This window comes from Vreelandella sp. DA03-1M (genome assembly GCF_055725665.1).
The window spans coordinates 3,781,007-4,703,752 of the sequence record NZ_CM146798.1; the positions used below are offsets into that span (position 1 = coordinate 3,781,007).

Annotated in this window: 837 protein-coding genes, 1 tRNA gene, 26 pseudogenes, 2 riboswitches and 1 other annotated feature (2 of these 867 only partly in view); of the genes and pseudogenes, 354 read left to right on the forward strand and 510 right to left on the reverse strand. The window is 54.8% G+C overall.

The window, feature by feature from the left end:
• The 3 genes from ACXUPB_RS17635 to ACXUPB_RS17645 form a co-directional block, all read right to left on the reverse strand.
• Positions 1-46 carry the 5' end (the start) of an AI-2E family transporter gene (locus ACXUPB_RS17635; protein ID WP_472953695.1) on the reverse strand. The gene continues 926 nt to the left of window position 1, outside the view, so the window shows 46 of its 972 coding nt (coding positions 1-46); its start codon is at positions 44-46; the stop codon falls past the left edge of the window.
• Positions 47-379: 333 nt separating this feature from the next.
• Positions 380-1,402 carry a tryptophan--tRNA ligase gene (locus ACXUPB_RS17640; RefSeq protein WP_179917305.1) on the reverse strand — a complete coding sequence of 341 codons (1,023 nt, stop codon included), beginning with the start codon at positions 1,400-1,402 and terminating at the stop codon, positions 380-382.
• A 71-nt stretch (positions 1,403-1,473) separates the two neighbouring features.
• A complete protein-coding gene (locus ACXUPB_RS17645) occupies positions 1,474-2,550 on the reverse strand; it encodes a DUF7305 domain-containing protein (protein WP_472953696.1) in 1,077 nt (358 codons plus the stop codon).
• Between the two features lie 188 nt (positions 2,551-2,738).
• Between ACXUPB_RS17645 and ACXUPB_RS17650 the strand changes: the two genes are divergently transcribed.
• Positions 2,739-4,100: an IS1380 family transposase gene (locus ACXUPB_RS17650; protein WP_074210231.1), complete on the forward strand. Its 1,362-nt coding sequence runs from the start codon at positions 2,739-2,741 to the stop codon at positions 4,098-4,100.
• A 218-nt stretch (positions 4,101-4,318) separates the two neighbouring features.
• Here ACXUPB_RS17650 and ACXUPB_RS17655 read toward each other — a convergent pair whose 3' ends face one another.
• From ACXUPB_RS17655 to rpsT, 12 genes are all read right to left on the reverse strand, one after another.
• Positions 4,319-4,894 (reverse strand): pilus assembly PilX family protein, encoded by a 576-nt coding sequence (locus tag ACXUPB_RS17655; protein WP_472953699.1) that lies wholly within the window; start codon positions 4,892-4,894, stop codon positions 4,319-4,321.
• An 8-nt stretch (positions 4,895-4,902) separates the two neighbouring features.
• Positions 4,903-5,451 carry a PilW family protein gene (locus tag ACXUPB_RS17660; RefSeq protein ID WP_472953701.1) on the reverse strand — a complete coding sequence of 183 codons (549 nt, stop codon included), beginning with the start codon at positions 5,449-5,451 and terminating at the stop codon, positions 4,903-4,905.
• Positions 5,448-5,864: a type IV pilus modification protein PilV gene (pilV, locus tag ACXUPB_RS17665; protein WP_472953703.1), complete on the reverse strand. Its 417-nt coding sequence runs from the start codon at positions 5,862-5,864 to the stop codon at positions 5,448-5,450. Before pilV ends, ACXUPB_RS17660 begins: the two co-directional genes overlap by 4 nt.
• On the reverse strand, positions 5,861-6,361 hold the full coding sequence (locus tag ACXUPB_RS17670) for a GspH/FimT family pseudopilin (protein WP_472953704.1): 501 nt from the start codon (positions 6,359-6,361) through the stop codon (positions 5,861-5,863). The genes pilV and ACXUPB_RS17670 overlap by 4 nt, the downstream gene beginning before the upstream one ends.
• A 3-nt stretch (positions 6,362-6,364) precedes the next feature.
• Positions 6,365-6,787 (reverse strand): type IV pilin protein, encoded by a 423-nt coding sequence (locus ACXUPB_RS17675; protein ID WP_052703726.1) that lies wholly within the window; start codon positions 6,785-6,787, stop codon positions 6,365-6,367.
• A 64-nt stretch (positions 6,788-6,851) separates the two neighbouring features.
• Positions 6,852-7,832, reverse strand: a complete 981-nt coding sequence (gene ispH / locus ACXUPB_RS17680) for a 4-hydroxy-3-methylbut-2-enyl diphosphate reductase (RefSeq protein WP_335598391.1) — start codon at positions 7,830-7,832, stop codon at positions 6,852-6,854.
• Between the two features lie 30 nt (positions 7,833-7,862).
• On the reverse strand, positions 7,863-8,309 hold the full coding sequence (gene fkpB / locus ACXUPB_RS17685; RefSeq protein ID WP_472953705.1) for an FKBP-type peptidyl-prolyl cis-trans isomerase: 447 nt from the start codon (positions 8,307-8,309) through the stop codon (positions 7,863-7,865).
• 19 nt (positions 8,310-8,328) lie between these two features.
• Entirely contained in the window at positions 8,329-8,871 is a 543-nt protein-coding gene (gene lspA, locus ACXUPB_RS17690; RefSeq protein WP_472953706.1) for a signal peptidase II, read from the reverse strand.
• Entirely contained in the window at positions 8,864-11,719 is a 2,856-nt protein-coding gene (gene ileS / locus ACXUPB_RS17695) for an isoleucine--tRNA ligase (protein WP_472953708.1), read from the reverse strand. The genes lspA and ileS overlap by 8 nt, the downstream gene beginning before the upstream one ends.
• Entirely contained in the window at positions 11,703-12,800 is a 1,098-nt protein-coding gene (gene ribF, locus ACXUPB_RS17700) for a bifunctional riboflavin kinase/FAD synthetase (RefSeq protein WP_472953709.1), read from the reverse strand. The genes ileS and ribF overlap by 17 nt, the downstream gene beginning before the upstream one ends.
• Before the next feature lie 66 nt (positions 12,801-12,866).
• A complete protein-coding gene (murJ, locus tag ACXUPB_RS17705; protein WP_472953711.1) occupies positions 12,867-14,450 on the reverse strand; it encodes a murein biosynthesis integral membrane protein MurJ in 1,584 nt (527 codons plus the stop codon).
• Between the two features lie 176 nt (positions 14,451-14,626).
• Entirely contained in the window at positions 14,627-14,893 is a 267-nt protein-coding gene (gene rpsT, locus ACXUPB_RS17710; protein WP_022521977.1) for a 30S ribosomal protein S20, read from the reverse strand.
• 839 nt (positions 14,894-15,732) lie between these two features.
• Between rpsT and ACXUPB_RS17715 the strand changes: the two genes are divergently transcribed.
• Together ACXUPB_RS17715 and ACXUPB_RS17720 are read left to right on the forward strand one after the other, a co-directional pair.
• Entirely contained in the window at positions 15,733-17,772 is a 2,040-nt protein-coding gene (locus ACXUPB_RS17715; RefSeq protein ID WP_472953713.1) for a putative bifunctional diguanylate cyclase/phosphodiesterase, read from the forward strand.
• Between the two features lie 106 nt (positions 17,773-17,878).
• Complete coding sequence (locus tag ACXUPB_RS17720; protein WP_472953715.1) at positions 17,879-19,849, forward strand: diguanylate cyclase; 1,971 nt, start codon at positions 17,879-17,881, stop codon at positions 19,847-19,849.
• Between the two features lie 124 nt (positions 19,850-19,973).
• Here the strand turns inward: ACXUPB_RS17720 and ACXUPB_RS17725 are convergent, their stop codons facing one another.
• The 3 genes and pseudogenes from ACXUPB_RS17725 to ACXUPB_RS17735 all read right to left on the reverse strand — a co-directional run.
• Positions 19,974-20,297, reverse strand: coding sequence for a hypothetical protein (locus ACXUPB_RS17725; protein WP_179917293.1), 324 nt, complete (start codon positions 20,295-20,297; stop codon positions 19,974-19,976).
• A gap of 449 nt (positions 20,298-20,746) precedes the next feature.
• Positions 20,747-21,142 carry an SGNH hydrolase domain-containing protein gene (locus ACXUPB_RS17730; protein ID WP_472953717.1) on the reverse strand — a complete coding sequence of 132 codons (396 nt, stop codon included), beginning with the start codon at positions 21,140-21,142 and terminating at the stop codon, positions 20,747-20,749.
• Between the two features lie 25 nt (positions 21,143-21,167).
• Positions 21,168-21,452: pseudogene (locus ACXUPB_RS17735) on the reverse strand (transposase); the annotation flags it as partial.
• Between the two features lie 200 nt (positions 21,453-21,652).
• Here ACXUPB_RS17735 and ACXUPB_RS17740 point away from each other — a divergent pair.
• The 4 genes from ACXUPB_RS17740 to ACXUPB_RS17755 are packed head-to-tail and all read left to right on the forward strand — an operon-like array spanning position 21,653 to position 25,950.
• Positions 21,653-22,480, forward strand: a complete 828-nt coding sequence (locus ACXUPB_RS17740; protein WP_179916932.1) for a carbohydrate ABC transporter permease — start codon at positions 21,653-21,655, stop codon at positions 22,478-22,480.
• A 13-nt stretch (positions 22,481-22,493) separates the two neighbouring features.
• On the forward strand, positions 22,494-24,110 hold the full coding sequence (locus ACXUPB_RS17745) for a glycoside hydrolase family 43 protein (RefSeq protein ID WP_472953719.1): 1,617 nt from the start codon (positions 22,494-22,496) through the stop codon (positions 24,108-24,110).
• 4 nt (positions 24,111-24,114) lie between these two features.
• Positions 24,115-25,164, forward strand: coding sequence for an ABC transporter ATP-binding protein (locus ACXUPB_RS17750; protein ID WP_335596751.1), 1,050 nt, complete (start codon positions 24,115-24,117; stop codon positions 25,162-25,164).
• Positions 25,165-25,176: 12 nt separating this feature from the next.
• Positions 25,177-25,950 (forward strand): aldose 1-epimerase, encoded by a 774-nt coding sequence (locus ACXUPB_RS17755; RefSeq protein WP_472953722.1) that lies wholly within the window; start codon positions 25,177-25,179, stop codon positions 25,948-25,950.
• 36 nt (positions 25,951-25,986) lie between these two features.
• Here ACXUPB_RS17755 and ACXUPB_RS17760 read toward each other — a convergent pair.
• A protein-coding gene (locus ACXUPB_RS17760; RefSeq protein WP_350359482.1) for an IS3 family transposase occupies positions 25,987-27,203 on the reverse strand; the annotation gives its coding sequence in 2 pieces (ribosomal slippage) (positions 25,987-26,918 and positions 26,918-27,203; 1,218 coding nt in all).
• Positions 26,812-26,928 (reverse strand) — a sequence feature (AL1L pseudoknot). It overlaps the preceding gene by 117 nt.
• A 217-nt stretch (positions 27,204-27,420) precedes the next feature.
• Here ACXUPB_RS17760 and ACXUPB_RS17765 point away from each other — a divergent pair.
• The 10 genes and pseudogenes from ACXUPB_RS17765 to ACXUPB_RS17810 all read left to right on the forward strand — a co-directional run bounded on the left by ACXUPB_RS17765 (position 27,421) and on the right by ACXUPB_RS17810 (position 34,847).
• Positions 27,421-27,573, forward strand: a complete 153-nt coding sequence (locus tag ACXUPB_RS17765) for a hypothetical protein (RefSeq protein ID WP_472953723.1) — start codon at positions 27,421-27,423, stop codon at positions 27,571-27,573.
• Between the two features lie 285 nt (positions 27,574-27,858).
• Positions 27,859-28,155, forward strand: a complete 297-nt coding sequence (locus tag ACXUPB_RS17770) for a hypothetical protein (protein ID WP_374694456.1) — start codon at positions 27,859-27,861, stop codon at positions 28,153-28,155.
• A gap of 187 nt (positions 28,156-28,342) precedes the next feature.
• Positions 28,343-29,467 (forward strand): acyltransferase family protein, encoded by a 1,125-nt coding sequence (locus ACXUPB_RS17775; protein WP_472953725.1) that lies wholly within the window; start codon positions 28,343-28,345, stop codon positions 29,465-29,467.
• A 56-nt stretch (positions 29,468-29,523) separates the two neighbouring features.
• On the forward strand, positions 29,524-30,612 hold the full coding sequence (locus ACXUPB_RS17780) for a serine hydrolase (RefSeq protein ID WP_472956761.1): 1,089 nt from the start codon (positions 29,524-29,526) through the stop codon (positions 30,610-30,612).
• A gap of 45 nt (positions 30,613-30,657) precedes the next feature.
• Positions 30,658-30,939 (forward strand): annotated as a pseudogene (locus ACXUPB_RS17785) (peptidylprolyl isomerase); the annotation flags it as partial.
• 83 nt (positions 30,940-31,022) lie between these two features.
• The gene (locus tag ACXUPB_RS17790; protein ID WP_472953726.1) at positions 31,023-31,958 is read left to right on the forward strand and encodes an ABC transporter ATP-binding protein; all 936 of its coding nucleotides are present in this window, start codon (positions 31,023-31,025) and stop codon (positions 31,956-31,958) included.
• Positions 31,955-32,716, forward strand: a complete 762-nt coding sequence (locus ACXUPB_RS17795; RefSeq protein ID WP_008959452.1) for an ABC transporter permease — start codon at positions 31,955-31,957, stop codon at positions 32,714-32,716. The genes ACXUPB_RS17790 and ACXUPB_RS17795 overlap by 4 nt, the downstream gene beginning before the upstream one ends.
• Positions 32,717-32,750: 34 nt before the next feature.
• Entirely contained in the window at positions 32,751-33,761 is a 1,011-nt protein-coding gene (locus ACXUPB_RS17800; RefSeq protein ID WP_472953728.1) for a nucleoid-associated protein, read from the forward strand.
• 35 nt (positions 33,762-33,796) lie between these two features.
• On the forward strand, positions 33,797-34,261 hold the full coding sequence (locus ACXUPB_RS17805; RefSeq protein WP_472953730.1) for a tellurite resistance TerB family protein: 465 nt from the start codon (positions 33,797-33,799) through the stop codon (positions 34,259-34,261).
• Complete coding sequence (locus ACXUPB_RS17810) at positions 34,254-34,847, forward strand: exopolysaccharide biosynthesis protein (protein ID WP_472953733.1); 594 nt, start codon at positions 34,254-34,256, stop codon at positions 34,845-34,847. The genes ACXUPB_RS17805 and ACXUPB_RS17810 overlap by 8 nt, the downstream gene beginning before the upstream one ends.
• 38 nt (positions 34,848-34,885) lie before the next feature.
• Here ACXUPB_RS17810 and ACXUPB_RS17815 read toward each other — a convergent pair whose 3' ends face one another.
• Positions 34,886-35,908 (reverse strand): serine hydrolase domain-containing protein, encoded by a 1,023-nt coding sequence (locus tag ACXUPB_RS17815; protein ID WP_472953735.1) that lies wholly within the window; start codon positions 35,906-35,908, stop codon positions 34,886-34,888.
• Between the two features lie 208 nt (positions 35,909-36,116).
• On the opposite strand from ACXUPB_RS17815, the gene ACXUPB_RS17820 reads away from it, so the two are divergent.
• Both ACXUPB_RS17820 and ACXUPB_RS17825 read left to right on the forward strand, forming a co-directional pair.
• Positions 36,117-36,413, forward strand: coding sequence for a helix-turn-helix domain-containing protein (locus tag ACXUPB_RS17820; RefSeq protein ID WP_472953736.1), 297 nt, complete (start codon positions 36,117-36,119; stop codon positions 36,411-36,413).
• On the forward strand, positions 36,410-37,648 hold the full coding sequence (locus ACXUPB_RS17825; protein WP_472953738.1) for a type II toxin-antitoxin system HipA family toxin: 1,239 nt from the start codon (positions 36,410-36,412) through the stop codon (positions 37,646-37,648). Before ACXUPB_RS17820 ends, ACXUPB_RS17825 begins: the two co-directional genes overlap by 4 nt.
• A gap of 274 nt (positions 37,649-37,922) precedes the next feature.
• Here ACXUPB_RS17825 and ACXUPB_RS17830 read toward each other — a convergent pair whose 3' ends face one another.
• Positions 37,923-38,261 carry a hypothetical protein gene (locus tag ACXUPB_RS17830; RefSeq protein ID WP_179917289.1) on the reverse strand — a complete coding sequence of 113 codons (339 nt, stop codon included), beginning with the start codon at positions 38,259-38,261 and terminating at the stop codon, positions 37,923-37,925.
• Positions 38,262-38,473: 212 nt separating this feature from the next.
• On the opposite strand from ACXUPB_RS17830, the pseudogene ACXUPB_RS17835 reads away from it, so the two are divergent.
• Positions 38,474-39,297, forward strand: a pseudogene (locus tag ACXUPB_RS17835) (IS3 family transposase); the annotation flags it as partial.
• On the opposite strand, the gene ACXUPB_RS17840 reads toward ACXUPB_RS17835, so the two are convergent.
• The 3 genes from ACXUPB_RS17840 to ACXUPB_RS17850 all read right to left on the reverse strand — a co-directional run bounded on the left by ACXUPB_RS17840 (position 39,232) and on the right by ACXUPB_RS17850 (position 42,177).
• Positions 39,232-40,005: a carbohydrate ABC transporter permease gene (locus ACXUPB_RS17840; protein WP_472953740.1), complete on the reverse strand. Its 774-nt coding sequence runs from the start codon at positions 40,003-40,005 to the stop codon at positions 39,232-39,234. The pseudogene ACXUPB_RS17835 and the gene ACXUPB_RS17840 overlap by 66 nt on opposite strands.
• A gap of 66 nt (positions 40,006-40,071) precedes the next feature.
• Positions 40,072-41,361 carry an ABC transporter substrate-binding protein gene (locus ACXUPB_RS17845; RefSeq protein ID WP_179916931.1) on the reverse strand — a complete coding sequence of 430 codons (1,290 nt, stop codon included), beginning with the start codon at positions 41,359-41,361 and terminating at the stop codon, positions 40,072-40,074.
• Between the two features lie 45 nt (positions 41,362-41,406).
• Positions 41,407-42,177, reverse strand: coding sequence for an SDR family NAD(P)-dependent oxidoreductase (locus tag ACXUPB_RS17850; RefSeq protein WP_472953742.1), 771 nt, complete (start codon positions 42,175-42,177; stop codon positions 41,407-41,409).
• A 353-nt stretch (positions 42,178-42,530) separates the two neighbouring features.
• Between ACXUPB_RS17850 and ACXUPB_RS17855 the strand changes: the two genes are divergently transcribed.
• Complete coding sequence (locus tag ACXUPB_RS17855) at positions 42,531-43,757, forward strand: ROK family protein (protein WP_472953743.1); 1,227 nt, start codon at positions 42,531-42,533, stop codon at positions 43,755-43,757.
• On the opposite strand, the gene ACXUPB_RS17860 is transcribed toward ACXUPB_RS17855, so the two are convergent.
• Entirely contained in the window at positions 43,754-45,499 is a 1,746-nt protein-coding gene (locus ACXUPB_RS17860; RefSeq protein ID WP_472953744.1) for an IlvD/Edd family dehydratase, read from the reverse strand. The genes ACXUPB_RS17855 and ACXUPB_RS17860 overlap by 4 nt on opposite strands.
• A gap of 226 nt (positions 45,500-45,725) precedes the next feature.
• Between ACXUPB_RS17860 and ACXUPB_RS17865 the strand changes: the two genes are divergently transcribed.
• The 5 genes from ACXUPB_RS17865 to ACXUPB_RS17885 all read left to right on the forward strand — a co-directional run bounded on the left by ACXUPB_RS17865 (position 45,726) and on the right by ACXUPB_RS17885 (position 51,423).
• Complete coding sequence (locus ACXUPB_RS17865) at positions 45,726-46,745, forward strand: TRAP transporter substrate-binding protein (RefSeq protein ID WP_472953746.1); 1,020 nt, start codon at positions 45,726-45,728, stop codon at positions 46,743-46,745.
• Positions 46,746-46,842: 97 nt separating this feature from the next.
• Positions 46,843-47,454 carry a TRAP transporter small permease subunit gene (locus ACXUPB_RS17870; RefSeq protein WP_472953747.1) on the forward strand — a complete coding sequence of 204 codons (612 nt, stop codon included), beginning with the start codon at positions 46,843-46,845 and terminating at the stop codon, positions 47,452-47,454.
• The gene (locus tag ACXUPB_RS17875; RefSeq protein WP_472953750.1) at positions 47,454-48,755 is read left to right on the forward strand and encodes a TRAP transporter large permease; all 1,302 of its coding nucleotides are present in this window, start codon (positions 47,454-47,456) and stop codon (positions 48,753-48,755) included. Before ACXUPB_RS17870 ends, ACXUPB_RS17875 begins: the two co-directional genes overlap by 1 nt.
• A 34-nt stretch (positions 48,756-48,789) precedes the next feature.
• Complete coding sequence (gene araD1, locus ACXUPB_RS17880; RefSeq protein ID WP_335596743.1) at positions 48,790-49,776, forward strand: AraD1 family protein; 987 nt, start codon at positions 48,790-48,792, stop codon at positions 49,774-49,776.
• Between the two features lie 72 nt (positions 49,777-49,848).
• Positions 49,849-51,423 carry an aldehyde dehydrogenase (NADP(+)) gene (locus ACXUPB_RS17885; RefSeq protein WP_472953752.1) on the forward strand — a complete coding sequence of 525 codons (1,575 nt, stop codon included), beginning with the start codon at positions 49,849-49,851 and terminating at the stop codon, positions 51,421-51,423.
• A gap of 19 nt (positions 51,424-51,442) precedes the next feature.
• Here ACXUPB_RS17885 and ACXUPB_RS17890 read toward each other — a convergent pair whose 3' ends face one another.
• From ACXUPB_RS17890 to ACXUPB_RS17905, 4 genes are all read right to left on the reverse strand, one after another.
• Entirely contained in the window at positions 51,443-52,384 is a 942-nt protein-coding gene (locus ACXUPB_RS17890; RefSeq protein WP_472953753.1) for a Gfo/Idh/MocA family protein, read from the reverse strand.
• A gap of 107 nt (positions 52,385-52,491) precedes the next feature.
• Positions 52,492-53,262 (reverse strand): FadR/GntR family transcriptional regulator, encoded by a 771-nt coding sequence (locus tag ACXUPB_RS17895; RefSeq protein WP_008959424.1) that lies wholly within the window; start codon positions 53,260-53,262, stop codon positions 52,492-52,494.
• Positions 53,263-53,293: 31 nt separating this feature from the next.
• A complete protein-coding gene (locus ACXUPB_RS17900; protein ID WP_179916921.1) occupies positions 53,294-54,241 on the reverse strand; it encodes a DMT family transporter in 948 nt (315 codons plus the stop codon).
• 17 nt (positions 54,242-54,258) lie between these two features.
• Positions 54,259-56,061: an IlvD/Edd family dehydratase gene (locus tag ACXUPB_RS17905; RefSeq protein ID WP_472953756.1), complete on the reverse strand. Its 1,803-nt coding sequence runs from the start codon at positions 56,059-56,061 to the stop codon at positions 54,259-54,261.
• A 302-nt stretch (positions 56,062-56,363) separates the two neighbouring features.
• On the opposite strand from ACXUPB_RS17905, the gene ACXUPB_RS17910 reads away from it, so the two are divergent.
• Complete coding sequence (locus tag ACXUPB_RS17910; protein WP_339934135.1) at positions 56,364-57,440, forward strand: TRAP transporter substrate-binding protein; 1,077 nt, start codon at positions 56,364-56,366, stop codon at positions 57,438-57,440.
• A 650-nt stretch (positions 57,441-58,090) separates the two neighbouring features.
• Here the strand turns inward: ACXUPB_RS17910 and ACXUPB_RS17915 are convergent.
• Positions 58,091-59,098, reverse strand: a complete 1,008-nt coding sequence (locus tag ACXUPB_RS17915) for a LacI family DNA-binding transcriptional regulator (RefSeq protein WP_035561417.1) — start codon at positions 59,096-59,098, stop codon at positions 58,091-58,093.
• A gap of 255 nt (positions 59,099-59,353) precedes the next feature.
• On the opposite strand from ACXUPB_RS17915, the gene ACXUPB_RS17920 reads away from it, so the two are divergent.
• The 16 genes from ACXUPB_RS17920 (at position 59,354) to ACXUPB_RS17995 (ending at position 75,257) form a co-directional block, all read left to right on the forward strand.
• Entirely contained in the window at positions 59,354-60,025 is a 672-nt protein-coding gene (locus tag ACXUPB_RS17920; protein ID WP_472953758.1) for a Gfo/Idh/MocA family protein, read from the forward strand.
• Positions 60,026-60,082: 57 nt separating this feature from the next.
• Complete coding sequence (locus ACXUPB_RS17925; protein ID WP_179917458.1) at positions 60,083-61,384, forward strand: IS1380 family transposase; 1,302 nt, start codon at positions 60,083-60,085, stop codon at positions 61,382-61,384.
• A gap of 238 nt (positions 61,385-61,622) precedes the next feature.
• Positions 61,623-62,003, forward strand: a complete 381-nt coding sequence (locus tag ACXUPB_RS17930) for a hypothetical protein (RefSeq protein ID WP_472953759.1) — start codon at positions 61,623-61,625, stop codon at positions 62,001-62,003.
• 17 nt (positions 62,004-62,020) lie between these two features.
• Positions 62,021-62,935 carry a sugar phosphate isomerase/epimerase family protein gene (locus ACXUPB_RS17935; protein WP_472953761.1) on the forward strand — a complete coding sequence of 305 codons (915 nt, stop codon included), beginning with the start codon at positions 62,021-62,023 and terminating at the stop codon, positions 62,933-62,935.
• Positions 62,936-63,019: 84 nt separating this feature from the next.
• Positions 63,020-64,198 (forward strand): aldose 1-epimerase family protein, encoded by a 1,179-nt coding sequence (locus ACXUPB_RS17940; protein WP_035561404.1) that lies wholly within the window; start codon positions 63,020-63,022, stop codon positions 64,196-64,198.
• Positions 64,195-64,983 carry an SDR family NAD(P)-dependent oxidoreductase gene (locus ACXUPB_RS17945; RefSeq protein WP_035561402.1) on the forward strand — a complete coding sequence of 263 codons (789 nt, stop codon included), beginning with the start codon at positions 64,195-64,197 and terminating at the stop codon, positions 64,981-64,983. The genes ACXUPB_RS17940 and ACXUPB_RS17945 overlap by 4 nt, the downstream gene beginning before the upstream one ends.
• Positions 64,984-65,332: 349 nt before the next feature.
• Positions 65,333-66,277: an IS5 family transposase gene (locus tag ACXUPB_RS17950; protein WP_101147219.1), complete on the forward strand. Its 945-nt coding sequence runs from the start codon at positions 65,333-65,335 to the stop codon at positions 66,275-66,277.
• 235 nt (positions 66,278-66,512) lie between these two features.
• Complete coding sequence (locus tag ACXUPB_RS17955) at positions 66,513-67,499, forward strand: TRAP transporter substrate-binding protein (RefSeq protein ID WP_472953764.1); 987 nt, start codon at positions 66,513-66,515, stop codon at positions 67,497-67,499.
• Positions 67,500-67,525: 26 nt separating this feature from the next.
• On the forward strand, positions 67,526-68,074 hold the full coding sequence (locus ACXUPB_RS17960; RefSeq protein ID WP_035561398.1) for a TRAP transporter small permease: 549 nt from the start codon (positions 67,526-67,528) through the stop codon (positions 68,072-68,074).
• Positions 68,075-68,077: 3 nt separating this feature from the next.
• Positions 68,078-69,355: a TRAP transporter large permease gene (locus tag ACXUPB_RS17965; protein WP_035561396.1), complete on the forward strand. Its 1,278-nt coding sequence runs from the start codon at positions 68,078-68,080 to the stop codon at positions 69,353-69,355.
• Between the two features lie 12 nt (positions 69,356-69,367).
• Complete coding sequence (locus tag ACXUPB_RS17970) at positions 69,368-70,564, forward strand: CaiB/BaiF CoA transferase family protein (protein ID WP_035561394.1); 1,197 nt, start codon at positions 69,368-69,370, stop codon at positions 70,562-70,564.
• A 50-nt stretch (positions 70,565-70,614) separates the two neighbouring features.
• Positions 70,615-71,667 (forward strand): LacI family DNA-binding transcriptional regulator, encoded by a 1,053-nt coding sequence (locus tag ACXUPB_RS17975; RefSeq protein ID WP_052703723.1) that lies wholly within the window; start codon positions 70,615-70,617, stop codon positions 71,665-71,667.
• An 18-nt stretch (positions 71,668-71,685) separates the two neighbouring features.
• Complete coding sequence (locus tag ACXUPB_RS17980) at positions 71,686-72,135, forward strand: MaoC family dehydratase (protein ID WP_035561392.1); 450 nt, start codon at positions 71,686-71,688, stop codon at positions 72,133-72,135.
• Between the two features lie 28 nt (positions 72,136-72,163).
• Entirely contained in the window at positions 72,164-72,934 is a 771-nt protein-coding gene (locus tag ACXUPB_RS17985; protein WP_035561389.1) for an enoyl-CoA hydratase/isomerase family protein, read from the forward strand.
• A 32-nt stretch (positions 72,935-72,966) separates the two neighbouring features.
• Complete coding sequence (locus ACXUPB_RS17990; RefSeq protein WP_035561386.1) at positions 72,967-74,124, forward strand: CaiB/BaiF CoA transferase family protein; 1,158 nt, start codon at positions 72,967-72,969, stop codon at positions 74,122-74,124.
• On the forward strand, positions 74,121-75,257 hold the full coding sequence (locus tag ACXUPB_RS17995; protein ID WP_472953768.1) for an ABC transporter substrate-binding protein: 1,137 nt from the start codon (positions 74,121-74,123) through the stop codon (positions 75,255-75,257). The genes ACXUPB_RS17990 and ACXUPB_RS17995 overlap by 4 nt, the downstream gene beginning before the upstream one ends.
• A gap of 171 nt (positions 75,258-75,428) precedes the next feature.
• Here the strand turns inward: ACXUPB_RS17995 and nanR are convergent, their stop codons facing one another.
• The 8 genes from nanR to ACXUPB_RS18035 all read right to left on the reverse strand — a co-directional run bounded on the left by nanR (position 75,429) and on the right by ACXUPB_RS18035 (position 83,532).
• Positions 75,429-76,151 (reverse strand): transcriptional regulator NanR, encoded by a 723-nt coding sequence (nanR, locus tag ACXUPB_RS18000; protein WP_472953770.1) that lies wholly within the window; start codon positions 76,149-76,151, stop codon positions 75,429-75,431.
• Between the two features lie 64 nt (positions 76,152-76,215).
• The gene (locus tag ACXUPB_RS18005; protein WP_472953773.1) at positions 76,216-77,292 is read right to left on the reverse strand and encodes an Ldh family oxidoreductase; all 1,077 of its coding nucleotides are present in this window, start codon (positions 77,290-77,292) and stop codon (positions 76,216-76,218) included.
• Positions 77,293-77,354: 62 nt separating this feature from the next.
• Positions 77,355-78,734: a TRAP transporter large permease gene (locus ACXUPB_RS18010; protein ID WP_035561374.1), complete on the reverse strand. Its 1,380-nt coding sequence runs from the start codon at positions 78,732-78,734 to the stop codon at positions 77,355-77,357.
• 38 nt (positions 78,735-78,772) lie between these two features.
• Complete coding sequence (locus ACXUPB_RS18015) at positions 78,773-79,306, reverse strand: TRAP transporter small permease (protein ID WP_035561371.1); 534 nt, start codon at positions 79,304-79,306, stop codon at positions 78,773-78,775.
• Positions 79,307-79,415: 109 nt separating this feature from the next.
• The gene (locus tag ACXUPB_RS18020; protein WP_035561368.1) at positions 79,416-80,417 is read right to left on the reverse strand and encodes a sialic acid TRAP transporter substrate-binding protein SiaP; all 1,002 of its coding nucleotides are present in this window, start codon (positions 80,415-80,417) and stop codon (positions 79,416-79,418) included.
• A 159-nt stretch (positions 80,418-80,576) separates the two neighbouring features.
• Positions 80,577-81,773, reverse strand: a complete 1,197-nt coding sequence (locus ACXUPB_RS18025; RefSeq protein ID WP_179916917.1) for a four-carbon acid sugar kinase family protein — start codon at positions 81,771-81,773, stop codon at positions 80,577-80,579.
• Positions 81,770-82,771, reverse strand: coding sequence for a 4-hydroxythreonine-4-phosphate dehydrogenase PdxA (gene pdxA, locus ACXUPB_RS18030; RefSeq protein ID WP_472953776.1), 1,002 nt, complete (start codon positions 82,769-82,771; stop codon positions 81,770-81,772). Before pdxA ends, ACXUPB_RS18025 begins: the two co-directional genes overlap by 4 nt.
• On the reverse strand, positions 82,768-83,532 hold the full coding sequence (locus ACXUPB_RS18035; RefSeq protein ID WP_179916915.1) for an SDR family NAD(P)-dependent oxidoreductase: 765 nt from the start codon (positions 83,530-83,532) through the stop codon (positions 82,768-82,770). The genes pdxA and ACXUPB_RS18035 overlap by 4 nt, the downstream gene beginning before the upstream one ends.
• Positions 83,533-83,769: 237 nt before the next feature.
• Here ACXUPB_RS18035 and ACXUPB_RS18040 point away from each other — a divergent pair, with 237 nt between their 5' ends.
• The 3 genes from ACXUPB_RS18040 to ACXUPB_RS18050 are packed head-to-tail and all read left to right on the forward strand — an operon-like array spanning position 83,770 to position 87,693.
• Positions 83,770-84,933, forward strand: coding sequence for a fumarylacetoacetate hydrolase family protein (locus tag ACXUPB_RS18040; RefSeq protein ID WP_035561357.1), 1,164 nt, complete (start codon positions 83,770-83,772; stop codon positions 84,931-84,933).
• 31 nt (positions 84,934-84,964) lie between these two features.
• Entirely contained in the window at positions 84,965-86,266 is a 1,302-nt protein-coding gene (locus ACXUPB_RS18045; RefSeq protein WP_035561354.1) for an L-fuconate dehydratase, read from the forward strand.
• The gene (locus tag ACXUPB_RS18050; protein ID WP_035561351.1) at positions 86,266-87,693 is read left to right on the forward strand and encodes an FAD-binding oxidoreductase; all 1,428 of its coding nucleotides are present in this window, start codon (positions 86,266-86,268) and stop codon (positions 87,691-87,693) included. The genes ACXUPB_RS18045 and ACXUPB_RS18050 overlap by 1 nt, the downstream gene beginning before the upstream one ends.
• A 28-nt stretch (positions 87,694-87,721) precedes the next feature.
• On the opposite strand, the gene hpaI is transcribed toward ACXUPB_RS18050, so the two are convergent.
• From hpaI to ACXUPB_RS18075, 5 genes are all read right to left on the reverse strand, one after another.
• Entirely contained in the window at positions 87,722-88,492 is a 771-nt protein-coding gene (hpaI, locus tag ACXUPB_RS18055) for a 4-hydroxy-2-oxoheptanedioate aldolase (protein WP_179916914.1), read from the reverse strand.
• 16 nt (positions 88,493-88,508) lie between these two features.
• Complete coding sequence (locus tag ACXUPB_RS18060; RefSeq protein ID WP_179916913.1) at positions 88,509-89,804, reverse strand: TRAP transporter large permease; 1,296 nt, start codon at positions 89,802-89,804, stop codon at positions 88,509-88,511.
• Positions 89,801-90,343 (reverse strand): TRAP transporter small permease, encoded by a 543-nt coding sequence (locus ACXUPB_RS18065; protein ID WP_035561340.1) that lies wholly within the window; start codon positions 90,341-90,343, stop codon positions 89,801-89,803. The genes ACXUPB_RS18060 and ACXUPB_RS18065 overlap by 4 nt, the downstream gene beginning before the upstream one ends.
• 106 nt (positions 90,344-90,449) lie before the next feature.
• On the reverse strand, positions 90,450-91,430 hold the full coding sequence (locus ACXUPB_RS18070; protein ID WP_472953781.1) for a TRAP transporter substrate-binding protein: 981 nt from the start codon (positions 91,428-91,430) through the stop codon (positions 90,450-90,452).
• A 323-nt stretch (positions 91,431-91,753) separates the two neighbouring features.
• Entirely contained in the window at positions 91,754-92,653 is a 900-nt protein-coding gene (locus tag ACXUPB_RS18075; RefSeq protein WP_472953782.1) for a LysR family transcriptional regulator, read from the reverse strand.
• 151 nt (positions 92,654-92,804) lie between these two features.
• Between ACXUPB_RS18075 and ACXUPB_RS18080 the strand changes: the two genes are divergently transcribed.
• Positions 92,805-94,010 (forward strand): CaiB/BaiF CoA transferase family protein, encoded by a 1,206-nt coding sequence (locus ACXUPB_RS18080; protein WP_472953783.1) that lies wholly within the window; start codon positions 92,805-92,807, stop codon positions 94,008-94,010.
• Between the two features lie 11 nt (positions 94,011-94,021).
• Positions 94,022-94,969: a hydroxymethylglutaryl-CoA lyase gene (locus tag ACXUPB_RS18085; protein WP_472953785.1), complete on the forward strand. Its 948-nt coding sequence runs from the start codon at positions 94,022-94,024 to the stop codon at positions 94,967-94,969.
• A gap of 27 nt (positions 94,970-94,996) precedes the next feature.
• On the opposite strand, the gene ACXUPB_RS18090 is transcribed toward ACXUPB_RS18085, so the two are convergent.
• The 6 genes from ACXUPB_RS18090 to speB (ACXUPB_RS18115) form a co-directional block, all read right to left on the reverse strand.
• Positions 94,997-96,469 (reverse strand): aldehyde dehydrogenase family protein, encoded by a 1,473-nt coding sequence (locus ACXUPB_RS18090; RefSeq protein WP_179916910.1) that lies wholly within the window; start codon positions 96,467-96,469, stop codon positions 94,997-94,999.
• Between the two features lie 12 nt (positions 96,470-96,481).
• Positions 96,482-97,216, reverse strand: coding sequence for an MBL fold metallo-hydrolase (locus ACXUPB_RS18095; RefSeq protein WP_035561326.1), 735 nt, complete (start codon positions 97,214-97,216; stop codon positions 96,482-96,484).
• Complete coding sequence (locus ACXUPB_RS18100) at positions 97,213-98,523, reverse strand: purine-cytosine permease family protein (RefSeq protein ID WP_035561323.1); 1,311 nt, start codon at positions 98,521-98,523, stop codon at positions 97,213-97,215. The genes ACXUPB_RS18095 and ACXUPB_RS18100 overlap by 4 nt, the downstream gene beginning before the upstream one ends.
• Entirely contained in the window at positions 98,513-100,171 is a 1,659-nt protein-coding gene (locus ACXUPB_RS18105; RefSeq protein WP_035561320.1) for a 5-guanidino-2-oxopentanoate decarboxylase, read from the reverse strand. Before ACXUPB_RS18105 ends, ACXUPB_RS18100 begins: the two co-directional genes overlap by 11 nt.
• Before the next feature lie 10 nt (positions 100,172-100,181).
• Positions 100,182-101,564 carry a YjiH family protein gene (locus ACXUPB_RS18110; protein ID WP_035561317.1) on the reverse strand — a complete coding sequence of 461 codons (1,383 nt, stop codon included), beginning with the start codon at positions 101,562-101,564 and terminating at the stop codon, positions 100,182-100,184.
• 139 nt (positions 101,565-101,703) lie between these two features.
• Positions 101,704-102,654, reverse strand: coding sequence for an agmatinase (gene speB / locus ACXUPB_RS18115; RefSeq protein WP_035561314.1), 951 nt, complete (start codon positions 102,652-102,654; stop codon positions 101,704-101,706).
• Positions 102,655-102,874: 220 nt separating this feature from the next.
• Between speB (ACXUPB_RS18115) and ACXUPB_RS18120 the strand changes: the two genes are divergently transcribed.
• The 3 genes from ACXUPB_RS18120 to ACXUPB_RS18130 all read left to right on the forward strand — a co-directional run bounded on the left by ACXUPB_RS18120 (position 102,875) and on the right by ACXUPB_RS18130 (position 106,311).
• A complete protein-coding gene (locus tag ACXUPB_RS18120) occupies positions 102,875-104,299 on the forward strand; it encodes a sigma-54 interaction domain-containing protein (protein ID WP_472953787.1) in 1,425 nt (474 codons plus the stop codon).
• Between the two features lie 113 nt (positions 104,300-104,412).
• The gene (locus tag ACXUPB_RS18125) at positions 104,413-104,625 is read left to right on the forward strand and encodes an ATP-binding cassette domain-containing protein (RefSeq protein WP_472953788.1); all 213 of its coding nucleotides are present in this window, start codon (positions 104,413-104,415) and stop codon (positions 104,623-104,625) included.
• 303 nt (positions 104,626-104,928) lie between these two features.
• Positions 104,929-106,311, forward strand: a complete 1,383-nt coding sequence (locus ACXUPB_RS18130) for an aminotransferase-like domain-containing protein (protein WP_246362284.1) — start codon at positions 104,929-104,931, stop codon at positions 106,309-106,311.
• Positions 106,312-106,551: 240 nt separating this feature from the next.
• Here ACXUPB_RS18130 and ACXUPB_RS18135 read toward each other — a convergent pair whose 3' ends face one another.
• Genes ACXUPB_RS18135 through ACXUPB_RS18170 form a run of 8 tightly spaced genes read right to left on the reverse strand, consistent with a single transcriptional unit; the run spans position 106,552 to position 114,039 of the window.
• Positions 106,552-107,859, reverse strand: coding sequence for a TRAP transporter large permease (locus ACXUPB_RS18135; protein WP_472953790.1), 1,308 nt, complete (start codon positions 107,857-107,859; stop codon positions 106,552-106,554).
• Positions 107,852-108,430, reverse strand: coding sequence for a TRAP transporter small permease (locus ACXUPB_RS18140; RefSeq protein WP_472953792.1), 579 nt, complete (start codon positions 108,428-108,430; stop codon positions 107,852-107,854). Before ACXUPB_RS18140 ends, ACXUPB_RS18135 begins: the two co-directional genes overlap by 8 nt.
• A 38-nt stretch (positions 108,431-108,468) precedes the next feature.
• A complete protein-coding gene (locus ACXUPB_RS18145) occupies positions 108,469-108,870 on the reverse strand; it encodes a hotdog family protein (protein ID WP_035561299.1) in 402 nt (133 codons plus the stop codon).
• Between the two features lie 5 nt (positions 108,871-108,875).
• Positions 108,876-109,331: an FAS1-like dehydratase domain-containing protein gene (locus ACXUPB_RS18150; protein ID WP_035561296.1), complete on the reverse strand. Its 456-nt coding sequence runs from the start codon at positions 109,329-109,331 to the stop codon at positions 108,876-108,878.
• 49 nt (positions 109,332-109,380) lie between these two features.
• On the reverse strand, positions 109,381-110,532 hold the full coding sequence (locus tag ACXUPB_RS18155; protein ID WP_035561292.1) for a C4-dicarboxylate TRAP transporter substrate-binding protein: 1,152 nt from the start codon (positions 110,530-110,532) through the stop codon (positions 109,381-109,383).
• A 47-nt stretch (positions 110,533-110,579) separates the two neighbouring features.
• Positions 110,580-111,809, reverse strand: coding sequence for a CaiB/BaiF CoA transferase family protein (locus ACXUPB_RS18160; RefSeq protein ID WP_472953794.1), 1,230 nt, complete (start codon positions 111,807-111,809; stop codon positions 110,580-110,582).
• On the reverse strand, positions 111,806-112,756 hold the full coding sequence (locus tag ACXUPB_RS18165) for a hydroxymethylglutaryl-CoA lyase (RefSeq protein ID WP_472953796.1): 951 nt from the start codon (positions 112,754-112,756) through the stop codon (positions 111,806-111,808). Before ACXUPB_RS18165 ends, ACXUPB_RS18160 begins: the two co-directional genes overlap by 4 nt.
• The gene (locus tag ACXUPB_RS18170) at positions 112,756-114,039 is read right to left on the reverse strand and encodes a hydroxymethylglutaryl-CoA reductase, degradative (protein WP_472953797.1); all 1,284 of its coding nucleotides are present in this window, start codon (positions 114,037-114,039) and stop codon (positions 112,756-112,758) included. Before ACXUPB_RS18170 ends, ACXUPB_RS18165 begins: the two co-directional genes overlap by 1 nt.
• A 442-nt stretch (positions 114,040-114,481) precedes the next feature.
• On the opposite strand from ACXUPB_RS18170, the gene ACXUPB_RS18175 reads away from it, so the two are divergent.
• The 6 genes from ACXUPB_RS18175 (at position 114,482) to ACXUPB_RS18200 (ending at position 121,116) form a co-directional block, all read left to right on the forward strand.
• Complete coding sequence (locus tag ACXUPB_RS18175; RefSeq protein WP_472953798.1) at positions 114,482-115,612, forward strand: ABC transporter ATP-binding protein; 1,131 nt, start codon at positions 114,482-114,484, stop codon at positions 115,610-115,612.
• A gap of 29 nt (positions 115,613-115,641) precedes the next feature.
• Positions 115,642-116,922 (forward strand): ABC transporter substrate-binding protein, encoded by a 1,281-nt coding sequence (locus ACXUPB_RS18180; protein WP_472953800.1) that lies wholly within the window; start codon positions 115,642-115,644, stop codon positions 116,920-116,922.
• 63 nt (positions 116,923-116,985) lie between these two features.
• Complete coding sequence (locus tag ACXUPB_RS18185; protein WP_335596719.1) at positions 116,986-117,870, forward strand: carbohydrate ABC transporter permease; 885 nt, start codon at positions 116,986-116,988, stop codon at positions 117,868-117,870.
• Positions 117,867-118,709: a carbohydrate ABC transporter permease gene (locus ACXUPB_RS18190; RefSeq protein ID WP_472953802.1), complete on the forward strand. Its 843-nt coding sequence runs from the start codon at positions 117,867-117,869 to the stop codon at positions 118,707-118,709. Before ACXUPB_RS18185 ends, ACXUPB_RS18190 begins: the two co-directional genes overlap by 4 nt.
• Before the next feature lie 62 nt (positions 118,710-118,771).
• Positions 118,772-120,601: a DNA helicase RecQ gene (gene recQ / locus ACXUPB_RS18195; protein ID WP_472953803.1), complete on the forward strand. Its 1,830-nt coding sequence runs from the start codon at positions 118,772-118,774 to the stop codon at positions 120,599-120,601.
• 119 nt (positions 120,602-120,720) lie between these two features.
• Complete coding sequence (locus ACXUPB_RS18200; protein WP_472953804.1) at positions 120,721-121,116, forward strand: antitoxin Xre-like helix-turn-helix domain-containing protein; 396 nt, start codon at positions 120,721-120,723, stop codon at positions 121,114-121,116.
• Here the strand turns inward: ACXUPB_RS18200 and mtnA are convergent.
• Complete coding sequence (gene mtnA, locus ACXUPB_RS18205) at positions 121,071-122,120, reverse strand: S-methyl-5-thioribose-1-phosphate isomerase (protein WP_472953805.1); 1,050 nt, start codon at positions 122,118-122,120, stop codon at positions 121,071-121,073. The two genes, ACXUPB_RS18200 and mtnA, sit on opposite strands and share 46 nt — an antisense overlap.
• 102 nt (positions 122,121-122,222) lie before the next feature.
• Between mtnA and mtnB the strand changes: the two genes are divergently transcribed.
• From mtnB to ACXUPB_RS18225, 4 genes are all read left to right on the forward strand, one after another.
• Positions 122,223-122,810: a methylthioribulose 1-phosphate dehydratase gene (mtnB, locus tag ACXUPB_RS18210; RefSeq protein WP_472953806.1), complete on the forward strand. Its 588-nt coding sequence runs from the start codon at positions 122,223-122,225 to the stop codon at positions 122,808-122,810.
• 28 nt (positions 122,811-122,838) lie between these two features.
• Positions 122,839-123,525, forward strand: a complete 687-nt coding sequence (gene mtnC / locus ACXUPB_RS18215; RefSeq protein WP_472953807.1) for an acireductone synthase — start codon at positions 122,839-122,841, stop codon at positions 123,523-123,525.
• Positions 123,526-123,560: 35 nt separating this feature from the next.
• Entirely contained in the window at positions 123,561-124,109 is a 549-nt protein-coding gene (locus tag ACXUPB_RS18220) for a 1,2-dihydroxy-3-keto-5-methylthiopentene dioxygenase (RefSeq protein ID WP_336273885.1), read from the forward strand.
• Between the two features lie 176 nt (positions 124,110-124,285).
• Positions 124,286-125,335: an IS110 family RNA-guided transposase gene (locus ACXUPB_RS18225; protein WP_350359475.1), complete on the forward strand. Its 1,050-nt coding sequence runs from the start codon at positions 124,286-124,288 to the stop codon at positions 125,333-125,335.
• A 343-nt stretch (positions 125,336-125,678) separates the two neighbouring features.
• Here the strand turns inward: ACXUPB_RS18225 and mtnK are convergent, their stop codons facing one another.
• Entirely contained in the window at positions 125,679-126,968 is a 1,290-nt protein-coding gene (gene mtnK, locus ACXUPB_RS18230; RefSeq protein ID WP_472953809.1) for an S-methyl-5-thioribose kinase, read from the reverse strand.
• Positions 126,969-127,052: 84 nt separating this feature from the next.
• Entirely contained in the window at positions 127,053-127,988 is a 936-nt protein-coding gene (locus ACXUPB_RS18235) for a LysR family transcriptional regulator (RefSeq protein WP_472953811.1), read from the reverse strand.
• An 89-nt stretch (positions 127,989-128,077) separates the two neighbouring features.
• Here ACXUPB_RS18235 and ACXUPB_RS18240 point away from each other — a divergent pair, with 89 nt between their 5' ends.
• Complete coding sequence (locus ACXUPB_RS18240; protein ID WP_472953813.1) at positions 128,078-128,506, forward strand: DMT family transporter; 429 nt, start codon at positions 128,078-128,080, stop codon at positions 128,504-128,506.
• 26 nt (positions 128,507-128,532) lie between these two features.
• A complete protein-coding gene (locus tag ACXUPB_RS18245; RefSeq protein WP_472953815.1) occupies positions 128,533-129,009 on the forward strand; it encodes a DMT family transporter in 477 nt (158 codons plus the stop codon).
• Here the strand turns inward: ACXUPB_RS18245 and ACXUPB_RS18250 are convergent.
• Positions 128,945-130,192, reverse strand: coding sequence for a GGDEF domain-containing protein (locus ACXUPB_RS18250; protein ID WP_472953817.1), 1,248 nt, complete (start codon positions 130,190-130,192; stop codon positions 128,945-128,947). The genes ACXUPB_RS18245 and ACXUPB_RS18250 overlap by 65 nt on opposite strands.
• Before the next feature lie 191 nt (positions 130,193-130,383).
• On the opposite strand from ACXUPB_RS18250, the gene ACXUPB_RS18255 reads away from it, so the two are divergent.
• Entirely contained in the window at positions 130,384-130,671 is a 288-nt protein-coding gene (locus ACXUPB_RS18255; protein WP_472953821.1) for a YrhK family protein, read from the forward strand.
• Positions 130,672-130,714: 43 nt separating this feature from the next.
• On the opposite strand, the gene ACXUPB_RS18260 is transcribed toward ACXUPB_RS18255, so the two are convergent.
• From ACXUPB_RS18260 to ACXUPB_RS18270, 3 genes are all read right to left on the reverse strand, one after another.
• Positions 130,715-130,981: a DksA/TraR family C4-type zinc finger protein gene (locus ACXUPB_RS18260; protein WP_472953823.1), complete on the reverse strand. Its 267-nt coding sequence runs from the start codon at positions 130,979-130,981 to the stop codon at positions 130,715-130,717.
• Positions 130,982-131,096: 115 nt separating this feature from the next.
• Positions 131,097-131,672, reverse strand: coding sequence for a YgjV family protein (locus ACXUPB_RS18265; RefSeq protein WP_472953825.1), 576 nt, complete (start codon positions 131,670-131,672; stop codon positions 131,097-131,099).
• A gap of 77 nt (positions 131,673-131,749) precedes the next feature.
• Positions 131,750-132,502: a DeoR/GlpR family DNA-binding transcription regulator gene (locus ACXUPB_RS18270; RefSeq protein ID WP_472953826.1), complete on the reverse strand. Its 753-nt coding sequence runs from the start codon at positions 132,500-132,502 to the stop codon at positions 131,750-131,752.
• A 134-nt stretch (positions 132,503-132,636) separates the two neighbouring features.
• Here ACXUPB_RS18270 and ACXUPB_RS18275 point away from each other — a divergent pair, with 134 nt between their 5' ends.
• The 8 genes from ACXUPB_RS18275 (at position 132,637) to ACXUPB_RS18310 (ending at position 141,075) form a co-directional block, all read left to right on the forward strand.
• Complete coding sequence (locus ACXUPB_RS18275) at positions 132,637-133,641, forward strand: ABC transporter substrate-binding protein (RefSeq protein ID WP_472953827.1); 1,005 nt, start codon at positions 132,637-132,639, stop codon at positions 133,639-133,641.
• Positions 133,642-133,643: 2 nt separating this feature from the next.
• Positions 133,644-135,374: an ABC transporter permease gene (locus tag ACXUPB_RS18280; RefSeq protein WP_472953829.1), complete on the forward strand. Its 1,731-nt coding sequence runs from the start codon at positions 133,644-133,646 to the stop codon at positions 135,372-135,374.
• Positions 135,362-136,453 carry an ABC transporter ATP-binding protein gene (locus ACXUPB_RS18285; protein ID WP_472953830.1) on the forward strand — a complete coding sequence of 364 codons (1,092 nt, stop codon included), beginning with the start codon at positions 135,362-135,364 and terminating at the stop codon, positions 136,451-136,453. Before ACXUPB_RS18280 ends, ACXUPB_RS18285 begins: the two co-directional genes overlap by 13 nt.
• Positions 136,450-137,541: an MBL fold metallo-hydrolase gene (locus ACXUPB_RS18290; RefSeq protein ID WP_472953833.1), complete on the forward strand. Its 1,092-nt coding sequence runs from the start codon at positions 136,450-136,452 to the stop codon at positions 137,539-137,541. Before ACXUPB_RS18285 ends, ACXUPB_RS18290 begins: the two co-directional genes overlap by 4 nt.
• A complete protein-coding gene (locus ACXUPB_RS18295; protein ID WP_179916313.1) occupies positions 137,529-137,975 on the forward strand; it encodes a phosphatase domain-containing protein in 447 nt (148 codons plus the stop codon). The genes ACXUPB_RS18290 and ACXUPB_RS18295 overlap by 13 nt, the downstream gene beginning before the upstream one ends.
• A gap of 258 nt (positions 137,976-138,233) precedes the next feature.
• Positions 138,234-139,250: an ABC transporter substrate-binding protein gene (locus ACXUPB_RS18300; RefSeq protein WP_472953835.1), complete on the forward strand. Its 1,017-nt coding sequence runs from the start codon at positions 138,234-138,236 to the stop codon at positions 139,248-139,250.
• Complete coding sequence (locus tag ACXUPB_RS18305) at positions 139,247-140,314, forward strand: FecCD family ABC transporter permease (protein ID WP_472953838.1); 1,068 nt, start codon at positions 139,247-139,249, stop codon at positions 140,312-140,314. The genes ACXUPB_RS18300 and ACXUPB_RS18305 overlap by 4 nt, the downstream gene beginning before the upstream one ends.
• Positions 140,311-141,075, forward strand: a complete 765-nt coding sequence (locus tag ACXUPB_RS18310; RefSeq protein ID WP_472953840.1) for an ABC transporter ATP-binding protein — start codon at positions 140,311-140,313, stop codon at positions 141,073-141,075. The genes ACXUPB_RS18305 and ACXUPB_RS18310 overlap by 4 nt, the downstream gene beginning before the upstream one ends.
• Positions 141,076-141,084: 9 nt before the next feature.
• Here the strand turns inward: ACXUPB_RS18310 and ACXUPB_RS18315 are convergent, their stop codons facing one another.
• From ACXUPB_RS18315 to ACXUPB_RS18345, 7 genes are all read right to left on the reverse strand, one after another.
• Positions 141,085-141,258, reverse strand: coding sequence for a DUF1289 domain-containing protein (locus tag ACXUPB_RS18315; RefSeq protein ID WP_472953842.1), 174 nt, complete (start codon positions 141,256-141,258; stop codon positions 141,085-141,087).
• Positions 141,258-141,623 carry a hypothetical protein gene (locus ACXUPB_RS18320; RefSeq protein ID WP_472953843.1) on the reverse strand — a complete coding sequence of 122 codons (366 nt, stop codon included), beginning with the start codon at positions 141,621-141,623 and terminating at the stop codon, positions 141,258-141,260. Before ACXUPB_RS18320 ends, ACXUPB_RS18315 begins: the two co-directional genes overlap by 1 nt.
• Positions 141,624-141,698: 75 nt before the next feature.
• Positions 141,699-142,715 carry a WD40 repeat domain-containing protein gene (locus ACXUPB_RS18325; protein WP_472953844.1) on the reverse strand — a complete coding sequence of 339 codons (1,017 nt, stop codon included), beginning with the start codon at positions 142,713-142,715 and terminating at the stop codon, positions 141,699-141,701.
• A complete protein-coding gene (locus ACXUPB_RS18330) occupies positions 142,712-143,698 on the reverse strand; it encodes a CobW family GTP-binding protein (protein WP_472953846.1) in 987 nt (328 codons plus the stop codon). Before ACXUPB_RS18330 ends, ACXUPB_RS18325 begins: the two co-directional genes overlap by 4 nt.
• Positions 143,699-143,854: 156 nt before the next feature.
• The gene (locus ACXUPB_RS18335) at positions 143,855-145,018 is read right to left on the reverse strand and encodes an MFS transporter (protein ID WP_472953847.1); all 1,164 of its coding nucleotides are present in this window, start codon (positions 145,016-145,018) and stop codon (positions 143,855-143,857) included.
• Positions 145,009-146,016 carry a GlxA family transcriptional regulator gene (locus ACXUPB_RS18340; protein WP_472953849.1) on the reverse strand — a complete coding sequence of 336 codons (1,008 nt, stop codon included), beginning with the start codon at positions 146,014-146,016 and terminating at the stop codon, positions 145,009-145,011. Before ACXUPB_RS18340 ends, ACXUPB_RS18335 begins: the two co-directional genes overlap by 10 nt.
• A 120-nt stretch (positions 146,017-146,136) precedes the next feature.
• Positions 146,137-146,820 carry a GntR family transcriptional regulator gene (locus ACXUPB_RS18345; RefSeq protein ID WP_071694359.1) on the reverse strand — a complete coding sequence of 228 codons (684 nt, stop codon included), beginning with the start codon at positions 146,818-146,820 and terminating at the stop codon, positions 146,137-146,139.
• 156 nt (positions 146,821-146,976) lie between these two features.
• Here ACXUPB_RS18345 and dctP (ACXUPB_RS18350) point away from each other — a divergent pair, with 156 nt between their 5' ends.
• The 19 genes from dctP (ACXUPB_RS18350) (at position 146,977) to ACXUPB_RS18440 (ending at position 167,298) form a co-directional block, all read left to right on the forward strand.
• Positions 146,977-147,972 carry a TRAP transporter substrate-binding protein DctP gene (gene dctP, locus ACXUPB_RS18350; RefSeq protein ID WP_472953850.1) on the forward strand — a complete coding sequence of 332 codons (996 nt, stop codon included), beginning with the start codon at positions 146,977-146,979 and terminating at the stop codon, positions 147,970-147,972.
• A gap of 100 nt (positions 147,973-148,072) precedes the next feature.
• Positions 148,073-148,594: a TRAP transporter small permease subunit gene (locus tag ACXUPB_RS18355; RefSeq protein ID WP_472953851.1), complete on the forward strand. Its 522-nt coding sequence runs from the start codon at positions 148,073-148,075 to the stop codon at positions 148,592-148,594.
• Positions 148,595-148,596: 2 nt separating this feature from the next.
• Positions 148,597-149,931, forward strand: coding sequence for a TRAP transporter large permease (locus tag ACXUPB_RS18360; RefSeq protein WP_035580767.1), 1,335 nt, complete (start codon positions 148,597-148,599; stop codon positions 149,929-149,931).
• Between the two features lie 11 nt (positions 149,932-149,942).
• A complete protein-coding gene (locus ACXUPB_RS18365; RefSeq protein ID WP_472953854.1) occupies positions 149,943-151,310 on the forward strand; it encodes a malonyl-CoA decarboxylase in 1,368 nt (455 codons plus the stop codon).
• A complete protein-coding gene (locus ACXUPB_RS18370) occupies positions 151,307-152,842 on the forward strand; it encodes a malonate--CoA ligase (RefSeq protein WP_472953855.1) in 1,536 nt (511 codons plus the stop codon). Before ACXUPB_RS18365 ends, ACXUPB_RS18370 begins: the two co-directional genes overlap by 4 nt.
• Positions 152,843-152,985: 143 nt before the next feature.
• Positions 152,986-153,444, forward strand: a complete 459-nt coding sequence (locus ACXUPB_RS18375; protein WP_472953856.1) for a DUF2170 family protein — start codon at positions 152,986-152,988, stop codon at positions 153,442-153,444.
• 83 nt (positions 153,445-153,527) lie between these two features.
• The gene (locus tag ACXUPB_RS18380) at positions 153,528-154,223 is read left to right on the forward strand and encodes a PspA/IM30 family protein (RefSeq protein WP_472953858.1); all 696 of its coding nucleotides are present in this window, start codon (positions 153,528-153,530) and stop codon (positions 154,221-154,223) included.
• A 33-nt stretch (positions 154,224-154,256) separates the two neighbouring features.
• Complete coding sequence (locus tag ACXUPB_RS18385) at positions 154,257-154,979, forward strand: DUF2491 family protein (protein WP_472953859.1); 723 nt, start codon at positions 154,257-154,259, stop codon at positions 154,977-154,979.
• Positions 154,980-155,034: 55 nt separating this feature from the next.
• Positions 155,035-155,448, forward strand: a complete 414-nt coding sequence (locus ACXUPB_RS18390) for a DUF350 domain-containing protein (protein WP_071694368.1) — start codon at positions 155,035-155,037, stop codon at positions 155,446-155,448.
• A 12-nt stretch (positions 155,449-155,460) separates the two neighbouring features.
• Complete coding sequence (locus ACXUPB_RS18395) at positions 155,461-156,069, forward strand: DUF1190 domain-containing protein (protein ID WP_035561183.1); 609 nt, start codon at positions 155,461-155,463, stop codon at positions 156,067-156,069.
• Between the two features lie 19 nt (positions 156,070-156,088).
• Positions 156,089-157,255: a glutathionylspermidine synthase family protein gene (locus ACXUPB_RS18400; protein WP_472953860.1), complete on the forward strand. Its 1,167-nt coding sequence runs from the start codon at positions 156,089-156,091 to the stop codon at positions 157,253-157,255.
• Positions 157,256-157,472: 217 nt separating this feature from the next.
• Complete coding sequence (locus tag ACXUPB_RS18405) at positions 157,473-159,506, forward strand: methyl-accepting chemotaxis protein (protein ID WP_472953861.1); 2,034 nt, start codon at positions 157,473-157,475, stop codon at positions 159,504-159,506.
• A 12-nt stretch (positions 159,507-159,518) separates the two neighbouring features.
• Positions 159,519-160,586, forward strand: coding sequence for a chemotaxis-specific protein-glutamate methyltransferase CheB (gene cheB, locus ACXUPB_RS18410; protein ID WP_472953863.1), 1,068 nt, complete (start codon positions 159,519-159,521; stop codon positions 160,584-160,586).
• Positions 160,583-162,010: a CheR family methyltransferase gene (locus ACXUPB_RS18415; RefSeq protein WP_472953866.1), complete on the forward strand. Its 1,428-nt coding sequence runs from the start codon at positions 160,583-160,585 to the stop codon at positions 162,008-162,010. Before cheB ends, ACXUPB_RS18415 begins: the two co-directional genes overlap by 4 nt.
• Position 162,011: 1 nt before the next feature.
• Complete coding sequence (locus tag ACXUPB_RS18420) at positions 162,012-164,132, forward strand: hybrid sensor histidine kinase/response regulator (RefSeq protein WP_472953868.1); 2,121 nt, start codon at positions 162,012-162,014, stop codon at positions 164,130-164,132.
• Between the two features lie 54 nt (positions 164,133-164,186).
• Positions 164,187-164,543, forward strand: a complete 357-nt coding sequence (locus tag ACXUPB_RS18425) for a response regulator (protein ID WP_472953869.1) — start codon at positions 164,187-164,189, stop codon at positions 164,541-164,543.
• A 74-nt stretch (positions 164,544-164,617) separates the two neighbouring features.
• Positions 164,618-166,297 (forward strand): diguanylate cyclase, encoded by a 1,680-nt coding sequence (locus ACXUPB_RS18430; protein WP_472953870.1) that lies wholly within the window; start codon positions 164,618-164,620, stop codon positions 166,295-166,297.
• Positions 166,287-166,847: a chemotaxis protein CheW gene (locus tag ACXUPB_RS18435; protein WP_472953872.1), complete on the forward strand. Its 561-nt coding sequence runs from the start codon at positions 166,287-166,289 to the stop codon at positions 166,845-166,847. Before ACXUPB_RS18430 ends, ACXUPB_RS18435 begins: the two co-directional genes overlap by 11 nt.
• Position 166,848: 1 nt before the next feature.
• A complete protein-coding gene (locus tag ACXUPB_RS18440) occupies positions 166,849-167,298 on the forward strand; it encodes a hypothetical protein (RefSeq protein WP_335596685.1) in 450 nt (149 codons plus the stop codon).
• On the opposite strand, the gene ACXUPB_RS18445 is transcribed toward ACXUPB_RS18440, so the two are convergent.
• The 11 genes from ACXUPB_RS18445 to ACXUPB_RS18495 all read right to left on the reverse strand — a co-directional run bounded on the left by ACXUPB_RS18445 (position 167,273) and on the right by ACXUPB_RS18495 (position 178,000).
• Positions 167,273-168,478: a molybdopterin molybdotransferase MoeA gene (locus tag ACXUPB_RS18445; protein WP_472953873.1), complete on the reverse strand. Its 1,206-nt coding sequence runs from the start codon at positions 168,476-168,478 to the stop codon at positions 167,273-167,275. The two genes, ACXUPB_RS18440 and ACXUPB_RS18445, sit on opposite strands and share 26 nt — an antisense overlap.
• Positions 168,471-168,989, reverse strand: a complete 519-nt coding sequence (gene moaB, locus ACXUPB_RS18450) for a molybdenum cofactor biosynthesis protein B (protein ID WP_008959358.1) — start codon at positions 168,987-168,989, stop codon at positions 168,471-168,473. Before moaB ends, ACXUPB_RS18445 begins: the two co-directional genes overlap by 8 nt.
• A gap of 4 nt (positions 168,990-168,993) precedes the next feature.
• Complete coding sequence (locus ACXUPB_RS18455; RefSeq protein WP_472953874.1) at positions 168,994-169,320, reverse strand: DUF1244 domain-containing protein; 327 nt, start codon at positions 169,318-169,320, stop codon at positions 168,994-168,996.
• Between the two features lie 106 nt (positions 169,321-169,426).
• Positions 169,427-170,527 (reverse strand): formate dehydrogenase subunit gamma, encoded by a 1,101-nt coding sequence (locus ACXUPB_RS18460; RefSeq protein ID WP_472953875.1) that lies wholly within the window; start codon positions 170,525-170,527, stop codon positions 169,427-169,429.
• An 11-nt stretch (positions 170,528-170,538) separates the two neighbouring features.
• Positions 170,539-171,153, reverse strand: a complete 615-nt coding sequence (gene fdh3B, locus ACXUPB_RS18465; protein ID WP_022521832.1) for a formate dehydrogenase FDH3 subunit beta — start codon at positions 171,151-171,153, stop codon at positions 170,539-170,541.
• A 77-nt stretch (positions 171,154-171,230) separates the two neighbouring features.
• On the reverse strand, positions 171,231-174,083 hold the full coding sequence (locus tag ACXUPB_RS18470; protein WP_472953879.1) for a molybdopterin-dependent oxidoreductase: 2,853 nt from the start codon (positions 174,081-174,083) through the stop codon (positions 171,231-171,233).
• 24 nt (positions 174,084-174,107) lie between these two features.
• Positions 174,108-174,308, reverse strand: coding sequence for a twin-arginine translocation signal domain-containing protein (locus ACXUPB_RS18475; RefSeq protein ID WP_052703719.1), 201 nt, complete (start codon positions 174,306-174,308; stop codon positions 174,108-174,110).
• An 82-nt stretch (positions 174,309-174,390) separates the two neighbouring features.
• Positions 174,391-175,005, reverse strand: coding sequence for a TorD/DmsD family molecular chaperone (locus ACXUPB_RS18480; protein ID WP_035561143.1), 615 nt, complete (start codon positions 175,003-175,005; stop codon positions 174,391-174,393).
• A 4-nt stretch (positions 175,006-175,009) separates the two neighbouring features.
• Entirely contained in the window at positions 175,010-176,737 is a 1,728-nt protein-coding gene (locus ACXUPB_RS18485; protein WP_472953882.1) for a 4Fe-4S dicluster domain-containing protein, read from the reverse strand.
• A 199-nt stretch (positions 176,738-176,936) separates the two neighbouring features.
• A complete protein-coding gene (locus ACXUPB_RS18490; RefSeq protein ID WP_472953884.1) occupies positions 176,937-177,563 on the reverse strand; it encodes a DUF3306 domain-containing protein in 627 nt (208 codons plus the stop codon).
• A complete protein-coding gene (locus ACXUPB_RS18495) occupies positions 177,563-178,000 on the reverse strand; it encodes a DUF3305 domain-containing protein (protein ID WP_008959349.1) in 438 nt (145 codons plus the stop codon). Before ACXUPB_RS18495 ends, ACXUPB_RS18490 begins: the two co-directional genes overlap by 1 nt.
• A 176-nt stretch (positions 178,001-178,176) precedes the next feature.
• On the opposite strand from ACXUPB_RS18495, the gene ACXUPB_RS18500 reads away from it, so the two are divergent.
• From ACXUPB_RS18500 to ACXUPB_RS18520, 5 genes are read left to right on the forward strand one after another with little or no spacing between them, the layout of a single operon-like run.
• Positions 178,177-179,046, forward strand: coding sequence for a formate dehydrogenase accessory sulfurtransferase FdhD (locus tag ACXUPB_RS18500; protein ID WP_472953886.1), 870 nt, complete (start codon positions 178,177-178,179; stop codon positions 179,044-179,046).
• Entirely contained in the window at positions 179,043-179,654 is a 612-nt protein-coding gene (mobA, locus tag ACXUPB_RS18505) for a molybdenum cofactor guanylyltransferase MobA (protein ID WP_472953888.1), read from the forward strand. The genes ACXUPB_RS18500 and mobA overlap by 4 nt, the downstream gene beginning before the upstream one ends.
• The gene (gene moeA / locus ACXUPB_RS18510; protein WP_472953889.1) at positions 179,651-180,922 is read left to right on the forward strand and encodes a molybdopterin molybdotransferase MoeA; all 1,272 of its coding nucleotides are present in this window, start codon (positions 179,651-179,653) and stop codon (positions 180,920-180,922) included. The genes mobA and moeA overlap by 4 nt, the downstream gene beginning before the upstream one ends.
• Complete coding sequence (gene moaA / locus ACXUPB_RS18515; RefSeq protein ID WP_045812066.1) at positions 180,919-181,959, forward strand: GTP 3',8-cyclase MoaA; 1,041 nt, start codon at positions 180,919-180,921, stop codon at positions 181,957-181,959. Before moeA ends, moaA begins: the two co-directional genes overlap by 4 nt.
• 3 nt (positions 181,960-181,962) lie before the next feature.
• A complete protein-coding gene (locus tag ACXUPB_RS18520) occupies positions 181,963-182,994 on the forward strand; it encodes a CobW family GTP-binding protein (RefSeq protein WP_472953892.1) in 1,032 nt (343 codons plus the stop codon).
• 1 nt (position 182,995) lies between these two features.
• On the opposite strand, the gene ACXUPB_RS18525 is transcribed toward ACXUPB_RS18520, so the two are convergent.
• Entirely contained in the window at positions 182,996-185,704 is a 2,709-nt protein-coding gene (locus ACXUPB_RS18525; protein WP_472953893.1) for a bifunctional diguanylate cyclase/phosphodiesterase, read from the reverse strand.
• 202 nt (positions 185,705-185,906) lie between these two features.
• Between ACXUPB_RS18525 and ACXUPB_RS18530 the strand changes: the two genes are divergently transcribed.
• Positions 185,907-186,809 carry a LysR family transcriptional regulator gene (locus ACXUPB_RS18530; protein ID WP_472953894.1) on the forward strand — a complete coding sequence of 301 codons (903 nt, stop codon included), beginning with the start codon at positions 185,907-185,909 and terminating at the stop codon, positions 186,807-186,809.
• Positions 186,810-186,867: 58 nt separating this feature from the next.
• Here ACXUPB_RS18530 and ACXUPB_RS18535 read toward each other — a convergent pair whose 3' ends face one another.
• A complete protein-coding gene (locus ACXUPB_RS18535) occupies positions 186,868-188,385 on the reverse strand; it encodes an NCS1 family nucleobase:cation symporter-1 (RefSeq protein ID WP_472953895.1) in 1,518 nt (505 codons plus the stop codon).
• Between the two features lie 635 nt (positions 188,386-189,020).
• Between ACXUPB_RS18535 and ACXUPB_RS18540 the strand changes: the two genes are divergently transcribed.
• From ACXUPB_RS18540 to ACXUPB_RS18560, 5 genes are all read left to right on the forward strand, one after another.
• A complete protein-coding gene (locus ACXUPB_RS18540; protein WP_472953896.1) occupies positions 189,021-189,887 on the forward strand; it encodes a nitrilase-related carbon-nitrogen hydrolase in 867 nt (288 codons plus the stop codon).
• Positions 189,888-189,919: 32 nt separating this feature from the next.
• Positions 189,920-191,359: a dihydropyrimidinase gene (gene hydA, locus ACXUPB_RS18545; RefSeq protein WP_472953897.1), complete on the forward strand. Its 1,440-nt coding sequence runs from the start codon at positions 189,920-189,922 to the stop codon at positions 191,357-191,359.
• 40 nt (positions 191,360-191,399) lie between these two features.
• A complete protein-coding gene (locus ACXUPB_RS18550; protein ID WP_472953898.1) occupies positions 191,400-192,779 on the forward strand; it encodes an NAD(P)-dependent oxidoreductase in 1,380 nt (459 codons plus the stop codon).
• On the forward strand, positions 192,776-194,119 hold the full coding sequence (gene preA / locus ACXUPB_RS18555; protein WP_339886228.1) for an NAD-dependent dihydropyrimidine dehydrogenase subunit PreA: 1,344 nt from the start codon (positions 192,776-192,778) through the stop codon (positions 194,117-194,119). The genes ACXUPB_RS18550 and preA overlap by 4 nt, the downstream gene beginning before the upstream one ends.
• Before the next feature lie 166 nt (positions 194,120-194,285).
• A complete protein-coding gene (locus tag ACXUPB_RS18560; protein WP_472953899.1) occupies positions 194,286-195,137 on the forward strand; it encodes an ABC transporter substrate-binding protein in 852 nt (283 codons plus the stop codon).
• 8 nt (positions 195,138-195,145) lie between these two features.
• Here the strand turns inward: ACXUPB_RS18560 and ACXUPB_RS18565 are convergent, their stop codons facing one another.
• Together ACXUPB_RS18565 and ACXUPB_RS18570 are read right to left on the reverse strand one after the other, a co-directional pair.
• Positions 195,146-198,190, reverse strand: coding sequence for an efflux RND transporter permease subunit (locus ACXUPB_RS18565; RefSeq protein WP_472953902.1), 3,045 nt, complete (start codon positions 198,188-198,190; stop codon positions 195,146-195,148).
• 1 nt (position 198,191) lies between these two features.
• Positions 198,192-199,286 (reverse strand): efflux RND transporter periplasmic adaptor subunit, encoded by a 1,095-nt coding sequence (locus tag ACXUPB_RS18570; protein ID WP_472953903.1) that lies wholly within the window; start codon positions 199,284-199,286, stop codon positions 198,192-198,194.
• 180 nt (positions 199,287-199,466) lie between these two features.
• Between ACXUPB_RS18570 and ACXUPB_RS18575 the strand changes: the two genes are divergently transcribed.
• The 4 genes from ACXUPB_RS18575 (at position 199,467) to ACXUPB_RS18590 (ending at position 203,493) form a co-directional block, all read left to right on the forward strand.
• The gene (locus tag ACXUPB_RS18575) at positions 199,467-200,090 is read left to right on the forward strand and encodes a TetR family transcriptional regulator (protein ID WP_339934093.1); all 624 of its coding nucleotides are present in this window, start codon (positions 199,467-199,469) and stop codon (positions 200,088-200,090) included.
• Between the two features lie 70 nt (positions 200,091-200,160).
• Entirely contained in the window at positions 200,161-201,426 is a 1,266-nt protein-coding gene (gene codB / locus ACXUPB_RS18580) for a cytosine permease (protein WP_472953905.1), read from the forward strand.
• 16 nt (positions 201,427-201,442) lie between these two features.
• Positions 201,443-202,699: a cytosine deaminase gene (codA, locus tag ACXUPB_RS18585; RefSeq protein ID WP_472953907.1), complete on the forward strand. Its 1,257-nt coding sequence runs from the start codon at positions 201,443-201,445 to the stop codon at positions 202,697-202,699.
• Between the two features lie 32 nt (positions 202,700-202,731).
• Positions 202,732-202,891: riboswitch (FMN riboswitch) on the forward strand.
• Positions 202,892-202,995: 104 nt separating this feature from the next.
• Entirely contained in the window at positions 202,996-203,493 is a 498-nt protein-coding gene (locus tag ACXUPB_RS18590; protein ID WP_335597926.1) for a 6,7-dimethyl-8-ribityllumazine synthase, read from the forward strand.
• Positions 203,494-203,541: 48 nt separating this feature from the next.
• Here ACXUPB_RS18590 and ACXUPB_RS18595 read toward each other — a convergent pair whose 3' ends face one another.
• Positions 203,542-203,991, reverse strand: coding sequence for a GNAT family N-acetyltransferase (locus tag ACXUPB_RS18595; protein ID WP_035587284.1), 450 nt, complete (start codon positions 203,989-203,991; stop codon positions 203,542-203,544).
• A 104-nt stretch (positions 203,992-204,095) separates the two neighbouring features.
• Here ACXUPB_RS18595 and ACXUPB_RS18600 point away from each other — a divergent pair, with 104 nt between their 5' ends.
• The 3 genes from ACXUPB_RS18600 to ACXUPB_RS18610 all read left to right on the forward strand — a co-directional run bounded on the left by ACXUPB_RS18600 (position 204,096) and on the right by ACXUPB_RS18610 (position 206,238).
• Entirely contained in the window at positions 204,096-204,701 is a 606-nt protein-coding gene (locus ACXUPB_RS18600) for a DNA-3-methyladenine glycosylase I (protein WP_336269054.1), read from the forward strand.
• An 84-nt stretch (positions 204,702-204,785) separates the two neighbouring features.
• On the forward strand, positions 204,786-205,511 hold the full coding sequence (gene pcsA, locus ACXUPB_RS18605) for a phosphatidylcholine synthase (protein ID WP_472953909.1): 726 nt from the start codon (positions 204,786-204,788) through the stop codon (positions 205,509-205,511).
• A gap of 34 nt (positions 205,512-205,545) precedes the next feature.
• Positions 205,546-206,238 (forward strand): uracil-DNA glycosylase family protein, encoded by a 693-nt coding sequence (locus ACXUPB_RS18610; RefSeq protein WP_472953911.1) that lies wholly within the window; start codon positions 205,546-205,548, stop codon positions 206,236-206,238.
• 16 nt (positions 206,239-206,254) lie between these two features.
• Here ACXUPB_RS18610 and ACXUPB_RS18615 read toward each other — a convergent pair whose 3' ends face one another.
• On the reverse strand, positions 206,255-207,697 hold the full coding sequence (locus ACXUPB_RS18615) for an aminotransferase-like domain-containing protein (RefSeq protein WP_472953912.1): 1,443 nt from the start codon (positions 207,695-207,697) through the stop codon (positions 206,255-206,257).
• A gap of 164 nt (positions 207,698-207,861) precedes the next feature.
• On the opposite strand from ACXUPB_RS18615, the gene ACXUPB_RS18620 reads away from it, so the two are divergent.
• Complete coding sequence (locus ACXUPB_RS18620) at positions 207,862-208,074, forward strand: YjiS-like domain-containing protein (protein ID WP_472953915.1); 213 nt, start codon at positions 207,862-207,864, stop codon at positions 208,072-208,074.
• Entirely contained in the window at positions 208,061-208,933 is an 873-nt protein-coding gene (locus tag ACXUPB_RS18625; protein ID WP_179916334.1) for a PhzF family phenazine biosynthesis protein, read from the forward strand. The genes ACXUPB_RS18620 and ACXUPB_RS18625 overlap by 14 nt, the downstream gene beginning before the upstream one ends.
• Before the next feature lie 71 nt (positions 208,934-209,004).
• Here ACXUPB_RS18625 and ACXUPB_RS18630 read toward each other — a convergent pair whose 3' ends face one another.
• The 3 genes from ACXUPB_RS18630 to ACXUPB_RS18640 all read right to left on the reverse strand — a co-directional run bounded on the left by ACXUPB_RS18630 (position 209,005) and on the right by ACXUPB_RS18640 (position 211,163).
• The gene (locus ACXUPB_RS18630) at positions 209,005-209,403 is read right to left on the reverse strand and encodes an Hsp20/alpha crystallin family protein (protein ID WP_035561059.1); all 399 of its coding nucleotides are present in this window, start codon (positions 209,401-209,403) and stop codon (positions 209,005-209,007) included.
• Between the two features lie 37 nt (positions 209,404-209,440).
• Positions 209,441-209,902 (reverse strand): Hsp20/alpha crystallin family protein, encoded by a 462-nt coding sequence (locus ACXUPB_RS18635; protein ID WP_035561055.1) that lies wholly within the window; start codon positions 209,900-209,902, stop codon positions 209,441-209,443.
• A 208-nt stretch (positions 209,903-210,110) separates the two neighbouring features.
• A complete protein-coding gene (locus ACXUPB_RS18640; protein ID WP_472953918.1) occupies positions 210,111-211,163 on the reverse strand; it encodes a class I fructose-bisphosphate aldolase in 1,053 nt (350 codons plus the stop codon).
• Positions 211,164-211,418: 255 nt separating this feature from the next.
• On the opposite strand from ACXUPB_RS18640, the gene ACXUPB_RS18645 reads away from it, so the two are divergent.
• From ACXUPB_RS18645 to ACXUPB_RS18665, 5 genes are read left to right on the forward strand one after another with little or no spacing between them, the layout of a single operon-like run.
• Entirely contained in the window at positions 211,419-212,477 is a 1,059-nt protein-coding gene (locus ACXUPB_RS18645; RefSeq protein ID WP_472953920.1) for a FecCD family ABC transporter permease, read from the forward strand.
• A complete protein-coding gene (locus tag ACXUPB_RS18650; protein WP_472953921.1) occupies positions 212,474-213,271 on the forward strand; it encodes an ABC transporter ATP-binding protein in 798 nt (265 codons plus the stop codon). The genes ACXUPB_RS18645 and ACXUPB_RS18650 overlap by 4 nt, the downstream gene beginning before the upstream one ends.
• 9 nt (positions 213,272-213,280) lie before the next feature.
• The gene (locus ACXUPB_RS18655; protein ID WP_472953922.1) at positions 213,281-214,426 is read left to right on the forward strand and encodes an ABC transporter substrate-binding protein; all 1,146 of its coding nucleotides are present in this window, start codon (positions 213,281-213,283) and stop codon (positions 214,424-214,426) included.
• A gap of 44 nt (positions 214,427-214,470) precedes the next feature.
• Positions 214,471-215,001, forward strand: a complete 531-nt coding sequence (locus ACXUPB_RS18660) for a TonB-dependent receptor plug domain-containing protein (RefSeq protein ID WP_472953924.1) — start codon at positions 214,471-214,473, stop codon at positions 214,999-215,001.
• 34 nt (positions 215,002-215,035) lie between these two features.
• Positions 215,036-216,589 carry a TonB-dependent siderophore receptor gene (locus ACXUPB_RS18665; protein ID WP_472953926.1) on the forward strand — a complete coding sequence of 518 codons (1,554 nt, stop codon included), beginning with the start codon at positions 215,036-215,038 and terminating at the stop codon, positions 216,587-216,589.
• On the opposite strand, the gene ACXUPB_RS18670 is transcribed toward ACXUPB_RS18665, so the two are convergent.
• On the reverse strand, positions 216,561-217,523 hold the full coding sequence (locus ACXUPB_RS18670) for a LysR family transcriptional regulator (RefSeq protein WP_045812065.1): 963 nt from the start codon (positions 217,521-217,523) through the stop codon (positions 216,561-216,563). The two genes, ACXUPB_RS18665 and ACXUPB_RS18670, sit on opposite strands and share 29 nt — an antisense overlap.
• A gap of 159 nt (positions 217,524-217,682) precedes the next feature.
• Between ACXUPB_RS18670 and ACXUPB_RS18675 the strand changes: the two genes are divergently transcribed.
• Genes ACXUPB_RS18675 through speB (ACXUPB_RS18705) form a run of 7 tightly spaced genes read left to right on the forward strand, consistent with a single transcriptional unit; the run spans position 217,683 to position 223,797 of the window.
• On the forward strand, positions 217,683-218,510 hold the full coding sequence (locus ACXUPB_RS18675; protein WP_472953927.1) for a transporter substrate-binding domain-containing protein: 828 nt from the start codon (positions 217,683-217,685) through the stop codon (positions 218,508-218,510).
• A 49-nt stretch (positions 218,511-218,559) separates the two neighbouring features.
• On the forward strand, positions 218,560-219,216 hold the full coding sequence (locus ACXUPB_RS18680; RefSeq protein ID WP_035561039.1) for an amino acid ABC transporter permease: 657 nt from the start codon (positions 218,560-218,562) through the stop codon (positions 219,214-219,216).
• Positions 219,217-219,229: 13 nt separating this feature from the next.
• Positions 219,230-219,925 (forward strand): amino acid ABC transporter permease, encoded by a 696-nt coding sequence (locus ACXUPB_RS18685; protein ID WP_179916343.1) that lies wholly within the window; start codon positions 219,230-219,232, stop codon positions 219,923-219,925.
• Positions 219,912-220,730, forward strand: a complete 819-nt coding sequence (locus ACXUPB_RS18690; RefSeq protein WP_339934083.1) for an amino acid ABC transporter ATP-binding protein — start codon at positions 219,912-219,914, stop codon at positions 220,728-220,730. The genes ACXUPB_RS18685 and ACXUPB_RS18690 overlap by 14 nt, the downstream gene beginning before the upstream one ends.
• Before the next feature lie 40 nt (positions 220,731-220,770).
• Positions 220,771-221,490 carry a DUF1989 domain-containing protein gene (locus ACXUPB_RS18695; protein WP_472953930.1) on the forward strand — a complete coding sequence of 240 codons (720 nt, stop codon included), beginning with the start codon at positions 220,771-220,773 and terminating at the stop codon, positions 221,488-221,490.
• Positions 221,491-221,510: 20 nt separating this feature from the next.
• Positions 221,511-222,800 (forward strand): M20 family metallo-hydrolase, encoded by a 1,290-nt coding sequence (locus ACXUPB_RS18700; RefSeq protein WP_472953931.1) that lies wholly within the window; start codon positions 221,511-221,513, stop codon positions 222,798-222,800.
• Between the two features lie 10 nt (positions 222,801-222,810).
• A complete protein-coding gene (gene speB / locus ACXUPB_RS18705; RefSeq protein ID WP_472953933.1) occupies positions 222,811-223,797 on the forward strand; it encodes an agmatinase in 987 nt (328 codons plus the stop codon).
• 83 nt (positions 223,798-223,880) lie between these two features.
• Here speB (ACXUPB_RS18705) and ACXUPB_RS18710 read toward each other — a convergent pair whose 3' ends face one another.
• Positions 223,881-224,852, reverse strand: coding sequence for a hypothetical protein (locus tag ACXUPB_RS18710; protein ID WP_472953935.1), 972 nt, complete (start codon positions 224,850-224,852; stop codon positions 223,881-223,883).
• Between the two features lie 126 nt (positions 224,853-224,978).
• Between ACXUPB_RS18710 and ACXUPB_RS18715 the strand changes: the two genes are divergently transcribed.
• Positions 224,979-225,437, forward strand: a complete 459-nt coding sequence (locus ACXUPB_RS18715; protein ID WP_472953937.1) for an Lrp/AsnC family transcriptional regulator — start codon at positions 224,979-224,981, stop codon at positions 225,435-225,437.
• A 16-nt stretch (positions 225,438-225,453) separates the two neighbouring features.
• On the opposite strand, the gene ACXUPB_RS18720 is transcribed toward ACXUPB_RS18715, so the two are convergent.
• From ACXUPB_RS18720 to aptA, 5 genes are all read right to left on the reverse strand, one after another.
• Positions 225,454-226,386, reverse strand: a complete 933-nt coding sequence (locus tag ACXUPB_RS18720; RefSeq protein ID WP_472953939.1) for a nucleotidyl transferase AbiEii/AbiGii toxin family protein — start codon at positions 226,384-226,386, stop codon at positions 225,454-225,456.
• The gene (gene abiEi, locus ACXUPB_RS18725; protein WP_035561028.1) at positions 226,373-226,912 is read right to left on the reverse strand and encodes a type IV toxin-antitoxin system AbiEi family antitoxin; all 540 of its coding nucleotides are present in this window, start codon (positions 226,910-226,912) and stop codon (positions 226,373-226,375) included. Before abiEi ends, ACXUPB_RS18720 begins: the two co-directional genes overlap by 14 nt.
• Before the next feature lie 71 nt (positions 226,913-226,983).
• Positions 226,984-227,604 (reverse strand): TetR/AcrR family transcriptional regulator, encoded by a 621-nt coding sequence (locus tag ACXUPB_RS18730; protein ID WP_035561025.1) that lies wholly within the window; start codon positions 227,602-227,604, stop codon positions 226,984-226,986.
• Positions 227,605-227,698: 94 nt separating this feature from the next.
• Positions 227,699-229,195 carry a CoA-acylating methylmalonate-semialdehyde dehydrogenase gene (locus tag ACXUPB_RS18735; RefSeq protein ID WP_472953942.1) on the reverse strand — a complete coding sequence of 499 codons (1,497 nt, stop codon included), beginning with the start codon at positions 229,193-229,195 and terminating at the stop codon, positions 227,699-227,701.
• A gap of 44 nt (positions 229,196-229,239) precedes the next feature.
• Complete coding sequence (aptA, locus tag ACXUPB_RS18740) at positions 229,240-230,613, reverse strand: omega-aminotransferase AptA (RefSeq protein ID WP_472953945.1); 1,374 nt, start codon at positions 230,611-230,613, stop codon at positions 229,240-229,242.
• Between the two features lie 194 nt (positions 230,614-230,807).
• Between aptA and ACXUPB_RS18745 the strand changes: the two genes are divergently transcribed.
• Positions 230,808-232,088: a Zn-dependent hydrolase gene (locus ACXUPB_RS18745; RefSeq protein WP_472953947.1), complete on the forward strand. Its 1,281-nt coding sequence runs from the start codon at positions 230,808-230,810 to the stop codon at positions 232,086-232,088.
• 35 nt (positions 232,089-232,123) lie between these two features.
• Here ACXUPB_RS18745 and ACXUPB_RS18750 read toward each other — a convergent pair whose 3' ends face one another.
• From ACXUPB_RS18750 to aspA, 9 genes are all read right to left on the reverse strand, one after another.
• A complete protein-coding gene (locus tag ACXUPB_RS18750; RefSeq protein WP_472953949.1) occupies positions 232,124-233,536 on the reverse strand; it encodes an AMP-binding protein in 1,413 nt (470 codons plus the stop codon).
• Positions 233,533-234,477 carry an o-succinylbenzoate synthase gene (gene menC / locus ACXUPB_RS18755; RefSeq protein ID WP_339934075.1) on the reverse strand — a complete coding sequence of 315 codons (945 nt, stop codon included), beginning with the start codon at positions 234,475-234,477 and terminating at the stop codon, positions 233,533-233,535. The genes ACXUPB_RS18750 and menC overlap by 4 nt, the downstream gene beginning before the upstream one ends.
• Entirely contained in the window at positions 234,477-235,337 is an 861-nt protein-coding gene (gene menB, locus ACXUPB_RS18760; protein ID WP_472953952.1) for a 1,4-dihydroxy-2-naphthoyl-CoA synthase, read from the reverse strand. Before menB ends, menC begins: the two co-directional genes overlap by 1 nt.
• A 47-nt stretch (positions 235,338-235,384) precedes the next feature.
• Entirely contained in the window at positions 235,385-235,780 is a 396-nt protein-coding gene (gene frdD / locus ACXUPB_RS18765) for a fumarate reductase subunit FrdD (RefSeq protein WP_472953954.1), read from the reverse strand.
• A 17-nt stretch (positions 235,781-235,797) separates the two neighbouring features.
• Positions 235,798-236,193 (reverse strand): succinate dehydrogenase/fumarate reductase transmembrane subunit, encoded by a 396-nt coding sequence (locus ACXUPB_RS18770; protein ID WP_273193541.1) that lies wholly within the window; start codon positions 236,191-236,193, stop codon positions 235,798-235,800.
• A 12-nt stretch (positions 236,194-236,205) separates the two neighbouring features.
• Positions 236,206-236,958, reverse strand: a complete 753-nt coding sequence (locus ACXUPB_RS18775; RefSeq protein ID WP_472953956.1) for a succinate dehydrogenase/fumarate reductase iron-sulfur subunit — start codon at positions 236,956-236,958, stop codon at positions 236,206-236,208.
• Positions 236,955-238,742, reverse strand: a complete 1,788-nt coding sequence (gene frdA / locus ACXUPB_RS18780) for a fumarate reductase (quinol) flavoprotein subunit (RefSeq protein ID WP_472953958.1) — start codon at positions 238,740-238,742, stop codon at positions 236,955-236,957. The genes ACXUPB_RS18775 and frdA overlap by 4 nt, the downstream gene beginning before the upstream one ends.
• 219 nt (positions 238,743-238,961) lie before the next feature.
• A complete protein-coding gene (locus ACXUPB_RS18785) occupies positions 238,962-240,263 on the reverse strand; it encodes an anaerobic C4-dicarboxylate transporter (RefSeq protein ID WP_290834445.1) in 1,302 nt (433 codons plus the stop codon).
• A gap of 58 nt (positions 240,264-240,321) precedes the next feature.
• Positions 240,322-241,767 carry an aspartate ammonia-lyase gene (gene aspA, locus ACXUPB_RS18790; RefSeq protein ID WP_472953960.1) on the reverse strand — a complete coding sequence of 482 codons (1,446 nt, stop codon included), beginning with the start codon at positions 241,765-241,767 and terminating at the stop codon, positions 240,322-240,324.
• 279 nt (positions 241,768-242,046) lie between these two features.
• On the opposite strand from aspA, the gene ACXUPB_RS18795 reads away from it, so the two are divergent.
• Positions 242,047-243,516: an anion permease gene (locus ACXUPB_RS18795; RefSeq protein ID WP_472953962.1), complete on the forward strand. Its 1,470-nt coding sequence runs from the start codon at positions 242,047-242,049 to the stop codon at positions 243,514-243,516.
• Here the strand turns inward: ACXUPB_RS18795 and menH are convergent, their stop codons facing one another.
• From menH to ACXUPB_RS18815, 4 genes are read right to left on the reverse strand one after another with little or no spacing between them, the layout of a single operon-like run.
• Complete coding sequence (menH, locus tag ACXUPB_RS18800; protein ID WP_472953964.1) at positions 243,517-244,269, reverse strand: 2-succinyl-6-hydroxy-2,4-cyclohexadiene-1-carboxylate synthase; 753 nt, start codon at positions 244,267-244,269, stop codon at positions 243,517-243,519.
• Positions 244,259-245,995 (reverse strand): 2-succinyl-5-enolpyruvyl-6-hydroxy-3-cyclohexene-1-carboxylic-acid synthase, encoded by a 1,737-nt coding sequence (gene menD, locus ACXUPB_RS18805; protein ID WP_472953967.1) that lies wholly within the window; start codon positions 245,993-245,995, stop codon positions 244,259-244,261. The genes menH and menD overlap by 11 nt, the downstream gene beginning before the upstream one ends.
• A gap of 5 nt (positions 245,996-246,000) precedes the next feature.
• Positions 246,001-247,326, reverse strand: a complete 1,326-nt coding sequence (locus tag ACXUPB_RS18810; RefSeq protein ID WP_472953969.1) for an isochorismate synthase — start codon at positions 247,324-247,326, stop codon at positions 246,001-246,003.
• A gap of 24 nt (positions 247,327-247,350) precedes the next feature.
• On the reverse strand, positions 247,351-247,851 hold the full coding sequence (locus tag ACXUPB_RS18815; protein ID WP_472953970.1) for a DoxX family protein: 501 nt from the start codon (positions 247,849-247,851) through the stop codon (positions 247,351-247,353).
• 142 nt (positions 247,852-247,993) lie between these two features.
• Here ACXUPB_RS18815 and menA point away from each other — a divergent pair, with 142 nt between their 5' ends.
• Positions 247,994-248,920 carry a 1,4-dihydroxy-2-naphthoate octaprenyltransferase gene (menA, locus tag ACXUPB_RS18820; RefSeq protein ID WP_472953971.1) on the forward strand — a complete coding sequence of 309 codons (927 nt, stop codon included), beginning with the start codon at positions 247,994-247,996 and terminating at the stop codon, positions 248,918-248,920.
• Between the two features lie 19 nt (positions 248,921-248,939).
• Here the strand turns inward: menA and hmuQ are convergent, their stop codons facing one another.
• Positions 248,940-249,242, reverse strand: a complete 303-nt coding sequence (gene hmuQ, locus ACXUPB_RS18825) for a heme-degrading protein HmuQ (protein WP_427386484.1) — start codon at positions 249,240-249,242, stop codon at positions 248,940-248,942.
• Positions 249,243-249,353: 111 nt separating this feature from the next.
• On the opposite strand from hmuQ, the gene ACXUPB_RS18830 reads away from it, so the two are divergent.
• On the forward strand, positions 249,354-250,934 hold the full coding sequence (locus ACXUPB_RS18830) for a cryptochrome/deoxyribodipyrimidine photo-lyase family protein (RefSeq protein WP_472953975.1): 1,581 nt from the start codon (positions 249,354-249,356) through the stop codon (positions 250,932-250,934).
• A 306-nt stretch (positions 250,935-251,240) separates the two neighbouring features.
• Here the strand turns inward: ACXUPB_RS18830 and ACXUPB_RS18835 are convergent, their stop codons facing one another.
• The 4 genes from ACXUPB_RS18835 to ACXUPB_RS18850 all read right to left on the reverse strand — a co-directional run bounded on the left by ACXUPB_RS18835 (position 251,241) and on the right by ACXUPB_RS18850 (position 255,423).
• Positions 251,241-251,867, reverse strand: coding sequence for a DUF2026 family protein (locus ACXUPB_RS18835; RefSeq protein WP_472953977.1), 627 nt, complete (start codon positions 251,865-251,867; stop codon positions 251,241-251,243).
• A gap of 91 nt (positions 251,868-251,958) precedes the next feature.
• Positions 251,959-252,246: a hypothetical protein gene (locus ACXUPB_RS18840; protein WP_472953978.1), complete on the reverse strand. Its 288-nt coding sequence runs from the start codon at positions 252,244-252,246 to the stop codon at positions 251,959-251,961.
• Between the two features lie 442 nt (positions 252,247-252,688).
• A complete protein-coding gene (gene gabT, locus ACXUPB_RS18845) occupies positions 252,689-253,960 on the reverse strand; it encodes a 4-aminobutyrate--2-oxoglutarate transaminase (RefSeq protein WP_472956762.1) in 1,272 nt (423 codons plus the stop codon).
• Between the two features lie 11 nt (positions 253,961-253,971).
• A complete protein-coding gene (locus ACXUPB_RS18850) occupies positions 253,972-255,423 on the reverse strand; it encodes an NAD-dependent succinate-semialdehyde dehydrogenase (protein WP_472953980.1) in 1,452 nt (483 codons plus the stop codon).
• Positions 255,424-255,560: 137 nt separating this feature from the next.
• Between ACXUPB_RS18850 and ACXUPB_RS18855 the strand changes: the two genes are divergently transcribed.
• The 5 genes from ACXUPB_RS18855 (at position 255,561) to ACXUPB_RS18875 (ending at position 260,274) form a co-directional block, all read left to right on the forward strand.
• Positions 255,561-256,979: an aminotransferase-like domain-containing protein gene (locus ACXUPB_RS18855; RefSeq protein ID WP_472953982.1), complete on the forward strand. Its 1,419-nt coding sequence runs from the start codon at positions 255,561-255,563 to the stop codon at positions 256,977-256,979.
• Between the two features lie 83 nt (positions 256,980-257,062).
• Positions 257,063-257,767 carry a transglycosylase SLT domain-containing protein gene (locus ACXUPB_RS18860; RefSeq protein WP_472953985.1) on the forward strand — a complete coding sequence of 235 codons (705 nt, stop codon included), beginning with the start codon at positions 257,063-257,065 and terminating at the stop codon, positions 257,765-257,767.
• A gap of 11 nt (positions 257,768-257,778) precedes the next feature.
• On the forward strand, positions 257,779-258,519 hold the full coding sequence (locus tag ACXUPB_RS18865) for a TSUP family transporter (RefSeq protein ID WP_472953987.1): 741 nt from the start codon (positions 257,779-257,781) through the stop codon (positions 258,517-258,519).
• A gap of 69 nt (positions 258,520-258,588) precedes the next feature.
• Positions 258,589-259,776 (forward strand): M24 family metallopeptidase, encoded by a 1,188-nt coding sequence (locus ACXUPB_RS18870; protein WP_472953989.1) that lies wholly within the window; start codon positions 258,589-258,591, stop codon positions 259,774-259,776.
• Positions 259,777-259,902: 126 nt separating this feature from the next.
• Positions 259,903-260,274, forward strand: coding sequence for a hypothetical protein (locus ACXUPB_RS18875; RefSeq protein ID WP_472953991.1), 372 nt, complete (start codon positions 259,903-259,905; stop codon positions 260,272-260,274).
• Between the two features lie 266 nt (positions 260,275-260,540).
• On the opposite strand, the gene ACXUPB_RS18880 is transcribed toward ACXUPB_RS18875, so the two are convergent.
• The 3 genes from ACXUPB_RS18880 to ACXUPB_RS18890 all read right to left on the reverse strand — a co-directional run bounded on the left by ACXUPB_RS18880 (position 260,541) and on the right by ACXUPB_RS18890 (position 263,418).
• The gene (locus tag ACXUPB_RS18880) at positions 260,541-261,401 is read right to left on the reverse strand and encodes a F510_1955 family glycosylhydrolase (protein ID WP_472953993.1); all 861 of its coding nucleotides are present in this window, start codon (positions 261,399-261,401) and stop codon (positions 260,541-260,543) included.
• Positions 261,402-261,482: 81 nt separating this feature from the next.
• A complete protein-coding gene (locus tag ACXUPB_RS18885) occupies positions 261,483-263,087 on the reverse strand; it encodes a multicopper oxidase family protein (RefSeq protein ID WP_472953996.1) in 1,605 nt (534 codons plus the stop codon).
• Positions 263,088-263,157: 70 nt separating this feature from the next.
• Positions 263,158-263,418 (reverse strand): hypothetical protein, encoded by a 261-nt coding sequence (locus ACXUPB_RS18890; RefSeq protein ID WP_472953999.1) that lies wholly within the window; start codon positions 263,416-263,418, stop codon positions 263,158-263,160.
• On the opposite strand from ACXUPB_RS18890, the gene ACXUPB_RS18895 reads away from it, so the two are divergent.
• The 4 genes from ACXUPB_RS18895 (at position 263,407) to ACXUPB_RS18910 (ending at position 266,860) form a co-directional block, all read left to right on the forward strand.
• Positions 263,407-263,604, forward strand: coding sequence for a hypothetical protein (locus ACXUPB_RS18895; protein WP_472954001.1), 198 nt, complete (start codon positions 263,407-263,409; stop codon positions 263,602-263,604). The genes ACXUPB_RS18890 and ACXUPB_RS18895 overlap by 12 nt on opposite strands.
• A 148-nt stretch (positions 263,605-263,752) precedes the next feature.
• Positions 263,753-264,322: a Spy/CpxP family protein refolding chaperone gene (locus tag ACXUPB_RS18900; RefSeq protein WP_472954004.1), complete on the forward strand. Its 570-nt coding sequence runs from the start codon at positions 263,753-263,755 to the stop codon at positions 264,320-264,322.
• Between the two features lie 79 nt (positions 264,323-264,401).
• Positions 264,402-266,681 carry a heavy metal translocating P-type ATPase gene (locus ACXUPB_RS18905; protein ID WP_472954006.1) on the forward strand — a complete coding sequence of 760 codons (2,280 nt, stop codon included), beginning with the start codon at positions 264,402-264,404 and terminating at the stop codon, positions 266,679-266,681.
• Positions 266,678-266,860 (forward strand): hypothetical protein, encoded by a 183-nt coding sequence (locus ACXUPB_RS18910; protein WP_472954009.1) that lies wholly within the window; start codon positions 266,678-266,680, stop codon positions 266,858-266,860. The genes ACXUPB_RS18905 and ACXUPB_RS18910 overlap by 4 nt, the downstream gene beginning before the upstream one ends.
• A gap of 71 nt (positions 266,861-266,931) precedes the next feature.
• Here ACXUPB_RS18910 and ACXUPB_RS18915 read toward each other — a convergent pair whose 3' ends face one another.
• Complete coding sequence (locus tag ACXUPB_RS18915) at positions 266,932-267,423, reverse strand: Fic family protein (RefSeq protein WP_472954010.1); 492 nt, start codon at positions 267,421-267,423, stop codon at positions 266,932-266,934.
• Between the two features lie 212 nt (positions 267,424-267,635).
• Between ACXUPB_RS18915 and ACXUPB_RS18920 the strand changes: the two genes are divergently transcribed.
• From ACXUPB_RS18920 to ACXUPB_RS18930, 3 genes are all read left to right on the forward strand, one after another.
• Positions 267,636-268,754: an alkene reductase gene (locus tag ACXUPB_RS18920; protein WP_472954013.1), complete on the forward strand. Its 1,119-nt coding sequence runs from the start codon at positions 267,636-267,638 to the stop codon at positions 268,752-268,754.
• Between the two features lie 133 nt (positions 268,755-268,887).
• Positions 268,888-269,355: a TspO/MBR family protein gene (locus tag ACXUPB_RS18925; protein ID WP_472954016.1), complete on the forward strand. Its 468-nt coding sequence runs from the start codon at positions 268,888-268,890 to the stop codon at positions 269,353-269,355.
• An 88-nt stretch (positions 269,356-269,443) separates the two neighbouring features.
• Positions 269,444-270,040 (forward strand): cell division protein ZipA C-terminal FtsZ-binding domain-containing protein, encoded by a 597-nt coding sequence (locus ACXUPB_RS18930; protein WP_472954018.1) that lies wholly within the window; start codon positions 269,444-269,446, stop codon positions 270,038-270,040.
• A gap of 6 nt (positions 270,041-270,046) precedes the next feature.
• Here ACXUPB_RS18930 and ACXUPB_RS18935 read toward each other — a convergent pair whose 3' ends face one another.
• Both ACXUPB_RS18935 and ACXUPB_RS18940 read right to left on the reverse strand, forming a co-directional pair.
• Positions 270,047-271,636, reverse strand: coding sequence for an ABC-F family ATPase (locus ACXUPB_RS18935; protein ID WP_035560816.1), 1,590 nt, complete (start codon positions 271,634-271,636; stop codon positions 270,047-270,049).
• 97 nt (positions 271,637-271,733) lie between these two features.
• Positions 271,734-272,588, reverse strand: coding sequence for a sirohydrochlorin chelatase (locus tag ACXUPB_RS18940; RefSeq protein WP_472954020.1), 855 nt, complete (start codon positions 272,586-272,588; stop codon positions 271,734-271,736).
• 130 nt (positions 272,589-272,718) lie between these two features.
• On the opposite strand from ACXUPB_RS18940, the gene ACXUPB_RS18945 reads away from it, so the two are divergent.
• A complete protein-coding gene (locus ACXUPB_RS18945) occupies positions 272,719-273,291 on the forward strand; it encodes a gamma-glutamylcyclotransferase (RefSeq protein WP_472954022.1) in 573 nt (190 codons plus the stop codon).
• A 2-nt stretch (positions 273,292-273,293) separates the two neighbouring features.
• Here the strand turns inward: ACXUPB_RS18945 and ACXUPB_RS18950 are convergent, their stop codons facing one another.
• The gene (locus tag ACXUPB_RS18950; protein WP_472954024.1) at positions 273,294-273,821 is read right to left on the reverse strand and encodes an HPP family protein; all 528 of its coding nucleotides are present in this window, start codon (positions 273,819-273,821) and stop codon (positions 273,294-273,296) included.
• 123 nt (positions 273,822-273,944) lie between these two features.
• Positions 273,945-274,238, reverse strand: a complete 294-nt coding sequence (locus tag ACXUPB_RS18955; RefSeq protein ID WP_008959277.1) for a hypothetical protein — start codon at positions 274,236-274,238, stop codon at positions 273,945-273,947.
• A gap of 187 nt (positions 274,239-274,425) precedes the next feature.
• Between ACXUPB_RS18955 and ACXUPB_RS18960 the strand changes: the two genes are divergently transcribed.
• Together ACXUPB_RS18960 and ACXUPB_RS18965 are read left to right on the forward strand one after the other, a co-directional pair.
• Entirely contained in the window at positions 274,426-276,096 is a 1,671-nt protein-coding gene (locus ACXUPB_RS18960; protein ID WP_472954026.1) for an isovaleryl-CoA dehydrogenase, read from the forward strand.
• A gap of 104 nt (positions 276,097-276,200) precedes the next feature.
• A riboswitch (glycine riboswitch) is annotated at positions 276,201-276,302 on the forward strand.
• Positions 276,303-276,463: 161 nt separating this feature from the next.
• Complete coding sequence (locus tag ACXUPB_RS18965) at positions 276,464-277,729, forward strand: D-amino acid dehydrogenase (protein ID WP_472954028.1); 1,266 nt, start codon at positions 276,464-276,466, stop codon at positions 277,727-277,729.
• 41 nt (positions 277,730-277,770) lie between these two features.
• Here the strand turns inward: ACXUPB_RS18965 and ACXUPB_RS18970 are convergent, their stop codons facing one another.
• The 4 genes from ACXUPB_RS18970 to ACXUPB_RS18985 form a co-directional block, all read right to left on the reverse strand.
• Positions 277,771-278,538 carry an amino acid ABC transporter ATP-binding protein gene (locus ACXUPB_RS18970; protein WP_035560796.1) on the reverse strand — a complete coding sequence of 256 codons (768 nt, stop codon included), beginning with the start codon at positions 278,536-278,538 and terminating at the stop codon, positions 277,771-277,773.
• Positions 278,531-279,196, reverse strand: a complete 666-nt coding sequence (locus ACXUPB_RS18975) for an amino acid ABC transporter permease (protein ID WP_472954030.1) — start codon at positions 279,194-279,196, stop codon at positions 278,531-278,533. Before ACXUPB_RS18975 ends, ACXUPB_RS18970 begins: the two co-directional genes overlap by 8 nt.
• A 22-nt stretch (positions 279,197-279,218) precedes the next feature.
• A complete protein-coding gene (locus tag ACXUPB_RS18980) occupies positions 279,219-279,860 on the reverse strand; it encodes an amino acid ABC transporter permease (protein ID WP_179915523.1) in 642 nt (213 codons plus the stop codon).
• Positions 279,861-279,925: 65 nt separating this feature from the next.
• Positions 279,926-280,783: a transporter substrate-binding domain-containing protein gene (locus ACXUPB_RS18985; protein WP_335596120.1), complete on the reverse strand. Its 858-nt coding sequence runs from the start codon at positions 280,781-280,783 to the stop codon at positions 279,926-279,928.
• A gap of 196 nt (positions 280,784-280,979) precedes the next feature.
• Between ACXUPB_RS18985 and pdxR the strand changes: the two genes are divergently transcribed.
• The gene (pdxR, locus tag ACXUPB_RS18990; RefSeq protein ID WP_335596121.1) at positions 280,980-282,467 is read left to right on the forward strand and encodes a MocR-like pyridoxine biosynthesis transcription factor PdxR; all 1,488 of its coding nucleotides are present in this window, start codon (positions 280,980-280,982) and stop codon (positions 282,465-282,467) included.
• An 8-nt stretch (positions 282,468-282,475) separates the two neighbouring features.
• Here pdxR and ACXUPB_RS18995 read toward each other — a convergent pair whose 3' ends face one another.
• Entirely contained in the window at positions 282,476-283,825 is a 1,350-nt protein-coding gene (locus ACXUPB_RS18995) for an aminotransferase class III-fold pyridoxal phosphate-dependent enzyme (RefSeq protein WP_472954032.1), read from the reverse strand.
• A gap of 268 nt (positions 283,826-284,093) precedes the next feature.
• On the opposite strand from ACXUPB_RS18995, the gene ACXUPB_RS19000 reads away from it, so the two are divergent.
• Positions 284,094-284,855, forward strand: coding sequence for an SDR family NAD(P)-dependent oxidoreductase (locus tag ACXUPB_RS19000; protein WP_472954034.1), 762 nt, complete (start codon positions 284,094-284,096; stop codon positions 284,853-284,855).
• Positions 284,856-285,153: 298 nt separating this feature from the next.
• Here ACXUPB_RS19000 and ACXUPB_RS19005 read toward each other — a convergent pair whose 3' ends face one another.
• The 10 genes from ACXUPB_RS19005 to ltnD form a co-directional block, all read right to left on the reverse strand.
• The gene (locus ACXUPB_RS19005; protein WP_472954035.1) at positions 285,154-286,032 is read right to left on the reverse strand and encodes an NAD(P)-dependent oxidoreductase; all 879 of its coding nucleotides are present in this window, start codon (positions 286,030-286,032) and stop codon (positions 285,154-285,156) included.
• 44 nt (positions 286,033-286,076) lie between these two features.
• A complete protein-coding gene (locus ACXUPB_RS19010; RefSeq protein ID WP_472954036.1) occupies positions 286,077-287,537 on the reverse strand; it encodes an aldehyde dehydrogenase family protein in 1,461 nt (486 codons plus the stop codon).
• A gap of 50 nt (positions 287,538-287,587) precedes the next feature.
• Positions 287,588-288,865 carry a TRAP transporter large permease gene (locus ACXUPB_RS19015; RefSeq protein WP_472954037.1) on the reverse strand — a complete coding sequence of 426 codons (1,278 nt, stop codon included), beginning with the start codon at positions 288,863-288,865 and terminating at the stop codon, positions 287,588-287,590.
• A complete protein-coding gene (locus ACXUPB_RS19020) occupies positions 288,862-289,425 on the reverse strand; it encodes a TRAP transporter small permease (protein WP_472954039.1) in 564 nt (187 codons plus the stop codon). Before ACXUPB_RS19020 ends, ACXUPB_RS19015 begins: the two co-directional genes overlap by 4 nt.
• 71 nt (positions 289,426-289,496) lie before the next feature.
• A complete protein-coding gene (locus ACXUPB_RS19025; protein ID WP_472954041.1) occupies positions 289,497-290,510 on the reverse strand; it encodes a TRAP transporter substrate-binding protein in 1,014 nt (337 codons plus the stop codon).
• Between the two features lie 104 nt (positions 290,511-290,614).
• Entirely contained in the window at positions 290,615-291,577 is a 963-nt protein-coding gene (denD, locus tag ACXUPB_RS19030; protein ID WP_472954043.1) for a D-erythronate dehydrogenase, read from the reverse strand.
• 67 nt (positions 291,578-291,644) lie between these two features.
• Positions 291,645-292,442: a 2-oxo-tetronate isomerase gene (otnI, locus tag ACXUPB_RS19035; RefSeq protein ID WP_472954045.1), complete on the reverse strand. Its 798-nt coding sequence runs from the start codon at positions 292,440-292,442 to the stop codon at positions 291,645-291,647.
• A gap of 43 nt (positions 292,443-292,485) precedes the next feature.
• Positions 292,486-293,145: a 3-oxo-tetronate 4-phosphate decarboxylase gene (gene otnC / locus ACXUPB_RS19040; RefSeq protein ID WP_472954047.1), complete on the reverse strand. Its 660-nt coding sequence runs from the start codon at positions 293,143-293,145 to the stop codon at positions 292,486-292,488.
• Positions 293,142-294,440, reverse strand: a complete 1,299-nt coding sequence (gene otnK / locus ACXUPB_RS19045) for a 3-oxo-tetronate kinase (protein ID WP_472954049.1) — start codon at positions 294,438-294,440, stop codon at positions 293,142-293,144. The genes otnC and otnK overlap by 4 nt, the downstream gene beginning before the upstream one ends.
• 5 nt (positions 294,441-294,445) lie before the next feature.
• On the reverse strand, positions 294,446-295,378 hold the full coding sequence (ltnD, locus tag ACXUPB_RS19050; protein ID WP_472954052.1) for an L-threonate dehydrogenase: 933 nt from the start codon (positions 295,376-295,378) through the stop codon (positions 294,446-294,448).
• 154 nt (positions 295,379-295,532) lie between these two features.
• Here ltnD and ACXUPB_RS19055 point away from each other — a divergent pair, with 154 nt between their 5' ends.
• Positions 295,533-296,612, forward strand: coding sequence for a LacI family DNA-binding transcriptional regulator (locus ACXUPB_RS19055; RefSeq protein WP_472954053.1), 1,080 nt, complete (start codon positions 295,533-295,535; stop codon positions 296,610-296,612).
• Positions 296,613-296,625: 13 nt separating this feature from the next.
• Here ACXUPB_RS19055 and ACXUPB_RS19060 read toward each other — a convergent pair whose 3' ends face one another.
• From ACXUPB_RS19060 to ACXUPB_RS19085, 6 genes are all read right to left on the reverse strand, one after another.
• The gene (locus ACXUPB_RS19060; RefSeq protein WP_472954055.1) at positions 296,626-298,026 is read right to left on the reverse strand and encodes an amidase; all 1,401 of its coding nucleotides are present in this window, start codon (positions 298,024-298,026) and stop codon (positions 296,626-296,628) included.
• A 20-nt stretch (positions 298,027-298,046) separates the two neighbouring features.
• The gene (locus ACXUPB_RS19065) at positions 298,047-298,514 is read right to left on the reverse strand and encodes a RidA family protein (protein ID WP_035560744.1); all 468 of its coding nucleotides are present in this window, start codon (positions 298,512-298,514) and stop codon (positions 298,047-298,049) included.
• Positions 298,515-298,554: 40 nt separating this feature from the next.
• Complete coding sequence (locus tag ACXUPB_RS19070) at positions 298,555-299,829, reverse strand: TRAP transporter large permease (protein ID WP_035560741.1); 1,275 nt, start codon at positions 299,827-299,829, stop codon at positions 298,555-298,557.
• A gap of 15 nt (positions 299,830-299,844) precedes the next feature.
• A complete protein-coding gene (locus tag ACXUPB_RS19075; protein ID WP_472954058.1) occupies positions 299,845-300,366 on the reverse strand; it encodes a TRAP transporter small permease in 522 nt (173 codons plus the stop codon).
• Positions 300,367-300,428: 62 nt separating this feature from the next.
• Positions 300,429-301,430 (reverse strand): TRAP transporter substrate-binding protein, encoded by a 1,002-nt coding sequence (locus tag ACXUPB_RS19080; protein WP_035560735.1) that lies wholly within the window; start codon positions 301,428-301,430, stop codon positions 300,429-300,431.
• Positions 301,431-301,509: 79 nt separating this feature from the next.
• A complete protein-coding gene (locus tag ACXUPB_RS19085; RefSeq protein WP_035560732.1) occupies positions 301,510-302,505 on the reverse strand; it encodes an asparaginase in 996 nt (331 codons plus the stop codon).
• A 276-nt stretch (positions 302,506-302,781) separates the two neighbouring features.
• On the opposite strand from ACXUPB_RS19085, the gene ACXUPB_RS19090 reads away from it, so the two are divergent.
• Positions 302,782-303,480: a FadR/GntR family transcriptional regulator gene (locus ACXUPB_RS19090; protein ID WP_235272493.1), complete on the forward strand. Its 699-nt coding sequence runs from the start codon at positions 302,782-302,784 to the stop codon at positions 303,478-303,480.
• A gap of 37 nt (positions 303,481-303,517) precedes the next feature.
• Here ACXUPB_RS19090 and ACXUPB_RS19095 read toward each other — a convergent pair whose 3' ends face one another.
• A complete protein-coding gene (locus ACXUPB_RS19095) occupies positions 303,518-304,411 on the reverse strand; it encodes a LysR substrate-binding domain-containing protein (protein ID WP_035560727.1) in 894 nt (297 codons plus the stop codon).
• A gap of 184 nt (positions 304,412-304,595) precedes the next feature.
• Between ACXUPB_RS19095 and ACXUPB_RS19100 the strand changes: the two genes are divergently transcribed.
• Positions 304,596-304,931 (forward strand): hypothetical protein, encoded by a 336-nt coding sequence (locus ACXUPB_RS19100; RefSeq protein ID WP_035560725.1) that lies wholly within the window; start codon positions 304,596-304,598, stop codon positions 304,929-304,931.
• A 68-nt stretch (positions 304,932-304,999) separates the two neighbouring features.
• Here the strand turns inward: ACXUPB_RS19100 and ACXUPB_RS19105 are convergent, their stop codons facing one another.
• Positions 305,000-307,135 carry a PhoX family protein gene (locus tag ACXUPB_RS19105; RefSeq protein WP_472954060.1) on the reverse strand — a complete coding sequence of 712 codons (2,136 nt, stop codon included), beginning with the start codon at positions 307,133-307,135 and terminating at the stop codon, positions 305,000-305,002.
• A 209-nt stretch (positions 307,136-307,344) separates the two neighbouring features.
• Here ACXUPB_RS19105 and hemP point away from each other — a divergent pair, with 209 nt between their 5' ends.
• The 7 genes and pseudogenes from hemP to ACXUPB_RS19140 all read left to right on the forward strand — a co-directional run bounded on the left by hemP (position 307,345) and on the right by ACXUPB_RS19140 (position 313,854).
• Positions 307,345-307,515, forward strand: a complete 171-nt coding sequence (gene hemP, locus ACXUPB_RS19110) for a hemin uptake protein HemP (protein ID WP_082072539.1) — start codon at positions 307,345-307,347, stop codon at positions 307,513-307,515.
• A 119-nt stretch (positions 307,516-307,634) separates the two neighbouring features.
• Positions 307,635-309,608, forward strand: a complete 1,974-nt coding sequence (locus ACXUPB_RS19115) for a TonB-dependent receptor domain-containing protein (RefSeq protein WP_472954062.1) — start codon at positions 307,635-307,637, stop codon at positions 309,606-309,608.
• 31 nt (positions 309,609-309,639) lie between these two features.
• On the forward strand, positions 309,640-310,695 hold the full coding sequence (locus ACXUPB_RS19120; protein ID WP_045812057.1) for a ChuX/HutX family heme-like substrate-binding protein: 1,056 nt from the start codon (positions 309,640-309,642) through the stop codon (positions 310,693-310,695).
• Positions 310,692-311,576: a heme/hemin ABC transporter substrate-binding protein gene (locus tag ACXUPB_RS19125; RefSeq protein WP_472954064.1), complete on the forward strand. Its 885-nt coding sequence runs from the start codon at positions 310,692-310,694 to the stop codon at positions 311,574-311,576. Before ACXUPB_RS19120 ends, ACXUPB_RS19125 begins: the two co-directional genes overlap by 4 nt.
• Positions 311,573-312,613, forward strand: coding sequence for a FecCD family ABC transporter permease (locus tag ACXUPB_RS19130; protein WP_082072538.1), 1,041 nt, complete (start codon positions 311,573-311,575; stop codon positions 312,611-312,613). The genes ACXUPB_RS19125 and ACXUPB_RS19130 overlap by 4 nt, the downstream gene beginning before the upstream one ends.
• A gap of 53 nt (positions 312,614-312,666) precedes the next feature.
• Positions 312,667-313,368 (forward strand): annotated as a pseudogene (locus tag ACXUPB_RS19135) (ATP-binding cassette domain-containing protein); the annotation flags it as partial.
• Between the two features lie 111 nt (positions 313,369-313,479).
• A complete protein-coding gene (locus ACXUPB_RS19140) occupies positions 313,480-313,854 on the forward strand; it encodes a YbaN family protein (RefSeq protein ID WP_035560713.1) in 375 nt (124 codons plus the stop codon).
• Between the two features lie 7 nt (positions 313,855-313,861).
• On the opposite strand, the gene ACXUPB_RS19145 is transcribed toward ACXUPB_RS19140, so the two are convergent.
• A complete protein-coding gene (locus ACXUPB_RS19145; protein ID WP_035560710.1) occupies positions 313,862-314,368 on the reverse strand; it encodes an Lrp/AsnC family transcriptional regulator in 507 nt (168 codons plus the stop codon).
• 203 nt (positions 314,369-314,571) lie between these two features.
• Here ACXUPB_RS19145 and ACXUPB_RS19150 point away from each other — a divergent pair, with 203 nt between their 5' ends.
• From ACXUPB_RS19150 to ACXUPB_RS19165, 4 genes and pseudogenes are all read left to right on the forward strand, one after another.
• Positions 314,572-315,588 carry a 1-aminocyclopropane-1-carboxylate deaminase gene (locus ACXUPB_RS19150; protein WP_472954065.1) on the forward strand — a complete coding sequence of 339 codons (1,017 nt, stop codon included), beginning with the start codon at positions 314,572-314,574 and terminating at the stop codon, positions 315,586-315,588.
• Between the two features lie 158 nt (positions 315,589-315,746).
• A complete protein-coding gene (locus ACXUPB_RS19155; RefSeq protein WP_472954066.1) occupies positions 315,747-316,085 on the forward strand; it encodes a DUF6482 family protein in 339 nt (112 codons plus the stop codon).
• Positions 316,086-316,211: 126 nt separating this feature from the next.
• Entirely contained in the window at positions 316,212-317,567 is a 1,356-nt protein-coding gene (mgtE, locus tag ACXUPB_RS19160; protein ID WP_472954068.1) for a magnesium transporter, read from the forward strand.
• A gap of 127 nt (positions 317,568-317,694) precedes the next feature.
• Positions 317,695-318,434, forward strand: a pseudogene (locus tag ACXUPB_RS19165) (sulfite exporter TauE/SafE family protein).
• A 45-nt stretch (positions 318,435-318,479) separates the two neighbouring features.
• On the opposite strand, the gene ACXUPB_RS19170 reads toward ACXUPB_RS19165, so the two are convergent.
• The 13 genes from ACXUPB_RS19170 to ACXUPB_RS19230 all read right to left on the reverse strand — a co-directional run bounded on the left by ACXUPB_RS19170 (position 318,480) and on the right by ACXUPB_RS19230 (position 333,758).
• Positions 318,480-319,373, reverse strand: a complete 894-nt coding sequence (locus ACXUPB_RS19170; RefSeq protein WP_472954069.1) for an EamA family transporter — start codon at positions 319,371-319,373, stop codon at positions 318,480-318,482.
• Complete coding sequence (gene phnX, locus ACXUPB_RS19175) at positions 319,370-320,188, reverse strand: phosphonoacetaldehyde hydrolase (RefSeq protein ID WP_472954072.1); 819 nt, start codon at positions 320,186-320,188, stop codon at positions 319,370-319,372. Before phnX ends, ACXUPB_RS19170 begins: the two co-directional genes overlap by 4 nt.
• A complete protein-coding gene (locus ACXUPB_RS19180; RefSeq protein ID WP_472954074.1) occupies positions 320,188-321,336 on the reverse strand; it encodes a 2-aminoethylphosphonate--pyruvate transaminase in 1,149 nt (382 codons plus the stop codon). The genes phnX and ACXUPB_RS19180 overlap by 1 nt, the downstream gene beginning before the upstream one ends.
• 64 nt (positions 321,337-321,400) lie before the next feature.
• Entirely contained in the window at positions 321,401-323,095 is a 1,695-nt protein-coding gene (locus ACXUPB_RS19185; RefSeq protein ID WP_472954075.1) for a putative 2-aminoethylphosphonate ABC transporter permease subunit, read from the reverse strand.
• Entirely contained in the window at positions 323,092-324,237 is a 1,146-nt protein-coding gene (locus ACXUPB_RS19190) for a putative 2-aminoethylphosphonate ABC transporter ATP-binding protein (protein WP_472954077.1), read from the reverse strand. Before ACXUPB_RS19190 ends, ACXUPB_RS19185 begins: the two co-directional genes overlap by 4 nt.
• A gap of 44 nt (positions 324,238-324,281) precedes the next feature.
• Positions 324,282-325,325, reverse strand: a complete 1,044-nt coding sequence (locus ACXUPB_RS19195; protein ID WP_035560649.1) for a putative 2-aminoethylphosphonate ABC transporter substrate-binding protein — start codon at positions 325,323-325,325, stop codon at positions 324,282-324,284.
• A gap of 108 nt (positions 325,326-325,433) precedes the next feature.
• Positions 325,434-326,144: a UTRA domain-containing protein gene (locus ACXUPB_RS19200; RefSeq protein ID WP_035560648.1), complete on the reverse strand. Its 711-nt coding sequence runs from the start codon at positions 326,142-326,144 to the stop codon at positions 325,434-325,436.
• Positions 326,137-326,973: an HAD family hydrolase gene (locus tag ACXUPB_RS19205; protein ID WP_472954079.1), complete on the reverse strand. Its 837-nt coding sequence runs from the start codon at positions 326,971-326,973 to the stop codon at positions 326,137-326,139. Before ACXUPB_RS19205 ends, ACXUPB_RS19200 begins: the two co-directional genes overlap by 8 nt.
• Complete coding sequence (locus ACXUPB_RS19210) at positions 326,958-329,633, reverse strand: bifunctional diguanylate cyclase/phosphodiesterase (RefSeq protein ID WP_472954081.1); 2,676 nt, start codon at positions 329,631-329,633, stop codon at positions 326,958-326,960. Before ACXUPB_RS19210 ends, ACXUPB_RS19205 begins: the two co-directional genes overlap by 16 nt.
• A gap of 127 nt (positions 329,634-329,760) precedes the next feature.
• Positions 329,761-331,065 carry a TRAP transporter large permease gene (locus ACXUPB_RS19215; protein ID WP_472954083.1) on the reverse strand — a complete coding sequence of 435 codons (1,305 nt, stop codon included), beginning with the start codon at positions 331,063-331,065 and terminating at the stop codon, positions 329,761-329,763.
• 44 nt (positions 331,066-331,109) lie between these two features.
• A complete protein-coding gene (locus tag ACXUPB_RS19220; RefSeq protein ID WP_472954085.1) occupies positions 331,110-331,673 on the reverse strand; it encodes a TRAP transporter small permease in 564 nt (187 codons plus the stop codon).
• 81 nt (positions 331,674-331,754) lie between these two features.
• Positions 331,755-332,738 (reverse strand): TRAP transporter substrate-binding protein, encoded by a 984-nt coding sequence (locus ACXUPB_RS19225; protein ID WP_035560634.1) that lies wholly within the window; start codon positions 332,736-332,738, stop codon positions 331,755-331,757.
• 36 nt (positions 332,739-332,774) lie between these two features.
• Positions 332,775-333,758: a LysR family transcriptional regulator gene (locus ACXUPB_RS19230; RefSeq protein ID WP_472954088.1), complete on the reverse strand. Its 984-nt coding sequence runs from the start codon at positions 333,756-333,758 to the stop codon at positions 332,775-332,777.
• A 360-nt stretch (positions 333,759-334,118) separates the two neighbouring features.
• On the opposite strand from ACXUPB_RS19230, the gene ACXUPB_RS19235 reads away from it, so the two are divergent.
• The 3 genes from ACXUPB_RS19235 to ACXUPB_RS19245 are packed head-to-tail and all read left to right on the forward strand — an operon-like array spanning position 334,119 to position 336,531.
• On the forward strand, positions 334,119-334,871 hold the full coding sequence (locus ACXUPB_RS19235; RefSeq protein ID WP_035560627.1) for a 5-oxoprolinase subunit PxpA: 753 nt from the start codon (positions 334,119-334,121) through the stop codon (positions 334,869-334,871).
• Between the two features lie 5 nt (positions 334,872-334,876).
• On the forward strand, positions 334,877-335,584 hold the full coding sequence (pxpB, locus tag ACXUPB_RS19240; RefSeq protein WP_179915593.1) for a 5-oxoprolinase subunit PxpB: 708 nt from the start codon (positions 334,877-334,879) through the stop codon (positions 335,582-335,584).
• On the forward strand, positions 335,581-336,531 hold the full coding sequence (locus ACXUPB_RS19245) for a 5-oxoprolinase subunit C family protein (protein WP_472954091.1): 951 nt from the start codon (positions 335,581-335,583) through the stop codon (positions 336,529-336,531). The genes pxpB and ACXUPB_RS19245 overlap by 4 nt, the downstream gene beginning before the upstream one ends.
• Positions 336,532-336,543: 12 nt before the next feature.
• On the opposite strand, the gene ACXUPB_RS19250 is transcribed toward ACXUPB_RS19245, so the two are convergent.
• The 15 genes from ACXUPB_RS19250 to ACXUPB_RS19320 all read right to left on the reverse strand — a co-directional run bounded on the left by ACXUPB_RS19250 (position 336,544) and on the right by ACXUPB_RS19320 (position 354,659).
• Entirely contained in the window at positions 336,544-338,043 is a 1,500-nt protein-coding gene (locus ACXUPB_RS19250; protein ID WP_472954093.1) for a sodium:solute symporter family protein, read from the reverse strand.
• Entirely contained in the window at positions 338,036-338,224 is a 189-nt protein-coding gene (locus tag ACXUPB_RS19255; protein WP_035560619.1) for a hypothetical protein, read from the reverse strand. The genes ACXUPB_RS19250 and ACXUPB_RS19255 overlap by 8 nt, the downstream gene beginning before the upstream one ends.
• Before the next feature lie 140 nt (positions 338,225-338,364).
• The gene (katG, locus tag ACXUPB_RS19260; RefSeq protein ID WP_035560616.1) at positions 338,365-340,518 is read right to left on the reverse strand and encodes a catalase/peroxidase HPI; all 2,154 of its coding nucleotides are present in this window, start codon (positions 340,516-340,518) and stop codon (positions 338,365-338,367) included.
• Positions 340,519-340,754: 236 nt separating this feature from the next.
• Positions 340,755-341,759, reverse strand: a complete 1,005-nt coding sequence (locus tag ACXUPB_RS19265; RefSeq protein WP_472954096.1) for an aldo/keto reductase — start codon at positions 341,757-341,759, stop codon at positions 340,755-340,757.
• A gap of 28 nt (positions 341,760-341,787) precedes the next feature.
• Positions 341,788-343,554: an ABC transporter transmembrane domain-containing protein gene (locus ACXUPB_RS19270; protein ID WP_472954099.1), complete on the reverse strand. Its 1,767-nt coding sequence runs from the start codon at positions 343,552-343,554 to the stop codon at positions 341,788-341,790.
• Between the two features lie 144 nt (positions 343,555-343,698).
• A complete protein-coding gene (locus ACXUPB_RS19275; RefSeq protein ID WP_472954102.1) occupies positions 343,699-345,141 on the reverse strand; it encodes an NAD(P)(+) transhydrogenase (Re/Si-specific) subunit beta in 1,443 nt (480 codons plus the stop codon).
• Positions 345,142-345,157: 16 nt separating this feature from the next.
• Positions 345,158-346,729: a Re/Si-specific NAD(P)(+) transhydrogenase subunit alpha gene (locus tag ACXUPB_RS19280; RefSeq protein WP_472954104.1), complete on the reverse strand. Its 1,572-nt coding sequence runs from the start codon at positions 346,727-346,729 to the stop codon at positions 345,158-345,160.
• Between the two features lie 352 nt (positions 346,730-347,081).
• Complete coding sequence (locus ACXUPB_RS19285; RefSeq protein ID WP_472954106.1) at positions 347,082-348,359, reverse strand: TRAP transporter large permease; 1,278 nt, start codon at positions 348,357-348,359, stop codon at positions 347,082-347,084.
• Entirely contained in the window at positions 348,356-348,856 is a 501-nt protein-coding gene (locus ACXUPB_RS19290; RefSeq protein WP_472954108.1) for a TRAP transporter small permease, read from the reverse strand. The genes ACXUPB_RS19285 and ACXUPB_RS19290 overlap by 4 nt, the downstream gene beginning before the upstream one ends.
• 62 nt (positions 348,857-348,918) lie before the next feature.
• Complete coding sequence (locus ACXUPB_RS19295; RefSeq protein ID WP_472954110.1) at positions 348,919-349,935, reverse strand: DctP family TRAP transporter solute-binding subunit; 1,017 nt, start codon at positions 349,933-349,935, stop codon at positions 348,919-348,921.
• A 51-nt stretch (positions 349,936-349,986) separates the two neighbouring features.
• Positions 349,987-350,895 carry an NAD(P)-dependent oxidoreductase gene (locus ACXUPB_RS19300; RefSeq protein ID WP_472954112.1) on the reverse strand — a complete coding sequence of 303 codons (909 nt, stop codon included), beginning with the start codon at positions 350,893-350,895 and terminating at the stop codon, positions 349,987-349,989.
• A 7-nt stretch (positions 350,896-350,902) separates the two neighbouring features.
• Entirely contained in the window at positions 350,903-351,211 is a 309-nt protein-coding gene (locus ACXUPB_RS19305) for a putative quinol monooxygenase (protein ID WP_472954114.1), read from the reverse strand.
• 11 nt (positions 351,212-351,222) lie between these two features.
• Complete coding sequence (locus ACXUPB_RS19310; RefSeq protein ID WP_472954115.1) at positions 351,223-352,566, reverse strand: NAD(P)H-dependent oxidoreductase; 1,344 nt, start codon at positions 352,564-352,566, stop codon at positions 351,223-351,225.
• A gap of 156 nt (positions 352,567-352,722) precedes the next feature.
• Positions 352,723-353,628 carry a LysR substrate-binding domain-containing protein gene (locus ACXUPB_RS19315; RefSeq protein WP_472954116.1) on the reverse strand — a complete coding sequence of 302 codons (906 nt, stop codon included), beginning with the start codon at positions 353,626-353,628 and terminating at the stop codon, positions 352,723-352,725.
• A 62-nt stretch (positions 353,629-353,690) separates the two neighbouring features.
• The gene (locus ACXUPB_RS19320; protein WP_472954117.1) at positions 353,691-354,659 is read right to left on the reverse strand and encodes a LysR family transcriptional regulator; all 969 of its coding nucleotides are present in this window, start codon (positions 354,657-354,659) and stop codon (positions 353,691-353,693) included.
• A 165-nt stretch (positions 354,660-354,824) separates the two neighbouring features.
• Between ACXUPB_RS19320 and speB (ACXUPB_RS19325) the strand changes: the two genes are divergently transcribed.
• Entirely contained in the window at positions 354,825-355,727 is a 903-nt protein-coding gene (gene speB / locus ACXUPB_RS19325; RefSeq protein ID WP_472956763.1) for an agmatinase, read from the forward strand.
• 59 nt (positions 355,728-355,786) lie between these two features.
• Here speB (ACXUPB_RS19325) and ACXUPB_RS19330 read toward each other — a convergent pair whose 3' ends face one another.
• Positions 355,787-357,061: an O-acetylhomoserine aminocarboxypropyltransferase/cysteine synthase family protein gene (locus ACXUPB_RS19330; protein ID WP_041159026.1), complete on the reverse strand. Its 1,275-nt coding sequence runs from the start codon at positions 357,059-357,061 to the stop codon at positions 355,787-355,789.
• Between the two features lie 326 nt (positions 357,062-357,387).
• Between ACXUPB_RS19330 and ACXUPB_RS19335 the strand changes: the two genes are divergently transcribed.
• The 3 genes and pseudogenes from ACXUPB_RS19335 to ACXUPB_RS19345 all read left to right on the forward strand — a co-directional run bounded on the left by ACXUPB_RS19335 (position 357,388) and on the right by ACXUPB_RS19345 (position 360,227).
• Complete coding sequence (locus ACXUPB_RS19335) at positions 357,388-358,380, forward strand: HipA domain-containing protein (RefSeq protein WP_101146439.1); 993 nt, start codon at positions 357,388-357,390, stop codon at positions 358,378-358,380.
• A 1-nt stretch (position 358,381) separates the two neighbouring features.
• On the forward strand, positions 358,382-359,122 hold the full coding sequence (locus ACXUPB_RS19340; RefSeq protein ID WP_472954120.1) for an HIRAN domain-containing protein: 741 nt from the start codon (positions 358,382-358,384) through the stop codon (positions 359,120-359,122).
• A 121-nt stretch (positions 359,123-359,243) separates the two neighbouring features.
• Positions 359,244-360,227, forward strand: a pseudogene (locus tag ACXUPB_RS19345) (IS30 family transposase).
• 189 nt (positions 360,228-360,416) lie between these two features.
• On the opposite strand, the gene ACXUPB_RS19350 reads toward ACXUPB_RS19345, so the two are convergent.
• From ACXUPB_RS19350 to ccoG, 13 genes and pseudogenes are all read right to left on the reverse strand, one after another.
• Positions 360,417-360,869, reverse strand: coding sequence for a hypothetical protein (locus tag ACXUPB_RS19350; protein ID WP_472954121.1), 453 nt, complete (start codon positions 360,867-360,869; stop codon positions 360,417-360,419).
• Positions 360,870-361,126: 257 nt separating this feature from the next.
• Positions 361,127-361,807, reverse strand: a pseudogene (locus tag ACXUPB_RS19355) (MmgE/PrpD family protein); the annotation flags it as partial.
• The gene (locus ACXUPB_RS19360; protein ID WP_472954123.1) at positions 361,804-363,048 is read right to left on the reverse strand and encodes a CaiB/BaiF CoA transferase family protein; all 1,245 of its coding nucleotides are present in this window, start codon (positions 363,046-363,048) and stop codon (positions 361,804-361,806) included. The pseudogene ACXUPB_RS19355 and the gene ACXUPB_RS19360, both read right to left, overlap by 4 nt.
• A gap of 226 nt (positions 363,049-363,274) precedes the next feature.
• A complete protein-coding gene (locus tag ACXUPB_RS19365) occupies positions 363,275-364,078 on the reverse strand; it encodes an SDR family NAD(P)-dependent oxidoreductase (RefSeq protein ID WP_472954125.1) in 804 nt (267 codons plus the stop codon).
• A 51-nt stretch (positions 364,079-364,129) separates the two neighbouring features.
• Positions 364,130-364,477 (reverse strand): carboxymuconolactone decarboxylase family protein, encoded by a 348-nt coding sequence (locus ACXUPB_RS19370; protein ID WP_472954127.1) that lies wholly within the window; start codon positions 364,475-364,477, stop codon positions 364,130-364,132.
• Between the two features lie 488 nt (positions 364,478-364,965).
• On the reverse strand, positions 364,966-365,886 hold the full coding sequence (locus tag ACXUPB_RS19375) for a LysR family transcriptional regulator (RefSeq protein ID WP_472954129.1): 921 nt from the start codon (positions 365,884-365,886) through the stop codon (positions 364,966-364,968).
• A 176-nt stretch (positions 365,887-366,062) separates the two neighbouring features.
• Positions 366,063-367,559 (reverse strand): tripartite tricarboxylate transporter permease, encoded by a 1,497-nt coding sequence (locus tag ACXUPB_RS19380; RefSeq protein ID WP_472954131.1) that lies wholly within the window; start codon positions 367,557-367,559, stop codon positions 366,063-366,065.
• Positions 367,560-367,564: 5 nt separating this feature from the next.
• Positions 367,565-368,011, reverse strand: coding sequence for a tripartite tricarboxylate transporter TctB family protein (locus ACXUPB_RS19385; protein ID WP_472954133.1), 447 nt, complete (start codon positions 368,009-368,011; stop codon positions 367,565-367,567).
• 124 nt (positions 368,012-368,135) lie between these two features.
• The gene (locus ACXUPB_RS19390) at positions 368,136-368,999 is read right to left on the reverse strand and encodes an amidohydrolase family protein (protein ID WP_472954136.1); all 864 of its coding nucleotides are present in this window, start codon (positions 368,997-368,999) and stop codon (positions 368,136-368,138) included.
• A complete protein-coding gene (locus ACXUPB_RS19395; RefSeq protein WP_472954138.1) occupies positions 368,996-369,619 on the reverse strand; it encodes a glutathione S-transferase N-terminal domain-containing protein in 624 nt (207 codons plus the stop codon). The genes ACXUPB_RS19390 and ACXUPB_RS19395 overlap by 4 nt, the downstream gene beginning before the upstream one ends.
• 85 nt (positions 369,620-369,704) lie before the next feature.
• Positions 369,705-370,694, reverse strand: a complete 990-nt coding sequence (locus tag ACXUPB_RS19400; protein ID WP_472954139.1) for a Bug family tripartite tricarboxylate transporter substrate binding protein — start codon at positions 370,692-370,694, stop codon at positions 369,705-369,707.
• Positions 370,695-370,839: 145 nt separating this feature from the next.
• Positions 370,840-371,745 (reverse strand): Bug family tripartite tricarboxylate transporter substrate binding protein, encoded by a 906-nt coding sequence (locus ACXUPB_RS19405; protein WP_472954142.1) that lies wholly within the window; start codon positions 371,743-371,745, stop codon positions 370,840-370,842.
• A gap of 339 nt (positions 371,746-372,084) precedes the next feature.
• Complete coding sequence (gene ccoG / locus ACXUPB_RS19410) at positions 372,085-373,533, reverse strand: cytochrome c oxidase accessory protein CcoG (protein ID WP_472954145.1); 1,449 nt, start codon at positions 373,531-373,533, stop codon at positions 372,085-372,087.
• Positions 373,534-373,874: 341 nt separating this feature from the next.
• Here ccoG and mapR point away from each other — a divergent pair, with 341 nt between their 5' ends.
• Positions 373,875-375,284 carry a GntR family transcriptional regulator MpaR gene (gene mapR / locus ACXUPB_RS19415; RefSeq protein ID WP_472956764.1) on the forward strand — a complete coding sequence of 470 codons (1,410 nt, stop codon included), beginning with the start codon at positions 373,875-373,877 and terminating at the stop codon, positions 375,282-375,284.
• A gap of 243 nt (positions 375,285-375,527) precedes the next feature.
• Here mapR and ACXUPB_RS19420 read toward each other — a convergent pair whose 3' ends face one another.
• From ACXUPB_RS19420 to ACXUPB_RS19455, 8 genes are all read right to left on the reverse strand, one after another.
• Positions 375,528-376,910, reverse strand: coding sequence for an L-serine ammonia-lyase (locus tag ACXUPB_RS19420; protein ID WP_472954148.1), 1,383 nt, complete (start codon positions 376,908-376,910; stop codon positions 375,528-375,530).
• Positions 376,911-377,182: 272 nt separating this feature from the next.
• Positions 377,183-378,049, reverse strand: a complete 867-nt coding sequence (gene purU, locus ACXUPB_RS19425) for a formyltetrahydrofolate deformylase (protein WP_472954150.1) — start codon at positions 378,047-378,049, stop codon at positions 377,183-377,185.
• 75 nt (positions 378,050-378,124) lie between these two features.
• Positions 378,125-378,760 carry a sarcosine oxidase subunit gamma gene (locus ACXUPB_RS19430; protein ID WP_472954153.1) on the reverse strand — a complete coding sequence of 212 codons (636 nt, stop codon included), beginning with the start codon at positions 378,758-378,760 and terminating at the stop codon, positions 378,125-378,127.
• Complete coding sequence (locus ACXUPB_RS19435) at positions 378,753-381,803, reverse strand: sarcosine oxidase subunit alpha family protein (RefSeq protein ID WP_472954155.1); 3,051 nt, start codon at positions 381,801-381,803, stop codon at positions 378,753-378,755. Before ACXUPB_RS19435 ends, ACXUPB_RS19430 begins: the two co-directional genes overlap by 8 nt.
• The gene (locus ACXUPB_RS19440) at positions 381,800-382,141 is read right to left on the reverse strand and encodes a sarcosine oxidase subunit delta (protein ID WP_472954157.1); all 342 of its coding nucleotides are present in this window, start codon (positions 382,139-382,141) and stop codon (positions 381,800-381,802) included. The genes ACXUPB_RS19435 and ACXUPB_RS19440 overlap by 4 nt, the downstream gene beginning before the upstream one ends.
• A gap of 24 nt (positions 382,142-382,165) precedes the next feature.
• Positions 382,166-383,416 carry a sarcosine oxidase subunit beta family protein gene (locus tag ACXUPB_RS19445; RefSeq protein ID WP_472954159.1) on the reverse strand — a complete coding sequence of 417 codons (1,251 nt, stop codon included), beginning with the start codon at positions 383,414-383,416 and terminating at the stop codon, positions 382,166-382,168.
• A 12-nt stretch (positions 383,417-383,428) separates the two neighbouring features.
• On the reverse strand, positions 383,429-384,733 hold the full coding sequence (gene glyA, locus ACXUPB_RS19450) for a serine hydroxymethyltransferase (protein ID WP_472954161.1): 1,305 nt from the start codon (positions 384,731-384,733) through the stop codon (positions 383,429-383,431).
• 286 nt (positions 384,734-385,019) lie between these two features.
• The gene (locus ACXUPB_RS19455; RefSeq protein WP_472954163.1) at positions 385,020-386,126 is read right to left on the reverse strand and encodes an FAD-binding oxidoreductase; all 1,107 of its coding nucleotides are present in this window, start codon (positions 386,124-386,126) and stop codon (positions 385,020-385,022) included.
• A 364-nt stretch (positions 386,127-386,490) separates the two neighbouring features.
• Between ACXUPB_RS19455 and ACXUPB_RS19460 the strand changes: the two genes are divergently transcribed.
• The gene (locus ACXUPB_RS19460; protein WP_472954165.1) at positions 386,491-387,777 is read left to right on the forward strand and encodes an aromatic ring-hydroxylating oxygenase subunit alpha; all 1,287 of its coding nucleotides are present in this window, start codon (positions 386,491-386,493) and stop codon (positions 387,775-387,777) included.
• Between the two features lie 133 nt (positions 387,778-387,910).
• A complete protein-coding gene (locus ACXUPB_RS19465; protein ID WP_472954166.1) occupies positions 387,911-388,537 on the forward strand; it encodes a TetR/AcrR family transcriptional regulator in 627 nt (208 codons plus the stop codon).
• Between the two features lie 78 nt (positions 388,538-388,615).
• Here ACXUPB_RS19465 and ACXUPB_RS19470 read toward each other — a convergent pair whose 3' ends face one another.
• Positions 388,616-389,422, reverse strand: a complete 807-nt coding sequence (locus ACXUPB_RS19470) for a pyrroline-5-carboxylate reductase family protein (protein ID WP_472954168.1) — start codon at positions 389,420-389,422, stop codon at positions 388,616-388,618.
• A 173-nt stretch (positions 389,423-389,595) separates the two neighbouring features.
• On the opposite strand from ACXUPB_RS19470, the gene ACXUPB_RS19475 reads away from it, so the two are divergent.
• Positions 389,596-391,647 (forward strand): oxidoreductase, encoded by a 2,052-nt coding sequence (locus ACXUPB_RS19475; RefSeq protein WP_472954169.1) that lies wholly within the window; start codon positions 389,596-389,598, stop codon positions 391,645-391,647.
• A 40-nt stretch (positions 391,648-391,687) separates the two neighbouring features.
• Here ACXUPB_RS19475 and ACXUPB_RS19480 read toward each other — a convergent pair whose 3' ends face one another.
• The 7 genes from ACXUPB_RS19480 to fdhA all read right to left on the reverse strand — a co-directional run bounded on the left by ACXUPB_RS19480 (position 391,688) and on the right by fdhA (position 402,461).
• Positions 391,688-392,539: an ABC transporter permease gene (locus ACXUPB_RS19480; protein ID WP_035560543.1), complete on the reverse strand. Its 852-nt coding sequence runs from the start codon at positions 392,537-392,539 to the stop codon at positions 391,688-391,690.
• Between the two features lie 3 nt (positions 392,540-392,542).
• Positions 392,543-393,796: an ABC transporter permease gene (locus ACXUPB_RS19485; protein ID WP_472954171.1), complete on the reverse strand. Its 1,254-nt coding sequence runs from the start codon at positions 393,794-393,796 to the stop codon at positions 392,543-392,545.
• Positions 393,797-393,886: 90 nt separating this feature from the next.
• Positions 393,887-394,996, reverse strand: a complete 1,110-nt coding sequence (locus ACXUPB_RS19490) for an extracellular solute-binding protein (RefSeq protein WP_472954173.1) — start codon at positions 394,994-394,996, stop codon at positions 393,887-393,889.
• Positions 394,997-395,101: 105 nt separating this feature from the next.
• Entirely contained in the window at positions 395,102-396,241 is a 1,140-nt protein-coding gene (locus tag ACXUPB_RS19495) for an ABC transporter ATP-binding protein (protein ID WP_472954175.1), read from the reverse strand.
• A gap of 316 nt (positions 396,242-396,557) precedes the next feature.
• The gene (fdhF, locus tag ACXUPB_RS19500) at positions 396,558-399,401 is read right to left on the reverse strand and encodes a formate dehydrogenase subunit alpha (RefSeq protein WP_472954177.1); all 2,844 of its coding nucleotides are present in this window, start codon (positions 399,399-399,401) and stop codon (positions 396,558-396,560) included.
• 11 nt (positions 399,402-399,412) lie between these two features.
• Positions 399,413-401,131: an NAD(P)H-dependent oxidoreductase subunit E gene (locus tag ACXUPB_RS19505; protein ID WP_472954179.1), complete on the reverse strand. Its 1,719-nt coding sequence runs from the start codon at positions 401,129-401,131 to the stop codon at positions 399,413-399,415.
• 139 nt (positions 401,132-401,270) lie between these two features.
• Positions 401,271-402,461, reverse strand: a complete 1,191-nt coding sequence (gene fdhA / locus ACXUPB_RS19510; protein ID WP_472954180.1) for a formaldehyde dehydrogenase, glutathione-independent — start codon at positions 402,459-402,461, stop codon at positions 401,271-401,273.
• Between the two features lie 243 nt (positions 402,462-402,704).
• Here fdhA and ACXUPB_RS19515 point away from each other — a divergent pair, with 243 nt between their 5' ends.
• On the forward strand, positions 402,705-404,285 hold the full coding sequence (locus ACXUPB_RS19515) for a BCCT family transporter (protein WP_035560534.1): 1,581 nt from the start codon (positions 402,705-402,707) through the stop codon (positions 404,283-404,285).
• 158 nt (positions 404,286-404,443) lie between these two features.
• Here ACXUPB_RS19515 and etfB read toward each other — a convergent pair whose 3' ends face one another.
• The 9 genes from etfB to ACXUPB_RS19560 form a co-directional block, all read right to left on the reverse strand.
• A complete protein-coding gene (gene etfB / locus ACXUPB_RS19520) occupies positions 404,444-405,280 on the reverse strand; it encodes an electron transfer flavoprotein subunit beta (protein WP_472954183.1) in 837 nt (278 codons plus the stop codon).
• Positions 405,270-406,580 (reverse strand): electron transfer flavoprotein subunit alpha, encoded by a 1,311-nt coding sequence (gene etfA / locus ACXUPB_RS19525; protein ID WP_472954184.1) that lies wholly within the window; start codon positions 406,578-406,580, stop codon positions 405,270-405,272. The genes etfB and etfA overlap by 11 nt, the downstream gene beginning before the upstream one ends.
• Positions 406,577-408,580 carry a (Fe-S)-binding protein gene (locus tag ACXUPB_RS19530; protein ID WP_472954186.1) on the reverse strand — a complete coding sequence of 668 codons (2,004 nt, stop codon included), beginning with the start codon at positions 408,578-408,580 and terminating at the stop codon, positions 406,577-406,579. The genes etfA and ACXUPB_RS19530 overlap by 4 nt, the downstream gene beginning before the upstream one ends.
• Positions 408,581-408,780: 200 nt before the next feature.
• Positions 408,781-410,865, reverse strand: a complete 2,085-nt coding sequence (dgcA, locus tag ACXUPB_RS19535) for a dimethylglycine demethylation protein DgcA (protein ID WP_472954189.1) — start codon at positions 410,863-410,865, stop codon at positions 408,781-408,783.
• 23 nt (positions 410,866-410,888) lie between these two features.
• Positions 410,889-411,434, reverse strand: a complete 546-nt coding sequence (locus ACXUPB_RS19540) for a DUF5943 domain-containing protein (RefSeq protein WP_472954191.1) — start codon at positions 411,432-411,434, stop codon at positions 410,889-410,891.
• Positions 411,435-411,613: 179 nt separating this feature from the next.
• Positions 411,614-412,591 (reverse strand): dipeptidase, encoded by a 978-nt coding sequence (locus ACXUPB_RS19545; RefSeq protein WP_472954193.1) that lies wholly within the window; start codon positions 412,589-412,591, stop codon positions 411,614-411,616.
• 199 nt (positions 412,592-412,790) lie between these two features.
• Positions 412,791-413,933, reverse strand: a complete 1,143-nt coding sequence (gbdR, locus tag ACXUPB_RS19550; RefSeq protein ID WP_472954194.1) for a choline metabolism transcriptional regulator GbdR — start codon at positions 413,931-413,933, stop codon at positions 412,791-412,793.
• Between the two features lie 394 nt (positions 413,934-414,327).
• Entirely contained in the window at positions 414,328-415,011 is a 684-nt protein-coding gene (locus tag ACXUPB_RS19555; protein ID WP_472954196.1) for a LuxR C-terminal-related transcriptional regulator, read from the reverse strand.
• Between the two features lie 209 nt (positions 415,012-415,220).
• A complete protein-coding gene (locus ACXUPB_RS19560; RefSeq protein ID WP_472954199.1) occupies positions 415,221-415,778 on the reverse strand; it encodes a response regulator in 558 nt (185 codons plus the stop codon).
• 302 nt (positions 415,779-416,080) lie between these two features.
• On the opposite strand from ACXUPB_RS19560, the gene ACXUPB_RS19565 reads away from it, so the two are divergent.
• Both ACXUPB_RS19565 and ACXUPB_RS19570 read left to right on the forward strand, forming a co-directional pair.
• On the forward strand, positions 416,081-417,916 hold the full coding sequence (locus tag ACXUPB_RS19565) for a putative bifunctional diguanylate cyclase/phosphodiesterase (RefSeq protein ID WP_472954201.1): 1,836 nt from the start codon (positions 416,081-416,083) through the stop codon (positions 417,914-417,916).
• 53 nt (positions 417,917-417,969) lie between these two features.
• Entirely contained in the window at positions 417,970-418,896 is a 927-nt protein-coding gene (locus tag ACXUPB_RS19570; protein WP_472954203.1) for a GGDEF domain-containing protein, read from the forward strand.
• A gap of 94 nt (positions 418,897-418,990) precedes the next feature.
• Here the strand turns inward: ACXUPB_RS19570 and ACXUPB_RS19575 are convergent, their stop codons facing one another.
• From ACXUPB_RS19575 to dctP (ACXUPB_RS19610), 8 genes are all read right to left on the reverse strand, one after another.
• The gene (locus ACXUPB_RS19575) at positions 418,991-420,013 is read right to left on the reverse strand and encodes a putative bifunctional diguanylate cyclase/phosphodiesterase (RefSeq protein ID WP_472954205.1); all 1,023 of its coding nucleotides are present in this window, start codon (positions 420,011-420,013) and stop codon (positions 418,991-418,993) included.
• A 57-nt stretch (positions 420,014-420,070) separates the two neighbouring features.
• Positions 420,071-420,739 (reverse strand): GAF domain-containing protein, encoded by a 669-nt coding sequence (locus ACXUPB_RS19580; protein WP_472954207.1) that lies wholly within the window; start codon positions 420,737-420,739, stop codon positions 420,071-420,073.
• Between the two features lie 192 nt (positions 420,740-420,931).
• Positions 420,932-421,693 carry an SDR family NAD(P)-dependent oxidoreductase gene (locus tag ACXUPB_RS19585; protein WP_472954208.1) on the reverse strand — a complete coding sequence of 254 codons (762 nt, stop codon included), beginning with the start codon at positions 421,691-421,693 and terminating at the stop codon, positions 420,932-420,934.
• A 36-nt stretch (positions 421,694-421,729) separates the two neighbouring features.
• Positions 421,730-422,662, reverse strand: coding sequence for a 3,5-dioxohexanoate:acetyl-CoA acetone transferase (gene kce / locus ACXUPB_RS19590; protein ID WP_472954210.1), 933 nt, complete (start codon positions 422,660-422,662; stop codon positions 421,730-421,732).
• Between the two features lie 47 nt (positions 422,663-422,709).
• Positions 422,710-423,483, reverse strand: coding sequence for an SDR family oxidoreductase (locus tag ACXUPB_RS19595; protein WP_035560486.1), 774 nt, complete (start codon positions 423,481-423,483; stop codon positions 422,710-422,712).
• A 68-nt stretch (positions 423,484-423,551) separates the two neighbouring features.
• Entirely contained in the window at positions 423,552-424,886 is a 1,335-nt protein-coding gene (locus tag ACXUPB_RS19600; protein WP_472954213.1) for a TRAP transporter large permease, read from the reverse strand.
• Positions 424,883-425,383 (reverse strand): TRAP transporter small permease subunit, encoded by a 501-nt coding sequence (locus ACXUPB_RS19605; protein ID WP_035560890.1) that lies wholly within the window; start codon positions 425,381-425,383, stop codon positions 424,883-424,885. The genes ACXUPB_RS19600 and ACXUPB_RS19605 overlap by 4 nt, the downstream gene beginning before the upstream one ends.
• A gap of 92 nt (positions 425,384-425,475) precedes the next feature.
• A complete protein-coding gene (gene dctP / locus ACXUPB_RS19610; protein ID WP_335596206.1) occupies positions 425,476-426,585 on the reverse strand; it encodes a TRAP transporter substrate-binding protein DctP in 1,110 nt (369 codons plus the stop codon).
• Positions 426,586-426,821: 236 nt separating this feature from the next.
• Between dctP (ACXUPB_RS19610) and ACXUPB_RS19615 the strand changes: the two genes are divergently transcribed.
• Positions 426,822-427,865: an AraC family transcriptional regulator gene (locus ACXUPB_RS19615; protein WP_035560478.1), complete on the forward strand. Its 1,044-nt coding sequence runs from the start codon at positions 426,822-426,824 to the stop codon at positions 427,863-427,865.
• Positions 427,866-427,904: 39 nt separating this feature from the next.
• On the opposite strand, the gene dctP (ACXUPB_RS19620) is transcribed toward ACXUPB_RS19615, so the two are convergent.
• Positions 427,905-429,014 (reverse strand): TRAP transporter substrate-binding protein DctP, encoded by a 1,110-nt coding sequence (gene dctP / locus ACXUPB_RS19620; protein WP_472954216.1) that lies wholly within the window; start codon positions 429,012-429,014, stop codon positions 427,905-427,907.
• Between the two features lie 70 nt (positions 429,015-429,084).
• Positions 429,085-429,999: a 3-hydroxyacyl-CoA dehydrogenase family protein gene (locus ACXUPB_RS19625; RefSeq protein ID WP_335596208.1), complete on the reverse strand. Its 915-nt coding sequence runs from the start codon at positions 429,997-429,999 to the stop codon at positions 429,085-429,087.
• Positions 430,000-430,127: 128 nt separating this feature from the next.
• Here ACXUPB_RS19625 and ACXUPB_RS19630 point away from each other — a divergent pair, with 128 nt between their 5' ends.
• From ACXUPB_RS19630 to ACXUPB_RS19660, 7 genes and pseudogenes are all read left to right on the forward strand, one after another.
• A complete protein-coding gene (locus ACXUPB_RS19630; RefSeq protein WP_335596209.1) occupies positions 430,128-431,168 on the forward strand; it encodes an AraC family transcriptional regulator in 1,041 nt (346 codons plus the stop codon).
• Positions 431,169-431,267: 99 nt separating this feature from the next.
• Positions 431,268-431,582, forward strand: a complete 315-nt coding sequence (locus ACXUPB_RS19635) for a PAS domain-containing protein (protein WP_235272481.1) — start codon at positions 431,268-431,270, stop codon at positions 431,580-431,582.
• A gap of 36 nt (positions 431,583-431,618) precedes the next feature.
• Positions 431,619-432,130 (forward strand): annotated as a pseudogene (locus ACXUPB_RS19640) (diguanylate cyclase domain-containing protein).
• A 124-nt stretch (positions 432,131-432,254) separates the two neighbouring features.
• Positions 432,255-432,731, forward strand: coding sequence for an NYN domain-containing protein (locus ACXUPB_RS19645; protein ID WP_035560884.1), 477 nt, complete (start codon positions 432,255-432,257; stop codon positions 432,729-432,731).
• Between the two features lie 340 nt (positions 432,732-433,071).
• A complete protein-coding gene (locus ACXUPB_RS19650; protein ID WP_035560449.1) occupies positions 433,072-434,379 on the forward strand; it encodes an ATP-grasp domain-containing protein in 1,308 nt (435 codons plus the stop codon).
• A gap of 159 nt (positions 434,380-434,538) precedes the next feature.
• A complete protein-coding gene (locus ACXUPB_RS19655; protein ID WP_472954220.1) occupies positions 434,539-435,342 on the forward strand; it encodes a M48 family metallopeptidase in 804 nt (267 codons plus the stop codon).
• Between the two features lie 207 nt (positions 435,343-435,549).
• Positions 435,550-436,134, forward strand: a complete 585-nt coding sequence (locus ACXUPB_RS19660) for an exopolysaccharide biosynthesis protein (protein ID WP_472954221.1) — start codon at positions 435,550-435,552, stop codon at positions 436,132-436,134.
• Positions 436,135-436,189: 55 nt separating this feature from the next.
• On the opposite strand, the gene ACXUPB_RS19665 is transcribed toward ACXUPB_RS19660, so the two are convergent.
• Both ACXUPB_RS19665 and ACXUPB_RS19670 read right to left on the reverse strand, forming a co-directional pair.
• A complete protein-coding gene (locus ACXUPB_RS19665) occupies positions 436,190-437,386 on the reverse strand; it encodes a toxic anion resistance protein (RefSeq protein ID WP_472954223.1) in 1,197 nt (398 codons plus the stop codon).
• Positions 437,387-437,520: 134 nt separating this feature from the next.
• Complete coding sequence (locus ACXUPB_RS19670; RefSeq protein WP_472954225.1) at positions 437,521-438,462, reverse strand: cobyrinic acid a,c-diamide synthase; 942 nt, start codon at positions 438,460-438,462, stop codon at positions 437,521-437,523.
• Between the two features lie 336 nt (positions 438,463-438,798).
• Between ACXUPB_RS19670 and ACXUPB_RS19675 the strand changes: the two genes are divergently transcribed.
• On the forward strand, positions 438,799-440,421 hold the full coding sequence (locus ACXUPB_RS19675; RefSeq protein ID WP_472954228.1) for a BCCT family transporter: 1,623 nt from the start codon (positions 438,799-438,801) through the stop codon (positions 440,419-440,421).
• Positions 440,422-440,645: 224 nt separating this feature from the next.
• Here the strand turns inward: ACXUPB_RS19675 and ACXUPB_RS19680 are convergent, their stop codons facing one another.
• On the reverse strand, positions 440,646-441,638 hold the full coding sequence (locus tag ACXUPB_RS19680) for an IS30 family transposase (protein ID WP_472954230.1): 993 nt from the start codon (positions 441,636-441,638) through the stop codon (positions 440,646-440,648).
• 346 nt (positions 441,639-441,984) lie between these two features.
• Between ACXUPB_RS19680 and ACXUPB_RS19685 the strand changes: the two genes are divergently transcribed.
• The 3 genes from ACXUPB_RS19685 to rnk all read left to right on the forward strand — a co-directional run bounded on the left by ACXUPB_RS19685 (position 441,985) and on the right by rnk (position 444,668).
• Complete coding sequence (locus ACXUPB_RS19685) at positions 441,985-442,209, forward strand: BBE domain-containing protein (protein ID WP_035563928.1); 225 nt, start codon at positions 441,985-441,987, stop codon at positions 442,207-442,209.
• 582 nt (positions 442,210-442,791) lie between these two features.
• Complete coding sequence (gene gdhA / locus ACXUPB_RS19690; RefSeq protein WP_472954232.1) at positions 442,792-444,144, forward strand: NADP-specific glutamate dehydrogenase; 1,353 nt, start codon at positions 442,792-442,794, stop codon at positions 444,142-444,144.
• Between the two features lie 110 nt (positions 444,145-444,254).
• Complete coding sequence (gene rnk, locus ACXUPB_RS19695; protein ID WP_336275196.1) at positions 444,255-444,668, forward strand: nucleoside diphosphate kinase regulator; 414 nt, start codon at positions 444,255-444,257, stop codon at positions 444,666-444,668.
• A gap of 1,139 nt (positions 444,669-445,807) precedes the next feature.
• Here rnk and ACXUPB_RS19700 read toward each other — a convergent pair.
• The 23 genes and pseudogenes from ACXUPB_RS19700 to ACXUPB_RS19810 form a co-directional block, all read right to left on the reverse strand.
• Positions 445,808-446,822, reverse strand: a protein-coding gene (locus ACXUPB_RS19700; RefSeq protein WP_303319527.1) for an IS630 family transposase whose coding sequence is annotated in 2 segments (ribosomal slippage) — positions 445,808-446,425 and positions 446,427-446,822 — 1,014 coding nt in all. Because the reading frame shifts where the segments join, the coding sequence is not laid out codon by codon here.
• A 530-nt stretch (positions 446,823-447,352) separates the two neighbouring features.
• Positions 447,353-450,514 (reverse strand): FAD-binding and (Fe-S)-binding domain-containing protein, encoded by a 3,162-nt coding sequence (locus tag ACXUPB_RS19705; protein ID WP_472954235.1) that lies wholly within the window; start codon positions 450,512-450,514, stop codon positions 447,353-447,355.
• An 89-nt stretch (positions 450,515-450,603) separates the two neighbouring features.
• Positions 450,604-451,401, reverse strand: a complete 798-nt coding sequence (gene fabG / locus ACXUPB_RS19710; protein ID WP_113270944.1) for a 3-oxoacyl-ACP reductase FabG — start codon at positions 451,399-451,401, stop codon at positions 450,604-450,606.
• A gap of 3 nt (positions 451,402-451,404) precedes the next feature.
• Positions 451,405-452,109, reverse strand: coding sequence for an ABC transporter ATP-binding protein (locus ACXUPB_RS19715; protein WP_472954237.1), 705 nt, complete (start codon positions 452,107-452,109; stop codon positions 451,405-451,407).
• Positions 452,093-453,877 carry a branched-chain amino acid ABC transporter ATP-binding protein/permease gene (locus tag ACXUPB_RS19720; RefSeq protein WP_472954239.1) on the reverse strand — a complete coding sequence of 595 codons (1,785 nt, stop codon included), beginning with the start codon at positions 453,875-453,877 and terminating at the stop codon, positions 452,093-452,095. The genes ACXUPB_RS19715 and ACXUPB_RS19720 overlap by 17 nt, the downstream gene beginning before the upstream one ends.
• 82 nt (positions 453,878-453,959) lie before the next feature.
• Positions 453,960-454,841: a branched-chain amino acid ABC transporter permease gene (locus ACXUPB_RS19725; RefSeq protein ID WP_472954242.1), complete on the reverse strand. Its 882-nt coding sequence runs from the start codon at positions 454,839-454,841 to the stop codon at positions 453,960-453,962.
• Positions 454,842-454,859: 18 nt separating this feature from the next.
• Complete coding sequence (locus ACXUPB_RS19730) at positions 454,860-456,083, reverse strand: ABC transporter substrate-binding protein (protein ID WP_472954244.1); 1,224 nt, start codon at positions 456,081-456,083, stop codon at positions 454,860-454,862.
• 192 nt (positions 456,084-456,275) lie between these two features.
• A complete protein-coding gene (locus ACXUPB_RS19735) occupies positions 456,276-457,280 on the reverse strand; it encodes an NAD(P)H-quinone oxidoreductase (RefSeq protein WP_472954246.1) in 1,005 nt (334 codons plus the stop codon).
• A 137-nt stretch (positions 457,281-457,417) separates the two neighbouring features.
• Positions 457,418-459,016: a GMC family oxidoreductase gene (locus tag ACXUPB_RS19740; RefSeq protein WP_472954248.1), complete on the reverse strand. Its 1,599-nt coding sequence runs from the start codon at positions 459,014-459,016 to the stop codon at positions 457,418-457,420.
• Between the two features lie 45 nt (positions 459,017-459,061).
• Positions 459,062-459,850: a shikimate dehydrogenase family protein gene (locus tag ACXUPB_RS19745; RefSeq protein ID WP_472954249.1), complete on the reverse strand. Its 789-nt coding sequence runs from the start codon at positions 459,848-459,850 to the stop codon at positions 459,062-459,064.
• Position 459,851: 1 nt separating this feature from the next.
• Positions 459,852-461,294 carry an aldehyde dehydrogenase family protein gene (locus ACXUPB_RS19750; protein ID WP_472954251.1) on the reverse strand — a complete coding sequence of 481 codons (1,443 nt, stop codon included), beginning with the start codon at positions 461,292-461,294 and terminating at the stop codon, positions 459,852-459,854.
• 168 nt (positions 461,295-461,462) lie between these two features.
• The gene (locus ACXUPB_RS19755; RefSeq protein WP_472954253.1) at positions 461,463-462,506 is read right to left on the reverse strand and encodes a LacI family DNA-binding transcriptional regulator; all 1,044 of its coding nucleotides are present in this window, start codon (positions 462,504-462,506) and stop codon (positions 461,463-461,465) included.
• A 104-nt stretch (positions 462,507-462,610) separates the two neighbouring features.
• Positions 462,611-463,174 (reverse strand): annotated as a pseudogene (locus ACXUPB_RS19760) (IS30 family transposase); the annotation flags it as partial.
• Between the two features lie 741 nt (positions 463,175-463,915).
• The gene (lpdA, locus tag ACXUPB_RS19765; RefSeq protein WP_472954255.1) at positions 463,916-465,310 is read right to left on the reverse strand and encodes a dihydrolipoyl dehydrogenase; all 1,395 of its coding nucleotides are present in this window, start codon (positions 465,308-465,310) and stop codon (positions 463,916-463,918) included.
• A 5-nt stretch (positions 465,311-465,315) separates the two neighbouring features.
• Positions 465,316-466,650, reverse strand: coding sequence for a pyruvate dehydrogenase complex dihydrolipoamide acetyltransferase (locus tag ACXUPB_RS19770; RefSeq protein ID WP_472954257.1), 1,335 nt, complete (start codon positions 466,648-466,650; stop codon positions 465,316-465,318).
• Between the two features lie 3 nt (positions 466,651-466,653).
• On the reverse strand, positions 466,654-467,127 hold the full coding sequence (locus ACXUPB_RS19775; RefSeq protein ID WP_472954259.1) for a VOC family protein: 474 nt from the start codon (positions 467,125-467,127) through the stop codon (positions 466,654-466,656).
• A gap of 78 nt (positions 467,128-467,205) precedes the next feature.
• Complete coding sequence (locus ACXUPB_RS19780; protein WP_472954262.1) at positions 467,206-469,386, reverse strand: alpha-ketoacid dehydrogenase subunit alpha/beta; 2,181 nt, start codon at positions 469,384-469,386, stop codon at positions 467,206-467,208.
• Between the two features lie 22 nt (positions 469,387-469,408).
• Positions 469,409-470,188 (reverse strand): 3-oxoacyl-ACP reductase FabG, encoded by a 780-nt coding sequence (locus ACXUPB_RS19785; protein ID WP_176304235.1) that lies wholly within the window; start codon positions 470,186-470,188, stop codon positions 469,409-469,411.
• A 109-nt stretch (positions 470,189-470,297) separates the two neighbouring features.
• The gene (locus ACXUPB_RS19790; protein WP_176304236.1) at positions 470,298-471,005 is read right to left on the reverse strand and encodes an ATP-binding cassette domain-containing protein; all 708 of its coding nucleotides are present in this window, start codon (positions 471,003-471,005) and stop codon (positions 470,298-470,300) included.
• On the reverse strand, positions 471,005-471,766 hold the full coding sequence (locus tag ACXUPB_RS19795) for an ABC transporter ATP-binding protein (RefSeq protein ID WP_472954265.1): 762 nt from the start codon (positions 471,764-471,766) through the stop codon (positions 471,005-471,007). Before ACXUPB_RS19795 ends, ACXUPB_RS19790 begins: the two co-directional genes overlap by 1 nt.
• 12 nt (positions 471,767-471,778) lie before the next feature.
• Positions 471,779-473,062, reverse strand: coding sequence for a branched-chain amino acid ABC transporter permease (locus ACXUPB_RS19800; RefSeq protein ID WP_472954267.1), 1,284 nt, complete (start codon positions 473,060-473,062; stop codon positions 471,779-471,781).
• Between the two features lie 7 nt (positions 473,063-473,069).
• Positions 473,070-474,011, reverse strand: a complete 942-nt coding sequence (locus ACXUPB_RS19805) for a branched-chain amino acid ABC transporter permease (protein WP_176304238.1) — start codon at positions 474,009-474,011, stop codon at positions 473,070-473,072.
• An 83-nt stretch (positions 474,012-474,094) separates the two neighbouring features.
• Entirely contained in the window at positions 474,095-475,339 is a 1,245-nt protein-coding gene (locus ACXUPB_RS19810) for a branched-chain amino acid ABC transporter substrate-binding protein (protein WP_472954269.1), read from the reverse strand.
• A 154-nt stretch (positions 475,340-475,493) separates the two neighbouring features.
• Here ACXUPB_RS19810 and ACXUPB_RS19815 point away from each other — a divergent pair, with 154 nt between their 5' ends.
• From ACXUPB_RS19815 to ACXUPB_RS19825, 3 genes are all read left to right on the forward strand, one after another.
• Positions 475,494-476,228, forward strand: a complete 735-nt coding sequence (locus ACXUPB_RS19815) for an SDR family NAD(P)-dependent oxidoreductase (RefSeq protein WP_472954272.1) — start codon at positions 475,494-475,496, stop codon at positions 476,226-476,228.
• A gap of 59 nt (positions 476,229-476,287) precedes the next feature.
• Positions 476,288-477,010: a FadR/GntR family transcriptional regulator gene (locus tag ACXUPB_RS19820; protein ID WP_472954274.1), complete on the forward strand. Its 723-nt coding sequence runs from the start codon at positions 476,288-476,290 to the stop codon at positions 477,008-477,010.
• 159 nt (positions 477,011-477,169) lie between these two features.
• Positions 477,170-477,553, forward strand: coding sequence for a hypothetical protein (locus ACXUPB_RS19825; RefSeq protein WP_472954276.1), 384 nt, complete (start codon positions 477,170-477,172; stop codon positions 477,551-477,553).
• Between the two features lie 847 nt (positions 477,554-478,400).
• Here ACXUPB_RS19825 and ACXUPB_RS19830 read toward each other — a convergent pair.
• Positions 478,401-479,711 carry an NAD(P)/FAD-dependent oxidoreductase gene (locus ACXUPB_RS19830; protein WP_472954278.1) on the reverse strand — a complete coding sequence of 437 codons (1,311 nt, stop codon included), beginning with the start codon at positions 479,709-479,711 and terminating at the stop codon, positions 478,401-478,403.
• 48 nt (positions 479,712-479,759) lie between these two features.
• On the reverse strand, positions 479,760-480,374 hold the full coding sequence (locus tag ACXUPB_RS19835) for a cupin domain-containing protein (RefSeq protein ID WP_472954280.1): 615 nt from the start codon (positions 480,372-480,374) through the stop codon (positions 479,760-479,762).
• Between the two features lie 226 nt (positions 480,375-480,600).
• Between ACXUPB_RS19835 and ACXUPB_RS19840 the strand changes: the two genes are divergently transcribed.
• The 6 genes from ACXUPB_RS19840 to ACXUPB_RS19865 all read left to right on the forward strand — a co-directional run bounded on the left by ACXUPB_RS19840 (position 480,601) and on the right by ACXUPB_RS19865 (position 488,456).
• Positions 480,601-482,259 carry an ABC transporter ATP-binding protein gene (locus tag ACXUPB_RS19840; protein ID WP_472956765.1) on the forward strand — a complete coding sequence of 553 codons (1,659 nt, stop codon included), beginning with the start codon at positions 480,601-480,603 and terminating at the stop codon, positions 482,257-482,259.
• Positions 482,260-482,291: 32 nt separating this feature from the next.
• Positions 482,292-483,944 carry a peptide ABC transporter substrate-binding protein gene (locus ACXUPB_RS19845; RefSeq protein ID WP_472954282.1) on the forward strand — a complete coding sequence of 551 codons (1,653 nt, stop codon included), beginning with the start codon at positions 482,292-482,294 and terminating at the stop codon, positions 483,942-483,944.
• 75 nt (positions 483,945-484,019) lie between these two features.
• Positions 484,020-484,970 (forward strand): ABC transporter permease, encoded by a 951-nt coding sequence (locus tag ACXUPB_RS19850; protein ID WP_427386875.1) that lies wholly within the window; start codon positions 484,020-484,022, stop codon positions 484,968-484,970.
• 28 nt (positions 484,971-484,998) lie between these two features.
• The gene (locus tag ACXUPB_RS19855) at positions 484,999-485,877 is read left to right on the forward strand and encodes an ABC transporter permease (protein WP_472954285.1); all 879 of its coding nucleotides are present in this window, start codon (positions 484,999-485,001) and stop codon (positions 485,875-485,877) included.
• Between the two features lie 27 nt (positions 485,878-485,904).
• A complete protein-coding gene (locus ACXUPB_RS19860) occupies positions 485,905-486,834 on the forward strand; it encodes a 2-hydroxyacid dehydrogenase (RefSeq protein ID WP_472954287.1) in 930 nt (309 codons plus the stop codon).
• A gap of 194 nt (positions 486,835-487,028) precedes the next feature.
• Positions 487,029-488,456 (forward strand): FAD-binding oxidoreductase, encoded by a 1,428-nt coding sequence (locus ACXUPB_RS19865; RefSeq protein ID WP_472954289.1) that lies wholly within the window; start codon positions 487,029-487,031, stop codon positions 488,454-488,456.
• Between the two features lie 1,003 nt (positions 488,457-489,459).
• On the opposite strand, the gene ACXUPB_RS19870 is transcribed toward ACXUPB_RS19865, so the two are convergent.
• Entirely contained in the window at positions 489,460-490,893 is a 1,434-nt protein-coding gene (locus tag ACXUPB_RS19870) for an NAD-dependent succinate-semialdehyde dehydrogenase (RefSeq protein WP_472954291.1), read from the reverse strand.
• 502 nt (positions 490,894-491,395) lie between these two features.
• Here ACXUPB_RS19870 and ACXUPB_RS19875 point away from each other — a divergent pair.
• From ACXUPB_RS19875 to ACXUPB_RS19890, 4 genes are all read left to right on the forward strand, one after another.
• Positions 491,396-492,589, forward strand: coding sequence for a transposase (locus ACXUPB_RS19875; RefSeq protein WP_172416275.1), 1,194 nt, complete (start codon positions 491,396-491,398; stop codon positions 492,587-492,589).
• 440 nt (positions 492,590-493,029) lie between these two features.
• A complete protein-coding gene (locus ACXUPB_RS19880; RefSeq protein WP_062363658.1) occupies positions 493,030-493,758 on the forward strand; it encodes a TorF family putative porin in 729 nt (242 codons plus the stop codon).
• Between the two features lie 284 nt (positions 493,759-494,042).
• Entirely contained in the window at positions 494,043-494,888 is an 846-nt protein-coding gene (locus tag ACXUPB_RS19885) for a TolC family protein (protein ID WP_197746125.1), read from the forward strand.
• A 702-nt stretch (positions 494,889-495,590) separates the two neighbouring features.
• A complete protein-coding gene (locus ACXUPB_RS19890; RefSeq protein ID WP_074210231.1) occupies positions 495,591-496,952 on the forward strand; it encodes an IS1380 family transposase in 1,362 nt (453 codons plus the stop codon).
• Positions 496,953-497,170: 218 nt separating this feature from the next.
• Here ACXUPB_RS19890 and ACXUPB_RS19895 read toward each other — a convergent pair whose 3' ends face one another.
• Positions 497,171-497,995, reverse strand: a complete 825-nt coding sequence (locus ACXUPB_RS19895; RefSeq protein ID WP_472954294.1) for a LysR substrate-binding domain-containing protein — start codon at positions 497,993-497,995, stop codon at positions 497,171-497,173.
• A gap of 123 nt (positions 497,996-498,118) precedes the next feature.
• Between ACXUPB_RS19895 and amaB the strand changes: the two genes are divergently transcribed.
• The 3 genes from amaB (at position 498,119) to amaA (ending at position 502,489) form a co-directional block, all read left to right on the forward strand.
• The gene (amaB, locus tag ACXUPB_RS19900) at positions 498,119-499,612 is read left to right on the forward strand and encodes an L-piperidine-6-carboxylate dehydrogenase (protein ID WP_472954296.1); all 1,494 of its coding nucleotides are present in this window, start codon (positions 498,119-498,121) and stop codon (positions 499,610-499,612) included.
• Between the two features lie 69 nt (positions 499,613-499,681).
• Positions 499,682-501,142 carry a Na+/H+ antiporter NhaC gene (nhaC, locus tag ACXUPB_RS19905; protein WP_246286707.1) on the forward strand — a complete coding sequence of 487 codons (1,461 nt, stop codon included), beginning with the start codon at positions 499,682-499,684 and terminating at the stop codon, positions 501,140-501,142.
• 54 nt (positions 501,143-501,196) lie between these two features.
• Positions 501,197-502,489, forward strand: coding sequence for an L-pipecolate oxidase (gene amaA / locus ACXUPB_RS19910; protein ID WP_472954299.1), 1,293 nt, complete (start codon positions 501,197-501,199; stop codon positions 502,487-502,489).
• A 128-nt stretch (positions 502,490-502,617) separates the two neighbouring features.
• On the opposite strand, the gene hglS (ACXUPB_RS19915) is transcribed toward amaA, so the two are convergent.
• From hglS (ACXUPB_RS19915) to ACXUPB_RS19925, 3 genes are read right to left on the reverse strand one after another with little or no spacing between them, the layout of a single operon-like run.
• A complete protein-coding gene (gene hglS / locus ACXUPB_RS19915; protein ID WP_472954301.1) occupies positions 502,618-503,991 on the reverse strand; it encodes a 2-oxoadipate dioxygenase/decarboxylase HglS in 1,374 nt (457 codons plus the stop codon).
• Entirely contained in the window at positions 503,988-507,137 is a 3,150-nt protein-coding gene (gene ydiJ / locus ACXUPB_RS19920) for a D-2-hydroxyglutarate dehydrogenase YdiJ (protein WP_472954304.1), read from the reverse strand. Before ydiJ ends, hglS (ACXUPB_RS19915) begins: the two co-directional genes overlap by 4 nt.
• A complete protein-coding gene (locus ACXUPB_RS19925) occupies positions 507,134-508,387 on the reverse strand; it encodes a 2-aminoadipate transaminase (protein ID WP_335597097.1) in 1,254 nt (417 codons plus the stop codon). Before ACXUPB_RS19925 ends, ydiJ begins: the two co-directional genes overlap by 4 nt.
• Positions 508,388-508,838: 451 nt before the next feature.
• On the opposite strand from ACXUPB_RS19925, the gene ACXUPB_RS19930 reads away from it, so the two are divergent.
• From ACXUPB_RS19930 to ACXUPB_RS19955, 6 genes are all read left to right on the forward strand, one after another.
• Complete coding sequence (locus ACXUPB_RS19930) at positions 508,839-509,162, forward strand: hypothetical protein (protein WP_472954308.1); 324 nt, start codon at positions 508,839-508,841, stop codon at positions 509,160-509,162.
• 57 nt (positions 509,163-509,219) lie between these two features.
• Positions 509,220-510,521: an IS1380 family transposase gene (locus ACXUPB_RS19935; RefSeq protein WP_472954311.1), complete on the forward strand. Its 1,302-nt coding sequence runs from the start codon at positions 509,220-509,222 to the stop codon at positions 510,519-510,521.
• A 154-nt stretch (positions 510,522-510,675) separates the two neighbouring features.
• Positions 510,676-511,401 (forward strand): TAXI family TRAP transporter solute-binding subunit, encoded by a 726-nt coding sequence (locus tag ACXUPB_RS19940; RefSeq protein ID WP_472956766.1) that lies wholly within the window; start codon positions 510,676-510,678, stop codon positions 511,399-511,401.
• A gap of 84 nt (positions 511,402-511,485) precedes the next feature.
• Positions 511,486-512,478 carry an IS30 family transposase gene (locus ACXUPB_RS19945; RefSeq protein WP_350359360.1) on the forward strand — a complete coding sequence of 331 codons (993 nt, stop codon included), beginning with the start codon at positions 511,486-511,488 and terminating at the stop codon, positions 512,476-512,478.
• Between the two features lie 177 nt (positions 512,479-512,655).
• On the forward strand, positions 512,656-514,509 hold the full coding sequence (locus ACXUPB_RS19950) for a TRAP transporter permease (protein WP_472956767.1): 1,854 nt from the start codon (positions 512,656-512,658) through the stop codon (positions 514,507-514,509).
• A gap of 77 nt (positions 514,510-514,586) precedes the next feature.
• A complete protein-coding gene (locus tag ACXUPB_RS19955; RefSeq protein ID WP_335597099.1) occupies positions 514,587-515,474 on the forward strand; it encodes a LysR substrate-binding domain-containing protein in 888 nt (295 codons plus the stop codon).
• Positions 515,475-515,541: 67 nt separating this feature from the next.
• On the opposite strand, the gene ACXUPB_RS19960 is transcribed toward ACXUPB_RS19955, so the two are convergent.
• Genes ACXUPB_RS19960 through ACXUPB_RS19970 form a run of 3 tightly spaced genes read right to left on the reverse strand, consistent with a single transcriptional unit; the run spans position 515,542 to position 519,077 of the window.
• Positions 515,542-516,948, reverse strand: a complete 1,407-nt coding sequence (locus tag ACXUPB_RS19960) for a Na+/H+ antiporter NhaC family protein (protein ID WP_335597100.1) — start codon at positions 516,946-516,948, stop codon at positions 515,542-515,544.
• Positions 516,949-516,983: 35 nt separating this feature from the next.
• On the reverse strand, positions 516,984-518,273 hold the full coding sequence (locus ACXUPB_RS19965) for an NAD(P)/FAD-dependent oxidoreductase (protein WP_472954316.1): 1,290 nt from the start codon (positions 518,271-518,273) through the stop codon (positions 516,984-516,986).
• 6 nt (positions 518,274-518,279) lie between these two features.
• Positions 518,280-519,077 (reverse strand): IclR family transcriptional regulator, encoded by a 798-nt coding sequence (locus ACXUPB_RS19970; RefSeq protein WP_335597101.1) that lies wholly within the window; start codon positions 519,075-519,077, stop codon positions 518,280-518,282.
• Between the two features lie 312 nt (positions 519,078-519,389).
• On the opposite strand from ACXUPB_RS19970, the gene ACXUPB_RS19975 reads away from it, so the two are divergent.
• Complete coding sequence (locus ACXUPB_RS19975) at positions 519,390-520,664, forward strand: O-acetylhomoserine aminocarboxypropyltransferase/cysteine synthase family protein (protein ID WP_472954319.1); 1,275 nt, start codon at positions 519,390-519,392, stop codon at positions 520,662-520,664.
• A gap of 457 nt (positions 520,665-521,121) precedes the next feature.
• Positions 521,122-522,498 (forward strand): annotated as a pseudogene (locus ACXUPB_RS19980) (NCS2 family permease).
• A 212-nt stretch (positions 522,499-522,710) separates the two neighbouring features.
• On the opposite strand, the gene ACXUPB_RS19985 reads toward ACXUPB_RS19980, so the two are convergent.
• A tRNA-Arg gene (locus tag ACXUPB_RS19985) sits at positions 522,711-522,787 on the reverse strand.
• 145 nt (positions 522,788-522,932) lie between these two features.
• Between ACXUPB_RS19985 and ACXUPB_RS19990 the strand changes: the two genes are divergently transcribed.
• From ACXUPB_RS19990 to ACXUPB_RS20000, 3 genes are read left to right on the forward strand one after another with little or no spacing between them, the layout of a single operon-like run.
• Complete coding sequence (locus ACXUPB_RS19990) at positions 522,933-523,928, forward strand: TRAP transporter substrate-binding protein (protein WP_472954321.1); 996 nt, start codon at positions 522,933-522,935, stop codon at positions 523,926-523,928.
• Complete coding sequence (locus ACXUPB_RS19995) at positions 523,929-524,453, forward strand: TRAP transporter small permease (protein ID WP_472954323.1); 525 nt, start codon at positions 523,929-523,931, stop codon at positions 524,451-524,453.
• Positions 524,450-525,712, forward strand: coding sequence for a TRAP transporter large permease (locus tag ACXUPB_RS20000; RefSeq protein ID WP_472954326.1), 1,263 nt, complete (start codon positions 524,450-524,452; stop codon positions 525,710-525,712). The genes ACXUPB_RS19995 and ACXUPB_RS20000 overlap by 4 nt, the downstream gene beginning before the upstream one ends.
• Positions 525,713-525,794: 82 nt before the next feature.
• Here ACXUPB_RS20000 and ACXUPB_RS20005 read toward each other — a convergent pair whose 3' ends face one another.
• Positions 525,795-527,588, reverse strand: coding sequence for a methyl-accepting chemotaxis protein (locus tag ACXUPB_RS20005; protein ID WP_472954329.1), 1,794 nt, complete (start codon positions 527,586-527,588; stop codon positions 525,795-525,797).
• A gap of 436 nt (positions 527,589-528,024) precedes the next feature.
• On the opposite strand from ACXUPB_RS20005, the gene ACXUPB_RS20010 reads away from it, so the two are divergent.
• Entirely contained in the window at positions 528,025-528,951 is a 927-nt protein-coding gene (locus ACXUPB_RS20010) for a YihY/virulence factor BrkB family protein (protein ID WP_472954332.1), read from the forward strand.
• A gap of 86 nt (positions 528,952-529,037) precedes the next feature.
• On the opposite strand, the gene ACXUPB_RS20015 is transcribed toward ACXUPB_RS20010, so the two are convergent.
• Positions 529,038-529,745 carry a GntR family transcriptional regulator gene (locus ACXUPB_RS20015; RefSeq protein ID WP_472954333.1) on the reverse strand — a complete coding sequence of 236 codons (708 nt, stop codon included), beginning with the start codon at positions 529,743-529,745 and terminating at the stop codon, positions 529,038-529,040.
• 334 nt (positions 529,746-530,079) lie between these two features.
• Between ACXUPB_RS20015 and ACXUPB_RS20020 the strand changes: the two genes are divergently transcribed.
• The 3 genes from ACXUPB_RS20020 (at position 530,080) to ACXUPB_RS20030 (ending at position 533,867) form a co-directional block, all read left to right on the forward strand.
• Entirely contained in the window at positions 530,080-530,844 is a 765-nt protein-coding gene (locus tag ACXUPB_RS20020; RefSeq protein WP_472954336.1) for an SDR family oxidoreductase, read from the forward strand.
• A gap of 83 nt (positions 530,845-530,927) precedes the next feature.
• The gene (locus ACXUPB_RS20025; protein WP_035555252.1) at positions 530,928-531,920 is read left to right on the forward strand and encodes a TRAP transporter substrate-binding protein; all 993 of its coding nucleotides are present in this window, start codon (positions 530,928-530,930) and stop codon (positions 531,918-531,920) included.
• A gap of 81 nt (positions 531,921-532,001) precedes the next feature.
• The gene (locus tag ACXUPB_RS20030; RefSeq protein WP_472954340.1) at positions 532,002-533,867 is read left to right on the forward strand and encodes a TRAP transporter large permease; all 1,866 of its coding nucleotides are present in this window, start codon (positions 532,002-532,004) and stop codon (positions 533,865-533,867) included.
• A gap of 60 nt (positions 533,868-533,927) precedes the next feature.
• Here the strand turns inward: ACXUPB_RS20030 and ureG are convergent, their stop codons facing one another.
• From ureG to ACXUPB_RS20065, 7 genes are all read right to left on the reverse strand, one after another.
• Entirely contained in the window at positions 533,928-534,584 is a 657-nt protein-coding gene (ureG, locus tag ACXUPB_RS20035) for an urease accessory protein UreG (protein WP_472954342.1), read from the reverse strand.
• A 45-nt stretch (positions 534,585-534,629) separates the two neighbouring features.
• Positions 534,630-535,373 (reverse strand): urease accessory protein UreF, encoded by a 744-nt coding sequence (locus tag ACXUPB_RS20040; protein WP_472954344.1) that lies wholly within the window; start codon positions 535,371-535,373, stop codon positions 534,630-534,632.
• Positions 535,351-535,902, reverse strand: a complete 552-nt coding sequence (ureE, locus tag ACXUPB_RS20045) for an urease accessory protein UreE (RefSeq protein ID WP_472954345.1) — start codon at positions 535,900-535,902, stop codon at positions 535,351-535,353. Before ureE ends, ACXUPB_RS20040 begins: the two co-directional genes overlap by 23 nt.
• Positions 535,903-536,108: 206 nt before the next feature.
• A complete protein-coding gene (gene ureC, locus ACXUPB_RS20050; RefSeq protein WP_472954348.1) occupies positions 536,109-537,824 on the reverse strand; it encodes an urease subunit alpha in 1,716 nt (571 codons plus the stop codon).
• Complete coding sequence (locus ACXUPB_RS20055) at positions 537,821-538,141, reverse strand: urease subunit beta (protein ID WP_472956768.1); 321 nt, start codon at positions 538,139-538,141, stop codon at positions 537,821-537,823. Before ACXUPB_RS20055 ends, ureC begins: the two co-directional genes overlap by 4 nt.
• A gap of 40 nt (positions 538,142-538,181) precedes the next feature.
• A complete protein-coding gene (gene ureA / locus ACXUPB_RS20060) occupies positions 538,182-538,484 on the reverse strand; it encodes an urease subunit gamma (protein ID WP_066320888.1) in 303 nt (100 codons plus the stop codon).
• 37 nt (positions 538,485-538,521) lie between these two features.
• The gene (locus ACXUPB_RS20065; protein WP_472954349.1) at positions 538,522-539,406 is read right to left on the reverse strand and encodes an urease accessory protein UreD; all 885 of its coding nucleotides are present in this window, start codon (positions 539,404-539,406) and stop codon (positions 538,522-538,524) included.
• A gap of 299 nt (positions 539,407-539,705) precedes the next feature.
• Between ACXUPB_RS20065 and ACXUPB_RS20070 the strand changes: the two genes are divergently transcribed.
• The 4 genes from ACXUPB_RS20070 to ACXUPB_RS20085 all read left to right on the forward strand — a co-directional run bounded on the left by ACXUPB_RS20070 (position 539,706) and on the right by ACXUPB_RS20085 (position 542,383).
• A complete protein-coding gene (locus ACXUPB_RS20070) occupies positions 539,706-539,948 on the forward strand; it encodes a DUF1272 domain-containing protein (RefSeq protein ID WP_472954350.1) in 243 nt (80 codons plus the stop codon).
• Between the two features lie 34 nt (positions 539,949-539,982).
• Positions 539,983-540,321 carry a hypothetical protein gene (locus ACXUPB_RS20075; protein ID WP_472954352.1) on the forward strand — a complete coding sequence of 113 codons (339 nt, stop codon included), beginning with the start codon at positions 539,983-539,985 and terminating at the stop codon, positions 540,319-540,321.
• Positions 540,322-540,518: 197 nt separating this feature from the next.
• A complete protein-coding gene (locus ACXUPB_RS20080) occupies positions 540,519-540,863 on the forward strand; it encodes a hypothetical protein (protein ID WP_472956769.1) in 345 nt (114 codons plus the stop codon).
• Between the two features lie 149 nt (positions 540,864-541,012).
• Positions 541,013-542,383: a PepSY-associated TM helix domain-containing protein gene (locus ACXUPB_RS20085; RefSeq protein WP_472954354.1), complete on the forward strand. Its 1,371-nt coding sequence runs from the start codon at positions 541,013-541,015 to the stop codon at positions 542,381-542,383.
• Positions 542,384-542,427: 44 nt separating this feature from the next.
• Here ACXUPB_RS20085 and ACXUPB_RS20090 read toward each other — a convergent pair whose 3' ends face one another.
• The 3 genes from ACXUPB_RS20090 to ACXUPB_RS20100 form a co-directional block, all read right to left on the reverse strand.
• Positions 542,428-543,036: an SCO family protein gene (locus ACXUPB_RS20090; RefSeq protein ID WP_472954356.1), complete on the reverse strand. Its 609-nt coding sequence runs from the start codon at positions 543,034-543,036 to the stop codon at positions 542,428-542,430.
• 18 nt (positions 543,037-543,054) lie between these two features.
• On the reverse strand, positions 543,055-543,603 hold the full coding sequence (locus ACXUPB_RS20095) for a copper chaperone PCu(A)C (RefSeq protein WP_472954357.1): 549 nt from the start codon (positions 543,601-543,603) through the stop codon (positions 543,055-543,057).
• Between the two features lie 111 nt (positions 543,604-543,714).
• Entirely contained in the window at positions 543,715-544,029 is a 315-nt protein-coding gene (locus tag ACXUPB_RS20100) for a hypothetical protein (RefSeq protein WP_472954360.1), read from the reverse strand.
• 277 nt (positions 544,030-544,306) lie between these two features.
• Here ACXUPB_RS20100 and parS point away from each other — a divergent pair, with 277 nt between their 5' ends.
• The 6 genes from parS (at position 544,307) to ACXUPB_RS20130 (ending at position 549,268) form a co-directional block, all read left to right on the forward strand.
• The gene (gene parS, locus ACXUPB_RS20105; RefSeq protein ID WP_472954361.1) at positions 544,307-544,756 is read left to right on the forward strand and encodes a type II RES/Xre toxin-antitoxin system antitoxin; all 450 of its coding nucleotides are present in this window, start codon (positions 544,307-544,309) and stop codon (positions 544,754-544,756) included.
• A complete protein-coding gene (locus ACXUPB_RS20110) occupies positions 544,753-545,217 on the forward strand; it encodes an RES family NAD+ phosphorylase (protein WP_472954364.1) in 465 nt (154 codons plus the stop codon). Before parS ends, ACXUPB_RS20110 begins: the two co-directional genes overlap by 4 nt.
• A gap of 246 nt (positions 545,218-545,463) precedes the next feature.
• Positions 545,464-546,435, forward strand: coding sequence for a metal ABC transporter solute-binding protein, Zn/Mn family (locus tag ACXUPB_RS20115; RefSeq protein WP_472954367.1), 972 nt, complete (start codon positions 545,464-545,466; stop codon positions 546,433-546,435).
• 23 nt (positions 546,436-546,458) lie between these two features.
• The gene (locus ACXUPB_RS20120; protein WP_472954370.1) at positions 546,459-547,241 is read left to right on the forward strand and encodes a metal ABC transporter ATP-binding protein; all 783 of its coding nucleotides are present in this window, start codon (positions 546,459-546,461) and stop codon (positions 547,239-547,241) included.
• A gap of 3 nt (positions 547,242-547,244) precedes the next feature.
• Positions 547,245-548,351, forward strand: coding sequence for a metal ABC transporter permease (locus ACXUPB_RS20125; RefSeq protein WP_472954372.1), 1,107 nt, complete (start codon positions 547,245-547,247; stop codon positions 548,349-548,351).
• Positions 548,348-549,268 (forward strand): metal ABC transporter permease, encoded by a 921-nt coding sequence (locus ACXUPB_RS20130; RefSeq protein WP_472954375.1) that lies wholly within the window; start codon positions 548,348-548,350, stop codon positions 549,266-549,268. Before ACXUPB_RS20125 ends, ACXUPB_RS20130 begins: the two co-directional genes overlap by 4 nt.
• A 97-nt stretch (positions 549,269-549,365) precedes the next feature.
• On the opposite strand, the gene urtE is transcribed toward ACXUPB_RS20130, so the two are convergent.
• The 10 genes from urtE to ACXUPB_RS20180 form a co-directional block, all read right to left on the reverse strand.
• A complete protein-coding gene (urtE, locus tag ACXUPB_RS20135) occupies positions 549,366-550,073 on the reverse strand; it encodes an urea ABC transporter ATP-binding subunit UrtE (RefSeq protein WP_472954378.1) in 708 nt (235 codons plus the stop codon).
• The gene (gene urtD / locus ACXUPB_RS20140; RefSeq protein WP_472954380.1) at positions 550,073-550,909 is read right to left on the reverse strand and encodes an urea ABC transporter ATP-binding protein UrtD; all 837 of its coding nucleotides are present in this window, start codon (positions 550,907-550,909) and stop codon (positions 550,073-550,075) included. Before urtD ends, urtE begins: the two co-directional genes overlap by 1 nt.
• On the reverse strand, positions 550,906-552,078 hold the full coding sequence (gene urtC, locus ACXUPB_RS20145) for an urea ABC transporter permease subunit UrtC (protein ID WP_472954383.1): 1,173 nt from the start codon (positions 552,076-552,078) through the stop codon (positions 550,906-550,908). Before urtC ends, urtD begins: the two co-directional genes overlap by 4 nt.
• Positions 552,079-552,081: 3 nt before the next feature.
• A complete protein-coding gene (gene urtB / locus ACXUPB_RS20150; protein ID WP_472954385.1) occupies positions 552,082-553,701 on the reverse strand; it encodes an urea ABC transporter permease subunit UrtB in 1,620 nt (539 codons plus the stop codon).
• Positions 553,702-553,807: 106 nt separating this feature from the next.
• A complete protein-coding gene (gene urtA / locus ACXUPB_RS20155) occupies positions 553,808-555,169 on the reverse strand; it encodes an urea ABC transporter substrate-binding protein (RefSeq protein WP_472954387.1) in 1,362 nt (453 codons plus the stop codon).
• A 426-nt stretch (positions 555,170-555,595) separates the two neighbouring features.
• Positions 555,596-557,125, reverse strand: coding sequence for a tripartite tricarboxylate transporter permease (locus ACXUPB_RS20160; RefSeq protein ID WP_472954389.1), 1,530 nt, complete (start codon positions 557,123-557,125; stop codon positions 555,596-555,598).
• On the reverse strand, positions 557,125-557,577 hold the full coding sequence (locus ACXUPB_RS20165) for a tripartite tricarboxylate transporter TctB family protein (protein ID WP_035555193.1): 453 nt from the start codon (positions 557,575-557,577) through the stop codon (positions 557,125-557,127). Before ACXUPB_RS20165 ends, ACXUPB_RS20160 begins: the two co-directional genes overlap by 1 nt.
• Positions 557,577-558,578 (reverse strand): Bug family tripartite tricarboxylate transporter substrate binding protein, encoded by a 1,002-nt coding sequence (locus ACXUPB_RS20170; RefSeq protein WP_472954391.1) that lies wholly within the window; start codon positions 558,576-558,578, stop codon positions 557,577-557,579. The genes ACXUPB_RS20165 and ACXUPB_RS20170 overlap by 1 nt, the downstream gene beginning before the upstream one ends.
• A gap of 172 nt (positions 558,579-558,750) precedes the next feature.
• Positions 558,751-559,494, reverse strand: coding sequence for a response regulator (locus ACXUPB_RS20175; RefSeq protein WP_035555190.1), 744 nt, complete (start codon positions 559,492-559,494; stop codon positions 558,751-558,753).
• A complete protein-coding gene (locus ACXUPB_RS20180) occupies positions 559,487-561,259 on the reverse strand; it encodes a sensor histidine kinase (RefSeq protein WP_339935660.1) in 1,773 nt (590 codons plus the stop codon). Before ACXUPB_RS20180 ends, ACXUPB_RS20175 begins: the two co-directional genes overlap by 8 nt.
• A gap of 154 nt (positions 561,260-561,413) precedes the next feature.
• Here ACXUPB_RS20180 and ACXUPB_RS20185 point away from each other — a divergent pair, with 154 nt between their 5' ends.
• Entirely contained in the window at positions 561,414-562,142 is a 729-nt protein-coding gene (locus ACXUPB_RS20185) for a DUF481 domain-containing protein (protein ID WP_472956770.1), read from the forward strand.
• Between the two features lie 15 nt (positions 562,143-562,157).
• On the opposite strand, the gene ACXUPB_RS20190 is transcribed toward ACXUPB_RS20185, so the two are convergent.
• The 3 genes from ACXUPB_RS20190 to ACXUPB_RS20200 are packed head-to-tail and all read right to left on the reverse strand — an operon-like array spanning position 562,158 to position 564,836.
• A complete protein-coding gene (locus ACXUPB_RS20190; protein WP_472954394.1) occupies positions 562,158-562,928 on the reverse strand; it encodes an ABC transporter permease in 771 nt (256 codons plus the stop codon).
• A 31-nt stretch (positions 562,929-562,959) separates the two neighbouring features.
• Positions 562,960-563,745, reverse strand: a complete 786-nt coding sequence (locus ACXUPB_RS20195; RefSeq protein ID WP_472954396.1) for an ABC transporter ATP-binding protein — start codon at positions 563,743-563,745, stop codon at positions 562,960-562,962.
• A gap of 2 nt (positions 563,746-563,747) precedes the next feature.
• On the reverse strand, positions 563,748-564,836 hold the full coding sequence (locus tag ACXUPB_RS20200) for an ABC transporter substrate-binding protein (RefSeq protein ID WP_472954398.1): 1,089 nt from the start codon (positions 564,834-564,836) through the stop codon (positions 563,748-563,750).
• A 401-nt stretch (positions 564,837-565,237) separates the two neighbouring features.
• On the opposite strand from ACXUPB_RS20200, the gene ACXUPB_RS20205 reads away from it, so the two are divergent.
• Complete coding sequence (locus ACXUPB_RS20205) at positions 565,238-566,791, forward strand: BCCT family transporter (RefSeq protein WP_472954400.1); 1,554 nt, start codon at positions 565,238-565,240, stop codon at positions 566,789-566,791.
• Between the two features lie 58 nt (positions 566,792-566,849).
• Here the strand turns inward: ACXUPB_RS20205 and ACXUPB_RS20210 are convergent.
• Positions 566,850-567,008 (reverse strand): annotated as a pseudogene (locus ACXUPB_RS20210) (flagellin N-terminal helical domain-containing protein); the annotation flags it as partial.
• A gap of 28 nt (positions 567,009-567,036) precedes the next feature.
• Entirely contained in the window at positions 567,037-567,483 is a 447-nt protein-coding gene (folK, locus tag ACXUPB_RS20215; protein ID WP_472954402.1) for a 2-amino-4-hydroxy-6-hydroxymethyldihydropteridine diphosphokinase, read from the reverse strand.
• 173 nt (positions 567,484-567,656) lie between these two features.
• Here folK and ACXUPB_RS20220 point away from each other — a divergent pair, with 173 nt between their 5' ends.
• On the forward strand, positions 567,657-568,403 hold the full coding sequence (locus ACXUPB_RS20220; protein WP_472954404.1) for an SDR family NAD(P)-dependent oxidoreductase: 747 nt from the start codon (positions 567,657-567,659) through the stop codon (positions 568,401-568,403).
• 82 nt (positions 568,404-568,485) lie between these two features.
• Here the strand turns inward: ACXUPB_RS20220 and ybiO are convergent, their stop codons facing one another.
• The 5 genes from ybiO to trhO form a co-directional block, all read right to left on the reverse strand.
• Positions 568,486-570,897: a mechanosensitive channel protein gene (gene ybiO / locus ACXUPB_RS20225; RefSeq protein ID WP_472954405.1), complete on the reverse strand. Its 2,412-nt coding sequence runs from the start codon at positions 570,895-570,897 to the stop codon at positions 568,486-568,488.
• Positions 570,898-571,016: 119 nt separating this feature from the next.
• On the reverse strand, positions 571,017-571,448 hold the full coding sequence (locus ACXUPB_RS20230; protein ID WP_472954407.1) for a YqaA family protein: 432 nt from the start codon (positions 571,446-571,448) through the stop codon (positions 571,017-571,019).
• Positions 571,449-571,464: 16 nt separating this feature from the next.
• Positions 571,465-572,286: an IclR family transcriptional regulator domain-containing protein gene (locus tag ACXUPB_RS20235; RefSeq protein ID WP_101146842.1), complete on the reverse strand. Its 822-nt coding sequence runs from the start codon at positions 572,284-572,286 to the stop codon at positions 571,465-571,467.
• Between the two features lie 147 nt (positions 572,287-572,433).
• Complete coding sequence (locus tag ACXUPB_RS20240) at positions 572,434-573,231, reverse strand: enoyl-CoA hydratase (protein ID WP_472954409.1); 798 nt, start codon at positions 573,229-573,231, stop codon at positions 572,434-572,436.
• 58 nt (positions 573,232-573,289) lie between these two features.
• Positions 573,290-574,243 (reverse strand): oxygen-dependent tRNA uridine(34) hydroxylase TrhO, encoded by a 954-nt coding sequence (gene trhO, locus ACXUPB_RS20245; RefSeq protein ID WP_472954411.1) that lies wholly within the window; start codon positions 574,241-574,243, stop codon positions 573,290-573,292.
• Positions 574,244-574,428: 185 nt separating this feature from the next.
• Between trhO and ACXUPB_RS20250 the strand changes: the two genes are divergently transcribed.
• Complete coding sequence (locus ACXUPB_RS20250) at positions 574,429-575,118, forward strand: pirin family protein (protein ID WP_339883300.1); 690 nt, start codon at positions 574,429-574,431, stop codon at positions 575,116-575,118.
• Positions 575,119-575,202: 84 nt separating this feature from the next.
• Here ACXUPB_RS20250 and serA read toward each other — a convergent pair whose 3' ends face one another.
• A complete protein-coding gene (gene serA, locus ACXUPB_RS20255; RefSeq protein WP_472954413.1) occupies positions 575,203-576,447 on the reverse strand; it encodes a phosphoglycerate dehydrogenase in 1,245 nt (414 codons plus the stop codon).
• Between the two features lie 249 nt (positions 576,448-576,696).
• Here serA and ACXUPB_RS20260 point away from each other — a divergent pair, with 249 nt between their 5' ends.
• The 5 genes from ACXUPB_RS20260 (at position 576,697) to ACXUPB_RS20280 (ending at position 581,306) form a co-directional block, all read left to right on the forward strand.
• Positions 576,697-576,987 (forward strand): exodeoxyribonuclease VII small subunit, encoded by a 291-nt coding sequence (locus ACXUPB_RS20260; RefSeq protein WP_335597424.1) that lies wholly within the window; start codon positions 576,697-576,699, stop codon positions 576,985-576,987.
• Positions 576,981-577,874 (forward strand): farnesyl diphosphate synthase, encoded by an 894-nt coding sequence (locus tag ACXUPB_RS20265; protein WP_472954416.1) that lies wholly within the window; start codon positions 576,981-576,983, stop codon positions 577,872-577,874. The genes ACXUPB_RS20260 and ACXUPB_RS20265 overlap by 7 nt, the downstream gene beginning before the upstream one ends.
• Positions 577,875-577,876: 2 nt before the next feature.
• A complete protein-coding gene (dxs, locus tag ACXUPB_RS20270; protein ID WP_472954417.1) occupies positions 577,877-579,802 on the forward strand; it encodes a 1-deoxy-D-xylulose-5-phosphate synthase in 1,926 nt (641 codons plus the stop codon).
• Positions 579,803-579,834: 32 nt separating this feature from the next.
• The gene (gene djlA, locus ACXUPB_RS20275) at positions 579,835-580,599 is read left to right on the forward strand and encodes a co-chaperone DjlA (RefSeq protein ID WP_035555129.1); all 765 of its coding nucleotides are present in this window, start codon (positions 579,835-579,837) and stop codon (positions 580,597-580,599) included.
• An 83-nt stretch (positions 580,600-580,682) separates the two neighbouring features.
• Positions 580,683-581,306 carry a glutathione S-transferase family protein gene (locus ACXUPB_RS20280; protein WP_472954418.1) on the forward strand — a complete coding sequence of 208 codons (624 nt, stop codon included), beginning with the start codon at positions 580,683-580,685 and terminating at the stop codon, positions 581,304-581,306.
• Here ACXUPB_RS20280 and trhA read toward each other — a convergent pair.
• Together trhA and ribA are read right to left on the reverse strand one after the other, a co-directional pair.
• Positions 581,303-581,998, reverse strand: coding sequence for a PAQR family membrane homeostasis protein TrhA (trhA, locus tag ACXUPB_RS20285; protein ID WP_472954420.1), 696 nt, complete (start codon positions 581,996-581,998; stop codon positions 581,303-581,305). The two genes, ACXUPB_RS20280 and trhA, sit on opposite strands and share 4 nt — an antisense overlap.
• A gap of 34 nt (positions 581,999-582,032) precedes the next feature.
• Positions 582,033-582,668, reverse strand: a complete 636-nt coding sequence (gene ribA, locus ACXUPB_RS20290; RefSeq protein ID WP_472954423.1) for a GTP cyclohydrolase II — start codon at positions 582,666-582,668, stop codon at positions 582,033-582,035.
• A gap of 262 nt (positions 582,669-582,930) precedes the next feature.
• Between ribA and hemE the strand changes: the two genes are divergently transcribed.
• The 3 genes and pseudogenes from hemE to ACXUPB_RS20305 form a co-directional block, all read left to right on the forward strand.
• Positions 582,931-584,046 carry a uroporphyrinogen decarboxylase gene (gene hemE, locus ACXUPB_RS20295; RefSeq protein ID WP_179915617.1) on the forward strand — a complete coding sequence of 372 codons (1,116 nt, stop codon included), beginning with the start codon at positions 582,931-582,933 and terminating at the stop codon, positions 584,044-584,046.
• A complete protein-coding gene (speE, locus tag ACXUPB_RS20300; protein ID WP_472954425.1) occupies positions 584,043-584,909 on the forward strand; it encodes a polyamine aminopropyltransferase in 867 nt (288 codons plus the stop codon). The genes hemE and speE overlap by 4 nt, the downstream gene beginning before the upstream one ends.
• 255 nt (positions 584,910-585,164) lie before the next feature.
• A pseudogene (locus ACXUPB_RS20305) lies at positions 585,165-585,413 on the forward strand (amino acid ABC transporter substrate-binding protein); the annotation flags it as partial.
• Between the two features lie 230 nt (positions 585,414-585,643).
• Here the strand turns inward: ACXUPB_RS20305 and ACXUPB_RS20310 are convergent.
• The 4 genes from ACXUPB_RS20310 to ACXUPB_RS20325 form a co-directional block, all read right to left on the reverse strand.
• The gene (locus ACXUPB_RS20310) at positions 585,644-587,005 is read right to left on the reverse strand and encodes an IS1380 family transposase (protein WP_074210231.1); all 1,362 of its coding nucleotides are present in this window, start codon (positions 587,003-587,005) and stop codon (positions 585,644-585,646) included.
• A 702-nt stretch (positions 587,006-587,707) separates the two neighbouring features.
• A complete protein-coding gene (locus ACXUPB_RS20315; RefSeq protein ID WP_197746125.1) occupies positions 587,708-588,553 on the reverse strand; it encodes a TolC family protein in 846 nt (281 codons plus the stop codon).
• A gap of 284 nt (positions 588,554-588,837) precedes the next feature.
• On the reverse strand, positions 588,838-589,566 hold the full coding sequence (locus ACXUPB_RS20320; protein WP_062363658.1) for a TorF family putative porin: 729 nt from the start codon (positions 589,564-589,566) through the stop codon (positions 588,838-588,840).
• A gap of 440 nt (positions 589,567-590,006) precedes the next feature.
• Positions 590,007-591,200 (reverse strand): transposase, encoded by a 1,194-nt coding sequence (locus ACXUPB_RS20325; RefSeq protein ID WP_172416275.1) that lies wholly within the window; start codon positions 591,198-591,200, stop codon positions 590,007-590,009.
• A gap of 86 nt (positions 591,201-591,286) precedes the next feature.
• Here ACXUPB_RS20325 and ACXUPB_RS20330 point away from each other — a divergent pair.
• From ACXUPB_RS20330 to ACXUPB_RS20350, 5 genes and pseudogenes are all read left to right on the forward strand, one after another.
• Positions 591,287-592,075, forward strand: a pseudogene (locus tag ACXUPB_RS20330) (type 2 periplasmic-binding domain-containing protein); the annotation flags it as partial.
• 88 nt (positions 592,076-592,163) lie between these two features.
• A complete protein-coding gene (locus tag ACXUPB_RS20335; protein ID WP_472954427.1) occupies positions 592,164-593,354 on the forward strand; it encodes an amino acid ABC transporter permease in 1,191 nt (396 codons plus the stop codon).
• Between the two features lie 15 nt (positions 593,355-593,369).
• Complete coding sequence (locus ACXUPB_RS20340; protein ID WP_472954428.1) at positions 593,370-594,470, forward strand: amino acid ABC transporter permease; 1,101 nt, start codon at positions 593,370-593,372, stop codon at positions 594,468-594,470.
• Positions 594,471-594,530: 60 nt separating this feature from the next.
• Positions 594,531-595,307 (forward strand): amino acid ABC transporter ATP-binding protein, encoded by a 777-nt coding sequence (locus ACXUPB_RS20345; RefSeq protein ID WP_472954429.1) that lies wholly within the window; start codon positions 594,531-594,533, stop codon positions 595,305-595,307.
• A gap of 215 nt (positions 595,308-595,522) precedes the next feature.
• Positions 595,523-595,915, forward strand: coding sequence for a RidA family protein (locus ACXUPB_RS20350; protein ID WP_022521312.1), 393 nt, complete (start codon positions 595,523-595,525; stop codon positions 595,913-595,915).
• Between the two features lie 19 nt (positions 595,916-595,934).
• Here the strand turns inward: ACXUPB_RS20350 and ACXUPB_RS20355 are convergent, their stop codons facing one another.
• Positions 595,935-597,398, reverse strand: a complete 1,464-nt coding sequence (locus tag ACXUPB_RS20355; protein ID WP_472954431.1) for a sensor domain-containing diguanylate cyclase — start codon at positions 597,396-597,398, stop codon at positions 595,935-595,937.
• A gap of 50 nt (positions 597,399-597,448) precedes the next feature.
• Positions 597,449-598,048 (reverse strand): histidine phosphatase family protein, encoded by a 600-nt coding sequence (locus ACXUPB_RS20360; protein ID WP_035555100.1) that lies wholly within the window; start codon positions 598,046-598,048, stop codon positions 597,449-597,451.
• Between the two features lie 172 nt (positions 598,049-598,220).
• Here ACXUPB_RS20360 and phnD point away from each other — a divergent pair, with 172 nt between their 5' ends.
• The 5 genes and pseudogenes from phnD to ACXUPB_RS20385 all read left to right on the forward strand — a co-directional run bounded on the left by phnD (position 598,221) and on the right by ACXUPB_RS20385 (position 602,191).
• Positions 598,221-599,213, forward strand: a complete 993-nt coding sequence (gene phnD, locus ACXUPB_RS20365) for a phosphate/phosphite/phosphonate ABC transporter substrate-binding protein (RefSeq protein ID WP_035555097.1) — start codon at positions 598,221-598,223, stop codon at positions 599,211-599,213.
• A gap of 56 nt (positions 599,214-599,269) precedes the next feature.
• Positions 599,270-600,067 (forward strand): phosphonate ABC transporter ATP-binding protein, encoded by a 798-nt coding sequence (phnC, locus tag ACXUPB_RS20370; RefSeq protein ID WP_035555094.1) that lies wholly within the window; start codon positions 599,270-599,272, stop codon positions 600,065-600,067.
• Positions 600,054-600,867, forward strand: a pseudogene (gene phnE / locus ACXUPB_RS20375) (phosphonate ABC transporter, permease protein PhnE). The gene phnC and the pseudogene phnE (ACXUPB_RS20375) overlap by 14 nt, the downstream one beginning before the upstream one ends.
• Positions 600,861-601,670 (forward strand): phosphonate ABC transporter, permease protein PhnE, encoded by an 810-nt coding sequence (gene phnE / locus ACXUPB_RS20380; protein ID WP_035555089.1) that lies wholly within the window; start codon positions 600,861-600,863, stop codon positions 601,668-601,670. Before phnE (ACXUPB_RS20375) ends, phnE (ACXUPB_RS20380) begins: the two are co-directional and overlap by 7 nt.
• 92 nt (positions 601,671-601,762) lie before the next feature.
• On the forward strand, positions 601,763-602,191 hold the full coding sequence (locus ACXUPB_RS20385) for a host attachment protein (protein WP_179915612.1): 429 nt from the start codon (positions 601,763-601,765) through the stop codon (positions 602,189-602,191).
• Positions 602,192-602,224: 33 nt separating this feature from the next.
• Here the strand turns inward: ACXUPB_RS20385 and ACXUPB_RS20390 are convergent, their stop codons facing one another.
• Positions 602,225-603,151: a LysR family transcriptional regulator gene (locus ACXUPB_RS20390; protein ID WP_290701714.1), complete on the reverse strand. Its 927-nt coding sequence runs from the start codon at positions 603,149-603,151 to the stop codon at positions 602,225-602,227.
• 179 nt (positions 603,152-603,330) lie between these two features.
• Between ACXUPB_RS20390 and ACXUPB_RS20395 the strand changes: the two genes are divergently transcribed.
• Positions 603,331-604,107, forward strand: a complete 777-nt coding sequence (locus ACXUPB_RS20395) for a ferredoxin--NADP reductase (RefSeq protein WP_071694642.1) — start codon at positions 603,331-603,333, stop codon at positions 604,105-604,107.
• 132 nt (positions 604,108-604,239) lie between these two features.
• Here ACXUPB_RS20395 and glnK read toward each other — a convergent pair whose 3' ends face one another.
• From glnK to ACXUPB_RS20410, 3 genes are all read right to left on the reverse strand, one after another.
• A complete protein-coding gene (gene glnK / locus ACXUPB_RS20400; protein WP_007112362.1) occupies positions 604,240-604,578 on the reverse strand; it encodes a P-II family nitrogen regulator in 339 nt (112 codons plus the stop codon).
• A gap of 189 nt (positions 604,579-604,767) precedes the next feature.
• A complete protein-coding gene (locus tag ACXUPB_RS20405; protein WP_179915609.1) occupies positions 604,768-606,015 on the reverse strand; it encodes an ammonium transporter in 1,248 nt (415 codons plus the stop codon).
• Between the two features lie 36 nt (positions 606,016-606,051).
• A complete protein-coding gene (locus ACXUPB_RS20410; protein WP_007112359.1) occupies positions 606,052-606,390 on the reverse strand; it encodes a P-II family nitrogen regulator in 339 nt (112 codons plus the stop codon).
• A 357-nt stretch (positions 606,391-606,747) separates the two neighbouring features.
• Between ACXUPB_RS20410 and ACXUPB_RS20415 the strand changes: the two genes are divergently transcribed.
• The 6 genes from ACXUPB_RS20415 (at position 606,748) to ACXUPB_RS20440 (ending at position 615,403) form a co-directional block, all read left to right on the forward strand.
• Complete coding sequence (locus tag ACXUPB_RS20415) at positions 606,748-607,101, forward strand: accessory factor UbiK family protein (RefSeq protein ID WP_179915608.1); 354 nt, start codon at positions 606,748-606,750, stop codon at positions 607,099-607,101.
• A gap of 139 nt (positions 607,102-607,240) precedes the next feature.
• Positions 607,241-609,436 carry a TonB-dependent receptor gene (locus tag ACXUPB_RS20420; RefSeq protein WP_472954435.1) on the forward strand — a complete coding sequence of 732 codons (2,196 nt, stop codon included), beginning with the start codon at positions 607,241-607,243 and terminating at the stop codon, positions 609,434-609,436.
• Positions 609,437-609,485: 49 nt separating this feature from the next.
• Positions 609,486-610,484 carry a helix-turn-helix transcriptional regulator gene (locus ACXUPB_RS20425; RefSeq protein WP_472954436.1) on the forward strand — a complete coding sequence of 333 codons (999 nt, stop codon included), beginning with the start codon at positions 609,486-609,488 and terminating at the stop codon, positions 610,482-610,484.
• Positions 610,485-610,643: 159 nt separating this feature from the next.
• A complete protein-coding gene (locus tag ACXUPB_RS20430; RefSeq protein WP_472954438.1) occupies positions 610,644-612,746 on the forward strand; it encodes a TonB-dependent siderophore receptor in 2,103 nt (700 codons plus the stop codon).
• A gap of 149 nt (positions 612,747-612,895) precedes the next feature.
• Entirely contained in the window at positions 612,896-613,777 is an 882-nt protein-coding gene (locus tag ACXUPB_RS20435) for an ABC transporter substrate-binding protein (RefSeq protein WP_472954441.1), read from the forward strand.
• Between the two features lie 117 nt (positions 613,778-613,894).
• Positions 613,895-615,403: a YifB family Mg chelatase-like AAA ATPase gene (locus ACXUPB_RS20440; protein ID WP_035555072.1), complete on the forward strand. Its 1,509-nt coding sequence runs from the start codon at positions 613,895-613,897 to the stop codon at positions 615,401-615,403.
• A 12-nt stretch (positions 615,404-615,415) separates the two neighbouring features.
• Here ACXUPB_RS20440 and ACXUPB_RS20445 read toward each other — a convergent pair whose 3' ends face one another.
• Positions 615,416-616,396, reverse strand: a complete 981-nt coding sequence (locus ACXUPB_RS20445; RefSeq protein ID WP_035555069.1) for an alpha/beta hydrolase — start codon at positions 616,394-616,396, stop codon at positions 615,416-615,418.
• A 219-nt stretch (positions 616,397-616,615) separates the two neighbouring features.
• Between ACXUPB_RS20445 and ACXUPB_RS20450 the strand changes: the two genes are divergently transcribed.
• Together ACXUPB_RS20450 and ACXUPB_RS20455 are read left to right on the forward strand one after the other, a co-directional pair.
• On the forward strand, positions 616,616-618,796 hold the full coding sequence (locus tag ACXUPB_RS20450; RefSeq protein ID WP_035555066.1) for a malate synthase G: 2,181 nt from the start codon (positions 616,616-616,618) through the stop codon (positions 618,794-618,796).
• Between the two features lie 110 nt (positions 618,797-618,906).
• Positions 618,907-619,335: a PaaI family thioesterase gene (locus ACXUPB_RS20455; RefSeq protein WP_472954444.1), complete on the forward strand. Its 429-nt coding sequence runs from the start codon at positions 618,907-618,909 to the stop codon at positions 619,333-619,335.
• A gap of 12 nt (positions 619,336-619,347) precedes the next feature.
• On the opposite strand, the gene ACXUPB_RS20460 is transcribed toward ACXUPB_RS20455, so the two are convergent.
• From ACXUPB_RS20460 to ACXUPB_RS20475, 4 genes are all read right to left on the reverse strand, one after another.
• Complete coding sequence (locus ACXUPB_RS20460) at positions 619,348-619,794, reverse strand: DUF411 domain-containing protein (RefSeq protein ID WP_179915048.1); 447 nt, start codon at positions 619,792-619,794, stop codon at positions 619,348-619,350.
• Positions 619,795-619,895: 101 nt separating this feature from the next.
• The gene (gene paoC / locus ACXUPB_RS20465; protein ID WP_472954446.1) at positions 619,896-622,085 is read right to left on the reverse strand and encodes an aldehyde oxidoreductase molybdenum-binding subunit PaoC; all 2,190 of its coding nucleotides are present in this window, start codon (positions 622,083-622,085) and stop codon (positions 619,896-619,898) included.
• A gap of 3 nt (positions 622,086-622,088) precedes the next feature.
• Positions 622,089-623,039 (reverse strand): FAD binding domain-containing protein, encoded by a 951-nt coding sequence (locus ACXUPB_RS20470; RefSeq protein WP_472954448.1) that lies wholly within the window; start codon positions 623,037-623,039, stop codon positions 622,089-622,091.
• Positions 623,036-623,596 carry a 2Fe-2S iron-sulfur cluster-binding protein gene (locus ACXUPB_RS20475; protein WP_472954450.1) on the reverse strand — a complete coding sequence of 187 codons (561 nt, stop codon included), beginning with the start codon at positions 623,594-623,596 and terminating at the stop codon, positions 623,036-623,038. The genes ACXUPB_RS20470 and ACXUPB_RS20475 overlap by 4 nt, the downstream gene beginning before the upstream one ends.
• 136 nt (positions 623,597-623,732) lie before the next feature.
• On the opposite strand from ACXUPB_RS20475, the gene ACXUPB_RS20480 reads away from it, so the two are divergent.
• Complete coding sequence (locus ACXUPB_RS20480) at positions 623,733-624,758, forward strand: XdhC family protein (protein ID WP_472954452.1); 1,026 nt, start codon at positions 623,733-623,735, stop codon at positions 624,756-624,758.
• Positions 624,748-625,338 carry a nucleotidyltransferase family protein gene (locus ACXUPB_RS20485; protein ID WP_472954454.1) on the forward strand — a complete coding sequence of 197 codons (591 nt, stop codon included), beginning with the start codon at positions 624,748-624,750 and terminating at the stop codon, positions 625,336-625,338. Before ACXUPB_RS20480 ends, ACXUPB_RS20485 begins: the two co-directional genes overlap by 11 nt.
• 7 nt (positions 625,339-625,345) lie before the next feature.
• Here the strand turns inward: ACXUPB_RS20485 and ACXUPB_RS20490 are convergent, their stop codons facing one another.
• Together ACXUPB_RS20490 and ACXUPB_RS20495 are read right to left on the reverse strand one after the other, a co-directional pair.
• Positions 625,346-626,461, reverse strand: a complete 1,116-nt coding sequence (locus ACXUPB_RS20490) for a metallophosphoesterase (RefSeq protein WP_472954457.1) — start codon at positions 626,459-626,461, stop codon at positions 625,346-625,348.
• A gap of 66 nt (positions 626,462-626,527) precedes the next feature.
• Positions 626,528-626,908, reverse strand: a complete 381-nt coding sequence (locus ACXUPB_RS20495) for a DUF423 domain-containing protein (protein WP_472954460.1) — start codon at positions 626,906-626,908, stop codon at positions 626,528-626,530.
• 136 nt (positions 626,909-627,044) lie between these two features.
• On the opposite strand from ACXUPB_RS20495, the gene thiS reads away from it, so the two are divergent.
• The 3 genes from thiS to trmB are packed head-to-tail and all read left to right on the forward strand — an operon-like array spanning position 627,045 to position 628,857.
• On the forward strand, positions 627,045-627,251 hold the full coding sequence (thiS, locus tag ACXUPB_RS20500; RefSeq protein ID WP_472956771.1) for a sulfur carrier protein ThiS: 207 nt from the start codon (positions 627,045-627,047) through the stop codon (positions 627,249-627,251).
• Positions 627,252-627,261: 10 nt separating this feature from the next.
• A complete protein-coding gene (locus ACXUPB_RS20505; protein ID WP_472954462.1) occupies positions 627,262-628,071 on the forward strand; it encodes a thiazole synthase in 810 nt (269 codons plus the stop codon).
• Positions 628,072-628,086: 15 nt separating this feature from the next.
• The gene (gene trmB, locus ACXUPB_RS20510; protein WP_472954464.1) at positions 628,087-628,857 is read left to right on the forward strand and encodes a tRNA (guanosine(46)-N7)-methyltransferase TrmB; all 771 of its coding nucleotides are present in this window, start codon (positions 628,087-628,089) and stop codon (positions 628,855-628,857) included.
• 256 nt (positions 628,858-629,113) lie between these two features.
• On the opposite strand, the gene ACXUPB_RS20515 is transcribed toward trmB, so the two are convergent.
• Complete coding sequence (locus tag ACXUPB_RS20515) at positions 629,114-630,028, reverse strand: AEC family transporter (protein WP_035555010.1); 915 nt, start codon at positions 630,026-630,028, stop codon at positions 629,114-629,116.
• Between the two features lie 104 nt (positions 630,029-630,132).
• Here ACXUPB_RS20515 and ACXUPB_RS20520 point away from each other — a divergent pair, with 104 nt between their 5' ends.
• Together ACXUPB_RS20520 and ACXUPB_RS20525 are read left to right on the forward strand one after the other, a co-directional pair.
• Entirely contained in the window at positions 630,133-630,636 is a 504-nt protein-coding gene (locus tag ACXUPB_RS20520) for a hypothetical protein (protein ID WP_472954465.1), read from the forward strand.
• A gap of 5 nt (positions 630,637-630,641) precedes the next feature.
• Positions 630,642-631,235 carry an SCO family protein gene (locus ACXUPB_RS20525; RefSeq protein ID WP_335597752.1) on the forward strand — a complete coding sequence of 198 codons (594 nt, stop codon included), beginning with the start codon at positions 630,642-630,644 and terminating at the stop codon, positions 631,233-631,235.
• Positions 631,236-631,240: 5 nt separating this feature from the next.
• On the opposite strand, the gene ACXUPB_RS20530 is transcribed toward ACXUPB_RS20525, so the two are convergent.
• The 7 genes from ACXUPB_RS20530 to ACXUPB_RS20560 all read right to left on the reverse strand — a co-directional run bounded on the left by ACXUPB_RS20530 (position 631,241) and on the right by ACXUPB_RS20560 (position 637,658).
• Complete coding sequence (locus ACXUPB_RS20530; RefSeq protein ID WP_335597753.1) at positions 631,241-632,350, reverse strand: alpha/beta hydrolase family protein; 1,110 nt, start codon at positions 632,348-632,350, stop codon at positions 631,241-631,243.
• A gap of 3 nt (positions 632,351-632,353) precedes the next feature.
• Positions 632,354-633,034, reverse strand: coding sequence for an FKBP-type peptidyl-prolyl cis-trans isomerase N-terminal domain-containing protein (locus ACXUPB_RS20535; RefSeq protein ID WP_472954466.1), 681 nt, complete (start codon positions 633,032-633,034; stop codon positions 632,354-632,356).
• 140 nt (positions 633,035-633,174) lie between these two features.
• Positions 633,175-633,618 (reverse strand): universal stress protein, encoded by a 444-nt coding sequence (locus ACXUPB_RS20540; RefSeq protein ID WP_035554995.1) that lies wholly within the window; start codon positions 633,616-633,618, stop codon positions 633,175-633,177.
• A 21-nt stretch (positions 633,619-633,639) separates the two neighbouring features.
• Entirely contained in the window at positions 633,640-634,923 is a 1,284-nt protein-coding gene (locus ACXUPB_RS20545) for a TRAP transporter large permease (protein WP_472954468.1), read from the reverse strand.
• 30 nt (positions 634,924-634,953) lie between these two features.
• The gene (locus ACXUPB_RS20550) at positions 634,954-635,532 is read right to left on the reverse strand and encodes a TRAP transporter small permease (protein ID WP_472954471.1); all 579 of its coding nucleotides are present in this window, start codon (positions 635,530-635,532) and stop codon (positions 634,954-634,956) included.
• Positions 635,533-635,841: 309 nt separating this feature from the next.
• Complete coding sequence (locus ACXUPB_RS20555) at positions 635,842-636,888, reverse strand: TRAP transporter substrate-binding protein (protein ID WP_472954473.1); 1,047 nt, start codon at positions 636,886-636,888, stop codon at positions 635,842-635,844.
• A 182-nt stretch (positions 636,889-637,070) separates the two neighbouring features.
• Positions 637,071-637,658: a TIGR02444 family protein gene (locus ACXUPB_RS20560; protein ID WP_472954474.1), complete on the reverse strand. Its 588-nt coding sequence runs from the start codon at positions 637,656-637,658 to the stop codon at positions 637,071-637,073.
• A gap of 29 nt (positions 637,659-637,687) precedes the next feature.
• Between ACXUPB_RS20560 and ACXUPB_RS20565 the strand changes: the two genes are divergently transcribed.
• A complete protein-coding gene (locus tag ACXUPB_RS20565) occupies positions 637,688-639,664 on the forward strand; it encodes an ATP-binding cassette domain-containing protein (RefSeq protein ID WP_472954476.1) in 1,977 nt (658 codons plus the stop codon).
• A gap of 26 nt (positions 639,665-639,690) precedes the next feature.
• Here the strand turns inward: ACXUPB_RS20565 and dtd are convergent, their stop codons facing one another.
• The 10 genes from dtd to ACXUPB_RS20615 form a co-directional block, all read right to left on the reverse strand.
• Positions 639,691-640,128, reverse strand: coding sequence for a D-aminoacyl-tRNA deacylase (gene dtd, locus ACXUPB_RS20570; RefSeq protein WP_472954477.1), 438 nt, complete (start codon positions 640,126-640,128; stop codon positions 639,691-639,693).
• 44 nt (positions 640,129-640,172) lie between these two features.
• A complete protein-coding gene (locus ACXUPB_RS20575; RefSeq protein ID WP_472954479.1) occupies positions 640,173-640,757 on the reverse strand; it encodes a chalcone isomerase family protein in 585 nt (194 codons plus the stop codon).
• A gap of 122 nt (positions 640,758-640,879) precedes the next feature.
• Positions 640,880-641,725 carry a universal stress protein gene (locus tag ACXUPB_RS20580; protein WP_179915035.1) on the reverse strand — a complete coding sequence of 282 codons (846 nt, stop codon included), beginning with the start codon at positions 641,723-641,725 and terminating at the stop codon, positions 640,880-640,882.
• Positions 641,726-641,852: 127 nt separating this feature from the next.
• A complete protein-coding gene (thiD, locus tag ACXUPB_RS20585; protein WP_472954480.1) occupies positions 641,853-642,683 on the reverse strand; it encodes a bifunctional hydroxymethylpyrimidine kinase/phosphomethylpyrimidine kinase in 831 nt (276 codons plus the stop codon).
• 137 nt (positions 642,684-642,820) lie between these two features.
• Entirely contained in the window at positions 642,821-643,933 is a 1,113-nt protein-coding gene (locus ACXUPB_RS20590; RefSeq protein ID WP_035554970.1) for a TRAP transporter substrate-binding protein, read from the reverse strand.
• 201 nt (positions 643,934-644,134) lie between these two features.
• Entirely contained in the window at positions 644,135-645,538 is a 1,404-nt protein-coding gene (locus tag ACXUPB_RS20595) for a TRAP transporter large permease (protein WP_472954482.1), read from the reverse strand.
• On the reverse strand, positions 645,538-646,098 hold the full coding sequence (locus ACXUPB_RS20600) for a TRAP transporter small permease subunit (protein WP_472954483.1): 561 nt from the start codon (positions 646,096-646,098) through the stop codon (positions 645,538-645,540). The genes ACXUPB_RS20595 and ACXUPB_RS20600 overlap by 1 nt, the downstream gene beginning before the upstream one ends.
• A gap of 118 nt (positions 646,099-646,216) precedes the next feature.
• Entirely contained in the window at positions 646,217-647,053 is an 837-nt protein-coding gene (locus ACXUPB_RS20605; protein ID WP_472954485.1) for an endonuclease/exonuclease/phosphatase family protein, read from the reverse strand.
• A 2-nt stretch (positions 647,054-647,055) separates the two neighbouring features.
• Positions 647,056-647,688: a thiol:disulfide interchange protein DsbA/DsbL gene (locus tag ACXUPB_RS20610; RefSeq protein WP_472956772.1), complete on the reverse strand. Its 633-nt coding sequence runs from the start codon at positions 647,686-647,688 to the stop codon at positions 647,056-647,058.
• 140 nt (positions 647,689-647,828) lie between these two features.
• A complete protein-coding gene (locus ACXUPB_RS20615) occupies positions 647,829-648,458 on the reverse strand; it encodes a c-type cytochrome (protein WP_472954486.1) in 630 nt (209 codons plus the stop codon).
• 405 nt (positions 648,459-648,863) lie between these two features.
• On the opposite strand from ACXUPB_RS20615, the gene yihA reads away from it, so the two are divergent.
• On the forward strand, positions 648,864-649,502 hold the full coding sequence (yihA, locus tag ACXUPB_RS20620; protein WP_008956511.1) for a ribosome biogenesis GTP-binding protein YihA/YsxC: 639 nt from the start codon (positions 648,864-648,866) through the stop codon (positions 649,500-649,502).
• On the opposite strand, the gene ACXUPB_RS20625 is transcribed toward yihA, so the two are convergent.
• The 8 genes from ACXUPB_RS20625 to ACXUPB_RS20660 form a co-directional block, all read right to left on the reverse strand.
• Complete coding sequence (locus ACXUPB_RS20625; RefSeq protein WP_336273440.1) at positions 649,475-650,248, reverse strand: HAD family hydrolase; 774 nt, start codon at positions 650,246-650,248, stop codon at positions 649,475-649,477. The two genes, yihA and ACXUPB_RS20625, sit on opposite strands and share 28 nt — an antisense overlap.
• 15 nt (positions 650,249-650,263) lie before the next feature.
• Positions 650,264-651,205 (reverse strand): tyrosine recombinase XerC, encoded by a 942-nt coding sequence (locus tag ACXUPB_RS20630; RefSeq protein ID WP_336273439.1) that lies wholly within the window; start codon positions 651,203-651,205, stop codon positions 650,264-650,266.
• A complete protein-coding gene (locus ACXUPB_RS20635) occupies positions 651,198-651,908 on the reverse strand; it encodes a DUF484 family protein (RefSeq protein ID WP_008956508.1) in 711 nt (236 codons plus the stop codon). The genes ACXUPB_RS20630 and ACXUPB_RS20635 overlap by 8 nt, the downstream gene beginning before the upstream one ends.
• A gap of 16 nt (positions 651,909-651,924) precedes the next feature.
• Complete coding sequence (gene dapF / locus ACXUPB_RS20640) at positions 651,925-652,758, reverse strand: diaminopimelate epimerase (protein ID WP_336273438.1); 834 nt, start codon at positions 652,756-652,758, stop codon at positions 651,925-651,927.
• On the reverse strand, positions 652,758-654,029 hold the full coding sequence (lysA, locus tag ACXUPB_RS20645) for a diaminopimelate decarboxylase (protein ID WP_472954489.1): 1,272 nt from the start codon (positions 654,027-654,029) through the stop codon (positions 652,758-652,760). Before lysA ends, dapF begins: the two co-directional genes overlap by 1 nt.
• Before the next feature lie 35 nt (positions 654,030-654,064).
• Positions 654,065-654,193, reverse strand: coding sequence for an LPS translocon maturation chaperone LptM (lptM, locus tag ACXUPB_RS20650; RefSeq protein ID WP_472954491.1), 129 nt, complete (start codon positions 654,191-654,193; stop codon positions 654,065-654,067).
• Positions 654,190-655,593: an argininosuccinate lyase gene (gene argH, locus ACXUPB_RS20655; RefSeq protein WP_336273435.1), complete on the reverse strand. Its 1,404-nt coding sequence runs from the start codon at positions 655,591-655,593 to the stop codon at positions 654,190-654,192. The genes lptM and argH overlap by 4 nt, the downstream gene beginning before the upstream one ends.
• 81 nt (positions 655,594-655,674) lie before the next feature.
• Entirely contained in the window at positions 655,675-658,458 is a 2,784-nt protein-coding gene (locus tag ACXUPB_RS20660) for a sensor domain-containing protein (protein ID WP_472954493.1), read from the reverse strand.
• Between the two features lie 135 nt (positions 658,459-658,593).
• Between ACXUPB_RS20660 and hemC the strand changes: the two genes are divergently transcribed.
• From hemC to ACXUPB_RS20680, 4 genes are read left to right on the forward strand one after another with little or no spacing between them, the layout of a single operon-like run.
• A complete protein-coding gene (hemC, locus tag ACXUPB_RS20665; protein ID WP_336273433.1) occupies positions 658,594-659,538 on the forward strand; it encodes a hydroxymethylbilane synthase in 945 nt (314 codons plus the stop codon).
• On the forward strand, positions 659,535-660,314 hold the full coding sequence (locus tag ACXUPB_RS20670; protein ID WP_336273432.1) for a uroporphyrinogen-III synthase: 780 nt from the start codon (positions 659,535-659,537) through the stop codon (positions 660,312-660,314). Before hemC ends, ACXUPB_RS20670 begins: the two co-directional genes overlap by 4 nt.
• A 13-nt stretch (positions 660,315-660,327) precedes the next feature.
• Entirely contained in the window at positions 660,328-661,905 is a 1,578-nt protein-coding gene (locus ACXUPB_RS20675) for a uroporphyrinogen-III C-methyltransferase (protein WP_472954495.1), read from the forward strand.
• On the forward strand, positions 661,902-663,179 hold the full coding sequence (locus tag ACXUPB_RS20680) for a heme biosynthesis HemY N-terminal domain-containing protein (protein WP_472954496.1): 1,278 nt from the start codon (positions 661,902-661,904) through the stop codon (positions 663,177-663,179). Before ACXUPB_RS20675 ends, ACXUPB_RS20680 begins: the two co-directional genes overlap by 4 nt.
• 63 nt (positions 663,180-663,242) lie before the next feature.
• On the opposite strand, the pseudogene mscL reads toward ACXUPB_RS20680, so the two are convergent.
• Positions 663,243-663,410: pseudogene (gene mscL / locus ACXUPB_RS20685) on the reverse strand (large conductance mechanosensitive channel protein MscL); the annotation flags it as partial.
• Between the two features lie 151 nt (positions 663,411-663,561).
• Positions 663,562-664,005 carry a universal stress protein gene (locus ACXUPB_RS20690; RefSeq protein ID WP_179915025.1) on the reverse strand — a complete coding sequence of 148 codons (444 nt, stop codon included), beginning with the start codon at positions 664,003-664,005 and terminating at the stop codon, positions 663,562-663,564.
• Positions 664,006-664,213: 208 nt separating this feature from the next.
• Here ACXUPB_RS20690 and ACXUPB_RS20695 point away from each other — a divergent pair, with 208 nt between their 5' ends.
• Positions 664,214-665,116 (forward strand): LysR family transcriptional regulator, encoded by a 903-nt coding sequence (locus ACXUPB_RS20695; protein WP_133731904.1) that lies wholly within the window; start codon positions 664,214-664,216, stop codon positions 665,114-665,116.
• 9 nt (positions 665,117-665,125) lie between these two features.
• Here the strand turns inward: ACXUPB_RS20695 and ACXUPB_RS20700 are convergent, their stop codons facing one another.
• The 10 genes from ACXUPB_RS20700 to catA (ACXUPB_RS20745) form a co-directional block, all read right to left on the reverse strand.
• Positions 665,126-665,926, reverse strand: a complete 801-nt coding sequence (locus ACXUPB_RS20700) for a universal stress protein (protein WP_179915024.1) — start codon at positions 665,924-665,926, stop codon at positions 665,126-665,128.
• A gap of 37 nt (positions 665,927-665,963) precedes the next feature.
• Positions 665,964-667,163: a benzoate/H(+) symporter BenE family transporter gene (locus ACXUPB_RS20705; protein WP_327050257.1), complete on the reverse strand. Its 1,200-nt coding sequence runs from the start codon at positions 667,161-667,163 to the stop codon at positions 665,964-665,966.
• A gap of 80 nt (positions 667,164-667,243) precedes the next feature.
• The gene (locus tag ACXUPB_RS20710) at positions 667,244-667,975 is read right to left on the reverse strand and encodes an ABC transporter ATP-binding protein (protein ID WP_133731901.1); all 732 of its coding nucleotides are present in this window, start codon (positions 667,973-667,975) and stop codon (positions 667,244-667,246) included.
• Entirely contained in the window at positions 667,972-668,739 is a 768-nt protein-coding gene (locus ACXUPB_RS20715; RefSeq protein ID WP_133731900.1) for an ABC transporter ATP-binding protein, read from the reverse strand. The genes ACXUPB_RS20710 and ACXUPB_RS20715 overlap by 4 nt, the downstream gene beginning before the upstream one ends.
• Positions 668,740-668,742: 3 nt before the next feature.
• Complete coding sequence (locus ACXUPB_RS20720) at positions 668,743-669,810, reverse strand: branched-chain amino acid ABC transporter permease (protein WP_179915023.1); 1,068 nt, start codon at positions 669,808-669,810, stop codon at positions 668,743-668,745.
• 12 nt (positions 669,811-669,822) lie between these two features.
• Positions 669,823-670,683 carry a branched-chain amino acid ABC transporter permease gene (locus tag ACXUPB_RS20725; RefSeq protein WP_022521206.1) on the reverse strand — a complete coding sequence of 287 codons (861 nt, stop codon included), beginning with the start codon at positions 670,681-670,683 and terminating at the stop codon, positions 669,823-669,825.
• A 65-nt stretch (positions 670,684-670,748) separates the two neighbouring features.
• Complete coding sequence (locus ACXUPB_RS20730) at positions 670,749-671,921, reverse strand: ABC transporter substrate-binding protein (RefSeq protein WP_472954501.1); 1,173 nt, start codon at positions 671,919-671,921, stop codon at positions 670,749-670,751.
• Between the two features lie 104 nt (positions 671,922-672,025).
• A complete protein-coding gene (benB, locus tag ACXUPB_RS20735) occupies positions 672,026-672,514 on the reverse strand; it encodes a benzoate 1,2-dioxygenase small subunit (RefSeq protein ID WP_472954503.1) in 489 nt (162 codons plus the stop codon).
• Between the two features lie 33 nt (positions 672,515-672,547).
• Positions 672,548-673,915, reverse strand: coding sequence for a Rieske 2Fe-2S domain-containing protein (locus ACXUPB_RS20740; RefSeq protein ID WP_472954505.1), 1,368 nt, complete (start codon positions 673,913-673,915; stop codon positions 672,548-672,550).
• A 98-nt stretch (positions 673,916-674,013) separates the two neighbouring features.
• Entirely contained in the window at positions 674,014-674,988 is a 975-nt protein-coding gene (gene catA / locus ACXUPB_RS20745) for a catechol 1,2-dioxygenase (protein WP_472954507.1), read from the reverse strand.
• A gap of 433 nt (positions 674,989-675,421) precedes the next feature.
• Between catA (ACXUPB_RS20745) and ACXUPB_RS20750 the strand changes: the two genes are divergently transcribed.
• Entirely contained in the window at positions 675,422-676,414 is a 993-nt protein-coding gene (locus ACXUPB_RS20750) for an IS30 family transposase (protein ID WP_472954230.1), read from the forward strand.
• A 205-nt stretch (positions 676,415-676,619) separates the two neighbouring features.
• Here ACXUPB_RS20750 and ACXUPB_RS20755 read toward each other — a convergent pair whose 3' ends face one another.
• The 10 genes from ACXUPB_RS20755 to salA form a co-directional block, all read right to left on the reverse strand.
• Complete coding sequence (locus ACXUPB_RS20755; protein WP_027958975.1) at positions 676,620-677,864, reverse strand: benzoate/H(+) symporter BenE family transporter; 1,245 nt, start codon at positions 677,862-677,864, stop codon at positions 676,620-676,622.
• A gap of 63 nt (positions 677,865-677,927) precedes the next feature.
• A complete protein-coding gene (gene benD / locus ACXUPB_RS20760; RefSeq protein ID WP_472954508.1) occupies positions 677,928-678,728 on the reverse strand; it encodes a benzoate diol dehydrogenase BenD in 801 nt (266 codons plus the stop codon).
• The gene (benC, locus tag ACXUPB_RS20765) at positions 678,725-679,750 is read right to left on the reverse strand and encodes a benzoate 1,2-dioxygenase electron transfer component BenC (protein WP_138799546.1); all 1,026 of its coding nucleotides are present in this window, start codon (positions 679,748-679,750) and stop codon (positions 678,725-678,727) included. Before benC ends, benD begins: the two co-directional genes overlap by 4 nt.
• 24 nt (positions 679,751-679,774) lie before the next feature.
• Positions 679,775-680,263 carry a benzoate 1,2-dioxygenase small subunit gene (benB, locus tag ACXUPB_RS20770; RefSeq protein WP_138799547.1) on the reverse strand — a complete coding sequence of 163 codons (489 nt, stop codon included), beginning with the start codon at positions 680,261-680,263 and terminating at the stop codon, positions 679,775-679,777.
• A gap of 33 nt (positions 680,264-680,296) precedes the next feature.
• The gene (locus ACXUPB_RS20775) at positions 680,297-681,664 is read right to left on the reverse strand and encodes a Rieske 2Fe-2S domain-containing protein (protein ID WP_472954511.1); all 1,368 of its coding nucleotides are present in this window, start codon (positions 681,662-681,664) and stop codon (positions 680,297-680,299) included.
• A gap of 89 nt (positions 681,665-681,753) precedes the next feature.
• Positions 681,754-682,725, reverse strand: coding sequence for a catechol 1,2-dioxygenase (gene catA / locus ACXUPB_RS20780; RefSeq protein ID WP_472954513.1), 972 nt, complete (start codon positions 682,723-682,725; stop codon positions 681,754-681,756).
• A gap of 64 nt (positions 682,726-682,789) precedes the next feature.
• Entirely contained in the window at positions 682,790-683,080 is a 291-nt protein-coding gene (gene catC / locus ACXUPB_RS20785; protein WP_350359510.1) for a muconolactone Delta-isomerase, read from the reverse strand.
• Between the two features lie 73 nt (positions 683,081-683,153).
• Positions 683,154-684,272 (reverse strand): muconate/chloromuconate family cycloisomerase, encoded by a 1,119-nt coding sequence (locus ACXUPB_RS20790; RefSeq protein ID WP_350359511.1) that lies wholly within the window; start codon positions 684,270-684,272, stop codon positions 683,154-683,156.
• Positions 684,273-684,781: 509 nt separating this feature from the next.
• On the reverse strand, positions 684,782-685,954 hold the full coding sequence (locus ACXUPB_RS20795) for an ABC transporter substrate-binding protein (RefSeq protein WP_022521202.1): 1,173 nt from the start codon (positions 685,952-685,954) through the stop codon (positions 684,782-684,784).
• Between the two features lie 67 nt (positions 685,955-686,021).
• Positions 686,022-687,335, reverse strand: a complete 1,314-nt coding sequence (salA, locus tag ACXUPB_RS20800; protein ID WP_350359513.1) for a salicylate 1-monooxygenase — start codon at positions 687,333-687,335, stop codon at positions 686,022-686,024.
• Positions 687,336-687,538: 203 nt separating this feature from the next.
• Here salA and ACXUPB_RS20805 point away from each other — a divergent pair, with 203 nt between their 5' ends.
• Entirely contained in the window at positions 687,539-688,444 is a 906-nt protein-coding gene (locus tag ACXUPB_RS20805) for a LysR family transcriptional regulator (RefSeq protein WP_350359514.1), read from the forward strand.
• A 40-nt stretch (positions 688,445-688,484) separates the two neighbouring features.
• On the opposite strand, the gene ACXUPB_RS20810 is transcribed toward ACXUPB_RS20805, so the two are convergent.
• A complete protein-coding gene (locus tag ACXUPB_RS20810) occupies positions 688,485-689,372 on the reverse strand; it encodes a LysR family transcriptional regulator (protein WP_339935839.1) in 888 nt (295 codons plus the stop codon).
• A 201-nt stretch (positions 689,373-689,573) separates the two neighbouring features.
• Between ACXUPB_RS20810 and ACXUPB_RS20815 the strand changes: the two genes are divergently transcribed.
• From ACXUPB_RS20815 to ACXUPB_RS20825, 3 genes are read left to right on the forward strand one after another with little or no spacing between them, the layout of a single operon-like run.
• Positions 689,574-689,786, forward strand: coding sequence for a hypothetical protein (locus tag ACXUPB_RS20815; protein WP_339935812.1), 213 nt, complete (start codon positions 689,574-689,576; stop codon positions 689,784-689,786).
• A complete protein-coding gene (locus tag ACXUPB_RS20820) occupies positions 689,779-691,233 on the forward strand; it encodes a sodium:solute symporter family protein (RefSeq protein WP_350359515.1) in 1,455 nt (484 codons plus the stop codon). The genes ACXUPB_RS20815 and ACXUPB_RS20820 overlap by 8 nt, the downstream gene beginning before the upstream one ends.
• A gap of 19 nt (positions 691,234-691,252) precedes the next feature.
• Entirely contained in the window at positions 691,253-692,554 is a 1,302-nt protein-coding gene (locus ACXUPB_RS20825) for an amidohydrolase (protein WP_350359516.1), read from the forward strand.
• Positions 692,555-692,627: 73 nt separating this feature from the next.
• On the opposite strand, the gene ACXUPB_RS20830 is transcribed toward ACXUPB_RS20825, so the two are convergent.
• From ACXUPB_RS20830 to ACXUPB_RS20845, 4 genes are all read right to left on the reverse strand, one after another.
• Positions 692,628-693,029 (reverse strand): nuclear transport factor 2 family protein, encoded by a 402-nt coding sequence (locus tag ACXUPB_RS20830; RefSeq protein ID WP_339935809.1) that lies wholly within the window; start codon positions 693,027-693,029, stop codon positions 692,628-692,630.
• Between the two features lie 39 nt (positions 693,030-693,068).
• Positions 693,069-693,890 carry a 3-oxoadipate:acetyl-CoA acetyltransferase gene (locus tag ACXUPB_RS20835; protein ID WP_035565041.1) on the reverse strand — a complete coding sequence of 274 codons (822 nt, stop codon included), beginning with the start codon at positions 693,888-693,890 and terminating at the stop codon, positions 693,069-693,071.
• 113 nt (positions 693,891-694,003) lie between these two features.
• The gene (locus ACXUPB_RS20840) at positions 694,004-695,506 is read right to left on the reverse strand and encodes an SLC13 family permease (RefSeq protein WP_350359517.1); all 1,503 of its coding nucleotides are present in this window, start codon (positions 695,504-695,506) and stop codon (positions 694,004-694,006) included.
• 431 nt (positions 695,507-695,937) lie between these two features.
• Entirely contained in the window at positions 695,938-696,414 is a 477-nt protein-coding gene (locus ACXUPB_RS20845; protein WP_035565048.1) for a MarR family winged helix-turn-helix transcriptional regulator, read from the reverse strand.
• A 169-nt stretch (positions 696,415-696,583) separates the two neighbouring features.
• Between ACXUPB_RS20845 and ACXUPB_RS20850 the strand changes: the two genes are divergently transcribed.
• Positions 696,584-697,600 (forward strand): AraC family transcriptional regulator, encoded by a 1,017-nt coding sequence (locus ACXUPB_RS20850; protein WP_350359518.1) that lies wholly within the window; start codon positions 696,584-696,586, stop codon positions 697,598-697,600.
• 23 nt (positions 697,601-697,623) lie between these two features.
• Here the strand turns inward: ACXUPB_RS20850 and ACXUPB_RS20855 are convergent, their stop codons facing one another.
• The 3 genes from ACXUPB_RS20855 to ACXUPB_RS20865 all read right to left on the reverse strand — a co-directional run bounded on the left by ACXUPB_RS20855 (position 697,624) and on the right by ACXUPB_RS20865 (position 700,868).
• The gene (locus tag ACXUPB_RS20855; RefSeq protein WP_350359519.1) at positions 697,624-698,688 is read right to left on the reverse strand and encodes a TRAP transporter substrate-binding protein; all 1,065 of its coding nucleotides are present in this window, start codon (positions 698,686-698,688) and stop codon (positions 697,624-697,626) included.
• A gap of 71 nt (positions 698,689-698,759) precedes the next feature.
• Entirely contained in the window at positions 698,760-699,737 is a 978-nt protein-coding gene (locus ACXUPB_RS20860; protein ID WP_350359520.1) for a 3-hydroxybutyryl-CoA dehydrogenase, read from the reverse strand.
• 24 nt (positions 699,738-699,761) lie between these two features.
• Positions 699,762-700,868, reverse strand: a complete 1,107-nt coding sequence (locus ACXUPB_RS20865; protein WP_350359521.1) for an NAD/NADP-dependent octopine/nopaline dehydrogenase family protein — start codon at positions 700,866-700,868, stop codon at positions 699,762-699,764.
• Positions 700,869-701,383: 515 nt separating this feature from the next.
• Here ACXUPB_RS20865 and ACXUPB_RS20870 point away from each other — a divergent pair.
• On the forward strand, positions 701,384-702,421 hold the full coding sequence (locus tag ACXUPB_RS20870) for a TRAP transporter substrate-binding protein (protein ID WP_472954522.1): 1,038 nt from the start codon (positions 701,384-701,386) through the stop codon (positions 702,419-702,421).
• Between the two features lie 85 nt (positions 702,422-702,506).
• Here ACXUPB_RS20870 and ACXUPB_RS20875 read toward each other — a convergent pair whose 3' ends face one another.
• From ACXUPB_RS20875 to pobA, 24 genes are all read right to left on the reverse strand, one after another.
• Positions 702,507-703,289 (reverse strand): class II aldolase/adducin family protein, encoded by a 783-nt coding sequence (locus ACXUPB_RS20875; RefSeq protein WP_350359523.1) that lies wholly within the window; start codon positions 703,287-703,289, stop codon positions 702,507-702,509.
• Positions 703,290-704,345 (reverse strand): ketopantoate reductase family protein, encoded by a 1,056-nt coding sequence (locus tag ACXUPB_RS20880; RefSeq protein WP_350359524.1) that lies wholly within the window; start codon positions 704,343-704,345, stop codon positions 703,290-703,292.
• An 11-nt stretch (positions 704,346-704,356) separates the two neighbouring features.
• A complete protein-coding gene (locus ACXUPB_RS20885) occupies positions 704,357-704,923 on the reverse strand; it encodes a nuclear transport factor 2 family protein (protein WP_035565062.1) in 567 nt (188 codons plus the stop codon).
• A 51-nt stretch (positions 704,924-704,974) separates the two neighbouring features.
• A complete protein-coding gene (locus ACXUPB_RS20890) occupies positions 704,975-705,907 on the reverse strand; it encodes a flavin reductase (protein WP_350359525.1) in 933 nt (310 codons plus the stop codon).
• 36 nt (positions 705,908-705,943) lie between these two features.
• Complete coding sequence (locus ACXUPB_RS20895) at positions 705,944-706,135, reverse strand: 2-hydroxymuconate tautomerase (protein ID WP_350359526.1); 192 nt, start codon at positions 706,133-706,135, stop codon at positions 705,944-705,946.
• A gap of 43 nt (positions 706,136-706,178) precedes the next feature.
• Entirely contained in the window at positions 706,179-707,207 is a 1,029-nt protein-coding gene (locus tag ACXUPB_RS20900) for a TRAP transporter substrate-binding protein (protein WP_350359527.1), read from the reverse strand.
• A 142-nt stretch (positions 707,208-707,349) separates the two neighbouring features.
• Complete coding sequence (locus ACXUPB_RS20905) at positions 707,350-708,666, reverse strand: TRAP transporter large permease (RefSeq protein WP_350359528.1); 1,317 nt, start codon at positions 708,664-708,666, stop codon at positions 707,350-707,352.
• On the reverse strand, positions 708,659-709,207 hold the full coding sequence (locus tag ACXUPB_RS20910) for a TRAP transporter small permease subunit (RefSeq protein WP_472954525.1): 549 nt from the start codon (positions 709,205-709,207) through the stop codon (positions 708,659-708,661). The genes ACXUPB_RS20905 and ACXUPB_RS20910 overlap by 8 nt, the downstream gene beginning before the upstream one ends.
• 24 nt (positions 709,208-709,231) lie before the next feature.
• Complete coding sequence (locus ACXUPB_RS20915; protein ID WP_472954527.1) at positions 709,232-710,188, reverse strand: PDR/VanB family oxidoreductase; 957 nt, start codon at positions 710,186-710,188, stop codon at positions 709,232-709,234.
• Between the two features lie 16 nt (positions 710,189-710,204).
• Positions 710,205-710,963, reverse strand: coding sequence for an SDR family NAD(P)-dependent oxidoreductase (locus ACXUPB_RS20920; protein WP_472954529.1), 759 nt, complete (start codon positions 710,961-710,963; stop codon positions 710,205-710,207).
• Positions 710,963-711,448 (reverse strand): aromatic-ring-hydroxylating dioxygenase subunit beta, encoded by a 486-nt coding sequence (locus ACXUPB_RS20925; protein ID WP_472954530.1) that lies wholly within the window; start codon positions 711,446-711,448, stop codon positions 710,963-710,965. The genes ACXUPB_RS20920 and ACXUPB_RS20925 overlap by 1 nt, the downstream gene beginning before the upstream one ends.
• Before the next feature lie 5 nt (positions 711,449-711,453).
• The gene (locus tag ACXUPB_RS20930; protein WP_472954532.1) at positions 711,454-712,728 is read right to left on the reverse strand and encodes an aromatic ring-hydroxylating oxygenase subunit alpha; all 1,275 of its coding nucleotides are present in this window, start codon (positions 712,726-712,728) and stop codon (positions 711,454-711,456) included.
• 39 nt (positions 712,729-712,767) lie between these two features.
• The gene (locus ACXUPB_RS20935; RefSeq protein ID WP_041157364.1) at positions 712,768-713,112 is read right to left on the reverse strand and encodes a hypothetical protein; all 345 of its coding nucleotides are present in this window, start codon (positions 713,110-713,112) and stop codon (positions 712,768-712,770) included.
• A gap of 37 nt (positions 713,113-713,149) precedes the next feature.
• The gene (locus ACXUPB_RS20940; protein ID WP_472954533.1) at positions 713,150-714,295 is read right to left on the reverse strand and encodes an acyl-CoA dehydrogenase family protein; all 1,146 of its coding nucleotides are present in this window, start codon (positions 714,293-714,295) and stop codon (positions 713,150-713,152) included.
• Positions 714,279-715,436 (reverse strand): amidase, encoded by a 1,158-nt coding sequence (locus ACXUPB_RS20945; RefSeq protein ID WP_350359531.1) that lies wholly within the window; start codon positions 715,434-715,436, stop codon positions 714,279-714,281. Before ACXUPB_RS20945 ends, ACXUPB_RS20940 begins: the two co-directional genes overlap by 17 nt.
• An 84-nt stretch (positions 715,437-715,520) precedes the next feature.
• Positions 715,521-716,810, reverse strand: a complete 1,290-nt coding sequence (locus ACXUPB_RS20950) for a TRAP transporter large permease (protein ID WP_472954536.1) — start codon at positions 716,808-716,810, stop codon at positions 715,521-715,523.
• Positions 716,807-717,283: a TRAP transporter small permease gene (locus tag ACXUPB_RS20955; protein ID WP_350359533.1), complete on the reverse strand. Its 477-nt coding sequence runs from the start codon at positions 717,281-717,283 to the stop codon at positions 716,807-716,809. The genes ACXUPB_RS20950 and ACXUPB_RS20955 overlap by 4 nt, the downstream gene beginning before the upstream one ends.
• Before the next feature lie 73 nt (positions 717,284-717,356).
• The gene (locus tag ACXUPB_RS20960) at positions 717,357-718,397 is read right to left on the reverse strand and encodes a TRAP transporter substrate-binding protein (RefSeq protein WP_472954539.1); all 1,041 of its coding nucleotides are present in this window, start codon (positions 718,395-718,397) and stop codon (positions 717,357-717,359) included.
• 347 nt (positions 718,398-718,744) lie between these two features.
• The gene (locus tag ACXUPB_RS20965; protein WP_472954540.1) at positions 718,745-719,470 is read right to left on the reverse strand and encodes an arylmalonate decarboxylase; all 726 of its coding nucleotides are present in this window, start codon (positions 719,468-719,470) and stop codon (positions 718,745-718,747) included.
• A 30-nt stretch (positions 719,471-719,500) separates the two neighbouring features.
• The gene (locus ACXUPB_RS20970) at positions 719,501-720,691 is read right to left on the reverse strand and encodes a mandelate racemase/muconate lactonizing enzyme family protein (RefSeq protein ID WP_350359536.1); all 1,191 of its coding nucleotides are present in this window, start codon (positions 720,689-720,691) and stop codon (positions 719,501-719,503) included.
• 16 nt (positions 720,692-720,707) lie between these two features.
• The gene (locus ACXUPB_RS20975) at positions 720,708-722,030 is read right to left on the reverse strand and encodes a TRAP transporter large permease (protein ID WP_350359537.1); all 1,323 of its coding nucleotides are present in this window, start codon (positions 722,028-722,030) and stop codon (positions 720,708-720,710) included.
• Complete coding sequence (locus ACXUPB_RS20980) at positions 722,030-722,557, reverse strand: TRAP transporter small permease subunit (protein ID WP_350359538.1); 528 nt, start codon at positions 722,555-722,557, stop codon at positions 722,030-722,032. The genes ACXUPB_RS20975 and ACXUPB_RS20980 overlap by 1 nt, the downstream gene beginning before the upstream one ends.
• A gap of 81 nt (positions 722,558-722,638) precedes the next feature.
• Positions 722,639-723,664, reverse strand: a complete 1,026-nt coding sequence (gene dctP, locus ACXUPB_RS20985; protein ID WP_350359539.1) for a TRAP transporter substrate-binding protein DctP — start codon at positions 723,662-723,664, stop codon at positions 722,639-722,641.
• 421 nt (positions 723,665-724,085) lie between these two features.
• The gene (gene pobA, locus ACXUPB_RS20990; protein WP_472954545.1) at positions 724,086-725,270 is read right to left on the reverse strand and encodes a 4-hydroxybenzoate 3-monooxygenase; all 1,185 of its coding nucleotides are present in this window, start codon (positions 725,268-725,270) and stop codon (positions 724,086-724,088) included.
• Positions 725,271-725,412: 142 nt separating this feature from the next.
• On the opposite strand from pobA, the gene ACXUPB_RS20995 reads away from it, so the two are divergent.
• The gene (locus ACXUPB_RS20995) at positions 725,413-726,330 is read left to right on the forward strand and encodes a helix-turn-helix domain-containing protein (RefSeq protein ID WP_472954547.1); all 918 of its coding nucleotides are present in this window, start codon (positions 725,413-725,415) and stop codon (positions 726,328-726,330) included.
• Here the strand turns inward: ACXUPB_RS20995 and ACXUPB_RS21000 are convergent.
• The 12 genes from ACXUPB_RS21000 to ACXUPB_RS21055 all read right to left on the reverse strand — a co-directional run bounded on the left by ACXUPB_RS21000 (position 726,323) and on the right by ACXUPB_RS21055 (position 739,344).
• Positions 726,323-727,774 carry an aldehyde dehydrogenase gene (locus ACXUPB_RS21000; protein WP_472954548.1) on the reverse strand — a complete coding sequence of 484 codons (1,452 nt, stop codon included), beginning with the start codon at positions 727,772-727,774 and terminating at the stop codon, positions 726,323-726,325. The genes ACXUPB_RS20995 and ACXUPB_RS21000 overlap by 8 nt on opposite strands.
• Positions 727,775-727,839: 65 nt before the next feature.
• Positions 727,840-729,129: a TRAP transporter large permease gene (locus ACXUPB_RS21005; protein WP_035556089.1), complete on the reverse strand. Its 1,290-nt coding sequence runs from the start codon at positions 729,127-729,129 to the stop codon at positions 727,840-727,842.
• On the reverse strand, positions 729,119-729,664 hold the full coding sequence (locus ACXUPB_RS21010) for a TRAP transporter small permease (RefSeq protein WP_472954551.1): 546 nt from the start codon (positions 729,662-729,664) through the stop codon (positions 729,119-729,121). The genes ACXUPB_RS21005 and ACXUPB_RS21010 overlap by 11 nt, the downstream gene beginning before the upstream one ends.
• 6 nt (positions 729,665-729,670) lie before the next feature.
• Entirely contained in the window at positions 729,671-730,702 is a 1,032-nt protein-coding gene (locus ACXUPB_RS21015) for a TRAP transporter substrate-binding protein (protein WP_472954552.1), read from the reverse strand.
• Positions 730,703-731,026: 324 nt separating this feature from the next.
• Positions 731,027-731,671: a protocatechuate 3,4-dioxygenase subunit alpha gene (pcaG, locus tag ACXUPB_RS21020; RefSeq protein ID WP_009286272.1), complete on the reverse strand. Its 645-nt coding sequence runs from the start codon at positions 731,669-731,671 to the stop codon at positions 731,027-731,029.
• A gap of 15 nt (positions 731,672-731,686) precedes the next feature.
• Entirely contained in the window at positions 731,687-732,409 is a 723-nt protein-coding gene (gene pcaH / locus ACXUPB_RS21025; protein WP_035556096.1) for a protocatechuate 3,4-dioxygenase subunit beta, read from the reverse strand.
• A 134-nt stretch (positions 732,410-732,543) separates the two neighbouring features.
• The gene (pcaQ, locus tag ACXUPB_RS21030; protein ID WP_009286274.1) at positions 732,544-733,482 is read right to left on the reverse strand and encodes a pca operon transcription factor PcaQ; all 939 of its coding nucleotides are present in this window, start codon (positions 733,480-733,482) and stop codon (positions 732,544-732,546) included.
• 317 nt (positions 733,483-733,799) lie between these two features.
• Positions 733,800-734,969, reverse strand: a complete 1,170-nt coding sequence (pcaDC, locus tag ACXUPB_RS21035) for a bifunctional 3-oxoadipate enol-lactonase/4-carboxymuconolactone decarboxylase PcaDC (RefSeq protein WP_472954555.1) — start codon at positions 734,967-734,969, stop codon at positions 733,800-733,802.
• A gap of 11 nt (positions 734,970-734,980) precedes the next feature.
• The gene (gene pcaF, locus ACXUPB_RS21040) at positions 734,981-736,183 is read right to left on the reverse strand and encodes a 3-oxoadipyl-CoA thiolase (RefSeq protein ID WP_350359668.1); all 1,203 of its coding nucleotides are present in this window, start codon (positions 736,181-736,183) and stop codon (positions 734,981-734,983) included.
• 26 nt (positions 736,184-736,209) lie between these two features.
• Positions 736,210-736,983, reverse strand: a complete 774-nt coding sequence (locus ACXUPB_RS21045) for a CoA-transferase subunit beta (RefSeq protein ID WP_022521158.1) — start codon at positions 736,981-736,983, stop codon at positions 736,210-736,212.
• Positions 736,983-737,816, reverse strand: coding sequence for a CoA transferase subunit A (locus ACXUPB_RS21050; RefSeq protein ID WP_414127274.1), 834 nt, complete (start codon positions 737,814-737,816; stop codon positions 736,983-736,985). The genes ACXUPB_RS21045 and ACXUPB_RS21050 overlap by 1 nt, the downstream gene beginning before the upstream one ends.
• 199 nt (positions 737,817-738,015) lie before the next feature.
• Positions 738,016-739,344: a class-II fumarase/aspartase family protein gene (locus tag ACXUPB_RS21055; RefSeq protein ID WP_472954557.1), complete on the reverse strand. Its 1,329-nt coding sequence runs from the start codon at positions 739,342-739,344 to the stop codon at positions 738,016-738,018.
• A gap of 139 nt (positions 739,345-739,483) precedes the next feature.
• Here ACXUPB_RS21055 and ACXUPB_RS21060 point away from each other — a divergent pair, with 139 nt between their 5' ends.
• Both ACXUPB_RS21060 and ACXUPB_RS21065 read left to right on the forward strand, forming a co-directional pair.
• Positions 739,484-740,434 carry an AEC family transporter gene (locus ACXUPB_RS21060; RefSeq protein ID WP_472954558.1) on the forward strand — a complete coding sequence of 317 codons (951 nt, stop codon included), beginning with the start codon at positions 739,484-739,486 and terminating at the stop codon, positions 740,432-740,434.
• A 34-nt stretch (positions 740,435-740,468) separates the two neighbouring features.
• Entirely contained in the window at positions 740,469-741,197 is a 729-nt protein-coding gene (locus ACXUPB_RS21065; RefSeq protein WP_179914937.1) for an SDR family NAD(P)-dependent oxidoreductase, read from the forward strand.
• Between the two features lie 13 nt (positions 741,198-741,210).
• Here the strand turns inward: ACXUPB_RS21065 and ACXUPB_RS21070 are convergent.
• From ACXUPB_RS21070 to ACXUPB_RS21085, 4 genes and pseudogenes are all read right to left on the reverse strand, one after another.
• A pseudogene (locus tag ACXUPB_RS21070) lies at positions 741,211-741,826 on the reverse strand (CoA transferase).
• Between the two features lie 19 nt (positions 741,827-741,845).
• Positions 741,846-743,351: a tripartite tricarboxylate transporter permease gene (locus ACXUPB_RS21075; RefSeq protein WP_035556127.1), complete on the reverse strand. Its 1,506-nt coding sequence runs from the start codon at positions 743,349-743,351 to the stop codon at positions 741,846-741,848.
• A gap of 27 nt (positions 743,352-743,378) precedes the next feature.
• Positions 743,379-743,879, reverse strand: coding sequence for a tripartite tricarboxylate transporter TctB family protein (locus ACXUPB_RS21080; RefSeq protein WP_035556131.1), 501 nt, complete (start codon positions 743,877-743,879; stop codon positions 743,379-743,381).
• 94 nt (positions 743,880-743,973) lie between these two features.
• A complete protein-coding gene (locus tag ACXUPB_RS21085) occupies positions 743,974-744,960 on the reverse strand; it encodes a Bug family tripartite tricarboxylate transporter substrate binding protein (RefSeq protein ID WP_472954560.1) in 987 nt (328 codons plus the stop codon).
• A 261-nt stretch (positions 744,961-745,221) separates the two neighbouring features.
• Between ACXUPB_RS21085 and ACXUPB_RS21090 the strand changes: the two genes are divergently transcribed.
• Positions 745,222-746,001 (forward strand): IclR family transcriptional regulator domain-containing protein, encoded by a 780-nt coding sequence (locus tag ACXUPB_RS21090; RefSeq protein WP_472954561.1) that lies wholly within the window; start codon positions 745,222-745,224, stop codon positions 745,999-746,001.
• Here the strand turns inward: ACXUPB_RS21090 and aroQ are convergent.
• Both aroQ and hglS (ACXUPB_RS21100) read right to left on the reverse strand, forming a co-directional pair.
• Positions 745,994-746,431: a type II 3-dehydroquinate dehydratase gene (gene aroQ / locus ACXUPB_RS21095; protein WP_472954562.1), complete on the reverse strand. Its 438-nt coding sequence runs from the start codon at positions 746,429-746,431 to the stop codon at positions 745,994-745,996. The two genes, ACXUPB_RS21090 and aroQ, sit on opposite strands and share 8 nt — an antisense overlap.
• 84 nt (positions 746,432-746,515) lie before the next feature.
• The gene (hglS, locus tag ACXUPB_RS21100) at positions 746,516-747,877 is read right to left on the reverse strand and encodes a 2-oxoadipate dioxygenase/decarboxylase HglS (RefSeq protein ID WP_472954563.1); all 1,362 of its coding nucleotides are present in this window, start codon (positions 747,875-747,877) and stop codon (positions 746,516-746,518) included.
• Between the two features lie 190 nt (positions 747,878-748,067).
• On the opposite strand from hglS (ACXUPB_RS21100), the gene ACXUPB_RS21105 reads away from it, so the two are divergent.
• Positions 748,068-748,922, forward strand: a complete 855-nt coding sequence (locus tag ACXUPB_RS21105) for a DUF72 domain-containing protein (protein WP_335595989.1) — start codon at positions 748,068-748,070, stop codon at positions 748,920-748,922.
• 154 nt (positions 748,923-749,076) lie between these two features.
• The gene (locus ACXUPB_RS21110; RefSeq protein ID WP_472954566.1) at positions 749,077-750,420 is read left to right on the forward strand and encodes a sodium-dependent transporter; all 1,344 of its coding nucleotides are present in this window, start codon (positions 749,077-749,079) and stop codon (positions 750,418-750,420) included.
• Between the two features lie 33 nt (positions 750,421-750,453).
• Here the strand turns inward: ACXUPB_RS21110 and ACXUPB_RS21115 are convergent, their stop codons facing one another.
• On the reverse strand, positions 750,454-750,669 hold the full coding sequence (locus ACXUPB_RS21115; RefSeq protein ID WP_035556145.1) for a PA3496 family putative envelope integrity protein: 216 nt from the start codon (positions 750,667-750,669) through the stop codon (positions 750,454-750,456).
• Between the two features lie 250 nt (positions 750,670-750,919).
• Between ACXUPB_RS21115 and hexR the strand changes: the two genes are divergently transcribed.
• From hexR to ACXUPB_RS21135, 4 genes are all read left to right on the forward strand, one after another.
• Positions 750,920-751,774 (forward strand): transcriptional regulator HexR, encoded by an 855-nt coding sequence (hexR, locus tag ACXUPB_RS21120; RefSeq protein WP_022521119.1) that lies wholly within the window; start codon positions 750,920-750,922, stop codon positions 751,772-751,774.
• Positions 751,775-751,851: 77 nt separating this feature from the next.
• Positions 751,852-754,050: a DNA helicase II gene (gene uvrD, locus ACXUPB_RS21125; protein ID WP_472954569.1), complete on the forward strand. Its 2,199-nt coding sequence runs from the start codon at positions 751,852-751,854 to the stop codon at positions 754,048-754,050.
• Between the two features lie 62 nt (positions 754,051-754,112).
• Positions 754,113-754,592, forward strand: a complete 480-nt coding sequence (locus ACXUPB_RS21130; RefSeq protein WP_472954571.1) for a phosphate-starvation-inducible PsiE family protein — start codon at positions 754,113-754,115, stop codon at positions 754,590-754,592.
• Positions 754,593-754,698: 106 nt separating this feature from the next.
• Positions 754,699-755,793 carry a TRAP transporter substrate-binding protein gene (locus ACXUPB_RS21135; protein ID WP_472954573.1) on the forward strand — a complete coding sequence of 365 codons (1,095 nt, stop codon included), beginning with the start codon at positions 754,699-754,701 and terminating at the stop codon, positions 755,791-755,793.
• A gap of 96 nt (positions 755,794-755,889) precedes the next feature.
• On the opposite strand, the gene ACXUPB_RS21140 is transcribed toward ACXUPB_RS21135, so the two are convergent.
• The gene (locus ACXUPB_RS21140; RefSeq protein WP_008956467.1) at positions 755,890-756,306 is read right to left on the reverse strand and encodes an acyl-CoA thioesterase; all 417 of its coding nucleotides are present in this window, start codon (positions 756,304-756,306) and stop codon (positions 755,890-755,892) included.
• 196 nt (positions 756,307-756,502) lie between these two features.
• On the opposite strand from ACXUPB_RS21140, the gene ACXUPB_RS21145 reads away from it, so the two are divergent.
• The 7 genes from ACXUPB_RS21145 (at position 756,503) to ACXUPB_RS21175 (ending at position 763,072) form a co-directional block, all read left to right on the forward strand.
• Positions 756,503-757,399, forward strand: a complete 897-nt coding sequence (locus ACXUPB_RS21145; RefSeq protein ID WP_472954575.1) for a PstS family phosphate ABC transporter substrate-binding protein — start codon at positions 756,503-756,505, stop codon at positions 757,397-757,399.
• A gap of 161 nt (positions 757,400-757,560) precedes the next feature.
• Positions 757,561-758,679, forward strand: coding sequence for an ABC transporter permease subunit (locus tag ACXUPB_RS21150; RefSeq protein WP_472954576.1), 1,119 nt, complete (start codon positions 757,561-757,563; stop codon positions 758,677-758,679).
• Entirely contained in the window at positions 758,676-760,100 is a 1,425-nt protein-coding gene (pstA, locus tag ACXUPB_RS21155) for a phosphate ABC transporter permease PstA (protein WP_472954577.1), read from the forward strand. Before ACXUPB_RS21150 ends, pstA begins: the two co-directional genes overlap by 4 nt.
• On the forward strand, positions 760,094-760,909 hold the full coding sequence (gene pstB / locus ACXUPB_RS21160) for a phosphate ABC transporter ATP-binding protein PstB (protein ID WP_179914927.1): 816 nt from the start codon (positions 760,094-760,096) through the stop codon (positions 760,907-760,909). The genes pstA and pstB overlap by 7 nt, the downstream gene beginning before the upstream one ends.
• A 31-nt stretch (positions 760,910-760,940) precedes the next feature.
• Entirely contained in the window at positions 760,941-761,666 is a 726-nt protein-coding gene (gene phoU, locus ACXUPB_RS21165) for a phosphate signaling complex protein PhoU (RefSeq protein ID WP_008956462.1), read from the forward strand.
• A gap of 80 nt (positions 761,667-761,746) precedes the next feature.
• Complete coding sequence (gene cysZ / locus ACXUPB_RS21170; protein ID WP_472954578.1) at positions 761,747-762,490, forward strand: sulfate transporter CysZ; 744 nt, start codon at positions 761,747-761,749, stop codon at positions 762,488-762,490.
• Between the two features lie 87 nt (positions 762,491-762,577).
• Positions 762,578-763,072 (forward strand): copper chaperone PCu(A)C, encoded by a 495-nt coding sequence (locus ACXUPB_RS21175; RefSeq protein ID WP_472954580.1) that lies wholly within the window; start codon positions 762,578-762,580, stop codon positions 763,070-763,072.
• A 92-nt stretch (positions 763,073-763,164) separates the two neighbouring features.
• On the opposite strand, the gene ACXUPB_RS21180 is transcribed toward ACXUPB_RS21175, so the two are convergent.
• The 7 genes and pseudogenes from ACXUPB_RS21180 to ACXUPB_RS21210 form a co-directional block, all read right to left on the reverse strand.
• Positions 763,165-763,494: a hypothetical protein gene (locus ACXUPB_RS21180; protein ID WP_472954582.1), complete on the reverse strand. Its 330-nt coding sequence runs from the start codon at positions 763,492-763,494 to the stop codon at positions 763,165-763,167.
• Between the two features lie 564 nt (positions 763,495-764,058).
• Positions 764,059-764,361, reverse strand: a complete 303-nt coding sequence (locus ACXUPB_RS21185; RefSeq protein WP_179914925.1) for a hypothetical protein — start codon at positions 764,359-764,361, stop codon at positions 764,059-764,061.
• Positions 764,362-765,223: 862 nt separating this feature from the next.
• Positions 765,224-765,538 (reverse strand): hypothetical protein, encoded by a 315-nt coding sequence (locus ACXUPB_RS21190; RefSeq protein ID WP_472954583.1) that lies wholly within the window; start codon positions 765,536-765,538, stop codon positions 765,224-765,226.
• 310 nt (positions 765,539-765,848) lie between these two features.
• Entirely contained in the window at positions 765,849-767,135 is a 1,287-nt protein-coding gene (phoR, locus tag ACXUPB_RS21195) for a phosphate regulon sensor histidine kinase PhoR (protein ID WP_472954585.1), read from the reverse strand.
• Positions 767,136-767,137: 2 nt separating this feature from the next.
• Positions 767,138-767,827, reverse strand: coding sequence for a phosphate regulon transcriptional regulator PhoB (gene phoB / locus ACXUPB_RS21200; RefSeq protein WP_008957133.1), 690 nt, complete (start codon positions 767,825-767,827; stop codon positions 767,138-767,140).
• Between the two features lie 119 nt (positions 767,828-767,946).
• Entirely contained in the window at positions 767,947-768,840 is an 894-nt protein-coding gene (gene ubiA / locus ACXUPB_RS21205; RefSeq protein ID WP_472954587.1) for a 4-hydroxybenzoate octaprenyltransferase, read from the reverse strand.
• 35 nt (positions 768,841-768,875) lie between these two features.
• Positions 768,876-769,499 (reverse strand): annotated as a pseudogene (locus ACXUPB_RS21210) (chorismate--pyruvate lyase family protein).
• Between the two features lie 38 nt (positions 769,500-769,537).
• On the opposite strand from ACXUPB_RS21210, the gene ACXUPB_RS21215 reads away from it, so the two are divergent.
• The 4 genes from ACXUPB_RS21215 (at position 769,538) to ACXUPB_RS21230 (ending at position 772,492) form a co-directional block, all read left to right on the forward strand.
• Entirely contained in the window at positions 769,538-770,758 is a 1,221-nt protein-coding gene (locus ACXUPB_RS21215) for an NAD(P)/FAD-dependent oxidoreductase (RefSeq protein ID WP_472954588.1), read from the forward strand.
• Between the two features lie 126 nt (positions 770,759-770,884).
• On the forward strand, positions 770,885-771,157 hold the full coding sequence (locus tag ACXUPB_RS21220; protein WP_007112276.1) for an HU family DNA-binding protein: 273 nt from the start codon (positions 770,885-770,887) through the stop codon (positions 771,155-771,157).
• Positions 771,157-771,513: a hypothetical protein gene (locus tag ACXUPB_RS21225; RefSeq protein WP_008957129.1), complete on the forward strand. Its 357-nt coding sequence runs from the start codon at positions 771,157-771,159 to the stop codon at positions 771,511-771,513. Before ACXUPB_RS21220 ends, ACXUPB_RS21225 begins: the two co-directional genes overlap by 1 nt.
• 64 nt (positions 771,514-771,577) lie before the next feature.
• The gene (locus ACXUPB_RS21230) at positions 771,578-772,492 is read left to right on the forward strand and encodes a LysR family transcriptional regulator (protein ID WP_472954591.1); all 915 of its coding nucleotides are present in this window, start codon (positions 771,578-771,580) and stop codon (positions 772,490-772,492) included.
• On the opposite strand, the gene epsC is transcribed toward ACXUPB_RS21230, so the two are convergent.
• The 8 genes and pseudogenes from epsC to ACXUPB_RS21270 form a co-directional block, all read right to left on the reverse strand.
• Positions 772,489-773,253 carry a serine O-acetyltransferase EpsC gene (gene epsC / locus ACXUPB_RS21235; protein WP_472954593.1) on the reverse strand — a complete coding sequence of 255 codons (765 nt, stop codon included), beginning with the start codon at positions 773,251-773,253 and terminating at the stop codon, positions 772,489-772,491. The two genes, ACXUPB_RS21230 and epsC, sit on opposite strands and share 4 nt — an antisense overlap.
• An 8-nt stretch (positions 773,254-773,261) precedes the next feature.
• Entirely contained in the window at positions 773,262-774,137 is an 876-nt protein-coding gene (locus ACXUPB_RS21240) for a VOC family protein (protein WP_472954595.1), read from the reverse strand.
• Between the two features lie 75 nt (positions 774,138-774,212).
• Positions 774,213-775,778 carry an aldehyde dehydrogenase family protein gene (locus tag ACXUPB_RS21245; RefSeq protein ID WP_472954597.1) on the reverse strand — a complete coding sequence of 522 codons (1,566 nt, stop codon included), beginning with the start codon at positions 775,776-775,778 and terminating at the stop codon, positions 774,213-774,215.
• On the reverse strand, positions 775,775-776,209 hold the full coding sequence (locus ACXUPB_RS21250) for an NAD-binding protein (protein ID WP_472956773.1): 435 nt from the start codon (positions 776,207-776,209) through the stop codon (positions 775,775-775,777). Before ACXUPB_RS21250 ends, ACXUPB_RS21245 begins: the two co-directional genes overlap by 4 nt.
• Positions 776,195-776,746, reverse strand: a pseudogene (locus tag ACXUPB_RS21255) (NAD(P)-dependent oxidoreductase); the annotation flags it as partial. The gene ACXUPB_RS21250 and the pseudogene ACXUPB_RS21255, both read right to left, overlap by 15 nt.
• Before the next feature lie 59 nt (positions 776,747-776,805).
• The gene (locus ACXUPB_RS21260; protein ID WP_472954599.1) at positions 776,806-777,963 is read right to left on the reverse strand and encodes a M20 aminoacylase family protein; all 1,158 of its coding nucleotides are present in this window, start codon (positions 777,961-777,963) and stop codon (positions 776,806-776,808) included.
• Positions 777,964-777,973: 10 nt separating this feature from the next.
• Positions 777,974-778,468 (reverse strand): hypothetical protein, encoded by a 495-nt coding sequence (locus ACXUPB_RS21265; protein WP_472954600.1) that lies wholly within the window; start codon positions 778,466-778,468, stop codon positions 777,974-777,976.
• Positions 778,455-779,273: a DUF3100 domain-containing protein gene (locus ACXUPB_RS21270; RefSeq protein WP_472954602.1), complete on the reverse strand. Its 819-nt coding sequence runs from the start codon at positions 779,271-779,273 to the stop codon at positions 778,455-778,457. The genes ACXUPB_RS21265 and ACXUPB_RS21270 overlap by 14 nt, the downstream gene beginning before the upstream one ends.
• Positions 779,274-779,522: 249 nt before the next feature.
• Between ACXUPB_RS21270 and ACXUPB_RS21275 the strand changes: the two genes are divergently transcribed.
• The 8 genes from ACXUPB_RS21275 to yccS all read left to right on the forward strand — a co-directional run bounded on the left by ACXUPB_RS21275 (position 779,523) and on the right by yccS (position 790,450).
• Positions 779,523-780,485 carry a helix-turn-helix transcriptional regulator gene (locus ACXUPB_RS21275; protein ID WP_472954604.1) on the forward strand — a complete coding sequence of 321 codons (963 nt, stop codon included), beginning with the start codon at positions 779,523-779,525 and terminating at the stop codon, positions 780,483-780,485.
• A gap of 166 nt (positions 780,486-780,651) precedes the next feature.
• Positions 780,652-782,862 (forward strand): TonB-dependent siderophore receptor, encoded by a 2,211-nt coding sequence (locus tag ACXUPB_RS21280; protein WP_472954606.1) that lies wholly within the window; start codon positions 780,652-780,654, stop codon positions 782,860-782,862.
• A 25-nt stretch (positions 782,863-782,887) separates the two neighbouring features.
• Positions 782,888-783,868 (forward strand): Fe2+-enterobactin ABC transporter substrate-binding protein, encoded by a 981-nt coding sequence (gene fepB, locus ACXUPB_RS21285; protein ID WP_472954608.1) that lies wholly within the window; start codon positions 782,888-782,890, stop codon positions 783,866-783,868.
• Complete coding sequence (locus tag ACXUPB_RS21290) at positions 783,865-784,887, forward strand: FecCD family ABC transporter permease (protein ID WP_472954609.1); 1,023 nt, start codon at positions 783,865-783,867, stop codon at positions 784,885-784,887. Before fepB ends, ACXUPB_RS21290 begins: the two co-directional genes overlap by 4 nt.
• Positions 784,884-785,927: a FecCD family ABC transporter permease gene (locus ACXUPB_RS21295; RefSeq protein ID WP_472954610.1), complete on the forward strand. Its 1,044-nt coding sequence runs from the start codon at positions 784,884-784,886 to the stop codon at positions 785,925-785,927. Before ACXUPB_RS21290 ends, ACXUPB_RS21295 begins: the two co-directional genes overlap by 4 nt.
• A gap of 26 nt (positions 785,928-785,953) precedes the next feature.
• Entirely contained in the window at positions 785,954-786,778 is an 825-nt protein-coding gene (locus ACXUPB_RS21300) for an ABC transporter ATP-binding protein (protein WP_472954612.1), read from the forward strand.
• Between the two features lie 29 nt (positions 786,779-786,807).
• Positions 786,808-788,124, forward strand: a complete 1,317-nt coding sequence (locus ACXUPB_RS21305) for an NtaA/DmoA family FMN-dependent monooxygenase (protein ID WP_472954614.1) — start codon at positions 786,808-786,810, stop codon at positions 788,122-788,124.
• Positions 788,125-788,245: 121 nt separating this feature from the next.
• Positions 788,246-790,450 carry a YccS family putative transporter gene (gene yccS, locus ACXUPB_RS21310; RefSeq protein WP_472954616.1) on the forward strand — a complete coding sequence of 735 codons (2,205 nt, stop codon included), beginning with the start codon at positions 788,246-788,248 and terminating at the stop codon, positions 790,448-790,450.
• Here yccS and recG read toward each other — a convergent pair.
• Both recG and ACXUPB_RS21320 read right to left on the reverse strand, forming a co-directional pair.
• Positions 790,447-792,525 carry an ATP-dependent DNA helicase RecG gene (gene recG / locus ACXUPB_RS21315; protein ID WP_472954617.1) on the reverse strand — a complete coding sequence of 693 codons (2,079 nt, stop codon included), beginning with the start codon at positions 792,523-792,525 and terminating at the stop codon, positions 790,447-790,449. The two genes, yccS and recG, sit on opposite strands and share 4 nt — an antisense overlap.
• On the reverse strand, positions 792,522-793,451 hold the full coding sequence (locus ACXUPB_RS21320; RefSeq protein ID WP_472954618.1) for a hydrogen peroxide-inducible genes activator: 930 nt from the start codon (positions 793,449-793,451) through the stop codon (positions 792,522-792,524). Before ACXUPB_RS21320 ends, recG begins: the two co-directional genes overlap by 4 nt.
• Positions 793,452-793,685: 234 nt before the next feature.
• Here ACXUPB_RS21320 and ACXUPB_RS21325 point away from each other — a divergent pair, with 234 nt between their 5' ends.
• Entirely contained in the window at positions 793,686-794,567 is an 882-nt protein-coding gene (locus ACXUPB_RS21325; protein WP_472954619.1) for an SDR family oxidoreductase, read from the forward strand.
• A 10-nt stretch (positions 794,568-794,577) separates the two neighbouring features.
• Here the strand turns inward: ACXUPB_RS21325 and ACXUPB_RS21330 are convergent, their stop codons facing one another.
• The 4 genes from ACXUPB_RS21330 to gmk all read right to left on the reverse strand — a co-directional run bounded on the left by ACXUPB_RS21330 (position 794,578) and on the right by gmk (position 798,248).
• On the reverse strand, positions 794,578-794,967 hold the full coding sequence (locus ACXUPB_RS21330) for a RidA family protein (protein WP_035556197.1): 390 nt from the start codon (positions 794,965-794,967) through the stop codon (positions 794,578-794,580).
• A 108-nt stretch (positions 794,968-795,075) separates the two neighbouring features.
• Positions 795,076-797,208 (reverse strand): RelA/SpoT family protein, encoded by a 2,133-nt coding sequence (locus ACXUPB_RS21335; protein ID WP_035556199.1) that lies wholly within the window; start codon positions 797,206-797,208, stop codon positions 795,076-795,078.
• 30 nt (positions 797,209-797,238) lie between these two features.
• A complete protein-coding gene (rpoZ, locus tag ACXUPB_RS21340; protein ID WP_007112267.1) occupies positions 797,239-797,496 on the reverse strand; it encodes a DNA-directed RNA polymerase subunit omega in 258 nt (85 codons plus the stop codon).
• A 119-nt stretch (positions 797,497-797,615) separates the two neighbouring features.
• On the reverse strand, positions 797,616-798,248 hold the full coding sequence (gene gmk, locus ACXUPB_RS21345; RefSeq protein ID WP_472954621.1) for a guanylate kinase: 633 nt from the start codon (positions 798,246-798,248) through the stop codon (positions 797,616-797,618).
• A 149-nt stretch (positions 798,249-798,397) separates the two neighbouring features.
• On the opposite strand from gmk, the gene ACXUPB_RS21350 reads away from it, so the two are divergent.
• Entirely contained in the window at positions 798,398-799,093 is a 696-nt protein-coding gene (locus ACXUPB_RS21350; protein WP_472954623.1) for an extensin-like domain-containing protein, read from the forward strand.
• Positions 799,094-799,108: 15 nt separating this feature from the next.
• Here ACXUPB_RS21350 and ACXUPB_RS21355 read toward each other — a convergent pair whose 3' ends face one another.
• Complete coding sequence (locus ACXUPB_RS21355; RefSeq protein WP_472954625.1) at positions 799,109-799,360, reverse strand: hypothetical protein; 252 nt, start codon at positions 799,358-799,360, stop codon at positions 799,109-799,111.
• 110 nt (positions 799,361-799,470) lie between these two features.
• Positions 799,471-800,682: an MFS transporter gene (locus tag ACXUPB_RS21360; RefSeq protein ID WP_472954627.1), complete on the reverse strand. Its 1,212-nt coding sequence runs from the start codon at positions 800,680-800,682 to the stop codon at positions 799,471-799,473.
• 183 nt (positions 800,683-800,865) lie between these two features.
• Between ACXUPB_RS21360 and ACXUPB_RS21365 the strand changes: the two genes are divergently transcribed.
• From ACXUPB_RS21365 to ACXUPB_RS21375, 3 genes and pseudogenes are all read left to right on the forward strand, one after another.
• Positions 800,866-801,477 carry a DNA-3-methyladenine glycosylase family protein gene (locus tag ACXUPB_RS21365; protein ID WP_472956774.1) on the forward strand — a complete coding sequence of 204 codons (612 nt, stop codon included), beginning with the start codon at positions 800,866-800,868 and terminating at the stop codon, positions 801,475-801,477.
• Between the two features lie 61 nt (positions 801,478-801,538).
• Entirely contained in the window at positions 801,539-801,685 is a 147-nt protein-coding gene (locus ACXUPB_RS21370; RefSeq protein WP_472954628.1) for a hypothetical protein, read from the forward strand.
• A gap of 12 nt (positions 801,686-801,697) precedes the next feature.
• Positions 801,698-802,411, forward strand: a pseudogene (locus tag ACXUPB_RS21375) (urea carboxylase-associated family protein); the annotation flags it as partial.
• An 8-nt stretch (positions 802,412-802,419) separates the two neighbouring features.
• Here ACXUPB_RS21375 and ACXUPB_RS21380 read toward each other — a convergent pair.
• The 8 genes and pseudogenes from ACXUPB_RS21380 to ACXUPB_RS21415 all read right to left on the reverse strand — a co-directional run.
• A complete protein-coding gene (locus tag ACXUPB_RS21380; RefSeq protein WP_472954631.1) occupies positions 802,420-803,295 on the reverse strand; it encodes a pirin family protein in 876 nt (291 codons plus the stop codon).
• Between the two features lie 112 nt (positions 803,296-803,407).
• Positions 803,408-804,448 carry a zinc-dependent alcohol dehydrogenase family protein gene (locus ACXUPB_RS21385; protein ID WP_472954633.1) on the reverse strand — a complete coding sequence of 347 codons (1,041 nt, stop codon included), beginning with the start codon at positions 804,446-804,448 and terminating at the stop codon, positions 803,408-803,410.
• Positions 804,449-804,512: 64 nt separating this feature from the next.
• Positions 804,513-805,088 carry a histidine phosphatase family protein gene (locus tag ACXUPB_RS21390; protein WP_472954635.1) on the reverse strand — a complete coding sequence of 192 codons (576 nt, stop codon included), beginning with the start codon at positions 805,086-805,088 and terminating at the stop codon, positions 804,513-804,515.
• A 94-nt stretch (positions 805,089-805,182) separates the two neighbouring features.
• Positions 805,183-808,539 carry a DEAD/DEAH box helicase family protein gene (locus ACXUPB_RS21395; protein ID WP_179914908.1) on the reverse strand — a complete coding sequence of 1,119 codons (3,357 nt, stop codon included), beginning with the start codon at positions 808,537-808,539 and terminating at the stop codon, positions 805,183-805,185.
• Positions 808,539-808,733 carry a hypothetical protein gene (locus ACXUPB_RS21400; RefSeq protein WP_179914907.1) on the reverse strand — a complete coding sequence of 65 codons (195 nt, stop codon included), beginning with the start codon at positions 808,731-808,733 and terminating at the stop codon, positions 808,539-808,541. The genes ACXUPB_RS21395 and ACXUPB_RS21400 overlap by 1 nt, the downstream gene beginning before the upstream one ends.
• Positions 808,730-809,323, reverse strand: coding sequence for a zeta toxin family protein (locus ACXUPB_RS21405; RefSeq protein WP_246361645.1), 594 nt, complete (start codon positions 809,321-809,323; stop codon positions 808,730-808,732). Before ACXUPB_RS21405 ends, ACXUPB_RS21400 begins: the two co-directional genes overlap by 4 nt.
• Positions 809,310-810,029 carry a hypothetical protein gene (locus ACXUPB_RS21410; protein WP_179914906.1) on the reverse strand — a complete coding sequence of 240 codons (720 nt, stop codon included), beginning with the start codon at positions 810,027-810,029 and terminating at the stop codon, positions 809,310-809,312. The genes ACXUPB_RS21405 and ACXUPB_RS21410 overlap by 14 nt, the downstream gene beginning before the upstream one ends.
• Before the next feature lie 93 nt (positions 810,030-810,122).
• Positions 810,123-810,383: pseudogene (locus ACXUPB_RS21415) on the reverse strand (DNA methyltransferase); the annotation flags it as partial.
• Between the two features lie 75 nt (positions 810,384-810,458).
• Here ACXUPB_RS21415 and ACXUPB_RS21420 point away from each other — a divergent pair.
• Positions 810,459-810,740 (forward strand): annotated as a pseudogene (locus tag ACXUPB_RS21420) (transposase); the annotation flags it as partial.
• A 36-nt stretch (positions 810,741-810,776) separates the two neighbouring features.
• Here ACXUPB_RS21420 and tnpC read toward each other — a convergent pair.
• The 3 genes from tnpC to ACXUPB_RS21435 are packed head-to-tail and all read right to left on the reverse strand — an operon-like array spanning position 810,777 to position 812,974.
• On the reverse strand, positions 810,777-812,363 hold the full coding sequence (gene tnpC / locus ACXUPB_RS21425) for an IS66 family transposase (RefSeq protein WP_193085922.1): 1,587 nt from the start codon (positions 812,361-812,363) through the stop codon (positions 810,777-810,779).
• A gap of 45 nt (positions 812,364-812,408) precedes the next feature.
• Positions 812,409-812,765 carry an IS66 family insertion sequence element accessory protein TnpB gene (gene tnpB / locus ACXUPB_RS21430; RefSeq protein ID WP_125749665.1) on the reverse strand — a complete coding sequence of 119 codons (357 nt, stop codon included), beginning with the start codon at positions 812,763-812,765 and terminating at the stop codon, positions 812,409-812,411.
• Positions 812,762-812,974 (reverse strand): hypothetical protein, encoded by a 213-nt coding sequence (locus tag ACXUPB_RS21435; RefSeq protein WP_125749668.1) that lies wholly within the window; start codon positions 812,972-812,974, stop codon positions 812,762-812,764. Before ACXUPB_RS21435 ends, tnpB begins: the two co-directional genes overlap by 4 nt.
• 80 nt (positions 812,975-813,054) lie before the next feature.
• On the opposite strand from ACXUPB_RS21435, the pseudogene ACXUPB_RS21440 reads away from it, so the two are divergent.
• Positions 813,055-813,774: pseudogene (locus ACXUPB_RS21440) on the forward strand (IS30 family transposase); the annotation flags it as partial.
• Here the strand turns inward: ACXUPB_RS21440 and ACXUPB_RS21445 are convergent.
• The gene (locus ACXUPB_RS21445) at positions 813,742-816,093 is read right to left on the reverse strand and encodes a DNA methyltransferase (protein WP_472954638.1); all 2,352 of its coding nucleotides are present in this window, start codon (positions 816,091-816,093) and stop codon (positions 813,742-813,744) included. The pseudogene ACXUPB_RS21440 and the gene ACXUPB_RS21445 overlap by 33 nt on opposite strands.
• Positions 816,094-816,254: 161 nt before the next feature.
• Entirely contained in the window at positions 816,255-819,134 is a 2,880-nt protein-coding gene (locus tag ACXUPB_RS21450) for an SNF2-related protein (protein WP_179916302.1), read from the reverse strand.
• A gap of 238 nt (positions 819,135-819,372) precedes the next feature.
• Between ACXUPB_RS21450 and ACXUPB_RS21455 the strand changes: the two genes are divergently transcribed.
• Positions 819,373-819,738 carry a helix-turn-helix domain-containing protein gene (locus tag ACXUPB_RS21455; protein WP_179916301.1) on the forward strand — a complete coding sequence of 122 codons (366 nt, stop codon included), beginning with the start codon at positions 819,373-819,375 and terminating at the stop codon, positions 819,736-819,738.
• Positions 819,739-819,740: 2 nt separating this feature from the next.
• The gene (locus ACXUPB_RS21460) at positions 819,741-820,979 is read left to right on the forward strand and encodes a type II toxin-antitoxin system HipA family toxin (protein ID WP_179916300.1); all 1,239 of its coding nucleotides are present in this window, start codon (positions 819,741-819,743) and stop codon (positions 820,977-820,979) included.
• Between the two features lie 51 nt (positions 820,980-821,030).
• On the opposite strand, the gene ACXUPB_RS21465 is transcribed toward ACXUPB_RS21460, so the two are convergent.
• Positions 821,031-821,909: a YicC/YloC family endoribonuclease gene (locus ACXUPB_RS21465; protein ID WP_179916299.1), complete on the reverse strand. Its 879-nt coding sequence runs from the start codon at positions 821,907-821,909 to the stop codon at positions 821,031-821,033.
• Positions 821,910-822,068: 159 nt separating this feature from the next.
• Here ACXUPB_RS21465 and rph point away from each other — a divergent pair, with 159 nt between their 5' ends.
• Positions 822,069-822,791 carry a ribonuclease PH gene (rph, locus tag ACXUPB_RS21470; RefSeq protein ID WP_179916306.1) on the forward strand — a complete coding sequence of 241 codons (723 nt, stop codon included), beginning with the start codon at positions 822,069-822,071 and terminating at the stop codon, positions 822,789-822,791.
• An 87-nt stretch (positions 822,792-822,878) separates the two neighbouring features.
• On the opposite strand, the gene ACXUPB_RS21475 is transcribed toward rph, so the two are convergent.
• Complete coding sequence (locus ACXUPB_RS21475; RefSeq protein ID WP_009286323.1) at positions 822,879-823,646, reverse strand: exodeoxyribonuclease III; 768 nt, start codon at positions 823,644-823,646, stop codon at positions 822,879-822,881.
• A 141-nt stretch (positions 823,647-823,787) separates the two neighbouring features.
• On the opposite strand from ACXUPB_RS21475, the gene pyrE reads away from it, so the two are divergent.
• The gene (gene pyrE, locus ACXUPB_RS21480) at positions 823,788-824,453 is read left to right on the forward strand and encodes an orotate phosphoribosyltransferase (RefSeq protein WP_035556276.1); all 666 of its coding nucleotides are present in this window, start codon (positions 823,788-823,790) and stop codon (positions 824,451-824,453) included.
• On the opposite strand, the gene ACXUPB_RS21485 is transcribed toward pyrE, so the two are convergent.
• The gene (locus ACXUPB_RS21485; RefSeq protein ID WP_035556278.1) at positions 824,454-824,924 is read right to left on the reverse strand and encodes a tRNA (cytidine(34)-2'-O)-methyltransferase; all 471 of its coding nucleotides are present in this window, start codon (positions 824,922-824,924) and stop codon (positions 824,454-824,456) included.
• A 110-nt stretch (positions 824,925-825,034) separates the two neighbouring features.
• Here ACXUPB_RS21485 and rep point away from each other — a divergent pair, with 110 nt between their 5' ends.
• Entirely contained in the window at positions 825,035-827,104 is a 2,070-nt protein-coding gene (gene rep, locus ACXUPB_RS21490) for a DNA helicase Rep (RefSeq protein WP_035556279.1), read from the forward strand.
• A 91-nt stretch (positions 827,105-827,195) separates the two neighbouring features.
• Here the strand turns inward: rep and ACXUPB_RS21495 are convergent, their stop codons facing one another.
• Together ACXUPB_RS21495 and ACXUPB_RS21500 are read right to left on the reverse strand one after the other, a co-directional pair.
• Positions 827,196-828,062: a c-type cytochrome gene (locus ACXUPB_RS21495; protein WP_035556281.1), complete on the reverse strand. Its 867-nt coding sequence runs from the start codon at positions 828,060-828,062 to the stop codon at positions 827,196-827,198.
• A gap of 189 nt (positions 828,063-828,251) precedes the next feature.
• Positions 828,252-828,608 (reverse strand): hypothetical protein, encoded by a 357-nt coding sequence (locus tag ACXUPB_RS21500; RefSeq protein ID WP_472954641.1) that lies wholly within the window; start codon positions 828,606-828,608, stop codon positions 828,252-828,254.
• A gap of 126 nt (positions 828,609-828,734) precedes the next feature.
• On the opposite strand from ACXUPB_RS21500, the gene ACXUPB_RS21505 reads away from it, so the two are divergent.
• The 8 genes from ACXUPB_RS21505 to ACXUPB_RS21540 all read left to right on the forward strand — a co-directional run bounded on the left by ACXUPB_RS21505 (position 828,735) and on the right by ACXUPB_RS21540 (position 835,799).
• On the forward strand, positions 828,735-829,376 hold the full coding sequence (locus tag ACXUPB_RS21505) for a thermostable hemolysin (protein ID WP_472954642.1): 642 nt from the start codon (positions 828,735-828,737) through the stop codon (positions 829,374-829,376).
• Positions 829,360-830,820, forward strand: a complete 1,461-nt coding sequence (locus tag ACXUPB_RS21510; RefSeq protein ID WP_472954644.1) for an AMP-binding protein — start codon at positions 829,360-829,362, stop codon at positions 830,818-830,820. Before ACXUPB_RS21505 ends, ACXUPB_RS21510 begins: the two co-directional genes overlap by 17 nt.
• Positions 830,817-831,509 (forward strand): TenA family transcriptional regulator, encoded by a 693-nt coding sequence (locus ACXUPB_RS21515; protein WP_472954645.1) that lies wholly within the window; start codon positions 830,817-830,819, stop codon positions 831,507-831,509. Before ACXUPB_RS21510 ends, ACXUPB_RS21515 begins: the two co-directional genes overlap by 4 nt.
• Positions 831,496-832,347, forward strand: coding sequence for an SDR family oxidoreductase (locus ACXUPB_RS21520; protein WP_472954648.1), 852 nt, complete (start codon positions 831,496-831,498; stop codon positions 832,345-832,347). Before ACXUPB_RS21515 ends, ACXUPB_RS21520 begins: the two co-directional genes overlap by 14 nt.
• Positions 832,335-833,000, forward strand: coding sequence for a hypothetical protein (locus tag ACXUPB_RS21525; protein WP_472954650.1), 666 nt, complete (start codon positions 832,335-832,337; stop codon positions 832,998-833,000). The genes ACXUPB_RS21520 and ACXUPB_RS21525 overlap by 13 nt, the downstream gene beginning before the upstream one ends.
• An 11-nt stretch (positions 833,001-833,011) precedes the next feature.
• Complete coding sequence (locus ACXUPB_RS21530; RefSeq protein ID WP_176302946.1) at positions 833,012-833,686, forward strand: response regulator transcription factor; 675 nt, start codon at positions 833,012-833,014, stop codon at positions 833,684-833,686.
• Positions 833,683-835,068: an ATP-binding protein gene (locus ACXUPB_RS21535; protein WP_472954652.1), complete on the forward strand. Its 1,386-nt coding sequence runs from the start codon at positions 833,683-833,685 to the stop codon at positions 835,066-835,068. Before ACXUPB_RS21530 ends, ACXUPB_RS21535 begins: the two co-directional genes overlap by 4 nt.
• Positions 835,069-835,199: 131 nt before the next feature.
• On the forward strand, positions 835,200-835,799 hold the full coding sequence (locus tag ACXUPB_RS21540; RefSeq protein ID WP_472954654.1) for a CBS domain-containing protein: 600 nt from the start codon (positions 835,200-835,202) through the stop codon (positions 835,797-835,799).
• Between the two features lie 91 nt (positions 835,800-835,890).
• Here the strand turns inward: ACXUPB_RS21540 and nhaD are convergent, their stop codons facing one another.
• The 6 genes and pseudogenes from nhaD to ACXUPB_RS21570 all read right to left on the reverse strand — a co-directional run bounded on the left by nhaD (position 835,891) and on the right by ACXUPB_RS21570 (position 842,108).
• Positions 835,891-837,357: a sodium:proton antiporter NhaD gene (gene nhaD, locus ACXUPB_RS21545; RefSeq protein WP_179916289.1), complete on the reverse strand. Its 1,467-nt coding sequence runs from the start codon at positions 837,355-837,357 to the stop codon at positions 835,891-835,893.
• Between the two features lie 400 nt (positions 837,358-837,757).
• Positions 837,758-838,492, reverse strand: coding sequence for a hypothetical protein (locus tag ACXUPB_RS21550; protein ID WP_472954657.1), 735 nt, complete (start codon positions 838,490-838,492; stop codon positions 837,758-837,760).
• Between the two features lie 245 nt (positions 838,493-838,737).
• Positions 838,738-839,076 (reverse strand): annotated as a pseudogene (locus ACXUPB_RS21555) (transposase); the annotation flags it as partial.
• Between the two features lie 56 nt (positions 839,077-839,132).
• Complete coding sequence (locus ACXUPB_RS21560) at positions 839,133-840,653, reverse strand: tripartite tricarboxylate transporter permease (protein WP_472954658.1); 1,521 nt, start codon at positions 840,651-840,653, stop codon at positions 839,133-839,135.
• A gap of 12 nt (positions 840,654-840,665) precedes the next feature.
• A complete protein-coding gene (locus tag ACXUPB_RS21565) occupies positions 840,666-841,109 on the reverse strand; it encodes a tripartite tricarboxylate transporter TctB family protein (RefSeq protein WP_472954660.1) in 444 nt (147 codons plus the stop codon).
• Between the two features lie 24 nt (positions 841,110-841,133).
• Positions 841,134-842,108, reverse strand: a complete 975-nt coding sequence (locus ACXUPB_RS21570) for a Bug family tripartite tricarboxylate transporter substrate binding protein (protein ID WP_472954662.1) — start codon at positions 842,106-842,108, stop codon at positions 841,134-841,136.
• Between the two features lie 288 nt (positions 842,109-842,396).
• On the opposite strand from ACXUPB_RS21570, the gene ACXUPB_RS21575 reads away from it, so the two are divergent.
• The 4 genes from ACXUPB_RS21575 to ACXUPB_RS21590 all read left to right on the forward strand — a co-directional run bounded on the left by ACXUPB_RS21575 (position 842,397) and on the right by ACXUPB_RS21590 (position 847,953).
• The gene (locus ACXUPB_RS21575) at positions 842,397-843,590 is read left to right on the forward strand and encodes a transposase (RefSeq protein ID WP_472954664.1); all 1,194 of its coding nucleotides are present in this window, start codon (positions 842,397-842,399) and stop codon (positions 843,588-843,590) included.
• A 440-nt stretch (positions 843,591-844,030) separates the two neighbouring features.
• Positions 844,031-844,759 (forward strand): TorF family putative porin, encoded by a 729-nt coding sequence (locus ACXUPB_RS21580; protein ID WP_062363658.1) that lies wholly within the window; start codon positions 844,031-844,033, stop codon positions 844,757-844,759.
• A 284-nt stretch (positions 844,760-845,043) separates the two neighbouring features.
• Positions 845,044-845,889 (forward strand): TolC family protein, encoded by an 846-nt coding sequence (locus tag ACXUPB_RS21585; protein WP_197746125.1) that lies wholly within the window; start codon positions 845,044-845,046, stop codon positions 845,887-845,889.
• Positions 845,890-846,591: 702 nt separating this feature from the next.
• Positions 846,592-847,953: an IS1380 family transposase gene (locus tag ACXUPB_RS21590; RefSeq protein WP_074210231.1), complete on the forward strand. Its 1,362-nt coding sequence runs from the start codon at positions 846,592-846,594 to the stop codon at positions 847,951-847,953.
• A gap of 361 nt (positions 847,954-848,314) precedes the next feature.
• On the opposite strand, the gene ACXUPB_RS21595 is transcribed toward ACXUPB_RS21590, so the two are convergent.
• Positions 848,315-848,911 carry a hypothetical protein gene (locus ACXUPB_RS21595; protein WP_472954666.1) on the reverse strand — a complete coding sequence of 199 codons (597 nt, stop codon included), beginning with the start codon at positions 848,909-848,911 and terminating at the stop codon, positions 848,315-848,317.
• Between the two features lie 368 nt (positions 848,912-849,279).
• Here ACXUPB_RS21595 and ACXUPB_RS21600 point away from each other — a divergent pair, with 368 nt between their 5' ends.
• The 3 genes from ACXUPB_RS21600 (at position 849,280) to ACXUPB_RS21610 (ending at position 850,607) form a co-directional block, all read left to right on the forward strand.
• Complete coding sequence (locus ACXUPB_RS21600; protein ID WP_472954667.1) at positions 849,280-849,507, forward strand: hypothetical protein; 228 nt, start codon at positions 849,280-849,282, stop codon at positions 849,505-849,507.
• Between the two features lie 50 nt (positions 849,508-849,557).
• Positions 849,558-849,713 carry a hypothetical protein gene (locus ACXUPB_RS21605; protein WP_472954669.1) on the forward strand — a complete coding sequence of 52 codons (156 nt, stop codon included), beginning with the start codon at positions 849,558-849,560 and terminating at the stop codon, positions 849,711-849,713.
• Positions 849,714-850,148: 435 nt separating this feature from the next.
• A complete protein-coding gene (locus ACXUPB_RS21610; RefSeq protein ID WP_472954672.1) occupies positions 850,149-850,607 on the forward strand; it encodes a hypothetical protein in 459 nt (152 codons plus the stop codon).
• Between the two features lie 385 nt (positions 850,608-850,992).
• Here the strand turns inward: ACXUPB_RS21610 and ACXUPB_RS21615 are convergent, their stop codons facing one another.
• From ACXUPB_RS21615 to ACXUPB_RS21680, 14 genes and pseudogenes are all read right to left on the reverse strand, one after another.
• Positions 850,993-851,196 (reverse strand): hypothetical protein, encoded by a 204-nt coding sequence (locus ACXUPB_RS21615; protein ID WP_472954674.1) that lies wholly within the window; start codon positions 851,194-851,196, stop codon positions 850,993-850,995.
• Between the two features lie 517 nt (positions 851,197-851,713).
• Complete coding sequence (locus ACXUPB_RS21620) at positions 851,714-851,947, reverse strand: aminotransferase class V-fold PLP-dependent enzyme (RefSeq protein WP_472954677.1); 234 nt, start codon at positions 851,945-851,947, stop codon at positions 851,714-851,716.
• Positions 851,948-851,956: 9 nt separating this feature from the next.
• Positions 851,957-852,475: a hypothetical protein gene (locus ACXUPB_RS21625; protein ID WP_472954679.1), complete on the reverse strand. Its 519-nt coding sequence runs from the start codon at positions 852,473-852,475 to the stop codon at positions 851,957-851,959.
• Between the two features lie 302 nt (positions 852,476-852,777).
• Positions 852,778-854,100 carry a sodium ion-translocating decarboxylase subunit beta gene (locus ACXUPB_RS21630; protein WP_472954681.1) on the reverse strand — a complete coding sequence of 441 codons (1,323 nt, stop codon included), beginning with the start codon at positions 854,098-854,100 and terminating at the stop codon, positions 852,778-852,780.
• Positions 854,101-854,109: 9 nt separating this feature from the next.
• Positions 854,110-855,951, reverse strand: a complete 1,842-nt coding sequence (oadA, locus tag ACXUPB_RS21635) for a sodium-extruding oxaloacetate decarboxylase subunit alpha (protein ID WP_472954682.1) — start codon at positions 855,949-855,951, stop codon at positions 854,110-854,112.
• A gap of 78 nt (positions 855,952-856,029) precedes the next feature.
• Positions 856,030-856,266 (reverse strand): OadG family protein, encoded by a 237-nt coding sequence (locus ACXUPB_RS21640; protein WP_472954684.1) that lies wholly within the window; start codon positions 856,264-856,266, stop codon positions 856,030-856,032.
• A gap of 16 nt (positions 856,267-856,282) precedes the next feature.
• Entirely contained in the window at positions 856,283-857,749 is a 1,467-nt protein-coding gene (pyk, locus tag ACXUPB_RS21645; protein WP_472956775.1) for a pyruvate kinase, read from the reverse strand.
• A gap of 478 nt (positions 857,750-858,227) precedes the next feature.
• Positions 858,228-858,927 (reverse strand): annotated as a pseudogene (locus ACXUPB_RS21650) (electron transfer flavoprotein-ubiquinone oxidoreductase); the annotation flags it as partial.
• 386 nt (positions 858,928-859,313) lie between these two features.
• Positions 859,314-860,252, reverse strand: coding sequence for an electron transfer flavoprotein subunit alpha/FixB family protein (locus ACXUPB_RS21655; RefSeq protein ID WP_472954685.1), 939 nt, complete (start codon positions 860,250-860,252; stop codon positions 859,314-859,316).
• Positions 860,253-860,266: 14 nt separating this feature from the next.
• Positions 860,267-861,016: an electron transfer flavoprotein subunit beta/FixA family protein gene (locus tag ACXUPB_RS21660; RefSeq protein WP_472954686.1), complete on the reverse strand. Its 750-nt coding sequence runs from the start codon at positions 861,014-861,016 to the stop codon at positions 860,267-860,269.
• Positions 861,017-861,116: 100 nt separating this feature from the next.
• Positions 861,117-861,917 carry an HpcH/HpaI aldolase family protein gene (locus tag ACXUPB_RS21665; protein ID WP_472954687.1) on the reverse strand — a complete coding sequence of 267 codons (801 nt, stop codon included), beginning with the start codon at positions 861,915-861,917 and terminating at the stop codon, positions 861,117-861,119.
• Between the two features lie 327 nt (positions 861,918-862,244).
• Positions 862,245-863,633: a TRAP transporter large permease gene (locus ACXUPB_RS21670; protein WP_472954688.1), complete on the reverse strand. Its 1,389-nt coding sequence runs from the start codon at positions 863,631-863,633 to the stop codon at positions 862,245-862,247.
• A 36-nt stretch (positions 863,634-863,669) separates the two neighbouring features.
• Positions 863,670-864,206: a TRAP transporter small permease gene (locus tag ACXUPB_RS21675; protein ID WP_472954690.1), complete on the reverse strand. Its 537-nt coding sequence runs from the start codon at positions 864,204-864,206 to the stop codon at positions 863,670-863,672.
• 85 nt (positions 864,207-864,291) lie between these two features.
• A complete protein-coding gene (locus tag ACXUPB_RS21680; protein WP_472954691.1) occupies positions 864,292-865,398 on the reverse strand; it encodes a sialic acid TRAP transporter substrate-binding protein SiaP in 1,107 nt (368 codons plus the stop codon).
• Between the two features lie 84 nt (positions 865,399-865,482).
• Between ACXUPB_RS21680 and ACXUPB_RS21685 the strand changes: the two genes are divergently transcribed.
• The 9 genes from ACXUPB_RS21685 (at position 865,483) to ACXUPB_RS21725 (ending at position 877,315) form a co-directional block, all read left to right on the forward strand.
• Positions 865,483-866,919 (forward strand): NAD-dependent succinate-semialdehyde dehydrogenase, encoded by a 1,437-nt coding sequence (locus ACXUPB_RS21685; protein ID WP_472954692.1) that lies wholly within the window; start codon positions 865,483-865,485, stop codon positions 866,917-866,919.
• Between the two features lie 27 nt (positions 866,920-866,946).
• Positions 866,947-867,624, forward strand: a complete 678-nt coding sequence (locus ACXUPB_RS21690) for a GntR family transcriptional regulator (protein WP_472954695.1) — start codon at positions 866,947-866,949, stop codon at positions 867,622-867,624.
• A gap of 26 nt (positions 867,625-867,650) precedes the next feature.
• Positions 867,651-868,463 (forward strand): enoyl-CoA hydratase/isomerase family protein, encoded by an 813-nt coding sequence (locus ACXUPB_RS21695; protein WP_472954696.1) that lies wholly within the window; start codon positions 867,651-867,653, stop codon positions 868,461-868,463.
• Positions 868,464-868,496: 33 nt separating this feature from the next.
• Positions 868,497-869,678: an acyl-CoA dehydrogenase family protein gene (locus tag ACXUPB_RS21700; RefSeq protein WP_472954698.1), complete on the forward strand. Its 1,182-nt coding sequence runs from the start codon at positions 868,497-868,499 to the stop codon at positions 869,676-869,678.
• Positions 869,679-869,745: 67 nt separating this feature from the next.
• Positions 869,746-871,470, forward strand: coding sequence for an FAD-binding protein (locus ACXUPB_RS21705; protein ID WP_472954699.1), 1,725 nt, complete (start codon positions 869,746-869,748; stop codon positions 871,468-871,470).
• Between the two features lie 35 nt (positions 871,471-871,505).
• Complete coding sequence (locus ACXUPB_RS21710; RefSeq protein WP_472954701.1) at positions 871,506-872,747, forward strand: CaiB/BaiF CoA transferase family protein; 1,242 nt, start codon at positions 871,506-871,508, stop codon at positions 872,745-872,747.
• The gene (locus ACXUPB_RS21715) at positions 872,665-874,341 is read left to right on the forward strand and encodes a GMC family oxidoreductase (RefSeq protein ID WP_472954702.1); all 1,677 of its coding nucleotides are present in this window, start codon (positions 872,665-872,667) and stop codon (positions 874,339-874,341) included. The genes ACXUPB_RS21710 and ACXUPB_RS21715 overlap by 83 nt, the downstream gene beginning before the upstream one ends.
• Before the next feature lie 67 nt (positions 874,342-874,408).
• Positions 874,409-875,374, forward strand: coding sequence for a D-2-hydroxyacid dehydrogenase (locus ACXUPB_RS21720; protein WP_472954703.1), 966 nt, complete (start codon positions 874,409-874,411; stop codon positions 875,372-875,374).
• Between the two features lie 774 nt (positions 875,375-876,148).
• Positions 876,149-877,315 carry a glycerate kinase gene (locus ACXUPB_RS21725; protein ID WP_472954705.1) on the forward strand — a complete coding sequence of 389 codons (1,167 nt, stop codon included), beginning with the start codon at positions 876,149-876,151 and terminating at the stop codon, positions 877,313-877,315.
• A gap of 234 nt (positions 877,316-877,549) precedes the next feature.
• Here the strand turns inward: ACXUPB_RS21725 and ACXUPB_RS21730 are convergent.
• The 3 genes and pseudogenes from ACXUPB_RS21730 to ACXUPB_RS21740 form a co-directional block, all read right to left on the reverse strand.
• Positions 877,550-877,698 (reverse strand): annotated as a pseudogene (locus ACXUPB_RS21730) (integrase core domain-containing protein); the annotation flags it as partial.
• A 57-nt stretch (positions 877,699-877,755) separates the two neighbouring features.
• Positions 877,756-878,021: pseudogene (locus ACXUPB_RS21735) on the reverse strand (transposase); the annotation flags it as partial.
• A 21-nt stretch (positions 878,022-878,042) separates the two neighbouring features.
• Positions 878,043-878,678, reverse strand: coding sequence for a putative sulfate exporter family transporter (locus ACXUPB_RS21740; RefSeq protein ID WP_472956776.1), 636 nt, complete (start codon positions 878,676-878,678; stop codon positions 878,043-878,045).
• 292 nt (positions 878,679-878,970) lie between these two features.
• Here ACXUPB_RS21740 and ACXUPB_RS21745 point away from each other — a divergent pair, with 292 nt between their 5' ends.
• Positions 878,971-879,963 (forward strand): IS30 family transposase, encoded by a 993-nt coding sequence (locus tag ACXUPB_RS21745; protein WP_472954230.1) that lies wholly within the window; start codon positions 878,971-878,973, stop codon positions 879,961-879,963.
• A 9-nt stretch (positions 879,964-879,972) separates the two neighbouring features.
• Here ACXUPB_RS21745 and ACXUPB_RS21750 read toward each other — a convergent pair whose 3' ends face one another.
• The 11 genes from ACXUPB_RS21750 to ACXUPB_RS21800 form a co-directional block, all read right to left on the reverse strand.
• Entirely contained in the window at positions 879,973-880,257 is a 285-nt protein-coding gene (locus ACXUPB_RS21750) for a hypothetical protein (protein WP_472954706.1), read from the reverse strand.
• Positions 880,258-880,497: 240 nt separating this feature from the next.
• A complete protein-coding gene (locus tag ACXUPB_RS21755) occupies positions 880,498-880,842 on the reverse strand; it encodes an integrase core domain-containing protein (protein WP_472956777.1) in 345 nt (114 codons plus the stop codon).
• A 115-nt stretch (positions 880,843-880,957) separates the two neighbouring features.
• Positions 880,958-882,568, reverse strand: coding sequence for a Tn7-like element transposition protein TnsE (locus ACXUPB_RS21760; protein ID WP_472954708.1), 1,611 nt, complete (start codon positions 882,566-882,568; stop codon positions 880,958-880,960).
• Positions 882,519-884,060: a TniQ family protein gene (locus ACXUPB_RS21765; RefSeq protein WP_472954709.1), complete on the reverse strand. Its 1,542-nt coding sequence runs from the start codon at positions 884,058-884,060 to the stop codon at positions 882,519-882,521. The genes ACXUPB_RS21760 and ACXUPB_RS21765 overlap by 50 nt, the downstream gene beginning before the upstream one ends.
• A gap of 11 nt (positions 884,061-884,071) precedes the next feature.
• Positions 884,072-885,727, reverse strand: coding sequence for an AAA family ATPase (locus ACXUPB_RS21770; protein WP_472954711.1), 1,656 nt, complete (start codon positions 885,725-885,727; stop codon positions 884,072-884,074).
• On the reverse strand, positions 885,724-887,796 hold the full coding sequence (locus ACXUPB_RS21775) for an integrase catalytic domain-containing protein (protein ID WP_472954712.1): 2,073 nt from the start codon (positions 887,794-887,796) through the stop codon (positions 885,724-885,726). Before ACXUPB_RS21775 ends, ACXUPB_RS21770 begins: the two co-directional genes overlap by 4 nt.
• Positions 887,780-888,601 (reverse strand): TnsA endonuclease N-terminal domain-containing protein, encoded by an 822-nt coding sequence (locus ACXUPB_RS21780; protein ID WP_472954714.1) that lies wholly within the window; start codon positions 888,599-888,601, stop codon positions 887,780-887,782. Before ACXUPB_RS21780 ends, ACXUPB_RS21775 begins: the two co-directional genes overlap by 17 nt.
• Positions 888,602-888,741: 140 nt before the next feature.
• Entirely contained in the window at positions 888,742-890,583 is a 1,842-nt protein-coding gene (gene glmS / locus ACXUPB_RS21785; protein WP_472954715.1) for a glutamine--fructose-6-phosphate transaminase (isomerizing), read from the reverse strand.
• 127 nt (positions 890,584-890,710) lie between these two features.
• Complete coding sequence (glmU, locus tag ACXUPB_RS21790) at positions 890,711-892,081, reverse strand: bifunctional UDP-N-acetylglucosamine diphosphorylase/glucosamine-1-phosphate N-acetyltransferase GlmU (RefSeq protein ID WP_035556299.1); 1,371 nt, start codon at positions 892,079-892,081, stop codon at positions 890,711-890,713.
• Between the two features lies 1 nt (position 892,082).
• The gene (locus ACXUPB_RS21795) at positions 892,083-893,252 is read right to left on the reverse strand and encodes an FAD:protein FMN transferase (RefSeq protein ID WP_246362004.1); all 1,170 of its coding nucleotides are present in this window, start codon (positions 893,250-893,252) and stop codon (positions 892,083-892,085) included.
• A gap of 68 nt (positions 893,253-893,320) precedes the next feature.
• The gene (locus ACXUPB_RS21800) at positions 893,321-894,121 is read right to left on the reverse strand and encodes an undecaprenyl-diphosphate phosphatase (protein WP_179916288.1); all 801 of its coding nucleotides are present in this window, start codon (positions 894,119-894,121) and stop codon (positions 893,321-893,323) included.
• A 217-nt stretch (positions 894,122-894,338) separates the two neighbouring features.
• Here ACXUPB_RS21800 and ACXUPB_RS21805 point away from each other — a divergent pair, with 217 nt between their 5' ends.
• Positions 894,339-895,532 carry a cation diffusion facilitator family transporter gene (locus ACXUPB_RS21805; protein WP_035556306.1) on the forward strand — a complete coding sequence of 398 codons (1,194 nt, stop codon included), beginning with the start codon at positions 894,339-894,341 and terminating at the stop codon, positions 895,530-895,532.
• Between the two features lie 19 nt (positions 895,533-895,551).
• Here the strand turns inward: ACXUPB_RS21805 and mgtE (ACXUPB_RS21810) are convergent, their stop codons facing one another.
• The 19 genes from mgtE (ACXUPB_RS21810) to argC all read right to left on the reverse strand — a co-directional run bounded on the left by mgtE (ACXUPB_RS21810) (position 895,552) and on the right by argC (position 913,303).
• Positions 895,552-896,928, reverse strand: coding sequence for a magnesium transporter (mgtE, locus tag ACXUPB_RS21810; protein WP_035556307.1), 1,377 nt, complete (start codon positions 896,926-896,928; stop codon positions 895,552-895,554).
• Between the two features lie 172 nt (positions 896,929-897,100).
• Positions 897,101-897,529: a F0F1 ATP synthase subunit epsilon gene (locus tag ACXUPB_RS21815; RefSeq protein WP_035556309.1), complete on the reverse strand. Its 429-nt coding sequence runs from the start codon at positions 897,527-897,529 to the stop codon at positions 897,101-897,103.
• A 24-nt stretch (positions 897,530-897,553) separates the two neighbouring features.
• On the reverse strand, positions 897,554-898,933 hold the full coding sequence (gene atpD / locus ACXUPB_RS21820; protein ID WP_035556311.1) for a F0F1 ATP synthase subunit beta: 1,380 nt from the start codon (positions 898,931-898,933) through the stop codon (positions 897,554-897,556).
• 74 nt (positions 898,934-899,007) lie between these two features.
• Positions 899,008-899,895, reverse strand: a complete 888-nt coding sequence (atpG, locus tag ACXUPB_RS21825; RefSeq protein ID WP_009286339.1) for a F0F1 ATP synthase subunit gamma — start codon at positions 899,893-899,895, stop codon at positions 899,008-899,010.
• 65 nt (positions 899,896-899,960) lie between these two features.
• Positions 899,961-901,505 carry a F0F1 ATP synthase subunit alpha gene (gene atpA, locus ACXUPB_RS21830; RefSeq protein ID WP_035556314.1) on the reverse strand — a complete coding sequence of 515 codons (1,545 nt, stop codon included), beginning with the start codon at positions 901,503-901,505 and terminating at the stop codon, positions 899,961-899,963.
• Between the two features lie 16 nt (positions 901,506-901,521).
• Positions 901,522-902,058: a F0F1 ATP synthase subunit delta gene (locus ACXUPB_RS21835; RefSeq protein WP_179916287.1), complete on the reverse strand. Its 537-nt coding sequence runs from the start codon at positions 902,056-902,058 to the stop codon at positions 901,522-901,524.
• Positions 902,059-902,069: 11 nt separating this feature from the next.
• The gene (locus tag ACXUPB_RS21840; protein WP_035556318.1) at positions 902,070-902,540 is read right to left on the reverse strand and encodes a F0F1 ATP synthase subunit B; all 471 of its coding nucleotides are present in this window, start codon (positions 902,538-902,540) and stop codon (positions 902,070-902,072) included.
• A 76-nt stretch (positions 902,541-902,616) separates the two neighbouring features.
• On the reverse strand, positions 902,617-902,844 hold the full coding sequence (gene atpE / locus ACXUPB_RS21845) for a F0F1 ATP synthase subunit C (protein ID WP_022521051.1): 228 nt from the start codon (positions 902,842-902,844) through the stop codon (positions 902,617-902,619).
• Between the two features lie 75 nt (positions 902,845-902,919).
• A complete protein-coding gene (gene atpB, locus ACXUPB_RS21850) occupies positions 902,920-903,747 on the reverse strand; it encodes a F0F1 ATP synthase subunit A (protein WP_035556320.1) in 828 nt (275 codons plus the stop codon).
• A 33-nt stretch (positions 903,748-903,780) separates the two neighbouring features.
• A complete protein-coding gene (locus ACXUPB_RS21855; RefSeq protein WP_035556323.1) occupies positions 903,781-904,173 on the reverse strand; it encodes an ATP synthase subunit I in 393 nt (130 codons plus the stop codon).
• 205 nt (positions 904,174-904,378) lie between these two features.
• Positions 904,379-905,308 (reverse strand): ParB/RepB/Spo0J family partition protein, encoded by a 930-nt coding sequence (locus ACXUPB_RS21860; protein WP_035556326.1) that lies wholly within the window; start codon positions 905,306-905,308, stop codon positions 904,379-904,381.
• A gap of 15 nt (positions 905,309-905,323) precedes the next feature.
• Entirely contained in the window at positions 905,324-906,091 is a 768-nt protein-coding gene (locus ACXUPB_RS21865) for a ParA family protein (protein WP_035556329.1), read from the reverse strand.
• A 48-nt stretch (positions 906,092-906,139) separates the two neighbouring features.
• On the reverse strand, positions 906,140-906,799 hold the full coding sequence (gene rsmG, locus ACXUPB_RS21870; RefSeq protein WP_035556332.1) for a 16S rRNA (guanine(527)-N(7))-methyltransferase RsmG: 660 nt from the start codon (positions 906,797-906,799) through the stop codon (positions 906,140-906,142).
• Complete coding sequence (mnmG, locus tag ACXUPB_RS21875; RefSeq protein ID WP_035556333.1) at positions 906,796-908,700, reverse strand: tRNA uridine-5-carboxymethylaminomethyl(34) synthesis enzyme MnmG; 1,905 nt, start codon at positions 908,698-908,700, stop codon at positions 906,796-906,798. The genes rsmG and mnmG overlap by 4 nt, the downstream gene beginning before the upstream one ends.
• A 594-nt stretch (positions 908,701-909,294) precedes the next feature.
• Positions 909,295-910,053 (reverse strand): amino acid ABC transporter ATP-binding protein, encoded by a 759-nt coding sequence (locus ACXUPB_RS21880; RefSeq protein WP_035556479.1) that lies wholly within the window; start codon positions 910,051-910,053, stop codon positions 909,295-909,297.
• Between the two features lie 23 nt (positions 910,054-910,076).
• A complete protein-coding gene (locus ACXUPB_RS21885; RefSeq protein ID WP_035582387.1) occupies positions 910,077-910,748 on the reverse strand; it encodes an amino acid ABC transporter permease in 672 nt (223 codons plus the stop codon).
• 116 nt (positions 910,749-910,864) lie between these two features.
• On the reverse strand, positions 910,865-911,641 hold the full coding sequence (locus tag ACXUPB_RS21890) for a transporter substrate-binding domain-containing protein (RefSeq protein WP_035556337.1): 777 nt from the start codon (positions 911,639-911,641) through the stop codon (positions 910,865-910,867).
• Between the two features lie 148 nt (positions 911,642-911,789).
• Positions 911,790-912,143, reverse strand: a complete 354-nt coding sequence (erpA, locus tag ACXUPB_RS21895) for an iron-sulfur cluster insertion protein ErpA (RefSeq protein WP_008959085.1) — start codon at positions 912,141-912,143, stop codon at positions 911,790-911,792.
• A 125-nt stretch (positions 912,144-912,268) separates the two neighbouring features.
• On the reverse strand, positions 912,269-913,303 hold the full coding sequence (gene argC / locus ACXUPB_RS21900; RefSeq protein WP_035556341.1) for an N-acetyl-gamma-glutamyl-phosphate reductase: 1,035 nt from the start codon (positions 913,301-913,303) through the stop codon (positions 912,269-912,271).
• Between the two features lie 134 nt (positions 913,304-913,437).
• Between argC and ACXUPB_RS21905 the strand changes: the two genes are divergently transcribed.
• The 9 genes from ACXUPB_RS21905 (at position 913,438) to ACXUPB_RS21945 (ending at position 922,118) form a co-directional block, all read left to right on the forward strand.
• Complete coding sequence (locus ACXUPB_RS21905) at positions 913,438-915,258, forward strand: chloride channel protein (RefSeq protein ID WP_179916284.1); 1,821 nt, start codon at positions 913,438-913,440, stop codon at positions 915,256-915,258.
• 9 nt (positions 915,259-915,267) lie between these two features.
• Complete coding sequence (gene hemJ / locus ACXUPB_RS21910; RefSeq protein WP_035556346.1) at positions 915,268-915,699, forward strand: protoporphyrinogen oxidase HemJ; 432 nt, start codon at positions 915,268-915,270, stop codon at positions 915,697-915,699.
• Positions 915,699-916,508 (forward strand): bifunctional hydroxymethylpyrimidine kinase/phosphomethylpyrimidine kinase, encoded by an 810-nt coding sequence (thiD, locus tag ACXUPB_RS21915; RefSeq protein WP_035556349.1) that lies wholly within the window; start codon positions 915,699-915,701, stop codon positions 916,506-916,508. Before hemJ ends, thiD (ACXUPB_RS21915) begins: the two co-directional genes overlap by 1 nt.
• 36 nt (positions 916,509-916,544) lie before the next feature.
• Positions 916,545-917,825 carry a glutamate-1-semialdehyde 2,1-aminomutase gene (gene hemL / locus ACXUPB_RS21920; protein WP_035556353.1) on the forward strand — a complete coding sequence of 427 codons (1,281 nt, stop codon included), beginning with the start codon at positions 916,545-916,547 and terminating at the stop codon, positions 917,823-917,825.
• A gap of 171 nt (positions 917,826-917,996) precedes the next feature.
• A complete protein-coding gene (locus tag ACXUPB_RS21925; RefSeq protein ID WP_246362002.1) occupies positions 917,997-918,266 on the forward strand; it encodes a hypothetical protein in 270 nt (89 codons plus the stop codon).
• Positions 918,267-918,679: 413 nt separating this feature from the next.
• Positions 918,680-919,288, forward strand: coding sequence for an RdgB/HAM1 family non-canonical purine NTP pyrophosphatase (gene rdgB, locus ACXUPB_RS21930; protein ID WP_035556355.1), 609 nt, complete (start codon positions 918,680-918,682; stop codon positions 919,286-919,288).
• Positions 919,281-920,465, forward strand: coding sequence for a radical SAM family heme chaperone HemW (gene hemW, locus ACXUPB_RS21935; RefSeq protein ID WP_472954721.1), 1,185 nt, complete (start codon positions 919,281-919,283; stop codon positions 920,463-920,465). The genes rdgB and hemW overlap by 8 nt, the downstream gene beginning before the upstream one ends.
• 44 nt (positions 920,466-920,509) lie before the next feature.
• Positions 920,510-921,184, forward strand: a complete 675-nt coding sequence (locus ACXUPB_RS21940) for a YiaD family glycine zipper/OmpA-like lipoprotein (RefSeq protein WP_472954723.1) — start codon at positions 920,510-920,512, stop codon at positions 921,182-921,184.
• A gap of 88 nt (positions 921,185-921,272) precedes the next feature.
• On the forward strand, positions 921,273-922,118 hold the full coding sequence (locus tag ACXUPB_RS21945) for a 23S rRNA (adenine(2030)-N(6))-methyltransferase RlmJ (protein ID WP_472954724.1): 846 nt from the start codon (positions 921,273-921,275) through the stop codon (positions 922,116-922,118).
• A gap of 21 nt (positions 922,119-922,139) precedes the next feature.
• Here the strand turns inward: ACXUPB_RS21945 and mnmE are convergent, their stop codons facing one another.
• Positions 922,140-922,746, reverse strand: partial view of a tRNA uridine-5-carboxymethylaminomethyl(34) synthesis GTPase MnmE gene (gene mnmE, locus ACXUPB_RS21950; RefSeq protein WP_472954726.1) — the final stretch only. 764 nt of this gene lie beyond the right edge of the window; the window shows 607 of its 1,371 coding nt (coding positions 765-1,371); its start codon lies off the right edge, out of view; the stop codon is at positions 922,140-922,142.

Consider the following 922,746-nt stretch of genomic DNA (forward strand, 5'->3'; position numbering starts at 1 on the left):
GCTTCCAAAGCATTAACGCGACGACCGCCAGCGTTAAGGCTATCAATGCACACTCCGTAAACGTCTGATGTCGATACCTTGACCGCATACAATATTCCCTTTGTGGATGCGTTGGTTTTGCGAAGCTAAGTACGTATCTGAGAAATACATAGCCTACGTGATAAGCACTATAGGACATCAGCACAACCATGCTCATGCACAACCATGCTCATTCAGTTAATGACTGACGCCCCCGATTGAAGGCTGAGCTATCACTAACAGCCTAGTTAGCAGCAAAGCGGGAGGCCCGAAACAAACGAAGCCCTTTCCAAGCAGAAGGGGCTTCGTCGTTACTGCTAGATGGCTGACAGGTCACTATGTGAATGGCAGTATTCAGATATTAAACAAACCGCCCCAGGCCAACGGCAGCACGTAAGCGATCCATCGTGACTGCCGCTTCTTCGCGCGCCCGCTCGGCGCCTTTCTGAAGTACCGCTTCAATATGTGCGGGATCTTCCATCAGAGCGTTATAGCGTTCACGAGGAGCGCTTAAGTGAGCGTTCAAGTACTCAAACACTTGGTTCTTCGCATCACCCCAGCCAATGCCCGCAGCATACTGCTCGCGGAGGCTGGCGGTCTCTTGCGCCGTCGCAAAAGCGGAGTAGATTTGAAACAGCGTGCAGGTGTCCGGATCTTTCGGCTCACCGGGCTCCAGTGAGTTGGTCTTGATCTTACGTACCAGCTTCTGCAGCTTTTTCTCAGCCGAAAAGAGCGGGATCGTATTATCGTAGCTTTTGGACATTTTGCGCCCATCCAAGCCATTCAGAAGCTGCGTTTTCTCGTCAACGACGGCTTCTGGGAGGACAAAATGCTGGCCCTTGTAGAGATGATTAAAGCGCCCGGCGATATCGCGGGCCATCTCGATATGCTGAATCTGATCACGCCCTACCGGCACCTTATTGGCGTTAAACATTAAAATATCCGCCGCCATTAGCACAGGGTAGCCAAACAGCCCCATGGTGATGCCTTTATCCGGGTCTTGGTTTTCCGCCTCTTCGTTCTCAGCCACCGCTGCTTTATAGGCATGGGCGCGGTTCATCAGGCCTTTGGCGCAGACGCAAGAGAGCATCCAGGTAAGCTCAGGAATTTCAGGAATATCCGACTGGCGATAGAAAATCGCGTTGTCGGTGTCCAGCCCCAGCGCCAGCCATGTGGCAGCAATTTCCAGCCGCGACTCTTGCACGCGTTTTGGGTCAGGGCACTTGATCAGCGCATGGTAGTCAGCCAAAAAATAAAACGACTGAACATTGGGATCCTGGCTTGCCTCAATGGCAGGCTTGATCGCCCCAACATAGTTGCCCAAATGGGGCGTGCCGGTGGTGGTGATACCGGTAAGAACGCGGGTTTTGGCGGTTTGGCTCATGGTTTTCAGGCTCTTAAGCAAATACCGCTATGATAACGTGCACCTAGGCGCGTGGCGAATGGCGAATGGCGTCAACGCCAGCCAACTAATTTCCACACCTCGTCAGGGTCTCCAAAAGCCCCTCCAAGCAGCTCATCATACACAATACTTCCGTCCCCACTTACATTAACGCTGCGTCCTCTTACACTACCAAAAAAGTTAGCGCCGGAATTGACTGAAACATGTGTGTAAGGCGCATATACATTAGCAACTACACGATTACTTGAGTGGAAATTAACTCCGGTATCTGAGCCGCTATAACCTGAGAAGAGAGAAAATGTGGACTCTCCATTGCTATTAATCGAGTTGATTTCGGGCATACTTAATACACTACCAAAGTCTACCTTCCCTTCAACAAAAACGGTTAAACTCGAGTCTTCATCAATCACCAGGCCAGCACCACCACCTCCCATAGTGAAATCTTCATCGATCACAATAACCACGTTACCACCAGTAACTCTTAACGACGAAGAACTTGTTAGCTTAAGGCTATTTAAACGATAGATGGATGCTTGCTCGCCAAACAGAGTATTTAACTCGGGCGAAGCATGACTCACCCAACGATTAATGTCCCAAGTTTGGTCATAGCGTTCTATTTGCTGTGGGCTAAACCGCCATTCGACATTAGGGTAGGCACCTACGGTGATATCACCGATTGAAGTAAGCTCTTCTTGGTAACGGGTAATCTCCTCACTTAACGTGTTACCTGCAAAGTCGACGATATCGCAGGGCTGCTCTTCCACGCGAGTAAGAGACACATTACTATTTGGAAAAAAATCGGCTCTGTTATCTGGATCGATATGATCTGAGACAGGAGTGCGGTCAGAAATAATATCTCCGCCTGCGTAAATGCCTTCCCCAACGCTGGCTGACCAATTATTAAAACGCACCTCGCCCATGGCACTAACGATGCCATCAACCCGTGCGCTACTGCCAAATATTACATTCTCAAGGCTCTCAGCATTACCCTGGACGCGTCCGCCCCCTGCATTTAAAGAGATTGTTTTATTGGCCAGTATGCTGCCAAATACCTGAGAAGAACCATTGAGGGTGACGGTACCCAATGCTTCTATACCGCCATGAATGTACTCGCTACCACCAAGAACCACGTTTGCATTTTCAGCGGTAGTTCGTATTAGAGAAACACCCTGCTCAACAAAACTGCCGGGCTGTCCCTCAACCCACTCTCCCGCACCTGAGTTATACCTGAATCCGTGAGACCGGCCCCCGGAAGCACTTCTAACCCACTGACCTGCATGGCAATATAGCCATTATCGCCATTCACCCAGACAGTGCCATGCCCAACATAAAGTTCCGCGCCAGTCGCCGCACCCTCACCAGCCACGCCGGGCTGTCCATCATCGGGCAATGCTTCGAGATCGCTGGCGTCGACAGCATCGACAGCCGCTTCCCCACCACGCTGGGCATGCGCACCAGTGACGTGATCAAGAGCTACCTGGGCCTGCTGTGTCTGGGCATGAGCGACTATGACGCTGTCGAGAACTTCCGCCGCGACAAGCCCTTCCAACAACTGCTGACCCTGCAGAAGGTGCCGAGCGCGGCGACGCTGCGACAGCGGCTGGAGAAACTTGCCGCCAACGACCTGCAGGCGCGCACCGCCACCTGGTCCACGACCCTGCTGTCACTGATCGAAGCACCGATCACCGCCGAGACGACGCACGTCTGCCTGGACATCGACACCTTCGTCATGGACAACAGCAACTCGAAGAAGGAAGGCGTCTCGCGGACCTACCAGAAGGTCGATGGCTACACCCCGATCGCCGCCTATCTGGGCAACGAAGGGTGGTGCCTGGGTCTGGAACTGCGGCCTGGCAAGCAGCACACCATGAAGGAGAGCAACGCCTTCCTGGAGCGGGTACTGCCTCGCGCCCAATGCTTGACCAAGCAACCGATCCTGTTACGCGAGGACAGCGGCTTCGACAGCCAGGCGCACCTGGCGCTTCTCGAACAGCAACGCCAGGTCTTTGCCGACGAGGGGCGCCGGCTCGACTATGTCGTCAAATGGAACCCGCGTGGCTCGGCCACGGCTGATCGAGATACCTGGCTGGCGGTGGCGGCGGACTACTGGGAAGAGCTGCGTCCTGGCAAGCGCCAGGCGCTGTGGACGCAGACCGTCTCGATCCACGACGACAACAAGACCGAATACGTCGTCCAACGCGTGATGCGCCTGGTCGAGCGCACCGCCGATCGCGATGGCCAGTTGCTGCTCGAACCGGACTATGAGTTGGAAGGCTGGTGGACCAGCCTGGACGAGGCGCCGGAGGCGGTGATCAAGCGCTACCAGGCGCATGCCACCCATGAGCAGTTTCACAGCGAGATCAAGACCGATCTCGACCTGGAGCGCTTGCCGTCCGGCAAGTTCGCCACCAACGATCTGATCCTGCATCTCGCCCAGTTGGCCTACAACATCCTGCGCCTGATGGGACAGCTGGGCATGACCGGCGAGCTGAGCCCGGTTCGCCACCCGGCCAAGCGGCGCCGGCTGCGCACCGTGCTACAAGAGTTGGTGCACCGTGCGGCTCTCGTGATTCACAAGGCACGGCAGATCATCCTCGACTTCGGGCAGGATATCGGGCGCATGACGGTGCTCAAGACGCTGCGGAGCCGACTGCGTTATCCACGAGGAACGCCATGCTGACCGTCAATCGGCGACACTCTATCCACAAGCAGTTCCAAGCGACACGCGATCGCCAGATATGTCGTGCCTGGCGGGTGGAAAGGCATGACAAAACGGGCCGTCAGCACCGATCAGCACGGTGGGTTTTGGCAATAACGGGCTTGCGAAAGCCAACTTGCACGGGGCGAATGATCAAAAAGTGCTCGCTGGCGGTGATAGGGAAAGTGTCGGCGCCGGCTTCACGGATTCAGGTTATAGCTACTGAAAGTCGAACCTCCACTAGATTGAACGCCTTCACAGCCGACTATTGGTGATTCAAAGGGGAGCGAACTAGCACCGCCACTATCACCGTCATTACCTTCACCATCGTTATCGTCACCTCCCAAACCAACGTCTTCGCTTCCCTTTTGATAAGTTGCGACCGTTTCCCCAACAGCATCGTTGTTTGTTCCTTGGTCTATCATCGTAATGATGATTTCATCGTTATTTTTTTCAATTTTAACTGCTTTAACAATAGAGCTAATCCCCTCTACTCCTTCTAAAGAATCTAAAATATTACGCTCATACTCTTCGTAACAACTTGCATTATTGTCACATTCTGTATTATAAATCTCATCCAATAGGCTTTGAGACTCATTATTTCTAAACTCCGACATCATACTGTCGGAGTTCATTTTAGCTTGGACTGAAGCGCGATAATTCCCAGCTAGCTGCTCATCAATCAATGCACTCTGCATACCAGACATACCTAACATTAGCGATCCGGAGAGAAGCGCCATAACAACGACCAAGGCAGCACCTTGCTGGTTATTCATATCTTCACCTATAAAAATGCTTCTACCCTATTTTGGATGCGAAGCACGATTTCTTCGTAAATTTCGCCTTCACTTCTGGCAAGCCTAATGACTAATTTATAAAGCCCAGCGCCACCTTCTTCTTGAAGAAAAAAAGATGCGGCACTATCGTCATAAAAGCCTTCTACCAGCGGTTCAGATTGACCCCACTGACTTTCACTTTCACATTTATTACTAACGCTTAAAGAAAATTCCCCGTTTGTTTCAGATAAAAAATATATTCTTTCCAGAAGCTCATCTTTATTGCAATCATCGCCAGGGTGTAATGAAAATTTCATAGCTGCATTATTTGGCCCTTCATTTGGCTCTACGTCAATATGTGTTGCAGATCGGACATCCTGAACCAATGCTTCCGTAATAAAAATTAGCGCTTCTTGCTTACGGCTTAACTCATCCACTATTCTGAACGTTTGAAAAGTGGTCAGAAATAGTTGGCCAGCTCCTAAAACAATAACTGTGCCAATTGTCATTGCTACCATTAACTCAACCAGAGTAAACCCGCTTTCAGAACGCCTCATGGCAGAACCTCTAGGTTCGGCAAACGAAAGAAGTAATCTAGTATGTCGTTGTCATCATTACTTAACGCCAAGGTGACGGTGAACTGGCAGCTATCGTCACTAGCTGGATCAATTATACTTTGCGTCTCAAGCGCGTTGCGCAGCGGCGAAACGTCGTTATTCAACCACTGGTCACGCCATTTCTCTTGAACATCACTAACTTTGATAACGTCGCAATTATTGCCGGGTACAAGCGTTGCCCAAAGCCGTTCATAGGCATCCACAGCGGCAACACTTGCCACCGAACGCTGGTAACCGGCATTGGCACTTTGCAGCGCTTTAAGCTGCATAGCCGCCACACCGAGCAGGCCAACGGATAGAACCACCAGCGCGATCAATGCTTCAATTAAACTAAAACCGCGCTGATGGATCATGGTTCTAAGTCCTGTCTTCGAATGCTGCCGGTTATATTTATAGCAAGCGTAATCGAGGCCTCTTCCTCCAACTGTCGCTGCGGGCTAAGTGTGATATGGCAAGGACTAGAGCATTTATCAATATTAGCTTCACCCAGGCTTAGGAAAGTAAGCGAGAATGTTTGATTTGGCGTAGTTATCTTGGCCGTCCGCCCCACTCGCATGGTCTCCTCCTCGCTTTTCACCCAGTAACACCAGCGGAGACTATCATTGTCTTCGACCATACCCTCAAGCCCACCGCACTCACCGGGCGGTAAGAACTCAACCGTGACGTTCTGGCGCTGTTTAATCGCCTCGCTACGGGCAAAACTTAGCACAGAGACCATTTCATTGACGTCAGCAGACAGCTGCTGGCGGGTAAGAAAATCAGAAAATGCGGGCACTGTCATCACAGCGATGATCGTTGCGATCAACAGCGTAATTAGCAATTCAATGAGCGTAAAGCCTCGTTGGGACATAAGTTACCAACACTCAGGCGTATTATTGTCGCCATTCGGCCCTTTTTGACCGTTGCTCTCTATCCAGAGTGTTTTACAACCGGCTGGAACATTGATTCCTTCTTGCGCCTCTAGACGATAGGTCAAACCCGACTCTGTCAGTCGTATCAAGGGATAAACACCATCAGGTGACGCTTTCGTTTCAAAGCATTCTTCTTTATAAATATAATTCGAGGTATAACAGCGTTCCATTACTAAAGCAGCCTGCATAAGGCCGGACTTACCGTCAGTGAGACGACTACGCTCCACATAGCTAGCATAATTCGGGTAGGCAATGGTCGCGAAGATGCCAATTATCGCGACCACAACCAGCAATTCGATCAAAGTAAAACCACGCTGGCCGTTCTGGAAAAAATGGCCAGTAATTAAATCAGAAACATTAGACACGCAGCTCTGCTCCTGTATTAGTTGGCTCATACATCCAGTATGTCGCAAACCAATACGCTTTGCATTAGCTGCTGGCGATCACCTTCTCACGCAACTCTTTTGGCATAGAAAAAGTAATGGTTTCTTCGCGGCCTTGTAACTCTTCGGGCACAGCAGCGCCCATGGTTTGAAGCTTGCTAATCACGCCTTTAACCAGCACTTCAGGGGCACTGGCGCCAGCGGTTACGCCGATACGCGCTACATTCTCAAGCCACTGCGGGTCGATCTGATCGGCATTGTCGATCAAATAGGCAGGTGTACCCATTCGCTCAGAGAGCTCTCTTAAGCGGTTCGAGTTTGAGCTATTGGGGCTACCGACCACTAATAACAAATCACTCTGGGCGGCTAGCTCACGCACGGCATCCTGGCGGTTTTGCGTGGCGTAGCAGATATCATCATTGCGTGGCCCTTGAATCTCGGAGAACTTGTCGCGCAGCGCATCGATCACTTTGGCGGTGTCATCCATTGAGAGCGTGGTTTGCGTTACGAAGGCAAGCTTGGAGGGATCACGCACTTCCAGTTTAGCAACGTCTTTTTCGTCCTCGACCAAGTAGATACGCCCGCCGTGGGAGGTATCGTAACGCCCCATGGTGCCTTCAACTTCCGGGTGGCCTTCATGACCAATCAGAATGCACTCCTGCCCACGTTTGGCGTAGCGCAGCACTTCCAGGTGCACCTTGGTCACTAGCGGGCAGGTGGCATCAAATACCTTCAACCCCCGCCGCTCGGCATCGGCTTGCACCGCACGGGAAACACCGTGGGCAGAGAAAATGACAATGACGTCATCCGGCACTTCATCCAGCTCTTCAACGAACACAGCACCGCGGGCGCGCAGTGTCTCGACCACAAAGCGGTTATGGACAACCTCGTGGCGCACATAAATAGGCGGGCCAAAGACATCCAGTGCGCGATTGACGATATCAATCGCACGATCCACACCGGCACAAAAGCCGCGCGGGTTGGCCAATTTAATTTCGATAGGCTGTGGTTGCTGCGTGCTTGTCATAAGAGCGCCTTGATGCGACGTAGCATCTGCTTAATGAGTGTTCACCGGCTTAACGTCCAGTACTTCTACTTCAAACGTAAGCGTGCGGCCTGCTAACGGGTGGTTGAAATCCACCTCAATACGATCGCCGTCAATGGTTTTGACCACGCCTGGCAATTCCGTTCCCGCTTTATCGGCAAACGACATCACCATGCCAATTTCCGGGGGCTCGTCACCAAAATCTGCCCGCTTCAGGGTCTGAATATTTTGCGGGTTATGCTGACCGAAAGCATGTTCTGGAGTGATCTGAAATGTCCCCTCTTGGCCCGCGGCCATGCCTTTAATCGGATGCTCAAAACCGGGCGGCAGGTTGCCATCGCCAACTTCGAAGGTGGCCGGTGTTTTGTCTTTGGTGGAGTCCACCAAAGTGCCGTCTTCCAGCTTTAAGGTGAAGTGCAGCGTCACTTCCATGCCGTCATCGATCAGATAGTCGCTCATTGCAGTTCTCAACGTTCAATTAATGGGAAGTTTCGGCTACTTTTTTGCGCCGCCGTTCGCCCATAATGGATTCCCAGATTAAAGCGACGGCCCCTAGGGTAATCGCAATATCTGCCACGTTAAACGCCGGGTAGTACCACCCAGCGGCGTGGAAAGAGAGAAAATCGACCACATAGCCATGCACCAAGCGGTCATAGAGATTGCCCAGCGCACCGCCGATAATCAACGGCAGCGCAATCGCCAACAGCTTTTCATCGTGTTTGACGCGTGTGAGCCAAATGGTTAAGCCTACCGTTGCGCCAATCGCAATAAGGGCGAAGAACCAGCGCTGCCAGCCGGGGTGAGTGGCTAAAAAGCTGAACGCCGCGCCGGTGTTGTGCAGCAGCGTCAGGTTAAAGAACGGCAACACTTCGACCGGCTGAGCATAGCCGAGCTGGCTGCTGGCCACGTATTTAGTGGCCAAATCCAGTACGATCACCGCCACCGCTAACCATAGCCAGCGCAGCGGCCGATGCATCGTCGGCCGTGCGTTGGTATCAGGCGTGTTTCCTTCTTTAAGCATAATATCGAATCTCGCCGCTGCCTTCAGGTAGGTTGCTGATACAGCGCCCACATAAATCAGGGTGCTCAGCATGCGTGCCTACATCCGGGCGATGGTGCCAGCAGCGCTCGCACTTGGTGTTGTCGCTGGCTTTGACGGCGACTTTAAGCCCCTCAAGCTCCGTCGCTTCTGCATCGCCTGCATCAGTCAGGGGTTTAAGCGTAACTTCGCTTGTCAGCATCACAAACCGCAGCTCATCGCCCAGTTTAGTCAGCGTCGCCTGAAGCTCGTCGCTTACATACAGCGTCACTTCGGCCGCCAGGCTGCCTTTGATCACTTTGGCATTACGGGCATCTTCCAGGCACTTATTGACCGAGTGCTTGACCTCCAGCACCTGTTCCCAGAATGCACGGCCCAAATCAGCGCCCTCTTCCAGCGTGCCAAGGTCAGTGTAGTAGGTCTCAAGCAACACGCTGTCGCCACGCTTGCCGGGGATGTTCTCGTGAATTTCTTCCGCGGTGAAGGAGAGAATCGGCGCGATCCAGCGGCTCAGCGCTTCCACCACGTGATAGAGCGCGGTTTGCGCACTGCGGCGCGCCAGCGAATCGGTTTGCGTGGTGTATTGGCGGTCCTTGATGACGTCTAAATAGAAGCCACCCAGCTCCCGGGCACAGAAACCGTGCACCTGCTGATACACATCCAGAAAGCGGTACTCTTCATAGGCTTTTTCAATGCGCGCCTGAAGCTGAGCCGCACGATCCACGACCCACTGGTCCAGCGCCAGCATATCGCCAAACGCCACTTGGTTTTTGTCTGGATCAAACCCGTTAAGGTTTGAAAGCAGGAAGCGCGCGGTGTTCCGAATCCGGCGATAGACATCGGAGGTGCGCTTCAAAATCTCGTCCGAGACGGCCATTTCGCCAGAGTAATCGGTAGAGGCGACCCATAGGCGCAGAATATCGCCACCCAGCTTATCCATCACTTCCTGGGGCGCGACCACGTTGCCCAGCGACTTGGACTGCTTACGACCCTGAGAATCAACTGTAAAGCCGTGGGTCAGCAGTTGACGATACGGCGGATGCCCGTCAATCGCTGAGCCTGTCAGCAGCGACGAGTGGAACCAACCACGGTGCTGGTCAGAGCCTTCCAGGTACAGATCCGCCCGCGGGCCGCTTTCATGGCCGTGCGGGTGCGAGCCGCGCAGTACGTGGCGGTGCGTGGTGCCAGAGTCAAACCACACATCAAGCGTATCGGTGACTTTGTCGTAATCCGCTGCTTCCGCACCCAATAGCTCAGCGGGGTCGAGCTTGAACCAAGCATCAATACCTTCTAGCTCAACGCGCTTGGCCGCTTCTTCCATTAACCCAACGGTGCGTGGGTGCAGCTCGCCGGTTTGCTTGTGTAGGAAGAACGGGATCGGTACGCCCCAGTTACGCTGGCGGGAGATACACCAATCCGGACGGTTGGCGATCATGCTATGTAGACGCGCCTGCCCCCAGGTAGGCGTAAACGCCGTGGCTTCGATGCCTTCAAGAGCACGTTCGCGTAGGGTTTTGCCGTCTTTGCCTTTGATATCCATACCCACAAACCACTGCGCCGTGGCACGGTAGATCACCGGCGTTTTGTGGCGCCAGCAGTGCATGTAGCTATGTTTGATCGGAATATGCGCCATCAGCGCACCCACTTCGCGCAGCTTTTCGACGATATGGGGATTGGCCTTCCAAATCATCTGGCCGCCGAAGAACGGCAGGTCATCAGCGTAAACGCCGTTGCCCTGCACCGGGTTGAGCATGTCATCGAACTCCATGCCATGCTCGCGGCAGGTGATAAAGTCATCCATGCCGTAAGAAGGCGCGGAGTGAACAATACCCGTGCTGCCCACTTCAGACTCAACGTACTCCGCCAAATAAACCGGCGAAAGGCGGTCATAAAACGGGTGGCGGAAATTGATCAGATCAAGCTGTTTGCCTTGCGTCGTGGCAATCACTTCGCCTTGCAACCCAAAACGCTCTAAACAGCTTTCCACCAACTCTTCAGCCAGCAGCAGCAAACGCTCGCCAGTATCGACCAGTGCATAGGTGAAATCTGGATGAACGTTAAGCGCCTGGTTAGCCGGAATGGTCCACGGCGTGGTAGTCCAGATAACCACTGCCGCTGGTTTGGCCAATTCGCTTAAGCCAAAGGCGGCGGCGAGCTTGTCGTCATCTTCTACCGGGAAGGCGACGTCGATGGCGTCAGACTTCTTATCAGCGTACTCGACTTCGGCTTCCGCCAGTGCTGAGCCACAGTCAAAGCACCAGTTGACCGGCTTCAAGCCTTTAAACACGTAGCCCGCATCGACCATTTCGGCCAAGGCGCGGATCTCGCCCGCTTCGTTGGCGAAATCCATAGTGCGGTAGGGGTGATCCCAGTCACCGATAATGCCCAAACGCACGAAATCGGCCAACTGCGTCTCAACCTGGGCACCGGCGTATTCACGGCACAGCTCACGGGCGTGTTCCGGCGCCAAGTGCTTGCCATGGGTGGTTTCTACCTTATGCTCAATGGGCAAACCGTGGCAGTCCCAGCCCGGCACATAAGGGGCATCAAACCCGGCTAAATTCTTAGATTTAACAATAATATCTTTAAGTATTTTATTAACGGCATGACCGATATGAATACTGCCGTTGGCATAAGGAGGGCCATCGTGCAGTACAAACAGCGGCGCACCTGCGCGCGCTTCACGCAGGCGCTGGTAAATGTTCATATCCTGCCACTGGGAAACCCGGCCCGGCTCTTGCTTTGGCAGCATGCCGCGCATGGGGAAGTCAGTTTCAGGCAAATTCAGCGTGTGCTTATAATCCATGGTCTCGTCAGCCGTTGTTAGCATCGGCGGCATCATCCGCCGAAGAAGAATCAGAAGAAATCGTGTTTGAAGACACCGCATTTGAAGACATTGCACTTGAAGACATTGCACTTGAAGACATGGCCTCACGCCCAAGCGGGGCCGAGGCCAGCGGCAGAGAATAATCGTGGTTGGCCACTGCCGCCGTAAAATAGTGGCGAGCACGGGCTTGGTCACGTTCAATTTGCGCTTTCAGCGCTTCAAGGCCGTCAAACTTGACCTCGCCCCGCAGTCGTGTACAGGGGTATACCGTCATGCGTTGGCCGTATAGATCACCGGAAAAATCCAGCAGGTGCACCTCAAGGGTCGGCCGCTCTGAACCCACTGTCGGGCGAAAGCCAACATTGGCAACGCCCGAGTGGCGTTCGCCATTTTCAAGCTCAGCAACCACTGCAAAGACGCCCCGCAACGTTAACGGCTGAGGCAGCAGCGGTAAATTGGCGGTGGGTACGCCAAGCGTGCGCCCCAACTGCTGGTCACGTACCACACGGCCATGCAACGAATAGGGGCGGCCCAGCAAACGCGCCGCGGCAGAAAAGTTGCCACTAGCAAGCAAGGTGCGCACCCGCGTGCTGGACACCCTCTCGTCATCCACGGTAAACGTGCGTGTGTGCTCGACGCCAAACCCTTGCTCGCGCCCTACTTCCGCCAGCAGGGCAAAATCACCGCGGCGATCGCAGCCGAAGCGGAAGTCATCGCCCACCACCAAGTGCTTAACGCCGAGCCCATCAATCAACACTTGATCGATAAATTCGCGCCCCGTCAGGCTGCGCAGCGTATCGTTAAACGGCAGCACCAGCACTTGTTCTGCGCCAAAATCACGCAGTAAACGCACTTTTTCACGCAGGCGGGTTAACCGTGGCGGTGCTTGGTCACCGGCAAAAAACTCGCGCGGCTGGGGCTCAAACACTACCACTGTCAGCGGCACACTCCAGCGTGCGGCATGTTCACGGCACTGCTGAAGAATGGCCTGATGACCGCGATGCACACCATCGAAGTTACCGATCGTCGCAACGCAGCCACGATGAGCCGCTTTCAAGTTGTGCAGACCTCGAATGACGCGCATGGCACCTCAGCCGTTGGAGGACATAAAGCCTCTGATTATAACGAACCCACACCCTAGGATGCAGTGTTATGAGTGCATTTTAAAATGACGAACGCGTAAACCCAGTGCAGCCAGCCACGCGAAGTAGAGCGAGCCGCCCAGTACCACCAACCCAGTCACCCAGCTTATCCGTTGCCAAAGGCCAAACGCGAGCCAAGCCTGCCAGTCCGGTGCCACAAAATAGAGGGCCGCGCACATTAACCCGCTGCCACCGAGTAGCTGTATCGAATAACGCTTCCAGCCCGGCTGAAAGACCAGCACGCCCTGCTTATACAGTAAGTAGCCAAGCAGGCCCGCGTTTAAGAAGGCAGAAAGCGCGGTGGCTAACGCCAACCCGGCATGCGCCAGCGGCCAAATCAGCAGCAGGTTAAGCACCATATTAGCGACCATGGCGATAATGCCTACCTTCACCGGGGTTTTGGTGTCTTGGCGGGCAAAAAAACCTGGTGCCAATACCTTGATCAGCATAAAGGCCACCAAGCCAAAGGCATAAGCGCGCAGACTCATGGCCGCCATTTGGATATCGTTGTCGGTCATCGCGCCGTAATGGAACAGCGTGATCAACAGGGGCTCGGCCAGCACTGCTAGCGCCAGTGCCGCAGGCAAGCCTAACAGCAATACAATGCGGATAGCCCAATCGAGCATGGCCGCGAAGTGCTCCTTGGACTGATCAGCATGGCGTTTAGACAGCGCCGGTAAAATCACGGTACCAATGGCCACACCAAACACACCCAGCGGCAGTTCCACCAAACGGTCCGAGTAGTAGAGCCACGACACGCTCCCCGCCGCCAGCAATGACGCCAAAACGGTATCCAACAGCAGGTTAATTTGCGATACCGATACCCCAAACAGCGCAGGCCCCATGAGTTTCAGTATGCGTCGTACGCCCTCGTGGGCAAAGTTTGGCCAGGGCGTGGGCATCAGCCCCAAGCGCAATAAAAACGGCACTTGAAAAACCAGCTGCGCAGCCCCGGCGATCAGCACACCCCAGGCCAGTGCCATGGCGGGCTCTTCCATTAGCGGCATTAAAAATAGCGCCGCACCAATCAGCGAAAGATTAAGCAACACCGGGGTAAACGCGGGCACCGCAAAACGGTTCCAGGTATTCAGCACACTGCCTGAAAAGGCAGTAAGCGAAATCAGCAATAAATAGGGAAACGTTAAGCGCAGCATATCCGCGGTCAGCGCCAGCTTTTCCGGCTCACTGCCAAATCCGGGGGCAAACACCCAAATCAACCACGGCGCGCAGAGCATGGCCACGGCGGTAATCAGCGCCAGTGCTGCCGTTAAGCTACCCGCGGTCGCATTCAGTAGCGCACGTATCTCCTCCCGATCACGTTGGGTAGAGTACTCCGAAAGCACCGGCACGAAGGCTTGATTGAACGCCCCTTCAGCAAATAGACGGCGCAAAAAATTAGGGATCTTAAACGCCACGAAAAACGCATCGGCGCCATCCCCTGCCCCTAATAAGGTAGCGATAACCACGTCGCGCGCCAGCCCCATCACCCTCGACAGCATCGTCATCGTACTGACGACGAGGCCCGAGCGCATTAGCCCGCGGCGGGCTATGGCGGTGTTTGAGGAAGTGTTGGGAGCTTTCTTCGCTGTCATAAGCTATCCAGAAAAACCGTCTAGAAAAACCGTCTAAAAAAACTATCCAGAAGAACTATCCAGAAGAACTATTCAAAAGAACTATTCAAAAGAACTATTCAGAAAAATGGATCTAGAAAATCATCCAGACACAAAAAAACCGGCCGCAGCCGGTTTTTTTAAGGGCGTCTGCCGACTTACGCCGCCAGTGCCTTAATACGCTTGTTCAAACGGCTCTTCAGGCGAGCTGCTTTCTTCTTAGACAGCACGTCTTTGTCAGCAATACGGTCTACGACCGGCTGCATTGCCTTGAACTCTTCCATTGCCTTTGCGTGGTCGCCGGTGCCGATCGCTTTCACTACACGCTTGATGTAGGTGCGGACCATGCTGCGCTGGCTGGATTTCAGGACGCGACGGTTCTCGGCCTGGCGGGCGCGCTTGCGAGCTTGCTTGCTGTTCGCCACAGGGTATCTCCTTGGAGAATAAAGGTTGTCGAAAAACGACAACGAAATTAAATATGTTTTCGTCGGCTGCGCTAGTGCAGCACGACAATTCCACAACATGACACTTTAATAACCGATTGATTTGGCAAGTTATTCAGCCTACCAAAACGTATCACAGGCAGTTAAATGAAGCTGCCCATTCACGGGTCTTGTCTGAGAGGATGGCATAGTCTATCACGCGCTAAGCGTGCTTGCTAGCGGCTGCACCGAGGAGCCTGCACAATGCATGGTATTTTAGCATTCGAGGTAAAGCCACGCCTCTAAAGGAAAGAGGGCACGATATAGACTTTCTCGCCGAGAAATGTGTTAACGCCGAAACCCACCCAACAGACCCTAAATAACACTAGGGAATTATAAAAATACGTAAAACAACTGCAAGCATACAAACTTAAATTTAATGCGGTATACTTAACTCTTAATGATAAAAATTAACATAACCGAATTATCGAGGCATGGATAAGAAAAAATCAGAGGACGCTAATCAAGAATCTACTGAGATAGCTGTTATAGATTAAGCGAGTACCACGCGGCCAGCAGCATAGAGTATGCTGCGCAAGCGTGAGACACGAGCGCCGCTAATACGAGTAAAACTCAGCTAGCAGATAGCCTACTTTTCCTAATATTTTATTGCACCTGCCACAACCTATCCAGCATAGGGACCACCTAGCGCTCGCTAATTTAAAATTAGCATTTATTTTTGATTATCATGCCGTATGGACTTATTCGTGAAAAAAGCAGTTCTATCCAGATTCCAAAAGGGCGTCAAAAAAAATCATAGCGCTCAGCTTGTTCCACACTGTTTGCAGGCGCAATTTCATTCGCTGTTCACTCATCACCCAGATGGCATATTTGAGCTTAGCCTTGATGGCACCATCGTGCACTGCAATCTGGCCTCTGCCCTCATCACTGGCTTCTCAAAAGAACAACTGGCTGGAAAAGACTTTTTCCAGCTCATTCACACCGACGCCGCCCCTGTGGCGCCCGCTGACTTTAATACAACTCTTAAAAGCCAACATCAATATTATCAAGCGTTTAATGCTAACAGCCAAGATGGCAAGGTTCAACTTGAAGTCACCCATGTGCCTATTATCGCCGATGAACAGATGATAGGTGCCTATGCGATTTGTCGAGACATTACTCAGCAAAAACAGGATGAGAGCGAGCTACGCCTGCTCAAGCGAGGTATTGAAGCCAGCCCCAATGGCGTGGTGATGGCAGACGCCACTCAACCTCACTTACCGCTGGTCTATGTCAACAGTGCGTTCACTGATATTACCGGTTATAGCGCTGAAGAAGCGCTTGGGCGCAACTGTCGTTTTCTGCAGGGCGAAGACTCCAACCCATTAGCGGTAGAAGAGATTCGCCGCGGCATAACACAAAAGCAAGATGTGCAGGTCTTGCTACGCAACTACCGTTGTGACGGCAGCCTGTTTTGGAACCAATTATCGATTAGCCCAGTGTTTAATAAGGCGGGCGCCTGCACCCACTTTATAGGCATTCAGCAAGATATAACCCGCCAGCGAGAGCAAGAAGCGCGCCTAGCTTACCAAGCCGCCCATGACCCGCTGACAGGGCTACCTAATTTAGGGGCTTTACAGGCGCGTCTTGAGCGCGCACTGCAAAGCTGTGTACGGCAGGGCCATAAACTGGCCCTTCTGCATATCGATTTAGACGATTTCAAGCCTATCAATGACGCGTTTGGCCATGGCTTAGGGGACGAATTACTTAAACACGTTGCGCAACGTTTATTGGATACCGCAACCGCCGGCGTTAGTGTGGCTCGAATGTCTAGCGACGAGTTTATAGTACTGTTAGCACCTTACCAAAGTGAACAGGAAGTGATGGCTTTAACCGATCGTTTATTGGCAGCCCTTGCTCAACCATTTATGCTTGATCGACACCGCTTGCATATCAGTGCAAGTATTGGTATTGCTTCTAATAAAGGTAGCGTCACTCAGGCGCATGACCTACTCCATCACGCCAGTCTCGCGATGGAGGATGCCAAAAGCCAGGGACGTAATACATGGCAATGGTACTGCGGTGATGCCATTGATAATGTCGCCGAGCACGTTGTTATCAGGCGAGAGTTACAAGAAGCCATACAAACTGGGCAACTTGAAGCATATTATCAGCCCATTGTTGACGCTGGTAGCGGCATCATCCGCAGCGTAGAGACGCTTATTCGTTGGCATCACCCCACCAAAGGCTTAGTGCCACCAAGCGTGTTTATACCGATTGCCGAGCAAACAGGGCAAATTATTGCCATTGGTCGTTGGGTCTTGGAACGTGCTTGCCATGATATTGCTGCGCTTAATGTGGGTCGCGATCAGCCTCTCACGGTAGCGGTTAATATTTCGCCAGTGCAGTTTCGTCGTAATGGCTTTTTGGATGGAATTAAAGCAGCGCTTAAGGCCAGCGGCTTACCCCCCGAGTTACTAGAACTTGAAGTAACAGAAGGCACCTTAATGACCAAAACTGACCAAGCCATTGCGCTACTCAATGAAGTACGTGCCCTGGGCATTAGCGTTGCGCTGGATGATTTCGGCACTGGTTTTTCAAGTCTCAGCTATTTACGCGATCTACCCATCAATAAGGTGAAACTCGATATTCTATTTATTCGAGGAATTTCACAAAACGCTAAAAATGCGGCTATCGTGCAAGGCGTGATAACCATGGCGCATCACCTAAACTTAGCGGTAGTCGCGGAAGGCATTGAAACACGCGAAGAGCACATGGATCTGCGGCAACGCCAGTGCGATTTATTGCAAGGGTTCTTGTTCTCCAAACCTATACCATTTGAGATGTTAAAGCGCTTACCTCGAACGCTTACGCCACCTTAAAAAGTGGCTGGTAACTAACCTCTCTATAAACGCCATACATTATTTCTATAACATACCAAACTGGTTGTCTTGCCAAGGCGGCCTATTTCCAGACAGGAAAGACTCCGTGCCATTGCGCCGTTTACACACTCGCCTTCTGTTAGCCGTTATCATACCGTTGGTAGTGGTATCGGCGATGCTTTTTCCTATTTTCAATGTGCATATGGAAATGCGCTTAGACAACCTGCGTGCCAAGGCCGATGACGTGTTAAAAATCGGCCAAGAAGCCTTGACCCATGATCTCAGTGAAAGCATTACCTATACGCTCGCCATTGCTGAAACGCCCGGCATTAGGCAGTACCTAGCGGTACAAAGCTTGCCATCCTTAAGCGACCAACAATATGCACTTAGCGACATATCGCAGCTCTCCCATTTTTTAAACACCCTGATCAGCCACTACCCACGCTCTACTAAGCTGTCCGTGATCGATAACCAAGGCCGCGAGGTACTACGCGCGCCCAGTGACGTTGAGACAGGATCGCGTATAGCAGGTAATAACCACTCTAATACCGACTACTTCAAAGAAGCCGCCAAACTGTTACCGCGCGAACTGTATATCTCGCCACCTGGGCGTAATTTGCAGTACGAGCTGTTTGACCGCGATCAGGCCCCGACGGTAAACGTCGCCACCCCCATTTTTGCTGCCACGGGTGAACGGCTTGGCGTGGTACTGCTTAGCCTTAACTGGCATTACCTTACCCATACCCTGCAGCAAGCCATGCTGCTTGAACAAAATGCTAATACCATTTTGATCGACGGCCAAGGGCGCTGGCTGCTCAACGTGGCCTTCCCAGAGCTAGGTGCCACGGCCTTTGGGGATAATTTCGCGACGCTTGCGCCCCAATACTGGCACGTTATGCAGCAACATAGTGAAGGGTTCGCCTCTATCAACAATCATTTATTACGTTTTCAAACTGAAGATATACGCACCCATCGCAACCGCAGCTTAGCGGGCACCATATTCAGTGAAAACATCTACTCGCCCTGGAAAATAGGTGTCATGCTCCCTCTACCCACTTGGCGCACGCTGATCGAAGAAGAGCTAACCGTGCTCTGGTTTCTATTAATGAGTTACGGTTTCGCAGTGGCATGTGGGATATTTTGGGCCTTCAGCAGCCAACGCCAACGCATATTACGCAAAGCCGCTCAGCGCCACGCGCTGGAAGTGAGCGACCTGTATGAAAATGCCCCTTGCGGCTATCACTCGCTTGATCAAGCTGGGCGCGTAGTCAACATGAACCGCACCGAACTTGCCTGGCTTGGCTACTCTACCAAGGAAGCTATCGGTCTTATTGATTATCGAGAGTTCATTACGCCGGAAACCCGTGACCAGTTTGAACAAGCTTTCCAAAACGTAAAAGACAATCAAATTGGCAGCGCAGAATGTAGCCTATTAACGCGCAACGGCGAGCAGCGCCACGTGATGATTCAAGCCTCGGCCTACTATCGCAACGGCCAATTTGTACACACGCGCGCGACGGTGTTCGACCTTACCGAACGTAAACAGCTTGAAGAAAAATTACGTGCACAAGCCATGACCGATCCATTAACGGGCGTGTTTAACCGACGTTACTTACAAGCCCAAGCAACAATTGAAATGTCACGGGCGCGACGCCAAAACCACCCCATAGCGCTTATCGCGATAGATATTGATCACTTTAAACGCATCAACGATGAGTATGGTCATGATGCAGGTGATGAGGTACTGAAAAACTTCACGCAAATAGTGAGTGACCTGCTTCGCCAAGAAGACTTACTGTGCCGGGTGGGGGGTGAAGAGTTTGCGGTATTGCTCCCCAACACCGCCATTGAGCAGGCTCAGCAGGTGGCCGAGCGAATTCGTATCTCTATTGAACAGGCGCCCACCACTGTTGAATATGAAGGCACGCAACAAGCGCTCAAAGTCACGGCATCATTGGGTGTGACCCCGATTCATGTCCGAGAAAAATCGTTAAAACCTGCGCTTAAAAGAGCGGACATAGGGCTATATAAAGCGAAAGAAAATGGCCGTAATCAAGTCATCCTTCACACGCTATAGCGCTTGCCCCGCACCACAAAATCGGGGTTAAGCACTTGCTGGAGATTAGCATTGCTTAAAAGTGAGTTTCAAGTTAATCCCAGGCGCTAGTGTAAGCACCACGCTCATTATCGGCTTACTGTTTTCAATCAGAGCTTTGGACCACCAACCAATAAAAGCCCTCAGCGTTATTAGCGCCTTTGATGCGCTGGATATCTTCTTCGGAGAGTACCGACACCTCAGGGTAAGGCCTGCAAGCAACCGACAATAATATTGCAGGCCGCTTTAATCCGCTACACTTAGGAAGCCATTGCCAGTCTTTAGATATACGGCGAATCCTCGACGATATAGCTGCATGATCACCCCTCCAGGCTAATTGCAAAATATTTTTCAGCAAAGCCGTAATGATGTTTGGCATTTTGCCCTCAGAAAATAAAAGCATGTTGAACTTTAAAGCATCGCCCACCATAGGCGAGCACTATCAATGTTTGGAACTCTACGGCCAGCCTTTTTATCAGATTCAACATTTCTTTCGCCAACTGTGGGCCAAGGAAAGAGATAAGCTTATTGTCACATCAAAATTAGTGACCATGGACCGACCAATGCTCATAATTGACGCGCGTAAAGAGTCTACTATAAACGTGGTAGCACTGTTCTTAGTCCACATTATTATTATGAAACTACAGCGGATTCTCAATGGTAGAGAAAGCCAACTATAACTTATAGCAGCAGCTAGACATTACGAGTTCTCGGAGAAAAGCCAGTGATAGATTAAAGTTACTGAAACTCTGCTGACCCTTTTGCCTCTACCGTGTATGCCATAATGCTGCTGTTATTCAATAAATTAAGATATGTTAATCTTCCAATCATTCCAGCAAACTAGAAATGTGGATAAGATCGCAAACGCATTACTCCCTCCTATTCAAACATCTTCCGAAAGAGAGGTGTCAGCAGTTGCCCTCCTCGCTCACTCAAATGGTCATCATCGGTATACACTGGGATGCCATTGATGTCTCCCCAGCAGCGATCATCACCACACAAATAAGGGCGTGGGTCGAGCATGGTGATGCCACATTCTTCAGCAGCACGATCCTGAGCCTTCCAAGCAACAAGATGGCGCTGTTCATACTCCTCCAAACTGATCCACACGCGCGTTTCTCGACCTAGCAGGGCAGCCCGTCCCATCACTCTTGGAACATTAAGCTTCAATTCTGGAATGGGGCGCAGCATAAACACATCACGATGCTCGGAAAACGCACAGGCGGTGTCAATAATGCCCTGCTGCATTTCTCGATAGAATGGTAATCCCCCCATTTTTAGAGGGCTTCAAAAGTAGACCTCAGGCCATCATGGCCAACTTCTGTTGAGGAGTGATTCCTCCGAGTCCCATATTGGGTCGTTCGTGATTGTAGTGCCAGAGCCAGCAAGTAGCATAATCCTGGACTTCTTCGGTGCTGTCGAACAGATACTGTGCCAGCCAATCGTAACGCACCGTGCGGTTGTAACGTTCGATATAGGCATTCTGCTGGGGTTTGCCGGGCTGGATAAACGCCAACACAATGCCTTGGTTTTCCGCCCAGTTCGCCAACTTGCCGCTGATGTATTCAGGGCCGTTATCGGTTCGCTACAGATCTTCGACATTATCATCCCGATGACCAACGGTGGCCCCTCTAACTCGACTCATACCATCGTTACCTACCTGTACAGCTTCGGTCTCTCGCGGCTCAATATTGGCTTTGGTAGCGCCGCTGCGGTAGTGCTGTTTGTGCTCGCTATCGGCATTGCCTTCTTCTACCAACGCACCACCGGCAAGGGGAGTAAGGCATGAAAAGTATCACTACCCGTAACACCCTGCGTGTGATCATCCTAATTGTGGTGGCAAGTATTGTTATTGGCCCGCTGTTAGCGGCTTTTTTCGGGGGCTTCAAGGGCAATTCGGAGCTGCGTACCAATCCGCTGTGGCTGCCTGATAGTTGGGATGCCGGCAATTACATCGGCATCCTGCTGGACGGAAATTTCTGGCGCTATTTGGGTAACTCTTTCTTCATCTCGTTAATGACGGTGTTTTTAACCCTGGTGGTGGGGGCCGCAGCGGCTTATGTGTTTTCGCAGATCCGCTTCTTCGGCGCCAAAATGATCCTCTCCTATCTGCTGCTCGGCCTGATGTTTCCCTTTGCGGCGGCCATTCTGCCGCTGTTTATCAAGGTGCGGGATTTGGGCCTGCTGGATACCTATTGGGCGGTGATTTTGCCCCAGACGGCGTTTGGTTTGTCGTTAGCCATCCTGCTGTTTAAGGCTTTCTTCGACCAACTGCCCAAAGAGCTGTTTGAAGCGGCCTATGTCGATGGGTGCAGCTATTTACGCTTCTTCTGGTCGTTCACGCTGCCGCTCTCGACCCCCATTCTGGCCACCGTGGGCGTGTTTGTGTTTGTGCAGAGCTGGAACAACTTCCTACTGCCGTTAGTGGTGCTCAACGACCGCTCTATCTACACCTGGCCACTGGGCATGATGCAATTCCAAGGGGAGTACCTGACCCAGTGGAACATGATTCTAGCCTTCGTGACCTTGACCATCATTCCGGCGGTTATTTTCTTTCTCGCCGCCCAGAAGTACATCGTGGCTGGCCTGACCGGCGGCTCGGTTAAGGGATAAAGGAGGATCCATAATGAGCGATGTTATTCATAACCCGATTCTGGCCGGGTTCAATCCTGACCCCTCTATTTGTCGGGTAGGCGACGACTACTACTTGGCCACGTCGACCTTTGAGTGGTACCCAGGCGTTCAGATTCATCACTCCCGCGATTTGGCTAACTGGGAGCTGGTGACGCGGCCTTTGAACCGTGCCAGCCAGTTGGACATGCGCGGCAATCCAGACTCATGCGGCATCTGGGCGCCCTGTTTGAGCTATGCTGACGGGCTGTTCTGGCTGGTCTATACCGACATGAAGCGTTATGAGGGGAACTTCAAGGATGGACATAATTACGTGGTGACAGCGCCGCGTATCGAGGGGCCCTGGAGCGATCCGGTCTACCTGAATTCAAGTGGTTTTGACCCTTCACTGTTTCACGATACCGATGGTCGAAAGTGGTTGATCAACCTGCAGTGGGATTATCGCCAGCGCGAAGGGCGGGATCGTTTCGGCGGAATAGTGCTGCAACAGTATGATCCTGAGCAACGCCGCTTAGTGGGCGACATCACCAATATTTTCGCCGGTACCGAACTGAAGCTCACAGAGGGTTCGCATCTCTATTGGCGTGATGGTTGGTACCACCTCTTGGTGGCCGAGGGCGGCACGGGTTACCAGCATGCGGTGACCATGGCGCGTTCAAAAACGCTGACAGGCCCTTACGAGGTACATCCCCACAATCCCCTGCTGACGAGTCGAGATGATCCTGAAAACCCGCTACAGCGGTCTGGCCATGCAGATCTGGTCGACTCCCCTGAAGGTGACACTTACTTGGTGCATTTATGCAGCAGGCCCCTGCCAGGCACCCGGCTATCGCCGATGGGGCGCGAGACCGCTATTCAGCGCGTGGAGTGGGGTGAAGATGGCTGGCTACGGCTCGCCAATGGAGGCAATACCCCGGCGTTAAAGGTCGCCGTGAGTGGCGTTACACAAAAGCCCCCTGCGCAGGAGGAGCACTACGATTTTGAAACAGACACGCTGCCCGGTGCGTTTCAGTGGCTGCGTACCCCCTATCCGGAACGGCTATTTTCGCTCACCGAACGGCCCGGCTACTTACGTCTTTTTGGTCGCGAATCGGTAGGTTCCTGGTTTGAGCAGGCGTTAGTGGCGCGCCGCCAGGACAGCATCCACTGCAGTGCCGAAACGACACTCACCTTTGAACCCGAGGATATTCAGCAGTTTGCCGGGCTTATTGCCTACTACAACCGCTTCAAGTTCCACTATTTAGCGGTGACCTTGAACGATGCAGGCGACAAGGTGCTCAGCATTATCAGTTGCCTGGATGATTGGCCAAACGGCAACTTGAGTATCGCCGAGGAAGGCATCCGCATTGAGCCTGATGCCACGATTCGACTTGGGCTGGATATCCATGCCCGCGAGCTGCGCTTTCGCTATGCCCAGGGAGATCAGCCCTGGCAATCGATTGGGCCTGCCTTACATGCTGGCCTGCTTTCCGACGAAGGTAGCGGTCGTGCCCACGGCTATTTCACCGGCAATTTTCTAGGCATGGCCGCCCACGACATTAGTGGACGCGGCACCCCCGCCGATTTCCAGGCGTTTTGCTATCGCCGCGCCCCTCTTTCAGAGACGAGATAAGCTCATGGCTGAAGTAACACTACGCGACATCGAAAAGACGTTTCATGGCAAAACCACGGTAATCCCTGATTTAAATCTGCATATCGAAGATGGCTCTTTCACCGTGCTGGTTGGGCCTTCCGGCTGCGGAAAATCCACCTTGCTGCGCATGATTGCGGGTCTGGAGACCGTGACTCAGGGCACAATCACTATCGGCGGGGAAGACGTTACCACCGCCGAGCCAAGTGACCGGGACATTGCCATGGTTTTCCAGTCCTACGCGCTTTACCCGCACATGACGGTCGCTCGCAATATCGACTTCGGCATGCGGCTGGCAAAAGTGCCCAGCAAAGAGCGGGAAGCCAAAGTGGCCGAGGCCGCGCGCTTGCTCAACCTTGAGGATCTGCTCGAGCGTAAACCCGCCGAGCTCTCCGGCGGGCAGCGCCAGCGGGTGGCCATTGGCCGTGCCATTGTGCGTAGCCCCGGCGTGTTTCTGTTCGACGAGCCCCTCTCCAACCTGGATGCCTCGTTACGTAATCGCATGCGGGTCGAACTGGCTGAGCTGCATCAACGGCTCGAAACCACCATGGTGTATGTCACCCACGATCAGGTCGAGGCGATGACCCTGGCCGACTGCATTGTGGTGATGAACGCCGGGAAGATTGAGCAAATGGGCAAGCCCATGGCGCTTTATCAACGCCCCGAAACGCTGTTTGTGGCGGGTTTTATTGGCTCGCCGAAAATGAACTTGATCGAAGGTTCCCTAGCGGCGGCTTACGGTGCCACCACGCTAGGCATACGGCCCGAGCATCTAGAGGTGAGCCGCGAGCAGGGCGAGTGGAAAGGGCGTGTGCGATTCATCGAGAAGCTGGGCGCTGACGCTTTCGCCTATGTGGATAGCGAGCAGACCGGCCCGCTCACCGTCCGTCTCTCTGGCGATGTCGAGCTTAGCCATGGCGATACACTGTTTATCACTCCCCAGCAGGCCCAGCTCCATGCGTTTGATGCCGATGGAAAGCGGCTGCCTGATGACGTGGTACAAAAGCGTCCACAAAGTCGCGAGAGTATTGTCTAGGAGCAGTAAAAAATGACGACGATCACCCTAGAAAATGCCCAGCTGCGCTTAGTAGTAAACCCGGAAGTGGGAGGCTCAGTAGTACGTTTTGATGCATTGACGCAGGCAGGAGTCGTGGCGCTTATGCGCCCAGGTAGCATTGATGAACGAGATCCGAATCAACTGGCGATGTACCCATTGTTACCGTGGTCAAACCGGATTGCGAAGGGTGGCTTTGAGTGGCGTGGGCAATATTATCCCCTTGTGAAAAACCTTGAGAATGAGCCGTTGCCCATTCATGGCGATGGCTGGCAGCGTTCTTGGCAGGTCGTATCACAAAGTACGCACACACTGGAGCTTGAACTGCGTTCTAATGAACAGCCTCCTTTTGATTACCACGCTGAGTTGAGCTATTGCCTGATAGATCGCCGGTTGGAAGTAGCCCTTAGCGTGACGCATTTAGGCGACCAACCTGCACCTTATGGCTTGGGCCTCCATCCTTGGTTTCCCCGCACTGGCGATACTCGGATTACAGCGCTGGCGGAAGGCGTTTGGGAGGTTGATAAAGCGCAACTGCCACGTGAATGGCGTCGCCTGACACCGGAGTCCACCTGGAACTTCAGTAATGGGAAAGCGCTACCCGAACGCTTAATCGACAACCTCTTTACCGGTTGGAAAGGCCAAGCACGAATAGAATGGCCAGCTCGCGGTGTGGAACTTGAGCTCACTACTGTACCCACCATGTCCCGCTATCTGGTTTTCTCTCCCCATGCTCAAGCGGATTTTTTCTGTTTCGAGCCCGTATGAACCGCCCCGGTTATTCCGGAGACCGGTTTGTTTGAGTCAGGCAGCTTCACCCGACTCCTCCAATTGACGATAATACGTCCTTTCTCGTTCTGCTGGTGGAACGTTTCCTATGGGTTCCAGCAGTCGGCGATTGTTAAACCAGTCAACCCATCCCAGCGTGGCATACTCAACGGCATCTCGCCCTTTCCATGGTCCACGATGGTGAATCACCTCCGTTTTGAATAAGCCGATGATGGTTTCAGCCAGCGCATTGTCGTAGGAGTCGCCGGTGGTGCCGACTGAGGCATTGATACCCTCGTCAGCCATACGCTCGGTGTAGCGGATCGAGAGATATTGGCTTCCCCTATCACTATGATGGATCAACCCTTGTCTGTGTTTTCGTGCCCACAGAGCTTGCTCCAGAGCGTCCAGCACCAGTGCCGTTCTCATCGACGTCGCTACACGCCAACCCACGATACAGCGTGCATAAACATCGATAACGAACGCAACGTAAACGAAGCCAGACCAGGTAGCGACATAGGTAAAATCGGCCACCCAAAGCTGATTAGGACGCATAGCCGTAAAGTCACGTTTCACTAAATCAGGTGCCCGTTTCTGGCCGGGATCACTGAGGGTCGTGAAGGGGCGTTGGCCTCGCACCACGCCGCGAATTCCTAGGCGGCGCATGAGCCGTTCTACAGTGCAACGAGCAACATTAACGCCTTCACGGCGGAGTTGCCGCCAGACCTTACGAGCACCGTAGACGCAGAAGTTTTCTTCCCACACTCGCTGAATCTCAGCGGTAAGAAACGCATCCTGCCGATATCGATCTGCCCGCCGCTCAGGATCAGTCTCAAGTGCCTTGTGGTGGTAATACGTCGATGGGGCGATTGGCAGCTGGCTACAAATCGACTCGACCCCGAACTGAGCACGATGCTCGTCGATAAATGACACCATCAATTGGGTTTGCGGTCGAGCTCCGCCTGGGCGAAAAAAGCAGCCGCCTTACGGAGAATTTCATTAGCGCGCTTCAATTCGACGTTTTCACGCTCTAGCTGCTTGAGTCGTTCATGTTCAGGCAGGTTAACCGAGCTGTTTTCCTGCGTGAGTTCTGTGCGTTTGCACCAGGCTCTCAAAGTCTCTGGTGTACAACCGAACTTGCTGGCAATGGAGCAGATCGCCGCCCACTTGGACGGGTATTCGCCTTGCTGTTCAAGGACTAATCGAACAGCTCGCTCCCGGACTTCTGGGGAATATCGTTTTGGTGAGTTCATAACTCCATCCTCTCAAGATATGGAGTCTCCGGTAAAGCCGGGGCGGTTCACGTAAGCCATGTGGTGGATGCCCACCATAGCGTCTCACCTTTAACCGAGGGGTTAGTTGAACTGGCCACGGATCAGGCAACTTCAATGACGTGTCAGTTTAGCTATCAAACGACTTAGTAGCCTACAGACCTCTTTTAACTCCGATAGCGCAGGCACTGGTATCAATGTGGCGTTGATGCTGCTGGGCTGCGCGATTGGTGCTTACGCCTTCTATGCGATCAGTGCCATTGCCCCTGTCTTCTTTGTTATCTACTTCTTTGTTATCTACTTCGTCAAAGAGACGTGCGGGAAAGAGCTTGAAGAAATGGCTTATGAGTAAGTCGTTATATTGCCCCAATTAACTGCTCAATCGGGGATCAGGTGCCTATTTTAAACAGCATAAGGCTAGTTTTTATTAATAAAATCAAAAGGTTGGTTTCTGTTTTAAACATATAAGAAGTTGTTTAATAATGGTTTTTATTTACTGATGCTATGAGGTGGCATGGTGGCTGCAGTGGATGGGTTGAGAGCGTAACAGGAAGGACGACCTGTCGCTCTTACACGTTAAACCCAGTGCGATGCTCGCACAGATGTTTAAGTAGCAACGTTTGATAGGAGCAGTATCATGATGAAGACGGAATCTCTCAAGAAACTTGGCATCCTAGGTGTATCATTTGGCCTGATGGCCAGCCCACTTGCGTTTGCGCAAGTGGATAGCAGCGACGAGTACGAACCGACTCCGCAAGAAGAAACGACGCAGGATGATCAAGGTACCTACAACAGCTACGACACTGAGCAAGATAAAGGTTCGGATGTAGGCACTGAGTACGAAGAGGAAGAGCAAGAATTCACTTACGAAGAAGAGGAAGAGGAGCAAGAAGTACCCGCCACCGATGAAGAGGAGGATGATTCCGGGTGGTAATTGCAACTTTTTAAGGACTCACTTTTCTCGGGCTCATGGATGAGCCAACAGATGCCCCGCCAACTGCGGGGCATCTTTGTGTGTGGCCGTTAACACTATCAACCAAAGCGGACGATATAATTTCACGCTAAAGTGTTAAGCACCTTTATGCTTAACCATTGACTACGGTACCCACAAGGATGACTCAATGCCGCTGAAATGGACGCCCCTAAAGTGGACAGAAAAGCCCCAACTGCCCAAGGCTGATGGCCGTATAGCAGCGATTGACCTTGCCCGTGGTATCGCCATCGGCTTGATGATTATTAGCCACTCAGTCAGTGGGTTAGTGGGTATTCGCAATGTGCCTGATTGGGGCATGGTGCCGATTCATTTTCTGACTAAATTCTCCTCTTCGCTGTTTATTGTGGTATTTGGCATTGCCCTGGCGGTGGCGTTTCTTTCCCACACTCAAAGCGATGACTGGCCTAAGCGTCGGTTAAAGCTATGGCTGCGCGCTGTAGAGGTGTGGTTCTGGTATAAAGCGCTCCTTGTCATTGAGATGCTGCCGTTCTACTCGCCCAGCGAGATCGTCGATGCCTTGATGTATGGCCGTTTTGCAATTTGGGTCGAAATCTTGGGTTTCTACGCTATCGCGCTGCTATGGGTGCCGCTGATGCTGCCGCTATGGGCGCGGGCGCCGCTGTGGAGCCGCCTAGCTACGATTGGTGCGTTAACAGCACTCACTATTTGGCTGCAAAGCCTTACGTTTGGTGGCAACGATATTCTGAAAGCGCTGCTGGTGGATCACGAAGACCACTACACCTGGGGGCAGATTAGCCGTGCCCCGATGATTTTAATCGGGCTGCTTATCGGGGAAGCGCTACTTCGCTGCTATTTTGAACCGAGCTCTCGCCAGCGCTTAGTGCTCACACTGCTGGGGGCAGGCGCGCTAATGGTGGCAGGATTTTATGCGATGGCCTTTGCCAATGGCGATGTGCACGCGGCGATGCTGGCGATTGCCAACAATGTCGGTAAGCATCCGCCAGGGCTTGAGTTTATGCTGTTTAGCTTAGGCGGTGCGCTAGTGCTGTTAGCCCTAGCGTTAGCCGGGGGCGCCAAAGCTGCCAAGGCACTTTTGCCGCTGACGATGGTCGGTTCAGATGCCCTTAAAGCGTTTATTTTCCATATTGTGATGATCTTCTTGGTGCTGCGCTTTTTGTGGGAAGGCGAGGGGATGTATAGCTATCCACAGGCACTGGGCGTGGGCGGGCTGTTGATACTTGGCGCCGCGGCGTGGATTTGGGTGACCCGCTGGATGGCGAATCACCGTTAACCGCGATAAATACTTCTGGAGCTTACGATTTGCGACACTGGATTCAATGCGGGCTAGTGGCCGTAGTGCTGCTGATTGCGCTACCCGTGCATGCCGATGGATACGAGACTAATTGGTATTATGAAGTCGATAAAAAGAGCGCCTGGCAGGGTGATTTAACCTCTCGCTTGAAGGCTATCGAAGGTGTGTTTGAGGGCGAACTCGGCGTTTATGTACAAAACCTCCTCAGTGGTGAAGTATTTTCTTGGCGTGCCGATGCCCCTTGGTATTTAGCCTCGCTGATTAAAATACCGGTGGCAGCACAGGTGCTGGCCGAACGACAGGCGGGCACGCTGACGCTGGATGAGCGGCTAACGCTTGCCCAAAGTGACTTTGTCGATGGCGCGGGCCCCACCAACTGGCATGATCCCGGCACGCCTATCTCTATTCGTTACTTGCTGGAGCAGATGATTACCGTCAGCGACAACACCGCCACTGATATGTTGATTGATCGGGTAGGGCTTGAAGCGGTGAATCAGCGCGCGCGTACGATGATCGCGGCAAGCGGTGGCAATCCCGATGAGCTCGGCCCTATCTCAACGTTGGTCGGCGTTCGCCAAGGGGTTTACGGCGAGCTCCACCCGGATGCGCGCGCGCTTGGCGGAATGGATTTTATCGCTCTGCGCCAGCAAGCGGTAAGCCAGCGTGCCCAGGCGTTGGCCCGCGCGCTAGGCGTTAGCACAGAATCCTTTACCCAGCCCGATTACGACCATGCGTTTGATGCCTACGAAGCCACCGGCGAAAACGTGGGCACCTTACGCGCTTTTGGCGACCTTCTAGCTAGCCTGCACGGCGGCACAGATGACTTAAGCGCCGAGCAGCGGCAAACGCTGTTAGCGGTGATGCAGCGAACCAGTTCTGGCAAGCGGCGTCTTAAAGCGGGCCTGGGGGAAGGCATAAACTTTGCCCATAAAACCGGCACTCAGCAGCGGCGTAGTTGCGATGCCGGTATTGCCAAGCGTGCCAACGTTGAGACAACCACCCAAGGGCCATGGGTGATCGTTAGCTGTGCTCGCGGGCCCGTAGCGGTAAACGCGCACGAACGCGCCTTGGCCAGTGTCGGTGAAGCGTTGCGTTATAGCGGAGCCCTGGGTAAGCCGTGGTAAACTACTGCCCCGAATGATTCTCAGAACCTACTTAGTCAGGAGCAACTTATGACACAAGCCAGCGCCCGCCACATTCTAGTCAGCAGCGAAGAGCAGTGCCTAGCACTCAAGAAAGAGATCGAAAACGGCCGCGACTTTGCTGAAGTCGCCAAAGAGCACTCCAGCTGCCCCTCCAGCCGCCAAGGCGGCGACCTCGGCAGCTTTGGCCCCGGCCAAATGGTGCCTGAGTTTGATAAGGTCGTCTTCAATGACGAGGTCGGCCAAGTGCACGGCCCGGTGAAAACCCAGTTTGGTTATCACCTGCTAGAAGTCACCAGCCGCACTTAATTTTTCCTAACCAAACGCTCTTAATTGCGCCTAAAAGGCCGTCAAGCACCGCGGTGGTTCAACCGCGGTGTGAGGAGTACGCCTTGAACGACCCGATTATTACCATTAACGCCCTGAACAAAACCTACGAGGGTGGCTTTCAGGCGTTAACTCATATTGATTTAACGATTCAGCGCGGTGAAATCTTTGCGCTGCTTGGCCCCAACGGGGCAGGCAAAACCACGCTGATTAGCGTGGTATGCGGTTTGGTCAATCCCACCGCTGGCCATGTCATGGTCGATGGGTTCGATAATATTACCCACTACCGCCAGGCCCGCGAGCGCATTGGGCTAGTGCCCCAAGAACTGACCAACGAGGCGTTTGAAACCGTCTGGAACACCGTCAGTTTCAGCCGCGGTTTGTTTGGCAAAGCGCCTAATCCTGCGCATATCGAAAAAGTGCTCAAGTCGCTGGCGCTTTGGGATAAGCGCAACAACCGGCTAATGACGCTCTCGGGCGGTATGAAGCGCCGTGTGCTAATTGCCAAAGCACTCTCGCATGAGCCGCGGATTCTTTTTTTGGATGAGCCCACTGCCGGGGTCGACGTTGAACTGCGCCGCGAGATGTGGGACGTAGTGCGCCAACTGCGCGATAACGGTGTGACGATCATATTGACCACCCACTACATCGAAGAAGCCGAAGAGATGGCCGACCGCATCGGCGTCATTAATCGCGGTGAACTGGTGCTGGTAGAAGAGAAAGCGGCGTTAATGAGTAAGCTGGGCAGCAAGCAACTAATACTAAACTTGCACAGCCCGTTGACAGAGATACCTGCGAACCTCCAACGCTTTGAGCTGAGCTTAGCCGCTGAAGGGTTTGAATTGATCTATACCTACGATGGCAGCCAGGAAGAGGACGGTCACGCGATATCAGAGTTTTTAACGGCGCTGGAGCGGGAAGGGATCACTTTTAAAGATCTCAATACTCGGCAAAGCTCGCTTGAAGATATTTTTGTCGATTTGGTTAAGGAGCGCGCATGAACCTTCATCCCGTTCGCGCCATCTATATGGCCGAAATGGCCCGTACGCGCCGCACATTACTGCAGAGCATTGTCTCACCCGTCATCTCCACATCGCTCTACTTCGTGGTGTTCGGCGCGGCGATCGGCTCGCGAATCAGTGAGGTCAATGGGGTTAGCTACGGCGCCTTTATCGTGCCGGGTTTGATTATGCTAATGCTGCTGACGCAAAGCGTTTCCAACGCCTCCTTCGGTATCTTTTTCCCGAAGTTTTCCGGGAGCATTTATGAGCTACTGTCAGCGCCTATTTCACATTTAGAGATAGTGATTGGCTACGTGGGCGCGGCCGCTTCAAAATCGATACTGCTGGGGCTGATTATCCTGGCGACCTCAAACTTCTTTGTGCCGCTGGAGATTGCTCATCCATTTTGGATGCTCTTCTTCCTGGTGCTAACGGCGGTCACCTTTAGCCTGCTCGGTTTTATCATTGGTATATGGGCCGATGGCTTTGACCGGCTGCAGCTGGTGCCGCTGTTGGTGATCACGCCGCTGACCTTTTTGGGCGGCAGCTTCTACTCTATCGATATGCTGCCGCCGTTTTGGCAAACCATCACCTTGGCTAATCCCGTGGTGTACCTAGTGAGCGGCTTTCGCTGGAGCTTTTACGGTATTAGCGATGTTAGCCTGGCGGCCAGCGTGGGCATGATTACCCTGTTCCTGGTCGCTTGCTTGGCCACGATTGGCTGGATTTTTCGCACCGGTTACCGCCTCAAACCCTAATTTACGTTTAACTTCTGGATGCTAGCAGACCCTTATGCCACTACTGCAAAGTATTGTGCACCGTCTTGACCCGACGCTAGACGGTGAGCGCCTAACCCTAACCGCTGCGCCCCAAGAACAGGCGGCCCCCAGCGATAACCCGGTAATGACAAGCCTAGTGGGTGCGCTCAACGACACCTACAACACCAAGCCCAAAGGCTGGGGGCGCTTTGCCGAAGAAGGCGAGCAAGCAGGGCCCCTTGCCATGTGGCTGCGCGACTATTTGGCGGGTGATAAAAGCTTTGCCGAGCTTTCCGTTGCGCTGGCTGAAAGGCTCGCCAAGCAGCTTCAAGAGCAGCTGTCAGTGAGTGGTTACTTAGTGATTAGCCATCAGCGCCAGGGCGATACCGAAACGCTGCTGTTTGCCTTGGTGCACCAGCGCGAAGGGATTGGTATTAATTCTGAGCACCACGCGGTGCCCGCTGCCCAGCTCAATACCAGCCAGCTGACGCTGGCGGCGCGCATCAATCTTACCCAGTGGCAGAGCGATGCCCCGAGTGCGCAGTATGTCTCGTTTTTAAAAGATCGCGGCGGCAAAAAACTCGCCGAGGGCTTGGTTGCCTTACTGGGCATGGAAGAGGGCGTTGATGCCCCGGCGGAAACCCGCACGCTGCTAAAAGCGTTTAGCGACTACGTCGAAAAAGAGGATTACGACGACGAAGTGAGCCGTGAAAAAACCGACACGCTAGTGGACTACGCCAATGAACAGCTGCGTCGGGGCGAGCCGATGACCCTGGATGAGCTTTCCGGCTTGGTCAACGAACAGCAGCCCAAAGCGTTTTACGAGCATATCCGCAACGCCGATTACGGGCTATCGCCGGAAATTCCGCCCGATAAACGCACCTTGAGCCAGTTTCGCCGTTTCACCGGGCGTGCGGGCGGCGTCTCGATCAGCTTTGATTCTCATCTGCTCGGTTCAAGCATTGAGTACGACGCTGCTCAGGATCGCTTGATCATTAAGCAAGTGCCAAAGCAATTAAGAGAGCAGCTCACCAAACAAGACTAAGCTAAGGACAAGCGGTACCGACTCAGGAGACCCCAATGCTGAACGCCATTAGTGATTTTTTCCAGCGCACGCTGGCGCAACCCGAACAGCGTGAAAACCAAACGCTGACGCTGGAGCTTGCCACCGCCGCGCTGCTGTGTGAAATCGTCCGCGCTGATTACGACACCACCGACGAAGAGCTGGCCACACTGCGCAGCATGCTAATTGAGCGCTACCGACTAAGCGAAAGCGATGTAGAAGAGCTAATGTCGCTTGCTCAGGCGGAAGTGGATGAAGCCGTTGATCACTACCAGTTCGTTAGCCTGATCAAAGAGCACTATAACTACGGTCAGCGCTGTGAGCTGGTGGTACAAATGTGGCAACTGGCCTGGGCCGACGGCAATGTTGACCCGCTAGAAGAGCACCGCATTCGCCGCTTGGCGGATTTGCTACATGTCAGCCACAGTGATTTTATCCGCACCAAACTGCACGTAGAGGAGCGCAATAACCACGATGCATAACCGCAATGAAGACTCGAATTTAATGGACCTAATTGACTCAATTGAGAACATGGAGCAGGACGCTCCTCGAATCAGCGTTGATGATGTGGTTTATGCCGTAGGTCGGCGCTCGTTTGGGCCGCTCCTGCTGGAGGCTGGCTTAATTACCCTGACGCCGATTATTGGCGATATACCCGGTATGCCCACGCTGATGGCCGCGCTGGTACTGTTGGTGTCAGTGCAATTATTGGCGGGCAGTGAAGCGTTTTGGCTGCCTAAATGGCTGCTAAATCGCTCAATTTCGCGGCAAAAGTTTGATAAAGGCATTCATTACATGAAAAAGCCCGCCCGCTGGGTGGACGGGCTGCTGAAGGTTCGTTTGCCGTGGCTGACCGGGTATATCGGTATCCGCGTGACGGCGGTGGTATGCCTGCTTATCGCACTGGCCATGCCGCCCATGGAGTTTATTCCCTTTTCAGCCAACGGCGCGGGGCTGGCGCTGTCGCTGCTGGGGCTAGGCCTGGTTGCCCGCGATGGGGTGGCGCTGCTGCTGGGGTTTGCGCTGTTTGGCGCTACCTGCACCTTTATCGCGATGAATCTGTTATAAATTGAAGCGTTTTATTGTGTTCGGCGTTTAACCGGGAGCTACTGCGGGTCTTGCGCCAATAGCTCCTCCACCAGCCCATTCAGCCGCTGCTGGAACTGCCCGCCCGGCGAGGGTGGGTTGGGATCAGAAGTAATCACGACCGTCATTTCACGCTCGGGAATAACAAACAGTGCTTGGCCACCGTAGCCGCGCCCATAGTAAACATCTTCCCCTGCTAACTGAGTAATAAACCAACCGAAGCCGTATCCATCACCGGTCCAGCGAGAGGTGCCGCGCGGCTGCCACGATGTTGCTACCCAGCCTTCCGGCAGAACCCGCTGTTCATTGCCAGTCTCGTCAATGACTAGCCCATCGTTACGATACAGCTCGCCCACCTCAATCAACGCTCGCGGCGAAAGCTGCATATCATTGCCACCAAAATAGATGCCTTGTGGGTCGCGCAGCCAAGGGCGGATAGTGATATTGAGCGGATCGCCTAGCAGGCGTTGTGCCAGTGCATGGGTCGTCTCGCCGCTGGCATGGGTAAGCGCGGCGGAAAGCAGATGGCTGGTGCCGGTTGAGTAGAGCATTTCCCCGCCGGGTTCATCCACAAAAGGGCGAGTGATGGCATCGTTAACCCAGTTGTCGCTGGCTACCCAAGCGCCATAGTTACTGCCTGAGGTACGCTCAAGCCCCGCTTGCAGTGCGAGTAGATGGGCCACAGTGATCTCGCTAACTTTTGGATCAATACCGCTAGGAAGGTGCTCGCCAAACAAATCCACCATGGGTTGCTCAACGGAGTCGACAATATTCGCCTCAATCGCCGCCCCAGTGATCGCCGCCAGCACCGTTTTGGACAGCGATTTAATATTGGCAGGCGAGGCCACACCCGGCCCACTTTGATGATGTTCATGGATAATCTCGCCATCGTAGGCCACTACCATGCTGTGAATGCGTTCAAGCTGTCGGGTTTGCTGGTCTAGTGCCTGGAGTGCTGTTGCAGAGGGTTTATTTGCTGCCGCGGCAGAAGTAGTGAAAAACGACATAACAGCAAACGAAACAAGTAAAGCAGTAACGCGCATCGCAATACCTTCAGTATAAGTGGCAAAGGTTCGAGGCTAAGAAGCCGAAGAGGTTCCGCAACAGATAGCCGCGAGCATGAAGGTTAGGTGGTACTTTCTGCGCCTAAGAATGGAACTGAATATTTATATGAATGGCTCATTTTTGATCTTTTATAGCCACTTTTAGTATATAGTGGATTATAAATGACCCTTTATTGAGAGAGCTATTATGGCCCTGACTCACTCTCTGCTTGCGCCTGGCGAACTGGCCCAGCAGGTCGGTGCCAACGCACGGGCAGCCCGATTGGCACAGAACCTTTCCCGTAGAACTTTGGCGCAGATGGCGGGTGTTTCCGAGTCCACTATTAAACGATTCGAGTCTCATGGGCAAATAACCCTCGAAGGACTTGTACTCATTGCCACGGCACTAGGCGCGACAGGTCAAATTGCCGAACTATTCAAGCATGAACACCCAGTTTCACTTGAAGAAATCAAACGGACAGGTCGCACTCGGGGGCGAAAATGAAGCGGATCAACACCGTAGAGGTGCTGCTATCAGGTAATCCAGTAGGGGAGCTGGTCGCTAGTCGACAGGGGATCTACTTTGCCTATTACCCCCAATGGGTGGCGGAAGGCTTCAATTTGTCGCCCTTGAATATGAATTTTACTACTCAACCACAAAAGGCGGCTGATCCACTTCTTTTTGCTGGTCTGCCGGGGGCATTTGCTGACTCGCTGCCAGATGGCTGGGGAATGCTGCTCATGGATCGTTATTTTCTTGCCGAATATGGAAAAGACCGGAGAGACATTTCTCCTCTTGACCGGCTGGCTTATATGGCCGATAGGGGAATGGGAGCGCTAGAGTATCGCCCCGTTCTCGAGCGTACCGTCGATGAAGACAATATCGACTTGGAACAACTTTATCAGGCCTCTCATGCTGTCTATGAAGGTGAGACTTCATCGACTCTGGACGCCCTAAGATTGGCGGGTGGTTCTCCGGCCGGTGCCCGGCCCAAGGTTGTCGTCGCTTTGTCTCCTAATGGACGTCATTGCAGTACCTCGTTCAAAGACCTTTCGGCGGGCTACCAGCACTGGCTAGTGAAATTCCGCGCACCCAACGAGCATCGGGACACTGGTGCCATTGAGTACGCCTATTCATTGTTGGCAGAGCTTGCTGGGGTGAAAATGGCTGAGAGTAGGCTGATTGAGATCAACTCTGCAACGGGCATCGAACGTTTCTTTTCCGCTCAGCGTTTTGATCGCAATGGTAATAGCAAAATTCACATGATGACGGCTAGCGGTATTCTCTATGCTGATTACAGCGCCCCATCGCTGGACTATTCAGACCTGTTGAAGGCAACTAACGCGTTCACCCGCCATTCAGAAGACGTTGAGCGAATGGCGAGGCTGATGGTGTTCAATGCCCTGACCCACAACCATGATGACCACGCAAAGAACTTCGCTTTTTTGCATGATCAGGGGCGGTGGACGTTGGCGCCAGCTTATGACCTTACTTATGCCCCTGTTCGGGGATACGCAGATGAACACACCACCTCTATCAGCGGTGCAGGCGTGGCTACCCGGAAGAAGCTAAAACAGGTGTGTGCACCCTTTCGGTACTTAGATCCGGATCTCTACATTGAGCAAACCCTTGATGCCCTTGCTGGGTGGCCGACCCTTTGTCATGAATTAGAGATCGATAACCAGCAGCAGAAGCTTATTCAGCGCGCCTTTGACGAAAAATACCAACGCCTTGGATAGCACAAGAGTAGTCACTTTCGACTAGAGGGAGGCAGCGGGATTACGCAAAACAAGAAAAAGCCTGCTAGGATGGGTGTGTTAGCTCATGGGTAAGCAACCCATTGATTTCCCCTGAAACGCAAATAAGCAAGGAGTGCCCTATGCGTAATATTATCTACATTATTGGCCTGATCGTCGTTGTGCTGTTCATTCTGTCGATGCTTGGCCTACGCTAAGCCTCAAACAATAAGCCAAGCAAAAAACCGCCCACTAGCGAAAGCTAGGGGCGGTTTTTTTATGCGCAGTCAGCAGCACCCTGACCAAACATATCAAACATCAGCTCGCGACCAAGGCTGGTCAGTACAAAGCGGCCATAGTCATTAAAGGTGGCGGCTTCACTAGCTTCCATCACTTGCTGGCAGGTCGCCCAGGTGGGCGCAGCTGTGCTAAGCGCGACAAGTTCACGGTGGGCTAAGCCGCGCTGTGGCAGGGTAATGGTTTCTAGCACATGGCCGTGGTCGTAAAGCAGTTCAGCGGCAATCGACAAACATTGGCGAAGGCTACGTTGAACGTTTGCCGTGGTAGAAAGCCGATAAGGTAACGGCGCGGGCCGTTCAGTAAGCTCGGGAGGCATCGTATGATCTCCTGCAGTAAGCACCAAATTGGGCTTGTTGCAGTGCATTATAAACCAAGGTCGATGTTAGACCAAGGTCTATAATGCGGACGGCCATTTCTGCTAATCCATTATCATCGCCACATGCGATCATATTCTTCCGGTAATCCCCCCGAAAAACCAGAGTGTTCAAAAGTAGAATTTTCCGTAAGCTAAGCGCAGGGAGATTCTGCATGAAAAAATCACGTTTTTCCGACAGCCAAATACTGTCAATTCTCAAGCAAGCCGAAGGCGGCGCACCGGTTCCAGAGCTATGTCGTGAGCATGGCATGAGCAGTGCGACTTTCTACAAGTGGCGAGCTAAATTCGGCGGCATGGATGCGTCCATGATGGCCCGGCTGAAAGAGCTAGAGGATGAAAACCGACGGCTCAAGAAGATGTACGCTGAGGAACGAGTGAAAGCGGACATCCTCAAGGAAGCCATCGAAAAAAAGTGGTGAAGCCGTCTCGACGCCGTGAGATGGCGCAGAAAGCCGTCAATGAGAAGCGCATCAGTATTCGGCTGGCTTGCTGGATGTTCAGCATCAGCGAGACCTGCTATCGCTACCGGGCCAAGCTCAGCAGCGAGAATGCCGAGATCGCCGACTGGCTAACCCGGTTGACCCATAACCAGCGAAATTGGGGCTTCGGCCTGTGCTTTTTGCACCTGAGAAACGTCAAAGGGTTTGGCTGGAATCACAAACGGGTTTACCGAATTTATCGGGAACTGGAACTGAACCTGCGGATAAAACCCAAGAAACGCCTGGTTCGTGAACAGCCGGAGCCATTGGCAGTGCCGGAAATGATCAATGACAGTTGGTCGATGGACTTCATGCACGACCAGCTCAACGATGGTCGCAGCTACCGGCTGCTGAATGTGATTGATGACTTCAACCGCGAAGGCCTTGGCATCGAAGTAGACTTCTCGCTTCCGGCAGAGCGTGTTATCCGATCACTGGAGCAGATCATTGAGTGGCGGGGCAAACCGCGCTCTATTCGCTGTGACAACGGCAAAGAAACCACTCACTACGATGGCATGTTTAATCAGCGGGATTTGTACAAAAAGCGCCACTTGGCGGGGTTTAGCCCCTTCAAGCTTGGCGGCTTCAACCAGATCCTTGGGCACGCCCTGCAGGGCGGCAATATAGATCATCATATGGAAGCCAAAGTACTTCCAAACGATCACGGTCATAATCGCCGGAAACGCCCACTGGTGATCGGCCAACACATACACCGACTCCTGGCCCATGGCATGCAATAGCGAACTGGTAATGCCGTAGTCGCCGTCAAAAACAAAGCTCCAGATGAGCCCCGCGGCCACTTCCGCCAGTATATAGGGCAGGAAAAATACCAGTCTAAACAGGGTATTGGTGGGCGTTTTACGGTACACCAGCAGTGCTAACCCCAGTGCCAGGGGCATCTGGATCAGTAACGATACCAGGATCAGTTTGGCGGTATTCCACAGCGCGGTATGAAACACCGAGTGATCGAGCAGGCGCTGATAATTTTGCGCGCCGACAAAGTCACTGGGCGCACCGTAGCCATTCCAGGAAAAGCCGCTGTAATAGACAGCATCCGCGAGCGGCAGAATGACGAACAGCGAAAAAAGGATTAACGCCGGTGGAAGCAGAATCAGCAGCGCGGTGAATTTACCGCTCACCAAGCCTTTCTTCACCCGGTCAGCATTCCCTCTCCGCGGCACGGCGGTTCGGTCAAGCGTGGTCATGGCAAACTCCGAGGCAGAGCGTGGATGAGCACGGGCGGTAACGCGCGTGCTCTTTTAGCGGGTGGATCATCTAAACTGCCAGGCCTCTTCAACCCGGGCGGCGGCCTCTTCGGGCGTCACGACGCCTTGCGCCAAATCACCGCTGATATCATTAATCGTCGCGCCGACAGACGTACCCAGCGCTTGGTCCAGAAACACCTGATGAAACTCGGACTCATCAAGAATTTCTGCAACGCGGCGAGCATAGGGCGTTTCAAGCGCTTCAGCGGAGCCCTCGGCAACCGGCACAAAGATCCCTGTCGCGGCGGCTTTACGCTGGTTGTCGGCATTGAGCAGAAAACGCAGAAAGTCGACCGCTTCATCGGGCGCATCACGGGTGACAGCAAAACCGTTCATCCCGCCAAAACTCTGTGCGTTGCCCTCACCACCTTCGACCTCTGGAAAAGGAATAAACAGCAAGTCGTCATCCGGGACACCCTCGCCACTGACTGAGCGCTGCTTGGAAGGAAGATAATCCCAGTCACCCATCACGTGGAAGGCAGCCTCACCATCGCCAAACATCCCGCTGGCGCGCTCGTAGGAAGTGGCCATAAAGCCGGGCTGAAAAGGGTCGAGCTCAACAAGCGACTGCAGCATTTCACCCGCGCGTACAAACGGTTCGCCGTTAAAGCCGCCGTTATCACCGCTTTTAGCCGCTTCAATGCCGTCGCCACCAGCGAGGCGGGTGACTAAAGAGCCCCAATAGAAGTGCAGCGGCCAACCATCCTGGCCACCGACCACCAGCGGCGTTATGCCCTCTTCCCGCAGCGCTACCACGGCGTTTTCAAAATCCGCCCAGGTCTTAATCGCTTGCGCATCAACTCCCGCCTGTTCTGTCAGGGCAGTGTTCGTCCAGATACCCACCACCGTGGCGTAGAGCGGCGCGCCATAGACGCGATCATCAAGAGTGAAGGCGCGTACCGCGGACTTAGGGTAGATATCCTGCCAACCATCGCGCATCGGCTCGCTCAGGTCGCGGACAAATCCCGCGTCGACCTGATCGCGCAACCCCTCACCGCCCCAGGTGTAATAGATATCCGGGCGCTGGCTGGACTGCAGCATGGTGGGCAGGCGCGTTTTGTACGCCTCGTTGGCAAGGTATTCGAATTCGACATCAACGTCAGGGTGCTCCGCTTCATAGGCGGCAACCACTTCCTCGTAGTAGCGCTTTTCGGCGCTGCTGCTCTCAATCCTTAGCACCGTCACCGTGGTATCGGCGGCTGCGGTGACTGACCCCAAAGCAGCAACAGCGGCAACAACCAGCGCCAAGTGACGAGGGCGTGAACAGGGCACATTGTATTTGTTAGTTAAGTGCATGAAATTCTCCTAATGTTATTTTAAAGCTTGTTGTTGAGTCATTCCTCAAGCCCAGCCCGCGTCCACCGCCAACTCCTGGGCGGTGATGGCCTGGCTTTCGGCACTGGCTAAGAACAGCACCGCAGGGGCAACATGCTGGGGTTCAAGGCGCATTTTTAGGCACTGGCGTTGTTGGATGGCGACTTCGTCGCCGGGGCTAATCCATTTTTCGAGCTGGCGTTCGGTTATTACCGAGCCAGGCACCACGGTATTAACGCGGATATTGTGCTCACCCAACTCCCGGGCCAGGCTGCGGGTCAGGCCGTGCGCCGCCGCTTTGGCGGTGACATAAGCGGGCAAACCACCTAACGCCATCTGCACGCTGACCGAACCAAAATTAATGATCGACCCCCCGCCCGCTTTAATCATCTGTTCCGCCGCCGCCTGGGCGGCAAAGAACATCGGGCGCAGGTTGAGCGACATACGCTCATCCCAATAGGCAACATCCACATCCCGCCAAGAGTGGCGGTCATCGTTGGCGGCATTGTTCACCAGTGCATAAATCGGCCCGATATTCTGGCCAGTCTCAGCGATAACTTGCTGTAGGCTTTCCACGTCGCGAATATCACAGTGGTGATAGCACGGCGCTTCACCAGTCTCGGCGCGGAGCTCATCGACCAGCGCCTCGCTGGCCTCATCGTTAATATCGACAAACACCACCCGCGCGCCCTGAAGGTGAAAGGCTCGGGTAAGCGAGGCGCCAATGCCGCTGCCGCCGCCGGTAATAAAGACCACACGCTTTTCAAGGCTTGTATAGCGCGCTGAGTGCTGATTCATATCTTTTCTCACCTCTTTCTTCTTTATAAGCGTGTTTTAACCGTGTATTAGATATCCACTCACTTGCTTACCGGCTGCGGACGAAGCTGGCACGCGTGCACATCGCCCGCTTACCGGTCGAGAACAAAGTCGAATAACACTTGGGTTACACCAAATGAGCAGCAAAGTTTGCGCGCGGATAACAGCATAGGACCACCTGATAATGTCTGTTGTTATTGGGCTAGGGGTCTTATTAACATCGATTGCTTTAGGGTAATGCTTGATTTACTTTAACCCTTAAAATAAATACCTGCATATGCAACTTAGGTCGCATTTTGTGTTTTTCTCAACTCGAAATATAACGGCATTTTTTTATGGCTCTTCCGTCGACTGATACCAGCCGCCATGACAACACTCTGGCGGTCATTCGGACCCTGCGAGACCAAGGTCCGGTTGCGCGTGTTGACCTGGGTGCGCTGAATGGCATCAGCTCAGCAACGGTGACCTCCATCAGCGCTGAGCTGCTCCAGCAGGGCCTGATCACTGAACGCCCACCCGAAACACCCCGCCCCTCCGGGCGGGGACGGCCCAAAACGCTGGTTGAGCTCAACCCGCAAGCAGCCTGCGTGGTATGCATCAAGCTATCGATTAATGAAATCCAACTGGTGGTGGGCGATTTTTCAGGCCAGGTACGCCATAGCGAGCACCACGCGGTGCCCACCCTGACGCTGAGCACCGACGACCTGGAAGCACTGCTGGACAACATGGTCAACGCTGTTTGCGCGCAACAGCTAAAGGGATTTCAACGCTTGGCGGGGATATGTTTGGCAGTGCAGGGGGTAGTCTCGTCGCAAAGCGGTACGATTATCTGGTCCCCCGCTTTAAGCTTTCGTAACGCGCCAATATCGGCACGTCTTGCCGAGCGTTTTCACTGCAGCGTGCTGCTGGAAAACGATGCCAACTGCATCGCCAGCGTACTGGCGGCACAGCCCGCCTACGCAGACTGCCCCAACCTGGTGGTCATAATGCTGGGCTACGGCATCGGGATGTCGGTGCTGATTAACGGCGTGCCTTATCTGGGCGCCAATGGCTCAGCGGCGGAGTTTGGACATAGCAAATACCAACCGGATGGCGCCTTGTGCGCCTGCGGCCGACGAGGCTGCATTGAAGCTTATGCCAGCGACTACGCGCTCTACCGCGCCGCCGCCGACCATTTAAACCTCCCCTCTGGCGACAGCGCCCACCCCTCCGAACAACAGATGCAGGCGCTGACCCAGCTGGCGTTGAACGGCGACCCTGCGGCGCAACGCATCTATGCCGAAGCAGGCCGGGCGCTGGGTATCGGTATCGCCAATGTGCTGGCGCTGTTTAACCCCGATCTAGTGTTGATTACCGGTTCCGGCGTGCGTGGTTTTGAAGCCATGCAGGCCACCATGCATCACGCCATTGATGAAGCCCTGGTGGCCGAACTGAGAGGCACCACCCGCATCGAAAGCTGCGCCTGGGGTCGCGACATGACCTGCATGGGCGGCATCGCCATGGCGCTACACGCTACCGATGCCCAGACGCTATCGGAGAGTCAGGCCAGCGCCGTCAGTTAATGCGAATGACGCGGTACATCAGACCCGCGGCACCCCACCAGGAAGTCGAAGTCGCAGCCTTCGTCGGCCTGCAGCACATGTTCGATATACAGCTGACGATAACCGCCCTGGCTGGCGATCAGCGTCGAGGCGGCGGTGGGGTCGCTTTCGGCTAAGCGCGAGGCCAGCTCTTCGTCACTGACCTCCAGATGCAGTCGGCCGCTTTCGCAGTCGAGCTCGATCCAGTCGCCGTTACGTACCGCGGCCAGCGGGCCACCGGCGGCGGCTTCAGGTGCCACGTGCAAGACCACGGTGCCGTAGGCGGTGCCGCTCATGCGGGCATCCGAAATACGCACCATATCGGTAATCCCCTGGGCGAGGATCTTGGGCGGCAGGCCCATATTGCCCACCTCCGCCATGCCGTGATACCCCCGCGGGCCGCAGTGTTTCATGACCAGAATGTCGTTGGCCTCCACGTCCAAGTCCGGGTCGTTGATGCGCGCCTTGTAGTCGTCGAAGTCTTCAAACACCACCGCACGGCCGCGATGCTGCATGAGTTCGGCGGTGGCCGCCGAGGGCTTGAGCACGGCACCATTGGGGGCGAGGTTGCCGCGCACCACGCAGATGCCGCCGTCCGCGGTGAGCGGGTTATCCAACTTGCGGATCACTTCGTCGTTATACAGCGGGGCGTCCTGAACGTTCTCCCAAAGCGTTTTGCCGTTGACGGTTAAGGCGTCCTTGAACGGCAGTCGGTCAGCTTCACCCAGGCGCTTGAGCACCGCTGGCAGGCCACCGGCGTAGTAGAACTCCTCCATCAGAAAGCGTCCGGAAGGCTGCAGATCCACCACCGTAGGGGTACCGCGCCCCACCCGGCTCCAGTCGTCCAGGGTCAGATCCACACCAATACGCCCAGCAATCGCCTTGAGGTGAATCACCGCGTTGGTGGAGCCGCCAATCGCCGCGTTGGTACGGATGGCGTTGTCGAAGGCTTCCTTGGTGAGGATCTTGGAGAGCCGCAGATCTTCATTGACCATTTCGACAATCCGATTGCCTGACAAATGGGCGAGCACGTAGCGGCGAGAATCGACCGCGGGAATCGCCGCATTGTGGGGCAGCGAAGTGCCCAGCGCTTCGGCCATGCAGGCCATGGTGGAGGCAGTACCCATGGTGTTGCAGGTGCCCGCAGAACGGGACATACCCGCCTCGGCGGCCATAAAGTCGTGCAGCGATATTTCGCCTGCTTTGACCTGCTCGGAGAGCTTCCACACCACGGTGCCGGAGCCGATATCCTTGCCCTTGTGCTTGCCGTTGAGCATCGGCCCGCCGGTAACCACGATGGTGGGAATATCACAACTCGCCGCGCCCATCAGCAGTGCAGGAGTCGTCTTGTCGCAGCCCACCAGCAGCACTACCGCATCGATGGGGTTGCCGCGAATCGCCTCTTCCACGTCCATGCTGGCCAGGTTGCGGGTGAACATCGCCGTGGGGCGCAGGTTGGATTCGCCGTTGGAGAACACCGGGAACTCCACCGGGTAGCCGCCCGCCTCCAGCACGCCTTTCTTCACGTGCTCCGCCAACTTGCGAAAGTGCGCATTGCAGGGAGTCAGCTCCGACCAGGTGTTGCAAATGCCGATAATCGGCTTGCCCTGAAACTCATGGTCGGGAATGCCCTGGTTTTTCATCCAACTGCGGTACATAAAGCCGTTTTTATCAGCCGTACCAAACCATTCAGCGCTGCGTAGTGGACGTTGACGTTGGCCCATGAAGTTAACTCCTTGTTTTAGTTCGGTGACAGCTGACGGCCTAGTGGTATGTGTCGATGGCTGTTTTGAATTTGCACGACACTAAACCACCTTCACAAGATAGTCGACCATACAAAAGTATATGTTGAACAATTGCTCTTAATGTTCAACATTACTCCTTCCATATGGGTCGCTGACCCCGTTCACCTCCACTTTCTCCACAACAAGAATCTTGAGGAATAGTGCCATGCTCACATCGAAATACAGTTTGCTACTCACTGGCTCAGCGCTGCTGCTCGGCCTTTCAACGGCTCAGGCGGCCGAGTACGAGTGGAAATTTCAGGCGTCAGAAACCTCGGGCGAGCCCAGCTTTAAGATCAAACAGGAGTGGGCTAATAAGATCACAGCAATGACCGATGGCCGTGTTGAGATTGAGGTAATGCCGATTAACGCCGTGGTTGGCCCCACCGAAACGCTCTCGGCGGTCAGTGCCGGTATTCTGCAGGGCCATATGACCGACCCCAGTTACTTCTCTGGCCAGGATCCCGCGTTCGGCATGCTCGGCAACCTTGTTGGCGCTTGGCAGAATCCCTACGACTTCTTGGAGTACATGAAGTACGGCGGCGGCGAAGAGCTGTACAACGAACTAGTTGAACCTTATGGCGCGCATTTGATCAGCGCAGCGACCTTTCCGCTGGAGTCAGTACCCTCCACGGTACCTATCGAATCCATCGCTGATTTTGAAGGGCTAAAAATCCGCGCTCCACAAGGGATGGTCTACAACATCTTCGAGCGCATTGGCGCCACGCCCGTCAATCTGCCGGGCTCTGAAGTGTATACCGGCTTGGAAAAAGGTGTGATCGACGCCGCGGACTCCACGGTGCTCTCCAATAACGACGCCATGGGCCTGCACGCCTTCGCCCCTTACCCGCTTTACCCTGGCTTTCACTCCATGCCGATGATCGCTGTCTCGATTAACAAGGACATCTGGGATGGTCTGTCCGAGGAGCTACAAACGACTCTAAATACTGCCTTTGATGGCATGGCGTATGACCTGATTGCGCGCCTCAAAGAGCAGGATATTGAGACCCTGCAGCGGCTTCAGGATGACCCAGACGTTCATCCCTTCAACTTGCCCGAAGAAGAGCGTCAGAAATTCCGCACGGCAGCTGAGCAAGAGTGGAAAGAGTGGGCGGGTGAAAATGAGATGACCCAGAAAGTCTATGACTCGGCGACCGCCTTTTTGCGCTCGCGCAATCTGCTCTAACGCCCTGTTCTCAATTCTCTGCTCTCAACTCTGCCTCATTAACTTAACCAACGCATCGCTCGGGAAACATCCCGAGCGATGCGCGTAGAGTCGCGCCATGTCTCAAAAAACGCCTGACAATCAACCCTCTTCGCCGGACACACAGGATCTCCCTGAGATCCTCGAAGCGGTGGAGGAGGCATCTCCTGAACGTAATGCGCTTGATCGATTGATCGCACGTGGCGGCCACGCTGTTTCCTGGTTGGTGCTGGTGGCAATGGGTATCAGCGTCGTCGAAGTCTTTATGCGTTACGGCTTTAACAACCCGACCTCGTGGGTGCACGAAACCGTGGTGTTTCTAATCGCCGTCATCTTTGTGCTGGGCGGACCAGCGGCCATGGCGCGCAATAGTCATATCCGCGTCAAAGTGCTCTACGACAGCGCCGGGCCACGCTTGAAGTGCTGGATGGACCGCTTCAACGACCTGCTCACCCTGATTTTCTGCCTGTCAATGAGCTACGCCGCTTTTCATATGTTCTGGGGAGCGTCGCATAACCCGCTTGGCGAATGGTCGCTGGAGCGCTCCGGCACCTCTTGGAATCCGCCCTTTCCCGCCATGGTGAAGGGCATGATTCTATTTGCCCTGGCATTGATGACCCTCCAGGCCACCCTGCACCTGTGGCAATCGCTTAAGGCGAAGCCCGACACCACCACTGAGGAGCCTCGCTGATGGATATCTCAACCGCAACGATCCTCATGGTAGGGGCAATTTTCGCGCTGCTGGTCACCGGTCTGCCGCTGGCGTTCATTACCGGCTTGGTGGCGATGGCGTTCACCTTCGGCTGGTTCGGCGAAGCGGCGCTGCCGCTAGTTACCAGCCGCGTCTATGGTTTTATCACCGAGTATTCGCTGGTAGCGGTGCCCATGTTCGTTTTGATGGCATCGCTGCTGGATCGATCCGGCATCGCTAAAGATCTGTTCAACGCCATGCGCGTTTTCGCTGGCCGCTTGCCGGGCGGCGTTGCTGTGCAAACCATCGTCGTGGCGTTTTTCCTGGCTGCACTCTCGGGCATTATCGGCGGTGAAATCGTACTGCTGGGGATTTTGGCGTTGCCGCAAATGCTGCGTCTCGGCTATGACAAGCATCTCTCCATCGGGGTAGTGTGTGCCGGTGGCGCCCTGGGCACCATGATGCCGCCCTCAATCGTACTAATTATCTACGGCCTGATCGCCAGCGTATCGATTGCCGACCTGTTCGCCGCGGCCGTGACGCCAGCGGTGATTCTGATGGGCTCTTATATTGCCTATGTTCTGGTGCGCTGCTTAAAAAATCCAGCCCTAGGGCCGCCGTTGGATAAAAATGCTCAAGATAACCCCTTCGCCACCAAGCTGGATGCGGCGAAAGCCATTTTGCTGCCTGCGCTGATTGCCTTTTTGGTGCTAGGCACTATTTATGGTGGGGTCGCCTCGGTTACTGAAGCAGCGGCCATGGGCGTCTTCGGTGTACTGCTTGCCACCATTATTCGCGGCGAATTCACCCCAGGCATGCTGCATCACAGCCTCGGCCAAACCATGAATACCTGCGGCATGATCATCTGGATCGGCATCGGCGCCGCCGCTCTGGTGGGGGTCTATAACCTGATGGGGGGCAATCGCTTTGTCTCAAGCTTGATTCTGGGGCTTGATGTAGCGCCGATTGTGATTATCCTGGTAATGATGGCGATTATGCTGGTGCTAGGGCTATTCCTCGATTGGATCGGGATTGCCATGCTGGCCCTGCCAATCTTTCTGCCCATCGTTATTCAGCTCGGTTTCGACCCGATCTGGTTTGGCATTCTGTTCGCCGTCAATATGCAGGTGTCGTTCCTGTCACCGCCCTTCGGGCCCGCCGCTTTCTACCTTAAAAGCGTGGCACCCCCGGATATCAGCCTGAAGGATATTTACCTATCCGTACTGCCCTTTATGGCTATTCAGCTGTGTGTACTCGCGGCGCTATTGATGTGGCCGCAACTCGCCATCTGGCCGCTTTGATAACGACTACAATAGGTTTCATAAGGAGATCACTATGCGACTGATTCAGTGTGACTACCAAGGCCAGGTTCGCGCCGCGCTGGTAGAGAGTGAACAGCAAGTTAGGCTGCTCGACTGCGACACCTATACGCTCGCCAATCGAGCTATTAACGCGGGTCAGTCACTTAGTGACTCAGTGACCGCCGCGCTGACCGACACGCGTTTGGATTACCAAGCGTTAGTAGACGATAAGCACCTGCTGCCGCCATTGACCCATTCCGATCCAGCGCACTGTTTGGTGACCGGCACTGGCCTCACCCACCTGGGCAGTGCCGACACCCGCTCGGCAATGCACGCAAAAGCCCAAGCCGCGGAAGAAGACCTAACCGACTCCATGCGTATGTTTAAGCTAGGAGTGGAAGGCGGCAAACCCAACGCGGGCGAGATCGGCGCGCAACCGGAGTGGTTCTACAAAGGTGATGGCCAGTGTGTGGTAGCACCGGAAGCAGCGATCCCGTCGCCAGCGTTCGCGCAAGATGCTGGCGAAGAGCCCGAACTGGCAGGCCTTTACGTGATTGGCAAGGACGGTCTACCCTGGAGAGTCGGGTACGCGCTGGGCAACGAGTTTTCTGACCATGTCACCGAGCGCTTCAATTATTTATGGCTGGCTCACTCCAAGCTACGCGCCTGCAGCTTTGGGCCCGAGCTGTTGATTGGCGAGCTGCCAGCCCATTTAGAAGGCTCTAGCTCGATTCAACGCAACGGCGAGACCGTATGGGAAAAGCCTTTTTTGACCGGCGAGGCCAACATGGCTCACAGCCTGGCCAACCTTGAATACCATCACTTTAAGTACCCAGGTTTCCGGCGCCCTGGCGATATCCACGTACATTTTTTCGGCACTGCTACGCTAAGCTTTGCTGACAACATCAAAGTACGCGAAGGCGACCGCTTTGAGATCCATATTAACGAGTTTGGCCGGGCTCTGCGCAATCCGCTTCAGGTGGAGGCAGACGCACCGGCGGTTACCGTTCAATCGCTTTAACTCAGTCTTTGTAACACAGTCTTTTTAACACAACCGCTTTAATACCATTTTTTAGCACCAGCAGGAGGTTATATGAATTTGGAAGGCAAACTACTGATTGGTCAGCAGGCCGTTAGCGGCCAACAGGCTGACATTCAAGCCGTTAATCCCGCCACCGGCGAAACGCTAAGCCCCGCCTACCCCGGCGGCAGCAAAGCCGAAGTCGAACAGGCCTGTGCATTAGCCGAGGCAGCGTTTGATAGCTATCGCGAAACCGGCCTAGAGGCGCGGGCAACGTTTCTTGAGACGATTGCCGCTGAAATCGAAGGGATCGGTGATGAGCTGGTTGAGCGCGCCATGGCCGAAACCGGCCTGCCCCGCCCGCGTATAGAAGGCGAACGTGGCCGTACCTGTGGCCAGCTTCGTCTGTTCGCCTCGGTAGTACGCGCCGGAGAGTGGCTGGATGTGCGTATCGATCCGGCCATGCCCGACCGTGAGCCGCTGCCCCGCGCCGACTTGCGTCAGCGCCATATAGGGCTAGGCCCGGTGGCGGTGTTTGGCGCCAGCAACTTCCCGCTTGCCTTCAGTGTGGCCGGTGGCGATACCGCCTCCGCGCTGGCGGCTGGCTGCCCGGTCGTGGTTAAAGGTCACTCTGCCCACCCCGGCACTTCCGAGCTGGTAGGCCGCGCCATTCAGCGCGCCGTGGCCAAATGCGAACTCCCTGAGGGCGTTTTCTCGCTGCTGTTTGGCTCGGGCCGCGAGATCGGTCAGGCACTGGTCGCTGACCCGCGTATTCAAGCCGTTGGCTTTACCGGTTCACGCAGCGGTGGCACGGCATTGATGGCCACGGCCCAAGCGCGGCCACAGCCGATCCCTGTCTACGCCGAAATGAGTTCGATCAACCCGGTATTCCTGCTGCCCGAAGCACTCAAGGCGCGCGGTAAAGCGATTGCCGAAGGGTTTGTCGGCTCGCTCAACATGGGCGCTGGGCAGTTCTGCACCAACCCTGGGCTGGTCATTGCGGTGGAAGGCCCTGAGCTGGATGCTTTTGTTGCGGCGGCCGGTGAAGCCGTTAAGGGTAGCGCAGGCCAAACCATGCTGACGCCGGGCATTCATGACGCCTATCAGCAGGGCGTAGGTCGCCTCGCAAGCCATGCTAAAGTAACCGAAGTGGCGCGCGGCCAGGCCGGTGAGACAGCTCACCCCTGCCAAGCGGGCCTATTCGTTACCCAGGCGGAGGCGTTCCTGAGTGACCCGGCGTTACAAGAAGAGGTGTTCGGTTCCACATCACTGGTCATCGCCTGTGCCGATGCTCAGGAAGTAGCACGTGTGGCGGCTCAGTTGGAAGGCCAGCTCACCATTACGCTGCAGATGGATGACGGTGACTTGGCGACTGCCAAGCAACTGCTGCCGACGCTAGAGCGCAAGGCGGGACGCATTCTGGCCAATGGCTGGCCGACGGGCGTAGAAGTATGCCACGCCATGGTACACGGCGGCCCTTATCCGGCGACGTCAGATTCACGCACCACCTCGGTGGGCAGCGCGGCGATCTTCCGCTTCCTGCGCCCGGTGTGCTACCAGGCGCTGCCGGAAGGCCTACTGCCTGAGGCGATTCGTGATGGTAACCCGGCTGGCGTATCACGCTTGGTCGATGGTAAGCGTGAATAAACCAGCGTCACTCAAGACGTTACTCAATGAAGGCGTCGGTGGTTTCTCGATGACCGTATAGAAACGCATCGGCGACTTGGCGCAGCGGGGCAACATCCACCTCGCTGCGCCTGCTTGCGATTAGCTCAGCAAAACGTGCGTAGAGGCCTTGGTACTCGCGCTCTTCGGCTTCCACCACGAGCTCGCCGTCAATCATCAAGCAGCAGCCGCCTTGGGTAAGACTCAAGCGACTGCCATCACTACTCTCGACATGCATATCCCAGGTGGGCGGACCGCTCTGACGAAAGTCAAAGGCTGCCGCAATGGCTGCGCCTTCAGGGTCTGTAAAGGAGAGCTCCGCCGCAATCGGCGTTTGCGCATTGCTCGGCACTAGCAGCCGCGCTTGTTGCAGAAAAAACGGTTGAGGTAGGATTTCGGTCGCAATCGACAGCGCGTTAATACCGGGATCAAACACGCCCATGCCACCAGGCTGCCAGATCCATGCCTGACCCGGATGCCACACCCGCACATCCTCCTTCCACTCGATCTCAACCCGCTGCACCTGACGGTCGGCTAACCACTGCTGTGCGTGCGCTACGCCGGGCGCAAAGCGCGAGTGCCAAGCCGCGAACAGGCTGACGCCTTGTTGCTTAGCGCAGGCAATTAAGTCCTCTACTTCACTTAACGTCGCCCCTGGCGGTTTTTCCAGCAGTACGTGTTTACCGCGCATCAACGCTGCTCGCGCCTGTGAATAGCGCAAATGCGTTGGCGTACAAATGGCGACGGCGGTAATGTCAGGATGTGCGTCAAGCATCGCCTCCAGGCCTTGATAAGCGGGTAGATCCGGCAGTGAGGCGTGGGGGTCTGCCGTGGCAACAAGGTGGCAGTTTGGAGTAGCGGCGCTTGCCGGTAGATGTTGGTCGCGAACAATCTTGCCCACGCCCACCAGGCCGAGCTTAAAGCCAGAGCTGAAGTCAGACATACGCTTGCCTTTGTTTTAAGGGAAAAATCGTTTTAAAGGAAGAATCGCTTTAAAGGAAGAAACGAACCCAAAATCGCTTAACTGAAAGTGGCTAAGAGGGGTCAGGGTCAATGCGTGTTATGAGGCAACTCGACACTGCGGCCCAGTGAGCTGGCGCTGTGCTCTAAGCCCAACGCAGCGGCGGTGCCCGCCAATACAGCCTGAGCCGCTAAAAATGCTTCGCGGGGACGGCGCAGGCGAATGCTCTCCATCAGCTGACGATGACGCTCCAGGCTTTCATCGGGGTCAACGGCATTCTCATTGGACATGGATACCAGCATAAAGATAGAGGGCCGCAGGATATGCGATAGCTGCGCCCAAACAATATTGTGGGTCGCTTTGAAGATCGCCTCATGGAAGGCAACATCGCACTCGCTATGCAGCCGCCGCTCCTCTTCGCAGGTAGCGTTGCGCAGGTTCTGCCCTAACCCTTCAAAGGCTTCTTCGATGGCCACCAGATCCCGCGCCTTGGCGCGCTTGGCGGCGGTCATCGCCACATAGGGTTCTACATCCAAACGAAAGGCGAGGATTTCGCGCTGTATTTCCGGATTGGGGGCGGCGTAGCGGGTCAGCCAGTCGGTCACCTGAGCGTCGAGAATATGCCACTCTGAATACTCGCGCACTTTGGAGCCGTGTCCAGAGATACGCTCGATAATGCCCGCCTCCACCAGTTGGCGCAGGTCGCTACGCACCGCTGAGCGATTGATCGCAAAGCGTTCGCATAGATCCATTTCACGCGGTACAAGGTCGCCGGGGTGATAGCGCCCGCCGAAGATCTCCTCGGCGAGGTATTCGGCGATACTGGGGCGAGCAGCTGGCTTGCTGAGAGATGACGTCACTACGTTAAGACCCTATTTCGATTCCTGCCCATCATAACGTACTTGACCGATCTACTGTTATCGGTGAAGCGGGTTCAAATCCGGCGCGCATTCTTAGTTCAAGTCGCCGTTCATAAAGGCCCTTCGCACTCAGTGTGCCCAGTACCAGAACGCCACCGACCATAGCGATCGGCGCGGGTTGTTCACCTATAATCCACCAGGCTAATAGCGTCCCCACCACCACTTCAAGCAATAGCAGTAGGCCAACTTCCGCAGAGGGTAGATAGAGCGGCCCGCGCTGCAGCAGCGTCACCCCGCAGGGCACGATAATCAGACATAGCAGGATCACGACGGCGAGCTGGTTGCTACTAGGCAGTGTGATTGATTCGCTCCCTGTCAGCCAAAAAATTCCCGCAACGCTACCGACGACAAGTCCGTTAAATACCAGCATCGGACTCATATCGACGCCCGGTCGCGTGCGGCAAAGCGTGAAATTAATCGCCAGGGTGGTCGCTGCCATCAAGGCAAACGCGTTCCCCACCCACGAGCCTGCGCCCGCATCGTCCAGCGCGATCATCGCAATACCGACCATGCAGAGACAAATCGCCAGCCAAGTACGCCTGGGCAAACGCTCCTTGAGAATAATCCAGGAGAGAACGGCGGCGATAATCGGCGAACTGGCCAATATCATCAGCACGTTGCCTGCCTTGGTGTACTGGTTGCCCAGCACGAAGCCACAGGTGGTCAGGCTGAACAGCAGCGCCACGGCGATGCCGGTCCAACCACAGCGACGGTAGGCTGCCAGCGTGCCTCGGCCATAGCGCGCCAAGGCAATCAGCAGAAAACCCAGCCCGGAGAGAAAACCGCGCCACATCAGTATTTCCGCATCGGGTAGGTCAGCTACCTTGATCAGCAAGGCATCCGGCGCCATGATTATCGCGCCGCCGCCGGTCAACAGCAGCCCCTGCTGACGATGCGAAAAGGTACTCCAACGACTCATGTGTGGTAACGATTCCTTTAGTGATTGTCTCTAGGCGGATGCCGACGCGCGACATCGCGATACTTGGTGGCGGGCTCCAGGGTCATCCCGCGATCCAGCGGCTCGACCATACTGCGTTGGATTTCCTGCCAAGGAGTCTGGTGGCCGGGGTAGCGGTAGCCACCCTGCTGAGCTAAGCGCTCGCGGCGAGCTTCCAGCTCACTGGCTTCAATCAAAAGCTGTACCTCACCACGCTTGAGATCAACCCGCAGCCGGTCGCCGCTCTCCAGCAGCGCCAACCCACCACCCGTAGCAGCTTCTGGGGAGGCATTAAGAATCGACGGCGAACCAGAGGTGCCTGACTGACGACCATCGCCCAGGCACGGTAGCGATTCGATGCCCTGTTTGATCAGCGCCTCTGGCGGCTGCATATTGACGACCTCGGCACCGCCGGGATGGCCTACGGGGCCTGCTCCGCGCATCACCAGAATGGTGCGTGAATCAATGTTCAGCGCTGGGTCATCAATGCGGGCGTGGTAATCCTCCGAGCCGTCAAATACCACGACCTTGCCTTCAAAGGCTTCCGGGTCGTTGGGATCATTCAGGAAGCGCTCGCGGAAATCTCGGGAGATCACACTGGTTTTCATCAACGCCGAGTCGAACAGATTGCCCTTGAGATTGAGGAAGCCTGCATGATTCACCAGTGGATCGTTATAACGGCAAATCACGTCGATATCCTGGGTTTCGCGACCCTGTAGGTTATCGCCTATCGAGCGGCCATTCACCGTCAGCGCATCGCTGTGCAGCTTACCCGCCGTTTGTAACTCGTGGAGAATCGCGGGAACGCCGCCAGCACGATAGAACTCTTCGCATAGGAAAGCGCCAGCAGGCATAACATTGGCCAGCAACGGGATTTCATGACCCAGGCGCTGCCAGTCATCATTATTAATCTCGATACCCGCATGGCGGGCAATTGCATTGATGTGTACCGGTGCGTTTGAAGAGCCGCCCAGTGCGGAACACGCCACAATAGCGTTCTCGAATGCTTCGCGTGTCAGGATATCCAGCGGGCGCAGATCCTCCCATACCATATCGACGATCCGCGTTCCGGTGTCGTAGGCCACCATCGCGCGCTCTTTATAAGGCGCGGGAATCACCGCCGAGCCCGGCAGGCTCATGCCCAGCACTTCCGCCATGGAGTTCATGGTGGAGGCGGTGCCCATGGTATTGCAGTGGCCTATCGAGGGTGCCGAGTCACTAGCGCGGGACAGGAACTCGGCGTAGTCGATATCACCCGCTGCCAGGCGCTTGCGTAACTCCCAGATGATGGTGCCCGAGCCCACCCGCTCGGCGCCGCGCCAGCCGTTGAGCATCGGCCCGCCGGAAAGCACTATCGCGGGAATATTCACCGTTGCCGCTGCCATAAGGGCCGCTGGGGTGGTTTTATCACAGCCGGTGGTCAATACCACGCCGTCTAACGGGTAGCCGTGCAGCACTTCGACGATGCCCAAATAGGCGAGGTTACGATCTAACGCCGCAGTGGGCCGCCGAACATTCTCATGAATCGGGTGCATGGGAAACTCAAACGGCACGCCGCCTGCGGCGCGGATGCCGTCTTTAACCCGCTTGACCAAATCAATATGGTGGCGGTTACACGGGGTTAAATCCGAGCCTGACTGGCAAATACCAATAATCGGTTTACCGCTGGTCAACTCATCCAGCGTGATGCCGTAATTGAGATAGCGCTCAATGCACAGCGCCGTCGTACCGGGGTGATCAGGGTTATCGAACCAGTAGCGTGAACGCAGCTGCTCAGGCGTTATGCGTTGAAAATTGGCCATGGGGACACTCCACGCCTAAAGTAAAGGTTGTAAGAACGGTCGTAAGAACGGTTTTTATAAACCGTTCTTATAAACAAAAGAAAGATTGCCACGAAGGTACGCTTTCTTTACTGCGGCGTCGATACATACAAAAGTATATGTTGAACATATACGAAAAACGTTACACATTCACCTAAGGGTTGCGGTGCTGACACGTTAAAGCCAGCGCCGCTGCCAGACAACAACAACAGCCACCACGCTGTAGCTCGCTTAGAAGACTCCCTTAGTAAAGCGGCCTACAGCACGCCAGGAGAATGACGATTATGCATCATCTTTGGAAGCGCACTCTGTTAGTGACCGGCGCGACGCTGCTCAGCTCAGGCATGGTTTACGCGCAAACACCCGATTTATCCGACCCGCCGGAGATTGAGGGTGACACCGTAGGTGACCACGGTAGCGTCACATTACGCATGGGGCTTGGGTTAGCTGAAAGTTCGCCACAGTATATTTCCAGCCAGTACTTTGCGGATATTCTTGACGAGCGCAGTGAAGGGCGGATTACCGTCAATATTTTCCCTAATAGCCAGCTTGGCGATGACGTGCAGATGATGGAAATGCTGCAGACCGGCACGCTGGATATGACCTATCCTTCATCTTCTCCCGCCACGGGCTATGTGGAAGAACTGGCGGTTTTCGACCTACCGTTCTTGCTGCCCACCCGTGAAGCGGCAGTTAAGGCCATGCGCAGCGATGCTGCCCAGGAGATGCTCGACGCGTTCGATGGCACCGGCTTGAAAGCGCTGGCGTTCTCTGAAAATGGTTTCCGCCAGCTCTCCAATAGCGCCCGGGAAGTCACTTCGCCAGAAGATGTGGCGGGTCTAGATGTTCGCGGCTTGTCAATTCGTACCATGGAAAACCCGGTACACTTAGCCATTTGGGAAGCGCTGGGCGCCAACCCCACCCCCATGGCATTTGGTGAACTGTTCTCTGCCATGGAGCAGGGCGTAGTGGATGGCCAGGAAAACCCCTGGAGCACCATTCTGACGTCCAATTTCCATGAAGTGCAGGATTATGGCTCCGAAACCCGCCACGTCTATACGCCCTTCATTAAAATGATCTCTCAGCGTACTTGGGACGAACTCGACCCTGAATATCAGGAACTGGTTCAGGAAGCCGCGCTGCAGGCTGCCGATTACGAAATCCAACTCTCCAGCGAGTACGACGACTGGGCGCGCGAGCAGCTTGCGGAACGTGGTATGCAAATCACCCGTCTTAATGACGAGCAGATTGCCGCTTTCCAGGAAGCCGTGCAGCCTGTTTACGAAGAGTGGGCACCGCGCATTGGCGAAGATCTCGTAGCTGAATTCCAAGAGATTGCTGAATCGACAATGACTGAGTAGTGACGTATCACTGTTAGGCTTTCTGCTGCTTAACATTTGCTTACAGGAACAGGCAAGAGGTAAACACCTCTTGCCTGTTCTTTACTCATACTTGCAGTGTAATCATGGCTATGCCCACTAACACGGTTGCTTTGCTCTACGATTTTCATCACCAACCGCAGCAACTCGGTACTGAACAACACAGTGGCTCGGCATTTGATAGTCAATACTTGCCATATAACACATTATTGCGGCCCTGCTAGCAGAGCTCATTACCCTGATGTTGGCCAATGTGATCGGTCGCGCCCTGTTCAATAATGTAGTGCCCTAAGCCAATAAATTCGTGCGTATACTGTTTATTTGGCTGATTTTTATGCTCTTGGGCAAGCTTATGGACAGGACTGCGTGACCGGATCATGTTGGCCAGATAAGCCTGATTACGATATGGAAAGCCCTGGGACGGTTGGGATTAGCATTGAAAAACAATGTACGCCGCCGATTACAAACGCCCTGATAATGCCGAAGCAATATCCCGCTTGGCAGCAAAACGCACTCATCTCGCGACGTAGCAGCTGGTTTGTAGTTCCGAACGTATCCACTTCTTTCAGAATTTGTCTATTGCCGCTACAACAAATTAACCTCTGATCTTGAATACCTGCATTCGTACCGGCTCAAACAGGTGGTATATTTTCCCTGAATACCACTTGCAATCGTGGCGGGTACTCGGGCTCTCTTGAGCCGCGAACCGCAGAGGAAAGCAGCTTGATGATCTCACGCGCTTCTACCCTAGGGTTCTGATCGATGATGGCATCAAGGGTCCGGTCCAGTAACATCATCTTAGTCGCTTCAGTCAGGTCATGGGCAATGAAAACGATATTTTTACTAGCACCGCTTTCTTGTAGTGCGCGGCTAATGCCTTGATTGCCGGAGCCGATGTTATAGATAGCGCCTGGGGGATCACTTTGTAGAAGCTGGCGCGTTTCTTCGTACGCTCGGTCTCGATCATCGTTAACTTGAATAGTATGTGATATCCGCAAATTTGGATGCTCTTGGGCCAGAATGGCGCGAAACCCCATTTCTCTCTCTTCATGACCACGGTAGGAGGCAGAGCCGATGAAAACCGCTACATTGTGATTACGATCGTCTTTGAGAAAACGTCCCAGCAGTAAGCCAGCCAAACGGCCAGCGGCACGGTTGTCGATACCCACATAACCGACTTTCTCCACCAATGGTAAATCTGAGACAAAGGTTCCTACATGAATGCCCCGGGCAGCCAGTCTGTTGATCGCTTCACGCACCGCGGGGTGATCAGGTACCACTACCGCGATTGCATCGGTACTGCCCTCCAAAGCCAACAGTTTAGCGGACAGCTTATCGGGTTCTAGCCCCTCATAAAGATGGAGGTTGGGGCTTACTCCACCGTAACTATGTGCCTCCTCAAGAATAAATTTACGTAGCAAAACCATAAACGTGTTGTTGCCAGCAGGCAGCATAAAGTCCATACGGATATCTGCAGGTGTATCCGCCTCAATCGGCCCAAAATAACCCAGCTGAGAAGCTGTATGCATAACGATTTCCCGAGTGCGGACCTTGACTCCTAAGCGATTGTTTAACACTCGGTCTACTGTGGCCGTGGACAGGCCTGCGACTTTCGCAATTTGGCTGACAGTGGTTCTCACGCCCTACCCTCCTCGATTTTTACTGACGCAACACCTAACACCCCTCAAAAAACATCTTTTTAAATATCTTTCGCTTAAAAACGATAGCCAAAATAAAAAAATGCCAAAAATGATTAAAAATGATGGATAAAGATGGAAAAAGGCGTTTGAGATAACCTCATTATTAATCAAACATAAAGTACGCGAAACAATAATACTCGTTGGCGCTGACAAAAGCGGATGGCGAATAGGATATAAAACAAGAAGAGGTCGGGAATGAATGACATCGTTTTCAAGCCAGATGCCGATATTAGAGTTCGCAAATATCGTATTGGGTGTATTGGCGCAGGCATGATCATGTCCGAGTGCCATCTTGCAGCTTATGCCGAGGCAGGCTTTCCTGTAACAGCGATTGCCTCACGTACCTATGCGCACGCCCAGGAAGTAGCAAACAGATGGTCAATCCCCATTGTACACACTACTCCAGAGGCTTTAATCGCCGACGATACGGTAGACATTGTCGATATCGCCTATCCTCCGGATCAGCAGCCAGCCCTTATTCGTGCCGCACTGAAGGCGCGTCATATCAAGGCCATTTTGGTACAAAAGCCGCTTGCATTTACTCTGGTTGAAGCTCGCTCATTGCGCGACGAAGCCGCCGCTTCCGACAAAATTTTGTCGGTGAATCAGAACATGCGCTATGACCAGTCAATAAGAGTTCTTCATCAGCTCCTCAGTAATCACGCTTTGGGAGATCCTGTATTTGCCCAAATCAATATGCATGCAATTCCTCATTGGCAAGGTTTTTTACACGATTATGATCGCTTAACTTTAGCCAATATGAGCGTACATCACTTAGATGTACTGCGCTTTCTGTTTGGTGATCCTAAAGAAGTGACAAGTGTCACTAGCCCGGATTTCTCACAGGGTATAAAAGAAAGCGGCTGAAAGTGTTAACGTTTCAGGGCCTTACACCAAAAACCAACACCAACAGCCGCTTCCAAAATGGTACCTGAAAAGCTGACCTTCTCGCCACTCTCTCGCCGCCAAATTGAAGCCGACTTCTCCGGGGGCCACATTACGTCGGACGCCGGATTACTCCTGCTTCGTGAAGTCGATAAACAGCATCGCCTAACACGCCGCTTGGCCGCCGTGCTTCATGATCCCCGCTCACCGGAACAGGTTCGTCATAAGCTCGACACGTTGGTTCGTCAGCGGGTGTTCGGTGTCGCCGCTGGCTATGAAGATTTCAACGACCATGAGGCCCTGCGCTATGATCAGGCCCTTCAGACAGCGCTCGGTGAAGAGGATACGCTGGCAGGCAAGTCGACGCTGTGCCGGGTGGAGCAGAACGCCGATCGGCAAGCAATAGTGAAGGCCCATGAGTTGCTGTGGCATCACTTCATTGAACAGCATGACGAACCACCCAAGGAGATCGTGCTGGACTTTGATGGCACCGACATCCCCGTGCATGGCGAGCAACCCGGCAAGTTCTTTAACCGTTATTACGATCACCACTGCTACTTCCCACTGTATGTCTTCTGTGGGCGCCACTTACTGGTGAGCTATCTGCGCACCAGTGACCGCAGCGACAGCCGCCATAGCTGGGCGATCCTCGCCTTACTGGTACGCTTTATCCGTCAATACTGGCCCGATACGCGCATCGTGTTACGAGGTGATAGCCACTTTTGTCGTCCCCGGATGCTGAACTGGTGTGATCGGCATCACGTCGACTACATCGTGGGAATCGCAAAGAACAGCCGGCTGCTCAAGGAAGTGGACGTCCCCATGATGCTGGTGCGCAAGACCCAATGGCAGGTGGGAGGGAAAGTAGCGGGGACGTTCCGCTTCCAGTATCAAGCCCGCTCCTGGAAATACCCACGCTGGGTGGTGGCCCGCCTAGAAGAAGGTGAGTTAGGCTCTAATCCCCGGTTTATCATCAGCTCTCGTTACGATGACGGCTTCAAGCTTTACTACGAGCAGTACTGTGCCCGGGGTGACATGGAGAACCGGATCAAGGATCAACAACTGAGCCTGTTTGCTGACCGGACCTCCAGCACGCACTGGTGGGCCAATCAGTGGCGGCTGATCTTGTCGGGCTTCGCTTATACGCTGTTCGAGCGGTTACGGACTTACCTGAAGCACACGCCCTTCGCGCGCATGAGTCCAAGCAACCTGAGGCTCAAGCTCATCAAAGTAGGCGCGGTCATCCTCCGCAATACGCGCCGCATCCGGGTGTTGATGAGTGACAGCTACCCCTATAAAACGGCGCTATCCGATCTGGTCAGGCGGTTGGTGCCGAACTGACTGCTCGGGCGCCCCCGGCCCGACGCAATGGGGGAAAGGGGGAAGTGTGTCTGAAGGACGGAAAGTGGTTAAAAAGTAGCCGATGTAAGTCGAGCCAGTAGGTGTTTAGCGGTGTTACAGCCTGAGTGCGGTACTGGCTGAGGTACTATGAGAAATCCAGGCTAGAAAGGATCCACGCACTACCTTTAAACATTCCGATGGTATCGTTGCCACCACCCTGCGGTTTCCATCAGGGTTGTTGGCATTATCACTGGAAGACGTATGGTCCGGCCCCCGTGAAAGTGGCTTTCAAGATGACCAATGCATTACATGGCGGGTTGAAGGCACGGCTGGTGTAGCCAAAGGCACTATCGGTTGGCCAGGAGGCGAGCCGTCTACGCTTACCTACGCGAGCAAGACACACACCGATGGCAAGTGGGTATCTCCACATTGGGACACCATGTGGTTCCCACACGCATTCATAGGCGTAATGGAACAATTGCAATACGCGATTGAATCTAACACTCCCCCCGTACTTCACGTCGCCGATACTGTGCGAACCATGGCGCTAGTAGAGGCAGCTTATCAGTCGATTGATGAGCAGCGTACTCTGCGCTTTAACGATTTTATCCAAGAATAAAATAAGGAGTTTTCGCTATGATGCAGACAGGCATTTTCTCAGGTTACTTTCCCTACTCACTTGAAGAGTCCGCCAAGACAATCCGAAGTCACAACTTCAACACTGTGCAATTGGATATGCACTTCAGAGACATGGATTTATCTGCTGGCCAAATCACTCAACAGAAATGCGATAAAATTCGTAACACATTCCGTGATCACCACTTACCGATTTGTGCAATTTCCGCCTATACCAATATCGTTCACCCTGATGCAGACGAACGTCGTAAACGAAATGGGTTACTTAAAGAGATTATTGCTAACGCGCAATATCTTGGTACACCCTATGTCATTTCAGAAACAGGCACCTTCAATACTGAAAGCGATTGGGTACACCACCCAAAAAACAAAACCGAAGAAGGTTGGGCAGACTGCCGTGGAGTCATCGCTAATCTCGCTCAACACGCCTATGACCATGGCGCGGTTTTCCTTCTTGAAACCTATGTGAACAACGTAGTTGGCTCCGTAGAGGAAACGCTACGTATGTTCGTCGAGGTCAATCATCCTGGCTTGGGTCTGTTGATGGATCCAACTAACTATTTCGAAGCGCATAATATCGGCAAGATGGATGAAACTCTCAATAGAGTTTTCGATGCACTGTCAGACAAAATCTGTATTGCTCATGCAAAGGATGTAAAACGCTCTGGTGACGACAAGGGCGAAAAGCACAGCGATATCGGTGATGAGAGCGCAGCGGAGAGCCATACATTCCGTGGCGTTGGCGAAATAGAACTCCCTGCACCAGGCCTGGGTGAGTTGAACTACGACCTTTATTTAAAGCGTCTATCAAAAACACATCCCAATATCCCTATCATCATTGAGCATTTGGATGAAAGTGATGTACCCCGTGCGAAAAAATTCATTGACGGCAAACTTCGCGCGAACGGCGTCTGAACACTTAGGCCCGTTAACGACGGGCCTACCATCCATATGTTAAATGCAGAATGCTGTCCCCAGGCGGCATTTAAAGGAGAAGTTATGCCTGAACTCTATGGTAAAGAGCTAACTCGACGGGACATTGAGGCAAGTAGTGGCTCTCTAGGACAGTTTGCTGGCGTGCGACTGATGCAGTTAGAGGACGGTTTAGAGCGTGGCATTCGCATGCTTGAATTTCGTTCAGGAACGGGCTTGCGGTTCACCGTATTAATTGAGCGGGCTATGGATATCGCCGATTGCGAGTATCGCGGTCATTCGATTGGATGGCACTCTCCATCGGGCTTTCGCCACCCAAGTCTGCATGAATATGAAGGCGAAGATGGGCTCGGTTGGATGCGCTCTTTTTCAGGATTAATGGTCACCTGCGGGCTAGATCACATCCTTTTTATGTACGATGCGCCAGCGGACAATTACATTTATACACCCCGTAAATTGGTTAAGCAGTCTATCCATGGCCGAGTGGGGACTATCCCTGCCCGCCTCAGTGGTTATGGTGAACGCTGGGATGGGGATAGCTGTGTACTTTGGGCAGAAGGGGTGGTGACTCAAGGCACCGTTTTCGGCGAACACCTTGAGCTACATCGTCGTATTGAAATCAACGTTGGTAGTAACGATATCTCCATCAGCGACCGTGTGGTAAACCGTGGTTTCTATCGTACACCGCATATGTTCTGTTACCACATCAATGTGGGCTACCCAGTGCTCGATGAAGGCACGCGTTATGTGGCACCTATCACAGACGTAATATGGGCCGCTCATCATGAAACTTACCGATCGCAAGATGTCGGCTACTGCACCTTCCCGCCCCCTCAGTTAGGTTTCCATGAGCAGGTCTGGCAACACGAAATGAAGCCCAATGACACAGGGGAAGTATCCGTCGCCTTAGTTAATGACCGACTTTCTTTGGGGTTGGAGGTAACTACTCGCAAGGATCAATTTCCCTGCCAATACCAGTGGCAAAACCTGCAAGCCGGCCAATATGCGGCAGGTATAGAACCCTCTACCAATCACGTTCTTGGTGAAGGTGCTGCCCGAGAGCGTGGCGAACTAATCTGGCTTCATCATGGCGATGAGCGTCATTATGACATCCGTTTTCGCGTACTAACGGATAGGCAGGAAATCATTAACTGCGAGAAGCGCATTACAGCAGTTGCTACCCAGCCTGACGAAAACTTTCCGGTACCCTCTGGCAAGTTCCCTGTTATAGGAGGCCGCTCATGAGCGATGTAAACCTTACTCACTCTCTTGCTGCTCAATTTTCCATTAAAGGCAAACGGGTACTCTACACGGGCGCCGCCGGTGGGTTAGGCCGTGAAACCACTCTAGAAATCCTTGCCCTGGGTGCAAGCGTGGTAGCCATTGACAATGACACTCGCAAAATAGCAGAACTACGCAACGCCACACCGGAACACCTACAGTCGCAGCTAGAGATTATCGAGTTGGATCTGGCCGATCATCAAGTGCTTGAACAACAGCTCGGCGAGTTGGTTAAAGAAAGGCCCATTGATGTGGTGATAAATAATGCGGCTATTTATCCGTGTAAGCCTTTTGAAGACTTCACCATTGAGGAAATGCGCAACGTTCATGCGGTGAATGTAGAAGCTGCTTTAATCTGCACCCGTATCGCCTTGCCAGGGATGCGAGACCAGAAATGGGGAAGAATTATTAACATTTCGTCTATTACGCTTTCTGGTGGCTGGGAACAACTGGCGCCTTACGTTCAATCGAAAGGTGCTCTTGTTGGTTTGACCAGAGCCTGGGCGCGTGAGTTTGGTAAGTGGGGAATCACCTGCAACACCATTTCGCCGGGAGCGTTTCCTACTGACGCGGAAAAAATACACGACAATTCTGAGCAATACGCTCAGTTTGTGCTCGATCATCAATCCATCAAACGACGTGGCTGCGCCACTGATATCGCATCGGTAATTCTGTTTCTAGCATCAGATGCCTCCTCATTTATTACGGGGCAAGACATCGCAGTGGATGGTGGCTGGGTAATGAGATAGTGAATAACTAGCAGTTGCAGTTGGCCTTTGCTTAAGCAAGCATAAATATTAACTAGCTAAGTGGTTGAGCACGTGCCGGATTTCGATGCCCAAGCTTAGCCTCAATTGCTAATTTCGACAGAACCACAGCGCCGCAAGTCCTACTATTAGTTTATGACACATAAAAATTTATCTTCTTGTTAAATATAGATTAAAAGCTACTAAAAATTGCTTTTAAGCTTTTACGTGACCCGCTCTCTATCTCTTCAGAGACTTGCTTGGCTATACCTTCGTCTAAGGAAGCTCTGAAAAAGTCACTGCCATCAGCGATAATACGGCTATCGTCAACTGCATAGGATTCAGTGCTGCCATGGATCAAATCACCTTCTCAGAAGCCGAGTACCAGAACAAGAAGCGAAAGACCCGCCGCGAACTCTTTCTGGAGCGGATGGACAAGCTGATCCCCTGGACGCAGTTGGAGAAGAAGGTAGCCCGTTATTACCCCAAGGGCGAGAGCGGGCGGCCTCCGTATCAACTGTCTGCCATGCTCCGCGTCCATTGCATGCAATTGTTTTACAACCTGAGCGATCCGGCCATGGAAGACGCCCTCTACGAGATCGAGTCCATGCGCCAATTCGCCGGTTTGAAACTGGACCGATTGCCGGACGAAACCACGATTCTCAAGTTTCGCCATTTTCTGGAACGCCACGGCCTTGGCAAGGTGCTGTTCCAGGAAGTGAACAACCACCTGGAGAAAAATGGCCTGATGCTGCGCGAAGGGAGCATTGTCGATGCCACTATCATTTCTGCGCCTAGTTCCACCAAAAACAAAAAAGGCGAGCGCGATCCGCAAATGCACCAAACTAAAAAAGGTAGCTCTTGGCACTTTGGCATGAAAATGCACATAGGTGTCGACGATAAGCTTGGGTTGATTCACAGCATTGAGACCACGGCTGCCAATGTCCATGACATTGTGCCTGCCGATAAGCTCCTTCACGGTGAAGAGCAACGCGTCTTCGGTGATGCCGGTTACCTTGGTATTCAAAAACGAGACGAGCACAAGCACCGCAACGATGTCTCTTGGTATATTGCCAAACGGCCTGGCACCCGCAAGCAGCTAGATGCCAGGCGACAGAAAGTCGAAAAAATCAAAGCCAGTATCCGTGCCAAGGTGGAGCACCCCTTTCGGTACATCAAACAAGTTTTTGGTTATGGCAAGGCTCGCTATCGTGGACTGGCCAAAAACACTCAGCGCCTGCACTTGCTGGCGGCGTTCAGCAACCTGCTGATCAGTGAGAAATACCTATGGGAATAGGGCGATTGCGCCCGTTTTCCGCTCAATGAGCGGGAAACGGGCAAAAATACACAAAGAACGGGAGAAGAATGTCTGAATTTTCGATTTTTTCTCGGCTCAAGTGAGCGGTGATGAATATCGGCAGTTATTCAGACCTTCCCTAAGTTAGAAACAACATAATTGCGGTATCAAAAATCTCGTGCTAGATTTAATGTTAGCGCTAACGTGAGCGCTAACATAATGACAAAAGGAATATATGATGACCTTGCTATCTCCAAAACGTCTACTGATTGGGATTGCTCTTACCGCAATTTCTTCAGCAGCAACTGCGCAGCAGTCTGCGACTTTTGGCGGCTCAGATGCGCTGGGGTCGCTCTATGATCGCCAAAATCGCTTATTCGTTGATTTAGTAAACGAAAAAGCCGGCGATCAGTTAAAAATTAATTTTATCCAAGGCGAGCAATTGGGTAATGACGTCCAAGTCATTGAGCAAACAATGGGAGGATCAGTCCAGTTATATGGAGACGACCTTTCCTGGTACGCCAACTGGGTGAATGATTTTTCTATTCTAGGCTGGGGCTTCACTTTCCATAGCCTTGACCATATGGCCACGTTCTTCGAGAGCCAAGCCTATCAGGATATGGCTCAAGAGCTTATTGATGAGCAAGGAATTCGAATTCTTGCTCAAGCCCCCATTCAACCTCGCATGACATTTACTAATAAGCCCATTGAATCGGCTGACGATATTGATGGGCTCAAAATGCGTGTTCCTGAAATACCGACTTATCTCGAATTATGGGAAACCCTTGGTGCCAACCCTACGCGTGTAGCATGGGGAGAAGTATACCTAGGCTTACGTTCTGGCGTTATCGAAGCGGCGGAGGGGCCAGTATCAGCAGCATATGCTGCTAAATTCCATGAAGCAGCGCCTTATGTACTGCGTACAGATCATATTTTGACGGCTACCCATATCTTAGTAAATGAGAGCTTTTATCAATCACTCTCTCCTGAGTTGCAAACAGTACTTGATGAAGCTGCAGAGGAAGCTACTGCTTGGGCTCAAGAGCAGGCTATAAACGAGACCGATGAATTGGTGGCAAAGATGGAACAAGAAGGTGCCACCATTATAACCATTGATCTTGAGCCAGTGCGTGAAAAGGCCTTATCAGCTGTTGAACGCGTCGAAAGTGATGGCATGTGGACTCAAGGCTTATGGCAGTCGATTCAGGATATGGCTGAATAAACTGCTACCTCAATGGAGAGCCGCTTATGGAATTCTATCGTAAAACCTTGAAAATTATCGAAAGAATTGAACTCGCGACTGCTATGGCACTGTTTGTCGTGATCGTTTTATCGATCACGCTGCAAGTGATCAGCCGCTATGGCTTTGGACGCCCCTTTGTCTGGGTTGAGGAGTTAGCCACCTACTCCTTTATTTGGATTGTATTTTTGGGAGCGGCAGCGGGCATGAAGCGGCTCGCTCATATCAAGATAGAGGCAGCATCGCTGCTGGTTTCTGTCAGAGTCCAAGCTTTAATGCGTCTATTTGGATACGCCGTGATGCTTTTCGTTCTTTATTGGCTAGTTGTAAAAGCACCAGGGGTCATGAGCATTGAAGCACGATCAAACTCAATATCACTGCCAATTCCCATTTCGCGTATGTGGTTCTATTCGATGCCTCTGTTTTACGCATCGCTGTCGATGGTACTTACCTTGGCCTTCTATACCGTTGCTGACATTGTAGCGTTGATTAAAGGGGAGCCAATGACTTACATCAACGGTGAATCGATCACTGATTTTGCTCGTGAAGGAATCTGAGTCATGCCCATTGGCTTTCTACTCGTTATTTTTCTGGCGTTGATTGCACTAGAAGTGCCTGTTGCTTTTGCAATGCTGTTTGCAGCTTTCATTTTTATCATTACCGGGCCCGGCCTGCCTATGGAGATCGTGATCCAGCGCATGTCTGGTGGGCTAGACAGCTTTCCATTGTTAGCTATCCCACTTTTTGTGCTTGCTGGTCATCTATTCAATCGTGCAGGTATTTCTGAGCGAATTTTCGATTTTGCATCAGCTCTGGTCGGACATATGCGAGGTGGGTTGGCTCAGGTCAATATTGCCGCCTCTATCATTTTTGCAGGAATGTCAGGAGTGGCTCAGGCCGATGCCGCCGGTTTAGGGGCAGTCGAAATTCGGCAGATGAAGCAGCGTGGTTATTCTGCAAGTTTTGCTGCGGCAGTCACCGCTGCTTCTTCCATTATTGGGCCAGTCATTCCCCCCTCCGTGATAATGGTTATTTATGCCGTGACGGCCCAATTGTCGTTGACTGATTTGTTTCTCGCAGGAATTGTGCCCGGCCTACTGATGGGGCTCTGCCTGATGGTAGTCGTTTATTATCTGGTGTGGTCCGGCCGTGAAGCGGCACCAAGGGATGAGAAGAAATCTCTAAAGGTTCTTGGCGTTACATTTTTGAGAGCTCTGCCAGCTTTGGTGGCACCGGTGTTACTTGTGGCAGGTATGCTCAGCGGCGTTGCAACACCCACAGAACTTGGCGCGTTAATCGTAGTTTACGCCGCAGCTCTGGGTTTCATTAACAAAGAGCTGGACTTCAAAGGCTTGATTGACACCTTGGCAATGAGCGCTATTACCACTGGAGTACTAGTGTTCATTATTGCAGCAGCCTTCCCGTTCGGCTGGCTTATTTCGGTACAGAATTTGCCAGGGCTGCTAGTAGATTTCATGCAGAGTCTTACTGACAATCCTCTGCTGCTGCTACTGATACTCAATATTTCATTACTGCTCGTGGGTCTCTTTATGGAGACCACTGCGATCATTCTTATTGCCACACCCGCCCTACTTCCACTCGTGGCCGCGTATGAAATTGATCCGATACACTTCGGGATTGTAATGATTCTTAACCTTTTGATTGGATCTTTAACCCCGCCATTTGGAGTGATCTTATTTATTTGCAAGCACATTGCCCAGATCAGTTTCTGGCAGATGATTCGCGCAATACTTCCTTTTTATATTCCTTTATTGCTGGTTTTACTTGCGCTTACTTACTTCCCACAGCTCGTACTGTGGCTACCCAATAAATTTTAATAGGATTTTTAAATGTCTGGAATCTTAGCTGGTTACAAAATAATTGATTGTACTATCGCAATGGCAGGCCCCTTCGCAACACAGCGCCTTGGAGATCTTGGTGCAGATGTTATTAAGGTTGAGCCTATTACTGGCGAATGGCAGCGCCATGTGGCTGCTGGTGGGGCTAATGGCAATAGGATTAACGTTTCTTTTACAGCATTAAATCGCAATAAAAGATCTTTAGCCGTTGATTTAAAAAATGAAGAAGGCAAAACAATTGTCAAAGACTTAGTGAAAAGCGGTGACGTCTTCGTACAGAATTATCGCCCCGGTGTCGCTAAAAGATTAGGCGTTGATTATGAAAGTCTTAAAGAGATTAATCCTAAAATCATCTATATATCCATGTCTGGTTATGGTGAGGATGGTCCTTATATAAACTGGCCTGGCCAGGATATGTTACTCCAGGCGATGAGTGGCGCTATGTACAACGTGGGCCGCGATGGAGAGGCACCGCTTCCTTCAGGTAACTACCTTGTTGATGCCGTCACTGCCTATTCTGCGTTTGAAGCGGTAATGGCCGCCCTCTTACACCGCGAGCGTACTGGTGAAGGTCAAAAAGTCGACGTCAATATGCTCGACTCGATCATTTCTTTACAGATGCAGGAACTCTCGATCTTTAGCATTGGGGGCGTTCCTCAAACTCGCTCGAAAGAGCCGGATGGTCACACATACATTCGAGCTCCTTATGGCGTTTTTAATACAGCAGATGATGCCATTGCTCTCGCTTTCCCGCCGTTACGCAAGTTCGGAGAAATTGCAGATATCCCTGAATTTCTGAACATGGAGGATGGCCGCGACTCTTTTACACAAAAAGATTTGATTATTGCCAAGACCCGCGATGCGATGAAGAAAAAAACCACATCGCAATGGCTCATTTTATTTAGGGAAGCCGATATTTGGGCGGGCCCAGTCTATACCTATGCTGATCTAGTAGAAGATCCTCAGGTGAAGCACAACGGTTCTCTCGTCGAATATGTTCACCCTACTGAGGGCCTAATTCGCACACCAGGTTTTCCTTATAAGTTTTCCAAGAGCCCATGCGAGATTCGCCGCGGCGCTCCTCTAACAGGGGAACAAAGCAAGGAGATTCTTAGAGAGTTGGGATATGAAGAAAGCCAAATTAATCATCTTCTCACCAATGCCGTTATCGCCAGTGAAACACTATAGTTTAGTGGCAGAGAATGCCTCTAACCATTAAGCAGGGATTATTGCCAGGTATGGATGAGAATACTAAGTCTCCACTAGTCAAGCGCCGTCGTCGTACGACTTCAAGCCGTGTGACGATGGCCGATGTCGCCCGTAAAGCTGGCGTCTCAGGGCAGACCGTATCACGAGTACTTCATCAACCTGAATTAGTCGGTGAAGAGGTGGCACTCCGCGTTCGCGATGCAATCGAGTCCCTGCAATATGTGCCAAATTTAGCTGCAAGTCAGATGGCCTCTAATCGAAGCGGCATTGTGGCTGCCATCATTCCGTCTATTTCGTCATCTGTATTTGCAGATACTATTCAGGCTCTCTCCGATACGCTCGTTCCAGCTGGCTACCAAATTCTACTCGGTAACACCGAATATGATCCCGATAGAGAAGAAGAGTTGGTACGTAGCTTTCTTGGCCGTGGGCCAGACGGCATCATGCTAGCGAGTACACATCACAATCCATCCCTCATTAAACTGCTATCTCGCTCACGACTACCGGTTGTAGAAACTTGGGACTGGCTGGAAAACCCTATCGATCTGCTAGTGGGATACTCAAATGAAAGAGCCTCCTATCAAATGGTGCGCTATCTCGGTGAAAAAGGTTACCGCAAAATCGTTTTTGCTGGAGTAACAAATGTTGGCGACTATCGTGCAGAGGCCCGTTTGCAAGGCTATCAAGCGGCAATAAAAGCGATGGGACTAGATAAACCTCGCGTACTTACTCTGGCGGGCCAGCCGTTAACGATGCAAGTTGGTGCCCAAACGCTCATCAGCATTTTGAAGCAACATCCCGATGCTGATGCCGTATTTTTTTCATCAGATGTATTCGCGTCCGGTGCCCTACTCGAGTGCACACGCCGAGGTATAGCGGTGCCTAAACAACTGGCAATAGCTGGATTTGGAGATTTTGAAATTGCGAAAAACCTAGTGCCAAGCTTGACCACAGTGTCAGTCCACGCTGCTCAAATTGGTCAGAATGCAGCAGAACTGCTGCTTGCGCGCATGGAAAATAATCCGATTGATAATAAATGTATAGACGTCGGGTTCGAGTTGATTTTTCGTCAAAGTACCTAGCCCAAAGGAGTCGTCATTATGAAGTTTAGCGACAAAAATTATTTTGAAGATTTAGAAATTGACTTTACGTACGAGACTCCAGCTATAACCGTGAGTGAAGCACACATTTTAGGCTTTGCAGGTTTGACCGGCGACTTCACTGATGTGCATGTTGACGAAACGTTTGCTCAAGAAATGGGATTTAAAGGTCGTCTTGCCCATGGACTATTGGTGCTTGGACTTATTGACGCACTCAAAAACCGTTGTCTAGTTAGTTTTCATGTTGTAGCCGCACTTAATTGGAATTGGCAATTTTCTGAACCTGTTTATATAGGTGATCGACTTCGAGCCAAGCTTACAATCAAAGAAAAACGTCTAACGAGCAAAGGTAATCGCGGGATAGTAACGCTAGGAATTCAAGGCATCAACCAAGATGAAAACGTCGTTCAGGAAGGTACTAATCAGATCATGGTATTAACCCGACCATAAGTTTTTAAATACTAAGCGGGAGATCGATATGAGCGAGCATATTTACACAGAACAAGATGGCTATCTTCTGATTATTACTCTTGCCAGGCCAGAAAAACTAAATTCAGTTACTCCTGAAATGGCTGAAGCGCTGATATCTATAGTAGATAATTGCAATAGTGACGATAGCGTACGCTGTGTAATTTTGACAGGGACGGGAGACAAGGCTTTCTGCGCCGGTTCAGATATCCGTACGCTAGATAATTACGATACACCATGGAATTTTCGTAATAGGCGCGACTATTGCGATGCACTTCGACACGCGACCAAGCCCGTTATTGCTGCAGTTAATGGGTACGCATTTGGAGGCGGGTTTGAAACGGCGATGAGTTGTGATATTCGCCTTGCTTCGAAGAATGCTAGTTTTGCCGCACCCGAGGTCAAGCTCGGCTGGATTGGGGGCGGGGGTATGGCGGCGCATTTAACCCATACAATCGGCTCCTCTAATGCCGCGATGATGATTATGACGGGTGACTCCATCGATGCTCATACCGCTTTAAATTGGGGCTTAGTATCACGCGTAGTAGACCGTGCTGAATTATTGAGCGAAGCAAAGGAGCTTGGCCATACAATTGCAGCACGTGCGCCTATCGCTACTGAAACCGCCAAAGTAAATTTGAGAGCGGCATATGGTATGAATATTGAAGATGCAATCACTTATGAAAGGGATCTTCAAACAATTTGCTTTGCCACAGAAGATGCCGCTGAGGGAAGAGAAGCTTTTAAACAAAAGCGGGCTCCACTTTTCAATCGACGTTAAAGGGGGCATTTCACTGAATAAAGGAATTTATTATGTCTGAGAATCTACCGCTGAGCGGACTAACGGTAATCGATCTTAGCCAGTTTCTTTCAGGACCGTATGCTTCATTGCGACTGATGGACTTAGGCGCACGTGTTATCAAAATAGAGAGACCTGAAACAGGCGATATTGCAAGAACGCTTTATATGAGTGACACAGATATTGGAGGAGACTCGACGCTATTCCATGCCATTAATCGCAATAAAGAAAGCTTGGCGCTAGACCTTAAGTCACCTGAAGACTTAACTGTATTACGTAAATTACTTTCGAAAGCAGATGTGCTCATTCAAAATTTTCGACCCGGCGTGATTGAGCGGCTTGGCTTAGATTATCATTCTGTAAAAGCGATCAATCCTAAATTGATCTATGCATCAATTTCAGGCTATGGAAAAGAGGGGCCGTGGTCAGGCACTCCAGGACAAGATTTATTGGCGCAATCGCGTTCTGGAATCATGTGGTTAACAGGAGATGACACCCAAGGCCCTGTTCCTATGGGGTTAGCTGTAGCTGACATACTTGCTGGTTCAGCTATCGTACAAGGCGTTTTAGCTGGCTTAGTTCAAAGGGGTGTTAAAGGGGTTGGCTGTCATGTGGAAACAAGCCTCATGGAAGCACTTATAGACCTGCAGTTTGAAGTACTTACTACTCATCTAAATGATGGTGGTCGACCGCCAAAGCGCGCTAAGAGTCGCAATGCGCATGCGTATTTAGCGGCGCCTTATGGGGTATATCCAACAAAAAATGGTTATTTAGCGATTGCTATGACGCCCATTGGGGATTTAGCTGATCTTCTCGGAATACCCGCTCTAACAGTTTATCGAGACAACCCCAAAAGTTGGTTTACTGCTAGAGATGAAATTAAAGAAATTCTATCTCATAAACTTAAAGAACAAGATACAGAGCATTGGCTTTCCATCCTCGAACCCATGGATATTTGGTGCTCTAAAGTTCTTCAATGGGATGAACTAATAAATCATGAGGGCTTCTCCTCCCTTGATATGCTTCAGGTCGCCGAGCAAGAGGGTGGTGTGTCGATTAGAACCACACGCTCACCGATAAGAATTAACGGTGAGCGCCCCATTACGAATTTGCGTGCGGCCCCTCGTGTTGGTGAGCATAGCGACTTAATAAGAATGGAATTAGGAATATGACATTAAAACTTAAGGGTATGACTTGGAGCCACCCTAGAGGCTACGACCCAATGGTCCACTGCTCCACTCTCTTTATGCAGGAGACTGGAATTGAAGTCTCTTGGGATAAACGCAGTTTACAAGATTTTGAATCGTTTCCTGTTGAAGAGTTGGCAAAAAACTATGACCTGATAGTGATCGATCACCCTCATGTAGGACAGATTACGGCTAGCGAATGTCTTGTGCCACTTGATAGTGGCAATCAACAAGGCATCCTGGATGAATATCTACAGCACTCGGTGGGCCCTTCTTATAAAAGCTATTTCTGGAAAGGGCAACAGTGGGCACTGCCAATTGATGCTGCAGCCCAAGTACAAGCCTATCGCCCAGATATTATTTCTCAGCCTCCTAAATGTTGGGAAGAAATAATAGAGCTGGCGAAAAATGGGCAAGTTATTTTACCGCTTCGATCCCCTCATGCACTGATGTGCTTTTATACTTTAGCCGCTAATCAAGGTTGCCCATGTAATACTGGAGATGGTGATCTTATAAACATGGCTGAAGGGGTCAAAACTTATCGCTTATTAGATGAGTTGGTAAGCTTACTCGATCCACAATGCTTTGAAATGGATCCAATTGCTGCACTTGAAGCGATGTCGGCACCTAATAGCTCTTTTGCTGTGATGCCTTATGGTTATGGCTATGTAAGCTACGCACTTGAAGGATTCAGACCTAACTTACTCGCGTTTTCAGATATACCTAGTATTGCCAGGAATGGCGTGCCTGCCGGCTCAGTATTGGGTGGAACAGGTATCGCCGTATCTGCCTTAAGCGAGCATCGTGAAGAGGCTATGAAGTTTGCTTATTGGATCGCCAGCAGTGAAGTTCAGCGCTTATCCTATGCGGCGTCAGGTGGTCAGCCTGGGCATGCGATGGCTTGGCACGATAAGCATGTAAACCTTGCCACCCATGGTTTTTATTCGAATACGCTATCTACTTTAGAGACATCATTTGTTCGTCCTCGACATAATGGATATATGCACTTTCAGAATGCAGCATCAGAACGGCTTAGTCTTGGGCTGAAAAAACGTGAGCAGGCTGAAACGGTGATTACGGATATTAACGCCCTGTACAAGAGGAGCAGAAATAGGTAACAGCTATAACTCATAGTGTACTTAACAAGCCTATCCAAGCCACCCTTATTACCACCCTCCCTGGCATTGTGACTTGGCTACCTTGGCCTAACTGCCATATGACAATCAGTGTGACGTTTCCCGACTTATGGATGGTAAACGCGAAAGCTAGCTAGCACGCATATACAGACGCTAGGATGCATCCGAGAGGCGCTTTTTTAGTTGCATATAAGTGCCGTAATGGCGATCAAGGTGGCGCTGCATGGCCGCCTCGGCCGCGTCCGGGTCGCGGGACTCAATGGCAGCAATGATTTCGGTGTGGGCGGCGGTCGCGGCTTTATCTTCATCTTTTTGCTGCAACACCAGCGCACGGCGATCATCCAGCCATTCGGAAAGTGCCACGTGGATGGCATCGAAAATGGGGTTACGGCCAATACTCGCCAACACGCCATGGAAGTCGTTATCAGAGCGTTTGAAGCGAGCCTCGTCGCCAATCGCATCGCGATTATCCGCCAACGCAGCATGAAGCCTAGCAAGGTCCTCCTCGCTGGCGTGGCGGGCCGCGTAGCGCACCAACGAGATTTCAAACATGGCCCGCGCTTCCTGAAAATACTGCTGGCCATCGGGCTTGGAAAGCAGTTGCCGGGTAACGCCGGAAAGCCTCGCCATCACCGCCTCAGCAGTGGGACGAATCACCCTAGCGCGCGTGCCGCTATTAATGGCGATAAGCCCAAGCTGCTGCAGGTGGAAAAGCGCCTCGCGCACAGCAGGCCTGCCAACGCCAAACTGCTCCATCAATTCCCGTTCTGACGGCAATTGATCATTTTCACTTAGCCGCCCTTCGAGAATCTCCGCCTCGAGCTGTTCAGCGACCTGTTCGGACAGCGTTTTACGCTCGATCCGGTATCTGCTCATAGGCAGTCACCCCTGGTTAACCTGGAATTCGCCGCCATTTTACTGCATTTCTCGTCATTATCCTTCAAACCAGCTGAGAGAGCGGCGTTATTTGGTACTGCTCGGCGATCTCGGCATAGGCTATTTGATTGGCAGAATCGAGCGGAATGCCTTCGGCGTCGCGCAGAGCCTGGCAGCGCCATTCTCGATCCCCAGGCGCCATCACCTGGGCGTTGGGTGCAGCAGGCTGGGCACGCAGGTCGGCCAAATACTCGGCCATTCCGCGGGCAAAGGTGCCAGCATCCACGAAGGCATCCGGTTTCATAACCAGAAAAAAGTGGCCGACGCCGCGCGGTGTCGACATATCAGGCCCGCCCATCGGCAGCAGCCGAAAGCCGTGCTGCATACCCGACAGCATTGAACTCAGAACCTCCACCATGCCACCCAGCCCCGCACCCTTGAAGCCGAAGCCGCTGCCGCCCAGCGGCAACAGTGCGGCCACTTCACTAGGAACGCGGCTTACCTGCCCGGCAGCATCCGCCGCGACTTGATCCGGAAGTTCACGGCCAATCGCACCGAACTGCTGCACGCGATTCCAGGGCACCGAGCTAGTCGCCATATCCAGCAGGTAAGGCGACTCGCCCGCCACCGGCGCTGCAAAGGCGATTGGGTTGGTGCCATGGAACGGCTTGGCACCCTCATGCAGCAGCACAAAAGGGTCCGAATTGCAGAACGCCATGCCGAGATAACCGCGCTCGGCCGCTGCCAACGCATAGCACCCCGCTGCCCCAAAGTGCGATGAGTTACCCACCGCGACGGCACCCATGCCCACCTTTTCTGCCATTGCCATGGCATGCTCCATGGCGGTATACCCCGCGAGGTGCCCTAACCCGTTGTCAGCGTCCAGAAAACCGGTCGCTGCCAGGCGCTGGTGGAACTGCATGTCGGGCGCGCCGTTGATCCGCCCGCCCTTGAGCACCTGTAGATAGTGGGGCAGCAGACGCAGGCCGTGGCTGTCGGTTCCCATACGTGAGGCGGTAATCAGCGCGTGAGTGACCGCGTTCGCCGATGCCTGGGCAGCACCTGCCGCCTTCAGAGCGGCTTGCATGAAGCGGGCAAGGTCTTCACGAGCGACGCGAAAATTTGACGATGTATCTCTCATTAATCAATAGCTCCTGGCTTCAGTCGGGCTATTGGCTGACCAGTGGTCAGCCCCGGTAATGCTTAACGGTAAATTAGCGTCGGTAGCCACAGCGAGATGGCCGGAATAAAGGTCACTAACAGCAAGGCGATGACCAGCGGCACCAGGAACGGCAGCGTGCCACGCATGCACTTTTCAAAAGAGATGCCGGACACTCGCGACAGTACATACAGCACCATACCGACCGGCGGCGTTAACAAGCCGATCATCAGGTTGAGCACCATGATTACGCCGAAGTGCACCGGATCGACACCGGCGGTAACGGCCACCGGCAACAGTACCGGCACCAGGATGGTGATCGCCGCAATGGTCTCCATAAAGCAGCCCACTACGATCAGCACCAAGTTGATAATGATCAGCGTGGCGATGGGATTGTCGGCAAATGGACCGAGCAGAGTAACCACATGCTGAGTGACCTGGTTGCTGGTCAATATCCAGGCAAATATCGAGGCACCAGCGACGATCAACAGGATCACGGCAGTGGTTTCGATCGTTTCCATGCTCACCTTGAGCAGGCGGCGCCAGGTCAGGTTACGATAAACCACTCCCCCCAGCACCAAGGCGTAGACCACCGCAGCAATCGCCGCTTCGGTAGGCGTGAAGGCCCCCGTCATGATGCCGCCAACGATGATGACCGGCGTTAATAATGATAAAAAGGCACGCTTGAACGTATGACCAAGCACCGGAAGCGAGAACACCGCATCGCGGGTATAGCCGCGGCGCCGGGATATGATCGTGATCATGGCCATGAGCACCAGCCCCATCAACAGGCCCGGCACCAGACCGGCGACGAACAGCTGGCCGACCGACACTGAAGCCATTACGCCATAGATAACCATTGGCAGACTCGGCGGAATAATCGGGCCGATGGTCGAAGACGCCGCGGTGATCCCCACCGAGAACCCCTCGTCGTAACCGGCATCTTTCATGGCCTTGATTTCAATGGTACCCAGCCCCCCAGCATCGGCGACTGCGGCGCCGGACATGCCGGAAAAGACGATGCTGGCGCCTACATTGACGTGACCCAGGCCGCCCCGCATCCAGCCCATCAACGCCTTGGCAAAATCAAATATCCGCACGGTAATGCCGCCGTTATTCATCAGATTACCGGCGAGTATAAAAAACGGAATCGCCAACAGGGGAAAGCTGTCGACGCCGTTGATCATGCGGTGCATCACCACCACATCGGGCACTCTGCCGGTCAGCAGCACATACAGCAGGCACGAGCCAGCAAGACTAATAGCGATCGGCACCCCCATCACCAGCAGAGTGAAGAGCGCCGCAAACAGGAACAGTAAATAGTGCTGAGTGGCGGCCAGGGCGATACAGCCGAGTATCGCGACAGCCGCAACCAATGGCGGCACTATCGCACCGCCGCGCCTCACAGCCAGAATGTTGGGCATTGGGGTGATCTCCGAGAGAGTAGCGTGTTGGCGTATTGTTATTGGGTATTGAGCAGTTCACTGGTGCCCGAGCGCCAGTGACGAATAGCCACCTGCACCCCTCTCACCAGCATGAGGATAAAGCCCACCATCACTAGGTAGTAAAGCCAGCTTTTAGGGATGTCCACCGAGGCCATCATGGCACTGGTGCGATTAGCCAGTTTGAAGGTGATCCAGGCCATGCTGGCGAAGAAAGCAATATTGATCAGGTCTACCAGTGTCGACATTACGCGACCCAGCCACCCCGGCATGTAGCGATAGAAAAATTCCACAGCGATATGCGACCCTTTTCGCACCGCCATGGTGCTACCCATAAAGCCCACCATGACCAATAGATAGCGCGCCATCTCCTCCGTCCAGGCGATGGAATTACCCAGCACATAGCGGCTGAAAAACTGCATAAAGACATCCAGTGCCAGCAGCCAGAAGATCCCAAGCGTCAGGAAATCCTCCAGGGCATAGTCATGGATGTTGAAGGAATCATCGTCGAGACCTGCGAGGCTGGTCTCGTCAGTGGGCTCAGTTTGGCTCATGGAAGGCTCCCGCTTCGCCCCACCCAAGGCTTGGGCGGGGCGAGTCTTGGTCTACGAAAAAAACGATCCCGGAAACGTATGGCTTCTGGAAAAACCAGGCCTCACGGCATTACTGGCCGATCGCCTGAAGACGATCGTAGGTTTCCTGATCCCATGTCGCCGCTTCACCGTTATGGGCCGGAATCGTAGCTTCGCGGAAGGGTTCGATATCCACCTCATTGACGGTCACACCCTGCTCTTCGAACCAAGCCACCAGCTCTTCCTCGGATTGAAGAATGTCCTGGGTGATGCGCTGACCCGCTTCGGTGTAGACCTCACGGAAAATCTCGCGGTCTTCCTCGGAAAGACGGTTCCACAGCGGGCCACCGGCAATGGTAATCAGCGAGTCGGTAATATGTCCGGTCAGGTTGATGTAGTCCTGTACCTCATGAAACGCTTTGGCGCGAATGGTCGGCAGCGGATTCTCTTGGGCATCCACGACGCCCTGCTGGAGCGCCAAATAGACTTCAGCGAAAGCGATAGGGGTTGGGTTAGCGCCCACCGCTTCGGGGAACATCATGTACATGGGGGCATTGGGCGTACGTATTTTTAGGCCTTCCATGTCTTCAGGCGTATTGATCGGTTCGTTGGACGTTACATGACGGCGGCCGTAGTAATTCATGGCTAACGGTACGTTACCAGTTTCATCCTGGTAGCCCTGGGCGATTTCATCGAACAAATCGCTATCGGCGTAAGCCTGCCAATGCTCAAAATCGCGGAACATATAGGGTGCGCCAGCAATGCCTACCGGGCCATAGAAGCGCCCTGCAAACTGGTTGCCGGTGTAGATCAGATCGACGGTACCCAGCTGTAGACCTTCGTTGATATCCGATTCCTTACCAAGCGACGACGCTGCATGCACATTGATTGCGTAACGGCCGTCAGTGCGTTCCTCGATTTCATCCGCTGCCCAAAGCGCCCACTCGTGGTAGGGCTCGGATGTCTCGTAGACGTGAGCGAAGTTGAGTTCTTCCTGCGCATGCACAGCGCCGGTCACTGATAGCCCCCCGGCGATTAGCGTGGCCGTTAGCAGGCGGGCCATTTTCAGCGAGTGTTGGCGTTTGTGGCTCATCGTGTACTCCTCATAACCATTGGATTTATTGTTGGCTATTGTGATCTGTAGTTAATTATTAGGTGAGCAGTGGTATACGACGTAACCGACCATAGAGCTGTATACGTGTCATACCACCCATTTCAAACCTAGTTGGTCGCCTACCATTGCGCAACCTTCTCACTCAGGATTTTCATCGTGCCGATGACGATTTAGGCGAAGACTGAACTGATCATGTAAGCGCACGAGCAGCTGTGGATCGCCAAAGCCACCCGCTTTGGTCATCACACGGCGCCGGGGGTCGCCATCGATATAGCCGAGCGCCACGCCAGGTGAACACTCGGCTTCAACGCCAATATGGCTCACGCCTAGCCGAGACAGCACGGCCATGGCGATATCTCCACCGGTTAAAAACAGCAGGCTCTCCTCATCCTGCTGCCAGTGCGAGGTGATCGACGCCACCTGGGCGGCCATCGCCCCGGACACTTCACCGGCCGTACGCTGGGTGCCGGATTCTGGCACCACCACGCAGGCATTTGAAGCACGGGTAGCGAACTTATCAGCGCTCACTTCAATAACGCTCAAATGGGAGAAGTGCTGGCGCAGCTGCATCAGTTGCTCCGCAGCGCGAGCGCTTCTCGACCCCACGGCATAAAGCACTTTATTGACGTTGTGGAGCGTTCGACACGGCGACTCAGGTGCTCCAAAGCAGCGTTGAGCCATCGCCGTTGCCAATCCCGCCGCACCCGCCATGGCATGGTGACTGTCGGTATCCATAAGGTTATAAACTGCTGCAAGCTCCTCATCGCTCTCGGCATCAGCGATATAATCTTCGCTGGGGAGCGATGTTGCCTGCCCCGGGCGATAGCGCTGCAGGGGCAAGCCACCGGCGGCAAAAGCGACATCGATGGGGCCTGCCAGCGGCGCTGAGCGGGCATCCTGCTGGTAGTCTGTTTCTGCCAGTGGCAGACCATCCACCCATACTTCTGCGTCGCGAACGGTCCTACCCTGGGCGGGCACCGCAGGCGCCAGCAGCAGGGGCAAACCAAGCGCTTCTCGCAGCGCTTTACACTCAGCCACTACTTGGCCACGCAGGGTCGAATCGACTTTCTTGAACCACTGCTGAGGCGCTACTCGCCTGAGTAAACACACTGCTTCACTTACCCGAAGCGCCGACTCCTCGGCCTTTAAATGACGGGATTCGGTATTCACGGCGATAACCGCTGGCCACTGCCCTTGCCACGCCTCAAGCGTTGTTGCTAATGCCTCCAGGCTGATCACCACGCGGGCATCTGCGCCCCGCGCGGCAAACGGAGCGGCAGTATCCAGCGCGCCCGAAAGATCGTCGGCAATAATCGCCAATCGGCAGCTACTCATGCTTTGGCGCCACTGGCTAACCGCCGGGCATAGGCAATCGCAGACCCCATATTGGTGGCATCGGCTTTGCCCTGCCAGGCAATATCAAAGGCGGTGCCGTGATCCACCGAGGTGCGCTGAAGCGGTAAGCCGAGGCTGACATTCACCGTAGTATCAAAAGCAATCAGTTTGACGGGGATATGGCCCTGGTCGTGATACTGGGCGATAACCAAATCGAACTCGCCTTTTGAGGCGCGGTAAAACACCGTATCTGCCGAGATAGGCCCGCTCACATCAAAACCACGCTCGCGCAAGCGCTCCACCGCTGGGGCGATACAGCGGCTATCTTCATCGCCAAAAATACCGCCTTCGCCGCAATGCGGGTTAAGGCCTGCCACGGCAATGCGCGGCGCCTTCATGCCCAACGCTAGCAAGTGCGCATGCCCCGCCTCAACGGTGGCAATGATGCGTTCGGGGGTGACTCGATCGATCGCATCGCGCAGCGAAACGTGGGTGGACACATGCAGCGTCGAGAGCGTCTTAGATGCCAGCAGCATGAACGATGAGGGCGCGCCGGTCAGCGATGCCAGCATCCCGGTGTGGCCATCATAGTGGTGCCCGGCTTCATGCAGCGCGGCCTTGTTCAGTGGGGCGGTGACGATCACCTGGGCCCGCCCCGCCTGCACCAGTTCTACGGCTTTTTGAACGCAGCGAAACGCCATATCGCCCGCCCCGGCGCTGATTTGTCCATCAGGGACCTCAACGCCTTTTGGCAGCTCGACCACGCCGACCGCCACATGATCCTTACCGCTTTGTGCCTGCTCTAGTGGCACGAATTCAAGCGCGGCGCCAATACTCGCCGCTGCCCGGCGATAAATCGCTGGGTCACCGATGACCATCGTTGTGGCGCGCTCAGCAGCGGACATAGCACTCAAGGCGCGGCAAATGATTTCGGGGCCGATACCGGCAGGATCGCCCATGGTGATCGCGATTTCATAACAGCGTGGAGAGCTATTCATGGCATTAGCTGCCCGCCGTTGACCTCGATGATCTGACCGGTGACATAACCACTCAGCGTTTCTGTTCCGAGGAAAACATAAGCCCCGACACACTCTTCCGACGTGCCTAACCGGCCCATGGGGATCGATGCCCGCGCTGCGTTGAGATGCGCCTCGCTTGAGTGACGATCATGAAAATCGGTAGCAATCGTGCCAGGGGCAACGGCATTAACGCGAATATTATCTCCCGCCAGTTCCTTGGCCATATTACGCGTGATCGTACTCACAAAGCCTTTTGCTGAGGCGTACAGGCCAGCGCCACCCCCGCCGCCATTGCGTGCGGCAATCGAGGTGGTGTGAATGATATTTCCGCCGCCTGCGCGGCGAAAATGCGGCAGCGCTGCGCGGCTGGCCATCACAACCGAGCGAACATTGAGATCCATGACCCGGTCATATTGATCATCATCCATTTCCTCTAAACCAACACGGCCCAGCATGTCGCCAGCGTTATTGATCAACAGGTCTAAACCGCCCAGACGTTCGGCGGCATCGTCGACGAGTTTTTGGGTCTCGCGAGTGTGGCTGACGTCTGCTTTCAGGGTAAAAGCGTCCCCACCCGCATCGCGAATCGCCTGAGCCACTGTTTCAGCGGGGGCTTCACTGCTGTGATAGTGCACCGCTACGTGGGCTCCTAATGCCCCCAGCTGTTTCGCAACCGCCGCGCCAATGCCACGGCTGGCACCGGTGATCAATACTCGCTTACCTTTCCACTCGTCTAACATGAAATTCTCCTTAACACTTTTTGTTTTATGGTGAGCGCTGTGCTTAGCGCCACCGTCTTTATCCAGATAGATTTAACTATCGACCCGAAATGGAACGGTGCGCTAAAGTAAGCCATGAACTGGCATACCTGTCATACAACACGACATCTATAACATGATAGGCGATGGCTTGTTTAGCGCCAGTCGCCTACCACTGCTAACGATTAAAACTAATTCTAAGAACGAATGGAGAAGCACATGAAGCCACTTTCATCGACGGATACACTTCCCGCCGACCTGGGTAACGCGCTGCTGGTTGGCCGCGTTTGGCTGGAAGGCAGCCATCCCGGCCCCGCGCTAGTCACTGTCAACAACGGCCAGGTGATCGACATTACCGCCTTTGGCCCCACCATGGCTGACCTGCTGGAACGCGACGACCTACAAGCGGTAGTGCAGCAGGCGGAAGGTCCCCATCTGTGCAGTGTTGAGGCACTGCTGGAAAACTCTCAGCTACCCCAGCCACAAGCGCCCTACCTGCTTGCGCCTTGTGATGTGCAGGCCGTTAAAGCGTGCGGCGTCACCTTTGCCGTTAGCCTTTTGGAGCGAGTGATCGAAGAGCAAGCGGGCGGCGACCCGGCGCGGGCAGTTGCACTGCGTGAGGATCTTCAAGCACTGATCGGCACAGATCTTTCCAAGATGGTGCCGGGTTCTGAAGAGGCGATGTCGCTGAAAAAGGCGCTTCAGGCACGCGGAGGGTGGTCACAATACATGGAAGTCGGCATCGGCCCCGATGCGGAGGTGTTCACCAAATCCCAGCCGCTCTCATCGGTGGGTTTTGGCACGCCTGTAGGCTTACACCCCTCTTCTCAATGGAACAATCCTGAACCCGAAATCGTGCTGGCCGTCGATAGCCGTGGGAAAGTTCGCGGTGCCACTCTGGGCAACGACGTCAACCTGCGTGATGTCGAGGGGCGTAGCGCCTTGTTGCTGGGTAAGGCGAAAGATAACAACGCCTCCTGCTCACTCGGCCCGTTCATTCGCCTGTTTGACGATCACTTCGATATCGACAGCGTGCGCAACTGCCAGGTATCGCTACGTATCGAGGGCGAAGACGACGACTTCCTGCTCCAGGGCGAAAGCGATATGCGCGAGATCAGCCGCGACCCGTTGGACTTGGTTAGCCAAACCATCGGCGCCCACCACCAATACCCGGACGGTTTTATGCTGTTCCTGGGCACTATGTTCTCGCCGATTCAGGACCGCGACGGCCAAGGCCAGGGCTTTACCCATCACCTGGGTGATCGCGTCACCATTGCCACCCCAGCGCTGGGCGCACTGGTCAACCGGGTAGGCAGAAGCGATCAGCTACCGCCCTGGACCTACGGCATTCGCGAACTGATGCGCCACCTAGCGCGCCGTTAAATTTCACCCCCACCACGCCAAGGAGAGCACAATGACAACGATTACTCGCGTCGAGATTCAAGACATTCGCTTCCCCACCTCGCGCTCGCTGGATGGCTCGGATGCCATGAATGCCGCGCCGGACTACTCCGCCGCCTACGTCATCCTACACACCGATGACGGCAGCCCCGAAGGGCACGGTCTGACCTTCACGATTGGTCGCGGTAACGAGATTGTCGTCACGGCACTGCAGTCGCTGGCGCCGCTGATTGAAGGGAAAACACTTTCCTCGATAACCGACAATATGGGCACCTTCTGGCGGGAAATCACCGGCGACAGCCAGCTACGCTGGATTGGGCCCGATAAAGGCGCGATTCACTTGGCGACCGCCGCCATCGTCAACGCCGTGTGGGATATGTGGGCGAAGAAAGAAGGCAAGCCGGTATGGAAACTGCTGGTGGATATGACGCCCGAACAGCTGGTGCACTGTCTCGACTTCCGATTTGTGACGGATGCATTAACGCCAGAAGAAGCGATCTGCCTGCTACGCCGCCAGTCATCCGGCAAAGCGGCACGGGAAGCAGAAATGCGCAGTGACGGCTACCCCGGCTACACCACATCAGCGGGCTGGCTGGGTTACAGCGACGAGAAAGTGCGCGGCCTGGCGCGTGAAGCGCTGGCCGAAGGCTGGACGCACTTCAAACAGAAAATTGGCGGCGACATCGAAGAAGACGCCCGCCGTGCAGCGCTGCTGCGCGATGAGATCGGTTGGGACAACGTGCTAATGATGGACGCCAACCAGGTGTGGGAAGTCGACGAGACGATCACCAAAATGCGCCGCCTGGCCGAGTTTGACCCGCTATGGATCGAAGAGCCCACCAGCCCTGACGACATTCTCGGCCACGCCGAGATCCGCCACCGCGTGGCGCCGATTGGTGTCGCCACCGGCGAACACTGCCACAACAAGGTAATGTTCAAACAGTTCTTTCAGGCGGATGCCATCGACTACTGTCAGCTCGATGCGGCGCGCCTGGGCGGGCTCAACGAAGTCATTCTGGTGGTGCTGATGGCCGCTAAATTCGGCGTACCGATTTGCCCTCATGGCGGCGGCGTTGGGCTCTGCGAATACACCCAACATATCTCGCTATTCGACTACATCGCGGTATCCGGTAGCCTTGAAGGCCGCGTGCTGGAGTACGTAGACCACCTTCACGAGCACTTTATCGACCCGGTAGTCATCAACCGTGGCCGCTACCAAGTGCCTGAGGCGCCGGGTTACAGCATTGCCATGCACGCAGAATCCCAAGCACAGCACCGCTTCCCCGAAGGCGCAGCCTGGCAGGAAGAGCGTTAATGACCGACACCACCACCTTTTTAAATGAGTTAACCAGCCTGCTCGGCGAGCGCGGTTTACTGCGCGAACCGCACGCCATGGCGCGCTACGTTAGCGACTGGGCAGGCGATACGCTGGGCATGCCGTTGGCCGTGGCTCGCCCAGCTAATACCGCTGAAGTCGCCGAGGTTGCAAAGCGCTGCTATCAACAAGGGATCGCGATGACGCCTCAGGGCGGCCATAGCGGCCTGGTGGCAGGCGCCTTGCCTGCCGCCAGTGGTCAGGAGCTGGTGATCAGCTTGGAACGCCTAAACAATGTGCGGGCCATTGATCCGGTCAACTTCACTATCACGGTAGACGCGGGCTGTATCCTTGAAAACGTTAAGCTGGCCGCCTTTGATCATGATTGTGACTTTCCCCTCTCGTTAGGGGCTCAAGGCAGTTGTCAGATTGGCGGCAATATCGCCACCAACGCGGGCGGGCTTAACGTGTTGCGCTACGGCATGATGCGCGAGCTGGTGCTGGGCCTTGAAGTAGTGCTCCCCGACGGGCGTATCTGGGAGAGCCTAAGTGCGCTGCATAAGGACAATCGCGGCTACGACCTTCAACAGCTGTTTCTGGGTAGTGAAGGTACCTTGGGTATCGTCACTGGCGCGGTGTTAAAACTATCACCGCGCCCAACCCAAAACCGGACGGCGCTGCTGGGACTGCCCTCCGTTCAGGCAGTCATTGACCTTTACGGTTTGGCTCGCCGAGAGTGCTGCGATCTGCTAACGGCTTTTGAGCTGATTCCTCGCCGCTGCATCGAGCTGGCAATTGAAGCGACGCCCGAGCTACGCGATCCGCTGGATAGCGCCTACCCCTGGTACGTGCTGATGGAAGTCGCCGCCACAGGCCCCGTGGACCTTACCGCCTTGCTGGAAGCGCTGCTGGAAACCGGCATGGAGCGCGAGCTGGTGCTGGATGGTGCGCTAGCCTCTAGCGACACCCAGTCCGCCCAGCTGTGGCAGTTCCGTGAAAGTATGCTGGAAGGTCAACGGCGGCGCGGCGAGCATCTGCGCACCGATATCTCGGTACCCATTTCGGCGATTCCGGACTTCGTTAGCCGGGCAAGCGAGGTGGTGATGGCGGCGTCCCCCGAGTGCGACATTATTGCCTACGGCCATGTGGGCGACGGCAATCTGCACTTCAATATCCTACCGCCCACGGCAATGGCGGATAGCGATAAGAAAGCCCATCTGCACGAGCTTGAAGAGCGTCTTTTTGAGGTGCTGGATGACTTCCAGGGCAGCATCAGCGCTGAACATGGCATTGGCCGCACCAAGCAAGCACCTTATTTGGCGCGGCTATCGCCGATTGAGCGGGAGATGGTCAGCGGCGTTAAAGCGCTATTCGACCCCAAAGGATTGATGAACCCAGGAAGGATTTTGCCTGCTGCTGGGGAGTAATCCCCAGCATGGTTCACCACTATTTGGTTCATTCGTGCTTGAACCGCTCCGCTAGACCTCGCAGCGCATTGGCGTAAAGCAGCGTATCAATCCCGACACCAACGAAGGTACAGCCCGCGGCGAGATAGCCGCGGGCTGCCTGCTCATCCACCGTGACGATACCCGCTGCCTTCCCCGCAGCGCGTATCTTGTTAATGGCGTCACTAATCGCTTCTGTCACTTCAGGGTGGTTGGCATTGCCGAGATGCCCCATAGACGCCGACAAATCCGCCGGGCCAATAAACACCCCATCGACACCGTCTACTGCAGCGATAGCCTCCAGGTTAGCAAGCGCCTGGGGGCTCTCCACCTGCAGCATGAGGCAGATTTCGTCATCAGCGCGGGAGAGGTAATCTTCTGCCTGCCCCCAACGCGAGGCGCGTGCCAGCACATGACCAACGCCGCGAATACCCTGGGGTGGGTAACGCGTAGCCGCCACTAACTCAGCCGCTTGCTCGGCGGTCTCGACCATGGGGATGAGCAGGTTCTGCACGCCAATATCCAGGTAACGCTTGATCAATACCGCATCGCCGGTGGGCGGGCGAACCACCGGGTGGCTTTGATAGGGGGCCAGCGCCTGCAGCTGAGCAAGCAGGCTGGCGAGATCATTAGGCGTATGTTCTGCGTCAATCAACAGCCAGTCGAAGCCCGCCGTGGCGGCAATCTCAGCGGTATAAGCACTGGTCAAGCCAAGCCAAATGCCCGTTTGGGGTTGGCCCGCCAGTAGCAGTTGCTTAAACGCGTTGTGCGGCATTTTCATACGGGCTCCTTCTGAATTAGTACCCCATGATATCTGGCAGCCAAGTGGCCAATCCAGGCACGGCGATCAACAGCAAAATGGTCGCAATGATCGGCAGCAAGAACGGCAGTATCGCGGTCACCACTTGGCCATAACGCAGCCGGGTAATGCCCACCATTAAAAACAGCACCGTGCCAAATGGCGGCGTAATGACCCCCACCGATAGCGTGATCACCATCACGATACCGAAGTGAACAGGGTCTAATCCGGCGCTTAGCGCTGCGGGCACCACAATGGGGGTAAAAATCAGGATGCTTTCGATCACTGACATAAAGCAACCGATCAATAGGAAGAACAGCGCAAAACAGAGTAGCAGCGCAAACATCGGCATATCGATGCTGGCGACCTGACCCGCTAACGCCTGAGGAATGCCCATGCGCACCAGTATCCAGCCATAAAAGCTGGAGACCGCAATAATCAGCAGGATAACTGCACTGAACATCAGCGTGCGACTGAAGGCGTTAAACAGATCCTTCCAATTCAAATCGCGGTAGATCAGTCCACCTAGAATGATCGCGTAGAGCGAGGCAATAGCGCCCGCTTCGGTGGGCGTGAAGAAACCGCCCCAAATACCGCCGACGATAATCGCTGGCATCATCAAAGGCAAAATAGCGCGTTTACCGGTGCGGACAACTTCGCAGGCGTCAAAAGGCGTGGGTTTAGGCATCACCACCCTACCGCTGGCAGACAGCAGCACGGTCATTCCCATCAGCAGCAGTGCCATCAAGATACCCGGCAGTAGCCCCGCCATAAACAGCCCACCAATACTCACATTGGCCAGCCAGCCATAAACGACGAGCGCGATACTGGGCGGCAGAATTGGCCCGATGACGCTAGAGGCGGCAGTGATGCCGGTTGAGTAACCCAACTCGTAGCCACGCTCTTTCATCGCCTTGATTTCGATACTACCCAGCCCGGCAGCATCGGCCACCGCGGTGCCCGACATCGTGGCGAAAATGGAGCTGGCCACCACGTTGGCGTGACCCAGGCCACCCTTGGTAAAACCTACTAAGGCAGTCGCAAAATCAAAAATCCGCGTGGTGGTGGAGCCAATATTCATGATGTTGGCGGCCAGAATAAACAGCGGAATCGCCAGCAGGGTAAAGTTATTGAGGGTTTGCACCATGCGCAGCGGGAGTAACTCGACGGGTAGCCCGCCGGTACCGGTCGCTACCAAGGCGATAAAGGAGGTCACGCCAATGGCGACCACCACGGGCAAGCCAATGGCCATCAGAACTAACAAGCCACCGACGAAAATCAGTAGTTCGGTCATGGTTGAGAGACCTCCTCTTCATGGGACGTTTCCAACCACGCCACCGGGCCGCGCAACGTTTGCCAAAAGGCAATCAGCGCCATGCCCACAAAGCTGAAAAAGATGCCGTAATAGAGGTAGCTGAAACTGATACTTAACGAGACAGTTTTATTGTTGGCGCTCATGTCCGACATGATCCAAGCCCCCCAGGCGGCCAGTGCAAAAAAGCCGCAGGAGATCAGCGCAGTGAGCCGGTACTGGATATTCTTACCCAGCCCGGAAAGCTTATGGCTGAACAAATCGACCACCAGATGCTCGCTGCGTACCCAGGCGGATAGCGACCCGAAGCCAATCGCGTAAATCGCCAGCATAGACGCCACCTCTTCGGTCCAGGGCATCCCCAGCCCCAGCAGGTCACGGGCAATCACGGCCGCCACGATCAGCAGCAGAATGGCTGCCATCAGCGCCACGCCCACCCCATCGCACAGGCGTGTAACGCCGCGCAGCGTATAGAAAGCAATTCGATCTGGCCCCTTACTGGGCGCTACCGCGTCTTCCACTGGAGAACTCCTTACCCTGACTGCTTTTTAGTCTTACATGAAAACTTATTTATAATGAAGAAAAGCGACGGCCCGATGGGCCGCCGCAATTTCTGTCCAGCGCGTTTTACTCGCTGTCGTTACCCAGCGCATCTTCACGAACGCCCTCGGCCATGTCAGCCATGACACGATCGATAGCCGGTAACGCTGCCTCGCGGAAAGGCGCAACATCCGGCTCAATGACGGTCATGCCTTCATCCTGCAGGGCTTCCAGATAGAACTCATCGAGATCGCGTTCTTGCTCTGACCCGTACTGGCGTGCCACCTCAATGGCTTCTTCGATCAGCGCTTGATCTTCCTCTTCTAGACCATCCCACCAACGAGAACTAGCTACCCAGCTCCACGGAAACTGCACGTGACTGGTCATGATCAGGTAGTCCTGCACTTCCCATAGACGACGGGTATAAGGCGAGGAGAGCGAGTTCTCGTGGCCATCGACCTGGCCGGTCTGCATGGCGAGATAAATCTCTGGCGCCGGTACGTTGACTACCTGAGCCCCAATCTCTTCCCACACTTCCAACCATACCGGCAACGAAGGCAGGCGCAGGCGGAAGCCATCCAGATCATCTGGGGAGTGGATCTCTTTATTGGCGGTCATGTGGCGGGGCCCGCGGTGCTGCAGACCAAAGTACTTCAGACCGCCCTGACTTTCTGCTTTCTCGACCAGTGCTTGGCCGGAAGGACTCTCCATATAGGCGTCGACTTCATCCCAAGTAGTGAACACAAAGGGAACCGTAATGGCGTCGTATTCAGGCGCATACTGTTGACGCCAGTTACCACCGGTCAGGGAGAGCTGGGTTTGGCCCAGGTTTAGCAGTTCCAAAACAGCATTTTCACCGCCAAGAGAGCCCGCCAAAAAGGGACGCACTTCAAAGCGGCCTGGCGCCTGCTCTTCTAGATACTCAGCAAAGCGTTCCACCGCGGCGCTTTCCGAGCCGCCTTCACTCATGGTGTTGTTAACTTGAATTTCGATGGGGTTAGCTAAAACGAACGGGGCCGTCGTTAGCATGCCTAGGGTAGCCAGCGTGGCAAACAGTTGTTTCCGCATGGGATGCACTCTCTACGGTTGTCGTTATTGGATGTGTTGCTAGTTCGATCTTGAAACAAGCCGTCGAGGGGCTCAAATCGACGTTCAAGAAGGCTGGCTTCGTCAAATACGATGGCTAGAAACGCCGGTATGACGCGCTTTTTAACCGAGGCGCTTGCGGCCATACGACCAAAGATGAATACCTGACCGCCTTCGCTGCTCTTTCAACAGCCCTCTCGATAGGCTGTGAAGGCATACTTCAGCGTCACCGCTCAAGGCATTTTGCCATCACAAAATATTTGCCAGCTTTCACAAAACACGAAGCCATTTGCAGACTTCTGCAGCTAGCTCTCAACTGCTTTTTGGGTGAGGTGATCGACCAGATGCCGCGCCGTCACATGCAACGAGGCGTAGCGGCGCATGCCAATCACCAGCTCACGCTGGGCCCAAGGGTCGCTAAGCGGGATGCTTTTGAGCTGCAAATCCCCCAGATCACGATAGATGGTCTGCTCGGGGAGTACGCCAACGCCCATACCGTGGTGAATCATCCGGCAAATAGCGTCAAAGCTACGTACCTGAATGCGCATACGCAGCGCTTTGCCTGCTAGGTTAGCTTGTTCATTCAACAGTGATTGCAGCGAGGCGTCCTGCTGTAAGCCAATAAAATCGAAGGCCAGCGCTTCGTTAAAAGCGATGCTTTCACGCTCAGCCAAGGGGTGATCCATGGGCGTCATTAACATGAGACGGTCATGTCGATAAGAGAGTTGCTGAAGGTCTGGCGCTGGCACATGCCCGGCGAAAATGCCTATATCGGTCAATCCATCGCGCACGGCGGCAATGATTTCACTGCTAACTCGCTCCTGCAGATCAATCTTGATTTCAGGATAGAGGCGGGTAAAGGCACTGAGATCCTGAGGGAGAAAAGCAATGATCGCCGAGGTATTGGAGTGGATACGCACATGGCCGCGTACGCCTTCTCCGTACTCGCTGAGTTCCGCATGTAGGCGCTCGATGTTATCCATAATGCGCCGAGCATGGTGCAAAAACGCCTGGCCCGCAGGAGTGAGCTCCACACCCCGCGGGCGGCGATACAGCAGCGTCGTGCCGACCAGCGCTTCCAGATCGCTTATTCGCTTGCTCACTGCAGCGAGTGCTAAGTGTTCTCGCTCGGCTGCAGCGGTCAGGCGGCCTTCGTCCGCTACGGAAATAAACAGCTTGAGGGTGACAAAATCGAAGCGGCGCATGACACATGACTCCCAAAGGACAGACGGATTATGCTAACGCACCCCTTCGCTAACCACGAACCCTTTGTTACTGATTGCCTAATTGTCGCTCTGGATCGGCTCACGCAAGCTGACAATAAATGATGATAACGATAAATAGAGGAAAGCCTTAATGAATGCTCCCGAAGCCCGCCAGCTTCCGCTCCAAGGCTTGAAAGTGCTTGAGCTTGGGCAACTGATTGCGGGGCCTTTCGCCACCAAACTACTGGGTGAATTCGGTGCCGATGTGATTAAAATCGAACCACCAGGCACCGGCGACCCACTTCGCAAATGGCGAATGATAGAGGATGACACCTCGCTCTGGTGGCATGTGCAAACCCGCAACAAGCGCTCGGTGGCGCTGGACTTGCGCAGTGAAGAGGGCCAAAAGCTGGTGCGCCAACTCGCCGTTGAGGCTGACGTGGTGGTGGAAAACTTCCGCCCCGGCACGCTAGACAACTGGGGATTAGGCTGGGAAGTACTCTCCAAACTTAATCCACGGCTGATCATGGTGCATATTTCCGGCTATGGGCAAACGGGACCCTACCGGGACAAGCCCGGGTTTGGCGTCATAGGCGAAGCCATGGGCGGACTGCGTTATCTCACCGGCCAGCCGGGCGAGCCTTCGGTGCGCGTTGGCGTGAGTATCGGTGATTCGCTTTCCGCGCTCTACGCCGTGATTGGTACCCTGCTGGCACTCCAGGAGCGCAACCGCAGCGGTCTGGGTCAAGAGATCGACGTCGCGCTGTATGAGTCGGTGTTTGCGATGATGGAGAGCCTGCTGCCAGAATTCGATGCCAGCGGCCAGGTTCGCGAACCGAGCGGCAGCGCCCTGCCCGGGATTACGCCCTCCAACGCCTACCGCTGCCAAGGCGGTGATTACGTGCTAATAGCTGGCAATGGAGACAGTATCTTCAAGCGCCTGATGGGCGTGATTGGCCGTGAAGATTTAGCCAACGACCCGGCCCTGGCCTATAACGATGGGCGCAGCCAGCAAGCCGAGATGATTGATGCTGCGATTCAAACGTGGACGGAAGAGCGCCCACGGGGTGCCATTCTGCAGGCCCTGGATGACGCCCGTGTGCCCGCAGGCTACCCCTACACGGCCGAAGATATCGCCTTTGACCCTCACTACTTGGCGCGGGAGATGATTCAAACCTTTACACGTCCTAATGGCAAACCGCTAAAAGTACCCGGCGTATTGCCAAAGCTTAGCGCTACGCCAGGGCGAATCGGCGACGGCGGCCCCACCCTTGGCCAGCATACCGACGACGTGTTGGATGAGCTGGGTATTGATCACGAAACCCGCGCCAAGCTGCGCCAAGCGGGCATTATTTAGGGAGTGTTTTTATGAAGTTGGTAACACCTTGCCCCACCAAAATCGAGATCAACGAAGTTGCCCCTCGGGACGGCCTGCAGATAGAAGCGCGGTTTGTGCCGACGGAAGAGAAAATCCGCTGGATCGATGCGCTCTCTACCACTGGCCTACGGCGTATCGAAGCAACGTCATTCACGTCGCCTAAAGCGATCCCCAACCTGCGCGATGCCGCTGAAGTGGTGACCGGCATTCAGCGCCGGGAAGGGGTCGATATCACCGTGCTGGTGCCCAACGTCAAGGGCACCGAGCGGGCGCTCGCCTGCCAGGTGGATGAGATCAATCTGGTGATGTCGGCCAGCAATAGCCACGGCCTGGCCAACCTGCGCATGACGCCGGAGCAGTCGCTAGAGCAGTTCGCGGCGATTTTGGAGGTCAGCAAGCATTTCGATAGCAGTACAAATAGCGGCGTGTTTATCAACGCCTCCCTCTCGACGACCTTTGGCTGCCCCTTTGAAGGCGACGTTCCTGAAGCGCGAGTGCTGGAGCTTGTTGAAAAGCTGATTGACCTTGGCATTCAGGGCGTCACGCTCTGCGATACCACCGGCATGGCCAACCCTGCCCAGGTCAAACGCTTATGTGAAGCCGTGCTTGAGCGCTGGCCGGAAACGCCGTTCACGCTGCACTTTCACAATACCCGCGGCATGGGCCTAGCTAACGCCCTGGCGGCTTGGCAGGCAGGCATTAGCCGCTTCGACTCATCCTTAGGCGGGCTAGGCGGCTGCCCCTTTGCCCCGGGTGCGACGGGCAATGTATGCACCGAAGACCTAGTGCATATGTTTGAGGCCATGGGCGTCGATACCGGTGTCGACCTGGATGCACTGTTGGAGATCGCCGCCACCCTCCCCAACCTTATCGGCCACGATGTGCCGGGGCAGGTGGTCAAAGCCGGGAAATCGACCCGGCGTTATGCAATACCATAACTTCATGCCTAATGCTCAAACCTGAGGTTAGGCAGGCCCAATTACATGCTTCACTTCCAGATAAGCACTCAACCCCCAAGGGCCAAGTTCACGCCCAATGCCGCTACGCTTGAAGCCGCCCCAGGCGGTTTCAGGTAGCACGAGTTGCTCGCTGTTGTACCAGATGCTACCGGCTTTCAACTGACGGCCAATGCGCTTGGCACGCTCTGGGTCACCGCTGATGACAGTTGCCGCTAGGCCAAAAGCACTGTCGTTGGCGAGTCGAATCGCTTCGGCTTCACTTGTCACGCTGCGGGCGCAGAGCACCGGGCCGAAAATCTCCTCTTTCCACAGGCGGCTCTCAAGCGGTACATCGCGATAAAGCGTGGGGGCCAGGAAGTAGCCCTGGGTCGGCAACGTGCGGTGCGTCGCATCGCGCACGACTGTCAGTCCTTCCTGTTCGGCCAGATCCAAATAGCGTTGCACGGCGTCGCGCTGTTTGGCGCTGGTCAGCGGGCCTAAGTCGATGCCTTCGGCTAGCGGGTCGCCTAGCGTTAGCGCATCCATTCGCTCTCCAAGCGCGGCATAGAGTGCTTCCGCTACGTCTTCGTGTACCAACAGGCGCGAAGTTGCTGAGCAGATTTGTCCGGCATTGAAGTAAATGCCCGCCATTACCCAGTCAGCGGCTTGCGCCGGGTCGGCATCTTCCATCACTAAAATGGGGGATTTGCCGCCTAGTTCCAGCGACACGCTCGCGGTGCGGGCACTAGCCGACTGCATGACCGCTTCACCCACGCGATTACTTCCGGTAAAGGAGATTTTATCCACGCCTGGGTGGCTGGTGAGCGGTGCGCCGATACCCTCACCGTCGCCGTTAAGCAAGTTGAGCACACCCGCGGGCAGGCCAATCTCCAGGGCGATTTCTGCCAGCACTAACTCAGGGAGCGGTGTCACTTCGGATGGTTTAAGCACAGCGGTACAACCGGCTGCCAAAGCAGGCGCTAGCTTCCAGGCGCTGGTGACGAGTGGGAAATTCCACGGCGCAATCAGCCCCACCACGCCCACAGGGTCATGATAGGTACGCGCTTCAACACCCCCCATTTCCACACTGACTAACTCACCCTGACGGGCATCCAACGCTTTAGCCTGCTTGGCATAGTAGCGGTAGCAGGCAATAGCATCTTCCAGGTCGATCCCCGCCTCCGCTAATGGCTTGCCATTGTTGGTCGCCGACAGCGTGATAATCGAGTCACGGCGGGCTTCCAGTGCATCGGCGAACCCTTCCAAATACTCTGCACGTGCGGCACCACCCAACGCCTGCCAATCAGGCTGCGCCTGCTGGGCCGCTGTTACGGCGGCGGCTACATCCGCGGCATCTCCCGCAGTAACCTGAGCAATGCGTTCTTCGCGGTAAGGGTTCATCACATCGAGGAGTCGAGTGCCCGCTGAAGCGACCCACTGGTTATTGATAAATTGCTTATCAAGTATAGAAGCGTGTTCTATTTTAGATGTCGTAGACACGATTAAGGCTCCTTAAAGCTCGTGTTGGCGAAGCCAATCATCGATGAGCGTTGTGAGATGCTGGCCGCTAAAGCTGGGGAAATGGCCGCCGTGCACGGTGCGGACGGGCAGCGTGCGCAGCCGCCGCATGCTGGCAGCGTAGTCGGTAAGATCGCTGTGCCAGAGGTCTTCAATGAGCGGGCCATCGTAAATCAGATCGCCCGAAATCAGCGTCTGGGTGGCCGCCTCCCACAGGGCGATGCCGCCGGGGGAGTGACCAGGGGTATGGATCACCTCCCACTGACGGTTCCCCAGGTCCAGTATTTCGCCATCCGCCAGCGGGCACACCTGCTGCGGTGCCGTGATGCGGTAGCGGCTGTGCGAATAAGGCTTGGCAGGGAGCGCCTCAAACATGTCATCGCTGAGAAACTGGTCAGCCAGGGTGCGCGTGTTGTCAGGTGAGGCCAGGATGTCCTCCTCGGCGGCATGCACATGGCAACAGCCAAACTCGTGGGCAGCGCCGATATGGTCAAAGTGCGTGTGGCTGGCCACCGCCAATAGGTCACGCTCGGCAAGCTGCGCCACGTGCTGGCGTAGCGGCACCGCGCCCAAGCCAAAGTCCACGACCATGCCCCGCTTGCTGCCCTGGACATGCCAGATATTGCAGCGATAAAACGGCTTGATCCACGGTTCGTCGATCAGGGTGATACCGTCCGCCTTGCTGTCGGTACGGTACCACTGCTGTGCATTGATGCGCTCAAGGCTCATGCGGGCACCCGCTTGGCGAGCGCAACCTTGCTGATCACAAAATAGAGCGCGCCGGTGATCACGAAAACCGGCAGCGACGCGCCAAAATCAAGCGGTGCGACCCAGTTCCAGTAGTAAGCCAGTAACGCGCCGACCGCGTAGCTGCCCAGCGCCAGCCAGTTGAAGGCGGGAAGGCTATGTTCAGCCTGGATCAATTGTGCCGAGGTATAGCGTTGGCGACCCAGCAGGTAGTAATCCACGATCATCAGGGAAAAGGCCGGTATAAAGACGCTGCCGATAATCAATAGGAAGGTCTGGAACTGGTCAAGAATGCCGGGGATCAGCGCGCCTACCACTGACACCACGCCAATGATCAACGCCGGTTTCCAGAACGGCACCTTGGGACGCACGCTCATAAACGAAAGCGTCGCGCTGTAAACACACATCACGTTGGTGGTGAGTACCGAGAAGAAAATCACCAGCGCCGCTGGCAGCCCAAACCCGAAACCACTCAGCAGGGCCGTGGGATCGTAGGTCTGCTCCATGCCTTCCGCGATGGATAGCGCCGAGACCGTGGCACCCAACCCCATGGCAATCAAGGTGGCCGTCACATAGCCGCCCCAGGTGCCGACGACCGCCGCCTTCAGTGTGCGGCAGTGGCGATTGTAGTCCGCCGCCAGCGGTATCCAGGAAAAAGCAGTGGCCACGACGATATCGAAGATCACGCCGCCACCCAGTACACCTTCCGGCTCTAACTGGGTAATACTCGGCAGGTCGTAATGGCGATTGAGCGCAAAAAGCACCACCGCCGATAGCCCCACCATTAACAGCGCCGCGATTTTCTCGACCTTTTCAATGCCCAAGTGTCCGCGAAGCGCGATCAGCACCACCAACGATTCGCACAGCACCGTAAACAGCGCCACGTTGGAGTAACCGGTCAGGCTTTCCACGGCGTAGTCCAGACTCATGCCGGCGAGTAGCGCCTGAATCCAGCTCCAGGCGATCAGCGCCAATAGATTCACCCAGGCGGGGAAATTAGCGCCTTTTCTGCCAAAAGTCCCTCGCGCCAGCACCATGGTGGTCATGCCGGTTTGCTGGCCCATCACCCCGATCAATACCAGCGGGATAATGCCGATCGCCGAACCAATCAATATCAGCAGCATCGCATGCTGAAAGGTCAGATCAGGGACTAAAAACATGCCGGTCAGGATGGTGGTGACCACCACATTGGCACCGAGCCACAGCGCAAAGGTTCCCGGCAGCCCAAGGCTGTGTTCAACATCGTCGGCAGATAGGGTGTCTTGGCCGAGCACATGATTATTCTTCATTGTTATCTCCTGTTGATATCAGGCTTTTCTGCCAAGCAGCGGCGTCAATTTCGATCAGTAAAGGCCCGCTCGTTTCGCGATTGGCGAGCGCCTCGGCAAACTCGGCGGGGCTTTCTACCAGTATGCCGGGGCAACCAAAGCCTTCGGCCAGGGTGAGAAAGTTGGGTGCCTGAATATCCACGCCTAAGCGGGCCACACCGTTGGCGTCCATATAACGACGGATCTCTTCGTAGCCGGCGTTGTGCCACAGCACAATCACCACCGGCAGGCGCGCTTCTACGGCGGTTGCCATTTCCGAGAGGGTAAACATCACCCCACCATCACCAACGAGAGCCACCACGGGCAGCTCAGGCCGTGCCAGCTGGGCACCCAACGCCGCCGGTAGCCCATAGCCCAAGGTGCCGTAACCCGTTGAGGCATTGAAGTAGCGCCTGGGCGCCGGCTGGCTGACCAAGTGATTACCGGCATATACCGGTGCGGTGGAATCGCCCACCAGGATCGCCTCGGGGAGATAATCAGCCAACGTTTTATAAAGCGGCACAAAGTCAGTAAAGGCAGGGTCGTTGACCAAATTAAGCGCGCCCAACGCTGCGGCGGTTCGCTCCATGCCTTGACGCTTCAGCGGCTCAGGACAGTGACCAAGCAGAAGCGCCAAGCTGCGCCCGGCATCGCCCACCAGTCCCAGCGTTGTACGCTGATTGCGTACCAACTGCTCGGGATCAAGGTCGATACGAATCAGCGTGCCGTTGAGGTGGAAGCCATCGTCAAAAACGACGTCATAGTCAGTCTCACCCAGCTCGGTACCTATCGCCAGAATGACATCCGCCTTGGCAGCTAGCTCACGAACGGCGGGCAGCGCGGCATTGGCGCCTAAGTCCAGAGGGTGATCACGGCCAAGCAGCCCCTTGGCGTTGATGGTTGTTACCGTGGGGGCATCCAGTTGCTCAACTAATGCTCTTGCGGCTTCCGGCGCTGAAGCGCAGCCCCCGCCCAATAGCACCAGAGGCTGCTTCGCCGCTTTTAGCAAGCGTGCAGCCTCGGCCAAGCCTTCTGGATCAGGCGCCGCGCGGTAAAGTGTGGGCGCTTGCCAACTGGCCGGCACATCCACTGGGGCATTAAACAGATCGATAGGGATTTCGATATGCACCGGGCCTGGACGCGCCCCGTTAAAAATGGCAAAGGCGCGGGCCAACACGTCGGGCAGTGTGTTGGCGTCCAGCAGCGTGTGGCTAAACCGCGCCACGCCGCTGATCATCTGCTGTTGGCTGGGCAGCTCGTGCAGCCGCCCTTGGCCTAAGCCCAGCGTATCGCGACGGTTGACGCTGGAGATCACCAGCATGGGGATGGAGTCCGCCAGGGCTTGGCCCATAGCGGTAGCAATGTTGGTCATGCCCGGGCCGGTGATAATCAGGCACACTCCCGGTTGGCCGCTGGCACGGGCATAGCCGTCGGCCATAAACCCCGCGCCCTGCTCATGGCGCGGCGTTATATGCTGAACATCGCTGCCTTCCAGCCCGCGATAAAGCTCTACCGTATGCACGCCGGGGATGCCGAACAGAACGCTCACCCCGTAAGTCTCCCGTAGCAGCCGAATGAGTAGCTCAGCACAGGTCACTGTGGATCGTTTACGTGCTTCTTCAACGCTCATTAAAGTCCCCTTAGAAGAAAAACGTATGGGCCATAAAGGCGATGATTGGCAGCGTAATCGCGGTACGCAGTAGAAAGATTGCCACCAGTTCCCAGAATTTGATGGGGATTTTCGACTTGAGCAGCAGCGCGCCTATTTCAGACATGTAAATCAGCTGGGTTAGGGAGAGACAGGCAATCACAAAGCGAGTGAGTTCGCTTTCAATATTGGTCGCTAATACCGCCGGTAGGAACATATCGGCAAAGCCTACCAGCGTTGCGGGCGCTGCCGCTTCTGCCTCTGGGATACGCAGCAGCTCCAGCACCGGCACCATCGGGTAAGAGAGCCAGGTAAACAGCGGGGTAAACTCCGCCAGAATGAGCGCCACCGTGCCAATGGCAAACACCAATGGTAGTAAACCTAGGAAAATATCCATCACGTTGAGCAGCGCCAAACGTGCTAGCTCGCGAGGCCCGGGAGCGCCAGCGGCGCGATTGGTGGCTTGAATCAAGCTATAACGGAACAGGCCGACTTTTTCGGTACGTTCTTCGTTTAACTGACAGCCGACCGGCTCATAGTAATCATTGGACTTGCGCGATAGCGGTGGGATTCGCGGCACAATGACCGCAGCGATTAACCCTGCTACCACGACCGTCGTGTAAAACTGTACAAACAGATGGTTAATATCGACGAAGCTGGTCACTAACAGCGCAAAGGCAATGGAGACCACAGAGAAATTGGTAGCAATGACGGAGGCTTCGCGACCATTGTAATAGCCCTGCTCATACTGCTGCGTGGTAATGAGCACCCCAACGGTACCAGACCCCATCCATGAGGCAGTGGCATCAATGGCGCTGCGTCCCGGCAGATTAAAAATTATCCGGAACGGCTTGCGTACCATGCTGCCGATAAACTCCATAAAGCCAAACTCGACCAGAAACGGTAGCAACAGCGCGGCAAAGAAGAAGAAGGTTAAGAGCACCGGCGCAAGGTCATTGAGCATGACGCCACCGGTAAAGGAGGCAGTGACGAACTCAGGCCCAAACTGGAAATAAGTCATCACAGCAAACAGTGCGCCTAAAGCGCGCATTGCCAACCACAGCGGCCCAACATGAAACATCTCATGCAACATGCCTTTTTTGGCCCAGCCAGGGTCAGCTAGCTTGGCGTAAACAGTGGCTACCACTGAAAGACAAAGCACGACTACCGCGATAGCAGGCAGCGCTGAGCCTAATAGCGTTTGCAACCCCTCCGCCATGAGGCCCATACCAATATTGATAGTATCGCCAAATTTAAAAGGGACGAGAAACAGCAAAACCCCAATTAAAGAGGGCACTATAAACTTCAGTAAATGCGCCTGGGGGATCGGCCCCGACGAGGTCGGCGCTGCGGTCTTAACGTTACTATTCGACATAGGGTTCACCTATTGGAAGTGATTATTGGAGGTGGGCTGGCGGCGTCGTGGCAGGAAGCAGTGCTTCCTGCCATATGTCTTTTTTATTAGCGCCTTATCAGGTCGGCTCTTTTTAAATCAAAACTGTCTTAAGAGCGGCTTAGTCGCCACGCTTCACGCCCGGCAGGACGCAGAGCATTTCATACAGCAGCGTGGCACCCATCAGCGCGGTGTTGCCGCTGGGGTCGTAAGGCGGGGATACTTCCACCAGATCACAGCCGACAATATTCAGGCCCAAAGCGCCACGGACAATTTCCAATCCCTGAGTAGACGTTAGGCCACCCATCTCGACCGTGCCGGTGCCGGGAGCAACGGAGGGGTCCAAACCATCAATATCGAAACTGATGTACACCGGAATATCGCCCATCTGTTCACGCACTTCGGCCATCAGCGGCGCTAGCGAGCGGTACCAGCACTCCTCGGCGGGCACCACACGGAAACCTTGATCGCGGCACCAGTCGAAATCCTCAGCAGCGTAACCAGTACCACGCAGGCCGATTTGTACGACCTTGCCGTGGGCCAACAAGCCCTCTTCCTGAGCACGTCGAAATGGCGTGCCATGAGCAATCGGCTCGCCGAACATGTGCTCGTTCACGTCGGCATGGGCATCGATGTGAATCAATCCCACCGGGCCATGCTTTTTGGCAATGGCGCGTAGAATCGGCAGCGTCAACGTGTGCTCGCCGCCCAGCGTCATCGGAATGCAGTCATGCTTCAGCACGTCGTCGTAAAAAGCGGTGATGATGTCGACGCTTTTCGGCAGGTGGAAGGTGTTGATGGGTACGTCGCCGATATCGGCTACCTGGAGGCTTTCAAACGGCGCGGCGCGGGTTGCCATATTGTAGGGGCGCAGCATGCGCGACTCATCGCGGATCTGGCGGGGCCCAAGACGGGTGCCGGGGCGGTTCGAGGTACCAATATCCATGGGAATGCCGATAAACGCCGCATCTAAACCTTCAGCGGTGTCTTGGGTAGGCAGGCGCATCATGGTGGCGGGGCCTGCAAAGCGCGGCATGGTGTTGCCGCCCAACGGCTGGTTGAACTCCGACATACACATCTCCTTGGATTTGTTGTGACGCTTTAGCCTGTGTAGCTTTCCTAACTTGCGGCCTTAGCTATCTCCTATAGGCGTTGCACAGATCATGCCAAGTCGTAGATCCCTATAAAGTGGTGGGATTACCGGCCAAACGATGCAAAAATGAATCAATCTGATGTTTAAATAATTCATTTTTGAATCAAAAATTCAAAAATGAATTATTTAAAGGGAGTCGATGGCAGTGAGTGAAATAGACAGACGTGTACTGCAAACCATTGTAGAGACCGCTAACGATCACTTCTTTATCGTCAGTGGCGATGGGCAAATAGTCGACATTAGCCCAGGGGCCGAAGCGGTTTACGGGGTATCACGAGAAGAGCTGCTCTCCAGCAATGTGCAGCAGCTGCAAGCGGCCGGGGTGCTCAAGCCCTCCATCACCATGGAAGTGATGCGCACCCGCCGACCAGCGCAGCTTATGCAGGTCACCGGAACAGGCCGCAGGGTCATTGCTGAAGCCTACCCCGTGTTTGTCGACGACAAGCTAGAGCGGATTATCAGTCGTTCCAGAGACTTAACCGATCTTCAACTGCTGCAAGACGAATACGCGCTGCTACAAAAACGCTTTAGCGAGCACTTAAAACGCAGCCAGGCCGCCCCGGATGCGGAAGAGCAGGCGCTGGATGATGCCCTGGATAATCTGCAGGTGCGCAGCAGCGTCATGCGTGAAATTGCGCTACTGCTCAAGCGGGTCGCCCCTTCAGATGCCAATGTGCTGATGCTGGGTGAATCGGGCGTGGGTAAAACCGCCTTTGCCAAACAGCTACACCGCTGGAGCCAGCGCTGTGACGGGCCGTTTATTGACGTTAACTGCGCGGCGATTCCTGAGAATCTGTTTGAGTCCGAGATGTTTGGCTATCAGCCCGGCGCTTTTAGCGGCGCGGCGCGGCAAGGTAAGGCGGGACTGCTGGAGCAGGCCGAGGGCGGCACGCTGTTCTTGGATGAAATAGGCGAGCTGCCGCTACTAATGCAAACCAAACTGCTCAAGGTGATTCAGGACGGCAGTTTGACCCGACTGGGTGACACCCGATCACGCAAGGTCAATTTCCGCTTGGTTGTGGCGACCAATCAGGATTTGGGCAAGCAAGTAGAGGCCGGACTTTTCCGTCTGGATCTTTACTACCGCCTCAACGTGATCCCCGTGACCTTGCCGCCACTACGTGACCGCCGGGAGGATATCCCCGATCTGGTTGAAGCGTGTTTAAACCGGCTCAACCAGCGCTATGGGCGGCAGAAAATCCTTGATACCCGCGTTTGGTCGACCCTGATGGGCAGCGAATGGCCAGGTAACGTCCGTGAGCTGGAGAATTGGCTAGAAAGAGCCTGGCTTTCCAGCCCCACCGATCAAATCGAGGTGCCCGCCGCACTCCCTCACGCCGAGCAGCAACCAGCCAGTTTGCCGAGCGCCTCGCCAGCAGCGTCGGCAGTAGCACTCGAGCCCCAGGAAACCCTCAAGCAGTACCTAGCGCGGCTGGAGCGTGAAACGCTTGAAGAGCTGTGCAACACACTCCCCAGCACCTACGCCATTGCCGAACGACTGGGCATCAGCCAATCCAGCGTGGTGCGCAGGCTTCAACGCTATGGCATTAAAGTCGCCAAGTGATATTCCGCTTGACACCGCGGCTGTCATAAAGCATCCATGTAAGTGTCATGAAACGGCAACACCTTCAACACAAGCTGAACCAATAACAACCAACAGCCGGTGATGTGTGGGCTATGTCAAATCAATCGCGTATCCGCCTGGAACGCGTTACCAAACGTTGGGACGCGTCCGCTGCCGTCGATAATATCTCTTTCGACGTCACGCCTGGGCAATTTGTCATTCTGCTAGGCCCTTCGGGCTGCGGCAAATCAACCACGCTGCGTATGATCGCAGGCTTGGAAGAAGCCAGCGGCGGGCATATCTATATTGGTGAGCGCGACGATTGAGTCATTGCTCATCAGGCCTTGAGTATTACTGAGTACTTTTTATCGGCATTCATATTAGGAAATTGGTCAATTTCCCTATGGAAGCTTTGGTAATAAACTCTCTTATAACTTAACGCCATAACACGCTATACTGAACGTTGGAATAGAATTCTAGCTGTGATAACAGTGAGCAATAAGACCAATAAAATAATTGCAGCTTAATGTTGGTTGTGACTACATGTGAGTAAATCACGGAATAGTCCCCTTCTAGTGTTCATCATACTCAACACCAGAGACCACATAGGCGAAAAGTGGGAGCTAAAATTGCCTATATCAATGCAGCGCCAGACTAGAGCTCAAAGAATCGCATCTGACATAGCAAGCCAAATCACTGAAGGCATTTTACGTAAAGGAGATAAGCTTCCTTCCCTACGTGAACACATGCGTTTGCACTGCGATTCCAAGAACACCGTCATTACGGCCTACGATTACTTAGCAGCACAAGGCTTGGTGGAAGCACGCCAAGGGCGCGGTTTTTTTGTTATGGCAATGCCTACACAAACAAATTGCGAGACACAACCGCTCCCTTACACTCGCGCACTCGACACTACTTGGATGATGCGCCAACAACTTGTACGCGAACCAGGGCATTCCCATCTGGGTGAAGGGTTCCCACCAGTCAACTGGCTTATGGATATGCGCCTGGATAAATTTCATCGCCAAGTTGTCCGCGGTGGCATTACCTCCCTATTCCGCTATGGCAACCGCTTCGGTAACGCCAGCTTACGAGAGCAATTGAGCAAAAAAATAGCTAGCTATGGCATTAACGCATTACCACAGCAGATTTTAACCACCTATGGTGCAAACCATGGAATGGATTTGATTATTCGGCGCTTTACCCAACCCGGTTCGACTGTACTAGTAGAAACTCCAGGCTATTACCCACTTTTTGGGAAGTTACAGCTCAGCGGTGTGCGCATGCTGCCCGTACGTCGCGAGGTGGATGGCCCAAATATAGATGATTTAAACAGTTTACTGATTAAGGAGCGGCCGACGCTGTTTTTCATGCAGTCTGTGTGTCACAACCCGACTGGAACTGACATTTCTGAGCATAAAGCACGCCAGATATTAGCCCTAGCAGAACGCCACGATTTAATCGTAGTTGAAAACGACGCAATGGCTGACTTCAAACTTAGCTCAGCATCCAAGCTCTCAGCGCTTGATCAGCTTGGCAGGACGCTATATTTGGGAAGCTTCTCCAAGTCGGTATCAGCGGCTTTGCGGGTTGGTTTTATCGCCGGTAGCGAAAAACTAATCTCCGAGTTGGCAGATATAAAAATGTTACTCCATATCGCTGGGGCAGAATATGCTGAACGTACAGTAGATGTCATATTACGTGAAGGGAACTATCTTCGTCATCTTTCCAAGTTACAGGCTCGGCTACGCACAGCTACCGCTGTCGCGCTAAAAATTCTAGAAGAACTCGGGGCGGAAGTCTTCTGCAAGCCAGAACAAAGTTTATACCTTTGGGCTCGATTTCCTGGTATAGAAGATGCTAACGAACTTACGCGCCACTGCATGAAACAGGGAGTTATGCTAGCACCCGGTGCTATTTTTTCGGTAGACCGGAATAATGTAGTTCCTTGGACGCGGTTAAATGTAGCCTATGTGGATGACCCAGCATTTCGTGCGAGCTTAAAATTCTGAACCAGGTTTTATATTAATCATGTTTTAAAAGTTATCAACCATCATCAAACCAAAATTTTAAAAGCAATATACCTTTTCTTCAAACAGAAAAGACCAATAAGACACCGGCCATATAAAATACTCAAGATAAGAGCCACTGCCTATTCAGACAGCAGCTCTCAACACCAACATAAACTTATAAAAAATGCTTTCAGGGAGGACTCACGAGTTTTAAATAATGACAAGCCTTATGTTGATAAATCATCCTAACTTCTCAGGTAAGAAAAGTATTATCTCTGGAAAGCTCATCAAAAGAATTAGCACTAGTACGTCCATTACAAGAAACCAGAAAACACCTTTAAAGATCGCACCAGTAGTTACTAAGTTCCCCACCACGCTTTTTATCACAAAGATATTCATACCTATGGGGGGGGTTACCATCCCTATCTCAAGCAGTTTGGTAAGCACTACGCCGAACCAGATTAGGTTAAGTTCTACGCTGTCAACGATAGGTAGAACAATAGGAAGGGTCAGCAGCATGGCTCCGATCGGCTCTAAGAACATACCTAATAATAAGTAGATCAGCACAATAATTAATAGGATAATAAAAGTGCTAGCGCCAGCCTCAATAACCATCGAGGAGAGATAGTCACCAGCACCAGAGAGCGATAGAAAGCGGGTAAGCAGGCTAGCCCCCATGGCAATGATGAGAATCGTTCCCGTAGTAAGTAGGGTTTCCAAGACAGCGCTACGCAAACGATCCCACGTTAAAGTGCGCTTACATAGCGCCACGACACATGCGAGAAATGCACCTACAGCCCCTGCCTCGGTGGGGGTGAAAAGGCCGCTGAATAGGCCTCCAAAGATGCCAAACATAATCATCACCACAGGCCAGACTTCCCACAGCGCTTTCAAACGCTCTTGCATTGAGACCGACTCTTTTGGTGACGGAGCTAACTCAGGGTTAAGCTTAACTCTCACAATTACCACGATGATATAGCCAAGCACAGTGAGCAGGCCGGCGGCAATACCGCCAAGAAACAGCTTGGTAATCGGTTCCTGGGCAATAATACCGTACAGAATCATGATGATTGAAGGGGGTAACAGTGCCCCCACGGTACCTGCAATAGCTACAGTGCTGGTGGCCAATCCTGGGTTATAGCGATGCTTGATCATCTCGGGTACAGCGATACGCCCCATAGCAGCCGAGCAAGCCACTGATGAACCGCATACGGCAGCGAAGCCAGTAGTGCCAAATATGGAGGCCACCGCCAACCCTCCAGGGACTCGGGATAACCATAGCCGAGAGGCCCGAAACAGCCCCTGAGTCAGCTGGGCATGGTAGCAAATATAGCCAAGCAAGAGGAACATAGGTACCGAGCTGAGCACCCAGTTGGCGGAGAACTGATAGGGAATCAAACCAAGAGAGCCCCAAGCGATCCCCCATCCCATTAGGTACCAAAGACCGCCAAACGATACTCCGATCAATGCCAACCCTACGGGAATACGCAGCGCAATTGAAACAAACAGCACAACAAGACCACAGAGCCCGATCTGTACATCACTCATGGGATCCTCCTCGAGGTTCTTGCATCTCAGGAAGAACATCCCATGCAATGGCTTGTTCTTCATCGTTCACTACCAGGCCGCTACACGCTCCGGTCAAATAGATGGCAAACTTATAGATCATCACAAGCGCCAGCATGCCCAGCCCCAAGGGCAACATGAAGTAACCAGGCCACGTGATGATGGTGGTGCCCCCCTCTACTAGAGAGGCATTAATTTCAAACTTAATCATTGCCTCAGCCCAGGTCTTTATCGTCATTAATATCAACACTGCGGCACTGAGCGGTAGCAACCAATGTGCTAAATGATACTGCACACGCAATGGCAGTCTCTCTGTGACCACTTCCACGGTTATATGAGCATTCAGCTTTTCCGCATAAGCGAGTGGTACAAAGGTAGCAATGATCATGTAGTAGTTAGCAACATAAGTAATCGTGCCCGGTAGCGGCGCTGAAAATAGATATCGTAATATTACGTCTGCAGTAATATGCAACATCATCAGCACAATGGCACAGCCACCTAGCAGCGTAGTAACGCTCGTTAATCCGGAAAGCCAACGTCCGAGCCGGTACATAACAGTTCTCCTGAAGGTTGTTACAGCTCACTAAACTCTCAAGTGAACCGAACATTGGCGACAGCCACGGTTGTAGTTATACCGTCCTGTTTTGTAAGACACAGAGAAAGCTCAGCAACCATGCCATCGCAAGATGTGACCCTGCCCTCAGCAATGAGTACCTCCCCGATATAGGCGGCTTGGCGATTGCTATAACGAAAAGCAGTCAGCTCTCCCTCTCCATCCAGCCACTCCTCAACCATTTGAGTCAGCCAATCCCCTTGAAGCGGACCATCAATAAGCAGTTGAGGGTGCCCCTCATGTTCCTGGGTATAGGAAAGATCGTAGTGAATACGGTGGGGGTTCCAGATCGCCGCGTTATAAAGGAAAAGCTGAACCGTATCTGCCTTGAAATCCCGGCGAGGCAGCGCGCCGCCTTCTCTAATGTTGAAACTAGGCATCGTTCTCATCTCGCAATACGTGTCAGATATTCTGTAACGACTGGTTCGCCGACACTGGTTTCAAAGCGGTTTTCGAATACCATGAAAATCAAAGGGCCTGAGCCACCCTGTTTTTCGTAGAGATCCGTTAGTTTTTGGGTGCAGACCAGTACGTCCCCCGCGTAGGCACGCCGATAGATTTGGTAGTCACTACCTCCCGCCATAATGCGCTTGAGCGGTAATTCAGGGATCAGTGAGCTATCCGGTTGGCGCCCATCAGGCAGCAGCTCACTTAAAGGAATAACCGGCATCATGGCGCTGAAAAGAAACAGCAAAGGGGCTTCATCACCCTCAAGATAACGACGTTGGCGCTGACCAGTGGCAACAGCATATTTCTTGATATCATTCCGAGTAACTTCGAACTCGAATGGCGCTAGCTCCGTGCCAATGAGTGCCCGGAGCTCATCTGTAAGAAGATTCATGACTTCCTCCTAATCGAGAGAGCTGGGCTCAATGTGCCCAGCTCTGGTCTCATAGACCGTGTTTCTCTACATCGACTTTGGAGAAAATCTCTTCCCAGTAGAGATCAGCCAGCTCCTGCTCAGTTTCCACGTTCTGCACTAAATCGGTCCACTTCTCCAGTAGCCCCTGGAAGTTCGCGATCATTTCCTCACCATTCTCGACACCATAACGCGTGCGGTAACCCTCAGCGATGTGCTGCATGTCGTCTCGGATAAACGCTTGAGTCTTGTCGATTAGAGCTTGATCAGCATGGTGGATCGCCACGCCTCTTTGCTTGGCCTCGGACAAAATACGATCTTCTTGCTGGTGATAAATCCAAGGAACCCCAGCAGAGAACACACTTGCAGCACGTAGCATTACTTCGCGCTGCTCCAGGCTTAAGCTTTTCCAGGTATCGGCATTGATATTAGTGCCAGCGATGGGCATTGGGCCGCCAGGTACGTCCATATTAATGTCGGTTACTACATCAGTGAGGCCGAAATTATGGATCTCTGGGGAGGCAAGTACGATACACGAAACCACACCCTGGCCGAGTGCCTCAAACATCTCATTAGCCGACATAGTAACGGGAGATGCACCCACCGACTCAGCCCAGCGTGACCAGTTGGAAGCACCCACACGCAGACGCATACCTTTTAGATCCGCTTCAGTTTCAACCGGTTCATTACAGACTAACCCGTAGGAAGTGCCGCCTGTGCTACCGGTATAGACTTGATTCTGCGCACTAAACTCTTGGCTACATTCTGGGCAATTAAAAAAAGTGAACTCAGATAGCGCGCCCATAAAGATCATTCCTTCCCGGCCTTGCGCTTTCTCGCCCAACAAACCGACCAACATAGACGCCTCAACGGCCATATTGCTGTGCGGATATTCTGATGGGAAATAGGACGTCAAAACAAAGCCAATATCAGCCATACCATCACGTACGCCTCCAGACGTTTCTGCGAAATTCAACAGAGACATAGGGAAAATGCGAACGCTGAGCTCACTATCAGATAGCGCTTCGACTTCGTCTGCGTATTTTTTGGTCACGTCCACTACAGAAGAACTCGGCGGATGACCGATCGCATAACGAAGTGTCCGTGCTTCAACGTTAGAAGCTAGACCGCAAAACACAAGAGTTCCAGACATGACCAAGCTTGCCATGGATTTGATATTCATATTGTCACCTTGTTGGATTTGTTATTTGAAATTTCAGTATCAAAAAATCAAATTACCCCGTTCTCACGTAGTAATGAGATTTCCTTTTTAGAGCGGCCTAACCAGCCTTCGTACACGACTTCGTTAGATTCGCCCGACCTTGGCGCCTGTGCGCCCTTCTCGTTGGTGCCTAAAGACATTTTTATTGGATTACCAAACACCTCGAAGCTTTTTCCTTTGTATTCCACCGGTATAATCATGTCGCGTTCACGCACGTGAGGATCGGCGACTACTTCATCAATCGTTTTGATGGGTGAAAGAGGAAAACGGGTACCGGTCATTTCCTCCAACTCCGCCTTGGTATGGCTAGCACACCAACGCTCCACCACGGGCCGTACCCGGCGCTCATAGGTGGCGTTATCAAAGCGCTTGGCCATGGTGTCGATCTCTGGATCCTTGATCAGCTCTTGGTCGCCAAACACTTGGCATGCTTCGCGCCAAAACTTATCGGTATAGGCACCAAAAAATACATGGCCGTCTTTACATACAAACCGTCCATAGGGCTTCACAAAGGGATGGCCGTTTCCCTCGGGCACTGCGACTTTGCCGGTGGCTGTGTAGTTAACCAAAGCGTTTTCAGTCAGCGATATGATGGAATCCTGTTGAGAGATATCTACATGCTGGCCGAGGCCTGAACGCTCTGCCTCGCGCAGTGCGCCTAGCGTTCCTATGGCACCATATAAGCCCGCACTGAGATCGCCCAACACGGTGCCTACTCTCATAGGTTCCTCAACAGTGCCATTTATAGACCACAGCCCGCCCGAAGCCTGTGCGCTGCTATCGAATGCAGGGCGGAGAGCATTTGGCCCCTTTTGGCCGAATCCACTTATACTGGTCATCACAATGGCCGGATTAATATCACGAAGCGCTTTAAAACCCAGCCTTAACTTCTCCATAGTTCCAGGACGAAAGTTTTCAATCACGATATGAGCCTTGCGCACCATATCTAGGAAAAGCTCGTGCCCTTCCTTTGCCTTGAGATCGAGACTGACAGCCATCTTGTTTCTATTGTATTGAGCAAAGAAACCACTAATGGCTTCATTCGCTACATCTATGGCGGGTGGAAACTCCCGTGTGAGATCAGGATCTTTAGGATGCTCAATCTTAATAACAGTAGCGCCCATATCAGCGAGCATCATGGTGCAATAGGGGCCAGCGACCACACGGGTAAGATCAAGGATAATGACTCCTTTAAGAGCCCCTTTCGCCATTAGCGGCATGCCGGTTGTTTCCGTCATTTGTCCTCCAGATTTGTTGTCGTATTGTTATACTGGCTGCTAGCGTGCTCACGCGTTGCCTTCCAGGCTCGTGCTACACGGGAAGCCGTTTTGCGGCCCAGATATTGATCCGCGAAATCACCTGCGCTGACAACACTTTCCAGATCAATACCGGTAGCCAAGCCCATACCTTCAAATAGATAAACTAAGTCCTCAATGGCGACATTTCCTGTGGCCCCAGGGGAGTAGGGGCATCCTCCTAAGCCGGAGACCGAGCTATCGAAGGCCCGAACGCCTGCTTCGAGCGCAGCCAAACAGTTCGCGACTGCCATTCCCCAAGTATCGTGAAAATGAGCAGCGAGATGTTCAACTGGCACCTCCTTGGCACAGGCAGAAACAAGGTTTCGCACATCGCTGGGCACACCAGCGCCTATAGTGTCGCCAAGACTTATTTCGTAGCACCCCATGCGATAGAGACGTTTCGACACCCGAACTACATTGGCAATAGGCACCGCTCCATCAATGGGACAACCCAAAACGCACGATACATAGCCACGCACACGAATTCCGTTGTCCTTTGCCGCAGCTATCACCGGTTCGAACCTCGCAAGGCTCTCGTCAATGGAACAGTTAATGTTGCGTCGATTAAACGTCTCCGAAGCCGCAGTAAAAATGGCAACGTCGCGGCAACCATTTTCAATCGCCATCGACATGCCATGCTCATTGGGAACCAAAACGCTATAAGTCACACCGTCGCGAATGGGTAACGCCTTCAGCACCGCGTCAGTCTCTGCCATCTGCGGCACCCAGCGTGGTGACACAAATGCACCTGCTTCAATATGGCGTAAGCCAGCATTGACCAACTTCTGAATAAACGCAGCTCGGATACTGGGAGGCAATATTTGGGTTTCATTCTGCAGCCCATCGCGAGCTCCAACCTCCATTAGGCGCACGGCTGGTTGACTCATTATTTACGCAACTCGTTGAGTAGCGCTTCGGCTCGATCGGAGCGCACATCATGATCCATAACCATCTGGCGCACTAGCTGATCCACCTCCTCACCCCGAGCCCCCGCAGATAACGCAATATTCCGCGCATGCAAGGCCATGTGACCGCGCTGAATACCTTCCGTGGCAAGCGCACGTAAAGCGCCAAGGTTCTGCGCTAGCCCAACGGCTACCGCAATCTCAGCCAGCTCCTGTGAACTTTTAACACCTAGAATTTTCAATACCAGCCTGGCTAGTGGATGCGTCTTGGTCGCCCCACCTACCAGCCCTACAGGCATCGGCATTTCTATCGTCCCGACCAAGTGGTCTTCCCGGTCTTTTTCCCACGTGGTAAGCGAGCCATAGTGGCCGTTGCGGCACGCATAAGCATGCGCGCCCGCCTCTACTGCCCGCCAGTCGTTACCGGTGGCGAGAATCAACGGGTCAATACCGTTCATAATGCCTTTGTTATGTGTGGCCGCTCGATAAGGATCAATCGCCGCGAAGGTATAGGCGTCAATAATACGGTCTATAACGTCTGTACCTGTAAACTCACTCGTCTCGAAACACTCCGGAGCGATGCGCACCTGCGCCCGCGCCAGACGTAAATCAGCTAAGTTAGATAAAATGCGAAGCCGCACTGTGCCGCCGGTGACTTCTTCGATCAAGGGAGCAACCGCCTCGGCCATTGTATTAACAGTGTTAGCGCCCATGGCATCACGTACATCCACTACCAAGTGCACCACTACCATGGGGCCTCTAGGGCTTTCCATGAAAGTATGCACCTCTAAATCGCGACAACCGCCCCCAAGTTTGTTAAGTAGTTGATCCTTAGTGTTGGCCAGATCGATCAGCCGATGCTTATTACGCAGCAAACTCAGCCGTGCATTGGCGGGATCGCCGAGTCCGACGATTTGAATTTGTGCGCGCATTAATGGAGCGCTACTAGAAGTTAGAAAGCCGCCACCAGGGCGCGCCAGCTTCGCCATATAGGAGGCAGCGGCAACAACGGAGGGCTCTTCCACGACCATTGGCACGAGTACATCACGGCCATTGATCATAAAGTTACTTGCTAAGCCAAGGGGTAGCTCAAACTTACCGAGCACGTTCTCAATCATGCCATCAGCAATTTCGATTGAAAGCGCGCCGTCATCACGAAGCAGAGCTACTTCCTCTATATCCAGATCAATATGCTGAGACAGAACATCAATACGCTCTGACGGTGAAAGGTTGCGAAAGCCAGGAAGTTGGGAACTATTGCTCACTATATCCCCCTTTTGGGATGTGTTGTTATTAGAAGCGCTAACTTTCGCGCTTATACTGGCTTCTAACATATCCGCACCTGTACCCATAAAAAAGGTACAGTTAAGACGGACAGGAGTAATGAAGGAAACGATAATTAATGGGGTGGTAGCCCTCTGCTCTGTCTCGGGACATGAAGAACTATCAGTGCATCCGGCTAATTGATTATTCGAGAGAGAGGCAAAGAAAGAAAACTCTTCGCATGCACTAACGAGAGTTTTGAATATGAATAGTTATGCAGGATGCTAAGCAGAGGAATAGGTAGCTATATGACGCCAAAGTCGCCAAATGATTTTCTGCTTGACACAGCGAAAGTAATAAACCATCCATGTAAGTGTCATGAAACGGCAATACCTTCAACACAAGCTGAACCAATAACAACCAACAGCCGGTGATGTGTGTGCTATGTCAAATCAATCGCGAATACGCTTAGAGGGCGTCACTAAACGTTGGGGCGCCTCTGCGGCTGTCGATGGTATTTCGTTTGATGTGACCCCAGGGCAGTTTGTCATTCTACTGGGCCCTTCAGGCTGTGGTAAATCCACCACGCTGCGTATGATCGCGGGCCTGGAAGAGGCCAGCGACGGCCAAATTCATATCGGCGAGCGCGACGTCACGCGGCTGCCGCCCGGCGACCGTGGGCTGAGCATGGTGTTTCAGTCCTATGCCCTGTTTCCGCACTTAAGCGTTGCCGACAATATCGTGTTTGGCCTGCGCAGCCGCAAAGTACCCAAAGATGAACAGCGCCAGCGATTGACCAAGGTCGCCGAGCTGGTCGATTTAACCGATTACCTAGACCGCAAACCTGCCCAGCTTTCCGGCGGCCAGCGACAGAGAGTGGCGCTGGCGCGCTCAATTATCTCCGAACACCCTATTTGCTTAATGGACGAGCCGCTCTCCAACCTGGACGCCCGGCTGCGTAGCGATATGCGCCGGGAAATCAAAGCGCTGCAAAGCCGTCTGAATATGACGGTGATTTACGTCACCCATGACCAGGTGGAAGCCATGAGCATGGGCGATCGTGTGATTCTGATGCAGCACGGCAAAATCGTGCAGGACGGCACTCCAGACGAGCTTTATAACCGCCCAGCTAGCGCTTTTGCCGCCAGTTTTATTGGCAGCCCCGCCATGAACCTTCTGCCCCTAATAGCCGGTGAGACTGGCGCCGTCATTGAAGGCGAGCCAAGCACGCCCATAGCCCCATTGGAGGCCGCTGGGGGACACTTGGGCGTGCGCCCAGAAGATATTGAGTTACGGTCAGCGTCGTCGCCCGGCGTACCCGCCAAGGTAGTAAGTGAAGAGTACTTGGGGGCAGATACCATTGCCTATGTCGAGGTGGGCTCGCATACCCTGCGCGTTCGATTAAGCGGCAAACCGCTATTGAGCGGCCAGCCATGCAGCCTCTATTGGGCGTCCAAGAACATACAACTTTTCGATGCTAACGGTCTACGGCGCGATGATACGCCACTAAGCGATTTCGCTCCGCCAATCCGCAGCATTCCTCGTCCACCGGCGGTGGGCTCTTTCCAACACTGACAGCAGTATTGACACTTGCGGAGTCTCTTATGCGTTTGCGTACCCCTTTTGCAATGACCGCCCTGGCAGCGGGCTTGTTAAGCGCCGCCCAGGTAAACGCGGATAGCGTCGATCTGACCATGTACTACCCGGTCGCGGTGGGCGGTGCACTCACCGACGTCGTTGATAACCTGGTGGAAAAGTTTGAAAGCGAATACCCCGATATCAACGTGGAAGCGATCTACGCCGGTAACTACGACGACACCCGCGTGCGCGCCATGTCGGCGATGGAAGCGGGTGATACGCCCCAACTATCGGTCATGTTCTCCATCGACCTGTACGAGCTGATTGAGCAGAATGCCATCGTCGCCTTTGACGACCTGGTCGAAACCGATGAAGAGCGCGAATGGCTCGATGGCTTCTACCCAGGGCTGATGGAAAATGGCCAGCTGGATGGCAAAACCTACGGCATTCCCTTTCAGCGCTCCACCATCGTACTGTTCTGGAACAAGGACGCCTTTGAAGCCGCTGGCCTAGACCCAGAAACACCCCCGGAAAACTGGGAAGAGATGGCCGAGATGGCCGCTACCGTGCGCGAAGCCTCCAACGGCGAGCAGTGGGGTGTGATGGTGCCCTCTACTGGCTACCCCTACTGGATGTTCCAGGCCTTCGCCTTTCAGAACGGCCATCGGCTAATGAGCGAAGATGGCACCGAGGTCTACTTTGACGACCCCGCAGCGGTTGAAGCGCTGGAGTACTGGGTGTCACTGGCCACCGAGCACAATGCCATGCCCGACGGCACCATCGAGTGGGGCACCCTGCGCCAGAACTTCCTTGAAGAGTCCACGGCAATGATGTGGCACACCACGGGCAACCTAACCGCGGTACGCAGCGAAGCCAATTTTGATTTTGGCGTCGCCATGCTGCCGATGAAAACCCAGCGCGGCAGCCCCACCGGCGGCGGCAATTTCTACATTTTTGAAGACGCCACTGAAGAAGAACAGCGCGCGGCGATGACCTTCATTCGCTGGATGACAGACCCCGAGCGCGCAGCAGCTTGGTCAATTGAGACGGGCTATATGGGCGTTAGCCCCGCCGCTTATGAGACCGACGCGCTGCAAAGCTACGTGGAAGAGTTCGCGCCAGCAGCGGTCGCCCGCGACCAGCTTGAACACGGCACGGCGGAGCTTTCCACCTACCAGGGTGGCCGCATTCGCCGTGCTTTGGATAACGCCGTGCAAGCTGCATTAACAGGCCAGATGTCATCAGAAGAAGCGCTTAGCCAAGCCCAGCAAGAAGCCGACAGCGTGTTACGCCGCTACGCCCGCTAATCGTTAGGCATTTCACTGTTTGCCGGGGCATGCCCCGGCTTTTCCAACGTGCGGTACGTCTCTATGTCATTCACCAACCACCGCAAAATGCAGCTCTACGGCGCGCTTCTGCTGCTGCCCGCTGCGCTACTGCTGACGACGTTTGCTTATTTACCAACCGTGACAACGGTCATTAACAGCCTGTTTTTACCCGGTTTTCGCGGTGCACCCACTGAATTCGTAGGCCTTGAAAATTATCAGGTGTTGTTCGATGACCCGACGTTTTGGAAAGTAGCGCGTAACAACTTAATTTACGCCGTCGGTACGATTCCTACGTCCATCGCGCTGGCCTTGGGTATGGCGCTGTTCGTCAATGGCAAGCTTCGCGGGCGGGGCTTTGTGCGCATGGCCTACTTTACGCCGACGATTCTACCCATGATTGCCGCGGCCAATATCTGGATGTTTTTCTACGCGCCGCAGATTGGCCTATTCAATAAACTGCTCGGCATGCTGGGCTTTTCCGGCGTTAACTGGCTGGGTGATCCAAGCGTTGCGTTAAGCTCGGTGATCGTGATGTCGGTGTGGAAAGAAGCCGGCTTCTTTATGATTTTCTACCTGGCGGCGCTTCAGAGTATGCCACCCGAGTTAAAAGAGGCGGCTGACTTAGAAGGCACTAGCCGCTGGAGCTTCTTTTGGCGTGTCACCTTTCCGCTACTCATGCCCACCACGCTGTTTGTGCTGATCAACGCGCTGATTAACTCGGTGCGGGTCGTGGATCACCTGTTTATCTTGACCAAGGGCGGGCCCAACAACGCCACCAACCTGCTGCTTTATTACGTCTACGAGAATGCGTTCTCGTTCTTTGACCGCACCACGGCCGCCACCATTACGGTGGTTATTCTGCTGGTGCTCGCGGTAGTGGCCACGCTTAAGTTCACGATGTTAGATCGCAGGACGCACTATCAATGAATACCACCACGACCTATGCGCCCCGCTCCCGTTTCTTCTCAATTCCAGCGCTGGAAACCGTGGCCGCGTGGCTACTGGCGATTATTTGGATTTTTCCGCTGCTGTATGCCTTTTGGGCCGCCTTCCACCCCAGCGAATTTATGGTGAACTTTGAGCTCTTCGCCCCGCTGACACTGGAGAACTTCACTAACGCCTGGTCTCATGCGCCCTTTGCCCGCTACTACCTGAACACCTTTGCGCTGGTGACAGGGGTGGTGATCGGTCAGTTTGTGATCTGTACCCTGGCGGCATTTGCCTTTGCGCGCTTTCCGATTCCCGGCAAAAACGTTCTGTTTATGCTGGTGCTAATTCAGCTCTTTGTGTTCCCCGAAGTGCTGATTGTCGAGAACTACCGCATCGCCAGTGAGCTGGGGCTGATCAACACCATCACCGGGATTGGCTTACCTTACGTGGCCAGCGCTTTGGGTATTTTTCTGCTTCGCCAAACGTTTAAAACCATTCCCCGAGAGCTGGAAGATGCTGCACGCATCGAAGGCTGCAACTGGCTGGAAATTTTGTGGAAGGTCTACGTACCGCTAGCCAAGCCTACCTATTTGGCTTACGGGCTGGTCTCGATCAGTCACCACTGGAACAACTTCATCTGGCCATTAGTGGTCACCAACTCGGTAGAGAGCCGCCCGCTCACGGTCGGGTTAGGCGTCTTTTCCGCGCCGGAAACCGGCGTCAACTGGGCGACTGTGAGCGCCGCAACGTTGCTCAGTATCGCGCCCCTGCTAGTGGCTTTCCTGCTATTCCAACGTCAGTTCGTTCAGTCGTTTCTGCGCGCTGGGATTCGCTAGGCAAAATCCTTTGAGTTTTCGTGCGACAATTCTCCCTCAAGCACGCGATAAGGAGAGCATCGATGCACGGCGACCCTCACCCGGCAGCCCTCAAGGTACTGCAGGAGGTATTTGGCTACGACAGCTTTCGAGGCCCGCAGCAGGCCATCATCGAGCATGTCATCGCCGGGGGCGATGCGCTGGTATTGATGCCCACCGGCGGTGGCAAGTCGCTGTGCTATCAGATCCCAGCGCTACTGCGCGACGGCACCGCGATTGTGGTCTCGCCGCTGATCGCGCTGATGCAGGACCAGGTAGCGGCACTGGAACAGAACGGGGTTAGGGCGGCTTACCTCAACTCCAGCCTCGATTATCACGAGGCGGTCGAGGTAGAGAACCGCCTGCGGGCGGGCGAGCTGGACCTTTTATATATCGCGCCCGAGCGGCTGGCTACGCCGCGTATGCAGATGCTTTTGGAGCAGAATCAGATCGCTCTGTTCGCTATTGATGAAGCCCACTGCGTCTCCCAGTGGGGCCACGATTTCCGCCCGGAGTATCGCCAGCTTTCCCATCTGCATCAGCGTTTCCCCCAGGTGCCACGCATCGCCCTCACCGCCACCGCCGATGTGCCCACCCGGCACGACATCATGGAGCATCTGCAGCTTCAGGAAGCGGCGCTTTACAACAGCGGCTTTGACCGGCCCAACATTCGCTACCATATCGCCGAGAATCAGGGTAACGCCAAGGAGCAGCTGCTGCGCTTTATCCGTGAGCACCACGACGGCGAGGCAGGTATCGTCTACTGCCTTTCCCGACGCAAGGTGGAGGAGACTGCCGCCTGGCTGGAACGCCAGGGGCTAACGGCACTGCCCTACCACGCGGGGCTTCCCCCCGAGCAGCGCCAGCACCACCAGACGCGCTTTCTGCGTGAAGATGGCGTGGTCGTCGTGGCCACCATCGCCTTTGGCATGGGCATCGACAAGCCGGACGTGCGTTTTGTTGCCCACCTTAACCTGCCCAAGAGCATCGAAGCCTACTACCAGGAGACCGGCCGCGCCGGGCGTGACGGTCTGCCTGCCGATGCCTGGATGGCCTACGGCCTTCAGGACGTAATCACGCTGCGCCAAATGCAGCAGGACTCCAGCGCCGCTGACCAGCAAAAGCGCATCGAACAGCAGAAGCTAGATGCCATGCTGGGGTTGTGTGAGATCATCAGCTGCCGCCGCCAGGCGCTGTTGCATTACTTTGGCGATCATCTGGACGCCCCCTGCGGCAACTGCGATAACTGCCTGACCCCACCCGAGACCTGGGAGGCCACCGTGGCGGCGCAAAAGGCGCTCTCCTGTGTCTACCGCACCGAGCAGCGCTTCGGCGTGACCTACCTGGTGGATGTGCTGCTAGGCAAAAGCAACGAGCGCATCACCCGCTTTGGCCACGACAGAATTAGCACCTACGGTATAGGCAAAGACCTTTCGGCCAGCGAATGGAAAGCGCTCTTTCGCCAGCTGATTGCCAGCGGCTTTTTAAGCGTGGATATGGAGGGCCACGGCGGCATCAAGCTTACTGCCAATGCCAAGCCGGTGCTGCGCGGCGAGCAGACCCTAACTCTGCGCAAGCCAAGCAACAAACCCAGCAAAGCCAAAACCGCCCGCCGAGGAAGCAAAGGCGCCTCTGCGCCCCAGGGCCACGGCCCGCTGTGGGAAGCCCTGCGTCAGCACCGCCGGGAACTGGCCGAAGTCCAGGGCGTACCAGCCTATGTGATCTTCCACGACGCCACCCTGGCTGAAATGGTCGAGCAGAACCCCCAGAGCTTAGAGGCACTGGGTGCGATCTCCGGTATCGGCGCGCGCAAGTTGGCGGATTACGGCGAAGAATTCCTGGCCGTTATCCAAGCGCATCAGGGAGCTGAGTAAAACAGCTGAATCAGTGGGTGCAGTGGTTCTTACGAGCGAGAATTAGAAAGGCTCAAATGATCGTTATTTTCAAAATCGCTCACTTGGCGCAATCTATACATAAGTGAGGAGGAGAATAGATGGCCATTCAGCATAAAACAGCCGATAAGCGCCGCAAAATGGGGGCCGCTGCAATGCGTACCTACCCCCATATTTCACATAGCTGGGGGCTTAAAGAGAGCGAGGCCGCTCTGCTGTTGGGAGTACCTGATTCCACCTATCGCCGTTGGAAGCAGGCACCAGAGCAGGCCAGCTTGGATGCTAATCATTTGGAGCGAATGTCGTTGATTCTAGGGATCTACAAAGCGCTGCATTTACTACTTCCCAACCCAGAAAGCGCTAATAGCTGGCTGCAGAGACCCAACAGCACGCCTCTTTTTGCTGGTCACTCACCAATGGAGCGCCTGTTAAGTGGGCGAGTCTCTGATCTCTACGTTGTTCGCCAGCATTTAGATGCCGCTACCCCCCGTCCCTGACAGTGCTCCCCCCGCGCTATCGCGGCCGCATCAAATACACCGGTATCCAAAATCCAGGCGGTGACGAGGCTGGCGGGCGTAACATCAAACGCCGGGTTCCACACGGGGGCATCGCTGGGTGCCCACACTACCTCGCCAAAGGCGCCAGCTGCACCACGGATCTCGGCTGGGTCGCGCTGTTCAATGGGAATATCCGCGCCGGTGGCGCAGGCGGGGTCTACCGTGGTGTAAGGGGCCACCACATAGAACGGCACCTGGTGATAGTGAGCGATCACCGCCAGCATGTAAGTGCCCACTTTATTGGCAAAGTCGCCGTTGGCGCAGATACGGTCAGCGCCCACCATCACTTTATCCACCTTGCCTAACGCCATCAGGCTCGCGGCCATGCTGTCGGTAATTAGCTGGTAGGGAATGCCTAAGTCCGCCATTTCCCAGGCGGTTAAGCGGCCTCCTTGTAGCAGCGGGCGGGTTTCATCCACATACACATGAAGTTCTACGCCGCGCTGTTTGGCCACCGCCAGCGCGCCAATCGCGGTGCCCACTCCTGCGGTGGCCAGCGCCCCGGTGTTGCAGTGGGTGAGCACACGGTCACCCGTTTTCAGCAAGTCAGCGCCCCGTTCGGCCATCTGTTGGCACAGCGCACGATCCTCTGCAAACAGCGCGGCGGCGCGCTCGGCTAGAGCATTGGCGCCTTGCTCAAAGCAGGCTTCCATGGCATCCAGGCAGTACATTAGATTGACGGCTGTTGGACGCGTGGCGCGCAGGCGATCGCTGACTTGCTGCCAATCATGTTCTGGATGGCGCGCGGCGAACTGCGCCAGCACGAAAGCGGCGCTCAAACCAATCAGTGGTGCGCCACGAATGGCTAGGTTCTTAACCGCCCCCTGCCACGCCTCGGGAGATTCACAGGGCACCCACTTTTCAGCTTGCGGCAACTGAGTTTGATCCAAGTACTCAAGCGTATCGGCATGAACCCGCAAACTGCGTGACTGAAGTTGAGGCATCGATGGACTCCTTAAGCACTTGATCGGAACAGCTACACGGCTTATCAGCCGCGAAGCTTATCATATAGAATGGCTGCCAATAGAAGAGGCGACGCAGACCCTATGATGACGCTACAAACTGAACTGCTGGCCGCTATTTCATGGGCGGCGCAGCAAGGCTGGACGCCCGCTACCGGCGGTAATTTTTCCGCCCGCACCGAGGCGGGCTATCTTGTGACCGCCTCTGGCCGGGATAAAACCCGCATTCAGGCTGATGATCTATTGCTGTGTGACCTGGATGGCAAGGTGCTATCAGGTGATGGTAAGCCGAGCGCGGAGAGCGATCTGCATGCCGCGCTCTATCGCTTAGACGCTTCGATTAACTGTGTGCTGCACACTCACACCGTGGCTAGCACGGTGTTATCGCGGCGCTTTCCAGAGGGTATCGAGCTAAGCGGCTTTGAAATGCAAAAAGCACTACAGGGCAACGCTACTCACGACGACACCATCCGTTTGCCCGTCGTACCCAACTCCCAGAATATGGAAGAACTGGCTGAGCATGTGCGCAGCGGCTGGCCGATGCCCTGGGGCTTTTTGGTCGCAGGGCACGGCATTTATGCCGTGGGCGATAGTATTGCCAGCTGTCGCCGCCACCTGGAAGCGATTGAGTTTTTACTTGCCTGTGTCCTTGAAGAGAGTCGCTGGTCTTAAATGAGCAGTCTTAAATGAGTAGCCTTAAATGAGTAATTCAACTGTTCGCGCCATTGTGACCGATATTGAAGGCACCACCACGGATATTAACTTCGTTCATAAGGTGCTGTTTCCCTACGCCCACAATAAGTTACCTGATTTTCTACGCGCTAACGCAGAAACCCCGGCTGTGGCCGAGCAGATAGAAGCCGTGCGCCGCGAAATGGGTGACCCTGATGCCACGCTGGAAGCTGTCATTGCTGAGTTGCTGCACTGGATTGAGACCGACCAAAAAGTGACCCCGCTAAAAGCACTGCAGGGCATGGTGTGGGCCGACGGCTACCAGCGCGGCGATTTTAAAGGTCACTTATATAGCGATGTAGCACCTGTATTGCACCAGTGGAAAGAGGCAGGCAAAGCGCTTTACGTTTATTCGTCAGGCTCCGTACAGGCCCAAAAACTGCTGTTTGGCTACAGCGATGAGGGTGATTTAACCCCGTTGTTTAGCGGCTACTTCGATACCCATATTGGCCATAAGCGCGAGGCGTCTGCCTATCAGCGTATTGTCGCCGAGCTTGACCTACCTGCGCATGCGGTGCTGTTCTTGTCGGATGTGGTCGAAGAGCTGGATGCCGCCAAGCAGGCGGGCATGCAAACGCTGCAACTGGTACGTGAAGGTACTCAGGCCGGTACTCATCATGCATGCGTCACCCGCTTCGATGAAATCGTTCTGTAACGTTCATCGCCCGTCACTTTTAAGGAGAGTTGTTGATGTCGCAACTAAAAGTATTTGCTGATCAAAACCCGAACGATGCCCTGATCGACACCACTGACGGCGAACAGATGACCACTGAGCTAAACAAGGTGGGTGTGCTTTTTGAGCGCTGGGCAGCGCCGGGCGAGATTGCTGATGATGCCACCCAGGAAGATATCTTGGCGCTTTATCAGGAAGATATTGACCGGGTCAAAGCTAAGGGCGGCTATCAAACCGTGGATGTGCTACACATGGTGCCCACGCACCCAGAGAAGGACGCCATGCGGCAGAAGTTCTTAAACGAGCACCGTCATCACGAAGATGAAGTGCGTTTCTTCGTTAAAGGCCAGGGGCTATTCTGCCTGCACATCGATGACAAGGTGTATCAGGTGCTGTGCTCTCGCAATGACCTGATCAGCGTGCCTGCCAACACGCCCCACTGGTTCGATATGGGCCCAGCACCGGAATTCACCGCGCTACGTTTCTTCGATAACGTCGAGGGCTGGGTGCCCCACTGGACTGAAAGCGATATCGCCGGGAAGTTCGATCGCCTGGATCAGCTTTAAACTGGGGGCGCCGTTTATGTCATCGCGAGCGAAGCGCGGCGATCTCGGGCCGACTTGCTACCACCGGCAGAGATTGCCGCGTCGCTGCGCTCCTCAATGAAAGGGACTCCTCCCCTCTCGAAGCTTCAGAGAGCTACATTGATAGTTGAACCACTTCAATGCGGAGGGGAAGAGTCATGAACAAGCATAAGATAATCGGTATTGATCTGGCAAAGCGTGTTTTTCAAGTGTGTGTTGTCGACACACACTCCTCGCGTGTTCAGGTCAACAAAGAGCTTAAACGGCATCAGGTCTTGGATTTTATGCGCCGCCAACCGGCCTGTCGGGTGTTCATGGAGGCGTGCGGTGGATCGCATTATTGGGCGCGACAGCTGCAGGCCCTCGGCCATACCGTTGCCCTCATTTCGCCCCAGTTTGTGACGCCTTTTCGTAAAGGGCACAAGACAGATGCCAATGACGCCCTCGCTATTGTAGAGGCGGGTTTGCGCCCCGACATGCGCTTTGTACCACTCAAAAGCGTAGAGCAGCAGGATATTCAGAGCCTGCACCGCATTCGGGAAAGGTACATTCATCAGCGCACCCAGTTGATCAACCAGGTTCATGGGTTATTGCAGGAGTACGGGATTATCAGCGGTCGGGGGCAGAAAGCGTTAAAGCAGCGCGTCTGGCTCGCCCTGGAAGATGCCGAAAACGAGCTCTCAATGCTAATGCGTGACTTAATCGCTGAGCAAATGACGGAGCTGGATCGGCTCAATGAGCGTATTCAGTCACTGGATAAGCGGGTGGAGCAGATGAGTCACGCCGTGGGGCCTTGTCGCGAACTCCTGGCGATAGAGGGAGTGGGGCCGGTGGTCGCCACGCAGCTCTATAGCGCCCTCGGTAACGGCGACGCGTTCAAGAAAGGTCGCCAAGCGTCAGCCTATCTGGGGCTAACGCCGAAGCAACACAGTAGTGGTGGCACCGCGAGCATCAAGGGCATTGGCCGAACGGGTCAAGTCTCACTGAAAGCCGCTCTGATACGTGGCGCGCATTCGGTCATCAACACCATGGGTGACAAACAGGATGCTAAAAGTCGTTGGCTACGATCCCTGGTCGCTCGCGCTGGCAAGAACAAAGCGGCGGTCGCGTTAGCGAACAAGACAGTACGAACCGCCTGGGCGGTTCTGCATAGTGGTCAATCCTATTGTAAAGCGTTTAACGACGGTTCAGCGCTGATGGTGAGCTAAGCGGTAACACCATCAGCGCCTAAGCGCCGACAGGCGGCTACCTTGTTGCCGGGCAACGATCGATGAAAAACAGGTCAGACCGACCTTCTCGAAACCTGATCATTGCGATGGCTGAAAAAGCCTACGCCTCGTTGAGGAGAGAAGGTGCGCGACGTTCATCAGGGTCAGGGGATAGCGTCCCCATTAAGAGACCGACTATACGCACGCATCGGCTTATGTTGTTCATCATCGGAGCTTGCAACCGGGGAGGAGTCCCTATACGTAATGACAGCGGCGTCTGAGTCACTCTTCGCTCATTAAAGCTGCTATTAGTGAGTGCTGAACTGTTAATAATGTGCCTTTGTTACAAAACCTCTTGCTGGTTATACGCCTTAGCTAAATCCGCCAGCGCGTGCAGGTCACAGTAGGCTTCCGGCTCCATAATCAGCGTTTGTCCCATCATCACGTTGCGCGCTTCAAGCTTGGCGCGCAGCGCGGTGTCTTTAATCTCTTCGAAGTCGGCATTATGGGCCAGTGATAACACCCGGCGGTGCATTTCGATGCCACAGTAGGCCAGCGCGTCCAGGCGGATCTCTTCAAGCAGCGCATCGCAGGCGTCGTCGGCGCTATTGCCCTGCTCTTCAAACAGCGACTTGGGAAATAGAATGCCCGTCCGCTCGGTTTGCCAGAGGTGGCGGAATTCGGCATCAAAACGGGTAAAGCAGGCTTCGATCACCTCTAATATCCACGCCTGATAAGCCTCAAGCTCATCCTCTAGGCGATGAGCGGGCTGGCTGAAATAGGCCATTAGGAAGTTGGCCACTGCCATGCCCAAGTCAAAGGCCATCGGCCCGTACTGGGAAAACTCGGGGTCAATCACCCGCACGTCAGTACCCGTGGCCATAATCGAGCCGGAGTGCAGATCACCGTGCAGCATGGTTTCAGTGTTCGCGGTGAACTTCATTAACAGCCGCTGCACCTTGGCTTTTAGTCGCGCATTGCGGCGAAGCTCGTCCACCACCGGTGAAAGTTCCGGGGTGTGGTGGTTCATTTCGGCGCCGTAATAGGGGTCGGTAAACACCAGCGACTCGGTGATGGCGGGAATCGCCACATTGCCTGAGAACAGTCCTACGTCCGCTTTTTTCTCGGGGCTGCTCAGCGAAAGCTCCGAGCCGCGAAACGCGGTGCGTGCGCAGAATTGGCCGATGGTTTCGCCAAGCTGGGCAACTCGCTCACCGTTGATTAACTTGCGGCGCAGAATCGTGTGCGGGTGAAGGTACTCCATCACAAACAGCGCCTGGGGTTTGTCGAAGTAGTACACCTCGGGGGCAATGCCGGGCGCACGCTTGGCCTGGCGGACCAGCGCATAATATTCAAAGTGGGCGCGATAAATCGGTAGCGGCCAGCTTTCGCCCACCATGCGGACATAGGGAAGCGCCTGCTTAACCACGACACTGCCTACGTCACCGGAGACGATAAACACCAGGTTGAGGTTGCCGTCACCCACTTCGCGAATGTCCCAGCTAGTGGGTTCTCCGCCCACTCGACTAGCCACCGCTTCAACACCCCCAAGCCGTTGGGACAGAGTGTCGACGCCGAGCGCGCGGTAATGTTGATCAATCTCCACAGGCCAATCCTCACCAAAACGTTGCATATATTCAGACCCAAATGTGGGGCTTTAAGACGTTTATTATCAGAGGGTAACGTTTAAAAGTGAATAAGGGCACTATCGACATCGTTATTGATGGTGATCCCAGTAGGGTCGTTCGCCAATCTCCGCAAACAAATGCTCTAAAAAGGCGGCTACTTTCTGTGAGCGCAGGCGGTTTTCGGGGTAGATAACATGAATTCCCTCTCGCGTCGCTTCACCTAAGGCTTCATAGGTTTCTAGAATGGGCGTTAGGCCGCCATCGCGCAGCGCATCGAATAGCAACCATGTGGGGAATAGCACAATACCTTGACCTTGCAGAGCGGCCTCCACAAGACTCTCGGCATTGTTGCTATGCAAATTGCCTTTTACCGAATAATGCTGCGCTTGAGGATTGCCAGCCCCCTGGAAGTACCAAGGCTGGACGCCGCGTGTTCCTTTATAGACTAAGCAGTTATGGTCACTCAATTGTTCAGGATGGTGAGGCTCACTGCACCGCGTTAAATACGCGGGGGAAGCGCAAGCGACAAAGCGCTGGGTCGCGAGTTGCCGGGCCACTAGGCTTGAATCCCCCAGCGACCCCACCCGTATTACAACATCGGCGCCTTCTTGTACCGGGTCGATAAAAGCATCGCTCAACGTCAGCTCTATTTCCACGGCCGGGTTTGCCTGCTGAAAACTAGCCAATAAAGGCACGATATGCCGACGCCCAAACGCCACCGGTGCATTCAAACGCAGTAGCCCCTGAGGTTTTCGGGCACCGCTGACCACTTGCTCGGTGGCGGCATCCAAGCTTTCCAATACCCGCTTTACCTCCTGAAAGTAGCGCTCCCCGGCATCGGTGAGCCTTACCGCTCGCGTATGACGGTAGAGCAATCGCTGGCCTAGCGAACGCTCCAACCCTGCAATGTGCCGCGAGACCGAAGAGGCTGGCAAATCAAAGTAGCGCGCGGCGTCGGCGAAGCTGCCACTTGAGGCCACTCGCACAAAAAGACGTAACGCTAACAGGCGAAGCGAGTTGTCCAAAATGCAATAGTCCTTTGCTGTTTTGACGCATTGTAGCAATAACGCTAACTCTCTACAGTACACGCTTCTTTTGCTTAGCGGAGCCACCTATGCGTCACGCACTTATTCTGCTCGGCGTGCTAATTGCCGGGATGGGGCTATCGGTCGAAGCCGGCTTGCTAGGCCCGCTTGGCGAGCAGGTTGGGCACTTATCGGCCACCTTGTCGATTTTTATGGTGGGCGCGCTACTGCTCTCGCTAGCACTGGTGTTTGCGCCAAAGCGCCAGTTAGGCACCCTCTTCAAGCAACCTCGCTGGCTGTTAACGGGCGGAATCCTAGGCCCGATCTACGTCATTGTGTTGACGCTTGTAACACCGTTGGTGGGAGTGGGTATGACAATGGTGGGCATCTTGTGCGGCCAAGTCGCGGCCAGCGTCGCTATTGACCACTTTGGCTGGCTGGGAAGCGAACAGCGTAAAGTCGATGGCTACCGCATTGGCGCCTTGGCGATGATTCTTGCCGCCCTGTGGTTAATGTAACGGCTAACGTATTCAGGAGCTAAACCATGTTACTCCCTCTTATCTTTATCTTACTGCTCGTCGGCGGTGCGGTACTGGCAGCTCAGTCCTCCATCAATGGCCGTTTGGGTGCAAAAGCAGGCGTCATCGAGAGTTCTTGGCTGACCTTTGTGATCGGCGCCGTCCTGACCTTTTTATTGATGTTCTTTTTTGAGCCAGCACAGCAAGCAACGCTCTTCAGCGTACCCAAATGGCAGCTAACCGGGGCGCTGTTTGGCGTGGTCTATATGTTGGCAATTGTGTTTGCCGTACCCCGGGTAGGCACCGCCGCGGCCACGGTAGCGGTCATTTCTGGCCAACTATTGATGAGCCTACTGATTGATCATTTCGGCTGGTTAAGCAATGCCGTGCGACCGTTAGATGCGTCACGCTACATTGCGATGGCGCTGCTCATCGGTGCTATCGGCTTAATCTACCTAAGTCACCAGCAGCGTCACCGTCGGATGGTGAACCAGCCAAATTAGCCATACGAATGACGTTGCGCCCCTGCCGCTTGGCTTCATAAAGCGCTCGATCCGCCGTCGATAATAAGTCGGTAGGGGTAAGATCATCGGTTGGACTCAGTACGGCCACACCAACGCTGACGGTAATATAGGCTTGGTGGGAGACACCAAAATTAGGAATACGTAAGGCCTCTATACTAGCGCGAATACGCTCTGCGGCTACGTTTGTTGCCTCGCTCGAGGCATTCACCATTAGCACCACAAACTCTTCACCGCCAAGACGCACCACTAAATCGGCGTCGCGGCTATTATCGTGCATGGCCTTGGCCACCTGCTGTAAGCAAATGTCTCCTTGAGGATGCCCATAAAAGTCGTTGTAAGCTTTAAAATGATCGATATCGATCACCATCAGCCCCATACACATCCCTTTATCAATGGCCTCTTTCCACCGCACAGGTAACACCGTATCGAACTGACGACGATTGGCGAGGTTGGTTAATGGGTCGGTGATCGATAACTGAGATAGCTTTTGGTTATCTTTTAAGTAGTAGCCAGCGCGGATTTTCTCTTTCAGCACATGCAAGTAAGAGGTTCGCTCACTGAGCTCGAAACGGTAGTTAGCGACAAGGCTAAAAATACCCATCGCAATAATCGTAAAGATCGCCAACCGCTTGGCTTCAACGGGCATTGGCTCATAAGGCAACACAAAGGCCAAGATGATGACTATGCTCGCCGCGGAGGATGCACAGGCATAGCTGAACCGTAGCGAGTAAACAATGTTACCCACCAACAAAATCAATCCAAACGAAAAAACATCTAAATAGGAGTAGGGCGCTACCGATTTAGCAAAAATAAGACAGGAAACCACCGTGGCGACGACCACGGTACTGGCCATCAAGGTTTCACGCAGCACCGGCGATACACCCCGATACACCCACCACAAGACGGATAAACCAAAGGGAAGCATTACCCCCATGCGCAGTTGAACAGCGGTAGCAAAGGCTTCAGGACGAAAGCTATAGTCATTGATTAAGAAGAGGCAATAGATAATCGCTGAGATCACCCCCGCCAACACCATATTACGGCTGCGCTGACGCTGGGTATCTGCTTCGAACCGCGCTTCAACGTCATCAGCAAAGCGTAACCGGCAATGTGCGCCATCCAACTCATCCTCGACAGCTTTCAGCAGTGCATCATTGACCATTACGCTCCCTCAAATGCTTACTCCATTACTAACAACCTTCACGCAGCATTAATCACTACTAAAAAATCAGCTTTCCCTTTGCCTGTATTGATAGTGTGCCAGACTAACGTTTAGTTAAAATCAATATTGCTTTAAATATTAAACGATAACTTACCAACACATTATTTAAACAATAGTTACGCAAGGAGACGTTGAATGCGGCGCGAGCAGAACCCACAAACCGTGACTGGACGTTTACCATCGGCCACAAAGAGCTAGTGGTGCATCAGCGCTATGAGGTGTTGAGCATCCTCAATGATTTTTTATTGGGCCTTTGGTTCACCTTCGGCAGTATCCGCTTCTTTTACGAGGGTAGTCTGAAGACCTTCGGTGTTTGGTTATTCTTGATTGGTAGTGTGCAACTGCTTTTACGCCCCACTATTCGCTTACATCGCTATAGCTATGTCAAGCGCCTGCCGGATACGGTTCACGACGCTTAAACGCAAACAGGCCCCTGTAGTCACTCTGCTTAGAGAAATACGCTCAACGCAGCTGGCTGTCTTTGCTGCCGCGGCGGTTATAGCCGCTAAAAGCGGACTGTGCTTTATCCTGCTCTTCCTGACACGCCACACAGAGACGCACACCGGGAATAGCCTTGCGACGCGCCTCAGGAATGGTGTCACCGCACTCCTCACAGGCCTCAAGGCTATCCCCTGAGGGCAGTTGGCTACGCGCACGCCGCACCGCATCGTCCAGTGTGCTTTCCATCTGTTCTTGCTCGGCGCCATCTTTTGCCCATCCACCTGCCATGGTCTCCTACCTCCCTTATGTTCAAAAAAACTGCTCAAAACACCGCTATTCAACATCAAACCTTCAGCATAGCAGTTACGCTCGTTGTTAACGCAGGATGCAAAGAGCTAAGGGGTTAGTCCTGACCAGCTTTGGTGATAGCTCCAGGCTCCTCTCCCCCCTCAAAAACGTCAGGATATTTTCGCCTGGCTCGCACTAAGCGAATGATCGTGATGATATTGGTGACCACAATCAGACCTTCCGCAAGCGTACCGCCGATCGTGCCAATTAGCAGGTTGTTCAGCATCCAGGCGAAGGCAGCCAGCCCCAAAAAAACTCGCATGGCAATGCCGCGCATTAGAAACATGCCAACGGTTCCCAACACCATGGCCACCACCGGCAGAATATCCACCCAGCTTTGCCATGTGAGGGCTGCGGCGATACCGCTGGCCAGCAAGACACCCGCCATCACGGCTTTACTTCCCAGGTAACGGCGAGCCAGAACAATCCGCACTATTACCAAAACCGTTAGCGCGGCCGCTGTCCAGCTCTCGAAAAAGACAAACTGCAGCGCAAAAGCCACATTGGCGGAAATCAGTAACACCAAGAGGCGATCGTCGTTTTTACTGGCAAAGGCCACTACGCATATCACCAGAGCCACCAAACCACAGAGCTGACCAGCCAGGGCACTATGGCTTAGGTTGTCTAACATTAATAACGCTCCTCTTTTGTATGCTGTCGTTTTTAAAAGCTGCCGTTAGCCCCATACTGGCACAGTTAGCGTTCGCCCTAACCCAAAAACCGAACACCTTGGGCAGCCAAAGGGCTGCGAAGCTTGTCTGGCAGCGGCACATCGGTCACTACGGCATCATAATCCCCCAACTGACCCGCGGCGCAGCGTAGTGGCAGGTCGAACTTGGTTTTATCCAGCACTAACACGCGATAACCGGCATGGGCCAACAGCGCCTCACGGGCCATCACTTCGTCGTCGTTGTAGTCATAAAGCTGGCCATGGCTATCCATACCCCCCACCGACACTATGCCGATATCGGCACGGTAGCGTTGAAAAAAGCGCCAAGCATCGCCGCCAATCACATCCTGGTCACGACGACGCACTCGCCCACCCGCCACCACTAACTCACACTTCAACTGGCACAGCTTAATCAGCGCATGCAGGTTATTGGTCATGATATGCAGACCTTGCTTATCACTCAGCGCATCGGCCAACTGCTCCACCGTGGTGCCCGTGCCTAGAAATAGCGCTTGATGGTCTTGCACTAGGCTTGCTGCCCGCGCTGCAATCTGTCGTTTACCCGCCACGTTCACAATCTGACGCTGGTCGTAGCCGATATTCTCCTGCTCGGGAAACGGCAGCACCTCACCTTGGCGGCGCAGTACCAGGCCCTTATCAGCCAGGTGGCGAATATCCCCACGCAGGGTTTGCACAGAAACCCCAAACTCGCCTGCCAGGCTGTCTACCGACTGGCGCCCCTGTGAGTGGATTCGCTGTAATAGCTGTTGTCGACGTTCGAACTGGCGCATAGCCCCTCTCAGCACAACGAAAGCAAAAAGTGCAGCAAACGAAAGCCACAAAATGTTGAACGAAAGCATAGTGTCACTTTGTTGTAAGCAGATGACAGTAGCTTAGGTGGGGTTCACTCACTGGAGGTTTACCCATGTTGAAGCGCCCCCTGTTATCTATTCCGACATCTGCCCTTACTGCTGCCGTCGCGGTAGCCAGCTTTTCCCTTTCAGCTCAGGTAGCGGCAAACGAAACGCTGACGCTCTACACCAGCCAGCCCAATAGTGATGCCCAGCAGACCGTGGATGCCTTCGAGGCCGCCTATCCCGATATTGAAGTGGAGTGGGTACGCGACGGTACCACGCGCTTGATGACCCGGCTGCGCTCAGAGCTTTCGGCCGGGGTGAGCAATCCCGACGTGCTGCTGATTGCCGACAGCATGACCATGGAATCACTCAAGCAGGAGGGCCATTTACAGCCTTACCTAAGCGATGAGCGCCAGGCCTATGACGCCGACCTGTATGACCCAGAAGGCTACTACTACGGCACCAAGCTGATCACCACCGGTATTGTCTATAACACCGGCGCCGAGCATCAGCCGCAAAGTTGGCAAGACCTGCTGGGGCCTGACTACGAAGGGTTGGTCACCATGCCTAGTCCGCTTTACTCCGGCGCGGCACTGATCCATATGGCGGCAATCACTGCCAACCCTGATCTTGGCATGGCGTATTACGAAGCGCTTCATGAAAACCGCACCGAAGCCCAGGGTGGGAACGGCGGGGTATTTAACGCCGTGGCCGCGGGCACCAAGCCCTATGGCATCGTGGTGGATTTCCTGCCCATTCGTGAAGCTGCCAAAGGCTCGCCGGTCGAATTCGTGTTTCCGGAAGAGGGCGTGAGTGCCGTCACCGAGCCGGTCGCCATTATGCAGGGCGCAGAGAACGTCGATGCCGCGCAAAAGTTTGTTGATTTCGTGCTTTCCCAGCAGGGCCAGGAACTGGTCAGCCAGCAGGGCTACCTGCCTGCCCACAACGACGTTGCCCCACCGGAAGGCTTCCCCGAGCGCGATAGCATTACCCTGATGCCGGTTGATACCGAGCAGGCACTGGCGCAGGAAGAAGAACTCAAACAGCGTTTTAGCGATCTATTTGGCGGGTAACCATGACGCCCGCTCTCATTTTTGAAAACAAGACCGGCAACGACAACAAGTACGGCAGCCAGCACCGCTGGCTGCTTTCAAGCCTGTTGATTGCCATTGTGCTGCTCAGCCTGGCACCCAGCCTGCGCCTCCTGTTCGAAGCGTTGAGCGATCTTACCCAGGGCCGCCAATCGCCGCTGTGGCAGGTGCTCAACAGTGCCAGCACTTGGCGAGCACTCTGGCATAGCCTGTATACCTCGGGGCTCGGCATGCTGATCGCCCTGATCCTGGGTAGCCTGTTTGCCTTTGCCATCACGCTCACCAATGTGCGCGGCAAAGCGTGGCTGGTGTTCTGCTTTATGCTGCCGATGATGATTCCGCCCCAGGTTACCGCCTTGAGCTGGCTGCAGCTCTTTGGCCCGGCCAGCCCGCTACTGAAAAGTATTGGCATGGCGCCGCCGCTAGGCAGCCCGCAACCGCTCTACTCCGCTGAAGGCATCGCTTTACTGCTGGGCATCCAGAGCGCACCACTGGTGTTTCTAGCCCTGCGTACCAGTCTGCTTTCGCTGCCCCGGGAACTGATCGAAGCCGCCCGCATTAGCGGTGCCAAACAGACCCAGGTATGGGGTCACATTATTCTACCCGTGACCCGTAGCGGCTTGATCGCCGGGGGCGCGATGGCGTTTATCTCCAGCCTGGGCAACTTTGGCATCCCCGCCATGCTGGGTATTCCCGCAGGCTATTACGTGCTGCCCACGCTGATCTACCAGCGTATGGCCAACTTCGGCACCGGGGTGTTGGCAGAGATGGCTGCGCTCTCCTTGCTGATTGGTTTACTGGCATTGGCCGGGGTGGCGTTGCAACAGCAGTTGATGAATCGCAGTCGCTTTGGCTTAGGCGGCCATAGTGGACGCTCTCATGATTTCAACCTGGGAAGTTGGCGCTCGCTGGTGACCGCCACGCTCATCGGGATCTTACTGATTATTCTGGTCGCGCCGCTGCTTGCGCTCATTATCAGCTCGCTGGTACCCGCCATGGGCGTGCCATTAAACGCCGAGACCGCCACCCTGAACGCTTACGCCGAAGTGTTGGGTCGCCAAGGCGCCACATGGCGAGCGGTAAACAACAGCCTGTGGCTGGCGGGCAGCGCGGCAGTGATGTTGATGCTGCTGAGTCTGCCACTGGCTTACCGGCTACAGCGCCTGCCGGAGCGTTGGCGTGGCGTGGTGCTCAGCGCTATCGAGATCCCCTATGCGCTTCCTGGCGTGGTATTAGCCATTGCCTGCATCCTGCTCTTTGTTCGCCCGCTGCCGATTATCAATGTGGCGCTCTACGGCACCCTGGGGCTGATTTTTATCGCTTACCTGGCGCGCTTTCTGGTGGTCTGCGTCAAGCCTGTCGCCGCCAGCCTGGCGCAGTTGGATCCTTCGCTTGAAGAGGCGGCACAGCTCGCGGGGGCAGGCCCCTGGCGGCGCCTGGGAAGCATTATTTTACCCCTGGTCGCGCCCGCACTTTTCGCAGGCGGCCTGCTGGTGTTTCTACTGGCGGTCAACGAACTGACCGTGTCAGCGCTGCTATGGAGCGCCGGCAACGAAACCCTCGGCGTGCTGATTTTCAACCTCGATGAAGGCGGCGAAAGCGTGCTGGCCTCTGCGGTATCAGTGCTGGTGGTAATCATGGTCGCCTCGCTGATGCTGACACTCAGTTTACTGGCGCCGCGTTTACCTAAAGGAGTCATTCCATGGCAGAGTTAGACACATCAGGGGTAAGCACCGCAGGGCTAACGATCGAACGCGTTACCAAACGCTTTGGCGAGCAGACGGCAGTCGATGCGCTATCGCTAACGATCAACCCAGGCGAGTTTGTCGCCCTGCTCGGCCCCAGTGGCTGTGGCAAAACCACCATGCTGCGCATGCTGGCAGGTTTTGAGGCGATCAACGACGGCAGCATTCAATTAGCCAATCGCACCCTGGCCAGTGCCGATACCCATGTGCCGCCTGAACAGCGCAATATGGCCATGGTGTTCCAGTCCTATGCGCTATGGCCGCATATGAGTGTGGCGGACAACGTCGGCTACCCGGTCAAACTGCGCGGCCTGCGCGGGGCGGCGTATCATCAAAAGGTGCAGCAAGCGCTGGCATTGGTTGAGCTTGAAGCCTATGCCGATCGCATGCCCCAGGCCCTTAGCGGTGGCCAACGCCAGCGGGTGGCCCTGGCACGCTGCCTGGTTAGCGACCCGTCAGTGGTATTGCTGGATGAACCGTTGGCCAACCTTGACCGCCATCTGCGCGCCACCATGGAACACAGCTTTCGCGATTTTCACCAACGCACGGGCGCCACGCTGGTCTACGTCACCCACGACCAAACCGAGGCCATGGCGCTGGCGGATAAAATCGCCGTGATGAAAGCGGGCAAGCTGGTTCAGTGGGGCGCCCCCGAAACCCTTTACAGGCAGCCGAGAACCGCATGGGTAGCGGGTTTTATCGGCCAGGGCAGCCAATTAAAGGTCGCCGCCGGCCACCCTGGGAAGCGCCTTGAGAGTGCGGCCCTGATGCGCGGGCTGAACGCCATCGAGTCCGAACGAACCCAAAGCGTGCTGGTGCGCCCGGAACATATTCAGATCAGCGCAGCACCCGCTTCCTCCGCAACTCCCACTCATAACCAGCTTGCCGCACAGGTGGAAAACGTTATTTTCCGCGGCGAGCGCTATGAGCTCACCCTGCGCCTACTCAGTGGCGAAACCCTGCTGGCCTATCACCACACCGCGCCTGTCCTAGGTAGCCAGGTTGCCGTCGACCTTCAGCAGGGCTGGTGTCTGGAGCCCTATCAATGAGTGTCCATATCGAGATTCTCAGTGGTTTAGGCGCCAAAGGGCCTGCGGCGATAGTCGTGGAGACTCAGGGAAAACGCCTGCTGCTAGATGCAGGCGGCGCGCTCCACCCGGATGACACCATCTCCTGGGCGAACAATCTGGATATCGACGCAGTGCTGATTAGCCACGACCATATTGACCATATCGGCGGTGTGGATGAGCTGCCTAGCAACGTGCCACTTTACTGCACGGCGCTGGTAGCTAAATCATTGCCCAAGAACCGGCTATGGCGCCCCCTACCGGAACGCGGCTCGCTAGAGGTGGAAGGTATTACCGTCACCACCGGTCAAGCAGGGCACTCGTTAGGCGGTGTTTGGCTACATTTAGCGGTGGAAGGTGGCGTTTTCTACAGCGGCGATGTCTGCTTTGAGTCATTGGTGTTTCCGTTTGATACACCACCACCAGCGGGTCTTGCGCTGCTGGATGCCTCCTACGGCAGCTTTGATCAACCCCAACCTGCGTGCATTCAAGCAATCAGCAAACACTTTACCCAGCCTTTGGCATTTCCCGTGCCTGCCACCGGCCGTGCACTGGAAATGGCGCTGTGGCTGCTTGAGGAAGCTAAATCACGTGGGTTAACGCTCGCGATTGATGCGGAGATACGCGCCAACCTCACCGCCCTGCTGGCAATGCCTGCCGCTCTGCGTCGCCCAGGCATTGATGCTGCTATCAACAATGTGTTGGCACGACAAAATGATGAAAATGCCACGCTGCGGCTGATAAGTGATCACGATGACACCCCCCAACAGTGGCCCGACCACCGGCTACTGCATACCGGTTACTTAACACCTGAACGCCAAGTCCAGCTAGCAGCAGGGGAAATAAGCTGGCAACGCTGGAATGTGCATCTGCGCGCCTCGCATCTGGTGGCGCTAGCCGATCAGTTGGACGCCTCTCAAGTGGTGCCGCTATTTACCCAGCTAAGAGATAACGAATTAAAGGCGTGGCAAGGGCTTCTAGGCAATCGCCTTTACACTTCTCAGCGCTTCAAAACTGATTCTCGTACAAACCACCTTTCCTCTTTAAGGAGTTTTGCATGTCCGCAGTGATTGTCGATGTCGACGGCACCTTAGCCGAGTTTCACCCCCACCAGGTCAGCGACTGGGTACTCGGTAGCCAAAAACAGTGGGAGCCCTTCTTTGCCCATATGGCCGAAGCACCGGTGATTGAAGCAGTGGCCAAGCTGGTCAAAATTCTCAAGGCCCAGGGACAGCAGATCGTGATTTGCAGCGGACGCCCGGACAGTCATCGTGAGCATACCCAGCGCTGGCTGGAGCGCCACACGATTCCTTTTGACGCCATGTACCTGCGCCCAGAAGGTGACGACCATATAGATGATGAAGCAGTAAAAGAGGCGCTTCTGGAGCGTATGCGCAGCGATGGTTTTGCGCCTTGGCTGGTGCTGGATGACCGCGACGCTGTGGTCGCCCAATGGCGTGCGCTTGGGCTTACCTGTTTACAGTGCGCGCCGGGAGATTTCTGATCAAGGGCGCATAATTCTGCAACTCGTTACTCTATATAGCTGCTTTTTTACATCTATCTTGACTATTTCCTTCCCTACATGACTTGTATTTCTGCGTGACCCAGCATTAAACGCTGGGTCGCAGAAAGCGCACTGCTTTGTAACCGCTTTTCAACTTAAAATATATGTTATAACATAACAATAAATGGATCGACGTTGCCTCTATGCCCTCCCTTTGGCTAGTGGTGACTTAGGCCTGACAACCTATTAGGATTTTTCATGAACCTCATTCGCTCAATGTTGGTGGCGGTGTCTGGCCTGTCTGCCAGCTATGCCATGGCTGATACAACAGACTACCCGCTGACGCTGGATAACTGCGGCAAGCAGATTAGCTTCTCGGCAGCGCCCAACGGGACGGTCACCATTGGCCAGTCGGCAACCGAAATTCTCTATGCGCTGGGGGTTGGTGATCAGGTGCTGGCCACGTCTGTATGGTTTACGCCCGTACTACCGCAATTTAGTGAGATGAACGCTTCTGTTGAGCGCATCGCCGACAATGATCCAAGCTTTGAGTCAGTGGTCAACAAGCACCCCGAACTCGTCGCTGTGCAGTACGAATGGCATGTTGGCGCGACGGGCAGCGTAGGAACGCGTGAGCAGTTTGATGACTTGGGCATTGCCACATACATCATGCCTGCCGACTGCGATACCAAAGACAATACCACTGGCGGCGACGGCATGCGTACTGCGCCGTTTTCCCCGGATCACATCTACAAGGGCATTGCCGAGCTTGCCGAAATCTTCGATGTGCAACCGGCGGGTGAAGCGCTGATTGAGAGCCTTGAAGCCCGAGAAGCCGACGCGGTGTCTGCCGCCGTCCAACTTGATCTACCGGATGACCTTTCCGCTGTGTTCTGGTTCTCCTCGCCCGATAATGGCGTTGCTCCCTTTGTAGCAGGTCAGCTGGGCGCGCCCGGCTATATGATGAAATCACTAGGGATACATAACGTTATCCAGTCCGATGAGGAGTGGCCCACCGTTGACTGGGAGACCATTGCACGCGCCAATCCGGATGTGATCGTCATCGCGCATATGGATCGCCGCCGCTACCCCGCTGACGATGTCGACGTCAAACGTGCATATCTGGAAAGCGACCCGGTGACGCGCGAAATGCAGGCGGTTCAAAACGGCCATATCATCGAGATGGATGCCCACGCCATGAGCGCGACGATGCGCACCATCTTCGGACTCGAAACATTATCAGATGTCCTAACGGGGATGACCTTCGAGCGATGAACAAGGCATCTGCGCTCACGACATGGCCACGTCTACAGATGCCTGGCCTATGGCTCTGGCTGGCACCGCTGATTCTCTTTTCGGCGCTAATCGCCGGCACCGCGATTGGCGAGACGTCGATACCGATAGAAACGGTACTGAAAGTGCTTGCCAATCAGTTGTGGGGAGCTGGCTATTCAGTTGATCGAATCGATGCCGGGATTATCTGGAGTTACCGCCTCAGCCGCGCAGTCGTCGCCGCGTGTTGTGGTGCCGGGCTAGCGCTGGCCGGGGTCGTGCTTCAGGCGCTGCTGCGCAATCCGTTAGCCGATCCCTACCTGATGGGAATTTCCGCAGGCGCATCGACTGGCGCCGTTTTGGTCGCCATTGCCGGGTTTGGCGCGGGCGTTGTAACGCTCTCGGCGGGAGCCATGGTCGGGGCCATCGCGGCCTTTGGGCTGGTAGTGGTACTCGCCTACGCAGCATCTAATAGCCCCGGCGGAGGCGCACAGACCTCCAGCGTGATCATTCTTGCCGGCATTGCCGGGTCGAGTCTGTTTAACGCCTTGACGGCATTTATCATCGCCAAGTCGGCCAGCGCGGAGCAGGCCCGGGGCATCATGTTCTGGCTAATGGGCAATCTTTCCGGCGTTCGCTGGGACAACGCTTTTCTTGCCGTACCCACCGCGCTTGGCGGCCTGCTGATCTGCCTCTGGTATCGGAGAACGCTAGATGCCTTTACCTTTGGCGTCGACAGCGCGGCATCCATGGGCATCGCTGTGCGCCGTGATCGGGGCATCCTGATCGCCACCGTCGCGCTAATGACCGCCGTGATGGTTTCCATGGTAGGCGCTATCGGCTTTGTGGGGTTGGTTATCCCTCATGCCATGCGGTTTCTAACGGGAAGCCGGCATACTCGTCTGGTGCCCGCCTCTGCCTTGGCGGGCGCGGTATTTCTGATCGGCGCCGATGTGGTGTCCCGTGTGCTGGTTGAGGGGCAGGTACTCCCCATTGGGGTTGTCACGGCACTGGTCGGCGCACCGGTTTTTGCTTTAATACTGATTCGCGGAGCAAGATCACAATGAAACTCGCTGCAGAAAATCTGAGCTGGAAAGTTCAGGGACGTACGTTGCTGGAGGATGTCAGCTTTGAAATTGCTGCGGGTGAAACCTTTGGGCTAATCGGGCCAAATGGCTCGGGTAAAACGACGCTGCTACGCCTGTTCGCCGGTCTACAAAAACCCAAAGTGGGTCGCATACGCGTCGGCGAGCAGGATATGGGCCGCATGCGCCAGCGCGACATCGCTCGTTCGGTGGCGCTGGTCGAGCAGCAGGCCAATACCACTGAGCGTATTAGCGTTTACCAGGCCGTATCCCTCGGTCGAACGCCCTTTCTTTCGCCGTTTCACCCCTGGTCTGAGGAGGATGAGGCGATCGTCTCTCGCGCACTGGCGGATGTGGGAATGCAATCCATGGCTGAGCGTCTCTGGCATACGCTTTCCGGCGGCGAGCGCCAGCGGGCCCATATCGCAAGAGCCCTGGCTCAACAGCCGAGCGTGTTACTGTTGGATGAGCCCACTAACCATCTGGATATCCGCCACCAGCTTTCTATCCTTCAGCTGGTCAGACAGCTCCCCATCACGGTGGTGATTGCCCTCCACGATCTCAACCAGGCCATGGAGTGTGACCGTATTGGCGTTATCGAAGGCGGCCGTCTGGTCGATTTGGGCACACCTCGGCAAGTGCTCACGTGTCGTCGGCTGCGCCATACCTTTGGCGTGCATGCCGACATTCTTGAAGACCCCATTGGGCAAGGACAGATTATGCGCTTTCGCCAAGCAGTCTAGGCCTAGACACTATTTGTTAAGCTTTTTGCGCCGCTGTTCGGCCCGCTTGATGGTGGATAGTTTTTCGGGCCGCTTCATGGATTTCCAGTGACGGATCTCGTCAATGCTGCGCCCACAGCTGGTGCACATGCCGCCTTTTAACTGGCAAGTGGATAGGCAGGGGCTGTCGATTTTCTTGGCCATCAGTGCCTCGCGGCGCGGGAGCGCAATCTGCGCTGCCAGTCGCCACCGTGGGTGCGCTGGCACGCCTGCTCGCTATCAAAGTCGATATGATGGGAAACGCTATCGAGCGCTACGCCCGCATTAGACACAGCGCTCGCCGTCAAATCGTGCAGACGTTGTTTGGCGTCACCCTTCAGTGCTGAGGCCAGGTGAGCATCAGTATCAAATACCCAGATTACAACCAGGCTTTCAGGGAAATGCTGGTAGTCGACGCAATGAGTTAGCCAAACAAACCCAGCCACCTCCGCTTTGGCCAGCTCGCAGGCATCAGTCAGCGAAGCAACGAGCTGCCGCTCTAGTTTGCCGCGTTCCCGTTTGGCAATCATAAATCTCCCTGATAGGTGGTGTGGCTGATAGGTAGTGTGAGTTAGGTAGTATGAATAGAGAAGTCGTGCGCGCCGCTAGCCCGCTACCGGAAGGCGCCCGGCCAAACCTGTCTCAGTGCCAAACGCCAGCCAGTTGCCATCCGATGACCAGCATAGGGTGGTAATCGCACCATTGCCGGACGGTTTAACGACGACTTCCTGGTCGCGTAGGGGCTCTGCGATGATGATTTGACCGTTATCGTAACCGATCGCGAGGATAGCGTGCTTGGGATCTCCGGCAACGGCGGTAACTAAGGCGCTGGTCGATTCACCCGGCGTTAGTGGTTCACGTCCTTTGGGCCCTTTGCGGCCCTTGAACGACCAGCACGGCGCACAGGGGCTACCGCTGGTGGCCAAATAGCGGCCACCATAAAACCAGGCCCACGACTTCACCTTTGCGCTATAGCCACTCATAAACAGAGCGTCACTGTCCTCCAGTCGCCAACCGCGTAGACACTCTTCCTGCATGGCAGATATAACGAATCGACTATCAGGACTCCAGGTAACCGCCAGGTGCGAACCAGGGCACTTAAGTATCACCGGTGTCGAATCCGCCGAGCGTGTGGAGCAGAGGGTGACGCCACCGTAATGGGCTACCGCCATTCGGTAACCGTTAGGTGCAAAACAGATGCCGCCTACCGTACTGGGAAATTCACGCACCAGCGGCTGGCCTGTCTCGCCATACAAGTGCAGCCGCTTGCCTTCGGTACAGGCCATTACGCCATTGGCGTGGCTGGCCACGTGGTCAATCCAGCGCCCCTGGAAAACGGCCAGCTCATTGAGCGTGCCATCGGCGTCGATACGCATAAAGCGGCCGTCATCGCCGCCGCTCAGAAACCCCGTTTTCGGCGCGCTGGAAAGGCTCAGCACACCCCCTTGGTGGGCTTGAATGGCTAATGGCTCCTGATCGGCATCAACGGCTAACAGACGCACGCTGCCATCACCAAGGGCAAAGGCCAGGTTGTTCGCCTTATCAAAACAGGCGGATAGCACATACGCCGGCCACTGCCACTGACTCCCCAACTGCTCAAGGATGGAGGTCGCCTGACTCATAACAGCCCCTGGGGTGCACTCACGTTTTGGATACACGCCTCGAACCCGGACCGCAGTTTAGCTTCATCCAGGTCACGACCAATAAACACCAGGCGGCTATGGCGCGGCTCACTGCTCGTCCACGGCTGGGTAAATATCCCGTTGGCCAGCATATGCACGCTCTGGAACACGTAGCGATTGGGCTGATCCAGCAGATGTAGAATCCCCTTGCAGCGCAGAATATTCACCCCGTCGGTACGCAGCACTTCCGTGATCCAGGCATCAAATCGCTCGGGGAGCAGCGGCTGAGTCGCCGTCAACGAGATACTCTTGACCAGATCATCATGCTCATGGGCATGCTCTTCGGTCAGAAACCCCGGCTCCAGCGAGACGATCCTTTCCAGATCAAACGCGCCCAGGTCGAGCACCTCAGAAAGATCGACATCGCAGTGGTTGGCTGTCACGACTTTTGCATATGGGTTGATGGTGTGAATCCGAGCAATGAGGGCCTGCTGCTCTTGCTCATCGATAAGATCGATCTTGTTGAGGATAATGACGTCGGCAAACGCCACCTGCTCAGCCGCTTCAGGGCTATCGCTAAGCCGAGCGGGGAGGTGCTTGGCGTCGGTGACGGTCACCACGGCATCCAACGCCGTTTTGCTGCGCACATCGTCATCAACGAAGAACGTCTGCGCCACGGGGGCCGGGTCAGCGAGCCCCGTCGTTTCAATAATCACCGCGTCAAAGCGGTCAAGGCGCTTCATCAAGCCTGAAATAATGCGTATCAGATCACCGCGAACGGTGCAGCAGATACAGCCATTATTCATCTCGAAGACTTCTTCATCAGCGCCCACGACCAGGTCGTTATCAATCCCCAGCTCGCCAAACTCATTGACGATCACCGCGTAGCGTTTGCCGTGATCCTCAGAAAGGATGCGGTTGAGTAAGGTTGTTTTGCCAGACCCTAAATAGCCTGTCAGTACGGTAACCGGGACTTTTTCCATGATGAACTCCTGCTTAATCGACAATTATTCATATGTTATAACATATCTAAATTGCCCGGCAGAACCCTCGTTTCAGCAAGACAGAGAAAGCCGATGCAAGCGACGAAGAAAACGTCAGCAGGTAAGGCGCACCCGAATAAAGTGCGCCTGGGCATCTTAAGCGTTTGCCGGCCTGGCTCGGTACTGCCACACCAGCACCATCACAGGCACCAGCGCGACAGGGATCAACAGCAGGTTAAGTGTCGCCCAGCCCAAGCCGCTTACTAAGGGTCCGGCGAGCAACGCGGTCATCGCGGCGGTACCAAACACTAAAAATTCGTTGGCGGCCTGAGTGCGTGCTTTATCCACTGGGCGATAGCTTTCGGTGAGCAGGCCGGTGGCAGGCAGGAAGGTGAAGTTCCAACCCAGACCCAGCAGAATCAGCGCCACGTTAAAGCCAGCGATCCCCACACCCAACTGAGCAACCAAGGTGCTTGCCACCAGCAGCAGGCAGCCTGCCACAATGACCTGTTTAGCCCCGAAGCGGCTGGTTAAATGGCCGGTAAAGAAAGAGGGCAGAAACATCGCTACCGCGTGCCACTGAATGGTCATGGAAACATGGTGAAAATGGTGACCCGCACTCTCCATCGCCAGCGGCGTTGCGGTCATGGCCAGGTTCATCACGCCGTAGCCGACCGTCGCCGCGCTCACCGCCACAATAAATCCAGGTTGGCGGAGTATCTTACCCAGCGGCAGTGCGACGCCTTCGCCGTGGGTGCGGGATGCGGGCGGCAGTTGCGTCAACATCAGCACCACCAACGCCAGAGCGTAGAGCACGGCTAAACCAACAAAGCTGCCCAAAAATGGCACCTCGCCCAGCTCACGGCTTACTCTGGCCAGCCACGGCCCGGCAAACGCGGCCAGAACGCCGCCGCCCATCACCAAACCAATCGCCCGATCGCGCATCGCGGCAGGGGCGGCTTCCACCGCAGCAAAGCGATAGAGCTGACCAAAGCCAATGCCGATGCCAATTAGCCAGGTGGCCAACAAGAACAGCCCAAAGCGCTCGCCGATTAGCGCCTGCACGGCGACCAGAGCACCCACCAGTCCCACTAGGTTGCCCAGTATAAAGCCGCGCTTTCGGCCCAACTTGGCCATGATTAATGAGGCGGGAATGGTGGCACACATTAGCCCCAGCCACTGGGTAGCAACCGGCGCAGTCGACCATGACGCACTTGGCGCCAAAGACGCCCCAATCAGCGGCGAAACGGCAATCAGCAAAACATTGCCGGTCACCAGCAGCGCTTGGCAGAGCGATAATAGAGTGACGGTTAAAGGCATGAGACGCTCTCCTGGATAGGGTCATCAGTATGGGAAGACGCAAAGCGCTGGCGATAGACCGAGGGTGATACGCCGTAGTAGCGCTGAAACTGGCGGCGCAGCTGCTCGGCGCCGCCCAGCCGCCAGCGTTGTGCCAAGCGTTCAAGGGATAAGTTTTCGCGCCGGTTCAGCAGCGCCAAGCGCGCTTGTTCAAGGCGTAGCTGGGTCAGGTAAGCGCCGGGGGTGGTATTTAAGTAGCGCCTAAATAGCCGGGTTAAATGGCGCGGGGAGACCGCCATCAGGTCGGCCATGCTCTCAAGCCCGTGATCTACGCTGGGGTCGGCGTGGAGTTGATCCAGCAAGCGGCGCAGCGGCCCCGCCTCTTGTTGGTGTCGCAGTATCTCGCTGAACTGCGACTGCCCACCTGGGCGCTGTAAAAACACCACTAGTTCACGGGCCACTCGACCGGCTAGATCAGCACCGTGATCTGCCTCTAGCAGCGAAAGCGCCAAATCAATCCCCGCCGTTACACCGGCGCTGGTGTAGCGGCCGTTGCTTTCGATATAGAGTGCATCGGGCTCGACGCTTAGTGCGGGGTACTCCTCGGCCAATTGCTGCGCATGGCGCCAGTGGGTAGTGACCCGGCAGCCATCCAGCAGCCCCGCGGCAGCTAACAAAAACGCCCCGGAGCAGATAGATCCTAGCCGCCTCACATCTGGGGCCACCTCACAAAGCACTTGCTTCACTGCGGCTATTTCACGCTGCTGTATTACCCCACTTCCGCCCGCCACTAACAGCGTATCCAGAGGCAGTAACTGGGTAAGTTGGTGGTAGGTGTGCGTAGCGTGCACGGCTAGGCCGCCGTTAGTGGCAACCGGGCCGACGGCATCGGCGACCAGGGTTAACTGATAGAGCGGCTGGGGGCTTAGCGCATTGGCGCTGGCAAACACCTGCCAGGGGCCGCTGACATCCAGCAGTTGGCAGTCGGGGTAGGCAAATAGAGCAACATGGCGAGTCACAGTCTCTCTCCGCTAACGGGGAATCGAAGCATTAGAGAGAGTGTCAGCGCTGTGCCCTATGTCGGCAAGGACCATTACCCCACCGTTTCGGACATCTCTATAAAAAGCGCTACATTCGGATCAGCCCGTCCTTTCTAACGGCGCCTCCATCCTGCGTACGCTGGAAACGAAATCACTAAAGCGCTCGCCCTGAATCAATACATGATCGCTCAGCGCTTGCTGCGCCGCCACGGGGTCGCCCCGCTCAATGGCTTCCACGATGGTTTGGTGCTCGCTGAGAGAATTATTCACCCGCTGGCGTACCTGCAGCTGTAGGCGCCGGTAAGGCTTTAAACGCTGTTTCAGCTGACGCGCTTCGCTGGCTAAAAAGGCATTGTGGCTAGCGGTGTAGATACAGTCGTGAAACCCTTCGTTTTCGTAGTAATACTCATCGCTGTCGCCGGCCAGAGCCGCCGCTTCGCAGCGTTGATGCGCTTCTCTTAACGCGGCCAACTCTGGCTCGGTAATCCGGCGTGCCGCCAAGCGTCCGCACATGCCTTCAAGCTCCGCCATTACCTCAAACATTTCGATCAGTTGATCAATGCCCACCTTGGCCACGAAGGTGCCCTTCTTCGGTGAAACAGTGACCAAACCACTCGCTACCAGTTGCTGAAAGGCTTCGCGCACAGGTGTTCGCGAGACCTGAAACTCACGGCCCAAGGCTTCCGGGTCCAGGCGTTCCCCTGGCACACGGCGGCCATTAATAATGTCATCCTCAAGAGAATCTCTTAATCGCTGAGCGTTGGAACGCTTGGTGCCCGTCATGTTTTACCTCCTTGGATCGCGACTCACCTTAGCCGTTTTAATGCTGTCGTACAGTTGACATTAGCATACGTAGCGCCTATTGATATATATATCAGCTCGACTGATAGATACATATAGTCCATCCAAACACACAAAAACAACTGTTGGAGACGCCACATGCAACGCTATTTGATCTCAACTGCTGCCGCCCTAGGCCTCGCTATTGCGGCTTCCCACGCTTCTGCCGATACCGTGCTTCGCGCGTCACATCAATTCCCCGGTGGTCAGGGGGATGTGCGCGATGAAATGGTGCAGATGATGGCCCGCCACGTGGCCGATGCAGACGTTGGCCTAACCATTGAAGTCTACCCCGGCCAATCGCTGTTTAAAGCGCGCGAACAGTGGGGTGCTCTAGCACGTGGCCGCCTGGATATCACTTCGCTGCCGCTGGATTACGCCAGCGGTCGGCACCCAGAGTTCTCTGCCACGCTGATGCCAGGCTTAGTGCGCAACCAGGCACATGCGCAGCGTCTGAATGACTCCGAATACATGGAGATGATCAAAGCGGTGATCCTCGATGGCGGTGCCCGTGTGCTCTCCGATGCGTGGCTGTCGGGCGGCTTTGCCTCTAGCGAGCAGTGCATTACCTCACCCGATACCGTCGATGGCCAGAACCTGCGAGCCGCAGGCCCCGCGTTTGAAGAGATGCTGGAAGCCGCCGGCGCCTCCATCGCCTCAATGCCCTCTTCCGAGGTTTACACCGCCATGCAAACCGGCGTTCTGGACGCCGCCAACACCTCGTCGATGTCGTTTATTTCTTTCCGTCTCTACGAGCAGGTCGAGTGTTTGACCGAGCCGGGCGACTTCGCGCTGTGGTTCATGTACGAGCCGATCCTGATCTCCGAGCAAATTTGGCAAGGGCTGAATGAAGAGCAGCAGGCGGCACTGATGGAAGCCGGTGAGGCAGCAGAGGCCTTCTTTGCTGAAGAAGCCGCCGCCATTGATCAGGAGATGGTCGAGCTTTACGAGGAGAACGGCGTAGAGGTCGTTAGCATGAGCGAAGACGACTACAACGCCTGGCTGGAAATCGCCCGTGAGACCTCCTACAAAAACTTTGCCGACAATGTTCCCAATGGCCAAGCCATTATCGATGCGGCGCTGGCCGTCGAGTAAGCAACCTATGAACGCCTAACGGCTCGGCTGCCCTTCGGGGTAGCCGTTTTCAACTGATGCTTGCTTAGCTTGGCGAAATAACCAGCTTGTCGAGGGAATTATGGCACCTGCAACGACTCACAATGCCCTTGCGCGAGGGGGCATCATTGGCGGCTACATTCGCGTCATGGATAAGCTTTCTCGGCTTTCCGCCTATTTGGCCTGCGCCATGTTTATCGCTGGCGTATTAGTGATTTGTCAGATGGTATTTATTCGCTACTTACTCGGAATGAGTACTAGTTGGCAGACCGAATTTACCATCTTCTCAGTAACGGCAGCGATGTTGATGGGGAGCCCTTATGTGCTAATGACCGGTGGGCACGTGGCTATCACCATTGTTCCCGATGCGCTGGGCGGTATTACCCGCACCATCATGCGCTTGATCGCTTCGCTGTTTGGATTAGGTTTCTGTGCCGCCTTGGCGTATGCCAGCTGGGTCTATGTTTTTGAGGCGCTCCACGGCGGGTGGACCACGGGTTCAGTCTGGAATCCACCGCTCTGGCCTGCCCTGCTGCCCATGGCCGTCGGTGCCACCCTGCTGTCGCTGCAGTATGTGGCTGAAATTTTGCGTGGGGAGAACTAAGCATGGATCCCATTACCTTAGGCATTATTGTCGCCATCGCGCTGATTGCGCTGATGGCCATTGGTACCCCTATCGCTTTCGCCCTGGGCGGTGTCTCGCTGCTGGCGTTGCTCTATGACCGTGGCCTTTCCGAGCTCACCTACTTCGGTGAAACCTTTTTTGACCGCATCGCCGAGTTTGGTTTTGTCGCCATTCCGATGTTTATTCTGATGGGCGCCGCGGTGGCCTCCTCCCCCACCGGGCGCGATCTGTATCGCTCGCTGGATCTCTGGATGGGCAAGCTGCCCGGCGGCTTGGCGGTTTCCAATATCGGCGCCTGCTCTATCTTTGCTGCGCTTTCGGGATCATCCCCCGCCACCTGTGCGGCGATTGGTAAAATGGGCATTCCCGAAATGCGCATGCGCGGCTACCCGGATGGCGTGGCGGCGGGCTGCATTGCCGCGGGCGGCACCTTGGGCATCCTGATTCCGCCGTCGGTCACCATGATTATCTACGGCATCTCCACCGAAACCTCTATTGGTCGACTGTTTATTGCCGGGGTAGTGCCGGGCTTTATGCTTGCGGGCCTGTTCATGATCTGGACGATGATCGCCTGCAAGATGGCGGGTGGCTATAACAACCCGATGGCGGAGTCCGTCGAACGGCTAAAACAGAACGTTAAGCAGAATGTTGATACCAACCTGAAAGCCCTCGTCCGTGTTCTGCCTTTCCTGGGCGTGGTCGCGGGTATTCTATTTGCCTTGTATGGCGGGGTGGCAACACCTTCGGAAGCAGCGGGCGTGGGTGCATTCCTCTGTCTGGCACTGGCTATTCTGATCTACCGCATGTGGCAGTTGGGGCCGATCAAACTGATTATGCGCGACTCGCTGCGCGAAAGCGTGATGATCATGCTGGTGATCGCCACCGCCGAAGTGTTCGCCTATGCGCTCTCCTCGATGTTTATCACCCAAACCGTGGCCGCCGCGATTGCTGATCTGGAGATTAACCGCTGGGCGCTGATGGGGGTGATTAACCTCTTTCTACTGGTGGCCGGTTTCTTCCTGCCTCCCGTGGCCGTGATCGTGATGACCGCGCCGATTCTGTTACCCATTATCCTGGCGGCTAACTTCGACCCCTACTGGTTTGCGGTGATTTTGACCATCAACCTGGAAATCGGCCTGATCACTCCGCCGGTGGGTCTCAACCTGTTCATTATTAAAGGCATCGCGCCGGATATCTCGCTGCGCGACATTCTGATGGGAAGCTTGCCCTACGCGCTGTGCATGGTGCTGGGTATCTTGCTGCTGTGTCTCTTCCCAGGCATCGCGCTTTGGCTACCTAACTTGATCATGGGTTAAGGAGTTCGACCATGAACATGCTGTTTTTGCAGGAGCTGTTCAACAACATCACCCAACGTGATGCGTTGTTGCGCCGCCGCCAACACGAAACGTCAACGCCCGACCATCAGCAGTTGGTCAAAGCCTGCCAGAAGCTGCTGGAAAGCGATGGCGAAGCCTCCAGCATCGCGCTGGCAAGCCGCGCTTTGGCGATTTATCAGCGCCTTTCACCGGTTGAGAAAAGTAGCTTTTTTGCCCGTTTAACGACGGACTTTGCTGCCGAACCTGGCCCCATTGATGCAGCCTATCTGGCGTATCAAGAGGTTCGCGACAACCAATCACTGCAGCGCCTTTTTGAAGCCTGTGAGCCACGCAGGCAGGAGCTTTTCCGGCGTTTAAACCTAGCCAGCGACGGTACTTATGAGCTGGTTAAAATGCGTGAGGATCTGTTGGCGCTGCTGCGCGAACAGCCGGAACTGGCGGCCATCGACGACGACTTTGCTCACCTGTTCGGCTCCTGGTTCAACCGCGGCTTTTTGATGCTCAAGCGCATTGACTGGAACACCCCCGCGTCAATTCTAGAGAAGATCATTCGCTACGAGGCGGTACACGAAATTCAGGACTGGGACGATCTGCGCCGGCGATTGGATGCCCGTGACCGTCGCTGTTTCGCCTTCTTCCACCCAGCGATTGGCGACGAGCCGCTAATCTTTGTGGAAGTAGCCCTCCACAAGGGTTTGCCAAGCCGTATTCAGCCCATCCTGTCTGGCGAAAGCAGCTATAGCAAAAAAGGGATCGATGAGGCCGAGGATGCCGATACTGCGGCGTTCTTTGGCATCAGCAACTGCCAGACCGGCCTACGCGGTATCTCCTTCGGTAACTTTTTGATCAAGCAGGTGGTGCAAGAGCTCTCCCAGGAGCTGCCGCAGCTAAAATATTTCGTCACCCTCTCGCCGGTGCCCGGCTTCGCCCAGTGGTTGCAAGAACAACGTCATGATGAGCAGCTTCCCTCCTCACTGCGTAAATCGCTCAAAGGACTTGAAACCGCTGGATGGCATCAGGACAACGCGCTTGAAGAGCAGCTCAAAGCCGCGATCCGCCCGCTGGCCGCCCGCTATCTCATCGAAGAGAAGAATCGCCATGGCCTGCCACTCAACCCAGTGGCTCGCTTTCACCTCGGCAACGGCGCCGAACTCCACCGCATTAACTGGTTGGGCGATATCTCCGACAAAGGCTTTAAACAAGCCGCAGGCCTGATGGTCAACTACCTCTACGTGCTGGACGATATCGAACGCAACCACGAAAACTATACCGCCAAGGCGACCGTTGCTTGCTCAAATGAGGTGCGCGATCTCGCCAAACGCGCCCGCAAGCTGGCCAAGGGAGAGACCACCAAATGAGCCACAACCTATTTGAAACCTTTGCTGCCAAAATGCGCGAGCGTGCAGAGGCCGATTTCATTACCACCCGCGATGGCCGACGCTATCGCTACGCCGATGCGCTGACCATCAGCGCCCAGCTTGCCGGTGCGCTAACCGAGCTAGGCGTTAAGCAAGGCGACCGGGTCGCCGTGCAAGTGGATAAAAGCCCTGAGGCGATACTGCTTTACCTGGCCTGCCTGCGCATCGGCGGTGTCTATCTACCGCTTAATACGGGCTATACCGGCGATGAGATTCGCTACTTCTTGAACGACGCCGAGCCCGCGCTGTTTGTTTGCCGCCCTAAATTACTCGAAGAGGCACAGGCGCTTGCCGCTGAAACCGGCTGTCCTGCGGTGGCTACCATGGGTAGCGCTGGTGATGGCAGCCTAATGGAAGCCGCTCGCACTGCAGCGCCAAGAGAGGATATCGTGGCACTTGGCGAGCGCGACCTGGCCGCGATTCTTTACACATCCGGCACCACCGGGCGCTCCAAAGGCGCCATGCTAACGCACAAAAACCTCGCCTCTAACGCCGAGACCCTGGCCAAAGCCTGGCACTTTAGCGCGGATGATCGGTTGATCCATGCACTGCCGATCTTCCACACCCACGGCTTATTCGTCGCCTGCAACGTCACCCTGATGGCGGGCGCCAGCATGCTCTTCCTGCCCAAGTTTGATGCCGATGTCATTTTTGAAGAGTTACCCCGTGGCAGCGTGATGATGGGCGTTCCCACGTTCTATACCCGGCTGGTGCAGGACGAACGACTGACCCCAGAAGCGACTGCCCATATACGGCTGTTCGTTTCCGGCTCTGCCCCGCTCACCGCCGAGACCCATGAAGCCTTTGAAGCCAAAACCGGCCATGCGATTCTTGAGCGCTATGGTATGACCGAAACCAATATGAACCTCTCCAACCCTTATGAAGGCGCACGGCAAGCAGGTACCGTGGGTATGCCGCTACCCGGTGTGGAGATGCGTATTACCAATCGCGAAACCGGCGATGAAGTGCCTTTGGGTGAAATTGGCATGCTGCAGATTCGCGGCCCTAATGTGTTTATCGGCTACTGGCGAATGCCTGAAAAAACCCGTGAAGAGCTATTAGACGATGGCTTTTTCATTACCGGCGATCTCGCCATGGTCGACGAGCAGGGCTATGTGCATATTGTGGGTCGCGACAAGGATCTGGTGATTTCCGGCGGCTACAACGTCTACCCAAAAGAAGTGGAGCAGGTGATCGACGAGCTCGATCAAGTCGCTGAATCCGCCGTCATCGGCCTACCCCATCCTGACTTTGGCGAGGGCGTAACCGCCGTAGTGGTGCGCCAGCAAGGTGCGCTTGAAGAAAATCAGCTTAATGAAGATAAGGTGATCAGCCACTTAGACGGTCGGCTAGCCAAGTATAAGCAGCCCAAACGGGTCTTCTTTGTCGATGAGCTACCCCGCAACACCATGGGCAAAGTGCAGAAAAATGAGCTGCGCAAGCAGTTTAACGACACTTACCGCACTCCTTAGTCGCCCGTCCTGCCAGCATACTTTTAACAGCCTTTTGCCCCGCCGCGTGCGGGGCTTTTGCTACGGCTTTGCTGGGAAAAGGAACCATTTGCTCTACTAAGTGTTAAGGTGAAACTACTTAACGAACGATGGAGCAAATCACCTTGACTACGCCTACCGTCACGAGCGGCATCACTGCCAGCGAACTCTATAAATTAGTCAGCCAGCCAGCATCCGCCAGCAGCGAAAACGCGACCATTGAGTGGCCCGAAGCGACCATTAGCCTGGATGAGACGAACCAGACGCTGATCTGGGAGCTCAACGACTACGGCAACTTGCCGATCACCCTCTCGCGCAGCGAAAATGAGTGGGTCGCCATGGCGCCCATTGTGGCCGTCGACAGCGTCAAAAACAGCGCAGAACTTAACGAAGTGCTGCTGCGCCAGGGCATCTCGTTACCGCTGGCCTCTGTGGGTATTGTCGAGATCGACGGGCACGACTTTTATGTGGCATACGGACAGTTGTTTGGCGACTCCAAGCTTGAGTCAATTTGCGCTGAGCTACACGCCACGGCCAGTGCAGCCATGGACGTCGCCGAACTGATACAAACGCACTTCGCCTAACGTTTACCCATTGTTCGTCTATTATCCAAATCACCGTTATCAATGAGTGTCACCACCCAGGTGACGTATAAGCGAGATTATTTATGTTAAGCAAAATCATGACCGCCCTGCGTGGCAAAGCGACTGAAACCGGTCAAACAGTGGTAGATTCCCAGGCCCTGCGCATTTTAGACCAGGAAATCCGCGACTCGGAAAATCACCTGAACCAGTCTAAAACCGAGCTCACCCGCTTGATGGGCCAGCGCCAACTAAACAGCAATAAAGCCGACACGCTGGAAAGCAAAATCGCCGAGCTGGAAAAAAGTGCCGAAGCCGCGCTGGATAAAGGCGAAGAAGCGCTCGCCGTTGAAGTGGCAGAACGTATGGTAGCGCTACAGGATGACCTAGAAGCGGAGCGCGCCATTGTTAGCGAGTACGATGCCAGCATCGAAAAACTGCGCGGTGCCATTCGCGGTACCGACAACCAGCTTCGCCAGCTCAAGCAGCAGGTGAGCGTCGTTAAAGCCACCGAGTCGGCACAAAAAGCCCAATCTGCCGTCGCGTCTCGCCACTCTGGCCAGAACAGTGCGATGAGCAGCGCCATGGAGTCACTCGATCGCATCAAAGAGCGTCAGCAGCTTAATTCGGCGCAAATGCAGGCCGCTGACGATATGGCCGCTGAAGAGAGCGGTAGTTCGCTGGAAGCCCGCCTCAAAGCAGCCGGTGTGGGCGGTCAGGAGCGCAAGGCAGACGACGTGTTAGCACGCCTGAAAGCGAAGAAAAATGCCGCACAAGAGTAAATTCAGCGTTTAAATTTATTAGGGAGCCAGGCCATGTTTAACACCCTCAAGGCACTTTTTCGCGCGACCACGGAAAAGCCACCCGAGCCGAATACAGGCCGCCCGGTGGCCGCGGGCCTGCCTATGGGTGTCAGTCAGGAAGACCTTGAGGGCCTGCGCCTGGATGGGCGCGTCAATATCAAGCTGATCGGCCTGCGTGCCCATCCCGATGCGCTGTTTCGCTGGAACGACGATGACTACCATCATATTGCCGCCGTGGGGCACGTCGACCTTGGTCAAGGAGCGCACCTGGTGCGCTTCTATCTGGATAACGACACCTGGCTGCAGGCCAACATTGAAAACGGCCAGGTGCTTGAATATAAGCTGTTCGACTTTTACCGTGTTACCCATCTCTCGGATGCCGAATTTGATAATTTGATCAACGGTGAAGATAAGCAGCCCGACAGCATCGGCGCCCAAACCATCGCGCTCACCTCAACCACTGAGGAAGCGCGCACTTGCACCTATCAGCGAGTGTGGGGGAATGGCGACAGCCTGTGGTCGCCGCCGGTGGTTTTCGAAGAGCAGGTAATGACCACCGAGAGCGTGTCGGCCCGCCATGTGACCCACCATGCAATGCTCTATGAGCGTACCATCGAAGGCGCTGAGCGTATGGAGTACTTACTGCTGAGCGCAGAAAGCGATGGCGAAGGCAGCTTTATGGTGGTGCACAACGTGGGGGTAGATGTGGCCTCCGTCGATATCGACGCTATGTAATCATTACCGCCGTTTTTTAAATACGTTTTACCTACTACAAAAGGAAACTGCCACCATGGTGAACTACCTCTACGGCTTGCCATCATTTATCGCCTATCTAGTCACGGCGATTTTACTGCTCGCCGCCTTTATGTACTGCTACAGCCGGATTACCCCGCACCACGAATGGACGTTGATTCGCGAAGGTAACGCAGCCGCCGCTTCTGCCTACGGCGGCTCCATTTTAGGCTTTACCATTCCGCTATATAGCGCGATGGCACACTCGATCAGCTTTATCGATTTTGTGCTCTGGGGCGTCGTCGCCTTTATCGTTCAGTTGGCTACCTTCTTCGCGGTTAAGCTGTTTCTACGTAAACAGGGTGAAAGCCTGTCGCAGCACATCACCGAAGGCCACCAGGCCTACGGCATTTTGATGGCCAGCGTGGCCGTGGCAGTCGGCTTACTCAACGCCGCTTCGATGACGTGGTAAAGGAGAGCCTGCATGTCTAAACACGATCACACCCCTCATTTGCCACGCCGCAAGCGCAGCGGACGCTTGTCATTAGCAATGATGGGCGCTAGCGCCTTTGGTCTTACCGCCTGTGGCCAACCGCCCCAGGAAGAACAAATCACCGAGATAGAATTTGACGAGCCGCGCAGCTTTGAAAGCGTTGAAGCCTGTGTCGCTGAAAATGTCTATACCCGCAGCGCCTGTGAAGATGCCTACGAAGCGTCCCTGGAAGCGGTGCCGCGCTATAGCACCCTGGAAGAGTGTGAAGCTGAGAATGGTGAAGGCGCTTGCACCGCGCCAACCGAAGAGCAGTCACAAGCGGCGACGGGTAGCACTGGTGGTAGTTGGTTTATGCCCGCCATGATGGGTTATATGGTCGGCAGCATGATGTCCAACACCAACCGTGGACGCTCCTTCGAGCGGGTTTACCAAGAGCCGGTGTACCGCAATCGTCAAAACCAGGGCAACTGGAACACCGCTACCAATCAGGCGACCCAGCGTGTTACCCAGCGTAATGATGCAATGCGCAGCTCAGTGGCAACCTCTCAGCGCCGCGGCTTTGGCTCACGCTCGTCTGCCCGTGGCGGTTGGGGCTCCTAACCCCTAGGCAAACATTACTATGCTGCGAATCGATATCCCTGAACGAAGCAACTGGAAAGCCCTTGCCCACGAGCTGGGCTTTCATTTTCATACCATTGACGGGGAGCCTTACTGGAAAGAGGACGCCTACTACCAGTTCACCCTAGAGCAGGTAGAGCGAGATATCGAAGAGCCTACCGAAGCAGTGCATGAGATGTGCATGGAGCTGGTGGACAAGGTCTGCCATTCCAATGCGCTTATGCAGCGTTTGGCGCTGCCCGAACATATGTGGGACAGCATCCACAACTCGTGGAAGTCAGGTCAGCCGCACCTCTACGGGCGTATGGATTTTGCCTATTCAGGCGATGGACCGGCGAAACTGCTGGAGCTCAACTACGACACCCCTACCTCGCTCTACGAAGCGGGCTTTTTTCAGTGGGTGTGGCTTGAGCAAGCTATCCAGCAAGGCATCCTGCCCCGCCATGCTGATCAGTACAACTCGATTCAAGAGCGCCTGCTCAATGCCATGGCGCACCTTGGCGACCGCATAGAAGCGCGCACACTTTACTTCTCCTGCATCAAAGATAACCCCGAAGAGCGTGCCACCGTGCACTACTTGCAGGATGTCGCGGTACAGGCCGGTCTTAACGCGCCGTTTATCTACACTGAAGATATTGGCCTGCGCCCTGGAGCTGAGCACTTTGTAGACTTGGATAACCAGCCCATCCACGCGCTGTTCAAACTCTACCCCTGGGAAGAGATGGCCGACGATGCATTTGGCGAGTATATCCCGCAGTTAAACACCCACTGGTTTGAGCCACCCTGGAAAGCGATTCTTTCCAATAAGGGAATTCTGCCGCTGCTATGGGAGCATTTTGAGGGCCACCCCAATCTACTACCGGCGTTTTTCGAGAATGCCAATAGCCCGCCGCTGCCAGCAGGCTGGGTGCGCAAACCGTTTTTTTCCCGGGAAGGCAGTAACGTAGAACTGATCACCCCCGCCGGGCAAAGAGAAGCCGTTGATGGCCCCTATACCGACAGCCCATGGATCCGCCAGGCGTACCACCCCATGCCGCGCTTTGGTAACAATCACGCGTTAATTGGCAGTTGGGTGGTGGGTGACCGCGCTTGCGGTATGGGCATTCGCGAAGACGTTGGCCGCATTACCAAAGACTCTTCCTGCTTTGTGCCCCACGCGATTGTCTAAACAGACGTACCAAATTCCGCTTATTAGCGCTGGACATTGCTCCCTAAAAAAGCTGAAATCACTCGTACTACCTTACGTATTGCTTTCGTGAGCAGAGGGGCATCCCCCCTTCACTTTTTTATCCTGAATATTACCCAACAGCATTAACACTAGGGCTTGAAAGCCTAGATGTCGTTGCGTCTTCAGGGCCACCGTTTACTTTGGAGCAACGGCGAACATGATGGCGCGTTGGAAATCCCTACCTTTACGGCTTCGGCTATTCCTCTCCTTTGGGACGGTCTTAGCGCTCGCAATGCTCCTGGCGCTCTATCTTCAAGCGCGTACCCACAGCCAAGCGCGGCTGAACAACCTGCTTAATCAAGAGCTACCGGCACAGGTTGAAGGGCTAGCAGCGCATGTAAACCTTAACCTTAGCCAGGATCTAGCCATTTCCGAAAGCCTGGCCAATAGCTACTTTATTGAGCAGTGGGTGCGCGACGGTCTGCCTGAAGAGCGACAAAACGACATTACCCGCTACCTTGAGCGCCTTATGCAGCAGTTAGACACCGAACTGCTGTTTATCGCCGCTCAATACCGGGGGCGTGGCTACTATTTCCAACTGCGCGATGGCGAATTTCTGCAGCGTGCTATCCAGCCGCCCGGTAGCGAAGACGACTGGTACTACCGTTTTACTGAAAGCGATAACACATACGAGCTGAATTTAGATAGCGACACCTTTTCACCCGATGATGCCTTTGTGTACGTCAATTATCGCAGCGCGGTAAATGCCACCAACGGTCGACCGCTGGTGGTGGCTGGCGCGGGGCTTGATCTATCCCAAATGGCCAGCTTGATTGATGACTTTCGCTTAGGTGACACCGGCCACGCTTCGCTGCTCAGCGCTGAAGGCGAGCTGCTCGTTCGCAGTGGTGAAAATATTGAAACAGCGCCTATTAGCGAGACAGCAGTGGAGTCCTTAGCAGAGGAAACGTCCCAGCGTCTGCTGCCTGATGAACGGCTCCAGGTACAAGAGATTGAGCGCGATGGGCAAACTTTCCTGATTAACACGCGCTGGCTACCCGAACTGCAGCGCTACCTGATGGTGGAAGTCGATAAAGAGGCCTATCTGGCGTCCACCCGTGAGCGCTTTCTGGAGTCCAGCGGCATAGGCCTGCTCATTTTACTCGCCGGGTTACTGGTGCTCTACCCGCTGACCGGCAGCCTCATACGCCCGCTGATTGATTTCCAGCGCCAGCTGAAAGACATCACCCACAGCCTGGATCTTTCGCGGCGGGTCAGCACCGACGACAAAGCGGAACTTGGCGATTTAGCCGATCAAACCAACGAGCTCCTGGAACGACTCTCCCGCGCGATTGCGGCAGTGGCCAAGAACGCTCAAGCACTAACGCAAGTTGCTGACCGGCTCGCGAAAACGGCCGGGCTTTCCGGTGTGCACGGCAGTGATATTGACCATGAGGCGAGCCAAACCATGGCCGCAGCCGTGGAGGAGATGGCCTCTTCGGTGGCTGAAATCACCTCTACCATGGAAGAACTCTCTACCTCATCAACCCAAATTGCCGACCACTCCCAATCGGTGGTCGACGTTGCCAACCAGACCCTGGAACGCAGCCGTAAAGGCAGTTCGGCCATGCAGCTGCTACAGTCAAAAATGCAGGATATTCGCAGCGACAGCGAGCAGAGCCTGAGCGAGATCATGACGCTGGGGGCGAAATCCAAACAGATCAACAAGGTCATGGAGTTGATCAACACCCTGGCCGCCCAGACCAAGCTGATCGCCTTTAATGCTGCCTTGGAAGCCTCGAGTGCCGGGGAGTCAGGGCGTCGCTTTTCCGTCGTTGCCAGCGAAATACGCCGCCTGGCAGACAGCGTGACCGACTCTACCCAAGAGATCGAAGCGCATACCGATGATATTCAGACGGCGATTAATCGCTTGGTAGTGGCCTCTGAAAAAGGCGCCACCTCAATCGAGCAGGGCGTTGAAGCAAGCATGAGCACCGCCCAGGATCTCGAGGCGCTGCTTAAGGCGGCGAGCCAAACCAGCAGCGCGGCCCAACAGATATCGCTGTCTACTCAGCAGCAAAAAACCGCCAGTAGCCAGGTGGTGATGGCGCTGCGCGATATCGATACGGCCAGTTCACGTAACGCACACTCGGTGCGCAGCATTACCGACATCAGCCAGGACATGATCCATATGTCGGCTGAGCTAAACGCGCTGGTGCAGGAGTTCACCCTAACAAATAAAGACCGCTGATAAGGATACCGGATGAGTGTAATTCGGGTAGTCATTGCCGACGACAGCCAAGTAGCCCGCGACGTGCTACGCGATATCCTCAGCCGGGACGATGATATTGAGATCGTGGGTGAAGCCACTAACGGCCGCGAAGCGGTGGAACTGGCCAAACGCCTTTCGCCACAGCTGATCACCATGGATCTCAACATGCCGGTGATGGACGGCCTAAGCGCTATCGAAGAGATCATGTACAGCAAAGGCGTGCCCATCCTGGTGATTAGCGACCGCTCCGATGCGCAAACGGCCTACCAAGCCCTTGAGGTGGGCGCGCTGGAAGTGATGCCTAAACCCGCATTGGAAGGGGCCGACGCGGATCGCCTTTTGGAGCGTGTGCGCCTGCTCGCCGGTGTTGCGGTGATCACTCGCCTGCGGCGGCGCGTTGCAACACCGATGCCCCTACTCGCCATGCCCACCCTGAAAGCTAACCCAGGCGGGGTACCGCGGGATTTCCAACACGTGGTCGCGATCGCATGCTCAACCGGTGGGCCGCAAGCCTTAGTACGCCTGTTGCGAACGCTACCCGCCGAGTTTCCAGCGCCTATTGTGATCGCCCAGCACATCAGCCATGGGTTTATCGATGGCATGGCGCAATGGCTGGCGTCGCTATGTGCCATGCCGGTGAGTGTTGGCCAAGAGGGTGAACAGCTACGCCCTGGACATATCTATTTGTCACCTTCCGAGCGTAATTTATGTGTGACCCCGCGCCACCGCTTTCAGCTGCAATCCAGCCCCGAGACATTTGTCTACCACCCCAGTTGCGATGTACTACTGCAGAGTGTCGCGAAGGTCTATGGCAGTGATGCGATTGGTATTATTTTGACCGGTATGGGCCGCGATGGCGTGAATGGCATGCGGGCTATTTATCAGGCAGGCGGCATTACTTTCGCGCAAGATGAAGCCAGCTCGGTAATTTACGGCATGAATCAGGAAGCCGTTAAAGCGGGCGTCATACAGTATGTATTACCGCTTGATAGCCTTCCGGATCGACTGCTGCGCGATGTGCGTGGCTACTCTTATAGTCGGCCGGAGCCTCTGGCATGAGCGCATTTGCTCCCTTTAAAGCCCTGGTGCATCAGCGCTGTGGTTTACACCTAGAGGGCTTAGCCGAAGCCCGGCTATTCCGGGCGGTGGCCAGCTTACAAGCCTCCACGGGTCTAACCGATACCACCCAGCTCCTGGGGCAATTACGCCGCGACCCGGCGCTATTCGATCAATTTGTCAGCCAGCTAACGGTCAATGAAACCTATTTTTGTCGCGAGCCGGACGCGCTGAACTGGTTGGTCAGCACCTACTTGCCCGAGCGTTTAGCTGCAGAGCAACCGCCGCTCTCTATCTTCAGCGCAGGCTGCTCATCCGGCGAAGAGCCCTATAGCGTGGCAATGATGCTGTTCGAGCGCTTTGGCGAGCGGGCCAAAGCGTTGTTCACCCTCACCGGCGGCGACCTGGATCACCAAGTCCTTACCAAGGCGCGCCAAGCGGTTTATGGGGGCATGGCGTTTCGCGCGCTCTCCCCCGACTTTAAAGCCCGTTACTTTAGCCCTTACCAGGGCCGCTACAAGCTCCACGAATCTCTGCGTCAGTGGGTAACCTTTTGCCCATTTAATCTATTAAACGCCGATGAGAACAGTGCAGGCGGCCCCTTTGATGTAATTCTGTTTCGCAATGTGTCGATCTACTTTGACCAACAGACGCGGCGCCTTATTCATCAGCAGCTTGGCCAGTTGCTGGCCCCGAACGGCATTTTACTCTGCGGCGTCACCGAAACATTGGGTAACGATCTTGGTGTGTTCGAACTGGTCGAAGCCCAGGGCGTATTTTACTTTCGCAATGCAGAGCAACCCGAGGCAGTGCAAGCGCCTCCCCTTCAGCCTCCCTTGCCCTCGATGGGCAACAAAGCTGTTGAGAGTATTCACGTCGGTGAGAGCGCACATAAACAGCTAGCGCTAGCCAGCAGCGCTGATTTAGCGCCTGAAGCACAATTTGAGCCCGCAGCGGAAAATGAACGACCGGACAGCATTACCCAGCAACTGCACACCGCCCATCAGTTGCTCGATCAAAACGCCTTTAACGACGCCGCTGCACTGCTAGAGGCGCTGCTTAAGCAGCAGCCGTGGTTGATCGATGCGCTGGTACTGGCCGGGCTGGTCGCCCGCTGGCAGCAGCAGCCCAATCAGGCCTATGACTATTTCAAGCGGGCCATTTACGTTGCGCCGGAGTGTTGGCCCGCGCACTTCTATTTAGCTGAACTTTATCGCCAGGGTGAACTGACCGACGAGCCATTACAGCGCAAACAGCGCTATGCTGCGGTGGTGCGTTTGCTGACCACCACGCCCACCTCGAATGGTGGGCTAGACACGATCGCCCCGCCGTTACCGCCAGGCGATGCGCGCTTTCTAGCCGAACGTTATCTAAAAGCGGCCAACACCACACTGGCATCGACCAGTACCACACAGGGAGTGGGTTAATATGGCGCTGGATATTCGCCGCTTTATACAGCGCTTTGTGGAAGAGGCCGCCGACCACCTGCCCCGCCTGCGCGAAGGGATCAGCGCATTGGAGCAAGGCCGCGCTGATCGCGAACAGATCAACGAGCTTTTCCGCGCAGCGCATACGCTGAAAGGCTCTTCGCGAATGCTTAAACTGGTGCCGATTACGGCGCTAGCCCATAGCACTGAAGAGCTGCTTAGCGCGCTGCGCGAGGGCACTCTTACCGCAACACCAGCGGTTACCAGTCTGCTCAGCCAGGCGGTTGACGGGCTTTCTGACTTGGTCAGTCGGCTAGCCGACGGGGCGACAGGCGACGACTTACCCGCAGCCGATGAGGCGCTGTGTAGCGCCCTTGAAAATGCTGCTCACGGTCAAACCCCAACCCAGCCCAGCAACCCCGATACGCCCACTTCCACGCCCACGACATCTTCGTCCTCATCAACATCCTCCGCTACGCTGGTGACCGAGAACGAACTACGTCTTAGTGACACCGTGCGGGTTCGCTTGGATCGGCTAGATGATGTTATTCGTTTGATGGGTGAAGTGCTTTCCGGCCACCATCATTTACATGGGTTAGTTGACCAAGCCCGTGAGCTAAGCACCACGCTCCCTACCGAGCAGCAGGCGCCCTTTCACGCCTTTCACCGTGAGTTGAAAGATAGCGTGTTAAGCCACGAGTCGTTGATGAGCGACCTACACGACCGGGCACTGCAAATGCGCATGCTGCCGCTAAGCGTGGTGTTTGACCCTCTCGCGCATATGTCCAGAGAGCTGGCCCAGTCACTTGGCAAACAGGTCGACTGCCGCGTGCGGGGTAGCGAAATCGAACTTGATCGCCAGATGATTGATCGCCTTTCAGACCCGCTTATTCACCTGCTGCGTAACGCCTTGGATCACGGCTTAGAGCTTCCTGCCGAACGCCAAGCAGCGGGCAAACCTTCCCGCGGGCAGCTGATTATCGAAGCCTGGCAAGACGCTGATTGGGTAGTGGTTGAGATGCGTGACGATGGCGCGGGGATCGCACTGGACGCGGTGCGTCAGAAAGCGCTCGCCAAACAGCTGATCAACGAAGAGCAGTTGAATGCACTAAGCGAGCAGGAGACGTTGGAGCTTATTTTTCTGCCAGGCTTCTCTACCAAAAGCATGATCACCGACTTTTCGGGGCGCGGCGTGGGCATGGATGTGGTCAAACGCACCGTGGTGGACGAGCTCAACGGCGACTTGCAGCTTGCCAGCGAACGCGGCAGCGGCACGCGTTTTACCCTGCGCCTGCCGCTCTCGCTGGCGATGATGCGGGTACTGCTGGTCAGCGTCGGCGGTGTCAACCTAGGGGTCACAGCGCCTTACGTATCAGAATTGGTAGAGTGCTCATCACAATCATTCATTGATGCCGCGGGTCAGCGCACGCTGATTTTACGCAACGAATTCGTGCCGGTGGTATCACTTGCCCAACTGCTTGAGCTTCCCACGAAAACTGCCACTACTGATAACACCCTACTGCTGGTCGTCCATCAGCGTCACCAGAAACTCGCCCTGATTATCGATTCACTGATTGATGAACGCGATATGGTGATCAAGCCACTACCCGCGCATCTGCGTTATTTACCCTTGGTCTCGGGCATGGTTTCCATGGGCCGCAATGCGCTGGTCAGTCTGCTGCATGTACCTGCGTTGCTGGAAGCCTCCCGGCATGGAGCCCAACGTCCAAACGAAGAACGCGCAACCTCCGCTCTCGCGAAACGCATTCTGGTGGTCGACGACTCACTGAATACCCGTGAAATAGAAAAAGACGTGCTCGAAGCGTGGGGTTATCACGTCACGCTGGCCGAAAATGGACGTGACGGCTTAGCCAAAGCGCTAGCAGAACCGTTTGATGCGGTACTGACCGACGTTGAAATGCCGGTAATGGATGGTTTTGCGCTGACTGCCCGACTGCGCGAAAATGAGGTTTATCGTTATCGACCGATTATTATCATCACCTCGCGAGAAAAAGAGGCCGATCGCCGACGCGGCATCGAGGTCGGTGCCGACGCCTATATCGTCAAGGGCAGTTTTGATCAAAACAATTTGGTAGAGACGCTCCAGGCCCTATTGGGCTAACGAGAAGCGTTATGAACACAACCGTTAATGACACAACCATCATGAGGTCAAGGAATGCATATCCTGGTCGTAGACGACGATCCGCTTGCCGGGGAAATGACGGCGGCACTGCTCGAGTCTCAGGGTCATGAGCCTCTGCTGGCCAATGACGCGATGGAAGCCGTGGAGCATTTAGACGCGCACAGTGATATCAAACTGATCATCAGCGATATGCACATGCCCCTTGTCAGTGGATTAGCGTTGTTGGCGATGCTGCGCGAGCAAGATAATCACCTGCCGTTTATTTTACTCACCGGGGACACCCCGGATGCAGCCCTACGGCAGACTCCGGGCCTTGACGCCTGTTTGTGTAAAGATGCCGAGCTGGCCTGCAACCTGGAAGCTGCCGTGAAACAGGCTCTCGACAGCTAAGCAACGCTGAATGCGATGGAATGGACAATTGATGGAATGGACCGCCGCTTTCGATCACTCACGTAGGTAGTTTGATGTCTAAGCCCGCCCCTTCGCTGCACGATAAGCTGAACCAGCTGCGTGAGCGTTTTATTGAGCAGCTTCCGTCCCGCTTAGCGCAAACCGCCGAGCTGTGGCAGCAGAGTCGCACGACGAGCGAAGAACAGGCGCGGCTCGCGCCAGAGCTGCACCGCTTCTTTCATAGTTTGAAAGGAACCGGGAGGTCGCTGGGATTTGAGCGGCTTGCCCTACTGGCAGATCAGGCGCAGGAGGCGCTCACTACCTCCCCCACCCGCGCCGATATCGATACGTTTATCAGTCAATTGCTTCTCCAGCTGGGTCACGAACAGCAGCACCTGCGTTCCCGCCACGGTCAACAGCAGGCACTGGCGGCCATACACAGCTTCGAGCTTACCAGCCCGGTTGAACCGCTTAGCAATAAGCGCCAGCGGTTAATCTACCTGTGCGACGATGAGCCAGAGCAGGTCGATCAATTAATCCATCACTTGCGCTGCTTCGGTCATGAAGTCGAGCATTTTATCGACACGGAGACATTCTTTAACGCCGTGCTCACGCGTCGCCCTGACGCGGTGATCATGGATGTGCAGTTCCCCCAGGGCCAGACGGCAGGCACTGAAACCCTGACCAGCTTGAATAAACTGACCGGCCAACCACTCCCCGCCATCGTTTTGTCGGCCCACAGTGACTTTCACTCGCGCCTGAGTGCCGTTCGTGCAGGCTGCGGCGGCTACTTTACCAAGCCGGTAAAGCCACTAGATCTTATGTTGGCAGTGGATGAGCTCACCGCGCCGGCGACGGAAGAGCCGTTGAAGGTGCTAGTGGTGGATGATGAGCCTGAAGCAGCTGCCTACCACGCCTTGCTGCTTGAAGAGGGCGGGATGAGTACTCATCAGGTGCACCATCCCGCCGATGCGCTCAATGCCATGGAGCGCTTTAGCCCTGATTTACTGCTGGTCGATGTGTATATGCCAGTGTGTTCGGGTGAAGAACTGGCGACGATTATTCGTCAGCAGCCGGAATACCTGGGGCTACCGATTATCTATCTCTCCAGCGAAACCGATAGCCAAAAGCAGATTTCCGCCATGTCCGCAGGGGTTGAAGCCTTTCTTACCAAACCCGTACAGCCCGAAGAGCTAGTCTCTGCTGTGCGGCTACGCGCCGAACGCCTACGCTTGCTGCGTTCATTAATGACTCGCGACAGCATGACCGGGCTATATAACCACAGCACTACCACAGAGCTGATCAATAAAACCCTTGCCCAAGCCCACCGCGAAGATAGCCAGCACGCCATGGCAATGATCGATATCGATCACTTTAAACAGGTTAACGATACTCATGGCCACTTGGCGGGCGACCAGGTGATTATCACCTTGGCGAGGCTATTGAAAACCCGCCTGCGGCTATCCGACATTATCGGCCGCTACGGCGGTGAAGAGTTTGTCGTGCTGCTGAAAGACATCTCTGCAGAAAAAGCGGCTACATTAATCGACAGCCTGCGCGAGGATTTTGCACTGGTCGATTTTCATGCCGGTGACGTTCGCTTTCGCTGCACCTTCAGCGTGGGGATAGGTAGTTTCCCCGCGCAACCCTCTACCGAATCCATGCGCTTAAGCGCCGACCAAGCGCTCTACCGTGCCAAGCACCAGGGCCGCAACCAAGTAGTGCTAGCAACGGAGCTAACCGATGACCGCTGAAGATCCCCGCGACGGCGAGGCGAATGACCGGCCGTTGGCCACTCTAAGCTTGAACGATGCGTTAGCGGCGCAAAGCGATAGTGAAACGGTGGTGGATGTTGATGAGCCCACCCAGCAGCTAGTGCTCTTTCGTCTCGATGACCAGCGGTTTGCGCTGCCCGGTAGCGCGGTGAGCGAAATTTTACCCAGCGACCAGCCCGTCTATTATGTACCAGGGCTGCCCGCCTCTACCGAAGGCGTACTGCACCTACGCGGCAAGATTGAGTCCGTTATTAGCCTGCATCAGCTACTCGGTTTACCTACGCCGGAAGCCACCTCTAAGGGTATGATTTTGCTAGTCCGCGCAGCGGGGGTGACGAGTGGCGTGCGTATTGAGCAGCTTGACGATGTCTGCGAGGTCACCCAGAGCATGCTGCAAGCTCCGCCAGAAACGCTTCCCGGCAAGTTGCGCCCGTATGTCAGCGCACTGTGGCAGGTAGATGAGCGCCAAGCGCTTGCCCTGCTTGACCCTGAGACGCTGTTCGACGCCTACCAGCAGGGGTTGGGTTAAGGTGCCCCAGCAACTAGACCAGCATGCGCAGGCCCAGGTTGCGCTGGTGGTGTTTCGCGTAGGGCCTTACCGTGCTGCCCTGGATGCACGCCATGTGCTCGCCATGACGAATCACCCTACGGCATCGCACACAGCCAATGCTCAATCGCTGCTCGACGAAGATGACGACCATGCCCCGCCTACCCGTTGGCTCACCCTGCGTGACGCTCAAACAGCCAGTGACAACCAAAACACTTGGCAACTGGGCGTCAGCGGTGACATTACGCTGCAGCAACTCCCTGCCAACACGCTCTACCCGCTGCCTAAACTGCTGCTTTCCCGCCGATTTTCAACGGCGCTATGCGGCTTAACCTTCGACCAGCAGCAGCTAGTACTGCTACTCGATGCCCGCAAGCTTAATCCTTCGCTTTCTCAGGCCCCTGCTCTTAGCCAGCCAACCACAAACAGCTAATGGAATCGCCCTCGGCTATGTCGCTATTGGCCGGAATCACCGCAAAGGCGTCGGCATTGATACACGACGAAAGCACGCCAGAGTTCTGATCATCAAAGGCCGTCGCCGTTACACCGCTGGGCGAGAACTCAAGCGTTACGCGCATATAGTGCTCACGTGGGCCGGTGGAGGTAGCAAACCCAGCTTTCGCGGTCACCGCTGGCAGTGATGTTAGCGCCGGACAGCCCAGCATTGCGCCCAGCAAGGGGCGTAAAAACAGCCAGGCGCCGACAAACCCCGATACTGGATTGCCCGGCAGGCCAACAAATCGCGCCTGGCTGCCGTCATCGCGGGGTAAGCGGCCGAGCGCTAACGGCTTACCGGGGCGGATCGCCAGCTTCCACATATCGAGCTGGCCAATCGCTTCCAACGCGGCTTTGACGTGATCTTCCTCACCGACGCTCACGCCCCCGGTGGTGACCACCAGGTCTGCTTCAGCAGCGGCGGCCGTTAACAGTGCTACGGTGCGGGCGTAGTCATCCGGCACGCTAACGGTACTCAGCACCTCGGCGCCAAAGTTCTCTAACAGGCGCCTAAGCATCGGCCGGTTTGAGTTGTAGAGTTGACCCGGCTTGAGCGGCGTGCCCGGATCAATAATCTCATCGCCCGTCGAAAGCAGCGCCACACGGGGGCGTCGGCGCACGCTGACCTGGGTAATCCCCTGACCTGCCAAGTGGCCAAGGGCCGCTGCTTCGAGCCGTTCACCGGCGTTGAGCAGCACGGAACCGCTCTTCACGTCGCGTCCTTTACGGCGAACGTTATCGCCAGCTGGTATGTCCTCAGGCATCAGCGCACATTCACCGTCGACCTCGACCCGCTCCTGCATCACCACGCAGTCAGCCCCAGGAGGGATCTCACCGCCGGTAAAAATACGCGCGCAGCTTCCAGGCGCAAGCGCTTTCGCCTGCGTGCCAGCGGCAATGCGTTGACTGATCGGCAGCCACTGCCCGGCATCGGCAGCGCACAAGGCGTAGCCGTCCATCGCGCTGTTATCAAATGGCGGCACATCCAGCTGCGCTGTCACTGTCTCGGCCAGCACACGCCCAGCGGCGGCTTCCAGCGGGATGCTCTCTGCATCTAGTGCGCTGACGTCTGCCAGTAGCGCCTCAAGCGCGGCTGATATCGGCTGCAAATCAGCCATGCTGACCTCGGCCTGGGATGACCAGGTTGGCGAAGTTGCAGGGCTTGTGGCGGCTATCCAACTGCTCGGCCAGAATGCCGTCCCAGCCCGTGCGGCAAGCGCCCGTTGAGCCCGGCAGGCAGAACACGACCGTGGCGTTGGCTAGGCCACCGAGGCAGCGGCTTTGAATAGTGGAGCTGCCGATCTCATCACCGCTTAGCTGGCGAAAGCGCTCACCAAAGCCTTCGATACGCTTATCCAGAAGCACAGAGATGGCTTCAGGCGTAGAGTCGCGGCCGGTAAAGCCGGTGCCGCCTGTGGTGATCACCACCTGCACGTTTGAGTCAGCTATCCAGTTCGCTACTACCGCACGAATGCGGTAAACGTCGTCAGGCACGATACGTTTTTCAGCGAGCGTATGACCCGCGCTGGTGAGGCGTTCCACGAGCGCTTGACCACTGCGATCGGTTTCTTCGGTACGGGTATCAGAAACCGTGAGTACGGCAATAGAGAGGGGCACCATCGGTTCCATGTCGTTACCCTTTCGCTTTTTTTTGTGCGTGGCGAGCCTCTAACGCCGCCAGTTGCTCTGGCGTCGCTTTTCCTTGGTAGTGCTCTTTCCACTCGCTGTAAGGCATACCGTAAACATACTCACGGGCCTCTTCATAGCTGAGGGTTTCATCACGCGCTTCAGCCGCGCTGACCAACCATTTAGATAAACAATTGCGGCAAAAGTCGGCCAGGATCATCAGGTCGATATTCTGGACATCTTTATTATCGTCAAGGTGCTCAAGCAAGCGTCGAAACGCGGCGGCTTCGATTTCCGTGCGTGTGGATTGATCCAACTCATTCATCGCTGACATAACCGTTCCTCTCAATAAAGTGGCTGCGGATTACTAAATAACTTAAAGCGCAGCATAACAAAAGACACCGCCGGAAGGCGGTGTCGAAAGTCTCAATAAACGTTTATCAGCTGGTTCGAGGCGCCGACGGTTCACTACTACCGCCAGATGACTTTCGAGCCGCCACCTCTTCTTCCGATAGCGTTTGATCCTTGACCTCTTCGTACCACAGGTTGTGATGCTCTTTAGCCCAGGTTTCATCTACATAGCCCGTGGTCATACCCTCTAGCGCGCCTTCGGTACCCAGCGTGCCGATATAGATATGGCCTAAGGAGATGGCGGTGAGTCCTAGCGCACCGACTGCGTGGATAATGTTAGCCCACTGCATGGTGTCGCGCCCCTGATTGAAGTTGGGGAAGTCGAGCACAAAGCCACTGGCGATCACGAGAATACCGACCGTCGCCAATATCCAGTACCACGCCTTCTCCCCACCGTTGGCAAAGCCTGCATCCACATGCTTTTTGCCAATCATGCCGCCGCCTTTCTTAAACCATACCCAGTCGTGCTTTTTGGGGATGTTGTCTTTGATCAAGCTGACCAGCAGGATCACCAGCAGAATGCCAAAGATCGGCCCCAAGTAGTTATGCAGCACTTTTGTCGCCGCAATCATCCAGGCCCAAATTCCATCACCAAACAACGGGCGGAACACAAACTTGCCAAACAGCAGCGTCATGCCCGTCAGCGCCAGAATGATAAACAGCGTCGCTACCGTCCAGTGCAGTGCGCGTTTCATTAACGTCCAGCGCAATAGCAGACGCCCCGTGCGCGGCGCCTCAAGTTCCTTACGCCCGACAATGAAGTAGAACAGCGCAATCAGCGACGCCATGCCAAATACCGCAATCAAACCAAACGGCGACACCCAGCGGTTACGAATCTGCCGCCAGGTTTCACCGCTTGAATTGATCAGACTGTAGTTACTGTCAGCGCGTGAATCACGGTAGTTGGGCCCGGTTTCGCCACTACGTACCTGGCGCCACTGATCGGCAGTAATACCAGGAGCAGCGGTGGTCATCTCGCGGTCAGGATCCGCTTGAGCAACGGCCAGTTGCGTGAAGCCGAGACTTAACACCAGAGCAAGCGCCACCAACATAAAGCGCCAAATGCTCTGGGCGAGCCCTTTACCTGAATGCGGCACCCCACCGGGTGCCTGTACAGTCAGCAGGTTCATGACACGCCTCCTTACCCTTTATGGGCAGCATCATAGGCTAGGTTGTCGGCACTGGCCTGAGGGTTATTGGACCAGGCGCCATCTTTGTGGCCGCGATGGACAACGCGCTGGCGGAAGATATCAGCCACGTCTTGAGCATCACCGGCCAGCAGCGCTTTGGTGGAGCACATCTCGGCACATAGCGGCAGCTTGCCTTCGGCAATACGGTTGGAACCGTATTTCTCGTACTCCTCTTCTTTACTTTCGGCCGGGCCGCCCGCGCAGAAGGTGCATTTGTCCATCTTGCCGCGCTCGCCAAAGGCATCCTGCTGGGGAAACTGCGGAGCGCCAAACGGGCAGGCGTAAAGGCAGTAGCCACAGCCGATGCAGAGGTCTTTGTCGTGCAGGACGATGCCGTCATCGGTTTTATAGAAGCAGTCGGTGGGGCACACCGCCATGCAGGGGGCGTCGTCACAGTGCATGCAAGCAACGGAGATGGACATTTCATCCGCTTCACCGTCGTTAAGCGTGACCACGCGACGGCGCTGAATGCCCCACTCGACATCGTTGGCATTTTTACACGCGGTGACGCAGCCGTTGCACTCAATGCAGCGTTCGGCGTCACACATAAATTTCATTTGAGCCATGGTGTTCTCCTCATGCCGATGCGGGATGACTCCCGCACCGTCGTGCTGTCAGGTCGGTCGCGTCTTTTTTTCTAGATTCAGGCGCGCTCAATGCGGCAAATGGTGCACTTGGTCTCTTGCATCAGTGTCACCGGGTCGTAGCCATACGTGGTGGCGGTATTGGCCGCTTCACCAATGATGTACGGGTCCGACCCATCCGGGTAACGGTCACGCAGGCTCTCGCCCTGGAACATGCCGCCAAAGTGGAACGGCATAAACGCTACGTTACGATCGACGCGAGGAGTGACCAGGGCTTTGACCTTCACACGGCCCCCTTCTGCCCCTTCTACCCAAACATCGTCACCATCTTTGATGCTGAGGTCGTTGGCGTCCGCCGGGTTAATTTCGACAAACATCTCCTGCTGCAGCTCGGCAAGCCACGACATGGAGCGCGTCTCTTCACCACCGCCTTCATACTCAACCAGTCGCCCAGAGGTGAGAATCATTGGATACTCGCCGGTGTTGTCGCGATCCTGAATGGTTTTGTACATGGTCGGCAGGCGCATGATGGAGTCAAAGTCGTCCCAAGTAGGGAAGCGTTCAACCAAATCGCGACGCGTGGTGTAGAGCGGCTCACGGTGCTTCGGCACTTGGTCGGGGAAAGTCCAGACCACAGCGCGTGCCTTAGCGTTGCCGTAGGGCGCACAGCCATGCTCAATGGTGACACGCTGGATACCGCCAGAGAGGTCGGTTTTCCAGTTTTTGCCTTCCGCCGCCTGCTTCTCTTCGGCAGTCAGGTCGTCCCACCAGCCTAGATCTTTGAGCAGCTGGTCGTTGAACTCCGGATAGCCGTCGTCGATATCACCACCCACCGGCGCGGAACCTTCCGCTAGAAGGTTGATGCCATCACGCTCAATACCAAAGCGGGCACGGAAGCCCATGCCTCCTTCCATCACCGGTACGCTGGTGTCGTAAAGGTTGGGCGAGCCCGGGTGGCCGAACTCAGGCGTGCCCCAGCAGGGCCACGGCAAGCCGTAGTAATCCCCATCCGCCGGGCCACCCTCTGCACGCAAGTTCTCGAAACTGAACGTGTGCCAGTTTTTCTGGTGCTCTTTAAGGCGTTCGGGGCTTTGCCCGGTATAGCCTACCGTCCACATACCGCGGTTGATTTCACGCAGAATATCGTCGATTAACGGCTCGTCGCCGTTCATCTGGTAGTTTTTCACCAGCTCATTACCAATGCCCAGCTTACGAGCAAACAGGTACATGATTTCGTGGTCGGGCTTGGACTCAAATAGCGGCTCAATCACGCGGTCACGCCACTGAATCGAGCGGTTAGTGGCGGTGACACTGCCGGTAGTTTCAAACTGGGTGGCCGCTGGCAGCAGATACACGCCGTCGCTGCGGTCGTGCATTACAGCGGCAACGGTGGGATAAGGATCAACGATGACCATCATCTCAAGCTTCTGCATCGCTTTCTGCATCTCGACGCCGCGGGTCTGGGAGTTAACCGCGTGGCCCCAGTAGAACATCGCTTTCAGCGCGGTACGCTGGGAGATGTTTTCATCATCCTCAAGTACGCCATCGACCCAACGCGACACGGTAATCCCGGGGCTGTACATGGGCTTACCATCGGCGTATTCGGTATCGTCATAGCGGCCTTTAAGCCACTCATAGTCGAGATCCCACACCTGCGCCCAGTGCTGCCAGGCACCTTCCGCCAAACCGTAGTAGCCCGGCAAGGAATCACAGCCAAGGCCAAGGTCGGTCGCGCCCTGTACGTTATCGTGGCCGCGCAGGATGTTAGCGCCGCCGCCCGCCACGCCGATATTCCCCAGCGCCAGCTCAAGAATGCAGTAAGCGCGGGTATTGTTGTTGCCGGTAGTGTGCTGGGTGCCGCCCATACACCAGACCACACAGCCCGGCCGGTTGTCGGAGAGGCGTTTGGCGACATCGTACATTTCGGCTTCGGGAACGCCGGTGACTTCTTCGACGACGCTGGGCGGAAAGTTGGCGACTTCGGCGCGCACTTCATCCATTCCGTAAACGCGCTGGTTGATGTACTCGTTATCTTCCCAACCGTTCTCAAAAATGTGCCATAGCAGGCCCCAGATATACGCCACATCAGAGCCAGGACGCAGACGCACGTATTTATTGGCTTTGGCGGCAGTACGGGTAAAGCGCGGGTCGACCACGATGATGTCGCAATTATTGCGCTCTTTGGCGATCAAGAAATGCTGCATCGCCACCGGGTGGGCTTCACTAGGATTAGAACCGATAAACAGCATCGACTTACTGTTATGCATGTCATTGAGCGAGTTGGTCATCGCCCCGTAACCCCAAGTATTCGCCACGCCTGCCACGGTGGTGGAGTGACAAATACGCGCCTGGTGGTCGGTATTATTGGTGCCCCACAGCGAAGCAAGCTTGCGCATCAAGTACGCCTGCTCGTTACTAAACTTCGCAGAGCCCAACCAGTAAACGCTGTCTGGGCCGTGCTCTTCGCGCAGCTCAAGCAGTTTGTCACCGATCTCGTTAATGGCGTCATCCCAACTCATACGCTCCCACTCACCGGCCACCAGCTTCATCGGGTACTTGAGGCGCCGCGTGGAGTGACCGTGCTGGCGCAACGAGGCGCCTTTCGCGCAGTGCGCACCACGGTTGATGGGGTGATCAAAAGCGGGTTCTTGCTTCGTCCAAATGCCCTCTTGAACTTCGGCGTAAACGCCACAACCCACTGAACAGTGGGAGCAGATGGTGCGTTTGGTCTCCACCGGCGAGTCCAGCACGGGTGTTTTGTCGGCTGCTTCTGAGCGCTGCATCATGGGCGCACCCATAAAGCCAACGGCGGCCACACCGCCGGTGGCAGCACCGCTGCGTTTGAGGAACTGGCGACGGGAAATACCCAGCCCGGAGGCCTTGGGGGTGTCTGTTTTGCGAGTTAAGCGCATGGCAAATCTCCTGGCATTCCGCCGTCAGTCACGCAGCGAGGCGTAATAAGCACGGACGTGATCAGTCTCACGGTAGTTAACCGTTGGTTTTTCGTTTTTCACCGGGGCAGTGTCAGCCTGTGCCAGAGTGACATGACCGACTGCCGCTGCGGCGCCAGCAGCGGCGGTTCCCAACCCAACGGTCTTCATAAAACGGCGGCGCTCAGGATTGTGTGACGGGTGCATGGGTTTCTCCTCTTGCATGCCTTTATAGCGGGTCTTTTTATGCTGTTTTTTTGATTTTACTGATTTTTTTATGGAGCCTTCGTTAAGGCTCAACAATACGCACCAGCGTATGACCCGCATCAACACTCAAGCGAGCCTCCTCACTCTCCATAAAAGCGCCACCCAACTGCCCCAGCGCTGCATAGAAAGCGGTGTCTACCTGCCCCAGGTCGGCAAAACAGCTGGCCGCCCAAGGGGCTAAATGTTGGCTAAAGAAATAGGCCTGCTCGTGACTAGCTGAGTCAATCAGCATTGCCATCACTTCGCATAGTGCCGCCAAGTGATCTTCTGGGTCACGGGTATGTTCACTACGCACAAAGCCGAGCACCTTCAAATCTTGACGCAGCGCCACCAGCGCCGCTTCCATTAATTCGCCATTGCGGTACCAAGAAGCATACGGCACCACCTCACCCTGAATCACACCGACCAGGAGGCGGAAGTGAGCACGCTGCAGTCCCTCGATGTCGGTCTTCTTGGCGGTGGCTGCCAGCGCATGCCAACACTCGGCCAAACGGCTGCCGTCTTGTTCGATGTCCAGTTCAGCCAACCAATCTAGCAACTCGGCATCTGGAGTCTGGCGTAATAATGTGGCCAATAGCCGGTAAATATCGGCGCGTAGCGCATCCGCTTCTTTAAGCGTGGGCAGTGCATCCGTCATCGGCTTATACCTTCAGTTGCGCGTCGGGATCGCGAATCATGGTTTTCCAGACATCCTTAACGCGGCAGTCTTCACACATTTCCAGACGAATCATCGCTTCGCCAGCAAAGTAGGGGTGGTTGGCCAGCTTCTCTTTAATAGTAGCTACCGTGCTGACAGTAGCAAACGGCTTGCCGCAGTTGATGCATTCAAAGGCTGCTTCTTCGTGACAAATATGGCGCGTTTCGCGAGCCTCCGAGGCCAAGAAGCCGGGCATCAGGGTAATCGCATCTTCGGGGCAGGCTTGTTCACACAAGCCGCACTGCACACAATCCGCCTCAAGGAAACTCAGCGCGGGGGTTTTACCACCTGACTTGAGCGCGGGGGTTGGGCAGTTGCTGACGCAAGCGTGACACAGCGTGCAGGCATCGCGATCCACCTGAATGACGCCGTAGGCAGCGCCCACCGGCATAGCAACCCGCTCGTCGCTGGGGTTACCCAACTCTGCCAACCGCGCCAGCACGCGGTTCAAGCGTGCCCGTTTTTCGGGCTCAGGTAGACTAAGTGGCGCCTCAGTCAGTGGAGTAAGCGCCGGAAGCGCGTCGCGAGCGGCGTGGTCGGCTACCTCAATCAATGTTACACGAGCGCAATCATGACCCAGCGCTTCCAGCAAGGCATGTGCCTGGACGACTTGATCAGTCAAAAAGGTGCTCAAGCGGGCAGGCATATCAGGGTGCAGCTGGATACGCACTTCAGCGGCACCGGCAGCCAAGGCGGTTAGCCACTGGTCGTGACCTGCGGCTCCCAGCTCTTCTAACGGTGCGTCGATGATATGGCCTGCGGGCACTACACCCGCAGCGCGCTCGGCATCTTGTGAGTCATGGGTAATAAAACGCAGCACCGGCACCTGACCACCGGCTTCACGATAGGCTGCCAGCCAAGCGGATAGGGTGTCTTGCTGGCGGCGCGTTTCCGGTAGACGAAATTCAATAGCGCCCGTAGGGCAAGCGCTGGTGCAACTGCCTACGCCTTGGCAGAGGAAGGGATCAATCTCGATATGGGACTCAATCCGCCCCTGAATGCTGGAGATGGCATCCGCCGGGCAAACATCCAAACAGCGGGTACAACCAATATTACCGCTGGTGGAGTGGGCACACAGATCACTGTTGACTTGAAAATAGCGCGGCTTATCGAATTCGCCCACTAGCCCCACAAAATCGTCGAGGATATCGCTGCGCTGCTCAACGTCCTGCCACTGCAGTACTACATAGCCTGGAGGCGGCAGCTCCCAGCGCTGGGTATGAGAAGTTGGAGCAAGGTCAAGGATTAAGTCAAAGCCGTCGCGCTCAATCAGTGCGCGAGCAATATCCAGCGGCGCATCTTCATCGTCAAGCTGAGCGCTAAAGGCGCCCAGATAGCCATTGATACGCAGTTGGCTGAGTTGCCTCTGGGTCAGCGTCTGGGTGACCAGCGGTTCGCTAGACCTGAGAGGATCGACAGTGTCGTTTCCTGGGCTATTCGCGTCAGACTCAGTGACAAGTAGCGTCAGCGATGCCAAGCCGCGCCCCTGTAGAGCGCGAGCGGCAGGCTGAACGTCGGCTTCAGTACCTATTAACAGCGCATGACCACGGCTGTGATAGGTCACATTGGCAGGCGTTAGGTTAGCTGGCCACGAGACACGTCGGCGTACCGTTTCCCGAGCCTCGGCATTACGCTGGTCGTCTATCGACGCCAGTTGGATTCGTTGGTTCATGCGCTCTCACGGTCAGGGAATCATTCTTATTATAATTTTGAGTTATATTATTTAACTATTGTGGCATAACAATGCGTTGAAGCTAAGTTCAGCGTATGGCGAAATTCGATATTTGCCAACCTAATTACCGTCAACGCTGCCAACGCTAGCAACTAAATAAATGCTCAACCCATTGATTTCTATATACTAAGTAATAATGTCATAATTTGGTATGAGTGTCAGATAAATAATCAGACTGGTCGTCTAGTGAAGGCTCTTTTACAACGTTGTTACTGGCCGTGCAGGGTGCGGTGTGCTCTTCGTCTGCAGCTGTCGATGGCTCACTGGCGGCCACTTCAGCCGGAGACTCGGTACTGCCCTCGTCTACTGGCTTATCAAGCGCCTCTTCCACTTTATGCGTCCAGCGGCGCAGTTTACCGGCGAGATCTGCCGCCATCGGTTTCAACAGCTTATTGTAGTCGGCGTCGTAGTCATCCAAGCCATCGCGCACGTTGTAGTTACCGGTGGCCCATAGGCGTTTTAATGCTTGTCGGCGTAAAGGGCCGCTAACGCCCGGCGCCATATACGCACTGAAATCGCTGCCTGCTTCCAGCGTGTCAGGGTCTGGCAAGGTATGGTCGAGGCTGCCGGGTTCTGGCTCCTCGGCTGACGTTGCCAGGGGTTGGTCATTCTTAGCATTAGGTTGCTCGGCCTCATTATGAAGCACTGCCTCCTGGTCAGCAGATGCCTCATCTAAGGGCTTAGTATCTGGTGAAGAGGACGCATCGGCGTCCTCTTCTTTTTGCACATGGCGCTTTAGTCGCGACCAGCGTTCCAGGCGACTCATTACGGCTGCTCCTTGGAGGGCGTGTCTTTGGCGCGCCCAGCCCCTTTGCGTTTTTTCTTGCGCATTTCCATTGGCGCTTCCCCATGGCGTGCCAGATAACTCTCGAGCCAGACCTGAATGGCCATTGGCATCGGTGCTTCGAGCACCTGTTGCTCGCCATCCATCCAACCAGCCGCAACGTCCTGGCTAGCGGTAATCGCATCCGGCTGGGGTGTTTGTCCGGTAAAGCCTGCTCGCACAAACAGTCGCGGAGTAGTCGACGTTAGATTGAAACGATAGGCAGCACGCTCGGTCATCGACAGCTGCAGGTTAAGGACATTATCACCCTGATCGCCCAGCGTTAGCTCAGCAATGCGCCACTGTGTCAGTGTAAAACGCTTCACCTGCTTGGGCTCAGCTACCAAGGTAATACTGATAGGGCGTAGGTTATCGCTCATATTTTAAAAACCCTGCACCTTGCATGGATGACATGTGGAAAAATAGCACTTAGAAAATAGTACTTAGAAAAATCGCACTTATAAGGATAGCGCTTGAATGGGTAGACAAGTAAGCATCCCCAGCGCCATCATCGTCAACCCTGTCGTTTTGCGAGAACTATTTCGCGAGGATTACCATGCCCGCCCTTCAGCCTGCCCTTCAGATAAGCCGAGCCCGCTTACCGGCCACCACCGAGATCAGCATCGTTGATGAATATGGCGATGCGCGTCAGCAGGCCATCGCCGCTGAACGAGCACTCACCGTGTATCTCAACAAACGTGAAATCGTCACGCTGATGACGCTGGGCGATGACCCTGAAGCGCTGGTGGTGGGCTATCTACGCAATCAGGGGCTACTGCGTGCCGCGGCTGATTTAGCCGCCGTGCAGGTCGATTGGGAAGTAGAAGCCGCGGTCGTCATTACACGCCACTTGCCCGAGGATTTAGAGGCGCGCTTAAGCACTCGCACGGTGACGACCGGCTGCGGCCAGGGCACGGTCTTTGGTAAACTGCTCGACCAAACCGCTCTGACGGCGCTTCCCGATACGCCGTTAGCACAATCCACGCTCTATCAACTGCTGCAAAATCTCAACGCCTATAATGAGACCTACCGCAGCGCGGGCGCCGTTCACGGCTGTGCGCTTTGCCGCCAAACCGAGGTGCTCGACTTTGTTGAAGACGTGGGGCGGCACAATGCGGTGGATACCCTGGCCGGGCGCCAATGGTTGCAACAAGCCGACAGCGCTGATGCCGATATTTTCTATACCACTGGGCGACTGACATCTGAGATGGTACTCAAAGTGGCGCAAATGGGCATTAGCGTGCTGGTTTCACGCTCCGGTGTGACCCAAAAAGGCGTCGAGCTGGCTGAACGCTTCGGCGTGATGCTGATTGCCCGCGCCAAAGGCCGCCACTTTCAGGCGATTAATACTCAGAATCGCTTGGCGCTGGATGCGATACCTAATCGACCATCCCAGGCCCGTTCATCTAAAGAGGCAAGCTCATGATTCCCACTCACGAACTCACCGGCATGATTCTCGCGGGCGGCGAAGGGCGCAGAATGGGTGGCCGGGATAAAGGGCTTGAGCCGTTCGCGGGCCTGCCATTAGTCGGCCATGTCGTAAAACGCCTTGAAGGCCAAGTAGCCGAGCTGCTGATTAACGCCAACCGCAATGCTGACGCCTACCGCTTCTTCGCCGATCGCGTGATTGCCGATGAAGAAGGCGGCTTTAAAGGCCCACTGATGGGTATTTACAGCGGCCTACGCGCGGCAAAAACGCCTTGGTTACTAGTCGCCCCCTGCGACTCCCCCGCCCTGCCTGACGATCTAGTCGCGCGCATGGTGGCAGGGATTGGCGATCATGATATCGCCGTGGCCTTTGACAGCGAACGGCTGCATCCAGTGGTTGCCCTGCTACGCACTTCGCTGGCAGATGATTTGGCCGCTACACTTTCCGAAGGCGAACGCAAGATTGACCGTTGGTACGCCCGCCATGCGTGGTGCAAGGTCGACATGTCGGATTGCCCCGATGCGTTTGCCAATCTTAATACCGAAGAAGAGAAACTGCGTTTGGAAAGTCTGCTGGCAGCCGCCTCAGGGAAGGTGTTGACATGACGCTCTCCTGCTTTGACCTTGGTGAGCAGATGCTTAGCGTGGATGAAGCGCGCCAGGCACTCGCCACCTTGATTGAACGCCCGCTGGGCAGCGAACAGATTCCGCTAGCGCAGGCTCACGGCCGTCGGTTGGCTGCGGCCATCCAGGCCCCCATTAACGTGCCGCAAAATACCAATGCGGCCATGGATGGCGTAGCGCTCGCCTTGGCTAAAGAAGGTGTTGGGGCTAAGCAAACCCATTGGCCGCTGGCCGGTGAGGTGTTGGCCGGGCAGTATCGCAGCGAATTAGTACCTGCCGGTCACTGTGTGCGCATCACCACCGGTGCCCCGTTGCCGCCGGGCACCGATACCGTGGTGATGAGTGAACAGCTGCGCGAACCATTAGATGATAAGCCTGCGCATGTGATTATTGAGTCGCCCGAGCTTCTCAAGCACGGCCAACATGTTCGCCAGGCCGGTGAAGATATTGCCACTGGCGATACGGCGCTGCCTGCGGGAGCAAGGCTCGATGCCGCCTCGATGGGACTGTTAGCGTCATTGGGTTATGCAGAGGTTAGCGTGTGCCAGCGCCCCAGAGTGGCGATTTTTTCCACCGGCAATGAAGTCACGCCCCCCGGCGAACCACTACCCAAGGCCGGCATTTACGATGCTAACCGCTTCACGCTGACTGGCTTACTCACCGAGCAGGGGGCCGAGGTGATCGATCTGGGCATTCTGCCGGATGACTTAAACGCGACCCAAACGGCGCTTAAGCAAGCCGCCGAACAGAGCGATCTAGTGATCACCAGCGGCGGCGTGTCAGTGGGTCAGGCCGACTTTACTCGCGCTGCACTGGAACAACTGGGCCGCCTGGCTTTTTGGCGCGTGGCACTGCGCCCAGGGCGCCCCATGGCCTGCGGCTGGCTGGGCGAATCGCGCACCCCATTTGTCGGCTTGCCCGGAAACCCGGTCGCTGTCATGGTAACCTTTGGCCAGTTTGTGACACCGCTGCTGGACCGTCTTCATGGACAGCCCATGGCGCTACCCTATCGCCTGCATGCGATCGCCGATAACCTGTTAAAAAGTCGCTTAAAGCGTACTGACTTTATTCGCGGCGTTTACCATACTGATGAGAATGGACAGCTACACGTGCGCAGTACCGGCGCTCAGGGTTCGGGTATTTTAACCTCGATGGTGGCTGCTAACTGTTTGATTGAGCTTGCCGATGACCAAGACGGCGCACAACCAGGCGAGGTAGTCAGCATACAACCACTTACGGGATGGCTATGACCGAGCAACGACACGCTAATCCACAGCGATCTGCCCAGCCAGACACTGACCAGCAACTGATCGACGACTTTGGTCGGCGCATTAGCTATGTGCGTATCTCGGTCACCGATCGCTGCGACTTCCGCTGCGTGTACTGCATGAGCGAGGAGATGACGTTCCTGCCCCGCGCCCAGGTACTCACACTGGAAGAGCTGGCTATGGTCGCCCGCGCCTTTACCGAACTCGGCGTGGAAAAAATTCGCCTGACCGGTGGTGAGCCGCTGGTGCGCCGTGATATCACCCAGTTGGTCGATGAAATCGGCGCGATGCCAGGCCTTAACGATTTCACCATGACCACCAACGGCGCCAGCCTGCGCAAACACGCCAAGCAGCTGTACGCTGGCGGTTTACGCCGGCTAAATATCAGCCTGGATTCGCTGGATGCCGAACGCTTCAAGCAACTCACCCGCACCGGTGATTTAGCCAAAGTCATCGACGGTATTCATGCCGCTCAGGAAGCAGGCTTTAAGCGTATCAAGCTTAACGCGGTGATCTTGAAAGGGCGTAATGACGACGAAGTCATCGACTTGGTCACTTTTGCCCGCCGGGAAGGCCTCGATATTAGCTTTATCGAAGAGATGCCGCTGGGCGATGTTTCCGATCACTCTCGGGCGGAAACCTTCTACTCCAGCGATGACGTTCAGACGCTGATTGAATCACGCTACCCGCTGATCCCCACGACAGAAACCACCCCAGGGCCCTCGCGCTACTTCCGGATGGCGGATAGCGACAGCCGGGTTGGGTTTATCTCACCGCATAGTCACAACTTTTGCGATACCTGCAACCGGGTGCGGGTGACCGTGGAAGGCCGCCTGCTGCTTTGTTTAGGCAATGAACACTCGGTGGATCTGCGTGCCGTGCTGCGCCGTCATCCCGGCAATATGCAGGCACTGAAAGAGGCGATTATCAACGCCCTGCCGCTAAAGCCTGAGCGCCACCACTTCACCACCGATGGTGATGTTCAGGTAGTACGCTTTATGAACATGACAGGGGGCTAGGCATTGGAGGGGGCGGCAAAAACAGCCAACACAGCAAACACAAAAACACCGGTACATATCATTACCGGCTTTTTAGGTAGCGGCAAAACCACGCTTATCCACAGCCTGATTGATCAGAAGCCTGTGGATGAAAAATGGGCCATCCTGGTCAATGAATTCGGCCAGATCGGCATCGATCAAGCGATGTTTGACGCGCGTGACGATGTCGTCATCAAAGGCCTGCCCGGTGGCTGCCTGTGCTGTCAGCTCGCCTTTGTGCTGCAGGCGGCGCTGGTCAATTTGCTCTCACGCAGCAAACCTGACCGTGTCATCATCGAGCCATCCGGCCTTGGTCACCCAGCAGGCCTGCTGGATCTACTGCGTGGTGACGCCTTCTGCGAGGTAGTCGAGGTGCACGATATTATTGCCACTCTCGACCCGCGCCGCATGGATGACACCCGAGCAAGGCAACACGACACCTTCCGTGATCAGCTCGATATGGCCGACGCCGTGGCGCTCACCATGCTCGACCAGAGCACGTCCGAACAGCTCAGCGCCGCCCACGCCTTTGTGGCGCAGCACTGGCCACCTCGCAAATGGGTACAGGAAGCCCCGCAAGGCGCGCTACCGATAGCGTTGTTGACCCAAAGTGGGCATACCGCTGCGAGTGAGATCAGCATGCCCGCAAGCCACCAACAGCTGGCCGCCGCCCCCAGCCCCAGCCTGGAAGGCACATTTTTTGATTTTCCGCCCCCACCCGGCAAACCGCAGCGTGAAACCGGCACCTCACTGGGCTACACCAGCACGGGGTTACGCTGGCATCCAAGTGAACGTTTCGAGCTGGATCGCCTAGCCGCTTATTTGGGAGAACTGCCTCGGGAGGCGCGTATTAAAGGGGTATTTCATACCAATCACGGGTGGAAACGCCTTAACCGCGCCAATGGCTTCCTGAGTATCGAAAGCAGCGCGTGGCGGCAGGATTCTCGCTTGGAAGTTATTCTCCCTGCCGCTCTGACCCCTCCCAATATGAAATTTGATGAATTTCTAACCACATGAGTTAACGACCTAGTATCTGTGCTTCAAACGCCTCAATTTCCATAGGGTGCCCAAACAGATAGCCTTGGTAAGCGCGGCAGTCATGCGCTAAAAGCCATGCCTGCTGCGCTTCTGTTTCTACGCCTTCAGCAATGACTTCTAAGTTAAGACTCTCCGCAAGCGCGATAGTACTCTCTACAATCGCTGCATTGGCTTGGCTTTCAAGCACCTGCTGAACAAACGATTGATCGATTTTTAGCTGATCCAACGGCAACTGCGCTAAATACGCCAGCGACGAGTAGCCGGTGCCAAAGTCATCCAGCGAAAAGCGTACCCCTTTAGCTTTTAGGCTAAGCATCTTATCTCGGGCATCATCACGCGCTTCCACAAACAGCGATTCGGTGACTTCCAACTTTAAGCGATGAAGCGGGGCCTGGGTACGCGCAAACACTCCGTCGACGCGCTGTAAAAAATCTTTATCACGGAACTGCATCGGGCTGATATTAACCGATATCGTCAACTGACTTAGCCGGGGGTGCTGCGCCCAACGTGCCAATTGGTAGCAAGCATCTTCCAATACCCACTCACCCACCTCATTAATCAGTTCTGTACTTTCCAGCAGCGGAATAAACTCACCAGGCGACACCAAGCCGCGCTCTGGATGCAGCCAGCGCAGCAATACTTCCACGCCGGTAATAGTGCCTTGGTGATTAACTTGGGGCTGGTAGTAGAGTTGCCACTGTTGATTGGTCAGTGCATGGCGTAAATCCGCCTCTAACTTCACGTGGGCTAGTAACGCGGCCTGCATAGCGGGGTCAAAAAAGCACACTGTGTGGCGGCCACTGCTCTTTGCTTGAAAGAGGGCCATGTCCACTTGCTGTAGATAATCATCAACATTGTGCTCACTGCTCGCCATGATCGTAATGCCAATACTGCCCGTAATCGTGACGCTCTCCTCGGCCAGCACGAAGGGTTCAGCGAGCACTGCCAGTAATTTATTGGCGATCCGTTCAGCAAGCTGCGACGTTTGCCCATGATTACTATCAACGCCCTCAATTAATACCGCAAACTCATCGCCTCCCAATCGCGCTAACGTATCCGTATCTCGCAGCATTTGGCTCATTCGCCGCGCCAAACTTTGTAATAGCTGGTCGCCCGTATAGTGCCCTAGGGTGTCATTAATTTGTTTGAAGTTATCGATATCAATAAATAACAGTGCGCCACAACGCTGATGGCGCTGGAGTTCTTTGAGTGCCGCGCCCATACGGTCCATAAACAGGCGCCGGTTAGCGAGCCCGGTTAAAGGATCATAAAACGCCAGTTGATGAATTTCCTGCTCAGCAGCTTTGCGCTCGCTGATATCACTCATCGTGGCGACGTAGTTCGTAAGCGTACCGTCGGCGCCGTACACCGCGCTGATCGTTAACCATTCAGGAAACAGCTCGCCATTTTTGCGCTGGTTCCATATTTCGCCTTCCCACTTGCCGGTTTTGAGCACCTGCTCCCATAGACGACGATAAAAGGCTGCATTATGGAGACCAGAGCTAAACATACGTGGATTTTTCCCCATCACCTCAGCTTCGCTGTAGCCACTAATGCGCGTAAAGGTGTCGTTCGCTTTAAGGATTCTCCCTCGAGCATCGGTAATCAAAATACCCAAGTGCGTTTGAAAAGCTGCCGCCGCGACCTGCGCTTCGGCGCGTGCCTGTTCGCGCTCTTCAATACGCTGACTTAACTGTTGGGCTAGCGCCAAGCGGCTCAGATAGTGGCGCGCCCCCCAGGCTCCGAGCAGGGCAAGCATCCCCATTACCAGCGATAAAATCAGTGCGCGCTGCCGCCAAGCCGCCAGCAGCTCGTGCAGGTCAATACCTACCACCGCCAGCATGGGATACTCACCTACCCGCTGCATACGAAACAAGCGCTCACGATCATCAATGGGTGAGAGAGCTTTTATCGACCAGGCGTTATCTCCATTCGCCCACTTCTGATCCGCATGAGAACTCGGTATTTTTCTGCCAACGGCAAATTGCTCATCAAGGGTAGGATACCGAGCAATTAACCTCGATTCAGAGTCAACCAGCGCAATACTCTCACCGTCATAAACATGCATTTGCTCAAGCGAGTCGGCAAATATGTCGGGAACAATGCTCGATACCACCACCCCCATGAAATCGCCAGTCGGGCTATCGAGTCGTCGACCATGGTACAAATAATAGTGTTGATGGCGATCAGACCAGTAAAGCGGCGTAATCAGTTCCTGTTGCCCCCCCCGTTTAAAGGCATTAAAAAACTGCGTATGACCGATATTAGCGCCAGCATTGCGGTTGCCGTGACTGCTTGCCAACACACGCCCATTGAGATCCAACACCCCTACCTCGTTAACGAGGGGCACATATTGGGTAAGATTTTCTAATGCGCTCTCAAGCACCTGAGTGTTATCGGCGTTAGGCATGCCTTGTAGGGTGAGCAGTTCAGCAAGTCCAAAAAGGGCTTGTCCGCTTTGGGCAAAAACCCCTTTTGCCCACTCTGTCACCACATTGGCCCGCGCAGTAATGCGAGATTCAGCGGCCTCAATTTCTTGTTGATACTGTTCGCTAAGCAGCCAGCCAAAGAGTAACGCCATAACGAAAAGTGATGATAGATAAGCCGCCACCACGTTTCGCCGCTGGCGACGATAGGTATTAGTAACCTTTAGGGCATTATCATTGTCATCAATAGGAGTAACAGACATCGCACAGAGGCCTTATCCAGGTATCCGACCAGGACACCTGATACAGTGTTAAAAAAACAGGAACGATACACCACACGCGCTGACACGTAGTTTAACCCGATAGTGCCGCGGTGCTTATGGGATGTATATCAGTTTTTATCACAGGTAATACGTTAAAAAGCGTGACGTTATCGGTTAAGAGGCTACGTACTAAGGAATTGCTATGGCATCGCTGAGCCAAATGAGCGACTACGAGATTCGCCTAATTCGAATTTTTAAGACGGTGGTTGAATGCGGCGGCTTTACGGCAGCGGAAACGACGCTTGGCATTAGTCGCTCGGCGATTAGCCAGCACATGAACGATTTAGAGGGAAGGCTGGGTTTTTCACTCTGCCAGCGGGGGCGCAGCGGGTTTAGTTTAACAGAGGAAGGTAAAGAGATTTATCAGGCGGGACTCACACTACTAACGGCCCTGGAAACCTTCAAAAGCGACGTTAATGCCTTGCACCAAACGATTAAAGGCGAGCTGAATATTGGCATTACCGACAACCTAGTGACGCTTCCGGCCATGCACGTGACCAACGCACTGGCTGAACTTAGCGCGCCGGAACATGAGGTAACGCTGCATATTCATATGGAGCCTTCCGACGCCGTTATTCGAGGCGTGATGGATGGCCATTTGCACGTCGGCGTAGTACCCGCGGTGAACCTACCCACCAGCTTAGAAACCCGACACCTTTATGATGAGCCTTCCTACCTTTACTGTGCCGCAGGGCACCCGCTGTTTGCGGAAAACGATGACACGCTCAGCGTTGCAGATATCGCACGACACGCAGCTATTTCACCTCGTTATCCGCTGCCAGTTGAGGCACGCCAAGCCCATGATGCGCTCACGCTACGCGCGTCGGCATCCGATCGGGAAGGTGCTGCCTTTTTGATTTTGACAGGGCGTTTTATTGGCTTTCTACCCGAGCATGTTGCCGAGCAATGGGTCGCAGCAGGCAAAATGCGGGCGCTGCATGTTGCCACGCAGCATTACCGTATTCCATTTGTGCTGATCACTCGCCATGACCGCCGCCCTAACCGAGTGGTCGATGCTTTTTTAGGCTTAATCAAAAGTAGCTAATCTAAAAGCCAGGCTTCCGTGCCGGGCTTTAAACATAGTTATTGGTTACCACTACTGATTAACGCTGCTCGGTGACCTCGCTGGCCATTAACGGCGCAGGCCCTGCCTGTGGAGACGATGCCACTACTCGGCTGGCAGCGTAGTAAACAATTGCCCCCAACGCCGACCCAGTGAACCAACCATAATCGTAGAACCAGTTCATCGTGCCTGTCACCAGTGAGATCAAGGTGAGTAGCACCGGCACACCAAAGGCGATAAACCCAGCCATGTTCACCGCAGGATAGGCGTGGTTATCCATATAGAGACTAGGCACATCCAAGCGCTGCTTTTTAATCAGGAAGTAATCCACCGCCATAATACCCGCGATAGGGCCGAGTAGGCTGGAGTAACCGAGCAGCCAGTTGGAGTACATCTGCTCAAGTGACACGCCCGGTGGAATCACACCGGCCTTTTGCAGCAGATCGTAGCCCATTAGCAACACGCCCACCGCACCGGTCATCAGCACACCGCGGGTCTGATTAATCAATTTGGGCGCAATATTCTGAAAGTCATTGGTGGGAGAAACAATATTCGACGCTGTGTTGGTGGAGATCGTGGCAATAATGATCAGCAGCATCGCCATGATTACCCAAAAGGGGCTGTCGATATAGCCAATCAGCCGCACCGGGTCGGCAACGGTCTGGCCCACCAACGTTTCAGACGCCGCGGTTAACACCACACCGAGCGCGGCAAAGAAGAACATCGTCAGCGGCAGCCCGATGATCTGGCCAGCAATCTGGTCTTTCTGACTTTTGGCAAAGCGGCTGAAGTCAGGGATATTAAGCGACAACGTAGCCCAAAACCCCACCATGGCGGTCAAGCCTGCAAAGAAATAACCATAAACGGAAGCTCCCTCAGGGCGCGACGGCGGCTGCGCCAGCAGCTCGGTCATCGACATATTCGGCCATGCCCATATCATCAGCCCAACGCCCACTGCCAACAGCAACGGTGCAGCCAAGGTTTCCAGCCACTTGATTGACTCCGCACCGCGAATCACCACATACAGGTTCATGGCACCGAACACGAAAAAGCCAATCACTTCCCCCACACCGCCAAGTGCCGCCCAGGCAGGAATTAACTCCGAAAGCAGTAGATGAATAGCCAAGCCACCGAACATGGTCTGAATACCAAACCAGCCACAGCCGACTAATGCCCGCACCAGGCAAGGCACATTGGACCCTAAGATACCGAAGGAGGAACGTAAAACGACGGGAAAGGGAATGCCAAATTTAGTGCCAGGAAAAGCGTTTAAGGTAAGCGGAATCAACACGATGATATTCGCTAATAGAATGGCAAACAGCGCCTCGCCAACGCTCAAGCCAAAGTAGGCGGTCAATACGCCACCCAGCGTATAGGTGGGAACGCAGATCGACATCCCAACCCAAAGCGCCGCAATGTTCCACTTGCTCCAGGTGCGTTCGCTGGCCTGGGTAGGCGCAATATCCTCATTGAAGCGAGGACTATTGCGCACATCCTCACCGACTTGAAGTTCAATCAGCCCCTCTCTGTCGATCATCTGGGTTCTTGAGCCAGTCATTTTATTCTCCTCAGCAGTGATATTGCCGATCGCATTCACGGGTTCAGCTCTCGTTACAGCAATAAACATGCCTAAAAATAAAGCATGGTCGTTAACTTATTGAACAAAAAGCTGACTTAAATGGCAGATAGGCAACCACTCCCTATTAAATTGTTATTGTTTTAATCAACACACACTAACTTCCCTAAAAAACATAGCTGGTAAAAAAATAGCGCACCAAAAAGAAACGTTAAATTTCAGATAAATCATGAATAAATATACTAAGCAATTGATTTATAAAATAATAAATAAATCACCATTCATGTACATGCATTCACCAAATGAGTAAAAGCAATGATAAAAATCAATAATCCCATATAAAATCAATTAGTTAATCAAAAAGAATACCCACAGTAAAAAAATCTTGAAAAGCGACTACATAAGGGACTATGTTCAAAAAGCTGTCAAATATGACAACTTTGCTCATAACAATAATCCGTCGGCATTTAGTCGATATCACTACACGCCAAGCAACCCACGCTAATGGCTCATCCATAGCGGCTCACAAACATTAGCAATACCTGATTACTGCGAACCGTTACTCAACACTAAAAACGAGCCAGCGGTTGGCGCGTAGGATACGAGAGGGCTTTTATATGCAGAAAATGAAAATCGGCCTGATTCAAATGGGCCTAAAAACCAGTACAGATTTGGAACCGGCGGCGATTCGCGATGCCATGAACGAGGCACACCTGCCGATGATTCAGCAAGCGGCTGAGCAAGGTGTGCAAGTACTGTGTTTCCAAGAAGTGTTCAACCAACCCTATTTTTGCCCCAGCCAGGATGGCAAATGGTACGCCGCCGCCGAGCGTGTGCCGGAAGGCCCCACCTGCCAAATGATGCAGAAGCTCGCGGCTGAGCACCGCATGGTCATTATTGTGCCCATCTTTGAGGAGACCGAGACCGGCGTTTACTACAACACGGCAGCGGTATTCGACGCCGACGGTAGCTATCTAGGCAAATACCACAAGACACACATTCCCCAAGTCGCTGGCTTTTGGGAAAAATTCTTCTTCAAGCCGGGCCAATCCAACTGGCCGGTGTTCGATACCGCCTACGGCAAGATCGGCGTGTATATCTGCTATGACCGCCACTTCCCTGAAGGCTGGCGGGCACTGGCGCTCAACGGTGCTGAAGTGATCTTCAACCCCTCTGCGACTGTGGCTGGGCTATCCCAATATTTATGGGAGCTTGAACAGCCCGCCTCTGCGGCTGCCAACGGCTGTTTTATCGCCGCCATCAACCGCGTGGGCAGCGAAGCGCCTTGGAATATCGGCGAATTTTACGGCTCCAGCTATATCGTGAACCCACGCGGCAAGATTGAAGCCCAGGCCAGCGAAACGGAAGACGAGCTGCTGGTACACGAGATTGATCTGGATATGGTGCGCGAGGTGCGCAACAACTGGCAGTTCTTCCGTGACCGCCGCCCCGAGACCTATACCCGCCTCACCGACGGCGAATAAGCCACCTCAGTCAATCACTTAAGGAGCGAACCATGAGCTTATTGATCAAGGGCGGCACCGTCGTCACCCACGCTGATACCTACCGCGCCGACGTGCTTTGCGTCGATGGAAAAATCCACACCATTGGCAACAATCTCGATATTCCTGAAGGCTGCGAGATCGTCGATGCCAGCGATCAACTGGTAATGCCCGGCGGCATCGATCCCCACACCCATATGCAGATGCCGTTTATGGGTGCGGTGGCCAGCGAAGATTTCTACACCGGCACCGCCGCCGCTATGGCAGGGGGCACCACGACCATCATCGACTTCGTGATCCCAAGCCCCGGCCAGTCGCTGCTGGAAGCATTTAACACCTGGCAAGGCTGGGCCGAAAAAGCCGCCACCGATTTCGCTTTCCACGTGGCGATTACCTGGTGGGACGAGAGCGTCAAAGAAGAGATGGGCACCCTGGTGCGGGATCACGGCGTTAACAGCTTCAAGCACTTTATGGCCTACAAGGGCGCGATCATGGCCACCGACGATATCCTGGTGGAGAGTTTTTCCCGCTGCTTGGAGCTGGGCGCTATTCCCACCGTACACGCAGAAAACGGCGAGCTGGTGTATCACATGCAGCAGAAACTGCTGGCTCAGGGCATGACCGGACCAGAAGCCCACCCGCTATCTCGCCCGCCCCAGGTCGAAGGCGAAGCCGCCAGCCGGGCGATCCGTATTGCCAGCACCCTAGGTGCTCCCGTTTACTTGGTACACGTTTCCACTAAGGACGCAGTAGACGAAATCGCCTATGCCCGTCAGCAGGGTCACCCAGTGTTTGGCGAGTGCTTAGCGGGCCACCTGGTGATCGACGACAGCGTTTATCAGAATCCCGACTGGGCAACCGCAGCGGCCCATGTAATGAGCCCGCCCTTCCGCCCTAAGGGCCATCAGGAAGCGCTCTGGCACGGCCTGCAATCTGGTAACCTGCAAACCACCGCCACCGACCACTGTTGCTTCTGCGAAGAGCAGAAAGCCGCCGGGAAAGATGACTTTACCAAGATCCCTAACGGCACCGCGGGTGTAGAAGACCGCCTCGCCGTGCTGTGGGACGAAGGCGTGAATACCGGCAAGCTCTCGCCTCAGGAGTTTGTCGCGGTCACCTCCACCAACACCGCCAAGATCTTCAATCTCTACCCACGTAAAGGGGCGATTCAGGTGGGTTCCGATGCCGACATTGTGGTGTGGGATCCTAACGGCACCCGCACTATCTCCGCCAAAACTCATCACCAGAACGTCGACTTCAATATCTTCGAGGGCAAGACGGTGCGCGGCATTGCTCGTCACACCATCAGCCAAGGTAAGTGGGTATGGCGCGACGGCGAGCTGCACGCCGAGCGCGGTGCGGGCCGCTATTTAGAGCGTCCCGCCTATCCCGGTGTATTCGAGCTGCTGGCCAAACGCGCCGAGCTAAATGCCCCTGTAGCGGTAACGCGCTAATCCCGGCCCTGCCGAAGAACAGAGCAATGGAGAAACGACCGTGACCCATTCACTTGATCACCTGCCCAGCGCAAAAGAGGTCGGCACCTACGACCCAGCGACGTTGGCACATAATTTCAGCGACCTTCACCCACCGCTGACGCCGCGCCAGGCTATCATCGAAAGCCAGCGCTGCCTCTACTGTTATGACGCGCCCTGCGTTGAAGCCTGCCCATCGGACATTGATATCCCTAGCTTTATTCGCCAAATCAGCGAAAACAATATCAATGGCGCGGCGGAAACCATTCTGGAAGCCAATATCCTAGGCGGCAGCTGCGCCCGCGTATGTCCCACCGAAATCCTCTGCGAGCGCAGCTGCGTGCGCAACCACGACGCCGAGTGTCAGCCTGTGCTGATCGGCTTGCTACAGCGCTACGCCACCGATCATATGCAGTTTGAGAGCCACCCCTTTAAGCGCGCCGCCAGCACTGGCCGCCACATCGCTGTGGTGGGTGCCGGGCCTGCGGGACTTTCCTGCGCTCATCGGCTGGCGATGCTTGGCCATCAGGTGACGATTTTTGAAGCTGAGCAAAAGCCCGGCGGGTTAAACGAGTACGGCATCGCCCGCTACAAAATGACCGATGACTTTTCCCGCAAGGAAGTCGAGTTTTTACTGGAGGTCGGCGGCATTGACCTCCAGTACGGCCAGCGACTCGGGTATAACCTCGAACTTTCCACGCTGCATCAGCAGTATGACAGCGTGTTTCTCGGTTTAGGGCTAGGTGCCAGCCGCGCCCTGGGCCTAACCGGCGAAGAGGCGCCGGGTCTGATGCCCGCGGTGGACTACATCAAAACCCTGCGTCAAACCGATGACCTGGGCAGCCTCACCGTGGCCAAACGCTGCATTGTGATTGGTGCAGGCAATACTGCGATCGATATGGCAACGCAAATGGCTCGCCTGGGAGCCACCGAGGTGACGCTGGTCTACCGTCGCGGCGTGGAGGCGATGTCCGCCACCGACCACGAGCAGGAGATCGCCAAAGCCAACGGTGTACGCATGGTGACCTGGGCGCAGCCCGATGAAATCTTGCTGGATGACCAGGGCCGCGTAGCGGGCATGCGCTTTGCCAAGACCGTTGAGCAAGCGGGCCAATTATCCTCGACGGGCGAAACGATTGAGATTGCCGCCGACGCCATCTTCAAAGCCATAGGCCAAAGTTTTGATAACACCAGTCTCGCTGATGCCACCGCTGCCGAGCTAGCCCGCGACGGCGAGCGCATCCACGTCAATGAGATGTTCCAAACCTCACTGCCCAACGTTTACGCCGGAGGCGACTGTGTGAAACCCGGCCAGGACCTCACCGTACAAGCCGTGCAGCACGGCAAGCTGGCGGCTCACGCCATTCATCAAGCGCTCGCCGCCCAGCAGGAGGCCGCATGAACACCACGCCTTTCAACACCCTCTCTTTTCCAGGCAAGAAAAACAGCGGCGACAGCGTGGTGAACGGCGTTGATCTATCGGTAAACTTTGCCGGTATCAAAGCCCCTAACCCGTTCTGGTTAGCCTCTGCCCCGCCCACCGACAAAGCCTACAACGTCGTGCGCGCTTATGAAGCGGGCTGGGGCGGGGTGGTATGGAAAACCCTGGGTGAAGAACCACCGGCGGTGAACGTCTCCTCCCGCTATTCAGCCCACTACGGCAAAAACCGCGAGGTGATCGGCTTTAATAATATTGAGCTAATTACCGACCGTTCGCTGGAGATCAACCTTCAAGAGATCACCCAGGTGAAGAAGGATTGGCCCGACCGTGCGCTAATTGTCTCCATCATGGTGCCCTGCAACGAGGAGGCCTGGGCGTATATCTTGCCGCTCGTAGAAGCGACCGGTGCAGATGGCATTGAGCTCAACTTAGGTTGCCCTCACGGCATGCCGGAGCGTGGCATGGGCGCGGCAGTAGGCCAAAACCCTGACCTGATCGAGAAAGTCACCTACTGGTGTAAAAAGCACTACTCGAAGCCAGTGATTGTAAAACTCACCCCCAACATCACCGATATTCGCGTAGGCGCCCAGGCAGCCTTGCGAGGTGGCGCCGATGCAGTGTCGCTGATCAACACCATCAACTCGATCACCAGCATTGACCTGGACAACATGGTCGCCAAGCCCACGGTAGGCCACCAAAGCACCCACGGCGGCTACTGCGGCAGCGCCGTGAAGCCTATTGCGATGAATATGGTGGCGGAAATCGCCCGCGACCCGGCCACGCCAACGCTGCCCATTTCGGGCATTGGCGGTATTTCCACCTGGCGGGATGCAGCGGAATTTATCGCCCTCGGTTCAGGCAGCGTACAGGTGTGCACAGCCGCGATGCTTAACGGCTTTCGCATTGTGGAGGAGATGAAGGATGGCCTCTCCCGCTGGATGGCGGAAAAAGGTTACGACTCAATAGAGGCATTTTCCCGCAAGGCGATCCCGCAAACCACCGACTGGAAACACCTGGATATCAACTTCAAAACGATCGCCAAGATCGATCAGGATTTGTGTATCGAGTGCGGCCGCTGCTATATCGCCTGCGAGGATACCTCCCACCAGTCGATTGCCAAGCTCACCGAGCAGAACGGCGCGCGCCGCTATGAGGTGATTGAAGAGGAGTGTGTAGGCTGCAACCTGTGCCAGATCACTTGCCCAGTGGAGAACTGCATCACCATGGTGCCTCAAGAAACAGGTCAACCCTTCTTGGCCTGGGATAACGACCCGCGCAATCCTTTCCGGGTCGCTTCTTAAGCACGCTCTTCAACAGCTGCTAGTGCTACCCGCCGCCCTCAATTTTTGAGGGCGGTCGCGTTTTCTGCAACATGTTGTTCCGACACCGAGTAGCGACAAGAGACCACTTCCTTGAGAGAATGAGAAATTATCGCATATAAAATATTTTCTCATAAAAGGAATACCAATGAAGCTCGCTATCACTACCGCCGCTCTACTCTTAGCAACTGCCAGCGCTAGCGCGGACGCCGACCAGCGTATCGCCACCTTCGATTTAGGCAGCTTGGATACACTCGACGCGCTCGGCTTGAGCGCGAAAGTGGTGGGTGTACCTAAAGCCAGCTTGCCAAACTACTTAGAGCAGTACGCAGCAGATACCTACACCGATATTGGCGGGCTGCGTTCGCCGGATATGGCCGCCATCGAAGCAAGTGCGCCTAGCCTAATTTTATACACTGGTCGCCAGGGTGACTGGGAAGCGGAACTCGGCGACATCGCCCCGCTGCTCAACACCAGCCTACAGGGTGACGACTACCTGACTGCTTTTAACGCCAATGTGCGCGAACTAGCAAGCCGTTTAGAGGCGGAAAGCGAAGCTGAGGAGGCGCTTAAAGCGCTGCATGCTGAGATAGAAACTCAGCGCGAAGGGCTAAGCGATGCTCCCCGCACGCTGGTGGTGACCCACAATGGCGGTAACCTGATGCTTAATCAGCACCCGGTCGTGTACGACGTGCTGGGTGTAGACGCACTAGAAATGCCGGATAGCGTAACCAGCGAAGTCCGTGGCACCCGCACTTTTACGCCGCTTTCTGCTGATGCCATTGCCGAAATCAATCCAGACGTTGTGCTAGTGATCGACCGCAGCGCCGCCATTGGTGATGAACCTGCCAATGCGGAGGCCTTGACGCAAACGCTGTCAGACGCCGGCACCGACAATGCGCAGATTGTTATGCTAACACCTGCACTGTGGTATCTCTCCGGCGGCGGCCTACAGAGCCTTGCGCTGCAGGTCGAAGAAGTCGCTGCAGCGCTGAACTAATCTCTCGGCTAATCGGCATGTATCTTAATACGGTAAAGCACGCAGTAAACCACCGGCAGAACGACCAGAGTTAGCAGCGTGGCGACACCGAGGCCGCCAATCAGCGCCACCGCCATGCTGGCGAAGAAGGCATCACTGATCAGCGGAATCATCCCCAGCATGGTCGTGAGTGCGGCCATGGCTACCGGACGCACACGGCTGACCGCCGCTCGCACTACCGCATGGTAGCGGTCTTGGTGCAGCGGCAACTGCACATTGATCTCCTCCACCAGCACGATGGCATTTTTGATCACCATGCCGATCAAGCTAAGCGTGCCCAGCAGCGCCATAAATGAGAAGGGCATGCCGGTAACCAGCAACGCGCCCACTACACCAATAATCGTTAGCGGTACCAGCGACCAAATGGCCAGCGGCTGGCGGAAGTTATTGAATAGCACCACGGTGAGAATAAACATCATCACTATGCCCAGCGGCAATGAGGAAAATAGCCCACTCTGCGCTTCGCCAGCGGTCTCAAACTCACCGCCCCACTCCAACCGATAGCCTGAAGGTAGATCCAAGGCTTCCACCCTTGGGCGAATGTCGGTCAAGACGCTGGCCGCGGTCACGCCGCTTAGCGGGTCGGGCTCCCCGTACACCGCCAGCATACGTTCGCGATTGCGACGCATAATCAGCGGATCTGCCACCTGTGTGGTGATATCGCTGATGACTTGATCGGCGGTAATGTAGCGGCTCTGCTCTGCACTCCATACGTTAAGCGAGCCAAGGTTGTCCGCATCGTGGCGCTGCTCAGCAATCGCCCTCGCCACTATTGGAATCAGGTCGCTGCCGTCACGGTAAACGCCCACCTGGCTGCCACTGGTACTCAGCGCAAGGGTGCTGGCCAGGTCTTCGCGGGTCACGCCCAACCTACGTGCAGCATCTTCCATGAAGACCGGCTCAATGGTTTGCACGCGGTTACGCCAACTGGTGCGCACGCTGGTCATATGAGGCGTATCGCGGAACATGGCCTCAACCTGATCGCCCAACTGGCGCAGTACCGCTGGGTCGCTGCCGTAGAAACGCGCCTCTAGCTTGGCTTTCGGCGCGGGGCCGACTTCCAAAGGGGCGATTTTAAAGTCGATATCGCTGTGGTCACGCTCAAGCACTTGCTCAACGTCGGCCATACGCGCTTGCTGGGTTGCTTTATCGTCGGTTTCGATAATCAACTGCGCATAGCTTGCATAGCGGTCTTCCGGCGAGTAGGTGAGGGTAAAGCGCTGCGCCCCACCGCCCACGGTGGTGGTCAGGTGACGAACGCCCTCCATCGCCATCACGCTCTCTTCCAATTCGCTGACGCGGCGTTGGGTTTCGAGAATATCGGTGCCTTCTGGCGTGCGGTAGTCGACAAAAAAGATCGGCGTATTAGAGGCCGGGAAGAAGGCATTTTTGACCGAACCAAAGCCGACTACCGCGCTGGCCAGGATTGCCACCATCACCGCTAAGGTTACCCAGCGCCAACGAATACCGGTGATAATGACGCGGCCTACAAAACGATAAATCACGCCTTTGTAGGGGTCTTCCTGGCCATCGCCGGGAGCCACGTTGCGGAAAAACAGTTTGAAGTAGAACGGCGTTAACGTCAGCGCCGTGATCCAGCTCAGCAGCAGCGAGTAGAGCAGCACGAAAAATAGCGAGCCGATAAACTCACCGGTGGTGTCTGGCGATAAACCGATAGGCGCAAAGGCGGCAATCGCAATCAGCGTGGCCGCCAGCAACGGCCAGGCGTTTTGGCGAATCACTTGGTGCGCAGAATCACGAATAGTGCCGCCGCGCTTTAACCCCACCAGCATGCCTTCGGTGACCACAATGGCGTTGTCCACCAGCATGCCCAGAGCAATAATCAGCGCTCCCAGCGAGATTTTCTCCAGCTGCAAACCGTGAAAGCGCATCAGCATAAAGGTGCCGATAATGGTGATCAGCAGGATAAAGCCCATTAACAGACCGCTGCGCCAACCCATAAACAGCATCAGCACCACAATCACGATGGCTACCGCCTGGATCAAGCTGACCAGGAAACCGGATACCGCGTCATCGACCACCTGGGGCTGGTTGTAAACGACGTTCAACTCCATACCCAGTGGCGTGCGGGTTTGCAGTTCATCCAGACGCTGCTGTAGCCGTTCGCCCACTTCGACCACATTCACACCGCTTTCAAAGGAGACGCCCAGCGAGATGGCTGGCCTCCCCATATCGCGGTAAAGCTGCTGGGGCTGCTCCGCCAGCTCTCGGCTCACATCGGCAATATCGCTCAGCCGCACCAGCTCGCCGTCGCCCTCGCTGACAATCAGCGCGCGCAGATCGTCAATATCTGCCGCACTGCCCGTCGGCGTGATGCGGAAACGGCGGCCATCCTGTTTAAGATGCCCAGAATCCGCCACCGCATTTTGGGTATCCAGCAGCTGCTGTAGCCGGGTTAGCGGAATATTGAGTGCGCGCAGGCGTTCGCGATCAACTTCGATATAGATGCGCTCTTCGTGCTCACCGCTTAACGATACCTTCGCGACGCCCTTCACCAAGGCGAGCTCGCGCTTGAGAAAATCAGCGTGGTCAGCCAGGTCTGGCATGCTATAGCCATCGCCCGTCAGGTTGACCATAAAACCAAATACATCGCCAAAGTCGTCATTAACGCGGGATTGACTCGCCCCTGGCGGAAGCGCGGCCTGGGCATCCTGCACTTTACGCCGCAGCGAATCCCATAATTGCTCCAACTCCTCGTTCTGCACCGTACTTTCGAGTTCAACGGTGATCTGCGACAGGCCATCAGAACTCACCGAGCTTACCCGCTTGATCGATGGCATCGACTGGATTGACTCTTCCAGGGTCGAAGTGACTTCCTGCTCGACCTCTTCAGGCGTCGCACCGGGGTACTGCGTGGTGATCAGCGCATTGCGGATGGTAAATTCGGGGAACTCCAGTTGCCCCATGCCCAAAAAGGACAACGCGCCGCCCGCCAGCAGCACCACGGTCATTAAATAGCTGGCCGCTCGGTGGCGTAGAAAGTAGTCGACCATTTTAAAGCCCCTGCTCTTTTTCCCACGGGGTCACCTTGGTGTCCTCGGTTAAGCGGTGGGCTCCGGCAGCCACGATGCGGTCACCCGCCGCCAGCTCTCCGCTGACTTCCAGGCCGCTTGAGGTTAGCCGACCGACCTCGACCGGTACCGCTTCAACGTTTTCTGGCTCAACGAATCGCCATACCAGGGCCTGGTCGGGGTCATCACCGGCATAGCTCACCGCGTCAGCGGGCAGTAACCACAGCGGAGCGCTATTCTCGGTTTGCAGCGAGCTCAAATCGAGCCGCACGTTGGCACTCATGCCGTCTAGAAGAGTGATATCGTCCGGCTGGGGCAACGTTAGCGTGACTTCATACGCCAAACTCTGCGCGCTGGCCTGGGTGGTATAAGAGGCCAGCTGGGCGAGGTAAGGTTTATCGCTATTGCCAAAACGCACTTCAAACGCCAAGGCGTCTCCGAAGGGCGTTCCATTGCTTCGCGGTATGCGCTGCACGATCTGTTCGGGCAGATGAAACACCACGTCTAACTGCCCGGGTTGCTGAATCACCGCAACCGTTTCCTGCACCTGAACAATCTGGCGGTTATCCACCGGCACTTGGGCAATCACCCCATCGTAAGGGGCGCGGAGCTTGGTATGCTCGACCTGCTCTTGGGCCTGCTCGAAGGTGGCCCGGGCGGCCCGCCACTCGCTTTGCGACTCATCAAATTGGGATTGGCTGACCGCCCCACGCTGCAGGGTATAGCGCATGCGTTCTAGCGTTGCCTCGGCTAGCTCCAAGCGCGAGCGGGCGCTGTCCAGCTCGCTTTGCACATTGCGATCATCAATGCGCGCGATCACCTCGCCTTCGCTTACCTGCTGGCCGGGGCTGACATTAAGCTCCAATAATTCCCCGGCCATACGAAATGACAAATTGCTGCGCGTAGAGGCTTCCACCCGGGCCGGAAACTGCCGTAAGGCCGCAGTACTTGCCGACTCCAAAGTCATCAATTTCACCGGCCGTGTGGCATCAGGTGACTGCGCTTGGGGTTGCTCACAGCCTGTTAACACAAGCAGGGCCAGTAGGATGGGCAGTGAACGAAGAAGAGTAACGGCCACGAGAGGCTCCTTGATAGCGGACAGCGCGGATTTTCAAACCTGAATTCAAAACATGAAGTGAGTAACATGGACACTTCACTGACATTCATGAATGTCAGTGAAGTGTATAATAATCACCATGCGGCGACTTTGCTATTTATCAGTGCCAAAATGCCGCTAATTCTATTAACAGGAGCCGCCATGTCCCGTCGTAAGGCTGACGCTGAACGTACCCGAGAAGCGATTCTCGACGCTGCGGAAACTACCTTTCTTGTTCAAGGCGTTTCGCGCACCACTCTGGCGCATATTGCTCAGGAGGCGGGAGTAACAAGGGGGGCCATTTATTGGCACTTTGAAGATAAAGCAGCGGTATTCGATGCGCTGCTGGAGCGTGTAAGACTCCCATTGGACGGTATTGTCGATGATGCAGTGCAGCGCCTCGGCACCACGCCGGTCGAATGCCTGCGCGATATCGCTCAACGCTCACTGGCGGGGATTTGTCACGACCTTCCGCTGCAGCGGGCAGCCACTATTGTGCTGCACCGCTGCGAAAAACTGGAAGATAAACACCCTCGAATTTGCATGATCACCCAGCTCCCCAAACATGCTGAAGCACACGTGGAAGCACTATTTGAGCAAGCACTAGCAGACGGCAACTTACGCGCTGACCTAACCCCAGCCAGCGCCCGCCGCCAGTTTCATGGCTTTTTGATTGGCGTTTGCTTTGATTGGCTGCAAGACCCGCAACAGTACTCTCTGGCAGATGAGTACGACGGCATCGTAGAGACATTAATGCGCGGTTTATTGGTAGAAAATACGCCGTGAAACAATGAGTATGACTTGGCACGCGGGTTGCTTGTATCACCAGGAGAACCTAACTGACCTGGAGCGTGCCATGCACCACTCTGACTACCCCCTTAGCGAAGTTCCTACCAGCGCCCGCAAGGGTTTGCTATCCACCTCGGCAGTACTGCTCGGCTTTACCTTTTTCACCGCCACCATGTGGGCGGGAGGCACTTTAGGCCAGGCCTTTCCGATTGGCCAGCTGCTATGGATCATACTGATTGGCAACCTGTTGCTGGGGGGTTACGCGGCAGCCCTCGCCTATATTGCGTGCAAAAGCGGGCTCAATTCGGTGCTGATGGGACGCTTCTGCTTTGGCGAGAAAGGCAGCAAACTTTCCGACTTTATTCTCGGTTTTACCCAGATTGGCTGGTACGCGTGGGGCACCGCGACGATTGCCTTAGTGTTAGTACGCACCACCGGGATGCCTGAATGGCTGGAAATCCCCTTAATGGTGCTATTTGGGTTTGGTTTCTGCGTGACGGCCATGATCGGCTACAAGGGGATGGATTTGCTGTCTCGCTTTGCCGTCCCCGCCATGATGCTGTTTATATTGATCAGCCTGTTTACCGGCCTGGTGGATGTGCGTGGCTTTGCGGGCCTTAGCCAGCAAACGCCCACGGAAAGCATGAGCGTGGCGGCGGCCATCACGGTCATTATTGGTACCTTTATTAGCGGCGGCACTCAAGCGACTAACTGGAGCCGCTTCGCCAAGACGCCGAAAATTGCCGTCATCTCCACCATGGCGGCTTTTTTTGTAGGTAACGGCTTAATGGTGCTGACGGGGGCACTCGGCACCATGATTTACCAGCAGGCAGATATCGTGGATGTATTGATCGCCCAGGGCTTTGTCACCATCGCCGTGCTGATGCTGTTTCTGAATATCTGGACGACACAGGACAACACCATTTACAACTTCGCTGTAGCGGGCTGCAATTTACTACGCACCGAAAAGCGCCGGCTGGTCACGGTAGGCGGCGCGGCGATTGGCACCATGCTGGCAGTGGGCGGGATGTACAACTTGCTTATTCCGTTCCTGGTACTGCTCGGCACGTTTATTCCGCCCATGGGCGGGGTCATCATGGCGGACTTCTGGCTCAAGCATAAAGGCCGTTACCCCGCTTTGGATGCCGCTCAACTGCCCGACTTCAACCGCAGAGGGCTGGCTGCCTATGCGCTGGGTGCCGGGGCTGCCTACTTTTCTCCGTTACTACCGCCATTGGTAGGGGTCGCGGTGGCAGCGGGCAGCTACGCCGTGCTGCTGCGTTTAAACCACGCTACGCTGAGCGATACGCTTCCTTCACCCGCTAAACAATAAGTGAGCCCTTTTTCTTATGCCCATGCAGATCATTAACGCCCGCCTACGCCAGCGCCCAGAACTTTATCGGCTGGAAATTGAGAACGGCACGTTCACCGCCATCACCGCACAAGATGCACCACAAACAGCGAGCGCGGGGCAGGTTGATGCAGGCGCCAAGCTCGTCTGCGCGCCGTTTATCGAGCCCCATATTCATTTAGACGCAGCTCTTACCGCGGGCGAGCCCAGCTGGAACCAAAGCGGCACGCTGTTTGAAGGCATTGAGCGCTGGGGTGAGCGCAAACCCATGCTCACCGAAGCCGATATTCGCGAGCGCGCTCTGAAAACGCTTAATTTATTAATCGGCAATGGCGTTCAGTTCGTGCGCACCCACGCTGACACCAGCGACCCAAGCCTGATTGGCCTTAAAACGCTGTGTACCTTGCGGGATGAACTGAAGGATAAAATCGATATTCAAGTAGTCGCCTTTCCCCAAGACGGCCTGCTCTCCTACCCCGGCGGAGAAAAGCTAATGGAGGAGGCGCTGGAATTCGGTGCCGACGTAGTGGGTGGCATCCCCCATTTCGAATACACCCGCGAACTGGGCGTGGCGTCCATGAAGCGGGTAATCGAACTTGCGATCAAGTACGATCGCTTGGTGGATGTGCACTGCGACGAGATCGATGACCCCAATTCGCGCTTTCTTGAAGTGCTGGCCTGCGAAGCGCTCTTTAATGATTTGGGCAGCCGCGTGACCGCAAGCCACACCACCGCGATGCACTCTTACGATAACGCCTACTGTTCCAAGCTGTTTCTGCTACTCAAGCGCTCGGGCATTAATTTCGTCTCTTGTCCCACCGAAAGTATTCATTTGCAGGGGCGCTTCGACACCTACCCCAAACGGCGCGGCGTCACACGGGTAAAGGAACTCAACGAGGCGGGCATCAACGTCTGCTTTGCCGAAGACTCCATTTTTGATCCGTGGTATTCGTTGGGTAACGGCAAGCTTTTGCGAACACTGGATTTCGGCCTGCATATCTGCCAAATGATGGGTTATCAAGACTTTAGTCAGGCGCTTTCGCTGATTACTGACAATAGCGCTCGCACGCTGAACATCGAAGAACGCTACGGCATTGAAGTGGGCAAACCGGCCAGCTTCATCCTGCTGGAAGGCGAGGATGATTACAGCGTGCTGCGCAATCAAGGCGAGGTACTGCTTTCGGTGCGCCACGGCGAGATCATCATGCAGCGCGACCCCGCCAAAATCACCACGCCGCCTTGGCTCGGCTTTTAGAATAAGCGTAAAATGGCTGGGCTGATATTCAGCAAAGTTCTCAGGGCGGGGTGAAAGTCCCCACCGGCGGTGATACGGCCTTTGAACCAGGCCGCTAAGCCCGCGAGCGCTCAAGCAAGCAATTGCTTGAGGTCAGCAGATTCGGTGAGAAACCGAAGCCGACGGTGATAGTCCGGATGAAAGAGAACGGCACCTTAGACACGCAACGTTAACAGTGGCTATGCCATCTGTTACGGCTGCCTGACGACCGGTTCCGCGTGCCCTGATTCTGGTACAACTTATCCAAGAGAATGACCATGAATCAGACATTTCCGCTGACACTTTCTACCCACACCACGTCTCAACGCATCGCGTTTATTCAAGGCCACTGGCATCAGGATATCGTCGAGAAGGCCTATGAAGCCTTTATTGCTGAAGTAGAACGCTGTGGTCTTAACACCGAACAAGTAGACCCCTTCACCGTTTCCGGTGCTTACGAAATTCCCTTGCAAGCAAAAGTACTCGCCCAAAGTGGCCGCTATGGCGCCATTGTCGGGGCTGGCTTTGTGGTCGATGGCGGTATTTATCGCCACGACTTTGTGGCTCATGCGGTGATTGATGGCTTGATGCGTGTGCAGTTAGACACGCAAGTGCCGGTGATCTCGGCAGTATTAACACCGCACCACTTCCATGAGCACGCCACGCATCACGACTTCTACACCCAACACTTTGTTACCAAAGGGAAAGAAGCCGCCCAGGCGTGCCTGAACACAATGGAAAACCTGCATAGAGCGCGCAAGCTAAGCGAGGCTTGATGCACTGTAGTTCAGGCTCGGCTAGGTGCCGAGCCTGAACTGCTTAACTCACTTCACATCAAGCAAGTAACCATAAAACGCCGTATTGCGCTGCCAGCCCAATGACTCATAAAGGTGCTGGGCACGCTCGTTCTCTACCTGCGTCATTAATATCAAGCGTGCTACGCCATGCTCTTTGGCGAGTTTTGTAGCGGCTTCCATTAGCGCTCTTCCCGTGCCCTTATCGCGAGACTCTGGAAGCACAAAAAGATCATTTAGCGTCCAGCGCGCGTTTAAGCCTACCGTGGAAACCCCAGGGTAAAGCTGAACAAAGCCAGTAAGCCGACCATTCTCACTCTCACTAACGAGAATGCGTGAATCCGCCTGCCCAAATCGTTGGCGCAAAAAGGCACGAGCGGCCTCCGCATTACTAGGCTGAGCGTAGAACTGCCGATAACCATCTAGCAGCTCCGTTAGCGTATCAAGATCATTAATCGTGGCAGGGCGAACAAATGTCATACTCATCTCCAGGCTCGTTTGCTATCACGCCAATAACGTTATAGTGAGTTAACACCTAATTGCTAACTGAAAACAGCTTTTATCACCTGCTAAGGAATTGCTCTATGTCCGACTTTATCGCCCCTGATGGTCATCCCCGCTGCCTATGGTGTGGGGGCGCGGCGGAGTTTTTGCCTTACCATGACAACGAGTGGGGCTTTCCAGTGGCTAACGACCAGCGGCTGTTCGAGAAGCTGTGCCTGGAGAGTTTTCAGTCGGGGTTGAGTTGGCGCACCATTCTCAATAAACGCGAGAACTTCCGCGCCGCTTTTCACCATTTCGATTTTCATCAGGTTGCCCGGTTTGGCGAAGACGATGTGCAGCAATTGCTGCAGAACGCAGGCATTATTCGCCATCGCGGAAAAATCGAAGCGGTCATTAATAATGCTTTAAGAGCGCAAGAAATGGTCGAACATGAAGGCTCGTTAGCCGCGTTCTTCTGGCGTTTCGAGCCAGACGCCGACTCCCTCCCCCCGCCGCAAACCCAGGTCACCTCGCCTGAATCCATCGCTCTATCCAAAGCGTTAAAAAAGCGCGGTTGGAAATTCGTTGGCCCAACAACCGCTTTTGCCTTTATGCAGGCGATGGGGCTGATCAATGACCACTCGCTAAACTGCATCACCCGCGTGCAGGTTGCACAGGCGCGGCAGCAATTTAAGCGGCCGATATAAAAAAACAGTGATAGGGTATGGTTTTTGACACGCTTATCAATAAACCGAACAGCAAGGGGACAACACGTTCCCAATGGGGTCAACGTGGTTCAATCATTCTCTTCGCATACAGAATCCCGCACCTCACGATATAAAGCTTGGAGTGTGCATATATTCACCGCCAGCGGTGTACTACTCGGCACCATGGCGCTGCTTGCACTGGTCGACAATAATCCCGTCGCCTGCCTCCTCTGGCTGGGTGCTGCGATGATGATTGATGGTATCGATGGCACTCTGGCGCGCAAGTATGAAGTGAAGACGATACTGCCCCACTTCGATGGCTCAACGCTCGATATGGTCATTGATTACCTGACCTGGGCCTTTATTCCTGCCCTCTTTATCTACTACTTTATTGAACTGCCGCCCTATTTTGCACTGCTCTCAGTGTTCATTATTCTGCTGTCGTCGATGTTCTGTTTCTGCAATGTCGATATGAAAAGCCAAGACAACTACTTCGTTGGTTTTCCAGCCGCCTGGAACATCACCGCCGCCTATTTTTACATTATTGATTTACCTCCTTTTATTACCTTTGCCACTATCGTTGTTCTCGCCATTCTCACCGTGACTAAAATGAAGTTTCTTCATCCCTTTCGCGTGCGTTTGTTCATGCCACTCAATATCGCCGTCACCTTGCTATGGTGCGTGTGTGCGACGTCACTGATACTTTCCAGCCCTGAGCACGCCGCTTGGGCAGTATGGGGGTGGGGCATTGCCTCTGTTTACTTCGCCGGGATGTGCCTATGGCGCACGGCGCAAGAGTGGTTTGATTGAACCAGCCGACTGGCTGTAGCAAGGAGCATGGAAGATGTCACTGACCCCGCGGCAACAGAAGAAATTCAGAGCGTTGGCGGCAGAAATCGAAGGAATCGATGTCGAAGTCTACCAGCGTTTTGAGCGCGACCCTCTGGAGCCCATCATCGGCCTTGGCAAGCCGAACCTACGCATTGGCTTTTTCGGACGCGACCCAGGGCGCGATGAGGTTCGCCATGGCGAACCCTTTATCGGCGCTGGCGGGCAGTTGGTCAGAAAGGCGCTGCATGAGCACCTTTATGATGAAAAAATGTCTGACTTCGAGGCCTCGCGCGCCGTGGGCGAGCACTTTTTCTGGATCAACACCGTGCCCTACAAACCCATAGGTAACAAGGCGTGGTCCATGAAGGTCAAGCGCCACTTTCACGGCTTGATGAACGAAATCCTGATCTCCCGCTGGAAAGGGCGAACCCTGATCACGCTGGGTCGCGAGGCTTTTCTATGGTTCGGCATCGGCCGCTCAAAAGAGGAGCGTGCACGCCTGGAGGCATTCTGGAAGCACGAGGATCGCTTTGAAAGTAGTATCGAGGTGACGCTTGAAGATGACCACGGCGAGGCACAGACCTTTACCCTCTATCCGCTGCCTCACCCTTCTCCGCTCAATCAGACCTGGTATGCACGCTTTCCGGGTCTCCTGAAACAGCGCTTAGAGCAATTGGATGTGCGCCAGGGTAACCTCACCTTATGAGGCTGTGATCGCGCCCTCATCCCAGCACGGCTGCATGCGCCTGCGCGTCCTCCACCATCTCAGTAGCCAGCTCACCCACCGTACGTACGGCCGCTTCAATCGCGGGCGTTAGCGTAAACGCGTAGTTCAGGCGCAAACATTGGCGAAACTTGCCCGAAGCTGAAAACAGTGACCCCGGCGCTACATGGATAGCATGCTGCGCTAAGCGCTGATTGAGCTTCACACAGTCCACGGCGGCGGGTAGCTCTACCCAGAGTAAAAAACTGCCTTGGGGGTAACTGATACCCGCGCCCTTGGGGAAGTAGCGCTGAACCCAACTGATCATGATATCGCGCTGGCGCTGATATTGGCGGGTGGCGTAACGCACGTGGCGCTCGTAGTGCCCTTTGGCGACGAACTCCGCCACTGCCAGCTGCGGTAACGTCGCCGAAGCGCCGGTGGAGACATACTTCATATGCAACGCTTGGTCACGATAGCGCCCTGGCGCCAGCCAACCCACTCTTAACCCCGGCCCCACCGTTTTGGAAAAGCCGCTGCACAGCATCACCCGACCATCGTCATCGAAGGATTTAACGGTACGCGGCCGGGGCAGGGTAAATGACAGGTCGCCGTAGATATCGTCTTCGATGATCGCCACGTCAAAACGTTGCGCCAGCTGAAATAGCGCCCGCTTGCGCGCCTCGGGCATGGTATAACCCAGCGGGTTATTGTAGGTGGGCGTGACCTGTATGGCGCGGATTGGCCACTGTTCCAGGGCCAGCTCCAGGGCTTCCAGACTAATACCCGTTTGCGGGTCGGTGGGGATTTCCAGTGCTTTTAAACCGTTGGCCTTGAGGATCTGCATGGTGCCGTAAAAGCTCGGTGAGTCCACAGCTACCACATCGCCAGATTGGGTAAGGGTGCGCAGCGCAATCGACAGCGCCTCCTGACAGCCAGTGGTCACCATAATGTCGTCTGGGTGTAGCAAGCAGCCCGAGGCAATAGCTAATCGTGCCACCTGCTGACGCAGCTCGGGGCTACCGCTTAGTTTGTCGTAGTTGAACCCGTGCAGGTCACTGCTGCGATGCAGCCCGGCGAGAATCTTCGACAGTGGCCGCAGCGTCTCATACTCAAAATTCGGTATGCCACGCCCCAGCAGCAGCCGCACGTCATCACGTTGGGTAGCGACGAGCTCCAGCACTTGATCCCATTGGGAAATATCCAGCGGGCGCTGTGCGGGTCGTGAGACCGACGGTAGCACCGATGGCACGCGGCTAGGCAGCACGAAGTAGCCCGATTTTGGTCGAGACTCGATCAACCGCAAGTCCATCAGCTGACGGTAGGCCTCCTGGGCCGTCGAAATGCTAACGCCCAACTCCTGACAGACCGCACGAATAGAGGGTAGGCGATCACCTACCCGGTAAATGCCGTGCTCAATACGCTCCCGCAAAACCGTGGCGACTTCTTCATAACGTGTCATGACACTCTCCCGCCCACACTCGATTATCAATACAGATGCCCTATTCTGTGGCCATACAGAGCGCCAGAACACCCTTCTGTATTCTAAAAATATTAAATACTATATCTGTATTGATATAGTAGCACTAAGTAAGCTGGTTGAGCAGATAATAAGGAGGATTAGCCATGCCGCGCTTCAGCCTTACCCAGCTTCGCTATCAGTTGCGTTATCAACTGCGCCAGTACCGTCACTACCGCCGTAGCCGCCGCCAACTGCTATCCCTTGATGACAGGCTACTTGACGATATTGGCATTGACCGCACACAGGCGCTCAAAGAGGGACATAAAGCGTTTTGGAAGCATACACCACTCGATGAGGGGCCTGATGAAAACCGCTGAGTATTACCTACTCGACGTCTTTACCGACCAGCCGTTTACCGGCAACCCATTGGCCGTTTTTCTAGAGGCTGATGGGTTGGCAGCCAGTACCATGCAGGCGCTGGCTAATGAGCTTAACCTGGCCGAAACGGTGTTTTTAAGTGCCGCTACTGGGCCGAATCACTACCCGATGCGTATTTTTACACCAACGCGAGAGCTGCCTTTTGCCGGTCACCCCACGGTTGGCACCGCGCATCTGCTAAGGGGACTGGATTTAGTGAACCGCGGGCAAGGCGTTGTGCTCCAGCCTCCCATCGGCGAGCTCGTGGTTAATTATGAACAAGATAGGGCAACGTTTAAGACCGCCCAACCCGCCATGATCACAGACAGCACTATTGATCGCACCACGGCCGTTGAGCTGCTGGGATTGGACATCCATCAGGTGATGGGTGATCCGGTGATTGCCTCCTTCGGGCTGCCCTTTCATTTGATCGAACTCACTGACGTGGCAGCGTTAGAGAACGTGCGAATTTCTACAACGGCTTGGGCAAGTGCTGTTGCAGCCAGCAGTGCCGTCCAGGTTTATCTGTATGTGATTGAACAACAAGGTGGGGCAGAAACAGTGGTCAAAAGCCGCATGTTCTGTATGCATGCCAGCATTTGCGAAGACCCCGCTACCGGCAGCGCCGCAGCCGCTTTAACCGGCTATTTGGCCTCACTTCAACCCGATACCTTGCAGTGCAAGATTCACCAGGGTGTTGAAATGGGTCGTCCCAGCGTTATCTACACAGCAGCAAATGGCGGTATCAAACCCGGTTTTGTACAGGTGGGCGGTAACGCAGTGATAGTGGGTAAGGGAGAGTTTTACCTAGAACTGTAACCAAAAGCTGAAACAAAAAAGAGTGCCCACGATATCGCGGACACTCAGCATCTGTTCTCAGTTGGCTAACGTTATGCTGCCTGTACCTCAATACGACGGGTACGGTGGCTATCTTTCTTGGGCAGCGTTAGCGTCAGTACGCCGTTGACCAGAGTGGCGCTAATGGCATCACTGTCCACTTCGTGACTGAGGTTGAAACGCCGCGCAAAACGCTGGCCGCGAACTTCGGCGTGCAGCGCGCTCAGCCCTTCGGGCATATTCAGCGCTATCTCACCCTCCAAGCTCAGCACGTTGTTGTCGAGCTCTATTTTCAGCGTCTCATTAGTAACGCCGGGCATATCTGCCAACAGTTTGAGCGCGTTAGACTCCTCAATGATATCCACCGCTGGCAGCAGGGTTTCTTCACGGCGTTGCTCTTCGCCACCTTGTTGCAGCGGGGAGTGGTTGGATGAACGAACAACGTTATTCATGATTTATCCCTCCTTATTCAAGGTTAACAAACATGATTTACGCCGCCTGAACATCAATACGCCGCGGCTTGAGCTCTTCGCGCTTAGGCAGCACGATCTCAAACACCCCATGGGCATGGCGTGCCTCTGCCCGTTCGGCATCGAGACCGTCGGGAAGCGCAACCGCTCTCACAAACTCACCGCTGGCGCGCTCACGACGAAATACCGGGCGCGAGCTGCCATCGTCATTACTACCCGTCACAGCATCGCGTTTGCCACGCAGTGTCAGCACATTGTCCTGAACATCGATGGTCAAATCCGAGGGTGCCAGACCCGCCGCAAACACATAGACCCTCACGGCATCGTCGCTACGCGCCACGTTGATCATCGGAAAACTACCACGTGGCACCGCGCGAATATCCATCGCATTGCTGTCGGGCAAGAAGCCATCCAGCAACTGGCTAAACCAGTCAAACTGGCGAGGCAAGCCGGTTTCAAAACGCTTGAGATCATCGAACATATCGAACACCTCCTACGTTAAGCAGACTATGAAAATCGTCATAAGAGGCAGCCTCTTACTCTTACACAACTTAAAGAAGCAGCCTCTACGCTGTAAAAATAGGAGCGGTCAGTCGATTTTCAAGGGTCTGGATGGCAATTTTTTTGGACTTTTAAACCTGCCAAGGACAGCACATTAAGGCCGCTTTAAAAACCGATGCTCACAGCGGTTAAGCGACCGTTACATCGGTAGAGAGATAGACATCCTGAATAGCATGCAGCAACTCAACGCCTTCCTGCATGGGTTTCTGGAAGGCCTTGCGCCCTGAGATCAAGCCCATACCACCGGCGCGTTTGTTGATCACCGCCGTGCGCACTGCTTCGCCGAGATCAGAGTGCCCCTTGGAGCCCCCGCCGGAATTAATCAAACCCACGCGACCCATAAAGCAATTGGCAACCTGGTAGCGGGCCAAATCAATGGGGTGGTCAGTGGTTAGCTCGCTGTAGACATTATCGTGGGTATGGCCAAAGCCTACTGCACGGTAACCGCCGTTGTTCTCAGGCAGTTTCTGTTTGACGATATCCGCCTTGAGGGTTGCGGCCATGTGGTTAGCTTGGCTGGTGAGGTCGGCGGAGACGTGATAATCGGTGCCGTCCTGCTTGAAGGCTGGATTGCGTAAATAAGCCCACAAGACCGTTACCATTCCCAATTGGTGAGCGCGCTCAAAGGCCTCGCTAATCTCCATGATTTGTCGACGGCTCTCATGGGAGCCAAAGTAAATCGTCGCCCCCACCGCCACGCATCCCATGTCGTGGGCCTGGTCTACATCGGCAAATAGCGTCTGGTCGTATATCGCCGGATGGCTCAACGTCTCGTTATGGTTCAGCTTGAGCATCATCGGGATTTTGTGGGCATAACGCCGCGCCACCGACGACAAAACACCCAACGTCGATGCTACGCCGTTACATCCCCCTTCAAGTGCCAGCTCAACGATGTTGGCTGGGTCAAAGTAGCGCGGATTGGGTGCGAAGGAAGCACCCGCTGAGTGCTCAATACCCTGATCCACCGGCAGCAAGCTAAGGTAACCGGTACCTGCCAAGCGGCCGTGATTAAAAAAGCTCTGCATACTGCGCAGCACCGCTGGGCTGCGGTCGCTATCCGCCATAACACGGTCAATAAAGTCTGGGCCCGGCAGGTGCAAGCTATCCCGGGGTACGCCCTGGCACGTGTGATTAAGCAAACTATCGGCGTCACTGCCGAGCAAAGCGGCTATATCAGTCATGATGAGCTCCTTTATGTTCATATGTAACAAAAAGTAAGTGTATGCCAAAAACTGCTGAAATGAAGTGTATCGATTTAATAAAGCCTAGCGCTTCAATAGAGCATAGGGGAAGCACCGCTGCAATCATGTGGCGCTAGGTTTCCTGACAGTTGACAAGGCCACGACTAAAGGATGAAAATACAATCACGAATGAGTTTTAATCGCAAATAAGACTCCTCTTATTTACTTCGTTTCACACTTGGAATCACCTTTATAATGCCCGCCTCTTCGCCGCTTATTGCGCCGCTGGCATCCAGCTATCGGCGCTTTATTGTTACTCGTTTGCTGATTGTCGCAGGGTTAGCTATCGCTTTGGTCATCTCCCTGCTGGCTGATATCGCCAGTGGCCCCGCACACATCTCGGTGGCTGATTTAATCGCGCTACTGTTTGATGCCCATGCCCAAGGCCCGATTCAGCAGGCCATTGTCTGGGAGATCCGCATGCCTGCGGCGCTAATGGCGGTACTGGTAGGCGCCACCCTGGGCCTGGCCGGTGCGGAAATGCAAACGGTACTCAATAACCCCCTGGCCAGCCCATTTACCCTGGGCGTTGGCGCAGCGGCCACCCTCGGCGCATCGCTGGTGATTGTCTTCAACTTTTCCCTGCTTGGCTTGAGTGCCCACTACGCCACCGCCCTGATGGCGTTTGTGTTTGCGGCGGCTTCGATTTTGACCATCAATGCGCTGTCGCGCCTCTACGGTGCCAGCCGTGAAATCATCGTGCTGTTTGGTATTGCGCTGGTCTTTGTACTGAACGCACTGGTCGCGCTTTTGCAGCTCATCGCCAGTCCCGATGCGTTACAGCAGTTAGTTTTCTGGATGATGGGCAGCCTATCCCGTGCTTCTTGGGAGACGGTGACCATCGTGGCAGCCGTGCTGGCTGTTTGCCTGCCCTTCTCGCTGCGCAGCGCCTGGGCGATGACAGCATTGCGCTCAGGTGATGAACACGCGCGCAGCTTCGGCATTGCGGTTGAACGCCTGCGGCTTATCTCGCTACTGCGGGTGAGTTTACTTGCCGCTGCGGCGGTCGCGTTTGTGGGCACTATCGGCTTTATCGGGTTGGTGGGGCCGCATATGGCCCGGCTGGCGCTGGGTGAAGATCATCGCTTCTACCTACCGGGCAGCGCGCTGGCGGGAGCGCTGGTGCTTTCGCTTGCCTCTATCGCCAGTAAAACCCTGGTCGATGGGTTGGTACTGCCCGTGGGTTTGGTGACCTCGCTGGTGGGAATCCCCTTCTTTATGGCGTTGATTATGATGCAGGGGCGTGCGCGATGAAGTCAGGTTTTACACTCAGTAACTTCACGACCGGCTATCGCAAACGGCGCGTATTCGACCAGCTCAGCTTGCCCACACTGCCACCCGGTTCGCTGGTCGCGGTGCTGGGGCCCAACGCGGTAGGTAAATCAACCCTGTTAAAGGCCATCGCGGGCTTACAACCGGCCAGCGGGCGAATGCAGCTCAACAATATCGACCTCGCCAGCCTCAGCGGCGCAGCGCGAATGCGCCATGTGGGCTATTTACCGCAAACGCTCCCTCAGGCCACCACATTAGTCGCTTATGAAGCGGTACTAAGCGCCTGCCGTGCGGTGCGCCCCGACCTAAGTCGTACAGAAATAGAAGCGTTAATCGAACGTGTTTTCGATGCGCTGGCCATTCGGCCGCTAGCCTTGCGCCCGCTAAGCGAACTCTCCGGTGGTCAGCGCCAGATGGTCGGCCTGGCCCAGGCGATTGCCCGTCAGCCAGCGCTGCTACTGCTGGATGAACCCACCAGTGCGCTGGATTTGCGTTGGCAGCTGGCACTGATCGATACCGTGCGCACAGTGATTGCGCAACGTCAGGCGGTCTGCCTGATGGCTATCCACGATATCAATCTGGCCCTGCGCTTCTGCGACCAGGTGCTGCTGTTTGGCAACGGCGGCCTACTAGCTGCCGGCGACCCTCACACGGTAATTACCCCCGACGTACTGCACGCCGCCTACGGGGTCGAGTCGCGGGTCGAGCGATGCTCGCTGGGGCGGCCCATTGTGCTTAGCGATCGCGTCAGTGAGCATTCTACGAATTCTATCTAGGATAACCCAATGCGCCGCCTGGCTATCAACCTGCTGTGCTGGATCAGTCTGTTAAGCGCTACCGCTTGCTGGGCAACCGATCCACAGGCGGGCTTTCCCAAACAACTTACCGACCTCGCCGGGCGCCAGGTGACGCTTTCAGCGCCGCCATCACGCCTGTTCCTTACCCAGCCGCGCCAGTTCTACGCACTGGCCAGCCTGCTGGATAACCCCACAGAGCACTTGGCGGGCTGGGCTTATCCATTGGCCATGTTCGATCCCGCCATGGCCCAGCACTTTGCTAGCCAGTGGCCTGCGCTTGCCCAACTGCCCACGCTTTCACACGCGCCAACCCCCCAGCTCGATAGCGAAGCGCTACTGACCCTGGCGCCGGATCTGGTGCTGTTTGATCTCTCACGTGCCAGCAGTGTTGAAGGCTCCCCGCTGGCGCAACTACTCGACGAGTTGGGCATTGCCTACCTGTTTATCGACTTTAACCGTCACCCGTTGGAAAACACGCCCAAAAGCCTAACTCTTTTAGGCGAGGCATTAAACGCGACGCCACGGGCCAACCGTATGACGTCCCTGATTGAACAGCGTTTGGCGCGTATCGACCAGGGTTTGGCAGCGCTGAAGCTGGCAGAGAATCCCACTGAACCGCCCAGGGTACTGATCAATATCGCCCCTGGGGTGAAAGTTGACTGCTGCCGCACCAATTTAAGCAATGGGCTGGCCGACCTGGTCGCACGGGCAGGCGGCGATAACGTCGCCGATGCATTAACGCCCGGCGCTTCGGCGACGCTAAGCAACGAATGGGTACTGAGCCACCCGCCCGAGGTCGTTATCAATACTGCGGGGCAATGGAGAGCCGGTGATGGCTTACGCGCCGGACTGGGTATTAGCGCCGACGACATTAACCAGGATTTACATCTCCTCAGCCAAACACTCCCCGGCTGGACGCATCTTAATGCCGTTCAGAATGAACAGTTTTATGCCCTTTGGCACGGTTTCCACCAAGGCCCCTTCGCCATCGTGGCACTGGAGCGTATTGCCCAGTGGCTGCACCCCGCGCTGTTTAGCGATCTCGACCCGACCGCCACTTTCGACGCGCTGCTACCCACCGCGCCAGCGCTCAGCCGCGAGGGGCATTTCTGGGGCGCACTCAACGCTCAATAACGCTTGCTCACTCAACCCACTGACAACAAAAGGATCGAACACCCATGTTCCGCTCTCGAACCATTGCGCTGTTTTCGCCGCTGCTGCTTCTGAATCCACTGCCCTATGCCTATGCTCAACAAACCAATGAGACCGCGTCAGAAACAGTCTCAGAAACATTAATCGTCACCTCGGATCGCCTCACTGACGTGGCGCCGCAGAGCTATCGCGCCCAACACTCTAGCCTGGCCAGCAAACAGCCGGTGTCGTTTTTAGAAGAAGCCCGTACGGTGGAAGTCGTCACCGCCCAGGTGATGGCCGACCATAATATCGACAGTTTGGATGAGGCGATGGCGATGGTCGCAGGGGTCACCGAAGGCAACAATATGGGCGGTACCGAAGACGGCTATATCAAACGCGGTTTCGGCAGTAACAGCGATGGCTCGATTCTGATCGATGGCATCCGCCAACCACGCGGCACCTTCTCCATGGCGACGGTGGATCATGTCGAAGTACTCAAGGGCCCGGCATCGCTCTTCCAAGGCCAGCAGGATCCTGGTGGGGTAATCAACCTAGTCACCAAACGTCCTGAGTGAGTGGCAGCGCGAAATCAGCGCCGAAGCGACCTCCTTGGGTGGCGGCAACGCCAGCGTCGATGTCACAGGCCCGCTTGCCGATACCGGGCTTGCCTTCCGCTTTATCGTCCACCATGAAGATGAAGACTCCTTTCGAGCCTTCGGTAACAATCGACGCACTATCGTTGCCCCCTCGCTACGCTGGGAAGGCAGCGACAGTCGCGCGCAGATCTCCTATGAATATCGCGATTATGACTTGGATCTGGATCGCGGCACGGTGATTGTCGACGGTGAGCCCGCCAAGGTGCCCGATGAGCGCCGCTTCGATGAACCCTGGTCGCGGGTATTTGGTCACGACGAAGCGGTCACCGCTTGGTGGGAGCAGGATATCAACAACGACTGGTCAACAAGATTGACCTACGGCTGGAACCGCCGCCAGTACAGCGATGGCCAGCCGCGGGTGCTGAGTGTGGATGAAGATACCGGCGCGCTAACCCGCCGTGCCGACGCCAACTACGGTTTTGACCGCCGTGTGCAGTACACCGCCTGGGATACCACCGGCACCGCCACTCTGGCCAGCATGCGTCACGACATCACCGTGGGAATTGATCACGAACGACGCCGGGACTATCTGGCCGAGGTGTATCGCGGCACGGCGGTGACCGACCAAAATATATATGACATAAGTTACGGTGGCCTGAATCTGAATAGCGACAGCCTTAACAACTCGCTTAGCCAGCGCTTAGATGAAATCAATACCACCGGCGTCTACTTGAATGACCGCTGGCACTTCAACGACCGCTGGACGCTGGGGCTAGGCGGGCGCTATACCCACTATGAGCAGTTTGGTGGCCGTGGCCGACCCTTCGTGACCGCCACCGATATCAGCGACGATATTTTCCTGCCGTCGGTCAGCCTGCTGCATCGCCTGACGCCGGATACGTCGGTTTATGCTAGCTACAGCGAGGCTTTTGTGCCCAATGGCGCCGACAGCGATACCGGCAAGACGCTGGATCCCGAGCACAGTATGGGTAGCGAAATTGGCGTCAAGCACCTGTGGAATGACCAGTTTTCGTTAGCCGCTGCGCTATTTGATATCCGCAAAGAGAATGTCGCCGTTTCCGACAACGGCGTGACCCGCACGGTAGGCGAAGCGGGCTCCCAAGGTGTGGAGCTAACGGTTTCCGGCCAGTTGACCGATCAGCTTTCGCTACTAGGTGCTTACGCCTACACCGACACCGAAGTGCTCAAGGATACCGAAGGCACCCAAGGCAACCGGCTAACCAACGCCGCACGGCATACCGCCAGTCTCTACTTGGCTCATGACCTAAATACCGGCCCGGAACTGGGTAACTGGCGCCTGGGCGGTGGAGTACGCTACGTGGGCGAGCGCGAAGGCGACGCGGACAATAGTTTCCAGCTGGATGCCTATACTGTCGCTGATGCCTTTGTCGGTTGGGATACCCCTTGGCTGGGCGACAACCTGCACCTGCAGCTCAACGCCAAGAACCTGTTTGATACCACTTACTACCCCTCCAGCGGCGGCAGCACGCGGGTAGTGGTCGGCGACCCTCTGGAAGTTAGCCTTCAGGCGTTGGTGAGGTTTTAAACAGCTCATCCCCATTATAAGCCTCGACCAGATGCGACTGCTGCCATAGCCGGGCCACCAACTCTTGAATAAAGCTGCGCACAATAAGCGAGGGCCGCCGACCAGCCCGGGTGACGACACAAAACGGCGAAGCGATCTCAACCTGATCCGGTAGCAACGCTTTAAGTTCGCCCCGCTCAACCCAGTGGCTGGCGTAATAGTGGGGCAAATTGCCAATAAAGTGGCCGCTTAAAATCAGTAGCGCCTGGGCTTCCATATTGGAGGCATGAGCCCCCACCTGGGCATTGGGGAAGCTTTTAAGCTCTTGCAGGTTGGCATAGGGGCGTACCACAAAGGGGTGTTTGATGACTTCCTCAACCGTTAATTGAGCACTGTCGCGGGCAAACAGTGGATGCCGTTTTGCACAATAAATGCCGTGCACCTCCGTGTAGACCTGGCGGTGCTGCAAGCCTTCCATTTGCGCCGTTTCCGGCAGTATACCGAGCTGTACGGCGCCGTTTGCGATCTCGCCGATCAAGCGATCAGGGCTGCCCACAGTAATATTGAGGCGCGCTTTGGGGTTCTTTCGCAGGAACTCACCAATCACGCTCTGCAGATCAAGATCGACATCCATAATGGTGTTGTCGACTACGCCCAAGCGCAGCGTGCCGTAAACGGAGCTGCGTAACTCGCTCATCTCGCTGTCGAAATCGTCTACCGAAGAGAGCAGCTGTTTAGCGCGTTCATACACAATGGTGCCCCGCTCGGTTAGCTCAAACCCCTGCCGCCCCCGATGGCAAACGGTGAACCCTACCCGCTCCTCAAGGGCTCGAATATGAAAACTGATGGCGGACTGGCTCATATGCAGCGCCGTTTGCGCACCGGCAAAACCACGATGCTCGGTTACCGCAAGGAATACAGAGAGGCTTTTCAGATCAGCAGCGGAGAGTTTCATTAGCGTGCTCTACGTTAGTGCAATTCACATCAATAAAACGGGTATGAACATCGAAAGATAACAGTTTTATTGTTGCATAACGCCTGCTTAACTCAAGGGGTTCTTGTTCAACAGGCCTTCGCCTTTGTTTCGAGTATCACTACCCCGAGGAGCATCCCCATGCAACGCATCCCCACTATCACCGCTGGCCTCCTACTTGGCGTTAGCTTCGCCACTACCGCTCACAGCGATTTGCTTGAAGACATTCGCACTGATGCCACCTTTACTGTTGGCACAGAAGCGCGTTTCGCCCCGTTTGAATATATCGAGGATGGCGAAATTGTTGGCTACTCCGCCGACATCATGGAACACATCATGCCCGAGCTTGAGGGCGTCGAACTGATCCGCATGGATCTGCCTTGGCAAGGCATTCTGCCGGGGCTGGAGCGCGAGCGCTTTGACTACGTGATTACCTCTGTCACCGCCACCCCAGAGCGCATGGAGCGTTATCACTTAAGCGCCCCCATTGCCGATGCCACCATGGCCATTCTAAAACGCGCTGGCGAAGAAGATATCAACTCACCTGAAGATATCGCCGGCAAAGTAGCCGCCGCTCAAGCAGGCTCCGCGCAGTTAGAAGCGCTGGAAGCGTTGGCCGCGGAGCTAGAGGAAGCGGGTACTCCCGTTGAAGATATTCGCACCTACACAGGCGTTGATGAGGCCTATGCCGAGCTAGGGACGGGCCGTGTCGATGTGGTGATCAATAGTCTCCCTAACCTGCTCGAAGCCGAGCGTACCCGTCCGGATGTGTTTGAAGTGGTCGGCACTTTCGGCGACCCGGTTTACTTCTCCTGGGCCGGACGCGATGACGAAGAGAGCGCTTCCCTTAACACCTTTATGGACGAGCAGATTCAACGCCTCAATGAAGACGGCACCTTAACTGAGCTACAGGAAAAATGGTTTGGCGGCCCGATGGTGCTACCGTTAGAACTGCCTGCAGCCGAGTAAATCGGTACGACGTTCGTTAAGCCGATTCACTTCTCCCGACGGGTGCACCATGTTTGAGATTTTACTCAACCACTACCCTGTGCTGCTCAAAGGCTTGACCACCACCTTGGTGGTCTCGCTTTCCGCTATCGCATTGGGCCTGGTGTTAGGTGTTTTGCTGGCCTTTGGTTTGACCAGCCGGTATCGCCTAGTGCGCTGGCCCTGCGGGCTTTACCGCAGCTTTTGGCGTGGCACCCCCATTTTGCTGCAACTGCTGTTGGTCTATTACCTACTGCCCGAAATCGGCATTGAGATAGCGCCTATCTCAGCTGCCATTTTGACCCTAACGCTGAATACAACGGCCTTCCAAGCGGAAATCTTCCGCAGTGGTATCAGCCATATTCCCGCTGGGCAAATAGAAGCGGCGCGCATGGCGGGCATCTCCGCTTGGCAAACCCGCAGGCGCATCATCATGCCTCAGGTATTTCGTTTGACGTTGCCACCACTGACCAACGAGATCATCACGATTCTCAAGAATTCATCGCTGATCTCAGTGATTGCCGTCACCGAGCTAATGCGCGTTAGCGAACAAATCGCTTCACGTACTTTTCAGCCGCTGGAAACCTACCTGGCCGCTGCCGTGCTGTATCTCGCCGTCAATCTTGTGCTGGCACGCATCAGCGCTTACTTGGAACGCCGCATGGCCGGCGGCCTAGCCACCGAATAGGGGAGTGTCAGCTATGTTAGATATTGCCCTGATATGGGAAATGCGTGACCTGATTCTGCAAGGGTTGTGGAACACGCTGTGGATCTGCTTATTAGGCTGCTTACTGGCACTTTCATTAGGACTCGTACTGGCAGCGCTGCGGCTGGCCAACCCACGCCTGTTCAGCTATCCGGTGGCCTGTTATGTGGAAATTTGCCGCGGCATACCACTGCTGATTCTGCTGTTTTTGCTCTATTACGGCGGCCCCAGCATTGGCTTGACGTTAAGCGCCAGCGTCGCTGGCGTGGTGGGAATCGGTCTCTACGGTGCCGGCTATTTTGCGGAAATTTATCGGGGCGGTTTCAAATCAATCCCTAAAGGCCAATTGGAAGCGGCGCGAATGCTCGGCATTTCCCCCTGGCACGCACTCGTCCGTATACAGATTCCACAAATGGCGCGTTTGATCGTACCGCCAAGCACCAATCAACTGATCATTTTAGTGAAAGAGTCCGCGCTGATCTCGATTATCTCGGTGGATGACCTGACCAAAAACGCCACCACCATCGTTAATCAGACTTTTCAGGTCATCGAGCCCTACCTGGCGGTTGCGTTGCTCTACTGGCTGATGATTGAACTGGTGGCCCGGGGTGGCTATGCGCTGGAAAAACGCTTGGCAAATCGTCAACCGCGCCATATCGCTCAAAAGGATAACGCCCATGCCAACGGCTGACACACTCGCGCCGCCTGCGACTACTCAACAAAAAGCCATTGTTGAGGCACACGGTATCAGTAAGCAGTTTGGCGATCTGGAAGTGCTGACCAACATCGACTTCAGCCTCGCCCCTTCCGAAGTGGTTTGTGTAATTGGCCCCTCCGGTTCAGGTAAATCCACCCTGCTGCGCTGTCTGGCGTTTTTGGAGCCCTACGATCACGGTAGCGTCTATATCGACGGTCAATTATTGGGCTATGAAGACCGCAGTGGTCAACGTGTGCGCACCAGCGAAAAACGCGTAGATGAAGTGCGCGCGCCAGTGGGCATGGTGTTCCAGCACTTTCACCTATGGCCCCATCGCACGGCACTGGAGAACGTGACCGAAGCCCTGCGTCTGGTCAACGGCCTTTCCCGGCGGCAAGCCGACACGGAAGGCATCGCGATGCTCGAACAAGTTGGCCTTGCCGACCGTGCGGGTCACTTTCCAGAGAGCCTTTCCGGTGGCCAGAAACAGCGAGTGGCGATTGCTAGGGCACTCGCCATGAAGCCCCGGGTGATGTTCTTCGATGAGCCTACCTCGGCGCTTGACCCGGAACTGGTCGGCGAAGTGTTGGATGTCATGAAGAAGCTGGCCGCAGACGGCATGACCATGGTGATCGTCACTCACGAAATGGGATTTGCTGCCAAGGTCGCCGACCGGATGATTTTTATGGATCAAGGCCGCGTGGTAGAGAGCGGCCCGCCCGCGACCCTGTTCCGCCAGCCAAAAAGCGAACGCCTTCAACAGTTTCTTAATACTTGGCGCGAGCGCCATATCGACTGATTCAGTTACCTCAACACGATTAAAACACCTGGAGCACCCCATGAGTTCTGATACACGCTTTGATCACGCCCGCATTGAGCAACTGCCGCGCAGCAACAGCGAACCTTGCGGCCATAACCACAGCTTGGAAAACCCCATCACACCCGATGGTACACCTGTAATGGGCGAGCGCTACGAAGTCGCCGCTCGTGGCGGCCGGGCGGTGCGTCTGAAAGCCGGGCAAACCATTCGTATTATTAATACTCATGGCACTCAAGTGTGCGACACCTGGGCGTTTAGCACTGACAACATCAACGAGTTCATGTCTTGGGAACACGGGCGTGCCTGGCTGAGCGCGCTGATTCCTCAAGTCGGCGACCCGCTGATAAGTAACCGCCGTCGCCCGATCATGACTCTCACCGCCGACACTTCACCAGGTATCCACGACACGCTAATGGCCGCCTGCGACCTGTTCCGTTACATGACGCTGGGTGTCGAGGGCTACCACGACAGCTGCGCCGACAACCTGCGTTTAGCCATGAAGGCGATAGGCGTTGTCACTCCTGAGGTGCCCCAGCCGCTCAATCTATGGATGAACATTCCCGTTAATGACCAGATGAAAGTCGACTGGTGCCCGCCTGTGTCCAAACCCGGTGACTATGTGGAGCTACGCGCTGAGATGGACTGTATTGTCGTGATGTCCGCCTGCCCGCAAGACATTATTCCCATCAACGGTGCAGACTGCGTGCCTGTCGAGGTACATTTTGAAGTCTACGAATAAAATCCCCTAGGGAGAGCCTGATGGAAAGCCACCTTCATTATCCAACCGACAAGCCCGTCATTGATTTAGCGGCGATAGTAGCAGCGGTAAACCCGGAACGACTCGCCAACGACTTAGCCACGGTGGCGAAGATGGGTGGTCGTTCAGATGGCGGCGTGGCACGTCTGGCGCTTGATGACAACGACACCCGCGCCCGGCTTTGGCTGATTGAGCAGGCCAGCGCCCTGGGTGCCAAGGCAAGCGTCGACGCTATCGGCAACGTGTTTCTGGATGTGCCCGGCAGTGAACCCGAGCTTGAGCCTGTCGTCACGGGCAGCCATTTGGATAGCCAGCCTGCAGGCGGGAAGTACGATGGCGCGCTGGGCGTACTGGCAGGGCTTGAGTCACTACGCGCACTTAAGCAGGCGGGCTTTACACCGCGCCGCCCTCTATCGCTGGTAAGTTGGACCAACGAAGAGGGGGCGCGCTTCTCACCTGGCACTTCTGGCTCAGCGGTCTTTTGCGGTGCGCGCAGCCTGGATGAAACGCGCTTAGTTGAAGACAGCGACGGCGTCAGCCTGGGGAGTGCCTTGGATACTTGCTTGGCCGAACTGGACGCTGCAGGCGTTCCCCGCCGCCCATTGGCAACTCCGATGCATGCCTTTCTCGAGCTACATATTGAGCAAGGCCCTATTCTGGAGCGCCAGGGTGTGTCGGCAGGCATTGTGGAAGGTATTCAAGGCGTTAGCTGGTATGAAGTCACTGTATCGGGAAGCGCCAACCACGCGGGCACCACCCCACGTGCCATGCGCCGCGATGCGTTAGAAGGCGCCTGTGCGCTGGCAACCGCGCTGCGGGAGGCCGCCCGGGATAGCGAAGACCGCGTGCGTTTTACCATTGGCAAGTTTGCCGTCAGCCCTGGCTCGGTGAACACCATTCCCGACCAGGTCACCTTCACTATTGATTTACGCCACCCGGAAGCCGCGACGCTAAAAGCGCTGGAAGCCGAATTCAATGAGCTCGCCCAGCAGACCTGGGCAGGCTGCAAAGCAACACTGACATCGCTATCGCGCGTTGAGCCAGTGGCGTTTCCCGCCACCCTCACCGCCCTACTTGATGACACCGCCCATGTGCTGGGGATTACGGCACCGCGATTAGTATCGGGTGCCTTTCACGATTCGATTCACCTCGCCAACCACTGCCCAACGGCGATGCTGTTTGTGCCCTGCCGCGATGGCCTTAGCCACCACCCCGATGAGCATACTGAACTCGATGATGCCGTCGCAGGCACTCAGCTACTGGCCGCCAGCTTGGCGAGCCTAACCCGATAAGGAGAGCAAAATGGCCAACGGAACCGACGGTACTCGCCGCAACGCCGCCACCGGCGAAAGCTACCTACCACGCCAAGAGCCACGCTATCGCGAAATAGCCAGCTTTTTACGCGCACCGTTAGCCGACACATTGGATGAACTTGATATTGCCCTGGTCGGCATTCCGTTCGATGGCGGCGTGAGCAATCGCCCCGGCACCCGCCACGGCCCGCGGGAGATTCGCAACCAGTCGAGCATGATGCGCAGCCTACACCATGTCACCCGGCTGGATCCCTTTGCCACGGCACGTATTGCCGATATTGGCGACGTTCAATTTTCGTCGATCTACGACCTTGAGCAGGTCTCTAATGATATTGCCGCTTATTACTCAGCTATTCGCCGAGCAGGGGTTATCCCGCTCAGCGCCGGTGGCGACCATTCGATTACCTATCCCATCCTGCGTGGTTTAGCGGCCGATGGCCCGGTGGGATTGATCCATATCGATGCTCATACCGACACCTGGGACGAGTTTCAGGGCTCAAAATTTCACCACGGCGGCCCCTTCCGGCTCGCCTGTGAACATGGCCTGATTGATCCCAAACGCACGGTACAAATTGGCATTCGCGGCACCCAGAACACCACCCAAGGTTGGGATTACTCCGCGGCAAGCGGCATGCGGGTGATGTTTATGGAGGAAGTGGATGCGCTGGGGATTGAAGCGACGGTCGCCGAAGCACGCCGTGTGGTCGGCAGCGGCCCGGTATATCTATCCTTCGATATCGATAGCATCGACCCTGCCTTCGCCCCAGGCACTGGCACCCCGGAGGTCGGCGGCCTCACCAGCCTGCAAGCACTACAGCTAGTGCGCGGCTTTCGCGGCCTACCGCTTATCGGTGCCGATGTCGTGGAAGTCTCTCCACCCTTCGACCCCAGCGGTAACACCGCCCTGTTGGGTGCCACCATTATGTATGAGCTTTTGTGTTTGATTGCTGAGCAGGTAGGCTCGGAGAGGGATTAATCTCCAGCAAAACGCTACGAGCAAAGTGGCTGGATCGAATAGTGGACAGTGTTTTTTATCAGCTTGGACATATTTATTTTGCGTTAATGGTAGCCAGTGTATTTGCCTACTTGATTGTTGATCGTGGTTTTAGGCCAGCGGGCAATCATAGCGGTGACAATAACGGCAAAGAGTAGCCGTGCCCATAAAATGCCCGCTATATCGGCCCCCAGCATCAAGATCAGCAGCGTGTCTTCTATAACGCTATGGCAGAGGCCGAGAAAGCATAGAGCAAGCGTGCTATCGCGCTTGCTGAGGGTGCCGTTTTGCACATCCCGAATCAGCAGCCCTGCGCCGTAGCTTAATCCCAACGTAAAACCAATCACCGTTACATTAGCTGCCGAACGGCCAATACCTAATAGCTTGAGTAGCGGTAGCAAGCCAAGATGAATCCAGCGCTCCAGGCCGAGCTTTTTCAGAAGTTTTAGGAGCACAATCAGCGCTAAAATAATCACAAAGATAAGCGCTAGCGTTTCAAGCTGTGCGATCGCCCAACTGCTTATCGTTGGCGCTGTCGACAAACTTGGTTGCCATACCAATGCTGCTGGCGCTTGCAACAAACCAAAATACGAATAGAAACAGTGCAAGAGCCAAGCAAGCAGCAAAGCCCCACCTACGCGCAGGACTAATGTAGCCCACCACGGTACGCCAGCGCGCTTGGCGACGGCCCCTTCAACATGAATCGAGTGCCCTACCAGCATCAACGCACCCAGCACCGTTACTTGCTCAATACTCAAGTGCATATCACCAGCTACTTGGAGGAATACCGCAATGGCGGTGTACAAGTTGGTAAAGAGCGCCGCCGCCCACACAACACCCATTTGTTCGGGCAAACCAAGCACGCCCATTAAGGGGGCTAATGCCGTTCCAAACCAGCCGATTACACCCAAGAGCTCAAATCCTTTGACGATGAGCAGCGCTGGAATCAAGATTTTAAGTAGCGTCAGATAGACCCTCAGCGCATCTTTTAAAATGCTAACTAAGTCGCCCAATAGGTGACGAATGCTCGTCTGCATCTAGCTCTCCATTGCCATCGTTTGAATAATTGTTATGGTAATAGAGGCAATGCAGAATCTTCTTTCCAATACAGATCTAACAATCATTTTTCGTTCTTTATAAGTATAGGAAGAGCATTTTATTTCATGGACGCCATTGTTCGACGCATTCTTGACCAGCTTCAACGCGACTCCAGCCTGACCAATCAAGCATTAGCGGATGAAGTGGGCCTCTCTCCCTCAGCTTGTTTAAAACGAGTTAAGCGATTGCGCGAAGAAGGAATCATTGAGCGGGAAGTAGCAATACTCAACCCTGACGCCCTTGGGCAGTGCCTGCATATGGTGGTGGAGGTGACGATGGAGCGCGATAATAAGTCGCTCTACCAGCGTTTTTTAACAACAGCGCTAAGCGCCCCTGAAGTGAAGCAGTGCTATCAGGTAACCGGCGAGTGTGATTTTGTGTTGATAGTGACAGTCGCTGATTTAGATGGGTACGACCGCTTCTGTGATCGCGTGCTCTATGGCGATGACAACCTGCGCAAGTTCCGCACGCTACTGTCGCGTAAGCGGCATAAGTTTGATACATCCGTTCAGCTCAGTCGTTGAGAAAATAAACTGGCTTTCAGAGCTTAAATTCAGGTGGTGCTGTATTTGAACCACGCCCCTCAAGCGTTGCCACGGCGGTACTAAGCATTGTGGTAAGTTCACGCGACAGAAAGCCAGCGAACCGCGGATTATCCAGCGTTCTCGCCAGCGTGTCAGCAGGTAGAAACCGAGTCATTTCTGAGTGAAAGGCAGAGCCTGAAATGATGGCTGGCAGCCTCTCAATTATGCTACGCGCCTTGGTTGAGTAATCATCAACACGGTAGTCCGCGAGTTTGCGCTGAAGTAAATCAAGGTTGGGGGCTGCGCCCTGCTGCTTTAACCACTGCAGGTCCCAGATATCCCGGTGGCGCACATACTTTTTCGTATTCACCAGCGAGACGAGCTTATCCGCCATAATCTCATCGTCGCTCTCAGTGACCACCAAAAGATCACTATATCCATCCGGCAGAAAAGGGTAATGAATCTGGATCGCATGTGCCTCACGGGTATAAGCAGGAATATTCGCAATCTCCAACTTGATTCGCTGCTTCGGAATGTCTGGCCTCATGGGCGAGGTCACAACAGCAACCTGCCACTTGTCGACATGTATATCGGCGTATCGAGGATCGTCTTTGAGCTCTTTGGGTGCTTTCACCGTGACCTCAAGGCGATAGCGTCGGCTAATGTACGCTTCAATACATTCTTTGATCCGCATAAAATCTTCGCGTTTAAAGTCTTGGCCTCCTGCAAAATCCAGATCTTCACTAAATCTTGGCGATCCTCGACAAAGCCGTAAGCAAGTCCCGCCCTGAAACGTCAACGCGTCGAGCAGCCCCTCTCTATCAAGCGCATATAGAATATCGAAGTGGAGCAATTCCTTTTCAATCACCGGCCGCATCGCTGTACGGGCTGGATCCTCCATGGCTTGCGCCACTAGCTGTTCATAATCCCCAGGCTCAATCCGGTTCATTCAACACCTCGGTATCCACTAGATGAGTATTTCTACCTACGCGCTTTAGATCCGCCCAAGCGGCTTCAGGCGTCGCGATTTTGAGGGGGCGGCCAATATCTTTCATGCGCCCCATCAGCTCGGTGACTGGGCGGCGTGTATGGGTGAACTCAATGGTGCCATAAGGCGTGTAATAGGTTCCCTTTCGGCCGGTGGTCATAATGGTCAGTCGATCAACCGGAATCTGTGAGATGGCGCCGTATTCAGATAAGGCAGACTCTAAAGAAACATAGCTGTATTCGCCGCGCCGCATGGCCCGGGCGATACGCTCCAGCCGATAAGCATCTGGGGTTCGAGACAGTGCATAGTGATAGATTCCCCGCGCAACCCTTTCCAGTACTCCATGGCGGCGAAGACGGTTCACGCCCTCTTGTAGCGTTTTCGGGTTATCTTCATGGAACAGCTTGGCGAGATCTCGCAACGTGAAGATATTACGCCCCTGGCGATCCCATGCATCCAATCGTTGGCGGGCTACCATATGATCCATAAGTGTACGCCTAAACTATGTATATATAGTCTAGGCGTACACTTAAATGTCTTCAAGCCATCTTTGTTCGCTCACGCCGTCAACCCAATCCCTCGCAAAATCACCGAGGTAACCGACTGAACGGCTTTTTCGAACTGTAGATCGTCCAGCGGCTGGTTATCGTTGAGCAGGTAGATTTGGTAGTCGAAATCAGCGTAGTGCTGGGTGGAGGCCCAGATCATATAGAGCAGGTAGGAAGGCTCGACGGGGGTGATCTGGCCTGATTCTACCCATTCGCGGATTTTCGACTCTTTCAGCTTGGCCCATTCGTAAAGATTGTCGCGAAGGCGCTCCTTAAGCATCGGGGCGCCCTGCATCACTTCGGCCGCCCATACTTTTGAGCCGTGGGCGCGGTTGCGGGAGTGGGTCATCTTGGCGCGAATATAGGTGGAAAGCACGACGCGAGGATCATCGTAAAGCTCAAAGCACAGCGCATCCTGTTTCCATACTTCGAGAAGCTCTAACAGTACATCTTGATACAGCGCTTTTTTGGTCGAGAAGTAGTAGTGCACATTGGATTTGGGGATCTCTGCCAGTTGGGCGATTTCACCCATTGAGGCACCTGCATAGCCTTTTTCGGCAAACAGCTGCTCTGCCGCTTGGAGAATCTTTTTTACGTTGGTTTGCCGAATTTCGTCCTGGGTTCTCGCCACGCTGTCCTCGTCCCTATACGTCTGAAGTACGCACCAAAAAAAGCACCATCGCAGGGCGACGGTGCTGAGAAGATGTCCTAGTTACCCTAAGACGTCAACTTTGATTGTTGGGGAACGAGAACTCTGCCCGGGTCGCTTCGCTAACCGATGGCCAGCGCTGGGAAACCGCTTTACGGCGGGTATAGAAGCGCACCGAGTCCGGCCCGTAGGCGTGAAGGTCACCAAACAGAGAACGTTTCCAGCCACCAAAGCTGTGATAAGCCACCGGCACGGGCAGCGGTACGTTCACCCCCACCATGCCAACCTCAATAGCGTCGGTAAAACGGCGGGCGGCCTCGCCATCGCGAGTGAATAGGCAGGTGCCGTTGCCATATTCATGATCGTTAATTAGCTGCATGGCGTCGTCCAAACTGCCGACCCGCACGATGCAAAGCACTGGCCCGAAGATCTCTTCCTGGTAAATACGCATCTCAGCGGTAACGTTATCGAACAAGCAGCCACCAACAAAATAGCCCTCTTCATGGCCCGCCACTTTCAGGCTGCGGCCATCGGCCACCAGCGTTGCACCGGCGTTAACGCCATCTTCGATGAAGCCGAGCACTTTATCGCGGTGCTCTGCCGTTACCAGCGGGCCCATATCCAGGCCTTTGTCAGTGCCAGGGCCCACTTTGAGCTGAGCGATTTTAGGCAGCATGGTTTCGACCAGGCGATTGGCCGTTTCATCGCCGACGCATACCGCCACTGAAATCGCCATGCAGCGCTCGCCACAGCTACCGTAAGCCGCACCCATTAGCGTATTGGCGGCGTTTTCCAAATCAGCATCCGGCAGCACCACGGCGTGGTTCTTCGCCCCGCCCAACGCCTGAACGCGCTTACCGGCTGCGGAACCGCGTGAGTAAATCGCTTCCGCCACGGGCGTAGAGCCAACAAACGAAATGGCTTTAACGGCCTTGGCATCCAAGAGTGTTTCCACTGCTTCGCGACCGCCATGAATGACGTTCATCACGCCTTTAGGTAGCCCGGCTTCTTGTAGCAGTTCAGCTACCGCCATCGCCGCTGAAGGGTCTTTCTCAGATGGCTTGAGGATAAAGGTATTCCCGCAGGCAATCGCCATCGGGTACATCCACAGCGGCACCATGGCGGGGAAGTTAAACGGGGTAATGCCCGCGACCACGCCTAAGGGCTGGAAGTTTGACCATGCATCAATTCCTGGCCCTACGTTGTGGGAATACTCGCCTTTGAGCAGTTCCGGTACACCGCAGGCGTACTCGACGTTCTCAATGCCACGCTTAAGCTCGCCCATGGCATCTTCTGGAGTTTTGCCATGCTCTTCGCTGACCAGTTGCACTAGACGGCCAGCGTGCTCTTCCAGCAACTGCTTAAAACGGTACATCACCTGGGCGCGCTTGGCGGGTGGCGTATCGCGCCAAGCAGGGAAAGCCGCCTGGGCGGCGGCAATCGCACGCTCTACATCGGCGGCATCCGCATCCGCGACTTGGCGAATCACTTTGCCCGTGGAGGGATTGGTGACATCCAGCGTGCGCTTGCTCTCGACTAACTCACCGTTAATCAGGTGGGAAACAACACTCATAGTTAAACTCTCTATAGTTAAACTCGCTGAAGTTGATCAGTAGATTAGGCTAACGAATCCAAGGTGGTCGCAACGGCATCGAACAGCCGCTCTAGCTCAGCCTCGGTGGAGCCAAAGGGAGGGCCAAACTGCAGCGTGTCACCGCCGTAGCGCACGTAGAAGCCAGCCTCCCAGAGCGCCATGTGCGCATCGCGGGGGCGAATCGTCGGGTCGCCGTCGCGGGGGATTAGCTGAATAGCACCGGCCAAGCCGTAGTTACGAATATCGACAATATGATTCCGGCCTTTCAAAGCATGCAGCTTCTGCTCAAAAGTCGGCGCGATCGCGCTCACCTGAGCGGGGAAGTTTTCACGCTCCATCATTTCAAGGGCCGCTAGCCCCGCCGCGCAAGCTACGGGGTGGGCGCTATACGTGTAACCATGGGAAAACTCAACAGCGTGTTGGGGGCCACCGGCGTTCATGAAGGTGTCAAAAATCTCACTGGAAGCAATGACCGCACCCATAGGAATGGCGCCGTTAGTGATCTGCTTGGCCACGTTCATGATATCCGGTGTCACGCCAAACGCTTCCGCGCCTGTCGTTGCGCCGCTGCGGCCAAAGGCGGTGATCACTTCATCGAAAATGAGCAGAATATCGTTAGCGGTACAGATCTCGCGCAGCCGATCCAAATAACCTTTTGGCGGTACGATCACCCCCGCCGAGCCGGACATTGGCTCAACAATCACCGCCGCAATAGTAGAAGCATCGTGAAGAGCGATTTGATCGTGCAGCGCATCGGCAAGCTCAGCACCGGTTTCCGCTTGGCCACGGGTGAAGGCGTGGCCCGCCTGAAGAGTGTGCGGCAGATGCGTTACATCCAATAACTGGCCGTAGTGTTTCCGGTTGCCACCGATACCGCCCAGGCTGGTGCCACCGATATTCACCCCGTGATAGCCCTTGGCACGGCCAATCATGCGGGTTTTCTCAGGCTTACCTTTTAACCGCCAGTAGGCCTTGGCCATTTTGATAGAGGTATCAGCGGCTTCAGAACCTGAGTTGGTAAAAAACACGTGATCTAGCCCGGCAGGTGTGAGGCTGGCAACCTTTTCCGCCAGTTTAAACGCCAGCGGATGGCCAAGCTGAAAACCTGGCGCAAAGTCGAGGCTGCCTAACTGCGCCGACACGGCCTTTTGGATCTCTTCGCGGTTATGCCCCGCGCCGCAGGTCCATAATCCGGAAAGCGAATCAAATAGCTTACGGCCCTGATCATCAATGTAGTAACGCCCTTCCGCTCCGGCGATAACCCGCGGGTTGGCGTGGAAATCGCGGTTGGCGCTAAACGGCATCCAGTAGTGCTGATTAAGCGCCGTTTTTGAGGGTGACTCCCCTATCGAAGAAGGTGAGGTTTGCGTCTTGGTTTTGCTTTTTATTCCAAACATGGTGTCTAGCTCCATCGCTATGAGACATGGTCTCAGCATGCGCCACCACACACGTTTGTAAAATTACGCTTTTCTTTTGTTCACGTTAGATAATGTATACGTATCACGGGCTTTTTTGTCTCTACTCTAGCAATGAGCCAAATAATAAATCGGGGAGTCGCCAGCTTCCTCCGTGCTCAATAAAAGGAATTGATATGAACTCGCTTATTGAACCGAAAATCGCCATCGCTGACTTACGCACTGACAGCGATCGACTTTGGGAATCGCTTATGGAGTTGGCCAAGCTAGGTGCCACCGCCAAAGGCGGCGTTAACCGTCAGGCACTCACCGATTTAGAACGCCAGGGGCGGGATCTGTTTATTCAATGGTGCCGCGCTGAAGGCTGCACCATTCGCATTGATAATATCGGCAATATTTTTGCCCGCCGAGAAGGCAGCGACCCTGATGCCAAAACCGTGATGGCGGGTAGTCACCTGGATAGCCAGCCTACCGGCGGCAAGTATGATGGGTGCTTCGGCGTGCTCTCCGGCCTGGAAGTGATTCGTACCCTTAACCAGCACAACATCACCACGCAATCCCCTATCGAAGTCGTCGCCTGGACCAATGAAGAAGGCTGCCGCTTTCCGCCCTGCATGATGGGTTCCGGCGTATTCACTGGCGAGCTTGCATTTGACGCCATGATGGCGCGCACTGACGCAGAGGGCGTCACAGTAAGCGATGCTCTGGACGCCATCCATTACCGCGGCAGCGACAGCGTCTCGCCAAGCGAGATAAAAGCCTACTTTGAGCCGCACATTGAACAGGGGCCGATCCTGGAAGATACCGACACTACCATTGGCGTGGTGATCGGCGGGCTTGGTCAGAAGTGGTTTGATTTAACGCTGACCGGACTTGAAGCCCACGCGGGCCCTACGCCGATGAACCTACGTCGCGACGCCATGATGGGGGCGGCCGAAGTCACCCAAGCACTCAACCGTATCGCCTTTGATCATCAGCCCCACGGGCGCGGCACGGTTGGCTGTATGACCCTACACCCTGGTTCACGTAACGTGATTCCCGGTCAGGTCAAAATGACCCTGGATATGCGCCACTGGGAGCCTGAAGCACTCATTTCAATGGGCCAAGCTGTCGCGGCCGCCGTGGAAGAAATCTGCCAACGTCATGGCCTGGCGTATGAATTAACGCCTACGGCGGATTTTGCACCGGAATACTTCAATAAGGAATGTGTTGATGCTGTACGTGATGGGGCTGAGAAGCTCGGTCTATCGCACATGGATATCATCAGCGGTGCGGGCCATGATGCGATGTTTGTAGGCCGCGTAGCCCCCGCCGCGATGATCTTTATTCCCTGCAAAGATGGCATCAGCCATAACGAGATCGAAAGCGCGACGCCGGAGCATGTCCATGCAGGTTGCAACGTTCTGCTCCACGCCATGCTGAATGCCGCTGGCACTGACGCTGACTTAGCTGGATAAGCCGAATAAAGAGAAAAGTTTAAAAGGTCGCGTCGCTAAACGGCAAAATTTACGTGTGCCCGTGCCAGCTCAGCAAACTGCTTACGGGAAGGTTTAAAGCCTACCCCAGGCGGCCACACTAACCAGGCATCGGGCACCATAAAGCCGGGCAGCACATCACGCACCCAGACGGCTAGCGTCTTGCTTGATACGGAGTTCGCATGCCAGTCGATAAATGCCACCGGACGCTCACCCCACTCGGGGTGGGGCACCGGCACCACTAGCGCCTGAGCGACGCTGGGATGATCGACCAAACGCTGCTCGATTGCTTCCGGCTGAATATTCTCGCCGCCTGAGATAAAACCGTTATCGAGCCGACCTTCCACCACCAACGCGCCTTCCGAAGTAAAGTGCCCTTTGTCGCGGGTAGCAAACCAGCCCTCGTCGTTTAGGGCTGAATCAATCTCTCCATTATTCAAATAGCCGCAGAATAGGGTCTCGCCGCGCACCTGTATCTCCCCCTCAACCACCCTCACCTCACGGCCTGGCAACGGCCTGCCGACGACGCCCGGCGCGGTAGGTATACCAGTGCAGACCTGGCTAGCCATCTCGGACAGCCCATAGCTGACTTTCGGTGTTAGCCCCAGGGAGGTCATATTCGCCACCAGCGGCGCGGGAATGGCCGCGCCGCCCAGTAGCAGCTCGCGCAGTTGCGTGCGCTGGGGCGCAAAGCCCGCTTGCAGCAACCGCCAGAGCTGGGTGGGCACCAGTGAAAGGTGGGTAATCGACTGATGTTCAAGGCGTGCTGGCAGCGTTTGCGGCTCGTCATCAAGAATAATCCGCCCACCAGCCGTAAAAACGCGAAACGGGATAGCGTAGCCACCGATATGAAACAGCGGCAACGACAACAGCCAGCCACTGTTTTGATCAACGGGAATAAACCCTGCCGATCCCCGCGCCGAGGCCAAATGATTGGCCAAGCGATGTAGCACCGCCTTGGGCGTGCCGCTGGAGCCGGAGGTAAAAATCGTGTTGCACAGCTGGCTGCCATCGAGCGCTGGCGGCTCACCTTCGCCAACTTCCGCCAGGAAATCGAGGGTGATCGGGGTTAGCTGTGAAGAAGTTAAATGTGAAGAGTAATCGGTGTCGTTTTCCGTTTGGCAGACACGGCCAGCCTGCAAGCGCTTGGCTAAATTGAGCTGCTGAGCAACAGGGAACGCTGGGTTAAGCGGGCAGAAAATCACCCCGGCCCGCAGGCATGCCCACGCCAGCAGCAAGGATTCAAGCGAGCCTTTGGCAGGGACGACTAGCCGATCACCTGGCACAAAACCTTTCCGAGCCAGTTGCTGCGCTAAAGACGCTACGCGGCGATTGAGCGTTCGGTAACTAAGCTTTACCGAGCCCGCCTCTATGGCGATTTTCTCAGGGGTCTCTTTGGCCCAGTAGTGAATGGGGCAGGTGTCTATCACGCTGAATTTTCCAATTTAGAGAGACAATGCATGTTTTCTGTCATCACTTCGCCCATGGCAGTGGTCACGCGCTCGGTGAGCCAATGCCCCGTATCCAGCCCCGGCGGCTCATTGGGTGCCCACTCGCTGGCCAACCGGGCAAGCAGCCCAAGGCCTAGATCGGATTCAAAGCTGGAGGAAACTACCACGCGTAGATTGCCCGCCCGTGCTCGCTGAACAAGTACCTCGCAGTCGCTTAGCGAGCCAATCAGCGTGGGTTTGATCACCAGGGCTTTAAGCTGCGGGTGATAGCTCCACTCTTCCCGGCGCGAGAGGGTTTCATCCAGGGCAATGGCCACCCCGGTGGCTTCTGCAACAGCAATAGTGTCAGCAAAGGTAGCGCAGGGCTCTTCCAGGTAGTCGATTTGCGCAAGGGGTAGGCGCTCACAGAAGCGCTGGGCCGCTTCCCGCGTCCAGCCGCCGTTGGCATCCAGAATCAGCTTAGTGGAGGGCAGCCGAGCGTCGAGCTGTTCGATCAACGCCAGTTCTTCCTCCATAGCATAGCGTGCCACTTTCAGCTTGAGCCGAGACGGCGGCGACGCTAGCCAACCGGCGGTTGAAAGAGACTCTATCAACTCCGCGGGTGCTCCCTGGAGCAGCGGGTAAGGCGACAAAGGCGTAGGAAGATTGTTTGGCCACGAGCGCTGGGCGCAGTCGAACCCAAACTGCACCGACGGAAGCGCTGGGGAGGCTATCTCACCGCGCTTTAAAGCAGCCAGACAAGACAAACTTTCGGCTTCTACTTCCGCCAGGGTTTCAGTCGAGAAACCAGGTAGCGGGGCAATCTCGCCCCACTGCCCGTTAATAGAAACTAACAGCCCTTCTCTGTTCGTCAGCCGCTGTCCTTTAAACATTAGCGGCTGGCGGAACTGAAGGGAGTAGCGGTAAAGGGCTAGCTGCATTAAGGGTTACGCGGGTAGCGGGAAAAATCCGGGCGGCGCTTTTCGTTGAAGGCGTTACGGCCCTCCTGCCCCTCTTCGGTCATGTAGTAGAGCATGGTGGCATTGCCCGCCAGTTCCTGCAGCCCAGCTTGGCCGTCGCAGTCGGCATTGAGCGCGGCTTTTAGGCAGCGCAGTGCCATGGGGCTGTGCTGCAGCATTTCTCGGCACCAGCGCACGCTCTCTTTTTCCAGCTCTTCCAATGGCACCACGTGGTTGACCAGCCCCATTTCCAGCGCTTGGGCGGCGCTATATTGGCGGCACAAAAACCAGATTTCCCGGGCCTTTTTCTGACCCACAATGCGCGCCAGATAAGAGGCGCCGTAGCCACCATCAAAAGAGCCGACTTTGGGGCCTGTTTGGCCGAAGACACCGTTTTCGGCCGCAATGGTTAGGTCGCACATTAGATGCAGCACGTGGCCGCCGCCGATGGCGTAGCCCGCCACCATCGCCACTACCGGTTTAGGGCAGGTACGAATATCGCGCTGGAAATCCAGCACGTTGAGGTGGTGGGTGCCCTCTTCATCCTGGTAGCCGCCATAGTCACCGCGAATGCGCTGGTCTCCGCCGGAACAGAACGCTTTATCGCCTGCACCCGTAAGCAGAATGGCACCAATGGCGCTGTCGTGGCGGGCGCGGTTAAGCGCTTGGGCCATCTCGCTAACCGTTAGCGGGCGAAAAGCGTTACGTACCTCTGGCCGGTTGATGGTGATGCGCGCAATGCCATCGGCAGTGGTGTGGTACAAAATATCCTGATAGCCATCGGAGCGATCCTGCCACTCGACTGGTGCATAGAGTTCCGTTTCAGTGAGTCCGTTGATCATGCCAGTCTCTTTTTATCTGTTGAGGCGAAATGCTTGCAGCGAGCCGTTTAACCCAGGAAGCCCGCCACGACTAAACCCAGCGCCACAATACTAAGCAACGCCGCCCCACCGTACATTAGCTTCTTATTGAGTGTGTCATTACCCACGCTGATATCAAACATCCCATGGCGCAGGCGGTGGGCGGCATGGAATAGCGGTAAACAAACCACCGCCCCAACAAACAGAAAGCCCGGCACGCTGAATAGCAGCGATGATGCGCGCTCATAGCTCAGCGCCTCGGCGGGCAGCAGTCCAAGGGGCAGTAGAACGGCGATAAAGAGAATCACTGCAGGTAGAAAGACAGCGAAACAGACACCGCCCGCGCTAAACAGCCCCCACCAAAGCGGCTCGTCAAAGGCCTGTTTGTGCTGAGTGCTGTTTTTACCCATGCTTGGTTTATTCATGGCTAGCTTTTCCATATTTAGGCCCTCCCGAATAACCAGAAAAACAGCAGCGCGACGGCTACTACGCCAGCCCACTGCCCGGCAACAATGGCCTTATCAGGCAGGCTGTGTCCGGCGATGCGCAGCGGCATCACCCGTGGGAACAGGACAAAGAAGGTGGCGGCGTGAAACAGGCTGGCGGCCAGCGCGAGAAGATTTAGCACTAATACGATGGGTGAGCCCATAAAGGCGATCCACCCCTGCCAACTTTCTGCCCCTTGAAGAAGAGCAACCATACCGGCAAGCAAGCAGAGCGTGAAAAACACCAGCGGCAGCACCGTAGCTTCGCGCAGCATATAGAGTTTAAAAAAGCGGTGTTTTAGCCACCAGTTGCGTTTCAGTGGCGGCAAGCGTTGCGATGATGATTTATCCATGACGTTCCTCCCCTACCCTTTGAACAGCGCAATGAGTGTGTGTTTGGCCGCTTCAACCTTGCCTTGATTTACCGCAGCGGCGGGGTCAACGTGTTTGGGGCAAACCTTCGAGCAGAAGCCCACAAAGGTGCAACTCCACACCCCCTCATGGCGGTTAAGTTCGGCCATACGCTGCTTCTTGCCGTGGTCGCGGCTATCCAGGTTGTAACGGTGGGCCAGCGTTAGCGCCGCCGGGCCAAGGAACTCAGGATTAAGTCCAAACTGCGGGCAGGCCGAGTAGCAGAGGCCGCAGTTAATACAGTTTGCGAACTGCTTATAGCGGGCGAGCTGTTCGGGTGACTGCTGATAGGTTTCCGGCGCCTGGGGGTCGTAGGGTTTTACCGGATTGTCATCGATCAGGTAGGGCTTAACCGCCGCCAGGTGCTCAAGGAATATTTCCATATCCACTACTAAATCCCGCTGCACCGGGAAGTGGGATAGTGGCTCGATGCGGATCTCACCTTCATAATCGCGCAGGAAGGTTTTGCAGCCCAGCTTGGGAATACCATTCACCATCACGCCACAAGAGCCGCAAATCGCCATCCGGCACGACCAGCGGTAGCTCAAGGTACTATCGAGCTGCTCTTTAATATGGTTTAGAGCATCCAACAACGAGGTGCTTTCATCCACCGGCAGTTCGTACTGTTGCCAATAGGGTTCAGCCGAGCTGTCTGGCAGGTAGCGCTTGACGCTGATGTGTTTGGTGCTGATCTGCTGAGTATTCATGCCTTGCCCCCCTTGCCTGCATCGCCATAGGCCCGCTCAGCCGGTGCGGAGAACCGCACATCGACATCCTGCCAGTGCAGCTCGGCATTCGCCTCGCCTTGGTAAAACACCTGGCTGTGCTTGAGGTAATTGACGTCATCGCGTTTCTGCATGCCTTCATCCAGACGCTGATGAGCACCGCGGGATTCACGGCGCTCCAGGGCACTCAAGCATGAGGCTTCGGCGATATCCAAGCCATAGCCAAGCTCGATGCACTCCAGTAGCTCGGTGTTGAATATCTTGCTGGTATCTTTAACGCGTATTGCATTGAAGCGAGCGCGCAGCTGGCGCATGGTCTCCAGAGAATGGCGCATGCCCTCTTCGGTGCGGTAAATACCGCAGCCGCTCTCCATGGCCTGCACCATGGCGTGCTTGAGATCGACCCAGTTTTCCCCACTCCCGGTTCCGTCACAGAGGCGCAGCAGCTTGGCTTGCTGACGGTCCCCCTGGGCTTCAAGCAGTCGCTCATCGGCCCACTCGGTTTGTGCCGCCCGTTGGCTTGCTTGCTCACCGGCTAAGCGGCCAAATACCAACAGCTCGGTAAGCGAATTGGAGCCGAGGCGGTTAGCGCCGTGCAACCCCACCGAAGCACACTCCCCGGCGGCGTAGAGCCCCGCGATTGAGGTTTCGCACTGGGGGTTGGTTTCAATTCCGCCCATGGTGTAGTGAACCGCCGGGCGAATGGGGATGGGTTCTTTCACCGGATCGACATTGATATAGGCTTTGGCCAGCTCGCAGATAAACGGCAGGCGCCCCAATATAGTCTTTTCACCCAAGTGACGCAGGTCAAGATAAACCACGTCGCTGTCGCCAAACTTACCGGTGCGGCCCGCCTGCTGTTCCTGCCAGAAGGCTTGGGAGAGTTTGTCCCGCGGCCCCAGCTCCATGTATTTGTTTTCCGGCTTGCCCAACGGGGTTTCTGGGCCAAGGCCATAATCCTGCAGGTAACGGTAGCCTTCTTTATTGAGCAGAATGCCGCCTTCGCCCCGGCACGCTTCGGTAATCAAAATGCCGGAGCCAGGCAGGCCGGTGGGGTGGTACTGAACAAACTCCATATCCCGCAGCGCCACACCGTGACGATAGGCCATCGCCATACCGTCGCCGGTGACAATGCCCGCGTTGGTATTGAAGCGGAACAAGCGCCCTGCGCCGCCGGTGGCAAGGATCACCGCTTTAGCGCGTAGCAGGGTCAATTCACCGGTAGCGATCTGCAGGGCAATTACGCCGATTACCGCACCTTCGTCAACGGCCAGATCGAGCACGAAGAACTCATCAAAACGCTCAATCTCAGGGTATTTCAGCGAGGTCTGAAACAGGGTGTGGAGCATATGGAAGCCGGTTTTGTCGGCCGCAAACCAGGTGCGTGCGGTTTTCATGCCACCGAAGCGGCGCACCTGCACTTGGCCATCCTCTTTACGGCTCCAGGGGCAGCCCCAACGCTCCATCTGCACCAGCTCTTGATAAGCGTGATGAACAAAGTAGTCGACGACGCCCTGCTCAACCAGCCAGTCACCGCCTGACACCGTGTCATCGAAATGCGCCTGGTGGGAATCTTCGGCACTGGTGACGGCGGCAGCGCCGCCCTCAGCCGCCACGGTATGGGATCGCATGGGGTAAACCTTGGACAGCAGCGCTATGCGCTGGGGAGTGCCCTGCTCCTTGGCCTGCTCGGCAGCCCCGATAGCAGCGCGCAAGCCTGCACCACCCCCACCAACAATAACGATATCGAAATCTCGCTGCTGCATGAAAAGCCCCTTCATTAGCCAAGTCAAAGGTGGTACTGGCGGCAATCTGCGCTGCCGTCTTGTGTCTTCGAACTTACCATACAAGAGGAAGGCCCTGTTCATTAGTCCAAAGGACTATTGATGTACATCAAGAAAAGCACTGGTGAGATTGCTATTTCTGTAAATAGCAATATGAGAACCCGCATCCGTAGTCGAGATGCGGGGCATGGGTGCAGGTAGTTAAAGCAGCAGCCCACCAAAAACAAAGCCTAGTATTACGCTCACGGTGATAGTCACAACACCGGGGATAAAGAAAGGGTGGTTGAATACCGCTTTACCGATTCGGGTGGAACCTGTGTCATCCATTTCCACAGCAGCCAACAGGGTAGGATAAGTAGGTAACACGAATAGCGCGCTCACCGCCGCGAAAGAAGCCACCGCAGTTAAGGGATCCACACCCATAGCTAGTGCAGCAGGCATCAAGGCTTTAGTAGTGGCTGCCTGGGAGTAGAGCAGCATGGAAGCAAAAAACAAAGTGACTGCTAACAGCCATGTATAGCTTTCAAGCATCTCGCCAGCAATACCCTCGATTTCATTGATATGATTAGAGACAAACGTGTTGCCCAGCCATGCCACCCCTAGTACACACACGCAGGCCGACATACCCGATTGGAAAGTGGGCATATTGAGGATACGACTTGCCTCCAGCTTACAGCTTAGAGTAATGGCACCGGCGGTTGTTAGCATGAAGACCATGATAGCGGCATCTCGTGGTAGAACCGGGTTAGCGATCAAACCCACCGCATCGGAGATAGCTGTTGCGTAAAACACTACGGCGACAATGGCTAGCAAGAACAAAAGAACGGAGCGCCTGGCCCCCGGTTGAATTTCAAAAGCTTGTTTACCCCGGAGTTTAACCAGTCCCTTCTCCAATCGCTCTTGATATACAGGATCCTCATCCAGCGGCTTTCCCATCATATTTGCCACCAAGGCACCAGCAAAACAGGCCAGCAAAGTAGCGGGGATACATATCGCTAATAGGGTTAAATAGCCTACCCCAAGAGGCTCAAGGATACCGGAGAAATAAACCACCGCTGCTGAAATAGGCGAGGCGGTAATAGCAACTTGTGAGGCAACCACTGCAATGCTCAGTGGCCGCGAGGGACGAATTCCATATTCTTTGGCTACTTCGGTAATCACAGGCAGAGTGGAATATGCAGTATGGCCTGTGCCTGCGAAGAAGGTCATGGCATAGGTGACCATGGGAGCTAGAAAAGTAATATACTTAGGGTATCGGCGCAGCAGCCGCTCGGCCAGCTTAACCAAGTAGTCCATGCCACCAGCAAGCTGCATGGCTGCGATCGCAGTAATGACAGCCATAATAATTAAGATGACTTCGATAGGAATGGAACCAGGCGTTAGCCCAAACCCTAAGGTGAGTATCAACACACCCATGCCACCCGCAAGCCCGATACCGATGCTGCCTATTCTGGCGCCCAAATAAATAGCGCCCAGCACAACCAATAATTCCAAAAAAATCATAAGGACTTCCCCTGCAAAAGCGTGGGTAAAATTAGCCTATTCTTTTGATTTTGACGGCTCACTGGGCACCCAAAGCACGCGTATACCGTTTGGCACGATATTGCGGGCGCATCAAATTATCGATAGAGAGGATCTCATCGAGCTGCTCGGCAGTGAGGAGCTGCCGTTCCAGCACCACTTCGCGCACACTTTTGCCGGTTTCAGCGCAGATTTTTCCTACGATATCGCCTTCATGGTGACCAATGTAAGGATTGAGGTAGGTAACGATGCCTATTGAATTGAGCACATAATCGCGGCATACATCGGGGTTGGCTGTGATGCCAGCGACACACTTGTCGGCCAGTGTGATACAGGCATTTTCCAACAGATTGATCGACTCGAACATAGTTTGGGCGATCACCGGCTCCATGACATTAAGCTGCAACTGGCCTCCCTCGGCGGCCAGGGTGACCGTCACATCATTGCCAATCACTTTGAAGGCGATTTGATTGACGACTTCAGGGATAACGGGATTGACTTTTGCTGGCATAATTGAGGAGCCCGCTTGCAGCTCGGGCAGATTAATCTCGTTAAACCCTGCACGGGGGCCAGATGACAGTAAACGTAGGTCGTTGCAGATTTTTGATAATTTCACTGCCAGCCGCTTGAAGGCATTGTGCAGCAACACATAGGCATTACAATCGGAGGTGGCTTCAATCAAGTCTTCTGCAGGCGTGTAAGCTTGGCCTGTGATCTCAGCAAGCTTGGTGATGGCCAAGAGTGAATACTCCGGCGGTGAGTTAATGCCAGTGCCGATAGCGGTGGCACCTAAGTTCACCTCCAGCAGTGATTCCCGGCACCTACGGAGACTCCTCACTTCCACGTTTAACGTCACGGCGTAGGCGTGGAATTCCTGACCCAGGCTCATGGGTACTGCGTCTTGGAGCTGAGTACGCCCCATCTTTAGAATATCTTTAAAGGCTTCCGCTTTTGATTCAAACTCCTCTGCTAGCCGCTCAAGCGCTGCTATCAGGCTATCGCAACTGCTGAACAGGGCTACCCGAAAGCCGGTGGGATAAGCATCATTGGTTGACTGACACTTATTGACGTGATCATTGGGGCCAATGACGTCGTAGCTGCCCTTTGGCTGGCCCATCAACTCCAGAGCAATATTGGCCAACACCTCGTTGGTATTCATGTTGACCGAAGTACCCGCCCCACCTTGAAAAGCATCAACGGGAAATTGATCGAACCCCTTACCTGTGTCCAACATTAAGTCGCAGGCGGCGACAATATAATCGGCAATGTGTGGTTCTATCGTACCCAACTCACCGTTGGCCAAAGCAGCCGCTTTCTTCGTCAATACCATACCCCGCACAAGATCAGGGAGGTCGGAAATTGTCTGGGAGCTAAGCTGGAAGTTCTCCTTTGCCCGTAAGGTGTGGATGCCATAATAATTCTGGCTATCTACTTCTTTGCAGCCCAGCAGGTCTTCTTCTGTACGACGAGAGATCTGATCACTCATGATTATTCACCCCCCAATGTGATTATCTAGTTATCCTCCTCTACATAACCGTATCTTGAAAGTTATCTACAAATTTTGATGTACATCAAAGCGGATCAGGATTTCTGAGTATATTCTGGCGTTTGGTGTACTCTTCAACGTTCTCGCCTCGCACACCTAGCTGACGTAACTTAATCCTAAAAGGCTAATTGGTGACGATAGGAGGAGATTTGCGCCCTCGTAGCTCAGAATAAATTAATGAGTAGCTCTGAATATACTTAAGAGAAGTAGAGGTGCCGCATGACAACCAATGCTCAACCCTCACCGCGATGGAAACTGTTAGCGCCGCTAGCAGTTACTATCATCGTCGCGCTTATACCCACTCCCCCGGGGCTTGCGCCTCATGCATGGTACTTTTTCGCCATTTTCCTCGGCTGTGTCGTTGGCCTTATTCTTGAACCGTTACCGGGCGCAGTGGTGGGTCTGGTCGGCGTTACCCTGGTGGCACTGCTTTCCCGGTGGGTACTGTTCTCTCCGGAGCAACTGGCAACTGACGGCTTTAATGCTGCCAACCAAGCCTTCTCATGGGCGGTGTCGGGCTTTACCAACTCCACCGTGTGGTTGATTTTCGGCGCCTTTATGTTTGCCTTGGGGTATGAAAAAACCGGACTCGGCAGGCGAATATCGCTTTGGCTGGTCAAGGCAATGGGGAAGCGTACGCTGACTCTTGGCTACGCGGTGATGATTGCTGATGGCATTCTGGCGCCGTTTACCCCGTCTAACACCGCACGTAGCGCAGGCACGATCTACCCCGTGATTCGCAACCTGCCGCCGCTTTACGATTCGCACCCCAATGACCCCAGCATGAAGCGCATGGGTAGCTTTTTAATGTGGACGGCGCTGGCCTCCACCTGCGTAACTAGTTCGCTATTTTTAACGGCTCTGGCACCCAATCTGTTGGCGATCGCGCTAACCGAGAGCGCGACAGGCATTCATATCAACTGGGGACAGTGGTTTATGGCAGTAGCACCTGCCGGCATTCTGCTGCTTCTGCTAGTGCCGCTGCTGAGCTACTGGCTATGCGCGCCCGAAGTCAAAGCAGGTAATGAAATCTCTGACTGGGCGGGGCAGGAGTTAACCAAGCTGGGGGCACTGACCCGCCATGAAATAATGCTGGTCATGATGGTGGTCACCGCCCTGTTGCTATGGATTTTTGCGGGCGACATTATCTCTGGATCGCTGGTGGGTCTACTGGTGATCTGCGGCATGCTGTTAACCGGTATTGTGACCTGGAGCGATATTCTCGATAACCGAGCTGCCTGGAATACCTTTGTATGGTTTGCCACCCTGGTGGCACTAGCGGGCGGGCTTAGCCAGGTAGGCTTCGTTAACTGGTTTGGCAATGTGGTTGGCGGTCAGATAAGCCACTTCGACCCACTGATGGCCATGGTGGCGCTAGTGGTCATTTTCTATCTACTGCACTACTTCTTTGCCAGCGTGACGGCCCACGTTACCGCCCTGCTGCCGGTGATTCTGGCCGCGGCATCAGGCATTGCCGGTCTGGATATGCAGATGTTTGTTCTGCTGCTGCTACCCACACTTGGCTTTATGGGCATCCTCACCCCCTACGGCACTGGCCCCAGCCCGGTTTACTACGGCAGCGGCTACCTGCCCAGCGCGCTCTTTTGGCGCTTAGGGGCGATCTTCGGGCTGCTCTTCCTGGTGGTTTGGCTGGTGATCGGCCTGCCCTGGTTAATGGTGATCAGCTGATCAGTGTTTTAGCCAAGCGTTGAGCTGCTGAGCAATCATCTCAGGTTGCTCAGCATGAAGATTGTGGCCCCCTTCCAGCGTGATATGGCGCAGGCGCGGGGCCATCGTTGCTAGATAGGTAGCCAAAGAGTGGAACTTGGCATCCCGCTGCCCCGAAAAGTACCCCACCGGAAGCGTGGTATTTTCCAGCCACTGCCATAGCAAAGGCTGTTGACCCAAGGAAGTTGATCGCAGCATGCTGGCGATGGCTGGCCCGTGATTCGCTAGCCGACGCTGAATCTGCCGAGCGCGCTGGGCGTCGGTTAAGTCGGCAAACACCGGCTGCTGGTACCAGTCGGCAAGTACGTTTTCCAATGATTCCTGCTCGAAGCGTGTTGCCCAGCGCTCATCGTGAGCAATTCGGGCAGAGCGCTCGTTGGCTGGCAGCCCTGGGTGGGCACTTTCCAGCCAGAGCGCATCCAGCCCCGGTGGCTGACGGCTGGCATGGTACAGCGCCAAGCGCCCGCCCAAGGAGTACCCCAGCAGGCAGTAACGGCGAACACCGTGAGTTATCAGCGTATCGCCCAGCCAGTGGTGAAAGGCCTCAAAAGAGCCTACCTGCACATGGTGATTCTGGCCGTGGCCGGGTAAATCCAGCGCGAGGCAGTGAATGCCTTCCAAGCCAGCGATGACCTCAACCCAGTCCTCAGCATCGCCCAGCAGGCCGTGGAGCAGTACCAGAGTCGGCGCCTGCGTTTGAAGTTTACTGCCCACGCGGCTCCTCTCGAATCGCTGCGCCAAGATGCTTGAGATCATCGGCCACCTGCTGATGAGGTACGTTAATCTCAATCAGCGTAACGTCCGCCAGCAGGGCCTGAGTGTAGGCCGCTATAAAAGCATCCAGTGACTCTGGCGCGAAATAGCCAAGTCCAAACATCTTCGCCGCATGCTCGAAGTGCAAGCCGTGAGGCTGGCGATAATAACGCGCCAGCAGATCGCCTTCTTTAGGCACCGGCAGCATATGGAAAATACTGCCGCCATCGTTATTAAGGATAATCACCACCAGAGGTTGGAAGGCCTGTTTCAGCAGCGCCAAGCTATTGAGGTCATGCAGTGCGCTGGTATCTCCCAGCACAATGGTGGTGGGCTCCGAGCGTGTGCAACTGAGGCCATAGGCCGTCGCAATCAGACCATCGATCCCAGAAGCGCCGCGATTGGCAAATACTCGTAGCGGCGTTTGGCGATGCGTACCCAGCATATTCATTAGCCGCGCGGGTAGGCTGTTGCCTATAAATAACTGGCCTTCCGCCAGCTGTGCAAGCTGGTGGCAAACACCCAGCTCTGAGAAGGCTGTACAGCGCTCTTCAACAAGCTGAGTAGTGCGTCGTTGGAGGCTAGCCAGCTGATGCCAGGGAGGCTGCTCAGGTATCGTTGGCAAATCATCTATAAAGCTGGCGGGCGAGCATATCAAACGGCGCTTAACGCAGTAGTCGGGATCCAGTCGCTGGGGCAGTGGCTCAACCAGCCAAACATCCAGCCACGGCTGCTGGGCAATAAATTGCGTTAGCCGCTTGGAGATTAACCGGCCACCAAACTGCAGCAACACCTCGGCTTTGGCGAGCTCTGCGCTGAAACGCTCATTATGCAGCGCCAAGTCAAAATGGATAAGGTTGTGAGAGTCAAACCGAATTTGGCTCTGCACATCGGCCAGCAGTGGCCAGCCCAACTGTTTGGATAACTCAACTACCTCTTGTGCCTGATATAGGTCATCAACCCGGCCTACAACAATCATGCCTTTATGCTTGGCAAACGCTTCCCAATCGTCCTTGAAAGCTGGAATCGCAGCGCTGCTCGACCAATCACTCCAAGGCTTTGACGTCGTCAGCCAGTTCCCCAGCGAGGCAAGATAATCACTGCCATCCACCAGGCAGTTACCGGGGTAAAGCGGTTCGCGGTAACGGCAGTTAATGTGGATGGGCCCGGGCGTACGGCGCTGCTGGTCAACGGCTTGATCAACTGTGCTGAGTAGAAACGCTGCTGTTATCTCAGCATCAGGCGGCGGCAGATCGTGGTGAGCGATGGTATGTCGGGAAAACATATCCCGCTGGTCAATCGCCTGGTTGCTGCCGTTATCCAGCAGTTCAATGGGGCGGTCGGCGGAGAGCACAATCAGCGGTACGCCGAGCAGCTTGGCTTCCACTACTGCCGGGTAAAGGTTAGCCACGGCAGTGCCCGAGGTGGTGATAATCACGACGGGCCGTTGACTGCCCCGGGCAATGCCCAGCGCCATAAACCCCAGCCCGCGCTCATCAAAGTGGCAATGACAGCGTAGGCCGGCATGCTCGCTGGCGACCATGGTCAAAGGCGATGAACGTGAGCCCGGCGCCAGCACCACATCGCGCACGCCTAAGCGGTAGAGTTCTTCCAGCATCAGCGCCGCCCACACATGATTAAAGGTGGCGTATTGGATGGCAAAATCGGTAGATACAGGTGCTGTCATATGCGTTATCCCATCCCAAGCAGCGACATAATGTCAGCAATTTTCGTATCCAATTCGTGCCACTCCTCGCCCGGCTGGGAGCCTGCCACAATGCCTGCACCGGCATAAAGGCGAATCGCTTCTGGGCCGATATGGGCGCAGCGAATAGCCACCGCCAGATCGCTGCTGGTGTGACTGATTCGGCCGAAAACGCCCGCATACCAACCGCGTCGATGGCGCTCATGTTGGCGAATAAATGCCAGCGCCGACTCCCGGGGAACACCGCCTACCGCCGGGGTAGGCGGCAGCACTGCCAGCAACTGCTGGTCGGTGACGTCTCGGTGCAACTCGGCGTGAATCAGACGACGAATATGCTGCACCGAGCGCAGCTTAACAATATGCGCCTCGCCCATCTGGACTTGAGAAGCAAGCGGCTCAAGCTGGGTCAAAAGCTGCTGATAGACACACTGGTTTTCCAGACTGTTTTTCTTATCGGCCAGCAGTTCATCGGCAAGCGCTTGATCTTGCTGGGCATCATGCCCACGACGCGTGGTACCCGCCAGCGCCTCGGTCATTAAATGCCGTCCTTCACGCTTGTAGAGCCGTTCCGGCGGACAGCCGATAAAGGCTTCCTGGGAGGTAAATTGGACGCCAAAGTGAAAACAGTCGGCGGCACCGGCCTGCCAGCGTGCTAGCAGCGCCCAAGGGCTAGGCGTTTCAGGTGTGGTTAGACACGTCTCCCGTGAGAGCACCACCTTGGGCGTGTGGCTCAGGTGATCAGGATGGGTGACCTGCTCTACCGATGCCGCCCACTCTTTCTGCGCAGGGTTGTCTTCACGCTGATAAATATTCGGCAGCAAGCAAGGCAGTGGTTGCTCCTCTTCCAAGGCAGCCAAACAGGCACGAGCCTGGGCGATCTCGGCCTCTGGGCAGCGATCATCAAAGCGCAGATTGAGTAATAACGTCGCCCCAGCTGGCTGGCGCCTAAGCTCTATACGCGGCAGTAAAAAGTGGCACCCAGGAAAGTGCTCCCACCCAGGCATATCGGGGTCAAAGGCCATGCCGCCGAAGTAGTCCGGCTGTTCGCCACCACTTTCGGCCAGCGCAGCAAGATCAGCCTGCAGCGCCGCTAATGAACCAAACGCCTTAACAACCCCCAACGCAGCATACTCAACGGCGCCAGCCTCACGGGATTGCCAATAGAGGCGAGGGTAAACGCTCTGCACGTTTAACCACCCCATCAGGTGACTGACCCGACAGGGCGTACTTAGGCGCATAAACCCTTTTTTTGCCGTATTATCAAGCGCATAAAGCTGCTGTTTGAGTGCTTCAATAGGGTGTATAGAGTGCATAATTCGCCTGTTAGAGCAGCGTTTTCAATTAGCAGTTGCTGGGTACTTCAAGCCTAGCTTTTTTCTCATATAGGGTAGCACCCACCGATCACCGCCAAACCGCCCTGCATTGGCACCCGCCACCAGTAAGAAGAAGGTTAGTGCAATCATCCATGGATTAGTGGACACCGTGCCTGCCATCAAAAACGACATGTTCATCACGATGGCAAAAAACGCCGCAAATGAGGTCAGTACACCAACGATCAAACCCAGGCCCACTAACACTTCTCCCAACGGTATAATGAAATTAATGACATCCGCATTGGGCAACGCAACATTCTCTAGAAAGGCGACGTAATTAGGGTAAACCGCGCTTCCCTCGCGCATCACAGGGTTGGCGACAGCATTGCTTAAGAAGCCTTCGGCATTAAAACCACCGGTCATCTTACCGATGCCCAAGGTTAGCCAGGTGATGCCTAAATAGAGCCGTAGCAGTAACCAAACTACCGCCATATATTTGTGATGTCTAAATAAGTCGCCAATCATCGCGTAAACTCCTACTCAAGGGGTGCTTGCAGTGTGGGACAAGATGACGCGGCATATTTTGACTTAGATCTACTTTTCCGCACTTAACCATACATTGCCGAATGTTTATTAAATGAAAACGGTCAACAGGAATATCGAAGTAATGGAACAACACAGTAAGCGCCGCCACTACCAAGCCTGGGTATTAGCTGCTCGCCCCCGAACGCTACCGCTAGCCTGTGCTTCCATTCTGCTGGGCAGCGGGCTAGCCGCGAGTGTGGGTGCTTTAAATATGGCAGTACTTGTACTTGCCCTGCTGACTGCTATTGCACTTCAATTGCTGTCTAATTTGGCCAATGATTATGGCGATGCCGCATCGGGTGCCGATGACGAACAGCGTATAGGGCCTGCAAGAGCAGTCTCTTCAGGTTTGCTTACCGCGGAAAAAATGCGCACGGGAATGATCGCCACGGCCACGGTTGCCGCGTTAATGGGGCTATTATTGCTGGTCGCCGCGTTTGGAAATCAGTGGGGGCAAATTCTCATCTTCATTCTATTAGGGGCTGCGTCACTGCTGGCAGCGGTGACCTATACCGTTGGGCTAGGTGGAACCCCTTATGGCTACCGAGGGTTTGGAGACATTGCGGTCTTTATGTTTTTTGGGCTACTCGGCGTTTTGGGCACCTATTATCTACATGTACAGCAACTAAGCTGGCTGCCATTTCTCCCTGCCGCCGCTTGCGGGCTGCTGGCTACCGCCGTGCTCAATGTGAATAACGTGCGGGATATCGAGAGCGATGCTCGCAATGGCAAAATCACCTTAGCGGTACGCCTGGGTCGAGAAAACGCCATTCACTATCACTGGGCGCTGCTGGGGTTGGCACTATTGCTGACGCTTATTTACCTAGTGGTACTGCCTGTACCATTGATAGGTTGGAGCTGCCTGCTGGTGGCCAAGCCGCTAACCGATGCCGCTAGGACATTACACCATACTCGTGATGGTGAAATCCTGACTGGCATGTTGAAGAAAACAGCTATCTCGACGCTTATTTACAGCATGCTGCTTTCCATTGGCTTGGCCTTTTTCTGATCAAGGGGCTAAGGAGCGATTAAAGCACCACCTCATAGCCTTCAAATTTGGGCGGGCCAAGGTAAATGCCTTCCGGCGCCTTGGCATTAGCATGCGCTTTGCGGAATGCATCTGACTTCGTCCAGGCGCGGAAGGCCTCTTCCGATTCCCACACGCTGTGGGAGATAAACACGGTGTGATCTTCCTGGCTTTCGCCCTGCAGCATCTTGAACTGTTTGAAGCCCGGTACTTCATCCAGGTGAGAGTCGCGGTTACGCCACACCTCTAAAAAGTCCTCTTCGCGGCCTGGAGCAATCCGAAAACGGTTCATGGCGATATACATCGTTACTCTCCTTTTGAACTGGTTCTACTGGGTTGGTTTTGCTGTATTGATTACGCAAACGGTGCCTTGATGGTAACGTCATGGTTTGGTGACGAATAGGCTTCACGGCTAATGGCTAAGGCACCCATCCAGGTCGTTTGGTTCAAACGCGATTTACGCATTCATGATCATGCGCCGCTTTCTAATGCAGCCGCAGCTGGCCCCGTGTTGCCCATATTCGTCATTGAGCCAGCGCAGTGGCAAGCGCCAGACAGCGCGCTACGCCACTGGCAGTTTGCCGCTGACTCACTTATCGACCTTTCAAACGCACTGGAAACACTGGGCCTGCCGCTGTGTATTTGGCAAGGCGATATTGTCGATTTATTAACCGCATTGAAAGCACGCTATGGGGAGTTTGCCCTTCACTCCCACGAAGAAACCGGCAACGCCTGGAGCTTTGCCCGCGACCTTAGCGTCAAGGCATGGTGCCAGCAGCATGGCACGCCATGGCATGAAGCGCGCCAGCACGGCGTAGTGCGTGGCTTAAAATCCAGAGTGGCTGACCGCAACGCATGGGAAAAACAGTGGGAAACGCTAATGACGGCGCCCACCGCCACTGCCCCACAAAACGCCCAGGCGACGGAGGGTTGGCAAGCCTTTCAACACATTGATGTCGAACAGCTTCACGGCCAGACGCTAGGATTTGATACCACGCCCTGCCCCGAGCGCCAGCACGGTGGCCGCAGCGAAGGCCGAGCACTATGGCGTAGCTTCATAAGCCAGCGCGGGCGGCGCTATCGCGGCTCTCTTTCTAAACCGCTGCTGGCCTGGGAATTTGGCTCACGGCTTTCGCCCCATTTAGCTTGGGGCTCCCTCTCCATGCGCGAAGTGGTGCAGTCGTTACGCCACCAGCGGAAAAAGCATGCAGTAGACTCGCCGTGGTCACGCTCGCTGCGCGCCTTTGCTTCCCGGCTTCACTGGCACTGCCACTTTATTCAAAAGCTCGAAAGTGAGCCGAGCATAGAGTCACAAACGCTGCACCCAGCGCTGCGCGGCCTGCGGGAACGCGACCCTGAACACCCCAATCTGATTGCCTGGAAGCGCGGGCAAACCGGCGTGCCGTTGGTGGATGCCTGTATGCGTAGCCTGATCGCCACCGGTTGGATCAACTTTCGCATGCGCGCCATGCTGATCTCCCACGCCACCTTTGGTCTTGGGCTGCACTGGTACGAGCCAGCATTGCACTTGGCGCGGCTATTTACCGACTTCGAGCCCGGCATTCACTACCCCCAGGTGCAGATGCAGGCAGGCGCCACCGGCACCAACGCGCTGCGGGTGTATAACCCCATCAAACAGGCGGAAGATAACGACCCCACCGGCGAGTTTGTCGCTCGATGGGTGCCAGAATTAACCGCCCTTCCGTTAAAGTGGCGCGCCAAGCCCTGGGCGGTACCGGAAAGTTTGCGCCAACGATTTGGTTTTCAGCCCGGCGAGCACCACCCGCTGCCCAACGACTTCGAATGTGAGGCGCGCCACTGGAAGAAGATGCTGTATGAGCTTCGCCGCACCCCAGACGCCAGAGAAGCCAGCCAAGCGATCGTGGATAAGCTCGCCAGCCAGCGAAGACAGCCCACTCGGTGCAAAAAAAAAGGAAAACCCACCAATCGGCAGCAGCTTTCGCTGTTTGACGATGGAGGGTTAAAGGATAGTTAGTTGTTACGCTCTTAGCTATAAGCTAACTAGCTTGTCACCAGAAGGCTTGGCCGTATCAGGGGAAGCAGTACGGCATGACATATGCGCCATGAGAAGGAACCCGTCATTCGCCACGTTGTTGATATTCTTATCGGACTGCTTCAGTAATGCCGCCAGTCGACACCCATCCTGCGTCTCGTTTGAAGAACGGCCGATATGAGGATATTCTCAGTTGACATGGAAGTGCATAACGCTCACATAAACGACGCATGCTTCTTTGCGCGTCCGGTGGCCGAAAGGAAGCGAATTTTATGTTCTTATTAAGCGTTACCATGCTCCAACTACACTGTGCTTGATTGGGTAAATAGTCGTTCTTTCACCCAAATCATTAATGATTTCAAATTTCGCAAGCTTCTTCTTACTTCTTTTGCACCACTCCAGGCATATTTTGGCTAAATCTTGGGCAGCAGGCTTTTCAAACATTTTTCGTAATAAGTCGGCAGTTAGTGCTGGATTGGACTCAAAGTAGAAATCACCAACATTAACCATGTCATGGGGACTTTGGGAGCAGGAGAATTTATCTTTTTGTAGCATATTCCTTTTTATTTGGTTCACGGATCCGGCTTGTGCAAGTGCCTCTCTGTACTCTGGAGCAGTGAAATCAATAATATTGTTCTCAGTCTCAACCCAACAATGAAATGCATCTGGGCTGCTGTAAAAATCACCTTCCTCTTTACCAGCAAATGAGAGCGTATCGCCACCATCGGTGAGCCGAATAAAAGCAGCCCCCATAACGGGCCTAGCTTTTACTTTAAAGATATTTTCTAGAATGAAGGCCCCATAAACATTGTAGAATTGACATGATTTTCCTGCTCCATGAGCAAGCTCTCGTCCAACGCTTGCAACGATTTTATAAATAAGCTCGTACTGCTTAAGTGTAATATCAAACTTCATTCGATAACTTCTCGTTTATGCCTTACGTCCGGCGTTGCGGCGGGCCGGAGCGCAGCATAGGTACGTCAGACAACAGCCGCTTGCTATGCAATTAATTTGGCTTAGGCCTATGCAAGTTTTTTCTTGGCGCGATTTGAGAAACCCTTGCAGAAGAAACCCCATACTTTTGCGCAACAGAATCAGTGCGCTCTCCGCTCGCAATTTCTGCTTGAATCGCCTGATTTCTCAAAGCGAGCACTTGCTGCTCTAGACGAGCAATATCTTGGCCTTGACTTTCGATAATTTTGTCGTGTGTATCAACACGACAAACCAACTCCTGCTGTGCCTTTGCTATGGAATTTAAGGCATCAATGATGTGATTTTTTTGCTTTCTACTCATTTCTGTGACTCTCTCGCGCCAATGGATAAATTAAATTAAATGAATTTAATTTAATTTAATCGTCAAGAAGAAATTGCCCAACTCGCCCTTCTCTTAACAGGAGTTAGACAGCGCGTCCTATGATTGGATGGACGTGCCGACATTACTGTCCGAACAATGCAGCCTGCACGCTCTCCCAAGCTTATGATTTTTATATGCATTAATCTTATATTAGGCTGCATATTCAAACCTTGTGCTTCTGCTGCATTTGACAATACCCCCACTGTTGGGAGGTTACCTGTCTTGCGATTGTACTCATCCACCCTACCAAACCCAGCTTAGCACTGTGTACTTAGGGCGGCTGACTATTTCAGCCTAGGACTTTCAACGCATATAAAAAAACCCGCCCTCGTCAACAGCTTTCGCTGTTGACGAGGGCGGGTTAGGTGTTGCTTAAACGATATTAGCTAAGCGCTTCCAGGGACTGTTCGATAATACTCAAGCCCTCTTCTAACACCGCAGAAGAAACCGTCAGCGGTACCAGAATGCGGATGCTGTTGCCGTAGAAACCGCAGGAGAGCAGGATCAAGCCTTTCTCGCGGGCTTTGGCACACAGCGCACCGGTGAGCGCTGTATCCGGTTTCCCTTCGCTATCAAGCAGCTCAAACGCTGCCATGGCGCCTAACTGGCGGCCGTGGGCAACGGCGGGGAAACGCTCTTCCCAAACCGCGAAACGCTCGGCCAGCATTTTGCCCATCTGCTCGCTGCGGGCCAGGATATTCTCCTCTTCGATCACCTCAATCACCGCCAGCGCTGCTGCGCAGGAGAGTGGGTTGCCGCTGTAGGTGCCGCCTAGGGAGTTAGGGCCAGAGGCGTCCATTACCTTGGCGCTGCCTACTACGGCAGAAAGCGGCATGCCGTTAGCCAAGCTCTTAGCAGTGGTGAGAATATCCGCCTCAATGCCGCTATGTTCCAGGGCAAACAGCTTGCCGGTGCGGGCAAAGCCGGACTGCACTTCGTCGGCGATCAGCAGAATGCCGTGCTCGTCGCACAGGGCGCGCAGGGCTTTCAGGTAATCCGGCGAGGCGATGTAGAAGCCGCCCTCGCCCTGTACCGGTTCAATCACGATGGCCGCCGTGCGGTGCGGGGCGATATCGGTCTTGAACAGCGTGCGAATGGCGTTTAGCGAGGCTTCTTCGCTAATGCCGTGCAGCGGATTGGGGAATGGTGCGCGGAACACGTCGCCCGGCATCGGGCCGAAATCGTTCTTGTAGGGCAGCACCTTGCCGGTCATCGCCAGGGTCATCATGGTGCGGCCGTGGAAGGCGCCGTCGAAGGTGATGATGCCGGTGCGACCAGTGGCCGCGCGGGCAATTTTCACGGCGTTTTCCAGCGCTTCGGCGCCGGTATTGACCAACATCGCCTTACGCTCGGGGCCGCGCACCGGGCTTAGTTCGCAGAGCTTTTGGCACAGCTGCACGTAGGGCGCGTAGGAGATCACCGCGGCGCTGGTGTGCATAACTTTCTTGAGCTGCGCTTCTACCGCGGCAACAATCTTCGGGTGACGATGCCCCAGGTTCAGCACACCGATACCGCCAGCGAAATCGATCCAGCGGTTGCCGTCGGCGTCCCACAGCTCGGCGTTTTCAGCACGCTCGGCAAACTGGGTGGTTGGCGTGGCAGCACCGTTGGCCACGTAGCGGATTTTCAGGTCGTTCAATTCTTGGTTAGTCATCATCGTTCTCTTTACAGGCCGCCAACGCAGACGTACTTAAGTTCGGTAAATTCATCTAGCCCATGGTGTGAACCTTCGCGGCCCAGCCCGGACTCTTTCACGCCGCCAAATGGCGCAAGTTCAGTGGAGATCAGCCCTTCATTCACACCGACCATGCCGTACTCAAGCGCTTCCATGGTGTGCCAGATGCGCCGGTAGTCGGTGGCGTAGAAGTAGGCCGCCAAGCCAAAGGGAGTATCGTTGGCCATCTGGATGGCTTCTTCATCGCGGTGGAAGCGGAACACTGGTGCTACCGGGCCGAAGGTCTCTTCATCGGCTACGGCCATCTTGGTGGTGACATCCGCCAGCACTGTGGGCGTGAAGAAGCGCTCACCGGCGGCATGGGGCTTACCGCCGCAAAGCAGCCGCGCACCTTGGTTGACCGCGTCGTCCACGTGGCGCTGCACCTTATCTACCGCTGCTTGGTTGATCAGCGGGCCGATAATGCTGCCTTCCACTAAGCCATCACCTACTTTTAGCGCGTTCACACGCTCGGTGAGCTTGCTGACGAACGCATCGTAAATGCCGTCCTGCACCAGGAAGCGATTGGTGCATACGCAGGTTTGTCCAGCGTTGCGGAATTTAGAGGCGATTGCACCGTTTACGGCGGCGTCCACATCGGCGTCGTCAAAAACAATAAAGGGCGCGTTGCCACCCAGCTCCATGGCGGTTTTCTTCACCGTGCTGGCGCACTGGGCCAGCAGGTGTTTGCCCACCGGGGTCGAACCGGTAAACGAGACTTTACGCACCCGTGGATCAGTGGTGAGCACTTCACCCACCGCTGCCGGTTTTGAGGCGGTAATGACGTTAATGGTGCCCGCAGGCAGGCCCGCTTCCAGGGCTAGGTAAGCAGCGGCAAGGGCCGTTAACGGTGTGGCTTCGGCGGGCTTGATGACCACGGTGCAGCCTGCGGCCAGGGCCGGTGCACACTTACGAGTGATCATCGCCAGCGGGAAGTTCCACGGGGTAATCGCCGCGACGACACCCACCGGCTCACGCAGTACCAGCAGGCGCTTATCCGCACCGTGGCTGGGCAGTGTTTCACCGGCCATGCGCTTGGCCTCTTCGGCAAAAAACTCAATAAACGACGCGCCGTAGGTCACTTCGCCTTTAGCTTCCGCCAGGTGCTTGCCCTGCTCTAAGGTCATCAGGCGGGCCAGGTCGTCGGCGTATTCATTAATTAGCTCAAACCAGCGGCGTAGCAGTGCCGAGCGCTGCTTCACTGGCGTAGCGCGCCAGGCGGCTCCGGCGTTGTAGGCAGCGGCGACGGCGTCACGGGCATCATCCGCGCCCATATCGGCCACACGGGCAATCGTTTCGCCGGTGGCGGGGTTATCCACCGCAAAGGTTTGTTTCACGATACGCCACTCTTCGCCGATCAGGCCAGCGACGCCATCGTGCAACCACTGTTCAATAAAGCTCATGAATATCTCCTGATTAATAATATTTTATCCAAGCTAGCAGTAATGTGGTTGCAAGCGAATGCACCACTTTTGCGTTCAACCAGACCACTTTTCTGTTTTACTGAAAATTGGTAAACATCATGACGGTGAGGATAAGCATGAATAGCCAGTCAGCTTTACAACAACTTCTAAAACACTATGTGCAGCAACCTGAACGCTTAAGTAAACAAGTACGAATAGCGCAAGCGCTGAGACAAGCAGTTACCCAGGAGTGGCCTAACCAGACTCGCCTACCTTCTCACCGGCAACTAGCGTCAGCGCTAGGCGTTGCTCGGCATACACTGTCACTAGCCGTTGCGACGCTGCTTAAAGAAGGGCTACTTACGACTTCTCATGGCAGTGGCACTTGGAGCTGTAAAGTGTCGACCCCTGCTGTCTCAAAAACTACAAGCGCGCAGCTATCAAAGCGTGCACAACGAGTGTTGCGTTGGCCAGGTGCGAGTACTGTTCAAAGCGGCGCTTTTGTGCCCGGTATTCCCGATATTGCCCAGTTTCCGATGCGCAAATGGCGCCAGCTCTATGCCAGCGTGACGGTACCGCAAAATGCTCTGCTGCTCTCTTACTCCACCGGTGGCTATGGCCCGTTGAAGCGTGCGATACGCGATTTTCTGGCACGCTGGCGCAACCTTAACTGCGATATTGAGCAAATTATCATTACCGACGGCACCCATAACGGTATTGAGCTATGTGCCATGGCGCTGGCCGATGTTGGCGATACCGTTGCCATGGAGTCCCCCTGTTATTGGGGCGCACGCAATGTGTTTACCGCGACGGGGTTAGAGATCCAGATGCTGGCTTGGCAGCCCGGCCAAGGGCACTCGCTACCGGTTGATCCGGGCCCAGTAAAATTGGCCTACCTCACGGGTTCTCACCACTACCCGCTCAGCGTGCCCACTAGCGCTGCCGACAAACAACGTTTGTGCGATGCCTTAGCACCTGCTTATATTGTCGAAGATGACTACGAGTTCAATCGCGACGACCACCCTAACCTGCTGTTCGACCCACACTCGGAGCGCCACTTGCTGGTGGGCTCGTTTTCCAAGATGATGTTTCCAGGGCTGCGGTTAGGTTATTTAGTCGTGCCGCGCCATTTAGCGGGGCCGATGAATCGCCTGCGCAGCGAGCTGTTTCGCGAAGGACGCATGTTGGATCAGGCCGTGCTGGCACAGTTTATTTCTGATGGCGATTTAGATGCCTGGTGCCGACGTATTCAGCGCGACTATTTAGGCCGTCAGCAGGTGCTACATGATCAGTTACGCTCGTTACCACAGGTGCGCGGCGTTTCGCCTCCTAGCAGCGCCATTAGCCTATGCGTTGAATTTGAGCCGCGTATCAACGACGTACAGATAGCGCAAACGCTATTAAAAGAGCACTTAATTGTGCGTCCATTGAGTCCGGTATGCGCGAAGGGTGATTTACGATCGGGTCTCGTGATGGGCGTGGGCATGCTCTCAGGTGAAACGTTAGTGCGCGAAGCCCAGCGGCTGCGTCGCTGCCTAGAGGCGCTGCTGCGTTAGGGGCAAGTTAGCCTGACTTGCTGAAAACAGGTTATTAAAAGCTTACCCACAGATTCTCAAGGACTTATCCACAAGGAATTTTTATGCGTCACCCTGTTGATGGTTTGACTGAACGCTTTACCGCTGATTTCTCATCCCGCTTCCCAGCGGCCTTCGTTAGGCTACGTCTTTGGGCATCGCTGGCTACTGTGCTATTTCTCTCTGGCTGTGCCACCTTTGCGCCCAATCCCCCCCAGGATCAGAGCAATATATGCGAGATATTTCGTGAACAGCCTAGCTGGTATGACTACGCACGGGAGTCACAAGAAAAATGGGGGACACCGATTGCTACCCAGATGTCATTTATCCAGCAGGAGTCTTCGTTTCGCAGCCATGTCCGCCCTGATCGCAAGCGCTACCTAGGCTTTATACCGGGGCCGCGCCCCTCCTCAGCCAGGGGCTATGCCCAGGCGCAAGACCCGGTTTGGGGCGAATACCAAGACCAAGCGGGCAGCCTGTTTGCCCGGCGCACCCATATGAAACATGCCACCGACTTTATTGGCTGGTACAACCGCCGCTCCCAACAGCAGGCGGGCATATCGCTCAACAATCCTGAGCACCTCTACTACGCCTATCACGAAGGCGCGGGGGGCTACCAACGGGGCAGCTATCGCGGTAAGTCTCATGTGCTAAGAGCAGGCAGCCAAGTAGCCGCACGCGCCAACCGTTACCAAGCCCAACTCAATAGCTGTGAAGCAGAGTTTCAGTGCCGCAGGTTTTATCAGGTCTGGCCGTTTTGTCGTAGTTAAGGACGCTGCCGATGTCGCTATGGATGGGGGCCGCCCTGGTTAGCGTGGTGTTTTTCACCTCAATGCTCTCCGGGGTGTTTGGTATGGCGGGCGGATTGGTACTGCTGTGGTTTCTGCTACTGATCTTTCCAGCAGCGACTGCCATGGCCGTGCACGGGGTTATTCAGCTCACCGCGAATGGGTCGCGGGCATGGCTTTCAAGGCATTTTATTGTCTGGCGTATCGTCGCCTTTATGACGCTGGGAGTGCTTAGCGCCGCAGGCCTGCTTCTACTGTTCAATTACAGCCCCAATGCGGCCAGCGTCTCATTGTTGATAGGCCTAATGCCGATATTGGTGTGGATGCCCAAGCGCTGGTTTCACCTGGATGCTAACCGCGCCAGCCACGCGCTTTGCTGTGGCATTGCTTCCGGCGGATTGACCATAGCCGCGGGGGTTTCTGGGCCATTGATCGATATATTCTTTGTGCGCTCACGCATGGATCGCCGCCAAGTCGTGGCGACCAAGGCGATGATTCAGGTGGTGGCGCACAGTATTAAGATTATCTTCTACCTAGGCGCCGCCGTCGCACTTAGTGCTGGCGAATGGGGCATCGTACTGCTCGCGGCGCCCTTTGCGATCTTTGGCACCCACACCGGCAACCGTATTCTGCAGCGTCTCACCGATGCGAACTTTCGCACCTGGACACGCTGGATTGTCACAGGCATTGGAGTCTTCTACTTCTTTCAAGGGCTCTTTCTACTCACTCGCTAGCGTTGAGGCAGATAAAAGCGGGCTTAAAGGAGGTGCCTATACTGACCTTACCTATTAAAGGAGGTCGCTATGGATTACCACCACTACCGCACAACCCTTCCGGAAACACTCGCCCAGAGCGAGCTGCCTTTTCCCGCTGCCGAATACCAGGCGCGCCTGAAGAAGGTGCGCAATGCCATGACAGAGCAGGGATTAGATGCGCTGCTGCTTACCGACCCCGCCGATATTAATTACCTCACCGGCTACCATACCTTTGAAGTTTCGGTGCACGCTTGCCTAGTCTGCACCCAAGCGCGGCTAGTGCTACAAGTCGCCTCCATTGAAACCGGTGCAGCGGTGGTCACCGCTCGGGTCGATGAGATCATCGGCTACCGCTGGGAAAACCTGGATGAAATCATCACACCGCTGGCAGACCTGCTTTCCCCTTGCTCGAAAATTGGTATTGATGGCTGGAGTAGCGGGCTACGCTTTGGGGTAATCGATGCGCTGATGCAGACTATCGGCCGTGAGCGCTTTAGCGAAGCAGGCGCAGTGGTCGATACGATTCGACTTATAAAAAGCCCCGCCGAACTTGAGATGCTGCAACAGAGCGCACGAATCACCGCTCTTGGGCTAGAGACCGCGATACAGAGTATTCGCCCCGGCATGACCGACAACGATATTGCCGCCGTGGGCGCCAAAGCGCTGTTGGAAAACGGCAGCGAGTTTATGAGCCTCCAGCCCATTGTGACCAGCGGACACCGTATTGGCGTGATACACGTCAACCATAAGCGGCGTGTCATTCAGCCTAACGAACCGGTTTTCCTAGAGTTCGGTGCTGCCTATCAACGCTATACGGCACCCATGATGCGTACCGCGGTGACGGGTACTCCAAACTCGGCGCTCTCCGCCACTCGGGATCTGTGCCGCTCACTATTTGAAGCGCTCTGCGACGCCATGCGGCCTGGCAATACCTTTGATGCCGCTGCCCAGGCGGCTGATGCGCTGCTCGCCCCTCAGCGTGAACAATATTTCTTCTCTGGGGTGTTTGGGTATGCCGTAGGGGCACAATTCCCGCCTAGCTGGGTGGAGGGCACCGGCTTTATCGCCAAAGGGCAGGCGCGCACTTTTGAAACCAATATGGTGTTTCACCTGCCGCTCTGCCTACGTGTGCCCGGCCAGTGGGGCGTTGGCATAAGCGACACCGTGATGGTGACTGAAAACGGAGCAAAACCGCTGACCAATAACGACTGGCAGCTGTTTGAGGCGCGCTCATAAGCTATTGCGTCTTAATAGTCGCAGCATTGACAGGTCAATGGAGTAGCGCTATCGTCAACTGAGATGCAAATGAGAAACACTCTCTTTATTTATTAAATAGACAGTCAGGCGTGAGGGATTAGTGGGATGACTAGCGAGCAGCGGCAACTTCGCCAAACGGTCATATTTTTGCGCACCTCTTTTGAAGCGGTTCAGCACTCTATTGCTGGCCGCTTGGAAGACCCGCTGCCCTGCTGGATGGACACCAGCATGCTTTCCATGCTGTCGCGGGAGCTCACTCGCTGCGGCCAACAGTCCAAGCCGCTGTTTGCCCCAGCCGTCACCGAACAGCTCTATATCGCCTCACAACAATGCGAGCTGCTACTCAAACAGTGCCCAGGGGTGCTCAGCAGCGCGGTCTGCTATCGCCAGTTGGGTGCCATTATGTTGCCGCTTTCGAGTGCACTGCAGCAGATCGACACTCCCGCCAAACGGCGTTGGCCTTGGCAGCGGCACTAGCAACAAGTTGATTACACCTCCCTACACTTGTAGTTATTTATGTGCAGTCGTGTCATAAAACTGCACCAGCAGATAGCGCTCTGCGACATCGATACCGGCAAATAAGCTCTCGAAGGTCTGCTCGCCGTCGGTGCAACTCCACCCGGTTGCCACAGCACCGAGTTCTCGTCGCGTCGTGCAGAGAGATAGCCCTGAAAGTTCGCGCGGACAAACACCCAACAGGCCGACACCGCCACATGGGGCAACATGTGGTATCTCCCAATTCATTAGAGGTGCGACCAATCGCGCCCACCGTTATTACTGATTAGCAGTTGATTGAGATCATCAACCGCTACCAAACGCTGCGGGTCGTGCGGATCCAGCGCCAGATGCATTAGATAGCGATCTTCCCAGCCGCGCTTGACTACCTCCCAATCCCGGCTGCCCTCCTCAACTCTCAGCAAGCCTACCCCTATCATGAAGGCATAAAGCTCTCCTTGGCTGGCCACCACCAGGCTCGTAGGGCGGCGCTCAGGGTATACTTGTCGCCATCGTTCGCCTCCGTCAGGGCTCATCAATAGCCCGGTCTGAGTGGCGGCATAGAGTTGTTCGGGATCACGGCTCGAGGCAGCCAGGGAAATCAGCCCGGCCGGCGCCTGGGCGCGAATCTGCCAGTTGGCACCACCATCCTGGCTGGCTTGGAGCTGGCCACCATTGGCCCCATAGAGTACGTTGGGACTGGCCTCACTGATAGTCATCTGATGAAAGTCCACCGGGCCGTCAACGCCGATAGCTAATTGTGACCAGCTGCGGCCTGAATCCCGGGACTTAACCACGCCGAGGTTGCCTCCCCTGGCCGGGTGGCCGCTGGCAAAGAAGGTCTCGGCTTCTTCTGGGTGAGGAGCAAAACCCATGAAGTCATGGGTCTCCTGCGAGACCCGGCGGGCCATTCCATCACTACCAACGGCATAGAAGCCATGATGGGTGGCCAACCATAGTCGTTCGCTATCCGCTCGATCGACGGCCAGGCCGTGAATATGGGTCTGCTCTCGCAGTTGCTCAAGACTGATACTACTCGGTTCTCGGGAGCAACCTGTCAGCAAGGTAAGCAGGAAGGCCACGGCGAGTGGCCAGCGATAATAGGTCATGACACCACATCCTTATCAGTCGTCAGGTGGACAAGCACCACGCAAAGCCAGCGCGTAGTGCCGAAGCAAAACAAGGCAAGCTCAGCTCACACGGATCGTCGCCATCATGCCTAGCTCTTCGTGTTCGATGATGTGGCAGTGGAACAGCCAATCGCCGGGCTCGGGGAACACCATGCGTAGCCTGAGGCGCTGATAAGAAGCCAGGTTGACGGTGTCCTTCCAGGCCAGCCAGGGCGTGTCTCGCCACTCACTGTCTGCATCGCGTGTCGCGATCACTTGGAAGTGGGTGCCATGCACATGGAAGGGGTGATCCATATGGGAGTTATTGAAGACTTCCCACTCCTCTACCTCGCCAACCTGCCCCTCAAACAGGACGTCGTTCATGGCAAAGGCGCGGCCGTTGATCAGAAAATCCACCTTGGGTCGAACCGCTCTATCATCGTCGCTAGCGTGACTCGCCCCATGCCCCGGCCCATGGGTTCCGTGATGGCTGTCACTGCCGCTGTGGCTGGCATGCGAATCGCCATTCACCGCACCGTGATTGTCATGGTCTGGCATCACCTCGGTCAGTTCCACTTGACGTCTCACCTCTGGTTCACCCAAGGGTTCGATATGGGACAAGGGGTCAGGTAACGCGACGGCGGGGTATACGCCAGTGTTTAGGGTATGAATCGATAATAGCGGAGCAATCTCGTCCAGATGTGCCGGCTTAGCCCCCATCCAACCTCGTGTATAGGGATGACTCGCCAGCTCAAAACTCCTTTCAGATTTCTCGCTGATGCGTACTAGCAGATCGACCCGCTCACCCGGGGTGAGCAGCAATTCTTCGAGTGGTTGTGGTCGCTCGATCAGCCCGCCATCGGTACCGATCAGGGTCAACTCGTGATCTTCCAAGCGTAAACGCAAGTACCGGCCAGCACAGGCGTTGATCAGCCGCAGGCGTAAGGTAGTGCCCGGCGCCACATCAAGACGTGGCTCGCGTTGGCCGTTGACCAACAGAAGCTCCCCCTCGCGTCCATTCATCCAATCTTCGCTGGTATGGGGCGCCACTTCGCCATTCATATTCAGGCGCAGGTCGCTGACCACTAGCAAATGTTCCTTCACCTCCGCGGGCAACACGTCTAATCGGGGCCTGACCAACAATGCACCCGCTAAGCCATGAGCCACCTGACGCGCAGTACCTTCATGTGGGTGGGGGTGGAACCAGTGTAACCCTGCACTCCCCCTGTGCAGGATATAACGATAATGTCGTGACTCTCCGGGCAATACGGCTTCCCAGGGTGCCCCATCTTGCGACTGGGGCACCGGCACCCCATGCCAGTGCAGCGTCGTTTCCTGCTCAAGCTCGTTTATCAGGTTAATATCTAACTCATCCCCCTCGAGCACCTCAATCAATGGCAACACTTTGCCGTTGTAGAGCAATAACTTTGCCTCAAGCCCATCGTTCACTGGCACCGCTTGGGCAGCGGGGGTTAATACACTTTGAAAGCGCCCAACCTGATCACTCAAGTTTGCAATCCGAGGCAGTGGTTGAAGGGGTTGTCCTGCAGGGATGCTAGCGTTATCCAGCAGGGCTGTTGGTAACGCCTGGGTATGTCGTCCGGCCAATGCGTGAACCAATAGGCCAGACCCAGAGAGTGCGATACCACCCAGGGTGGTGTAGCGAAGAAATTCGCGACGTTTCATGGATATTCCTCGTGATTAAAATCATCATCTTGGCCCGCCATAGGCGAGCTGAACGTTCAGCGATGAAGGTTTAAACGCGAGGAGGGCGATCAAGGAGCGTGCGCGGAGCTGGTGACCAGTTAACTAAATAACGAGGCAAGGTCGACGTGGCGGAGGTTGCGTCTTCGATAAGCAACGCGAGATTTACCGCACACTGAGCACAGGGCATACAGCACTCTGCCATATGGGAGGCATCGTGGTCGCCAATGCTGACCGACCCAACAACTTCGATCGCTCCACTGGCTAGATCAATGTCAGTGAACAGACAAGGTTCATCTTCATGATGATCCATCGCCATGATCATCAATGGCTGCGCCAAGGCAAGGCTTATCAGCAAACAAACCAGCCATTTAAAAGCGGAGCAATTCATGACAAAGAAGTAATCACTATCGAGTGGAGGATATTAAGAGTATTTCATGGCTTCACAGACACACGCAACCCAAGTGCAGCAGGCAGGTTGCCGAATTACCAAAATTGATACAGGTCAACAAACTGCCTACTTTCACGCCCTGAGATGCCTTAGGCATGCCTGAATGCCATATTGAGAATTGACCTAGGTGCTACACATAGCCTCAATACTTCAGGCATCGGCCTTTGATATAGGCCTGTCGCTAAGGAGAACGACCATGGATATTCGCAAGCACACTCTCGCCATCGGACTCACCCTGGCCCTCGCAGCCAGTGGTACCGGCATTGCTTTCGCCCAGGGAATGATGGGTGACCAAGCGGGCCAGGGACGCTCTATGATGGAGGGCGGCATGGGCTCCGGCATGATGGGCGGCGGCCAAGGCGGAATGGGGCCCGGCATGATGGGGGAAATGATGGGTGGCGGCATGATGCCCTGCCCAATGATGGGCGGCGCCAGCATGGGCATGATGTCGATGCTCGACGATGATCAACGCAGCGAGATGCGCGAGCTGATGCAGGAGCACCGACCTGCCCAGTTCGAGCGTATGGGGCGGATGATGAACCTACGCGACGACCTGATGGCGGAGATGCACGGCGATCGCCCAGACCCTGATGAGGTTCAAGCGCTACACGGACAGATGGCCGAGTTGCACGGCGAGATGATGGCCGAGATGGTGCGCATGCGAAATGCCATGCATGACCAAATGAGCGACGAGCAGCGCCAGCAACTTGAGCAGGCCACACCCGAGAGCGGCGTCGATCCTGACGACCATGACGCCCACCACTGACCGGGATGTCACTGCGTAGGCAATAGGACGGACGGCCAACCCTGGCCGTTCTCTCATCAACGCCAGCAGGAGGTACACGATGTCCGATTCGACCCCGAACATGATCACCCTGACGGTGCCCGGAATGGGCAGCGACCACTGCGCCGGCATCGTGCGCAAAACGCTCGAACGCATTGATGGCGTGGGCGTGATTCAGACCAATATCGCCAATCACCATGTCAGTGTGACCATCGAAGCAAGCGGCCCCGATGGTGACACCTTGAAGAAAGCCGTCGAAGGAGCAGGCTATGACGTGGCTGCCGTGCAGAGTGACCAGGAGGACGCCGAGAGCGACGCCGAGATCGAGGAGGCCTATCTAAGCCAAGCTCGCAAGCGACTGATCATCGCCGCGATACCCACCACCCTGATCATGCTGCTAATGATTCCGCACATGTTCTGGCAGCCAATTCCCGGCTATCTGGCCATCGTGGCACTGCTAGCCTTCCCGGTGGTCTTCCTCTATGGCGGGGCAGCCACCCACAAGTCGACCTGGCGCTCGTTGAAAAACGGCACCTTTAATATGGATGTGCTGATCTCCATGGGCAGCCTGCCGCCCTACCTGATTGGCCTGGTTGGCTTCGTCTACACCATGACCTCGTTTATTGAGATGGCTGCCACCATCATGACCTTCCACTTGCTGGGCCGTTATTTGGAGGCACTAGCCAAAGGGCGCGCCTCCCAGGCTATTCGTCGCCTGATGACACTGGGCGCCAAGACGGCGCGGGTGGAGCGCGACGGCGAGGAAATTGAAGTGCCGGTGAAAGAGCTCGCGCCCGGTGACATCATGATCGTGCGCCCCGGCGATAAGATCCCCACCGACGGCGAAGTGGTCGAGGGTGAGAGCCATCTCGACGAATCCCTCGCCACCGGCGAGTCGATACCGGTCTACAAGAGCACCGGCGACAGCGTGATCGGCGCCACCATCAACAAGGAGGGCCGATTGCGGGTCAAGGCGACCCGCGTCGGCGGCGATACTTTTCTCTCCCAAGTGGTGCGTCTTATCGACCAGGCCCAGGGCTCACGAGTGCCAATCCAAGAATTCGCCGACCGTATGACCGGCCGCTTCGTGCCAGCGGTACTGGCTATTTCACTGGCTAGCCTGATTGCATGGGCGCTGTTTCCAGACGTACTGCGGCCGATTCTGGACTGGGGCGCGACCTTCCTGCCTTGGGTGAATCCAGATGCCAGTACCCCAACGCTAGCCCTGATTGCCGCCGTCGCCGTGCTTGTCATCGCCTGTCCCTGTGCCCTCGGCCTGGCCACCCCCACCGCGCTGATGGTGGGCTCCGGCATCGGTGCCGAGCGCGGCATCCTGATCCGCTCCGGCGAAGCGATCCAGACCTTCAAGGACGTCAAGGTAATGGTGCTCGACAAGACCGGCACCATTACCCGCGGCGAGCCGAAGCTCACCGATGCCGTCACCGCCGAAGGTGTCGAGGAAACGCACCTGCTGACCCTGGCCGCGAGCGTGGAGAACGCCTCGGAACACCCCATCGCCCGGGCCATCGTCGAGGGTGCCAAGGAACGCGATGTGAAGCCTCGTGACGTCAGCGAGTTCCGTTCCACCGGAGCGCGGGGCGTCTCGGGCAAGGTGGGCGATGAAACCGTGCTGATCGGCAATCGTCGACTACTGGAAGAGGAAGGCGTGACAGGCCTCGAGGCTCTGGATGACGCCATGGCAGAGCTTGAGGGCAAAGGGCGCACCGTTGTGATCGTCGCCGCCGACGGTCAGGCCCTGGGCCTGGTGGCAGTGGCCGATACCCTCAAGGAAAAATCCGTAGAGGCCATCCGCGGCATGCATGAACTGGGCCTGCACGTGGTGATGATCACCGGCGATAACGAGCGCGCCGCCCGTGCCGTAGCAGACGAGGTGGGCATCGACGAGGTTCAGGCCGGGGTGTTGCCGGAAGGTAAGGTCGATGCCATCCGTAAACTTCAGGAGAAACATGGCAACCACGTGGCCATGGTCGGCGACGGCATTAATGATGCCGCAGCGTTGAAGCAAGCCAACGTTGGTATAGCCATCGGCGCGGGAGCAGATGTGGCTATTGAGGCCGCCGATGTGACCCTGGTGCGCGGCGAACTGACCGCCGTGGTAGACGCCATGCACCTAAGCCGCGCCACCTTTGGCAAAATCGTCCAAAACCTGATCTGGGCCAGCGCTTATAACGTGGCAGCCATTCCCATCGCCGCGATTGGTCTGCTGCACCCGATGATTGGCGTCATCGCCATGACCGCAAGCTCTCTCTCCGTCATTGGCAACTCGCTGCTACTCAAGCGGCGCTTCGCCACAAACAACCCACAAGGAGACTCCAAATGAACCGCCTTCACCACTGGATGATGACTATTTGCTTGGTAATGATGGGCGTCGCCATGGTACTGCTGATGTGGCGCGCGCAGCCGATCGGCGGCGGAGTCTGGCTGCTGCTCTTACCAATGGGGCTCTGCCTGGGGCTACACCTGTTCGTGCATCGCCACAGTCAGCACCACGACGAATGAGTAGCCCGCCATGACAATGGCTAACGTGGCGTAAAAGCTCCAGACCTTGGAAATAATAGAGCCGTTGTTCATTAATGCGTGTCTTTGGTGGCAAGCACTTGCTGACCTAAAGCGGTTAATCGGTATTTTTGTAGGCGACTTCGGGGCTTGTCAGGAACCGTCATCTCGATTAAGCCCTGTTTCATTGCGATTTGCTGATAATATTCTCTGAAATGCTTTTCGTCTTGCAGCCCCAACGCAGCCATCAATTCGGCTCTTCCCATCTCACCTTCAAATGACTTGAGCAGACGTAAAATCTCGGGGGTGACTTCGGGGGTGACTTCAGTCACTGCCTCTTTCTCAACCGAAAACCCCTCGTGAACGGGTAAGCGAATCAAAAAGTAACTGCGTTCATCGTCGGTTTCGAACACCGGCTCTGGAGAACCGTTCGCCTTCATGACCCGAAGAATTTTCGGCACACCTGTTGAACGGCCTTCGGTTAAATCCAACTCTTTTAAAAACTCGCCAATACGCCGGTTGCGATAACGGCGGCTGACAGCTTTACCTGCCTGCAGATCTTGCAAATTAATAGAGTGCTACCACTGGTTTTAGTCTCGGCACTGATGGAGCCTTTTTATATTTGTCACGAACCCCACCTGATTTTACTAGCGGGGGTTTGTTTCGCCCATTACATCCCCATTTACTAAAGCATAGCATCGTCGTTGGCGCTTACTAGTAAACTGGTCTATTCTGTTCGCCACGATGATATCAACTGCTTCAAAAGGAGTTTTATTCTATGGCGTATGAAACGCTGTTTACCCCGACCCAGTTTGGCAGCCTGTCGATTCCTAACCGCGTGATCATGGCGCCGCTAACCCGTTCGCGTACGCCGGATAGCGTACCGGGTAAGATGCAGGAAGCTTACTACGGCCAACGGGCGGGGGCTGGGTTAATTATCAGCGAAGCCACCAATATCTCTCCCACCGCCCGCGGCTACGTCTATACCCCAGGCATTTGGACTGATGCCCAGGAAGCGGGCTGGAAAGGCGTTGTTGACGCAGTACACGCCAAAGGCGGCCGTATTGCGCTGCAGCTATGGCACGTTGGGCGTGTTTCACACGAAATGGTTCAACCCGACGGCCAGCAGCCGGTAGCGCCGAGTGCGCTGAAAGGCGAAGGCGCCCAGTGTTTCGTCGAGTTTGAAGACGGCACCGCGGGTCAGCACCCCACCAGCACTCCGCGGGCGCTGGAAACCGACGAAATCACCGGCATTGTCGAGGATTACCGTCAGGCAGCTGAGCGTGCCAAGCGTGCAGGTTTCGATATGGTCGAAGTCCACGCGGCGAACGCTTACCTGCTTAACCAGTTTCTGGCCACCGGCACCAACAAGCGTACCGATCAGTATGGCGGCTCACTGGAAAACCGCGCTCGCTTTCCGCTGGAAGTGGTCGACGCGGTGATTGACGTTTACGGTGCTGACCGGGTGGGCATTCGCATGACACCGTTTATCGAGCTGTTTGGCTTGACCGACGATGAGCCGGAAGCCATGGCATTCTACATGGCCGAGCAGCTCTCCAAGCGCGGCCTCGCCTACCTGCACCTGAACGAGCCGAATTGGGCCGGTGGCGATATCACCTTCCCAGACGGTTTCCGCGAGCAGATGCGCGAGCGTTTCAGCGGCAGCCTGATCTACTGCGGCAACTACGATGCAGAGCGCGCGGAAGCCCGTATTAGCGAAAATACTACTGACGCCGTGGCTTTTGGCCGTCCTTACATCGCCAATCCTGATTTGCCAGAGCGTTTCCGCGTTAATGCACCGCTCACCGAACCGAACCATGAGACGTTCTATGGCGGTGATGAAAAGGGCTACACCGATTATCCGTTTATGGATAACGGCTATGACCGTCAGCGTTAAGACAACACTCATTTAGCGAATTGCTGAACCCTTACAGCTGAAAAGCATCACTTAGGTGGTGCTTTTTTTATGTCTGGTTATTCTCAAACACTGCTAGGCTGTTGATTCTTTCGTTTTAACACACAGGTGATAAATGCTTGGTTCGCTGATCGCGTTGCTGATCTCTATCCTGTTAGTGGGCCTTACCGCCAGTACCGGTGCGCGTTTTCGGCCTGACAGCTGGTACCGCGAACTGAGTAAGCCGAGCTGGACACCACCGGATATCGCCTTTCCTATTGCGTGGGGCATCCTGTACTTATTGATGGCTCTCGCTGCGTGGCGACTTTATATGGCGGACGCGTCTACATGGCGCACAGCCAGCTTAGTGGTTTATGCAGTGCAATTGATAGCCAATGCAGCGTGGTCCTGGCTGTTTTTTGGGCGTAAACAAATAGCCGCCGCGCTGGCCGACATTGTGGTATTACTAGGATTAATTACTATCGCCATTGCGCTATTTTCCCAAGTCAGCACGCTAGCAGCGTGGCTGATGGTGCCTTACTGGTTATGGGTCGCGCTGGCGCTGTCATTAAATGCAACGATTTGGCGGCTTAACCGGCGCTAATGCGCATTTCATCAACAACTTAAGCTCTGTCGCCATAATAAAATGCTATTAGCGGACCTACTTTAGGTTCACAGGAGGGAGTAGAGAGATGGAAAACACATCAATGGTGACACTGTTGGCTGGCGGATCCTTGATTTTAGGGCTGGTGGCGGCAGCGCTGTTTCTCTACTTTATGCTTTCGCAACGCCGTAAACGTTCACAAACAGAGTTCATTGCTTCCACTGAGACGAAGCAGGCAACAACCGCGCCTCCTGAGCCTGCTCAAGTACCACCGGTTAGCGCAAAAGAGCCTCAAAAAACGCATAAACAGCACTCTTTGTTTGTGATATTTGCTAACCCTTCGCCTGAAACCACGCAACAGTTAACCGATTGGCTGCGCCAAGTAGAGGCCATATACGACCCCGTAACCAAAGTTTACCATGTGCCGGGCAAACAACCTTCCAACCCGGTGACTATCGCCAATGCCTTCCTGCCCGGCGAGATGCCTGATCTCTATCGTGATTCCAATCACGAAGTGAAAGGCATTAGCCTATTAGTTAAACCCCCGCTGCATAAGCGGCGCAACCAGCAGATGATTGTGTTCGTAGATATTGCCAAACAAGCCGCTGAGATTTTTCAGGGCGAATTACTCGATGGTGACCGAGAACCCGCCACAGAAGCAACCTATCAACGCATTATCGGTTAAACGCGTTTATACAACGCCTTGGCTGCGCAAGTAATCGTCATAGTTACCGCTGAAGTCGATAATACCTTCCGGCTGCATATCAATAATGCGCGTCGCCAGTGAAGAGACAAACTCGCGGTCGTGACTGACAAACAGCAGCGTGCCTGGGTAGTTCTCCAGGGCCAGGTTCAACGCCTCGATAGACTCCATATCCAGGTGGTTGGTCGGCTCATCCATCAGCATCACGTTGGGCTGAGTAAGGATTAACTTACCGAACAGCATGCGCCCCTGCTCGCCACCGGAAATGACCTTCACCGATTTGCCGATATCATCGCTGGAAAACAGCATCCGTCCTAACGCGCCCCGAACCACCTGCTCGCCGCCGGTGGTCCAACTCGACATCCACTCAAACAGCGTGGCATCAACGGCAAAATCATCGCTATGATCTTGGGCAAAAACCCCGACATCAGCGGCTTCGGTCCACTTCACTTCGCCAGCATCCGGATGCAGCTCGCCCGCCAGGGTTTTCAGCAGCGTGGTTTTGCCGATGCCGTTGGGGCCGATAATGGCAATGCGCTCACCAGCCTCCACGGTCATGGAGAGGCGCTCGAACAGCGGCTTCTCGCCGTTATAGCTTTTAGTGATGCCATCTACATTGACAGCATTACGGTGAATTTTCTTGGCCTGATCAAAACGAATAAACGGACTGACACGACTGGAAGGTTTGATATCTTCCAGCTTAATTTTGTCGATCTGACGCGCTCGCGAGGTAGCCTGTTTGGCCTTTGAGGCGTTGGCAGAGAAGCGGCTAACGAACTGCTGCAGCTCGGCAATCTGGGCCTTTTTCTTGGCGTTATCAGAGTGCTGGCGCTCGCGAACAGCGGTGGCGGCGGTCATGTAGTCATCATAGTTACCCGGAAACAGGGTAATTTCGCCGTAATCCAGATCCGCCATGTGGGTGCAGACGCTATTCAGGAAATGGCGGTCGTGAGAGATGATGATCATGGTGCTGCTGCGCGCTTTAAGAATGTCTTCCAGCCAGCGGATGGTGTTGATATCCAGGTGGTTGGTGGGCTCATCCAGCAGCAGCACATCGGGGTCGGAGAACAGTGCCTGGGCCAGCAGCACGCGCAGTTTCCAGCCGGGAGAGACTTCGCTCATCGGGCCGGTATGCTGCTCAATGGGAATGCCCAAGCCCAGTAACAGTTCGCCGGCGCGGGGCTCAGCGGTGTAGCCATCCAGCTCGGCAAAGCGCACTTCTAGATCAGCAACGGCCATGCCGTCCTCTTCGCTCATCTCTGCCAGGGAGTAGATACGCTCACGCTCGGCAGCCACCGACCAGAGCTCGACATTGCCCATGATGACGGTGTCGATGACGCGCTCGTTTTCAAACGCAAATTGATCCTGACGCAGCTTACCTAACCGCGTGCTGCTATCCAGCATCACCTGGCCGGAAGAGGGCTCCAAATCACCACCGAGGATTTTCATAAAGGTGGATTTGCCGCAGCCGTTCGCGCCAATCAGGCCGTAACGGTGGCCGTTGTTGAATTTAACGGAGACATTTTCAAACAGGGGCTTAGCCCCAAACTGCATGGTGATATTGGCGGTTGCGATCACAAAAGGAGCCCGGTTAACGTGTCATTGATAATCAATAGAAAGGCTCGCGATTCTACGCGCTATTTGGCCTGTATTCACCCATAAGACTTTAGTCACATCAGGTAATGGCAGGGATATCGAGCAGAAAGCGTTCATCATCAATCGCTTGACGCAATCGAGAGTGCAAAATATCGACAATACCTGGATGTTCGCCTACCAGCTTAGTCGTGGTCACAGAAAGCCCAGGATGCTGCTGCTCAGCCGCCGCGCATATTTCAGCGATATCGCCACCCTCCCCCGCATGGCGCCCCGGCGAAAGAAACAGCATCGCCAGGATGACCGGGCCTGCATTGAACTCGGGTGACACCAGCAAGTTTTCCAGTAGCGGCTCGTTAAAGCGGTACTCATCACCCTCGCGGCGTTCCATAGAAGCAGCAGCAACACACGCTACGTCATCGGCTAACAGCACGCTAAGCTGCCCTGCTAAGCGGTTGCGCACGGCGGTGACGTCAGGAATCGGGCTGCCGTGATCGACCAGCGCCACATGAGGTTTAGTAGCTGGTTGAAGCTTCTCGCGCACATTGTCTGCCAGCAGCTGGGCTAGGCGCAGGTCGTTATTCCCCAATTCATCCACCAAGGGCGGGGCTACACGTATCTTCACATGGGGAAAGCGCTCTTGCAGCGTGGCCATGCGCTCGGGCAGATAGCTAGTCAGTGCCTTGCTGGGGCCAAAAAAGAACGGCAGGATCAGGATCTCTGTCGCCCCTTGTTCGGCACTGCGCTCAGCGGCGGGGCCAAGGGTGGTAGCGGGAATGCCATCGACCTCTTCAGCAGGAATTTTGTTGGAGTGCAGCAGTGAAGCCGCCTGTATGGTTTCACCCATAAGCTCACTAAGCGACGCCGCCACGCGACGTAAATTAAGCGTTGCCTGCGTTCGTAGCGAGCCGTTATCGACCAAAAAAATCGCGCGCATGGCAACCTCCTATTATGGCCTTGGCGATCAAGTGGGTGATCAACCATGACATGTTAAGATGGTGGTTTTACACCGTCGTTGCCCACCATGTTACTTGAAAAATGTGACTTAAAAACGTTGCCTGATACCGATGCTTGATACCACTGCGCTTAACCAGCAAAGAAATTTCTTCGATGGCCATGCCGAGATTTGGCTATTTGGCTATGGTTCACTGATCTGGAAGGCGGACTTTGCCTATTTAGAGCGCCGCCCGGCGTTTATCACCGGCTGGGAACGGCGATTTTGGCAAGGCTCCCATGACCATCGCGGTACGCTTGAAGCACCGGGACGGGTTGCCACCTTAATTCCCGCTGAGGGCGCGGTGTGCCATGGCATGGCCTACCGGATTACACCGGAAGTACTGGCACCGCTGGATGTTCGGGAGAAAAACGGCTACCTACGGGAGAAAGTTCCGCTGACGTTTACCGATGTCAGCAGCGAAACGCCTGAACAGAGCGAAGGGCTTATTTATCTCGCCAGCGAAGATAACCCGGCCTTTCTAGGCGAGGCGACACTGGACGAAATAGCGTTACAAATAGCTAAAGCGCACGGCCCCAGCGGCCCTAACCGTGAGTACCTGCTCAATCTGGCTGCCGCTCTACGTGAACTAGGGGCAGAGGATGCTCATATATTCGCACTGGAGTATCAACTCAGCCGCGTATGACCTCACCAGTACCGGGGATAACGGCGGTGCCGAGCAAGGTTATTGACCAAAACAGCAATGATCAGCATCACAACACTGCCTGCGCCAATCGGTAACAGCGGGTACCACCAACCCAATTGGTGAACGCTAGCCCCGCCACCTACTGCAATCAGTGCAGCCGCGGCTCCCGGTGGGTGAACCGTGTGGGTTAATTGCATAACAAGTATCGACAGCGATACAGCCAGAGACATCGAGAGCGGTGTCGCCCCCAGCAGTTGGTAGCAAGCGACGCCGATACCCGCTGATAGCACGCTGCCAAACAGCACGTGGCTTGGCTGAGCAAAAGGACTTTCAGGAGCAGCATAGATAAGCACTGACGTCGCCCCGAAGGAGCCTACGATCAGTAGCTGTTGCGAGAGCCAAGCCGAGCTTAACCAGCAGATAACCGCCATACCGCTAAAGGCGCCGATCCATGACCACACCGCATCCTGCCAACCAATTCGGTTGCGCTTAATTCGTTGCCCCCGCATCTTGCCAAGATAAGTTTTCATTGCACTCGCTTTGCACAAAATGAGTGCAGATGATGGCAAAATGCACCAAATAAGCAAATGACAATCCGTCATATCCTTGATGAAACTGGCTCAAGGGCGCTACTTCAAGGGTAAGGCAACGCTTTACATCATCAGCCAAGAAAGAATAAACAGCCCCAATAAGGTACGAAATATCCCCCCTATCAGCGATCCGCGCAGAAATGCACGGACACCGCCAAACAGAATCAATAGGCCAACGACCAGCACGGCAATGCTAAAAAAAGAATCGTTGATTCCCAGGGAACGGGTTAAGCCATCGATAAAATCGCCAAAGGCACCAAAGAAATTGGTAAATATGCCCAATAAGAACTCAACCACCACGCGGATTGCCTCGCCGATGGTCTCGCCTATTTCGTCAAAAAAGCCGTTTGCTTGCATTGATAGTACCCAAGGCTGAAAAGGATAAGCTTGGCATTGTCGGTTAAATACGCTGGCTGAGCAAAGCAGAACAAATCCCGCTTCTTTTTACGCTAAATTTTTAGCGCCCTCCTCGCCAAGCAACTACTATAAAAGAGATAAAACGATCGTTTAAATAAATATAATTATCTGACACTAGGTTCTCACCATGACGCACCATTATCCACTTGCCGACAAACTCCAGGCCAATACCCATCAGGTGGAAAACCAGCCACCAACGCTTGCAAACTACAACAGCTACACCGCTGACCGCGCACTTCAAGAGGGCGTTAAACGCGAAGGTGGTACTAACGATAGCGCTCTCAAGACGTTTGGGCAGTGGGCGGGCTCCGCCGAGGCCATTGCCCTGGGCTTTGACGCCAATCGTTACGCACCTCAGTTGGTCACCCATGACCGGCAAGGGCATCGAGTTGATCTGATCGAGTTCCACCCTGCCTACCATCAGCTGATGCAAACGGCGGTAGAGCACGGCTTGCATGCCAGCCCCTGGCGAAACCCTCAGCCCGGTGCGCATGTTAATCGGGCCGCCAACTACTTTTTACAGGCCCAGGTAGAAGCGGGCCATGGTTGCCCCATCACCATGACGTTTGCTGCCCTACCAGCTTTGCGCCACCAGCCCAGCTTGCTTGAGAGCTGGGGCGATAAAATTACCGCCCCGCATTATGACCCGCGCAACGTGCCTTATTTTGAGAAACAGGGCGTCACTCTCGGCATGGCAATGACCGAAAAGCAGGGCGGCTCCGATGTGCGCCTGAACACCACTCGCGCCTACCCGATTGGCCAAAGCGGGCCGGGTGAAGCTTTTGAGCTGGTGGGGCATAAGTGGTTTGTCTCGGCACCGATGTGCGACGCCTTCCTGGTGCTCGCCCAGGCGCCCGGCGGTTTGAGCTGCTTTCTGCTGCCGCGCTGGCGGCCCGACGGCAGCAAGAACCCGCTGCATATTCAGCAATTGAAGCGCAAAATGGGCAACGTGGCGAACGCCTCCAGCGAGACGGAACTGCGCGGTGCCTTTGCCTGGATGGTGGGCGATGAAGGTCGTGGCGTGCGCACGATCATTGAGATGGTCGCCATGACCCGCTACGACTGCATGATTGGCTCAGCTGCAGGAATGCGTCAAGCCACCGCCCAGGCGATTCACCACGCCTCTCATCGACACGCCTTTGGGGCACGCCTAAGCGAGCAGCCGCTGATGCAAAATGTGCTCGCGGATTTGGCCATTGAGAGCGAGGCCGCCACCACCCTGATGCTGCGCATGGCCCGGGCTATGGATCATCAGGACAACGAGCATGAGCGTTTGCTTTCGCGCATCGCCACCCCCGTCGGCAAGTACTGGATCTGCAAGCGCACGCCCCACCACGCTTACGAGGCAATGGAGGTGATTGGCGGTAGCGGCGTAATGGAGACCCACATAACGGCGCGCCTGTTTCGCGAGTCGCCCATCAACGCCATCTGGGAAGGCAGTGGAAATGTGCAGTGTCTGGATATCCTGCGCGCGATTGAAAAACAGCCCGAGGTGCTCGACGCCTACTTCGCCGAGCTTTCCAAAGCGCAAGGTGCCAATGGGCATCTTGACCGCTTTATCCACCAATTACAGCGGCAGATGCAGGATACCCAAGCGCTCCAGTACCGCGCTCGCCAGTTGGCGGACGGCATGGCCCTGGCGTTACTGGGCGCGCTGCTGGTACAGCACGCTCCCGCTTATGTGGCCGATGCGTTCTGCGCTGGACGGCTTGCTGACCGCAGCAGCCTCAATACCGGTACCTTACCCACCGGGCTGAATTGCGCGGCAATCATCGAGCGTGCCCAGCCCGTGGAATAAACGTTCACGACCTTCGTCGACTTCCATGCTAAAACTAGTCGCGTTAAAACTGATCTTGTTAAAACCATTTGCATGAAAATTATTTGCATTAGAATAAAAGCAGCAAAGTAATAGCGGGAGAGCTTGGTGCATCAAACTATGATGACGCCAGCGCCGAAGGAGCAACAGCCCCGGAAACTCTCAGGCAACCGGACCGCTATTACCCTCACTTTCCGAAGAGCGGCTGATGACTGCGTCACTCAGCCCACCGAAGGAGCAAGCGAGCCCAACGGGTACGTGAATCTCTCAGGTTCCATGACGGAAGGGGTACGCCAACAGCTACGCCGTTAGGTGGTATTCCCGACGCTCATACAATCTGGAGAGACTCATGCAACGCATTGCCGTTATCGGTGGCGGTATCACCGGCATTACCAGCGCCTACGCCCTGGCCAAACGTGGCTATCAGGTCACCGTGTTTGAAAAGCATCGTTACGCTGCCATGGAGACCTCGTTCGCCAACGGTGGTCAGCTCTCGGCTTCGAATGCCGAAGTGTGGAACCACTGGCCCACCGTGATCAAGGGCATGCGCTGGATGCTCAAAAACGATGCCCCGCTGCTGGTCAACCCTCGCCCCAGCTGGCACAAACTCAGCTGGTTTGGCGAGTTTATCGCCTCGATCCCCCGCTACGCTGCCAACACTACCGAAACCGCCCGCCTGGCCATTGCCGCCCGAGAGCACCTGTTTCAGTGGGCAAAAGACGAGCAGATCGATTTTGACCTCAAGCAGAAAGGGATTTTGCATATTTACCGCGATAAAGCGGGCTACGACCACGCCGCTAAGGTATCGCAACTGCTCAGCAAAGGCGGCCTGGAGCGTCGCGCGGTAACCCCTGACGAGATGCGCACCATCGAGCCGACGCTGGCGGGTAACTACTACGGTGGCTTCTTCACCGAAAGCGATGCCACGGGTGATATTCATAAGTTTACCCACGGCCTGGCGCAAGCCGCCGAGCGCCGCGGCGTAACGCTTAAATATGGCCACAGCGTGCAGGATCTCGGCGCGGACGAACAGCACGCATGGATCACCGCCACCATTGAAGGCGAGGCTGACGGTGAACCGGTGCGTGAAACATTCGATAGCGTGGTGGTCTGCGCCGGGGTAGGCAGCCGTGCTCTGGCTGCCAAGCTGGGAGACCGGGTCAATATCTACCCGGTCAAAGGTTACTCCATTACCGTGCAGCTCGATGACGCCGCCTCTCAACAGGCCGCCCCCAACGTGAGCCTACTCGATGATGAAACCAAACTGGTGACCAGCCGCCTGGGCGACGACCGCTTTCGCATCGCGGGTACCGCCGAATTTAACGGCTTCAATCGCGACATTCGCGACAACCGCATCCGCCCACTGATCCGCTGGGTCGAAGAGTGCTTCCCCGGCGTCAGTACCCGCCGCGTAGTGCCCTGGGCAGGCCTGCGCCCAATGCTTCCCAACATGCTGCCCAAAGTCGGTCGCGGAAAATTACCCACGGTGTTCTACAACACTGGTCACGGTCACCTGGGCTGGACGCTCTCCGCGATTACCGCGGATATGCTGGCAGATGCTGTACAAGCGGAGGAAGAAGCGTCCGCGTCGGCAAGTACAACGCGGTCAGTGTGATGTACTCACGTTATTAAGGAGGGAAACTTCTTCCTTAATAATTAAGCCACGGGTACTTCAAGCTCCAAGAAGCGCCGTACTCGCTCTGTTTTAGGATTGACGAAAAACTCGCTAGGGTGGGATTTTTCGATAATGATACCTTTATCGAGAAAGACCACCTGATCGGAGACTGCCCGGGCGAACTCCATTTCGTGGGTCACCAGCACCATGGTGTAGCCCTCTTTTGAAAGGTCTTTAATGACGCCTAGCACTTCGCCCACTAACTCTGGGTCAAGCGCTGAAGTGGGCTCATCAAATAACATCACTTTAGGCTGCATGGCGAGCGCTCTGGCAATTGCAACTCGCTGTTTTTGCCCACCTGAAAGCGTATACGGGTAGTCGTTTCGCTTATCGACCATGCCCACCTTTTCAAGCAGCGCCATGGCCCGTTCCTCGGCTTCGGCTTTGCTTACGCCCTGAACATGAATGGGTGCCTCGGTGACATTGCGCAGTACGCTTAAATGAGGCCAGAGGTTAAAGCCCTGGAAAACCATCCCTAGGCGCGCACGCATACCCGCCAGTTCCCGGCGCGACATAGGCTTACCGCTGTCGCTGACACCAATGCGGTCGCCGTCGATACGGATATCACCATGGTCAGGCCGCTCCAGCCAGTTGATACAGCGTAGTAAGGTAGATTTACCCGAGCCGGATGAGCCCAAAATGCTCACCACCTCTCCAGTCTGCACTTCCAGCGAAACGTCCCGCAACACCTCGGTGCCATCAAAACTTTTAGATAGTTTGCGAATACTAACGGCGGCGGTCTCAGGCATTTTCGAATCCTCGCTTGGCGCCAAAACGGCCAATCATTTTGATAAGTAGCTCTAAACCAATGCTGATCAACCAGTAGAAGCCGATCACCACGATGAAGGCCTCCATGGGAATGAAGTAGGTGCTCGACAGGCTGCTCGCCGCCGCAGTGAGTTCGCGTACGGTGATAATCACCAAAAAGGCGGTGTCTTTGAGCAAGATAATCAGTTGATTACCCAACAAGCCTCGTGTCTTCAATATCAGCTGCGGCAAAATAATACGCATAAACATCTTGGGCTGAGAAAACCCCTGCGCAATGGCAGCCTCCACCTGTCCTTGTGCGAAAGTAGCGCGGCAGCCACGCAGTATTTCTGCGAAGTAAGCGCCATGATAGATCACCAGAGCGATAATCCCCGCCGTCCAGGCGCTCATGCGGATGCCTGCGCTGGGCAGGCCGTAATAGAGTAAATAGGCCAGAATCAGAAACGGCAGCATGCGCATGGCGTCAATAAAGATGCGCAGCGGTATTTTTAAACGCGGGCGCGAACCCTCTAACAAAAATACGATCCCGCTACCCAAGATAAACGCCAGCACTGCAGATAAACCAAACAGTTTTAAGGTGTTATAAAAACCGTTTAAAAACACATCGTACGATGACCAAAGAATATCCCAATTGCTCATAATGGCTCCCTAAATGACCACGTCAGACGGCCAGTCGGCTGGCTTTGCGCTCAGCCACGCGCTGCAGCCATACCAGCAGGCTGATGATCAGCATATACAGGGCCGCTGCGGCTAAAATAGGCGGTAAAGGGTCGTAGGTAACCGCTGAAATGCGATTGGTCACCCGCGTCAGGTCGACCACACCGATCACCGCAATGGCGGGGCTGCCTTTGATCAAAAACGACATCTCGTTGACTAAACCCGGTAGGCTGGTAATGGTAATTTGCGGCAGCATGATGCGGCGAAAGTAGACCCATGGGGTCATGCCAATCGCCAGCGCCGCTTCGCGCTGCTCTTTGGAGAAGTTATTAAATGCTGAGCGCCAAATTTCGGCGTTAAACGCAGTGGTATTAAGGGTTAGCGCAATAATGCCCGCCACATTGCGATTAAGGTTAACGCCCATGGTCGGTGCGGTTAAAAAGATGAACAGCACCAGCGTGACCAACGGTGTTGCCCTCGCCAGGCTAATGTAGACGCCTAGCAGCTGGTGCAGAACAGGGATTTTAGCCACTCTTAGCAAGGCGATCAGCAACCCCATTACTACACCGATGGCAATGGATATGCCCGAGATCCAAAGCGTTGTCCAGGCACCCTGGACAAGGAGCCCCCATGCGCTACTGTCCATACTCACCCCCTAATTCGCGATAAGAAAACTGCCGCCCAGGCTGGGCGGCAGGCGAAGGTGATGGCTTACATACCAGCCATTTCGTGGAACTCTTCCACTGAGGTGATGGGGGTTGTCGGTAGGTCGTCAAAGGACTCGCCAAACCACTCTTCCTGTAGTTCGGCCAGGCGGCCAGAGTCACGCAGATGGCTCATAAAATCGGTGATATAGGCCAGCAGTTCTGGGCTGTCCTTGGGCATTGGCCACGCCACATAGCCAGGGCCGGAAACGGCTTGGCCCGCCTCAAACACGTCGGGGCGCTCACGAATCAAGTCATTCACCGGGACGATGGAGTTGATCACATAATCGACACGACCATTGGCGAGATCCGCATAGATTTCGGGGTAGGCTTCATACTGCATAACATCCCCCAATTCACCACCGCTCTCCTCGAGCATGACTTCCAGCTCAGGCAAACGCGAAAGCAGGGCGCTGCCCGCTTGGACGCCCAGAGTCATACCGCTTAAATCTTCGACGCTGTTGATTCGGTCATCGCCCGCTCGTTTGATGTAAAAGTGCTGGGCAGAGGCGAACGGCGGTGCGTAGTTAAATACCCGTAGGCGCTCATCAGTCACCGAAGCGCCGGTAAGCGCCATGTCGTACTGGCCCGATGAAACCGACGCCAAGAGCCCAGTCCACGGCAAAATATCCTGGCGGATCTCGAAGTCAGCGTACTCCTCCAGTTCAATCAAGATATCTTTGATAAAACCATCTGGGTCGCTACCGCTCATAAAGTTAAACGGCGCGTAATTATCTTCGGTGGCCACGCTCATGTAGCCACGGCTCTCGATTTCTTCTAAGTCCGCGGCCATCGCGGTTAATGACATGCCTAAAGCAAGGACACCAACGCTAATGGCAGAGGTTAAAACTGCTACTTTTTTCATCACCTTATTCCCCTAGAGTGGACAATCATCGCTAACCCAACGGTTGCAAGTTGAAAGTGACTTCACCCTAGTTTTTTATCCTCCTCTCGATTAGAGCCAGTTGGCGTAAAGTAAAAGGACAGTTGTCCATCATCAAACTGGCACGGAAGATGCTTAGGTTAAATAGATAAGAGGGTTATTTGAGAGGGAGGGGTGCATGACAACACTGTGTCTTGAGGTCGATCCTAATGCTTCCACCTGCCTGCAAGAACAGCTGCGCGAAACGCTGCTGGAAGCCATTCGCCTAGGCAGCTTACCCTTTGACGATGCGCTCCCCTCCTGCCGTAAGCTCTCCCAGCAGCTGGGTATTTCACGCAATACGGTATCTATTGTTTACGAAAAACTCGTCGAAGATGGGTACCTAATTAGCCGACCTCGTAGCGGTTACTATTTACACCCTGATTATCACGATCCGCACTTGGCACTAAATTCACCTTTAACCCTATTAGCAGAGAACAGTACAGACGCTACAACTGCACCAAACTGGCACAAACGCATTGCTCAGCGCCCGACTAACTATCAAGGCATTCTTAAACCAGGCAATTGGTCAGAGTATGCGTACCCTTTTATTTATGGCCAGTTAGATACGCGACTCTTTCCATTAGCCCAATGGCGCGATGTTTCTCGGCGCTTGTTAAGTTCACAGCGTGATAAACCGTGGTTGCGGGATCGTATCGATCAGGATGATCCGCTGCTGATTGAGCAACTGCGTAAACGCATTTTACCGCGCCGGGGTATTTTCGCTCGGCCTGAAGAGATCCTCATCACCATGGGGACTCAAAATGCGCTCTACTTGATAGCGCAACTGCTCTGCCATCGGGGCACCCGTGTGGCGCTGGAAACCCCCGGTTACCGCGAGGCAATGAACGTATTTGCCCAGCGCGGTGCCAGCCTGCAGTTTCAAACCGTGGATGCAGAAGGCATGAAGCTGGAAGGCACCCAGCAGAGTGATTATCTGTATGTTATGCCCAGCCATCAGGTGCCGACGGGCATTACCATGAGCCGCACACGGCGGGATGCTCTATTGGCTCAACTCCCTCACCGTGACCAGATCGTCATCGAGGATGATTATGACGCTGAAATTCACGGTGATCAGTTCGCACTACCGGCGCTGAAAGCCAGTGCGCAGAGCGCGCGAATTATCTATATGGGCAGCTTATCTAAAGCGCTCTCGCCAGGGCTGCGTATGGGCTACGTGGTGGCGGATGCTGAATTGATCGATGAGCTACGGGCACTGCGACGCATGATGTACCGCCATCCGCCTGCGGCCTTGCAGCACCAGTTGGCGCAGTTTATTTCCCAAGGCTATTACGAGCGCTACCTCAAACTGCATGTCGAAGAGATTGATCGACGACGCGACGCCATGCGATTGGCCATTGATCACTCAATACCCGGCTGCCTCAGCCACAGCAGTAGTCGTTCCAGCGCCTTTTGGATGGAGGCCGATCCTGGCATCGATACCCAGCGCCTTGCGTGGCACGCTGCCCAGCGTGGCGTGCTGATTGAACCGGGCTTTCAGCACTTTTTCGATGCCGCTCCCCCGCGCCACTTTTTCCGTTTGGGATTCGGCGCTATTGAAATGCAGCGTATCGACCCAGGCATACAGCGCCTGGGCCTTGCCTACGATAACGCTTTAGCTACATAGCCAATATGTCACTCCCGTGATGCGGCGTAGCTTTCAAACACGCGCTCTAGAATTGCCAAGCCCTCCTCCACTTCCTCCGTGGTCACAATGCACGGTGGCACCACATGAATACGATTTTCGACAGTAAATACCAGCAGTCCCTGCTTCATCAGTAGCTGCTTGAGTTTCAGTACTTCTGTGCCGGGTAGCGGCGTTTTACGCACCGGGTCGCTGACTAATTCCAAAGCATGGAATACGCCCACACCCCTCCAATCACCTATGATAGCGTGGCGCTCGGCAAGCTTTTTCAGCCCTTCAGCTAGCGGCCCATTTCCGATTTTATCGGCATTCTCTACGATGCCCTCTGCTTCCATAGCGTCAAGCGTGGCAACAATGGCCGCCATCGCCAGCGGGTGGCCGGAATAGGTCAGGCCGCCGACAAAAAAGTGGTCATCGAAATAGCGTGAGATAGGCTCTGAAATAATCACCCCACCGGCAGGTACGTAGCCTGAGTTAACCCCCTTGGCAAAAACGATCAGGTCCGGTGCCATATCGTAATGTTCAAAGGCAAACCAGCGCCCCGTGCGACCAAAGCCGGCCATCACTTCGTCAAGAATCAGCACGATGCCAAACTCGTCGGCGAGTTGCCTAACGCCACGCAGATACGCTTTAGGAGGTAATAGCACACCTGCCGTACCGGGAATGGTTTCCAGCAGAATGGCCGCAACGGCATTGGCGCCTTCGCACTCAATGACTCGACGCAGATGGGTTAACGCCCGCTCACACTCTTCATCCTCGTCCCGCGCCCAAAACTCGCTGCGATACAGGTAGGGATTAAAGAAGTGCACGTGCCCACTGGCATACTCGTTGGGCACCCGCCGCCAATCGCCGGTGGCCGCAATCGCTGAACCGGTATTGCCGTGATAGGAGCGGTAGGCAGACAGTATTTTGGTGCGCCCGGTATAAAGCCGCGCCATGCGAATGGCATTTTCATTGGCATCAGCGCCCGCATTGGTAAAAAATACTTTACTAAAACCGGCCGGCGCTTTGGCGATAATACGCTTGGCCGCCTCACCGCGGGCCAAATTAGCATGGGCTGGGGCTATGGTGCATAGGCTGGCGGCTTGCGCTTGGATCGCGCTCACGACACTGGGGTGTTGATGGCCGATATTGGTATTGACTAACTGGCTACTAAAATCCAAATACTCACGCCCCGCGTAATCCCATACACGGCATCCTTGCGCGCCCGCGATGACCATGGGGTCTAAACTGCCTTGCTGAGCCCATGAGTGGAACACATACTGACGGTCCAGGCCGTGCACATAGCGATTATCTACACTGTGAGTAGTGGAATCAGAAACGGCAACATTGGCATTCATAACAAGCACCCTGTTTAATCCATAAGGAGATAGCGTGCTTGCCAGCCTAGTGAGTCCGATCCATTAAGCTGTAGGGCCAATCGTTACGAGCAAGAGGGACAGACGCACCAGAGAGTGCCAATGTCACACTATCGAGTGCTAACTGGCTCTAACCGTTTTTTCCTACGCTGCTTAAAGTAACGAAATGCACCGTCTATCATCGAAGATAGCTTAATAACTAAAAACGAATATTTATCTACACATTGTTAACTACAAAGGAGATACCCCAATGCCCAGCGTACTGATCACGGGAGCCACGTCAGGATTTGGTAAAGCCGCAGCGCAACGCTTTGCCAAAGCGGGTTGGTCATTAATTTTAACCGGCCGTCGCGAAGAACGCTTGAAGGCGCTGAAGGATGAGCTTTCAGAGCAAGTAGACGTTTTAACGATAGCCCTAGATGTTCGCGACAGTGAAGCGGTGACTCAGGCCATCAGCAACCTGCCGGAAAAATTTCTACCGCTGACCTGCTTGATTAACAATGCGGGCTTGGCGCTAGCGCCGGAACCAGCGCAAAAAGTAGCACTGCAGGATTGGCATACGATGATCGATACCAACATCACCGGGTTGGTCAATGTAACCCACGCAGCAATGCCGCTACTGCTTAAAACCGGCGAAGGGGCGAGTATTCTCAATCTTGGCTCAGTGGCGGGACAGTGGCCTTATCCGGGTGGCCATGTGTACGGCGCATCGAAAGCCTTTGTTCAGCAGTTCAGCTACAACCTGCGCTGCGACCTGCTAGGCACGGGCGTCCGCGTGACCGACCTTGCTCCCGGTATGGCGGAAACGGAGTTCACCCTAGTCAGAACCAAAGGCAATCAGGAGGCTTCGGACGCGCTTTACAGGGGAACGTCACCTCTGCAAGCAGAAGATATTGCCGAGCAGCTTTTCTACCTAGCGACACTGCCCGCCCATATCAATATTAATCGTTTGGAAATCATGCCAGTGCGGCAAGCGTGGTCCGCGTTTGCCATTGACCGCGACCCAACCTAAGCCTGTTTCGCTGAAGACAACAAGCCGCCTGTTGATACCCGATCACGCCCTTTATTTTTAGCAAGATAAAGGGCGTGTCTGCACATTTCAGACCGTTGGCTTATCTAAGCGTGCTGCACATTTTCTATCATGTGATGTTACCTCACAACCAACAAGGCTACTTAAATAGTCATTTAATTTAAGAATTGATTACAAAAAGAGTGCTATAACCACCTTGAAAAACAAACTATCAATGCTGACAGCATTTCTTTGAACTCAATTTTCAGTAGCTATTACATCCTGGCAACCTACACCAATTTCACTGTTTTCGGCTCTCTAGTACGCCAATCACTTCAGGCACCGCCAGCGAACTGTCGTCGATTGATGTATAAAGTGCATGAACGGCTCCGGCAACTCCACGCTCTACTCCCAGCTCATTGGTCATGGTGTGGTAGTAACCGAGATCCTTGCTGGCATTGGCCACTGTAAATTTGAACCCCGAAGGATCTTTTTCAGCAATATAAGGACGCAAGCGCTCAAGCACCACGCCGCCACCGCCACCTGCGCCCAATACTTCCAGCAGTGCTGTATCGCTAATCCCTGCTTTACGAGAAGCCGCAGTGGCCTCGGCCAATACTGCCGAAAACCCGAGTGACACGAAGTTATGCAACAATTTAAGGGTATGCCCCGCGCCTACATCGCCCGCATGGGCAATATTTTCGGCAAACCCCTTCAACAGAGGCAACGTTTCATCGAACAGTGCCTGCGGCGCTCCGACAATCAAGTTAAGACGCCCTTCTGCCGCTTCTTTAGGTGTGCGCGTCATGGCGGCATCCATAAAGCGGCCACCCGCGTCAGTCACTCTGGCAGCCACTTTTTCGGTTGAACTGGGCAAGGCGGTAGAACAATCCACCACGACACAACCTGGCTTTAACCCATCCAAAACACCGTTGGGCTCGAACAACACCGCTTCTACTTGAGGCGACCCCGTGACGCATAAAATCACCACGTCAGCGCTTTTTGCCACTTCGCTACCGGTACTCAGCGCGGTAGCGCCGGCAGCAAGAAGGTCTTCCACCGGTTGGTTACCTGGGTGTTCAAGAAAACTGACCTGATGGCCAGCGCGTAGCAGACTGCTGGCGATCCCATGCCCCATCAAACCCACCCCGACGATGCCTACTTGGCGAACTGTTGTCATTGTAATAACTCCCTTGTTGTAAATAGCTCCGTTCTTGAAAATAGCTAGTCATGCTTAATAGCAATGGTTTTGATACGTGTGTAGCTTCGCAACCCTTCAAAGCCTTTTTCCCGGCCGTGCCCTGAACGCCCAACGCCACCAAAAGGTAGTTCAACACCACCGGCGGCGCCGTAGTTATTGATAAACACCTGACCACTGCGAATACCTTTCGCCAAGCGTAGCTGACGTCCGCCGTCACGCGTCCAGATACCGGCACACAGGCCAAACTCAGTGGCATTAGCGAGTGCAAGCGCTTCGGCTTCATCCTCAAACACCTGCACCACCAGCACCGGGCCAAATAGCTCTTCGCACAGGACTTCATGGCCCTCAGGGATATCGGTCAGCAGTTGAGGCAGTACGAAATGTCCACCAGCCGGTGCGCTCGACGCTAGCTCGCCTATGGCCGCAACGCGAATGCCATCAGCTTTAGCCGCCGACAAACGTTCTTCCAGTTTGGCTTTTTGGCGCGCATTGATCAGCGGCCCACAGTCGGCATCAGCTTCGCCTACATCGCAGCGCAAAGCAGCAAAGCGCTCACACAAATTGGCCACCACACTATCGGCGATTTCACGCTGCACCAGCAGACGGCTACCCGCCGAACAGGTCTGCCCGGCGTTCTGAACAATACCGCGCACCACTGCCGGAAGCGCTGCATCAAGATCCGCATCGGCAAACACAAGTTGAGGTGACTTCCCACCTAGCTCCAACGTGACCGGCACATGGTGCTGGGCAGCCGCTTGGGCGACATGGGTACCGGTCTCCGGTGAGCCGGTGAAGGAGAGATGATCAATTTGGGGATGGGCGGCGAGCGCTGCGCCTGCTTCATAACCAAGCCCGGGTACAACGTTGAGTGCTCCCGCCGGAAGCCCATGGCTCACCGCCAGTTCTGCCAAGCGCAGCACGCTCAAACAGGCATCTTCGGCGGGCTTAAGTACCACGCAGTTACCTGCAGCCAGCGCGGCAGCCACGCAGCGTCCGAATATCTGAGAGGGATAATTCCAGGGAATAATTTGCGCACATACGCCGTAAGGCTCGCGCAGGGTCACGACGGCGAAGTCGTTTTCAAAGGGAATGGTTTCACCGTGAAGTTTGTCCGCCGCACCGCCATAAAAGCGGAAGTAGCGTGCACAGGCAGATATATCCCCTTTGGCTTGCGTCATCGGCTTACCGGTATCGGCACACTCGAGCTGTGCTAGCTGTTCATGATGCGCCTCGATCACATCGGCAAAACGCAGCAGCCACTCACTGCGCTGCCGGGCTGACCAGCGAGCCCATTCGCCTAACTGGCCGGAAAAGGCCTGACGCGCTGCCTGAACGGCGGCATCGACCTCTTCCACCTGGCTACGCGCAATACGCGCTAAAGGCTCACCCGTGGCAGGAGCTTCTACCTGTAGCATAGCGGTTGTTGTTACCCACTCTCCACCAATCAGCGCCTGCTGTGGCGGCAAGGTCATTGAATGCGACATTGAATACTCCTTTTATTGTCGTTGTTTTGCTCACTTTACATAACGACTGACTAACCATAGAAGATGTTCACCAACCCCATGGAAATCCACGGCATATAGGTAATGGCCATCAGGCAGGCCAGCACCACCAGCACAAAACGCACTAGCCAAGGCAGCATCTGATCGATCGAAATTTTGGCGACCGCACAGGCAGCAAACAGGTTCACGCCCAGCGGTGGCGTGATCATGCCAAGGGCCAGGTTAACCACCATGACCAGGCCAAAATGAACGGGATGAATACCGAACTGAATAGCGATCGGCGTCAAGATCGGCGCCAGCACTAAAATAGCGGCAGAGGTTTCAATAAACATACCGACGATCAGCAGCAAGGCATTGACCACCAGCAGAAACATCAGCGGGTCATTGATGGTGTTGGTGACAAGAGTGGCAATCTGCGCAGGCAGCCCCGTTCGGCTAAGCAGAAAGCTAAAGAGCGAGGCGGCGGCAATAATCAGCATGACGGCAGCGGTAGAGACAACGCTCTGGCGCATAATCGGCCAAAGGTCGTCGACCTTCAGTTCACGGTAGTAGAAACCACCCACGATCAGCGCAAAAAACACGGCCACGGCGGAGGCTTCCGTCGGGGTAAATACCCCACCGTAGATACCGCCAATTACGACCACCGGCATCAGCATCGCGACCCAGGCACGCTTCACCGAGATCATAAAGCCGGTGCTGTCTTTATAGTCCTCCTTTCCGTAGCCCCGCACCTTGCAGAACAGGTAGAGAAAGAGGATCAGCGCGCTGCCAATCAGTATGCCGGGACCGATGCCCGCCAGAAATAGCTGCCCGATAGAGGTATCGGTACTCACGCCGTAAAGGATCAATGGGATCGAGGGTGGGATCAGCACCCCAAGCTCTGCTGATGAGGCCTGTATGGAGGCAGCCAGCGGCTTGGGATAACCATGTTTGACCATGGCGGGAATCAAGATAGCCCCGATCGCAAAGGTCGTTGCCACGCTGGAACCGGACACCGCCGCAAACATCATGCAGGTCAGTACGCAGGACATGGCCAGCCCGCCCTGCACCCGGCCAACGATCGATTTTGCCAAGTCGACTAACCGCTGGGATATTCCCCCCGCCGCCATCAAGTTACCGGCGAGGATAAAAAAAGGAATCGCCATTAGCGGAAATTTATCAATGCCGATAAACATCTGCTGTGGCACCAGCAGCAGTGGCAGGCGCGTGAAGAATTCAATGCCGATAATCGAGGCCAGGATAATCGAAATCGCAATCGGCACCCCGAAGGTAAACAGAATAATCAGCGACAGGCCAATAACCATGTTCATGGCTGCACCTCCCGCTCTGGTCGCGGTGCATCCTGGGATGCTTCAGCCTCCGGCACGATCTCGCTATTTTCAGGGCCTACCTTTTCCCGGCCAGCAAGCTGTGCAAGCAGCCTCGCCATCACGGCAACAATGGCAAAGCAGGAGCCCGTCGGAATCGCCGCATACGCCCACGCCATCGAGATATTCATTCCTGACATGGTTTGATTGCTCACCCGCAGGGTCATTTGGATGCCGTAATGGATCAGCACACCAAGCACCAGCAGACAGCACACCACAATGGCGACTTCCAGTAGTGTCAGAAAGCGCGCGGGCACTAGCTTATAAACCACCTCCACTGCCATCATGTAGCCACCCCGAAACGTGGCAGCCGCCGCCAGGAAGACACACCAGATCATTGCCGCTCGGGAAGCCACTTCCGTCCAGGTCGAAGGGGCATTGAAGACAAACCGGGTGAGCACCTGATAAAAACTGAGTGTCACCGAGATCGCCAGCATCGCCACGGCAAGCAGCATAGCGAGCCGGGTTAACTGGTGCTCAAAACGAAGAAAGACCGCTAGCATAAGAAATCACCATGCCAAAGCGGCCTCCGGGATGCCGGAGGCCGACGTGGGGAAGCGCTCGACAGGGTTACTTAACAACCACTGGCTGTTTCCTGAACGCGCTCAAGCATTTCAGTGCCGTATTCCGAGGTAAATATCTCGTAGGCGGGCTGTACCGCTTCCTGGAAGGGGGCAATATCGATATCGGTTTTTACCGTCATGCCATTCTCTTCCAGCAGTGCCACCCCTTCACGCTCTAAGCGCGAAACCTCTTCGCGGGTCGCTTCGGCAGACGCCGCAGCAGCTTCCATAAACCAGCCACGCTCCTCATCACTCAAGCCGTCCAGCAGAATGGGCGACCCCAGCACGATGGCCGGTGAGTAAACGTGGCCTGTTAGCGAGAGGTAGTCCTGCACTTCCCAAAAGTTGGTGGCAACGATGACGGTAATCGGGTTTTCCTGACCATCGACGGTGCCCTGCTGAAGCGCGGTGAACAGCTCAGGGAACGCCATCGGTGTTGGGCGGGCGCCCATCTGACGGAACGCTTCCTGGTGTACCGCGTTCTCCATGGTGCGTACGCGCAGCCCCTCGGCATCTGCGGGCGTGGCGATCTCGCGTTGGCTATTGGTTAGGTGGCGAAAACCATTTTCAGACCACGCCAAACCCACCAAGTCGTGCTCGCCCATTTTTTCCAACAGCTCATCGCCCAGTTCACTATCCAACACGCAGCGAGCCTGGTCGTAGTTCTCAAACAGGAATGGCAGGTCGAGCACATAGCTTTCCGGTACGAAGTTACCCAGCGGGCCAGTGGAAGTAATGACCACATCGACCGTACCGATCTGCAGGCCTTCGATCATCTCCCGCTCGCCGCCCAACGACCCAGAGGTGTGCTCGGTGACCGTGAACTCGCCATCGGATAATCGCTCCAGCGTCTCTTTAAACGCATCAGCACCTACCGAGTAGTGCGAGGTCGAGGAGAGTGTATGGCCCAGGTTCACTTCCGTCGCCGCGTGGGCCTGAAGTGCGATACCTGCCGTGGCGATACCGCTCATCGCGGCCACCAGAACATGGCGCTTGAGTGTTGGTGTCATGTGTTGCTTCGTCATTGTCGTGCCCTCTTTATATTGTTGTGAGGGTGGTCGTTGGGGCAACTTACCCGATCGCGGGGGTCGCCCAGGCAGTTTCCTACCGTTGCGGGTAGGAGAGGAAGTCACGGCTGTTCAGAAACGAACGCATCGATGATCTGCTTGAAGTTGTCATCGCCGACAAAGCCAAGCTGCTTGGCTTTCGTGGTTTCAAACCGGGCGGGCCAACTTGCCACAATGGCTTCAATGCGTGGGTCGGGTTCATGACGTACCAGTGAAAGCGCTTTTTCTCCCGCGACGTCACCCAGCGCTTCCAGCATTTGGGCCACCGTGACGGTGATGCCCGGCAGCATAAAGGCTCTAAAAGGCGCCAGCGCCTCACTTGGCACCTCAGCACCATGGATTAGCGCATCCACCACCTTGCCGGGCGACATCACAAACATCGGAAACTCAACGGGCACCGGGCAAACCGCTTCTTCGCCATTGAGCGGCTCACGCAGAATGCTGGAAGCAAAGCTGGAGGCCGCGGCGTTCGGTCGGCCGGGACGAATCACAATGGTGGGTAGGCGCAGCACTAGGCCGTCGATAAGCCCACGGCGGCTGTAATCGTTGATGAGCAGCTCACACATGGCTTTTTGGGCGCCGTAGGAGTTTTGCGGATTGAGGGCCGTCATATCATCCAGCACTTCCGGCAGCTCACCGCCGTAAGCCGCCACGGAGCTGGCCATTATCAAGCGAGTATCGGTCAGTGACTGCTCCCGGCAGCCTTCCAACAGCGCCCGCGTGGCATCGAAATTAACCCGCATACCGAGTTCCAAATCGGCTTCTGCCGCAGAGCTCACTACCGCCGCCAGGTGATAAATAACGTCAGGGCGTTGCTCCAGTACGCTATCCAGTGCGCCGGACTCGGTAATATCCAGCGCCCTTGATGTCACAGTGACGTTTCCCGCATTAGGCAACGGTGCTTCTATCTGATCAATTAGCGTTAGCCGAGTAATCGGCTGCTGGCGAAGCTCACCTCTAGTCAGCAGCTGCTGCACTAACCGTTGGCCTAGAAAGCCTGCCGCACCGGTAATGGCTATATGCATCGTTTTGCTCCTATGCACTGTTGTTATTGTTTGCGTTTTTCTCGTTTGTTATTTGGCCTGGCGAATATCAGTGAGTGGTTAGCCCCCAAGCTTTGCCCCACCCTAGCCCCGCACGGGTTTCTGCCGTGGGGCGATACTCACAGCCGACCCAACCGGGGTAGCCCAGCGCACTTAATCGCTCAAAAATAGCGGGATAGTGCACTTCTCCAACATTCGGCTCGTGGCGCTCTGGCACACCTGCGACTTGGATATGGCCGATGGCGCTGAACTGGCGTTCAAGGTGGCGAATCAAATCGCCATCCATGATCTGGCAGTGGTAGAGATCAAACTGTAACTTGAGATTTTCCGCCCCCACTTCGTCCAGCACTGCCATGGCTTGCGCTTGGCGAGACAGGAAAAATCCCGGCATATCGCGGGTATTAATGGGTTCGATGAGTACCTCTCGACCGACTTTCGCCGCCTCACCCGCCGCAAAACGCAAATTGCGAATATAGGCCACCTGATGCTCAGCTTTCGTCGCGGCATCGGCACCTTCAGGTAACAGGCCAGCCATGGCATGCACGCGGGGGCAGTTGAGCGCCTCGGCATAACGCAGTGCCTCTACCACCGAGTCACGAAATTCCCCTTCTCGGCCAGGTAGGCTCGCCAGCCCCCGTTCCCCGCCATCCCAATCTCCCGGCGGCAGGTTGAACAGCACCTGTTCCAATTGCGTTTCCTGCAGCGCATGGCGCAACTCTTCCGGGGAAAACGCATAGGGAAATAGATATTCGACACCTTTAAAGCCCGCGTCCGCAGCGGCAGCAAAGCGATCGATAAAGGCGTGCTCGTTAAACAGCATGCTGAGGTTGGCGGCTAATCGAATCATCGTGGTGCTCTTGTTGTTAAGTACGTCATTGTTAAACGCGTCGCTAATCCCGTGGAAAGCGTGCTTCCAGCTCAGCCACCTGCTCCGGCGTCAGCCCCCGAGGGTTCTCGCCTCGCAATAGCAGATAGAGCTTGGCGGTCTCTTCCAGTTCTTCGGTGGCGTACACCGCCGCCTCGAGTTTTTTCCCCGCTACCACCGGGCCGTGGTTGGCCAACAGTACCGCGCTGTGTTGACCCGCTAAGCCCCGCACTGCATCGCCCAGTGCTGGATCGCCGGGGATGTGATACGGCACCAGCGGTAGCTTGCCCACCCGCATCACGTAATAGGCGGTCAGCGGCGGAATGCAGTCGCAGGGATCGACTTCCGGCAAACAGGAGACAGCCACCGAATGGGTGGAGTGTAGATGCACGATAGCGCCGGACTGCGGGCGCTCTTCGTACATGGCCATATGCAAGAACTGCTCTTTGGTGGGCTTATCACCACTGAGCAGTTGGCCGTTGTTATCCAGATGGGAGATGCGCGCCGGGTCTAGTCGCCCCAAGCAGGCATTGGTCGGCGTCATCAGCCAGCCGCCATCGTCTAATCGCACGCTGATATTGCCGCTGGAGCCCATGGTCAGGCCACGATCAAACAGCGATTTGCCCAGGGTGCTGATCTGCTCCCGCAAGCTGTTCTGGGGATGGCGATGCAAGTGTATGCTCATGCCAGCACCTCAAACGCCCGGGTAAAGAAATCGACGCCGCCGAAGTTGCCGGACTTCAGCGCCAGCGACAGCGGTGCTTCACGACCGGCTAGCGGGGCTTGGGTCCAGGGCACGCCGGGGTCGATCTGCTCGCCGATGCGCAGGGTGGTAATGCCCAGCGCCGAGACCACCGCGCCAGAGGTTTCGCCCCCGGCGACCAGTAATCGGCCTACGCCTTCGTTCACCAGCGTGACGGCCAGTTGGCTCAGTGCTTCTTCCACGAGCTGCCCAGCACGCTCGGCCCCTAACGCTTGCTGTGCCGCTGTTACTTTTATTGGGTCTGCCGAGGCGTAAATCAGTACCGGCGCCTGTTCAGATAGCCGCTGCCGAGCAAACGCCAGCGCCTGTGTCTGCTGTTGTTCGCCTTCCGCCAGCGATAAAGGATCCAGGGCAAAGCCGCCGTCAGGGTGCTTGGCCAGAAAATCTGCCACTTGAGCCAACGTGGCCCGTGAGCAGCTGCCGGAGAGTACCAGCGCCCCGCCAGAGGCAGGCGCTAAACGCCCCGGCTCCGTGATGGTGGCTAACCAGCCCTGAGCACGGTACTGGGCAGGTAATGCCTGCCCCAGGCCAGAACCACCGGTGACTAAAGGCAGTAAAACCGTAGCTTCGGCCAGCACGTCCAGATCCTGCTCATCTAAAGAGTCGCAGATCACATGACGCACACCTTGCTCCGCCAGTGCGGATAAGTGAGCGCGGGTGGCCTCCGCGCCTTGGGCCAGTACCATCCGGTTGGCCAAGCCCACCGGGTGCGGCGTTTGGCGGGAGAGCACTCGCACTAAATCCGCATCCTGCATTGGGTTCAGCGGATGGTGCTGCATGCCGCTGTCGTTGAGTAAGCGATCACCCACGAACAAGTGGCCCTGATAGACCGTACGGCCATTGATCGGGAAGGCGGGCACCATCACCGTTTGAGGCGCTCCTAACGCTTCCAGCAGCGCATCCGCCACCGGGCCAATATTGCCCTGGTCGGTGGAATCAAAGGTGGAGCAGTACTTGAAGAACAGCTGGCGGGCGCCCTGCTTTTGCAGCCAATCTAACGCAGCGAGGGAATCATTAACTGCTTCCTCTACCGGGCAGGAGCGGGATTTGAGTGCCACCACCACCGCATCAATTTCTTGCAGATCAATCTCCTCCGAAGGCACGCCAATCACCTGCAGGCAGCGCATGCCGCCGCGCACCAGGTTATTAGCAAGGTCAGTGGCCCCGGTAAAGTCGTCGGCGATGGCGCCCAGTACGATGTTCGCTCCCCTTCCCATTTTTATCAGGCTCCCTGAGCGTCGTTGGCGGCTTCCGGTAACGCGATGCCGGAGAGCCGCTGATAAACCTTGATCACCGCTGAATCATCTTCACGGCCAAAGCCTGCACCGCTGGCAGCGGTAAACTGTTGCAGTGCACTGGACGCCACCGGCGTTGCCAACGCTAGCTCGCGGCCGGTTTGGTGCACGATATTGAGATCCTTGACGAAGATATCCACCGCCGAAAGCGGCGTGTAGTCACCACTCAGGATATGCGGCACGCGGTTTTCGAACATCCAGGAGTTGCCCGCCGAGTGGGTAATAACGTCATAAATAACCTCGGGGTCGAGTCCCATGCGAATCCCCAGAGCCATGGCTTCAGCGGCGGTGGCAATATGTACACCTGCTAACAATTGGTTGACTAACTTCATGCTGGAGCCGACCCCAGGTGCATCACCCAGCTGATAAACTTTAGCGGCCATGGCATCAAGTGCTGGCTGGGCAAAGCTGAACGCCTCAGGTGTACCGGACGCCATGACCGAGAGTTCGCCGCTTTTGGCTTTCGCCGCGCCGCCGCTAATCGGCGCATCCAGCATCATTAAACCCTGCGCCGACAAGCGCTCACCCAATTGCTTGGCTTGACTGGGCGCCACCGTGGCACACTGCATAATCAGGCTTCCCGGTGCCAATTGGCTGGCCACGCCCTGCTCTCCGAACAACACCTGCTCAACCTGAAGGTCGTTAACCACAACCACCAACACAATGTGGCAGTGAGCAAGCTCAGAAGGAGTGGCAACACTGCGGCCCCCTGCCGCCACGAAGTCATCGCGCGCCTCTGTAGAAATATCGCAGCCCGTGACGTTAAGCCCGTGTTGGAGCAATACGCTAGCAGTGCCCATGCCCATGGCACCCAGGCCAATAACGCCTACTTGAAGTGATAGTTGATCGTGTTGACTCACCTGCCGACACCTCGCTTTGTTGAAAGTGTTGTTTTTGTTGCTATCGTCGCGGTGTTATTAAAAGCGCCATGGTAGCGCTGTCATGATAGCGCTACCATTTGTTTTAGATTATTCTCTGCGTAACGACAAGCTGAACATTAGGGCCGTGCGACCAATGTCTAAAGACTCACCTAACGCTGACTCGCGCGCCAAAAATGTGACAACGCCTGCCCTACCTAACAACGCTAGGCAGCGACGAAGCTCAGACCAAGTCACGCTCAGCCAAGTGGCACAAGCGGCAGGGGTATCGCCGATTACAGCATCGCGAGCACTGAACTATCCCGATAAAGTTAGCGATAGCGCAAGGCGAAGCGTTCTTAAGGCCGTGGAGAACTTGGGGTACGTACCCAACTTGGTTGCCGGTAGTCTGGCCTCTTCCCGTTCACGGCTGATTGCGGTGATCGTGCCGTCACTGATCAATAGCGTGTTTGTGGAGGTCATCAAGGGGCTGCAGGAAACGCTGGAAGCCGAGGGTTATCAGATACTGCTGGGTAACACCGACTACGATCTAGACCGTGAGTATCAGTTGGTGCGCACGTTTTTAGGCTGGTCATGCTCTGCACTGGTCACCGCTGGGCTGCGCCATAACTCGGCGTGCCATACGTTGCTGGCGAACTGGGATCACCCCATCATGGAAGTCATGGAACTGGGGCAGGGCATGGATCTTAACGTCGGGCTGGATCACGTGGCCGCCGGCCGCTGTATGGCTACCCATCTGACCGACAAAGGCTACCGCCATATTGTTTATGTGGGCGCACGGCTAGCTCAGGACTACCGCGCCAGCATGCGTTTTGATGGACATAAAGCGGTGCTAAAGGAGAAAGGGATCGACGCCCCACTACTGGAACTAGACACCCTGGGCAGCCTGCAAGCGGGCGCGGAAGGGCTGGCCCAAGTGCTCGCGCAACATCCTCACACCCAGGCCATTCACTTTGCCAACGACGACTTGGCGGCAGGCGCCCTGCTGGCTGCTCAGCGCCAAGGACTTCACGTACCGGGGGATATCGCCATTGCCGGGTTTAACGGCCTGCCGCTTGGCCAACATGTAACCCCTCAGCTCACCACTATTCTCTCCCCCAGAGAGGAGATGGGCCGCTTAGCTGCCAAAGAACTCATTCGGCGGCTAAGCGGTAAAAACGTCTACCGCCGCCAGCACGATGTGGGGTTTACACTGCAAATTGGCGGCAGTACTTAGGCCACCTCAGCGTTCACACCGCTGGCGGTTGACCAAGAATTTCCAAGCCTGATCCCAGTTCGTTTTCAATCGCCTGACCGATTGCCAGCAGTTTGGCGTCTTGCCACGGCCCGGCCAGCACTTGCAGTCCTACAGGCATGCCTGCAGCATCTTTTCCCACCGGCAACGTCAAGGCACACAGACCAAGGAAATTAGCGATCACCGTGTTGCGCAGGGCGTGCATGTTGGCTTTGGGATAGGCGCCTTCTGGCTCAAGACTTTCGATAGTGGGCGGGGTAATCGCCACCGTAGGCGTCAGCACCGCATCTACATCGGCCATGCGAGCGGCGGCCGATTGATAGAGCGAGTCCAAAATCGTGCGACGACGTACATACTCCCAGGCGGGCATGTCATCTGCCGCTTTGACGCGGGCGGCGACGTTAGGATCCAGGGAGTCAATCATCTCGGGCAGTTCAGTTTTTAGAAACGCTGCCAATTCCGGCGCAGCCACCCCGCCCAGTTTGAAGAGTTCGTACGCTTCGCCGATGCCGGGTAATTCTAAGGTGATGATTCGCGCCCCAGCGGCTTCCAACTGCTTTATGGCAGCGCGTACCGTTTCCGCGATCCCTGGACTGCAGTCGTCCCAGAAAAACGTTTCTGGCACCCCAAAGGTCAAACCGGCAAGCGTTGGTGTTGCGGGTACTCGGTCGTCCTGACCGCAAAGGCCTCCATCCAATGCATCGAACGCAAAGGCAAGATCATCGACCAGCCGCGCCAGTAACCCTGGGGTATCCAGCGTGCTTGAAAGCGGCACAATCTGCTCGGTCGACCAGCGCCCGGCGGTAGTTTTCAATCCCGCGACGCCGGTCATTGAGGCAGGAATGCGCACTGAACCGGCAGTGTCGGTGCCCAACGCTAAGCTTGCCGTGCCGCCCACTAGCGAAACACCCGCCCCGGAACTTGAGCCACCAGGCGTACGGTGCTGATTTATATCCCACGGGTTACGCGGCGCGCCCCAGTGGGCATTGGTGCCCAAACCGCCAAAGGCAAACTCAACGGAGTGGGTTTTACCCATCACAGAAGGCAGCTGTTGCAACAGCGCGCTCACCACCGGGCCGGGCCGCTCCCAGCGTTTAGGTAGCCGCTGAGAAGAGCCCGCATAGGTGGGCAGCCCCGTCACGGCATAGATATCCTTGATCGATATCGCCATGCCCATGAGCGCCCCCGCATCACCGCCCTGAGCGAGCACCGCATCGGCCGCTTTTGCCATTGCCAGTGCCTGCTCGCCGTTCCAGGTGAGGTAGGCATGATCGCTCTTACCGCGTTGTTGGTACGCCGCTATAGATGCCTCAGCAAGCTCGGTCGCGGTGAGGGTGCCTGCACGTAAGCGTGCGCGCTGCTCACGTAAAGGTAGAAAAATGGGTGAATCCTGCATCGTGTACTCCCTCTGGGTGCTTAGCGCACTTCAAAAATCGCTTCGACTTCCACCGCCGCATTGCCGGGCAGTGTCGCTACCCCGATGGCGGTTCTAGCGTGACGCCCTGCATCGCCAAATAGCGCGACAAAAAGCTCGGATGCCCCGTTGATCACCAGCGGCACATCGTGAAAGCCCGGCGCCACATTGACGAAACCATTCATGCGCACGCAGCGCACCACGCGGGAGAAGTCGCCATCGACAGCATCGCTCAATTCAGCCAAGAGGTTCAAAGCGCACGCCTGGGCCGCTAGTTTTCCGGTTTCAAGATCGAACTCACCGCCCACCTTGCCAGGATAGAGAACATCACCGTCACGCTCACAGATCTGGCCCGCTAAAAACAATTGGTTGCCCAACCGGGACCAGGGCAGAAACAGGCCGCGCGGTGTTGGAATCGCCGGTAACGTAAGGCCCTGCCCTGCCACCGCTTGTTCAATCGTTTTGCTCATGGTTCGTTGTCCTTATTGATTAACGTATTCAAGCAATTAATTAATAAATCAGCGAGGGCAGCCAAGTGCTTAGCCATGGAACGTAAGTAATAATAATCAGCGCGATCAGCATCAAACCAATCAGCGGCAGGCAGGCCTTAAACACTTCCTGCAGCGACATCTTGGATATCGCCATGGCGACGAACAGGTTCAACCCGACCGGCGGCGTAATCATCCCCACCGAGAAGTTAATCAGCGTGATCACCCCAAAATGCACCGGATCCACGCCCACCTGGGCTGCAATCGGCTGCAGCAACGGCGAGAGCACAATGATGGCCGAGGCGCTATCAAGGAAGAAGCCAGCAACGATCATCACGACATTAAACAGCGCCATGACCTGAAACGGATCGTCTGTCCACGACAGCACCTCGCCTGCCAACTGGCTGGGCGTACCGGTAATCGCAAGCAGCCAAGAGAAAGCAGAGGCACCCGCTGTAATCAGCAGCAGTGTCGCGGAAATCAAACCAGAGCTTCTTAACGTTCCCACCAGTTCCATTACGTTAATGGTGCGATAGACCACCATGCCGACAAACAAACCATATACGCAGGCCACCGCCGCCGATTCGGTCGGGGTAAAGACACCACTGTAGATCCCCCCCAGCAGAATCACCGGCAGCCCAAGGCCCCAGGCAGCATCTTTAAAGGCGACTAAAATTTGCCGCAGCGAAGGGAAAGGGGCACGCTCATAGCCTTTGATGCTGCTAAAGACGATGCAGTAGGCGATGAGAATCGAGGCAATCACAATGGCGGGTAGCAGGCCCGCTGCAAATAGCCGCCCTACCGAAGTACCGGTCACTGAGCCGTAGATAATCAACGCAATGCTCGGTGGCACGATTGGCCCCAAGGTTCCGGCGGTGGCGATCAGCCCAATCGCAAAGCGTTTATCGTAGCCAGCAGCGACAAGTGCGGGGAACATGATCGAGCCAATCGCCACCACCGTGGCCGGGCTTGAACCGGAAATAGCCCCAAAGAAGAGACAAGACAGCACCGTGGCCGCTGCCAAGCCGCCTGGCACCCACCCTACCAGCGCCTTGGCAAGATTGATCAACCGGTCGGAAAGCCCGCCAATCCGCATCAGCTCCGCCGCCAGAATAAAGAACGGAATCGCCATCAGCGAAAAGTTGTTCATGCCGGTAAACATGCGCATCGGCACGATGACCGGATTGGTGGCGCCAAAGAATTCAATGGCAAGAAACACCGCCAGTGCCAAGGAAGCAAAGATGGGCAGCCCGAGCAGCAGCACGGCAAAGAAGATCGGTAATAATGCTGTAATCATGGTCGCTCTCCAGGGTTAAATGAGCTTATCCGAACCGGCTACAAGCTCTTCGGAGAGTCCTACCGGAGGCTTTTTCCAGACTTCAGTGATGACCCATAGATAACGCAGAACCAGTAGCACACCGGATACGCCAATCGGCAGATAGAACCATGCCATCGGCAGGCGAAGTGCAGCGGTTAATTGCCCGCGATCCAGCGTGCTGAAATAGAGCACAAAGCCGTAATAGGTCATAAAGCCAGCGAACACGATACCGTTCAGTGCTGCGATCATGTGCAGCCAGCGGTTCACAGCGGGCGAGGCAATGGCATTCAGCACATCCACCGAAATATGCGTGCCATGGCGCACCCCCATACTGGCGCCTACAAAACTCATACAGATAATGGAGTAAATAACGACTTCTTCAGCCCAAAATAGCGAACCGCTAAAGCCGTAGCGATACACGACTTGGATGGTAGTGAGGATGGTCGCAATCGACATGAAAACGACCATCGCCACACTTTCCAAGCGATCAAGACATTTGTTGAGCGCTTCGAACATGAGATATCCACACCCTGAAAGGGGTAAGAAGAGAGGAGCCAGGTCTTAGCCGACCCGCTGGATCAATACTCGATACCCACCGCGTCATATACCTTATGCAGCAACTCGGTAGTGACGATTTCTTCATACTCTTCGTGCACCGGCATGCTGGCTTCAATAAAGGCGTCGCGCTGCTCAGGGGTGAGTTCGTTAATCGCTATCTCGTCTTTGATTTCTTCCATGATGGTCTCTTCATCCTGCAGCGTTAGTTCACGAGAGGTGTCTCGACCATTTTCAAAGGCTTCCAGCATGACCGCTTGCAGATCTTCCGGCAGTGAATCCCAGGAATCCTGGTTCATTACCGCCGCATAGGCGTGATAAGCGTGATTGGTCAGCGAGAGATAATCCTGCACTTCATGGAAACGCATGGTGTAGATATTGGCCAGTGGGTTTTCTTGCCCCGACACCACGCCCTGCTGCAGGCCGTTGTATACCTCGGTGAAGGCCATTGCGGTGGCGTTAGCGCCCAGGTTTTCATAGGTGGAGATGATGATCGGCGCCTGCATGGTACGCATGCGGATATTCTCCATATCCTCGGGGTTTTCGATCGGACGGTCGTTATTGGTGATATGACGGAAACCCGCGCCCCAGAAGTTGACGCCATACATGTTATGACCATTCAGAGTGTCGAGGATTTCGCGACCCACTTCACCGTCCAGGGTTTCCACCATGGTGTCGTAATCGGCAATCAAGAACGGCAGATCCAAAATCTGCATGCGCGGCTCAAAGTTGCCCAGCGTAGCCGTGGGCGGAATACCGATATCGACAAGGCCCATTTGAATCTGCTCAATGATTTCAACGTCGCCCCCCACTTGAGCAGCGGGCAGTACGTTAATCTCAATACGACCGTCGGACTTCTCCTCTACCTCCTCTTTAAAGCGCAGCGCCGCTTGGCCGTTCGGCGTTTCTTCAATCAACACGTGGGCGAAGCTGAAGGTATAGTCGGCCGCATGGAGTTGAGCCGCACTTAGAGAAGCGACGGCAATAGCAGCGGAGAGAGTGGCTTTTGTCAGCGTTAGTTTCATGTCCAGCACCTTATTTAGTTATGGTGAATTGCTTTTTTAGTTTCCTGTTACCGCATATTGAGCAAGGTTGAGAGGCCGCTCACGCCATCAAGCGTTCCATCGCATCCCCCAGCGCTTCGCGCGGGGTACTACTCAGCAGCAAGGCAAGGGCAAGCCTTGCCTTGCGTGCGCTGATATCGTTGAGCGCGACCACCCCAGCAGACATTAAATCAGCCAGGCTGCCGCTAAACTCATAGCTGGTGTTCACCGGTCCTTGAACGCAACTACTTACGACCGCGATAGGGACGCCGGCGCTAACCAATGTTCGTATGTCGTTCATCCAGCTAGGTGGCACATGGCCCCGGCCTAAGCCATCGATCACCACCCCCTTCGCCCCACTCTCCACGCAGGCGTTCAGCAGTGTTGGCGAGGCATCCAGATAGGCGGGCAAAAGATCGACCCGAGGCAGCGGGGTAGCCCACCCTTCAATGGCGGGCTCAATCGCGGTTGCCGCGTGATAAAGCTTTAGCCGTTGCCCGTCGATATACCCCAGCGGACCAGCGCCAGGGGCGTCAAACCCATGCAACTGGAAACTGCTCACCTTGCGGGCATGGCGTGCAGCAAACAGTGACTCGTTGAACACCACGACACAGCCAAGCTGACTCAGTTGAGGGCTGGCCGCCGCGACAATGGCATCGCAGATATTTTTAAAGGCGTCGGTACCTAACTGATGAGGCGCCCGTTGGGAACCAGTGATGACACAAGGTTTATCCGCTGGCAGCGTGAGCGATAAAAAATAAGCGGTCTCTTCCAAGGTATCGGTACCGTGGGTGATGACCAGACCGTCCACATCCGCCCGCAACAATGCTTTCCGCCCTTGATAATGGAGTTCAGCAAGATCGGCGAGGGTGACGGCATTGCTGGGTTTCTGCAGGATCGATATCACTTCTAACGTAACGTCGACGCCCTTCGGCAGTGCCACCTGATCCAGCAACTGCTCGCCGCTTAAAGCCCCTGACTGGCTTCGCCCTGAGTCACTGGGCTTGCTGGCAATCGTGCCGCCCGTGGTCAATACCACGATGTGCTTTTTGGTCATTCAGGTTCTCGTGTTTTATATCTTTCTGAACAAACAACAGACATCAGATGTCTGATTTCAGACTAGACTAAAGAACAACCTGTTAGCAAGCCAGACTCACCAACCAATGAAACATAACTATATTTCTTTTAAATATATGCAATCGAATGGCTTAAGCCGCTAGGCTTAGGACATTGATAAAATGCAGAAAACACCGATGAGCCACGCGAGGCCCACATGAGTTTTAAACGCCAGCCCGAGATTAACTCGACCAGTACAACCTCTTTTGGAGATTCGATGGATCGCAGTTCAGTTGCGCTGCAGCTGCTAGAGCGTATTAAAAGCGCCCTAATACGAGGCGATCTTAAGCCAGGGGATTACCTACCCTCAGAAACGGAGCTCACTCACACCCTGGGCATTGGTAAATCCAGTGTGCGCGAAGCCATCAAGATGCTGCAGGCGATAGGGATTGTCGAAGTCAAACGAGGCCAAGGCACCATGATTCGCCGCGAACCCGGCACACCGCTCGTCGATCCAATGGCGTTCGGGATGATCCTGGCGCGAGGTATGACACAGGATGTACTGGAGTTTCGCCGCATGTTTGAACCGGCTTACACCCTTCAAGCAATGAGCGGGGCAACGGCAGAGGATCATCAGCGCATTCAGCAAAGTATCGATGCAATGGAAGAAGCCATACGCTTAGGAGCACAAACATCTCAACATGACATTGCCTTCCATCGCGCCATTCTGCATAGCACCCATAACCCCATGACCATTCGCGTTGGTGAAACCTTACTGCAACTAATTGAAGCCGCGCTGGAAACCTCCATGCGCTCACTGCCGGAAACCGCCTTAAAAGACCACAAAGCGATCTATAAAGCCTTCAAAGCGGGCGATAGCGCAGGCATTCATGCAGCCATTGCCATTAGTAGTGAAAGCTGGGAAACCAATCTAACTTATGAAAGTGACAGCGAATTAAGTGCAGCACCCCGTTAGCCGACTTGGCAACCTCTTCAGATGACATGACGTGGGCTCAACTCTCCCGAAATGCCTCTACCACCCGCTCAGCCAATACCTCGCTGGCATCGCCACTGCCTGCACGCTTCACCAGCGCCACTTGATAATCACCTAGCGGTGGAAGTGAATCGTTATGAAGACGTTTGAGCGGCGGCCGAATCAAGCTTTTTGGGAAGGCCGTCACGGCCAAGTCAGCCAGCATAGCGGCTTCCTGCCCGGCGCAGTGGTCGCAGGAGTAAGCGATCCGGTAATTAATCCCGGCATGATTAAGGGCGTTGAGCGCGATCCTACGCCACGCGCACCCCTGTTGGGCCAAGGTCACCGGCAATGGCGTTCGCTGAACGGCAACCCCATCCTCACGGCCCGCCCATACTAACGGTTCGCTATGGACTACGTCGCCGCGCGCCGCCTGACCAGGCTCTAAGCTCATCACCAGGGCCAGATCCAGCTCCCCCTCGTCCAGCTGGGCGAGCAAATCTTTGCTGCGCCCAACCACCACATCGACCTGCACCGCTGGATGCGAGCGGGCGAACTGAGCTAACACCGTGGGCAGAATTCGCCCTACCACGTCGTCAGTTATCCCCAAACCCACGCGTCCTTCTATGGTGGGGGCTAAAAATTGGGTAACGGCTTCCGCATTGAGTTTAAGCAGTCGCCGTCCATAGCCCAGGAGGACCTCACCTTCGGTAGTCAAACGTACGTAACGTGCCTCGCGCACAAACAGCGTTTGCCCGAGCGTTTCTTCCAGGCGTTTGATCTGCATGCTCAGCGCGGAAGGGGTTCGAAATAGCTGCTGGGCGGCGCGGGTGAAGCTACCGCTCTCCGCAATCGTCACAAAGGTGCGCAGCACCTCGCTATCCAGTAGCGGTAAGGCAGCCCGGCTGGGAGCCATGGTCGACAGTTGGTTCATCACGCCCACCTTTCAGAAAAACTTAACCCTCAGCGTAGTTCTTTTCGTTTGATTGATCCAAGGCTAAGCGCCAAGCTGATAACCAGAGGTCGCGACCCTCCCACTTATTCATCACAGATCACAGCTGCCCAGTTGGCGTTCTGGCGCCGTTGACTGCACAGCTGATGTGAAATGGAGGTGCGCAATGAAGTCTGAAGTTCCAACCCAACATGCCCATCACGCCTGGGAAAAAGCTAGCCGTTTGGCGCCGCCACCCAAGCCACCCCAACTACATTTTTGCATGCCTGCCATGCCGTCGATGAGGCTAATTCGCGCGGTCGATATGGGCTGGTGGCACTGCAGGCGGCGTTGGCTTTTCCGTCGCCATATAGTGCCGCTACTGGCCTGCGACGACCAATTACTGCGGGATATGGGTCATAGCCGCGAAGATATTCGCTGGGCTAGCCAGCTGCCATTAAGGGTCGATGCCATTCAGGCGTTAGAAGCCCGACAGAAAAAGCGTCAGGCTCACCCAGCCTAGAATTAAAAAGCTTCGAACCCGGGAGAGGTCGAAGCTTTTAATGAAACCCTTAAGAACGCTTGGTATTTTTAAACCCCAATCGGCCCGCCGTCGCGTTTCTGAATCACAACGGTCGATGCCCGAGGACGTACTTGACCATTAGCTGCAACGGTGGCGTCTTGCACAAGCTCGCTACCATCGGCGGGCCAGTTACCCGGATGCTGAATGTTAATAAACAGCGCGGTTTTATCCGGCGTGGCAAATATGCCGGTGACTTCACAGCCGTTCGGCCCCACCGCAAAGCGCTTGAGCTGCTGCTGATTGCTATTGTTAATCACCGGGCCGGTACCCTGGATATCGTCAAGACCATTAGGTACCACCGCGAGCAGCTGGTCGTTGGTGTACTCCGTGATGCCGTCATAACCATTATCGGTCTGAATCCAGAGAATGCCCTGACCATCATCGCGCTCGTCAAACCAAAGCCCATCGGGGCTGGCAAACTGGTTCATTGCGGTTAAGCCCGAGTGGTTATCAGCATCGTCAACCGCCGCGCCAAACACAAATACCTCCCAGGTAAAGGCATTCGGTAAGCGGCTTTCGCGCCAGCGGATAATGTGCCCAGCCTCGTTATTGGCACGTGGATTAGCCGCATTAGTGGGTGCCAAGTCGTAACCTACCCCCACCTGCTCCAAGCTATCGCCACCGTTGGTATAAGTCGGTGCTGTTTCTTCACCTGTGCGTTGCGTGTTGTTGGTTAAGGTGAGGTAAACATCCCCCGAAGCCGGATCAACGGTCGCCCATTCGGGACGATCCATCGGCGTGGCGCCCATTAAGTCTGCCGCGTCGCAGGTATTGATAATCACACCGGCTAAATCGTCCTCAGCCAGGCCTAAGGCCGCTGCCAGCGTTCGGCCGTCCTGTGATTGCGCAGCAGGTGTCAGCGGCAGCCACTTACCACTGCCATCGGCGTGAAAACGGGCCACATAGAGGGTGCCGTTATCCATATACTTGCTGCCGATGGCAAGACGGTCATAGTGCTCACCGGGACGATTGGCATCGGCGGGATCCCAGGCGGCATCGGAGACGTATTTATATACGTACTCGTTTCGGGAATCGTGCCCCGAGTAGTAAACCACTGGCTGACCGGCTTCCAGCTTGCCTAACCAGCACCCTTCATGGCGGAAACGCCCAAGTGCCGTACGCTTAACCGCAAGGGCATCGCTGTAAGGATCGACTTCTACCTGATAGCCGAAGGTACGCGCTTCGTTACGGTAGTCATCCTCGGCGCGCTCGCCGCGGGGGGTAATATCGAAGCGGGCAAACTCATCGTTCTGCTCTGAAGCGTCACCCGCCGAGGTTTCCCAGGCATAGCGGCCGCGTTCAGTGGGAATACCGATGCGCGCGTCGTCCTGGAAGCGCTCGCCAGTATGAACAAAGACGTTTGGCCAGTTCTCTTCACAGGCAATATAGGTTCCCCAGGGCGTTACCCCGTGACCACAGTTATTGTTGGTACCACGGGTTTGGTTGCCCTCAGGCGAAAAGCGCGTTTTGACGTAGTCACTGCTTGCCACGGGCCCGGAAAGCTCCATCACCGTCGCGCTGGTGAAGCGGCGGTTATAGCGCGACCCCGGCACATGCGCCCATTGGCCGCTGGCGTCCTTTTCGACCTCGACAACGGTGACACCGTGAGCGTTGATTTCGGTGCGCGACTCCTCTGCTGGCCGCTTACCCGCTTCAGCATTGGTGGGGCCGCCCTGAGGTGCCCATAGTGCATCTTGATCGATATATTCGTTATTGAGGGCCAGTATAAATCGACGTGAGGCGTTGTCAGCATCCAGGGAAAAACCGGCCATACCGTCATGATGCATGCCCACACTCTCCGCCTGACGCTCCGCAGTCATCGGCTGTTCGGGCTGCCAGGTAACATTTTGGTTAAGCGGCGTGCCCCACGGCACCAAGACTTGGGCCACATAACCTTCCGGCACCACCACGGCATCGGTGAGTGACCCATGAATCGCCTCAAACGCCAGCGTCAGGGGTGTTTTTTGCGCGCCGCTTGAGGCAAGCGCTTGAGCAGCACCGCCAAAGCTAAGCATTGAGGCAGCCGCCATGCTCAAACCACCGCGCATCACGTCGCGCCGTGACACATGGCGCGCCAATACTTCGGCAAAAGGTTGGTTGCCGCTGTGGTTAAACAGGCGATGGTCTTCGATCTCTTTACTCATTATGGTCTCCCCCTGATCGTTTGTAGGCCAACGATTAAACGTTAGGAGACACTAAAGAAGCTAAATGACAGCAAGATGACGGAGCGCCTGCATTTAGATGAAGAACGGTCGAATGCTAGCCACCTTTACTCCCCAAACCTATTGAGGGATGTCTGCAACTCTGCTAAATTAACGCTAATAGTTATCATTAACATAGGAGTTGCTCTCTCATGCAGTTACCCGCAAAGGGCACTGGTCAGGGAGATACGTCGGCCTCGACGCCCCGCGAGGTGGATAGCCAAGAATTACTTGGCAGCTCAGGCCAGTTGGTTATTCACCATGAACAGCGCCGCTATGTATTGCGACGTACTAAAAGCGGTAAGTTAATCCTTAACGCCTAACGTCCTTAACATCTAAGCACCTAATTAAATTAAAAATTTATATAGCAAAGCCAGCCAGGTAGCCCATCGCACCCAGCCAGCGACCTCTTCTACTTATCCCTGTTGGAACTCTCTGGCTCATGAACCACACACGCACTTTTGGTGGCCTCTATTTAACGCTGCTCCCACTGCTAGCCGCCCAAGCAGACGACGCCGAGCTTAATCCAGTGACGGTCACCGGCACCCGAGCGCCTACGGATCTTTCACAGGCGCCGCTAATTATCGATGTTATTGATCGCGATGATGCTGTGCTGACCACCGCCAGCCGGGTCGAAGACGTGCTTAGCCGCCAACCCGGCCTGCACGTGGCGGGTCAAGGGCGCCGAAATGGCCAAACGTTGAGTATGCGCGGCTTTGGCAGCAAAGGGGTGCTGGTACGTTTGGATGGCGTTCGCCAGGATATCTCCACCGGCCACATCGGCAACTTCTTCCTCGACCCTGGTTTGATTCAAGAAGTACAGATAGCGCGCGGCGCACTCTCCAGCCTTTACGGCAGCAATGCCATGGGCGGCGTGGTTAGTTTCACCAGTGTGGATGCCAATGACCTGCTGGCCCCCGGCAAAGATAGTGGTGTACGCCTTTCCGTAGGCGGTGCGACGGCCAGCGACGAACTGCGCGGCAGCCTAACCGCCTTTGGCCGCCGCGATACCGCCAATGGCCGGGTGGATGGCCTGTTTTCAATTGGCCGGAGTGAATCCGGCGATATTCGCCGCGCCGGGGGCGATGAAGCCGAAGAGGATGCCACGCTCAATAGCCTGCTGCTAAAAGGTGGTTGGGAGCCAAGCGACGACCAGCGGCTGTTTATGAGCTGGCAGCACTACGACGAACGCGCCACCCAGCCCGCCAACCCACAGCAGCTTTCCACCGATGCCAGCAATCCGCTGCATGACCGCGATGTGGAAAGCAACAACGTCCAGTTGGGCCACCGCTGGCAACCCAGCGCTGCCACCGAAGTCACTTCGCAGCTTACCTTTAGTCAGCAGGATATCGACGAGCCCCAGGCCAACCGCACCCTAGAGCGGGTCGGTCTTCAGAGCGACGGCTTCCACACTATGGATCACGGCTGGCTCTCGCAAACACTGGTGTTCGGCGCCGAATTGGAGCAAGCACGCCAACGGCCAGATGGCGAAGCGAATGGCTTCCCCAACGCCGATATCGACACCCAGGCCGCCTATCTCGACACCACCCTTACCGCTGGCAGCTATCTAGCCGATGGTGGGGCTGGGCAGTTTGATATTGGCTTGGGAGCCCGCTACGACCGTTACGACGCCAGCGGTAATGAAGCCGATAGTGTCCACGACCAAGTGTCACCGCGTTTTCGCCTCGCTTGGCGACCCGACGATGCCCTGATGCTGGTCTCCGGCTACGCCGAAGCCTTCCGAGCCCCCAGCCTTTCTGAGCTTTACGCCAACGAGCGCCACTTTGCCGGTTTCTGCGCCGGGCCAGCCTTCTGCACGCCGGACAATTACTGGATTCCCAATCCCAACCTCTCGCCTGAATCCAGCCACACCTGGGAAAGCGGCGTGGTCTGGCATCAGGGCGACTGGCAGGTTCGTGCCAGCTACTTCGACACCCGCGCCGACGATTTTATCGACACCCACGTCGACATCATGGCGGGCACCACCCAGGCGGTGAACGTTCAGCGCGCCCAGCTATGGGGCTATGACGCCCGGGTGACCTGGCAGCCCAGCGCTTTCCCGCTACTCACCAGCTTTGTGGGTCTTTCGGAAGTCTCCGGCAAAGACCGTGATTCTGGCGAGCCCCTAGGCAGTCAAACACCCCTGGAAGCCACCCTGGGTAGCGAGGTGGCGCTGTACAGCAGCGATATCCGCCTGGGCTGGCAAGCACGCTTTGCCCAATCTTTCGATAAGCAGGGCGATGACGAGCGCCTTCCCGGTTACGGCCTACACGATGTGCATCTCGCCTGGCAACTCACCCCGGCCGTGGATACCTCGCTGCGCCTTGCCAATGTTGGCGACAAGGTATGGTACCGCCCCGACGGCAGTCTGGGCGATGGGCGCAGTCTTTTCGCCACCCTTAACTGGCAGTGGTAAATCCATACAGTCAACCCGATAGAGGTGCATCATGATTCCATCCCAACAGATCGCGATTATCGAAGCCTTTGACGCGGCACGCTGCGCGCAGCCGCGGCTACCTGCGATTGAGATTGCCGAGCGCTTATCGATCAGCGAAGGCGAGCTGCAGGCCGCCCGGTTAGGGCGCGACGTTTGGACGCTGCCGCTCTCGCCCAGCGATGTCGCCGCCTACCTGCCCCAACTGGGGTGGGTGAAGGCGTTGACTCGCTCCCGGCTGGCCGTGTTAGAGCAAACCGGCGATTACCCTGAACTTGGCGGCGGACCACAAACAGGCCTGTTACTCGACCCAGGTGGCCTGGATCTCCGCTTGCTCTACACTCACTGGCACTGGGCCTGCCTGATTCGTGATCCTATGCCTGACACCAGCGTGGAAGAAGCGCAGTGGCGCTGGAGCCTACAGATATTCAACCAGCATGGCTGTGCCGTTCACAAATGCTTTGCCCTGGAGAACCCGCTGCCGCGCCCCTGGGGGGCCTTAGCGGCCTTGGGCACTCGGGACACGCCAGCGTTTACCCAGAGCATGCCCCGCCTAAAGCGCCCGCTGCCCGAAGCGCCAACCCTCGCTAGCGAGTGGGGCGCGATGCGCGACGTGCACCAGTTCTTTGCCCTCCTCCAGCGTCATCACCTGGAGCGCATTGAGGCCAACCAACTGATGGAAGGCCGCTATACCCGCTCGCTGCCTGTGCAGGCGCTGGAAACAGCGCTTCAGTACGCCAGCCTCCGCGCGCTGCCGTTGATGCTGTTTGTCGCCAGCCCCGGCTGCGTGCAAATCCGCACCGGTAAATTACCCACCCCGCAACGCGCACGCGGCTGGCTCAACTTGTTTGGCGAGCAGTTCACCCTGCACCTGAATGACACCGCTATCGACCAAGTGTGGCAAGTCAGCAAACCCAACCGCGACGGCGGCGTGACCAGCATTGAGGCCTTCGATGCCGAAGGTTCGTTAGTGCTGCAACTTTACGCGGAGCGTCAGGAAGGCCGCGTGGAACGTCGCGAGTGGCGGCAACTACTGGGTGAACTCGGCAGCCAAGAGGCGGTGGCATGACCTCCTACTATATAAAGACGCGATTGTTGGGGATAGCTGTATTGGGCTGGCTACTGGCTGGCACACCTTTGGCCCATGCTGACGAGCGTTGGGTGGTGCTGGGCGGCGATATCGCTGAAACCGTTGCCGCCCTGGAGGCCGACATTAATGTCATTGCTCGGGATGACACGGTGGTGTATCCAACGGCTATGGCGGCGCTGCCCTCGGTGGGTTATCTGCGCCAGCTCTCCGCTGAAAGCATCCTGTCGGTTAAACCTGACCAGGTGTTAGCCGCCGGGCACGCAGGCCCCAAGGAAGTGCTTGAGCAGTTGGGGGCTGTCGGTGTCAGCGTAGAGCTCATCAGCGCCCTGCCCACCCTTAATGCGATTGCCGATAAAGTCCGCGCCGTCGGACAAGTAACTGACCGACGCGACGCGGCAGAGGCCTTGGCAAATGCGTTGAACGCCAAACTTGACCGGCTAGCTAGCCTGCCCGCTCTACCCCCCACTCGCGCCATGTTTATCATGCAGCATAGCGGCTTAACACCCCGGGCGGCAGGCAGCGACACGGCAGCGCATACCGCGCTCGAAGCGGTGGGCCTAGCAAATGCCTTCGCCGAGATGCAGGGCTACCACAGCGTGGGCGCCGAAGCCCTGGCTCGGCAGGCACCGGAGATTGTGGTTGTCTCGGAACGGGGCTTGGCGGCAATGGGCGGTGAAGCGGCGCTATGGCAACTGCCCGGCATGGCGTTAACACCCGCAGGCCGCGCACGGCAATTTATCGTGATTAACGACCAAGCGCTGCTGGGCTTTGGCCCTCGTGCCCCTGATCAATTGCTCACCTTGCGTCAGGACGTCGAAGCGCTATTAGGCATAACCGCCACTGCTCTGATAAGCCCATGATTGCACTACTTAATGCCTACCGCTATCGCATGCTGATTCCAGTTAACCGCACAACCCGCGTGCTCGCAGGATTAACCGCTGCGCTGTTGCTGGCCTTAGTCTGGGCGGCCGCCTCTGGCGCGCTGGGTATCTCGCCCTGGGAAGTACTCCGCGGCCAGGAAGACCCGTTCAGTGTGCAAGTTTGGTGGCAGTTGCGCCTGCCGCGCTTACTGCTGGGTGTAGCGGTGGGGGCGATGCTTGCCGGTAGCGGCGCCGCCATGCAGGGGCTGTTTCGTAACCCGCTGGCCGATCCCACCCTGCTCGGCCTTGCCAGTGGTGCCGGGCTTTTCGTAGCAGTGTGGATCGTGCTCTTTCAAGACAGCGGCGCAGGTAGCCTTTACGGTCAGTTCGCGGCAGGCTTTCTGGGGGCTTTGTGCGTCTGTTTGATCGGATTTGGTATCGCCAAGCGCCAGGGCGGCGGCAGTGCGGCGGTCATGACCCTGCTACTGGCTGGTTTGGCCATCAACACCCTAGCCGGGGCTGGCGGCGGGGTTTTAGCCTTTATCGCCAGCGATGAGCAGCTACGCCAGCTTAGTTTATGGGGCATGGGTACGCTGACTAACGCCCTGTGGCGCACCACGGCGCTCGCCCTGGTACTGATTGCCGCTGCCCTGTGGCTGTTAATGCGTAGCGCTCGTGAACTCGACCTGCTCCAGCTAGGCGAAGCGACTGCGCATGCGGCGGGGCTGGATGCAAGCCATTTAAAACGCCGGGTGGTGATCGCGACCTCATTGGGAGTAGGAATCTGTGTGGCGCTTACCGGCGTCATTGGCTTTTTGGGCCTGCTGGTACCCCACTGCCTGCGGCTTTGGTTAGGACCTGGCCATCGGCTGCTGCTGCCCGCCTCAATGCTCGGCGGCGCGTTGCTGCTGGTCGTTGCTGATACGCTAGCTCGCACCGTCGCTGCCCCGGCAGAAATCCCCGTGGGTCTGCTGACTAGCCTGCTCGGCGGCCCCTATTTCCTGTACCTACTGATGCGCAGGAACCGAGCATGCTAACGCTCCATCAGGCTGGTTTGACTAACACTCCCGCTATCGCCCCACTAGACGGCACGATTCGACCCGGCGAGCTGCTTGCCATTGTTGGCCCCAACGGTGCGGGCAAGAGCACGCTGCTCAGTATGCTGTCGGGCTTTCGCAGCGCCGAACAGGGCGAGCTACATCTGGATGGCAAACCCTTGCGCGCATGGCCCATCACCGAGCTTGCCAACCGGCGGGCGCTGGTCGCCCAGCAAGAGTTGCCCGGTTTTGACTGGCAAACCGATGAGCTGGTGAGTCTAGGCAGTAACCCAGCCAAATCACTGGTGGGAGCGCTACTGGATGACCTGGACTTAACCCACCTCGCCAAGCGCAGCGTGCTCTCGCTTTCCGGCGGCGAACGCCAGCGGGTGATGATCGCCCGAGGCGCCTGCCAGCTACTTTCAAGGTGTTCTCCCACTGCCAAGGAGGGCGGTATTTTACTGCTGGACGAACCGACCAGCGCACTGGATATCGGCCAGCAGCAGCGTCTGATGCGCCAACTACGCAGCTGGGCCACGCAGCACCACATGGCCATTGTTTGCGTGCTTCACGACCTGAATCTCGCCAGCACCTACGCTGACCGGGTATGGCTGCTGAATCAAGGGCAGCGTATTGACCATGGCCTACCCAACCAAGTGCTCAACCCCGCGACCATTGCGAAGATTTACGCGGCCGAGCTGCAGCACATTGAGGGCGGCACCCACGGCAAGCCCCTGCTTGCCCTGGCGCCTTAAGACACCTTTCAGCAGCCAACGAATCGAGTGGCAAAGCCCTCATATAAGTCCATACTTATCCATACGTAACGGGCAATATAGGCATCACCGTGTGCCAATTGGGGAGCAAGAATGAGACTGATCAGCCTCATGTGGGTAATGCTGGCAGGGGTGAGTTTTAGCATCGGTGTATTAGGCATTTTTCTACCCCTGCTGCCCACCACCGTGTTTATGCTAATGGCTGTTTACTGTGCCTCCAAAGGCTCACCGCGCTTTGAAGCCTGGATCCGCTCCCGTCACTATGTCGGCCCGCTACTGGTTACCTGGGAACAAGAACGCGCCATACCCCGACGTGCTAAGTTGGCGGCTGTTAGCATGATAGCGTTGAGTGCGCTGATCACTGCTTGGTCACTCGGCCCCGGCTGGACACGCTGGGGGGTGATCGTTCTCCTGATGCTGGTTGCCGTTTGGCTGGCCACCCGGCCAGAGCCCTCCTCTTCGCCTTAACACACGACTAAACCAGCACCTTATGGGTCGAGACCACCTGTCGCAGCCCCATAAACGAGCGGATCTGGCGCACGCCGGGTAGATAGAGCAGTTGTTCGGCGTGCAGCCTGTTGAAGCTTTGGCTGTCCCGCGTGCGTACCAACATGAAATAGTCAAACTCCCCGGTAACCACGTGGCACTCCATACAGCCTGACACCTTCTGGGCCGCCTCCTCAAAGGCGGCGAAGGATTCCGGCGTCGAGCGATCCAATACGACTCCAATCAACACCACCATACCTGCCTGTAGCTGCTCCGGGTCTAAATGGGCCACCACCCTGCTGATTACCCCATCCCGCTTGAGCCTTTCCACCCTGCGTAAGCACGCCGCCGGGCTCAAGTTCACCTGCTCTGCCAGTGCCACATTGGAGAGCATGGCATCGTCCTGAAGCAGTTTAAGGATACGCCGATCTGTTCGGTCTAGTTCAGCGGCCTGATCATCAGGCTCAGGGCGTGAACGGGAGGTTTTTGAGCGCACTATTATTTACCTTATTCATCTATAAACACTATTTAAACCCACAAAAAACATGTCTTAGCAACTTTTATTGCTTTAAACCAGCCAACTTTGCAACACAAAAATCATAGCTAACACTTACTATAAATAGCAGAGAGCACGCCAATTGTTCACAACAACTTTAGCCACCCTATATCGCACCCAATGTTTTAAAGCTGGAGATTGCTATGAACCTCGAACGCTTCCCACGTTACCCACTCACCTTTGGCCCCTCTCCCATTACGCCGCTCAAACGGCTAAGCGAACATTTAGGCGGTGAAGTAGAGCTCTACGCCAAGCGTGAAGACTGCAACAGCGGCCTGGCCTTTGGTGGCAACAAGACCCGTAAGCTGGAGTACTTGATTCCTGAGGCGCTGGAGCAAGGTTGCGATACGCTGGTCTCCATTGGCGGCATTCAGTCGAACCAGACCCGGCAGGTCGCTGCTGTCGCCGCTCACTTGGGCATGCAGTGCGTACTGGTGCAGGAGAACTGGGTCAACTACTCCGATGCAGTCTATGACCGTGTAGGCAATATCGAGATGTCGCGCATCATGGGCGCCGATGTGCGCTTGGATGACGCGGGGTTCGATATCGGCATTCGCCCCAGCTGGGAGCAGGCGATGGAGGATGTGCGCCAGCGCGGCGGCAAGCCCTTCCCGATTCCCGCTGGCTGCTCCGAGCATCCTTACGGCGGTTTAGGCTTTGTAGGCTTTGCCGAAGAGGTGCGCCAGCAGGAGAAAGAGCTGGGCTTCACATTCGACTATATCGTGGTGTGCTCGGTCACCGGCAGCACCCAGGCGGGCATGGTGGTGGGGTTTGCCGCCGATGGCCGCGCCCAGCGAGTGATTGGCATTGATGCCTCTGCCAAGCCTGAGAAAACCCGTGAACAGATCCTGCGCATCGCGCGCAATACGGCTGAGTTGGTGGAATTGGAAGGCGGTATTAGCGATGACGATGTCATTTTGGATACCCGATACGGCGGCCCCGAGTACGGCCTGCCCAACGAAGGCACGCTGGAAGCCATTCGCCTGTGCGCCCGCCTGGAAGGGGTACTTACCGACCCCGTTTACGAAGGCAAGTCGATGCACGGTATGATCAACATGGTGCGCAACGGTGAATTCCCAGCAGGCTCCAAGGTGCTCTACGCCCACCTAGGCGGCGTGCCAGCACTCAATGCTTACAGCTTTCTGTTTCGGAATGGCTAGCGAATAGCTAACCCAATCTAATCCGATCAACTGCCCGTCTGGCCGGTAGCTTAAAAGGCGCTTCCAGGCGGTCCCCTCACATCCGAGCTTAAATAGCTGTACAAATGAATAACAGAAATTAGACTCGGCGTATAAGGTTCCTGCTAATGAGGTTCGCCATGTCTGCTATTCTTCCTGCCTACCTCACGCTGACCGACGTTAAGCAACTCCCTGCGCCGCTCCCTGAAGTCGAGTTACATGGACTCGATATGGGTTGGTATATCGTGCGCTTGCATCACCATGACTCAATCGGCCTGCTGGTTGATGCCAACGGCGAAGCACAGCGTTTTAGCGGTACCCAGTGGGTTAGCCGGGCGCTGGCACCGTTAGGTTATACCCACGGCACCGTCACCTGGGCCGATACCACCGATGAAATAATCGGCAATAGCACACCACCGGTCTCCGCCAAGCAGCGCATGCGGTATGGCACGCGCGTCGCCTTTGCTACCCAACACTAAGAAGGCGCGGCCATTCCCGCTGCGGCCACATGGCTTTCAACCATGCCTGCCGATAAGATCCAAGGTGAGCCATCACAAGCTTTCAAGTGATTGTGTTAAAAATGCGTTTTTATAAGGATGGACTCTATGCGCGATGATGAAAAATATACTAATGCCGAGGAGCAACTGCTGTATCTGCAAAAGTTATTAGATGAAGAAGATACCTCTGCCCTCAAAGAGCTATTCACAGAGCTCGATATATTAGCGATTGCGCGCACGCTTGAGTCGTTCCCCGCTAAAACACGTGATTTACTTTGGGACTACATCCCAGGCGATGTGCTTGGTGAAGTCCTAGCAGAAGTCGATGAGGATATTCGCGCTGACTATATTGAGGATCTTTCTGCCAGCGATGTTGAACAGATCGTCAGAGGTCTGGATGCCCAGGAAGTCGCCGAAGTTCTCGATGTTGCCGACGAAGAGATCAAAACCACCGTCTATGCCAGCCTGGATCAGGAGATACGCGCCCAGGTTGAGAATCTTCATGCCTATGAAGATGATGTGGTGGGCCGATACATGGACCCCGAGACGGTCAATGTAAAACAAGGCGTGTCATTAGAGGCCGTACAACGCTATATCCGAATTCATCACCTGCTCGATGATGAATCACAACAAATTATGATTACAGACAAGGATAAACGTTTACTCGGCACCCTGAGCCTCATTGATTTAATCAAACAACCACAGGAAGCCGTGGTTGATGAGTATATGGATGATTTTTTCACCCTAAACGATCAAATGAAAGTGAGCGACGCCGCTGCGTTATTGCGCTCAAAAGAGCTCCACTTTGTGCCGGTGTGCGATAGCGATGGATTATTGGTCGGCCAGCTAAACGCTGCCGACGTATTAGAAATCACCCAAGATGATGCTGACCTGACGTTGAAACATATGTCCGGTGTTAGCGACGAAGAGGAAGTGTTTACCCCTATTGCGCGCAGCGCGAAAAGTCGCGGTATTTGGCTGGGTATTAATCTACTGACCGCCTTTTTGGCCGCCTTTGTGATCGGGCAGTTTGAAGCCGTGCTGGATCAAATCGTAGCACTCGCCATTCTTATGCCCGTGGTCGCCAGCATGGGCGGAATTGCAGGTAGCCAAACCTTAACGGTGGTCATACGCGGCCTGGCGCTTGGCCAGCTTGCCGGTAACAATAAACGCTGGCTGTATAATAAGGAGCTATGGGTAGGGATGAGTAACGGTTTGGTATGGGCGCTGGTGGTCGGCGGCATTTCCTACCTGTGGTTTAGCGACCCACTGATTACGCTTGTCATCACGCTGGCGATTTTTATCAATATGAGTCTCGCCAACCTTTCTGGTGTACTCATACCTTTGGTATTGAAACGCTTACAAATTGACCCCGCCCTCTCGGGCGCGGTAATTCTCACCACCGTAACGGATGTAGTGGGCTTTCTCTCGTTCTTGGGGCTCGCGACGCTGATTATTTTGTGATCAGAACCATTTAATGGCGCGCGCGGCGTCACTACTCACTTCGCCCGCTAACTTTTATCTAATGCTATGCTGTTGTGCCCCGCCTCTGCGGGGCTTTTTGTTGACCTCTATTATCAGAGAGAATCGTATGCTCCCCGACTACTCCGTCATTGCCTGGCTGTTGATCGTGTTTTCCGTTTATCTACCGGCGTATCAAAAGGCGGCTTTGCAGGTGGTTTCGGAACACTCTCGGTGCCATTAATGGCACTAGCGATTAGCCCAACCCAAGCGGCAGGGCTACTGCTTCCGCTGCTGCTGGTGATGGACGTGTTTGCGGTGAAGGCGTGGTGGGGCAAGCAGTCGAATGCGGAAGTGTGGCGCTTTGTGCCAGGCTTGTTCATCGGCGTGGCGGTGGGAACATTACTGTTTGGCAGCTTGAGCGAGCAAGGCGTGCGCTTGGCATTGGGAATTCTATCCGTCGTGTTCGCCGCTTATATGCTGCTAAAACCTGTCGCTAAAAAGCCGATTTCCAGCCGTTGGGCGCTGCCTGCGGCCAGCGTTTGTGGGTTTACCAGCTTTATTGCCCACGCGGGCGCGCCGCCAATGAACATGTATCTAATGCCGCGCAAGCTCTCCAAAGAGACCTTTATTGCCACCTGCACGATCACTTACGCAGTAGTCAACACCATCAAACTAGGCCCATATGTGTGGCTTGGCGAAGTTAATATGACCAGTGCCTGGGCCTCGCTGCTGCTAGTGCCAGTTGCCTGGATCGGCGTGCGTAACGGCCTTTGGCTGCAAAGCCGAGTCAATGAAAAGCTGTTTTACCGCTTAGTTATCCTGGCCATGTTCTTGGTGGGTATCAACTTGGTTTGGCAGGCACTCTAACCCAGGGGCGCATTAGAGTGAAGCGGCCTAAAAAGGTGGTGCTGCTTACAACGCCACTATGATCAACCCCGCCAACATCACCAACGTGCCAATGGCTTTTGCCCTGGAAGCAGGCTCTTTTAGCCATAGTACGCCCATCAAGACGCCCACCGGAATTGAGAGCTGACGCAGTGCGACCACGTAGCTCACTTCATCGGTAAGCGCCATGGCCATGAGCACGAGACCGTAGGTGCAGGTCATCATCAGCCCAGTGGCGACGAGCATGGGCAGGCCCTGCCGACGAAGCGCGGGCAAGCGGCGGCGCTCTGCGGGCAATAGCGCCAGCAGCGGTATTGCCCAGGTCAGCGTCATCACCGCCTGCAGCACCATAAACACCGCCCCGGCGGTTAACCCGCTGTGCCCTGCCCCCTGCATCAGCCCCAGCGCCTGTTTATCGATCAGCGAATAACCCACCGTCCCCGCCGCCGCCAGCAACGCAAACCCCATGGCCGGTGTTAGATAGGTCGACAACCTGCGCGCCTGCGGATGACTAAGCGGCAGGCAGAGCGCACCAGCCACGACCAATACCATTCCCAGACCGTCCCAGGCATCCAACACGTGGCTGCCCAGCAGCGCGATGGAGACCAGAGGCACCAGCACCACCGGAAGTGCCCGGGCGATGGGATAAAGCACGCTCACCTCCCCACGTGCATAGGCCCAGGCCAAGCCGCCCATATAGAGCATCTGACATAGTCCAGAGAGTGCCAGCCAGCCCCAAAAGGAATTTGGTAACGCCGCGAGTGAGGGCCCAAGCAACACCAGCGGGAGCATCACCAACCCACCCGCGCCGTAGGCAAGGGTAAAGGAAGACAGCGAAGGCGCATTGCGTTTGCCCAACACATTCCATCCGGCGTGCATACACACCGACACCAGCACTAGCGCAAGCGCGGCTGGGCTCAAGGACGCTCTCCTTGTTGAAGGCGAGCATTAATGTCATCTATTACGTTGGGCAGCTCGGCAATGGTCGGAATGCAGTAGTGCGGCCCTGAGGGAGCAAACTGGGCGCTCACCTGATCGTGAGAGGCTTCGCGCTCGGCATCGCTTAGCGCCTGATACTGCTCAAAGGTTAACCCCAGCGCATTGCCCGAACAGGTAAGCGCCACTGTCCACATCCCCGCACTGCGCCCTTCAAGAATGCCCGGCGTGGTGTCGTCCACTTTCACGCAGGCCGCCAGATCGCTAACGCCTAGGGCAACCACATTGGCCAGCGCCTGAGCAGGATGCGGGCGACCATTGGGCACCTCATCGGTGGCTACTACGTGATCGACTTGCAGACCATTGTCGATGGCCAAGGCCACCACTTTTTCCATTACCACCGCCGGGTAGCCGGAGCAGGAACCGATTTTCAGCCCCTGGGCGCGCAGCGTGGTTAAGGTGTCGAGCGCGCCGGGAATCACCGCCGAGTGATCGGCAATTTTGGCGATTTGTAGCGGCATAAAACGCTCGTAAAGCGCCGTTACATCGTCATCAGAAGGCGCATGGCCGACCGCCTGAACAAAGCGTTCGGCGATGTCCGGGTGATTGCAGAGTGTCCGAATATGATCCCACTTGCCCATACCCATGGGGCCGCGCGCTTCTTCCAAGCTAATCGCTACGTCCAGCTCAGAAAATGCTTCGACAAATATCTGGGTCGGTGCAAAGGAGCCAAAGTCGACCAGCGTGCCCGCCCAGTCGCAGATAACCGCCTGAAGGCATTGGGGAGATTGATACTGCATTAGGCGCTCCCTGATTGTGAAGATAGGTCAGCAATGGGAGAAACATCCATATCCGCTAGAGCGTCTTGAATAGCGATCAGCAGCGTCTCAATCACCGATACATCCAGTTGACCGATACAGCCAATGCGGAAGCTATCCACTGCGGTCAGCTTGCCGGGGTAGATCAAAAAGCCGCGCGCCTTTAGCGCCGCGTAGAAAGCGTTAAACTCAAAAGCTGGGTCAGCGGGGCTTAAAAAGGTGGTGATGATCGGCGATAGCCACTCGTCTTCTAACAGCGTGCTGAAGCCTAGCGCTCGCATGCCGTTTACCAACGCATCACGATTGCGGGTATAGCGCGCGCAGCGCCCCGGTACCCCGCCCTCTTCCCGGTGTTGGGCTAGCGCGGCCTGAAAGGCCACCACGGCATGGGTCGGCGGGGTAAAGCGCCACTGGCCGGTATGCTCCATATACGCCCACTGGGCATGTAGATCCAGACTCAGCGAGTGGGTGCGCCCCTTGCCTGCTTCAAGCAGGGCACGGCGAATAATCACAAAACCAAAGCCCGGCACGCCCTCAATACACTTGTTGGCCGAAGAGACCAGCACGTCGATGGGCGTTTTTGAAAGACTAATGGGGATGCCGCCAAAGGAACTCATCGCATCCACGATCAGCGTTTTGCCTCTGGCGTGCACCACCTCGGCGATGGCCTCCAGCGGATTCAAGATGCCGGAGCTGGTTTCGCAGTGCACCAGAAACACCGCCGTAATCTCTGGGTCCTGCTGAAGCAACGCCGCCACCTCATTGGGCTGGGGCGGCAGATAGTCACCCTTATCCAGCGTCACGTAGCGACGGCCCATCATCTGAAGCAACTGCGCCGCACGCTTGCCGTAGGCACCATTCATCAGCACCAACACTTTGCCATCCGGATCGGTGGCGCAAGCCAGCGCGCTCTCCACGGCGAAAGTGCCGCTACCCTGCATGGGCACGCAGGCGTACTCGTTGCTCGCCGCTTGTGCCATGACCAGCAGTTGAGTGCGCACGTCGGCAGTGACCTGATTAAAGTCATCATCCCAGGAGCCCCAGTCACGCAACATCGCAGCTTTGGTCGCGTAGGAGGTAGTCAGCGGCCCTGGCGTCAGTAGATAGGGCTCTTTTACGTCTTTATTCATTTGACTGATCATTTTGGTCTATACCAGATATTTTAAACACTTTAATCGCCAGCGCAGCGGTCGTCTAGGTCGCTTGTCGCCAGCGCTGGGCGTTATTTAACAAAACGTGGGTCAATGCAGCATGCAGCAACTTCACCACCAGTGAAGTGAGGAAAATCAGCGCCGCCATGGCCGCCGCGCTAGCAAAGTAGCCCGCTTCATCCAGATGCAGCACCGCCACCGAGGCCAGCCGGGTATCGCTGTTATAGAGAAACACCACTGCAGAGACGGTAGTCATCGCATTGACGAACAGGTAAACCGAGATATCCAGCACTGCGGGCAGCGACACCGGCAGCGTCACCCGGTAGAAGGTCGTCCAGAACGGCACTTTAAGTGAAGCCCCCACAGCTTCAAACTCAGGGTCGAGTTGCTTGAGCGCGGTGACTGAAGTGAGGTGACAGACCGTATAGAAATGCACCAGGGTATTGAGCACTAAAAGCATCATCGTGCCGTACAGCCAGTTCAACGGGTTACCCGCATGGTTGAAAAAGAAGATATAGGCAAGGCCCAATACCATACCCGGTACCGCCATGGGCAGCATGGCCATAAAGTGCAGCCCCTGGCGCAGCGGGCGAAAGCCTTCGCTCTTTTCGATCAGCCAGGCGTTGAAAAAGATCACCAGGGTGCCCACCAACGCGACGCTAAACGCCAGCCTGAGGGAGTTGAACCAGGCTCCCCAGCCGCCATCGGCCATGCCTTGAAAGGTATAGTGCTCAAAGGTGATCGAAAGGTTATACGGCCAGAACTGCACCAGCGACGCATACATCGCCGTGCCGATCACTAGCACAATGGCCCCCGCCACTGCATAGCAGAGTAGCGCGAAGACCCAATCCCGCAGCGGGCTCGGCGTAGGCTGCCATGGCACCGCCCGGGCCGAAAGTTGCGCCACCTGGCGGCGCTGTATCCAACGGTCCACGATAAACGAGAGCACCGCTGGCAGCAGCAAAATCACGCTGACCACCGCACCCATCTGAAAGTTCTGCTGCCCAACCACCTGGCGGTAGACGTCGGTGGCCAGCACACTGAACTGGCCGCCGATGATTTTCGGCACGCCAAAATCGGTAATCGCCAGGGTAAACACCACAAACAGGCAGGAAATCAGCCCGTAGCGCACGCCGGGCAGCGTAATGGTCAAAAACGTACGCCACTTGGGGGTGCCCAGCGCTTCGGCCGCTTCGTAGAGCCGCGCATCACTGTTGGTCAGCGCAGTGGTCAGCAGCATTAGCGCGTGGGGAAATATCCAGAAGCTCATGCCCATGACAATACCGATGGGGCCATAAATCGACTGGCCTGCCAGCACCTCGCGCAGAAATCCCTGATTACCGAATAAGTACACTAGGCTTATGGCAGGCAGCAGCGACGGGGCCAGAATGGGCAGAATCGCCAGCATCCTAAACAGCCGTTTGCCCGGCATGCAGGTGCGGGTGATCCCGTAAGCACATAGAAACGCCAATCCAACCACCACGCCGGTGGTCATCAGCGCCACCCGCAACGAGTTGGCAATCGAGTTCACCAGCGCGGGGGTTTGAAAGTAGTGAGCAAAGTTAGCCAGGCCAATAAAATCGCCAGCGCGGTCTTGCAGGCTTTTGAGCAGCATGGTCACCAGCGGGAACAATAGCCCGATCACTAGCAAGGCAACGCCAGCGAGTAACACCAACAAGCGGATCAGCGATTCCAGAGACGGTTTGGTCGCCGCTTTTATTAAAGACTCGGCCATCATTGCTGACTACTCCCGGCCGCGTAGAGTCTGGCGGCCTCAGCAGGCAGGTGAATCGCCAGCAACTGCCCTACATACAGGCTAAGTTTACTGCTATCACGGCTAGGCACGTCGGCTATCAGCGTTTGGTGATCTTCCGGCAGGCGCAGCGTGACTCGTTGAAAGGCGCCTAAAAACTCGATGGAGACCACCTCCCCGTTTAGCGCCCCTGCTTGGTGCTTAAGTGCCCTTGCTTGAAGGCTAAGGGCTACCGCTTCAGGCCGAATAGCCAGCTGAGCAGCTTGGCCCACTGCTATAGTGTGCGGCAGGCAGGCACAGGGAGTGTTGCCCAAAAGCGCTTGGCGATTGGCCTGGGCGGTCACTTCCAGGAAGTTCATGCTACCAATAAAGGAAGCCACGAACGCACTGGCGGGCTGATGGTAAATCTCGGCCGGGGTGCCCACCTGTTCGATCACACCGTGGTTCATCACCACAATGCGGTCGGCCATGGTCAGCGCTTCTTCCTGGTCGTGGGTGACCATGATGGTGGTCACTCCTAGCCGCGCCTGCAAAGCTTTGATTTGGCTGCGCAGATGACCGCGCACCCGGGCATCCAGCGCCGAGAGCGGCTCATCAAGCAACAGCAAGCCTGGCTCTGTGGCTAACGCCCGGGCCAGCGCCACTCGCTGCTGCTGGCCGCCGGAAAGCGCCGCCGGATACTTCGCTTCACTGCCGGTTAGGTTCACCAATGCAAGTAACTCAGCGACGCGGTCATTAATACGCGCGCGCTCTACCCGACGGTTGCGCAGCCCGTAAGCCACGTTATTAAACACCGTCAGGTTGGGAAACAACGCATAGGACTGAAATACAATGCCAAAGTCCCGCGCTTGCGGTGGAAGCATGGAAATATCCTTCCCACGCTGAGTCAGCGTGCCCGCACTCTGGCGGGTGAGCCCGGCAATCGTGCGCAGCAAGGTGGTTTTGCCGCAGCCTGAGGGCCCTAGAAAACAGACAAACTCGCCTTCTTGAATCTCAAGCGCAATATTATCCAGCGCGGTAAAGCTGCCGAAGCGCTTGCTGACACCATCAATACTGAGATGCGTGGTGGTTGCGCGGGGGGTCGCCGCTGTGGATACCGATAGCGGCGATGTCATTGTCGGGGGCATAACATCTCCAAGCCCCGGCCGGAGCCGGGGCAACTGATCACAGCTTATTGTTCGGTTTTGCCGTCGTAGCGACGCTGCCATTCGGTCAGCACACGCTCGCGGTTCACTGCCGCCCACTGGAAATCAGCGTCGATCATGCGATCAGTAATATCGACGGGATAGTTTTCAATGGGCTGGGCAACACCGGGATAAGCCACGACCGCATAGCCTTCGTTATACAGCTCGTTGGCCTCGCGGGAGATTGACCAATCCATGAGCGTTTGCGCAGCTTCCTGCTTGTCGGTACCCGCGACAATCGCGGATGCTTCCATATCCCAGCCCAGGCCCTCTTCTGGGAAGACGACCTCAATAGGCGCTCCCTGGGACTTCAGGCGCGCACCGCGGAAGGCAAAGGACACGCCCACTACTGTTTCACCGGTGGCTGCCAAGCTGCAGGGCGCGGAACCCGAATGGGTGTAGCGGGAAATATTGTTATGCAGGCGATCCATATAGTCCCAGCCCTGCTCTTCGTCCCACAGCTGCAGCCAGCTGGCCACATCCAGATAGCCGGTACCCGACGAGTTGGGGTTGGGCATAATGACATGGCCTTCAAACTCAGGCTTAGTCAGGTCTTCCCAGGAGGTCGGCATCGGCACGCCCTGGCGTTCGCCCTCAATGGTGTTGTAGCAAATGGCCGCTACCCAGGCGTCCATGCCCACCCATGCCGGGTCTTCGCCGTCCCGGTAGGCGGCATCGACAAATTTCGGGTCGAGGTTGTCCACGCCCTCAGGGGCGTAACGCTCCAGCATGCCCTCTTCTTCCAATACCAGCAGGCTAGTGGCGGCTAGCCCCCAGATCACGTCCGCTTGAGGATTATCTTTTTCCGCCAACAAGCGAGCGGTAATCACCCCGGTGGAATCACGCACCCAGTTAATCTCGATATCCGGGTGGGCGGCATTAAAGCGTTCAGCGTATTTTTGCAGGTCATCCGACTCAACGGCGGTGTACACCGTTAATTCAGTGGCCAGCGCATTGGAAGCAAGGACAGTGGAAGCAAGCGCAGCGGCACTCGCTAGTAACGTGGAAGGGAACAAACGGCGTGGCATCATGATGGTGGCCTCCTGGCTGGTTGGTATAGACCAGAAGTTTGCCGTTATTAAATGACAGTGCAATGACGCTTGTTTGACCGATTTTTTAAGTTGTGATGTCTGCACCAATCATTGCTGGCCGGATAGCTCCACGCTGATGCACAAAGAGTCGTGCAGCCAATGCTCTTCGTCATATTCAATGGGGCGCTGCTGATCGTCCAGAATGGCGCGGTTAATGTTCAACCCGGCGGTGCCTGGCGCCACCAGCAACTCTTCGGCATCCCTTGGTGATAGCGCTTCAGACACCATGCGGATAGAGCGGTTGGCCAGGTAATGCCCCCAGCGCTCCCGCAACAGCCCCCACAGCGACTGCCCAGCGTAGATGTCGAGCAATTCCGGGGCACAATTCGGCACCACCCACAGCGACTCCACCAGCACGGCGCGGTCGTCCACATAGCGGCGGCGGCGAATATGGTGAAACGGCTGGTCATCCGGCAGGCCCAGCGCGCGTGCAGCGGGCAGATGGGAGCAGGTTTCCAGTTTCAGGACAGCAGTGCGTGGCCGTCGTCCCTGGGCACGCACATAGTCGTTGAAGCCTGCGTCTCGGGTAGGGTCATAGACCAAGCGGGCGGGGGAAATAAACCACCCGCGCCGGTTGCTGCGGTGGATCAACCCCTCGCCCTCCAGCTGCGCCAGCGCCTGGCGCAGGGTGACGCGAGTGGTGGCAAAGCGTTCCGCCAGCACCCGTTCAGCGGGTAGTTTGCCTTCCCACTGGGTGGCGTTGATGTCGATTAACGAGCGAAGCTGTTCGGTCAGTTGTAGGTAGTAGGCATCAGACATGCGCCGATTTTCCTGGCAGAGCGTTGGGCGACGAAGCGCTCACAGGCGCTGGCGCCCGCCAGTCTAAGCGCCGCCACCCTTCAACGCTAGCTACCTCAGCCAGTACCGGATCAGGGTTAACCGCCACAGGGCAATCCACGTACTGAAGCAGCGGGAGGTCGTTGCGGGAGTCTGAGTAGAAAGTCGTGTGACTAGGGGTGACCTGCTGTTCGATCAGCCACTGTTTTAAGCGCAGCACCTTACCGCCGCGATAGGAAAAAATACCTTCACTACCACCGGTATAGCGCGCGTCTTCATTGATGCCATGTTCGATGCTCAGCTCTACCGCCAGCACGTGCTCGATCCCCAAAGTAGCCGCAATGGGCTGAACCAGATGCCGCGCAGATGCAGAAATCAGCAGCAGGGTATCGCCCGCCTGGCGATGCGCTTCCAGGCAGGCCCAGGCCTGAGTGAAGATACGCGGTTGGAGATGCGTGGCGACAAACCGCTCGACCTCTTTTTGCACATCCGTTACCCGGCGCCCGCGCAGTGGCGCCAGGGTCATGGCTAGATACTCTTCGAGCTTTAGCTTGCCCGCATGATAAGCCCGCTGCATCTGCTCGGCACGCGCCATGAAGGTCTCGGCATCGCTGACCCACCCTTGGTCTATCATCCATAAATTCCAGCGGTCGCTGCAGTCTCCATCCAGGAGGGTGTCATCAAGATCAAATAGGGCCAGGCGCATGGGAGCACTCCTTTCATCGCGGGTTGGCGGCGCGTAGGGTATGCCAAAGGTGATGACAGGACGATGACGCTGGCGGTGATATTGCGTGGTTACTTGTTCAACCACGCTGCAGCAAACTCATTGGCTGGCAACGGTCGACCGAACCAGTAGCCCTGGGCTTCATTACAGCCCATGTCGGCCAGCAGGCGGGCCTGCGCTCGGGTCTCTACGCCTTCTGCCACCGTTTTCATCTCTAGCGCTTTCGCCATGGCAATGATGGTCTGCACAATGGTGCGGTCGTGATGGTTATCGAGCATCTCGCGCACAAAAGAGATATCGATCTTCAGTGCGTCGGCGGCGAAACGCCTCAGGTATGAGAGTGAGGAGTAGCCTGTGCCAAAGTCGTCAATAGAGAGTGCGTAACCCGCCTTACGCATGGTGTGAGTAATTTCTACCGCTTGATCAGGATCGCGCATAAAGTCGCTTTCGGTAAGCTCCAGAGAAATGGCATTCGGTGGTACGCCAGCCATTAGCTGCGCAATATGCTGAGTTAGCTCGGGGTCAGCAAACTGCTGGGCAGAAATATTGATCGACAGCCTACCCGGCAGTGCCTGCTTGTTTTGCGTACCCCATGCCATTAGTTGCCTAGCCGACTCCTCCAACACCCAGTCTCCCAAGAGGCGTATCAATCCGCGCTCTTCGGCGAGAGGAATAAACTCACCGGGACTCACCCACCCCCACTCCGCGTCATGCCAGCGGCAGAGAGCCTCAGCGCCTGTCAGCTGCCCGCTGGCAAGGTCCACCTGGGGCTGAAAATAGAGTTCCAGTTTGTTTTCGCTGATAGCCACGCTGAGCCGCTCGGTCATCCGCTGGCGGCGCTGTAGCGCGTGATGCATTGCTTGGGTATAGGGGCAGGTACTATTATCGCGTCGCTTGGCGTGGTGAAGCGCAATACTGGCGGCGTTGAACAACTCACCCGCTTGTGACACATCGTGGGGGTAACGGGCATAACCGATGCTGACATCAAGGTTAAACACACGGCGCTCCAGCTGCAGCGGCTGTGTTACGGCTGAGCGCAACTGCTCGACGAGATCATTTATGTTTCTGATATCAGCGTCGGCCACCAGCATGGCAAACTCATCGCCAGATAAACGCGCCAACGGGCCATAGGCGTGGCTGATCTTCTGCAAGCGGTCCGCGACTGACACCAGTAGTTGATCACCTACTTGATGGCCGTGCAGGTCATTCACTTCTTTAAAGCGACGAATATCCAGCAGCAGCAGCGAAAGCCCCTGCCCAGTATGATGGGCCTCTTGCCACATCTGCGCTAACAGCTCCATGAAGCGGGTACGGTTAGGTAGCCCGGTAGTGCTGTCCGTGTAGGCCAACTGATGCATATGGCGGTGGTCCCGGCGGCGTTCAAGCTCTGCCGCGGCGCCAGTAGAAAGGATTTGCAACACTGAGGTGGCGAACGCATTCGTCGTCAGCGGTTGGCGGTAAAACACCATCATCACGCCAATGGCTTCGCCGTTGGCGTTATCTAAGCGGCGACCAATCCACGCCCTGACCGGTAGCTGCGTGCCCGCTAATAGCAGCGGCGGGCCGTCATGCATCACCGCTTCACGCTCCAGCACCACCTGCTCGCTAGGCGACCCGCGCAGTGCGAAAGCGTGCTGCTCACGCTGTTCGCCACTGACCACCATACTGACCGTGGTTGCCTGGCCATAGACTTCTTCCTCGCCCTGAGGGGAGGTATGCAGTAATGCAATGAAGCCTGCGTCGGCTTCCAGCACTTCAATCAGGGTGGCAATCAGCTGCTGAAAATAACCGTCTCCCACCCGTGTAGTAACTGTTGAGGCAACCTGAAGCACGGCGTTCTGTACCCGCTGCGACTCTTGCTGATCGGTCACATCCGAGATAAAGCCTTCCAGGCAAACGACCTCACCGTCATGGCCCATGACAGCCTGGCCCTGCTCCCACATCCAGCGATTTCCCCCGTCGCGATGCTTCAACCGATACACCACCCGGTAAGGCCGCTTGCTGGCAATGGCCAACTGCACCTCGTCGAAGAGTTTTTCCTGGTCATCGGGATGAATCAACGCGGCGAAGCTGGTCACCCGGTTACCTTGCAACTCATCCGGACGGTACCCGGTCAGTGCCTCGGCCCCTTGGCTTACCACCTGCATGGTCCAGTCACGGTCATTGAAGCAACGGTAGGCCATGCCAGGCAGGTGATTCAGCAGCGTATCCAGGCGTCGCTCACTCTCCCGTGCGACTTCTTCGCTTGCTCTTAATGCCTGCTCTGCCTTTTGGCGACCTAGCTCCGCGCCAGCCTGAGCGGCGGCAATTTGCAAAATTTCATTGGCTAGCTCATCCAACTGCATAGGAGAGTTCTTGAGCACCGCCAGCAGGCCAATCAGCGCGCCATCGGCAGCGTAGAGGGGACGCCCCAGATAACTCTCGGCGCCGAGTTCGCCAAGTAGCTTATCGTCTGGAAAGCGCAATTGGACATCATGCGCATAAAGACAAGATTCACTGTTTATCGCGGTTTCGCAAGGAGTCCCCACCAGCGGATAGGTAACATTGCTAAGCAAACGCCCATTGGACCAGACCGCTAACGTCTCAGCCTGATGCAGCTGAGTAACATCGGCCACCAGCACATGGTCAACGCCCACTAAGTTTGCCAATCGTTCGACCAGCGTGGCATAAAAGCCAGGACTTCCGCTATGCCCCATCCCTTCTGCCAACTGGCGAAATATCTCTGTCGCGTTATTCCTCGTGCGCATGGGTGGAGCCACCTATTCCCGCTTTTTCTTCAGCTTAGCTCGAAGCGCAGCCACAATGAAGCACCCGTTAACCATCCAGGCCTGCATGACAGCCGCCTGGATGGTTAAGTGTGGTCGATAGTAGCCTTTAACGGGTCATGGCCTCGGGCAGGTAGAGCGCGATACCGGGAAAGAGATGCATTAAGGCGATCGCCAACAGCATCAGCAGGAAGAACGGCAGCGTGGCCTTGGTAATGGTCAGAATATCTTTACCCGTCAGCCCCTGAATCACGAACAGATTGAAGCCAACCGGCGGCGTAATCTGCGACATTTCGACGACGATCACCAGATAGATGCCAAACCAGATCAGGTCAAACCCGGCGGCGCTCACCAGCGGCATGATAATCGCAGTAACCAGCAGAATCAGCGAAATACCATCAAGAAAGCAGCCCATGATCAGCAGCAGCAAGGTGAGTGCGATCAACAGCATGGTGGGTGAAAGCCCCATTTCACCAATCGCCTGCGCCAGCTTCATCGGCACCTGGGTGAAGCCCATGGCCGAAGTCAGGAAAGACGCCCCCGCAATGATGAAGGCGATCATGCAGGCGGTACGCACAGCGGCAAACAGGGAGCTCTTGAATATCTCGCGGTCAAAGTGACCATTGAAACGGGCAATCACGATCGACAGCACCACACCGACCGCTGCGGCCTCCGTGGGTGAGGCCAAGCCACCATAGATCGAGAAGATGATGCCGCCGATCAGCAGCAGAATGGGCACCAGCGACCAGGTGTTGCGCAGCTTTTCGCCAAAACTCATGCCTGACTCATCTTCACCGGTCAGGCCTTCGCGGTTGCCTTTCAATAGCGCCCACAAAATGAGATAGCTCATGAACATCGCCAGGATCATCAAGCCTGGGCCAATACCCGCCATAAACAGTCTGGAGATCGACTGCTCGGTGACCACGCCGTAGACAATCAGCACGATGGAAGGCGGAATCAACAGCCCTAACGTAGAGGCACTGGCCAGCGTGCCAATCGCCATGTTGCTATCGTAGCCACGCCGTTCGAGTTCCGGCAGCGTCATTTTGCCCACCGTGGCGCAGGTGGCAGCCGAAGAGCCGCACACCGCGGCAAACATGCCGCTGCCAATGATGTTGGTATGCAAAAGGCGCCCCGGCAGGCGGTTTAACCAGGGAGACAGACCGCGGAACATATTGTCGGCGAGCCCCGAGCGAAACAGAATTTCGCCCATCCAGATAAACATGGGCAGCGCGGTAAGGTCCCACCCATAGCTGGCCCCCCAAAAATCAGAGGCCAGGATAGAAGCTGGTGAAAACGAGCTGAAGAACTCGAGTGTTATCCAGGCAGTACCAATCAGCGCGAAGGCGATCCATACCCCGCTCCCCAGTAACAGCACAAGCGTAAAAATGGTGGCGAGACTTAGTAGCAGCACGATGAGCTCTCCAATTTAGAGGGCAGGTGAGTGAAGGTCGCCATTTAGTGGCCCTCGCTTTCATCTGGGGCCGTCGCTTCGCGAAAACTTGAAGGATCGCGAATAGCGATTCGCACCGCCATGAACAACGCTTCAGCCAGCGCCAGACAGAGCAGCCCTACACTGCTCGCAAGTACCAGCTGGGGAATCCAGAGCGGAATCGACACAAATCCTGAAGACACATCGTTGTATTGAATGCTCTCTCGCGCCAGCCCCACCAGGCCATAACTGAGCATCAGACTGATCGCCAGGGCGATGATGAGGCCAAACACTTCAAACCACACACGAATGGCAGGTGGCAGCCGAGTAATCAACAGCGTCACGCGAATATGGGCGTGATGCACAAAGGTGTAGGCCAAGCCCAGAAAGGTCGCGCCGACTAATAAGTAAGACGCAATTTCTGAAACGCCGGTAATACTCAGGCCTAGCCGGCTCAAACCTACCAGCACCAGCAGGGCATCTACCAAGCGGAAGGTTACCTGGAGCGCGATCAGCGCACAGATAGCCACCATGCACGCCGCCGCACCCCAAGCACCGAGGCGATAGAGTTTGTCGAATTTAAACGTCATGTTCGCAGCCTCATGAAGCGCACGGGAAAAGCAGGAACGGAGACGTTGCCCCGCCCCTGCAAGAGACATTGAAGCCGGAGATTAGCTGTCGCGTTGCTCGCGGTAGTTTTCCAGCGCCTGCTTGGCTTCGTCGTCAGCACGGGACTGCCAATCTTCAAACAACTGGTCACCGGCTGCTTGCAGCGCCTCTGAAACGGCTTCGTTTGGCTCAGAAACTGAAATACCGTTCTCTTGCAGTGCAGCCAAGCTGGCGTCGTTATCTTCGCGGCTCATCTCCCAACCACGTTTTTCAGCCTCAGCGGCGGCTTCCATCAGTGCTTCCTGGGTTGCTTCATCCAGGGCATCGAAACTGCGCTGGCTGATGAAAACGATGTTTTTCGGCAACCATAGGTTAGCGTTGGTGTAATCGGTAACATAATCCCACGCCGCCATGGAGTTGCCGGTAGAGCTTGAGGTGATCATGGCATCCACCCGGCCAGTGCTAAACGCAGTGGGTATATCAGACTCTTCGGTTTCAGTGGGGCTACCGCCCAGGTTATCGACAAAACGCTGGGTATTGATGTTAGGTGCACGAACGCGCAAGCCTTCAAACTGCTCGGGGTCAGTAAGCGGTTCAGAGGTATAGATACCTTGCGCAGGCCAAGTGACGGCGTAGAGCGGAATCAACCCTTCATAGGCAAACAACTCGGTGATCATCGGCTTGGTGGCTTCCCACAGCGCGTAGGCATCGTCATAGCTGCCTGCCACACCGGGCAGAGTATCCACTTCGAAAATGGGGTCATCATTGGAAAGCACGGAGAGGAATACTTCGCCCGCATCAATGGTGCCACGACGAACCGACGGTTTGATCTCCCCATGGGCGACAAGAGAGCCACCGCTATGCACGGTAATGGTTAGCTCGCCATCAGTGGCTTCTGCCACATCGTCGGCAAACTGCTTGGTGTTTTGGGTATGAAAGCTGGCATCACCGTACGGCGTGGCCATGGTCCACTCAGCCGCGTGAGCCGTCACCGTCAGACCGCAGGCTGTTGCCAGTAGCAGGGTGGAAGTTAATGTCTTGCGCATTGTGAAAACCCTCTTGTTTCTATTAATAGTATGGAGCTAATGGTGTGTTGCGTCGGTGGTACCAGAGGAGGCGCTGCTGGGTACCCAGCGCCCAGAGAAAAGTGTTGTTGTCATATCGGCACGGCGCGCCTGGGCATAGCGGCAGGCGCACTCCTGTGCCAGCCGAGCAACGCCCCGGCAAAAGCGTGGGTGGTTAGCGTTGCGCCATATCACATCATAGTGCATGGCGGGTAACGGCACCGGCAGTGACAAGCGGTGGAGCTCTCCTCGCTGCCACTCTTCCAGCACGGTGGCGACCGGCAGCGCGCCAATTCCCAACCCTTCGGTAGTCATACGCACAATCGTCATTAATGTACTAACGCAATGAATACGCGGGCTGGCTACGCCCTGCTCCGCTAAGTACCGCACCAACTCTGAGTGGGGGCGCGCCTGTTTACCAAACGAAATAAACGGCAGTTGCTTAAACCACAGTTCGGCACTGTCGCTCAGCAGCTTGGCATGCCGCGGGGAAACGAACATGCCCATTTCATAAGGGCTCAGCGACTCGTACTCGATCTGCTTTTGAGGCGAATAGCCATTCATCGCCAGCACAATATCCAATTCATTACTCAGCAGCCGCTCATTCAGAACCGACGAGTAATCAACCGTCAATTCAATAATCAGCCGCGGATACCGCTCGGTGAGCAGGCGCATAAAATCGGGGAACCAGCTATGAGCGATGGTTTCAATTGTGCCGAGCCGCAATGGTGCAGAAAACGCCTCTTCACTATCGAATAGCTTCATCGCCTTATCACGTTGGTGCAGCATGCGTTCAGCGTGCATAAAGAACTCGCGGCCGCGCATGGTGGGCTGGATAGGCCGAGCGGCGCGCTCCAAGAGCAGTTCCCCTACCGTGGTTTCAAGACGCGAAATACGCTCGGAAACAGAAGGCTGAGTAAGGTGCAAGCGGGTCGCTGCCTTACGGAAAGAGCCGAGCCTCACCGCCCATACAAACGCCTCCAGTTCTTTAAAATCGAGCATAATGACTCGCCTACAAATGACTTTCTGGGATAAATAAGCATCGTCGTGCTGATACGTAAAGCTGGCTGCAGAGAGCTAACCCCTTGGCTATCGGGTAACTGTATATTTATTTAACTATGCAACTTTGAGACCACTCCCTGCAGGGTTATCCCACCAACGCTATTATCACGCCCCGCCCTTACTGTGATAAGCGTATCGTGCCCAAGCGTCAACCATTTTTCCACCAAATAACAATATGATAGGAGTGACCGATAGTTAGTATCGTCAAAAACGATTGGCACTGAGCTTGCCGTGTTCATATATTGGTGGTGGATTACAAATCAGCTTCAGCCAACCACAGCATCAACGACAGGAGTCGCTATGGCCATTCCCCTGCTTAATTGCGATATGGGCGAAAGTTTCGGCAACTGGACGATCGGCCTAGATGCCGATGCGATGCCTTACGTCGACTGCGCCAACATCGCCTGTGGTTTCCACGCGTCCGATCCTCATGTGATGCGCCGCACCGTCAAGCTAGCAGTTCAGAATGATGTTCGTATTGGCGCCCACCCTGGTTACCCAGACTTGATGGGCTTTGGGCGACGCTCCATGGCCTGCTCGCCGGAAGAGGCTGAAGACATGGTGCTCTACCAGGTAGGCGCCCTGGCGGGCATTTGCCAAGCCGAAGGCACCCAGTTGAGCTACATCAAACCTCATGGCGCGCTTTATAACGACATGGCCGCCAACCCGGCGCTGCTCGAAGGCGTCATGCGCGCCGTGCGTGCTTACGATCCGAGCCTGCCGCTAATGATCATGTCGACTGCTGACCCCGAACCACATCGCGAGCTGGCTGCCAAACTGGGCATTACCCTCTGGTTCGAAACCTTTGCCGATCGCGCTTACGACGCCAATGGCCACCTGGCCTCGCGCCGGCTACCCAACGCCGTGCACCACGACCAGAACACCATTGTGAATCAGGCCATTAAGCTGGCCAAAGGCGAGCCGCTCACTGCACTCGACGGCACGCCGCTGCACCTAGCCTGCGATACGCTTTGCGTTCACGGTGATAACCCTGAATCGGTGGCGGCGGTGCGCGCTATTCGCGAGGCCTTTCAGGCGCTGGAGCAGGCGTGAATCCCATTAGTGAAAGAAGAGTTGAAACCGCCGCCATGGATGCCTTGATGGTGAGACTGTTCGACACCATCGACGAGGCCAACATGGCCTGGGTGATCGCCGCCGACCAAGCGCTGCGCGGTGCTTTCGGGGCTGCCTTGATTGATTTAGTGCCCTCTTACACCACACTGCTAGTCCATTACGACTGCCAGCAAATGAATCACGCCGAGGCGCTCGGTCTGATCAATAAGGCACTTTCCGGCCTCGAACCTGCCGACACTCAGGCGGGTGAGCTACACGATATTCCCGTGTGGTATGACGAAAGTGTCGGTCCCGAACTGCCTCTGGTCGCCAAACGCGCTGGCTTGAGCGTTGACGAGCTGATACAGCAGCACTGTAACCATGACTACTGTGTCTTCGCGCTGGGTTTCGCGCCCGGCTACGGCTTTATGGGCTTAGTCGATGAAGCAATAGCGACGCCGCGCCTAAAAACACCGCGCCGTAAAGTAGCCGCAGGCAGTGTGGGCATTGCCGATCGGCAAACCGCGATTTATCCGCTGCTCTCACCCGGTGGTTGGAACATTCTTGGCCGTACCAATGTGCCGCTATTCGAATACGCCAAGCGCGGCGAACCGCTGTTCCGCCCTGGCGACAAGGTGCGCTTTAGAGCGATCTCCCGTGCGGAGTTTGAAGCGGACGGTGGCGATACCACCCCAATGGAGGAGCGCCCATGAGCCACGTCGCCATCAATAAAAAACAAAACGCCATGGTCGTTAAACAAGCGGGGCCACTCGCACTGATTCAGGATGCCGGCCGGTTTGGGGTTGGTCATCTAGGGGTTACCCAGGGCGGTGCCGCCGACTGGATCTCATTTCGCTGGGCCAACTGGCTACTCGGCAACGCCTTAAACAGCGCCGCGTTAGAAATTGTGATGGGCGGCGGTTTGAGTTTTGAAACCGAAAGCGAAGTGCGCCTGGCCTTGACCGGCGCCGATCTAGACGCTCAGTTGGATGGCAAACCGCTCGCACCCAATACCAGCTTCAAGCTAATGCCCGGTCAGTGCCTAGTGTTTCGCCAACCGCGCCAAGGCCTGCGCGCCTATCTCGCCTTTCCTGGCGGGCTAAATGCACCGGAGGTGCTTGGCAGTCGCGCCTGCACCGCCCGCGAGCAACTGGGCGGCCTGCACGAAGATGGTAAACCGCTAAAAGTGGGCCACCGCTTGACCTGGAAAGGCACCGCTTCGGCGGTTCGCCGTATTGCGGAAGGCCAAGGCCCGCAGATGCCAGCATCAAACTGCCGCCTACCCATCGTGCTCGGCTCGCAAATCGCCGCCTTCAGCGGCCGCTCCCTTTTCCAAGCTTTCAACCAACCCTGGACAGTGGATAATCGCGCCGATCGTATGGGCGTACGACTGACCGGCCCTGCCTTGCATGGCTCGCTCACCGGCATTATTTCCGAGGGCATTCCCTTGGGGGCAGTGCAGGTTCCACCGGATGGTCAGCCTATCGTGCTGATGAATGATCGTCAGACAATAGGCGGCTACCCACGCCTGGGAGCCCTCACGCCGAGCGCCTGCACCGCCCTGGCCCAGTGCCTGCCCGGCTCCCAGGTATGGCTGACGCCGGTCAGCGCCAGCCAGGCGCAAGATGATTATCGACAGCAGCTAACGGTTTGGCGCTAAACCTGAAAAGCCTCAGTTAAAAGCCTTATGCCGACGATTTTTACCCAGCTCTTCAGCAATGGCGCTAAAGAAAGCATCCGTGGTGGCTTGATGAGGTTTGGTTACAAGGCTAACGCCAACAAACAGCACACTAGCGACTACAATGCCCCATACACCGGCAGGCAGCCCCAGCAGCGAGTTGCCGGTGGCGTACATCAGCAGCACAAAGGCACTGGTGCCCACCACACTGGTCAATGCACCGGCTGAAGTGCCGCGCTTCCAGTAGAAGGCGCCGATCAGGGCGGGCACCATGGCTACCAGACCAGAGGAAGCAGCCACCGACAGCACCGCAATAAGGTCAAGCTGTAGCTCGGCGAAGGCCAACGCCATTAACGCAATCACCGGCACCACAAACTTACCTACCAGCAGTTGGCGCTTTTCACTGACATTCGGTTTGACGTTGGCATAGACATCACGGGAAACCATGGACGCCAGCGTCAGCATAATCGAATCGATAGTAGAAACGGCGGCCGCCATGATCCCGATCATTACAATCACGCCTAACACTGGTGGAACAAACTCCGAGGCCAGCAGCGTGGGCGTGGCTAAATCTGCACTTTCAAGACTTGGGAAAGCCGCTAAAGCAGAGAACCCCCACAGCACGGAAACAATGGTGTAGATAAAGCCAAACACTAGGAAACCAAGCAGCATTTGACGCATAGAACGCAGCGACGAAGGCATAAACAGGCGCTGGCTGACTTGAGGGTTAGAAAGGCTAAAGAAGAACCACGGGATAGTAAGCCCCAAGAAAGTGACAAAGCTAAATAACCCAGGCCCAGGTACCGTCAGTGACTGCGGGTGTTCCGTTGCCAGCGTATTGAACAGCGCGCCAAAGCCGCCCAGGCCTTGAATCACCAGGCAGGCCACGAGTGTGGAAACCACGATCATCATGATGGCCTGGAGCGAGTCGGTCCACATGACCGAACGAATTCCAGCGATATAAGAGAAGAAGATAGCGACCACCGTAGCTAACACCACTCCGGTGGTAAAAGTAATTGCTCCATCGGTGATCCCTTGAAGCAGATAACCGATGCCAGCGAGCTGAACGGCCGAGTAAGGAATCAAGAAAATACAGCTGGCAATCGATACGGCCATGGCAACATGCTTGCTATTATAACGGTGACCCAGCATTTCACTTGGTGTCACAAAACCAAATCTTTTGCCGACGGCCCAGAATTTAGGTCCAAAAACAGCCACCAGGGAAACACCGGCAAAGTAGATAATTTCGAAACCTAGCGCCCCAACGCCACCAGCATAGGTAAGGCCAGCCAGCCCCACCATCATAAAAGCACTGTAAGTGGTGGCACTGTAACTTAGCGCGGAGACAAAGCCGTTCATTTGTCGGTTGCCTAAAAAGTAGCCCGACATGCTTTCTGAACCACCTTTCGCCGGGCCTTGGCGCGACAGAATGGCAATGCCTATAGCGACCAATAAGTAGATAGCAATGGACCACCAAATTAGCGATTCAGTCATCGCTGCGTTCCTTGAAATCTTTAGTGATAAACACGTTCAGAGCAATGATGACTAAGCCGGCACATGCCCAAAACAGAAAGCTGCCGTACCATTGCGATACATGGCCCAACAAGGTGTAAGGCACTACATAGCAAAGCAAGACGACTGCCCATACTAGCCATATCCATTTACTGCGTTTCATAAAGCGTCTCGTGTTGTTACGGCAAAATAACCAGGGAGCCTCTGATTAACGTTCATTCCTGCATTGAGCATATAAACACGCAATAAAAAAACCCGCATCCTGGGATGCGGGTTATTTGTTAGCACTAACGTATTTAGTGCTTAGGCGACGTCAAAGCGATCCGCGTTCATCACTTTCGTCCAGGCAGCGACGAAGTCTTTAACAAACTTCTCGTCGTTGTCGTCCTGGGCGTAGACTTCCGCGTAGGAGCGCAGCAGCGAGTTAGAACCGAACACCAGGTCAACGCGGGAGGCGGTCCACTTAACGGCATCCGTCTGACGATCACGAATCTCGTAGGTGTTTTTACTCACCGGCTTCCAGGTGTTGCCCATATCGGTCAGGTTGACGAAGAAGTCGTTGGTCAACTGACCTTCACGGTCGGTGAATACGCCGTGCTTGGTGCCACCGTAGTTGGTACCCAGCACACGCATACCACCCAGTAGCACGACCATTTCCGGCCCTGTCAGCCCCATCAACTGCGCGCGATCCAGCAGCAGCTCTTCCGGCTTCACGACATAGTCTTTCTTCTGCCAGTTACGGAAACCGTCAGCCAGCGGCTCTAGTGGCTCAAACGATTCGCCGTCGGTCATCTCGGCAGAAGCATCGCCACGCCCTTTCAGGAATGGCACGCGAACGTCGTAGCCTGCGGCTTTGGCGGCTTTTTCGATCGCTACGCTGCCGGCCAGAACGATCACGTCGGCAAGGCTTGCGCCAGTGTCAGCAGAAATCTTCTCGTACACGGCTAATACGCTGGCGAGACGCGCAGGCTCGTTGCCCTCCCAATCCTTCTGTGGCGCTAAGCGAATGCGTGCACCGTTGGCACCGCCGCGCATATCAGAACCACGGTAAGTGCGCGCGCTATCCCACGCGGTGCTAACCATATCGCTGATGCTCAGGCCGGCGTCGGCGATTTTCTGTTTAACCACTTCTTCGCTGTAGTCGGTGCTGCCAGCCGGAATTGGATCCTGCCAGATCAAGTCTTCAGCGGGTACTTCCGGGCCGATATAGCGTGCTTTCGGGCCTAGGTCACGGTGGGTCAGCTTGAACCACGCCTTAGCGAAGGTCTTCTTGAAGTACTCCGGATCCGCCATGAATTTTTCACAAATGGCGCGGTAAATCGGATCCATCTTCATGGCCATATCCGCATCGGTCATGATCGGATTGTGGCGAATAGAGGGGTCGCTGGCGTCAACCGGCTTGTCCTCTTCTTTGATGTCGATGGGCTCCCACTGGTGAGCACCAGCCGGGCTCTTGCGCAGCTCCCACTCATGGCCGAACAGCAGGTCGAAATAGCCCATGTCGAACTGGGTGGGGTGAGTGGTCCAGGCACCTTCAATGCCAGACGTAACGGCATTGCTTGCCTTGCCACCCATGGTCGGGTTGCCCCAGCCAAATCCCTGGTTTTCAACGTCAGAGGCTTCTGGCTCAGCCGCCAGCGCTGCCGCATCGCCGTTACCGTGGCACTTACCCACGGTGTGTCCACCGGCAGTCAGGGCAGCGGTCTCTTCGTCATTCATCGCCATACGGGCGAAGGTTTCACGCACTTGCTGACCAGTTTTCAGCGGGTCGGGCACGCCGTTCACGCCTTCAGGGTTCACGTAGATAAGCCCCATCTGAACCGCAGCAAGCGGGTTTTCCATGGTTTCAGGCTTTTCAACGTCGCCGTATCGCTCGTCGGAAGGCGCCAGCCACTCTTTCTCATCGCCCCAGTAGATGTCTTTTTCCGGGTGCCAAATGTCTTCGCGACCAAACGAGAAGCCGTAAGCAGGCAGACCCATGGATTCGTAGGCAACGGTACCGGCCAGAATCATCAGATCGGCCCAGCTGATCTTGTTGCCGTACTTCTTCTTGATCGGCCACAGTAGACGACGCGCCTTATCGAGGCTGACGTTGTCCGGCCAGGAGTTGAGGGGTGCAAAACGTTGGCTACCGGTACCACCGCCGCCACGGCCGTCGGCAAGACGGTAGGTGCCCGCAGAGTGCCATGCCATACGAATCATTAGACCGCCGTAGTGACCCCAGTCAGCTGGCCACCACGACTGGCTGTCAGTCATCAACGCGTGGACGTCTTGCTTGAGCGCGTCAAAATCGAGCTTTCTGACCTCTTCCCGATAGTCAAAATCTGCATCCATCGGGTTCGTTTTGCGGTCATGCTGGTGCAAGATATCCAGGTTGATTCCTTCAGGCCACCAGTCTTTATTCGACGTACCTGTGGAAGTATTACCACCGTGCATTACAGGACATTTACCACTCATCGCGCTCTCCCATCACTCTATTTTGTGTTAGTTGCTTTTTTCTTGGTGGTGCTCGCTTTCTAGCGACCAAGTCAACTGACGTTGAGCGTCGTGTACGTTGCCTTTCTGACTAGCACGGACACCTCACTCACTTGGTACTGTTTTAAAGCAGATCAGTCATAGGCACAATTTGCTTTTTGCGACCGCTCTAATAGTTTTTACCCATCACCCCTGTTAATACCCACTCCTTGTCGCTGCTAACGGGTGAACTCCTCGGTGTCGATATCCGCCTGCTGCGCCTCGCTATAGCGGGCACCCGCCACCTGGTCTGGCGTCATCATGGCATCCAACTGCTGCAGTGTGGTGACATCAAGGCGCAGCGTTTCCGCCGCTAAGTTTTCCCGCATATGATCAGGTGAGCGTGTCCCCGGAATGGGAATAATGTCGTCGCCTTTCGCTTTCAGCCAGGCCAGTACCAGCTGCCCCGGCGTTACGTTTAAAGCCTGCGCCAGCGTCGCAAGGCGTTCAAATAGTTTTATATTATGCGGGTAGTTTTCGGCGCTGAAGCGCGGCATATTACGGCGCATATCGCCCTCTTCAAGACGCGCTGGGTCTTGAATGGCGCCGGTTAAGAAGCCGCGCCCCAGAGGACTAAACGCGACCATGGCCGCGCCCACCTCTCGGCACGCATCAATCAGGGCGATTTCAGGGTTGCGCGTCCACAGCGAGTATTCCGACTGCACCGCGGCAATGGGATATTCGGTGACCGCGCGGCGCAGCGTTACCGCAGAAATTTCCGACAGCCCCACCCCACCAATCTTTCCTTCTTCCACCAAGCGCCCCAGCGCACCCACGCTCTCCTCGATGGGGACTTGGCGATCCAAGCGGTGCAGGTAGTAGAGATCCAAATGGTCGGTACGTAGGCGTGCAAGGCTGGCTTCGCACTGCTTGCGCAGGGTTGCCGGGCGGCCATCAATGACCCGCTTGCCTGATTCAGGATCCATCGCCATGCCGCATTTACTGGCCAGAAACAGCTGATGCCGCTTACCCTCCAAAGCTCGCCCAACCACACTTTCATTGGCCGTGGCACCGTACAGGGTGGCGGTATCAAAGTGGCGATAGCCCATATCAAAGGCCTCATCCAGCGCCCGTAAGGCTGCACTTTCCGGCACGATGCTGCCGTAACCGTGGGAGAGGTTCATGCAGCCCAGGCCAATCGAAGGGGCATTAACGGCGTTAAGGCGCTGAAAGAAGCTCGACATAGGTATTCCCATCGTTAAAAGAACCGTTTTATAACGTTTCACCGCCGAACTGCAACGCGGCTAAATGACGATAAAGTTCGCTGGTGTTGATCAGTTCCGCGTGGGTGCCCGCCGCTACCAGTTTCCCGCCCTCAAGCACCAGCAAGCGGTCAGCGGCGATGACAGTCGCCAGCCGGTGGGCGATCACGATGCTGGTGCGTCCGACCATCAGTCGATCCAGCGCCTGCTGCACTAGCCGCTCACTTTCTGCATCCAGCGCGCTGGTGGCTTCATCCAACAGCAGTACCGCAGGATTTTTGAGCAGCGCCCGAGCGATAGCGAGCCGCTGACGCTGTCCACCGGAGAGCTGCACCCCACCGGGTCCAAGGGGCGTATCAAAGCCTTGGGGCAACGCATCGATAAAGTCGAGGGCGCTGGCGTCCTGGGCGGCAATGCGTAATCTATCGATATCAGCCTCGGGGTCTCCGTAGCGTAGATTCTCGGCCACCGAGCCGCTAAACAGCACCGGCTCTTGCGACACCAACCCCATGGCTCCACGCAATGCCGTAAGGTCCAAGGTGCGAACATCACTACCATCAAGGGTGATACGCCCCTGGTGAGGGTCATAAAAGCGCAGCAGCAGCGCCAAGAGGGTGCTTTTACCCGCCCCCGAAGGCCCGACGATAGCGACCCGCTCCCCTGGCTTAATATGCAGATCAAACCCTTCAAGGGCTGGGGTTTCCCGGCCGGGGTAGGTGAAAGTGACGTTATCTAGCACAATTTCACCCTGCGAAGGTATCGGTAGGTGATGGGGATTCGCGGGCGACTGGATAACGGGCTGGGTATCGAGCAGCTCCAATAAGCGCTCCGCCGCGCCTGCCGCGCGCTGCACATCCCCCGCCACTTCAGCCAGTGTCGCAATAGCCCCCGCTGCCAGCACAGCATAGAAAATAAACGCTGATAGCTCGCCCGCACTCATGGTGCCGTCTAGCACCGCCTGACCACCCTGCCAGAGCATTAAGCCCACGGCAGTAAACACCACCAGCATGGCGACACCGGTTAACCAGGCGCGCTGCTGGGTGCGCGCTACGGCACTGCCAAAGGCCTGTTCAACCCGTTGGCCATAGTGGGTTTTATCCACCGCCTCGTGGGTAAATGCCTGGAGCGTTTTAATACCACTCAGCGCCTCCTCAGCATAGCGGCCAAGTTCGGCCACGCGATCCTGGCTGGTGCGCGAAAGCCGCCGCACCCGGCGGCCGTACCACACGATAGGCAAAAGAGTAGCCGGGATACCAATCAGCACCATCGCCGAGAGCCACGGCTGGGTGACCAGCATGAGCACCACGGCGCCTACCAGCATGACTAGGTTGCGCAGCGCCAGCGAGACCGAAGAGCCAAACAGGCTCTGTAGCACGCTAGTGTCCGCGGTCAGCCGAGAGGCGATCTCCCCCGCGGCACGGCCGGAGCTTGCGCTCTCGAAAAAACTCGGCTCTAAAGTGAGCAAATGATCAAACACGCGCTGGCGCAAGTCCGCAGCCAAGCGTTCGCCAATCCAGGTCACTTGGTAGTAGCGCAGCGCGGAGGCAAGCGCCAGCACCGTCACCACCGCTAGCATTAAGCCCAGCATTTGGGCCAGCGCCTGTTGATCCGCGGCGAGAAAACCTCGGTCGATAACTAAGCGCAATCCATTCCCCAGCAGTAGCACGCTTCCAGAGGCCATGAGTAGCGCTAAGCCAGCCAGTGCTAGCCGCGTGCGGTAGGGGCGCAGTAAACCCAACAAACGCAGCAATACTCGGGGGTTGGGGCGTTGATCCATGGTAGCGAATGCTCAATAGAAAGGTGGTATCCGACCATAGCAGGAGTGCCGGTGACTGCACAGAAACAAAAAAGCCCGCGATCTCTCGCGGGCTCAATACTTAGTATTGCTTAATCAATTAGCTTGTAGCTAGGTTGAATAGACCTAGTCAATCAAAGGCAGCAGCGTATTCAAGCTATCCCGGGCATCGCCGTAGAACATCCGCGTGTTGTCTTTGAAGAACAGCGGGTTCTCAATACCCGAGTAGCCAGTACCCTGGCCACGTTTGCTGACAAACACCTGCTTGGCCTCCCACACCTTCAACACCGGCATACCGGCAATGGGGCTATTTGGGTCTTCCTCGGCCGCAGGGTTTACGATGTCGTTGGAGCCAATCACGATAACCACGTCGGTGGTGGCGAAATCGTCGTTGATTTCGTCCATCTCCAGCACGATGTCGTAAGGCACCTTGGCCTCGGCCAGCAGTACGTTCATATGCCCTGGCAAACGGCCCGCGACCGGGTGAATACCAAAGCGTACGGTTTTACCCGCAGCGCGCAGCTTACGCACCAAGTCGCTCACCGCGGTTTGCGCCTGGGCCACCGCCATACCGTAGCCCGGCACAATGATGACGCTGTCGGCATCGTTCAGGGCGCTCGCTACACCACCGGCGTCAATGGACACCTGCTCGCCTTCGATCTCCGCCGCAGGCCCCTGGCTACCGCCAAAGCCACCCAAAATCACGTTAACGAAGTTGCGGTTCATCGCCTTACACATGATGTAAGAGAGAATCGCACCCGATGAACCCACCAGCGCACCGGTGACAATCAGCAGATCGTTAGAGAGTGTGAAGCCGATAGCGGCGGCTGCCCAGCCGGAGTAGCTGTTGAGCATTGAGACCACAACGGGCATATCGGCACCGCCGATGCCCATAATCAGGTGGTAACCGATAAAGAACGACAGCGCCGCAAGCACAATCAGCGTCCAGAAACCTGCGCCGTTAAGGTACAAAATCGCTAACAGCAGCGACAGCACCGCCGCCCCGGCGTTAAGCATATGCCCACCGGGCAGTTGGCGAGGTTTGCCATCCACTTTACCGGCCAGCTTACCAAACGCCACCACCGACCCAGTGAAGGTCACTGCACCGATAAAGATAGCGAACACTACTTCAATCTGCAGAAAGGTGAGCTCGTCAGGCGCCTTGGTGGCGACCAGCGCGGCAAACGCAGAAAACTCCTGCATAACGCCATCGGCCGCTTGCGCCGCCAGCACCCGGCGGCGCTCTAAATCGGCGCTCCAGGCGACAAACACCGCAGCCAAGCCGACAAAACTATGTAGCGCTGCCACGAGTTGCGGCATTTCGGTCATTTCGACCTTGCCCGCCACGTAGACGCCGATGCCAGCACCAATCACCATCATCGGAATTAACCACCAGTAGCCGCCAATACCCGGCCCTAAGGAGGTAAAAAATACTGCCAGCGCCATACCCACGATGCCGTACCACACGGCCCGCTTGGCTTTTTCCTGGTTACTCAAGCCGCCTAGCGACAGAATAAACAGTACGCTTGCCGCGATCGCCGCGGCAGATACGAATCCTTGACCTAACATATCGTCTCTCCGCCGCTTAGGATTTTTGGAACATGGCCAGCATCCGGCGTGTCACCAGGAAGCCACCCACGATATTGATTGATGCGATAAGCACCGAGATCGCCGCCAGCACGCCTACCACGGCACTGCCGGAGCCAATCTGCAGAATCGCCCCCAAAATAATGATGCCCGAGATTGCGTTGGTCACCGCCATCAACGGTGTGTGCAGCGAGTGGCTTACGTTCCAGATCACCTGGAAGCCGATAAAGCAGGCCAACACAAAGACAATAAAGTGCTGCATAAACGACACCGGAGCCACTTGCCCCAACAGCAGCATCAGCGCGCCACCGACGGCCAATAAACCCACTTGGCGCTTTGTTTGTGCTTTGAAGATGGCCAGCTCGGTGGCTTTTTTCTCCTCTGGCGTAGGCTCTTTCTCTTTCTTCTTCGGCTTAGCGGCAGCAATCGCTTTGACTTTGGGCGGCGGTGGCGGGAAGGTTATTTCGCCTTCGTGAGTCACCGTGGCGCCACGAATCACGTCGTCTTCCATATTATGATTGATCACGCCCTCTTTCTCGGGGGTGAGATCGGTCAACATATGGCGGATGTTGGTGGCATAGAGCAGCGATGACTGGGTAGCCATACGCGAGGGGAAGTCGGTGTAGCCGATCACCACCACGCCATTATCCGACACCACCCGCTCGTCAGGCTTGGTCAGATCGCAGTTGCCGCCCTTCTCGGCGGCTAAGTCGATCACCACCGAACCCGGCTTCATCGCTGCAACCATATCTTCCAGCCACAGCTTGGGCGCGGGACGGCCAGGAATCAGCGCCGTGGTAATGACGATATCTACATCGGCTGCCTGCTCACGGAAGCACTCAAGCTGCTTCTCACGGAACTCGGGGCTTGAGGGCGAGGCATAGCCACCGCTTTCGGAACCGTCCTGGCTATCTTCAAAATCGAGGAACAGGAACTCAGCGCCCATGGACTCAATCTGTTCAGAGACCTCGGGGCGTACGTCAAAGGCGCGTACCACGGCGCCCAGGCTGGTGGCGGTACCGATCGCGGCTAACCCTGCCACGCCAGCGCCAATCACCAGTACCTTGGCAGGGGGCACTTTACCTGCCGCCGTTACCTGGCCGGTAAAGAAGCGGCCAAAGTTGTTGCCTGCCTCAATCACCGCGCGGTAACCGGCGATATTGGCCATGGAGGAGAGCGCGTCCATCTTCTGGGCCCGGGAAATACGCGGCACCATGTCCATAGCAATTACGGTAGCGCCCTGGGCCTTACACTTCTCCAGCAGCGCTTCGTTTTGCGCTGGCCAGAAGAAAGCGATCAATGTTTGCCCTTTGCGCAGCCGCTCGGCCTCTTCATCAGAGGGCTCGCGGACTTTAATGACCACATCAGCGTCGTTCCAGAGCGCGTTGGCTCCTTCCACCACGGTAACGCCCGCATCACGATAAGTGTCGTCATTAAAGCCCGCCGCCAGGCCAGCGCCGGATTCTACTAAGCACTCGTGGCCTAGCTTCTGAATTTGCTTGGCGCTCTCGGGGGTTAGCGCGACTCGCGCTTCCCCCCGGGCACTCTCTTTCGGGGCACCTATTTTCACTCGCGTTCTCCCTTGCTTAATCAGTCTGCCTCGCCGATGCCAAGTTATGGACACGGCACATTTTACGACGTCACTCATAACGTCTTTTAGCAGTCTAGGATCTAACGGGGTGGCTGCCAGATACTATTCAACCTTTGATCCAACAGGGTTGTTTAATTACAACATAGGCTAGTGTGCATGACGGCTAACCTTACGTCTAAACTCGTTAGCAAACTCAGTAAGCACCCGGTAGAGCCACACGTTGGCAGAATCATTAACATACAGCCCATGCTGAATCAGGGTCATTTTCAGCGCCGGAACCTCCTTAGGCGGCTCCACCAAGCGTACCGATAGCATCGCAACAAACGTTAAACTATGAGGCGGTCAGCCAAGCCGCGGGCGCCAAAACGATGGACGGAAAAGCAGCCAAGAGAACCAATATGCAGATGTTAACGGCATAGAAAGGCAACGCAGCGACGACAAGTTTCTCCACCGGCACTTTAGAGACTTGCGCTGTAGCGAAGAGACAAGTGCCTACCGGAGGTGAGGCCAAACCAACAGCGAGGCTTGCCACCATAAAAATCAAGAAGTGAAGCGGATCGACGTTGGCATTCACTGCTGCTGGCATCAGAACCGGTATCAACATCAGCGCGGCGGCAACGATATCCATCAACATACCGACAATCAGAAAAACAACGCCCATTAAGAGCAGTGTCGCAAAGGGCGAAGAGGCGATGGTACCCAACAGACCGGTGGTCTTTTGTGGCAACAGGTCGACGGTAAACACATACGTTGCAATGTTGGCCACCATGAGGATGAGTAGCACCGAACCCGCCGTTTGGCCTGCGCGAATAATCAGCGGCACCAGATCTCGCCAACCCATTTCCCGGTGCACTACGATCGCCACTAGCAAGGTGTAGAGCACCGCCAAACCGGCTGCTTCGGTGGGTGTCACTATGCCTGAGAACATTCCTGTAAGGATAATAACCGGCGCCCCAACCGACGGGATTGCTCTAAGTAGCGACCGCAAGCTCTTGCGATAGTCGAACTGCGATAGGGTGCCGTAGCCATGGCGTCGTGCCGCGAAGGCGTTGTAAGCGGCGAGCGCTAAGGCAAGAAGTAGACCAGGGCCCAATCCTCCCGCCAGGGCAGCTCCAACGGACTGCCCCGCTGAAGCAGCCGCCACAATAATTAATATAGAGGGTGGTACCAGCGTTGCCAATGTGGCGGTGATGAGCGTGAGAGCCGCCGAGTAAGGTAGCGGATAACCCCGCGTCGTCATGGCCCGAATCGAAATAGGCCCTAAGCTCGCGATATCAGCGACCGATGAGCCCGAAATGCCGCCAAAGACAAAGCTTGACGCAATATTGACGTGACCAAGCCCACCTCGGAATCGGCCGACAGCCACCTCGGCAGCATCAAAGATGCGCTCCGACAGCCCTCCGCGCTCCATGATCTGGCCTGCCAGAATAAACAGCGGCACGGCGATCAGCAGAAAAGAGTTGATTGAGGTGGCCATGGCTTGGGTCACCATTGAAAGCGGCAAATCGAACCACCACAAGGTGGTTACCGCAGCAAGCCCCAAGGATAGCGAAAGGGGAATGCCGAGCAATGCTAAAAAAGCAAATAGGATCAACAGCCAGACGCTCATAAACTACCCTCCGTTACAGAGGCTTTTGATAAACCTTCCGGTATGGGCGCCAGGGCATGCATCCAAGCGCCAAGAATAGCCAGTGCCGAGCCCAAAACGAGGGGAACCGTGGTTAGCCACTTGCCTAGCTGAAGGGTGGCAGAGACTTCACCATAGCGTAACTGTTGCTGAACGAGCTCGACGCCATACCGACAGACGATGGCAAAAAAAACAGTCGCAGCGGCGGCCTGCAGAAGACGCAGAAGCGGCTGTAAACGAGGTGGAGAGATGGCAGACAAAAAGTTGAGGGAGGGATGCTGCCCATGCCGGAAACCGGCTGCCATACCTAGCCAAATCGTCCATACAAACAGAAAACGGGAGAGCTCCTCGGTCCAGGCCAGCGAGCCCCCCTGCCATCTTGAGCCTACTTGTAAGGTGATCAGCACCACCATGCCGACAACTGTCACGAAGATCATGGCGTCGAGCAGGCGCCATATCCAATACTCAAATTTTTTCATCGCCCGTTCGCCTCAGAAGGTGAAGCCCAGGCGTCCTTAGTGGACACCTGGGATAGATGGGTTCATTCGCTGACGAAGTTCAGGCTTTTTTGCATGAAATCTTCGCCAATGTCTTCGCCAAACTGCCCGTAGACACCTCTAGCGATTTCTTGAACCTTTTCTAGCTCACCCTCGGCAAACGTATTGACCTGCATCCCTTCATTTTTGAGCTTCTCGATGATTGCTTGTTCCTGCTCTATCTCGATACGGTTTCGCTCGTTGGTCATTTCATTGGCCGCCTGCTCGACCTCATCGTGATACTCCTCTGGGATTCGCTCCCAGGCAGACTTCGACAACGACAGCAGGAAGGCGTCGGCAATGTGCTGGGTCAGGTTGAGGTGATCCTGAACCTCGTAGAAACGGTTGTTGTAGGGAACCTCAACCGGATTTTCCTGGCCATCGATAGCCTTCAGCTGGAGCGCACTATAGACCTCGGAAAACGCCATGGGGGTCGGGTTGGCACCCAGCGCCTCGAACAAGCTGACAAACAGAGGATTGTTGGGCGTTCTCAAGGTGATTCCGTCGAAATCTTCGGCGGTGGTGATAGGTGTTTCCCGCGTGGTGACATTACGAAAGGTACGCACGAAAAAGCCGAGCCCATGAATGTCTAACCGGTCAAGTGATGAAAGCAACTCCTTCCCTGGCTCGCCGGTCAGGTAAGCCTGGAACTGCTCATAGTCGCTGAACAGGTAGGGCAAGCTGATAGCGTTCATGCGAGGCTCAAAAGAGGCATACACCGAACTAGCTAAGATAAGACCGTCGAGTGCACCGGAACCCAGTTGATTGATGGCAGCATTCTGATCACCGCTAAACAGGACACCGTCAGGAAAAACTTGAAAGGTGACCTCGCCGTCTGTTTTTTGCTCGACAAGCTCAGCGAATCGACTGGCCGCCTGTCCCACTGACGACTGGGCAGGATCGGGTACTGCTAAACGAAGGTTAACTGCCGCTTGAGCCTGACTGGCGAGCATGGGGACGGTCAGTGAGAACATAACGGCATAACCGCATTTGAGTGCGTATGATTTAGTATTGTTACGCATGGTGTGACTCCTTAACGCTGTTGTTATTTAAGAGTTTTTATTTGAAGATTGCTATTTGGCCTTATGAAGACCCTTTGATGAAAAACCATTGCGACGCCGCACTTCTAGATAGAGCGCGCTGTGGTCTAGTTCACCTCCGCCAGACTCAACAAGGTCGGCAAACAGGTGATCAGTCAGTGCTAGCAAGGGCAGGTCAAGCCCAAGTTCGTGTGCTACCTCGCAAGCTGCTCGCGTATCCTTGAGCTGGTACTTGGCAGGCCCTCCGGGGGAGAAATTGTCATCCAGCATACGCTGGCCGTGCTGTTCGAGTATGCGCGAATAAGCGAAACCTCCCAGCAGCACCTCTCTGACCCGAGCGGGATCCGCTCCCCCTGCCTCGGCGAGTAACAATGCCTCGGAAACCGCACCAATCGTGCTGGCTACCATCAGTTGATTAACCAGTTTTGCCAAAGCGCCTGTACCTGCGGGGCCTATATGCACGGGCCGCCCCATGGCCAACAGAATATCTTTAGCGGCGACAAAAGCCTCTGGGGTTCCCCCAGCCATGATCGACAGGCTGGCGTCGATGGCACCTTTTTCACCCCCGGAGACCGGCGCATCCAGCCACTGTAAACCCAGCGCATCGCAGCGCTGCGCCATGCTACTAGCCTCACCTCTACCAATAGATGACATGACGATCACCAGGCTCCCAGCGTTCATCGCCCGAGTGGCCCCGTGCGTGTCAAAGAGCACCTCCTCGCATACCTGGCCAGAGCTGACCATGACCACGACAGCGTTGCATCCATTGACCGCTTCGCTGGGACTCGCGGCCACGTGAGCACCCTCATCGCTGAGAAGAGCGGCCTTTTCGCGACTTCGATTCCACACACTGACAGCGTATCCCGCCCGCATTAGGTTACGGGCCATGGGGCTGCCCATAATGCCGGTGCCGAGCACGGCAATTTTTTGTTGGGTTATCATCGCCACCTCATGAATGCTGCCGAGTGAGAAAGCGCACCGGAAGCTCGCTTTCGACCAAAACAAGGGCGTCCCGAAAAGCCGCTAGATGAGGGGTTTCCAGATGGCTGTCGAAGGCCTCTCTAGAGCGATATACCTCGTAAAACACCACACTGGAGCTTGGCGATGCCTCATCAACGTTGATGTCGAATTGCAGACAGCCGGGTTCATCGGCTAACGAACGCGTGGCATCTTGCCTCGCAGCGACCAGAAACGCTTCAAGGCGTGCTGCGGCAACCTCGAACTCTGCGATGACGACAAAGGCAGATTGGCTTGCCATGATGTGCCCTCCTAAACATTGCCCATCGTGCGTATCTGCTCGAGGCGAATATCAATGACGTCTCGATCCTTGACCAGCTCCACATCAGACATACGCACCACCTGATCCTTCTTGACCGGATTCTTAAGCTTCACGTTATGTGCAAGACCAATTGGCAGCGCGTCTAACTGCATGCTAAGCGAAGCGGGGATGGCCTTGGCCCAAACGGCGTACCCACCCTCACCATCAAGCATCTCTCCAGCGGTAAGATCCTTCTTCGCCGTGGCCACCGCATCGGCACGATAGAATTTCGAACTGCCGGTGGGCTCGCCACGGAAATAGGCCGAAAGAACACTAACGGATGTTTCCAGGCCAATCAGATGGAAAGGCCGCCACATGGAGGCGTACCAGCCAGATTTGTCGGTTAGCAATCCGTATTGCTCAAAGCAATCGCGTGTATAAACATCTGGTGCCTTGAAGGTGACGAACATGCCAAAGCGAATATTGTTCAAGACTTCGCGGCCGTCCGGCTCCTGGCTCGCCGCTATATCCACCAGACCGGCACGAGGCAAGCGCCCGCCTTCGCTCTCAGGCTTAAACACCGAGGCGAGATCCTGGAGTCCCGAAGGATAAAACGCCAAGCCGTCGTCGGGGCAATCGAGCCCCGTACCATTGGCGACTGCCGCCATTTCGATGGCCGCCTTCGTGCCGTCGGTAAAGGAGTTATACATCTTGGGGTTAAAATCACCTTCGGCGACCTTTTCTTCGCTCCAGCCAAAGTAGCCCCAGACCGTATCCGGGGTAGAATAGCGGTAGCGAGGCTCGAAGTTCATGCCCTTTCCTGCAGACGTCAGTTCAAAGCCACAGGCGTGAACCCAATCGACCAATTCGCAGATGGCGGCGGGCTGATCGCCATAGGCCATCGAATAGACCACCCCCTTGGCGCGAGCTTTTTGCGCAAGAATCGGGCCGCACATCACATCGGCTTCAACGTTGACCATGATGATGTGCTTACTGTTATCGATCGCCATGAGCGCGTGTCGAACACCCGCAATAGGATGCCCAGTCGCTTCGATGACACAATCAATATCATCGAACTCACACATTTCACGCGCATCTGAAGTAACAAAGGTTTTCCCTTGAACAATGGCATCGCCCAATGAGTTAGCCGAATACTCTCTTTCTTCCCACCCCGTACGCTGGAGCGACTCCCTGGCTTTTTGGGTATCCAGGTCGGCAACGGCAACAATGTGATATCCAGGAATTTTTCTTGCCTGTGCTAACACCATGGAACCAAATTTACCCGCGCCGATCAGCCCTACGCGGATTGATTTCCCCTGGGCATGGTGGGCAGCAAGCATGGACGATAAATTCATATGGCTTTCTCCTAAGGGTTGACGATACCGAATGGCAGTACCGCGCAACAAAAGCGCTAGTTAAAATTATTAGCATTAGTGATTAGCACTAACACTATTGAAGGTAGGAGTATTCCACCCTTAGGAAAATTTACTTTTTCTTGGTGATTATTAAGATTAACTGAAGAGTTGAGTGTCGTTCTGCTGGCTCCATTGATTGGCTCTATCCTGTATCCATTCCACAAAGCTTCTGACCTGAGGGAGGCGCAGGCTTTGGTTTGGACACACTATCCACTGGGTACATACGGGTATTTTCGGCGTCACTTTAGCGGGGAGGATTAACTTGCCCGCCTTTAATTCACTTTCCATCATCAGGTTGCTTTCAAGGGCAATGCCCAGGCCAAGGGTCGCTGCATCGACTGACATATGCGAACGGTCAAAATAAAGACCACCTGAGAAAACGTCGCCTTTGTTGCCGATGGTGGCGAACCATTGTCGCCATTGAACCTGCGCCTTGACCGAATGAATAAGACGGTAGTCCTTAAAATCATTGGGTGTTAACGAAGCTGGTTGGGCGAGGCTAGGCGAGCATACTGGCATGAAGTGCTCGGTAATCAGCGGCTGGACGTGCAAACCTGGCCAGCGACCGGTGCCATGGCGAATTTCAATATCGACTCTTTCCCGGCTGAAATCGGTAGGCTCATTGGAACCATCAAGCCTTACCTCCAAATCCGGATGGAAAGAAAGGAACTCACCGAGACGCGGAAGTAGCCATTTCGTGGCAATCGTTGGGGTGGCTCGGATGTTAATCCTGGCAAGTGTTTTAATACCTTTGATTTGTTCTGTGACCTTAATGATGTGTTCGATATCTTGTGAAATTAAATCAAAGTAATGCTCGCCTGCTTCAGTGAGTCGCAAGGCACGCCCTGACTTTACAACGAGCGTTGTACCAAGATGCTCTTCTAATGCACGCAGCTGTTGGCTGACAGCCGAAGAGGTAACATTCAGATGCTCCGCCGCACCTGTAACACTTTGGATCGTCGCCACATGGAAGAAAACGGCAATGTTGCGCAAAGGAATCATGAGTAGCTCTCTGTTAAATATAATTATTTTTAAGACAAGCTAATTATGCACGAGACAATTGCTTAACTCAGGCCTAAATAGTTCTCGGCACTGTTGGCCATAATGACAGGATCACTGAAGTCTTGTGCAAACGCCATGAGTTGCTGGTACAACCAAGCCACAGCAGGATCGTTGGCAAATAGCCCATGCTGAATCAGGGTCATTTTCAGCGCCGGGAGCTCTTTAGGCGGCTCCACCAAACGTACCGGTAGCATCGCAACAAACCGCTCAGCCATTTGCCGTGGCAGGGTCATGATCGCTTCCGTCAGTGCCACTACCCTAGCCGCGGCGATGTAGTTGAGATTTTTGGAGATTACCCGGCGGGTTAAGCCGTGTTGAACCAGGCAGCTATCGATATTGCTGGGCCGCAGGCCGCTTATATCAGCCAGCTCCACATGGAGCTCGCAGGCAAACTGCGCAATATCCAGCGCATCGCCTACGCGGCCATTATGGGTAGCGGCCAAACAGACCAACTCCTCATCCATCCACGGGGTCTGAATAACACCACTGGGCAGCGCGCTTTGGCTATCCAACCCCACCACCATATCGATTTGGCGCTGTTCCAGTCCCTCACTCAGCACTTCCGGGGTAATAAGTTCAATAGAGAAGCTAATGCCCGGCGCATAGGCCAACAGCTGGCTTAAAAAGAGCGGGTACATGACCTCTTCAAAGTAGTCGGTGGTCGCTAACGTAAAACGGCGCGTGCTAGTAGCAGGCGAAAACATCGCTGGTGGAGCGAGCCCCTCTCGTAACTGGGCCAGCGCTTGCTGTACTACGGGCAGCAGCGCCAGCGCGCGGGGCGTCGGCTGCATACCGTTTTCGGTGCGCACTAACAGTGGATCATCCAGCGATTCCCGTAGCCGTTTTAAGGCGTGGCTCAAAGCAGGTTGGCTTAAATGCAGCGTTTCTGCCGCGCGAGTGACATGGCGCTCGCGCATCAGCGCCTCAAATACCAGCAGCAAGTTCAGGTCAAAATGGCGTAGCGAGCGCATAGATCCTCTATCATTCACATCAAGAATGATTAAATTCTAAACATTCATTTAATTTATCACCAGTAATTGCTTATTGTCTGCCGCTCATTCGCCCACCAGCGACTATCAGCGAAAATCCAGTACGCAAGGAGAAGCACACCGGTGACCCACCCACTAACTCAAACCATGCCCAGCCTTTATGGCGATGTGATTTCTACCTTTATGGGCGTAGCAAAAGCAACGGATCCCAAGGCAACCGACGCCGACGTTGTGGTGAGTGGCGTTCCCTTTGACCTCGCTTGTTCTGGCCGTGCAGGCACCCGCATGGGGCCGAATGCTATTCGTCAAAGTACCGCCAACTTGATCTGGGAAGGCAAACGCTGGCCCTGGGACTTCGCCTTGGAAGATCGCCTCAAGGTTTGCGATGCGGGCAACGTTGATTACGCTTATGGCGAGCCTGAAAGTCTGGTCGATAATCTGGAAAATCACGCCCAGCGCTGGCTAAGTGCGGGCAAAAAAATGCTCACCCTGGGCGGCGACCATTACATTAGCCTGCCACTACTGCGCGCTCATGCACGCGTGCACGGGCCGCTGGCACTGATTCACTTTGACGCCCACACCGACACCTACGAACAAGGCACGCGCTTCGACCACGGCACTATTTTCCATCACGCCCTCAAAGAGGGATTGGTCGTGCCCGAGCACTCGCTGCAAATTGGCATTCGCACCAGCTATGACCGCCACAATCACCCTTATGAAGTGCTGGATGCGGACTGGGTCAACGACCACGGTGCCGCCGCTGTACTGGAGCGTATTCGCGCCAAAGTGGGTCATCATCATGCTTACGTCAGCCTGGACATTGATGGGCTGGACCCCGCCTACGCCCCCGGCACCGGCACCCCGGTCTGCGGCGGTATGTCTACCGACCTGATGCTGAAAGTGATTCGAGGCATGGTAGGCATGGAGCTAGTCGGTATGGACGTGGTGGAAGTTAACCCCGCCTATGACCACGGCGACATTACCTCGCTTGCCGCCGCAACGCTGGGGCTTGAGTTTTTGTATACGCTGGCAGCGTCCAAAGGCGTTTGATAGTTAGCCCCCGCCGTCTCTTGGCTTTTATGGCATTGAGATGGCGGGGGCGAAACAGACTACCCTTGAGAGGCCGCCAGCGCTTGATCAATATCCGCCAGCAGATCGTCGATATGCTCGATGCCGATCGATAGGCGCACCATATCCGGCGTGACGCCAGCGGCTTTTAGTTCCTGCTCGTTGAGTTGGCGGTGCGTGGTAGAGGCGGGAATAGAAGAACAGCTTTTGGCATCGCCGATATTCACCAAGCGAAGAATCAGCGCCAGCGCATCGTAGAAGCGCTCACCAGCGGCCTGCCCACCTTCAATGCCAAAACTAAGAATCCCCGAGGCATGGCCGTTCATATAACGCTGGGCCAGCGCATGATCCGGATGGTTTTCCAAGCCAGCATAATGCACCCAGGTGACTAATGGATGGCTTTCCAGATGCTTGGCAACCGCTAAGGCATTGGCACAGATACGCTCGATGCGTAGCGACAGCGTTTCCAACCCCTGCAGCAGGTTCCAGGCTGCTTGAGCAGAAAGCGCCGCGCCCATATTACGTAGCGGAACCACCCGGGCGCGGGCAATAAAGGCCGCATCGCCCACATCACGGGTATAGCTCACACCGTGGTACGAGACATCAGGCTCGTTGAGTAGCGGAAAGCGGCTGGCATTCTCGGCCCAGGGAAAGGTGCCCGAATCAACAATCACACCGCCCACCGTGGTGCCGTGGCCGCCGATATATTTAGTCGCCGAGTGGACAACGATATCCGCCCCGTGCTCAATCGGCCGACATAAGAACGGCGTCGCCGTGGTGTTATCGACAATCACCGGCACTCCATGACGATGCGCCGCTTCAGCGAGCTTTGTTAGGTCGACCACGCCACCCGAGGGGTTACCAATGCTTTCGCAGAAAACCGCTTTGGTACGCTCATCGATCAGCGCTTCGATGCCATCAATATCGTCTTTGTCGGCAAAACGCACCTGAATGCCTTGGCGCGGCAAGGTGTGGGCAAACAGGTTGTAGGTACCGCCATACAGCTCGCTGATCGAGACAATGTTATCGCCCGCTTCAGCAATGGTCTGGATCGCATAGGTGATCGCTGCCATTCCCGATGCCACCGCTAGCCCAGCGATACCGCCTTCCAACGCGGCTACCCGCTGCTCCAACACGGCGCAGGTCGGGTTCATAATGCGCGAGTAAATGTTTCCTTCGACTTTAAGATCAAAAAGATCCGCCGCGTGCTGCGCGTTATCGAATGAAAACGACGTGGTTTGATGAATTGGCACCGCCACGGCGTTTTGTGAATCAGGCGAATAGCCATGGTGAAGAGCAATGGTTTCTGGCTTCATGAGAACGGCTCGCTATTTTGTTATTGAGATCCGCTAGTGATCCTAAACAAGCACTGAAGGGAAGGCCAATAATCGTTTAGCCTTCCGAGCCAACGTCATGCTTAACAGTGAAGGCGCTCACCCATGCCACTCGCTGCGCGCCACTGCGTCATGGGCGTGGAGCCTTTTGGTATCGATGCACCATAGCCATGCCGTGCCTCAGGGTATTTCATGGCTGTACATTATGTGTTTAGTTTAGGATTAAAAGTATCGTGGCTCGCTGGATTGATCTGCAATACGAGAAGCGACGGGAGGACTTTGTTATTTCTAGGTAGGTAGATATCACCATGATTAATCGTGAAGGCATTCATCAGCGACCAGACCAAGTGATTGATATCACGGGTTGGGGTGTTCACCAAGATTATGAAGTCTTTCCAGTAGGCGCTCGCGATAAAACACTCCGCGTCTGTCCTGACCCAGCTCCTTATGATTTTTGTATGCCTGGGCACCGCTATTTATTTAAAGAAGCTATCAAAAGCGCGAAAAACTCTGATAAGCCTCGCTACCCTGACCAATACTGGTCTGAGGTGATCGCTTTTCATATTGGCAGATTAATGGGTCTTACGCTCCCTCCCGTTTTTGTTGCCATTGATTCCTCTAGAAACGAACCAGGTACAGTAAACGAATGGTTCATTGGTTATGCTGATAGCGAGGAAGATCGCTACTTTCCTGGCGGGGATTACTTGCAACGGCGTATTGCAGAGTACGATAGGGAGAAGGGGAAACAGCACAATTTAACAACCATTATCGAACTAAGCCGTGTGTTAGAGAGAGGCGGATGGCTTGCTCATGATTGGCGACAGTACTGGGGGCTTTGCCTATGTTTCGATGCGCTAATCGGCAATACTGACCGCCATCAGGAGAACTGGGGGCTGATTTGGGGAGAAAATGATCCAACGGCCCGCTACACACCTTATTTTGATAATGGCACCAGCCTCGGGCACGAGTTGCAGCCCCAGAAAATGCAGCGCATGATGCGCGACCATAACGAATTCAATGCCTACCTTAAAAGAGGGCAGCACCACATGCGCTGGGCCAAAGGCGACAAAAAGCGCCTGCCGCTTATTCAGGGCGTTACTCAGTATTGTCAGCAATTCCCTGCTATTCGACCAATACTGATAGAACGCTTACAACGTTGGTGCGATGATGACCTTAGAGACATCCTGAATGACTTAACTTACTTTGACATCCCACATCCCATTACGCAACAACGTGCTGACTTCATAGCGTTTTTGACTCTGACAAGGAGAGAGCGCCTGTTACAGGCTCTGGAGAACTGATATGCCCCGCTTAATCGAACACTTGGTAGAACCACACCGGCTGCTGCTTTATTGGCAGGCACGCGAGAGCAAAATGCGCTCTCGCCACCTAGTGGGTGAACTGTTCAAGCGGGACGATAAAGTGGTTCTGGTGTATGACCTAGACAGTCCAGAGCTGGCAGAAGCCAAACGCTTAGGCTTTCGAGGCTACCCGGCGTTTCCTATGAGGCAAGCCGAGCACAATCATCAGGTGCTGGAGGCTTTCACTCGCCGCTTGCCGCCACGCAGTCGTCGTGATTTTGGGCGTTATCTGGAACTACGCGCTATCCCAGAGGATGCCAACATTAGCGACTTCGCTTTACTGGGTTACAGTGGCGCCAAGCTACCCAATGACGGTTTTGAACTTGTTCACCCTTTCGACAATCCACCTGAAGCCTTCGAGGTATTAATCGAAATAGCAGGCTTTCGGCACGAATCACAGCTTGAGATAACAGATTTACAGGTAGGCAGCAGCGTTCAATTTGTACACGAACCTGATAATCCCGTAGATACTGATGCCATTTGCATCGAAAGTGCCGGGCGTAAATTAGGCTATGTACCTAGAGGACACCTGGACATGCTGCATCGCATGTTGGATGAAGGCGCCACTCTCGAAGGCGAAGTGTTCCGCATAAACGGAACAACAGAGCGCCCGCTTGTTTATGTTTTGACGCGTATCTTAAAGGACGACCACCCCGTTCACGCGCTGAAAATGCAGGCTTAGTTTTGGTCATGCCTTAAACCCTGGATTCATAGAATAACCGCAGCACTTTGGATCACACAGTAGAGGAAGGAGGGCCAGCGCCGGTACTCTCTCGACTTTACCGACCAAAGTGAAGCAGAGCATGGGATACCGACAACTGACCCAGGCCCAACGATACCAAATTTTTGCTTATCTTGAGACTGGCATCAGCCAGCGACAAATAGCCAAAGCTATTGGGGTTCACAGCAGTACCATTAGCCGGGAGATAAAGCGCAATGGGCTTAAGACTGGCTATGCGCCTGAACAGGCGCAATCGAGAAGTGATCAGCGCCGACGCACCGCCTGGAAAGTGACGAAGCGCCTGCCCAGCCTGATTCGATGGGTCACTGATCAACTGATGGACGAATGGAGCCCCCAGCAAATAAGTGGCTTCATGGCCAATGCCAACGGCGTTTGCGTAAGCCATCAGTGGATCTATGCGCTAATCTGGGACGACAAGAAACGCGGCGGCGAATTATGGAGGCGACTCCGGCTACCACGCCAGCGGCGCTATCAGCGCCGATTGGCCAAGCATGCGGGATTGGGCAAAATTCCACACCGGGTAGGCATTGAACAGCGTCCCGCCGAAGCGGAAGAAAGGCGCCATATCGGCCATTGGGAAGGCGATACGGTGCTCAAAGGCCACAAAGAGAATCTGGCCTGGTGACCCGGTCGAGAGACGCAGCGGTTACCTCTTGGCAGCGCGCCTGTCGACGATCACGGCCACTGTAACGGCTAAAGCGATGACCCGTTTATTAAAGGCGCAGTGCAGACCATCACCTTGGATAACGGGTCGGAATTCGCCGAGCACCGACAGGTTGCCAAGGCTGTCTCGGCCAAGACCTATTTTTGCGACCCGTACCGCTCATGCCAGCGTGGCACTAATGAAAACACCAACGGCCTGATTCGCCAATATTTCCCGAAAGGGACGGACTTCCGAAAGGTGAGCGACTCAGCACTGAGGAGAGTCGTTGCCAAGTTGAACAACCGCCCCAGAAAACGCTTGGGGTATCGGACACCGGCACAAGTGTTCCTGGGAGAGTATTCAGGGGCGCTGAAAACCGCGGGTGCTGCGCTTAATGTTTGAATTCAGGCTTAACGTTGCAAATGGCAAAGACAATGATATAAAAGCGGCGCCCGCCATTAATTTACGGCAAGCATTTAGCTTGTAACTCATATTAAGCACCTCGTTATTTATAATTGTGATAACCACTTTACTGATACTGGCATAGCCCCACGTTATCGACCACCAACGATATATTGGGTATTGGTTAACTTATTGTCTGTTACTTTTAAGGGCACCGAGAGAATCCAGCAATGGAGCAGAACCTGGTAGCTCATTGCTTGCCATCACAATCTCTTGGAAAGACTGAGCGGTGGTGGGTGAAAGCATACCGCTGACTAATTCCTGATATTTCTCAAATAGCTCAGCGTCACTCATAGGATCCTCCGGATCACCTTTGCGGGTCTCCTGTAAATGTTGATAGGTGTTACCATCAACGGTCGTGACGATAATATTGGCCATCCGCTGCCGGGGGTATCGGGCCGCAATATCCGCACGCTCCGCAACACTCACCTTAGGCATTAATGCGCGTATGCGGGCATCTTCCAGTACGGGCGGCTCAAAGGCTTGCAGCCTGACCTTGCCCAGCACCAAGAACGCAGCAACACAGTATTGAATACTGAAACGCGTCTCTTGAGCAGTTGAAGGAGTCGGGCGATTGCACATCGAATAGGTCGCGCCATACCCTTCGATATGAATGGATTCAATGGTGTCCGGGGTGATGGGCACTGGATGGCTTGCAGTGCTTTCAAGCCATCCAGTGCGGGGAAAATATGCCCGCAGCAACCGTGGTTTTTGACCGTCATCCGGGTAATCGGCGTCCAGTCGCCGATACCTTCCAGCGCCATCGCCCAGTCGCCCGTGGAGTCGCTGGTGGCAGCTGCAAACCCATTGCTGGCATGCAGGCTATCTAGCGATGCGGTTACGCCTTTCACCGCCGCCATTCCCGCCATTAAACCTGCATCGGCGGCGTGACCCGCATGCAGCGGCTTCGCCATGCCCTCGCCCTGCAAGTTCTGCTGATGACCACCGGCAAAACTACTGGCCAACCCAATAGCGTGACCCATTTGCTCTGAAGTAGCGCCGAGCAACATCGCGGTTGAAACCGCCGCCCCAATGGTGCCCACCGTGGCGGAGGTGTGCCAGAAGCGGTAGTGGCTGGGCTGGATGGCGAGGGCAATGCGACAGCCCACTTCATAACCGCCAATAATGGCGCGATGAAGCTGCTCACGGGTGGCTTGGCTATCCTGCACAACGGCCAATGCCGCCGCAATTGTTGAGCTACCGGGGTGGTAGCCGCCATCCTTGAAGATGTCGTCAAACTCAACGGTGTGGCTCGCCGTAGCATTCAACAAAGCAGCATAACGTGGTGACCCCAGGAGACCATCCACATAACATACCGCGCGACCCTCCCCACGCGTGGTGGCAAACGCATCCGATAGCAGCGTGGCAGGCGCTTGGCTGCACCCCGGCAGTGTGGTGGCGAACCAGTCAAGCAGTGCCCGACGAGCGGCCCAATCAGTCTCAGCGTCCAGCGGGCGGACATTCCATTGATAAGCCGCCTGGGCCAGACGTTCAAGCGGGTTAGTTATAGAGGTGTTCAAAGTCGATCTCCCGGATTGGTAGCTACTCCAACGCCTCCCTCTATAGGCCCGCTTATTGCGCCATCGGCGATCAGTGCCGCTAACTCCTGCTTTGAATAACCCAAGCTCATCAGTACCTCGGCGGTTTGCGCGCCCACTCTTTGCGGTGGCGATGTAATACCGCGGGTGCCCTCGGACATACAAAACGCTGATACAGGAACAGTAAGCTGTTTTTCAGCGTCTGGGCTTAACGGCTGGCCGTGCAAAACGCCTCGTGATTGCACATGGGGATCGGCCAGTGTCTCTTCGAGCCGCCTAATGCGTGAGGCAGGAATCCGGCGTTTCTGCAAAAACGCCTCCCAGTAGTCGGCAGTCATGGTGCTAATGATCTCGGCGATCACCTTGGCTTCCTCAGCGTGGCTATCAAGGCGTTGATTATTGTTCTGTTTGATCATGTCCTCTCGGCCCAGGGCCGTCCACAAACGCTTTTGCTGGGTCAAGTTAGAGGCAGCGATCATTAACGGCTGGTCAGATGCGTGGTAGCAGCCAATGGTGGCGAAGGGAAAGGTATTGCCTTTGGGCTCTGGCTTTTTGCCATTCCACAGCAACGCCGTTAAATAGGGACTGGCAAGCATCAACGCCGTATCTGACATGGAGACATCCACAAATTGCCCTTTGCCACCATCGCGCTCACGCTGGAACAGGGCCGTTGAGATGGCAAACGCAGCCGTGGTGCCGGTGGCATAATCCACCACCGGCGCGCCACTTTTAAGCGGGCCAGTATGGTGGTCGCCAGTCATTGCCATCATGCCCGAATAGGCTTGAATAACATTATCGTAAGCAGTGAGCTCCCGGCGCGTGCCGATGCTGCCAAAGGCGGAGATGGAGCAGTAAATCAGCTTAGGGTTGAGTAGTTTCAGGTCGTCGTAACCAAGCCCCAGTTTCTCTAATGCCCCCGGCCGATAGTTTTCGACAAACACATCTGCGGTGGCGAGTAACTTCTTTAACGCCTCACGCCCTTGGGGATGTTTAAAGTCGATCGCCACGGCTTTTTTATTGCTGGCTTGGGACATAAAGGCGGTGCCCAGCCCTTGATCATTAAGCGCCCGGTCAGACCCTTGCATGCGCGCTTGATCCGGGTCACTTGGCGACTCAACCTTGATCACATCGGCGCCCAGCACCGCCATCTGGTAAGTAGTGAAAGGGCCCGCCAATACGTGGGTAGCATCAACAACACGGATATTTTCAAACGGGGAAGACATAATGACCTCAGCGCACTTATTGATTGTTGTTGCTCTTCATTGTTGACCAGCAATGATATTTCGCCGATCTATCATGAATTAACAATGCAGAAATAAGCGCACTATGTGGACTGATGAAACGTCAGGGGATGGTTAACAAATGGTTCGCAAAGAGATCTGGGCCATCACCAAGGGCCATTACTCCTGGGAATGCAAGTAAGAATGCTTTTACGGAAGTGCCAAAAGATTAGTCACAGCGCGCTATCATTCCGCCATCTACCACAATCTCAGTGCCAGTAATAAAGCGGGCTTCATCCGAGGCCAGAAAAAGCGCTGCATTGGCGGTATCACGCCCATCGCCCATAAAGCCAAGCGGAATTCGAGCAAGTCGTTGTGCGAGCAACGCATCAACATCCCCGCCAGCCCGCTGTCCTGCTAGACGCTCTTCTACCATAGGCGTGTGCAACTGCCCAGGGACGACCGTATTGACCCTGACGCCTTTGGGCGCATACTCCACCGCCACGACTTTGGAGAACTGGATAACAGCGGCTTTAGTCGCTGCATAGGCAGACTGGGCAGAGCCTGTCCAGCGCATCCCCGATGTTGAAGATGTGTTCACGATTGCACCGGAGCCACGTTCCGCCATATGCGGCAGAACAGCTCGGCTGGTCAGATACACGCTTTTCAAGTTGAACTCAATTTGACGATCCCAGGTTGCTTCATCCATATCCGCAGGTCCGCCTTTTGCAGAGCCACCAACATTATTGACAAGAATATCCACTTGCCCAAAACGTTCGATGCACGCCGCCACCATGCTTTTCACAGCGTCTTGGCTGGTGACATCACATAGATAGGTCTCCACGGTACCGCCAACCTCATGCACTCGGGCAACCGTCTCAACCATAGTGTCTTCACGGATATCGACGGCAAAAACAGCGGCACCTTCTTCAGCAAAGCGTACACAGGCCGCTCGACCATTGCCCCAGCCTTTACCCACACAACCAGCACCGGTGATAATGGCCACTTTTCCTTCCAGACGTTTTTTGCTCATCATAAAACCTTACGTTTATTAAGTTATATTGACGCTTAAGCACACAGATCATTAACTGAAACTTGGCGGAGTTTCCGGTGGCGGTGATATCTGAAAGATATTAATGGTGAGGGAAATCAGTGAGTAGTAGCCAAGCAGGCCAACCAAGTCGACCAGTCGATCTTTGCCTAAGATATCGAACGCCTGATTGTACAAGGTATCGGGAACGCTTCTATCCTGATGAGCCGCCAGCGTGAAACGATAAACAACAGCCTCATCCTCTTTTTCAAAGGCTGGCTCGTCACCTTTTTTTACTGCATTAACGACGCTTTCAGATACGCCTGCATCAAGTGCGTGTGGCTCGTGTGCAAACCACTCAAACTCGGCCTTCCACACTTTTGCAATCGTCAAAATAGCCAACTCAGAGAGTCGTTTCTCAAGGGAGCTATCGTATCGGCAATACTCGCCTAATGATTGAGCTCGCTCCGCCAGCCCAGGCCGATTTAGCCATACAGCCAATGGACCTCTGACCTGCCCTCGCGGCCCGGAAGCAATAAGGTTATGAATTTCTTGCTGGTGGACGTTATAGGTACTTTGATCTGGCGATAGTAGCCTTTGAATCGGCCAAACGTGAGATGATGGCATTGTACTCGCCTATTATGCTTATATTATTAAAAAACAGGACTAAATCAGAAAAGTTGTCTATAGCAGCAGAACCTCTAATGGTAGAGCAGCTATAACCCTAACTAACACAACCCAATTTCTATACAGAAACAACGCTATATCAATAGAGTATCTTTACAACACCATTATTTGAAATACTATATAGTCATACCTGCCATCAATTAAAAGCATAAATTCCAGGCCATCACTCAAGGAAAAATCGTCTCATCATAAAATTGGGTTAACTACTTCCATATCCCTTCGGAGACAAGTTTTTTTGTAATTTCTTGTATAGCTAGCTCTACGACTTGTATTGCCCTTTTCTTCTGCTGATCGGTTTTTGTTGCTATGGCAAGCGGCCAGTCAATAACAGGGTTCGTGATCGGCACAGCGGTAAGTGTTCCTTGCTGTACTTCAGATATCACCGCGCCATAGGTCAGAATAGAGTGACCATGACCATGACGCACTAACGACTTTAGGTGCCAAAGACCATCAACATGTTGGGTAACATTCAAGTGCATTTTCATATCACTAACATGGCGGTCAACTAACGTGCGCAGAAAATTCTGTCGGCTTGGCATAACTAAAGGCAAAGACGCGGCTTCGCTTAGCTGTATGCTTTCCCGAAGGTGAGTTTCCGGCGGCGAAATCAAATAGAGCCGATCCGTCAGTAAAGGCTTAGATACGATTTCCTCTTTTTCGGGTGGGTTGTGCATAACGGCAATGCCAATTTCCCCACGGGCAAGCTTACCCTCCAACTCTCGACTAAACCCTTCTATAAATCGCAGTTCGATTTCAGGATATTGTGCTTTCACGTAGGTTAGCAATAGAGGTGCAATAAACTCACCTGGCGTAGGCGGTATTCCCAACACGACGACGCCTCTCGGCTCTTCAACATGGGCGGTGACATCGTGATGGGCTTGACTGATTTGCTCCAGGATAGCGTAACAGCGGATAAGCAGAATCCCACCCTCCTCTGTCAGCTCAACACCCCGTGATGTTCGAGCAAAAACAGATAAGCCTAGATCATCTTCAAGCTTTGCGATTTGGCGACTCAGCGCAGGCTGAGCAACCATTAATCGCTCGGCAGCCCGCGTTATACTTTTTTCCTCGGCCACACATACAAAATATCGCAGTGTTCTTAGTTCTGGCTGCCACTCCCTCACGTTTCTCCTCATTATGCCCCTGCTCCAGACTCGTTAAAACAGTCATTAGAGTAGTCTTTTACCTGTTGGGACTCCACTACAATTAACCGCACCTACCAGCACAGCTAAAACAGCACACCACTTGAAAGATGGCAGTAAGGCTACTGATCTTTTTAAGAAGATTATGCCTAATTAGCTTATTGCGCTTTTGATGTCTGCCTTGCAGTCCCGATCATTCGAACCGCTATGCGTAATAGTAAAATGGCGGCTATTGCCAAAAGCACCGCAGTAACTGGTCGCTCCAGCAGTAGCATAAAATCACCCCTTGCCAACAACATTGCTCGACGCAGATTCTCCTCCAGCATCGGGCCGAGTACAAAGCCAATAAGAACAGGCGCCGGTTCAAAGCCAAATAGTCGCATGAAGTAACCTAGCGCACCAAACACCAGCACTAGGCCAACCTCAAATAAGCTATAGTTAAGTGTATAAACACCGATACATATCAAGCAGAGAATAGTAGGATAAAGGTAATTATATCTAATTTTTAGTAAGCTTACCCAAATCCCAATTAACGGAATATTAAGAATCAGCAGGATAATATTGCCAATCCAGAAGCTCATGGTCAGCCCCCAGAAAATATCGGGTCGCTCTGCAATTAGCCCCGGCCCAGGGGTTATCCCATGGATCAATAACGCCCCCAGCATCAGCGCCATTGTCGCGCTGCCGGGGATACCCAGGGTTAACGTAGGGATAAATGCCGCTTGAACAGCCGCATTGTTGGCTGCTTCTGGTGATGCTATGCCTTCAGGTGCCCCCTTGCCAAAACGCGAAGGATCTTTTGAGATACGCTTTTCAACCGCATAACCGATAAAGGCAGCAATCGACTGCCCAGCGCCTGGCAAGGCCCCAAAGAAACTGCCAATGCCGGCGCCGCGGAGCATGGGTAGGCCAATTTTACGACGCTCTTCCGCACTCGGCATCATGGAGCTCAGCCGAACATTCATGTCCTTTGATGCCGACTTATGGGTGTTAATAGACGAAATAATCTCCGCCACCCCAAAAAGCCCCATCGCTAATGCTACTAAACTAATGCCATCATAAAGACCCAGTAGTCCAAAGGTGAGACGCGTTTCACCGGTATTAACATCCGCGCCCACAGAGCCGAGTAAGAGGCCTAGTAAAACCATTGCCAAACCTTTCAAGGGGGATCCTTGCACCACGCCCGCGGCGGCAATCAGGCCCAAGGTCATCAGCGCAAAGTACTCAGAAGGCCCGAACGACAGAGCAAAACTTGCCAAGAGAGGAGCGAAGAGCATCAACATCACAATGCCAATCGATCCACCCACAAAAGAAGCGATGGTGGTAATGAAGAGAGCAACTCCGGCTCTACCGGCCATCGCCATGGGGTAGCCATCTAAACAGGTAACGGCCGATGATGGGGTGCCCGGTAGATTAAGCAGTATAGAGGCCGTTGAGCCCCCATACTCTGCGCCATAATAGACGCCTGCCAGCATCACCAGCGCCGTCGTTGGGTCAAGATAAAAGGAGAGCGGCAGCAGCATAGAGACGGCAGCTAAGGAACCAATACCGGGCAGCACACCAATGAAGGTGCCCAGAAAGACACCGCCAAAACAGTACATGATATTTTCAAGCGTGAAGGCCGTTTGTAAGCCAAGTAAAATATTATCTAACATGACACTTAAAACCTCCACTCTAAGAAGGGAATAGGCAGACTTAAAGCCTGATTAAATATTAGCCAAGCGGCAAGGGGCACTAAACCCGCCAAAAGCAGAACGTCCTTCCAAGTGCTCTTTTTATCGGCCAGTGATGAAATCGCAATGGTTAGAACGATGGCGGGCAACAAACCTCCCAAATACATGCCCAACATAAATCCAATCAAGCTTATAAATATAACCAGCATGGGTCTCCATGAGACATTGGGAAGGCTTTTAGCGTCTGACTTGACGCCGGTGACTATAATCAGAACACCCACTAAGCTAAGAAGTCCGCTTAATATCAAAGGAAAGTAACCGGGGCCCATTCGTCTCGCAGAGCCAATATTGTAATCGGACACGATTAGAAGCGCAGCTACGCCTATCAGCAGCATGAGAAAACCTGCGGCTATCTCCTTTTTATTTATACTCATTAAAACTCACCTATATTAATTATAATTAAATACATTACAATTATTGAATTAAAGCTATTAATCACAACACCAACCCAAGCACTCTCAAGTCAAGAATTTACTTCACACTGTTTTTCAATAAGCATTAAAAATCATAAAAGCGGGCTGGATTATCGACTAGCAGGGCCTTTCGATGTAGCGGATCAGGCGCTATACCCTCAAGAATATCGACCAGAATACCATCATCAGGTGGGCCTCCCTTTAAGTTAGGGTGTGGCCAATCAGTCCCCCACAACACACGGTCAGGAAAATGTTTGACCAGCTTCTGGGCAAAGGGCACTGCATCGGTATAGGGCGAACCCAGTGCCGAAGCTCTGTCGCAACCGCTCACCTTGACGAGAAAACGTTCATTCTCCATTAGCGTCATCAGTGCGTTAAAGGCAGCTTGATCTCTACCTTGTGAGGCATCGATACGCCCCATGTGATCGATGACTACCGGTGTCGCCGCTTGCTGAAGAGTTTCACCGATGCTCTTGATCAAGGTGTGATGCAGGTGCACCTGCAGGTGCATGCCATATTTCTCCAGCCGTCGGCTAAAGGCTACAATCTCTTCGGGGCTAGCCGCCGCATCAAGGTGTGGCATGAAATTGAACCTGATGCCTCTTACCCTTTGTTCTGCCAAACCTGCAAGGCTCGCCTCACTAATGTCAACAGGCGCCAGTGCTACGCCCAGATACTGCCCGGGCCGAGCTTTCATGGCATCCAGCATCGCGCTATTGTCGAATCCATGGCAGCCCGACTGCACGATGACACAGCGGTCGATACCGAGGTGCTCATGCAGCGCAAACAGGACTTCTTTGGGCGCGTCCTGTGGACGAAAAAGAGCGTTATCCGCATACGGAAATGTGCTCTGAGGCCCAAATACATGAGTATGACAATCGCATGCCCCTACCGGTAGCGATAGACGAGGTTGACTCGGCTGCGGCATGTAGCCCGTAACGTCGCTCATACTGAGATCTCCGATAGAGAGGCTGCTAATAAAGGATGGCGCTGATTAAACTCATCAAGCCAAGCCACTAGCTCTGGATGAACACTTCGCCACTCCACAGGTTGGCGCCAATCGAGGTAGCCCAATGCAGAGGCCAACGATAAGCTACTGGCCGTCAACCCGGGGGCAATTGGCGGCAGCTGTTGACTAATAGCATGTAAGCCACGTGTCACCTTGCCGCGCTGGTGCGATAGCCAGAATTCTGACTTCTGTGATTGCTCACGGAACCGGCCCTCATACACCATCATCAAGGCGGCATCGATAATGCCGTCGGCTAGTGCGATACGGCTTCTCTCTATTGCTAAATCGAGTGATTGGCTGGGAAATAAGTCTGAATTATTCGCATAAGCACACAGGTACTCGACGATTGTTTTACTATCGTAGAGGACATCACCACTTGGCAGCACGAGGCAGGGCATTTTCCCTAATGGGTTTTGCCGACGCAGGCTATCGTTCTCGTCTAACGGGTTAGCCCCTACCACTTGTATCTGCTCTTCAATCCCCAATACGATAGCGGCCATGCGCACCTTGCGCCCAAAGGGTGATGTTAAAGATGTTCTCAACAACATATCGTCAGACATAATATTTATACTCATTAAGCGACTAGATCACGGGGCGCTGAAACATGGATCGCTGATATACCGCTAACGGATGTATTGCTAGCGGCTATTGCAGGATGGCCCCGGTGGCCTCAACAACATCTGCCCAACGCTGCGTCTCTTGGGCGATATAGTCACTAAACTCTTCAGGGGATGAGGCAATAATCTCCAGCCCCTGTAGCTCTAGAGCGTCTACGACGTCAGGATCAGTAAGCGTTGCATAAAAGGCGGCATGGAGTGTTTCAAGGATGGCATCAGACGTGCCCTGGGGCGCAACAATGCCGTACCAATTTTCAGCAACGACATTGGCAAGGCCCATTTCTGCTGTGGTTGGAATATCAGGCAGCGCGGGTGAGCGCGTTTTGCTGCCGACGGCAATCGGGCGCAAAGCCCCTTCCTTTACTTGAGCGAGCAGTATCGGTAAGTCAGCAAACATCATATCGACCTGGCCCCCCACGACATCCAGTACAGCAGGAGCCGCGCCTCTATAGGGAATGTGAACCGTATCAATGCCCGCCTCATAGTTAAGCATTTCACCTGCCAAGTGCTGCATTCCGCCTGGGCCAGAGGAGGCATAGTTTAAGTAACCGGGGTTATCTTTAGCCCACTGAATCAACTCAGGCAGTGTTTGCGCTTCGACATCAGGTGATATCACTAGTAACTCTGGCACCGTGGCAATCAGCGTGATGGGGGCTAATTCCGTTAGGGTGTCGTAGGGCATTTGGTTTTGAACACTCTTACTAATCGCCAATGCGCCCGCGCTACTAATGCCGATGATGTAACCATCCGCTTCTGCTTTTGCCACCGCGTCGGTGCCGATAACGCCTCCTGCGCCACCCCGGTTCTCCACAACCACCGGCTGCCCTAGCTCTTCTGAGAGCTTAGGCGTCATCAATCGCGCCACGGTGTCATTGGGGCCTCCGGGCGCAAAGGGCACGATCAAACGTATCGGCTTCTCCGGATAGTTCGCACCATCGCTGCTGGCAAGTGCACTACTACCGAGCGTCGCTAACGATGTAAAAATGGCTATCACGGGGAGTGCGAGATAGTGTTTCATGGCGTTCTCCATAAATTTTTATTGTGAATACAGTTATAGTTTTATTTATAAACTAATTATTTTTTTGAAATTAAATACTTTTACCGACTAAAACTGATTCCTTACATTTCAGGAAACATTTAATTAGCTTTAGCGATACGGTCATTTAATTAGAAGAGCCTTCTGAGGCGCGGACGACGGCCTCCCACTTAATTGTCTCGCTCTCAATGTACGCCTGAAACGCTTCTGGCGTTGATCCAGCTAGCATCACGCCCATGTCATTCATTCTTTCGATCACTTGCTCATCCTGGATGACTGTCATAAAAGCATTGTTGAGTGTTTCAGTGATATGGTCAGGTAGTTCAGGCGGTGCAACGATGCCGTACCAGTTGACCGCTGTTACTTCCGGAACGCCTGCTTCTGACATAGTGGGCACCTCGGATAGCGCCTCCATGCGTGCCTGGCTACCCACCGCTATCGCCCGCAGCGCGCCAGCTTTCACCTGAGGAAGAAGAACGGGGCTATCAGCAAACATCATATCCACTTGACCGCCCAACAGATCCAACACAGCTGGGCCAGCTCCCACGTATGGAACGTGAACAATATCAATGTTTGCCACATGCCCGAGCATCTCACCTGCCAAGTGCGGCATCGAACCAGGGCCTGACGAAGCGAAATTCAACATTCCTGGGTTATCCGTTGCGAGTTCAACCAACTCCTCAAGAGAGGTCGCCGCCACTTCGTTGTTAACGACCAATAACTCTGGGACATTGGCCAGCAACATAATGGGTGAGAAATCAGTGGCATTATTGAACGGTACGTTCTCATGGACACTGGCGCTAATCGCCAGAGCACCAGCACTCGTCATGGCAATCAAGTAACCATCAGGCTGTCCTTTGGCCACGTAGCCAGTACCGATCACGCCGCCTGCACCACCGCGACTTTCAACGACGACGGGGGTTCCCAGCACATCAGAAAGCTTTGTCGCCACTACACGGCCAATGGCATCGGCAGGGCCACCTGGAGCAAAAGGAATAATCATACGAATAGGCTGATTAGGGTAATCACTCATCCCATTTTGATCAGCCTGTTTTTCATTAGGTGAGTTTTCATTGGATACAGCCGCCCCTGTATATGCCGTTATCAGCATACCAAGCATCAAGCTAGATATTGTTTTTTGTATATTCACGAAAATTGCCCATCAAGTTTGTTATTTAAAAATTATTTGTAGGCACAAATTAGCCACAACAAAAAACAGCGTCCAATACCTTTTAACTTGATGAGGTATTACATTTAATCATGGCAGCAAATACAATACTAAAGAATATTATACTTAAGCACTAAAACTTCAGCGACCAGCTAAAGCTCAAAAACTCATTAAGTAGTCTATTGAAAAGTTATCTTCACCTACTTACTTCCCAGAAGGGCCCAGGAACCGCGTTTCACTGCTGCTCGCTATCGATGGATCATCTAAGGCGGTGATATGCAGTTCGATAGGATGGCTAGGCTGTGTCAGGTCATCCGCATCGGCGGTGAGGGCTAGCCGCAGGCTGCGCGTTTCAAAAGCCGCTACCTCGATGGTGTCCATGCCACCCAGGCGAAGTCCTGGCAGCCCTGTAGCCGATACCGCATAGCGATGTGTTTGGCCATCTTGATTACGCAGTGTCACGTTGTAGTAATTGATCAGTCGACCTTCTGCTGTGCTTTCAAACAGCGCTTGTCGATCCCGTGCAATATCGACATCAAGGGGCACACGGGCATTCAAGAAGCCAATGAGCAGCACCACCATGGCGAGTAGCGCCGCCGCATAGGCAAATAACTGAGGACGCCAAAAGCGGGTCGTTTTACCTGCCAACGCGCGCTCGGTGGTGTAACGAATCAGGCCAAGCGGTTTATTGATCCGCGCCATCACGCTATCGCAGGCATCGATACACGCCGCGCAACCAATACACTCGTACTGCAGCCCATCGCGAATATCGATGCCGGTGGGGCATACCTGAACGCAGAGTTCACAGTCGATACAGTCGCCGGTTCGCGCTGCCTCAACGCCCTTTTGAGCATGATATCGGCGCGGCTCACCGCGGGCAGCGTCGTAGGAAACAATCAGCGTATTGGCGTCGAACATCGCCGACTGAAAGCGTGCATAGGGACACATATGCAGGCATACCTGATGGCGAAGCCAACCGGCATTCAAGTAGGTAAACAGAGTAAAAAAACCGATCCAGAAGAGTGCCAAGGGGTGCGCGTCCAGACTGACGACATCCACCAGTAATGCCCGGATTGGCGTGAAGTAACCGACAAAGGCCACTCCCGTAGCCACCGCAATCAGCAGCCAAGCTGCATGTTTGGTGGTTTTTCGCCATAGCGTATCGAACTTGCGCGGCGCTTGGTCGCGGCGTATGCGACGGTGGCGTGCCCCCTCTAAGCGATGCTCAAACCAGATAAATAGAAACGTCCACACGCTTTGCGGGCAGCTGTAGCCACACCACACGCGCCCAGCGACCACCGTGACCAAAAACAGTCCAAAGGCGCAGAGCACCAGGATCCAGGTGAGCAAGATAAAGTCTTGGGGATAAAACGTCGCCGCAAACAGGTGGAACTCCTGGGCAGAGAGATCAAACCACACCAGCGGTCGGTCGCCCCAATTGACCCACGGCAAACCGAAATAGAGCGTCATCAGCAGCCAGTTTGAGTGGCGTCGGATACGCTGAAAAAAGCCATCTATTTCGCGCACATAGATATGCCCCAGCTTCGGCGGCTTGCTGCTGGGAGACTTAGCACTAGGCGTCTTAGGTGGGGGCGTAGGGTGTTCAACCGCTGCCTCAGTGGTCAGGTCTTGCAGTGGGATGCGTTGCGTCATACCGATATCCAGAAAAGAGGGAGTAGAGATCTATACGGTCGAGGGGCGCCGCTAAGTAGGTGATCATGCTTTTTTAAGAGAGCGACTGATTTAGGCGCTACTATGCCTAGTGAGCAAAATCACAAACAGGCGCAGTTTTAGAAAAATAAGCCGTATCAGATCTCCCCCTATGACTCATACCCTGACTTTCTGATATGCTTTTTATTACTCTATTTGATTCTGTTTTACCTCCCTCATATAACCCACAGTGACGCTTTCCAAAACCAGAGAGCCGCACCGTGTCAGCTAACAATATGTGTGAGCACACCGACGTTCCACTTAACGCACCGACGGTTTATCCCATGAAACGCTACGAACAGTTTGCCGATGAGATAGCCACACTGATTCGTCAGGGCGTACTTGGCCCTGGGGAGCGTATTCCTTCGGTGCGTCAGGCTAGCCGTCATCATGGCATTAGCCCTTCCACGGTGTTTCAGGCTTACTACTTACTGGAAAACCAAGGACTTATCACTGCACGGGCGCGCTCAGGGTATTTTGTTCGTGAACACGCCCGGCGCTTGCTGGACGAACCGCGCGTGACACTGCAGCCCACCGACCCAGCAGAGGTAGAAGTCAGCGAGTTGGTGTTCTCGGTGCTTGGCTCGCTTCAGGATGACCGAACGGTGCCCTTCGGGTCGGCGTTCCCCAGCCCCCAGCTGTTCCCGCTTTCGCGTTTGAGTATCAGCATGACGCGGGGGTTGCGGGCGCTTTCGCCTCAACAGGTGGTGGCCGACATGACCACCGGGCACACCGACCTGTGTCGGCAGATTGCGCTGCGTTACATGCTGGGCGGTATTCAACTGCCGATGGAAGAGCTGGTGATTACTAATGGTGCAATGGAGGGACTTAATCTAGCGCTGCAGTGTGTTACCCAGCCGGGCGACCTGGTGGCGATTGAGTCCCCAGCGTTTTATGCCAGCCTGCAAGTGTTAGAGCGGTTGAAACTGCGCGCTGTGGAGATACCGGTACACCCACGGGAGGGGATCGACCTAGAGGTGCTGGCAGAGCGGCTAGAGACACTGCCCATCAAAGCCTGCTGGTTTATGAGCCATCTGCAAAACCCAATCGGCGCCAGCCTGAGTAAAGAGCGCAAACAAGCGCTTTATCAGCTGCTAAAACAGCACCAAGTGCCGATGCTAGAGGATGATGTGTATGCCGAGCTGTATTTTGGCAGCACGCCGCCCGTGCCCGTAAAAGCCTTCGATGATGAGGGTCTGGTCATCCACTGCAGCTCTTTCTCAAAGTGCTTAGCGCCGGGCTACCGGGTGGGCTGGGTAGCGGGCGGTCGCTATGCTCAGGCCATCTCGCGGCTAAAACTAATGACGACGATTTCGCCTTCCGTGCCCGCTCAGACAGCCATCGCTGACTACTTGCAGCATGGCGGTTATGACCGCCATTTGCGTAAGCTCCGCCATGCCCTGGAAGCCCAACAAGGCAGCATGCTGGCAGCAGCAGATCGCTACTTTCCTGCCAATACTCGCATCACCCGTCCGGCGGGCGGCTACTTCTTATGGGTGGAGTTTCCCGAGCAGGTAGATTCGCTGCGGCTATTTAATACCGCGCTCGACCATGGCGTTAGCTTAGCGCCGGGCCCGATCTTTTCCGCGACCCAGCAGTTTCGACACTGCGTGCGCCTGAGCTATGGCCGCCCCTGGACGCAATCCAGCGAGCGCGGCATGGAAACCTTGGGCAGGTTATTAAGCCTTTTTTAGCGAAGACCACCGACGCTATCGCCAGGTAACTGATATGGTTATTTAGTTAAAGACTGAGCCTGTTATGCAACACAGCAATCACTAGACTGTTCCGATAAAGCCACACAGCGGCTATACCAGTCCGCAAAAGCGTTAAGAGAGAGTGGCTGTCATCGGAGGAATGCACCTATCGCTCAAATAGAAAACGCCGAACTCCTGCCTCAGCGGAGCTCCGGCGTTTTTAACTAATCAAGCCGGTGATTTTTAACACTCAATAGCATTCACGGCCAAACCACCTTTGGATGTCTCTTTATACTTATCCAACATGTCTCGCCCCGTATCGCGCATGGTACGAATGACTTTATCTAACGAGATAAAGTGAGTGCCATCGCCACGTAATGCCATCTGAGCGGCATTGATCGCCTTTACCGTTGCGATAGCGTTGCGCTCGATACAAGGAATCTGAACTAACCCACCCACAGGGTCGCAGGTTAACCCTAGATTGTGCTCCAAGCCGATTTCGGCCGCATGCTCTACTTGTTCAGGCGTGCCCCCCATCACATCAGCCAAGCCAGCGGCTGCCATGGCACAAGCTGAGCCAACCTCCCCCTGGCAGCCTACTTCGGCGCCGGAGATCGAAGCATTTTTCTTGCACAGAATGCCAATGGCGCCTGCCGCCAGCAAAAAATCCACCACGTTTTTCTCGCAGGCATTGGGCTGGAATTTCATGTAGTAGTGCAAGACAGCGGGGATAATGCCTGCGGCGCCGTTGGTGGGTGCCGTGACCATACGTCCCCCTGCGGCGTTCTCTTCGTTAACGGCGAGGGCAAAAATATTCACCCACTCCATCGCTGAGAACGTTGAGGCTATCAGGCAGTCGTTCTGCTCTGCCGCTTGAAGACGCTGGTGAAGCAGCTTAGCCCTTCGCTTAACTTTTAAACCGCCCGGCAGTATCCCTTCGTGGGTTAATCCATTATCGATGCATTCACACATCACTTGCCAGATAAGCCACAGTTCGTTTCTGACCTCTTCTTCGGTCCGCCATACTTTCTCATTTTCCAGCATCAGCCGGCTGACACTTAACTGCTCTTTTTTACATAGCGCCAGGAGTTCGTCAGCCGTGTCGAAGTTGTAAGGAAGAGTAGCTCCATCTAAATCGTCTAACGGCATATCTAACTGGGCTTGCTCAACAACGAAGCCGCCGCCCACCGAGTAATAGGTATTTTCATACACCAAGTCGCCCTGATGCGTGAAAGCTGCGAGCCTCATGGCATTAGGGTGGTGGGGCAAGCTCTCTTCATGAAAAAAGAGGTCACTATCCCAAACAAACTTCACTGTTTTTTGTCGACCAAGCTGTAATGACTGGCTCTCTTTAAGCGCTTCGATGGCTGGCTCAATAATCGAGGGATCTATTGTGCTAGGGCGTTCACCCATCAATCCCATAATAATTGCGTTATCGGTGGCATGTCCGATACCCGTGGCGGATAACGAGCCATAAAGATGGACTTCAAGATGCCCTACCTCATCGAGCAGGCTGTTTTCGCGCAGGGTGGTGACATACTTAAAAGCCGCCTGCATGGGGCCGACGGTATGGGAACTGGAGGGGCCTACTCCAATCTTAAAAAGGTCGAAGACACTGATAGGCATTGGCGCACCTCTTGACGTATAAACAGGGGAAAATCAGGCGCTGCCTGAAAGGTTTAATAATTTATTAATTTGAAAATAAATAAAAACAATTTACTTTCTATTGGTGGCTTTTTTATATTTATTAAAAGCACTTTTAGGCACGCCGCATCACGCTTAATAAAGGGCTACTTTGCGCACTTTCAAAAGCCTGATGGCGACAGCAGTAGCCCGATTATAAAAGCGCGCTTTAACACTATTAGCGTTGATTAATAACCGCATTATGAAAAAGCGCGTTAGTTACCAAACACCACCGTGCGCCCTGAATAGAAAAACACGCGGCGTTCCAAATGATAGCTAATCGCCCTGGCCAACGTTAAGCACTCGATATCACGCCCCTTGGCCACCAGATCCTCGGGGTAGTGGGTATGATCCACAGGCTCGACCCCCTGGGCAATAATCGGCCCTTCATCAAGGTCATTATTAATGTAGTGGGCCGTTGCTCCGACCAATTTAACCCCTTTCTCATACGCCTGATGATAAGGCTTAGCGCCTTTAAAACCGGGCAGCAGCGAGTGGTGAATATTAATCGCCCGCCCTGCCAACAGTTCACACATGGAGGGCGAAAGCACTTGCATATACCTTGCCAGCACCACCAATTCAGCTTCGGTATCCGCGATGATGTCGCGTATCTGCGCTTCCTGCTGCAATTTTGTCTCGGGCGTGATCGGCAGGTAGTGGTAGGGCAAATCGTGCCATGCTGCCAACGGCTCCAAATCGGGATGATTGGAAATCACCGCTTTGATATCCAGCGGAAGCTGCCCCGTCCGATAACGGTAGAGCAGATCATTCAAGCAGTGATCGGCTTTGGAGACCATAATCACGGTGCCGGTGCGTTTGCCAGGGGCCGTCAATTCGAACTGCATATCGAATTCGCTTGCCCGCGCTGAAAAATCGGTGTGAAAGCGCTCTTCATGAAACTCATCTTGCTCTGGGCGAAACTCAGCGCGAATGAAAAAGCGTCCGCCCAGCCGATCATCGAAAGAGTTGAGTTCAGTGATATAGCACTGCTGCTCTTTTAGAAAGCGCGTGACGACGTCCACCGTTCCCAAGCGGCTGGGGCATTGGGCGGCAAGTATCCAGGTATCGCTCATTCGGCTCATAGTGCATGCTTCTCAGTTAGCGGCAGACCGTTGCGGAAGATCATAGCGGCCGGAACAGCGTTCCGGCCTGCCCGCTTATTGTTGTACGTTTACGCCATACTCTGCCGCTGCATCCAGCAACCAGCGGTAGCAGTAGTCGGCAAAGCTGCGTCGCACCACTAACTCCCAGCGCTCTTCACTGGGACGACGCAGGATAGTGGTCGCCTTGGCGAAGACGGTAGTAACACCCTTTCCCACCGGGAAATTGCTGGAGTGAACATCGTAGATCACCGTTTTCATCAACAGCTCTCGGGCTGCTTCGCCGGAAATCTCCAATAGCGTCTGACCACCGCTGACGTCGCTAATCGCGAAATGGGCGCTGCCCAAATACTCGCGCAGCTTGGCCTCCAGCGGGAACTCCTCTCCACCGGGGACTATCACCAGCCACTCGTCCGGGGAGAGCCACTGAATGGAGCGCTCGCCGCTGGCATCTTGCACCAACGCCTGGGGTTGTCCAGGCAAGCTAATGCCGAGCACGTCACGCACCGCCTCGTCGAGCACGATGGCGCCACCGCGCAGGATCAGATGCCCAAGCATTGCCCGCTCGCGTAGCTGAAGTCGGCTTGGACTGCCGGCCTGGGGCGCACCGCTGCGACGATAGCTATAGGCTAACGGGGACTCTACCGGAATAGCGGTATCAGTACGGGTGTCGAAGGTGGCCGCGTTAGACATGCTGGCGCTCTCCCTTGGGGTCGTAGAAAACGGTGCTGACGATTTCAGCCTCATGGGTTTGTCCATCCGCCATGGGCAGGTAGACCGTATCACCCAGCTTCTGATGGCCACCCTTGACCACCGCTAGCGCAAAGCCTGAATCCAGGATCGGGCTGTAATAGCTGGAGGTCACGTGCCCCACCATTGGCATAGGGATCGCATGCTTGGGATCAAGCACGATCTGGGCACCCTCTTCGAGAACCACCTTCGGGTCTTTCGGCCTGAGCCCCACCAACTGCTTGCGGTTCTCACGTTTGGTATCACTGCGCGTCAGGGCCCGCTTACCAATCCATGAGTAGGGTTTGTCGTAGCCGATCGCCCACTGCATACCCAGGTCTTCTGGGGTAACGGAGCCGTCGGTTTCCTGGCCCACGATGATGAAGCCCTTTTCAGCGCGCAGAACGTGCATGGTTTCGGTGCCATAGGGCGTCAAGCCATACTTTTCGCCGTGCTTGAACAGGGTCTGCCAGACATGCATGGCGTAGTTGGCTTGCACGTTGATCTCAAAGGTCAGCTCGCCAGTAAAGGAGATACGAAAGACCCGTGCAGGTACCCCCGCCACTTTCCCGGAGCGCCAATCCATAAACTTAAAGCTATCGCGATCAAGATCGATATCACTGATCTCAGCGAGCAGCTTGCGCGCTTCCGGGCCGGTGATCGTCATGGTGGCCCAGTGGTCGGTCACTGAAGAGAAGTAGACATCCAGTTCCGGCCACTCGGTCTGATGCCATAACTCCAACCATTCCAGAATCGCGGCAGCGCCACCGGTGGTGGTGGTCATCAAAAAGTGGTTTTCAGCAAGACAGCTCGTCACACCATCGTCGGTAACCATGCCATCGTCCTTGCACATCAGGCCATAACGGCACTTGCCGACCGCCAGTTTCTCCCACTTGTTGGTATAAATCCGGGCCAGAAACTCACGCGCATCCGGCCCTTGAATATCGATTTTGCCAAGCGTCGAGGCATCGAGGATACCGACCTTCTCGCGAACCGCCAGGCACTCGCGAGCAACCGCCTCCTGTATCGTCTCGGCCTTGCCATTCACCTTTTGTGGATAGTACCAGGGCCGCTTCCACTGGCCGACGTCCTCGAACTCGGCGCCGCGCTCTACGTGCCACTGGTGCAGCGCGGTGTAGCGCTCGGGGTCGAACAGGTCACGACAGTGGCGACCGACGATGGCACCGAAGGTGACCGGGGTGTAGTTAGGACGGAACACCGTGGTGCCCACCTCGGGAATCGAGCGATTCAAGCAACGGGCGGCAATCGCCATGCCGTTGATGTTGCCCAGCTTGCCCTGATCCGTACCGAAGCCCATGGCGGTATAGCGCTTGATATGCTCGATGGACTCGAAGCCTTCCCGGGTAGCCAGCTCGATGCCCGCCGCGGTGACGTCGTTCTGCAGGTCGACGAACTGCTTGGGACCGCGCAGCGTGGGCTTCTCATGGGGCACCTGAAACAGGGCTACTGCAGGCCCCTGCTGAAGACGTTCGGCGCTAGGTAGGTTAACCGCCTGGGCGGTGTGCCCAGTGGCGGCTGCCGCCCTGATGCCCGCCTCGAGACCCTCGGCAAGTACGTCACCCAACGCATAGGTACCTTTAGCACCGCCACAAGCCTGCACGCCCTTCACCAGCCCCGGCACGAAGCCAATAATATCGTCGCGCCAGGTAGGCCGCGCGCCAGTGTGGGACGCCAAGTGAATCACCGGGCTGTAGCCGCCGGAGCTGGCGATGGTGTCGCAGGCCAACTCCTGAACCGGGCCGCTCACTTTGAAAGCGACAATATCAATCTTGGCGACCCGTGCCGCGGTGACCCGATTGCTGCCCTTCGCCTCGATAACGGCGCTGCCCGTAATAATCTTGATGCCCTGGGCGCGGGCGGCATCCACCCAGTCGCCCGCCAGCGCCTCGCGGGCGTCCACGATAGCGACGACCTCGCAGCCGGCCTCTTTCCAGTCCAGGGCAGCGCGGTAGCCGTAGTCGTTGCTGGTGGAGAGCACCAGTTTGTGGCCCGGTGCCACGCCATAGCGGCGAATGTAGGTCGACACAGCGCCAGCCAGCATGTTGCCCGGCACGTCATTGCCCGCGTAGACCAGCGGACGCTCGTGGGCGCCCGTGGACAGGATCACCTGGCCAGCGCGAACCCGGTGCAGGCGTGCGCGCACCTGACGGTGGCCATTTTCCACCGGCGCCGTATCGCTTAGGTGCTCGGTACGCCGCTCATGCAGCGTCACAAAATTGTGGTCGTGATAACCGTTAGCCGTGGTGCGCGGCAGCAGCGTGACGTTTTCGCAACCGGCCAGCTCATCCAGCACCCGGGCCACCCACTGATCCGCCGGCTTGCCATCCAGGGTTTCGCGGCTGGCCAACAGCGAGCCGCCCATCTCTTCCTGCTCATCGGCCACCATCACCCGGGCGCCGCTGCGCGCGGCAGCCAGCGCTGCCGCCAGACCCGCGGCGCCTGCACCGACGACCAGCACATCGCAGTGCTGATTGAAGTGATCATAGTTATCCGGATCGGCTTCCATGGGGCTGCGACCCAGCCCCGCCGCCTTGCGGATGTACTTCTCGTAGGTCAGCCACATCGAGGCCGGCGCCATAAAGGTCTTGTAGTAGAAGCCCGGCGGCATGAACTGCCCGCCCAGCTTGCCGAACAGGCCCATCAGGTCGCGCTGTACGTTCGGCCAGCCATTGGTGCTGCTGGCGGCCAAACCTTCATATAGCGCCTGCTGGGTGGCGCGTACATTGGGCACCTGGGCCGCTTCACTGCTGCCTAGCTGTACGATGGCATTGGGCTCCTCGGCGCCCGCAGCGACAATGCCGCGGGGCCGAGAGTATTTAAAGCTGCGGTTAACGATATCCACGCCATTAGCCAGCAGCGCCGAAGCCAGAGTATCCCCGGGGTGTCCTTGGTAACGCTGACCGTTAAAGGTAAAGCTCAACGTGCGGGAGCGGTCGATACGCCCGCCCGTGTTAAGGCGGAACACTTGTTGCTTGGACTGGCTCATGCCCGCACTCCTTCTTGTTGGTTTACCGCGGCGGCTTCGCGAGGCTTAGTCTGGCTGTCAGCGGTAATCGACGGCTGCTCGCCCATTTTGTAGGTCTCGAGAATCTCGTAGCTCACGGTGTGACGCGTCACGTTGAAAAACTTGCGGCAACCCACCGCATGCACCCACATTTCATGGTGAACGCCACGGGGGTTGTCACGGAAGAACAGGTAATCCCCCCACTCTTCGTCGCTACACGCCTCGGGCTCCTTGGGGCGCTCGATATGCGCCTGGCCCTTGGGGTGGAATTCCTCTTCCTCACGGTGTTCGCCGCAGTAGGGGCAGTAGATATAGAACATGCGAATACTCCTCTCGTATGAACCCTAGTGGGCAACGCCGGCAGCGCCGTGTTCGTCGATCAGTGCGCCGCTGTGGAAGCGGAACATGGAGAACGGCTCGGCGATGGGGTGCATTTCCCCCTTGGCCAGGCTGGCGGCAAACACATGCCCCGACCCTGGCGTCGCCTTGAAGCCGCCGGTGCCCCAACCGCAGTTGAAGTACAGACCTTTCACCGGTGTTTTGGAGATGATCGGGCAAGCGTCCGGGCAGGTATCGACGATGCCACCCCACTGGCGGTTCATGCGCACCCGCGAGAAAATCGGGAACATTTCAACGATCGCCTGGAGCGTGTGCTCCACGGTGGGATAACTGCCGCGTTGACCATAGCCGTTATAGCCATCGATGCCTGCGCCGATCACCAGGTCGCCCTTGTCGGACTGGCTGATGTAGCCATGCACCTGGTTCGACATCACCACCGTATCGAGAATAGGTTTGATCGGCTCAGAGACTAAGGCTTGCAGCGGATGGGACTCCAACGGCAGGTTAAAGCCGCCCATCTTGGCCAGCACGCTGGAGTTACCGGCGGTCACGCAACCGACGGTTTTGGCTTCAATATCGCCCCGGTTGGTGTGTACACCGTAGATCTGGCCGTCACGAATCTTGAAGCCGGTGACTTCGGTCTGCTGGAGAATATCCACGCCGTGAGCATCGGCGCCGCGGGCGTAGCCCCAGGCCACGGCATCGTGGCGCGCCACGCCGGCGCGCGGCTGCCAGGAGGCGCCCATCACCGGGTAGCGAGCGTTCTTGGAGCAGTCCATAATCGGCACTAGCTCCTGCACTCCTTTGGCGTCTAAAACTTCACCGTCAATGCCATTCAGCCGATTGGCATTTACCCGACGCTGGATATCGCGCATGTCCTGCAGGGTATGCCCGAGGTTGAGCACCCCTCGCTGGGAGAACATCACGTTATAGTTCAGATCCTGCGAGAGCCCTTCCCACAATTTCATGGCATGTTCGTAAAGGACGGCCGATTCGTCCCATAAATAGTTGGAACGCACGATAGTGGTATTACGGGCGGTGTTGCCGCCACCCAGCCAGCCCTTCTCAATCACCGCCACGTTCTTGACGCCGAACTCTTTCGCCAAGTAATAGGCCGTGGCCAAGCCGTGGCCGCCACCACCGACGATGATCACATCGTACTGCTTCTTGGGCGTGGGGCTGCGCCACTGGCGTTCCCAGTTCTCGTGGTGGCTCAGCGCGTGCTTGACCAGGCCGAAGCCGGAATAGCGTTGCATAGGGGTCTCCTCTCAAGCGATGGCTTCAGCGACAGTTTCAGCGTAGACAGGATGCCGGGCACACACATCAGCCACTTTGGCTTGCACTTTAGCTTCAATGGAAGCGGTGTCTTTGCCTGCGGCCAGCTCGTCCAAGATGTCGCAAATCCATCCCGCCAACTCACTACACTCGTGGGCATCAAAACCACGCGTGGTGACCGCCGGGGTACCAATACGCAGGCCAGACGTCACAAAGGGGCTTTGCGGGTCGTTGGGCACCGTGTTTTTATTCACCGTAATGTGCGCGCGACCAAGGGCTGCATCCGCATCTTTACCGGTAATGCCTTGGCGGATGAGCGAGACCAAAAAGAGGTGGTCGTCGGTACCGCCGGACACCACGTCGTAGCCACGCTCCATGAACACCTTGGCCATCGCCCGAGCGTTATCAATCACCTGCTGTTGATAGCGCACAAACGCCTGGTTCATGGCCTCCTTAAAAGCCACCGCCTTGGCGGCGATCACATGCATCAACGGCCCGCCCTGCTGACCTGGGAACACGGCCCCATTAAGCTTTTTATAGAGCGCTTCGTCGCCATGGGCAGAGAGTATCAAACCACCCCGAGGGCCACGCAGCGTTTTGTGGGTCGTCGTGGTCACCACATGCGCAAATGGGAGCGGGCTTGGGTAGAGGCCAGCGGCAACCAAGCCCGCAACATGCGCCATATCGACCATCAACCAAGCGCCCACTTCATCGGCGATAGTGCGAAAACGCCGCCAGTCCACTACGCGTGAGTAAGCAGAGAATCCCGCAATGATCATCTTCGGCTGATGTTCACGCGCCAGGCGCTCAACTTCTTCGTAGTCGATTTCGCCGGTTTCCGGCTTGAGGCCATACTGTACGGCGTTGTAGTGCTTGCCCGAGAAATTAGGGGCTGCGTCATGGGTTAAGTGGCCGCCGTGGGCCAAGCTCATCCCCAACACGGTATCGCCCGGAGAGACCAGCGCCATGAAGACGGCGGCATTAGCCTGAGCCCCGGAATGTGGCTGCACATTGGCATAGTTGGCGCTAAATAAATTACAAGCTCGCTCAATGGCGAGAGCTTCAACCTTGTCAACGAACTCACACCCGCCGTAGTAACGGCGACCTGGATAACCTTCAGCATACTTGTTGGTCAGCTGTGTGCCTTGCGCTTCCATCACAAGTTTGCTGGTGTAATTTTCGGAGGCGATCAATTCAATATGCGCTTCTTGGCGAACCGTTTCTTCAGCAATTGCCTCAGCAAGCAACGAGTCGTAATTGGCCAAGCGGGCGTTGGGCGAAAAATTATTTTGAAGCATTACCGCCTCCTGATGAGTCACTTTTTTATTAAGTGCTGGACATACTCTTTAATGCTGATAAACCCAGGTCGCTTTCAACCAAAGTCCCTATCAACGCGTTGTTACCGCGATACTATCGTTGGTGTCCGGCCCCAAGATGCTTACCGACGTCACCAAACGATGTATTTGCGACATCGGCAACATTTAGCCGATACCACGCCTGACGCCGCCAAAAAAGCAAAGCGCCCTAGACGGGCGAGTAACCGTTTAGGGCGCTTATGACTCAGCAGCAAGATACTTGTATGGGCTAAAAATCCACCACCAGATCCCCTTTAGGCCGACTACAGCAAGACAGAATGTAGCCCTCTTCAACATCTTCTTCGGTAATACCGCCGTTATGTTCCATTTCCACCTCACCTGATTTGAGTTCTACTCGGCAAGTACCGCAAATCCCCATACCGCAAGCTTTGGGAATATGCAGGCCCAGCTTCGCTGCTGCCGCATGAACCGTCTCACCCGGTTGGATACGGACACTTTTCCCTGAAGACGCAAATTCAATGCTGTGCAATTCACTGGTATCGACATTTTCGGCGTCAACCTCTGCCTGCTCGGCCAGCTCACGTACCTCCTCACGAACGTCGATCGGCGTGGCGCCAAATAGCTCTTCGTGATAATGACTCATGTCAAAATTGTGGTGGCGCAGAATACTTTTTATGGCGTTCATATAGGGTGCTGGACCGCAACAAAAGATCTCCCGCTCCATAAAGTCCGGCACTATCAGCTCAAATAGCGGCTGGGTGAGGTAGCCACGATAGCCAGCCCATGCCTCGCCAATATCTTCTTTGCTTTCACAAATGATGTGCAGCTTGAACTCGGGAATGCGCGAAAACATATGCACCAGCTCACGGTGATAAATGACATCGCGAGGGGCCCGGGCGCTATGCACGAATTCAACGTCCACAGCGGCATTGGTATCAAACAGCCAGCGCGTCATGGACATCAAGGGGGTAATACCCACACCGCCAGAAAGAAATAACACTTTTTCGGCAGGGAAATCGATAGAGTTAAAATTGCCTACCGGCCCGTGCACCACCAGCTCGTCGCCCACCTTTAAATTGGCGTGCAGCCAATTAGAAACCTTGCCCCCCGGAATCTGCTTAACGGTAATGGAAAAGCTATACGGAATGGAGGGAGAGCTGGAGATCGTATAGGAGCGCATGATCGGCTGATTATCAATCTCAAGCTCCAGCGTCACGAACTGACCCGGCTTGAAGAAGAACAGCACAGGCTGCTCGGCCATAAAACAGAACGTGCGTACATCCTGGGTTTCCTGGATCACCTTGACGCACCGCACCTGGTGACGGCCATTGGTCCAGGTTTGGGTCGTGACCGGATTGAAGAAATTAGTTGTCATTATCGCCTCTGCCTGAACAGCCTTCATCACTATGCATCGCCGAACCGTATTTGCGATACAGCCAGCACCTTTGAGCTGCATTTTGGGTATGCACTTGCTAACCGACTTACCTGACAGCGACTCACACTTACCTCGTGCCACTCTCTATCGTTTAGAAACCTCTTTTTTAGTCGCCGCTACGCCATCTAATGTCGCGGGCAGATAATTGGCAGTGCAGCGCCTGCAACACAATCGGTGCCTGACGTCAGGCCACATTTAAATCAAACGCCAGGTTACGCAACAGAACAACAAGATAAGCAATCTTGACTATCGGCCGATTCGCAGCCCTTTGAGGGGGGAGCGGAGGTTTACGAGGATACTGGTAATGGAAAAAAGTGTTTCTAACCGGATGGATGACCCACTCGCCGCGGCGCGGGCGGCAACGGTCCAGATGCTGCAGGAAAGAGGGCGTACCTTTTCGCTTTCGCAACCGTTTTATAACGATGCCCGCCTGTTCGCGCTTGATATGCAGGAAGTGTTCGAGAAGGAATGGCTGTTTGCTGGCATGACGTGCGAGATCCCGGCCAAGGGTAACTTCATGACACTGGATATTGGCGATAACCCCATTGTCATCGTGCGCGGCAGTGAAGGCATTATTCATGCGTTTCACAACGTCTGCCGCCACCGCGGCTCGCGTCTTTGCACGAAAGATAAGGGCAAGGTGGCCAAGCTCGTCTGCCCCTACCACCAGTGGACCTACGAACTTGATGGTCGCTTGCTGTTTGCCGGCAGCGACATGGGCACTGACTTCGACCTCAACCAGTTTGGCCTCAAGCCGGTCAACGTGCGCACCGCCGGCGGCTTCATCTTTATCAACCTGAGCGATGAACCACCCGCGATTGATGATTTTCTGACAACGCTTGAGCATTACCTCGAGCCGTACCAGATGGACAACGTCAAGGTCGCCGTCGAGTCCAGTATCGTAGAGCAAGCCAACTGGAAGCTCGTCATCGAAAACAACCGCGAGTGCTATCACTGCAACGGCGCTCACCCTGAGCTGCTGAACTCGCTGCAGGAGTTTGATGACACCGACGACCCCCGCGCAACGCCCGCCTACAAAGCTTTGGTGGCCCGCAAACAGGCGGATTGGGATCGGGAGCAGGTTCCTCACCAGTTGACGCGGCTTGGCAAGCGCAACCGCTTGACCCGCACGCCGCTGCTGGATGGCATTGTGTCGATGACTATGGACGGCCAACCTGGCTGTCAGAAGCTGATGGGGCGCTTATCAAGCCCTGACATGGGCTCCCTGCGCATTCTGCATCTGCCCAACTCATGGAACCACTTCATGGGCGATCATGCGGTGGTATTTCGCGTGCTGCCGCTTGGCCCGCAACAAACCGTGGTGACCACCAAGTGGCTGGTTCACAAGGACGCCTTGGAAGGCGTTGACTACGACCCTGAAAAGTTGCGCCGCGTGTGGGATGTTACCAACGATCAGGACCGCCAACTCGCCGAGGAGAACCAGCGTGGCATTAACTCCAAGGCTTACCAACCCGGCCCCTACTCCGAGACCTATGAGTTCGGTGTTATCGACTTTATCGACTGGTACGCTGCTCGTATGCTTGAGAATTTAGAACACGATGCGCCGACGTTACATTTAGCCCGAGGTTAAAATGTGAAGGATCAAAGCAGCGACGTTTACCGTCACTAGGACTTAGCCAGAGTAGCTGACAACGTGTACACATAAGAGACACCTGTGTACACTTTGCCACACTATTCCTAGACTATTCTTAGAGACCTGCTCAATGCCACCCACCGATACGCCCGCCGCTAAGGGCTCCCAAGACGTCTGGCTTGATGCGGCGTTCGAGCTGCTACTGGAATCCGGCGTCGATAGCGTACGCATTCTTTCCCTGGCCAAGCGACTAAAGCTTTCTCGAACCAGTTTTTACTGGTTCTTCAAGGATCGCGAGGCGCTGCTGGAGGCACTGATCGCACGCTGGCGTGAAAAGAATACCCAAGGGCTAGTGCATCAGACCGAAGCCTATGCCGAAAATATCGTCGAGGCGATGCTCAATGTCTTCGACTGCTGGCTGGACCCTACCCTGTTCGACTCCCCGCTAGAGTTCGCCATGCGCAGTTGGGCGCTACAGTCAGCATCCGTAGTGAGTGAAATCGATGCGGCTGATGCCACCCGTATCGAAGCACTGGCGCGAATGTTCCAGCGTTACGGCTATGATTCGCTGGCGGCCAACGTTCGTGGCCGCACCATCTACCTAACCCAGATCGGCTATATCTCGATGAAGACCCAGGAACCGCTCGAGGTGCGCATGCAGCGCATCCCCGCCTATGTCGAAATCTTCACCGGCCAGCCCCCTGGCGCAAGGGAATTGCAACGCTTCCATGCCCGCCATGGATATATAGCGGAATAGAGGAACAAAAGAATAAGGGCACCTAAGAGACGCAGTGTTGCGCTCTGCGCTCTTCCAAACGATCAACTTCAGTAGGGCCTATGGAGGCGTCTTATCCGTGCCATTGGCTACCCGGTGGGCCGCCTCAAGCCCACGATGAACCGCTTGGTCGATTCCCTCATCCAGCATTGTTCGCAGCCCCTGGGCCGTAGTGCCGTCATAAGCAATCAGTCGCTCAACCATATCACCGGGATCGGTTCCCAGCCTTTCCAGCAACAGGCTGCCGCCTACCAGGGTCTGCATGACGGCCTCAAGTGCGATATCGTCGGCGATCCCCATCTGCTTAGCGTGCTCCAACATTGATTGCGCCAGCAAAGCGGGGTAAGCAGGCCCAGCCCCACTCAAGACCGTCAGATAATCGAGATCACGCTCGTTGGCGACCTCCCGTGCTTTGCCGCAGCTCTCCAACAACGTTTGAACTAGTCGCTTGTCAGCCTCTGTGACCTGCTGTGCAGCAAACCAGGGGAAATAGGCCCGACGGATTTCCGCCGCCGCGTTCGGCATGGCACGCACTACCCGGCCACTCCCCGCTCGACTAGAGACCTCCTGCAAGGAAGCCATCGCCAACAGGGAGATAACCAACTTCCCGCCAGCATCGATATCGACGCTGGCGAGATCTTGCGGACGTACCGAAAGTACGACGACGTCAACCAACCCGACCAATTCACGGTTGTTCTTAACACAGCGAACGCCACGCCAATCGCAGTAAGCGTTGTTGCTTCCGGAGCGCGATGAAACGACTAATCGATCAGCAGACACAATACCCTGCTCCAGCAGGGCAAGCCCGAGAGCCCGCCCCATCCACCCCTGTCCACCGATAATTCCAATCACAAAGTTTTGCTCCATTTCCCCGCCTCCTAGTCCATAAACCAACCTCGTGCCAGCAGCGCTCCTACTATGTGATGACGACCTGCTCTGTCCACAGCTTTGCCGCTATGTACATATATGAACATTATATTGACAACTATGAACATGGACGCCTAAATTTGTCAAATACACAATAAAATAGAGCGCTTCCCATGGATAACGATCCGCTGCTGCAGCCCTTCCAGCTCAAGCATCTAACCCTGAAAAACAGGCTGATGATGACAGCCCATGAGCCCGCTTATCCTGAGGATGGGATGCCCAAGGCACTCTACCGTGCCTACCACGTCGAGCGCGCCAAGGCAGGCCTTGGCCTGACCATGACGGCAGGATCCGCGGCGGTGGCCAAGGACAGCCCACCCGTGTTCAACAACATCCTCGCCTATCAGGATGAAGTAGTGCCCTGGATGCGTGAGCTGACCGACGCCTGTCACGAGCACGGCACCGCAGTGATGATCCAACTCACCCACCTGGGCCGGCGCACCCGTTGGGACAAGGGCGACTGGCTGCCAGCGGTGTCGCCTTCTCATCGTCGCGAGGCGTCCCACCGCGCCTTTCCCAAGCAGGTAGAGGATTGGGATATCGAGCGCCTGATCCGCGACTATGCCGATGCCGCCGAGCGCATGCATGCCGCCGGCCTTGATGGCATCGAGCTACAGGCCTACGGCCACCTGATGGATCAGTTCTGGTCGCCATTGACCAATACCCTTGAGGAACCTTATGGCGGCGATCTCGATAACCGACTGCGTTTCACCTTCGACGTGCTGCGCGCTATTCGCCAGCGGGTGGGTGAAGCGTTCATCGTAGGCGTGCGCTACACCGGCGACGAGATGCTGCCGGGTGGGCTGACCTCCGGCGATGGGATGGAGATATCGCGACGCTTGAAGAGTAGCGGCCTGGTCGACTTCCTCAACGTGGTTCGCGGCCACATCGACACCGACGCAGGGCTCACCGACGTGATTCCCATCCAAGGCATGCCCAGCGCCCCACACCTGGATTTCGCCGGTGAAATACGTCGCGAGATCGACTTCCCCACCTTCCATGGTGCCAAGATCCAGGATGTCGCCACTGCCCGTTATGCTATCGCCTCAGGCAAGGTCGACATGATCGGCATGACCCGTGCCCACATGGCCGACCCCCATATCGTGCGCAAGATCGCCGAAGGGCGAGAGGAAGAGATTCGCCCCTGCGTCGGCGCCAACTACTGCCTTGATCGCATCTATCAAGGCGGCGCCGCCTACTGCATTCATAACGCTGCCACCGGGCGCGAAACCACCATGCCGCACACCATTTCCAAGGCGGCACAGCAACGGCGAGTCGTAATTATCGGCGCGGGGCCAGCAGGGTTAGAAGCCGCTCGTGTTGCCGGTGAGCGTGGCCACTCGGTGGTGGTATTCGAAGCCGCCAGCGATGCTGGCGGGCAGATACGTCTCACGGCGCAGAGTGAGCGACGTCGTGAGATGCTGGGCATCATCGATTGGCGCCTGGCGCGCTGTGATGCACTCGGCGTCGAGATTCGCTACAACGTCTGGGCCGAGGCCGAGGACGTGCGCGCCGAAAAGCCGGATGCGGTGATCGTGGCCACCGGCGGCTACCCCATGGAAGATCAGCCCGCGGTCGGCAGCGACTTAGTCGTCAATACCTGGGACATCCTCTCCGGGCACGTGTCACCGGGCAAACGGGTGTTGCTGTTCGACGATGCAGGCGACCATGCTGCTCTACAGGCGGCAGAGATCATTGCCGCCGCAGGGGCCGAGCTTGAAATCATGACGCCGGACCGCACCTTCTCCGCAGAGATCATGGCCATGAACCTGGTGCCCTACATGCGTTCCCTGCAGCGTGCCAACGTCACCTTCACGCCGACTTACCGGCTGAAGTCCGTGCAGCGCGACGGCAGTGAACTGCTCGCCGAAATCACCAGCGATTATGCCATTCATGGCCAGCAGGATAGTGGGCATGAGCGGCGTATCGACCAAGTGGTCGTCAACTACGGCATCACACCGATGGCCGATATCTATTTCGAGCTAAAACCGCACGCCAGCAACCGCGGCGAGGTGAATTACGACGACCTGATCGTGGGCGCCCCCCAGAGCGTGACTAGCAACCCGGATGGCCGCTTCCAGCTGTTTCGGATCGGTGATGCTGTCGAGTCCCGCAACACCCACGCGGCTATCTACGACGCGCTCAGGTTGGTCAAAGACCTTTAGTTTTCGCATCAAACCGGCGCGCTACCAATGCTGCTTGGGCTTAGTCTGGCGAGAGCCCCCGCAGACGCTCACTGCGCCGGCGTAATAGCTCAAGGGTGGTGAGCAGCAACATCGAGAGCAGCACCAGCATGGTCGCCACGGCGAGGATCGTCGGGCTGATCTGCTCGCGAATGCCCGACCACATCTGGATCGGCATGGTGCGCTGTTCAGGGCCTGCAATGAACAGCACCACGACGACTTCATCGAATGAGGTAATAAAGGCAAACAGCGCCCCCGACACCACTCCCGGCGTGACCAGTGGTAGCACCACCTTGAAGAAGGTGCGTGTCGGGTTAGCCCCTAGGCTATGTGCAGCACGGATCAGCGTGGTATCGAAACTCGATAGCGTGGCCGTCACGGTGATGACCACGAAGGGAATGCCGAGCGCCGTATGCGCCAGGATCACGCCCACGTAGGTCTGGGCGAGATTGACCTTGGAAAAGAAGAAGAACATCGCCGCCGCGGAGATGATCAGCGGCACGATCATCGGCGAGATCAACAGTGCCATGATCGCGCCACGCGCCGGCATGTGCCGACTCGACAACCCCAGCGCCGCAACGGTCCCCAGCACCGTGGCCAGCAGCGTGGACGCGATACCGATGATGAAGCTGTTCTTGATAGCGTTGAGCCATTCGCTTGAGGTAAAGAAATCCTGATACCAGCGCAACGAATAACCGGCCGGGTCGAAGGCCACCATTTTTTTACTGAAAGTGAAGTAGGGCTCGGCATTGAATGACAGCGGGATGATCACCAGTAGCGGCCCTATCAGGAACAGAAAGACCAGGCCACAGATAAACAGAAAGAGATAGTGCCAGATGCGCTCGCCACGGGTGGCGTAGGAAGGAATGGCCATGGTTTACCCCAGCTTGACCTTGTCGACGCCGATCAGACGGTTGAACACCAGATAGCAAATAATCACCACGAACAGCAGGATGGAGGCAATCGCGGCGGCCAGCCCCCAGTTGAGCGATGTCTGCATATGGTAGGCGATGTAATTAGTGATGAAGCGCCCCGACTGCCCGCCCACCAGCGCTGGCGTGATGTAGTAGCCGATCGACAGGATAAACACCAGGATCCCGCCAGCGGCAATGCCCGGGATCGTCAGCGGAAAGTAGACCCGACGGAAACTCAGAAACGGTTTGCCTCCCAACGAGCGTGCCGCGCGCATGTAGCTGGGCGGGATGGTCTTCATCACCGAGTAGAGCGGGAGGATCATAAACGGCAGCAGGATATGCGTCATGGCGATGATCGTGCCCATCTTGTTGTGGATCATCTGCCACCGCGCCTCATCGGCAATCACACCAAGGGCCACCATCACGTCGTTGAGCACGCCCTGTGACTGCAGGATAGCGATCCAGGTAGTGGTGCGCACCAGCAGTGAGGTCCAGAACGGCAGCAGTACTAGAATCATCAGCAGATTGGAGTGACGCGCGGGAAGACTCGCCAGCAGAAAAGCCACTGGAAAACCAAGCAGTAGCGTCAGGCCAGTGATAACGGCGCTCATCCACAGCGTTCGCCAAAATAGCGTGGCATGAATCTGCATATGCTCTGGCACTTGGACGATCTCACCGTCCGGGCTCAACTGGAGATCGACCGCCGCCAGATAATACGAAATCGTATAGGGAGACGCTTCGCGCTGGATCAGCTTCCAGGTATCGAGTTCCCCCCAGGTGTCATTGACCTCAATGAGTGACTCGCGATAGGGCGGTTCCAACGTGCCGACACGGCGCGCCGTGCGGCTGATGGTCGAACGCATGCCCGACTTTTCGTAGTTCAGTCGGCTGGACAATAGGCCCAAGTTGCGTTCCTGCTGGCCTTCGCGGAGATCCTCGGCCAAGGCAGCAAAGGTGGCTTCATCAGGTAACGACTCACCGTTCCAGCCTTCCAGCGCTGAAACGGTACGCGATAGGTGGGTAGACACTTCAGGATTATCAACACTGCGCCACAGCATTTCGAACAAAGGCATCAGGAAGGCGATGAACAGAAATGCCAGTAGCGGCGCCACCAGCAACAGCGCCTTTATTTTCGAGCGTCGCACAGTACGACGTAGGCTGACCTTGAGCGGCACACCATCGGCCGTTGTCAAAGGAGCTGCAGGAGATTCGGACACGTAGGTCTCTCCATCTGGCGAAAGAAGTGATCAGCAACGATCGGCTATCGGCATGCCGCCGCCCAGTTTTCACCGAGCGGCGGCAGGAGCTTACTGGGACAGCCAGGCGTTAAAACGCTGGGTCAGCTCATCGTTGTAGTCGGCCCAGAACAGGTCGTCTTTTTGCAGCGCCGTTTCAAAGTTCGGCTCATGGGTCGGCATGTGCGGCGTCATCTCAATGCCGGTTTCGGCATGGGTGGAAACCAACTCGGAAGAAGACAGACGTGCCGGGCCATAGGAGATGTACTGCGCCTGATCGGCAAGACGCTGGGTATCGGTGGCGAAGTACAGGTAGTCCTTCACCTTGTCGAGCTTGCCGGTAGGTACCACCCAGCCATCCAGCTCGAACACCTGGGCGTCCCAAATGATCTCGAAAGGTTGGTCTTCAGTGACCATGGCATTGAAGATCCGGCCATTGTAGGCGGAGGCAAAGGCGACTTCCTGATCAGCCAACAGCTGAGGCGGCTGGGCGCCTTCTTCCCACCAGATGACTTCGTCTTTGATGGTATCGAGCTTGTCGAAGGCACGCTGTACGCCCTCTTCGGTCTCGAGCATGGCGTAGACCTCGTCACGCTCGACGCCATCGGCGATCAAGGCCCATTCCATGTTGTTGATCGGCTTACGCAGCAGGGCTCGCTTGCCGGGATAGTTTTCCAGGTCGAAGACATCCTCGATGGTGCTGGGCTGGTCGTCTTCGGGAAACATCTCGCTATTAAAGGCGACGATATTGGAATAGACGATGGAGGCCACGAAGCAGTCACCCAAGGCACCGTCGACGAAATCCTCGCTGGGCGGCGTGCCATCCGGGGCGTCGGCCAGCAGCTCATCGTGATCAAGCGGCTCGATAAGCCCTTCGGCACAGGCGATCATGGCATCGGCGGGAAGCATGTCGACCAGGTCCCAGGTCACGTTGCCAGCCTGGGATTGAGCACGCAGGCCCGCCAATGCGTTACCGCTGCGGTCAATGTTGACGATCTCGTCGCCGGTCTTCTCCATCCACGGTTTATCGTAAGCTTCGTGCTGGCTCATGCTGTAAGCACCGCCCCAGGACACAATGTTCAACGTCTGCTGGGCATGGGCGCTGACCGCCACGGCAAGAGTCGACAGCCCCACGACAGCGATACCTGTCTTGAGAACACGCTTGCGGATAATAGCCTTCATAGAGTTTCTCCGTTTGTTGTTGCACTTGCCGTCGGCACCAGGGGATGCCGCGATACTAATAGCTTGGCTACCGATTCTGACTGACGAACTTGACGACTGTCCTGCTCAGGCATCCAGCGCGCGGCAATCGGCACTCGACCAGCCAACCTGAATGTGCTGACCAGGGCGCATAACACCAACACCTTGCGCATTGGCCGTCTTCAGAATGAAGTCATCGTTACCGCACACCGTTACCCGCGTACGCAGGTGGTCGCCCAGGTAGATGACCTCCTGCACGGTGGCGGTGAACTGGTTGTCGAATTGTTCTTCGGCATCCCCCGACAGAATGCTGACCCGCTCAGGTCTTAGCGACAGCGTCGTGCGCGAGCCTACGCCGCCCACGGCTATCGACTTGGCAATCACTGTGTCGCCGCTATCCAGGCGCACCTTGCAGTTATCGCCGAGGTGCTCGCTGACCTCGCCAACCAATCGATTGTTTTCGCCAATAAAATAAGCGACGAAAGCGTTTTCTGGCCGCTCGTAAAGTTCATCCGGCGAGGCTAACTGTTGCACAATGCCGTCGTTGAAGACCGCAATGCGGTCAGACATGGTCAATGCTTCGGTCTGATCGTGGGTGACGTAGATCATGGTGACGCCGAGGCGGGCATGAATGCGTTTGATCTCGTACTGCATTTCTTCACGCAGGTTCTTGTCCAGCGCGCCCAGCGGTTCGTCCATCAGCACCAGTTCAGGCTCGAACACCAGTGCGCGAGCCAACGCCACGCGCTGCTGCTGGCCGCCAGAGAGCTGCGCCGGTCGGCGATCGCCAAACTCCTCCAAGCGCACCATAGCCAGTGCCTTGGCCACTTTTTCCTTAATCTCTGCCTTGCTGAGATGGCGCACCTCAAGCGGGAAGGCAAGATTCTCGGCTACCGTCATGTGTGGGAACAGCGCATAGTTCTGGAACACCATGCCGATGCCGCGCTTATGCGGCGGCAAGCCACTGATCGGCTCATCTTTCAGCAGAATTTCACCGTGGGTGGGGGTTTCAAAGCCTGCCATCATCATCAGGCAGGTGGTCTTACCGGAGCCCGAAGGGCCTAGCAGGGTAACGAATTCGCCCTTGCGTATATCAAGATTGAAATCCTTGACGACCAACTCGACACCGTCGTAACTCTTTTGGACATTGACGAAGCGGGCAAAACACGACGACGCGTCTGACGTCACTGCCGTTTCCACCCCAGCGTCTGCAAGGGTCTCGTTCATGCATATTCCCCGTGACAGTCCCGTTGCGGCAAGGCGAGCGCACAATCCAACGCGCACTCACACCCCGACACGCATCCCCTAGAACCTGATTGATTTATATTTTTTTCTTAATGCTTGTTAACGACCATAAGGGTTGCTCGTGGCGCATGACAATTTTCGTCGGGACAATTAGCGTTGAATATCAACATGCCACAGGCACAGCAAAGTCAACTACGGCCGGGTGCCTTTAAAGTCGAATCATGGCATCGCGCATGGAGGTTTCTCCCTGGGCGATAGGTCGTTGCGATAGGTCGTTGCGATAGGTCGTTGTCATTGATCAGGCCTCCTCACCCGCAGGGCTCAAATGACAAGCCGCGTACTTGAACTCCGGTATCTTGCCGAACGGGTCCAGCGCCGGGTTGGTCAGTAGGTTCGCCGCCGCTTCTCCGTAGCAGAAGGGCACGAAGACCATCCCCTCCGGCATGCCTGGATCCGTCCTCACTTTGAGGGTGATAGCTCCTCGCCGGGTGGCAATCGTCAGATCATCGCCTGGCACCATCCCAAGCCGGATAAGCTCAGCGGGCGACAGGCTTGCTACTGCTTCCGGCTCCAGGTCGTCGAGCACTTTGGCGCGGCGAGTCATGGAGCCGGTATGCCAGTGCTCCAGCTGACGCCCGGTGGTCAGCACCGTCGGATAATCATTGTCCACCGGCTCATCCGGGGGCAGCGGGCGGGTAGGCGCAAACTTTGCTCGGCCACTGGCCGTGGGGAAGGCCTCAGAAAAGACCACGTCTTGCCCCGGCGCATCTTCTGCGGAGCAGGGATAGGTGACCGACTGCTCGCGCTCCAGGCGCTCCCAGGAAATATGATTCAGCGAGGCCATGCCGCGCTTCATCTCGGCAAACACGTCCCGCGGATGCTGATAGTTCCAACCCAGACCAAAGCGATTGGCAACTTCCTGAATGATCCACCAGTCCGGCTTGGCCTGGCCGGGGAGCGGCACCGCCGCACGCCCCAGCTGTACCTGACGATTCGTATTGGTAACCGACCCATCCTTCTCCGGCCAGGCAGAGGCAGGCAGGATGACATCGGCGAACTGGGCGGTCTCAGTGACAAACAGATCCTGCACCACCAGATGCTCCAGCTTGGCCAGGGCAGCCCGGGCATGGGCCAAATCCGGGTCGGACATCGCCGGGTTTTCACCCTGGATATACATGCCGCGAATAGTGCCTGCGGTGATGGCATCCATGATTTCCACCACGGTGAGACCCGGCGTGGGATCCAGTTTGGTATTCCACAGTTCTTCGAACGCCGCGCGTACCTGATCATCGTTCACCGGCTGGTAGTCCGGCATGACCATGGGTATCAGCCCCGCATCAGACGCCCCCTGAACATTGTTCTGCCCCCGCAAAGGGTGCAGGCCGGTGCCAGGGCGACCGGTCTGGCCGCAGGCCAAGGCCAGCGAGATCAGGCAGCGGGCGTTATCGGTACCGTGGGTGTGCTGGGAAATGCCCATGCCCCAGAAAATCATTGCCCGCTCGGCGTTGGCGTAGAGCCTAGCCACTTCGCGAATGGTCTCGGGCTCAACGCCGCACAAACCGCTCATCGCTTCGGGGGTCATATCCACCGTGTGCGTTTTCAGTGCTTCAAAGCCTTCGGTATGCTCGGCGATATAGGCCGTATCATAAAGCTCTTCGCTGATAACCACATTGAGAATGGCATTAAACAGCGCCACATCGGCGCCGGGTGAAAAGCGCACGCTCAGGTGGGCGTAGGCATCCAGCGCTTGTCCACGGGGGTCGATAATCACGATCTTGGTACCGCGTTTGGCGGCCTGCTTGAAGAAGGTGGCCGCTACCGGATGGTTCACTGCCGGGTTGCACCCGGTAAGAATCACCACATCGGCTTGGCTGGCCTGCATAAAGGAGGCGGTTACCGAGCCTGAACCGATACACTCCATGAGTGCCGCCACTGAGCTTGCGTGGCATAAGCGAGTACAGTGATCCACATGGTTGGAGCCAAAGCCGGTACGCACCAGCTTCTGGAACAGCCACGCCTCTTCATTGGAGCACTTGGCACTGCCGAACCCGGCCAGGGCGTCGGGGCCATAGATAGCTTTAAGGTCGACAAGTCCGCTGGCAGCAAAATCAAGAGCTTCATTCCAGCTCGCCTCGCGGAAATGAGTTAGCGGTTTGGCAGGATCGAAGTCAGGGTCGATCCCTTTCGCCATACCCTCACGACGAATCAGCGGGGTGGTCAGTCGGGAGGGATGGCGCGGATAGTCGTAGCCAAAGCGACCTTTGACACACAGCCGGTTCTGGTTGGAGGGGCCGTCACGGCCTTCCACATAAAGGATCTCATCGTCCTTGATATGGTAGGTGAGCTGGCAGCCCACTCCGCAATAGGGGCATACCGAGTCGACCTTGCGGTCAGCCACCGCAGAATCGCCGCGCCCTGCCTCATCCACCAGGGTAGCGGGCATCAGGGCGCCGGTGGGGCAGGCCTGAACGCACTCACCACAGGCCACGCAGGTGCTATCCCCCATGGGGTCGTCGAAATCAAACACGATCTTGGACGCCGCCCCGCGATGTGCCAGGCCGATAACGTCGTTGACCTGTACTTCGCGGCAGGCGCGCACGCACAGGTTGCACTCGATGCAGGCGTCAAGATTGACGCGCATGGCAGAGTGGCTGCTGTCTTGCGCCTGGCTATCCGCCCGGGAAGCCACATGGTGCACGGTGGGTGTTTCGCGCTCGTCGCGCCGGGGTAGCTTGCGGCGCACCGCCGTGGCATCAATAGCCAGTTGGTCGGCCATGGCCCAGAAATGGCTGGCACGGTCGGGGCTATCCTCCCGCTCGGGTTGATCAACCAGCAGCATCTCCATGACCATTTTACGGGCCGTGTGCGCGCGTTCGGAGCTTGCACTATTAACCACCATGCCCGGGGCTGCTTCGCGCAGACAGCTGGCAGCCAGGGTGCGCTCGCCCTCGATTTCCACCATGCAGGCGCGGCAGTTACCGTCGGCGCGGTAGCCGCTGGCGTCCTTGAAACACAGGTGGGGAATGGTCTCGCCGGCGCGCTTGGCCACCTGCCAGAGGCTTTCACCGGGGTAAGCGCTGACCTCAACGCCGTCCAGCGTCAGCGTGAAGCTGGTGCCTAGGGTCTGTTCATTCATGCTCATGTTCATCTCCCCTACCCCTTGACGATGACGTTCTGGGCGGCAAGTTCGCCGCGAAAATCCTTGAGCAGCCCCAGCACCGGATTGGGAGCCGCCTGGCCCAGCCCACAGATGGAGGCATCGATCATCACCTGGGAGAGCTGCGTCATCAGCCCGGCATCCCATTCGTCGCGTTCGAGCAGCGTCAGCATTTTTTCCGTGCCCACCCGGCAGGGGGTGCACTGGCCACAGGATTCATCGGCAAAGAAAGCCAGCAGATTGGTCGCAACCCCGCGCAGGTCGTCCTGATCAGAAAGCACGATCACTGCGGCCGAACCAATAAAACTGCCGTGCGCCTGAAGCGTATCGAAGTCGAGGGGGATATCGGCCTTGGCTGCGGGCAGAATACCGCCAGAGGCGCCGCCGGGCAGGTAGGCTGCCAAGCGGTGGCCGTCGGCCATACCGCCGCTATACTCGTCAATCAATTCGTTGAGGGTGATGCCCGCAGGCGCCAAATATACACCGGGCTGTTTGACCCGGCCTGAGACCGAGAAGCTACGCAGCCCCACGCGGCCGTTGCGCCCTTGGCTTGAGAAGGCCTCCGCGCCGCGCTGCCAGATCATGGGAATCCAGTAGACGGTCTCGACGTTATTGACCAGCGTTGGACGGTCAAAGAGCCCCTTCTGGGCCACAAACGGCGGACGATGGCGGGGCTTGCCCGGCTTACCTTCCAGGGACTCGATCATCGCCGACTCTTCGCCGCAGATGTAAGCCCCCGCACCACGGCGCAGCACGATATAACCAGGCGCCACCAGGCCAGCAGCCTCAAGCTCGCCAATCGCCTCGCGCACCACGCCATGCAAGGCCGGGTACTCATCACGCAGATAGATATACAGCGCCTCGGCGTCTATCGCCCAGGCACTGACCAGGGCCCCTTCAAGAAACTGGTGCGGCGAGCGTTCCAGGTAATAGCGGTCTTTAAAAGTACCAGGCTCGCCCTCGTCGGCATTGATGGCGCAGTAGCGGGGCCCGGCCTCCTGGCGCACGAACGTCCACTTCTTGAAGGTAGGAAAACCCGCACCGCCCAGGCCGCGCAGGTTGGCCTGCTGCATCGCTTCCATCAGCGCTTCTACCGTAACGTCGCCGTTGTGGCAGGCCTGGAGCAAGGCCAATCCGCCCTCGCGGCGATAGTCGTCAAGTCGCTGCCAGTCGATGGGGTCGGGGTGAAAGTGCGCCGCCTGGATCACTGAGGCGATGCGTTCCTGGGTGGCGAACAGCACATGATGATGTCCCACCTCGGCCACCGGTGCTGTGTCGCAGCGCCCCATGCAGGGCGCTCGCAGCACCCGCACCTGCTCGATATCCACGTTCGCGTCCAGCTGTGCTTTAAGCGCCTCGGCACCGGCTAGTTGGCAGGTCAGGGAGTCGCAGACGCGAATGGTCACTGCCGGCGGCGGCAGCTGATCGTCGTGAATGACGTCGAAGTGCGCATAGAAAGTGGCGGTCTCGTAGACCGCTGCCATGGGCAGGTTCATATAAGCCGCCAAGGCACGCAGTTCCGCCAGCGGCAGATGGCCCCGGGTGTCCTGAATGACATGCAGGTGTTCAATCAGTAGGTCGCGGCTGTGCAGCGTGGCGTCCTGGCGTTCGTCGCCCAGCAGCTCACGTAACCCCTCAAGAAGGCGGGGATCAAGTTCACGGCCACGGGGTTTACCGCGGAAGCGGCGCTTGGGGGTCACGGTATGGACGGTCATTGAATACCTATTATTATCTTGATCGGCTTTATGCCGAATGAACGAAGACGGCACCCCGCGGGGCGCCGTCTAGGGTCGCACTATCACGCCCTCAGGCAGGGGGCCAGGGCTTATTACTCAGTACTTATTAAATAAGTTATTAAGCCACACTGCCATGGGGGTCAATGACAAATTTCTTGGCAGCACCGCCATCGAAGTCGGCATAGCCCTGAGGCGCCTGATCCAGAGTGATCATCTGAACATTCACCGCATCAGCAATATTAACCTTGCCGAACAGGATCGCCTGCATCAGCGGCCGATGGTACTTCATCACCGGGCACTGGCCGGTGTGAAAGCTATGGGACTTGGCCCAGCCGAGACCAAAGCGCATGCTCAGGGCGCCCTGTTTGGCGGCGTCGTCAGCCGCGCCAGGGTCTTCGGTCACGTAGAGGCCCGGGATGCCGATCTGGCCACCCGCACGGGTCAGCGTCATCGCAGAATTGAGCACGGTGGCGGGCGCTTCCTTACCGTGGTTGCAACCACAGGCATGGGCTTCGAAGCCCACGCAGTCGACAAAGGCATCAACCTCACGTTCGCCGAGAATCAACTCGACCTTATCCGCCATGTCACCGTCCTGGGTCAAGTCGATAGTCTCGCAACCAAAGCTGCGCGCCTGAGCCAGTCGCTCTTCGATCATATCGCCGACGATCACGCAGGCCGCACCCAGCAGCTGAGCAGAGACCGCCGCCGCCAGCCCGACGGGCCCAGCACCGGCAATATAGACGGTGCTACCGGGCCCCACACCGGCGGTCACGCAGCCGTGAAAGCCGGTGGGAAAGATATCGGAGAGCAACGTCAGATCCTTGATCTTCTCCATGGCCTGATCGGCATCCGGAAATTTCAGCAGGTTAAAGTCAGCGTAAGGAACCATCACGTATTCGGTCTGGCCGCCGACCCAGCCACCCATATCCACGTAGCCGTAGGCGGCGCCAGGACGGGCGGGATTGACGTTGAGGCAGATACCGGTGCGGCCTTCCTTGCAGTTGCGGCAGCGACCACAGGCAATATTGAACGGCACCGAGACTAGATCGCCCGGACAGAGGTACTCAACGTCGCGGCCGCACTCGACAACCATCCCGGTAATCTCGTGGCCGAGTACCAAACCCGACGGCGCAGTGGTGCGGCCACGCACCATGTGCTGGTCGCTGCCACAAATGTTGGTGGTCACGACCTTGAGAATCACGCCGTGCTCGCATTTGCGATTGCCGAGGGCGAGCTCAGGATAAGCGATGGACTCAACGGCGACTTCACCCGGCCCCTTGTAGATCACTCCGCGGTTGGCTGCATTCATGGCTGGCTCCTGTGATTATTGTTGTGTTTGTCATGGTTGATGGCGCTTTTCCACCCTAGCCCCTCCGCGTCTTAGGACTTACCCCAAAAAGGCACTCACATATCTATTCAAGACATCCTAGTCAAGATGAATAGCTGGAGGTCGCTTTCACGACACTGCTGCTTTGAAACAGGCTCAACACTTCCTAGCGTCGTCGATATGACGCAACACCGACGCCTAACAAGAGCCAACCAAGGACCCCCAATGAAGAACAATGACGACCCGGTTCTGTCGCCTGGACAGGACAATACCCAGATAATGGGGTTGGATTTTCATAACCCCGTCTTTCCACTCTCCGCTCTCGCTATTTTGCTGTTCATTCTTTACGCATTGGTCTACCCGGATGCGGCTAATACGCACCTAGGGCTTGCCAAAAACTGGTCGATTGAACACTTCGACTGGTTATTTATGATTGCAGGCAATGTGTTTGTGGTGTTCTGCCTTGTACTGATCTGCTTGCCGCTAGGGCGGATTCGTCTGGGCGGCAAGGATGCAAAGCCGGAATACACGCGCACCTCCTGGTTTGCCATGCTGTTTGCGGCAGGTATGGGAATCGGTTTGATGTTCTGGAGCGTGGCCGAGCCGGTGGCCTACTATACCGATTGGTACGGAACGCCCTTGAATGTTCCAGCAGGCACGCCGGAAGGTGCCAGCGCCGCCATGGGTGCGACCATGTTCCATTGGGGCCTCCACCCCTGGGCCATTTATGGAGTGGTAGCCCTCTCACTGGCCTTCTTCTCCTATAACAAGGGCTTGCCGCTGACGCTTCGCTCCGCTTTCTACCCCATCCTAGGCGAAAGAACGCGTGGCTGGGCAGGCCATATCATCGATATCCTTGCCGTGCTGGCCACTATTTTTGGCCTGGCTACCTCGCTTGGTTTTGGCGCGACCCAAGCAGCTAGCGGCCTCGCCTATTTGTTCGACATTCCTAATACCATCGGCACGCAGTTGGCAATCATCGTGGTGGTCACGGTGATCGCGCTGATCTCGGTATGCCGGGGTATCGACGGCGGCGTCAAGCTATTCTCAAACATCAACATGATTATCGCGGCGGTGCTGCTCCTGTTTGTGGTTGTAGCAGGACCTACTCTAATGATCCTGACCGGCATTGGCACCACGGCGATGGACTACGTGGGCCACCTTCTGCCTTTGTCGAACTGGGTTGGTCGCGATGACGACACTTGGTATCACGGCTGGACCATCTTCTACTGGGCGTGGTGGATCTCCTGGTCCCCGTTTGTCGGCATGTTCATCGCCCGTGTATCCCGGGGCCGTACGGTGCGTGAGTTCCTGATCGCGGTGCTGTTGGTACCCACACTGGTCACGCTAGTATGGATGAGTGCCTTTGGTGGTACGGCGGTTTATCAGGCTTCAAACGGCGTTGGTGAACTGGCCAACGGGATTGGCGACGTTTCACTTGCCATGTTCCACATGCTGGAGCAGCTCCCCCTGACCAGCATCACCTCGACGCTGGCTATCATCCTGGTGCTGGTGTTCTTTATTACCTCATCGGACTCCGGCTCGCTGGTCATCGACAGTATCACCGCCGGCGGCAAGACCGATGCCCCCAAGAGCCAGCGGGTTTTCTGGGCCACGCTGGAAGGCGTGATTGCCGGTGTGTTGCTCTACGGCGGGGGAAGCACCGCCCTAAGCGCGCTACAGGCGGGCGCGGTGGCCACAGGGCTCCCTTTTACCGTGGTGCTTCTGGTGATGTGTTTCAGCCTTTACAAAGGGCTTCACAAGGAGTGGGGAGAGCTCAACGCGGTACCAAAAACCGCTAGTTAATCCCCTTTCAACTGCCCGTCTACTCGGCGGGCGGTTGTCTTCTTGTTTATTCAGGCCTTGCTGGCTAATCGACAATACAAAAGACGTGGACCACCGTTCAAGCCCGCCTTTTGTGGCGGGCTTGAACGGTGGTTAAAAGCTTGAAGAGCAAAAAAGCTTTAACGCAGCACATCCTCTTCCTTGAGCAGCTTGTAGATCGCCTCGGCGCCTTGCTCGGGGGTCACATCGGCGAGCACTTGCCCGCCCTTGCCCTCAGACTTGGCGGCCGCCTTGAATCGATCTCTGGCTGACGCAGCTTTGACAATTTTCAGACGCTTAGGCCGTTTACGTGCAGGGGCCAGATGCCACTGGGCCAGCTCGCTGTCGGCTTCAGGGGTAGTGGGCGTGATCGCAAAGGTGGCTCGACGCGCCGGGCCGAAGGCGCTTTGGCGCGCCACCGGCGCTGCTTCATCCACGCTGATGATGGCGGGCAAGCGCACCTTGAGACGGCGACGCTGGCCCCTTGGCAACGCTTGAAGCAGCGTTACCACGCCATTTTCCACCTTTTCTACCGACGCCAAACTATTAACCAATGGCCAGCCGAGATGTTCTGCCAACGCATAGGGCAAAAGCCCAGAGCCTTCACCGCGCTCTGCGCGGGCGCCGGTGATCACTAGCTGAGGAGAGGTTGCGGCCAGGTGTGCCGCCAGAGCAGGAATGGCATCGCTGCCCTCGGGCTGCTCGAGTAGGGTCATGGACTCAAGCCCCATGCCGACGCCTGTGGCCATACCTAAGTAACCGCGCAGAGCTGCTTCGCTGCTATCGTCCTGGGAACCCGCGTGGAGCATACTGATCCGGGTGCCCGGCAGCTCGGCCTCTATTGCCAGGGCAAGCTCCAGGCCCCGGGCATCCTGCTCTGCGCGCCTCGCACGGCCGGTGGTAGGGTGACGGCCGATGGAAACCAGCACCGCCACGTCGATTCCCTGTTGTTGCTTCTGGTGTAGATCAGGCTGCATCGCGCTGCCCTCCCCGCTGCTGTTCCACCATGGCCACTAGCGCGGCCAGAATTTGCGTGCTGTCGCCAATCACCGCCAAGTCAGCGCGCTTGATGATGTCGCACCCCGGATCGAGATTGATTGCCACCACCTTGTCGCAGCGCTGAATGCCTTGCAGGTGCTGGATAGCGCCTGAAATACCCACCGCCATATAAACTCGGGCGGTTACCCAGGTGCCGGTCGCGCCCACCTGACGATCGCGAGCCATAAAGCCGTCGTCTACCGCGACACGCGAGGCCCCTTCGGTAGCGCCGAGGACTTTCGCAGCATGGTGGAAGGCGTCCCACTGCTTGACGCCGTTGCCGCCGGAGAGGATGAACTCAGCTTCGGCCAGCGCCACGCCGGCGGGATCCACCGCCACCTGCCCCAGATCTTCAATACGCGATAGAGTGGTGGGAATTGACGCTGCCAGGGTCAGGTGCTCGGCCGCATGCCGCGTCTCGTCCACCGGTTCGGCGCACTCTGCCAGCGCCAGGGCAACCCGCGGCAGAGGGCGCTGGATATACAGGCTCCCAGCGGCGCCACGGGCCGTACAGCGCCAACTCAGTGGCGCCTCATTGTCAGCCTCAATCTGCCAAACGCCTGTGGCAGCGCGCTCGCCCAAGCGCACGGCCAGACGCCGCCCCAGATCAGCACCGCCCAGGGGTGAGTCCGGCAGCAGCCAGAAGCGCGGCGTCATCTCCCGCTCGACGGCGCTCAAGGCGGCCAGACGCGCTTCAGGCGCAAACCCCGCGTAAAACTCATCATCAAGATGCACGACGCGATCGATCCCGGCTTCGCCCAGCACCTGCTCCTTAAGCTCGCCGCCCCCCTCACCCTTATGCTCCCCAAACAGGATCGCCACCACGGCACCGGGCTGTTCGGTATCGGCATCCGCCAAGCGCCGGGCAAGCCCCAGCAAATCCTTATCATGACCGGAAAGGCGCCCACCCGTCAGATCGGGCACCACGGCCACCAGGAAGGCAGGTTGATCAACCGTCACCATACGGCGGCTATCGCGAGCTACCGTAGTGGTTGCAGCGGACTGCCCACCTTGCTGGAGGCCACTACGGTCAATTCGTTTAATGCCATTAGGGCCGATAAAGCCGATGGCACGAGGATTCTTGCGCACCACGCCGTTGGGACCCAGCCATTCGCTAACCGCTCCGCCGCTTACACCAAGGGCAGCAAGCACACTGGCGTGCTCGGGATGCAGGCGGTTTCGGGCGATCCATTCACGACGCGGGTCGCGGCGCTGATCGTGACGAATAGTCTCACTCATACGATCACCTCTTCAGCAGTCGTCGATGCAGTGGTTCGGCGGGATGCGCCGGACACATCGTCAGCGGAACGCTCAACCAGCGAACCGGCCACCAGTTCGGCGATATCGCGCACTTCGGCGCTGGCATCCACAACGCCTTCCAGCATGGCGGTACACTGCGGGCAGCCCACCGCCACCAGCTCGGCGCCGCTCTCCTTGACATCGTTCATGCGCATATCGGGAATCCGCCGTTCACCGGGAATATCGGTAATCGGTGCCCCGCCACCGCCGCCGCAGCAGCGCGAGCGGAAGCCGGAGCGCTCCATCTCCTTAACCTCGATACCCAGCGCCTTAAGCACGTTGCGCGGTGCCTCGTATTCACCGTTATAGCGCCCCAGGTAACACGGGTCGTGATAGGTGACGCTGCCGCCTTTCCAGGGAGTAAAGGTCAACCGACCGGCATCAAACAGTTCGGCGATGAAGGTGCTGTGATGACGTACCACATAATGACCGCCCATCTCACCGTACTCGTTGCCCAGCACATGAAAACTATGGGGGTCGCAGGTAACAATCTGCAAGAAGCGATACTGAGCCAGGGTGGCAATATTGCGCTTCGCCAGGGACTGGAATGTCGCCTCATCGCCCAGACGCCGCGCCACATCGCCGCTATCGCGCTCTTCAGCACCCAACACTGCGAAATCGACTTCAGCGGCGCGCAGCACTTTGACCAGTGCGCGCAAGGTACGCTGGTTGCGCATATCAAAGGCGCCATCCCCCAGCCACAGCAGCACGTCGACCTGCTTAAGATCTGCCATGAGCGGGAGGTTAAGATCCGCCGCCCAGTTGAGCCGCGAGCCAGGGTCGAAACCGCCGGGATTGTCGGTGGCGATCAAATTGTCGAGCACCTCGGCGCCTTTATTGGGCGTTTTGCCCCGCTCCAGGGTCAGGTGGCGGCGCATATCGACAATCGCATCCACGTGTTCGATCATCATCGGACACTCTTCCACGCAGGCGCGGCAGGTCGTGCACGACCATAGGGTATCGGCGTCGACCAACGCCTTTCCCTGAAGCGCCACAATGGGCCCATGGGGCGAGCCAGCGTGTTCACCTACCGGTTTGCCGGGGTAGGGAGAGCCGGCATAGGCGGCATCGCTGCCCCCAGCCATACCCACCACCATGTCCTGGATCAGCTTCTTGGGGTTGAGCGGCTGACCGGCGGCAAACGCCGGGCATACTGCCTCGCAGCGACCACACTGTACGCAGGCATCGAAGCCCAACAGCTGGTTCCAGGTAAAGTCGGCAGGCTTTTCCACGCCCAGAGGCGCCGCTTCATCCTCCAGGTTGAGCGCCTTGAGGCCCGTTGATCGGCCGACGCCCCCTTTTTTCTTGGAGAAGCGCTCGGCGCGACGGTGGAAGGCCAGATGCAGGGCACCGGCGAAGGCGTGCTTCATGGGCCCGCCCCAGGTCATGCCGAAAAACATTTCCCCCAAGCCCCAGGCCACAACGCCCGCTAATACCAGCGCCAGCAGCCAACTACTGCCCCCTTCAAGCAAACCTTCAGGCAGCAGACCTACCGTGGGCAGCGTGATCAGGAAGACGCCTATCGAGAACGCCATCAGACTCTTGGGCAGGCGCATCCAGGGGCCTTTGGAGAGCCGAGCTGGGGGGTTAAGCCGCCGCCGCGCCACGAAGAGGCTACCGACGAACATGGAGGCGCTCGCCAGTAGCAGTAATCCGCCTAGCAATGGGTTGGCGATCCCCAGACCGTGCACCAGGATCATCAGCACGGCAGCGGTCACGAAGCCACCGGCGGTAGCCACGTGGATGTTGGAGATCATTTTGTCACGCCCCACTACATGGTGCAGATCCACCAAATAGCGGCGTGGCAGGGCCACCAACCCTTTGAACAGGTTCACCCGCGAGGGGCGCCCCTGACGCCACAGGCGTATACGGCGTACAGCGCCGATGACTGCCAGGGCCAGGGCAGTAAAAATCAGTATCGGCAAGAGCGTTTCGAGCATGGTACTCACCTCTTCTTTCGCGGCGGGGCTGCTCCGGCGGCAGACCTCTGCGAGGGCGCTGTAAACCCATCCCTGGGCGCTACTTTTGACATCTGACCGCCATGGATGGCGGAAATGCCGTAAACGTATGGAACTGTTTTACGGCCTTGTCAAAAGACCCTCGCTACGGTCTGCCCCCGGCGCCCCGGCTCTCGCTCAGGTCAAAAGTCCTTGCAGATTCGCAAGGCATCGTAGATGGCCGCATGGGTGTTACGCGGTGCCGTGCAGTCGCCCAGACGGAACAGCAGGAAGCCATCCCCTTCATCGCCTCTCTCCTCAACTAGGCAAGGCTGCGGTTTGATGGCATAGAGTGCCTCCAAGTCGACCTGCCCTTTGTTGCGGGACTGCTCTTTGAGGGCGTAGTAGAGTGCCTCATCGGGGCGCACGCCGTTCTCAACGACCACCTGATCGACCACGCGCTCTTCCAAAGCACCGGTGTACTCATTTTCGAGCACCGCCACCAGGCCGTCGCCCTCGCGGTAAACCTTATGCAGCATCAGGTCGGAGGACATGATCACCTCCTTCTCGTAGAGACTCCGATAGTAGGGTGGGAAAGTGGTGCCGCCCACCGCCGCGCCGGGCTTGATATCGTCGGTGACGATCTCCACCTTGGAGCCCTTGTCAGCGAGGAAATCCGCCGCCGAGACGCCAGAGAATTCGCAGATGGCGTCATAAAGCAGCACGTTCTTACCGGGCGCCACTTTGCCAGAAAGAATATCCCAGGTGCTGACTACCAAGCTCTCCTCAGCATTCTCCGAGTAGCCCCACTCGGGGTGCTGGCTAAGGAACGGCTGGCCGCCGGTGGCGAGCACCACGATATCCGGGCGTAGGTCGAGCAGCGTCGCCTCATCGGCGCGGGTGCCTAGACGCAGATCGACTTTTAGCCGCGCCAGCTCCAGCTGGAACCAGCGGGTGATACCGGCGATCTGGTCACGCTGGGGCGCCTGGGCGGCAATCGTAATCTGCCCACCCAAGGCGTCAGCGGCCTCAAACAGTGTGACATCGTGACCGCGCTCAGCGGCGACGCGTGCCGCTTCCATACCGCCGGGGCCACCGCCCACCACGACGACTTTGCGTTTGGCGCCCTCGGTTTTCTCAATGATGTGGGGCAACCCCATGTATTCACGGGATGTCGCGGCGTTTTGAATACACAGTACGTCAAGGCCCTGGTACTGGCGGTCGATGCAGTAGTTAGCGCCCACGCATTGTTTGATCTGATCAATCTGGCCCATCTTGATCTTGGCGATCAGGTGAGGGTCGGCAATATGTGCCCGGGTCATGCCCACCAGATCTACGTAGCCCCCTTCGAGGATACGCTGGGCCTGATTGGGGTCTTTAATGTTCTGGGCGTGGATCACCGGCACGGTCACCACTTCCTTGATGCCCGCCGCCAGGTGTAGGAAAGGCTCCGGCGGGTAGGACATATTGGGAATAACGTTGGCCAGGGTGTTGTGGGTGTCGCAACCGGAGCCGATGACGCCGAAGAAGTCCACCATGCCGGTGGCATCGTAGTAGGCGGCGATCTGCTTCATATCGTCGTGAGAAAGGCCATCCGGATGGAACTCATCACCGCAAATGCGCATGCCGACGCAGAAGTCGTCGCCCACTTCAGCACGCACCGCCTTGAGCACTTCCATACCGAAGCGCATACGGTTCTCGAAGCTACCGCCCCACTCGTCCTCACGCTTATTAACTCGTGGGCTCCAGAACTGATCGATCAAATGCTGGTGCACGGCAGAGAGCTCAACGCCGTCGAGGCCCCCTTCCTTTGCCCGGCGCGCGGCCTGGGCAAAGTCGCCGACAATACGCCAGATTTCCTCTTCCTCAATGGTCTTGCAGGTCGAGCGGTGCACCGGCTCGCGGATACCGGAGGGTGATACCAGCGTCGACCAGTCGAAACCGTCCCACCGGGAGCGCCGCCCCATATGGGTAATCTGGATCATGATCTTGCCGCCATGCTTATGCACGGCATCGGCCAAATTCTGGAAGTGCGGAATAATGCGATCGGTGGAAAGGTTTACCGAGCTCCACCAGCCCTGCGGGCTATCGATGGAGACCACCGATGAGCCACCGCAAATACACAGGCCACAACCACCTTTGGCCTTCTCCTCGTAGTACCTGACGTAGCGCTCCGTGGTCATACCGCCGTCGGTGGCATGCACCTCAGCGTGAGCGGTGCTGACCACACGGTTGCGGATAGTCAGCTTACCGATCTCGATCGGCTCGAAAATTGCGTCGAATGCCATGTTTGTCTCTCCTCGTACCCCAGTTAGCGGGCAGCGTCGGTCAGCGGCTGGACGGCGAAGATGCCTACATCACAGCCAGGCTCGGCGGCACTCTGCGTCTGCTCAGCAACGGTACGCAGTGAACTTCCGCGGGCAGCGAGGATTTGATCCATGGCACCGGCAAACCAGCCGGTGAACATGTACTCCTCCTTCTTGCCGGTTTTGCCAAGCTGGTAAACAAAAGCGCTGTGCTCAAGGCGTACTTGCGCGGTACCCGCGTTGAGGTCGATCTGTTCAGTAATGAATAGACCCCAGCCACGCTGGGAGAGGCGCTGCATATAGTGCTCAAAGACATCGACGCCCTCTAAGCCATGGCACTCCGCCTCCTTCTCACACCAGTGCCAAGCGCTCTTGTAACCTGCGTGATAAAGAATTTCGGCATACTTCTCGGCACCCAGCGCCTCTTCTACGGCCACGTGGTTATTGATAAAGAAGTGCCGTGGCACATAGAGCATAGGCAGCGCATCAGTCGTCCAGACACCTGTTTCGCTATCCACTTCGATGGGCAGTGCGGGGGCCAGTTTGGTCACGATGGTATTCCTCGAATCGTTGTTATGTCAGGTTATCGACGGGGCTACCCCGGGAGCATGCCTACGAGGAGGCGCTATGAATCCATCCCTGGACGCTACCGACGCCATCCCTGGCGTCGGACCTCCTCTACGGCATGCTCCCGGCGCCCCTCACTTCGGAGGCAGCCGCCTGCGCTTAGTCAGGCGCCCCAGACATCCTTGAGCACCCGTACCCAGTTCTCGCCCATGATCTTGCGCACCTGGGTCTCACTCATGCCACGCTTGAGGAGCGCCTCGGTGAGATTGGGGAACTCACCAATGGTGCGGATTCCTTTGGGATTGATGATCTTGCCGAAATCGGTCAAACGACGGGCGTAGCCCTTGTCATGGGTCAGCCACTCGAAGAACTCCTGACCGTGCCCCTGGGTGAAATCGGTACCGATGCCGATAGCGTCCTCACCGACGATATTCATGACGTATTCGATCGCCTCGCAGTAGTCTTCGATGGTGGAGTCGATGCCCTTTTTGAGGAACGGCGCAAACATGGTGACACCCACAAAACCGCCGTGGTCGGCAATGAACTTCAACTCTTGATCAGATTTGTTGCGCGGATGCTCTTTAAGGCCAGAGGGCAGGCAGTGTGAGTAGCAGACGGGCTTTTTGGACTCAAGAATGACCTCTTCGGAGGTCTTGGCACCGACGTGAGAGAGGTCGCACATGATGCCAACCCGGTTCATCTCGGCAACGATTTCGCGGCCAAAGCCAGACAGGCCACCGTCACGCTCGTAGCAGCCGGTACCCACCAGATTCTGGGTGTTGTAGCACATCTGTACGATACCCACGCCCAGCTGCTTGAAGATCTCAACGTAGCCAATTTGGTCTTCAAAGGCGTGGGCATTCTGAAAGCCGAAGATGATGCCGGTTTTGCCCTCTTCTTTCGCGCGAGTAATGTCAGCGGTGGTGCGAACAGGGCGCACCAGGTCACTACACTCCGCCATCAACTGGTTGGACTTGACGATATTATCGACCGTGGCCTGAAAACCTTCCCACACGGAGACGGTGCAGTTGGCAGCGGTAAGACCGCCGCGACGCATGTCCTCAAGCAGCTCACGATTCCATTTGGCGATGATCAGGCCATCAATGACGATAGCGTCATTGTGCAGTTCAGAGGGGGTCATAGCTAAGCTCCAACATTGGTTAATGCAGCGAGCATAGCGCTGACGTTGGGTTTAGCTGCTATTGGAAACGACGGCGGAAATTCCAAAAGCGTCATGGTGTCGAGAACACGACAACTACTCGCGCCATAAAAAAACGTGCTGCCCGTCACCGAGCAGCACGTTTCAAGCATGTCTCAAATTAGTGATGACGCTGTGGGTATCAGCTTAATAGCCGCACGCTGGCAAAGGTGGGTTCGCCTTGGGCGTTTGCCAGAGCCTGGCGAGCGCACGAGGACGGCTCGTTGGCAGTGGGCGCCTCTCCCCAACGCTTTATAAAAGGCGGTGATTTGCTGCTACTTCCCTGCCTGTCGTGGCTACCCAGGCGCTCGTTTCTCGGCGGTACACCAAAGTATTCGCGGTAGCACTTGGAGAAATGGGGCGTGGAAACGAAACCGCAAACAGATGCTATCTCGATGATCGACAGCGGCGTTTGCTTGAGTAATTGTCGCGCCCGTACCAGCCGCAGCTTAAGATAATAGCGAGACGGTGAGCAAAGCAGGTAGCGTTGGAATAATCGCTCTAACTGACGGCGCGACACATTTACATAGCATGCCAGTTCATCGAGTTCGATGGGCTCTTCCAGGTTGGATTCCATCAAGGCGACGATTTCCAACAGCTTGGGCTGAGTAGTGCCCAACACGTGCTTAAGAGGCACCCGCTGCTGATCCTGCTCGTTACGCACGCGTTCATAAATAAACATCTCGGAGATGCCTGCCGAAAGCTCGCGCCCATGGTCGTGAGCAATCAGGTTGAGCATCATATCGAGTGGCGCAGTGCCGCCAGAGGCGGTGAATCGATCACGGTCAATAGAGAAAAGGTGCGGCGTCAGGATGACGTTGGGGAACGCCTCCTGCATGGAGGCCAAACACTCCCAGTGCACACTGGTTTGATAGTGATCCAGCAATCCCGCCTGACCTAGTGCCCAACTGCCAGTACAGACCGAGCCTAACCGCCTTAGCTTACGCGATTGCGACTGAAGCCAGCGCACATGCTCACGGGTAACGCTGTGCTGCGGGCCTACTCCGCCGCAAACGACCACCCACTCCAATGACAGCGGCGCGTGCATGGAGGCATCAGGCGTCACCTGCACCCCATCGCTGGCACGCACCGGCAAACCATCTTGTGTCAGGGTGTACCAGCGATACAGTTCACTGCCAGCCAGTTGATTGGCCATCCGCAAGGGCTCTATTGCCGACGCCAGGGAAATCAGTGTGAAGTTATCTAACAGTAGAAAGCCAAGGGTCTGCGGTTCGCCTACACGTTTGGGGTTTACTGCCTGGTTTGTTGCTTGATTTGAAGTCATCGTTTTACCCTCCGTCACCTTTGAGCATTATATTTTTTCTTGTTAGCGTAGGTGTCGCTGGCGTCTTTTAGTTGCCCTTTACTGCGTTAAACTCTCACACGTTCAGGGGCGCATTGCTCTTTGGTCGTATATTGGCACGAACAGGGCGGATAGCGACAAAACTATCGCGTAGATCGAAGTTTTTGTCGTAAATGAAACGCCAGACGTCGCTCCCGAAACCGTTGTCAGTTACGAAAATTACTTTTTCGCAGTCTCAACGTCAGGGCTGGAATTTTTATATAAGTTACGCGCTTCTAAAGCGTTTAAGCGCTATAAAGTACGTAATCTTACAAAGACTAATAAAATTAGGGTGTTGAAAATTGTTAGCGTGGTTTCGCCGAACAAGCAGTCAACCTCAGCGAGTTTCATCCGTGTCTTGAGGCGTCATAAATAGGCCCAGCCGAATGGCTTCGTGGACCAAGCCAGCGGTGTGTCTGACGCCTAGGCGGCGCATGATATCGGCGCGGTGGGTCTCGACGGTTTTGATACTGACATTGAGTTGATCGGCAATGGCTTTACTACGAAAACCGCTTGCCACCAGCGTGAGTACTTCACTTTGTCGAGTCGTTAAAGGGTTTTCCTGAATGGCCGCAGCCCCCACGACGGAAGCGGCATCGACAAACTCCTCCGGCTCCATCGCTGTGAACACAAAACGTTCACCCCGCGCTGCTTTTTGAATGGCCATTTCCAAAGCATTCACACCCGCATTTTTGTGTAGAAAGCCATAAGCTCCCTCTACAAAAAGACGCCGAATAAAGCTATCGCTAGAGTAGGTAGAGAGAACTACCACACGAATACCGGGACAGGCACTCCGCAGCTGACTTAAAGAACCGAGCCCGTTTGAAGAGATAACCGCTGCGTCAATGAGCGCCACATTAACGTTATCGTGAGCTGCCGCTTTCATCAGTTGATCCTCAGATTCCACTTCAGCAACCACCGACATGTTGTCGAAGGTTTCGATAAGGGAACTGATCGCGGAGCGCACTAAGCGATGTTCATCGGCTAGTAATATCCGGATGATATCTTCTGAACGTTTCATGGCAATATGGCACGGACCTTGAAAAGGTAAAACTTGACGTAAAACCCCTTCGTTAGCGCGGGTTCAATCGCTATCAATGGATATTTATGGTTTCACCCTTTCTTAGCTGCAAAAGCTAGATTGAAACCAATAAGAGAAATTCGGTGGCGCCTGCTCGACCCCGCACGGTACCGCACTGTCCACCAAATCAGTATAAGTAAAAACCCTGATTATTGTTCTTGTTGCAGGATGCCTAAGCGCAACGCTTTGCTAATGATATCGTCAATTGAATAGCGGCCTTGAGCAGCATTGATAGAAAAGCGTTCACCTTTGGGCAGCTCTTCGATATCCAAGACCTTAGACAATCGCTTGAGTATCGTAGGACATAAAAAGATCTTCCCCTCTACGGCAGCCTGCAGCGCTATTTCAAGCTCGCTGACGCCAGCCTCGCGTAACAGAAAACCATTGGCTCCGGCCTCCAACGCTCTTTTTACTTCAGTAAGACTAGGATTAATCGAGAGAAAAACTACGCGCGTTATTCCGCCACTTTCGCGCAAACGCTGGGTTGCTTCAAACCCTTCTTGGCTAGGAAATTGTGCATCAATCAAGACGACATCTGCATGCACTTGTTGCGCTATTTCACTCAGCCTGTGCGAGTCAGGAATACTGGCCACCACCTTTATATCTTTGAAACGCTCAATGACCCGGCAGAGCCCCTCTCGAATGAAACCGCTTTCATTGACGACCACTACTCTGATGGATAACTCAGAATTGCTTTGTGGATTCATTCACGCACCTCCACCCATGCCTGCCTATGTCGTGGCGCGCCCTGCCAATTAGAACGTCCCCTGTAACCATTCAGCAAAAAACAATAACGTTATATTACGATGCGAATACCCACTTCCGCTAGCCTGTTGAGATTTATTTCAGCAAAAGACGTAATAAATCACCTACACAAAAACACTTAGATAAGTTTGAAAAATACCAGTAGGAATGATTAAATCAAACAAACATCTCGTTTAAAGAACGAGGGCGATGAATGCCATTGGCTTCATCACTCTCGTGGTCAGTACCTCATCAGGCCCACTCTATGGATGACAATAGCGCCCGCTTCACCCGTCTTAAAGACGAGGATGCTCGGCTGACCGAGCTGCGTTCGCTCGACCTCCTGGACACCTGTCAAGAAGAGCATTTTGATCGTTATACCCGTCTGGTATCGCAAGTCTTCAATGCCCCTATCGCCGTTATTTCGCTCATCGATGAAAATCGCCAGTGGCTTAAATCCTCGATAGGTATGGAGAGCCGTGAAATCTCACTTGAACACTCATTTTGCGTACATGCCTTAGAGCATGGATATTTAGAAGTCTCTGACACCCTGACGAACGATTTTTTTCGTCACCATAAAGCGGTGACGTCATATCCTCATATTCGCTTCTATGCAGGCGTTGTACTTTACGGACCGGGAGGTCATGCCATTGGCACTTTGTGTATTAGCGACACCCATCCCCGGTCGTTAAATGAAGTGGAACGCTCCTGGCTAATTGCTTTTGGTAATATCGTCGAAGAACAGATCCACCTGACGTCACAACTTCTCAAAGTCCGTCACCAGGCCAGTCGTATCAATCAACGCGACACCCGAACTGGCCTACCCGATGAAACGCTCTTTGGAGAAACCCTCGAAAATTTAATTCAGCTTGCTCAAATTGAGTCATACCATTTGGTCGTTCTGCACTTACGTATGAATAACCTTGACGAAATCAGCCGCTTGTATGGACGCGAAAACCGTAACGCCATTCTGAAATGTCTGACTGATCGCCTCACCTCTCCTGATATAGGTATCCTGGCCGTCGGCAATATGGATATTGACCGCTTCGGCGCCGTAGTCTCTATCTATTCGTTGCGCGATCTATTTGGTGTGATTAAGCCCATCATCAATAAGTTGAATGCTGCCATTGACCTGAACGGCCTCACTATACGGCCCAACATAGATGTGGGTATTAGCGTTTCACCTGAAGACGGCATTAGCCCAGATGATTTACTGGAAAGAGCACGGGCAGCCCTCAAGGGGCCCAAAACGTACGAGAGTATTCATATTTTTACTCATCGCACCGAAAAGTGTGCGTTACGTCGACACAGGGTTGAACAGCGCCTAGAGTCGGCGCTACTGGGAAGCAAGCTACAGCAACATTACCAGCCGCTGGTGCTTGCCGATGGCAGCGGAGTCATGGGGTTTGAAGCGTTAGCTCGTTGGCAGGATAAATCACTAGGAACCGTCAGCCCTGGCGAGTTTGTGCCCATTGCTGAAAAAAACTCCCGACTGTCACGGTTACTGACTGATTGGTCATTAGGGTGCGTTTGCGAAAAAGCTCACCGATGGCCCATCAAACCTAGCGATCCCCCGCTGAAATTGAGTATCAACATTCCTGCCAACCAGTTTTATCAGCGCAACTTTGTCGGTCATATCCTTCAAACGCTTGAAGAGCACGATTTAGCACCACAACGGCTGACGCTTGAGCTTACCGAAGAGAGTCTGCTGACAGATATCGACAGCGCCGTTCTCACCATGCGCAAATTACGAGATTGCGGTATCTCCTTAGCACTGGACGATTTTGGTACCGGGTACTCCTCCTTGAACTACCTTAAACGCCTTCCTGTCGACGTACTCAAAATCGATAAAAGCTTTATTGATGACCTCCCCCATGGCACAAAAGCAGTCAACCTGGTCAGCGGCATTATTCGCATTGCTCACGGCTTGGGGTTAGAGGTGGTTGCCGAGGGCGTCGAATGCGAAGCGCAGCAAACAGTATTGTACGAACTTGGCTGCGATGTGCTGCAAGGCTACCTTTTCAGCCGACCCGTTGACGCGGAGCGTGCATTAGCTTTTCTAACCACATGGCCTAAAGGCTCTCATCCGGCAGCCATATAATGGCTTCGAGGCACTCCATTCTATTTTCCAGTAACAACTCCTCCGACTCACAAATGTTTAGCAAACAATTAACACAGGAAGAGTGGCAGGCTTATACACGCACGCTTCAAAAGTTACATAAAGTAGGTCGCTTAGGCTATTGGCAGATGTCGCTAGCCACGGGCGATGTCTATTGGTCTGAAGTAGTTTATGAGTTTCTGGATGTCGATCCTCGCGACTTTACCCCCAGTCACGAAGCCTTTATGTCGATGGTCCATCCCTTAGACCAAGCAAAAGTCGCTAAATCGCGCCAAGAGATGCTGGAGGTTGGTTTTATTGACATCAAATATCGAATTATTCAGCCCAGCGGCTGCATTCGCTGGCTCCATGAAATTGCCGATAATACATCACCGGATGACCCCAATATCCTCCTCGGCACCCTGCATGACATCACCGCACACAAAGCGTTAGAGGAAAAACTACGCAAGCAGGCTATTACCGATGACTTAACGGGCGTATTTAATCGGCGTTACTTCATGAAGCGACTTCGACAAGCCTTTTCTCACTACCTTCGCAGTGAGCAGAACGCCGCCGTACTTCTCTTCGATGTCGATTACTTCAAAGCCGTTAATGATACCTACGGTCATGCAATGGGTGATCAGGTCTTGCAGCAAGTCTGCCGGCTGTTCACGGAGCGTTTTCGAGAGACCGATATTGTCGGTCGTTTGGGTGGCGAAGAGTTTGCCGTACTACTGTTTGAAGTTTCATCAGAAGATGCAGTGGCCATCGCTGAACATATCAGACAAGCACTGGCAGCCCATACGTTCAAAACCGAAGCCGGCAGCACCTTTCACATCTCCATCACCTGCGGCGTCTCCAGTTTTGCTGAGGATGACCCAACAGAAGACAGTGTCCTTCACCGCGCAGATAAGTCCCTTTACTTAGGCAAGCATCACGGCCGGGATCAGGTGGTGGGCGAAGAACAGAAACGAATAGAGTAACGCGTTGGGCGATGGTTCAGCGGCACGTGGCTATCGCTTCATGACTACCCATAAAGCGCTTAAAAAATGGCATTTTGATAACTAGTGACTACGCCTACCTCTCTTGCAACCACTCCTCAAAAACTTCCGGCAATAGCGGCCTGGCAATGAAATATCCCTGGGCCTCGTCGCAGCCCAACTGGACAAGGCGTTGATAGGCAGCATCACTCTCTACGCCTTCCGCCACTACGCGGTAACCCAGGTCGTGTGCCATTGAGATCATCGAGTTGACCAGCGTCTCGGTGCGTTTATCTTCGCCAAGGTCGGTGATGAAGCGGCGATCAATCTTCACGGTATGGGCAGGAATCTCATGTAAATAAGAGAGACTGCTGTAGCCAGTACCAAAATCATCAATAGCAATGCGTAAGCCAGCGGCTATTAGTGCCTTGAGCTGATCAGCGGCCACTTGCCCCTGCCCGATCAGAGCACTTTCAGTAAGCTCTATCTCAATGGCGGTAGTGGGTAGTGCCCAGTTTGACATCTCCTCCAGCAGTCGCCGGGCAAAATCTTCCTCTTCAAGATTGGTTGCCGACACATTGACCGAAACCTGCAGCGCCTCACCTTGCCGATACCAAACCGCTGCTTGGCGAATGGCATGACGCAATACCCACTGGGTAAGAGGTTCAGCCATCGGTGTATTTTCGATCAAGGGAATAAACTCCCCAGGCGATACTTCTCCCAAAGTGGGGTGGTGCCAGCGCAAAAGCGCTTCTGCCCCCAAACACTCACCACTCGCGAGAGAAATACGAGGCTGAAAGACTAAATAAAATTCTTGGTCATTTTCTAACGCGCGACCAATGTCGCCGAATAGAATGAAGCGCCGTTGATAACTAGCATCGAGTGACGAAGAGTAAAGCCCCGCGCCCTCTCCCGCCTGGCGCGCATCCAAGCAAGCGGCGTAGGCACTGCGTAAAATATCGGCGGTGGCGACTTCGCCCAGGCAAAAGGGCGCAATACCGATGGTGGGATAAACCAATACGGGAACAGCACGCGTAGTTTCGAGCGTTAACAGTGCCTGACGTAGACGCAATGCCTCTGCTAGCAGTTCTGAATCACTCGTTTGATTTACCAGATGCACGAATTGACACCCGCCCAGATGATAAAGCTTCTCTGCGGGGCCAATGGCCTGTTGTAGTCAGCGAGCGGCTACACGCGCCATCTCGTCAAGAAAAGCGGGACCCATGGTTCGGTGCAGCGCACTTAACTCACTGGCATCGAGCACCTCGGTAAACAGCGCGGCTCTCCGGTGGCTTGGTTGATCCCGCGCCATATCCTGAAGGTCTTCATCGAACTGATTACGGTTGGAAAGGCCGGTCAATGGATCAACTCGGCCAAACGCGTGCTGCAACTCAATCTGCGCCATCACCATGGCCGCTAGATCACGAAGCGTCGTTTGCTCCTGTTCAGAGACCTCACGTGGTTGGGTACCCAGCACGCACATGGCACCCAGGGTATGACCTTCCCGTGTTACTAGCGGTGCGCCCGCATAAAAACGGATACCGGAACGCGCCAGGTGGCTATTTTGATAACATGCAGAGGTGAGAAGGTCAGGAATAACTAGTATTTTCGAGGAGGCACAAACAGCCGCACAAGGTGCCTTTTCACGCGGTATTTCCCAGTGATCGACCCCTACTCTTGATTTAAACCACTGGCGGTTCTCATCGGTCAGCGACACCGCTGCGATCGGTAAGTCAAACAGTTGGCTTGCCATCCGCGTGATTCGATCAAAACTTTCACTCGACGGCGTATCCAGCAAATTTAGCTGGCGAAGAGCAAACAGGCGTTCCTGTTCCTGTGCATTCATTAACGTATCCGTACTCTGCTACGAACCTCAGTCCTTTATAAATTAATATACCAGCCTTTTGTATGGCAAGAGCATGTGATAAAGCTTATTTTTTTATGTTTATGTTGGTTTAAAGCGGCTTTAACCAAGCTGAGAGCGATGGAAGGTAATCGCTCTCAGGTATTTTCACACGGCGGGCAGAACAGTGGTGAGCTACATTCTTAAACCACCATCACACTCAATCATCCTGCCTGTGAAATAATCGTTCTCCATAATAAACGCGACGCTCTGGGCAATATTATCCGCTTGGCCAAATTGTTTAAGCGGTATACCGCTGGCAAGTTTTTCTTGCATGTCAGGGCGCATCGCCGCCGTCATGGGGGTCACGATAAACCCTGGCGCTACGCTACCGGTGCGAATCCCGTATTTCGCCAACTCTTTTGCCCACGTTACCGTGAGGGCATGAACACCCGCTTTGGCAGCCGCGTAGTTGCTTTGGCCCATGTTTCCCGCGCGGGAAATACTTGAGATGTTGACGATGACGCCCCCTTTTCCTGATGCCATCATGTGACTAGCAGCTTCGCGACCACACAGAAAAACGCCGGTTAAATTGACATCGATGACTCGTTTCCAAGCAGCCAGCGACATACGCTTGGTCACCACTCCGTCTTGGGCTTTTATTAATAAGGCATCATCAGTAATACCGGCGTTATTAATGCATCCTTCTACCAGCCCTAACCGAGCCGCAATATCAGCAAATGCAGTAATGACGGACTGCTCGTCTGATACGTCTAGTGGAAACCCGTGGGCATTGATCCCCTGCGCAGTCAGCTCGGAGACAGCATCATCCAGCGTAACGGCATTTCTATCTAATAAGGCCAGTATCGCCCCTTGCTTGCCTAAACGCTGGGCCATGGCATAACCAAGCCCGCTCGCCCCGCCGGTAATCGCAATAACTTTGTTGGTGACTTCCATTAGTGATTCCTTTGTCGTTCTTATCGTCTTGCGTCTTTAGAAACCGACGTTGCTGGCACCTTTCAGTTGCAACATTTCACGCGCCTCATCAGGCGTCGCTATCGCAAAAGAGAGCTCTTCAAGAATATGACGCACCTTGGTGACCTGGCTGGCATTACTCTCAGCAAGTTGGCCGGGTGAGAGCCATAGCGAATCCTCAAGCCCCACCCGCACATGCCCGCCCATGGCGGCAGACTGCGCGGCGATACGCATTTGATTGCTACCAGCACCCAGCACCGACCATTCGTAGCTATCTCCAAACAGCCGATCAGCGGTACGCCGCATGTGGATCACATCTTCAGGATGCGGCCCGATGCCACCCAGAATACCGAACACGCTTTGCACGAAAACGCGCCCGCTGATAAAGCCAAGATCCATCATATGACGAAGGCTGTAGAGGTGGCCGATGTCGTAGCACTCGCACTCAAAGCGGGTGCCGTTCGCTGCGCCCAGTGTCATGGCCTTCTCAATGTCAGCGAAGGTGTTCTTAAACACCAAATCGCGACTATTCTCCAGGTGCTCCCTCTCCCACTCGTGCTGAAAGCTGGCATAGCGGCTGAGCATGGGAAATAAGCCGAAGTTGATCGACCCCATGTTCATTGAAGCAAGCTCGGGCTTAAACTCCATGGCCGGACGCATTCGCTCTTCCACACTCATGTGTGGGCTACCGCCAGTGGTTAGGTTGATCACCGCATTGGTGGCACTCTTTAGGCGTGGCAGAATACGCTCGAAAACGGCGGGATCCTGGGTGGGTTTGCCGGTAATTGGGTCGCGTGCATGCAGGTGAATAATCGCTGCGCCCGCCTCGGCGGCGGCGATTCCTGCCTCGGCAATCTCTTCCGGCGTAACCGGTAGGTGCGGCGACATGGAAGGCGTATGAATGGCACCGGTTAAGGCGCAGGTAATGATGACTTTACGTTGGGTAGCCATGAAGGTGTCTCTAATAAGTAAAGTGACGCAAAGAAAGGTCGAACCGGTTAAATCGTCTCGACGTTGGCGCAAACGCTCAGCGCCTGGCCCGAGATATTGCTGCCGCCAGGGGCAGACAAAAACAGCGCCATGGCAGCGATATCGGTGGGTTCAACCATCCGCCGCATAGAAACATTAGAGAGGATCTCCTGCTCCATCTCGGCGAAGCTGATGCCTCGCTTCTCAGCCCGAGCGGTGATGACTTGCTCGATGCGAGGCCCACGCACGATACCGGGCAGAATGGCGTTGACCCTTACACTGTCGGGGCCAAGCTCGTTGGCTAAGCTCTTGGTAAGACCGACAATCGCCCATTTACTCGCCGAGTAAGGGGTGCGATAGGCTAAGCCCAGGCGGCCAGCAACCGAGGCCATATTGATCAGCAGTCCTTGGCTCTCACGGAGCAGGGGCGTAGCCCGAGAAGCAACTCGGTACTGGCCATTCAGATTGATATCAATGGTGCGGCTCCAGCTCTCACCATCGATCTCTTCGATGCTGGCGGTAGGGCCTGCAATTCCTGCGTTATTGACCACGACATCAAGCCCACCTAGATAAGCAGCCTCTTGAAACAAGCGATCAACATCCGCTTCCTGGCTAACGTCGGCGTGGGTATAGGTGATGCCAGCGGGCAGCGCAGCCAACGCCTGATCATCGATATCGCAGACATGGACACGGGCACCCGCTTCCTGAAAGGCCTGGGCAATCGCCAAACCGATACCGTTAGCACCGGCGGTAATCAGCACTCTGAGTTCCGACCGTGGAATCAAGCTGTCTATCACTTTCATAATCTAGTTACTCCATTGAAACTTACTGCAGGCCCTGCGATGTCAGAATGGGCCTGTCGTGGTTCGGTTTATCTGCTCATCAGCAAAGAGGGCAAACCTGTTACCAATACCGGGAAGATGGCCATTAAAATGCAAGCCAGCACGATTAGAGCGACAAAAGGCACGACAGCTCGGTAGAGATCAAGCGTCTCCACCCCGGGTGGTGCAACGCCTTTCAGATAGAACAGCGCATAGCCAAAGGGGGGCGTCAGGAAGGAGGTTTGCAGCACTACCGCCACCATGACCACAAACCACAGCACATCCACGCCCATATCGGCGACGATCGGTAGCATGATGGGAAAACTCAGCAGCACGATGCCCGTCCAGTCGAGGAACATGCCTAGAATGAAGACCAGGAACAGCATCAGGATCAACGCCCCCACGGTGCCTCCGGGCATCGCCATCACCACATTGTGAATAACCTGCATACCACCGCCGCGCGAAAAGACACCGGTGAAAGCGGTCGCACCCACGAGAACCAACATCACCATGGTGGTGGTCTTGCTCGCGTCAATCAGCGTTCGATAACAGGTCGATACTTTCCGGTCACCAAAGATCAGGAACAACAGGAAAGCGATAAAGACACCAATCGCCGAGGCTTCGGTGGCCGTAGCAATACCGGCGAACAACGACCCCAGCACACCCAGAATCAGGGTCATGGGGGGCAGTACGTACTTCAGCAGCATGACCAACAGCTGACGCGTGGAGACTTGGGCGCGCTCCTCAGCCGGTACCGGCGGGCCGTAGCTCGGTTTGAGATAGCAAATCACCAGCACATAAAGGGCATACATCGCGCCCAGCATGACCCCCGGCACCAGCGCACCGGCAAACAGTGCGCCTACTGAAACCGGCGAGTAGCTAGCCATTAGTATCAGCATGATGCTGGGTGGAATCAGGATGCCCAAACAGCCGCTGGCCATGATCACACCGGTACTTAGCTCTTTGTTATAGGAGTGCTTGAGCATGGGAACCAGCGCGATCATCCCCATCACCGCAATCGAGGCGCCAACGATGCCCGTGGTCGCAGCCAGCAGCACCGACACGATGACCACGGTGAGTGCCAAGCCACCGCGCAGATTAGCGAGCAGCAGGCGCATGGATTCAAACATCTTCTCAGTGACCCCTGAGTCATTGAGAAAGCGCGCCATGAGCACAAACAGCGGAATGGCCACTAAGACATAGTTATCCATGGCATTGCCATAGATGTTGTTGATGATGGTGCTAAGTACACGCTCGCCGGGGCCCAAGAAGGCGCCGATAACGGCCACACCGCCCAGTACGAAGGCCAGCGGATGCCCCATAAACAGGCCGATCAGTAACCCGCCGAACATCACCAGCGTAAGCAACTCGGGACTCAGGTTCATACGGTTTCCTCCCGCAGCTGCTGGGTAGCACGTATGACGATCGCGGTAGCCTGTAGCAGGATCAGTACCGCGGCCACCATGATCACCCCTTTAATGGGATAAACGGGAAGCGAGACCATGCCGTAGGTCGTTTCGCCGCGGCTAAAGGAGCGCTCAAAAAACGCCCAGCCGAAGGTGATCATCAGCCAAATAAAGGGCACGAAGAAAACCAGATAGCCGAGGAGTTCGAGCACTGCCTGCTTGCGGCGGGACAATAACCGCTTAAGCACATCGACTTCGACATGGGCGTGATGGCGTAACGCATAAGCAGCCATCAGCATGAAATGGGCACCAAATAACATCTTGGTAATATCAAACGCCCAATCACTTGGGCGGCCTGCTAAGAAACGCATGGCGATGTCATAAATAACGATAATGGTGATGACAGCAAGAAGCGGGGCTATCAAGCGACCGAATCCTTCGTTGAGGGCGTCAATGGCCCTGGCAATGGCATTCATGATGAGGATCTCGGAATAGGTCAGATCAAACAGGTCGTCAGTGAACTCAGCAAGTTCGCAGGGTGAGCCCACTAGGGCTCACCCAAGCTTGATTACTGATTCATGCAGGCTTCAAGATCTTCAAGCGAGGGAAGATCATCAGTGACACGGCTCATGTTGAAGGGCGCCGAGATGTCACGCCAAGTTGCATAGTGCTCCATGTAACTGATCATGGAGTGATAGACCTTGGCGTGGTCTGGATGCTCGCAAGCACCGCGTACAATCACCTCATTGGTAATCTCTTGAATGCGAGCCAAATCCTCTTCAGAGAATTGATTAATGGTAATGCCCGCATCGATGAACTTCTGGGTAGCATCGGTAGACTCTCGTTCCGACCACGCTAGCGACCAGCCCATGGTGGCATCAGCCGCCATTTGAAGCTTTGTCTGGGTGTCTTCAGAAAGTGCATCCCAGGCATCTTTATTGATCATGACCCCGAATACCGTGGCCGACTGATGCCAGCCCGGCGTCGCCCAATAATCCGCCACTTCAGCTAAACCAACGCTATAGTCAATGCCCGGCGCTGAGAACTCAGCGGCGTCGACCACACCGCGCTCGATCGCCTGGTAGACTTCACCACCAGCCAATGTCACTTGAGAACCTCCTAGTTGCTCCATCACCCGGCCCTGGTCACGGCCGGCAATGCGCAGGCGCTTGCCTTCAAGGTCAGCGATACTCTCAATCGGTGTGCGGCCCATAAAGCCGGACTCGTTATTCAATACACCGTAAGGAAGATAAACCAACCCAAACTGGCCATAGATCTCTTGATAAAGTTCTCGTCCACCCCATTGCTGAATCCAGTTGAAATAATCCAAGGCATTAAACAGGCTAGTGGTCGTCGCTAACGGTGAAAATGCCGGGTTCAGGCCCGCCCAATAACCTGGCCAATCGCCTGAGGCCTCGATGCTACCGGTTTCCGTTGCATCAAAGACTTCGGTGCCAGGCATTAGGGTGCCACCTGGATGGAACTCAATCTGTAACGCGTCACCGGCGATATTGTTGACCATATCGACCCAGTGCCGGTCAATTTTTACCGCATCAATGTTCTCCGGCCAGGTAGACGTCATCGTCCAGCTTTGTTGATCTTGCGCATTAGCGGTAAGAGAAACCAGGCTGGCACCGAGAGCAATACCAGTGAACATAAGGGCGCGCTGCGTTTTCATATTATTTTCCTTCCGATAACCGTCAGCTTTAAGCTGATTTTTGTTGTAAAAAATTCTTCGATAGCGATGCATTTCAGGCTTTCACACTACCCATAAGTCTAACGAGTGGTCATTAGCGGGGTAGGGTTAGAGGCACCTTATTGCGTGAGGCTACTCTACAAAGTTACGCTAGCTGCAAGGAAGGTCTAAAACGGTCTTCGTGAGGTCTTTTTCGGACATTTCAGTGAGCGATGATAATGGCCAGCTTCCAAGCTAACCTATTGAATCAAAAGATATATGCGCCTTATAAAATCGCTGCTTTGCTCGACACGGTCGCTGAGCAGGATATTTCGGCTGAAAAAGTACTTAGAGGCCTTGGCTTAAACCAAGCGGCACTGACAGACCCCGCCACACTGGTTTCGATTAAACAGTATGTCGACGCTTGCACTAATGTAATTGAGGCAGGTGCCAACCTCTCAACACCTTTTGAGACGGCCACGCGATTACATTTAACCGCTTACGGTATGTACGGTTACGCCCTGCTCACCAGCCCCACCATGCGGGACTACTTCAACTTCGGGGTGAAATATCATCCTTTAGCCACACCCACGCTTTATATGACGTGGCGTGAAACGGATGAGTCTGCCGTCTTTGAATTTAAAGAGACTTACTCTTATATAAAAAGCATCAAAACGCGTAATTTTTTAATCCAGCAGCAGATGGCTCAAAATATTACCCACATTCGCGATGCCGCTGGTTCAAGTCTTTTTCCTATCAAAGCGCTGCTATCTTACCCAGGAAAAGACGTTGAGCAGATCCACGAAAAGCATTTATTGTGCGACTGTTACTTCAATCAAGACGTCAACGAAATCCATTACCCGAAACAAATACTCGACCAGTCCCCTCTACTAGGCAACCAGCTTTCCATAAAGTTACTTCAAGAAACCTGCAACCAACTGCTTGGCCGAACAAAGATGTCATCGGGTATTACCGGCGAGGTATATCAAATACTGTTGATGTCACCGAATAGTTTTCCCACCATGGAAGCCGTCGCCAACCTGCTGTGTATCACCACACGCACCTTAAGAAGAAAACTGGACGCTGAGCTAACGAGCTATCGAGAAATACTCGATGACGCCCGCTGCACGCTGGCAACGGAATACCTGCTGGTTACCAAAATGAGTACCGAGGATATCGCAGCAAGGTTAGGCTTTAGCGATAGCGCCAATTTCCGCAGAGCCTTTAAACGCTGGACGGGTAAAACGCCCCATCAAGTGCGCGACGAGTCACAACAGAATTAGCCGAGAAGGGTGGGCCCAATTGGGCCCACCCTGGCATGCTTATTGGTTCATACAGGACTCAAGTTCATCCAGCGAAGGAAGGTCATCGGTTACGCGGCTCATGTTGTAAGGCACAGACACATCACGCCAAGTCGCATACTGCTGCATATAGCTAACCATCGAGTGGTAAACCTTGGCATGCAGTGGATCTTCACAGGCTCCCTGAAGGATCACTTCGTTGGTCATTCGTTGGATCTCGGCCAAGTCCTCCTCAGGAAGCTGATGGATTTCTACACCCGCATCAATAAACTTCTGAGTTGCCTCAGTTGATTCACGCTCGGACCATGCCAACGACCATGTCATGGTAGCTATCGTAGCGACTTTCAGCTTCTCTTGCGTCCCCTCGGAAAGAGCATCCCAGGAATTTTTGTTAATCATTACACCAAACACGCTGGCAGATTGATGCCAGCCAGGCACGGACCAATGGTCGGCAACTTCGGCAAAACCGGCAGAGTAATCAACCCCAGGCGACGAGAACTCTCCCGCATCCACCACACCGCGCTCAATTGCCTGGTAAACCTCACCGCCCGCCAGCGTTACCTGTGATCCGCCCAGTTTTTCAAGCACCCGACCCTGATCGCGACCTGAGAGACGCAGCCGCTTACCATCAAGATCGGCGATGCTTTCGATCGGCGTGCGCCCCATAAAACCTGATTCATTGTTAAGGATACCGTAGGGCAGGTAAACCATATTGTATTCACCGTAGACCTCCTGATAGAGCTCCCAGCCGCCCCACTGATTAATCCAATTAAGATAGTCAGCGGCGTTAAACAGACTAGGAGTAGAAGCCAATGGAGAAAACGCGGGGCTGAGCCCAGCCCAATAGCCGGGCCAATCGCCGGCGGCATCAATGCTCCCTGTTTCGGTGGCATCGAAGACTTCGGTGCCGGGCATAAGGGTGCCGCCAGCACGGAAATTGATCTGCAACTCGTCGCCAGCCAGTCGGTTGACCAGCTCAACCCAATGACGATCTACCTCGACGAGCGCAATATTGTCTGGCCATGTAGTTGTCATCGTCCACTGTTCTTGAGCCAGGGCCGCAGTGCTAACAGACGCAAGGGCCGTACCAACGGCGATTCCGGTCAGTTTAATGGCGCGCTGATTTTTCATATTGTTTCCTGCCTTATCAAAGTAGCTTGAATCAGTTTATTGTTGGGTAGAAATTAGGCATTACGATTATTTAGTCCTTTAAAGAATCAATGAGGCGATTGCTCAGATTTTTACGCACGTTCTCCGCTTTTTCTGGGGGCCAGTTTTGCAGTCCCTTTCCACTTTCCATGCCTAAAAAACCTTGTTTAATAAGGTCTTCAATCATGGGTCTTGGGGATTGCTCATTACAAAGATGAGGAAAGATAAACTGATGAACCTGCTGAATAAGTTTAAGACCTACTAAATCTGCATTTTCCATGGGACCAAGAAACGGCATACGCATACCGAAACTATTCTTGACCACAAGATCGATTGTTTCGGCATCACAGACACCTGTTGAGACCAAGTATAAAGCTTCGCGCCACATAGCATGTTGGAGTCTATTACCGATAAATCCCGGCACATCTTGAAACACCTTCACAGGCTGCTTTCCCAAACTAAGTATCAAATCGAAAGTCGTTTCAAAAACAGCATCGTCAGTGAAAGATGTTTTTATAATCTCAACCAGCGGGATAAGATGAGGTGGGTTCCACCAATGCGTACCAACCAGCCGTGACCGCACTTTATCGCTTAGTTTTTCACCAATATCAGTGATAGGTATAACGGAAGTATTACTCGCCAAAATGGCATGTGAAGGTGCCAGCTCTGCCAACGAAGAAAACAACGCTTGCTTTAACCAAAGGTTTTCCGTAATCGCTTCGATTATAAAATCTGTAGAAAAGACAGCGCTGGCAATATCAGAGCATAACTCTATATTATCGAGCACTGGTTTAGGATCGATGCCCATTTGGCGAAGATTCTTTTCAATAAGCAATGGCGCAAGTTCAAGCGTATTCTTGTCAACATCAAAAAGAAAGATAGCGTGGCCGGCCTGCGCAAACGTTTGCGCAATCCCGTGCCCCATTAGGCCTGCACCAACAACGCATACATTCACAGGTGTGTTCATGAAAATCCTTCTCGTAGGGCTTTGGAAGCCTTGTTTTGTAGCGCTACTCTACAAAGGTATCCTCGCCCTGGGGAAGGTCGAAAACGGCCTTAAAGGGGCCTTTTTCGGACATTCAGAAATAATTCATTATGACTAACTCTCAAGCTAAACTGCTGAATAAAAAGATTTATTCGCCCTATAAAATTGCGGCGTTAGTGGCAACGGCCACTGAGCAGGGAATTGCGGCTGGTGGAATACTGAGGGGGCTTAGACTAAATCAAGATGCGCTTATAAACCCAGCAACACTGGTATCGATAAAACAGTATATCGACGCTTGCACAAATGCTATTGATGCGGGGGTCAATTCTTCGACTCCTTTTGAGACAGGCGCTAAACTGCATTTAACCGCTTATGGAATGTATGGGTATGCTCTTCTCTCAAGCCCAACTATCAGGGACTATTTCAACTTTGGAGTAAAGTACCATCCCTTAGCCACACCAACGCTAAAAATGACTTGGCGGGAAACAAAAGAGTCTGCCATTTTTGAATTTAGAGAGACCCACTCTTATATTAAAAGCCTAAAAATAAGATATTTCCTCATACAGCAACAGATGGCCCAAAATGTTACTCACATACGCGATGTCGCGGGTGAAAGTCTATTGCCTACAAAAGCCTTATTAACTTATTCAGGAGAAGGAATCGAGACTACGCATGAACAATATTTAGGCTGCGAATGTCACTTCAATCAAAAGGCAAATGAACTACATTTCCCACAGTCAATTCTCGATCAGTCTCCTTTGCTAGGTAATCGACTTTCTATACAGCTACTTCAAGAGACCTGCAATCAACTGTTGGGTCGTACCAAGATGTCATCCGGTATCAGTGGCGAAGTTTATCAAATTCTAATGATGTCTCCGAACAGCTTTCCAGATATGGAAACCGTCGCAAACCAGCTGTGCATTACATCACGTACCCTAAGAAGAAAACTGGTTGCGGACTCGACCAGCTATAGCGCAATACTGGATGATGCTCGCTGTACGTTAGCAATCGAGTACCTTCTGGCAACAAGGATGAACACCGACGATATAGCGAAAAGGCTAGGCTTTAGCGACAGCGCGCATTTTCGAAGAGCATTCAGGCGCTGGACGGGAAAGTTGCCTTCTCATATCAGAAAAGAATCAAAAACTTAACCTGCAGTATTACCCTCTTTCTTAAGTTACAAGATTTCATATCGCCCCCGTTCACGTTTGTTTTATAGTCGAGCAATACTAACAGGATACTCCTAGCCTATGGCCGTTGACCTACAAGCGCTCTACACCAAGCTGATTCATCTGATGTTGGAGACCATTTTCGTAGTCGATGAGCACAACCAGATCGTTTTTATAAGCGATGCCTGTGAGTCACTGCTCGGCTACCGGGCCGACGAAATGATAGGCACTTTGATTACCCATTACATGCCCCCTGACGACCTAGCCTCCACTCAGGACTCAATTCACTGGGTAATGAACGGCCAACCCCACATTGATTATCGTAATCGCTATCTCCGTAAAGAGGGCGGTATCGTCCACATATTATGGTCTGCTCGCTGGTACGAAGAGGAGTGAGTTCGCATTGGTGTTGCACGAGATATAACAGCACTCATGCAGACCGAGGAAGAGTTACGTTTTCTTGCCCATCATGACCCACTGACAAAGCTGACCAACCGATCACTGTTCTACGATCGATTAGCCCTTGGCCTGAGTTCCGCTCATCGCCATCAGACCTTTTTGGCATTACTGTACTTGGATGTTAATGATTTCAAAGTGATTAATGATACCCAAGGACACGCGGTAGGTGATCGGTACTCTGCACGGTGGCTCGAAGACTGGAAAACTGCGTGAGAGAAACCGACACGGTGGTCCGAATGGGTGGCGATGAGTTCACAGTTATGCTCACGGATATTCAATCAAAAGAGGCTATTACAGCGAAGGTAGAGCACATTCAAAGGATTATGAGTGAGCCACTGGGCGCTGAGTTCGGTGAGCTAACAATGCCCTCCTGCAGTATCGGCGTGGCCTGCTACCCAATGGATGGGGAAGATGCCAATACCCTGCTAAGCCATGCGGATAGCCATATGTATCGGATTGAGAGAGATCGCTCAATAGTGGTATAAAAGTCTGCAAGCTAAGAAGCCACTCATTAACGTGACGGTCATCGAATGTTGACTTTTGAAATTAAAAAAAGATTATAGTCAATTAAAAAATCATTCAAAAATCAACAAGAGACAATCAAATATGATGGAAAAAGTAGCGATATTTATCGATATTCAAAATGTCTATTACACTTCGCGCGAAGCTTATGGCCGAAACTTTGACTACAATAAGTTTTGGAAAAAAGCCACTGAAAATAGAGAAGTCGTGCAAGCTTTTTGCTACGCCATCGATAGGGGTGACAAAAAGCAAAGAGAATTTCAAAACATACTCAGAGCTATTGGGTTTAAAGTAAAGTTGAAACCTTTTATTCAACGTTCAGATGGTTCTGCGAAGGGTGATTGGGATATAGGTATTGCGCTAGATGCCATGGAGTACGCTGAGCAGGCGGACGTTATTGTGCTCGTGTCCGGCGATGGAGACTTTAATCTTTTAGTCAATAAAATACGCGTTAAGTACGGTAAAAAAGTTGAAGTGTATGGCGTCCCTCAGCTTACCGCCGCATCTTTGATTAATGAAGCCAGTGAGTTTATCGCAATAGATAAGTCGCTTTTGCTAGATTAATTAAACATTAATACCTAACAGCATATTCGATAATGACCTAGCTACTGCTCTATTCATGCTGACGTTGTATGAGAATTTACTGATATTAATCATGTGCGTTTGAAAAAATAATCAACTCCCAAGCAGAAGAAAAAGTTCTACAGCTGTTCAACAATAACTCTACAGTTTAATTGCCATTTGTAACCATATCGACTAGGTTAGTTACAACGGGTGCGCTAATAACTTTTCTAATGCTGGCTGACTCAATCGCTCCTGGACACTTCTGACTGTGGCTCAGCTCACTTGGTGCGCTCCAATCTCAGCACAGTCAGTTTGGGTCAACCAGCAAGGAGGACATCGAATGTCGATTACATCAGAAAAGCAATTACCCGAAGCAGTAGCGTCTTGGCGTGATCCAGAAATGGACTCGGTCAAAGGCACAGAGACTCCCAAAAACCCCAATAAAGGCTATATCGCCTTACTTGGCTGGAGTATCAACGCGATCAAGGCTGCGCAGAAATTCGACCGTCGATATATCGTTGTTGCTCCTGAATGGGCAGCGGATTTCTGTACCGCGAACAACATCCCTTTTCTTCCGTGGGACTTTATCCGGTTAAACGACCGCTCCATGGAAATCGCCGAAAGGCTAAAAGAGGAAGGCGTCGATATCGCCATCCCACTGTTTGAAGAAACCGTTGAATGGTCCGGTGCGATCAACTCGGTTCTTCTCGACAGTCCTCGTATGTTCGGCCAGTCCATTTTGTTCCGTGACAAGGCGTTAATGAAGCGTCGTGCCCAGCTTGGCGGTATTCGCGTCGGTATTTTCGAAGAGGCGCATGAGAAAGAAGACATCGTTCGCTTCATGAAGCGCGTCAACCAAACGCTGCTTAAACTCGATGGCGACCCGGATGACCCGATTCACGTCAAAGCATTCGACAAAGCCGGTTGCCTCGGTCACCGAATGATTCGCAAGATCGAAGAGATCGACAACATTCCGGACGAAGAATATCCCCTGCTAATGGAAAGCCATCTGGATGGCTGGGAGTTCGCCGTTGAGGCCTGGATACACGATGGCAAAATCCAGTTCCTGAATATTTCAGAATACGTGACGCTTGGCTATTCGGTATTCGTACCCGCGACGGCGGAACTCGAGAGCTGGCGCACCGCGATCACTAAACAGATCGAACTGCTGATCAAAACGTTCGATATTCAGTTTGGCTTGATTCACCCCGAGTACTTCGTCACAGCTGATGGCGAGATGTACTTTGGCGAGGTTGCCTACCGCCCACCCGGCTTCAAAGCTTTCGAGCTGATCGAAAAAGCCTACGGATTCAACGCCTATCAAGCATCGATGCTAGTGTTCGATCCGAAAAGCACAAAAGAGGAAGTCGCAGCGTTCTTCCCCCGCGAAGTGGTCGATGCGAAAGGCTACGCCGGTTGCTTCGGTGTGTACCCACGCCGCCGGGTGGTCAGCAAGCTGGAAATGCCCAAAGAAACGATTGAGCATCCCTATTTCGAGTCCCACGAACTGGTCGCGCCAGCAGAAGAAACCGTTCCTGACCGCTCAGCCTTCGGGACACACTGGGGCCTGCTCTTCTTCTTTGGAGACGACCCCATCAAAATGCGCGATCTATTGAAAGCGCAGGAAGATCTGGATTTCTACGTCTAAAAAGCTTCAAAACAACAGGTTTCATTATGGGCGCCCTATCTGCAATCGTTGCTGATAGGGCGCCCTTTTTTTACCCACGCTAGCTCTTTCAGCATTGAGGTTTGGTTCTCCTCTTGGCTAAGGCCGGTATACTCGCTTGATTTATTGATGAGAGATGCGATGCGCCCACGACTCCTGTTGTGCCTATTATTCCTGCTCCCCCTGGTACTGCTAACCGGCTGCGATGAAACGCCGACCGGGCGCTCCCAACTGACATTGGTACCAGAAAATTTAATGACACAGATGGGCGAGGATACCTTCGACCAACTACGCCGTGACCAGCCAGTGTCACGTGACGCAGCCGCTAACCGCCAGGTAGAGTGCGTAGCTCAGGAAATAATAGCCGCCACCGAGGCCATCTATCCGGCTGACGAGTTACCGGAGGCCTGGGAAGTTGTCGTCTTTGAAGATGATTCTCCCAACGCCTTCGCCCTACCAGGCGGACGCATCGGCGTGCATACCGGCCTACTCCAAGTCGCCGAGACGCCAGACCAACTGGCGGCGGTGATCGGCCATGAAGTTGGTCATGTGCTGGCTGACCATGGCAATGAACGCCTTACTCAGCAGCTTGGCATTAAGGCCGGGATGCTAGTGGTAGGATTGTTAGGCGAGGGAGACATGGGACAGCAGCAGTTAATGCAGGCATTGGGCCTCGGCGCCCAGCTCGGCATCACCCTGCCGTTCAGCCGCGCCCACGAGGAAGAAGCCGATCTGATGGGCCTGGCGATCATGGCGCAAGCAGGGTTCAACCCGCAAGAAAGCGTGGCACTGTGGCGCAACATGGCAGCGGCTGGTAGCGGTCAGCCTCCTGAATTTCTCTCTACGCATCCCGCCCATGGGTCGCGCATTACGGCATTACAACAGGCAATGGAAGAAGCCATGGCGACCTATCGCACGGTTGCCACGGCTGATTGTTCTGGGTAGGTAATTATCAGGCACATAGATGATGTCTGTGAGTAAGCATTACTAGCTGCTCTACGCAGAACCGCTTGTGGTCAATAATAACCCCACGTCACTCTCTTGGTAATTTGGATTCGCCCTGCCTACTCTTTGTCAGTGAACTCTCTCATGCGCGGCATATTCAAGCCCATGCCTAGTCCGCCCACCATTGATCTCTTATGGAAGCCATTGATGAACCAGCCGTTGCAAAACCTCGAACAACTGCTTGATCGAGTGGGCGAGTTAACACACCACAACGATCGCGTCTCAATCGAGATGGTCGTTGAATCGATTGGCAGCCGTTCTTTTGGGCCGCTGTTGATGCTGATTGGCATCACGTTATTCTCGCCGCTTAGTGGCGTACCTGGCATGTCGTTCTTCATGGGGTTGTTCGTATTGCTGGTAGCCGTACAGATGCTGATCGGCCGGAAAAAATTTTGGTTGCCCCATTTCATCCTCGACCGCTCGGTTGAGCATAACAAACTGCAGAAAGCGCTCGATTGGCTCAGCAAGCCAGCACGGGGCATAGATCGCGTTCTTAAACCACGGCTAACCTTCCTAGTACATAGAGGGGGCAGCTATGGCATTGCCGTGCTGTGCGTCATCGTCGGCCTGTGTATGCCGATCATGGAACTGGTGCCCTTTTCTTCTTCGGCTGCCGGGCTGGCTTTGCTGGCGCTAGGGCTTTCACTGGTGGCCCACGATGGGCTACTCGCCCTATTGGCGTTTGTTATCTTCGGTGCAACGTTCACGCTTATCGCTGTCAACTTACGGTGATTTGATCCTGACGGCACCATGGGATAACGCGACGCAAGATGTTCCTGATGACGCATTAGCTGGGGGCGCCACCGTCCTGTGGTTGCGATTGGCTGCCCTCGCGGAGGCGCTCGATGGAGGCGTTTCCCTGCTTCGCCAAGGTCGCCAGGCGGTCGATTTGCTCATCCAGCCGCGGCAAGGCCTCCTGCCGATAGCTTGAGAGATCATCGATCGCCCCCATCACCTCGCTGAAAGCCTCCTCAAGCACTTCCATATCAAGCATCGCTGAGGAGGCGCGCTTCTGGATATCGACCCCTTGCTGGCGCAGCGCCTTGGCGGTCCCACCAATCATCTGCGACGTGGTGGTGTTGAGGGCTTCGATGCGGTCCAGCACCAGGCGCTGGTTAGCCATCGCCATGGCGACGGTCACCGCCACGGTAAGGGCTGAAACAGTGACGTTAATGGCTCTGTCTACACCGCGCATCAATTCCCGGTTATTGCGGATGATGACCTCTAGCGCCAGCACGCCCTGCTGACTCACCGCCAGTTGCTGTTGGAGGTCGACTATGCGCTGGCGCAGGGGAAAGAGCAGTTCCTCCTCAAGGAAGTGACGCCGCGGATCATCGGCATCGCGAGTGGCAATCTCTTCCTGCAGGCGGCTATCAATCAAACGGCCCAGCGCAATTTGGCGGTTCAGCTCAGCAAGGATTTTATTTAAAGCCTGCTGGTCATCGCTCAGAGTAACGTTGTCACGATGTAGCATATCGCGACCGCCTTTCAACTCCTCGATAATCGCGTCTAGCGCCTGTTGGGCATTTTCGAACTTCTGGAAGTAGCGCTGCAGGCGGCTGTCGACGCCAGGAATGAGTGCCATAACACGATCCAGCGCGCTCGGCGCTAGGCGATGGCGAGCGGGATCAAGGCCCTCCATGCGCCCGCGCAGATCGACCAGCGCCTTGGCTACCGGCCCACCTTCATCGCCCTGATGGGCTAACTGACGCAGCGGTGTTTGCAACATGGCACTACGATGCGCGGCCTGCTGCTGCAACTCAAGCCCCATCTCGTCTACGGCCCGGCGCTGGCGAGCGATGGATTCCTCGTCATTCTCGGCGAGGATATCCTCGACAAAGCGGCCGGCCATCGCCTCAAGCTCAGGGTCGATGGCACGCTCATCGGGGTCGACCGATTCTTCCTGGTTAGCCCCCAGCTGACTGGCAATCTCGTCCACCGGCGGCAGGGAGAGGCGACGTTTGTCATCGGGTTGCTGAGCCATAAACATCTCCTGAGCTATTGAAAGAAGCCGTTGTAAAAACCGCATGACACCATTGGCACTGAACCATTAACACAGAACCATTAACACAGAACCATTAACACAGCACTTTCGGCACAGTAGCATCGTCCGCTGGATTAATCCTTGCGCGTATAACGATCCGCGCCTTCGACGAAGCGGCGTAAATCCTCCAGTGCCTTTTCGGTGGTAACCGAGGCTTGTGGGCGCGCTGTCTCGATGCGCGCCATGGAAACAGCGGTGTCGTCGAGTACGGTCAGGGCCGATTCGATACGGGCAGAAAGCTTATTCAACCGGTGCTCGGTTTCCACCAGCAGATCCAGGCGCCGCACCAGGGCAGCGCGCTCTTCCTCGCCCAACTGTTTGCCCTCTTGGGTCAGGCGACTGCGCACGTAATTACCGTCTACGCTAACCACCCCTCGCGCCTGGGACGCCATAGATGTCAGCGTATCCACCGCGCCGAGACAAACCTGGGTGACCAGACCACGCGAGCGCTCGAAAGCCAACTCGCCTGTGTGGAATCGGCCGCTTAGCACGTCCATCACATGCCGATAGCGGCTATAGAGACGATCCGCCTGAATGGCGAGATCGGGGCGATGCACGTCGAGCAGGCTCTGCTTGGCCCGGCACATGGCGAGTACAAGATCGTCAGCCCCCACTGGCGGCCGACCAGGGTCAAGTACTGACACGCCAGCCTCATAAGCCTTGCGCTCCTCTTGGGCACGGCGCTTACGTACCGCGGCCACTCGTTGAGCTTCCTGGCGGCGCTCGCGGCGTCGGGCCAGCCAGCCGCGCAGTGTTCGCTCGACTGGCAGCGCCAGAGGAATAGCGACGATGCCCGTCAGCCAACCAAACAGGCTGGGGCTGAAACCGCCCCATAGAGAGGTCAACCACAGCAGCATGCTGATAAAAGGAACCAACAAGCAATAGCGGAAGATGACCTGCAGACGGCTGGGAGCCAGCACTGGAAGCGCCAGACCAGGGTTGAAAAGGCCGACCAATAGCCAGGGCAGGCAGGTCATAAACAGGCCATAGGAAAATCCCTGCAGGAATCCCAACATTGATACGGCTATCCTTCATTCATGAAACGCAAACACCAAGCGTAGAGTAACTGAGATGGCCCGCTCAGCACCAGTTGGGCACTCGCCAATGACTCTCTGAAGCCGGCCGATATCAATTCCCTTGAGTGCTTTGATCAGCGCGGATGAAGCATGTTGCCAAACACCTTCTATACCGAACAGGATCCTATGGAGAAGAGGTACTCTACTTCGCCCAGCTTGGCGTAATCGACCGACAACTCCTACGTTGTTTTAAGGACGGTTGTAAAACCGGTTATAAAAACTGTTTATAAGAACCGTTTATAAAAACTGGCTGTAAAGATACAGGGAGACGTAACGATGGATGCACTTGCGCGAAAGCTGGGCCTCAAGACGGACCCCACTATTTTTTTCACATCGGCAGGGATCATGATTATTTTCCTTGTGGCGCTGCTGATTGCGCCAGGCCCTATAGGGGAAGCCTTCGGCGCGGGGCGGCAATGGATCGTTACGAACCTTGGCTGGTTTTTTATTTTTGGGGTAACAAGTTGGGTGGCGTTTCTGCTGTGGGTGGCAATCAGCCGTTTCGGGGCAATACGCTTAGGTGGCAATGATGCGAAACCGGCCTATACCAACGCCTCCTGGTTCGCCATGCTGTTCGCTGGCGGTATCGGCACGGTGCTGATGTTCTGGGGCGTAGCCGAGCCGATATCCCACTTCGCAACGCCGCCACGGCCGGGTGTCGAGCCCTTCTCGGTGACCGCCGCCGACGATGCCATGAGCTTCTCGATTTATCACTTGGGCCTACATACCTGGGCGATTTTCGCCATGCCGGGGTTGGCATTCGCGTACTTTATCTACCGTTACAACCTGCCGATGCGTTTCAGCTCGGTCTTCTTCCCGCTGTTAGGCGAGCGCATTCACGGCCCCATCGGCAAAACTCTGGATATCTTTGCCGTGCTCGGCACGTTGTTTGGCGTGGCGGTGTCTGTCGGCCTGGGCACCCAACAGATTAATGCGGGGCTAACGGAATTGTTTGGTGTTCCAGACGCGGTGCTGCCCAAGGTGGTGATCATCGCCGTCCTGACCACCGTCGCCGTGGGGTCGATCATCGCGGGCCTGGATTCAGGGGTGAAGCGGCTCTCTAATATCAATATCGGGATGGCCGTTGGCCTGCTGTTGTTTGTACTGTTTACCGGTTCAACCGTTTTCCTGTTACGTGCCGTTGTCGAAACCTTTGGCCTCTATATAACCAACCTGCTGCCCATGGCGTTTTGGAATGACACGCTGGCACGCTACTCCAGCGAAGGCGGCGCCTGGGGGTGGCAAGGCAGTTGGACGGTGTTTTATTGGGCCTGGACCGTCACTTGGTCACCGTTCATCGGTATTTTCGTAGCGCGGATTTCCCGCGGTCGGACTATCCGCGAGTTCGTGCTCGGCGTGTTGTTCGCCCCCTCAATTTTTACGCTGATCTGGTTCGCGATCTTCGGCTGGTCGGCAATGGAGATTGACGGCATTGGGCCCGAGGCGCGAGCAGCCCTTGGTGATCAAGCCGGTACTTTATCCGCCGCCGTGGCCGAAAGTATTCCACTCGCCATGTTCGCGTTTTTCGATAACTTCCCCGCCGCTACCTTGATACAAGGCCTGGCGGTGGTAATCGTCGCCATCTTCTTCGCCACCTCATCAGACTCCGCCTCCCTGGTCGTCGATATGCTGTGTACCGGCAGCGCAGACCCAGGCCCATGGCATCAACGTGTTTTTTGGGGTGTCTCCGAAGGCATGCTGGCCGCCATGCTTATCGTACTGGCAGGCGATGCCGGGCTCACCGCACTGCAGGAGGTGATCACCGTGGTCGGCCTGCCGATGTTTATTCTGGTGTTTATCATGATGTTCGCCCTGTACCGCGGCCTTTCCCATGAGGATCTGAGCGAAATTAAGGTAGGCCCCCCACCCAAGCAGGAAGACCTAAAGCCGGAAGATTAGGTGGTATAAATTAGGGAGCTCTGAACCTGACATTCGATGCCGCTATACCGCATGGGCCGGAGCAACGGTTAAAAAGTACCCATTAAACTGCTCTCCCTAATTCTTTTAATTCTTTACAACAATAAAGGTTAACGTCGCTTTGCTCGGATATAAATATTCACATAAACATGTCCAAATAAATAAGCGGCCTTATTGAAAGGCGTGACCATACTGTGATCCTGAATTCAACTAATAAGTGCAGCACCTGCGGTTTCTAGCGCTCCTGAGTATTCACCTAAGAACACCTGGGCTGGGGTTCGGTATCCCAGCCGCTTTCTTGGTCTATCATTTAGCTTATTGACGACTCTTCGTAGCTCGGCATTGGTCACTTTGCGGAAGTCAGTTCCTTTAGGAAAATACTGCCTAATCAGACCATTGGTGTTTTCATTAGTACCACGCTGGCATGAGCGGTACGGGTCGCAAAAATAGATCTTGGCCGAGACGGACTTGGCAACCTTCCGATGCTCGGCGAATTCCGACCCATTATCCAAAGTGATGGTGTGCACTGCCCCTCGGCGTGGTGCCAATAACCGCGTCATCGCCTGTGCCGTTCTAGTGGCGGTGATTGTTGGCAGCCGCGCTGCCAAGAGGTAGCCACTGCGTCTTTCGACCAGGGTCACCAGCCCGGATTCTTTGTGGCCCTTAAGCACCGTGTCGCCTTCCCAATGTCCGATATGGCGCCGTTCTTCCACCTTGGCAGGGCGCTGCTCGATGCCTACTCGGTGCGGGATTTTGCCTAACCCCGCCCGCTTAGCCAATTGGCGCTGATAGCGCCGCTGGCGTGGCAGCCGGAGCCGTTTCCATAAGGTTCCACCGTGCTTCTTGTCGTCCCAGATTAACGCATAGATCCACTGATGGCTTACGCAGACTCCGTTGGCATTGGCCATAAAACCACTGATTTGTTGAGGGCTCCATTCGTCCATCAATTGGCCAGTGACCCAGCGAACCAGGCTGGGTAGTCGTTTAGTCACTTTCCAGGCGGTGCGTCGGCGCTGATCACTTACCAATTGGGCCTGTTCAGGCGCATAACCACGGGTCAGACCGTTACGTTTTATCTCGCGGCTAATGGTGCTGCTGTGGACACCAATGGCCTGGGCGATCTGTCGCTGGCTGATGCCGGTCTCAAGATAGGCAAAAATTTGGTATCGTTGGATTGGGGTCAGTTGTCGGTATCCCATGCTCTGCTTCACTTTGGTAGGTAAGGCAGAGAGGGTACCGGCGCTGGCCCTCCTGCCTCTACCTTGTGATCCAAAGTGCTGCGCTTATTCTATGAATCCAGGATTTGAGACTGGAGAAATATTCTAATGCGGCCACTGTGAGGCATGCGGCTAATCCCCAGCCACATTGTCTTCCTCACTACCCCGTTCGGCGGTGCCTTCTGCGCACCGCCGAACCCACTTAACGGTGGTGCGCAGAAGGCAGCTTACGTCAACCGCAATCAAGGAGTTCAAGACCGGTTTCGCAGGAAGTGTCCTCCTTCCTGATAATCCTCAATACGACGAAGTGCGCCAGGTATGGAATGCCATGATTGATCGCAGGCCTTCCATGTTGGCTCGCTGCACGTCACCTGCCGATGTCGTTCACGCCCTGAACTTCGTACGCCAACACAACGCGCCTTTCTCCATTCGTGGTGGCGGGCACAACATTGCCTTCGCCTATGGCGCGAGCTATGAGCGACTGGTGGCAATCAAGAAGCAGTACGACCTGGAAAATCTCTTCCGTATCAACCAGAACATCAGACCCGCCTGAGCTTTCCCCTGATCAACAGCGTGGTGACGATTTGCTCGGAGGGCTCCAGATGACCAAAACGCCCGCTGGCCGGATCGGTAGCCTGATCACCTGAGAGTATTAACATCCGCTAGTGTGCTATGCCCTTTATATCCAGGCCATGGAAATCTTCATCAATTCGAGCTGGGAATCAAGCGACAACTGCCTAGCTACGCTTCGCCACATTGCCAAAGCAATATTGACAACGTCAACTTATAACTATAAAACAACACTCTTTAGTTTTAATGGTTCGCTTAATACATTACGGCCGCTTATAAAATTTACATTTATATAATCTCAAATATTATTTTATTAAATTGAACACTCCTAGCTTTCTGCATAGTAATTTGATTCACAAGAGACCTTGAATCGTTTAATAACCGTTTAACAGCTATTGAAAAATTATTGCTTAAAACCGGCCGCTATCAAACTTTAGTCTTATTTTTATATAATTTTCTCATATACAGAACACGCATAGGCTATGCACAGAAGAGTGCTGCCAGTTAAATATTCCAACGCTCTGGCCAGCCAATACTCTGTTGAATAACGATGATGATATGCCCTATGCCCTACGTTCACGATACGTTGACACGACTTAATAAAAGCAGCCCTGCACAGTCAGAATTTTATCAAGCCACCGAAGAAGTGCTCGAATGCCTACGCCCGCTAATCGAGCAGAGTAATTATTACCACCAACACAGCATTATTGAGCGGATAGTCGAGCCCGAACGGCAAATTATGTTCCGCATAAGCTGGGTAGATGATGCCGGCAGCGTACGGGTCAACAAAGGCTATCGCGTACAGTTCAACTCTGCCCTTGGCCCTTACAAGGGTGGCTTACGCTTCCACCCCAGTGTTACCTCAGGCACCATAAAATTTCTCGGCTTTGAGCAAATCTTCAAAAATGCGTTAACCGGTTTGCCAATCGGCGGTGGGAAAGGCGGCTCCGATTTTGACCCGAAAGGAAAATCAGATAACGAGATTATGCGCTTTTGTCAGGCGTTCATGAGCGAGCTATACCGTCATATTGGCCCCAACTGCGATGTGCCTGCTGGTGACATCGGCGTCGGTACGCGGGAGATTGGCTTTCTCTTTGGCCAGTACAAGCGACTCACCGGCCACTATGAAGGCGTGCTAACAGGAAAAGGGCTTAACTGGGGAGGCTCGCTGGGCCGTAAAGAGGCCACTGGCTACGGGGCGGTGTACTTTGCGCAAAACATGCTGGCTGCCCGTGGAGATGAGCTTCGTGGCAAAGCATGCCTCGTTTCCGGCGCGGGCAATGTAGCGATTTATACCATTGAGAAACTGTACGAGCTGGGCGCTAAACCGATCACCTGCAGTGATTCACGTGGCACTATCCACGATAAAAACGGCATTGATTTAGGCTTACTCAAACGGCTCAAAGAAGTGCAACGCACCTCTTTAGAAGACTACCTGCATGAGTACCCTGACGCGCACTACATTTCTGTACGTGACTATCCCCTAGATGGGCATTCCGTATGGCATATTCAAGCCGATGCAGCCTTCCCTTGTGCGACACAAAATGAGCTCACCGCAAGTGATGCGGAAACCCTGCTCGCTAATGGCATCACATGTATTAGTGAAGGGGCCAACATGCCCTCTACCAAAGAGGCCGTCGACCTGTTTCTAAACGCTAAAATCGCCTATGGGCCTGGCAAAGCCGCCAATGCAGGCGGCGTCGCTACCAGCCAGTTAGAGATGGCGCAAAACAGCAGCATGGAGCAGTGGTCCCTGGAGAAAGTTGACCAGAAATTAAAACAGATTATGACCAATATCCACCGCCAGTGCGCTGACACAGCCGACGAATTTGGTGATAAAACCAATTTGGTACTAGGCGCCAATATTGCAGGCTTCAGAAAGGTGGCTGATGCCATGATTGAACAAGGTGTCACCTGATCGTCTTTATTTTATAAATCGCTTATACTGTAAAAAGTATGCAGTCCTTCCTTTATTGGGGAAGGGCTGTTTTTTATTGGTTTAAACTTATTGCTTTAAGGAGAGTCATCATGGAACCACGTCCTGCTATTATTATTAATCGTCTTGATGCCGAACGCCTCCAGCGCTTGATCGACAATGCATCCGATAAAGATATGGCCGTAGCTCAGCTACTTGAGGAAGAGTTATCACGAGGTGAGGTCTGCGACCCCGAAGATATACCGGATGACGTGGTCAGCATGAATAGTCAGGTTCGCTTCACCGACCTCACTCGTGGGCTTAAGATGATTCGAACCTTGGTTTACCCGCACTCCCTGGAAAGCGTAGCGGACGGCATTTCGGTGATGGCGCCCATTGGCGCGGCTTTGATCGGCCTCAAGGTGGGCGACATCATCGAATGGCCATTACCCAACAATACCGAAACACGGCTGCGTATCGATGCCATTTATTGGCAGCCCGAACGCGAAAAGCAGTTCCACCGATAAGCCGCGCTAGAGAGTCCGCTAGTATCGGATAGAGAGAACTTCGCGGTGTTAGTGAAAAACTTATAAAGTATGGAAAATTGAAATTGATGGCATCACTAATGCGTGATGCCAATGGGTTATAGAAAAAAAGTGCGTTTACTTGAACAAAAAAATTTTAATAAAAATTAAACAGGCATAGTGAAGGCAGGATTTGAACCTGCGACCCTCGGCTTCGGAGGCTAATTCTAAGTCTTTCCGGTGGACTTACCTACTAAGCCTCCTATCGATAAACGCTATTTTAATTTATATAAAACAATGGCTTAAAAATATTCAGAGCCTTAATAGCACTTTCCGCTTTGTCCCGATTTACACCGACAGCTGCCCATCGCAACCACCAAAGCGGCCACGTAGCGTGATTTTAAAATGTCCGGTTTTCGGACGGTTTTGACCTTTGGCGGTAGTAGCTTACCTGGATTTCTAAACAAACCATGATGATCACCTCGGAAAAAGCATCTCCTCTGCCCCGCCTGGCAGCACTACAAAACTGCCCAATAAGGCGATAAGACTCCCTTTATTGAACGCCTTACCAATCGAAACAAGGGCTATTTTCTTCCCCCACGGCTTTCAGTAAGAGCTTAATGAATAACTCGATTTATATGGCCTTCCGAGTGGGCATTAACAGACATGCTGCATACTTAAACTTCGGTATCTTGCCAAACGGGTCGAGCGCCGGATTGGTCAATAAATTTACCGACGCTTACTCTTAACAGAAAGGCACGAAGACCATCCCCTCAGACATTTCTGAACCTGTCCTTGCCTTAAGGGTAATGGAGCCACGCTAGGTGGCGATCGTTAGGCCATCGCCCGGCACCTTCCTAATCGGATAAGCTCAGCGGTCGCTAGGCTCGCCACTGCTTCCGGCTTCAGGTCGTCGAGCACTTTGGCATGTCCAATGGCCTGTCACTTTACGACTACTTGCAGCATGTCTTCGCGACAATGCCTCCCTCAACGCTGAGAAACTCAGCACGCTGTTGCCCTGACAGTGGAAAGAGTCATTACCGGTCTAAAAGAAGTCCGCATATATGTGCATAGTGGATCTCTTACGGTAATTTTACGGTAATTGAAAGGTTAGTAGATCGCTTACCGTGCTTGGTAAGTACTTATACAAAAATAATCCGGTATTCGTTGCCGTAGCCTGACAACACCTTATGGACATAGTCTTTCAAGGACGAGAAGCTTTCATAAGCCGTCAACGGCAGCCACTCATACTTGACCTTGCGCCAAAGAATCTCGATGAGATTTAGCTCCGGCGAATAAGCAGATAGATAGACGAGGTACACACGGTGCGACATCCATTCCAACTCCTTATGTCGGAAAGCCTTTGAGCGATGGACACTGGCATTATCCAGCACCACGATGGCAAAAGCGTCCGGCGACTTCTGGGCAATCAGGCGGTCAAAAGCCTCAATGACCACCTCGGTGGTGATGGTCGTCATGGTCGAGTGGTAAATCAGCGAGCCCTGACGACTCAAGAAGCCCAGTACGTTCAGGCGCTGACTATGCGAGTAGCCCGGCATTTCCTGAGGATGGCCGATAGGGCTCCAGGCGTAAGGCAAGACGGAGGACAGGGCAAAGCCTGACTCATCGAAATAGTACAGTTCCGTCTCGCCCCGATCTTCCCAACGCTGAAGCTCAGCCAGCAGGCCTTGTGTATGGCGGAAGTCAGTCTCGTTACGCTGGCTTTTCAGGGATCGCCGGGTGCGCTTAAAGCTATACCCCAGATTTTTTTAATGCTCGCTTGAGCGTCATGGTACAGGCACCTTTTCCGGTTTCCTGCTGGAGTCGTGCCTGGACGGCCTTCAGCTGATGAGGTTGCTCTTGTACGAGTTCAAGTAACCGCTCCCGCTCCGCATCACTATAGATGGCGGGTCGCCCGGCGCGAGGCTTGTCCCGGAGCCCATCGAGGCCCTGTGCCTCCCAAGCATCGAACCAGAGCGAAACTGTTTCGCGGGTAACGGACAGAATCTTGCAGATCTGATCGATGGTATGACCTTGGTGACTCAGCACGATGGCATGAGCCCGACGACGCAAGGCGGGTTTCACGCCATAGGTATAGGTTGCCATCAATGTATGAAGGTCTGTGTCGGATAGGGAAGGCACAAAGCGGAATGTCATGCGCATCGTCCTGGATCAACGGGTCAGGTTTATAAGCATAGCGGAAAATATGTGTTTTGGTACTTAGCTATTCTTCGGACCTACGTTTTACCTGCTTTTTCAATGTCGGAAAACGGTGTTGGCGGCTGCACTGAACTTACTCATACGCGAGCAGTATTAACCTCTGAAGGCAACAAAACGCTAGTGCAACATCGCGGATACGTTCGATCAAACCAGTCGGTCATTTCTTTGTGCGATATCGGGCTGTACCCCTGGTGCAAATTTGGAAACGCTTATTTCGTATAGCCAGCTTCTCTTAGCTTCACTGTAAACCCGAACGAGTAACACGCCTGTCTGACGGGAAAGAGGATGGGTCAAATCGTGACGTAGCTATCGAACAGCTTTTTCAATCAAGTCACGCAAGTTTTAAGAATCTCACACTCAAGGAAGACATGTGCCGTAAATAAAAACTGAATTACGTTATGAAATATTATTTGGGACATTCTGTAGCTCTATTTTTGCATACTGTTAATTTGAAGATGGGATTACGACTACAATTGCGACAGTAGCGCCTGCAAAGGGTGCAGCAGAACTTGTTCAGAGTAACGCTTTACCTGACTGCGGCAGGAGTAACCGGTGGCCAGCAACTTACCTACGTTGTTTTCGGCTTCTACCTGGGGCTGCCAGGACTGGGCGTAGATCGTTTTTGACGTAGCGGCGTTGCGTGTTTCGTGGCCGTAGGTGCCTGACATACCGCAGCAGCCGGTGGCCATCAGTTCAAGCTCTAACCCAAACGCCGAGAACACTTGCTGCCATGCTTTAGGGCTGCCCGGCGCGTTGGTTTTCTCGGTGCAGTGGGAGAGCAGCTTAAAGCCGGGGTCGGTTAGCTGAAACTGGTTGGGCGCTAGTGTATTGATGCGAGTCGCCAGCCACTCCTGCAGCATCAGTACCTCTGGCACGGCTTCATTACCTAGCGCTTTGATGTACTCCTGGCGGTAGGTGAGCGTCATCGCCGGGTCGATGCCCACCAGGGGGATATCAAAGCGGGCCAGGGTGCGTAGCCGTTCGGCCTGCTTGGCGGCGGTACGTTCGAAGGCGCCCAGAAAGCCCTGTACCTGGAGGGGTTTGCCGTTAGCCGAATAGGGCATCACAAACACGCGTAGATTGAGGCGCGATAGCAGTTCCACAACGTCCATCACCAGCTTGGCTTCAAAGTGGGTAGTGAAGGCATCCTGCACAATAATCACGCTGTTGGCGCGCTGCTGTTCGGTTAACAGGGCCAGCGAGAGCGGCGTTGCCTCGGCGACGCCCCAGGCGTTGAGCTGCTTTTTGACGCTGGCTCGTGAAAGCGCCGGTGAATCGCTCATACCCAGTGTGCGGCGCATTAATTGCTCTACCCAGCGCTGACCAATTACCGCGTTATACAGCGGCGCGGCCTTGGCCATGGTGGGCAGCATAAACTCGGTGCCGCCAATCACGTAATCCCGAATCGGGCGCAGGTAGCGGCCGTGGTAGACCTCCAAGAACTGCGAACGAAACTGAGGGACGTTGACCTTAACCGGGCACTGTCCCGCGCAGGACTTACACGCCAAACAGCCCGCCATGGCGTCATAAACTTCGTGGGAGTAGTCGTGGTGCTGCTTGCGGCTGAGAGTGTTCGCCACCCGCAGCGGAAAGCTTTTAATAAACCCCCAGCCGCCCTCGGCTTTTTTCTTACGCGACTCCTCGACAACGTCGATCCCCGCCTGGGTCTGCAGGCGCAGCCATTCGCGGATCAGGCTGGCGCGGCCTTTGGGCGAGTGGCGACGATCCCGTGTTGCCTTCCAGGAAGGGCACATGGGGTCATCAAGGTCGTAGTTGTAGCAGGCGCCGTTACCGTTGCAGTACACCGCGGCGTCGTAGGCCTGCCAGGCGCGCTCGTCGATGGTGCGGTCAAACTGGCCGCGCATGGGCACGCCATCGACCGTCAGCAGATCAGGGTCGCTATCCTTCGCGATTAGCTCGCCGCCTTCGGCGGGTGAGGCGATCTTGCCGGGGTTGAGCTGGTTATAGGGGTCAAAGGCCGCTTTTACCCGCTGAAGACTGGGATAGAGCTCGCCAAAGAACTTAGGCGCGTACTCAGAGCGCACGCCTTTACCGTGCTCGCCCCATAGCAGGCCACCATATTTCTGGGTAAGCGCCGCCACTTCATCGGACACCGCGCGAATCAGTTTCTCCTGCTCGGGATCTTTCATATCGATAGCGGGGCGCACATGGAGTACGCCGGCGTCTACATGGCCAAACATGCCGTAGGAGAGCCCTCGGGCATCCAACGCGGCACGAAACTCGGCAATAAAGTCCGCCAGATGCTCTGGCGGCACGGCGGTGTCTTCCACAAACGGAATCGGCCGTTTCTCTCCCTGAACATTGCCGAGCAAGCCCACTGAGCGTTTGCGCATACCGTAGACTTTCTGGATCTGCCCGCGCCCTTCGGCCAGGGTGTAACCCAGCCGCTCTACGGTGGTGTCTTGGCTTAGATATTCGGTGAAGGCGTGCACTCGTTCAGCGAGGGCGGCTTCATCGTTGTCGTTAAATTCGATCAGGTTAATACCGCGAATCGCCGTGTTAGCGGTCGCTGGGAAGAACTCCGCTACGCTGTCCCAGACGAAATCCTCCATGGCCAGTTGCAGCACGGTGTCGTCGATGGTCTCTATGGAAGTCGGGCGCAGCGCCTGCGGTTGAGATTGTAACGCCTGTGGCTGGGGTTGTAGCGCCTGCGGCTGGTTTTGTGAAGAGCTAGCGGCCATGAGCGTTTTGGCATCCCGTAACGCATCCATAAAACTGGTATAACGCACATTGACCAGGGTGGAGTGCTTGGGGATTGGCAGCACGTTCAACACCGCTTCGTTCAAAAATCCCAGCGAGCCTTCCGAGCCGCACAGCAGGCTGTTGAGGTTGAGCTGCCCCTCGTCGTCGCGCAGGTGGGCCAAGTCGTAGCCGGTCAAGCAGCGGTTGAGGGGCGGGAATTTGGCTGCAATCAAGTCGCGCTGCTGGTCGATGATGTCGGCGGCGGTGGAGTGTACGCGGCCCAGGATGCCTTCCTGCTGGCATTCAGCTAGCTCTTCGTCTGGTGTTAACGCCCGGCTGTGCAGGTGCTTTCCACCGATTAGAATAGTATCGAGCTCCAACACATGATCGCGGGTTTTACCGTATTCGCAGCTGCCCTGGCCGCTGGCATCAGTGGAGATCATGCCGCCGATGGTGGCGCGGTTGGAGGTCGAAAGCTCCGGGGCGAAAAACAGCCCGTGGGGCTTGAGCGCAGCATTGAGCTGGTCTTTCACCACCCCGGCCTGAACGCGCACCCGACGATTTTCAGTGTCGATCTCGATGATCTTGTTCATGTGGCGTGATACGTCCACCACGATGCCGTCGGTGAGCGACTGACCGTTGGTGCCGGTGCCGCCGCCCCGTGGGGTTAATACAATGCCACGATGAGAGGTTTGTGCCGCCAGCCGGGTGATGCGTTCTAGGTCTTCGGCATGCTTGGGGTAGACCGCCGCCTGGGGCAGGCGCTGGTAAATCGAGTTATCCGTCGCCAGCACCGTGCGGTTGGCATAGTCGGGGGCGATTTCGCCTTCAAATCCGGTAGATTTAAGTGCCTCAAGGAAGCTCAGGTAGGGAGCATCGAGAGTTATAACCGGGTTAGCCGTGGCCATATCTAATCTTGCGATCATGGTATCTCAAAGAAAAAGCCCAGCCTAAAGCTGGGCAAGAGAAAACAAGACGTTGCAGCAGCTTGCACAATGTCATCGAAAGAGAGTCATTACGTCATGTAAAGCCCACCGGCTACGTCGATAGTTTGGCCAGTAATAAAGGTAGACTCATCCGATGTCAGATACAGTGCTAAGTCCGCTACTTCGTCCGGTTTTCCCAGCCTCCCTAAAGGTGTCAATCGCACTTGCTCATCATTGATAACGCCATTCACGGCTAGAACCATAGGAGTTTCAATCCGACCTGGCGCGATCGCATTCACACGGATACCATGCGGCCCCAACTCTGCAGCTAAATGCTTAGTAAAACCGATAATTGCCGACTTAGTTGCAGCATAATGGCACGCTACTACCGGTGAATACGTCTTACCGGCGACAGAAGACATATTGACGATATAGCCACACCGGCCTCGACGCATACCTTCACCTACGGCTCGGATGGTATTGAAAGCCCCGGTCAAATTGATGCCCACTACATGATTCCATTCTTCTGGGGCCATGTCGCATATAGAAGCAGGAAGGCCTTCATGTTTAGGAGATATCCCTGCGTTATTGATCACGGTATCGACGGAAGCACCAAAATAAGCTTCTGCCTCTCTCACACCACGTTCAACTGCATCGTAATCAGAAACATCGCACGCAAGCGCGAAGGCATTTCCCCTTTCCATTAACCTGATAGCATCACAAACCTCTTGGGCACTGGTTGCTGACCAATCTATGACAGATACGTTAGCACCCCGTGATGCAAAGCCCAGGGCGATTGCCCTGCCAATACCGGCACCTCCACCAGTGACGATAACATGTCGACCAGCGTGGCTAGGACGATAGCGTGAAGAAGTATCAAGAGTCATAAATTAAATCCCCAGGTATGCTTTTCGAATATGGTCATCGCCCATGAGCTCTTGAGCCTGACCATTCATGACGATCTTGCCGTTCTCAATAACGTAAGCCCTATCCGCGACCTTAAGTGTCTGGTTCACGTTCTGCTCAACGATCAGTACCGTGGTGCCGCTTTTAGCAATCTGCTTAACCACCTCAAATACTTGCGACACCACAATCGGCGCTAAGCCCAAGGAGGGTTCATCAAACATCAGCAGTTTGGGACAGGCCATCATGCCGCGGGCAATGGCAACCATCTGCTGCTCCCCTCCCGACAAAGATTCTGCTCGCTGCTGAAGGCGCTCTTTCACACGGGGAAAAAGCGTCAGTACTTCCTCAAGTCGCTGGTTGTACTGAGATTTAGCCGCTGCCCGATAGGCACCCATCTGAATATTTTCGAGCACACTCATTTCCGAAAAGAGCTGACGTGCTTCTGGGATCAGCGTAATCCCGCGGTCAACCACCTGATGGGCAGGTAAGTGAGTAATGTCTTCCCCCTCGAAAGTGATACTCCCGGAGGTGGTCTCAATCAAACCAGAAACCGTTCTCAAGGTGGTGGTCTTACCAGCACCATTACCCCCTACGATGGTAACGACTTCCCCCTCTTTTACCTCCAATGACAAATCATGAAGGATCGTGGTAGCGCCGTATCCTGATGTCACATTATTCAGTTGAAGCATCTGTTACCTCCTTACCCAGATAGGCTTCAATAACCGCCTCGTTCTTAACCACTTCCTCAGGCTCGCCTTGTGCGAGGATTTCACCAGAGCTAATGACGATCACACGATCCGAAAGCTCCATGACGGCTTGCATGACATGCTCAATGGCAATAATGCTAATACCGCTATCGCGAATTATTTTAATTAATTCAATGGCTTCGCGAAGATCAGCAGGATTAATCCCCGCCATCACCTCATCTAACAGCAGGATGCGTGGCCGCATTGCCATGACACGAGCCACCTCAAGACGCTTGAGGCCGCCAATGGGAAGATTTCTAGCTTCCTCATCCAAAAACCGAGATAGACCAAGCTCATAGGCAATCTCACGCGCCACCTTACGACTCTCCTCGACCGAGCGGAAACGATAGAAGGCACCTACCATAATGTTCTCTTCCACCGTCATGGCCGCAAAGGGCTGAACAATCTGGAAGGTCCGGCCAACCCCACTTCTAGCAAAGGCTCCTGGTGTTTTTGGGGAAATGAAATGACCGTTTTCATCGAGCACTTCAACCGAACCAGAATCAGCACTTAAGAAGCCAGAAATCATATTAAAGACGGTCGTCTTGCCGGCACCGTTAGGGCCGATGATGCCTAGCACTTCTCCTTTATGCAGATTGAAGGAGACATCGTTAGTAACATGCAAACCGCCGAAGTGTTTATCGAGGTGCTGGACCTTGAGCACCACTTCACCCACCGGAGCACGCTCAGATTTCTTAACGTCATTCAAGTGCACTTGATTAGTGCTTTTCTCGTCACGAGCATCTACGCGGCGGCCTTTAGAGGTCGGCAAATAGCGCTGGAAAATGCTCATGATGCCGTCCGGCATAAACAGTACAACCAGAATTAGCACGACACCGTAAACAAAACCATGGAGCCCAATGGCGCTTGAACCCAGCCAGCCCCGCGCTAGTTCCGTGATGGGCACCAGTAGAATCGTGCCATAGAGAGGACCAAAAACAGTGCCTAGACCACCCACGAGAGCAAACAGAACGATCTGTATAGAAAACGTCAAATTGAAGGCTGATTCAGGTTCGATATACGTTAGGTAAGAGCCATGAAAGGTACCCAGCATGGCTGTCAATCCTGCCGAAATCGCTGCCGCATAAAGACGAACATGTACTGTCCGGATGGCAGCCCCCCTGGCAGCCGATTCACGCTCACGCGTCGCCACCAATTGAAAACCTAATTTGCTACGACGAATTGCCCAGGAAACCGCTAGTACGAACGACATCAAACCGAAGACAATCACCAGAGAAGGTAGTCGTTCCGAAAAGATCATGGTGCTCCAACCAAGCTCTAGTGGAACCATTACGCCATTAGCGCCACCGGTCAACCCGACCCAGTTCAGTGAAATAACGTGGAAAACCTCCAGGAAAGCAATGGATGCTAAAGCATAGAAAGGACCATGCAGTTTAAAGCAGGGGTAACTGATAGCCACTGCCACTCCCGCGGCCAGAACAGCCCCGACAAACATGCTGATCCAGGGGGAAACCCCAGCATTGAGCATCAGCATGCCCGTATAAGCCCCAATGCCATAATAGATGGCATGCCCTAGAGAGAGCTGACCCGCATAGCCACCAACGATATTCCAGGCGGTCGAAAGCCCCGCAAACAAACAGATGGTAATAAAGATATGGTAGATATAATCATCGCCGACCACGATCGGGATGATCATCAGACTGGCTAACGTAATGAACAGTAGTAATTTGTTGTTTAGGAGTCGTTGCATTACGCCCCCGCTACCCCTCACCGATGTCAGGGATGCTGTCTTATTGTTCATGAAACTTACTCCGGTGATGCCACAATGCCTCTCAAGACACGTGTGCCAGTTTTCTGGCATTGCCGAACAGCCCTGAAGGACGGAAGATTAGCACCAACAGAAAGATGCCAAATACAGCCACATCCTTCAGTGATGAACCGAGGTAGAAACCAGCAAAGGCATCCACTAGGCCAATAATCAAAGCGGCATAAAAAGCCCCGGCGATGCTTCCTAATCCCCCCATAACGACAATGACGAAAGCAATCAGAACGAAGCTTTGTCCCGTTTGGGCATTGACAGGGTATAGGGGAGAAAGAAGAACGGCAGCGATGCCAACACAAGCGATACCGATACCAAATGTCACCATATTGATACGTGACACATTAATGCCCATCAGCTGTGCAGCATTTCGGTTTTGTGCCGTTGCGCGAATTGCACGGCCCATTTGCGTTTTAGTTAGGAAAAGGTGAAGCCCCCCTACCATGAAGATCGAGCAAAGCATAATAACGATTTGCCCGGTCAATACGGTGGCGGCCCCTAAGCCTAACGTTTCTCGCAAGCCACTCGATGGCGTATTAAAGTTATTAGAGCCGGCAAGCATCAACACCAGATTTATCATTGCGATGGATAAACCAACCGTCGCAAATATCTGTATATGCTCATCCGAATCTTTTAGTGGTTCAATAAGATATTTCTGAACGACAATACCTAATAAGAACAATAAAGGAACAACAAATACCAGTGTTAGATACGGATGAATGCCAAGATAAGTTGTAATGATGTAAGTCAACATCATCCCAATCATCATAAATTCGCCATGGGCAAAGTTGATAACTTTTGTTATTCCAAAGATCAGCGTCAAACCGACGCTGACCATGGCATAAAGGCTACCAAGCATTAACCCATTAATGATTAAGCTAAAAAGCAAATCCATTTGGGTAACCTCAAAATATTATTGGTTTATACGCATTTCTGCGACACTGGCCTCTTCGGGATAGACCGTCACCAACTCTCCGTCCTGCCACTGCATTCCCATCATAATGGCGCGTTCGTTTTGGTTGTTTTCACCAAACTTGATGCCAATACCAGCAGCAGTGGCGCCAACAGGAATATCAATACCCGTCATCGCATCCCGGATATCCTCTCCTGTAAACCCATCGCTATTATTAAGACCATTCAGAATGGCGAGAGCCCCTGTATAGTTTATTAAAGAGTGCCCAGAGCGCGGAGATTCTCCATATTTATCTTCATACACTGAAACAAACTCTTCAATGCCTGGCGCAGAGTCTGGATTAATATTATATTGTGTAAAATCAACATCATATACACCATCAATGATATCATCCCCTACAGCTTCTGCAGTGGGTGTCATGGAATACCCCCCACCGCCCCCAATAATTGCTTTGGGTTGATAACCCCGCTCATTAGCTTGGCGGAGGAACAGTACAGAATCATCCTGGTAGGATGTTTGCAGAACGATATCGACTTCATTGTCTTGTAAAGACAGTACAATAGAAGACATATCCACAGATGAAGCGGGATAATGTTCTTCCATGACGATATTGAGCCCCTCTTGCTCGGCAAAAGTACGCTGGTGCTTGGCTACCGACGAACCATAGTTGGAATCCTCATGGATGATCCCGATACGAAGCTCTGAAGGCTCTAAATCCATTTCGGGCGCAATACCATTAACCAACATTTCAATTATGGTTTCCGCCATATGGTAAGCAGTGGGATTTGTACGATAGACATAATTCAGCCCACGATCTGTCACATCATCGGCGACGGCCCCTAATTCGAAGTAGGGCACTTTGCTCATTTCAGCAACCTGAGAAGCAGCAATTGAGCGTGAAGATGCATAAGTACCAAAGATTGCTTTAACATCTTCACGAGAAATTAAGCGACGCGCTTCACCAATGGCTTGGTTGTTATCCACGGCGTCGCCTGTTTCAAGTACTACAGTCTCGCCTTGTACGCCGCCATTCTCGTTAATCTGATCGACTGCCAGTTCGAGACCGCGATAGCTTTCTTCACCAAGCAAGGCGAGCCCACCACTTAAAGGATAAAGAGCTCCAAATTTAACCTCAGCCATTGCAGAGGTAGAAATACTGCCCAGCACCACTGTAGCAATGACACTACTAATGGCAGTACGACGCAATTTGTGATTATATTTCATGGCCTAATACTCCTAATTATTAATAATATAGCGTATTAACTATTTTTATAGCGCTACTGTATTCCAAGAATCTTTAATTAAGGCATGCACCTCAGGCACATAGTATTTGCAGACAAAAATGCTTTTTCATCAGCGAATTCTTGCAATAATCGTTTTTGGCATATTGCTCTCCTCTGAAAATTACTTCCGTTGTTATTCAAAAGTCAGCACGATTTTGCCGATATGATCAGCATCCATACGGCGGTGTGCTTCACCCACATCCCCGAAAGCAAATGTGGAATCGATCACTGGTAAGCAGTGTCCTTCATTCCACAACGGCATAACGCGAGACTCGAGCTCCTCGGCAATCTTTTGCTTCTCCTCGATAGAACGAGCTCTCAATGTCGACCCTGTTAACCACAATTTCTTGGCCAGCAAAAGCCAAGCATTGATAGAGGCCTCAGGCCCTTTCATGACGGCGATCTGTACAATACGACCATGTTCCGCAGCAGCTTCCATATTCCGGTTGAGGTAATCACCCCCAACCATGTCAATAATCAAATCGACACCACGATCATTCGTAATTTTCTTCACCTCCTCTACATAATCTTGAGTTTTGTAGTTGATTGCATTGGAAGCTCCCAGTGCGAGGCACTGCTGGCATTTTTCTTCGCTACCCGCCGTAGCGATCACGGTCGCGCCGAAAGCCTTCGCGAGTTGTATGGCTGTTGTACCAATACCTGATGTGCCGCCGTGAACCAGAAACGTTTCGCCCTCCTTGAGGCCGCCACGCTGGAATACATTAGTCCATACGGTGAAAAAGGTTTCAGGAACGGCGGCTGCCTGCGCTAGAGACATTGTCGATGGGACAGGCAAGGCATTGCGCTCGTCCACCACCGCATATTCGGCATAACCACCACTAGCCACAAGCGCCATTACGGCATCACCCGCAGAGTAGCGAGACACCTCACTCCCTGCTTGTATTACCTTCCCACTGATTTCAAGACCAAAGACATCCGTAGCACCAGGCGGGGGCGGATAGCCTCCCATACGTTGCATTACATCTGGGCGATTGATACCAGCTCCTGCCACCTTAACGAGAATTTCACGCGGGCCTGGCACCGGAATATCACCCTCTACAATTCTAAGTACCTCGGGTCCACCTGGTTGAACCGCCATGACTTGCTTCATCTTTTTTTTCACGTAACTTTGGGACATATGCCCTCCATTATTATCATTAGTAATTAACGTATTTTAGTGATCAAGATCTAAATCCATCTAGATGAAGCGCTTCATTTTCTATCCAAAAGAATTGCTTTCAACTAATTTTTCACATGCAAGCGCGGTCTTACACATTACGTTAATTCTGCTCTAGCACAAATCAGATCAGCAGCCTTTTCAGCCACCATCATTACAGCTCCTTGAGTGTTTCCTGAAACCATTGACGGCATCACTGAGGCGTCTGCGATTGTCAGCTTCTCTACCCCTCTTACTTGTAAAGAAGGGCTCACGACTGCATCAGTATCGTTACCCATCCTGCAAGTACCTATGGGGTGATAAATCGTCTGCCCATTCTCACGTGCAAACTCTAACCACTGCGCGTCAGTCTGTATTTCGTTACCGGGATTGATTTCATGAGACACAAATGGCTGCATGGCTGCCTGCTCAACGATTCTCCGTGCCACTTTCATGCCATCTATCAACGTTTGGCAATCAGCTTCCGTAGCTAGCATATTGGGTTTTATTAAAGGCGCCGTATTTAGATCAGCGCTCACTATATGAATACTTCCCCTGGATGTCGGACGCAATTGAGTGACTCCAATCGTCATACCAGGCTCTTGATCTAGAACCCGAGTAGCGGCATTTGCGTAACTGGCATGTACAAAGAAAAACTGGGCATCAGGCGAAGACAACTGAGGCCGTGTCTTAATGAACCCATGCACCAATCCAGTTCCAAGCGTTAATATCCCCTTACGGCGGGTAAAGTATTTCATTACCTCTTTGGCCAGACGCACACCCCGAGACATTTCATTGAGAGTAATAGTATTTCGCACCCGCCAATTCATACGTGTAGCATAGTGGTCAATATAATTCTCACCAACGCCAGCCAATTCAACTTTGGGTTCGATGCCAGCCTTCTTTAATACATTGGAGTTTCCAATGCCAGACAACTCAAGAATTTGGGGGTTCTGTATAGCCCCAGCACATAGGATCACTTCACGGCTAGCCGCTACTGTATTGCGCTTACCTTCATGCTCGTATGTAACGCCAGTACAACACCCTCCATCAAGTTCTAGGCGCATAACTTTACAGCTAGTCAGCACATTTAGGTTACTACGTGTCATCGCCGGTTTCAGATAGCCATCCACCACGCTCCACCGCTGGCCATTGCGCTGAGTAACTTGGTAATAACCGAAGCCTTCTTGCACTGAGTCATTGTAATCCCCGTTGAGCGATTGCCCATCTTCAGCTGCGGCCTTCAAAAACGCATCTGAAATAGGAAAGCGCTCTTTGACTCGCTCTAAGTACATTGGACCAGTCTTGCCTCGGGCTGCTCCGCCCTCGGTAAAGTTTTCTAGCTTCCTAAAGTATGACTCAACATCTTGCCACCCCCAGCCTAAAGCACCTTCCTTTACCCACTGGTCGTAGTCGTCGGGCTGACCACGTACATAGATCATTCCATTGATTAAAGTAGAGCCTCCTAATCCCTTACCACGTGGGATTGATATCACTCGATTATTAGTGACGACCTCTGGGAACGACTCAAACCTCCAATTATAAGTTTTATTTGTCAATAACTTACTAAATCCAGCCGGAATTTTTATCCAGGGACTTTTAGGCGGCCCGCCCGCCTCTAGCAGCAAAACATTATACTTACCGCACTGTGTTAAGCGGTTCGCCAATATACATCCCGCTGTGCCACCGCCCACGATGACGTAATCATATTTACCCATTGCACCAAGCTTCCCGTTGCTGCTCGTCAAGAAATCGCAACACGTTTATAACCCCATTGTCTCAACCATGAGCTTCAGCTGATTCTTGAGCATTGGTAGCCCGTACTGAATGGTACAGCCTTTGCTCTTAGCAACTTTCAGCAGAGATGTTTCTTTTGGATCCATGATTATGTCAGCAACAATTTGTGATTCCGTCAGACCTTCTACATCCAGCGGAAGTGGATCTTCCTCTTTTAGTCCGAGCGAGGTGGCATTGATAACGAGATCGTGCCCTTTAGGGTCACGCGTTCCTATTTTAATAGACAATTTCGGGTAAGCTGCTCGAAGGCGCTCTTTAAGAGCCTCTGCTTTTTCCTGGGTACGGTTAGCTAATGTCAGTTGGCTGACCCCTGCCTCGGCTAGCGCGTACGCAATAGCACTGGCAGCGCCCCCCGCTCCAACTAAGTAAGCAGAATACCCTTCGGGATCGATTCCCTCTTCGCGAAGACCAGCCACAAATCCTTTACCATCCAGAATGGCACCATGTAGCCTGCCATCTTCAGAGCGTCTTATAACATTAACTGCTCCCATTCGGGCGGCATCATCGCTGAGTTCATCGCATAATTTCGCCACGGTTGTCTTGTGTGGCACAGTAATGACAAAACCGGCTAAGTTCTTCATAGCCCTGAAGCCATTCACTACTGAAATCAGTTCTTCACTAGACACATGAACTGGAACCAAGACGGCATCCTTGCCCATTTCCTCACAGAGACGATTAAAGCCCTGTGGCGTTTTAACGTGTTGGATTGGGTCTGCAATTATTGCACAAACTTTTGTTTTACCAGTAATTTCCACATTAGACTCCTTGAGAAAGCGTGTAACTTGTTTTTACATTGGTAAAAAACTCCTTAGCATAACTACCCTGCTCTCTAGGCCCATAACTTGACCCCTTTCTCCCTCCAAACGGAACGTGATAATCAACCCCCGCCGTGGGAAGGTTAACCATTACCATGCCCGCGCTGGAATGGCGTTTGAAATGCGCCGCACGGGCCAATGACTGAGTACAGATACCGGATGACAATCCATAAACAGTATCATTAGCTAATTCTAATGCATGCTCATAATCATTGGCCTTTATTACTGTGGCTACAGGTCCAAAAACTTCTTCTTGATTAATAGGCATCTCGTTACGGGTTTGCGAAAACAGCGCAGGAGTCAGATAATAACCCGGTGTTTCAAGAGACAGCTGCTCACCGCCAGCCTCCAAGCGACATCCTGCTTGTTTGGCTTCATCGATATATCTTAAGTCCTGATCTAACTGTACCTGGGAGGCGACGGGACCAATATCTGTATTGGGGTTTAGGGCATGCCCGACCTTTAGCGCCTGCGTGGCCTCACGCATGCGCTCAACGAATTTGTCATGAATTCCTTTCTCAACGATCAGGCGGCTCGAGCTCGTGCATCGCTGGCCAGTAGAGAAGAAGGCTCCGTTGATAGCCGTAGAAACAGCTAGCTCTAGATCGGCATCGTCAAGCACAACTAATGGATTTTTGCCTCCCATCTCAAGTTGAAACTTAGCACCTCGGGCAGCACACTCTGCAGCTATATTCATGCCAGTAGCCGAAGATCCCGTGAAAGTTATCGCACTTACTTTCTGCGAGGTGACCAGTGCATTACCAACCTTGGAGCCGGGCCCCATCACTAAATTAAATACGCCCTTGGGAAGTCCACCGACTTCATCAATGATGCTAGCCAGCGCCCAAGCACAACCAGGCACCAGATCGGCAGGCTTAAACACTACGCTGTTGCCATAAGCTAAAGCTGGTGCAATTTTCCAAGCAGGAATCGCAATAGGAAAGTTCCAGGGGGTAATGATCCCTACGACACCAACAGGTTCGCGCGACACTTCGACGCTAACACCGGGGCGTACAGAGGGGATAAATTCGCCGCCGAAGCGTATGGCTTCGCCAGCAAAAAACTTGAATACTCTACCTGCTCGAGTGACTTCACCAATCGACTCAGCCAGAACCTTACCTTCTTCGCGGGCGAGCATCTCACCCAAGCGCTCCTTGTCAGCCAAAATGCGATCACCGATTCGATCAAGTGCATCTGCACGTGCCTCAGAAGTCCACGCTGACCAGGCTTCAAGGGCATTATTGGCCGCATCAATCGCCTGGCGTGCCTGGACTGCATCACCACTAGCATATTCGCCTACGACGTCACGTGTATCGGAAGGGTTTAGATTGCGCTTAGTTTCGCCAGCTCCGACCCACTCCCCATTGATGTAGTTATCGTGCATTCTATTTTCGCCCTCGTTGATTTTTTGACATTCGGCGCAATCTTAGAAAGTCAAAAAATGAAGCGCTTCATTATTAGAATTAAAAAAATGAAGCGCTTCATTTTTGCTTCATTCATAATTGCTTCTTAATTTATTTATAGCATAATAAAACGATGGTGGTATTAAACTTTAGCAGCAACTCGATGTTTCAGCGTCTGTTAGCGCCCTTAAGCTGTCACGCTCGACGATCATCGTATCCAATTCAAGCGGTTCACCTGCCCCCTCATTATCAATAATAGCTACAATTGCGCGTGCAACCTCCACCCCAATGCCATGCATAGGCACCCTTACTGTAGTTAATCCAGGCGTCATTGCACTCGCAAACTCAATATCATCAAAGCCTGTTATTGATAATTTATCGGGAACAGGAATACCACTTAATTGACACTGGTGCATTGCACCAATGGCATGTAGATCGGTACCACATATCAGAACAGTCGGTAGCTCACCAATCTGTAACAGTTGTTTAATCGCCTCCCGTCCCCCATCAAGGGAAAAAGGTGTTTCCATAACCCACTCAGGCTTAATAGGAAGGCCCGCTTCTTCAAATGCTTGAAGTACACCAGCTCTTCGTTGCCGAGAGCGTTCGTTCCCCTCTACTGGACCACCGCAGATAGCCGCCTTTCGATGTCCTTTAGCGATAACGTGCTTCGCAATATCATAAGATGCCTGCCGATTTGAGAAACCGATGGTATGTGGATAGCTCGTCTCATCCGTCGACCACATCATCAAGTAGGGGATGTCATATCTTTCTATCATCTGAAACACAGCCTCATCATGATCAGTACCTACCAGAATGACACCATCGACACTACTTTCAACCAATGCCTGAAGGACTTTAACTTCTTGTTTTTGATTGTATTCATGGCTTCCTATGACCAATTGATAGCCCATTTCCAACAGAGTTTGTTGTAATGAATCAATGGAGTTGGAAAACATTGGATTTTTCAATGTCGGATATACCACCGCTATTCGCCAAGTTTTTCGAGCAGCCAGCGAACGTGCCACACCATTACGTACATATCCCATATTGGTAACGGCATTCCGCACCTTCTCCAGTGTAGCCGGCTTGACCTTTTCAGGAGAAGAAAGAGCTTTTGATGCAGTTCCCAAAGATACATTAGCTTTTTTGGCAACGTCCTCTAGCGTTACTTTTTTCCTTTTTTTATCCATTATCAAGTGATAACCATATAGAATTAGCTCATATCTAAAGAGAGAAAATTACAGGAAGCTACCAAGCTAAAAAACATAACGCAACGATTAGTAACCAACTAAGTTTAAACATTAAGTGTAGCAACTGTGGTTTTTAGCACTACTGAGTACTCGCCTGGAACACCTGTTCCAGTGTCCGATATCCTAAGCGCTTTCTGGGTCGATGGTTCGCTTGGCAACGATCTCTCTGAGAGCAGAGTCACTCACCTTTACGAAAGTCAGTCCCTTTCGGGAAATATTGGCGAATCAGTCTTTTGGTGTTTTCATTGGTGTAACGTTGGCATGAGTGGTATGTGTCGCAAAAATAGGTCGTTGCCGAAACGGCCTTGGCTACCTTCCAGGGCTCGGCGAATTCCGGTCTGTTATACAAGGTAATGGACTGCAGTGCACCTCGGCATGGTGCCAATAACCGAGTCATTGCCTTGGCCGATCCTGTAGGCTGTGATTGTTGGCAGGCGCGCGGCTAGGAGGTATTCGCTGCATCTCTCGACCAGAGTCACTAGTCTGCATTCTTTGTAACCCTTGAGTAAGGTGTCGCGCTTCCAATGACCGATATGGCGCGGGTATTACACCTCGGTAGGCCGTTGCTCGATGCCCACCCGGTGCAGGATCTCGCCCAATCCGCCCGCTTAGCCAACTGGCGCTGGCTCTCCTGCCTCTACCTGGTGATCCGAAGTGCTGCGGTTATTCTATGAATCCAGGTCCCCTACCTGACAAGCAGAGGTTAGCTACCAACAGCCATGAGCTTACCTCTGCCTGGGGGACATACAACACAATGTTATATTCGGCCATTCATTGTTCTAACCCTAAAACCAGCCACTGGCAAGCCCAGAACGTTCGGCGATTGTGTCGAATAAATAATGGCTCAGTCAGTTGTAACGCACCATGCGATTGTAGCGCTTAATATAAGCATTTTGTTGTGACTTTCCAGGCTGAATATGTGTTAGCTTACTATATCCCTTCTAGGCCCACTCAGTGAGCTTGCTACTAAGATTCTCAAGCTCGTTATCGCAACGAATTGCGCAGAGTCTTGCTACGCCAATCAATAAGCTGCTGACACTCATGATGCAATAGCAGCACGCTACTGGGCAGTATGCTTGGGTCAAACTTATCAGCTACTACTAAACTGCGGTGCTCACCGGTGCTGGTTAAGTCACCGAAGTAAGAACTACACTCTTGGTTAGAGCAATGAAATGATAGGGTTAGTCTTGCCATTGCCGTTAACCACCAAGCACCCTCGATTTAATTCTTACTCGTCATGAGGCTCTGAGGGGAAAGTATTATATCGTTTTTTCAAAGATTTCGTACTCAGCGCAACTTTCGCTAATAGAAATAGCGACAGCAAGTACACGCATTCACTGCTTAGCTTCCTAGATATGAAGCGCCCTCCCGTATGCAGCCAATACTGATTCGTGTAAAGCCTCAGAAAGAGTCGGATGTGGGAACACCGTTCTCATTAACTCAACTTCTGTAGTCTCCAGGGTTCGAGCCAACGCATATGTACTAATCATCTCTGTCACTTCAGGACCAATCATATGGGCCCCAAGGAGTTCCCCGGTTTTCTTATCAATGACGGTCTTCACCATACCATCAGACTCGCCGAGCGATAGCGCTTTACCATTACCGATAAACGGGAAGCGCCCAATATTCACCTCGAAGCCTTGTTCTAGCGCCTGTGCTTCTGTGATCCCGACGCTAGCAACTTGAGGGTAGCAATAGGTACAACTGGGAACAGACTTAGGATCAAGAATATGCACGTCTTCTACACCAGCGATAAGCTCTGCAACCATTACACCTTCATGACTGGCTTTGTGAGCAAGCCACGGCGGGCCTGCGATATCACCGATGGCATAGATATTGGGCTCGTCAGTCTCGCAATGTTCATTAACGGTGATATGCGTGCGATCAATTTGGATCTTGGTATTCTCTAGGCCCAAGCTTTCGACGTTTCCAGTAATGCCCACGGCTAGTATTACTTTCTCGGATTCAACGAACAGGGGGCTGCCGCTTTTCGTGAAATTGACTTTAACACCGCAAGTTGTCGTTTTCTGATTCTCCACATAGGCTCCAGTGTAAATCTCAATACCCTGCTTGCGCAGGTGTTCAGCCAGCATGTCAGATATCTCGGCATCCTCGAGTGGGAGAATACGATCTGCGGCTTCTAGGATCGTTACCTTACTACCCGCCGTTGAATAGAAACTGGCGAACTCGACGCCGATGGCGCCAGCACCTATGACGGTTATGCTCTTTGGTAAGGCTTTTGGCACCATCGCCTCGCGTGCTGTCCAGATAGTTTCATTATCTGGCTCGAAACCAGGGATGGCGCGTGCACGAGCTCCGGTGGCAAGGATGATGTGTTTGGCCTGCACTTCCTGCTCAGCACCAGCGTCGACGACGGCAACCTTACCTTTGCCAAGCAGGCGGGCATGGCCGGTCATTACTGTTACTTTGTTTTTTTTCATTAGCCCATGTACGCCACGATTGAGCTGTTTAGCGACGTCCCGTGAGCGTTTGACTGCGGTAGCCAGATCAAAGCGCGGTGCTGAATCAAGCACTAGCCCGTATGGAGCGCCCTCACAGGCTAAGCGCAGGATCTCGGTCGAGCGGAGCAGAGTCTTCGTTGGTAAGCAGCCCCAATTAAGGCACACCCCTCCTAGCTCAGCGCGCTCGATAATAGCCGTCTTTAGCCCAAGCTGTGCCGCGCGTATGGCAGCCATATAACCACCAGGGCCGGCTCCTATCACAACTACTTGATAGTTTTGCATCGTTTCTACACCAGCAGGTTAATTGGTTCTTCCAACAAGCTCTTAAGCTCGGCCAAAAACCGAGCACCAACGGAGCCGTCTACGACGCGGTGATCAGCGGATAAGGTCAGGGTCATCATGCTCCCGATAGCGAGCTTTTCGTCTACGACCACTGGACGCTTCTCGACCGCCCCTACCGCCAGTATGGCTGACTGCGGAGGGTTAATAATCGCACTGAATTCACGGATGCCGTACATACCTAGGTTGGATATGGTGAAACCGCCGCCGTGATACTCACTGGGAGACAGCTTCCCGGTACGAGCCCTTTTTGCCAGCGAGCGTACTTCGGTAGTGATCTCGGCTAACCCCTTACGATCTACTTCGCGCACTACTGGTGTTATCAGTCCGCTCTCGGTGGCCACGGCCACACTGATATCAACGTCGAAGTACCGAATTACTTCAGACTCAGTCCAACTGGCATTAACCTCGGGTACCCGGCGCAGTGCCCTGGCGGCGGCGAACACTATAAAGTCGTTCACCGACAGCTTGTACGCTGGTTTGGCTTGTGAGCCATTCACGTTGAGTTTAGAGCGTAGTTCTAACAGTTCATCTAATCGGCAATCCACTGTTAGATAGAAGTGCGGTACGGTTTGCTTTGACTCGCATAGTCTGCGAGCGATGGTCTTACGCATGCCGCTATTGGGAATACGCTCAACGTTGGCATCGGTTCCACCCTGCGGTCTGGCATCGGCACCGCTCTGCGGTGTAGTAGCATCGGGACTCGTGGTCTCAGCTGCGGTTACAGCGTGTGGTTGTTGTAAAGCGCGCTCGACGTCTAATCGTACAATGCGCCCGCGCGGGCCGCTGCCGGTCAGGCTACTCAGCGCAATACCAGCCTGGTCGGCCAAACGACGCGCCAACGGGCTAGCGAAAATCCGCCCAGCATTGTCACTAGATTGGGCTTGCGATGTTTGTGATAGTGACGCGCTGTGTTGCTCCGAGCTCTGAACCGTTGTCGTGCTTGGCTCTGGACACTGACTGACTGAATAATCAACCGAATTCGACTGTGGGGTAGCTGCTTGCGCGGTTTGATAGGAGTCCAGTACTGAGGTGGATTCCTCTTCATCCAGTACGACAGCGATGAGAGTGCCCACCTGCACTGCATCAGGGCTCGCGGGCACAAGAATCTGGCCCAGCTTACCGTCGACCTCGGACTCCATCTCCATCAAAGCCTTATCGGTCTCTATTTCGGCAAGGACGTCGCCCTTGGCCACCGCATCGCCCTCATGCTTTAGCCAACGCATCAGCGTGGCTTCTTCCATGCCAGCCGCCAGGGAAGGCATCAAAATTTCAGTAGCCATAAATTATTTTCCTACTAAGTCAGGTCGATAGCCTAGGATGTCGGAGTACTCGACAAACTCTATGATGTTACCTTCGGGGTCGCGGGCGAATATCAGGCAAGTACCGGGACGCACCTCAATGATTTCTTCGCCGCTGAGCAACTCAGCACCGTTCTTTTTCAGCTTGGCCAGCATTGCCGCAAGGTCATCAACGATAAATGTCAAATACACATTTCCCTTCTGTTCAAGGATGGTATCGCTATGATTGGCGGCAACGGGCGCAGTCTGTGGCTCCAACAGCTTGAGACGCTCGCCGTAGGGGGACTGTAGGCGCACAACCTTATAGGCGCCCTTGGTTAGGCCGGTATCGCCTGCTTTATCAGCGGCTATTTTGAAGTAGCTGATTTCTGCAAATGTTAGTTGCTCAATGTAGAAACGCTTGAGTGCCTCAAGGTTTTGGCAGCAAATGCCCACTTCCAATGGTGCGACCATTTTCATGTGTGGAATTCCTCAATACCCTTCTGTGTGCGATCCTGAAGCTCACCAATCAAGCTGCAGGCCATAACGCGGACGGCCTTACAGTGGCCGTCCCTGCTCAGCCAGCACCCGACGAAGCCCATCCTCGATTTCTTCGGATCCGGCGCAGGCCGCGCGCTCAAGCACCTTCGAGATACTCGGCGAGGCCTCACCGCCGTGTACGCGTTGTACGGGTTGGTCTAAGTAGTCAAAGAAACGGCGTTGGACTTCGTCACCCAGCAAGGTGCCGTAGGATGTGCCTACTGAACCCTGTTCGACGATCAGCACGTTATTGGTTTTCATGATACTTGCGCCAATGGTCTCCCAGTCGAGGCCGTCGCGATCAAGGCTGCGCAGGTCGATAATCTCCGCGTCGACGCCTAAACGCTCAGCTACTTCCAAGCTTTGGTGCACCATATTGAGGTAGCTCAGTACGGTTACTGTTTTACCTTCACGCAACACCTTGGCCTTGCCTAGTGGGACGAAATAATCGAGATCATCAGTCGGCACGAGTCCTTTTACGTTGTAGAGGTCGATGTGCTCAATGACCAACACCGGATCCTCACAATGGAGGGCTGCGTTCATCAGACCCACATAGTCATAGGGAGTACTGGGGGCGACGATGCGCCAACCCGGTGAGGTGGAGAAAATGCCAGCAGGATCCATTAAATGTTGTGAACCGTAGCCCGAGCCCATGGCGATTTTTGTGCGCAACACCAACGGCATGCTGCCATCTCCGCCAAACATATGACGGGCTTTGGCGATTTGGTTAAATACTTGATCGGCGGCCACCCACATGAAGTCGGGGTACATGAACTCAACTACAGGGCGGTAGCGGCCGTCCATGGCGAGCCCGCCACCAAGACCGACGAAGGCATTTTCGCTAATGGGAGTACCCAAGCAGCGGTCGGGGAAGCGTTCTGACAGGCCACGAGTGGCGCCATTGGTGCCGCCTTTGAGACGGTGTACGTCTTCGCCCATCACAACAATACGTTCATCATGCTCCATGCGGCGGTTCATTACGCCTGCCACAGCATCAATGAACTTGCACTCTTCAAGTTTGCCGCTGAAATGTTCTTGTTCCGCATAATGAACGCCGTCGAACTCAGATAGATCGCCACGTACGAGCGCATCAACGAAATCTCGTGAAGGCCACAAATGGTCGTGAATCGCAGGCTTTTTACCACTCATATCAAGTAGCTCAACGGCAGCCTTTTCCATCGCTTGCTGTGCTTGTTGACGAAGACTTTGTACATCGCCTTTATCAATCATTTTGCGTTCAATCATCTTGGCGGCGACTAGATCGAGTGGGTCACGCTCGCGCCAAGCCTTTTCCTCTTCTTTACTTCGATAGCCAAAGGCGCTGCCCGGCATCGGGCCGTTCTGATGGTAAAAGCGATAAACATCGACTTCGATAATGGTCGGGCCATCACCTTTGCGCATCACCTCCATCGCTTCCTGGGTAGCCAGATAGACAGCAAGCGGATCCATGCCGTCGACTTTCCAAGATGGAATATTAAAGGCCTGACCGCGTGCAGACAGCCGCGTTTCAGCAGTAGCCTCGTCGACTATCGTGGAGACTGCGTAACGGTTGTTCTCAATAAAAAAGCAAAGCGGTAATTTCCACGCTGCAGCCAAGTTCATAGTCTCAAGCACGGAGCCGATATTGACCGCACCGTCACCGAAGTAAGTGAATGCAGCATCCCCTGTCCCAGCATGGCGATGCGCCCAGGCCGCTCCTGCAGCGAAAGGCACGCCGCCGCCAACGATTGCATTAGTGCCCAGTACACCTGCCTCGGCCCAGCGTAGATGCATGGAGCCCCCACGACCGCGGCAGAAGCCTTGATCCAAGCCCAGTATTTCGGCGAGTGTCTTTTGCAGCAGCCATTGTGTTTTCTCATTTACAGGCGCAGATAGATCTAAGTCTTCAGGATTCACGTAGTGCAGCGCTTTGGCGAGAAATTGATGGTGAGCGCGATGCGATCCATTAACTTGATCGCTTACTCGCATTAGTAGCGCTGAGCCAACGGCACCTCCTTCCTGGCCGATAGCCGAGTGGGCAGGGCCGTGCACTAACCCTTGACCAACTAGCTCTAACACCTTCTCCTCGAAGGCCCTTATTAGGTGCATGTTCACTAACAACCTACTAAGCATTTGGGCGTCAGCAGCCTTCCAGTCTTTGTCGGTGGTAATGAGCTCACGCCAAGCGGCGTCTGACTTTAATGTATTGATACGGGGCATGCTGAGTTCTCCTCACAAATAATCAAAGATAGCCATTGGCAGACCAGCCACCATCGACGCCTACAACTTGACCAGTAATAAATCGAGACTGATCGGAGGCTAGGAACCATGCGAGGTCTGCCACTTCTTCCGGCGTACCGAAGCGACCTAAAGGCGTACGACGATTAAGCGCCTCGGCATCCAGGCGACCTGTCTTAATTAGCTCGTGAGTAAGGTCGGTATGCACATATCCAGGTGCGATGCCATTAACTCGAATACCGGCGCTGGCCCATTCGAGTGCTAGCGTCTTCGTCATCATCACCACTCCAGACTTTGTGCTGCAGTAAGATATTCGATTAGGTGCAGCAACTACGCCATACATAGAGGCCATATTGATGATTACCCCCGGCTTGCCTGATTTAATTAAGCGGCGACCGGCTTCACGGGAGCATAAAAAAACCCCCGTCAGATTTACGTCAATATTGCGCTGCCATTCGCCAAGACTAAGTTCAATGGTTGGGCAATTACCGGAGATACCAGCATTGTTGATTAATGTCTTGACACCATCAAAGCTTGCTTCTGCAAGTTCGAACGCAGCAGATACGTCGTCCTCATTGCTCACTGAACCGACAAAAGCCACAGCACGGTGCCCGGCTGCTTTTAGATCTGCTGTTACCTGCTCGGCGGCTGCTTCGTTGTGATCGAAAATTAAAACCGCTTCGCCAGCTTGGGCGAAACGCTCAGCGATGGTACGCCCGATACCACTACCTCCGCCGGTGACCACCACTGCCCCGTTAGCGGAGTGCTCCGATTGTTCTTGCACCGTTAACCCCTCCTATATTTGTCTGCTTGCCTTACAATAATCAGCGGTACAGATACACTAGGTCCGAGCCCTTGGGGTGGATCCAGCATGTACCGTTAGATGTTCGCGATCAGGCGACCTCTAGCCACTCACGGCGGATATCATCGCGCGTCTGCATTTCTTCGACAGATCCATCGAAGACGATGTCGCCGTGACCCATGACCAGCACTCGGCTCGCCACGCGCATGGCCATGCTCATCTTCTGCTCGACTAGCATCACACCCACGCCCTTGGCGTGGATGTCGCGGATAACGTCAGTGACCACGTCCACGATCATAGGGGCGAGCCCCTCAGTAGGCTCGTCCACCAGTAGCACCAGCGGATTGCCCAGCAGTGAACGGCAGATCGTTAACATTTGCTGCTCACCGCCTGACATGTAACCCGCACGCTGGTTGCGCCTCTCCTTGAGCCGCGGGAAATAGCCGAACATGTCTTCTAGCGACCAGCGTGGAGCGCCGTCCACTCCACGCTGCACCCCCATCTGTAGGTTTTCGTCAACGCTGAGATTGGGAAATACTAACCGCTCCTCGGGTACGTAGCCCAGGCCGCGCAACGCGATCTGGTGTGAGCCTTTGCCAGCGAGCTCCTCACCTTGGAGCTTCACGCTGCCTTCGGCCGGTGGCACTATGCCCATCATGGCCTTGAGCGTGGTCGAGCGTCCCGAGCCGTTGCGCCCAAGCAATGCGATAATGTCAGCCTCTGGCAGAGCGAAGTTCACGCCGTGGAGGATGTGGCTCTTGTCGTAGTAGGCGTGAAGCCCCTTAATATCGAGTAACACTATGCAGCCTCCTCGCCAAGGTAAGCCTCTTGGACTTCTCGGTTGTTGCGGATCTCATCGGGTGTGCCGGTGGCGAGGATTTTCCCATACACCAACACCGAGATGCGGTCGCATAACCCGAACACTACGCTCATGTCGTGCTCGACCATTATCAGCGTCTTATCCGTCGTGACCTCGCGGATGAGATCGACGATATAAGCAGTCTCCTCGCGCGACATGCCCGCGGTGGGCTCATCGAGCAGAATGACATCGGCGCCGGTGGCAAGCGTCATGCCGATTTCGAGCGAGCGCTGCTCAGAGTAGGCCATATCGCCCGCCGGTGTGTCGGCCCGGTGCCCCAAGCGTACGCGCTCGAGCAATTGCATGGACTCGGCGTTGATAGATTTCATGCGGCTCACCCTGCGCAGCAGATTAAAACGAATCCCGTGGCGGGCCATCACACCGATGCGGATGTTTTCCAACGCCGAGAGGCGTGCGAACAAGTTGGTGATCTGGAACGAGCGGGCGAGCCCGGCGCGGTTGATCGCCTCGGGGGTCATGCCACTGATAACCCGACCTTGTAGCTCGATGGAGCCGCTAGTGGGCGGGAATTCGCCGGAGATCAGGTTAAACATTGTGGACTTGCCCGCCCCATTGGGACCAAGCAGCGCGTGGCGCTCGCCTCGGCAGAGATCGAGATTCACACCTTTCATGATTTCAAGGCCGCCGAAGCTCTTGGTTACGTCTCGCACGGCCAGGACGACGTCGTCATTGCGTGTCATAGCATTGCTCCCTTAGTGACCACCGCTGGTAGCCGGTGCTGCCTCAGATTTGTCCACATCTGCGCCCTGGCCTTCCCACATCTCATGGATGCGGGCCGTAGCCTTGCGCACAATAATTACTCCGGGCACGAACAGTATCAGTGGCACCAGCCAAGTCACCGGACTCAGCGGATCCCAGCTCGCCCCGAACAGGTGGTAATCGGGCCACTCGCCGGTACGTGCGACGACCGCCTGGTAGCGACTGGAGAGCACGTGCTCGAAACTCTGAATGAAGAACACAACGGCTAGTGACATGAACACGCCACCGCCGGCGAGTACGGCGTAAGGCAGCGGCAAACGTGCCCAAGGCAGGCGATGACGCTGGTCAATGTGCGCCTGGATCAACCCGCCGATGCCTTTGGGAGCGAAGAGCATCACCAAAACGAAGATCAGCCCCTGGTAGAGCAACCAAGCGTTGGTCGCACCCGAGACGACGAAACCGAACAGGGTAAAGATGCTCGCGCCGATGATAGGCCCGAAGAACACCGTGGAGCCGCCAACGAAGGTATAAAGCACCACTTCAGCCGAGATGTGGGTACTGAAAATGCTGTAGTTGGCAGTTTCGTTGGACATAGCCATGAGCCCGCCAGCAATACCAGCGAAGGTGGTTGAGATAGCGAACACCACCACTTTAGTAGTGTGCGCGTTGTAGCCCATGTAGCGGATGCGCTGTGAATTGTCCCGTAGTGCCTGCGTCAGCCGCCCAAATGGGGTAAGTGTGTAGGCGTACAGAACGGCCAAGCACAGCACCACCCAGACCAGTGTGAGGTAGTAGACTTCAAGGGTGGTTCCGAAGTTAAAGCCTAGCGAGGGCATACGCATAGAGGAGAGCCCTGCCTCCCCCCCAAAGATGCCTTCCCAGTGCGGGGCTAGCGAGAACAGCAACTCGGCCAAGGCGAGCGTGACCAGCGAGAAATACACGCCGGCGCGCATGGTGGCGAAGTAGCCAGCAAACAGCCCGCCAATAAGACCGGCAAGGCCTCCTGCAAGCGGCAACAGCACGGTGGGCACGCCCATGTAGCCGTACTCCACCGCCTGCATCAGATGCAGCACGGCAAAGGCCCCGATGCCAAAATACGCGGCGTGGCCGAAGGAGAGCATGCCGCCCTGCCCCATGAGCAGGTTGAATGCTGCGGCGAACAGCGAAGCAATTAGTGCGTTAACCAGCGCGTACTGCACGCCACCGCCGAACAAGGGCGGAACGGCGACTAGGGCAATCAACAGCAGAGCGATGAGAGGGAGTTTATAGCGCATCATCCTATCCTCAGTTCTTAGAGCCCATCAGGCCCGCCGGGCGAACCAGGAGCACAATCAGCATTAACAGGAAAGGCATCGCTCCGGAAATCGAAGAGATCGACATGGTGAGCAGACCGCCCACGCTACGCGCCCAGTCTCCGAGCCCTACCCAGTCGAAGGCGCCGGCAAGTGACCAATCCAGGCCTACGGCAAAGGAGCTGAAGAGGCCGATCATCAGCGAGGCGAGCAGCGAGCCGGTGAGCGAACCCAAGCCACCAACCACGACCACTACGAACACGATCACGCCAAGCTCCAGCGCCATATTCGGGTTGGTGGGGTAGAACGCACCGGCCACCGCTCCTCCGAGACCCGCCAGCGCGGCACCGGCGCCGAAAACTCCCATGAAGACGAGCGGCACGTTATGGCCCAAGGCCTGCGCTATCTGCGGCAGGCGTTCGGCGCCACGCACCACGATGCCCACGCGCGTTTTGTTGAGCATTAACAGCAGCGAGATAAACATGGCCAACGCCACGCCACCGATGAAAACTCGGTAGAAGGGATAGTCCGTCCCAAAAATATTGAATGCTGCGAAGTTCAGGTCGTCAGGCATCCTATAATTCACTGGATAGTCGCCGTAGAAGAGCTTGACTAGCTCTTCGAAGATAAAAGCGAGACCGAAGGTCAGCAGCAGCTCGTGAGCGTGCCCATAGGAATGGACACGTCGCAGCAAGTAGCGCTCGACCAGGATGCCTATGATGCCCACTATTAGCGGGGCCACCAGCAACCCTATCCAGAAATTGAAAATACTCGAGAGCGTGTAGGCGAAGTACGCGCCCAGCATATAAAACGAGGCATGAGCGAAGTTAAGAACGCCCATCATGCCGAAAATCAGCGTCAGGCCCGCCGAGACCATGAACAACAGCATCCCGTAGATGACGCCGTTTAATGTGGAGGTTATCAGAAATTCCATGTATCACTCCTGATCCGAGCAACGCTGGGGTCTCGGGTGGGAAAGTAATGCCCTGTGGGTCGATGGCCCGCAGGGCGGGTTACTTACGGACGGCGCATCCGGCAGGATTCTTGCAACGGAAAGATCGCGTCCTCGGCGGACACTACTTCAATGGGTTCAAAACCCATATCGGTGCCGTCAACCGGGTATTTCACATCCTTGCTCACTCGTGACACGATCACCGGCATCACCGTCTGGTGATCGCCCTCACGGATGGAAATTTCACCGAGATCGGTCTCCAAGGTCGCCTGTTCAAGAGCGGCTGCGATCTGGTTGACGTCGATATCTCCGCCCTCGAAGTCCACTTCCTCCAGAGCCTTAGTGAACAGCTTGATGCCATTGACTGCGCCTGGTTCGACGTAGACGGGATAGTGGCCGGTTACGGACTGGTAGTCATTCACAAACTCTTCGCTGAGCAGCTCGATGCTGCCCAGATGCGCCACGTAGTTGCCCATAGCCCCTTGACCTGCGTTGGCTACGTTGCCAACCTGATCCAGGAAGGCAGTGCCGAAGGTAATGTCGTCTAGACCAGCGCCGCCGACTGCCCTCATCAGCAGAAGCAGGTCGTTGGACCAGTTGCCGGTGATCACTGAGTCGGGATTGGCGGACTTGATCTGCGCGACGTAAGGTGCGAAGTCTTGAATGCGGTTGACCTCATGCAGCACCGTATCGACGACTTCGTAGCCATATTCTTCGGCGCGCGCCTTGATGGCCTCCTGCATGTCCTTGCCCCAGGAGTAATTTTGGTTAATCGAGTAGACGCGGTCGCCTAAACCTCCCTGCTCAGACATCACTTGGGTTAGCGCACCGACGCGCATCGGAGCGGTGGAGGTGAAGTGGAAGGCATGGTAGTGACACTTGTTGCTGCGCAGCTCCATCGCCTCACCGCCGACGTTTAGGTAGAGCACCTCGTCACCGCGGTTGCGGATGTTGTGCTTGCGCACATCTTCGCTCACCTGGCCGGCGACTGCCGAAGAGGAGCCTTGGATGATGACGTCGACGCCATCAGCGATCGCCTGTCGCACTTTAGCCGCAGCACCGGAAGTATTGCCGCCATTATCGTATTCCAGGATTTCGATCTGATCGCCGTTGTAGCCGCCCTGCTCATTAACCTTCTCCAGCACGTAGCGTGCGGCAGTGGCGTACAGTCGGCCGGTAGAAGTCTGGGAGCCTGACAAGGACTCGACAATACCGACTTTAAGTGTCTCGGCCTGCGCCGAGGAAGCCACAGCCATCCCTAGTACCATGCCGGTCCCGGCCACTGTTAATACAGCTTTATTGCTTAGCATAAGCGCCTCAATAATCTTAATTAATTGTTTTGGTAGCCTTTACTTTAAGGACATATTAAGAATAGATTTGTAAGCTTATCCGACAACTCCTAAGCTAGACTGGATGTTGTAAGACAACCAAACAATAAGACTTTAGTGTTGAATGAGGACAATCATGAGCAAGCAGCGTTTCAAGACCGCCGTCATAACCGGTGCCGCCGGGGAGATTTCCCAGCAAATCGCCCTGTTTTTCAGCAAGAGAAACATCAAATTAGTATTAACCGACATCGACGAGGCAAGTCTCGAGAGCTTCGCCGCCACGCTGGGCGGAGAGCCCGATTGTCTGGCCATTCGCCACGATGTCGCTAAGATGGAGGACGCCGAGCGCGTTGCCGAGGCATGTCGGGAGGCCTTCGGGCAGGTGGATTACATTGTGACCGGCGCTGGTCTCTACCAGCACCTGCCGTTGACGGAGATCGTCGAAGCGGATTGGAGAACGAGCATGGCCATCAACCTGGACGGTGTCTTCTTCACCATCCAGGCCCTGCGGCCGCTCTTGAGCAAAAACAGTTCGATCGTCAACATCGCCTCGTTGGCCGGCCAGCGAGGTAGCCTGAACCATACACCCTATGCTGCAGCGAAAGGCGGAGTGCTGACGCTCACCCGGTCACTAGCCCAGGAGCTCGCGCCACGCACTCGTGTCAATGCCATCTCTCCGGGGCTCATCGATACCCGGATGATGGGATCGCTCGATGCGGCCAAGCGGCAAATCATGATCGGTGCCACCCCCTTGCAGCGCCTGGGCAGGCCTGATGAAATCGCAAGCGTTGTCGACTTTCTGTGTAGCGATGCTTCGAGCTTCATGACTGGGGAAAGTCTACAGGTCAATGGCGGGCTCTATATCAACTGACACACACGAAGACATGTTTATCGGCCTAAGAGCGCCGTCTTCTTCCGCAATGGGATCCCATGATGAAAAACGTACCTTCAAGCACCATCGCACGAGGCCACTCCCTGTCGGATGAAGTAGCTATGCGCATCAGAACGTCCATCGAAAGCGGCAGCATAGAGCCAGGCAAGCGCTTACCTACCGAGCAGGAGCTCGGCGAAGCCTATGGCGTAAGCCGTCCGGTGATTCGAGAAGCCGTCTCGATCCTGAAGTCAGATGGCCTGGTGATTTCGCAACAGGGGCGTGGTCACTTCGTCAACCCGCAAGGCGCCTCAGTCTTCCGACTCGAACCCAGCTTCGAAGATAAGGAAGACCTTGCCGACCTGTTTCACTTCCTCATTTCCGTCGAAGTGGCAGCAACTGAGCAAGCCGCCATCCGTCGCACTCCCAGCGACCTTAACGCCATCCGCCAGCATCTCGGCGGATTGGAGGTAGCCATTCGTGAAAACCGTAACGGAGTCGAGGAGGACATGAAATTCCATCGTGCCATTCTCCAAGCTACCCACAACGCCTACTTCATCAGCTTCGGAGAATTTCTGGAATCGCGAGTACGTAATTTGATCCGTACCGCTCGTGAGAATACGGCGCGAAGCCAGGATATGGTCCAGCGCGTACAGAATGAGCACGAGGCTATCTTCAAGGCCATTGCCGCCCAAGATGGCGAAAACGCTCGGGCTGCTGCTGCCAATCACCTCGACAATGCTGCTCAGCGGCTTCGGATCTACCTAAAACACCCAGAGTGACGCCTTCGCACTCAACAAACCCCGCCGCGGGTGGGGAGAACGGCCGGAGAAGTTACTCACCTCTCCCGAAGCCCAGCAGAAGGCGGGCCGCGCCTAGCGTACCCGCCTTATCTTCAAGACGAACCTGATACGTCCTATCCCGCTGGCCGCTGGCAGCAGATGACCGACGCGGACGTGGCAGGCCTGCCCCCTTCTGGCGCTACGTGCATAACACCATTGAGAACCCACGCCAGCAGAACCAGCGCTGGGATAATCTGGTGCTACGCGCAGACGGCGCACTACCCTTCCAATGGCTTTTGCAGCAACTGCGGCGTAGAAACGCTCAACGAAAGTGGCCTACGCCGCATGGGCAAGGAAGGCCTGGACGCAGCTCCAAGCGACGGTACCTATGAGCACATCGACAACACCACTGGCGAAGTCGTCACAGTGCCAAATGGCGTGCTACCGGGCTGGGATTACGCACCCGGTCAAACCGCTAACGAGCTTGCTATCGCCTCGCGCTTGAACCGGCTGGATAACCCCGGCAACACGTCGACGATGTAGTCGAGCCGCCCCTGTTTAACCTCTTCTGTAATGGTGAGGTACGGAGTGAATATCCAGTAGCCCTAGCCCTACCGATGAAGTGTCAGGTGTTAGATGCGGAAAGCCCTGTGGAGCTGCTATCACAAAAAAGTCTGTCGGCGTACAAGGTCAGCCACCCCGAAGTGAATTTTGAGGATTGCCGGCTTTAGTCATCTCAGTCTGAAAGTCGTCGTAACGTCTAGAGCAGAAAGCCTAGCGACATAATCTTTCGAAGAGAGATAGCCATAGAAGCGAGTGTTGGTAACAGCTAGGCGAATGATGTCGGAAAAAGTACCTATACCACCCTACTGGAAGATTAGGGCGTCGAAGGCAATACCATCCATGACAAGACAAGATTCTCGTTCATGTTAGCGAACCTCTGGCAAAGCGTGTTGTGATCGACTCCCTCAGCCAATTGCGCTATCTATCAGCCGACACGTTTCAGTTTCGCAAGCAGGTTTTGCGGTATTACGGACACTGATCAGGGAGTGGCAACGGGAATCATTACCTCCGAGGAAAGCGCGGAAATAGATGACTAGGCTTTACCCTTTCTGAACGGTGGAGTGTTCTGCCTAAAGAACACGGAGTTTGGTCGTTTATGCCGGATCACCAAGCTACGTGACTCGGGGTTTAAAGAAGACCAGCACTTTCATCTACTTAATAAGCAGGGCATAACGCTTTTCCCCGCCTGATGCCAACAATCATTATCGTATTCAATACTCACCCTCAGCTCAGGCCTCCCCGAGCTCGACGCGCTCACCCATGGCGGCATTGAGCGCGGCACGGTGACCTTACTGTCCGAGCCCACTGGAAGTGGGCACCCTTCTTATTAACGTCCAGCGCGAAGCAGCTTTAAGCGATCCTGCATCTTGTACATGGCCATGAACAAGGGCATGAACCATGGCTTCCCATGGTAAAACGGCACCGCTGTTGGCGCCCGAAAATCGAACGCCGATGGCGACTCGTTTGTATTACCTAGCAGTTTCTGCGCTGCCTTATGACCGATCCATGGCGCCCAGACAACGCCCGATCCACAGAAGCCCGTAGCATAAACTATACCATTGCGCTCAAAGATCCGTGGGATCATATCCCGATGCATGCCAACGTTGCCGTACCAGGTGTGCGTAACCGCTGTCTCATTCAGTTCGGGGAATATCGATATGAGGTTGTCCCGCAGATGCGCGACAGGTTTTGTGGGCTCATCCAAAGTGGTGCCATCTCGTCCGCCGAATAGGATTCGTTTTCCATCTGGCGAGGGGCGAAAGTAAAAGCCAAGGGTGCGCGTGTCACTCATCATCATCTGTCTCGGCATGAGCTCTGCCATCAGATCGGCTGGCAGCTCTTCTGTAGCGATGATGCGGCTACGAACGGGCACGATACGCTTGCGCAGCCACGGATCTACCTTATCAGTATAACCGTTGGTGCAGATCATCACCTGTCGAGCAGAGACTTGCCCCCGCACTGTCTTAACGATGAACTTATCATCGTCAGGTGTAATATGCTCCACGGCCGTGTCAGAGTGAACAGTTACTCCTACCCCCTGCGCCACGCGCAACAATTCAGCAATGAATTTCGCAGGGTGAAGCCCGCCGATGTCCATTCGGACCGTACCACCCCGGAAAAAATCAGTGCCGATGTAGTCGCGCTGTTCCCCATGGGGGACTGCATAGGCTTCGATTCCCAGCGTGCGGTGTAGCTTTTCAGCGCTCCGGGCAGCGCTTTCGTAATCCTTTGCCCCCATCGAACCGCTGAACCGCCCGACAGGCTTAAAATCACAGTCAATGCCTTCCTCGGCAATCATGCTGTAAAGATGCTCACGAGCCTGTTTGCCTTCTGCTTCAATCGCGGTCGCGCGCTCATCGCCAAATTTCCGGACTAGCGTTGCATGGTCGAGCCGAATATTGCCGCTGGTAATGCCTCCATTGCGCGAAGATGCTCCTTCGCCAGGATGCTGGCGGTCAAATATAGCCACAGTCCGGCCCGCACGGGCCAGTGTCATACCTGCACTAAGCCCCGCATAGCCTGCGCCGATAATGGCTACGTCTACTGCCTTTTCCAAAGGTTTCTCTGGCAGGGATTGGACTGGGGCGGCTTCCCACCAATAGGGAGTCGTCTTGAGTGGGATGTGATCGGAAGACATTGGGAACACCTTTGTAATAGTACAGAATACTTAGCGATATTTTCTGAGTCAGAGGTGTCGATCAAACTGCACGGCGCCGATGACCCAAAGGATCCGCGCAGGCCGATTGCTATCATTGCGGAAACCGTGCGGCTGTGCACTGTTGAATACAAAGCTGTCACCCTCTTCAAGGCGCGCCTCGCGATTATCAACGGTCAGCATCAATTCCCCTTCGAGTACAAGTCCACCTTTTTCTGCAGGATAGCTAAGCGCGGTGTTACCTGACGATCCGCCTGGCTCTATCGTCAGGATCATGATTTGCAGGTTGTGGTTACCACCTGACGTCAACAATTCTTTTTGCAACGATCCAAGATCGATACGCGGCCGCTTTGCTGCACGACGCAGGAAAGGAGGAGCATCCTCGCTTCCACCTTCACTAGCATCCCCTGACTCATCACCGAACATCACCTGCATCGGAATGTTCAGTGCACGCCGGAGTGCTGTTAGGACTCTCATTGAAGGGTTGGCGATGTCACGTTCAATCTGGCTGATAGTTCCGACCGATACGCCCGATTTTTCCGACAGCACCCTTAAGGAGATGCCTTGCTTATGACGCAGTTGCCTGAACGTTTCTCCAATCGAGCTGGGCGCGTCGTCTGGAGCAGGTGTTTCTTGATCTGACATAAGCGCCTTATGCAATGTCTTAGCAGGCCAAACAAATTAGCCCACTTTTCAATTTAATAATGAAAAAGAATTTTGATTATTTCAAGCATTTTACTCATATTGCTGAAAAACATTGCCATATTGAAAGGTGTTTTTCAGTATATTATTTAAAAGTGTTCATTTTTGAATTTAATGCTGCTAGCTTAAGTTTACATGCTGAACTCGTGCCTATGGAGGTGACGTGCAGGTGACTCCACTCTCTGAAAGCAAAATTCCAGTCGAGGAAGTAATACTGTCAGTTAGGAACCTGACCGTTGATCTGCCACATGGAATGGAGCGCAAATACGCGGTTAAAGATGTCTCGTTCGATTTGCCGCGCGGAAAAATCCTCTGCGTTATCGGTGAATCGGGGTCTGGGAAATCTGTTACTGCCAACACGCTTATGGGGCTGCTGCCACCGGCAATTCGTGTGTCTTCGGGGCAAATCACTTTCCAGGGCGAGGATCTGTTGAAGGCCAACCCGAAAGATCTACGTAAGTTGAGAGGACGGGTGGTGTCAATGATCTTTCAAGATCCTCTGTCGGCGTTGAACCCGCTAATGACCATCGGCGACCAAGTGGTAGAAGTGATGGCATCACATGGGGAGGGTTCACCTAAATCACGGGCTGCCCGTGCGCTTGAGCTTATTGAAGAAGTTGGCCTGCCAGATCCGCAAGAGATGGTACATCAGTACCCCTTCCGTCTTTCGGGCGGCCAGCGCCAACGTGTGATGATCGCCATGGCTTTGGCCTTGGAGCCTGCGATTTTGATCGCAGACGAACCTACCACAGCGCTTGATGTGACAACACAGGCACAGATTCTGAAACTGATTCGCGACATCCAGACCCGCAAGGGCATGAGTGTGATGTTCATTACCCATGATTTTGGGGTAGTTGCCGAGATTGCTGACGAAGTGATCGTGATGGAAAAAGGGTTGATCGTCGAACATGCCAGCGCTGAAGAGATATTCAACGCACCGAAACATCCCTACACGAAACGCCTGATCGCAGCCGTCCCAGGTCTAAAGAAAAATGACAGCGATACCGCGCAGAGCCTTCCAGAGACCGACCAGGATAATATCGTGTTAACGGTCGAGGACTTGAGCAAGACCTACCGGAGTGGTGGCGGCTGGTTTAGCAAGGAGCGCACCGTTGCTGCAGTGCAAAATGCAAGCTTCGTGCTCCGTCGAGGACAAACCTTAGGCGTGGTTGGTGAAAGCGGATCAGGCAAGACATCCCTTGGCCGCCTTTTGATCAAATTGATGGCAAGCGACAGTGGCAGGATGATGTATCGCGGTACCGACATCGCCCCCATGAAAGAAAGCGAATTCCGACCGCTGCGCCCTAAGATCCAGATGATATTCCAGGACCCATTTGCCTCACTCAATCCACGTTCGACTATTGGCCACATCCTAACAGTTGGTCCTATTGCGCAAGGAATGAATCGCACTGAAGCACGCAGTAAGGCGCTTCGCATTCTTGAACAAGTCGAGCTTGACGCTGGGGCATATGGGCGCTATCCGCATGAATTTTCCGGTGGGCAGCGACAGCGTATCGGGATCGCCCGCGCCCTGATGTTTGACCCTGACCTGCTGGTTGCAGACGAGGCGGTATCAGCGCTTGATGTATCGATCCAGGCTCAGATTCTTAAATTGCTCGATCAAATACAAAAAAAGACCCAGGTGGCGATGTTCTTCATTACCCATGATCTGCGCGTCGCCAGCCAGATTTGTGATGAAATCCTAGTGATGCATAAGGGCAGGATAGTGGAGGCAGGCCCGCCGTCACAGATTTTTCACGCCCCTCAAAACGCCTATACCCGCGAACTCGTGGCCGCCATACCCGGTGCAGAACGCAGCTCACAATAATACCAATTGAAATCGATCTGGAGAAAATCAACATGAACTTCACGAATCCCAGCCGACGCGATGCACTCAAGATGATGGGCTTAGTGGGCACCGCTGGTGTCATTATGCCCAATCTACTGGTCAGCCCTGCGTTTGCCAGCCCACCCAATACACCAACCGGCCAGATCGTGGTGGGTGTGAGCCAAGAGCCGACTGTTTTCAATCCTCTGATGCCCCGCATCGAAGTGGATGACGGCGTTCAGCTATCTTTGTTCGATGCGCTTGTACGCATCACCCCCGACGGAGAATTCATTCCTGCGCTGGCGGCCGAAGTACCGACCATCGAGAATGGCGGACTTTCCGAAGACGGCCTGAATTGGCACTTCAAACTGAGGGACGACGTTAAATGGCATGATGGCGAGCCGTTCACTGCTGAGGATGTCAAATTTACGTTGGAGCTGATTCTCGACCCGAACTTCCGCAGCTGGCGCACTACGGGTCATGATCTTATCCGCGACATTGAAGTGGTCTCCCCGACCGAAATCAAGTGGCGGATGGAAGAGCCTTTTGCCCCTTACATGTCCATCCTTGTCGAGACGATGATAGTTCCTAAGCATATTCTCGAGCCGCTGGAAGACCGCAACAATGCGCCTTTTAATCAAGCTCCAGTAGGTACCGGTGCATTCAAGTGGGGTAGTCGTAGGGCGGGTGACCATCTCGAATTGGTGGCGAACGAAGATTATTTTGCTGACGGTCCGTATGTTGAACGGCTGATTTTCAAATACATTCCAGATCTAACCGTTCTCTACACTCAATTTAAAAGCGGTGACATCGACATCATCAGCAATCAGTACATTTCTCCTGACAACTACGCTGAGGCTAAGTCATTAACAGGTCGGGTGGTTGAGGTTGTGCCTTCATCCACCGTGGAATCGGTATTTTTAAACATGGAAAAGCCGCAATTCCAAGACCCAGCCGTACGCGAGGCAATCTATGCCGCGATTGATAAACAGACGATCATTGAAGCGCTTTATTACGGCCTGGCGACACCGACGGAAAGCTATCTTCCCCAGCAGTCCTACTACTATACCCCCGATCTTCCAAAACACGAGTACAACACTGAACGGGCAAACACGCTTCTTGACGATGCTGGCTGGATGCCCGGTGAAGATGGCATACGCGAAAAGGATGGCGTGAGACTATCTTTCAGCAATTCGACCACTTCGGGAAACCATCTTCGCGAACAGACACAGCAGTTCATACAGCAGTCGCTTGGACAGATTGGCATAGAAATGTCAATCGAGAACCTGCCACCCGCAGTCATGTGGGGCGAATATTGGACGATGTCGGAATTCGATTCAGTCATCGTCGGCATCGTCTTTACGACTGGCGCTGATGCAGATGTGACGGTGCGCTTCTCTTCTGACGCCATTCCTGCTCAAGGTGGACGCGGGGCAAACACGGCTCAGTATACAAACCCTGAGGTCGATGAACTTTTGAAAGAGGCTGGAGAAATTTTTGATCAGGAACGGCGCAAAGAGATTTACCGCGAGGTCCAGCAAGTGATCCGCGAAGATCTGCCACTGCTGCCCATGTTCCAATATGCGACTGTCCGTGGGCACAAGGAAGGTATCGAAGGTATTGAACCCAATATCAACACCCGTATTGATACTTGGAACACTGCCCAATACTACTGGAACAAATAAGAAACCTGCCGGGGGCGTAGCATAACTCCCGGCCTGACCTCGCACAGACTGCGGGCGCGATGGATAGGAAGAAAGATGGCTGGATACCTACTAAGACGCCTTGGACAAAGCATCGTGTTGCTAATCATCGTGTCGATGATCGGCTTTGGCGTATTACACCTCACACCCGGTGGACCGTTATCACAATTCGCGCTGACGCCTGGTATGACGCAAGAAACCATGAACAGAATAGCGGAGCAGATGGGACTGAATCGGCCTTTGCCGATTCAGTATCTCGACTGGGCCTGGCGAATGCTTCAGGGGGATTGGGGCATCTCATATCGTGATCAAGAACCGGTTCTCAAGGTGATCAGCAGACATATGTTTGCGACTTTCTTGCTCATGATCAGCTCTACGGTTATCGCAATCGCGCTGGGTACCTGGATCGGGATCAGGGGTGCTACGCATCGATATTCGGCCTTCGATTATACCGCCACCGTCGGTGCGATGATTGCTCTTTCAATACCCACTTTCTGGTTTGGCCTCGTCGGCATCTATATCTTTTCACTGGAACTTGGATGGTTGCCCGCTGGCAATATGTACACGATTGGCAACGAATCTGTTCTGGACTACCTCCATCACCTCATTCTTCCCAGCATCGTCCTTGCTCTAGTCAACATTGCAATTTGGAGCCGCTACATGCGTACCGCGACGCTGGACGTAATCAATCAGGATTTCGTCAAGACTGCACGCGCCAAGGGTGTAAGTGAGCGGCGTATATTGATGAAGCATGTGGTGGGCAACGCGCTGTTACCGATGGTCACTCTCGCGGGGATGCAACTACCTAATCTGCTGAGCGGGGCGCTGATCACAGAAACAGTTTTCACTTGGCCTGGCATGGGGCGTCTATTTCTCGATAGCCTCAGTTACAACGACTACCCCGTTGTGATGGGATTGTTGATGTTCTCGGCGATCATTGTGCTACTGGGAAATTTGATCGCCGATCTTGTTGCCGCCGCCATCGATCCCCGCATCCGCTTGGCCTGACGAGCGATAAGCTGAAGGAAACGACGATATGACAGCTGTCTCGATTTCACAGAATTCCCAACATTGGTGGAACAGCCGTGGCATGAAACGGTTTGCCCGCCACCGGCTGGCAATGATCGGCGTTGTGATGCTGCTGATGCTGACTGTGGCCTGCATCTTTGGACCATACCTGTTGCCTTATGACAATTTGTTCATCGATCTACCTGCCCGCTTTGCCGCGCCGTTGACAGGTGATCACTACCTTGGCACTGACCCGCTTGGAAGGGATATTGCAGCCCGGTTGCTAATGGCGGGGCGGATATCGTTGCTGGTTGGTTTCTTTGCAATGGTGCTATCAACATTGATCGGGACTGTGATCGGTGTCATCGCAGGTTACTATGGTGGCACTGTCAATTCGGTACTCATGCGTTTTGTAGATGCTTTTTTGGCCTTCCCTTCGATCTTCCTCTTGTTGGCACTGGCAGCTTTCATAAATCCTAGTCCCGTAATGATCACCATCATTATTGCCGTCACAAGCTGGATGGAAATAGCTCGCATCGTCGAAGCCGAAGTGAAATCACTGCGTGAACGTGATTTTGTCCTAGCTGGAAGAATGCTGGGTCTAAGCAACATGCATATCATGTTTCGCGAATTGTTGCCCAATCTGGTAGGCCCGATCATTGTCGCCGCAACCCTGACTGTCGCCCGAGCTATCCTGCTGGAAGCTTATATCAGCTTTCTTGGCTACGGAATCCAGCCCCCGCTGCCCAGCTGGGGCAATATGCTGAACGGCGCGCAGCAATATCTAGCCACGGCTCCTTGGCTAGCGATTATTCCTGGCATTGCCATCACCATGGCGGTGACAAGCTTCAATTTCATTGGTGATGGTTTGCGTGACGCGTTGGACGCGCGCACTGATCCCGCCTGAGATACGATTGTTCTGGAGAGAGCCCGTATGACGTTTCTTGCTAACATGGATCGCGAGCGTGGAGAGATTCTACGGGATCTTTTCGCGGATCTGATACCCGATCTCGAAGTGGTTCTTGCGGGCGAAGATTTCGATCAGAGCACCGTGCGCTATATGCTAACCTGGAGAGTACCCGAAGATATCAAGATCGGCTGGCCAGCGCTCGAAGTGATATTCTCGCTGGGCGCAGGTGCGGATCAGTTTAATATGGCGAACCTTCCTGACGGCGTGCCAGTGGTTCGTCTAGTCGCTGATGACCATGCTGCTATGATGCGGGAATACATTACCATGGCAGTGCTAGCCCTCCACCGTGACCTGCCCGGCTATATCAACCAACAAAAACGCCAAGTCTGGCAACAAGTGTCGGTGCCACCGCCTGCAGCGGACAGGCGCGTGGGGGTCATGGGATTGGGAAATCTTGGTCGCAGTGCGCTTGACGCGCTAGCGCCGTTCGGCTTTGCGCTCTCTGGGTGGGCACGTAGCCCACATGATATGACTAACGTAACTACTTTCCATGGGGAAAATGGCCTTAGCCCCTTTCTGGCGCAAACGGACATTTTGATTTGCCTATTGCCCCTGACCGATTCGACCAAGCATATCCTAAATGCATGCTTGTTTGACCAGTTGCCACCTTCCGCTGCACTTGTTCATGCTGGCCGTGGACAGCAGCTGGACCACGACGCGTTAATCGCGGCACTAAACTCCGGAAAGTTGCGCAGCGCTGTAATTGACGTAACCGACCCAGAACCGTTACCCAAGGAACATCCCTTCTGGAGTGATCCACGCGTTATTCTGACGCCGCACATTGCATGCATTACGCGGATAGAAGCATGTATCTCTGTCGTGTGTGAAAATATCCAACGGCACCGTCGCGGAGAAACGTTGGACTATGTGGTCAATCCGGCTCTTGGATATTGATATCCTCCGCCCACTGAACCGAAGATTTTAGTGGCGGATACCCATTACTGGACGGCCATGATCTATGAACCATGACTGTCGATTTTAAAGCTGCGAAATATCTACCGATCCCGGATGCATTTTAACGCGAAACACTATCGTGCGAAGCGCGGATGACATTCCTGACTTCGATACTCTCTCTCATTGGAGCATACATGTCTGACGCTTTGAACCGACAAATGATCGCTGAAGAGTTGCTCAACACGCTGGTTTGTCAACTCGGGGCAGACTACGTGCTGACCGAGGAATCAGACATGCTTCCTTACGTCCAAGAACAGCGCAGACTATATCCAGGGCATGCATTGGCCGTGGTGATGCCGACCTGTACCGCCGAGGTTGCATTCATTGTAGAGCAGTGTCGCGAGCATGGTGTTTCGTTGGTGCCACAAGGCGGGAATACAGGACTGGTCGGCGGCGGCGTACCGCAGCAGAGTATCGTCGTTGCCTTGGGACGCATGAATCGCATTCGTGATATCGATCCTACTAATGCCACAATCACTGTGGAGGCGGGCTGCATCCTGCAGGTAGTACAAGACGCCGCACAGGACGTAGGACGCCTATTTCCCTTATCGCTTGCCGCAGAGGGATCATGCCAAATTGGGGGAAATTTGGCCACGAATGCCGGCGGTATCAATGTGCTGCGCTACGGCAATGCCCGTGATCTGGTGCTCGGTCTGGAAGTGGTACTAGCCGACGGTAGTGTCATGAACAGTTTGACGGCGTTACGTAAGGACAACACCGGGTACGACCTTAAGCATCTTTTCATTGGCTCTGAGGGCACACTGGGTATCATTACGGCTGCCGTTCTCAAGCTCTTCCCCCTGCCCCGTGGTAAAGCCACCGCCCTAGTCGGTTGTGATACTCCGCACCAGGTGCTGGCACTGTACGAACAATTGCGGGATCGGCTTAGCGATACTTTGACAGCTTTCGAATTCCTGCCACGCTTTGCAATGGACGCCGTGCTTTCTCATATTCATGGTGCACGTGACCCCTTCAATGTGGGCTATGCGTCATACGCTCTAATCGAACTGACGACACCGGATGCCGACCTCGATCTGAATGCACGACTGGAAGCGGCCTTGGCAGACGCCTTCGAGAATGACGTAGTTCGCGATGCTGTTATCGCGAATAGCAGCACGCAATCTAAGGCGTTATGGCGGCTGCGTGAAAGTGTCGCGGAAGCACAAATAGCTGAAGGCGCATCGATCAAGCACGACATCTCCGTTCCGGTGTCGGGTATCGCGGATTTTATCGAGGCCGCGAGTGCTACCTGTCTCTCGATCCTTCCTACATCCCGCATTTGCGCCTTCGGCCATGTCGGTGACGGCAATCTCCACTTCAACATCAGCCAACCTGTAGATATGAATGCTGCTGCATTTATGGACCTGACGCCCCAGTTCAATCGTGCTATACATGACCTGGTGGCCGACATGAACGGCTCTATTTCGGCAGAACATGGTATCGGACTCGCCAAGCGGACCGAGTTGCGCCGCTACAAAGACCCCATCGCCCTGGCCATGATGGAGCGCATCAAGGCGTTACTGGATCCTCAAGGGCTATTCAATCCCGGCAAGCTGCTGTGAGCAAAAAAAAAGAACCAAGCCTCTTATCAGCCGTGGCCGACCATAAAATGGTTCCCTAAAATTCCGATCAAGCGGTAAACATAGATAATACACCTGCGGCTTCAGGGCCAAGGTTGTACTCACTGCACTCAGGGACGATCACAGCACGCCGAAGATCATCGCCCGAATCGATTAGCCCACCATGGTTAGCCTGTGGAAGCCTGGGCTACTGGACGACCCCATAGGATCTTTAAAGATAAGAATTGCAAGAACGCCCAAAATACTCGATATGCTCTATCGTAAAATCTGCAACTGGCGGTGGAATGCAGTTTTTTCACGTAGGTTTGATCGTTGAGGCGAATCCAGCACCTGTCCAAGTTCAAGTCGCAGAAGCGCGATGTCACTTCACGACAGAGAAGTGACAGAGGTTAAGCTTCAGCCGCTCATCAGTCTACTTTCAATGCTGAGGCAAGCTGGTCGAGGATTTATCGCGGATGCTTCTCGACGAGGGGCACTTGCATACGCCTGCCTCCGGCTCCCGGTGGATGAGGGCCCATCTCAATTGTCTGGGAACACGAGGTGAACCGTAAGCGGGACCTGCGACTGATGTAATCGGTGTAGCCAAAGCCTCGCACCAGCCGATCGGGTGAGGAATATCAAATCTATACCGATTTTCGGCTGGGTTGCGTCATTGACTACGCCAATAAGGTTTTGACGGGCAATGTGAAATACAGCACCCCCCAATAACGCGAAGGTTTGTTGTACCTAATTGGCAATCATGGACTGAAGGATGCGACACCCGGTGAAGTGTACTTCAATCAACACTTGGCCCGGGCGGCCTGACGCTTAACGCTACTCGTATCGTAGTAGCTTAACCTGCCTGTCAGGTAAGGTCTCTTCAGCCATGTTCAGGTACTTGAATCTTCTCTGTCTCTGGGACTGATCAGGCCCAAAAACACCCCCTACGCGGTAAAGAAAATACCCACTTACCACCTCCCCTATTGGATATGCGTGGTCAAGGCATTCAAATCCCTGCTTGTGAGATAAAGCGCGTATCAAGATATGCGTCGATCGCCTCGCTGCCTCCTTCGGTTCCGTAACCCGAGTCTTTCACGCCACCAAATGGTGTTTCAGGCAGGCCGAAACCTATGTGGTTGATCGTCAACATGCCGCTTTCGATATCACGCCCCAGTGCCATCGCGGTTGCGTTGGAGCGCGTATAAGCGTAAGCGGCAAGCCCGTAGGGCAATCTGTTAGCTTCCATAACGGCTTGTTCATACGTCGAGAAAGGTACCAATAGTGCCAGTGGACCAAAGGGTTCTTCGCTCATTGCATTGGCATCCAATGGAACCTCGGAAAGAACGGTGGGCTCGAAGAAAAAGCCTTTTTCTCCAAAGCGCTTGCCGCCGAGACGGACTTTCGAGCCCTTCTCAATCGCGTCGTTTACGAAACGTTCGAGCGACTCAAGGCCTCGTTGATGGGCCATCGGACCCATAGTTGTATCTTCATTGAGGCCATTTCCAACTTTGATTTCGCTAGCAGCGGCAACGAACTTATCAATAAATCTCTCATAGATGCTTTCTTGGATGAGAAAGCGTGTCGGCGCGATGCATACTTGGCCGGCGTTGCGGAACTTGGCTCCAGCAAGCTGTTTAGCGGCAGTATCGAGATCAGCATCTTCAAAGACAATTACCGGTGCGTGACCGCCAAGCTCCATCGTTGCCTTTTTCATATGCTGGCCTGCTAACGCCGCAAGATGCTTGCCGACTGAAGTTGAACCAGTGAACGAGATTTTGCGAATGGAGGGATGAGAAATTAGATATTCTGAAATCTCAGCAGGTACGCCGAAGACGAGATTGACGACGCCTGCTGGCACTCCAGCATCAGCATAGGCACGAATCAGCTCGGCGGGGGCCGCAGGAGTGTCTTCCGGCGCCTTGACGATAATAGAGCATCCCGCCGCTAGCGCAGCAGATAACTTACGAACGATTTGGTTGATCGGGAAATTCCAAGGTGTAAAAGCAGCCACCGGGCCAACTGGAGTTTTTACTGCCAACTGCTGAACATTAGCCTGCCGCGAAGGAATCACTTGACCATATGTACGTCGTGCTTCTTCAGCGAACCAGTCGATGGTATCGGCGGCACCCAGCGTCTCCATACGCGCCTGTGCCAGCGGCTTGCCCTGCTCGGTTGTCATGATCAAAGAAATCTTGTCAACACGCTCACGTAAGAGTTCGGCGGCTCGGCGCATCACTTTGCTACGTTCAAATGCCGGAGTTGCTCTCCAGGCTTTAAAACCATGCTCTGCTGCGTTGACAGCCAAATCGAGATCGCCCTTCTCAGCGTGAGCAATATGCCCAATGATCTCTTCTGTCGCCGGGTTCATCACTGGAATCGTCTTGCCAGCTAACGCACTACACCACTCGCCATTGATAAAAAGTTTTACATCTGGGTACATGATTGCCTCTAATGTGATCGTAGTTAGTGCCGGTAGTGTTACAAGCAAATATACCTGAAAGGAGTCTTACCTATATCAAGAAATTTCTGAGAGTGAAAGCCCGCGCTCAGAAAGTTAAGTATTCACTTTTTTACCTACTTCCAAAGTTCGAATTTCAACTCAACCCCTATTCCTGGCATTTGTAGTGTTCAACTAACACCCGAACAATATTTTAAAATCAAAGAAGGAACCAACTGTTGTGTTCAATGTAGTTCATTGAGTGGCATTTGTGCTGATTCTGCTGCTCTCTCCATGGCTAGCAATGCATTAAATATGCTAAAAATAATTAATAATTATAGGCGCGCTTTGATCCATCCAGTAAATGATTTGACCTTATGCAAATCAGCCATATGTTCTGGGTAGGCCATATACCTGAATCCGTGAGACCGGCCCCAGGAAGCACTTCTAACCCACTGACCTGCATGGCAATATAGCCATTATCGCCATTCACCCAGACAGTGCCATGCCCAACATAAAGTTCCGCGCCAGTTGCCGCACCCTCACCAGCCACGCCGGGCTGTCCATCATCGGGCAATGCTTCGAGATCGCTGGCGTCGACAGCATCGACAGCCGCTTCCCCACCACGCTGGGCATGCGCACCAGTGACGTGATCAAGAGCTACCTGGGCCTGCTGTGTCTGGGCATGAGCGACTATGACGCTGTCGAGAACTTCCGCCGCGACAAGCCCTTCCAACAACTGCTGACCCTGCAGAAGGTGCCGAGCGCGGCGACGCTGCGACAGCGGCTGGAGAAACTTGCCGCCAACGACCTGCAGGCGCGCACCGCCACCTGGTCCACGACCCTGCTGTCACTGATCGAAGCACCGATCACCGCCGAGACGACGCACGTCTGCCTGGACATCGACACCTTCGTCATGGACAACAGCAACTCGAAGAAGGAAGGCGTCTCGCGGACCTACCAGAAGGTCGATGGCTACACCCCGATCGCCGCCTATCTGGGCAACGAAGGGTGGTGCCTGGGTCTGGAACTGCGGCCTGGCAAGCAGCACACCATGAAGGAGAGCAACGCCTTCCTGGAGCGGGTACTGCCTCGCGCCCAATGCTTGACCAAGCAACCGATCCTGTTACGCGAGGACAGCGGCTTCGACAGCCAGGCGCTGTGGCCGCAGACCGTCTCGATCCACGACGACAACAAGACCGAATACGTCGTCCAACGCGTGATGCGCCTGGTCGAGCGCACCGCCGATCGCGATGGCCAGTTGCTGCTCGAACCGGACTATGAGTTGGAAGGCTGGTGGACCAGCCTGGACGAGGCGCCGGAGGCGGTGATCAAGCGCTACCAGGCGCATGCCACCCATGAGCAGTTTCACAGCGAGATCAAGACCGATCTCGACCTGGAGCGCTTGCCGTCCGGCAAGTTCGCCACCAACGATCTGATCCTGCATCTCGCCCAGTTGGCCTACAACATCCTGCGCCTGATGGGACAGCTGGGCATGACCGGCGAGCTGAGCCCGGTTCGCCACCCGGCCAAGCGGCGCCGGCTGCGCACCGTGCTACAAGAGCTGGTGCACCGTGCGGCTCTCGTGATTCACAAGGCACGGCAGATCATCCTCGACTTCGGGCAGGATATCGGGCGCATGACGGTGCTCAAGACGCTGCGGAGCCGACTGCGTTATCCACGAGGAACGCCATGCTGACCGTCAATCGGCGACACTCTATCCACAAGCAGTTCCAAGCGACACGCGATCGCCAGATATGTCGTGCCTGGCGGGTGGAAAGGCATGACAAAACGGGCCGTCAGCACCGATCAGCACGGTGGGTTTTGGCAATAACGGGCTTGCGAAAGCCAACTTGCACGGGGCGAATGATCAAAAAGTGCTCGCTGGCGGTGATAGGGAAAGTGTCGGCGCCGGCTTCACGGATTCAGGAGAATGGTTACAGAGAATGCATCAAAACAGGGCGCTGGTCCGGGCCGGTGACAGGTTCTGGGGCGCTAGGTGTTGGGTCGTTTTTCGGGGGCAAGCTCAGAATGTGCCGATTTGTCTCTATAATAATGATAAACAAGAATAAATAAGATGTGGCAAGACTTTTGCTAAATCATATTTGGAGCAATGAAACCCAACCGAAGGTATCCATTATGAAGAAGCAGTTTTTCACCAAATCCGGATTTATCAGTATCACTTTGCTTGCAGCACTTCAGGCTGCGCCCGCCATTGTTAGCGCTGACGTCAGCTCAAATGTGAGCGCCAGCAGCAACTATCTGTTCCGGGGCGTCACCCAGACAGACGGGGCTGCGGCTGTCCAGGGAGGGTTGGATTATGAGCATGCGTCGGGCTTCTACGCCGGTGGTTGGGGTTCCAATGTCGATTTTGGTGACGGCACCAGCTATGAGCTTGATCTTTATGCCGGATTCTCCGGCTCTGTGGAAGAACTGGGTTATGACGTTGGGTACATTTATTATGCGTATCCTGACGCGCCGGACTCCATCGACTTCGGCGAACTGTACGGCGAGATCAGTTATGGCATTGCGGCCATCGGCCTGGCCTACACGATCAACAGCGACACCAGTGGTGATGGGGTGTTCGTGCAGGGGGATGCCTATTACTACGCCTCTGTTGGGGTGCCTCTGGAGGACAGCTACAGTGCCGGTGTGACGCTTGGCTATTACGACTTCGCTGATGACGGCAAGGCTTCTGTCGGCGAGGCAAGTTATTCACACGTCGCCGCCAACGTTACAAAGGATGCGGGAAACTTCGGTTCTTTCAGTGTTAACGTGGAGTACGCGGACATTGAGTCAACCGACGCGCTTGGCTCTGTCAACTCGGATGATCCGAAGTTCTGGCTGGGTTGGAGCAGGAGTTTCTGATCGGCCAAGTGATCACAAGCAATTCAGATCCAGAATAAAAAGCCGGCCCAAATGACGGGCCGGTTTTTATTTATCATGCAAGAACCCACCATCGTGCGCCTGCCTTGACGCCCGGTGACTCGACATCCTCGCCCTTACCTCTGCCCCCCCTGCCGCCAAAGCTCATTTCTTATCCGGTGCCTGAATTTCAAACTGTATTAAAGGTTTGTCTGTAAGGTCGTTCCAGATTCCCACGCAAAAATGCTGACTCACTGACCTCAGTCAAACAGCCAGGATGATACTGAATGAACAAACGATTGTTGTTGTGCGCGATGATAGTTCCGGGAGCCTTGGCCGTCTCTCCTATGGTGTCGGCCCAGGCAAAAGAGAGTGTGTCGCTGAAAGAATATCAGCAGGCCAAAGCCAGCCAGGCTGTTTCCCTGAACCAGGCCATGGTGATGGCTTTCGAGAATAGCCCGGTATTGGCTTTGAGGCGGGCCGCGGTCTCGATACAGCAGGGACAGCTTGATCATGCCAGCCGCTGGGCGCCGAGCAATCCAGAGTTTGAGTTGGGGGCCCGTCAGGCCCCGGATCAGGCCGACGAGTCCCTGGAATATGGGGTGAGGGTTACTCAGGAGATCTGGATGGGTAATCGCGGCGACCTTGGGCAGTCGCGTGCCCGGAGTAATCTCACGTCCCGGCAACAGGAGCTTGAATACCTGAAGGTAGCCACCAAGGCGCGGGTGCGGGCCGCCTATTTCCGGATACTGCTGGCTCAGAAAGAGTTGGAAACCGCAACCCGTGCCGTTGAACTTATGCAACGCACCAAAGACCTGGTTGAAATGTCCGTAAAACAGGGTAAACAAACCCGGATTGATCTCAATACCGCAGTCATTGGGCTTGCCAGGGCCCGGAATCAAAAAGCCTCGGCGGAACAAAAGCTCGAGCAATCAAAAATTGACCTTACCGAAGTGCTCGGGGTGTCCCCCTCCGATGCCGTTGGGGTGACCGGCGAGCTTGATGTGACGCTCGAAGACCTGCCTCCGACCAGCCAGCTTGTCGAGATGGCACAGAGTCAGAGAGCGGACCTGAAAGCGGCGGCCGCCAGAATTGCAGCGGATGAAAATAGTGTTATGTTGAAGGGCGTATAATCACTGTTACGTGTATCTATGAGTAAGCTTGAGAAGACGATACTGATTGTTACGATCGTTTTGGCGGTAGCATATATTGTCGCTTTCAATATGAACGTGCCCTATTATTGGGGTTCGGGAGAAAGGGTAGTCCCAAAGGGAATAGTAGATGCTTTATGGGTAGTAGTGCTATTAATGTCCGTCATCACACTGGCAGTTTGCATTCGTGATAGCGGTCTTCGGAAGCTACAAAACCGAGGTTGGTGGATATCGTACATGGTGCTTTTAGGCGCAGTAGCGATACCTCATTATTACATTAAGCACGGGAGGCGGAGTCGTGATTAAACACGTAACCATACGCACCAGTTCGCGCCCTACCGGGCGCCGGACGCTCGTAAACTCGCGCCGCTGTGCTTAAGCGTTAATGTGTCCCCGTCATGTATAGCTACGAAGAAATAATAAACAGATCAGCGGTAGAGGATGAAATAGTCGTCGGGTATGCCGATGCAATGGAATTGCTTCGTATTCTTAGAGGAAAGACTACGAGAGTCCTTGGATGGGAGGGCTGGGTTAAGTACGCTGACGGAAGTTTAGGTCATTCCCAGGAGCATCAAGGCACCGTTGACCTTTCCCTGAATCCGTGAGACCGGCCCCCGGAAGCACTTCTAACCCACTGACCTGCATGGCAATATAGCCATTATCGCCATTCGCCCAGACAGTGCCATGCCCAACATAAAGTTCCGCGCCAGTCGCCGCACCCTCACCAGCCACGCCGGGCTGTCCATCATCGGGCAATGCTTCGAGATCGCTGGCGTCGACAGCATCGACAGCCGCTTCCCCACCACGCTGGGCATGCGCACCAGTGACGTGATCAAGAGCTACCTGGGCCTGCTGTGTCTGGGCATGAGCGACTATGACGCTGTCGAGAACTTCCGCCGCGACAAGCCCTTCCAACAACTGCTGACCCTGCAGAAGGTGCCGAGCGCGGCGACGCTGCGACAGCGGCTGGAGAAACTTGCCGCCAACGACCTGCAGGCGCGCACCGCCACCTGGTCCACGACCCTGCTGTCACTGATCGAAGCACCGATCACCGCCGAGACGACGCACGTCTGCCTGGACATCGACACCTTCGTCATGGACAACAGCAACTCGAAGAAGGAAGGCGTCTCGCGGACCTACCAGAAGGTCGATGGCTACACCCCGATCGCCGCCTATCTGGGCAACGAAGGGTGGTGCCTGGGTCTGGAACTGCGGCCTGGCAAGCAGCACACCATGAAGGAGAGCAACGCCTTCCTGGAGCGGGTACTGCCTCGCGCCCAATGCTTGACCAAGCAACCGATCCTGTTACGCGAGGACAGCGGCTTCGACAGCCAGGCGCACCTGGCGCTTCTCGAACAGCAACGCCAGGTCTTTGCCGACGAGGGGCGCCGGCTCGACTATGTCGTCAAATGGAACCCGCGTGGCTCGGCCACGGCTGATCGAGATACCTGGCTGGCGGTGGCGGCGGACTACTGGGAAGAGCTGCGTCCTGGCAAGCGCCAGGCGCTGTGGACGCAGACCGTCTCGATCCACGACGACAACAAGACCGAATACGTCGTCCAACGCGTGATGCGCCTGGTCGAGCGCACCGCCGATCGCGATGGCCAGTTGCTGCTCGAACCGGACTATGAGTTGGAAGGCTGGTGGACCAGCCTGGACGAGGCGCCGGAGGCGGTGATCAAGCGCTACCAGGCGCATGCCACCCATGAGCAGTTTCACAGCGAGATCAAGACCGATCTCGACCTGGAGCGCTTGCCGTCCGGCAAGTTCGCCACCAACGATCTGATCCTGCATCTCGCCCAGTTGGCCTACAACATCCTGCGCCTGATGGGACAGCTGGGCATGACCGGCGAGCTGAGCCCGGTTCGCCACCCGGCCAAGCGGCGCCGGCTGCGCACCGTGCTACAAGAGTTGGTGCACCGTGCGGCTCTCGTGATTCACAAGGCACGGCAGATCATCCTCGACTTCGGGCAGGATATCGGGCGCATGACGGTGCTCAAGACGCTGCGGAGCCGACTGCGTTATCCACGAGGAACGCCATGCTGACCGTCAATCGGCGACACTCTATCCACAAGCAGTTCCAAGCGACACGCGATCGCCAGATATGTCGTGCCTGGCGGGTGGAAAGGCATGACAAAACGGGCCGTCAGCACCGATCAGCACGGTGGGTTTTGGCAATAACGGGCTTGCGAAAGCCAACTTGCACGGGGCGAATGATCAAAAAGTGCTCGCTGGCGGTGATAGGGAAAGTGTCGGCGCCGGCTTCACGGATTCAGGATATAGTAAGCATCTTGGCTGTTAAGTGAAAACTGCCAAGGAATAACTAATTTCCCTTCATCGAGCTCTTCTTGAGCAAGAAATCTTGGTACTAACGCGACACCGCAACCTGCTCGCGCTGCTCGAAGGGACATATAAAAAGTATCAAACCTTGGTCCGTGATAGCTGTGTTCGGTATATAGATGTTGGGCTTCAAACCAGTCGTGCCAGGCTTCTGGCCGAGTAGATACCTGCAACAGGATCATCTTGGTGAGTGCCAGCGGATCATTGACATCCGTTTGACTCATTACATCAGGTGCACAAACAGGCACTACTTCCTCATCTAATAATTTAATGCATTCTGCACGCGGCCATACCCCATGACCAAAAAAGAAGGCGATCTCAATACGCTCCTTTTGCATGTCAAATGGCTCGGAACGATTAGAAATATTGAGATTAATACTGGGATGTTTAAAACGAAATCCGTTCAATCTTGGGATTAGCCATCGCGCACCAAAAGTGGGCAATGTGGCAACATTTAGCACATCGGCCTCGACGCCATAGGACTGCATGTAGCGTGTCGACATTTCTACCTGGGCTAATATTTTGCGCGCCTCACTGAGGTAAACCGCCCCCTCTGGGGTCAAGTGAAGACGCTTTCTCACCCTTCTAAATAACGGATGTTGCAGGGTCATTTCCAACTGCGACACCTGCTTGCTTACAGCACTCTGGGTCAAACTAAGTTCGTCCGCTGCGCGGGTGAAACTTAGGTGGCGAGCAGCTGCTTCAAAACAGTGCAGGCCGGTCAAAGAAGGCAAATGTCGACGTCGCATTCCAATCCACCTCATGAAATAAAGGAATGATATTTTTCATAAACATCGTTTGATGGCTCACCAATACCCTAGCAATACTGGCGCTGCAACCAATTTACTCACAACTCAATACTTGGTGAAGCAATGATTCATTCCCTGATGGAAAAAATGGGTGTCGCAAAAGAGCAGTATCAAGGCGGCGACCTGGTGGTGACAACGCCCATTGATGGCAGCGAGATTGGCCGTCTAAAAACGGCCTCCAACAGCGACGTGGATACCGCTATCGCGAATGCAGAAAAAGCCTTTCTCGCCTGGAAAAGTGTTCCAGCCCCTCGGCGTGGTGAATTGGTTCGTTTGTTTGGCGAACAATTGCGTCAACACAAACAATCGCTTGGCGAGTTGGTCACCTGGGAGTGTGGCAAAATTCTTCCAGAGGGCCTGGGCGAAGTTCAGGAAATGATCGACATTTGCGACCTTGCGGTTGGTCAATCCCGCCAACTGTTTGGCCTGACCATTGCTTCTGAGCGCCCTGGCCACCATATGCGGGAAAGTTGGCACCCCTTAGGCCCGATTGGACTGATTACTGCCTTCAATTTTCCCGTTGCCCCTTGGGCATGGAATTCAGTCTTAGCGCTGGTGTGCGGTAATAGCTTGCTATGGAAGCCTTCGGAAAAAACACCGTTAACGGCGCTGGCATGCCAAGCTCTGCTAGAGCGCGCGATTGAAGCGTTCGGTGACGAAGCGCCCAAGCATTTAAGCCAAGTAATTATTGGTGAGCGAGCGGCTGGCGAGCAGTTAGTAGATGACTCACGAGTGGCGCTTATCAGTGCCACTGGCAGCACACGTATGGGTCGCGAAGTAGGTCCCAAAGTGGCGGCGCGTTTTGGCCGCAGCATTCTTGAGCTGGGCGGCAATAATGCCATGGTGTTAGCACCAAGCGCAGACCTGGATATGGCGACTCGTGCCATTCTATTCTCAGCGGTCGGCACGGCGGGGCAGCGCTGCACTACGCTACGCCGTTTAATCGTGCATGAATCCATTAAAGATGAAGTGCTATTGCGACTGAAAAAGGCTTACAGCGATGTGAGTATCGGCAACCCACTTAAAGGAAGCCTAGTCGGCCCATTGATTGATCACCAAGCCTTTGACGCGATGCAGAGTGTACTGGCCAAAGCGCGTGAGCATGGTGCCAATGTCTTCGGCGGAGACCGTGTTGAGATCGCTAATAGTGATGAAGGTTACTACGTGGCGCCTGCCATTGTTGAAGTGGCAGAACAAGACTCACTAGTTAAGCACGAAACCTTTGCGCCCATTCTCTATGTTCTTACCTATAAGGAGCTGGAAGAGGCTATTGCCACCAATAACGATGTTCCCCAAGGCTTGTCATCCTGCATCTTTACTACCGATGTTCGTGAAGCTGAAACCTTCGTATCCGCAGTCGGCAGTGATTGCGGCATCGCTAACGTCAACATCGGCCCCAGCGGCGCTGAAATTGGTGGGGCGTTTGGGGGCGAGAAAGAGACCGGTGGTGGACGTGAGTCTGGCTCTGACGTCTGGAAGAGCTATATGCGACGCCAAACCAACACCGTTAACTACTCTCGCGAACTCCCATTAGCCCAAGGCATTAAGTTCGACTAACCCTTCCCAACAAGCAAGGGCTCTAATGTAAAGGGCCCTTACTAACAACATAAAAAAAGAAGGTGATGTATGAGTGACGATGTCCAAATCGGCCCGACGCCGGGCCTCGCGATGGCTCTACTTCCGCTGCTGGCCACTACCGCCATTCTTATACTGCAGTTTTTTATCTTCTCTGACTTTACTCCCCATATTCCCTTAGCTTTCGGGATTATGATTTGCGCCATGTGCGGGCGTATACGCGGCGTTCCCTGGGAAAAGATGGAAGCCTCAATGCTTGAGGTGGTCAAGCTAGGCATGCCCGCCATTTTTATTCTATTAGCGGTAGGCATGGTGATTGGCACCTGGATCCTTTCCGGCACAGTGCCCACCCTGATGTATTATGGTTTTCAGTTGGTTTCGCCCTCCTACTTTCTAGTAGCCACCTGTGTCATTAGTGCGCTGGTCTCCCTCGCAACGGGCACCTCCTGGGGCACGGTAGGGACACTTGGGCTTGCCCTAATGGGGATCGGGGAAGGGTTGGGTATTCCCATGCACCTAACAGGCGGCGCGCTAGTATCAGGTGCCTTTTTTGGCGATAAAATGTCACCGCTATCGGAGACAACCAACCTAACACCGGCCGTCTGTGAAACTGATTTATGGAGCCATATACGCAGCATGATGGCGACCACGGTGCCCGCTATGTTGATAGCGCTGGTGCTCTATGTATGGCTCGGCGCTGGCTATGGTGGTCAGTTCGAACGAAGCACCGATATTGCAACCTTTCGTCAGGCGCTTGATGAAACCTTTACACTTTCTTGGGTAACGCTTATCCCACCCTGTGTGGTCATTGGCTTGGCACTCGCCAAGTTCCCTCCTTTTCCGACCATTTTTACCGGCGCTGCTATAGGCGGCTTAGTTGCCATCGGTGTTCAAGGCGAGACCTTACACGCGGTGTTTGATGCCATGCAGAATGGTTTTAGCAGCGATACCGGCAATTCTGCGATTGATGCGCTGCTAAGCAGTGGCGGCGTTCTCTCCATGACCTGGGTCGTTACCTTAACGTTCTTTGCGTTAGGTTTCGCTGGCATGTTGGAAGCCTATGGCACCGTTGATGCCATTATTAAACAGCTAATGCGGCTGATTAAAGGTCGTTTCAGCCTCGTAGCAACAAGCTCCGGCACTACGCTCGCGGTGAGTACTATTATCGGCGATGTGTATACAACGCTGGTATTACCCGGCCGGTTGCTAAAAGGTCAGTATCAAGCCATGGGCTATAAAACCTGTACGCTGTCGCGCTCGATCGAAGACAACGGCACGCTGTCTTCCCCATTGATTCCTTGGAACATGGGCGGCGGGTTTGTGTCATCGACCATTGGTGTACCCACACTGGCTTATGCACCTTTCGCCTTCGCTTGCTGGCTATCGCCGCTATTCGGACTACTTTGGGCCCTAACCGGCCGCTTTATTCCTCGCGACGAACCTGAGCAGCCAGAAACAAACGCTACTGATGCACCGCACTCCGCCCCCACCTCTCAACACTCTGCTTCATAGCCATACAAGGTCGGCCTTGGGCCGGCCTGCGCTTCTTTTTAAGGAGGTATTAAAATGCCAACGCCCCTCTCCGAGCGCTGCCTTTGGCACCAAACAAGTGCCGAAACGCCTCTAGACTACCCCGTGTTAGCCAGCCATGAAGAGGTCGATGTGTGTGTGGTGGGCGGCGGGATTACGGGCCTCTCCACTGCGATGCATCTGGCCGAGAAAGATATCAAAACAACCTTGCTAGAGGCGGGAGATATCCCCAGTGGCGGGTCAGGACGCAGTGTTGGCCTGGTTAACGCCGGGCTTTGGATACCTCCCGATGACATTGTGGCCGCGCTAGGCAAAGAGAACGGTGAGCGGGTTAATACTATTCTAGGCGGCGCGCCCTCAAAGGTCTTCGAGATCATTGAGGGCCATGCTATTCAGTGTGACGCTACTCGTACTGGAACCCTTCACCTTGGCCATAACGCCAAAGGCTGCCAAGAACTTGCCCGCCGCCGGGATCAGTTGCAACATCGTGGGGCACCGGTGACCTTACTGGAAGGTGAGGAATGCGAGCGTATGACGGGCACCTCACAAATACATACAGCGCTTCTTGACGAACGCGCGGGCACTATCAATCCCTGTGGCTATACGCGTGGGCTTGCCCGCGCGGCGGCCAACTCAGGGGCTACGCTTTACTGCCACAGTGCGGCAACGGGAATCGAGCGGCACGGGGATCGCTGGCGAGTAATGACCGAAGGCGGTAGCGTCACAGCAAATAGAGTGGTGATGGCAACCAACGCTTATACGGAAGATGGTTGGAACCAAGTTCGCCAGCACTTTTTCACCGGGCACTTCTTTCAATTGGCATCAGAGCCACTAATTGGTGAAGCCGCCGATGCAATTCTCCCAGAGAAGCAAGGCGCCTGGGACACTCGCACCGTGCTTAGCAGTATTCGTCGCGACAAGGAGGGCCGCCTTATTCTTGGCAGCCTGGGCAAAGGCGAAGGAAAGCCTCTTTCTTATCTCACTCACTGGGCCGATACGATACAGAATCACTACTTTCCCGCGCTTGGCAGCGTTCGCTGGCAGTACACCTGGACCGGTAAGGTCGCCTTCACACCGGATCACACCTTGCGTATTTTTGAACCGGCCCCTGGGATATTGTCAGCTACTGGTTATAACGGACGCGGCATTACTACCGGCACTGTGGTTGGGCAAGGATTTGCTCACTATATTGCCAAGGGCGATGACAGCCTGCTCCCCCTGCCGGTATCGCAGCCGAAACCCATCAAGGTACGCCCACTATGGAGCTGTGCCTATGAAGGTGGCTTCTCTCTATACCACGCGGGCCAATGCCTAAGAGTGCTTATTTAATCTCCAAGCCTCTTCGGACATACCTTAAATTGCCTTCTTAAGCGCGCTCGGAACTAACCTGGGCGCGCTAAATCTTGATGGATTGGAAATAACCGGTGGCACGTCATTGTGCCACCTCCATCCAGGGCCTAGGCGTGTACCTCGCCTTTCAAACTCGCCAAGACACTTGCTTTCGATGCCCGCTCGCGCTCTGCGTAGAGCGATAACTCGTCGGTTACCTGAGCACCCAAAGCTTCTTCAAAGGCATCACGATTCGCATTTCCGGCATAGGCCTCGTTCTGCCCTCCACCTAGATTCGACTGGAAAATACCCGCCGCACTCACCGGCAGAAAGTCTTCATAGGTAATCGGCTGTACTTCCACCAGCCCCTGCGCGATTAACGCATTGATATCGGTACTTCCAACGTCTTTATTGGCCTGCCCTTTCTCGGTCAGATAATAGTGAAAATACGCTAATGCCTCACGGCGCATTGCCTCGTCGTTGTCAGGGAATTTGGCAAATACGTTTTTCATTACCGTTTGGTGCGAATCGTTATCCAGCCCAGCGGTTTGCTTGCGACCTTCAGTAAGCAACTGGTCATAAAGTGCACGCCCTTTCGGCGTTAGCGCCACACCCCGCTGCTCAATTTCACCAAAGCGAGCGGTGTGGGTGCCTTGCGCATCACCGGCAAAGCGAATTGATTCTTCTAACGCTTTAAAGCTGGTTTGGCGCAGCAATATGGGGCATTCTCGCTGCGGTGGCCCTTCAATAACGAGCTTAGGATTCATGCCCATCTCCGGCATGCGGCGCTGCACTTCGTCAATATCCAGGGTGCGCGGCGTCAGGTGATTAATATGCGGCCCACGGAAGCACACTACATCGGCAATCAAACGGTGCTCATCTTGAAGCGCATGATAGGTATCCAAATCGACCGTCGCATCTTGGTGCCAACGGAAGGTTTCCAGGGCTTCTTTTACAAACTGATCGGCCTCTTCGCTGGTTAATCCATCCTGGGTTTCGTGACGTTCAATGAACTCACGCGCGCCTGGTGTAAAAATATCTCGCTTGGCCAGAATTTCCTCTGAGCGCTGGCGCAGCGTCTCGCTTTCGATTAACTCTAAACGCAGTAGCGATGTAAAAATGCGGAAAGGGTTGCGTGCCAGCGCTTCATCTTCGATGGGTCGGAAGGCTGTTGAGTGAACCGGAACACCCGCTTCGGAAAGATCGTAATAACCCACTGGGTACATGCCCATAACGGCAAACAGGCGGCGCAACATGGAAAGCTCTGAGGCAGTACCCACGCGAATTGCCCCGTGGCGCTCTACGCTCAAGCGGGCCAGTTCACCCTGTGCTTCCAGGCGACGTTGCAATTCAGGCTGCTGACTAAGCGTTTCTTGGTTAACGCGCTCGACGAGTTCAAGCAGCGTGCCGTACTGCGGCACCTCTGCTTGATACATGGCCGACATAGCCTTAGAGAAACGGTCACGAATATCATCGGTTGGAAGAAGTGTTGTTTGGGTCATTTCGTAGCTCTCTTTTGCATACTGTTAATTTGAAGATGAGATGCTGACTTCCATTGCGCCAACAGCGCCTGTAACGGGTGCAGCAGTACTTGTTGCGAATAACGCTTCACTTGGCTACGACAGGAGTAGCCTGTCGCCAATAGTTTGCCTGCGTTTTCATGTGCCTCTACGTGGGGCTGCCAGGACTGAGCGTAGATGGTTTTTGACGTAGCGGCGTTGCGAGTTTCGTCGCCGTAGGTGCCAGACATACCGCAGCAGCCGGTGGCCATCAGCTCAAGCTCTAACCCAAAGGCCGCGAACACTTGCTGCCATGCTTTAAGGCTACCCGGTGCATTGGTTTGCTCGGTGCAGTGGGAGAGCAGCTTAAAGCCGGGGTCGGTTAGCTTAAGCTGGTTGGGCGCTAGCATGTTAATGCGGGTCGCCAGCCACTCCTGCAGCATCAGCACCTCTGGCACGGCCTCATTACCTAGCGCTTTGACGTACTCCTGGCGGTAGGTGAGCGTCATCGCCGGGTCGATGCCCACCAGGGGGATATCAAAGCGGGCCAACGTGCGTAGCCGTTCGGCCTGCTTGGCGGCGGTACGTTCGAAGGCGCCCAGAAAGCCCTGTACCTGGAGGGGTTTGCCGTTAGCCGAATAGGGCATCACAAACACGCGTAGATTGAGGCGCGATAGCAGTTCCACAACGTCCATCACCAGCTTGGCTTCAAAGTGGGTAGTGAAGGCATCCTGCACAATAATCACGCTATTGGCGCGCTGCTGTTCGGTTAATAGGGACAGCGAGAGCGGCGTTGCCTCGGCGACGCCCCAGGCCTTCAGCTGCTTTTTCACACTGGCCCGTGAAAGCGCCGGTGAATCGCTCATGCCCAGCGTACGGCGCATCAGTTTTTCCACCCAACGTTGGCCAATCACCGCGTTATACAGCGGCGCGGCCTTGGACAGGGTAGGCAGCATAAACTCGGTACTACCGATGACGTAATCACGCAGCGGGCGCAGGTAGCGGCCGTGGTAGACCTCTAAAAACTGCGAACGGAACTGAGGGACGTTGACTTTGACGGGGCACTGTCCGGCGCAGGACTTACACGCCAAACAGCCCGCCATGGCATCATAAACTTCATGGGAGTAGTCGTGGTGCTGCTTGCGGCTTAGCGTATTAGCCACTCTTAACGGAAAGCTTTTAATAAAGCCCCAGCCGCCTTCGGCTTTCTTCTTGCGTGACTCTTCAACCACGTCAATCCCTGCCTGGGATTGCAGGCGTAGCCACTCGCGGATCAGACTGGCGCGGCCTTTGGGCGAGTGGCGGCGATCCCGCGTCGCTTTCCAAGAAGGGCACATGGGGTCGTCTAAATCGTAGTTGTAGCAGGCGCCGTTACCGTTGCAGTACACCGCGGCGTCGTAGGCCTGCCAGGCACGCTCGCCGATGGTGCGATCCAACTGGCCACGAGTAGTGACGCCATCGATCGCCAGCAAATCAGGGTCGCTCTCTCTGGCAATCAGTTGGTTCCCCTCGGCGGGGGTGGCGATCTTGCCGGGGTTCAACTGATTGTAGGGGTCAAACGCGGCTTTAACCCGCTGTAGGCTGGGATAGAGTTTGCCGAAGAACTTGGGAGCGTACTCAGAGCGCACGCCCTTGCCGTGTTCGCCCCATAGCAGCCCGCCATATTTTTGGGTAAGTGCGGCAACTTCATCGGACACCGCACGAATCAATTGCTCCTGCTCGGGATCCTTCATATCAATGGCCGGACGTACGTGGAGTACCCCGGCGTCCACGTGGCCAAACATGCCGTAGGAGAGCCCTCGGGCATCCAGCGCGGCACGGAACTCGGCGATGAAGTCGGCCAACTGCTCCGGGGGCACCGCGGTGTCTTCCACAAACGGAATGGGCCGCTTCTCGCCCTGGACGTTGCCAAGCAGGCCCACCGAGCGTTTGCGCATGGCATAGACTTTCTGAATCTGCCCGCGCCCTTCGGCCAGGGTGTAGCCCAGCCGTTCGACAGTCGTGTTCTGGCTCAAGTGCTCAGTGAACGCCCGCACCCGCTCGGCCAAGCGCTCAGGGTCATCGTCATTGAATTCGACCAAGTTGATACCGCGAATCGGCGTTTTTAAAGCAGGGAAAAACGCTGCTACGCTGTCCCAGACGAAGTCTTCCATGGCCAGTTGCAGCACGGTGTCGTCGATGGTTTCGATAGAGGTGGGGCGCAGCGTCTGCGGCTGGGGTTGTGAAGAACGAGCGGCCATGAGCGCTTTAGCATCTCGCAGGGCGTCCATAAAACTGGTGTAGCGCACATTGACTAGAATGGAGTGATTTGGAATCGGCAGCACGTTCAACACCGCTTCGTTCAGAAAGCCCAGCGAGCCTTCCGAGCCACACAGCAGGCTGTTGAGGTTCAGCTGCCCCTCATCGTTGCGCAGGTGGGCCAGATCGTAGCCGGTTAAACAGCGGTTGAGCGGCGGAAAGGTTGTCTCAATCAACTCACGCTGCTGATCGATAATCTCGGCCGCGGTGGTATGCACGAGACCAAGAATGCCTTCTTGCTGACACTCAGCCTGCTCTTCGTCCTGTGTTAGCGCCCGGCTGTGCAGGTGCTTTCCACCGATCAGAACGGTATCGAGTTCCAGCACATGATCACGGGTTTTGCCGTATTCGCAGCTGCCCTGGCCGCTGGCATCGGTAGAAATCATACCGCCAATGGTGGCGCGGTTAGAGGTCGAGAGGTCAGGGGCGAAAAACAGCCCGTGGGGCTTGAGCGCAGCGTTGAGCTGGTCTTTCACCACCCCGGCCTGCACGCGCACCCGGCGTGCTTCTACATCGATCTCCAGGATCTGGTTCATGTGGCGGGATATATCCACCACGATGCCGTCGGTGAGCGACTGACCGTTGGTGCCGGTGCCGCCGCCCCGCGGGGTCAACACAATGCCCCGGTGGGAGGTCTGCGCGGCCAGTCGGGTCAGGCGTTCTAGGTCTGCTGCATGCTTGGGGTAGACCGCCGCCTGGGGCAGGCGCTGGTAAATCGAATTATCCGTCGCCAGAACTGTGCGGTTGGCATAGTCGGGGGCAATTTCACCTTCAAAACCGCGGGCGCGCAAGGCTTCGAGAAACGCCACATACCCTCTTCGCAGTGCCACCGCACTGACCATTGCGATCATGCCTTGAGCGTCTCCAGCGCCTGCTCGATGAGCCCTAGCCCCTCTGTCATGATTTCGGGTTCTGTAGTCAACGGTGGTAATAAGCGTAAGACATTACGTTTGCGACCGCTGGGCATTAATAAAACTCCGGCATCACGACCGGCTACCAACAAGTTGGCTAAGTGCTCCGCACCCGTTGCGTTTTCAGTGTCTTCAAAAACGATGCCGCGCATCGCGCCTATACCTGTCATAGCCCCCACCATGGGGAAACGCTCACTTGCCTTCCAGCGCTGGTAAGCACTAACAATCGCCGCTTCTTGGGCCTTACCCCAAGCGCTTAGCGCCTCGTCTTGCATGATATCCATCACCGCCAGTGCGGCTGCGCAGGCCACCGCATTACCCGAATAAGTACCTCCCAACGCGCCTTTCGGTAATGCATCCATTAACTCTTTACGACCTACTAAGGCGGCGAGTGGAAGACCTGATGCAATACTTTTTCCTAGTAGAAGTAGGTCGGGTTCGATGCCTAAGTGACTGAAACCAAAGCGCATACCGGTTCGTCCGAAACCTGATTGGATTTCGTCACAAATCAATATAATGCCATGCTGATCGCAGATTGCCCGCAGCGCTTTGGCAAACTGGGGACAAAGTAAGCGAAATCCGCCTTCTCCCTGAATAGGCTCAACGATGAAACAGGCCACTTCGCTGGGGGCAATCTCTACGTCAAAAACACGCTCTAACGCAGCCAGCGACTGCTCGGCGGATACCCCACTATCTTGGCTAGGAAACGGTACGTGATAAACGGGGCCTGGAAGCGCTCCTAATCCTGCTTTATAGGGTTTAACTTTGCCGTTCAAATTGAGTGCTGCCAACGTGCGACCGTGGAAAGCATCGTCAAAGGCAATAACGCCTTGGCGACCAGTGACACCACGGGCGACTTTCAGTGCATTTTCTGTCGCTTCCGCGCCACTATTCGTCAACATGCATCCAAGCGGGTAAGAAACCGGTACAAACTGATCAAGGCGCTCTACGACAGAAAGGTAGCCACGGTGAGGCAATGCATTAAACGCTGAATGCATGAGGGTATCGACCTGCGCCTTGACGGCCTCGACCACCGCTGGGTGGCCATGCCCCAGGTTAAGCACACCAATACCACCAATAAAGTCGATATAACGCTGCCCCGCCTCATCCCATACCTCTGCATTACGCCCTTTAGTAATACAAACCGGATGAAGGATGCCTAATGCACTGCTGACGTAGGGAAGATCCATCGTCGTAAACGCTCCTGAAATTACCGTATATTCACTTATCAAACAGGTTCATACAGCAGATCACAAACGAAAAAAAACACCAAACACATGCCAAGCAGGAATGCATGGGGAATAGACACTTGATTTAGAAACAGGAACAGCAGCAACTCAGCATAGCCACTTACTGCAGCCATCTATTACGCTATACAGACTAAAAAAAGAAAAAACGGTGCCGGACGCGCTGAAATAAAGCACAGATCATTAATTACATAAGGGATTCCTTAAAAGCACCTTTCATGACAAAATGGAATGCGTACGCAACTTAATTTCTTTTGTCTGTCGAGCTAGATACGTGAACAATAGCCAGCTACCTTTTTCGCGGCCTTTTTCACTGATTGATCCCCAGACGGTCGGATTGCGAAAATAGCTAAGCATAATTTAATTAAAAATAACTTAATTAGCAGGAGTCAATATGAAAAACATTCCCTCTAAAGTGCTATGTGGCGTTGGCGCTACTCTTCTGTTGGCGGGCTGTGGTGGCGAGAGCAAACCAAATATCGCCATTGGCCCCCCGGCCAGTACCACTCAAAGCGTTTCCCAACTACTTTTTGATGCCTACGGTATTGATAGCGATAAGTACAATACCTACCAGGAAGGTTTTGGTGCTGCACTCGATGGTGTACAAGATGGCAACATCGATATTTCCATCGGTATTCTTGGTTTACCTTCTGGTAGCATTGAGAACCTACAAGCTACTAGCCCGGATTTCTCACAGGGTATAAAAGAAAGCGGCTGAAAGTGTTAACGTTTCAGGGCCTTACACCAAAAACCAACACCAACAGCCGCTTCCAAAATGGTACCTGAAAAGCTGACCTTCTCGCCACTCTCTCGCCGCCAAATTGAAGCCGACTTCTCCGGGGGCCACATTACGTCGGACGCCGGATTACTCCTGCTTCGTGAAGTCGATAAACAGCATCGCCTAACACGCCGCTTGGCCGCCGTGCTTCATGATCCCCGCTCACCGGAACAGGTTCGTCATAAGCTCGACACGTTGGTTCGTCAGCGGGTGTTCGGTGTCGCCGCTGGCTATGAAGATTTCAACGACCATGAGGCCCTGCGCTATGATCAGGCCCTTCAGACAGCGCTCGGTGAAGAGGATACGCTGGCAGGCAAGTCGACGCTGTGCCGGGTGGAGCAGAACGCCGATCGGCAAGCAATAGTGAAGGCCCATGAGTTGCTGTGGCATCACTTCATTGAACAGCATGACGAACCACCCAAGGAGATCGTGCTGGACTTTGATGGCACCGACATCCCCGTGCATGGCGAGCAACCCGGCAAGTTCTTTAACCGTTATTACGATCACCACTGCTACTTCCCACTGTATGTCTTCTGTGGGCGCCACTTACTGGTGAGCTATCTGCGCACCAGTGACCGCAGCGACAGCCGCCATAGCTGGGCGATCCTCGCCTTACTGGTACGCTTTATCCGTCAATACTGGCCCGATACGCGCATCGTGTTACGAGGTGATAGCCACTTTTGTCGTCCCCGGATGCTGAACTGGTGTGATCGGCATCACGTCGACTACATCGTGGGAATCGCAAAGAACAGCCGGCTGCTCAAGGAAGTGGACGTCCCCATGATGCTGGTGCGCAAGACCCAATGGCAGGTGGGAGGGAAAGTAGCGGGGACGTTCCGCTTCCAGTATCAAGCCCGCTCCTGGAAATACCCACGCTGGGTGGTGGCCCGCCTAGAAGAAGGTGAGTTAGGCTCTAATCCCCGGTTTATCATCAGCTCTCGTTACGATGACGGCTTCACGCTTTACTACGAGCAGTACTGTGCCCGGGGTGACATGGAGAACCGGATCAAGGATCAACAACTGAGCCTGTTTGCTGACCGGACCTCCAGCACGCACTGGTGGGCCAATCAGTGGCGGCTGATCTTGTCGGGCTTCGCTTATACGCTGTTCGAGCGGTTACGGACTTACCTGAAGCACACGCCCTTCGCGTGCATGAGTCCAAGCAACCTGAGGCTCAAGCTCATCAAAGTAGGCGCGGTCATCCTCCGCAATACGCGCCGCATCCGGGTGTTGATGAGTGACAGCTACCCCTATAAAACGGCGCTATCCGATCTGGTCAGGCGGTTGGTGCCGAACTGACTGCTCGGGCGCCCCCGGCCCGACGCAATGGGGGAAAGGGGGAAGTGTGTCTGAAGGACGGAAAGTGGTTAAAAAGTAGCCGATGTAAGTCGAGCCAGTAGGTGTTTAGCGGTGTTACAGCCTGAGTGCGGTACTGGCTGAGGTACTATGAGAAATCCAGGCTAGTGGCGATGCACGCCTGATTAATTTAAGCGATGACGCTATTGATTATATTGAAGAGAATAGTGCCTATCAGCGCTTTACTATTCCTGCTAATAGCTATGCTTTTCAAAATGAGGACGTAAGTACTATTACTGCTTACGCCATTTTAGTTGGCAATACAAATACCATCGATGAAGACCTAGGTTATGAACTAGCGCGTTTAATGCATGAACATGCTGAAGAAAACACGCACTCTCAATCTGCGTTTATTACCCTTGAAAATGCACTGAATGGTTCAGAAGGTTTGCCCATTCACCCTGGTGCTAAAAAGTATTATGAAGAGCAAGGCCTCACCGTAGACAGCCCTGTTGCTGAGCTTGGCAATACCGAAGCCAAAGAAGAATTTATTTTAGGCACCGGCAGCCAAGGTGGCACTTACTACCCGCTGGGCGGCGAGATGGCCACTATCTGGAACCGTTACTTAGAAAATCAGAATTTTACGAATATTGAAACTGGCGCCTCAATCGAAAACTTAGTGAGCATCCGTGATAACAATATGGATCTCGGGATGACCGTGCACGCACCGGCGCAAGATGCCATTGCGGGAAGCGGAGAGTTCGACAGCGGTGCTATTGATAACGTCGCATTTATCGGACACATCTACCCTGAAGTCATTCAGATTATCACCCGTGAACGCTCCAACATTGACAGCCTAAGTGATCCTGGATTCATAGAATAAGCGCAGCACTTTGGATCACAAGGTAGAGGCAGGAGGGCCAGCGCCGGTACCCTCTCTGCCTTACCTACCAAAGTGAAGCAGAGCATGGGATACCGACAACTGACCCAAATCCAACGATACCAAATTTTTGCCTATCTTGAGACCGGCATCAGCCAGCGACAGATCGCCCAGGCCATTGGTGTCCACAGCAGCACCATTAGCCGCGAGATAAAACGTAACGGTCTGACCCGTGGTTATGCGCCTGAACAGGCCCAATTGGTAAGTGATCAGCGCCGACGCACCGCCTGGAAAGTGACTAAACGACTACCCAGCCTGGTTCGCTGGGTCACTGGCCAATTGATGGACGAATGGAGCCCTCAACAAATCAGTGGTTTTATGGCCAATGCCAACGGAGTCTGCGTAAGCCATCAGTGGATCTATGCGTTAATCTGGGACGACAAGAAGCACGGTGGAACCTTATGGAAACGGCTCCGGCTGCCACGCCAGCGGCGCTATCAGCGCCAATTGGCTAAGCGGGCGGGGTTAGGCAAAATCCCGCACCGAGTAGGCATCGAGCAGCGCCCTGCCAAGGTGGAAGAACGGCGCCATATCGGACATTGGGAAGGCGACACGGTGCTTAAGGGCCACAAAGAATCCGGGCTGGTGACCCTGGTCGAAAGACGCAGTGGCTACCTCTTGGCAGCGCGGCTGCCAACAATCACCGCCACTAGAACGGCACAGGCGATGACGCGGTTATTGGCACCACGCCGAGGGGCAGTGCACACCATCACTTTGGATAATGGGTCGGAATTCGCCGAGCATCGGAAGGTTGCCAAGTCCGTCTCGGCCAAGATCTATTTTTGCGACCCGTACCGCTCATGCCAGCGTGGTACTAATGAAAACACCAATGGTCTGATTAGGCAGTATTTTCCTAAAGGTACTGACTTCCGCAAAGTGACCAATGCCGAGCTACGAAGAGTCGTCAATAAGCTAAACGATAGACCAAGAAAGCGGCTGGGATACCGAACCCCAGCCCAGGTGTTCTTAGGTGAATACTCAGGAGCGCTAGAAACCGCAGGTGCTGCACTTATTAGTTGAATTCAGGATCTAACCGATTGATATTCCCTTTTCGCCGCTGGCTAAGCCAGCGGCGTTATAAGTATGAGGTTTTATCGTGGATAAAAAAAAACTCCTGACGAAGCGACGCTTTTAAAAAAGTATGATCGTGAGTCACAAATACGTTCGGCACTACAACTAGGTAAGTGGGGATGGCTGATCACCCTAATGGGTGTATCCCTTACATGCTTTCATCTCTATACCGCTTATTTTGGTACGCTACCGTCGCAGCAGCAAGGCGCTGTTCACTTAGGCATTGCTTTGGGGATGATCTTTATTCTATTCCCTGCAACGCGCGGCGCGGGCAAGCGTAATGGAGTGCCGTGGTATGACGTACTACTCGCATTCGCCGCAACCTTTGCCGCCTACTATAAGATACTATTTTACGAAGAAGTACTTCGTGCAAGGATCACGGGCTATTCAGCCTTTGATCTAACGCTTGCGGCACTCGGCGTACTGTTTGTACTAGAAGCGACTCGCCGTACTGTAGGTATGCCAATCGTTGTCATGGCCACGTTGGCAATACTCTATGCGCTGTTTGGCAATTTAATCCCAAGCCCTTTGCTTTCTCATCCAGGCTTCTCTCTTGAGCAGGTGTCACCCTACTTATGGTTCAGAGAAAGCGGCGTTTTTGGTACGCCTCTGCAAATATCGGCGCGCTTTATCTTCTTGTTTTTGTTTTTCGGCGTTGTCCTGATGCATACCGGAGTAGGTCGATTCTTTAATGACTTAGCTTTTGCGTTAACCGGGCGCTTTACCGGCGGCGCCGGCAAAGCAGCCGTTATAGCAAGCTCTTTGCAGGGAATGATTTCGGGGAGCTCTATTGGCAACACCGTAGCGTCTGGCTCTTTCACCATACCCATGATGAAAAATGCCCGTTTTAAACCCGAGGTAGCGGGAGCAGTCGAAGCTCCAGCCTCTACGGGGGGACAAATCATGCCACCCTTAATGGGCGCGGCGGCGTTCATAATGGTGGAGTATGTAGGCGTTTCTTACCGTGAAATCATGTTTTCGGCTCTGATTCCCGCCATCCTCTATTTCGCTAGTATTTTTATCGGAGTTCATTTCGAAGCCAAGCGCCATCGCATTCTAGGCCTGCCTAAAGATCAACTGCCCAGCAAACGTAAGCTCATACTGTCAAAAGGCTACATGCTGTTGCCTTTGCTCGTCATTATTACGACGATTAGCGTTGGTTTTACAGCACAACGAGCAGCGCTACTGGGGATAGCATGTGCTTTTGCTGTCAGTTTGGCGCGCAAAGAAACACGGCCCTCATTAAAAGATATATTAGTTATCTTCGAAAAAGGTGCGCGTGTGGCACTGCCAGTGATCGCAGCTGTGGCTTGCGCAGGCATTATCGCTGGCGTGGTAGGCATGACAGGTATGGGATCAAAATTTGCCGCCGGGATTATTAGCTTGGCTGATGGCGTTTTGATACTTGCGCTCTTATTTACGATGATTGCCTGTATTGTTCTAGGCATGGGATTACCCACAACGGCAAACTATGTGGTCACCGCTACGATTGCTGCACCGGCGCTTATTAATGAGTTTGGCCTTCCGCCAATGGCGGTGCATTTGTTTGTCTTTTATTTCGGCATTATTGCCGATATTACGCCCCCTGTTTGTTTAGCAGCGTTTGCCGGCGCAGGCATTGCGCAAGCCAACCCGATGAAGACCGGTTTCACTGCAGTTAAATTGGCGATTGGTGCGTTCATTATTCCTTACGCCTTCATTTATAATCCCATGCTGGTAATGGTTGAACCTACGCCGCTAGGGCTTTTAAGCGCATTGTTCTTTTCACTTGCAGGGATTATGGGAGTAAGCAGCGCGCTACTGGGTTACTTTGTACGCGATTCACTCTTTTGGGAGCGTCTGGTACTGTTCGGAGCTGGGCTTGCTATGGTGGTTCCTGAGTTGCTAACCAGCGGCTTGGGCTTATTAGCCATGGGATTGGTTGGCTGGCTCCAATCACGCCGACCTGACAAATTTCAGGAAGCAGCGTCGCTCGCCTAATGAACCATTTTAAAAGCCTAGCTTCCCCCCGGCGCTTAGTCTCCGGGGCGGCTTTTAGGTTATCAGGAGCGCCTGGTTTGGCATCACGCAACCTTCCATCTACCGCGGCTATGCAGTGCTTTGAAGCGGCAGCACGTCATATGAGTTTTACTCGGGCCGCGGACGAGCTAAACCTCACGCAAAGTGCTGTCAGCAAACAAGTCGCTCACCTCGAAACTACCTTGCAACATAAGCTATTTCGTCGCGTGCGACGTAGCCTGCTGCTTACCCCAGAAGGCGCCATCTTTTTAAGTGACGTGCGTAAAGTACTCACTCAAATTGAAATGTCGACTCAAGCGATAATGACCTACAGCGGAAATAGCGAGGTCCTTAAAATCGCAACGTTACCGAGCTTCGGTAGCCGTTGGCTGGCTAATAAATTGCCTGCGTTTCTAGCGGACAATCCAGGCATTAGCTTGGAGTTTCATGACCGGGTAAAGGATTTTGATCTTGAACAACAAGATATAGATATCGCACTGTTTTATGGGCATGGAAGTTGGCCAAGCCTTGCGTGTCATAAGCTCATTGACGAGGATATGGTCGCGGTTGCATCTCCAGAATTACTGGCTCAACACCCCATTAATTCGGTGGCTGATTTAACTCAATTACCTCTACTCCATCTTTCGACCCGACCTGACGCTTGGCACCACTGGTTTGCAAACCAAGAGATCATCACTGACCGTAGCTATCATGGCACTCGCTTCGAGACTTTTCCTATGCTAGTGCGAACGGCAATGGCAGGCGGTGGCGTCGCGTTGGTCCCTCACTTTACCGTCGATGAAGAGCTGGAAGGTGGCCGACTAACGCTGGCTTGGCCATATAGGTTGCTCAGCGAGAGTGCTTATTATCTCGTTTATCCAGAGCACTTAGGGGAGCTCGCCAAGGTGCGACGCTTTGTAAAGCATATTACTCAATTTAGTGATTAATAAACATGCCCTTCCCAATTTAAGCCCTGCAATAACGACTTCTGTCGGTTGTCGCAGGGCTTATCGCTTACAGCATGAGGCCAAGTAACAAATAAGCGGCCAAGGAAACCATAGCAACGGCGAGCGCAAAGGGAATTTGCGTTTTGATATGGTCGATATGGTCAGAGGCGGCGCCTGTCGAGGCAAGTACAGATGTATCCGACAGTGGAGAGCAGTGGTCACCAAATACACCCCCACCAGCCACTGCCGCGACAGAAGCGTAAACCAGTGGAGTAATCATATCGCCGCTAAAGTTGAAGGCGAGCGGCACCGCCAGTGGCATCATAATCGCGAAGGTGCCCCATGATGTGCCGGTGGAAAAGGCGATAACAGCTGCAATAAGAAACGTCATGGCCGGAAGCAAAGCAGGTGTTAGCCAACCTGCGGTGGCTTCGACGATATAGTTGGCCGTGCCCATGTCTTTGGAAAGCTGGTTCAGCGAGTAGGCTAAAGCCAGGATGATGATGGCGGGCATTACCCCCTTCATCCCGGCAAGCGAAGTTTTCATGATGTCGTTGAAGGGAATGCCCTGCAAGCGCATCACGATACCTAGAAACACGGAAGCAGCCAGAAAAGCCTCCATGGTCTTGGCCGAGTCCATGACAATGAAGGTGCCCACGGCGACACCGATCACCACCAGTACAGGTGCAAAAAAATTCCAAAAAAGGTTGGTACGAGCGCCTTCATAGGGAGGAATTTCAGTCAGCTCTTCCCCCACCAACGGCTCCGCCCCGTCACGCAATACCTTGCCCTCTTCCTGCGCCCGGCGCTCTGCTTCACGCATAGGACCAAAAAGCGGAATGACACCAACAATCACTAACCCCACTACCAGCACAGAGAGCCAAGCATAGAGATTAAATGGTATCGCATTAAGAAAGACGCCCATTGCCTGTGCAGCATTCTCGATAGGGCCCATACCAATCAACAGGCCAGAAATGAAGACCGCCCAGCCGGTAATTGGAACCATGACGCTCACTGGGGCCGAGGTAGAGTCGGCGATGTAAGCGAGTTTCTCGCGTGAAACTCGGTATCGATCTGTCAGCCCACGCATCGTACTACCAACAAATAGAGGGCTAAAGTAATCACTAAAGAAAACAAACATGCCCATGACCCAGGCGATCAGCTGTACCCGCACTCGCGATAAGGCGCGTCGTTCCACCCAGGCGGTAAAGTTCTGAATCGCCCCAGTGCGCTGGAAAAAAGCGATCACCGTACCGATGAACAGTTCCAGCAGCAGTATCCAAGAGAAACTGGTGGTGCCCAGGGTTTCCTTTAATAGTGTTGGAAAGCCCATCAATCCATTGCCTAGGGTAATGACCCCCACAAAGCAGGCAACGGCCAGCGAGAAGACGGTGTTGCGAGTAACAAATGCCAGCACTATAGCTAATGCCGCCGGCATGATGGACAACAACCCAATATGATCTTGAGGATCCATTGTAATCTCTCTTTTTTATAATGAAGGTTGGAGAATCAGGTTTCGTGTTTTGCCTTACGGCGCTCCACTTCGCTGGTCAGGTAGAAACCAAATCGGCGAATGGGATCAGGTGGCATCCAGCTCGCTTTGCCAAACAACAATGCAATATCTTCAACCGGCTGCCCCAGCGCGTGTCGCGCCAATGCATCACCTAGGAAGGTACCTTTAACGATACCACCGCCATTACAGCCCGCAGACACATACAATCCGGGCTGGATCTCACCCCAGAGGGGGGCACCGTTATAGGTCAGCCCGGTGGTCCCCCCCCATACCTTATCGAAGCGCACGGGGGTGAGTTCGGGATAGCGCGCCTCAAGGCTCGCTTTCAATTGGTTTTCGATACGGGCGTTATCGGCTTCGCGTTCATAGCTGTAACGTGAGCGAATCATCAAACGCCCATCGGCCGTAGTACGCAGCGTACAGCCCAACCGATGGGCGGGTAGCAGCCCCCAAGTTGCCGCGGCGATGCGTTGACGCTCCGGCTCCGCCAATGGTTCGGTAATTGCGGCATAGGTGTAGATCGCAGTTAACCGTGATGGGTCTGCACCAAAGGCTCGGGAAAAGGCGTTATTGGCAAGAATTACTCGCCCTGTCACCACCTCCCCTTCAGGTGTGATAACACGCCACCTCCTACCATCAGGAACGATCTGGATTGCTGGCGAGTTCTCATGCAGTTCTATCCCCGCGTCCATTGAATCAGCCAAACCTACGATTAACGCTGCTGGCTGGACTAGATAACAGTCCGGCGAATAAATGCCTTGCGCGTAGTAGTTCGTACCGATTCGCTCAGCGAGTTGGTCGCCATTCAAGGTTTGATAGGACAGACCTGCAGCCTCAAGAAAGCTTTCGTACTGTTTCAAGGCACGCTGACCCACTGCGCTCTTGGCAGCCCTGTAAGTGCCGCTATGCTTCAGTTGGCAGTCGATACCTAAACGTTCAACACGCTCGCGCAGGAGCGCCATGGTCCGGCGGCTCACTGCATTCAGCTTGCCCATGCGCTCCAGCTCTTGGGGTCGGGCATCGTTAGCTAAGGCAATCTCCAGCATGAAACCGGAGTTACGTCCTGGGCTACCTTCGCCGACCCGGTCAGCTTCGAGAATTTTGATGCGGTCCTCGGGGCGTGCCTGCCGCCAGGCGGTGGCTGCCGCAAAGCCGGTATAACCCGCCCCGATGATGACGACATCTACCTCTGATCGACCACTTAAAGCTGGCCGTACCTTGCGCTCGGGTAGCCAAGCATTCCAGCCGCAAGAGCGCTGATGGGAAGGATGCGTAGTTTGTGTCATGGTGATTTAATCCAAATACAACAGGCCATGGGCTTTATTGACCATGGTGGCAACTTCTTCCTGCATGCCTTGGAGCACATCCAATTTATGATCCGTCGTCATTCGAGACTTGAGCATTGAACAACTCATGGCTCCCAGGGGGTGGCCACTATGATCGAGGATGGGAATAGCCAAGCCGCAGTATTCGGGCAGCAAGGAGCCCTCCACACCGCGGGAATAGCCATGCTTCAGTTGGTGAGAAATTTCGTCTTCGATATCGGCTATGGCAATTGCGTATTCGTCCATTAACCGCTCAGCGTTATGGTTGAGTATTTCGTCTCGTTCATCACCGCCTAGGTAGGCAAGTAAGGCAACAGAGGCTTGCCCGACGCCTAGTGGCAAACGCCCACCTGTGGCCCTTACGAAACTGCCCACAGGATAAGCGCCATTCTGTACTTCAAGGCAAACAGCATTGACGCCATCGCGAGCAAATAGATAAAAGCTGTCTCCCCAGCGTTGTGCCAAAGCCAGCAATCTTGGCCGGGCTAAATCACGCAAACCAGCGCCATTTCCCGCTTGTGCACCAAGCACCAACAATTCATAACCAAGCAAATAACGTCCGCGAATGGGTGAAGAACGCAAAAACCCTTGCTGTTTAAGCCCTTTTAGCAATCGATATAGCGTTGGACGGCTGAATTCTAGCTCGTCTAGGTAGTCGTCGATGCTGGCCCCACGGTGCCCGCCACTCGCCGTGATCTGCAATATCTGCATGGCATGAACTAATGTCGTTGGGGACTGATGAGTATTGCTACCGTTTACAGGCATATCGCGTGTCATTTTTTGTTTATGTAAGACAGAACATAACAAGACAATTTTAGTAGTTCATCTCATTAAATGAGACACATCATTTAATGACTGATCCACAACCACAGCCGTAGGTCTACTCATAATTCCAATTGAAAAGCAATGGCAGGAATATGCGGATTTTTTGTATTTTAAATATGGAAGGAGATGCTAAATGCTTAATGATTGCAAAATTAGCATTAATTACGAGGAGTGAGTCCGACTAAACGACGTTGGCCCACGCGCCTAGACTTCTCTAAGATCAGAGTTACTTTTGCTTTAAGAGCCGCCCTTATGAAACCTGAAACTATCGCCCTTCACCATGGCTACGTGCCGGATTCACAAAATGCCGTTGCGGTGCCGATTCATCAGACCACCTCGTTCTCATTTGACAGTGCGCAGCACGCAGCGGACCTGTTTGATTTGAAAGTGGAGGGAAATATTTATTCCCGTATTATGAACCCTACCTGCGCCGTTCTGGAGCAGCGAGTGGCTGCGCTGGAAGGCGGCATTGCGGGCCTAGCGGTGGCATCGGGGATGGCCGCAATCACCTATGCTATTCAAACCATCGCCGAAGCGGGCGATAACATTGTATCGATTAGCGAGCTGTATGGCGGTACCTACAACCTGTTTGCTCACACGTTGCCGCGTCAGGGTATTCAGGTGCGGTTTGCCGATAAAAATGATATTGCGGGCATCGAAGCGCTGATTGATGAACGCACTAAAGCAGTATTTTGCGAAAGTATCGGCAACCCCTCCGGTGGCGTCGTCGATTTACGTGCGCTTGCCGATGCTGCCCATCGTCACGGAGTGCCGGTGATAGTGGATAACACTACCGCCACGCCATTTTTATGTCGGCCAATTGAGCATGGAGCGGATATTGTCGTCCATTCGGCGACCAAGTATATCGGCGGCCACGGCACCACGGTGGGAGGGGTCATTGTGGATTCAGGTAAATTCCCCTGGGCTGAACATGCCAGCCGGTTCCCGCTGCTGAACGAGCCGGATGTCTCCTATCATGGCGTTAGCTATACCCGCGATGTGGGCGATGCAGCATTTATTACCCGAGCCCGGGTAGTACCGTTACGCAATATGGGGGCGGCACTATCTGCTCAGGCGGCCTGGAACCTTCTGCAGGGGCTGGAAACGTTGTCACTGAGGATTGAGCGTATTTGCGCTAACGCGCTGGCGGTGGCGAAGCACCTAGAAAGCCATCCCCAGGTGGCGTGGGTGCACTATGCAGGATTGGAGAGCCACCCAGACCACGCACTCGCGCACCGCTATATGCATGGTCATGCCTCGGGCATTCTTAGCTTTGGTATTGTGGGCGGCCAAGCCGCTGGCGAACGCTTTTATGATGCGCTATCGCTCATTCTGCGGCTGGTGAATATCGGCGATGCCAAGAGTTGTTCCTCTATTCCGGCTTCTACCACGCACCGCCAGCTAAATGACCAAGAGCTAAAAACAGCGGGCGTTACCCCAGATATGGTGCGCCTGTCGATTGGCATCGAGCATATTGACGATCTGCTGGCGGATATCGATCAGGCGCTAACCTCTTCCCAAGACTAGCGGCGCGTTTTAGGTGCCTGACTATGACTAAGCCACCCTAGCAGCTCACCCTTCCGCATGCCTCAGAGATCGAGCGTCTCTAGTTACAGATTTCGTCCAGCACCTTAGCGCTTATTGGCAGTAGCGCTGGGTGCTTCACCGAAGCGTTTCCGGTAGGCGCGGGTAAAAAGGGAAATAAAGTTACGGGAGGGATGTTTTCATCGAACTAATGCCTCCAAACCGGAGGCATCGCCAATATTGAATTCAAATTGCAGCTCATACATTAGAAAAAATTCATTGGGCTTGATAGCCCGCTGCCTGACGCTCCCCAAGGTAAACGAGTTCATTGAAACCATTTTTCCTGCCTTGACCGACTCTGACTACGCTCATAGACTTGACCGAATGGTCAGCAAATAATCAAAGACCGTTTATATCCAATAACGACACCTCCAGCCATTACAATAACAAGGTATCGGGTATGCAAGAGACAACAGCTTACTCATCCGAGAAGCTCAATCCGGATGTTGACGATGCGGAGCGCCATCTGCCGTTTCTGGATCGATTTTTTAACGTATCTAAACGCGGCTCTTCAATAAAAACCGAGGTTCTCGCTGGCCTTGCCACCTTTCTTGCTGGCATGTATATCATCGTGGTCAACCCAGCCGTACTCAGCGATGCTGGCATTCCCTTCACGGCCGCGCTCTCAGCCACTGTTCTGATCAGCTTCATGGGCAGTTTGGCCATGGCATTTTACGCCCGCAACCCCATTATGGTGGCACCGGGCATGGGCATGAACGCGCTGTTTACCTACACCTTAGTGCTGGGTGCTGGGATCAGTTGGGAAGTGGCACTTGGTTGCGTATTCTGATCCGGGGTAATCTTTGCGGTGCTGGCGCTGTTCAATGTACGCAAGGCCGTCATCGAGGCGATCCCGTTGTCGCTGCGCTATGCAATTACCTGCGGTATCGGGCTGTTCATCACCTTCATTGGCCTGCAAAACGCAGGCTTCATTGTGGGAAGCGATGCCACCGTGGTGTCGCTTGGCACCATGGACGCCCATCTGGCTACGTTCTTTCTGGGGCTGATTGCCACGGCGGTGTTCGTGATCATGCGCTTTAACGGTGCACTGGTCATGGGCATTGCGCTGACCACACTGGCTGCCGCGCCCATGGGGCGGCTGTGGGGCGACGAAGTCATGGTGGCTTGGACAGGCCTTGCCGCCTGGCCGGATTTCAGCGCAGTGATGATGGTGGACATCATGGGTGCGCTGAAAGTCGCCTACCTACCGTTCATCTTCGTGATGCTATTCACCAACTTCTTTGACGCCATGTCGTGCTTTATGGCGTTAGCCGAAACCGCCGACCTCAAGGATAAAGAGGGCAATCCACGCAACCTCAAGCGCTCAATGACAGTGGATGCTTTTTCGTCGATGATAGCCGCTCCACTTGGCACCAGTGCCGCGCAGACGTTCATTGAGTCCGGGGCGGGCGTGGCCCAAGGCGGGCGCACTGGGTTAGTGGCACTGGTGATTGCGTTACTGTTCCTGCCGTTCTTGTTTCTCTCGCCGCTACTTTCGCTAGTGCCAGGCATTGCCACCGCACCGGCGCTGGTTATGGTGGGGTTATTCATGATGGCTCCAATACGCAAGATCGAGTGGGAGCACTTTGATCAGGCGTTCCCCGCATTTCTGGCCATCATCCTGATGCCGCTGACCTACTCAATCACTCTGGGCATTGCTTTTGGCTTTATCAGCTTCGTGTTGATCAAAGTACTCACCGGGCGCTTTAGTGATATCAAGCCGGCCATGTGGATAACCGCCGCGCTATCGGTAGTCATGCTATTCACCGCGCAATAAGCGATCTGCCGTCTGCACTGAGCCAGGCGGCATTTCGAACTGAAGGGAATTGATCTCGCAGGCTTTTGTCATCTCAGCCTGAAAGTCGATGTAACGTCTTGATGTAAGCGCCATATTTGGCATTACCTTGCGCCGAGCTTGGCACACTGATGACACAGATTTGACACACGCAAAAAAAAGGGCCTACGCGTTAACGTAAGCCCTTGATATTATGGCGCGCCCGGCAGGATTTGAACCTGCGACCCTCGGCTTCGGAGGCCGATACTCTATCCAACTGAGCTACGGGCGCTTGTGGGTGCGTATCGTAACCGTGCAGGCGCGCTGTGTCCAGCCGCGAAGCGGTTTTGCGGGCTTGTTGAATTGACCCTTTTCCCTTCTCTAGTGCATGCTTTGGAAGCACTTCTGCACCTTAGAAAAATCGGGAACACAATAAAATGAAAACATTTGCACGTAGCACGCTGGCACTGGGCATCTCACTGGCGCTGGTGAGCGCCGCGAACGCCGCTGATTTTGCTGATATGGACCCTGTTACCCTGCGCCTGGCCCACGTGGTCAACGAGCAGGATGGTTTCCACATCGCCGCCACCAAGTTTGAAGAGCTGGTGGAAGAGCGTACCGACGGCAAGGTCGATATCGAGATTTTCCCCAACGCCACCCTGGGTGATGAACGCACGCTGCTGGAAGGCATGCAGATCGGCACTGTGGATATGGGCGTAATCACCAACGGGCCGGTGGCCAACTTTGTGGAAGAGATGGCGGTGTTTGAACTGCCGTTCCTGTTCCCCTCCCCAGAAGCCGCTTACGAAGTGCTCGATGGCCCGATTGGTCAGGAGCTGCTCGATAAGCTTTCTGAGGTGAATCTGAAAGGCATGGCCTACGCAGAGCGCGGTTTCCGTAACCTGACCAACAGCGAGCGGGCGGTTAATTCGCCGGAAGACCTGGATGGTCTGCGCATCCGCGTGATGGAAAACCCGGTTTACACCGATACCTTCCGTGAGCTGGGCGCCAACGCGATTCCCATGGCGTGGACCGAAGCGCTTACCGCCATGCAGCAAGGCACTATCGATGGTCAGGAAAACCCGGTGAACGTGATTCACTCGTTCAACCTGGATGAAACCCAGAACTACATGACCCTTTCGCGCCACACCTACGCCCCGGCGATTTTTGTCATGGGCATGCCTGCGTGGAGCCAACTGCCGGAACAGGCGCAAGAGGTACTACTTGAAGCAGCACAGGAAGCTGCCGAGCACGAGCGCCAGGTGAACGCAGAGATGGAGAGCGAGCAGCTGCAAGCGCTGCGCGATGCGGGCATGGAGATTAACGACACACCGGATATGGAAGCCTTCCAAGCCGCCGTCGCGCCGGTGTATGAGAAGTACGGCGAGCAGTTCGGTGATTACCTGCCGCGCATCCAGGAGGCGCTCAAGTAAGTGACCACCACGACTCAACCGCTGTTAAAGCTGCTGCGTCGAATCGAGCGCGGGCTGGATGCCATCATCCAGCCCGTGGTCTTTGCGGGCATGGCGGCGCTGATTGGGGTGATTACCCTGCAGATCGTCTCCCGGGTGCTGTTCACCGCCGTCGGCTGGACGGAAGAAGTCGCCCGCTTTCTGTTGGTGTGGATCACCTTCCTGGCGGGTACCCTGGCATTTCAGCGAGGGCGACACATTGCCGTGACCTTTGTGGTAGATGCCCTACCCGGCCGCCTGCGCCAAATCGCGCGCATTGTTGCCCTACTGATTGTGCTGGCGTTTATGATCACGCTGATCGTGATCGGCTACCGCTATATGCAGGTGCAGAGCTTTCAGAAATCCGCCTCGCTGCGGCTCTCGATGACCTACGTCTACGCGGTGATGCCGATCTGTGCGGCGATCATGGCGTGGTATGCGCTGGTGGATATCATTGAACTGCTGCTGGGCGACGAGACGACCCACGTTCAGGAGGAGCCGCTATGACGCTGCTGCTCTTCGGGCTTTTCTTCCTGTTTATGCTGCTGGGCGTGCCGATTGCCTTTGCGATTGGTGCTAGCACGCTGTATGCCCTGCACCAATCCGGCGTGCCGCTGATGGTGGTCACCCAGCAGATGTTCCAGGGCATCAACTCCTTCGCCCTGGTCGCGATCCCGATGTTTATCCTCGCCGGGGATTTGATGGCCCAGGGCAAGGTGAGCGAAAAGCTGGTCAGCTTTGCCGATTCGTTAGTCGGCTTTATGCGTGGCGGGCTGTCGGTGGTCTCCGTGATGGCGGGCATGTTCTTTGCGGCGATCTCCGGCTCAGGTGCGGCCACTACCGCAGCGGTGGGTTCCAGCCTGGTGCCGGAGCTCAAGCGCAAAGGCTATGACCCAGCCTCAGCGGCCAGCTTAATCGCCGCCAGCGGCACCATTGGGGTGGTGATCCCACCCTCGGTGCCGATGATCATCTACGCGGTCATCGCCCAGCAGTCGGTTTCCAAGCTGTTCCTGAACGGCTTTTTGCCGGGGCTGGCGATGGGGTTGGGATTGATGGCGATAGCGATTGCCCAGGCCTACAAGCGCCAATACCCCAAGGGCACACCGCTCTCGCTGACCACCATTTGGCATACCTTTAAAGATGCCAGTTGGGGGTTAATGACGCCGGTGATTATCCTCGGCGGTATCTTCTCGGGGATCTTCACCCCGTCAGAGGCGGCGGTCGTGGCGGTGAACTACGCCATGCTGGTGTCGCTGTTTGTCTATCGTGATCTTAACCTGCTGCAGATTTACAAGCTGCTGATCCGTTCGGCGATGACCACCGCGGTGATCATGCTGGTGATTGCGATGTCGGCGGTGCTGAGCTGGACGCTCTCCAGCTGGCAAGTGCCGGGGGCGATTGCCCAGGCCGTGCTGTCGCTATCTACCAACCCTTACGTGATTATGCTGCTGATCGTGGGGATTATTCTGCTCACCGGGGTATTTATTGAAACCGCCAGTGCGCTGATTATCCTCACGCCGGTGCTGTTGCCGCTGGTGCTGCAACTGGGGATTGATCCGATTCACTTTGGCTTGATTATCGTGGTGGGGCTCTCCATCGGCATGATTACCCCACCGGTGGCGATCAACCTCTATGTAGCCTCATCGATCACCCAGCTACCGCTGGAGCGCATTACCCGCGCGATCATTCCTTACCTTCTGGGGTTGATCGGGGTGCTGCTGCTGGTCGTCTATGTGCCGATCTTGTTGGGCTGGTCAGGCGGTTAGCCACGCGCTTTCTGAGAGCGGTAAACGCAATGGGGCTTGCCACTTGGCAAGCCCCGTTTTTTTACTGATGGCTGAACAAACGTTAGAACGCTTCCCACTCATCTTCGGCCTGACGGCTAGATGACGGCTGTGACGAGGGCTTTGCAGCAAGCGCTGGGCGTTTCAGACCGTTCGCATTGCCACGCTGGGAGTCAGACGGCGAGGCCAGCGCCTGATGCCGCTGCGAGGGCTCATCTTCACCCAGCACAAAGGAGTTGATCAGCTGGTTCAGGTGCTCCGCATGGCGGCGCATGTTGGCGGCAGCGGTAGTGGACTCCTCCACCATGGCGGCGTTCTGCTGGGTCATGGTATCCATTTCAGCCACGGCGGTGTTGATCTGGCCAATACCGCTGCTCTGCTCCTTGGCACCGGCGCTGATCTCGCCGATCACATCGGTGACTTTCGCCACGCTGGAGACAATTTCGCGCATGGTGTTGCCCGCGTTGCGCACCAGCTCCGCCCCGGAGTGGGTGTGCTTCACAGAGGCATCGATCAGCGTGCGGATCTCTTTAGAGGCATCGCTGGAGCGGCTGGCCAGAATACGTACTTCCTGGGCGACGACCGCAAAGCCGCGGCCATGCTCCCCCGCCCGCGCGGCTTCCACCGAGGCGTTAAGCGCCAGGATATTGGTCTGGAAGGCGATGGCATCAATCATGCTGATGATGTCGCTGATGCGCGAAGCGGAGTCATTGATATCGCGCATGGTGCTTTCCACCTGCCCCATCGCGGTTTCACCCTCGCGGGCTACATCAGCGGTAGACTGCACTAGCGTGTTGGCCTGCTGGGCATTGTCGGCGCTGTGATTAACCGTCGAGGTGATCTCTTCCATGGAAGCTGAGGTTTGTTGCAGGTTCGCGGCCGCCTGCTCGGTACGGGTGGCGAGTTCTTCAGAGCTCTGCGAGATTTCCCCCGCCGCTTGATGCACGCTAAGCGTACTGCGGCGTACATCACGCAGCGTATCCTGCATACGCGCTACAAAGGCGTTGAACTGAACGCCAAGGTCGCCGATTTCATCGCCGCTTTCTACTGCCAAGCGACGGGTTAAATCACCGCGCCCCTGGGCGATATCGTGCATCGCCGAGGCGGTACGCTTGATCGGTCCCAATGTACGGCGCACAAAACCATACGCCACCAAGGCAATCACGCCGAACAGTACCAGCGCCAACAAGGATGAAATCATAATCGATTGGCGCAAATCGGCAGCCGCATCGGCTTCCAGCTCAGCCATGGATTGGTCAACGTCGGTAACATAAACGCCCGCGCCTACAATCCAACCCCATTTTTCCAGGCGATCAATATAGGAGTGTTTCTGTTCCGGCTCTCCGCTGCCAGGATATTCCCAGGGATACTCATAAAAGCCACCGCCATCTTGGCCTACCTGGATAAAGTCACGCACGATGTAAGACCCATCAGGCGCTTGTAGTCCGCTTAAGTCCTGGCCTTCCCGCTCTTGGGAGTGCGGAAGTACCACGTTGGTGCCATCGTAGTCGTAAACAAAAATGTAGTTTTCACCCTCAAAGCGCATTGAACGCAGCATCTCAGCAGCGCGTTCCTTGGCTTCGCGGTCGTTGGCATCGGCGTCGTTGTAGATGGGCGCGATAGCGGTAGTCGCCATCTGCACAATGTCGCGCACCGAGGCTCGTCGCTCTTCAATCAATTGTTCGCGCTGTTCCACCAGCGCCTCACGGGTATCTTGGGTACTGCTAAAGGCGTCAAACCCGACCAAGGCGACCGTGACCAACAAAAGCGGAAACAAAACCAGTATCAACACCTTGGTTTGCAAGCCAAGGCCTGACTTAGGGGGAGACGTATTAGAATGGATAGGCAGAGTGGGCATTGTGTGTCTTCCAGGTTCGATCTTGAGAAGGGTTTTAGCGTATAGACTAAGTATATATCGACTGAAAGTGTGTCAACTTTAACCACTTTTTTAGCTTTTTTGCTTTTTTGCTTTATAGGCAACTATTTAGCTAAAAAACCTTCGCTCCATAACCTAGGTTAAGGTAAAAGCACACTAATCCATTCATGGTGGGGAAGTGGTGGCCAAGGATGGCCCGTTTTAGCAAGACGCTAACACATGTTCTTCGGTTGCCTTGATCTTTTCTACCGCCTGATCAAGGCGACCTTTTTATTGATAATGTCTTTCTTCCCTTCTTTTAATAACCTCGTTATCTACTCTCGATCTAACATTTCCTGTCGTCCTTGTTATTTGCGTTTGTTACTTGCTATCGCCAGCAGCGTATCATGGCGCTAGTACACAAGGAGTATGGCAAGCCATGATTCGTAATTCCTCTCTGTTTAACGCGGCCTTGCTCCTGCTTCCTCAGTTGGCTCATTTTTCCTGGCGCGTACTTCGTAATTTTCTGAAAAACCACGGCGTCCTGCTGGCAGGCGGGGTGGGCTACAATATTTTGCTCTCCATCGTGCCGTTATTTGCTGTACTGGTGGTGCTGTTAACTCACGTCGTTGATCAGCAGCATCTTCTCAATGTGCTCGCTATCCAGGCCCGGCATATGGCGCCTGCCCATGCAGAGGTATTGCTTGAGGCCGTGCGTAGCCTGCTCGATTCGCGCGATGTCATCGGCATTCTGAGCTTTCCCGTTCTATTACTGTTCAGCTCCTTTGCCTTTCGCATGCTGGAAGACGCCTTGGCGATCATTTTTGATGCGCCGGAGAGCCCGCACATCAAGCGCCGTGTCTGGGTGTCAGTGATGTTGCCTTATGCCTTTATGGTGGTGCTGGGGGCGGGCTTGATGGTGCTGACACTAGTGGTCACCCTGGCCAGTTCACTCAATACGTTGGTCTTTTTATTATTCGAGCGCGAGCTGCCGTTGGCGAGCTTTTCAGAACCCGTGCTGAACCTAGCCAGTTTCATTGGAGTTTTCCTGCTCTTTAGCGCTATTTATAAAGTGCTGCCGGTGGTACGTATCGCCTTACGCCGTGCGGTAGTGGGTGGTTTTGTGGCAGCGCTACTCTGGGAAGGCGTACGGCTGTTACTGGTCTACTATTTTGCCAATCTATCGTTCGTAAACGCTGTTTACGGCTCGCTGGCAACACTGGTGATCGTGCTGATTAGTTTGGAAGTAGGCGCCATTATTTTACTGCTGGGCGCCCAAGTGATTGCCGAATTGGAACGCAACTCGCGCCTTGGTCTGGCCTGGCATCTCGACCCTAGCCGACAGCCTATTACACGGGTTGAATGAGCAACCTGGACGTGGCTGAGGCTCTCTGCGCTTGCTTGACCCTATGGTAAAAATACAGCCAAACGACGTGGCAAAAAGCCCTAAAATCAAAAGGGCTTGATATTAACATCAAGATAAGAAGGGGGAAGGTCCCGCTCAAGCGGCACGAACATCTCTTCCATAAAATCCATCAGCAAATGCGTCGCCTTTAGTGCCTTAGGAGTGTCACGCTCAATGATTGCATCGAGCATATTCACATGCATCTGGATATTTTCCTGCACGGTGCGCTCACTACCCAGGTGGCTCTGATAAAGATACCCCAGCCGCCGAAACGTCGTGTGAAGTGGCCGCAATGTCCGTTCTACAAAGGGCTCGTCGGCAGCCTCCAACAGTAATTGATCCATTCGCTTGTCGAGCTCATTGAAGGGGCGAATATCACTGCCTGACTTTAATTCTCGAAGCATGCGGGCTAGTTGGTTCAGTTGACTTCTTACCAAACCACTGGCGTTATCAATGGCCAGCTCAACGACAAAACTCTCAATATCGCGCCGAATTCTTAACAACCGGCGTTCGCGATGCAAGTCAATGGGCGTAATCTTTACCCCGCGTCCAGCGCGTACTTCCAAAAGGGTGTCGTCCGAAAGCTTGCGAATCGCTTCAAGCACGGGGGTGCGGCCCAGCGATACCCGCTCCTGCAGGTCGGCCATTGTCATGGTCTCACCGGGTTTGAGCTCCATATGAGCGATTAATGACTCAATTCTCTCGTAAGCCTGTTCTCCTTGGGACATCCCGTAAGACGATGTTTTAGTGACCATTATTTTGTAATCCCGATAAATTAGTGCCTTATTAGACATAAGTATCATGGTATATCAAGGTATATACCAATATATTTCTAATCAGAACACATGTGATGGATACGTCAATAACGCTTAAGTAGCGCATCACTTGATTCTTTATTTAATGTTTTCTTAAAAAATAAGTTTTCAATAAAGGTGGAAGCAGAGTCTTGTTACTAACATATCTTTAACGCGGCTTACTTTTAGCTTTCACCGCAACGTTAATAACCTTCAGAAAACGCTTAATTCACTCTAGAAAGTAGCTAAACCCTAAAATTCTTTTCACACAACAATGATACAAGAGGTGAGAAAGATGACCTTGTTCGATCTAACAGGCCGCACGGCACTTATTACCGGTTCATCGGGTGGGCTGGGGCTCGCAATGGCCCGCGGATTGGCTCAGTCGGGCGCTCAAATCATTATTCATGGTCGTAATCGCGACAAACTCGAAGCAGCGCGTGATGCCCTTTCCAAGGAAGGTCATAGCGTATTGACCACATCGTTCGATATTACCGACGAAGCTGCCATTGAGCAGGCGCTGGCAGCGCTTGATGCCGATGGCGTTACTATCGATATCCTGGTCAATAACGCTGGCATGCAGCTTCGCCGCCCGTTAGTCGAGCTCGAACGCGACCAGTGGGACACCGTGGTTAACACAAACCTGACCAGCACCTTCTTGCTGGGTCGCAATGTTGCCCGTCAAATGATTGCGCGCGGCAAGGGCGGCAAAATCATCAATATCGGCTCTCTGATGAGCTCAGTCGCACGACCAACAGTAGGTGCTTATACGGCCTCCAAGGGCGGCGTGCGTTTGTTGACTCAATCCATGGCTGCGGAGTGGGCTGAACATAACATTCAGACCAACGCCATCGGCCCTGGCTACATGATCACGGAAATGACCCAGCCACTGGTCGATGATCCAAAATTCAATGACTGGATCGTTGGCCGCACCCCTTCCAAACGCTGGGGAGTTCCCGAAGATCTTGTTGGGACGGTGGTCTACCTCGCATCCCCGGCGTCGAGCTACGTAAATGGCCAAATCATTTACGTCGATGGCGGCATGCTGGCCGTTCTTTAACGGCAATTTAAAACCCGAGAAAGACAACAACCCCGGTATGACCAGATGAACGACCTATATAACAACTTACAAGGACTAGGCTCATGCAAATCAAACACGCTTTAACCACAACCCCCGCTGTGCTAACGGCATTGGCGCTCGCCATCAGCAGCACGTCCGTTCTTGCAGCAGATTACAATGCCAAGCTCTCGCTCGATGTGCCGGAAGGCAATACCAAATATGTAGCGGCGCAGCAGTTTGCCGATCTGGTGCGTGAACGCACAGACAATAATGTCGATATCCAGCTGTTCGCCAACAGCGTGCTGGGCGGAGAAAGCGAATCTGCCGAAGGTATCCGGTTGGGCTCGGTTCAGATGGGCATCATCACCAGCTCTGTACTGACCTCTTGGATTCCCGAGGTTCAAGTGCTCGATTTACCTTATTTGATTGATGGCGAGGAGCAGGCGACAGCACTCAGCGAACCATTGACCGAAGAACTCTCAGCCAACTTTGAAGAGCAGGGGTTCCATCTGCTTGGCTTCTCCGTCAATGGTATCCGTCAGTTGATGAGCAGTTTCCCGATTGATTCGATTGACGATATCCAGGGCAAGAAGATGCGCGTCATCCAGAGCCCGTTGCACGTCGACGCCTGGCAAGCAGCTGGCGCCAACCCAACGCCAGTTCCCGCACCTGAAATCTATAACTCCATGCAGACAGGGGTTATCGACTTCTTTGATAACACTGCGACTAACTATCTGACCAACCGCTTCTATGAAGTGGCTCCGTACTATGTGAAAACCGATCACATCTTCGCTATGGGTACCTGGGTGGTTTCACAGAACTGGTGGGAGCGTCTGCCTGACGACTACCAGGAGGTGATCACTGAAGCAGCACTGGAGGTTCAGGCAGAGCTACCCGCAATGCGTAAGAGTGACGACCAGGCGGCATTGGATGAAACCGTTGCCGACGGTGCGACGATCATCGAAATCGAAGACAAAGGGCCATGGCAAGAAGCTATGAAGCCGATCCGCGACGAATATGTTGAAAAAATCCCGAATGGCGAAGCACTTGTTTCGCTGATCGAAAACGCGGAATAACAACCCTGTCGGCCCCACCGCTATGGTGGGGCCGAGTGTTTGTTGCGTCTTCACTGGCGCCGCCCTTCTGGAGCGTATCGGATGTCTGCCTACCGTTTTTCCCTTGCAACCTCATCATTGGGCATCGGCCGCGCCGCCACCGGGCTGGAAAGCCTGGTGCGTTTCCTCGTCTTTGGTATTTTGCTGGCCATGACCCTGGCGGTGCTCGCCGGTGTCGTTTCTCGCTATGTTTTCAACGACTCCTTTTCGTGGACCGAAGAGTTCGCGATATGGTGCTTTACCTGGTTAATCTTTCTCGGCGCGGCATTAGGGGTACGCCAACAGCGCCATGTTGCTGGTGACTTCCTGCCTAAGGATCTGCCAGCCTGGCTCACCGGTGTACTGGGCTTCACCCAGAATCTTATCCTTTCGCTGACGCTGATCATGATGCTGTTCGGCGGCTACCAACTAGCCGACATGGTGGGTGGCACCAGCGCCAGCTTACAGTGGCCTACGGCTATCAAGTACGCCGTCATTCCCATCTCCGGTGTTATCGCACTGGTTTTCCTGCTCGCTCGCGACGCTGACAATACAGGTATCCTGGTCCGCAACTTGGCGGCGATAGTCATCGCTGGCTTGATCTATGCAGGGCTGGATCAAGGCCTATTGGGGCCCTTACAGGGCGTCTCCCCGAGCCTGATCATGCTGGTGGTTTTCTTTCTGGCACTCGGAGTTGGTGTACCGGTATCGTTTTCATTGATGTTCGGGGTATTTCTGGCCAGTTCGGCCTCGTTTATTCTGCCGGCGCCAGCGGTGGTTCAGAACATGGTCACCGGCTCGACTAAGTTCATCCTGCTAGCGATTCCCTTCTTTCTATCTACCGGTTACCTACTTAACCTTGGTGGGCTTTCGACTCGCTTAATTGATTTCGCCACAAGCCTGGTCGGCCACCTGCGCGGCGGCTTGGCCCACGTCAACATCCTCAACAGCCTGATGGTTGGCGGTATCTCAGGCTCTTCAAGTGCCGATGCGGCCAGCAGCACCAAAATCCTGGTGCCTGAGATGGTCAAACGCGGCTACTCGCCAGCGTTCTCCTGCGCGGTCACCGCCTCATCGGCTATTCTGCCCAACGTGGTACCTCCAGCCATCGCCATGTTGGTCTATGCCTCGGTCGCCAACGTTTCCATTGCCCGTTTATTTATGGCCGGTATCGTGCCTGCACTGATGGCCGCCGGTGCGTTGATGCTGGTGGCTTATTGGATCTCCGTGCGCCGTCAGTACCAGACCGCCACGGCGCGTGCGCCAATGGCGACAATCTGGCATACCTTCGTGCGGGCACTACCGGTGTTGGTGATCACCGTTGGTGTACTGGGCGGGATCCGCTTTGGGGTTATTACCGCCACCGAGGCGGGCGTTGTGGCGTTGCTCTGGACGTTCGTGCTTGGCAAACTGGTATTCAAAGCGTATGACTGGAAGCAGTTTTACCGCTCCTTCGTTGAGTGCGGCACCGACGCCGCGCTGGTCGGTTTTTTGATCGCGGCCTCGGTACCGTTCGCATGGATATTAATTGCTGAGCAGGTACCCCAGGAAATAGTCGGCTGGGCAGGCACGGCGGCCGACAGTCAGTTCGGCTTGTTCATCATCCTTTTAGTAGTGCTTGCCGTTGCCGGCATGTTTCTCGACCTGACGCCTGCGATGCTGATTATCGCTCCTTTGTTTTTACCGATGATGACCAATGCCGGCGTCGACCCGGTGCAATTGGGGATCGTGATGATCATTACCTTGCAACTAGGGGGAATATCCCCGCCCGTTGGGCTGTTGGTATTTATCACATCGCAGATCGCCAAGGTATCGCCTTCCGCCGTGTTTCGTGCGGCGGTACCTTTCATCGCTGCGACCATGGTGATCGTCCTGCTACTGTGCATGTTCCCCGCACTCACCATTGGCCTGTGGAACCTGTTGGAATAATAAGCCGCTAAACCACAAAGGCCGCCAAACATTTGGCGGCCTTTGTGCATCGCGGACTTACTAAATTGTCCCTGTACTCACGGCAGCCGCTTTATCAGCCTGCGGGCGCCGCTCATCCAGCATCCCTTTGTCGAGAATAAAGCGGATGATCTCCTCAAGCCCTACCCCGTCATAAAGATTGGTAAACACGAAGGGGCGTTCGCCGCGCATTTTCTTCGAGTCGCGTTCCATCACTTCTAGCGAAGCGTGAACATACTCGGCGATATCGATTTTATTAATGATCAGCAGGTCAGACTTGGTGATACCCGGCCCGCCTTTACGGGGGATTTTATCGCCTGCGGAAACATCGATGACGTACAGCGTCAGATCGGAAAGCTCGGGGCTGAAGGTGGCCGAGAGGTTGTCACCGCCCGACTCGACCATCACCAGCTCCAGCTTCGGGTGACGCGCCTGCAGCTCATCGATGGCGGCCAGGTTCATCGAGGCATCTTCACGAATGGCCGTATGCGGGCAGCCGCCGGTCTCAACCCCCAGGATACGATCCGCAGGGAGTGCATCGTGCTTGAGCAGAAAGTCGGCGTCTTCACGGGTATAGATATCGTTGGTGACCACGGCGATGTCGTAGTAATCCCGCAGCGCTAAGCAGAGTTGCTTGAGCAGCGCGGTTTTACCGGACCCTACCGGGCCGCCCACACCAACACGTAAACAGTGAGTCATCGTTCTCTCCTCGTTAACTTCTAGGCCATTTAACTTATGAGCTTTTTAACTTCTAAACAGGCGCGAATATTGCGTTTCGTGCAGGGCACTGGCCAGGGCCAAACCGGGCAGCACCGGGCCTAGTTCGTCATCTTTCAGCGCTAGCGCTTGGTTAACGGCATCCACTAGCGCTGGGCGCAGCTGCTCAATCACGCGCTGAGCAGCGGTATGGCCCAGCGGAAGCGCTTTACAGGCCACTGCCAACTGGTTCTCTAACCACGCCCAGGCAAACCCCAGTAGGGTTTGGCGCACGGACACGCCACGTAAGTGAGCCGTGTAGGCAAACAGCGTCACATAGCCTGCCTGAGGCGGGAGCAAAGGCGTTAGTAAGTCCTCACTTGGCAGCTGTTGGTCTCTTGGCAATAAATCCAAACTGCCCAGTAGGCGCTTAAGCGAGGCGCCCAGGCGGCTGTCTTCAGCGGCCAGCTCGGCGGTTTCCCGGGTGGCGGCCAGCCACTCTTCCCATGTGGCGATTGATTGGCTATCCCCTTGATCTAACGCTTCATGCAGCCGCGCCAGCACGGGCAGCTCGCAGCGGGTCAAGCCGTCCTCCAGTACGCCGCTTAACCACTCGGCAAGGCTGGCTTCATCGCGCACCCAGTCCAGCTCGAAGGCGCTCTCTAGCCCTTGGGAGAAGGCAAAGGCACCAATCGGCAGCGCGGGGCTCACCAACTGCATCAGCCCAAGCAGCGCTAGTTCGTCGCCTTGGCGTTCTAGTGCGGTAAGCTCAGTGTGCATGGTGGTGCTCATGCGGGTGCTCATGATCATGTGAATGATCGTGTGAATGGTCGTGGTCGTGTGAATGACCGTGAGAATGGCCATGTGAATGCCCGCCGCCCACTTGGTTATAAGCACCCGGCTCAGGGTCGAAGGTGGCGTTGTGGTGCTCTAGTTCGGCCCCCAGAAGCTCGGCGAGTTCTTCCAGCACGTGATCCGGCGGGAAGCGCACCCAGGCACCCTTGTCATCTTCACCCAGCGCCAGCTGTACATGGCGATTACCCAGGTGGTAGGCCAACCGCGCCAGCGGTAAGCCAGTACTTACTCTTGCAGTGACTACCGGTTCTACGGCGGCGCAAACACGCACCACTTCGCCGCTTTCGGCTTTCAGGCCTTCACCGCTGCGCAGCACCGGGCCGCGATCGAGAAACAACCCCAGCTCGCGGCCGCTATCGCTTTGCGCTTTTAAGCGCCCACGAATGCGCAGCTCAAAGGGCAGCGTCAGCGTGTCGCTAGCGGCACTCTCTTCCACTGGCCCTAAACGTTCTATTAATTTCAGCATTGCTCTCGTCCCTTCGCTATCTCTGCGGCTGTGCCGCGGGTAGGCCTACGAGAGGGCGCTGTGAATACCTTCCTGTACGCTACTTTTGCCATCTGACCGCCATGGATGGCGGAAATGCCGGAATTGTTGGGAACATTTTCCGGCCTTGGCAAAAGACCCTCTCTACGGCCTACCCCCGTCACCTCTAACTAATGAAATAGCCTCAATTAAAACAAATGATAACGCTGAGCTAGCGGCAGCTCGGTGGCGGGCTCGCAAGTTAAAATTTCACCGTCACAGCGCACTTCGTAGGTTTGCGGGTCTACCGTCAGCTCCGGGCAGGCATCGTTCAGCTTCATATCCTTTTTGCGCACTTGGCGCACGTTTTTACACGCCGCCAGTTCGCTGTTTAGTCCCAAGATCTCTTTAATACCCGCATCCAGCGCGGCTTGGCTGACAAAGCTGAGCCGGGTTTGGCTCGCTGCGCGGCCAAAGGCGCCAAACATATAGCGGTAGTGGACCGGCTGCGGCGTGGGAATCGAGGCATTGGGGTCGCCCATGGGCGCCGCCGCAATCATGCCGCCTTTGATCATCATCGCTGGCTTAACACCAAAGAAGGCCGGTTTCCACAGCACTAGATCCGCCAGTTTACCCACTTCGATGGAGCCGACTTCGTGAGCGATGCCGTGGGTGATTGCCGGGTTAATGGTGTACTTGGCGATATAGCGCTTAGCGCGGAAGTTATCGGCACCCATCGCTTCGTCTTCTGGCAGCAGGCCGCGCTGCACCTTCATTTTATGCGCCGTTTGCCAGGTGCGGCAGACCACTTCACCGACCCGCCCCATGGCCTGGGAATCCGACGCGATCATCGAAATCACGCCTAAGTCGTGGAGGATATCCTCAGCGGCGATGGTTTCACGGCGAATGCGTGAGTCGGCGAAGGCCACGTCTTCGGGAATATTGGGGTCCAGGTGGTGGCACACCATCAGCATATCGAGGTGTTCGTCGATGGTATTGACTGTGTAGGGCCGCGTTGGGTTGGTGGACGACGGCAGCACATAAGGTTTGGAGCAGGCGGTGAGAATATCCGGTGCGTGGCCGCCGCCCGCGCCTTCGGTGTGGTAAGTGTGAATGCAGCGCTCCTTAAACGCGGCCAGGGTGTCTTCCACAAAGCCTGATTCATTTAGCGTGTCGGTATGGATCGCCACCTGCACATCATAGGCATCAGCGACGTTAAGGCAGTTATTGATCGAGGCAGGCGTGGTGCCCCAATCTTCGTGCAATTTGAGGCCCATGGCGCCTGCTTGGAGCTGGAGCTCTAGGGACTCAGGCAGGCTGGCGTTGCCTTTGCCCAGAAAGCCGATATTCATGGGCATATCGTCCACCGCTTGCAGCATCTTACCGATGTGCCAAGCGCCGGGGGTACAGGTGGTTGCGTTGGTACCAGTCGCCGGACCGGTGCCACCGCCCAGCATGGTGGTGATACCGCTCATCAGCGCTTCTTCGACCTGCTGGGGGCAAATAAAGTGGATATGGGAGTCGATACCGCCCGCGGTCAGGATCTTCCCTTCGCCGGAGATGATTTCGGTGCCGGGGCCAATGACGATTTCAACATCAGGCTGTACGTCAGGATTGCCTGCCTTGCCAATCGCGGCGATGCGGCCATTTTGAATGCCCACGTCGGCTTTGACGATACCCCACCAATCCAGAATCAGCGCGTTGGTAATCACGGTATCCATTACCGTGTCGTCGGCGCGCTGGCTTTGACCCATGCCGTCGCGGATGACTTTGCCGCCACCGAATTTCACTTCATCGCCGTAGTGGGTGGCGTCTTGTTCGACTTCGATCCAAAGCTCGGTATCGCCCAGGCGCACGCGGTCGCCCACCGTAGGGCCGTACATATCGGCATAGGCTTGCCGACTGATCTTGTTAACCGGTTTCATTGTTTACCTCCGTCGAGCGCGCCCATGACATCGCCGCGAAAGCCGTAAATTTCGCGCTTACCGACGTAGGGAATCAGCGTGACTTCGCGGGTCTGGCCGGGCTCAAAGCGAATCGCCGTGCCTGCGGCCACGTCCAGGCGAAAGCCTCGGGTTTTGTCGCGATCAAACACCAGCGCCGGGTTGGCTTCGGCGAAGTGGTAGTGGGAGCCGATCTGGATCGGGCGGTCGCCGGTATTGGCCACTTCGACGCTAATCCGCTCACGCCCCACGCAGAGTTCGATATCACCCTGTTTTAATTGGTACTGTCCTGGAATCATTGGGCCGGGAATCATCAGGCGCTCTCCTGGTTGCTGAAAACTAGTTGATGGGTGTGTGGACAGTGACCAGCTTGGTGCCGTCCGGGAAAGTGGCTTCTACCTGCACTTCATCGACCATTTCAGCCACACCTTCCATCACATCGTCACGGCTGAGGATCTCACGGCCGTAGCTCATCAAGTCAGCCACGCTGCGGCCGTCCCGGGCGCCTTCCATAATTTCAAAGCTGATCAGCGCTACCGCTTCGGGGTAATTAAGCTTTAAACCACGTGCTTTGCGGCGCTCCGCCAATTGGGCGGCTGAGAACAGCAGCAGTTTGTCTTTGTCTCTTGGGGTTAATTCCATGGAACGTGTCTCCAGCAGTGCATCACAGTGATGCCTATTAGGTTAGCCAAATTCGTGGTGTATGTGCTTCACGCTCGATCCACCGGGGGCGCAGCAGTTGCCAGGCCTGTTCGCATAACGCCCAGGCTTCGTTACGCGAGTTGCCTAAATAGCGCAGCAGCAGAACACCGTGACGGACGGTAACAGCCCAACGGGGGTTATCCGGCAGCGCTTCACGCAAGGCTTCAATGGCTGCAGGCGCGTCGCTAATCCCCACCGCCCAGAGCGTGGCCTGCACGGTGGCACCACCCTGCCCCCAGCGCCCAGCAAAGCGCGGGTGTAGTGGGTCTAACGGTTGGCGCTCTAACCACAGCGGCTTGCCGTCCAGGGTTAAGCGAAAGTGTTGCTCAATGCGCCCTGAAATGTAGGGTAAATCGCTTGCCGGGCGCCCCAACGCCATCACTTCCCAGCCCAGGCAGCGGGCACTGCCGTGAAGATCAATTTGGGTGCGCTGCTCGCCTTTCGAGCCATCGAAGGCGATGGTCTCCTGGGGCAACCACTCCAGAGTGGCATCGTCTTCAACGCTTAACCGGGTATGCTGTGTCCAGGCCACCCCTTGGCTGTCGGCTTTGTAGAGCTTGTTGGCGGCGGGCGTGGTAAGCAGCGCATGGGCGCCAGATGCTACTCGCGCATGAATGGTCAATGCATCGCCGCTTACCAGGCCCCCCGGCGGGTGCAACAGGTAAACGTGACAAGCTTCACCACTCCCTTCGGGATAGAAAGGACGCTGCACCCGCAGTGGCCCATGATGCCGTGCTTGCACCATCCGCGTAACGTCATCGCGCTGGGCAAACGTCAGTGCTAACGAAGCCGCCCAGTGACGACCTTGATCAAAACGGTGGCCAGAGGCAACGGCTGGTTTTGCGATATCGCTCAGAAACATGGGTAGCTATCGCGTCCTTTTTTAATAAGTCTTTCATCAGGAAATGCAATTAATGCGCCAAAATGGTGAAAGACTATTTATTGTTTTTATAACAACGGCTTAAAATCCGCTAATCAACACCGACAAATATTTTTCGCACCAAAAAAGATCATCATTAAATCAACTTGCACCAAAGAAGAACGATCACTGTTATTTACGTTGCCAATGCAGCAAGAAAATTCATCGATTAAAGAGGGCTACTGCAGCTAGACAACCGCTTTGTATGGCGCTTATATAAACATTTATTCAGGTGCCTAATCATGCTTCAACTTCGACCCAACTGTGAATGCTGCGATAAGGATTTACCCCCTGACGCAGCGGCTGTCATTTGTACCTTTGAGTGTACGTTTTGTCCTGAGTGCGCCAGTGGGGTGTTGGGAGATACATGCCCTAACTGTGGTGGTAATTCTTCACCGCGCCCCATTCGGCCTACCAACATGCTGGAAAAGTACCCCGCTTCAAAAGAGCGCATCTTAAAGGCCGGTGGCTGTACTGCGGCTTAATTCAGGCGTTATTAACCCTAAAAGAGCACGACGAATGAAGATCTCTGCTTTTCTTACCACCGGACTTTTCATCAGTTTAATGAGCAGCCCGTTAGCGGCGCAGTCATTGCCAGCAGGTGCAATCCAAGAAGGGACGCTGTCTAACCAACAGCTAATTAGTGATGCGATGTTGGGCGTTGCGGCAAAAGTCGCCACTCTAGGCTGCGAGACTCCCGAGTCATTCCAACCCTATGTACTTGCGATGCCTCAGGGCAGCGAGGGATCAAGATACTGGCGTGAGGTGTGGCTTGTACAAGGCTGTAATGCAGAGTTTCCTGTCGAGATCCGCTTTAGTGAAGCGGGCAAGGGGGCAGCCAATTACACGATTGAGTAACTCTCGATTGGACATTAACGAATGCGGCAAATGGTCATACATTGACTACTTTTCTACTGGCCATTTTCCGCTACTATGACGTATCTAACTAAATAAGAACATTTTAGGCTGCCCACAAAGCGTACCTTTAGATGCCTCTATCGCGTTCAGCAAATTCTCTTTGGTATCGCATTGCGCTTTTCATGGCGTTCGTTGCCATGTACCTGCTGTTTGTAGGTCCGCTCTTATCTCAGTTGCAGGCCTCACCGTCACATGCTGGTCACCATCAACCCACTCACCAACCTACGATTGATGGATCATTTTGTGGCACGCCTCCTTCAGAGCATACCTCTTCACAGCCCATCTTTAATTGGCACCACCAGTGTGAATATTGCGCCGTTTGGCAACACTTCCCGACCACGCATGTCTCTTTACCCTCAATCGGCGAACTCGCCTTTATTGCGCATAGTTTGCTGCCTTCCATATCAGCGGAAGGCCACTTCCTCAGGCAACACTACCCTGATGCGCTCACTCGCGCGCCACCCTGGCTGATGACGGCTTAACACACACGCTTAACTCAGCCAGCCCAACCGACCTTTTGGTGGTTAGAGGCTGTTACAGATGTCTGCCGTTGACTCACTTTAGCGCCCTGAACCAAGGTGTTCGCTAACGTCTTCGGCCATGGTCGGTTTGCGGCCTGGAGCTCCACCCTATGTCTACTGCGTCTTACCCGGAAGAGGGACGGAAAAAGTCCTTCGATTTATACCGTGCCGTGTGGCGCTGGCATTTCTATGCTGGCCTGCTGGTGCTGCCTTTTATGATTACCCTGGCGATTACTGGCGGGCTTTACCTTTTCAAAGATGAATTGGACGCCATCATCCATGCGGATTTGAAACGCGTCGCGATTCAGGAAGCCGTGCAACCGCCTTCGACGCTGGTCAGCGCTGCACTTGAGGCCCACCCCGGCACCGCCGTTAAGTACACCGACCCAGTAACACCTGAAAGCTCTGCCGAAATCACCGTTAACACCCTGGCAGGTGAGCGTCTTGCGGTGTATGTGGACCCTTATACATCGAATGTACTGGGGTCGCTGGATGACCGTGGCACCATCATGTGGACGGTGCGCTATCTACACAGCTTTAAATACTTTGGGCCTACCGCGCGAAAAGTGATTGAGATTGCCGGGGGATGGTCGATCCTGCTGGTAGGCACCGGCATTTACTTATGGTGGCCCCGCGGTAAAGGGTCAGGCGGCGTGGTTAGCGTGCGCGGAAAGCCCAAAAGCCGGGTATTTTGGCGTGATTTGCATGCGGTATTGGGCATTTTTGTGGGCGGCTTTCTGGTTTTCCTGGCGATCACAGGGATGCCCTGGTCTGGTGTGTGGGGTGGTCAGGTTAACCAGTGGGCCAATGGCAATAACTTCGGCTACCCATCGGGCGTTCGCGTTGAGGTGCCGGTTTCCAATGCGTATTTAAGCGACCAGGGCTTAACCAGTTGGTCGTTGGAGCAGGCGCGCATACCCGAATCCACGCCTCCCGCCAGCCCAATGCCACGCATAGGCCTTAACAATGCAGTGGCGGCCTTTGAACAGTTAGGCTTACAGCAGGGCTTCGCGGTCAACCTGCCCAGTTCTGCCGCCGGGGTCTATACCGGCTCCATCTACCCTGACAACCTAAGCCAGCAACGTGTAATACACCTTGACCAATACAGTGGCGAACCATTGATCGACATGAGCTACGCCGACTATGGACCGCTTGGCAGATGGCTGGAATTTGGTATTAATATTCATATGGGCCAGGAGTTTGGCCTGTTCAATCAGCTGTTCCTGCTGGCAGTCTGCTTGGCGATTATCTTACTGGCCGTCTCTGCAGCGGTGATGTGGTGGAAACGACGCCCTAAAGGCGCCATGGGCGTACCGCCACTGCCAGCGGATAAGCGTGTTTTCCGAGGTCTCATCGCTATTCTGGTGATCGGCGGGGTGATTTTTCCGCTGGTGGGCGCTTCATTGATCGTTATGCTGCTGATTGATTGGCTGATTGTGCAACGCCTTCAGGAAAGGCGGTTAGCAAGGCAAACGGCGTAGCTAAAGCCATCAACGCTGGCCTAGGGCCAGCGTTGATATCGCACTTATGAGGAAGCCAGTAGCTGCTCAAGCGATGCCTGAGCCTCATCCAGGTCGAAGTCGAAGGCTAACGTGCCAACGAAATTACCCTCGGGATCCAATAGATAGGTAGAAGCGGTATGGCTGATGGTGTAATCACCATTGTCAGTCGCTACTCGCTCGTAGTGCACGCGATAGGTTTCGGCCATGGCATCAATTTGCGTTTCATTTCCTGATAAGCCGTGAATGCGGCTATCGAAGACGGATAGGTAGCGGGAGAGCTGTTCAGGGCCATCCCGCTGCCAATCCAGGGAAACAAACAGATAGTTGAACTGGTCTGCCTGATTGCCCAATTGCTTAATCAGCCGCGACAGATTGAAAAGTGTCGAAGGGCAGATATCCGGGCAATACGTGAAACCAAAAAACATGATGGTGGGCTTGCCTAAAAAGTCATCCTGGCTAACCAACGAACCATCTATACCAACTAACTGAAACTGACCACCTATGTAGGTACTTTCTGGGCCAGCGCTTTCCGAAGTCGTGGCTTGTTTGCCGAACACGACCAGGAACAGCGCTAACGTAAGTACGAGCACTAACGTACCGATGGAAAGCAGGGCAATATCGCGACGCTGCATGTCTAGTACACCGTGTTATTAGTGCACCATTTGCCCATGCTCTTCGTGGTGATCAGCGTGATGATCGGCGTGAGCGTCTTGGCCTTTAGGCGAGGCACCGACCGGCACCACCTGGAGTTCGGTCTCAATACTCTCTGCGTGTTGGAACTCAAGCGTTATGGCAATCGGCTGGCCCTCTTCAATCGGAGAGGATAGCGCCATAAACATCAGGTGCAGACCACCGGGAGCCAGGGTGACCGTTTCACCGGCGGGAATCTCAATTCCCCCTGGGAGATGCTGCATACGCATTACATCACCATCCATCTCCATAGTGTGGATCTCGACCTGATCGGTAATCGCTGCGGAGGCACCCACTAAACGATCATCAACAGAGCCGTGGTTGGTAATGGTTAAAAAACCGCCTCCGGCAGCGGCGCCTGGCGGTGTTGCCCGCGTCCAGGGCTGAGTAACATCAAGGTGAGAACCTTCTGCAGAAGTCGACTCATCGTGGGAGCCACCGTGATGAGCAAAAAGAGAGGTACTGACTAATAGCAGCGAGGATAACAATACAGTGCGAATCATAAACATAGGGAACTCCATAAATAACGTGTAGACACTTAGCGCAACCCATTAAACGTAATGAGTAGGATGATAGCTAAATCGTCATGGTTAAATCGTTAAAGCGTTTTAATCACGTATTTACAGGAGAGGTGGGGCACGCGCATAAGAGAGCACAAACAAGCCGGTGGCTTGTTGTAAAGGTTCGTCGTAACGCGGTCGAACGGGGTCACCTACCGCTGCCATCACGCCAAGAGGAGCGCTCGAAAGTGCCGTACCAAGTGCACAGGCAGATTTGCACAACAGATTGCTGAGTTCACTGGAACTCTTAGCGTCTGATTCGCCCTGCTGATTGGCAACAACACCATGCGGATCACACAGTACGAATAGTGGTGACGTACTACCGTCGCCAAGTACCGCCGCCTGTGCATAAGACCCTAGGAGGACATGCAGCATAAGGACATACGATACAAGGATAGCCACCATCCCACCCTTATATCGGTCACTTAAAAAGCGCTGCATGTTCATCATGTTTAATAGCTGCCCTTGCCTTCGTTTTATTCTTAATGTGATGGCTGGATAACAATATAACTGAACTATCACTTAAATACTAAAAGCAGCCTCACAGTAGATCATTGGCCAGATAGCTCGCTACCCTTTGCGCACTTGACGGTTGTACAAACGACCTGTATACCATTTGATATATCGATGAAATATCAAATGAGAAACCAACATGGATATCCATTTCACTCAATATCAGCCTCCCAAAGCTTTGACGCCCGGATTCTGGCAGCAAGTTGGTCTGCCTGCTCGCGGCCGTAAGCTGCATGAGCTGCTACATGCAGGCGTGGAGTATCGTGTCTATCCGCAGCTTGCCAAGGTGTCAGGTATTGAGCAGAAGGCCCTGGCACGCTATGTGGATATCCCTTCTGCCACGCTAAGCCGTCGCGCCAAGTCGGGCCGTTTCAAGATGGCAGAAAGCGACCGGCTTTATCGCTTTGCCGAGCTTTTCAAGGCGGCGCTGGATCTATTTGAGGGTGACGCGGAGGGGGCTCGTGCCTGGCTGCTCAAGCCCAATGCCGGGCTAGGCGGGCGTCGCCCCGTCGAAATGAGCGCCACCTCAGCGGAGTACCAAACGGTATTAAATCTGATCGGGCGGCTGGAGCACGGAGTCTCGGTATGAGCGAGGTCACCGCCTATCGGCTGGTTAAGCGTAAGTTTCAGGAAACAGCCTTTGATGGCGAAGGCGCACGGCTTTACGGCGGGCGCTGGAATAGCCCAGGCAATGCCTGTGTGTATGTGGCAAGCTCCGAGTCGCTGGCGCTACTGGAAATTATGGTGAATCTAGAAAGCTATCGGCGGCTCAATGCCTATGCGCTGCTGCGCCTAACGCTGCCAGCGGAGAGTATTTTAAGCGTTGGAATAGAAGATCTACCGGATCACTGGCAGGAAGCGCCAGCGCCCGCAGAGACTGCTGAACTTGGCGATGGCTGGCTGGCATCCCACCCAAGTCTGGCACTGGCAGTGCCAAGCGTGGTCGTGCCGAGAGAGCTCAACTACATGCTCAATCCGGCGCACCCCTTATTCAATCAAATCGTCGCAGCGGCCGAGGCACTGCCATTCCAACCCGATCCAAAACTTTGAACCGGGTGTAGATAACTTAAACTGTCTTTAGCAGATTTCAAAGGCGCGTTAGTAGCCTGCCTTACGTTTATTCCTACACTACTCAAATACCCTTTTCAGCCCACCTCAGCGCCTTTTATCCGCTTGACATTGGATTAATTGCGCCACAAACTTAGCCAAGGCTATACTTATTTCCCTGCAGAAATAAACTTGCATGCAGTAACGCTGTTTTATCTACCCTCTACCTCCTGTAGAGCCTGGAGCTAAATGATGGCAACAAAATATGCTATGACTCTATTGGCAACGCTGCCTTTTAGTGCGTTGGCAACTGCCGATGAAACGCCCTTAAACGTGGTGGCAACGATTGGGATGATTGCAGATGTCGCGCAGGAAGTAGGCGGCGAATGCGTTAATGTGGAAGCCATGATGGGCCCAGGCGTCGACCCCCATTTGTATCAGGCAAGCGCCAGCGATGTGGCCTTGCTGCGGGGGGCTGAGCACATTCTCTATTCGGGCTACTCACTGGAAGGCCAGCTGGGGAGTGTGCTGGAGAATTTCTCAGCACGAACACCTACGCTTGCCGTGGCGCCCGCTTCCATTGATCCGGCGTCGTTGATCACCGCTCAGGATGTCTACGGGGTTGACCCTCACCTGTGGATGGATGTCTCTTTATGGGCCCAAACGCTGCCCACCCTGAGCGATGCCTTCAGCGAAGCACGCCCCGAGTGCGCCACGACCATTGAAACCAATACCGAGCGTTATCAGGCTCAGTTGCAAGCCCTGCATGAGTGGGTTAAAGAGAGCATTGCCAGCATCCCCGAAGAGCAGCGTATTCTTGTCACCGCCCACGACGCATTCAGCTATTTTGGCCGCGCCTATGACATTGAGGTGGAAGGGATTCAAGGGATCAGTACCGAAACCGAAACCGGGATCGCTGATATTCGCAGCATGGCAGATAGCGTTGTTGCCCGTAACGTGCCCGCGGTATTTATCGAGAGCACCATCAACCCGCGTACCATTCAGGCAGTGATTGATGCCGCAAGGCAGCGCGGCCATGAGGTGGTCATCGGTGGCCAGCTTTATTCCGACGCCATGGGCGATGAAGGCACGGTCGACGGCACATACATGGGCATGATTTACCGTAATACCCAGCACATTGTCGAGGCATTAGGCGGTTCCTTGGCCCCCCTGCCAAACGCACTGGATGACTGGGCCAGCGAGTGGCAACTCGCTCAATAAGCATTTGATAAGGCAGCGTATACATGGCGACATCCGGCCCTACAGACACCGCTCTGAGCATTAAAAATCTGACGGTGAGCTACCATAATCAGCCCGTGCTTTGGGATATCGATCTGGATATCCCTGCCGGGGTAATGGCGGGCATTGTCGGCCCTAACGGGGCGGGTAAGAGCACGTTAATCAAAAGCCTACTGGGGCTGGTGCCATCGCTGTCCGGTGAGGTAATGGTGCATGGGCGACCCTACGCCACGCAGCGCAAACGGGTAGGCTACGTGCCCCAGCGCTCAAGCGTTGACTGGGACTTTCCCACCACTGCGCTGGATGTGGTCACCATGGGGCTTTACGGGCGCTTGGGCTGGCTCAAACGACCGGGCCGAAAAGAGCGCCATGAGGCGCAGGAAGCACTTGAGATGGTCGGTATGAGTGCCTTGGCTGAGCGCCAGATTAGCCAGCTCTCAGGTGGCCAGCAGCAGCGCGTATTTTTAGCCCGTGCGCTGGTGCAGCAGGCCGATGTGTATTTTCTCGATGAGCCCATGGCAGGCGTCGATGCCACCACCGAGCGGGCCATTATCGATATTCTGCGCCGCCTGCGCGACGCGGGTAAAACGCTGATTGTGGTTCACCATGATCTGCAAACGGTGCGCACCTACTTTGACTGGCTGCTGCTGCTCAACGTGCGTGTCATCGCCAGCGGCAAGGCCGAAGACGTGTTCAAGATCGACCACCTTCGCCAGGCCTACGGCGGCCAGATCGCGCTACTGAACGACAATGAATCGTTAATGTTTTCCGCCTCAAAGGTGAAGTAACCCATGGCGTGGCTTGAGCTTTTATCTGACTACACCTTTCAGAATGTCGTGATTGGCGCCTCGCTGCTGGGGCTGATCAGCGGCCCGCTGGGCTGTTTTGCAGTGCTGCGTCGCCAAAGCCTGCTGGGAGACGCGATCTCTCACGCCGCCCTTCCCGGCATCTGTTTAAGCTTTATCATCACCGGCAGCCGCGATATGGGCGGGATTATTATTGGCTCACTGATCACCGGCTCCGCCGCCGCGCTGATGATGCTAATGCTGACGCGCTTGAGCCGCCTCAAAACCGACGCAGGCCTGGGTGCCTGCCTGAGCATCTTTTTTGCCGTGGGTATCGTGCTGCTCACCTATATTCAGGGCACCAATAACGCCTCCCAGGGCGGCCTTGAGGCCTTTCTGTTCGGTCAGGCCGCTGCGACGCTGCGCTCCGATTTATGGGTGATGGGCAGCATTACGCTGGTCACACTGCTGCTGCTCGCCGTGTTCTGGAAACAGGCCAAGTTGGTCACCTTTGATGCGGAGTATGCCCGCACACTCGGCATGCCTACCACCGTGATCGAGGCATCGCTCACCGCCATGGTCGCGCTGGCGGTTGTGGTCGGCCTGCAGATGGTCGGGGTGATTTTGATGGCGGCCATGATTGTGGCGCCCGCGGCCGCCGCACGACAGTGGAGCCGCCACCTGGGCGGCATGCTCGCCATCGCTGCAGGCGTCGGTATTGTCAGTGGTGTATCAGGGGCAACCATCAGCACTCTATCGCGCGGCCTGGCAACCGGCCCGCTGATTGTCCTTACCGCTACCGCCATCGTGCTTATATCGTTGGCATTAGCGCCCGGCCGTGGCCTGCTGTGGGGCGTGATAAAGCACTATCGCCAGAAGACAGCGCTGCAGAAACAGCAGCTACTTTATACGCTGTATAAACACTCGGCTGATCCCTCATGCGCCCCCTCAACACTCGGTTCACGCAGGATACTCAACAAGCTTGAGCAGCAGGGCTACCTAACCCGCTCGCCACGCAGTGCCACCTCAAGCGACGACGACTGGGGGCTAACGGCACAGGGCCAGGCAGAAGCTAGAAGAGTGGTCGCGGCCTTTGAGGAGTTGGCAGCATGATGGCAGAGCTACTGACCACCACGGCCCTGCCCATTATTCTAGTGGGCGCGATGGTGGGCATCGCCTCCTCGGCGGTGGGCACCCTTTTAGTGCTGCGCGGCAACAGCATGTTAACCGACGCGATCAGCCACTCGATTGTGTTTGGCATCGTTATCGTCTGGCTGCTGACCAAGCAACAGAGCGGGCCGGTACAATTGATCGGGGCCGCCCTCACCGGGCTGTTGACCGTCCTGCTCACCGAGGCGTTAGCGAACACCAAGCGGGTCAAGCAGGATACCGCTATCGGGCTGGTCTTCCCGGCGCTGTTCTCGATCGGCGTGCTGCTGTTGAATGTTTATGCCAATGATGTGCATATCGACACGCATACAGTGCTGCTCGGCGAGATCGGTTTTGTCTGGCTGGATACACTCGACATCTTCGGCCTGCCCATCCCCCAGGCGCTGGTATCGATGAGCGTGATGACGCTACTCAACTACGCGTTTATCGGACTCTTTTATAAGGAGCTGAAGCTGGCTACCTTCGATCCGGCGCTGGCCAAAACGTTCGGCTTTATGCCCTCGATTCTTTTCTATGTGCTGCTGATGCTAACAAGCTCCACCGCGGTAGCGGCCTTTGATGCGGTGGGGGCTGTGCTGTTTATCGCCTTTGCCATTGTGCCCGCCTCCGCCGCTTATTTGCTGACCGACCGGCTGTGGATGATGTTTATCATCGGTGCGCTCATTTCCATCGCCTCGAGTATTTCTGGCTACTACCTCGCCGTGTATCTCAACGTCTCCATTGGCGGCATGATGGCCGTCATGACCGGCGTGTTCCTGATGCTCGCCTTTCTAGCAGGGCCGCGCTACGGCGTGATTACCCAACTGGTCAAACGCCACCGGGCACGTCAGGCACCGATAGAGCCGCCGCCTAGCGTTTGAAGCCCGGCTTTTAGAAACACGGCTCATCCACGCGCAAAAAAGCGGCCGCCTTCCGACAACCGCTTGGCCGGGCAGGCGCTAACCGGGTGTGGATAATTTACACCGTCAAGTGCTGCTTGATCAGCTCATTGGAAAGCTCACTGATCTCGCCTTTGGCCACGGGACGGCCGCGATCCATGATCACAAAGCGGTCGGCGTATTTGCGGGCAAAAGGCAGTTTCTGCTCCACCAGTAGCACCGTAAGGCCGTCCTCATTGATCAACTGACGAATCACTTGCCCAATCTGAGCGACGATATTGGGCTGAATGCCCTCTCCCGGTTCGTCTAAAATCAGCAGTTTGGGCTCAATCACCAGCGCGCGGCCAATCGCCAGCTGCTGCTGTTGCCCGCCGGATAAATCACCGCCACGGCGGTGTTTCATCTCTTTCAGCACCGGGAACAGCTCATAGACCCGCTCGGGGATTTTTTTCAGCCCGTCACTGCGGGCGGCTAGGCCAGTGCGCAGGTTCTCCTCCACGGTCAGCAGCGGGAATATCTGCCGACCTTGGGGTACGTAGCCAATCCCCAACCGTGAGCGCGCTTCCACCGCTTTTTTGGTGAGTTCGATCTCGCCTGACCCGGTGGCGTAGCGCAGCTCGCCACTTTTTACCGCCACCTCACCCATTACCGCTTTCAGCAGCGTGGTTTTGCCCACGCCGTTGCGGCCCATCACGCAGGTGCACTGGCCGGCGGGTACCTCAAGATCCAGATCCCACAGGGTGTGGCTTTCGCCGTAGAACTGGTTGAGCTTCTCAATGGCTAGCATTAGGCGGCCTCCTCGTCATCAGCACCCAGGTAGACCTCGATTACTTTGGGGTCGTTGGAGACTTGATCCATGGTGCCTTCCGCCAGCACGCTGCCCTGGTGCAGCACGGTCACCTGGCGGGCAATGGAACGCACAAAGCCCATATCGTGTTCCACCACCACCACGGACTGCTTGCCAGCCAGCCCGGTGAGCAGTTCGGCGGTGCGCTCCATCTCCTGCTCAGTCATGCCCGCCACAGGCTCATCCACCAGCAGCAGGCGTGGGCGCTGCATTAGCAGCATGCCGATTTCCAGCCACTGCTTCTGGCCGTGGGAAAGAATACCCGCGGGCTGATGGCGCAGTGCCGTCAGCCCGGTGGTTTCCAGCACTTCATTGATGCGGTCTTTGATCTCGCCGGTCATGCGGGCGGTAAGCGTAGGGAAAATACGCTTGTCGGCGGCCATCGCCAGCTCCAGGTTTTCAAACACCGAGAGCGCTTCGAAGACCGTCGGTTTTTGAAACTTGCGGCCAATGCCCAGGCTGGCAATATCGGGCTCATTCATGTGCAGCAGGTTATGGCGGCTACCGAACCATACGCTGCCGCTGGTGGGGCGGGTTTTGCCGGTGATGATATCCATCATGGTGGTTTTACCCGCCCCGTTGGGGCCGATAATGCAGCGCAGCTCACCGTCGTTGATAGTTAAGTTGAGGTTATTGATGGCTTTAAAACCATCGAAGCTCACGGTGACATCTTCCATATAGAGAATCGGCCCGTGGCGAACGTCCACCGGTGAGGCCTGGGGCGCCATAAAATCGAACACCCGGTCACGCTGGGACAGCGATTGCAGCAAACTCATGCGGAGGCCTCCTTGGACGTGTGTTGATGGTCAGGATCCGTCGCTTGATCGTCGCGCTTACGGCGCTTGAGATAGCGAAACAGCCCCGCCACCCCTTTGGGCAGAAACACCGTGACGAGCACAAACATCGCGCCCAGGGCAAACAGCCAGGCATCGGGCATGACGCCGGTAAAGATGGTTTTGGCGTAGTTAACCAGGATGGCACCAATCACCGCGCCATACAGCGTGGCGCGACCGCCTAGCGCTACCCACAGCACAATCTCGATGGAGAAAATCGGTGAGAACTCGCTAGGGTTGATGATCCCCACTTGCGGCACGTAAAGCGCCCCCGCCAGGCCTGCCAGCATCGCCGAGACCACAAACACAAACAGCTGAAAGCGCTCGACCCGGTAGCCGAGAAAGCGCGTACGCGCTTCGGCGTCGCGGGTGGCCACGCTCACGCGACCCAGCTTGCTGGTGACAATCGCGCGACAGAGGATAAAGCCCAGCGCCAGCGCCACCCCAGTGGCCAGGAAAAGCCCCAAACGCGTGGCGTCGCTGCGTAAATCGAAGCCGACGATTTCGCGGAAGTCGGTCAGGCCGTTATTACCGCCGAAGCCCATTTCATTGCGGAAGAAGGCCAGCATCAGGGCAAAGGTCAGTGCCTGGGTGATGATCGACAGATACACTCCGGTAACCCGCGAGCGGAAGGCCAAGAAGCCAAATACCAGTGCCAGTAGGCCGGGGGCCAGCAGCACCATGGCAAAGGCAAACCAGGCCATATCAAAGCCGTGCCAGAACCACGGCAGGCTGTCCCAGTTCAGGAACACCATAAAGTCGGGCAACACGGGATTGCCGTAAGTGCCTCGATCACCAATTTGGCGCATCAGATACATGCCCATGGCGTAGCCGCCGATGGCAAAGAAGGCGCCGTGGCCCAGGCTTAAAATGCCCAGATAACCCCACACCAGATCCACCGCCACGGCGAGCAACGCGTAGCTTAGGTACTTACCGAATAGGTTGACCGTATAGGCGCCCACATGCAGCGGATTCTCCGGCGGCACTGCCACGTGCAGGATGGTGACCAGCGCCAGCGCGGCCAGTAGCACGCCAAGAAATATCTGCGTAGAGCGTTCGCTGAAGGGGCGTGTTAGCCAAAAATTCGTCGATGATTCGGTCGTTAGTGACATCGCTTAGCCCTCCGCAGCCCGGCCCTTCTGCGGGAAGAGTCCACGCGGGCGTTTTTGAATGAATAGGATGATAAAGACCAACACGATGATCTTGGCCAATACCGCGCCAGCCCAAGGTTCCAGCACTTGGTTAATGACTCCCAGGGATAGCCCGGCCACCAGCGTGCCCCATAGGTTACCCACGCCGCCGAACACCACCACCATGAACGAGTCGATGATGTAGTTCTGCCCCAGGTTAGGGCCGACGTTGGTGAGCTGGGAGAGCGCGACCCCGGCAAGCCCGGCTACGCCGGAGCCCAGCGCAAAGGTCATGATATCCACACGAGTGGCACGAATGCCCATGGAGCGTGCCATGGCGCGGTTCTGGGTCACTGCACGCACCTCAAGCCCTAATCGTGTGCGGCGCATAATCAGCATCAGGCCCGCAAACACCACCAGCGCAAAGCCAAGCACGTACATGCGGTTGAGCGTTAGCGACAGCGCATCGTTAACCACTAGCGAACCGCTCATCCACTCTGGGGTGATGACGGTACGATTGAGCGGTGAAATCACCGTGCGCACCAGCTGCTGAAGAATCAGGCTGATACCGAAGGTCGCCAGCAGCGTCTCCAGTGGGCGGCCTTTAAGGAACTGAATCACGCCGCGCTCGATCGCCACACCGGCTAGAGCAGCAACCATAAAGCCCGCAGGAATCGATAGAATCAACGCCAGCCCCGGTTGGCCGGGCAGCAGTTGTTGCATCGCCCAGGTGGTGTATGCACCCAGCATCATCAGCTCGCCGTGGGCCATGTTGATCACACCCATGACGCCAAAAGTGATCGCTAGGCCTATGGCAGCGAGCACCAGTACTGAACCAAGACTCAAGCCGAAATAGAGCGTTTCCAGACCGCGATTGATCTTGAGCTGCTGCTCGATACCCGCCAGGGAAGCGGCGGCTGCATTGGCGACGACAGGGTCATCGCCATTGGCTGCTCGGCTCAACGCTACCCTTGAGCGCGGATGCAGGCTGCCGTCCAGCGCTTCAACGCCAGCCATTTCACCGGCTTCAGCGCGATAAATTGCCACGGCCTGGGTCAGGCGATAGCGTACCTGCTCGTCCTCTTCCTGCGCAATCAAGTCATCAAGCGTGGGCACCAGCTCACCGTCTACTTCACCTAGCAGGCGCTCGGCTGATGTGCGACGGCGCTCCACGTTGGGCGAATAGAGGTCAACTACCGCGATGGCACTACGCAGTTGATTACGCAGGTTGTTGTTAATGCCGATACGTTCCAGGTCACGGCGGGACATCTCACCCAGCGCTTCGCCGGTGAGTACATCGGCCACCGGCCAGTCGCGGCCGCGGTTCTCGAGCACCAGTACAAAACGGCCATCTTCGGTGCGCTGTAAGCGGCCATCCAGCAGGGCTTGCAGCCAGTCACGGGCACGCTCATCGTCGCTTTGCAAAATGGCAGTAATGGCTTCGCCTTTGGCGGTGTAGGACTCAACGTCCAGCGCCTCTAGCAGTTCGAGCGCGGCGGCATCATTAGTGGAGCTGCTAGCGGCGTCTGTTGATTGTGCTTGTGCATTGAGGGTAATACCCAACAGCAGGAAGCAGAGCAGCGCCAAGGAAAGGAAACGCCTCATGGGGTTCTTCCTTTGGTTATTTAAAAACGGTTATCTAAGAGGGAAAGGTAGCGTGCTCCTTGCCGCGCCAACCATCGAACCACGACGCGGCAAGGGGTTTTAGGCTTTACTCAGCGAGTGCCGCTTCGGCTTCTTCTGCTGCGGTGCTGCCACCACATGAACCGTTCACGACGTTAAAGTTGCCGCACTCCATCGGCTTGCGCCAATCGGCAATCAGGTCACGCGAGCCAGGCAGGTAGTCAGACCAGGCGTCGCCCGCCACGGTAGAGGGCGTCTGCCACACGATATCGAACTGGCCGTTATCCTGAATTTCACCAATCAGCACCGGCTTGGTGATGTGGTGGTTGGGCATCATCGCCGCATAGCCGCCGGAGAGGTTAGGCACGGTCACACCGATAATGGCGTCTTTAACGGTATCGACGTCCGTCGTGCCCGCTTTACGTACCGCTTCTGCCCACATGTTGAAGCCAATGTAGTGCGCTTCCATTGGGTCGTTGGTGACCGCCATATCGTCGCCGGTGTACTCGATCCAGGCATCGATAAAGTCGTAGTTGTCGTCGTTATCAACGCTCATAAAGTAGTTCCAGGCCGCCAAGTGACCCACCAACGGGCCGGTATCAATACCGGTCAGTTCCTGCTCGCCTACAGAGAAAGCGATGACCGGAATATCGGCCGCATCGATGCCCTGGTTGGAAAGCTCGGTATAGAACGGCACATTGGCGTCGCCGTTAACCGTTGAAATTACGGCGGTTGGTTTACCCTCTTCACCGAAGCGGCGAATTTCCGCCACGATGTTTTGCCAATCGGAGTGACCGAACGGCGTGTAGTTAACCATGATGTCCTCTTCCGCGATGCCGTATTCGTCCTTGAGGAAGGCTTCAAGGATACGGTTGGTGGTACGCGGGTAGACATAGTCGGTACCCACCAGCGCAAAGCGCTCGATACCTACTTCGTTGATAAGGTATTCAACCGCAGGAATCGCCTGCTGGTTAGGCGCCGCGCCGGTGTAGAAGACGTTTTCAGAAGACTCTTCGCCTTCATACTGCACCGGGTAGAACAGCAGCCCGTTGAGCTCTTCGACGACTGGCAGCACTGCTTTACGAGACACCGAGGTCCAGTTGCCGAAGATGACGTCGACTTCTTCTTGCGCCAGCAACTCACGAGCGCGTTCGGCAAACAGCGGCCAGTTAGAGGCGGGGTCAACGACGACGGCTTCCAACTGGCGACCCAGCAAACCACCGGCTTCGTTCTGCTGTTCGATCAACATTTCGACGGTGTCTTTAAGGACAGTTTCGCTAATCGCCATGGTGCCGGAGAGGGAGTGCAGGATACCGACTTTGATCGGGTCATCGTCTTGCGCAAAGGCCTGGGTGCTGGCTCCCATGACCACGGCGGTGAGTAGCGCGGTGGCGAAACGGCCACTTGAAAGGAATGATTGCGGGTGTGTCGAGCGTTTGAGAGTGTTCATTGTTAATCTCCTTGCACCCCTTATGATTGGGGCTTGATGGTTGGCTTCGCACTTGGGGTTGTTGTGTTAGCTCCCCCAATACGTCCACTAGCCATTAACACCTGCAAGGGATGCGCCAGATTGGCACAACGCTCACTTATAGCTAACGAATCAGCCACTTAGTTATCTTAAAATATTCCTAATTATCGTCAAACGCACCAATATAAAGCGCAAAGTTGTTATTAAAGCACCTTAACAATGCACCAATAAGAAACACTGCACCAACTCGGTACTTAGATTAGTCATATACAATTTAGAAACTTTATACTTACTCTTCAGTTACAAAAAGTAGAAAAAGAGCCTGTCCATCTTTCAGAGGTACTACTAATAAAAACGGGGCGCCGACTTTCGTCGGCGCCCCGTTGCTCAAGATGACTCCTTTAAGTATTAATCGCTTTCAGGCGAGCCTGACGTAGGCGTTGCTCCCTTCATCCCACGACGCAGGAGAGGACCCACAATATAAGGCAAGATCAAGCCTAATCCAGCAAAGACCCAAAGGCCGATAGCCAGACCGCTATCCCAAAGAATCATCCAGTCGCCATCGGAGATATCCATGGCATGGCGCAGGTTCTTCTCCATCTCAGGCCCCAGCAACAAGCCAAGAATCACTGGCACCAGCGGAATCTCAAGCTTGCGCAGGACGTAACCGCCCACCCCAAAGGCCACCATGAAGTAGAGATCAAAGATGGTGTTACTGATTGAGTAGATACCCACGAAGGCAATCATCGTGACGATCGGCAGCAAGTACATCGGCGGCACGGACAGCAGCTTGACGAAGATGCCCACCAACGGAATATTAAGGATCAGCAGCAAAAAGTTACCGATCAATAGCGCTGCGATCACGCCCCAGACGATGTCGGCATTCTGGGTGAACATCAACGGTCCCGGGGTGATATTGAGCGAAATCAACAACGCTAAGAGTACTGCGGTAGTACCACTACCCGGCACACCCAGGGTTAGCATGGGGACCAGAGCACCGCTCGAAGCGGCGTTATTGCCAGCTTCGGGAGCAGCCACACCACGCGGGTCGCCTTGTCCAAAATAGCCTTTCTTACCCAACACACGTTTTTCAAGGGTATAGCTGATGAAGCTACCCAACGAAGCACCGGCGCCGGGTAGCACACCGGCAACAAACCCCAGCACCCCGCCACGGAAACTGGTGGGTAGAATATCGCGGATATCCTTCCAGGAGAGCGAAAGTTTGTTGACCTTCATCTTCTCCTTACCACCGCCTGCGCGCTCCTCAATGAAGAACAGCAGTTCGGAAATGGCAAACAGACCGACGATAGCAATGATGAAGTCCACGCCTTCAAAAAGTTCGAGCACCCCGAAGGTGTAGCGCTGCACGCCGGTATTGTCGATACCCACCGTGGCGATCATTAGGCCAATACTGGCGGCGACTACCGTTTTGATAGGGTTTTTGCCAGTGATGCCGCCTAAGGTAGCGAACGCCAGCAGGAAGAGCGCAAAATATTCTGCAGGGCCGAACGTTAAGGCAAAATTAGCCAACAGTGGCGCCAGCAAGATCAAACCAATAGTGGCGATAAGGCTACCGATAAAAGAGGCCACGGCTGAGATCGCCAGCGCCTCAGAAGCCTTGCCTTTCTGGGCCATAGGATACCCGTCAAGACAGGTCATCATGGCCGGTTCATCGCCGGGAATATTCAACAGAATCGATGAAATACGCCCACCGTACATGGCGCCCGCATACACGGAGGTCAGCATGATCAGGGCGGTTTCTGGTGCGAGTCCCAAACTGAACGCCAGCGGAATCAGGATGGCCACACCATTAGCTGGGCCTAATCCCGGCAAGGCGCCGATCAAGGTGCCTAGAAAAGCACCCAGCAAGGCGAACATTAGGTTATGGGGCTGCAGAGCAACGCCAAAACCATCCATCAGATAACCTAGAGTTTCCATTAGTTCATCTCCAGGAATGACAACAGACCCAACGGCAAGGCGAGATCGAGTGCAAAACTAAACAGGAAGTACACTACCACTGCCGAGACTGCACCGGTCATGTAAGCATTGAGCGGCCGAGCCCCCATGCGCCAGCAGAGCGTTCCCACAGCAAGCGTAGTGCTAATAATAAAGCCCAGCGGCTGAAGCAGCATGGCGTAAAAGATCAGCACCACTACGGCGATGATTAGCTCGATACCGGTACGGCTCCAAGGCCATGCGTTATCGGGATCAGGGCGTACAATCAGATAAAGGCTGGAAATTGCCAACACTATGGCGAGCAACTTCGGAAAAGTGTCAGGGCCAACGGCTTCGGCCCCACCAAACGGTTCCGGGAACTGAGTCGCGGCCCAGCCGTACGCGACGGCCAGGACGATCATCAGGACCCCAAAGATGCGGTCGTTGAAAGTCATTACTGAATTAGCCCAATATCTTTAGAAAGCTGTTCAATCTCATTGATCTGGTTGAGTACGAACGCTTCGAACTCGCCAGCGGTCATGTGAAATGGCATCAATCCGTTCTGAGCCATGACATCCTGCCACTCTTCACTCTCATAAATAGTGTCCATGGCATCGGTCCAATACGCTTCAGCCTCTTCAGAGACGTCCGCCGGCATATAAAAGCCGCGCCAGTTGGGGCCAATAGCGTCGATGCCTTGTTCACGGGCAGTGGGTACGTCCGCCATGTCACCGGGCAGACGTTCTTCAGAAAGAACCGCCAGGACGCGTAAGTCGCCAGATTCCATAAACCCTTGGGCTTCAGTGATATCCCCGGTAAAGGCGTCCACGTGGCCACCGATTACCTGGGTTAGCGCTTCGCCACCGTTGTTGTAGGAGAGGTAGGCAATGCGCGGAAGATTTTCGACATCCGCTGCCTGAGCGGCGATCAGCACTTTGAGATGATCCCATCCGCCTTTAGCGCTACCGCCAGCGAACTTAACGCTGCGCGGATCTTCCTTGAGCGATTCCATGAGCTCATTGAGGTCATCGATCTCGGAATCAGCGGCCACGGCGATAATTCCGTAATCCGCCCCTAGCGCTCCGATCCAATTGACCTGATCGGCAGTCAACCCTGGGAATTGCCCTTGGGCCAGACGAGTGGTCGTGGCAGTAGAGGCTGCAACCAGTAGGTGGTCATCGCCAGCGCGCTTGCTGACGGTATGGGCAAACGCCACACCGCCACCAGCACCAGCCATATTGATGGTTTGTACATTCGCTGGAACTATATCAAGTTCCTGCATGACATTCCCTACGCTACGGCAAGTAAAGTCCCAACCGCCGCCTGGGTCAGAGGGCGCTATACACTCCACCTTACCTTTTGGCTCGAAGGCTGAAGCGGTGCTAGCAAAAGTGGTAAGCGTCGCTAGCGGAAGGGCCAGCAACGTTAAATACTTAAAGGAAGGCTTAATGATCATGGCGTTCTCCACGTGTCAGTGTTGTTGTATGGGGCGTCTTATTGTGAGACTGCACGCCGCGAACGTTAGAAGACCGCCACCCTGACCGACAAGCTTGTGCGCATAAAAGACAAAAAGTTCTTTACGCGCATTTTGTTCATTTTGTTCACGCCTGCTAGCTCACAGCACTTTCTTATAGAGAATCTAGCCAGTCATGTGCCGTCTTCAACAGTCGATAACGACGTTCGGGCCGCCCTACGTCACCATAGCCCAGCTCAGCACTTACCGCCTGCTCGGCAACTAGAAATTCTAAATAGCGGCGCGCGGTGGAGCGGCTAGCTCCCATGATGCGCGCCATTTGCATGGCGGTAAGGGAGTCGGGGGCATCGGCCAGGGCATCGATCACCCGGCGTAGTGTCAGCCGGTCAATGCCTTTAGGTAGGGCTTGAGATAGTGACTGACTTTTTGCCCGCAACGGCTCGCCGGGCTTAAGGCGCGCCAGCACGGAGTCCAGTTCATCCTGATTCATCTCAGCGCGGTTGGCCAACGCTTCACGCTCGCGACGGAAGCGAGTCAGCATTTGCGTCATTCGCGCAGCTTCAATGGGCTTGATCAGGTAGTCAAATACCCCACCACGCAGCGCTTCACTAATGGTTTCCACTTCGCGTGCAGCGGTAACCATGACGATATCTACATGCACGTAGTCGCGGCGAATCGCCCACAGCAGTTCCAAGCCCTCGACATCGGGGAGGTAGGCATCTAACAAAATCAATTGGATGTTAGCGGCGTGTTCCGCCATCAGCGCCTTGGCTTCGCTGCCGTTGCGCGCCATACCCACTACATAAAAGCCTTCGCTCTTTTCAATGAAGGCTCTGTGGATATCGGCGATGCGAAAATCGTCTTCAACGACCAAAATGCCGTACTGCCTATCAGACATCGCGTTTCCCCTCGCCGCTATGGCCACTGTTTTTGGACTTGTTGTTGAGATCGTCGATGAGATCGCCTTTGAAATGATGGTTTAGATCACTGTCAGGCCTATTTTGGCATAGCGAGCGGTCAAGCACGGCGATAAAGCACGCCCCGCCCAGCTCACTCTCTTCCAGAGTAACAGCGCCGCCATACTGACGGCAGAGCCTAGCCACCAACGCTAAGCCAATGCCCTGGTGTTTGCCCGCTTTGGTCGAAAAGCCTTCTTGGAAAATCGACTCGGCGAGTTCAGCGGGCACACCCGGCCCGTTATCCTCCACTTCGATCAGTAGCTGCTCACCCAGGTCGGTGAAAAACAGGCGTACTTTGGGCGTTTTATTTGGTCCATGAAGGGCGGCATGGCAGCCATTATCCAGCAAGTTACCCACCACGCTCATCATCACCTCTTGACCGGTAGGCGTTAGCGGGCAGGAGAGCGAGCTTTGTTCGTCAATTTCCAGCGCTACGCCAAGCTCCCGCGCGCGGGTGAGTTTACCCAGTAGCGTACCGCTAAGCACAGCGTCAGCCACGTTGCGCATTAAAAAGCTCATTTGCGCCTGGGCACGCTCGGTTTCCTGATGGATCAGCGACAAGGCTTCCTCGATGCGCTGTAACTGCAGTAACCCGGAGATGGTGTAGAGTTTGTTGGAAAACTCATGAGCCTGGGCACGCAGCATATCCACGTCACGGCTAGCCTGGGTTAGCGCCTGGGAGAGGTCGACTATCTCCCGACGGCTACGGAAGGTGGCCACCGCCCCTTCGATCTCACCCTCGTGCAGAATCGGCACCCGGTTGACCACCACGGGATGATCGCCCAGCCACATCTCCTGATCGAACTCCTGCTCGCCGCGCCGGAGCACTTCCAATAACCGTGAGTTGGGCACAATTTCACGGATAGGCTGTCCCAACAGCACATGCTCGTCATCCAAGTTAAGAAAACGCCGCGCCTGCTGGTTGACCAGCGTGATATGCCCTTCTCGGTTAACCGCTAGGATGCCTTCGTGGATCGACTGCAAAATGGCCTCTTTCTCCATCGCCAGTCGCGCAATCTCGTAGGGCTCCAGGCCTAAAATGACCTTTTTAAGGTGCTGCGATAGCCAATAAGCACCGGCGAACCCCAGGCAGATCATCAGCGCCACCAGTACCCAGCCAAAGCTGTTGTAGCGCGCCACGTCCATTTCGACGCGATCCATCATAAAGCCGACGGAAACCAGGCCAATAATATTGCCCTCTTCATCCCAGATAGGTGCTTTGCCACGCATGGCGGTGCCCAGTGAACCGGTTGCCTCGGAGACATAGAACTGGCCATGGATCAGCGCCTGATCGTTATCCCCGCCCACCATCGGTTGCCCGATTCGTTCCGGTACGGGGTGGGAGTAGCGAATGCTTTGGGCATTGCCGACCACGACATAGCGCGCCCCTGTTTCTTGGCGTACCCGTTCTGCCAGCGGCTGGATAATAAAAGCGGGATTAGGGATATCAAATGCGTTGATAATTTGCGGCATTGACGCCACTGTTTTGGCCACCGCCAGTGCCCGTTCGCCCATCTGCTGGCTAATAATTTCCGCCTTGCGGAGATTGAGATACGTGCCCTGTGCCAGTAGCATGCCCGCCAGCAATAGCCCCACCAACAACATTACCTGCAGGCGAAAGCTGCGTTTATACCAACTGCGCCTAGCGCGGGTACGGCGCCAGCGCTGCAGCTCGGCGAGTGTTCGGGGGCGAGAAGCGCTCATAGATAGACTCAAAATACATGACCGCACCATTATGGCACGCGCCAGCAAACGACGTTAAACGCCAACACGCCATGTCATCATTCGCTGATATAATGCTCGATTGCCGAAACCAAGGAGGGAGATAGTGGCTATTGTTGCGAGAATCGTTCGATGGATGCTTTTGCTGGCCTGCTGGCCACTGTGGCTAAGTGTGGCTTATGCCAATCCGTTTTATGCCCCTCCGCCGCCCCAGGAAGATGCACCCGTATTCAGTGGCGATGCTGAGCTTGGTTTTACCCACCTGTCAGGCAATACCAACAGCCAAACCTTGATCGGCAAAACACGGCTAACGTGGTTAACCGGTAAATTCACCTACTCTCTGCGCGGTGAAGTACGCACCGTTAGTAAGGATGATGAAACCAGCGCTGAGCAGTACTTAATCGCAGGGCGCGAGCGTTACGAGCTCGATGGCCCCCACTATCTGTTTGGCTTTGCCCGCTGGGAGAAAGATCGCTTTGCCGGTTACGACCAGCAGTTGTCAGCGATTGGCGGCTACGGACGGCAGATTTTGGAGAACGAAATCCATACGCTCTCCCTGGAAGCGGGACCTGGTTACCGCCATGATCGGCTGCGCGACTACAACGATGAACGCTTGATGGTGACCTACACCGCACTGGATTACCGCTGGGAATTTTCTGACTACGCGGATATCGAACAGGAAATGTCGCTTGAGTATACCAGCCAGAACATCACTTCCCGTTCGCTAACGGCCCTTACTGCCCGGCTCAACTCAAAGCTGTCGCTGCGCCTATCCCACGAAATCAAGCACAACTCCCAGCCGCCTGACGACACCAATGAACGCACCGACAGCACTACCAGTGCGTCGCTGCTTTATCGCTGGTGAGCCTTTACATAGAGACTAGCGGTTCTGACCGCGGTGCGCCCAGCCGGTCATGCGTTTCTCTAACTGTGCAAATAGCTCATACATCACCATCGCCATGGCGCTGATGACCAGTAGCCCAGCGAAGACCAATCCCATGCGCATTTGCGAGCCCGCGCTCATCATCAGGTAGCCAATGCCTTGATTGGAAGCGACCGTTTCCGATACCACCGTGCCTACGAAGGCCAAAGTAATCGCCACTTTTAGCGAGGCAAAAAAATACGGCAGCGAGCGCGGCAGGCCTACTTTTAGCAATACGTCCATACGCCGCGCGCCCAGCACTCGCAGTACATCTTCCATTTCGGGTTCCAGCGTCGCCAAGCCGGTAGCCACGTTGACCACAATGGGGAAGAAGCAAATCAAAAACGCGGTGAGAATGGCAGGTACCGAGCCAATCCCAAACCAGACCACCAAGATGGGCACGAACGCCACTTTGGGAATGGCATTAAAGCCCACCAATAGCGGATAGCAGGCGTTATACAAAAAGCGCGACGAACCGATAACAAAGCCTAGTACCAGCCCCACCGCAACGCCTAGACCAAAGCCGATGAGCGTGGTCCAGAAGGTTTGCCAGGAGTGCATGGCGATAGGGCCAGCATAGGTCACCAGCGCCCGGGCGGTTTCCATGGCGCTCGGAAAGATAAAGCTGGGCACGTCAAACACGCGCACTGTCACCTCCCAGATGATGACCAAAACCACCACCGCGATCCATGGTGCTAGTCGTTCAATGAGCGGGTTATTTTTCGTCATAAGCGCGCCTTTCATCACGTACTGCGTGCGTTTACCCATTGCTACGTACTTCGCCAATTTGCGCCCGCAGTTCCTGAACTAGATCAATAAAGGGTTTTTGGTAGGTGGTTTCCAGTGCACGGGGTCGCGGCAACTCTATTTCACGGCGCTCGATTACCCGGCCGGGACGGCGGCTCATGATGTAGACGGTATCGGCCAGAAACGCCGCCTCGCGGAGGTCGTGTGTCACCAGCACTACCGTAAAGTGTTGCGCCTCCCACAGGTCGCGCAACACGCACCACAGCTCTTCACGGGTAAACGCATCCAGTGCGCCAAAGGGCTCATCCAGCATGAGTAGACGCGGCTGGTGAATCAGCGCCCGGCAGATCGACGCCCGCTGCTGCATACCGCCAGAAAGCTGCCAGGGGTACTGGTCTTCGTAACCTTCAAGCCCCACTGTCTTTAGCAGCTTGCGCGCCCAGCCGACAAACTCTTCGCGCCGCTTGCGGAATTGATGGCGGTAAGGTTTGACGATCTCCAGCGGCAGCAAGACGTTATCCAAGGTGGTGCGCCAGGGCAGCAGATTGGCGTTTTGAAACGCCATACCGGAGATCTTCAAAGGCCCGGCAACCGTTGCTCCATCCACTCGCACGGCACCGGTGGTAGGCGCATGCAGACCGGTGCAAAGCTTCATAAAGGTCGATTTACCGCAGCCGGAAGGGCCAACAAAGGCGACGAACTCACCTTCGTGGATACTCAGGTTGATATCTTCAATGGCGTTGCCCGACGCATCGTAGGCCAGGCTAACGTCATCAAAGGTGACGAACGCTGCCGACATGCTTATTCGCCCTCTGCCGAAAACAGCATGCGTTCTTCTTGGGCAGGTAAGTAGTTTGAATTAAATACCTGATCGGGAGAGGGGATTGACGTGAGGTCGTAGGCATCGGCGACCAGTTGAATCGCCTGAGCCAGACGCTCGTCATCCACTCCGCCCACACCATGTTCACGAGCATCGGGGGTATCCACCACGCTCTCTAGGGCCAGTTTTAAGCGCCGTGTTTCCATTTCTACATCAATCAAACCATCGCGGTTTTTGACGTACTCAATAGCGGCTTCAGGGTCGGCAATGGTTTCGCCGAGTGCGCGGTTGAAGGCGCGTAGAAAGCCTTGCACAGCTTCCGGATTCGCTTCGGCGAAGGATTCGCTGGCAATAATCGCATTGCCGTAAAGCGGCACGCCGTAGTCAGGGAACGGCATGATGGTCAGTTCCTCTTCACTCATGCCACGCTCTTCAAGGTTGAGCAGGCTGGTAAAGTAAAAACCGGTGATGGCATCCACATCGCCCCGGGTGAGCAGCGTTTCACGCAGTGTGGGGTCGACGTTCTGCCACTCAACTGCATCGGCTTCCAGGTCATTAGCGGCGGCAAACACGCCCCAGGCGCGATAGCCGGTATCAAAGGCCGGGGCGGCGATGGTTTTACCGGCTAAGTCAGCCGGACTTTCAATACCGCTCTCTTTACGAGCAAATACCGCAGCGGGCGTGCCATCGTAGACAATATAGACACCCTGAATGCCGGGACCATCAGGGTTCTCAGCGAGGAATTCGACCAGCGCATTAAGGTCGCCAAAGCCCATCTCGTAAGCACCGGACGCCACGCGGTTAATCGCCCCTGCTGAGCCACTACCGGAGTCGATTTGAACGTCCAGCCCCTCTTCAGCGAAGTAGCCTTTCTCGGCAGCCATCAAAAAGGGGGCGGAGGGTCCTTCAAAGCGCCAATCCAACTGAAAGCGTATCTGGGTGTCGTCGGCATGGCCGAGAGACGGCATTAACACCAGTGCAGCAGCACCGCCCACCCACAACCGTGTAGGCGAATGGCGTAAGGCAGCAGTGTTGAAAGTAGAACGGAGAAGCGTCAATACGGGCGACATGGCGGCATACCTTGTATACAAAACATGCTTAAGTATTAGCAGCAATACTGCCAAATTTAGTATTTCTTATAATTATCAGATGATTACGACAAGATCCTAACGAAGAACGCTTTGCCCGCACGCCAATAGTGTGCATGCGTGCTCCTAAAACGCACCAAAATAAAACATATTAGACGTTGGTCTATATCGGCGGTATACTATGCGCAGTTTCCTGTCCTTGCGCCATTCATTGAATGGCGCTTTTTTTTACCTAAAACTTCACCTGCTTTATCTCTACTTCCAATTAATACCTACTGTTTTTAATGACTGTTTACATTAATAAAGACGCGCCGGTAAACCACCTAACGACCTGCTTTGAAAGGCTCTTTTCCACCCTCTTGCTCCCCCATAAGGTATCAAACATGAACCAACCCAGCCCCAACGCTGAGGGTTCCCAGCGTTTCTCACTTGGCGATCCCATTGTGCTGATCTTGAGTATTGGCTTTATTGTCGCTTTTCTGGCGCTGTCGTTTTACGACGTAGCCCTAGTGGCGGATAGTATCAGCGCAGGTTTCGCGTGGACGGCGTTAGTGTTAGGTAGCTATTTCCAGTTACTACTGCTGATGACGTTCTTTATTGCCATTGGCTTAGCGATGACGCCGGCTGCAAAAGCTAAAATCGGCAACTTAGCTGCACCAGAAATGAGCACGTTTAAATGGCTATCGATCATTTTGTGCACCCTGTTGGCGGGGGGTGGCGTATTTTTTGCCGCCGGCGAGCCGGTTTACCACTTTGTAGTGACGCCCCCTGCCTTTAATAGCGAAGCGGGCACCGCCGAAGCCGTTTCTGGCGCGTTAGGCCAGTCCTTTATGCATTGGGGTTTTATGGCCTGGGCGGTACTGGGGTCATTAACAGCGGTGGTTCTCGCCCATGCACATTACGTAAAAGGCCAGCCGCTGCAACCACGTACGCTACTCTACCCGATACTCGGTGAACGCTTAATGCGTGGCCCACTGGGCGGTTTAGTCGACGCCTGCTGTGTGATTGCGTTAGTTGCGGGCACGGTTGGACCCATTGGCTTTCTGGCCACTCAGGTTAGTTTTGGTCTTCATGAGCTGTTTGGGCTGCCGGAAGGCTACACCGGCCAACTGATTATTCTGGGCATACTTGCCAGCATCTACGTGCTCTCCTCCACGAGCGGTGTACACAAAGGCATTCAAATACTTAGCCGTTTTAACGTGCTGCTGGCGCTAGGTATTGGGGCGGTGATTATTGTCTTTGGCCCAACGCTGTTTTTGGTCAATAGCTATGTTTCCGGCATGGGCGCTTATGTCAGCGAATTCTTTACCATGGCGACCATGACCGCAGAAACCGCCCCAGCGTGGTGGATGCAGTGGTGGACGGTGTTTTTCTTTGCCTGGTTTATCGGCTATGCCCCCGTGATGGCGATTTTTGTGGCGCGGATTTCCCGCGGGCGCAGCATTCGCGAAATGATTGTGGCAGTGGCGATTCTCGCGCCTATCGCCACTACCGTTTGGTTTACCCTGCTTGGGGGCTCGGGCATCTACTACCAGCTTAATGGCGTGATCGATTTAACCGAAGCACTTAATAACTTTCAGTTTGATGTCGCCACGTTAACCGTTGCCCAGGCATTGCCCGGCGGCACCTGGATGGCGCTAGCCATTTTACTGCTGACGACGATTTTCGTAGCGACCACCGGTGACTCAATGAGTTACGCCATTGCGGTGGTCGGCGCGGGGCACGATAACCCGAGCCCGGTCATGCGGGCGTTTTGGGGGATTGCCATGGCGCTAATGGCGGCGGTACTGCTGTATATGGGTGCTGGTCAGATTGGCGCGTTGCAGCAGTTCATTGTTATCACCGCGATTCCGGTGTCGTTGATACTGTTGCCATCGCTCTGGAATGGTCCACAGGCAGCCTACGCCATGGCCCGCGAACAGGGCATCATTGAATAGGTAAGCCGCTCTGGCCCTGGCTACCTTATATCCCTTCCAGCAGGCGCAGAATCATCTGCGCCTGCTGGTTGGCCTGGGTCATACCATTGATTTGCGCCGTCATACGTTTGGCAATCGCCTGCCCCGCCGGGTCATCTTTAGCGCTATTGATACGTAACCCAGATGAGAGGCGCACGCCTCCGGAAGAAGCTAACCGACCCAGACGCTGGGCGGCTATAACGTTACTATCGGCCTAGCCATAAAAATCATGAGCGTTTTACTGGCTCAAGGGTGCGGCCACTGCTGGCGAGCACTTCGTCGACCGGTACTTTTACATAGTCATGCTGGTAGTAACCCTCATCCACAACTTTCCCATTCCACGCCACCATATCGAGATCCATCGTGCGTGGCCCTGACTTAATCGCGCCGCGTACTCGACCTAACCGGTCTTCCACTTCTTTGAGGTAGGCGCGAAACGCTTCTTGCTCAAGTGACGTGCTGACTAATAGTGCGGCATTTAAGAAATCAGGCTGCTGCTGATAACCTACCGGTGTTGTGCGTATCGCTTTTGAGCGCGCCAAGAGCTTGCACTCCTGGCTAAGGATCGTTAGCGCCTGATCAAAATAGTGCTCAGGGTCGATATTGGACCCCAGGGAGATCAAACATTCATGAAGGGAGACAGCCTGTTCGCTAGGCAATGTCGTGGGGGGCATGGCGACATCCTATGTTAGTGGCGTTTTCTAGGAAACATGGAACTACCCTATTGTGAGCCAGCGTTATAAATACCTCCAGGCCCCTGCCATGTTCAAGCTCTGTATAAGTTATTGACAAACGCTGCACTCACGCAGAGAGTTTTGCATATCCATAAAACGATAGGGAACGCTTTATGCATCAACAAGCTGCTTTGGTCACCGGCGGTGCCACTCGTTTGGGCCGATACTTCTCTGAAGCATTGGCCGACGCGGGGTATGACATTGCACTGCACGTTAATCGCTCCCGCGAAGAGGCTGAAGAGGTCGCCAGCGATATTCGCGCCAAAGGACGAGAGTGTGAAATATTTCACTGCGATTTTTTAAACGACGATCTAAACGTCTTAATACAGTCGGCAAAGCAGCGTTTCCCAGGGCTTCATTTGCTGCTGAATAGCGCCTCCGCCTATGAGCCTGCACTGATTGCCGGGACGGATCTGGCGATGCTGGAAGCTCAGTTCCGAGTCAATATGTTTACCCCGCTACTGCTGACGCGCCACTTTGCCGAGGTGGTTCAAGAGGGCCAGGTGATCAATATCATTGATAACAAAGTGGCCTATCACCAATACCCGTATGCGGCATATTTACTGTCGAAAAAGAGCTTAGCGGAGATGACCCGCATGGCAGCACTGGAGTTCGCCCCGCGTATTCGCATTAATGGCCTTGCCCCCGGCGTGGTGCTGCCTGCCTCCCAGCGCACCAGTGACTATGTGCAGTGGCGTATTGAAGGCATTCCGCTGAAACAGCAGGGAGAACCCGCCCACCTTGTACAAGCACTGTATTACTTGTTGGACAATACTTTTGTAGCTGGGCAAATTCTGTTTGTCGATGGTGGTGAGTCCATCAATCTGGAAGGGCGGCACTCAGAAAACTATCGTCATTAAATACCCCTTAAAACGCAGCGGGGCTGCCCGAAGGCAGCCCCGCTGTAGCGATTAATAGAAATCACTTCATGATAACGACCATTTAAGTCTCATCGACGTCATCATGGTCAGGCTTTTGGTGCTCGACCGTGTCAGAGGTTGTCTGGCTGAGGCGAGGATCAAACCTGTCATCCGTTGTAACATCACCCGATTTGGGTTGCCCTGCCGGACTACCGTCGATTGTAAAGGCTTGCTGCATGACACGCAGGTTCGCGGGCGGCGCAGACCCCGTCTTATCTTGTCCAAAGTAGAGCGTGGTATGCGGGAAAGGTATCTCGATACCCGCTTCATCGAAGCGCAGCTTGACGAGACGATTGTAGGCACGTCCCACGGCCCATTGGTCGCCTGGTGTCGTTTTGATCACCACACGGATGTTCACAGAGCTATCCGCCAGCGCGATAACGCCCGCCACGGTTAGATCGGCCAACAGTTTATGGCTATGCTCTTCGCTGGCTTTCAGATCTTCAAAAGCCAATTGAAGCTGTGCAATGGCATCATCAATGCTTTCACGATAGGCAATACCATACTCACCCACGTGGTTACCAAACTCGCGCATGTAGTTAGACACGGTGTCTACGCTTGAGAACGGCACGATGTGATAAGTACCGGATAGGTCACGAATACCGACAGAGCGGATACTGAGCCGTTCGGCGGTACCTGTCACGCCACCGACGGTAACCACATCGCCGGTGTTCATGGCATTTTCTACCTGGATAAACACCCCGGTAATAACGTCTTGCACCAGCTTCTGCGCGCCAAAACCAATCGCCAGACCGAGCACACCAGCACCGGCGATCAGCGGGCCGATATTGATGCCGATTTCCGACAGCACAATCATGCCGGTAATCGTCACCATGGCGATGGCCAGCGCATTACGGAACAGACTAAGCAGCGTTTTCGCCCGCGCGGAAGGTTCGCCATAGCCGGTTTCCGGGTTGAGTTTATGCTCGATCAGGCTCGCCAGCCCCAGCCAAACCGCTAGCGCGACAATCAAAATCACCGCGACACCGACCAGTTTGCCGACCAGATTGGCACCGCGTTCAGAGGCATACCAAGCGGCTAGATCAAACGCGCCCCAGGCGTTCAACACCATCATGATGACTACGATCAGAATGACGGTACGCAGCACACGCAACGCATTGGGAACGTAGCTATTCAGGCGCTTTTCAAGCAACGGCAGTTTGCGCCGCAGGTCGTCTGAAAGCGTGATACGGCGGCCAATGGTCTGGGTAAGGAAGGACGACACCAGCAGTCCGACCACGATGGCGGCCAGGGACTTCAGGGTGGCAAACATCACAAATGGCAGCGCATCGCCGGGCCGCGTTAACGTCAGCACAAACACGATTAAGAAATACAGCAGCGCGAACAGGTGCCAAGTGCGGGCAAATAGCTGCAGGGAAACACGGCTGGCGGTTAAGGTTGATTTTGCCGCCATATCATTCAGGTTATTGCGTAGGCGGAGGCGGTTCTTAAGCACCACTGCCACGGCATAAATAAACGCCAACAGCATGATCAGCGTGCCGACTGCCTGGCCTAACGACGCCGCCACATAGAAATTAATCAACGGCACCACGACCATCAGACCGTAACCTACCATGCCAATCAAGCGCGCCAACCAGCGGTTCCAATAGGACGCTTCCTGGGTCGAAATAGGCAGTAGGCGCAGCCCTTCATAGTGTGAAGAGAACAGCATCCGCACCCCGGCTTTGAGCAACTCGATCACCAGGAAGGCATTTAAGAATAGGGAGGCGCGGGTAGACAGCTCACCCGCTTCACCAATCGCAAAGGTAGCTAATAGGTTGCCGCCTACGTAGGAAACGCTTACCAGCAGTACATCTATCACCGCCGCAATGGCCACACAGGTAATCAAGCGCAACACGGGGGTTAAGTTACTACCGTTCAGCGACCAGCCACTGATTTTCGTAAACAGCGGCTTCGCCAAGCGCCTGAAAATCATAAACATCGCAAATGTCGCGACAATCACAAGGCCCAGATTAATCGCCGCACTGGTGAACGCGGCCATGTCAAAGACACTATCGGCTTCTTGACCGGCGAACAGCCCGCCTACAATGCCAACCACTTGCTCAAACTGCCCGCCCACGTCGCTAACCACACGACTAGTGAGTTCGGCTAGCTGGCGCGGCAACGAGACCTCCTCCGGCGCTATCTCACTGCCTTGAGCAGCGGCTTCTGGCGAAAGCTCATTGGCGATGCCATCGGGCAGCGCTGAGGCTTGACTGCGCAACATCTCAATCAACTCTTGGCGCGACTGCTCATCTTCCAATAAATTGGCCAGCGCCTCGTAAGATGTCGGTGCCGAGGCTTCTGATGATGCCGTGCCTTCGGCGCTGGCCGATTCACTCGGCGTGCTCTGTGCCATGGCTGGCGTAGCCAATAGGGCAATCATCGCCAACAGCCAGACACCTAGCCAGGGTAGTAAACGAAGTGGCTTCACGCCTTAACCTCCTTTTGGGTGAGTGTTCTTTTCAACCTAACGGCTGCCTACACTCTACACTGCCTGTGCAGCTTGTTAAAAAGTTGTACAGGGTAACATGCCTTAATTAAAAAGACGTTTCACTGACACAGAGGCGCTAGCCAGTAGTGCGCGAGCAGTAATACCACAGCGTAGCGGGCGCCCTTAGCGATCACAATCCACGCCAGCGACCGCCACCAGGGCAGCCGGAACACGCCGGCCAACACGGTAAGGGGGTCGCCGATAATCGGCGCCCATGAAACCAGTAGACTCAGTTCACCAAAGCGGTGATACCAACCCTCTGCGCGGGCTAGGCTACTTGGCGAGGCGGGAAACCAGCGGCGATCTTGAAACTGGCGGGCATAGCGGCCTAATGCAACGTTGATCATGCTGCCCAGGGTATTGCCGGTAGTGGCGACTAGCCACAGCGTCAGCGGTGGTTCGCCCATACACCACAGCCGCGCCAGCCACACTTCCGATCCACCCGGTAACAGCGTCGCGCTGACGAAGGCGACAAAAAAAAGGCTCAGCATTAATTAGCGAACCTCGTTAACGTGGCACCTGGCCGCCCAACTGCTGGGTGATTTCATCGGCCGTTTGGCGAACCAGTGCACCCAACGTTAACAGACGCGCTTCAGGGATACGCGCCATGGGGCCTGAAACGGAAATTGCCGCCAGCGGGGTACTGTGTTCGTCAAAGACGCAGGCGGCCACGCAGTGCAGGCCGATCGCATGCTCCTCACGGTCACAGGCAAAACCCTGAGCGCGAATTTGCTGGGTTTCCTCTTGCAGGGTCTCGGGCTGATAAAGCGTATTAGCGGTCACTCTGGCAAGCTCGCGGCCATCCAGCAATTGAGCTCGCTCATCATCAGGCATCCACGCCAGCAACGCTTTACCGACACCGGAGGCGTGCAACGGCGCGCGCGAACCAAGGCGGGTGATCATGCGCATCATCTGGGGCGACTCATGCTGGGCGAGAAACACCGCCGTTTCCCCATCGCGGATACCCAAGTTGGCGGTTTCGCCGGTTTCGGCCGTTAGGCGGCGCAAAAATGGCCGGCTGGTGGCCACGACGTCGCGCGCTTCAAGGAAGCTATTGCCGATACGGAAGGTTTTGACATCGATTCGCCACAGGCCCTGCTCGTTCTCCTGGGTGACAAACCCCTGGCTTTGCAGTGCTTGTAACAGGCGATGGGTGGTCGATGGCGCTAATTCGGCCATTTCCGCCACTTCCGAAAGGGCGAGCCCAAGGGGGCTCGCCGCAAGATACTCCAACAGCGTTAAGCCGCGTACCAGCGACTGGCTGTGCCCACCGCTGGCTTTGGCGGTATTCGCCGGACGACCGACCGTCCTGCGCTTGGCTTCACTCACCTGGCGATCTCCTAAAAGGCGCTCCTACCTGAAAACGCCTTTGCTGACGGCGCCTTCCCTGTAAACATAAAGGGCGTCAGGATAACGTGCCAACACGGCCGTTGTCGCGTTTACGGAAACGAATTCCATTCATTCATTGGCGTTATCTTAGCGATGTCGCCATTGCGGTGGCCGCTTAGCCATAAACGCATCAATCCCTTCGCCCACATCCTCGGCTAACATGTTGCAGGCCATGGTTTCTCCGGCGAAGGCGTAGGCTTCATCAAGCGGCATAGCAAGCTGACGGGCAAACATGGCTTTTCCCGTTCGCACCGCCACGGCGCTTTTCGCGCAGATACTGGCGGTCAGTTCTTCCGTTGCCTCATCCAGCGCATCATCTTCGGCCACACGATTAATCAGCCCCCATTCCGCCGCCTGCTCGGCGCTAATAAACTCGCCTGTCAGCAGCATTTCCATGGCGCGCTTACGTGAAACGTTACGCGACAGCGCCACCGCTGGGGTGGAGCAAAACAGCCCAACGTTGATACCAGAAACCGCAAAGCGGGCGCTGCGCGCCGCCACCGCCAGATCACAGCTCGCGACCAGTTGGCAACCCGCGGCAGTGGCGATGCCCTGAACTTTAGCAATCACCGGCACAGGAAGATTCACAATGGCCTGCATCACTTCGCCACAGCGGGCAAAGAGCGTTTGGTAATAGGCTTTATCGGGGTTAGCGCGCATCTGCTTAAGATCATGGCCAGCACAGAAGGCTTTGCCTTCGGCGGCAAGTACCACACAGCGCACGCTGCTATCGTCGGCAATATCAGCTAAGGCATCGTGGAGGGCTTGCAGCATGGCTTCCGAAAGCGCATTAAAGCGCTCTGGTGTGTTCATCGTCAGCGTCACAACGCCTTGGCGGTCAAGTCGCTGCAGGATGGGAGCAGGTGAATCAGAGATGATGGACATGGTGAACTCCTGAGGTGAGTAACACAGTGCCCATCAGTCTAGCGCACCCGCTTTTTTATCAGGATTTTTTCATTAAGCGGGTGTCGCGACCTAGCGGATGCGGTTCGCCGCGCTGCTTGGCTAGATCGATTTGACGCTGCCGTTCACGGGCCGCTGCGCGGGTCTTCTCCGGCAGCGAATCGATGCAGTGGGGGCAGCTAATGCCCGGCTCATACGCAGATGACTGCATATCCTCGGCGGAGATTGGCATACGACAGGCGTGGCACTGCTCAAACTCGCCTTTGCTCAAGTCGTGGCGAACCGTCACACGGTTATCGAACACGAAGCACTCACCGCGCCAAAGCGACTGCTCTTTCGGGACTTTTTCCAGGTAGTTCAGCACACCACCTTTCAGGTGATAAACCTCTTCAAAGCCTTCTTTGAGCATAAAGCTGGAGGCTTTTTCGCAGCGGATGCCGCCGGTGCAGAACATCGCTACTTTTTTGTGCTTTTCCGGGTCGTAGTGCTCGCGCACGTACTCAGGAAATTCGCGGAAAGTTGTAGTTTTCGGGTCGATCGCCCGCTCGAAGCTGCCAATGGCTACTTCGTAATCATTGCGGGTATCGATCACCAGCACTTCTGGGTCGGCGATGATGTCGTTCCAATTTTCCGGCTCGACGTAGGTGCCAACAGTGTCGTTGGGGTCGATATCCGGCACGCCAAGGGTAACGATCTCTTTTTTGAGTTTGACCTTGGTGCGGTAGAACGGCGTTTCGTCGCAGTAAGACTCTTTGTGATCAATATCGGCCAGACGCGGGTCGGCGGTCAGCCAGGTAAGCAGGCCGTCAATGCCTTCGCGACTGCCCGCCACCGTGCCGTTGATGCCCTCTTTAGCGAGCAGCAGAGTGCCTTTAACGCCGTTATCGAGCATGGTTTGGTGAAGCGGTTCGCGCAGCGCTTCGAAGTCGTTCAGGGTGACAAATTTATACAGCGCCGCGACCACAATGGGCGGCATTTGGATGGGTACTGACATGTAAAGCTCCAGGTAGTCATCCTCGTAAAGGACGGACCGGGTTATTAAGACGCGCATATTCTAGCGCAACCTGGCGCTGAAAACGTCGATTTATTCGACAGAAACGTACTGAAACCTTCACCCCACGCGGCGTCAACGAGGCGTATATTGTCACTATTCCACATCACATAACCTCGGAGTACAGCATGATTATTCGTCGTTCAAACGAGCGCGGCTACGCCGACCACGGCTGGCTACGCTCATTCCATACTTTTTCATTTGCCAACTACGTTGACCGCAACCATATGGGCTTTCGCGCCCTGCGCGTGATCAATGAAGACCGCGTCGCGGGCGGCCACGGCTTTGGTGCCCATCCTCACCGGGATATGGAGATTATCTCCTACGTGCTGGAAGGTGAGATGGAGCATAAAGACAACATGGGCAATGGCGAGGTAATGCGACCGGGCGACGTGCAGCGCATGTCAGCGGGTACCGGCGTGCTGCACAGCGAGTTCAATCACTCCAAGACAAACGAGCTGCACTTCCTGCAGATTTGGATTGAACCCAAGCAGCTCGGCATTAAACCCAGCTACGAGCAGAAAGCGTTTCCTACCGCCGAGCGTCAAGGCCAGTGGCGTTTAGTGGTTTCTGAAGAGGGCCGCGAAGGCTCCGTGAGCATTAATCAGGACGTGAACCTGTACTCGGGCCTGTTTAACGCTGGCGAACAGCCAACCGCGCCGCCTTCGCGCCACGCTTGGCTGCATGTAGTGAACGGTGAAATGGAAGTGAATGGCGAGACGCTAGGCGCAGGCGATGCTGCGGCGTTTACGCCAGATGAGTCGATTAGCCTCACCGGCAAAGAAGCAGGCGAAGTGCTGCTGTTTGATTTGGCTTGATCACCGCGTTGACTAAACCGCACCAACCAAAACGGCGCCTCTTGCGAGGCGCCGTTTTTACAGCCAACTTATTTAATAAAGGCTTTAGCTGTTTTGTGACGAGTAGAGCGCACGAATTTTCAGCGTGTGATCGACTTCACGCAACGCTTCCAGCGCCTGTGGGCCATAAGCTTTATCGACATCGATAACCACATAGCCAACTTTCTCGTTGGTCTGTAGGTACTGACCCGAGATGTTGATGCCATTTTCAGACAGCACGCGGTTAATTTGCGACAGCACTCCCGGCACGTTGTCGTGAATATGCAGCAAACGGTGCTTGTCCGGATGAGCGGGCAGCGCCACTTCGGGGAAGTTGACCGAGGTCACGGTGGTGCCGTTATCGGAGTAAGTGATCAGCTTTTCTGACACTTCGATACCGATGTTCTCCTGGGCTTCCAGGGTAGAGCCACCGATATGCGGGGTCAGAATCACGTTTTCCAGACCGCGTAGGGGGCTCTCAAACTCTTCTTCATTGCCTTTCGGCTCTACCGGGAAGACGTCAATCGCCGCACCGTTGAGGTTGCCCGCTTTAAGCGCTTCGGCCAGCGGTTCGATTTCAACGACGCTACCGCGGGAGGCGTTAATAAAGATCGCGCCGGGCTTCATGGCGGCAATCTCTTTCGCGCCGATCATCCAGCGGGTAGAGGCAAGATCAGGCACGTGCAGGCTGATGACATCGGCACGACCCAGCAGCTCTTCAAGGCTGCCTACTTGGCTGGCGTTACCCATCCCCAACTTAGTGATCACATCATAGTAAATGACGTTAAAGCCCAGCGATTCGGCCAGCACCGAAAGCTGCGCACCGATGCTGCCGTAGCCAACGATACCCAGCTTTTTACCGCGCGCTTCATGGGAATTCTTCGCTGACTTGAGCCAGCCACCCTGGTGAGCGCGGGCGTTTTTCTCGGGGATACCGCGCAGTAGCATAATCGCTTCTGCCAGCACCAGCTCGGCCACCGAACGGGTATTGGAGTACGGCGCGTTAAATACCGCGATACCGCGGGTAAGGGCAGCGGTTAAATCGACCTGATTGGTGCCGATACAGAAACAGCCAACGCCAACCAGCTTCTCCGCCGCCTCGAACACACGCTCAGTCAGCTGGGTGCGGGAACGAATACCGATGAAGTGAACATCGCGAATCTTTTCGATCAGCGCTTCTTCATCAAGCGATGTGGGCAGATGCTCGATATTTTCATAACCGGCGTTGTGAAAATTGTCCACCGCACTCTGGTGGACGCCCTCGAGTAGCAGGATCTTGATCTTGCTCTTGTCCAGGGACGTTTTGGCCATGGCTGAATCAACCTCTATGGTCGGCGGCATGCGCCGTGTATCGGTTCACGGGAGGCGCATATCGTAGCACAGACAGCCCCATTCACGCCGGGTCAAGATGATGAAAAGTCTGCGTGCTGACAATGAATGAACCGCAAGTCGTTACCAACAGCGTAGGTGGAAAGGCAGACGCCACCCCCTGGCGTCGGTGTATACTGTGGGCTTATTTCAGCTTATTTTAAAAACATACCGGTTGGCAGGCATACCCCAATGAGCGACACCACATCACCTCCGCAGGATTTCGCCGCGACGGTTGAACAACTCGAAACCATCGTTGAACGTCTTGAGTCAGGCGAGCTCTCATTGGAAGATGCGCTGACCGCGTTTGAACAGGGCGTGCGGCTAACCCGCGATGCCCAACAGCGGCTGGATAGTGCTGAACTTAAGGTTCGCGCACTGAGTGAAGACAGCGACGGCCGTTTGAATGTAGCGCCGTTTGCTGGCCCCGACGACCCCAAGGATGTGGCCGAGGATGAAAGCAAGGAGACGCCCCCATGGTAGCCACGCAGCCTAGCCCGCTTGCCACCCTGCGCCACACCAGTAATGCTCGCGTAGACGCTACCCTCGCGGCACTGTTTGATAGCCGCCCGGCGGTAGCACCAAGGCTTGAGGCCGCCATGCGCCACGGATTGCTGGCAGGAGGCAAACGCCTGCGCCCCCTGTTGGTGTATATGGCTGGCCACGCACTGGGTGCAGAAGACAAAGCGCTAGACGCGCCCGCTGCCGCGATTGAGTTAATCCACGCTTACTCATTGATCCATGATGACCTACCGGCCATGGATGACGACGACTTGCGCCGTGGTCAGCCCACCGTGCATAAGGCATTTGATGAAGCGAGTGCGATTCTGGCCGGCGACGCTCTGCAGGCGCTAGCCTTCGAAGTACTGGCCAGCAATGCTCACCCCCGGCTGGGCCATTTGGTGCACACTCTGGCCTCCGCCGCTGGCCGTGATGGCATGGTGGCGGGGCAGGCGCTGGATTTAGATGCCGTTGGCGGCCACCCGGATGTCGATGCCCTAGCCCATATGCACGCCCATAAAACCGGCGCCCTGATTGTCGCTGCAGTACGTATGGGCGGGCTGGTGGCGGTCAACGATGATGATCCCCGTCTGAACGCGTTAACTCGCTACGCCCGCGCCATTGGTCTAGCCTTCCAGATTCACGACGATATTCTGGATGTGACCGGCGATACCGTTACCCTAGGCAAAACGTCAGGCGCCGATGCCGCCCGCGCCAAGCCCACTTACCCTAGCCTGCTGGGGTTAGAGGGGGCTCAACGCAAAGCGCACAGCCTGATTGACGAGGCCATTGCCGCGCTCGCCCCCCTGGGCGAACGTGCTGCACCGCTGGCCGACTTAGCCCACTATATGATCGAGCGCGACCACTAAAGATGCCCATGAAGCTGTTCGACGAAATCCCCCGCGAGCGCCCCACGACGCCGCTGCTCGACTCCTTTGATCATCCCGCCGCGCTGCGGGCCATGAATGACCATCAGCTCGCCCAATTGGCCGACGAGCTACGTGCCTACCTGCTCTATAGCGTAGGTGTTTCCGGCGGTCACTTTGGCGCCGGGCTCGGCGTGGTCGAGTTAAGCGTTGCCCTGCACCACGCCTTTAATACCCCCCACGACCGCTTAGTCTGGGACGTTGGTCACCAGGCTTATCCGCATAAAATCCTCACCGGCCGCCGCGAGACGATGCTCAGTATTCGCCAGCACGGCGGCCTGGCGGCGTTTCCTCGCCGCGCCGAGTCCGAGTACGACACTTTCGGTGTGGGCCACTCCAGCACATCGATTTCAGCAGCGCTGGGCATGGCGCTGGCGGCCAAGGCACAGGGAAAGAAGCGGCGCGTGTGTGCAATCATTGGCGACGGCGCGCTAACCGCCGGCATGGCCTTTGAAGCCCTGGCCCACGCAGGCCACGTAGACGCCAACCTGCTGGTGGTGCTCAACGACAACGAAATGTCGATTTCCGAAAACGTCGGCGGCATGGCGACCTATCTTGCCCGCGTGCTCTCCAGCAAGCCCTATCTCAAAATACGCGAAGAGGGCAAAAAAGTGCTTTCTCACCTGCCCGGCGCACTGGAGCTTGCCCGGCGCACCGAAGAGCATATGAAAGGCATGGTCAGCCCCGCCACGCTGTTTGAAGAGATGGGTTTTAACTACGTTGGCCCCATTGATGGCCACGACCTCAACGCGCTAACCGATACGCTGGAAAACCTGCGCGACCTCGACGGCCCGCAGTTCCTGCATATCAAAACGGTAAAAGGTAAAGGTTTCTTGCCTGCCGAGGCCGACCAGATTGGCTATCACGCCATTACCAAGCTGGAAAAGCCCAGCGCTGCCGCCAATAATGGCGCCGCCAAGAAACCCATCATTAAACAAGCCGTAGCCAAGAAAAAATACTGCAATGTGTTCGGTGATTGGCTTTGCGATATGGCCGCCGCCGATTCGCGCTTGATGGGCATTACCCCCGCGATGCGCGAAGGCTCCGACCTGATTCGCTTCTCTAAAGAGTACCCGCAACGCTATTTCGATGTCGCGATTGCCGAGCAGCACGCCGTCACGCTCGCAGCAGGTATGGCCTGCGAAGGCATGAAACCGGTGGTGGCGATTTACTCTACCTTTCTACAGCGCGGTTACGACCAGTTGATTCATGACGTGGCGGTGCAGAACCTGGACGTCACCTTTGCCATTGACCGTGCAGGCTTAGTCGGCGAAGACGGCCCCACGCACCACGGCAGCATGGATCTCTCGTTCCTGCGCTGCGTGCCCGGCATGGTGATTCTGGCCCCGGCGGATGAAGCCGAATGCCGCGCCATGCTCAGTGCGGCTTACCATCATCCTGGCCCCGCTGCGGTGCGCTACCCACGCGGCACCGGCCCCGGCGTGGAGATTCCCGACCACCTTGAGCCACTAACGATTGGCAAAGCCGAGGTACGCCGAAACACCTCAAGCGACGGCGTTCGCATTGCGTTGTTGGCGTTTGGCAGCATGAATAGCGCTGCCGCCGACGTCGCCGAACGGCTCAATGCCACCCATATCAACATGCGCAGCATTAAGCCACTTGATCGAGATGCGGTGCTACACGCCGCCGACGAACATGAACTGCTGGTAACGCTGGAAGAGAACGTAATTGCGGGTGGCGCAGGCAGCGCTGTCAATGAATTGCTCCACGCCGAAGGCGTTCAGGTGGAAGTGCTCAATCTCGGCTTGCCTGACGCCTTTGTCGAGCACGGCACGCCCGCGCAACTGCTTGCCGACTGCCAACTGGATAGCGATGGCATCGAGCGGGCTATTCGCGCTCGACTACCATAAGCCATTATTTTTAAATCACTTTTGAGACCCATATGCTATTTCTAATTATTATCTTCGCCTTGATTGGCCTTGCGTTTGGTGGCCCGGTGGGTCTCCTGATTGGCGGTGGCCTGGGCTGGTGGTTAGGCAAACGCCTTAGCCGTCGCCTGAATATCGCTCGAATGCGCATCCAGGAAGGCTTTCTGGAGTCGATCTTCTCCGTGATGGGCTGCCTGTGCCAAGCCGACGGTAAAGTAACCGATGGCGAGCTGGATGTAGCCGAGAAACTGTTTGACCAGATGCACCTCCAGGGTGAGCAGCGCGCCAAAGCCCGCGCCGCCTTTGAGCGTGGCCGCGCCGATGACTTCAACTTAGACGCCGAATTGGCCAACGTTAACCGCCTCACCCAGCGTCAGCCGGTGTTGCGCCAAGTGTTTATCCAAGTCCAGCTTTCGGCCATCGCCGCGGACGGTGTGCTCCACCCCGCTGAACACGAGATGATTTTGCGCGTTGCCCGCGGCGTAGGCTGCAGCGATGCTGAAGTACAGCAGATTGAGGCAATGCTCCACGGCGCTGCCGCTAACTCCCAAGGCGCCAGCGAAGAAGCTCTAAAAGATGCCTATCGCGTACTGGGGGTTTCTGACGATGCCAGCGATGCCGAGATCAAGAAAGCTTATCGCCGCCTAATGAGTCAAAACCACCCGGACAAACTGGCCGGTAAAGGCCTGCCCGAAAGCATGCGCGACATCGCCCAAGCGCGTACCAGCGAAATCGGCAATGCCTACGAGCGAATCCGTACGGCGAGGGGCAGCGCTTAAAGGCGATCTTAAAACACGATAATCGACAGGTTCGCTAACGCCCGCTAAATTGAAGGATCGATTATTGTCGCCAGGAGTTCGCCATGATCACGCTCTACAGCTTCCCCCAGTCCCGCTCGCTAAGAGCGGCATGGACACTCGAAGAGCTAGGCCTTGAGTACCAGTGCCAGCACGTGGCCTTGGATAAAGGCGAGGGCCAAACGGCCGCGCATTTGGCACGTCACCCGGACGGCAAGGTACCAGTCATTGAAGATGGCGATGTACACCTGTTTGAGTCGGCGCCTATTTGCCGCTATCTGGCCGAGACCTATGGCGATGGCACGCTGCTGCCCAGCGACCCCGCGGCCCGCGCCCAAGTTGATCAATGGCTCAGCTTTATCGTGACGGAAATTGAGCAGCCGCTGTGGAATCAGGCCAAGCATAAGTTTGCCTTGCCAGCAGACAAACGTGTTCCTGCTATTTTGCCGGTTTGTGCCTGGGAGTTTCAGCGTGCAGTCGGTGCCTTGGAGCGCCGTTATAACGGTCAGAAATATCTAGTAGGTAACACCTTTACCCTAGCGGATCTGTTTCTGACCCATACCCTTTCCTGGGCGGCCAGCATGAAGCATCGCTTACCCGAGCCGCTCTTTGCTTACCGCGAGCGTCATATCAAGCGCCCCGCCATGGCTAAAGCCGTCGCGCGTGAGAAAGCCGCCGCTGAGGGTTAAGCAGGCCTAACGGGGAGAACCGCGCTATAAATAGCAAAGTAGTGGCAGACGCTTCCCCCTATTACAAACAGATGCCAAATAGCGTGGTTATAGGGGATCGCACGCACAGCGTAGAAGATAACCCCGAGCGTGTAGATGATTCCTCCCGCGGCCAGCAGGGTAATACCGGTTGACGATAAATTAGCCGCCATCTCCTCTGCTGCGAGTAAAATCATCCAGCCCATCAGCAAATAAATCGTGACGCGCAATACCGCAAAGCGATGCGGCCAACATAGTTTGCAGACAATGCCCGCCAACGCGAGCGACCATACAGCAGTAAATAGTATCCACCCGGTGGGGCCGCGCATGTTCACCAATAAAAAAGGCGTGTAAGTACCCGCGATGAGGAGATAAATCGCACAGTGGTCAAGCAGTTGAAAACGCAGCTTCCAGCGCCGATGCGGAATGCCGTGATAAAGGGTCGAGGCGGTGTATAGCAGAACCAACGTAGTGCCGTAGAGGCTCAGGCTAACCACCTTCCATGGGTCGACATGGGCAGCGACGCTCGCAGCGATCAGCAGAACCACCATTCCCACAAGGCTGAGCACGGCTCCGATACCGTGAGTGATACTGTGCAGCCACTCTTCGGCAGCACTGAATTCACCCTGCTCTTCAGAAAAGACTTCACCCTGCTCATTACGTGCGGCTTTCATTCGGGTGGCTCCTAAAACCTATACCTCACTATTATCATCCCTTACGCTCAATATCCACATCGCTGGCGTGAGTGAAGTCATCCAGCGCCATCATATGACCAAGTTTGCCCGCTTTGGTGGCAAGGTACTGCTCGTTATGCGGGTTCAGGCCGGTGGTGATCGGTAAGCGCTCCACCACGTTCACACCGTCGCGGGTGAGGGCATCCACTTTGCGCGGGTTATTGGTCATCAACCTTAGCGAGGTGATCCCCAAGTGGTTGAGCATCGGTACGCATAGATCATAGCGGCGCATATCAGCACCAAAGCCGAGCTGCTCGTTGGCTTCGACGGTATCTGCACCTTGATCCTGAAGATGATAAGCGCGAATTTTGTTTAGCAACCCAATACCACGCCCCTCTTGGCGCAGATAAAACAGCACGCCACGACCCTCTTCAGCAATGCGCTTAAGCGCTTCCTGCAACTGATAACCACAGTCACAGCGCATGGAAAAGAGCGCATCGCCGGTCAAACATTCAGAATGTACCCGCCCCAGCACCGGTGCGTCGCCGGTCACATCACCCAACGTTAAGGCAATATGATCCTTGCCGGTGGCCTCATCTTCGAAGCCATGCATCGTAAATGTCGCCCAGGGCGTGGGCAGTTGGGAAGCGGCAATAAAGCGAATGGTCACAGGTTACCTCGCTGATTGACCAAACCAGTTAACCACACCAGTGTTGGCAAAATGGGCAAGCATTCTAACAGGAAGCGGCGCCCGCCTCACGGTGGCAACGCGACTAAAATCGGCTCATTAGTGGAGAAAAATTGGCCGGATGCGACGATTTTTGCCACCGAGTACGCCGCCCTCGCGCTTATCTTCAAGTACAATTGCTCGCATATGATCCCCGATACGGTTTCGAATACGATGCGGGCAAATTTCCTAAGAGCAAGTGTCTATGACCACTACACCTTTACAAAATGATCGCTTCCTTCGTGCACTAGCGCGCCAGCCCGTCGACCGCACCCCGGTGTGGATGATGCGTCAAGCGGGCCGCTACCTGCCGGAATACCGTGCCAGCCGGGCCGATGCAGGCAGCTTTATGGATTTGTGCCGCAACCATGACCTAGCCTGCGAAGTTACCCTGCAGCCTCTAGAGCGCTACCCGCTAGATGCGGCGATTCTGTTTTCAGATATTTTGACCATCCCTGATGCCATGGGCTTGGGTCTCTATTTTGAAACCGGCGAAGGCCCTAAATTCCGCAAAACCGTGCGCACCCCAGAAGAGGTCGCCGCACTCAGCGTACCCGACGCCGAACGAGACTTGGATTACGTGATGCGTGCGGTGTCGACCATCCGCCGGGAGTTGAATGGCCGTATGCCGCTGATTGGTTTCTCCGGCAGCCCCTGGACACTGGCGACTTATATGGTCGAAGGCAGCTCCAGCAAGGACTTCCGTCACCTGAAAACCATGCTTTACGATACGCCAGATACCATGCACCAGCTGCTGGATACGCTGGCGCATGCGGTCACCGACTACTTAAATGCACAGATTCGCGCCGGTGCCCAGGCGGTGCAGATTTTTGATACCTGGGGCGGCGCACTTTCGACCCCTGCGTATCTGGAGTTCTCGCTGCGCTACATGGAGCAGATCGTTTCCGGACTGATCCGTGAACACGATGGCCGTCGCGTGCCGGTGATTTTGTTTACCAAGAATGGCGGGCAGTGGCTTGAGCATATCGCCTGCGCCGGTGCCGATGCCCTGGGTATCGACTGGTCTACCGAGCTTTCCGATGCCCGCGCCCGCGTTGGCCATAAGGTTGCCCTGCAGGGCAATCTGGACCCTAACGTACTATTTGCGCGCCCCTCGGCTATCCGCGCTGAAGTGGCTCGCGTGCTGGAAAGCTACGGCCACGGCCCTGGCCATGTGTTTAACCTGGGCCACGGTATCAGCCAATTTACCAACCCGGATCACGTCACCGCCTTTATGGAGGCACTGCACGAGCTCAGCCCGCAATACCACCGGGATATCCCGACGCAACCCAAGACAGCGCAATCAGGAGCCAATTCATGAGCGATTTACGCGACGACCAGTGGTTTACCGAAGTCTTTGATAGCCACGGCAGCGCCTTCTCGCTGAAAATCTCTGAAAAGCTGCTGGACGTGCAGAGCCAGTACCAGCATCTGGAAGTCTATGCTACCGAGACTTACGGCAACCTCCTGGTGCTGGACGGCTGTGTGATGCTGACTGATCGCGATAACTTCCTCTATCACGAGATGATCGCGCATCCAGCCCTGTTTACCCACCAAGACCCTAAGCGGGTGGTGATTATCGGTGGTGGAGACTGCGGCACGTTAAAAGAGGTGCTGCGCCACTCAGGCGTTGAGAAAGTTACCCAGATTGATATCGATGAAGAAGTGACGAAAGCCTCTGAGCGCTTCTTTCCATCATTGGTAGAATCAAATAATGATCCGCGCGCCGAGCTACTGTTCGCCGATGGCGTCAAGTGGGTGGACGATGCACCGGATGAGAGCATCGATGTACTTATTATCGACTCTACCGACCCCGTCGGCCCCGCTGAAGGGTTGTTTAAAACCGATTTTCTCAAGCGCTGCCACCGCATTTTGAAAAGTGGCGGCGTGATGGTGCAGCAGAGCGAGTCACCGCTTTACCACACGGGTTCGATCATTCGTGAGTTACGCCACGATATGCTGGAAGCGGGTTTCGACAGCGTCGCGACCCTGCCCTTCCCACAGCCGGTTTACCCCTCAGGCTGGTGGAGCGTCACATTGGCGGGTAAAGCCACTGATGTGAATGCGTTCCGTGAACAGGCAGCCGCCAGCCACGAACTGCCGCTTGAGTACTATAGCGTTGATGCCCATCGCGGTGCGCTCGCCCTGCCGCCGTTTATGCGCAAGGCATTCACGGCCGAATAAACGCCCTTCACTGCTGCCTTTCTGCCACCGCCCACCCCAGATTGCCCTATAAAGGTGCAAAGCAAGGTGGGTGGTAACATTTTTTGCACCTAGACGTTCGTCTCGAATTCGTTGAGTAGCGTTGAAAAGCGCTGAATGTGCGCCTGTACCCTTGTTGGCATCTTCCTTGCTAGGTTTAGTTACATGCTACGGCATGCATGGCTATTTCAATGACAGATTTCAATAACCAATTTCAAGAACTTCGAGGGAAACTAAATGTTCAATAAAAAACACCTAGCGCTTCTGGCGTCCGCAGGCTCATTAAGCCTAGCGGGAATGGCGACTGCTCAAGCCGATACCCTAGAAGATACCATTGAGCGTGGCGCCGTTCAGTGTGGTGTGAGCGATGGTTTGCCGGGCTTCTCAGCGCCAGACGACGATGGTAATTGGCAGGGTCTGGATGTTGATGTTTGCCGTGCAGTCGCGGCAGCGGTACTCGGCGATGCGGATGCGGTTAACTATATCCTGAATCCGTGAAGCCGGCGCCGACACTTTCCCTATCACCGCCAGCGAGCACTTTTTGATCATTCGCCCCGTGCAAGTTGGCTTTCGCAAGCCCGTTATTGCCAAAACCCACCGTGCTGATCGGTGCTGACGGCCCGTTTTGTCATGCCTTTCCACCCGCCAGGCACGACATATCTGGCGATCGCGTGTCGCTTGGAACTGCTTGTGGATAGAGTGTCGCCGATTGACGGTCAGCATGGCGTTCCTCGTGGATAACGCAGTCGGCTCCGCAGCGTCTTGAGCACCGTCATGCGCCCGATATCCTGCCCGAAGTCGAGGATGATCTGCCGTGCCTTGTGAATCACGAGAGCCGCACGGTGCACCAACTCTTGTAGCACGGTGCGCAGCCGGCGCCGCTTGGCCGGGTGGCGAACCGGGCTCAGCTCGCCGGTCATGCCCAGCTGTCCCATCAGGCGCAGGATGTTGTAGGCCAACTGGGCGAGATGCAGGATCAGATCGTTGGTGGCGAACTTGCCGGACGGCAAGCGCTCCAGGTCGAGATCGGTCTTGATCTCGCTGTGAAACTGCTCATGGGTGGCATGCGCCTGGTAGCGCTTGATCACCGCCTCCGGCGCCTCGTCCAGGCTGGTCCACCAGCCTTCCAACTCATAGTCCGGTTCGAGCAGCAACTGGCCATCGCGATCGGCGGTGCGCTCGACCAGGCGCATCACGCGTTGGACGACGTATTCGGTCTTGTTGTCGTCGTGGATCGAGACGGTCTGCGTCCACAGCGCCTGGCGCTTGCCAGGACGCAGCTCTTCCCAGTAGTCCGCCGCCACCGCCAGCCAGGTATCTCGATCAGCCGTGGCCGAGCCACGCGGGTTCCATTTGACGACATAGTCGAGCCGGCGCCCCTCGTCGGCAAAGACCTGGCGTTGCTGTTCGAGAAGCGCCAGGTGCGCCTGGCTGTCGAAGCCGCTGTCCTCGCGTAACAGGATCGGTTGCTTGGTCAAGCATTGGGCGCGAGGCAGTACCCGCTCCAGGAAGGCGTTGCTCTCCTTCATGGTGTGCTGCTTGCCAGGCCGCAGTTCCAGACCCAGGCACCACCCTTCGTTGCCCAGATAGGCGGCGATCGGGGTGTAGCCATCGACCTTCTGGTAGGTCCGCGAGACGCCTTCCTTCTTCGAGTTGCTGTTGTCCATGACGAAGGTGTCGATGTCCAGGCAGACGTGCGTCGTCTCGGCGGTGATCGGTGCTTCGATCAGTGACAGCAGGGTCGTGGACCAGGTGGCGGTGCGCGCCTGCAGGTCGTTGGCGGCAAGTTTCTCCAGCCGCTGTCGCAGCGTCGCCGCGCTCGGCACCTTCTGCAGGGTCAGCAGTTGTTGGAAGGGCTTGTCGCGGCGGAAGTTCTCGACAGCGTCATAGTCGCTCATGCCCAGACACAGCAGGCCCAGGTAGCTCTTGATCACGTCACTGGTGCGCATGCCCAGCGTGGTGGGGAAGCGGCTGTCGATGCTGTCGACGCCAGCGATCTCGAAGCATTGCCCGATGATGGACAGCCCGGCGTGGCTGGTGAGGGTGCGGCGACTGGCGCGGAACTTTATGTTGGGCATGGCACTGTCTGGGCGAATGGCGATAATGGCTATATTGCCATGCAGGTCAGTGGGTTAGAAGTGCTTCCGGGGGCCGGTCTCACGGATTCAGGGAAAGGTCAACGGTGCCTTGATGCTCCTGGGAATGACCTAAACTTCCGTCAGCGTACTTAACCCAGCCCTCCCATCCAAGGACTCTCGTAGTCTTTCCTCTAAGAATACGAAGCAATTCCATTGCATCGGCATACCCGACGACTATTTCATCCTCTACCGCTGATCTGTTTATTATTTCTTCGTAGCTATACATGACGGGGACACATTAACGCTTAAGCACAGCGGCGCGAGTTTACGAGCGTCCGGCGCCCGGTAGGGCGCGAACTGGTGCGTATGGTTACGTGTTTAATCACGACTCCGCCTCCCGTGCTTAATGTAATAATGAGGTATCGCTACTGCGCCTAAAAGCACCATGTACGATATCCACCAACCTCGGTTTTGTAGCTTCCGAAGACCGCTATCACGAATGCAAACTGCCAGTGTGATGACGGACATTAATAGCACTACTACCCATAAAGCATCTACTATTCCCTTTGGGACTACCCTTTCTCCCGAACCCCAATAATAGGGCACGTTCATATTGAAAGCGACAATATATGCTACCGCCAAAACGATCGTAACAATCAGTATCGTCTTCTCAAGCTTACTCATAGATACACGTAACAGTGATTATACGCCCTTCAACATAACACTATTTTCATCCGCTGCAATTCTGGCGGCCGCCGCTTTCAGGTCCGCTCTCTGACTCTGTGCCATCTCGACAAGCTGGCTGGTCGGAGGCAGGTCTTCGAGCGTCACATCAAGCTCGCCGGTCACCCCAACGGCATCGGAGGGGGACACCCCGAGCACTTCGGTAAGGTCAATTTTTGATTGCTCGAGCTTTTGTTCCGCCGAGGCTTTTTGATTCCGGGCCCTGGCAAGCCCAATGACTGCGGTATTGAGATCAATCCGGGTTTGTTTACCCTGTTTTACGGACATTTCAACCAGGTCTTTGGTGCGTTGCATAAGTTCAACGGCACGGGTTGCGGTTTCCAACTCTTTCTGAGCCAGCAGTATCCGGAAATAGGCGGCCCGCACCCGCGCCTTGGTGGCTACCTTCAGGTATTCAAGCTCCTGTTGCCGGGACGTGAGATTACTCCGGGCACGCGACTGCCCAAGGTCGCCGCGATTACCCATCCAGATCTCCTGAGTAACCCTCACCCCATATTCCAGGGACTCGTCGGCCTGATCCGGGGCCTGACGGGCCCCCAACTCAAACTCTGGATTGCTCGGCGCCCAGCGGCTGGCATGATCAAGCTGTCCCTGCTGTATCGAGACCGCGGCCCGCCTCAAAGCCAATACCGGGCTATTCTCGAAAGCCATCACCATGGCCTGGTTCAGGGAAACAGCCTGGCTGGCTTTGGCCTGCTGATATTCTTTCAGCGACACACTCTCTTTTGCCTGGGCCGACACCATAGGAGAGACGGCCAAGGCTCCCGGAACTATCATCGCGCACAACAACAATCGTTTGTTCATTCAGTATCATCCTGGCTGTTTGACTGAGGTCAGTGAGTCAGCATTTTTGCGTGGGAATCTGGAACGACCTTACAGACAAACCTTTAATACAGTTTGAAATTCAGGCACCGGATAAGAAATGAGCTTTGGCGGCAGGGGGGGCAGAGGTAAGGGCGAGGATGTCGAGTCACCGGGCGTCAAGGCAGGCGCACGATGGTGGGTTCTTGCATGATAAATAAAAACCGGCCCGTCATTTGGGCCGGCTTTTTATTCTGGATCTGAATTGCTTGTGATCACTTGGCCGATCAGAAACTCCTGCTCCAACCCAGCCAGAACTTCGGATCATCCGAGTTGACAGAGCCAAGCGCGTCGGTTGACTCAATGTCCGCGTACTCCACGTTAACACTGAAAGAACCGAAGTTTCCCGCATCCTTTGTAACGTTGGCGGCGACGTGTGAATAACTTGCCTCGCCGACAGAAGCCTTGCCGTCATCAGCGAAGTCGTAATAGCCAAGCGTCACACCGGCACTGTAGCTGTCCTCCAGAGGCACCCCAACAGAGGCGTAGTAATAGGCATCCCCCTGCACGAACACCCCATCACCACTGGTGTCGCTGTTGATCGTGTAGGCCAGGCCGATGGCCGCAATGCCATAACTGATCTCGCCGTACAGTTCGCCGAAGTCGATGGAGTCCGGCGCGTCAGGATACGCATAATAAATGTACCCAACGTCATAACCCAGTTCTTCCACAGAGCCGGAGAATCCGGCATAAAGATCAAGCTCATAGCTGGTGCCGTCACCAAAATCGACATTGGAACCCCAACCACCGGCGTAGAAGCCCGACGCATGCTCATAATCCAACCCTCCCTGGACAGCCGCAGCCCCGTCTGTCTGGGTGACGCCCCGGAACAGATAGTTGCTGCTGGCGCTCACATTTGAGCTGACGTCAGCGCTAACAATGGCGGGCGCAGCCTGAAGTGCTGCAAGCAAAGTGATACTGATAAATCCGGATTTGGTGAAAAACTGCTTCTTCATAATGGATACCTTCGGTTGGGTTTCATTGCTCCAAATATGATTTAGCAAAAGTCTTGCCACATCTTATTTATTCTTGTTTATCATTATTATAGAGACAAATCGGCACATTCTGAGCTTGCCCCCGAAAAACGACCCAACACCTAGCGCCCCAGAACCTGTCACCGGCCCGGACCAGCGCCCTGTTTTGATGCATTCTCTGTAACCATTCTCCTGAATCCGTGAAGCCGGCGCCGACACTTTCCCTATCACCGCCAGCGAGCACTTTTTGATCATTCGCCCCGTGCAAGTTGGCTTTCGCAAGCCCGTTATTGCCAAAACCCACCGTGCTGATCGGTGCTGACGGCCCGTTTTGTCATGCCTTTCCACCCGCCAGGCACGACATATCTGGCGATCGCGTGTCGCTTGGAACTGCTTGTGGATAGAGTGTCGCCGATTGACGGTCAGCATGGCGTTCCTCGTGGATAACGCAGTCGGCTCCGCAGCGTCTTGAGCACCGTCATGCGCCCGATATCCTGCCCGAAGTCGAGGATGATCTGCCGTGCCTTGTGAATCACGAGAGCCGCACGGTGCACCAGCTCTTGTAGCACGGTGCGCAGCCGGCGCCGCTTGGCCGGGTGGCGAACCGGGCTCAGCTCGCCGGTCATGCCCAGCTGTCCCATCAGGCGCAGGATGTTGTAGGCCAACTGGGCGAGATGCAGGATCAGATCGTTGGTGGCGAACTTGCCGGACGGCAAGCGCTCCAGGTCGAGATCGGTCTTGATCTCGCTGTGAAACTGCTCATGGGTGGCATGCGCCTGGTAGCGCTTGATCACCGCCTCCGGCGCCTCGTCCAGGCTGGTCCACCAGCCTTCCAACTCATAGTCCGGTTCGAGCAGCAACTGGCCATCGCGATCGGCGGTGCGCTCGACCAGGCGCATCACGCGTTGGACGACGTATTCGGTCTTGTTGTCGTCGTGGATCGAGACGGTCTGCGGCCACAGCGCCTGGCTGTCGAAGCCGCTGTCCTCGCGTAACAGGATCGGTTGCTTGGTCAAGCATTGGGCGCGAGGCAGTACCCGCTCCAGGAAGGCGTTGCTCTCCTTCATGGTGTGCTGCTTGCCAGGCCGCAGTTCCAGACCCAGGCACCACCCTTCGTTGCCCAGATAGGCGGCGATCGGGGTGTAGCCATCGACCTTCTGGTAGGTCCGCGAGACGCCTTCCTTCTTCGAGTTGCTGTTGTCCATGACGAAGGTGTCGATGTCCAGGCAGACGTGCGTCGTCTCGGCGGTGATCGGTGCTTCGATCAGTGACAGCAGGGTCGTGGACCAGGTGGCGGTGCGCGCCTGCAGGTCGTTGGCGGCAAGTTTCTCCAGCCGCTGTCGCAGCGTCGCCGCGCTCGGCACCTTCTGCAGGGTCAGCAGTTGTTGGAAGGGCTTGTCGCGGCGGAAGTTCTCGACAGCGTCATAGTCGCTCATGCCCAGACACAGCAGGCCCAGGTAGCTCTTGATCACGTCACTGGTGCGCATGCCCAGCGTGGTGGGGAAGCGGCTGTCGATGCTGTCGACGCCAGCGATCTCGAAGCATTGCCCGATGATGGACAGCCCGGCGTGGCTGGTGAGGGTGCGGCAACTGGCGCGGAACTTTATGTTGGGCATGGCACTGTCTGGGTGAATGGCGATAATGGCTATATTGCCATGCAGGTCAGTGGGTTAGAAGTGCTTCCTGGGGCCGGTCTCACGGATTCAGGTATATTTCTCTAAACGCCGTTGAGCGCTTCACCGCACTGCAGTCTGGTGAGGTTGACTTACTTTCACGTAATACCACCTGGACCACTACCCGTGACACCACGCTGGGCCTTAACTTCACTGGCGTTAACTTTTACGACGGCCAAGGCTTCATGGTTTCACGCGACCTGGGCATTACCGGTGCCGATGAGCTCGACGGTGCTTCTATCTGTATTCAATCGGGCACCACGACCGAGCTGAACTTAGCCGACTACTTCCGTGCTAACGACATGGAATTCAACCCGATCGTTTTTGATACTTCTGAGCAAACTGTGGGTGGCTATCAAGCTGGCCGCTGCGACGTTCTAACGTCTGACACCTCTCAGCTAGCGGCACTACGTATCCAGCTTGATGATCCTGAAGCGTCGATGATTCTGTCTGACGTTATCTCCAAAGAGCCGCTGGGGCCTGTGGTTCGTCAGGGCGACGACCTTTGGTTCAACATCGTGAAATGGTCGCTGTTTGCCATGATCAATGCTGAAGAGTACGGCGTTACCAGCGAAAACGCTGAAGAGATGCGTGACTCTAACAATCCTGATGTTGCTCGCCTGCTGGGCCAAGACGGCAACTACGGCGAAGGCATGAACCTAGAAGCTGACTGGGCTTACAACATCATTAGCCAAGTCGGCAACTACGCTGAAAGTTTTGAACGTAACGTGGGTATGGATTCGCCGCTTGAAATCGAGCGCGGTGTTAACGCCCTGTGGAACGACGGTGGCTTCCAGTACGCTCCCCCGATTCGCTAAGCGTCTCGCTTGACCCCGGCCCGCCGCTCTTGTTTCAAGGGCCTGGCGGGCCATCTGATTGACCTTCCGTGCAGCGGAGACGCCATCCATGTCTGTAAGACCCAACATTCGCCCCGCCGGCCACAAGCCGCCGTTTTGGCGAGACCGCGCTAAGCGCGCACTTATTTTTCAGCTCATTTTGGTCGCCGTTGTGGCGGCTTTCCTGATCTATATTATCGGCAATACCCAAGCCAACCTGAATGCCCGCGGTATCACCACAGGCTTTAGCTTTTTGGGCAACACAGCCGGCTTTGGTATTGGTCAAACCTTAATCGAGTACTCCTCCCAAAGTACCTACGGCCGCACCTTTGTGATTGGCTTGCTCAATACACTGCTCGTCGGTGGATTGGGGGTGTTGGCTGCCTCGATTATTGGTTTTATTGTCGGTATCGCGCGGCTATCGCCCAATTGGCTGATCGCCAAGTTAGCCAACGCCTATATCGAGACATTTCGTAATATCCCGCTGCTGCTGCAAATTTTCTTCTGGTATTTCGCGGTACTGCGGACGTTACCCAGTGCCAGAGAGAGCATGGCGTTTGGCGAAGCCATTTTCCTGAACGTGCGCGGGCTGTACCTGCCTCAACCGCTGTTTGAATCAGGATTTGGTCTTATCCCAGCCACCTTCATAGTGGCCATTATTGCCAGCATCGCCCTGGTCGTGTGGAACAAGCGTCGCCACGAAGCCACCGGTAAGCGCCTGCCGGTTTTCTGGATGTCGCTGGTGATTATCTTTGGCCTACCATTGCTGGTATTGGTCGCCACCGGGGTACCGGTAACCTGGGAGATGCCGGTGCTACGCGGCTTTAACTTCGGCGGTGGTATCACCATCATTCCGGAATTTTTGGCTTTGTGGCTGGCACTTTCCATTTATACCGCATCGTTTATTGCCGAAATTGTGCGCTCGGGCATCCAGGCCATTCCCCATGGCCAAACGGAAGCCGCCCAGGCATTGAGCTTGCCGCGCAAGCTAGTGCTACGCCTAGTCGTCATTCCCCAGGCTATGCGCGTGATTATTCCGCCGCTCACTAGCCAATATCTCAATCTGATTAAAAACTCGTCACTGGCCACCGCCATCGGCTACCCCGACTTAGTCTCGGTTTTCGCCGGTACCACCCTTAACCAGACCGGTCAGGCAATCGAAGTCATTGCCATGACCATGGCGGTTTATCTGATCATCAGCTTGCTGGTGTCCATGTTCATGAACTGGTTCAACGCTCGCGTTGCGCTGGTCGAACGCTAGGCCGGAGGCGACCCCATGATTCACAATAAAGAAACCATACCTCAGCGCCCGGCCCCTAAAGGCACTATTGGCCCGGTTGCCTGGCTACGTGGCAATCTGTTCAACGGCCCGATTAATAGCATTTTTACGCTGTTGGGCCTGTACGTGCTATATCTACTGGTGGTGCCAACGGTTCAGTGGGCGTTCATTGATGCCGACTGGATAGGCGATAGCCGTGAGGACTGCTCACGCGTAGGCGCCTGCTGGGTATTCGTCAACGCGCGCTTCTCCCAGTTCATGTATGGCCTCTACCCAAGTGAGGAGTACTGGCGCGCCAACATTGTGTTTGCCATGTTCGCCGCCATTATTGCCTGGATGGTCATCCCCCGCCTGCCGTTTAAACGCTGGATGGCCCTGTTTGCGCTGCTGATCTTCCCGGTAATCGCTTACGTGCTGCTCCACGGCGGCTACTTTGACCTACCGCGTGTCTCCACCCACCGCTGGGGCGGCTTGATGCTAACCCTGCTACTGGCCACGGTAGGCATGGTAGGGGCACTGCCGATTGGTATTGTGCTGGCGCTCGGGCGGCGTTCTAACATGCCTATCGTCAAAACCTTCTGCGTGATTTTTATTGAGTTCTGGCGTGGTGTGCCGCTTATCACCATTCTGTTTATGGCCTCGGTAATGCTACCGCTATTCCTACCGTCGGAGCTCAGTGTGGATCGCCTTGTGCGGGCGCTGATCGGCCTAACGCTGTTCCAAAGCGCCTATATGGCGGAGGTTATTCGCGGTGGTTTGCAGGCTATCCCCAAAGGGCAGGATGAGGCTGCCGCGGCGCTGGGGATGACGTATTGGAAGCGCATGGGGCTCATCGTGATGCCCCAGGCGCTGAAAATGATGATTCCGGGTATCGTCAATACGTTTATCTCACTGTTTAAAGACACCACTCTGGTCATGATCATCGGGCTGTTTGACCTGTTGGGCATTGTGCAAGCGGCGCTTTCCGACTCGCGCTGGCTGGGCTTCTCCATCGAGGGGTATGTATTTGCCGCGTTCGTGTTCTGGATCTTCTGTTTCAGCATGTCGCGCTACAGCCAGTACCTGGAACGCAAGCTAAATACCGGCCATAAGCACTAGTTCAAGTACTCGCTTAAGTACGATTGCCGAATCTCTTTACGTTTTGAGTAGGATTTCAACATGACACAAGCAGCCACCAACACCGCTGGCACCAGTACTTCCGACCTGATGGTCGAGATGCGTAACGTTAACAAGTGGTACGGCGACTTTCACGTACTGCGGGATATCTACCTTGAGGTAAAACGCGGCGAGCGTATTGTGGTCTGCGGCCCCTCGGGTTCGGGTAAATCAACGCTGATTCGCTGTATCAATCACCTTGAAGAGCACCAAAAAGGTGAAATTGTGGTGGGCGGCGTACCGCTCACCCAGGACGTTAAGCGCATTGAGCAGATTCGCCGCAGCGTCGGCATGGTATTTCAACATTTCAACCTGTTTCCTCACTTAACGGTACTGGAAAACTGCTGTATCGCGCCGATGTGGGTTCAGAAGAAACCCCGTAAAGAAGCCGAAGCGCTGGCAATGGAGTACCTACAGCGGGTGCGCATTGCCGAGCAGGCTACCAAGTACCCTGGGCAACTTTCAGGCGGCCAGCAGCAGCGCGTGGCGATTGCCCGCTCACTCTGCATGCACCCCGACGTTATGCTGTTTGACGAGCCCACCTCCGCTCTCGACCCTGAGATGATTAAGGAAGTGCTGGACGTCATGGTGGAGCTGGCGGAAGAGGGTATGACCATGATTTGTGTGACCCACGAAATGGGCTTCGCCAAAACCGTGGCCGACCGAGTGATCTTTATGGACCAAGGGCAGATCATTGAAGAGAACGCACCTGAGCCATTCTTCAATAATCCGCAGTCTGAGCGCACCCAGCTGTTCTTAAGCCAGATTCTGGGGCATTAATCCACAGCCCAAGAAACAAAGCAGCTGTTGATAAGTACGTCATCATGGGCCTCATTTGAGGCCCATGATGTTTTAAAACCGTTAACAAAACAGCAAACCACCTATTTACCATTGCGAGCGTAGCGCGGCGATCTTGAGGTTATCCTGCTACTAAAAACAAGATTGCTTCTTCGCTCTGCTCCTCACAATGACATCATTCCAAAAAGGATAAGCACATGATTGAAAAGCTGTTTATTGACCGCGCGCCACAGCCTATCGCGCCGTTTTCCCACGCCTGCCGCGTCGGCGATCTGGTGTTTATCACTGGGCAAATGCCGACGGTGCCGGAAACCAACGAAATGCTATTGGGTACTTTCACCGAACAAACCCACCGGGTGATGCAGAACCTGGCGATCGTGCTCGAAGAAGTCGGTAGCGCCTTCGAATATGTGGTGCAGTCCCGGGTGTTTATTACCAATATGGGCCACTTTGACGAGGTCAATAAGGTCTACGCGAGCTACTTCCCCCAACCGCTGCCTACCCGCACCTGCATTGGCGTGACAGGCTTAGCGGGCGGGGCCGATGTGGAAGTCGATATGATTGCCTGGATTCCACCGTCGCAGCAATAAACCTTATCAGTAGCCGTTATCACCGCTGCCAGTGCGCCACAACGCGATTGCGCCCCGCCTCTTTGGCGGCATAGAGCGCTTGGTCGGCCTGGGCAACAGCGACTGCCTGACAGTGGTCTAAATCACTGGTGAGCGCCAGAGGGGCAATCCCCACGCTGACGGTGAGTGTCACCATCAGCGGCGTTTGCGAATCACCCGCCGTCAGATAAAACGGCTGCTGGGCTATTCGATGGCGAATACGCTCACCCAGCTGGACTACCTGTTGATGCGATAAATCACCCGCCGTAACGGCAAACTCTTCACCGCCGAGCCTTGCCAGACAATCCTCGGGCCGCAGGGCATCATGGACGCGCTTTGCCATCTCCACTAGCAGCGCATCACCCGCGGGATGACCGTAGCGATCATTGATATGTTTGAAGTAATCAATATCAATCATCAGCAAATAATAGGTTGCCGCTTCAGGCCGCTCATTGAGCTGTGCTAAGTGATTAGCTAAGCCACGCCGATTGCGCGTACCGGTCAAGGCATCGAACTCCGCCGCTGCCCAGGCCTGCTCTTCGCTTTTTTTGCGTTGGCTAATGTCGATGACTAGACCGCCAATACGCGCCAAGTAGCCATCGTCGGAGTAGTCGCTTTCCATCACCAGCTCGTGCCAGCGCCACTGCCCGGATGCGACCCTGAGCTGGACATCAATACGGCATTGGGTTTGCAGCCGCTGATGGCATTCGCGAATCACACCAAACACCCGTAAGCGGTCGGCGGGCATGGCATGGGCTAGTAAGCGACGCAGCGGAAGCCTAGCGTAATCGCCAGGATAACCCAGCGAAATCAGCAACGCCGAAGAGCACCAGGTGGCGCCGCTGCGCGTGTTGATCTCCCAGGTGCCACAGGCGGCGACCTGCTGTAGTAGATCGACCTGACGCTGCCTACGGGTAAGCTGCTGACGATAAATAGCCGAGGCGATTAGTTCAGCGCCGATCACTAGCGCCTGCAACCCCGCTCCCTCCCAGTCAACTTCGCGCTCACAGTCATCAAAGCCCAAAGTGCCCCACCACTGGCCACCTACCATAATCGGAACGGTCACCATCGATTGAATCGACTGGCTTTCCAAATTGTCGCGCAGCGATCCCAGATCCACTGTAGAGGTAATACAGGTGTGGGAGTCACCACGCTCCCGACGATTGACCATTTCCTCATACTCGGGATCGTCGATCAGCGTGGTAAAAAAGCGAAAGCGTTTTTGCGTTCGCTCACGGTAGTGCGATGCAGATGCCCATTCAAAAACAAAATCCTGCAGGATACCCTCTGGGTTACGCTCTATGGTTTGAAATATCCACACCCGATTGACACCCGACGCTTCCCCTAGCGCCGCTAATAGCTGATCAACACCCTCACTCCAAAAGTGCGCGTCGATTAACGCATGGCTGCCCACGGCAAGGGCGTTCAGCAGGCGCGTCGCATCCGGCGAAAAAGGAGCAGGCATAACAGGTTCTCTTTACTTTTCTTAGAGACTACCACACAGCTTACAATGGATTACACGCCATCCCCATAAAGAGTGATGCTAGCGGGAGCTAGCGGAGTTTGCTCACGGTGAGTCGTCAGCGGTTTCCCTGCCAGGGCAGTCAGCAGGATTTGCAGCGGATCACCGTGACTGACGAGCAGGATGGTTTCGCCGCTTACCTGCTGTTCCCAATCCGCGATGACTGCTTGCATACGTTGTGACACCGCGCTTAAGGCTTCCACCTGATGATGACGATGCTCGGCATCCTCGGCATCTAACGCCCACACGCTAGGGTAGTGCTCGTCTCCCTGACCTTCTAAGTCACCAAAATTTCGCTCCCGCAAGCGTTTATCCACGCAGGGTGCTAACCCGAACTTAGCGGCTACTCGGGCGGCGGTTTGCGTGGTACGCAAAAAGTCTGAATGCACTACGCGGGTCGGCGCAGGCCAGTGCCAATCAGCAACGAGCTGGGTAAGTTGTTGCTCGCCATGCATCGAAAGGCCAAAGTTTTCTATTCCTCGCTCTGGCGAGCTGACAATCACGCCCTGTTGATTGGCCTGGCTATGACCGTGGCGCATTAATAAATAGCGATTGCGCCAATGGTCGGAGAGTGGCTGTAAAGTATTTGACATAAGTTTGTCACAAACCCTAGATTGAAGGTGTCTGCTTTCGAAAATAACCATCCTTGGCGCGGAATGTCCACTTATGAAACATTTTCCGTTTCATTAGTGGCAAAACGCAGCAAAGGAAACACAGTTTGATCCATAGCAAGAACACAACAATAACGCACAAATGAGGCTTACCATGGCAACTTCGCTCTTCCGCAAGCGCCCGCTCGCGATGCTTACCGCCGCATCACTCTTACCGCTCGCCCTGCTCACTACGCCCGCTTTCGCTGAGTGTGAACGCGGTGACTTAGATACTATTTATTGCGACGAAAATGGCGATATGGTCGCCGACCGTCCTGCCGATGAGGCTGAGTGGGCTAATCCCGACACGCTGATTTTTGCTTATACCCCCGTAGAAGACCCGGCTATTTATTCGGACATTTGGCAACCGTTTATCGATCACTTGGCTGAGGTCACCGAGCGGGATGTGCGCTTCTTTGCGGTACAGTCTAACGCTGCTCAAGTGGAAGCCATGCGCAGCGGGCGCTTACATATCGCCGGTTTCTCCACTGGCCCTACGCCGTTTGCGGTGAACTTGGCCGGAGCCGTGCCGTTTGCGTTAATGGGCTCTGATGACGGCCAATTTGGCTATACCCTGCAACTCTTTACCCATGTTGACTCCGATATCCATGAGGTCGAGGATCTCAAAGGCAAACGCGTCGCCCACACTTCTCCAACGTCCAACTCGGGTAACCTAGCCCCTCGCGCACTGCTGCCTGAGCTCGGCATCACTCCCGATGAGGATTACGAAGTGGTCTACTCGGGTAGTCACGATCAATCCATGCTCGGCGTTGTGGCCCAAGACTATGACGCCGCCCCGGTGGCTTCTGAAGTAGTCGAGCGAATGGCCGCCCGAGGCCTCTACGATGAAGAGGATGTGCGGCTGATATTTGAGTCCGACCGCTTCCCCACCACCTCGTACAACTACGCGCACAACCTGCACCCAGATTTGGTCGAAAAAATTGAAGAAGCCTTCTTCAGCTTTGATTTTATCGGCACCGAGTTAGGCGAAGAGTTTGAGGGCGTCGAGAAATTCATTCCCATCAACTACCAAGACAACTGGAAGGTGATTCGTACCATCCAAGCAGCCAATAACGTGAGCTATACGCCAGAAAACTTGGAAGAGTAAACGTAGCGCACCGCCGCTGGCGGTGCGGTTATTGTCTCGACGATGGAAGCGGACACATGCTGGAAATTACCAATCTGGTCAAACGTTATGGCCACGATGAAGCCGTGCTGAAAGGGCTTGACCTCAAGGTAGAGGGAAACAGCGTTGTTTCTATCGTAGGTGCCTCGGGTGCGGGTAAAAGCACCATGCTGAGATGTATTAATCGCCTGGTTGAACCGACATCGGGCTCCATTAAACTCAACGGCAATGAGCTAGTAAACCTTAAAGGCGCTGAATTGCGCCGCGCCCGCCGCAAAATCGGCATGGTATTCCAGGGCTTTAACCTACTGGATCGCTTAACCGTGATGGAGAACGTGCTGGCCGGGCGGCTGGGCTACGTCAATCTCTACCAGGCGATTTCACGCCGCTATCCTCAGGCCGATATTGAGCGTGCCTTTGTACTGATGGAGCGGGTGGGCATTGCTCACTACGCCAACAAACGTGCCGATGAGCTCTCCGGTGGCGAGCGCCAGCGGGTCGGCGTGGTGCGCGCACTGATGCAGGAACCTGAAGTGCTGTTGGCCGATGAGCCTACCGCCTCACTAGACCCGCGTACTTCTGAACAGATTATGGTTCTGTTGCAGAGTTTGGCCAGCGAGCTGTCGCTGCCGGTGCTGATCAATATCCATAACGTTGCTCAGGCCAAAACCTATACCGAGCGCATCGTGGGCCTGCGCCACGGCAAGATGATCTTTGATGGCTTACCAGCCGACTTCAACAAAGACGCGTTAGACGCTATCTACGGCGGCATTGAAGCGCCAGACGATGCGATTACCGATACGCCTGTGGAGGAGCGCTCCCATGACTCCGCCTGACGCCCCTTCAACAGCGCCCCGTACCTGGAAAAAGCCGCCGTTTATTGCCAATCCGCTGCTGCGCTACGGGTTGATCCTGGTGGCAATGGTCTACTTAGTGTGGGCCTTCGGCTCGCTACCGTTTAACTGGGCGCGTATCTCTGAAGGGTTGCCCCGCGCAGCGCGTATTTTTAGCGGCGGCTCCCCCCCCCAACTTAGAGCGCTACGAGCTGCTGATTACCGGCTTTAAAGAGAGCTTTCAAATCGCCATTTTGGCAACGCTGATGGGGGTTTTGCTCTCTATTCCCTTTGCCGTGATGGCGGCGCGTAATATCGCACCCATGCCTATCTATGTTATTGGCCGTGCAGTGATTATTGTATCGCGCAGCTTTCACCCCGTGATCGTGGCGATTCTATTTGTTGCTGCGGTTGGGTTTGGGCCGCTCGCGGGGATTTTGACCCTAACCCTCTACTCCATTGGCTTCGTAGGCAAACTGCTGGCCGAAGAGATAGAGGAGATTAACTGGGGCCAAGTAGAGGCCATGAAAGCCGCTGGCGCTGGGTATGTGGCGATTCTGTTCTATGCCGTTTTTCCGCAGATACTGCCACGCCAAGTGGGGCTTTCCATGTACCAACTGGACAGCAACTTGCGCGCATCAGCGGTGGTCGGAATCGTGGGAGCAGGCGGCATTGGCGGTACGCTAATGAACGCCTTTGGACGCTACGACTACGATTTCGCCTTTGCGATTCTGCTCATTATCATCGCGGTCATTTTGCTCAGTGAAGGTGTCAGCGGCTGGGTAAGGAAAAAAATATGGTAGATCACGCACAGCAGCTTGCCGATCGTATTTGGCAACGCTATGACCGCAAACAGCGCCTTATTCGATACGCCGTTCTACTAGCGACCTTGATGGTAGTGGTTTGGGCGGTGCGCGATATTGATATTTTCTGGCCTTGGGTATGGGATGCACCCAATCAAATTTCTGCACTAGGGGGTCGTATGTGGCCGCCCAGTGCCGATGGGTTAAACGGCATTATCGCGGCGCTGATCGAGACCGTGCATATCGCCACGCTAGCCACTTTCTTGACCATCTTTTTAGCGCTACCGGTGGCCTACATTGCCGCCCAGAACACCACGCCTAACCGGGCCTGTCTGTGGCTGGGGCGTTTTATTCTGGTCTCCAGCCGTTCGGTAAATACCATTATCTGGGCACTTCTGTTCGTGGCCATTTTCGGCCCCGGCGTGTTAGCCGGCATCCTCGCCATCGTATTTCGCTCCATTGGTTTTATTGGCAAGCTGATGGGTGAAGCAATCGAGGAAATTGATCGGCGCCCCGTAGAGGCGATGGAAGCCACCGGAGCCTCCAAGGCCAAAGTGGTCGCCTACGCGATTGTGCCCCAGGTCATGCCAGCATTTTTTGCCATTGTGATCCTGCGCTGGGATATCAATATCCGCGAATCGACGGTGCTTGGCTTAGTGGGCGCGGGCGGTATTGGGGTCATCCTACAGGGTGCGATTGATACCTTTGCCTGGCCAACCGTGGCGACCATCTTGATGGCCATCATTGTGCTGGTACTGATTGGGGAAGCCTTAACCAGCCTGCTGCGCAGCAAGGTGCTGTAACCCGCGTTGCCTAAGCCCTGGCAAGCGTTTGACCTAACGCCAAACGCTTGCCATGGTTAGATGACCATCAACGACATGGAGTATGCACAGCGATGACAACCTATATCGTGGTAGCCGACGCCGCCCGCGCACGTATCTTTACTCGTGATGCCTTGACGCTGGCGGAACAGGAGAGCTTGGTTCACGCAGAAGGACGGCTGCATGAAGGTGATTTGATCACCGACCGTCGCGGTGATGTGCACGAGTCGATGTCTAGCACGGCGCGCTCTTCCGGCGAAGAGGGAGCGGCCTCCAAACATGAAAACGAGCTGTTTGCTAAAGAGGTCGCCAACCGCCTGTATAGCGCCCGTGTGGATAACAGCTTAGAGAAGCTGATTATGGTCGCACCGCCCAAATTTTTAGGCCTATTACGGGATAAGCTTGATGGCCCCACGCAGAAACTGGTGATTCACTCCCTGTCGAAAGACTTAAGCAAAGCCTCGCTAGCAGATATACAAACTGCCGTAAGCGACTTACGCTAGATGTATCGGTAACCACATTGCTTATCACGTTCATTAAGGAATCGGCGGCAGTGCAATATCGTCACTGCGCTTGGCCCCGGCGGTCATTTCACGGCACAAGCGCAGGAACTCGCGCACGCCGGTGGTGAGGTATTTATGCCGGTGCCAGATAAAGGTGAATTGACGCTTCAGATCCAACTCCGGCGTGGGCAGCGGCACCAAGCTGCCGCGCCGGAAGGCATCGCGCAGTGCCAGGCGCGAAACACAACCAATCCCCAAGCCTGACTCCACGGCGCGCTTAATACCTTCCGTATGTTCCAGCTCTAGCAGGGTGTTAAACCGGCTGCGGCGGTGGCGGGCGGCGTGCTCCAGGGTCATGCGGGTGCCAGAGCCCTCTTCGCGCATAATCCAGTCCTCTCGCAGCAGCTGCTCAAGCTCAAGATGTTCGCGGCCTGCCAGCGGGTGGCGCGGCGAGCAAAACACGCACAGCTCATCTTCCACCCAGGGCTGGCTAATGATCATCTCATCGTCGCACTGCCCCTCGATCAAGCCTAAATCCAGCGAGTGCTGGCGCACGCCTTCGATAATATGACGCGTATTGCGCACCGCCAAACGCACCCGACTGCCGGGGTGACGCTGCATAAAATCGCTGATAAGCAGCGTGGCAAGGTAGTTACCAATGGTCAGCGTAGCCCCTACATCCAGCGAACCAACCCCTTTCTGGCCACGAAGCAGCTCTTCTATCTCTTCACCACGATCCAGCAGCGCAACCGCTTTGGGCAACAGCTGAAAGCCCAGTGCGTTGAGTTTTAAGCGCTTGCCGATCCGATCCAGCAGTTGGCAGTCAAACTGCCGCTCAAGCTCCGCAAGCGCCGTGCTGGTAGCCGACTGAGACATGGCCAGCGCCCGCGCCGCATGGGAGACGCTCTCATGTTGGGCAACCGCCACAAAGACTTCCAACTGCCGCAAAGTGTAGTGCATAGCGTCTGACCTTTATTTGATCTATATCTATTTTTTAGATATCTGATATCAATATAATTTGCTTAACAGATATACCACCCTTTGCTTAGACTTGCTGACAACATATTTAATCATTTTTATTCTTTTTAAGAATATGAGCGATGCGGTCTAGCGCCAGCGTCGACTAATGGAGACACAGCATGAGTAAGTTTGCTCTGGAAGAAGTGCTTAGCGTTCATCACTGGAACGATACTCTGTTCAGCTTCCGCACTACCCGTGAGCGCAGCCTGCGCTTCAAAACCGGTCAGTTTGTGATGATTGGCTTGGAAGTGAATGGCAAACCGCTGATGCGCGCTTACTCGATTGCCAGCCCCAATTACGAGGACCATCTTGAGTTCTTCAGCATCAAGGTACCCGATGGCCCGCTCACTTCACGCCTTCAGCACCTGAAAGTGGGCGATCAAATCATGGTCAGCCGCAAGCCAACCGGCACGCTGGTCACCGACGACCTGCTTCCCGGCCGCAACCTGTATATGCTTTCCACCGGTACCGGTTTGGCGCCGTTTATGAGCTTGATTCAGGATCCAGAAGTATATGAACGTTATGAGAAGGTAGTACTGGTACACGGGGTGCGCGAGGTCTCCGAACTGGCCTACGCCGACTTCATCACCAAAGAGCTGCCAGCCCATGAATACCTGGGTGAAGACATCGCTGAAAAGCTGGTCTACTACCCCACCGTTACTCGGGAAGAATTCCACACCATGGGACGCCTGACCGACCATATCCGTTCGGGCAAGCTGTTTGAAGATACTGGCCTACCGCCCATCGATCCACGCCAGGATCGCGCGATGATCTGCGGCAGCCCCGCCATGCTGGACGATACCAGCGCACTGCTAGACGAGCTGGGCTTGAATATTTCGCCGCGCATGGGCGAGCCCGGCGACTACGTCATTGAGCGTGCGTTTGTCGAGAAGTGAATGGTGAGTGGTGAGTGGTGAGTGGTGAGTGGAAAAATTTTAGCCGCTATAGTGATGCATCACTAATACAAAGCCCCTGCTGGAGATGATCCACAGGGGCTTTGTGCGACTTACGCCTTACAATTCACAAACCTAAACCGCATCCTTACCGGTTTCGCCAGTACGGATACGAATCACCTGCTCCAGCGGCATCACAAAGATTTTGCCGTCGCCGATTTTACCCGTGTTCGCCACCTGGGTGATGGCATCAATCACCTGCTCGGCCATGTCGTCGTCCACGGCAACTTCCAGTTTCACCTTGGGTAGGAAGTCCACCACATACTCGGCGCCGCGGTACAGTTCGGTATGCCCTTTCTGACGCCCAAAGCCCTTCACTTCCGTCACTGTAATACCCTGCACGCCGATATCGGAGAGCGACTCGCGCACATCGTCGAGCTTAAACGGCTTGATAATAGCTGTGATCAATTTCATTACCATTTCCTCTAACTGGGTGGCCGTAATGGGGTCGGGTTGAACAGCTGCGAGTGCCACAACCGATAACCGCTAACCACCAGCATACACCGCTATCGGCAGAGAATAAAAAGCCTCCCACTAAGGGGAGGCCATAAGGAGCACGTCAGCTCACTAGGTCGGCATTAAATTATTTCTTAATACCGCTGTTTATTTCTTAATACCAAACTCTGGGTAGGCTTCGAGACCACACTCTGCGATATCAACGCCCTCATACTCTTCTTCTTCGCTAACCCGGATGCCCATGATGGCTTTCAAGATTAGCCATACCACCAGGCTTGCCAGGAAGACCCAGCCGAAGATACCTGCAATACCGATGATTTGAGCACCGAATGATGCGCCGTCATTGGTCAAAGGCACTGCCAGTACGCCCCAGATACCGACAACACCGTGTACAGAGATCGCACCGACTGGATCATCCAATTTCACTTTATCGAGGGTGACGATGGCAGCGACCACAATGATGCCGCCAATCGCGCCGATAATCGTGGCGCCCAGTGCGGTCGGAGAGAGCGGATCAGCGGTGATTGCCACCAGACCCGCCAGCGCACCGTTCAGTGCCATGGTCAGGTCCGCTTTACGGAACCACAGTTTGGCCAAGATCAGCGCGGCAATAACACCACCTGCTGCTGCAGCGTTGGTATTTACAAACACTTGCGCCACGTTGTTAGCAGAATCGACGGCCGCCAGCTTAAGCTCGGAACCACCGTTAAAGCCGAACCAGCCCATCCACAGAATGAAGGTACCCAGCGTTGCCAGCGGCATGTTGGCACCCGGAATCGCGTGGATAGAGCCATCTTTGCCATATTTGCCTTTACGTGGCCCGAGCACGATGACACCAGCGAGTGCTGCAGATGCACCGGCAAGGTGCACAATGCCTGAACCCGCATAGTCAGAGTAGCCTACTTCAGACAACCAGCCGCCGCCCCAGGTCCAGTAGCCAGACACCGGATAGATAAACGCGGTCATTACCACTGCAAAGGCCAGGAAGGCCCACAGTTTCATGCGCTCGGCCACGGCACCCGACACAATCGACATGGCGGTTGCCACAAAGACTACCTGGAAGAAGAAGTCAGAGCGCATAGAGTAATAGGGAGCATCATCGCCGCCTGCGGTCACCGCATCAGCGCTATTCTCAGCGCCAATCAAGAAGCCCAGGTTAGGCAGAAAGCCGCCCGCGCTGCTGGAGTACATGATGTAGTAGCCGACCAACAGGTACATGGTGCAGGCAATGGCAAACAGCGCAACGTTTTTGGTTAGAATTTCGGCGGTGTTTTTGGAGCGTACCAGGCCTGCTTCTAACATGGAGAAGCCAGCGGCCATCCACATCACGAGCACGCCGCAAATTAGAAAGTAGAACGTATCGAGCGCGTAGCTCAACTCTGTAAACTCATTCATTGTATGTTCCCCGTTTAATGTCTGGTTAAGCCATGATTAGACGGCGTCAGCGCCGCGTTCGCCGGTACGAATACGGATCACGTCTTCCAGTGGCGTAACAAACACCTTGCCGTCACCGATCTTGCCGCTGTTAGCCGCACTGCAGATCGCATCCAATACGCTCTCTAAACGGGCGTCGTCTACGGCCACTTCCACTTTTACCTTGGGTAGAAAGTCGACGACGTACTCCGCGCCACGATACAACTCGGTATGCCCTTTTTGACGGCCAAAACCTTTAACTTCCGTGACCGTAATGCCCTGAACGCCGTTGTCGGCCAATGCCTCACGAACGTCGTCGAGCTTGAATGGCTTGATGATAGCGGTGATGAGTTTCATCCCGGATCTCCCCTGCTGGATAAGTCCTGCTAGATTGGTAGCGGCACTGCCGCCAGAATAAGCACCTGAACCGATAATGCTCATACTGTGCCAGCTGATTTTTTTTACTTATAAGTCAGCTAATTAGCAGACGCCAAAAGTTATCTTCAGAGCTAAATCCGAGCAAAGCCGTGGCCATGCCACTGCTATTGCACCAAAAAAGAGCGTAAGCAAAAGTTGCCTGCGCTATTTCGATGCATCTCATGGGCTAACCAGTAAAAGCACGCGATACATGCGAATTCGCTAACTGTTGCGTATCCTTACCGGTAAGCACTTTTTATATATATTCATTTAGCGAGTTATAAGGAGAGAGCAGCTATGGCGCCTCAAGACCGCATCAGCCGATTGGCCCAGCAAATTGGCGACCGCTTACAAAACGCCTCCCAGGCGCCGGAAGATATTCAAAAGGGCGTGCAGCAAGTCGTGCGTGGTGCTTTTGACCGCCTGGAGCTTGTCTCACGGGAGGATTTCGACATTTTAATGGACGTACTGCAGCGCACCCGTTCACGGGTAGAGGCGTTAGAGCGTCAAGTCGCTAGCCTTGAAGCCGCCGTTGAAGCCTCCACACAAACAACGGTCACACCATTTGAAGCAGAAGCTCCTCCGGTTCCAGAGCCGCATGAGCCGGAATCAGATGCAGCAGAAGAGAAGCACAAACCCGATAACGCTTAAGCTTCATTGGCAGCAGCAATAGGGCGATGGCCTATTGCTGCCCGCTCCTCAAAATAAATACGAATCACTATCGTTGACTTTGTTTTTCGTGGTGATACCCTCCGCCTTTGATTTTCTTACCGTCTGCGGATTGTTCACTATGCACACCCCGTCACTATCAAACCTATCTATTGCAAAGCTGCCTTTTACAAAGCCGTTTTCTTCGCCGCCGTTTGTTTCACTATCGGGTCTTATTGGCACCGGTCTGTTACTGAGCTTCTCCAACGGCGTTTTTGCCCAAAACACTGCCTCTGGCACCGCGTCTAGCGCCAGCGCCGACGACACCATGGTGGTCGTTGGATCGCGAACCCCCACCCAGATCAGCCAAATCCCCGGTGCGGTATGGGTAATTGACAAAGAGATGCTGCAACAACAGACCCGCAATGGTGCAGATCTAAAGACGGCATTGGGGCGTCTGGTGCCGGGGCTCGATCTGGCACCGCAAGGGCGCACCAATTATGGGCAAAATATGCGCGGCCGTGGTGTGCAGGTGCTTATCGACGGTGTATCGCTGAACAGTTCCCGCGGGCTTTCACGCCAATTCGACGCCATCGATCCCTTTAACATTGAGCGGGTGGAAGTCCTCTCCGGCGCCAGCAGTCTGTATGGCGGCGGTGCTACAGGGGGCTTGATCAATATTATTACCCGCAAAGGCGAAGAAGGCCTGAACTGGCGTACCGAAGCAGGCATCACCACTGGCTTCAATAACAGCGATGATATGGATCGGCGTCTGTCACAATCGATCAGCGGCGGCAATGAGCGGGTTCAAGGCTACCTGGGCACCGCCATTGGCGATAACGGCCGCCACTATGACAGCAGCGGCCAGGAAATCTTCCCCGATATCGCCCAGACCGACCTGCAGGACAACCGCAGCATTGATGTATTGGGCAATCTCTCCTTCCGTTTAACCGACGAACAGAGCCTGGAGCTGGGTGCCCAGCTATACCGTTCAGGCTATGAAGGTGATCGGGGTGTTTACTTCCCCAACCTCGACGCAGCCACGCCCAACTTGAACGATGCCGAGATTCGCGATGGCTACCGTTCACAGCGCGATCCGGAAACCGACCGTAAGCTCGTCAACGTCAACTATCACCACGCCAACCTGTGGGGGCAAAACTTCTACCTGCAGGCGTTTCACCGGGAGGAGGAGTCCAGCTTTCAGGCATTTCCCTACCCAGTCGCCGACGGACTGCAATTTCGCGCCTCGCAGCAAAACACCGATTTAAGCGGCATCAAAGCGCTGTTTGAATCACGCCTGGGTGATGACGTTTCGCTAACCTATGGCCTCGATCTGGATCGTGAAACCTTCGATGCCAGCCAGATGCTGTTCGACACCGATATATCGGATGCTTCCGGCGGCCTGGTTCAGCAGGCATCGGGCGTTGAGCCCCGCTACCCCGGTTATCAAGTGGACGGGCTTTCAGGCTTCCTCCAGGGCGATTGGCAGGCCACCCAGGCGCTCAAGCTCTCCGCCGGTTTGCGGCAGCAGCATATGGACGTCGAAGTGGATGAATTCCAGGGGATTCCTGGCGGCAAAAATGACTACGAAGCGACGCTCTTCAATGCCAGCGCTCTCTACGACCACCGCAACGGACACCAGAACTGGCTGCAGTTCAGCCAGGGCTTCGAACTGCCAGATCCCGCCAAATACTACGGCAAGAGCCCCGACGTCAGTGTCGATAACAACCCGTTATCTGCCATTGAGACGGATCAAGTAGAGCTAGGCTGGCGCTATCAGGGGGGCAATTGGACGGCCCAGACAGCGCTTTACTACGCCTGGTCGGACAAGGCGGTAGAGAACGCCGAGGATTTAAGCGTCAGCGTTGTGGATGAGAAGAAGCGCGACTTCGGCCTGGAAAGCGCCGTGACTCGTTATTTCGATAATGGCCTGGAGGCAGGGGGCACTCTGCACTTGGTGCGTTCCGAGCAGGAGAACGACCAAGGGGAGTGGGAGAAGCGTGACGCCCGCTATGCATCCCTCTCTTCCGCCACCGCCTTTATTAGCTGGACGGACTATGTACGTTCGGCTCGCTTACAGGCCAACCACAACTTCGACCTGAAAGACGATGCCGACCGGGAGATCGATGGCAATACCACCCTCGACTTATCGCTCAGCCAGGAAACCGATCTTGGCACCTTAAGCCTAGGAGTGCAGAACCTGCTGGATGATCAGTACTCCACCGTCTGGGGGCAGCGAGCCGCCATGTTCTATTCGCCCTACTACGGCCCAGAGTACCTCTACGACTACCAGGGCCGCGGGCGTACTTACACCCTGAACTGGTCGATGGCGTACTGAGTGCTGGTTCGCTACTCGCTGACAACCGCTCAAGGGTGAGGTAACGAGGATGGCTACACTCGGCCCAATAACGCCATCTTGCGTACCACTGACCACCCATGACCTGCTGGCTATTGGTCAGCGCTTCGGGATCGACTACCGCTTTCCCGAAGCGCCCGAACGCTCCCAGCCAGCCCCTTGTGTTGCCCGTGGGCGGGTGATGGACGTCGAGATAGACCCCACACTGCGCGTGACACACTCGGATCTTGACGTCCTGCACGCTTACGCCTCCACTTCCCGGCGTGCCGCGCCGTGGTTTCTCAGCGTGATACTCGAGGGCCATATCCAAGTCGGTCTCGGGCACCAGTCGTTTCAGTTGCAGGCTGGCGACGCCTTCAGTGCGCATTTCAACGAGCAGACCGGGCTTGAGGTCTTCCAGCCCGCGCCACAGCGTTTGCGCATCCTCAACGTATCGCTTCTGGCTTGTAAAGAGCTGCCCTCTTTCTCGTCCATTAACCCTTCGCCTATCGATGTTGCCCCTCCGGCAACGCCCGTACTGCATACCTGGCAGGTGCCGCAGTTCCTTATTCATAGCCTGGAGGCAGCGCTGGCTTCGAACTGGCCAGTAGAGCGACAGCGCCTGCTATGGCAAGGTCTCGCGCTCCAGTTATTAGCTCATGGGTTGCCTGCCGCCTCCCTTGAGTCCAACGACGCAGGAAAAGCAGTTAGCCTGCCGTCGGGTCTAACCCAACGCGATCACCAACGCCTGGAGTGCTTGCGTCAGCAGCTCGAACACTCCCCCAACCAGGATTATCGGCTTGAGCAGTTGGCCCGCAATGCCGCGATGAGCCCGAGCAGCCTACGCACCAAGTTTCACCGCTGTTACGGCTGCTCAATATTCGACTACCTAAGACGTTGTCGCCTGACCCAAGCTCAAGCGTACTTACGCAAAGGTTATAGCGTGCAGCAAACCGCTCACGCCTGCGGCTACCGCCACGCCACCAATTTTGCCACCGCCTTTAAACGCGCTTTTGGCATTGCGCCTCATGAAGTGTTCCATCGCCATTAAAGGCCGCAGGGTTGTTTTGGGAGCGCTAAGTTCCTTTGTTGGGCGTTTTTTGGCACCACGCATACGCCCTTTGTCATTGCGCATACCTTTCAGCCGTCATTAAGCGCAATAATTCTCATTAACACATTGGTTAATTGATGCTTACTGCAGGTGCCTCCCATGTTTATCCCCCATCACCGTTTTCTACGCGCTCCGCTTAGCGTCGCCGTTCTCTCAGCACTGGCTGCTTCCCCGGTATACGCTCAAGAAAACAACGAGTTAGCCACCGTCACGGTCACTGCCCAGCAGGCGGCTACCAAAGTGGAAACGCCCACGATCGAAATACCCCAGAGCGTTTCCACCATTACCCGCGAACAGATGGACAACCGCGGGGTAAGTACCGTACAGCGCGCCACCGACTACACGCCCGGTGTTTACAGCAACCAGATTGGCGCCTCCAACCGTTTTGATTACCTGGTACTCCGCGGGTTTTCTGACGGCAGCTTGAGCAATACGTTTTTAGATGGGTTAAAGGTGATGGGTGATGCCAACTCCCATAGCAGTATGCGCATCGATCCGTGGTTTCTAGACAGCATAGAAGTTGTCCGCGGGCCCGCCTCGGTGCTCTATGGCCGCGCCTCCCCTGGCGGCGTGGTCGCCCTGAACAGCAAGCAGCCAGAGTTTGAACAGAGCGGTGAGCTACGTTTTCGAGTGGGTAATAATAACCAGCGCAGCGCCGCTTTTGACCTCACCGGGCCGATTGGCGAAGAACAACGGGTGGCCTTTCGCCTAACCGGGATTGCCAGCGCCGCGGATACCCAGTTTGGCCCGGCGGAAGAGGAGCGCTATGCCATTGCTCCCCGGCTCACCTGGGATATCACCGATGACACCAGCCTCACCGTAGAAGCCTACCTACAGGATGAACCCGAAGGCGGCTACCACTCCGGCGTACCTTATGAGGGGGCCGTGGTCGCCCATAATGGCCGCAAAATCAGCAATAACTTTTATGATGGTGAAGAGGATTACGACGCCTACGAGCGCACCCAGCGCATGGTCGGATACGCCCTGGAACACCGCTTCAACGAACAGGTGACCGGCCGCCAATTGATGCGCTATCTCAATTCCGACGTGGTGCTCAATCAGGTCTATGGCTATGGCTGGACATCCCCTTCGTCTGACGAGCTCACCCGCTACTACTCCGGCAGCAATGAATCCCTGGAAGCCTGGACACTCGACAACCAGTTAGAAGCCACCCTCAGCAGCGGCTTTATGGATCACACACTGCTTGTCGGGGTTGATTACCAGCAGCGAACAAACGACGTATCGTGGCCCTCTGGGTATTTCCCACCGCTCAATGCCTTTAATCCCGTCTATGGCAGTGACCCCATCGAGTTTTACGCCCCTATACGCGAACGCCATGAGATCGACCAGACAGGGGTTTACCTGCAAGACCAGATAGCCCTCGATAACTGGCGCTTTACCCTGGGTGGCCGCTACGACTGGGTCAATATCGACAATGCCAACCGCGATAGCGGTGATAACAGCTCCCTCAGCGACACCCAATTTAGCGGCCGCGCCGGGGTGGTCTACCTGTTCGATAACGGCGTGGCGCCCTACCTGAGCTACTCCACCGCGTTCACCCCCACCAGTTTCGTAGATGAGAATGGCGATCTGCTCCAGCCCATGGAAGGCGAACAGTGGGAAACCGGCGTTAAATACCAGCCTAACGGTAGCCAAAACCAATACAGCGCGGCGCTGTTCCATATCAGCCAGGAGAACGTCGCCACCAAAGAGCAGCCCACCGACCCATACCGCGCTGTAGGGGAGATCGAATCCCAAGGGCTGGAGCTGGAAGCGCAAACCCAGCTAACGGATACTCTCTCGCTTCAGGCAGGCTACAGCTTCACCGACATCACTTATGCCAAAAGCGATGATGGCAACCAGGGCAACAACGCCATTTACTCACCCCGACACCAGGTTCAGCTATGGGGCCACTACGAGGGCAACAAAGGTTGGCTAAACGGTGTGGATATGGGGATTGGTGTACGCCACTATGCGGATATTGCCGCTGACCGGGCTAACACCGAAAGCGTACCCGACTACACGCTGGTGGATGCCACCCTTGGTTACGATCTCAGCCAACTCGGTGTTGAGGGTGTTGAGACACGTTTGAATGTGAGCAACCTGCTGGATAAAGAGTACGTGGCTTCCTGCAACTCCCTGGAGTACTGCTACTTTGGCGCCGAGCGGAGCGTGACGGCCAGTGTCCACTATCGTTTCTAAACTTTCGTTTTAAGCACTGCTAAGTAATCCTTGGCACATCTGCCCAGGCAACGACGCCTGGGCAGTTTGCTTTCTGAAAACAGGTTTGCAAACAATAAATATTATCGTTTAAATACATCACTTATTTTTCTGGATAGCCTTTCTCCACCATGCGCCACGCCACCCCGCTATCTTTTCTCGCACGCTGCGGGCTGTTCGCCGTTTGCCTCCTGGCCTTCTCCACTGCCCAGGCGCAGTGGGCGACGGTCGATTGGACCATCGCCGAAACACTCATGGCCATTGATGCCCCTGTTAGCAGCGTTGCCCAGCAGGACGCGTATCACGACTGGGTGGGCGAGCCCCGCATCCCCGAGAGCGTCAGCGATATGGGTCTGCGCACCCAACCTAATTTAGAGCTACTGGCCCAAATACCGCCCGAACAGACACTGATCTCTCCCATGTTCGCTGGCTTAACACCGCGCCTGGAGCGAATCGCCCCGGTCACCTCGTTCGCGATCTACTCCCCCGGCACCGATACCTGGCAAGAGATGCAAACCCTGACCCGCCAGTTGGGCGAGTTAACCGAGCGTCAGCCCCAGGCCGAGCAACTGATCAAAGAAACCCAAACCTTGATGGCCACGCTGCGCGAATCCCGGCCCCTCTCACAGTCAGAAATCGCGCCGTTACTTATGGTGCAGTTTATGGATGCCCGCCATGTGCGTGTCTTTGGCGATAACAGCCTCTACAACGCCGTTCTTGAGCAGCTCGAACTCCCTAATGCCTGGGATCAGCCCACCAACGCCTGGGGATTTGCGCTGGCGGGGGTTGAAGCGCTGGCACGCTACCCTGAGGCAATGCTGGTTATCATCGACCCGCTCCCCGCCGGGGTAGAAGAGCAACTTGCAAAAAGCGGCCTGTGGCAGCACCTTCCCAGTGTTAAAAACAATCGATTGCTGCGCCTGCCGCCGGTATGGAGCTTCGGCGCATTACCTTCGGCTCAACGCTTTGCCAAGGAACTGACCGCAGCGCTGGAAGCAGCGCCTGCACAATAATCACACAGCAGGACGCTACCAAAGCGTTATTAACTAAGGTAGTTTAAGACTTAAATTAAAGTAGATTGTGCTCACATTAGGGTCAGAGCTTTTACCAAAAACCAGCGAGGGACGGCGATGACGTTAGCCATTGTAGCCACGCGCGCAGGCGTAGGTTTAGACGCACCAGCGGTGCATGTAGAGGTGCATTTAGCTAACGGTTTGCCAGGCCTAACGCTGGTGGGCCTACCGGAAACCGCTGTGAAAGAGAGCCGCGAACGGGTACGCAGTGCGTTGGTTAACGCAGGCTTTGACTTCCCCAACACCCGGCGTATTACCCTTAACCTTGCTCCTGCTGATCTCCCCAAAGAGGGCGGCCGTTTTGATTTGCCCATTGCCCTGGGCATTCTCGCCGCTTCTGGGCAAATGCCGGTTGAGGCATTGGAAGGCATGGAATGCGCTGGTGAGTTGGCCCTAGATGGCAAACTGCGCGCAGTGCCGGGAATACTGCCCTTTGCCCTGGCTACGCGGCGGGCAAAAAAAGCGCTGATTATTCCCCGCGACTGCGCCGATGAAGCGGCCCTGGCAGGCGACTTACCGGTACTGCCTGCCGACACGCTATGGCAAGTCGTCGCCCACCTACTCGACCAAGAGAAGATCCTCCCGCACAAGCTCAGTGCCTCGGTTAAGGCCTCTACGCCGGTGGATGACCTCGCCGATGTGCGCGGCCAGCAGCAGGCGCGGCGTGCGCTCGAAGTCGCCGCTGCTGGTGGTCATAATCTCCTATTCGCAGGCCCACCAGGCACCGGTAAAACCATGCTGGCCAGCCGCCTGCCAGGCATTCTGCCGCCGCTTTCCGAAGAGGATGCGCTGGAAGTCGCCGCCGTGCGCTCGGTCTGCGGCCTGCCACTGGAAGCTGATTGGGGCAAAAGGCCATTCCGCCAACCCCATCACAGTGCCAGCGCCGCCGCCCTGGTCGGCGGCGGCTCAAAACCCAAACCCGGCGAGATTTCACTCGCCCACCACGGCGTGCTGTTTTTAGACGAACTCCCCGAGTTTTCCCGCCATGTATTAGAAGTGCTTCGGCAGCCACTAGAAACCGGTACGATCCATTTAGCCCGCGCCAGCCATGAACGCCGTTATCCAGCTCGGTTTCAATTGGTAGCCGCCATGAACCCTTGCCCCTGCGGCCACTTAGGCGATCCGCGCCAGCGCTGTCAGTGTACCGCCAGCCAAATCCAGCGTTATCAAGCGCGGCTTTCTGGGCCGCTGCTGGACCGTATCGACCTTCAAGTGGAAGTGCCCGCGCTGCCACCCGAACAGCTTACTGCGCAAACCCAAGGCGAATCATCAGCAGCGGTGCGTGAGCGAGTAATAGCCGCCCGGGAGCGACAAATGGCCCGCGGCGCGCTGAACAGCCAGTTAAGTGGTAAAGCCCTGGAAGCCGCCTGCGACCTGAATGATGAAGAACGCGCCTGGCTGGCGGGCGTGCTCGAAAAGCTCAAGCTTTCTGCCCGCGCCTACCACCGCGTTTTGCGGGTGGCACTTACCCTAGCCGACCTGCAGGGTGAGCCCAAACCCACTCAACCGCACTTTATTGAAGCGATTGGCTACCGGCAGTTGGATCGGATGTTGAAGGGAGCTTAACGAAAAGCGGCACTAGGATTGATTCTCGCTAAGCTGGTCTACAAACCCATCCAGCGCTTCAAACAGCACCTCCCGGATGGGATCGGCTTCATTTACCAAGTGGTGGCGAGCTTCCGGGTGGCGGTGAATTTCGGCATTGGGAAACTTCTTCGCCAGAATCGCTAAATTCCACTCCCAATCGACGGTCAGATCCTGCTCGCCCTGGAGTATCAGGGTAGGCAGCGGATTGGGCTCCTGGGCCAGTAGGCGGGGCATCCAGCGGCGCATAGCGCTCACCCAGGCAACGCTCAAGCGCTCTGGCTGCAGCGGGTCACCCTCGCGTAGAAACTCGGTGAACTGCTCGTCGGTAGAGTTGGGGCGATATTTACGCGGCAACTCTTTTACAAACGGGCTGGCAATCAAGTGCAGCCAGCTGGTTTGGCTCCATCCCCAAGGCCGCACCAGGGGCGCCAGCAGCACCAAACCCGACCAACCGGAAGCCTCACGGCGGGTGAGTGCATCGGTAGCTAAAATCGCCCCACCGGTACTCTGGCCCACGCCTAACCACGGCGCAGGCGCCATGCCTTGGCTCTTTAGGGTCGTCTGCAAATGGGCCAGGCAGTGCTGATAATCATCGAAATCTTCTATTGCCGCCCGCGCACCGCTGGAAAGGCCGTGGCCGGGAAGATCCCACAGCACGACTCGCCAGCCTTTAGCCAGCAGGCGTTCAAGCAAATGGCGATATAACCCCATATGATCGAAATAGCCATGTACCACAAAGGCAGTACCCACTGGCCGCGGGGGGCTCCACACTTGGCACCACAGCGCAAAGCGCCCCGTATCGATAAAGCCTGCATGCACTTCACTGGTATCTAACAGCAGTGCTTCTAAGCCATAGTGGTGGAAATAGCCTTGCATGGCGTCTGCCAATACTTCCCCTGGCAACAGGCGGCTGAGGGCGGTATCGCCCGAGGCGTGGCGAAACAAGCCTTCCAGATGTTGGAAATCACGCATCGTTGTTTCTCCATAACGCCATTTTCCGTTGGCCTAGACGCGGCTGATGAGCCGCGTTCCCAAACCCTAATACCTAGTCATTTGGTCGAGCATTTTAGCGCATTAGGGTCTACGCTGTTTACATGCCCGAGCAGGTGTGGAATTATTTTCCATAAATACATTTTACTCTGACCGTGGCCAACACATTCCCCCCACGGGCATCCTCACAGGAGAAACCCCATGAGCGAGCGTATCACGCGCCACCGTTTACAGGTGGCAGCCGATTTAGATCGTTTTATCAATGAGCAGGCGCTACCGGGAACAGGCGTTGATGAAAATGCCTTTTGGGCCGGTGTGGATGCCCTGTTTCATGATTTGACCCCGAAAAACCGTCAATTACTGGAAGAGCGCGACACGCTGCAAGAGAAACTCGACGTATGGCACCGAGAAAATCCCGGCCCGGTGACCGATATGCCGGGATACCGCCGCTTCTTAAAAGAGGTTAACTACTTGGCAGAAGCGCCGGCTAACGTCAAAGCGACCACCGCCAACGTTGACCGGGAAGTCGCCGTTCAGGCAGGCCCGCAGCTGGTGGTGCCGGTGAGCAATGCACGCTATGCGTTGAATGCGGCTAACGCGCGCTGGGGCAGCCTTTACGACGCCCTGTACGGCACCGATGCGATTTCCGAAGAGGATGGCGCGGAAAAAGGCACCAGCTTCAACCCGAAACGTGGCGCCAAAGTGATTGCCTACGCCCGTGGCGTGCTTGACCGCGCGGCACCGTTGGCCACAGGTTCTCACCGTGATGCGGTGAAATACACCATTCGTGATGAGCACCTGGTGGTGTCGTTGGAGGGTGGTCGTGAGACGGGCCTTAAGGATTCCGGGAAGCTGATCGGTTTTACCGGTCAAGCGGCTAAACCCGACGCGATTCTGTTGGGTAACAACGGCCTGCACCTGGAAATCCAGATCGATCCCAACGACTCCATCGGCAAAACCGACCCGGCAGGCGTTAAAGATGTCGTGGTGGAAGCTGCACTGACCGCCATCATGGATTGCGAAGACTCCGTAGCGGCTGTGGATTCAGAAGACAAGGTCGGTGTTTACAGCAACTGGCTGGGCCTGATGAAGGGCGATCTGGAAGAGAAGATCGAAAAAGGCGGCAAGACGTTTACCCGCAAGCTGAACGCCGACCGCACCTGGCAAACCACCGATGGCAGCAGCGTCACGCTACCTGGCCGCTCGCTGATGTTCGTGCGTAATGTGGGTCACCTAATGACCACACCAGCGATTCTGGATGAGAACGGCAACGAGCTACCGGAAGGTATTCTTGATGCGGTGGTTACCTCGCTGCTCGCGCTGCACGACCTGAAGAAAGACGCTGACCAGCCGCGCAACTCGCGCACTGGCTCGGTTTATATCGTCAAGCCGAAGATGCACGGCCCTAAAGAAGTTGCCTTCGCCAACGAGCTGTTTAGCCGCGTTGAAGACATTTTGGGCATGCACCGCGACACCCTGAAAATGGGTATCATGGACGAAGAGCGTCGCACCACCGTTAACCTCAAGGCGTGTATCGCTGAAGCGGCTTCACGGGTGGCGTTTATCAACACCGGCTTCCTCGACCGTACCGGCGACGAGATGCACACTGCCATGGAAGCGGGCCCGATGGTGCGCAAGGGCGATATGAAAAGCGCCGCTTGGATTCAGGCCTACGAGAAGAGCAACGTGCAAGTGGGTCTTGCCTGCGGTCTGCGCGGTCGTGCCCAGATCGGTAAAGGCATGTGGGCCATGCCTGACCTGATGCACAACATGCTGGAGCAGAAAATCGGCCATCCTAAAGCCGGTGCCAACACCGCTTGGGTGCCTTCGCCCACGGCTGCTGCGCTGCACGCGCTGCACTACCATCAGGTCAACGTCACCGACGTTCAGCGCGAGCTGGAAGCGTTGGGCGAGCCCGACTACCTGGACGACCTACTCACCGTACCGGTAGCGGAAAACGCCAACTGGTCGGATGAAGAGAAGCAGCAGGAGCTGGACAACAACTGCCAGGGTATTCTCGGCTACGTAGTACGCTGGGTAGAGCACGGCGTGGGCTGTTCAAAAGTGCCGGATATCCACAACGTGGGCCTAATGGAAGACCGCGCCACGCTGCGTATCTCCAGTCAGCACATTGCCAACTGGCTACACCACGGCATTGTCGATGCACCGCGAGTGGAAGAAACCCTTAAGCGCATGGCCAAGGTAGTCGACGAGCAGAACGCAGGCGACCCGACCTACACCGCTATGAGCGCCGACTTTGAAGGCTCTACCGCGTTCAAAGCTGCCTCAGACCTGATCTTCAAAGGTCGCGTACAGCCCTCCGGCTACACCGAGCCACTACTCCACGAGTGGCGCCAGGTGCACAAAGCTAAACGTGCATAAGATTAAGTAAGCCCGCTCGCTTACTCACATAGCCCCAAGGCTCGCGCCTTGGGGCTTTTTATTTAGGCTGATTGACGTTAACGTTAAATAAAACGTGAGGAATAATAACAATGACCGTAATGACGGCTGAGCAGATTGAGCACTTCCTGGATGAGGTCTTTCCCCAGCGAATGGGCAAGATAGAGAATGTGGGCGAGATGCGCGCTACGATGCGCTTAGCGATCGGCAATGAACATCTTCGCCCTGGGCCGCGGGTTTCCGGGCCCACGATGATGGGTTTTGCGGATGTGGCCATGTATGTCGCTATTTTGGCCCAGATTGGCCCCGAAGCGATGGCGGTCACCAGCGACCTTAACTGCCACTTTCTGCGCGCGGCTTCCGGTGATCACGACATTATCGCCCACGCCAAGCTGATCAAACTCGGCCGCCACCTAGCGGTGGGCGAAGTACAGATTTTTTCAGCCAGCGATGACACGCGCCCCGTGGTGCATGTCACCGCCAGTTACGCTCTGCCAGACGCACCGCTAGACAACGCTTAATGCAACCGCTGGTTAAGGCGCTAGGGTCATGAACGGGGTATCTTCCTGGTCGGTAAACGCATACACATTGTAAGGGGCCTCTTGCGGCCCCGGCATACCCGGCGTACCCATGGGCATCCCGGCCAAACCAATGCCGTCGATATCAGGTTGCGTTTCAAACAGTGCCTGCACCGCGTCCATCGGCACATGGCCCTCAATCCAGTACTCGCCTATTTCGATGGTATGGCACGACCCTAAACCATAGGGAACACCTGCCTGTTGCTTGATATCACTCAGTTCAGCGTCATCCACGATAGTGACATCAATGCCCAGCTCTTCAAGATGGCGTGCATAGGCATCGCAGCAACCGCACTGAGGGTTTTTGTACAAGGTCGCCTCGGCAGGCAGTGCCGCGTGCGCCGAGGTCGCCCCGAGAACTAGAGCGCTAGATAGTAATATTGAGGTGGTTAAGCGGCTCATAAATACCCTCCTGATTAAGAGCGAATAAAGAAACGTTGGTAAGCGACGCAGCATCCAATTGAAAGCTTACAACCTATGTGTCGCCCCAAGGTCAAGCTAGCTCAACGCTCAGTGCTAGGGAGTTGATCGATCATGCGATCCAGCGTCATCGGGTACTCACGAATCCGAATACCGGTGGCATTGTAGATCGCGTTGCCAATCGCAGCCGCTACGCCGCAAATACCCAGCTCACCCACCCCTTTTGCTTTTAGGGGCGATGAAGCAGCATCGGTGGTATCTAAAAAGATGACCTCCTGTTCGGGAATATCCGCATGTACCGCCACTTCGTAGCCTGCCAGGTCGTGGTTGACGAAGAAGCCACGCTCGGTATCCACGCTCATGCCCTCGGTCAAGGCAGCGCCTACGCCCATGGTCATGCCGCCAATTACCTGGCTGCGCGCCGTGATGGGGTTGAGGATGCGGCCTGCATCGCACACGGCCAGCATGCGCCGCACGCGGGTTTCCCCGGTATAGGCATTCACGGCCACCTCGACAAAGTGCGCGCCGAAGGTACCAATCTCCAGCTCGTCCTTGAAGTCGCCAAAGTTGATCGAATCCTCAGCCACTATCTCTTCGCCATCGGCTATGTCGGCCAGCGCCATATCTGTCTGTCCGGCGACCACGCGGCCCTTTTCAAAGCGCGCCTCGTCAACGTTCAGGCGCTTGGCGATCTGCTGCTGAAGCGCCACACAGGCAGCATATACGCCAGCGGTGGCGCTAGTCGCACCAAACTGCCCGCCTGATCCGGAGGAGGTTGGGTAGGCGCTATTGCCAAGACGCACTTCTACGTCCTGCATCTCCATTCCCATGGTTTCTGCCGCCGTCTGGGTCAGGATGGTGTAGGAGCCGGTACCGATATCGGTCATATCGGTTTCCACGATCAGGCGCCCGTTCTGCAAGCGCACCCGCGCGCCTGAGGTCATGGTGGGCGCGCCGCGATAGGCACCGGCCATGCCGTGGCCAATCAGCCACTGGCCTTCGCGCCGACCGCCCGGCTTAAGGTTACGCTCAGCCCAGCCGAAGGTGTCGGCGCCCTTACGCAGGCACTCCACAAAGTGACGTTCGGTGAAAGGCTTAGAGGGCTCCTCGGGGTTGACCTGGGTGTCGTTGAGAATCCTGAACGCCACAGGGTCCATGCCGAGCTTCTCCGCCATCTCGTCCATGGCGATCTCCAGCACCGCCAGCCCCGAGGCTTCACCAGGGGCACGCATGTCCGCCGATTCGGGCAGGCCCATATCGATAGGATGGTGCGCCACGCGACGGTTTTCGCCAGCGTAGAAGCAGCGGGTCTGGTTGACCGCGTCTTCACCGCTGCCGCCGAGTAGCGTATGGGAAACGGCAGCATGTTCAAAAGCGGTAATCTTGCCATCTGACCCGGCCGCGATGCGCAGACGCTGAATGGTGCCGGAACGGTGCGTGGCGTTGTTGAAGATCATCGGGCGCGGCAAGGCAACCTTAACCGGCCGCCCGGTCTCGCGCGAGCCAAGTGCCGCCAGCACCGCATCGGCGCGTAGCCACAGCTTGCCGCCAAAGCCACCGCCCACATAAGGGCTTTCCAGGCGGATTCTGTCAGCGTCGATATCAAAGGTGGTGGCGAGCGCCTGGCGCGTCCACTCGATCATCTGGTTCGACGTCCATACCGTCATCTGGCCGCCATCCGACCAGTCCACGATAGAAGCGTGGGGCTCCATCATGGCGTGGCTTTGCGACGCGGTGCGGTAGGTTTCATCCAGTGTGACCGGCGCGGTAGCAAACGCCGCATCTACATCGCCGACGTTAGCCACCGGCTCGCCGGTGCTCTGAAGGCGCGTCCAGGCGTCTTCAAGATCAAACACGCCTTTCGCCTCTTCGTAGCGCACCTCGATCAATGACGCCGCCCCACGCGCCTGCTCCAAGGTATCGGCGACCACCACCGCGATGGCCTGATGGTAGTGCTCAACGGTGGCGCCGCCGAACAGGTGGGCCACATTGCTGTCGGCACGCGCCAGCGGCTCAAGCTCCAGAGTGGTAATAACGGCCGCCACGCCGGGTGCAGCGCGGGCAGCCGAGGCGTCCATATGAGTGATTTTTCCCCGGGCAATCGTTGCGCACACGGGGTAACCCACCAGTTGGTTGGCTGCCACATCATGCCGTTCGTAGGCATAGGGTGCGCGACCGGTTACCTTGAGCAGACCGTCGATTCGCGCGTGAGGCTTGCCGATAACGCGAGCATGATCGAACAGATTATCTTCCGTTGATTGATTAAAATCCATGGGTCACTCCTGAGCCAGCAGCGCGGCGAGCGTTCGTTCTGCTAGGGTAAGCTTGTAGGCGTTCTCTTGCGTTGGGCGGGCGCCGTCCAGTAAGCGGGCCATGACAGCCGATGCACCCTGCGGTAACGCCGCATCGGCGTCATCACGGCGCCAGGGCTTGGGTGCCACGCCGCCCAGGGCAACGCGCCCCGTTCCGTCGGGGGCTTGAATCAGCGCAACGGACACCAGCGCAAAGGCGTAAGAGGCCCGGTCGCGCACTTTATAATAGGCGTGGCGACCCTCAACAGGCGGCGGCAGCAGCACGGCGGTGATCATTTCGCCTGCTTGCAGAGCAGTCTCCACCTCCGGCGTATCGCCGGGTAGTTGATAAAACTCATCCAGCGTCAGTCGACGTATTTCACCGGTTGACGTCACGGTTTCTACTTCGGCATCCAGCACGCAAAGGGCAACGGCCATATCAGAAGGGTGCGTGGCAATACACGCATCGGACGTGCCGATAATACCCAGTTGGCGCGTGGCGGCGCCTTTGCTCAACGCTGCGCAGCCCGCCCCGGGCGAGCGCTTGTTGCAGGGCATGCCAGTGTCATAAAAGTAGCCACAGCGCGTGCGCTGGAGCAGGTTGCCGCCGGTGGTCGCCTTGTTACGCAACTGGCCGGAGGCACCCGACACCAGCGCCCGGCTCAATACCGCGTAGTCCTTACGGACCCGGGTATCCGCCGAGAGCGCGGCGTTGCTGACCAGGGCACCAATGCGCAGGCCGCCCTCATCCGTCGGGGTAATCTCGTCAAGACCCGTGCCCCCTACGTCGATCAGGTGCTTGGGGATTTCGATCTCATGTTTCATCAGGTCCAGCAGGTTCGTACCGCCGGCAATAAACTTGGCGCCCGGCACTTCCGCCGCACGGGCCGCCGCCTGGGCCGGGTCGCTGACGCGTTCGTAGGAAAAGGCTTTCATGAGCGCACCTCCGCAACCTGGTTGATGGCTTTGAGAATGTTGGCGTAGGCGCCGCAGCGGCAAAGATTGCCCGACATCCGCTCACGAATTTCCGCATCGCTGATCTCAATAGGCGCATTCAGATCTTTGGTAACATGGCTTGGCAGCCCCGCTTGAATCTCTTCAAGCACCGCCTTGGCCGAGCAGATCTGCCCCGGCGTGCAGTAGCCGCACTGGAAGGCGTCATGATCGACAAAGGCTTGCTGCATAGGATCAAGATGACCGACCTCAGCTGCCCCTTCGATGGTCGAAATATCATCGCCTTCATGCATGACCGCAAGGGACAAGCAGGCGTTGATACGTTCGCCGTTCACCGACACCGTGCAGGCGCCACACTGGCCGTGGTCACAGCCTTTCTTGGTGCCCGTTAGCTTAAGCTGCTCACGCAGGGCATCCAGCAGCGTTGTGCGATTATCCAGGGTTAACGTATGCCGTTCGCCATTAACGGTTAGTGAAAAGGTGCTGCTATCGGGGTTCACGGTCTTGGGGTGTCTTTCGACGTTATTAGAGGAGTTCATTGCTATATGCCTTCCTTGCGCGTTGCTTTCGCTTATTTAGTGCCATAAGGCCTTTAGCATAGACACTATTCCTTCAGGCAGCCCAACTGCGTAAGGTGCGCTACGCTATGACACGTCTATCCACGCAAGCGAGGCAATGGATGCCGCTTGCTCACTACTGGAATCGTTTGAAATGCAGCATTTGGACTTGCAGGTTATCGATCAAGCGCTTACCTGGTCCCGAGAGGGCGAAACGGTCTGGCTGTGCACCGTGCTCGCCACGTTTGGATCATCGCCCCGCGCCCCCGGCGCCTGGATGGCGGTGACCAGAGACGGCAGGCACCTGGGGTCGCTCTCCGGCGGCTGCGTGGAGGATGATTTCATCAAGCGCCTAGCCGAGGGGCAGTTTGAAAAATCGGCGACCGTTATACGCTACGGCGATGCAGACGACGCTCAGGGCGGGCATATCGCACTGCCCTGCGGTGGCATTCTAGAGGTATTGGTGGAGCGCCTACCTGCCACGCCGGATATACGCGAGCACCTTGGCACGTTGAAGGCGACGCTTGAAGGCCACCGCCAGTTGATGCGCCATGTCGATATTCACGCTGGTACGCGCTACTTTTCCGACGACACCACATTAGGGCCGCGGGTGGTCTGGCCCAGTGAAGTGAGCGCGCCGCACCGGCTAAAAATGCGACTCGCGCCCGCACGGCGGTTGATCATTGCCGGCATTTCGCCCGTTTCCCACGCCTGCGCTTCGTTTGCCGCCACATTAGGGTTTGAGGTGATTGTCTGCGACCCCGACGAAGCCGCCTGCCAGGCGTTTGATGTTCCAGGGGTCACGGTCAAGGCGCAACTGCCTTCCCAGTACATTGCCGCCAACGGCTGCCACGGCTCCACGGCCATTGTGGCGCTCACCCATGATCCACGTATTGACGACCTGGCGATGATGGAAGCGGTGCGCACACCTGCGTTTTATATCGGCGTGATGGGCTCAAAGCGCACATCAACTGCGCGCGCCGAGCGGCTGATTCGCTCAGGAGGGCTGACCGAAGAGCAAGTCGAGCGACTGCATATGCCGATTGGCCTAGCGCTTGGCAGCATGACCCCGGCGGAAATTGCCCTCGCAATCATGGGGGATATCGTCAGGGTCCAATACGGAAAAGCTACCAATGAGCTCTAGCAATGTCGTCGCCCTGGTGATGGCAGCTGGCTACTCGCGCCGATTTGGTGAGGATGACAAGCGCTGCGCAACTTTAACCGACGGACGCTCGCTGTTGGCAGCCTCTGTCGCGAATGCCGAGCAAGCCTTTCCTATACTGCGCGTGGCAATCCGTGAAGAGGATGATGCGACCCTGCTAGGCCTTGCAGAAAGCACGCCTCTGGTGCGACTTCATCAGGCACATCTTGGGTTAGGGGCAAGCCTCGCCGATGCGATGGCCGCGCTTAGCCACGACGCCCGCCTGAAAAGCGTCGAGGCGGTCGCGATTTTATTGGGCGATATGCCCTGGATTCACCAGAAGACGCTGCTGTCGTTACAGCGGCAAGCCACTCGCGACACCATCGTGCGGCCCTGCCATGAAGGCAAGCCGGGGCATCCGGTTATCTTTGGGCGTATGCTTTGGCCCGCGCTTGAAGCGCTAAGCGGCCATACGGGGGCCAAAGAGATTATTCGCCACAACGCCGCGCACTACCGTGAGTATCAGGTGCAGGATGCGGGTACGCTGATGGATATCGACGTGCCCGCTCACTTAGCGTCATAAAAACACGCTACCCCTGGCGGAGCGTAATGCGGGTTAGCTCTGAGGGCTTGCCGAGGCGTAAAGCAAACCCTGGCCATAAGCCTGTACCGTTATTGACGTACAGCGTCATGTCTTGAATATCATAAAAGCCTGAGACGAAACCATTGTTAGCGCTGGCAACCAGTCGATCGAAACCAAGAATCATCCCCCCGTGAGTATGCCCGGAGAGCTGCAGATCCACACCGGCAGCAGCCGCAGCCACCGCATTGCGGGGTTGATGATCCAGCATAATAATCGGCGAGTCGCTCGGTGCCCCTGCTATCGCTTCCTCGACATTCGGCGCAGCAAAAGCGTGCCTGGCGGCCGTAAAATCCGTCACTCCCGCAAGGACTAAGTTCGCCCCCTCGTTGTTGATCACAATGTGTTGATTTGCCAATACCTGCATGCCGAGCGACTGGTAATACTCCATCCACTGCGGGTAACCAAAATAGTACTCATGATTACCCGGAATGGTATAGACGCCGTCGGGCGCTGAAAGCGCTTGTAAAGGGGCCACATCTGCACGACGCACATCCAGGTCGCCATCGATCAAATCCCCGGTGATGACGATTAGATTTGGCTCAAGCGCATTGGCCTTTGACACCACCGCTTCAACCCAAGGGGCTTCAAACAGCCGGCTGATATGCAGATCAGTTAACTGCACAATCTCATACCCATCAAACTCCGCTGAAAGCCCTTGAATGGCCACCTCGATATCCTTAACCGCAGGAATTCTAGCTGCTTGGCTGACGGCAAAAGCAGCCACGCCTAACGCCAACGCTCCCATGCTGTAACGCAGCGAAGAGGGAATGGCGACACGCCTTCTTTTTACTGCCATTAGCATCAGCGCTATCGCATCAACCACTAGCTGAAACACTGCTAGAAACAGCATCGTGCCGAAAATCCAATTGACGACCAGCACAATAGCTCTTGGCACCTCAGGAGAAAACATGGAGCCAAAAGCCATCAAGGTAAGCCAATGATGCTGAGCCACCAGCAACAGCGCAACGCTGAGGAGAGCTTTAAACCAGAGCGGCCATTTGAGTGGCACTAAATAGCGAAGAATAACAATCAGGCAGGGTATGGCGACGACAAAATGAAACATAGAGATGCTCATGAATGGGAAGAAGCGCGGCGCACAGCCACGCGAATATTTGGCCTACAAAGGTGCCTACTGCTTGGCCATCAGAGCGACGACCGCAAACGCCAGCCACCCGGCCATTAACAAAACGCCGCCAATGGGCGTCACAATGCCGAGGCTTAGCCCCGCCAAGGCCATTAAGTAGAGCGAGCCGGAAAAGCACACAACCCCTAGTGTCCACAGCGCCAGCACCCAACGCTGACCTGCCAGCGGATGTACTCGACGCCACACCAGTACGATCATAATGGCTAGGGTGTGCCACGCCTGGTAAAGCACGCCGGTCTCGACGGCACTCACCATGGCCTCGGTCGTGCGCGCCGCCAAGCCGTGTGCCGCATAGGCGCCCAGTATTACCATCATGGCGCCTGATAGCGCCGCTATACACCACCACACTTTATCTGTTTGTTGCACACTGCTCTCCTGCTTCAATTTCATCTCTCACTTTCACTTGGTCCATCGTGCTGATTATACCCACGGCGTACCTTGCGCGGCGCTAAACCGCTACAATAGAGAACGAACTGCCATGACGAATGAGACGCGCCCTATTATGTCTATACAGATACGTCTAAACGGTGAACCTCATACACTGTCCACCGGCCTAACCGCCGCCGACCTAGTGGAACAACTGGGTCTTAGTGGCCGTCGTATTGCCGTGGAAATTAACGAAGAGATTGTCCCCCGCAGCCAACACGCCGACACCCACTTGGCCAATGGCGACCACGTGGAAGTGGTTCACGCGATTGGCGGTGGCTAAAGGAAAAACTATGACGCAATTAACGCATGAACCGCTAGCGGATACGCCGCTCACCATTGCCGGGCGCGATTTTCATTCGCGCCTGCTGGTGGGCACTGGCAAGTACAAAGACTTTACCGAAACCGGTGCCGCCATTGCCCAGAGCGGCGCAGAGATTGTGACCTTTGCTGTGCGCCGTACCAACTTAGGCCAGGACGCTGGAGCGCCCAACCTGCTGGACGTTATCTCGCCGGAGCGCTACACCCTGCTGCCCAATACCGCCGGCTGCTATAACGCTAAAGATGCTGTGCGCACCTGCCGGTTGGCCCGCGAACTGCTCGACGGCCACAACTTGGTCAAGCTGGAAGTCCTCGGCGACGATCACACGCTGTACCCCAATGTGGTCGAGACGTTAAAAGCCGCTGAAACGCTGCTCGCTGACGGTTTTGACGTCATGGTTTACACCAGCGACGATCCCATTGTGGCACGCGAACTGGAAGCCATGGGCTGCTGCGCCATCATGCCGCTGGGCTCGCTGATCGGTTCTGGCCACGGCATTCAAAACCCGCACAACGTGCGCTTGATTGTTGAGCAGAGCAGCGTACCGGTGCTGATAGATGCAGGCATTGGCACGGCGTCAGACGCTGCCATGGCGATGGAGCTAGGCTGTGACGGCGTGCTGCTGAATACCGCTATTGCCCACGCTCGCGACCCGCTGCGCATGGCCAACGCCATGAAGCTGGCCGTGGAAGCCGGACGCGATGCGTTTCTAGCCGGCCGCATGCCGCGCCGCCAATCTGCTGATCCCTCTTCACCTTTCGCTGGCCGTATTAACGGTTAATTGATTCGAGACCCCATGACTGAACCCAACGATAGCGTACCCGAACGTCACGCCGCGCCCGAAAGCAACGCCACCACAGGGCCGGAAGGTACGGATGCACCGCTGCATCGCCGCGGCATTAAAAGCTATGTGATCCGCGCGGGCCGTATGACCCAGGCGCAAAACCGTGGCTTAGAAGATATCTGGCCGCGTTTTGGCCTGACCATCGCCGACGGCCGCCAAGACCTGGACGTCCTGTTTGGCCGTCAGGCACCGCGGGTAGTAGAAATCGGCTTTGGCATGGGCAACTCGCTGATTGAACAGGCCGAAACACACCCGGATACCGACTTTATCGGCATTGAAGTGCACGCCCCTGGCGTTGGCAAACTGCTCGATGAAGTGGATAAGCGCGGCCTGACTAACCTGCGCGTTTACCGCGAGGATGCCCTGGCGGTGCTGGAGCAGTGCCTGCCCGAAGGCTCTCTGACCACGCTGCAGCTGTTCTTCCCTGACCCGTGGCCGAAGAAGAAACACCACAAACGGCGCATCGTACAGCCTGCCTTTGTTGAGTTGATCCGCACTCGCCTGATGCCTGGCGGCACCTTCCATATGGCCACCGATTGGGAAGCCTACGCAGAGTGGATGGCCGAGGTAATGGAAGCGGCCCCCGGCTATGCCAACACCGCCAGCGCCGAAACCGCCCCGTATGTGCCACGCCCGGCGTTCCGCCCATTGACCAAGTTTGAAGCCCGCGGCGAGAAACTCGGCCACGGCGTGTGGGATTTGATTTATCAACGAAAGGGGTGACTTACTCAAACGCCGCTGGCAAAGCGTCATTAAATCTAATAAAAGCACGTATTAGAAAAAAGAAAGCCGCTCCAAGGGAGCGGCAAAAAGACCGTGACTAGCAATGAGAGGGAGAAACCATGACAGTAAACTGGCGGTTTCTGTCGTGGTTGCCAACGTCTCATCAAACGCTGACAATCACACTATAATCATTCTCATTTACCTCGTAAATACAAATACGAATATTTTTTATTTAAAGCCTGAGTCTGCCTATCCATCAGCTTACCAATCGCAGCCAAAACGGTAGCGTCGCCATGGCCAATAGGGTTTGTCCGGTGATAATGGCCGCCATCAGTTCAGCATCGCCGCCCAGTTGGCGGGCTAAAATATAGGCAGACGTAGCGGTGGGCAGCGCTGCAAACAGGAGCGCCACGTCACGACTGACCGGATCTAGTTGCAGCACCCAGGTTAATGCCAAGACAAACGCGGGCAGCAGCAGCAGCTTAACGCTATTGGTAGCCAGCACGCCGCGGTCAATACGCATCAACGCCGCCGGGCGCAGCGCTACCCCCACCGCTACCAGCCCCAGTGGCAACGCCGCACGCCCCAATAACTCGACCGTGTCCTGACTCCAACCAGGTAGACCGACACCGGAAAGGTTCAGGCCAATGCCCGCCAAGCAGGCCAGAATTAGCGGATTTTTAATCAGCGCCATTGCGCTTTTACCCACGCTAGCGCCGCCCAGAGTGCCAGCGGCCACAAAGCTAGCCACACACATCACGTTAACCACCGGTACCATTAGTGCCACAGCGACTGCTGCAGTGGTCGCTCCCAAGCTGCCGTGTAGCGCAGCGGCACCAGCAACGCCCACATAAGTATTAAAGCGTACCGCCCCTTGAAACACCGAGGTAAACGCAGCGGGCGTAAGCCGTAACCAGCCCCGTAAACGCCAAAGCAGTATGCCAAACAGCACCATCGCGCCCAGTAATACCAGTGCTAGGCGGCCTACCGGCACTTGGCTCACATCGGCAGTCGCCAACGTTCCCACCAGCATGGCGGGGAACAGTACAAAATAAATAAGCCGCTCCATCTGCGGCCAGAAAGTATCGCTAGGCCAACGCCAATAGCCGAGCACGGTGCCCAGTAAAATCAATAAAAACAGGGGGCCTAAAGCGCCAGTGATACTCTCCATTTGCGTCCCTTTTGCCTGCGACATCCCAGCACAGCGATATCGGCTCGATTACTGTTACCATGGCGAAACACCCGCCTCACGGCTTGCGTAGCGATTATTCTGCCATGAAGATGATATCAAAACCTGCACACCCGGCAGGCTTTCCTGCTTTAAGGGTACTGATACTGGTCACTGGTATAGCGCTGGCTGCCTGTGCCTGGTATGCCTTTGCCCATTGGTTGCACCGCGATAGCGATGTGACTTGGTTTCCCCCCGCTGCAAGCTGCAACTTGCATACAGCGCCTTGTTCCGCCACGTTGGGCGATAAAGGCAGCATCACCCTCCATGTTCAAGCGAGCGGGCGGATTGACGCATTAGAGATATTACCACTGGAAGTCGAGGTCGATGGTGTGACGGCCACTCAGGTTGACGTCGATTTTGTGGGCAGGGACATGGACTTAGGCCTGCACCGTTTTGCCCTCAGCGCCAGTACCCCAGGCCACTTTGAAGGCCAGGGCCAAGTAGGGATTTGCACCCAGAATGTTATGCCCTGGCGAGCGCGTGTCATACTGGACACCGCAGAGGGTAAAGTCGGTAGCTGGTTCGATTTTGACGTGATTCGGAGTTAATACACATGGCAAGTAAACCGTTATGGCTGGGCGCAGGAGTGGCTGCTGTATTAATCGTGGTCAGCGGCATCGGCCTCTATCAATACGCTTTCGCCCCCAACAGTGACGAACCCGTGGGTGGCCCCGTGGAAATGCCCTCCACTCAGGGAGATTTCTCGTTGACCCAGCTGGATGATGACCAACTCGCCATTCTGTCGTTTGGTTACACCTACTGCCCCGATATCTGCCCAATGACGCAGTCGGTCAAACGCCAAGCCCTGGCCCAGCTCACTGATGCACAGCGCGAGCGTGTGGTGCCGGTGATGATTACCGTTGACCCCGAACGCGACACCATAGAGCGCATGCAGGAGTACATGGGTTTTTTCGGTGAGGAATTTATTGGTGCGGTAGGCAGTCAGGCACAGCTTGAAGATGTCGCTTCACGCTATGGCGTGATTTGGAGAAGAGTCGAAGCACCGGATTCAGCAATGGCTTACACCATTGATCACAGCGCCTCGCTTTTTTTAGTCAACAGCGAGGGGGATATTCTTCAGCGGGTACTCTACTCGCCCACCCCCCATGGCTTAGTCTCGGCATTGGAGAGTGAACTGGGTGGTTAGTCCACTCACTCTGATGCGCTTTCGGGAGCAGTTTGCAAGCGATCCAGCATCGCCAGCAGCGCGCCAATTTGGGTACCGCTACGGGTATCGTGCTGCGGGCTTAGTTGCCACGTACTTTCAGCAAACCCCCACCAGTCCCAGCAGCCCTGCGGGTTCGCCATACTGCTTTCCGCCTGGGGATAAAGCACAATTTGCTGATGCGCTGCCGCCCAGGCATTTAGCCCAGTATAGCGTATGAACGTATCGCCAATCGCTTCTTCATTCATTTGGCAGCCGTGCAGTGCCAGCGTTACCGGGCACTCGCCCGCTTCGCAGCCTTCAGGTATAAACACATAGCCAGTGTCGGCTAAGCCTTTTACCGAAAATTCTGACTGATCAAACGCAACTAGTTCGCCACCCTGCTCGCCCTCTGGCTGACTACTAGGCTCGCCAGCGTCCGAGACCTCACGTTCGGGGTAGAGCCAATCCAGCATTTCTCCGGCAATATCTTCATCGCAAGATAATAAGAAACTACCGCCCCCCTGACGACAATCTCCCCACTCCTGGGGCCCAGGGGCGGCTTCACTGGGTAACCGTACCGGCCAACCATGCCCCGCATTTTTGCTGCGCGCAACGCGTAGCTGGTCAGGCGAGTCAAGCCACTGCTGCCACTGCTCAGCCAGCAGGTCGCCGAGCAGTGGCTCAACCACTTCGTCCTCTTCGCCGTGCCACAAATAGGCCCTGAGCTGGCTAAGCGCCTCGGCGCTACCTACCTGTTCAAGCCCGAGATAGCGCTGGTGGCGAGACTCAAGCTCATCTAATGAAGGCGCGCCGCGGCGCGTCATCATGCACTGGTTAAGCGCCAAACTCAGCGAGCCTTGTGCACAACTCCAAGGCCCCGCCGCCAGTACGCCCAGGCCACTAAACCGTTCTGGCCAAGCGACCGCCAGCTGGGTCGCCATATAACCGCCCGACGACACCCCCACCACGCTGGCCTGCTCACTCGCAGCACTCAATGCAGGCAAATCTTCGGGCTCACTGGCCGTCTCGGCTTGTGCTAGTAGCGGTGTGCATAGACCTAAGCAAGCTACTGCCCGAGCAAAAGAATACAGGCTGGAAGAGGGGGTTGAAGTCATCGTTTATTCGACGCCTAACAGTTCAACGCGAAAGGTCAGTACTTCATTGGGTCCAATTGGCCCTTGGCCATTCTCGCCATAAGCAATATCCGCAGGGATGTATAGCATCCAGCTATCGCCAACGCTCATCATCTGCAGCGCTTCCTGCCAACCTTCGATCACTTGGTTGGTTTGGAAACTGACGGATTCACCGCGCTCAAAAGAGCTATCGAAAACGGTGCCATCCAGCAGCATGCCTTCATAGTTCACTTCGACGGTATCTTCAGGGCCAGGCGTGGCACCATCACCAGATTCAAGCACTTCATACTGAAGGCCAGAGTCCGTCACTGTCACTTCTTCACGCTCGGCGTTTTCAGCCAGGAAAGCTTCGCCCTCTTCGAGATTGTTCTGCGCCATCTCTTCAGCTTCGGCTTCACGTGCTTGCATTGATTGCTCTTGGAACGCCATCAACGCTTCAGTCATCTCTTCTTCACTAAGCGCTAAATCATTACCTTCAAACACGTCACTCATACCGTCGTGAAACGCATCCAAGTCGAGGTCTTTGATATCGGCCTGCATGCTTTCACCCAGAGTGACACCCAGGCTGTAAGCCAAACGCTGTTCATCGGTTTCGGGCGCTGCCGCTGCAAAAGGGGCGACCAAAAGCAAACCTGTCAAAGCCGTGGTAGAGAGCAGTAGTTTCATGAAAGATCCTTTTATCTTTTATATAGCGGCACCGAACGCCTATCTGGGTCACTTAAAGATTAACACCCACCGCCCCAAGCTGCATCTTTAGGGCGGTGGGTGTTAATAAGACCATAAAGCAAGCAAGAGGTTTAACTGATTTAGACGACCAACGTAGGACAGTGAGCGGCGCCAGCAACCCGCTGAGAGACACTGCCCAGCAGCGGATTCTTTTCGCCGTTGGTGCCCTGGGCGCCAATCACGATCAGATCGCACTCTCGTTTACGGGCGAAACGCACAATAATTCGCGAGGGGCGCCCGCCTTTTACAAAGGCACGCACGCGGGAGTCATCAGCGCCCAGCTCAATAGCATGCGCTTTCGCATGTATAGCGATCTCGGTGGCGTACTCTTTTAACGCATCGTCAGGAATATCCAACTGATTGGGCCGCACCATAGAGAGTGAGGCTTCCAACAGGCTGTGGTGTTTAAACACGCACAGCAGATAAAGCTCAGCGCCGGTTAGCATCTGCAAGCCTACCGCCTTCTCCAGCGCCCTTAAGGCGCCTTTTGAGCCATCCACCGGGACTAATATGCGATTAAACATTCGCGTACTCCTTGTGGCTGTTTAGCGGAAGGCAACATCGCGCAGGAACAGCGCAATTTGCGGGAACATGATCAGCAGAGCGGCTGCTAGAATGAGCATGAAAATAAACGGCGGCGTGCCTTTGATTACATCCCAATAGGGGCGCTTGAAAATCGCAATAGCGGTGAAAATATCGCACCCAAAGGGCGGGGTTGCCGAACCTATCGCCACCTGCAGGGTAATCAAAATACCTACCAGCACAGGATCCAGGCCCGTTGCCGCAATGGCGGGTGCGAAAATGGGCGTTAGCACTAGAATGACCACGATCGGGTCGACAAACATACAGGCCACAAAGAAGGAGATACAGATAGCAATCAATACCCCGGTCGGGCCCGCATCATTGACCCCCACCGCCTCCAGGATCATTTGCGGAATCTGAGCAAACGAGATAATCCACGAGAAGCCATTACCCACCGCCACCAGAATAAACACCACGGCAGTAATCAACCCAGTTGATTTAGCGATGGCGTAGATGTCGTTCATTTTGAGCGAACGGAAGACCACAAACTCTAGCAAAACGGCATACAGTACGCAGGCGGCGGCGGCCTCTGTAGGGCTAAAAATACCACCATAAATACCGCCCACGATAATGACCGGGAAACCTAATGGCCACAGCGCTTGTTGAACCGCTACAGCACGCTCTTTCCAGCTCGACTTTGGCTCGGTAGGCACGTCTTTTACGATGGCATAAATAACGCTGTAGGCCGAAAACATCAAAAGGATCATTACACCTGGCCCAATCCCGGCAATAAACAGCTCGCCGATAGAGGTACCCGAGATAACCCCGTAAATAATCATGCCGATACTGGGCGGAATCAAAAACGCAATATCACTGGCATTGATGATCAGCGCCAGTGTGAAAGAGTCCGAATAGCCCGCTTTAAGCATTTTAGGACGCAGCGGCGAACCGACAGCGACCACGGTGGCCTGGGTAGAACCAGATACAGCACCAAACAGCGTACATGAAGCCGCCGTGCTCACCGCTAGGCCCCCTTTAACATGACCAATAAACGACATGACCATATCAATCAATCGGTTAGCGGACTGACCGCGGGTCATGATGTCGGCGGCAAGGATAAACATGGGCACAGCAATGAGTGAGGCTGGGCGTATACCCGCCATCATCTGCTGGATCAGCGTATCCATCTGGCCGAAGCCGTTAAACATCATATAGAAGCCGATTACCGCAGCGGTAATCAGCGGAATCATCATTGGAAAGCCCAGCAGCAGCAGGGCAATCATGGTGGTGACCATTATTGTCGTCATAGCTGTTCCCCTAGGGTGCATTGCCCCGCATTAGACTTCAGTTTCCGTGTCTTTATATCCATCCACCACGCCCGTCGAGAGATAGACATCGTGGGAAGTGAAGTTTTTAACCGCGGTCAGCAAGTATTGAATACCGGTGATTAAAAAGCCCATCGGCACCCAAAGGTAGATAATCCAGATCGGTAAACCCATGGAGGGCAATACGCGACCTTTGCCATACAGATCGAGGATATAAACGATCGAATAGTAGAGCAGGAAAAACATCACTAGCGATGTGAACAGCGAGATGCAGATCATTAGCACTCTGCGCCCACCTACCGGCAGCGCATCATAGATAGCCGACATGCGAATATGACGACCATGACGGGCTGCATAGCCAATACCCGCAAAGGTAATCATAATGATCAAAATGCGGTTTAGTTCACCGGAAAACATGATGCTGTTGCCAAATACGAAGCGGGCAACCACGTTGGTGACCGTATTCAGCGCCATTAGCAAAACACCCATCGCGAGAATCACGGCTTCTATTTTGCTAATTGCAGTGTCGATCACGCCAAGTATCCCCGGCAAGCCGGAGTGGTAACTCTTTTCCATCTCTTCATCGGTCATGGCCGGACTCCTTTTGAACGGCTCTAACGGCAACAGTTACCTGCCGTAGGCACAATAAACACAGCGTTATTCCATCCTATGTAATCCGAACCTATCTGGTCCGAACTCAGCTCGTGCCAAGGCGAGGAGTTAACTCTAGCGTAACGGCATGCCGCTGCCGATGGTTCAACGCTAGATGTACGTAACCCGACGGTAACGTGGTAAAAACCTACCCCGAGTAGCCTCTGCCTTATCGCCACAAAATAAAAAGGGGCAGCCTATGCTGCCCCTTGATTAATCAACCGTTCGCCAATACGGCTTTGAGGATGATTACTCGTTGGTTACGGCTTCAAGGTCAGCTTTAAACTGCTCAAGTAGCTCTGCACCACCTTCACCGGTCATTTCCAGGAAGGCCTCTTCAACCTGCGGAGCACGATCACGGAAAGCTTGAATTTGCTCTTCGTCGAGACGTGTCACCGTCACTTCATCAGACGCTTCCTGAATCTTCGCTAGCGACTCTTCAGCCAAGCCTTTGATATGTTCAATAGTGTGGTCATACGCCGCTTGCGAGGCTTCCTGCACTAGCTCTTGATCTTCTTCAGGCAAACCTTCGTAGAAGTCCTGGTTGGCCATCATCGCTGTGGTGAACCAGCCGTGACCGGTAAACGTCAGGTGCGGAGACACTTCGTACAAACCGCCAGACTCGATCCAGAAAATCGGGTTCTCTTGACCATCGATGATACCGGTTTGCAGACCACCGTAGACTTCACCCCACGGCAACGGCGTAGGCGTTGCCCCAAAGGCGTCGTAGGTCTCCGACAGCAGCGGGTTGGTCATGGTACGGATTTTCTTATTATTCATATCTTCCGGCGAGCTAATCGGCTCGTCGGTGGTCACGACCATTTCGCCTTCCGGATACATCTTCAGCAGCTCTAAACCTTGCTCGGCATAAAGCTCCGGGAACATCTCGTTGATAGCCTTACTTTCATCGAAGAACGTTAGTACGGTCTCTTCGTCGGTCGGCAGCAGGTAAGGAATAAAGAAGATTTGTGCTTCAGGAATGAGCGCACCGGTAAAGCCAGGCGACTGGTTCACAAACTGAAGAATACCGTTCTGAGTCTGCTCCATGATGTCATCAGACTCGCCCAGCTCACCAAAGCGGTAAACCTGAACCGTGTGATCGGAGTTCTCTTCGATATGCTCTTTAAAAGCATAGGCAAAGACATCCTGTACGTCGCCTTCATACTCTTCATGAGCGTAGCGCCAGTTGTCCGCTTGCGCGACAGCGGTCATGCCCATCAATAGTGCACCCACGCTTGCCGATGTGACTAATTTGGTGGTGAAAGAACGATTAAATACGGGTTTGCTTGCCTTCATACGGTGTTCCCCTTTCAGTGGTAAGCGCGCTATATAAGTGCGCAAGAACCTAGATAATCCACGCGTATCTCAACACGACACTGTTATCCGCTATTCAGCGTTCGCTAACAGACAATGGCGCTGCTTTTATTGTGTTAGCCAACGAATAACGCTAGGTATTTTAAAATCAGCTTAAATTCAGGCTAGCGCGCTCCTTGATGAGGGTCAAGCTGACAAGTAAGCGTTTGTAGCGCCTGACATAGTGCCGGCGCGGTATTTAAGCCACTCTCCGAGTGGATATTAGGTTTGCTAAAAAACAGCTGATTTCGCAGCCATTTAGCCGAATCTTGCGGCATTTCGACGATATTAATTACACGTTGCTCATCACTATGCGCTTCTAAAACCCATTCTTGCCAACGTTGAAGGTTCTCACGCTCGGCCATTAGTTCCGCCTGCTTAATGGTTTCCCGCAGCGCTGCCACAGAGTCACTAGACGCTGCCGAGGCTTTTAAATCGCGGCGTAAACCACGCAAAACTGCTGTTACACTGCTCTGCCATTGACGACGCTGCTCGCGCTGGCGAGCAGCCGCACGCGGGATCGCTTCTAAACCATATGAGTAGAGCCAGCAATGGAATAGTAGCTCGCAAACATCCAGCTTAGCCTCCTCTTGGAGCGTCAGGCAAGCAGTCTCAACACCAGGTTTGGCGTAAAGCGCCAGCGCAAATTCCCATAACGGTGCCTGCTGTAGGCGCTGCAATCGGGTAGAATCAAGCGCAATAGAATTTTGCATCGTATGACCCACTTTTTTCGGGAGAAAGCATGATCGCACTGCGCCAAGTCGCCCTGCAACGCGGCACGCAAACGCTACTCGACAATGCAGACGTTACCCTTAATAACGGGGTGAAGGCGGGTATTATCGGGGCAAACGGCGCCGGTAAATCGAGCCTGTTTAAACTGCTGCTGGGCGAGATTGCTCCTGACCAAGGTGATGTCGAGATGAGCGGTGGCCAGCGCATCGCGCATATGGCCCAGGAAGTTGACGCCCTTGATCGCCCCATTATTGAGTATGTACTTGATGGTGATGTAGCGCTACGCCAAGCAGAAGCCGAGTTGCTGGCCGCCCGCGAAGCCGGTGAAGCCCATCGTGAAGCCGAGCTGCACGGCTTGATCGAAACTCTTGATGGCTACCGCGCGGAATCGCGGGCAGCGCAACTGCTGGTTGGGCTGGGCTTTGTACAGACCGATCTCACCCGCCCACTCTCGGCGTTTTCCGGCGGCTGGCGGATGCGGGTCAACCTCGCCCGTACGCTATTTATGCCTTCTGACCTACTATTGCTGGATGAGCCCACCAACCACCTGGATCTAGACGCCCTGCTATGGCTGGAGCAGTGGCTGACCCGCTACCCGGGCACGCTGCTGCTGATTTCCCACGACCGCGACTTTTTAGATGCGGTGTGCGACCACATCGTGCATATGCACCACCAAACCCTGGAGCTTTACCGCGGCAACTACTCCCAGTTTGAGCGCACCCGCGCCGAAAAGCTCGCCTTGCAGCAAGCCGAAGCCGCCAAGCAGCAGGCCCGCCGAGAGGAGATCGAGCGCTTTATCGCCCGCTTTAAAGCCCAGGCGACAAAGGCGAAGCAGGCGCAAAGCCGAGTCAAAATGCTCGAGCGCATGGAAGATATCGCCGTCGCCCATGTGGACTCCCCTTTCCACTTCACGCTACCCGCCGCCGACAAAACCTCGCACCCTCTACTGGTGCTCGACCAGGCCACGCTTGGCTATCGCGGTAAAAAGGGCGACGGCAGTGACGACAACATTCAGTTGGACAAGGTCAACGTTACCCTGCTGCCCGGCAGTCGCATTGGCCTACTCGGCCCTAACGGGGCGGGGAAGTCGACGCTAATTAAATCACTCACCGGCGAACTCGAGCTACTTAACGGCAAGCGCGTGCCCGGCGAGCACTTGGCGATTGGCTACTTTGCTCAGCATCAGCTTGAGAGCCTGGACGTATCATCGACGCCCTTTGTGCACGTGCAGCGTCTCTCGCCTACCGCCAGCGACCAGGAGATCCGCAACTTTCTGGGCGGCTTTGGTTTTAAGGGCGACGACGCCTTCGGCACAGTCGCCAACTACTCAGGCGGTGAAAAAGCTCGCCTGGCGCTGGCGCTGGTCGCTTGGCAAAAACCCAACCTACTACTGCTCGATGAGCCCACCAACCACCTGGACTTAGAGATGCGCGAAGCGCTGACCCAGGCGCTGGCAAGCTTCGAAGGCACGGTAATTCTGGTTTCCCACGACCGTCACCTGCTGCGCGCAACGGTCGATGAGTTTTGGAAGGTGGCGGATAACCGCGTTGAGCCTTTCGACGGCGATTTAGAAGATTACCGGGTTTGGCTCAAAGCACGCCTAGAAGAGAGCCGCCGGGATTCCCGCGGTGAAAAAGCCGAGCGCCAGAACCAGCAGCCCAGCGGCGACAGCCGTGAAGCACGCAAGGCATCACGTAAAGCGGCCGCCGAGCTGCGTGAGAAGCTGCGCCCGCTCAAAAAGCAGCGTGACCAGGCGGAAAAGGCGATGGAAAAGGCCCAGCAGGAACTCGATAAGGTAGAGCAAGTGCTGGCAGACCCAGAGCTATACACCGACAGCAGCCGCAAAGCCGAACTGACTAAGACACTTGGTCAGCAAGCGGAGATTAAAGCGCGTCTGGATGAGTCAGAAAGACAGTGGCTGAGCGCCGAAGAGGCGCTGGAGACAATGGAAGCAGAGCTTCTCGCCAGCGAAGAGACGGCTAGCTAGCAAAAAACGAGTACTCCAGAACCGGGCTAGCTTTCCAACAAAAACGTCACCGGGCCATCGTTGATAAGCGCCACCTGCATATTGGCGCCAAATTCACCGGTCGCCACGTGCGGCCAGGCAACGCGGGTCTGGGTAACCAGCAAATTGAATAGCGCTTCACCGTGGGCTGGCGGAGCGGCGCTGGAGAAGCTGGGCCGTAGCCCTTTATGGGTATCCGCCGCCAGGGTGAACTGGGAGACAAGCAGCAACCCACCGTTCACCTGCTGCAGGTTGTGATTCATCTTGCCGTCTGCATCGCTGAATACCCGGTAGTGGAGGAGTTTGTGCAGCAGCTTTTCCACGCTGGCCGCGTCATCGTGTTTTTCCACCCCTACCAGAGCCAACAGCCCGTGGTCGATACTCCCGACGATGTTGCCTTCCACTTCCACGCTGGCGCGCTTAACGCGCTGAATGAGTGCCTTCACAAAGCTTCTCCGAACTGACAAACGGCCATTATAACGACCGCTTGTTAGTTTTTCCCTAGCAGCGCATTGCGGAAGTCGTCATTCAGAGGGCGCTCGCCCAGCCAGATACCAAACATGGCGCTGGCCAATTCTGCGTTACCGCCCTCAAATAGCGTTTCGCCATTGAGCGCCAGGCGCAAAGCAGCGCCGTCCCAACTCAACACATAACGATCTTGCGGCTCGACGTCCTGATAGCTTTGATTAAAAGCGTTAATATCCGCTTCTAGCTGCGAATACTCATAGTCAGTGAGGCTCTTCTTAAGGCTTTCAGTGGTGGCTTCGGCGAAGTCCGGGGCGTCGATGGCGTGAAAATAGGCAAGTTCCAGGCGCCGTGGCAGGTCATCCAACGGCTGCGGCTGCGTTTCACCTGCCGCTTGGTAATAGGCGCCCGCGTAGACAGTCCAAATCATGTAACGAAACACACCGCTACCGATAAGGCTATAGCGCTGGCCGTGCTCCTCTACCGTGCGCTCAAAAGCTTCGCCTTTCTCAGTCACACTGCTGGCCATCGCCCAATGCATTAGCAATAGGCCAGTTAACAGCAATGATATTTGTACGGCGCGCCTAGCGCCTAATAAGCATGTGGGCATAGAACCTCCTCCTGGCAGCACAACTATACATACCGTTGCGTCAAATAAAGGTTCCGTACAATATTTATTACTGCCCGTACACTATTGAATGACCCGTACTCTGTTGAATAAATAGTGCCCGCTTACCAAGCGCGGCAGAGCATTAAATCGCAGTGCGGTTCACTCAGCAGCATCTCGGTTAGCAAACTGGTGTGATGGGGCTGCCCACGACTGCCGATCATCACGAGATCGGGCGAGTGGCGTTTCATATATGCCTGCAGCACATCGCAGGGTGTGCCTTGCTCTAGCACCAACTCAACATCGGGCACCCCGTCTAACTCGCGCATCAGGCTATCGACTTCGTTACTCAACTGCTCGCGCAGTCGCTGCACTTCATGTTCACGCCAATGGGCGTAATAGGCCTGCGAACCCAGTTCACGTTCGCCGGGCAGTGTCCAGGCGTGCAGCAGGGTGAGCGCCGCTTCAGGAAAGCGGATTAGCGCCTCTTTCAAGGTATGTCGCGCCGTTAGCGAAAAATCGATAGGCACCAGGATATGTTGCCAGGGCTGGGTCGGCTGGTGAGAAGAGACCACCACAGGACATGGCGCACTGCGCAGCACGCGCATGGTGGTGGTACCCGCCAGCAGGTCTTTTTGCCCACGCTTGCGATGCATGCCCAGCACAATCAGCTCGGCGTTACGCTCATGGGCTTCGCGGACGATTTCAACGTGAGGCGAGCCGGTCACGGTTTGGATCAACGTTTTCGGTGCCTCTAGGGCGTAGTCTTCGCGTAGATCCGTCAACATAGTGGTGATGTCTTCCACTACCGCGCTCTCAACATCTAGTAGTACTCGCCTGGGTAGGTAAGGGTCCAACACGTGCAGCACGTCGAGCTGAACGCCCTGGGCATAGGCCAACCGTAGCGCCCGAGCAAAAGCAGCGCGATTATCAGCGGAAAGATCGGTGGCAAACAGAATAGTGCGAGGCATGGCGAAACGCTCCTCGGCTGAGCAGCTCAGCCTTACAAGCCGTTAAGCAAACACTCTTTATCATGGTGCGCAATATCCATTCTCGCAAGCTAACTGCCACCCAAATGCTTCAAAGCAGTACACTTGATCACCACCAAGCGTGAAAATGATGCACTGGGCCGCGTCCTTTACCCACATTCAAGCGTACGCTCGCCTCAAGGGCCGCATGTAGCCACTGTTTGGCATCGCTGATGGCACTTACCGGGGCATCCGCGTCGGCATCCACGGGTAACTTCGCCAGACAGGCGGCAATCGCCGAAGATAGCGCGCAACCGGTACCGTGCAAATTGTCGGTACCGATGCGCGAGGCGGGCAACCACTCATGGCCGTTGGGGGTTGCCAGCAGATCCGGGCAAGTTTCCCCGCGCAGATGGCCGCCTTTCAGTACCACGTAAGGGGCACCTAACTGCGTTAACCCAGGCAGCATCGCCTCCATTTCATCAAGAGTAGTGGGCGATGGCGAATCAAGCAGTACCGCGGCCTCGGGCAGATTAGGCGTGATTACATCAGCAAGCGGCACCAAAATATCGCGCACTGCACGAATACCGGCGTCGTCGACCAGAATATCCCCGCTCTTGGCGACCATCACCGGGTCAAGCACGATCCAGCGTGGGCGGCGTTGACGCAGCACATCGGCGATCACCTCGGCAACTTCACGGCTGGCCACCATACCAATCTTGACTGCGTCCAGCGCTACATCATCCAGCAGGTGTTCCAACTGCTCGCGAATGGCCTGGGGCGAGACGGGATACACCGAGGCCACCCCGCAGGTGTTCTGGGCAATTACCGCGGTAATCACGTTGGTGCCGTAAACGCCGAGAGCTGAAAAGGTTTTCAGATCCCCCTGCAGCCCGGCGCCCCCCGAAGGATCGGAGCCGGCGATGGTAAGCACATTGCGAAGACGGGAATGGGTAGACATGGGGCTCCTTCACGGCAAAAACGTCACTGTGCTCCTAGGATACCCAAGCTGCGCACCTTATGCTGCCGAAACGTACATGCCAAGCACACAAAAGCCGCCCGAAGGCGGCTCGTTAGTGTGCGTCAAGCACCGGCAAACTATTGCGCGGTGTCACCTTCCGGGTTGCGGGCGTTGTAGTACGCCTGCTCGGAGATGGCGTGGTAATCCTCGACCTTCTCTTGGAACGCCTGATAGGAGTCATAGATACGCGTAGCTAATTCGCTCGATTCCGCTAACTCGGCAACCACATCTTGCGAGTGCTCACGCGCCTGGGCCAGTACGTCGTCGGGAATGCGGCGTAGCTCAACATCGTGCTCATTCACCAGAGTTTCCAGCGCATCGTTGTTCCGCGCGGTGTACTCATCCAGTACGCTCTGATTAATGTCGCTAATAGCGGTACGCAAGATCGCCTGCAAATCCGCTGGCAGCTCCGCGAAAGCTTCTTCGTTAACGATTGCCTCAAACATGACCGTCGGCTCGTGCCAGCCTGGATAGTAATAATAATCGGCGGCTTGGTGCAGGCCAAACGCCAGATCGTTGTAAGGGCCAATCCACTCTGTTGCGTCAATCGCACCAGATTGCAACGAAGTAAAGATCTCGCCGCCCGGCATGTTCACAATCGCTACACCCATACGGCTCATTACTTCGCCGCCCAGGCCCGGCATGCGCATTTTCAGTCCGTCGAGATCGTCAACCGAGTTGATCTCTTTGTTGTACCAGCCGCCCATCTGCACGCCTGAGGCACCCGCCACCATGACGTCAACGCCGAAGTCATCGTAGAGCTCGTTCCACAGCTCCATACCGCCGCCATAGCTTAGCCAGGCGTTCATCTCTTGAGCATTCATCCCAAACGGCACGGCGGCGAAGAACTGTGCGGCAGGCGCTTTGCCCTTCCAGTAGTAGGAGGCGGAGTGGCCTAGCTCAGCGGTACCGTCAGAAACAGCGTCAAACACCTCAAACCCCGGCACCAACTGGCCAGCACCGAAGACTTCAATGGTCAGACGGCCATCCGACATTTCGTCGACCAGCTGCGATAGACGCTCTGGACCCTGGCCAACACCTGGGAAATTCTTTGGCCAGGAGGTGACCATTTTCCAGCGGAACTCGTCCTCTTGCGCCTGGGCGTGATTATCGAAGCTAGAAACCACCAGCAAACTGGCGGAGAGAGCAGTCGTCATCGCGATGGCGACTGGGAGTGTTTTGGCTTTCATACAATAACCCTCTTACTTTCTATTATTACTATTATGAGTAGGGAATACCCCGCCTAGCGTAGAACGCTAGGCGGTTTGCTACAGTCCATTATTTGCTATAAGACACTAATGGCTCGTTGCTGCTTTTTAGTTAGGTTGCCACATATATTCGTTGATAACTGCGTTGATCACAGCAATGCTTTTCAACTTACCTCTTGTTGACTAGAACTGCGAGGGAAGCCAGGTTGCCAACTGCGGGAAGAAGCTAAGCATGAGCAGCATACCCAACTGCATCAGAATAAATGGGATAACGCCACGGTAAATAGCCGACGTCGACACCGACGGCGGCGCGACACCGCGCAAGTAAAAAAGCGCGAAACCAAACGGCGGCGTTAAGAACGATGTCTGCAGATTGATAGCAATCATGATGCCCAGCCAAATCGGGTCAAGCCCCATGGCAAGCAGAATTGGCCCGACAATCGGCACCACCACGAAAGTGATTTCGATAAAGTCGAGAATAAAGCCGAGCAGGAAGATCACCAGCATGACGATAATCGTTGCGCCCACCACGCCGCCAGGCATGCCCTCGAACAGCTCGGTGACCATGTGCTCACCGCCATAGGCTCGGAACACCAGCGAAAACAGCGCTGCGCCGATCAAGATCAGAAACACCATGGTGGTGACGTGAGTGGTAGAGCGCAGCACGTCTTTTAGGGTCGCCCAGTCGAGCTGACGGTAAGCCAGTGCCAGTACCAGGGCGCCAAAGGCGCCTACCGCGGAGGCTTCAGTCGGTGTGGCAAAGCCGCTTAGGATCGACCCCAACACCGCCACAATCAGCACAACGGGCGGCACCAAGCCTTTGAGCAGCAACATGCCAATCCCTGAGGTATGGCCAAGCTCGGCCATTAACTCTTCGCGGTCAGCAGCAGGGGCCATATGCGGGCGCAACCACGCCACCATGGCCACATAGATCATATACATCACGACCAGCAGTAGCCCAGGCACCAGCGCGCCCATAAACAGGTCGCCCACGGAGACCGTTTTAGGGCTGAAGATCCCCATATCCAGCTGCGCTTGCTGATACGCCGATGACAGCACGTCACCCAGCAGTACCAGGGCAATGGAGGGCGGAATAATCTGCCCTAGCGTGCCGGTGGCACAAATAGTGCCGGTCGCAAGCGACGTGCTGTAACCACGCTTTAGCATGGTGGGTAGCGACATCAACCCCATAGTGACCACCGTGGCCCCCACAATACCGGTAGAGGCAGCCATTAGCATGCCCACCAGGGTCACCGAAATACCCAAGCCACCGCGCATAGCGCCAAACAGCAGGGCCATGGCATCCAGCAGCGTCTCAGCCACTTTGGATTTTTCCAGCAACACGCCCATCAACACAAACAGTGGCACCGCCAACAGTGTTTGGTTGGTCATAATGCCGTAGAGCCGATTGGGCAAGGCGGCGAGATAGCCACTATCAAAGTTGGCATCGATACCTATTGCTTCCAGACCCAGGCCCATGCCTGCGAACAGCAGCGCCGTGCCCGCCAGTGAAAGCGCCACGGGAAAACCGAACATCAGCACAATACATATAACGGCAAATAAAATAATCGGCATGAATTCCAGCATCAAACTCGCTCCTCGAGATGATTGCCACCCGTGGCAGAAGGCACTATTCGCCCGGCCATCACGTAGCCGTTGCGCACAATCTCAATCACGCCTTGCACGATCATCAGCACGGCAAACAGCGGTATTAAGGTTTTCAGTGCGTAGACGGCCGGAATACCACCGTAGTCGGGGGAGGTTTCCAGAATGCGCCAGGAGTTGGCCACGTAGCCCAGGCTGGAAGCGATGATAAAGACCATCACGGGAATCAAAAGCGTGATAATACCCACAACATTGATTAACGCCTGGCGGCGCGGGGTCATGCCTCGATAGAAGATATCCACTCGCACGTGGCCGTCGTGGCGAAAGGTATAGGCAGCGGCAAGCATGAAGACACTAGCGTGCATGTACATCACTAGTTCTTGCATGAAAATGCTGTTGATACTGAACATATAACGAAGCAGTACAATCGCAAACTGAATCAACATCATAATGATGATCAGCCACGCAAGGGTACGCCCGAACCACTCTGAAGCGCGGTCCAGCGCACCAATAAATACAGGTAGTTGTGTTGTGTCCGACATGGAAGTGTCTCGCGTAAAACGACTAAGGGGAGTCAGCGCCCCAGACAATAGCGCATATACGCGGACAATGCAGCGCCCACAGGCGACAAAGGCGATCTTGTTGGCCTAAATACTTAGCCTAAACGCTTGAGCGAATAGCCGCTAAACAGGCCTCTGGCAGCGGAAGATTGACTGCTATCGGCAGGTGATCAGAGAACAGGTGATCCAGCACGTGTACTTCCGCGACCTCTAGCGATTGCGACAACAGAATATGATCCAGCGCATGGCGCGGTTGCCAGGAAGGATAGCTGAAAAGGGGTTTAACCGGGTGCAGGGGCAGCGACAAACTAAAACGTTCGTGAGCATGCAGCTGGTCAGGCGTGCAATTCAAGTCACCCATCACCACCACATGGTTCAGTGGCCGGATAATCTCACTTAAATAGTTAAGCTGACGGACACGACCACGGTGGCTAAGCGCCAAGTGAGCAACAAAAATATGCAGGGCATCCGGCCCCTCGCCAAAGCGGGCATGAATGGCGCCTCGGCCAGGCATTGCGCCCGGTAAGCGGTGCTCAACGACCTGACTAGGTACCAAGCGCGACAGTAACCCATTGCTGTGCTGGGCAATACGCCCCAGGTTGCGGTTTAACTGCTGAACATGGTGCGGAAATCCCGCTTTGGTAGCGAGATACTCCACTTGGTTAACGCGGCTGGAGCGAAAGCTGCCGCCATCAACTTCTTGTAGCCCAACTATGTCGAACTTACTCAGCACTTCGCCCATCATGTCCAGCCGCTGCTGACGACGCGGATGCGGCAATAAGTGCTGCCAGCTGCGCGTGAGATAGTGATGATACGCTGACGTCTGGATACCCACCTGCAGGTTAAACGTTAACAGCCGCAGATGGCCCTCTTCCAACAGCACCGGACGATGGCTACTGGGTACTGCCTCATCACGCTCTCTCGCTTCACGCAACACGGTTATTCTGCGCGCTCTGCACGCACCTGCTCGACCAGCGCATCAGCAATTTTCGGCATATTTTCCAGGCTACCGGCTGAACTCGGCGAAACAACGTAGCGACCGTCAATCAACAGCGCGGGCACACCCATCAACTTCATCTCACGCATACGGTTGTTGGCTTCATTGACATCGCTACGAACACTAAAGTCGGTCAGCGCTTTTTTGGCCTCTTCTTCGCTGACACCATAGTTAGCGAAAAAAGCGGCAATCTCATCGGACTCAGTGAGCGACTGATTTTCCTGATGGATAGCATTAAAAAAATCGGCGTGTAGCTCCTCTTCAATACCCAGCGACTCAGCCGCGTAGAAAGCGGTAGCGTGGGTATTCCAGTCGCCGCCCATGGTAGCTGGCATATGTTCTACGCTAACGTCGTCTTCCAGCGTCTCGTACCACTCATTAACCGGTGTTTGTAGCCGGTAACAGTGCGGGCACCCAAACCAGAACACTTCAGTAACTGCAATTTGCCCGTCCTCAGCGTGGGTTTCTACCGGGGACTCAAGCACTTCATAGTGCTGGCCTTCAACCACATCCTGGGCACTCACTAGCGCAGAAAAACCTAGACCGGCCATCGTAACCATTAGCGTTTTAAACATTGTCGTTTTAAACATCGTATAAATCTCTCCATGGGTAAGCGAGGACTAAGACCGTGGTTATATTAGCGGGTTCCCTCATTTCAAGCACATAGACAAATGAGGGAACCAAACGGCACAAGGAGGTATAAAATTTTGCAGCCTTAATTCAGTCCTAATACGTAATTCGCCACTGCTTCCATATCCCTGTCACTCATTTTGGAAGCAATATCGCCCATAATATTATTGGGGTCATTGGTGCGATCGCCGGACGCAAATGCCTGCAGCGTAGAAACCGTATATTGAGCATGCTGCCCGGAAAGGCCAGGATACACGGCACTGCCGATACCTACCCCGGTCGGCGTGTGACAGGCTGAACAGGCGGGGATACCCTTAGCCATATCGCCAGCACGGTAAATCTCTTCGCCGCGCGCCAATAATTCAGCGTCTTCGTCGTTGGTTTGGCCCAAGTTAGCGTCTTGTTCCGCAAAGTAGGCCGCAGCATCCCAGGCGTCTTGGTCAGAGTAGTCATCCACGATGCCCGCCATTTGAGGCACCACACGATCACCGTCGCGGATATCCATAATCTGCTTGGCCAGGTAAGACATTTGCTGCCCAGCCAGGTTAGGAAACGCGCCTGAAGGGCTAATACCCTGCTGCCCATGACAGGCGGCGCAGACTTGGGACATTTCTTGACCAGCAGATGCGTCCGCATCGGCTTGATAGTCCATTTGAGCGTGGGCAGCGCCAACGGCGCCCATGGTAATTGCCAGGCTTGCCAGTAACTTTCTCATTGCTCTTCCACTATGCCGTTTTATGTTTGACTGGTACGCACCCTGGGCGCTTCCCAGGCTCCACAAATTACCAGGGTTAGCTCCGCCAAAACGAACAACGTGTCGCGTTGGTCGCTGCCGGCTAGAGGGCGATGGTACACTAGCGCCCCAGGTCGCAGATATAAACCGCTTGCATTATAACGAATCACCCCAGCGGCGGGAATGCAAGTCCTGGTCTGCTTTAGGGGTAATTCGTCGCAGTCCTGCTCTCATTTCTCTATTATGCGTCGCTACCAAGCGTTCTACTTTACGCGCTGAAGAAGCCATAATGGGTTGATAGTGCGTTGATGATAGCGCATTGATGAGCACATTGATGATAGTGCGTTGAGTAGGCCGCTTTTATGTTCGTTTTTCAGGATTAAGTCCATGACTACCCCCCACGATAGCCCAGTCCCTCGGCTGAACTACCCGACGGCAAGTTTTATTATCAGCGCGCCTACCTTGGCTTTGTGCCCAGATGATACCGGCGCTGAAGTAGCTTTTGCCGGGCGCTCTAACGCGGGCAAATCAAGTGCTATCAACGCCTTAACACAACAAAATGCGTTGGCGCGCACGTCGCGTACACCGGGGCGCACTCAGTTGATTAACTTCTTCAGTGTCATGAACGATGAATCGCTGCGCTTGGTCGACCTGCCCGGCTACGGCTACGCCAAGGTTCCAGAATCGGTCAAGCTAGAGTGGCAAAAGCACTTAGCAGAATACCTACGCAACCGCTTTAGTCTACGCGGCTTAGTACTGCTAATGGACGTGCGCCACCCGCTCACTGAGTTCGATCAGATGATGCTTAATTATGCCGACCAGCGCGAGATGCCGGTGCATATTCTGCTGACTAAAGCGGACAAGCTTAAAAAAGGGCCCGCCAGCGCTTCGTTGCAGAAAGTTCGTTCGCGCTTGAAGGAGTGGGAAGACTTGGTCTCTGTACAGCTCTTCTCTTCGCTCAAGCGTGACGGCGTCGATACACTATCTCAGAAACTCAATCAGTGGCTATACACACCGCCTGAATGAGGCGTTTCTAAGCTCGCCTTTTCTAACATCTCAAGCACGCGGGGCAGCTCTTTAATATGAGCAATACGGTGTACCCGCGGGGGAAGTGGTTGATCTTCCAGCGCGGAAATCCACACGGCATGCATACCCAGCTGCTGGGCGGGTAATACATCTTCCTGCCATGAATCGCCTACGTGCATGGCGTGTTCGGGGGCCACGTTCAAGCGCGCAAGCGCCGTCAGAAACGGCGTGGGATCAGGTTTAGGCGCTAACAACTCGCCAGCTGCGATGGCCACTGGAAAATAGGCGGCCAATGGCTGGCGCGCCAAATGAATATTGCCATTCGTGATGGCTGCTAGCTGATAACGCTCGGTTAACACCGCCAGTAAACCGGCCGCCTCTGGGTGTGGCGTGACTTGCACGCGCAGGCGATGGAACTCATTCATCGCCGCTGCCGCCCACAACAAAGCGGCACTGCGGGTCAGGCCTTCCGCTTCTAACTGCGCTTCCAGGGCGCGCATACGCAGCCAAGTAAAGTCACCGCGCCGTTCGGGCACCTCTTTGGCTAACTGTTGACGACGCTGAAGGTAATCCTCCCGGCCGCCTTCTTGGGTCAATGTTAGGGCTGGTTCCTGGCGTGCCGCTCGCCAAGCCTCAAGCGCCTCCAATAGCCAGCGGTAGTGCCCCTCTTCGGTACGCGCCATCACGCCATGGTTGTCCCACAGCGTGTCGTCTAAATCGAAGGTAATGGCCTTCAATTTTGTCATGGTTTGCTCCTGGGGCTATTGGTTTCTGTTTTCGCCGTTTCTGGGACTGGGGCTTCTTTTAGCCCGGGGATGCGCCGCATCGTAGCTGGTTGCAAGATGCTGCCAGTCAAGCCGGGTATAGATTTGCGTGGTCGACAGGTTAGCGTGGCCCAACAGTTCCTGCACCGCGCGCAGATCCTGGCTCGACTCAAGCAGGTGGCTAGCAAAGGAGTGGCGCAAACGGTGCGGGTGCAAGTGCTCCGGCAAGCCGCGGGCAATCGACAGCTGCGCTAAGCGTTTTTGAATGGCCCGATGGCCTAGACGCGTGCCACGCTGCCCCACAAACAGCGCCAATTCATCCACCGATGCGAGCGCGGAGCGACAGCCCAGCCACTCCACCAGCGCTTGCTGGGCGCGCCGCCCTACCGGCACTTGACGTGGTTTACCGCCTTTGCCGATCACCCTTACCCGGCTGTTTTGCAAATCGCCAAGCTCAAGGGCCGCAAGCTCTGCCAGACGCAGGCCGCTGGAGTAAAACAGCTCAAGGATAGCCTGGTCCCGCACGCCTAGCGGCGAGCCGTCGTGAGGGGTATCGAGAAAGCGCGCCAGGGCGTCAACATCCACTGGACGAGGCAAATGGCTCGGCTGTTTGGGCGTACGCAACAACCCCACCGGGTTATCGGCCAGCACTCCCTGTTTCACCAAATAATCAGCAAATTTGGAAAGCGCCGCCCGTCGCCGGGCAAGGCTTCTTGGCGCTAAGCCCCGGCTGCGCTCCGACCCTAAAAACGCCCGCAGCAGCGCGGTATCTAACGCCGCGGGGTCCGTCACCTCGCGGCGCTCGGTAAAGGCACACAGCGCGGCCAGATCATGCCGATAGGCCTCCACCGTTGCTGGGCTTGCATGGGACGCCAGCGCGGCTAGAAAGCCGTCAATGTGCTTGGCAACCGACACTTCACCCAAGGGAGCCTCAACCATGATCACCCAGGCGCACCAGTAGCCGTGCCACGATATCGCCCAAGTACTCGGTGAAGAGTGTGTCCATGCTGGCTCGATAGGCATCCGGGCTGGGGCTTGCCAGCAATAGATACCCGAGCGGGTCGCCTGCGGATAGGCGAGAAATCGCACAGGAGCCCGCTTTACGCGGCGCTTTAACGTGAGGCAGCAGGCACTTCCAATCGCTAACGCTAAGCTTAACGCAGCGGCTGGTGCGGCCATCCAACAGCGCTGCCAGCCGAGCGCTGGCGTGTTGATCCAACACATGGCGCGGAGGCTGAGGCGGTGTTGGCTCACTGTCGCTTAATGTGGCCGGGCACCATAGCGCCATGGCCGGCGTTTCAAAGCGCTCGCTGAGCTGGGTAGCCAACGCTTGCGCCAGCGCATCGCGGTCTTGCGCTTCCACCAGCGCAATCAGCGTTTCGCGCAACCGACGGTATTGGGACTCGTTATGGCGAGCGGTTTCCAGCAAGTGCTCCAAGCGGCCTTCTGCGTTTTCAGCGCGCTTGCGTAGATCAAAGACCAAGCGTTCCAGCAGCGATACCGCCCCGTCGATATGCGGGTGGGGCACCTGCAATTGCTGCAGAAGCCCTTCGCGACCGACGAAAAAATCGGGATGACGCGCCAGCCAGAACGCCACTTGATCAGGATCGAGCGTTTTGCGGGGTTCGGGGGCTTGTGACATCGCCGTTCTCCTCGAATTAATTAATGGCTACGCGGCCATCGAAGACGCGTGTAGCCGGTCCCACCATCGTTAGCGCCCCTTCAGGATCAGGCCACTCAATGCTGAGTTCTCCACCGGGCAAATGAACCTTCACGGGACTTTTCAGCAGCCCCTGACGGATACCGCTGGCCACGGCGGCGCAAGCACCGGTACCGCAAGCCAGCGTTTCGCCACTGCCGCGCTCATACACGCGCAGACGGATTTCGCTGGGCGAGACGACCTGCATAAAGCCCACGTTAACACGCTTGGGAAAACGAGGATGCGCCTCCACCAACGGCCCCAGGCGCTCGACCGGCGCAGTGTCCACATTGTCGACCTGAATCACCGCATGAGGATTACCCATGGAAACCACACCGATCTGTAGTGTTTCATCGCCCACTTCTAAGCGGTGCAGTGGTTGGTCCCCTGGAGCATCGAACGGCAGCGCCAAAGGACTAAACCGCGGGCGGCCCATATCCACACGCACCATGCCGTCGTGCTGCACGGTCAGCACCAAGGGTCCGCCTGCAGTTTCCACATGGATTTCATGCTTATGAGTCAGCCGCTGATCACGCACAAAACGGGCAAAACAGCGCGCCCCGTTGCCACAGTTTTCCACTTCACTGCCATCGGCGTTGTAAATGCGGTAGCGAAAATCCATTTCCGGATCACGGGGCGGCTCCACGACCAACAGCTGGTCGAAGCCTATGCCAAAGCGCCGGTCCGCCAGAGCGCGGATTTGCGCTTCATCCAGCCGGGCACGCTGAGTGACTAGATCCACCATGACAAAGTCATTGCCTAGACCATGCATTTTGGTGAAGTGTAAAAGCATCAGCGCTCCCCTTCGGGCAGCAGCGCCTCACCCGCCCACAGGCTGGCGACAGTTTCCCGTGCACGTACCACGTAGCAGTTGTCGCCATCGACCATTAACTCGGCGGCGCGAGGGCGGCTGTTATAGTTCGACGCCATGACAAAGCCGTAAGCCCCCGCCGAACGCACCGCCAGCAGGTCGCCTTCGGCAATTGCCAGCTCGCGCTCTTTGCCCAGAAAATCACCCGTTTCGCATACCGGGCCAACCACATCGTAAAGGGCGCTTTCGCGCACTTCGCGGGTATCGACGGGCACAATCGCCTGCCACGCCTGATACAGCGCCGGGCGAATCAAGTCGTTCATGGCGGCATCGACAATGGCGAAGTTTTTGGTTTCGCCGGGCTTGAGAAACTCTACCCGAGTGAGCATGACACCGGCATTGGCGGCGATGGAACGGCCGGGCTCAAACAACAGTGTCAGCGCTTCGCCACCTTCCCAGCGCGATAACCGTGCCAACAGCTGGCTCGCGTAATCGAACGGCTGGGGCGGTTTTTCATCGCGGTAAGGCACACCCAAACCGCCGCCTAAATCGAGATGTTCTATTTCGATGCCGCGTTCACGCAGGCGCTCCATGAGTATCAACAAGCGATCAAGGGCATCCAGAAAGGGTGCCGTTTCAGTAAGCTGAGAACCAATGTGACAATCGAGCCCCTTCACCTTCAAATTAGGCAGGCTCGCGGCTAGTTCGTAAACATCCAGCGCTTCATCTACCGGAATGCCGAACTTGTTGTCTTTCAAACCGGTAGAGATATACGGGTGGGTGCCCGCGTCCACATCCGGGTTCACTCGTAGCGAGACCGGCGCGATTTTTCCCAGCTCACCGGCAACGCGGTTCAAGCGCTCAAGCTCCGGGCGCGATTCAACGTTAAAGCACTTAATGCCCACTTCCAGCGCTCGGGCCATTTCGTGAGCTTGCTTGGCCACGCCAGAAAATACCACCTTGGCCGGGTCACCACCGGCTTTAAGCACGCGTTCAAGTTCGCCGATAGAGACAATATCAAACCCCGCGCCGAGCTTGGCCAAAAGGCCCAGTACTGCCAGGTTGGAATTCGCCTTCACCGCATAACAAATCAGGTGCGGGTGGCCACCCAGCGCTTCAGTGTAAGCGCGAAAGTGACGCTCAAAGGTCGCTTTTGAATAAACGTAGCAAGGCGTGCCGTGCTCGTCGGCAATCCGCGACAGCGGCACGTCTTCGGCATACAGCACGCCATCGCGGTAATTAAAATGATCCATAATGCTCTCCCCTTCTCCTGGCCTGCAGCGGACTATTAAGACGCCTGACTAGACTGCTCATCAGCAGGTGCATCGTCCGGCAAATACAGCGGCCCTTTTTGCCCACAGCCTGCCAACCCGGTTAACAGCAGTGTGGTAAGGGTCAAGATTGCCAACGTTTTCATGCGCCCGCCTTGAGAGCACTGAGTGCCTCACGCGCTCGCTGGGCAGCAGCCCGCACTTGGTTTGGCGCGGTGCCGCCAATGTGGTTGCGGGCAGCTACCGAACCTTCCAGGGTAAGTACCTCGAACACATCCTGCTCGATGGTAGCGGAGAACTGCTTAAGCTCATCAAGGCTCATTTCAGACAGATCTTTTTCGGTTTTTAGGCCATAGGCTACTGACTGACCAACGATTTCATGAGCGTCGCGGAAGGCCACGCCTTTGCGCACCAGATAGTCAGCCAAATCCGTCGCAGTGGAGAATCCGCGCCGTGCCGCTTCATACATGCTGGCTTTTTTGGGCTCAATCGCGGGCACCATGTCGGCGAAGGCTTTTAAGCAGTCGCGCACGGTATCCACCGCATCGAACAGCGGTTCTTTATCTTCCTGGTTGTCTTTGTTGTAAGCCAACGGCTGCGATTTCATCAGCGTTAGTAGCGACATCAGGTGACCATATACCCGGCCCGTCTTGCCCCGCACCAGCTCGGGCACGTCAGGGTTCTTCTTCTGCGGCATGATCGAAGAGCCGGTGCAGAAACGGTCAGGTAGATCGATAAAGTCGAACTGGGCGCTGGTCCACAGCACCAGTTCCTCACTCATGCGCGACAGGTGCATCAGTAGAATGCTGGCAAAGCTGGTAAATTCAATTGCAAAGTCGCGGTCTGAAACGGCATCCAGAGAGTTTTCTGACGGGCGGTCAAAGCCTAGTAGCTCTGCGGTCACGTGGCGATCAATCGGATAGGTGGTGCCAGCCAATGCGGCCGCGCCCAGCGGCATCACATTAACGCGCTTGCGGCAGTCCAGCAGGCGCTCATGGTCACGTGCCAGCATCTCTTGCCAGGCTAAAATATGGTGCCCAAAGGTAACCGGCTGGGCGGTTTGCAAGTGGGTAAAGCCGGGCATGATCGTCTCGGCTTCACGATCAGCCAATTCGATCATGCCTTCGCGCAGGCGCTTCAATTCCACTTCGATAACATCGATTTCATCGCGCATAAACAGGCGAATATCGGTGGCGACTTGGTCGTTACGCGAACGACCGGTGTGGAGTTTTTTGCCGGTAATACCGATCTTTTCGGTCAGCCGCGCCTCGATATTCATGTGCACATCTTCTAACGGCACCGACCAGTTAAACTCGCCGCGCTCAATTTCGGCCTGAATCTCGTTAAGGCCGTTAATGATAGCGTCGCGTTCATCATCGGTGAGTACGCCTACACGGGCTAACATGGTGGCGTGGGCGATAGAGCCCTGAATATCCTGGCGCGCCAGGCGCTGGTCGAAAGTCACAGACGCGGTGAAACGTGCGACAAAGGCATCGGTGGGCTCGCTAAAGCGACCGCCCCAAGACTGATTCGTTGCTTGGCTCATCGAAGGTATATCCTGCTGACAAAACGTAAAAGTCGTTACGGAAAGTGGGAGTCGTTGCGGAAAGTGTACCAGAGTCGCCGGTCAGCGAGCAGCAAACACAGGGGGTGATGCCAAAAATGCGCAGAGGGCGTCTAAGGGCATAGGACGAGCGAAGTAGTAGCCTTGAAAGTAGTGGCAGTGGTGCTGTTCAAGGTAGGCAAACTGCTCCAGCGTCTCTACCCCTTCCACTAGTACTCCTAACCCCATTTTTCCCGCCATGGCGACAATACCATCGATAATGGCCGCATCGTTGCGATCGGTAATCACATCGCGCACAAACGAACGGTCAATTTTAATTTTATTAATCGGCAGGCGCTTAAGGTAGCTCAAGCTAGAGAAGCCGGTGCCAAAATCGTCTAAGGCAATATGAACGCCCAACGCAGACAAATCCGCTAATGCCTGGATTGCTTGTTCGGCGCTGTCCATTAAAACCCCCTCGGTAATTTCAAGCTCTAGCAGAACTGGCGCTAAGCTACTCTGGGTCAGCACCTGTTGAATAGAGGCCAGAAAACCGGGGCGTTGAAACTGCATCGGGGAGATATTGACCGCCATGGTGATCGGGCCAACACCCATGGCATTAAGCTGCTGGGCATCCCGGCAAGCGGTCGCTAGCACCCAATCGCTGATCGGTATGATCTGCCCGGTATCTTCTGCCAAGCTGATGAAATCAGACGGCGGAACATTACCGCGCTCTGGATGTTGCCAGCGGATTAATGCTTCTACGCCTACCACGCGGCCACTCGGGGCATGGACTTGTGGCTGGTAATAAAGCGTAAACTGTTGTTGCTCAATGGCTTGCTGAAGCGCACTGCGTAAACTGACCCGCTCACTTACCTTGCGATTTAAGTCTTCAGTATACCAGTGGTAGGTGTTGCGTCCGCGTCGCTTGGCCTTGTACATGGCCAAATCTGCTTGTTGGATAAGTTGGCGAGGGTTTTTCATATTGCCATCGTTGATAGCAATGCCGATGCTGGCGGTAATACGCAGCTCGCTGCCACGGTACCAATACGGCGGCGAAAGCCTCTGCAGCACGCGCTCCACCACCTGTATCACGTCTTTTTCATGGGCTAAGTCGGGCAGTAAAACAACAAACTCGTCGCTGCCAAAGCGCGCCACGGTGTCCCAAGGACGTAGTTCATCTTCAAGGCGCTTGGCAACCTCGACTAAGATAAAGTCGCCCACCTCATGGCCGAGCGTATCGTTAATGGGTTTAAAATCATCCAGATCGATAAACAGAACGGCAATAAAGCGCTGATAGCGACGTGCTAACACGCACCCCTCTTCCAAGCGCTGACCAAGCATTACCCGATTAGGCAGCCCGGTAAGCGCATCGTGATTGGCGTTATAGGTAAGCTGGGCCTGATATTCGCGCTGTTCAGATACATCGTTTTGAACACCCAGATAGTGAGTCACGTCACCTGTTCCGTCGCGCACTGGCGAAATATACAAGTCGTTCCAAAAAACCGAACCATCACGCCGATAGTTACGGATCACTACGTGCACTTCGTGCTGCTCAGTAACACCCTCCCGCAACAACTTGATGGTAGCGGGGTCGGTATCTTCGCCCTGCAAGAACCGGCAATTACGCCCCAGCGCTTCACTGCGCGAATAACCGGTTATGCGCTCAAAGGCGGCATTGACGTAGACCACGGGTAGATCGCTGCTTTGGGCATCGACAATAATCACCCCATTAGTGCTTGATTCCACACTACGCTCTAGCAGCTTCAGCTGATGCTCACTCGCTTTGCGCTCGCTAATGTCGCGAAAATAGACGGTAAGCCCTTCAGCTGAAGGATAAACATGCACTTCCAGCCATAACTCTAACCGCGGATTGAAAGCTTCAAAATGTACCGCCGTTTGTTGGCTAGCCGCACGTTGATATTCGTCGTCAAAGTAGCTGCCTTTTGCATCAGGAAAGCTCTGCCAAATATGCTGGCCCAGCAGTTCGCCTTCGCGGCGCTTCAAAATACGCTCCGCCTGACTATTAACGTAGGTAAAGCACCAATCCGTATCTAAAGTGAAGAAACCATCGGTGATACTGTCAAGCGTAATGGTGAGTCGTTGCGCAAGCTGGGTTAGATTTTCACGCAGCTGTTTTTGCTCAGTAATATCTTGCGTCGAGCCCTCCACCTGACTGATTTCCCCACGCTCATCGCGCACGGCCTTACCAATAACACGCACCCAGATATGCTTACCTTGGTAAGTGATCACCTCTAGCTCTTCGTCAAAACTTACCCCCTGTTGGCAGCAGGCGGTAAAGACCTCCTGGATACGCGGCTGGGAGGAGGGCGCATAAAACCCAATTGCCTGTTCAACGGTCGGCTGGAAGCCGGGAGCCACACCATGGAGGCGGCAAATTTCATCCGACCAGTTAGGCATCCCTATGACCATGTCCACGTACCAGCCGCCTATCAGCGCCGTTTCACCGGCTATTTTAAATAGTCGCTGGTTGCTCAGTAACTGTGCTTCTGCCAACTTACGCTGCGTGATGACCCGGGCAATAATATAAATAACATCACCACCGGCAGTCGGGGTAATTTCAATCCAATGGACCTCCCCAGACACCGAGATGGCGCGGACTTCAAAGGGAATAACAATTTCCCTGCGCTGCATACGCACCAGCGCCGCTTCAATCACCGGATAATCCTGCGGATCTACCACCACTCCGCAGCGACGCCCGACCAACGCATCGGCTGAATATCCCAACAGCGACTCAAAAGCCGGATTAACCTCAAGTAGCGTGCCCTGAAAGTCGATGCAGCAAAACAGATCCTGCGAGAGCAGAAAGAACTGATCCAACTGACCTTTAGTAAGCACTGAGGGCATACGATTTCCTAGGCAATGAAAAGACACGTTGCGAGAGCATAATTAGCTCCGTTATTTTTACTGTGACGCTCGGTGCTTTATGATGAGGTTTAACATAGTTTGACTCGCCGTGTCTGCGGTATTAGGGAGAATAACGTGCTATCTATCACCAAATTGCGCATTGCCACGCGTAAAAGCCAACTGGCTATGTGGCAGGCTGAGTACGTTCGCGACCGTTTAATGGCGGAGCACAGTGGTCTTGAAGTGGAGCTTGTGCCTTTATCCACCAAGGGCGATAAAATTCTCGATACGCCGCTTTCAAAAATTGGCGGTAAGGCACTGTTCGTCAAAGAGCTGGAAGACGCCATGCTGGATGGCCGCGCCGACATTGCCGTTCACTCCATGAAGGATGTGCCGATGCACTTCCCTGAAGGACTGGGTTTATCGGTCATTCTGGAGGGCGCCGACCCAACCGATGCATTTGTATCCAACCACTACTCTAGCATTGATGAGCTTCCAGAAGGGGCGCGTATTGGCACCGCCAGCCTGCGCCGCGGGTTGCAAATGCGTGAAGCCCGCCCTGACCTGCAAATTCTTAATCTACGCGGCAATGTGCAAACGCGGTTGGCCAAGCTAGATGCGGGCGAATTCGACGCCATCATTCTGGCTACCTCGGGCCTTAAACGCTTGGGTTTGGATGAGCGCATTGCTCAGGCGCTGCCACCGGAAGTGTGCTTGCCCGCCTGCGGCCAAGGCGCGTTAGGTATCGAATGCCGCCTGCATGACCCCGAACTCGTCGCGTTGCTGGCGCCGCTGGATGATGCCGATACTGCCACGCGCGTGCGTGCAGAGCGGGCCATGAATACGCGTTTAGAAGGCGGTTGCCAAGTGCCTATTGCGGGCCATGCGGTGCTGGACCTGGATAATGAAACCTTGTGGCTGCGCGGCCTGGTCGGTAACCCTGAGGGCACAGAAGTGCTACGCGCCGAAGGGCGAGGCTCGATGCATGAACCTGAAGCGCTGGGTATTCGCATTGCCGAAGAGCTGCTCGACCAAGGCGCTGGCGATATTTTGGCAGAGGTTTACGGCCGCGAAATATGAGCCAACCGGTACTGATCTGCCGCCCAGGGGAACGCGGCGAAGCGTTAGCGGCGGCGTTGCGCAACCAGGGCGAAAGCGTTGAATCACTCAATGTGATGCAGCTTGAAGCACTGCCAGAAGACCCCGCCATGCGGCAAATTTGGCTGGATATTGATCAGTACCGTAAGATAATTGTCATCAGCCCTTTTGCTGCCACCTGCTTAAGTGAGGCGCTGGATCGCTTCTGGCCCCAGCTACCGGTGGGAATTGACTACTATAGTGTTGGCAGCGCCACCGCGAGTACGCTTTACAATCAATTGGGAATCCGCGTCCATGTGCCTTCGCCCACCGCGGGCGAAGATACTAGCGAAGCGCTGCTGGCGCTTGCATCGCTGCAGCAATTAGCGCATCAGCGTGTTCTACTGGTGGCAGGTGAAGGCGGCCGGCCCCTGCTCGCTGAAACGCTTGCCGAGCGGGGTGCAAAGGTGACGCGCATTGCCGTGTATCGGCGCACCTTTCATGCGCTTGCACCTGCTCAGCAGGCGCGCCTTTTTTCAGGTAATTATCGGGCGTTGATCGTCACCAGCAGCGAACTGCTGGAACATCTGGCAAAATGGTGTAATCAGGCGGCCTTGAACCAACCGCTAATCGTTTCCAGTCGCCGTTTAGCTACACTGGCTGGCATACTGGGGTTTTGTAACCTCAAGGTGGCGTCTGGAGCAACGCCAGCTGCGTTGATAGCGGCGTTGGAGACCTGCGACCCACAGGGTGCCGATGTCGATCAAGGAACTTACTAAGGGCTAGCGACAGATGAGCAAACAAGTAAACGATCAGGACGATGTACAACCTACGTCCGCCGATGCCTCCCAAGGCGTCCCCACGACGACTGACAAAGCAGCTTCCACTACCGACGCCACTGAGCCTAGCACGCAGTCACCCCCGACTAGCTCAGCAACACCGTCTCACAGTGGGGCTAAAAACAGTCGTTCGCGGCGGCGTGGAAAAGGATCCCAGAATACGGGCTCAACTGCTGCTAGCTCTTCAGATAGCACCTCAGACAGTGCCTCAGAAAAGAACCCTGCCGCGGCCAGCACTTCACAGGCGAGTGCAAAACCGGCGGATGTAACGCCGACGACGACTTCCAGCACGGCTAAAGGCAGCAGCACAGCTTCGCCGAGCGCGGCTGCACCAAGCCCTTCAAACACCTCGTCTAACGCTTTTTCAGGTTCCACAGCTTCAAAACCCGCTACTGAGAAGGCTGGCAGCGCGGGCCATGGTAGTGGAAATGTTAGTGGTGGAAACAGTGGTAGTGGAAATAGTAGCGGTGGAAACAATAGCGGCGGGAATAGCGGTAAAAAGGGCAGCGGTCTCGCCATCGCCCTGGTACTTATCTTAGCCATTGCCTTAGCGTTTGTTGCTTGGCAAGGCTGGCAGCGTCTTGAAAGCCAGCAACAACGCCTCGACGAACTGGCGCAACAGGCTGAAAGTAGCGCTTCGCAACAGGCAGTCAGCGACCTTGAGTCGCGTTTAGACAGCGGCGAAGCGGAGCGCAATGAAGCAATTCAAAGCACCATGGATGAGCTGCGCAGTGAGTTTGACAGCTACCGTAGTGATGTCGACGAGACGCTAGGCCAAGTGCTTGACCAACTCTCTCAAGAACAGGACACAGACGAGCGCGAATGGCTGCATGCCGAAGCCGCTTATCTACTACGCCTAGCCAACCAACGCCTGCAGCTAGAAGGCGACGTTGATGGCGCCGCCGCGCTACTGCGCACTGCCGATGCACGTTTGGTCGATGCGGATAACCCCGCGCTGACCCCCGTTCGCGAAGCGATTGCCAATGAGCTAGCCGCGCTTGACGCCGTGCCCCAGGTTGACCGTACAGGGCTCTACCTAGCACTGAATGCGCAGCAGGAGCGCATTTCTGAACTGCGTCTCTCGCAAGAAATTGAAGAGCAGGCGGTAACGTCGAGTATCGAGCAGCCGCCTACCGGCACGTTCCAGCGCCAGTTAGCGCGTTTCGGTGAAGAGCTCAAAGACTTGGTGGTGGTTCGCCACCACGACGAAGCCCTGGAAGCACTGATTACCCCGGAGCAAGAGTCTTACCTGCGCCAAAGCCTGCGCTTAGTACTGGAGCAGACTCAGCTAGCCCTGCTCAATGAAGAAAAAGAGCTTTATGACGCGAGTATCGATAAAGCGCTGCAGCTGCTAAACGACTATTACGACACCACTCGCGAAGAGACGCAAAGCGTTATTACTCGTCTAGAGGAGCTACAGCAAGCCGAGGTTAAACCGGAGCTGCCGGATATCAGCGCCTCTCAGCAGGAACTGGCACGCTTTATCGAGAACCGCTATGAGACGCGTGGCCAAAGCGGAGGTGATGCATGAGAAAGCTCGTTCTCCTCATTGTCGCCGGGCTTGCCGTCGGGGCCCTGTTTGGGCACCTGATGATGTCGGTACCCGGTTACTGGCTGATCCGCGTGGGCGACTCATCTATTCAAACCTCTTTCTGGTTTGGCCTAGTGCTGTTGTTCGCGGCGTTTGTCGTGCTGCACTTTGTACTGCGCTTACTCAGCGGCATTATTCGCCCCATGGGACGCTTTCGCACCTGGAACAGCCGTGCCCGCAACCGCCGCGCCATGCAGCGCACTCAGCGTGGCCTGGTAGCGCTCACCGAAGGCCGCTGGAAAAAAGCTGAAAAGACCTTGGTGAATGCCGCTGACGACTCTAGCACACCGCTGGTCAACTACCTCTCGGCAGCGCTGGCAGCCCACTACCAGGGCAACCACGCGAAATCCCAAGAGCATCTCAACCAAGCGCAGCTAACCACCGACGGCGCCGATACTGCGGTGGGCTTGATGCAGGCGCAAATGATGATTGAGCGTCAGCAGCCGGAAGAGGCGCTGGCGATCCTGAACCGGTTGGATAAAAAGCTCTCGAACCACCCGCAGGTACTCAAGCTACTCAAACAGGTGCATTTGAGCGTCAACGACTGGGAAGGCCTACGGCGCTTGATTCCAAGGCTAGCTGCGCAAAAGCTGATTACCCAGCAAGAGCGTGAGCAGCTGGAATTTAAAGCCTACCGCGAACTGATCGTGTTTGAAGCGCAAAACCCCACCAATATTGAACGAGTGCGGGGGCTGTGGGCCGACATGCCCGACTACCTGCGCGGCAACACCGAGCTAATCGTGCTCTACACCGAAGCGCTGATTCAGGCTAACGAGGAGCCGATTGCCGAGCGTTTGCTCAACCACTCGCTGGATCATCACTGGGACGCGCGCTTGGTGAAACGCTATGGCCTGCTGAATGTGGACGCAGGACGCCAACTGGCGAAAGCTGAGAAGTGGCTGCAGGAACGCCCCAACGACCCAGAGCTGCTGCTCGCTTGTGGTCGCCTCTCGCTGCGTATCGGCCAATGGCAGAAAGCACTCGAGTACTTTGAAGCCAGCCAGCGTCAGCGCCCCAATGGAGAAGTCTGCGCTGAGCTTGCGCGCCTCTATGCAAGCCTGGGCGAGCATAACAAGAGTCAGCTCTACTACCGCCACAGTGTTGAGATGTTGGCCAAATCGCTGCCATCGCTGCCGCAACCCAGCGATGCTAACGACAGCAAAAAGCCCGACAGTAAGCAAAAAGAGAGCAAAACCATTAAAAAAAGCGCGTAGCGGCGCTTCTGCTATACCGCTCAAGGGCGCCTTCATAGGCGCCCTTTTTAGTGGCTAAGGTTTGGAAAAACCCACACCGCCCACCAACAAGCCAATCAGCGGGTTCATCACATCCGCCACCAGGCTCTGCACAATCAGCGTAAACGCCCCGCCGACAATGATCCCCACCGCCATATCGACGACGTTGCCTTTTACCGCGAACTCTCGAAATTCCTGGAAAAATTTTGTCATTTTCAAACGTCCTAACGTTTCGTTTTTAGCCAATACCCTGAGTTATAGCGTCTTGCTAAAAACATGGGCTAGGCTGTGTTAGGCGACAAGTAAATTTCTGCAGATTGAAAACTGTATCGGGAGAGGTGCGGGCAGATATCGCCGCTGCTTTTTATTGGCTCACCGTAATCACAGGACACTTGGCTGAATGGCTCACTTTGTGCGATACACTGCCAATCACCACACCAGCCAAGTCGCTTAGTCCCCGGCTGCCCATCACAGTGGCATCGACATTATTGGCATTGGCGGCCTCTATAATGGCGCGGGCTGGGTCACCTTCCGTCAGCAACTCTTCAATGTGCTTAGCGCCCTCTGCCTGCGCGGAGCTCACCGCCTGGGCCAATAGCTGTTCACCCAACTTCTCGCGTTCAGCAAGCGTAGTACCAGCATCAATCGCACCAATGCCCCATACCAGTGTGGTCGCATAGGTAAGCGTTTCAGGTACATGTAGTAAGTAGAGCATGGAGCCTTCTCTATCCAGCAGCTTGCAAGCTACTTTCAAAGCTTGTTTAGCGCTCTCAGAGCCGTCGACAGGAACTAAAATACGCGCATACATGGCAGGCCTACCTCCTTTTATTCTAGCGTTCTTTACTAAAGTCGTAGTCGATATTTCGCTTTTAAACGTTTAAATGCTGGTAGCGTTATGGCGCTTGGTTAGGCTGGTTTTTAAGTTGCCTCAATACGTGAAAAGCATCGCCAGCATGCTAACAAGCGAATGACAAAGCCAATATTGTTTAAGTAGCCGCTCATACCTTGGAGGTATCATGGAACTACGCCACCTGAGGTACTTTTGTGTTGTAGCCGAAGAGCTTAATTTCACTTGTGCTGCTGAACGCTTGCATATGTCACAGCCGCCTCTTTCACGACAAATTAAGCAGTTAGAACAAGAAGTAGGCGCCGAATTGTTTGAACGCAGCTCAAGAGGCTTACGCCTGACCCCGCCGGGGGTTTTCTTTCAGCAACACGCCTTACAAATTTTAGAGAAAGTAGAAGTCACCATCGACGCCACTCGACACATGGCACGTAGCAAACGTGCACTATTTGGCATTGGCTTTGTACCCTCCGTATTTTACGGACAACTCCCTATGCTCGTGCGTGATTTGCGCCATATGGATAATGTTGAGCTCTCATTGGCAGAGCTTACCACCGTACAACAAATTCAGGCGCTCAAAGCTGGTCGCATTGATATGGGATTTGGGCGTCTTCGCATTGACGACCCGGATGTCGAGCAGGAAATTCTCTTCGATGAGCCATTTATTGCCGCCCTATCAAGCGGTCATCCATTAGAAGGCACCACCCCTACCTGCGAAGAACTGGCTCGCTATCCACTAATCCTCTTTCCCGCAAAACCACGCCCTAGCTTGGCAGACATGGTACTAGGCATTTTCCGCCGCCAAGGTTTAAAGGTTGAGGTGGTACAGGAGGCCAACGAGGTTCAGACGGCGCTTAGCCTCGTCGCCTCAGGCATTGGCATTACACTGGTTCCAGAACAGGTAAAACGTGTCCAGCGAGACGGCATCACTTACGTAGCACTGGCAGACAAAACCATTACCTCACCCGTCATTTGCAGCCGTCGGCGCGGCGAAAAACCCTCTCCCCTTATGCAGGAAGCCAATACTATTTTAAATGTACTCGTGGAAAACCGCCGCTCCGGTCGTTACCCATAACCCCCTCCTTTATGGACGCAGTACGGCCACTGGACAGGACGTTTCGTGCAGCACTTCATGGCTAACGCTGCCGGCCACTACTTGCGAAAGACCACTATGCCCATGGGTTGTCATGGCAAGCATGGTATTATGGCTACCCGCTAAGTAGCTGACGATAGAATCCGCGGGGTCGCCATGCAGCACCTCCCAGTCAACCTCAAGCGCTTGCTCACTCTCGACACGGCGTGCCAAAGCGGTCAAGTAGGCTGACTCCATGACATCGGTATGACCTAACGTCGTTGGTTTTCTAGCGGCAGCATCCATTACTTGCAGCAGCTGTAACCGAGCCCCCAAGCGCTTCACTAAGGCAGAAGCATAGGGCAAGATTTGCTCGGATAGCTTAGAGCCATCGACGCAAACGGCTAACACTTCAACGCGGTGGTGAGCACGGCTGTCATAGCGTGGGCCACACAGGTAAACCGGTCGATGGGCTCGACGTACAACACCGGCAGTTACACTGCCTATCAGCATTTCGGGCACCGGGCGGCGCCCATGCGCCATCATGCATAGCCCGGTATCTTCACGGCTGGCAAGCTCACCGAGGTATTCCTTAGCGCTATCATGGGAAACGACATCAATGTGTACTGTTTCGCAATGATGCTTCGATAGGCGCTCCTGCAGTTTAACCCGCCTGGCGGCTATCTCATCCTGCGCTGGCACCACTGAGATAGCGCTTACATCCATGCCTAGTTGGTTTGCAAACTTTTGGCCAAACTCTAGTGCATGCAAAGCGCCTTCACTGTCATCAATTGCCACAACGATCTTTTCCATGGTTACACTCCAGCTACCGCTTAAGTAGTGTCTACTGTTATTGGGTTTTATGGTTAAGCGAGTTAAAACGTCGATGCAGCAGGTTGTAGGCAAGCGCCCCAACAACGACTCCCCAAAAGGCAGAGCCTAGCCCTAAAAAGCTAATGCCAGATGCCGTGGCAATGAAGGTAATGACAGAGGCTTCCAAGTGACTCTTTTCGGCAGCAAACGCGCTGATATTACTACTGATGGCGCCAATCAGCGCAAGGCCCGCCAGTACGGCCACAAATTCCCCCGGCAATGAGGTAAATAGCGCCACAATAGTGCCAGCAAAGATGCCACCAATTAGATAGAAAACGCCGTTTGCCACCCCCGCAACATAGCGCTTATCAGGGTCTTCGTGCGCTTCCTTGCTGGTGCAGATGGCTGCCGTAATCGCAGCGATAACCGTCGTAATACCGCCGAAAAAAGCGGTAAAGAATGACGTTAAACTGGCCACAATTACGATTGGTTTGGCCGGGGTGGAGTAACCTGAGGTACGCAAAATGGCCATACCGGGCAAGAATTGCCCCGTCAGACTGACCAAAACCAGCGGAATAGCCAGGCTCAAGGTAGCGTTCCACGTCCACTCGGGGCGGATAAACTGTGGATCCGCAAACTGAACGGAAACACCTTCCAGGCTTGCGCCTTCTAACAAAACTGCCAAAGTAACCCCGGCAATCAAAAGCAGCACTAAGCTGTAGCGAGGCGTAAGTCGCTTAAATAGTAAATAAGCGATAATCATACCAATCGCCAACGCCGGTACGCTTTCCAATGAGACGAAAACGCCTACACCAAATTGGAACAGGATGCCTGCCATCATCGCGCTGGCGATACCAGGGGGGATCATCCGGATAATTCGGTCAAAAGAGCCAGTAACACCGATCACGAAAATGATCATTGCTGCCGTCAAGTAAGCACCTATCGCTTCATTAAGTGACAGCCCTGGGAAAAGAGTCACTAATAACGCAGTCCCAGGCGCCGACCAAGCGGTCACCACCGGGACTTTTAACCACAGGCTTAAAAAGATACCCGAGACTGCTGCGCCGATAGAGATTGCCCAGACCCAAGACGTCATCATGGCGCTGGATATTTCGGCGCTCTGGGCTGCCTGAAAAAAGATCGCCAAGGGGCCAGAGTAAGAGACCAGCACTGCCACAAAGCCAGCAGCGATTGCCGGAATCGATAGGTCCTTTAGCAATTGCTTGTGAAATTGCATGCAACACATTTCCCTGTATCAATGAATTTAACGCGATAGCCGACATCAATTCCGGCAAGCATCCGCTTGCCGGAGCCATGTCAGGCGACGCCGAGATGGGTTTCAAGGATTGAAGGATTGTCTTTTAGCCCCTGGGAATCACCGCTATAGACCACTTCCCCCTTGACCAGCAGCAGATGTTTTTCTGCTATCTTAAGAAGGTTATCGATATTTTTATCGACAATAATGGTCGAAATGCCGGTCGCCTTGACCTCTCGTATGATCTTCCAGATTTCATCTCGGATCAGCGGGGCGAGTCCTTCGGTCGCCTCATCAAGGATCATCAAGTCAGGATTTGTTGTCAGCGCGCGACCAATAGACAGCATCTGCTGCTCGCCGCCCGAAAGAAAAGAGCCATCGTGGTTAATACGTTGACCCAAGCGTGGAAATGTATCCAGGACTCGCTCCAGCGTCCAAGGGGACTCTCCGCGCTCATTAGGGCGTGCGGCCATAATTAAATGCTCACGCACACTGATGCCGGGAAAAATGCCACGCCCCTCAGGCACGTAGCCGATCCCTTGGCGAATGAGTTGCCAAGGACGCCGCTTGGTAGCCGAGACGCCCTTAATAAACACCTCGCCACGCCGCGGGGGGACAAAGCCCAGTATCGACTTCAACGTAGTAGTCTTGCCCATCCCATTGCGGCCCAGAAGACTCAGTGTTTCGCCGGGCATCAGGGTCAAATTCACCCCGTGCAAAATATGGCTCTCACCGTAGTAAGTATGCAGCCCCCGGGCATCAATCAATGGTGTACTTGTTTGCTCTGCGCTCATGCGGTTGCCCCCTCATCATGACGCCCCAGATAGACATCGCGTACCTTTTCGCTAGTACGTATCTGTTCTGTTGGACCACTCTCCAACACACAGCCATCGACCATAACGGTAATGCGATCGGCCAATCGGAAGACCGAATCCATATCGTGCTCAATCAGCACCAAAGTATAACGATCCGTTAAACTAGCGAGCAGCTCCGTGACCTGAGCCGTCTCTTCACGCCCCATCCCCGCCATTGGCTCATCCAGCAGCATCAGCGACGGTGCTGTCGCTAGCACCATCGCGATCTGCAACTGACGCTGTTCGCCATAGCTCATATCGGATGCTGTCGTATGAGCGCGATGATTCAATTGGCAGGTATCTAGCACCTCTTGAGCACGCTCGCTCACCTTTTGTGCTGTTTGACGCGAACGCCAGCTGCCAAACACACCGCCCATATGAATACGCGCCGCCAGCTCGCAGTTCTGTAGGCAACTAAGACGTGGGAAGATATTGGTCTTCTGGTGGCTACGGCCAATCCCCATACGCGCGATCTGGCGCGCGCTTTTACCCTGAATCGGTTGTTGGCGGTAAAGCACTTGTCCTTCAGAGGGCGGGATCTCGCCAGAAAGCAAATTAATCAACGTGCTTTTACCCGCACCATTAGGACCCAAGATGGCGTGTATCTCATTGGCCTTAACATCAAAATCAACATCGTTAACCGCCACTAAACCACCAAAGCGTCGGGTCAAACCATGGGTGGCCAAGACAATCTCGTCGCGCATGGCTTAGTTCTCCTTACGCTGTGTAACGGGTTGAGCTGAGGTAGCTATCGACGCATTCTCTTTCTCGGACACGGCTTCGGAGGCTGTTTGACGCTTGCGGCGCCAGGGTGGCGCGATTATCAAGCCGGCAATGCCCCGTGGAAGCACTAGTACGGCAGCGATAATGGTCAGCCCCATCAGGATGGGCCAGTGAGTCGTGGCATGCTCATATAGGTAGAGCAGAATCTCGTAGGCGAAGGCGCCTAAGATGGGCCCAAAAATGGTACCCATGCCGCCTAAAATCAGCATCATTAGCACTTCGCCAGAGGTGTGCCAGCCAAGCTGAGCCGGATTAGCGAAGCCGTACTGCATCGCCGCCAACATGCCAGCAACCGCCGCCATTACCCCAGCGATAACAAAGGCAACCAGTTTGTAGCCACTGGTGGCATAGCCTAAGGCCTGCATTCGGTGCTCGTTGTCATGAATACCGTCGAGCACTTGACCAAAGTAGGAGCGAGTGAGCCAGCGTAGAAAGAAGTAGCCGAGAAGCAGCATCCCTAAACAGAAGTAAAAGAAGCTGTAAGGGTTATCAAGATCTACCAGCGTACGCTCCCCTAATGCCAAACTCGGTCGGAACATAATAAAAACACCATCGGTTCCTCCCGCAAACTGGGATGTACTAATGAAGTAGTAAAGCATCTGGCCAAATGCCAGCGTTGTCATGATGAAGAAGATGCCTTTAGTGCGGATCACCAGCACACCGACGATTAACGCGACACAGGCTGAGACGCCCATAACAAGTGGCAGCATCCACCACATTGACGCTGGACTAAAATCAGGGCTGGCTAACGCTAGAGTGTAGGCCCCCAAACCGAAGAAGAGCGCATGCCCCAGACTGACTAAGCCCACAATGCCTACCAGCAGATCCAGACTCATGGCAAACAGGGCCAGAATCAGCATCAGGGTCAGTTTCTCCAACATGAAGTTGGCCTGATTACCGAATACCGCTTCTCCCCAGAGAGGAAAAGCAGCCACCAACGCCGTTAATACCAGCATGATGAACGCAACGCGCTTGGGATATCTATGTAACATTTCTTACTCTCCTCACGCGAAAAGACCGCGCGGTTTCACCAGCAATACCGCCGCCATAATCAGGTAGATCACCATGCTGGCAAGGCTAGGGATGAGTACCGCCCCAAAAGTGGTGGCCATGCCAATAATGATGGCGCCCCAAAAGGCTCCTTTAATGGAACCAATACCGCCGATGACGACGACGACAAAGCAAGTGATGAGAATGCTATCGCCCATGCCTGGCGCGATAGAGGTGAGCGGTGCGGCGATCATTCCCGCAAAGGCAGTGAGCGCAACACCCACGCTGAAAATCAGCGTAAAGAGGGTACGGACATTGATTCCCAGCCCTTCAACCATGTCGCGATTAACCGCGCCGGCGCGGATGATGATGCCCAGCCGCGTATGCCGCATCACCCAATAGATCACCCCAGCCAATGCCAGGCAGACGCCCATCACAAAGAGGCGGTACACCGAGTACTGCAGGTTATCAGTCAACTGAATACTGGCATCGAACGGTGCAGGCACCGCAACACGATGCACATCGCCCCCCCAAATAATCCGCTGTGCTTCGTTGAGCACTAAAATCAGACCGAAGGTTAGCAATACTTGATATAGGTGATCGCGCTTGTAGAGCGTATCCAGAAACAGCCGCTCAATAATAAGTCCCAATGCAATAGCGATAGGAATAGCCACCAGAATAGCCAGCCAAAAATTACCCAAGCGCAGGGTAAGGTCGTAAACCAAATAGGCACCAATCATATACATAGCGCCGTGGGCCAGATTGATGATGCCCATGATGCCGAAAATCAACGTCAAACCGCTGGCAATCAAAAAAAGCAGCAAGCCGTACTGCAGACCGTTAAGGAGCTGTACGCTGAAAAATGCGAGATCCATAAGATCCCTCCGAGAATCTGAGTGAGGGGCGAGCCATGCCCGCCCCAGAATGCATACCGATGTGGTTACATCTGACAGGCATCATCGGGTACTTCTAGATTCTCATAAGCCATACGTAAGACTTCGTGCTTACCGTCGCGAATCTCGCGTAGATAAACATTTTGAATGGGGTGGTGGGAGTCTGAGAAGCTCAAGGGCCCCCGTGGACTCGCCAAATGGACGTTGGCCAATACCTCAATCAAGCGCTCCTGATTTGAGGTATCGCCACCCAGTACTGAAAGAGCCTGAACCAGCATCATGCCTGTGTCATAACCCTGTACCGCGTAGGTATCAGGTATTTCACCGTAGGCATTTTCATAAGCTGAAACGAAGGATTGGTTAGCATCATTTTCGAGGGTTTCCGCGTAATGAAGCGTGGTCATTACACCTTCGCCTGCATCACCTAGAGCCGTTAAATTACCCTCAGTTAGGAAACCTGAACCTAGCAGCGGTATGCTCTCTTTCAGGCCTGCTGCCGCATAATCCCGAACAAAGCTGACACCGCCACCGCCCGCGAAGAAGGTATAGACAGCGTCAGGCTCAAGGCTGGCAATTTGTGTCAGATAGCTCTGAAATTCAGTACTAGGGAACGGCACTAAAATTTGCTCGATGATTTCACCACCTTCAGCAGTAAAAGCCTCTTCAAAACCAGTAAGGTCCTCTTTGCCACCTGCATAATCCCAGGTAATGGTGACAACTTTACGATGCCCTTGATCGTAGGCCACTTTGCCCATCGGGTAGCTGTCTTGCCACATGCTAAACGAAGTACGGAAGACGTTTGGCATGCAAAGTTCATTAGTGGCGGCCCCCAACCCTGCGTTCGGAATGATGGTGATGGCACCGGTCTGCTTAGCGACCCGCAGCATCCCCATAGCTACGCCGGAGTGTACCGGGCCGATCACAAAGTCAACGTCGTCCCCATTGACGAGGCGGCTCATGTTCTGAGGCGCTTTGGAAGGGTCAGCTTCTGAATCAAGCTCGACATACTCCACATCACGGCCACCCAACTGACCGCCCTCTTGTTCAATGGCCAGCTTTAATCCGTTCGTAATGGCTTCCCCAAGGGCTGTATAAGTACCTGAATAAGGAAGCATTAAGCCGAGCTTCACCGGGTCTTCGTTAGCAGCGACGTTCATAGCTGAGAACATCGCGGTAGCGCTTAGCAGAGTGGCGAGGGAGGTCTTTTTAAATGTTTTCATTATATTTTCACCAGGGTTAAGTTGTTTTTAAATTTTCATTTTCAACTTGCTATCGCTTCACGCGATAGCAAGACAAGCGACATCCCTGTCTTCATCAGCACCGATTACACGTGGTAAACATCAATGACCTGATGGATATAGTCGTTATTCAACTGCACGACTTTTCTTGTGATTAACGGGGTCTCACCCGACACGTCCAGGGTGTAGAAGCACGTGCCGAAGAAGCTGTCGGTCTTCTTGTAACGGTGGTTGAGCGTGTGCCAGTTGAACCGCAGGGTGACCGTGTCGCCCTCGTGCGACAGGATCTCCAGGTTAGTCACCTGGTGGGTGGTGCGCGGCTCCGGTGTACTCGCCCCGCTGCGCTCGGTCTTGATCCGGTAGACCCGATCCTCTAACCCCTCACGGTTGGGGTAGTAGATCAGCGATATCTCGCTGTGTGGATCCCGGGTGAGCTGGTCGTCGTCGTCCCAGGCGGGCATCCAGAACTCGGCGTCCTTACGGTACAGCGTGAGCCACTCGTCCCACTCCCGGTCGTCCAGCAGCCGTGCTTCGCGGTACAAAAAAGCTTGGATGTCGTGATAGCTAATGCTCATGGCACTTCTCTCCTCTCTTCTGGCGCTGGGCGCTTAGGCGGTCGCGGTGGCGATAAATTGGCTGCGCTCTTTGTCGATGGCGCGCAGCATTTCGCTGACCCAGTGCTGGTGGTGCAGCACGTAGAGCCCTTCGTCTTCCGGTGAGGCGCCGCTGAGCAGGGGCTTCATGTCGATCGCCTGGGCCGTTTCATCGGCGCCTTCAATCCACTGTTGGGCCCCGCGGGAGAGGTCGTTCCATTCGGCCAATGCGCCGTTATAGCCTTCTTGGCAGGCGCGGAACTCTTCAAGATCGTCGGGCGTGCCCATGCCGGAGACGTTGAAGAAGTCTTCGTACTGGCGGATGCGCACACGCCGGTCTTCGGCGGCTTCGCCTTTGGGGGCGAAGCAGTAAATCGTGACTTCGGTTTTGTCCACGGCGACCGGACGGATCACGCGGATTTGCGTGGAGAACTGGTCCATCAGGTAGACGTTGGGATAGAGGCAGAGGTTGCGCGTCTGGTTGACGATGGAGTCGGCACGGGCGTCGCCTAGCTGCTCCTGGATCCAGTCCTTATGTTGGTAGACCGGGCGCACTTCTGGGTTGAGCAGCCGGGTCCACAGCATCATGTGGCCGTTTTCGTAGGAGTAGAAGCCGCCTTTGCTTTTGGACCAGCCGTCGGCGTCCACCGCTTTGGTACCGCCCGCATCGTAGTTGCGACGCTCCATGGTGGAGGCGTAGTTCCAGTGCACGGAGCTGACGTGGTAGCCGTCGGCGCCATTTTCGGCCTGGAGCTTCCAGTTGCCGGTGTAGGTGTAGGACGAGGTGCCGCGCAGGATTTCCAGGCCTTCGGGGGCTTGGTCGACGATGTTGTCGATGACCTTGGTGGTTTCGCCCAGGTGCTGCTCAAGCGGTTGTACATCATCGCTCAGGCTGCCGAACAGGAAGCCTTTGTAGTTCTCGAAACGCGGCAGGCGTTTGAGGTTGTGGGAGCCATCCTGCTTGAACTGGTCAGGGTAGGCGCCGTTCTTCTCATTTTTGGCCTTGAGCAATTGGCCGTCATTTTTGAACGTCCAGCCGTGGAACGGGCAGGTGAAGGTGCCCTTATTGCCGCGCTTACGGCGGCATAACGTGGCGCCACGGTGGGCGCAGGCGTTAATCAGGCCGTGCAGTTCGCCCTGCTTATCGCGGGTAATGATCACCGGCTGGCGGCCCATGGTGACGGTCATGTAGTCACCCGGCTCACTGATCTGGCTCTCGTGGGCCAGGAACAGCCAGTTGCCTTCGAAGATGTGCTTCATCTCCAGTTCGAAGAAGGCGGGGTCGGTGAACATGCTGCGGTGGCAGCGGAAGATGCCCTTGTCAGGGTCGTCTTGAACGGCGCCGCGCACGCGGGCTTCGAGCTGATCAAGCTGTGTGGTCATGATCTCTCTCCTCAATACTTTGGCATAACCTGGGATAGTAGGCGCTGACGCGCCGGACGGTGGTCGACAGGCAATCGTCAGCGCGAGGTTATGGGGCTTTAAACCTTGGCGGTACCGGCAAGCTGGCTGGCCAGATCCTGCTCGTCTTCTTTGGCCCGTGGGCGGGCGTGACGAACCTGCAGTTCGGGCGCCTCAACGGGGGCCAGCGCTACATCGAACACGACGTGGGAGAACGGGCCGTCCAGGTCACGCTTGGCGATCTCGGCCGGGTCTTCAATCCGCTCGGCGGGGACGACCAGCTCTTCGCGGGTGGCAAAGGCAAAGTCATCAAAGGTGTAGGGGTCGCCCGCCAGGTTGATCTGGGTGGTCAGGTGTTGATGACCGGGGGCGGAGACGAAGTAGTGAATATGCGCCGGGCGCTCGCCGTGGCGGCCCAGGGATTTGAGCACCACATCGGTGGGGGCACCTTCGGGCACGCCGTAGCCGGAGGGAATGATGCTCTGCGCGGTGTAACGTCCGTCGCTGTCCGCATAGATCGTGCGGCGCATGTTGTACTCGTCCTGGGAGGGATCAAAGAACGAGTAGCCACCCTTGGAGTTGCAGTGCCAGATTTCAACTTTGGCGCCGGGGATCGGCGTGCCGTCGACATCGCGCACCTGACCGGTCAGCCACATCACCTCGGCATCGGCATCGCTGCCGTCGTCCATGCGCGCAAAGCCTTCGGCTTCCGGGGCACCGGCGACGTACAGCGGGCCTTCGATGGTGCGTGGGGTGCCGCCGGTGCGCTTGGCTTCGGCATCGATAGCGTCCTGGCGCATATCGAGGAAGTGGTCAAAGCCCAGCCCTGGGGACAACAGGCCGAACTGGGTCTGGCTACCCAGGGCATTGAGCAGGTTAACCGCCGCCCAGTACTCTTCCTCGGTGACATCGAAGTCATCGATCAGCTTGAACAGATCACCAACCAGGCGATGAACGATTTGCTTGGCGCGGTCATTGCCGCCTGACTGATCAACGCCAGCAACGGCATTTAGGAAATCTTGAACCTCGGGCGTGTCGAATATTTTTACGGTCATGGTGAAACCCTATCGTTGGTTTTATTGTTGTCTTGGAGCCCGGCGATAGCGGTAGTACCTGCTGAAGAGTAAATACGCCTATCAAGGGCCTAAAGACGACAGTTGTTGTTATGTTCGTCACTAATATCGATCATGCTGCGACTTCCAGACCAATATCGTTTGAGTTCCTTCCCATACTTCATAGGTATCTCAGAGAGGGGGTATTTTGAATATTTGTTTCCTAGGTAGAGCCAGCAAAAAACAGCTAACTTTCTATTTTAAAAGTAAAATCGTTAAATATTAATACTAAGCCTGCTAATAATGCCCAGCCAGACTCATCATTAACTTAACCCCTGGATTCATAGAATAAGCGCAGCACTTTGGATCACAAGGTAGAGGCAGGAGGGCCAGCGCCGGTACCCTCTCTGCCTTACCTACCAAAGTGAAGCAGAGCATGGGATACCGACAACTGACCCCAATCCAACGATACCAAATTTTTGCCTATCTTGAGACCGGCATCAGCCAGCGACAGATCGCCCAGGCCATTGGTGTCCACAGCAGCACCATTAGCCGCGAGATAAAACGTAACGGTCTGACCCGTGGTTATGCGCCTGAACAGGCCCAATTGGTAAGTGATCAGCGCCGACGCACCGCCTGGAAAGTGACTAAACGACTACCCAGCCTGGTTCGCTGGGTCACTGGCCAATTGATGGACGAATGGAGCCCTCAACAAATCAGTGGTTTTATGGCCAATGCCAACGGAGTCTGCGTAAGCCATCAGTGGATCTATGCGTTAATCTGGGACGACAAGAAGCACGGTGGAACCTTATGGAAACGGCTCCGGCTGCCACGCCAGCGGCGCTATCAGCGCCAATTGGCTAAGCGGGCGGGGTTAGGCAAAATCCCGCACCGAGTAGGCATCGAGCAGCGCCCTGCCAAGGTGGAAGAACGGCGCCATATCGGACATTGGGAAGGCGACACGGTGCTTAAGGGCCACAAAGAATCCGGGCTGGTGACCCTGGTCGAAAGACGCAGTGGCTACCTCTTGGCAGCGCGGCTGCCAACAATCACCGCCACTAGAACGGCACAGGCGATGACGCGGTTATTGGCACCACGCCGAGGGGCAGTGCACACCATCACTTTGGATAATGGGTCGGAATTCGCCGAGCATCGGAAGGTTGCCAAGTCCGTCTCGGCCAAGATCTATTTTTGCGACCCGTACCGCTCATGCCAGCGTGGTACTAATGAAAACACCAATGGTCTGATTAGGCAGTATTTTCCTAAAGGAACTGACTTCCGCAAAGTGACCAATGCCGAGCTACGAAGAGTCGTCAATAAGCTAAATGATAGACCAAGAAAGCGGCTGGGATACCGAACCCCAGCCCAGGTGTTCTTAGGTGAATACTCAGGAGCGCTAGAAACCGCAGGTGCTGCACTTATTAGTTGAATTCAGGCCTTTAAACCGATATCGTGGTTTTTGGGTGGCATAACATTCAGCTGACCTGCTCCAAAGGAGGAACAATTAATTTCAACTTGCGACAAAAGGATAAAGGGACAGTTAAACGTAAAATGGGACAAAAAAGACCCGCACTGCAAAAGCAGACACGGGTCAAGGAGGATAACCACTATGAAGTTGCAGGAGTTGTGTGAGATCAGCCGCTCTTTTTGGCTACCTCGCGGGTAAATATGAACTCGAAATCCTTGGTTTCGAAGATGGCCGAAACAATCACGCCCAGAACTAACGCCCAGAACGTGGCGCCAATACCGAGAATCTGAATTCCCGACGCGGCAATTAGAAAGGCAAACAGTGCACCTATTTCATGCTTCTTGCCTGAAAAGGCGATAGCCATCGATGAGGTGATTACGCGCATCAGTGCCAGCCCGGCGATAATGGCGATAAAGTAGCGCGGCGTAGCCTCCAGTAGACTAACCACATAGCCGTAGAAAGGGGCAGCAACCACAAAAATAGCTCCTGCAATCACCGCCGCTACCCAACGTTTGTCATGAGCCCCTGCTTCCGGTGAGGCACAGACTCCGGTCATGGGGGCGGCAATACAGGTACTGTGCAGATTGAAAAAAGCCGACACCATAGTGCCTAAACCGCCCACTGCTGTGATCGCATTAGCGGGCACTTCTTTGTAGCCCATTCCCTTCACTAGGCCGACGCCCGCTGGCGTTTCCATACCCACCAAAATGATCGCAAGTGGTAAGCCGTAGGTTAGGAAGGCACCCAGCGTGAACTCGGGAACGATGAATTCGGGAAAACGGATCGTCGCCTCGATACCAGACAGGTCAACGCCGGTTGCCATCAAGTACACAATGCCCGCCAGCATCGCCACAACCAGAGGCGGAACCTTACGTAAGAGGCGAGCAGAGAGGAAAAAAGCCAGGATCATGATAGAGGCTGGCACGATAGCGCTCTCCAACGGCTTAACCATGTTGAGGCCAAAGCTAAGTAGCATACCGCCCACCATGCCCATCACTATTGGCATCGGTATCAAACGCATAACGATACCCATCACCCCGGTCACGCCAGCAACTAGCGTAATAGCCCCCGCAATCAAACTTGCACCTAATGCAGCCTCTAAGCCGATTACAGGGATAACCGCTGCGAACATTAATGCACCGGGGATGGAGTTAGCCATTGGCAACGGCAAGCGGTAATAGGCCGGCATGAAGAGTCCAAACAGGCCGTTGATCATCAAGTAGCTGATCACCCAGATCATGATGAAGGAGGAGTCCAGGCCCGCAGAGGTGCCGGCACTAATGTGAACGACCCCAACGCTGAGCCCTAAAATTCCCGCCACTAGCCCAGTACTGGCGTTGTCGGCATTGAGGTCGCGCAGGAAATCGCGAGGCGCATGCCGTAGGCTGACGCCTTTCTCAATATGTTTCACGGTCTACTCCAGGGGATTATTGTGCTTAGAGTGATTGCTAGTTTTATCTAGAATTCACTATTGCTAACCAAGGTCACCGCCCGCTACGGGCAATACACTACCGGTGATATAACTGGCCTCTTCGGAAGCAAGGAATAAAATAGGGGCGACCATTTCATCCAATGTTCCATAGCGGCTCATCAAGCAGCTCTGCTTGGTCTGATCGATATGCGCCTGAAACCACGCCTTCTCCGTCTCGTTACTTGGCGTTGGCGTTCCACGCGAAATACGCCGTGGTGGGGCTTCGGTGCCACCGGGTGCCGTGGCGACGACACGAATACCGTGCTCTGCATACTCAAACGCCAGCGACGCAGTCATCGCATTGATACCGCCCTTTGCTGCCGAGTACGGTATACGGTGAATACCCCGCGTTGCCGCTGAAGATACATTAACGATGACACCGCTACCCTGCTCAACCATTGTTGGCAGCGCCGCACGACAGCACCAAAGTGTAGGCATTAGAGAACGGTTGATCTCCGCGGCGATTTGCGCCTCGCTAAACTCGGTAAACGGCTTGAAGTTAATCGCGCCGCCAACGTTGTTAACCAGAATATCGATACGACCAAAGTGAGAGAGCGTCGCCTGCATGACTTGCTCGGCGCCTTCCCATTTTTCTAGGTCGGCTTGTACCGCAATCACTTCGCAGCCCTGCTTGCTTAGCCCAGCAACGATCTCGTGGATATCATCAGCGCGATCTACCAATACTAAGCGCGCACCTTCAACGGCAGCGCGCTCAGCAACCCGCTGCCCAATTCCTTGAGCAGCACCCGTGACCACCATTACTCGATCTTGAAAACGTGGGCCGTCAAAACGTTGATTGCTCATGCGCTCTCCCCCACTTGATTAGGTGTGAATTTCTCATAGTGGAAGCTCTGGGGCTCGATTCCTTCAGCGTCGAAGTACTTCAGCACAGCATCTACCATCGGGGGCGGACCACACAGGTAAACGTCCACATCGCCGTCATGCATTACCTCGGCGTCCATGTGGTGCGTCACGTAACCTTTACGCGAATGCTCGCTAGCCTCGTCGACCACCACGGTGGCGTAGGTGAAGCTGGGAATTTTTTCTACGAAGGCATCTAACGCATCGGTTTTGACTAGGTGGTCATCTTTATTGACGCCGTAAATCATATGAATCGGTGCATCACAGCCCTTTTCGACCAATTGCGCTAACATGGAGAGAAACGGAGCCAGACCCGTGCCGCCAGCAAGCATAAGCACCGGGCGCTTCACTTCTCGCAGATAGAAGCTGCCCAGCGGGCCGGTCAGCGTAAGCTTTTCGCCCACAGCAGCGCGCTCGGTTAAATAGCCGCTCATTACCCCGTTGGGGATGTTACGAATTAAGAAGGTGGCGCGCTTATCCCCCGGCAATGAGCTGAAAGAGTAGGAGCGGTGCACCTCAGTACCGGGCACATCAATATGAATATACTGCCCTGGCAAAAAGGCGAGGCCTTCGGCATCATCCAAATCAACGACGAGCTCAATACTATCTTCGGAAAGTTGCTCAACTGCTGCTACCGTGCTCTCAACCTTGCCCACCTGTGTTTTACACAGCGTGGATGCCACTGGCACTTGAATAACGCAATCCGAAGAAGGCACCATCTGGCACGTGAGCACCTGGCCTTCAGCCGCTTCCTCATCGGAAAGCGCATCTTCCAGATACTCGTCACCCATGTCGAATTCGCCCTGTTCGCAGTGGCCTTTGCAGGTGCCACATACGCCGTCAGAGCAGTCCATCGGTAGGTTAACTTTTTGCCGGTAAGCGGCGTCGAGAACGGTTTCCCCCTCTTTACAGCCAATGAACCGGGTAACGCCGTCCTCAAAGTTGAGGGCAATGGTATAACTCATGGTGAATTCTCCTCTCCCCTCAGGTCACACGTGGTAAACGTCGATAACCTGATGGATATAGTCGTTATTCAACTGCACGACTTTTCTTGTGATCAGCGGGCTCTCACCCGACACGTCCAGGGTATAAAACGACGTGCCGAAGAAGCTGTCGGTCTTCTTGTAGCGGTGGTTGAGCGTGTGCCAGTTAAACCGCAGCTCTACCGTGTCGCCCTCTTGCGACAGGATCTCCAGGTTAGTCACCTGGTGGGTGGTGCGCGGCTCCGGTGTACTCGCCCCGCTGCGCTCGGTCTTGATCCGGTAGACCCGATCCTCTAACCCCTCACGGTTGGGGTAGTAGATCAGCGATATCTCGCTGTGTGGATCCCGGGTGAGCTGGTCGTCGTCGTCCCAGGCGGGCATCCAGAACTCGGCGTCCTTACGGTACAGCGTGAGCCACTCGTCCCACTCCCGGTCGTCCAGCAGCCGTGCTTCGCGGTACAAAAAAGCTTGGATGTCGTGATAGCTAATGCTCATGGCACTTCTCTCCTCTCTTCTGGCGCTGGGCGCTTAGGCGGTCGCGGTGGCGATAAATTGGCTGCGCTCTTTGTCGATGGCGCGCAGCATTTCGCTGACCCAGTGCTGGTGGTGCAGCACGTAGAGCCCTTCGTCTTCCGGTGAGGCGCCGCTGAGCAGGGGCTTCATGTCGATCGCCTGGGCCGTTTCATCGGCGCCTTCAATCCACTGTTGGGCCCCGCGGGAGAGGTCGTTCCATTCGGCCAATGCGCCGTTATAGCCTTCTTGGCAGGCGCGGAACTCTTCAAGATCGTCGGGCGTGCCCATGCCGGAGACGTTGAAGAAGTCTTCGTACTGGCGGATGCGCACACGCCGGTCTTCGGCGGCTTCGCCTTTGGGGGCGAAGCAGTAAATCGTGACTTCGGTTTTGTCCACGGCGACCGGACGGATCACGCGGATTTGCGTGGAGAACTGGTCCATCAGGTAGACGTTGGGATAGAGGCAGAGGTTGCGCGTCTGGTTGACGATGGAGTCGGCACGGGCGTCGCCTAGCTGCTCCTGGATCCAGTCCTTATGTTGGTAGACCGGGCGCACTTCTGGGTTGAGCAGCCGGGTCCACAGCATCATGTGGCCGTTTTCGTAGGAGTAGAAGCCGCCTTTGCTTTTGGACCAGCCGTCGGCGTCCACCGCTTTGGTACCGCCCGCATCGTAGTTGCGACGCTCCATGGTGGAGGCGTAGTTCCAGTGCACGGAGCTGACGTGGTAGCCGTCGGCGCCATTTTCGGCCTGGAGCTTCCAGTTGCCGGTGTAGGTGTAGGACGAGGTGCCGCGCAGGATTTCCAGGCCTTCGGGGGCTTGGTCGACGATGTTGTCGATGACCTTGGTGGTTTCGCCCAGGTGCTGCTCAAGCGGTTGTACATCATCGCTCAGGCTGCCGAACAGGAAGCCTTTGTAGTTCTCGAAACGCGGCAGGCGTTTGAGGTTGTGGGAGCCATCCTGCTTGAACTGGTCAGGGTAGGCGCCGTTCTTCTCGTTCTTGGCTTTGAGCAGTTGGCCGTCGTTTTTGAACGTCCAGCCGTGGAACGGGCAGGTGAAGGTGCCTTTGTTGCCGCGCTTGCGGCGGCATAGGGTGGCACCACGGTGGGCGCAGGCGTTAATCAGGCCGTGCAGTTCGCCCTGCTTGTCGCGGGTGATAATCACTGGCTGGCGGCCCATGGTGACGGTCATGTAGTCGCCGGGTTCCGCGACCTGGCTCTCGTGGGCCAGGAACAGCCAGTTGCCTTCGAAGATGTGCTTTAGCTCAAGTTCAAAGAAGTCAGGATCGGTGAACATGCTGCGGTGGCAGCGGAAGATGCCGTTATCGGGCTCATCTTGGACAGCGCCGCGCACGCGGGCTTCGAGCTGATCAAGCTGCGTCGTCATGATCTCTCTCTTCGTATTGATGATGTCGCGCTGTTATGTCTTGCTAAGGCGGGCCAAGGGGAAGGCCCGCATTGCTCAAGGCATGAGGGTTATACCTTGGCGGTACCGGCGAGCTGGCTGGCCAGATCCTGGTCGTCTTCTTTAGCCCGCGGGCGGGCGTGACGTACCTGCAGTTCGGCGGCGTCGGTTTGGGCCAGCTCCACATCGAACACCACGTGGGAGAAGGGGCCGTCCAGGTCGCGCTTGGCGATCTCGGCCGGGTCGTCAATACGCTCGGCGGGCACCACCAGCTCTTCCCGTGTAGCAAAGGCGAAGTCGTCATAGGTGTAGGGGTCGCCCGCCAGGTTGATCTGGGTGGTCAGGTGCTGATGGCCCGGTGCGGAGACGAAGTAGTGAATATGTGCCGGACGCTCGCCGTGACGGCCCAGGGACTTGAGCACCACATCGGTGGGGGCGCCTTCGGGTACGCCGTAGCCGGAGGGGATAATGCTGCGCGCGGTGTAGCGGCCGTCGCTGTCCGCGTAGATCGTGCGGCGCAGGTTGTACTCGGATTGTGAGGGGTCAAAGAACGAGTAGCCGCCCTGGGAGTTGGCGTGCCAGATCTCGACCTTGGCACCGGCAATCGGGGTGCCGTCGACGTCACAGACCTGGCCGGTCAGCCACATGGTCTCGCCGTCGGTCGCTTCGTCGTCCAGGCGGGCAAAGCCTTCCGCCTCGGGGGCGCCGGCCACGTACAGCGGACCTTCGATGGTGCGCGGCGTACCGCCGGTGCGCTTGGCTTCGGCGTCGATGGCGTCCTGGCGCATATCGAGGAAGTGGTCAAAGCCGAGCCCTGGCGAGAGCAAACCGAACTGGGTCTGGCTGCCCAGGGCATTGAGCAGGTTGACCGCCGCCCAGTACTCCTCTTCGGTGACATCGAAGTCATCGATCAGTTTGAACAGGTCGCCCACCAGGCGATGGACAATTTGCTTGGCACGGTCATTGCCGCCTGCCTGGTCAAAGCCAGCGACGGTTTTGACAAAGTCTTGCACTTCGGGAGTATCGAATATCTTCACGGTCATGATGAAAACCTCTATTTTTATAGGCTTTTGTTTTATAAAAAGAACTGGCGTGTTCTATCGATAATTAGCTGTCGTCGTCGCGCACTGAAGAGGGGTGACGGCACAGCGGCTTGACGTTGATCTCCATATAGGGGAAGAGCGGCAGATTGCTGACCAACTCTTGCAGCTCGGCGTTGTCTTCCACGTCAAAAATACTGACGTTTGAGTAGCTACCCGCTACCCGCCACAAATGGCGCCATTTACCCTGACGCTGTAGGTCTTGGGAATACGCCTTTTCAGTCGCCTTGATCTTGGCTGCCTGCTCGGCTGGCATGTCAGGCGGCAACTTAACGGTCATCTCAACTTGAAACAGCATATGGCTCTCCTCTTTTCATCGCGGGCGATCTAAACGATGGCTTTATTTGCCGTGGCGTTTACTTACGTGACTGTTACTTACGTGAGTAGTGCGCCAACTTATCTTCATCTAGGGTGATGCCGAGGCCAGCTCCTTGCGGTAACTCCACTCCAAACTCGGTGTAGTTGAGAGGGGAAACGACGATGTCGTCTTGCAAAAGCAGCGGGCCGAACATTTCCGTGCCCCAGGCCATTGCTGGCAGCGTTGCCCAGGCGTGTAGAGAGGCAGCCGTACCGATAGTGCCTTCCAGCAGGGTGCCGCCATATAAGCCAATGCCAGCCGCTTGGGCGACGTGAGCCAGCTCAAGTACCCCGTAAATACCGCCGGATTTGGCGATCTTTAGCGCAAAGGCACCACTGAAGCCGCCGCATACTAGATCAAGCCCGTCGCGGGCATCTTGCACCGCCTCATCGGCGAGCATCGGCACATTGAAGCGGTTAGCCAAGCGAACTAGGCCGGCATGTTCACGCGCGCCAATGGGCTGCTCAATTAACTCAATGCCAGCATCCTGTAGCGCCTGAATACCGCGAACGGCGGTGGATTCATCCCACGCCTGATTAACATCAACTCGCACGCTGGCTCGATCGCCCAGCGCTTCCTTGATCGCCGCCACATGGCGCACGTCCTGATCCACCGGGTTAGCACCAATTTTTAACTTGAAGTCGCAGTGCCGACGCTGTTCTAAACGCAGCATGGCCTCATCAATATCTTTGGCGGTATCACCGCTGGCTAGCGTCCACAGCACGGGTAAGTGATCCTGACGTACGCCGCCCAGCAGCTCGGCGACGCTCAATCCCAAGCGTTTGCCCTGAGCATCCAACAGCGCCGTTTCTAATGCAGATTTGGCAATCATATTGCCGCGAGCATGGCGGTTAAGCCGAGCACGCAACTGGTGGACATTGTTGGAGGGCTGGCCGACCAGCAGGGGAGCTAGATAAGTATCAATATTGCGTTTAATGCTCTCCGGGCTTTCTGGGCCGTAGGCCAGGCCGCCAATGGTGGTGCCTTCGCCCAGCCCTTCGATACCGTCAGAGTGGCGCATGCGCACAATCACCATGGTTTGGCAGGCCATGGTGGTCATGGAGAGTTTGTGAGGACGGATGGTCGGTAGGTCGACCAGCAACGTCTCAATATGTTGGATGACGGTTGACATGCAGGCTCCAGCGTCTGGCAATCGTTGACTTGATGTCAGTTTGATTGCGTGAGGAAGAGGGAACCAATATTGTTTAGGTGCTTAGCCATACCGAGGAGGTATCAACATAGGGAGATGACTGCCTGTTTTTTAACGGGCAACTATTTTTATTTAACCAACTCGTCCTCTGCTCCACTTCTTCAGCCCTACTCATCTTCTTTAATTTTCTTTATTAATCAATAGATTGATAAATATGGTGGCGTTTTAACGGCGGTTTTCCCATAAATGAGACACGTAATGATGGGTAAGGCATAGCAACACGGTGAGTAGATAATATCTGCGACTAACTATTAACGTGATGGCACACTTTCCATACGCCAAAGCCAGCTGAGTGGTGTTTCTTTTACGACAAAAGAATAAGACACATCATTGAGACATGAGGCGTAAAGCACGGGAAGGCAGCACGACGCTAATCACACGATTTAGTCGTACTGCCAACAATAATAAGCGCTAACTCTCTAAAAACTCACTTACATCTGGCAATCAGCATCAGGTGACTCGAGTAGCTCATGCGCTACCGATAATACTTCGTGCCGACCATCGCGGATCTCACGTAGGTAGATATTTTGTATCGGGTGGTGGGACTTGGAGAAGCGTAATGGTCCACGTGGGCTCTGCAGCTCAACGGCAGCGAGTGCGTCAATGAGTGCATCGCGGTCAGTGGAATCACCTTCGACTGCATCAAGCGCTTGTATGAGCATGGCACCAGTGTCATAACCATGCACGGCATAAGCATCAGGCATCTCACCGTAAGCCTCTTGATAAGCAGCTACGAAGCTCTGATTTTCTTCACTCTCCAGCGTTTCAGCGTAGTGTAGCGTCGTTAACACCCCCTCGCCCGCGCCCCCTAATGCTGCCAAATTACCTTCGGTCATAAAGCCAGAGCCCAACAGGGGAATATTTTCCTTAAGTCCGGCTGCAGCGTAGTCACGCACAAAGCTGACACCCCCTCCACCCGCGAAGAACGTATAAACCGCGTCGGGATTGAGGCTGGCTATTTGCGTCAAATAACTTTGAAACTCAGTACTGGGAAAAGGAACCAGAATTTGCTCAATAATCTCACCACCGGCTTCCGTAAACGCTTCCTCAAAAGCAGCAATATCCTCTTTACCACCGGCATAATCCCAGGTAATCGTTACCATCTCACGGTGGCCGCGATCATAGGCTACTTTCCCCATGGGGTAACTGTCCTGCCACATGTTATGTGAAGTACGAAAGACATTGGGCATGCAAAGTTCGTTCGTTGCTGCCCCCAAACCAGCATTGGGAATAATGGTAATAGCGCCGGTTTGCTTGGCCACGCGGAGCATCCCCATGGCCACACCTGAGTGGACAGGGCCAATAACAACGTCGACCTCGTCACTGTTCACTAATCGGCTCATATTCTGGGGGGCCTTGGAGGGATTGGCCTCGGAATCAAGCTGGACATACTCGACTTCACGTCCTCCAAGCTGTCCACTATTCTGCTCTATAGCGAGTTTCAAACCATTGGTAATAGCCTCGCCCAGTGCCGTGTAGGTACCCGTATAGGGCAACATTAACCCCAGCTTTACAGGTTCGCCATCTTCAGCCATTGCAAGCTGGCCTGCCAGCAAAAAGCCTGCCCCAAGTAACGACGTCAGTGTTGTATTATTTGTTTTCATCGTTGCACTCTTTGTTGTGGTTCGTCTTTATAAAAGAAGTTATTGCTTTAAATGGGTAGCTTTTGGTTCACCCCCAGTTCTCGCTTGTTTCAAACTTCAAGCTATTTTTAGCGGCAATCACATCCTCGTGTGGGTCATGATTCCACAGCCACTCGAAGCGGCTTTCCAGATTGTTAATTAGCTCGGCTTCATCGTCGCCGATGCCCTCTCCTGCATATTCGTAGACATCGCCCGCCTCATGGGAGGTACGCTGCACTTTGCAGGTACGGCTATGGCGTACTTGTTCGAAGGCAGACAACACAGTGCTCACGTTGTGGCTACGGCAACTGGCATCCGCCAGCAGAGTCGCCAGCACATAGGCGTCCTCCAGCGCCTGACCGGCTCCCGCCCCCTGGTGAGGCACTAACGCATGGGCAGCGTCGCCCATGATCAGTACGCGGTCGCGCTGGTAGCGGGCAAGCTCAGGTAACTCATGCAGCGCCCAGCGCGTTGGCTCAGGAATGCATTCAAGAATGGCTTGGCAAGCCGGGCTCCAACCTGCAAATACGTCTAGCATTTCCGCCTGGCTGACGGCTTGAACCCACTCTTCGCCTTCGGGCAGTTTAGGGTTCGGTATCGAACGATCCGTAATAAAGGCCACGACGTTAACGAGTTGAGACTGCTTAACCGGGAAGGTCAGAATATGGCGATCTTTGCCAAGATACATCTGAGGCACCAATGCCAGGCGCTTCTCGCTGCCTTTAGCCTCTAGAGCAATCTCTAGGTCCCTGGTGGGAATCATGCCGCGATAAGCGTAAGTGCCACTCCAGAACGGCGTAATTTCGCCGTACTGCTCCGGAGGTAGCACATGGGGGCGCACCGCCGACTTAATGCCGTCAAAGCCGATGATCACATCACCCGTAAAGTGAGTGCCATCGTCGAAGCTGGCGGTGGCGCTGTCGGTGCCCTGCTTAACGCCTATACAGCGTTTGCCGAAGTGGGCGATGCCCTCAGGCAGGTTGGCAACAATCGCATCAAGAAAATCGGCACGATGCACCGAGGATTGGCCAACGCCTGGCGCCAGGCTGGCAGTTAAGTAGGTATCATCACTGCCTCGGCGCCACTCGAACCAAACATCCTCAAAGGGCGCGGGTGAGGAGTCGGCAATACGTTGATAAGCGTTTTCCAACCCCAATAGCTGAATGGCTTTTACCGCATTGGGGCCAAAGGAGACACCCGCACCAATCTCGGAGAACTGAGGAGCCGCTTCGAAAAGCTGAACATCAAGCTGGCTATCACGGGATAATGCAACGGCGAAGGCGACTCCTCCGATGCCACCACCGATGATGCCAATCGAAAGACGTTTTGGCTGTGTATTTGCTACTGTGCTGTTAGCTACCATGATTTAACTCTGCTCAGGGGCTTATCGTTATATGTTGAGCGTTATGCTCTCCCCCTAACGCTATTCGGTAGCGCCAACTGCCACCACACAGCTTCCTTCATTCAGACTATAAACGGCGCTAATAACAATATGAATCAATCAGTTAAAAACATCTCTGACGGCTACATTCGACTATCGTGGAATATGTTGCGAGGCGCAAGGTGATGGAAAAACTTGCCAACATTGACCTGAATCTGCTGGTTGTTTTTGACTTGTTGTACCAAGAACAAAATACACAACGGGTGGCGCTGCGCTTGGGTATCACCCAACCGGCGGTAAGCCATGCACTGAAACGTTTACGCCACTTGCTGGAGGACGAACTTTTCGAGCGCACGTCGCAAGGTCTGCAACCTACGCCCCGTGCCAGTCGACTTCACCCTGGCATTGCGGATGCGTTGTCGCGAATGAACGACACGCTGAACCTAAGCGACGATTTCAACCCCGCTAAGAGTGAGCGCACTTTCCATATCAATATGACCGATATCGGTGAAATAGTGTTTCTCCCGCGTCTGCTGCAACATCTCACACACCACGCACCGGGGGTGTCACTCAACACCGTGCGCAGCCACCATAATGACCTAAAAAACGAGATGGAGGAGGGGGAGATAGATTTGGCCGTTGGCCTGATCCCGCAACTAGGAGCAGGCTTCTACCAGCAGCGACTGTTTGTGCAACGCTACGTTTGCTTAATGCGCGAGCACCACCCCCTCGCCGCAAAAGAATTTAGCCTTGAGGCGTTTCGCGCAGCGCATCACGCTGTGGTGGTTGCCCGGGGAACCGGGCATGGCATTATCGAAGAGCAGCTTGCGCACGCTGGGGTTGTGCGCCCAATTCGGTTAACACTGCCGCATTTCGCAGCGGTTCCCTATATCGTCAGCAGCAGCGATCTAGTGGTGACGGTTACCGATAAATTAGCCGAGGCAACGCGAACACGTTTCGGGTTAGCCATTCGTGAGCACCCCCTAACGTTCCCAGAAATCCCGATTAATCTTTTCTGGCACCGGCGCTTTCATCAAGACCCAGGCAACCGCTGGCTGCGTGGGCTGATGTTTAGCATGTTTTCCGAGTAAATCCCCAACAGCAGTATAAACACTTAAATTTTTGATTTTATTAAAATATATCTGAAGTCATTTTGATAAAATTAGCAAGCACAGGTGATGCTTTACCTGTTCGCCACGCCAGCCACAGCGGCATATCACAGGTCGTTAACTCATCCAGCTCGATAAAATAAATGCCTGGCATGGGGTGGCAGCGACTGGCGGCTGGTACAACTGCCACGCCCAACCCTGCCGCCACCATACTAAGAATCGTGATGTTATCGGCTCCATATTGCACAACGCGAGGCAAGAAATTTAGGCGTGAGAAATGGGCGACAACGCGATCGTAATAGACCGGTGAAATACTGCGATACCCCCACACAAATTCAGCCTCAGCAAGCTCCGCTAGTTTTGTCGGCGGTGATTGAGCCCAAGATGAAGAAGCTGGTACGGCGAGTATTAAATGGTCGTGCTGTAGTAGTCTTGTCTCAATGCCCGACGGCGTATGATCATCAAGATAGAGAATACCGATATCGAGACCACCCTGCTGCAGCTTCTCCAACTGCGGGCCGGAAAGCAGCGGAAAGACATCCAGTGCTACATTCGGATAGCGACCACGATAGCCACCCATGAGCTTGGCTACTTCGGTTACCCACAAATGCGTTACCGTTACTCCAAGGCTCAGCTTGCCCGTTTGACCACTGCCAAGTGCCAGCAGGCGTGCTTTGATATCAGCACGCTCGTCAAGCAACCGTGTTGCTTCGCTATAAAGTGTTTGCCCCGCCACGGTTAACCGAACACCGCGGGCATGGCGATCAAGAAGCCGGGTACCAATATCTTCCTCCAACAGCCGCATTTGCCGAGTCAGCGCTGGCTGCGCGACATGCACCTTGCGGCTAGCGGCTGAAATCGACCCAGTCTCCACCACGGCAATAAAGTACTCCAACTGACGAAACTCCATAGGCCGTTTATCACCTCACATAAGTTCGTGCATCCGCATAAAAGAGCATCTCTACAGCTACCACACTCTATGAACATACCGCTCATCCATGCCTATATGATATGGCTAACATCTAAAATCTATATTTTTGGTATCTTTATCCTTGTCTCATAGTGAAGAAACAATTCATAACAAGACTCGCCATGGCGAGCAGGAAGCCCTATGAACAAGACCTACCACCTTTTAACGGGGTTGCACTTTGCCGTGTGTACCCTAGCAATGATCTGGCCCGGCGCACTGATCGCTAACCGTATCGAACCCACCGTACTCGGACTGCCCTTTCTATTTTTCTGGTACATCCTCTGGATGCTGATTCTATTTGTCGGCATGTGGGTGGCCTTTGTGATTCGTCACGGAGGTGGTCGCCATGATTGATTCAATCATTGTCGTCGGCATCACCCTGACCTATCTCGCTCTGGTGCTATGGGTGGGACTCCGCGCTCGCGGTCAGAGCAATTCCAACCTGGAGAGCTATGTAGCGGGGGGGCGCCACGTGGGCGTGGTGATCTTGTTTTTCATCCTCGGCGCCGAAATCTTCTCCGCATTTGCATTCCTGGGTGCACCGGGCTGGAGCTATCAGCATGGTGCACCAGCCTTCTATATTCTCGCTTACCTGTCGCTGATACCCATTACTATTTGGGCCATGGGGCCGCGAGTGGCCAAGTTAGGTCGCGAGCGAGGCTATCTCACTCAAGGCGATATGATTGCCGATCACTACCAAAGCAAAACGCTGGGTATGCTGGCCGGGGTGATCGGCGTGCTAGCGCTAGTACCCTATCTTACGATTCAGATTGCCGGTGCCGGTCTGCTCTTTCAGGCAGCTACTGATGGCTTGATTCCGTTCTGGCTGGGTGCGCTGCTCGCTTTCCTCGTGGTCGCCGCCTACGTCTTCTGCAGTGGCCTGAACGGCATCGGTTGGACCAATCTGTTCCAAGGGATCATGATGATAGTCATCGCTTGGTTCCTGGGTCTCTCCATCTCTGAGCGCCTCTACGGCGGCGTGGGTGAAATGTTCAGCCAGATCCAGTTAACCATGCCTGAATACCTGACCATGCCTGGGGCCGCCGGTATGAACTGGGGCTATTTCAGTACTGCGGTGCTGGTCAGTGCTTTCGGCGGTGCCATGTGGCCGCATCTGTTTATGAAGTTCTATTCAGCGGACAGCGGTAAGACACTCCGCAAGGTTAGCGTCTTTTATCCACTCTACGCCTACCTGCTGGTGCCGCTACTGTTCATCGGCTTTGCTGGCATCTTAGTTTTTGCGGACACACCATTAGAGCGCTCCGATACGGTGCTCCTACGTATGGTGATGGACGTGGCCAACTTCTCGCCCTGGGTTATCGGTTTAATGCTCTCCGGGGCGCTGGCCGCCGCTATGTCGACCGGCGCCAACTTAGCTCATACCGCTGCGGTGATATTGGTCCGCGATGTGGTCGGCCCCACCATGATGAAAAGCGCTAGCGAAAAGGCGGTCGTCAGCGCAACACGCTGGAGCGTGCTCGGCCTGTCGCTGATTGCTTACCTATTCGCACTGGCCAATCCGTCGTCGTTGGTACTGCTGCTGCTCGGCGCTTACGGATTAATTGTTCAATTATTTCCCATGGTGATCGGTGCACTGTTTATGCCACAGCTACGCCGCGCCAGTGTCATGGCGGGTGCCCTCTTCGGCAGCCTAGCCTACTTATTGATGGAATTCGTCTGGAGCTCACCCTTAGGCTGGCATGCTGGCGTCTGGGCGATGTTGCTCAACCTCGGCGTTGTAGTGGCCTGGCAGTGTCTCGTCAAACCCACGCTTACCGAACCCACACCTTCCCATTCTTAATGAGTGTAAGGAGAATTAAATGAGCATCCAGACCGATCGTTTAAACTTAAAAAGCGCCATCGCCACTCAGCTAGAGGCAGCATTCGAAGATATTCAGTCGCTCTACCGTCAGTTGCATCAAACCCCCGAGCTGCCCTTTCAGGAGCATAAGACGAGCGCCCGGCTCGCCGACGCTTTGGAAAGTGTCGGCTATGAGGTGACCCGTGGCATTGGCGGCACAGGCGTCGTTGCATTACTGCACAACGGCGAGGGGCCCACAGTCATGCTCCGCGGTGATATGGATGCCTTACCCATCAAGGAAGAAACTGGGCTAGATTTTGCCAGCTGTGAAATGGTAATTTCAGAAAAGGGAGGCGAAGTGCCCCTGATGCATGCCTGCGGCCATGACTTGCACAGCAGCTGTATTGTCGGCGCCGCTGCAGTAATGGCAGGGCTAAGAGAGCAATGGGCCGGCACCTTGATGCTGATCTGTCAGCCCGCCGAGGAAATTTTTGGCGGCGCTAAAGCAATGCTTGATGACGGCCTCTATTCGCGCTTTCCACGCCCAAACATTATTCTTGGCCAACACAATATGCCCGCTCTTGCTGGCACCGTCGGGCACCGCGCGGGTAGCGCTATGGCCGCCTGCACCAATCTGGCAGTTACTATACACGGCAACGGAGGCCACGGTTCCATGCCCGCCCAAACGGTAGACCCGGTAGTCATTGCCGCCCATGTGGTCACCCGCCTGCAGACCATCGTTGCTCGCGAGGTACCGCCGGAGGAGACCGTAGTGGTCACCGTGGGTAAGCTCCACGCTGGCACCCAGGCCAACATTATTCCGCACTCGGCAGAGCTTGAGATCAATATCCGCGGCTTCGATAACACATTGCACTGCCAAGTGGTGGCTGCTATCGAACGTATTATACGTGCCGAATGTGAGGCAGGCCGCTCTCCCAAGTCGCCGGAGTTCCGGGTACTTAACGAGACCATTGCCCTGCATAACGACCCAATGGCGGTTGAGCATATTCGCCGCGCCCACGCTGAGCATTTCGGTGATGCCAACCTTTATGACATGCCACGGCTTAACGGCAGCGAGGATTTCCCGTTTTTCGGCAACGCTGAAGCAGGCGCTTTCGGCGGCGAGGATATTCCCTACGTCTATTGGTTTATCGGTGCCACACCCGCCGAGCGCTGGGCGAACACGCCAGGGACGAGCGTATCTCAGAAGATGCGCCACCTTGAAATGCCGCACTCGCCTTACTACTTCCCGGGCAATGACGTGACACTGCGCACTGGCATAGAAGCCATGGCGACAGGCGCTCTGGCATATCTAACCTAGCGTCACCGCAAACAAAACGGCAGGGCTATTACCACTGCCGTTTTCCCGCATTGATTCACTTATTGTGTTGCACCTAGGGCTTAGCCCACGCCGCTCGGGTGCTGTGGGCCGCAGTTTTGTTGGTGATTTGCCAGCTGCCCTGTGCTTTTATTAACGCAATGACATCCACCCAGGAATCCTCAAGGTTCTCACTGTTGTCGAAACCAAGCAGCACCGAGGCCACCTCTCCAGCCTGAGTTACGGCGATAAACCGGCTTTTCACCGGGCGGTAGCTGGCTGCCCAACGCTCAAAACGCTCACTCACTCGCCCAGCGGCAAGTAGCCCGTCAGCGTCCAGTGCAAAAATCCACGCATCCTGATGAAATGCTTGGTTAAGCTTTTCCATACCGCCTTGAAAGCCATCGACATATAGCTGCACTACACGCTTAATCTCGTCAATCTCAGGCGCATCACCCACGACAGTGATATCCGTCATTACTTATCTCCTGCTTATTAATTGTTGGTTTTATTTATTTTATAAGCCAAGTATTTCACGCGCCTGTTGCCAAGTAGCCACCGGGCGCTGGTACTTTTCGCACAACGCTACCGTGCGCTCGACCAGTGCCGCGTTGGATGGTGCCAATGTATCGCTGTCCAGGCGCACGTTATCCTCAAGCCCCGTCCGAGTGTGACCACCTGCAGCAATTGACCACTCATTAAGCAGGTATTGATTGGCGCCGATGCCAGCGCCACACCACTGCGCATCAGGCGCTAAACGCTTGAGCGTCTCAATATAAAAATCAAAAGTCGGTTTGTCCGCTGGCATAGCGTTTTTAACCCCCATCACAAACTGCACGTAGAGCGGCGTCTTTAGCTTGCCTTGCTTGGAAAGGCTCACCGCTTGGTGGATATGTGACAAATCAAACGCTTCGATTTCAGGTTTTACATCGTACTTGAGCATCTCATCAGCCAGCCACTCCACCAGTTGCGGCGGATTCTCGTAAACGCGGTTGGGGAAGTTGTTGGAACCCACCGAGAGGCTGGCCATATCGGGTTTCAGCGGCAGCATCCCGCCCCGGGCTTCTCCTGCACCCGAGCGCCCGCCGGTTGAGAGCTGAATAATCATGCCGGGGCAGTGCTTCTTAAGCCCCTCCATTAGCCGACCAAACTTCTCTGGGTCGGAAGAGGGTGTTTGGTCATCGTTACGCACGTGGCAATGAGCAATGGTGGCCCCCGCTTCGAACGCCGCCTGGGTGCTTTCAATCTGCTCTTCAACCGTGATGGGCACGGCAGGATTATTCTCTTTGCGTGGCAGGCTGCCGGTAATGGCGACGCAGATTATGCAAGGCTGAGACATGGAAAACCCCTTTTGTTCTTATTGCGAACATAAGTTTTTATTGCGAATAAAATAGAGCGGATATTTATCAGCGTCAAATCCGAATCGTTGCCAGTGACGTTTGCAGGCCCGATTTAGAAAGAGACATCGAATACCAGAGGGACGATGGTGTAGAGCGCGACCATAATCACCAGTAAGCCGATAACGTTGAGCCAGATACCTGCACGGATCATGCTCTTAATCGGAAGATCTCCCGTTGCAAAAGCCACCGCATTAGAAGGGGTCGCCACCGGCAACATAAAGGCGCAGCTCACGGCAAAGGTAACCACGATGGTCATTAGAAAAGGTTCAATACCCAGCCCCACGGCAATAGACCCCATAATAGGGAAGAAGGCAGCCGCCGTCGCCGTGTTGCTGGTGAGCTCGGTCAATAGGATAATCACGAGAGCAGTGATAGCCAAAATCACAATGGGCGGCAGTCCCGACAAACCCGAGACGCTCTCGCCAACCCAGGCACTCAAGCCAGTAGCGGTAAACTGAGCTGAGAGTGTTAGGCCACCGCCAAACAAAACCAGTACCCCCCAAGGCACATCACGCGTGGCCGACCACTCCAGCAACGCCCCTTTTCCTCTAGAAGCCGGTATTACAAACATCAGAATCGCCGCGAGAATCGCCACACTAGTATCGTTGATGTTACCCAACCAAGGAAGCCCACTCTGCACTACAGGAATTCTCGCGATTAACGGCACGAAGACCCAGCAGAATACCGCCCCGGCAAAGACCATTAACACACGCGACTCTTCAGGTGACAGTCGACCCATCCCCTTGAGCTCTGTCTCGATCATCGCCCGGCCACCCTGGATGTTCTCAACTTCCGAGCGGAATACCAGCTTGTTGAGAACCAACCAAGCCAATATCAGCATGGTGAATGAGAACGGTACACCCACCAGCATCCAGTGACCAAAGCCGATACTAAGCCCGTGGGTGTCTTCCATATAGGCGCGCATTAGCGCCATCGGCGGCTGGCCGATCAGCGTAGCCATCGAGCCGATGGTGATGGCATAGGCAATGCCCAGTAGAACAGCGGCAGAAAACTTGGGCGTGTCGTCACCGTTACCCAGTGACTTCACTAGCGCGATGATCGAGCCTCCGATCGGCACCATAATGACAGCGGTGGCGGTATTGCTGACCCACATGGTAATAAACCAGCTAGCGAACATCAGACCGAAGACGATTTGAGCGGGCTTGGTGCCCACGGTGAGTACCGTCAGTAGCGCGAAGCGGCGATGTAAATTCCAGCGCTGCGTTGCCAAGCCCAGCAGTACGCCACCCAATACTAGAAAGACAATGCTGTGAGCATAGGGCGAGGCGGTCTCACCGACTGAGGCAATATCGAAAAACGGGAACAGTACAAGCGGCAACAGCGACGTGGCAGGAATGGGTATCGCCTCTGTCATCCACCAGGAGGCCATCAGCATAGCAATGCCAGCAACAAGTCGTGCATCGAAGGCCAGCGTTTCAGGCAGAAAGAAGAAAGCGCCCAAGCCAATGACGATTCCCATTACAAGTGAGATTGGCTTGAAAGCAGAGGATACAGTGTAGGGCGCTTGTTCAACTGCCCCTGTGGTTTGCGACATGATCTTTTTACCCGCATAGCAATAACAGTGCAGGTGAGTGTTACGACTGATGGGCCAAGTCGCCAATACCTCTCAGGTTGATAGGCATACCTAATTGAGTAAATTGGCATGAAGACAGAAAACTCTATAGAGCTAATAAGATCAGTTATTTAACTATAAAATAGCTGCTATTATCGTACTTAACCTATTCGTGACTTTCACAAGGGATAGGGAATATCCTGCTTAATTACGGCGTATAGTTTACGACTAATGGATGGACTACTGTAAAAAGCGTGGCAATTTCACTACCCGCGTGACGTTTAAGCAAAAGCGCTAAGCGGAAGTTTGAACAAAAAGGAGTAGTTCAGGAAAGGGCAGGGCTATTAGATAGCCCATAAGGCAAATGTAAGTACTTTGCCGTAATGATTGTAGTTCCAGCGCCCCTCTAGACATTAAAGCGCGTTTAAGTTATGGAACATTCTACTCAAGCACTGATTGATATAAACAATGTCCTGTTTACTGAAATCGGCAAAGGCTTTTTCCACCAGACGGCTAGTAACTTGCCGAGCAATATCCAGCTTTGCCTCACCCGCATCGGTAAGCTCTACTTCTGTGACACGACCATCTTGCGGGCTGGCTTCTGTTTTAAGCAAACCCGACTCTTGCATTCGGTATACAATTTTGGTGGTAGTTGACAATTTTGCAACAGCGTGTACTGATATATCCGACATGCTAAGGCGCCCATGTTCATGTAGGATCATGAGAATGCGCCACTTAGACGAACTGAGTCCGTGTGGTTTCAGTAGTGTATCGACATCAGCGCTGTATTTAGCATTCAGCCTCGCGACCCAATAAAAAGGAAAATCACGCGAGCGAAATTCATCGGCAAGAGGAAAAAAGGAAGACGATAATTCATCCTTGTCGACCATAAGAAGCACGCCATCCAAAAAAATAGTGGATTATTCTAGCATATATCCATTCAAGTGTAAGTGTCTGGAGCCTCTAGGGATAGAGCGTGCCATCGACTGGCCCAGCCGATATTGCCTCGGCTTCACACCCCAAAACCATCACCTGCTTGGTGCATTGTTGAGGTGAACCATGGGTACAACACCGTTTCTGCTGCAGAAGCACGCTATTCTGCGCACCGATTCACAAGAGATCATTCGTGAGCATGTCACCCACTTCCTCTGCCCACATCGCATGCGTTTATTTGACGGCCCGCGACTTGCCTCACGTTTGAGTGCCGTCAGCTTTGACCAATTGGCCATTATCGAATTGCAATATGGTGCCAATGTCGAAATTGATCCTGTCGAAGAGTCAAACGTTTACCTGTTTCGTATCACTCTCGAAGGCCAGGGAACCATCGTATACGCTGACCGTCAGGTGAGTATGGTTCAGGGAGGTATTACCGTCACCTCCCCCTGTCAACGCGCCCTCATTCAAACCTCTCCGAACTGCCATAACATTATCGTTCGAGTGCCGCGCCATCAGTTGGAGCAACGCTTGTCGTGTCGGCTCGATCAACGCATTGATCTTCCGATCATCTTTGACCACTACTTTCCCGAGCACTACCCCGGCACAGTTTTTCTTCTGGATACCATCAAGTATTTTGCCCGTCTCACCGAGTCTCTTCACCAACAAAGTGCCCCGCGCCAGCAGATCAAGCTGATGGAAGAGTACTTATATGACAGCCTGCTGGGGTTGTTCATGAACAACTATAGTCATCGCTTGAGTGGTAAGCCCTCTCCTCTTCCACACTATGTAAAAAGCGCCAAAACACGTATTGACCAGAACCTCAAGCAGGGGATCGAGCTCGATACTCTAGCCTCGATGGTGGGGGTGTCAAAGCGCACGCTGCAGTACGGCTTCCAGCAATTTGTCGGGCTCTCACCCAAAGCCTATTTTACTCAGCAACGTATGAAGAGTGTGCACCAGGCGCTGCTTGATGCCCCTCGCGGTCACCGTGTCACCGATGTCATCATGCAGCATGGAATCAACAGCCCTGGCCATTTCTCCGCACAGTACAAGGAGGTCTATGGGATGACCCCCGTGCAAACACTGCAGTCAAACCGCGAACATACTACTGGTAACGAATTGGCCAATGTCTTGCTCTGAGCCTACTGTCGCCTCTGCTCTTTTTATTCAGCCTCGGTACGATACTCCTCGATCAGCTCACGCATTCGTTCTGCAAAGGCGTACGCCGGTAGGCCCTGCTGCTCTGCATCCGACAGGATAGTTTCATTGACCGGAGCGAGCTGATCATCCCAACGACTAGCCTCATCATCGTCAAGCGCTATCACCTCAACCCCCTCTTCCTTTTGCGCCCACTCAAGTGAACGCTGTATATGCTCATCGAGATATTGACCGGTGAAGGCTGCCATCTCCGGCGCCAACTCCTCGATAACCGCCTGTATATCAGCAGGGAGCGCCTCCCACTTCTCTCTCGACATCAGCGCTGCAAAAATGGTGTTAGTTAAGGGATAATCGGTCACGTACTTAGCCAAACGCGCGAACTGCATATCCATTAGCACTTCCCGGGAAGCCGCATACCCATCGATAATGCCAGATTGAAGGGCCTCGCCGGCATCGGCCTGCGACATGCCTACTGCTGTTACCCCCAGTGCATCCAGCGCCCTGGAGTTATCGCCGGAAATTCTGATTTCCAGCCCATTCAGGTCTTCCAGTTGACGAATCGGTTCAATGGTCTGGAAATAGGCAGGCTCCGAGGTAAAGGCCGTGATGACCTTGAACTCTTCGAGTTCGGGCATCTGGTCACCAAACTCTTGAATCAGTTGGTAAGTCATGCGGCTGGCGACGTCTGAATTGACGTCCTGACCGGTCAGGCTCCCGGCTAAGTTGATCAGGGGAAAACGGCCCGGCTCGTAAGAGGTGGCTGAAAGCCCTATATCCGCAACACCATTCAGCACCCCATCGTACATATTGCTGGCCGTGAGCAAGGAGCCCCCGGGGAAGAGGTCGACCTCGACACGCCCATCGGTACGTTCATTAAGCTCTTTCGCCCAGTGCTCCATCTGAATGGCCGGAAAGCTCTGCGCTGGGGCAAAAAAAGCGTAGCTGAGGGTAATCACTTGGGCGTCGTCGCTAGGCTCATCGACTACCTCCTCCTGCGCATCGCTACACCCTACCAACGCCATTGCAGCGATTAGTAGCGCTAACGTTCCCACCTGTGTACTCGTTTTCATTATGACTATCCTCGGCGAAGGCCTACAGGAACAGCATGGTTTCCAATAGGCACTTTATAGGCTGTGAAGGATTAATAACGGGTAGTGACTGCTGGCATCAGATCAAGCAGTTCAAGACGCTTTAGAAAAGCGTCCGAGCGCTGCCTTCGGTAGTTCGACAGATCGACCCCTGAGTAGTCGAAGAAGCCCACGCCATCTTGGAAGCCTCGACGCTTCTCTTGCATATTCCGGGTAATAACCTCAGGTGACTTGAAGCGGTTATCCAGCTTGTCGCACAGGTAGTTGGAGGCGTAGAAAAGCGTATCGCCACCGCCCCAATCGATGAACTCCAGCACTCCCAGCACCGAATAGCGCAACCCTAGCCCAACCCGGATGGCCACATCGATATCCTCGGCGCTAGCAACGCCCTCCTCGACCATACGCGCGGCTTCATTCATGAGCAGCACCTGCAGGCGGGGAATGATGTAGCCCGGCGCCGCCTCGCACAGCACCGGCACTTTGCCTATCCCTTTAAGCACCGTGAACAGCGCATCAACATAACGCTGCTCGGTATCCTTGCTCCGGCTTACCTCCACTAAGGGCATCAAATGGGCCGGATTAAGCCAGTGGGCGTTCATGAAACGGGCCGGATGGCTAACCATGCAGGCGAGTTCAGTGACCAGAAAAGTGGACGTCGTTGAGGCGATAACAGCCTCTTTATCCAAATGGCGGCTTGCCCAGGCCAGCCCTTGCTGCTTAATCTCGCTGACTTCAGGCAGCGCCTCGAAAACCAGGCGGCTTCCCTTCACCATCTGCACCTGCTGATCATCCACGATACGAAGTTGCTTCACCATTGAAGCGATCTGCTCTTCCTGAATGAGCCGCTTCTCCTGCAGATATTTGAGCTCGGTCACTAGCCGACTGCGAGCCTGCTCATAATAGTGCAGACGCTCTTCAGGGCTGCGTGACTTGAAGTCGATCAGCACAACCTCCTTCCCAGCCAGAATGAATGAGAGGGCAATACCTTCTCCCATTCTGCCTGCTCCCAACACGATGATGTTGTCCTGCATGATGCGGTCTCCTCTATCGGTAGGTCAGGCCTGGATGCCATACGTCAATAAAGAGCGCATCTGCGCCTGGGAGAGCGAATCCAGTCCCAGCATTTCCAGCGTTCGGCCTTGGGCATAAAGATCTTGGCCTGTGATCGCCGAAGCAATACTCAAAAGCCCCTCCGCCACTGGTGTGGGCTGCCCCGCCCAGCGGCCAACCGACACGATGAAGGAGAGCCCCATTCGTGTGTCCTCCAGCATGTAACGATGGCTATGAAGGTCGATGCTCTCTCGCCAGTCACCACTATCGGTCAGTTTGCCGTGGGCGCCCCGGCCATACATCCACTCCTCGCCTTCGGAGGCATAGTGGTTAGCAAGAGGAAAATGGGAGGGCTGGTAACCCAACTTTTCGCGCACTGCGATACGCTCATTATCTAGCGCAGTGGTCACGCTGCGGATAGAGGGCTGGGTTCCTTCATTGTGAATATCCCAGGCATCAAAATGCTCCAGTGGCCCCGCATTCATCATAATTAAAGGTGGATGGATAATAGGGCCAGCGTTCATTAAGGCGCCACTAAGGCCATCTTCGATAGGTTCAACGCTGGGGTAGGCGTCCCGCAATACAGAGAAGGCGTGTGCTGACAGTTCGCTGGGGAATACGCCGGTAGGGAGCCGGGTTGCATAAACGCTGATGACCACCTTATTAGCACCGTGCTTACGCGCCAAATAAGGAAGCGTTCCCGTTTCACAGAAGGCCACTTGGCTGTCGTTGCCCGCTTTTCGCATCGCTCGGTGGAACAGGTAGCTGCCGAAAGTACCCGGAGGTAGAAAGACCACCTGATCATTGCGTAGTAACGGCCCCAGTTGGTCGGCTAGAGTGTCATGGGAGGTAGCGGGTAACGGCACAATCAGCAGCTCCGCCTGCCGCGTCGCCTCCGCTAAGCTATCTGTTAGCGATAGTTGATCCTTGTGAGTACCAATCTGAATACGCCGTTCACCTTGCGCATCCTTAACGTCCAAATAGCCCAATTGACGCAACTCTTGCAGAGCCTTGCCATCCCGCCGCCACAGTGTCACGTCGAAACCTTTCTCCACCATCTCAATGGCTGCGGCGTAGCAGCCATGTCCACCGCCAATAACGCTGACTTTCATGCTTATCTCCGTTTCTTGTTAACGCCTTCAGGGTCGTTAAACGGTATAGCCATCGGGTTACTGACGGATATCCACAATACGCAACCGATATTCAAAAAACGCAACTAATAACGACTCGCTGAAACAGGGTATCTATCGATACCCCCTGCTTTCATGGAAGTGAGCGTTGTTAACCACTATTCGAGTCGAGGCGTCGAACTTATGGGGTAGTGAGTATGAATGCACCAAGACATGCACTTTATTCACCAAGGTGCGCTTGAGTGGTGCTTTGCCAGTAAGAAGTAACGCAATGCGTGGTTACTGTGACTCAACAGAGCAACCTTCGACTCGCGTTAAGTAAATAATAATTTAGGCGTTTTTAAATAACTGGAACTCAACTTGCACCGTTTTCAAATGACGGCTGTTCACTTAACAATTTACTTTACTTTTCATGTGATGTTGAATGTTTACACGCTGCTTCATGACCGGCATTCAACAAACAACAAATAGAGAGGATGTTCCCCATGGCGATCAACATGCACAAAAAACACGCGCTTTTGCAGCACCGACCCTCGCTGCTACGTTTAAGCAGTCTCTTGGCGGGTGTGATGCTAAGTTCAGCGACCCTGGCGAGTGATATCAGTCTCAATTACGCTTTCTTTGCTCCCGCTCAGACGTTTCCCGGTGTGCAGATGCAGTTCTGGGCCGATGAGCTTGAAAAACGCACTGAGGGAAAGGTCGCCGTCAACACCTTTCCAGGTGGCACTCTGCTCACCGCCAGCAACATGCTGGATGGCGTACTCAATGGCGTCGCCGATATTGGCCTTACGACAACCTCCTACGAGCCTGCACGCTTTCCGTTACTGAACCTGATCGGTGATTTCAGCGGTATCGATGTTAACTCTGAAGTGGCCAGCCAAGTTGCCTACCAATTGGTACGCGAGTTTCCCCAGGAGCAGTTCGGTCTTGAGGATTTCAAAGTGATTACTGTGTTTACCTCCGAACCGGGGTATCTCCAGACGCGAGAACAGGTGAGCACGCTTGAGGATCTATCCGGCCTGGAAATTCGTGTGCCGGGCGAGTCTGACACCCTGCGCACACTCGGGGCCGTGCCGATTGGCATGTCTCAAGCTGAAACCGGCGAAGCGCTCCAGGCCGGCATTGTTCAAGGGGTAGCTTCCTCCCGCGAAACCCTGATGGATCTTCAGTACGCACGCTATCTCGACTATATCGTGGACTATCCCCTATCCAATGTTGTGATGCTGGCAGTGATGAGCCGACAGCGCTGGGAATCGTTACCGGAAGATGTCCAACAGGTCATTGAAGAGCTCGGTGCTGAAGCCTCTCAGTACGCCGGGCACTATCTTGATAATCATGTTCGCGAAGCCATCACCTGGGCGCAGGATAACCACAACTTGGAGGTTGTCGCCCTGAGCGAAGAAGAACAGAAGCGCTGGGCGGGGCGTATTGAACCGCTCAATGAGCAACGTATCGAGCAGGTTGCGGCGCAGGGCCTACCGGCAGCGGCACTATACGACCGCATGTTAGCGTTAATCGAGCAATACCAGCAGTAACGTGAATAGATCGGTGGGCCGCCCATCGTCAGCCATGAGGCAAATAGGCAGCCCATCTTCATGTCTATTTTAGAAAAGGCTTGGATTAGAAAGGGAGCGGACGTTCGGACTTAAGCTTGCGCACCATGGCAGCAAAGAACTCATTGGCGAAACCGCTTTCGCGAATCAGTTCGGCGGTAAGGTCGGCACACTTCTGACTAATTGAGGTCTCGATTTCCACATCTTCTCCACCCAAAGCCCCTGCTGCGCACTGGTTTTCCGCCGCCCGCTGGACGGTCCACAGTAGGAACAGCGCCTTCTCAATCGAGGACTCGCCCACAGCGATCCCATGGTTACGTAGTACCAGAACGTGCTTGTTACCCAGACTCTCCAGCATGCGCGTTTTCTCGTCGGCGAAGAGCGTGATGCCTTCAAAGTCATGGTACCCCACGCGGCCATAGAGCTGGGCACCGTAGAAATCGTGGTGGGTAAAGCCCTTTTTCTTCTGCACGATGGCCGAGATGGGAACGGTATGGGTATGCAGCAGACAGTGGATATCCTCCCGCGCCCCGTGCACTGCGCTATGCAGAGCAAAGCCAGCGGGATTGGCGTTGTACTCAGAGACCTCAACCTTGTTGCCATCCAGGTCGACCTTCAACAGATTAAGCGGTGTCACTTCCGTGTAGTTAAGGCCGAAGGGATTCACCAGATAATGATTGTCTGAGCCCGGCACTCGAGCAGAGATATGGTTGAAAATGGTTTCCGTCCAGCCGAAGAAATCGACGAGATGATAACAGTAGGCGAGTTTGAGGCGCTGCTGCCACTCCTCTTCGCTGCAGTGATCGGGTTTGAGAACATTATTCGGCATGAGTAACGGCTTGATAGTCATCTAAGAATTCTCCTTGCCACCGTGGGCATGTGACTGACGAAGAGCGCTGTCTTCAAAGTATCGCGTAAGGTGAAGAATGGACTTGATAGTGGGGACGGGAATACTTCTCCGATCCGCCAGTTCGATCACTCCCTCGACGATCGCCGCGAGTTCAAGGGCTCGCCCCTGTTGATAGTCCTGCAGCATAGAGGTTCTGACAGCACCCATGCGCTCGCCAAGATCAAGAAGCTCCTGCAACGTCATCTCAAGGCGACCGCCATAGGCGTGGGCTGTAAGACGCGCTTCTTCAAAAAGTTGGCTTACGATCTTTTGCAGGGAGGGGTGGCTATATAGCTGTGCCAGCGTGGTACCTGTCATCACCGAGAGGGGGTTGGATGTCAGGTTCGCAGCGATTTTGCTCCATACGGCATCTCTAATACGCTCTGTATGGCGCGTCGTGATGCCACTGTTTTCCAATACCTTAACAAGCGTTTCCATACGACCATTCGCGGCGTCGGGCATGGCGACTATATCGCCAACAATCAGTCGCGGCGGGGTATTTGAGATCGCGACGCCCGGTGCCTGCAGATGTGCCGAAATATAGACGACGCATCCGATGATGGCGCTGGCAGGAAGGCAGCGAACCAGCTCACCTTCCGGGTCTACCGCTTTTATATGGACGCTTTCTATAGGGGCTGTGTTGGCGGCACAAGGCTCCACGGCATCCATGAGTAACCACCACGGCGTACCGTTCACCATGGGCACCAAGCATGTATGTTGGCCGAACAGCGGTTGTAGTTGTGGCAACAGGGAGGGTATAGAGTGAGCTTTAGTACACAGAAAGACGATGTCTTGCTCACCGAGCTCACCACCATTATCCGCAGCAATGACGTTGGCGGTGTGTTGCCCCTGCTGATCGATGAGGCAGACACCCTTTCGCTTGATGGCCGCCAGTGAATCACCCCGAGCCAACACGCTGACGGTATACCCTGCCACTGCAAGGCGCGCCGCCAGGGTAGTACCGATGGCGCCAGCACCCACGATAGCTATTCTTGGGGAAGCAATGGAGGCTAGCATTAGGTTCCTCCTTAGGGTTTCATTAACACCGATGCAGCAGGAAAGTCCGTTGCCCAGCCCTCTTTCAAGGGGGCTACAAACACATTTTCCGTCCGTGTACGGGTAATTAACCAGCGTCCGTCATCCTGCTTTCTAAAAGCGTTATTAAGCCGTGATGAACGCAGAAGCGAGCTACCATCAGAAAAAATCCACGGCTGGCAGTGCACCCACTGCCCAGTCGCTGTATTGCCCTTGACGTGAATCTGTTCAGAGGTCAGGTAGTGCACATTCAGAAGTAATTGAGGATCTTTTTTCTGCCCCCAGAAATTCTCGAAGTGGTGTCGAATAGCCGTAGCGCCCTCTAGACGTCCAAACTGACCGTCGTAATACTCACCGACCCCCTCCCACACTGCATCCTCAGTATAGAGCGCCATGATGTGATTAATGCGCTGCTCGTCGTTCTCGATACCGTACTCCGGCATAGGGGTGTCACAAAGAAACATATATCGGGTTTGAATCCGACGAATTTCGGACTCGGCCTCTAGGGTATCGACACGATCCATAAGTCGTTGAAACGCTGCTGCAGACACTTCTGTCATCTCATTTTCCTCCGGTGGTAGGCGCTATTTTCTACTCTTAGCCGTGACTCGTCAGGGGGTTCCTAGCTGCTCAATAACACGCTCAAGCCCTCCTTTCAGAATGCTCACCTCCTCCTCGCTCACGCCTTCAAATACCTTCTGCTCATACTCCCGCGCCATTCGCAGCAGCTTGCGCGCCAACTCGCCTCCCTCATTCGTCAAGGCAACGGTAGAGGCGTTATCATCACGGTCACTTACCATCCCCCGGCGGGTAAGACCGCTTAAAGTGTCCTTCAGGTCTTCGATGGGCTGAGCAACACGTTGGGCAATGGTTTCAAGGGGCAGCGCTCCTCGATCAAGCAGCAGGGTCAGCACTCGCCACTCCTTCTCGTCCACCCCCATGTGCTCGAGGCGAGGGTAGAAATCCTTACGATAGGCAGACAGAGACTGGCGCAACAGATAAAGAAAGTGATGCCCCAGAAGCCCTTCTCCCGTCTCGACCTCCTCTTGAGGAATCGTCATCGGATGGGGCTCAGGCAGCGCATAGCGCCCATTGTGGAAGACTAAAGCCCCCCGACCATCTTGGTAGTCATACTTCAGCACCTCCCCGACGATGATGAAGTGGTCTCCGCCTTCGTATACCTGCCAAGTGCGGCACTCAAAATGGGCCACAGCGCCCACTATTCGTGCGCCGCCCCCAACTCCCTCTTCAAGGTCGATCCCCTGGAACTTGTTCTCACCCCGCTGGGCGAAACGGTTAGAGATGGGCACCTGATCACTGCCCAGCACATTGACTACAAAGTGCTCTGCCTGACAGTAGGCATCCAGGCTATAGGCGTTTTTATCAATGCTCCATAGAATCAGCGGCGGTGTCATGGAGACGGCATTGAAGCTACTTGCCGTTACGCCATAGTGCTCACCTTCCGTATCACGGGTGGTTATCACTGTTACGCCAGTGGCGAACTTTCCCAGGGCGTTTCTGAAGTCTCGGGTATCAATACTCATAAACTGTCTCTCTTGTACTATTTATACAGAGGAGTATCAGCGGCCTAGTTTTTCACCGGTGACGCCACCTATTCCATACTCACTTTTGGGCACCTCGCTGATAATCACCCGAACGTTCTCTTTAGGTGCGCTTATCGATGACACTACGGCATCGGTTACCTCGCTGATCAGCGCTTCTTTTTGCTGCGAGGTTCTTCCTGACATCATGTAAACGTGAATGGTAGGCATCGCAATCCTCATTATCCGTATTAGAGCGGTTGGCTCGGGGTGGTTAAAAATCCGTCAGTTCGCGGTACTCGTCATAGCGCTCGCTAAAGTTTTGATACGATTCAATGACGTCGGCAAAGTCGTTATCACGCTGAGCCGCTTCTTCCAGCACCTCCTCTGTGGCCAACTGCAAGGCAGCCAACACCTCTTCAGGGAAGCGTTCAACGGTTACTCCAGCGCTGCGAAACTCTTCCAGGGCGGCGGATTGAGCCTGCATATCGTGGGCAAACATACGAATGCTCAAATCACTGCAGGCATTTCGCACGGCCAAGCGCTGGCTTTCTGCCAATCCGGCCCATACGTCAGCGTTAACCAGCAGTTCATTGAGGCTGCCGGGCTGATGCCAGCCAGGGAAGTAGTAGTGCTTGGCAACTTCAAAGAAGCCCGCACTGGTATCAATGGTGGGAAAACTGAGTTCAGCGGCACCAATGCGCCCCGTATCAAGCCCGAGAAACGTCTCGCCAGCAGGAATGGAAACCGGCGACACTCCCAAGCGACTAATCACCTCTCCACCCAGACCACTAATGCGCATGCTCATGCCATTGAGGTCTTCAACACTGGTGATTTCCTCGGTGAACCATCCGCCCGCTTCAGAGATCATGCTGCCGCAGGGAATCGGTACGACATTATGGGGTGCGTACAGCGCCTCCCACAGTTCGAGACCGCCGCCGCCATATAGCCAGGACAGGTACTTCGGCACATCGGGGCCGAAGGGAATGCTTTGAAACAGCGCGGCGGCCGGAATCTGACCTGCCCAGTAGCTGGCGGCCGACCAACCTGCGTCCAGGCTGCCGTTACCGACGTTCTCCAGAATTTCGAAGGGGGGCGAAAAGGATCCGGCATCATAAGGGGTGAAGGTCAGCTCCCCGTTGGTCGCCGTGGCGACATCCTCGACAAAGCGATGTATTGAGGTATCGATGACCTCAAGACTGAAGGGAAAAGCGGATTGCAGGGTCAAATTCTGGGCCATCGCGGTGGAGGCGAGTAGCGACGCTCCCGTACCGATAAGGGTGCTCTTCAAAGACAACTTCATGGTGTTAACTCCTGTTCTATTTGTTTCTTAAGTTCTATTTCTTAAGTTCTATTTCTTAAGTTCTATGTCTTAAGTTCTATGCCTTAAACTCTATGCCTTAAACTCTATGTCTTAGGTTATATGCGGCGGTTGTTGTAACGGCTTACAGCATGAGTAGCCCCGGAAACAGCAGGATCAGTAGCAAGACGAACAGTTGGATGGCGATGAAGGGCAGTACGCCTCGATAAATATCCAGGGTGGCAACGCGATCACCCACGACCCCTTTCAAATAGAAGAGCGATACGCCGAACGGGGGAGTGAGAAAGGAAGTCTGCAAATTGATAGCAAACAGAATGGCAAACCACACCAGCAGCGCTCCACCGGTAAGCCCATTCGACAGTTCCAGCTGGGTGATGATAGGCACAAAGATAGGCATCAGAATCAAGGATATTTCCAGCCAGTCCAGAAAGAACCCCAGCACGAAGACCAGCAATAGGATGAGGATTAACACGCTCCAGCTGCCTCCCCCCATCAGCCCCAAGCTACTGCGAATTAGGCCATCACCGCCGACCCCTTTAAAAATTAGCGAGAAGCAGGTCGCCGTAATGACCAACATCATAATCATGGCAGTCGATACCACGGTCTCTCTCGCCGCTGTCATTACCGATTCCACATCGATTTTCTGCATGACACCGGCAAACCCCAACACCGCCAGCACGCCAACACCGCTAGCCTCCGTAGGCGTCGCCACCCCATAGACGATGGTGCCAAGCACGATGGGAATCAGTACGAGGAAAGGGAACAACGCCAGTAGGTTGCGCCCAACGCCGCCACCTTGCTGCTCATCTGGGCATTTGAAAGGCGAACGCCGCTGCCCCCATGCAAGGGCAAGCGAATAGAGGGTGTAGAGCAGTAGCAACAAAGCACTCGGGATCAAGGCAGCCTTAAACAGATGGCCGACGGGTACCGACACCAGGCTGGATAGAATGATCAGCATAACGGAAGGCGGCATCAGAATGGCGAGCGTGCCCGAGGCCGATATTAGCCCCGCCGACGCCGATGCTGAGTAGCCAGCATCGAGCATTCGGGGCAACGCCAGTACCGCCAGCAGGACAACGGATGCGCCAACAACACCTGTGGTTGCGGCCATCAACCCGCCGATGAACAGCACCGTCAGCGCGAGATGGCCAGGAAACCTGCGCAGCAAGCGCTCGCTGACGCGGAAAGCATCGCGGGCCAATCCGGTTCGCTCCAACAGCAACCCCATCATGATGAACATCGGGATGGCAACGTAGAGCCAGTTGCTCAGCGCGTTCGCATACACGCGCGTCAACATGAGACTGGAGAAGGCCAAGGGGAGATCTGAAAACAGCAGAAAAATAGCCGACACCCCACCCAACACCAGTGCCACCGGATAGCCTGACAAAATACCTGCAAATAGCAGCAGCACCATAGATAGAGGCAGCCAATGTTCAAGCATGATCCGAGCTCCCTGACATCAATAACCAAGTTCGTTTCACTAACAGATACACCAGCACCGCCAAAAACAGGGTGATACCGATAGGCAGAGTGGCCTTGATAATGTATATGTCCGTCAGCCCCCCATCTGTCGAGCGCTCACTGGTCAGGTAGGCGCGCTCGACAAATCGATAAGCGGGCAGAAGTAGCAACGCAAAGAAAGGAATACCGAACAGCGCATGCCCGACAATATCGATCGCATGCCGATAGCGTGTCGATAGACGGGAGTGAAACACATCAACCCTAACGTGCCGATCCAGCAGCATGACCGGGGCGATAGCCATCATGATGGCCACTGTAAACAGCAGCACCTGTAACCCCATCAGAGAGTTGAACGTAATTGCTCCCCCCACCAGCCAATGGGGTGTTTCAAACGCAATGAGTTGCGATACTCCAAACAGGTGCATCAACACCCCCGCACCGATGACAAAGGCAATCAGTAACAGGCAGAGGCCACACAGGTTTAGAATCGATTCACAGAGCCTTACTTTGACGGCATGCATGCGTTTTCCCTTTACGCTGGCGGATCAAAGGTCAATGACTAGGCGTGCGCTTTTGGCCCTGGAGCAGCACACGGCAATCTGGTCGTTATCTTCCTTTTCTTCTTCGCTGAGAAAGTGGTCACGGTGATCGGGAGTACCCTCCAGCACCTCGCAGATACAGGTGCCGCAAACCCCCTCTTCACAGGAAACATTGACCTTGACGCCTGCCGCCTTGAGCGCCTGGGCGATGGACATGCCCTCTTCCACCTGAACGGTGACGCCGCTGGCAACCGCTTCAACTTCAAAAGCGCCGCCGCTGGTATCCACTTCTGCAGAGAAGTACTCTGAATGCACACGGCTCTGTGGCCACTCCGCCTGACGGGCAGCATTAATCACCCAGTCCATAAAACCGGTGGGGCCACAGACATAGAGGTGGGTCTGGGCGGGTTGTGACGCCAGCAACGTTTCTATTTCCAGCCGCTGGGAGGCCTCCTCATCATCGAAGTGCATAACTAACGCATCGCCAAAGGCAGACTCAAGCTCATCAATAAAAGCTGCCTTTTCACGCCCGCGGCAGCAGTAATGCAACTCAAAGGAGCGTCCGGCATCGCGCAGCTCGTACGCCATGGCAATCATTGGCGTAATACCGATGCCGCCGCCCACCAATAGGCTATGCGGTGACGATCCATCCAGTGGGAATAGATTGCGTGGCACGCCAACCCTCACTTGGACACCTTCGTATAGGCGTTCATGTACTGACTTGGATCCTCCCCTCGAAGTGGGGTCGAGCAGCACCCCGAGCCGATAACGGTGGCGCTCCCCTGGAGGGTTACTCAGCGAGTATTGGCGCACCAGCCCTTCATCAAGGTGAATATCAATGTGGGCGCCTGCTTCAAAGGCAGGAAGATCAGCGCCACTCTCAGCAGCCAGATCGATCACTGCGATCTCATTGGTTTGAAGTTCGCGGCGCACAACGTGCAGGGTCATGATGTCATCTTGCATGGTCATCTCCAGATGCTCAGCGCATGTAAATGCCGCCATTGACGTCCCAGCAGGCACCGTTTACAAAAGCCGCCTGAGGGCTGGCAAGGAAACTCACCATTTGCGCAACCAGCTCAGGGGAGCCCAGCTGGCCTACGGGGATATTGGCAAGCGCCTTATCCAGATTGTCACCGAGTACCTCACGTACCATCGGGGTATCCAGTGGCCCCGGCGCAATGGCGTTACAGGTCACCCCGTCCGCTGCCAGATCACGGGCGAAAATCTTGGTCAAGGTCAGAATCGCGCCCTTGGAGGCTGCATAGTGAGCGCCAGTGGCGGTACCGCCGTTCTGCCCTGCCAGCGACGCCAGGTTGACGATGCGGCCATAACCCCGCTCTCTGAAGTGGCGACCAAAGATCTGGCAACCGGCAAAGACACTGCCAGCGTTGGTGGTCATCACTTCGTTAAAGTGGGCTGGGTCAATATCAAACACCCCCTGTACCGCGGTTCGGGCTGCGTTATTGACCAGCACTTCGCAACTGCCCCAGCGCGCGACAATCTTGTCCAGCACGCCCTGGAAATCCTCTGGCTTGGCGACATCGAGGGTCGCAGTCACCGCGGTTTCCCCGGCCAGATCGAGTTCGGATGCCAGCGCTTCGGCGGGCCCGGTGTCGATATCGGTGATAACGACACGAAACCCCGCCTTATGCAGTGCGCGTACGATGTGAACCCCGAGTCCACGTGCGCCGCCGGTCACCACTGCGGTCTGAATTTTGTCGGGTAGTGGTACGCTCATCAGAACAAATAGCTGAACGAATTCAGCACTCCATCAGCGTTGAGTAGACGCACCACCTTTTCCTGAAGGCGGAAGCCGGTATCGGAGGACGTGAGGGTATAGCGCACATTGGCGGCCCAAATGCGTTGACGCCCAAACTTGTCTTCAACCAGGTGCTCAGCGCATGAAACGACAACCGTATTGCCATCGACGGCATCGATCACAAAACGAGACAAGGTGCGTACGGTGACGGCAGGGGGTGCCGAAGAGATCGAGAAACCATCCTGGAAGCGTTTAATACGATCCCGGCGCATCTTGTCATCGTCGTAACAGAGGTTGAGTACTGTCGCGTAATCGTCGGCGTCCTCGATGGGAATAATGTACAAACCCTCTGGCTGCCACAGGTCGAGCCAAGCGTCGTACTCTTTTGCGTCCAGGATCGCCGCTTCGTGCCAGATAAACTGCGTGACCTGCCATAGCAGGCTTTCATTGTCGATTGTGTTCATTTCGTTTACTCCTGCATCATCCGTTTCCACATCGCATAGGCGGCACGCATGCCCGTTTCATCCGATACATGACCACGTGGCCCTGCCTCGCCCGGCACTTCCTTCTCGATGCCACGATTGACCAGAATCGGCAGTTCGGCACCACCATCGACCCCCCGCTGGATTCGCTCCCAGACCTCGGCATCGTCGGGAGAACCAAAGCCCATGGGGCCCTGAAAGTGTTCATGCAAGCGCAGGCGTACGCGATTGGCGATATCGGGACCTCCCTCCATACCAATGGCAATGTGGCGAATATCAGTTTTATCAACAGCAACGGGCGTCAACACACGGAAGAAGGCCATTGAGCACGCCACGTTAGGGAACAGATTAAGATTGAACCCGGAGCCACCTACCGCGCGCGCAATGCGGCGGACTTGATCTTCCGGGTAGCCTTCGCCGCGCAGCGCCTGCGCCAACTCTGCAAAACGCTCTGGAATCTTGCGATCAAGATCCTCCTCTAGGTCGACGAGCTCGGGAATCATGACCATGACGGAGTGACCGTTACCCAGGTCTTCAACGAAGCCTTCGCCATCAAGGAAGGTGAACGTCTTTTCGGCTTCCTCATCGAGGGATTGCAGGAAGGACTTATGTACAATCGGAAAGTGATAGGCGTCGGTGGTGTTCTCAAGCTGAACCTTCCAGTTCATTGGCACCGAAAACTGATGTTCGCCAAGGGTTTTTACAGGGTATCCACCGCCCTGTTTCATAAACAGATCGATCCACTTCTTGGCAGCACCCAGGAAGTCTTCCAGTGGCTCGATGTCATCGTTGAAAGTAGCAAAGATCATGCCCTGATAGCTTTCTGTACGCAGCTTGAGCAGCCCATGCAGGGATTTGTCAAAGTCATCGCCGTACTGTTCGGGATGCGGCAAGGCCCGCAGGCTGCCATCGAGTCCATAACCCCAGCCATGATAGGGGCACTGAAAGGAGGAAGTTTTACCCTTATGGATTTCGCATACCGTTGCCGCACGGTGGCGGCAGCGATTGACCATGACATGAATATTGCCCTTGCGGTCACGGGCAACGATGACCGGTTCACGGCCTACTTTGGACAGCTTGAAAGACCCCTTATCGGGGATCTCGCTTGCATGAGCTACCCACACCCAGGTCTTGTGAAAAATCTTCTCTTGCTCTTGCTCAAATAGCGCTGAGCTGGTGTACATCGGGGTCGCAATCTTATCGTTATTGACCAGTTGATCTGGTTCTAGCGCGATGTTTTTGACGTCTATTAATTGGTTCATTTTGTTCTCCTCATGCCTTAGCCAGCGGTTGTTGCCTTTTTATTCAGGTACCACCAGCTCACGGCCGATACGTGCCTCGACACGGGCGTATTTCCAGAGCTTATAGGTGCCATCCCCCACCGGGATGGTGCGGAAGAAGTTGCAGGCGGCGACAACAGTCTCGTAATCGGGGACATCGGCCATGATGTAGGCGGTCCAAGGAGCGGTGGTGGAAGGGCCAACCATGATGCGGTCGTCATCCATGATCCCCAGGATAGTGACACCGGGAAGTTCATCGATGCCTTGCATCATCTGGCTGAAGGCTTGCCAGACTTGCTTGCCTTCCTCGGCCGTAGCGTTCATGAAATTTTGGTTGATACCGATGCAGAAAAGTACGCGATGCATAGTGTTGATCTCCGTTGGTTAAACTACGTAGGGGCGGTTATAGGTAGCCCGGTAAAGGATCGTGGCCGAAGAATATGGCGCCGGCGTTCTTCCAGGTGATCTCGCCCATAAAGGCGTGTTGGGTGCAAAGCTGCGAGTCGCGCAGGATTCGCGACAGGGGGTGGGCGTTGTCGGCACCGGTCATGCCGCTTATCTGATACACGCTGCGAATCGACTCGGCGCACTCCTGGGTCAAATGAGTGGTGGAGAGTCGCAGCAGGTTGACCTGCTCACGGCTTGGCTCTCCACCGGCCTGAATGCTTGCCCAGGCGGCGTCGGTACTCTCATAGAAGAAGGCGCGGGCGGCGCGAACTTTGGCCTCGGCCTTGCCGAGGGCAATCTGAGCATACTCACGCTCACCCAGGTTGGGGGCACCGGTGACTGATTTACGCCCACCGGCCATGGCGCGGACGATATCCAATGCCTCCCGGGCCAAGCCCAGGGTAGTCACTGCCAGCACCTGAGCAGCGAAGGAGAGTGATGGGTAGCGGAAGAAGGGGGTATCGACGTTGGGCTTACCGCCGCGCACAAAGGTCCATGCCTCTGGAACATAGGCGTCCTCGACCACGAGGTCGTGGCTGCCGGTGGCTACCATGCCCAACATATCCCAGGTCGGGTCGATCTTCACTTGGTCGCGAGGCAGCACTGCCATGCGCGGCAGAGCACCCTCTTCGGCGGGGAGAATGCCCACGCCACATAGCGATGCCCCCATACAACCGCTGGCAAATTTCCATCTCCCTTTGATACGGAAACCGTTATCGACCCGCTCAGCGGGTTGGGGCGGAAAAATCCCGCCAGCGAAGACGATATCAGGGGAATCCCCCCACACTTCCTTTAGGGTCTCCTCGGGTAACGCGGCCAAGTAGGCGGGGTTCATGCCAAAACTCGCTACCCAGCCAGAGGAGCCATCTGCCGCCGAGATCGCTTCGACCATTTTCAGGAACTCGGCGGGCGACTTCTCGTCACCGCCGTAGGTGGCAGGTACCATGGCGCGATAGACGCCAATGGCTTTGAACTCGTCAATGATGTCCATGGGGATATGGCGCAACTCCTCGAGTTCTTTGCGCCGAGATCGGATTGACTCGAGCAACGCATCAAAGCGCTCCTCGCCTCCCCACTGTGATTTATCAATGTGTTGTTGCATGATTCGCTCCTTTTTTTTGTTCCTCTCCCGCCGACGAAACCCGGTTCATGAGTTGCGAAGCCGCCCGGCAAACGTCCGCGTCATTGCCACGACGTCCAATCAATTGCACGGAGACAGGGAGTGCTTGCTGAGACTCAAGAGGGATCGATAAGGCGGGATGCCCTGAAAGATTGAAGGGGCGCGCAAGGGACGATATTTTCAGATCCTGGTGGCCCGCAAATGCATCCTGAGCGGTCATGGGAAAATGCGGCAACGTCGGCAGCACCAACACATCATGCCGCTCTAGCAGTGCATCTACTTCGGCGGTAAAGGCACGACGTACCCGCTCCGCCTCCTTTAGCTCGGCATCGGTCGTCGCGGCAGCGGCTTTCAAACGCTGATCGACATCCGCGCCCACCTTGCCTGTGGCAAGTAACGCCTCGCAGGCACGGAAAGTTTCGCGATTGATAATCACCATGGCAGCCTCAAACGCCTCAGCCATAAGCGGCAAGGCAACATCTCCACGCGCCATTCCAGACCGACTGAGCTGGTCTTCGATACTTGCCCAAATAGCCGACTCGGCATTTACGCCGATGCACCCCAGAACAGGCGCGGCCCCCTCCATTGACGACTGAAAGTGAGGGTCAATCGCCGCCATGAAAGCTATCAGTACGTGAAGGTCACAAGCCAAGGGGCCTACGCAATCGAGGCTACTTTCCGCGGGCATAACGCCGCGGCGACTCAATCGCCCGAAGGTGGGCTTAAGGCCGTAGACCCCGCAGCAGGCAGCGGGGACACGAATAGAGCCACCGGTATCTGTACCAATGCCAATATCGGCAAGGCCAGCAGCCACCGCGGCGGCCGACCCACTGGAAGAACCACCAGGGATAAGGCTGGGGTAGCGCGGATTCTCTGGCGTGCCAGCCCAGTCATTGATGCCCGTCATACCAAACGCCAGTTCATGCAGGTTGGCCTTCCCCACGATGTGGTATCCCGCTTTGAGCGTCCGCTCGACGATCGCTGCATGAGCCGCGGCTGGTGGTGCGTCAGCAAGGGCAGCGGATCCTGCACAGGTGGGGAAACCGGCGATATCGATCGTATCTTTGACGACCACTTTGCACGGCCCCTGCCCCAGGCTTAACCTCGATGTCAATATAGTCACCTCAGCCACCTCGCTAGACTTATCACATGAAATTTCAAGTAAATAGGCATAAAATTTATAACTATTCATCTAATCGGGTGAACGCTAAAGAACGAACAATACGATCTGAGGGAGCACTAACAGCAAGGCAATGCACAGCAGATAAGGGGGTATGAAGTAACCTACTCCACGGAATGTCTCACCCATTCGTAACTCTGCATCCAGGCTCTTTACAATGAAAGCGTTCACTCCCACCGGCGGTGTAATTGCCCCCATGCTGGTAACGATACAGACCACCACGCCGAACCAAATTGGGTCATAACCTAAGGCAAGCGCTACGGGAAAGAAAATCGGAATGGAGATAATTAAAAATCCCATCGCATCCATTAGCGCTCCGCCGATCACATAGATCAACAGGATACAGGCCATTACCATTATCGCTGGCAAGGGCAGTGCCGCCGCCCACTCACCCACCATGTAAGGCAGTCTCGTAATGGTAAGAAAGCGCCCGAAGATGACCGCTCCAGCAACCAACATCAAGATCATGGCCGACGACTTGAGAGCATTAGCGATAGCCTCATTTAAGACGGCCCAAGAGAGCTTTCCTTGTATCAGGGTAATCAGCATTGCACCAATGCAGCCCACCGCAGCAGCTTCTGTTGAGGTGAACCAGCCTGCGAATAGCCCACCCAGTACCAGTGTAAAGAGGGCACCAATTTCGATAATACCTTTCAGCGAACGCCACCTTACGGACCAGCTCGAACGCACACCTGCGGGGCCCATATCAGGGCGACGGCGACAGAGTAGCCCAATCGTCGCGATGAACAGCACTACCAGGATAAGACCAGGGACAATACTGGCTAGAAACAGGTCGCGAATGGCCAACTCGGCTTGCAGCGCAATAACAATCAGCACCGAGCTTGGTGGGATGATGACTCCCAGCGTGCCCCCCGCCGCGACACTGCCAGCACTGAGCGCGCGGTTATAGCCAAATTTCTTCATTTCGGGGAGAGCAATGGTACCGACAGTGGCTGCCGTGGCCGTGTTCGAACCGCTAACCGCTGCAAAACCTGCGCTGCTAAGGATCGTTGTTGTGGCCATGGAGCCACGGAAATGGCCTATCCAGGCATAGGCAGCCGCAAATATCTTTTCCGTTATTCCAGAGCGAAACAGTAGTTCCCCCATAAAGATAAATAGGGGTATGACACTCAGAGAGTAACCCGATAACTGCTCCCAGATTCCTGAGCTAATAACGTTATACGCGGCAATAGGGCTAGTCATGTAAAGCATGCCAAAAAAGCCCACCATAAACATAGCGAAGCTAATAGGCATTTTTAACAAAATAAGAAGAAACAAACAGAGCACGCCTAACAAAGCTACCAGCGTCATACTCATTGTGTTACCACCTTTTTTAAACTACTCAAAAAGTCTGCTAAAAGAACAATACAAAAAGCAGAAAACCCTAATGCCACTAGATAAACAATGGGATAAAACGCAATACGCAATGTTTGCGATAAAGAGCCTCGTTGCATAGCGCTAAAGCCATACTCCCAAAGTTTCCAAGCCACCATGGAGAAGAATAAAAAACTTGCACCTGCGACCAAGACGTAGAGAACGCTTTGCAGACGGGCGGGCAAATGTTCGACCAGCAAATCCAGCTCAATATGGGCTTTGGTAAGCTGGGAGTAAGCGAGCGATAGCGCCACTACCACCGCTGTTAGCCAGCCGACCATTTCGGTGGTGCCACCAAATGAAGAGCTAACTTGGCGCATTACGATGTTACCGACCACCAGAAACACCATCATCAGTAATGCCGAGCCGGCTACATAGAGTAAGAGACGGCTAATTACCCAATTAAATTTATTCATGGTAACTACCTAGGTCTATCAACATGGCGCTTACTGGGCGCAAATAAATGCGCTCAGACAAAAGCGTAGGCAACTATTGGTTTTGTTCGATCAGCTCAATAAATCGATCGCGCAACTCAAAGGCAGGAAATCCTTGAGCAGCCACCTCTTCCAGCCGTTGCGCATTGATGGGCTCCAGCAAGCTCGACCAGCGCTCAGCCTCTTCCTCGGACAAGGAGAGCTGCTCAAGGTCATGGTTCTCCGTTGCCCACGCCAGGGATTCCTGGATGTGTTCATCGAGATACTTACCTGCGTAGGAAGCCATTTCGGCACCCAATGCATTGATCTCCTGCTGAACGTTTTCGGGCAAGGCGTCCCACCGCTGCTGATTCATCACCGCAACGAAGACAACGTTGGTCAGAGGGTAGTCAGTGATATAGCTCACATTGCGGGCATACTGCAGATCCATCAGCGTCTCACGAGAACCTACATAGCCACTAACGATACCAGCCTGAAGGGCTTCTCCCGTTTCTGACTGGGAGAGACCCACAGGCACGCCGCCAAGGGCTTGAACAACGGCAGTGCTGTCGCCTGGCACCCTGATCTCTTGGCCCTCAAGATTCTCCAGCGAAGTCACGGGTTCTTGCGTATGTAGGTAGCCTGGCTCGGAGGTGAACGCCGTAATGACTTTGAACTCTTCTAAGCCCAGCGTCTCTGCAGGGAACTCTTTGATAAGTTCGTACACTGCCTGGCTGGCTATCTGCGAGTTCACGTCAATACCCGTTAGATTTCCGGCCAAATTGAGTAACGGAAAACGTCCCGGCTCGTATGAGGTGGCAGAGAGACCGATATCGGCAACACCGTTTAAGACGCCATCGAACATGTTGGCAGCCGTCAGTAACGTTCCGCCTGGGAAGGTGTTGACGTTTACCTGGCCATCGGTTCTTTCGCTCAGCTCTTTCGCCCAGTGTTCCATCTGTATGGCAGGAAAGGTTTGGGAAGGCGCAAAGAAGGCATAGCTGAGGTTGATGTTATCCGCTAACGCGCTGGTGCTAAGTAACACCCCAGCGCATACGCCGCTCAAGCGTGTCAGTCGGCGAGAAGTTTCGAGCCACAGCTGTTTTTGGCTGGTCATTGGTCATTAGCCCTATTTGTTATTGTGTTGAATGTCAGGTAAGCCTAGCAGAAACATTCAACATCACATGAAAAGTAAAGTAAATACTTAAATGCATCCCCATGATAAATGCAAAATAAGTACCGTTTTCATTATTATATTTAATTTTCAATCAATTAAAAAAATATGCTACATCTCTCAATTTTCTCGAACTGCTGCAGTAAACGTTTAGGGAGCTGAGTAGCACCAAAAAAGTGCAGCAATATGCAGAAAAGCATGCCCTCAGGGTCACGTTTTACCTCTATCCGCAACGTGTACCATGAAACTAAACCGTGCATTTTCGTTAACACTCAACCTTTAGGTTGCGGTTAATCATCTAACATAAAAAGTTTCCCGCCTGTATCTGCCCGGCCTGACAGTCCTAATAAACGCACTGCCCCCCAAGCACCGGCTAATGCACTTGAAATAACAGGGATATTCAGCTCACTCTCCAACTCACTGGTCACCACTTCTGTACGTAGGCCACCACAAGAAATAAATAATGCGTCGGCCTCGCCTTTTGCACTCTTCATAGCCTCAAGCCCCAATTGGCGCAGCTCATCTTGTGACACAGCAAGGATATCCTCTACCCGCTCAAGCCCCAGCCCATGCAGATGCACAACCTCGAACCCACTTTCAACAAGAAACTCCTCCAGTAAACGGTTCACACTCGACACATATGGCGTTGCTACTACCAAGCGTTTGGCGCCAAACGCGTCAAACGCCTTCGTTACCGAATCACTCATAGTAGTAGCGGGTAGCCCGCTTTCCGACTGCATGATCTCAACAAGCTGCGCATGATACTTAGGGCCACGATAAAAACTGAGTGAGGTTCCCATAAGCGAGACAGCCTGCACCCCGTCAGCAGCAAGTAAACGACTCAGCTCACCAACTCTCTCGATCACACCATCGTAGCCTTCAGGCGTAAGCTTTCCCAAACCCAGCCCCACTGCCACAAAATCTACCTTATCACCGTATAACGCTAGCGGCTCAGGCGGTACTTCGCCGGATGCTGGTGGCACAATCAGCCCTACCTTAGGTTTTAGTGTACTCATAGATCATTCCTCCCCATTTCATTTTACTGATTATCCTTTACCATTCCCGCACGCCGATGGATTTCTGCTAAATTCCTCTACAGCATCCATATTGGGTGAAAAGCCCAAGCCTGGGCTTTTGGGCAATGCAAGTACTCCGTTCTCTGGTACAGGTAGCCCAGTAAAAATCTGTTCACACAACAGTACCGCCGGATGGTGGTATTCCACCAACCCACCATTTGCAAGGCCAGCATGTAAATGCATATTGTGGAAAGGCCAGGCCCCCCCATTGGCGATACTGGTATTAAAGGCTGCCGCCATACCAGCAATCCGTATGCATTGGGTAAATCCTCCGGTAATAGCTACATTCGGCTGTATAATGTCAACGGCCTGCTCTACTAACAAATCACGGAAACGAAACGCCTGCCCTTCGTTTTGGCCTACCGCGATACGTACAGACGTGCGCCGCCGCAACTCACTTAGATGGCGGGCATCATTCTGTAATACTGGTTCTTCGAAGAATCCAAGGTTGACCGGCTCCAACATTTTCGCCAGTTTGAAGGCGTGTACGGGGTCAAGATTACAGTTGGCATCAATATAGATGTCGACTTCATCGCCAACTGCCTCACGTACAGCCATCACCCGCGCAGCGTCTTCTCGAATCACAGCTTCTAAGTTTCGCCGATGTCGATTTCGCATGGCCTCACCTGCCACCGTCATTTTCAGTCGGCGATTGCCCTGTGCCACCCAATGTTTAGCGGCGGCAACTAGTTCATCCTGGCTTAGAAAGCCAAAACCAAAAGTGGTATAGACAGGGACTTCCTCGCGCGCCCCTCCCAGTAGCCTCCATAATGGCACCCCCATCGCCTGGGCTTTTATATCCCACAGGGCAATATCGAGGGCAGCAATAGCATGGGAAGCATACCCAGACTGCCCCCTGGGTGTTAGCACCCAGCTCAGCTCTTCCCATATTGCTTCAGTCGCTATAGCGTCACGCCCCATCACCGTGGGTGCAATTACATTGTTGATCGCTGAGGCGACCACATCCTCCTCCGTAATGGCGGTGAACCCATACCCCTTGATGCCATCTTCAGTCTCAACTTCACACAAGCAGGCTGATAAAGGCATGGTGCGGCTTACGCCTACCACCTCGACTTTGACAGGAATATTCATCGGCCAGGCCTTGACCTTGACGATCCGTTGCGGCCGAAGCTGTATAAACTCATGGTCTTTTTTGTTCATTGATATCTCCAGGCACTCAGTTTTGCCACATGGTTTCCGGCAACCACAGGACAATCTGTGGAAACAGAACCAATAACAGCGATGCAAACACTATGATGAAGAAGAAAGGCAAGGAACCCTTCATAATCTCTTTCATGGAGACATTATTGGCAATGCTCTTCACGACAAACAAATTGATTCCCAGTGGGGGAGTAATGCAACCCAGCTCCATGTTTAGAGTGATAAGCACACCAAACCATACGGGGTCAAAACCCGCATCCAGGGCAAACGGTAAAAACATGGGCGCCACAATGACGACAATGGCAAAAGGTGGCAGGAAAGTGCCCAACACCAACATCATTAGCCATACCGCTAGCAGTGTTAGCCATTTATTGCCAAACAGGTCGAGCAGGCCGGAAGAAATCGCCGTTACAGCACCGTTATAGGAAAGGAAAGAGCCGAGATAGTAAGCAAAGGCAGCAATGATCAACACCATGGAAGTATCACGCACTGTCTTAAGCAACAAACGCGACCAAACCTCAAAGGAAGTCACACGGTAAATCACCAACACAAGCAGTATTGAAGCAATTGCACCCACAGAGGCCAATTCCGATGGCGTCGCCCATCCGCCATAGAGCGCCACCATGATCATCACGACCATCAGGAAAAATGGCAGTACCCGTAACACTGGATACTTGGTCTTACCCTCCTGCTCATCATAACGTCGCGATATTTCGAGTACTTCAGGATTGGCCTTTTGATAACGCCACATGCGCCATACCACGTACATGGAGAACATGATGGCAACCATGATCGCTGGCACCACTCCCCCCATGAACAGCTTACCAATAGAGGTCCCTGTTACCACGCCATAGAGCAACAACACAATGGACGGGGGCGTAAGGATGCCCAACGTTCCTCCACCCACCACCAGACCACAAGCAAGCGCTGGTGGGTAGCCCCGAGAGATCATTTCAGGAATGGCGGAAGATCCAATAGCGGCGGCAGTGGCAGGTGACGAGCCGGACATAGCCGAAAAGACGGTACAGCCCCCTACTGAGGCCACCCCCAATCCTCCAGGAATGGGCAACACTAGGCTGAGAGCTCGGTAAATATCCTTTCCTGCCGGACTAACAGCAATGATCGTTCCCATGAAGATGAACATGGGCACGGCTATAAGATCAATGGAGTCCAGCGACTGAAAGGTATATTCAGCGATGTACCATGCATCACTTCCCGACCCGGAGACCACCATCATTATTAAAGTCGATACTGCAAGTGAGTAGGCAATTGGTAAGCCAAAGAAAATTAGCAGCAACAACAGGCTGACCGTCAAGATGCTCAACAGAATCGGATCCATCAATGCTCTCCCTGTAGGGCGTCGGCAGGCACAGCCTGACCGTGTAGTCGAATCAGGATGTCCAAAACGAGATTGATGATTAAAATGGCAGTCCCAATCGGGATAGCCAGATACGGGATCCAAAGAGGTGGGCCCCATAGGCTCATGGAGCGCCACTGCGTATGCCAAGCATTAAGCACCATCTCTAGCGACGACCAGAACAGCAAGCTGAACAGAACCAAAGCTATTGAATCTAAAACAATGCGATGCGCCAATCGAGCCTTGCCTGTGAAGCGCACACGCAGGATGTCAATAGCAATCTGGCTTCCAGCACGATCAGAGTAGGCAAGCCCCAAAAAAGCGGCATAGATCAGTAGATAGACACTGGCCTCCAACTCCCAGATCGTATTCATACCGAACAAGCCCCGTCCGACCACCGCCCAGGTAATGGCACCACAGGCAAATAAAATGCCGTATGCTGCTATACCGCCAATCAGGAAGTTCAGCCTATCAAGCCAGACTCTTAGACGATTAAGTAAAATAAGCATTCTTACCTCGTTGAGCACAAGTCCTGATCTTGGAAGTATCCCGAAGATTTCTTCCTTATTATGATAAAAGCGGTGCTAGTGTCAGAGGGGAGTCTCTACAGCCTCCAAGGCAGCTTTTCCCTCGGGGACTCGCTCTATGAAGTAGGGCCACGCCGTATCGCGGGCATTCGAAACCCAGGCAGCCACCTCCTCGTCTGAAAGTTCGTTCACCTGTACTCCGGCACTCTCAAACTCCTCGGCGATACGCTGGCTATCCTCAATCATCTTTTCTGCAAACCAAACTTCTGATTCCTGGATAGCTTCCATCACTAGGTCAAAGTGCTCACTGCCAATCTGCTGTTCCATATCTGTAGAAAGCAAGATGGTATGCATGCCACCGATGTAGCCAGGCCCTACCTGCAGATGTTCAATAACTTCTTCCAGGTTGTAACCCTCAAAAGAGGCAAACTGAGTTAGCACCCCGGTTAGCACCCCTGTCTGAAGGGCCTGGTAAAGCTCAGACGCTGGCAAAGATGTAATTGTTGCTCCATTGGAATTCAACATTTGCTCAGAAGCAGCTCCTAGTCCTCGCATTCGCAAGCCGTCAACATCCTCTGGCAATATTACAGCTTTGCCAGTGCTGCCAATGGTGGCCATTGCCCAGCCTGACCCCGCCAGTACGGCTCCTGTGCTTTCGACAGCCTCGGTTAACATGGGCCAGATGGCTCTGTCACGCCAGACTAGTCCATCGGTGGGGGCAGTCACTAAACCGGGAAGTGCACCAATTTCGGCTAAAGGTATCATCCCAGCCAGCCACGGCAGTGGATAAATGGTCAGATCAATTCTTCCCTGACGTAGTGCGCTGTGCTGAGCTTGAGCACGGGAAATTTCCTGGTTGGGGAAAATATTGATAATCACTTGACCATCCGTTTTCTCCGAAACATTGTCAGCAATAAATTGCGCCCATTCATGGCGAGCATCATTTTCTGTATAGGAGTGGCTAAATTTTAAGACTTCATCAGCGATTGCTGATGTACTGAATAATACACCGATATACAGAGCCCCTAGATGGGTTGGCATCTTCTGCCACTGTGTCGCCTTGGGCCGCAGCTGCTTTATATTAGTCATCCGTCGTTATCTCCATTTGTTGTTATGTTGAATCCCAGCAAAAGCCTGACAGAAACATTCAACATCACATGAAAAGTAAAGTAAATGCCCAGATATGAAACGTCTCTTAATAAGCAAAAAACTCGCCTATTAAAATTAAAACAACAGTTATCATATAGATAAATATCATTTAGGAAATTAACTAGCCTGCTAAATAACAAAAAGACTGCTAAATCAGCGCCCGAGCACCAATGCTGTGCGTATTAGATTGGATCTGCTCGCTTTTGACTCAATCATTCAAGAGTAAGCCTTCCATAAGTTATAAACACAGCCTCCATTACTAGCTTAGGGCTCCGAAAACACCTTTCTAACCGAACCCAAAAGCACAAAAAAGCCCAAGCGTCAGCCTGGGCAAGGAGGATAAATGCACAACGGGTAGGCGCTACTCCAGCGGTTCGTAGGGCAGCCCCACATAGTTTTCGGCGATGGTGGTCATGCCTGCTTTGGAGCTAGTGACGTAGTCCAGCTCGGCCAACTGCATGCGGCTGTTAAAATCCTCTTCGTCGGAAAAATTATGCAGCATCGAGGTCATCCACCAGGAGAAGCGCTCCGCTTTCCAGATGCGCTTCAAGCACGTTTGCGAGTAGCGCTCGATCAAATCCGTTCGGCCTTCCTGATAAACCTTCACCATCAATCGATAGAGCGTATTCACATCGCTAGCCGCTAGGTTGAGCCCCTTGGCACCAGTGGGTGGGACAATATGCGCCGCATCGCCGACCAGAAACAGCCGCCCGTACTGCATGGGTTCGACCACATAACTACGCAGCGGCGCGATGCTCTTCTCAATAGAAGGCCCAGTCACAAGCTTTGCAGCGACTTCTTCAGGCAAACGGCGCTTGAGCTCTTCCCAAAAACGCTCGTCCGACCAATCTTCTACCTTTTCATCCAGCGGTACTTGAAGGTAGTAACGGCTGCGGGTGGCGGAGCGCATGCTACACAGACTGAAACCACGCTCGTGGCTTGCGTAAATCAACTCATCAGAGACCGGGGGCGTGTCCGAGAGCATCCCCAACCAGCCAAACGGGTAAACCTTTTCAAACTCTTTAATGCGCTCTTGAGGGATCGATTGGCGGGAGACACCATGATAGCCATCGCACCCAGCGATGTAGTCACACTCCAGCCTGACCGTTTCGCCGTTGTGCTCAAAGGTTAGATAGGGGTGGTCACTATCCAGGTCGTGGGGCTGAACGTTTTCTGCCTCGTAGAGCGTTGTCGCGCCAGCGGCAGCGCGGGCCTCCATCAGATCCCGCGTCACCTCGGTTTGGCCGTATACCATCACTTTGCTGCCACCGGTCAGCTCATCCAGTGCGACCCGCACACGACGGTTGTCGAACACAAGCTCAAAACCGTCATGGGGTAGGCCTTCTTTATCCATGCGCTGGTCAACACCCGCTTCGCGAAGTAAGTCCACCATGCCCTGCTCAAGGACACCGGCGCGGATACGGCTTAATACATACTCACCGCTACGCCGCTCAACAATCACATTATCAATGCCTTGACGATGCAGCAGCTGTCCCAGCAATAGGCCTGAAGGCCCTGCGCCAATAATCGCGACCTGTGTCTTCATAGGGATGCCTCATCATTGTCATTATCTAAAACTTATGACTTGTATTTTTCAATGAAACACGCCGCATAATAAGGCATGATCTAGATCAATTATTGGACATTTAGCGTTTTATTACCCAACCTTAGTCGTAGAGGAGATATAGATGATGACAGCCTCGTCGGCAACCTCCGTTCCGGTATTTAAGCTCTATGGCGAGACACAGCACTGGCCCACGCCCGACTTGCTCCACTGTGAGTCCATCCCCGAGCGCAGTCGTCTGCACGACTGGCGTATCCGGCCGCACCGCCATGCCGACCTCGTGCATATTCTGTTTATTTCTCACGGTAGCGTTGAGTTAGAGCTGGAGGGAACAAGCCACCGGCTGCAAAGCGCTAGCGCTATCGTTGTGCCCGCAATGGCTATTCACGGCTTTCTCTTTTCACCGGATGTGGAAGGACACATTATTACTCTGGCCAAGCCGCTGGCCGACCACTTACATGCACTAATGGGTGAGAGCAGTACGCTAAAAAAAGCCGACTTCTACTCTCTATCCCAGGCAAATCAGGCTGAACGAATTGCCACGCTGGTGGCTCAGATCGACCAGGAGTACCGCCAACCCGCCCCCGGACGCAACAGCCTGCTCGAAGCGCTTATCCAAGCCTTGGTGGTAGAGCTATCGCGTCTTAATACCGCTGGGCATCCAGCAAAACGTTATGGCCCCCGCCAAAGTGACAAGGGGCGGCAGCATATAGAGCACTATCAAGCGCTGGTCGAAGCGCACTATCGTGAACAACCTAGTATTGAGGCGTTAGCCGAGCAGGTAGGGGTGAGTAGCGCGCACTTGAATATGCTGTGTCGACAAATCGCCGGTCGCAGCGCCCTGCAATTGCTGCATGAACGCCTACTACTAGAAGCCAAGCGCCAGCTCACCTATACCAATATGACCATTGGCCAAGTCTCTGACAGCTTAGGCTTCTCTGAACCGGCTTACTTCACGCGCTTTTTTAAGCGTAATACAGCGCTTTCGCCGCGTGAATTTCGGCTGCGTCAAACGGTGGCGGTTAACGAGATCACTAAATAGGATAATGCCTTGGCCCTAGCTGCATCGTCATCCAGCGTAACTCTGTGAACTCTTCGATGCCTGCCTTACCGCCAAAGCGTCCGTAGCCGCTGGATTTCACTCCGCCGAAGGGCATTTGCGGTTCATCGTGTACCGTGGGCGCATTGATATGGCAGATACCCGTTTGTAAGCGCCCTGCCACTTTCATGGCGCGTGCGCTATCGCGGCTGAACACCGCCGATGAAAGGCCGTACTCGCTATCGTTGGCGATGCGCACTGCCTCTTCTTCACCATCAACACGGATCACTGCGACGACCGGGCCAAACGACTCTTCGCTATATAGCCGCATAGCACTGGTCACACCATCGATGACCGTGGCCTGCATGACCACGCCCTCGACTTTGCCACCCGCGGCTAAGTGGGCGCCTTGAGTGACTGCGTCATCGATGAGGCTATTTAGTTTTTCACCTGACTGCGCGTTGATTAACGTGCCGAGCGCGTTGCTTTCATCACGTGGGTCGCCTGCTTTTAGCGCCTGAGCCCGCGCGGCAAACTTCTCCACAAAAGTATCCGCCACTTGGTTATCAACAATAACCCGCTCGGTGGACATGCAGATCTGGCCTTGGTTAAAGAACGCGCCAAAGATTGCCGCGTCCACGGCAGCGTCTATGTCGGCATCATCCAATACCAAAAACGGTGCCTTGCCACCCAGCTCAAGCAGCACGGGCTTTAAATACTTGGCCGCTTGCTCGGCAATGATTTTTCCAACGCCCGTGGAGCCAGTGAAGTTAATCCGCCGCACAGCAGGATGGGCAATTAACGCGCTTACCACGTCAGCGGCATCTTCAGGCGCGTTGGTAATCACGTTGACGATGCCCTCGCCCAACCCCGCTGCTTGCAGCACTTCACCAATTAAATGGTGTGTCGCTGGGCACTGCTCAGAAGCCTTCAAGATCACGCTATTACCACACGCTAAGGGCGTAGCAATGGCTCGCGTACCCAGAATAATCGGCGCATTCCAGGGCGCAACACCCACGACGACGCCACACGGGATGCGCACGCCCATGGCCATGCTGTCAGGCACGTTAGAGGGGATGATATCGCCCTGGATCTGGGTGGTTAACGCCGCCGCCTCACGCAGCACATCAGCCGCCACTTTAACGTTAAAACCTGCCCAGCCAAGGGTAGCGCCAGTCTCTTCTACCATCCGATCAATGAAATCCGCTTGGCGCTGCTCCATTAGTTCGGCGGCTTTCAGCAGCTTGGCGCGCCGCTCCCCAGGGCCCGTTTGTGACCATGCCTCAAACGCCTGGCCTGCGGCGTCGGCGGCCGCGTTAGCGTCACCGACACTTGCCGCCGCAGCAGTGGTCACCACTTCACCGCTTAACGGATTCGCACGGGTAAAGGTGGCTGTATGCTCGGCAGGGGTAGATTGGCCCGCTAACATTAGCTGAGTGGTGAACATGTCATAAGCTCCTGTAGTTGTTGTTGTGATCGCGCTGGCTTGAATAGTGGCAAGCGTACTTGCCGCTAGAGTAGAAACAGCGTGCTTAAAATGGGGAAAGCAATTAATAACGCCAGCCGTATCAGGTCGGAGACGACAAAAGGCGCCACCCCTTTAAATATCTCCCCCAGCCCCACGTGCGGTGCCATCGCTTTAATCACGAACACGTTCATCCCCACCGGCGGGGTCATCAGCCCCAGTTCAACGGTCAGTACGGTCAAAATACCGAACCATACCGGGTCGATACCCATCGCCTGAATAATCGGATAAACCACCGGTACGGTGATTACTAGCATGGCGATGGAGTCCATAAACATACCCAGCACAAAGTAGAGCGCCAGAATGCACAGCACCACGACGATAGGGGTTAGATCCATGCCGTAGAGCAGATCAGTAATCGAAAATGAAATACGCGACACCGAGATGAAATACCCCAGCGTTTCTGCCCCTACCAGCATAAAGAAGACTACCGCGGAAAGCGCCAACGTCTCCTGTACGCTGTGCCATAGCTGGGCACCACGCATGCCTTTTACCAGGGCGTAAATCAGGGTGGCGAACGCCCCGACACTTGCCCCCTCGGTGGGTGTAAAGGCACCAAAATAGATACCTAAAATCATCACCAGGAAAACGCCAAAGAAGGGCACTAAGCCGGTCAGCGAGAGCAGCTTCTCTTTCCAAGCAGTGGGTTCACCCGCCACGGCAAGGGAAGGACGCAGATACATGACTACCGTAATGGTCAGTGAATACATCACCAGCCCCAGCAGACCGGGAATCAGCCCCGCCATGAACATATCGCCAACGGACTGTTCGGTAAGAATGGCATAGATAAGCAGCGCGATACTGGGCGGTATCATAATACCCAGCGTGCCGCCTGCAGCCAGCGCGCCGGTCGCTAAGCCACGGTTATAGCCATAGCGCTCCATCTCCGGCAGCGCCACCCGAGTCATGGTGCTCGCCGTGGCTAACGAAGAGCCGGAGATAGCGGAGAAGATACCGCAAGAGCCCACGGCCGCAATCGCCAGGCCGCCCTTCCAGCCACCGCAAATAACCCGCGTTGAATCAAACAGCTTACCGGCCATGCCCGAATGGGCCGCCAGCACGCCCATTAAGATAAACATGGGTACGGCGCTGAAGCTGTAGTTAGAGAGCACTTCTACCGGCACTGTTTTTAACTGCGCAACGGCTGCGTCCCAACTAATGATTTGCGCAAAGCCCACCACGCCCACGATCAGCATCGTGAGAGCAACGGGCACACGCAGAATCATCAATACCAATAAAAGCCCTAGCCCGATGGCGCCAATCGCTTCACTCCCCATGAGCCGCCTCCTCACCTGTGGCATAGATCATGCCCAGCAGCGCATGCATAAAACTTCGCAACCCCAGCAGTAAGCTGAGCACCGCTGCCAATTGGAAAATGGGGCCCATGGGCAAGCGCAGATCTTGAGTGACTTCTCCGTACTGCGTGGCGGCAGCAGCAGAGTCCAGTAATCCCACAAACAGGATTAGCCCCAGCGCCGTAAAGCCCAGCAAAAATAGCCCTTGGATACGATTTTTTATCGCCTGGGGTAAGCGGTGCGAGAACGCTTCCACCACCACTTGGCTTTTCTCGACATTAGCGGCCATTGCCGCCAATAGCGCGAACAGCATCAAATAGCTAACCAACTCAACGCTGCCGGAAACACGCAACGCAATGGCGCCTTCCGTTAGCCGAGAAAGATAGCGAGTACTGACATCGGCAATGGTGACCGCTAAAAGCCCGATCAGTGCGACCCCCGCCACTAGGCGACAAACAAGGGCCAGCCAATGGCTGGCCCGAAAGAGGAGTTGTTGAAAAGAGAGACTAGACTGCATGAAAACTTACCCCTCTTGGGTACCACAAGACTCGCTAGCAGCCAGTGCAGCCTCATACACCTCGCGGGCTTGACTCAAACCACGCTCTTCCAACTGCGTCAGGTAGTTTTCAATGCCCGTTTCCAACGGTTCCTGCCAGTCAGGATGCTGAAGTGGGTTTTCGATTTCACGGATGGTATGGCCCGCATCAACCGCTTCCTGCTTGCCTTCCACATCTAAGCGGTCAAACACTGCACCGGCGTTTTCAGCCCATTTCATGCCTGAGTTATTATCAATCACCGCTTGCTGCTCGGGGGTCAGGCCGTCATAGGCACGCTGGTTCATGGTGGCGACAAAGATCAGCGTATAGAACGGCACTTCGGTGTGATAACTGACGAGCTCATTAACGCGGAAACCTTTTAAACCTTCCCAAGGAAAGCTTAAGCCATCAATCACGCCGCGCTGCATGGAGGTGTAAATATCGGGCGCTGGCATGCCCACCGGGCTTGCACCCATATTTTCCAGCATCTCGCCCGCGACGGCGGTGGGGCGACGAATGCGCAGGCCTTCTAGATCGGCAGGGGTTTGCACATCGGTGTCGATGGTGTGGATACCACCGGGGCCCGTGGTAAACATAAACAGCGGGCGGGTATCTTCGTATTCGCTATCCAAATGGCCGTCGTCATAGAGCGTTTGCAGCACACACGCCCCTTGGGTTGCCGTTGAGGCGACACCTGGAAGCTCGACAATTTGCGACAGCGGGAAGCGGCCAGCGGTGTAGCCCTGTGCCGTGGCACCAATATCGGCGATGCCGTTGGCAGCGGCTTCATAAATGGAATCCGGTTTGGCTAGGGTACCGGCGGGAAACATTTGAATGGTTAGTTCACCATTGGATTCTTCTTCAATGGTATCAGCCCACGCCTGCAACACATCTTGGTTAACGCCTGAAGGGCCAGGCCAAAAGTGCGCCATACGCAGCGTCGTCTCTGCCTGGGCAGAGCTAACAGCAAGGCCAGCAATCGCTGCCGCCAACACACAACGGGATAGGGACATTTTCATTGGAGCCTCCAGGACTTTTTGGATTATTGTAAGTTCGTATGGCGAATAGTAGTTCGCTTTAAGCATTCACATTAATTCACTATGAGGCGTAGGGCTAATCGACATTCGTCTATGTTCAGGCTATGTCGCCCGGTCTTTTCAGCTTCCTGCCTCGCATCACCAGTGTTGCTGCTTTCACGCTGTCTCCAAAAGGTACAATGACAGGTAAAAGTTGGATTTTTACAAGATCAATGCTCGACCAAGGTCGAACCCAAACAAAAAAAGCGCTGCTTAAGGATAAGCAACGCCTTTTGGTTTTTATTCACAAACTTGCAGACTAAGGGACTAGAAATCGAAAAACACCGTCTCACCTTCACCTTGCAGGCGGATATCTAAACGATAACGCACCTTGCCATCCACTTCTTCACGCTTGGCGATCAGCGTTTGCCGACGCGCCGGAGACTCGATACGTGATAGCACCGGGCACTGCGCATTCACTTCAGCCTCATCATCAAAATAGAGCCGCGTTTGCAGGTGGATGTTCACTCCACGGGCAAACAGCGTCAGGTTAATATGCGGTGCCATTAACTGCCCGCTAGGGTGCTCCACCGCGCCGGGCTTGATGGTGGTTAACGACCACTCGCTACCATGATCAAAGGTGGTGGCGGTACGCCCAAAGCTGTTGAACGGCTTGCTGAGGTCGTAATCGGCTTGATAGTGGCCGTTGGCATCAGCTTGCCACGCCTCGACAAACGTATCGCGCACCAGATCACCGTTGCCGTCGATGACGGTACCGACCACTTCGATATGCTCACCCTCAGCATTGGGTTTGGCCATCTCGTTCCAGATCTCCTCCTCACGGACGGGGTTGCCTGCCGCTGCGAGTGCAAGACCAATATGCACGTAGGGGCCAGCGGTTTGCGAGGCAGTTTCACGCAGCATCAGCGCGCTGGTCGGCTGGCTGTTGGGCTGAATAGAAGGCTGTTTCATGATGTATCCTCGCCCTTATTGGTTTTCAAAGTAGGTTTGCAGCTCGCCGCGCACCACAATGTCAAAGCGATAGGCTAGGCAATCCATTGGCTTGCTGTGGGCCATATCCAACCGTCCGATCATAGTTTCAACGGCGTCAGGGTCCTTCAGCGTATGCACAATCGGGCAGAGAGGAATCAGCGGATCGCCCTCAAAATACATCTGGGTAATCAACCGAGTAGAGATTGAAGGGCCGGTGACTGATACGTGGATATGCGCGGGTCGCCAGCTATTCATGTCGTTGGGCCATGGGTAAGGACCAGGCTTGATGGTACGGAAACGGTAAAAGCCTTGGTCATCGGTCAAACAGCGACCTACACCGCCAAAGTTAGGATCCAGCGGTGCCAGATACTTATCGTTTTTGTGGCGGTAGCGACCACCGGCATTGGCCTGCCACATTTCCACCAGCGTGTGCGGTACTGGCTTACTGAACTGGTCGACAACTCGGCCAAACATGATGATCCGTTCACCTTGCGGCAACCCCTGACCTTGGCTGAAATTCATCAATAGGTCGTTGTCATGCGGCCCCATGCGCAGATGACTAAAATTGGGACCAGTCAACTCAGATACGGTCGGCTGCTGCATGCTCACTAGCGCTTGCTGCGGCGAGCGTGCCACCGAAGTTTTGTAGCCCGGCGCGTAGGCAGGCGGGTGCCAGTTGCGGTCACGGGTCACAAAGCGGTTATGATTATTTTGCATGGCAAAATGCTCTTTATGGCTACAGGGGCAGAGGGGCATTGCCCCTTTACACTTTTACTCGCAAAGTGTGACCTGCGGCTCAGCCCTTGCCAATTGAAGAGTCATCTTCGCCCATAACTCATAGGTTATGGCTTTTACGACCTTAGTTGAATGCGCTCAGCTGCCACCTGGCGTAGGGTTTCGCAAAACGCTTCACGGGGCAGCGACGTTTCCATGCTCGCATTCGTACAAATGCCCACCGAGCCACCATGGGCTTCAAACGGCAGCGCGACCTTCACCAGCTGACCTTTTTCCAATTCTTCGGCCACCGCTTCCCGAGGGGCTATCCAGAGCGCATCACTCTCCAGAGTGTAGCGATAGCTAACGGGCAGCGAGAGAGTTTCCAGCAGCCGCGGCGGCAGCTTAATGGCATGGCGCACGCAGAAACTGTCCACCTGCTGTCGCAGCGTGGTCTGCGGCGGCGGTAGCGCCCAGGGATAGGCAACCAGTTGATCCGCCGTGACCGGCGTGACGTGGGCAAGCGGGTGCTCTTTTCGCGCGACGATAACCAAAGGCTCATAGTAGAGGTGTTCAAAGTAGAGATCGCCAATCTCTCGCGCCTCGGTCATCCGCCCAACCACCATATCCAGCTCGCCCAGGCGCAGGCGCGACAGTAAATAGGCGCTGGCCCCGGTCACCACCGATACACTGGTATCGCCCTGGCCCGGCGGCGCGGCGGTATGCCAGCGCTGTATCGCCACTGGCAACAGGCGGCTCTCAACAGTGGAAAGCGCCCCGACGCGCAGCCAACGTCCGCCCCGGTGGGCATCGCCAATAGCGCTGACGCCTTCATCCAGCGCCCGTATGGCAGGGCCAGCATGTCGGAGCAGCGTCAACCCCGCTTGGGTAAGCGACACGCCTTGCGACGTGCGTTCGAAAAGCGGCGCTTCAAGAATCTCCTCAAGCTCGCGTATTGCCTTGGAAATGCCCGGTTGAGTAATCGCCAGCGCCTCGGCAGCACGCGCAAAGCTGCGCCGCTTGGCCACTTCGAGAAACGCCATCAAGTGACGTAGTTTGATTCGAGCGTTCAGCATGGCGTTCTATATCAGCGAAAAAAGATGCCCTACTTTCGCCGATTAGCGCAAACAATGAAAACGCTAAATTGACGCGAGCGCGGTAAGCCGTGTGTCAGCCTGCACGCAGCTGGATATAACCAAGCTGCAAGCAAGGAGTAGCTCTTTTGCGATGGGGCATTTCATCACTTAACCCTCTTGTTGTCTTTGTTGAGGGGTACAGCACCGTCACACTGCTTTTGGCTATGCCGGGGGTATTGGTACTTCGATCAGCAATGGCTCACTCACTTTGCAAATGCGTTGTTCTTAAAAAAACAACCGCTCATGGAGCCACTAATCTACTCACCCCAGCCCAACTCCTTAGCGAGGGCAAAGGCGTGATTGGCGGCCGGAACGCCACCGTAAATCGCCACGTGCATCAGTACCTGGCGCAGTTCAGCTTCTGTCAGCCCAATCCGCTTAGCCGTTTTTAGGTGCAGCGTTAACTCTTCACGGCCAAGCGCGGCGAGAATACCGGTGGTAATCATGCTGCGCTCGCGGCGGGTTAGGTCGTCATTGGTCCAAAGCTCGCCCCAGGCCAGGCGGGTAATCATCTGCTGGAAGGGGGCGTCCAGGCTGTTGGCGTTGGCGGTAGAGCGCGCTACATGCTCGTCTCCCAGTACCTGCTTGCGGGTCTCCAGGCCTGTGGCGTAAGCCACGCCGTGGTTCGCCACGTCGCCCAAATCGGCGGCGAGCACCGTGAGTAACTTTTGTGCGAAGTGCGCCGGGGCTTCTACCGAGGGCACGTGGCCCACGCCGTCAAAAATCTCCAGTGGGACGCCGCCGAGTTCCTCAGACAGCGCTTCCAGCGTCGCGGGCGGGGTGGCCATATCTTCGCTGCCGCCAAATAGCTGCACTTCTACGTGCTTCGACGCCAACTTACCGGCAAACGTATCGCGGCCAAGCATTTCGCACAGCTGAGCGTAGGACTCATCGTCGCCACGGCCCATTTGTACGCACCATCCCGCTTGCAGCGCCGGGCTTGCCTCAAAGGCCTTTGGTGCAAACCAGCGCGGCACGATCTCTTCAGACATCGCCGCCAAGCCTTCCTGCCGCACGCGGCCTGCGCGGGTATTCCATAAGTCCGGGCTGCCGATCACTGCGCCGGTGTTGGTCAGCGTCGCAGTAAGCAGGCGGTCAGGGTGCGCCGCAATCAACTGCTGGCCGACCACGCCACCAATTGAGGTACCGGCGAAGTGAAAGCGCTCAGCGCCAGCAATATCTGCCAGCGCCAACGCTTCAGTGGCTAGGTCAGCGGGCGTAATCTGCTCACCGCTGACCGCTTGGCTTGCGCCGTGGCCGGGTAGATCCCAGGTCAGCACTCGGTAGCGGGGCAGCAGCGCGGGGATCACGTCGTCCCATACCGCTTGGCTCATGCCCAGCGGATGCGCCAGCACGATAAGTGGATTCACTTCCGATCCGAGCAATCGGTAAGCGACGCTGCGGCCATTGATGCTATGAAATGCCATGATGGTCTCCGTTAAACGCGTTCAATCAGCGTGGCGATACCCTGCCCCACACCTACACACATGGTACACAGTGCGTAGCGCTTGCCGCTGTTTTGCAACTCATGGGCGGCGGTCAGCAACAGGCGGGCACCGGACATACCCAGCGGGTGCCCCAGCGCAATCGCGCCGCCGTTCGGGTTGACGCGTGGGTCGTCGTCGGCCAGGCCGAGGTCGCGCATACACGCTAACGCTTGGGCGGCAAATGCCTCGTTGAACTCAAACACATCGATATCGTCCATGGCAATACCGGTGCGCTTCAGCAGTTTCTGCACTGCCGGTACCGGCCCGTAGCCCATGATGCGCGGCTCGACGCCTGCCGTGGCCATACCAATAATTTTCGCCATCGGCTTAAGACCGTGCTGTTTGACCGCCGCTTCGCTGGCCACCAGCATGGCTGCCGCGCCATCGTTGACACCGGAGGCGTTACCCGCCGTGACGCTGCCACCTTCACGAAAAGGCGTCGGTAGGCCTGCGAGCTTCTCCAGCGTGGTTTCCCGCAGATGCTCGTCCTGGTCAAAGATCAGCGGTGCCTGCTTGCGTCGCGGGATTTCGATGGCGGTGATTTCCTGGGCAAAGCGCCCGGCCTTTTGGGCGGCAGCGGCCTTCTGCTGAGAGCGCAGGGCAAAGGCGTCCTGGTCTTCGCGAGAGATATTGAACTGCTCGGCGACGTTCTCTGCGGTCTCCGGCATGGAATCGACCCCAAACCCTTTCTTCATCAGCGGGTTGACCAAGCGCCAGCCAATGGTGGTGTCTTCGAGTTTTTGACTACGGGCGAAGGCGCTATCGGCCTTGCCCATCACGTAGGGCGCGCGAGACATGGACTCCACGCCGCCGGCCAACGCCAGCTCCATTTCACCCGCTTTAATAGCGCGAAACGCGGTACCCACCGCGTCCATACCCGAGCCGCACAGGCGGTTCATGGTCGTGCCGGGTACCGAAGTGGGAATGCCTGCCAGCAGCGACGACATGCGCGCCACGTTACGGTTATCTTCCCCGGCCTGATTAGCACAGCCCATGAAGACTTCTTCAATGGCGGCAGGGTCGAGATCCGGCGCTTCTGCCAGTACGGCTTTAAAAATCGTCGAGGCAAAATCATCCGGGCGTACGCTGGCCAGGGTGCCACCAAAACGTCCCACGGCGGTGCGGCGAGGATGACATAGAAAGACGTCTTGCATAACAACATCGCTCATAAATAGCTCCTTTATGCGTCCGCGTGGGCCCGTTCGGTGCGCGCTTTGAGCTCACGCAAAATCGTCAGCTCGTTTTCGCTGGGCTCTGGAGTGCTTTCGAGCTGTTCGGCAAAGCGGATTTCCCAGCCGGTCGCGTCAATAACGTCTTCGCGGGTAACGCCAGGGTGCAGCGATACCACCACCAGCTCCTTGGTCTCCGGATCAGGCTTCATCACGCACAGGTCGGTAATCACCCGGGTGGGGCCTTTGCCGATATTGGGCACGTTGTCGCGGCCTTTGCCGTCGCGGCCAAAGCCTAGCGTGGTGACGAAATCGACGTCTTTCACAAAGGCCCGCTTGGAGTGCTTCAAGGTGATAAACACTTCACCGGCATTGGTGGCGATTTCTGGTGCGCCACCGCCGCCCGGCAGGCGTACCTTAGGCGCTTTGTAATCGCCGATCAGCGTGGTGTTAAGGTTAGCAAAGCGGTCGATTTGCGCGGTGCCTAAAAAGCCCACGCTCACTTTGCCGCCCTGTAGCCAGTAGCGGAACATTTCGGGCACTGCCACGGTGGTCAGCGCTGACTCACACAGTTCGCCATCGCCGATGGAGAGCGGCAGCGTATCGGGCTTGGTTTGCAGCGTGCCGGACTCATAAATCAGCACCACATCAGGGGCGTGAGTCAGCCGCGCCAGGTTGGCGGCTTCCGAGGGAAGGCCGATGCCCACAAAGCAGGTCATGCCATTTTCAAGTGCCCGCGCAGCGGTCACCGACATCATTTCAGAAGAGGTATATTCCAGACTCATTAGGCTTTCTCCCCTGCATGATGTTGGGCAACGTTATAGACGTTGTCATCGAGCCACTGGGTGAAGGTGTCGCGGTCGCGAGCAATCGCATCCCACTCTTTATAAAAGCGGTTGCTGCGGCCGTAGTAGCCGTGGGTGTAGGAAGGCAGCGCGCCTTTCTCCGCTACCGCAACGGCGCTGATGGCCCAGCTGGGAATCACGCAGGCGTTGGGGGTAGCCCCCAGGTCATCAACAATCTCTTCCACCGTGACAATACTGTGCTTGGCGGCGAGTACGGCTTCTTTCTGTACGCCAACGATACCCTCTACCAGCACGTTTCCCTGACGATCCGCCCGTTGGGCGTGGATAATTGAGACGTCCGGACGCACCGACGGCACGGCGGCCAAGCGCTCACCGGTGAACGGGCACTCGATGAATTTGATTTGATCGTTGACGCTGGGCAGTTCGCTGCCGATGTAGCCACGAAAAACAGCCAGTGGTAACCCCGCGGCGCCCGCTTCGAAGGCGCAGGCCATGGCAGCGTGGCTATGCTCAAGAATCTCGATCTTGCACGGCCAGCCTTTCTCAACCGCATCACGCAGGCGGTGTAGCGATCCCACACCAGGGTTACCACCCCATGAGAAGATCACTTTTTTAGCACAACCCGCGCCAATCATCTGATCATAGATGATATCGGGGGTCATGCGGATCAGCGTCAGGTCACGTTTTTTCTGACGGATCACTTCGTGACCGGCAGCAAACGGAATCAGGTGGGTAAAGCCTTCCATGGCCACGGTGGCGCCGTCTTGGACGTAGCGCGCTACCGCGTCATGCAAGCTGAGAAACTCGGCCATGATGGGTGCCTCTTAGCGGGTCGTTGGCGTATTTGTTAGTGAACTACAGCATATTGTTCGTTGAGCGAACATAGATCCTCTATACGAACAATCTACTGCTGAACATTCATTGGGTCAAACCCAACGGCGTCCACCTCACGGCCTACCGAATCCATCACCCCTTTCACAATCGAACTTAACGCTTTGTTTTTAAATACGCTTATTGGATTTCTAGCCATTTTCTGGCGCGCATGACCTGGGCCGCGCTGCTACCAAGGTATAAAGCGGGGTCGCAGGCATTACGCAGCGCCTCGGGGTCTACGGCCCCTTTCACATCAGGATGATGGGCGAGCACATCAGAATAGGTGCGTGCTTCCCGGCGTGAGGTTTCTGCTGCTTCTGCGCTAACAGCCTTGGCTCTATCCGTGCCTAGCGTAGGCGCCAGTATACGTGCGACGGGCTCCGCCATAATGCCGCCGCCAGTGGCCGACAGATTGCGCCACATGTTGTCGGGGTACACCTCGAGCCCCTCCAGCAGCACGGCCACTTGCTCTAGCGCACCCTCTACCAGCAGAGCGCTTTCCATCAGTGGCGCCCACTCCGCGTGCCACTCCCCCAATCCACGCTCAAGGGGTTGGGCGGCAGCGTTGATCAACACGCTGGTGTGGCCATGCACTTGCCGCGCCGCGCCGCGAATCAGCGCGCTGCGTACTGGATTACGCTTATGGGGCATGGAGGAGGACTCCCCCATCCCGGGTGCCGAGGGTTCCGCGACTTCGCCGACCTCGGTCTGGGTGAGTAGCGCCACATCCAGTGCGATTTTTTCAGCGGCACCGGCGACCGCGTCTAACCCCGTACCGATGGCATGAATGGGGTAGCGGTCGGTATGCCAAGGCAGCACCGGCACCGCCAAGCCTAACCGCTCGGCCAATGCGTCCATCCACTCAAGCCCTAGAGTGTCCCAGCCCGAGTGCACGCCCACCGCACCGCCAAACTGAACGGGCAGTTCCACCTCACCCAAACGGCGGCGGCTCTGCTCCAAGCCGATTGCCCAGTGGGCCACCTTCACTCCAAAGGTGATCGGCAGCGCCTGTTGCATTAAGGTGCGCCCTACCATGGGCGTGTCGATATGAGTAACCATCAGGGCTGTCGCCGCCGAACGACAGCGCAGCAGTAATTCATTCAACGCCACTAAGCGCGGTTTAAGCAGCAGCATCAGCGCTGTGTCGACCACATCCTGACTCGTTGCACCCTGGTGCCAGTAGCGCTTGAGCTCATCGGCCAACAGCCCCCGGCCCTGCTTGACGAAAGGGATGGCCGCATTACCGCCGCTGGCGATGCCCTCAGTAATATCGGCGATGCTAAACGTCGCCCTTTCCAGTTGGTGGCGCATTTGCTGGCTAACGCCAACGGGGACAGCACCGCTGGCTTCTTGAACCTCAGCCAGCGCTAGTTCAAAGGCCAGCATGGCACGCCCCATAGCCTCATCGTCACACTCAGCTAATGCGTGCTGACTCATAAACGGATGCTTTAAAAAAGCAGCGGGCATAAATAAACCTCGTTAATGGAAGCAATGGCGGTACCACACTGAACAAACGTACAATTGTTCGTGATTCGAACACCATGCTAAATTGGTCTGATATGCGGGGCTATGTTTACTTTCCCATCACCGACAAGACAGAGACTTTATGCTCGCTATTCTTGCCATTACTACCCCTATTTTTCTGTTGATCAGCACGGGTTATATCGCTAGGTGGAGCGGGCTTATACAACGCGAACAGATGCAAGGTGTTAGCCTTTTTGTCCTGTATTTCGCACTGCCTGCGCTGGTTATTAGAGCGTTAACCCAACACCCTTTAGAGGAAATACTGCAAATCAACTATTTGGTGGCCTATGGATTGGGCTCATTAGTGGTATTTGGAGGGGGGCTGCTGCTCACCCTGAAGTATCAGCGTCAACCCCTCAACGCCAGCGCTATGCAGGCGCTGGGTATGGCAGCGGCCAACAGTGGCTTTGTAGGTTACCCCGTCGCCGTTATGGTGATTGGCTCGCCTGCTGCGGTGCTTTTGGCGCTGAACATGGTCATTGAAACGCTGATTATTATTCCCGCTGCACTCATCTTGGCTGAAATGGCTTCTCAGCAAGGGGTCAGCGTATGGAAAACCGTTAAGCAAACCGCCCTAAGCCTGGCCAAAAACCCTGTTCTTGTGGGCTTACTCATTGGTATTTTTCTAGCGGTCACAGGATTACAAATACCTGTTCCGCTGTTTAAAGCCATTGATATGCTGGCCAATGCCGCTGGTCCAGCGGCTCTCTTTGTCATCGGCGGCGCGCTGTTTGGCCTGCAGGTAAAAGGTATGGCCAAAGACGTTGGGCAAATTGTGATCGGTAAACTGATCATTCACCCGCTCGTCATCTTAATCGCATTTTTCATTATCCCCGGCATTGATCCTCTCTACATGGTGGGTGCCGTGCTCTTCTCCGCCGCACCGATGATTAGTATTTACCCACTATTGGGGCAGCGCTATGGCTTAGGCGGTGTAAGTGCTGCCACGATGCTGGTGGCAACAGTGGCCTCCTTCTTCACGCTTAGCCTGATCATCTGGTTAATGACCCTGTCAGGGCTAATGGCGTTTTAAAAAAACAGCTTTATCGCGAACAAGGATAACAACAATGAGCCAACCGACTTCTCAACTTCACTGCGCCGTCGTGACCGGCGGGGCAAGAAATATCGGCCAAGCTATTGCCCTGCGTCTTCAGCAGGATGGCTATCAAGTCATTGTGGTGGATATCGTCGAGCCCGAAGCGAAATCTTTGCAAGCAGATGCGCGCCAGGTCGATCTTGCCGATGCCGACGCCACCCAGCGGGTAATGACGGAAATCGCCGAGCACTATACGGTGACCCGGTTGGTCAATAACGTAGGCATTGTTGCCCCTGCGCTGATCGAAGAAGCGCGGCTTGAGGATTTCGACAAGTTAATGCATTTGAACGTACGTTCGGCATTGGTCTGCACCCAGGCGCTGCTACCTGCTATGAAGGCAAATGGCATGGGCCGCATCGTACTGAATACTAGCCGTGTGGTGCTGGGCAAAGAGGCACGCACCATCTATAGCGCTACTAAAGGGGCGCTGCAATCCATGGCCCGAACGTGGGCACTGGAGTTGGCTGAGCACGGCATCACGGTCAACTGCGTTGCCCCTGGGCCTATCGCCACCAGCGCCTTCTGGCAGAACAATCCGCCCGATTCCGAACGCGCTCGGCGCATCATCGATAATATCCCGCTACAGCGCATGGGTCAGCCTGAAGACGTGGCCCAAGCCGTCAGTTTCTTCTGCGACGAACGCAGCGGCTTTATCACTGGTCAGACCCTTTTCGTGTGCGGCGGTGTAACGGTCGGCTAGGCAAACCAATGGCTTATTTCACTACGCCCTTTTGGCGTAAGTTACTAATTTCCCCAGCGCCTTTGTGCAATAAGCGCTCCAACACGCTATCAGTATCTTCACCCAATCGCGGCGGTGGCTTGTGATACTCCAAGGGTGTTCTGGAGTATTTGATCGGATTGGCCACGCCGGGCACTGTACCGGTGTCGGTTTCCAGCTCAATCTGCATGTTCCACGCTTGAACCTGAGGGTCAGCAAAGACCTGGGCAATATTCTGGATCGGCCCGCAGGGCACGCTAATGGCACCCAGCATCTTGATCCATTCATGGCTGGTACGACTCTGGGTAATCTGCACCATAAGCGGAATCAACTCGAGTCGATGTTTGACCCGCTCGGGGTTGGTGCTGAAACGGGGATCAACGGCTAGCTCGGGCCGCCCCACTGCTTCACAGAAACGCTTGAACTGACCATCGTTGACCCTCTTTATCTTTTAACCAGAAAGGCACCCAATGGCGCGTATCGTCACCCAGCAGCGGGTGCTCAATTTTAATCACTTCGGCGCCCATATCGGCCAGTATCTGCGTACACCAGGGGCCAGCCATTACACGGCTTAAATCCAGTACCCGCAGCCCTGTCAGTGGTCCCGCCATTGCACTTCTCGGAAGAACATCAAACTTCTTGTGATTTGGCGGCAGCATTGCGCGCTTCACGGCGCGCGGAAATAAAGCGGTAGAGTGCCAGGGAAATGGAGCCCACCGTCAATGCAATGAAAGCCCAGGTAATGGGGCCGCGCACGAAGATCGACAGATCGTTATGTCCGATCAATAAAGAGCGGCGCAGATTATCTTCGAACATTGGCCCAAGGATAAACCCGATCAAAAAGGGCGCAGCCGGTATCGCGGCGCGATTGAAGATATAGCCCATGACGCCAAAGGCCATCATCACCCATATGTCAAAGGTGTCGTTATTAACGGCGTAAGCGCCATAAACGCAGAACATCAATACGATGGGAAAGAGGACTGATTTAGGGATATCAGCAATCAAAGAGAAATACTTGATGGCCACATTACCCACCAGCAGCAATACCACCGAGCTAAACATAATGCCCATAAACAGGGCATAGATCAGGGATAGATTCTCTTGGAACATAAGGGGTCCAGGCGTAAGCCCATGAACCATAAAGGCACCAAGGATAATGGCCGTGATGACATCTCCTGGAATACCCAGCGATAACAAGGGAATCATCGTCGCCCCGGCGACACCGTTATTACCAGCCTCGGCGGCAGCAACACCCTCTACCTCGCCTTTACCAAAGTTAGCCCTGTTGGGAGAACGCCTGCGTGCATCGCTATAGGAAATAAAGGCAGCCGCAGTAGCGCCAGTACCTGGGATTGCCCCAATAATCACGCCAATCAAACTGCCCCGCACAATGGTGGTCAGGCAGCGCTTCAGTTCGGAAAAGCTAAGCCCTGCACCGCTGGCCTTCGCCTTAATATGAGGAAGCGCTTTTTTGCGGTAGAACTCGATAATCTCAGGGATGGCAAACAGACCAATCAACAGCGGGATAAAGGAGATGCTGTCCATCAAGTTGTAGTTGCCAAAGGTAAACCGTTGAGAACCGAAAACTTCATCCAGCCCCACCAGGGAAAGCAGAATACCCAATAGCGCAGCCATCAACCCCTTGATCATAGAGCCGCTGGCCAAAGAAATAATGATAGTAAGCGAAAAACAGATCAGCCAGAAAAACTCTGGCGCGCCAAAGTTCAGGGCGATTTTTGCTAAATAGGCGGCAAAAAAGATGAGGGCAATATTAGAAATAAAATCGGCAATCACCGAGGAATAAAGCGCTGCCTTGAGTGCCTTCTTCGCATGCCCCTGTTGCGCCATGGGATAGCCGTCCAACAAGGTACAGGCAGAGGCAGGTGAGCCGGGGGTTCTGATTAAAATGGCCGTAATTGACCCGCCATACATTCCGCCTTTATAGATACCCACAAGCAGCAAGATAGCGGCGACCGGCTGCATAGAGAAGGTGAAGGGCAGCGCCAGCGCCACCGCCATCGTAGCAGTCAATCCGGGAATCGACCCCACGACCACACCGATGACGACTCCAATAGCGATGGCCAGGAAGTTATCTAAACTAAAGAATATCTCTATGACTTCCGAAAAATTTTCCATAGATCACCCAGAAGAATAAGTAGCCAATCAGAAACCGATTGGCGCTATCGGAAGCGGCACATTCATGACTTCTACAAATATGAATGTCACAGCGATAGGAAACACAAATGCCATGCTATAGACCCACCAAGTGCGAACGGGGTGCGCCACAAAAAGCACCAGCGTCGCGAGAATGCCGGTAAACACCGCACCCATGGACTCAAACAAAGCGACATATATCAACAGGGCGACCACCATCAAAACAAAGCGCCGTGTCGAACCCTTCTCAATATTTCGCTCGTCCTCCTCACTGCTTCTGTCTAACAAGAAGCCTTGCAGGATGAGCAGGATAGAAAACAGCAGTATCAACCAGCCAACAATTTCCGGCAGCCAACGAGGCGACATCATGGGGTTTTGCAGGATGGGCGGTTCATTGATGTAGTTCGGCACCAGATAAAAGACCAGCACAATGGAAAAGCAAAGCAGAATAATTCCCGCCACTACGTCACCCGGGTCTTTAACCCTGCGCTTAAAATCCGAGGTAGTCATCACTGCCTTCTCCAAAGAACCAAGTGATATAGAGCAAACAAGAGAGGCGAGGACGCTTGCCCTCGCCTCTCCGTTGGATCAAAGGCTGCCTTGCTTACTGGCTAATACCCGCCTGCTCAGCTACGTCTTCCCAACGCTTCAAGTCTTCAACAATGAACTGCTTGAACTCTTCTCCAGCAACCTGGCCTGGCTCAGCGCCTAACTGCTCGGCGAAATCCAGAAACTCTTCACGCTCCATCACGTTGGCGAGTGCTTCTCGCATTTTACTCTGTGCTTCTTCAGGGAAAGAGCTATGAGCAATCAGGCCAAACCAAGCAGTCGTGATGAACTGGTCTAGGTTGTATTCACCAATTTCTGACAGTGTCGGTACATCGGGAAGATATTCAGAGCGTTCGGCAGAAGTGACCGCGAGCGCGCGGAGATCGCCGGAACGTATATGTGAAAGTACCGTTGGCATGTTCTCGAATGCCACATCAACATCGCCGCCCAGCAACGCCGGAAGCGCCGCGCCACTGCCGGCAAAAGGCACCGCCGTCAGGTTGGTATCAGTCAAGGTCTTGAACAGTTCACCAGACATGTGGATGGAGCTGCCCACGCCACTGTGGCTAAAGGTCATGTTCTCTTCTTTCGCTGCTTCGACGAAATCAATGACATTTTCGTAAGGACTGTCTGCCGGTACCACCATGACATTAGGAATATCGATCATGTTTTGTAGAAAAACGAAATCTTCTACCGGGTCATAAGTGAGATCAGGATAGATCGCGGCCCCGATGGTGTGGCCCGGAGAGGCCATTAAAATCGTGTGATCAGCATCACGCCCACCACGGGAGAGACGACCGGTGCCTACCGTAGAACCAGCGCCGGGGCGATTTTCCACAATGACGTTGGCGTCAAGTTCTTGCTGAAGCAGATCGGCAACGTGACGCGACAACACATCGGTAGTGCCACCGGGGGCATAAGGCACGACTAAGCGCACATCGTTAGTCGGCCATTCATCAGCGCTGGCAGAGGAAACAGTGAGCCCAAGCGCCAGAGCGCTGGTGCAGGCAGCCAAGTAGGCAGAGCTAAGGAGTTTGTTCATTTTTCTTCCTGTGCGTGGTTAAGTTATTATCATGCTTAATTATTGTTCGTAATACGTACAGATATTCGCAATTTGATAGCTGAGATTACTTGGTTGCCAACCTATTAAAAAACACAACTTTAGTAGCAGGGAGTTACAAACTCCATTTTACGGGATGACAACAACCTGTCGTTGCCAGCGCTTTCATGTCGCAGAAGTTCGCAATGCGAACATTTTTGCGTTAATCTTTTCTATCAGACGTCAAGGTAATGGATGATAACAATGCAGGAAGAGAAGTTGAGTGAAGATAGCCGTGATTTTGTAACAGCGTTAGCTAGCGGTTTAGAGGTTATACAGGCATTCGATCACGAACACCCGCGTATGACATTAAGCGAAGTTGCTGCACGAACAGGTATGAACAGAGCAAAGGCTAGGCGTTTCTTACTCACTCTACATTCCCTAGGGTATGTCCGTAAGCAGCAGCGCCATTTTGAATTGGCGCCCCGCGTCCTTCAACTAGGTTATGCTTTTTTATCAGCTAATAATTACAGAGACGTTATTCAACACTATTTAGAAGATATTACCGCTGAAACGGGGGAGTCATCGTCGCTTGGCGTGCTAGATGGTAATGATGTTATTTATGTTGCCCGCTCGGCAGCCAAACATCGCTTAATGGCCATCACACTTTCAGTGGGCACCCGACTGCCAGCAGCTCATACTTCTATGGGGCGCATACTTCTTGCGCAGCTCAACGATACGGCTCTTGATCATTTTCTATCGTCGATTTCTTTAGAGCCCTACACTGATAAAACAGTCACTGATGTTAAAGAATTGCGCAGACAAATAATTAACGCACGGCAACAAGGCTATGCAATTTCTGATCAGGAGCTGGACTCTGGGTTACGCTCCATCGCTGTTCCAGTTTTTGATGCCAAGCAGCACTTAATGGGCGCAATCAATATTAGTACCAATGCGGCTCGAATCGACCTCGACACGTTGATTAATATTTACTTACCGGTGCTGCAAAACAAAGTCGCGCAAATACGTTCGCATATTAATTAACCATTACCGCGTCTAACGCCGCACGATAACCTTGCACACCTAAGCCAGCAATCACACCATCAGCACGCAGTGAAACGTAGGAGTGGTGCCGGAAAGCTTCACGTTTGTGCACATTGGATAGATGCACTTCAATCACTTTGCCATCAAAAGCATTGAGTGCATCCAGGATTGCCACTGAAGTATGGGTGTAAGCAGCGGGATTGATAATGATTGCTTGGGTGCCATCAAGACACGCGGCGTGAATGGCGTCGATTAACTCACCTTCGTGGTTGCTCTGAAAGCAATGTATATCCCAGTCGGCCATCACCGCTTTCTCTCGCAGAATGTTATTTACATCCTCTAATGTCTCGTAGCCGTATATCTCCGGCTGGCGAGTCCCCAGCAAATTTAGATTGGGCCCATGTAATACCAATACCTTACCTTGACTCATGACTTCTCCGCTCTGTGTCTTGCTATCTAAATTGGCTAGTTAGCTAAATTGAATACTGCATTAATCGATCAGCTGTTCTATCACTTAACCCGCCAACTGCGCCAGCGCCTGTTCAAGCGATGCTTGCTGGCGCTGGGCATACAGCTCAATCTCATCGATTACTTTAGCCCCTAAAGCCTGCTCAAATTGCTGTTGACTTGCACTGCTAGCGTAATTTTCATGGCTACTTCCACCCAAGTTGGACTGGAAAATACCGGCCGCGCTAACGGGTAAAAAGTCTTCATAAATCATGGGTGTTATCTTGAGAGCGCCTTGTTCGATCAGGTTTTCCACCTGCTCTAACGTCACTGATCCTGCTACAGATGCACCCTGGGCCGCCTGATAATGGAAAAACGCTAGGCCGTCACGATGTAGCGTAGCGTAATCATCAGGGAAGGCCTTAAACACTTCGGCTAGATGCGCCTGATGGGTGTCGTTATTCGCAGCCGTCGGTGCATTATCTCGGGCAGCCGCTAGCAGGCGATCATAGAGCGCACGCCCCTTATGGGTTAAGGCGATACCGCGCTGTTCGATTTCACCGAAGCGAGCAGTATGCTTACCTTCGGCTGCGTCTGCGAAGGCGATCGTCTCCTCCAGCGCTTTAAAGCTGGTTTGACGCAACAGTATCGGGCAATTGCGACGAGGAGGTCCTTCGATAGTCGCTTTAGGGTCAATGCCGACACTGGGCATAAGCCGCTGCACTTCATCAATATCTAACGTCCGCGGCGTTAGGTGATTAATGTGTGGGCCGCGGAAACAGACCACATCGGCAATCAGGCGATGCTCATCATGCAAACGCTCGTAGGTCGTCCAATCGACGGTTGCTTTGTCATGCCAGCGGAACGTTTCCAACGCTTCCTGCACAAACTGCTCGGCATCCTCTGCGTTGAGTCCGCCCTGCTGTTCGAAACGCTCAATCAATATTTTCACGTTAGCGGTGAAGATATCGCGATCACTTAAAATAGCGCTCGCCTGCTCCTGAAGTTCGGTTTTTTCGATCAGCTCAAGGCGCAGTAGCGAGGTAAAGACACGAAAAGGATTCCGTTTGAGTGCACGATCAGCGACCGGCCGAAACGCCGTGGAGTGCACCGGCACGCCCGCCGCCGCCAGATCGTAATAGCCAACCGGCTCCATCCCCATTACCGCGAACATGCGCCTTAGCATGGCAAGCTCGCTCGCACTGCCCACGCGAATCGCGCCGTGGCGTTCAACGTTGATGCGGGCCAGCTCATCGCTCTTCTGCAGCGTACTGTTAAGCGCAGGATTAGCAGCTAACACCTCTTGATTGACGGTCTCAACCAGTGAGAGCAAAGTGCCGTATTGTGGCACTTCCTGCCGATACATCGCTGACATCGCGCTGGAAAATTGGTCGCGGATTTCATCACTGCTAACGTACGCTGAACTCATGGAATTGTCCTATTTATAAACGGCTATATCTGCCCATAAAAGGCTATACCTACATAGTAGCGCTATCGGTGCCTTAACAATTTCACTTTTTCCGCACCTTACTACACCTAAAACCCGCCCTCACCTTAACGAGTAGGTATTTTAAACTGTTACATTAGCGCTTGACCTTATGAACCTAGGCACGCCATCAATGACGCTTCCGCTTTATTTAGGTTTGCCCATGTGGGCCAATCAAGACTGGCTCGGCAGTCTTTATCCGCGCCATGCCAAAACCGAGCTATTAAGCGATTATGCCGCGGTGTTTTCGAGCGTTGAAGGTAACACTACGTTTTATAGCGGTATTCCAAAACCGGAAACAGTCGCCGCTTGGGCACGCCAGGCGCCACCCCACTTTCGTTTTTGTTTTAAATTACCGGCAACCGTCACTCACGATCAACGGCTTACCCATTTAGAAGACGCATGGGCATTTTTAGCCGCCCTTGAGCCGCTGCACGATCGCCTGGGGCCCACCATGGTGCAACTACCGCGGGATTTCGGCCCCCAAGAGCTTCCTCAGCTGGAAGCGCTGCTCGCGGCTTGGCCTGCCCATCTGCCTTGTGCAGTCGAGGTTCGTCACCCTGAATTTTTCCACAAAGGAGCCGCCGAAACAGCCCTTAACCGCCTGTTGATAACTTATTCGGCTAACCGCGTAATGCTCGACGTGCGCCCGCTCTTCTCAACCCCGGCCAATAGTCATATGGGCCTGGCCCACGCCCAGCAAGAAAAGCCGAAACTCCCGCTACACGTGCTTTCCACGGCAAATTATCCGGTGATTCGCTTTATTGGCCATATTGACAAAACAATAAATAGTGACTACTTCACCGCTTGGAAGGCTCGTCTAAAGCTGTGGATAAATCAGGGGAAAACCCCTTTCTTATTTGTGCATACTGCAGATAACCGTGAGTCTCCCTACATGGCTCGCCTACTTTACAACGCGCTGGGAGAAGTGACGCCATTACCTCCGCTAGCGCCCTTTGCCGGTGAAAAGCAAAGCCAACTCTTTTAGACCACCTTTTTAGGTGAGCTAACTGGCATGCTTGCGGTTGATCAGATAAATTGCGCTTACTTTCGAAAAAGACGCTGACAATAACGCTATTTTTCGAAAACTAGCGTGCATCGCGCGCAGTGACTTACACAATAATCGACTTAATGGGTGATGTATGGCGAAGCTTGCGCATGCGCAGTGGTCATCGCGGATGACCTTTGTGCTGGCCGCCGCTGGTTCAGCGGTGGGTCTAGGGAATATCTGGAAATTTCCGTATATGGTGGGTGAAAGCGGCGGCGCTGCTTTCGTCTTTGTGTATTTACTTTGTATCGCGCTGATTGGCTTGCCCATTCTCGTCTCCGAATGGCTACTGGGGCGGCGTGGCCAGAAGAACCCTGCCAGCACGATGTCAGAACTGGCCCGCACCGCGAACAAGCCAAAAGCATGGGCCATTGTCGGCATTAGCGGCATTGTTGGGGCCTTTTTGATTTTGTCGTTTTACAGCGTGATTGGTGGCTGGTCGCTCTACTACACCGTTAACTCAGTGAGCGGTGCCTTTAGCGGCCAAGACGCCGACGGGATTGGCGCCCTCTTTAATGGCATGCTGAGTAACCCAGGCTTACTGCTGCTGGGCCATTCGATCTTTATGCTACTGGTGATTGGCATTGTCGCCCGCGGTGTTACCAAAGGGCTTGAAGGCGCTGTACGCATTCTGATGCCGGTACTCGCGCTGCTGCTCGTTGTGCTGATCGGTTACGGCATGTCGACCGGCCACTTTGGTGAAGCGTTGACGTACATGTTCAACCCGGACTGGAGCAAGCTCAGCGCAGAAACCGTGCTGGCCGCCTTAGGTCACGCCTTCTTCACCCTCTCACTGGGTATGGGCATCATGATGGCTTACGGCTCTTACTTGGGCAAAGAGATCAACCTGCTGCAAACCGCCCGCACGGTCATCATCATGGACACCGTCATTGCATTAGGCGCCGGTTTAGCCATTTTCCCGATTGTGTTTGCCAACAACCTGGACCTTGCCTCAGGCCCTGGGCTGATTTTCGTCACTCTGCCGCTAGCATTTGGCAATATGGATGGTGGCTTGTTCCTAGGCTTGATGTTCTTCTTGCTACTTACGTTTGCGGCGCTGACTTCGGCGATTTCACTGCTTGAGCCCGTAGTTGAGTTTATTGAAGAGCGCACACCGCTCAGCCGTGTCATGGCAACTGTTGTGGCCGGCGCGGGGGCTTGGTTACTGGGTATTGCGGCTCTGCTATCGTTCAACGTATGGAGCGAACCGCTCATGTTTGGGCTGGGCGTGTTCGATCTGCTGGATACGCTGACCAGCAAAATAATGCTGCCGCTAACCGGGCTAGGCGCGATTCTCTTCGCCGCTTGGTGCCTGGATCGCAAAAGTGTCGAAGCCGAACTGGGTCTTTCAGCGACCGGTAAAAGCGTATGGAACATCATCGCGCGCTATGTAGCGCCCGCTGGCGTTATTGCGGTGTTCGTGACAGGGCTTATTTAAGGTAAGCCGTCACTTCCCTGCTGTTTGCTAACCTCAGTGCAATTCGCTCTCTTGCCGATCTTCGTCGGGCAAGGGGGCGATATCCCGCGATAATTTTTGGAACTCCCTGTGCAGCTCAATACCACGGCGCGCTCTCAAGCTACGCTGGGCAGCACTGCGCTGGCGCTGAGCATGCTCATCCACTTGCAAACTCATAAAAATGTCGAGCAATTCGCTTTTAACCGAGGTGATTCGTTCGACGTTTCTCATAATCGACGTTCCTCCAGATGAATATGCCTTCGTCCACCTGCACCCGTGACGACTGTTATGATGCAGTGCGGCACTTCAATTATTACTATAACCTACTTGACAAAATGATGACCAATCTTAAAAAAAGGGGCCAACGGCCTTTAAACGTTACCCCTTACACCGCTTTCCATGCCCATTTGCGCTTTCTGTCAGGCATACTGTCGATATGCTAGAGCTAGCCAAGTCTGTGTAGAGAGCCAAGGAGCTGAACGTGAGTCGCGCCCTGTTCGATGAAATGAGACGCCGCATGGAGCACTTTCGACGCTCCGAGCAAAAAGTGGCGCGGTTTGTACTGCGCAACCCCGAAGAGGTCATCCACATGCGTATTGTGGATCTGGCCACCGAAGCCACCGTTAGCGAACCCACCGTGGTGCGCTTTTGCCGTGCGCTGGGGTGCAATGGCTTTCAGGATTTCAAGCTACAGCTGGCGCAAATGCTGGCCAGCGGCAGTCAGTTCGCGCAATTCTCCATGAACGACAGCGACTCGGTCGCTGAATTTTCCCACAGCATCTTCGACTCGACCGTGGGTACACTGCTCTCGGTTCGTGACCGGCTGGATAACGATGCCCTGGGTCGTGCGGTAAACGCCCTGGCGATGGCCAATCGAGTCGAGTTCTATGGCTTTGGGGCTTCCGGTGCCGTGGCCTTTGATGCCCAGCACAAATTCTTTCGCCTGCAGATCTCCACTTCGGCCTACGCCGACCCGCATATGCAGAATATGTCGGCAGTGACCTTGAACGATGGCGACGTGGTGGTGGCCATTTCGCAAACGGGGCGTACCAAAGCGCTCGTCGCCAGCGTACGACTGGCTCGCGAAGCGGGCGCGACAGTCATTGGCCTGTGCCCCAGCGGCTCGCCACTCGCCGAAGAGGTCAGCCTGCCGCTGTATATCGATGTCCACGAAGACACCGAAATCTACACACCGCTTAGTTCGCGGATTGCCCATCTAGTGTTGATTGACGTGCTTGCCGTGGGCGTAGCTAAAACCCGCGGCCCAAAACTCGCCGAACAGCTTAAAGCCGTTAAAAAGAGCCTCAACACGCTGCGCTTTCCTGAGGAGTCCTAATCGTTAACCTGTATACACAGCCAGTTTGCTGGCTGTGCTAGACTAGCCGCCTATTTTTTGATCCGGCAGCGGCTACTATGGACGACGTCACGGCGATTCTCGATCAGCTCAACTCCGCCCAGCGCGAAGCAGTGAGCGCCCCCCAAGGTAATCTGTTGGTGCTCGCAGGCGCAGGCTCCGGCAAAACCCGCGTGCTGGTTCATCGCATCGCCTGGCTAATGCAGGCCGAGGGGTTGTCTCCCTACGCGCTGCTGGCGGTGACCTTTACCAATAAAGCCGCCAAGGAAATGCGTACTCGCCTCGAGGCGCTGCTAAGCCTCTCGCTGCGCCATGTGTGGGTGGGCACCTTTCACTCCATTGCCCACCGCCTGCTGCGCACCCACTGGCAGGACGCCAAGCTGCCGCAACACTTCCAGATTATCGATTCTGACGATCAGCTACGCCTGGTCAAACGGCTGCTGAAAGATTACTCCATCGACGACGAACGCTACCCGCCGCGCCAAGTGCAGCACTTTATTTCCGGCTGTAAAGAAGAGGGACTGCGTCCGCATCAGGTCAATGTGGATGGCGATGCCTACATGGGCCAGATGGTCGAGCTCTACGAACGCTACCAGCTCACCTGCGAGCGGGGCGGTCTGGTCGATTTCGGCGAGCTGCTGTTGAGAAGCCTGGAGCTACTGCGCGATAACCCCGCGCTTTTAAAACACTATCAAGAGCGCTTTGGTCACGTGCTGGTGGATGAGTTTCAGGATACCAATACGCTGCAGTACGCTTGGCTAAAACTGCTCACTGGCATGAAAACGCCGATGACCGCCGTCGGTGATGACGACCAGTCGATCTACGGCTGGCGCGGTGCCAAGGTGGAGAATATCAGCCGCTTTGAGCAAGAGTTTCCGCAAACCCATACCGTGCGCCTAGAGCAGAACTATCGCTCCACCAGCGCGATTCTTGAAGCCGCCAATACGCTGATCAGCCACAACAGCGAGCGGATGGGCAAAAACCTATGGACCGATGGCATCGAAGGCGAGCCGATCTCAATTTACGCTGGGTTTAACGACCTGGAAGAAGCCCGCTATATCGTCGACACCATCAAGGAGAAAGTCGACGAAGGCTTTAACCGCCGCGATATCGCGATTCTCTACCGCTCCAACGCCCAGTCGCGGCTGCTGGAAGAGACCCTGATTCGCCAAGGCATGCCCTACCGTATTTACGGTGGCCACCGTTTTTATGAACGCTTAGAAATCAAAAATGCCCTGGCCTATTTGCGCCTGATGCTTAACCGCGATGACGATGCCTCCCTTGAGCGGGTCATTAACGTCCCCACCCGTGGCATCGGCACGCGCACGGTAGAGATTGTCCGCCTGCGCGCTCGTGAACAAGGCATTCAGCTTTGGCAGGCACTCCACGATGCAATTAACGACGGTACATTGAAAGGCCGCGCGGCCAATGCCGTGCAAACCTTTGCCAACCTGATCGAGCAGCTCGATAACGATGCTTCGGGCATGGCACTGCATGAGATTATCGATCACGTCACGGTGCACACCGGTTTGATAGAGCATCACAAAAGTGAGCGCGGCGAGAAAGGCCAGGCGCGGGTCGAAAACTTGGAAGAGCTCGTCACTGCTGCCCGCGCCTTTACCCAAGGCGACGTTTTTGAGGCCCCTGAAGCGGGCGAAGGCATGGCGGCGCTGGAAGCGTTTCTTTCAGAAGCCGCCCTTAACGCTGGCGACCATGAAGCTGAAGAGTTTGAAGACAGCGTACAGCTAATGACGCTGCACTCCGCCAAAGGCCTGGAGTTCCCCGTCGTCTTTATTGCCGGTGTCGAAGAGGGGCTGTTTCCGCACAAGATGTCGCTGGAGGAGCCGGGCAGGCTCGAAGAGGAGCGGCGGCTGTGTTACGTCGGCGTCACCCGCGCCATGCAGAAGCTCTACCTGACCCACGCCGAAACCCGCCGCCTACACGGCAAAGAGGTGTTTCCACGCCCATCGCGGTTTTTGCGCGAGTTACCGCCGCACCTGCTGGAAGAAGTCCGCCTGCGCGGGCATATTTCACGCCCGGTCACCGCATCGCGCACCTCTTTTGCCCAGCAAAGCGTTGAGAGCAGCGGCGACATACCCAGCCTCCACGTCGGCCAAGGCGTTGAGCACCCGGTGTTTGGCGAAGGGATTATTCTTAACGCGGAAGGCGAAGGTGCCCGCGCTCGCGTACAGGTCAGCTTTGAAGGTGAAGGGGTCAAATGGCTGGTACTTGGCTTTGCTAAGCTAACGCCTCTGTAAGCAAACCTCCCCTTTCACTTAGCTATCCCTGCTTGTGCGCTCAGGCGCCTTTGAGAGGCATTATGAAACAACGCTTTAAACGCCTATTTCCCGAAGTGAGTAATGGCTGGCAAACATTGAGTGGCTATCAGCGCTTTGAACGTTTAATTTCACTGGTGCTCACCCTCGCCATCGGCGGCGCTGTGCTGGTTGCTATGTATTACTTAGTCATTCATGTGGTGCAGCTGCTGTTTATTCAAAGCCGTGACCCCTTTGACTACCGCGTATTTCAAGCGCTATTCGACATGATCCTTACCGTCTTGATTGCCATGGAGTTCAATAACTCCATCATCCGCACAATGACCAGTGGCAAAGGCTTTATCCACGTCGAAATAGTGGTGTTAATTGCCATTATGGCGCTGGTACGCAAGTTTATGGTGCTGGATATGGAAGTTATCGACCCTTGGCAAATTGGTGCGCTTTCGATGGCAGTCTTAGCGTTAGGCGGCTGCTATTGGCTGGTGCGCCACGGCAACAGTATGAAAGACGCGGCGGATGATTGATCAGAAGGCTTGCGAGCTAAATTCGCTATAAAGCATACTAACCAGCGGACACGGCGCACTCAGCGCCCTATAACAACAGTATGATTACTTTTGGAGTTTTGCTCACATGCAACGCCGTAATTTTCTTAAAACCGTTGGCCTAGGTGCTGCCGGTGTCGCTGCTGCCCCCTTTGTAACCACCTCTAGCGCACGCGCTCAAGAGACCTTTACCTGGGACATGGTCACCTCGTGGCCAAAAAACTTTCCCGCCCTAGGCACCGGTGCGAATGACTTCGCCCGTCGGGTCGAGCAGCTTTCTAACGGCCGCATGCAAATTCGCGTACATGGCGCAGGTGAGCTGGTACCTGCGCTTGAAGTATTCGACGCTGTGGCGGCGGGGACCGCTGAGATGGGTCACTCTGCGTCGTATTACTGGCGCGGCAAAGTCGCTGCCTCTCAGTTCTTTACCGCCGTACCGTTCGGTATGAACACCACCGAAATGAACGCCTGGTTGTACCATGGCGGCGGTCAGGAACTGTGGGATGAGATCTACGCTAATCACAACCTGAAACCCTTTGCCGTCGGTAACACCGGTACGCAAATGGCGGGCTGGTTCAAGAAAGAGATCAACTCGTTAGACGATATGCAGGGGTTGAAACTTCGTCTTCCTGGCCTCGCAGGTGAAGCGATGAACGGCATTGGCGTCAGTACCGTTAATATGCCGGGTTCGGAAATCTTCACCTCGCTGCAAACCGGCGCACTGGATGCCGCTGACTGGGTAGGGCCGTATAACGACTTGGCATTTGGTTTGCACCAAGTGGCTGACTATTACTACACCTCGGCGTGGAACGAGCCCTCTGCCGTACTGGAAGGCACGATTAACCTGGATGCCTGGAACTCGCTGCCGGAAGACCTGCAGAACGTAGTCCGTGAAGCGGCACGGGCTTCTAACCTGGCCATGATCAGCGAATTCGCCTTCCGCAACGCCCAGGCCCTGGAAGCGCTGGTCGATGAGCATGGCGTTCAGCTGCGTACCTTCCCTGAAGACGTAATGGCAGCGCTTTACACCTCCTCCCTGGAAGCCGTTCAGCGTCAGGTTGATAACGACGAAGAGTCCCGCCGTGTTTACGAGTCTTATTCGGCGTTCCAGAAACTGCTGCGCCCGTTTAGCGATGTGGGTGAATACGCCTATCTCAAGAACCGCGACAACGTAGGTGCCTGATTATCCAGACAGGAAAGCGGCAAGTAAGCAAAAGGGCGCACTGAGCGCCCTTTTGCTTTGTTAGGCGGGAACATTGAAAGAGTTGATAAGAAAGAGCTACTCGCTGTGTACCGCTCGGATCCGCCCATTATCGTCTAATGCGACCATTACAAAACGCGCCTCTGTCACCTTTTGACGCTCTTCAATCCGCTGCCCATGGGGCGGGCGTACCCATACTTCTACATCAATTTTGATTGAGCTATGACCGATCTCTTGTACCTGGGTGTAGACACTGACCATTGAGCCGACGCGCACCGGGCTTAAAAAATCCATGGCTTCAATCGCCACGGTGGCCGTTCGCCCACCCGCTTCGCGGCAGGCTGCAAGCTCAGCTGCCTGGTCCATTTGATTGACTAGCCAACCACCAGGTATATCACCATAAAGATTGGTATCTTGTCGGGAAGCCAGTAATTTTAAAGTAAGCTGCCCTTGAGGGGCCGGTACGTCATCCAAATCGGTTTCCAGAAGAGTCATGGGTTCGTCGCTTAGTCAGTTTATTGTTGTAAACGTTGCAGTAAGGCACATTGCCAAGGGGCGTTGCTGCGTCGCAACACAAGTGAATGGGTTCAGTTAACCATAAGAGGACGCTTGTTTGAATACTCCGGTGCATACTCTTTCATCTTATAGAAGCTACCTTTTATCGCTACGGCACAACTTGGGTTGCTGGGTGATGATGGCCCTGCTGCTGGTAACGCCGCCTACTTGGGGGCAATCACTGCCGATAACCGGCACATTAGGTGCGGTCGGTTCTGACACCATGGCTGTGCTAATGCTGCGCTGGGGCGAAACACTGACTTCCCGCCACCCTGAGGTAAAGCTGCAATTTCAAGCCAGCGGCTCGGCCAGCGCGCCAACAGCCCTAATGGCGGGTACCACCCGGCTGGGGCCGATGTCCCGCCCGATGAGCACCGAAGAGCGTAATAATTTCATTGAGCGCTACGGCTACCCGCCGCTGGAGTTAAAGGTTGCCCGTGACGCGCTGATTGTGGTCGTCCATCGCCATAACCCGCTGCGCGCGCTCACACGCCAGCAGGTCGATGCCATCTTCTCGACCTCACGCGCCTGCGGTGCCGAGGCGCCGATACGGCGCTGGGACCAGCTCTCGGCAACGCGTGACTGGTCATTTGGCAGTATTGCGTTACATGGTCGCAACCTTGCCTCCGGCACTCACGGACTATTTCAAGAACGGGCGCTGTGCGGCGGCCTCTTTCGCAACGATATTAGCGAACACCCCGGCTCATCGGCGGTCGTCGCTGCAGTGGGCGAGTCTGCCAATGCAATGGGATACGCCGGGTTTAACCACCTAACGCCGGCCGTGCGCGCATTAAGCCTTTATGACGATGACGACATCGCTATACCGCCCGATGAAGCAGCGATACAGAGCGGTGATTATCCGCTGTCGCGCTACCTGTACCTATACGTGAACCTGCCGCCCGGGGCATCCTTGCCGCCCGCCGAGCAGGCTCTATTGGCGTTGATCATGTCCGATGAAGGCCAGCAAATTGCACGCGCATCCGGTTTTGTCCCCTTAACCCCAAGCGTCCTTGACGCGCAGCAAAGGTGGTAAGCCGCTGTCATCCAATTGACACATAATCGTCTTAGAGTAGGAAGTCATTCTATGCACCGTTTTCACTATAAGCTCTCTTCACGACCCACTCTTTCAATACATGCTGGTCAGTACTGTGATCACCCCGGTTTTGCCATGCCTAGTTTTGTCATGATAGCGACATGACCCCACCTCGGTTAACCTCTTCTCGGCAGCCATTGCGCTTGCTTCAGGATCGTGTGGCCACTGGGTTAATCACCGCTGGTGGTGTCGGGGTGCTGCTGGCGATTCTCGCTATCGGCGTTTTTCTGATATGGGAAACGCTGCCACTACTGGCGATTGGAGAGAGCTTGGCCCTGGCCAAGCTCTCTCCGCTGGCGTGGGGCACCCTTAAAGCCGCGCTGGCCGCGCTGCTGTTTGCGATTCCCGTCGCCTTAGGGGCGGCGATCTACTCTGCGCTGTTTATGTCAGTGCGCTTGCGCGCGCGCATCAAACCCGCGCTCGAAATGATGGAGGCCATTCCGGGCGTGGTGGTGGGCTTTATTGCCGGGCTCATTTTGGCACCATGGGTAGAGCGACACTTGGCCAGCGCTTTAGTGCTGATGGTCTGGCTGCCGCTCAGTGCCGGGCTTGCGGGCTTGCTCTGGCAACTGGCCAAAGCCCGCCTGCAGCGCCGTTTGCCGCTCTCCTGGGCAGGTCTCTGGCTAATACCGTGGCTTGCTCTGATGGTGGTGATAGCGCTATGGCTTGCGCCGTGGATGGAGCAGCTGTGGCTGGGCGGGGATCTGCGTCAGTTGCTCGACCAGCGCTTTGGGATGGATTACGCCACCCGCAATGCCTTGATTATCGGCCTGGCGATGGGGTTTGCCGTTATCCCCAGCATCTACTCATTGGCAGAAGATGCCCTTGCCGATGTGCCTTCGACCCTGATAGAGGGCGCCCAGGCGCTGGGTGCCAGCCGTTGGCAGGCGCTGTGGAAGGTGGCACTGGCGGCGGCAGGGCCAGGTATTTTCTCGGCGGTGATGATCGGCGCGGGCCGTGCAGTGGGCGAAACCATGATTGTACTGATGGCCAGTGGCAACACCGCTCTGTTTAGCGCCAGCCCTTTCGAAGGGATGCGCTCCATGGCCGCGGCTATTGCCATCGAGCTTCCTGAAGCGTCACCCGGCGGCCAGACCTATCATCTGCTGATTTTTGCCGCGCTGGTGCTGTTTATCTTCACATTCCTGGTTAACACCCTAGCCGAGGTTGTCCGCCAGCGCCTGCGCCGCCGTTATCGCCAGATGGGAGGCACATCATGACAGCTGGCACGGTCAACACCGCCTCTCGCCGCCCTCGTTTTAACTGGTTAAATGATTTATGGCCCTGGCTATGTGCGGCCAGCGTAGCGCTCTCCTTGCTGATGCTGGGTGCTCTACTGGCGCTACTGTTAGTGCGTGGGCTTGGGCACTTCTGGCCCGCGACGCTTGAAGAGGTCACCCTGCGTTCGGGTGACACCTTTGCTGGCCATGCCGTGCGCGAGGTCGAGCTCCCCCAGCAAGCGGGAGATGAACGGCTGTACTTTACCGGCAATCAGGACATTGAGGGCGCCCGCTGGCGCTGGGTGGCGATTGAGGAGATTGCCGAACGCGCGCAGCCAGCTGACTTGATTCGCCTGGAGCGAAGCCCTTGGGGGGATTTTATTGGCCGCTTGGCGGCCATTGAGCAAGACGACCAGCGCTGGGTGGGCGATGCTGCCTGGCAACGGTTAATGACTTTATTGGCGCTCCCCGCCAGCCAACGCCAAGAGAGCCAGCTACTGCTCACCACCGTGGATGGCCAAACCTTACGCCAGCCGTTGGCCAGCGTCGTCAGCGCTCAAGCCCCAAATGCGATGAGCTGGTGGCAGAAAACCCATGCCTGGGGCGATGGGGTATGGCGGTTTCTCAGCGAAGGGCCCCGAGCAGCCAATACCGACGGTGGCGTGTGGCCGGCGATATTTGGCACCGTGCTAATGGTGATTTTAATGTCCGTCATGGTCACGCCATTTGGCGTGCTGGCCGCTATTTACCTCAATGAAATTGCTCACCAGGGGCGGCTGACGCGCCTGGTGCGCATTGGCGTGCGCAATCTAGCGGGTGTGCCGTCCATCGTCTATGGCGTCTTCGGCTTGGGAGTGTTCGTTTACGGCATTGGCGGCTCGCTGGATGAGTGGTTTTTCAGCGATACATTGCCTTCGCCCACGTTTGGCACCGGCGGCCTGCTGTGGGCCTCGTTAACCCTCGCCCTGCTAACCCTACCCGTCGTAATTGTGGCAACCGAAGAGGGGCTCGCGCGTATTCCTGAGGCCCAGCGCGAAGGCGCCGTGGCACTGGGCGCTACTCGCCTTGAGATGCTTACCCGCATCGTACTGCCAATGGCGGCACCGGCCATGCTGACAGGCGTTATTTTAGCGATCGCCCGCGCGGCAGGCGAAGTGGCGCCACTGATGCTCGTCGGCGTTGCCAAACTAGCGCCACAAATGCCGATTGACGGTGAGTTTCCTTATCTACATTTAGAGCGCAAGTTTATGCACCTTGGCTATCATTTATTTGATACCGCCTTTCACGGCGAAGATGTACAAGCTGCGATCCCGCTGGTTTACGCCACGGCGCTACTTTTAGTGTTGATTGTGCTAGTGCTTAATCTAACTGCCATATTTCTGCGTCATTATCTTAGGCGTCAACGGGGAAACGAATGCTAGCGCCTTTACATTCAGCTAATACCGCTCAGGTACCAGTGGCGCACTTTTCGTCAGAGCACAGCTGCCTGAGCATCGATCACTTAAGCCTCGCCTATGCGGGGAAAGCGGCGTTGCGCGATTTAACCCTGAGTGTTCCGCGGCATCGTGTGACGGCCTTCATTGGCCCGTCGGGATGCGGTAAGTCGACGCTGTTACGGGCAATTAATCGGCTGCACGATCTCAATGAGACAGTGACCCATAGCGGCAAAATCACGCTGGAAGGGCAGGACATTCACGACCCGCAAACGAACGTGACCGAGCTGCGGCGGCGAGTAGGGATGGTGTTTCAAACCCCCAATCCCTTCCCTATGTCGATCTATGAAAACGTGGCCTTTGGCCTGCGGTTGCAGCAGCGCCTTCCCAAGCGCAAAAGGGACGATATTATTGAGTGGGCATTAACCTCCGCCGCGCTATGGGATGAAGTGAAAGACCGCCTGCACCGCTCCGCCTGGCAGCTTTCCGGTGGACAGCAGCAGCGCCTAGTCATCGCCCGCACCTTAGCAGTACAGCCCGATGTGCTGCTGCTTGATGAACCCGCGTCAGCGCTAGACCCGATTTCAACGCTCAAAATTGAGGAGTTGATCCGTAATCTAAAGTCGGAGCTAACGCTGGTACTGGTCACCCACAATATGCAACAAGCGGCGCGCGTATCGGACTACACCGCCTTTTTGCATCAAGGTGAGCTGGTTGAGTACGGGCCTACCGATCAGGTCTTCACCAACCCCCGTTTGCAACACACCGAAAACTACATCACCGGCCGCATTACCTAGGCCTTAGCGACTGAAACGTCAGGAGTGCTCCATGGATATTACTAGCGACTCACACAGCCAGCATATCTCTCGCCAGTTCAACCAGGAGCTGGAAGAGCTAAAAACCCATCTGATGGCCATGGGCGGTCTGGTAGAGAAGCAAGTGCAGGATGCCGTCTTTGCGCTTCTGGAAGGCGACACCCGCCTAGCCGAACAAGTGCGCGACAATGATCGTCAGGTCAACGATCTGCAGCTGCAAATCGACGACGAATGCACCCGGGTACTGGCGCGGCGTCAGCCTGCAGCGTCCGACCTACGCCTGGTGCTTGCCGTTATCCGCGCCACCTCTGATCTTGAGCGAATCGGCGATGAGGCCAGCAAAATCGCCCGTAACGCCCTGCTGCTGAGTGAAAGTACCAGCACCATTCGTGGCTTGGTGGAAGTGCGCCACATCAGCGAGCATGTGCGCAAAATGCTGCGCGATGCGCTCACCGCCTTTGCCCGCTTTGACACCGACCTTGCGATGCAGGTTGTGCGCGAAGACGAACTGGTTGACGATGAGTACAGCAGCGCTATGCGTTCGTTAATGACCTTTATGATGGAAGACTCGCGCTCGATCACCTCCGTACTCAGCATCATGTGGGTGCTGCGCGCCCTGGAACGCGTGGGCGACCACGCTGACAACCTTGCTGAGTACGTGGTTTATCTTGTTAAAGGGCTGGATATCCGCCACAGCGACCCCGATAACCTTGACCCGCAAGTGCTAAAAAAGTCTTGACCTGAAAGGGGTTTCCTCCTGCAATACGTCCAGGCTGTTAAGCGGCCTGGACGTTTGAATCACAAGGAGTCTCCCCCACCATGCTGGATGCTGTCACTGCGCTTAGCCGAGGTACACGCTGCGTGTATCAGTCAGGTATGCGCCGCTATATTTTTCTGCCTATTTTAGTCAACCTGATTGTTTACGTCAGCATGTTCAGCTTCGTGCTCAACCGCTTCGGTGGTTGGCTAGATCATTGGATGAACATGGTGCCAACCTGGCTTGATTGGCTCTCCTGGCTTATCTGGCCTCTTTTCGTGATTAGCCTGTTAGTGGTGGTGTTTTTTACCTTTACGCTGGTGTCCAGCCTGATCGCCGCGCCTTTTTACGGTTTTTTGGCCGCTAAAGTCGAAACCCAAGTGACTGGCCGCAAACCGATTGATGACCGCAACCTTACTAAAACAGCCATTGATGCCATTGGTCGCGAATTTGTTAAGCTCGCCTATATTTTGCCCCGTGCCGCCGGTCTGTTTGTGCTTAGCTGGATCCCAGGGCTGAACTTAATAGCCCCCCTGCTGTGGGCGCTATTCTCCGCCTGGATCATGGCCATTACTTATCTAGACTACCCAATGGATAACAATAAGGTCTCGTTTGCCGATATGCGCCAACGGCTCTCGAAACGCTGGTGGCAAAGCTTAAGTTTTGGAGGATTGGTCACGCTAATCACCTGGATTCCGCTGGCCAATCTATTTCTGATTCCCGGCGCTGTCGCGGGTGCCGTACTACTCTGGGATGACCATTACCGAAATGTACATGGTGATACACGCGGCATCACACCGCAGTAGGCGCTTATTACCCAGGCGACACCACTTTGCTACCTTTATGGTTTGTTCGTCTATCCTGGACTCAATTAACAACAAAGGAATTACCGCATGCTAAAACCGACGGCTTGGCTGGGTGGCATACTCTTGATTAGCGCTATGTCTATTTCGATGGCATCTATGGCCGTAGCCCACGACGTAAAAACTGAGGCTCTGCGCATTGCGCATCCCTTCGCTACCCCTACCCCACCGGGGGCGGTAAACGGCGCAGCCTACATCGATATCACCGCCTTTTCAGACCCTATTACTCTTATCGGCGCGAGCAGCCCTGTGAGCAGCAACGTTGAGCTGCATGATATGCAAATGGACGGCGATATGATGCAGATGCGGCATGTGGATGAGATTCGTGTCGAGGCAGGGGAGACTTATACCATGCGGCCGGGTGGCGGCTTTCACTTAATGCTGATTGGCCTAAGCGAGCCGTTAAAGGAGGGTGAGCGGTTCCCTCTCACGCTCACCTTTGCAGAACAAGACGATGTGGATATTGAAGTCTGGATACAGAGCGCCCAGGAAGGCAGCGAAGCTGCTGATGGGCATCACCACTGATGTGGGCTGCAGTTAACATATAGCAAAAACCCCGCTTCGGCGGGGTTTTTAGCGAGCAACGATTACATTAGCAGTTACACTTATTCCATTATTTACCAGTCGGTACTACCGCCTTCATCCCGGTTGAGTTTCCCGGGAGTGTAACCCTCTTGGCGAGAAGTAGACCCTTCTTCAGCCGTAGAAGGACGGCTACTGGAGGGCGAAAAGTCCAAGCTCTCGCTTTCATCACGGTTCAAGTCACCCGCCGAGACATGAGATTGTTTAGAAGCGGCATGTGACTCAGGTTTGTCGATGACACCCTGACCAGCGGTACGGTCTTGGTTCAGCTCAATAGATGAGTGCGCCATCGCCAGAGGGCTCGCGACCAGACCAAAAGCAATACCTAGCAGGGCGACATTTTTGCTCATTTCTTTTAGCAGCATGGTGTTCTCCTCATTATTCATGGATTCCGTTCGATGATGATTAGAACGGCTTTTACGCTTTACGTTGCACATTAGGCGACAAAAAAGACATATAAATTATTATTTAATAATTAAACACTTACACCAAAATATCGCTTAAAAATAATTAACCAACCCTTTTGTGCCCAAAATGATTGTGCATCAATTACTCATATGGCTGCTATCTATACATAGCGAATACCCGAGGCTGATGTGCAGTGTATACATAACGACGCAATGAAATTAGCTCCGCTAGAAAGCAGCACCTTAAACGAGAGAAAAATGGTTTGAGAGAGTGTTGGATGTCACAAAAAATCAGACCCCACATCAGCGGGGTCTAAGGACACAATACTTTGACAATGACTAGCGCTAGCTTCCTTTCCTTTTGCGGGACTGCTCCAACCTTGGAATTTAACCCTGACCAGCGCTCTGATTGTCGATTGATTCACTCCTTGAATCGACCTGCATCCCTATCGGTGTGACACGCATCTGAGTGATTAACTCACACCTCAAACGTAATACATTCCGCTTAATTGCAAACTTTTGTTACCAAGCGTTTCCATCGCCTACGTCATGCGTCAAATCTTTAGCGGTATATTCTGCTTGAACACTAGTACGATGGGATTCTGCCTTAATAACATTAGGGCGATCACCTACGTCGTACATCAAATCAGATGGGGTAAAAACTGCTTGTTCATGTGTGCGCTGTGATTGAGCCTGAATTGGTTCATCATTAACAGACAGATCTTGATTAGCTTTGATGGAAAAATTTGCGAATGCAACTGGGCTCGCCAGCAAACCGAATGCAAGTCCTACAACAGCTGATTTTTTAAAAAGAACGTTAAACATAGTATTACTCCAAATGACTGCTTAATACCGCTGAAGTGAAGAAAGAAGGGCCTGCTGGCTTGCTTCTCTCTGCGGTGACCTCACTGCCCTGATAAAGCACTTACAGTGCCAACTTCCACTATATTTAATAAAATTAAATAAAAACAATTACTTATTAAGTATCAATTGCGCACAATATTAAGCCACTAAAAACAAAAGCACGCAAAATACATGTGCACAAATGACACATGCGCAAAATTGTCTGTGCCTTTATGGCACACTTATCCTCAAACGCTAATGTTAAGAATTACTTTTAAAGCTAACCTCATCGCGCCTGCGCTACGTTATCGAGTAGTAGACTTAGGCTTTGTACGAAAACTGCCTGCGCTCGACAATACGGCGTTAAAAATCGCCTCGAAATGCTCATTTACACCCCGTAAACTCCGCTTTCTCGTTAATTTTTGCCTTGTCTAGTCTTCGCTCGCCGACTTTTCGTACAAAACCTAGACTACTCATGGATGAAAGGAGCGAGAATAGTTCACGATATGCACTCAAAAAGGTAGGTAGGTAGGTAGGTAGGTAGGTAGGTAGGTAGGTAGGTAAAAATAGGGAAATGCAGTAGAAGAAGCCCACAAAAAGCAGGCAGCAAAAAATTAGACCCCGACTGGCGGGGTCCGATATCAGAATAGGCTATAGGTAATAACTAACGTTAGCTCCCACTCCTTGTAGAGGACTCCAACCTTGGAATTAACCCTGACTAACGTTTGATTTCCTAGTGATTCATCCTTGAACCTGAAAAGCATCCTTGCCTTTGTAACATCCTGTCAATTACCTTTTCATCCGTTGAAAAGATGCTCTTTGATATCTAAATGATAATTAACAATTAGCTACCGCTGTTTTCTTCTACAAGCTCATCGTCGTCATACTCAGCGTCATCTGAATGACCGCTTGACTGAGGATCCATGTCGCTGGCTCTATCACCTTCGTCATGGGTTAAATCGTTAGTCATGTCTTTAGTATCATGACCGTCTGAACTATCAGTACCTTGGGGATCCATTGGTTGCTCTTCAGCTGTAATTCCCTGATTTTCATCAATAGCTGAATTTTCATCTGTTTGAGCAAAGGCTAACGGGCTTGCCATCAAACCAAAAGATACACCTAAAATGCCAGCTTTCTTGAGTAAATCCTTGGACATCATATTCCACCTCCGATCGCTGTTTATTACCGCTTGGTTAAGAAAGAAGGGCTTATATACAAGCCAGCATTTCCTGCGGTCGTCTTCCTTATTTTTAACAATGCAGCGGGCATGCCAAAAACAAAAAAAATAAAATTAAATAAATAAAAATCAATGAGTTAACTAAAACCAGTTAAGCTATAGCACTCTGTTAATATCGAAATACCAAGCCTAAAAACTGTATAAAAATGGCACATGAGTAAACTCTTACCAACCTCACATGCCAATATTGCACACCTTTACAGGTATGGTGCGAAAGGTCGCTTACTGAGACCTATACAAGACGTGAAGCGGGAAATGAGCAGCGAAAAAGCGCCCCTTTACCCGGGTGGGATTCAATCTGTAATTGCGCATCGTGGCGTAATAGTACGTGCTTGACGATTGCCAAGCCTAAGCCAGTGCCGCCAGTTGCGGTGCTGCGGCCTTTGTCGACACGGTAAAAACGTTCGGTTAGTCGGGGAATATGGACAGGATCAATCCCTTCACCATTGTCTTCCACATCGATACAGCCGCCACCAGTCGCGCTAGCTTTCCAGCGTAATGTGATGTGGCTACCTGCTGGCGTATAGCGAACGGCATTGAAAGCGAGATTAGAGATGGCGCTACGAATCTCCTGCTCACTACCCAGCAGGCGTGCATCGCTTTCAAGCGCGACAGTAATGGTATGACGCTGATTCGACAGCGCCAGCGCATCATCACAAATGCTTTGTAGCATAGGCCCTAGCGACAACGGTTGGTGATCTTTCCCCCCCTGGTCGATTTCCAACCGGGAGAGCAGCAATAGATCATTGACCAGGTTTTGCATTCGCTGCGTCTGTTCCTGCATCTGGTTGATGCTTTTGCCCAAACGCGGCGGTAACTGGTCAGCAATATCGCTGTAGGTTTCCAGATAGCCGGAAAGGACGGTTAGCGGCGTGCGAAGCTCGTGAGAGACGTTGGCAACAAAGTCGCGCCGCATCTGTTCCAGGCGGTGCAAGCGCGTGATATCCCGGGCCATTACCAGCCGTTCATCGTCACCGTACAGGGTAATTTGATACTGCAGGATTCGACGCTCGTCAATCGGCGATGTCAGCGTTAACGGCTCGCCATACTCCCGCGCATTGAAGTAGCGGATGAAACTTGGCTCGCGCAGTAGGTTGGTAATGTGCTGACCACGATCATGGGCAGTTTGTAGCCCTAGCATGTTCGTTGCAGCGCTGTTCCACCACTCTAGATCACCGTGGCGGTCGAGCATGACCACACTGTCACGCATCGCTTCAGACGACTCTTGAATACGGGCCAAAGTAGCACGCAGCCGACTTTGCGTTATACGCTGGCTTTTCTGATAGCGGTATAAACGATCAAACAATTCACCCCACATACCGTGAGCGGCAGGCGGCTCATCGTGAGGATGTAGGGTTAGCCATAAATAAAGTTCGCGTAGCTGCCGCAAGTGATAAAACAGACATACAGCAAGCCCTGCCGCAAGCCCTAGCCCTGCTGAGCCCAATAACCAGCCTAAGCAAGTACCCAGTGTGGCCAGCCACGCTAGACGCCACAGTTCACGACTCCATAGGCGCACATTTACACCCGTGCAGAGAAACGGTATCCGGTACCCCGAACCGTTTGAATCAGGTTTTGATGCACATCTCCCAGCGCTTTTCGTAAGCGTCGAATATGCACATCGACAGTACGCTCTTCGACATACACATTACCACCCCATACTTGGTCAAGCAGTTGGCTACGTGTGTAAGCGCGCTCTTGATGGGTCATAAAAAACTGCAGAAGACGATACTCGGTCGGGCCCATTTCTAGCGCTTTGCCGTGAGCGCTTACCCGGTGGCTAACCGGATCAAGCAACAGGCCATTAATCTCAATCGGATCTTCAACGCCACGCGGTGTCGCGCGGCGCAGCACTGCTTTTAACCGTGCCACCAATTCGCGGGGCGAAAAGGGCTTGGTGATATAGTCATCGGCACCGGCTTCAAGCCCTTGGATCTTATTATCCTCTTCGCCTTTAGCGGTGAGCATGATAATGGGGATCTCAGCGGTGGCTTCTTCGCGCTTCAAACGCCTAGCCAGCTCAATACCGCTGGTGCCAGGCATCATCCAGTCAAGCAGCAATAAATCAGGTTGGTGGTCAACCACCATGGCGTGAGCATCCTGGGCGTTATCTGCTTCGAGCACACGGTAGTCAGCCATTTCCAGCGCTACCGCGATCATCTCGCGAATCGACGATTCATCATCGACAATCAGAACGGTTTTGGCGGTCATACCAGAGCCTCACGGTGTGCAAAAAAGCCAGTTCAAAGAAAACAGTCCAAAAAAACAGTTCAATGACATGTCAGTGACGATAACACCATGACTTGATGACAGTTACATGACAATGACAGTTACTGACCCACCGCAGGCCACCAACTTAGCGCAATACCAGCAAAAATCAGCAGCCCCGACCAGTGATTATTCAGAAACGCCTGGAAACAGGGATCCCGCTCCTGATAACGAATTAAGTGCTGCTGATGCAGGAAAGTCGCCGCCATTGCAGCGAGCCCTAGCCAAAAGAACCCACCTAACCCGACCCGCCAGCCTACCCAGGCCAGCAACCCCAGGGTGGCTACCTGAAGCAGGCCGATTATCAGGCGGTCCGCGTTGCCAAACAGCACGGCTGTCGATTTAATGCCAATTTTTAAATCATCGTCGCGATCGACCATGGCGTATTGCGTGTCGTACGCCACCGTCCATAGCACGTTTGCACAGAAAAGCAGCCACGCTTCCAACGGCACATGGCCCAGCACGGCGCCAAAGGCCATTGGAATTGCCCATGAGAATGCCGCCCCCAGCACCACCTGGGGAAAATGGGTATAACGCTTCATGAACGGGTAAATAACTGCCAGAAATACCCCGCCCAGCGAGAGCAGCACCGTAAACCAATTCGTCAGTAGCACCAGAATAAACGCTGCGGCCACCAAACCAATAAACAGCAATTGAGCCTCGGTTTCGCTGATTCGACCGGTGGCGAGCGGGCGATGCTTAGTGCGTTTCACATGGCCATCGAAATGGCGATCTGCATAATCGTTCACCACGCAGCCAGCCGCGCGCATGACGTAAACACCGGCCACAAAAATCAGCAGCACATCACGGCCGGGTACCCCTTCAGCGGCAATCCACAGCGCCCAAAGCGTCGGCCACATCAACAGCCAAGTGCCAATGGGTCGATCCAAACGCATCAGCTGTATAAAATCTGCCACGCGAGCCCATCCCTTCGGCCGCAACAGTGAACGATCCATGCTTACCTCACGAAAAATAAGATGCAGGCGCTAGCCTAGCGCGATGGCAGATCAAGGTCATCCGCCATCGCACGCAAAAAATACTCTTGCACCAACAACGACAACCCACCGTGATTACCGCCGTGATAAAACACTGAACGTCGGCCCCAGGTACAGTCACTTTCGATACCGTTCATACGAGCAAATAAGGGGGATTGGGTAGTGGCTTCAAGCGGCCCGCGAAGTAAACCTGGCTGACGAAATCACCAACTGCCTAGCGAGCGCTCACCTAACCCTTCCAAACGCTGGCCCTTTAACTGAGTAAGCGGAGCGACGGAGCGCGCCACCACCCAAGGCGTTTCATCTAAGCACAGCGCGACTTCACGCAGCCATGCGTAGCGCTTGGGAGCAATGCCCAACGCCCGTGCCTCTTCCTCTCGCGGCCAGCCGACGCCCTGGCGTAGCAGCCGCACCCGAAACGGTTTCTCACCACCAGCGGTTATTAAGCGGGCGGTTAACGAGTCGGTAGAAGCAACCCACTGCCACCAGGAAGGGCTCATGGCAGGCCGCGCCGCAGCAACGGGACGCCAGCTCGAAAAGAGAGAAGTTTGCCGAAAAGCTGCAGGCGTCACCAAGTTCTCCAGGGCAATAAACGGATCGACTAGTGTAACATGCAGCACTAACAGGCTTTTGTTTCAGCGACTTTTTTGGTGTCTGCATGCCCACCTCACAACCAGAGCTCTCTTCATCCCACGCTGCGCTGGTCATTATTGGCACGGGAATGGCCGGGATTGGCTTAGCCCGGGCACTACGCCGTCTCGGTGACCAGCGTTCAATCACGTTGATTAGTGCTGACAGCGGTGACGATTACAGCAAACCGTTACTCTCCACCGGCTTCGCTAAAGGCCTAGCGCCCGACAAACTGGCCCAGCGAAACGCTGCCGAACTGGGGGATGAGTTAAACGCACGCATCATTACCCACACCCTCGTGGCGGCACTGGATGTGGATAACCGGACACTTCTTCTCGACGTTGGACAAGCGCCCAACTATGAAAAACTAAGCTCTGAAAAACTAAGCTACGAAACACTGGTATTAGCCACCGGCGCTGCGCCCAGGATGCCGTTCAGCATCAACCCCAGCGTAGCACCACGCTGCTTCACCATTAATGACCTAGACGACTACCGACGCTTTTATCAGGCGTTAGGCCAGGGCCCAGCAAGGGTGGCGATTGTTGGCGCCGGGCTGGTCGGCTGTGAATTTGCTAATGACCTGCACGCCGGAGGTCATCACCTCTGCATCATAGCGCCTGAAGCTACGCTACTGCCCCGCCTGTTGCCCGCGCCGCTGGGCAACGCCCTGGGCGATGCCTTCAATGAGGCAGGCATCCGACTCTGCTTAGGCCGCACGATAGATTCACTAACACCCAGCAGTAGTGATGACATCATATTACGGTTGGATAACGGCGTGGCTATCAGCGCCGATCTCGTACTAATGGCAACTGGCCTAACGCCGCGTACGGCGCTTGCCGAAGCCGCGGGTCTTAGCGTAACGCCGAGCGGCATACAAGTTGACCGCCAACTGCGTACTTCACACCCCGATATTTACGCCCTGGGCGATGTCGCCTGCGTCGATGGCGTTAACGCCATGTACGTGCAGCCGCTGCAAGCGAGCGCTAAGGCATTGGCGGCAACGCTCGCGGGCACTCCCACGCCGGTCAGCTTTGGCGCTTGGCCAATAGTGGTTAAAACACCCCTGCTGCCAGTGGTCGCCTACCCGCCAACCACCCCACCTGAACGCTGGCGAATTGAAGGCGAAGGTGGTGATATCAGTGCGTTAGCCGAAAATAAAGACGGACGTTTGATTGGTTTTGCGTTGACAGGGGGCTGCGTGAGAAGGAAAGTGGAGCTTTCCAGAGCAGCACCTACGCTGCTAGGCTGATTTTCGTCGCGTTCACGACTAGGCTAGAGAAGCTACCTAGTGCTAATGACGCGCCCAACAACCTGCATTTGCTTTACGCTCGATTCTTTAACAAAAGTTCGATTGTTTACTAAAGGGAGATTTCTTATGCGCAAACCTGAACTCGCTGCTGCCATCGCTGAAAGTGCCGACCTGTCAAAAGATAAAGCAGGCCAAGTACTGAACGTTATTTTGGATGAGATCACTAACAGCGTTGCTAAGGGCGAAGATGTCGCTCTGATCGGCTTCGGTACCTTTACGGTACGTGAGCGCGCAGCACGTACCGGTAAAAATCCACAAACCGGTGCCCCACTACAAATTCCGGCCAGCAAAAATGTTGCCTTTAAGCCAGGCAAAGGACTTAAGGACGCCGTTTCCTAATGAAGCTCAAGCTGACGCTGTGGCTGCTGGGCATATTGCTCAAACGTGCCCTGCGCCGCAAGCCGCGCTTTCGTGAACAGTTAGAACGCATGCGCGGCCTGGACTGGGGAATCGCCACGGAAGATCTAAGCATAGCCCGCCACTACCGGATGACGCCGAAAGGCATCAGCACCGGTAAAGGGCTGCCCGTCGACTTAGACCTTGAACTGCGTTTCCGAGACCAAGCCACTGCGTTAAAAGTGCTCAAAAAGCCCACTCAGCAAGCCTTTCTTGACGGCATGATGAGTGGCAACGTGCGTTTAGTGGGCGACTCCGCCGATATGAACAAGCTGCAGAAGCTGCTCAAATATTTGTAGCCCAGTATTTGCAGTATTGAGCGGTCAGCAAAGGGTAAACCAGGCAGAGGTATAGCAGCTATCGATGGACATACCTCATCAACGCTTAGTGTACTTCCGCGTTACCCTTGAGTCTGGCTCAGTTCGCCGTGCTGCGGCGCGTCTGGACATTGCTCCCTCGGCGGTCAGCAGGCAAATTTCGCTGCTGGAAGAAGCCTTGGGAGCCACCCTCATGGAGCGTCAGCGCGGCGGCATTTCACCGACCCCGGTCGGTGAAATGCTGCTTGAGTACTGCGAACGTCGCGGCGCACTGGACGAAGGCTTTATCGCGTCACTTGAAGCCTACCAGCGCATGGAAACCGGCAAGATATCGCTCACCGTCGGTGAAGGATTTGTCAGTGACCTAGTAGCGTCGCCGCTGCACGAATTTACCCAACGCTATGCGGGCATTCAGCTCGACATCCATACCGCAGGCACCTCGGGCATTATTGACGCCATTGTCGGCGATCACAGTCATATCGGCTTGATGTTCCATGAGCGTACCCATCCCCAGCTGCGTTTCTGGTCATCCAGTCCTCAGCCACTGATGGCTATTCTGCCGCCGGATCACCCATTGACCAGCCAGACGTCACCTCTCACGCTGACTCAGCTTAGCGACCAGCCGATGGCCATGTGGGACACCACCCATGGGGTGCGTCAAATGGTCGACCAAGCATTTCAGCAGTCTCGTATAGTCCCGCGCATGGCAATGAATACAAATTCCATGGTGGTATTAGCACAATATGTGCGCAGCGGCATGGGCATTACCCTACTGCCCGCCTTTGCCGTCGCACACGATTTAGAAGCAGGCACGCTAGTGGCGCGTCAGGTAGATAATCCGCTGTTTCAGCGCTCCCAGGCCCACATGGTCACGCGCGTAGGCCGCCAACAGCCCAAGGCTAGCATTCTGCTGCTACGCCACCTGCAGCGCTGGATGCAAGCGTTTCGCGATGTGAATTAGCGCGCGGTCGCAGGCAGTCCCACCACCGTCGCTCCAGCGGTTACGCTTTTTGTGACAATGGCGCCAGCACCGATTCGCGAGCCCTCACCAACCTCAATATTGCCAAGCACAACGGCGTTTGCACCCAAAAAAGCATTCCGCCGAACTTTGGGGTGACGGTCACCATCAAGCTTACCCGTTCCGCCTAATGTGACGCCCTGAAAAAGGGTGACACCATCTTCGACGACGGCGGTTTCGCCAATAACAATACCCACACCATGGTCAATAAAGATGCCTTTACCAATGCGTGCAGCAGGATGTATATCTACGCTGAATGTACAACTACAGCAAAACTGGAGGTAGCTCGCCATACTCTTCCTAGCGGTTGTCCACCAAACATGACTGACGCGATGACACTGCAGTGCTCGATAACCAGAAAAAAAGAGCAGTGGTGTAAAAGGTTCTGGGATGGCGGCGTCTTCCTGTAGTAACACCCGCAAATCATCCAGGGCGGACTCAACGATCAGCGGGTTTTCCGCCAGCACAGCACGTATCTCTGCCAGTGCCGAGGCATGCGATATATGGGGAGATGACAGCGTCTCAGCGATAACAACGGCAAGTGCCGAAGCAAAATCGCTATGATCAAGCAAAGCATGTCGGTAAAAATCCGCTAATAGTGGCTGCGTGCGGGAAGCTTCAAGGGCGGCTGCCTGAATCTCCCGCCAGAGCGCGTCAGGGTCATTAAAGGCGTGGCCGCCTACATCTGAGGTCGCGGTCATCATTAACGCTCTCACACCGTGATTTGAGAAAAACGCAGCACTGTTCCGCCTAACACTTCAGGCGGTATATCGGCCTCATGGGCGCTCAATGGTGCAAAAGGTAGCGAGCGCTTCTGCCAGTGATTAATCGCCACGGCAATATCATCACAGGCCAGAGTTAGCGCCACCGCCCTAGCGGGCACTGACGAGAGCCCTTCCAACACCTCAAAGTGCTCACCTATTGCCCAGTCGCTTAATAAATGACAAATCCCTTTATCAGTGTGAATTTTAAAGCCCCCCGTTTGCGTTTGAATCGCTTCATCGCCATGGATACGACGAAAGTGCTCCAAGTCTCGAGCAGGGCTATCTGACACATACCAAATATCGGTAATAGACGTCGCCGTATTAGCGTGCCGCTCAAGGGTGGGGTCTGTGCGAAACAGCTCAGGACGCAATTGCTGGCACAAGAATTGGGTAAGGAAAGGCTGCTGAGGGTCATGGAGGATATTTAACGCGACACCCACTTCTACATCACCACTGGCAAGATGCGCCAGTCTGCGAAACTCAATAGGCGAATGGCCTTCAAAACCACGCGCAGTCAACAGCGCATGATCCGTCGACATTGCTTCACTTTCTAATGCCACCATGGCGATCCCCTCACCAATGGCTAAGCGATCTTCCACCACTTTGGCAAATTGAAAGCCGTTGCTATCCCGATAATCTGTTAGCTCTGGATGTGCAATGCCAATCAGTTCAATGAAATTATTGTGTAAAAACAGCAGGTGATTATCGGTACCCCAGGGGTGGCTGTGGCGCGGATTGAGGGTAAAACCCAATGCGGCCGCGCGCTCGGCGGCCACATCTAAATCGGCTACCGCGACTAAGGGGTGATCAATGCCAAAGCTCATTGCAGTAACTCCTCACGCTGCTGGAGCGAAGCGCCCCAGCAAGTTAGAACAATATCCTCAGGTCCCATGGAACAATCAACCAACGCCGCTACCGTAGCCAAATGCCACGCTGGCTTCCGGTGCCGTTTCCACCCAGACGCTTTGCGGCACTGTGTACTCGCGCAGGCCGTCCAAACCGCTAGAGCGTCCAAAGCCGCTATCGCCAAAGCCACCAAACGGGGACATCACGCTGATCGCCTTGTAGCTATTGACCCACACCGTGCCCGCACGCAGTTGACCGGCAACGCGATGCGCCCGCGCCACATCCTGGCTCCAAACGGCGCCAGCCAAACCAAAGCGAGTTTCGTTGGCGAGCTGAATGGCTTCGGCTTCGCCCTCAAAGGCCATGGCGATCAACACCGGGCCGAAAACCTCTTGCTGAGCGATCTCCATCTCCGGCGTGACGTCGACCAGCACGGTAGGGGCGATAAAATAGCCGTGGGCCTCGTCTGGCAGTCCTTCGGGACGCTTGCCACCCGTTAACACTCTCGCGCCTGCCGCTTCGGCAGCCTCAATCATCCGGGTGACCTGCTCAAATTGACGGCGATTCTGCAAAGGCCCCATGCGCGTCACTTCATCGCTGGGAAGGCCGACCGCAATCTGTTCCGCGGCCCGGGCCAAACGGCTGGTGACCTGCTCAAACACCGATCGCTCAATCAACAGCCGTGAGCCCGCCACACAGCTCTGACCTGCGGCAGCAAAAATTGCCGCCTGGGCACCGGCGACGGCTTCGTCCAGCTTGGCATCGGCAAAGACGATATTGGCAGATTTACCCCCTAGTTCTAACACGCTGGGCACCAATCGGCGTGCGCCGGCTTCAGCAATCATGCGGCCACTCTGGGGAGAGCCCACGAATACCAGCTTGCTGATAGTGGGGTGGTCGGTCAGCGCTGCGCCAGTCGACTTGCCCAGCCCATTGACGATATTTATTAACCCTTTAGGAAGCCCCTGACCGAACTTTCCAGAGCATTCGAGCAGTTGGGCAATTACCACCGATGAGAAGGGCGTCAGTTCGGAAGGCTTCAGTACTACGCCGTTGCCCGCTGCAATCGCCGGGGCCAGTTGCCATGCGCAGGTGAACATCGGGGCGTTCCAGGGGGTAATTTGCCCCACCACGCCATAGGGCACATGACGTACATAGTTAAGGTGCGAGGTAGGCACTGGAATCACTTCGCCGTGCTGCTTATCGCACCAGCCCGCGTAGTATTCAAACATCTCGCGCACCTTGCCTACTTCAGCCCGGCAGTCACGAATCGGCTTACCGGCAACGACGCTCTCCAACTGCGCCAGCGCTTCTTCATGGCCCTCTAGCCCACGCAGCGCCGAATTCATGCGACGCCCACGTTCGCTGGCGGTAAGCGCCATCCATTCACGCTGCCCACGCGTAGCCGCTTGAGTAGCACGCTCAATTAACGTCGTGCCCGCATCACGATAGCTCACCAGGGCTTCGCCGGTGGCCGGGTTGATCAGGGTGATTTCCTCACCCTCCCCTGCGACTAATGCGCCATCAATCCAGTTACTTAGCGGCGTGGTAGCGGCTAAACCGAAACCTTTAAGCAGTTCAGCCAGATGGTCGCAGGCATGTTGGCTAAGTGAGTTCATTGGTTGCCCTCCGCTTGGCTGCCACGCGCTAATATCGGCGTAGTGATATGGTTAAAATCGTCGCTATCAGCTGGCTGCTCGGGGTTCGCGTGCCAAGCATCAACAACGGCTTGTAACAGCGGTAAGGGAATATTCAATTGCTCCGCGGCATCCCGCGCCAAACGCAGATCCTTACGCATCAAACCGGAGGTAAAGCCAGAATCGAAGCGCTCGCTCAGCACCCACTCTGGGAAATTCACCTCGCTAATCGCGCTGCGCCCGGAGCCACTATTGATGCCCGCCAGACAGGCAACGGGGTCGACGCCCGCCTTGGCGGCCATAGCCACGGCTTCGGCGGTGGTTAACAAGTGCGCGGCACACAGGTAATTATTGGCAAGTTTCACCACATGGCCGCTGCCTGGGCCGCCCACATGGGTGCGCTTGGCTGACATCGCTTCCAGTATTGGCAATACCCGCTCGATAGTGCTTTCATCGCCGCCTAACAACATACCCAGCTTGCCACTGGCAGCACCTTTGGGGCCACCGCTGACGGGGGCATCCAGCCAGTGAAGGCCCGCTGCAGTTACTTTTTCAGCCAATTCACGGCTAACCGCTGGGTCGCTCGTTGATGTATCGACAATCACGCTACCATTCGGCGCAAGGTCAAGCAGGCCTGGAGATTGCTCGATCACCTCACGGACATGGGCAGAAGTGGGCAGCGAAAGCAGATACACATCACTTGCGGGCAGCGCATCAGGCGCCACAACGGTTAGTCCCTGAGCAGCAAGGCGAGATCGCGCTTGCTCAAATACATCGCTGCCCGTGACTTCAAACCCTGCAGCTTTAAGGGTGAGCGCCATGTTACCGCCCATCTGACCAAGCCCAATAACGGTAATGGTTAAAGACATTCTAAAACTCCCTAAGCGTTTTTGATGGTGAAACGCTATGTTCGGTGTAGATATTTGGCGTAGCCGCTCCCCTACCCAGCGGGCATGTGAGAGCGAACAACATAGTTAGTTAAGCAAGATCGTTAAGTGGCAATAATATTTTAAGTGAGCAGCGCCCTTACCAGCTCCACCCAATAGCGTGTTCCTAGCGGCAACAGCGCGTCGTTGAAGTCATAGCGCGGATTGTGCAGCGAGGGGGAATCTTCGCCGTTGCCCATCCAGATATAGGCACCCGGCCGCTCGGCCAGCAGAAACGAAAAGTCTTCAGAGGCCATGCTGGGCGACGGATTACGCTTTACTTTATCGCTACCGAGTAAGCGTTCCAGCACCGTAGCGCAGCGCTGGGCATGTTCAGGGGTATTGATAGTAGCCGGGTAGCAGCGCTGGTAATCCAGTTCAACGGCTAAGCCGTGAAACTCTGCCAAACTGCCAATCGCCTGTTTGAAGCGTGCTTCCAAATGCTCTTTAAGCGTCATATCAAAGCAGCGCAGCGTACCGCGCAGCTCGACCTGCTCCGGAATCACATTGAAGGTATCCCCGGCGTGGATGCTGGTAATACTCAGCACCGCCGATTTATCCGGCGGCGTTTCACGGCTCACCAACCCCTGTAACTGACTGATCAGTTGGCAGCTTGCCAGCACCGTATCGATGCCCAAGTGTGGCATCGCGGCGTGGCATCCCTTGCCAATCAGTTTTAGGGTAAAAATATCGAAAGCCGCCATCACATCGGTGTCATGCACCGCTGCCTCACCTACCGGCAGGCCCGGCCAATTATGCAGACCGTATACGGCATCCATGGGAAAACGCTCAAACAGGCCCTCTTCGACCATGACGCGCCCACCACCAGCGCTCTCTTCAGCGGGCTGAAAGATAAACACCACCCGGCCTTTGAAATCCGGCTGCTGCTTTAACGCCCAGGCGGCGCCCAGCAGCATGGACGTATGACCATCGTGGCCACAGGCGTGCATTTTGCCAGGCGTTTGCGAGGCGTAGGCAAGCTGCGTCTCTTCACGAATATCCAGGGCGTCGATATCGGCCCGCAGGCCGATGGTTTTGCCTTCACCCTGTTGACCATCCAGAGCGGCGACCACACCCGTTCCAGCAATCCCGGTAGTTACCTCAAAGCCCCACTCAGTCAGCAGCGCTGCAATACGCGCACTGGTACGGTGCTCCTCAAACGCGGTTTCCGGGTGCTGGTGGAAATCGTGACGCCACGCTTTTAATGTTTCGCTATCCGGCAAGTTTACTGAGGCAGTCATCGTCCTATCCTTAAAGCATTATGTGAGCGACAACGGCAGAGCCGATAAAGGTGCCGGTGAATACCAGTAAGGCCACGATCACTAGCTTCCAGCCGGTTTGCTTGAACATGGCAAACTCACGTCCGGTCAGCGCCAGCCCTGCATAGGCCAATACCGGCGTGACCACCGCTAAGAAGTCGACCTCCGCCAGTCGTGCGATTATCCAACCATTACCCGGGAAAAATGGCAGCGTCGCGATAATACTGATCAGCGATACCCAGGCCACGCTGGGCAGGTAAAAGGGGCATACGCGTCCGATGACCAAGCCGATGATGACCATGACGTAAAGAATCAGCATGCCGGGCAGTGCGTCTAATAAAGGCGAACCGTTGACGATATTGCTAAACCATGCAGCCACACACACGGCTGCCAGTACCAGCGCCGTTTTGCCTAACTGGTTTTCAGGGCGCAGCTCTTTAAGCGCTTCGGCATCGAACTGATCGACCGTATTCTCATGAGTTTTCATGGCTAACCTCCTGGCGTGAGCCTTTCAGGCGCTTATACATCCACTCGGTCACCGGTAACGCAATAAACAGCGAAACATACAAACCGGTTGCGTAAGTGAGCAAATTACTTGCCCCTGCAAAGGCGAGCAGTTCGTCTTTGGATGCCGGTACCGCTTCGGCTAATGCGGCCGAACACGCTGCCACCATACTGCCACTGCCCACCCCACAGGCCATGGCCAGCGCACGGATATCGAGAATATCCAACGAAGCGATATACCCCGCCATTAAGGCGAAATAGAGCGTACCGAACATGGTGCCCACCACGTACACGCCCATGATGCCGATGCCTTCAGGGCTTCTGAGGCCGTAGCGGTCTGAAATAATGGCAATATTGGGTTCGCGGGCAATGGAATAGGTAGCACCGATCGCTTCCCGGCCCATCTTGAGCACTAACACCGCGAAGGGCAGCGCGATCAACATGGTGCCGAGATTACCCAGCTCCTGGAGTATCAGCGCGGGGCCAGCGGCGATGATCTGCTCAATTGCCGGGCCAATGGTAGAACCGAACTTGGCAATAAAGGGCAAAATTGCGATCAGGATAATCGGACCTGCCGCATTACTAACCGGCTTGGGGATAACCTTGCCCATTGCCGAGAAAAGGTGGGGGTTGAAGATCACGCCAATGATAAAGGCGTAAAGCAGAGGTAATAACAGTAGTGTCCCCGGCCCGAGCGGAATGCGCACAATGCCTATCCACTCGGCAAACATCGACGTCACGATCACCGTCAGGTGCAGACGCCAGTCCAGCAGTAGCTTGAGATCCATTGGAGTGTTCCTGTTTTTTTAGTGTCACTCCGAGTATCGAAAGGTTACTGTTTCAATCATAGGGCTTTAGTGCGCTAATTTTTAGAACACACTTCCGTCAATAGGCTTTTGGCCTCCACCCGATTAGGCTTAAAGCGAAGCGAATGATAAAACACTCATAAGCGCGATAATGAAAACAATTATCAATCGTCTTATTCTACTGTATGATGCCAGGTATTCCATAACCCTCCCTTATGTGTCGCTTTTCTTATGACCAAAGCGCTCCGTTCTTCTCTCCATACTCCTTTCTCCCATTCAGAAGTGGGGCCCATCCCTATTCCCAACCAGGGACATCTCCTGCTGCAGCCTGGCCTGGGCCTGTACTTCGAACGTGGCGCCAAAGCACGTGACGCTGTGCGTAAAGCAAATCTTAATAACAGCATCAGCTTGGTAATGCTGCTGGAGGGGGAGCTGGATCTACGCTTCGGGAGCCAGCAGTTAAAGCTCAACGCAGGCCGCGGCGGTGAACATAATGCCTTTTCTCCCACTATGGCACTGGTGACGACAAATCAAGACGAATTGTTTTGCCGGACGACGAGACAAGGCGATTTTTCCAGGCGCGTTAGTCTTAATCTAAGTCGCGAGTGGCTAGAGCAGTCACTATGTGGCGATGCCATCGGCTACACCTCGGCAGCGGCTGCTCAGTTAGAGAAACACTTGTGCACTCGACAATGGAAAGCCTCAATCCGCGCTTGTGAACTAGCAGAGCAGATGTTGACGCCACCACCGCTCCCCCCTGAGTTGGTCAGGCTATACCTTGAAAGTCGGGCGCTTGATCTATTCCTGGATGCTTGGTCGCACGGTATAAGCGATCAACACAACCGTCCCTTGCGAGGTATTAGCACGCGCAATTACTATCGCATGCGCGAGTTGGCAAGCTGGTTAAAGGCTAACGCTAGCATGCATTTAAGCCTTGAAGAGATTGCCGCCGAAGCCAATATGGCAACCGCCACCCTTCAGCGTCATTTTCGCCAAGCGCATGGGGTTAGCGTGTTCGAGTTTTTACAGCATACCCGTTTGGAAAAAGCGCGCTTGGCGCTACAACGCGAAGGCATTAGTGTTAGTGAGGCTGCCGACATAGCGGGTTACTCACATACCGCCAGCTTCTCCGCCGCCTTCAAGCGCCACTTTGGCATATCACCCAAACAGGTCCTCAACAGAACAGCGCGTTAGCACCGCTACCATGAGGCTTTTTTTACCTGCACATCTAGAGCAAACGCCTGGTACTTGCCTGCAAAAATGATGGGCATGCCTATGTTTTTGCCTACCTCGCCTAAGACACCCAACGACCAGCATGCAAAAATAATGCGAATAACTATCAGTCGCAGGTGAGGTTTGCATGAAGTTCCGATCGCGTTATTACATACGACGACACGAAGTATTGCCGCTCTGCTTACTACTGGCAGGTAGCAGCATTACAGTCACCCCGTTATTCGCACAAACTTCGGGCAATGAGGAAGTCGAACTCAGCACCATAACGGTCAATGCCTACCGCCCCGCAGACACCATCAGCGCCGCCACCAAAACAGATACGCCGCTGGCCGAGACACCGCAGTCCGTCACGGTCATTGAGCGCAACGAACTCGATGCGCGAGGTGTACAGAACCTTAATGAGGCCACGCGCTACACAGCGGGTGTTCTACCGGAAAGCCAAGGCATCGATAACCGCGTGGATGATCTCTATATCCGTGGCTTCGATGCGGGCAGTTTCAGCAACAACGTCACACTGGATGGCCTGCGCGTACCCTCAAACGGTGGCAATAGCTGGAACCGCGTGGCCTTCAACGCTTGGAACCTGGAACGCGTGGAAGTACTGAAGGGCCCCTCCAGTGTTCTCTATGGACAGATCGCACCGGGCGGGATGGTCAATCAGGTTAGCAAAATGCCCACACTTGATCAGGAGCAACAACTGCGTCTACAGGTGGATGAGCGCGGCCGCTATCAAAGCGCATTTGATGTCGGCGGCACCAACGACAGCGAGCGTGCACGCTGGCGGCTGGTCGGTTTGTTCAGCGATGGCGATACACAGATTGATGAAACCAGTTATCAGCACTGGTTCCTGGCACCGAGCGCTACCTTCACGTTCAACGACGACGCGACTCAGTTGACCCTGCTGGGCTCATACCAGGAAAACGACGGAGGCAGTACTTTTCAGTTTCTGCCCTATCAAGGTACCGTGATCCCCGCCGCCGATGGCTATATCGACAACACCACCTTCCTTGGCGAACCCGGCTGGAATACCTATGATCGCACACTGTGGACCGCTGGCTGGCAAGTGGATCATGAGCTGAACGAACGTTGGAAATTGGGCCAGAACGCACGCTATACCCACGTTGACTCGCTCTATCGAGCATCGGTGGGCAATGGCGTACGCGGCGCGGCGCTGACGGAACTCAACACCCTCCAGAATGACCGTATCCTGGCACGGCGGGCAGTGCAGGGCGAAGGCGAAGCCAAGGGGTACAGCATCGATACCCGCCTAGAGGGAGAAATTGAAACGGGCGATGTCATCCACGGGGTGCTGGCTGGCGTCGACTGGCAGAAGAGCGACTGGGATTTCTTCCGCCAAGCCGCCAGCGTCGATCCCAACGCTATCGCCATCGATATTTATCACCCGGTTTATACCTATTATGACTTCGCACCCACACTATTCGCTCAAACCTCAACCGAAGAGACCGACAAGCAGCGAGGCCTCTATTTACAGGATCAGTTAGCTTGGAATCAATGGCGTTTGACCATCGGTGGCCGCTATGACTGGTTCGAAATCGACTCGCTGAACCGCCTGACCGATACTCGCGCTATCACCAAAGATCAAGCTTTTACCGCCCGTGCCGGACTGATTTATCTCTTTGATAACGGCCTGTCACCTTATGTCAGCTATGCCGAATCCTTTCAGCCTGCCACCGGCACAACCCGCGACGGCAGCACCTTCGAGCCGACCACTGGTACCCAATGGGAGGTGGGCGTCAAGTACGAACCCCGAACTATCGACGGCATGATTACACTATCGGCCTACGACCTGCGCCAAGAGAACGTGCTTACCGCCGACCCACGTAATGACGCCGATGAGAGTTTCCAGGTACAGACTGGCGAAGTGCAAATTCGCGGTATCGAACTGGAAGGGCGGGTGACACCCACTCCAGGCTTTAGCGTCATTGGCGCGCTCACCCGTTTCGACTCGGAAGTGACACGTAATAACGACGGCTACCAGGGCAATCGTATGATTCGGGTACCGGAGTGGATGGGTTCACTTTGGCTTGATTACTCCTTCTGGAGTGGGCCGCTTGATGGTTTGAGCATTGCCGCTGGCGCACGTTATGTGGATGAAACCTACGGTGACCTAGGAAATTATCTGCACATTCCCGATTACACATTGTACGACGCAGCGCTTCGCTACGACGCCGGCCGGGTTGGCAATACGGACCTGGAATTCGCTCTCAATGCCAGCAATTTAACTGACGAACGTTATGTTGCCACCTGTAGTGCCGCCACCTCTTGCTACTACGGCAGCGGTCGGACGGTGACAGCCAGCGTCAACCTTCGCTGGTAGCCGACTCTTTTCAGGAGCCACCACGATGCGCTTTTTAATCACTTTTTTTCACCCTCCGGTAGCGTGTCACCCACGCCTCCGACAGCATGCGGTGGGCATGATTGTGGCGCTGATAGTGCTGATGGCCAGCGCACCCGTCCTGGCAGGCAGTTGGCCGCGCAGTGTTCACAGCGATGATGGCATTACGCTGCAGATTGCCAAGCCACCTGAACGCATTCTGTCGACCTCGGTCACCTTAACCGGTATTTTGCTGCCTATCGAGGCGCCGGTAGTGGCCAGCGCTGCCGACGCCAACGGGGCTTTCTTTGCCCAGTGGGCCGAGGTGGCTCATCAGCGCGGCGTGGAAAACCTCTGGGCTGCCGGAAACGTCGATCTGGAAGCCATCTATGCCATACAACCGGACCTGATTCTGGTTTCCGCCAACGGCGCTGACTCGGCTCTGGAGCAGGTTGACGAGTTACGTGCCATCGCTCCCACGCTGGTACTCGACTACGGCCAGCGCAACTGGCAGACATTGACCCAGGTGTTGGCGGACGCACTAGGGCGCAGGGAGGCTGCCGAGCGTTTGCTGGAAAGTTTTGATCGGCGGCTTACCGATACTCGCCAGCAATTGGTTCTCCCGGCAGGAACCGCCAATATCATCAGTTACAACGGCCCCGGCATCACGAATCCCGTCGCCACGGATGATGGTACCCACGCACAGCTGCTGGCCTCGCTGGGCGTTGACATTGAGGGCGCAGACCCACGCTGGCATGCAGGATTCGACACGCCGGGCGACTTTGTGCGTACCGAATACGAGTACCTAACCCTGTTGGCGTCTCCCACGACATTTCTATTACGCCGTGATCAGGACGACCTTGCACCCTTTGTCAACGACCCCATCCTCGCCAATTTGCCCTCCATACGGTCAGGTCAGGTTTACGGCTTGGGCGCCAACTCGTTCCGCATTGACTATTACAGTGCTCTTGAGATCATCGAAGGAATGCGGGAGAACTTCGCCCCTTGATTCACGTAAGTTACTTCAACTGCCAGTTGCTTAACTGGGGATCACTACTGACATACGGAGCAGGCCTTTTCCTGCTCGTACTGCTAAGTACCCTGATCGGCACTCACGATATTGCACCTGCCGTGGTGTGGCAGGCACTAACCCACTTTGACCCGACGCAAAGCGACCATCTGCTGATACGTTATTTGCGCCTGCCACGCGCACTCCTGGCTATTCTGATCGGCGCGGGACTGGCAACGGCGGGCGTCATTATGCAGGCGCTGACACGCAATCCACTGGCAGATCCGGGCATTTTAGGCGTCAATGCCGGTGCCTCCGTGGCGGTCGCCTCCGGCATTGCGATGCTGGGCATTACCGCTCCCGTGGGGCTACTTATTTTCGGAATGACAGGTGCCGCAGTGACAGGCCTGGTAGTGCTCCTGCTGAGCAGCCTGCGCCTGGGAGGAGATCCGGTTCGCGTCGTCCTGGCCGGTACAGCGATTTCTGCCGTCCTGCTGGCAGTCACCCATATCATTACCCTCAACAGCCAAGAGCAGGTCTTCGATCAGTTTCGGCACTGGGCGGTCGGCGCCCTTCAGGGGCGCGGCCACAGCATACTGCTACCGCTGGCGATGCCGATGCTGGCTGGTTTGGTGATCGCTCAACTGCTGGGGCACTCACTCGACACCCTGGTACTCGGTCGTGAGCTTGGCCGCGCGCTGGGTGTGCATGTTCAACGCACTTGGTTGACTGCCGCGCTCGTCGTCACTCTGCTTACCGGGGCTGCCACCGCCGCCGCCGGGCCAATCGCCTTCATTGGGCTTACCGCCCCCCATATGGCGCGTTTCATGGTCGGGCCGGGTCATCCTCGATTGCTCCCCCACGCAATGTTGATCGGTGCCGTATTGATGCTGGTAGCTGACACCTTGGGTCGGCGTATCGCCCATCCGGGAGAAGTCAGCGTGGGCATCATGATTGCGTTAATCGGCGGTCCTTTCCTGGTAGTACTTGCAAGACGTAGGAGTCTGGTGCAGCTATGAAGAGAGTTGCTACGATACCTCGTGTATATCGCCTGGGCTCACTCTCCATCGGCATCGCACCGCGGGTGCTGCTCATTAACGCGCTGTTGCTATTCATCGCCATTATCCTGGCCATCAGCCTGCTGATGCTGGGGCGTATGTCGTTATCCCCTTCCCAGGTCATTGATGCACTACTGACCACACAGTCGAGCAGTACCGAGGGGCGCATCGTGTGGGGCATTCGCCTGCCGCGCATCTTGACTGGTCTCTTTGCTGGTGCTGCGCTGGGTGTCTCCGGAGCTATTTTTCAATCGATTTCGCGCAATGCGCTTGGCTCACCAGACATTATCGGCTTTACCACGGGCTCAGCGACAGGTGCTATCAGCTATATCGTGCTGGTAGGGCAGCACACGCTCGGTATCCTGCTGGCAACCGTTACAAGCGGAATGTTGACCGCACTCGTGGTGTATCTGCTAGCGCGTCGTCAGGGCCAGGTCGACAGTTATCGTCTGGTGCTGATAGGGATCGGCATGGGTGCCACCCTAAGCGCACTCAATGGCCTTCTGCTGGTGAAGGGCAATCTCGACAGCGCCGTACAGGCCAATATGTGGCTGGCAGGCTCACTCAATGCTCGCTATTGGATCCATGCCCTACCTCCGCTGGTCGGCACGCTGATTCTACTGCCGATAGCGCTGTGTGCTGCGCGCGCATTGAGCATGGTCGAAATGGGCGACGATGTATCCCGTCAGTTAGGTGTCTCTGTCGAACGGACCCGACGATCAATGATCTTCTGCGGTGTTGTGCTAGCCGCACTGGCCACAGGTGCCATCGGCCCAGTCGCGTTCATTGCCCTGGCCGCCCCGCAACTGGTCACGAGACTGACCCGCACACCCGGTGTTCCCATACTCGGCGCGGCCTTCATGGGGGCGGTGCTGCTGCTAACGGCCGATTTGATGACCCAGCATCTTCCAGGGCAACTGATACTCCCTATTGGGCGTGTCACCGCCATTGCGGGTGGTGCCTATCTGCTCTGGCTATTAACGCGCCGTCACCCCTGTTAATGCCATGTGATAGAGATAATTTGCCAATGAACGCACCGCACCTTTCACATATCCTTGCTTCTTGCTCCGGTCAACTGCAAGCCAACAACATCAGCCTGGCCTACAGCAACACCACAATCTTGAGCGAGTTGAGTATCGCGCTCCCCAATGCACGCATCACTGCGATCATCGGCCCAAACGGCTGCGGAAAATCCACCCTGCTGCGCGCCTTGGCAGGCATTCTGCCACCTGCTCGGGGACAGATCCTCCTCGACGGCAAACCACTGCAACACTACACCGCTCGTGAACGTGCCCGGCAGGTGGGGCTTTTACCGCAGGTATCCACCGCCCCATCCGGCATCACCGTGATGGATCTCGTCTCCCGAGGCCGCTTTCCCCACCAGGGGTGGTTCCGTCAGTACAGCGAAGAGGACGAGTTTGCCGTCGACCACGCCCTACAACTCACTCGGCTAACCGGCATGGAGACGCGCCGAGTTGACGAACTCTCGGGCGGGCAGCGTCAGCGCGTCTGGCTGGCGCTGGTATTGGCGCAGAACCCCCGCATTATGTTGATGGATGAGCCGACCACCTATCTTGATATCGCACACCAGCACGAAATACTGGCGCTATGTCTGCAACTCAACCGTCGCCAACACCATACCCTGGTCATGGTGCTACACGACCTCAATCAGGCAGCTCGCTATGCAGATCACATCATTGCCATGAAGGATGGACAAATTGCAGCAGCGGGCACGCCAGCTGATGTGATTTGCCCAACGGTGCTGGCCCATGTATTCGATATCGACGCCCACATCATGACCGATCCCATCACCCATACCCCCATGGTTGTTCCCATTCCCCCTCGACCTTAACCATCATGATTCATCATCAGGAACTTTACATGTCTCGCGTATCCTCCACCGACAGACCGTTATGTATCGGTTTATCACTTGCCATCACGTGGCTGGCCGGAAATAGCTGGCGCCGTCCCGACAGTCAGATCGAGGCGATCCACGATCCAGACTTCTACACAGGGTTTGCCCAGATGGCCGAACAGGCTCATTTGGACTTTCTGTTTCGGCCAGACTCCCTATTCATCGACCCCGATGTATTAGCTCATGCGCCCGGCTTCAGTAGCCTTGACCCCACGCTGTTGATGACCGCCCTGGCACAAAAGACACGCCATATCGGCCTGGTAACGACGGCCTCTACCACCTTTATTCCGCCTTACCTGCTCGCCCGCCAGTTACAGTCGTTACACCACATCAGCCATGGACGAGCAGGTTGGAACGTTGTCACCGCCCTGGATGGCCAGCAAAATTTTGGTATCGAGAGTATGCCATCACCGGCCGAGCGCTATGCCCGTGCCGATGAGTGCGTCGACGTCGTGCGCAAGCTCTGGGCAAGCTACCCCCACTCAGCGCTACTAAACGATCGTCAGGGTCGCTACGCCGATCACCAGCAAATGGCCACGCTCGACTATCACGGCCACTTTTTCGATATCAAGGGGCCATTAACCCTCCCCTCCCATCAGGCGGGAGATATGCCTCTCTTTCAAGCCGGAGCCTCCGATACCGGGCGCGATTTTGCCGCTCGTATTGCAGATGCCATCTTCGCGGCGACCCCCAGTCTGGCGTCTGCATTGGAATTGCGTAAGGACATCCAATTACGCGCTAGGCGCCATGGCCGGAGCGCATCAGCGGTTCGGATACTGCCAGGGCTAAGCCTGTTTCTCGGTGACACCCGTGAAGAGGCGCAAGCGCTGTACCAATCGTCACAGAGCGAGCATAACGAAAGCCGTCAACAGGCGTTTCTGCACCAAGCGCTGGGGGTTGATGTATCTGCGCTCGCCCCTGACCAGCGCATCACCCAGGCGATGCTTACGCCTCTCGATCACCCGGTAAGAAGCCGCACCCACGCAAACCTACTGCGCCAACTTGTGGTTCACGAGTCGCCGACGGTGGCCACTTTGCTTAAGCGACCTGAAGCGTCCGGTTCAGCTCATTGGCAAGTGGTAGGAACCGTTGAAGACGCGCTGGAGACGATTGATCAGTGGCATGCCGCAGGCGCTATCGACGGCTTTATTGCTCTGCCCGGCGGTAGCAAGCGCTCGCTGGAACTTACCTGTAAAGCGTTGGTGCCAGCACTGGCAGAACGGGGATTGTTTCGCAAAGCCTATAGTGGCTCTACGCTGCGTGAACATTTGGGTCTCGCGTAGGTAGCAAAAAAGTATTTACGATCAGCAAAACGAAATCGTTCAGAAGCTAAGCTTTCAGAGAGAAACTTGAACCCACAAGAGTTATACTAAGGTCTAACAAAAGCGATTAATAAGAGACCCTATGCCGATTTCTCTGCCTTTGCGGCGTCTATGGACCCTAGATAAGTTTGCCTACAGCCTGCGCGTGTTTATCGCGTTCAGCGGGGCGCTGCTGTTTAGCGGTTTTGCAGGTGACATCGCGCTGGTGATTCCGCTGTTTTTGGGCATTATTGCAAGTGCGCTTTCTGAAACCGATGACAGCTGGCAGGGGCGTTTTCAAGCCCTGCTGGTCACGCTGGTGTGTTTTACGTCGGCGTCTTTTATTGTCCAGTGGCTGTTTCCCTGGCCGTGGCTGTTTGTGGTTGGCCTGGGCGTTTCAACCTTTACTCTGATTATGCTCGGCGCCATTGGGCAGCGTTACGCCACCATTGCCTCCGGCACGCTAATCCTGTCGATTTACTCGATGATCAATATTGAGCAGCACGGCGGGGTCGATGAAGACGTGGCCGCCCGCCAACTGCTGCTGTTGGCGGGGGCTGTCTGGTACGGATTAATTTCAATCGTGTGGTGCGCGCTATTTTCGCGCCAGCCGGTTAAGCAGAGTATGGCGCGGGTGTACAAAGCGCTGGGCGAGTTTTTGATTCTGAAATCGGCGCTATTCGAGCCGGTGCGGGGCGTAGACGTGGAAGCCCGCCGGGTAGCACTAGCGCGTCAAAATGGCAAAGTCGTCGATGCCCTTAATCAAGCCAAAGAGATGATTTTTAGGCGGCTTGAAGGCCAGCGCGGTGACCGCAAGCTCAACCGCTACCTGCGTATTTACTTTATTGCCCAGGATATTCACGAACGGGCTAGCTCCACCCACTACCCTTACAGTGCGCTCAGCAAGGCGTTTTTCCACCACGATGTGCTGTTTCGCTGCCAGCGGCTGCTGGATCAACAGGGGCGTTCCTGCCGTCAACTAGCGAAATCGCTGTTACTCAACCGGCCGTTTGACCACCAGCAGAGCGAAGAGGCGCTGGCCGATTTACACGCTTCAATAGAGAACTTACGCGACCGAGGTAAGCCCGAGTGGCGCCCGCTGCTCTATCCATTAAGTGCGCTAGCAGAGAATCTGGCCACCCTGGAAAATCAGCTCGCCAGTGCCCATAACCCTGGTGTCAGCGATGATCGTCGCGATAGCTCACTGTATGACCGCTCGCCCTCCAGCGTATTGGAAGCGTGGAAGCGGGTGCGCCTAAACTTTACGCTGGGTTCCCCCACTTTTCGCCATGCAGTGCGGCTCTCGATTGCGTTAATGACTGGCTACGGGATCCTGCAATGGATCGACCCCGAGCAGGGCTTTTGGATTCTGCTGACCACGCTGTTTGTTTGCCGGCCCAACTTTGCCACCACACGGCGTTTTTTGTCCCAACGGATAATAGGCACTGTACTTGGCCTGGTAGTGGGCTGGGCGTCGATCAGCCTCTTCCCGCAACCGCTGGTGCAGAGCATGATCGCCGTGGCTGCAGGGGTGTCGTTCTTTGCCAATCGTGAGAAACACTACGTGATCGCTACCGCATCCATCACGCTGCTGGTGCTGTGTAGCTTTAACCAGGTGGGCGACGGCTATGACTTAATCTTACCCAGGTTATTCGATACCCTGATTGGCTCGCTGATCGCGGGCTTAGCGGTGTTTTTTATTCTGCCCGATTGGCAGGGGCGCAGGCTTTACCGTGAGGCCGCCAATGCGCTGAATAACCACCGTCGCTACCTGGAAGAGATTATCCATCAGTACGAGGAAGGCAAGCAGGATGACTTGGCCTATCGCCTAGCCCGGCGCAATGCTCATAACGCTGACGCGGCACTCTCCACGCTACTCACCAATATGCTCCACGAGCCGGGGCACTACCGGAAGCTGGATGCGGATAACGGGCTGCGTTTTCTGGTGCTCTCCAACACCCTGCTTAGCCACCTTTCGGCGCTAGGCGCCCACCGCCATCAGTTGGCAGACGATGAAGACGACGCCACGCTGGTGCCGGTAGCAAAACGTATTGGTGAGCTGTTGGGCCAGATCGCAGAACAACTGAATAAACGCCAGCCGATAGAGGCGCTAGCGGATCAAACCGCCGAACTGTTAGCCCAATTAGAAGGGCAGAATACCGCTATTACGGATGAAAAAGCCGTCGCCCTTTATCGCCCTATTCAGAGCCAGCTCCGTCTTATTACAGAGCAGCTTGCCCCGCTAGGCGAGGCGGCAAATCGATTAGTGGGAAGCGAAGCGCCCACCGCCAGCAGTACAGCGGCTTAAACCTGCCCATAGCGCCCTGCCGCCTCGCCTAACCAACGACGTACCAGCACGGCGGTAATTTCGGGATTGCCCTGCAGCGTTTGGGCCATGGTGCTGACTCGCTCCAGAAGGTCGGCATCGCGTTCCAGGTCGGCGATTTTCATCTGTGCCAAGCCAGTTTGGCGAGTGCCGAGCACTTCGCCGGGGCCACGAATTTCCAGGTCTTTCTCGGCGATGCGGAAACCGTCAGTGGTTTCGCGCATCACCGCCAAGCGCTGGCGGGAGCTTTTCGACAGCGGCGGATGGTAGAGCAGTACGCAGAAGCTTTCCGTGCTGCCCCGTCCTACCCGGCCCCGTAGTTGGTGAAGCTGAGAAAGCCCCAGGCGTTCAGGGTTTTCGATAATCATCAGGCTGGCGTTGGGCACATCCACCCCCACTTCGATTACCGTCGTCGCTACCAGCAGGTCCAGCTCCCCCGCTTTAAAGGCGGTCATTACTGCGGCTTTCTCGCTCGACTTCATGCGCCCGTGCACCAACCCTACCGCCAATTCAGGAAGCGCTACGGTTAGCTCATCCCGGGTGACTTCGGCAGCCTGACACTGCAGCACTTCGGATTCGTCAATCAGCGTACAGACCCAATAGGCCTGACGACCTTCGCTACAGGCCAGTCGAATACGCTCAACCACTTCGGGGCGACGCTCATCGGGCACCACCACGGTTTTCACCGGCGTACGGCCGGGAGGTAGCTCGTCGATCACCGAAACATCGAGATCTGCATAGGCACTCATGGCTAAGGTGCGGGGAATCGGTGTGGCGGTCATGATCAGCTGGTGTGGAGTAAGCCCGCCCGCTTCGCCTTTCTCGCGTAGCGCCAGGCGCTGATGCACGCCAAAGCGGTGCTGCTCGTCAATAATCGCCAGCCCCAAACACTCAAAGTGCACGTCGTCCTGAAACAGTGCATGAGTGCCCACCACCATACGCGCACGGCCATCGGCAATCGCCGCTTTGGCATCCAGCCGCGCCTTGCCTTTGAGCTTGCCCGCCAGCCACGCTACTTCGATGCCCAGCGGCTCAAACCAGGCTTGAAACGAGCGGTAGTGCTGTTCGGCGAGGATTTCAGTGGGCGCCATAATCGCCGCCTGACAATTGCCCGCCAAAGCGCTCAGCGCGGCCATGGCGGCGACAACGGTTTTACCCGATCCCACATCCCCCTGAATCAAGCGCAGCATCGGCGCGGGGCGACTCAAGTCGTGGCCGATCTCTTCGAGTACCCGGCGTTGAGCACCGGTCAAGGCAAACGGTAATTGAGCCAGAAAGCGCGCCTGTAGGCTGCGCCCGGAGGGCAGCGAAGGAGCGCCATCCGCCTGTATGCGCAAGCGAACCTCGCGCAGGCTAAGCTGGTGAGCAAGCAGCTCTTCCAGCGCTAAACGCCGCGTGGCCGGGTGCTGGCCGCTGGTGAGTTGCTCGATGTTCACATCGGGCGGTGGCTGATGTAACAGGTGCAGGCTGGCGTGCAAGCCCGGCAGCTGGAAGCGCTGAAGCAGCGTATCGGGAATCACATCGGGCAACGCTTCGGGTGCGTTGTCGAGAAGCGCGAGCGCCTGTTGAGCCAGAGCGCGCAGCCGCGGTTGGTTCAAGCCTTCCGTGGTGGGGTAAATGGGTGTGAAATACTCATCGACCGGCGTTTCACTGCCACCACTGAGACGGTATTCGGGGTGGTAGATCTCTAAACCGGTGGCCCCGGCCCGCGCTTCACCGAAGGCGCGTACCGTCGCGCCAGGGCGTAGCTGTTGCTGCTGGGCGGGCGAAAAGTGAAAAAAGCGCAGGCTCAGAATGCCGCTGGCATCACGCAGGCGTACCAACAGGCTGCGGCGGCGACCTTTAACCACATCGCAGGCGGTCACTTCGCCTTCTATCACCGCCTCCTGCCCTGCCCGCAGCAGGCCAATCGGCGTCAGCCGCGTGCGATCCTGATAGCGCAAGGGCAGGTGAAACAGTAGGTCGCTAACGCGCTCAATCCCCAGCCGGCCAAGCTTTAGCGCCAGCGCTTCGCCTACGCCTTTCAGCGCTGTGATGGGCGCGGAGAGATCGCTCATGGGGCGCTTTTCACGGCTTGGGCAGGTTGACGGCAGTGGCTGATCGCCTGAATCAGCGCCTCGATGGCTTTAGGGCGGGGAAAGCTCGCCCGCCAGGCGATCGCCACGGTGCGCGACGGTGCTGGATCAACAAAAGGTCGACTGACCAGCATGGCATTTTCATACTGGTCGGTGCCCAGCGCGGACTGCGGCAGCACGGTGATGCCCAATCGAGAGGCTACCATATGGCGAATGGTTTCCAGCGACCCGCCTTCGGCAATCAGCGTATTGTTGGGGCTGTTGAGCTTTTGGGTAATCGCCGGGCAGGCTTCCAGAATCTGGTCCCGGAAGCAGTGACCTTCGCCAAGCAGCAGCAGGCGCTCTTCGAGTAAATCCTCTTTATTGATCGCTTCGCGCGACACCCAAGGGTGATTGGCGGGCATCAGTACCTCAAAGTCTTCCTCATAGATGGCCTTTGTCACTACATCGGTTTCAGTAAACGGTAGCGCCACAATAATCACATCCAGCTCGCCACTTCTGAGCTTGGCGCGCAGCGTGCCGGTCATGCCTTCTTCAATATACAGCGGCATCTGCGGGGCCGCGTTGGCCAGCGCAGGGACCAGATGAGGAAACAGGTAGGGTCCGATCGTATAAATCGCGCCAATGCGCAGCGGGTTGGCCAACTGATCTTTGCCGCTACTGGCCAGCTCGAAAATCAGCGTACTCTGTTCCAGCACACGCTGCGCCTGAGCAACGATCTTTTCACCCAGCGGGGTCACTTGTACGGTGGACTTAGAGCGCTCAAACAGCGGCGTTTCAAGCTCCTCCTCCAGCTTTTTCACCGCCACGGAGAGTGTGGGCTGTGAAACGTGGCAGCGTTCTGCCGCGCGTCCAAAGTGGCGCTCCTGGGCGAGGGTTACGATGTAGCGAAGTTCTGTTAAAGTCATAGCGGTGCCAGTGGCATCCTCTCGTAGCAGCTTGTGACTAGGGTATGTACGAAAACAGTGTTTGTGCGAAAACAGCGTTGTACGAAAAACCTAGCATCATAGCAGTCAGCGGGATGGTAAAGGACAAGCAAGCTCTGCCGACGGTTTTCTCACCCGACAATGACACAGTTCAATGTCAACGTTGGTAAAGACTTTGCATCTAATAGGGAATATTAATCAAGAGGAGTGAGCACGGTGAAGCTAACCGTACTGATTATCGGCTGTGGCGATATTGGGATCAACCTTGGGCGCGAGTTGCTTGAGGAAGGGCACCAAGTGATTGGGATGCGGCGCAACGTCGAGGCCTTAAAAGGCACCGGTATTAAACCGCTGAAGCTGGATTTAAACGACCTCGAAGACGCCGATGCCAAAAGCCTTCCCCACGCCGACTATGTGGTTTATACGGTCAGCGCTGACCGTTTCGAAGAGAGTGCCTATCAAACCGCCTACCCAGAAGGGTTAAAGCGCGTGCTGAGTGTGATGGAGCAGCACAAGACGCCGCCGCGCCGGGTGTTTTTCGTCTCTTCAACCAGCGTACATGGCCAGCAGGAAGGCGAAGTAGTCAATGAAGAGAGCCCCACTGACCCCAGCAGCTTCTCTGGCACACTGATGTGCGAAGCCGAGCAGGCGCTGATCAATCATCCCCTGCCCGGCACGGTCATTCGCTTCTCAGGCATTTACGGCCCAGGCCGCGACCGGCTAATTCATCAGGTCGCTGAAGGCCGCGTGGCGGCGATCACCCCGGTGATCTATTCCAATCGCATTCACCGCGACGACTGCACCGGCATTATCGCCCACCTGATTCGCTATCAGGAGAGCGGTGAAACGCTGGCCGATATCTACCTGGGCAGCGACTGCGAGCCGGTTACCATGCATAACGTGATGATGTGGCTGGCGACTCAGTTAAAAGTTGAAGCCAGCGAAACCATGCAGTCACCGTTACGCCGCCGGGCCAGCAAACGGTGCGATAACCAGCGCATTGTTAGCACTGGCTATCAGTTCCGCTTCCCCAGCTACCGCGAAGGTTATGCACAGGTGCTGAAAGAAGGCGGCTTTCTAGAGGTCAACAGCGTCTAACTCGATCCGGTTAATCGCCGATTACCATGACCGCTTCGGCTTCCACCTGGCTGCCTTTGGGCAGCGCTTTCACGCCGACGGCGGCGCGGGCGGGGAAAGGAGCGGAGAAAAACTCTTCCATGACTTGGTTAACAATCGCAAAGTTATCCAAGTCGACCAAATACAGATTCAGTTTAACGATATCGCTCAACGAGCCCGCCGCTTCTTCACACACCGCCTGCAGGTTGGTGAAGACCTGACGTGCCTGAGCTTCAAAATCCTCAGAGACAATCGTCATGGTGGTAGGGTCCAGCGGAATCTGGCCCGAGAGATATACCGTGTTCCCCGCTTTAATAGCCTGGGAGTAAGGGCCAATAGCAGCGGGGGCTTTGCTGGTGTTGATAACAGCCTTATTGCTCATGCGATGTCTCGCTCCTTCAGTGGGTAATAAGTAGTTCGAATTAGGCCCTACCGACTCAGCCAATAGTGAACACTACCGATATACCATCAGCATGCCGTTATAGACATATTAGTTGGCGAGTCGGGTAATTTTGCTAACGTTGGGTAGATTTCGGATGCGTTTAATAATGCTTGCCAGATGCACGCGTCCTTTTACCGACAGTGTCAAATTGACGGTGGAAAGCCTGGCATCACGCTCTTCAATGCCGATACGCTCGATATTGGCATCGGCATCGGTGACCAGTCCGGCCAGTTCTGCGACTAACCCGCGGCGGCTCTCAATTTCAATACGCAGTGCGACCGGGAAGTCCTCATCAATCGTATCCGACCATTCCAGCGCGAAGAGCTTATCGGGATCGTTTTTATCCGCAACGTTTTTACATTCGGCGCGGTGAACGACCAAGCCTTTGCCGGTAGAAAGGTGGCCCACCACTGGGTCGCCCGGTAGCGGGTGGCAGCAGCGCGCAAAGTTGGTCACCATGCCTTCACTACCGCTGATCACGACGGCTTTGCTGCCTTCAATACCCGCGGGATGCTCATAAGTATCATCACCGTGGGCGGTATCCACTAGGCGGCGTGCTACCACGTGAGTCATGCGATTGCCTAACCCCAACGATTCCAACAGAGACTCTTCAGAAGTGACGTCCAACTCTTTAAAGGCGCGTTTAATGGCGCTTTCATCCAGCTCTTCCAGGCTGGTATCGAACGGCGCCAGGGCTTTATTGAGCAAGCGCCGACCCAGCATAACGGCTTCGGTCTGCTGCTGGTATTTCAGCGCATGGCGAATCGCCGAGCGCGCCTTAGCGGTGGTCACAAAGTTAAGCCAGGCAAGATTCGGGCGCGCACCAGGGGCAGTGATAATTTCCAACGTCTGGCCGCTCTCTAAGCGCGTCGAGAGCGGTGCCAAATGGCGGTCAATCCGGCAAGCAATACAGTTATTGCCAATATCCGTGTGTACGGTATAGGCGAAGTCAATCACGGTCGCGCCTTGTGGCAGCTCCATGATGTCGCCTTTGGGGGTAAACACGTAGATATCGTCGGGGAAAAGGTCGTTTTTAACGTGTTCGATAAACTCTAGCGAATCGCCTGCGTGACGCTGCATTTCCAGCAGACCCTTCACCCAGGCGCGGGCCCGGGCGTGGCTGCCTTCGGCAATCGGATGCGAGGTCTGACCCGCCTTGTAAAGCCAGTGAGCGGCGATGCCGTTATTGGCCATGGCTTCCATTTCACGGGTGCGTATCTGTACCTCAATAGGCATACCGCGAGAACCAAACAGGGTGGTATGCAGGCTCTGGTAGCCGTTGGCCTTGGGAATCGCAATATAGTCTTTAAAGCGCCCCGGTACCGGCTTATAGAGGTTATGCACCACGCCTAAAATTCGGTAACAGCTGGCCACATCTTCGGTAATGATGCGAAATCCAAACACATCCATAATTTCGGCGAAGGGCTTACGCTGGTCGCGCATCTTCTTGTAGATCGACAGTAGATGTTTTTGCCGCCCAATCACTGTGCCGTTCAGGCCATCTTCATCCAGGCTTTTTTGCAGCGAGGACTGGATTTCACGCATCGCGCTGCGCCGATGCCCGCGCGCTTTGGCCACCGCACGCTTGATGCGTTCGGCGCGCATCGGGTGAATCGCTTGAAAAGAGAGATCCTCAAGCTCAACACGAATAGTGTTGATGCCCAGCCGCCCGGCAATGCGGGCATAAATTTCCAGCGTTTCACGGGCAATGCGGCGCTTCTTATCCGGGCGTAGGGCGCCCAGGGTACGCATATTGTGCAGCCGGTCGGCCAGCTTAACGATGATGACGCGGATATCCCGCGACATCGCCAGCACCATCTTCTGGAAATTTTCCGCCTGGGCGACGGCTTTGTCTTCAAAGGTGATTTGGGTAAGTTTGGATACCCCATCGACCAGTTCTGCTACCGGTTTGCCAAACTGAGCCTCCAAGGCCTTTTTGGAAACGCCGGTATCTTCGATAACGTCATGCAGCATGGCGGCCATCAGGCTTTGATGATCCATGTGCATATTGGCAAGAATATTCGCTACCGCAAGCGGGTGGGTAACGTAAGGCTCGCCGGAACGCCGCCGCTGGCCATCGTGGGCCTGTTCAGCATAATAAAAGGCGCGTTTGACCTGCTGGATTTCATCCGAGGGTAAATAGCCGCCGAGTCGATCGGCCAGGTCATCAATGGTGAACATCTACCGCGCCTCTATCGGTTCGTTGTAACGTTAGTCGTCGATATGAGTAGGCGCCATAGCTGGGCGCGGACGCACAGCCGCTTCAACGGGTTCGTCCAGTACCGTATGATCAACCAGGCCTGCGGCAATTTCACGCAGCGCCATGACCGTGGGCTTGTCATTTTCCCATGGCAGCAGCGCATCGCGGGAGCCACGCGCCAGCTGGCGAGCGCGCTGGGTGGAAATCATCACCAGCTTGAAACGGTTTTCAACATTTTCAAGACAATCTTCAACGGTTACGCGAGCCATGGGAGCCTTCCTGTTATGACGGAACCGGGCCGACACCGTAGAGAACGGCGCCGACCCAGTGAAAAAATGGTGCGACCAAAAATAGTGCAACGCAATAGAAAGTAGTAGAACCTGTTAGATTACTCGACCGCAGGCGTCTGTGACAAGAGCGCAGCTAACAGTGGCGCATGGCGCTCACACATTACCGGACGGCTTAAACGTCGGCTGATGACTAATGATTGTAACTCTTGCAGCGCCGTCGTGAAGTCATCATTCACTACTAAGTAATCATATTCATGGTAATGGGACATTTCGCTTATTGCATCGCGCATACGCCGGGCAATCACGGCATGCTCATCGGTGCCGCGGCTAGCAAGGCGCCGCTCTAACTCTTCGCGTGAAGGAGGAAGTATAAAAATCGACACCGCATCAGGCATTTGCTCACGCACTTGCTGGGCGCCTTGCCAATCGATCTCAAGAATAACGTCCTGCCCAGCTGCCAGTAATACCTCGACCGCCTTCCGCGAAGTACCGTAGTAATTATCAAAGACGTTGGCATACTCAAAGAACTCGCCGCGCGCGATCATCGCTTCAAACTCGGCCACATCGGTGAAATGATAATTGACGCCATCCACCTCACCCTCGCGCTTGGCACGCGTAGTGTGCGACACCGACACTTGAATCCCATCCAGGCTTTCGATTAGCTCACGCACCAAGCTAGTCTTGCCAGCACCCGACGGGGCAGAAACGATAAACAGCGTACCTTGGGACATGAAGTACTTTCCCTTCAGTTAGCGAAAATAAGCAGCGGAAAACGTAGTAAACGCTAGTAAAGCGACTGCAGCAGAGCAGTAAGGCTGCGCAGTATCGCACACCCAGCGCGACGACTGTAGCGTTGGCGGTGACATACAGGGAGGTATACATGCGCAGTACACTGTTTATTTTAGCGATGATTGCACTGGGCGTAGCTCTGCAAAAAGGCATTATTGAGATTCCCCGCCCCTGGGCGCCTTGGGCACCGCTGCATATCGACGACCCCATTACGCCAGTCACGCAGTTCAAGCTTAATCGTTTAGCGGATGACCGTGCCGGATGTCTGGCGGCGTTAGATACCGTGCCCGAAGGAGAACTGCGCTACACGCCGTTAGCCGATTACGCCCCCACGGCGAGCTGCCCACTGACTAATATCGTGCGTATGCAGTCGAGCGGCATCGCGTTTAATCAGAGTTTTGTGGCCTCATGCCCCATGGCGCTGGCGTGGGTCATGTATGAACGCCACGCGTTACAGCCTGCCGCCGAGGAGATTATGGGCAGCCGGGTGAGCCAGGTTAACCATGTGGGAAGCTTTGCCTGCCGTAACGTTTACGGCCGCGAAACCGGCAGACGCAGCGAACACGCCACCGCCGAAGCGCTGGATGTAGTGGGATTTCAGTTTGAGAACGGCCAGCGTATTACGCTGATCAATGACTGGGATGATGAAGGCGAGGTAGGTGAGTTTTTACGCGCTGCGCGGGATGGCGCCTGCCATACCTTCGGTAATGTATTGGGGCCCGATTACAACGCCGCGCATGCGGATCACTTTCATATGGGCATGCGCGGATTTAGGCTGTGTCGCTAAGAGATCAACCATTACTTATTCGAGATTGATGTCATCTGCATCCGTGGCGGCACCGGTGGCAGCACCCACGCCACCGCCGATAACGGCGCCTTGAACGACGCTACCACCGGTGATGGCTGCGGCACCCGCGCCAATGGCAGCCCCGACACCCGCGCCGCTAGTAGCGCGCTCGCCAGTGGAGGTACCGCAGCCCGCCAAGCCAATGGTTAACGCCACCACCGCGCCGAGGGTCAATATACGTGTCGAATTCAATACCTGAACGTGCATGGTCATCTCCTTATGGGTTATACCCTTACACAGTAGAGAGAATTCGATTTTTTAGCCATGTTAATTATCACTGTTCGATAACTAGGCAACTGATCAATAGCGATGCAGCGCTAGGCTCGCTGAGCCACGGCGCCGTAGGTGCGCTTTTCCAACCAGCGCCCAGCGGCAAAAATCACCAAGCCACAGAGCGCCAATCCCGCGCCGACCAAGCCCGTGCTCGACCAGCTAAAGCCAGCGCTGATCGCCAGGCCTGCAAGCCACGCCCCTAAGGCATTGGCACCGTTAAAGGCCGCGTGGTTCAAGGAGGCCGCCATGGTTTGGGCGTCTTCCGCCACATCCATCAAGCGGGTTTGTAGCGAAGGCGCCAGCGCCATGCTGGTACCCACCAGACCAACAAACAGTAGCCCCGTCCAAACGTTATTCGCCGCAAAGTAAAACAGCCCCTGGATCACGCCACACCAGAGCAGGATGGTGGGTATGGCGCGCATCAGGTTTTTATCCGCCATGCGTCCGCCGATTAAATTGCCGGCAATGGAGCCCAAGCCGAAAATGACCAACACCAGTGGCCCCAGCGCCTCGCTCATGCCCGCCTGCTGGGTTAACGTCGGCATGACATAGCTAAAAATGGCGAACATGCCCCCACAGCCGATGCAGGCAAGCGCCAGGGTAACCAACACGCGCTGTTTAAGCAGCGCGGACAGTTCACGCACAGGGCTTGCGAGGGTATCGACGGGCTGAACCGGCACATAAAGCCGAATCAACACGGCGGTGAGCAGCGCAATGCCGCCGACACCTGCAAAGGCGATCTGCCAGCCCAACAGGTTACCCGCCCAGGTACCCAGCGGTGCACCGATCAAAATCGCCACGGTTAAACCCATCATTACCCGGGAAATAGCTCGCGCCCGTTGGTCTATCGGCACGGCTCCCGCCGCGACCAGCGCAGCGATGCCAAAATAGGCGCCGTGGGGCAAGCCCGCCAGAAAACGCAGGCCGACGAATGACCAGAACCCTGGTGCCATAGCGCTGGCAATATTGCCCGCCGCAAAGACCAGCATCAGAATGATTAACAGTGGCCGCCTAGGCACCCGCGCGGCCAGCGCAGAAATCAGCGGCGCGCCGACCACCACGCCCAAAGCGTAACTACTAATCGCATACCCCACTTGAGGCACGGTAACCTCTAAATCGCCCGCCACCCGGTTCATCAGCCCCATAATGACAAACTCGCTGGTACCGATCCCAAAGCCACCCAGCGCCAACACAAATTCTGCCAAGCGCGGGTTGCGCGCCAGCCCTTGAGACGACGATGCTGTCGAATCCTGCATGCTTATCTCCTTGGGATACCGCTTTGTTGGTATCTCGATTAGCGTCAAATGATCGCAGGATTAGACGAAAGTAGAAATACACAAACTTCAAAAGTTAGCTAGAGAAGAAGATAAGCGCCGAGGTTTCCCCCTTCTACGCTCGCTTTGCTAGTGTGAAGCTTTTACTAGACGCGTGAGGCAATGATGACGCCCGAAACCATTGAACAAGCCATGCAAGCGTTAGCTCAGGCCGATCCAGATATTGCCCGCGCCTACCCATTGGTCGGGCCTCCTGGCCCACGCCAGCGCGACCAAGGCTTTGCGACGTTTTTCAGTACTATCGTCAGCCAACAGCTATCCACTGAAGCAGCCCGCGCCATCATGGGACGTGTTAATACGCTGCTGCCCGAGCTACACGCCAAGGCAGTAATGGACGTGGAGGGCCAAGCACTGCGCGATGCGGGGCTCTCCTGGCGTAAGATCGAGTATGCCAAGGGGCTGGCGGAAGCGGAGTTAGCAGGCACTTTTAGCGCCGACGGGTTAGCGCATCTAAGTGATGATGAAGCGATTGCTGCGATTACCGAGCTACGCGGTTTTGGCCGCTGGAGTGCCGAGATCTACCTGATGTTCTCGCTCAAGCGCCTGGATGTCTTCCCCGCCGATGACCTTGCCCTGCGGGTAGCACTTGGCCGCTTAAAAGGCATGGACGACAAGCCTACGCCGAAGCAGGCGCGTCAGTTGGTAGAACACTGGGCACCCTGGCGTAGCGTGGGCTCGTTGTTTCTGTGGCACTACTATCGCGGCGAGCCGCTGTAGTAAATGGCCCCTTTGAGCACCCAGTGTCATTACCACCGTTATTTATAAGGAGTCACTCACAATGGCCAACCGAGCTCCAGCCTACCGCGCCAAACCAGGCTCGCCTCTTTTCGTTGACCCGGCTTTTTACAACCGGATTGCCAAAGCGACCGATCAGCGGAGGCTAATAGAAACCATAGAGGTGCCGATTCGCGACGCCCGCGCCTGAAAAGTTCCCGCCGGTCACGTGATGCGCCTGTGTACTCGCCAAGGGCCTCAGGTGGGAGATTTCAATCTGTGGTCTTTGCACAACCCACGAGAACACTTCTGGGCATCACGCACGCGCCAGCTTCAGCGCGCGCATGTCAGCGTTCACGACCGCTTATGGTCTTCACTGCCCTATCTGAGGCCAATGGCGACCATCACTGCCGATACCTTGGAAAACTACGGTGTCGACGAGGATGGCGGTCGTGTCCACGATTTATTAGGTACGCGCTGTGACCCTTATGTGAATCATTTGCTGACCGGGGAGGATTTCGACTTCCACTGTCACTCCAACTTAACCCGAGCCGTGGCGCCCTTCGGACTCACCGAATTTGATGTCCACGATGTGCTTAACGTCTTCCAGTGCACCGGCCTTAATGAACAGGATCAGTACTTCATGAAGGCTTGCCCGGCGAAAGAAGGCGACTATCTGGAGCTATTTGCCGAGATTGACTTAATTTGTGCCCTCTCCTGCTGCCCTGGCGGCGATCTATCGGTTGATCTGTGGGGCAGTGACGCCACTGACGACGACCTGCTGGCTACCTGCCACCCCATCGGCATCGAAATCTACGCGCTTGATGACGCACTATTAGAGGGCTGGTCGCCGCCGACATCACCTAACTATCGCGGCAACCATGGCTTACGCTCGCCTGAAGAAGATTGGAGCGCCAAACGCAACAATTGCTGCTGACGCTGCCTTTATGCGTCGAGCCCGCCAAATTTGCCGTTCTGATAATCCTCGACCGCCTGAACAATCTCTTCGCGGGTATTCATCACGAAGGGCCCGTGGGAATAGACCGGCTCATCGATCACCTCGCCATGGCCAAACAGCAAGCGTGCGTCGCTGCTGGCTTCGATGTCGAGGCTGTTGCCATCGCGATCGACTTCAATTAAATGGTGGGGCTGAACTGGCTCACCGCCCACCTCAACCTCCCCACTCACCACGTAGAGAAATACCTGCCGCCCTGGTGCCACGGGCAACTGTTCCTGGCTACCGGCAGGCAGCCACAGCGTTGACATAAACACGCCGGTTAGCGAGTCGATAGGGCCAACGCTCCCCTGCCACTCTCCGGCGATCAGGTTCAGCTCACCGCCGCCCGGCAGCGCAATAGCGGGGATTGATTCCTGCTGCAGCCCCACATAGCGCGGTTCACTCATTTTCAAGCGCGACGGCAGGTTGACCCATAGCTGCAGAATTTCCAGCGGACCGCCCTCGCGCAGAAACTCCGGCGGCGAAATTTCCGCATGCACAATGCCGCTACCCGCGGTCATCCACTGCACACCGCCCGCGTTGATCACGCTTTGATGCTTGGCGCTATCGGCGTGGGCCAGCGAGCCCTCTAAAATAAAAGTGACTGTTTCAAACCCGCGATGCGGGTGAGGACCGAACGGCAAACCACGGTTGTTAGCTGGGTATGTCTGTGGGCCGTGATGATTAAGAAACAAAAAAGGGTCAAGCTGTTCAAGTTGTGGGCCCGGTAGCGGCCGCCGAGTGACTAAATCGCTGATATCATCGCGCGTGGCCGGGTGCTGGGCGATCACGCGGCGTGCTGTTTGGTTAGTATCTAATGGCATCACTTACTCCTTATCAATACGCCCAGCGTAAAACCTCAACCAGCATATGAGGAGCGAATAATTTGCCCCGTTTCATTGAAGGAAATTGTTATGAGACGCCTCAGCGGTTTCCTCAAAACTCGGTCACCACCGTTACACCCGCCCCTTCGAACTTATTCATGTTCATCAGCGCATCAATGGACTGCTCGAGCGTGATCCGTTTGCCGATTAGCTTTTCAGGCGCCAGCTTTCCAGACTCTATCATCGCCAGCATGGCGTCATAACGGTGGGCCTGCATGCCATGACTACCCAGTATTTCAAGCTCATGGGCAATGATTTTACTCATAGGAATGGCCGGTGTGCTGTTCTCAGCCAACATCAGCCCAACCTGAACATGCTTGCCACGTTTACGTAAGTTACTGATGGAGTTAAAGCAGGTAGTCGGGTGCCCTAACGCATCCAAAGATACGTGAGCGCCTCCCCGGGTTATCTCCACAACAGCTTCAACCACATTGGGTACCTTGGCGGCGTTCACGGTGGCAGTGGCACCCAATTGACGGGCCAGATTAAGCGCCTCTTCTGAAATATCGATAGCGACAACGTTGGCGCCAATCGCATTGGCAATCATCACAGCAGAAAGCCCAACACCGCCACAGCCGTGAACCGCCACCCACTGGCCTGCCGCTGTTTTGCCCTGATCGACCACAGCCCGGAATGAAGTAACGAAACGACACCCCAAGCTGGCCGCCGTCGCAAAATCGAGCGTCTCGGGTAGCGCGACTAAATTGACATCGGCATAGTGAATACTCACATACTCAGCAAAGGAGCCCCAGTGGGTAAAACCGGGCTGAAACTGGCTATCGCACACCTGATGATTGCCAGAGTGGCACTCAGGGCAAGTACCGCAGCCACCGACGAACGGTACCGTGACGCGATCGCCAATGCGCCATTGCTTTACATCTTTACCCACGGCTTCCACAACGCCAGCAAGCTCATGCCCCGGCACATGGGGAAGCTGGATATCGGTGTCATGCCCTACCCAGCCATGCCAGTCGCTGCGGCAAACGCCGTTTGCCATGACTTTCACCACAACGCCGTGCGGCTCAGGGGTGGGGTCAGGTATTTGCTGGATGCGGGGAGGGGCGGAAAACTGCTCAAAAACAACGGCCTTCATCAAGGTCTCCTAAACCATATTGCTATTTTTAATTTATAACGGCTCTCGCGGATAAGAAGCGAGTTTATTGGCTATTAATGCTTAATCGCCCCACGACCTGAAACGAGTCATCCGCTGGGCTCACCACAATCATTTCTCCCGAGCCCACACCGCTACCCACCAATGCCGTGATATTGACCTGATGGGTAACTAGCAGCAAATTGCCCGGCCCTTTCCATGCGGCGATCTGCTGCTGGGCGGTTTGGGTGATTTGCGCTTGATCACCGCGCCCGCGAAAGAAGGAATCTAACCAGGGCGTAGGCTCTACAGGCCCCAGCGCCATCAGTTCAGCGGTATCTAGCGCCCGGCACCAGCGCGATGAATACACTGCCGCAATGGGGATATCCCGTTCACGAAATGCACGTCCAGCGGCTTGCGCCTGAGAGCGGCCAGCCGCAGAAAGATTGCGCTGGGTATCGCAGCGGCCCCGCTCAAAACCCGGCGGGTCGCCAATGCCTGGGGCTAGGGAGTGGCGCATTAGAATTACCAAGCTGCCTTCTTGCAGCGCTTGCCATGTGGCTTCGTTTGCCTGGGCGCTGAGTTGGAATGTACACAGCACAGCGAGCAGCAGGGTTAAGGTGAGGTGGCGAAGAGTGTGCATGGGGTCTCCTTTGCCATCGGCCAGTACAAGCACAAGCCATTTTTTCTTTCGAGACGCAGTGCGTCTCGAATGGCAGTGAGCAGGGGCAGCGTAACTAACTGGGGACTACCGTGGCAGTGACCATTTGCATAAGTCTATCTAAATAGTCCGAATCCGACATAAACAACACATGCTTGGCACGTAGCTCTTCTGCCGTCATTCCCCAATGACTGTTAACCCACGCGCTTGTTGTACTGGACGGCGCTAAGATAACGCTTTCAAGCTCCACGTGCTCATTCTTCAGCCGCCGTTGGACATCCTTGATGCGTTCAGAGAACTCAATCTTTTCATCTTTGGGCCCAGTATGTCGCACGCCGTGAGGGTCGACGAAGACAATACGCTGCCTATCCTGATTAACATGCCAAAGTATGAAATCAGGGTAAAAGCCGCCTGCTTCAAAAAATCCTATACCCTGCTTTACCAAGTTCCTGAGCAGATACACCTGCTCTCCCCGCTCAGCAATGGCCTGCTGGTTTCTCTCAAGCCATGCTGTGAGGTCTTCCACAAAACGGAATTCACTGTCGTTGAGAGCTACAGGCTCAACGCGAATCCGACTATCCTTACCTAGATGTAGCAATGGATTATAGAGGTGCGCACCAATCTGTACGGCGCTGACACCGTTTGCTTTGGATGAGCGATAAGTCGCCTTTTGCTGCTGCTCAATCGCCGCCTTCATTTGTTTGATATCGTCGATCAGCGCCGACTCACTGCCATCCACCACTAACTGATACTCATTAGTGGCCGGCAAATTACCGTTCGCTTCCTCAAGTGCTACCAGCTCCATACGTGGCTCTAGGTAAGCACGGCGGTGAAAGTTGAAGATACGATCTAACAGCAGCGATAGCAGCTCTAACGCCATACTCTGATAACGTTGAAAGTTATCTGCATGGAGTTTCCATTGGTCATCGGGTACTAACAAGTTGTACCAAAGTTGGCTTTTCAGTAGCGCTGGCAAACGATGAGCATCGATTAACACATTCGCGTACCCACGATTACGCCGGTAACGCTCCAAGTCACGTGCCAAAGCTGTCATATCCAGGAACAGCAGCCGGTCATCATCGAAATAGCGTGCATGCTGCTTCGCCAATCCGGGCTTGGCCATAACTTCTTTCACACCCGATGCTTGAATGCTATCTACCTTGGGATAGCGATCTAGCTCAACCCGGCGCTCCTTTAGAACGATATCCGGTGTCAAGCCCAGCGGGCTTTGAAAATCACCGCTAATAACCGGATACCCAAAACGCACCAATGGCCCATCACGATGAAAGCTGTAGGCCTGCCGGGTATCCTGGCGCACTTTAGGCCGTAGCATCTTCAATGATTTACCCACGTCTTCCATAACATTGAGCTTGAGGGTATGCACTTCCGGGTTATCGTTTCCCGGTAAACCTTCGTCTTCCAGAAAGTCACGGAAGGTGGCCATAAAGTCGGCGCCAACGCCAAACACATTCAGCGTTTCCAGCAAGTAGAGGTATTTGGGCGCAAGAATTGGATCAAGTCGGCTTGAGCGCATCAGGCTCATGTCACGCCCCTTTAGGCGTACCCCACGGCCGAAGAGCTGAATAATCTGCGAGCCCTCTTTCTTACCGGTATTCATCAGCCCCATGCTGGAAACCCGCCAGCAATTCCACCCTTCAACAAACTTCTTGGAGCCGATCAGTAGATTGACGGGCGAGCTCTCACGAGTAACCTCAGCAAAAATAGGGTTAGCCAACTCAGACTTACGAACCTGTAGGTGCTTGATATCGTGGCTTTCCAGATGCTCGGCCAAGCCCAAGGCGTCGCCCACATTAATCAGACCAAAGGGCTTTTCAGCCTCACCAACCTTTAGCAGCAGCTCGCCTGAATCACCGGTAATCCGGTCAACATTGAGCGTACCGCCTCCTGCTGCGTGAAAAGTAAGCGTAAGAATATCCCGATAGAGAGCTTCTACGGTTAGTTGCTGCTCTTTAAGCCAAGGAAAGCTTCCAGAGAAAATTTCATTGCCTTGCTTATCAATCAGGCCCGCACTTGCTGCATCACCTTGGTATACGGCACTGAGCGCTTGCTTAGCTTGCTCTTTTTCGCCCAAAAACCACGCTAGAAAACCCAACACCTGCGCGATATCGGAAGCACGCTCATTGTAATTTTTGGCGCTCTCTTTACTGCCATCGTCTTTTACCACGCTGGCACCCACGAACACCCAGAGTGGCACGGCAAGGTTCCACTGGCTTAGCTCTCGGTGCTCTTCGCGGAAATATCGCTGCTGCTGGTAAAAAGCCAATAGCGCCGCTGTCAGGTAGGTGTAACGCTGCCGAGTTTCCTTCTCGGGCAAATTGAAGATACGGTAATCTTTGCCGTAGCCATCTTCATAGAAATAGCGGTACCCATAATCGAAAAGAATATTCTTGGCGTAAGACTCCTCAACCCCATTATCTCCAGCGGCTACTACCGCTTCTTTAAAGGTTGCCGAGTACTCAAAGGTGAAGCCACGACCCGCCAGCTTGTTACGATGCGAAAGCCAGCCTTTCTCCTCACTGGCAGAGCCCAACCCACGATGCCCTTCGTCAACCAGCAGCAAATTGCCGTCACCAAAGCTGTCGACGGCCATTTTCTTTTTGCCTTGCTCAATGCCGAGCTTGGTGATTTCGCTAATGGCAACGCGGCTGAGTGATCTTCGCTCACCACTAAACAGATCTCCTCCATCTTGGCTAAGACGTTCTGCCTCTAGGCTAGACTCGCGGCACTCGAGCAAATGCTGATCGCTGAGACGTTCATTGGGGGTGATTAAGATAATCTGGCCGTAGTCGCCAATGCGTTGGTGTTGACGGGCATAGTGGCGAAACTGGCGCACGTTCGTGTGCATCAGCAGCGTTTTACCGGAACCAGTGGCATTTTGTAGGCAAAGCTTATTCAGGTCTTCGTCCTGGTATCGGCCAATGCCTGTCTGGTACCCCTGCCCTTGCCAAAAAGCGTTAAATCTATCTACCTGGGCGTTAAGGCCCTCTTTCAGCGCCTCTCGATCACGGAAATATTCGAATAGGTAAATTTCCACGAATAGCAGCGTTAACCACTGAAAATATTTCCACTCGACTTCCACCTCACGCTGCTGATTGAGCGCATCGGTGTGCTCGACGATATTGGCATCAAAGCGCTTTAAATCTTCTTCGCTGTATTGCCAGCTAGACTGATACCCACCCAGCAATGCGTGTAGGTAGTGATGATGTCGATCCCCTGTTAACCCTGGTTGGCTCTCTTTGAGATTTTTATTCAGCAGCGTGACTGGGCGCACTTGGCTGCCCTTGTCACGGTACTGCTCAAGCGGGTCGATACCAAAGCGGGTCATCACCCACTGGTTGAGCACCAGTTTTTTGAGAAAGTCATTCTTGGCGCTGAGTACTCTGATTTTCGCTTGGCGTGGCTTACCTGCCATTAATGCGACTCCCGATCCTGTCGATTCTGCTCATCACTCTGTTGGGTAGGCGCATCATCACCTATGAGGACTGGCCTATCGTTCTCCCAGACCACAGCATACTGACCAAGGCGGCGTTTACGCTCGAGCGTTTCAGCAACAGCCGAGCGCAAGCTTTCTAGCATCTCGTGAGTATCGGGGGTCAACTGAGTCATGGCTGAGACTCCTTTAGGAGTAAAGTGTAGTAACGCTCATCAAGCACCTGGCGCTGCGCACCCGCTTGCTCAAAAACCGGCGCTGGGGCTCCTCCCGCGTTCATAAAACAGCGCGCACGGGTAACGCTTGGCGCGTAGAGCATCAATAGGTTGTTCAGGCTGCGGGGGAAGCGGCGCTGGATATCTTTCAGCGGAATATGGTGTCCACCGTGAGAAACACGTTCAGCCACACGCAGACGCGACATCTCGGGCGAAGGCAGCGCCAAATAGACGAGTTCGACCCGCCACCCCGCATCCATCAGACGTTTTATCAGGCTGAGATACCCCCGCCCGGAGAGCGTTGTCTCAAAAGCAAAGTCTTCGCCTTCATTAATCGCGTCCTCGATTTCCTTGAGAAAAATACGGCTGGCAGAGAGCAGCTCACGCTCAGGCGCTAAAGGCGACAGTCCGGCAGCAATTAAGTCGGCATTGATAAAACGTGCACACTTAGCCACCTGCGGCAAATAATGCAGGGCAAAGGTGGTCTTGCCAGCCCCATTGGGGCCAGCAACGATCCAACACGTCGGCGTTGCAGCCTTAGCCTTCATCATCACACCCCTCCCACATGCGCGCATGGAAGGTTTCTTCCAGGCTATGCACTCGGTGGCGGGCGCTGCCCGTCAAGTTCAGGCCGTGGGGGCCATTGATATATATGGTGTCGAACTCGCTATCCGTGGTACCGATCTTATATTTTTCGAGCAGCGCCTCTAGCACAGCGGCATCTTTTTCCGCATCGTCCGTCAGCTTGCGCCATACCACTAGCACCTTGGCCAAGTCCTCGTCGCTGCCCGGGATACGGCGCACATGACCTTCCACTTGGCGAATCCAATACGCACCATCTTCATTCTCACGCAGGCTGACAGCTTTCAGGCGCGTGTTCTGGTCTTCCGGCAGCTCGGGGTCAGTCTCGCGCTCGAAGCGGGCCACGTAGGTACGCGGCTTGTCCAAATGCGATACATGCAGGCCAATCAGCCAGTTAAAGGTCTCGACCAGATCCACAGCGGTTTTCCGACTTTCATCACTGCCGGGCTGTTTCACCTTCAGCATGTAGTTTTCAGGGTCACGAAACCACTCGGTATTCAGCAGGCTAGCCGAACCACGAGTTTCTACATCCAGCAGGTACTTAAGCGTATAGTCGTGGCGTAGCTCAGAGTCCTGCTCCACCAGCGCATCGCGCTCCGGGTTATCAACCAAATTTAAATTGTTGAGGGTGTCGTCGTAACTCTCCAATCTATAGATAGCAAAGCAATGTGACATACCACTGAAATTGCCACTTTTGTCACCTAGTGGCTTGCCTTCGCTCCAATCCTTTGAATAAACTAATTTTTTTATCCTATTAGCAGCCACATTTTTGATGTGCTCTCCTATATCGCAAAGAATATACTTCCTGCAACCTTGATCCGCTCTGTTAAGATTTATTACAGCATGAGCCGTAGATCCAGACCCAGCAAAGCCATCAAGTACAATGTCATTCTTTTTTTTATAATTTATACCCAAGAATTTTTCTATCATACCAGTTGGCTTAGGAAACTTTGTCACATCTTCACCAAAAATAGAGCGCACCTCTGAAGTTCCCGTTTGGGTCCTGGATTCATAGAATAAGCGCAGCACTTTGGATCACAAGGTAGAGGCAGGAGGGCCAGCGCCGGTACCCTCTCTGCCTTACCTACCAAAGTGAAGCAGAGCATGGGATACCGACAACTGACCCAAATCCAACGATACCAAATTTTTGCCTATCTTGAGACCGGCATCAGCCAGCGACAGATCGCCCAGGCCATTGGTGTCCACAGCAGCACCATTAGCCGCGAGATAAAACGTAACGGTCTGACCCGTGGTTATGCGCCTGAACAGGCCCAATTGGTAAGTGATCAGCGCCGACGCACCGCCTGGAAAGTGACTAAACGACTACCCAGCCTGGTTCGCTGGGTCACTGGCCAATTGATGGACGAATGGAGCCCTCAACAAATGTAAGCGAGCCACTAACCACATCTAGGCAGATTTCTCTTAGATCGGTAATGTCTCTTTCCACTGCCAGGGTAGCAGCATGCTGAGTTCATCATCATTGAGGGTGGGCAGTGTCGCGAAGACATACTGCAAGTAATCGTAAGGCGAGAGACCATTGGCTTTGGCGGTTTCGATCAGGCTGTAGATCGCCGCACTGGCTTGAGCGCCGCTCGGAGTATGGCTGAACAGCCAGTTTTTACGGCCGATGACGAACGGACGGATGGCGTTCTCCGCCGGATTGTTGTCCAGCGGGATCAGGCCATCGTCCAGGAACCGGGTCAGGCGGGGCCACTGGTTATCCAGGTAGTGCAGGGCTTTACCCAGCGCACTTTTGGGCAGCACCTGGGCCAGTGACTTGTCGAGCCAGGTGCGCAGTTGATCGATCAATGGGCGGCTCTTCTGTTCACGCAGCGCGTGACGCGCCTCGGGTTCAAGGGCCTTCGCCTGTTTTTCCACGCTGTATAGCTTACGGATCTGGTTCAGCGCCCAGTCCGCTTTGCCGGTCTTCCCCTTGGGCTGCACCTTCTGGGCCTCGACGAACTTACGCCTGGCATGCGCCCAGCAGCCCGCATGGGTGATCCCATTACGGCGCACGACCTCGGCGTAGCCTTCATAGCCATCGGTGATTAAGCGCCCCGCATAGTCGCCTAGCAGATCAACGGGCACCCGTCCGGCGCGGCTGGCCGCGTAGTTGAACAAGACCACCTGCTGGCCCGGCGGCCCACCGCGCTGCACCCACATGTAAGACGTGGCACTCGCTTTACGATCCGCTTCTTGATTCACCTGGAGGGTGGTTTCATCCATATAGATCAGCGGGGCGTTTAAGAGATGTTGGCGCAACGTGTTGATCAGCGGGGTGATCCGTTCTCCCGCTTGCACCATCCAGCGCGCCAGGGTATTGCGGGGGATCTCGGCGCCATGGCGGGCAAAGATCTGGCTCTGTCGATAAAGCGGCAGCGCGTCCTGGTATTTAGCCGTCGCGATATAGGCGAGCAGCGTGGCGCTGGCATTGCTCTTGGGCAACAGCTTGGCCGGCGCTGGGGCGGTGTTAACGCCCTCTTCGCACAGCGGGCAGGCATATTTGCGTCGTACATGACGGATCACCTCGATCCGTGCGGGCACCACATGCAACTCCTCGCTAACCTCTTCACCGATCACCTTCAGCGCGGTGCCGTCATCGTCGCAGTGGCGCGCCTCGTCGGGCAGTTCATGGATAACCTCGATACGCGGCAACTCTGGCGGTAGCGCAACGCGCCCGCCGCGCGTGCGACGCTTAGCAGGCGTAGCGGTGTCGATCGTCGCGTCATCAACAGTGGTGGTGCTCTCCGATGCGTCTTCCTCGTCCACCGCCACTTCCGCTTCATTGATCAGAAGATCCCGCTGGTCGACACGGTACTTCTCAGTAGAGGGGCCGAACTGACGCTCCAGGGCAAGCCGGAACTGTTCAAACAACGACTGCTTGGTAGCCTCCCACTGCGCTTCCTTTTTCTCCATCAACGCCAACAGCCGCGCATTTTCAGCGTCAGCAGCGGCCAGCTTGCGCTCAAGCTGGGTAACCGTCGGTGAGGAGGAAGTGGCGTTTTTCATATTGCATAGTTTACCAAAAACGCCCTTAAAATAGGAGCGCTACGGCTATCCAACCCGCTGAAAATCCAACGCTTTGTGAGGCTGCATAGCCTTCAGGTTATAGCCATCCAGCAGCCAGTTAAGCTCTTGGCCGGTTAACGTCACGGTCTCACCATTAAGGTGCGTTGGCCATTTAAACCGCTCACGTTCTAAACGCTTGTACCACACCACAAAGCCGTTACGTTCCCAGAACAGCAGTTTCACTTTATCGCGCTGGCGATTACCGAACACGAACAGCGCTTGATCAAACGGGTTCAAGGCCATGGCTTCCTGCACCAACAGCGCCAAGCCATCAATTTGCTTGCGCATATCGACGGGTTCTCGGCACAGATACACCTGTAGATCAGTGCCTGGGCGAATCATGCGACGACCTCCACCGCGACAAACCGGGCGGGACGACAACGCGGTGGCACGGGAAACCCTTGCACGATTAACCGTTTTTCCCACGCCATCAGGTCGGCTAACGTCACGGCTTGTGCTTCGGCATAAGTACTTAACGGTATCTCCAATGCGGCGGCATAAGACAGGTGGCCTAACCAAAACGCTTGAGTGGAATTGAGTTCGCGGCTCATGATGATCTCCAAAATCAAAGAAACCATCAGTGTGATCAGCCAACATTAATGTGGGTAGATGGGTTTTATGGCGCGCTTACCAACAAATCAGTGGTTTTATGGCCAATGCCAACGGAGTCTGCGTAAGCCATCAGTGGATCTATGCGTTAATCTGGGACGACAAGAAGCACGGTGGAACCTTATGGAAACGGCTCCGGCTGCCACGCCAGCGGCGCTATCAGCGCCAATTGGCTAAGCGGGCGGGGTTAGGCAAAATCCCGCACCGAGTAGGCATCGAGCAGCGCCCTGCCAAGGTGGAAGAACGGCGCCATATCGGACATTGGGAAGGCGACACGGTGCTTAAGGGCCACAAAGAATCCGGGCTGGTGACCCTGGTCGAAAGACGCAGTGGCTACCTCTTGGCAGCGCGGCTGCCAACAATCACCGCCACTAGAACGGCACAGGCGATGACGCGGTTATTGGCACCACGCCGAGGGGCAGTGCACACCATCACTTTGGATAATGGGTCGGAATTCGCCGAGCATCGGAAGGTTGCCAAGTCCGTCTCGGCCAAGATCTATTTTTGCGACCCGTACCGCTCATGCCAGCGTGGTACTAATGAAAACACCAATGGTCTGATTAGGCAGTATTTTCCTAAAGGTACTGACTTCCGCAAAGTGACCAATGCCGAGCTACGAAGAGTCGTCAATAAGCTAAACGATAGACCAAGAAAGCGGCTGGGATACCGAACCCCAGCCCAGGTGTTCTTAGGTGAATACTCAGGAGCGCTAGAAACCGCAGGTGCTGCACTTATTAGTTGAATTCAGGGTATAAGGGCCGATATAAATACTACTCGGCTTACTTCCTCGTTGCTCCCCCCCTTCATCACAGAGATATTGTTTATAACTTACAACCCATCCCCCATTTTGTTCATCGAATTGAAGCTCGTTATTTCGAAGCGATGTTTTAACTCTATCCCAGCTCCACTGCCACTGCCGCTTCGGAAAAGCGCATTCAACTATAAATTGACCACCATCTTTATAATAAAACCCCCATTCTCCTGTCCTCTCCCTTTCGAGCACCACTTCATTGTCATTAATTTTATTTAGGTCTTCCTTAGATAGCTTTCCATAAACAGGGATAGGAAAAGTCAAATTTGACCTAAAATCGTTACTATTAGTATTCAAAGGTTGAAGCCTATAAGGGCCTCTTACTGAGAACTTCTCATCTTTATACTTATAATACTTTTCAACATCACCTGAAGGAGGCAACTCTAAATATGGCAAATCGCTTTTGTTTAGCGAAAAAACATGAACATATTCATGGAGATTATTTATATGTTTTGTTTTTGAACCTCCGCCATAAGATTTTTGCCAAACGCATTCTTCTACAAATCCATTCTCACCAAAAATATCAAAAAGCAGCGGAAGAAGGTTCCTATTTTCATCTTTATCAATACTCGATGAAAAAATTGCATCTTTTTTCATCAAAGCAGCATGAGATCTTATTCTATCATCGATCATTGACAACCAAGAAGAGTGTTTATATCCATCTTTATAAACAAACCCATCACTTCCTGTATTATAAGGTGGATCTATATAAATCTTATCAATAGAAATTTCGTATTTATTTTTTATAGTTCTACAGCCATGAAAAGAGTCAGCTTCTATAAAAATTCCATCGAGATACCCAACGCAATAAGAAGCGACTTCTTCTGCCAAAACCTGAGGCAAAATAGAAGTATCCGCCATTAAATAACGGTAATTTTTCTTAGCAAGAAAAATTTTAATATCAGTCTCATGATAATCTTTTTGAAACTCATCCAAATTCAAGGAATATAGCTCGGCCCACTGCTTCTGCTGTTTTTTGTTAGTGATTACTGAACGAATAACTTCCTCGCTTTTCAATCGATCAATAGTGATACAATAACTTTTATCAGTGACAAACTTCTTCTTCAACCAAAGCTTCTTCTGAAAATTCTCTAGCTGTGCCAGGAAAGCAATAATTTTTTTAGCCAGCTTACGAAGCACTTGGATCTTTTTAAGCTGCTGTTCAACGATTAATACTTCTGCATTGTCGATATCATCCAAGCGCAGAATTTCATTTTTAATATAGAAATCCAGCTCACGGGAAAGAAAACCGCCCAGGTCTTTGTGGATAAAGTAATCCATCGTGTTGCGGGCTGTGTACTGCTGCAGATACTTGCCCAGCAACGTGCGCTCTTTCTGCTTGTCGGTGGGTGCACGGGTCGCCAAGCCGTCTCGGTAAGCAGCGACACCATCGGTGGCGCGCAGTGCCTCCATAATGCGCTCTTCTGCTTCCACCAGCCGCTTCTTCTGCCAAGCGCCACCCTGCCCTGTCTTCTCTGGATCCGGACGGTATTCAAACTGCAGCAAGAGATCGGCGCCATCCAGGCGAATGGGTTTGTCATGGTGGATAATAAAGAAGCGCTCAGTACTCTCTTTTACATCGCTATGTTCGCCTTCTGTGGCATCTACGACGCGGCAGTGTACTTTGAGGGCAGCGTCTGTCGAATCAAATGCCAACCCTGCTTGGGCCGCGGAGCCTTGCAGCGTCTTTAACGCTTCGTTTAGGTTGAAGGTAAAATTGGCTAAGGTTTCGGAAGATTTTACGTAGTACTGATCTTTGTTGGCCCAGTGAAGGTAAACCTCACGGCCATCGTAGGGCACTGCGTAGGGGGCCGCACGGCTGTCATTTTCCGCCACATGGTGACGGCGACTCATAAAGTCGCCTTTATCGTAGTAGCGTGAGAAGAAGCGATAGAGGTGGTCGTAGATATCTACCGAGGCACTCTGCTCCTGTTTAGCCACATGATAAGCCGCCCTGGCCTGTTTCACAGCAGGGGCACTATCCGGATCTGGAGCACCTAGTTCTTCGGCTTGTTTACGCTTCTCATCAATGTCATGACGCATCGCTGATAGTTGCTGCTCGCCCTGCTCGGCGAAGGCATCTTCAATCGCCTGGGCTAAGTCTTCACGGATAAAGCGGGAGAGTTGGTCGCTTTTGGCATGCATGATGCGATACAGCCCGAAATCCAACTCTGGCTTATCAAGCTGGAACAGCTCATGCAGCAGCTTGATAAAGCGTTCCTTGTGAGTCTCGGCAATTGCTACAGCCATTGATCTTTCCCATTAGCTACGTGCGCAAGACGTTTTGAAACAGCCTTTTGCAACAGTAAATTACGCACAAACGGGGCTGAACATGCTGTTCAGCCCTCAATATTAAGTTGCACAGATGATACCGACCCTCGCGGCTTGCGTCATGCGATGGTGGTTAGCGTTTACGCCAGTTCCCAGCGAACCCGGAACAGCCGGTGAGTCTGGCTTTTACGATGCATTTGTCGCTCCAGAGCATCAATGAGCGCGTCGCGTTTCTCTTCAATCTCATCTTGCACATCGAAAATTAACTGTCGATCCCGCCGCTGTTGTCGTTCAAACGACTTAAGCACCTCTTGGGCGGCTTTTTGCTCTTCCAAGGACTCGGCGATCCGCGAACGCCGCTTGGCGTCTTTGATCTTAGCCCGCGTATCTTCCAGTTGTGCCTCGCTGGAGGCAACTTGGTCTTCAGCCCAAGCCTCTAGTTTGTCACGTTCGCGCTGAAAATAGCCGTGGTTCTCTTCTAGAACGCGACTAAGGGTGGCATCCAACTGCCTTTTAGCCAGCGGAGCCAAATCTGCTGGAGGTTCAGGCGCTTGCTTCTCCACCAAAGCTGAAATATTGAACAGCCGTTCACATGCTTCTTGATCAAGACGTGTGCCATCGTCGGCGAGGCCAGTGAATACCAAGTGCTCTTCATGTTGGAAGCTATCGAGTTCAAGCAGGTTTAGCTCCAACCAGCCGCTTTGGGTCGGCAGTTGTTCAAGTACGGATATGCGAAGTGGGTGATCTGCCAGCTGAAAGCGAAGCGTAACCGTAGGTGTCTCCTGGCGGCGCCCATGATCCAATACATGCTCACCCAGTGGATGGGTGAGCCGATAGATGTGGGCATGTTCAGGTGGTTTAATGCCCTTCTCTTTGCGAATCAACCAGTATTCACCCGTTGGTACACTACTTAGTGGCGATTCTTTTAGCTGAAAGGTTAGGTGACAGTCACTGAAGACGGCCTGATTGGCTAAGCTGTGCCGGGTAAGTTTCCAAAAAAGTTTACCGGTGCGATCAAGCTGAGCCTTAGCTTTGTCGCGTTGGATTCGTAACAAATCGTGAATCTGCTCGTCGAAGTGCTCAAGTAACTTGCTCTCGGTCTCACGCATGCGGACATCAATATCGGCCTCTAATTTCTCACGTAGCGCTACAAAGGCCGCCTCAATAGCATCAGGTGTGCGGCAGGTAGCATAGATTTCAGCAATGCGTTTCTCGATGTCCACCCCGGATTCCAATCGGCCAAGAATGTCATCGGAAGCGCCGAACAATCCATCGAACAGCTGGAACTTCTCGCTTAATAGCTCTAAAACGCGTTTATCAGCCTCATTACGCTGATTTAAGAAGTTAACGACCACCACATCAAACTGCTGCCCGTAACGGTGGCAGCGACCAATACGTTGTTCTACCCGCTGAGGATTCCAGGGAAGATCGTAGTTGACCACTAGATTACAGAATTGGAGGTTGACCCCTTCGGCGGCAGCCTCAGTCGCCACTAAAATCTGCGCACTATCACGGAAATGGTCAATGATGGCAGAGCGCCGGTCGATAGCAGGGCTGCCTGTAATGTGATCGCTGCCTGAATGCTCAGTTAGCCAACGCTGGTAAATTCCCGTTATCCCCGGGCTGTTGTTGGTGCCGCTAAAAGTGACTACTTGATCAGCAAAGCCATGGCGTTCGAGGAAGCGACTTAAATACTCAAGCGTACGCCGCGATTCGGTGAAAATCACCGCTTTGCGTGGTGCTCCCATCTCATCCATACGGGCGAAACCCGTTTCAAGGGCGGTAACTAACGCATGGGATTTAGCATCTTCATGGATGCCTTTAGCCAAGCTCAGATACTGCTCTATTTCAGCGATTTCGCCCTGTAACCGGGTTGGATTGATCTCCTGCTCTATCAAATACTGCGCATTAACTTCTCCAACCTCGTCGGTATCGGCTGATTCCAACAGCTCTTCATCAAGTGATTCATCGGCTAGCAACGTTGCAAGCCAGTCTTGCTCAACTTGATGCTGATTGTGGAGCGATTCTAAACGCTCCTTTAGTGTTTCTAGGGTCTGGATAATGGCGGTGGTGGATGATGCTAGCAATTTTCGAATGACCAGCGAGACCAAGTGACGCTGGCGGGATGGCACGCCATAGCTGTCTTCGCGTGCCAGATAACCTGATACCAAGTGATAGAGCCGCTGCTCATCAGGTGAGGGTGTAAATGGAATCGTTAGTGCCTTTCGGTGAGTATACTGGACGTACTCTAATACCTGACGCCTTAGAGTACGCTTGGCAAACTCGTCAAGGCGACGGCGCAGCCCCTCAATGTCGTTACCATTACGCATGAATTGACGTCGAAAACTGATTGCATCCCCGAACAGCTGTTCATCAATTACGGTCGATAGACCATATAGCTCAATCAATGAGTTTTGAAGCGGGGTCGCCGTGAGTAACAGCTTACGGCAACCTGCAAACGTTCGCTTAATAGCCTGTCCGGTGCGATGACTTTCACGGTGGGCATTGCGCAGTTTGTGAGCTTCGTCAATGACGACGAGATCCCACGGTATGGTGCGCAGCTGGGGCTCCATTTTGGCAGCAAAATGGTATGACATCACACTGATGACATCTTGATCTAAAGGATCGTATATCCCTTGGTCACGCTGCTGCTTGTAGGTACGAGCATCAAGCACCTGGGTAGGCAGGTGGAACTTCTCGGATAGTTCATTCGCCCACTGTTTTCGTAGCGCGGCTGGCGCAATCACTATTAAACGACGCCGACGCTCTGCCCAGTACTGGCATATAACCAGGGCTGCCTCAATGGTTTTACCAAGACCCACTTCATCCGCCAGTAAAACGCCTTTTGATAACGGATTTTGTAACGCAAAGAGGGCGGCATCAATTTGATGGGGATTAAGGTCGACGGAAGCATCAAATAGAGATGTTGCCAATCTATCGACATCACCACCTCGCCGCTGGCGAGTTAGCTCATAAGCAAAGTACTTGGCATGGTAGTTCGTGATGTTCTCAGTCGTCACCCTATTCCCCTACCCGTTGCAATAAGACAGCTCTTACTTTCCCTTGCCGCAACATAATGTGCAAGGCTGGGCACCGCGCATCATAAACTTGCTATGCTCGAAAGTGAGGGCATCACCGAGACTACCGAAACTTTCCAACACGACTGTAAGTTGCGCTATCGCGCCGAAAAGCATCGTGACACTTGCACATTATGAAACTATACTTTCATAATTAACTTTAAAATGAAGGTATAGCTTTATGCCATCTCGTTCAGCGGTTGTGTTCCCCAAGGATCTCAAGGTGTTAAAAGCGCTGGGCGAGAACATCTTGCTTGCCATGAAGCGCCGTAAAATCACCCAAACCCAGCTATCAGAGCGCACGGGGCTCTCTATGCCGACGCTGCGCAATATTCTGCGTGGCGAGCCTAGCGTCTCAATGGGCCATTACCTGGTGGTGTTATCGTCGCTTGGCCTTGCTAACGATTTAGCGAACGTAGCATTAGACGATGAGTTTGGGCGCAAGCTGCAAGATATCGAGCTGCTAAAAACGTCTAATAAGGCCACTATTAAGTCGAAACACGCTAGCTCTGTGGTTTATCGCCCTACCACCGAAGGCAGGCGTTGATCATGAGTAAATCGATATGGGTCTATGCTGATTGGCTTGCTACGAAGCCACCTGAGCTAGTTGGGAGGCTAGAAGTCGACCTTGTTCGGGGCAGCGAAGTCTACCGCTTCGCCTACGCAAAGACATGGCTCGACTCTCCGCTTGCGGTGCAGATTGACCCTGAGTTGCAGCTGTTTTCGGGGGATCAGTTCAATAATGACGCGCGCAACTTCCGGGTGTTCCTTGATTCTTGCCCCGATAGATGGGGGCGCCTGCTCATGCAGCGGCGTGAAGCGGTTTTGGCTAGGCAAGAGGGTAGGCGTTTAGTAAAACTCAACGAATCCGACTATCTCCTGGGTGTGCACGATACGTTTCGCATGGGCGGGTTGCGCTTTAAGTTGCAAGAAGATGGCCCTTTTCTCGATAACAATCAGCAGCTGGCTGCCCCGCCATTATCCAGCCTGAGAGAATTGGAGTTTGCGGTCAGCCAAATAGAGCTACAGCCTGATTTGGATAGCCCTGATTATCTAAAGTGGTTGAATATGCTGATTTCACCCGGCTCATCGTTGGGAGGGGCGAGGCCAAAAGCCTGTGTCATGGGTGGCGATGATCTTTGGCTAGCAAAATTTCCCAGCCGGTATGACGATTACGATATAGGCGCATGGGAATATTTGCTTTATCGCATGGCAGTGGATGCGGGCATCGAAATGGCGCCATGCCGACTTCAGCGGTTCAATAGCACTCACCATACCTTTCTAACTCAGCGCTTTGACCGTGTTGGCAGCTTACGTCGGCACTTTAGCTCAGCGATGACTCAGTTGGGTTATTACGATGGCGGTGCAGGCGCGAGTTATCTTGAGCTGGCCCAATTTCTTATAGAGCAAGGAGCCAATACTCAGCAGGATCTGCACCAGCTTTGGCGCAGAATGGTCTTCAACATACTCGTCTCAAACGCTGATGATCATCTGCGCAACCATGGTTTCTTATTGTCAGAAAATAGTAGCGGCTGGCGACTCTCGCCCGCTTACGATCTCAATATCTCGCTAGGGGCAGCAGGGCTCCATTTAAATATCGACGAGTACTCTAATGCGCTGGATTTGGATTTAGCGCTGGAAGTTGCACCCTATTTTCAGTTGCCAACAAGTGAGGCACGGCTAATTCTTGATCAGCTCCAAAAAGTAACATGCCGTTGGCATCACTATGCCAATGAAATAGGTATCCACCGGCAAGAGCAGCAGCTAATCGCATCCGCGATTATGTGAAACTATAACTTAAAAAAATAGAATATTTAGAAACTATAGTTTCAACTATTATTACTCAATATTTTGGATTTGCTCCCGCATCTGCTCGATCAACACCTTCAGCTCCACCGCACAACGAGTCGTCTCAGCCACCACGGATTTTGACGAGAGCGTGTTGGCTTCGCGGTTGAGCTCCTGCATCAGGAAATCCAGGCGACGGCCTTTGGGACCTTTCTGAGCGAGCTGGTGGCTCACTTCTTCGATATGCGCCGTTAGGCGGTCTAGCTCTTCATCCACATCGGCTTTTTGCGCTACCAGCACCAGTTCGGCTTCCAGGCGCTGCGGGTCGAGTTCGGTTTTGGCGACTTCCAGGCGTTCCAGCAGTTGGGCGCGCTGGCGCTCCAGAATCTGCGGCAGCAGGCTGCGCACCGTGGCGACCTGTTCGCTTACCGCCGTCAGGCGGGTGGTGATCATCTCGGCAAGCTTTTCGCCTTCACGGGCGCGGGCGTCGATCAGTTCATCCAGCGCTTGGTCGAACAGGGTTTTGGCGGCGAGTTTGATGGCCTCTTGGTCAAGGTGCTGGGTTTCCATCACACCAGGCTGGTTGAGGAGCGCAAGTGTAGTGGGCGGCACGGCGCTGGGTACCTGCTGCTGTATGGCGGTTAGCGCATCAGCAATGGCGGCTAAGCGGGCGCTGTTAACGGCGGGGGCTTGAGCGGTTTCGGCGCTCTCAAACCGGACACTGCACTCGACTTTGCCACGGGCTAAACGGGTGCGCAGCGCTTCGCGCAGTACCGGCTCTAAATCACGCAGGCTTTCGGGCAGGCGGAAATGGGGCTCTAAGTAACGCTGATTCACCGAGCGAATTTCCACCTGCAGGGTGCCGAAAGGAGCTGCCTGCTCGGTGCGTGCGAAAGCGGTCATGCTGTGTACGCGGCTGGAAGTGGCCATGTTTCATCCTAATAGAGAACAACGGTGTATAAAGCATTGCCAACAGTCTACCCGATAGGCCAATCAGCGCACTCCCAGACGTGTACAATGGAGGGCTTTTACTAGTTACGCGTTTATTGAGAGGTACTATTTGTGAGCAGCGCTAAGCGTCCTGATGTTGTGCGTCCCAGCGGTCGCGAAGCCGACCAGCTCCGCGATATTCGCCTGACCCGCGATTACACCCGTCATGCGGAAGGCTCTGTGCTGGTGGAGTTTGGCGACACTAAAGTGCTGTGTAATGCCAGCGTAGAAGCCGGTGTACCGCGCTGGCTGCGCGGTAAGAATCAGGGTTGGGTTACCGCTGAGTACGGCATGCTGCCCCGCGCGACCCACACCCGTAGTGGCCGTGAAGCGACTCGCGGCAAGCAAGGCGGCCGCACCCTGGAAATTCAGCGTTTGATTGGCCGCAGCCTGCGCGCAGCCGTGAACTTGAAGAAGCTGGGTGAGTTCACCATTACCGTGGATTGCGATGTCATTCAGGCGGATGGCGGTACCCGTACCGCAGCAATTACCGGTGGCTGCGTGGCGCTGATCGATGCGATCCGTTACCTGCAGCGCGAGAAAAAGATCAAAGCCGACCCTTTCAAGCAGTTGGTGAGCGCCATTTCCGTGGGTATTTATAAAGGCGTGCCGGTGCTGGATCTGGACTACCCGGAAGACAGCAAAGCCGATACTGACCTGAACGTGGTGATGACCGAAAGCGGCGAGCTGATCGAAGTGCAGGGCACTGCCGAGGCGGGTGCATTCACCCGTGCAGAGCTAAACGCCATGCTCGATTTGGCCGAGAAGGCAGGAGATGCGCTTCGCGACCATCAGCGCGAAGCGCTGGGTATTCGTGGCTAAGGATTAACGCCCGCCACAACGCAACAAGCCGACCCAAGGGTCGGCTTGTTGCTGTTGGCGACGCGGGAAAAGTTCGTTGCCTAGCGCTTAGAGCGCTAGGTCGTACTCAACAATTAGCGGTGCGAACTCGGAGAAGGTCGCATCGTAATCAATCCACGCGTCGACCACGTGGCGACGGAAGTTGGGGCCGACTAACTGGTAGTCGATCCGCCAGCCTTCCTGGCGTTCACGGGGCACGTCTTGGTCAAGCTTCGGCCACCAGGTGTACTCGCCTGCATCGCGGTTAATTTCGCGGAAGGTGTCGATAAACCCGGTGGGGCCAAGCACCTGATCCATCCAGGCGCGCTCTTCCGGGCGAAAACCCGACGTGAGCTGGTTATCAGACCAGTTAGCCAAATCAACGGTTTTATGGGCAATATGCCAAGTGCCGCAGAGGATGTATTCGCGGCGTTTGCGCGACATCTTCGTCAGGTACTCTTGGTACTGCTCCATAAACGCCTGTTTGGCTTTTTGGTCACTTCCATCAGGCATCAGGAAAGAGACAATACTGAAGCGTTCATAATCCGCCTGCAGAAAACGTCCTTCATGATCGCACTGAGGAAACCCAAGGCCATACATAATCGCCTTGGGAATTTTACGGCAATAGAGTGCCACACCGGAGAAACCATCCTCTTCGGCATCCAGGAAGTAGCCTTCATAGCCTTCCGGATACAGAATGTGGTCACCCAGTTCAAAACTTTTTGCCTTGATGTTCTGCACGCAGACTACGTCGACATCCTGCTGAGCCAGCCAGTCCAGGAAGCCACGATCGACGGCATCACGAATACCATTGACATTGATGCTGGCAATTTTCATAAATCGTCCCTTTTGCGTCGCTGCTGTATGATACCCGACGTTTAGACGTTTGGGTAAAGGCAGCGACTAAAACTTGCCATTTACCCTACTTTTATTGTTGCTTTCGTGCCGATTTAAACCTACCGCCTAGTGAGGAACGCCGTGGCTACCACTCTACAACCCTACCAGCGCGATTTCATTGCCTTTGCCATTGAGCAAGGCGTGCTTAAGTTTGGCGAGTTTACGCTTAAATCTGGCCGTGTCAGTCCTTACTTTTTCAACGCTGGGCTATTTCAAACCGGGCGCGCGTTGGCCAAGCTGGGGCGTTTTTACGCTCAAGCGATTGTCGATAGCGGCATCAATGCCGATGTGTTGTTTGGCCCAGCGTACAAGGGCATTCCGCTGGCAGCGGTCACCGCGGCAGCCCTGGCCGACCATCATGATATTGATATGCCCTACGCCTTCAACCGCAAAGAGGCTAAAACCCACGGTGAAGGTGGCAATATCGTTGGCGCACCGCTTTCCGGCGATATTTTAATTATTGATGACGTGATTACCGCGGGCACCGCGATTCGCGAAGTGATGACGTTGATTGATCAGAGCGGTGCCCACGCTGGCGGGGTGATCATTGCCCTTGATCGGCAGGAGCGCGGCCAAGGCGAGCAGAGCGCGATTCAGGAAGTACAGGCTCAATACGGTATGCCGGTGATCAGCATCGTCACCCTTGAGCAAGTGCTTACTTACCTTGAAGAGCACGCCGGTGGCGAAATGCTCGCCTACGCCGAAGCGATCAGGGCTTATCGTGACCGCTATGGGATTACGCGCTGATTAAACCGGTAGCGCGCCAGTGAAACCTTGCTGGCGCCACGCTTCGTAGCTCACAATAGCCACGGCGTTGGAAAGGTTCAGGCTACGGTTGTTGGGCTGCATAGGCAGGCGCAGTTTATGCTCAGCGGTTAGCGCTTCGTGTACCTGGGGCGAGAGTCCAGCGGTTTCAGAACCAAATAGCAGCACATCGCCCGGGGCAAAGTCGGCATCGCTGTAGGTGCGCGTGCCTTTGGTGGTGATCGCCCAGATGCGCCGCCCCTGCATCGCCTGCTGAAAGGCGTTAAAATCCGCATGGCGAGTGACATTGTCGAGATCACGGTAATCCAGCCCGGCGCGGCGCAGCTTTTTCTCTTCCAGGTCAAAGCCAAGCGGCTCAATCAGGTGTAACCGGCAGCCATTGTTGGCCACCAAGCGCATGATATTGCCCGTATTGGGCGCCATACGCGGTTCAAACAGCGCTACTTCAAACATCTCCACCTGCCTATTTATTATGCCTTCGCCAAGTGGCTGATTGTACTTGAAACCGTACTTGAAATCGTAATTGAAACCGCCTGCAACTCTCGTAGAGGACGACCGACGCCATGACGCCTGCCACGCCCAAAAGCATTCTTAGCCGCATTAAAGGGCTAAACCCGCGCCAACAGGAAGCCGTGCGCTACATTGATGGCCCTTGCCTGGTGTTGGCGGGTGCAGGTTCCGGTAAAACCAGCGTTATCACCACTAAAATTGCCTATTTGGTGCAAGAGTGTGGGATGAGCGCGCGCAAAATCGCGGCGGTGACCTTTACCAATAAAGCCGCCCGGGAAATGAAAGAGCGCGTCGGCCAGATGCTCCACGGCAAAGAGGGACACGGGCTAACGGTTTCCACCTTTCATACCCTGGGGCTGAATATTATTCGCGGCGAGCTTAAAACCCTGGGCTACAAGCCGGGCTTTTCGCTCTTTGACCCAGAAGACGCCAAGGCGCTGTTGCGCGATTTGATGAACAAAGACGCCCAGGTGGATGCCGAGCAGATCAACGCCGTGCAGAGCAAAATTTCCACCTGGAAGAATGACTTGGTACTGCCCAGCGATGCGCTCTCGTTTGCCGCCGACGACGATGAGCACTTTGCCGCCCGGGTGTATGAAGCCTACGTTCGCCATTTAAAAGCCTACAACGCGGTGGATTTCGACGACCTGATTCTGCTGCCGGTGGTACTGCTCAAGAACGATCCGGAAGCGCTCGAGCGCTGGCGGCGCAAAATCCACTACATGCTGGTGGATGAGTATCAGGACACCAACGTTTCCCAGTACCTGCTGGTGAAACTGTTAATGGCGGAGCGTTCCACCTTTACCGTGGTGGGCGACGATGACCAATCGATCTACGCTTGGCGCGGCGCTCGGCCTGAAAACCTGATTACCCTGGGGGAAGATTTCCCGCGCCTAAAAGTCATCAAGCTGGAACAAAACTACCGCTCTACCGCCACGATACTGCGCGCCGCCAATACGCTGATCGCCAATAACCCCCACGTTTACGAAAAGACGCTATGGTCCGATATGGGCGACGGCGCGCCCATTCGGGTAATCGTGAATCGGCATGAAGAGGCAGAGTCCGAGCGGGTCGCCAGCGAAATGCTCACCCGGCGTATCAAGGAAAAGGCCGAGTGGCGCGACTTTGCGGTGCTTTATCGCGGTAATTTCCAGGCCCGCTTATTAGAGCTTAAGCTGCAGCACTACCAAATTCCTTACAAACTCTCCGGCGGCACGTCGTTTTTCTCTCGCAACGAGATTAAAGACACCATGGCTTACCTGCGCCTGTTAATTAACCCCGCCGACGATAACGCCTTTTTACGCATCGTGAACGTACCGCGCCGTGAAGTGGGCCCTGGAACGGTAGAGAAACTCGCCAACTACGCCACTGAGCGCTCAATTTCGCTGTTTGCCGCCTGCCACGAGCTTGGCCTGGAACAAGTACTGCCAACCCGAGCGACAGAGCGCTTAAGCCGCTTTACCCACTTTATTGATGGCGTGCGTAAGCGCATGGACCAAGGCGACGCCATTGCCGCCATCCGCGATATGCTGCGAGATATGGATTACGAAGCCTGGCTGTATCAAAACGCCAGCGCGCCTACCGTGGCCGAGCGGCGCATGGCCAACGTGTGGATTTTGATCGACCAGCTAGAGAAGTCGCTTAACCGCGACCCGGAAGAGAGTACCGACTCCTCTGATACCGAAACCGATGGCGTTCAAGCGGCTATTTCACGCTTGGTACTGCGCGATATTCTGGAGCAGCAGGCAGAAGAGGATGACTCTGACCGAGTGCAACTACTCACCATGCATGCCTCGAAGGGCCTGGAGTTCCCGCATGTGTATTTGATGGGGCTTGAGGAAGACCTGTTGCCCCACCGCAACGCCATTGAAGTAGGCACCGTGGAAGAGGAGCGGCGCTTGGCCTATGTGGGGATTACCCGGGCGCGGCGTACGCTGACGTTGACACTTGCCCGCCAGCGGAAAGCCTACGGCGAGCTGATGGACTGCCAGCCGAGCCGCTTTTTAGAAGAGCTGCCCGCCGAGGATCTGGAGTGGGAAGGTCGTGCAGATAAAGAAGACCCAGAGAAAAAACAGGCCCGCGGCAAAGATGCGATTGCTGGGCTACGCTCGCTGCTGGGGTGATCGATCATTAGGCAGACAAAAAATAATCCACAGGACAATGTTTAAAACGCCCTGTGGATAAATTACTTAAACGCTAGTGGTTGGCGACGCCTTATTGCGCTTCTGCCATTAAGTAATCAACGACGGCCATCACTTCTTCATCAGACAGATTGGGGTTACCGCCTTTGGCAGGCATGGCGCCAATGCCGTTGATCGCGCTGGCGTAAAGCTCGTCAGCGCCCTTTTCTAAACGCGCCGCCCAGGCTTCTGAGTCACCTTTGGTCGGTGCACCGGCAACGCCGCTATCGTGACACGCCGCACAGCCAACGCTTGCGTAAAGCGCAGCGCCATCCAGGTCGCTACCGCCACTCGCCGCTTCTTCTTCGTTTGCTGAGGCGTCTTCTTCACTCGCCGCGTCGTCGTTAGCAGCCATCTCTTCTTCAGCGGCAGCATCACCTTCCGCAGCGGCGGTCTCTTCGGTGGCTGCTTCTTCTGAGCCAGCCTCTTCAGAGGCGGCTTCATCGCCACCGCCTAACTCAGGCACTTCCATCACCGGCTCAACCATATAGGCTACCGCCGCTTCTACTTCTTCATCGGAAAGGCTGGCGTTACCGCCTTTCGCTGGCATCGCGCCAATACCATTAATGGCATGATCTACGAGTGTCGCAAAACCTTGTTCGGTACGTGCCGCCCAGGCGTCTTCCTCGCCACGGATGGGCGCACCCGCCGCGCCGGATGCGTGACACGCGCTACAGACGTTGCCGTAAATACCTTCCCCGTCGATATCACCGCCACTGCTAGCGCTGTCGCCTGCAGGCGCGGCCGCTGTTCCACAGTCTTGGCCTTGTAAACAGAGTTGCCCTACCGGCGCTAAACGCTCGGCAATCGCATCACGTGCGGCGTCTTGAGCGTAAGCACCTGAAGTGCCCGCCATGAAGCCGAGGGCCGCCAGCCCGCTCATGATCAGCTTTGCTTTCACTCTCACCACCTCTTGAGTATTGTCATCAACCGTTTGTTCTTAACTTCTGCCTTAACCCCTACGCGCGGCAGCGCCAATCTGTGAAAAGCACCGCTGAGACGCCAAGACGCGTGTATAGAGCTAGTATAACGGCAACGCAAAGCGCAAGAAAATGCTACTAAGCGCGCCTATGCCACCAATCACGACTATTTAGGCATTAGTGGGGGCTTCACTCCTTTCGCCACCCCCTTTCCACGCTAATAAACGCTGTTGCGCATATTGCTTAAAACCCGCCTGCTGGGCAAATTCAAGGGCGCTATTCAATAGCGTGTGGGCATGGACTCCTTCGGCCTTGGGTAACCACAGCTGGGCCATGTTCATCGGCAAGGGTTGCACCCAGATAGCGCCCGTTAGCTGTCCCGCGTCAAGGCTTATCCATAACCCGCCCCACTGTTCGTCTGGCTGATCGTACATTGCCTTTACCGCCCCGATCAGGGCGGTTTGCTGCTCAGAATCATGAGCAGCAGCCAACTGCAGCAGTGCCTCGCGACGTAGCGAGGGGAGCACTGCACGGTCTCAAGGGGCGTTACCTCTCCATTGCTCGGTCAAAACAGCGATAAATATTTATCCCTGCTTAAGTTTTCGTTAAGTAAACCCGCCCAGAGTGTCGGAAAACACGATGGAGATCACCCGATGGCTCGCCTACGTTCACTCCCCACTCCGCTGGCAACACTGGATTGGCACGAAGCCCTCAATTGGCAGGAAAAAGCGATGCTTCAGCAACTGATTCAGCAACGCTTCGCCCAGCAACACAGTGCTTATATTCAGCATTTTCTGCCCCGCCTGTTTGGGCTGTGGCAGGCGGGACTACCGCAAGCGGCGGTGGGGCTGCGCCTTGCCAGCAGCGGGCCACTCTTTCTGGAGCGCTACCTGGATGGCAAGGCTGAACAGGTTATTAACCACGGGTTTCAGCAGTCACTTGCCCGTCGGGATATTGCCGAAATTGGCAACCTGGCCAGTTTACGCCCTGGCTTGCAGCGCCAGCTATTCATCTATCTGGCTCATCAACTGGCGGCGGAAGGTATCGCTTGGCTGCTATTTACGGCCACGCCTGAAGTCGCCAACGGCCTGCGCCACCTAGGGCTTGAACCGCAACCGATTACCCCTGCCGATCCTACCCGCCTGGGCGAAGCGTCGCATCTCTGGGGGCGCTATTACCAGCATCGCCCGTGGGTGATGGCCGGTGATCTGCGCAGCGCCATGCACACGCTTCAGGCTCACTCAGCCTTCACTGAAACCGCCAGGGAAGAGGTGCTGCATGCACGCCTTGCCTAATGCGCTGATGGTGCGACTTGCCCATCATGCCCAGCACAGTCCACAGCGTACCGCACTTAGCGATGGCGAGCAGAATTTGTCGTATGCGGACGTCATTCACCATGTCGCCCAACGGCGCCAGCGCTTACGTGACGTTAATGCCCGGCGCGTCGCACTAGCGCTGGATAATGGGCTGGAGTGGGCGTTATGGGATTTAGCCCTGATGGCCGAAGCGTGTGTGGCAGTGCCTATTCCCGGTTTTTTCAGTGAACAGCAGCGCCGCCACGTGGTTCAGCAGGCGGGCCTGGATAGCTGGATTGGGCATGGCGGCGAGGCCTTCGGCTTCAAAGCCACCCACGACGCAGCCATTGCCCAGCGCCGGGTTGATCATTCCCCTGCGTTACACGCAGGCACCACGCGCATCACCTTTACCTCGGGCACTAGCGGCACCCCCAAGGGCGTGTGTTTGGATAATACGGCGCTATTAACCGTTACTGAAAGCCTGGCGGAGGTAGTCGCACCGCTTGATATACGCCGCCACTTAGCCATGTTGCCCCTCTCAACGCTGCTCGAAAATATCGGCGGGCTTTATCTACCGTTATGGCTGGGTGCCTGCAGCATTTTACCGGGGTTGGCCACGTTAGGCTGGCAGGGGGCTAGCGGTTTTAACGCTCGGCTCGCCCTTGACGCCATTGAGCGCTACCAACCCCAAAGCATGATTTTGGTGCCTCAGCTGCTTCAAGCGCTGGTCAGCGAGTCCACAAAGGCACCTGATAGCCTGCGCTTTGTGGCGGTGGGCGGCGCGCAGGTAGCCAACACACTACTTACTCACGCCCGGCGTGGCGGATGGCCGGTCTATGAAGGCTATGGTTTATCAGAAGGCACCTCGGTGGTCTGTCTGAATCGCCCAGGCGAGCCAAGCTGCGGCGTTGGACGCCCCTTGCGCCACGCCCAGATCCGCATTGATCGCGAAGGCCAGCTGCATATTCGTGGTGCCTTGATGCTGGGTTATATCGGCGAAGCACCTTGCGGCGATTGGTACGCCACAGGGGACACCGGCCAGTGGCAAGACGGCACCATCGCGCTCAATGGCCGCCAGCGGGAAGTCTTTATTACCGCCTATGGCCGTAACGTCAACCCGCAATGGGTAGAGGGCGAGCTCTGCACACAGCCTGCCATTGCCCAAGCCATGGTGTATGGAGAGGCCCTACCCGCTAATCGCGCGCTGATCGTGCCCGCGACGCCCCATATTACCAATGCCCAAATAGACGCTGCCCTCAATGCAGTGAATCGCACGCTACCCGATTACGCCCAAGTGCATGAGTGGCAGCGCGCCGCCCCCTTTACACCCCACAACCAACAACTCACGGCCAACGGCCGCCTACGCCGCAACACCCTGCTAACCGCCTATGGCCACTGGCTAAGGGCCGTCGTGACCGACACACCCAAAGGAGTAACACCATGACCGCTTACCAACAGCTGCAAGACGCTACCCAGGAAGCACGCACCTGGCTACTGACCACCCCCATCGTGACCCGCGCTCTGGCGGGCAATGTCTCCCTAGAGGAGTATCTCGCCTTTTTAGGTCAGGCGTATCATCACGTTCGTTTCACCGTGCCGCTAATGATGGCCTGTGGCGCACGGCTGCCCGACCGGCTCGACTGGCTGCGCACGGCGCTGGTGGAGTACATCGAAGAAGAACACGGCCATGAAAAATGGATACTGGACGATATCCGCGCCGCGGGCGGGGATGCAGATGCAGCCGCAGCCGCCCTGCCAGACCCCGCCACTCGGTTAATGGTGGCCTGGATTCGTGATGCCGTAGAGCACGGCAATCCGGTGGCGTTTTTCGGCATGGTGCAGGTGCTGGAAGGCACCAGTACCGCACTTGCCACCCAGGCCGCCGAACGCTTACAGGCTAGCCTTTCGCTTCCCAACAATGCCGTGCGCTACCTCACCTCCCACGGCAGTCTGGATATTGGTCATTTGGCCTTTTTTGAAGAGCAGATCAATCAGCTAGGTGCCGACGATCTGGCCGTGGTGATTGATAGCGCCAATATGTTCTACCGCCTGTATGGGGCAATGTTTAGAGGCATCGAAGCGCACTGTCAGGGCGGCAACGCGGTGGAGGAACTTAGTCATGCGCTTGCCTAGCCTGCGTTGGCCTAGAAAAAACAAGCTGCCCGGCGAATGGCCGGGCCAGCGGATTTTAATCACCGGCGCCAGCGGCGGTATTGGTATGGCCCTGGCCGAATCGCTGGCGCAGCGGGGCGCACACCTACTGATAAGTGGTCGCCAACAATACGCGCTGGCTTCGTTAGTCGACCGTTTTCCCAATCACATCACCGCCGTTAGCGCTGATCTAACCAACGTGAGTGATCGCAGCCGCTTAGTCAGCGCTGCGCAAGAGGCAGGGTGCAACATGCTGATCAATGCCGCTGGTAGTAATCAGCAGGGATTTTTTGATACTGCCAGTGACAGCGATATCGAACAGCTGGTGGCGATTAATCTGACCGCCACCCTGCAGTTGACCCGCGCGCTGCTTCCGCTGCTAATGGCTGGCCCCCAGGCAACGATTATCACCATTGGTTCGACGCTCGGGCGACTGGGCTACCCCGGCCAAGTCACCTACTGCGCTACCAAGTTTGCGCTGCGCGGTTTTAGCCAAGCGCTGCGCCGAGAGCTGGCCGATACCCGCGTGCGGGTGATGTATATCGCCCCACGGGCCACCCGCACCGCGATGAACTCGCCACAAACCGAGGCACTCAATGCGGCGCTGGGCAATACCGTCGACTCTCCTGACGCCGTTGCCCTGGCCATTATCAATGCCGTGGAACAGCAGCGTGAGGAGCTACAAATTGGCCTGCCAGAACGTTTTTTTACCCGCCTCAATACGCTATGGCCAGGCGCTGTTGACCGGGCCCTGTTACGCCAACTGCCTGTCATTCGCCGGTTCGTTGCCACCAAGGAGTCTTCCTCATGCTCATGCTAGCTTTCAAAACGCTGCGTACTACGCTACTGGCTAGCGCCATTGGCTTGATAAGCCTTCAGGGGTTTGCCAGCGAGGGCGACAGCGCGGCTGTCACCGCAGCACTTGCCGAACTACAGCAGCGTTGGGCAGAAATTAACTATACGCTGCCGCCAGATGAACAGGCGGCAGCCTTCAGCCGCTTGGGCAACCAAGCTGAACAGCTCGTCAAGCGCTACCCGGACGCCGCCGAACTGCATATCTGGGCTGGCATTATCCGCTCGACAGAAGCAGGTGCCAGCGGTGGGCTGGGCGCGCTGGGGCTGGTAAAACAAGCTAAAAAGGAGCTTGAAACCGCGCTGGAACTGAACCCGCTGGCGCTGGATGGTTCGGCCTATACCAGCCTGGGCGCGCTCTATTATCAGGTTCCCGGCTGGCCACTCGGCTTTGGCGATGAACAAAAAGCTGAGTGGCATTTGCAAAGAGCCCTTGCGATTAACCCCGAAGGGATCGACAGTCTCTACTTCTGGGGCGACTATTTACATGAGCAGGGTCGCGATGCAGAAGCACGCCAAGCGCTGGAACGCGCCTTGATGGCAGAGCCCCGGCCTGGTCGGGAACTGGCGGACAGTGGCCGCCGTGACGACATCCGTCAATTGATGTCAGAACTTCAATAGGAAGGAGCCCTATGCGCATTTTGCTGGTAGAGGATGACCCAAGCCTAGCCTCAGGCATCCGCTTGGCTTTAAAGCCCGAGCACTACACTGTGGATCATCTGAGTGACGGCACTACCGCGCTAAATGCGCTAACAGAGGGGGAACCCTTTGATGCGGTAATTCTTGACCTGGGGCTGCCGCGCATGGATGGCATGGCGGTATTGAACGCTGTCAGGCGCCACGGTAGCCAAGTCCCTATTTTGGTCCTGACGGCCCGCGATGCGGTGGATGACCGCATCGCAGGGCTGGATGCTGGCGCCGATGATTATTTAACCAAACCGTTTGAAGTGGCTGAGCTTAAAGCCCGATTACGCGCCTTGCTGCGCCGCAGCCAAGGCCAGATCAGCAGCATATTGAGCTGTCGTGGTATCCGCCTGGACCCGCACACCTTTAACGTCAGCTATCAGGGCCAAGATGTGAGCTTGTCGCGGCGCGAGTTGACGCTGCTGCAAGAGTTTATGAGCCACCCGGGCCGGGTGTTTACCCGTGATACCTTGACCCGCTTGGTCTACGGCTGGGACGAGGATGTCGAGAGCAATGCCATTGAGGTCCATATCCATCATTTACGCCGCAAGCTATTCACCGACGTTATCCGCACGGTGCGCGGCATTGGCTATGTGATGGATAAGTCAAAGGATGACGCATGACGTCTATTCGCCAACGCACCCTTGGGCTGGCGCTACTGGTGTTTGGCCTAAGCATGCTGGTAATCGGCTTTGTCAGCTACCGTTATGCCGCCCATGAAATAGAAGAACTTTACGATGCCAGCCTGGCGCAGAATGCACGCTTGCTGGAAGGGTTGTTACAGGCACCACTGCCGGATACTGACCGCAATGTGCTACTAAACAGTCTGGAAAGCGCCTTGCAGCGCGCTCATCAGTCCGACAAGCGCTTTGCGGGCCACCGTTACGAAAGCAAACTGGCCTTTCAGCTGTGGGAGGACGAGCAACTGCTGCTGCGCTCTGCCACGGCCCCTGAAGCCCCCCTTGCCCAGCAGCCTATCGGCTACTCGACGCTGACCGTGGACGAGCACGATTGGCGAGTGTATGTACTTGAAGTGCCGGACTCATCAAACCGTGTGGTAGTGAGCGAGCGCGAAGACGTGCGCGGCGAACTGATCAGGGCGGTGGCGCTCCGCACGCTGTTGCCCGACCTGATCGGCCTGCCGCTCCTCTCCGCGCTGCTATGGTGGACGATTGGCTGGGGGCTGGCACCGTTATCCCGCATGGCCGAGCAGATTCGCAGTCGTGATCCGCACAATTTGCAGCCCTTGACGCTTAGCCCATTGCCCCACGAGTTGGATACTATCGCCGGCGCGCTTAACCGGCTGTTAGAGCGCATCCGCATCATGCGCGTACGCGAAAAGCGCTTTATTGCCGATGCCGCCCATGAGTTACGCACCCCCTTAGCAGTGCTTGACCTACACGCCCAGAACGCGCTGACCGCCGATAATCTTGAAGATCGCCAGGAGGCGCTCAGCCACCTGCGCGGCGGCGTTGCCCGGGCCACGCGCTTGGTTACCCAGTTGTTAACGCTGGCGCGCCTGGACCCTGAAGAAGAGTCACAACCTGAGTACCGCGCCACCAACCTACTCAGTGAAGTGCGGGAAACCCTGGCCAAGCTTTCGCCACTGGCCGCTGAACGCCAACAGCAACTACTGCTAAACGCCGATGAGCAGGGGGAGTGGTCCATCACAGAAGAGCCCGGCGCGATTGAAACCTTGGTACAAAATCTGGTCGGTAATGCCATCCAGCACTCGCCTAACCAGAGCACCATCAACATCACGCTGGCGACGACGCCACACGGCTTTCAGCTCATGGTGGATGATCAGGGACCCGGCATCCCGGTCAATGAACGCAAAAAAGTGGTCGAGCGCTTTCAGCGCGCAGGCCCCAGCGCGGGCTCGGGGTTAGGGCTTTCCATCGTTGAGCGGTTGGTCACTCGCCATGGCGGCACTCTTCAACTTGATGATGCGCCCAGCGGGGGGCTACGCGTACGTATTGTTCTGCAACGTCCAGAAAAGCAATAAATTTTTCTTTGCTTCCTAAGCTGAGTTTTATGGATCTCTTAAGGTTCTGATAAGAATTGCATGCAACTGTGGAGGCACACTGCGAGCCAGATACCCACGGCTCGCTCTTTACTCCACATGGAGGTCCCCCGATGAACCAAGTAACCTTTTCACCTAAGCCATTAGTTCAACTAGGCTCACCCCCTCTTTTGGCGATGCCTGCCCCACGGCGGCTGTTGCCCACCAGTCCTGCCATGACGGTGCTTACCGACTTTTCCCAGGTAATGCCGCAGTCGGTTGAAGCCGACACGCCTATCGACGAGGCACACCTTAAGATGCGGCATGGCGGTGTACGACTGTTGTTCGTCATGGATAAACAAGCGCACTGTATCGGCGTTATTACGTCGAAAGAAGTAATCGGTACCCGGCGCATCAACCTGGCCATGCAGCAGCGTAACCTGACCCGTGCAGAAGTCACCGCTGAAATGATCATGACGCCATGGCACAAGCTGAGCGCTATGCCTGTCGCGCAACTGGCATCGCTGACCATCGAAGACCTGGTACTATCAATGGAAGCCGTTACCGACCAGCATCTGTTGATCACCGAGCAAAATGATAATCACGAACTTAGAATTCGCGGCATTATCTCAGCAAGCGATATACAGACGGCGGTAGGCAAAGAGATCAATCCGGTGCCGATGGCGAAAAGCTTTGCCGACATCTGCCATGTCGTAACCGGTCACGATCTATAACGCTTCAGCATGGCTAGCCTTTAGGTTAAATAGAAACGCCCTTCACCGATTTCTCGGTGAAGGGCGTTCGCATTTGAGGAGCGCTTTCTATCTAGAACATTGAGGCGTTAATCCACAAGTGGGTAACGATGCTAGCAGCATAGCCTAATAAAATGGCTGGCATCCAGCGAAGGTGAACGGCAAAGGTATAGATCCCCCGCGCCTGCCCCATCAAGGCGACGCCCGCAGCAGATCCCATCGAAAGCAAACTGCCCCCCACGCCTGCGGTTAGCGTAATCAACAGCCAGTTACCCTCGGTCATGTCCGGGGCCATGGAAAGTACCGCGAACATCACCGGGATGTTATCCACAACCGCCGAGATAAGCCCCAGCACCACGTTAGCCCACACTGGGTTCCAGCTACCGTAAAGCGTTTCGGAAAGCAGGCTTAGGTAGCCCATAAAGCCAAGGCCACCGACACACATCACGACCCCGTAGAAGAACAGCAGCGTGTCCCACTCGGAGCGCGCAATACGGCTGAAAATATCAAACGGCACCACGCTACCCAACTGTTCAAGCTTCTTCCAATCGCCGCGGCGAGAGTAGCGCTCGCGCTTGCGTTCCAAGGAACGCGGCAGACTGCGACGCAAGTAGTAACCAAAGAACTGCAGTAGGCCTAAACCAAACATCATGCCCATAGCAGGTGGTAAGTAGAGGATCGAGTGGCACAGCACGGAGATGGCCACAGTAATCAAAAACAGCACGATAATCCGCCGTGCGCCGCGCTTGAGCCAAACGTTCTCTTTAAGCGAGGCAGGCTGACGATTAACAATAAAGAAATTCATGATCACTGCAGGCACCATGAAATTGACCACGGCCGGCACCAACAATGCGAAGAAGCCTTCAAACGGTACTTGGCCCGCCTGCCACACCATCAACGTAGTGATATCGCCAAACGGGCTAAAGGCACCGCCTGCGTTAGACGCCACCACCACGTTAACGCAGCAAAGGCCGATAAATTTCTTATCACCTTCAGCCACTTTGAGTACCACGGCACACATCAACATGGCGGTGGTCATATTGTTGGCGATCGCTGAAATACCAAACGCCATGACGCCGGTAATCCAGAATAGGCTGCGATAACTAAAGCCTTTGCGCACCAGCCAAGAGCGCAGTGCATCGAATACTCGGCGCTCTTCCATGGCGTTGATATAGGTCATCGCGACCAGCAAAAATAGCAGCAGCTCGGCGTATTCAAGCAGCGTTTCACGGAAGGCGGTTTGCGCCTCTTCCGGCATGCCCGCTTGCACATAAACCCAGGCTACGAGCGCCCAAATAAGGCCTGCAGCGACCAAGACAGGCTTAGACTTACGCATGTGCAGTAACTCTTCAGTCATCACCAATGCATAGGCGAGCACGAAGATCACGACAGAAGAGATACCGGTTAGCGAAAGAGTAAGATCGAGGGGCCCAGCGGCGGCATAAGAGAGCGAAGGAAAGACAAAAAGCGTACAGGCGAGCAACAACCAAGCGACCCGGCTAGCGTAATGCCGAGTTGCGAGGACGTTTGGTGGTTTCATGGCGATGTTATCCAATCAGGGGGGAGAAAGACCGCCACGATAATAAGCACCCTAACCACATGCTGCAACGCAACGGCTGTGCATAAGATGCGGCTAATTGTCGCATCTTGTAAAGCGTTTTTATTGGCTTAACTAAATTGTGAGATCACAATAAAGTTGGTAACTAAACGCCTCTGTAAGCCTTATTATTTCAGGAAAAGCTAAGGATATAAAAAAATAAAGTTGGTAACTTTTCCGGAGCCGCCATCAAAACATCTTGACTCGTATTATAATAAAGTTGGTAACGTTACCTACCCAAACCAAAGCCTGTATCTAGAAATAATTGCAGAAGCTACTGAATAGAATGGTAAAAAAGCTAAAGCTCAGCATCTAGCTGGGCCTGTTACCCTGTAGGATGAAGCTAACACATTGTGCGTTGAATGTTTTGAAAGTGCTCATCAAATTCAATGAAATCGCGATAAGGGATGAAGGGATAACTTTCACTAGTGTCCCTAAACACCACCAGACTTTTGGATCCAATCAAGTCACCTCCTTTTAGACTAAGTACCTTCTTCCGTACCTGACTGCAGAATTTTCTGATTGTACGCCCTCGTCCGGTAAACGGCTCATCTAGATCTTCCTTTTTGGGTCGCTTGAGCGGTTTGGCAATGACCTCATCGAGAATGCTTAAGCCTTCGTCCTCACAAACTGCCATCAACAGTATGGATTGCAGATACCTCGCCACAGAGTAAGCCGTCTTTCCTGAAAGGTCCGCTAATACCTCTCTAAGCTGATTGGGGGCGCACTGGTACATGTAATCGATATTTTCAGGATGAAAAATCGCAAGCTGCGACACCTCACAGCCAGAGTCGGCCGAAATAACCTTACATGCGATCGCTCCCAGTGGGTTTTCTTTTTGCGCCAAATAACCTGACAGGAATAGCAAGGCATAAGTGTGACCGGCGTTATGGCTATGAACCAGCCATTCTATGGCTAGGTCATCACCTTTTTTCATCAGGGCTTCACCAATTATGAAGGCAGCCAATGCATGCCTCGAATCGGCCAAGTACCGTAGTTTCATCTGGTCAGCTCGTAAGGCCCACGCCTTGTTGTAGCCGAACATGTTCACCATCGATACTTTGGTTTCGGCAATCACCGAATCCCAAGATGTGCCAAAGTCCTCCTGAGCTCTAGTATTGCGGCTTCATTGAGCAATCCGGACACCGAACTCCAATAGCAATGTAGCGTCTGGCCATTTTCGACGTTCTTGAAGCGCCAAATTAGCCGCTCTCTCGCGGGACAGCGATATTCATTACGTTGAGGAATATGATCTATTTCTCTAAAATTCTGAGTTTTCCCTGCCTCTACAAAATTTAATAACGCAGATTTTCAATGGCCGAGCCCCCTTTTTGCCGGTAGGGAGTCGCTGTCCATGTAGGCCCGCTCCCAGTCAAGTTGGTCAGCGTGATGCAAGTGCGCCAGCAGCGTTTGATGCAAACTCTCCCAGACACCCGCTTCGTGCCAGCCACGCAATCTACGCCAGCAGGTCACGCCCGAGCCACAGCCCATTTCCTGGGGTAGCATCTCACAGGGAATACCCGAGCGCAGGACGAACAGAATGCCCTTCAGGGCGGCGCGATTGGAGACGAGAGGTCGGCCACCTCATGGCTTGGGCGTCGGCGGTGGCAGCAATGGCTCGACAATAGACCAGAGTTCATCGGATACGATCTTATTAGCCATACCGAAAATCTAGGAAGGGCTGAAGCCGCTTTCAAGGTTTTGAAAGGCACTCTTAATCATTTTTCCTCAATCAAGACCGTAGAGCTGCGCTTAAATAAAGAAGAAACAATTGCCAAGAAGGTAATGAACAAAACGGCTGCAGCGATAGGGCGTTCCAATAAGCTATAGGCAAAGTAAAGGAAGTTGTCTTGGTTAATAGCCAAAGCGCGCCGCAAATTTGATTCCATTAAAGGTCCAAGAATCAGTGCAAGAACAACCGGGGCCCTGGGTAAATCAGCTTTTACCATAGCATAGCCCAACAAGGCAAAGAACAGCATAACTTTAACGTCAAAAAAGCTGTTTTGTATCGTATAGCTGCCGATAAAGCAGAAAGCAATTATGGCACTATTAAGTATCGCTTGAGGCACGGACAATAATTTAGCAAATGCTTTGGCCGCTCCCAAGCCAATCACCAGAATAAATAAATTTGATACTAACATGCCAAGAAAAATTGTTGATACCAAATCAATGTTGTTCTGAAATAATAAAGGCCCAGGTTGGAGCCCATGTATCATAAAGGCACCGATAAGAATAGCAGTAACTGCATCACCTGGTATACCAAGAGAGAGCATGGTGGTCATAGCTCCGCCTGTGCAGGAATTATTGGCAGATTCAGCCGCGCCGATTCCTTCAATGGAGCCTTTTCCCATTTCATCTGGCTGTTTGGATGCTTTTGTCTGAACGCCGTAGGAAACGATGGAAGCTATTGTCCCTCCTGCGCCGGGGATAGCACCAATAATCACACCGATTGTACTGGACCGAAGTATATTCGCCCACAGGTGCTTAATGTCAGTCCATTCGGGGATAACCTTGCTGGCTTTAAAATGAATTACATCTAGCTTGCAGCTATTGAGTTTATTGAAATGCTTCTCTGCATTTAACAGTACTTCCGTAACGCCGAAAAGCCCAACCATGGCAGCAATAAACTGAACACCGCCAAATAGCTCCATGCTACTGAATGTCAAGCGGGGGATGCCTAAGATTGGGTCAGCACCAACTGAGGCTAATATTAAGCCAAGACAGCCCGCTATGAGGCCCTTTATCATAGACCCCGCTGAGATCACCGCTATTATTGTTAAACCGAAGAGAGCGATTGAGAACATCTCATATGATGTAAATTCAAGGGCAAAGTCCGCAATGATCGGGGCTATCAGTACTAATATGAATACACTGAATATTCCCCCAAATGCAGAAGAGAAGGTCGCAATTCCAAGTGCTCTGCTAGCTTCTCCCCTTTGAGCCATTGGATAGGCATCCATTGCGGTCATGACTGCAGAAGGAGTGCCGGGGATATTGACTAGTGTGGCTGAGATAGCGCCACCGAATACACCGCCAAGATATATACCTACGAGCATTAAGATCCCCGCCTCCGGTGTCATGCTATAGGTTACAGGTACCAGTATTGATACGCCCATGGTGGCTGTTAATCCGGGCAACGATCCAGTTAGGACGCCTAGAGTAGTGCCCAGCAATATTAACAAAATCATATTCACATTAAAGACTTGTTCAAAGCCAGCTGTGTATAGACTTAATTCCATATTCATCCACCCCTAGGACCAAAAGTAGCCAATTGGAAGCAATATTTTGAAACCAAAACCAAAAACCATATACAGCATTGTGGTTAAAGCTAAACTGTATAAGATTGGCAGTAGTTTCTCATTGCTCAAGAGATACATCATAACCCATAGGAAAATTAGCGTTGAAATAATAAAGCCTAATACTTGTAGGCCAACGAGATAAACAATAAACAGCAGGAAAAGCGAACCCAGCTTCAGTGAAGAAATTTTGATTTTGAACTCAAATGACCAAGCTCCCGATTTTAGGCTATTAATAAGTAACATAAAGCCTAATAAAATTATAAATATACTGATGAGTTGTGGGAATATGGCTGGGTTGGATGAAAATGGTGCGTCGCTTACATCAAGAGGGGTTGACAGAATATATACTGCTATGCCTATTGAAATTGCCGCAACGGAAGTAATCATATCTTTCATAGTCACCCTCCTGGTGCTGATTATTTACTGCAATTCCAAATACATGTTTTTTTGAGCTTCAAAGAACTCAGTGAATTCATCATAAGGTTTAAATCGTCCCGGCATTCCGCTGTTATCTAGGAATGTCTGGAAGGCTTTACTATCGTATGTCTCTTTGATACTGTTAGATAGTTCCTTAAGCATATCTTCGTCAGTACCTGCTGCGGTAAACACACCTCGCCAAACCGGAAACTCTGCGTCGATGCCTTGTTCTACTGCAGTGGGAATCTCAGGAAAAATAGCATGACGAGAATCGCTTTGAATGGCCAACAGTTTTATTCGACCGGCTTCAACTAGAGGCTTAAGCTCGCTCGGGCTATTTGCCGATATATCTACCTCGCCTGACGCCAATGCTCGACTCATGGCGGCACCGCCGGAAGAGTACGGAATATATTGCAAATCGAGGTCAGCGGCTTTGGCAAAAGTCAGAGCTGAATAGTGCCATAAGCCGTTTTTACCATTTGTAGCTATTTTTAAATTACCGGGATGGCTGTGGCCATAATCTATAAGTTCAGCTAGGGTGTTATAGGGAGCATTGCTGTTTACAGCAATGGCAGATGCATCTTGGACAACCTGCGCGACAGGCTGAAACTTTTCTAAGTCAAGAAAATCATTAGTTTTAGATAGTGTTATAAGAGACTGAGAATTAAAATACAGGGTATGACCGCTTGGATCTGTTTCCGCTAGGCGAACAGCCGCCACAATTCCGCCAGATGCCGGTTGGTTTACAGTAATGACATTCACGCCCAGAGCAGACTCAAGACCACTCTCTAAACTACGTACTGTTAGATCATTGGCTCCCCCAGGCCCGTTAGGAACAATAACCTCAATGTCTCTAGATGGGAACTCAGAAGCAAGAGCTTTCTGCTGAGCACCGGCGAGCGCCAATATACCCAACCCAGATAAGAAACATCCTTGTAATATATTTTTGTTTATGGATTTAAGCTGATCAATTATCATGTCATTTCCTTTTTTCGCTATCTAGCTTGTTAGTATTAATTTCGACAATTTTATTCAAGGTGCTATTGGTATGAAATCTATACTTTATTTTAGATTTCTGTTTATCTTAATTACTTTTTCCCTCCATTGAGCTTTTGCTAAATAAAATGAGCAGCAAGACTTTAATAAAATTTTACCTAGTTCCTTTTTATATTATCCTGAATCCGTGAGACCGGCCCCAGGAAGCACTTCTAACCCACTGACCTGCATGGCAATATAGCCATTATCGCCATTCACCCAGACAGTGCCATGCCCAACATAAAGTTCCGCGCCAGTTGCCGCACCCTCACCAGCCACGCCGGGCTGTCCATCATCGGGCAATGCTTCGAGATCGCTGGCGTCGACAGCATCGACAGCCGCTTCCCCACCACGCTGGGCATGCGCACCAGTGACGTGATCAAGAGCTACCTGGGCCTGCTGTGTCTGGGCATGAGCGACTATGACGCTGTCGAGAACTTCCGCCGCGACAAGCCCTTCCAACAACTGCTGACCCTGCAGAAGGTGCCGAGTACCGCCACGCTGCGACAGCGGCTGGAGAAACTTGCCGCCAACGACCTGCAGGCGCGCACCGCCACCTGGTCCACGACCCTGCTGTCACTGATCGAAGCACCGATCACCGCCGAGACGACGCACGTCTGCCTGGACATCGACACCTTCGTCATGGACAACAGCAACTCGAAGAAGGAAGGCGTCTCGCGGACCTACCAGAAGGTCGATGGCTACACCCCGATCGCCGCCTATCTGGGCAACGAAGGGTGGTGCCTGGGTCTGGAACTGCGGCCTGGCAAGCAGCACACCATGAAGGAGAGCAACGCCTTCCTGGAGCGGGTACTGCCTCGCGCCCAATGCTTGACCAAGCAACCGATCCTGTTACGCGAGGACAGCGGCTTCGACAGCCAGGCGCTGTGGCCGCAGACCGTCTCGATCCACGACGACAACAAGACCGAATACGTCGTCCAACGCGTGATGCGCCTGGTCGAGCGCACCGCCGATCGCGATGGCCAGTTGCTGCTCGAACCGGACTATGAGTTGGAAGGCTGGTGGACCAGCCTGGACGAGGCGCCGGAGGCGGTGATCAAGCGCTACCAGGCGCATGCCACCCATGAGCAGTTTCACAGCGAGATCAAGACCGATCTCGACCTGGAGCGCTTGCCGTCCGGCAAGTTCGCCACCAACGATCTGATCCTGCATCTCGCCCAGTTGGCCTACAACATCCTGCGCCTGATGGGACAGCTGGGCATGACCGGCGAGCTGAGCCCGGTTCGCCACCCGGCCAAGCGGCGCCGGCTGCGCACCGTGCTACAAGAGCTGGTGCACCGTGCGGCTCTCGTGATTCACAAGGCACGGCAGATCATCCTCGACTTCGGGCAGGATATCGGGCGCATGACGGTGCTCAAGACGCTGCGGAGCCGACTGCGTTATCCACGAGGAACGCCATGCTGACCGTCAATCGGCGACACTCTATCCACAAGCAGTTCCAAGCGACACGCGATCGCCAGATATGTCGTGCCTGGCGGGTGGAAAGGCATGACAAAACGGGCCGTCAGCACCGATCAGCACGGTGGGTTTTGGCAATAACGGGCTTGCGAAAGCCAACTTGCACGGGGCGAATGATCAAAAAGTGCTCGCTGGCGGTGATAGGGAAAGTGTCGGCGCCGGCTTCACGGATTCAGGAGAATGGTTACAGAGAATGCATCAAAACAGGGCGCTGGTCCGGGCCGGTGACAGGTTCTGGGGCGCTAGGTGTTGGGTCGTTTTTCGGGGGCAAGCTCAGAATGTGCCGATTTGTCTCTATAATAATGATAAACAAGAATAAATAAGATGTGGCAAGACTTTTGCTAAATCATATTTGGAGCAATGAAACCCAACCGAAGGTATCCATTATGAAGAAGCAGTTTTTCACCAAATCCGGATTTATCAGTATCACTTTGCTTGCAGCACTTCAGGCTGCGCCCGCCATTGTTAGCGCTGACGTCAGCTCAAATGTGAGCGCCAGCAGCAACTATCTGTTCCGGGGCGTCACCCAGACAGACGGGGCTGCGGCTGTCCAGGGAGGGTTGGATTATGAGCATGCGTCGGGCTTCTACGCCGGTGGTTGGGGTTCCAATGTCGATTTTGGTGACGGCACCAGCTATGAGCTTGATCTTTATGCCGGATTCTCCGGCTCTGTGGAAGAACTGGGTTATGACGTTGGGTACATTTATTATGCGTATCCTGACGCGCCGGACTCCATCGACTTCGGCGAACTGTACGGCGAGATCAGTTATGGCATTGCGGCCATCGGCCTGGCCTACACGATCAACAGCGACACCAGTGGTGATGGGGTGTTCGTGCAGGGGGATGCCTATTACTACGCCTCTGTTGGGGTGCCTCTGGAGGACAGCTACAGTGCCGGTGTGACGCTTGGCTATTACGACTTCGCTGATGACGGCAAGGCTTCTGTCGGCGAGGCAAGTTATTCACACGTCGCCGCCAACGTTACAAAGGATGCGGGAAACTTCGGTTCTTTCAGTGTTAACGTGGAGTACGCGGACATTGAGTCAACCGACGCGCTTGGCTCTGTCAACTCGGATGATCCGAAGTTCTGGCTGGGTTGGAGCAGGAGTTTCTGATCGGCCAAGTGATCACAAGCAATTCAGATCCAGAATAAAAAGCCGGCCCAAATGACGGGCCGGTTTTTATTTATCATGCAAGAACCCACCATCGTGCGCCTGCCTTGACGCCCGGTGACTCGACATCCTCGCCCTTACCTCTGCCCCCCCTGCCGCCAAAGCTCATTTCTTATCCGGTGCCTGAATTTCAAACTGTATTAAAGGTTTGTCTGTAAGGTCGTTCCAGATTCCCACGCAAAAATGCTGACTCACTGACCTCAGTCAAACAGCCAGGATGATACTGAATGAACAAACGATTGTTGTTGTGCGCGATGATAGTTCCGGGAGCCTTGGCCGTCTCTCCTATGGTGTCGGCCCAGGCAAAAGAGAGTGTGTCGCTGAAAGAATATCAGCAGGCCAAAGCCAGCCAGGCTGTTTCCCTGAACCAGGCCATGGTGATGGCTTTCGAGAATAGCCCGGTATTGGCTTTGAGGCGGGCCGCGGTCTCGATACAGCAGGGACAGCTTGATCATGCCAGCCGCTGGGCGCCGAGCAATCCAGAGTTTGAGTTGGGGGCCCGTCAGGCCCCGGATCAGGCCGACGAGTCCCTGGAATATGGGGTGAGGGTTACTCAGGAGATCTGGATGGGTAATCGCGGCGACCTTGGGCAGTCGCGTGCCCGGAGTAATCTCACGTCCCGGCAACAGGAGCTTGAATACCTGAAGGTAGCCACCAAGGCGCGGGTGCGGGCCGCCTATTTCCGGATACTGCTGGCTCAGAAAGAGTTGGAAACCGCAACCCGTGCCGTTGAACTTATGCAACGCACCAAAGACCTGGTTGAAATGTCCGTAAAACAGGGTAAACAAACCCGGATTGATCTCAATACCGCAGTCATTGGGCTTGCCAGGGCCCGGAATCAAAAAGCCTCGGCGGAACAAAAGCTCGAGCAATCAAAAATTGACCTTACCGAAGTGCTCGGGGTGTCCCCCTCCGATGCCGTTGGGGTGACCGGCGAGCTTGATGTGACGCTCGAAGACCTGCCTCCGACCAGCCAGCTTGTCGAGATGGCACAGAGTCAGAGAGCGGACCTGAAAGCGGCGGCCGCCAGAATTGCAGCGGATGAAAATAGTGTTATGTTGAAGGGCGTATAATCACTGTTACGTGTATCTATGAGTAAGCTTGAGAAGACGATACTGATTGTTACGATCGTTTTGGCGGTAGCATATATTGTCGCTTTCAATATGAACGTGCCCTATTATTGGGGTTCGGGAGAAAGGGTAGTCCCAAAGGGAATAGTAGATGCTTTATGGGTAGTAGTGCTATTAATGTCCGTCATCACACTGGCAGTTTGCATTCGTGATAGCGGTCTTCGGAAGCTACAAAACCGAGGTTGGTGGATATCGTACATGGTGCTTTTAGGCGCAGTAGCGATACCTCATTATTACATTAAGCACGGGAGGCGGAGTCGTGATTAAACACGTAACCATACGCACCAGTTCGCGCCCTACCGGGCGCCGGACGCTCGTAAACTCGCGCCGCTGTGCTTAAGCGTTAATGTGTCCCCGTCATGTATAGCTACGAAGAAATAATAAACAGATCAGCGGTAGAGGATGAAATAGTCGTCGGGTATGCCGATGCAATGGAATTGCTTCGTATTCTTAGAGGAAAGACTACGAGAGTCCTTGGATGGGAGGGCTGGGTTAAGTACGCTGACGGAAGTTTAGGTCATTCCCAGGAGCATCAAGGCACCGTTGACCTTTCCCTGAATCCGTGAGACCGGCCCCCGGAAGCACTTCTAACCCACTGACCTGCATGGCAATATAGCCATTATCGCCATTCACCCAGACAGTGCCATGCCCAACATAAAGTTCCGCGCCAGTCGCCGCACCCTCACCAGCCACGCCGGGCTGTCCATCATCGGGCAATGCTTCGAGATCGCTGGCGTCGACAGCATCGACAGCCGCTTCCCCACCACGCTGGGCATGCGCACCAGTGACGTGATCAAGAGCTACCTGGGCCTGCTGTGTCTGGGCATGAGCGACTATGACGCTGTCGAGAACTTCCGCCGCGACAAGCCCTTCCAACAACTGCTGACCCTGCAGAAGGTGCCGAGCGCGGCGACGCTGCGACAGCGGCTGGAGAAACTTGCCGCCAACGACCTGCAGGCGCGCACCGCCACCTGGTCCACGACCCTGCTGTCACTGATCGAAGCACCGATCACCGCCGAGACGACGCACGTCTGCCTGGACATCGACACCTTCGTCATGGACAACAGCAACTCGAAGAAGGAAGGCGTCTCGCGGACCTACCAGAAGGTCGATGGCTACACCCCGATCGCCGCCTATCTGGGCAACGAAGGGTGGTGCCTGGGTCTGGAACTGCGGCCTGGCAAGCAGCACACCATGAAGGAGAGCAACGCCTTCCTGGAGCGGGTACTGCCTCGCGCCCAATGCTTGACCAAGCAACCGATCCTGTTACGCGAGGACAGCGGCTTCGACAGCCAGGCGCACCTGGCGCTTCTCGAACAGCAACGCCAGGTCTTTGCCGACGAGGGGCGCCGGCTCGACTATGTCGTCAAATGGAACCCGCGTGGCTCGGCCACGGCTGATCGAGATACCTGGCTGGCGGTGGCGGCGGACTACTGGGAAGAGCTGCGTCCTGGCAAGCGCCAGGCGCTGTGGACGCAGACCGTCTCGATCCACGACGACAACAAGACCGAATACGTCGTCCAACGCGTGATGCGCCTGGTCGAGCGCACCGCCGATCGCGATGGCCAGTTGCTGCTCGAACCGGACTATGAGTTGGAAGGCTGGTGGACCAGCCTGGACGAGGCGCCGGAGGCGGTGATCAAGCGCTACCAGGCGCATGCCACCCATGAGCAGTTTCACAGCGAGATCAAGACCGATCTCGACCTGGAGCGCTTGCCGTCCGGCAAGTTCGCCACCAACGATCTGATCCTGCATCTCGCCCAGTTGGCCTACAACATCCTGCGCCTGATGGGACAGCTGGGCATGACCGGCGAGCTGAGCCCGGTTCGCCACCCGGCCAAGCGGCGCCGGCTGCGCACCGTGCTACAAGAGTTGGTGCACCGTGCGGCTCTCGTGATTCACAAGGCACGGCAGATCATCCTCGACTTCGGGCAGGATATCGGGCGCATGACGGTGCTCAAGACGCTGCGGAGCCGACTGCGTTATCCACGAGGAACGCCATGCTGACCGTCAATCGGCGACACTCTATCCACAAGCAGTTCCAAGCGACACGCGATCGCCAGATATGTCGTGCCTGGCGGGTGGAAAGGCATGACAAAACGGGCCGTCAGCACCGATCAGCACGGTGGGTTTTGGCAATAACGGGCTTGCGAAAGCCAACTTGCACGGGGCGAATGATCAAAAAGTGCTCGCTGGCGGTGATAGGGAAAGTGTCGGCGCCGGCTTCACGGATTCAGGATTATGCTTTCATGCTATTTAAATCATACAGGTAAGACAATTCTCTTGTGCATGCTCTGCCTGGTTTCAAGCAAGAACCAGAAAAAATTAACCAATCTGATTTGAAGAGGTTAATAAAGAGGAATAGCTTTCATTTGACAATTTCCAAATATTTATCTGTCTTTTCTTTCTTTATCTTCCAAAATCCCGCAGCCAAAAAAAAGTCAGTGAGCTTTAATATGGTGCTTGGCTTTGCCGACTCGCTTAAAAAAATGAAATTTTGCGCAGTAAATTTTTTAGACGCCAAAAAATCTTGTTGAAATATCAACAATAGGTTAGAAAATACAGCCAATGCTAAATTGTTGTCGACAGGCAAGGGAATATCATACAAAGCCGATGTTTTGGATTTTTGCGTCTTTTGTCCGTGCTTATCTAATAGAGCATGGCTAATACTAGTTTTGCTAATCTGCCATTCAATATTACGATTTATGAATATTAATAATTTGTCGCTCACGCTTCTATAAATATTTTCCATTTCAATAACTAAGGCCCCCAGCGGGCAGTTACGGACGTATATCGACCTAGCAAACAGAGTGTCAGAATAGACAATAATAAGATTATCAGATCTTAAAGTTCCTTCAATCTTTGACAGCGCACCTTGAAATGACTCATGACTAAAAATGAATTCGTAGCATCCATCCGATTGCGACCTAAATTGATCAGCCGACCAGACCATCCACTCTTGCATGCGAGTTCCCGTTACACACACATGTTCCCCGATAAGGGTCTCCGTGACGCTTGCTGAGCTCATTGCCCCCAACATTGGTAATGATCTAAGTAGACAAGCTTTGAAGCCTGGCTGGGAATGCTCGTGTGTAGGCCCAATAGTCATGGTGTTCTTAACCTTTTGTTTTTATAAGTTTATACAATTTTGCAGGGAGCCTTTAGGAGATGATTTGCCCACTGCGAGTAGCATATAGTCAACAAACTTATAATCAGTGTAGGCATATGTCAATAAATTGCCGACAATTATTATATTATATTCGGCAATGATGCGTGCTAGGGTTCCCTCAAGGGCGCAACTGTGGTTGGCGCTGTCGGATCCTTCGGTGGCTGATGCTTCGCCTCCTAGTCATGGATCAGTTATGCGGCGTCGGTCGTAACCGAATGTCGATCGACGCTTTTCAGGGAACAGTCGATGTGCTGTCACTTCTGGGGCAGGAATTCGTGGACTTGGTTGGCCTTCTGCGTCGGCAGCTGTTCCAGTACGTCTTTCAGGTGGGCGTAGGGCTTGTGGCCGTATGGATTAGGTTCATAATGCTAGGCAGCGATCTGGCGAATTGATCTTGCCCCGCTGCAGTGGACACTTCGTTAAGAGAGTACATTGAGACGAGGTGACCCATGGCAAGTCGATCAGCTTCTGTGAAGAGGGCCAAACCCGTTACTCTCGTGGCTATAAGGCTGAGGCACTGGCCCTCGCCGACCGTGTCGGCATCAATGCCGCCGCGCTGCCCGAGAGCTTTGCCTTCAGCCCAGACAGCTCTATTTAGTGGCGAGCCGAAGCCCAACAGCAGCTAAGCCCCTCAGCGCGCGAGTAAGCCTTGATCTACCAGAATGCCCAGCTCTAGAGTCAACTGGCCGAGAATTCGAACAGGTTAGGGTTGGCCCCTCTTGTCCGGGCAAAAACACGGCGGCTGCCAATACTCAGCCTGGGTGCTAGAGGCTCAGCCGTCCGCTTTTATGGTGGCCACTCCCCTTTAAAAAACGTGACTCGGGCGGCGTTCTGGACTTGACAGTGGTAACGCACCTTTCGGGCTATCCCGGTTAGGAAGATAGTCCCTTTCAGCGCCTCCTCTGGCCTCATCCTCCTCCGTGTCGCTGAGGAGTCCGCGCCATGGTGCGTTAGCCTTCTCCCCACCGGCGTCGCAGCAATTGGCAGGTTGTGCACCCCAACGCGGCGGCGATCGATATCGGCGCCCGCTTTCATGTGGTCGCCATCCCGCCGGATCAAGATCCTGGAAGAGCGCGGCCTGGAGGTCATCCTGGCCGATGCGCGCGACGTCAAGTACGTACCGGGACGCAAGTCCAACATCAATGCCGCGCAGTGGCTGCAACGCCTGCATGCCAATGGCCTATTGCGAGGCAGTTTCCGACCAACGCAGGAGCTGGCCAATCGGCGTACGCTGGTCCGGCACCTTGAGCGTCTGCTGGCCTATGCTGCCTCGCACAAGCAGAAAGCGCTGATGGAGATGAATCTTCAGCTCAATCACGCAGTCAACGATATCACCGGCAAGATTGGCATGTGTATCCTGCGAGGCATCTTGGCCGGCAAATGTGACCCTGTCGTGCTGGCCAGCTACAGTGATTGCCGTTGCAAGCCGAGCGAAGCTATCATCCACCAGGCGCTGGTGGGCCACTACCGTGAGGAGCATGTACTGGCCTAGCGTCAGTCGCTGGCTCTCTACGACACTTACCATGCGCATATCGCCGACTGTGATCGCCATATCGAGGGGCCTTGATTACTCTGGCCGCCCATGCCGCGTTGCCACAAACCCCATGCCACCGGCGCGACATGCCTAAACCAATCGCAACGCGCCGACCTTCGAGCTGCGTGAATGGCTGTTCAATGTGCTGGGCACGGACCTGACGCAGATCCATGGGTTGGGCGCCTACCTGGTGCTCAAATTGATTGCCGAGTGCGGTATCAACATGAACCGTGGGCCCACGGCGAAGCACTTTAACTCCTGTCGCGGGCCAACAAGATCTCCGGAGGTAAGCTGCTGTCATTGAACGTGGCGCATCAAGAGCTGCGCGGCGGCACTGCTTCGGCTAGCTGCCAATGTCATCGGGCGAACGAAGACCGCGCTGGGGGCCTTCTATCGTCGGCTGACCAGCCGCATCGGCGAAGCCAAGGCAGTGGCTGCCACCTCGCGCAATTTCGCGCTCCTGTTGCACACCACCCTGCGCTATGGCAAGCCCGGGGTGGACAACTACGAAGCGCGCTATCGCCAACGTCTGGTGAGCAACCTTCACCGACGAGCGAAGTCGTTGGGGTACGAACTGGCCCCGGCGTAAGGCCTCTGGCCGTGAGATCCTTTAGAAGACGGCAGCATTTCACCTAGTGAAGCCAGGCAAACGTTAACTTCATCGGCACTATTGTAATGAGCTAGCAAAATTCGAGTAACCGCCTTCAACCCAAGTGGGCGCAGGATATTGCCAGAGAACACGTCGTCGCTTCGCGCATGGACGCGTATACACCGCACCCCGAGCTCGGCGACGATATGCTTGGCTGCATAATCCTCGATGGCGAACGAAACCACCCCCTCGCGGTTCGGGGAATCCGCCGTGCCAATCAGGCGCAACCCGGGATAGTCGCACAGGCTTGGCAGGTCTGCGCCTCCATGCAGCAATCGATGCACTAGAGCACGTTCGTGAGCTCGCATCGCTTGGCCAGCAGCGACCACGCGGGCGCGACGTGACGGCGCCTTGGTGAAGTGACCTCCCAACCAGAATAGATAGCCGACCATCACGCTGATCCCGCGAGTCGCGGCTACCCAACTCCCAGGAAACGGCAGTACGCCTTGTAAGGCGAGATGATATAGGCGTCTACGTCGTAGTCAGCGACGGCCAGGAAACCGTGCGGCGCGTGCTGAATGCCGTCGACGATAATCATGCACTCAGGGGACACAGCGCGGATAGTGCGCGCGATCTCGGCGACGTCCATGCGCATACCGGTGAGCGGGCTGGTATGAAGGATGGTAGCGATACGGGTATCAGGACGCACGCAGGGCGCTTAGTGCGCCGCCGTCACTCGACCTGCATCGACATCGAAAGGAACCTCGATCCAGTCGCGGTCGGTGGGGGTCGCCCATTGGGCAGTAGCATCATAGGTCGCAGGATGCTCGACCGAGCTGGCAATGATGCTACCTCCCGCCTCGGCGTCGAGCCCCGCTGCGCGGATCAGGCACTCAGTGCCGGTCTCGCCGCCGAAGATGACCCCATCGCTGGCGCCGAAGAAGGTGGACAAGTCGTCGAGCCCGGCAGAAACGATGCGCGACACGGCGTGAGAGGCCAGATTATCCCGGTGCTCGTTGTCAGGGATACCGGCGACCTCGGCACCACGCATTACCACCGACTCGAGCATCAGCGAGCCACCCGCATTCTCGAAAAAGATCCGCTTGCCGCTGAAGGGACGGTCATCAACGTGAAGGAAGCGCTCCCTCACACGAGCCAGCAGTTCCCTTGGAAGGAATACACCTTCCGCCGCAATCAGCTGGCGTGGGGTCAAGACTTGAGTTGATTTTGTCGTCATCGTTCATGTCTCCCTCGGTCAGGGACAGGAGTGCCTGACCTTCAAAGAAATCAGCGGGAAACGGAGCTGGACGCTGCTTTTGCGTCGACACCACTGGTTCCATATTGGATACGCCAGCACCAGCAAGCTGAGCGTCAGTGACCCGGGCCTGGTTAAGAAAGTGGTCAAGTCCCATTGAGAGATCAACATCAACCTGAGGAAGTTGACCTCGAGAATGGGCCGCGGATCAGGCCCGGTTAATCAACCACTCGGAACCCAACACCTATGAGACTCGAATGACTGCGTGTCCGATGAACCCTTTCTCACCCCAAGTACTTGATCATCACCCCCGCGGCCACCGCCGAGCCGATCACCCCGGCGACGTTGGGGCCCATGGCATGCATCAGCAGGAAGTTGTGGGGGTTGGACTCCAGCCCAACCTTGTTGGCCACCCTTGCCGCCATCGGCACCGCCGACACCCCTGCCGCGCCGATCAGTGGGTTGATCGGCATGCGGCTAACGGTATTCATCAGCTTAGCCATCAAGACGCCACAGGCCGTGCCGATGGCGAACGCCACCATGCCCAGGCCGAGGATGCCCAGCGTCTCCACAGCCAGGAAGCGGTCGGCCATCAGCTTGGAGCCCACCGACAGCCCGAGGAAGATGGTCACGATGTTGATCAGGGCGTTCTGGGCGGTGTCCGAGAGCCGTTCCACGACACCGCATTCGCGCATCAGGTTGCCGAAGCAGAACATTCCCAGCAGCGGCGCGGCGTCGGGCAGCAGCATGGCCACCAGCAGCAGGATCAGGATCGGGAAGACGATCTTCTCCAGCTTGGCGACCGGCCTCAGCTGCGTCATGGTGATCTCACGCTCGCGCTGCGAGGTCAACGCCTTCATGATCGGCGGCTGGATCAGCGGCACCAGCGCCATGTAGGAGTAGGAAGCAACGGCAATAGCGCCCAGCAGCTCGGGGGCGAGGATGCTCGCCACGTAGATCGAGGTGGGGCCGTCTGCGCCGCCGATGATGCCGATGGCGGCGGCCTGGTTGAGCGAGAAGTCCATCCAGCCCATCGCCGACATGCCCACGGCGCCGAGTAGCGTCGCAAAGATGCCGAACTGCGCCGCTGCGCCCAGGAACAGGGTGCGCGGATTGGCCAGCAGCGGACCGAAGTCGGTCATCGCGCCCACGCCCATGAAGATCACCAGCGGCGCGATGCCCGAGGCGATGGCCACATTGTAGAACTGGTAGAGCATTCCGTGGGCGAAGCCCGACTCCATGGCCACATCGTTGGCGGCACGCACCAGGGCCGGGGAGATATCGCCGTGCAGCACCTCCGCCAGCGTTACACGCCACGCTTCGACACCGCTGGCGGGGTCGAGGGCGACCCCCAGTGCCGCGGCCATCTGCTCGAGCAGGACGGGGCGTGCCAGATGAGCGGCCTGTTCGGCCGCCGAAATCGCCAGTCCCGCCTCAGGGATGTTGGACAATATCCCGCCGAAACCGATCGGCACCAGCAGCAGCGGCTCGAACTTCTTGGCGATGGCCAGGTACAGCAGCCCAAGCCCCACCACGATCATCACGGCCTGCCCCAGGCTCAGGTTGTAGAGACCCGAGCCGTACCAGAGGGTCAATAGGTTCTCCATACGACGCTCCTAGAGTACGACCAGCGGGTCACCGACGGCGACGCTGTCGCCTTCGGTGACCTGGATGGCAGAGACGGTGCCGGCACTCGACGCCCTGACCTCGGTTTCCATCTTCATGGCCTCGAGGATGATCACCACATCGCCCTCCTCAACGCTGTCGCCGGGCTTGACGTTGATCTTGAAGATATTGCCCGCCAAGGGCGCGGTGATGGTCTCGCCCGATGACTCGCCCTGCGCCGGGGTCGTGGGAGCCTCTCCGCCCTGCTCGGCGACGGCACCGATCTCGCCGCCTTCGGCGACCTCGACCACGTACTGCTTGCCGTTGACGGTCACGGTGTAGGTCTCGGGACTGTCCGGGGCCGCGCCCTGGGCCGCCGGGGCCCCGGCCTCGCCCTGCGAGCCGGCGCTGGGGCCGGGGGTCTCTTTCCCAGGGGTTTGGTTCCCAGGAGCTTGGGGCGCCGGCTCGAAGGCCTCGGGGTTATCACGGTACTTGAGGAACTTCAGGCCGATCTGCGGGAAGAGCGCGTAGGTCAGCACATCATCGATCTCACGCTCGCCGTCGGCCAGGCGGATGTCTTCGGCCTTGGCCTTTTCCTTGAGCTCGGTGGCGAGCTTCTCCATCTCGGGGCTAAGGTTGTCCGCCGGGCGGCAGGTGATCGGCTCGCCGCCTTCCAGCACGCGAGCCTGCAAGTCTTCGTTGAACGCGGCGGGTGCGGCGCCGTATTCGCCCTTGAGCAGCGCCTGGACTTCCTTGGAGATCGACTGGTAGCGCTCGCCTATCATCACGTTCATCACCGCTTGGGTACCGACGATCTGTGAGGTCGGGGTGACCAGCGGAATGAAACCCAGATCTTCGCGTACCTTGGGAATTTCCTGGAGGACGTCGTCGAGCTTGTCACCGGCGCCCTGCTCCTTGAGCTGGCCTTCCATGTTGGTGAGCATGCCACCCGGCACCTGGGCGATCAGAATCCGTGAGTCGATGCCCCTTAGCGAGCCTTCGAAGGCGGCGTATTTCTTACGCACTTCACGGAAGTAGGTGGCGATCTCCTCGAGCAGCTCGAGGTCCAGCCCGGTGTCGCGTTCGGTGCCCGCGAGAATGGCGACCACCGACTCGGTAGGGCTATGGCCATAGGTCATCGACATCGACGAGATGGCGGTGTCGACGTTGTCGATGCCCGCCTCGGCGGCCTTGAGCGCGGTGGCGGTTGACAGGCCGGTGGTGGCATGGCAATGCAAGTGCACCGGAATGTCCACGGCGGCCTTGAGTTTGGTGACCAGCTCATAGGCGTCGTAGGGCTTGAGCAGGCCGGCCATGTCCTTGATTGCCAGCGAGTCGGCGCCCATCGCGGCGATGGTCTTGCCGAGCGCCACCCAGCCATCCAGGGTATGCACCGGGCTCACCGTATAGGAGAGCGTGCCTTGGGCATGCCCTTCGACATTTCTGACCGCCTGAATGGCCCGTTCGAGGGTGCGCGGGTCGTTCATGGCATCGAAGACGCGGAAGACATCTACGCCGTTGGTCTTTGCGCGCTCGACGAAGCGGTCCACCACGTCGTCGGCATAGTGACGGTAGCCGAGCAGGTTTTGTCCGCGCAGTAACATCTGCTGGGGTGTATTGGGCATGGCCGCCTTCAGGGCACGAAGGCGATCCCATGGGTCCTCGCCTAGATAGCGGATGCAGGCATCGAAGGTCGCCCCACCCCAGGATTCGATCGACCAGAACCCGACCTTGTCGAGAGTCTCGGCAATCGGCAACATGTCGTCCAACCGCAAGCGGGTGGCAAATAGTGACTGGTGGGCATCACGCAGCACCACGTCGGTAATGCCCAAGGGGCGCGTCGAGTCAGTCATAAGCGTTGACCTTGTCGTTATGGATGAGCCATCACACGGTGAGGCAGGTAATGAAACGTCATGTGAGAGGTGAGACCCTCAGCGATGATGCCGACGGCGATATCGATGCACTGCGACGGCAATGACCGCCATGAGCGCCTCGTCGTGGTGCGAGGCCGGATCGCGCGGGCCGCTGACCGGCACGGGAAAAAAGCGGCCGATTGCCTTGGACATCAGCGTCGTGATGGCCACTAGCAACGTAAGAAAAACAAAAACAAAGCCCATGCCTAAGGCCATGAGTGCCAAGCCATCATTTATCAAAATATTAGCGTTCATCTGTTTCCTCAGCAGTTCATATGGAAGTCGGCACAACTAAAACTTTCAGAGTGTTTGTGCCGCCATGGGCGTTCATGTGGTCGCCCCGGGTAAGGATCACGTGGTCGCCGGGCTTAGCGATGCCCTGCCTGACCAGCAGTGCCAGGGTCCGGTCGTTGAGCTCCTCGACCTTCATCTCGCTGGTGTCGAAGGGCAGCGAGACCACGCCGCGATAGAGCGCCATGCGCCGCTGGGCCACCGGGTTGTGGGCCAAGCCGACGATGGGCAGCCCTGAGCTGATCCTTGATGCGATCAGCGGCGTATAGCCAGAGGCGGTCATGCAGGCGATGGCGGCCACCCCGGCGAGATGGTTGGCAGCGTACATGGCGGAGAGGGCGATGGTCTCGTCGATCTGCGAGAAGCCCTCGTGGATGCGGTGGCCGGATTCCTGGATGCGCCGCTCGCGCTCGGCGCCCAGGCAGACCCGGTCCATGGCCTCGACGGTCTCCACCGGGAAGTCACCGGCGGCGGTCTCGGCGGAGAGCATCACCGCATCGGTGCCATCGAGCACCGCGTTGGCCACGTCGAACACCTCGGCGCGGGTGGGCAGCGGGGATTCGATCATCGACTCCATCATCTGAGTGGCGGTGATCACCGCGCGGTTCAGCGTGCGGGCCTGCTTGATGATGCGCTTCTGGGTGCCGATCAGTTGGGCGTCACCGATCTCCACGCCCAGATCGCCGCGGGCCACCATCACCGCCTCGCTGGCCTGGATGATGGCGTCCAGCGTTTCGTCGTCGGCCACGGCTTCTGCGCGCTCGAGCTTGGCCACCAGACCGATCTCGCGGCCGGTCTCGCCGAGCCGTTCGCGGGCCTCACGCATGTCGTCGGCGCTGCGCGGGAAGGAAATCGCCAGGAAGTCGACGCCGATCGCCACGGCGGTCTCGAGGTCGGCCTTGTCCTTGTCGGTGAGCGCCGGGGCCGAGAGGCCGCCGCCCTGCTTGTTGATACCCTTATTGTTGGAAAGCGTGCCGCCCACCACCACGCTGGTATGGATCAGGGGGTCGGCGACCCGGTTGACGTCGAGCACCAGGCGGCCATCATCGATAAGCAGTCGGTCGCCGGGAGCGACGTCGTTGGCTAGGGACTTGTAGTCGCAACCGACGCGACTGGCGTCGCCCTGGTCGCTGGCCAGGCCCATGTCGAGGATGAAAGTCTGACCCTCCTCAAGCTCCACCGCGCTCTCCTTGAAGCGGGCGATGCGGATCTTGGGGCCCTGGAGGTCACCGAGGGCGGCGACGCTACGGCCCAGTCGGCCGGCGATCTCCCGGACCCGCTTGAGGCGGCGGCGGTGATCATCGGGGCTGCCGTGGGAGAAATTGAGGCGCACCACGTCGACGCCGGCGGCGAGCATCGCCTCCAGGACTCCCTCCCGGTCGCTGGACGGGCCCAGGGTGACGACGATCTTGGTGCGGCGCAGCGGTAAGCAACCAGTTGTATTCATAAACATTAGGATCCCACGAGGCCAAAGTCAGCATCGTGGCCTGGCCTCCTCCTGAAAGTGTCAATAGGGAAGTTTTCAAAGTTCGAAGCGGAAACCACAAGCGAAGCTAGCTCAGGATATTTCTAGATAAGTCAGACATCCCAAGCCGGTTCGATCTCAGGGACAACTTGCCTTTCAACGCGCTCCAAGTCGGCTATCTCAAACTTCTCCGAACCTGATAGTCGAATCTCAACAGCAACAAGGTTGGCGGCGAAATTCACAAGTTTGATCGACGAGGGACAAGGCACTATGCCCCTAGCCATTAAACTGGCCAGATTGATCTGAGCCGGCGTTACACCATGTGACGCACGGGGGCTAGTCTCTACCAACACCTCTTCTTGGAAGGAGAAGGTTCTTAGGCCTGGGGTGAGTAGTACCGATGATGCCGTCATATAGCTCCCTTGGATGAGTGGAAACGGTTGTTGCCTGGCAATATTCGTCACATATTTGGGTAGTTGGGTTCCCCGCCGCCTTCCGGGGCTGCCCAGGTGATGTTCTGAGACGGGTCCTAGATGTCGCATGTATTGCAGTGCTCGCAATTCTGGAAGTTGATCAGGAATCTGGGGGTTCCGGCATCATCCTCGACGATTTCATAGACGCCCGTCGGGCACTAGCGCTGCGGGGACTCATCGTACAGCGACAGGTTCTCGCGGATCAGCGAGCCTGAGTTGGCACGGCTGATCCTCATCATGGTTGGTTTTGGACAGGAAGACCGAGGAGGGCTTGTCGAAGGAGAGCTTGCCGTCCGGTCTGGGGTACTCGATCTTGTTGCACTCGCTGGCCGGCTTGAGCGTGGCATGATCCGGTGTAGTGTCATGAACATCGGGCAGCTTGCCGCCGAGCAGCTGGTCGAGAAGATTGTAGGCGCCACCACCCAGGGAGCCGTACTTGTGGATCATCGGGCCGAAGCTGGCAGTTTCCTTGAGCTCGGCATGGGCCCAACTCGCCTCCCAAGTGAAGGTGAAGGCGGTCAATTCCCGGCCACCTTCGTCGCCGTCTGCGATGGCCCCAAAAACTGTCTCGGCTGCTACCAGGCCCGACTTCATAGCAGTACGCAGGCCCTTGATCTTGGCAAAATTGAGCGTGCCGACGTCACAGCCGATCAGCAGTCCGCCGGGGAAAGTCATCTTCGGCAGGGCCTTCTCGGCATCTTTGAGCAGGTAAAGCTCGTCGCGGATAGCCGGTGCAGTGAGCGGCGCGCCACGGTCGGCCCAGTCGGGAAACAATTCCTGCAATGCGGGGGGCACGAAGACCGCGCCGGGTAGGATATGCACGTCGACTTCTGAGACTTTTTCCAATACGCATACCGTCAGTTCCTGCCCAGCACCATTTGCTTGTTGCATCAACCGACACGCCGCCGAGGGTCCGGAGGGTCCGGCACCCACGATCATCACATCGAAATCCATGGACTCGCGTTCGGTTTTTGCAGTCATTATCAAGCTCCAGAGAAATAAAAAGTAGACGGGACAAAATCTATCGTGGCCCGTCGACAAAAGGCAGGAATGACCGTAACGCCAGAGAAGAATTAGAACTTTTTTTCAAGCTCCGGCAAGACCTCGAACAGATCGCCCACCAGACCGTAATCGGCTACTTGAAAGATCGGCGCCTCCTCGTCCTTGTTGATGGCGACGATCACCTTGGAGTCCTTCATGCCCGCCAAGTGCTGGATGGCCCCGCTGATGCCCACGGCGATGTAGAGCTCCGGGGCGACGATCTTGCCGGTCTGACCGACCTGCATGTCGTTGGGCACGAAGCCGGCATCGACCGCGGCCCGCGAGGCGCCGATGGCCGCACCGAGCTTGTCGGCGATGCCCTCGAGCAGCTTGAAGTTCTCGCCGTTGCCCATGCCACGCCCGCCGGAGATCACCACCTTGGCGCCACCCAGCTCGGGGCGGTCGGACTGGGCCAGTTCCTCGTTGACAAAGATGGACTGGCTGTTGTTGACAACGATATCAACGCTTTCGATCGCGGCGCTGCTGCTTTCACCTACCGCGTCGAAGCCGGTGCTGCGCACGGTGACCACCTTGAAGGCATCGGCGCTCTGCACGGTGGCGATGGCGTTGCCGGCGTAGATCGGGCGCTTGAAGGTATCGGCCGTGTCGACCGCGAGGATTTCGGAGAGCTGCGAGACGCCCTTGAGCGCGGCGACGCGCGGCATGACGTTCTTGCCGGTGGTGGAGGCGCTGGCCAGCAGGTGGCTATAGTCGCCGGCTAGCTCAACCAACAGCGCGCCCAGCGGCTCGGCGAGCTGGTAAGCGTAGACGGCGTGGTCGGCGACGCGCACACGGCTGACGCCGTCGAGCCTGGCGGCGGCCTCGGTGACGGCGACGACGTCATTGCCTGCGACTAGCAGATCGATATCGCCGCCGCTGTGCTGCTGGATCTGCTGGGCGGCGGCGACCACATGGGCGGTGGTGCCGGACAGGTGGCCGTCGTGATGGTCGGCCAGGACGAGAATGCTCATGAGATCCGCTCCTTTCAAAGCACTTTGGTTTCATTCTTGAGTTTTTCGATGAGCTCATCCACCGAGCCGACCTTGATGCCGCCCTGGCGCTCGGCGGGGGGCTCGACCTTGAGGACTTTGACCTGGGAGGTCACCGCGACGCCGAGCTCGGCCGGGGTGGTGACGGCCATCGGCTTCTTCTTTGCCTTCATGATGTCGGGCAGCTTGGCGTAGCGCGGCTCGTTGAGGCGCAGGTCGGTAGTGACGATGGCGGGCAGCGTGAGTTCGACGGTCTGCAGGCCGCCGTCGATCTCGCGGGTGACCTGCAGCTTGTCGTTATCGGCCTTGAGCTCGGAGGCAAAGGTGCCCTGAGGCAGGCCGACGAGCGCGGCGAGCATCTGACCGGTCTGGTTGTTGTCGGTGTCGATGGCTTGCTTCCCGAGGATCACCAGCCCGGGCTGCTCCTGCTCGACCACCTTGGCCAGCAGCTTGGCGACGGCCAACGACTCGACTTTTTCGTCAGTCTCGACATGAATCGCCAGATCAGCGCCCAATGCCAGGGCGGTGCGCAGCTGCTCCTGGGCGGCCTTGGGGCCGATGGTCACGGCGACGACCTCGGTCGCCACGCCCTTCTCCTTCAACCGCACCGCTTCTTCCACGGCAATCTCGCAGAAGGGGTTCATGGCCATCTTGACGTTGGTGAGGTCGACGTCGGTGTGGTCGGGCTTGACCCGGATCTTGACGTTGTAGTCGATGACGCGTTTGACCGCGACGAGCACTTTCATATACATACCTATAGTTTATTAATTAGAAATATGGCAAAACACAAAAAATGGAGATTAACGAATAAATCCACGCTGTTATAAAAAATCTCAAAAATATTATTTACGTGAGGCCATCTAAGAAGTTTTTACGATCACGTCCCGCAGAAATGATAAAAGAAAGATCTGACCCACCTAACAAGAAACGCGCGCCTTGCGTGACATACTTTTCCATGAGTTGATTTTCATAAATACCTCCCATGCCCGGATGCTTATTGTATTTATGACAAGCTGAAATGACAGTTAGATAGGCAGCTTCAATCTTCGTATGATTAAAATCACCAGGAATACCCATGGATGCCGCCAGGTCACTACTACCAATAAGGAGTACGTCCACGCCCTCGACTGCAGCAATTGCATCAGCATTATTTATAGCTTGCTCAGTTTCTAGCATCACTACGACTAATAAATTTTCATTACAGAGATCACAGCTTTCTGCTTGAGACAATGATGCAAAACCAAGTTGTGGCAGGCCTCCTGGTATGGAACGATTACCTATCGGAGGAAAGCGACAGTTGAGTACAGCCTCACGAGCCTGTTCCGGAGTATCGACATGAGGGAAAATAACTCCCATTGCCCCACCATCTAACAAACGAGTCGCGTGGAAGTGATGATGGCTAGGCACGCGAACAATGGGAGTAACACCCGTATCAAGTGCTGAAACGCACATTTGTACTGCGTTATCGATGTCCATAGAGTTATGCTCCATATCAATGAACAACCAATCAAAACCACAAGCCTTGGCAACTCTGGCTGTATCAGCTGTACGACCTTGTCTAACTCCCATGCCAACAGCCAATTTTCCGTTATCCAAAAGTTGCTTAACAGTATTAGTCACGACGAAGCTAGAATCAGAATTTATCATATCAAAAACACCTATCTAAGAAATTTATAAACCAATCTTGCGGCCAACATAACAAGTTATCTTTATCCAAAGCGTGAAGAATATGGAATACCATCACAGCCTGTAAGATTTTGGGAGCTCATCAATAGAGATGCGAAATGAGATAGACTCATCCTAGAGTGAGTCCGGGAGGTGGTCCGCAAAAGTGCGGCCAACAAACTATTATTAGCATTACCACATAGTTGAAAATAATACGGCTTGGCCAGTAGCTGCCGACGCACAAGCGTAGTAAAAAACTGTAACTTAGTGACATAACTAAATCCTAGTCTGATTAAATTACTAAGGAACTTAGCGATACAAAACTGTCGGGAGCCACATAGAGAGAGCGGGGACAAAAGTAACCAACAGTAAAGATATTACCAAAGGGATTAAGAAAGGAGCTGTACCCTTAACACACTTTTCGAATGACACGTTGGAAACTTGCGAAAGGACATACAAAACCATGCCAACGGGAGGGGTTAATAAACCGATCATTAGGTTTAGCACCATAATAATGCCAAAGTGAATCGGGTCAACACCAAAACTTACAGCTACAGGTAATAGGATAGGCACTAGTATAGTAATAGCCGCAATAGTTTCCATGAAAAACCCGACGAAAAATAGAATTAGTGTGATAATCAAAAGTGTTACCCATTTGCTATCAGTAAAATCGGATAAAACATCAATAAATAACAAACTAATTTGACTGCTGGTTAGAATCCACGCAAAAATAGTTGCACTGGCTACGATTAGCAAGATAACTGAAGTGGTCTCGATCGTGTCCATGCTGACTCGAAGAAAACGGTGCCAGCTTAAAGTACGGTAAACCACACTACCTAAGATTACGGAATAAACCACAGCTGCAATAGCCGCCTCGGTGGGAGTAAACATTCCCGTTGATATTCCTCCAATTATTATCACAGGAGTCAGCAGTGATAAAAACGCTCTTCTGAAGGTATACCAGAGAACAAATATAGAAAAATTACAATCTCTTGGATAACTCTTACGCTTTGCCGTCCAGGCAATCATAATCATAAGAGAGGCAGCCATTAAAAAACCCGGAATCAAGCCGGCAACAAATAGCTGACCAACAGAGGCCGAAGCCATGACACCATAAATAACTAATGGCAAACTAGGTGGGATAATTGGTCCAATTGTAGATGAGGCAGCCGTCACACCTACTGCAAAAGAAGGATCATAACCAGCATCTTTCATAGCGCGAATTTCAATCGCTCCAAGACCTCCAGCATCTGCGACCGCCGCACCCGACATGCCAGAGAAAACTACACTGGCGCATACATTAACATGTCCCAACCCTCCTCGCGTCCAACCCATAGCTGCTTTTGCAAAGTCAAAAATCCGACTAGTAATCCCCGCACTGTTCATCAAGTTTCCAGCAAAAATAAAAAAAGGTATCGCCAGTAGTGGAAAACTGTCAATCCCGTCAAGCATTCGTTGGGCTACAACGATACTGGGCACCTGACCCGAGAATAGGATGTATAGCAATGAAGAACCAGCCAAACATATAGCAACTGGAAAACCTAAAATCAAAAATGTAGCCAAAGATGCAAACAAGAAAAAAAGATAGTGTTCTGTAATCAGCAGTGAAATGCTAATCACAATAGGAAGTATGGGAGCGATTGTAGAAACCGCGCTCAATAAATAGTTTGATTTATTGTTTAATAGCTTATATCGCATGTGAGGACTCCACCTGGATCATTATTGTAAATTAAGCTAGTGAGGTCGGACTGGGTTACTAGCCCACCGGGAACAAACAATCTGCAAGGAACGCAATGTCGTAAACAATAAGCCAGCAAAGACAACATAATAAATTATACTTTTCGGATAGTCCAAAGAAGCCATCATCGACTGAGTAAGCGTAGCCATTTGAAAGACTGAGTAGGTTAATACTCCAAAGAATAAGCAACGTCCTACATCAATAAGATCACGAATAATTTTTTGAGATGAAATGGAAAAAAATTGAAAGAAATATTCTACGTAAATATGCGTGTGTCGCCGTACTGCCATGGCTGAACCGAAGAATGTTAACGCAATCAGCAAATAGCGAGCCAATTCTTCAGTCCAGCCCAGTGAGCCGCCCATAACATAACGGCTAAAAAACTGAATAAAAACATCCGCGCACAGCGCCCAAAAAAACAGCAACGCAAGATAATCTTCTAAGGCATACTGTCGATAGCAAAAAGAAACCTCATCTCCTTGACATGCGAAAGAGTCAGTATCGGTGTTTATATTAGTAGTTACACGATGCATAAATAACACCACTTAATAAGGGAGAGGCGGCAGGAAAGTAAAAAAAATATAATATCTTGCCTGCGACCTCTGAATAAAAAAATAGTTAGAGTGCGTTAAAGCGCTGGAAACTTTCCTCAGTCCAATCGTTTTCATCCTTTAGTGAGGGAAGTACTACATCACGGAAAGGAACTCTGTCTACCTCAATCACTTCTACACCTTGCTCAGCAAACCATGCAATAAGCTGTTGTTCTTTTTCAACAACATCGCGGGTAGAACGATCTGCCGCTTGAAGCAGTACATCGTTGAGGATCTCTTGATCACCTTCAGACATGCCATCCCAAGTCGAACCACTAACGATAGTTAACAGAGAGTCAGTTATGTGGCCAGTCAAACTAATATAATCTTGAACTTCGTAAATTCGTTTTGAACGAATAATGTGCAAAGGATTTTCCTGAGCATCCACCACACCTTGCTGCAAAGCAAGGTATAATTCAGAAAAAGCAATTGGTGTAACATTGGCACCTACTGAACGTGGAAACATCATATAAAGTGGAGCATTTGGAGTTCTGATTTTAAGATCACGCATGTCAGCTGGTGAATAGATTGGCTTATTGGCGGTAACATGGCGATTGCCATAGTAGTTCATTGCTAGGGGGATATTTCCAGTCTTACGCTGATAACCTTCGCGAAGCTCAGCAAAAAGATCACTTTGGCGATAGGCTTCCCAGTGGTCATGGTCGCGAAATATATAGGGTGCTCCGCCTATACCAATCGGTCCATATTGCCGACCAGCGAATTGGGTTCCAGTATAAACAATATCAATGGTACCGAATGTTAGTCCCTCATCAATTTGCGATTGAGTTCCTAGAGAAGATGCCGGGTAAACTTCAATATCATATCGACCATCGGTTCTTTTACTAAATTCATCAGCAGCCCATACGGCCCATTCGTGCATAGGGGTGTCCGTTTCGTAGAGATGGGCCCACTTTAGGCTTTCAGCCGCTACCGCCTGACCAAATGAGGCCAAGGAAGAGGCAGCGCATAGCGCAGCCCCAATAAGGGTGAGTTTCATGGATTTTTGATTAGACTTCATGAGGCTACCTCTAAATGTTAATAATTCTTGTGTGTTAAACGCTTTTGCCACATTGGCTTCATTGTCGATAAACCCTTTATCGTCATCAAAACTAGCACTAGTGTCAGCATATCGCAAGCAATTGTCGGCAATTCTATATTGACAGTCGACATTGCAGCAGCTAGATTATAGTCATCTGCCAAAATAAAGGGGTGAGGAAGAATGACTAAGCACAAGATGCTAATTGATGGAAAGCTAGTGGAGTCGTCTTCTGGGAAGGTCTATAACGTCATCAATCCAGCTACTGAAGAAGTGATCGGGTCTGCTCCCCAAGCAACAACTGCAGACGGCCAAGCTGCAATCAATGCGGCTTTCGTAGCCTTCAATGAATGGAAAAATGTAGATCCTTGGGAGCGATCAAGGCTATTGCGGAAGGTCTCACTCCTCATTGCTGAACGAGCGGACGAAATAGCAAAGTATATCACCGAAGAAATCGGCAAGCCTTTCGCCGAGTCTAAAGGCGAAGTAAACGCCACCTCAGAAGTGTTTGACTGGTATGCCGACGAAGCGCGTAGAATCTATGGGACAATTATTCCTGGCCGCACCGAAAACTCACGGCACCAAGTGACCTTTGAGCCCGTGGGCGTGGTTGCCGCCTTCACCGCATGGAACTTTCCCGTTTTGCTAATGGCACGTAAGATCGCGCCAGCTGTCGCAGCAGGTTGCACCATCGTATGCCGACCTTCGGAAGAGTCGCCTGGGGCGACTTTAGCGATTGCCCAATGTTGTATGGAAGCCGGGCTTCCCGCTGGAGTAGTCAATGTGGTAACAGGAATGCCACAGTTGATAACCGACTGCGTAATGGCCGATGAGCGTGTGCGGAAAATCAGCTTCACCGGATCTATTCCAGTAGGCAAACATTTGCTTAGACAATCGGCCGAAACAGTTAAACGAATTACCATGGAACTGGGTGGCCATGCGCCGGTGATAGTACATGCAGATGCAGATGTACAAATGGCTGCCCAATCCTGTATGCAAGCAAAGTTTCGTAACGCGGGCCAGGTTTGCGCTTCTCCCACACGTTTTTATGTTCATAAGTCTATTTTAGATGAATTTTTACAAACAGCTCGTGATACCGTGAACAGCATGCTTTTGGGCAATGGGTTAGACCCGAAAGTAGAAATGGGCCCTTTAATCAACCCTAGACGGCTTAAAGCAGTAAGCGACTTGGTGGATAAATCAGTTGAAGAAGGTGCAGAACTAATTTGTGGTGGCAAACGACCGGAAGCTATAGAGGTCGGATATTTTTACGAGCCGACTATTATTGCACATGCCAAGGATGACGCAAGCCTAATGCTCGAAGAGCCATTTGGCCCCGTCGCGGTAGTTACTGCTTTCAGTGATTTTGATGAAGTGATTGAACGTGCTAATGCACTTGAATTTGGTCTTTGTGCTTATACTTTCACTCAATCGCTTGAGTTGGCTAATAAAACTTCAAGTGCCCTTGAGGCTGGAGTCATTGGTGTTAATACGATGATTGCATCCAGTGCAGAAACACCTTTCGGTGGTACCAAGCAAAGTGGATGGGGGCGAGAGGGTGGGTTTTTAGGAATTAAGGAGTATTTAAACGCAAAGTATGTTCATCTTTCGCTAGTATGAAGATACAAAAAGGAGGGGTAAATAAAGATGAGTTTGAATCAAACTCTGAATACTAAAAATGTTGGTGCTCCAGTATCTTTAGTAACAAAGCTGGCTCAACGTGTTGAAACAATGATTATTGAAGCTGTATTACCCGCAGGAGAGCGTATTAATGAAAATGAGCTAGCTCAGAAATTTGGAGTGGGCCGAAGTACATTGCGAGAAGCGGTGAGACAACTCGAAAACAACGGGTTGGTCACATTGGTACCCAATCGTGGTGTATTTGTACGCAAAGTCAGCCTAAAAGAGGCATTAGACCTATTCGATTGCCGTGCTGGTCTAGCACGAGTGTGTGGACGCTTGGTTGCAGCGCGAGCCACGCCCGAACAAGTTAAACATTTAGAGACACTTCATGAAAACATGATCAAATCATGCAATTCTGGTGACCTGGACCTGTATTACTCTTTGAATGAAGAATTTCACAAGTCTCTAATGAATTATGCCGGAAATACGCGGCTGGCCGCTCTCGACGAAGTGATGTCAAATGAACTTCAACTTTTTAGAAGAAAAAATCTAGGGAATGTCGCTCAGCTGGAAATTTCTATTCATGAGCATGACAGGATTATCGAAGGAGTGCTCTCGCATAGTCAAAACAAATGTGCAACAGCTTTCGAACAACACATTATAGCAGCCAAACAAAGGATGCTAGAAACCTTGCCAACGTAAGAAGAGAACAAAAAGCGGAGTAAAAAATGGGAAACTCAAAAAATAATAGAAAAAACTACGTAAGAGCAGAATCCATGCTTTTGTTAGAGGTTTCCCCACCTGTGGCAGTAATGAAATTAAACAACGGTCGTTACAATGTACTGACGCAAGAGCTACGTCAAGATATAAGGAAGTGCTTGGCAAGACTTGAGAGTGAAACCGAAATAAGAGCTGTAATAGTCACCGGCTCTTATAATTTTTGCTCAGGAGCAGATATAAATGATTTCAAAAATAGACGCGATCCTGATGTGGCAAAGGAGCACTGCCGGAATGGTCATGCCATGACTATCGCGCTTTTGTCCTCACGCTTTCCAATCATTGCTGCTATTGAAGGCCATTGTCTAGGAGGAGGGCTGGAACTAGCTCTGGCGTGCGATTTCAGAGTTATTGCAGACAACGCCAGAGTCGGATTTCCTGAAATTCAAAGAGGCGTATTCCCCGGAACAGGGGGTTTGGCTTTGGTAAGTCGAATATTAGGCTCGACACAGGCTCATAAGATGGCGCTATTCGGTGCTATTTATCCTGCAAATGACGTAAGTATATCAGGACTAATTGACTACCGCGCATCGCCTGGCTGTTCCTTGGAGGTAGCTTTAAAAATAGCCCGGGAAATCGTCAGCCAGCCCGCTGGGTCAATAGAAAGGATAAAACGACTGATTAATCACAAATTAAACTGGGAATTTAAAGAATATCTTGCTCAAGAAGAGAGTGAATATATAAGTTGCTTTCAGCTTAACGACGCTCAAGTAGGTTATCAGTCATTCTTAAATAAAGAAACTCCCGAGTGGACACATCGTTAAAGACATAATCACAGCTTTTTCAGGAGATATCTTATGTTAACCAGCCACACTCATGTAAACAATCGTGACCTTATTCCGTATTTGAACGACACCCAGTTCGAGTTTCGAGATAGCGTGAACCGGTTTTTAGAGAAACACGCTTCTGCGGATTATATTCGTGAATGTGACGAAAATAAAAAATTTCCAAAAGAGCTGATTGAGGCAGTGTCTAAGCAAGGTTGGTTTGCCGTATCACTTCCGGAAGAATATGGTGGTATCGGAAGCCATATGGATATGATGGCTATGCTTGAAATTCTTGGATATCACAGCGTGGCTCTGTCTCGTTACTGGAATATGAATGTTAATATGATAGGCGGTGCCATCGCGCGCTTCGCTAGTGAAAATATTAAACAAATGACGTTACCAGGTCTAGCCGAAGGAAAAACATTTTTTGCCTTTGCTTTAAGCGAAAATGGCTCGGGTTCGGATGCGGCTAGTCTTAAAACGAAGGGACTCATTGAAGGCGAAGAGCTGGTAATTAATGGTACCAAGAACTGGATTACAGGAGCCCTTCAAGCCGACTATATTTTGACTGCATGTCGTACTCAGGATACTAAAAATAAACATGATGGCATCAGTTTGGTTTTAATTCCCAGTAACACGCCGGGCGTCAGTATCAGCCCCATTAATATGCTTGGTGGACACTCTATTCGAACTTGCGAGGTTAACCTGGTAGATGTTCGGGTACCCAAAACCAATTTGGTAGGGGATCTTCACAAGGGATGGAAGCAGGTGATGTCGGTGTTGTCGAAAGAACGCATTGCACTGGGTGCCATGTGCGTAGGTGCTGCACAGGCGGCTTACGATTTATCGGCCAACTATGCTATGGAGCGTAAGCAGTTTGGGTGCTCAATAACAAATTTCCAAGCTGTATCTCATAAGTTGGTTGATATGAAAACAAGCATTGAAGCCAGCCGCCTGATGGTGTTTCGAGCAGCAAATTTGCTTGAAATGGGCATTTCCTGCAGTCGTGAAGCCTCTCAAGCAAAGTTTTTTGCTAGCGATACTTATATGAAAGTAGCGACTGATGGTATTCAAGTCATGGGGGCCAATGGTTATTGTACTGAGTATGCTATGGAGCGACATTTTCGAGAAGCCAAACTTTTTCAAATTTTCGGTGGAACCAACGAAATTCAACGTAACATTATAGCAGGCGATCTCTTTAGTGGAAAATAAACTATACAAATTATCAACGGTGCGGATAAGAGACCAGCACACAACCGAGTAGATTAGGAGAGATTAGATGCCGCCTTACATGAAAGTTGTAACAATTCAAACAGACGTACTCGTCGTCGGTGGCGGCGGAGCGGCCTCTCGTGCGGCACTGTCTGCGGCTGAAGCCGGCGCTAAAGTTAGAATGGCCTGCAAAGCTCCTCTCTTGCAGGGAGGTAGTACTGTCCACGGGGCTAGCGAGATCATGAGCATGGGAGCAGCCGCAGGGTTCGGAGATAAAAATGACAATCCAGAAATTCATTATCAGGATACTATGCGTGCAGCTGAAGGCTTTATTGATCCGAAGCTAGTCCGTGTTCTAGCTCATGATGCCCCCGAGCGAGTTCGTGACCTTCTAAACATGGGACTAAAGCCAGATCAAGCCATTGACGGAAATGTTAAGTTAATCCAAAGCGACTTCGGCAGTTACCCTAGATGTGTTGGAGTATCTGGTAAAACCGGAAAAGCTTTTGTGACTGCCATGACGGGAGAGCTTCAACGTATGGGAGTGATTGTAGATGCCCCCATGTCACTCGTTGATATCGTGCGTGACAACGAAGGTTCCATTGCTGGTGCGGTCTGCATTGATACCGAATGCAAACACTTGGTGTATTATCAGGCTAGCAGTGTCATCCTTGGCACCGGAGGCATGCATGGTGTCTTTTCGCAACAGGTGTCAACACCTGAAATGACCGGAGATGGCCAAGCGATATGTTATAGGCATGGAGCAGAGCTTGTGAACCTAGAGTTTCACCAGTTTGGGCCTGCGTTGGTACATCCATATATCCAGCTCTTTAGTAAGTCTTGCTTTGTATTACAACCTACGATTCGTAATTCTAATGGCGAACTATTCCTCTCAAAATATTTGCCAGACGAAGTAAGTATAGAAGAAGTAATGGATGAAAAGGTTTTTCCTTTCACTACTTCCAATGTGTCTCGTTATTTGGACATTGCTATCGCTAACGAAATCAACGAAGGGCGGGGTGGCCAGCACGGCGGTGTTTATTTTAGCTTTGAAGGAGTGCCGGAATCAAAAATTGAAGCCACTATTCCAAACACAGCTCGCTGGATGCGAAGTAAAGGAGTGAATCCATTAACTGACCGTTTTGAAGTTGGTATTGCCTTCCAATGTATGAATGGTGGAGTTCGTATGGTAAATACCAATGCGGAAAGCTCGATTACCGGCCTATATGTAATCGGTGAGGTGGCTGGTGGCGTCCGGGGCCCTGATAGGCCTGGTGGCAACTCTTTAGCAGAAGGTCAAGTTTTTGGTCACCGAGCAGGCGCAGCGGCAGCTGAACGGTCAAAAAGAGTAGATATATCTTCGTCTAGTGAAACAACTTTTAACAATACACTCAGTTTCATTAATGAGGTACTCGAGCGAGGCCATCCTAAATTTGATATAAATGAAGCCGAGTATAATCTGCGTAAAGCTATGCAAACCTATTGTCTCGTTGAAAAAGACGAAATAGGTCTGCAAAAAGCGTTGTCCATAATCGAAGAGATTTATCATCAATTTGATAGCGGCCTCGGAGCCACACCTTTAACATTAAGCCGCACACTGTCGTTGAGAAACATGGTCGATGCCAGTAGATTAGTTTTGAAAGCGTGCCTTCAAAGAAAAGAGACCCGTAGTGGTCATTATCGTAAAGATTTCACCATTACAGATAATACTCATTACCAAGGGGCTTTCATTTGGAAAAAAGAGCCAGACGGGCTCAGATCCTGGCTTCATACTTATGCCATGACTAAGTAATGTTTTAATCTAGTTTACGATTCTGGAGATTTCAAATGGGTACTCATGCTTTACCACTCAGTGGTTATTGTATACTCGACTTAACTATGGTCACCTCTGGACCAGTCGGAACCATGATGCTAGCTGATATGGGGGCCGATGTAATCAAGGTTGAACCTCTTGATCACGGCGAGCTTTCTCGCTCTATGGGAACGACGTATGTAAACGGTGAAAATCGAATGTTCCTATCTCAAAACCGTAATAAGCGCAGCATACGTATTGATTTAAAAACAAAAGATGGCCGCGAGACCTTCTTGCGCTTAGCATCCCAAGCCGATGTCATTACCGAAAACTATCGACCAGGAACCGTTGAGCGTTTAGGTATTGATTATAAAGCAGTGAAAGCAGTGAAGCCAGACATTGTATATGCCAGTATCTCAGCCTTCGGTCAAAGTGGTCCATATGCCAGTCAGCCTGCTAACGACCCTATCGTGCAAGCATTGTCGGGCCTCATGGCTATGACCGGCGAGCCTGACCGACCGCCAAGCCGAATTGGTAGTCCCTATCCTGACTTCGGGGCTGCAGCCTTACTGGCCTTTGGAGTTTCTACCGCGCTACTGCATCGAGAGCGCACGGGTGATGGGCAGCAACTTGATATTTCTCTTTTGAACGGTGCGATATTCAGTTGTATCCCGCGTGACGGTGAAACCCTAGCCACCGGAGCCGCCCCAAGCCGCATGGGAAGTGCCCATCCTACCTTTTCACCTTATCGCAGCTATCAAGGTGCCGATGGCCAATACTTCTTCTTGGCTTGCTTTACAGAAAAATTTTGGAAAGCATTATGTGAAGCTTTGGACGACCCAAGATTGAACGAAGATCATCGGTTTCGCACCAATGCACTCAGATGCGAAAACCGTGAAGTTTTGGATGCAGTTTTGGCAGAGATCTTTCATACCCAAGAAACATCGCATTGGATGGAGCTATTTAGGGAGCGTAACGTACCATCAGCTCCTATTCAGGATCTCCATCAGGCATTGACACAAGACCCACAAGTTGCTCATAACAATACTTTGATTGAGATGGAACATCCCACTGCTGGTACCGTATCCATGCTCAGCTTGCCAGTAAATTTTCATGGCACTCCGGCTCGTTATAAAACAGCCGCTCCAAGACTAGGCGAACATACCGCCGAAATATTATCTGAATATGGATTTAATGACGAAGAATGCCAGAAACTATTCACCAATTCTATCGTCGCTGGCATGGATGACGGTGAGGTTAATGGTCATGGAGTATGATTACATCATCATTGGAGCAGGTTCAGCCGGGTGTGTTTTGGCTAACCGACTGACTGAAAACTCAAATACTAACGTTTTGCTAGTTGAAGCTGGTGAGAAAGACCATCACCCGTTTGTGCACATCCCAGCGGGATTCGTGCGGCTACTCGATCACCCCAAAAAGAGCTGGCAACTACGGACCGAACCGGAAGATTCGACAGGAAACCGTGCCATTATTTTCCCCAGAGGCCGAGGTTTGGGCGGATCAAGTTCTATTAACGGTCTGCTCTACGTTCGAGGCCAGCCTGAAGACTTCAATCATTGGGAAGCTCTTGGCAACGAGGGGTGGTCATACCACGATGTATTGCCTTATTTTAAGCGTTCCGAGGACTGGCAGGGTGAAGAGGATGCCACCCGTGGAAAGGGAGGCCCTTTGACTACTGATTACCCTACGGAGCGTCCGAATTTCTGTGGGGATATTATCAAAGCAGCGCAAGAATTAGGTCTTCAGTATTACTCGGACATTAACACAGCACGGAGTGAAGCTGTAGGATATTATCAGCAGACTCGTCGCGGTCGACTTCGAATTAGCACGGCACGCGCTTATTTAGTACCAGCTATGCATCGCCCCAATCTGAAGGTAATGACTAGCATCGATGTTCATAAAATTTTGTTTAAAAACAACACAGCTATTGGTATTAAAGTTTCCAAAAAAAATCAGTACCATAAACCGTTTTATCTTAAAGCCGCTAAAGAAATTATTCTCTCTGCTGGTGTTATTGGTTCCCCTGCTATTCTACAGCGCTCAGGAATAGGTCCTAAGAATCATCTTCAGAAACTTAATATTCCAGTACTGAGAAATTTGCCCGGTGTGGGAGAAAACTTGCAAGATCACTACGTGGTCCGTATCACTTATAAGGTGAAAGGTATTCAGACCCTCAATGAGCGATCCCAAGGCTTAGGATTATTTAAGGAAGTTGCTAAGTATATTTTTGAAGGCACTGGCGCTTTAACCTACAGTGCAGCGCTTTTGGGAGCTTTTGTTAAAGCAAACCCTCTCAGTAGTACTCCTGATACACAATTTGTTATTTCACCAGGTAGCTTTAAAAGTGGCCGTTTAGGTGAGTTGGATGATTTTCCAGGGCTGACCTGTGGCTTTTGGCAAATGCGGCCATCTAGTCGCGGTAATGTACATTTGGCTGATCCTAGCCCATTAACTCCTCCGAAAATCCATCCTGGCTATCTTACTACCCAGGAAGATCGGGACGCTGTTATTACTGGACTGAAGTATGCCCGTCGACTTTGCCAAACCGATGCACTGTCTGCGTACTGTGAACAAGAAATGATTCCAGGTATATCAGCATGTTCTGATGAAGAGCTATTACAATATGCTCGCACCAATGGGTCAACCGTATATCATGCTGTTGGTACCTGCAAGATGGGCGTCGATATTGATGCTGTGGTGAATTCCAAGTTAAAAGTTCGTGGCATAGAGGGCCTGCGGGTTGTGGATGCTTCCATTATGCCGAATATCACATCAACCAACACTAATTCTGCTACTATTATGATTGCAGAAAAAGCCTCTGATATGATTTTGCAGTCAATGAATGAATGACCATTCTGCTTCGCCTGACAACAAATTTGTCTTATTGCCCTTTACTTAAACAAATCGGAGGATATCAATGATTCATACTTTAGTGTTTCTGGACAGAGCCACATTGAAGGATACCGTCAAGCTGCCGCCGCTTTCTTTTAAGCATAATTGGGAATGCTATGAGTCCACTCCACCTGAAAAAGTTTTGTCTCGCCTTAGTGAAGCAACCATCGCTGTTGTCAACAAGGTCAAGCTAACTCGCGAAATTCTTGTGGAGTTACCCAATTTACGTTTTATTTCTGTAGCCGCTACTGGCACGGACAACATCGATCTAAATGCCTGCAAGGAACTTGGTATAGCTGTCTCCAATATTCGTGATTATGCTATAAACACAGTCCCCGAACATACCTTTTCTCTTATTTTAGCATTGCGCCGCAACCTTAGAGGTTATCATCTTGATGTAGCTAGAGGAGAGTGGCAAAGGGCGGATCAGTTCTGTTTTTTCAATCATCCTATCAATGATTTATCTGGACAAACATTAGGAATTGTTGGCAGTGGCGCCATTGGCCAAGCTGTTGCTGACCTTGCTGTTTCATTTGGCATGAATGTTATATTTTCTGAAAAAAAGGGCGCGCATCAAGTTAGGTCAAGTTATACTGCTTTTGATGATATGCTGAGATGTGCTGATGTAATCAGCCTTCACTGCCCGCTTTTACCGGAAACACGTAACTTATTTGCCGATGAAGAGTTTGACAAAATGACACGTCAACCTATCGTTATCAATACCGCTCGGGGTGGCTTGATCGACGAGGCCGCTTTGGTAAATGCCTTGAAAACTGGAAAAATCGCAGCGGCAGGCATGGATGTGGCTGAGACTGAACCCCCCAAGCCAGATAATCCTCTTTTATGCCTCATGGAGTTTCCAAACTTTATCCTGACTCCTCATATTGCTTGGGCTAGTCAACAGGCAATGCAAACACTCGCTGATCAATTGGTAGTTAATATCGAGGCCTTTGTGAGTGGTCAGCCAAGGAATTTGGTAATTGTCGACTGATGAGATAGCTTTAAAGTACTTTTAAATGCGTTATGCTTTTTTATAAACTTAGTATTTCATATACTATTTTTAATGAAAACTAATTTCCACATGTTAATTTCTTTCGCGAATTAGATTCCTTGTTTTCATCTATTAATGGATTGCTTAGTCGTACTCACGGATCTATAGGTATAAAAGTACATTAATAATATTTTTGTGGTCGTTACATCCGCTATATTGCCGGGTCTATAAGCGGGAGCTAAGGTCAGCTGTAGACTGTTTTTCGCCGCAATAATGTCCTTACTTATAGACTCTTATTTTACACTTTGGCTGATGTTCCTAGAAAATGCGTAACATGATTTTGAGATTGGCGACGTCCGATAGGTGTGTCGCCGTCTAATCTAATTGTGCCGACTTATAATTTCAAAACAAAGCAGGCTTTTGATCTTAAGTCACAAGCATTTAAAAGCTACAAAGTAGCCTCTGCGAATCTCCAGCTAGAGAATCTCCTTTTCACTTTGGTGCGCTGTAATGAGATTAATATTTCTGGCATTTTCTGGTCACTGTGGACAATGCTCTTAATCATGTCAACCATGATTGCCCATGTGCAATATCACTTTTGTGAAGTACAGCATGCCCCGAGTGTCTTTAATACCTAATTCTTCCCTAAATGATATTTTACATTCCATTTATATACCAGCTTGCATCTTTTCGCCCTATTCCTCCGTGCCCGTCACGATGCATCTCATAGCACAGACCATGGGGGCTGAATTCAATCATAAGACAGAGGTTTAAATGAAACTCATCATTGCACCCGACAGCTACAAAGACGCCCTCCCTGCTGGCCAGGCCGCTCAGGCCATCGCCGAAGGTCTGCGTCGCGCCCTGCCTCAAGCCGATCTCGTCATCTGTCCGATGGGCGACGGCGGTGAGGGGAGTCTGGACGCTTTATTGGAAGCGACAGGTGCCGAGCTTCGCCGCCACGTGGTACAGGATGCCCTTGGCCGGCCGACCCTAGCCAGCTGGGGGTGGAATCCCTCCGACCAGATCGCCTATGTGGAACTCGCCGAGGCCAGCGGCCTGCAGGCTCTAGCGGCACAGGAGCGCTCGGCGCTGCACACCTCGACATATGGCGTCGGAGAACTAATCCGAGTCGCTCTAGATGTTGGCGCTCAACGACTCCTGCTGCTGCTTGGCGGCAGCGCCACCAACGATGCCGGGGCGGGTATGCTCACCGCCCTGGGTGCGCGATTGTTGGATGAAGAGGGTACCCCATTATCTCCCGGCGGCGGCGATTTGGAACGTTTACATACCCTCGAATTCTCGGGTTTGGACCCGAGACTCCGTCAACTTCAGGTTCAGGTTGCCGTAGACGTAGACAATCCCCTAACAGGCCCGCGGGGTGCCAGCGCAGTATTCGGGCCCCAGAAGGGAGCCAGTGACGGTGACGTGGCCAGACTCGACGCTGGCTTGGCGACATTCGCCGGTCATGTTAATCAGGCCCTGGGGCAGGATTACCGCCAAACGCCAGGCGCCGGGGCCGCCGGAGGTGTGGGCTTCGCCGCCCTTGCACTACTGCAGGCGGAATTGCGCCCGGGCATCGAGCTCATTATGGAGCATGTGCGTTTCGAAGAGCTGTTGAAATCCTCGGATCTGGTGATCACCGGCGAGGGGCGATTAGATGCCCAAAGCCTCGCAGGTAAGACACCAGTCGGTATAGCCCGTGCAGCCAAGCGCTTCGAGATTCCTGTTGTGGTGCTGGCTGGCAGCCTGGACCAAGGCTGGCAAGAAACCTATGCGGAAGGAGTAACAGCGGCCTTCACCCTCACGGACCGTCTCATGAAGCTTGAGCAGGCGCTGCCTCGCTGTGCCGAACTGCTTGCCGATCGAGCGGAATCTATCGGTCGACTCATTCAGGTGAAGTTAACAAATTTGGTGGAATCCCAACGCGTTGACAAGTGAGTGGTCAACCATGTTAGCTCTCACACTCCTTGGCCTATCAGTTTCAGGCAGTATGTAGTCGAACTGAAGTGGTTATCGAAATCTGGACCAGTCGCTAATACTATTGTGTCATAAGTTGACCCTCGCCCTCTCAGGGCCGGTTATGGATGGAAATTCCGGCCGAGGTTAGCCAGCCCCACGATGAATGGCGACTGACCTGATTGTCCTCCTGCCGCCAGGCCTTGATCCTGTTGCATGCATCGTCCAACGATAGGAAATAATAGGGTATTAAGGCATTCCGCCCGGAATTTGCCATTGAAGGATTCTACAAATGCATTTTCCGTTGGCTTGCCAAGACGACTAAAGTCTAGCGTCACGTCCTGCTCGTAGGCCCAGCAGTCAAGCCCGTGTGAGAGGCACTCCGGGCGAATGCGCCAGCTGCCGCTTTCGCGAAGCGCTCAGAGCTTTTTTGAAAGGACATCTTGCAGTATCGCCTTGTCCAGCGAGAGGATCGGCCGTCAATTGCGTGACCTTGCGGTTCTCGTCCTCCAGCTGCCTCAGGCGGCGCAGCTCCGAGGATCCCCAAGCCGCCGTACTTCTTGCGTCAAGTATAGCGGCTCGAATTGCTGACGCCCATCTTGCGATACACTTCCGAGATCGGAGTGGCCTACTCGGCTTGCTTGAAGGCGAAGGCGATTTGCTCCTTGGTAAAACGCGATTTCTTCACGGCACGACCTCCAGTGAGGCTTTACTCAGTGTGTGCCGGAAATTCCAGTTTTGCCTGTCCAGTATTCGGAGAGACGGTCACATATAACCGGCCCCCCACGACCTGGGCCACGTTGTGAATGGTGCTTCCAAGAAAGATGCCCGCCTGAGTATTTGAGAGCTCCAGGCCCCCCGCTATTAGCGGATAGATCACCATCGCCATCGTCGAGAGCGTTGTCACCCTGACCACTATATGGGTAGTGTTGCGCTCGCTGTTCTCATGACTAGTTATTACCGCCGACAGAGCCAGGGCCGCCGACGCACCGCAGATGGCGACGGCGCCATCGGCCAAGAGCCCGAGATCTCGAGGCAGGCCCAGCACTCTGGCAAATAACGCCCCAGGACGATGACCAATGCCACCGAACCGATCACCGTGAGTAACGGGCCCAAGCCCCAGATCTCCCACCTGTGCAAGCGTCATTCTCGCGCCCAGCAATACCACTCCCAAGCGAAGCTCCGTGCGTGCAGCGAAACCGATGCCCTCTCGGCAACGGATCTCTTCACTGAGAAAGTGCAAGGTCATGCCGAACAGCAGCGCATAGAGCAGTGTCGGATCACCATAATGGCAGCAATGAAGGTTGTCGACTAGGTAAGGTGACGCAGACCAAACCAGGCTCAGAAACTATATTCTCAATTTCATCCTGGCGCATTTTTTACTTAACAGAGTACGACAATATATTCTTCAACTTCGAGCATGCTTCTACAATGTGTTCCTCGCATGCGCAGCACCGTTCAGAAAAAGCATCATTGAAGACCCTGAAGTCACCATCCTCGGTTTGCAGCGCGATGCGAGCTTGCTTATCGTAAATCCTGGATTCATAGAATAAGCGCAGCACTTTGGATCACAAGGTAGAGGCAGGAGGGCCAGCGCCGGTACCCTCTCTGCCTTACCTACCAAAGTGAAGCAGAGCATGGGATACCGACAACTGACCCCAATCCAACGATACCAAATTTTTGCCTATCTTGAGACCGGCATCAGCCAGCGACAGATCGCCCAGGCCATTGGTGTCCACAGCAGCACCATTAGCCGCGAGATAAAACGTAACGGTCTGACCCGTGGTTATGCGCCTGAACAGGCCCAATTGGTAAGTGATCAGCGCCGACGCACCGCCTGGAAAGTGACTAAACGACTACCCAGCCTGGTTCGCTGGGTCACTGGCCAATTGATGGACGAATGGAGCCCTCAACAAATCAGTGGTTTTATGGCCAATGCCAACGGAGTCTGCGTAAGCCATCAGTGGATCTATGCGTTAATCTGGGACGACAAGAAGCACGGTGGAACCTTATGGAAACGGCTCCGGCTGCCACGCCAGCGGCGCTATCAGCGCCAATTGGCTAAGCGGGCGGGGTTAGGCAAAATCCCGCACCGAGTAGGCATCGAGCAGCGCCCTGCCAAGGTGGAAGAACGGCGCCATATCGGACATTGGGAAGGCGACACGGTGCTTAAGGGCCACAAAGAATCCGGGCTGGTGACCCTGGTCGAAAGACGCAGTGGCTACCTCTTGGCAGCGCGGCTGCCAACAATCACCGCCACTAGAACGGCACAGGCGATGACGCGGTTATTGGCACCACGCCGAGGGGCAGTGCACACCATCACTTTGGATAATGGGTCGGAATTCGCCGAGCATCGGAAGGTTGCCAAGTCCGTCTCGGCCAAGATCTATTTTTGCGACCCGTACCGCTCATGCCAGCGTGGTACTAATGAAAACACCAATGGTCTGATTAGGCAGTATTTTCCTAAAGGTACTGACTTCCGCAAAGTGACCAATGCCGAGCTACGAAGAGTCGTCAATAAGCTAAACGATAGACCAAGAAAGCGGCTGGGATACCGAACCCCAGCCCAGGTGTTCTTAGGTGAATACTCAGGAGCGCTAGAAACCGCAGGTGCTGCACTTATTAGTTGAATTCAGGATTCAAACAGGGCTTTTGACCTTGAGGCATAAAAACTTGGTAGTTAACGATAGAACGCTTCTGCCTCCATAATAGCCGGAGATTCGTTCCCGTGCCTGATTCACCAAGTCGGTTATGTTACTTGAACTAACCACGTCAATATCATTAAACACCTCAAGCACTGGCTGATATCTAGGGAAGCCTTTTTCTTTTTCGAACTTTGTTAGTAAATTACGCGCGATACTGAAGTGACCGCCGGCTTGAGCAAGCGCCAACTTCTGTTTATCTATGTCGGGTGATGCGAGCATCTCACAACAGCTTTTTCCTTTTCTAACCATTGATTTAAAAACTGGTGAGCACAAAAATCAAAAGTTCGATTTGTCACGCAATTCCTAAAATGCTTAACAGCTTATTAGTGCGCGTATGTGTTTTTCAGGTAACCACCATCGGTAATTTTCAACCCAGTTGTCCAAATGGCTGCTCTTAAGCAGCCTGTTTATTACGCTCGATTTCGTGCATTTTTCCCGGGTTGAGCGACACCAGGCCGGTTACCTCCCAGTTTCGAGCCCTGCCCGATCAGCGTTGCGGGTATCGGCGCTTCGCGCTTTCATATACCGCTTTGCGGCGCGCCAAGCGCTCTTGGTCCATGCCTCGAGCCGATCCGCTGGCGTGACATACTGGATACCACTGTGCAGGTGCTGCTCGTTGTAAGCGCGTTCGAACGTTAGCAGCCATTCCAGTACCGCGCTCAGCGATGCAAAGCCATTTGTGGGCCATGCCGGGCAATATTTGACGGTGCGGAACAACGCTTCCGAGTATGGGTTGTTATTGCTCACTCTCATGGCCGATTCATGATGCTTAATCGGCCAAGGTACTAAGTTATTTGCTAGGATGTCAGCATCAAAATTAAGTCAGGATCTCATCATGCGAGCCATTGATGATAGCCTTTCCTACCTACTTCTCACGCTTTGGCATGTTCATCCCTGCTGATCGGCGTATAGATTTTAACTAGTCCATAACTGAATATATGCGATCTGCCCAACGTTGCAACGAATTCGGTTCTAAAAATTCTTTGTTGTCTGAGGTTGTTCTAGGATGAGGAATACGTCTGTAGTAATAAGGAAAATCATCGTTAAGGTGTGTTGTTGGCCAATTCAATGATTTGTATAGTAAATTTTTCTCTAAGGTGGTTATTGCAGCCTCCCAATTGAAATATGAAGAAGGTTGCTTCAAGAGCAACGTCGACAGCCGATTCTTATTATCTGATGTATCAACCTCTAAAAGTGCATAGTTTCGACCATGCTTGCTAAACAGGTAAAACGATACACACCGGTGTTTACCATCCTCCAGTAAATGTTTAGAGTAACCTGGGATCTTCGGCAACTTTCTTATGCACCCAGAAACCTGCTGACACCCCTTAATTTCGAGCAGTTCAACCATGGCAGCAAACGCTTCAAATTTTTGAGTGTACAGATGCAGGTCATCACTTTGATCCTCAATGGCATTAAACCCGCCCGCTGGAAAATCCCCACGAATGGTGGGTTCGTCGGTACTGATTTCTGCTTGTTCATTACCCGGTTCAATATCTGCTTCACTCCCTTTTCCAACACCCGGCCTCCGGCGGTCGTTAGAGGCTTTACGAGTGGTCTCAACAGGCTCGGAAAATGACAGTACCACCGTTGGAACATCCAAAATGTGTTCCTTTGAACCAACAGTTGGAAGCTCATCATCATTAATCATTGACTCATTTTCAGGCACTGCTGGTTCTTGAAAGTATCCACCGTCACCTGCCTGATGTTCTACAAATTTGGGATCAATGAATTTAACGACTTTTGAGCTTCGGGGAGTCAAATTCTCAACGCTGTATACCTCATACACAAAGAATGCGTGAGACTCTTTGTGGTACTGCCCCCGTACTGAAAGCTCCACGTTCGCTAATGCTGGAGGGTCAAATCGGAACTTCCAGTGCCTGTGGCCATGCACCTCTTCCCCTTCTATCAATTGATGCTGAGAAATGCTGCGGAAAGACCGGCGAGCTTCCTCATCTAAAAGAATCCAAGCCAAAACTCTACGCTGATTGTTGTTACCACGAGCCTTTAGAGGAAGTGTGCTTGTTGGCAGGATATGGATTTCTGTTTTGCCTGGCTCATCGCCCAGCTGGATATCGAACTCTTCCTCCAATCCATTAGGTATCATTGCTAGTCGAGTAATGTAGGAGTAATGAAAAAAGAGCACACGAGCCAGCTCTATCTGAGGGAGAAAAAATTCGATACCGTCGTATTCAAAACTGAAACACCACTGATCTCGATCTTCTTGTTCACTCACGTTCTTGATCGGACACTCTCGTACCCTACGATGCAACCATGCAGTAGCGTCTTCAATGTGTATCGTCCAAGGATACCCAGCTGGTTTGAAGTGCTCCGTTGCGTTTAGAACCCGTCGCCTAGTTATTAATGCCAGCTGTGAAATATTGAAGGTCTCTTTACTCTGGCCAGGAACCAGTTTGACGTTAATGTGCCAATCTGAACCACCTAGACGCCTATAAACCGAACCGATTTCTTTAATCCGACTATTGTCCGTGATTCCCTTGATAGATGGTGGTGATTTCTTTGAGGCCATTCAAATAGTCCCATGCTTCATTGGTAAGCCGTACTTCACTAAGCCCGGCAACTCGTAACATGCGCCAGCGAGGAGGACTCTCAAACTTATCCAGGAGCTCATCCCACGCATTCGACAAACGCCGAATTTGGTACTGAGCCACGGTTTCAGAGTATCGCATCAAAAGCCGTCTAGTTCGGGGCAACAGATGAAGCTTCTTTTCTAAAGTGGAGCTCTTTCCCAACTGTTTAAGCAGGAAAGTTCGTGAGTGCCGGGGCCCATACGTATGTGCTCGTAAAAACAGTAGAATCTCTCGTAATTTAGCCAGGTAGTACTGGTCTCGCTGTTCCCAGTCAATTCTGGGTTTTCTGACTGTCGTATTTACTCGTTCCCGTTCACTGTTCACTCGTTTTAGCCAAAACCGATTATAGCGGTACAACCTTGCATAAAGTGCCGGTTTGGCAGACCTAGATTTTTTCGGCGGCCACTCCTCAAGCATTTTCATCCAAACTAATTGATCTTCTGTTAAATCTAGCCTGGTTTCAACGGTATTCCTTTCTGCCATTACCACTGCGGGCTGCATCGGCAAACTCCTCACACGGTCAATAATCTCATCAACACACCAGGGCTCTCGCAATAACGCTTCATGAACAATAATGTGTTGAAGATAACTAAAGGATGTTCGGTGTTTTCGGAATAAGGCTTTAAGCCACAGGTTTTCCGCCTGACTCTCTACCCCCAATCCGTATCGCTGCAAAAAATTTGAAGGCCAACTGGCTGATACAGCTTCAGAGATAGCAGCATGATCAATCTGGGCCTGTCCGCGAATATAACCATACTGTTGGGCCAGCCAGAAATAGTGGTGAGACCACTGGTCGAAACTCGGAGAGGTATCTGGGTTTTGCTGCAGTAGTCGTCGAACCTGCTCCAAAATTCTCGTTGACTGGCCATCAGTCGTTTTCTGGGAAAATAATGGGCACACTTCAGGCGATGCTGCATGATAGTGGTGGCGATCTATTAAAGGGCGAGTAATCGCGGTATTAAGCAACTTTCCATGTCTTTCACAGCACTCCACTCCGGCTATTTGCCATTCTTTCTGCCAAAAATACTCGCCAAAGGTACGTCTTTGCTCTCTCAGGCATCCAGGGCAATACCGAACGTAGTCAGGTACTTTCACAAGTGATGCCGTTACGCCCATCGACAGGTGTACTGCACCCCGGGACTCACCAGCCATCCATGCCAGACATCGTTTACGGCGTTCTTCAGGGATGAATGGGGCATACAAGGGGAATAAAGTATGGCGGTAAGCAATCGTTTCGACGGTATAGCCAGACGGTAACCAACGCGACACTCTTTGCAGCTGGTTTGGCAAATCCAACGTTGCGATAACTTTGCGGTTGCCATAGATTTCATCCAGCAATTCTTTAGGGCTAATAATCCCCTCCCGAATTCCTACCCTGGCTACTGTGCTGTATATCAACTCTTCAGGGTATGGAGTCGGGAAGTTCAGCATGGCATCTAGCGCTATTCACCGGAGCCCAACCACTGGACTGTGTTAAATACCAGACCCGATTGTTTTGCTGCACCTAGCATTTGCTCTTCGTTCGCTGCCTGGGAGTGCATAAAACGCAAATCGTCTGAATCGAGGGTGTGCCACTCTTTTACTTTGATCGATTTGGTTTTTTGCTTTCTCTTCACCGGTGGCGATTGCTCTGAAGACTGATACCAGTTCAGGATGATCGGCATCAGGTCTTTTAGCTGTAAGTCGGCGTGTTCCTCAAACGCTCTTTGAATTAATGGTTCCAACAGATCTGATTCGTAGCCCATATCAACTAGCATGTTGTGCATCCGGATTGCCTGGTCGTTGCCGCCGTACTGGAAGGATTTGCGAATTTGGTCCTTGCTGGATTCCAGAAGGTTACTGAGCTCCAGGATTTTCTTATCAACATCCGGGATCGTGAGGTCTGAGTATCGGGCTATTTTGCTTGGATCACCGGAGCGTAGAGCCTCCATCATCGGATGAATCGGTTTCAGTTCGTCGCGATAAACCGCGTTCATGATATTTGGGGTGATTCGCTCCGTCCCTGTTACTACCGCTCGAATCTGGGACAGTACAAACAGCTTGATGACGACATCCATGATGCCCTGAGACAGATCGAACCACAAAACCCTTAATTCATCAGGAACAGTGTCACTGGCTTTGGTTAGCCACTGGTACTTCCAGAGCTTTTGCGTGAACGCGCCCCATTCGGTTCGGAGCACGTTTTCTTCAGCTGCAGGTTGGCTCAAGGGTTCCCATAATATTGATCCAAACCCAGCCCCGCGCCTTGCAGACCGGAGGTCAGTTTCAAAGACCGGACGGGCCTTTGGTGTTCCGACCATAACCACTGGTACGGAGATCTCATTTACCAGGGTTACGAAGAAGTTCAGCATCTTTTCCGCTCCGCCGGAGGCACGAACACTCAAGTGCTGAATTTCATCAATAACCAGTAAGCCAATGGCGTAGGTGTTTGCCAGTTGCGACATCAGCGCAATCATTGTCTCTACGCCGTGGCGTTTTTCACCGTAGCGCCGGACATAATTGGTCGCAAGGATGGAATCGATTTCCCGAAAAAAATTATGGCATAGGCTTTTGAGGGAACCGTCGTGGGGACAATCAATTTTCAGGAAAACAATCTGTGTGAAATTGTGTTCGGGGTGGTGAATCAACCGCGGATACGTTGCCAGAATACGGTTCAGCGAGCTGGTTTTCCCGGAACCAGAGCACCCAATAAATGCGAGGCTTTTCGCAGTCGATTCGACATGTTCAAACCTAAATGCCTTCAGGTCTCCGCTCTTAATGCGCTCGTAGCCGTTCTGTAAATGGGCCGAGAGATCGCCAGTTGCTAGGTTTCGGCCAACATATCCCTGGCGCAGCATGATTGAGATTTTGGATTCCAGCTCGATATGGCGTGCTAACGGCTGAAAGAAACCGTCCAGTAGCTGGGAGATGATATGAACTCGTGTTTGGCCGTCCAGGTATATGTCTGAGGGACGGAGCTCTATGTTTCCACCGAGTCCCGCTTTGAGCTGCTTGCGCTCAAGAAACGGTGGTAGCGCTTCAATCAATGGGTTTCCTTGATAAGCTGGTACTCCCGTGTCCTGATAAACGGCATGCACCATACCTGAGGGTAGTGTCATTCATCGTCTCCAAACAGCTCGTCCAGAAAATCCGGGAAAGCACCATCGTCCGGTTTGCCATGCAGGTAGGTTACCTCAGATTTCGATTTACTGTTTTCAGGCTGCCGGGCTTTTGTTTGTTGGGCTCTCTGAACATCCCGCTCTTGCTTACGATTATCACTTATACCTCTAACAGTTTCGGATTTGGATTGTTTGTGTACGGCTGGGCGGGAACGCTCAGCGTCTTTTAGAGTTTTACTGACCAGGTTTTCGAGGTCTCGCTTGCTTGTTGTCTCGGTTACTTTCGCAGCACTGGTAGCTTTTCGCTGCTCTTCCTGGCTGGACCATAACTCCCACATCGACTTGCCGCGATACTGGCGGGAGCGATCTGTCAGAGAGCACACCCAGTATTCCGAACTGCCCTTTTCGGGGAACAGGTAGATATTGTCAGCCACGACCGGGTCATAGGCTGCTTGCAGGTCAGCTTCTCTGCGATCTCCATTACGATGCAGCCAACCGGATCCCAATAGCTCCTTAGAGGTGTAGTAAGCGCCAAAACAGCTAACGCCCAGATCAGAAAGATAGACTTTTTTACGCGGCAACAAAGCAATTCGTAGAGCTTCTTCTGATACATTCTTCAATCGACCAGTTCGATATTGGATGCCCCAATTCCAGATATTGAGCGGGGTTAACGCCATATCGTTTGGCATATCCGGGCCACGGTCGTACTTCGACAGTACTGCGTATTGGTTCCGGTGAAGGATGGAGGCGAGGATAATGCGGGTGAAGTCATCCAGAGTCAGTGTTGCATCCAGCCGGTAGTCTTTTCCGCCCTGCTTTCTGACTTTTGTGGCTGTCACCACACCAGGCACAAAGGGTTTGAATTCCGCCTGAAGGGTTCGGAAATAACGCTCAACAATCCCTTTTGCATCGCCCCGGTAAGGTGGCGTAATTTCAATGCGCACACCGAACGCTTTTTCCAGGGACTCAATTTGGTACCCGAGTAGTTCCCCCCGGTCCGCAAGGATCGCATCCGGTACTCCAACGGTTGGCCACTGCTCCGGGGTAATCTCAAGGTCATAACGAGCGCATAGTTCGGTCTTATCTGACATAGACGTGGCCAACGCGCTCATGGCCGTAACATAAGATGGATTTTCCAAGCCTATATAGAAGCCAGTCACCATTCGGCTGAAAACATCGACCACCACGTACAGAGTGGGGCGACCTATGATTCGTTGCCTATCAGCAGACAACAAGTAAATATCGGCAATAGTCGCGTCGATTTCATACCTTGAACCAGGCCCCAGTACCCCTGCTGTGGCGGTCCCAATCAACGGCCTGATGTCTTTTTGGTAGGAGATTCTGTTTGCTCTCAGGCGAATGCGGTCAGCCTTTGTATACTCACGTTCGTAGAAATATCTAAGCTGGATGATTGTTGGGTAGTCCTCGCGGGACACCTTGGGATTTGTCACCTCAAACATGTCTATAAATCGTCGATAGGCATAGGGCATTGAGTACCCCTTGTCGTTAGCGTAGTAGCGGTCAATGACGATACGAAACATTTTCTCAATCAACGGATCTATCGAGATCCCGGTGCCCGGCGAAGTGCTTCTTGGGCGGCCCAATTTATTCCTGGAGGTTTTTTTCTGACCTTTTCCCCCGGATTTTCGGTAATCAGGTAGCAGCGCATTGGGTATTGCGCCCCGCTGCCAGTACTGCCGAAGATTTTTGTAGAACGATTTCCTCGGTTTACCGGTTTCGTCGCTACGCGATTGAACTAACCGGCCCCTGCCACTACGGTAATAAATTTCCTCATTAACCAGCAGAGGGGCAATTAATTCATACCTTTGATCGCGGATTTTCTGGGTTTTACTGCCCTGTTCTACGGACAAGGATGCGAAATCCTGGTAAGGATCTTCTGTCCGGCGAAGTGTTTCATCAAACGTCCACTGCTCAATCTGAATGGTTTTGATCACCTCGGGCAAGGCTTTATCTGAATCAATATCAATCCAGATAGCATGTTGTCCCGCTAGTGCCAATATTCGATACCGCTCCTGCCCTACCTGAAAGACATCATTGATTCGTAGCATAACTTGCCCTCAGCAGTGCAATATCCTCAACTACCTGTAAGTCTTGTGCTACCAGCCTGGTCCAGGGAATTGATATATCAAACGTCAGTGCCCTTAACGCGGCTAGCGCTCGTATCCGAGCCAGTGATGTCCCGGGCTCAAGTGAGTAGGATTGGTCAACCAGCATTGCGATATCTGGGAGCCTGGAATTCGGGTGGTCTGCCAACACCTCGACGTAGATAGGAAGGTTCTTAAACAAGACTTCCATTCTCTCACTTTGAACTCTGCCCGAGTAAAGTAGATCCAGGTTCTCCATTACGGTGTGAGGCATCTGCATCTCGGTTATCAGGTACCAGGGCATACCTTTCAGTTCCCAATACCGGCGCTCAATTTCGAGCTTTTCGACGATTCGCGGATCCATAAGGTCGGATGAAACTTTCACCTGAATAGCCATTTTCTGTGACCCTGTCGATGTAGAAAGGTCAACAACAAAATCGCTGGACATGATTTGGGGGTATCCGCCTGCTTCAGGATGGCGGATGTTGGCTAGTTCAGCCAGTGATAAGGTGTCTTCTATTCGAAGAGGAAATTGCTCTCTGATGTCGGTGACGGCAGGGTTCCATTCAAGTAGTAGGAAAGCCGCCAGTTCCATATCGGAGAAGAAATGGTGGGTTCGCCCTGTAAGATGGCCCATCACCCGGTGGGAACGACCCTTGGAGGATAAATCTCTGACCGTCAGCCAGGGGTGATAGTCTTTACCATTACCTTTGCCGCGTTGTTCTTTGATCCATTTCTGGGTGCGATTGTCGAGTTTGTAGTCGGCCATTCCCTATGACTCCTGAGGAGAATAGCCTGACTGTGCCACATCACCCGGTGGTTACCAACTTTATTCAGAAGTTACCAACTACTTTAAGTTGTTACCAACTTTATTAGCCTCCCACATAAATCTAAAGTCTGACACCTAAATCATTCCACCGTCACACTTTTAGCCAGATTGCGAGGCTGGTCAACATCCGTACCTTTGAGCACGGCCACGTGGTAACTCAATAGCTGTAGCGGCAGGGTGTACAGCAGCGGCGCCAGCGCTTCATGCACGTGGGGAAGTGTGAGTACACGGATATCTTCCTGGGGATCCATACCCACACTTTCGTCGGCAAACACGAACAACTGGCCACCACGGGCGCGGACTTCCTGAAGGTTGGATTTAAGCTTTTCCAGCAGGTCGTCATTGGGGGCGACCGAAATCACCGGCATTTCGCTGTCCACCAGCGCCAGCGGGCCGTGTTTTAACTCCCCGGCGGGGTACGCTTCGGCATGAATATAGGAGATCTCTTTGAGCTTAAGTGCCCCTTCCAGCGCAATTGGGTAATGGGCACCGCGCCCCAGAAATAGCGCATGATGTTTTTCAGCAAATGCTTGGGAAAGCGCTTCGATCTGACTGTCCAGCGCCAGCACCCGTTGGCACACCTCGGGCAGTGTGCGCAGTGCGGCGATGATATCTGGGTATTCGGCCTGCCCTTTTGCTTTGCTCACGGAAAGCGTGAGTAGCATTAACGCCACAAGCTGAGTCGTAAAGGCTTTGGTGGAGGCCACACCAATTTCAGGACCTGCGCGTGTCATCAGCGTAATATCCGACTCACGCACCAATGAGCTACCGGGCACGTTGCAAATCGCCAACGACCCGACATAGTTCAGCGTTTTTGCAAAACGCAGCGCCGCCAGCGTATCTGCAGTTTCACCCGACTGGGAGAGGCTGACAAACAACGTACCTTCGGGCACGACGGGGTGGCGATAACGGTACTCAGAGGCCACTTCAACCTGAACCGGTACACCGGCGTAACGCTCTAGCCAGTAACGCGCCACCAGCCCGGCGTGGTAGCTTGTGCCGCAGGCGATAATATGCACTTGGCGGGTACGCTGGAAAAGCGCCAGAGCATCGGGGCCAAAGCTCTCCACTAACACGCTTTGAGCACTCAACCGCCCTTCTAATGCTGCCTCGATCACCTTCGGCTGTTCAAATATTTCCTTGAGCATGTAATGACGGTATTCGCCTTTGCTGGCAGCACCGTCACCGTGCTCAAAGGTCTGAATAGGACGCTCAACGTGGTTACCATGACGATCCACAATGCGAATAACACCCTGCTCGCGTAGCTCAACCAGGTCGCCCTCTTCAAGATAAATAAAGCGATCCGTCACTGGCAGTAGTGCCAGCGGGTCAGAGGCTAAAAAGGCTTCATTAATCCCCACGCCAACTACCAGCGGGCTGCCCTGGCGGGCACCGACCACCACACCTGGTTCTTTAGCGCTCATCACGCCCAAGGCATAAGCGCCACCTAAGCCGTTAACGATCTGTTGCGTCGCGTCAAACAGGGTGAGGCCATCGTTCAGCTTTTCGGAGAGTAAGTGGGCAATCACTTCGGTATCGGTTTCGGAGTTAAACGCGTAGCCGCTGCGCTGCAAGTTCTCTTTTATATGCTCGTAGTTTTCAATAATCCCGTTATGCACCACCGCCACTTGGTTTTCATCAATGTGAGAGCCGCTATGATGCGGGTGGGCATTGGCTTCAGAGGGTTTGCCGTGGGTTGCCCAACGGGTGTGTGCAATGCCTGAAAAACCCGGTAGCGCGGAAGCTTCCAATTGCGCGGCGAGCGCCGCTACTTTTCCGAGCGCCCGGCGGCGGGTCAGCACGCCATCGCTAAACACCGTCATACCGGCCGAGTCATAGCCACGATACTCCAGGCGTTTTAGACCTTCTAATAGAATTTCTTGGACGTTGCGCTGGGCAACGGCGGCAACAATGCCACACATAATCACTCTCCTAGGTCATTAACCAGAGCACTTCACAAATACTACTCAACCAATCCACAGAACGGTAAAACGACAGCCACTGATTATGAATACGGCTTTTTAATGATCCTTAGCACCATTTTAAGAACTATGGCTCTGTGCGCTTGCTGGGGCGCAGCCAGTCGTTTTTTTCTAGCTGGCGGCCACGCGTGACGGCTAAGGCATAATCGGTAACGTCTTTAGCAATTGTCGACCCTGCCCCTACGGTAGCGCCTTTGCCTACCGAGACAGGCGCGACCAAGGCTGTGTTCGAGCCAATAAAAGCATTATCACCTATTTCTGTGTGGTGTTTGTTAGCGCCGTCGTAGTTGCAGGTAATCGTGCCCGCACCAACGTTCACATCCCGGCCTAAGCGTGCGTCACCTACATAACTTAGGTGATTTATCTTACTACCCTCACCGACATCGGCATTTTTGGTTTCAACAAAATTGCCCACCTTGGCTTTTACCGCCAACCGCGTCCCCGGGCGTAACCGCGCAAAGGGGCCGATCTGGTTCAAGCCCGCTGCCACGGAGCCCTCTATCACACTATGGGTGTCTACCACGCTTTCGGCTCCAATAGTGCTATTTTTAATCACGCAGTAAGGACCAATACGCACGCCTTCACCCAGTTCAACGTCACCTTCAAAAACACAGCCCACATCAATAAAGACATCATGACCGCAGGTTAAACGCCCGCGCACATCCAAGCGTGCGGGGTCGGCAAGCGCCACGCCCTGCGCCATTAACTTATCGGCCAACTGGCGTTGATAAACGCGCTCCAAGCGGGCCATTTGCGCGCGATTATTAACCCCTTCCACTTCAACCGCAGTGGCTGGCTGGGCCGTGCATACCTTGATGCCTTCATCGGCGGCCATGGCGATTACATCGGTCAGGTAGTACTCACCCTGGGCATTTTCTGCGGAAAGCTGCGGTAACCAGCGTTTTAGCTGGGCGCTGGTCATGGCCATAATGCCGGTATTGCATTCACTGATCGCAAGCTGTGAGCTGCTGGCATCTTTTTGTTCAACAATCGCCACTGCATGGCCCGCGTCGTTGCGTACAATCCGGCCATAGCCCATTGGGTCATCCAGCGTCACCGTCAATAGCCCGATGTGCTGTTCATCCACTTGGGCCAACAGCTCCCTCAGTGAATCACGCTGTAACAGGGGGACATCGCCATAGAGGATAAGCACCTTGCCGTTACCGAGCTGCTCAAGCGCTTGAGCCACCGCGTGACCGGTGCCTTTCTGTTCGGCCTGCACCGCAAACTGCACCTTGGTGTCGGCCAGCGCCTCGCGCAGCTGTTCCGCACCATGGCCGATGACGACATGGGTACGATCAGGCTGCAGCCCTGATGCTGTCTCCAGTACATGTTGCACCATTGGCTTACCTGCCAAGGTATGCAGTACTTTAGGGGTTTGCGAACGCATACGCGTACCTTTACCCGCGGCGAGAATGACGATATCCAGTTCATGCATGTTATTCACCTGTTACGGGTTGGTTGGTGGGCGCCGGAGTAGGGAGTTGTTCAATACCCAGCTCATCAACCAGAGATTCACCGAAATAGTTAACAAATTCAGGCGTAGCAATGCTGCGCCACTGCTCCCCCTCGCGAACGAGCAGAAGTACTTTGAGGTTATTCTCGATGGCCATTTGCATAGCGTCTTGCTCGCCGACGACTAATAGTGCCGTCGCCCAAGCATCCGCCCAAGCGTTAGAGGGATGGAAGACTGACACCGACGCTAATTGGTGAGTGACGGGTCGGCCTGTGCGCGGGTCAATGGTATGGGAGAAGCGCTCACCCTCTACTTCAAAATAGTTGCGATAGTCACCTGAGGTAGCGACTGACATGCTTTCTAGCGGAATAATATGCTGTGCACGCTGCTGGCCATCTTCAGGCACTTCAATGCCAATCTGCCAGGGCGTTTGTTCTTGCTCATCACGCAGGTCGCGGGCAATCAGTTCCCCGCCTAAATTGACCAAGTAGTGTTCCATGCCCTGCTGATCCAGATAAGCAGCTACCCGATCGGTCGCATGGCCTTTGGCAACGCCGGAAAGGTCGACAAACACATCGCGGGTACGCCGCGCCTGCATGTTTTGGGTGTCGATTTCTAGCGCATCAATGCCTATCTGGGCAAGCTCCTCGGACAGGGCATCGTCGGAAGGCACGGTTTCAGGCCGTGCTCCGGGGCCAAAGCTCCATAAATTGACCAGGTCGCCTACAGTAATATCAAAAGCGCCGTGGCTGGCTTCAGCGACGGATTGGCTAATCGCCAATACTTCAATGAGCTCATTGGAGAGCGGCTGCCACTCATCTAAAGGCGCTTCGTTGAAGGCGATCAGTTCGGAATCGTCACGGTAGGTGGACATCGCCTGATCAACGCTCTCCAGCTCTGCTTTGAAACCCTCTTCCAGTTCAAGAGACTCGCCTTGAGTGAGCGGATCCATAATGGTGACTTGATAAAAGGTGCCAAAAATATTGCCGTCAAAACGGACGGGGGGCTCCAGCGGACGATCACTCTCGGAACAGCCGGGCAATATCAGCAGAGCGCCCAGCAATACGCCTAACCCTCCTAATTCCCTTCCCCACCTACCCGACCTTTCTACCCACTTAGTTTTGCCAGACTTTTTCTTATCAGACCTGTTCATAGCTGCCTTGCCCTGGAAATAAAACTTTAAAAATTAAGCTTTTAAAATCAAGTTTTGAAAACAAGCTGTTAAAAATAAAAGAACCACAGCAGCCAAGCACCAAACAATACGCGGTAAATAACAAACGGCTGCATTCCCAGTTTTTTGATGATGACTAGGAAATAGTGAATACACAGGTACGCGCTGACCCCAGATAGTAACGTACCCACTAGCATCGCGACCCAATCAATCGACTGCGATGCGTTAAAAAGGCCTATGGCTTCCAAACCACCGGCCAACACAATCACCGGAATCGACAGCAAAAAAGAGAACCGCGAGGCACCTTCCCGGCTCATTCCCACCATCAACGCCGCCGTAATAGTAATGCCCGAGCGCGAAGTGCCCGGAATTAGCGCCAGCGCCTGGGCACCGCCAATAATTAGCACATCCTTCAAACACAGTTGATATTCGCTGCGCGTTCCCCCTTTTCGCCAATCGGCATACCCCAACAATAGCCCGAAACTAATTAAACTGATGCCGATAATCAGCGTAGAGCGCATATAGTGAGAAATAACATCGTGCAGCAGTAACCCAATAATACCCACGGGAATGGTGGCTAATGTCACCCAAAAGGCGAGACGTGCATCTTCGTTGACGCCTTTGCCGCGCATAGCAGCTAGGCTGCTGGTAATCATCTGCCAAATTTCGTGGCGAAAATAGAGTATTACCGCGGAAAGGCTGCCCAAATGCAGCGCTACATCAAAGGCTAAGCCTTGATCTTCCCATTCTGTCAGCACAGGCACCAAAATCAGGTGGGCAGAGCTTGAAACGGGTAAAAATTCAGAAATTCCCTGAACAACCGCTAACACCACCACCTGGAGCCAATCCATAAAAAACCCTATGTATAGAAACAATTTAATGGTTTGCAATGGCGTTTAAGGATACACATCCACCTATTCTTTGTCCGCCATTGCCTTTGCTGACATTAGCCTCCACTGACACGCAAAGGTGCCGTTTCACGGCTTGAAAGCAGTGGACGCTATAGAGGATATAAGGAGTGCGCTACAATGGACATCTATTGTATGCGTGCTTCCTTGCAAGGTACCCATGACTCAGACCATCGAAACGCCAGTGGTTCACGACCAAGCGCGACTTAGCCAAGAAGCCAAGCGTGTCACCTACATAGGTGCGTGGCTGGATGCCCTGTTGAGTATCGTTAAAGTGACCATTGGTTTTATGGTCGGCTCAGCGGCGTTGATCGCCGACGGCATTCACTCCCTATCGGATTTAGTCACCGATGGTTTTGTCCTGGCAGCCATTCATTACGGCCGCCAGGAGCCCGATAAAGACCACCACTACGGCCATGGCCGAATCGAAACCCTGACTACCCTATTGCTGGGAAGTGTGCTGATCTTCGTGGCTGGCGGTATTGCCTGGTCGAGCCTGGATCGACTGTTTAGCGGCGCTGCCGTAAATGCCCCTGGCGCACTGGCAATCGTAATGACGGTGATTGCGCTGTTTAGCAAAGAGTGGATTTTTCGCTACACCATGCGGGTCGCCAAGCGGGTAAAGTCAAAATTGCTCGAAGCCAACGCCTGGCACTCACGCAGCGATGCATTATCCACCGCTGTGGTGCTGGTAGCGCTGGTAGGCGCTCAATTTGGCTTGGGTTGGCTGGATGCCGTCGCTGCTATCATTGTGGGTTTATTAGTCGGCAAAGTAGGTTTGGACTTGCTGTGGGAGTCGGCTCGCGAGTTGGTCGATACCGCGCTGCCGGTGGATGTTCAGGATCAGATGCACGATGTGGCTTGCAGCGTACCGGGGGTGGATAGCGTCCACGACCTGCGCACCCGACAGTCCGCGGGCTGGGTAATGGTCGATCTACACGTGGTGGTCGGGCCTAAGATTACCGTTTCGGAAGCCCACGAAATAGGTAACGAAGTAAGCCGCCGTCTACGCCATGAATTCCCCGCGCTCACCGATGTGATCTTCCACGTTGACCCCGAAGACGACGCCGGGGCGGGTGATCCTAGCCGCCTTCCCGGCCTTCCGCTGCGCCCTGAAGTAGAGGCCGCGCTGGATGCGCGCTGGTATAAGCATCCGGTATGGCGCACGCTCAACGAGCTTCAGCTGCACTATTTGGACGATAAGGTCTCGGTATCGCTGATCATTGATGACGCGGTGCAGCAGCCACCCCAGTGTCTCGCCAGCCAGCTAAAAGCGCTGGCTAGCGATATTGAGTGGCTGGGTCACGTTGAGGTGCTGTTTATCACCCGCGCCGCCAGTAGCTCAATGCGCTAAGCCCTCAATGACTTACTCGTCACGAAAGCAGCAGCGTGGCGATACTGAAGTAAATCACTACCCCAGAGGCGTCAATAAGCGTGGTCACCAGCGGAGCCGAGGCCGTCGCTGGGTCGACCTTAAAGCGCTCGAGTACGAACGGCAGGCACATCCCCAGCAGACTTCCGAACAGAACAATGGTGACCATACTTAGCGCAACGACCATCGCTAGAGCTTCACCGCCACGCATGATACCTATTGGTGTCACCGCAATGGCCATGGTGATACCTAACGCCCCTGCAACGAGAAGCTCTCGGCCGAGTAATTTTCCCCAATCTTTGACACCTACGTCGCCAGTCGCCATACCGCGCACCATTAGCGTGGCGGCCTGGGCCCCAGCATTACCGCCACTACCGATCAACAGCGGTAAAAAGAACACCAGCGCTACCTGGGCGGCAATGGTCTCTTCAAAATAGGCAATCCCGGCACCTGAGAAAAGGTTGGCAAAGACCAGCAGTACCAGCCAAAACACCCGCTTACGGTAGAGACTCCAGAGCTTCACGCGGCTTACGCCATCTTCCAGTTGGCCGATGGACATACCTTTGTGGAAATCTTCGGTGGCCTCGGATTCGGCTACGTCCATGGCGTCATCGTGGGTCACAATACCGACCATACGATCATCCGCATCAATCACCGGCAGCGCTAACAGGTCGTACTTCGCCACAATACGGGCAACATCTTCCTGAGCATTATCAACCCGTGTACTGATGACATCTTTGATCATGATGTCATCAACAATGGCGCCGGGGCGTGCCACCATCAGTTGGCGCAGCGACATGGTACCAATCAATTGCCCGTCGCTATCCAGAATATACAGCTGATAGACCGTTTCCGCGTCGGGAGCGGTCTGACGTACCCTCATCATGGCCTGCGACACCGTCATGCCACTGGCTATGGAGACATAGTCAGAGGTCATGATGGCACCGGCGGTACCCTCTTCGTAGCTGGCAAGCCGTTTGAGATCTTCCCGCTCGCGGTGGGCCATACGACGCAGCAGTGCTTCACGGCGGTCTTCACTGAGTAGATTAAACAGGTCGGCGCGTTCGTCCGAACCCATCTCCTCCAGCAGCTTGAGTACCTGGCTGTCATCCAGTTCCCCGACCACCTCAAGCTGGCTCTCACCGGGCAAATAACCCAGTACGTTCGCAGCACGCTCGGCAGACAGAATATCCAGCAATGCGAGCGCTGCGGGCAGCTCTTCGTCGTCTTCAATCATCTCCTCAAGCACTTCACCGATATCCGCGGAGCGGGTTTCGGCCAAACGCAAAGAGAGTACCGATTTACTGGGCACTTCCTTGGCCAACTCGTCGAGCAGTTCGGCTTTTAATGCCTGTAGACTTTCATCATTCAGTGCCATGGCTCTCACCCCTCGCGCTTACAAGCGTCGTGCTGCCGAACACATTCATCGCCCAGCCCATCCTACTGACCAAGCTCACCATACTTACTTATCTGTCTGCCAAACAAAAAACGCCCCTTAAACCCTGGTAGCGGGTTTAAGGGGCGTTGGACACACGCCAAGTGCGTGGGTGTTAGCCTTTACCCGCCTTTTTACGCAGCTGCTGAATCGTTCGCAACTGAGCAACGGCTTCGGCAAGTTCAGCAGCAGCTCGAGTGTAATCAAGCTCCGATGACTTCTCATTAAAGGCTTTCAGCGCCTGCTGACGCGCTTCTTCGGCAGCGGCCTCGTTGAGGTCGCTGGCACGCGACGCAGAGTCGGCCAGAATCGTCACGACATCCGGTTGGACTTCCATGAAACCACCAGTGACGTAGAAGTTCTCTTCTGTGCCACCATCATAGATCACGCGAACCGGACCCGGCTGAAGCTCAGTCAGCAGCGGAGCGTGACCTGGCAAAATGCCCAGATCACCCATCATTCCGGAAGCAATCACCTGCTCAACAGTACCTGAGAAGATGGATGCTTCAGCGCTGACGATATTGCAAGTAAAGCTATTCGCCATAGCGAATCCCCCTAATGGACGGGATTACTTCTTCATCTGGTTGGCTTTCTCGACGGCTTCGTCGATGGAGCCGACCATATAGAAGGCCTGTTCCGGCATATCGTCGTATTCGCCAGCAAGAATGCCCTGGAAGCCACTGATGGTGTCTTTCAGTGAGACATACTTACCTGGTGAACCGGTAAATACTTCGGCCACGAAGAACGGCTGCGACAAGAAGCGCTGGATTTTACGCGCCCGGGAAACGGCCAGCTTGTCTTCATCAGACAGCTCGTCCATACCCAGAATGGCGATAATATCCTTAAGCTCTTTGTAGCGCTGAAGAACGTTCTGCACACCGCGAGCGGTAGCATAGTGCTCTTCACCGACGACCAGCGGATCCAACTGACGTGAGGTGGAGTCAAGCGGGTCGATCGCCGGGTAGATACCCAGCTCGGCGATAGAACGCGCCAATACCACGGTAGCGTCCAGGTGCGAGAAGGTGGTCGCCGGCGACGGATCGGTCAAGTCATCCGCGGGCACGTATACGGCCTGTACGGAAGTGATTGAACCGGTTTTCGTCGAGGTAATACGCTCCTGCAGAACGCCCATCTCTTCAGCCAGCGTCGGCTGATAACCTACCGCTGACGGCATACGGCCAAGCAGTGCCGATACTTCGGTACCTGCCAAGGTGTAACGATAGATGTTATCGACGAACAGCAGAACATCGCGGCCTTCATCACGGAATTTCTCAGCGATGGTCAGGCCAGTCAGCGCAACGCGCAGACGGTTACCCGGAGGCTCGTTCATCTGACCGTAAACCAGCGATACCTTATCGATAACGTTGGATTCAGTCATTTCGTGATAGAAGTCGTTACCCTCACGCGTACGCTCACCAACACCGGCGAATACAGAGTAGCCGCTGTGCTCGGTAGCGATGTTGCGGATAAGCTCCATCATGTTAACGGTTTTACCCACACCGGCGCCGCCGAACAGGCCAACTTTACCACCCTTGGCAAACGGGCAGACCAAGTCGATAACCTTGATGCCAGTTTCCAGCAGCTCGTTAGAGGCTGCTTGGTCGGCATAGCTCGGTGCTTTACGGTGAATCGGCATACGCTCTTGCTCGCCGATTGGTCCTGCTTCGTCGATCGGCTCGCCGAGTACGTTCATAATACGGCCCAGCGTTTCCTTACCTACCGGTACGGAAATAGCAGCACCTGTGCTGGTCGTTTCCATGCCACGCTTCAAGCCCTCGGTGGAGCCCATGGCGATGGTGCGCACCACGCCGTCGCCCAGCTGCTGCTGGACTTCGAGGATGGTCTCAACATCGGAGACCTTCAGCGCGTCGTAGACCTTGGGCACAGAGTCCCGCGGAAACTCTACGTCAATCACCGCGCCGATGATTTGTACGATACGTCCGCTCATCTTGGTTCCTCTCTAAAACCTGCAAATGAAACCTGTCTGCCGGGAGCCGCTGAAAAGAGTCGGCTCCCTAGGCGTTATACGGCAGCAGCGCCGCCGACGATCTCAGAAATTTCCTGGGTGATGGCGGCCTGACGGGCCTTGTTGTAGACCATCTCCAGATCGTCGATCAGGCCGCCTGCGTTGTCAGTGGCACTTTTCATAGCGATCATTCGAGCAGCTTGTTCACAAGCGCCGTTTTCCACTACCGCCTGATACACCTGCGATTCGATGAAACGAACCAACAGGCTATCGAGCAACGCCTTGGCATCCGGTTCATACAGGTAGTCCCAGCTTCCGGGACGGGCGTTTTCGTCGTCTTGCTCAGCGTCTGCGCCCATATCAGGCGACAGGGGAAGAAGCTGACGAACCACTGGCTTTTGCGTCATGGTGTTCACAAACTCGTTGTGCACCACGTACAGCCGGTCGAGACGTCCTTCATCGTACGCTTCGAGCATGACCTTAATACTGCCAATCAAACCTTCAACGGTCGGGGCTTCGCCTAAACCGCTCTTCGCCGCCACCAAATTGCCACCGTAGTTGCGGAAAAAGGTACTGGCCTTAGCGCCTAGAGCACAGAAATCCTGCTCTGCGCCCTGCTTTTTCCACTCGCTGGCCTGTTTGAGTAAGGCTTTGAAGAGGTTGTGGTTCAAGCCACCGCACAGACCACGGTCTGTAGAGACCACAATGTAACCAACGCGCTTAACCTCGCTACGCTCGACCATATAGTCGTGCCTGTACTCGGGGTTCGCGTCGGCAATGTGGCCGACCACATTGCGGATCTGCTTAGCGTAAGGCTGACTGGCTCTCATCAGATCTTGCGCTTTACGCATTTTCGATGCAGCCACCATTTCCATGGCGCTGGTGATCTTCTGCGTATTTTTAATGCTCCCGATCTGGGTGCGTATCTCTTTTGCAGCTGCCATAGCGATCTACCCTTCGTTCGTGGCTCTCAGAAAGCATGCAAACCCGCCCGCAGGCGGGCCAGACATTACCAGCTCTGAGTCGCCTTGAACTTCTCGAGACCCGACTTCAAGCTGTCTTGAATCTCACCGTTGTAGTCGCCGCTCTGGTTGATCTTATCGAGCAAATCGCCGTGTTCAGACTTCATGTAGTCGTGCAGAGCACGTTCAAAGTCCAACACTTTGTTTACTTCGACATCATCCAGATAACCTTCGTTGGCGGCATACAGCGAGAGCGCCATTTCAGCAACCGACATTGGCGAGTACTGGTTCTGCTTCATCAGTTCGGTAACACGTTGACCGTGTTCGAGCTGCTTACGCGTGGCTTCATCAAGATCAGACGCAAACTGCGAGAAGGCCGCCAGTTCACGGTACTGAGCCAGTGCCAGACGTACACTACCGCCGAGCTTTTTGATGATTTTGGTCTGCGCCGAACCACCCACACGAGAAACCGAGAGACCTGCGTTAATCGCCGGACGAATACCGGAGTTAAACAGGTTGGTTTCCAGGAAGATCTGACCATCGGTGATCGAGATCACGTTGGTCGGAACGAACGCAGAAACATCGCCACCCTGGGTTTCGATGATCGGCAGCGCGGTTAAGGAACCGGTCTTGCCTTTCACTTCACCGTTGGTGAACTTCTCAACGTAGTCGACGTTAACGCGCGCAGCACGCTCAAGAAGACGTGAGTGGAGATAGAAAACGTCACCAGGATAAGCTTCACGGCCCGGCGGACGACGCAGCAGCAGCGATACCTGACGGTACGCAACGGCCTGCTTGGAAAGGTCGTCATACACGATGAGGGAGTTTTCGCCGCGGTCGCGGAAGTACTCGCCCATGGTGCAGCCAGAGTAAGGTGCCAGGAACTGCATCGGTGCCGGGTCGGCAGCGCCAGCAGCCACGACAATGGTGTGTTCCATCGCGCCGTGCTGTTCGAGTTTGCGCACCACGTTGGCAATGGTCGACTGCTTCTGACCAATGGCAACGTAGACACAGGTCACGCCCTTGCCTTTCTGGTTGATGATCGCATCGATGGCAATGGCGGACTTACCAATCTGACGGTCACCGATGATCAGCTCCCGCTGACCACGGCCGATCGGCACCATGGCGTCGATAGACTTAAGACCGGTTTGAATCGGCTCATCGACGGACTGACGGGTGATAACGCCCGGCGCCACTTTCTCAACGGCGTCTGTCATGGTCGTGTTGATGTCGCCTTTACCATCAATGGGGTTACCCAGCGCATCGACCACGCGACCAATCAGCTCAGGGCCCACCGGCACTTCGAGGATACGACCGGTACACTTGGCGGTCATGCCCTCTTCGAGCTGCAGGTAGTCACCCAGCACTACGGCACCCACGGAGTCACGCTCCAGATTGAGTACCATGCCAAAGATGCTGTTGGGGAATTCGATCATTTCACCAAACATCGCGTCTTCGAGGCCGTGAATTTTCACGATACCGTCGGAAACGGTGACGATGGTGCCCTGATTATGGGCTTCGGATGCGACGTCAAGCTTTTCAATTCGCTGCTTGATGATGTCGCTGATCTCGGAAGGATTCAGTTGCTGCATGCCATGTCCCTCAGACTCAAGCGGTTAGCGCGTCAAAAAGGCGGTTCAATCGACCACGTACGGAGCCGTCAATAACGGTATCACCAGCACGCAGGATGACACCGCCAATAAGCGACTTGTCCACCTGAGTAGTAATAGAGATTTCGCGATTCAGACGTTTCTTAAGCGCGTTCGCTAGCTTCGTTTCTTGCTGACTATCGAGCTCGTAAGCAGAGGTGACGTTCACTTCAATCCGCTGCTCGTGTTCAGCACGCAGGTGCTCAAACTGATCAGCAATGGATGCCAACGCCATCAGGCGGCCCTGGTCAGCCAAAACAGTCAAAAATCGCTGTAAAGCCTCATCCTGTTGCTCAGGAATAAGCTCGACAAGCAGCGACACTTTTTGTTCGCTGTCTAATTTGGGACTGCTTAGCCGATGGCGCACGACGTCATCTGCTACCGCAACACTTAAAAAACTCAGCGCTTGTGACCAGCTATCAAGCGCCTCATGATCACGCGCGTATTCAAACGCTGCCTTAGCGTAAGGACGAGCGACGGTCAGTAATTCCGCCATGGTTCACCTCCTTACAGTTCAGCAGCAAGCTCATCGAGTAACTTGCGATGGGCTTGTTCGTCGACCGACGCTTCAAGAACACGCTCGGCACCCATAACGGCGAGATAAGAGACCTGGGCACGAAGCTCATCCTTAGCGCGATTCACTTCTTGCTCAATCTCGGAACGTGCACTCGCTACTAGGCGTTCGCCTTCGGCGCGGGCCTGTTCGCGGGCTTCTTCAACTATCTGGGCAGAGCGTTTGTTGGCCTGCTCAAGAATTTGCGAAGCTTGCTCCTTGCTTTCGCGCAGCGTCTGTTCTGCCCGTTCTTGAGCAAGCTCAAGATCACGGTTAGCACGGCTGGCTGCATCCAAGCCATCAGCAATTTTCTTTTGACGCTCATGAAGCGCGTTGCTGATCGGAGGCCACACATACTTTATGCAAAACCAGACAAAGATCGCGAAGGCGATCGTCTGCCCGATTAGCGTCATGTTGATATTCACAGGAATGTACCTCTGACAAGTTCGTGGCGACCGGAGTGAAACAAAACCGAGCGTTTAACGCTCGGCTCAGCAGTCATTAACCGGCAACAACAAAGATCAGGTACATTGCGATACCAACACCGATCATCGGAACCGCATCCAACAGACCTGCCATAAGGAAGGTTTTGGTTTGCAGTTGGTCGCCTAGCTCCGGCTGACGCGCTGTAGATTCCAACAGCTTGCCACCCAAAATAGCGAAGCCAATGCCGGTACCTAGCGCGCCAAGACCGATCATGATGGAAGCGGCAATGTAGATAAGTTCCATGGTAATGCTCCTAGTTTTTCAAGTTAAAGTCTAAGGTTGAGGGTTAAGGGTATTGTCTTACAAACAGTGTTTACTTCAGTGATGTTCGTGCGCTGCGCTCAGGTAAACAACGGACAGCACGGTAAAGATAAATGCCTGTAACGTAACGATTAATATATGGAAAATGGCCCAAGGCACATCCAGCACCCAGATTGCCCAGAAAGGCAACATTGCGATTAAAATAAAGATGACTTCGCCGGCGAACATGTTACCAAATAGACGCATTGCCAAACTGAATGGCTTAACCAACAAAGCGACGATTTCCAATACAAGGTTGAAGGGAATCAATGCCCAATGATTGAAAGGCGTGAAAGACAACTCTTTGGCAAAACCGCCTACACCTTTAACCTTAAAGCTGTAGTAGAGAATCAGGCAGAAAACGCCCAACGCCATACCCAGGGTAGCATTGACGTCCGTAGTAGGGACGATTTTCATGTAATCCACGCCGAGCTTGGCAAATAAGACCGGGAAGAAATCCACCGGAATTATTTTTAGCGAGTTCATCAGGAATATCCACACGAACAGCGTTAATGCCAATGGGGCAATAATCGGGTTACGTCCTTTGAACGTTCCTTGAATCATGTTCTCGATAAATTCAAACACCATTTCTACTGCGTTTTGCAGACCGCCGGGGACACCGGTGGTGGCCATTTTTCCCGCTTTGCGGAAAATCCAGATAAACAGCAGCCCCATGGCAATCGACCAGCCCATGGTATCCAGGTGGATGGCCCAAAAGCCCATTTCACTTGCTTCTTCTGCCGAATGCGCCAGCGACCAACCGTTTTCAGGGTGATTGCCAAAGGTCAAATTCTGCAAGTGGTGCTGGATATAGTAAGTCGTTGAGACTTCGTTTCCTGCGGCCATGGATGTGTCACCTCAATTTAATTGTGCAATTTTCTAAGCATTGGCGTTTTTTGGCATTAACCAAGGCGTAAGCCAATGCGTTAGAACAACCGCAACATAAGCATAAAAAAAGAAAGTAGGGTTTGACGGGGGCGCTATCACGAACACTGCAATAAACAGTGCCACCGTCAAACCAAACTTGCCAGCCTCGGCACGAAACAGGCGCATCGCAGCCTTTGAAGGGCTAGTCCCGCGCAAAACCCCCATTCGCTTGATAAAAAAGGCATGCGGTAATAAGGCTACCAGCGCCCCTTTAAACACCGATGACACACCTTCTAAATCGGCGACTAGATAGGCAGCTAGCATACCAACGAAGGTGATCATCAGTTGCGCGATCGTGAGTCGAACGACATAGGCTTTTCGACGCTGGGTTTCGTATCGCTGCATACCGGCCCAGCCTCACTGATAAAAACCAATACCTCGACAAGCTAATAGCTAGACAAACCAAGGCAACCTGCACAAATCTTGCGCGATTATAGGGAAGCGCTATCACACCTTCAACCGAAGTCGCACCGATTTTGCCCGCTTAAGGGCTGATTTGCGACCAAAGGGGGAAAACGTGTGCGCTTCTTACGGGATATTGAATAGCCTGCTATTTAATATGATTTAAGATACCGTCTAATTCTTCGAGGCTGGTATAGCGTATCGTTAACTTACCTTTGCCTTTTTGGCCATGATCAATGGAAACTGGCGCGCCAAGCAGTTCGCCAAGGTGGGTTTCAAGCTTGGCCACATCGGGCTGTTTGCTTTGCCGGCTAGACGTTTTGATTGGCGTTTGGCTGGTTTGGACTTTTTTCACCAGCGCTTCGGTGGCCCTCACCGTCATATCGTTATTGACCACCTCATGAGCCACCTGCCGCTGCTGGGTACTGTTCAGCGTCAGCAACGCTCTTGCATGTCCCATATCCAGGTCACCCCGTTCGAGCAGGGTTTGCACTTCCGGATCTAGCGCCAGCAGACGCAACAGATTGGCCACCTGGGTGCGTGATTTCCCCACCGCGTCGGCAATCTGCTGCTGGGTAAGCTCAAACTCTTCCCCCAGTCGCTTGAGCGCCATGGCTTCTTCGATGGCGTTGAGGTTTTCACGCTGAATGTTTTCAATCAGCGCCAGCGCCAGGGCAACTTCATCGCTGACTTCCCGGATGACTGCCGGAATGACGTCCAGCTCGGCAAGTTGGGCTGCCCGCCAGCGGCGCTCACCGGCAATAATTTCGTAGCGATCCACGCCGATGGGGCGCACAACAATGGGCTGCATCACGCCCTGGGCGCGAATGGAGTCCGCCAGCTCTTCTAACGCTTCAGGCTGAATATCCCGGCGCGGCTGATATTTACCCCGCGTTAATTGCCCTAACGGCAAGCGCTCAAGACGATCCTCGGCAACGTCGCTGGCCACAGCGCTGCGCGCGGCGTCAGAAAGCTCCAACGGGGTGCCGCTACCGGCAAGTTCTAAGCTGTCACGGCGACGGGCACCGGCACCAATCAGGGCATCCAGGCCACGTCCCAGCGCGGGTTTACGCGTCATTCGCTTTTCCTCATTTTATAACGCTAGGCGACGAATCATCTCTTTCGCCAGCACGCGGTAGGCCTGGCTGCCCCGGGAGAACCGTGCATATTGCGTAACGGGCAGCCCATGGCTTGGTGCTTCGGCAACTTTCACGTTACGCGGGATAGTCGTTTTCAATAGCATATCGCCAAAATAGTCACGCAACTGCTTATCCACTTCCCGCGTTAGGCTGGTGCGCTTGTCGTACATGGTGCGCAAAATGCCCGCAATGGCCAGATCTGGATTCACATTTTGCTTAATCTGCTCAACGGTATCGAGCAGGGCTGACAGCCCCTCCAGGGCGTAAAATTCGCACTGAAGAGGGATCAGCACGCTATCGGAAGCCGTTAATGCATTCACGGTTAGCATGTTCAAAGAGGGCGGGCAGTCGATCAGCACTACGTCATAGGCATCCGAGACCGAAGCCAGTGCGTTGGTTAAGCAGCTCTCGCTTTTATCGCGATCCAGCAGCTCGACTTCGGCGGCGGTGAGATCACCGTTACCCGGCAGTACGTCGTACTTGACCGCCAGCTTTTTGACAATCGTTTCAGCAGCCGTTGCTTCGCCCAGTAGAACGTCAAGAACGCTCTTATCGAGCTCGTATTTATCGATGCCACTGCCCATGCTGGCATGGCCTTGGGGGTCAAGATCCACCAGCAGTACGCGACGGTCGAGCGCAGCGAGACTGGCCGCCAGGTTAACGGCCGAGGTGGTCTTGCCCACGCCGCCTTTTTGGTTGGTCAGGGCAATGATCTGGCTCACTTGCTCAACTCCTTCTGGGGGTCAGAATCAACGTTCAGCTTTAAATATTCAGCTCTCAAAATTCAAGATCAGCAACTGCCGCTGGGCTGCTTCAAAGGGTACTTCTAACAAATGACGCTGGTGTAAACGTATACCGGCGGGCAGGTCGCGCAGTTCATCATCCGCCCCAGGGCCTTTCATGGCTAACCACTGGCCGTCGGCGCTGGGTAGCTGGCGGGTCAAGGTGACAAAATCGACCAAGCTGGCAAATGCCCGGGAAATCACCTGATCAAAAGCGGCGGCTTCAAACTGTTCCACCCGCGCCTGTACGGGTGTTACGTTTTCAAGCCCTAGCTCCATTACCGCCTGTCGCTGAAAGCGCACCTTTTTGCCATTGCTATCCAGCAGTGTCACATCAAGCTGGGGGGCTAATATCGCTAATACGATGCCAGGAAGTCCAGGGCCCGCGCCCACGTCCAGTAGCCGCGGCCCCTGCACATAGGGCAACACAGCGGCGCTATCCAACACGTGGCGCGACACCATGTCATCCACCTCGCGTACCGCTGTGAGGTTATAAGCCCGGTTCCACTTGTGCAACAGTGCCAATAAGCCTAACAGCTGTTCGCGTTGATGTTCGTCAACGGCGATGCCTAACTGGCTAAGCCCTTGATCAAGCCGTAGTGCAACGCTTGCAGGTAGCGTCTTCAACAGTGGGTTCAACGAACTCATCCGTTAACTACCTCAGCCGCTGCCACCAATCGGCGCTTTTTCAGATGCACCAGCAAAATAGAGACGGCCGCCGGGGTGACGCCTGAAATCCGCGCCGCATGGGCAAGCGTTTCTGGCCGCGCTTCAGCCAGTTTTTGGCGAATTTCGTTAGACAAGCCTTCCACTTTCAAATAATCCAGTTCCGCAGGCAGTGGCGTGGCTTCGTGGCGCTTGAGCTTATCGATCTCATGCTGCTGGCGATCAATATAGCCTTGATACTTAGCCTGAATTTGTACCTGCTCGGCGACTGCCGGGTCAGTGACCAGGGTGCCCTCGATACCGGGCAGATTGGCCAAATCGCTGTAATTTAATTCAGGGCGTTTAAGCAGATCACTCAGGCAATACTCGCGAGTGAGCGGTGCGCCGGTTTTTTCGGCCACTTGTTCAGCCGCTGGACTTCCCGGTTGTATCCACAGGGTGGTTAACCGCGCGCGCTCTTGTTCGATAGCCTCACGTTTCTGGCTAAACGCTGACCAGCGCGTGTCGTCGACAAGCCCCAATTTTCGGCCCGCTTCAGTTAAACGCAGATCCGCGTTGTCTTCGCGTAGCAGCAGGCGGTACTCCGCCCGGGAGGTAAACATCCGGTAGGGCTCTTTGGTGCCCATGGTGATTAGATCATCGACCAGCACACCGAGATAGGCTTCATCGCGGCGGGGATACCAGGCATCCAGCTCTTGAGCGCGACGGGCGGCATTCAGGCCTGCGAGCAAACCTTGAGCACCGGCTTCTTCGTAACCGGTAGTGCCGTTAATCTGGCCGGCAAAAAACAGGTTGTGGATAAATTTTGTTTCCAGCGAGTGTTTTAAATCCCGCGGATCAAAAAAGTCGTACTCAATGGCGTAGCCAGGCCGGGTGATATGGGCGTTTTCCAGGCCTTTGATAGAACGCACGACTTGAATCTGAACGTCAAACGGCAGCGAGGTCGAGATGCCGTTGGGGTAGAGCTCATGGGTATCCAAACCTTCGGGCTCGATAAACACCTGATGGCTCGATTTATCGGCAAAGCGATGAACCTTGTCTTCAATCGATGGGCAGTAACGCGGCCCGATGCCTTCGATCACACCGGAATACATCGGCGAGCGATCAAGGTTGGCCAGAATCAGATCGTGAGTCTGCTGATTGGTGTGAGCAATATGGCAACTCACCTGCTGAGGATGCATTTCCCGTGATCCCAGGTAGGACATAACCGGCGTTGGGCTATCGCCGGGCTGCTCTTCCAACTGGGAAAAATCCACGCTTTTGGCATCAATACGCGGCGGTGTGCCGGTTTTTAGGCGATCAACGCGAAACGGCAGCGCGCGCAGACGTTCGGCCAACGCGTTGGAGGGCGGATCGCCTGCTCGGCCACCTTTGCTTTGATCCAAACCAATGTGAATCACGCCACCCAAAAATGTCCCGGTACACAGCACGACGCTGTCGGCATGAAAGCGGATGCCGGTTTCCGTGACGACGCCTCGTACGGTGTCGTTATCCACAATCAGATCGCCTGCGGCTTGCTGGAAGATCGTTAAGTTGGGCTGGTTTTCCAGCATTCCGCGGATCGCTGCCTTGTAACGGATGCGGTCAGCCTGGGCACGAGTGGCCCGAACGGCGGGCCCTTTGCTGGCATTGAGCACGCGAAACTGGATGCCACCCAAGTCCGTGGCAAGCCCCATGGCGCCGCCCAGTGCATCAATTTCCTTGACCAAGTGACTTTTGCCGATGCCACCGATGGCGGGATTACACGACATTTGGCCCAGAGTTTCGATGTTATGGGTGAGCAGCAGGGTCTGACAGCCCATGCGAGCAGAGGCCAGTGCGGCTTCAGTTCCCGCATGGCCACCGCCGATGACAATCACGTCAAAGCGGTCGGGGTAATTCAAGAGACACCTCGTCTTGTGCCTATCGGCACGGATGATGTGGCCAGTGCAGTCGATTCTAGACGCAGCCACCTTAGATCAATGAGGCGGCAAGTATAAACCCCCTGTGGGTAACCGTCAGGTTTTTCCACACCCCAAATTGTTAAACAGTCTCTATTAATAACAACATAAATATAAAATAAGAGAAGTTCTGTAAATGTTGTAATTACTAGTGTGGACAATTTCTGTGTGTAAGCGATTTATTCTTAATAATTTCATGCGCTTATATTGTTGACTTCTACATGTTTGAAGGCGGGAGTTCCTGGGCAGAAAGGGTGTTAAGCCTGTGGATGGAATAGTGCTTTATCCACAGCTGTAATTAGCCACGGCTTATCCACCGTCCAGTACCTGGGTTGTTACCGCACCTGTGAACAATCAACGATTGGTGTGGAGCTAACGCTAAGCGATGTACATGGTGGGCCTTACGGAGATAAAACCGATCAATGTAAAAAAAGTTTATCCACAGGCAAAAAAATGGCCTGTCGTGTCGACAGGCCAGTAAAAAAGCGTTATTCAGCGTGAATTGGCGGTTATTTTAACGCGTAGAAGGGGCTCAATTTAATGTTTGAGCACGCGAGCAAGGAAGGATTGAGTACGTTCGTGTTGAGGAGAATCGAACAGTTTTTCAGGGTGGCCCTGCTCGGTAATCTCGCCTTTATGGATAAAAATCACCCGGTCGGCGACCTCGCGGGCAAAGCCCATTTCATGGGTAACAATCACCATGGTCATGCCCTCTTTGGCCAGCTCGCGCATGGCATCCAGCACTTCACCGATCATTTCCGGATCCAGCGCCGATGTGGGCTCGTCAAACAGCATCAGGCGGGGTTCCATCGCCAAGGCACGAGCCAGTGCCACACGTTGCTGTTGACCGCCTGAGAGCTGGCTGGGGTACTTGTCAGCCTGATCAGCGATACCTACCCGGTCAAGCAAGCGTTTGGCGTTGCTGACCGCGTCGTCACGGCTTAAACCGCGCACTTTCATTGGCGCCAGGGTGACGTTATCGATCACGCTGAGATGAGGAAAGAGATTAAATTGCTGAAAGACCATGCCCACTTCGGTACGGATGGTTTGCAGCGCTTGGGTACTCTTCCCATGGGGCAATAGTTCGTTGCTGTCGACCACCAGGCTGCCCGATTGGAACTCTTCCAAACCGTTAATACAGCGAATTAGCGTGGATTTGCCAGAGCCACTGGCACCGATGATCACGACGACTTCACCAGGCACAATCGTTAGGTCAATATCGTTAAGTACGTGCAGGCTGCCAAAGTGTTTATTAAGCTGCTGCATACGCACAATGGGTTGCGTTGTGTTGCTCATTGTCTCGCTCATTGCGCGTGTCCTTATTGTCCTGCCAGGCCCCTGATCTCAAGCTGGCGGAGGATGATTGATAGGGTCCAGGTGATTGCCAGGTACATCAGGGCGACCATGAAGTAGACCTCAAGCGCCGTAAAGGTGGTGGCGATATAGATCTGCCCCTGACGCACTAGCTCACCGACGCCTATCACTGAAAACAGTGAGGTGTCTTTGATGCTGATGATGCCCTGGTTACCGAGGGGAGGAATCATGCGCCGAAACGCCTGGGGCCAGATAACGTAGCGAAATGCTTGAGTGCGGGAGAGCCCTAGGGAGAGTGATGCTTCACCCTGGCCGCGTTCAATTGATTGCACACCGCCACGCACAATTTCTGAAATGTAAGCACCGGAATTAACCGCGATCGCAGCAATACCGGCGACCAGCGCGTTAATTGGGCTGCCTAATAGTTGCGGCAAGCCGTAAAAAATAAACAGTACTTGTACCAGGATAGGCGTGCCGCGAAATACTTCGACGTAAACGATGGCTGGCCAGCGTAGCCAACGCAGGCGGCTAATACGTAATAGGCCAAAGAATATTCCGATAAAGAATCCGATGGCGAGACCGCCAAACGAGATAAGCAGCGTCCAGGGAATACCCGGCAGCAGGTAAGGGATAGACCCAAACGCTGCCGACCAATCAAACTGAAAATTGACGTCCACGCGTAGACTCCTGAAACAAAAGCAGATGACAAAAAACACATGAGAAATGCAGCAGGGCCGGGGGTTGTGGCCACCCGGCCCTGTAACAGCGTTACGCTAATAGAGAGCTTTTATACTCACTCTTCGCTAGGCGCTTCACCAAACCACTTGGTGTAGATCTCATCGTAGGTGCCATCTTCGCGCATGGCGGCCAACGCTTCGTTAGTCGGCTCTACCCACTCACTGCCTTTGTGGAACACGATGCCGTACTGCTGACCTTCATACAGAGGGCCAACAACCTTGGTACGGCCTTCACCGCGAGTTTGCGAGAAGTAAGAGACGTTAGGGGCATCATAGAGCACGGCGTCGACGTTGCGGCCTAGCAGCGCCATGTACATGTCGGCAGTCCCTGGGAAGGGGGTGATTTCAGCATCTTCGCCGAGTTCTTGCTGAAGGTAGTCATAACTGGTGGAACCAATTTTGGTACCGACGGCGAGGTCTTGGAGGTCTTCTAGTGTCTCGACGCTGTCGTTATCGGCGCGGACAATGATGCGTAAACCTGAATCGTAGTAGGGGTCGGAGAAGTCAACGACTTCAGAGCGCTCGTCAGTGATGGTGGTACCGGCGATGGCGATCTCTTGACTACCCGTTTGCACGGCGGGAATGATGCCGGAGAATTCCATGGTCGTCAGGTTGACTTCAAAGCCTGCACGTTCGGCGACTTCGTTGATGATATCCATATCGAAGCCGACCATTTCGCCGGTCTCTTGATCCATCATTTCAAATGGCACAAAGCTTGGGTCAGTGGCCACGTTCACCGATGGCGTTTGAGCCATGGCGGCAGTGGCGCTGCCCAATCCCAGTGCGAGTGCAAGCGTTGTTTTGGTCAGGCTGAGTGGTAGTGCAACTTTCATAAGTTTCCCCGTGCTTTATGTGGCTAGTAGCGGGTTTCCGAGCAAGGTATGGCGCTCGAATACCCTTTTTAGCCGTTATTGACCTATCAACCTTGGCGAGAAACCGTCAGGGCGTCAAGTCACGGGGAGCGTCGTGGGCCAACGCTGTTTAGACCATAAAGGAAGCGCCGCAGCCGCAGGTGGTGGTGGCATTGGGGTTTTGAACGCGAAAACGCGCGCCCGCTAAGCCTTCTTCGTAGTCGACCGTGGAGCCCACCAGATACTGGTAAGAGAGGGGGTCGACGACCAGTGCGGCCTCACCGAACTCAATCACAGTGTCATCGTCGGCGACATTGTCAGCAAAGTCGAAGCCGTACTGAAAACCCGAACAGCCGCCACCGGTCACGTAGACCCGCAGTTTGAGTGATGGGTTATTTTCTTCTGCAATCAGTGCGTTAATACGTTTTCGTGCACTATCAGAGAGCAGTAGTGGGGTCGGAACAAAGGCTTCTGCACCGCTCATGGGTACCTCCCGCGAGCTTAAAGAACGAATAAATCGGCATTGGGGGGTGATTATGGGTAATTCCCAGCAAATTGGTCAACTATTGCTGGGAATGAGTTGTCACAGCCTGCTGGTTTTGGAGGTGTTTAAGGCATCACTGCTGGGGTGGTAAGTCCAGTATTCTCGTCAAAGCCGAACATCAGGTTGAGGTTTTGGATCGCTTGGCCCGAGGCGCCTTTGACCAAATTATCAATCACCGATAGCACCACGACCGTATTGCCATTGCTGGGGCGATGGACCGCTAGGCGGCAGGTATTGATGCCTTTGACGCTGCGCGTCTCTGGGTGACTGCCAGCAGGCATCACATCGACAAAGGGTTCGTTAGCGTAGCGCTGCTCAAATAGAGCCTGCAGATCGCCGGGCTCAGTGGTGAGCTGGCCGTAAAGGGTGGCGTGAATGCCGCGGATCATCGGCGTTAAGTGGGGCACAAAGGTTAAACCCACCGTGGACTGCTGGATATCCCTAAGTCCTTGGCTAATTTCCGGCAGGTGGCGGTGGCCCGAGGCGCCATAGGCTTTCATCGACTCGCTGGCTTCAGCGAGCAGTGAACCTACTTTAGCGCCACGACCTGCGCCGGTAACGCCGGATTTGCAGTCGGCAATCAGTTGACCTGGGTCGATCAAACCCGCTTCCAGAAGCGGCAGGTAGCCCAATTGAACGGCAGTGGGGTAGCAGCCGGGTACGGCGATTAAACGTGCTTCTTTGATTTTCTCACGGTGCATTTCCGGCAGCCCGTAGACCGCCTCTTGCAACAGTTCCGGGGCGCCGTGGGCCTGGTCGTACCAACGGCTCCACTCGTCGGCATCGCGCAGCCGGAAGTCGGCCGATAGATCGATCACCCGAGTGCCGTTTTCGAGTAGCTCACCCGCCAGGGCGTGAGCAACGCCGTGAGGTGTGGCAAAAAATACCGCATCCATGGCGCCCAGCTGTTTGGCGTCCGGCTCGCTAAACGCCAGCGTGTCGTAATGGCCGCGCAGGTTGGGGTACATATCGCACACCTTGACGCCGGTTTCCGAGCGCGAGGTAATCATGGCTACGTTGACGTGGGGGTGCTGGGCGAGTAGCCGCAGTAGTTCAACGCCGGTGTAACCGGTACCGCCAACAATGCCGACCTTAATCACAAATCACTCCTTACGGATGCCGCTGAGTAGAAAACCAAATTCGCTATTAGCTTAAGCATAGGACACCAAGCTGTTTAAGCGTATCCAGCTATGATACACAAGAGTGTAAAGATACAAGAGCAAGGAAGGTCGCTGTGGCGCGTTTTTCCCGATCGGATTTTACCTTAGAGAGTTTTCGTCGCCAGTTGGCCAACGTCGACGCCCTTCCGCAACTCTGTTTGCTGGGCCTTGTCTCGGGGGTTATTACCGGCGCTGTGATGGTGGCGTTTCGACTGCTATTGGAAGCGGGCGCCGCGCTTTACATGACCGATGGCGATCCAGAAGCGTTTGAAAGCATGGCACCCTGGCTACGTGCGCTGCTACCCATGCTGGCGGTTACCCTTGTGGGTGTGCTGCTGTACCGGCAAAAACCGGCAGCGCGCAAGCTGGGCGTTGGCCACGTGATTGAGCGGCTTACCTATCATCAAGGCCGTTTTCCGTTACGCAACTGGCTCAATCAGTGGTGGGTGGGCGTTGTCGTGGTGCTAGGTGGTTTGTCTGCGGGTCGTGAGGGCCCGGCTATTCACTTGGGGGCAGCGGCGGCTAGCGGGCTTGGTCAGCAGATACGTTTGCCTAATAATAGCCTTAGAGTACTCGTGGCGTGCGGCACCGCAGCTGCTATTTCCGCCTCTTTTAACACCCCTATCGCGGGTGTCATCTTTGCCATGGAAGTGGTGATGATGGAGTACACTTTAATGAGCTTTATGCCCGTGATTTTGGCCTCTACCATGGGCGCGCTGGTGGCGCAGTTGGCGTATGGCAACGAACCCGCTTTCCGTATCCCCGAGATAGCACTGGGCTCACTGATCAACTTGCCGTGGATTGTGGTTACCGGACTGGTGATTGGTCTGCTAGCCGGGCTGTTTATTCATATTTCACGCAGTCAGCGGATTATGCAGTGGCCGCTTTGGTTGCGTCTTGGCTTGGTAGGGGTGGCAACTGGCGCGGTGGCCTGGTGGTTCCCCCAGGTTCAGGGCATCGGCTATGACAGCGTGGCGGCGGCGCTCAATAACCAGCTGGAAATTAAAGTGCTGCTGGCGCTAATGATCGTCAAACTGCTGCTTACGGCGCTAACCGTCGCTGGCGGTGTTCCCATCGGTATTATCGGCCCGGTGTTGGTCATAGGCGCTGCCACAGGCGCGCTGTTTGGTTTACTGGGGGGCTGGCTTTGGTCCGATAAAGCCGCGGATCCTGGCATTTACGCGATGCTAGGTATGGCTGCAATGATGGGGGCGGTGTTACAAGCGCCCTTGGCTGCGCTAATGGCGCTTTTGGAGTTAACCCACACGCCGAGTATTATGCTTCCCGGCATGTTGGCGGTGGTAGTGGCGTGTTTAACCTCGCGTCAATTGACTGGCTGTGAAGGCTTTTTTATCAGCACGGTGCGCTACGGGCTGCACCCGCTTCAGCAACCGTTGATGCAAGCACTCTCACGGGTTTCGGTGCCTGCGGTGATGGAGCGTCAACTGGTGCGCACCGATCGCATGATCACGCCTGATCAAGCGCGACTTTTATTAGAAACCAACCCGGTGTGGTTAGTTATTGAGCGCTCAACAGAGGAAAAACCAGTGCTGGCGCTAAAAGCAGCTGAATTGGCACGCTGGCTACTTGAACACGATGAGGCGCTGCAGGGTGAAGAGCCGCCTGCGGATGAGTTGATTGATCTACTCGAAATCCCTGGGCAGCGTTTGGAGCTGGCGCCGATTGGTTTACAGGCGACGCTTTCTGAAGCGTTTCTAAAACTGCAGGATAATGCCCTAGGGGCGCTCTACGTTGTGCACGGCTATCGGCCAAAGCAGCGGCGTATTTCAGGTATTATCACCCGTGGCGCCATCGAGCGTTATTATCACTACACTGACCCACGCGGCGCCGATGACCTTGGCACTGATAAACGCGAGAAGGATTCATCACTTTAAGGAGCGACAATGTACCTATGGGTGAAGGCTATTCACTTAATGGCCGTAGTGACGTGGTTCGCTGCGCTGTTCTATTTACCCCGCCTGTATGTGTATCACGCCACTGCGCGGGATAATGGCGACGAACTGGCTATCAGTTATTTCAAAACCATGGAGCGTAAGCTCTACCGTGGCATCATGACACCCTCGATGATTGCGGTGCTCATTTTTGGTGGCTGGATGCTCTACCTGGTGCCCGAATGGTTTAGCCAGGGCTGGATGCACGCCAAGCTGGCGCTAGTGGTTCTGCTTATTGCCTATCATCACGTTTGTTTGATCTATTTAAAGCAGTTTGCCCAGGATCGTTGTACCAAAGGACATGTGTTTTTCCGCTGGTTTAACGAAGCACCGGTGATTGCGCTGGTGGCGATTATTATTCTCGCCGTTGTGAAGCCCTTTTGATGCGTCAACCACTTCCTCCCGTGGTGTTGGTACTCGCCGGGCATGATCCGACTGGTGGGGCAGGGTTAATCGCTGATAGCGAATCTATTGCTGCCTGTGGCGGTTGGGCGGTAACGATCCCCACTGCGCTGACGGTACAAAATTGTCATAATGTGACACGCGTGATCCCTGCTGATCCGACCGCGATGCGCCAAATGGCCGAGGCAATTAGTGAGATGCAGGTCGCGGCGATTAAGCTTGGCCTACTCGCCGACGAAGACACCCTGCGCGCCGCAGAGCAAATTATTCGCCGTTTTCCAGGCATTCCCGTGGTGGCCGATCCGGTCTTTAAAGCCGGTGGCGGAACTGAGTTATCCACACCTGCTTTGCGTCAATTGTTTATTGATCGCTTGCTACCGCTTGTGGATATCTTAACGCCGAATCGCGCTGAGTTGGCCCAGCTTACGCCCGACATCATCACCCCTTTCGATGATACGGCCCGCGCGGTGGCACTGATGTCACAGGGGTGCCAAGCCATCCTGGTCACGGCTACGGATGAACCGTTGCCCGGCAATGACCAGCAGGTAGTGCACACACTGCACTCGCCCGATACCACTCGCCAGTGGCAGTGGCCGCGTTTGCCCGAACTCTTCCATGGCTCTGGCTGCACGCTGGCATCGGCCATTGCCGCACGTATTGCTGTTGGTGAGCGCTTACCAACTGCTTGTGAGCAGGCCCAGCGCTTTACCTGGCAAAGTTTGTCTCAAGGCTTTCAACCGCCCAGCGGCCAATGTTTGCCGCATCGTTTTTCACGGGCTGTCCGTTTTTGATCCTATCTTCTGTACGCCATTGACCGAGAGGATGCCATGACTACATCAGCTGAACTGTTTGAACTTGCCAGTCGTCATATACCGGGCGGCGTAAACTCACCCGTTCGGGCGTTTAAAGGGTTACACCGCCCGCCAGTCTTTATGGAGCGTGCTCAAGGTGCCTTTCTGTTTGACGTTGAAGGCAATCGCTACGTGGACTATGTCGGCTCCTGGGGACCCATGATCACTGGGCATGCCGACCAAGACGTATTGGCTGCCGTGCGAGCGCGATTAGACAACGGTCTGTCCTTTGGTACCCCGACCGCCGTCGAAACCACCATGGCGGATTTGATCTGCGAAATGATTCCCTCCATGGATATGGTGCGCATGACCAGCTCGGGCACCGAAGCGACTATGTCGGCGATACGCCTGGCGCGAGGTACCACCGGCCGCGATAAGATCGTTAAGTTTGAAGGTAATTACCACGGCCATTCTGATTCGTTGCTGGTTAAAGCGGGCTCAGGTGCGCTTACCCACGGCGAACCCAGCTCGCCGGGCGTGCCTGCGTCGCTGGCTGAACACACCATTACGCTCTCGTTTAACGACCCTGAAGGGGTTGAGGCGTGTTTCAATGAAATCGGTGATCAGATTGCCTGCATTATCGTTGAACCCGTTGCTGGCAATATGAATTGCATTCCGCCGCAACCGGGCTTTTTGGAAACCCTGCGCCGGGTATGTAACGAGTACGGTAGCGTGCTGATTTTTGACGAAGTGATGACCGGTTTTCGAGTGGCATTGGGCGGTGCCCAAGCCCACTACGGTATAGTGCCCGATCTAACCTGCTTGGGAAAAATTGTCGGTGGTGGCATGCCGGTGGGCGCCTTTGGTGGCAAGCGCGAGATAATGCAAAACATTTCCCCTCTGGGGCCGATTTACCAAGCGGGCACGTTGTCGGGTAACCCGCTGGCCATGGCCGCAGGCGTTGCACTACTTACCAAGCTACAGGTACCAGGCTTTCACAATGCGCTTACCCAGCGGGTTAACACGCTTTGCACTGGCCTTCAGGAGCGTGCCAATGCCGCACGGGTGCCGATGATGACGCAGTCGGCGGGCGGTATGTTTGGGCTCTTCTTTACCTCTCAAAGTCGTGTCGATAACTTTGCCCAAGCCACCGCCTGTAACCCGGATGCCTTCCGCCGTTTCTTTGGCGCGATGCTTGATCACGGTGTTTATTTGGCGCCTTCTGCTTACGAAGCAGGCTTTATGTCCAGCGCACACACACCGGAAGACATCCAGTTCACCCTGGATGCAGCAGAGAAAGCCTTTGCCGTTATGTAACGGCAAGTAACTAAAAGCCCGCTATACTGCAATAGCCGCTCAAGGTGAGCGGCTATTGCTTAGATGAGAGTTACACTCATGATACGACCAGCGGCTTGGCGATACGTGACCTGCGCGGCGGGGCTGCTAGCCTGCTTCCCGCTCGCTGCACAGACGCCTCAGGAGCAAAACATGACCCAGATCCATATCACCATGAGCGGTTCGCCGGGCGCAGAGTTTTCCGCCCATTGGCGGATTACCCACGAAGGCGAAACCACCGAGCACGTTGAAGAGAGCGGGACAGTACCTGCTGAGTACACCTTTACGGGTACAGAATTGGAAGGCACAGTAAAGCTGTTAAGTGATGATGAACGGCTAGAGGTAGATATTCAAAAAGGCAGCAATCGGTCGCGTTCGTCTACTCATGGGGCGGGAGGTACCTTGACGCTCATGATTAGTTAATAATCGACACAGGGGCTGTGCTAGCTTAATTGGGCACCCGGTATGTTTATTCAAGTATTCAGCGAACAGCTGAGCTTGGGGACTTTTATCGGTAACGATATAGACCTAGCCAGTAGACTTTTCCTGCGACATTGGGTCGCCCTCATGGAAAGAAAGAGTGAGCAGGTAACCCCTGAAGTGTTGCTTATAAGATAAGTTTCGTAAAGTTTTGTTATTAGATAAGAGGTAAAAATAAATTGAATAACCACCTATGTTTTTAGAATTTTGGTGAAATATATATTTATCAGGATCTTAATTACAGACATATAATTTTCAACGTGGCTTCATTTCAGATACGTTGAGCAATATTTTGCTGGCTTTTGATACGTTCAATGAGCGCGTAAACTGGTGCTCTACTGTTTGGAGTGCGTGTCATGGCATCAGTTAATACACTTGTCCTAGCCAGCGGTAATGCTGGAAAGTTACGAGAATTCAATCAATTACTATCTCCGCTAGGCTTCGATGTGCGTCCTCAGGCAGACTTTGGTGTTACTGAGGTTGAAGAAACAGGGTTAACATTCGTTGAAAATGCGTTATTAAAGGCTCGAGAAGCGAGTCTTATTAGTGGATTACCTGCATTAGCAGACGATTCAGGGCTTGAGGTAGACGCCCTACAAGGCGCACCGGGTATTTACTCGGCCCGTTACGGTGGTGAACCAAAGAGCGATGAGAAAAATAATGAAACGTTGTTAGCCGCACTCAGCGATTGTGCAGAAGGACAGCGTAGTGGCCGTTACTGGTGTGTACTTGTTTATTTACGTCACCCGAAAGACCCAGTGCCGGTGATTGTGCAACGCAGTTGGGAAGGCGAGATTCTTGCCCATCCACGGGGGAAAGAGGGGTTCGGCTATGATCCGCTTTTCTGGCTACCCGACCAGGGTATGAGCGTTGCCGAGTTGCCGAGTGAAAGTAAAAATCGCCTTAGTCACCGTGGGCGCGCGCTGCAAGGCTTGGTGGAGTTACTGCAGGTGGCGCATGGTTGATACGTTGCCGCCGCTATCTCTATATATCCATACCCCCTGGTGTGTCCGTAAATGCCCGTATTGTGATTTCAACTCCCATGAGCCGGGTACACACGGTTTTACGCCTCGCGATTTGCCTGAAGCCGCTTATCTCGACGCATTGTTACAAGATCTGGATAGCGATCTCGCCTTAGCGGCTGGGCGAGAAATTCAGACAATCTTTATCGGTGGCGGGACACCCAGCCTGCTGTCGCCTTGGTTTTATGACCGTTTATTGAGCGAGATTGAAGTTCGTTTGCCGTTTGCTGATGACATCGAGATTACCTTAGAGGCGAATCCAGGTACCACTGAGCAAGAGCGATTCATTGGTTACCGGAAAGCAGGTATTAACCGCCTTTCTCTGGGTATTCAAAGCTTTCAGCCCGATCAACTGCATGCGCTGGGGCGAATTCATAGCGGTGACGAAGCGGTCACTGCGGTCACGCAGGCTCGCCAGGCGGGTTTTACAAATATTAACATTGATCTTATGCATGGCTTGCCTGGTCAGACGCCTCAACTAGCGATGGATGATATTGCCCAAGCGCTGTCGTTAGTGCCGGAGCATCTCTCCTGGTACCAGCTTACCCTTGAGCCGAATACGGCCTTTCACTCCCATCCACCGACGTTGCCTGAGGAAGAAGCACTCTGGGATATCCAGGACAGCGGTCATCAGCTTTTGGTGCAGGCCGGGTTTAAGCGCTACGAAATTTCGGCCTATGCAACCGATGGTCGTCAGAGTCTGCATAACCTTAATTACTGGCAGTTTGGCGACTACCTTGGGATTGGTGCCGGGGCCCATGGCAAGCTAAGCCATATTGATCCAGACGGTGAGTGGCGTATTGAGCGGCGTTGGAAAACCCGCCAGCCGGATGCTTATTTAAAGCGCATGGATGACCTGCGTGGCTTTATAGCGGGTAAGCAGGTTATATCAGCGGACGAGCTACCTTTGGAGTTTGCCATGAATGCTCTACGGCTCACTGATGGGGTGTCGCTCGAGGCATGGAAGGCCAATACGGGGCTCTCTTCTGATATGTTACTTACGCGTTTACAAACCGCCGAGAAAAAAGGACTTTTGATGCAAATGCCTGAAAAACTGCGTGCATCGCCTCAAGGTCTATTATTCTTGAACGAGTTGCTGGCTTTAATTAGTGAAGATTGACCAGTGAATAAAAAGATGTCCTGAACATAAACAAGGAGTGAGTGATGCGTATTTCTCGACTACTGACACCGCTGGCAGCCGCTATTTTATTAGCAGGTTGCGCCACATCGGATCCTTACGGTGGCCAAACGCAGCGCTCTAGCACCGCGATGGGCTCTGGTATTGGTGCCGCTGTGGGTGCCGCTGCCGGTGCGCTTTCTGGCGACGGTAGTACTAGCCGCCGTGATCGTGCACTGATTGGTGCGGCCGTAGGTGCGGCAGCCGGTGCTGGCATTGGTGTCTATATGGATCGCCAAGAGCAGCAACTGCGTGAAAACTTGCAAGGATCGCGCATTGAGATTGATCGCCGTGGCGACGATATCGTGCTCAATATGCCTAGCGGTGTCACCTTTGGTTTTGACTCAGCTGAACTGACCAGCGAAGCGCGCGGCTCTCTTAATGAAGTCGCTAATGTTCTCACTCAGTACCAAGACACCCGCGTTAGTATCGCCGGCCACACCGATAGCACCGGCGATGCTAGCTACAATCAGCGTCTCTCCGAGCGTCGCGCTCAAGCCGTATCGAGCTACCTCGCCCAGAATGGCGTTTCGTCCACGCGTCTTAATACCTCGGGCTATGGTGCTACTCAGCCAGTGGCCAGTAATGACAATGAGCAGGGTCGTGCCCAGAACCGTCGCGTTGAAATTACCCTAACCCCTACCGGTAATGGTCAAGGTTGATACGTTCTTGAATTAACCTGGCTGTTGCCGACTAAAGCCCGCTATGCTCACATAGCGGGCTTTTTTATTCACTTGCTGATGAGTCTCCATGCTGTCCTACCAACATGCCTACCATGCCGGTAATTTTGCGGATGTGCATAAACATCTGACACTTTACACGGTGATTAATTATTTATTACGTAAAAAAACGGCTATTACATATGTCGACACTCATGCGGGTCGAGGGCTCTACCCCCTTAATGCGCAAGAAACGCAACGCTTGCAAGAGTATCGCGAAGGCATAGGGCCGCTGTGGCAAGCCCGCAATGAGCTAAACGATCCGTTGCTGATCGCGTGGCAAGCAGCGATAGCCACTGTTCAAGCCTCCTCAGCAACCCTGACGCACTACCCAGGCTCTCCCTGGTGGCTGAGTCATTCGTTGCGTGAGCAGGATCAACTGCGGCTGTTTGAGCTGCATCCCAGCGAGCACGAGCAACTTTCTACTCAGGAGTTGCCAGCTAACGCCCAGCGCGTGTTTGGCGATGGACTGGCGGGGCTGGAGGCCATGTTGCCCGCGATAACACCACGGCTATGTGTACTCATCGACCCCAGCTATGAGCGTAAAGTGGAATACCAGGAAGTGGCCGATACCGTCGCTTATACGCTGGAGAAAGCGCGCCATGCCGTAGTATTGATCTGGTATCCGCTGCTACCCGCTGGCCACCATCACACGCTATTAGATGCCTTGAAAGAGAGCGGTCAGCGCAAAATATGGCGCAGCGAGCTGCTGCTGCGTGAACCCGGTGAGCAGGTTCACGGTATGTTTGGCAGCGGCATGTTGGTGATTAATCCGCCCTGGGGCTTGGATGAGCGACTAGCCGCTGCAATGGCAGAAATTACGCCGTTATTAGGTTCTTCTAGTCGCTATCAGGCGGATTGGTGGGTGGGAGAGTAGTGTTGGTAACGAGTAGCTCTCTTACTTACCGATGCAGAAGCTGCCGAAAATCTCGCCCAGTAAATCATCGGCGCTGAATTCACCGGTGATTTCGCCCAATGCCTGCTGAGCATCGCGCAGATCTTCCGCTAGCAGCTCTCCTGCGCCGTAGCCATCAAGCTGAGCGCGGCCTGTATCAAGGGCTGCCATAGCACGATCTAAGGCATCTAAATGCCGTCGGCGGGCAGAGAAGCGACCCTCGGTGGTGGCGGCAAAGCCCATGATATCTTTTAAATGTGCTTTTAAGTTATCCACACCCTCGCCCGTTTTAGCGGATAAACGTACGGTGGGGGTCGTTGTGGATAAATCTAATCCAGGCGGTTCCGCACTGGTATCAATCTTATTGCGCACTAACGTCAAGCGCTGCTGATCGGGCAGGCGAGCGACAAACTCGGGCCAGATGGCCATGGGGTCGGTCGAGGCAGTTGTGCTGGCATCCACCAGTAGTAGCACCCTGTCGGCTTTCTCTATCTCGGCCCAGGCGCGAGCGACACCGATCTTCTCAACGGCATCAGGTGTATCGCGCAGTCCGGCGGTGTCGATGATGTGCAGCGGCATACCGTCGATATGAATATGTTCGCGCAGCACA

What these genes read in the sequence shown, in the direction of transcription:
- ACXUPB_RS19460 (WP_472954165.1), top strand. Translation starts at nt 386,491, where the DNA reads ATGGAAAAAAGTGTTTCTAACCGGATGGATGACCCACTCGCCGCGGCG.
- ACXUPB_RS21050 (WP_414127274.1), bottom strand. Translation starts at nt 737,816, where the DNA reads ATGGCCGAGTTTCTCAGCTTGCATGACGCGGTAGCGCGCTACGTCCAA.
- ACXUPB_RS18950 (WP_472954024.1), bottom strand. Translation starts at nt 273,821, where the DNA reads ATGAAAACTTATCTTGGCAAGATGCGGGGGCAACGAATTAAGCGCAAC.
- ACXUPB_RS20095 (WP_472954357.1), bottom strand. Translation starts at nt 543,603, where the DNA reads ATGTTTATGATTCGCACTGTATTGTTATCCTCGCTGCTATTAGTCAGT.
- ACXUPB_RS18040 (WP_035561357.1), top strand. Translation starts at nt 83,770, where the DNA reads ATGAAGCCACTTTCATCGACGGATACACTTCCCGCCGACCTGGGTAAC.
- ACXUPB_RS18425 (WP_472953869.1), top strand. Translation starts at nt 164,187, where the DNA reads ATGCATATCCTGGTCGTAGACGACGATCCGCTTGCCGGGGAAATGACG.
- ACXUPB_RS20965 (WP_472954540.1), bottom strand. Translation starts at nt 719,470, where the DNA reads ATGAGTACACTAAAACCTAAGGTAGGGCTGATTGTGCCACCAGCATCC.
- ACXUPB_RS18355 (WP_472953851.1), top strand. Translation starts at nt 148,073, where the DNA reads ATGGCACCTGCAACGACTCACAATGCCCTTGCGCGAGGGGGCATCATT.
- ACXUPB_RS20340 (WP_472954428.1), top strand. Translation starts at nt 593,370, where the DNA reads ATGATTCACAATAAAGAAACCATACCTCAGCGCCCGGCCCCTAAAGGC.
- ACXUPB_RS21400 (WP_179914907.1), bottom strand. Translation starts at nt 808,733, where the DNA reads ATGACTCAGTTGACCCCCGATACTCACGAGATGCTAGAAAGCTTGCGC.
- ACXUPB_RS19440 (WP_472954157.1), bottom strand. Translation starts at nt 382,141, where the DNA reads ATGTTCTATATCTACTGCCCCTACTGCGGCGAACACCGTGAGGAAGAG.
- ACXUPB_RS17750 (WP_335596751.1), top strand. Translation starts at nt 24,115, where the DNA reads ATGGCTGAAGTAACACTACGCGACATCGAAAAGACGTTTCATGGCAAA.
- ACXUPB_RS19005 (WP_472954035.1), bottom strand. Translation starts at nt 286,032, where the DNA reads ATGACAACAGTTCGCCAAGTAGGCATCGTCGGGGTGGGTTTGATGGGG.
- ACXUPB_RS18965 (WP_472954028.1), top strand. Translation starts at nt 276,464, where the DNA reads ATGCAACGCATTGCCGTTATCGGTGGCGGTATCACCGGCATTACCAGC.
- ACXUPB_RS17800 (WP_472953728.1), top strand. Translation starts at nt 32,751, where the DNA reads ATGCCACTACTGCAAAGTATTGTGCACCGTCTTGACCCGACGCTAGAC.
- ACXUPB_RS20545 (WP_472954468.1), bottom strand. Translation starts at nt 634,923, where the DNA reads ATGACGACAATAATGGTCACCACCATGATTGCCCTGCTGCTGCTGGGC.
- pyk (WP_472956775.1), bottom strand. Translation starts at nt 857,749, where the DNA reads ATGAATACAACTGGTTGCTTACCGCTGCGCCGCACCAAGATCGTCGTC.
- catC (WP_350359510.1), bottom strand. Translation starts at nt 683,080, where the DNA reads ATGCTGTTTCAAGTTGAGATGACCGTTAAGTTGCCGCCTGACATGCCA.
- thiD (WP_472954480.1), bottom strand. Translation starts at nt 642,683, where the DNA reads ATGTCTACCCATTCCCGTCTTCGCAATGTGCTTACCATCGCCGGCTCC.
- ACXUPB_RS21455 (WP_179916301.1), top strand. Translation starts at nt 819,373, where the DNA reads ATGCCATCTCGTTCAGCGGTTGTGTTCCCCAAGGATCTCAAGGTGTTA.
- ACXUPB_RS18240 (WP_472953813.1), top strand. Translation starts at nt 128,078, where the DNA reads ATGCGTCACGCACTTATTCTGCTCGGCGTGCTAATTGCCGGGATGGGG.
- ACXUPB_RS19230 (WP_472954088.1), bottom strand. Translation starts at nt 333,758, where the DNA reads ATGCTCGATTTTAAAGAACTGGAGGCGTTTGTATGGGCGGTGAGGCTC.
- ACXUPB_RS19305 (WP_472954114.1), bottom strand. Translation starts at nt 351,211, where the DNA reads ATGGCAAGCCAATCTGCCTTTGTCGTCATCGCAGAGTTCGAGGTTGCC.
- etfB (WP_472954183.1), bottom strand. Translation starts at nt 405,280, where the DNA reads ATGCAGCCTGATCTACACCAGAAGCAACAACAGGGAATCGACGTGGCG.
- ACXUPB_RS20930 (WP_472954532.1), bottom strand. Translation starts at nt 712,728, where the DNA reads ATGAACCAATTAATAGACGTCAAAAACATCGCGCTAGAACCAGATCAA.
- ACXUPB_RS20130 (WP_472954375.1), top strand. Translation starts at nt 548,348, where the DNA reads ATGATGGCAGAGCTACTGACCACCACGGCCCTGCCCATTATTCTAGTG.
- ACXUPB_RS20730 (WP_472954501.1), bottom strand. Translation starts at nt 671,921, where the DNA reads ATGAAAACATTTAAAAAGACCTCCCTCGCCACTCTGCTAAGCGCTACC.
- ACXUPB_RS20830 (WP_339935809.1), bottom strand. Translation starts at nt 693,029, where the DNA reads ATGACGGATATCACTGTCGTGGGTGATGCGCCTGAGATTGACGAGATT.
- ACXUPB_RS18700 (WP_472953931.1), top strand. Translation starts at nt 221,511, where the DNA reads ATGGAAAGCCACCTTCATTATCCAACCGACAAGCCCGTCATTGATTTA.
- ACXUPB_RS21240 (WP_472954595.1), bottom strand. Translation starts at nt 774,137, where the DNA reads ATGAGCTTTGGCATTGATCACCCCTTAGTCGCGGTAGCCGATTTAGAT.
- ACXUPB_RS21715 (WP_472954702.1), top strand. Translation starts at nt 872,665, where the DNA reads ATGACGAAGAATGCCAGAAACTATTCACCAATTCTATCGTCGCTGGCA.
- serA (WP_472954413.1), bottom strand. Translation starts at nt 576,447, where the DNA reads ATGGCCAAAACGTCCCTGGACAAGAGCAAGATCAAGATCCTGCTACTC.
- ACXUPB_RS19195 (WP_035560649.1), bottom strand. Translation starts at nt 325,325, where the DNA reads ATGATGCCACGCCGTTTGTTCCCTTCCACGTTACTAGCGAGTGCCGCT.
- ACXUPB_RS20935 (WP_041157364.1), bottom strand. Translation starts at nt 713,112, where the DNA reads ATGCATCGCGTACTTTTCTGCATCGGTATCAACCAAAATTTCATGAAC.
- ACXUPB_RS21705 (WP_472954699.1), top strand. Translation starts at nt 869,746, where the DNA reads ATGCCGCCTTACATGAAAGTTGTAACAATTCAAACAGACGTACTCGTC.
- ACXUPB_RS21005 (WP_035556089.1), bottom strand. Translation starts at nt 729,129, where the DNA reads ATGGGGAGTGAAGCGATTGGCGCCATCGGGCTAGGGCTTTTATTGGTA.
- ACXUPB_RS18075 (WP_472953782.1), bottom strand. Translation starts at nt 92,653, where the DNA reads ATGCGCCGCTTCGATTTTGTCACCCTCAAGCTGTTTATTTCCGTAGCG.
- ACXUPB_RS19895 (WP_472954294.1), bottom strand. Translation starts at nt 497,995, where the DNA reads ATGCGACGTCGACATTTGCCTTCTTTGACCGGCCTGCACTGTTTTGAA.
- ACXUPB_RS21300 (WP_472954612.1), top strand. Translation starts at nt 785,954, where the DNA reads ATGAACGCACCGCACCTTTCACATATCCTTGCTTCTTGCTCCGGTCAA.
- ACXUPB_RS17725 (WP_179917293.1), bottom strand. Translation starts at nt 20,297, where the DNA reads ATGGTGGGCGATGCTTTAAAGTTCAACATGCTTTTATTTTCTGAGGGC.
- ACXUPB_RS20555 (WP_472954473.1), bottom strand. Translation starts at nt 636,888, where the DNA reads ATGAAGGCAAGCAAACCCGTATTTAATCGTTCTTTCACCACCAAATTA.
- ileS (WP_472953708.1), bottom strand. Translation starts at nt 11,719, where the DNA reads ATGCTAACAACGGCTGACGAGACCATGGATTATAAGCACACGCTGAAT.
- ACXUPB_RS19650 (WP_035560449.1), top strand. Translation starts at nt 433,072, where the DNA reads ATGTCGATTACATCAGAAAAGCAATTACCCGAAGCAGTAGCGTCTTGG.
- ACXUPB_RS17830 (WP_179917289.1), bottom strand. Translation starts at nt 38,261, where the DNA reads ATGCCTCCCGAGCTTACTGAACGGCCCGCGCCGTTACCTTATCGGCTT.
- ACXUPB_RS17650 (WP_074210231.1), top strand. Translation starts at nt 2,739, where the DNA reads ATGCCCAACATAAAGTTCCGCGCCAGTCGCCGCACCCTCACCAGCCAC.
- hemW (WP_472954721.1), top strand. Translation starts at nt 919,281, where the DNA reads ATGGTTGATACGTTGCCGCCGCTATCTCTATATATCCATACCCCCTGG.
- ACXUPB_RS19815 (WP_472954272.1), top strand. Translation starts at nt 475,494, where the DNA reads ATGAGCAAGCAGCGTTTCAAGACCGCCGTCATAACCGGTGCCGCCGGG.
- pobA (WP_472954545.1), bottom strand. Translation starts at nt 725,270, where the DNA reads ATGAAGACACAGGTCGCGATTATTGGCGCAGGGCCTTCAGGCCTATTG.
- ureG (WP_472954342.1), bottom strand. Translation starts at nt 534,584, where the DNA reads ATGACTCACTGTTTACGTGTTGGTGTGGGCGGCCCGGTAGGGTCCGGT.
- urtD (WP_472954380.1), bottom strand. Translation starts at nt 550,909, where the DNA reads ATGAGTTTGCTGCAATCGCTGTCCCAGCGTGACCGGGTGTTCGATTTT.
- ACXUPB_RS20915 (WP_472954527.1), bottom strand. Translation starts at nt 710,188, where the DNA reads ATGCAAGATGACATCATGACCCTGCACGTTGTGCGCCGCGAACTTCAA.
- ACXUPB_RS18650 (WP_472953921.1), top strand. Translation starts at nt 212,474, where the DNA reads ATGAAGTCAGGTTTTACACTCAGTAACTTCACGACCGGCTATCGCAAA.
- nanR (WP_472953770.1), bottom strand. Translation starts at nt 76,151, where the DNA reads ATGAGCAGATACCGGATCGAGCGTAAAACGCTGTCCGAACAGGTCGCT.
- ACXUPB_RS17955 (WP_472953764.1), top strand. Translation starts at nt 66,513, where the DNA reads ATGATGACCTTGCTATCTCCAAAACGTCTACTGATTGGGATTGCTCTT.
- ACXUPB_RS20860 (WP_350359520.1), bottom strand. Translation starts at nt 699,737, where the DNA reads ATGCAGGACAACATCATCGTGTTGGGAGCAGGCAGAATGGGAGAAGGT.
- ACXUPB_RS20265 (WP_472954416.1), top strand. Translation starts at nt 576,981, where the DNA reads ATGGTAGCCACGCAGCCTAGCCCGCTTGCCACCCTGCGCCACACCAGT.
- ACXUPB_RS18180 (WP_472953800.1), top strand. Translation starts at nt 115,642, where the DNA reads ATGCGTTTGCGTACCCCTTTTGCAATGACCGCCCTGGCAGCGGGCTTG.
- ACXUPB_RS18600 (WP_336269054.1), top strand. Translation starts at nt 204,096, where the DNA reads ATGTCCGACTTTATCGCCCCTGATGGTCATCCCCGCTGCCTATGGTGT.
- hmuQ (WP_427386484.1), bottom strand. Translation starts at nt 249,242, where the DNA reads ATGTATATCGCCATGAACCGTTTTCGGATTGCTCCAGGCCGCGAAGAG.
- ACXUPB_RS19365 (WP_472954125.1), bottom strand. Translation starts at nt 364,078, where the DNA reads ATGAGCAAAAAACGTCTGGAAGGAAAAGTGGCCATTATCACCGGTGCT.
- ACXUPB_RS20740 (WP_472954505.1), bottom strand. Translation starts at nt 673,915, where the DNA reads ATGACCACACAGCTTGATCAGCTCGAAGCCCGCGTGCGCGGCGCCGTT.
- ACXUPB_RS18250 (WP_472953817.1), bottom strand. Translation starts at nt 130,192, where the DNA reads ATGGTCAATGATGCACTGCTGAAAGCTGTCGAGGATGAGTTGGATGGC.
- ACXUPB_RS17770 (WP_374694456.1), top strand. Translation starts at nt 27,859, where the DNA reads ATGATGAAGACGGAATCTCTCAAGAAACTTGGCATCCTAGGTGTATCA.
- ACXUPB_RS18815 (WP_472953970.1), bottom strand. Translation starts at nt 247,851, where the DNA reads ATGATTGGCGACTTATTTAGACATCACAAATATATGGCGGTAGTTTGG.
- ACXUPB_RS21145 (WP_472954575.1), top strand. Translation starts at nt 756,503, where the DNA reads ATGATGGCCCTGCTGCTGGTAACGCCGCCTACTTGGGGGCAATCACTG.
- paoC (WP_472954446.1), bottom strand. Translation starts at nt 622,085, where the DNA reads ATGGATTTTAATCAATCAACGGAAGATAATCTGTTCGATCATGCTCGC.
- ACXUPB_RS19470 (WP_472954168.1), bottom strand. Translation starts at nt 389,422, where the DNA reads ATGGAGCAAAACTTTGTGATTGGAATTATCGGTGGACAGGGGTGGATG.
- ACXUPB_RS21380 (WP_472954631.1), bottom strand. Translation starts at nt 803,295, where the DNA reads ATGCCATTAGATACTAACCAAACAGCACGCCGCGTGATCGCCCAGCAC.
- ACXUPB_RS20475 (WP_472954450.1), bottom strand. Translation starts at nt 623,596, where the DNA reads ATGAACTCCTCTAATAACGTCGAAAGACACCCCAAGACCGTGAACCCC.
- ACXUPB_RS21925 (WP_246362002.1), top strand. Translation starts at nt 917,997, where the DNA reads ATGACCCAGATCCATATCACCATGAGCGGTTCGCCGGGCGCAGAGTTT.
- ACXUPB_RS20090 (WP_472954356.1), bottom strand. Translation starts at nt 543,036, where the DNA reads ATGCAGCGTCGCGATATTGCCCTGCTTTCCATCGGTACGTTAGTGCTC.
- otnK (WP_472954049.1), bottom strand. Translation starts at nt 294,440, where the DNA reads ATGGGAAGGGGAGCGAACATCGTACTGGGCGCCATCGCCGACGACTTT.
- ACXUPB_RS18155 (WP_035561292.1), bottom strand. Translation starts at nt 110,532, where the DNA reads ATGAATATCAAATCCATGGCAAGCTTGGTCATGTCTGGAACTCTTGTG.
- ACXUPB_RS18460 (WP_472953875.1), bottom strand. Translation starts at nt 170,527, where the DNA reads ATGAACCTGCTGACTGTACAGGCACCCGGTGGGGTGCCGCATTCAGGT.
- ACXUPB_RS21405 (WP_246361645.1), bottom strand. Translation starts at nt 809,323, where the DNA reads ATGATGAAGGCTAAGGCTGCAACGCCGACGTGTTGGATCGTTGCTGGC.
- ACXUPB_RS18245 (WP_472953815.1), top strand. Translation starts at nt 128,533, where the DNA reads ATGTTACTCCCTCTTATCTTTATCTTACTGCTCGTCGGCGGTGCGGTA.
- pdxR (WP_335596121.1), top strand. Translation starts at nt 280,980, where the DNA reads ATGACAACACTGTGTCTTGAGGTCGATCCTAATGCTTCCACCTGCCTG.
- ACXUPB_RS19560 (WP_472954199.1), bottom strand. Translation starts at nt 415,778, where the DNA reads ATGAATCCACAAAGCAATTCTGAGTTATCCATCAGAGTAGTGGTCGTC.
- ACXUPB_RS18590 (WP_335597926.1), top strand. Translation starts at nt 202,996, where the DNA reads ATGAATCAGACATTTCCGCTGACACTTTCTACCCACACCACGTCTCAA.
- ACXUPB_RS19400 (WP_472954139.1), bottom strand. Translation starts at nt 370,694, where the DNA reads ATGAAACACTATCTCGCACTCCCCGTGATAGCCATTTTTACATCGTTA.
- ACXUPB_RS18415 (WP_472953866.1), top strand. Translation starts at nt 160,583, where the DNA reads ATGAGCGCATTTGCTCCCTTTAAAGCCCTGGTGCATCAGCGCTGTGGT.
- ACXUPB_RS18930 (WP_472954018.1), top strand. Translation starts at nt 269,444, where the DNA reads ATGGAAAACACATCAATGGTGACACTGTTGGCTGGCGGATCCTTGATT.
- ACXUPB_RS20450 (WP_035555066.1), top strand. Translation starts at nt 616,616, where the DNA reads ATGAGCGAGCGTATCACGCGCCACCGTTTACAGGTGGCAGCCGATTTA.
- ACXUPB_RS20165 (WP_035555193.1), bottom strand. Translation starts at nt 557,577, where the DNA reads ATGACTTTCAACGACCGCATCTTTGGGGTCCTGATGATCGTCCTGGCC.
- ACXUPB_RS18025 (WP_179916917.1), bottom strand. Translation starts at nt 81,773, where the DNA reads ATGAGTAGCTGCCGATTGGCGATTATTGCCGACGATCTTTCGGGCGCG.
- ACXUPB_RS19060 (WP_472954055.1), bottom strand. Translation starts at nt 298,026, where the DNA reads ATGCAGGATTCACCCATTTTTCTACCTTTACGTGAGCAGCGCGCACGC.
- ACXUPB_RS18690 (WP_339934083.1), top strand. Translation starts at nt 219,912, where the DNA reads ATGCCAACGGCTGACACACTCGCGCCGCCTGCGACTACTCAACAAAAA.
- ACXUPB_RS18610 (WP_472953911.1), top strand. Translation starts at nt 205,546, where the DNA reads ATGTCACTGACCCCGCGGCAACAGAAGAAATTCAGAGCGTTGGCGGCA.
- ACXUPB_RS20020 (WP_472954336.1), top strand. Translation starts at nt 530,080, where the DNA reads ATGACCTTGTTCGATCTAACAGGCCGCACGGCACTTATTACCGGTTCA.
- ACXUPB_RS21140 (WP_008956467.1), bottom strand. Translation starts at nt 756,306, where the DNA reads ATGACTCTTCTGGAAACCGATTTGGATGACGTACCGGCCCCTCAAGGG.
- ACXUPB_RS19360 (WP_472954123.1), bottom strand. Translation starts at nt 363,048, where the DNA reads ATGTCTTCCCCGTTTGAAAATATCCGTGTTGTTGATGCTACCCACGTA.
- mtnK (WP_472953809.1), bottom strand. Translation starts at nt 126,968, where the DNA reads ATGCAACGTTTTGGTGAGGATTGGCCTGTGGAGATTGATCAACATTAC.
- ACXUPB_RS19875 (WP_172416275.1), top strand. Translation starts at nt 491,396, where the DNA reads ATGCCCAACATAAAGTTCCGCGCCAGTTGCCGCACCCTCACCAGCCAC.
- recQ (WP_472953803.1), top strand. Translation starts at nt 118,772, where the DNA reads ATGCACGGCGACCCTCACCCGGCAGCCCTCAAGGTACTGCAGGAGGTA.
- ACXUPB_RS19990 (WP_472954321.1), top strand. Translation starts at nt 522,933, where the DNA reads ATGAAAACATTTGCACGTAGCACGCTGGCACTGGGCATCTCACTGGCG.
- ACXUPB_RS18615 (WP_472953912.1), bottom strand. Translation starts at nt 207,697, where the DNA reads ATGACACGTTATGAAGAAGTCGCCACGGTTTTGCGGGAGCGTATTGAG.
- ACXUPB_RS19080 (WP_035560735.1), bottom strand. Translation starts at nt 301,430, where the DNA reads ATGAAACTAACGCTGACAAAAGCCACTCTCTCCGCTGCTATTGCCGTC.
- ACXUPB_RS20675 (WP_472954495.1), top strand. Translation starts at nt 660,328, where the DNA reads ATGAGCAAACAAGTAAACGATCAGGACGATGTACAACCTACGTCCGCC.
- hglS (WP_472954563.1), bottom strand. Translation starts at nt 747,877, where the DNA reads ATGAGTTCAGCGTACGTTAGCAGTGATGAAATCCGCGACCAATTTTCC.
- ACXUPB_RS18920 (WP_472954013.1), top strand. Translation starts at nt 267,636, where the DNA reads ATGGCGTATGAAACGCTGTTTACCCCGACCCAGTTTGGCAGCCTGTCG.
- ACXUPB_RS20535 (WP_472954466.1), bottom strand. Translation starts at nt 633,034, where the DNA reads ATGAAACTACTGCTCTCTACCACGGCTTTGACAGGTTTGCTTTTGGTC.
- ACXUPB_RS20910 (WP_472954525.1), bottom strand. Translation starts at nt 709,207, where the DNA reads ATGCATGCCGTCAAAGTAAGGCTCTGTGAATCGATTCTAAACCTGTGT.
- ACXUPB_RS18160 (WP_472953794.1), bottom strand. Translation starts at nt 111,809, where the DNA reads ATGACGGAAACAACCGGCATGCCGCTAATGGCGAAAGGGGCTCTTAAA.
- ACXUPB_RS17860 (WP_472953744.1), bottom strand. Translation starts at nt 45,499, where the DNA reads ATGGGCCAACGTCAACGTCCACTACGCAGCGCTGAATGGTTTGGTACG.
- ACXUPB_RS20240 (WP_472954409.1), bottom strand. Translation starts at nt 573,231, where the DNA reads ATGTCCATCATCTCTGATTCACCTGCTCCCATCCTGCAGCGACTTGAC.
- ACXUPB_RS18420 (WP_472953868.1), top strand. Translation starts at nt 162,012, where the DNA reads ATGGCGCTGGATATTCGCCGCTTTATACAGCGCTTTGTGGAAGAGGCC.
- ACXUPB_RS20435 (WP_472954441.1), top strand. Translation starts at nt 612,896, where the DNA reads ATGCGCCACGCCACCCCGCTATCTTTTCTCGCACGCTGCGGGCTGTTC.
- benC (WP_138799546.1), bottom strand. Translation starts at nt 679,750, where the DNA reads ATGAGTTATACCATTGCCCTCAACTTTGAGGACGGCGTTACCCGGTTC.
- ACXUPB_RS21625 (WP_472954679.1), bottom strand. Translation starts at nt 852,475, where the DNA reads ATGACGACAAAATCAACTCAAGTCTTGACCCCACGCCAGCTGATTGCG.
- ACXUPB_RS18995 (WP_472954032.1), bottom strand. Translation starts at nt 283,825, where the DNA reads ATGAATGCCAATGTTGCCGTTTCTGATTCCACTACTCACAGTGTAGAT.
- ACXUPB_RS19705 (WP_472954235.1), bottom strand. Translation starts at nt 450,514, where the DNA reads ATGATCGCAAGATTAGATATGGCCACGGCTAACCCGGTTATAACTCTC.
- ACXUPB_RS20260 (WP_335597424.1), top strand. Translation starts at nt 576,697, where the DNA reads ATGAGCGACACCACATCACCTCCGCAGGATTTCGCCGCGACGGTTGAA.
- ACXUPB_RS19890 (WP_074210231.1), top strand. Translation starts at nt 495,591, where the DNA reads ATGCCCAACATAAAGTTCCGCGCCAGTCGCCGCACCCTCACCAGCCAC.
- rnk (WP_336275196.1), top strand. Translation starts at nt 444,255, where the DNA reads ATGGAACCACGTCCTGCTATTATTATTAATCGTCTTGATGCCGAACGC.
- ribF (WP_472953709.1), bottom strand. Translation starts at nt 12,800, where the DNA reads ATGCGCGTCATTCGAGGTCTGCACAACTTGAAAGCGGCTCATCGTGGC.
- ACXUPB_RS19680 (WP_472954230.1), bottom strand. Translation starts at nt 441,638, where the DNA reads ATGGGATACCGACAACTGACCCCAATCCAACGATACCAAATTTTTGCC.
- ACXUPB_RS19250 (WP_472954093.1), bottom strand. Translation starts at nt 338,043, where the DNA reads ATGACTGAATCGCTAATTTGGTGGTCCATTGCTATCTACTTATTGGTC.
- ACXUPB_RS18120 (WP_472953787.1), top strand. Translation starts at nt 102,875, where the DNA reads ATGGCAGTGAGTGAAATAGACAGACGTGTACTGCAAACCATTGTAGAG.
- ACXUPB_RS20515 (WP_035555010.1), bottom strand. Translation starts at nt 630,028, where the DNA reads ATGGAGAGTATCACTGGCGCTTTAGGCCCCCTGTTTTTATTGATTTTA.
- ACXUPB_RS18285 (WP_472953830.1), top strand. Translation starts at nt 135,362, where the DNA reads ATGGCAGAGTTAGACACATCAGGGGTAAGCACCGCAGGGCTAACGATC.
- ACXUPB_RS18575 (WP_339934093.1), top strand. Translation starts at nt 199,467, where the DNA reads ATGTCCCGTCGTAAGGCTGACGCTGAACGTACCCGAGAAGCGATTCTC.
- ACXUPB_RS20660 (WP_472954493.1), bottom strand. Translation starts at nt 658,458, where the DNA reads ATGCCCTCAGTGCTTACTAAAGGTCAGTTGGATCAGTTCTTTCTGCTC.
- ACXUPB_RS18220 (WP_336273885.1), top strand. Translation starts at nt 123,561, where the DNA reads ATGTCGCAACTAAAAGTATTTGCTGATCAAAACCCGAACGATGCCCTG.
- ACXUPB_RS18390 (WP_071694368.1), top strand. Translation starts at nt 155,035, where the DNA reads ATGGTGAACTACCTCTACGGCTTGCCATCATTTATCGCCTATCTAGTC.
- ACXUPB_RS21660 (WP_472954686.1), bottom strand. Translation starts at nt 861,016, where the DNA reads ATGAAAGTGCTCGTCGCGGTCAAACGCGTCATCGACTACAACGTCAAG.
- ACXUPB_RS21115 (WP_035556145.1), bottom strand. Translation starts at nt 750,669, where the DNA reads ATGAGAAACGTCGAACGAATCACCTCGGTTAAAAGCGAATTGCTCGAC.
- ACXUPB_RS21860 (WP_035556326.1), bottom strand. Translation starts at nt 905,308, where the DNA reads ATGACGCGTAAACCCGCGCTGGGACGTGGCCTGGATGCCCTGATTGGT.
- ACXUPB_RS19595 (WP_035560486.1), bottom strand. Translation starts at nt 423,483, where the DNA reads ATGAAAGTGATAGACAGCTTGATTCCACGGTCGGAACTCAGAGTGCTG.
- ACXUPB_RS21630 (WP_472954681.1), bottom strand. Translation starts at nt 854,100, where the DNA reads ATGGAGAACCTATTGACCCTCTGGTACGGCTCGGGTCTCTACAACCTG.
- argH (WP_336273435.1), bottom strand. Translation starts at nt 655,593, where the DNA reads ATGAGCCAAGCAACGAATCAGTCTTGGGGCGGTCGCTTTAGCGAGCCC.
- ACXUPB_RS20055 (WP_472956768.1), bottom strand. Translation starts at nt 538,141, where the DNA reads ATGATTCCAGGACAGTACCAATTAAAACAGGGTGATATCGAACTCTGC.
- dapF (WP_336273438.1), bottom strand. Translation starts at nt 652,758, where the DNA reads ATGCTTTTACACTTCACCAAAATGCATGGTCTAGGCAATGACTTTGTC.
- ACXUPB_RS19235 (WP_035560627.1), top strand. Translation starts at nt 334,119, where the DNA reads ATGGCCATTCCCCTGCTTAATTGCGATATGGGCGAAAGTTTCGGCAAC.
- ACXUPB_RS19310 (WP_472954115.1), bottom strand. Translation starts at nt 352,566, where the DNA reads ATGAATTTATCGTCCATGCTTGCTGCCCACCATGCCCAGGGGAAATCA.
- ACXUPB_RS17935 (WP_472953761.1), top strand. Translation starts at nt 62,021, where the DNA reads ATGATGCAGACAGGCATTTTCTCAGGTTACTTTCCCTACTCACTTGAA.
- ACXUPB_RS19615 (WP_035560478.1), top strand. Translation starts at nt 426,822, where the DNA reads ATGGCCAGCTTCCAAGCTAACCTATTGAATCAAAAGATATATGCGCCT.
- ACXUPB_RS21610 (WP_472954672.1), top strand. Translation starts at nt 850,149, where the DNA reads ATGTGGTCGCCATCCCGCCGGATCAAGATCCTGGAAGAGCGCGGCCTG.
- ACXUPB_RS19070 (WP_035560741.1), bottom strand. Translation starts at nt 299,829, where the DNA reads ATGATTACAGCATTATTACCGATCTTCTTTGCCGTGCTGCTGCTCGGG.
- ACXUPB_RS17945 (WP_035561402.1), top strand. Translation starts at nt 64,195, where the DNA reads ATGAGCGATGTAAACCTTACTCACTCTCTTGCTGCTCAATTTTCCATT.
- rsmG (WP_035556332.1), bottom strand. Translation starts at nt 906,799, where the DNA reads ATGAGTTCGTTGAACCCACTGTTGAAGACGCTACCTGCAAGCGTTGCA.
- ACXUPB_RS18975 (WP_472954030.1), bottom strand. Translation starts at nt 279,196, where the DNA reads ATGAGCAATTGGGATATTCTTTGGTCATCGTACGATGTGTTTTTAAAC.
- ACXUPB_RS18855 (WP_472953982.1), top strand. Translation starts at nt 255,561, where the DNA reads ATGAATAGCCAGTCAGCTTTACAACAACTTCTAAAACACTATGTGCAG.
- urtC (WP_472954383.1), bottom strand. Translation starts at nt 552,078, where the DNA reads ATGTCACTAACGACCGAATCATCGACGAATTTTTGGCTAACACGCCCC.
- ACXUPB_RS20925 (WP_472954530.1), bottom strand. Translation starts at nt 711,448, where the DNA reads ATGAACACAATCGACAATGAAAGCCTGCTATGGCAGGTCACGCAGTTT.
- gbdR (WP_472954194.1), bottom strand. Translation starts at nt 413,933, where the DNA reads ATGACTTCAAATCAAGCAACAAACCAGGCAGTAAACCCCAAACGTGTA.
- ACXUPB_RS21595 (WP_472954666.1), bottom strand. Translation starts at nt 848,911, where the DNA reads ATGCAAGAGTGGATGGTCTGGTCGGCTGATCAATTTAGGTCGCAATCG.
- ACXUPB_RS18675 (WP_472953927.1), top strand. Translation starts at nt 217,683, where the DNA reads ATGCAACGCATCCCCACTATCACCGCTGGCCTCCTACTTGGCGTTAGC.
- ACXUPB_RS20485 (WP_472954454.1), top strand. Translation starts at nt 624,748, where the DNA reads ATGAGCTCTAGCAATGTCGTCGCCCTGGTGATGGCAGCTGGCTACTCG.
- ACXUPB_RS21520 (WP_472954648.1), top strand. Translation starts at nt 831,496, where the DNA reads ATGCGCTTGCCTAGCCTGCGTTGGCCTAGAAAAAACAAGCTGCCCGGC.
- ACXUPB_RS21945 (WP_472954724.1), top strand. Translation starts at nt 921,273, where the DNA reads ATGCTGTCCTACCAACATGCCTACCATGCCGGTAATTTTGCGGATGTG.
- tnpC (WP_193085922.1), bottom strand. Translation starts at nt 812,363, where the DNA reads ATGAAAAACGCCACTTCCTCCTCACCGACGGTTACCCAGCTTGAGCGC.
- glnK (WP_007112362.1), bottom strand. Translation starts at nt 604,578, where the DNA reads ATGAAATTGATCACAGCTATTATCAAGCCGTTTAAGCTCGACGATGTG.
- ACXUPB_RS20115 (WP_472954367.1), top strand. Translation starts at nt 545,464, where the DNA reads ATGATGGCAACAAAATATGCTATGACTCTATTGGCAACGCTGCCTTTT.
- ACXUPB_RS19860 (WP_472954287.1), top strand. Translation starts at nt 485,905, where the DNA reads ATGACGTTTCTTGCTAACATGGATCGCGAGCGTGGAGAGATTCTACGG.
- ACXUPB_RS20775 (WP_472954511.1), bottom strand. Translation starts at nt 681,664, where the DNA reads ATGACGACGCAGCTTGATCAGCTCGAAGCCCGCGTGCGCGGCGCTGTC.
- ACXUPB_RS21220 (WP_007112276.1), top strand. Translation starts at nt 770,885, where the DNA reads ATGCGCAAACCTGAACTCGCTGCTGCCATCGCTGAAAGTGCCGACCTG.
- ACXUPB_RS20440 (WP_035555072.1), top strand. Translation starts at nt 613,895, where the DNA reads ATGACGTTAGCCATTGTAGCCACGCGCGCAGGCGTAGGTTTAGACGCA.
- ACXUPB_RS20720 (WP_179915023.1), bottom strand. Translation starts at nt 669,810, where the DNA reads ATGTTACATAGATATCCCAAGCGCGTTGCGTTCATCATGCTGGTATTA.
- recG (WP_472954617.1), bottom strand. Translation starts at nt 792,525, where the DNA reads ATGAGCGATCTCTCCGCGCCCATCACAGCGCTGAAAGGCGTAGGCGAA.
- ACXUPB_RS19665 (WP_472954223.1), bottom strand. Translation starts at nt 437,386, where the DNA reads ATGGCTCAGCAACCCGATGACAAACGTCGCCTCTCCCTGCCGCCGGTG.
- gabT (WP_472956762.1), bottom strand. Translation starts at nt 253,960, where the DNA reads ATGACTAACCAAGAATTGAACGACCTGAAAATCCGCTACGTGGCCAAC.
- ACXUPB_RS18940 (WP_472954020.1), bottom strand. Translation starts at nt 272,588, where the DNA reads ATGCGCGCGATTTTTTTGGTCGATAACGGCTCGCTACGAACGCAGGCA.
- ACXUPB_RS19770 (WP_472954257.1), bottom strand. Translation starts at nt 466,650, where the DNA reads ATGGCTACTGAAATTTTGATGCCTTCCCTGGCGGCTGGCATGGAAGAA.
- ACXUPB_RS21600 (WP_472954667.1), top strand. Translation starts at nt 849,280, where the DNA reads ATGCTTCGCCTCCTAGTCATGGATCAGTTATGCGGCGTCGGTCGTAAC.
- ACXUPB_RS17870 (WP_472953747.1), top strand. Translation starts at nt 46,843, where the DNA reads ATGTCTCAAAAAACGCCTGACAATCAACCCTCTTCGCCGGACACACAG.
- ACXUPB_RS20815 (WP_339935812.1), top strand. Translation starts at nt 689,574, where the DNA reads ATGAACAAGACCTACCACCTTTTAACGGGGTTGCACTTTGCCGTGTGT.
- preA (WP_339886228.1), top strand. Translation starts at nt 192,776, where the DNA reads ATGAACACCACGCCTTTCAACACCCTCTCTTTTCCAGGCAAGAAAAAC.
- frdA (WP_472953958.1), bottom strand. Translation starts at nt 238,742, where the DNA reads ATGCAGCAGCGAGATTTCGATATCGTTATTGTTGGTGGGGGTGGTGCA.
- ACXUPB_RS19670 (WP_472954225.1), bottom strand. Translation starts at nt 438,462, where the DNA reads ATGTTGGGATTCCTGCAGGGATTTTCCTATGGCCTGTTTATGACCTGC.
- ACXUPB_RS21280 (WP_472954606.1), top strand. Translation starts at nt 780,652, where the DNA reads ATGAAGTTCCGATCGCGTTATTACATACGACGACACGAAGTATTGCCG.
- ACXUPB_RS19300 (WP_472954112.1), bottom strand. Translation starts at nt 350,895, where the DNA reads ATGATAACCCAACAAAAAATTGCCGTGCTCGGCACCGGCATTATGGGC.
- ACXUPB_RS18875 (WP_472953991.1), top strand. Translation starts at nt 259,903, where the DNA reads ATGACTAGCGAGCAGCGGCAACTTCGCCAAACGGTCATATTTTTGCGC.
- ACXUPB_RS18540 (WP_472953896.1), top strand. Translation starts at nt 189,021, where the DNA reads ATGCAGAAAATGAAAATCGGCCTGATTCAAATGGGCCTAAAAACCAGT.
- menA (WP_472953971.1), top strand. Translation starts at nt 247,994, where the DNA reads ATGGAACAACACAGTAAGCGCCGCCACTACCAAGCCTGGGTATTAGCT.
- ACXUPB_RS18475 (WP_052703719.1), bottom strand. Translation starts at nt 174,308, where the DNA reads ATGCACCCGTCACACAATCCTGAGCGCCGCCGTTTTATGAAGACCGTT.
- ACXUPB_RS20040 (WP_472954344.1), bottom strand. Translation starts at nt 535,373, where the DNA reads ATGAGCACCACCATGCACACTGAGCTTACCGCACTAGAACGCCAAGGC.
- ACXUPB_RS20540 (WP_035554995.1), bottom strand. Translation starts at nt 633,618, where the DNA reads ATGTTTAATCGCATATTAGTCCCGGTGGATGGCTCAAAAGGCGCCTTA.
- ACXUPB_RS19490 (WP_472954173.1), bottom strand. Translation starts at nt 394,996, where the DNA reads ATGAAGGCTATTATCCGCAAGCGTGTTCTCAAGACAGGTATCGCTGTC.
- ACXUPB_RS20160 (WP_472954389.1), bottom strand. Translation starts at nt 557,125, where the DNA reads ATGGAAACTCTAGGTTATCTGATGGATGGTTTTGGCGTTGCTCTGCAG.
- ACXUPB_RS19600 (WP_472954213.1), bottom strand. Translation starts at nt 424,886, where the DNA reads ATGAACCTGAGTCCCGAGTTGCTTACGCTGGTGATGTTCGGCGGGTTA.
- mtnC (WP_472953807.1), top strand. Translation starts at nt 122,839, where the DNA reads ATGAGTAATTCAACTGTTCGCGCCATTGTGACCGATATTGAAGGCACC.
- ACXUPB_RS20430 (WP_472954438.1), top strand. Translation starts at nt 610,644, where the DNA reads ATGTTTATCCCCCATCACCGTTTTCTACGCGCTCCGCTTAGCGTCGCC.
- ACXUPB_RS18960 (WP_472954026.1), top strand. Translation starts at nt 274,426, where the DNA reads ATGACGCACCATTATCCACTTGCCGACAAACTCCAGGCCAATACCCAT.
- ACXUPB_RS19645 (WP_035560884.1), top strand. Translation starts at nt 432,255, where the DNA reads ATGGAAAAAGTAGCGATATTTATCGATATTCAAAATGTCTATTACACT.
- speB (WP_472956763.1), top strand. Translation starts at nt 354,825, where the DNA reads ATGCCCAGCCTTTATGGCGATGTGATTTCTACCTTTATGGGCGTAGCA.
- pstA (WP_472954577.1), top strand. Translation starts at nt 758,676, where the DNA reads ATGACAGCTGGCACGGTCAACACCGCCTCTCGCCGCCCTCGTTTTAAC.
- ACXUPB_RS19545 (WP_472954193.1), bottom strand. Translation starts at nt 412,591, where the DNA reads ATGACCCCCTCTGAACTGCACAATGACGCTATCGTCATTGATGGCCTG.
- moaA (WP_045812066.1), top strand. Translation starts at nt 180,919, where the DNA reads ATGACCGAGCAACGACACGCTAATCCACAGCGATCTGCCCAGCCAGAC.
- ACXUPB_RS20010 (WP_472954332.1), top strand. Translation starts at nt 528,025, where the DNA reads ATGATTCGTAATTCCTCTCTGTTTAACGCGGCCTTGCTCCTGCTTCCT.
- oadA (WP_472954682.1), bottom strand. Translation starts at nt 855,951, where the DNA reads ATGACTGACTCGACGCGCCCCTTGGGCATTACCGACGTGGTGCTGCGT.
- ACXUPB_RS19885 (WP_197746125.1), top strand. Translation starts at nt 494,043, where the DNA reads ATGAACAAACGATTGTTGTTGTGCGCGATGATAGTTCCGGGAGCCTTG.
- ACXUPB_RS19605 (WP_035560890.1), bottom strand. Translation starts at nt 425,383, where the DNA reads ATGAATGCCATTGCCAGGGCCATTGACGCCCTCAACGAAGGATTCGGT.
- ACXUPB_RS18365 (WP_472953854.1), top strand. Translation starts at nt 149,943, where the DNA reads ATGAACATGCTGTTTTTGCAGGAGCTGTTCAACAACATCACCCAACGT.
- ACXUPB_RS18535 (WP_472953895.1), bottom strand. Translation starts at nt 188,385, where the DNA reads ATGACTGGCTCAAGAACCCAGATGATCGACAGAGAGGGGCTGATTGAA.
- ACXUPB_RS19065 (WP_035560744.1), bottom strand. Translation starts at nt 298,514, where the DNA reads ATGAGCAAAACGATTGAACAAGCGGTGGCAGGGCAGGGCCTTACGTTA.
- ACXUPB_RS20075 (WP_472954352.1), top strand. Translation starts at nt 539,983, where the DNA reads ATGAAGATCTCTGCTTTTCTTACCACCGGACTTTTCATCAGTTTAATG.
- ACXUPB_RS21130 (WP_472954571.1), top strand. Translation starts at nt 754,113, where the DNA reads ATGAAACAACGCTTTAAACGCCTATTTCCCGAAGTGAGTAATGGCTGG.
- ACXUPB_RS21370 (WP_472954628.1), top strand. Translation starts at nt 801,539, where the DNA reads ATGGCCAACCGAGCTCCAGCCTACCGCGCCAAACCAGGCTCGCCTCTT.
- ACXUPB_RS21795 (WP_246362004.1), bottom strand. Translation starts at nt 893,252, where the DNA reads ATGAACAGGTCTGATAAGAAAAAGTCTGGCAAAACTAAGTGGGTAGAA.
- katG (WP_035560616.1), bottom strand. Translation starts at nt 340,518, where the DNA reads ATGAGTGGTAAATGTCCTGTAATGCACGGTGGTAATACTTCCACAGGT.
- ACXUPB_RS21190 (WP_472954583.1), bottom strand. Translation starts at nt 765,538, where the DNA reads ATGATGTCCAAGGATTTACTCAAGAAAGCTGGCATTTTAGGTGTATCT.
- tnpB (WP_125749665.1), bottom strand. Translation starts at nt 812,765, where the DNA reads ATGATTCGCCCAGGCACTGATCTACAGGTGTATCTGTGCCGAGAACCC.
- ACXUPB_RS21505 (WP_472954642.1), top strand. Translation starts at nt 828,735, where the DNA reads ATGGCTCGCCTACGTTCACTCCCCACTCCGCTGGCAACACTGGATTGG.
- ACXUPB_RS21015 (WP_472954552.1), bottom strand. Translation starts at nt 730,702, where the DNA reads ATGAAAATGTCCCTATCCCGTTGTGTGTTGGCGGCAGCGATTGCTGGC.
- ACXUPB_RS20405 (WP_179915609.1), bottom strand. Translation starts at nt 606,015, where the DNA reads ATGAATGAGTTTACAGAGTTGAGCTACGCGCTCGATACGTTCTACTTT.
- yccS (WP_472954616.1), top strand. Translation starts at nt 788,246, where the DNA reads ATGCCGATTTCTCTGCCTTTGCGGCGTCTATGGACCCTAGATAAGTTT.
- ACXUPB_RS18400 (WP_472953860.1), top strand. Translation starts at nt 156,089, where the DNA reads ATGCTGCGAATCGATATCCCTGAACGAAGCAACTGGAAAGCCCTTGCC.
- ACXUPB_RS17925 (WP_179917458.1), top strand. Translation starts at nt 60,083, where the DNA reads ATGGTACCTGAAAAGCTGACCTTCTCGCCACTCTCTCGCCGCCAAATT.
- ACXUPB_RS20280 (WP_472954418.1), top strand. Translation starts at nt 580,683, where the DNA reads ATGATCACGCTCTACAGCTTCCCCCAGTCCCGCTCGCTAAGAGCGGCA.
- ACXUPB_RS18385 (WP_472953859.1), top strand. Translation starts at nt 154,257, where the DNA reads ATGTTTAACACCCTCAAGGCACTTTTTCGCGCGACCACGGAAAAGCCA.
- ACXUPB_RS19100 (WP_035560725.1), top strand. Translation starts at nt 304,596, where the DNA reads ATGAAGTCTGAAGTTCCAACCCAACATGCCCATCACGCCTGGGAAAAA.
- ACXUPB_RS18095 (WP_035561326.1), bottom strand. Translation starts at nt 97,216, where the DNA reads ATGAGCCTTGAGCGCATCAATGCACAGCAGTGGTACCGTACCGACAGC.
- pcaDC (WP_472954555.1), bottom strand. Translation starts at nt 734,969, where the DNA reads ATGGCATTTCATAGCATCAATGGCCGCAGCGTCGCTTACCGATTGCTC.
- mapR (WP_472956764.1), top strand. Translation starts at nt 373,875, where the DNA reads ATGAAACGCTACGAACAGTTTGCCGATGAGATAGCCACACTGATTCGT.
- ACXUPB_RS19385 (WP_472954133.1), bottom strand. Translation starts at nt 368,011, where the DNA reads ATGAGTATAAATAAAAAGGAGATAGCCGCAGGTTTTCTCATGCTGCTG.
- ACXUPB_RS20590 (WP_035554970.1), bottom strand. Translation starts at nt 643,933, where the DNA reads ATGAAAGCCAAAACACTCCCAGTCGCCATCGCGATGACGACTGCTCTC.
- ACXUPB_RS18305 (WP_472953838.1), top strand. Translation starts at nt 139,247, where the DNA reads ATGAACAAGGCATCTGCGCTCACGACATGGCCACGTCTACAGATGCCT.
- folK (WP_472954402.1), bottom strand. Translation starts at nt 567,483, where the DNA reads ATGCCCCCCACGACATTGCCTAGCGAACAGGCTGTCTCCCTTCATGAA.
- ACXUPB_RS19120 (WP_045812057.1), top strand. Translation starts at nt 309,640, where the DNA reads ATGATTCCATCCCAACAGATCGCGATTATCGAAGCCTTTGACGCGGCA.
- ACXUPB_RS19630 (WP_335596209.1), top strand. Translation starts at nt 430,128, where the DNA reads ATGACTAACTCTCAAGCTAAACTGCTGAATAAAAAGATTTATTCGCCC.
- ACXUPB_RS19530 (WP_472954186.1), bottom strand. Translation starts at nt 408,580, where the DNA reads ATGCTCGAAACGCTCTTGCCGATACTGATTTTTACTGCCCTGGCCCTG.
- ACXUPB_RS20940 (WP_472954533.1), bottom strand. Translation starts at nt 714,295, where the DNA reads ATGCAACAACACATTGATAAATCACAGTGGGGAGGCGAGGAGCGCTTT.
- cheB (WP_472953863.1), top strand. Translation starts at nt 159,519, where the DNA reads ATGAGTGTAATTCGGGTAGTCATTGCCGACGACAGCCAAGTAGCCCGC.
- ACXUPB_RS20825 (WP_350359516.1), top strand. Translation starts at nt 691,253, where the DNA reads ATGAGCATCCAGACCGATCGTTTAAACTTAAAAAGCGCCATCGCCACT.
- ACXUPB_RS18925 (WP_472954016.1), top strand. Translation starts at nt 268,888, where the DNA reads ATGCTTGGTTCGCTGATCGCGTTGCTGATCTCTATCCTGTTAGTGGGC.
- ACXUPB_RS21485 (WP_035556278.1), bottom strand. Translation starts at nt 824,924, where the DNA reads ATGTTTGAAGTAGCGCTGTTTGAACCGCGTATGGCGCCCAATACGGGC.
- parS (WP_472954361.1), top strand. Translation starts at nt 544,307, where the DNA reads ATGGATATCCATTTCACTCAATATCAGCCTCCCAAAGCTTTGACGCCC.
- speB (WP_472953933.1), top strand. Translation starts at nt 222,811, where the DNA reads ATGGCCAACGGAACCGACGGTACTCGCCGCAACGCCGCCACCGGCGAA.
- ACXUPB_RS18470 (WP_472953879.1), bottom strand. Translation starts at nt 174,083, where the DNA reads ATGCGCTTAACTCGCAAAACAGACACCCCCAAGGCCTCCGGGCTGGGT.
- ACXUPB_RS19495 (WP_472954175.1), bottom strand. Translation starts at nt 396,241, where the DNA reads ATGAACGAGACCCTTGCAGACGCTGGGGTGGAAACGGCAGTGACGTCA.
- ACXUPB_RS21750 (WP_472954706.1), bottom strand. Translation starts at nt 880,257, where the DNA reads ATGCTCGCATCACCCGACATAGATAAACAGAAGTTGGCGCTTGCTCAA.
- ACXUPB_RS17845 (WP_179916931.1), bottom strand. Translation starts at nt 41,361, where the DNA reads ATGCACTTAACTAACAAATACAATGTGCCCTGTTCACGCCCTCGTCAC.
- ACXUPB_RS20835 (WP_035565041.1), bottom strand. Translation starts at nt 693,890, where the DNA reads ATGTCTCAGCCTTGCATAATCTGCGTCGCCATTACCGGCAGCCTGCCA.
- ACXUPB_RS17820 (WP_472953736.1), top strand. Translation starts at nt 36,117, where the DNA reads ATGGCCCTGACTCACTCTCTGCTTGCGCCTGGCGAACTGGCCCAGCAG.
- urtE (WP_472954378.1), bottom strand. Translation starts at nt 550,073, where the DNA reads ATGCTAGCCATTGAGAAGCTCAACCAGTTCTACGGCGAAAGCCACACC.
- hemP (WP_082072539.1), top strand. Translation starts at nt 307,345, where the DNA reads ATGCAGTTACCCGCAAAGGGCACTGGTCAGGGAGATACGTCGGCCTCG.
- rep (WP_035556279.1), top strand. Translation starts at nt 825,035, where the DNA reads ATGACGCCTGCCACGCCCAAAAGCATTCTTAGCCGCATTAAAGGGCTA.
- menD (WP_472953967.1), bottom strand. Translation starts at nt 245,995, where the DNA reads ATGACAGCACCTGTATCTACCGATTTTGCCATCCAATACGCCACCTTT.
- ACXUPB_RS20030 (WP_472954340.1), top strand. Translation starts at nt 532,002, where the DNA reads ATGTCTGCCTACCGTTTTTCCCTTGCAACCTCATCATTGGGCATCGGC.
- ACXUPB_RS17740 (WP_179916932.1), top strand. Translation starts at nt 21,653, where the DNA reads ATGAAAAGTATCACTACCCGTAACACCCTGCGTGTGATCATCCTAATT.
- ACXUPB_RS20870 (WP_472954522.1), top strand. Translation starts at nt 701,384, where the DNA reads ATGCACAAAAAACACGCGCTTTTGCAGCACCGACCCTCGCTGCTACGT.
- ACXUPB_RS19635 (WP_235272481.1), top strand. Translation starts at nt 431,268, where the DNA reads ATGGCCGTTGACCTACAAGCGCTCTACACCAAGCTGATTCATCTGATG.
- ACXUPB_RS19380 (WP_472954131.1), bottom strand. Translation starts at nt 367,559, where the DNA reads ATGTTAGATAATATTTTACTTGGCTTACAAACGGCCTTCACGCTTGAA.
- ACXUPB_RS19220 (WP_472954085.1), bottom strand. Translation starts at nt 331,673, where the DNA reads ATGACGTTTAAATTCGACAAACTCTATCGCCTCGGTGCTTGGGGTGCG.
- ACXUPB_RS19430 (WP_472954153.1), bottom strand. Translation starts at nt 378,760, where the DNA reads ATGTCTAACGCGGCCACCTTCGACACCCGTACTGATACCGCTATTCCG.
- ACXUPB_RS19455 (WP_472954163.1), bottom strand. Translation starts at nt 386,126, where the DNA reads ATGACAACTAATTTCTTCAATCCGGTCACGACCCAAACCTGGACCAAT.
- ACXUPB_RS20695 (WP_133731904.1), top strand. Translation starts at nt 664,214, where the DNA reads ATGGAACTACGCCACCTGAGGTACTTTTGTGTTGTAGCCGAAGAGCTT.
- ACXUPB_RS19830 (WP_472954278.1), bottom strand. Translation starts at nt 479,711, where the DNA reads ATGTCTTCCGATCACATCCCACTCAAGACGACTCCCTATTGGTGGGAA.
- ACXUPB_RS17655 (WP_472953699.1), bottom strand. Translation starts at nt 4,894, where the DNA reads ATGAATAACCAGCAAGGTGCTGCCTTGGTCGTTGTTATGGCGCTTCTC.
- ACXUPB_RS17885 (WP_472953752.1), top strand. Translation starts at nt 49,849, where the DNA reads ATGAATTTGGAAGGCAAACTACTGATTGGTCAGCAGGCCGTTAGCGGC.
- ACXUPB_RS18890 (WP_472953999.1), bottom strand. Translation starts at nt 263,418, where the DNA reads ATGGATCATCATGAAGATGAACCTTGTCTGTTCACTGACATTGATCTA.
- ACXUPB_RS19945 (WP_350359360.1), top strand. Translation starts at nt 511,486, where the DNA reads ATGGGATACCGACAACTGACCCAAATCCAACGATACCAAATTTTTGCC.
- ACXUPB_RS21560 (WP_472954658.1), bottom strand. Translation starts at nt 840,653, where the DNA reads ATGGAATTAAGTCTATACACAGCTGGCTTTGAACAAGTCTTTAATGTG.
- ACXUPB_RS20850 (WP_350359518.1), top strand. Translation starts at nt 696,584, where the DNA reads ATGGGTACAACACCGTTTCTGCTGCAGAAGCACGCTATTCTGCGCACC.
- codB (WP_472953905.1), top strand. Translation starts at nt 200,161, where the DNA reads ATGCACCACTCTGACTACCCCCTTAGCGAAGTTCCTACCAGCGCCCGC.
- menB (WP_472953952.1), bottom strand. Translation starts at nt 235,337, where the DNA reads ATGATCAACGGACTCACTGAAACGGAACTCTATGCACCAGTCGAGTGG.
- ACXUPB_RS18735 (WP_472953942.1), bottom strand. Translation starts at nt 229,195, where the DNA reads ATGAGTGTTGTTTCCCACCTGATTAACGGTGAGTTAGTCGAGAGCAAG.
- ACXUPB_RS20670 (WP_336273432.1), top strand. Translation starts at nt 659,535, where the DNA reads ATGAGCCAACCGGTACTGATCTGCCGCCCAGGGGAACGCGGCGAAGCG.
- mgtE (WP_035556307.1), bottom strand. Translation starts at nt 896,928, where the DNA reads ATGGCACTGAATGATGAAAGTCTACAGGCATTAAAAGCCGAACTGCTC.
- ACXUPB_RS18775 (WP_472953956.1), bottom strand. Translation starts at nt 236,958, where the DNA reads ATGAATACTCAGCAGATCAGCACCAAACACATCAGCGTCAAGCGCTAC.
- ACXUPB_RS18565 (WP_472953902.1), bottom strand. Translation starts at nt 198,190, where the DNA reads ATGGTCGACTACTTTCTACGCCACCGAGCGGCCAGCTATTTAATGACC.
- kce (WP_472954210.1), bottom strand. Translation starts at nt 422,662, where the DNA reads ATGGCTACCCAACGTAAAGTCATCATTACCTGCGCCTTAACCGGTGCC.
- ACXUPB_RS20425 (WP_472954436.1), top strand. Translation starts at nt 609,486, where the DNA reads ATGGCTACACTCGGCCCAATAACGCCATCTTGCGTACCACTGACCACC.
- ACXUPB_RS19565 (WP_472954201.1), top strand. Translation starts at nt 416,081, where the DNA reads ATGGATGACAATAGCGCCCGCTTCACCCGTCTTAAAGACGAGGATGCT.
- ACXUPB_RS21045 (WP_022521158.1), bottom strand. Translation starts at nt 736,983, where the DNA reads ATGAGTCTGGAATATACCTCTTCTGAAATGATGTCGGTGACCGCTGCG.
- ACXUPB_RS19655 (WP_472954220.1), top strand. Translation starts at nt 434,539, where the DNA reads ATGCGCCCACGACTCCTGTTGTGCCTATTATTCCTGCTCCCCCTGGTA.
- ACXUPB_RS21770 (WP_472954711.1), bottom strand. Translation starts at nt 885,727, where the DNA reads ATGACACTACCCTCAGGTATGGTGCATGCCGTTTATCAGGACACGGGA.
- ACXUPB_RS20315 (WP_197746125.1), bottom strand. Translation starts at nt 588,553, where the DNA reads ATGAACAAACGATTGTTGTTGTGCGCGATGATAGTTCCGGGAGCCTTG.
- ispH (WP_335598391.1), bottom strand. Translation starts at nt 7,832, where the DNA reads ATGACAAGCACGCAGCAACCACAGCCTATCGAAATTAAATTGGCCAAC.
- abiEi (WP_035561028.1), bottom strand. Translation starts at nt 226,912, where the DNA reads ATGGATCATATGGTAGCCCGCCAACGATTGGATGCATGGGATCGCCAG.
- pdxA (WP_472953776.1), bottom strand. Translation starts at nt 82,771, where the DNA reads ATGAATAGCTCTCCACGCTGTTATGAAATCGCGATCACCATGGGCGAT.
- ACXUPB_RS19025 (WP_472954041.1), bottom strand. Translation starts at nt 290,510, where the DNA reads ATGACGAAGCAACACATGACACCAACACTCAAGCGCCATGTTCTGGTG.
- ACXUPB_RS20575 (WP_472954479.1), bottom strand. Translation starts at nt 640,757, where the DNA reads ATGCCCACATGCTTATTAGGCGCTAGGCGCGCCGTACAAATATCATTG.
- ACXUPB_RS21890 (WP_035556337.1), bottom strand. Translation starts at nt 911,641, where the DNA reads ATGAAAGTTGCACTACCACTCAGCCTGACCAAAACAACGCTTGCACTC.
- ACXUPB_RS17975 (WP_052703723.1), top strand. Translation starts at nt 70,615, where the DNA reads ATGGATGAGAATACTAAGTCTCCACTAGTCAAGCGCCGTCGTCGTACG.
- aspA (WP_472953960.1), bottom strand. Translation starts at nt 241,767, where the DNA reads ATGAGTGATCAGATCTCTCGTCGTACAGAAGAAGACCTGCTGGGCTGC.
- ACXUPB_RS20310 (WP_074210231.1), bottom strand. Translation starts at nt 587,005, where the DNA reads ATGCCCAACATAAAGTTCCGCGCCAGTCGCCGCACCCTCACCAGCCAC.
- ACXUPB_RS18110 (WP_035561317.1), bottom strand. Translation starts at nt 101,564, where the DNA reads ATGTCGAATAGTAACGTTAAGACCGCAGCGCCGACCTCGTCGGGGCCG.
- ACXUPB_RS18895 (WP_472954001.1), top strand. Translation starts at nt 263,407, where the DNA reads ATGATGATCCATCGCCATGATCATCAATGGCTGCGCCAAGGCAAGGCT.
- ACXUPB_RS18320 (WP_472953843.1), bottom strand. Translation starts at nt 141,623, where the DNA reads ATGATTGCCAAACGGGAACGCGGCAAACTAGAGCGGCAGCTCGTTGCT.
- cysZ (WP_472954578.1), top strand. Translation starts at nt 761,747, where the DNA reads ATGCTGGATGCTGTCACTGCGCTTAGCCGAGGTACACGCTGCGTGTAT.
- ACXUPB_RS18455 (WP_472953874.1), bottom strand. Translation starts at nt 169,320, where the DNA reads ATGTCAGCGATGAATGAGTTGGATCAATCCACACGCACGGAAATCGAA.
- ACXUPB_RS20360 (WP_035555100.1), bottom strand. Translation starts at nt 598,048, where the DNA reads ATGTCAAATACTTTACAGCCACTCTCCGACCATTGGCGCAATCGCTAT.
- ACXUPB_RS19445 (WP_472954159.1), bottom strand. Translation starts at nt 383,416, where the DNA reads ATGCAACGCTATTCCGGCTTCGGCCTGGTCAAGCACGCGCTGAGCCAC.
- fdhF (WP_472954177.1), bottom strand. Translation starts at nt 399,401, where the DNA reads ATGAGCATGAATGAACAGACCCTAGGCACCAGCTTCACGCTGACGCTG.
- ACXUPB_RS18270 (WP_472953826.1), bottom strand. Translation starts at nt 132,502, where the DNA reads ATGCGCCAGTTCGAACGTCGACAACAGCTATTACAGCGAATCCACTCA.
- ACXUPB_RS21465 (WP_179916299.1), bottom strand. Translation starts at nt 821,909, where the DNA reads ATGGCCACTTCCAGCCGCGTACACAGCATGACCGCTTTCGCACGCACC.
- ACXUPB_RS17905 (WP_472953756.1), bottom strand. Translation starts at nt 56,061, where the DNA reads ATGGCCAATTTTCAACGCATAACGCCTGAGCAGCTGCGTTCACGCTAC.
- ACXUPB_RS18445 (WP_472953873.1), bottom strand. Translation starts at nt 168,478, where the DNA reads ATGGCTGATTTGCAGCCGATATCAGCCGCGCTTGAGGCGCTACTGGCA.
- ACXUPB_RS19390 (WP_472954136.1), bottom strand. Translation starts at nt 368,999, where the DNA reads ATGAGCGACGTTACGGGCTACATGCCGCAGCCGAGTCAACCTCGTCTA.
- ACXUPB_RS20080 (WP_472956769.1), top strand. Translation starts at nt 540,519, where the DNA reads ATGTACCTGCTGTTTGTAGGTCCGCTCTTATCTCAGTTGCAGGCCTCA.
- ACXUPB_RS18770 (WP_273193541.1), bottom strand. Translation starts at nt 236,193, where the DNA reads ATGGATAAATCATCATCGCAACGCTTGCCGCCACTGAAACGCAACTGG.
- aroQ (WP_472954562.1), bottom strand. Translation starts at nt 746,431, where the DNA reads ATGAGTCAAGGTAAGGTATTGGTATTACATGGGCCCAATCTAAATTTG.
- atpB (WP_035556320.1), bottom strand. Translation starts at nt 903,747, where the DNA reads ATGGCCGCAGGAAACGAAGTCTCAACGACTTACTATATCCAGCACCAC.
- ACXUPB_RS19245 (WP_472954091.1), top strand. Translation starts at nt 335,581, where the DNA reads ATGAGCCACGTCGCCATCAATAAAAAACAAAACGCCATGGTCGTTAAA.
- ACXUPB_RS21295 (WP_472954610.1), top strand. Translation starts at nt 784,884, where the DNA reads ATGAAGAGAGTTGCTACGATACCTCGTGTATATCGCCTGGGCTCACTC.
- ACXUPB_RS20120 (WP_472954370.1), top strand. Translation starts at nt 546,459, where the DNA reads ATGGCGACATCCGGCCCTACAGACACCGCTCTGAGCATTAAAAATCTG.
- gdhA (WP_472954232.1), top strand. Translation starts at nt 442,792, where the DNA reads ATGCCCTACGTTCACGATACGTTGACACGACTTAATAAAAGCAGCCCT.
- ACXUPB_RS18635 (WP_035561055.1), bottom strand. Translation starts at nt 209,902, where the DNA reads ATGTTCGATGATCTCAAGCGTTTTGAAACCGGCTTGCCTCGCCAGTTT.
- ACXUPB_RS19125 (WP_472954064.1), top strand. Translation starts at nt 310,692, where the DNA reads ATGACCTCCTACTATATAAAGACGCGATTGTTGGGGATAGCTGTATTG.
- ACXUPB_RS19200 (WP_035560648.1), bottom strand. Translation starts at nt 326,144, where the DNA reads ATGTCTGATGCCTACTACCTACAACTGACCGAACAGCTTCGCTCGTTA.
- ACXUPB_RS20855 (WP_350359519.1), bottom strand. Translation starts at nt 698,688, where the DNA reads ATGAAAACGAGTACACAGGTGGGAACGTTAGCGCTACTAATCGCTGCA.
- ACXUPB_RS20715 (WP_133731900.1), bottom strand. Translation starts at nt 668,739, where the DNA reads ATGCGCGACGAGATTGTCTTGGCCACCCATGGTTTGACCCGACGCTTT.
- ACXUPB_RS20420 (WP_472954435.1), top strand. Translation starts at nt 607,241, where the DNA reads ATGCACACCCCGTCACTATCAAACCTATCTATTGCAAAGCTGCCTTTT.
- ACXUPB_RS21180 (WP_472954582.1), bottom strand. Translation starts at nt 763,494, where the DNA reads ATGCTGCTAAAAGAAATGAGCAAAAATGTCGCCCTGCTAGGTATTGCT.
- hemE (WP_179915617.1), top strand. Translation starts at nt 582,931, where the DNA reads ATGACCACTACACCTTTACAAAATGATCGCTTCCTTCGTGCACTAGCG.
- ACXUPB_RS20995 (WP_472954547.1), top strand. Translation starts at nt 725,413, where the DNA reads ATGATGACAGCCTCGTCGGCAACCTCCGTTCCGGTATTTAAGCTCTAT.
- aptA (WP_472953945.1), bottom strand. Translation starts at nt 230,613, where the DNA reads ATGTTTGGAATAAAAAGCAAAACCAAGACGCAAACCTCACCTTCTTCG.
- erpA (WP_008959085.1), bottom strand. Translation starts at nt 912,143, where the DNA reads ATGAGCGGTGCAGAAGCCTTTGTTCCGACCCCACTACTGCTCTCTGAT.
- ACXUPB_RS17805 (WP_472953730.1), top strand. Translation starts at nt 33,797, where the DNA reads ATGCTGAACGCCATTAGTGATTTTTTCCAGCGCACGCTGGCGCAACCC.
- ACXUPB_RS18100 (WP_035561323.1), bottom strand. Translation starts at nt 98,523, where the DNA reads ATGAAGAATAATCATGTGCTCGGCCAAGACACCCTATCTGCCGACGAT.
- ACXUPB_RS21765 (WP_472954709.1), bottom strand. Translation starts at nt 884,060, where the DNA reads ATGCTGAACTTCCCGACTCCATACCCTGAAGAGTTGATATACAGCACA.
- ACXUPB_RS18785 (WP_290834445.1), bottom strand. Translation starts at nt 240,263, where the DNA reads ATGATTTTTTTGGAATTATTGGTTGTGCTGGGCGCTATTTATTTGGGC.
- ACXUPB_RS20890 (WP_350359525.1), bottom strand. Translation starts at nt 705,907, where the DNA reads ATGAGTATTGATACCCGAGACTTCAGAAACGCCCTGGGAAAGTTCGCC.
- ACXUPB_RS20550 (WP_472954471.1), bottom strand. Translation starts at nt 635,532, where the DNA reads ATGACCGATGAAGAGATGGAAAAGAGTTACCACTCCGGCTTGCCGGGG.
- ACXUPB_RS19855 (WP_472954285.1), top strand. Translation starts at nt 484,999, where the DNA reads ATGACAGCTGTCTCGATTTCACAGAATTCCCAACATTGGTGGAACAGC.
- ACXUPB_RS18050 (WP_035561351.1), top strand. Translation starts at nt 86,266, where the DNA reads ATGACCGACACCACCACCTTTTTAAATGAGTTAACCAGCCTGCTCGGC.
- ACXUPB_RS19115 (WP_472954062.1), top strand. Translation starts at nt 307,635, where the DNA reads ATGAACCACACACGCACTTTTGGTGGCCTCTATTTAACGCTGCTCCCA.
- thiS (WP_472956771.1), top strand. Translation starts at nt 627,045, where the DNA reads ATGTCTATACAGATACGTCTAAACGGTGAACCTCATACACTGTCCACC.
- epsC (WP_472954593.1), bottom strand. Translation starts at nt 773,253, where the DNA reads ATGATGACCGCGACCTCAGATGTAGGCGGCCACGCCTTTAATGACCCT.
- hpaI (WP_179916914.1), bottom strand. Translation starts at nt 88,492, where the DNA reads ATGAAAATGCCGCACAACGCGTTTAAGCAACTGCTACTGGCGGGCCAA.
- ACXUPB_RS20250 (WP_339883300.1), top strand. Translation starts at nt 574,429, where the DNA reads ATGATTATTCGTCGTTCAAACGAGCGCGGCTACGCCGACCACGGCTGG.
- ACXUPB_RS21360 (WP_472954627.1), bottom strand. Translation starts at nt 800,682, where the DNA reads ATGCAGGATTCGACAGCATCGTCGTCTCAAGGGCTGGCGCGCAACCCG.
- ACXUPB_RS20845 (WP_035565048.1), bottom strand. Translation starts at nt 696,414, where the DNA reads ATGGTCGACAAGGATGAATTATCGTCTTCCTTTTTTCCTCTTGCCGAT.
- ACXUPB_RS19925 (WP_335597097.1), bottom strand. Translation starts at nt 508,387, where the DNA reads ATGGATCTTCCCTACGTCAGCAGTGCATTAGGCATCCTTCATCCGGTT.
- ACXUPB_RS21725 (WP_472954705.1), top strand. Translation starts at nt 876,149, where the DNA reads ATGAAACTCATCATTGCACCCGACAGCTACAAAGACGCCCTCCCTGCT.
- ACXUPB_RS19515 (WP_035560534.1), top strand. Translation starts at nt 402,705, where the DNA reads ATGAAGAACAATGACGACCCGGTTCTGTCGCCTGGACAGGACAATACC.
- trhA (WP_472954420.1), bottom strand. Translation starts at nt 581,998, where the DNA reads ATGAAAGCCGCACGTAATGAGCAGGGTGAAGTCTTTTCTGAAGAGCAG.
- nhaC (WP_246286707.1), top strand. Translation starts at nt 499,682, where the DNA reads ATGAGTGACGATGTCCAAATCGGCCCGACGCCGGGCCTCGCGATGGCT.
- ACXUPB_RS20950 (WP_472954536.1), bottom strand. Translation starts at nt 716,810, where the DNA reads ATGAGTATGACGCTGGTAGCTTTGTTAGGCGTGCTCTGTTTGTTTCTT.
- ACXUPB_RS19975 (WP_472954319.1), top strand. Translation starts at nt 519,390, where the DNA reads ATGAAACCTGAAACTATCGCCCTTCACCATGGCTACGTGCCGGATTCA.
- ACXUPB_RS18070 (WP_472953781.1), bottom strand. Translation starts at nt 91,430, where the DNA reads ATGCGGAAACAACTGTTTGCCACGCTGGCTACCCTAGGCATGCTAACG.
- ACXUPB_RS21655 (WP_472954685.1), bottom strand. Translation starts at nt 860,252, where the DNA reads ATGAGCATTCTCGTCCTGGCCGACCATCACGACGGCCACCTGTCCGGC.
- ACXUPB_RS18200 (WP_472953804.1), top strand. Translation starts at nt 120,721, where the DNA reads ATGGCCATTCAGCATAAAACAGCCGATAAGCGCCGCAAAATGGGGGCC.
- ACXUPB_RS21110 (WP_472954566.1), top strand. Translation starts at nt 749,077, where the DNA reads ATGGCGAAGCTTGCGCATGCGCAGTGGTCATCGCGGATGACCTTTGTG.
- ACXUPB_RS17890 (WP_472953753.1), bottom strand. Translation starts at nt 52,384, where the DNA reads ATGTCTGACTTCAGCTCTGGCTTTAAGCTCGGCCTGGTGGGCGTGGGC.
- ACXUPB_RS18745 (WP_472953947.1), top strand. Translation starts at nt 230,808, where the DNA reads ATGAACTCGCTTATTGAACCGAAAATCGCCATCGCTGACTTACGCACT.
- ACXUPB_RS19570 (WP_472954203.1), top strand. Translation starts at nt 417,970, where the DNA reads ATGTTTAGCAAACAATTAACACAGGAAGAGTGGCAGGCTTATACACGC.
- yihA (WP_008956511.1), top strand. Translation starts at nt 648,864, where the DNA reads ATGACTACCCCCCACGATAGCCCAGTCCCTCGGCTGAACTACCCGACG.
- ACXUPB_RS21080 (WP_035556131.1), bottom strand. Translation starts at nt 743,879, where the DNA reads ATGACTACCTCGGATTTTAAGCGCAGGGTTAAAGACCCGGGTGACGTA.
- ACXUPB_RS20180 (WP_339935660.1), bottom strand. Translation starts at nt 561,259, where the DNA reads ATGAGCGCTTCTCGCCCCCGAACACTCGCCGAGCTGCAGCGCTGGCGC.
- ACXUPB_RS19435 (WP_472954155.1), bottom strand. Translation starts at nt 381,803, where the DNA reads ATGAGCCAGTCCAAGCAACAAGTGTTCCGCCTTAACACGGGCGGGCGT.
- ACXUPB_RS20085 (WP_472954354.1), top strand. Translation starts at nt 541,013, where the DNA reads ATGTCTACTGCGTCTTACCCGGAAGAGGGACGGAAAAAGTCCTTCGAT.
- ACXUPB_RS18870 (WP_472953989.1), top strand. Translation starts at nt 258,589, where the DNA reads ATGGATTACCACCACTACCGCACAACCCTTCCGGAAACACTCGCCCAG.
- ACXUPB_RS19835 (WP_472954280.1), bottom strand. Translation starts at nt 480,374, where the DNA reads ATGTCAGATCAAGAAACACCTGCTCCAGACGACGCGCCCAGCTCGATT.
- ACXUPB_RS18275 (WP_472953827.1), top strand. Translation starts at nt 132,637, where the DNA reads ATGTTGAAGCGCCCCCTGTTATCTATTCCGACATCTGCCCTTACTGCT.
- ACXUPB_RS20885 (WP_035565062.1), bottom strand. Translation starts at nt 704,923, where the DNA reads ATGACAGAAGTGTCTGCAGCAGCGTTTCAACGACTTATGGATCGTGTC.
- ACXUPB_RS20025 (WP_035555252.1), top strand. Translation starts at nt 530,928, where the DNA reads ATGCAAATCAAACACGCTTTAACCACAACCCCCGCTGTGCTAACGGCA.
- ACXUPB_RS21260 (WP_472954599.1), bottom strand. Translation starts at nt 777,963, where the DNA reads ATGACTGCCTCAGTAAACTTGCCGGATAGCGAAACATTAAAAGCGTGG.
- ACXUPB_RS18005 (WP_472953773.1), bottom strand. Translation starts at nt 77,292, where the DNA reads ATGAGAGATACATCGTCAAATTTTCGCGTCGCTCGTGAAGACCTTGCC.
- ACXUPB_RS19660 (WP_472954221.1), top strand. Translation starts at nt 435,550, where the DNA reads ATGAACCAGCCGTTGCAAAACCTCGAACAACTGCTTGATCGAGTGGGC.
- ACXUPB_RS19555 (WP_472954196.1), bottom strand. Translation starts at nt 415,011, where the DNA reads ATGAAACGTTCAGAAGATATCATCCGGATATTACTAGCCGATGAACAT.
- ACXUPB_RS18145 (WP_035561299.1), bottom strand. Translation starts at nt 108,870, where the DNA reads ATGCCTAGTTTCAACATTAGAGAAGGCGGCGCGCTGCCTCGCCGGGAT.
- ACXUPB_RS19290 (WP_472954108.1), bottom strand. Translation starts at nt 348,856, where the DNA reads ATGAAAAAATTTGAGTATTGGATATGGCGCCTGCTCGACGCCATGATC.
- ACXUPB_RS17670 (WP_472953704.1), bottom strand. Translation starts at nt 6,361, where the DNA reads ATGTCCCAACGAGGCTTTACGCTCATTGAATTGCTAATTACGCTGTTG.
- ACXUPB_RS18955 (WP_008959277.1), bottom strand. Translation starts at nt 274,238, where the DNA reads ATGCAAGCAAACGGCTTTTTTGACGAAATAGGCGAGACCATCGGCGAG.
- ACXUPB_RS20580 (WP_179915035.1), bottom strand. Translation starts at nt 641,725, where the DNA reads ATGCCTCGCACTATTCTGTTTGCCACCGATCTTTCCGCTGATAATCGC.
- ACXUPB_RS17745 (WP_472953719.1), top strand. Translation starts at nt 22,494, where the DNA reads ATGAGCGATGTTATTCATAACCCGATTCTGGCCGGGTTCAATCCTGAC.
- ACXUPB_RS20725 (WP_022521206.1), bottom strand. Translation starts at nt 670,683, where the DNA reads ATGGATCTCGCATTTTTCAGCGTACAGCTCCTTAACGGTCTGCAGTAC.
- ACXUPB_RS17990 (WP_035561386.1), top strand. Translation starts at nt 72,967, where the DNA reads ATGTCTGAGAATCTACCGCTGAGCGGACTAACGGTAATCGATCTTAGC.
- ACXUPB_RS21185 (WP_179914925.1), bottom strand. Translation starts at nt 764,361, where the DNA reads ATGTTTAACGTTCTTTTTAAAAAATCAGCTGTTGTAGGACTTGCATTC.
- ACXUPB_RS18530 (WP_472953894.1), top strand. Translation starts at nt 185,907, where the DNA reads ATGGCATCGCTGAGCCAAATGAGCGACTACGAGATTCGCCTAATTCGA.
- ACXUPB_RS20895 (WP_350359526.1), bottom strand. Translation starts at nt 706,135, where the DNA reads ATGCCTACCATTCACGTTTACATGATGTCAGGAAGAACCTCGCAGCAA.
- ACXUPB_RS20705 (WP_327050257.1), bottom strand. Translation starts at nt 667,163, where the DNA reads ATGCAATTTCACAAGCAATTGCTAAAGGACCTATCGATTCCGGCAATC.
- ACXUPB_RS18165 (WP_472953796.1), bottom strand. Translation starts at nt 112,756, where the DNA reads ATGAGTCAACCAGCCGTGCGCCTAATGGAGGTTGGAGCTCGCGATGGG.
- ACXUPB_RS20015 (WP_472954333.1), bottom strand. Translation starts at nt 529,745, where the DNA reads ATGGTCACTAAAACATCGTCTTACGGGATGTCCCAAGGAGAACAGGCT.
- rdgB (WP_035556355.1), top strand. Translation starts at nt 918,680, where the DNA reads ATGGCATCAGTTAATACACTTGTCCTAGCCAGCGGTAATGCTGGAAAG.
- ACXUPB_RS18980 (WP_179915523.1), bottom strand. Translation starts at nt 279,860, where the DNA reads ATGGACAGTAGCGCATGGGGGCTCCTTGTCCAGGGTGCCTGGACAACG.
- ACXUPB_RS20220 (WP_472954404.1), top strand. Translation starts at nt 567,657, where the DNA reads ATGCATCAACAAGCTGCTTTGGTCACCGGCGGTGCCACTCGTTTGGGC.
- ACXUPB_RS19015 (WP_472954037.1), bottom strand. Translation starts at nt 288,865, where the DNA reads ATGAACATGGTTATTGGCCTGTCGCTGATTATTCTGTTTACCTTCGGG.
- moeA (WP_472953889.1), top strand. Translation starts at nt 179,651, where the DNA reads ATGACGCTCTCCTGCTTTGACCTTGGTGAGCAGATGCTTAGCGTGGAT.
- ACXUPB_RS21475 (WP_009286323.1), bottom strand. Translation starts at nt 823,646, where the DNA reads ATGAAAATTGCCAGCATCAATGTCAATGGTATTCGTGATGCCGTCGAT.
- ACXUPB_RS17865 (WP_472953746.1), top strand. Translation starts at nt 45,726, where the DNA reads ATGCTCACATCGAAATACAGTTTGCTACTCACTGGCTCAGCGCTGCTG.
- ACXUPB_RS20700 (WP_179915024.1), bottom strand. Translation starts at nt 665,926, where the DNA reads ATGGAAAAGATCGTTGTGGCAATTGATGACAGTGAAGGCGCTTTGCAT.
- ACXUPB_RS21395 (WP_179914908.1), bottom strand. Translation starts at nt 808,539, where the DNA reads ATGGCAGGTAAGCCACGCCAAGCGAAAATCAGAGTACTCAGCGCCAAG.
- ACXUPB_RS21880 (WP_035556479.1), bottom strand. Translation starts at nt 910,053, where the DNA reads ATGAGCAACACAACGCAACCCATTGTGCGTATGCAGCAGCTTAATAAA.
- ACXUPB_RS18885 (WP_472953996.1), bottom strand. Translation starts at nt 263,087, where the DNA reads ATGAAACGTCGCGAATTTCTTCGCTACACCACCCTGGGTGGTATCGCA.
- ACXUPB_RS18910 (WP_472954009.1), top strand. Translation starts at nt 266,678, where the DNA reads ATGAACCGCCTTCACCACTGGATGATGACTATTTGCTTGGTAATGATG.
- ACXUPB_RS19775 (WP_472954259.1), bottom strand. Translation starts at nt 467,127, where the DNA reads ATGAAAATGGTCGCACCATTGGAAGTGGGCATTTGCTGCCAAAACCTT.
- etfA (WP_472954184.1), bottom strand. Translation starts at nt 406,580, where the DNA reads ATGAGTGAGACTATTCGTCACGATCAGCGCCGCGACCCGCGTCGTGAA.
- dgcA (WP_472954189.1), bottom strand. Translation starts at nt 410,865, where the DNA reads ATGGCATTCGACGCAATTTTCGAGCCGATCGAGATCGGTAAGCTGACT.
- ACXUPB_RS20200 (WP_472954398.1), bottom strand. Translation starts at nt 564,836, where the DNA reads ATGTCGCCCGTATTGACGCTTCTCCGTTCTACTTTCAACACTGCTGCC.
- ACXUPB_RS19335 (WP_101146439.1), top strand. Translation starts at nt 357,388, where the DNA reads ATGATTAATCGTGAAGGCATTCATCAGCGACCAGACCAAGTGATTGAT.
- ACXUPB_RS18370 (WP_472953855.1), top strand. Translation starts at nt 151,307, where the DNA reads ATGAGCCACAACCTATTTGAAACCTTTGCTGCCAAAATGCGCGAGCGT.
- phnX (WP_472954072.1), bottom strand. Translation starts at nt 320,188, where the DNA reads ATGCAGTATCAATCTCCCCAATGCCTTCAGGCGGTTATCTGCGACTGG.
- ACXUPB_RS20955 (WP_350359533.1), bottom strand. Translation starts at nt 717,283, where the DNA reads ATGAATAAATTTAATTGGGTAATTAGCCGTCTCTTACTCTATGTAGCC.
- ACXUPB_RS19960 (WP_335597100.1), bottom strand. Translation starts at nt 516,948, where the DNA reads ATGGATCCTCAAGATCATATTGGGTTGTTGTCCATCATGCCGGCGGCA.
- ACXUPB_RS20880 (WP_350359524.1), bottom strand. Translation starts at nt 704,345, where the DNA reads ATGCTAGCCTCCATTGCTTCCCCAAGAATAGCTATCGTGGGTGCTGGC.
- pstB (WP_179914927.1), top strand. Translation starts at nt 760,094, where the DNA reads ATGCTAGCGCCTTTACATTCAGCTAATACCGCTCAGGTACCAGTGGCG.
- ACXUPB_RS20390 (WP_290701714.1), bottom strand. Translation starts at nt 603,151, where the DNA reads ATGCACTACACTTTGCGGCAGTTGGAAGTCTTTGTGGCGGTTGCCCAA.
- pilV (WP_472953703.1), bottom strand. Translation starts at nt 5,864, where the DNA reads ATGATCCATCAGCGCGGTTTTAGTTTAATTGAAGCATTGATCGCGCTG.
- ACXUPB_RS20480 (WP_472954452.1), top strand. Translation starts at nt 623,733, where the DNA reads ATGGATGCCGCTTGCTCACTACTGGAATCGTTTGAAATGCAGCATTTG.
- ACXUPB_RS20065 (WP_472954349.1), bottom strand. Translation starts at nt 539,406, where the DNA reads ATGTTTCTGAGCGATATCGCAAAACCAGCCGTTGCCTCTGGCCACCGT.
- ACXUPB_RS20560 (WP_472954474.1), bottom strand. Translation starts at nt 637,658, where the DNA reads ATGCAAAATTCTATTGCGCTTGATTCTACCCGATTGCAGCGCCTACAG.
- ACXUPB_RS19735 (WP_472954246.1), bottom strand. Translation starts at nt 457,280, where the DNA reads ATGTCCCAAAGTTACGTGAAAAAAAAGATGAAGCAAGTCATGGCGGTT.
- ACXUPB_RS20690 (WP_179915025.1), bottom strand. Translation starts at nt 664,005, where the DNA reads ATGTATGCGCGTATTTTAGTTCCTGTCGACGGCTCTGAGAGCGCTAAA.
- ccoG (WP_472954145.1), bottom strand. Translation starts at nt 373,533, where the DNA reads ATGACGCAACGCATCCCACTGCAAGACCTGACCACTGAGGCAGCGGTT.
- pcaG (WP_009286272.1), bottom strand. Translation starts at nt 731,671, where the DNA reads ATGAAACAGCCTTCTATTCAGCCCAACAGCCAGCCGACCAGCGCGCTG.
- ACXUPB_RS21540 (WP_472954654.1), top strand. Translation starts at nt 835,200, where the DNA reads ATGAACCAAGTAACCTTTTCACCTAAGCCATTAGTTCAACTAGGCTCA.
- ACXUPB_RS20470 (WP_472954448.1), bottom strand. Translation starts at nt 623,039, where the DNA reads ATGAAAGCCTTTTCCTACGAACGCGTCAGCGACCCGGCCCAGGCGGCG.
- ACXUPB_RS19505 (WP_472954179.1), bottom strand. Translation starts at nt 401,131, where the DNA reads ATGACCGTCCATACCGTGACCCCCAAGCGCCGCTTCCGCGGTAAACCC.
- ACXUPB_RS21685 (WP_472954692.1), top strand. Translation starts at nt 865,483, where the DNA reads ATGACTAAGCACAAGATGCTAATTGATGGAAAGCTAGTGGAGTCGTCT.
- ACXUPB_RS20170 (WP_472954391.1), bottom strand. Translation starts at nt 558,578, where the DNA reads ATGATCATTAAGCCTTCCTTTAAGTATTTAACGTTGCTGGCCCTTCCG.
- ACXUPB_RS17910 (WP_339934135.1), top strand. Translation starts at nt 56,364, where the DNA reads ATGCATCATCTTTGGAAGCGCACTCTGTTAGTGACCGGCGCGACGCTG.
- dxs (WP_472954417.1), top strand. Translation starts at nt 577,877, where the DNA reads ATGCCCATGAAGCTGTTCGACGAAATCCCCCGCGAGCGCCCCACGACG.
- ACXUPB_RS21580 (WP_062363658.1), top strand. Translation starts at nt 844,031, where the DNA reads ATGAAGAAGCAGTTTTTCACCAAATCCGGATTTATCAGTATCACTTTG.
- ACXUPB_RS21365 (WP_472956774.1), top strand. Translation starts at nt 800,866, where the DNA reads ATGACGCCCGAAACCATTGAACAAGCCATGCAAGCGTTAGCTCAGGCC.
- ACXUPB_RS19190 (WP_472954077.1), bottom strand. Translation starts at nt 324,237, where the DNA reads ATGCCCCCGACAATGACATCGCCGCTATCGGTATCCACAGCGGCGACC.
- catA (WP_472954507.1), bottom strand. Translation starts at nt 674,988, where the DNA reads ATGACCGTAAAAATATTCGACACGCCCGAGGTTCAAGATTTCCTAAAT.
- ACXUPB_RS19820 (WP_472954274.1), top strand. Translation starts at nt 476,288, where the DNA reads ATGATGAAAAACGTACCTTCAAGCACCATCGCACGAGGCCACTCCCTG.
- ACXUPB_RS18695 (WP_472953930.1), top strand. Translation starts at nt 220,771, where the DNA reads ATGAGTTCTGATACACGCTTTGATCACGCCCGCATTGAGCAACTGCCG.
- ACXUPB_RS20320 (WP_062363658.1), bottom strand. Translation starts at nt 589,566, where the DNA reads ATGAAGAAGCAGTTTTTCACCAAATCCGGATTTATCAGTATCACTTTG.
- benB (WP_138799547.1), bottom strand. Translation starts at nt 680,263, where the DNA reads ATGAGCATTAGCTATCACGACATCCAAGCTTTTTTGTACCGCGAAGCA.
- ACXUPB_RS20230 (WP_472954407.1), bottom strand. Translation starts at nt 571,448, where the DNA reads ATGCTGAGCCTTTTTTTTGTCGCCTTCGTCAGCGCGACGCTGTTACCG.
- ACXUPB_RS18720 (WP_472953939.1), bottom strand. Translation starts at nt 226,386, where the DNA reads ATGAACCGGATTGAGCCTGGGGATTATGAACAGCTAGTGGCGCAAGCC.
- ACXUPB_RS21010 (WP_472954551.1), bottom strand. Translation starts at nt 729,664, where the DNA reads ATGCAGTCTAGTCTCTCTTTTCAACAACTCCTCTTTCGGGCCAGCCAT.
- ACXUPB_RS21000 (WP_472954548.1), bottom strand. Translation starts at nt 727,774, where the DNA reads ATGTTCACCACTCAGCTAATGTTAGCGGGCCAATCTACCCCTGCCGAG.
- lpdA (WP_472954255.1), bottom strand. Translation starts at nt 465,310, where the DNA reads ATGCAAAACTATCAAGTAGTTGTGATAGGAGCCGGCCCTGGTGGTTAT.
- ACXUPB_RS17920 (WP_472953758.1), top strand. Translation starts at nt 59,354, where the DNA reads ATGAATGACATCGTTTTCAAGCCAGATGCCGATATTAGAGTTCGCAAA.
- ACXUPB_RS19930 (WP_472954308.1), top strand. Translation starts at nt 508,839, where the DNA reads ATGAAAAACATTCCCTCTAAAGTGCTATGTGGCGTTGGCGCTACTCTT.
- purU (WP_472954150.1), bottom strand. Translation starts at nt 378,049, where the DNA reads ATGAGCCGAATGAGCGATACCTGGATACTTGCCGCCCAATGCCCCAGC.
- phoB (WP_008957133.1), bottom strand. Translation starts at nt 767,827, where the DNA reads ATGACCGCCAAAACCGTTCTGATTGTCGATGATGAATCGTCGATTCGC.
- ACXUPB_RS21090 (WP_472954561.1), top strand. Translation starts at nt 745,222, where the DNA reads ATGCAGGAAGAGAAGTTGAGTGAAGATAGCCGTGATTTTGTAACAGCG.
- ACXUPB_RS19315 (WP_472954116.1), bottom strand. Translation starts at nt 353,628, where the DNA reads ATGATTCCTTTGCGCAACATTGCCGTTTTCTTCCATGTGGCGACGATC.
- ACXUPB_RS19805 (WP_176304238.1), bottom strand. Translation starts at nt 474,011, where the DNA reads ATGGAATTTCTGATAACCTCCACATTAAACGGCGTCATCTACGGGATG.
- ACXUPB_RS21570 (WP_472954662.1), bottom strand. Translation starts at nt 842,108, where the DNA reads ATGATAATTGATCAGCTTAAATCCATAAACAAAAATATATTACAAGGA.
- ACXUPB_RS19740 (WP_472954248.1), bottom strand. Translation starts at nt 459,016, where the DNA reads ATGGGTAAATATGATTACGTCATCGTGGGCGGTGGCACAGCGGGATGT.
- ACXUPB_RS18945 (WP_472954022.1), top strand. Translation starts at nt 272,719, where the DNA reads ATGCTTGATACCACTGCGCTTAACCAGCAAAGAAATTTCTTCGATGGC.
- frdD (WP_472953954.1), bottom strand. Translation starts at nt 235,780, where the DNA reads ATGAATAAACCAAGCATGGGTAAAAACAGCACTCAGCACAAACAGGCC.
- hydA (WP_472953897.1), top strand. Translation starts at nt 189,920, where the DNA reads ATGAGCTTATTGATCAAGGGCGGCACCGTCGTCACCCACGCTGATACC.
- ACXUPB_RS21710 (WP_472954701.1), top strand. Translation starts at nt 871,506, where the DNA reads ATGGGTACTCATGCTTTACCACTCAGTGGTTATTGTATACTCGACTTA.
- ACXUPB_RS20610 (WP_472956772.1), bottom strand. Translation starts at nt 647,688, where the DNA reads ATGTTTAAAACGCTAATGGTTACGATGGCCGGTCTAGGTTTTTCTGCG.
- mgtE (WP_472954068.1), top strand. Translation starts at nt 316,212, where the DNA reads ATGCGCGATGATGAAAAATATACTAATGCCGAGGAGCAACTGCTGTAT.
- ACXUPB_RS19715 (WP_472954237.1), bottom strand. Translation starts at nt 452,109, where the DNA reads ATGCTTCAACTGAATAATGTGACATCAGGATACGGCGCTACCACGATC.
- ACXUPB_RS17810 (WP_472953733.1), top strand. Translation starts at nt 34,254, where the DNA reads ATGCATAACCGCAATGAAGACTCGAATTTAATGGACCTAATTGACTCA.
- uvrD (WP_472954569.1), top strand. Translation starts at nt 751,852, where the DNA reads ATGGACGACGTCACGGCGATTCTCGATCAGCTCAACTCCGCCCAGCGC.
- ACXUPB_RS19970 (WP_335597101.1), bottom strand. Translation starts at nt 519,077, where the DNA reads ATGCCTGTAAACGGTAGCAATACTCATCAGTCCCCAACGACATTAGTT.
- ACXUPB_RS20395 (WP_071694642.1), top strand. Translation starts at nt 603,331, where the DNA reads ATGAGTAAGTTTGCTCTGGAAGAAGTGCTTAGCGTTCATCACTGGAAC.
- ACXUPB_RS17995 (WP_472953768.1), top strand. Translation starts at nt 74,121, where the DNA reads ATGACATTAAAACTTAAGGGTATGACTTGGAGCCACCCTAGAGGCTAC.
- ureE (WP_472954345.1), bottom strand. Translation starts at nt 535,902, where the DNA reads ATGCTGAAATTAATAGAACGTTTAGGGCCAGTGGAAGAGAGTGCCGCT.
- ACXUPB_RS18330 (WP_472953846.1), bottom strand. Translation starts at nt 143,698, where the DNA reads ATGGAAAAAGTCCCGGTTACCGTACTGACAGGCTATTTAGGGTCTGGC.
- ACXUPB_RS19210 (WP_472954081.1), bottom strand. Translation starts at nt 329,633, where the DNA reads ATGCGCACGAGGAATAACGCGACAGAGATATTTCGCCAGTTGGCAGAA.
- ACXUPB_RS19800 (WP_472954267.1), bottom strand. Translation starts at nt 473,062, where the DNA reads ATGATGCGCTATAAACTCCCTCTCATCGCTCTGCTGTTGATTGCCCTA.
- ACXUPB_RS17730 (WP_472953717.1), bottom strand. Translation starts at nt 21,142, where the DNA reads ATGGGGGGATTACCATTCTATCGAGAAATGCAGCAGGGCATTATTGAC.
- ACXUPB_RS17965 (WP_035561396.1), top strand. Translation starts at nt 68,078, where the DNA reads ATGCCCATTGGCTTTCTACTCGTTATTTTTCTGGCGTTGATTGCACTA.
- nhaD (WP_179916289.1), bottom strand. Translation starts at nt 837,357, where the DNA reads ATGAAACCACCAAACGTCCTCGCAACTCGGCATTACGCTAGCCGGGTC.
- djlA (WP_035555129.1), top strand. Translation starts at nt 579,835, where the DNA reads ATGCTATTTCTAATTATTATCTTCGCCTTGATTGGCCTTGCGTTTGGT.
- fkpB (WP_472953705.1), bottom strand. Translation starts at nt 8,309, where the DNA reads ATGAGCGACTATCTGATCGATGACGGCATGGAAGTGACGCTGCACTTC.
- ACXUPB_RS20520 (WP_472954465.1), top strand. Translation starts at nt 630,133, where the DNA reads ATGAAGATGATATCAAAACCTGCACACCCGGCAGGCTTTCCTGCTTTA.
- ACXUPB_RS18300 (WP_472953835.1), top strand. Translation starts at nt 138,234, where the DNA reads ATGAACCTCATTCGCTCAATGTTGGTGGCGGTGTCTGGCCTGTCTGCC.
- ACXUPB_RS19000 (WP_472954034.1), top strand. Translation starts at nt 284,094, where the DNA reads ATGCCCAGCGTACTGATCACGGGAGCCACGTCAGGATTTGGTAAAGCC.
- ACXUPB_RS19225 (WP_035560634.1), bottom strand. Translation starts at nt 332,738, where the DNA reads ATGCGCAAGACATTAACTTCCACCCTGCTACTGGCAACAGCCTGCGGT.
- ACXUPB_RS19105 (WP_472954060.1), bottom strand. Translation starts at nt 307,135, where the DNA reads ATGAGTAAAGAGATCGAAGACCATCGCCTGTTTAACCACAGCGGCAAC.
- ACXUPB_RS19155 (WP_472954066.1), top strand. Translation starts at nt 315,747, where the DNA reads ATGTCTGCTATTCTTCCTGCCTACCTCACGCTGACCGACGTTAAGCAA.
- murJ (WP_472953711.1), bottom strand. Translation starts at nt 14,450, where the DNA reads ATGACAGCGAAGAAAGCTCCCAACACTTCCTCAAACACCGCCATAGCC.
- ydiJ (WP_472954304.1), bottom strand. Translation starts at nt 507,137, where the DNA reads ATGATCGCAATGGTCAGTGCGGTGGCACTGCGAAGAGGGTATGTGGCG.
- atpG (WP_009286339.1), bottom strand. Translation starts at nt 899,895, where the DNA reads ATGGCAGCTGCAAAAGAGATACGCACCCAGATCGGGAGCATTAAAAAT.
- ACXUPB_RS20190 (WP_472954394.1), bottom strand. Translation starts at nt 562,928, where the DNA reads ATGACGAAAAATAACCCGCTCATTGAACGACTAGCACCATGGATCGCG.
- ACXUPB_RS21670 (WP_472954688.1), bottom strand. Translation starts at nt 863,633, where the DNA reads ATGCGATATAAGCTATTAAACAATAAATCAAACTATTTATTGAGCGCG.
- ACXUPB_RS18140 (WP_472953792.1), bottom strand. Translation starts at nt 108,430, where the DNA reads ATGTACCGGCTCGGACGTTGGCTTTCCGGATTAACGAGCGTTACTACG.
- ACXUPB_RS21700 (WP_472954698.1), top strand. Translation starts at nt 868,497, where the DNA reads ATGTTAACCAGCCACACTCATGTAAACAATCGTGACCTTATTCCGTAT.
- ACXUPB_RS18360 (WP_035580767.1), top strand. Translation starts at nt 148,597, where the DNA reads ATGGATCCCATTACCTTAGGCATTATTGTCGCCATCGCGCTGATTGCG.
- ACXUPB_RS18405 (WP_472953861.1), top strand. Translation starts at nt 157,473, where the DNA reads ATGATGGCGCGTTGGAAATCCCTACCTTTACGGCTTCGGCTATTCCTC.
- ACXUPB_RS17825 (WP_472953738.1), top strand. Translation starts at nt 36,410, where the DNA reads ATGAAGCGGATCAACACCGTAGAGGTGCTGCTATCAGGTAATCCAGTA.
- ACXUPB_RS19780 (WP_472954262.1), bottom strand. Translation starts at nt 469,386, where the DNA reads ATGCCCCGTATCAATACATTAAAGTCAGACGCCGCTTGGCGTGAGCTC.
- ACXUPB_RS21305 (WP_472954614.1), top strand. Translation starts at nt 786,808, where the DNA reads ATGTCTCGCGTATCCTCCACCGACAGACCGTTATGTATCGGTTTATCA.
- ACXUPB_RS18175 (WP_472953798.1), top strand. Translation starts at nt 114,482, where the DNA reads ATGTCAAATCAATCGCGAATACGCTTAGAGGGCGTCACTAAACGTTGG.
- ACXUPB_RS20530 (WP_335597753.1), bottom strand. Translation starts at nt 632,350, where the DNA reads ATGACTTCAACCCCCTCTTCCAGCCTGTATTCTTTTGCTCGGGCAGTA.
- mtnA (WP_472953805.1), bottom strand. Translation starts at nt 122,120, where the DNA reads ATGCCTCAACTTCAGTCACGCAGTTTGCGGGTTCATGCCGATACGCTT.
- ACXUPB_RS21745 (WP_472954230.1), top strand. Translation starts at nt 878,971, where the DNA reads ATGGGATACCGACAACTGACCCCAATCCAACGATACCAAATTTTTGCC.
- pcaQ (WP_009286274.1), bottom strand. Translation starts at nt 733,482, where the DNA reads ATGCTGAACGCTCGAATCAAACTACGTCACTTGATGGCGTTTCTCGAA.
- ACXUPB_RS21640 (WP_472954684.1), bottom strand. Translation starts at nt 856,266, where the DNA reads ATGAACGCTAATATTTTGATAAATGATGGCTTGGCACTCATGGCCTTA.
- ACXUPB_RS18045 (WP_035561354.1), top strand. Translation starts at nt 84,965, where the DNA reads ATGACAACGATTACTCGCGTCGAGATTCAAGACATTCGCTTCCCCACC.
- ACXUPB_RS18640 (WP_472953918.1), bottom strand. Translation starts at nt 211,163, where the DNA reads ATGACTGATATAGCCGCTTTGCTCGGCAGTGACGCCGATAGTTTGCTT.
- ACXUPB_RS19880 (WP_062363658.1), top strand. Translation starts at nt 493,030, where the DNA reads ATGAAGAAGCAGTTTTTCACCAAATCCGGATTTATCAGTATCACTTTG.
- ACXUPB_RS20455 (WP_472954444.1), top strand. Translation starts at nt 618,907, where the DNA reads ATGACCGTAATGACGGCTGAGCAGATTGAGCACTTCCTGGATGAGGTC.
- ACXUPB_RS21245 (WP_472954597.1), bottom strand. Translation starts at nt 775,778, where the DNA reads ATGAACTCACTTAGCCAACATGCCTGCGACCATCTGGCTGAACTGCTT.
- ACXUPB_RS20840 (WP_350359517.1), bottom strand. Translation starts at nt 695,506, where the DNA reads ATGTCGCAAACCACAGGGGCAGTTGAACAAGCGCCCTACACTGTATCC.
- ACXUPB_RS18430 (WP_472953870.1), top strand. Translation starts at nt 164,618, where the DNA reads ATGTCTAAGCCCGCCCCTTCGCTGCACGATAAGCTGAACCAGCTGCGT.
- ACXUPB_RS18225 (WP_350359475.1), top strand. Translation starts at nt 124,286, where the DNA reads ATGAACAAGCATAAGATAATCGGTATTGATCTGGCAAAGCGTGTTTTT.
- ACXUPB_RS20975 (WP_350359537.1), bottom strand. Translation starts at nt 722,030, where the DNA reads ATGGATCCGATTCTGTTGAGCATCTTGACGGTCAGCCTGTTGTTGCTG.
- fepB (WP_472954608.1), top strand. Translation starts at nt 782,888, where the DNA reads ATGCGCTTTTTAATCACTTTTTTTCACCCTCCGGTAGCGTGTCACCCA.
- thiD (WP_035556349.1), top strand. Translation starts at nt 915,699, where the DNA reads ATGCGTCAACCACTTCCTCCCGTGGTGTTGGTACTCGCCGGGCATGAT.
- ACXUPB_RS19285 (WP_472954106.1), bottom strand. Translation starts at nt 348,359, where the DNA reads ATGAGCGTCTGGCTGTTGATCCTATTTGCTTTTTTAGCATTGCTCGGC.
- ACXUPB_RS18260 (WP_472953823.1), bottom strand. Translation starts at nt 130,981, where the DNA reads ATGGCAGGTGGATGGGCAAAAGATGGCGCCGAGCAAGAACAGATGGAA.
- ACXUPB_RS18335 (WP_472953847.1), bottom strand. Translation starts at nt 145,018, where the DNA reads ATGCCTTTAACCGTCACTCTATTATCGCTCTGCCAAGCGCTGCTGGTG.
- lptM (WP_472954491.1), bottom strand. Translation starts at nt 654,193, where the DNA reads ATGAAAACGTTGGCAATCTTGACCCTTACCACACTGCTGTTAACCGGG.
- ACXUPB_RS18080 (WP_472953783.1), top strand. Translation starts at nt 92,805, where the DNA reads ATGAATGCTCCCGAAGCCCGCCAGCTTCCGCTCCAAGGCTTGAAAGTG.
- ACXUPB_RS18525 (WP_472953893.1), bottom strand. Translation starts at nt 185,704, where the DNA reads ATGTCTGTTACTCCTATTGATGACAATGATAATGCCCTAAAGGTTACT.
- ACXUPB_RS18265 (WP_472953825.1), bottom strand. Translation starts at nt 131,672, where the DNA reads ATGTTAGACAACCTAAGCCATAGTGCCCTGGCTGGTCAGCTCTGTGGT.
- ACXUPB_RS19755 (WP_472954253.1), bottom strand. Translation starts at nt 462,506, where the DNA reads ATGGATAAAAAAAGGAAAAAAGTAACGCTAGAGGACGTTGCCAAAAAA.
- ACXUPB_RS20445 (WP_035555069.1), bottom strand. Translation starts at nt 616,396, where the DNA reads ATGCGTGATTTCCAACATCTGGAAGGCTTGTTTCGCCACGCCTCGGGC.
- ACXUPB_RS21815 (WP_035556309.1), bottom strand. Translation starts at nt 897,529, where the DNA reads ATGGCGAATAGCTTTACTTGCAATATCGTCAGCGCTGAAGCATCCATC.
- phnD (WP_035555097.1), top strand. Translation starts at nt 598,221, where the DNA reads ATGGCAACTTCGCTCTTCCGCAAGCGCCCGCTCGCGATGCTTACCGCC.
- ACXUPB_RS20565 (WP_472954476.1), top strand. Translation starts at nt 637,688, where the DNA reads ATGATCGCACTGCGCCAAGTCGCCCTGCAACGCGGCACGCAAACGCTA.
- ACXUPB_RS18345 (WP_071694359.1), bottom strand. Translation starts at nt 146,820, where the DNA reads ATGACGGGCACCAAGCGTTCCAACGCTCAGCGATTAAGAGATTCTCTT.
- ACXUPB_RS19020 (WP_472954039.1), bottom strand. Translation starts at nt 289,425, where the DNA reads ATGCTAGCGGTCTTTCTTCGTTTTGAGCACCAGTTAACCCGGCTCGCT.
- ACXUPB_RS17900 (WP_179916921.1), bottom strand. Translation starts at nt 54,241, where the DNA reads ATGAGTCGTTGGAGTACCTTTTCGCATCGTCAGCAGGGGCTGCTGTTG.
- ACXUPB_RS18660 (WP_472953924.1), top strand. Translation starts at nt 214,471, where the DNA reads ATGTTCCGCTCTCGAACCATTGCGCTGTTTTCGCCGCTGCTGCTTCTG.
- ACXUPB_RS21275 (WP_472954604.1), top strand. Translation starts at nt 779,523, where the DNA reads ATGACCAAAGCGCTCCGTTCTTCTCTCCATACTCCTTTCTCCCATTCA.
- ACXUPB_RS19320 (WP_472954117.1), bottom strand. Translation starts at nt 354,659, where the DNA reads ATGCGCTCGCTACGCCATTTTGACCTGAACTTGCTGCTGGTATTTGAG.
- ACXUPB_RS19075 (WP_472954058.1), bottom strand. Translation starts at nt 300,366, where the DNA reads ATGTTCGAAGCGCTCAACAAATGTCTTGATCGCTTGGAAAGTGTGGCG.
- ACXUPB_RS20195 (WP_472954396.1), bottom strand. Translation starts at nt 563,745, where the DNA reads ATGTCGGCAGCGTTCGTCACCTTTGATGACGTTAGCCTGGCCTACGAT.
- ACXUPB_RS19685 (WP_035563928.1), top strand. Translation starts at nt 441,985, where the DNA reads ATGATTGATCGCAGGCCTTCCATGTTGGCTCGCTGCACGTCACCTGCC.
- atpE (WP_022521051.1), bottom strand. Translation starts at nt 902,844, where the DNA reads ATGGAACTTATCTACATTGCCGCTTCCATCATGATCGGTCTTGGCGCG.
- ACXUPB_RS21690 (WP_472954695.1), top strand. Translation starts at nt 866,947, where the DNA reads ATGAGTTTGAATCAAACTCTGAATACTAAAAATGTTGGTGCTCCAGTA.
- ACXUPB_RS18620 (WP_472953915.1), top strand. Translation starts at nt 207,862, where the DNA reads ATGCCGCGCTTCAGCCTTACCCAGCTTCGCTATCAGTTGCGTTATCAA.
- ACXUPB_RS19730 (WP_472954244.1), bottom strand. Translation starts at nt 456,083, where the DNA reads ATGAAATATAATCACAAATTGCGTCGTACTGCCATTAGTAGTGTCATT.
- ACXUPB_RS19965 (WP_472954316.1), bottom strand. Translation starts at nt 518,273, where the DNA reads ATGACACAAACTACGCATCCTTCCCATCAGCGCTCTTGCGGCTGGAAT.
- ACXUPB_RS18060 (WP_179916913.1), bottom strand. Translation starts at nt 89,804, where the DNA reads ATGACCGAACTACTGATTTTCGTCGGTGGCTTGTTAGTTCTGATGGCC.
- moaB (WP_008959358.1), bottom strand. Translation starts at nt 168,989, where the DNA reads ATGGAACCGATGGTGCCCCTCTCTATTGCCGTACTCACGGTTTCTGAT.
- ACXUPB_RS19795 (WP_472954265.1), bottom strand. Translation starts at nt 471,766, where the DNA reads ATGACACGCAATGACGACGTCGTCCTGGCCGTGCGAGACGTAACCAAG.
- ACXUPB_RS21720 (WP_472954703.1), top strand. Translation starts at nt 874,409, where the DNA reads ATGATTCATACTTTAGTGTTTCTGGACAGAGCCACATTGAAGGATACC.
- ACXUPB_RS21135 (WP_472954573.1), top strand. Translation starts at nt 754,699, where the DNA reads ATGCAACGCCGTAATTTTCTTAAAACCGTTGGCCTAGGTGCTGCCGGT.
- ACXUPB_RS18290 (WP_472953833.1), top strand. Translation starts at nt 136,450, where the DNA reads ATGAGTGTCCATATCGAGATTCTCAGTGGTTTAGGCGCCAAAGGGCCT.
- glyA (WP_472954161.1), bottom strand. Translation starts at nt 384,733, where the DNA reads ATGCTTCAAAATAATTTTTCGCCCAACGCCCGCTTGGCCAATTACGAC.
- ACXUPB_RS21065 (WP_179914937.1), top strand. Translation starts at nt 740,469, where the DNA reads ATGAGCCAACCGACTTCTCAACTTCACTGCGCCGTCGTGACCGGCGGG.
- phnE (WP_035555089.1), top strand. Translation starts at nt 600,861, where the DNA reads ATGGTAGATCACGCACAGCAGCTTGCCGATCGTATTTGGCAACGCTAT.
- ACXUPB_RS18560 (WP_472953899.1), top strand. Translation starts at nt 194,286, where the DNA reads ATGAAGCTCGCTATCACTACCGCCGCTCTACTCTTAGCAACTGCCAGC.
- ACXUPB_RS20110 (WP_472954364.1), top strand. Translation starts at nt 544,753, where the DNA reads ATGAGCGAGGTCACCGCCTATCGGCTGGTTAAGCGTAAGTTTCAGGAA.
- ACXUPB_RS19675 (WP_472954228.1), top strand. Translation starts at nt 438,799, where the DNA reads ATGGATGCACTTGCGCGAAAGCTGGGCCTCAAGACGGACCCCACTATT.
- ACXUPB_RS18900 (WP_472954004.1), top strand. Translation starts at nt 263,753, where the DNA reads ATGGATATTCGCAAGCACACTCTCGCCATCGGACTCACCCTGGCCCTC.
- ACXUPB_RS21320 (WP_472954618.1), bottom strand. Translation starts at nt 793,451, where the DNA reads ATGACTTTAACAGAACTTCGCTACATCGTAACCCTCGCCCAGGAGCGC.
- ACXUPB_RS19625 (WP_335596208.1), bottom strand. Translation starts at nt 429,999, where the DNA reads ATGAACACACCTGTGAATGTATGCGTTGTTGGTGCAGGCCTAATGGGG.
- ACXUPB_RS20630 (WP_336273439.1), bottom strand. Translation starts at nt 651,205, where the DNA reads ATGGTTGAGGCTCCCTTGGGTGAAGTGTCGGTTGCCAAGCACATTGAC.
- ACXUPB_RS17985 (WP_035561389.1), top strand. Translation starts at nt 72,164, where the DNA reads ATGAGCGAGCATATTTACACAGAACAAGATGGCTATCTTCTGATTATT.
- ACXUPB_RS21410 (WP_179914906.1), bottom strand. Translation starts at nt 810,029, where the DNA reads ATGTCACATTGCTTTGCTATCTATAGATTGGAGAGTTACGACGACACC.
- ACXUPB_RS20790 (WP_350359511.1), bottom strand. Translation starts at nt 684,272, where the DNA reads ATGTCAACCGTCATCCAACATATTGAGACGTTGCTGGTCGACCTACCG.
- ACXUPB_RS21675 (WP_472954690.1), bottom strand. Translation starts at nt 864,206, where the DNA reads ATGCATCGTGTAACTACTAATATAAACACCGATACTGACTCTTTCGCA.
- glmS (WP_472954715.1), bottom strand. Translation starts at nt 890,583, where the DNA reads ATGTGTGGCATTGTTGCCGCCGTTGCCCAGCGCAACGTCCAAGAAATT.
- ACXUPB_RS18280 (WP_472953829.1), top strand. Translation starts at nt 133,644, where the DNA reads ATGACGCCCGCTCTCATTTTTGAAAACAAGACCGGCAACGACAACAAG.
- ACXUPB_RS19810 (WP_472954269.1), bottom strand. Translation starts at nt 475,339, where the DNA reads ATGCTAAGCAATAAAGCTGTATTAACAGTGGCCGGGACCGGCATGGTA.
- ACXUPB_RS17970 (WP_035561394.1), top strand. Translation starts at nt 69,368, where the DNA reads ATGTCTGGAATCTTAGCTGGTTACAAAATAATTGATTGTACTATCGCA.
- ACXUPB_RS19480 (WP_035560543.1), bottom strand. Translation starts at nt 392,539, where the DNA reads ATGGCCATTCCTTCCTACGCCACCCGTGGCGAGCGCATCTGGCACTAT.
- ACXUPB_RS19465 (WP_472954166.1), top strand. Translation starts at nt 387,911, where the DNA reads ATGCCACCCACCGATACGCCCGCCGCTAAGGGCTCCCAAGACGTCTGG.
- ACXUPB_RS17875 (WP_472953750.1), top strand. Translation starts at nt 47,454, where the DNA reads ATGGATATCTCAACCGCAACGATCCTCATGGTAGGGGCAATTTTCGCG.
- fdh3B (WP_022521832.1), bottom strand. Translation starts at nt 171,153, where the DNA reads ATGGCTCAAATGAAATTTATGTGTGACGCCGAACGCTGCATTGAGTGC.
- benD (WP_472954508.1), bottom strand. Translation starts at nt 678,728, where the DNA reads ATGAGCAATCAACGTTTTGACGGCCCACGTTTTCAAGATCGAGTAATG.
- ACXUPB_RS19395 (WP_472954138.1), bottom strand. Translation starts at nt 369,619, where the DNA reads ATGTCTGACGATATGTTGTTGAGAACATCTTTAACATCACCCTTTGGG.
- ACXUPB_RS19720 (WP_472954239.1), bottom strand. Translation starts at nt 453,877, where the DNA reads ATGCAACGACTCCTAAACAACAAATTACTACTGTTCATTACGTTAGCC.
- ACXUPB_RS19275 (WP_472954102.1), bottom strand. Translation starts at nt 345,141, where the DNA reads ATGTTAGGTCAAGGATTCGTATCTGCCGCGGCGATCGCGGCAAGCGTA.
- ACXUPB_RS19340 (WP_472954120.1), top strand. Translation starts at nt 358,382, where the DNA reads ATGCCCCGCTTAATCGAACACTTGGTAGAACCACACCGGCTGCTGCTT.
- ACXUPB_RS20100 (WP_472954360.1), bottom strand. Translation starts at nt 544,029, where the DNA reads ATGCTGCATGTCCTCCTAGGGTCTTATGCACAGGCGGCGGTACTTGGC.
- ACXUPB_RS20820 (WP_350359515.1), top strand. Translation starts at nt 689,779, where the DNA reads ATGATTGATTCAATCATTGTCGTCGGCATCACCCTGACCTATCTCGCT.
- ACXUPB_RS19580 (WP_472954207.1), bottom strand. Translation starts at nt 420,739, where the DNA reads ATGAATGCACAGGAACAGGAACGCCTGTTTGCTCTTCGCCAGCTAAAT.
- ACXUPB_RS20795 (WP_022521202.1), bottom strand. Translation starts at nt 685,954, where the DNA reads ATGAAAACAAATAATACAACACTGACGTCGTTACTTGGGGCAGGCTTT.
- ACXUPB_RS18190 (WP_472953802.1), top strand. Translation starts at nt 117,867, where the DNA reads ATGAATACCACCACGACCTATGCGCCCCGCTCCCGTTTCTTCTCAATT.
- ACXUPB_RS18985 (WP_335596120.1), bottom strand. Translation starts at nt 280,783, where the DNA reads ATGAAAAAAGTAGCAGTTTTAACCTCTGCCATTAGCGTTGGTGTCCTT.
- ACXUPB_RS18035 (WP_179916915.1), bottom strand. Translation starts at nt 83,532, where the DNA reads ATGTTAGACGAGTGGAAAGGTAAGCGAGTATTGATCACCGGTGCCAGC.
- ACXUPB_RS17855 (WP_472953743.1), top strand. Translation starts at nt 42,531, where the DNA reads ATGGCTCTTCCGTCGACTGATACCAGCCGCCATGACAACACTCTGGCG.
- ACXUPB_RS18595 (WP_035587284.1), bottom strand. Translation starts at nt 203,991, where the DNA reads ATGACATTTGTTCGCCCTGCCACGATTAATGATCTTGATACGCTAACG.
- ACXUPB_RS18880 (WP_472953993.1), bottom strand. Translation starts at nt 261,401, where the DNA reads ATGACCTATTATCGCTGGCCACTCGCCGTGGCCTTCCTGCTTACCTTG.
- ACXUPB_RS21060 (WP_472954558.1), top strand. Translation starts at nt 739,484, where the DNA reads ATGCTCGCTATTCTTGCCATTACTACCCCTATTTTTCTGTTGATCAGC.
- ACXUPB_RS20385 (WP_179915612.1), top strand. Translation starts at nt 601,763, where the DNA reads ATGACAACCTATATCGTGGTAGCCGACGCCGCCCGCGCACGTATCTTT.
- ACXUPB_RS18655 (WP_472953922.1), top strand. Translation starts at nt 213,281, where the DNA reads ATGCGCCGCCTGGCTATCAACCTGCTGTGCTGGATCAGTCTGTTAAGC.
- ACXUPB_RS21510 (WP_472954644.1), top strand. Translation starts at nt 829,360, where the DNA reads ATGCACGCCTTGCCTAATGCGCTGATGGTGCGACTTGCCCATCATGCC.
- ACXUPB_RS18840 (WP_472953978.1), bottom strand. Translation starts at nt 252,246, where the DNA reads ATGAGTAGAAAGCAAAAAAATCACATCATTGATGCCTTAAATTCCATA.
- glmU (WP_035556299.1), bottom strand. Translation starts at nt 892,081, where the DNA reads ATGCATGAACTGGATATCGTCATTCTCGCCGCGGGTAAAGGTACGCGT.
- ACXUPB_RS19085 (WP_035560732.1), bottom strand. Translation starts at nt 302,505, where the DNA reads ATGACCAAAAAGCACATCGTGGTATTGACCACGGGCGGCACGATTGCC.
- ACXUPB_RS19870 (WP_472954291.1), bottom strand. Translation starts at nt 490,893, where the DNA reads ATGTACCCAGATGTAAAACTTTTTATCAATGGCGAGTGGTGTAGTGCG.
- ACXUPB_RS18865 (WP_472953987.1), top strand. Translation starts at nt 257,779, where the DNA reads ATGTCGCTATGGATGGGGGCCGCCCTGGTTAGCGTGGTGTTTTTCACC.
- ACXUPB_RS18810 (WP_472953969.1), bottom strand. Translation starts at nt 247,326, where the DNA reads ATGCACTCTATACACCCTATTGAAGCACTCAAACAGCAGCTTTATGCG.
- ACXUPB_RS17940 (WP_035561404.1), top strand. Translation starts at nt 63,020, where the DNA reads ATGCCTGAACTCTATGGTAAAGAGCTAACTCGACGGGACATTGAGGCA.
- ACXUPB_RS21855 (WP_035556323.1), bottom strand. Translation starts at nt 904,173, where the DNA reads ATGCAGCGATACGAAACCCAGCGTCGAAAAGCCTATGTCGTTCGACTC.
- ACXUPB_RS19090 (WP_235272493.1), top strand. Translation starts at nt 302,782, where the DNA reads ATGGATCGCAGTTCAGTTGCGCTGCAGCTGCTAGAGCGTATTAAAAGC.
- ACXUPB_RS21760 (WP_472954708.1), bottom strand. Translation starts at nt 882,568, where the DNA reads ATGGCCTCAAAGAAATCACCACCATCTATCAAGGGAATCACGGACAAT.
- benB (WP_472954503.1), bottom strand. Translation starts at nt 672,514, where the DNA reads ATGAGCATTAGCTATCACGACATCCAAGCTTTTTTGTACCGCGAAGCA.
- ACXUPB_RS19935 (WP_472954311.1), top strand. Translation starts at nt 509,220, where the DNA reads ATGGTACCTGAAAAGCTGACCTTCTCGCCACTCTCTCGCCGCCAAATT.
- ACXUPB_RS17950 (WP_101147219.1), top strand. Translation starts at nt 65,333, where the DNA reads ATGGATCAAATCACCTTCTCAGAAGCCGAGTACCAGAACAAGAAGCGA.
- ACXUPB_RS17795 (WP_008959452.1), top strand. Translation starts at nt 31,955, where the DNA reads ATGAACCTTCATCCCGTTCGCGCCATCTATATGGCCGAAATGGCCCGT.
- ACXUPB_RS19350 (WP_472954121.1), bottom strand. Translation starts at nt 360,869, where the DNA reads ATGTGCAATCGCCCGACTCCTTCAACTGCTCAAGAGACGCGTTTCAGT.
- ACXUPB_RS18670 (WP_045812065.1), bottom strand. Translation starts at nt 217,523, where the DNA reads ATGAAACTCTCCGCTGCTGATCTGAAAAGCCTCTCTGTATTCCTTGCG.
- ACXUPB_RS19825 (WP_472954276.1), top strand. Translation starts at nt 477,170, where the DNA reads ATGACCGACGCGGACGTGGCAGGCCTGCCCCCTTCTGGCGCTACGTGC.
- ACXUPB_RS18715 (WP_472953937.1), top strand. Translation starts at nt 224,979, where the DNA reads ATGGACGCCATTGTTCGACGCATTCTTGACCAGCTTCAACGCGACTCC.
- amaA (WP_472954299.1), top strand. Translation starts at nt 501,197, where the DNA reads ATGCCAACGCCCCTCTCCGAGCGCTGCCTTTGGCACCAAACAAGTGCC.
- ACXUPB_RS18970 (WP_035560796.1), bottom strand. Translation starts at nt 278,538, where the DNA reads ATGCCTGAGACCGCCGCCGTTAGTATTCGCAAACTATCTAAAAGTTTT.
- ACXUPB_RS18380 (WP_472953858.1), top strand. Translation starts at nt 153,528, where the DNA reads ATGTTAAGCAAAATCATGACCGCCCTGCGTGGCAAAGCGACTGAAACC.
- trhO (WP_472954411.1), bottom strand. Translation starts at nt 574,243, where the DNA reads ATGTCAGTACCCATCCAAATGCCGCCCATTGTGGTCGCGGCGCTGTAT.
- ACXUPB_RS21535 (WP_472954652.1), top strand. Translation starts at nt 833,683, where the DNA reads ATGACGTCTATTCGCCAACGCACCCTTGGGCTGGCGCTACTGGTGTTT.
- ACXUPB_RS18905 (WP_472954006.1), top strand. Translation starts at nt 264,402, where the DNA reads ATGTCCGATTCGACCCCGAACATGATCACCCTGACGGTGCCCGGAATG.
- ACXUPB_RS21350 (WP_472954623.1), top strand. Translation starts at nt 798,398, where the DNA reads ATGCGCAGTACACTGTTTATTTTAGCGATGATTGCACTGGGCGTAGCT.
- ACXUPB_RS21225 (WP_008957129.1), top strand. Translation starts at nt 771,157, where the DNA reads ATGAAGCTCAAGCTGACGCTGTGGCTGCTGGGCATATTGCTCAAACGT.
- ACXUPB_RS21355 (WP_472954625.1), bottom strand. Translation starts at nt 799,360, where the DNA reads ATGCACGTTCAGGTATTGAATTCGACACGTATATTGACCCTCGGCGCG.
- ACXUPB_RS21800 (WP_179916288.1), bottom strand. Translation starts at nt 894,121, where the DNA reads ATGGATTGGCTCCAGGTGGTGGTGTTAGCGGTTGTTCAGGGAATTTCT.
- ACXUPB_RS19255 (WP_035560619.1), bottom strand. Translation starts at nt 338,224, where the DNA reads ATGAAACGCAGTAAATGGATATGGCTAGTATGGGCAGTCGTCTTGCTT.
- ACXUPB_RS20615 (WP_472954486.1), bottom strand. Translation starts at nt 648,458, where the DNA reads ATGAGAAAGTTACTGGCAAGCCTGGCAATTACCATGGGCGCCGTTGGC.
- ACXUPB_RS18490 (WP_472953884.1), bottom strand. Translation starts at nt 177,563, where the DNA reads ATGAGTCGCCTGGAACGCTGGTCGCGACTAAAGCGCCATGTGCAAAAA.
- ACXUPB_RS18435 (WP_472953872.1), top strand. Translation starts at nt 166,287, where the DNA reads ATGACCGCTGAAGATCCCCGCGACGGCGAGGCGAATGACCGGCCGTTG.
- ACXUPB_RS21780 (WP_472954714.1), bottom strand. Translation starts at nt 888,601, where the DNA reads ATGGCCGACTACAAACTCGACAATCGCACCCAGAAATGGATCAAAGAA.
- ACXUPB_RS17660 (WP_472953701.1), bottom strand. Translation starts at nt 5,451, where the DNA reads ATGAGGCGTTCTGAAAGCGGGTTTACTCTGGTTGAGTTAATGGTAGCA.
- araD1 (WP_335596743.1), top strand. Translation starts at nt 48,790, where the DNA reads ATGCGACTGATTCAGTGTGACTACCAAGGCCAGGTTCGCGCCGCGCTG.
- ACXUPB_RS18150 (WP_035561296.1), bottom strand. Translation starts at nt 109,331, where the DNA reads ATGAATCTTCTTACAGATGAGCTCCGGGCACTCATTGGCACGGAGCTA.
- ACXUPB_RS18310 (WP_472953840.1), top strand. Translation starts at nt 140,311, where the DNA reads ATGAAACTCGCTGCAGAAAATCTGAGCTGGAAAGTTCAGGGACGTACG.
- urtA (WP_472954387.1), bottom strand. Translation starts at nt 555,169, where the DNA reads ATGAACACTCTCAAACGCTCGACACACCCGCAATCATTCCTTTCAAGT.
- fabG (WP_113270944.1), bottom strand. Translation starts at nt 451,401, where the DNA reads ATGACTCTTGATACTTCTTCACGCTATCGTCCTAGCCACGCTGGTCGA.
- otnI (WP_472954045.1), bottom strand. Translation starts at nt 292,442, where the DNA reads ATGATTCGATTAGCCGCCAACCTCAGCATGCTGTTTAACGAGCACGCC.
- ACXUPB_RS20345 (WP_472954429.1), top strand. Translation starts at nt 594,531, where the DNA reads ATGACACAAGCAGCCACCAACACCGCTGGCACCAGTACTTCCGACCTG.
- ACXUPB_RS20970 (WP_350359536.1), bottom strand. Translation starts at nt 720,691, where the DNA reads ATGAACAAAAAAGACCATGAGTTTATACAGCTTCGGCCGCAACGGATC.
- ureC (WP_472954348.1), bottom strand. Translation starts at nt 537,824, where the DNA reads ATGAAACCGGTTAACAAGATCAGTCGGCAAGCCTATGCCGATATGTAC.
- ACXUPB_RS19295 (WP_472954110.1), bottom strand. Translation starts at nt 349,935, where the DNA reads ATGCGTAACAATACTAAATCATACGCACTCAAATGCGGTTATGCCGTT.
- ACXUPB_RS21150 (WP_472954576.1), top strand. Translation starts at nt 757,561, where the DNA reads ATGACCCCACCTCGGTTAACCTCTTCTCGGCAGCCATTGCGCTTGCTT.
- ACXUPB_RS20600 (WP_472954483.1), bottom strand. Translation starts at nt 646,098, where the DNA reads ATGTCGGACACAACACAACTACCTGTATTTATTGGTGCGCTGGACCGC.
- ACXUPB_RS21175 (WP_472954580.1), top strand. Translation starts at nt 762,578, where the DNA reads ATGCTAAAACCGACGGCTTGGCTGGGTGGCATACTCTTGATTAGCGCT.
- ACXUPB_RS18010 (WP_035561374.1), bottom strand. Translation starts at nt 78,734, where the DNA reads ATGCCCAACATTCTGGCTGTGAGGCGCGGCGGTGCGATAGTGCCGCCA.
- ACXUPB_RS20750 (WP_472954230.1), top strand. Translation starts at nt 675,422, where the DNA reads ATGGGATACCGACAACTGACCCCAATCCAACGATACCAAATTTTTGCC.
- ACXUPB_RS20005 (WP_472954329.1), bottom strand. Translation starts at nt 527,588, where the DNA reads ATGCCCACTCTGCCTATCCATTCTAATACGTCTCCCCCTAAGTCAGGC.
- mobA (WP_472953888.1), top strand. Translation starts at nt 179,043, where the DNA reads ATGATTCCCACTCACGAACTCACCGGCATGATTCTCGCGGGCGGCGAA.
- ACXUPB_RS21525 (WP_472954650.1), top strand. Translation starts at nt 832,335, where the DNA reads ATGCTCATGCTAGCTTTCAAAACGCTGCGTACTACGCTACTGGCTAGC.
- ACXUPB_RS21385 (WP_472954633.1), bottom strand. Translation starts at nt 804,448, where the DNA reads ATGAAGGCCGTTGTTTTTGAGCAGTTTTCCGCCCCTCCCCGCATCCAG.
- ACXUPB_RS18630 (WP_035561059.1), bottom strand. Translation starts at nt 209,403, where the DNA reads ATGAATAACGTTGTTCGTTCATCCAACCACTCCCCGCTGCAACAAGGT.
- ACXUPB_RS20625 (WP_336273440.1), bottom strand. Translation starts at nt 650,248, where the DNA reads ATGACAAAATTGAAGGCCATTACCTTCGATTTAGACGACACGCTGTGG.
- ACXUPB_RS20125 (WP_472954372.1), top strand. Translation starts at nt 547,245, where the DNA reads ATGGCGTGGCTTGAGCTTTTATCTGACTACACCTTTCAGAATGTCGTG.
- phnC (WP_035555094.1), top strand. Translation starts at nt 599,270, where the DNA reads ATGCTGGAAATTACCAATCTGGTCAAACGTTATGGCCACGATGAAGCC.
- ACXUPB_RS18495 (WP_008959349.1), bottom strand. Translation starts at nt 178,000, where the DNA reads ATGAGCGATAACCTACGCCCTATCAGTATTACCTTGGTAGCTGAGCCC.
- otnC (WP_472954047.1), bottom strand. Translation starts at nt 293,145, where the DNA reads ATGAGCATACACTTGCATCGCCATCCCCAGAACAGCTTGCGGGAGCAG.
- ACXUPB_RS18795 (WP_472953962.1), top strand. Translation starts at nt 242,047, where the DNA reads ATGACAACCAATGCTCAACCCTCACCGCGATGGAAACTGTTAGCGCCG.
- ACXUPB_RS18085 (WP_472953785.1), top strand. Translation starts at nt 94,022, where the DNA reads ATGAAGTTGGTAACACCTTGCCCCACCAAAATCGAGATCAACGAAGTT.
- salA (WP_350359513.1), bottom strand. Translation starts at nt 687,335, where the DNA reads ATGGTAGCTAACAGCACAGTAGCAAATACACAGCCAAAACGTCTTTCG.
- ACXUPB_RS20335 (WP_472954427.1), top strand. Translation starts at nt 592,164, where the DNA reads ATGTCTGTAAGACCCAACATTCGCCCCGCCGGCCACAAGCCGCCGTTT.
- phoU (WP_008956462.1), top strand. Translation starts at nt 760,941, where the DNA reads ATGGATATTACTAGCGACTCACACAGCCAGCATATCTCTCGCCAGTTC.
- ACXUPB_RS18860 (WP_472953985.1), top strand. Translation starts at nt 257,063, where the DNA reads ATGCGTCACCCTGTTGATGGTTTGACTGAACGCTTTACCGCTGATTTC.
- gmk (WP_472954621.1), bottom strand. Translation starts at nt 798,248, where the DNA reads ATGTCCCAAGGTACGCTGTTTATCGTTTCTGCCCCGTCGGGTGCTGGC.
- ACXUPB_RS20505 (WP_472954462.1), top strand. Translation starts at nt 627,262, where the DNA reads ATGACGCAATTAACGCATGAACCGCTAGCGGATACGCCGCTCACCATT.
- ACXUPB_RS17640 (WP_179917305.1), bottom strand. Translation starts at nt 1,402, where the DNA reads ATGAGCCAAACCGCCAAAACCCGCGTTCTTACCGGTATCACCACCACC.
- ACXUPB_RS20900 (WP_350359527.1), bottom strand. Translation starts at nt 707,207, where the DNA reads ATGAAGTTGTCTTTGAAGAGCACCCTTATCGGTACGGGAGCGTCGCTA.
- speB (WP_035561314.1), bottom strand. Translation starts at nt 102,654, where the DNA reads ATGTCGGAGTTCAACCAGCCGTTGGGCGGCAACACCATGCCGCGCTTT.
- ACXUPB_RS20415 (WP_179915608.1), top strand. Translation starts at nt 606,748, where the DNA reads ATGGCGCCTCAAGACCGCATCAGCCGATTGGCCCAGCAAATTGGCGAC.
- ACXUPB_RS18485 (WP_472953882.1), bottom strand. Translation starts at nt 176,737, where the DNA reads ATGAACCAACGAATCCAACTGGCGTCGATAGACGACCAGCGTAATGCC.
- ACXUPB_RS21335 (WP_035556199.1), bottom strand. Translation starts at nt 797,208, where the DNA reads ATGTTCACCATTGATGACCTGGCCGATCGACTCGGCGGCTATTTACCC.
- ACXUPB_RS20810 (WP_339935839.1), bottom strand. Translation starts at nt 689,372, where the DNA reads ATGGAGTTTCGTCAGTTGGAGTACTTTATTGCCGTGGTGGAGACTGGG.
- ACXUPB_RS21230 (WP_472954591.1), top strand. Translation starts at nt 771,578, where the DNA reads ATGGACATACCTCATCAACGCTTAGTGTACTTCCGCGTTACCCTTGAG.
- ACXUPB_RS21565 (WP_472954660.1), bottom strand. Translation starts at nt 841,109, where the DNA reads ATGAAAGATATGATTACTTCCGTTGCGGCAATTTCAATAGGCATAGCA.
- ACXUPB_RS18685 (WP_179916343.1), top strand. Translation starts at nt 219,230, where the DNA reads ATGTTAGATATTGCCCTGATATGGGAAATGCGTGACCTGATTCTGCAA.
- dctP (WP_472954216.1), bottom strand. Translation starts at nt 429,014, where the DNA reads ATGAAAAATCAGCGCGCCATTAAACTGACCGGAATCGCCGTTGGTACG.
- amaB (WP_472954296.1), top strand. Translation starts at nt 498,119, where the DNA reads ATGATTCATTCCCTGATGGAAAAAATGGGTGTCGCAAAAGAGCAGTAT.
- pcaH (WP_035556096.1), bottom strand. Translation starts at nt 732,409, where the DNA reads ATGCAAAATAATCATAACCGCTTTGTGACCCGTGACCGCAACTGGCAC.
- ACXUPB_RS18315 (WP_472953842.1), bottom strand. Translation starts at nt 141,258, where the DNA reads ATGGCCAAGAAAATCGACAGCCCCTGCCTATCCACTTGCCAGTTAAAA.
- menC (WP_339934075.1), bottom strand. Translation starts at nt 234,477, where the DNA reads ATGCAGCTAGCCCTTTACCGCTACTCCCTTCAGTTCCGCCAGCCGCTA.
- ACXUPB_RS19420 (WP_472954148.1), bottom strand. Translation starts at nt 376,910, where the DNA reads ATGCCTATCAGTGTCTTCGACCTTTTTAAGATTGGAGTAGGCCCCTCC.
- ACXUPB_RS20595 (WP_472954482.1), bottom strand. Translation starts at nt 645,538, where the DNA reads ATGCTGGAATTCATGCCGATTATTTTATTTGCCGTTATATGTATTGTG.
- ACXUPB_RS18325 (WP_472953844.1), bottom strand. Translation starts at nt 142,715, where the DNA reads ATGAGTCAGGCGACCTCCATCCTTGAGCAGTTGGGGAGTCAGTGGCAG.
- ACXUPB_RS19330 (WP_041159026.1), bottom strand. Translation starts at nt 357,061, where the DNA reads ATGAAGCCAGAAACCATTGCTCTTCACCATGGCTATTCGCCTGATTCA.
- ACXUPB_RS21530 (WP_176302946.1), top strand. Translation starts at nt 833,012, where the DNA reads ATGCGCATTTTGCTGGTAGAGGATGACCCAAGCCTAGCCTCAGGCATC.
- ACXUPB_RS21445 (WP_472954638.1), bottom strand. Translation starts at nt 816,093, where the DNA reads ATGGCTGTAGCAATTGCCGAGACTCACAAGGAACGCTTTATCAAGCTG.
- ACXUPB_RS19270 (WP_472954099.1), bottom strand. Translation starts at nt 343,554, where the DNA reads ATGGATCAACGCCCCAACCCCCGAGTATTGCTGCGTTTGTTGGGTTTA.
- ACXUPB_RS18710 (WP_472953935.1), bottom strand. Translation starts at nt 224,852, where the DNA reads ATGCAGACGAGCATTCGTCACCTATTGGGCGACTTAGTTAGCATTTTA.
- ACXUPB_RS18500 (WP_472953886.1), top strand. Translation starts at nt 178,177, where the DNA reads ATGCCCGCCCTTCAGCCTGCCCTTCAGATAAGCCGAGCCCGCTTACCG.
- ACXUPB_RS21665 (WP_472954687.1), bottom strand. Translation starts at nt 861,917, where the DNA reads ATGATAAATTCTGATTCTAGCTTCGTCGTGACTAATACTGTTAAGCAA.
- ACXUPB_RS20680 (WP_472954496.1), top strand. Translation starts at nt 661,902, where the DNA reads ATGAGAAAGCTCGTTCTCCTCATTGTCGCCGGGCTTGCCGTCGGGGCC.
- ACXUPB_RS21775 (WP_472954712.1), bottom strand. Translation starts at nt 887,796, where the DNA reads ATGCTACGAATCAATGATGTCTTTCAGGTAGGGCAGGAGCGGTATCGA.
- ACXUPB_RS21055 (WP_472954557.1), bottom strand. Translation starts at nt 739,344, where the DNA reads ATGCCCGCTGCTTTTTTAAAGCATCCGTTTATGAGTCAGCACGCATTA.
- ACXUPB_RS19130 (WP_082072538.1), top strand. Translation starts at nt 311,573, where the DNA reads ATGATTGCACTACTTAATGCCTACCGCTATCGCATGCTGATTCCAGTT.
- ACXUPB_RS17850 (WP_472953742.1), bottom strand. Translation starts at nt 42,177, where the DNA reads ATGAATCAGCACTCAGCGCGCTATACAAGCCTTGAAAAGCGTGTGGTC.
- ACXUPB_RS18295 (WP_179916313.1), top strand. Translation starts at nt 137,529, where the DNA reads ATGTCCGCAGTGATTGTCGATGTCGACGGCACCTTAGCCGAGTTTCAC.
- ACXUPB_RS20525 (WP_335597752.1), top strand. Translation starts at nt 630,642, where the DNA reads ATGGCAAGTAAACCGTTATGGCTGGGCGCAGGAGTGGCTGCTGTATTA.
- ACXUPB_RS18185 (WP_335596719.1), top strand. Translation starts at nt 116,986, where the DNA reads ATGTCATTCACCAACCACCGCAAAATGCAGCTCTACGGCGCGCTTCTG.
- ACXUPB_RS19585 (WP_472954208.1), bottom strand. Translation starts at nt 421,693, where the DNA reads ATGGAAGTCACCAACAAAGTTATTGCGATTACCGGCGGGGCGAGCGGG.
- ACXUPB_RS17755 (WP_472953722.1), top strand. Translation starts at nt 25,177, where the DNA reads ATGACGACGATCACCCTAGAAAATGCCCAGCTGCGCTTAGTAGTAAAC.
- lspA (WP_472953706.1), bottom strand. Translation starts at nt 8,871, where the DNA reads ATGCTTAAAGAAGGAAACACGCCTGATACCAACGCACGGCCGACGATG.
- ACXUPB_RS21940 (WP_472954723.1), top strand. Translation starts at nt 920,510, where the DNA reads ATGCGTATTTCTCGACTACTGACACCGCTGGCAGCCGCTATTTTATTA.
- ubiA (WP_472954587.1), bottom strand. Translation starts at nt 768,840, where the DNA reads ATGGATCGTTCACTGTTGCGGCCGAAGGGATGGGCTCGCGTGGCAGAT.
- ACXUPB_RS21250 (WP_472956773.1), bottom strand. Translation starts at nt 776,209, where the DNA reads ATGTCAGCCAAGCGCACCCATGTGGGCGGCCCAGGCAGCGGCCATGTG.
- lysA (WP_472954489.1), bottom strand. Translation starts at nt 654,029, where the DNA reads ATGGATCATTTTAATTACCGCGATGGCGTGCTGTATGCCGAAGACGTG.
- dctP (WP_472953850.1), top strand. Translation starts at nt 146,977, where the DNA reads ATGCAACGCTATTTGATCTCAACTGCTGCCGCCCTAGGCCTCGCTATT.
- ACXUPB_RS18680 (WP_035561039.1), top strand. Translation starts at nt 218,560, where the DNA reads ATGTTTGAGATTTTACTCAACCACTACCCTGTGCTGCTCAAAGGCTTG.
- ACXUPB_RS21835 (WP_179916287.1), bottom strand. Translation starts at nt 902,058, where the DNA reads ATGGCGGAATTACTGACCGTCGCTCGTCCTTACGCTAAGGCAGCGTTT.
- hemL (WP_035556353.1), top strand. Translation starts at nt 916,545, where the DNA reads ATGACTACATCAGCTGAACTGTTTGAACTTGCCAGTCGTCATATACCG.
- ACXUPB_RS20490 (WP_472954457.1), bottom strand. Translation starts at nt 626,461, where the DNA reads ATGTTTCATTTTGTCGTCGCCATACCCTGCCTGATTGTTATTCTTCGC.
- dctP (WP_350359539.1), bottom strand. Translation starts at nt 723,664, where the DNA reads ATGACTAATATAAAGCAGCTGCGGCCCAAGGCGACACAGTGGCAGAAG.
- ACXUPB_RS19010 (WP_472954036.1), bottom strand. Translation starts at nt 287,537, where the DNA reads ATGTCGCATTCAATGACCTTGCCGCCACAGCAGGCGCTGATTGGTGGA.
- ACXUPB_RS21215 (WP_472954588.1), top strand. Translation starts at nt 769,538, where the DNA reads ATGCCCACCTCACAACCAGAGCTCTCTTCATCCCACGCTGCGCTGGTC.
- ACXUPB_RS20185 (WP_472956770.1), top strand. Translation starts at nt 561,414, where the DNA reads ATGCTTTTGCTGGCCTGCTGGCCACTGTGGCTAAGTGTGGCTTATGCC.
- ACXUPB_RS19185 (WP_472954075.1), bottom strand. Translation starts at nt 323,095, where the DNA reads ATGATGGCCGAGTCTTTAATAAAAGCGGCGACCAAACCGTCTCTGGAA.
- urtB (WP_472954385.1), bottom strand. Translation starts at nt 553,701, where the DNA reads ATGAGGCGTTTCCTTTCCTTGGCGCTGCTCTGCTTCCTGCTGTTGGGT.
- ACXUPB_RS21590 (WP_074210231.1), top strand. Translation starts at nt 846,592, where the DNA reads ATGCCCAACATAAAGTTCCGCGCCAGTCGCCGCACCCTCACCAGCCAC.
- ACXUPB_RS20710 (WP_133731901.1), bottom strand. Translation starts at nt 667,975, where the DNA reads ATGAGCGCAGAGCAAACAAGTACACCATTGATTGATGCCCGGGGGCTG.
- ACXUPB_RS19405 (WP_472954142.1), bottom strand. Translation starts at nt 371,745, where the DNA reads ATGAGTGATTACCCTAATCAGCCTATTCGTATGATTATTCCTTTTGCT.
- rpoZ (WP_007112267.1), bottom strand. Translation starts at nt 797,496, where the DNA reads ATGGCTCGCGTAACCGTTGAAGATTGTCTTGAAAATGTTGAAAACCGT.
- ACXUPB_RS19850 (WP_427386875.1), top strand. Translation starts at nt 484,020, where the DNA reads ATGGCTGGATACCTACTAAGACGCCTTGGACAAAGCATCGTGTTGCTA.
- denD (WP_472954043.1), bottom strand. Translation starts at nt 291,577, where the DNA reads ATGCATATAGCCATTACCGGTGCGGCAGGCTTTCTAGGCCAACGGTTA.
- ACXUPB_RS18850 (WP_472953980.1), bottom strand. Translation starts at nt 255,423, where the DNA reads ATGAGCTTTATTGAACAGTGGTTGCACGATGGCGTCGCTGGCCTGATC.
- ACXUPB_RS20905 (WP_350359528.1), bottom strand. Translation starts at nt 708,666, where the DNA reads ATGCTTGAACATTGGCTGCCTCTATCTATGGTGCTGCTGCTATTTGCA.
- hglS (WP_472954301.1), bottom strand. Translation starts at nt 503,991, where the DNA reads ATGACCCAAACAACACTTCTTCCAACCGATGATATTCGTGACCGTTTC.
- atpA (WP_035556314.1), bottom strand. Translation starts at nt 901,505, where the DNA reads ATGCAGCAACTGAATCCTTCCGAGATCAGCGACATCATCAAGCAGCGA.
- ACXUPB_RS20205 (WP_472954400.1), top strand. Translation starts at nt 565,238, where the DNA reads ATGAACCAACCCAGCCCCAACGCTGAGGGTTCCCAGCGTTTCTCACTT.
- ACXUPB_RS19750 (WP_472954251.1), bottom strand. Translation starts at nt 461,294, where the DNA reads ATGCACGATAACTACATCAATGGGGAGTGGGTCGGAGCTGGCGAAACT.
- ACXUPB_RS21270 (WP_472954602.1), bottom strand. Translation starts at nt 779,273, where the DNA reads ATGGATCTCAAGCTACTGCTGGACTGGCGTCTGCACCTGACGGTGATC.
- ACXUPB_RS17980 (WP_035561392.1), top strand. Translation starts at nt 71,686, where the DNA reads ATGAAGTTTAGCGACAAAAATTATTTTGAAGATTTAGAAATTGACTTT.
- ACXUPB_RS20175 (WP_035555190.1), bottom strand. Translation starts at nt 559,494, where the DNA reads ATGTCTGATAGGCAGTACGGCATTTTGGTCGTTGAAGACGATTTTCGC.
- ACXUPB_RS19725 (WP_472954242.1), bottom strand. Translation starts at nt 454,841, where the DNA reads ATGGATTTGCTTTTTAGCTTAATCATTAATGGGTTAATGCTTGGTAGC.
- ACXUPB_RS20000 (WP_472954326.1), top strand. Translation starts at nt 524,450, where the DNA reads ATGACGCTGCTGCTCTTCGGGCTTTTCTTCCTGTTTATGCTGCTGGGC.
- ACXUPB_RS18835 (WP_472953977.1), bottom strand. Translation starts at nt 251,867, where the DNA reads ATGAAGTTTGATATTACACTTAAGCAGTACGAGCTTATTTATAAAATC.
- ACXUPB_RS20070 (WP_472954350.1), top strand. Translation starts at nt 539,706, where the DNA reads ATGCTTCAACTTCGACCCAACTGTGAATGCTGCGATAAGGATTTACCC.
- ACXUPB_RS18480 (WP_035561143.1), bottom strand. Translation starts at nt 175,005, where the DNA reads ATGACGGATGCACTGCCCACGCTTAAAGAAGCGGATGCGCTACGCGCC.
- ACXUPB_RS18135 (WP_472953790.1), bottom strand. Translation starts at nt 107,859, where the DNA reads ATGAGTGATGTACAGATCGGGCTCTGTGGTCTTGTTGTGCTGTTTGTT.
- ACXUPB_RS19055 (WP_472954053.1), top strand. Translation starts at nt 295,533, where the DNA reads ATGTCTAAAGACTCACCTAACGCTGACTCGCGCGCCAAAAATGTGACA.
- ACXUPB_RS21575 (WP_472954664.1), top strand. Translation starts at nt 842,397, where the DNA reads ATGCCCAACATAAAGTTCCGCGCCAGTTGCCGCACCCTCACCAGCCAC.
- ACXUPB_RS19150 (WP_472954065.1), top strand. Translation starts at nt 314,572, where the DNA reads ATGAACCTCGAACGCTTCCCACGTTACCCACTCACCTTTGGCCCCTCT.
- dctP (WP_335596206.1), bottom strand. Translation starts at nt 426,585, where the DNA reads ATGAAAACGCAGCGCGCCCTTATGTTCACTGGTATTGCTCTCGGTGCC.
- ACXUPB_RS20960 (WP_472954539.1), bottom strand. Translation starts at nt 718,397, where the DNA reads ATGACCAGCCAAAAACAGCTGTGGCTCGAAACTTCTCGCCGACTGACA.
- ACXUPB_RS21390 (WP_472954635.1), bottom strand. Translation starts at nt 805,088, where the DNA reads ATGCACACTCTTCGCCACCTCACCTTAACCCTGCTGCTCGCTGTGCTG.
- ACXUPB_RS19865 (WP_472954289.1), top strand. Translation starts at nt 487,029, where the DNA reads ATGTCTGACGCTTTGAACCGACAAATGATCGCTGAAGAGTTGCTCAAC.
- ACXUPB_RS18395 (WP_035561183.1), top strand. Translation starts at nt 155,461, where the DNA reads ATGTCTAAACACGATCACACCCCTCATTTGCCACGCCGCAAGCGCAGC.
- ACXUPB_RS19095 (WP_035560727.1), bottom strand. Translation starts at nt 304,411, where the DNA reads ATGAACCAACTGTCGACCATGGCTCCCAGCCGGGCTGCCTTACCGCTA.
- ACXUPB_RS19180 (WP_472954074.1), bottom strand. Translation starts at nt 321,336, where the DNA reads ATGAATAAAGACGTAAAAGAGCCCTATCTACTGACGCCAGGGCCGCTG.
- ACXUPB_RS18105 (WP_035561320.1), bottom strand. Translation starts at nt 100,171, where the DNA reads ATGAGCGTTGAAGAAGCACGTAAACGATCCACAGTGACCTGTGCTGAG.
- ACXUPB_RS19265 (WP_472954096.1), bottom strand. Translation starts at nt 341,759, where the DNA reads ATGTCGAGCTTCTTTCAGCGCCTTAACGCCGTTAATGCCCCTTCGATT.
- ACXUPB_RS21805 (WP_035556306.1), top strand. Translation starts at nt 894,339, where the DNA reads ATGACTCAGACCATCGAAACGCCAGTGGTTCACGACCAAGCGCGACTT.
- ACXUPB_RS17960 (WP_035561398.1), top strand. Translation starts at nt 67,526, where the DNA reads ATGGAATTCTATCGTAAAACCTTGAAAATTATCGAAAGAATTGAACTC.
- ACXUPB_RS20410 (WP_007112359.1), bottom strand. Translation starts at nt 606,390, where the DNA reads ATGAAACTCATCACCGCTATCATCAAGCCATTCAAGCTCGACGACGTT.
- ACXUPB_RS18020 (WP_035561368.1), bottom strand. Translation starts at nt 80,417, where the DNA reads ATGAGCCACAAACGCCAACACTCGCTGAAAATGGCCCGCCTGCTAACG.
- ACXUPB_RS21330 (WP_035556197.1), bottom strand. Translation starts at nt 794,967, where the DNA reads ATGAGCAATAAGGCTGTTATCAACACCAGCAAAGCCCCCGCTGCTATT.
- mtnB (WP_472953806.1), top strand. Translation starts at nt 122,223, where the DNA reads ATGATGACGCTACAAACTGAACTGCTGGCCGCTATTTCATGGGCGGCG.
- ACXUPB_RS21105 (WP_335595989.1), top strand. Translation starts at nt 748,068, where the DNA reads ATGACGCTTCCGCTTTATTTAGGTTTGCCCATGTGGGCCAATCAAGAC.
- ACXUPB_RS18830 (WP_472953975.1), top strand. Translation starts at nt 249,354, where the DNA reads ATGGCTAAGGCACCCATCCAGGTCGTTTGGTTCAAACGCGATTTACGC.
- ACXUPB_RS20355 (WP_472954431.1), bottom strand. Translation starts at nt 597,398, where the DNA reads ATGCCTGCTCCTTTTTCGCCGGATGCGACGCGCCTGCTGAACGCCCTT.
- hemJ (WP_035556346.1), top strand. Translation starts at nt 915,268, where the DNA reads ATGTACCTATGGGTGAAGGCTATTCACTTAATGGCCGTAGTGACGTGG.
- ACXUPB_RS21585 (WP_197746125.1), top strand. Translation starts at nt 845,044, where the DNA reads ATGAACAAACGATTGTTGTTGTGCGCGATGATAGTTCCGGGAGCCTTG.
- ACXUPB_RS18125 (WP_472953788.1), top strand. Translation starts at nt 104,413, where the DNA reads ATGTCAAATCAATCGCGTATCCGCCTGGAACGCGTTACCAAACGTTGG.
- ACXUPB_RS19475 (WP_472954169.1), top strand. Translation starts at nt 389,596, where the DNA reads ATGGATAACGATCCGCTGCTGCAGCCCTTCCAGCTCAAGCATCTAACC.
- ACXUPB_RS19140 (WP_035560713.1), top strand. Translation starts at nt 313,480, where the DNA reads ATGAGACTGATCAGCCTCATGTGGGTAATGCTGGCAGGGGTGAGTTTT.
- ACXUPB_RS20875 (WP_350359523.1), bottom strand. Translation starts at nt 703,289, where the DNA reads ATGACTATCAAGCCGTTACTCATGCCGAATAATGTTCTCAAACCCGAT.
- ACXUPB_RS19845 (WP_472954282.1), top strand. Translation starts at nt 482,292, where the DNA reads ATGAACTTCACGAATCCCAGCCGACGCGATGCACTCAAGATGATGGGC.
- ACXUPB_RS17815 (WP_472953735.1), bottom strand. Translation starts at nt 35,908, where the DNA reads ATGCGCGTTACTGCTTTACTTGTTTCGTTTGCTGTTATGTCGTTTTTC.
- ACXUPB_RS17840 (WP_472953740.1), bottom strand. Translation starts at nt 40,005, where the DNA reads ATGACCACGCTTGACCGAACCGCCGTGCCGCGGAGAGGGAATGCTGAC.
- ACXUPB_RS18015 (WP_035561371.1), bottom strand. Translation starts at nt 79,306, where the DNA reads ATGAGCCAAACTGAGCCCACTGACGAGACCAGCCTCGCAGGTCTCGAC.
- ACXUPB_RS21435 (WP_125749668.1), bottom strand. Translation starts at nt 812,974, where the DNA reads ATGAGCCGCGAACTCAATTCCACTCAAGCGTTTTGGTTAGGCCACCTG.
- ACXUPB_RS20865 (WP_350359521.1), bottom strand. Translation starts at nt 700,868, where the DNA reads ATGAAAGTCAGCGTTATTGGCGGTGGACATGGCTGCTACGCCGCAGCC.
- ACXUPB_RS21515 (WP_472954645.1), top strand. Translation starts at nt 830,817, where the DNA reads ATGACCGCTTACCAACAGCTGCAAGACGCTACCCAGGAAGCACGCACC.
- ACXUPB_RS20635 (WP_008956508.1), bottom strand. Translation starts at nt 651,908, where the DNA reads ATGTCACAAGCCCCCGAACCCCGCAAAACGCTCGATCCTGATCAAGTG.
- ACXUPB_RS20980 (WP_350359538.1), bottom strand. Translation starts at nt 722,557, where the DNA reads ATGCTTATTTTACTTAATCGTCTAAGAGTCTGGCTTGATAGGCTGAAC.
- ACXUPB_RS20805 (WP_350359514.1), top strand. Translation starts at nt 687,539, where the DNA reads ATGGAAAAACTTGCCAACATTGACCTGAATCTGCTGGTTGTTTTTGAC.
- codA (WP_472953907.1), top strand. Translation starts at nt 201,443, where the DNA reads ATGCCCATGCAGATCATTAACGCCCGCCTACGCCAGCGCCCAGAACTT.
- speE (WP_472954425.1), top strand. Translation starts at nt 584,043, where the DNA reads ATGAGCGATTTACGCGACGACCAGTGGTTTACCGAAGTCTTTGATAGC.
- pcaF (WP_350359668.1), bottom strand. Translation starts at nt 736,183, where the DNA reads ATGCAAGACGTCTTTCTATGTCATCCTCGCCGCACCGCCGTGGGACGT.
- ACXUPB_RS21460 (WP_179916300.1), top strand. Translation starts at nt 819,741, where the DNA reads ATGAGTAAATCGATATGGGTCTATGCTGATTGGCTTGCTACGAAGCCA.
- ACXUPB_RS21085 (WP_472954560.1), bottom strand. Translation starts at nt 744,960, where the DNA reads ATGAACAAACTCCTTAGCTCTGCCTACTTGGCTGCCTGCACCAGCGCT.
- fdhA (WP_472954180.1), bottom strand. Translation starts at nt 402,461, where the DNA reads ATGAATGCAGCCAACCGCGGAGTGATCTACAAGGGGCCGGGTGAAGTC.
- ACXUPB_RS21075 (WP_035556127.1), bottom strand. Translation starts at nt 743,351, where the DNA reads ATGGAAAATTTTTCGGAAGTCATAGAGATATTCTTTAGTTTAGATAAC.
- atpD (WP_035556311.1), bottom strand. Translation starts at nt 898,933, where the DNA reads ATGAGCGGACGTATCGTACAAATCATCGGCGCGGTGATTGACGTAGAG.
- catA (WP_472954513.1), bottom strand. Translation starts at nt 682,725, where the DNA reads ATGACCGTGAAGATATTCGATACTCCCGAAGTGCAAGACTTTGTCAAA.
- ACXUPB_RS18645 (WP_472953920.1), top strand. Translation starts at nt 211,419, where the DNA reads ATGCCCGCCTCTTCGCCGCTTATTGCGCCGCTGGCATCCAGCTATCGG.
- ACXUPB_RS20460 (WP_179915048.1), bottom strand. Translation starts at nt 619,794, where the DNA reads ATGAGCCGCTTAACCACCTCAATATTACTATCTAGCGCTCTAGTTCTC.
- ACXUPB_RS21265 (WP_472954600.1), bottom strand. Translation starts at nt 778,468, where the DNA reads ATGAAAACTCATGAGAATACGGTCGATCAGTTCGATGCCGAAGCGCTT.
- ACXUPB_RS18625 (WP_179916334.1), top strand. Translation starts at nt 208,061, where the DNA reads ATGAAAACCGCTGAGTATTACCTACTCGACGTCTTTACCGACCAGCCG.
- ACXUPB_RS20325 (WP_172416275.1), bottom strand. Translation starts at nt 591,200, where the DNA reads ATGCCCAACATAAAGTTCCGCGCCAGTTGCCGCACCCTCACCAGCCAC.
- ACXUPB_RS20350 (WP_022521312.1), top strand. Translation starts at nt 595,523, where the DNA reads ATGATTGAAAAGCTGTTTATTGACCGCGCGCCACAGCCTATCGCGCCG.
- ACXUPB_RS17775 (WP_472953725.1), top strand. Translation starts at nt 28,343, where the DNA reads ATGCCGCTGAAATGGACGCCCCTAAAGTGGACAGAAAAGCCCCAACTG.
- ACXUPB_RS21695 (WP_472954696.1), top strand. Translation starts at nt 867,651, where the DNA reads ATGGGAAACTCAAAAAATAATAGAAAAAACTACGTAAGAGCAGAATCC.
- ureA (WP_066320888.1), bottom strand. Translation starts at nt 538,484, where the DNA reads ATGGAATTAACCCCAAGAGACAAAGACAAACTGCTGCTGTTCTCAGCC.
- ACXUPB_RS20920 (WP_472954529.1), bottom strand. Translation starts at nt 710,963, where the DNA reads ATGAGCGTACCACTACCCGACAAAATTCAGACCGCAGTGGTGACCGGC.
- trmB (WP_472954464.1), top strand. Translation starts at nt 628,087, where the DNA reads ATGACTGAACCCAACGATAGCGTACCCGAACGTCACGCCGCGCCCGAA.